Below are 922746 nucleotides of genomic sequence, written 5' to 3'. Positions count from 1 at the left end.
GCGCTCAGCGGGCGGCAGACGATCAACGACCTGGTGCTGCCGGGCGGGCGGCTGAAGGAGCAGCGGGACGTCGCGTACGAGTTGCTCACGCAGATCCCGGGCGTCACGTGTGTGAAGCCGAAGGGGGCGCTGTATCTGTTCCCGCGCCTCGATCCGAACGTCTTCAAGATCAAGGACGACCGGCGGATGGTCCTCGACCTGCTCCGACAGGAGAAGATCATGGTCGTGCAGGGCACCGGCTTCAACTGGGCCGAACCCGACCACTTCCGGGTCGTGACCCTGCCGACGGTGGGTGACCTGCGGTCCGCGATCACCCGGATCGGGAACTTCCTGGACGGGTACGGGCAGGCCTGACACCACGCGCCGAGTACGGCGAACCGGGGCTTTCGGACCTCGCTCAACTTTAGACCGAATCTAAGGTAGAGTGGTCGTCCGAGAGCTTGGAGGCCATCCCATGTACGAGCCGATCCGCACGAAGTCGGTCCACACGATGGCCGGCACGACCTCCTCCGACTTCCCTCACCGTTCACGTGAGGAAGAGCTGGACATCCAGCTCGCGGGTCACCTGGCGGCCCTGCTGGCAGTGACCGACGAACTCCGCGCACTGACCCCTTCCGACGACCTCGACGCGGCCGCGGAGGCGCTGACCGCGCAGGTCGCCCGGCTGCGGGGCGGCCGGCCTCCCGTACGCTTCGCCGCCGCCGACGAGGGCGAGGGTGACGTCGCCGGGCTGCACCGGAGGGCGCACGCGCTCGCGGGGCGGGCGCTCGTCGTCGCCGCGTCGCGGGCGGACACGGCGTCGGCGATTCTGGCGGCTTCGCGGATGGACGCGCATGCGGCTGTGCCGTTGAGTGCGTAGCCGCCCGGGGGCGCGTTGTCGGGTGCGGCTCCGGTGGGGCTTCTCGCGCAGTTCCCCGCGCCCCTGAAAAGCAGGGGCTACGCCCCGTGCTTTTCACCCCGCAGCCCCGTCGCTTTCCAGGCCCGCAGGGGCCTGGTCTTTTAGGGGCGCGGGGAACTGCGCGAGAAGCCCCACCGGAGCCGCACCCGACAACGCGCCCACCCCGCCCTCCCCCGGAGGGGGGCCGTGGCGTTCCGGGACCACCGCTTCATCCCCCGTTCACCGGCCCACACAAGGAACGTTGGGTTCCGCGGAGCACTCTCCCCGTGTGAGACGAATAGCGGGAATCGTCCTCGCGGTCCTGCTGATCGGCGGCGTGGTGGCAGCCGTCGTGGCGGGCCGGCAGACCGAGGACACGGGCACGGCAACGAAGACCGTGCGAGGCGTGATCGGGTCGGAGAAGGCGGAGTTCTTCGCCGACCCGGAGGTGGTGAAGGCCCTGGCCGCCCAGGGCTACACCGTGAAGACGGAGACGTCGGGATCCTGGGCCATGGACGGCCTCGATCCGAAGGGGTACGACTTCGCGTTCCCGTCCAGCAAGGCACCCGCCGACGAGCTGGCCGAGAAGTACGGCGTGCGTGAACCGCTGCCGCGCCCCTTCTACTCGCCGCTCGTCGTGGTCGCCCACCGGGGCGCCGCCGAGGTGCTGCGGGACAACCGGCTGGCCACCCTCGAAGGGGACCGGGGCGTCCTCGACATGGGCGCGTACCTGAAGGCCGCCGAGGACGGGCGGACCTGGCAGGACCTCAAGGGGGCCGAGAAGTACGGCGAGTTGAGGGGACTCCTCTACATCGCCACCACCGACCCGACCACCTCCAACTCGGGCGCGCTCTACCTCGCCGCCGCCTCCGAGGTCGCGAACGGCGGACGGGTGGTCGCGGACAAGGCCGGCCTGGACCGGACCGCGCCCCTCATGCGCGAGCTGATCAGTGTGCAGGGTGCCCAGCAGCCGAGCACCGACGCGGCGTTCCGCGACTTCGTCAGCGGGGTCGGCAATCCCCTCGTGCTGGTCTACGAGTCGCAGGTCGCCGCCCTGCTGACGGAGGGCCAGGGCGTCGACGACCTGGTCGTCCTCTACCCGGACACCACCGTGTTCAGCGACCACACCGTCGTACCGGTCACGGACGAGGGGCGGGCGCTCGGTGAACTCCTCGGCACCGACCCGAGGTTGCGCGAGCTGGCGGCCCGGCACGGGTTCCGGCCGCAGGGCGCGGCCACCGAGTTCACGGCGGCGACCGCAGACCACACCACCTATCTCATGCAGAAGCTGACCGTCCGGCAGGCGCCCGTGCCCACCTCCGAGGTGCTGCACGAGATGGCGCGCCGGGCCAGGGGCCAGTAGGACGACGGGGGAACACCACAGATGAACATCGACAACAGCGGTGGCGACACCGCCTTCACCCTCACCCCTCCCGAGCCGGTCGCGGCCGTGCCCCGGGAGAAGGCCGGCGGGCTGGTGCCCGTCGAGGAGTCCGTGCGGACGGACATGGCCCGCAAGGCCGAGGAGTACGTACGGGGGCTCGCCGCCCTCGACGCCCGCTCCCCGGAGTTCGCCGGCCGGGTCGGGGAGATCACCGCGCTCGGCGCGGGCGAGATGCGGAGCGCCGCCGCCCAGTCCAACCGGATGCTGGAGCGGACCGTGCGCAGCCTGCCGGGCAAGGGCGGCGACGCGCAGTCGCAGGTCGCGGGCTCGCTCGTGGAACTCCGGCGGGTGGTGGAGGATCTGGACCCGCGTGATCTGCCGGCGAGCAAGGGTCGCAAGCTGCTGTCCCGGCTGCCGGGCGGCAACAAGCTGCGCGACCACGTCGCCAAGTACGCCTCCTCGCAGGGGACGTTGAACAAGATCGTGGGATCCCTGCGCGGCGGGCAGGACGAACTGCGGCGCGACAACGCCGCGTTGCAGACCGAACGGGTCAGGCTCTGGGAGACCATGGGCAAGCTGCAGGAGTACGTCGTCCTGACGGAGGCCCTGGACACGGCCGTCGAGGAGCACATCCGGACGCATGTCGACGGGGCCGATCCGCAGCAGGGCGACACGCTCCGCGCCGACGTCCTCTTCCCCGTGCGGCAGAAGCACCAGGACCTGCTCACCCAGCTGGCCGTCTGCGCCCAGGGCTATCTGGCCATGGACGTCGTACGGCGCAACAACGAGGAGCTGATCAAGGGCGTCGACCGGGCCGCGACGACCACCGTCTCGGCGCTGCGCATCGCGGTGATGCTCGCCTCCGCCCTCGACAACCAGAAGAAGGTCGTCGACCAGGTCAACGCGTTGCGCGGTACGACGGAGGAGCTGATCCGGGGCAACGCGGAGATGCTCGCCGGCCAGAGCGGGGAGATCCAGCGCATCGCCGCCGACCCGGCCGTCGGCACGGAGACACTCCGTACGGCCTTCCAGCAGATCTACCGCACCCTCGACGCCATCGACACGTACAAGGTCCAGGCGACGGAGACCATGGCCGCGACGGTCGAGTCCCTGACCTCCGAACTCCAGAGCGCGACACGGTACTTGGAGCGCAGCCGGAACCAGGGAGCACTGGAAGGGGGTGGGCTCGTATGAGAGTACGCACGACGGTCGGGCTCGCCCTGACATCCGTCGCCGCCCTCCTGGCCACCGCCTGCACCGCCACCGACCCGGCCGCGCCCGACCCCGCCGAACCGACCACGTACGTCCCCGGCACCCTCCGCGTCCTCGCCTCCAGTGAACTCGCCGACATGAAGCCGGTGTTGGCGCAGGTGGAGAAGGACACCGGGATCAAGGTCCGGCCCACCTACATGGGCACCCTCGACGCCGTCGAACTGCTCGGCGAGCAGCGGGCGAAGGGCGCGTACGACGCGGTGTGGCTGTCCTCCAACGACTACCTGCGGCTCCGCCCGGAGGCGGCGAAGCAGGTCGTGTCGGAGACGTCGGTGATGTCCAGCCCGGTCGCGATCGGCGTGAAGAACGCGACCGTGCGGAAGCTGGGCTGGAAGCCGGGTGACGTCACCTGGTCGGACGTCGAGAAGGCCGTGGCGGACGGGAGGCTGACGTACGGCATGACCGATCCGACGCGCTCCCACTCCGGTTTCGCCACGCTCGTCTCGGTCGCGTCGGCTCTCTCCGACGCCCAGTCCGCGCTGACGGACGCGGACGTCTCACGGGCGACGCCCCGGCTGAAGGAGTTCTTCGCGGGGCAGAAGCTGACGTCGGGCTCGTCGGGCTGGCTCGCGGCGGCGTACGACCGGCGCGGGGACGTCGACGCGCTGCTCAACTACGAGTCCGTGCTGGAGTCCCGCGAGGACCTGACGGTGATCCGGCCGAGCGACGGCGTCGTCACCGCCGACTATCCGCTCTCCTCCCTCGCCTCCACCGGCGAGGAGGTCCGCGACGACGTACGCCGGCTCTCGGACGCGCTGCGCACCCCGGACGTCCAGCGGCTGATCACCGAGCGGACACTGCGCCGCCCTGTCGTACCCTCCGTGGCGCCCGCGGCCGCACTGGACACCACACGCCGCCGTGAACTCCCCTTCCCCGGCAGTCGTTCCGTCGCCGACGGCCTGCTCGACTCGTACGAGAACGAGCTGCGCCGCCCGTCGCGGACCGTGTACGTCCTGGACACCTCGGGCTCGATGGAGGGCGACCGGCTCGACCGGCTGAAGACCGCGCTCACCGAACTGACCGGCGACTTCCGGGACCGGGAGGAGGTCACCCTGATGCCGTTCGGATCGGACGTGAAGAGCATACGGACGCATGTCGTACGGCCCGAGGATCCGAAGGCCGGGCTCGACGGCATCCGCGCCGACACCCGGGAGCTGTCCGCCAGTGGCGACACCGCCATCTACACCTCGCTGCGGAAGGCGTACGAGCACCTCGCCACCGCCGACCGGGACACCTTCACCTCGATCGTGCTGATGACGGACGGCGAGAACACCCAGGGGGAGAGCCCCGCCGACTTCGACTGGTTCTACGGCCGGCTGCCCACCGCCCAGCGGCAGATCCCCGTCTTCCCCATCCTCTTCGGCGACTCCGACAAGGACGAACTGGAGCACATCGCCGACCTGACCGGCGGCCGTCTCTTCGACGCCCAGCAGGGGTCACTGGACGGCGCCTTCGAGGAGATCCGTGGCTACCAGTAGATTCATGGCGTACATCGAGTCCCGCAAGAACCTCACCGGCGGCGCCCTCGGGGTCGCCGGGCTCGGGCTGACCTTCGCGGGGGTCGCGGGACCGTACTGGCCGGTCGTGGTCGTCGGGCTGTACGGCGCGGGTGCGCTGATCGCCCCGCCGGAGCGGGTGGCGCCGCCGGACTTCCCGGATCCGTCGGCCCAACTGGACGAGCTGCGGGGCGACTTCGGTACGTTGCGGACGTATCTCGCGGACATCGAACTGCCGCCCGCCGCGGCCGGCCGGCTCACCGAGCTGACCGAACTCCTCGCGGCGCTCCTCGAACCCGGCTGGGTCGCGGAGGTGCTCGCCCACGATCCCGAGGGTGTCCACGCCCTCTCGCGCGCCGTCCGCCAGGACGTCCCCGAGGCCGTCGACACGTTCGTCCGCACACGCTGGTGGACCCGCCTGACCCCGGGCACGGAGCCGCCGGAACGGCACCTTGAGCGCCAACTCGGCCTGCTCCATGAGGAGTTGGGCCGCCTGGCAAGCGCCCTGCGCGACACGGAGGCGCGCCGCCAGGAGTCCCACACGCGCTATCTGGAGGACCGGTCGGGGTGAGGGGCGCGCAGTGGGGTGGGGGCCGGGGGGTGCGTGGTCGGGTGCGGGTCCGGTGGGGCTTCTCGCGCAGTTCCCCGCGCCCCTAAAAGACCAGGCCCCGCGGGCCTGAAAAGCACGGGGCGCAGCCCCTGCTTTTCAGGGGCGCGGGGAACTGCGCGAGCAACCCCCACTCACCCGCACCCGACCACGCACCCCCAGCCCCCTTCACCCCGCACTCGCCAGAAGCACGATCAGCAACACCACCCCCACCACCACGGCCAACACCTTCAACGCCGCGTACGGCGACGGCGGCTGATCCGGCGGAGCCACCGTCGGGACCGACGTCGCCCGCGGCCCGTTGAACACGTCGTGCCCGGTGACCGCGGCCCGCGTGCACCAGGGGCACGTCGGCAGATGGGAGCCGTAGGTGTGCAGGGGCCGTACCGTGCAGGCCCGCACCTGGCCGCGCTCCTTGTCGAGCGCCCGCAGCCACGCCTCGGCCCGCGGCCGGGCGTCGGGGTCCTGGACGCCCGGTCCGAACGCGGCCTTGGCGAGCACGAGGAGTTCGGTCGGCAGGACGGACGGGTCGATCGCGCCGCGCGGGATGGTGACCCGCTCGGGCCGGACGACATAGCTGCAGCTCGCGGCGATGTTGTCCTTGACGGTCGACTCGGAGGCGCTCTCGTGCGGCACCCCGCCGAAGGGATGGTTGCCGGCGGTGAGCAGCTGGTAGACGAGGACGGCCAGGGCGAAGTCGTCGCTCTGCCGGGTCGCGGGGCCGCCCGCCTGCCGCTCGGGGGACGAGTAGTCGGTGGTGTGCATCAGGCACGGGAAGAGTTCGCCGGTGACCGGGTCGGTGAAGGCGATGGAGTCGCAGTCGAGGAAGGTGACGAACCCGTTGGCGTCGACGACGACGTTGCTGCTGGAGAAGTCGCCGATGACGAGGTTGTCGTAGTGCATCCGGGCCGTCATGAAGGCGAGGTTCCAGGCGACGCCCAGCAGGAAGCGCCAGTCGGCCCGGTCCGGGAAGAGCTTCAGGCGCTGGACCCGGGTGAACAGGCCGACCAGCTGGACGTGTTGGGGTTCGCCGAAGCGGCGCATGGCGTAGCCGAGGAACGCGCCGTTCGCGTCCCGGGCGATCGCGGTGGGCCACGCCAGCTCCGGCGGCTGGCTGGCGTCCGTCGGCCGGGCGGCCAGCGGTGACATGGTCAGCATCCGGGCCAGCCGCCGTTCCTGGTCCGGCCCCGGCGTGTCCCGGTAGATCTTGACGACGATCCTCGGGTCCCCTTCGACCGGGAACACGGCCGCCTGCCCACCCCCCTTCAACGGCAACTCGGCCAGAGTGACCCGCCTACCGTCGAGAAAGACCGTGCGGCCGCTCATGGCCGTACCTCCGAGTGTTCGTCGAGCCGGTCGTCACCTCTGATGAGCACGGGGCGCGCTCATCGCCGGGTCGTGCGGACGGCACGCAGCAGGGTCTTGTCGTCGGCGTTGAGGGCGGTGAGGCGGTCGGAGCGCAGGAGCGCGGCCAGGTTGGGGTCGCGGTCGTCCTCGGCGGCGGAGTCGAGGGAGCGGAAGACGGCGTCCGCGAACGACGTGTTCGGTGACTGCGCGCCGTCGGCCGACCGGTTGAGCATGGCCTGCGCCAGCCCGTCCGTGGAGAGGAGCACCCCGTCGACGCCGTCGTCGAGGAGGCACTCGGTGTGGGTCCAGCGCTCCCTGTCCGGCGAGGTCAGGAACACCGTCTCGTTGCTGTACTCGCTCGCCGCCGCGGCCTGCGGCAGCAGATGGAACTGCCGTTCACCGTCCTCCGTCCCGGCCCGTACGACGACGAAGCCGTCGCCCACGGAGAGGTGCCCGAGCCAGCCGGGCGCGAGCACCACCACCGTGAGGGTGGTCGCGAAGTCGGGGGCGTCGGCGCCGGTCCGGTCGAGGAACTCCTCGCTGACGTCGCGCAACGCGTCCCGCAGCAACTCGTGCACGGCCTCCCCCGGCCGTAGCTCCACGGCCGCCTCGGCCCGCCGTACGAAGTGGTCCGTGGCCAGCCCCACCGCGAGCTGTGCGCCCTCCTCCGAGCGGGGCCGGCTGCCGGCCCCGTCGGCGACGGCGAGCACGACGACCGAGGGCGTGGCGGCTGCGGCGCAGGCGTCCTGGCAGGGCAGGCCCTGGCGCCGGTGCCGGTAGCCCTCGACGCTCAGGCCGTGGATCCGCCAGGGCGGGGCGAGGTTCACCTCACGCCTCCCAGGCCGGGCGTTGGGTCTTGAACTGGCTGAAGATCTTCTCGAACACCTCGTCCCCCGCCCCCTTCTGCTCGGCGTTGGCACTGGCGGACATCATCTGGAGCAGCTCACGGAACGGGAATCCTTGGAGCCGGGCGTTGAACTTGGGTGCGAAGGCCCGCAGCACCGACTCGCCCATGTCGGTGATGCCGCCGACCCCGATCGCGTACAGCCGGAAGCGGCGGGCGCGCTGCTCCTCGGCGAGGACGGGGACCAACCGGTGCCAGGATTCGGTGAGATGGCCGGTGGGGTCGGTGGGCAGACCGTCGGTGACGAGACAGATCTGCGGCCGGTAGTACTGCAGTCCGGACGCCCGCAGCTCGCTCTTGCGGGCGGCGACGATGTGCATGGCCAGCTCCAGCGCCTCGGTCATCAGGGTGACCCCGGCGGCCGTGAGCTGCGGTGCCTGGAAGGCGTGCGCGGGTATGAAGGGGCTCGTCCGGGTGCGCGGGTCGAGCAGGTGGGGGCCGCGCCAGGCGCCGACGCCCTGGCCGCCGAAGGTGACGACGGCGACCTCCACGCTGTAGCTGAGGCTGACGTCGTCGTGGAGTTCCCTGGTCCACTCGGCGAGCGCGTTGTTGAGCGTCTGGATCGGCTGGCCCGCCATGGAGCTGGACGTGTCGAGGCAGAGCACGAGCGGCATGCGCTGGGCGTTGTTCTCGAACTCGATGTCGGCGTATTCGGCCGGCAGCGTGGGCGGGTATTCGCTGTGCATCGTCTTCCCCCTGTGCTTCTGGTGTCGCTGATGTGCCTGGTGCGGGTGTGCCTGGTGCGGGTGTGCCGGGTGCGGGTGTGCCGGGTGCCTGGGCGGATCACCTGGGTGTGTTCTTGGCGTGCCGTGCGGCTGTCGGTGGGAAGGCGTACAGGACGTCGGCGTCGCGGTCCCGCGCCTCGGTGACGTCGACGAGACTGCCGGGCGCGGGGGGCGGTCGCCCCGGTTCGGCCCACACCGCCCGACGCAGTACCCGGTCGACCTCGACATAGCCCTGCGGGTGCAGTTCGGTGCGGACGACCGCGGTCCGGGCGTGCGCCGGCCGGGCTCCCACGTGCCGCCCGTACCGAGGCGCGGAGGCCACCCGGAGCCGGGTGGTGCTCTCGTCCCCGCCCTCACCGTCGCCGCCGCCGTCGCCACCCGCGCCGCCGCTCCCGCCGCGCGCCGCGTGCGCCGGCGTGGTCCGGGTGGAGGCGGCCCGCGTGAGCCCGCCGGCCGCGCGCCCGGAAGAGGGCGCCCGGTGCCCCACGGCGACCGGGCCCCTGGACCGCCGGATGACGATCACGAAGGCCAGCAGCAGGAGAGCGAGCAGGAGCGCCATCCAGAAGGCGGTCCACGTGGCACCGCTGTAGCCGGCGCCCGTGTCGTGGGTGGTGCCGACCGCGTTGTTCGCCTCCTCGTTCCCCTCGCCGCCGCTGTCCCCCTGGCCGCCCTGGCCGCCGGACGAGGTCGAGGGGGGCTTGGCCTCTCCCTCGTCGGACTCCGGGGTGAAGCTGTTGTTGTCCGGATGGGCGGCGAAGTCCGTCAGATCCGATCCCTTGAGCGTGGCCGACCGCCCCTCACCGGGGCTGAGCTCGGTGCACAGACCGCGTCTGTCGGGACAGACGCCACTCACCTTCAGATCGTCGAGCGTCCCCTGCTCCAGCCGGTCGATCTCGGCATCGGGGTGGATCAGCAGATCCTCGGTGGCGAGAAGCAACGCCGTGCCGCCCTGCCCCGTACTCACGTTCTTCGGGACCAGCACCACCACCGCGTGATCCTTGGCGCGCAGCCGATCGGAGATCACGTGTTTCTTGTCATCCAGGTTCTCGTACCCCAAGGGCCCCTTGAGAGTGATCAGCACGGGCCCCGACTCCGCGCGTTCGATCCAGCACTCCAGCCGTTGTCTGAAGTCGCCGGCCGGACACGACCTCGCGGCCGAGGCGGAGCCCCCTGGCACCAACGCGACCAACAGCCCCACCAGCACGCCGAGAAACGACAAACGCCTGATCGCACCCATCGCACCAACCCCCCGTGGCCTGAAAGGCACGCCCCCGCGGCCCTGAAAAAGCCCATCCAATAGTGGAGCAGGCAGCCGGGCGGCCGGAAGGGTTTGGCGAATTCCGCCGATGGAATTACGGCGAGTTACGCCGACGTCCGATCAGTATGCTTTTCACTTCTACAACTTGAACACCTGATGACAACGACTGAACATCTGCCGTGCCCGTTCCACCCAGTCATTGGCCAACGCATCGAAATCCGCCTGGGTGATCCGACATGTCAACGGCAGATCACAGACCCCGGCGAGACAGGGGCGAGGTCCGCGGACATCCCACACGGAAAGCATGGGGTTCAATTGTTCGGTATTCCACGCGTTCGACGCGGCGGCGGCAATGGCGAGTTGGTCCTGCCGGAGGAAATTCCCGTCCGTCGCGAAGGCCACGAGCAGCCTTTTGGTGGTCATGAAACGCACGGTGACCACCCGCCCCGCCTCGTGGAGATCGAATTGCAGGGAGACGGAGACGGTGTCATGGACCGTGTGGTAATTCCGCCGCGCCACCCAGGTCTGCACCAACTGCCGCCAGTGCGTGCCGAGGTCGTAGATCTCGCCGTGGCGCCCCGGGTACGAGTCGCGGCCGTGGCGACCGGAGAAGGAGTCACGGCCGGGCTGGGAGTCACGGCCCGGGTAGGAGTCAGGAAGCGTCACGGACCACCGCCCCGGCGACCATGGCGTCGGTCAGCCCGGCGTCGAGCAGCGCCTGCGCGTGCAGCAGCAGACAGGAGGGGACGGACTCACTCGTCGTACGGCTCAGATGGCGCTCTCTCAGTTCCTCGTACCGCACCTCGATGGTCCGCGCCACCTGCGGCGGCGGCCATGCCTCGACGCGTGTCTCCTCCTCCACCAACTCGGCCAGGATCACGGCCAGTCGGGGCCGGTCCTCGGGTCGCTTGGCCAGACAGCGGGCGATGACGGGCCGCAGTCCCGGCGGTACGCCGTCGAGCCGGGGCTCTCCCCGGACGACCTCGACGCGCACGCCCTCCCCGCTGCCGTGCGGTGGGCGGCCGGTGAGCGCGTACACCAGGACCCCGCCCAGGGAGAACACGTCGCTCGGCGGGCCGACGCGGTCGCCGCGGATCTGCTCGGGCGACATGAACGACGGGGTGCCGACGACGACGCCGACGCGGGTGAGGCCGGGGGCGCCGTCCACGCGGGAGATGCCGAAGTCGATGACGCGGGGGCCGTCCTGGGCGAGCAGCACGTTCGCCGGCTTGAGGTCGCGGTGGATCACATGGGCGGCGTGGATGGCCTGCAACGCCTCGACGAGGCCGGCGCCGAGGGGGCGGACCTGGGCCTCGGGGAGGGGGCCGTCGGCGCGGACCGCTTCCGCGAGGGAGGGGCCGGGGACGTACAGCGTGGCCAGCCAGGGGAGTTCGGCGGTGGGGTCGGCGTCGACGACGGCGGCGGTGTAGGCCCCGCTGACCACGCGGGCGGCGGCGACCTCGCGGGCGAAACGTTCGCGGAACTCGGGTTCGGCGGCGAGTTCGGGGCGGGCGACCTTGACGGCGAACTCTCGGCCGGCGGGTGAGCGGCCCAGGTAGACCCAGCCCATGCCGCCGGAGCCGAGGCGGCCGACTATTTTGTACGGGCCGATCTTCATGGGGTCACTTATGGGTGTGCGCACCCCGGTCACCTCGTTTCGGGGTTCGGTGCGGATGTCCCGAGTGTCCCGCGAAATCCGGTGCGCGGCAGCCCTTTTCGCCCCCTCCGCCCCTACCCGTCCCATCCTGAAGGGGCTGCGCCCCTTCGACCCCCAAGCGTCCGTCCGGTGGGGGCTGGTCGCGCAGTTCCCCGCGCCCCTGAAAAGCAGGGGCTGCGCCCCGTGCTTTTCAGGCCCGCAGGGCCTGTTCTTTTAGGGGCGCGGGGAACTGCGCGAGAAGCCCCACCGGACCCGCACCCGGCAACGAACCCGAAACTCCCGAGCTCTCAGGCGTCCATGAAATAACCGCGCACAAAAAATCCGCGACCGGCCGAGGAGACGTCGCTGGTCAGGGCAACCCATATCCGGCCGGTCGCGGAGCAGAAGGGGGCGTCAGCCCAGGCGGCTCACCAGCGCCCGGTACTCGTCCCACAGCTCCTTCGGCGTGTGATCACCGAAGGTGTTGAGGTGTTCGGGCACGAGCGCCGCCTCCTCCCGCCACACCTCCTTGTCGACGGTCAGCAGGAAGTCCAGGTCGGAGGAGGACAGGTCCAGCCCGTCCGTGTCCAGGGCCTCGGCCGTCGGCAGGATGCCGATCGGCGTCTCCACCCCGTCCGCCTTGCCGTCGAGCCGGTCCACGATCCACTTCAGGACCCGGCTGTTCTCGCCGAACCCGGGCCACACGAACTTGCCCTCGTCGTTCTTGCGGAACCAGTTGACGTAGTAGATCTTCGGCAGCTTGGACTGGTCCTTGCCCTTGGCGACGTCGACCCAGTGGCCCATGTAGTCGCCCATGTTGTAGCCGCAGAAGGGCAGCATCGCGAAGGGGTCGCGGCGCAGTTCGCCGACCTTGCCCTCGGCGGCGGCGGTCTTCTCGGAGGCGACGTTCGCGCCCAGGAACACGCCGTGGTTCCAGTCGAAGGACTCCGTCACCAGCGGCACCGCCGTGGCGCGGCGGCCGCCGAAGAGGATCGCCGAGATCGGCACGCCCTTGGGGTTCTCCCACTCGGGCGCGATGATCGGGCACTGCGCCGCCGGCACCGTGAAGCGAGCGTTGGGGTGGGCGGCCGGCGTCCCGGAGGACGGCGTCCAGTCGTTGCCCTTCCAGTCGGTGAGGTGCGCCGGAGTCTCCTCCGTCATCCCCTCCCACCAGATGTCGTTGTCGTCGGTCAGGGCGACGTTGGTGAAGACGGAGTTGCCCCAGAGCGTCTTCATCGCGTTGGCGTTGGTGTGCTCACCGGTGCCGGGCGCGACGCCGAAGAACCCGGCCTCGGGGTTGATGGCGTAGAGCTGTCCGTCCTCGCCGAAGCGCATCCACGCGATGTCGTCGCCGATCGTCTCGACGGTCCAGCCGGAGATCGTCGGCTCCAGCATCGCGAGGTTCGTCTTGCCGCAGGCCGACGGGAAGGCGGCCGCCACGTACTTGGACTCGCCCTGCGGGGGCGTCAGTTTGAGGATCAGCATGTGCTCGGCCAGCCAGCCCTCGTCGCGTGCCATCACCGAGGCGATGCGCAGGGCGTAGCACTTCTTGCCGAGCAGCGCGTTGCCGCCGTACCCGGAGCCGTACGACCAGATCTCGCGGCTCTCGGGGAAGTGGGAGATGTACTTGGTGGTGTTGCAGGGCCACGGCACGTCGGCCTGGCCGGGCTCCAGCGGGGCGCCGAGGGTGTGCACGGCCTTCACGAAGAAGCCCTCGGAGCCGAGCTCGTCCAGCACCGGCTGTCCCATCCGGGTCATGGTGCGCATGGAGACGGCGACGTACGCGGAGTCGGTGATCTCGACGCCGATGGCGGAGAGCGGGGAGCCGAGCGGGCCCATGCAGAACGGGACGACGTACATCGTCCGGCCGCGCATCGAGCCCCGGAACAGGCCCTTCTCGCCCTGGAAGATCTCCCGCATCTCGGCGGGAGCCTTCCAGTGGTTGGTCGGACCCGCGTCCTCCTCCTTCTCCGAACAGATGAACGTACGGTCCTCGACCCGGGCGACATCGGTCGGGTCGGACGCGGCGTAGTAGGAGTTCGGGCGCTTGATCGGGTCGAGTTTCCGGAAGGTGCCCTTCTCGACGAGCTCCCCGCACAGGCGCTCGTACTCGGCCTCGGATCCGTCGCACCAGACCACGTTGTCCGGCTCGGTCAGTTCGGCGATCTCGTTCACCCACGCCACGAGTTCTCGGTGGGTGGTCGGGACGGTGGAAGGGGGAGCCGCGATGTCGCGCGCCACGATTGCTCCTAAAAATGAGGGATTTTTTGTTGGAGGCCCCGTGGGGGCTGCGACCCGGATGCTTCATCGGTGACGCCTTGGCGCTCATCCGGTGCCGACCGCACTCATTTGATCATCCGACGGGAGTGCCCATCTGTCCAGAGGGCCGCACACGTGAGCATCGTGACCATCGCCACTCCCCCGATGTCGCCCTGGAGGTTTCCCTGCGTCACCACGCGTTCACCATGGGTGCCCAGAGGTGTGCTCGGGTATCCCGCTTGCGCCCTCCGCGTGAGATGATGGCCACTTCCGTACGCGCGAACAGCCCGCACGCTCCCGTAAGTTACGGCTCCGTAGGTACGATGCAAGACATGACTGCGTCCGTCCCCGATGCGCACACCAAGACGCCGGCCGAGGGCCGCTCATCCGACACGCGATCCATGCCGCATCAGATCGCCCACCAGATCACCGACGAGATCCACCAGATCACCGATGAGATCAAGCCCAAACTCCGGGGCTGGCTCCATCTCGGTATGTTCCCGGCCGTGCTCGTGGCCGGCCTGGTGCTCACCGCTCTCGCGGGTTCCACCCGCGGACGCATCGCCTGCGGGATCTTCACGCTCACCGCCTGCCTGCTGTTCGGCGTGAGCGCGCTGTACCACCGGGGCGACTGGAGCCCCCGCATGGACGGCATCCTGCGCAGGCTGGATCACGCCAACATCTTCCTGATCATCGCGGGCACCTACACCCCGCTGACGATGCTGCTCCTGCCGGGCGCCAAGGGACAGTGGCTGCTGTGGGGCATCTGGGCGGCGGCGCTCGCGGGCATCATCTTCCGGGTCTTCTGGGTCGGCGCCCCGCGCTGGCTCTACACCCCCTGCTACATCGCGATGGGCTGGGCGGCGGTCTTCTTCCTGCCCGACTTCATGCGCACCGGCGGCATCGCGGTCCTCGTCCTGGTGATCGTCGGCGGCGTCCTCTACAGCATCGGCGGCGTCATCTACGGCCTCAAGCGCCCGGACCCCTCACCGCGCTGGTTCGGCTTCCACGAGGTCTTCCACTCCCTGACCCTGGCGGCGTTCATCACGCACTACGTGGGCATCTCGCTGGTGGCGTACCAGCACGCATGACGCGCGGACCCGCCCTCCGCTTCCTGGCCACGGCTTCCGAGCCGTGGCCATTTCCGTGCCGACGGACCCCACAGTGACAGTCACTCCCGTGTGCGAGTCACTGTCATCATCTGGCCGCGCCCAAGATCATGCCCGACAATGACCGCATGACGGCCGCACGCCCCAGCCCGCCCGCTCCCCCTACCGCTCTCGATCCCCCCACCCCTCCCACTCCCCCCGCCGACCGCCCCCGGCTCGGGCTGCGTGAGCGGAAGAAGATCAAGACGCGCGAGGCGATCCGCTCCGCGATGTACGCACTGGTCCGGGAGCAGGGCTACGACGCCACGACGATCGAGCAGATCGCCGACCGGGCCGAGGTCTCGCCGTCGACCGTCTTCCGCTACTTCCCGACCAAGGAGGACATCGTCCTCACCGACGAATACGCCCCGATCCTCCTGGAGGACCTACGGGCCCGCCCGGCGGACGAACCCTGGCCGGACAGCGTCCGGCACGTGATGCGGGAGGCCGTCCGCACCGGCGTCGAGGAGGACGGGGAGGCCGTCCGCCTGCGTACCCGGCTGATGGTGCAGGTCCCGGCCGTGCGTGCGCGCATGCTGGAGAGCATGTCGGTCACGGGCCGAATCCTGCGCACCGCGATCGGCGAACGCACCGGCCGCGACCCGGACGACCTGGAGGTCAGGGTCTGGGCGACGTCCCTGATCGGCGGCCTGATGGAAACGTCGCTGTACTGGGCGGAGAACGACCACCGCGACGACGTCGCCGACCTGGTGGACCGCACCCTGCACACCCTGCAGCACGGCCTCGGCACGGAAAACCGCTGAACCCGCGCCCCTCTCCCGTGCCATCCTGACCAGGTGAAACCCGCCGAGATCCGCATCGAAGTCGCCCCCGAACTGGCCCTGTTCGTCCCCCACGCCCACCGTGCGGGGGCGAGGCCGCTGGCCACCGACGGGGTTTCCACGCTCGGCCACGTCGTGGAGTCCCTGGGCGTACCCCTGACGGAGGTGGGCGCACTGGTCGTGGACGGCCGCGAGGTCCGGGTCTCGCACGTCCCGGCGGACGGCGAGTCGGTGACCGTACGCCCGGTGGAGCGCCCCCAGCAGGTGCCGGGCGCCCCGCTCCGCTTCCTCCTCGACGTCCACCTCGGCACCCTCGCCCGCCGGTTGCGCCTGCTGGGTGTGGACGCGGCGTACGAGTCCACGGACATCGGCGACCCAGCCCTGGCCGCGCTCTCCGCCGCCGAGCAACGGGTGATGCTCAGCCGCGACCGGGGACTGCTGCGACGCCGTGAACTGTGGGCCGGCGCGTACGTCTACAGCACCCAGCCCGACGAACAACTCCGGGACGTACTGGCCCGGTTCGCCCCGGACCTCCACCCCTGGACCCGCTGCACCGCCTGCAACGGCCTGCTGCGCCCGGCGACGAAGGAGCAGGTGGCGGACCGCCTGGAGGGCGGCACGCAACGCTCGTACGACGTGTTCGCCCAGTGCGCTTCGTGCGGGCGGGCGTACTGGAAGGGCGCGCACCACGAGCAGTTGGAGGCGATCGTGCGGGAGGCGCTGGAGACGCGCGGGGGGTGAGCCGTCATGACGCGCGTCGGCGTCATCCGAACTGGTCGATGGCGAGTTTGATCACCAACGCGGTGACGACCACGAGCAGGACACCGCGGACGAATCCGGAGCCCCGCTTCAACGCCGTCCGGGCCCCAAGGGTGGCACCCACGACATTACAGACGGCCATCCCCGCGCCGAGGGTCCACAGGACGTGGCCCTGCACGGCGAAGACCGTGAGCGCGCCGAAGTTGGTCCCCACGTTCACGATCTTCGCCAGGGCCGAGCTCTGGAGGAACTCCATGGACAGCAGGGCGGTGAAGCTCATGATGAGGAAGGTGCCGGCGCCGGGCCCGAAGACACCGTCGTAGAAGCCGACGCCGCAGCCGGCCACGCCGATGGACAGCAGCCTCCGCCGCCGGCTGACGGCGTCGGCGGACTCGATCACGGATCCGAAGCTCGGGCGCAACGTCACGAACGCCGCCACCCCGATGAGCAGGGCCATGATCAACGGCCGGAACCAGTCGGCCGGCAGGCTCGACGCGGAGAGTGCGCCGACCCCGGCGGAGGGGACGGCGAGTCCGGCCGCGGACAGCGCCACGGACCGGTCCAGTTTGGTACGCCGCGCATAGGTGACGGCGGCGACGCTGGTGCCGGTGATCGCCGTCAGCTTGTTGGTGCCCAGCACGGTGGCGGGTGCCATGCCGGGAAACGCCACCAGCAACGTCGGAATCAGGATCAGCCCCCCGCCCCCCACGACGGCATCCACCCACCCGGCCGCGGTCGCGGCCACCAGAAGGGCGGCGACTATCTCCGGATCCATCCTGTTCCTTCCCTGCCGTCCGACGAGCCCGCCGAAAACCCCCGACGGATCGTAAGGACCTTAACAGGTGTATGCATATTACTTGCAAGAGCATATGAGTGGCTCGAGTGGCCATCTCCCCTGCTCAGCAGCGGAGATGGATGGATCGACGGATGCCTGTCACTCCGTCTACGTCTGCGACTGCATCTGCCCGACCACAGGCCGAAGGCACTGACCCAGGGGCCAGCCGGGTCCGCCTGGACAGCCTTTTGATTGGCGTCGCTACGACGAGGCATCCGGGCGCCGATGCCCGGAGAGCCGACGCCAAGCCACCAACAGATTGATCACGAGTAGCGCCGCTCCCGCCAGGAGCCAACCCACAGATCCACCGTCACGGTAGGTCTGGATGCCCACGGCCAACGCGATGACGCCGATCACCGGACCCACCAGGTCCATGACGGCGTCCAGACGATCTGCGATCTTCGACAGGTAGGCCACAGCTTGATCGTGACAGGTCACCGCCGCATCTACACAGTGCTGCGGCAGCCCCGTCTTCGTCCACGGCAACTCGCGACGGCCGGACGCTGTCGCGGATCCAGTGCTCTCAGCTTGGAAAGCTGCGAGCATGTGCGTCACTTTCGGACGCTGAGCTGGGCAAACGCTTGGGACAGGATGTCGTTCGCCAACGCACCACTTCGTTCGGTAGGCCTACAGATCCACTCGCTCCTCGTTGTCGCCCCGCCGGAGACGGACGTACGCCGGCCGGAACGGCAGGCTGCGCAGGGTCGGCTCCAGGACCTTGAACAGAGCATCGGCATCGGGTCCGTAGGCGTACACGACCGCTTCGCCGCCCCCGAACTCGTTCCCGTCGACCTCCCCGACACCTGCCTCCGCGGTCGCTGCCTCCATCACCTCTTCAGCTTCGTAAATTCGCTCGCGCTGGTCGACATCGCCGAAGCCGTCACCGCCGAGCCGGAAGTGGGCGATGACGGCGTGCTCCTCATCCCCGCTGTCAGGGGCAATATGTGTCTCCATGCCGCCCAGGCTCGCATCGGGGTCTGACACCGTCACCGCTGCGTCCGCCTCGGACCCGCCCCACCAACACGCTTTCCAACTGTGGTGGTGCCTCGTGGGGCCGCGTACAGGGCCGTTCACCTGTGTTCATGGGCGGCTGGCCCTGCGATCGGCTTCCGCCGTCGGCCCCGTCTGAACGGCTGTGAACGGCGCTGAATGAGACGGAAACGGAGACGGTCTGCCGAGGACAGCACGAGGGTGTGGCCTCGGCCAGTTGAGGTCTAGGTGGCGGGGGATCCACAGCGCTCGCACGGTCGATACTTCACACCCCGTGCATCGCCCAGCAGCATCCAACTGGCACCGACTAGGTGTCGTCCGTCGCCGACCATGAGGCCACAGTGCTCGTTACCGTGGAAGACCTCACGACTACCGGCAGCGCTGGCGCGCACCAGTACCGCTGGCTCCCCGGAGCGGTCGACCCCTTCGTCTGCGTAACACTCCTGCATGTACTCCATCGCGTCACGCTGGCCGAACGCACTGGTATACGGAAGCTCTCTTCCCCGCATGCTCATCCTCCGTCTGAGTCCAGGCTCAATCGCTTGGTAAGACAGACGTACCGCAAGTCGTCCCGCTCAGCAGCCAGGTTCAGCGAATCTCAGGAAAGCCACCCTTGGCTGTGCTTCGGAGATCGACTCATCCGCTGATCAGGGCCTCCGAGTGCTGCGGCTGTTCGTGGTCGTTGCAGCACTTCGGACGGCGACCTCGCCCTGTGACCACCGCTTTAGGAGTTCGGTCTACGCCCGCCCCTGGGCTCGTCGTCGGCTGGTCCGGCGGTCCTGCGGGGGTGCCGATGTGTGCCGCTGTCCGGGCTCGTTGATGTCAGGGTTGGATGTCAGGGACCAGATGATCCGCCTGCTCCCGCAGCCCGATGGCGGTCACCAGTCGCGCCAGGTGTCGGTGATCTCCGCTCGGTTGATGCCTCTCCTTGCCGCCAGAGCTGCCACGTCCACACCGTGCTCGCTCAAGGTGAGGTCTATGTACCCGCACAGTTGCTCCCGCTCTTCTGTGCAGTAGCCGGCGCCTCCATGGCTGTCGTCCTCGGCGACGGCGTTGAGCGCGAGAACAACCCGCTCGACCGTCCCGAAGACCTCTTCGTCGGAGGGCCCCACGAGTCCACGCACCTCTGCCTCGAAAGCCGCCAGCGCCGCGTCCGTCGCCCTCAGCAAGGACTCGGGGTACATCTCAGCCGCACCGACGCCCTCCGGTTCCAACCTCCCGGCCGCCACCTCGCGAGCTACTTCCGCCATCCAGGCACGCCAGTCCTCCGGAGGTCTCTTCGCCATGGCGACAAGGTACGCCGGAGCACTGACAGTCCCGGACACGCTCCGGAGGACCCTTGGTAGCTGGGTAACGCGGCAGGTCACGGCCCTGCGCGTGGCAGACCACGTGCGACGAGTCCACGCATAGTCCACGACTGACTGAGGCCCGCCACAGGCGCGGGCACCCTTGGGGGCCGCCGAGTCCCGGCCAAGACCTGTCTTCTTGCCCTGGGTGTTGTCGGAGATCTTGGTGAGCTGAGTTTTGCTGGTCAGGGGCGGTGGCTCGTGCGCTCGGTGGTCGTCGTTGGTCGTCCTTGGCTGTGATTCTCTGGTGCGACCGCATTGCGGTTCGCACAGCTTCGAGTTCGGTCCGGGGAAACGGCCGGCCCCATTGGGACTCGTAGGCTTCTACGCCCTGCTCGTAGTCGATCCGGTCGAAGGCACGGACGGCGGACCGTGCAAGTGCCGTGACGGTGTGGCGGCCTGACCAGAGAACCACTCCTGAGCTGTCCGGAGCTTGGGCGTCCTCGGCCCTGATCAGGCGGGCATCAACCGCAGATCCATCTCTGTGGGAGAACCACCGGTACACCTGTGGCTCTCCTTCAAACTCGGCGCGTGTGTCCTCGTCACCGAGGACAAGCTGGGCGACGGCGTACAGGAACTCCTCGGGCGCGTCAGTGATGTAGGAAGCAATGACCTCTGCCTCCCCATGATCGTCAGCAACTTTGACGCTCGCCCATCCGTGCTTGCCCAGCGTCCATGTGATCGCTAGTGCCGCATCAGGCAACGTTCGCCCTGCCGTGTCGCCAGTGAGGCGGCTGGCACCGACTGGCGCGGACATCGCCACGGGTTAGGGCGTCGTTCGAGCCTCGACCTGTGTGAAGGACGTACCCCCTGGCTATGCTGTCGGTGTATGGACGCGATCTTCGGGCTTCCGCCTCAATCCCCACTGGCTGAGGCTTTTTCCGAGGACTGGAGTTTGCTCCCGTTGCGCGTCCCAATGGGCTGGAACGTCGTCTACAACACGTTGATGGCCCGGCGCCTGCCGGATGGAAGAGTCGAGGTCAACGACTCCGAGGACCTGTACTGGGCACGTACCGCACGACCGCCGTGGCTGACCGAGCAGGAGGCGGTGCGGAAGGGCGGCCTGCAGGCTCGGGAGATCAGTATCGACGCCGGCTGGTACTACGGCTGCGGCTTCCGCATTGTCGTCCTCGACCCTGACTGGGACCATGAGGGAGCCTCCTTCACCACTTCCGACCTCGAGGAATTCGTCGCCACCCTTGAGGGATGGATGCGAATGATCACCGAGCGGGGGGAACTCCCCAAGGTCTGAGGTCGCGCCTTCTAGGCTGTCTGCTGGCAGCGCGTCAGGCAGCATCGGCCCAGCGCATTGTGACGGTTCAGGAGCTGATTCACGCGGCGTGGTGGGCCAGGCTGTCCGGGCGGCAGAACGGGTATGTGTCCGCGAGATCGATGATGACGAGGGCCGACGGCTGGTGCGGATCCTTCGCCGGGGCACCGGATCGGTGGTGACCTGGCGTCGGGCTCAAATGATCCTGCTGTCCGCGCAGGGCATGCCGGTGGCGAAGATCGCCGAGGTGACGTTCACCAGCGCGGATCGCGTCCGGGACGTGATCCACAGCTTTAACACGGACGGCTTCGACTCTCTCTACCCGAAGTACAAGGGGGGCCGCCCGAAGACCTTCAACCTTTCCGAACGCCGGGAGATCAAGAAGATCGCCAAGTCCAGGCCGGCCGAGCACGGCCTGCCGTTCTCGACCTGAAGCCTGGCCAAGCTGGCCGACTTCCTGGTAGCTGAGGGGGTGGTCGACGACATCAGCCACGAGGGCCTGCGCATCCTGCTCCGCGAGGAAGGCGTCTCCTTTCAACGCCTGAAGACCTGGAAGACCTCCCGTGACCCTGACTACGCGGCCAAGAAGGCCCGCGTCGAGCATCTCTACGCGATAGCCGACGGCGAGGTCATAGCCGAGGACGGCGAGCCCGAAGCCGTTTTCTGCATGGACGAGTTCGGGCCGCTCAACCTGATGCCGCACCCCGGCCGGCAGTGGGTCGAGCGCGGCGGCAGGCACAAGGACCCCGACCGTCAGCCCCGCCGCCGACGCCGGGCGACCTACAACCGCTACGGCGGGGTGCGGCACCTGTTCGCCGCCCTGGACCTGGGCAAGGACAAGCTCTACGGCCACATCAAACCGCTCAAGCGGCGCACCCAGTTCCTGGAGTTCTGCCGCTACCTGCGCACCCTCTACCCTCCGACGGTGCGGATCGCGATCGTCTGCGACAACTTCTCCCCTCACCTGACCACGAAGCGATGCCAGCAGGTCGGCACCTGGGCGGCGGCGAACTACGTCGAGATCGCCTACACGCCGACCAACTCCTCCTGGCTGAACCGGATCGAGGCCCAGTTCACCGCCCTGCGCTACTTCACGCTCGACGGCACCGACCACGCCGACCACAAGGAACAGGGCAACATGATCCGCCGCTACATCATCTGGCGAAACCGCCACGCCGACGACCGGCGCCTACGCGCCGTCGTCGACAGGGCGAACGTTGCCTGATGCGGCACTAGAGACGACATCTCCCCCTCCTCCGGGGTGACTCTAGGGACTCAGATGCCGTGCTGCCGAGCTTTCAGCTGGGGAAGCAGCAGGCCGAGCTGACCGCTGCATCTGGCACGGCAGTGGCACGGACCGCAGCCGACGGCGGCCGGCCACGACGGCGGGCGCGTCGACCGACCGCGCACGCGTATGCCTCGCTGCACCCCCACCGGCCGGCCACGCCATCGGCTTGTGACGTCGACCTGAGCAAGCCGCCACGGCCGACCCGTGACGACGGCACGTGAGCCGGGCGGTGTCGGCCGTTGATGTCAGCGGTGAGGGGCGCTCTTGGTAAACCCAACACAGCGACTCGCTCGAAGAATCGGGCGTGCGCTTGTGTCAAGATCGCGGGATGCTGCGACTCACCGATTTCATTATCGACTGCCCGGACACGATGAAGCTGGCGGCTTTCTACTCCGAGGTGACGGGCCGTCCGGTCAAGGAAGGCAGCTCCGAGAACTGGGCCGGCATCCAGTTCGGCGAGATCGAGCTGGCATTCATCCGGGTGGACGACTACCGCGCTCCGCAGTGGCCCGACAGCGAGCACCCCAAGCAGTTCCACCTCGACTTCGAAGTGGACGAGATCGAGTCCGAGCAGCGCCGCGTCCTCGACCTCGGCGCGACGCTGCGGCAGGACTTCATCGGCCCCAACGGCTACGGCTGGCGGATCTACACCGACCCGATCGGACACCCCTTCTGCCTGTGCCGCAACAAGGGCGTCATCTGGACCGACCAGGGCCCGATCTGGCCCAAGCACGACTGATCAGCGCCCACTTCCTCACCCACCACCCTGTGTGCCAGGGCGACGACCATCTCGCCGTACCGCTACGTGACCCGTACCGGCGGAGAGCCGACGGTCACTGACCTGACACTCCCCTCGCCGAAGCCCAGCACCTGCACCTGCACCTGCACCTGCACGCCGCCTTTGCCGAGCCCTCGACAGCCAAGCCTCCGCCACAAGCCGCCTCGCCCAGAGCCGCGCCGCGCCGCGCACATCAGCGAGCGTGCGTGACCGACACGACCCCCGTGCCCGGAGGTGTCCACCGGGCACGGGGGCCGATCACGCCGGCCGGGTTGAGGGTCAGCGGCGCTTCACATCACCCTTTCCGCAAGCCAGACCGTCCCTGTCGCGGTCCAGCTTCAGGGGATCGTCCTTGCCGTTGACCTTCAGGCGGCCGTAGTCGTTCTCCTTCAACCACGCGCACCGCGCCGCCGTCGTCTTCTTGACCTCCGCCGGGAAGGCGGTCGGCACGCAGACGTTCGCCGTGCCGTAGTGGCGGTCGCAGCCGGAGACGGTCGGGCTGACCTTCTTCGACCTGACCTTCTTCCCCGGGCCGGTGACCTTGCCCTTCGGAGCGTCCGCGAAGTCGTGGACGTGGGCCGACGGGGCGTCGCCGGAGGCCTGCGCGAGGGCGGACGGGCCCTGGAGGTGGACCCATTCGGCCACCGAGGGCACCCCGTTGGCGTCGACCGCGAAGAGCATGTACCAGCCCGGCGGGGCCAGGTTCGGGTTGCTCGTCACGTTCAGGTCGACGTTGTTGCCGTCCACCGACAGGGGCAGGTCCACGAAGCGCTGGTTCGGGTCGGAGGAGTGGGTGACCGCCGCCGGGCGGATCAGTTCCGCCTTGGCGATGGGCCGGTCCACCGTGATGCGCTGCGTGTCGCCGTACACCCACTCCTTGTCGATCACCGAGGTGATGGAAGGACGCGCACCCTTCAACAGATACGGCGGGGTGTAGATCGACACGTCGTGGTTCCATGTGCCGTTGCCCGGGTTGTCGCCCGTGGTCATGACACGGCCGTCGGGCAGGAGGAAGGCCGAGGAGTGGTAGCCGCGCTCCTCCGGGTCCGTCGCCACCTGGTCGAACGTGTTGGTCGCCGGGTCGTAGATCGACGTCTCGTAGACCGGGTCGGCGCGGTTGTGCAGGGCGCCGCCCGTCTCCAGGACCTTGCCGTCGGGCAGCAGCACCGCCGAGACGTACATCTTGCCCTGGTCCCCGGTCTGGGCGACCTTGCCGGCTCCCAGGTCCACCGTGCCCTGCGGGATCGGCGGGCCGGCCACGTACGCGGGGTTCGCGGCCTTGAGGTCGATGATGTCCGTCAGGCGGTTCGCCGCGGGGTTGGACTCGATGTTGCCGCCGCCGAGCGTCAGGACCTTCTGGTCCTGGGCCGGGGGCAGCAGCACGCTCGCGGACTGGTCGCGTTCGTCCTTCCGTTGCAGGCCCGGGACCTGTGTGATCGTGTTGGCCCCGTAGTCGTAGATCGCCGAACCCGTCCCCGGGATGTTGTTGCCGAAGACATGGCTGCCCGAGTAGAAGAGGCGGCCGTCCTGCATGAGGATCATCGACGGGTACAGGCCCCAGTACGACCAGGTCTGGTTGACCTTCCAGAGTTCGAGCCACTTCTGCTCGGCGTCCGACCACAGTTCGGCCGTCACCGAACCCGTGGAGTCCTCGCGCAGACCGCCGAAGGAGATGACGTCACCGTTGCCGAGGATCGTCGCCGACGGGTACCAGTGGCCGTCGTTCATGTCGTTGGTCTTGCTGTACGTCTCCGTCACCGGGTCGAAGACGTACGAGTCCTTGTAGCCCTCGTAGCCGTGTCCGCCCGGCACCGGATAGGCCTTGTTGCCGCTCATCACCAGCACCCGGCCGTCGTCCAGCTGCACGTGGCCCGCGCAGAACATGTCGTCCGGGGTCGGGATCTGCTTGTACGTGCCGTTCTTCGGGTCGTACACCGCCGACGTGAAGGTGCCCGCCTCGAACATCTCCTCGCTGTTGCCGGAGCCGGCGATCAGCAGCACCTTGCCGTTGTTGAGGACGACGGAGTGCATGGAGCGGACCGGGTTCTGGGTGGGCAGGACGTCCCAGCGGCCGTTCTGGCACTCGGCCGGTGTGCCGGTGCACTCCGGGTCCGGGACCGGGTCGGCGACCTGGTCCATGGTGTAGTCGTCGGTGGTGACGGAGCCGGTGCCGTAGACGGAGACGCCCCAGGTGATCCGGTCGGTGCCCGCCGGGATCGCGGGGGTGCGGACCGTCGCCTCGGTCCAACTCCCCGCCATCTCCAGCGTCTTGAGGTCGGTCCAGTACTGCCAGCCGGCCGTGGTGTCGTGCCGGAAGAGCGTGAGGGAGGTGTCCGGGGTCGTCGACTTGTACCAGAGCCCGAGGTCGTACTGCTTGCCGACGGTGACCGGCGGCGCGCAGGCCGCCGACTCGGTGACCAGGGCCTTGCGGTCGCCGGAGACCCGGCGGGTCAGCTCCACCTTCATGGCCTTGGAGCCCGAGTGGGCGTCCGCCACCGTCGTGAAGGTGAAGTCGTTGTCGCCCCAGCCGGACTTCGACCAGCAGTACGGCATGTCGCCGGTGCCGGCCGTCTCGAAGCCGGGGTTCTTGACGAGGTTGGCGGCGGACGCGGGCTGGGGCGAGATCAGCAGCAGCCCGGAGGCGAGTGCGCCCACCGCCAGCAGGGCCGTTCTCCGTCTGGGTCTCGTCCGGGTCTGCCGGCGGTTCTTCAGTGGGTTCTTCACGCGGCTCTCCTTGCCGACTGCTCAGGCTGCTCGGCCTGACCGGCCTGGTCCGGCCGCTCCGGCCGTCCAGCCCTCTTCTCCTCGCCGCGCTCCCCACGGCGAGACCTCCTGCCACGACCGGACGTGCCGCGCGGCAGATAGACGAGCGCCTCGGTCCCCACGAAGCGCAGCACGAACGTCGTGACCAGGGCGAGCGCGGTCGCGGGCAGCGCCCCCATCCCGAACTTGCCGACGAACAGGGCGATCAGCGGGATGCGCAGCACCAGATCGGCGTTGGCGAGCAGCGCGAACCTGCCGATGCGGTCCCATCCCTTGCGGTGCCTGCGCCGCTCGCGGAAGCACAGGTGCTCGATGAGGAAGAAGTTCCAGACCACCCCGAGCTGGTTGGCGAGGATCTCCGCGGGGACGTAGTGCATGCCGGCCGAGGTCAGGGCGTGGAGACCGGCGAGGTTCGGGACGAAGCCGGTGACACCGATCAGCCCGAAGACGATCATGCGGGCGAGCGGCGAGGCCGTCCGCAGCCCCATGAGGTGGCGCAGGAACCTGAACCCCTCCCGCGCGGTCGACTTGGACTCGCCCGCGTAGCGGTCCTGGAAGACGAACGGCACCTCCGTGACGCGCCGGGGACGGCTGCGCACGGCGAGTTCGAGGAGGATCTTGTAGCCGAGCGGCTGGAGGACGTCGGCGGTGACCGCGCTGCGGCGGATGGCGAAGAAGCCGCTCATCGGGTCGCTGATGCCGTGCAGGCGGCGCGGGAAGAGGGCCTTGGTGAGCCAGGTCGCGCCGCGCGAGACGGCCACGCGGTAGCTGCCCGCGAGTCCGGCCCGGCTGCCGCCCTTGATGTAGCGGGAGGCGACCACCAGACCGGCGGCCGACCGTTCCCCGGTGGCCACCAACTCCGGTACCAGGGACGGTGGATGCTGGAGGTCGCCGTCCATGACGACGATCCAGTCGGAGCCGGCCGCCCGGATGCCCTCGACGACCGCGCCGCCGAGTCCGCCGACCGGCTCGTCGCGGTGCAGCACGGTCACCGGGAACGGGCAGTCCTGCGCGGCGGCGTCGATGACCTGCGGGGTGTCGTCGGTGGAGTCGTCGACGAAGACCACCTCGCAGGGCAGCCTCGACGGCACCGTCTCGGTGATCCGGTGCAGCAACTCCCTTACGTTGGCGGACTCGTTGTAGGTCGGTACGACGATGGTGACGGCCCCCGGCTCGGGCACCTCGGCGCCGCGCACCGCCGGGTCGCCCAGTTCCCCGGGGGCGGTGGACTCGTAGCTTCCGCTGCTCATCGGTCGCCTCCAGCGGCCTCGGTATCGCGGCTCCGGTCGTCGTCGGCGGCCTCGGTCTCGGCCTGGGTCTCGCTCTCGGTCCCGGTCCCGGTCCCGCGGGCCCGGTCGTCGTCCCCCGCGCCCTCGATCCTGCGGATCTCGATCCGGTCCTCGCCGGTGCCGAAGGTGGCCACCGGGGTCGAGTTCTCCATCGCGCCCTTGACGTTGGGCAGGTCGACCGCGTCGCGCCGTACCGTCGGGGACGCGACCACGTAGTCGAGGTCGCGCCAGCCGCGCGGCATCGTCTTCGTCACCGCCGGGTCGAGGTCGGCCTTGTAGAACCAGATGACGCCGAGGCCCGGCTCGTAGCCCTCGTGGACGAGGTCGAGCCAGAGCGCGTCGTCGACGAGGACCCGGGTGTCGGCGGGGTCCTCGACCTCCCTGCCGAGCCACTCGGCGGCCTGCTGGTAGGGCGCGTTGGCGTCGAAGGTCATCGCGGTGTGGTTGCCGTCGTACCAGCGTGGGACGACGTACGCGGCAGCGGCGGCGGCCAGGGCGAGCGCCAGGGCGTGCCGTGCCCAGGTCAGGGCCCGTCGCTCGGTCGCGCTGCGCCATCTGCGCAGGACGCCGTGGGTGACGCTGGCCGTGCCGCCCGCGAGGACGAGTGCGAGGAAGGGCAGCGCCTGGAGGACGTACATCGCGGGCAGGTAGCCGGGGCGCAGGGCCATTCCGGCGAGGATGGCGACGGCGAGCGCAGGGCCGGCGAGGGCCCGCGCGGTCACCGACCAGCGCCAGGTGACCAGCAGGAGCAGGGCGCCGGCGAGTCCGCCGAGCGGCAGGACGCGGTCGTAGTACAGCCACGACTGCAGGACGCCGTACGAGCCCGTGCCCTCCGTGAGGATGAAGCCGGAGCCGGGGCGGCTCATCTGGTAGACGATGCCGTCCCAGAGGGACACATGGCCGGCTCCGGGGAACAACTCGCCCTTGAGCAGGGCGAACAGCGGGTACGAGATGCCGATCAGGGTGCAGGCGGTGACGGCACCGGTGATGGCGAACTTGCGGGTGTCCCGGTGGCTGTGCCGCCACATGGTGAGCAGCACGGCCGGCAGGACGAGGAGCATCGTCTCCTTGGTGAGCACGGCCGCGGCGGCGGCGATGCCGGCGCCGAAGTGGTGCCAGAGGTGACGGCTCGGCGAGGCGGCGAGGCAGAACGCGAGCAGCGTCCACATCACCGCGATGTTGTCGAGGAAGATCTCCCGCTGGAGCACCACCGACAGCGGCGACAGCCCGAAGAGGGCCATGCCGAGGCCGGCGGCCCAGCGGGGCAGCGACAGACGGCGGCCGAGGACGTAGACGAGGACGGCGCTGACGGCGCTGATCAGCAGCATCACCGCGCGCATGGAGCCGACGGTCATCGACTCGGGGGCGAGTTGGGCGGGGATCCAGGTCAGGACGGCGAGCTGGATCCAGCCAAGGGGCGGGTGGTCGTACCAGTAGGTGTAGTGGGCGAGGCCCCTGCCCTCCTGGACGGCCCAGGCCTGGGCGAGGTAGGTACCCTCGTCGTCGCTGAGGGTCGGGTAGTCGGCGATGTTCCAGCCCTGCACGATCATGATCGCGACGAGGAGGACACCGCAGAGGATCAGGTCGGGACGCGAGTTCCGCAGGCGCTTCGGCGGTGCCTCGGGCGCGGGCGAAGCGGAAGAGGAATCGTTTGTTCGACCTGTCGAACCGGTTGTGGGCGCAGCTGTCCGCTGCGCGGGGACCTTGACTTCCGTCTTGGCCGCCGCGGGAAGTGTGGAGGTCACGCAGGAACGTCCTCTCGGTTGACGTTCGCGTTCACGAGATGTGCGCCGACGTGACTGGTCAACTCCCAGTCGTTGCGGCCACGTTGCTCGCGCCACACCGCGCGTACGGCGGCGAAGGCGAGGAGCACCTGGTAGAAGGGGCCGCCCACGACGAGCTTGACGTAGTGGACGAACCGGACGCGCAGTCCGTACTGCTTGCCGAAGTCGTGGAGTCCGACGACCTCGAACACGAAGGTGACGAGGGCGGTGACGGCCGGCAGGAAGGTGATGAAGGCGACGCCGACGGGGACGTCGAGGAAGAGCGCGATGGCGACGTTGAGCGGGATGATCACCCCGGAGACGGCCTGCAGATAGGGCGTCATCAGTGTGTAGCGGGCGAGCAACCGCTGCCGGAAGGCGGGCAGTTGGCGCCAGTCCTTCTTCCGGTAGACCTGGAGGAAGCCCTGGTTCCAGCGGGTGCGCTGCTTCATCAGCGACATCAGGCTGCCGGGGGTCTCCTCCCGGGTCACCATGTCGGAGTCGTAGGCGACGACGACCTTCTTGCCCACGCTCGACAGCCGGACGCCGAGGTCGCAGTCCTCCGCGAGGCAGTTGGGGTCCCAGCCGTCGGCCGCGCGCAGCACGTCCGTGCGGACGAAGACGGTGTTGCCGCCGAGCGGAATGAATCCTTTCTGCGCGTGCAGATGGAGCCGGGACCGGAACCAGAAGAAGTACTCCAGGCAGTTGCGCAGGCTGTACCAGCTGGAGTTGTAGTTGATGAGCTGCACCCCGCCCTGCACGACGTCCGCGCCGGTGGTGCGGAAGGCGTGGTCGACGTGGGACAGCAGCTCCGGGTGGACCTGGTCCTCGGCGTCGAAGACTCCCACGACATCACCGCGGCAGTGCGGTAAAGCCGTGTTCATGGCCTTCGGTTTGTTCTTCTTCTCATGGTGGTCGACCACGACGCGGACGCGTGGGTCGCGCTCCTCGGCGGCCCGGGCCACCGCGGTGGTCTCCGGGTCGTCGTGCCCGACGATCACGATGATCTCGAAGTCGTCGTGGCTGGATTCGAGGAGCCGTTGGATGGTGTGGTCCAGCACGGCCTGTTCATGGCGTGCCGGCAGCAGCAGTGAGAACGACAGATGCTCGTCGCCGTCGGGTCTGCTGAAGCGGGTGGAGGCGAGCACTTCGGGCGTTCGCCACGCGTGCATCTGCCACCACAAGGTGAAGGCCGCCATCCAGAACAAGGCCAGCGAGACGACAGCTATGAAGACAGACGTCAGCAAGATAGATCCCCCCGGATCCCAATACCCCCTGTCGCGGCGGGAGTTACCCCCGCCGCGTCACTGTGGAGAGACTAGGGGGAAACTGTGAACCCTGGGGACCCTTCCGATAAAAAGCGTGTTTCCGTTCGGTAGAACACCTAATCGGACGTGTCCGCACACCATGCCGTTTCCGGTCAGTTGTGCACCCTTGCCCCGGTCCCTGACCGGCGACTTTCAGCCGGACGAGATTGTTCCCAGGGCCGAACGCAACCCGTTCACATCGGTCGTCGGAGCATCACATGTGAAATTACGGCAGACGTACGCGGTCGGTTCACCGCCGACGAGAGGACGGTCGGCCAGCAACGGCAGTTCGTCACTGTCCGTAGTTCCCACGGCCACCACCGCACCCGGCGCGGTCCCCAGCAACGCCGTCCGATGCAGCTCCTTCGTCCCCGGATGCCCCTGCGGCCCCACCACCGCCACCTCACGCGGCCCGTCGAGCAGGGCCTCCGCCGTGGCCAGCCCCCACCCGATGAACCTCGGCGCCCTCGGCCCGAGGGCCTTGACCACGCCCAACGCCCGTTCGGCGGCGGTCCGATGGGGCTCGGAACCGGTGTGCGCGGCATAGCTCAGCAGCGCGCCCGCCGCCGCGCTCCACCCCGACGGCGTGGCGTTGTCGGTCGGATCCTGCGGCCGCCGGATCAGCTTCTCCGCGTCGGCGGCGGTGTCGAAGAGCGCCCCGGACTCCTCGTCGACGAACCGGACGAGCACATGGTCGAGCAGGAACCCGGCGAACTCCAGCCACACCCCCTCCCCCGTGACCGACGCCAGCGCCAGGAACCCCTCGGCGACGTCCGCGTAGTCCTCCAGCACCCCCGCGTTGGCCCCGACCTGCCCGTCCTTGCTGGTCCGCGCGAGCCGCGCCCGCTCGTCCAGATGCAGTCGTACGAGGAGGTCGGCGGCGGCGATGGCGGCGTCCACCAGGTCGGGGCGGTCGAAGTAGGCGCCGGTCTCGGCGAGCGCGGCGACGGCCAGGCCGTTCCAGGCGGCCACCACCTTGTCGTCGCGGCCGGGGGCGGGCCGCCGCGCACGCGCCTCGTTCAGCCGCGTCCTGACCGACTCGATCCGTTCGGCGTCGAACACGCCCTCGTGCTGCGGCAGTTGGAGAACGGAGGCGCCCTCCTCGAACGTCCCCTCCTCCGTGACCCCGAAGTAGTGGGCCGCGAGCGCCGCGTCCTCCTCGCCGAGCACCTCGGTCAGCTGCTCGGGCGTCCAGACGTAGTAGGCGCCCTCGACATGCTTGCCGGACCCCGTGCCGTCGTCGCTGTCGGCGTCCAGCGCCGAGGCGAACCCGCCCTCGTTCGTGCGCAGTTCGCGGACCATGAAGTCGGCCGTCTCCAGGGCGACGCGCCGGGCCAGCTCGGAGCCGGTGGCCCGCCACAGGTGGGCGTACACCCGGCACAGCAGGGCGTTGTCGTACAGCATCTTCTCGAAGTGCGGCACGACCCACTCACGGTCGACGGAGTACCGGGCGAAGCCGCCGCCGAGCTGGTCGTAGATGCCGCCGCGGGCCATCCGCTCACAGGTGTCCCGCGCCATCTGGAGCGCGCCCTCGGATCCGGTGCGCGCCGCGTGCCGCAGCAGGAACTCGATCACCATCGAGGGCGGGAACTTGGGCGCCCTGCCGAAGCCGCCGCGCGCCGCGTCGTACTCCCGGGTGAGCCCCAGCAGCGCCTGCGCGAGCTCGTCCTCCCCGGGCACGTCGACCGCCTCGAACTTCAGCTCCCGGCCCGCCAGATCCCGCACGATCTTCCCGGCGACCTCGGCGACCTCGTCCCGCCGGTCCGCCCAGGCGGCGCGCACCCCCTCCAGGACCTGGCGGAAGGCGGGCATGCCGTGGCGGGGCGCGGGCGGGAAGTAGGTGCCGAAGTAGAAGGGCTCCCCCTCCGGCGTCAGGAACACGGTCATGGGCCAGCCGCCCTGCCCGGTCGCCGCCTGCACGGCCTCCATGTAGACCGCGTCGACGTCCGGCCGCTCCTCCCGGTCCACCTTCACGCTCACGAAGTGCGCGTTCAGATAGTCGGCGGTCTCCTGGTCCTCGAACGACTCGTGCGCCATCACATGGCACCAGTGGCAGCTGGAGTACCCGACGCTGAGCAGCACCGGGACCCCCCGCCTGCGCGCCTCCTCGAACGCCTCGGCCGACCAGGGCCACCAGTCGACCGGGTTGTCGGCGTGCTGGAGGAGGTAGGGAGATGTCTCGTGGGCCAGTCGGTTCGCCATGGGCACCATCATTCCCCAGTACCCGGGATCCGCAGTTCAGCACGGGGCGCGGGGCCGTGTCGGCCTGCGGCTGCACTGAGCGGCCGCGACCGGCCACAGGGCACTCGCAGCCGACCCCGCCCCTGAAAGGGGTGCGGGGAACTGCGCGAGCAACCACGACACACCCGCACCCGGCCGACCACCCGCACCCCCACGGCGAAACCCCGCCCCCCGACCCCCACCCACGATCACGCCCTCTCGCCTAGTCGGACTACGCCCCCCACACTGGCCGGAGGCAACCGTTTCGGCGATAGGGGGACGTGTGATGCGGGACAGCCACCGGGGGGAGGCCGAACGGCTGTTGGTCCGGGCGGTCGAGGAGGAGGTCCGCAGGTCGGGCGGCCGTACCGACGGAGTCGTCCTGCTCGGGCGCGCCCGCGCCTCGCTGGACGCGATGGCGCAGAACGCGGCCGAGGAGTACGAGACATACACCCGCGCACTGGACGAGTCCGAGGCCGGCCGCCCCACCTTCCGCCAGCGCTACGCCAAGGAGGGCTCCGGAACTCCCCTGCTGGTCGCGGCCGTCGCCGCCGGCACGGCGGTCGTCGCCGACCTCTCCTTCGGCGTCGCCCCCGGCACCGCCGTGAGCACGGGGGTGATCGTCGGCATCGCGAGCGCCGTGGCCACCGTCCTGAAGGTCACCGCCTCGCACCTCCCCGCCGCCCACCACCACGCGGGCGCCCTGAGCCAGCCCGGCGGCCCCGAGCAACTGCGGTTGCAGTGGCTCACGGCACTGGAGGTGCGCGGGATCCGCCCGTTCCTGGACCAGCAGCGGGTCCTCGCCGCGTCGACGGCGACGGCGAAGAAGAAGGCACCCCAGCTGCGCGGCGCCGACAAGAGCGCGGCGGCCCGGCGGCGCAACGTACTGGAGCAGTCGTTCGCCCAACTCCCGGAGGCCGACGACCGGTTCGCCGGACGACGGACGGAGATGGGGAAGATCCGCCAGTGGGTGCAGGCGGCCCGCGCGGAGACCGAGACCCGGCCGACCGTCGTCGTGCTGCACGGCCCGTCCGGCTCCGGCCGCACCGCTCTCGCCGTCCGCGCCGCCCATGAACTGCGGGACTACTTCCGGGGCGCCTGTGTCGTCGATCTGCGCGCCGACAGCCCGGAGGAGCCGCCGCTGTCGACCCGGGACGCGCTGATGCATCTGCTGAATCGTCTCGGCGCACCCCGCGACCAGCTGCTCTTCCGTGAGCGGACCTCCCAGGACCAGCAGGTCAAACGGCTCAGCGAGCTGTACCACCAGCATCTGACCGCCCTGCCGGTGACGATCGTCCTCGACGACGCCTCCGACCCCGAGCAGGTCCGCACCCTCGTCCCCGAGCGCTCCGACAGCCTCGTCCTGGTCACCGCCCGCTCGCCGCTCGCCCTCCCCGCCGACCTGCCCGCCTGGGTCCACCAGCTCCCCGTCGAGGCGCTCGACGGCGACGGCACGCACGAACTGCTGAGCACGGCGGCCCAGGACGGTGCGGTGCTCTCGACGGGAGTCGGCGCGGGCGCGGCCACGGGAGCCGCAGGGCCCTCCTCCGGAGCGCGCTCCGGCTCGTACGACACGGAGTCCGTCGCCCGTATCCGGCACTTGTGCGGCGGACTGCCCCTCGCCCTGCGCATCGCCGGCTCGTCCCTCGGGCCGCGCACGCCCGACCGGCTGGCCACGGACCTGGGCGCGTACGGCCCGGTCGAGCCGATCGAGAGGGCCCTGTGGCTCCGCTACACCGACCAGTCGGAGCCCTCCCGCCGGCTGCTGCGCCGACTGGCTCTCGCGGGGCGGGCGTCACTGGGCGCGGCGGCGGCCGCCTCGCTCCTCGCCACCGACGAGACGGAGGCGACCCGTCATCTCACCGCGCTCGCCCGCGCGGGCCTGATCGACCACGTCCACGGCAACCGCTACCGCCTGCACGACCTGGTCCGCGCCTTCGCCCAGGCCCGCCTCCTCGACGAGGAGGAGCCGAGCGAGCGCACGGCCGCGCAGGAACGCCTCATCGTCACGTACGCGGACCTGGCCGACTCCGTCCTGCGCCTCGTCGACGGCAACATGTCGACCCGCTCGGACCGCTTCGGCCAGCACGGCTTCGTGTCGCTGGAGGAGGCGCTGCGCTGGCTGGACGACGAGACCAGCTTCATCACCTCCACGCTCCGGCACGCGGAGGGCGTGAACGAGGCAGCCGTGCTCAGTCTGCTGGGCGCCCTGTGCGACTACTGCCTGCTGCGCGGCGACCTCTACCGCCTCGGCGAACTCAACGAGCTGGCCCAGTCGGTGGGGCAGGGTCTGCTGACCCGCTCCGTGCAGTGGCGTACGGGTATCGCGGCCCGTCAGCTGGGCGAGCTGGACAAGTCCCGGACGACGCTGGCGTCGGTGGTCAACCTGTACATGGAGACCAACCACGACGCGGGCGCCGCCCGTGCCCTGTGCTCCCTCGGCATCACCCTCCACCACCAGGGCAATCTGACCGAGGCGGCGGAGAAGCTCCTGGAGGCCCTGCAGATGCAGTCGCCCCCCGAACTGGCGGCGGACCGCGCGTGGACGATGCACGCCCTGGCGGCGGTGGAACGCGATCGCTCCCACCTGGCGGACTCCCTGGACCTGCTGACCCGCGCACTGGTCCTGCACCGCCAGCAGGAGTCCCTGCACGGCGAGGGCTGGGCCTACTACCAGCTGGGCCAACTGATGCTGCGCATGGGCGAGATACCCCGCGCGGAGACCGAACTGCGCACCGCGCTCGACCTGTTCGGCCGCACCCGCGACCCGCGCGGCGAGGCCTGGTCGATGACGCAGCTGGCCCGCGCCCGCCTCGTCGCCGGCGACCCCTCGGCCGCCGTCGACGGTCTGCGCCAGGCCCTCTCCCGGCACCGCGACAACGAGGACGCCCGCGGCGAGGCCTGGTCCGGCTACTACCTGGGCCAGGCGCTGGAGGAGACCGGCAACCTCGACCAGGCGGTCCGCGAGCTGGAACGCTCCCGCACGATGTTCTCCCGGATGCGGGACGTCTACGGCCTGGCCTGCGCCCGCCACCACTCCGCCCGTGTCACCCGCGACCAGCGCGCCGTGCAGACGGGCTCGCTGCGCAACTCCGGCTTCGCCCGCCAGCTCCTCGTCGACGCCCGCGCCGACTTCCAGCGCATCGGCGTCGCCCACGGGGAGGCCTGGACCTGCCTGGAACTGGCGGTCGTGGACGCGGGCAACACCCGCCTCCCCCAGGCACTGGCCCTCTGCGAGGAGGCCACCCGCCTCTTCGCCTCCTACGGCGACCGCCGCGGCGAGGACTGGGCCCGCTTCCTCAAGTGCACCCTGCTGCCCTACGCGGCTCCCGGCGGCGTCGAGATCGGCACGGCCGTCGCCCAGGAGGACCTGGCCCACCTCTCCCGCACGGACCACCCCCTGCGTGACGAGAAACTCACCGAGTACATCGAGGCCTACCAGCTCCTCCTGGAGCGCGGCGTCAACCTGGAGAGCGGCTGGCGAGCCTGGACCCTCGGCATGGTCCCCAACCGCCACGCGCGGGAGGTGATGGGGGTGCCGGTGTCGAGCGGGCACGGGTGAGCGAGGGCTCGATGCCCCGTCGCCCCACGACGACAGGGCGCGGCCGCGCGGCACCTCGGCGGTGCCACGCGGCCGGCCCGTCGAGCCGTCACCTCGGCGATCGGTCGAACCGCCGTGTCGGCGGTCAGCCCTTGGCGGGGGTCGTCTTCTTCCCGGCCGCGTCCGTCGCCGTCTCCTCGACGGAGGCCTTCGGGTCCGGCGACTCCGTGAAGTCGACCTTGCCCATGTGCTTGTTCATGGACTTCATCAGGCCCCAGACGGCCAGGGCCATCACCGCGAAGACGATGAAACCGAGGACGCCGGGGGTGACCTTGTCCTCGTCCACCTCCTTGGCGAGGGGGATGAGGTGTGTGACTGCCAGGCTTACGCTCATGCCTGGCATTGTCCCCCAGGGCTAGCGGATGCCCGCAAAGAGGTCGTCCTCCGGGAGCGAGGTGTCCACGAGGGACTTCGCGAGCTCGTACTCCTCGGTCGGCCAGACCTCCTTCTGGATCTCCATCGGGACCCGGAACCAGCCGCCGTCGGGGTCGATCTGCGTGGCGTGGGCGATGAGAGCCTTGTCACGGATCTCGAAGAACTCGGCGCAGGGCACATGCGTGGTGAGGGTGCGGTCCTTGTGGTCGGACTCGTCCCACCGCTTGAGCCACTCGCCGTAGGGGGACTCCAGACCGCGCTCCAGCAGGGCGTTGTGCAGCGCCTCGGTGCGCGGGCGGTTGAAGCCCTGGTTGTAGTAGAGCTTCTGCGGCTGGTACGCCGGGCCGTACTCGGCCTCCGGGTACTGCTCGGTGTCCGCCGCGCCCTCGAACGCCACCATCGAGATCTTGTGGGTCATGATGTGGTCGGGGTGCGGGTACCCGCCGTTCTCGTCGTAGGTGGTGATCACCTGGGGACGGAACGCGCGGATCTTCCGGACCAGCTCGCCGGCCGCCTTGTCGACGTCCTCCAGGGCGAAGCAGCCGTCGGGGAGAGGCGGCAGCGGGTCTCCCTCGGGAAGGCCGGAGTCGACGAAGCCGAGCCACTCCTGGCTGACGCCGAGGATCTCCCGGGCCTCGTCCATCTCCTTCTTGCGCACCTCGTGAATGTGCTCCTCGATGTACTTGTCGCCCTGCAGTTTCGGATTGAGGATGGAGCCGCGCTCACCGCCCGTGCAGGTCACGACCAGCACGTCCACCCCCTCGGACACATACTTCGCCATGGTGGCCGCACCCTTGCTCGACTCGTCGTCGGGGTGCGCGTGCACGGCCATCAGTCGCAGCTGGTCAGTCAAGACTCATTCCCTCGTCACTCGGCGCCCGGCCTGAACTACGGTGACTCGGCCCGGCGCGATCCGGTGAGTCCATACTGCCGTCCCCCTCGGACACCCGTGTGGGGCGGCCGTCAGGCGCTGGGCGGGGGCTTCTATAGTGACGGCATCGGGGGGCGGGATATTCCCGGTCCGGAGATCAGCCGGATCGGACCGGATCCCGGATCAGGCCGGATCGGAGAGGGTGACCATGACGACGGCGAGCACGCGGCTTCCCGAGGGTCGCTACGGCCGCTCCCCGGACGAGCGCTCCGACCGCAAGCTCAAGGTCATCGGCAGCGTCCTCGGCGCGGCCCTCCTCGTCCTCATCGGCTGGTTCGCCTTCCACTACGTGGCCGGCAACAAGATCAGCGTCGAGATCTACACCTTCGATACCTCGGCGAACTCGGTGAAGGTGCACCTCAGGGGCGACAAGGACGCCGGCGTCGAGGCCTACTGCACGGTGCGCTCCCAGTCCGCGGACGGCGCCGAGGTGGGCCGCGCGGACTTCCGCTTCGACGCCGCCACCACCGACATCGACGAGGTCGTCACCCTGAAGACGACCACGCGCGGCACCACCGCCGAGCTGCTCGGCTGCCACGCCGACTGAGCGCCACCCTGACCTGCGTCGACGTAATGCTTGTGGTTTATGTCCTCCCCCTTCCGCCGCCGAATTGTTAGGCTCGTGGTTTCGCCCACTCGTGAAGGAACATTCTTCTGGGTAGGGCGATGCTTTGTATTCCCAGTACCTACGAGGAGCACCTGTGACCCAGACCAGCGAGAACGTCACCTGGCTGACCCAGGAGGCGTACAACCAGCTCAGGGCCGAGCTGGAGTACCTGTCTGGTCCTGCGCGCACGGAGATCGCCGCCAAGATCGCGGCCGCGCGCGAGGAGGGCGACCTGCGCGAGAACGGCGGGTACCACGCGGCCAAGGAAGAGCAGGGCAAGCAGGAGCTCCGTGTGCGCCAGCTGACCCAGCTCCTGGAGAACGCGAAGGTCGGCGAGGCGCCGGCGTCGGCGGACGGCGCGGTGGCTCCCGGCATGGTCGTGACGATCGCCTTCGACGGCGACGAGGACGACACCGTGACCTTCCTGCTCGCCTCCCGGGAGTACGCCAGCTCCGACATCGAGACCTACTCGCCGCAGTCCCCCCTCGGCTCGGGCGTGATCGGCAAGAAGGTCGGCCAGGACGCCCAGTACGAGCTGCCGAACGGCAAGTTCGCCTCGGTGAAGATCCTCAAGGCCGTGCCCTACCAGAGCTGATCGCACGTCCCTCACCTGACCCATGGCCCCCGGCGCCCCTTCGGTGCCGGGGGCCCGGTCATGCGTGGGGACGGCCGCCGCTCATGCCGACGCCGAGCGGTACTTCCGCACCGACAGGGTGCGGAATATGACGATGATGAGGACCGAGTAGATCAGCGAGGCCCACACCGGGTGCTGCATGGGCCAGGCGTCCGACGGCGACACCCCCGGGTTGCCGAAGAGCTCGCGGCAGGCCTGGACGGTGGCACTGAACGGATTCCAGTCGGCGACGTGCTGGAGCCAGGGCGTCATCCTGCTGGAGTCCACGAACGCGTTCGAGATGAAGGTGACCGGGAAGAGCCAGATCAGTCCGCCGGAGGTGGCCGCCTCGGGGGTGCGCACGGAGAGCCCGATCAGTGCGCCGACCCAGGTGAACGCGTATCCGAGCAGGAGCAGCAGGCCGAAGGCGGCGAGCACCTCGCCGACGTTGGTGTGGGTGCGCCAGCCGACGAGGAGGGCGACCACGGCCAGCACGGCGAGGGTGAGTGCCGTCTGGACGAGGTCCGCGAGGGTCCGCCCGGTGAGCACGGCGCCGCGCGCCATGGGCAGCGAGCGGAAGCGGTCGATGAGCCCCTTGTGCATGTCGTCGGCGATGCCCGCTCCGGCGCCGGCGGTCGCGAAGGTGACGGTCTGCGCGAAGATGCCGGCCATCAGGAACTCGGTGTAGACGTCGGGGTCGGTGGTCCCGCCGATGTTCATGGAGCCACCGAAGACATAGGTGAACAGCACCACGAACATGATGGGCTGGATGAGCCCGAAGATGACCATTTCCGGGATGCGGGACATCCGGATCAGATTGCGCTTGGCGACGACCAGTGAGTCCCGGACGGACCGGGTGAACGGGTTGCCGGACGGTGCGACGCGTGCGGTTCCGGTGACGGCACTCACCTGGACCCCTCCTTCCTGCGGCCGCGCCCCTTCGCGTCGGTCGCCTCCCCGAGCCTCTCGGCCCCGGCCTCGGTCTCGGCCTCGTCCTTCACCTCGGCGAGGTGTCCCGTCAGGGAGAGGAACACGTCGTCCAGGGTGGGGCGGCGCAGGCCGATGTCGTCGATCTCGATCCCTCTGGTGTCCAGTTCGCGGATGACCTCGGCGAGGAGCTTGGCGCCGCCGGTGACGGGCACGGTGAGCTTGCGCGTGTGCTCCTCGACGGTGGTCCCGCCCTTGCCGAAGCCGGTCAGCACCTCGGCGGCGTCCGGGATGCGCTCGCGCTCGTGCACGACGACCTCGACGCGCTCGCCGCCGGTGCGGGCCTTGAGCTGGTCGGAGGTGCCGCGGGCGATGACGCGGCCGTGGTCGACGACGGCGATGTCGTGCGCGAGGTGGTCGGCCTCCTCCAGGTACTGGGTGGTGAGCAGCAGGGTCGTCCCGCCGGAGACAAGCTGCTTGATCACGTCCCACAGCTGCTGCCGGTTACGTGGATCGAGTCCGGTGGTCGGCTCGTCCATGAACATCACCGGCGGCGAGACCACCAGCGCGGCGGCCAGGTCGAGTCGGCGGCGCATTCCGCCGGAGTACGTCTTGGCGGGGCGGTCGGCGGCGTCGGCGAGGTGGAACTGCTCCAGCAGTTCGCCCGCGCGGACCTTCGCGTCCTTGGCCCGCATCTGGTAGAGCTGGCCGACCATCTGCAGGTTCTCACGGCCTGTCAGATACTCGTCGACCGCGGCGAACTGGCCGGAGAGGCCGACCGAGCGCCGTACGGCGTCGGGGTCCTTCAGCACGTCGATGCCGGCGACCACGGCCCTGCCGCTGTCGGGCCGCAGCAGGGTGGTGAGGCAGCGGACGGTGGTCGTCTTGCCCGCGCCGTTCGGCCCGAGCAGACCCAGAACGGTGCCCTCGGGGACGTCGAGATCGACACCGTCGAGGGCTCTTACGTCACCGAAGGTCTTCACCAGACCTTCGGCATGGATGGCGCCTGGCATGTGAGGTCTCCACGTCTATGGGGTTATTTCACAGCGGTTCAGCGAGCACGAGACACACCATAACGCGATGTATCGCGTCTCTCAATGCACTTACCCGAACGGGTGACGAGTGACGGTCGAAGCGGCGCCGCCCTCAGTCGATGACGGTGTAACCCGCCTCGCGCAGGGCGTGGTTGACCTCGGCGCAGTGCTTCGGGCCCCTCGTCTCCAGGTGCAGTTCGACCTCCACCTCCGTGAGCCCGAGCCGGGGGTCGGTCCGTACGTGGCTCACGTCCAGGACATTAGCGTCGACCACTGACAACACACCCAGAAGTGTCGCGAGGGCACCGGGGCGGTCGGTGAGGCGGAGGCGTACCTGCAGGTAGCGGCCACCGGCGGCCATGCCGTGCCGCAGGATGCGCTGCATCAGCAGCGGGTCGACGTTGCCGCCGGAGAGCACCGCGACGACCGGTCCCTCGAAGGCCTTCGGGTCGCGCAGCAGGGCCGCGACGGGGCTGGCGCCGGCCGGTTCCACGACCAGTTTGGCCCGCTCCAGGCAGAGCAGCAGGGCGCTGGAGAGGTCGTACTCCGAGACCGTGCGGACCTCGTCCACCAGGTCGGCGACGATCCCGAACGGCACGTCGCCGGGCCGTCCGACCTTGATGCCGTCGGCCATCGTCGCCGGGTTCTCGACCGCGACCGGCCGTCCGGCGGCCAGCGACACCGGATACGCGGCGGCGCCCTCCGCCTGCACACCGATGACGCGCACGTCCGGCCGCAGCGCCTTCACGGCGACCGCGATGCCCGCCGCGAGCCCTCCGCCGCCGACCCCGACGACGATCGTGCGCACCTCCGGGCACTGCTCCAGGATCTCCAGGCCGACCGTGCCCTGACCGGCGATGATGTCGGGGTGGTCGAACGGGTGGATGAACACCGCGCCCGTCTCGGCCGCGTACTCCTGGGCCGCCGCCAGCGTCTCGTCGACCACCGTGCCGTGCAGCCGCACCTCGGCGCCGTACTCCTCGGTCGCGCTGACCTTCGGCAGCGGGGCGCCCTTCGGCATGAAGACCGTGGAGCCGACCCCGAGCAGGGAGGAGGCGAGGGCGACGCCCTGGGCGTGGTTGCCGGCGCTCGCGGCGACGACTCCGGCGGCGCGCTCCTCGGGCAGCAGCCCCGCGATCCGGACGTATGCGCCGCGCAGTTTGAACGAGCCCGTCCGCTGGAGGTTCTCGCACTTGAGGTGCACCGGCGCGCCGACGAGCTGCGACAGATGCCTGCTGCCCTCCATCGCGGTGACACGTGAGACACCGGTAAGCATCTTCTGGGCGCCTCGCACGTCGTCGAGCGTCACCACCGGAAAGGAGTCAGCCGTGCTGTAGCTCATGACCACCAGTCTCGCAGTTCACAGCGGTGGAACGCGGGTGTGACCAAGGCGCGGGACGGGTTTCAGCGGCGCCGGTACACCCCGCGCCCGGTCCGCGTACTCTGTCCCCCAACCCAGCGCCCCACGCATGAATTGAGCCTTTGGCCATGCCCACAACACCTGAAATGTCGATGGACATGACGACCGTCGGTGACACCGGTCTTCTCGACACGCTGCAGCACGAGGTCGCGGTGTTCGCACGCCGTGCCGAACAGACCCGGCTCGGCGGCGTCGGGCAGGTGCGCAACTCCATGGACCGTGCCGCGTACCTGCTGCTCAACCGCCTCGACAACGAAGGTCCGATGGGCGTCAAGGCGCTCGCGGCGAGCATGGGGATCGACTCCTCGACGGTCACCCGTCAGGTGGCGCCGCTCGTGGACACCGGACTCGTCAAGCGCACCTCGCACCCGGAGGACGGCCGGGCGGTGGTGCTCCAGCTGTCGCCCCGTGGGCTCGCCCGCCTTGAGGAGGTACGTTCCTCCAGGCGCCAGCTGATGGCCGAACTCACCCAGGACTGGGCCCCCGAGGAGCGCGAGGCGTTCTGCTCCCTCCTCACCCGTTTCAACACGGCGCTCTCCACCCGCATGGCGGCGGCGCCGGAGGCACCGTCGCCGTCTTGACCGCGCCGTCGCCCTCTCAAGCCGTCGCCCTCCTGAGCCGTCGCCCTCCTGACCCTTGACCGCGCCCCCGCTCCTGGCCTCATATGAGATCGGGCCCTGTTCCCCTCAGGGCCGGCCTCAGGCGGGAGGCGTGGTGCGAGATCGACATGGGGCCCAAGGCGCCCGCCGGGCCCGGGAGTTCGAGGCGTTCGTCGCGGGTGCGGCGGGGCGGCTGTTGCAGACCGCCACCCTGTTCACGGCGGAGGCGCCGGACGACAACCCGCGCGCGCGGCGGCTGCTGACGCACGCCCTCGCCCACACGTACGCCACCTGGGACCGGCTGCGCGGTGAGGACCCCTACGACCGGACCCGCCAGCAGCTGGCGGTCCGTTTCGCCCGGGCGGCCTGGCACCACCACACGTTCTTCCGCCACGCGCGCGTGGGCGCCCTGAGCGTGCTCAGCCCCCAGGAGCGGCTGATCCTCGTCCTGCGCCTCTACGAGGGCGTCGCCGAGGAACAGACGGCGGCTCTCCTCGGGCTGCCCGTCGAGCGGGTGCGGACGATCTGTCTGCGCGCGATGGCGACCGTGCTGCATCCCCCGCGCGAGGTCCGCGCCAAGAAGGTGGTGGAGGTGGCGCCGTCATGAGCCTGCGGGAACGCGAGACGGCCGTACGGCAGATCCTGGAGCGCCGGCCGGCCCAGGTGCCGCCCGACCTGTGCGCGGCGGCGATGCGGCGCGGCGGGCGCATGCTGCGGCGCCGGACGGTGGCCCGCCGTCTGCTGTGGCTGGTGCTGACGGCCGCCGTGGTCGCGTTCTTCGTGTGGGCGCTGACGACCCACCCCTGGGTGGAGCCGCCGTCGACGACGACCCCACCGGTGACGGACTGGTGAGCGCCCGCGGCCCGGGACCGGTCCCGGGCCGGAGTGTCTAGCCGAGGGCCTGCTGGAGGTCCTCCAGGAGGTCGTCGACGTTCTCGATGCCCACGGAGAGGCGGACGAGGTCGGCGGGCACCTCCAGAGCCGAACCGGCCACCGAGGCGTGCGTCATGCGCCCCGGGTGCTCGATCAGGGACTCCACGCCGCCGAGGGACTCGCCGAGGGTGAACACCTTGGCGCGCTCGCAGACCTCCAGGGCCGCCTCCTCGCCGCCGGTGACCCGGAACGACACCATGCCGCCGAACGCCTTCATCTGCTTGGCGGCGACCTCGTGACCGGGGTGCTCGGGCAGGCCGGGGTAGTAGACGCCGGCCACGCGCGGGTGGTGGGTCAGCATGTCGGCGACCTTGGTGGCGTTCTCGCTGTGCCGGTCCATGCGGACGGCGAGCGTCTTGGTGCCGCGCAGCACCAGCCAGGAGTCGAAGGGCCCGGCGACCGCGCCCATCGCGTTCTGGTGGTACGCCAGTTCCTCGCCCAGCTCCTGGTCGCCGACGATCAGGGCACCGCCGACGACGTCGGAGTGGCCGCCCATGTACTTGGTGAGCGAGTGCACGACGACGTCCGCGCCGAGGGCGAGCGGCTGCTGGAGGTAGGGGGTGGCGAAGGTGTTGTCGACGACCAGCTTCACGCCTGCCTCACGGGCGACCTGGGCGACGGCCGGGATGTCGGTGATCCCGAGCAGCGGGTTGGAGGGGGTCTCCACCCAGAGGACCTTCGTCTTGGGGGTGATGGCGGCGCGGACGGCCGCGGGGTCGGAGGTGTCGGCCACCGACCAGTCCACGCCCCACCGGGAGACGACCTTCGCGAAGAGACGGAACGTGCCGCCGTACGCGTCGTTGGGGATGACCACGTGGTCGCCGGGGCTGAGCAGCGTACGCAGCAGGCAGTCCTCGGCGGCCAGCCCGGACGCGAAGGCGAGGCCGCGGCGCCCGCCCTCCAGGGCGGCGAGGTTCTCCTCCAGCGCGGTGCGCGTGGGGTTGGCGCTGCGGCTGTACTCGTAGCCGCCGCGCAGGCCGCCTACGCCGTCCTGCTTGAAGGTCGAGACCTGGTAGATCGGCGGGACGACGGCGCCGGTGAGGGGATCCGCGGTGTTGCCGGCGTGGATCGCGAGGGTCTCGAAGTGTTGGCTGTGGTGGGTGTCGCTCATGGGTATCGAGCCTAAGCGGTGCGCCGGGTGTTGGGTGCCCAACGGCCCGGGGGGCCTGTGAACGGTCGATGACAGAAGCTCCTGCCGGTCCTGGCCGGGCCACGGGCAGCGGAGTTATCCACAGGACGCCGACCGGGTTGCGCAATTGTCGGCGGCGTCTGGAACCCTTGTGGCATGGAGATTCTCTGGGTCCTGATGGCGATGCTCATGATCGGGTTCGTGATGTGGCCGATCGTGGCGCGGCGGAGGGCCGGTATTCAGCAGGTCGAGGCGGGGCATCCGGACGCGGCGGACCCGGCGGACTACGGGTTCATGCGCCAGGAACTGCTGGACGTGCGGATGCCGGGGCCCGACCAGGATCTGCTGGACGTGCTGGACGTGGTGCAGCGTTCCCAGGACTACCGGGCGGCGAAGCAGCTGCTGACCGGTACGGAGGCGGACGGCGAGGTCAGATGGCAGCGGGTGCAGGCGTTCGCGGGCGCCGCGGCGCTGGAGCTGACGCAGCGGCCCGGCGGGGTGGGCGAGACGCCGGGCGGGCAGTGGCTGCGGGTGTGGCGCGCGGAGGCCCCGAAGGACGCGGGCGGCGCGGCGGTGCACGCGGAGTTCCTGGTGCAGCAGGCGTGGCGGACGTCGACGCCGGGCACAGACGACTTCCGGATCATCATGGAGGAGGCCAGGTCGGCGTGTGGCGACGCGGCGCTGCTGGCCCCCGGTGACCCGATCCCGTACATCATCGAGCTGTCCGTGGCGCGCGGGCTGGCGTACCCCCGTGCGGAGTTCGAGCAGCTCTGGCTGAAGATCCTGGACCGGGCGCCGGCGCACATGGGCGCCCATCTCGCGGCCCTGCACTACTGGTGCGAGAAGTGGCACGGTTCGCGGGAGCTGGCGTACTCGTTCGCGGAGGCGGCCGCGGCCCGCGCGCCGCAGGGTTCGCTCCTCGCGGCCATGCCGCTCTTCGCGGTCTTCGAGCACCTGCCCGAGGTGAACCTGGTGCAGGGGTTCTACGAGAGCGAGGTCGTGACCAAGGCGATCCACGGTGCCCTGTTCGCGGTGCACGCCGCGCGCCCCGACGACCCGATGCTGGCCCATGTCCGCCATCTGCTGATCCTCTTCCTGGTCCGCTCCGAGCGCTGGTCCGAGGCGATGAACCAGCTCGTCCACGTCGACGGCCACGTGGGCGCCCTCCCCTGGACCCTCACCTCCGACCCGGCGGCGGACTACGCGATATACCGGGCGCTGGCAGTCGCGGGGTACGAGGCGAACGGCGGCAGCCCGGCGACGCTTCCGCACTGACCCCCTGATCCGCACGGTCCCCCTGATCCGCACGGCGGCCCCCGGGGACGTCCGGCGCGCCCCCGGTAAGCCCTTGCGACCCCGCACACCCGTGCGAAATACTCCGCCCCTCACACCTTTGGTCATGGACACGTCCCAGACCGACCGTTTTCACCGTATTCATGATCGTTCGCGATCTTTCCGTGGGGGGAAACCTGCCCAATGGGCGCGACCCTGCGCGCACTGCGCGCCCTCGTGCTGCTCGCCGGCTTCTATCTGCTCGGCGTGATCCTGCTCGCGGCGCTCGCCGGCGCCGACTACCTGCTCTACCTGCACGCTCCGTCCGGCGTCGCCGCCAAGCTGTACGTGGTCTCCGTACTGCTCGCGATCCCGCTGGTCCGCGGCCTGTTCATGCTGCGGACGCCGAAGGGCGAGGAACTGCCCGGCCTGCCGGTGACGGACGCCGACGAGCCCGAACTGTGGCGCACCGTAAGGGAGTTGGCCGACCAGGTCGGCACCCGGGCGCCCTCCCGGATCGTCCTGACGGCCGACGTCAACGCCGCCGTCGCCGAGGACGCACGGCTGCTCGGCCTGCTGCCCGGCCCGCGCCGCCTCTACCTCGGCGTCCCCCTGCTCCAGGGCCTGACCGAGGCGCAACTGCGCGCGGTCCTCGCCCATGAGCTGGGCCACTACTCGAACTCCGACACCCGGCTCGCCGCCCTCACCGTGCGCGGCCGCGCCCAGGTGCTGCGCACCGTCCGGCACTTCGAGGAGCGGGCCGACAAGACCGCCGGACATGAGCGGGCCCGGCAGGAGAAGAAGAACGCCAAGGCCGCGGCCAAGGGGAAGAAGACCCGGGAGATCGACACCGGGCACGCGGGCCTCACGTACCGCGCGATGGCGAAGATCTACATCGGCTACGCCAAGCTGTACATGCGCGCCACGCTCGCCGGTTCCCGCCGCCAGGAGTACGCCGCCGACCTCGCGTCCGTCCGCGTCGCCGGCCGGGACGCCACCGCGTCGGCGCTGCGCGAAATCCCGGCCCTTGACGCGGCGTTCGGCTTCTACATGAACAGCTACGCCACGCTCGGCGCCGAGGCCCGGCTGATGCCGCCGCGCGGCGAGTTCTTCGGCGGCTACGGGCGCATGCTCTCCGCCCGCCAGCTCGAACTGGTCGGCCTGCGCACCGACCTGCCGACCGAGCCGGCCTCGCCGTACGACTCGCATCCGCCCATCGCCGATCGGGTCGAGCGGATCGAGGCGCTGCCCGCCGACGGGCGCGCGGACGAGGGCCGGGGCACGGCGCTCGGCCTGCTCGCCGACCCGGACCGGACCCTCGCGGCGCTGGAGGACGCGGTCCTCACCGAGGACGTGCTGCGGTTCCGGCGCACCGGCGACTGGCAGGAGCTGCTCGACGGTTCGATGGTCGCGAACTTCGCCTCCCTCGACACCCCGCTGCACCGGGCGCTCGCCATGTACACCAAGGATCACCCGACGCTGGCGGCGCTGCTCAAGGTGATCGACGACGGCCAGCTGTGGCAGCTGGCGCGGCGGCTGCCCCTGTCCGACCAGGCGGCCGAGGCGCAGGGCCGGGCCTTCCGTGAGTTCGTGCGGCCCGCGCTGGCCGACGCGCTGCAGGGCATGGTGCTCGCCGAGCTGAGCGCCCACTCCCGGCTGAGCTGGGAGTTCTCCTGGTCGGAACCGGCCGCGGCACGGCTGGCGCCCGCCCCGGACGGCACCGAGACCGACCTCGGCGCGGCGATCGACGCGGCCGTCGCCGACCACCCCGACACCCGCCCGCTGCGCACACTGCTGCCCACCCCCCAGGGCCCCGCCGCCCGAGAAACGGACGCACCGCGATGACCGTACTGCTGTGGATACTGGCCGTCCTGGCGGTGCCGACCCTGCTCTTCGGGCTCTGGATCGCCGGGGTGTTCCTCAAGGAGTTCTTCCGCCCCAGCGGCGACGTCGACCCGGACGTCGCGGAATCGATGGGGCTGCTGCCGGCCGAGCGGCAGAACACCGAGTACGCGGGCCCGCTTCCGACAGGGGTGGAATCCGCACTCGCGGCCGTGCGCGGCGGCGACTGGAAGGCGGCCGCCAAGCTGATGCACGACACCGGCCGGGACTGGGAGCGCCGGTCCGCCGCCGCGTATCTGCTGGCGGAGATCGCGGCCAAGGAGGACGACTGGCTGCTCGCCTGGGAGGCGGACCGTCCCGACGATCCGGACGCCGCCGTCGTCCGGGCCCGCAGCACGGTCATCCTGGCCTGGGACCTGCGCGGCGGGAAACGGGCCAAGTACACGACCAGTGAGCAGTTCGGCGGCTTCCACCGGATGCTGGAACGTTCCCGCGAGGAGATCGGCAGGGCGGCGGCGCTCAACCCCGACGACCCCACGCCGTTCATCACCGAGATCTGGGTCGCGCTCGGGCTCGGCTATCCGCACGCCGAGATGGACCGGCTCTGGACGGAGATCACCGCCCGGGCGCCGCACCACTACGAGGCCCACTTCTCGGCACTGCAGTACTGGTGCGCGAAGTGGCGGGGCTCGGAGAAGCTGGCGACGGAGTTCGCCGAGCGGGCGGCGGCGAACGCGCCGCTGGGCGGCCTGCTGACCGTCCTGCCGCTGATCGCGCACTTCGAGCACGACACGTCGGACGACGCGGAGGCGGACCGGACCCCGAAGATGATCGGCCGCGTGGACGCGGGTCTCGCGGACGCCGCCGCGGCCGACCCGACCCACCCCCGCCTCCCGGAACTCCGGCACCTGCTGGCGTACTACCTCGCCCTCCAGGACCGCGACGACGCCGCGCTCGAACAGTTCAAGCTGGTCGACGGGTACGTCAACGCGCTGCCGTGGCGCTACCAGGGCGACGGCGAGGCGATGGCCGCGTACTACTGCCGGATCCGGAACGGATCGGCCGCAGTCGTGGCGGCGGCGTCCTCGACGGACTGAGCGGACGGCTCCGGGCCCAGGGCCCGGGACCCGGAGCCGCGAGGGCTCGGCACGGCCCGGCGGCGGAGCCTCCGCTCCTCCCGCCGGGCAGTCGCGGTCAGACCTCGCGCACGGGCGGACTCTCGCGGTCAGCCCTCCGTACGGGCCGGGAGCCGCCATCCCGGGCGCGGGAAGTGGCAGGTGTAGCCGTCGGGGTAACGCTCCAGGTAGTCCTGGTGCTCGGGCTCGGCCTCCCAGAAGGGCCCGACCGGCTCCACCTCGGTGACGACCTTGCCCGGCCACAGGCCGGAGGCGTCCACGTCCGCGATCGTGTCCTCGGCGATCCGCTTCTGCTCGTCGTCCACGTAGTAGATCGCCGAGCGGTAGCTGAGGCCGATGTCGTTGCCCTGGCGGTTCCTGGTGCTCGGGTCGTGGATCTGGAAGAAGAACTCCAGGAGCGCGCGGAAGTCGGTCCTCTCGGGGTCGAAGAGGATCTCGATGGCCTCCGCGTGCGTGCCGTGGTTCCGGTACGTGGCGTTCGGCACGTCACCCCCGGTGTATCCCACCCGGGTCGCCGTCACGCCCGGGAGCCGGCGGATCAGATCCTGCATTCCCCAGAAACATCCGCCCGCCAGTACGGCCCTCTGCGTCTGCGCGGTCATCGCGACCCTCCCATACAGTCAGCTCGGTGACTCGGCGTAACCGTCTCGCACACCGCCGCCCTCCGATACCCATCGTCCTCAACGCGCGAGGACTCCGGGCGATTCCGTGCCGGTCCTGTCGTGCGGCACGGGGAGAACCGCGCGGCCCTCAGGGGCCGTGGCCGCCGCCCTTCGGTTCGAACTCGGCCAGCATCCGTTCCAGGGCCGCCTGGTCCGGGCCCGTGAAGGGCGGGGCGTCCGGAGCCGTGGTGAGGGTGTCGAGGAGGGAGCCGGTGATGCCGGCCGCCGGGGGCAGGTGGGTGGAGAGGACGAGGTCGGGCTTGCGGTCCTTCAGCGGCTGGAACGTCGCGAGGTACTTGTCCATGTCGACCGTCCTGACCCAGGGGCTGTCCACCGTGGCCCAGAGCAGCTGAGCGGTGCGCAGATCGTCGACGGCCACGTCCCGGACGTCGCCGGCCTGGGCGAGGTCGGCGGTGGCGAGCGGCGCGCCGAAGCAGTCGGAGCTGAAGCAGACTCCGGAGAGGTCGTCGAAGAAGCCGACGGTCGCGGGGTTGTCGAACAGGGGCGGGCGGAAACCGGTGAGGGTGCGGTCGCCGATGTCCATCGTCTCGCCGGGGTTCAGGAGATAGCAGCGGTCGAGCGGCAGCGGGCGTTCGCAGGAGAGGATCCCCGCGCCGACGAAGGTCGTCACGACCCGTGCGTCGAGCGCCGCCGCGAGCAGGTCGAAGAGGCCGCCGGTGTGGTCGCGGTCGGGGTGGGTGAGCCAGATCCAGCGCACGTCCTCCGGGTCCAGCACGGAGGCGAGCGTCTCGACGAAGTTCCGGTCGGGCAGGCTCAGGCCGGTGTCGACCACGACCGGCTGGGCGGACAGGAGGACGAACGCGTTCACCGGGATGTGCCCGATCCCCGGCACCTCCAGACTGTCGGCGAGAACGCTGATGTCCGGGCGCAGCCGGTGGACGGTGCCCGGACGGGTCTTCTGCAGGGGCATGTCGCTCACACCTCGTAGGCCCCCCGGGTGGTGATCGCGTCGCGGCCGCCTGTGCCTCCCCCGCTCCTCCATCGTCCGGCCGCCCCAGGCAGGGGGCAAGCGGCACGGGGCGCAGCCCCGTGCCGCTCGATGGGCGCGGGGAACCGCGCGACCGGCCCCCGCTCACCCGCGGCCGGACACGACGCGACCGCCCCGCCCGACCGACGTGCTCAGATCGTCGACGTGTCGATCACGAAGCGGTAGCGCACGTCGCTCGCCAGCACCCGCTCGTACGCCTCGTTGATCTGGTCCGCGCGGATCAGCTCGATCTCGGCACCGATGCCGTGCTCGGCGCAGAAGTCCAGCATCTCCTGGGTCTCCGGGATGCCGCCGATGCCGGAGCCCGCGAGGGTCTTGCGGCCGGCGATGACGGAGAAGAGGTTGAGGGCGACGGGCTCCTCGGGCGCGCCGACGTTCACGAAGGCGCCGTCGGTCTTCAGCAGGGAGAGGTAGGCGTCCAGGTTCAGGGGCGCCGAGACCGTCGACACGATCAGGTCGAAGGTGCCCGCCAGCTCCTTGAACGTCGCCTCGTCGCTGGTCGCGTAGTAGTGGTCGGCGCCCAGCTTCAGGCCGTCCTCGCGCTTCTTGAGGGACTGCGAGAGCACGGTCACCTCGGCGCCCAGCGCGTGCGCGAGCTTGACGCCCATGTGGCCGAGGCCGCCGAGACCGACGACGGCGACCTTCTTGCCGGGGCCGGCGTTCCAGTGCTTGAGCGGGGAGTACGTGGTGATGCCGGCGCACAGCAGGGGCGCGGCCTCGTCGAGCGCGATGCCGTCGGGGATGCGCAGGGTGAAGGCCTCGTCGACGACGATCTTCTCCGCGTAGCCGCCGTAGGTGGGCTCGCCGTCCTTGCCGATGGCGTTGTACGTGCCGACGTTGCCCTTGAGGCAGTACTGCTCCAGGCCCGCCTGGCAGTTCTCGCACTCGCGGCAGGAGTCGACCATGCAGCCGACGCCGACCTTGTCACCGACGGCGAACTTGGTGACGCCGGAGCCGACGGCCTCGACGACGCCGGCGATCTCGTGGCCGGGGACCATCGGGAAGATCGCCTCGCCCCAGCCCTCACGGGCCTGGTGGATGTCCGAGTGGCAGATACCGGCGTACTTGATGTCGATCAGTACGTCGAACTCACCGACCTCGCGGCGCTCGATCGTGGTGCGCTCCAGCGGAGCCTTGGCGGCGGGCGCCGCGTAGGCGGCAACAGTGGTGGTCATGCCGTGGTTCTCCTGATCGTCGTCCCGCATCCGGCTGCCTTCCGGCCGGCTGCGGATACCAGCCTGCCCGAAGTCACAGGATTCACCCAGGTCACGGCTTTGCGTACGTCCGCCGGTCCTACCACTGGCGGGGTCAGGCTCACCGGCCCCCGTGGTCGTACGACCGTGAATACTTGCCGTATGGACGAACAGCCCGAAACCCCGCGGGAGCCCCAGGCCGGTCAGGCCGCCGGGGCGCTGGACCGGCGCGCCGAGCTCAGCGAGTTCCTGCGCACCCGGCGGGCCCGGCTGCAGCCGGAGGACGTGGGCCTGCCCACCTTCGGGCGGCACCGCCGGGTTCCCGGGCTGCGCCGGGAGGAGCTGGCGCAGCTCGCCGGGGTGTCGGTGGCGTACTACACGCGGCTGGAGCAGGGCAACGGGCGCAATGTGTCGGCGGAGGTGCTCGACGCCATCGCGCGCGCCCTCCGGCTGAACGACGCGGAGCACGCCCACCTCACGCATCTCGCGAAGCCGAAGGCGCACAAGAAGAAGCGCTCGGCCCGGCCGCAGCAGGTGCGGGGCGCCCTGCGGCAGCTGATCGACACCCTCGACGGCGTTCCGGCGTACGTCACGGGCCGGCGCTCGGACATCCTGGTGTGGAACCGGATGGCGGCGGCGGTCTTCGGGGACTGGTCGGCGCTGCCGCCGCAGGAACGGAACTGGGCGCGGATGGTGTTCCTGCGGCCCGACTACCGGGATCTGTACGTCGACTGGGATCAGAAGGCGGCCGACATCGTCAGCTATCTGCGGATGGACGCGGGCTGCCATCCGGACGATCCGCTGCTGTCGGCGCTGGTGGGCGAGTTGTCGGTGAAGAGCGAGGAGTTCCGGCGGCTGTGGGCGGCGCACGACGTGAAGGAGAAGAGCCACGGGGTGAAGCGCATGCACCACCCCCTGGTCGGTGAACTCACCCTCTCCTTCGAGACGTTCAAGCTCCCCGACGACCACGAGCAGAGCCTGATCACCTACCACGCCGAGCCGGGCTCGCCCTCCGCCGACGCCCTGCGTCTCCTGGCCAGCTGGGGCACGGACGCGAACCGGGCGTCGACGGCGACGCCGTAGCCGACGGGCGACGCGTCCGTCACCTGCGGATCTCACCTGCCGGGTCTCACCTGCCGAAGTACGCGTCGTGGATCGTCACCGTCGACCTGTTCCCCTTCCTGTCGGTCACGACGGCTCGCAGGGAGACGCTGTCGCCCGCCGCCGGGGTCCTCTGGGTGAACCTGCTGTTCTTCAGGGCGACCTTGGTCCACTTCTTGCCGTCGCCGGACACGTACACGGTCAGCGACTTGAGGTTTTGGCCCCGGGCCGCACCCTGCACGGTGACGCGGACGGTGCCCTCGCTGCCGGCCGGGGCGGTGCTGTCGAGCCCCAGGAACGGGGCGCCGAAACGGACGGTCGAGACCGGGAGTTTCGTGTCGCTCGCGGTCTTCTGCGAGGTGAAGGTCCAGCTCGCGTCGATCCGGGAGGCGGCCCGGGCCAGCTCGGCGGAGCGGGAGATGGACGTCGTCAGACGGTAGGTGGCGAGGCCCGCCGGCACCTTGAACTGCCCGGACCCGTCCAGCGCGTCCTCGCTGGAGGCGAGCTTCTCCCCGTCGCGGTGGAGGAAGGTCGTGACCTTCTCGTAGAAGGAGGCCCCGGCGTGTCCGCGCCCGTCGGCGAACATCGGCAGCAGGCCGTACACCGTGTTCCCGTCGCGGCGGATGCCGTAGAACCCGGCGATCTTCGGGCCGAAGACCCCGACGTTGAAGGTCCGGGCGTACGTTTTTCCCGCCTCGAAGGTCTGACTGTCGCCGGTCGTGTAGTACGCGTCGAGCAGCGGGAAGCCCTGTTCGTCCTCGGCGCCGTACTGCTCGAAGTCGAGGCTCCACTTCACTCCGCGCACGGCGGACAGGTGCAGCGTGCGGGTGCCGGGCAGGGGCCCCGGCACGCCGACGGCGGGTGAGGCGGGGCTGTCGGGGAGCCAGGCCCAGGGGATGACGGCGCCGGTCCTCCCCGCGGCGGAGGAGCCCAGGCCGGTCCGCACGGTGGACAGTTCGCTCTTCTTCCAGCGCTTGGTGAAGCCGGTGGCCAGCTTCGTGACCTTGCCTCCGGTGGCGACGGCGTACTGCTCGGTGTCGCCCTCGGTCCACTGGCCCACCCAGTTCTGACTGAGCCGGCCGCCCGTGATCTGCGGACCGAGATGCGCGGTCCGGAACCCCTCGTACGTGTCGAGCAGCCATCCGAAGGTGTACCCGCTGTCGCCGACCAGCAGGGTGAACTCGGGTGCCGCGAAGACTGGTTCGGCGGCGGTGTCGGGCACGGTGATGTCCACGGGTTTCGTCTTGCGGGCGTCCAGCGTGAGGGAGGTCGTCCGGTCGACGGTGAGGGTCGGCCGGGAGAGCCAGGCCGCTCCCTTGCCGTAGTCCTTCGGGTCCACGACGATCCCGGCGTTGAAGACGTACGTCCCCTCCGGCACCCGCAGCTCGACCGTGCCGTCCTTGTCGTACGGCGTGAACCACGTGCCCTCGGCGAGCCCGGAGATCCCGGTCAGGTCGAGCATGTGGTGCTCGGCGGGCCCGCCGTCCCGGTCGATCATCTTCAGCGTGACGTCGTACGACTCCTCCTCGCGCTGCACGGCCACCGCCGTGCGTACGCCCTGGCCGCCGCCCTCGGCGACGACGTACCCCGAGTAGGCCCCGTCGAGTCCGCCGCCGAGCCGGGTGTCGACGGTGACCTTCACGGAGGCCCTGCCTCGCGCCGGGACGGTGACCTTCTTCGCGCCGAGCCGGAAGAAGCCGGCCGGGGCGGGCTTGCCGTTCGGGGCGGTGCCGGCGATCGAGAGGTTGAGCGTGACGGCCTTGGTGCCGAGGTTGTCGTAGGTGAGCTTCCTGGTGACCGGCTTGTCATCGGTGTGCGGCCACTCCTGGACGCCGAAGTCGACGGAGACCGGGTCGGCGACCACCCGCTGCTTGATCGCCCGGTCGACGCGGATCCGGCCCGAGCCCTGCTCGAACGGCGTGTACGGGCCGCCCTTGGCGGACGCGACGAGGACGGCCTTCAGTTCGGCGTACGTCCAGTCCGGGTGCCGCTGCTTGAGGAGGGCGGCGGTACCCGCGACATGCGGGGTGGCCATCGACGTGCCGGAGATCGTCAAGTACCCGGCGGGTTTCTGGCCGACCTCCTCCTCGATGACGCTGCCCGGGGCCGCGGCGGCGGTGATGGCGACACCGGGAGCGGTCACGTCGGGCTTGATCTGTCCGTCCATGCCGGGGCCCCGGCTGGAGAACGGGGCGATCCTGTCCTTGTCGTCGACGGCGCCCACGGTGAGCGCGGCGGCGGCGCTGCCCGGCGAGCCGACCGTCCGCGCCGCGTCGCCCTCGTTGCCGGCGGCGACCGCGAAGAGGATGCCCTTCTCGGCGGAGAGCTTGTTGATCTCCGCCTCCATCGGGTCGACCTCGGGGGTGTCGCCGCCGCCCAGGCTGAGGTTGACCACGTCGGCGCCCTGCGCGGCGGCCCACTCCATGCCCGCGATGATGGACGAGTCGTCCCCGTAGCCCTCGTCGCTCAGCACCTTGCCGTTGAGCAGCTTCGCGCCCGGCGCGACGCCCTTGTACCTGCCCTTGGACTTCGCCCCGGTGCCCGCCGCGATGGAGGCGACGTGCGTGCCGTGACCGTACTTGTCGGTGGTGTCGGGCGAGGTGGAGAAGTTCTTGGCGGCCGTGACCTGGCCCTTGAGGTCGGGGTGGGTGGCGTCGACGCCGGTGTCCAGGACCGCGATGGTGACGCCCTTGCCGTCGTAGCCCGCCTTCCAGGCCTTGGGGGCGCCGATCCGGGAGACCGACGTGTCGAGGCTGACCTTGCGAACGCCGTCCAGCCAGAGGTGCGCGACCCCGGTGGCGGTGGTGCCGTCGGTGTCGGTGACCGCCTTCCACAGCGCGGCGGCGTCGCCCTTCGGGGTGAGCACCGCGTCGGCGTTCAGGGTCTTCAGGGTGCGCCGGACCTCGGTGTCACCGGCTTCCCGTACGTCGGCGCGGGCGCCGGCGGCGGTTCCCGTGTAGCCGACGATCAGTTTGAGGCCCTGCTTCTGGGAGGCGCGGGTCGTCGAACGGTTCAGCACGGTGACGTCGAAGAGCCGTTCGTCGACCCTTCCGGTGGCGATGAGCCGGGCGGCGTCGGCCGGCAGCACATAGGTGTGGCCGCCGGCCGTGCGCAGCTGCACCGGCACGCCCTCACGGCCTTTCGCCCGCTCCAGGCCGAGCACCCGGCCCTCGGCGTCGACGAGCACGCGGTCACCGGTGACGAGGGTGATGCGGTGGCTCGCCCCGATCCGCGCCCCCCGGGCGTCGGGGGCGGCCAGGGTCACGCCGTCGGCGCGCTCGGATATCGCGGACGCCTGGCCGGTCAGGCCCGCCGTCGTCCCCAGAGTCGTCCCCGCCGTGACCACCACGGCCGACGCCATGGCGGTCACGGCCGTACGCGCGCGCTTCGTATGTCTGCGCAAGTCTCCCCCTTGAGCCCGCTGGTCCGGTTGACCCGGTTGGTCCGGTAGGGGGACCGTCCGCACACATACGCGTCAATTCCCCCCGGTCCACGCAGTATGACCGGGGGTCAACTCTCGCCACATGACTCGCGGCTGGGCGCACAGCGGCGAAGCATGGGCATGCGCGACTCGCACGCGCCCCCCGTCACGCCTCGGCGTTCTCCTTCACTGTGATCCGCCCCTTGCGGATCGTCGCGACCCGGGGGGCCTTCCTCGCCAGGACGGAGTCGTGGGTGACCATGATGAAAGTGAGCCCGTGCTCCTTCCACAGCGTCTGCAGGACCTCCATGATCTCGTCGCGCGTGGACTCGTCGAGGTTGCCGGTGGGTTCGTCCGCGAGCAGTACCTTCGGCCGCTTCACCAGCGCGCGGGCGATCGCGACGCGCTGCTGCTGACCACCGGACAGCTCGGCCGGGAGGTGCCCCAGCCGCTCGCCCAGACCCACCGACTCCAGCGCCTCGGCGGCCCGTTCCCGCCGCTCCTTCGCCTTCACCCCGAGCGGCACGAGAGCCGTCTCGACGTTCTCCTGCGCGGTCAGCGTCGGGATCAGGTTGAAGCTCTGGAACACGAACCCGATGTTCTCGCCGCGCACGGTCGTGAGCTTCGCCTCCGACAGTCTCGCCAGGTCGGTCCCGTCGAGCTCGACGCTCCCGTCGGACGGCTTGTCCAGCCCTCCGAGCATCTGGAGCAGGGTGGACTTCCCGCCCCCGGTGGGCCCCTGGATGACCAGCCGGTCCCCGTCGGCGATGGTGAGATCGACCCCGTCGAGCGCGGTCACGGTGTCCTTGCCGCGCGCGTACCGCTTGGTGACGCCACTGAGTACGTACATGTGCAACTCCCGGAAGACATAAGAGGGTTGGTGGCTATCCGAAGGCAGGCGGTGGCCGGTCCGAAGAGGGTCGGTGGCTGATCCGGCCGTGGACGGTCCGGCCGCCCGCCCGAACGGCCGTGGACGGTCCGGCCGCCGGGCCCGCCTACTCCACGCGCCGCAACGCGTCCGCCGGCCGCAGCCGGGAGGCGCGCCAGCCGCCGAACGCCCCCGCGGTCAGCCCGCCCGCGACGGCGAGGCCCACCGCCACGCCGATCGTGGTGACGCTGACGGGTGCCGTGAGCGCCACCTCCAGCGCGTTCGCGGCGGCCTGGCGTCCCCCACCGGGACCGCCACCGCCGGCGAAGCCACCGGGACCGCCACCGCCGGGTCCACCACCGAACCCACCGCCGGTCGCGCCGATCTCCGCCTGGAGCGTCGGGCTGATCGCCGTCACCACGTAGGCCCCGCCGAGCCCCAGCGCGATCCCGAGCGCACCGCCCACGAGTCCGTTGACGACGGCCTCGCCGACGACCTGCCGGGTCACCCGCCCCGACTTCCACCCGAGCGCCTTGAGCGTGCCGAACTCCCGCACCCGCCGGGACACGGCCGACGAGGTGAGCAGCCCGGCCACCAGGAACGCGGCCAGGAGCACGGCGATCGACAGCCATCTGCCGACGCTGGAGGCGAGGTCGGACGCGGTGGACAGCGATCCGGAGACCGTGTCGGCGAGATCGGCGGAGGTGGTGACGGTCGTCCCGGAGATGTTCTTCTGGATGGCCGCCTTGACGCTGTCGATCCGCTGCGAGTCGCTCGCCCTGACATAGATCGTGGTGACCTTGTCCTTGGAGTCGCTGAGCGTCTGCGCCTGCTTCAGCGGCATGTAGAGGTTGGCCGCCGCGTCCCCGCTGTCGGGCGTCGCGATCCCGATGACCTCGTACGCGACGCCGTTGATCGTGACGCTGCCGCCGACCTTCAGCTCCTTCTCCTTGGCGTACGACGCGTCCGCGACGACCACCTTGGCGTTCGTCTCGGACGCCTTGAACGTACGGCCGCTGGTGATCTTCGAGGAGGTCAGCGGGCCCAGCGCGGGCTCGGTGACGTCGGTGCCGTAGACGGAGTAGTTGTCGACGTCGAACTCGGCGCCGCCGCCCTCGACCCGCCCCTGCGGCTGCCCGGTGCCACCGTTCTGACCGCCGCCGGGTCCGCCCTGCGGGCTCCCGGCCCCCTCGTCCTGCTGGAACTGCCCCTGCCGGAACTGCCCGTCCACCTTGATGACCTGGAGGCTGAGACCGCCGACGGCCTCCGCGACGCCCTGCTGCTCAGCGACCTCGGTGACGGTCGAGCTCGCGAGGGTCTGGAAGCCCTGGACCCGGACGAGGTCGCTGCTCTGCTGCTCGTCGGAGTCGTCGTCCTGGGCGTCGAACTCGAACCGGGGGCGTTCGCCGCCGCCCTCGCCGGGTGCGGCCGCGGCCTTGGTGACGGTCATGTCCGTGCCCAGGCCGTACAGGGATTCGAGCACCTTGGCCTGGGCCTTCTCCATGCCCGAGGACACGGAGCTGACCACGATCACCAGCGCGATGCCCAGGGCGAGGCCGGAGGCGACGACGAGCGCCGCCTTTCTGCGGCGGCGCAGTTCGCGCCTCAGGTAGGTGAAGAACATGGCGGCAAGCTAGGGACGCCGCGTGATGAAGGGATAAGCCCTCGATAAGAGCCCGATGAGAACCCTGTCGGTAACCCCGCGAACGGTGCCCCCTCGAACGGTGACCCCGCGAACGCCGATGCCGCCCCCGGGGGCGTCCCGGGGGCGGCATCGGTGCGGTACGGCCGGAGCGATACGGCTGGAGCAGTTCCGCTGGAGCGACGGCTGACGGCGGATCAGACCGCCGAACCCGCCTTCCAGTCGGCCCAGTTCAGGTTCCAGCCGTTGAGGCCGTTGTCCGGGGCCACCGTCTTGTCACCGGTGTTCCGGATGTCGACGACGTCACCGACGATCGAGTTGTTGTAGAACCAGTAGCCCGCCGTGCCCTTGTCGTTGGCACCCTTGGTGTCGTTCAGACCGACACAGCCGTGGCTGGTGTTGACGTTGCCGAAGACGGAGTCGGCGCCCCAGTAGTTGCCGTGGATGAACGTCCCGGACGTGGTGAGGCGGATGGCGTGCGGCACGTCCTTGATGTCGTACTCGCCCTTGCCGTCGTCGTCGGTGAAGCCCACGGTCGCGCCGTTCATGCGCGTCTCCTTGAACATCTCCGACATCACCATGACGCCCTTGTACGTCTTGTTCTCGGGCGAACCGGCGGAGATCGGGATGGTCTTGATGACCTTCCCGTCCTGCATGACCTTCATCTGCTTGGTCTTGGCGTCGACGACGGAGACCTGGTTCCGGCCGATCTTGAAGGTGACCGTCTTCTGCTGCACACCGTAGACACCGTCGGCGCCCTCGACCCCGTCGAGCGCGAGCTTCAGCGTGACGGTGGAGTTCTCCTGCCAGTAGTCCTCGGGGCGGAAGTCGATGCGGTTGGCGTTGAACCAGTGCCCCACGACCTCCTGGCCGGAGCTGCTGGAGACGGTGATCCCCTTCTGGACCTCGGCCTTGTTGGTGATGGCCTTGTCGAAGTTGATCGAGACCGGCATGCCGACGCCGACGGTGGAGCCGTCCTCGGGCGTGAAGTTGCCGATGAAGCTGTTGGCCGGGGAGACCGTGGTGAACGCGGCGTTCTCGTGGGCCTCGCGGCCCTCGGAGTCCTCGGCCGCGGCCGTGATCTTGTAGCTGGTGGACCGCTCCAGCTGGACGCTCGGGGCCCAGCTCTTCTTGTCCGCGGATATCTCACCCTCGACGGCGGCGCCCTCGGAGGTGGTCATCTTGACCTCCGTGAGCGTGCCCTTGCTCACGGTGACCTTGGCCGAGTTGTTGATGGAGGCGTTGTCCGAGCCGTCCTTCGGCGTGATCTTGATGTCCGCCTCGGAGGTCTTCTCGGCCGCCGCCTTGTCGGCCTGGGCCTGCGAGGAGTCCCCGCCGTCGTTCCCGGACGCGTTGTCGCTGTCACCCCCGCTGCACGCAGAGAGCACCAGCACCCCACCGAGCAGTGCGGACGCGACCGTCAGGCCCCTGCGCCGCTTACTGTTCGTCATCACACGCTTCTCCATCGTTGCCGAATCCCCAAAACGCCGAAGATCCCCGTAAGCACTTAAACACCACTACGGCACCGAGCCGTTCCGCCCGAAGCGGAGATGTGGGATACGCCACTCCGCCCGCAACGGATCGACGGCGACCCGGCGGCGGTGCACTAGTGACTGGTGCGACCCGTGAGACGAAAGAACCCCGGGCGGCGGTTGCCGCCCGGGGCCATCAATCTCCCGAGCCGCTCAGCCGAGTCCGTCTTCCTCTTCGTCCTCCCGGTCATCATCCTCGTCGAGACCCCATTCCGGCGAATCGGGGTCGTAGTCGATTCCCTCGCTGCTCCAGGAGGCCTGGGCGAGTTCGACCCCCGGCACGTCCCCGACCAGGTCGAACGGGTCGACGAGATAGGCGAGGGCCTCCGCCGTGTCCTCCGTCACCGCGTTCTCGGCGTGTACCCGTTCATCGGCGGGCATATCGGGGTCGTCCGAGATCCGCCGCAATGCGGCGCCGGTCACGGCTTCCACATCGTCGACTTCGACCACCAACTCGACGCGAAGCCGGACAAACTGTGATGTCTCCGTTGTACTCATGCTCCGGAGCGTACGGCTCACGGGTCACGCGACTTTCCCGCGACCCGCGCCTTTCATTAGCATCGCTCCCTACGGCCAATTCGCCAGCGCCACAAGGGGATCGATATTCCGTGTCCGTCGCACGTCGCGCGTCGTCCACCGCCCGCCGATCGCTGCTGACCGCCACCGCCGCGGGCACCCTCCTGGGTGCCCTGTGGTTCGTGCCGTCCGCCAACGCGACCCAGGACGAGCCGGCCATACACGACCGGACGACCACGACGACGGAGACAGCCGCCGACACGACCGCCGACGAACCCCGCGAACTCGCCGACACCGGCAGCCCCAACACCACGCCGTACATCATCGGCGGCACGGCCATGCTGGGCGTGGGCGCGGCGTTCGTCGCGTACTCGATCCGCCGCGAACACGAGGACTTGGGGCCGGTGGGGGGCGCGTAGTTCGGCTGCCGGTGAGTGGGGCTTCTCGCGCAGTTCCCCGCGCCCCGTTTTTAGGGGCGCGGGGAACTGCGCGACCAGCCCCCACCGGACGGACGCTGGGGGTCAAAGGGGCGCAGCCCCTTGGTGGGGGCACCTCCCGCTCGAGCGAAGCCGAGAGTGGGGGAGGGACGGGTAGGGGCGGCGGGGGCGAGAAAACTCAGGCGAGCCCCCCGGTGACGGACTCCGCCGCCGCCACCAACCGCCCCTCCCGCACAAACCTTTCCGCCAACGCCAGATCGGGCGCGAGAAACCGATCCGGCCCAGGCCCCTCGACCCCGGCCCCCCGCACGGCCTCCACCACGGCCCGCGTGGCCGGCGCCGCCACCAGCCCCTCCCGCAGCTCCACCCCCCGCGTCCCCGCGTACAACTCCACCGCCAGCACCCGGGCAAGCCCGTCCACCGCGGTCCGCAGCTTCCGCGCTGCCGCCCACCCCATCGACACATGGTCCTCCTGCATCGCGGAGGACGGGATCGAGTCGGCCGAGGCCGGCACGGCGAGCCGCTTCAGCTCGCTCACCAGCGCCGCCTGCGTGTACTGCGCGATCATCAGCCCGGAGTCGACCCCGGCGTCGTCCGCGAGGAACGGCGGCAGCCCGTGCGACCGGTTCTTGTCGAGCAACCGGTCCGTCCGCCGCTCCGCGATCGACGCGAGATCCGCCACCGCGATGGCGAGGAAGTCGAGGACGTACGCGACCGGCGCCCCGTGGAAGTTCCCGTTGGACTCCACCCGCCCGTCCGGCAGGACCACGGGATTGTCGACGGCGGCCGCCAACTCCCGCTCCGCGACGAGCCGCGCGTGCGCGAGCGTGTCCCGCCCGGCCCCGGCCACCTGCGGAGCACACCGCACCGAGTACGCGTCCTGCACCCGGGGCGCGTCGTCCTGATGATGGCCCGTGAGCCCCGACCCCTTCAGCACGGCGAGCATGTTGGCCGCGGAGGCGGCCTGCCCCGGGTGGGGGCGGATGGCGTGCAGCTCGGGCGCGAGGACCCGGTCCGTGCCGAGCAGCGCCTCCAGCGAGATCGCGGCGGTGATGTCGGCCGATGTGTAGAGCAGTTCCAGGTCGGCCAGCGCCATGACCAGCATGCCGAGCATGCCGTCGGTGCCGTTGAGGAGGGCCAGCCCCTCCTTCTCGCGCAGCTCGACGGGCGCGATGCCGTGCGCGGCGAGCAGCTCACCGGCGGGCCGTACGACGCCGTCCGGACCCTCCGCGTCGCCCTCGCCCATCAGGGTGAGCGCGCAGTGCGACAGCGGCGCCAGATCGCCGGAGCAGCCGAGGGAGCCGTACTCGTGCACCACGGGCGTGATCCCGGCGTTGAGGACGTCGGCCATGGTCTGCGCGACCTCGGGCCGTACGCCGGTCCGGCCGGAGCAGACGGTCTTCAGCCGCAGGAACATCAGCGCGCGCACGACCTCGCGCTCCACGCGCGGCCCCATGCCGGCCGCGTGGGAGCGGACGATGTTGCGCTGGAGCCGGGCGCGCAGCTCCTGACTGATGTGCCGGGTCGCGAGGGCGCCGAAGCCGGTGGAGACGCCGTAGACGGGCTCCGGCTTGGCCGCCAGCGCGTCCACGATCTCGCGCGCCGCGGCGAGGGCGGTCACCGCCTCGTCGGAGAGCTCGACCCGGGCGCCGGCGCGCGCCACGGCGAGGACGTCGGCCGCGGTGACCCCGGACGTCCCCAGGACCACCGTGTCCACAGAGTGCATATCCATATTCAGGATCGTAGGGACTGAATCGCCGAATGTCACGACCGAACGGCGGAGGGGCTCCTTACCCGCCCCGATCCGCAATCCGCGTAGATCGGAATCCCCTCGGAGAACGATCGGAGCTTGCTCAGAGATTGATCAGAACCCCCAGGTCAGAGCGGTAAGGGCCGCAACAGGCGAGTAGGGTCGAGATCTCGGACCGGCCCACGGCTCACTCCCCCTTGGCCGTGGGCAGCCCAGGACCGCGCGCCGACTCGACCCGCCGCGCGGCCCGCCCTAGGACCGGCGCCCTCGAATGCGGCGCCGGTCCCCCGGGTGCGCGGGATCGACCGGCGCGGGCGGCCGGTCGGCGAGGCTCACCACCGGGTCCTCGGCGCCCTCCCCCTCCCGTCCCGCGACGACCGGTTCGACGGAACCCGCCGCTTTGGCCCGGTACTGCGCCGCGTCGGCCAGCCGGAAGAGCCGCCGGGCCGAGCGCAGGGGCCCGATCGCGTCCCCGGTCGACGCGACCCCACAGGCGACCCCGTCCCCCGGCTCCAGCTCCCGCGCCCGCACACACAGCTCTCCGGCGACCCGCACGACGTCGTCCGCCGACGGCCCCACCGTGAGCAGACAGAACTCGTCCCCGCCGAGCCGCGCCACGAGCACGCCCCGCAGTTCGGCCGCGCAGCGCGACAGGACGGAACCGAACCTCTCCAGCAGTTGGTCCCCCATCGCGTGCCCGTAGGAGTCGTTGACCTTCTTCAGCCCGTTGAGGTCGCAGACGACCAGGCTGATCACCGTGCCGTCACGCCGGTGCGCCTCCATCGCCTCGTCGAGCCGGAGGTCGACCGCGCGCCGGTTGCCCAGCCCGGTCAGGGGGTCGGTGAAGGCGAGCCGTCGGGCCTCCTCCAGCCGCTCGGACTGCGCGAGCCCGGCCGCCACGACCGACGCGAGCACGGTCGCGAACGCGGCGTCGTCACCGTGGAAGACGGGCTCCCCCGCGGGCCGGGCCACATACAGCTCGCCCCACGCCCGGCCGTTCAGCACGACGGGCGCCACCACGCAGCAGCCGCGCCCGCGCCGGCGCAGCGCGGCGACGCGCTGATGGCAGTAGCCGCCGGGCCGCCGCCCGCCGACGGGCCCCGCGGCCGTCTCCACCCAGGCGTTGGGCTCACCGCCCTCCAGCCACCGCTCGTGCAGGAACTCGGCGATCTCCGGGAACTGGTGCACCGGATACGTCTCGTCCTCCGGGAACTCCTCCTCGTCAGCCGCCCGGTTCCCCACGTTCACCAGCACCCGCAGCAGCCCGCGCTCCCGCTCCCACACCGACAGCGCGGCGAAGCTCCCCGACAGCGCCCGACACGACCCGTCCGCGGCCGCCCACCACGTCTCCCGCGACGTACGCGCCCCCGCCATCCCCCGCGCCAACGCGACCACGGCCCTCAGCCGCCTGTCCTCTCCCATCACCCCAGGCTAGGTAGCTTTGCCCTGATTCGGGACGTTAGTGGGGCGAACAGGGGTACGGCCCCACAGCCCCCGCAACCGAAACGACCACCAGAGCGCACGCACGCCGGGGCCGACCGCGCTGGTGTCACCACCACCGGGCAGCAGGAACCCGCTTACGCCGCCACCCGGACAGGCGCCCGCGCACGCCACCGCCCGGACAAGCGCCCCGCTTACACCCCGCCCGACAGGCACCCACGCACACCGCCGCCCGACGGGCACCCACGCACGCCCTCGCCCGGACAGGTGCCCCGGTCGCACCGCCGCCCGACGGGCACCCACCACTCACACCCCCGCCCCGACAGGGTGCCCCCGCCCCTCGGCCAAAGCCGCAAGGGCACCCGTCACCCGCCAGGGCGCTCGCTCACTCCCCCGGCCAGTCGGGCTTCCGCTTCTCGTTGAACGCCGCCACGCCCTCCGCCCGGTCACCCGAGAACGCGACCGAACGCCAGGCCGCGTCCTCGACCTCCAGACCGGCCCGCAGGTCGAGGCCGTGCCCCAGCCGCAGCGCGCGCTTGGCCGCGCGCAGCCCGACCGGCGAGTTCGCGGCGATCCGCTCGGCCAGCGCCAGGGCCTCCGCCCGGTCCCGCCCCTCTTCCACCAACTGATCCACGAGCCCCAACTCCCGCGCCTCCTCGGCCTCCAGCCGCCGCGCCGTGAAGATCAGCTCGGCGGCCCGCGCGGCCCCCACCCGACGCGGCAGCAGCTGCGTACCGCCACCGCCCGGGATCACCCCCACCGACACCTCGGGCAGCCCCACCACCGCCGTACGGTCGGCCACGATCAGGTCGCAGGACAGGGCGAGTTCGAAGCCGCCACCGAGCGCGAAGCCGTGCACGGCGGCGATCGTGGGCATCGGCAGCTCCAGTACGCCGGTGTATGCGGCGCGGGCGACGGGCCGCTGGCGCACCAGGTCGGCGTCGCTGAAGGAGTTCCGCTCCTTCAGGTCCGCCCCCACGCAGAACGCCCGCTCGTGCGTCGACGTCACCACGACGACGCGTACGTCCCGGTCGGCGGCGAGCGCATCACAGGCCGCCGCGACGGAGCGGGCCATGTCGGTCGACACGGCGTTCATGGCCTTGGGCCGGTCCAGCGCGAGTTCGGCGACGTACCCGTGCCGCCGCACCACGACGAACTCCCCGAACCGCCGCTCCTCCGCCTGCCCCACACCCATGACACCCTCCAGTTAACGCCAGTTAACAACTTCCACGATCATCCCAGCCCTCCTCCCCGGACGAAACCCCGACCGACCGACGAATGCGGGGCCGGACCGACAACCGTGCGCACGGAAGCGCAAGCGCCCCGACGAGCCGGCCAGCGGGCCCTGCCGCCCCACCCTGCTCTCCCAGCCCTCTGCCCGAGCCGCCCTGCCCAGCCAAGCCATTCCCCGTCGCCCCTGCCCCAGCCGGCACCCCGCTCGGGGGGCGTCACCCGGAAGCCCCATGGCCACCCCAACGGGAGCTCTCGCGGCGCGTCTCATTGACAAACCCCGGCGTCCTTTTCCCCGTACGGGTGACATGTGGGCCTTCTCCGGCCACACCCCCCACCCCGGCGCATAACCTGCGCTCCGCCATAGGCGCACCGAGGGACACGGGCGCGCAGGGGAGGGACGAACCATGACGACGAACACGGCCACCCGGCCGACGCAGACCACACCACGGGCGCCACAGCAGCCACCGACGGCAGCAGTGCCCCCCACGACCCGCGCGGTCACCACACCGCCACAAGCACCCCCAAGGCCGACAAGGCCCACGCCGAGGCCCCAGGCAGCGCCGTCCGCAGGCCCGCCGACGCCCCCACCCCCCTGGAAGCCGTCCGCGGCCCCGCCGAACCGCACGCCCCCCTTTCCCATCACCCCGCCCCAGGCCGACAACACCCCCGACCACCCCGCCCCCCGCCCCCGAGGCCGGCACCGGCGGCCCCGGCCCCGGAAACTGCTGTTCGCGGTGGGCGGCATGGCCCTGGCGGCGGGCGCGCTGAGCCTCCTGCGCCTTTCGTCGGACCCGGTGGGCGGCGTCGGCGCGGCAGGCCCGGCCCCGAGCGCGGCGGACGACGTCACGGACGGTACGACCGAGGCCGGGGCCACCGTGGGCGACGAGCCCTCCACCGACGCGGGCGCCCCGACCGCCGACACCCCCATGGGCAGCGGAAACCCCACACCCGCACAGCAACCCCCGTCCTCGGGAGGGCCCGCCCCCACACCGACCCCCTCCGCCTACCAGCCGGCCCCCTCCATCGGCGTCGACGTCCCCTCCGCCCCCGGCGCCCGCGACCTCCCCAGGACCCCACCGGCTCCGGACACTTCCACGGCGCCCCGCGCCCCGGAGGCCGCCCGCCCCACCGCTCCCGCACCGACCCAGCCCCCTGCGGCAGCCCCCCAGCAGCCGACCGCACCGGACTCCCCGACCACACCGACCGCCCCCGACGACACGACGACACCCACGAAGCCCACCAAGCCGGGCCTCTGCGTCCCGATCGTCGGCCTCTGCGTCAACGACGCCCTGAACAGGTAGCGGACATCAGCCACCCCCACGACAGCCGCAGCCACCATCACCGGCGTACGACGAAGAAGAGCCGCCCACCCGGCGGCTCTCTCCCCTCACGTCTTGCCGGGCCTCCGCGTGAGCAGCCACGGCTGGACCACGCCCAGCCCGCGCACCGGTCGTTGCCACATCGGCTGGAGGGCGAAGCGGTAGGTCGGAGGTTCCTCGCCCTCCTTCTCCGCGGCGGCCGCCGCTTCGGCGGCCTCGGCCTCGGAGGCGGGCGCCTCGCCCGTGCGGGTCAGTTCCTCGGCGAAGGCCCCGTCGACGAGGACCGCGTCCTTCGGCGCTATCGAGGTGAGCCGGCTCGCGAGGTTCACGGTGGACCCGAAGACGTCGCCCATCCGCGTCGTCACCGTCCCGAAGGCCATGCCGACGCGCAGCTCGGGCATCGTCTCGTCGTTGGCCATGGTCTCGATGAGGCGCAGCGCGATCTCGGCGGCGACACCCGCGTCGTCCGTGGCGTACAGCACCTCGTCCCCGAGGGTCTTGATGAGCCGCCCCCCGTTGGCCGCCACCAGATCCGCCGCCGTGGTCTCGAAGGCCTCGACCAGCTCGCCGAGCTCCTCCTCCTCCATCCGACGGGTCAGCCGGGTGAACCCGACGAGATCGGCGAAGCAGACAGCCAACCGCCGGTCGACCATCTCCTCGTCGTCGGCGGCCTGGACGACCCGGCCGGTGGCGGCGGCCAGCTGGCGCCGCCAGACATAGACGAGGAACTCCTCCAGCTCCGGCAGCAACAGCTCGACCAGCGGATACGTCACCTCGGTCCGGGTCATCCCCGGCTCCGGCGGCTCGGTCAGCCCTTCCAGGAAGGAGTCGATCTGCCATTCGGCCAGCCGTGCGGTGGTCTGCCCGGTGGAACGGGCCACCTGCACCGCCATGGCCTCACTCAGCAGCCCCGCCTCCACGAGACCGGCGAGTCGCCGCAGCGCGAGCACGTCGGCCTCGGTCAGCGCCTTGGCCTGACCGATGTCCGCGAAGCCCATGGCCCGCCAGAAACGGGACGCCAGCTCCATGGAGACCCCGGCGCTGCGCGCCGCCTGAAAAGGGGTGTACCGGCGCTCGGCCCCGAGGATCAGCCCTTCGAGCCGTAGCGCCAGCGGGTCCTCCTCGTCGGCGTCCACGCCGTGGGGCTCGCCCCGCTCGAGCGAAGCCGAGAGAGGGGGCGGCTCCACGCGGCCATCCGCGTCCGTGCCGGAGCCCGTGTCCTCGACGCTCACTCCTGCTGCCCTTCCGATCTCCCGCGGTCACGTACTCGACCGGCCTCAACTCTACGGCAGGTGTGCGCCAGCTCACTCCGTCAGGTGGGCCCGTTGGTGGACGCCCCGGCGGGCAGCCGCACTCCGCCGCCCCTTCCAGCTGCGGGCAGTCGTGCCGCTGGGGCGGCACAGGTGGACGCGGGCGGCACCCGGCGAGCGCCGCGAGCGAAACCCGCCCCGGCCCAGCACCACTCCCGGGTCCCCCTCCCCCACCCCGCCCACACATCACTCACCGCACACCTGGCCCACCACGCGCACCCGCCCCCTGCACACCCCCACGTCACACAGGCCGCAGATGCACGATGTCCCCCGCCCCCACCGGCTCCTGCACGCCCTCCCCCGTGGCGAGGACCAGCCGCCCGTCCCCGTCCACGGCCACGGCCTCCCCCACCACCGACCGGTCCCCGGGCAGCTCGGCCCGCACGGTGCGCCCCAGCGTCGCGCACCCGGCGGCGTAGGTCTCCTGGAGACCGCTCTCGGCCGGATCGCCCCCGGCGGCCCGCCACCGCCCGTACCAGTCCTCCAACGACCGCAGCACGGCCCGCAGCAGCGGGTCACGGTCCGTGGTCACGGCGCCGGCGAGCGCCAGCGACCCGGCCGCGGGCACCGGCAGCTCGTCCTCCCGCAGGCTGACATTGACGCCGATCCCGATGACCACACCCTCCGCGCCCGCGCGCTCCGCGAGGATCCCCCCGGCCTTGCGCTCCTCGCCCCGCACGGTCACCAGCAGGTCGTTGGGCCATTTGAGGGCCGTGTCGACCCCGGCGGCCCGGGACAGCCCGGTCGCGACCGCGACGCCGGTGAGGAGCGGCAGCCAGCCCCAGTGCCGGACGGGCACCTCGACCGGCTTGAGCAGGACCGAGAAGAACAGACCGGAGCGCGGCGGCGCGGTCCAGACGCGGTCGAGGCGGCCCCGGCCCGCCTTCTGCTCCTCGGCGACGAGCACCGCGCCCTCGGGGAGCCCGTCGGCCCGCGCCGCCAGGTCGGTGTTGGTGGAACCGACGACCGGCACCACGTCCAGGGAGCTCCACAGCCCGCCGTCCCGGACCAGGGCCCGGCGCAGGGAGGCGGAGTTGAGGGGCGGCCGGTCCAGGTCGGACCAGCGTCCACCCGGCTTGTCGTTACCGTCGTCTGAGGCATCTCGCGGCGTCATGCAACCCACCCTAGGTGTGGTAAACGCCGCACTGCCGAACGGTAGGCGCAGCACTACGCTACGGATGAGTAACCACACCCACGTCTGAGCGCCGAGACACCCAAGTCCCCGACACCACTCAGCACCCAGCACCCAGCACCCACACGCACCGATCCCTCACGTCCCCATGAGCAGGCAGGGAGCCGCATCCCGATGTCCGAGCCGGTTGAGTCAGCACACATCGACATCCACACGACTGCGGGGAAGCTCGCGGATCTGCAGCGCCGTATCCATGAGGCGACGCACGCCGGCTCCGAGCGCGCGGTGGAGAAGCAGCACGCCAAGGGCAAGCTGACGGCCCGTGAGCGGATCGAACTGCTCCTCGACGAGGACTCCTTCGTGGAGTTCGACGAGTTCGCCCGCCACCGCTCCACCGACTTCGGCATGGAGAACAACCGCCCCTACGGCGACGGAGTCGTCACCGGCTACGGCACCGTGGACGGCCGCCCGGTGGCCGTCTTCTCCCAGGACTTCACCGTCCTGGGCGGCTCCCTCGGCGAGGTCTTCGGCCAGAAGATCATGAAAGTCATGGACTTCGCCCTCAAGACCGGCTGCCCCGTCATCGGCATCAACGACTCCGGCGGCGCCCGCATCCAGGAAGGCGTCATGGCCCTGGGCATGTACGGCGAGATCTTCCGCCGCAACACCCGCGCGAGCGGCGTCATCCCCCAGATCAGCCTGGTCGTGGGCCCGTGCGCGGGCGGCGCGGTGTACTCCCCCGCGATCACCGACTTCACCGTCATGGTCGACCAGACCTCGCACATGTTCATCACCGGCCCCGACGTCATCAAGACCGTCACCGGCGAGGACGTCGGCTTCGAGGAACTGGGCGGTGCCCGCACCCACAACGCCACCTCCGGCGTCGCCCACCACATGGCCGGCGACGAAAAAGACGCCATCGACTACGTCAAGCAGCTGCTGTCCTACCTGCCCTCCAACAACCTCAGCGAGCCCCCCGCCTTCCCCGAACAGGCCGACCTCACCGTCACCGACGAGGACCGCGAACTCGACACCCTCGTCCCCGACAGCGCCAACCAGCCCTACGACATGCACACCGTCATCGAACACGTCCTGGACGACGGCGAGTTCTTCGAGACCCAGGCCCTGTTCGCACCCAACATCCTCACCGGCTTCGGCCGCATCGAGGGCCACCCCGTCGGCATCGTCGCCAACCAGCCGATGCAGTTCGCCGGCTGCCTGGACATCGACGCCTCCGAAAAGGCAGCCCGCTTCGTGCGCACCTGCGACGCCTTCAACGTCCCCGTGCTGACCTTCGTCGACGTCCCCGGCTTCCTCCCCGGCGTCGGCCAGGAACACGAGGGCATCATCCGCCGCGGCGCCAAACTCATCTACGCCTACGCCGAAGCCACCGTCCCCCTCATCACCGTCATCACCCGCAAGGCCTTCGGCGGCGCCTACGACGTCATGGGCTCCAAACACCTCGGCGCCGACCTCAACCTCGCCTGGCCCACCGCCCAGATCGCCGTCATGGGCGCCCAGGGAGCCGTCAACATCCTGCACCGCCGCACCATCGCCGCCACCCCCGAAACCGAACGCGAAACCGTCCGCGCCCGCCTCATCCAGGAGTACGAGGACACCCTCCTCAACCCCTACACCGCAGCCGAACGCGGCTACGTCGACGCCGTCATCACCCCCTCCGACACCCGCCGCCACCTCGTCCGCGGCCTGCGCCAACTCCGCACCAAGCGCGAATCCCTGCCCCCCAAGAAGCACGGCAACATCCCCCTCTAGCCCCCGGAGCCCAGCCATGACGATCAAGGTCGTACGGGGCAACCCGACCCCCGAGGAACTCGCCGCCGCCCTCGCCGTCGTCCGAGCCCGCGCCGCGGCGGCGGCCACCGAGCCACCCCACGCGCCCGCCCCCCGCGACGCCTGGTCCGACCCGTCCCGCATCGCCGCCCACCGCCTGCCGGCCCCGGGCCCGACCACCTGGAGCCGCACCTACTGGCCCGGCTGAGCGGAACCTCTCCTACCGAATTGAGTACGCGTACTCAGGCGCCCGGCCCGCCGGGCGGCGCACCATCGCAGCATGCTCTGGTCCGACCCTGAGAACGAGCCGCCGAAGGAACTGCGTGACACGCAGGCCATGCTTCGGCGGCTCGGCGTGCTCATGGCCTGCGCCATGCTCCTGGCCATGCTGGTCCTTGGCATCCTCTGAGCACCCCGACGTCGAGCGAGCCGCGTACGGCGAGAAGGGGGCGTGTCGGGGGGTGTCCGCCCGCAGCGGTTGGCGCGTCAACAGGTCCGACTTCACAGCCGACCGATTCCGCGCCGTTCCGAGGACGGACACCCCCCGGCGCGCCCCCGACCCACCCACCGCACAGGCGCCCCAGCCCCCACGGCGGGACAGCCGCGCCCCAGAGGGGCGCGAGGAACTGCGCGAGAAGCCCCACCCACCGGCACCCGCCAACCCACCCCACGCGGCCCGCACCACCCGCACCCGCCAACACGCCCCACCCGACCCGCACCCGCCAACCCACGCAATACCCTGAGTGCATGACCGCCCCACAAACGCGCCGCCTGATCCTCGCCTCCCAGTCCCCCGCCCGCCTGAACCTCCTGCGCCAGGCCGGCCTCACCCCCGAGGTGATCGTCAGCGGAGTGGACGAGGACGCCGTCACCGCCCCCACCCCCGCCGACCTGGCCCTCGCCCTCGCCGAAGCCAAGGCATCGGTCGTGGCGGCCAGACCGGAGGTCAAGGGCGCCCTCGTCATCGGCTGCGACTCGGTCCTCGACCTCGACGGCGAGGCCCTCGGCAAGCCGGCGGACGCCGAGGAGGCCACCGCCCGCTGGAAGTCCATGCGCGGCCGCGCCGGCACCCTCCAGACCGGCCACTGCGTCTACGACACCGCCACCGGCCGCTACACCTCCGCGACCGCCTCCACGGTCGTCCACTTCGGCGACCCCACGGACGAGGAGATCGCCGCGTACGTGGCCTCCGGCGAACCCCTCCACGTGGCGGGCGCGTTCACCCTCGACGGCCGCTCGTCCCCGTTCATCGACGGCATCGACGGCGACCACGGCAACGTCATCGGCATCAGCCTGCCCCTGCTGCGCCGCCTGCTGGCCCGACTCGGCGTGGCCATCACCGACCTGTGGACCCCGCGCACCGACTGACGCGACCCTTCACGAACCCCCGGGCACCGCCGGAGCAGCCGACTCCGTCCCCCCGGCAGCCACGGCCCCACCGGCACCCCCGCCGGCATCCCCACCCGGCACCGCGTCAGCAACCCCACCCTGCCGGTCGTACGTCAACAGCGTGAGCAGCACCAGCCCGAGCACCACCATCATGAACACGAACGCGCCCCACCCGACCAGCCCCACGGCGAGCGCCCCGAGCAGCCCGTGCACGACGGCGACGCTGATGAGCAGGATCCGGCCGAGCCCGGCGGGCGGCCGGTTGCGCAGGGCCACGAGCAGCGCGACCACACCACAGAAGACGAAGTAGAGGCCGAAGAGAACACCCCCGGCCTTCGTGGAGACGGACATCGCGCCGGAGTCCAGCCCGGCGAGCGACATCTTCTGCCGGTCGACGACGGTGCCGAGAAGCCACTGGACCCCGGCGATGCCGAGCCCCTCCACGAACAGCACGATCGCCGTCGTCACCGCCACCGGTCTGCGGATCACCCGACCCCACCCACTTCCGATCTCGTCCTGTCTCGTCCTGCTGCTCTCAGCGCCTCGCCGCCCCGACGCGTTACCCCAGGTAGGTGTTCGAGACATCGCGAACGCTACTAACGGGTAAACCTCGGGACAAGGGTTCTTACGAGAGCAAAGAATCGTTGGGCCATTAGTAGGGACTCCACAAAGAAACCCAACCGGCCGCAGCGCGGCCGCACAGAGACCTTGACCACATCAGAGGGCTAGGGTTTTCGCGTGGAGTCCTGCGCCATGCTGTGCGACAAGGGATTTCGCGGGTTGAGTGAGCCTCGATTCACGCTCCGTGTGGGCAAGCTCACCATTGTGGACGGGTCGAAACGCCGTGTCGGCAGTCCCTAAACTCGGCTTGTTTCAAGGAGAGGGAGCCATCGTGCGCAAGGTGTTGATCGCCAACCGAGGCGAAATCGCTGTCCGCGTCGCCCGGGCGTGCCGGGACGCCGGGATCGCGAGCGTGGCCGTGTACGCCGATCCGGACCGGGACGCGCTGCATGTGCGGGCCGCGGACGAGGCGTTCGCGTTGGGCGGTGACACTCCGGCGACCAGCTACCTGGACATGGGCAAGGTCCTGCAGGCGGCGAAGGACGCGGGCGCGGACGCGGTCCACCCGGGTTATGGGTTCCTCTCGGAGAACGCGGAGTTCGCCCAGGCGGTCCTGGACGCGGGCCTGATCTGGATCGGCCCGCCGCCGCAGGCCATCCGCGACCTCGGCGACAAGGTCGCCGCCCGGCACATCGCCCAGCGCGCCGGCGCCCCGCTCGTCGCGGGCACCCCCGACCCGGTGTCCGGCGCCGACGAGGTCGTGGCCTTCGCCCGCGAGCACGGCCTGCCGATCGCGATCAAGGCTGCCTTCGGCGGAGGCGGACGCGGCCTGAAGGTCGCCCGCACCCTGGAGGAGGTCCCCGAGCTGTACGACTCCGCCGTCCGCGAGGCCGTCGCCGCGTTCGGCCGCGGCGAATGCTTCGTCGAGCGCTACCTCGACAAGCCCCGCCACGTCGAGACCCAGTGCCTGGCCGACACCCACGGCAACGTCGTCGTGGTCTCCACCCGCGACTGCTCCCTGCAGCGCCGCCACCAAAAACTCGTCGAGGAAGCGCCCGCCCCCTTCCTCTCGCCGGCGCAGAACGCCGAGCTGTACGCGGCGTCGAAGGCGATCCTGAAGGAGGCCGGCTACGTCGGCGCCGGCACCGTGGAGTTCCTCGTCGGCGCGGACGGCACGATCTCCTTCCTGGAGGTCAACACCCGCCTCCAGGTCGAGCACCCGGTCACCGAGGAAGTCACCGGCATCGACCTGGTCCGCGAGATGTTCCGCATCGCCGACGGCGAACACCTCGGCTACGACGACCCGCCCCTGCGCGGCCATTCCTTCGAGTTCCGCATCAACGGCGAGGACCCCGGCCGCAACTTCCTCCCCGCCCCCGGCACCGTCACCACCTTCACCGCACCCACCGGCCCCGGCGTCCGCCTCGACGCCGGCGTGGAATCCGGCAGCGTCATCGGCCCCGCCTGGGACTCCCTGCTCGCCAAACTCGTCATCACCGGCGCCACCCGCCAGCAGGCCCTCCAGCGCGCCGCCCGCGCACTGGAGGAGTTCACCGTCGAGGGCATGGCCACCGCGATCCCCTTCCACCGCGCGGTGGTCACCGACCCGGCCTTCGCTCCCGAACTGACCGGCTCCAGCGACCCCTTCACGGTCCACACCCGCTGGATCGAGACCGAGTTCGTCAACGACATCAAGCCCTTCGCGGCCCCCGCCGACACCGACACCGACGAGGACGGCGACCGCGAGACGATCGTGGTCGAGGTCGGCGGCAAGCGCCTGGAGGTCTCCCTGCCCTCCTCCCTCGGCATGACCCTGGCCCGCACCGGCCTCGCCGCCGGCGCCAAACCCAAGCGTCGCGCCGCCAAGAAGTCCGGCCCCGCCGCCTCCGGCGACACCCTCGCCTCCCCCATGCAGGGCACCATCGTCAAGGTCGCCGTCGAAGAAGGCCAGGAAGTCAAGGAAGGCGACCTCGTCGTCGTCCTCGAAGCCATGAAGATGGAACAACCCCTCAACGCCCACCGCTCCGGCACCATCAAGGGCCTCACCGCGGAGATCGGCGCCTCCATCACCTCCGGCGCGGCCATCTGCGAGATCAAGGACTGACGACAACACAAAACCCCCGCGCCTCCGAATGGGCCGTAGGCCCTTCAGGGGCGCGGGGAACTGCGCGAGAAGCCCCACCCACCCACACCCGCGCAACCACCCCCGCCACCCGAGCTCTTAGGCTGAACACGCCCAGCCAGAAGAGAGCAGGTGACGCCGCAGTGAGCCCCACCCCGGCCAAGCCCCCCGCAGGGGCGCGGCCCCTCCGCGCCGACGCCCGCCGCAACCGCGACCGCCTGCTCACCGAGGCCCGCCTCGCCTTCGCGGCACACGGCACGACCGCCTCGCTCGAGGACATCGCCCGCCGGGCAGACGTGGGCATCGGCACCCTGTACCGCCACTTCCCCAACCGTCAGGCCCTCCTGAGCGCGGTCTTCGAGGAAGCGGTCGCCGATCTGCTGGCCCGCGCCGAGGCGCAGCTGCACGCGGACCAACCCTGCACGGCACTCGTCGCCTGGCTGCGCGACATCATCACCCACGCGGCCGAGTACCGAGGGCTGGCGCAGGCCCTGATGACGGTCTCGTACGCGGACTCCCGCGCCGTGGACGAGAACGCCTCGGACCTGGCCCGGTGCTGCGCCCCCATCCGGGAGGCGGGCACCGCGCTGCTCATGCGGGCGCAACACGCTCACGCCGTACGCGACGACGTGTCCATCGGCGATCTGCTCCAGCTCACCCATGCGATCGCGCTGGCGGCCGAGGAAACCCCGAACGACCCGGAGCTGGCCGACCGCCTGCTGACACTGACCTTGCGCGGCCTGAAGCCGTAGCCACCGAAACCGGCCGCGACCCAACGCATCCGGCAAAGCGACCAGACGCCATCACCGGACGCCATCACCGGAAGACTCCCCGGCCGCGCGAGGCTACCGGCGCCGCCCGGCCGCGCGGGGCTACCGGCGCCGCAGATCAGCGACCCGGGCCGCGCGCTCCCGCTCCCGTTCACCGGTGGGCGGCTGCTCGCCCAGGACCGTGGCGGTGCGCAGCTGGGGCGCGGTGCCGTGGACCTGGTTGCGGCGGGGTCCCGGGAGGGGCACGTCCCGGCGCGAGGGGCGCGCCGGGACGGGATCGCCTCCCGTGCCACCGCCGCCCGACGCCCCGGCCACGGAGATCTGCACACCCTGATCGGCCAGGGCCTGCAGCTCGGTGACCGCGCGGTCGTCATGACCGGGCGGATCGTCGGTGACCAGCCGGGTGATCACATCCGTCGGCACCGTCTGGAACATCGTGTCGGTGCCGAGCTTGGTGTGGTCGGCGAGGACGACGACCTCGGCGGCGGCCTGGACCAGCGCGCGGTCGACGGACGCCGACAGCATGTTGGACGTGGACAGGCCGCGCTCGGCGGTCAGTCCGCTCCCGGAGAGGAAGGCCTTGGAGACGCGCAGCCCCTGGAGGGACTGCTCGGCTCCGGAGCCGACCAGGGCGTAGTTGGAACCGCGCAGGGTGCCGCCGGTCATCACGACCTCCACACGGTTGGCGTGGGCCAACGCCTGGGCCACCAACAGGGAGTTGGTGACGACGGTCAGCCCGGGGACCCGCGCGAGCCGGCGTGCCAGCTCCTGCGTGGTGGTTCCCGCCCCGACCACGATGGCCTCGCCCTCTTCGACGAGGCTCGCGGCGAGATCGGCGATGGCCGTCTTCTCGGCGGTCGCGAGATGAGACTTCTGCGGAAAGCCGGACTCCCGCGTGAACCCGCCCGGCAATACCGCACCGCCGTGTCGGCGGTCGAGGAGTCCTTCTGCCTCCAGAGCGCGCACGTCCCGCCGTACGGTCACTTCGGAGGTCTGGACGACGCGGGCGAGCTCACGGAGCGACACGGCTCCGTTGGCCCGCACCATTTCGAGGATCAATTGACGACGTTCTGCAGCGAACACGAAACTGACAGTAACGCCAACGACCATCTGCTTTCAGCAGTTTGCGCCGAATAGCAGAAGTTGTTCGCAGGGTGGGGCGAGAAGTGATATAGGGACGATCCCGGACGGAATCCGTAACAAATCGGTCAGACAGCCCGTCGGACCAACTGACCGTCGGGTCATCGGACCGTCGGGCCGTCGAACCGTCAGGCCGTCGACCGTCGGAACCTGTCAGGCCGTCAGACCCCGCCACCCGACTTGCGCGTGTGGAGCTGACGCGCGACCTCGGCGATCGAGCCGGACAGCGACGGGTACACGGTGAACGCGTTCGCGATCTGCTCGACGGTCAGGTTGTTGTCGACCGCGATCGAGATCGGGTGGATCAGCTCGGAGGCGCGCGGGGAGACCACGACACCGCCCACGACGATGCCGGTGCCCGGCCGGCAGAAGATCTTGACGAAGCCGTCCCGGATGCCCTGCATCTTGGCGCGCGGGTTGCGCAGCAGCGGCAGCTTCACACCGACCGCGTCGATGACCCCGGCGTCCAGGTCGGCCTGGGTGTAGCCGACGGTGGCGATCTCGGGATCGGTGAAGACGTTGGACGACACGGTCTTCAGGTTCAGCGGGGCCACGGCGTCGCCGAGGAAGTGGTACATGGCGATACGGCCCTGCATGGCGGCGACGGAGGCCAGGGCGAACACCCCGGTGACGTCACCGGCCGCGTACACACCGGGAGCGGTGGTCCGCGAGACCTTGTCGGTCCAGATGTGCCCGGACTCCTTGACCTTGACCCCGGCCTCCTCCAGGCCCATCCCGGCGCTGTTGGGGACGGCGCCGACGGCCATCAGACAGTGCGAGCCGGTGATGACCCGGCCGTCCGCGAGCGTGACCTCGACCCGGTCCCCGACCCGTTTGGCGGACTGGGCCCGGGACCGCGCCATGACGTTCATGCCGCGACGGCGGAACACGTCCTCCAGAACGGCGGCGGCGTCCGGGTCCTCACCCGGAAGCACCCGGTCACGGCTGGACACGAGCGTGACGCGCGACCCGAGCGCCTGGTAGGCGCCGGCGAACTCGGCACCGGTGACACCCGACCCGACGACGATCAGCTCTTCGGGCAGCTCGTCGAGGTCGTAGACCTGGGTCCAGTTGAGGATGCGCTCGCCGTCCGGCTGCGCGTCGGGCAGCTCTCGCGGGTGTCCGCCGGTGGCGATGAGCACGGCGTCGGCGGTCAGGGTCTCCTCGGACCCGTCGGCGGCGCGCACGACCACCTTGCGCGACCCGTCGAGGTCCTGCTGCCCCGCCAGCCGCCCGCGGCCGCGCATGACCCGCGCGCCGGCGCGCGTCACCGAGGCGGTGATGTCGTGCGACTGCGCCAGCGCGAGCCGCTTCACACGCCGGTTGACCTTGCCGAGGTCCACCCCGACGACACGCGCGGGCGTGTCGATGTGCGGGGTGTCGTCGGCGACGATGATCCCCAACTCCTCGTACGAGGAGTCGAAGGTCGTCATCACCTCGGCCGTCGCGATGAGGGTCTTCGACGGCACGCAGTCGGTCAGCACCGACGCCCCGCCCAGACCGTCGCAGTCCACGACGGTCACCTCCGCGCCGAGCTGCGCGGCCACCAGCGCCGCTTCATATCCGCCGGGTCCGCCACCGATGATCACGATCCGAGTCACATGCCCCATTGTCCCGCACGAGCACGGGTGCGAACGAGTCGGGGTGCGGGCGGCCCCGCAAGGGGCGCGGGGCTGTGACATATGCGGCTCCGCCGCGTGGGCGCGACCAGCCACAACGCACCCGCACCCGCGACACAACAGGCACCCCCACCCCATAGGCGCCCGGCTCCCCGAGCGGAGCGCTCCCGTACCCTCTCCCCCATGTCGCTCTACGCCGCCTACGCGGGCAACCTGGACTCACGTCTGATGTCCCGCCGCGCCCCCCACTCCCCGCTGCGCGCAACCGGCTGGCTGAACGACTGGCGGCTGACCTTCGGCGGCGAGCACATGGGCTGGGAGGGCGCCCTGGCCACGGTCGTGGAGGCCCCGCGCTCCCAGGTCTTCGTGGCCCTCTACGACATCGCCCCCATGGACGAGGACGCGATGGACCGCTGGGTCGGCGTCGGCCTGGACATATACCGCCGGATGCGGGTCCGCGTACACACCCTGGACGGCGAGGAACCCGCCTGGGTCTACGTCCTCAACGGCTACGAGGGCGGTCTGCCCTCCGCCCGCTACCTGGGCGAGGTGGCGGACGCGGCGGAGTCCGCCGGCGCGCCCCACGACTATGTGATGGAACTGCGCAAACGCCCCTGCTGAGGGACCGCCCGAGGAGCGCGAGCGCGCCGCACGCCCCTCGCGCGCCGGCGCCCCGTGTTGGAAACGACAAGACAACGATCGCAATCCCGTGCGCCTCGTCATCTACGCGCGTAGGCTCCAACCGGATACCCTCGTCGCGTGAACGCATCTCTTCTTCCGGACGACATCCAGGGCGACCCGTACGCCGCCGCCGACGCCGCCGCCGCGCGCCTGCGTGAGCTGACGGGCGCCGAGACCCACGACGTCGCCCTCGTGATGGGCTCCGGCTGGGCTCCGGCCGTGGACGCCCTCGGCGCCCCCGAGGCCGAGTTCCAGGTCACCGAGCTGCCCGGCTTCCCGCCGCCGGCGGTCGAGGGGCACGGCGGCAAGGTCCGCTCGTACAGGATCGGTGACAAGCGCGCGCTCGTCTTCCTGGGCCGCACCCACTACTACGAGGGCCGCGGCGTCGCCGCCGTCGCGCACGGCGTCCGCACGGCCGTCGCCGCCGGTGTGAAGACGATCGTCCTCACCAACGGCTGCGGCGGTCTGCGCGAGGGCATGCGTCCGGGCCAGCCGGTGCTGATCAGCGACCACCTGAACCTGACGGCGACCTCGCCGATCGTCGGCGCCAACTTCGTCGATCTCACGGACCTCTACTCCCCGCGACTGCGCGCCCTGTGCAAGGAGATCGACCCCTCCCTCGAAGAGGGCGTCTACGCGCAGTTCACGGGCCCGCACTACGAGACCCCGGCGGAGATCCGCATGGCCCGCGTCATCGGCGCGGACCTCGTCGGCATGTCCACGGTCCTGGAGGCCATCGCCGCGCGCGAGGCGGGTGCCGAGATCCTGGGCATCTCCCTGGTGACCAACCTGGCGGCCGGCATGACGGGCGAGCCCCTCAACCACGAAGAGGTCCTCCAGGCCGGCCGCGACTCGGCGGCACGGATGGGCGCGCTGCTGACGCAGGTCCTGAACCGCCTGTAGGACGCGGGGCGCGGGTCTCGTCGTCGGGTGCGGAAGCCTGCGGCCCTTTAGGGGCGAAAAGCACGGGGCGCAGCCCCTGCTTTTCAGGGGCGCGGGGAACTGCGCGAGAAGCCCCACCCACCCGCACCCGACAACGCGCCCCCTCCCCGGGACAATCAAGCGCCCCGACGAACAAAGAACGAGACGAGAGGTTGACCCCCGTGCACGACGACCTGATCGCCCGCGCCAAGGCGTGGCTGGCCGAGGACCCCGACCCGGACACCCGGGACGAGCTCGGCAGGCTGATCGACGCGGCGGACACGGCGGAACTGACCACCCGCTTCTCCGGCACCCTCCAGTTCGGCACGGCCGGTCTCCGGGGCGAACTCGGCGCCGGCCCCATGCGCATGAACCGCTCGGTCGTCATCCGCGCGGCCGCCGGCCTCGCCGCGTACCTGAACAAGCAGGGCGCCACCGGCGGCCTCGTCGTCATCGGCTACGACGCCCGCCACAAGTCCGCCGACTTCGCCCGCGACACGGCCGCCGTGATGACCGGCGCGGGCCTGCGCGCGGCCGTCCTCCCCCGCCCCCTCCCCACGCCCGTCCTGGCCTTCGCCATAAGGCACCTGGGCGCGGTGGCCGGCGTGGAGGTCACGGCCAGCCACAACCCGCCGCGCGACAACGGCTACAAGGTCTACCTGGGCGACGGCTCCCAGATCGTGCCCCCGGCCGACGCGGGCATCGCGGCCGAGATCGACGCCGTACGCTCCCTCGACGACGTCCCCCGCCCGGAGGCCGGCTGGGACACCCTCGACGACAGCGTCCTGGACGCCTATCTGGCCCGTACGGACGCGGTCCTCGCGCCCGGCTCCCCCCGGAGCGCCCGCACGGTCTACACGGCCATGCACGGCGTCGGCAAGGACACCCTGCTCGCGGCCTTCGCCCGGGCCGGCTTCCCGGAGCCCGTCCTCGTCGCCGAGCAGGCCGAGCCGGACCCGGAGTTCCCGACGGTCGCCTTCCCCAACCCGGAAGAGCCCGGCGCGATGGACCTGGCCTTCGCGAAGGCCCGCGAGACGGACCCCGACCTGATCGTCGCGAACGACCCCGACGCCGACCGCTGTGCCGTCGCGGTCAAGGACGGCTCCGACTGGCGCATGCTGCGCGGCGACGAGGTCGGCGCGCTCCTCGCCACCCACCTGGTCGCGCGCGGTGTCCAGGGCACCTTCGCCGAGTCGATCGTCTCCTCGTCCCTCCTCGGCCGGATCGCCGAGAAGGCGGGCCTGCCCTACGAGGAGACCCTCACCGGCTTCAAGTGGATCGCCCGCGTCGAGGGCCTGCGCTACGGCTACGAGGAGGCCCTCGGCTACTGCGTCGATCCCGAGGGCGTCCGCGACAAGGACGGCATCACGGCGGCCCTGCTCATCACGGAACTCGCCTCGCGGCTGAAGGAGGAGGGCCGCACCCTCCTCGACCTGCTGGACGACATCGCCGTCGAGCACGGTCTGCACGCCACCGACCAGCTCTCGGTCCGCGTCCAGGACCTCTCGCTCATCGCCCGCGCGATGGAACGGCTCCGCGAGCAGCCGCCGACCGCCCTCGCGGGCCTGCCCGTCACCCGGGCCGAGGACCTGACCCGGGGCACGGACCGGCTCCCGCCCACGGACGGCCTGCGTTACACGCTCGACGGCGCGCGTGTGATCGTCCGCCCCAGCGGCACGGAGCCCAAGCTCAAGTGCTACCTGGAGGTCGTGGTGCCCGTCGCCGACCTCGCCGCCCTCCCGGCGGCCCGCGCGAAGGCGACGGACCTGCTGACCGACATCAAGCGGGACCTCTCGGCGGCAGCGGGCATCTGACCGCCGAAGCGAGAACGGGAACGACGAGAGGCCCCGACCGGTGATCCGGTCGGGGCCTCCGCGCGTACCGGCCCGGCCCTACGGCACCAGGACCAACACCGCCGCCCACCCCACGGCGAGCACCACGCTCAACGGCCACAAGGGCATCCTCCGGCCCTGGTACTCCCCCTCGGGCCGCAGCGCCGGGTCCCGCCACATGGCGGTGATCTCGGCGGCGGTCCTCTCGTACGGGTGAACGAGCCGCAGCTTCCGCTCCAACCAGCGCCAGCGCTCCGCCCGGACGCTCCAGAGCGGGAACGACGCCCGGCGGCTGTCCACCGTCAGCACGGCACCGGCGCAGCGCACGGTCGTGAGGTCGTCCCACTCGACGTGCTGCGGCCGGCCCCAGCCGCTCAGCCACAGCCCCGAACGGTCGGCCGTGATGCGCCAGGTGAGCATCTGGGGCAGCGTCAGGACGCCCAGGACACCGAGGACGCCACCGAGGACGTACTGCCACAGTCCGTCCGGGTACAGCCCCACGGCGGCCATCGTGACGATCATGAACAGGGCGGCGGACCAGTCGGCCCAGCCCGCCCGCCAGCGCCGTACGGACACCGGCTCGTCCCCGAGCCGGGCCCGGCTCTCCGTGACGGCCGTGGCCCGCAGCTCCTCGTGGACCGTGTGCCGCTTCGCCCTGGCCCGCTGCGCGGCGGCCCGGTGCCGTACGGCCCGCTCGGACAGGGGGCGCACCGGCCCGCTGGACGACTCGACGACCAGTTCGGCGGACGTACCGCCGCCCTCGGCCGCCTCCGTCTCCTGACTCGCCTCCGGCGCCTCCGCCGCGCTGACGATCACGATCTCGGCCCCGTCGTGGGGCACCCCGTACAGCACGGCCTCGCGCAGGGGCCCGGGCTGGTCGTCGTCATCGTCGACGCCCTCGACGGCGTCGAGAAACGCGTCCCGTTCCTCCCCGGCGTCGCGCTGCTCGTCCTCGTCGTCCTCTTCGTCGTACCACTCCTCGGTGGCGACGGTGAACAACGGCCGCAGCGCGTCCGCGTCGTCGGCGGCGAAGACCTCGGCGTCCCCGTCGGCGCCGTCACGGACGAGCACCCGCAGCACCGGCACGGGCGCGCCCCGCAGCGCGGCGGCCCGCCTGCGTCCCAGCCATCCGGAGAGCAGCGAGGTGAGCCCCCAGCCGACCACGAACCAGCCGACGAGCGTGATTTCGTGCCGGTCGGTGGCGACGTCCCAGCCGGAGACGGAGGAGAGCACCGCCACCGCGACCACGGTCAGCAGGCACCCGAACCCCATGAGGAACCGTCCGCGCCGCAGCGGCCCGACCTCGTCCGGCACCGTGGCGGTGACCCCCTCGGCGGCGACCGAAGCCCACTGCCGCTGCAGTCGGCGCTTGCTCAGCCGGATCTCGGCCATGGCCCACGTCAAGGTCGCGGCGACGCCTCCCACCAGGGTCGGCACGTCGTGCGAGCCGCCGTACCAGGCCAGCAGAAGCATCAGTACGGGCGCCGAGAACCGTACGACCTCGGGCCTGACCAGGGTCCACACCAGTTGCAGCGGGACCAGTGCGGCGAGGGCGGCGGGCAGTTCCACGAAGTTCGCCAGCCAGAAGCCGACGATCAGTCCGCCCGGTACCACGGCGAGCAGATGCAGGGGCCGGGTCCGCGCGGGCACCCACAGGGGTGGCCGGGTCCGCGCCCAGGCCTCCAACTTCTCGCCGCTCCAGGCGACGCACCCCTCGGGCACGGCGTACGCGGGCAGCGGACGCGGCGGTGGGGAGGCCCCGGGCGGGGACTGGGGTTCGAGCTCGGTACTCATCGTTTAGTGGACACTCCGGCCGCCGTCGTCAATGCGCCGCGCGCGGTCCGACACGATCCAAGCGAACCAGGCTGTGAAGGCGGGACACACGAGCAGCGCCACCATAGAACAGACGTCCGGACTTCCTCCGCCGAACCGGCGCCCGGAGCCCTACGTCACACCGCCCCCGCGCGCCCACCGAACCACCGGATCCGGGGGTCACCCCACAGCGATCAGCACCGCCAGCAGCACGGCCCCGGCCGCCACGGGGCCCACGATCTCCCAGGCCCACCGCACACTCGGCTTCCCCTGCGACCCGGCCGCCTTCGCCCGCGCCTCGCACAGGTCCCGCAGATCGGCCATGACCTGATCGGCCTCGGCCCGCACGGGCCGTGCCGGGGCGGTACGACCGCCGCCCTCCCCCTTGGCCGCCCGGCGGTCCTCCCGCAGCTGCTGCCGGGCGGCCTTCTTGCGCCCCCGCAGCGAGACGGGAATCGCCCAGAGCTGATACTTCGTGCCGCTCTCGTCGATGACCTCGTTCGTGTAACCGGACCGCAGCGACACCACGCTCGCCCAGGGCAGCTCGATCACCCGGAACGGATTGCGCACCCGCAGCCGGTCCTCGTTGGCGAACACGGCCGGCCGGACCGAGAACGCGACCACCACCGGCACGAACACCAGCATCGACGCCAGCGCCAGCCAGGGCGTACTCCCCTCGCCCGACACCACCGCGTCCCCACCGAGCCAGCCGATCAGCCCGAGCAGCAACACCCCGCCCATCAGCCCGGCGGGCGACCGGTACACCCGGTCCTTGTACACGGGCTTGCCAGGCGTACCGGGCTTGCCGGGCGTCGACGCGGGGGCCTGATCCGAGGTGCTCATACGTCCGATTCTGCCCGACGCACGACGCCTGCCCGAAGCCGAGGTAGCGCCCCGCAAGGGGCGCGGGGAACTGCGCGACCGGCCCCACACCACCCGCACGAGCGACACCACAGGCACCCCCACCCCCTGACGAGCCCGCCCGAGCGCCCGCCCGCGCCGGTTCGAACATTCCGAGGGCTGTACACCCGCTACGCGCGTAGATATGCTCGTCTGGTGACCATGTCCACAGCTGCACCCCACGCTCTCGCCGACGTCACCGCGTCCGACAGCACGCTGCGCCGCTTCCTCCACGGGCTGCCCGGCGTCGACCCGGTCGGCCTGGAGGCGCGCGCCGCCTCGCTCGGCACCCGTTCCATCAAGACGACCGCCAAGGCGTACGCCATCGACCTGGCCATCTCCATGGTCGACCTGACGACCCTGGAAGGCGCGGACACCCCCGGCAAGGTCCGGTCCCTCGGCGCCAAGGCGGTCCTCCCCGACCCCACCGACCGCACCACGCCCGCCACGGCCGCGGTCTGCGTCTACCCGGACATGGTGCCCGCCGCCAAGGCCGCCGTCGCCGGCTCCACCGTCAAGGTCGCCTCCGTCGCCACCGCCTTCCCGGCCGGCCGCGCCCCCCTCGCCGTGAAGCTGGCGGACGTCCGCGAGGCCGTCTCCGCGGGCGCCGACGAGATCGACATGGTCATCGACCGCGGCGCGTTCCTCGCGGGGAACTACCTCAAGGTCCACGAGGAGATCACCGCGGTGAAGGAGGCCTGCGGCGACGCGGCCCGCCTGAAGGTCATCTTCGAGACGGGCGAGCTCTCGACCTACGACAACATCCGCCGCGCCAGCTGGCTCGGCATGCTCGCGGGCGCCGACTTCATCAAGACCTCCACCGGCAAGGTCGCGGTGAACGCCACGCCCGCCAACACCCTCCTCATGCTGGAGGCCGTGCGCGACTTCCGCGCCCAGACCGGCGTCCAGGTCGGTGTGAAGCCCGCCGGCGGCATCCGCACCACCAAGGACGCGATCAAGTTCCTCGTCCTGGTCAACGAGACCGTCGGCGAGGACTGGCTGGACAACCACTGGTTCCGCTTCGGCGCGTCCTCGCTCCTCAACGACCTGCTGATGCAGCGCCAGAAGCTGGCCACCGGCCGCTACTCCGGCCCCGACTACGTGACGGTGGACTGATCCCCATGGCTTCCGCATTCGAATACGCACCGGCCCCCGAGTCCCGGGCGATCGTCGACATCGCCCCCTCCTACGGCCTGTTCATCGACGGCGAGTTCACCGAGGCCGCCGACGGCAAGGTCTTCAAGACGGTCAGCCCCGCCTCCGAGGAGGTCCTCTCCGAGATCGCCCAGGCGGGCGAGGCGGACGTGGACCGCGCCGTGCAGGCCGCCCGCAGGGCGTTCGAGAAGTGGTCGGCCCTCCCCGGCGCGGAGCGCGCGAAGTACCTCTTCCGCATCGCCCGCATCATCCAGGAGCGCTCCCGCGAGCTCGCCGTCCTCGAAACCCTCGACAACGGCAAGCCGATCAAGGAGACCCGCGACGCCGACCTCCCCCTGGTCGCGGCGCACTTCTTCTACTACGCGGGCTGGGCCGACAAGCTCGACCACGCCGGCTTCGGCGCGAACCCCCGCCCCCTCGGCGTGGCGGGCCAGGTCATCCCGTGGAACTTCCCGCTGCTCATGCTGGCGTGGAAGATCGCCCCGGCCCTGGCGACGGGCAACACGGTGGTCCTGAAGCCCGCCGAGACGACCCCCCTCTCGGCCCTCTTCTTCGCGGACGTCTGCCGCCAGGCCGGCCTCCCGAAGGGTGTCGTCAACATCCTCCCCGGATACGGCGACACGGGCGCCGCGCTCGTCGCGCACCCGGACGTCAACAAGGTCGCGTTCACCGGCTCCACGGCGGTCGGCAAGCAGATCGCGAAGACGGTCGCGGGCACCCGCAAGAAGCTCACCCTGGAACTGGGCGGCAAGGGCGCGAACATCGTCTTCGACGACGCCCCGATCGACCAGGCCGTCGAGGGCATCGTCAACGGCATCTTCTTCAACCAGGGCCAGGTCTGCTGCGCGGGCAGCCGCCTCCTCGTCCAGGAGTCGATCCAGGACGAACTGCTCGACTCCCTCAAGCGCCGCCTGTCCACGCTCCGGCTCGGTGACCCGCTGGACAAGAACACGGACATCGGCGCGATCAACTCCGAGGAGCAGCTGACCCGGATCACCTCGCTCGTCGAGCGCGGCGAGTCGGAGGGCGCCGAACGCTGGTCCCCGGCCTGCGAACTGCCCACCTCCGGCTACTGGTTCGCCCCGACGCTCTTCACCAACGTCACGCAGGCGCACACCATCGCCCGTGACGAGATCTTCGGCCCGGTCCTCTCCGTCCTCACCTTCCGCACCCCGGACGAGGCGGTCGCCAAGGCCAACAACACCCAGTACGGCCTGTCGGCGGGCATCTGGACCGAGAAGGGCTCCCGGATCCTGGCCGTCGCGAACAAGCTGCGCGCGGGCGTCGTCTGGTCCAACACGTTCAACAAGTTCGACCCGACGTCGCCGTTCGGCGGCTACAAGGAGTCGGGCTTCGGCCGCGAGGGCGGCCGCCACGGCCTGGAGGCGTACCTCGATGTCTGACCGCCTGTCTGTTTTCAAGACCTACAAGCTGTACGTCGGCGGGAAGTTCCCGCGTTCCGAGAGCGGCCGGGTGTACGAGGTGACGGACTCCAAGGACAACTGGCTGGCCAACGCCCCGCTCTCCTCCCGCAAGGACGCCCGCGACGCGGTCGTCGCCGCCCGTAAGGCGTTCGGCGGCTGGTCCGGCGCGACGGCGTACAACCGGGGCCAGGTCCTGTACCGCGTCGCGGAGATGCTGGAGGGCCGCAGGGGCCAGTTCGTACGGGAGGTCGCGGACGCCGAGGGGCTGTCGAAGTCCAGGGCCGCCGCGGTCGTGGAAGCCACGATCGACCGCTGGGTCTGGTACGCGGGCTGGACCGACAAGATCGCCCAGGTGGTCGGCGGCGCGAACCCGGTCGCGGGCCCGTACTTCAACCTGTCCTCCCCCGAACCGACGGGCGTGGTCGCGGTCCTGGCCCCCCAGGACTCGTCGTTCCTGGGCCTGGTGTCGGTGCTGGCTCCCGTGATCGCGACGGGCAACACGGCGGTCGTCGTGGCGTCGGAGAGGTCCCCCCTCCCGGCCCTCTCCCTCGGCGAGGTCCTCGCCACGTCCGACGTCCCCGGCGGCGTGGTCAACGTCCTCTCGGGCCGTACGTCGGAGATCGCGACGCCCCTCGCGGCCCACCAGGACGTCAACGCGATCGACCTGGCCGGCGCGGACGACGTCCTGGCGAAGGAGCTGGAGATCGCCGCGGCCGACAACCTCAAGCGCGTCCTGCGTCCACAGCCTGTGGACGACTGGTCGGCCACGCCCGGCATCGACCGCATGACGGCGTTCCTGGAGACGAAGACGGTCTGGCACCCGACGGGATCGCTGGGCGCGTCGGGGTCGGCGTACTGAGGAGGGGCGCCCCGTAAGGGGCGCGGGGAACTGCGCGACCAGCCACGGACGACCCGCGCCGTGCCACGGACCGCGCAGTTCCCGGAGACCCTCCGCTTCCGTCAACCCTTCAAGCCGCCCACCAACGGCCCCGCCACCGGAATGCTCCCGACCGACGGCGCTTGCGCCACCGGCCCGGTCAGGGCAGTGGACGTCAGCGGCTGGAAGTCGGCGAGCTGCGTCCCCACGCCGTTGTCGAGGGGGTCGACGCCCGTGCCCGCCAGCGGGTTGGGCTTGAGCCCCGCGACCGGCCCGGTGACGTACCCGACCGTGCCGGTCAGGGCCTGGAGGCCCGCCTGCGGGTCGACCTTGCCGAGGGACGTGGGCCGGGTGCGCATCACGTCGACGACCGGGGCGGCACCGTCCGCCGCCGCGGCCGCACCGGCGCCCGCGCCGAGCGCGACCCCCGCGGTCGTGACGGCCAGCAACGCGCGCCGGGCGGTGGGGTTCTGGGGAGCCGAGAGTCGAGCCATCTGGGGTGCCACCTTCTGCTGAACGTTTCCCTTGCGGAAAGTAATCATAGAGACACGTACGGTAGTTGAGGTGTGATGTGCGCTCCAAGGGCGACCCGCCGTCTCGGCGGGAGCCGCATGATGCCTCACACTGGACTCTCGTGAGTTCGCATCTCCCGCATCCTTCGATACCGACCCGAGTGGTCCTGCTGTCCGGTCCGTCCGGCTCGGGCAAGTCCCTCCTCGCCGCCCGCTCCGGCCTGCCCGTGCTGCGGCTCGACGACTTCTACAAGGAGGGCGAGGACCCGACGCTGCCGCTGGTGGAGGGCAGCACGGACATCGACTGGGACCACCCGCTGTCGTGGGACGCGGACACCGCCGTCGCGGCGATCGAGGAGCTGTGCCGCACGAGCGCGACGACGGTCCCGACGTACGACATCTCCCTCAGCGCGCGAACCGGCGCGGAGGAACTGCGCATCGGGCCGACGCCGGTGTTCATCGCCGAGGGCATCTTCGCCGCCGAGATCGTCGGACGCTGCCGTGAACTCGGGCTGCTGGCGGACGCGCTGTGCCTGACGCGTGGTCCGGTGACGACCTTCCGTCGCCGCTTCCTGCGCGACCTCAAGGAGGGCCGCAAGTCGGTGCCGTTCCTGCTGCGGCGCGGCTGGCGGCTGATGCGGCTGGAGCGTTCGATCGTGGCCCGCCAGACGGAGTTGGGCGCCCACCCGTGCGACCGCGACGAGGCCCTGGGCCGACTGGCGGCGGCCGCCGCGGGCCGCATCGCGAAGGCGCCTGCCTGAGCCCGCACACGAAGACCGGGACGGCCCGGGGGCGGACATGAAAGCGGGACTGGACGGACCCCCCGGCCCTCCAGTCCCGCGTCCCCCGTGATCCCCCCACTCGTCACACCGACGCTCCCCCGCGCCACCGTGACGTTCCCCGTTCCCCCGTACCCCCCGCTCTCCCCCGTGCTCCCCCCGCTTTTCCCCCGTTACTTACTCCCCCCACAGACCTTCAGGCGACAAGCTCCCCGAAGGACTCCTCCTCGTCACGGCCGAAGCTGAGGACCTCGTCCTCGCGCAGCCGGCGGAGGGACCGCCAGATGCTGGACTTCACCGTGCCGACACTGATGTCGAGGATCTCCGCGATCTCCGGGTCGGTGCGGCCCTCGTAGTAACGAAGGACCAGCATCGTGCGCTGGAGTTCGGGGAGCCGGGCGAGCGCCTGCCACAGGACGGCGCGCAGTTCGGTGCCGCGCATCGCGTCCGTGTCGCCCGCCGTCTCCGGCAGTTCCTCGGTCGGGTACTCGTTCAGCTTGCGGCGGCGCCACGCGCTGATGTGCAGATTGGTCATGGTGCGGCGGAGGTAGCCCCCGACCGCGGCCTTGTCACTGATCCGGTCCCACGCCCGGTAGGTCGAGAACAGCGCGCTCTGCAGCAGGTCCTCGGCCTCGAAGCGGTCTCCGGTCAGGTGGTAGGCGGTTGCGTACAGGGAGGCACGACGCTCCTGGACGTAGGCGGTGAACTCCGCCTCCGACACAGACCGGCGTTCCCCCGTGCCCTCCCCGTACGCAGTCCCCGTTCCCCCGTGGGCGACCCCCGTTGCCCCCGTGGCGCTTCCCCCCACGTGTGCGTCAACCACCGACATGAACGTGGTGTGCTGACGCCCGGTGCCGCGAGCGCACCCCCGCCCGCTCACGGCACCGGACTTCTCCGTGCTCCGGACGACGTCGTGGAGCCGCGTGACAACTGCGCTAGTGCTGGTGCTGTGCAGCGTGTTCATCTCGCGCCCCCCGTCGTGGAGTTCCGGTCTTCGGCTTGCTTTCTTGCCTGTGCCGAGAAGATTGCCGGTTCACCTTCATGGCTCTGTCCGCCGACTGTCACAGACCTGTCACAGGGGTCGGACCCCTGGGTGCGGCCCGGACGGGGCACAGGTCGATCACAGAGAAGAGTCGTACGGCTACGCGAACGGCACGATCGTGTGCGGGTGTCGGGTGGGAGCGCTCCAACGGTCGATTCGGCGCCATGCCATGGGCCAGAATGAGCCCGTGCCTTCCCTGTTGCTGATCGAGGACGACGACGCCATCCGCACGGCCCTGGAGCTCTCACTGACGCGCCAGGGGCACCGTGTCGCCACCGCCGCCACCGGCGAGGATGGTCTCAAGCTGCTGCGCGAACAGCGGCCGGATCTGATCGTTTTGGACGTGATGCTGCCTGGCATCGACGGCTTCGAGGTGTGTCGGCGGATCCGGCGCACCGACCAGCTGCCGATCATCCTGCTCACCGCGCGCAGCGACGACATCGACGTCGTGGTGGGCCTGGAGTCGGGCGCGGACGACTATGTGGTCAAGCCCGTGCAGGGGCGGGTGCTGGACGCCCGGATCCGCGCGGTGCTGCGGCGCGGTGAGCGCGAGGCCAACGACGCGGCGACCTTCGGCTCCCTCGTGATCGACCGTGCGGCGATGACGGTGACGAAGAACGGCGAGGACCTCCAGCTCACGCCCACCGAGCTGCGGCTGCTCCTGGAGCTGAGCCGCCGGCCCGGACAGGCCCTGTCCCGGCAGCAGTTGCTGCGTCTGGTGTGGGAGCACGACTACCTGGGCGACTCCCGCCTGGTGGACGCGTGTGTGCAGCGGCTGCGCGCCAAGGTCGAGGACGTTCCGTCGTCGCCGACCCTGATCCGTACCGTGCGCGGCGTGGGCTACCGGTTGGACACGCCTCAGTGACGAAGGCTTCAGGGGGGATCCGCGGCTGGGCCGCGGCTCGCAGGACAGTGCAGTCCCGGATCCGTTTCACCAGTCTGCGGCTGCGTCTGGTGGTCGTGTTCGGTCTGGTGGCGCTCACGGCCGCCGTGTCGGCGTCCGGTATCGCCTACTGGCTCAACCGCGAGGCCGTGCAGACACGCGCGCAGGACGCGGCGCTCAACGACTTCGAGCGCGAGATGCAGAGCCATGTGAGCACCCTGCGCCCGAACCCGACACAGGACCAACTGCGCGTCGCGGCCCGCAAGATGGCTGACGGCGGCGAGCGCTCCAGCGTGCTGCTGATCGCCGAGGGCGCGGACGGCGAGACGGTCACCGGGTCCTCGACCGACAACGCGCTCACGGGTTTCTCGCTGGAGGACGTGCCCGCGTCGTTGCAGAAGGCCGTCAACAAGCGGCAGAAGCTCACCTCGGGCAACAAGCACGCGTACCACGTGTACTGGCAGCGGGTCATCGACGGCGACACCCCGTACCTCGTGGGCGGCGCGAAGATGATCGGCGGCGGGCCGACCGGCTACATGCGCAAGTCCCTCGCGGAGGAGGCGAAGGACCTCAACTCCCTCGCCTGGTCCCTCGGTATCGCCACGGGCCTGTCGCTGATCGGCTCGGCGCTGCTCGCACAGGCCGCCGCGACCACGGTCCTGAAGCCGGTGCAGCGCCTCGGCGTGGCCGCCCGCCGCCTCGGCGAGGGCAAGCTCGACACCCGGCTGCGCGTCTCCGGCACGGACGAACTGGCCGACCTCTCCCGGACGTTCAACCTCGCGGCGGAGTCCCTGGAGAAGAAGGTCGACGACATGAGCGCCCGCGAGGAGGCGTCCCGCCGCTTCGTCGCCGACATGTCCCACGAACTCCGTACGCCGCTGACGGCGATCACCGCCGTCACGGAGGTGCTGGAGGAGGAGCTGGACGCCGACACGGGCAGCCTCGACCCCATGATCGAACCGGCGGTACGGCTCGTCGTCAGCGAGACGCGGCGCCTCAACGACCTGGTCGAGAACCTGATGGAGGTGACCCGCTTCGACGCGGGCACCGCCCGGCTCGTCCTCGACGACGTGGACATCGCCGACCAGATCACCGCCTGCATCGACGCCCGCGCCTGGCTGGACGCGGTGGAACTGGACGCCGAGCGCGGCGTCATCGTCAACCTCGACCCGCGCCGCCTGGACGTGATCCTGGCGAACCTGATCGGCAACGCGCTCAAGCACGGCGGCTCCCCGGTGCGCGTCTCGGTGCGCACGGAGGGCGAGAACCTGTTCATCGAGGTGCGGGACCACGGCCCCGGCATCCCTGAGGACGTCCTCCCGCACGTCTTCGACCGCTTCTACAAGGCGAGCGCCTCCCGCCCCCGCTCCGAGGGCAGCGGCCTCGGTCTGTCCATCGCCCTGGAGAACGCCCACATCCACGGCGGCGAGATCACCGCCGCCAACTCCCCCAAGGGCGGCGCGGTCTTCACCCTCCGCCTGCCCCGCGACGCGGCCTCCCTGGTCGCGAAGGAACGGGACGAACGGGACGGCGAGCAGGGCGACGGCGGCCCGGCAGGCAGCGAAGGGGACGGCCAGTGACGATACGAGACGCCCGAGCCGTACGCGTCCTGGTCGCGACCGGGGCACTCACCGGCCTCCTCGCCGGCTGCGGCATCCGGGCCACCCAGGTGCCGACGGACTTCGGCCCGGCGCCCTCGATGGTGCCGTGCGAGCTGTCGGCGACGGACCTCTCGCCCCAGGCGACCCCCTCGGGCATGCCGGTCGAGGTCTTCCTGCTCTGCTCCGGGGCGCTCGTCCGCGTCAACCGCTCGGTGCAGGTCGCCGAGGGCACCGAGGAGTCCCAGCGACGGGTCGCCGTAGCCCAGGGCCTGCTGGACGCCCTGGCCGCCGACCCCAGCGAGGTCGAGGACGAGGCCGGCTACAGGACGGCCGTCCCGCCCGGCCTGACGGTGACGGGCCCCTCCCCCGGCGACCCCGAGGACACGCTCCGCCTGTCCACCGCCCCGGAGTCCCTGCCCAAGTACGCCCTCGCCCAGATCGTCTGCACCTTCGCCGACTCCGCCGCCGCCGGCGACAACGGCTCGGTGGTCCTGGGCAGCACGAGCACGAGCGCCGAGTCGCTACGCCGCTACGACTGCACCCAGGAGACCGAATCCTCCCCGGGCGAGGGCAACCCGCCTTCCGAGGAGATCAACGGCTCCTGACGGCCACGCAGGCACGGCCGCCGGATCGAACACGGGCGGCCCACCCCTAGAGGCCCACTGCCAGGGCAACTGCAACAGGGTCGGCGAGTGAGCCGAAGGGGCGCGCCTGTGTCGAGAGGGCATGGGGGCACCTCCCGCTCGAGCGAAGCCGAGAGTGGGGGAGCGCGCAGCGCCCGACGAAGGAGGGCCGAGCACGATCGCCCTCTCGACACAGGCTTCTGCGCCCCGGAGGCGAACCGAGCCTCAAAAAAGTCCCTGCAACCGATCGTGCCGGGGGCCGCGTCTTGGGGGGCGTGCAGCCTCAAGGTACGAACGGCGGTAGCGCCGGGGTCCGTGTCCGTGCGGCGGGGGGTGTCCTCCTCGTCGCGCATCTCGCGGTCGTTGCCTGGATCACGCTGCGTCCGCTGGACGTCACCTGGATGAGTCCCGCGAATCTGCGGCCGTTCGCCGGGATCAGAGCGGATCTCGCGCTCGGCTGGCCGGAGGCGGCCCATCGGATCGGTGAGGGGCTGGCGCTGCTCGCCCCGCTGGGTGTCCTGCTGCCGATGCTGCACGGCAGGCTCGCCGTGTCGCCGCTCGCCTCGCTGGCCCGCGCGGTCGCGGCCGGGGCGTTGCTGTCGCTGGCGATCGAGTTGTTGCAGACCGGGGTGCCCGGTCAGGTCGTCGACATCGACTCGATCCTGCTGAACACGGTCGGCGTGGGCCTCGCCCACCTCGCGGTCGTACCGGCGGTCAGGTCGGCGTTGCGGCGGAGGGCAGAGACCCGGGTGGGAACGGGCCGGCCGCGCCCCGAGGAGTTGTCTCAGGGTCGGACCCCGACGATTCCCAGGGTGGGGATGGCCCCGTAGAGGGATGCTTCGTCCGCTTCGTCACCGTAGCGTCGAAGGTGTGGAAAAGAGAGCGGTGGCCGCTTCGGGCCCCGTCCCACCGTCGGCCCGCGGTCGACGTCCTACGCTGACGAAGGAGCCCTCATGAGTCGCCTTGCCCGCCCCACCGAAGGCCGGATGATCGGCGGAGTGTGCGCCGCGCTGGCACGGCGCTTCGGCACCTCCGCGACCACGATGCGCGTCATCTTCCTGGTGTCGTGTCTGCTTCCGGGCCCGCAGTTCCTGCTGTACATAGCCCTGTGGATCCTGTTCCCCTCCGAGGGCAAGGCCCGCACGGCCTGGTGACGCGCGCCGGACCGACCGCTGTCGGCCGGCGCGCACGCCGACGGGGCGCACCCTTCGAGGGGTGCGCCCCGTACGTCTGTCGCGGTGTGCCTCAGGCGGCGGGGCCGCCGCCGAGGGGCAGGCCGTTGACGCCGAGGCCCTTGGCGGGGAGGGTCTTGCCGACGGGGAGGCCGCCGAGCAGTCCGGCGACGGGGGCGGTGGGGCCCTCGGCGAGGACGTTGGTGGCGGCGGGCTGGGCGGCTTCGAGGCCGGCGCCGAGCGCGCTCTGGCCCTGGGCGAGGGCACCGGAGGCGGCCGGCAGCACCTTCGTGACGTTCTCCACGGGCAGTGCCTGGGTGACGGTGCCCAGGGCCTGGGAGGCTTCGGGGGCACCCGGCGCGGCGTTCGCGGCGCCCGCGCCCGCGGCGGCGATGGCGGCACCGACGACGGCGACACCGAGGGTCTTGGCAGCAGACTGCTTCATGTTGAATGCGTCCTTGGAATGCGTGTGACGGGTGAGCGGTGCCGAAACGTAAACACCAAAGTCCCGCCGGAGGCAAACATCGAAAAGCGGCCGCGTCGCCGTCGACGTGACCGCTTCCCGATGCCGCTTTTCACCCCTGTTCGTCGACAGAACCGCTGGTGGAAGCCGTCTGACGGAACAGCCATTCGGATTTCAACTCGGCGTATCCGGGCTTGATCACGTCATTGATCATGGCCAGTCGTTCATCGAAAGGAATGAATGCTGACTTCATAGCATTGACCGAGAACCACTGCATGTCGTCGAGCGTGTAACCGAAAGCGTCGACAAGGTGCTCGAATTCGCGGCTCATGCTGGTGTGGGACATCAGCCGGTTGTCGGTGTTCACGGTGGCGCGGAAGTGCAGTCGCCGCAGCAGCCCGATGGGGTGCTCGGCGTACGAACGGGCGGCGCCGGTCTGGAGGTTGGAGCTGGGGCACAGCTCCAGCGGGATGCGCTTGTCGCGGACGTAGGAGGCGAGGCGGCCGAGCTTCACGGAGCCGTCCGCGTGGACCTGGATGTCGTCGATGATGCGGACGCCGTGGCCGAGCCGGTCGGCGCCGCACCACTGCAGGGCCTGCCAGATGGAGGGGAGTCCGAAGGCCTCACCGGCGTGGATGGTGAAGTGGTTGTTCTCCCGCTTGAGGTACTCGAAGGCGTCGAGGTGGCGGGTGGGCGGGTAGCCGGCCTCGGCGCCCGCGATGTCGAATCCGACGACGCCCAGGTCGCGGTAGCGGTTGGCGAGTTCGGCGATCTCCAGGGCGCGGGCCGCGTGCCGCATGGCGGTGAGCAGGGCGCCGACGCGGATGCGGTGGCCGTCGGCCCTGGCCCGCCGTTCGCCTTCCCGGAAGCCGTCGTTGACGGCCTCGACGACCTGTTCGAGGGTGAGTCCGCCGTCGAGGTGCTGTTCGGGGGCGTAGCGGACCTCGGCGTAGACGACGCCGTCGGCGGCGAGGTCCTCGGCGCACTCGGCGGCGACACGGAAGAGCGCGTCGCGGGTCTGCATGACGGCGACGGTGTGGGAGAAGGTCTCCAGGTACCGCTCCAGGGAGCCGGAGTCGGCGGCCTCGCGGAACCAGGCGCCGAGCCGGTCGGCGTCGGTCTCGGGGAGGTGGGAGTACGCGCTGTCGCGGGCGAGTTCGACGATGGTTCCGGGGCGCAGGCCGCCGTCGAGGTGGTCGTGCAGCAGAACCTTGGGCGCCCGGCGGATCTGGTCCGAGTCCGGGGTGGTACCGGTCGGGTCGGTCTGGTTCGTCATTTTCGCACGATAAGCCCTACGCGCGTAGAGCGCCTGTCGGGCGGTCCTGTCGATACCCAACGGTGACCCACAGGACGGGTGGCGTACACCATCTCTTCTGACACTGTTCTGTCATGGCGCAGCAAGCAATGCCGGTACGGACGCCCCGACTTGGGCGGACGATCGGCCCGGAGCCGAGCACGGTCAGCGGAGTGGTCCTGCTGCTCCCGGCCGGCGACGAGGCATCCACCCGCAGACCCTCCCCCATGATGGCCACGGCGTCCGTGCGCGCCCTCGGCCGCCGACTCGCTCGCGCGGGCCGTGCGGAGGGGCTGGCCACGCATGTCGTGCACTACCGCTACCGGGGCTGGAACGGTTCGGAGGCGCGCCTCGCGCGGGACGCGGAGTGGGCCACGGACGAGGTCGTCCGGCGCTACGGGGACGTCCCGGTGTGTCTCGTCGGGCTCCACATGGGGGCGCGGGCCGCGCTGCACGCGGCCGGGCACGAGGCCGTCAACTCCGTGCTGGCCATCGCTCCCTGGCTGCCCGAGGAGGATGTGGCGGCGCCGCCCGAACCGGTGAAACAGCTGGCCGGGCGGCGGGTGCTGATCGTGCACGGGACGAACGACGAGCGGGTGGATCCCGAGCTGTCGTTCCGGTTCGCGGCGCGGGCGAAGAAGACGAACCCCGACATCTGCCGGTTCGAGGTGCACGCGGACCGGCACGGGTTGACGCAGTACCGGGACGAGGTGCATGCGTTGGCCGCGGATTTCGTGCTGGGGGTGTTGTTCGGGAGGGCGTTCGCCCGGCCGGTGGAGGACGCGCTCGCGGCGCCGCCGCCGTTGGGGTTGCGGATGCCGCTCGCCTCCGGCTTCGGGGTGGCTCGCCCGCAGAGGGGTGTCTGAGGTTCGTGGCGCGGCCGCGGGTCCGGGGGGCTTCTCGCGGAGTTCCCCGCGCCCCTGAGGGGGCGCGGCTGCGGCTCAGCTGCTCAGCAAGTTGCCCCTTCTCGACAGCAGGAACTTCTTGAAGGCCGCCACCGGGGGTGTGTCCGGGTGGCCGTCGAGCCAGGCGACGCCGATCTCCCTGGCCGCTCTCGGGGCCGTGACCGTCAGTTCGACGACACCCGGCCGGGGGACGGCCGGTGGGGGCAGGAGGGCCACGCCCAGGCCCGCCGCCACCAGGCCCCGGAGCGTCTCCGCCTCCTCGCCCTCGAAGGCGATGCGCGGCTTGAAGCCGGCCTCCTTGCAGAGGTCGTCGGTGATGCGGCGCATGCCGTAGCCGGGTTCGAGGGTGACGAAGGTTTCGTCGGCGGCCTCGGCGAGGCGGACGCGTTTGCGGGCGGCGAGGCGGTGGTCGGCGGGGACGACGAGGCGGAGCTTCTGCTCGTCGAGGCGGCGGGCCACCAGGTCGGGGGCGTCCGGGACGGGAGAGGTGAGGCAGAGGTCGAGTTCACCCGCGCGGAGGCGTTCGAGCATGGCCTCGCCGTAGTTCTGGACGAGGCTGAAGCGGACGCGGGGGTGCTCGGCGCGGAAGGCCTGGAGGAGGCCGGGGACGGTCTCGGCGCCCATGGTGTGCAGGAAGCCGAAGGCGACCTTGCCGGTGGCGGGGTCGGCGTCGGCGCGGACCTCGTCGGCGGCGCGTTCGATCTCGGTGAGGGCGCGCTCGACGGAGGCGTGGAAGGTGCGGCCGGCGGGGGTGAGGGAGACCGTGCGCCCCCGGCGGGCGAACAGGTCGACGCCCAGGTCCTGTTCCAGGCGGACCATCGCCCGCGACAGCGTCGACTGCGGGACCTGCATCTCCTGCGCGGCCCGCGTGACGTGCTCGGTGCGGGCGACCCCGGCGAAGTAGGCGAGGCGGGGGGCGAGCCGCAGGACGATGTCCTCGATGTCGTCGGTGTATCCGGTGCGCCCGGCGTGCCCAGTCTGCTCGATGTCTTCTGTGTCACCGGACGGTGACAGCCGCGGCCCTGACCTCTGCTGATGCGTCACGGGAACGATTATGACGGTTCCATGCATTGGACGGATGAATCTCGGCGTACGTAGTTTCGAGGCATGCCTACCGCGAGTACCGAGGCGTCCACCAGCGTGGGCGCCGGATCAGTCAGCACCCCCGTCGATTCCCGTGTGGCCCCGGGCGGGCCCGGCTACCGGCGGATGAGCCTCGCGCTGTTCCTCGCCGGTGTCGCGACCTTCGCCCTGCTCTACTCCACGCAGGCCCTGCTGCCGCTGATCTCGGACGGTTTCGGGACGACGGCGAGCGCGGCCAGTTGGACGGTGTCGGCGGCGACGGGTGCGCTGGCGCTGTTCGTCCTGCCGATGAGCGCGCTGTCGGAGCGGTTCGGGCGGCGTACGTTGATGACCGTGTCGCTGGCGGTCGCGGTGACCGTCGGGCTGCTGATCCCCTTCGCGCCCTCGCTGGGGGCGCTGGTGGTGCTGCGGGCCGTGCAGGGTGCCGCGCTGGCCGGGGTGCCGGCCTCGGCCACCGCCTACCTCGCCGAGGAGGTGCGGCCCAGGGCGCTCGTCACGGCGATCGGTCTCTTCGTCGCCGGGAACAGCGTGGGCGGCATGAGCGGGCGGGTCGTCACGGGGTGGGTCGCCCAGGAGTGGGGCTGGCGGGTCGCGCTGGGCGTGCTCGGGGTGGTCGCGGTCGGGTGCGCGGTGGCCTTCCGGCTGCTGCTTCCCGCGCCGAGGCACTTCGTGGCGGGCTCGCTGCGGCCCCGGGTGCTGGGCCGTACGGTCCGGGCGCACCTCGCCAACCCGCTGCTGCGTCGGCTGTACGCGATCGGCGCGCTGTTCATGACGGTCTTCGGCGCCGTCTACACGGTGATCGGGTACCGGTTGGCCGACGCGCCCTTCTCCCTGCCGCAGGGGATCATCGGGTCGATCTTCCTCGTGTACCTGGTGGGGACGGTGTCGGCGTCGACCGCCGGGAAGCTGGTGGGGCGGCTGGGGCGTCGGGGCGCGCTGTACCTGGCGGGCGGCACGACGACCGCCGGTCTGCTGGTGTCGCTGTCCGACTCGCTCCCGGTGGTCCTGCTCGGCCTCGTCCTCATCACCGCCGGCTTCTTCGCGGGACACGCCGCCGCGTCGTCGGCGGTGAGCCACACGGCGAAGGAGGGCCGTGCGCAGGCGTCGGCGCTGTACCAGTCGGCTTACTACGTGGGCTCCAGCGTGGGCAGCACGCTGGGGGCGGTCGCCTTCCACGCGAGCGGCTGGGGCGGGACGGTTTCGCTGGGGCTGCTGGCCGTGGTGGGGGTTGTGGGGATCACTGTGCTGGGGTCGCGCGCGGCTCGGCGGGCGCCTGTGCCGGTCCACTGAGCTTCCTCTCTCCCTGAGGAGGGGCGCGGGCACCGTACAACCACTCTGACCTCACCGTTCTTCTCTTCGCCAGGCCATTGTCAGTGGGCTGCGGTAGCTTCCGAGGTGGTGCGCAAGGGTGCGTGCGACGGAGTGAGCCACAGGGGTGGGTTGGCCATGAGTGACGGTACGGCGACGGCGGAACTGGACGTCCGGCTGGAGAAACACCGGGTCGAGCTGACCGGGTACTGCTATCGGATGCTGGGGTCGTCCTTCGAGGCCGAGGACGCCGTGCAGGACACGATGATCCGGGCCTGGCGGAGCTACGAGAAGTTCGAGGGCCGGTCGTCCCTGCGGTCCTGGCTCTACCGGATCGCCACGAACGTCTGCCTCGACATGCTGACCGCAGGGAACAAGCGGGCACGGCCCATGGATCTCACCGACTCGACACCGCTCGCGCAGGCCGCCCTCTCGCCCCGCCCCGACAACACCTGGCTGGAGCCGGTGCCGGACGCCCGGGTGCTGCCGACCACCGACGATCCGGCGGATGCCGCCGTGGCCAAGGAGTCCGTGCGGCTGGCGTTCGTGGCGGCGCTGCAGAAGCTGCCGTCCAAGCAGCGGGCGGTGCTCATCCTGCGTGAGGTGCTCGCGTGGAAGGCCAGCGAGGTCGCCGAGCTGCTCGACACCTCCGTCGCCTCGGTGAACAGCGCCCTCCAGCGGGCCCGCGCGACGCTCGCCGAGGGCGACGGGCAGGTCGCGGCGGCCGATGTCTCCGACCCCCTCGACGACGAGCAGCAGAAGCTGCTGGAGCGCTACGTGGCCGCCTTCGAGGGGTACGACATGGCGGCGCTGACGGCCCTGCTGCACGAGGACGCGGTCATGACGATGCCGCCGTTCGACCTGTGGCTGACCGGCACCGGCGACATCACCGGGTTCATGACCACCCTCGGCGCGCCCTGCGCCGGATCGCACCTCGTGCCGGTCGCGGTCAACGGGCTGCCGGGCTTCGCGCAGTACAAACCGGACCCGGAGAAGGGCGGCTTCAGCGCGTGGGCCGTGCAGGTGCTGGAGATCTCAGAGGGCCGGATCGCCGGATTCCACTGCTTCCTCGACACCGCCCGCTGGTTCCCCCTCTTCGACCTCCCCCTCCACCTCGAAGGCAAGCCCGACCAGGCCCAGTAGCGCGCTCAGCGCCGGATCCGGGTCCCGCAGCCGGATCCGGCCCCCGGCCCGGCGGGCGGTGAGCTGCATCCGGGCCAGGGCGTCGACGGCGGCCAGGCCCGGGGGGCCGATACCGCCGACATCGCAGACCACGATCCCGCCCCCGGTCTCCTGAAGTCGCGCGCGTACCTCGGCACAGAGCCGAGGCGTCGCGTCCCGGGTGACGGGGCCTGGCAGCACGAGTACGGCGGGTGTCGTCGCGTCCACGATCGGTAGACCGCGCGAGGTCACGCAATTCATCGGTGCGTGAGGACACCCCCGTACCGGCGGACCTACTTGGTGGGGAACACGCTCGTGTCCAGCGTGAGCGCGAAGGGCTCGGGGAGTTCGATCGGGTCACCGAATTTGCCCGCCCGCAGCACTCGATAGACGTCGCCCTTCGGCTCACCGTAGAGCGTCACCGTCGGACCGCCCGGAGCCCAGCTGTCGATGAGCAAGTACAGCGGTACTCCTGCTTGTGCGTAGCCCGCCGCTTTCTTGATCCGGTCGTTGCTCGCGTTGGATTTCGAGGTGATCTCTACGACCAGTTCGGCGGCGGCTGCGGGGATGTAGTTGCCGTCTCCCTCGTACAGGGCTCCCCTGGGCGCCACAGCGAGATCAGGAATGTAGAGACCGACACGAGACGGTACAGCCGCTCCCAGCGTCTGGTAGATCCCCCAGTCTTCAGGGATCTCCCGATAGAGATGACGCTGCACGCGGTCGGCAATGTCGTTGTGGGCGTTGGAGGGCGGTGGTGCCACGGTGACGATCCCCTCGATGATCTCCACCTTGCAGCCCTCGGGGGCGTCCGTCTCCTGCCAGATTCGGACGAGGTCGTCCCACTCGTGGCCACTGGCCGTCGCGTGGTCGACAGTGAGTGCGCTCATGGCGGTTTTCTCCCATCGGTGCGTCACCGACTACAGCATGCCGAACGGGACCGGTGCGGGTCCACCGATCCCGTTCATCCGAATGAGAAAGACGCAGGTCAGGCGATGCGTTCCAGCACCACCGGCGAGGCCGCGAACTCCGTGCCCGGCGCCCCGATGTCGTACGAGCCCTCCACCGCCTCCAGGGCGTAGTCGAAGCGCTCGGGTGTGTCGGTGTGCAGGGTGAGCAGGGGCTGGCCCTCGGTGACCGGGTCGCCGGGCTTGGCGTGCAGTTCGACGCCCGCGGCGGCCTGGACCGGGTCCTCCTTGCGGGCGCGGCCGGCGCCGAGGCGCCAGGCGGCGATGCCGATGTCGTAGGCGTCCAGGCGGGTCAGGACGCCGGAGGCGGTCGCCTTCACCACGTGCTGCTCGCGGGAGGTGGGGAGCGGGGCGTCCGGGTCGCCGCCCTGGGCGGCGATCATGCGGCGCCAGGCGTCCATCGCCGAGCCGTCGGCCAGCGCCTTCGCCGGGTCGGCGTCCTTCACCCCGGCCGCGTCGAGCATCTCGCGGGCCAGGGCGATCGTGAGTTCCACGACGTCTGCCGGGCCGCCGCCCGCCAGGACCTCGACCGACTCGCGGACTTCGAGGGCGTTGCCGGCGGTGAGGCCGAGCGGGGTCGACATGTCCGTGAGGAGGGCGACCGTCTTCACGCCGTGGTCGGTGCCGAGGCCCACCATCGTCGACGCCAGCTCACGGGCGTCCTCGATGGTCTTCATGAAGGCTCCCGTGCCCACCTTCACGTCCAGGACCAGGGAGCCGGTCCCCTCCGCGATCTTCTTCGACATGATGGAGGAGGCGATCAGCGGGATGGCCTCGACCGTTCCCGTGACGTCGCGGAGGGCGTAGAGCTTCTTGTCCGCCGGGGCCAGGCCGTCGCCCGCCGCGCAGATGACCGCGCCGACCTCGTCCAGGACGTTCAGCATCTCCTCGTTGGACAGGAGGGCGCGCCAGCCGGGGATGGACTCCAGCTTGTCCAGGGTGCCGCCGGTGTGGCCGAGGCCCCGCCCGGAGAGCTGGGGTACGGCCGCGCCGCAGGCCGCCACCAGCGGTGCCAGGGGCAGCGTGATCTTGTCGCCGACGCCGCCGGTGGAGTGCTTGTCGGCGGTGGGGCGGGACAGGGACGAGAAGTCCATGCGCTCGCCGGAGGCGATCATCGCGGCGGTCCAGCGGGCGATCTCGCGGCGGTCCATGCCGTTGAGGAGGATCGCCATGTTGAGGGCGGCCATCTGGTAGTCGGCGACCTCGCCACGGGTGTAGGCGTCGATGACCCAGTCGATCTGCTCGTCGCTGAGCTCGCCGCGGTCCCGCTTGGTGCGGATGACTGAGATGGCGTCCATGGCCATGGCTGGCTGTCCTTCCGGATTCTGGGAAGTGCGCGGCCCCTCCGACCGTTCGTCAGGAGGGGCCGCACGGGAGTTACTTGGTGAGATGGCCCGGGCCGAAGGCCTGGGGCAGCATCTCCGAGAGGGGGACGATCCCCGCCGGGGTCTCCAGCAGGAGGCCGGGGCCACCGAACTCGTAGAGCAGTTGGCGGCAGCGGCCGCAGGGCACGAGGATCTCGCCCTCGCCGTCGACGCAGGTGAAGTGCGTCAGCCTGCCGCCGCCCGTGCGCTGCAGCTCCGAGACCAGTCCGCACTCGGCGCACAGGCCGAGGCCGTACGAGGCGTTCTCGACGTTGCAGCCGGAGACGGTGCGGCCGTCGTCGACCCGGGCGGCCACGCCCACCGGGTAGCCCGAGTACGGGGCGTACGCGTGGGACATGGCGTCCCGCGCGACCGCGCGCAGCTCGTCCCAGTCGGCCTCGGCCGGTGCGCCGGCGGTCACTTGCCCTGTCCCTTGCGGTACGGCAGTCCGTCCGCCTTCGGCATCCGAAGGCGTTGGGCGGAGAGCGCGAGGACGATCAGGGTGATGACGTACGGGGTGGCGGCGACGACCTGGTTCGGGACCTCGTTGGTGGTCGAGTACCAGGTGAAGACGAGGGCGCCGACGACGAAGGTGATCGCGGCGGCGACGTACTTCTTGCGCACGGCCTGCCAGATCGCGCCGATGACCAGCAGGAGGGCACCGAGCAGGAGCAGGGCGTGGACGTTCTCGGAGCCGCCGCGCAGGTTGAGGCTGTCGGTGTAGCCGAAGAGGCCGGCGCCGAGGGCGAGGCCGCCCGGCATCCAGTTGCCGAAGATCATCGCGGCGAGACCGATGAAGCCGCGGCCACTGGTCTGGCCCTCCAGGTAGAAGGGGTTGGCGACGATGGAGAGGAAGGCTCCGCCGAGGCCGGCCAGCCCGCCGGAGATGATCACGGCGAGGTACTTGTACTTGTAGACGTTGACGCCGAGGGACTCGGCGGCGACCGGGTTCTCACCGCAGGAGCGCAGCCGGAGACCGAAGGCGGAGCGCCACAGGACCCACCAGGTGGCGGGGACCAGGGCGACGGCGACGAGGGTCAGCCACGAGACGTTGGTGACCAGACCGCCGAGCAGGCCGGCGAGGTCGGAGACGAAGAACCAGCCCTTGGAGTTGAGTTCGGTCAGCGCGTCCGACAGTCCCGGGATGGTGAAGTCACCGATGGACTCGACCGGCGGGGACTGCTTGGCCGAACCGCCCTGGTGGCCCTCGAAGGCGAGGGGCGCCAGGTAGCGGGTGGCGCCGAGGGCGAGGATGTTGATCGCCACACCGGAGACGATGTGGTTGACGTTGAAGGTGACGGTGACGAAGGCGTGCAGCAGGCCGCCGATCGCGCCGCCGGCGATGCCGACCAGGACGCCGGTCCAGGGGCCGTACTGGAAGCCCGCCCAGGCACCGAACCAGGTGCCGAGGATCATCATGCCTTCGAGGCCGATGTTGACGACGCCCGCGCGCTCGGCCCACAGACCGCCGAGGCCGGCCAGGCCGATGGGGACGGCCAGTTCCAGCGCGGTGGACATCTGGCTGACGTTGGTGATGCCGTCGGCGCCGGTGATGATGCGGACGATCGAGGTGAGTGCCAGGACGCCGGCGATGACCAGCAGCAGCACGGGCAGCGACATCTTGCGCCCGGTGGGGGCGGTCGGCTCCAGCGAGGGCTGGTTGAGGTCGGTCGCGGTGGTGCTCGTGGTCATCGGCCAGCCACCTCCTTCGTGGTGTTGTTGTCGGCGCCGAGGACGTTCCCGGCGGCGAGCTCGGCGCCGACGCGGCGCTGCTGGCGGCGCAGGCCCCACTCGCGGACGGTCTCGTAGGAGACGACGACCGAGAGCACGATCAGGCCCTGCATGATGACCGCGATCTCCTTGTCGTAGCCGTGGAAGTCCAGCTCCGGGGAGGCCTTGTCGAGCCAGGCCCAGAGCAGGGCGGCGAAGGCGATGCCGACGGGGCTGTTGCGGCCGAGGAGGGCGATGCCGATACCGAGGAAGCCGATACCGGTGGGGAAGTTGAGGCTGTAGGTGTGGGTGTCGCCGAGCAGGATCGGCAGGCCCGCGAGGCCCGCGACACCGCCGGAGATCAGCATGGCGGTGAGGACCATGCGCTTGGGGTCGACACCGCTGGCGGCGGCGGCCGACTCCGAGGCGCCGGAGGCGCGCAGGTCGAAGCCGAAGCGGGTGCGGTTGATCACGATCCAGTAGCCGACGCCGAGGAGGACGGCGAGCAGGACCAGGCCGTAGATCTCGCCGGCCTTGCCCATGTCGATGCCGGGCACCCAGCCCGACTCGGCCATCTCGCCGGTGGTGTTGTTGTTGCCGACCTTGACGCCGAAGACGTTCGGCAGCCAGAGGTAGCCGATGACGGAGGTCGCGATCGCGTTCAGCATGATCGAGGCGACGACCTCGCTGACGCCCCGGGTGACCTTGAGGACACCGACGATGCCGGCCCAGAAGGCGCCGGTGAGGATCGCGGTGAGCATCAGCAGCGGGATCTGGATCGCGGCCGGCAGGTCGACGTGGGCGCCGACGATCGCGGTGATCATGGCACCGAGGAGGTACTGGCCGTCGACCCCGATGTTGAAGAGGTTCATCCGGAAGCCGATGGCCACCGCGAGGGCCGCGATGTAGTACAGCGAGGCCTGGTTGATGATCCGGACCTGGATGTCGGAGAACGAGGCCTGCTCGAACATGATCGAGAACGGCTCGACCGGGTTCTTGCCGGAGGCCAGCAGCACGATCGCGGTCAGCGCGAAGGCCACGGCGAGCGCGAGGACCGGGCCGGCGACGGCGAGGAGCACCCGCTCCTTGTCGAACTTCTTCATCAGTTGGCCTCGTCTTCCGGAGACTCGCCGGCCTCGGGGGCCTTGCGCAGGTCGGGAGTCTCGGGGGTCTCTGCCCGCGTCTCGGGGGTCTCTTCGTGTTCGAGGTGGCCGGTGGCGGCGCCGGTCATGGCCGAGCCCAGTTCCTCGGGGGTGATGGTGGCCGGGTCGGCGTCGGCGACCAGCTTGCCGTTGTAGATCACCCGGAGGGTGTCGGACAGGCCGATCAGCTCGTCCAGGTCGGCGGAGATCAGCAGCACGGCCAGGCCCTCGCGTCGGGCCTCACGGATCTGGTCCCAGATCTGGGCCTGCGCGCCGACGTCGACACCACGGGTGGGGTGGGCGGCGATCAGGAAGCGCGGCTTGTGGCTCATCTCGCGGCCGACGATCAGCTTCTGCTGGTTGCCGCCGGAGAGGGAGGCGGCGGTGACGTCGATGCCGGGGGTGCGGACGTCGTACTCGGCGACGATCCGGCGGGTGTCCTCCTGGGCGGCCTTCGGGTCGAGCCAGACGCCCTTGGCGTTGGGCCGCTCGGTCACATGGCCGAGGATACGGTTCTCCCAGAGGGGGGCCTCCAGGAGCAGACCGTGCCGGTGGCGGTCCTCGGGGATGTAGCCGACGCCCTGTTCGCGGCGCTTGCGGGTGGCCCAGGTGGTGATGTCCTCCTCGGCCAGCGCGATCGTGCCGGAGTCGGCGGACTTCAGGCCGATCAGCGCGTCGACCAGCTCGGTCTGGCCGTTGCCCTCGACACCGGCGAGGCCCAGGACCTCGCCCGCGTGGATGGTGAAGCTGATGTCGTCGAGCAGGGCCTTGCCGCCGACGGCCTCCAGGCGGAGGTCCTTGACGGTGAGGACGGGGCGGTCGGTGACCGTGGACTCGGCCGTCTCGGGGGTGGGCAGTTCGCTGCCGACCATCAGCTCGGCGAGCTGGCGCGGGGTGGTCTCGGCGGGGACGGCCGTGCCGACGGTGGTGCCGCGCCGGATGACGGTGATCTCGTCGGCGACGGACAGCACCTCGCCCAGCTTGTGCGAGATGAAGATGACGGCGAGGCCCTGCGCCTTGAGTTCGCGCAGGTTGGCGAAGAGGGAGTCGACCTCCTGGGGCACCAGGACGGCGGTGGGCTCGTCCAGGATCAGGGTGCGGGCGCCCCGGTAGAGGACCTTGAGGATCTCCACGCGCTGGCGCTCGGCGACGCCGAGCTCCTCGACCAGGACGTCGGGGCGGACCCCGAAGCCGTACCGGTCGGAGATCTCCTTGATCTTGCGGCGGGCCTTGGCGCCGATGCCGTGGAGCTTCTCGCTGCCGAGGACCACGTTCTCCAGGACCGTGAGGTTGTCGGCGAGCATGAAGTGCTGGTGCACCATGCCGATGCCGCGCACGATGGCGTCGGCCGGGGAGGAGAACGAGACCTGCTCGCCGTCGACCGCGATGGTGCCCTCGTCCGGCTTCTGCATGCCGTAGAGGATCTTCATCAGGGTCGACTTGCCGGCGCCGTTCTCGCCGACGAGGGCGTGGACGGTGCCCTTGCGGACGGTCAGGTGGATGTCGTGGTTGGCCACGACGCCGGGGAATCGCTTGGTGATCCCGGCGAGTTCGACGGCGGTCACCGAGTCGTTGACCGCCGCGTCGGCCGGAGGGCTGCTGGACGCGTTGATGGCGCACTCTCCTGGGAAAGGGGGGTCGTCTACGCGCGTAGCGCCCCTACGGCATCGAAATTGGGCGGCGACGCACCGGGACAACGGGGTACAGGGAGCGATACTCCCCGTGCCCCGTTGAGCGGACGTAACCCCGCGGTTACCGGCGACTTCGGGAGGGCCTCGGTGGTGTCCGAGACTCCCCCTCGATCGCCCGGCTGCTCGTGGTACGGCTGGGTCGGTCGGTGTCGACCTGGATCAGCTGGTCCTGACCTTGATCTCGCCGCCGATGATCTTCTCCTTGGCCGTGGCGATGGCCTCCTGGAGCTCGGTGTCGCTCTTGAACTTCGGGTTGGAGTCGGCGAGGCCGACCTCGCCGGTCTTCAGATCGCCCCTGACGATACCGGTCGCGGGCTTACCGTCCTCGACCGACTTCGCCAGGTTGTACACCGCCTTGGCGACGTCCTTCGTCGCCGAGGTCAGGATGGAGTCCTTGTACTTCGCGAGGGCTTCCTGCGCGTACTGGTCGGAGTCGACGCCGATCGCCCAGATCTTGTTCGCGGCGGCGGCCTCGATCACGCCCTGACCGGAGAGACCGGCCGCCGCGTACACGACGTCGGCCTTCTTCTCGATCTGGCCCTCGGCGGCGGTCTTGCCCTTGTCGGGGCTGGAGAAGCCGCCCTCCTCGGCCGTCTGGGTGAGGTACTGGGTGAGCACCTTGGCCTTGGGGTTGGTGTCCTTGACGCCCTGCTCGAAGCCCGCCTGGAACTTGTGGATCAGCGGGATGTCCACGCCGCCGACGAAGCCGACGGTGTTCGTCTTCGTGGACTTGGCCGCCGCGACACCGGCGAGGTACGAGGCCTGCTCCTCGGAGAAGACCAGGTCCGCGACGTTGTCCAGCTGGACCGTGGAGTCGTCGACGATGCCGAAGGTGGTGTCCGGGTACTGCTCGGCGGCGGCCTTCACGGCCGTCGCGTAGGCGTAGCCGACGCCGACGACCGGGTTGTAGCCCTGCTTGGCCAGGGAGACCAGGCGCTGCTCCTTGTCGGCGTCCGTCTCGCCCTCGGTGGGCTCGATGTCCTGCGTCTTGTACCCGAACTCCTCCTTCGCCCGCTCCAGGCCCGCGTAGGCCGCGTCGTTGAAGGACTGGTCGCCCTTGCCGCCGACGTCGTACGCGATGGCGAGGCCCAGGTCGCCCTTGGAGTCGGCGGACGACGAGGCGTCCGTCGAGGTGCCGCCGCAGGCGGTGAGGGCGAGGGCGAGGGAGGCGGTCGCTGCGCCCGCGACCGCGAGACGGGAAACCCGGCGCATGTGTGGTGCTCCTGTCGTACAGCGCCGGAGGGTACGGATCAGAGTACTGACCAGTAGTGCTTCACAGCATCGGCGCCTTATATGGCTTTCGCCGCAGAGTAACGCGCGTAGACCCTTCGGGTGAAGCCTGGTGGGCCGGGTTGTTATGGGGCCGTGTTGCAAGGGTGGCCGGGGGTTGGGGGGCGCGTGGTGGGGGGTGGATTCGGCCGGGTCGCGGCTGCGGGTGTGTTGTGGCTGGTCGCGCAGTTCCTCGCGCCCCTGAGGTACCCGGGCGGCACAAGTGAGCGGGGCGGGTGTACGTGTACACCCGCCCCGCCCGTCAGCACTTGCAGAGGTGTGACCGTTACTCGGTCTTCACCTTGATCGTGCCGTCGATGATTTCCTTCTTGGCCTTGGCGACCGCGTCCGTGAGGCCGGCGATCTCGCCCATCTTCGGGTTGGAGTCGGCGAGGCCCACGCCGTCGACCTTCAGGTCGAAGGTCTGGACGCCCTTGAGGGGCTTGTCGTCCTCGACGGACTTGGCGAGGGCGTAGACCGCGCCGCCGACGTCCTTGAGGGCGGAGGTGAGGATGTACTCCTTGTAGGGGGCCAGGGCCTCCTGGTTGTACTGGTCGGAGTCGACGCCGATCGCCCAGACCTTGGCCTTGGCGGCGGCCTCGATGACACCCTGGCCGGAGAGGCCGGCGGCCTGGTACAGGACGTCGGCGTTCTTCTCGATCTGGCCCTCGGCGGCGGCCTTGCCCTTGTCGGGGCTGGAGAAGCCGCCCTCCTCGGCCGTCTGGGTCAGGTACTGCGAGACGACCTTGACCTTGCCGCCGCTGGTGTCCTCGACGCCCTGCTTGTAGCCGGCCTCGAACTTGTGGATGAGCGGGATGTCGACGCCGCCCACGAAGCCCACGGTGTTCGTCTTGGTGGCCTTGGCGGCCGCGACACCGGCGAGGTAGGAGGCCTCCTGCTCGGCGAAGACGAGGGACGCGACGTTGTCGCCCTCGACGACCGAGTCCACGATGCCGAAGGTGGTGTCCGGGAACTGCTTGGACGCGGCCTCCATCGCGGGGCCGTAGGCGAAGCCGACACCGATGACCGGGTTGTAGCCCTGCTTGGCCAGGGACTCCAGACGCTGCTGCTTGTCGGCGTCCGTCTCGCCCTCGGTCGGCTCGATGTCCTCGGTCTGGTAACCGAACTCCTTCTGAGCCTTCTCCAGGCCCGCGTACGCGGCGTCGTTGAAGGACTGGTCGCCCTTGCCGCCGATGTCGTACGCGATCGCGAGGCCCTTTTCGCCCTTGGTGGTCTCGCTGTCGCCGTTGCCGCTCTCGCTGCTCGTGCCACCACAGGCCGTGGCGGCCAGCGCCAGCGACGCGACCCCCACCGCGACGCGGGTCAGTTTGGAAATCCGACGCATTTTGAAGTTCCCCATCTTCTCCAAAGCCCCGCAGCCGGGTGCTCAGTTCGGCGCACATTAACGCGCGTAGACACTCCTGGGAACGGGGTTTCGACTGGCCGTTATCCATTCGTGCCGGTGGCCGTTACGCCCTCGTGAACCAGGGGATCGAAAGGGACGAGTCGGGCACGGCACCTTCGCCGGCCCTCGCGATCCGTGCACATGGGGTGACTTCAGCGTGAAGGTGCGCGGTCCGTACGGGGGTCGTCCGGACACGCGCACCAGGCTGCCGCGAGGGTGGGCGGGGCGCAAGCCGAGGGGGCGGGAGGGGTTACCGGGCGGCCGCGTCGAGGACGCGCATCCGCGCGTCGAGGAGGGCGGCGGCGGTGAAGAGCTCCACGCCGACGGTGATGGCATGCTCGTCGGCGTCGAAGTCGCCCTGGTGGAGGTCGCGGACCGTGAGGTCGCCCGGGCGGCGGACACCCAGGCGGGCCATGGCGCCGGGGACGTGCTCCAGGTACCAGGAGAAGTCCTCGCCGCCGAGGCTCTGCTCGGTGTCCTCGACGGACTTCACGCCGCGCCGGGCCACCATCGAGTCGTGCAGCAGCTCGGTGACGACGGGGTCGTTGACGACCGGCGGGACGCCCCGGATGTAGTTGATCTCGGGCTTGGCGCGGTGCATGACCGCGACCTCCTGGACCGCCTCGTGGATCAGGTCGGGGGCCTGCCGCCAGGCGTTGATGTCCAGGCAGCGGACGGTGCCGGAGAGCTCGGCGTGCTGCGGGATGACGTTCGGCGCGTGGCCCGACTCGATGCGGCCCCAGGTCACGACGAGCCCGGCGCGGGCGTCGAAGCGGCGGGCGACCAGCGCGGGAACGTCGGTGACGACCCGGGCGGCGGCGGTGACGAGGTCGGTGGTGAGGTGCGGGCGCGCGGTGTGGCCGCCCGGACCGTCCAGGGAGAGCTCCAGCCGGTCGCAGGCCGAGGTGATGGGGCCGTGGCGCAGCCCGATGCGGCCAGCGTCGACGCGGGGGTCGCAGTGGACGGCGATGATCCGGCCGACGCCTTCGAGCGAGCCGGTCCTGATCACGTCCGCGGCGCCGCCGGGCAGCACCTCCTCGGCGGGCTGGAAGATCAGCCGGACGGGGCGGGGCAGCTCGCCCTTGCGGTGCAGGTCGGCGAGGACGAGGCCGGCGCCGAGGACGACGGTGGTGTGCACGTCGTGGCCGCAGGCGTGGGCGCGGTCCGGGACGGTGGAGCGGTAGTCGCAGTCCACCTTGGTGTCCGGGATGGGGAGGGCGTCGATGTCGGCGCGCAGCGCGAGCGCGGAGTGGTCGGCGCCGCTCCAGTCGCCGATGTCACAGATGAGTCCGGTTCCGCTGTCCAGCACGCGCGGCCTGAGCCCTGCCTTCTCCAGGCGGGCCTTGATGGCGGCGGTGGTGCGGAACTCCTGGTTGCCGAGCTCCGGGTGCATGTGCAAGTCGCGGCGGAACGCGACGAGTTCGGCACGCAGGGCTTCCGGCAACGTGCCGGGGAGCGACGCTTCGGCTTCCCCTGGCAGATCGGCCTCGGACTCTCGGGACATCAGTTGGTTCACCCTCTGAAGGGTAGGGCGATCGGGCGACCTTCTAACCCTCGATCAACAAAAAATCAGCCCGTAAGGGGAAGTTTTCCGGCCGCACAACGCATACGTATTGGCAGGGATGGGTATACCCGTCCGTCTTTCGGTGCGGGTGGCCCTCGGAGACGGGAGCGCCGGGTTTGCCCGCGAATCCCATCGTCTAAACGTTCGGGGGTGCCCGAACGATTCCCACACTCCACCCTTACCACGTATCCGCCGTCCCACGGTGGCGGAAGCGTCACCACCGCGCGACCGGTCGGCTACGTCATGTGTTCGACGAAACGGCCGGAACACTGCTGCTACAAGGCGGGACGGGTGCGGTGGCCTGCGGTTGTGGGCCCGCGCGGGGGCGCGGGCGGCGGGCGGATCGACCGGGTGGTTCCCGCGTGCCGAAGGTGACGGGGATCACGGGCGAGCGGGACGGGTCGCGCCGGTTCCCTCAGGCCGACGCCACCGACGACAGGCGGTGGACGTCGCGGGCCGTGCCCGTCACGCCGGACAGGAAGCCCTGGGCGCGGGGGGAGGCGTTCTCGGTGAGCCAGCTGGGGTCGATGTCGCAGACGGCGACGCGCACGTCCGTGCCGGCCAGGGCCAGGGGCAGGGTGTGGACGACCGTCGAGGGGAAGCTCAGGATCGTCCGGCCGATGGGGCCGCGGCGGGCGATGAGTTCCAGCGGGAGGTCGGGCCGGACGATCTCCAGGCCCGTCTCGGCGCCGAGGGTGTGGAGTTTCTCGGCGCTCTCGCGGCGGTGGGCGAAGTACCGGGTGGCGCCGTGGGCCTTCGCGAGGGAGCGGACGGCTTCGAGGTAGCGGTCGCCGTCGACCACGCCGGTCTCCACGAGGGAGGTGCCCACGAGGTCGGCGCCCTTGGTGATGCGGGGCGGGCCGAAGCGGGAGCGGGTCCAGGAGAAGTCGTTGGCGGTGACGGTGACGCCCTCGGGGGTCTCGTCGATCGGCATGGAGGAGAAGACCTCGACGCGCCGGCCGGGGGTCGGCGTGAGGCGCTTACGGGCCTTGGAGGAGACCGGGGCGAAGATCAGGTCGCGGGGGCCGGGGCGGCCGCCCTTGCGGTGCCAGCGCACGAGGCGTTCGCCCCGGGCCAGCTGGGAGACGAACTCCATGGTCGCGGTGCCGTCGTCGACGACGACCACGTCCGATGCCCGGGTGATGGTCAGCAGGAGCTGGACATACCGGGAGAAGGGGTCGCCCAGGACGATGCGGCGCGCCGCGCGCAGCAGCGGGGCGAGGCCGCCGACGGTGCGGAAGGGGGCGGCGGTGCCGCCGCGCGCCTCCTCCCAGCGCACGTCGTGGCCCTCGTCCCGGGCCAGCTCCGCCATGCGGCGCAGCTGGCCCCGGGTCATGGGGTCGTTCGGCGACAGGATCACCAGGGTGAGCCCCGCGCCACCGGAACCGAAGGGCCCCGCGGCGGGGTCCTCGGGGGTGCCGAGGGCGTGGGTGTGCGCCCACTCCAGCACGTTCAGGAGCTGTACCGGGCTCTCGACGAAGGCGAGAGTGTGGGGGCCGGCGGTTCCGGTGCGGGGGCTCATCGACGTATGTCCGTCGCTTCCGTGAGTACGGATCTACTGGTGGCCGGGGCCGAGGGTCAGACGCCGACCGGCTCGCCCGCCGCCACGGCGATCTCCGCCTCGGCGACGACGCCGGTGACACGGCGCAGCTTCTTCATGGGGCCGAGCTCGGACTCGTAGACCTTCTTGACGCCGTCGCCGAGGGAGGCCTCGATGGTGCGGATGTCGCGGACCAGACGGGTCAGGCCCTGGGGCTCGACGGAGGCGGCCTGGTCGGAGCCCCACATGGCGCGGTCGAGGGTGATGTGGCGCTCGACGAAGGTGGCGCCGAGGGCGACGGCGGCGAGGGTGGTCTGCAGGCCCGTCTCGTGGCCGGAGTAGCCGATCGGGACGTTCGGGTACTCGGCCTGGAGGGTGTTGATGACGCGGAGGTTCAGCTCCTCGGCCTTCGCCGGGTACGTCGAGGTGGCGTGGCAGAGCAGGATGTTGTCGGAGCCGAGGACCTCGACCGCGTGGCGGATCTGCTTCGGGGTCGACATGCCGGTGGAGAGGATGACCGTGCGGCCGGTGGCGCGCAGGGCGCGCAGCAGCTCGTCGTCGGTCAGGGAGGCGGAGGCCACCTTGTGGGCGGGGACGTCGAACTTCTCCAGGAAGGCGACGGCCTCGGTGTCCCACGGGGAGGCGAACCAGTCGATGTTCTTGCTCTTGGCGTACTCGTCGATCTGGCGGTACTCGTCCTCACCGAACTCCACACGGTGGCGGTAGTCGATGTAGGTCATGCGGCCCCAGGGGGTGTCGCGCTCGATGTCCCACTGGTCGCGGGGGGTGCAGATCTCGGGGGTGCGCTTCTGGAACTTGACCGCGTCGCAGCCGGCCTCGGCGGCGGCGTCGATCAGCTTGAAGGCGTTCTCCAGCTCACCGTTGTGGTTGATGCCGATCTCACCGACGACGTAGACGGGGTGACCCGGGCCGGCGGTCTTCGAACCGAACGTGCGCAGACGGGAGTTGGTGCTCATGACTGAGGATTTCCTTACTTGGTGAGGGAGTCGAGAGAGTCGAGGGAGGGGCCGAGGATCCAGCCGGCGATCTCCCGGATCGCGCCTTCACCGCCGGGGACGGTGGTGACCGCGCGTGCGGCGCCGCGTACGACGTCGTGGGCGCTGCCGACCGCCACGGGCCAGCCCACGAGGGCGAAGCACGGGAGGTCGTTGACGTCGTTGCCGACGTAGAGCACGCGCTCCGGCGCGATGCCCTGCTCCTCGCACCACTGCTTCAGTGCGAGGTCTTTCCGGTCGATGCCGTGGAGGACCGGGATCTGCAGCTTCCGGGCCCGTGCGGCGACGACCGGGTTCTGTTCCGTGGACAGGATGAGCATCTTCAGGCCGCTCCTGCGGAGGGCCGCGATGCCGAGTCCGTCGCCGCGGTGCACGGAGACGAACTCCCGTCCGTCGGAGTCGATCAACACCCGGTCGTCGGTCTGGGTGCCGTCGAAGTCGAGGACTACGGCGTCGATGTCGTCGTAGGTGGGGAGGGCGCCGGGGCGGTTCGCGTCGAAGAGCGGTGCGAGGGCCTGGGCGCGGGCGAGGTCGTGCGGGTCGTCGATCTCCAGGACCCGGGCGGGGTCGGTGCGGACGAGTTCCGTCCGGCCGAAGAAGCGGTGCTGGTGCTTGCGCAGTCCGGCCGCGTCCATGGCGTAGGCGGCGCCGGTCTCCAGCAGGTCCTGCGGGCGGTCCTGGCGCCGGGGGCGGAAGGACTTGTCGTGGTTGACGCCGTAGCCGCCGGCGGTGTCGGTGGGTTCCGGCGTCTCACCGGCCACGGCTCCCGGGTGGGCGGCCTCGGCGGTCGCGGGCTCGTCGGCGGTGTCCCGCCAGATGAAGCCGTGGAACGGGGCGACGGTGAGGGAGGTGTCGGCGCCGTGCTCGACGACGGCCCGGGCCACGCCGTCGATGTCCTCGCGGAGGATGAACGGGCTGGTGCACTGGACGAGGAGGACGACGTCGACCGGGGCGCCGTGCCGGGACTCGTGGGCGTCCAGGGCGTGCAGGACGGCGGCCTCGGAGGTGGCGGTGTCGCCGGCGATGGCGGCGGGACGCAGGACCACCTCGGCGCCGGACTCACGGGCGGCGGCGGCGATGGCGTGGTCGTCGGTGGAGACGACGACGTCCGTCACCAGCTGGGCGGCGAGGCACTCGCGGACCGCGCGGGCCACCAGCGGGACGCCGCCGACGGGGGCGAGGTTCTTCGCGGGGACGCCCTTGGAGCCGCCGCGCGCGGGGATCACGGCGAGGACGCGGCGGGCGGAAGGCGCTTGGCCCGCTTCCGGGTGGGACATGTCGGGAACTCCTTGCGGCTCTTGCGAGGCGGAGGGGCGGCGGCTCACAGCTCCCCCATCCGGCGGATGACGGGCGCCACGCGCTGCACCCCGTGGCGGTAGGCGCCGCGTGCGGCCCGGCGCACGATCTGCCGTACGGGTCCGGCCTGCCGGTCGGCGGCGGGCGCCCCGGGCAGCGGTGTTCCGTCGGGGCCGAGGTGGTGGCGGGCGAGGATGCCGGGGAGGTAGCCGGGCGCGGTGACGGGCGTGTAGTACGGGGCGAGGGGCGGCAGTTCGGGCGCCGCGACCAGCTTCGCGATGCGGGTGCGGGCCGCGTCGAAGGCGGTGGCGTACGAGCCCTGCCCGGAGGCCGTCCCGGAGGTGCCGCCGGCGGCGACGCCCTGCCGGGCCACCCACTCCGGGTCCGGCGCCGGCTCGTACCCGGCGTCCAGCTGGTCCCAGGAGGCGAGGCAGCCCGAGCCCACGAAGTGGTGGTTGCCGAGGGTCTCGCGGATCCCGAGGTCGGTGAGGACGACGGTGGGGATCCGGCGGTGCAGCGACTCCAGGGCGGCCGTGGAGCTGACGGTGACCAGCAGGTCGGTGGTGTCGAGGACCTCGCCCATGTTCCCGTACGAGAGGCGGAAGTTGGCCGGCAGACCGCCGGGGAGCTTCTCCGCCAGCTTCTGGTAGGGGAGTTCCTCGATGTGCGTGGTGTGCTCGCCCGGCTTGGAGCGCAGCTTCAGCAGCACCTGGCGGTCCGGGTGCAGCCTCGCGTGCTGGACGAGGCGGTTCAGCAGGTACGTCCGGTCCTTGCGGTTGTCCGGGACGGACGGCTGGACGGCGAAGACGACCGTGTAGGGGTCCCGGGTGCCGGTGTACGGGCTGCCGCCCAGGAACGGCAGGGCGACCTCGGTGACCGAGGAGGCGTCCGCGCCCACGCCCTCGTACACGGCCCGGAAACGGTCCGCGTCCTGGCGGGAGTTGGCGAGGACGAGGTCCGCGCCGTGCCGCAGCAGCAGACCGTCGGCGAGCTTCTCGTAGACGACACCGACGTAACCGGTGACGACCACGGGCCGCTTCGTGCGCCCCGCCCAGGCCCGGCGCAGGCCGTGCAGCATCGCCTGGACGCCCCCGCCGACGAGGGAGAGCACGACGACGTCGTACGCGTCCTCGTGAGCGTTCTCGTCGGTGCCGTCCTTCGTGGCCTCCTTCATGGTGCGCAGGAATTCGAGGCCGGTCACCTCGCGCAGGGAGTCGGGGCGGACGCCGACCTCCTGGAGCTGGCGGGCGGTGGGGGTGGCTCGGCCGCGCAGGAGGAAGCCGTCCAGGCGGATGTCCGCGTTCTCCGGAGCGAGACGGGTCGCGGTGAGCGCGCCCCATTTCCACCGGGTGTCGGAATCCGCGAGTACGGCGACTCGCAGGCCGTTCGTAGCACTTGCTGGCACATCGAAGACGCTAGGAAGCGATTCCGTTGAACGGCCCAACCCGAATACAACAAAGGGTTAACAGCACATCGCCGAACGGCGAATCGGGGCGCGAATGGCACCGGAAAGCATCTGGTTCACGGTTCCGCCACGCGTCGTTCACCTGACATCAAGCAGGTGGTCAAGACGAATGCCGGAGGGCCGCCTAACGTCACGGGGGTGGTCAAGCTCTCCGTCATCGTGCCGTTCTACAACGTGCAGCAATACGCGCCCGACACCCTGAAGAGCCTCGGAGCCAACGCTCGTGAGGACTTCGAATTCATTCTCGTCGACGACTGCTCCCGCGACGAGACACCGGACATTCTCGCGCGCGCGGAGCGCGAGCTGCCGGGGGCGGTGTACGTCAGACACGAGAAGAACGGAGGACTGGCGACCGCGCGCAACACGGGCATCGACAAGGCCCGCGGCGAGTACCTCACGTTCCTCGACGGGGACGACTGGCTCGCCCCCGGGTACTACCCTCAACTGCTCGGTGCCATCGAGGAGTTGGGCTGCGACTTCGTGCGTACGGACCATGTCCAGTGCACCGCGCGGGCCCGCTCGATCCACCGCGTGCCCAACGGGCGGCGCGGCGTGGTGATGAACCCGCGCGACGCGATCCTGCCCGCGGACCGCTCGACCTCCGTCGACTACGCGTTCGCCTGGGCGGGCATCTACCACCGCCGACTGGTCGACAAGGGTGTGCTGCACTTCACCCACGGGCTGCGCACGGCCGAGGACCGGCCGTGGATCTGGAAGCTCCACCGGGAGGCCGATTCGTTCGCCACGGTGGGGCTGCTCGGCGTCTTCTACCGGCGCGGTGTGGCCTCTTCGCTGACCCAGATCGGCGACGTACGACAGCTCGATTTCATTCGCGCATTCGACCAGGTCATCGCGGAGACCGCGCAGGACCGGGACGCGGACCAGCTTCTCCCCAAGGCCGTGCGCACTTATTGCGCGATTATCTCCCACCATTTGGGATCCATCGAAAGGTTCGAGCCGGCGGTGGCACGGAAACTCAAGTCGATGAGCGCGGTCGCGCTGCGCAGAATGCCGCAGGACGTGCTCGACGACGCCCTCGACTCCATGGACGTCCAGCGCGCCACCCGGCTGCGCCGGCTGCGCCGCCGTCCCGCCGCCTCGGGGGTCGCCGCATGACCACGCAGATCTTCATGGCGTCCACGCTGTACGGCGCGGCCACGCTGGCCGCCGCCCTGGACACCGAGTGCTTCCGCCCCGCCTCCCGGCGCATCCTGCTGGTCTCCAACAACGCGGCGACCCCGGAGACGGCCCCCGGCCCGGACGAGATGCCCGGCTTCGAGCGGCTGCGCTCCCGCTTCGACGAGGTGATCTCCTGGAACGAGACCATCTCCCCCTTCCACCCCGGCGGTTGGTCCCCCCGCATGGACGACGTCCCGCTGTGGGAGCGGCATCTGCGGCTGCTGTGGAACCTCGGCGACGACGACGTCGAACTGGCCGTGGAGTCCATCCAGGTCCACCCGGCGCTCGGCGTCGCCCAGATCTTCACCGGCGCGCCCGTGACCGTGTACGCCGACGGTCTGATGAGCTACGGTCCCACCCGCAACAAGATCGACCCGCTGGTGGGGACGAGGATCGACCGGCTCCTCCACCTGGACCTGGTGCCGGACCTCAAGCCGCTGCTGCTCACCGAGTTCGGCGTCGAGGCGGAGATCGTGCCGACGGACGCCTTCGTGAAGGTGCTGGCCGAACTCGTCGACACGGGCGACGAGTTGCCCGCGATCGAGGAGCCCGCGCTGCTGCTCGGCCAGTACCTCTCCGCGCTCGGCATCCTCACCGCCGAGGAGGAGGAGGCCCTCCACGTACGGATGCTGAAGGGTGCCGTCGCGCTCGGGCACTCCAAGGTCGTGTTCAAGCCGCACCCCAGCGCCCCGGCCCGCTGGTCGCGCGGACTGGAGAAGGAGGCGGAGCGGCTCGGCGCCGACCTGACCGTGCTGGACACGCCGGTCCTCGCCGAGGTGCTCTACCAGCGGATGCGTCCGGCCCTGGTCGTCGGCTGCTTCTCGACGGCCCTGCTCACCGCCTCCGCGCTGTACGGCCTCCCGGTCGCCCGCGTCGGCACGGGCACGCTGCTGGACCGGCTCGCCCCGTACGAGAACAGCAACCGGGTGCCCGTCACGATCGTGGACGCGCTGCTGCCGGAGCTGGGTGACGCGGCGGCGGTCGCCTCGCAGCGGCCGAGCGCGGCGGTGTCCGACCTCAACAGCCTGGTCCGGGCGGTGGGGTTCGCGATGCAGTCGAAGATCTACCCGTCGCTGCGGGCGGAGACCGAGGCGTATCTGACGCGGCATCTGAGCACGCACACGCTGCGGTACTTCAAGCGGCGGCGGCTGACCTCGCTCGGGCTGCCCGGTGGGATTCCGGTGCAGCTCGCGTTCATTCCGCGTAACGCGACGGTGCGCAGGGTCGCTCGGCGGGCCCGGTCGCTCAAGCGGGCGACGCTGGGATGAGCTCTGCGGTGACCTCTTCCACACAGACCGATGATCGTGTCGAGTCTGAAGTGCGGGCCGGTGAGGGCTTGTCGCGCCCCGCGGCGGAGCCGCACATCGACGCGGCCCCGCGCCCCTTGGGGGGCGCGGCAGCGGGCGCCCGTCGATCGGCGCCCCGGCTCTACGCTCTCGACGGGCTGCGGCTGATAGCCGCCCTGTCCGTCGCCGCCTATCACTACGGTGGGCGGGACGGGGAGATCGCGAAGGCATGGGGGGCGTCGCCCTCCGTGCAGTTCCCCACCGCCCACAGCTGGCTCGCCTACGGCTGGGCCGGTGTGCAGGCGTTCTTCGTGATCAGCGGGTTCGTGATCTGTGCCAGCGGCTGGGGCCGTTCGGTGCAGGCGTTCTTCGCCTCCCGTGCGTCCCGGCTGCTGCCGGCGTACTGGGCGGCGGTGATCCTGGTGGCGGCGGTGTTCGCGCTGCCGGGGCTCTCGTACGCGCGCGTGTCGGTCAGTGAGTTCCTGGTGAACCTCACGATGCTGCAGATGCCGCTCGGCGCGGACCGCGTCCTCGGTGTCTGCTGGACGCTGTGGGCGGAGGTCCGCTTCTACGTCCTGTTCGCGTTGTGCGTGGTGCTGCCCGGGGTAACCCGCAAACGGGTGATCTGGTTCTGCGGCGGCTGGACCCTGGCCTCGGTCATCGCGCAGGGCTCGGGCGAACCGCTGCTGGACATGATCCTGATGCCGGAGTACGCGTCCCTGTTCATCGGCGGCATGGGCCTGTATCTGGTACACCGCGACCGCCGGGACACCGCCGCCTGGCTGATCGTGGTCTTCAGTCTGCTGCTGAGCCAGTACCAGACGGTCGAGGCGATGTGGCACGCCCCGAACCCCGACTACTTCTCCTACCGCTCCCAGCTCGGCATCGCCCTCGCCGTCGCCGTCGGCTTCGTGGCCGTGGGTGCCGTGGCGCTGGGGCTGCTCAACCGCGTCAACTGGCCCTGGCTGACCACCGCGGGGGCCCTGACGTACCCCTTCTACCTCGTGCACGAGCACCTGGGCTGGCCGGTGGTCCAGGGACTGCACCAGAGGCTGGGTGTTCCGTCGCTCCTGACCGTCGTGCTCACCGTGGCGCTGATGCTGGGGCTCGCCTGGCTGCTGCACCGGTGGGTCGAACGTCCGTTGCAGCCGCTGCTGCGGGCGTCGCTCGGTGGACGCCGCCGCTGAACGGTCCCGGAACCTGGAATTGGCCCACTGTTCATGCGACGCGAGGATTCGAAAACCCCTCCGGGGAGAGGCTCCGCAGCATCCTTGACCGGGCCAAAGGCATCTCATAGGTTCCAGGCCCGTTCGCCTGTTCGCCTCGTCGACGCAAGAAGGTCTTCTGTCCTCATGGCCTCTGAAATGACCTCTGAACACGGCACGATCCGACTCCCCCGGGAACTCGACGACGTTCCCGGCTGGTTCCCGGTGCTCGACCAACTGCTCTTCGACTGGTTCCTGAACCGACAGGAGGTCGCGGGCGAGAGGGGCGACCTCCTGGAGGTCGGCGTCTACATGGGCAAGAGCGCCATCTTCCTCGGCCGCCACCTCCAGGAGGGCGAGGCCTACACGGTCTGCGACCTCTTCGAGAGCGACGCACCGGACGACGCCAACGCGGCGGAGGCCACCAAGTCGTACCGCAGCACGCTCACCCGTCGGGCCTTCGAGGCGAACTACCTCTCCTTCCACGACGAGCTGCCCCGGGTCCTCCAGGGCCCCAGCTCGATCGTCCCGGGGGAGGTGAAACCGCGCTCCTGCCGGTTCGTGCACATCGACGCCTCGCACCTGTACGAGCACGTCGAGGCCGACATCACCGCCGCGCGGGACATACTCCTGCCCGGCGGGCTGGTCGTCCTCGACGACTTCCGCTCGGAGCACACGCCCGGCGTCTCCATCGCCGCGTGGGAGGCCGTCCTCAACCGGGGCCTCAACCCCGTCTGCCTCAGCACGCAGAAGCTCTACGGCACCTGGGACGATCCCGAGCCCCTCCAGGAGGCGCTGCTCGCCATGGTCGCGGACCGGGACGACTGCCACCTCAGCAAGCAGCAGGCCGCCGGGCACCGCATTCTGCGCCTCAAGTCCAAGGGCATGAAGGCCCCGGAGTTCCCGAAGTCCCGCCACTGGACCGAGCCCGAGCCGCCGGCTCCCGCCCCGGTGGCTCCCGCGCCCCAGCCCCCGGCCCGCCGCCGCCCACCGCGCAGCACGGCCCGCAGGCTGGCGGCGGACCTGCTGCCGCCGGTGGTGACGAGGGCGATCAGGAAGGCGAGGGCGGCACGTCGGCCGGTGGGGTGACGGGCGGGGCGGTGGCGCGGGGCGGTCGTGCGCTGAGGGCGGGGCGGTGAGGGCGGGGCGGTGATGCCGGCGTGGTTCTGTGGACGACTCCTCCCGACGGCGTCCCACAGACATCCCACCGACGTCCCACAGGCGTCCCACAGGCATCCCGTTTCCGCAGGTCACAGGGGCGAGATGGTCTCACTGTCCCGGTAGGGCGGCAGCTGTTGCCAGGGGTTCTCGGCGTCCTCGAACCTGTGGGTGTCCGGCGCGGCATCGCGCGGCGTCACCCCCCACTCGCACAGTCACCCACCAAAGGAACGCTTGTGAAGAACCCCCTTGCGGGCCGCACCGTCGCGGCCCTGACCGTCCTGATCAGCAGCGGCGCCCTGGTCGCCGTCCCCGCCTCGGCGGCCTCGGCCACCGAGGCCGACTGCGACGGCATCGCCGTCGTCGGCGTCTTCAGGGCCGTCGAGTCAGGAGCCTCGTTCACCTTCAACGGCCGCCGTGTCGAACTGCAGAACGAGTCGGCGCTCGACCGCTACAGCCGCGCGGAGATCAAGTCCGGGCGCAAGGCCGGCGACCGGCTGTGGGTCGACCGCAGCCACCGCTCGTTCCCCGACTTCAAGGGCACGGTCACCGATCAGCAGGCCAAGCGCGACGGCTGGAAGATGTGCGGCCCCTACACCGGCAGCCGCACCCAGTCCGTCTTCAACGCCAACTACGCCGCCCGCGCCTGTGGCGAGTTCGACGGCGTCACCAAGTGCGGCAAGTGGTGGGTGGACTGAGCTGAACGGGCTCAACAAGCAGGACCGAACTGAATCGAGCTGAACAGGGCGAAGCCTCGCGGGGCTTCGCCCTCACTCTTCGACGCCTTCCGCGGTCCGCGGTCGCGGCCCGCGCCGGCCCCTGCTACGCGCTGCTCGCCAGCGACAGCTTGACCGCGAAACCCAGGAACAGGGCCCCCGCCGCCGAGGTCGCCCCCGCCGACAACCGCTTGCGGCGGCGGAACGTGGCGGCCAGCCTGGTGCCGCTGAATATCAGCGCGCTCAGATAGAGGAAGCTGGCGAGCTGGGCGAAGGCGCCGAGGACCACGAAGGAGAGCGCCGGATAGGCGTATCCCGGGTCCACGAACTGCACGAAGAAGGCGACGAAGAACAGAATCGCCTTCGGGTTCAGCAGACTGATCACCAGGGCCCGCCGGAACGGCCGTTCGCCCTCCGCGACCTCGTCGTCCGGCCCCTCCACGACCCGCTCGCGACGGCTCCGCCACATCCCCCACGCGGCCCGCAGCATCCCGATCGCCAGCCACGACAGATACCCGGCACCCGCGTACTTCACGATCCCGAACAGCACGGCGTTGGCCTGCAACAGCGAGGCCACCCCCGCCGCCGACAACGTCATCAGCACGGTGTCCCCGACCCACACGCCGGCGGCGGCCCGGTACCCGGTCCGTATCCCGCGCCGGGCGGCCACGGACAGCACGTAGAGGGAGTTGGGCCCGGGCAGGAGCACGATCAGGACGAGGCCCGCCAGGTAGGTGGGGAGGTCGACGACACCGAACATGAAAGGGAGTGTCGCACGAGGGTCCGACAGCCGGTCAGAAGGCGTCGACGGGGGTGTAGGTGCCCCATACCTCGCGCAGGGCGTTGCACACCTCGCCGACGGTGGCACGCGCCTTGAGGGCTTCGCGCATGGGGTAGAGGACGTTGTCGGTGCCTTCGGCGGCTTTCTTCAGGGCGGCGAGGGCGGTGTCCACCGCCCCCTGGTCGCGGCGCGCGCGCAGCCGGGCCAGCCGTTCGGCCTGCTGGGCCTCGATGGCGGGGTCCACCCGCAGCGGCTCGTACGGCTCCTCCTCATCGAGTTGGAACCGGTTGACGCCGACCACGACCCGTTCCCCGGCGTCGGTCTCCTGCGCGATGCGATACGCGTTGCGCTCGATCTCGCCCTTCTGGAACCCCTGCTCGATCGCCGCCACCGCACCCCCCAGCTCCTCCACCCTCCCCATCAGCTCGACAGCGGCGGCCTCCACGTCGTCGGTCATCTTCTCGATCACGTAGGAACCGGCGAACGGGTCGACGGTCGCCGTCACATCCGTCTCGTACGCCAGCACCTGCTGCGTCCGCAGGGCGAGTCGGGCGCTCTTGTCGGTCGGCAGGGCGATCGCCTCGTCGAAGGAGTTGGTGTGCAGCGACTGGGTCCCGCCCAGCACCGCCGCCAGCCCCTGCACCGCCACCCGCACCAGGTTCACCTCCGGCTGCTGCGCCGTCAGCTGCACCCCCGCCGTCTGCGTGTGGAAGCGCAGCATCAGCGACTTCGGGTCCCTCGCACCGAACTCCTCGCGCATCACCCGCGCCCAGATCCGCCGCGCCGCCCGGAACTTGGCCACCTCCTCCAGGACCGTCGTCCGCGCGACGAAGAAGAACGACAGCCGCGGCGCGAAATCGTCCACGTCCATCCCCGCCGCCACCGCCGTACGCACGTACTCGATGCCGTCCGCCAGCGTGAACGCGATCTCCTGCACCGGCGAGGCACCCGCCTCCGCCATGTGATAGCCCGAGATCGAGATCGTGTTCCACTTCGGGATCTCCGCCCCGCAGTACCGGAAGGTGTCCGCGATCAGCCGCAACGACGGCTTCGGCGGGAAGATGTACGTCCCCCGCGCGATGTACTCCTTCAGCACATCGTTCTGGACCGTGCCCGTCAGCCGGTCCGCCGCCACCCCCTGCTCCTCGCCCACCAGCTGATACATCAGCAGCAGCAGAGCGGCCGGCGCGTTGATCGTCATCGACGTCGACACCCGGTCCAGCGGAATGCCGTCGAACAGCACCCGCATGTCCTCGACCGAGTCGATCGCCACCCCGACCTTGCCCACCTCACCGTGTGCGAGCGGAGCGTCGGAGTCGTGCCCCATCTGGGTGGGCAGGTCGAACGCCACCGACAACCCCGTCGTCCCGGCCGCGATCAACCGCTGGTAACGGGCATTGGACTCCACCGCCGTACCGAACCCCGCGTACTGCCGCATCGTCCACGGACGACCCGTGTACATCGACCGGTACACACCCCGCGTGAACGGATACCCACCCGGCTCCCCCAGCCGCTCCGCCGGATCCCAGCCCTCCAGCACCTCCGGCCCGTACACCGGCTCGATGGGCAACCCGGACTCCGACTCGCGCGCCATGATGTGTGCCTCCGTTGGAGTGCCTCTGGCTGGGACCTTGCTCACAACCATGCCCCTTTGTTCGCGACGGGTCACGTCCGGGCAACCTGTCCGGGAGAACGACCGAACGCGGCGATCATGAGACGACGGGGACCCCGATGCGTATCAAGGACATGCGGAGATCGGTGGCCGCGTTCGCGGCACTCGCCATGGCCGGCGCCTGCACGGCCCAGGGGATCGAGGTGCACGGCGGCCAGCGCCAGCCCGTGCGCGTCGACGGGACCGTCCCGCCCGACGGCACCCCGAAGCAGGACGACCGCGACGGGGCCGGCAGCGGGGACGAGGCCACGGGCGGGAGTGGGCACGACGGGAAGGGGGCGCCCGAGAAGACCCCGACGACCGCGCCGCCCTCCCCCAGGCCCACGCCCACGCCCACCCCCGCACCCCCTCCCCCGGTGCTCTGGTCGCAGGGCGACGAGGGCCTGGACGTACGCGAGTTGCAGGCGCGGCTGCGGCAGATCGCGTGGCTCTTCGCGGGGCCCACGGGGACGTACGACGATCTGACGGTCCAGGCGGTCAAGGGCTTCCAGGGCAAGCGGGGACTGCCGCGGACCGGGAAGACGGACAGCGTGACCTGGGCGCGGCTGCTGAACATGACGCGGGAGCCGGGCAAGTGGGACCTGTACGCCTACGGAGGGCAGCCGGCCGCGTCACCCGATCCGCGCTGCATGACGGGCCGGGTGCTGTGCATCAGCAAGACGAGCCGCACGCTGCGCTGGATGGTGGACGGCCGGACGCTGACGACGGTCGAGGTGCGGTTCGGCTCGGAGTACACACCGACCCGCGAGGGTGTCTTCAGCGTCTACTTCAAGTCCCGCGACCACTGGTCGACGCTGTACGACACCCCGATGCCGTACGCGATGTTCTTCAGCGGCGGCCAGGCCGTCCACTACTCCGCCGACTTCGCGGCGCGCGGGTACTACGGGGCCTCGCACGGCTGCGTCAACGTCCGGGACGAGGCGGCGATCGCTCGGCTGTTCGGTCAGGTCAGGAACGGCGACAAGGTCGTCGTGTACTGGTGACGGGCGAGGGATGACGGACGAGGAAGGCCGAGCGCATTCGTGACGTGCGTCACATGAGGCATAGCGGGAGCGCGTCCGGCGCGTCAGGGGAAGTACGGGGTCACGGGGGACCACGGGGGAAACACGGGGGTTATGGGGCGCGGGCGGGACCGGGGAACGTGTCCCGCCCGCGCCGAGGTGCACGAGCCGTAGGTACGGGGGGAACCCCGGCTCCGTGCGACGGCCGATGACCAGTCGGCTCACTCATTACTGCGCCGGGGCGGCCAAAAGTGTTACCCGTTCCGCGAAAGAATTCGTAACGGAAGAGAAAGCGCAGGTCAGGAGGGGGTGACGCGGATGGCGACGTCGATCCGCGCCGCTGCGGCGAGCTGACTCCGGTGGCCGTTGCCCCCGCCGCCCTTCTTCTCGCCGCCCTGGTGGCCGTGACCCTTGTTGCCCGTGTGGCCGTGACCGTTGCCGCCCTTGCCGTGGCCCTTGCCGCCCTTGCCGTGCCCGGGGCGGTTCTTGCCGTCGCCGGCACCGTTTCCGTGGCGGCCCTTGCCGCGGTGGGAGTCGTCGTCCTCGTCGGAGTCGCCGGAACGCGCCTTGTCGCCGCCGACCGGGCCGCCGGAGTCCGGGGTACCGGACCCGGCCCCGGTACCCCGGCCGGTGCCTGCGCCCCCGCCCGGCCGCCTCTTGGTACCGGGGGTGTCGGAGCCGCCGGCCAGGACGTCCTCGCAGTACCGCTTCAGCTGCCCCTTGCCCTTGCCGCCCGCCGCGTCCTCCAGGCCGCGCCGACGGTCGGCACCCAGGTCCTTGCCGTCGCGAACGTCACGGCAGGCGGAGAGGACCTTGTTCCACCACTCCTGGGTGGGGGTGTCGTTCTGCCCGCTGTCACCGGTCCGGCCGTCCTCGTCGGCGCCGTCGGTGCCCTCGCCGGAGGGGACGTCGCCCTCCGAGGAGCCGTCCGGGGTCACATCGGGTCGTGAGTCGCCCCACGCCCCGCGCCGGTCGTCGCCCCCCTGCGGGTCCGGCGACGGCGACAGCAGCGGCCGGTCCGGCGACCGGTCGGCGGAGACGGTGGCGGAGGGTTCCGGTTCGCCGTCGTGGAAGCCGGTCAGCGCGCCGCCGCCGACCGTCGCCGTGACCCCGCCGAGCATCCCGGCGGCCACGGCCGCGACCAGCCCGAACCGTACGGGCCGGCCCCAGCGGGCCCGGCGTCGGTCCGAACCGGTGGCCGGGCGCCCGGGGCGTCCGAGGTGGACGACTCCCGCGTCGGCGGCGGGCGCGGCGGTGTGCGTGCGGCTGCCGCGACCGGCGTCAGGGAGGTGCCCGTCGTCAGGTGCCGGGGCGGAGGGGGCGGCGGCCGAGTCGGCTGTGCGGGCCGTTCGCGCGCTGCGGAAGGCCGCCAACGCGGCTTCCTCGCCCGGGAGTTCGGATGTCTCCGAGGAGACGGGAGCGACCTCGGCGGTCAGCGCACCGAGCGCCTCGGCGAGCCGGGCGGCACGGTCACGGGTGTCGGCGTCGACGGCTTCGAGCGGCTCCCCACGCAGCAGCCGCTCCGCTGCGTCGCGGTTGAGCCACCTGTACTGCTCGTCGGCCATCACACATCCTTCTGCGTCCGCGAACGCGTATGCGTCACACCGGCGGACGAAGCCGCGCGTGCGCGCGGTTCTCTCGGCGGGGGTACGGCGTCCAGCGGATCGCCGGACTCCGGGTCGGCCTCGGCGGCCGTCTCCGGATTCTCCCCGATCAGTTCGGCGAGCCGCTTCAGCCCCCGGTGCGCGGCCGTCCGTACGGCTCCCGCGCGCTTGCCCAGGGTCTGGGCGGCGGTCTTCGCGTCGAGGCCCACCACGACCCGCAGGACCACCGCCTCCGCCTGGTCCTGGGGCAGTTGGGCGATGAGCGAGAGGGTGCGGCCGGTGGCCATGGCCTCCATCGCCTCGCCGGCCGTGTCGGACTCGGCGGCCCGGCCGGTCAGCTCGGTCTCGTCGCCGCCTATCGCGGGCCTGCGGCCCCGCATCCGTATGTGGTCGAGGGCCCGGTTGCGGGCGATTCGCGCGGCCCAGCCACGGAACCGGTCGGCGTCACCGCTGAACCGCTCCAGGTCACGGGCTATCTGGAGCCAGGACTCGGAGGTCACGTCCTCCGCGTCGGGATCACCGACCAGCGTCCGCACGTACCCGAGCAGCCGTGGGTGCACCGAGCGGTACACAGTCCGGAACGCGGTCTCGTCCCCGTTCTGTGCCGCAAGCACCGCGGCGGTCAGCTCCGCGTCGTCCCCCAGCACCCGCGCGCGCCCCTCTTTGCGCCTCCACCGGCGCCGCTCTCGCGGACCGGGTTCTCGCTGTCGTGGTCCTCAATGAATCGTGCGGTGCCGGGCCGTCGATGGTTGTGGTGGTCTTCCGCCATCCACGATCCGGCGCGAATGGCACGTTACGGCCTGAAACCGTTGGCCGTCCATGTCCGTAGAACATGCAACTAACTCGTGATGCGGCGAGGTGTGACAGAAAACGCGGACGCGGCGCTGTAGGGAGTACGGGTCGCCGCGCGGCCCGTGCCGCGCGACGGTCGGGGCCTCTCCTGTGGGGGGTGGCGGCCCCGACCGTTGCCATCGGCGGAGTCGGCCGGGTGTCTTGCGAGTACGGGGGTCTCGCGAGCACGCCGGCCTCACTTCGTTCCGGGGGCCTTCTGTCCCGGCTCCGGAGCGAGCTGCGGGGCGTTCGGCCGCGCGCCGCCCTCGCTCGTGACCTCGTTCGTGACCCCGTTTGCAGCCGTCGGCTCCGGCCGGTCGCCGCCGGGCACCCGCGGCGGGCCCGGCTCGTCCGGCACCTTCGCCTCGTCGGGCACCTTCGTCGCGTTCGCCCCGTTCTGGCCGTTCGGTTCGGCGGGCCGGGGCGACGGGCGTCGGCTGTCGTCGGTGGGCTTGTCGTCGGTCGGCTTCGCGTCGGTCGGCCGGTCGGCCCGTCGGTCGGACTCGTCCGGGTCCCGGGACGCGCCGTCCTGCTCGGCCGGGGCGGAGGTGGCCGGTGTCGAGGGGTCGATGCGCGGGACGTCCGCGGGGCCGGGCCGGGTGGAGGCACCGGCGCCGGGGCGGGCGGGCCGCTCGCTTCCGTACTCCCCGGACTCCCGGTCGGCGCCCTTGTCGCCGCGTGTGGCCGAGTCGATCGCCGCGAAGGCGACTCCGCCGAGGGTGAGGCTGGCCAGCAGGACGGCCAGGGTGGTGCGGATGGACAGTTGGACGCGGCGCCGCGCGTTCGGCCGCCAGTCGTCGCGCCGCCGGGTGCGCGCGTTACGGGCCCCGCTCTCCCGGGCCGCACGGAACGCGGCCACCGCACGCGCTTCCCCCACGCTGTCGGCCGACGCGCCCGCGCGCACGGCGGCGGCGAGGAGGGAATCGACGGAGGGGGTGTCACGGGAGGCGGGGGACGGGGTGTCCGGCGAAGCCGGGGACGGGGTGTCCGGCGAAGCCGGGGACGGGGTGTCCGGCGAAGCCGGGGACGGGGTGTCCGGCGAAGCCGGGGACGGGGTGTCCGGCGAAGCCGGGGACGGGGTCTCCCTGGAGGCCGAGGGCGGCGGCGGGGTGGGGGCAGGCGAGGTGTCGTCCCGCTCTCCGTTGTCCAGCCGGTCACCCGTGTACGGCCTGTCCGGCTCCGTCCTGCCCGACGGCATCTCGCGCCCTTCCCTCTCGCCGTACGGCCCGGCGTCGCTGTCGGTCATCTCGACTCCCCCAGCGTCCGGGGGCCGTCATCCGTCACACCCTCGCTCCGCAGGAGCTGGGCGAGACGCTTCAGGCCCCGGTGGGTGGCGGTACGGACCGCGCCGGGGCGCTTGCCGAGGACGCGGGCGGCGGCGGGGCCGTCGAGACCGACGACCACGCGCAGCAGCACGGCCTCGGCCTGGTCACGGGGCAGCCGGGCGACGAGCGCCAGGGCCTGCTCGGTGGAGAGGCTCTCCAGCGCCTGGTCCTGGGTGCTGTGCGTGCCCGGGAGTTCGAGCAGGTCGTTCTCCAGCGCGGTCGCCCGGGGTCTGACCCGCTGGCGCCGCAGATGGTCCAGGGCCCGGTGCCGGGCGATGGTGGCGCTCCAGCCCCGGAAGCCCGCCCCGTCGCCCTTGAACCGCCCGAGGTCCCGCGCGATCTCCAGCCAGGCGTCCGAGGCGACGTCCTCCGCGTCGTCCCCGACGATGCCGCGCAGATACCCCAGCAGCCCGGGCTGCACGAGCCGGTAGGCCACCGCGAACGCGGCCTCGTCCCCGGCCTGGGCCCGCGCGACGGCCGCGCCCAGTTCCCCGTCGTACGCCTGCACGCGCCGAGGTTCCCCTCCCTGGCCCCAAACTGTCCGTGGCAGTGCCACGTCAGTGCCGGGATCGTTGTCCCGGGGGCCGTCCCGGACGTCGCCAAGCCCCCACGCTCCTCTGCGTCGCGCCTCGCGGAAGTGTCACAGCGGCCGGGCGCATCCCCCGCAAGCGGGACCACCGGCCCTCTCCGCCCCCTCCGTGACATAAGCCACACCCGCACCCCCGGTGCCGAGGTTCGCGGAGTCCTGTGCGCTGAATAGAGGGGTCACCCCTGTGACGGGGTGGCGTCTTCGTACCGTTCATCCAGGGGTGGGGCATTTGAGTCGCCGTAGGAGCCATGCGTCCAAGCCGCTGGGGCCGAAGCGGAGGGCCTGGCGGGCGCTGGGGGCCGTCGTGGCCGGTGGCGCGGGCCTGGTGTCGTACGCGGTGGTCGGGCCCGGCGTCGGCACGGCCGCCGCCGACGACGTGCCCACCGCCCGCCCCTCGACCGTCACCCGCCCCCCGATCGTCAGCCGGGCAGGGTGGGGCGCGGACGAGTCGGCCGTGACGGGGACGGCCGAGTACGTCGACCGGATCAGCGCGGTGTTCGTCCACGACACAGGCGGCACCAACGCCTACAACTGCGCCGAGTCCCCCGCCCTGATACGCGCGCTCATGGCGGACGACATCCAGGCGGCCGGCCGGGGCGACCTCGGCTACAACTTCGTCGTCGACAAGTGCGGCCGTATCTACGAAGGCCGGGCGGGCGGCGCGGACCTGCCGGTGCGCGGCGCGCACACGCCCGGGTTCGACGGGGAGTCGACGGGCGTCGCGGTCCTCGGCGACTTCGACGGCGGCGGGCCGAACCGGGCGGCCGTGGAGTCCGTGGCGCGGCTCGCGGCGTGGAAGCTGGGCCAGTACGCGGGCGACCCCACGGGCAAGGTGACGCTGACGGCGTCCGAGGACACCGGCGTGTACACGCGCGGCGAGTCGGCGGAGCTGGACGTCATATCCGGCGGCAGCGACGCGGCATCGCTCACGTCCCCGGGAGCCGGCCTCTACGCCGCACTGCCCGAGATACGCCGCTACGCCGCCTCCGCAGGCCGCTCCTCCGCGATCCCGACCGCCGATCACACGGGGGACGGCGTGAGCGACCTGGTGGTGCCGACGCCCCGGGTCGGCAGCGGCTGGATCACCCTGGTGCCGGGCGGCGCGAACGGCCCCGTCGCGTCCGCCAGGCTCCGGCTGAACCAGGCGAGCGCCGGCGTGCCGGGTGCCGCCGAGTCCGGCGACCAGTGGGGCGCGGCGACCGCGTGGGGCGACGTCGACGGCGACGGGTACGCGGACCTCGTGGTCGGCGCGCCCGGTGAGGACGACACCACCGGGCACGCCGACCGGGGCGCGGTGACGATCCTCTACGGGCCGTCCTTCACCGCGGGCGCCGACACGATGGCCCTCGGCGACGACTACGAGCCGGCCGGCGCGCGGTTCGGCGCGACCGTGGCGGCAGGGGACTTCAACGCCGACGGCAGGGCGGACGTGTTCACCGCGGCCACCGGGACGGGTGGCAACTGGGCGGCCCGCTTCGGCGACGGCCACGAGGTCGCCGGGGACCTCACCACGGCGACCGGTTCCCTCGCCTACGCGGACGCCGCGACCGGCGACTTCAACCGGGACGGGTACGCCGACGTGGCCCTCAACCACCGTGACGCGTCCGGGATCGGCAGGATCGTCTGGTTCAGGGGCTCCCGGTCGCTGGGGCTGACGAAGGCGGCGACCCTGACCGTGAAAGGCGGCCGGGCCGTCGCGGCGGGCGACGTCGACGGCGACGGCTACGACGACCTCGTCGTCGGACAGCCGTACGCCTCCGAGTCCGGCGGCAACGCGGGCGGCCAGGTGACCGTGGTCCCCGGCACGTCCACCGGCCTCGGTGCGACGGGGACGCGGACGGTGCACCAGGCCACGGCGGGCGTGGAGGGCGCCTCCGAGACCTCGGACGGCTTCGGCTCCTCGGTGTCCGTCGGCGACGTCGACGCCGACGGGTACGCCGACGTGCTCAGCGGCGCGCCGAACGAGGACATCACCCGGGCCGGGAAGAACCGGGGCAACGCGGGGTCGGTGTGGCTGCTGAAGGGTTCGGCGGCCGGGGTGAGCGGGGCGGGGTCGCTGGCGTTCTCGCAGGACGCGCCGGATGTGGGGGGATCCACCGAGGCGGACGACAAGTTCGGGTCGGCGGTGTCGGGGGCGGATGTCACGGGGGACGGGTACGGCGATGTGGTGGTCGGGGTGGAGGGGGAGGATGAGGGGAACGGGACGGTTCTGTTCGTGCCGTCCGTGGGGGGTGTGCCGGTGGCTTCGCGGGCCGTGTACTACGGGGTGACGCAGTTGGGGGCGCCTGGGGGGAGTCGTGTGGGGCAACTGCTCACTCCGTAGGGTGAGTTGTTCTCGCCCCCGCCGCCCCTACCCGTCCCATCCTCAAGGGGCTGCGCCCCTTCGACCCCCAGGCGTCCCTCCGGTGGGGGCTGGTCGCGCAGTTCCCCGCGCCCCTCAAAAAGCAGGGGCGCGGAGAACTGCGCGAGAAGCCCCACTCACCCGCAGACGAACAACCGGCCTCACCCGGAGGGCATCGCGTCGTGGCACAGCAGGCGCAGCGAACCGTCGCCCGTGAAGCAGCGGCGGGCCTCGTCGAAGGGGTCCCAGAAGCGGTCGTCCCAGGTGCGTACCCAGTAGCCGCCGCCCGACTCGACCCATTCGCCGCCGGCCCAGCGCACGAGGACCTCACCGCCGTACGCCCCGAAACCCCGCAACGCGCCCTCCACGGCGGCGTACGGCGGTCCCTCCCGGCGGATCTCCTCGATCATGCGGTCCACCCGCCACAGGCTCTGCGTCGAGTAGTCGAGGCGCACCCGCGCCCCTTCCCGCATCATCGCCACCGCGTCGGCCGCCCATCGGAGGGGCTTCGCCGCGCTCCCGGGCCGGTTCCCACGACTCCCCGGTGCGGCGGGGGCACCGGCCGAACTGAATGTCTGCTGTGCGCTCACACTCGGGAAAGCGCCCGTCCGGCGCGAGACGTTTCGCGATTTCGGCCTGTTCCCGACACCGGCGCAGGACCACCACACCCGGCCCCAGGACACCCACAGGACCCGCCAGGAAAACGAGGTTTACCGCCGCGCCCCACGCGCGCGCCGCGACACGACCGCCCGCAGCACCCGCCGCCCCTCCGTGGCCACACCGAGCGCCTGCCGCAGCCCGGCCGCGCCGTGCTGGGCGAGCAGTTCCAACACCACGATCTGGCGGCGCAGTTCGGCGGCGACGAGATGGGAGGCACCCTCGGTACGGCCCTCCCGGCACGCCGCCACGGAGTCGTCGCCCCCGGCGTCCAGCGGGTCGAGCAGCTGGTGGATCCGCAGAGCGGAGACGGAGCACACCTCCGCCCACTCCCGCAGCCCGTCACCGGAGCGCCGCTCGGGAACCGCGTCGAGCATCCGACGGGCGAGCAGGGCGACTTCCTCGCCCCCGCCCCCGTCGGAGTCGGGTTCCAGCCCTCCCGCCGGCGACAGTTCGCCGCGTATCTTCGCGACGCGCTCCCCCCACTCCTCCCCGTCGTCCACCAGTGCCGCCCACAGGGGGCGCAGCACCTCGTCGTCGCCTCCGAGAAGCGGTACGCAGCGGTCCAAACAAGCCAACCCACCGGCCGCCAGACCGCGTTCGTCGGCCTGGGCCATCAGCTCCACCAGGCTCATCGCGCCTCCCCTAGATCCCGCTCGACCGTACCCCGGTTATACGGAGCCCGCACTTCCCCTTACTGCGTGCGACGACGTGGGAGTGTCACATGGGGACGACCCCGAGCCGGTCGAGCAACCGGAACAGAATGTTTTCAGCCAGGGGGTCCGCCGGTCCAGGTTCTGAGGTCAAGACCTCGACCAGGGACCGCTCGACGACGACCCGCCCCGCCTCCGCGGCCCAGGCGACGGCGCGTTCGGCGGCGTCGCGCGGTTCGAGGAAGTAGTCCTCGACGGTGAGCCCCTCCCCGTCCCCCAGATACGCGGCCATGGCACGCCGCGCGAGACACGTCGTCCACGCCCCGCTCTCCGGCCCGGCGGCCTCGACGACCACGCAGTCGCTGTCCATGACATAGCCGAACAGCGCGGGCGCCCCGGTCTCCCGGGCGAGCGTGTTCATGTTCCCGACATCGCCGGCACCCCCCGAGGCCCCGGAGTCCCCGGCCGCCTCGGCGCCCGGCGCGCCCGTCGGGTACGCCCAGATCTGCCAGCCGTCGTCCGCCGTCACACACAACGTCATGGTCTCGGCCCCGGCCAGCGCGTCCAGCTCCTTGAGCGGCCGCTCGCTTCTGCCCACGACGTAGTACCCCCAGTACCCCATACCGGGAATAGACCACAGCCGTACGGCGGTCCGCCCCCGGAATCGGGCAATCCGCACGGTTGCCCCGCGAAGGCCGAGAAGGAGCGCGGGGCTCAGAGGGCGGCCACGGGCTCCGGCTCATGCGGCCCGCTCCGCGCCTTGTCGTCCTGCATCCGGGTGAGGGCGAGGACGAAGAGGGCCGCGAACACGGCGGACACGATCTCGAGGGAGTCCGCGAACAGCATCTGCTGGGCTGCCGTCCGGTACTCCTCGGCCTCCTCCGCCCGGAAGTACGCCCGGTCGCCCACCTCACCCGCGAAGAGGCTGAGCAGCCACAGCGTCCACCAGGTGTTGACGAGCGCGTGCGACCTCGGCTTCTGCCACGGGCCGCTCGCCTCCCAGCAGTCGACGGCGATCCGGCGCGGGAACCACAGGTTCACCACCGGCACGAACCAGCCGCCGATCGCCCAGCCCCGCTTCTTCCGGTGCCCGAAGGGGTCGAACACCTCGGCGTTGACCCGCACCCGGTGGAACCAGACCAGGAAGACGACGGCCGTGGCGAGGTAGGTGAACGTCTGGAGGGCGGCGGCCAGCGCCATCAGTCCGTCCGCCCGGTCGGCATCACGCTCCAGAGCCACGCTCCAGTCGTCGGCCAGCATCCGGTTCATCACGTCGAGGAGCGAGAGATCCGCCCACACCGCGACCACGTCGGCCACGGCGACCGCCCCGAGCAGGATCGCCACCGCCCGCCCCAGCCCCACCGGCGACCGCAACAGGGGCGGCGGCCCCAAGGGCATACCGACAACCGGAGGCGGGGCCTTCGGGAGGCCCGCACCCACGTCCGGATGCTGGTCCTCGGCCTCGCAGGCCCGGCAGAGTTCTCCCCCGGGCGCCGCGTCGAACTGCCGACAGCGCGTGCACGTCATTCAGATCCCCCGACTGGCCATGGAAGCGCGGGATTCCTCCCCAGAACCTCACGCGCAGCAACAAGAACAGGCGGACCCTACGACTCCCCCGTCCCAGCGGTCCACCCGGTTCCGCCCCCGCGGGCTCAGCTCACCTTCCCCGCCAGCTCCCGGAACTGCGGCCAGGTCAGGGCCGGCTTCCCCGGGTCCCACAGCTTCTGCGAGAGCGCCCGCAGCGGCATCCGGACGCCCGCCGCGACCTGCGCCTCGGTCTGCCGGTTCGCGAGGTCGCACCAGACGGCGAAGGAGCCGCCGAGGATCTGGTCGTCGTACTGGGCGGGCACGGCGGTGGTGCCGCGCAGCACCCGTGGGGTCCAGGACTCGTAGATGCGCTGCCCGGTCGGGTAGACGAACTGGTTGGGCTCGCCGAGGACGTAGTACAGGTACTCGTCGTTGTAGTTGATCACCTGTCGCCCGGCGCTCAGATATTCGATCGGCGGCCGGGCCCCGATCTCCTTGCCCGTCCAGTACGCGACCTGGATCGCCTTGTCCGCCTGGACCGAGCCGCCCCGGAAGAACCCGTCGTTCCAGGCCCGCACGGTCCGGTCGTGGCCGCGCATCACCGCGGCGCGGTCGTTCAGCCAGCCGGTGGCGAGATCGGCGACGGTCGCGCCGGGGCCGTACTTCTGCCGCGCGGCGGCGGCCAGCTGCGGGTACGAGGCCTCGGGGTTCGAGGCCATCAGCGCCCGGTACTCGTCGGCGCCCAGGTGCCAGTACGCGCCGTCGAACAGGTCGGCGTACTCGTCGAGCAGTTCGTCCACGACCTCGGCGGACCGGGGGTTGGAGATGTCGACGGCCCCGCTCGCGGCGACCCCCTGGGCGTTCTTCAGCTGGAGCCCCGGGTTGGCCGCGATCACGGCCCCCAGATGCCCCGGCGAGTCGATCTCGGGCACGACCTCGATGTGGCGGCTCTCCGCGAGGTCCAGGATCTTGCGCACCTGGGCCTTGGTGAGGTGCTGCCGGGAGACCACCTCGGGGTGGCTGGTGGACTCGATCCGGAAGCCCTGGTCGTCGGAGAAGTGCAGGCCGAGCTGGTTGTACTTCAGGTCGCCCAGCTCGCGGATGCGGTCCTCGATCCAGCCCGCCGTGAAGTGCTTGCGCGCGATGTCGAGCATGAACCCGCGCTGCGGCTTGGCCGGCTCGTCCCGGACGACGCCCTCCGGCGCCGTACCGCCGCCGCGCACCTCCTGCTTCAGGGTGCGCGTGCCGTAGAAGACGCCCGCCTCGGCGGGCGCGGCGATCCGCACGCGGCCGTCCTTCACGGTCAGCGTGTACGCCTCCGACCTCGGCGCGTCCGCTCCGGTGAGCGCCAGCTCCACGTCCCCGGCCCGGGGCCGCTCCTCCCCCGCGTACGCCAGTCCGAGTTCCCCGGCGGTCAGCCGCCCCTCGTCGGCCAGCGCCGCGTTCCGTACGACGACCCGGCCCCCGTCGGCGGGCTTCCAGCCGGGGCCGCGGGCGGGCTCGTGCTGCCGTACGGCCGGGATGGTCTGCGGCTTCGTCGACAGGGGATAGGTGCGCGACGGCGAGGGGGAAGCGGAGGGCGACGTACCGGCGGCGCTCACGGACGACCGCTCCGGCGACGGCCCCGATCCGCTGGGCGTCCGCCGCTCGTCGCCCGGCCACACGGTCACGGCCACCGCGACCGCGCCGCCCGCCAGAACCGCTCCCGCGCCCAGGAGCAACCCTTTCGACGTGATCGCCGTCTTCCTGCGGGGTGCCCTGCGCCGGCCCCGGTTCACGACACGCCCCCGGTCCCCGTCCCGGTCCTTGTCCCGCTCACCGTCCACGCCATCTCACACACCTCTCGCCACGCGCTGTTCCCCGGTCCCACTCCCGGCTCTCCGCCGAGCCCCCTTCTCGAACCTACGACGTCCGACCACCCGAACCGTCCACCACAGGTTCCGAAACTCTCCCGTCCGGGTGAATTTCGGGCATCGAACGGACAGCCCATGAACCGCCTCGATAACGTGGTGGCACCTTTCGCACAGCCTGCCCAGCCGACCCCTACGCACCGCCGAGGACCCACGCTGCCTCCGCACCGTCTTCCGCACCTCCCCGGCCAGGTCGCCGTCCCGGAGCAGGCCCCCACTCCCGGCCCCTCGGCCCTGGAGCGGTTCAACCACGCCCCCGTCGAGGCCGCCCGGCAGACCCTCCTCGCCTGCCTGCGCAGCCTCCGCTGGGCGCACCGCCTCACCGACCACCGGCCCTATCCCGACCTGGACGCCCTCCTCGCGGCGTCCGACGAGGCCGCGTACGACCTCACGGCGTCCGACCTGGCCGAGGCGCTGGCCGGGGAGACCCTCCCCGTCCTCCCCGACGACACCTACGGCGTCGCCCACACCGCCCTCGACGCCGCGCACGCCGCGTACGAGGCCCGCTTCGGCCACGTCTTCGTCATCGCCCTGGACACCGCCCACCCCGACGAACTCCTCGACCGCACCCTGGAGGGCATCCGCTCCCGCCTCTCGAACGACCCGGAGGAAGAGCGCGTGGTGGTCGCCGAGGAACTACGCCGCCTGGCAAGAACCCGCCTGACCACCCACCTGACCCGCACCCGCACCTGCCGAGTCCCTTGACCGGCCTCCCCCGGGGACGCGCGAGCCGGGGTCCCTGCCGAGGACGCGGGGAACCGGGCTCACCTCAGGGGCGCGGGGAACTGCGCGACCGGCCCCCACCGAACCCGCACCCGGCATCCCACCAGCACCCCCAGCCCGGATGCCGCCCGCTACTAACCCTTACGTGCACCTTTGTATGCCAGTTTGATCACACCAACCCTCCCGGCTTAAGCCAAGTGCAACGACGTCGCTACCATGGCCGGGGCCGGTGGACCGTACCCGGCCGGGTCAGACCGACAAGCAAGCCGGCCGGCCCCAATCCCCGCTCCCGGAGGGTTCTTCCGTGCCGGCTGGAACGCTGTACCGCGGCCGGGAAGGAATGTGGTCCTGGGTGGCTCATCGAGTCACCGGCGTCCTCATCTTCTTCTTCCTGTTCGTACACGTGCTGGACACCGCTCTCGTCCGTGTCTCCCCCGACGCCTACGACAAGGTCGTGGCCACGTACAAGACGCCGATCGTCGCGCTGCTGGAGTACGGCCTCGTCGCCGCCGTCCTCTTCCACGCGCTCAACGGTCTTCGGGTCATCGCCGTCGACTTCTGGTCCAACGGCCCCCGTCACCAGAAGACGATGCTCTGGTCCGTCGTCGGCATCTGGCTCGTGCTGATGATCGGGGCCCTGTACCCCGTCCTCGGCCACGCCGTCCGTGAAGTCTTCGGGAGCTGAGGCAGATGTCCGCCACTGAAACCACCGCGTCCGGCATCGGCCCCGTAGAGGGCGCCGGGGAGCTGTCGGGCTACAGCCCCGACAACCCGGCCCCCTTCATCGAGCCGCCCCGCAAGCGCACCAAGAAGACCCCGAAGTCGACCCGCGGCAACTTCGAGATGGTCGCGTGGCTCTTCATGCGTCTGTCCGGCATCGTCCTGGTCGTCCTGGTCATCGGCCACCTGGTCATCCAGCTCGTCCTCGACGGCGGCGTCTCCAAGATCGGCTTCGCGTTCGTCGCGGGCCGCTGGGCCTCCCCGTTCTGGCAGGTCTGGGACCTGCTGATGCTGTGGCTCGCCATGCTGCACGGCGCGAACGGCCTGCGTACCGTCATCAACGACTACGCGGAGCGCGCGAACACCCGGCTGTGGCTCAAGGGCCTGCTCTACACCGCCACGGTGTTCACCATCCTGCTGGGCACGCTGGTGATCTTCACCTTCGACCCGAACATCCGCTAGGCACGGGGCTGAGGCAACCGATCATGAAGATCCACAAGTACGACACCGTCATCGTCGGCGCCGGCGGCGCCGGTATGCGCGCGGCCATCGAGTCCACGCAGCGCAGCCGCACCGCCGTGCTGACCAAGCTCTACCCCACCCGCTCCCACACGGGCGCCGCGCAGGGCGGCATGGCCGCCGCGCTCGCCAACGTGGAGGAGGACAACTGGGAGTGGCACACCTTCGACACGGTCAAGGGCGGTGACTACCTGGTCGACCAGGACGCCGCCGAGATCCTGGCGAAGGAGGCCATCGACTCCGTCCTCGACCTGGAGAAGATGGGCCTGCCGTTCAACCGGACGCCCGACGGGACGATCGACCAGCGCCGCTTCGGCGGTCACAGCCGGAACCACGGCGAGGCCCCGGTCCGCCGCTCCTGCTACGCGGCCGACCGCACCGGCCACATGATCCTCCAGACGCTCTACCAGAACTGCGTCAAGCACGGCGTGGAGTTCTTCAACGAGTTCTACGTCCTGGACCAGCTGATCACCGAGGTCGACGGCGTCAAGAAGTCGGCCGGTGTCGTGGCGTACGAGCTGGCGACCGGCGAGATCCACGTCTTCCAGGCGAAGGCCGTGATCTACGCGTCCGGCGGCTGCGGCAAGTTCTTCAAGGTGACGTCCAACGCGCACACGCTGACCGGTGACGGTCAGGCCGCCGTGTACCGCCGCGGGCTGCCGCTGGAGGACATGGAGTTCTTCCAGTTCCACCCGACCGGCATCTGGCGCATGGGCATCCTGCTGACGGAGGGCGCCCGCGGTGAGGGCGGCATCCTCCGCAACAAGGACGGCGAGCGCTTCATGGAGAAGTACGCGCCGGTCATGAAGGACCTCGCGTCCCGTGACGTCGTGTCCCGCTCCATCTACACGGAGATCCGTGAGGGCCGCGGCTGCGGTCCCGAGGGCGACCACGTCTACCTCGACCTCACGCACCTCCCGCCGGAGCAGCTCGACGCCAAGCTCCCCGACATCACCGAGTTCGCGCGCACCTACCTCGGTATCGAGCCCTACACGGACCCGATCCCGATCCAGCCGACCGCGCACTACGCCATGGGCGGCATCCCGACCAACGTCGAGGGTGAGGTCCTCAGCGACAACACCACCGTCGTCCCCGGGCTGTACGCCGCCGGCGAGGTCGCCTGCGTCTCCGTGCACGGCGCCAACCGTCTGGGCACCAACTCGCTGCTCGACATCAACGTGTTCGGGCGCCGGGCAGGCATCGCGGCCGCCGAGTACGCCCAGAAGGCGGACTTCGTCGAGCTGCCGGAGAACCCGGAGTCCCTGGTCGTCGAGCAGATCGAGCGGCTGCGCAACTCCACGGGCAACGAGCGCGTGGCGGAGCTGCGGCGCGAGCTGCAGGAGACCATGGACGCCAACGTCATGGTGTTCCGCACCGAGCAGACGATCAAGACGGCCGTCGAGAAGATCGCCGAGCTGCGCGCGCGCTACAAGAACGTCGCGATCCAGGACAAGGGCCGCCGGTTCAACACCGACCTCCTGGAGGCCGTCGAGCTGGGCAACCTGCTCGACCTGGCCGAGGTCATGGCCGTGTCGGCGCTCGCCCGCAAGGAGTCCCGCGGCGGTCACTACCGCGAGGACTACCCCAACCGCGACGACGTCAACTTCATGCGCCACACCATGGCGTACCGCGAGGTCGGCGACGACGGCTCCGAGACCGTCCGCCTCGACTACAAGCCGGTCGTCCAGACCCGCTACCAGCCGATGGAGCGTAAGTACTGATGGCAACCCCGACCCTGGACAAGGCGGACGCGGCAGGCAGCCCCGAGCCCGGTTTCGCCGACTCCCCGTACATCACGGTCACCTTCCGTGTCCGTCGCTTCAACTCCGAGGTCTCGGCCGAGGCCAGCTGGCAGGACTTCCAGCTGGAGATCGACCCCAAGGAGCGCGTCCTCGACGGTCTGCACAAGATCAAGTGGGACGTGGACGGCACGCTGACGTTCCGCCGTTCCTGCGCCCACGGCATCTGCGGGTCGGACGCCATGCGGATCAACGGCAAGAACCGGCTGGCCTGCAAGACGCTGATCAAGGACATCAACCCCGAGAAGCCGATCACGATCGAGCCCATCAAGGGCCTCACGGTCCTCAAGGACCTGGTCGTGGACATGGAGCCGTTCTTCCAGGCGTACCGGGACGTGATGCCCTTCCTGATCACGAAGGACACCAACGAGCCGACGCGTGAGCGGTTCCAGACCGCCGAGGACCGCGAACGCTTCGACGACACCACGAAGTGCATCCTCTGCGCCGCGTGCACGTCCTCGTGCCCGGTGTTCTGGAACGACGGCCAGTACTTCGGTCCGGCCGCGATCGTCAACGCCCACCGCTTCATCTTCGACTCGCGCGACGAGGCCGGCGAGCAGCGGCTGGAGATCCTCAACGACCGTGACGGCGTGTGGCGTTGCCGTACGACGTTCAACTGCACGGACGCCTGCCCGCGCGGTATCGAGGTCACCAAGGCGATCCAGGAGGTGAAGCGGGCGCTCATCACGCGCCGCTTCTGATCCCCCACCGCCTCCGCCGCCGGAGGCTGTGACGGAAGGCCCGCGGGTTCACCCGCGGGCCTTCCGTGTTTCTCCGCGCCCGCCGACGCACGAGGGCCCCGTCCCCGCGCGGAGCCTTGGGGAAAGCTCCGCGGTGGACGAGGCCCTTCGGTCGATCACCTCGGCGGTGATCCCGAGCGCGATCAGCCGCGCAGGACGCGGCCCTGCGCGTCGGTGCGGTCGTTGCTCGTGAGGAACAGGATGCCGTCGATCAGGGACCAGAAGCCCAGACCACCGCAGGTGAGGAGCTGGGCGACGCCCACGCCGACGGAACCGACGTAGAAACGACCGATGCCGAGCGTGCCGAGGAAGAGCTGCAGAACACCGGCGACGATCTTCGACTTGTCGGAGTACGGGCGACCCTGCGGGTCGTGGCCGAAGGGAGCGTCAGGGGTGGGGACGGTCATGGAAGTAACTCCTGGATGTACTGACTGAATAACCGAAGCGGATTGCTCCGGGGGGATCCCAGGAGAGAAGGCGCGGCACGAAACCGGCAGCGATCGGGCACGACAAATACCGGCCAACGATCGAGCACGACGTATCCCCCGTCATCCCCCCTGCAGCGGTTGCAGCCTAGTGAGACACAAGGGGCGGACGGGAGGGGATTCGAGCGATCGTTCCGATTCCGTGATCCGATTCCAGCCAACTTGCGACAACTGCGCAACATAAAGCGGGCGTAAGGGATTTACGGGGGCCGAGGCGGGGAAGGACGACAGATTCGGCCGTGACCGCTCAGTGCAGATTGCGGACGATCGTCCACGTCACCGCGATGCCCAGGATCAAGGCCTGGGTGCGGGGCTTGAGTTCGGGGCGCCAGCGGCGGCCGCGCACTCCCTCGACGAACCAGCGTCCGAGCAGGACGAGGGCGAAGGGCGCGGCGAGCAGCAGGACCCGGTTGTCGTGCCAGGCCGCGGCGAACTGCCCGTGCAGCAGGTCGTACACCATGCGGGTGCCACCGCAGGCGGGGCAGAGCAGCCCGGTGACATAGCGGAACGGGCACTGGGGCAGCAGCTGACCGGGCTCGTGCGGGTTGGTGCCGTACAGGTACGCGGCGCCCACCAGCCCGGCGGCGGCCACCGCGAGGGGGGCCGCCGCCGGATGCCGGAGGGTGCTGAGGCCGCGCTCAGCCACGCAGGACACGCCCGTTGGAGTCCGTGGTGTTGCTGCTGGTCAGCAGGATGATGCCGTCGACCAGCGCCCAGATGCCGAGGCCACCGCAGGTGAACAGCTGCGCGAGGCCGAGACCGACGTGACCGATGTAGAAGCGGCCGACGCCGAAGGAGCCCAGGAACAGCGAGAGGATGCCCGCGACGATCTTCGACTTGTCGGAGTACGGGCGGCCGTACGGGTCGTAGCCGTACGGGGCGTTGGGGTCGCCCGTGTACGCGCCGCCCGGCGTCGGGGGCACCTGGTAGCCGCCCTGGGGGTAGCCGCCCTGCTGGGGGTAGCCGTAGCCGGGCTGGCCCGCGCCCGGCTGCTGGTAGCCGCCCTGCGGAGCCCCGTACGGGTTGGCGCCCGGCTGGCCGGGGGCCGCGTTCGGGTACCCGTATCCGGGCTGCGGGGGCTGCGGGGGCTGAGCGGGCTGCTGAGGCTGCTCGGTCACGGTACTGACTCCTGCGTGTTGTTTGCTTGAGCGGCTGAAAAACTCACTATGGGCTGTCCGTCATATTGCAGGAGGGGAGGGCCCGGAGAGAAGTTGTTACTTCGGCCGGGCACCCACCGACTCCCGCGTGTGGGCGGAGTCACATCACCTCGCCGTCAGCCGTCACAGGCGCCTCACAGCTGGCTGACGATCGTCGGGTCCGTGATCTCCGTGTCCTTGGCGAGCAGCATCGCCTTGCTGAGGATGACTGCGAGCATACGGTCGCCCTCGTAGGGGAGATAGCCGGTCTGCGTGGTTCCGTTCCCGTCCGCGACGGTCGACCTGGGAACGACGCACACATAGCGGTCGTTCGGGGACCTCAGGATGTTGCCGGAGCCCAGATGGATCCGGTACGTGTGCAGTGCGCCCTCGACCTGGAGGAACCGTCCGTCGAGCGTGCACCGGTCGGCGATCGCGAGCCGTGGCACGAGCCGTTCCAGCAGCGCGCGACGGGTCTCGGCGCTCTGGTCCAGCTCGCCGAAGCCGTACGACGTCCAGTACTCGACGAAACGGCCCTCGGGCTCCCCGTCCTGCAGGTCGGGTCGTTGCCGACGCCGGCGACCCCGACGACGCGCCGCCCCAGCAGGGTGCGTGGTTCTGCGGGGCGTCGAGCGGATAGAAGCGGACAACGGGCCGCGTAGGCGCGTTGCTGAGGCCGGTGGGCGTCCCTAGGGTCAGGCGATGAGCAATTCCCGAGCAGCGGCGATCCTCACCACAGCGGATCTCGCCGAGGCGATGCGCGCGGTGCGCACCTTGCTGAACATCGCGGATCTCGCGGGCGCGGTGGTGGACTTCGAGGCCACGATCCGTTCACCCGACGTCGCGGACCGCATACGCCAACTGCTGCCCGACCTCAGCTGGTGGGCACAGGCGGGAAAGGAGCACGGATCGTCCGAGTCCGGCGACGACCCGGCTGCCTGTGTCCCGATCACGGTGCACGACTGGGATCATTCCTTGGCCTCGGCCGAGCCGCTCATCGCCGCTCTCGGCCCGGACTCGGCGGCCGTCCGCTGGGACCTGAACGGCTGGCCTGAGGTCCCCACGGCGGGCCTGGGCCTGATCACGCAGAAGTACGCCTACCTCACCCTCTCGGTGAACTCCCGCGACCTCTACCAGGACGAGCCGTCCCCCGATCACACCGTCCACGTTCATGTCCGAGGCGATCAGGACACCGCCCGCGTCGAGTGGCTGGCGGCCCAGGTGGGCAGCCGGTTCTCGGGGCGGGTGGAGATTGCGCCGCTGTAGACGGGCACCGCCTCGTACGCTTTCCGACGACCGTATGGGCCATGGGGCGGGTGGCCGAATCCCGTGCAACTCCTGTGACAGGCGAGGTAGTTGGTCACAGACTGCGCACATGAACGCCCTGAGGAAGGCCGCCGCCGTACTGTCGGCCGCGGCCGCGATCCTGATCGCGATACCCCCCACTGCCTCGGCAACTCCCGCCCCACATCAGACGTACGACGGCACGCTCGTCCGGGAGAACTTCAACCGTCTCCCCCTCGGCCCGGTCACCCGGGGCCGGGGCTGGACCACCGATACGTCCAACGGCACGCTGACTGTCGAGCCCAGTGCCGACGGCCGGGGCCGTGAGCTGAGTATCCGTACCGAGGGCAACGGACGTGCCTTCTTCGTCCTGTCCGACCTCGCCCCGCCCGGCAACAGCTTCTGGGCGCGGATGCGACTGCGGGTGGCCGAGTTTCCTACGGCTCCCGACTGGGCGCACTGGACCCTCGCGGAGGCCTCAGGCCCCGACTCCCCCACGCTCGTCCGCCCTATCGGCGGCCAGTACGCGCCCACCGACAAGGGCAACTTCTGGGGTGTGGGCTCCGATCTGGGTCCCACCGGTGACTGGACCGACTGGAGGACGTCCGCCCCGGCCGTCTCCGGGAAGTGGCAGTGCGTCGAGTTCCACCTGGACGCCACCGACAACCGGGTCACCGTGTACCTGGACGGCGTGGCACAGTCCGACCTGACCGTCTCCACGCAGCAGCACGGCGGCACGGCGGACGACTTCGTCTTCCCCACGTTCGACAAGCTCAAGCTGGGCTGGCAGTTGTACCAGGCGAACCCCAGCCCGTCGTCGTACGACGTCCGGCTGGACGACATCGCGCTGAGTACGCGGCGGGTGGGCGGCTGCGGAGGCTGACGGTCGGGGTGCCGGTCAGTCGTCGAGGACGACCATGTTCGTCGGCGGCTGACCGGGCACCGGCGAAGGGCCACGGAAGTCGCCCGGCACCGCGAGTTCGGCGAGCGGCCCCGATCGCATCGTTTCCGGAAACGACGGCGGACACTCTTGGTGTTGCCGCCGTTTCCGTCAACTACTGCCGTCAGAAATCACTGACGGGAAAGGTTCATTGTTTTTAGACGATCTCAATCGTGACGCCGAAGTGAAGTTGAAGATCACGGGCAAACTCCTCGCTCCCCCTGCCGGGAACCACATGATGCCACCAGGAGAACATCTCAGGATCAGCAAGCACAATACGCACGGTCGCGATCTCTCGAAATCGTTCATCGACGATATGGACGGCTCGAGAGAAATCTGCAAACCCTCTCATTCCCATCAGAGAATGATTCGCAAGTCCACGTTCGATGGCATCCCGCACTCGCAGATCATGGAAATATTCCGGGAGCACGTCGTCATAACCTTCCGCGCATGCGGCTACAAACTCCCTCCACGATGCCAAGTCACGCGACGCGGAAACCTCCGCACCCCGCCCTGCCATAAATTGCACTTGCTTGTACCCTTGGAGGAAATCGGTTCCGCTATCCAAGATTTTTCACCACCTCTCGAAGGGAACATGACGGGCATCTGTCACTCAATGAAGGACCCTCCATATTTCGCCTGCTGCTCTCGCATGTAACTATTCAAATCCCCGCCGGGGCGGAAGAATGTCTGAATGCTGCCTCGGCTGTCCAGCACTCCGAAATAGCCAGTTGTGCTATCCGCCCGGAACAGCGTCCCATCGTTCGATACTAGATCGCCACGTCGCGGACTTCCGGACATGAACGCACTTGCCGCTTCTTTATAGGCGCTGAATCCACCAAGGCCGTTGAATTCAGCCATATCTGGCTCGCGGTGGCCCTGCACCCCCGTCCAGTTCCCCTTCTTGTTGAGCTGTACCCCAAAGACATGCTTCATGTAGTGCCGGAAGGCCGACATGGAGGAATTGAATCCCGGCCCACAGTTCGAGTTGTGGACGAGGACCGGGGTTTGCCCAGCCAACACATAGTACGTATGCAGATCGTCGACGGTGAGGTTGTAGGTAGTCGCGTGCTGCGTGTAGGCCCGGTTGCCGGTGACGAAGACCTTGTCGCCTTCGTCGGTGAGCAGGGTCATGTCCGGCTCAAGGTCGCCGGCTTCGATCCAGTCGTTCTCCGACGGCGACCAGAAGGGGTGCTCGTAGGTCGCTGTGAGCTGTTCGACGCCGCCTTCCGTGGCGATGGAGAGTTCGTTGAAGTGTTTGTCGTCCTCCGTGACGATGAGGCGGGTGACTTCGCGCGCTCCAGTTTCGCCGGTCTCCGGGTCCTTGGCCTGAACCTTGTCGCCGAGTTCGACGTCCTCAATGTCCTTGGTGGTGCCGTCGGCCATGAGGACGTCGGTACCGGCGAGGAAGCACTGTGTGCAACCTCCGGCTTTCCGGCCCCCCTTACCGAGCAAACCACCTCGGCCCATGCTCAGGGCCATGACGAACTCGTCCCCGAGCTCCATCACTCGCTCCCAGACACGAGCGTCCTTCACGCATTTGTCCATATTTTCGACGCAGTAGTTGGCGGCGATTTTCTTCGCCCCGGCCACATCACCCCGGTGGGCGAGAGAATAGGCGTACGCCGCGTTGCAAGCCATGCGACCGAAGCAGACGGTTTCCGGACTGCCGAACACATTGGTCTGGGGATACCAATAGCCACCTGCGGCGCTGGTCAAATTGTTGCTTCCGTGGCCGAAGTACTGACTGGCCACCTGGCGCGCGTCGTTCGACCTGGGAGTATGGGCTCTCACCCATTCCGCCTCTGGGGTACGGCTCGGCTCACCGACCCCGCCCCCTCCCTGGGAAGCACCCTGACGGGCGCCCACATACTCCTTCTTGGTGCCGTTGGTGCCCGTTCCGCCGATCGGATAGCCCACGCCGCAGGTCAGGCACAGACCCGTGGGGTCGGACTTGGAAACTGGGCTGTTGTTGCTGTACGCGTATCCGTTCATCTGCAACGGGTCCGCGATGTCGATGATCGGGTCCGCCGAGATGAAGCGGCCCGAGTTCTGGTCGTACTCGCGGGCGCCGATGTGGGTGAGGCCGGCGGTCGTGTCGTCGATGCCGACGCCGATGTAGCCGCGCTTGTTGGGCCAGGACGCCGGCTTCGGGCCGCGGAGTTCGCCGTACGGCTTGGCGGCTCGGCGGGTGACCGCCTGGCCGCTCGTCAGGGCCACCGCCGTGTTGGCCGTGCCCAGGTGGTCCGTGAGGAGGGCCGAGAGTTGGTGTCCCGTCGTCGCGCCGCTGGTCGCGGTGCGCGTCACCACCGGGGCGCCGGGCTGGGCGTAGGACCGCGAAGCGCGGGTCACCGCACCGGAGCTTCCCGTCGTCACCTCCGTCTCGCCCAGGTACAGGGTCGAACCGGAGGGGGAGTTCTCCAGGAGGCGGTTACCCGCGGCGTCGTAGACGTACGTCGTCTTCTTGCCGCCGACCGTGATCGTGTCGAGCTTGTTCTCCGACGTCCACTTCAGGTCCTGGGCCCCGGCCGGCAGGTCACGGAGCTTCGTGTTGCCCACCGCGTCGTACGTGTACGTGCTGCCCTGCCCCGCCGGGCTGGAGTTGATCGACGTCATCGTGTGCGGCTGCTTGGGGTTGTAGCCGTACGTGAAGGTGACGTTCTTGGTCGTGTCCGCCGGGTTCGCCTCGATCAAGGTGGCGCGGTTGCCCAGCCAGTCGAAGGTGAAGGACTGGTGGTAGGCGGTGGCGCCGGTGCCGATCGTGTTCGCCGCCGGGGCCGTGGCCGCCAGCGTCGACTTCAGCGAGGCGTCCGGGGCGGACGCGTCGATCGCCGTGTCCGGAGCATCAGCCACCGGGCCCGACGAGGTCGCGTAGTCCTTCCGCGGGCCCCAAGTCGTCCCGTCCGCCGACTTGCACCCCGTGCCACTGCCGGTGGGCGTGACGTTCGACGTCCAGGCGTTGACCAGCTCACCCATCACGTCGTACGTGAAGCACTGCGTGTCCCAGGTGTCACCCGAAGCGTCCGACAACTGACGGGCGTTCGACGTGATGAGGCCGGACTTGTCGTACGCGTAGTAGCTGTCAGAGATCCGGTGCGGGCCGGCCGTCTCCCGGTCCGCGACCGTGCGCTGAAGGCGACCGGTGTAGGGGTCGACGAAGTTGGTCGTCCAGACGCGGTTCGGCTGGGATCCCGACACCGTCCGAAGGGGTTCGCCGTACGGGGAGTAGGTGACGTCGGACGTGTACCAGGCGAGGCCCGAGGTCGACTCGCTCAGGCCGTCGCTGTTGTAGCGGGTGACGACCTTCTCCTGGGCCAGTCCGCCCACCGACGGGAGTGTGACCGTCTGCGGCTTACCGGTCGGCGTGTACGTGTACCTGTACGCGTACGTCCCGGAGACCCCCGTCGTCATGGTGTTGGCCGGGATCACCGTCTCGGTGGCCGTCGGACGGTACTCGCTGTCGTATCCCGTGACGCGGCTGATGTAGTCGCCGTTCACGGTGTGCCTGGTGGAGGCCACCGGCTGACCGAGGGCACCCGGCAGGGAGTCGTACGTGAACGACTTGACCGGAGTGCCGGTCTCGGAGTTCTCGCGGACGAACTTGATGCGGCCCAGCTCGTCGTACTCCGTGTACGTCGTCCGCTCCTCCGCGTCCTTGACCTTGTTCGGACGGTCGGCCTCGTCGTACCAGGTGTCCGTCCTCCCCACGTCCGGGTCGGTCGTGGAGGTCACTCGCCCACGTGCGTCGTACGTGTACGTCCACTCGTTGCCGGCGGGATCCGTGACGCTGGTGCGCTGACCGCGGTCGTCGTACCCGTAGGTGGTCACGCGTCCGGCGGTCGTGCTGTCGTCCTTGTAGTGGACGATCGAGCTGACCCGGCCGAGGGCATCCGTGTGCGTCCGGGTCCGCGGCGACGTCGAACCGGCCGGATCCACGTACGTGCTGGTGTCGCCGTACTCCGTCTTCGTCGCGTGCACCACGTTCTCGTCGTGGTACTTCGACTCGCTCACCGGCCGTTCCAGGCCGTCGTACTGGAACTTGACCCGACTCGGGACGAGCGACTTCGACTTGGGGGCGAAGAGTTCGGCGGCCGGTTCGTTCTTCGCGAGGTAGGCGCTCGTCTGCTCGTCGACCAAGCCGTGATCGTTGTAGGTGGTGTCCGTGACGACGCGGCCGGGACCGTGCGCCTCCGCCTGGGTCTGCACCTGGCGCATCAGGCCGTCGAAGATCGTCACCTGACGGCTGTAAGTGCCGTCGTCCTTCAGCGTCCTGGTCGTGACGGCGGCGGGGCGGGACTCTTTCGAGGTGGCGATCGCCGGCTGGTACTCGATCTCGACGTTCGGTGACTTGCCGCTCGAGGAACGGGACGGGGACCATCCCCGTACGAATCGACCGAGTGCGTCGTACTCGTTCCGAACGACCCGACTGTTGGCGTCCGTGACCGTCAGGGCCAGGCCGCGACCGGGGTCGAAGGTCGTGGTGACCGCGTGGCCCTTGGCGTTGATCGCCTTCACGGACGTGACGGGACCGCCCACGTCGCCGGGGGTGTACTGCGTCTCCGTCGTCCCCGCGCCCGGCTTCGTGACCGTACGGACCCGGCCCAGCGGGTCGTACGTCGTCTTGGTGACGACCGAGTACGAGGTTCCTGCGCCGTCCACCCCCGCGGCGGCCGTGACCAGGCCCTTCGTCGGGGCATCGCCGTACGACAAGTTGTCGTAGGTCGTGCGGCTCGCACTGATCAGCTTCGTGGCCGGATCGGCGATGTCATGGGCCGCGCAGGTCGTGCCCGTGGTGCGCTGCTGCTTCGGCAGTCCGATCAGCCAGGCCGACGTGTTGTGCACGTACGACGTCTTCGTGCAGATCTGGTCGGAGAAGGCCTCGCCGGAGCCGTCCGGCTTGACCACCGCCGTCTCGACCTGGATCGGGATGCCGTAGGTGTCGTCGACGGTCGTCAGGGTTCGGACGGCCTGCCAGCTGTCGTCGACCTTCTGGATCTCGTCCGTGCGCTTCACACCACTGCGGTGGGCGAGCAGCGGATCCATGTCCGCGCCGTCCTCGGCCTCACGGAACCGGGACGCGGTCTGCTTCGACCAGGGGTAGTTGAGGGTGCGCTTCTTGGGCTTCCCCTTGTCCGAGTCGAGGTAGGTGAGGCTCTCCGCCGTCATGCCCGCGTACTGCGGTTCGTCGTCGGTGACGAGTGTGTACTTGTCCGTGGAGTCCTTGACCACGCCGCCGACGCCCTGGAAGTAGCGCGTCTCGGAGTACGACTGTGGTTGCGGCGCTCCTGTCGAGGAGGTGGTCTCGCTGCCCTTGGTGACCGCCACCTGGCGATAGCCACGCCAGACGTTGTGCGTGCGCAGGGACGGGCGGGTGAACTCGTCGTCGGACTTCGCCCAGGCAGGGTCCGAGTAGGTGTACTTGGTGTGGATCAGCTTGCCCCGTGGGGTGACCTTGTCGTTCTCGGTCACGGAGTCCACGACGTACTTGTTGAACCAGGACTTCGCCGGCTTCTTCTCGTCGCCGTCCGGCGACCAGCGGACGGGGTAGCAGGTGCCGTTGTTCTTGCCCTTGTCCTCCGAGGGCTCGCTCGCGCAACCGCCCGTGTACTCAACCTCGATGTCACCGCCGTGTTCGGTGGCGACCGTGCCGATGCGGGGACGGGTGAAGGGCGGGCGCTGGTCCTTCGGTCCGCTCGACACCAGGTTGGGAAGCTGACGGTCCCTCAGGCGGTCCTTCAGGGGCGAGGAGGAGCCGACCGTGTACTCGCCGAAGCTGACGCCGTCCTTGTGTTGGAGGGTGCCGGTGGTGTCGCCGGGAGCGAAGCCGCGACGGGTGATCGAGTTCAGCCAGAGGCCGGGCGACGAGTAGTACCAGTCCGCGGGGAAGGACTGGTGGAGCTCGTACGTGTCCACCTTGCCCAGGCCGGTCTGGCCGGCACGGGCGGCCTTCGTCGTCACCGAGTCGAGGCGCAGCTGCGTCCAGAAGGACGGGAAGGCCGGGCACAGCTTCGACGTCGACTTGCAGTTGAGGTTGCCGGGGGTGTCCCACCAGGGACGGTATGCGCCCGGGTCGGAGGTCTTGGCGAAGTTCGCCGCGTCGCAGGCCGTGCCCGATTTCAGGCAGCGCTGCGCCACACCGAACTCGACGGTCGCGGACGGCGTGGTGAGGTCCGAGCGCATGCCGTACTCGATGGTCTTCGGGTAGGCGTAACGGTCGTACTGCTCGGGCGACTTGAACTTCTTCTTGACGGCGTAGTAGTTGGTCTCCTGCTTCCAGGTGACGACCAGGGTGTTGCCGTGCACGTCGACGACCTTGTCCAGGCCCCAGCGCCATGCCTGCTTCTTGCCCGAGCCGCAGCGGGAGTCGGCGAAGGCGGTGGCGTGGCAGGGCTCGCCCTCGTGGTTGCCGAAGACGGGGACGGTGGAGACGGAGTCGGTGTCGGCGTGGCCGCCTCCGACCTGGTTGAGGCCGTAGTAGTACTTCGTGCCGTCCGTGGTCGTGACGATCCAGTACTCGCCGTTGTTGTCGCCGTTGGTGCCGCCGACGCGGTGCTCGATCCGGGTGCCGTCGTCGCTCTCCGGCCGGTAGATCTCGGTGTCGGTCTCGGGGTTGCTGCCGGAGGCGGCGTCCCGCACCAGCTCGGTCGTCTTGCCGCCCAGGGACATCACCGCGTTGTACGACACCCAGCACAGGTCGGACGTCTTGTCCTTCTTGGCCGTGTTGTTGGCGGTGCCGGACTTCATCTTCTTGCGGTCGTCCTGGCAGGCGCGGTAACGGCGCTCGATGTGACCGGCGTCGTAGTCCCAGCCCTCGCCGATCCAGGAGGCCTGGGGTGAGGCGACGGCAGTACGACCGTCCACGCTCTGGGAGTTGTAGCTGAACTCGATGTTCGGCGCCGGGCCGGCGGGGGCCGCCGGGACCGTCAGCGGATACGTCCAGGTGAACGCACCGGACGAGCCGCCGGCCGACCACTTGCCGCTGGCGGACAGCGGCGTGGCCTTGAACGTGCCGCCCGCGCCGCCGCCGGAGTCGACCGCTCCGACGACGGCCGCGTCGCCGGTCGCGGCAACCGGTGTGACCCCTGCGCCCGAAGTGCGGTAAGCCGCCTGAGTGATCGACGGTCCGTCGCTCGATGTCGTCCTCGCCGACGCCGGAGTGACGGTCCCGTCCGCCGCCGTGTCGACCGTGGCGGTGATCGACTGGGTCTCGATGTCGTTCGTTGTCTCCAGCTCCTCGTACTCCTGACAGGCCTCGACATCGGGCGTGGTCAGGTAGCACTCGGGAAACTGGACGAAGCGCAGACGAGAGGCCCAGTCGGCGCCGTAGAGGTTCTTGAACTTCGCGTAGTCGAGCTTGACCGCGATCGGCACGGAGCCGGTCGCCGGGGCCTGGACCTTCACGACTGTGCCGTCGACGCCCTGTGACACGGCGGCCGCGCGGTCGTAGACCTGGACCTGCCAGGTACCGGTGGGCGGGGCCTGGTCCGGAGCCTGCCCGAGGCTCACGGGGAGATTTCCTGCGGGAGTCACGGCAACCTGTCGGGCAGCCGTGGTCGTGCGGGCCGAGGCGGGGGTCGCGCTCGCGGTCGAGCCGAAGTGGACCGACCCTGTCCCCGCGACAGGTGGGGTGACCGTCCCCGTCCCGGCCTGCTGCTGGTCCGGGGGGATGTCGACCTTCAAAGTCTCCAGGTCAGGCTCGGAGACTGCTCCGGGGACGGTCTCGTCCTGGTCGAGAGTCTCCAGGCTGAGGCTCTCACGGCCCTTCTCGGCCGCGGCCGGATCGGGCGGCAACGCGAACGACTGCGCCGGTAGAAGACCTACGAGAAGTGCCGCCCCGACAGTGGGCACGACGGCAGCGCGCACCCGGCGCAGCCCACGCGAGCGGACAGACAAGAAGCGACCGAACACGGCGAGGTCCCCCCGGACCATTCGAGGCGGGACCAGGAACGGACCACGCGTGATGGCGTATCAGATGCGGGAGATTCTGTGTCGCTCTTGTGGAGTTCCGCTAGATCGTCTGTGCGGATGTGATGATCGCCACGGTACGTAGCGCAACGTAACGGTAAGTGAAGCCCGAATCTTCGTTTACCCGAGGTTTCGGAATCCGTCACCCCTCTGTGACCTAGCTGGCAATTCGCAGGTTCTCTTCGCAATTACGCATCTAAGTACGGTAGTTGCGATGCATTCTGCTGCGCTATTCCCCAAAATAGCCCGCTCGCACAACCGTTGTCGCCCCGCGCCGCCAACCTCCTTTACGCATCCTTCTGTTGTCGGACTCAATCGGTTTCCCCCGCTTGCGAAGCGTGACGGCAGCCCTCTCTTGAGCCATCATCGGCTGGCCCGGCCGAGCTCTGTCCCGCGCCGGTTCCAAGGGGGGAAGGGGAACTCGCCCGATGACGCGCAAGGAGCGCAACCGGCGTCGCGTGCCCGGCGGACGGACGACCGCCGTCGTACTCACCACGGTGCTCGCGGCCACCGGCATCACGTTCGTCGGACTCGGCCTGGACGAACGTGGTTCACGCGGCAAGTCGAGTGCCGGCCCCAAGGCCAGGACGGTCAACGAAACCGCCGCGCTCGCGCGGGCCTCGAAGACCGGAAAGTCCGTCGAGGTCACGGCACTGCGCACCACGCGGTCCACCACCTGGGCGCGACCCGACGGCAAGATGGCCAAGAAGCTCTACTCCTCCCCCGTCCGGGCCAAGGTGGACGGTGCGTGGAAGGACATCGACTACGATCTTCACCGCACCGAGAAGGGCTGGGAACCGAAGGCCACCAACACCGAGATGGTGTTCTCGCCCGGCTCCGACGCGGCGCGCGACGGCGAGCAGCGCGCCTCCCGGTCCGCGGTCCACCGGATCTCCCTGCTCAGGGGGCTCAAGGCGGCTACCGCCGAGTCGAGCACCCTCGTCACCCTGACCGTCGACGGCCACGACATCCACCTCACCTGGCCCGGCGCGGTCCCCGCACCGATCATCGACGGCTCCCGCGCCCTGTACCCGGAGATCTTCCCGGGTGCCGATCTGGTCCTCACGGCCGACGACGACGGCTTCGCACAGTTGCTCGTCCTCAAGAACCGACAGGCTGCGGCCGATCCGCGCACCAAGCAGCTCACCTACGGCATCACCTCCGCGGACCTGTCGTTCCGGCTGAACCCGGTCACCGGTGTTCTCGCCGCCGAGGACGCGGACGGCGAAGAGGTCGCACTGTCGCCGACGCCGCTGATGTGGGACAGCAGCGGCGCCCCGGCTGTCACCGACGGCTCGGTCGGTGCCTCCGCCCAGCCGACCGACGACGAGAGCCCGGACCCCGTCGACTCGTCCAGCCCCACGCCGGGCGACGACGCGAGTCCCACAGAGGAAGAACTCGTCGAGACGGACGAGCAGATCGACCCCGACCCCGAAGAACTCCCGGTGGCCACCGACGGTCCCGCACCCACCCCTTCGGCCTCCCCGGCGCCGACCGCCCCGGCCGAGCCGACGCCCGAGCCCACCCGGACCGGCTCGGCCGCCACCCTCAGCCTGCCCGGACTCGACGGTCCTTCCCCCGACTCCCGTGGCGAACTCGTCGAGGCCGACCTTTCCGGGGGCGACTGGCTTCTCACTCCCGACCAGGACTTCCTCCGCGACTCGGCCACCACCTACCCGGTCTTCATCGACCCGTCGGTCACGAAGGACATCCAGGACTGGACCACCGCCTACAGCCGACACCCCAACGCCACGTTCTACAACGGCCGGGGCTTCAACAAGGGCGGTACGCACGAGGCTCGGGTCGGGTTCGAGTCGGACACCTGGGGCACCTCGCGCTCGTACTTCAACATGGACTTCGACAAGGACCTCAAGGGCACGAAGATCGAGTCGGCGAAGCTGTACATGCTGGAGACGTACTCCTGGTCATGCAGCGCCCGCTCCATGAGCGTTCACCTCACCGCCAAGGTCAACGGACGCACCAACTGGAAGAACGCGCCCAAGCTGCACGACGGCAACAAGATCACCACCAAGAGCTTCGCGCACGGTTACAAGTCCAGTTGCCGGGACGCCTACGAGGCCTTCAACGTGCGATCGGCCGCGCAGAAGAAGGCCGACGAGGGTCGGGACAGCATCACGTTCGGCATGCGCGCCCGGGACGAGAACTCTCAGTACGCGTGGAAGAAGTTCATGGCCAACGGGGATCACCCGCCCGCGCTTGAACTCGTCTACAACCGCAAGCCCACCGCACCCACCTCCCTCGACCTCGGCCCGGACGCCAAGTGCACCACCACCCAGCCGTACGCCAGGATGGGATCCGGAAGTCTGACATTCACTGCGAAGGCGTCCGACAAGGACAAGAACCTCGAGTACCTCGACTTCGACCTGTGGCCGCACGGCAAGTGGGCGACGACGGGTGATCTCCTCGGCGCGACCGGCAAAGTGTCCGTGGGATCGGACAAGGACACGGCACTCAGGACAACAAAGGAGTTTGCCACCAGCAAGCTGACCAACGGCACCCTCTATTCCTGGCGGGTGCGAGCCTGGGACGACGCGGACGCGTCCTCCTCGTACTCCCCGGCGAAGACGCCGTGCCGTTTCGTCCTCGACACCGCCGCGCCGAAATCGCCCAAGGTCAGTTCCACGGACTTCCCCAACGCCGACACCGAGGAGAACGGCTTCGGCAGCGGCGCCGACGACTCGAAGTGGAGCACCAAGAAGTTCGGCACGGCCGGCACCTTCACCGTGCGTGCCCTCAACGCGGATGTCGAGCGGTACGAGTACGGCTTCAACGCGCCCAGCTATCCCTTCCACCTGGACCGTAAGGCCGGCACCGCGACCTCCGTCAGCGCGACCCTGCCCAACGCCAAGCCCCCCACCGCCGGTCCCAACGTCCTGTACGTGCGGACCGTGGACAGCGCGGGCAACGTGTCGCAACCCACCAAGTACTTCTTCTACGTCAGCCCCCGTGACCAGGCCGACTCGCCCGGTGACTTCACCGGGGACAAGCTCCCGGACCTGATGGTCGTCACCGACGCCGGCAACCTGGCCCTGTACCCCTCCCAGGCGACCAACGACCTCACCAAGGGCTCCGGTGACCTGGACTATTCGATGGCCGGCGCCTATCGGTCCAACCCGGACAAGGATCCGAACGGCGACGACCTGCCACCGTATGTCGCCGCGCCCTCCGGTCATTTCAAGGGCGCTCTGATCACCCACAACGGGGACATCTACGGCGGTGACGGCCTCCAGGACCTGGTGGTGCGCGTCGGCGGCAAGCTGTGGGTGTATCCCGGCGACGGCTATGGCGCCGTCAACGTCGACAAGCGCGTGGAGATCCTGCTGCCCGAGGGGGCTCCCAGCCCGGCCTCGTTGACGCAGATCGTGTCCACGGGTGACGCCACCGGCGACGGCCGTACCGACTTCTTCGCCACCGCGGGCGATGAACTCTGGGCCCTCACCGGCTACCACGGCGCCACCATCGACCAGGCGATCCGTCTGTCGGGCTCCGCCTGGACCGAGCGCGACATCGTCACCGTCCTGGACATCACCGGCGACGGTGTGACGGACATGGTGTACCGCACGGACGTCCACGCCCAGCTGATGCTGCGCAAGGGCAAGGCGGCGAGCGGCGGCGGCACCGACCTGGACTCCCTGTCCTCCGGTGCCGACTCCTCCGGCGGCACCGACCTCGAATACGGTTCCGCAGGCTGGTCCCACGCCAACATCCCGCTGCTGATCGGGACCCCGGACGCGAACGGGGACGGCGTTCCCGATGTGTGGACGGTGCGTTCCGACGGTTCGGTGCGCTTCTACGCCGGCGGCAAGACGGTCCTGGCCGGATCGGGTACGGAGATCGTCGCTCCCGCGAGCTACTGGAAGACCCGCATCGCCATCGGCTGACCACGCCGCCGTCGAAGTACTCAGCCGCCCGTCGAGGGGCTCAGCAGGGGGTGACCCTGCTGAGCCCCTCGTGTCGTCAGGGCACCGGCGGCCATGTCGCGCCAGTGCCGTCGCTCCCACCGATACGGTCCCCGGCGATCTAATCTGACGACATGTCAGACAATGAGTCGTACGAGCTGCTCGGTTTCGACAACGTCCTGCTCCCCGTCGGTGACCTCGGCGAAGCCGTCTCCTTCTACGAGCGGGCCGGCTTCGAGGTGGGGTTCCGGCTGGACGAGGCCGGGATCGCCGGGCTGAAGGTCGGCAAGGAGACGCCGGGGCTGCTGCTGCGGGTGGAGGAGGAGCTGCGGCAACGGCCGCCCGTGTGGGCGGCCGCGCGGGTGTGGCTGGAGGTGCCCGACGCGCGGGCCGCCGCCCGGGCCCTCGCGGCGGCGGGAGTGCCGCCGCTCGACGCCCCCTTCTCCGTCGCCACCGGGTGGACCGTCGAGTTCGCGGACCCGTGGGGGAACGTCATCGGGCTCACGGACTACGGCAAGCGGCCAGAGCTGGCCCGTACCGGGTGATCAGTTCACCGATCCATCGGTTGAACGTGTTCAAAAATAGCGCTACAGTCTCCCCCAGGACGCTTTGAACGCGTTCAAGAATGCACTGAGGGGTGGGGACATGGATCTCACGGTCGTCGCGTACGTCGTCTATTCGCTGGTCAGCGTGGGGCTGACGGTGTGGGTGGCACGGACGCTGAGCAGGAACGGGCGGATCTTCCTCTCGGACGTGCTGCGAGGGAACGAGAGCCTCGCGGACGCCGTGAACCACCTGCTGGTGGTCGGGTTCTACCTCGTGAACCTCGGCTTCGTGGCGCTGTACCTGAACGCCGACGGCGCCATCAACAGCCCCCGCGAGGTGTTCGAGGCGGTGTCGGCGAAGCTCGGCGTGGTGCTGCTCGTGCTCGGGGCGCTGCACCTGGGGAACGTGTTCGTGCTGAACAAGTTCCGGCGGCGGGGCGTCATGGAGCGGGAGCAGCTGCCGCCGGTCGCACCGCAGGGCTGGGTCACTCCGACCGGGCGCGTATGAGCGCCGCGGCCGGGCCGGCCGCCGTGGACCGGGGCGCCGAGCGCGTCCCGGTCCACGGGCTCACCGTGCTGTACGACGCCGGGTGCGGGCTGTGCGCCTTCCTGCGGGAGTGGCTGGGAAAGCAGCGGCAGTTGGTCCCGCTGACCTTCGTGGCGGCGGGTTCGGAGGAGGCACGGCGGCTGTTCCCGTCGCTCGATCATGGGGCGACGCTGGAGGAGATCACGATCGTGGGGGACGGCGGGCAGGTGTACCGGGGCTCCGCCGCCTGGATCGTGTGTCTGTGGGCCCTGCGCGAGCACCGGCCGCTCGCCCACCGGCTGAGCACCCCGGCCGGGGCCCGGCTCGCGCGCACCGCCGTCCTCACCGCCGCGAAGTGGCGTGGCGCCCACCGGCAGCCCGGCTCGGGCTGCGGGAGCGGCGGGGCCGAGCTGACGGGATGGGCGTACGACCGGCGGTACGGGTGGGTGTACCGGAGTCCCGGTGCCCGCGACACCGGTACGTGCCCGACTCGTTAGGCTCAGCCCGTGCCCGCAGCGAACGACAGCCCCAGCCCAGAGCCCTTCGACGACCAGCTCGGCGCGGAGCCGGGCGGCCCCGGGAACGGCACGGAGGCCGGCGGCCCCGGGGGCGGCACGGAGCAACCCGGCCCCCGGGGCACCGCCAAGTCCGAGCAGACCCGCGCGCTGATCCTTCAGACCGCGCTACGGCTCTTCCAGGAACGCGGGTACGACAAGACGACGATGCGGGCCATCGCGAAGGAGGCCGGGGTCTCCGTCGGGAACGCGTACTACTACTTCGCCGGCAAGGAGCACCTGATCCAGGGGTTCTACGACCGGATCGGCGCGGAGCACCTGGTGGCCGTGCGGCCCGTGCTGGAGCGGGAGAAGGATCTGGACGCGCGGATCGCCGGGGTGCTCAAGGCGTGGCTGGACGTGGCGGAGCCGTACCACGAGTTCGCGGCGCAGTTCTTCAAGAACGCGGCCGATCCGCAGAGCCCGCTGAGCCCGTTCTCCCCCGAGTCGCAGGGGCCGCGCGAGGAGTCCATCGCCATCCACCGCGAGGTGCTCGCCGGGTCCAAGGCCAAGGTCCCGGACGAACTCCGGGACATCCTCCCCGAGTTGATGTGGCTCTCCCTGATGGGGCTCGTCCTGTACTGGGTCTTCGACCGGAGCGAGGGGCGCGCCCGCAGCTACCGGCTGGCCGAGCGGGGGGCCCGGCTGACCACCCGGGGCGTCTCGCTGGCGCGGTTCCGCGCCCTGCGCCCCCTGGTCCGCGAGGTGCACGAGCTGTTCACGGACTTCCTGCCGGGGATGACGAAGGGGGCGCCGGAGGCGGGCGGCGAGGCGCGGGCGGCAGAGTGATCGCTTTCGGGTGAACGGGATCGAACGGGACACTTGGCTCCGCTCCTGCCTACGAGGATGGCCTCGACACCAGCCCACAGGAGGCATGGGCACGGCCCCGGGTGATGGCCTGAAAGTGACGGTCATCCTCCCAGCAGCGCCCAGACCGTCTTCCCGTGCCGTCCCCGGCTCCACACCCCCCAGGCCTGGGCGAGGTGCTCCACGAGCCACAGTCCCCGCCCCGCTTCCTCCCAGTCCCCCGCCTCCCTGACGCGGGGCACGACCGTGCTCTCGTCGGACACCTCGATCAGACAGGAGCCGTCCGCGAGGGCGGTCACGGCGACCTCGAACTCCCGCTCCAGCAAAGGTCCGTGGCGTACGACGTTGGTCGCGAGCTCGGAGACGACGAGGACGACGTCCTCCAGTGCCGCGGAGCCTTCCTTGTGCCCCCAGTCGACCAGATGTTCCCTTACGCGTCGCCGGACGAGCCCCACGGACGCGGGATGGCGGGGCAGCCGGAAGGAGTTGCGTCTCAACACGTGTGCTCCTCACCCCGGACACACCCCCAGCACAGAACGATGCGGGGGCCGGGCACGCCGTGTCACTCCCGGGGTCGTCCGGCCCGCGACTTCGCGTCAGCTGTCACGCGGCGTCTGTCATATCCACCCCAGCCGCCACAGCCGGAAGATGCCGGTCCCGTCGGACAGGTACTGCGCCCCGCCGACGTCCTCGCTGCTGAGCACGTACTCCTTGCGCTGCCACAGCGGGATCATCGGCACGTCCTGGGCCACGACCTCCTGGAGTTCCTTGAAGTCCGTCGCGGCCCGGCTGCGGTCCTCGTAGCGCTGGCTGTCCTTGATCAGCCGGTCGGCCCGCGCGCTGCTGTAGCCGTTGTCGAGCGAGCCGCCGGTGCCGACCAGGGGGCCGCTGAAGGTGTCGGGGTCGGGGTAGTCGGCGACCCAGCCCACCCCGTACGCGTCCAACTTGCCCTCGGCGTACCGCTTCTGGAAGGCGGTCCACTCGTACGCCTTGGTCGTCACGTAGAACAGGCCGCTCGCCTCCAGCTGCTCCTTCAGTTCGGCGGCCTCGGCGGCCGCCGAGCCGCTGCCCTCGGCGTAGCCGAAGGTGAAGCGCACGGGCATGCCGACCCCGGCCTCGTCGAGCAGCTTGCGGGCCCGCTGCGGGTCGGGCCGGGGGTTCGCGTCGAAGAACGAGGTCGTGTGGCCCGTGATGCCGGCCGGGATGAGCGAGTACAGGGGTTCGGTGGTGCCCTGGTAGACCTCGGCGACCAGCTTCTCGCGGTTGATCAGCGCGGCCAGCGCCTGGCGCACCCGGCGGTCCTGGAACGGCGAGCCCACCCGCACGTTGAGCACCAGGTTGCGGGTCTCGGTGCTGTCGGCCTCGACGACCCGCTGGCCGGGGTCGCTGGGCGAGAGGGCGGCGAGCGTCGCGGGCGGCAGTGTCCGGGTGGCGACGTCCACCTGCCGTGCCTTCCACGCCTTCTGGAGCGCGGCCGAGTCCGCGTAGTGGCGCATGAGGACCGGGCTGCGGGCGCCCTCGGCGGCGCCCCGGTAGTCGTCGTCGGGGGTGAGGCGGGCCTGCCCGTCCGTGTACGAGGTCAGGGTGTAGGGGCCGGTGCCGTCGGCGCCGCCGTCCGTGCGCAGCCGGTTGACGGGGTACCTGGTCCGGTCGACGATCGCCCCGGCGCCGGTGGCGACCTTGAACGGGAAGGTGGCGTCCGGCGAGGAGAGGCGGAAGGTGACGGACAGCCCGTCCGCGCCGACCGACCGGAGGGTGTCGAGCAACGCGGCCGGCCCGACGTCGGAGTTGATGCGCTTGACCCGGTCGAAGGAGTACTTGACGTCCTTGCCGGTGACCTCGCGTCCGCTGGGGAATTTCAGGCCCGGGCGCAGGGTGCAGCGGTAGACGGTGAGCGCGTTGCCGAGGAACTCGCAGTCGCGCGCGGCGTCCGGTACGGGTGCGGCGCCGCCCGGTTCGAAGGTCAGCAGTGACTGGAACACGTTGTTGAACAGGGCCCAGGACCCCGCGTCGTAGGCCCCGGCCGGGTCGAGCGAGGTGATCTTGTCGGTCGTGCCGACGACGATCGTCCTGTTCCCGTCCCGCTGGGCCGGCAGCAACTGCCAGCCGCCGATCGCCGCGATCGCCACCACCAGCAGCGACGCGAGAATCCGCAAGCGAACCGACCGCATCGGCGCCCCTTCCAAGGACCCCACCCGGCCCACTGGGCACAGTGGTTCCTCGGTGGCGCCGATCACCTAACCACAGTCGCCTGTGTTGACGGAAGGCGGGTTTTGTTGAGTTGAGAAAGAACTCAGTAAGGGTGCCGTCCGTATGTGACCGAAAGGCTCCCGTGCCGGGCACGGAAGCCTTCCTGACGACCCGTCACGCCTGCTTCGAGGCCAGCTCCACCACGGTGATGTCCGACGGCGCCCCCACCCGCACCGGCGGCCCCCACGCGCCCGCGCCGCGGGTCACGTAGAGCTGGGTGTCGCCGTAGCGCTCCAGGCCCGCGAGGGTCGGGTTCGCGGCCTGGGCGACATAGGTCATGGGCCACATCTGGCCACCGTGGGTGTGACCGGAGAGCTGGAGGTCGACGCCGTGGTCGACGGCGTCGTGGATCTGGACGGGCTGGTGGGCCATGAGCACCACGGCCCGCGAGGTGTCCCGGTCGCCGAGCGCCTTGGCGAAGTCGGGGCCCTGGCCCTCGTCCTCGCCCGCGATGTCGTTCACCCCGGCGAGGTCGAGGTACGGCAGTTCGCGGCGCGCGTTCTCCAGCGGCGTCAGGCCCAGCCGGCGCACCTCCTCGACCCACTGCTCGGCGCCGGAGATGTACTCGTGGTTGCCGGTGACGAAGTAGCTGCCGTGCCGTGCCTTCAGTCCGGCGAGCGGTGCCGCCGCCGGACCGAGGTCCGCCACGTCGCCGTCGACCAGGTCGCCGACCACCGCGATCAGGTCGGGCTGCGTCGAGTTGATCGTGTCGACGACCTTCTGCGCGAAGCCTCGGCCCAGCATCGGCGAGAGGTGGATGTCGCTGACCACCGCGATCCGGAAACCGTGCGCGGCGCGCGGCAGCTTCGCCAGCGGCACGGTGACCCGCTTGAGCTTGGGCCCGCGCACGACGCCGTAGGTGCCGTAACCGACCGTGCCCAGGGCCGCGGCGGCGACGGCCCCGCCCACCACCCGGGAGACGAAGAGCCGGCGGGAGGGGTCGGCCGGGGGCGCGGGGGCGGCCGGGGCCGGGGGTTCCGTCGAGTGCGGCTGGCCCGGCTGCCCGGGTTCGGTGGCCTCCGCGGAGTCGGCGGGCGGAGCGGAGTCGGCGGGCGGTGCGGGCTGCGCGCCGGCCGGGACGGGTTCCGGCTCGCGCACCACGGGCTCCGGTCGTGGCTCCGGCCGCAGCGCGGGCTCCGGGGCGCGCCGCTCCATCAGACGGCGCAGGAGAGGTCGTACAAGCTCCCCCACCAGAAGGGCGAGGAGCATGTACAGCGCGAAGGCGAGCCACATGAAGCCCGGCCAGGTCAGCGTCTGCTGCAGCCAGAAGGGCGCGTGCATGCGTTCGGCCGCGAAGCCGGCGATCATCAGCACCGGCCCCGCGATGAACACCGCCGTGCCCACGCGTCTGGCCGGGCCCGGTCCGCGTGTCGTGTCCCGCACCAGGCGGCGCCACGCGTACCAGTGCAGCGCCCCGAAGAGGGCCAGCACCAGCACGAGCACCAGAACGAAGACGACGATCATCACGTGGCACTCCCGGTCGCGGCCCGGCGGAGGGCGCGCACCCCGCGCAACCCGATGACGCCGATGACCGTCCCCAGAACAAAGGAGACGACGGCGAGCGTCAGGTGCACCCAGAAGTACGCCGTCGGATCACCCGCGTCGTCGAACGCGAGCCCGCTGCCGTCCTTCCAGAGGTTTTTGACGAAAGCGATCCAGATGACCCAGCTCCACACCCCGAAGGCGAGCAGGAACCAGGAGAGGGGGCGGCTGAGCTTCATGCGTTCAGTATCGCCGCCGTCCGTCCGGGTATCGCGCCGGGGTGTGTGCGGGGGCGTGAACAGGAGCGTGAGCGCCACGGGGCGTTCCAGTGGGATTTACCGGTCGGAGCCATGTACTTTCTCGATCGTGTCCGCCTCCAAGAAGACCGTCAGGCGCCCCCTGCTGGTCACCTCAGCCACCCTGCTGTCCCTCTCCCTGGCCTCACTGCCGATGCTGACGGCCGGCCCGGCCTTCGCGGCGAAGCCGTCGCCCAGTGCGAGCGCCTCGCCGTCCGCGACTCCCCCGGCGAACATGTCGACCGTCGGCGGCGAACTGTTGGGCCGGCCCGGTACCCAGGCCAATCTCGGCAGTGACGCGCCCGTGCTGCCCAAGGGCATCAGCGCCCGCTCCTGGATCGTCGCCGACGCCGATACGGGCGAGGTGCTGGCCGCGCACAACGCGCACTGGCGGCTGGCCCCGGCGAGCACGCTGAAGATGCTGTTCGCGGACACGCTGCTGCCGAAGTTCGACAAGAACGACAAGCACAAGGTCGCCGCGGCCGATCTGGCGGGCGTGGGCGCCGGCTCCAGCATGGTCGGCATAAAGGAGGACGAGACGTACACCGTCGACGACCTCTGGCTCGGTGTCTTCCTTCGCTCCGGCAACGACGCGGTGCACGTCCTGTCGGCCATGAACGGCGGGGTGAAGAAGACCGTGGCCGACATGAACGCGCACGCCGAGGAGCTCCAGGCGCTCGACACGCATGTGGTCAGCCCGGATGGCTACGACGCCAAGGGGCAGGTGTCGTCCGCGTACGACCTGACCCTGATGGCCATGTCGGGGCTGCGGAAGGAGGATTTCCGGAAGTACTGCTCCACCGTGCGGGCGAAGTTCCCCGGCGAGACGAAGAAGGGCAAGAACGGCAAGAAGAGCCGTTCGTCCTTCGAGATCCAGAACACCAACCGGCTGCTCACCGGGGACAGCGGTCTGGACTCCTACCAGGGCATCGCGGGTGTGAAGAACGGCAACACCACGAACGCGGGCGCGACCTTCACCGGAGTCGCCCAGCGGGGCGAACGGGCCCTCCTCGTCACCGTCATGCATCCGGAGAAGGACGAGCACAACCAGGTCTACAAGGAGACCGCGAGCCTCCTCGACTGGGGGTTCAAGGCGGCGGGCAAGGTGACGCCGGTGGGTGAGCTGGTGCCGCCGAAGAGCGCGGACACCTCCGGCGGGGGTGCCGGCGAGCCGAGTGCGCAGCCGGGCGCCACCGCGTCGGCGTCCGCGTCCGGCGGGGCGGGGGGCAAGTCGGTCGCCGCGGGGGCCTCCGGCGGGGGCGGCGGGGTCGGGGTCGCCCTCGGGATCATGGGGGGCGTGTTGGTGTTGGTGGCCGGTGCGGTGTTCCTGGTGAACCGGAAGTGGCCGTTGCGGGGGGAGAAGTAGGGGCGGGCAGCGTCTGCCTGGTGGGGGCCGGATGCGGGGTGCCGGTGCGTCGTGGTGATCGCGCAGTTCCCCGCGCCCCTTACGGGGCGCTGTTACTGGCCGGGGGTGCCAGGTCCTCTGCATGCGCGCTCTCCTTGCTGCCCTCCGCCGTCCAGGCCGCGCAGTACAGCAGGAGCTTGGTGGTGAGGTTGATCCACAGGAGCAGGGCGATCGGGACTCCGAAGGCGCCGTACATGCTCTTCGAGGCGACGCCCTGGATGTAGCCGCTGAGCAGGAGCTTGAGGAGTTCGAAGCCCACGGCTCCTATGAGGGCGGCCACGACGAGGCGGCGGCGGGGCGGCTGGACGCCGGGGAGCAGCGTGAGGACGTAGAGCAGGAGCAGGAAGTCGGCCAGGACGGCGACGGCGAACGCGGCGACGCGCAGGAGGATCCCGCCCCACCCGTCGCGGTCGATGCCAAGCTGGTCGGCGAACCGGCCGACGGCCCAGGAGGCGGCGGCGGAAGCGGCCAGCGAGACGAGGACCGCGCCGCCCAGACCGACCAGCAGGCCCGCGTCCTTGCCCTTGGCGAGGACGGGGTTCTCGTCGGCATCCTCCTTCTCCCACACCGCGCGCAGACAGCCGCGCATCTCGCCGACCCAGCCGATGCCGGTGAACAGCAGCAGCGCGCCGGCGATGATCCCGACCGTGCCGGCGTTGTCGACGAGGCCGGCGATGTCGAGCTGGTCGGAGATGCCGGGCACCTGCTCGGCGAGCCGGTCCTCCAGCTCCCGCTGCTGGTCCTTGCCGAGGGTCGCCGCGACGATGGCCGCCGCCACGGTCAGCAGCGGGAACAGCGCCAGGAAGCTGATGAACGTCATCGCCGCGGCCAGCCGGGTCCACTTCACCCGCTCCAGCCGCTCGAACGACCGCCACGCGTGCGTCGCCATCAGACGCTCCACCTGAGGACCCACCCCGGGAAGCTTTTTCAGCCAGTCCATGATCCGAACTCTGCCCCAGTCGTCGACACCCGATACCGGGTACCCCCACACCGGTTCACGGATCCCCTCCGGACGTCATCGCTCCCGGCACCGCCGCGTCCGGCTCACCAGTCCGCCACCGCGAGCCCGTACATCGTCAGCCACACGAGTCCGATGAGGGTGAGGGCACGGTCGCGCAGGATGACGTCCTCGGGCTCGCCGGCGGTGCCCCGGTCGGCGAAGACGGCGTAGCGGAGGACGGCCAGGACGAAGGCGACCATGGACAGTTGCCGCCAGGGCAGCACGCCGGTGGTGGGTACGCCGCCTTCCTCCAGCGCCCAGAGGCAGTAGCCGAGTACGGCGACACCGGCGGCCAGTTGCCAGACGAAGCGGAGGTATCCGGCGGTGTACTCGGTGAGCAGGGCCCGGGTCGCGCCGGCCCGGTCGGCCAACTGCACGGCCTCCGAGTACCGCTTGGCGGCCACCATGAACAGCGCGCCGAACCCGGTGGTGATCAGGAACCAGCGCGAGAGCGGGATGCCCAGCGCGAGTCCGCCGATCATCGCCCGCATCAGGAACCCGGTGGTGACGACCGCCAGATCGACGACCAGGACGTGCTTGAGGCTGACGCAGTAGGCGAGTTGGAGGCCGAGGTACGCCGTCAGCAGCGCGGTGGTGTACGGCGGGCAGAGCCAGGCGGCGGCCAGCGGCGCGAGCACGGCGAGGGCGCCCCCGACCCCGTACGCGACCGGCACGGGCACCTGCCCGGCGGCGACCGGGCGGTGACGCTTGACGGGGTGCGCGCGGTCCGCGTCGGCGTCCCGGGCGTCGTTGACGAGGTACACGGCGGCGGCGCAGGCCGTGAAGAGGACGAAGACGAGCGGGAGTTGGACGAGTGCGCGGGGTGTGAACAGCTCCCCGGCGGCCGCGGGCGCGGCGACGACGAGGGTGTTCTTGATCCACTGCCGGGGGCGGGTCGTCCGGATGAGCCCGCGGATGAGGCCGGCCCTGGGGGGTGGCGCCTGGCCGGAAACCGCCGGGTGTTCGAGGACGCCGGTGTGCCCTGCCGCGGTGCGGTCGGGGGCGGCGAGGCCGCTCGCCGTGGGCCCGGTCGTCGTGCTGCCGGGCGTCATGGGCCCGGTCGCCGCGGTCCCGGCTGCCGCGGTCCCGGTCGCGGTGCGTTCAGTCATCGGCGCTCACCACCCAGCGCGCGCCCAGCCGTGCCGTGAGCGCCCCGAGGGCGACCCCCGCCGCCACGTCCGACGGGTAGTGCACGCCGACGACGAGCCGGGACAGGCACATCGCGGCGGCGAGCGGCGCGGCGGCGGACAGCAGCAGCGGGGCGCCCAGGGCTCCGTGGGCCACGACGGCGACCGCCGCCGCCGCCGAACTCGCGTGCGAGCTGGGGAAGGAGTGCCGTCCGACCGTGCGGACCAGGGGCTCGACGTGGGCGGGGCGCGGCCGTCGTACGACGCGTTTGACGCCCATGCTGGCCAGATGCGCCCCGGCGGTCAGCGCCGTGCCACGCAGCCACACGCGACGCCGCTCCCGGTCGACGGCGGCGCCCGCAAGGCCGACGGCGAGCCACAGCAGGCCGTGCTCGCCCACCCGGGAGAGCCCGCGTGCGGCGCTCGCGACACGTGGATCGGCACCACGGGCGTGCAGCGCGGAGAGCAGCCGCCGGTCCAGTCCCCGCACACCCTCGACGACGTCAACTTCATCCATGCGACGCCACTCTCGTAGGCGACCGGGTCGGAGCTACGGCAATCTTGAACGACATCCCACTAATCACCCATTTCGGTGAGGCGACAGAGCGGCCGTGCCGACGCGCCCGAATCCTCCGCATACGCGGCGATACGGTCGCGAGCATGCCAGCCGACGCCGCCTCGACCTCCCCGGCTCCCCCGCCCGCCGGCCCCCGCCGCCCCGTCCCTGCCTCCGTCCCCGCCCCTGTCCCGGGTCCCGGCCCCGCCTCCGCTCCCGTCACGGTCACCGGCTGGGGCCGTACCGCCCCGACCGCCGCCAGGCTGCTCCGCCCGCGGACCTACGAAGAGGCCGCGGCCGCCGTACGGGCGTGCGGGGCGCACGGGGCGCGCGGCGGGATCGCCCGAGGGCTGGGGCGGGCGTACGGGGACGCGGCGCAGAACGCGGGCGGCGCCGTCCTCGACATGACCGGCCTCGATCGCGTCCACGCCATCGACGCGGACGGCGGCACCGTGCTGTGCGACGCGGGCGTCTCGCTGCATCGGCTGATGGAGGTCCTGCTCCCCCTGGGCTGGTTCGTGCCGGTGACCCCGGGGACGCGTCAGGTGACCGTCGGCGGCGCGATCGCGGCCGACATCCACGGCAAGAACCACCATGTCTCCGGGTCGTTCGCCCGCCATGTGCTCTCCCTCGACCTGCTCACGGCCGACGGCGAGATCCGCACGGTCGTCCCCGGCACCCCGCTCTTCGACGCCACGGCCGGCGGCATGGGCCTCACCGGCGTCATCCTCACCGCGACCGTCCGCCTCCTCCCCGTCGAGACGTCCTGGATGTGCGTCGACACCGAACGCGCGCGCGACCTCGACGACCTCCTCGCCCGCCTGACCGCCACGGACCGCTACTACCGCTATTCGGTCGCCTGGATCGACCTGCTCGCCAGGGGCGCCGCGACCGGCCGGGCGGTACTCACCCGCGGCGATCACGCGCCCCTGGACGCACTGGAGGCACTGCGGCACGGCAACGATCCTCGGTCGTCGACGAGGACACCGGAGCCGGGGGCGCCGTGGCGGGCGTCCACGCGCGCGCGTGGGGGGCGATCCCCGTTCGGTGACGCGTTCCCGTTGCCGTCGTTGCCGTCGTCGTTGCCGTTGCCGTTCCGGTTCCGGAGGAACGTGCCCGCGGGGGGGCCGTTGGAGTTCCGGACGCCCCGCTTTCCCGCCGCCCCCTCCTTCGTCCCCGACGGTCTCCTCGGCCGCACGGCCATGGGGCTCTTCAACGAGCTCTGGTACCGCCGGGCGCCCCGGGCCCGCACCGACGAACTCCAGCGGCTCTCCACCTTCTTCCACCCCCTAGACGGAGTCCCGCACTGGAACCGGCTCTACGGCCGGTCCGGCTTCGTCCAGTACCAGTTCGTCGTCGGACACGGCCGGGAGGAGACCCTGCGCCGGATCGTGGCCCGGATCTCCGCACGCCGCTGCCCCTCCTTCCTCGCCGTCCTGAAGCGGTTCGGCGAGGGCGACCCCGGCTGGCTGTCCTTTCCGATGCCCGGCTGGACCCTCGCTCTGGACATCCCGGCGAGCATGCCCGGTCTGGGCGCCTTCCTGGACTCGCTCGACGAGGAGGTCGCGGCCGCGTCCGGCCGTGTCTACCTGGCGAAGGACGCCCGTCTACGGCCCGAACTGCTGGCCTCGATGTATCCGAGGCTCCCCGAATTCCGCGCACTGCGGCAGGAGTTGGACCCGGGCGGGGTCTTCGTGTCGGACCTGTCCCGCCGCCTCGGCCTGTGAGCGCGGTGCTCCGCGCGCGGTGCGCGCCTCTGTCCCCCCCACACCCAGGAGCTGTCATGAAGGACGCCTTCGGCACCCCCCAGTCCCTGCTGATCCTCGGCGGAACGTCGGACATCGCGCTCGCCACGGCACGCCGTCTGATCGCCCGCCGCACCCGCACGGTGTGGCTGGCCGGGCGCCCGTCGCAGGACCTGGAGAACGCGGCCACCCATCTGCGCGGCCTCGGTGCGGAGACCCACACCATCACCTTCGACGCGCTCGACCCCGAGTCGCACGAGGCGGTCCTCGGCAAGGTCTTCGCCGAGGGCGACATCGACATGGTCCTTCTCGCCTTCGGTGTCCTCGGCGACCAGGCGAACGACGAACGCGACCCGGTGTCCGCCGCGCGCGTCGCGCAGACCAACTACACCGGCGCCGTCTCGTCCGCCCTGGTGTGCGCGCGGGCGCTCCAGGCGCAGGGCCACGGCTCCCTGGTCGTGCTGTCCTCCGTCGCCGCCGAACGGGCCCGCCGCTCCAACTTCATCTACGGCTCCAGCAAGGCCGGCCTCGACACCTTCACCCAGGGCCTGGGCGACGCCCTGCACGGCACCGGCGCCCACGTCATGCTCGTCCGCCCCGGCTTCGTCCGCACGAGCATGACGGCGGGCCGCCCGGAGAGCCCCTTCGCCACGACGCCGGAGGCCGTGGCCGCCGCCATCGAACTGGGGCTGCGGCGCCGCTCGGAGATGGTCTGGGTGCCGGGTTCCCTACGCCTGGTGATGACGGCCCTGAGGCACGTACCGAGGGCTGTGTTCCGCCGCCTGCCGCTGTAGGACCTGCCGGGGCGGCGCCCCGAGAGGACCACCCTTTCCGGAGCGATCCGCCTACTGGGCGGCGCACCCGCTCACCGCGCGGGAAGCGTCGTGTCCCCGACGGGCGCCCCCGCCTGCGGCGGCACGACGGACCCGCCGAACACGAACTCCCGCAGCTTGCGCCAGACCCCGTCGGATCCCTGCTCGTAGAGCGCGAACCCGGTGCAGGGCCACTCGGCCTCGTACTCGGCGAGCTCCTCGAACGCCCGGTCCATCGCCTCCTCGGCGATGCCGTGCGCCACGGTGACATGCGGGTGGTACGGGAAGTTCAACTCGCGTGCCACCGGCCCCGACGCGTCCCGGACCTGCTTCTGCAACCAGGTGCAGGCCTCGGCCCCCTCGACGACCCGCACGTACACGACGGGCGACAGCGGGCGGAAGGTGCCCGTGCCGGCCAGCCGCATCGGGAAGGGCCGCCCGGCCGCCGCGACCTCACGGAGGTGCTGCTCGATCGCCGGGATGTCGGTGTCCTCGACCTCGGTCGGCGGCAACAGCGTGACATGGGTGGGGATGCCGTGAGCCGCGGCGTCGCCGAAACCCGTGCGCCGCTCCTGGAGCTGGCTGCCGTGGGGCTCCGGGACCGCGATCGACACACCGATCGTTACGGTCCCCACGTCGTCTCCTGTCGTCGTGTCGTGCGAGTTGTCGTCGTGTCGTGCGAGTTCGTCGTGCTTGTCAGCCACGGCCCGTCGTGACGGTCGCCGGTCGTACGGACTGTCGGTCGTTCTGACTGTCGGTCGTACCGGATATCGACTGTACGGCCACGGCGGTCCTCCCGGCAGGCGCAGCGGGAGTGATGTGTGGCGCTGTCGGTGGTGCGAGCGGTGGTGCGAGAGGCGCTCGGGGGCAGAGGTGGTGCGGCTCAGTGCTTGGCGGGCAGGAAGCCCACCGCGTCGTACGCCTGGGCGAGCGTCTCCGCGGCCACCGCGCGCGCCTTCTCGGCCCCCTTGGCCAGGATCGAGTCGAGCGTCTCCGGGTCGTCCAGATACTGCTGGGTGCGCTCCCGGAACGGCGTCACGAACTCGACCATGACCTCGGCGAGGTCCGTCTTGAGCGCACCGTAGCCCTTGCCGACGTACTTCTGCTCCAGTTCCGCGATACCCGCCCCGGTCAGGGTCGAGTAGATGCTCAGCAGGTTGCTGACGCCCGGCTTCTCCGCGGTGTCGAAGCGGATCACCGTGTCGGTGTCGGTGACGGCGCTCTTGACCTTCTTCGCGGTGACCTTCGGATCGTCGAGCAGGTTGATCAACCCCTTCGGGGTCGACGCGGACTTGCTCATCTTGATCGCGGGGTCCTGGAGGTCGTAGATCTTCGCCGTCTCCTTCAGGATGTACGGCTTCGGGATCGTGAAGGTCTCGCCGAAGCGGCCGTTGAAGCGCTCGGCGAGGTCACGGGTGAGCTCGATGTGCTGGCGCTGGTCCTCGCCGACCGGCACCTCGTTGGCCTGGTACAGCAGGATGTCCGCGACCTGGAGGATCGGGTACGTGAAGAGGCCTACGCTCGCGCGGTCGGCGCCCTGCTTGGCGGACTTGTCCTTGAACTGGGTCATGCGGGAGGCCTCGCCGAAGCCGGTGAGGCAGTTCATGACCCAGCCGAGCTGCGCGTGCTCGGGGACGTGGCTCTGGACGAAGAGCGTGCAGCGCTCCGGGTCGAGACCGGCGGCGAGAAGCTGCGCGGCGGCGAGCCTGGTGTTGGCGCGCAGGTCCGCGGGGTCCTGCGCGATGGTGATCGCGTGCAGGTCGACGACCATGTAGAAGGCGTCGTGGGACTCCTGCAGGGCCACCCACTGGCGGACGGCGCCGAGGTAGTTGCCGAGGTGGAACGAGCCGGCGGTGGGCTGGATGCCGGAGAGCACGCGGGGTCGGTCAGAGGCCATGCTCACCATTCTCTCAGGTGTCCGGGGGCGTTCCGGAACCGACCGGAAACAGATGTGACACGGGTGGGAACCGATCCGGTCCGGGCGGTGTACCCATGTTGTGAGAACGCGGGAGGGGGGCCGCATCGTCGATGAGGCCGCGGTGATCGCACGCGTACGCGCCGGGGAGCCGGAGGCCTATGCGGAGCTGGTGCGCGCCCATACGGGCATCGCGCTACGGGCGGCGCGGGCGCTCGGCGCCGGTGCGGACGCGGAGGACGTGGTGCAGCAGGCCTTCTTCAAGGCGTACTGCTCACTGGGCCGCTTCCGGGACGGTGCCGCGTTCCGGCCGTGGCTTCTGTCGATCGTGGCCAATGAGACGAGGAACACAGTGCGGACAGCGGGGCGCCAGCGATCGCTGGCCGACCGGGAGGCGGCCTTCGTGGAGGCCGAGCCGTTGATACCGCCCTCGGCCGACCCGGCGGTCGCCGCGCTGGAGATAGAGCGGCGTGTCGCGCTCCTGGGCGCCCTGGAGAAGCTGAGCGAGGAACACCGGCTGGTCGTCACGTACCGCTATCTGCTGGAGATGGACGAGCCGGAGACGGCGGCCGCCCTGGGCTGGCCCCGAGGCACGGTGAAGTCCCGTCTGAGCCGAGCACTGCGCAAGCTGAGCCGCCTCCTGCCGGAGTGCGAGCCGGGGCAGTCGCTGAGCCGGAAGGGCGGAGGGGGTGAGGGGCGTGCGTGAGCCGGACGGGGGCGGGGAGCGGGGAGCGGGAGAGCAGCGGGGCGAGGACGGTGGTCGTACGGGGCACCCGGGGCGTGCCGACGCGCGAGGGCGAGGACCGTGGCGGGACGCCTCCGGTCCCGGCTCCGGCTCCGGCTCCGAGGGTGAGGGTGAGGGGCGTGACGCCCGGTTGACCGGGGAGCTGCGGGCGCTCGGGCGGGCGCTGGACCGGCCGGGGAGCGACGGCGACGAGACCATGGTCGAGCGCGTTCTGCAGCAGATACTCGCCGAGCGGGTGCCGACCCCGGTGGCCGAGCCGCCGGGGGTCGGGCCGCCGGGGGCCGGAGAGCGGCTGGGGGCCGGAGAGCGGCTGGGGGCGGTGCGCCGGTGGGCCCGCACGCGGTGGCGCGCGCTGATCGCCGCGCTGTGCGGGCTGCTCACGGCCCTCGTCCTCACCCCTCCGGTGCGGGCGGCGGTGGCCGACTGGTTCCGCTTCGGCGGGGTCGAGGTGCGGTACGACCCGTCGGCGACGCCCTCACCGGGCGCGGGGGTGCCCGGATGCCCGGACCCGGTCTCGCTCACCGAGGCCGCGCGGCGGGCCGGGTTCGCTCCGCTCGTGCCGGGCGCGCTGGGCACCCCGGACGCGGTGTCCGTGACACGTGCGCCGAAGGACCGCTTCGTGATCACCCTCTGCTGGGAGGAGCGAGGAGGGACCGTCCGGCTCGACGAGTACGCCGCCCGGCTGGCCCCCGAGTACGGCAAGACCGTGGCGGGCGAGCAAGCCGTCGAGTGGGTCGAGCTGGGCGGGGGCGCGCACCACGCCCTGTGGTTCCCCGAGCCCCACCTGCTGCGCTTCTGGATGACCTCCGAGGACGGCTCCCGCTACACCCGCTCGGAGCGCACGGCGGGGCCCACCCTGCTGTGGGTCCATGACGACGCGTTCACGCTGCGGCTGGAGGGCGTGGAGTCGAAGGCGCGGGCGCGGGAGATCGCGGACTCGCTGGACTGATCGGTGCCGTTCGGATGGGAACCCCGGCGGGTCGAGCGGTGTACCAGGAATGACACCGCGAGTGCGGGAGGGCCGCACCGGGATCGATCGGGGGTGTCGGATGCGTGGACTGCGACAACTGACGGCGGCGGTGGGCGCGTTGCTGGGGGCGTTCGCCTTGGTACTGCTGGGGGCTCCGCCATCGGTGGCGGGCGGGCCGACCAGCGTGCTGCTGGTCTCTCCGACCAGTCAGCGGACGGCCTCGCTGTACGGCACACAGCGGGAGTACGGCGACCTGGAGAGGCTCCTCGCCCCTGCGGGCAGCGAGCTCGACCGGAGCCGCGAGGAGGCCCCGAAGTGGGGTCGGGAGGAGATATGGGGGGAGCAGATCAGCGACATGGTCAGCGTGACGTGGATGGTCCACGACGTGACGCCGTGGCGGCTGGACCGGGTCTACACGGCCGCGCCGGACACCAAGGACATCTGGATCCACACGACGCTCATCACCGGTGAGGAGACCTCGGGCGCCCCGGGCGACGGCGTCTGGCACCGGGCGAAGCAGCCGGACCAGCTGGGGAAGCTTCTCACCGGCCTGGAGATCCTGGGCGCGGCCCAGGGCGATCCGGACTCCGGCGCCCTCGTGCGGGACGAGCCACCTTCGAGCGACGCGACGGGCAGGCCCGCGGCAGGCGCCGCCGGGACGTCCGCCGAGGTCAGGGCCGCGACCGGCACACCCGGCCTGACCGACCGTGCCCACTGGGCGATACCCGCCCTGGCCGTGGGCCTGCTCCTCGGCTCCGGCGGTGCCACGCTCCTCCTGCGCCGCGCGGCAGCCCGGAACGGGTCCGGGCCGCCGCAGGGGCCTCGTCAGGAGCTGCTGGACGCCTGACTGACGACCGCCGGTAGGAGCCAGGGGCGGTCAGGAGCCGGTCAGGAGGCGCACAGCAGGTCGGCCAGGTCGGCCGGGTCAGCCGAGGTCGATCTCCGGGTACAGCGGGAAGCCCGCGACGAGGTCGGTGGCGCGACGGGAGATCTCGTCAGCGACCTTCGCGTCGAGGACGTGCTGGGCCTTGGAGGGGGCGCCCGACTTGGTGGTGCCGGGCTCGGTGGTGGTGAGGACACGGTCGATGAGGCCGGCGACCTCGTCCATCTCGCCGGTGCCGAGCCCACGCGTGGTCAGCGCGGGCGTGCCGATGCGGATGCCGGAGGTGTACCAGGCGCCGTTCGGGTCGGCCGGGATGGCGTTGCGGTTGGTGACGATGCCGGAGTCGAGCAGCGCGGCCTCGGCCTGGCGGCCGGTGAGACCGTAGGAGGTGGCGACGTCGATCAGGTTGAGGTGGTTGTCGGTACCGCCGGTGACCAGGGTGGCTCCACGACGCATCAATCCCTCGGCGAGGGCGCGGGAGTTGTCGACGATGCGCTGGGCGTAGTCCTGGAAGGCGGGCTGACGGGCCTCGGCGAGGGCGACGGCCTTGGCGGCCATGACGTGCGGAAGGGGGCCGCCGAGGACCATCGGGCAGCCCCGGTCGACCTGGTCCTTGAGGGAGTCGTCGCACAGGACCATGCCGCCGCGCGGACCGCGCAGCGACTTGTGGGTGGTCGTGGTGACGATCTGGGCGTGCGGTACGGGGTCGAAGTCGCCGGTGAGGACCTTGCCGGCGACGAGGCCCGCGAAGTGCGCCATGTCCACCATGAGCGTGGCGCCGACCTCGTCGGCGATCTCGCGCATGATCCGGAAGTTCACCAGACGGGGGTAGGCGGAGTAACCGGCGACGATGATCAGCGGCTTGAAGTCACGGGCGGAGGTGCGCAGGGCCTCGTAGTCGATGAGGCCGGTGGCGGGGTCGGTGCCGTAGGAGCGCTGGTCGAACATCTTGCCGGAGATGTTCGGGCGGAAGCCGTGGGTGAGGTGGCCGCCGGCGTCCAGGGACATGCCGAGCATGCGCTGGTTGCCGAAGGCCTGGCGGAGTTCGGCCCAGTCGGCGTCGGAGAGGTCGTTGACCTGGCGGGCGCCGGCCTTCTCCAGGAAGGGGGCCTCGACCCGGTCGGCGAGGACGGACCAGAAGGCGACCAGGTTGGCGTCGATGCCGGAGTGCGGCTGGACGTAGGCGTGGCGGGCGCCGAAGAGTTCCTTGGCGTGCTCGGCGGCGAGGGACTCGACGGTGTCGACGTTGCGACAGCCGGCGTAGAAGCGGCGGCCGACGGTGCCCTCGGCGTACTTGTCGCTGAACCAGTTGCCCATGGTGAGGAGGGTGGCTGGGGAGGCGTAGTTCTCGGAGGCGATCAGCTTGAGCATCTCGCGCTGGTCGGTGACCTCCTGGCCGATGGCGTCGGCCACGCGCGGCTCGACGGCGCGGATCACATCGAGGGCGGCACGGAAGGCGGTGGACTCGTGGGAGAGGGGCTCGGCTGACATGGGGACCTCCGGACGTTGCGTTCAGCGTTCACGGTACGGCCCAGGCGCACGGCACTCATCCTGCCCGGGTCGCTCCCCGATGGTCCGTCCCATCCCAGCGCGCCAGTCACGACCCACCGCTCACCCTATCGGGCTGGCGGGAGCGGCGGGCCGGGACGTCCACCATTCGAACGACGGGAGGAGGCAGGCATGTCAGAAGATCATCAGAGGATCACATGGGGGAGGAAACGGGCGTACTCGTCCGTGACCAGGCCCGAGGACTCGCGGATGCCGAGACCGGCGGACTCGTTCTCGACGACCCAGGCGCCGAGGACGACGTGGTTGCCGTCGAAGGTGGGGAGGGGGGCCAACTCCTGGTAGCAGCAGGGTTCTTCGCGGGGTGCGAAGGCGGTGTCCGGGGCGTGGAGGGTGACGCCGGCGCCCTCGCGGCCCAGGAGGGGTTTGGCGACGTAGCCGGTGGTGGTGGCCAGTTCGCGGGGGCCGTCGAGATAGGCGGGGAGGAGATGGGGGTGACCGGGGTACAGCTCCCAGAGGACGGCGAGGAGTGCCTTGTTGCTGAGGAGCATCTTCCAGGCGGGTTCGATCCACATCGTGGTGCCGGTGCCGCCGCCGTTGTCGAGGGTGGCGAGGACATGGGGGGCGAAGCGGTCGGTGGTGAGCCACTCCCAGGGGTAGAGCTTGAAGACGCTGCGGATGAAGCGGAGCTTCTTGTCGACGAAGCGTTCGGAGAGGCGGTCCCAGCCGATGTCCTCCATGGAGATCCAGTCGGTGGCGAGTCCGGCCTGTTCGGCGGTCTCCTTCAGATAGGCGACCGTCATCAGGTCCTCGCCGAGCTCGTCGCCGGCGGAGTGCGCGAAGTAGAGGGGGCTGCCCGGCGGCAGCAGGGGGGACTGTTTCCTCCAGGCGTCGACGAGGCGTTCGTGGAGGGAGTTCCACTGGTCGGCGCCCGGGAAGCGTTCCTCCATCCAGAACCACTGGGGGCTGGCCGCCTCGACGAGCGAGGTCGGGGTGTCGGCGTTGTACTCCAGCATCTTGGCGGGACCGGTCCCGTCGTAGCGGAGGTCGAAGCGGCCGTAGACGGACGGCAGTTCGGCCCGCCGGTGCCACGCCTCGGCGACGAGGTCGACGAGGCGTGGGTCGGTGATGCCGAGGTCGGCGAAGCGGTCCTCGGCCACGATGTGTGCGGCCGCCGCGAGACACATGCCGTGCAGTTCCTCGACGACCTCCTCCAGCGCCTCGACCTCGGGGAGCGAGAAGACGTAGTACGCGCTCTCGTCCCAGTAGGGGCGCAGGGAACCGTCGGGGTGGCGGGTCAGCGGGTAGATGAGCCCCTGTTCCTCGACGGTCTCCTGCCAGCCGGGGCGGGGTTCGATGGTGCGGCGTTCCATGGTGCTGCCTCGTCCGCCGGGTCAGCCGCCGCTGGAGCCGGAGCCGTCGCCGTCGCCCGAGCAGCCGAAGCCGTCCCGGTCGACGGCCTCGCTGCGGCTGAAGGTGCCGTAGTCGGCGCGGCCGCCGCTGACGTCCGCGTCGTAGTACCAGGCGGCGTCGACCGAGTCGCTCCGGCTGCGGTTGCCGCTGCTGTTGCTCTTGCGGTTCTTGCCGTACGACGACGAGGAGCTGGAGCTCGAGTTGCAGTTCTTGTCGGCGATGATCTTGTAGCCGTTGGCGTAGTCGTAGCTGTCGCGGTCCACGCAGCGGCGGTCCGGATCGGAACCGCAGGAGGTCAGGGCCGCAGCGACGACCCCCATCCCACCGAGTACGACCGTGCTGGACCGCAGCCGCCTGCGCTGTTCTCCCATGTGTGCTCCCCCGTGGGGCTCGTGAGCCCCGCCGTACCGGGGCCGGTTCGCGATGCGGTACGCGAAGATCGGCCGCCGTCTTATGTGCGCTTTACCGGCGCTCAGACTAGTGATCGACTCCCAGAGAGGGCCAACCGGGTGCGCAGCGGCCGCTACGGGCGGCGGATCGCCTTCAGCGAGCGTTCCGCCTGGGCGCGCAGGGCGTCGGCGAGTTCGGGTGCGGCTGACGCGTCCAGGGTGAAGTCGGCGTCCACCGAGGTGATCATCCAGGCGAGGTCGCGCGGGGTCTCGGCGCCCAGGTGCAGCAGACATCGGTCGTCGTCGAGGGGTTCGAGCACCCCCATGCCGGGCCAGAGCCGCTCTCCGACCGCTGCGGCCGGCTCGTGCAGGGTGACGGTGGCGCGGAAGGGCCAGGCCCGGGAGGAGAGTCGGTGGGCGAGATAGGTCGCCGCGTCGTCGTCGGGAAGAGCGCGCGGGACGAAGCGTGGTCCGGTCGGTGTGCGTGGCACGAGACGGTCGACTCGGAAGGTGCGCCAGTCGGCGCGGTCCGTGTCCCAGGCGACGAGGTACCAGTGCCGGTCGAAGCTGACGAGGCTGTGCGGTTCGACGGAGCGGACGCGAGGGGCGGAGGGGTCGGAAGCGGGCGGGGTGGAGGGCTCGGCGGCGGGCGGAGCGGGGGTGGAGGTGTGTGGGGCGGCGTAGTCGAAGCGGAGGCGTTCGTGGCGGCGGCAGGCTTCGGCGATGGTCATGAGGGTGTCCGGCGAGACCTTGGGGGCCGGGGCCGCTCCCGCGCGGACGGTGGCGTGGTGCAGGGTCGTCACCCGGTGCCGCAGCCGGGACGGCAGTACCTGCTCCAGCTTGGTGAGGGCGCGCAGCGAGGCCTCCTCGACGCCGGTGACCGTGCCCTCGGCGGCGGTGCGCAGGCCGACCACGACCGCGACGGCCTCCTCGTCGTCGAGCAGCAGAGGCGGCAGGCTCGCGCCGGCGCCGAGCCGGTATCCGGCGGCGCCCCGGGCGGCGTGCACGGGATAGCCGAGGTCACGCAGTCGCTCGATGTCCCGGCGCAGGGTGCGTCGGCTGACGCCGAGCCGCTCGGCGAGTTCGGCACCGGAGCGGTCGCGGTCGCGGTGGGTCTGCAGCAGGGCCAGCAGTTTCAGCAGGCGTCCGGAGGTCTCCAGCATGGTCATGAGGGTGCCGCAGAGTTAGGACCGAAGGTGACCCAACCGGTTCGTAGCGTCGGGGCCATGACGAAGCCGACACCCGATGCCCTTCCCGTGTCCGAGCCCCGCCCGGAGGCCCACGCCCACCCCCAGCTCCCCTCGAACTCCGAGCCCGTACCCGCACCGTTCCGGATCGCGATCCCGCAGGACCGGCTCGACGATCTGCGCAGGCGGCTCGCGGACACCCGCTGGCCCGACGAGTTGCCCGGTGTGGGGTGGAGCCGGGGCGTGCCGGCGGGCTATCTGAAGGAGCTCGCCGAGTACTGGCGCACCGGCTTCGACTGGCGGGCGCAGGAGGCGGCGCTCAACGCGTACGACCAGTACACGGCGGAGGTCGACGGGCAGAACGTGCACTTCCTGCATGTGCGGTCGCCGGAGGCGGGGGCCACGCCGTTGCTGCTGCTGCACGGGTGGCCTGGCTCGGTGGTGGATTTCCTGGATGTCATCGGGCCGTTGTCCGACCCCCGGGCCCACGGCGGGGACCCGGGCGACGCGTTTCACCTGGTCATCCCGTCGCTGCCGGGGTTCGGACTCTCCACGCCGCTGGCGGGGCCCGGGATGAACGCGGCCCGGATGGCCACGGTGTTCACGGGGCTGATGTCCCGTCTGGGATACGAGCGCTATGGGGTCCAGGGGTATGACACCGGGTCGTGGATCGCGCCCGAGATGGGCAAGCAGGCACCGGAACGGGTCGTCGGGGTCCATCTGAATGGCATGATCTCCTTCCCCGTCGGGGCGGAGGGCGAGATGGACGGCCTCAGCGAGGTCGAGCAGCAGCGCTGGCACACCATGCAGGACTTCAACGACGGCTATCTCCAGTGCAATTCCAAACGGCCGCAGACGGTGGCGTACGGGCTCACCGACTCCCCCGTGGGGCAACTGGCGTGGATCGTGGAGAAGTTCAAGGAGCTCACGGACCCCGAGGGCGGGCTGCCGGAGGACAGCGTGGACCGGGACCGGATGCTGACGAACGTCTCGCTGTACTGGTTCACCGGCACGGCGGCCTCGGCCGCGCAGATCTACTACGAGGAGATCTCCGCGCGTCCCTGGGGCGAGACCGACGGTGCCGGCGCGCGGGTGCCCACCGCTGTGCTGGTCTCGGCGCGCGATGTGACGGTCCGGCGCTGGGCCGAGCGGGACCACGACATCGTGCGGTGGACCGAACTCGACCGTGGCGGCCATTTCCTCGCCCTGGAGGCCCCGGAAGCGCTGGTCGAGGACCTCCGGGAGTTCTTCCGCGAGCTGCGGTGAAGGGGGAACATGTTCACCCCCGTAGGCAGGTCGCTCCCGTCGGGCACAGGGAGGTGACCGCCATCGTGACCGGCTCGCGCAGTGTGTCGAGCGGGGTCGACTCGGGGGCGCTGAGGCGGACGCCGTAGATCTGGTCGTCGGCCGTGCGGAAGCGGTGGTCGACGACCCGGCGGGCGCCCAGATCGCCGTCGCCGTCGAAGCGGTAGACGACCTCGGAGTAGCTGTCGTCGTCGGCGGCGCGGTCGATGACGCGGTAGCCGGGGAGGCGGGCGAAGCCGTAGTTCTCGTTCTCGGCCAGGTCCATGGATTCGGCGGGAGTGTCCTCGCTGACCTGGAACAACTGGAGGATCCGGCTGCCGTCCGGGGACTCGTACGTCACGACGGTGGGTTTGCCCGTCGGTGTCTTCGCGGTCCGGTCCCAGCCGGAGGGTACGAGGACGGTGAAGCCCGCCGGGTCGTCGGAGCGCACGTAGCCGGGGGCGCCGTCCACGCCACCCTGCGCGCCCCCGTCCTCGCCCCCACTTGAATCGCCGCTCGGCTCGTCGGACGTGTCCGATCGCTTCGGGGTGGCCGGGGCGGAGGTCCCGTCGTCCTGGGGGCCCGCCGCCGAGAGGGAGGGCGGGGGCGTGGAGGGGGCGGTGTCCGTGGCCGTCGTGCGGGCCGGGTCGTCGTCCCGGGCCAGGGACCACACCCCGAATCCGGCTCCGCCGCCGAGCAGCGCGGCGAGTGCGACGATGGCCGCCGTGCGTGGCCAGGGGCTGCCGGCTCCGGACGGCTCGTCCACCCAGCGCCCTTGGTGCGGGTCCCAGCGCGTCATCCCGTCCCCCTTGCCGACGTCGGCTTCTCATGACGTGCGTAGGCAGACGATAGCGGCGAACATGCCGAACAGGCCCCGTCCTGGTCGAAACCGGGACAGGGCCTGCTCGGGCAAGCTAAGGGGACGTCGCCCCCGGGAGGGCTGCTCAGATGAGGCCGAGCGCGCGGACCGCCTCGCGCTCCTCCGCCAGCTCCTGGACCGAGGCGTCGATACGGGCGCGGGAGAACTCGTTGATGTCCAGGCCCTGGACGATCTCGTACGTGCCGTCCTTCACGGTGACCGGGAAGGAGGAGATGAGACCCTCGGCCACACCGTAGGAGCCGTCGGACGGGATGCCCATGGAGGCCCAGTCGCCGTCGGCGGTGCCGTTGACCCAGGTGTAGACGTGGTCGATGGCGGCGTTGGCGGCGGAGGCGGCCGACGAGGCGCCACGGGCCTCGATGATCGCGGCGCCACGCTTGGCGACGGTCGGGATGAAGTCCTCGGCGAGCCACTTCTCGTCGTTGACGACCTCGGCGGCGTTCTTGCCGGCGACCGTGGCGTGGAAGATGTCCGGGTACTGGGTCGCGGAGTGGTTGCCCCAGATCGTGAGCTTCTTGATCTCGGAGACCGGGACGCCCGTCTTCTTCGACAGCTGGGTCAGCGCGCGGTTGTGGTCCAGACGGGTCATCGCGGTGAAGCGCTCGGCCGGGACGTCCGGCGCGGCGGCCTGGGCGATGAGGGCGTTGGTGTTGGCCGGGTTGCCGACGACGAGGACCTTGATGTCGTCCGCCGCGTGGTCGTTGATGGCCTTGCCCTGCGGCTTGAAGATGCCGCCGTTGGCCTCCAGGAGGTCACCGCGCTCCATGCCCTTGGTGCGGGGGCGGGCGCCGACGAGCAGACCGACGTTGGCGCCGTCGAAGGCCACGTTCGGGTCGTCCGTGATGTCGATGCCCTGGAGGAGCGGGAAGGCGCAGTCGTCGAGCTCCATGGCGGTGCCCTCGGCGGCCTTGAGCGCCGGCGTGATCTCCAGGAGGCGGAGCTTGACCGGCACGTCCGCGCCGAGCAGCTGGCCGGAGGCGATGCGGAAGAGCAGGGCGTAACCGATCTGGCCGGCCGCGCCGGTGACGGTGACGTTCACGGGAGTGCGGGTCATGGCGTTCTCCGTATGACAGCTGGCGGTGGGGCGTCCCTGCCCCGTGGGACGTACAAATGATCGATCTCTTGGCGTCAAGAGAGATCGGTGGTCAGGCTACCGCGCATCCGGGATCCCGGACGGCCGGGGTTCGTGTGGCCCACCCCACAAGTCGCGCCGCGGGGAGGACCACACGAAAGAGGCGGCCGCCGGTCCGGGGGGGGTGGGACCAGGGCGGCCGCCTGTGGGGGTGCCGGGCCGGGAGGGTGGTGCGTCTCCCGGGCGGGCCGGACTCCCGTGGGGGTACTCTCCGCCTGCCCCGGAGTCGGCCGGGCATTCCACTTGCACCGTGATTACTTTTCGGGCACCGGCGATGACGTGACGTGACCGCCGCCGGGGCGGCCGCTCGACGGGCCTCCGGGGGCTCGCCGGGCCGCCGCCTACCCCGTGCAGCCCTTCTGGCCCGAGGCCAGCGTCGCGCAGGCCGTGGCCTCGCCCGCGTCCTTGACGGCGACCATCTGGGTGTAGGCGATGTTGTCGCCGGCGGCTTCGATGGCGGCGGTCTGCTTGGTCTTCCCGACCGCGACCTGGACCTCGTCGCCCTGGGTGGCTCCGGTGATGCGCGCCCAGGCGGCCTGGCAGGCCTTGCTGTAGCGGACCTCGACCCGGGTCGTGCCGATCGTGGCCTCGTCGGTGGTCCGGACGAGGTTGCCGATGCACCCCATGGTCTCGGGGTCCTTGCCGTCACAGTCCTTGCCGCTGCACTTCACGCCGGCCGGGAGGTCGGGGTTCGTGCCGATCGAGGTCGACGGTGAGGTCGGGGGCTTGCCCTCGGCCTGGTCCTTGCCGCCACCGTTGGTGAGGAAGAACGCCGCCGCGATCACCACGAGCGCGCCGACGGCTCCGGCGAGGAACATCGTCACGCGCCGCCTCGGCCCGGAGTCGCCCTCGTCGGAACGGCCGCCACCGCCCGGCGGCGGCCCGAAGACCCCCGAGGGGGCCGAGGCGTCACCGGTACCCGAGGCACCGGCCGGGCCCCGGGACGACGACGCCGACGACACCGAGGCGGCCCCAGAGGCAGCCCCAGCGGCGGTCCCGGAGGAGACCGACGACGAACGCCCTCCCGCCAGAGCCGACGGCGAGGACGAGGACGCCGAGGACGAGGAGACCGATGGGGACGACGGGGACGACGGCGGTGCGGCTCCCCAACTGACGCGCGACGCGCCCCCGGCGACCGCCCCTGGCCCACCGACCCCACCCACCCCGCCGTACGGCGACCCGGAGGAGGAGACGGAGGGAGCGGAGGGAGCGGAGGGAGCGGACGGCGACGAGGTCGAGGGTGCGCCCGAACCCCCGTACGGCGAACCCCCGTACGGCGAGCGCGAGGCGCGATCGCTCGGGGAGCGCGGCTGCGGCGGGACGGTCGGCGAGACGCCCGCCGGTCCCGCCACACCCGGAGTCGCGGTGGCGCTGCGGCCCGCTCTGCCGTTTCTTCCGCCGCCCTTGACGGTGGACTGGCCGCCCGTCTCGCCGAGCGCGGCGCGGGCCTGGGAGATACGGATCGCTTCCATGGTCATGTCGTGGCGCATCTCCGAACGGCTCCAGGCACGCTCGGCCAGCTCCCACATGGTGGTCAGGTGAACGGGATCGGTACCGGTCACCTCGGCCAACGCGACGATCGCGCCTTTCGGCGCGAGCAGTCTGCCGTTGAGATACCGCTCCCAGGACGTCTTGCTGTAGCCCGTGCGGTCGGCCACCGCTGCGATGCTCAGCCCACCGCGGTCGACGAGCCGGCGGAGCTGGCCCGCGAACTCCCTGACCTGTGGATCGAGTTCATCCGGCAAGGCCCTCCAACGAGGCATTACTTCCCCCTCTTCCCCCCGTACGTCTCTCCGTACGACCCGGGGCCCTCTCCGAAGCCCCGTTCTGGCCTACCCACTGGGATGCGCCCGGCGGGGATGCCAGTTCCGCGAAAAGGGGCGCGCGGGAGCATTTCGGACCTGCACACGCGCCGTCGCACGCCCCCCAACGGTCTGAGGTCCAGTGTCCCACCGACATCCCGGATTTCCGGACGAAATCACAGGTCCAGGCACGGGACGTCCCGGGCCATCCCAAATGCCCACGTTAGCCCTGGTGTCGGGCTGGGCGACCGCACATCCTCAAATATGTCAACACATCGACACAACGACCACACAGGCGCGGTCAGCGGTCACCGACAGATCAACGCCTGAACGGGTCGACGCGTCAACAGGTCAACGGGGACCAGGGGGATCACATGCAATTCAAGGCCAGGCTGCTGCTCGCGGCCGTCGCCGTGACGGCCTCGGCCGGGCTCGCGCTCGGCACCGCCGCTCCGCTCGCCACGGCTTCCGAGCCGCACGTCGTCGACGGCTCCGGTGCCGCGTACAACGACTGGGGCGACGAGGGCACGCTGTCCGTCAACTCGCACGCCAAGAGCAACGCGACGCGGCTGTGGCAGAGCGTCCTGTACGCAGACGGCGCCAAGTGGAAGGACTCCAGCGGCAATCTGCACACGTTCACCGCGTGGGACATCGACGGGATCTTCGGCTGGAAGACCCGCTCGGCGACCAAGTACTGGCAGGCGCAGGAAGACCTGGAGGACGTCGACGGGATCGTCGGCAAGGAGACCTTCGGTCAGGCCGACGGCTTCCTCGACGGACCGTACGGCGACGGCAAGGTGACGTACGCGGGCCTGGCGCACGGGGTGGACTTCAAGCGCCTCGACGGGGACTACTACGTCAGGATCGGCTCGAAGTGGAAGGTCGCCGCGTACGACTGGCGCGGCTGAGGGTCCGGCCGGCGCCGACCGGTGACGGCGCGTCCTGCGCCGACGCGTCACCGGGGGCCGGCCGTCGATGGGGGTCGTCACGCCAGGGTGACGGCCCCTATCAGCGCGGCGGCGACGAGGATGAGGGCGGTCAGGACGGCGAGGGCCGCGTACAGCGCGATGCGGCCGGGCGGGCGGGGGGCCGGTTCGTCGGCGGGGGTGTCCCACCAGGGGAGCGTGGGGTCGTCCTCGTACGCCTCCGCTCTGTCCTCCCCCTGCTCCCCCGCTGCTCGGGGGTCGGTCGGCTGGGACGGCGGCACCGTCTGCGGGGCCGGGCGCGGCCAGGCCCGTAGAGCCAGTTCCCGGAGCGCCCCGAACCGTGCGGCGTCCTCCCCCGCGACCCGGCACAGGGCCACGACCGCCTGCCGGGGCGGGGGCTGGGTGCCGTTCAGGTACCGCTGCCAGGAGGACTTGCTGTACGCGGTGCGCGCGCCGAGCGCGACGAGACTCAGTCCCGTGCGGTCCTTCAGCAGGCGTAGCTGCTCGACGAAATGCTGCACCTCCGGGGGGAGTTCGTCCGGCAGCGGCTGCCAGGCGCTCATCGGGCTGCCTCCTCGGCTCGAGGGCGGGTCTGAGCAGGTGACGACGGTCGTGGGTGCACCGGTTCCCACCAGTACGGGCGTCGGAGCCGCGGCGTTCGGACAGAGCGCCGGGGTGTTCTGGAGTGGTGCGGAGTGACAGGGGCGGCCTGGTGAGGCGAAGCGAAGAACTCGAGGAGGGGCGCGTGAGAACGGCCCCCGCGCGCCGGTGGGACAGGCCGGGATGTCAGGCCGGTGATGACCTGCCCCGGCGATGACGCGGCGGGATGACATCCGGGTGTCGGCGCCGTGGCTCGATGCGGACACCTTGGCGGAATGGTCACTTCCGTGCCACAGCGGCCTGACAGGTGTTGAACAGGGAGTTCGCCGTGCAGGAACGTGGAACGCGACGGCGGGCCGTCCTTACTCGGGGGAGGGGACGGACCGCCGTCGCTTTCTGTCGGGGACCGGGCGAGGCGAGGAAGGCCTCAGCCCGTCTCCTCGTCGCCCACCGTGAAGTGCAGCGTGTCCTTGAGGAACGGGATCTCCAGCCACGGCTTGGGCTGCGCCATCAGGGCGAGCAGCACGATGGCGGTGCCGAGGACGATGTACGTGGCCATGTCGGTGAAGCGGGAGCGGACGGCGAGCATGCCGACGTCCCGGACGGCCCAGCGCAGCGCGGCGCCGCCGAGCATCGCGGCGCCGATCAGGATGGTGCCGAGTCGGAACGCGTCCAGCGCGGTGAGCAGCAGCCCGAGGCCCACGGTGCTCAGTACGACGAGGATCGGCCACTGCCGGACGGGGGCAGGCGCCTCGCGCGGCGCCGCCCGGCCCCCGCCCTCGGGCCGCGCGGTGTCCTTGGTGAACATCGGAAACCGCCGCGTACCACGCACGGGCTTCCCGTCGGCATCGGGCACGCTGATGTGGTCCCGCACCTCGATCTCATCTGCGGCCCCGCCCGACTCCCGAAGGCCCTCGGCCTCACCGGCCCCGGCAGCCTGGGGCACCTCGCCGACCTCGGTGGCCTCGCCAGCCCTGCCAGCCCCGCCAGCCCCGGAAGCCTTGTCGGCACCGGTGGCCTCGCCAGCCTCGATCGCCTCGTCGGCCCCGGTGGCCTCACCGGCCCCGGTCGCCCCGGTCGTTTCGGTCGTCCTCGGCATCTGTGCCCTCTCCGGTGTCGCCGGCCCGTCGCTCGCGCCGCCCGCGCGCTGCGACGTGGCGGTTTCGACCGCTGTGTTCCCGGGGCCGGCGTCGGCCGGCGCCCCGAGCGGCTCAGGCCGGTCGGAGGCCCCCGGCGGTCCCGATGTCCCCTCCGGCCTGTCGTCAGCCGACACTGCGCTCCGCCGCCTCGACCACATTGACGAGCAGCTGGGCGCGGGTCATGGGCCCGACGCCCCCGGGGTTGGGGGAGATCCAGCCGGCCACCTCGGCCACACCCGGGTGGACATCTCCGACGATCTTGCCCTCGGCGGAGCGGGAGACACCGACGTCGAGAACGGCGGCGCCCGGCTTCACGTCCTCGGGCCGGACCAGGTGGGCCGAGCCGGCCGCCGCGACGATGATGTCGGCGCGCTTGAGGTGCGCGGCCAGATCGCGCGTGCCGGTGTGGCACTGGGTCACCGTCGCGTTCTCGCTGCGCCGGGTCAGCAGCAGCGGCATCGGACGGCCGATGGTGACACCGCGCCCGACGACCACGACCTCGGCACCCTTGATCTCGACGCCGTACTGGCGGAGCAGGGTGAGGACACCGTTCGGGGTGCAGGGCAGCGGCGCGGGCTCGTTCAGGACGAGGCGCCCGAGGTTCATCGGGTGGAGGCCGTCCGCGTCCTTGTCGGGGTCCATCAGTTCGAGGACGCGGTTCTCGTCGATGCCCTTGGGCAGCGGCAGCTGCACGATGTAGCCGGTGCAGGCGGGGTCCTCGTTGAGTTCCCGCACCACCGCCTCGATCTCCTCCTGCGTCGCGGTCGCGGGCAGCTCGCGCTGGATGGAGGCGATGCCGACCTGCGCGCAGTCGCGGTGCTTGCCCGCCACGTACTTCTGGCTGCCGGGGTCGTCCCCGACCAGGATCGTGCCGAGTCCGGGCGTGACGCCCTTCTCCTTCAGCACCGCCACGCGGGCGGTCAGATCGGACTTGATCGCGGCTGCGGTGGCCTTGCCATCGAGAATCTGGGCGCTCATGGCCCCAATCTTCGCGGATGACCGGCGCCGGGTTCCAATCCGGTCACCAGGCGGACGCTTTCCGACCCGTTCCGAGCCGGATCGCCCGCCCCGCCGGACAAGATCGGATGTGTTGCACTTGCACAACACCCGGCGAATCTCCCTGGACATCCGGGCGGGCATATAAAACGATTGGGACACAGTGCCGCGGGCACTGCCGGGGGGCGTGACCACTTCATTAGCGCAGGGCATTCCTCCGACCCGTGCCGCGCGTCCCCGCACCAGGCAACGGAGGAAACCCCGCATGAGCTTCGGCGACCCGAACAACCCGTACGGCCAGCCCCAGCAGCAGCCGCCCGCCCAGGGCTACGGCTACCCGCAGCAGAACCAGCCCCAGCAGCCGGGCTACGGCTACCCGACCGCCCCGCCGGTCTCCCAGGGCTACGGCGGCTACCCGAACGCGCCCGAGACCATGCCCAGCACGGTGAACGCGGCCCGCATCATGCTCTGGGTCATCGTCGGCCTCCAGGTCGTCGGCGTGCTCCTCTACGGCATCGGCGCGATCGGCGTGGCGGCGGCCAGCGACAGCACCGAGGACCCGGCCCTCGCGGAGGCGCTGGGCAACATCCCCACCGGCCAGATGGTGGCGATCGCCGTCTTCGCGGTGGCGTGGCTCGTCTACGCGATCATGCTGGCCGTGAAGTTCAAGTCCGGCGGCAACGGCGTACGCGTCGCCGCGCTGGTCTTCGGCATCATCACCGCCGTCCTGGGCGTCTTCCCGTTCTTCCTGATCGGCCTGGTCCACCTGGTGCTGGGCATCCTGATCGCCGTCTTCGTCGGCAACGCCAACGGCAAGGCGTGGTTCAACCGCCCGCGCTACTGAGCGCGACCGAGCACCGAGCACCGAGCACCGAGCACCGAGAAGGGCCGTACCCCTCCTGTGGGGTACGGCCCTTCGGCGCGTTCACACCGGGCAGGTCCCGCCGGTCGGACGGGGCATCACGGAGCGGACGAAGCTGTCCTGGGTCCGTGTCTCGCCAGGACGGAGCAGGTAGCTGAAGGTGCCGATCACGCAGTAGTCGATGCTCGTTCTGTTGGTGGCCTCGGCGACCGGCACCGAGCCCAAGTGGGCCGTCACCCCTTGCGCTATGCGGAATATGCGGCCCGCTCCGTTCGGGTTCTCGGAGAGACACACGAACCCCTGCGGACACGGCACCACCACCACCGCCGCCTGTTGGGCGGCGACGGAGGTTCCCCCCATTCCCATACCGAGCGTGCCCGCGAGCACCGCGCCGACGGCCACCACCCGCCGTAAACGATTCAGCCTGTCGCGCATGACGGAACCTCCTGAGTCGAGAACGATGAGGCTGACCCCTCGACCCTCGCAGCGGAGCGCACGCCTCTGCACCGGGGTATCGGCCATTCCGCGTGCTCTCGCCACAGGCGACACGGAGGCGGAAGAGCGAGGAAGAACTGTTTCCTTCCGGAAACGCCGCATAAGCCGGACCTGGGGCGCTTGTCCACCCCTCCCCGTACCGTGACGCGTCCATGTCTGCCTCGGGGGAGGAAACAGTCATGCACAGCATCATCGTCGTGCCCATGGCCGGAGTGCGTCCCGGCGAACAGGTCCGACTCGCACCCGGCGAGTCCCTGCCCTTCGGCCGTACGCGGCGGCCGGGCACCCCGCATCTGACCATTCCGCACGAGGGCGTGTCCCGGGAGGCCGGGGAGATCACGGCCACGGGCGCCTACTGGACGCTCAGCAATCTGAGCCGCGCGCAGACGTACGTCGTGGAGAACCCGGAGGGCGCCGGCGAACACATCAAGGTCGCGCCGGGGCGGCTGGACGCGCCGGTGCCGTTCGAGTTCTCGCGAGTGGTGCTGCCCGCGGCCAACGAGCTGCTCAGCTTCGACGTCTGGGCCCCGCGCCACGACTTCCTCGACCAGGCCGGTCCCCGCGACGGCTCGCCCACCGCGTCCGCGTTCCCGCTCGACCGGGGCAAACGGTACTTCCAGGTGCTGGCCGCCCTGTGCGCCCCAAGGCTGCGCGGCGAACCGCACGCCGCGCTCGCCACCACCGACGAACTGGTCGAACTGCTGCGCCCCAGCTGGCCGTCGGTGTCCCGCACCGCCGTGCAGTGGAACATCGACTACCTGGCCGTCAAGCTGCGGCTGAAGCCGGCCCCGGACTCCGCGCCGCCCGGCGGCGCCCGCCTCAACGGCAAGAAGGACCGCCTGGTCTCCCTGGCCCTGCGCTTCGACCTGGTCCGCGAGTCCGACCTGGCCCTGCTGAAGGGCGGTGCGGGCCGATGAGCGCCCAGGAGACGTACGCCGTGCCGGTGCCGAAGGGGTACCGCGTCGGCGTCTGGGAGATCCGTGAGCCGCTGGCCTCGGGCGCCTTCGGGACGGTGTACGCCGCCAGGCGCACGGAACCGGCCGAGGGGCTGCCCGACGAGGCCGCCCTGAAGTTCCACCCCACCGGCACCCGCACCCCGCGCCAGCTGCGGCACCTCCAGGAACTCGCCGAGCGCGAGAAGGAGTTGCTGCTCCGACTGCGCCGTCCGCGCCTGATCCGCATGTACGAGACGCTCACCGTGGACGACCCGTCGGACCCGCTGCTCGACGGCGCCTCCGTCCTCGTACTGGAACGCGCCGAGGGCTCCCTCGACCAGTTCATCGACCAACTGGCCGCACGGGCGCGGGGACAGCGGGCCGTCGCCCTGCCGGGCGGGCCCTCGCTCCTCGCCCAGATCTGCGAGGGCATCGCCCACCTCCACCACGCGGGCTGGGTGCACGGCGACCTCAAGCCCGCCAACGTGCTGCTGATGGCGGACGGTTCGGTACGGCTCGCCGACTTCAACCTGGCCGCCGAACTGGAGGGCACCCACGCCTACTCCCCGGCGTTCACCACCCCCGACTACACCCCGCCCGAGCTGCTCTGGGCCGAGGTCGGCGAGCACGGGCACCGGACCCGGCCGACCGCCGACATCTGGGCCTTCGGTGTCCTCGCCCACCTCGTCCTGACCGGCGGCCCGCCCTTCCCGGGTGCCACCCCGCCCGCCCGACGGGACGCGGTGCTGCGCTACGCCAGCGGCCGGGAGGAGCTACGGCTCTCCCCCGAACTGCCCGAATCCTGGCGGCAGATCGTCACCGACTGCCTGGCCCCGACCCACGCCGCTCGCGCCCCGCACACCGCGTCGTCCCTGCTCCGCCGTGTCGAGACGGCGGCCGGGGCGGCACGCTCCCCACGGCTCCCCCGCCTCAGGCCGAGGCGCGGCCCCCACCCGGCCCTCCTCGGCGGACTGGCCGCGCTCACGGTCGTGTCCCTCGCCACGGCCGGCCTGCTGGCCCTGCGCGAACCCGCCCCGCAGGGCTACGAGCGCTGCGACCGGGGTGACGTCTGCTTCTTCACCGAGGCGAACGGGCAGGGCGAGATGTGCGCCTGGTACGAGTACGACGACGACTGGCTCGGCGGGATCATCACCTGCGACTGGGCGAAGGACACCAGGCCCAGGTCGGTCTTCAACAACGGCTACTCCGGCGACCCGCACGCCGACGTCGAGCTCTTCCGCGAGCCGAACCGCGAGGAACCGTTCGGCTGTGTCCAGGAGAACGCCAAGGTCGACTACCCCGACGGCCTGGTGCTCCGCTCCCACGAATGGGTGGAGTCGTGCTGACCCTATGACCTCCGAGGTACCGGGGAACGGTCCGCACGCGGATGCTTGAGGCGTTCACAGCGAACACCCATCAGCAAACAGCGAACAGCGAACAGCGAAGACCCGAGAACACCACGGGGATGACGGGGAAACGGGGAAAACGATGACAACGAAGATGACGGCGACAACGGCGACGACGGCGGCGACGACAACCGCCGCTGCCAAGCCCGCGCGGCGCAGGACGGCCGTCGCGCTCGCCGCGACCGCCGTGGCGCTCTCCTTCGGCCTGGCGGCCGGGGGTTCGGCCGCCGCCGCACCGACGTCCGCGTCCGCGGCGGGTGAGGTGGCCGCGGCGGCCAAGCCGAAGTTCCAGATGCCGTTCCAGTGCAACACGCACTGGCGGATCGACACCTGGGGTCACAACCCGGCCATCGACATGGTGGTGAAGGGGAACACCGGCTCCTCCGGGAAGCCCGTCTACCCCGGTTACAAGGGCAAGGTCGTCAAGGCCTACAAGGACTCCGGCGCCGGCAACATGATCATCATCAACCACGGGGGCGGCTGGTACACCGCGTACTACCACCTGAAGGACAGCGCCACCAAGTACGTCAAGGTGGGCCAGACCGTCGGCGCGAAGAAGCAGATCGGTCGCGTCGGCGCCACCGGCAAGAACAGCGGCAACCACGCCCACCTGCACTACGAGCAGCGGTACCGGACCAACGGGATCCCGACCGAGAAGCACCGCAAGCCGGTGCACTTCAACGGCAAGTCGTACACGGGCAGCGGCAAGACGTGGAAGGACGTCACCAGCAAGAACTGCTGATCGAACCCGCCGCCGACACGCGCGGCGCTCGGAGAACTCCACTCGGAACGGCCCGCCGGACCAACTCCGGCGGGCCGTTCGCCGTTTCGCCTGCACGGTAGTCTCTCGTCAACTCCTGTTGCCCATGGGACCGTTGAGGCAGCGCACGACCAGAGAGAACACCACCCCGGGGGACCCATGTCAGACCAGCGGCCCGGACCGCCGCCGCCCTCCACGGCGTCGGGTGACGCCTCGCTGGAGCTGACCGGCGCGACCCCGCTGCGGCCGTCGGACCCCGCGCGCCTCGGTCCGTACGTACCGCTCGGACTGCTCGGCAGCGGCGGAATGGGCCGGGTGTACCTGGCGCGGCCGGCCGACGACGGCCCCGGGCTCGCCGCGGTGAAGGTGATCCGGCCGGAGTACGCCGAGGACACGGAGTTCCGGCGCCGGTTCCAGCGCGAGGCGGGCGTGCACGACCGGATCCGTACGCCGTACGCGCCCCGCCTGCTCGGCACCGGCTTCGAGCCCGAGGACGAGCACGGGCGCGAACTCCTCTGGATGGCCACGGAGTATCTGCCGGGCCTCAACCTCACGGACGCGGTCCGCGACTGCGGCACGCTGCCGCCCGCCGCGGTCTGGCGTCTGGTCGGCGAACTCGGCCGTGCGCTGTCGGCCCTCGCGGCGGCGGGGGTGGTCCACCGCGACCTCAAGCCCTCCAACGTCCTGCTCTCCGCCGACGGCGTCCACCTCATCGACTTCGGCATCTCGCAGGCGGTGGACAGCAGCGCGATCACGACCACCGGGAGCCGGGTGGGCACGCCCGCGTATATGTCGCCCGAGTACCTGAGGGACGGCCGCTGCGACTCCGCCTCGGACGTCTTCTCCCTCGCCGGGACCCTCGTGTACGCCGTCACCGGCCACGCCCCGTTCGGCGACGGCACCGGCGTCGACGTCATGCACCGGGTCGCCTTCGAGGATCCCAAGCCGGCGCTGATGTCCGAACTGGCCTCGGCCGACCCGGCCCTGGCCGCGCTCCTCACCGCCTGCCTCGCCAAGAACCCGGCCGACCGCCCCACCCCCGCCCACCTCACCGAGGCCGCCCCCGACACCGGCCGCCCCTGGCCCGACCCCCTCGACTCCCGTCTCCTCGCCCGCCGGCAGTCCTGCACGTCACTGGCCCGCGCCACCGCCCTGGAGACGGCCCACCTCCGTCTCCCGACCCACCGCGCCAGGACCTCGACCCCGACTCCGGCCCCAGCCCCGGGCTTCGGACCGGTCACACCGGCGGGGGCCGCGGAAGTAAGCGGGGCAGCGGGGGCAGCCGGGTCGGCTGGGTCGGCTGGGGTTCAGGCTCACGGGACAGCGGGTGCGCCGGGGACTCCCGAGACGTCCACACCCCACGTCCCGGGCAGTCACGCCGGGCCGCCGGGCGGTCCGTACGGAGGGCCCGCACCAGCCGGTACGTACGCAGCCTCCCCGCCTCCCGGTGCGTACGGGGCCCCGGCGCCCGCCGGGACGTACGGGCCCCCGATGTCGGCCACGGCCTACGGAGCCTCGGCGTCGGGCGGGGGCGGGGCGTACGGGTCGCACGCGCCGGCGCCCGGCTCGTACGGAGGGCCGCCGACCTCGGGCGGCGTTCAGGGGCCCACCGTCACCTCAGTGGCACCCCGGCGGCGGAGGGGGCCGTACTTCGTCGCCGTGGCCGCGTTGGCGATGTGCGCGGTGGCCGTGGGGGCGTACTTCGTCACCCGGGCGCCCGTCGAGGGCTCCGCGTCCGCCGCGCCGACCGCCGGTGCGAGCACGGCGCCCGACGGAGAGGCCGCGGCACCGCTGCCGGGGTCCTCCGACTCGCCCTCCCCCACCGCCGAGAAGAGCGAGGAGAAGGGGGACGGGGAGAGCCCGTCCGTGGGGCCCTCGCGGGCGACGGCCGACGCCACCCCCGACGACCCGGCCGATCCCACGCCCGGCACCGGAGGTTCCCCGGGCGGTGACGGTGACGGCGACACGGCGTCCACCCCCACCCAGGCCCCCACCAAGACCACGACGAAGCCCGCCACCCCCGCCTGGATCTCCCAGTGCACGTACTACTCCGGCACCGAACTCACCGACCGGGGCGACGAGGGCCAACGCGTCGTACAGGTGCAGTGCATGCTCCAGAAGCGCGGCTACGGCGTCGGCGGCTCGGGCGTGGACGGCAAGTTCGGCAAGGACACGGAGTCGGCGGTCAAGCAGTTCCAGAGCGCGAAGGGGCTGGAGGTGGACGGCCAGGTCGGGCCCAACACCTGGGCGGCGCTGCGCGGCACGACATAGCGGAGCGAGCGGTCCCCTGCCGCGACCGCAATTCGCAGCCGCAGCCGCAGCCGCAGCGAACGCGGACGAAGCGGGGCCCGTCGGCAGTCGTCCGACGGGCCCCGCGTACCGCGCTCTCGCAGGAGCGCCCCGTTGAGCGGCTCAGTGGAAGAAGTGCCGCGTCCCCGTGAAGTACATCGTGATCCCGGCCTTCTGCGCGGCCTCGACGACCAGCTCGTCACGGACCGAACCGCCCGGCTGGACGATGGCCTTGACGCCGGCCGCGCCCAGAACGTCGATGTTGTCCGGGAACGGGAAGAACGCGTCCGAGGCGACGTACGAGCCCCGCGCGCGCTCGGCGCCGGCCCGCTCGACCGCCAGCTTGCAGGAGTCGACGCGGTTGACCTGGCCCATCCCCACGCCCACCGACGCGCCGTCCTTGGCGAGCAGGATCGCGTTGGACTTCACCGCGCGGCAGGCCTTCCACGCGAACGCCAGCTCGGCCAGCTCGTCGGCGGAGAGGGCGTCACCGGTCGCGAGGGTCCAGTTCGCCGGGTCGTCCCCGTCGGCCTGGAGCCGGTCGGTCACCTGGAGCAGCGCACCGCCGTCGACCGGCTTGAGCTCGATCGGGGCGCCGGGCGCGCCCGGTGCCTTGAGCACGCGGATGTTCTTCTTCTTGGCGAGGGCCTCCAGGGCCCCCTCCTCGTAGTCGGGCGCGACGATGACCTCGGTGAAGATCTCCGCGACCTGCTCCGCCATCTCCTTGCTGACCGGCCGGTTGACGGCGATCACACCGCCGAACGCGGACAGCGGGTCACAGGCGTGCGCCTTGCGGTGCGCCTCGGCGACGTCGGCACCGACCGCGATACCGCAGGGGTTGGCGTGCTTGATGATCGCGACGGCCGGCTCGTCGTGGTCGTACGCGGCACGGCGCGCGGCATCCGTGTCCGTGTAGTTGTTGTACGACATCTCCTTGCCGTGCAGCTGCTCGGCCTCGGCGAGACCGCCGGTCCCCGAGACGTACAGCGCGGCGGGCTGGTGCGGGTTCTCGCCGTAGCGCAGGGTGTGCGCGCGCTCCCAGGTGGCCCCGAGGAAGTCGGGGAACTGCGAGTCGTCGGCGGGCGCGTAGGACGACGCGAACCAGGAGGCCACGGCGACGTCGTACGCGGCCGTGTGCTGGAAGGCCTCGGCCGCGAGCCGCTTGCGGGTAGTGAGGTCGAAGCCGCCGTCCTGGACGGCGTTCAGGACATCGGCGTACCGCGCCGGGCTGGTGACGACGGCCACCGACGGGTGGTTCTTGGCCGCCGCGCGGACCATCGAGGGGCCGCCGATGTCGATCTGCTCGACGCACTCGTCGGGGGTGGCGCCGGAGGCGACGGTCTCCCGGAACGGGTAGAGGTTCACGACGACGAGGTCGAAGGGCTCGACGCCCAGCTCGGCGAGCTGGCGCTGGTGGTCCTCCAGCCGGAGGTCGGCGAGGATGCCCGCGTGGACCTTGGGGTGCAGGGTCTTGACCCGGCCGTCCAGGCACTCGGGGAAGCCGGTGAGCTCCTCGACCTTGGTGACGGGGACGCCGGCGCCGGCGATCTTCGCGGCCGTGGAGCCGGTGGAGACGAGCTCGACACCGGCCGCGTGCAGCCCGCGCGCGAGGTCCTCGAGGCCGGTCTTGTCGTAGACGCTGACAAGCGCACGGCGAATGGCCCGCTTGGCGTTGCTCTCGGCGGTCACTGGATAACTACCTTTCGTCCCTCAATGCGATAGCCGTTGCGGGCGAGCCGCCCCACGACATCGACGAGCAGCCTTCGCTCGACTTCCTTGATGCGCTCGTGCAGCGCGCTCTCGTCGTCCTCGTCCCGGACCTCCACCACGCCCTGCGCGATGATCGGTCCGGTGTCGACGCCGTCGTCGACGAAGTGGACGGTGCAGCCGGTGACCCGGGCGCCGTACGCGAGCGCGTCCCGCACCCCGTGGGCCCCCGGGAAACTGGGGAGGAGGGCCGGGTGCGTGTTGACGAACCGACCGCCGAACCGCGCCAGGAACTCCTTCCCCACGATCTTCATGAACCCGGCGGAGACGACGAGATCGGGCTCGTACGCGGCGACGGCCTCGGCGAGCGCGGCGTCCCACTCCTCGCGGGTTCCGTGGTCCTTGACGCGGCAGACGAAGGTGGGCAGTCCGGCGCGCTCGGCGCGGGCCAGCCCCTCGATGCCGCCGCGGTCGGCTCCGACGGCCACGATCTCGGCGCCGTAGGCCTCGACGCCGGTCGTCGCGATGGCGTCCAGCAGCGCCTGGAGGTTGGTGCCGGATCCGGAGACCAGCACGACGAGGCGCTTGGCCACGGGCTTGGCGGCCACGGTGAGGCCCTTTCTACGGGTTCTGCGGAGACGTTCGGGTCCGCCGACGGCGCCGGTGCGTGCGGTGCACCTGCACACTTGTGCATTCATACGAATGCTTCGCGTCCCCCGATACGGGGAAGTCTACGAAGCGGCCGACCGTCAGCAACGATACCGGCACATCGGACGGCCCCCGTGGGACGGGGGCGTGGCCGGGAGGTAGCGTCTGCCAGGAGTGGGCTCGGGAACGCGGTCGGTGTGTGGGGCGTTCACGGAGTGACAGCTCATGCCCTACCAGTAGATCTCACCGCCGAGATCACGACTGGGTCCACCGCCGACGTTCACCGCAGACACATCGCAGACACACCACTGAGCCCACCGCACGACTTCACCACTGCCTCACCGCTGACTCATCGCCGTATTCACCAAGGGGAAGACGCACTCCTGATGCCGGACCGCAGCCTCCGCCTTCCTTCGCTCCTGCTGCGCGAGCGGAGTTCCTCGCCCACGCCTCCGCGCGAGAGCGAGGACACCCCCGAGCAGCCCGGGCAGTCCGGGCGGGGCCAAGGCTCAGGCTCCTCGGACGACAACCCGTTCGCGCCGCCGCCCGAGGGCGCGCCCGACCGGCCGTGGCAGCCGCGCCGGCCCGACGGCCGGGGGTCCGACGACGGAGCGGGGCGCGGTGGTGGTCACTCGCCGTGGGGCAGTCAGTGGAGCGACCGGCAGCCCGGCCGCTCGTCCGGCGGACACTTCGGTGAGCGTCCCGGTGGCCAGGGCGGACCGGGTGGGCCCGGCGGTCCCGGTCAGGGCCCCGAGGGCGGCCCGGGCAGCGGGTTGCGCTGGGACCCGACGGACCCCGCCCAGCGGCGCGCGCGGTACTCGCTGCTCTGCGGCATGTGGGCCTTCTTCTTCGCGCTGTTCGCCTGGCCGTACGTGGCCCTGCTGCTCGGTTCGCTGGCCGTGTACTGGGCGGTCAGCGCGCTGCGTGCCAAGCCGTCCACGCCGGATCCGTCCCGCCCGGCGCCCGTGCCGAGCGGTCGCCCCCAGCGGACGGCGGCCATCAGCGGCCTGGTGACCTCCTCGATCGCGCTCGCGATCGTCGCGATCACCTTCACGGCGCAGTTCGTCTACCGCGACTACTACACCTGCGTCGACGACTCCCTCACCACGGTCTCGGCCAAGTCCTGCAAGGACCTCCTCCCGGAGGGCCCGCTGCGGGAGGTACTGGGCGCGCAGTAACTCCCAGCACGCCGCCAGTCCCGGTCAGCCCGCCTCCCCGGCCTCGCCGCCCCTTGCCCCGCCCTCGCCCGACCCACCGAACCCGCCCTCAGAACCGGTGCCGGCCCTGCGGTCCGCCACCGCGTCGGACGACGGGCCGACCCCGATCCCGGGCACGGGACCGACGCCAGGTACCGGCCCGGCAGTTGGTGCGCCGCGGCCGGAGTCTGGCGCCAGGCCGGGGCGGGCTGCGGCGCCCAGGTCGGTGAGGGGGGCGGAGCCCGACGGACGCCCCGGGGGCGGGGTGGGGTTCGAGGTCAGGGTCGGTTTCGGGTTCGAGGTCGACTTGGGGCTCGCGGTCGGGTTCGGGGTCCGGGTCGGGTTCGCGTTCGAGGTCGGACTCGGGTTCGAGGTCGGGTTCGGGTTCGGGGTCCGGGTCGGGTCAGGACGACCGTCTTCGACTCGGGCCATCGACGCCTCGCGTAGGGCCGCCCAGCGGGCTTCGCGGGAAGCCGGGTCCCACACGGCCGGTGTCGCGGGAGCGGCGGCCCTTTGGGCGTACGGGTCGAGGGCGTCGTACGGCGCAACGGCCTCACCAGGGCCGTTTCCAGAGCCCAAGCGTCGACCGGAGCCAGAGCCAAAAGCGGGGGTGGGGCCAGGGTTGGGGCCAGAACCGAGCGCGGAGCCAGAGCCGGGTCCGGCGTCAGGGACGGCCCCAGAGCCAGCGCCGTGGACGGAACTGGCGACGGAGCCGGGGACGGGGCCACAGCCAGAGCCAGCGTCCGGGACGGTGTCGGGACCGACATCGGCGGAAGTGTTCCGGCCGACGGCTGTCGCAGGGGCGCTCGCGGCCCGCCGTTCAGGCGCCCGCGCCCCAGCCGCCCCTTCCCCATCGCTCTCAGCCCCCGGTGCCCCCTCCCCCGGGGCCTGGATCGCCCTCTTCCGTCCGGTCTCATCCTCAACCGCTCCCAGCCCCTCATCCCGCCCGCTCCCCACCGGCGCCTCCAGCACTCTCTCCCGCCCGATCTCGCCCGCCGGCTCCTCCACCGCCCCCTCCCGAACGGGCTCAGCCGCCGCCACTTCCAGTCCCTTCACCCGGCCGGTCTCAGCCCCAGCCATCCCCACTCCCTTGGCCAGCCCGGACTCCGCAGCCCCCGCCACCCCCACACCCTTGGCCCGCCCCGACTCAGCCCCCGCCACTCCCAGCGCCTCTCCCCGCCCGGGCTCGACCCCAGGCACCCCCACCGACCTCGACCGGCCGACGCCCCTCGCCCCCGGCACTCCCACCGCCGTCGACCCACCCGTCGGGTGGGCGGGAGGCGTGGGCTTGTGGTGGTGGGCTCGGGCCCAGCGGGCCGTCAGCGCCACCGGGACCCCGACCGCGCCCACCCACGCGCCGGCCGCGCCGCCCGCCCGCCACCACACGGGGCCGAAATCGGTGAGCGCGGCCACGCCCAGCGGGCCGCCGGCCAGGTGGGTGAGGAGCGCGAACGCGGCGGCGGTCAGCAGTGCGGCGAGGAGGGCCGCGGCCGCCGTACGCCACGCGGACCACGGCGCCGAACGGTCGGCGACGGCCCGCGCCGCGACGAACCACCCGACCGTCACCCCCGCGGCGAACGGCACCGCCCCCACCACCCAGTACACCGGCGCACCCCCACCCGCCGGAACGGCGGCGAGCAGCGGGAAGGACGGCAGGAAGGCGGCGGGGGCGGCCGCGCTCAGGGGCGCGACGGTGTGCCCGGCGCTCAGCACGAAGCCGGGGCCGAGCGCGTACGACGCCGCCCACAGCGCCGCGTTCGGGACGAGGGCGACGCACAGCAGCAGGACGGCGAACCGCCCGGACAGCCCTTCGGTGAGCTGGAGGAAGGAGTCACGGGTCGCCGCTCCGTGCCAGACCAGGGACACCGCCACCAACAGGGCGCCCCCACCGGTCAACACGAGCACACCCGCCCCGGCGGCCCGTCCGGCGGTCACCGCCAGTCGCCGCCGCGCTTTCGCCCCCGGACCACCCCCGAGGAGCGCGGGCAGGGGCAGCCGGGAGCGCCCGCGCGCCGCCCACACCCCCGTGCCCGCCGCGAGCGCCGCGAGGAGGGGTACGCAGAGCGCGGCCCACAGCCACGACGGCCGCAGCACGCCCCCGGAGGCGTACAACGTGACCACCGCGCCGACGGTCGCGTATCCGATGACCATCCCGGCCCAGGTCGCACGGGCGCTCACCCCGGAGCCGTCCCCCGCGTGGTCGCGGGCCGAACGGTGCAGCAGCACCACCGGCATCGCGAGCAGGAGGAGGGGGACGAGGCCGACCGGGGCGGGGGCGCCGGAGAGCGTGTCGGTGCGGACGAGTTCCACGCCGTGGGAGAGCAGCCACAGGGCCGCCGCCACGTGCAGCGCCCCACCGGGCCCGCTGTCCGGGTACGGCGAACTGATCCAGAGCACGGTCACGAGCGCGGTGAACACCGCACATCCGAGACCCGCCGCGAGGGCGCCTCCCAGCACCCCGGAGACGAGCTTGGACGACCGGCGGCGCGCCCGCCGCAGCAGCGGCGACAGCGGCGACCGCGGCGCCGACGAGTACAGGGACGCCGTCGACGTCCCCTGCCTCATGGGTGCGCCAGGTGCCGTGAAGGAGCCCGGCCAGCCGTGGTCGGAGGGGTGGCCCGGCCCCGTGGTCGGGTCGTTCGGGTCGGTCGCGTGCGTCACGTCGGCCATGCTCCCAACGACACGCGCTTTACCGGCGTAACAGACGTTTCCTGCACGTGTCGCCCAATATGTGCTTATGTGTTTTTTCGCGCGATGGTTGGTCCGACGGAGGTCCCTACGGCGGGAGGGGATCCGGTGACCGCGCCCGGGGCCGGGTGCGGAACCGGAACCGACGAGCCGTTCGCCCAGCGCGGGACCGAGTGGTACCAGCAACCCCTGGGCACCGACCCCGACACCGACACCGTCGATCCGGCGGCGGCCCCGGCCCGGCCCCGCCTGACGCCCGCCCAGGCCTTCGACGCGCTCTACGCCTACTGCGCCCCCACCCTCGTACAGCAGACCTATCTGCTCACCGGGCAGCGTCGGCTCGCGCGTGAGGCCGTGGAGCGCGCCTTCCAACTCGCCTGGCACCGCTGGCCGGAGGTGGCGGTCGACCGCGACCCGGCGGGCTGGGTGCGGGCGGCGGCCCACGACTACGCCCTCTCCCCCTGGCGCCGTCTGCTCCCCCGCCCCTTCCGGCACCGCGAACCACCGCCGGCCGACCCCACCGACCGTGCCCTGCTGAGCGCCCTCCTGGAACTACCGCCCCCGTACCGCCGGACCCTGCTCCTCTACGACGGCGTCGGCCTCGACCTGCCCGACACGGCCGCCGAGACGGAGGCCAGCACACCCGCCGCGGCGGGCCGCCTCCTCTACGCCCGCGCGACCGTCACCGCGCGCCTCCCCCAGCCGGTCGCCCCCGACGACCTCAACCGCCTCCTCGCCGCGCTTCCCTCCGACGTCCGCCCCGGCCCGACCAGGCCCCCCGCCCTGCGCGCCCGGGCCGACCTGCGCGCCCGGCGCTGGATCCACGCCGCGATCGCCTTCACCACCCTCCTCCTCACCACCACCGCCCTCACCCTCCACACCGCCCCCGACCACTACGAGCCCCCGGTCCCCCCGGGCACCCCGGTCCAGGGCGTCCCCCCGCGAGCGGCCCCCGGCCCCCTCTCCAAGACCGAACAGAAGCTCCGGGCCAAGCTGCGGTCGGAGGCGGCCGCCGGGCCGGAACGCCTGCACCCGGAGAGCCACTGAGGCGGCGACGCCGCCTCAGCGCATCCGGAGAACGCCAGTGGGCCCGCACCCCGAAAAACGGGGTACGGGCCCACAAAGGCTCGGCGGGGCCGAGGATCAGCCGTTGAGGATCTCGCGCGCGAGCTTCGCCGTCTCGGTCGGCGTCTTGCCGACCTTGACGCCGGCGGCCTCCAGGGCCTCCTTCTTGGCGGCGGCCGTACCGGAGGAGCCGGACACGATGGCGCCGGCGTGGCCCATGGTCTTGCCCTCGGGCGCGGTGAACCCGGCGACGTAACCGACGACCGGCTTCTTCACGTTGGCCTTGATGAAGTCGGCGGCACGCTCCTCGGCGTCGCCACCGATCTCACCGATCATCACGATCAGGTCGGTGTCGGGGTCGGCCTCGAACGCGGCGAGCGCGTCGATGTGCGTCGTGCCGATGACCGGGTCGCCACCGATGCCGACGGCCGAGGAGAAGCCGATGTCACGGAGCTCGTACATCATCTGGTACGTCAGCGTGCCGGACTTCGAGACCAGACCGATGCGGCCCGGCTTGGTGATGTCACCGGGGATGATGCCGGCGTTCGACTGACCGGGGGTGATCAGACCCGGGCAGTTCGGGCCGATGATCCGGGTCTTGTTGCCCTGCGACACGGCGTACGCGTAGAACGCGGCGGAGTCGTGGACCGCGATGCCCTCGGTGATGACGACCGCGAGCGGGATCTCGGCGTCGATGGCCTCGACGACGGCGGCCTTGGCGAAGGCCGGCGGTACGAAGAGGACGGATACGTTCGCACCCGTCTTCTCGATCGCCTCGGCGACGGTGCCGAAGACCGGGATCTCGGTGCCGTCGACGTCGACGGACGTGCCCGCCTTGCGGGGGTTCACGCCACCGACGATGTTCGTGCCGTCGGCCAGCATGAGCTTGGTGTGCTTCATGCCCGTGGCACCGGTCATGCCCTGGACGATGACCTTGCTGTCCTTGTTCAGGAAGATAGCCATGGCTGTTCTGTCCCTCTTCCCTTACTTCGCAGCCGCGAGCTCGGCGGCCTTGTCGGCCGCGCCGTCCATGGTGTCCACGCGCTGCACCAGCGGGTGGTTGGCGTCGGAGAGGATCTTGCGACCCAGCTCGGCGTTGTTGCCGTCCAGGCGGACGACGAGGGGCTTGGTGACTTCCTCGCCCTTGTCCTTCAGCAGCTGCAGCGCCTGCACGATGCCGTTGGCGACCTCGTCGCAGGCGGTGATGCCACCGAAGACGTTGACGAAGACGGACTTGACGTCCGGGTCGCCGAGGATGATCTCCAGGCCGTTCGCCATGACGGCGGCGGAGGCGCCACCGCCGATGTCGAGGAAGTTGGCGGGCTTGACGCCACCGTGGTTCTCACCGGCGTACGCGACGACGTCCAGGGTGCTCATGACGAGACCCGCGCCGTTGCCGATGATGCCGACCTCACCGTCGAGCTTGACGTAGTTGAGGTTCTTCTCCTTGGCGGCGGCCTCGAGGGGGTTCGCGGCCGCGTGGTCGACGAGCTCCTCGTGGTCGGGGTGGCGGAAGTCCGCGTTCTCGTCCAGGGAGACCTTGCCGTCGAGGGCGAGGACATCGCCGGAGGCGACCTTCGCCAGCGGGTTGACCTCGACGAGGAGGGCGTCCTCCTCGATGAAGGTCTTCCACAGGGTGACGAGGATGTCGGCGACCTTGTCGGCGACCTCGGCCGGGAAGTTGGCGGCCTCGACGATGCCGCGGGCGACCTCGGGGGTCACACCCACGTTGGCGTCGATCGGCGTCTTGGCGACGGCCTCGGGGCGGGTGGCCGCCACCTCCTCGATCTCCATGCCGCCCTCGACGGAGGCGATGGAGAGGAAGGTGCGGTTGGTGCGGTCGAGGAGGTAGGAGACGTAGTACTCCTCGACGATCTCCGGAGCGGTCTCGGCGATCATCACCTTGTGGACCGTGTGGCCCTTGATGTCCATCCCGAGAATGTCCGTCGAACGGGCGACGGCCTCGTCCGGGGTGGCGGCGAGCTTGACGCCGCCGGCCTTGCCTCGACCACCGACCTTCACCTGAGCCTTGACGACAGACTTGCCGCCCAGCCGCTCGGTGATCTCGCGCGCCGCCTCAGGCGTGTCGATGACTTCACCGGCCAGCACCGGTACACCGTGCTTGGCGAAGAGGTCCCTCGCCTGGTACTCGAACAGGTCCACGCGCTTCCGTCCCTATCAGTGATCGCGGTTCGTCTGATGCGTGGGCGTGCCGCGAAGGGCAACGTGACGTCCGCCGAGAGTCACAAGGGAGGCGCACACGGTGTCCGAGCGCGCGGCATGTCCGTCTCGCAGGTTATCGCTGCTTCCGGGAGCCCCCTAAATCGCGGGTCACACCTGAGCGGTGATACCTGTCACATGATGTCGCGCTCACTGGCACGGCGTGCCGCGCGTGCGGGACCTCACCGGACGGGGGTACGTCCGGTGAGGTCCCTGAGGGCCCTTCACCGACGTCGAAGGGCCCCGACGGGCGATCTCCTCCCCATGGGAGACCGACCGTCACCGCCCTCGGCATCCGCCCGGACCGGGCCGACGGCTTTCGGCCGTCCGGGGATCCGCCGGAGGGTCGGTCGACTGTGACCGCGTCTCCTACGGACGTAGCGGGCGCTACGGCGTAGGGGCGGCGCGGTACGCGAAAGGGATCGGGGTGACCTGTCGGAGTGACCTGTCGGGGTGCCTGGGGGCGGGAAGCGCGACCGGTGACACCGCGCTGCGCTGGGCGCCGGCGGTGCGGCGGCCGTGGTGGGCCCGCACCGAGCTACAGGTCTGCGCCACAAACCCGAGCTACAGGTCTGGGGGGTGGGAGACCGTCCCTAGCCGGGGAACTCGGGGATGTCCCGGTGCCGGTCCCGGGTCCCGTCCGCGGCGTCGGCCACGGGGGCGCCGGGCATGAGGCTCATCGGCGCCGAGGGGAGAGCGGCGACGGCGTGCGGCTCGGCGTGCCGCGGCCCGTGGTTGTCTACGGCGGAGTGCCGGCCGAGGGTGCCCGTCGGAAGACCGTCCGGGTTCTGCTGCGCGGGCACACGCACGCCGGGCGCGCTGTCGCCGTCCACGTCATCGGCGGCCGGGGCCGGAACCCGCACGACCGCCTGGCCATCGACAACGACCTTCGGCCCGTATGCGACGGAAGCCGGCCCTGAGGCCCGTCCGACGTCACGCCCACCGGCACCGTCCGAGACCGGGCCCGGCCTCTCGGCCTTCGTCGGCCCCGGCTCCTGCGGCACCGCACCGGCAGGCGCGGGCAAGGACTCCACCGGCAAGGTGTTCCCCACGGGCAGCTCGGGCAGCTCCGGCAACTCAGGAAGCCCCGGCACCCCCGGCAGCGACGGCAGGCTCACCGGCGGCAACTGCGACGTCACTCCGCCCAGCCCGTCGGTGACCGCCTCCACGAGGTCCCCCACCGGCACCACGACACCGTCGGTGACGGGCACCACGACGCTCTCGGCGACGGGCCGCACCACACTCTCGGTGACCGGCCGCACGACCGACCCGGCGACCTCGGTGACCGGCTGCGTCGCCTGCTCCGAGACCGGTCGCACCGCGCGCTCGGTGGCCGGCCCTGCGACGTGTTGTGTGACCTGTTGCGTGACGGTGGTCAGGAGAGGCCGCGACATCGGTGCCCCCTCCGCGGCGCTCGCCCGCTCCCCCCACAGAACGCCCAGCACGAACAGCCCGCCCACCAACAGCGCCACCCGCACCGGACGGCTCCCGGCGGCCCCGCGCACCACGCGCAGGACGGCACCGGTGCCGGGAAGCACGATCGCTGAGGTCAAGACGGACGATCCTCCGGTGCGGCGGAACGGCGGAGTACGGGGCGAAGATGCGCGAGATGCGAACACCCGTGTGAAGGGTGTGAAGTGTTGCCGATCCTCGCACGGGACGCCCGCCGTCGCGCAAGCCCCCTGTCACCGACGCGTTCTCATGTCCGCTTTTCAACCTCCCTTGTCCGATTACCGCTTACCGCTCACGGCGTGACGCACCCGGATCCGGCCACCGCCCCACGCGCTAACGTCGGCTCACACGGGGTCCGGTATCGGCAGCGGCCGCTTCTCGATCGCCGCCGCCATCACCTCCGGGAAGAGGTCGGGCGTACAGGCGAACGCCGGTGCGTCGAGCGCCGCCAGGGCCGCCGCGTGCTCGCGGTCGTACGCCGGCGCGCCCTCGTCGGAGAGGGCGAGCAGTGTCACGAACTGCACCCCCGACGCCTTCATCGCCGCCACCCGCTTCAGCATCTCGTCGCGTATGCCGCCCTCGTAGAGGTCGCTGATCAGCACGACCACGGTGTCCGCGGGCCGGGTGATCTGCGACTGGCAGTACGCCAGGGCCCGGTTGATGTCCGTGCCGCCGCCGAGTTGGGTGCCGAAGAGCACGTCGACCGGATCGTCGAGCTGGTCGGTGAGGTCGACGACGGCCGTGTCGAAGACGACGAGCCGGGTGCTGATGGACCGCATGGAGGCCAGCACCGCGCCGAACACGGAGGCGTAGACGACGGATGCCGCCATGGACCCCGACTGGTCGATGCAGAGGACGACCTCCTTCTTCACCGACTGCGAGGCCCGGCCGTATCCGATGAGCCGCTCGGGTACGACGGTCCGGTACTCCGGCAGGTAGTTCTTGAGGTTGGCCGCGATCGTGCGGTTCCAGTCGATGTCGTGGTGGCGCGGCCGGTTGACGCGGGCGCTGCGGTCGAGGGCGCCGGTGAGGGTGGCCCGGGTGCGGGTCGCGAGCCGCTTCTCCAGGTCCTCGACGACCTTCCGCACGACGGCCCGCGCGGTCTCCTTCGTCGTCTCCGGCATGGCCTTGTTGAGGGAGAGGAGGGTGCCGACGAGGTGGACGTCCGCCTCGACCGCCTCCAGCATCTCCGGCTCCAGCAGCAGCGCGGACAGCCCGAGCCGGTCGATGGCGTCCCGCTGCATCACCTGGACGACGGAGGAGGGGAAGTAGGTCCGGATGTCCCCGAGCCAGCGCGCCACGGACGGCGCCGACGCCCCGAGCCCCGCCGAACGGTGCTGCCCCGCCCCCGCATTGTCGCCCTTCCCGTACAGGGAGGTCAGCGCCTGGTCCATCGCCGCGTCCCGTCCCCCGAGCGCGCACCCGGTGCCGTCCGCCTCGGCCCCGCCGAGCACGAGCCGCCAACGTCGCAACCGCTCGGCGGCCACATCCGCCTCGGCCCCGGTCGTCATCGGCGCACCCCCGCACGGAACCGGACCCAGAGGGGCATCACCGTGACGGCCGTCGGACGGTCGCCCGAGCGCGGCCCGTGGCCGTGACCATGACCGGGTCCGTCCCGGCCGTCCATCGCTCCGGCGGCCCGCCTCGGCTCGCGCAGTCCGTCGTTCGTCATCCCGCCACCCCCACAAGGTCGTTGTCACCGGTCTTCTCCTGCCCGGCGTCCACCCGGCCGCCGAGGTCCGCCTGAGCGCCCTCGCGGTCGTCGTCCAGGCCCAGCAGCAGTCGCACCACCGGCAGCACCGCGTCCGCGCGGTGGCCGTCGAGTTCGTCGGCGAAGCCCGGTATGCCGCCACCTCCGGCCGTCACGCTCGTCCGTCGGCCGGGGCCGCGGCGGACCAGCTCGCCGAGTGTGCGGCGCACCCCCGGCTCGTACGCCGAGAACGTCCGGCGCAGCAAGGGCAGTACGTCCGTGAACGCGTCCGCCGGCACCCCGGTGAGCCAGGCGTCCACCAGGCCCAGGAGCCGTTCGTCGTGGACGAGCAGCATCCCGCCGCCGGAGCCTCCGCCGACGAAGCCCTCGATCCAGGACGCCGCGTCGGCCGGTGCCGTACCCGGCGAGAGCACGAGCCCCATGAGCCGGGCCGCCTCGTCCTGCGCCAACTCCCCGTCGTCCAGCAGGAGTCGTACGGCGCGCCCCCGGACGACACCGGGCACCGTGTCCCGGACCGACAGGACATGGAGCACCGAGTGCCATCGGGGCCGCAGGCCGACGCCCCGTACGGCCCGTTCGCCCTGCACGGCGCCGTCCCGTACCGCCGGTTCGCCCTGCACGGCCTCGTCCCGTACGACCCGTTCGCCCTGCGCGGCCTCGTCCCGTGCCGCTCGCTCCCCCGGCACGGCGTCGGCCAGGAGCCCCACCGCCCCGTGCACGGCGTCGACATGGCGGCGCATCTCCTGGGCCGCCTCCGCGTCGAGCGCGGCGCACGCGGGTGGCAGGCCGACGAAGACGCGCTCCGCGAGCCCCGCGGCGACCTCGGCCAGCGCCCGCGTGTCGGTGGCGCGCACATCGCCGTAGCGGAGGGAGCGGACGAGTGCCGGGAGCGCCTGGGCGAGGTGGCCGACGTCGGCGTCGAGGGCGGCGCGGTCGGCGAGGACACGCATCACCACGGGCAGGGCGTCCGGGAGTTCGGCGAGGAGGCAGTGCTCGGCGAGGCCGGTGATGTCGGCGAGGGAGCGGGCCGTCACGGCGTCCGCCTCGGCCTTCGCGGTCGTCGCGGCGAGCACGGTGGTCCCCCAGACCCCGGCTTCGGCGACGCGCAGGGACAGCTCGGGCTCCCAGCGCAGCCGCCAGGTCTCCCGGAACGTGCCCGTGCTGCCGCGCGAGGTGGTCGGCTCGCCCCAGGAGACGCCGAGCAGCCGCAGCCGGTGCAGCAGCCGGCTGCGCTCCGCGTCGTTGTCCTTGCGCAGGTCGAGCTCCAACTCCCGCTCCAGCGCCTCCGGCTTGAGCCGCACCCGCCGCTGGAGCCGGGTGAGGTCCCGCTGCAACGGCACCGCCGGCGCGGACTCCGGCACCTCCCCCAGGACCTCCCCGACCACCAGCCGGTCCCGCACCAGCGACAGCGGTACGTCCGAGCCGTCGCACATCACCGCTCGTACGGCGTCGGTGGTCTCGGTCAGGCCGGGCAGCGGGCGCCCGCGCATCGCGGCGAGCGTCTCGGCCAGCCGTACCGCCTCGATGACGTGCGCGGAGGAGACGATCCGGTCCTCCGCACGCAGCAGGCCCGCCACCTTGGTGAGCCAACGCTCCACGGGACGGTCGGGCGCGCCGAACAGGTGTCCGTACCAGCCCGGCGAGTCGATGCCCGCGCCATAACCGCCGGCCCGGGCCAGTCGCCGGTTCGTCCACGGCACCCAGGTCATGTCGGCCTTGACCTTGGGCAGCCCCTTCAGCAACGCCCGGTCGGCGGCCACGGGCCGCTTCTGGCGCAGCGCCGGCACGTGCCAGGCCCCGCACACGACGGCCACACCGTCGTCCCCGAACTCCTTCTGCGCGGCCCGGATCTGCAAGCGCATGTACGCCTCACGCACCAGGTCCTGGTCCCGTCCCCCGGTGCCGTACGCCTCCCGGAGCGCCCCCATGGCCTCCTCCAGCACGGTGAACGGTGCGAAGACGTCCCCGCCTGTCCCCCGGTGTTCGACCACGTCCTCCCACCACCGCTCGGCGTCGTCGTACCCGGCGGCCTCGGCGAGCGCGGCGAGCGGGTCGCCCCGGAGCGGTTCCTCCTCCGGCGGCGGGGTCTCTCCCGGCTCGGCGTCTGCGTCCTCCTCGCGCGTCCGGGCCAGTGAGTGCGCGGCCGGCAGGTCGATGAAGCGGGCCGGTACCCCGTGGGCGAGGGCCCAGCGGATGGCCACCCACTCCGGGGAGAACTCGGCGAAGGGCCAGAAGGAGGACCGACCGGGCTCGTCGACCGCGTGGGCGAGGAGCGCGACCGGGGGCCGCATGTCCTCCTCGGCCGCCAGCGGAATCAGCGCGTCCGCCTCCGGCGGCCCCTCGATCAACACCGCCCGGGGCCGAGCCGCGTCCAACACGGCCCGCACCGCCCGGGCCGACCCCGGCCCGTGATGCCGCACCCCCAACAGCAAGGGCCCACCACCGCGTGCCCGGACCGCGCCGCCCCGGGGCCCAGCCTCGCCACCGGCACCCGTCGCCGCGGTCACCCCCCGCTCGCTCACACGCTCACCTCCCGGCAGGCGCGGTAGAAGTCGGTCCAGCCCTCGCGCTCGCGAACGACGGCCTCCAGGTACTCCTGCCAGATGACGCGGTCGGCGGCGGGATCGCGGACGACGGCGCCGAGGATGCCCGCGGCGACGTCGGAGGGCCGCAGGACGCCGTCCCCGAAGTGCGCGGCGAGGGCGAGCCCGTTCGTGACGACGGAGATCGCCTCGGCGGTGGACAGCGTGCCGCTGGGCGACTTCAGCTTCGTCCGGCCGTCCGTCGTGACGCCGTCGCGCAGCTCACGGAAGACCGTGACGACGCGGCGGATCTCGTCGACGCCGTCGGGCACGGCCGGCAGGTCGAGGGACCGGCCGATCTGGTCGACACGGCGCGAGACGATGTCGACCTCGGCGTCGGCACTCTCCGGCAACGGCAGCACCACGGTGTTGAAGCGGCGGCGCAGGGCGCTCGACAGGTCGTTCACCCCACGGTCGCGGTCGTTGGCCGTGGCGATGAGGTTGAAGCCGCGGACGGCCTGCACCTCCTGCCCCAACTCCGGTATCGGCAACGTCTTCTCGGACAGGATCGTGATCAGCGTGTCCTGGACGTCGGCCGGGATCCGGGTCAGCTCCTCGACGCGTGCCGTCATGCCCTCCGCCATGGCCCGCATGACGGGGCTGGGCACGAGGGCGTCGCGGCTCGGGCCGTGGGCGAGCAGCTGCGCGTAGTTCCAGCCGTACCGGATCGCCTCCTCCGGTGTGCCCGCCGTGCCCTGCACGAGCAGCGTGGAGTCGCCGCTGACGGCCGCCGCCAGGTGTTCGGACACCCACGTCTTGGCGGTCCCGGGCACGCCCAGCAGGAGCAGCGCGCGGTCGGTGGCGAGCGTGGTGACGGCCACCTCGACGATGCGGCGCGGTCCGACGTACTTCGGTGTGATCACCGTGCCGTCCGGCAGGGTCCCGCCGAGCAGATAGGTGGCGACGGCCCACGGCGAGAGCTTCCAGCGGGCCGGCCTGGGCCGGTCGTCCTGGGCGGCCAGCGCGGCGAGTTCATGGGCGTAGGCGTGCTCGGCGTGCGCCCGCAGCACCACGCCGTCCGAACGGGTGTCCGGGCGGGCGTCCGTGTGCGCGCCCCCCCGCGTGTCCGGGTGCGCGCTCGTGTGCGTGTTCGCGGGCGCGGACTGGTCGTGGCTCGGGTCGACAGTGGTCGTTCCAGCAGACGCAGGCATGGCTGAGTCCCCCTCCAGCTCGGCCGGTTCGGATCTGCTGACCACACTGCACCACGCCACTGACAATCCAGTCTGACCTGGGGAAATTGGATCGCGCAAGCCAATTGTCAGTGGTGGGATCTACCTTCAGAACATGACTCAGCAGGGGGTGCGCTGGACGGCTGAGCAGGTGCTGGCATTGGCACCTGACGCAGCGTCGCGCAAAGCCGGAAGCAAACTCGCCGTGGCCGGACCTTGGTCGGCGGCGGGTACTTCGGACGAGGGGACGGTGTGGGGACTATGCAAAGGCAGTGGCAGCAAGCCGTATCAAACAGTGATCGACGTCGCGGACTCCACCGGGCCCGCCTACAAGTGCAGTTGTCCGAGCAGGAAGTTCCCGTGCAAGCATGCGCTGGGACTGCTCCTGCTCTGGGCGGGCGACGACACCGCGGTGCCTCCTGGGCAGGCGCCGGACTGGGCGGAGCAGTGGCTTGCCGGCCGCCGCACACGCGCAGCGGAGAGGACGACGAGGACGGACGCGGCATCTGGGGCCACGTCCGCTGACCCCGAGGCGGCGCGTCGCCGAGCCGAGCGGCGCGCCGACCGGATCACCGCGGGCGCGGCGGAGCTCGAACAGCGCCTGACCGACCTGTTCCGCGGCGGCCTGGCCGCCGCGGAACAGGCGGGATACGCGCTCTGGGAGGAGACGGCGGCCCGTATGGTCGACGCCCAGGCGCCCGGACTGGCGGCTCGGGTGCGGGAGTTGGGTGCGATACCGGGCTCGGGCCCGGGCTGGCCGGTCCGCCTCCTGGAGGAGTGCGCGCTCCTCCATCTGCTGGATCAGGGCTGGCTGCGCCGCGCACGCCTCCCGGAGGGCCTCGCGGCCACGGTCCGCTCCCGTGTCGGCCTGTCGGGCTCCCCGGACGGCCCCCCGGTTCACGACCGCTGGCTCACGCTCGCCCAGTACGACACCTCCGACTCCCGTCTCACCACCCGCCGCATCTGGCTGTACGGCACGGGGTCGGGCCGTACGGCGCTGCTCCTCTCCTACGGAGCCGCCGGTCGCGCCCCCGAGCTGTCGCTCCCCGTGGGGCTGGCCTTCGAGGCGGAGGTCGCGGCGTACCCGGGCGGGGGACAACTGCGGGCGGCCCTGGGCGAGCGCTTCACGGCGCCGGAGCCCTCGTCCGTACGACCGCCGGGCATCACCCCGTCCGAAGCGGCGGCCCGGTACGGCACGGCCCTCCAGGACGACCCCTGGCTCGACTCGTACCCGGTCACGCTCACCCGTGTCATACCCGCCACGGACGGCGACTCCTGGCAACTCGTCGACGCCGACAGCGATCTCGCCCTTCCCCTCACCTCATCCGCCCGCTCCCGCCCCGGCCTCTGGCGACTCGTCGCGCTCTCCGGCGGGGCACCTCTCACGGTCTTCGGCGAGTGCGGCCACCACGGCTTCACACCACTGACGGCCTGGGCCGCCGAGGGAACGAACGCCCAGGAACCCACCGGGCAGGCGGTGCCACTGTGTTGAGACGAGACGGCCACCAGCCGAACGAGACCACGGCGCCAGGCAACGACAGTGCCGACGGCGGAGTCGTCGTGCCCCTCCTCTTCCTCGGCCCCGCCTCACCCCTTCGGCTTCACCCAACCGTCGCCGCACGGAAGGACCCCACATGACCGGCACCACTGGCGACCCCTCCCCCACAGCGGCCACGTCTGCGCTCGCCTGGGAGGAGTTGGTCACCACCGCGTTGCTCGGCACGGACCGGCGTACGCCACCGGGGGCCGTGTCGGGGCGGGAGGCACCGGTTGCGCTGTTGGACACGGCGGCCGTGGCGACCGTACGGCGCAGGGCGGGGATACGGCCGGTGCGGGCGGCGGCGCGGCCCGCACCGGCGGCTCCCGACCCGCGTCCGCCCCTGCCACCGGCAGCGACGCGGCGGCTGACGACGCTGCTGACCGACCGCCCCGGCACCGGTGGCGGCCGCCGGGGCGCGGCGCCCGACCTGATGGAACTCCTCCCCCAGTGGCTGGCCTTGGCCAACACCCACGGATACGCGGCGCCTCCGGAGGCCCTGCCCGCCCTGCTGGACGCGGCCCGCGGCCGTACGGATCTGCGTCCCGCCGTGCTGGCCTTCGCGGGCCCGCGGGCCCTGTGGCTGGCCCGGCTGAACCCCGACTGGCGTTTCGCGCTGCGCGCGGCGCCCGGCGGTGGCGCGTCGCTCCCCGGCCCGGACGAGCCCGAACGGGTCCGACAGCTCTGGCAGGAAGGCCTGTTCGCGGAGCGCGTCGCCCTGCTCACGGCGGTACGGGCGCGGGATGCCGCCTCGGCACGTGAGGTGCTCTCGTCCACGTGGTCGACGGAGCGGGCCGAGGACCGGCTCATGTTCCTCGACACGCTCCGCACGGGCCTGGAGGCGGCGGACGAACCCTTCTTGGAAGCCGCGTTGGCCGACCGCAGCCGGAACGTGCGGGCCACGGCGGCGGAGTTGCTGTCCGCGCTCCCGGACTCGGCGCTCGCGCGGAGGATGGCGAAGCGGGCGACCGGGTGTGTGGCCGTCGATCACACCGGCAGCGCGTCCACGGCCTCCGGGACGCCCACGATCGTGGTGGAGGCCCCGCACGAGTGCGACCCCGGCATGGAGCGCGACGGTGTGCTGCCCAAGGCCCCGGCGGGCCGGGGTGAACGGTCGTGGTGGCTGGGGCAACTGGTCGAGGCGGCACCGCTCGGGGCCTGGTCGCGGCGGTTCGGGGGGCGTACGCCGGAGGAGATCGTGGCGTTGCCGGTCGCGGACGACTGGCGGAGCGAACTGCACGGGGCGTGGTGCCGGGCGGCCGTGCGGCAGCGGGACCCGGGGTGGTCGCGGGCGTTGCTGGGGGCGCCGTCCACACCGGAGGCCGGTGGGCCGGGCGCGGTGTCGCTGGCCGAGCGGGCGAAGCTGCTGGCGACCTTGGAGAGCGGGGAACGGGCCGAGTGGGTGGCGGGGTTCATCGCCACGCACGGCTTGTCGGAGGCGTTCCAACTGCTCGGGGTGTGCGCGGTGCCGTGGGCTCCGCCGCTGGGGCGGGCCGTGGTGGACGCGCTCAACATCGCCCGTGACGCCGGCAGTTATCCCTGGAGCTTCAGCGGTGTGATGGGGCTGGCGGAACGGTGCCTGGACCCGGCGGAGTCGGTGCGTCTCGAACCGCTGACGGCCACGCCGGAGGACACGGAGGATGCGGCGCCGGGGGCGGGCGGTTACTGGGCCGAGGCGTTCCAGCGCCTGACGACGACGCTGCGCCTCCGAGCGACGATGAGAGCGGAGCTGGCACGGGTGGAGGGGACCGTCGACTAGGACCAGGACCGGGGGCTGGGCGCGTGGTCGGGTGCGGGTGAGTGGGGGCTGGTCGCGCAGTTCCCCGCGCCCCTAAAAGACCAGGCACCCGCGGCCTTGAGAAGTGCCCGGCGGCGGGCCTGAAAAGCGAAGCGGGGCGTAGCCCCTGCTTGGCTTTTCAGGGGCGCGGGGAACTGCGCGAGAAGCCCCACCGGACCCGCACCCGACCACGCACGCCGCCACCCTCACGCCCCGGCCGGCTGCCTCACATTCGCCCGCACCCACTCCACGATCGACGCCGTCGTAGCCCCCGGAGTGAAGATCTCGGCAACCCCCTTCTCCTTCAGCGGCGCGATGTCCGCCTCGGGGATGATGCCGCCGCCGAAGACGAGGATGTCCTCGGCGTCGCGCTCCTTGAGAAGTTCGATGACGGCCGCGAAGAGCGTGTTGTGGGCGCCGGAGAGGATGGAGAGGCCGATCGCGTCGGCGTCCTCCTGGATCGCCGTGCCGACGATCTGCTCGGGGGTCTGGTGGAGCCCGGTGTAGATGACCTCCATACCGGCGTCGCGCAGCGCCCGCGCGATCACCTTGGCCCCGCGATCGTGGCCGTCGAGCCCCGGCTTGGCCACCACCACGCGGATCGGACCGGCTGCCACACCCATCACTGCCTCCATGAAACGACTACACCCACCGATGACGGAACACGGCCGACACTGGCACGCGAACCAGGCGATCCAGGCGAACCGCTCACATCACGGTCCCAGGTCCATGGAACACCTACCCGGGGAAGTGAACGAACGTTATCTTCAGGATCCCGCAACCGGCAGTTTCGCACTGGAGAGCGAGGGGGAAATCACTCGGTGGGACACGTTCGCCGCGCACTGCTCCCGGATTCCGCGGCTCACGCGTCGCGGGGACCGAGGTGATCACGGAGGTGATCGCGGCATCCGGAGCGTTTCCGGGCCGCCCGCCCAGGGCCCCCGTGGCGTGCGCGCCACGAGGAGGCATGCGCAAGGAGAGTCGTCGGAAGGGGCCGCACCGACCCACCGCCCGCGGGAGGCCACGGCGGCGGACAGGATCGGCACCCGCGGACGGCAGAGGGCAGGGCAGCGGGGAGTCAGGGTCAGGACCCCTCGTCGCGTGATCGACGCCTCACACGTCACACACGCACCGCACGTCACGCATGCCACACGCACCGCGTCACGTCGCATCGCACCCGCCGTCCGCCACCCGCACCGTCGGTCTCTCCACTAGGGCACACGGGGGACAGAGGCGTCCACCCGTCTGCCGACGGGAGGTCGGGCATGAAGGTCACCAGGGCGGTAGCGCCCCTTGTTCCGCTCTGCGAGCGGTTTCTGCCGACCCGGCTGACAGGCCTGTCCGTGGCTCTTCTCAAGGCGACCGCCCTGGAGTTGGCGATCCTCGCGGGCCATCTGCTGCTCTATCCGTCCGGGATGACGCAGGAGCGGAGGGCCACGCCCACGCTCCCCCCGTCCGACGCGCCCCGGCTCCCCACCGAGGAAAAACCCCCGGTCGTCCTGCTGCACGGCTTCATCGACAACCGCTCGGTCTTCGTCCTGCTGCGCCGCGCCCTCGCGCAGCACGGCGGCCGACACCTCGAGTCGCTCAACTACTCGCCCCTCACCTGCGACATCCGCGCGGCCGCCGACCTGCTCGGCCGGCACATCGAGGAGATCTGCGAGCGCACGGGCCAGGAGCGGGTGGACATCGTCGGCCACAGCCTCGGTGGGCTGATAGCCCGGTACTACGTGCAGCGGCTGGGCGGTGACCACCGCATCCGCACGCTCGTCACGCTCGGCACCCCGCACGGCGGCACCCGGGCCGTGCCACTGGCGGACGCCCACCCGATCGTCCGGCAGATGCGGCCGGGTTCGGAGGTGCTGGAGGAACTGCGAGAGCCGGCGCCGGGCTGCCGTACGCACTTCGTGGCGTTCTGGAGCGATTTCGACCATGTGATGGCCCCACTGGAGAGCGCCTGTGTCGATCACCCGGACCTGATGGCGCAGAACATCAGGGTCACCGGGATCGGCCACCTCGCCCTGCCCGTGCACCCCGCAGTCGCCACCGGAATACGGGAGGCCCTCGACACCTCACGGACGGGCACCCGCACCACCGCCCGCCCCGGCGGCCTCACAGTGGCCTGAGCCCACAACCCACAACCCACAACCCACAACCCACAGCCCCGGCCCCGGCCCCGGCCCCGACACAGGAACCCTCGCCACCAGGGACAGTGACGCTCGCCACATGGCGGCGAAACCAGGACGTAAGGCGGCAAACACGGCGCACACCCACGCGCCCCCGCCGCGCGCCCGATTCGCGACACCCTTCCCGACGGCACCTACGCGCCCCACGCCGGACCCGCGACCACCCGCCGAAACGTCTCAGCCCGGTCGCCACGGGCGTCCCACATGCCGCACACAGCGATCGACTATCGAACAACCTTCGAACGCCAGGCCAAAGTCGTGCCCACAGACCGCCGAAAGACGCTCGAATGCCCGTTTCCTGCGCGCGTGAAACCCGTTGAAGATTGTCGCGCCCGCATACCGCCGGGTACAGTCACCGCACTGCTCTGCCAGCCCCTGTCGTCGAGGCGAAAGAGAAGTTGGTGAACGATCGTCACCCGTCGGGGACCGCAACACCCCCGACTCCGGCTTCTGAAGCCGACCCGGCGCACTACGCGTCGTACGGCCACCAGGAAGCCGGCTACGGCGACTTCACCACGTACGCCGATTACCCCGCCACCGGTTTTGAAACCGGCTCCCACGCGAACACGGCGAACGCCACGGGCACCTTCGCGGTCGACCCCCTCTTCGGCGACATGCCGGGCCACGACAGCGGCACCGGCTCCTACGACGCCACCCAGTGGTCGACGGGCAGCCACCAGACGCTGAACTACGACCCGTACGCCGCACAGCACCAGGCCGCGTACGACACGGGCAGCTACGACACCACGTCCTGGTCGTCCGGTTACGAGCACCTCTCCCAGGTTCCGACCCAGTCGACGGGCCCCGACGCGAGCGGCCAGTGGGACGCGAGCGGCTGGCTGCGGCCCGAACAGTCCGACGACGCGGACCAGTTGGGGCAGGGCGACCAGACCCAGCAGTGGATCGGCACCCAGCACTTCGACACGGGCGCCTTCGACGCCACCCAGTGGAACGGCGACGGCACACCCGTCGGCGACGAGCACGGCGGCAGCGCGTCCGAGTCGTACGAACACTCCGCCGGCGCCCCCGACGCGTACGACGAGCACGACCACCCGAAGACCCTCATGGTGGACCTCTCGGCAGAGGCCACGGACTTCCACCAGCAGGCGACCGCCACCTTCGAGCACATCGCCCCGTACGACCAGGACGAACACCTGTCGACGGACGGCGAGTTCGAGACCGACGGCACGGACCGCGCGGTGCTCCTCGACGGCGAGGAGGAGGTCACCACGTCGGCCACCCGCAGCGCGGGCCCCGGCCGGGCGGCCACCCGCGCGGCATCGCGGTCGCGCCGGAAGGCTCCGGCCAAACGTTCCGCCCTGCTGACCGTGGCCGTTCCGTCGGCCTGTGTCATGGGAGTCGCCGGGATCGCGGCCGCCTCGGTCGGTGCCACGTCGGACGACACGGAGACGACGGCGTCGATCAAGTCGGACGCCACCGCGGTGAAACCGTCCACCGCCAACAACCAGCTCGACACCCAGCTGGAGAGCCTCTCCGCCGAGGCCGACGACTTCGCCGACCGGGCCAGCCGGACGCAGGAGCGCATCGACCTCAAGGCCCAGCAGGAGCTGGAGCAGAAGAAGGCCGCCGCCGAGGCGGCCCGCAAGGAGCGACTGCGGCCGAAGTTCGCGCTGCCGGTCGCCAAGCACGGGCTCAGCGCGTACTACGGACAGTCCGGCGTCAACTGGATGTCCCTGCACACCGGCATCGACTTCCCCGTCTCGTACGGCACTCCGGTGATGGCCGCGACCGACGGCACCGTGCGCACCCAGTGGAACAGCGCCTACGGCAACATGGTCATCGTGACCGCCAAGGACGGCACCGAGACCTGGTACTGCCACCTCTCCACGTACAAGGTCGCCTCGGGTACGACGGTCAAGGCCGGCGACACCATCGCCTACTCGGGCAACTCGGGCAACTCGACCGGCCCGCACCTGCACTTCGAGGTCCACCCGGCGGGCGGCTCCGCCATCGACCCGCTCCCGTGGCTGCGCAGCCACGGACTGGACCCGACGTAACAGTCACCTCTCGCGGGCGCCCCTGGCGGGCGAGCGCAACATCCAGACACGAGAACCGGGCCCCTGCCGAGCAGGGGCCCGCGTCGTGTGCGCGGCGCGAGGCCGACCGCTACAGCTTCTCCACCGGCGCGTACCGCAGCAGCAGGCGCTTCGGCTTGGTGTCGCCGAAGTCGATCGTCGCCTCCGCGTTCGCTCCGGAGCCCCCGACGCCGACGACCGTGCCGAGGCCGAACTGGTCGTGGGTGACACGGTCGCCCACGGCGAGGGAGACCACCGGCTTCTCGTCGCCGCGGCGGGTCGCGAAGCCGGACGCGCCGCGGGCCGAGGAACGGGAGCGGGAGGACGACAGCGACGCCGCGATGCCGGCCGCCGGCCCCGAGGACACCGGCGCGGAGGCGCCTGTGCGCTTCCACTGCAGATGGGAGGCCGGGATCTCCTCCAGGAATCGGGACGGCGGGTTGTACGAGGGCTGCCCCCAGGCGCTGCGCAGCGTCGAACGAGTGAGGTAGAGCCGTTCGCGTGCGCGGGTGATGCCGACGTACGCGAGGCGGCGCTCCTCCTCCAGCTCCTTGGTCTGGCCGAGGGCGCGCATGTGCGGGAAGACGCCGTCCTCCATGCCGGTGAGGAAGACCACCGGGAACTCCAGGCCCTTCGCGGTGTGGAGGGTCATGAGCGTGATCACGCCCGAGCCGTCCTCCTCCTCGTCGGGGATCTGGTCGGAGTCGGCGACCAGCGCCACCCGCTCCAGGAAGTCGGAGAGCCCGGCGGAGGTCGTACCCGCCGCCTCGGCCTCGCCCTCTCCGGCCCCGGCCTCCTGCTCGAACTCCAGGGCGACCGCGGCGAGTTCCTGGAGGTTTTCGATGCGCGTCTCGTCCTGGGGGTCGGTGGAGGCCTGCAACTCGGCCAGATAGCCGGTGCGTTCGAGGACGGCTTCCAGGACGGTGGCCGGTCCGGCGCCGGACTCGACGACGGTTCGCAGGTCCTCCATCAGCGTGTTGAACCGCTTGACCGCGTTGGTCGACCGGGCCGCCATGCCGTACGCCTCGTCCACCCGCTTCAGCGCCTGCGGGAAGCTGATCTTCTCGCGCTGGGACAGGGCGTCGATCATCGCCTCGGCGCGGTCGCCGATGCCGCGCTTGGGCACGTTGAGGATGCGGCGCAGCGGGACGGAGTCCTCCGGGTTGGCCAGGACCCGCAGATACGCGAGGACGTCCCTGACCTCCTTGCGCTCGTAGAAGCGGACGCCGCCGACGACCTTGTAGGGCAGGCCGACGCGGATGAACACCTCTTCGAAGACTCGGGACTGGGCGTTCGTCCGGTAGAAGACGGCGACGTCGCCGGCCTTCGCGTCGCCCGCGTCCGTCAGGCGGTCTATCTCGTCGGCGACGAACTGGGCCTCGTCGTGCTCGGTGTCGGCGACATAGCCGGTGATCTGGGCGCCCGCGCCGGCGTTGGTCCACAGGTTCTTCGGGCGGCGGGACTCGTTGCGCTCGATGACCGCGTTGGCCGCGCTCAGGATGGTCTGCGTGGAGCGGTAGTTCTGCTCCAGCAGGATCGTGGTCGCGTTCGGGTAGTCCTCCTCGAACTGGAGGATGTTGCGGATGGTCGCTCCGCGGAAGGCGTAGATCGACTGGTCCGCGTCACCCACGACGCAGAGCTCGGCCGGGGGGACGTCCCACTCGTTGGGCGGGACGTCGACCGGGTGCTCGGAGGTGCCGACCAGCTCTCTGACCAGGGCGTACTGGGCGTGGTTGGTGTCCTGGTACTCATCGACGAGGACATGGCGGAAGCGACGGCGGTAGTGCTCGGCGACGTCCGGGAAGGCGCGCAGCAGATTGACCGTCGTCATGATCAGGTCGTCGAAGTCCAGTGCGTTCGCCTCGCGGAGGCGGGACTGGTAGAGCGCGTAGGCCTGGGCGAGGGTCTTCTCGAAGCCGTCGGCGGCCTGGGCGGCGAAGTCCTCCTCGTCGATCAGCTCGTTCTTCAGGTTCGAGATCTTGGCGCTGAAGGACTTGGGCGGGAAGCGCTTCGGGTCGAGGTCCAGATCACGGCAGACGAGCGCCATCAGCCGCTTGCTGTCGGCGGCGTCGTAGATCGAGAAGGAGGACGTGAAGCCGAGCTTCTTCGACTCGCGCCGCAGGATCCGGACGCACGCGCTGTGGAAGGTCATGACCCACATCGCGTTGGCGCGCGGGCCGACGAGCTGCTCGACGCGCTCCTTCATCTCACCGGCGGCCTTGTTGGTGAAGGTGATCGCGAGGATCTGGCCCGGGTGGACGTGCCGCTCGCCGAGCAGGTGGGCGATGCGGTGGGTGAGCACCCGGGTCTTGCCGGAGCCGGCGCCGGCGACGATGAGCAGGGGGGATCCGGCGTGCACCACGGCCGCGCGCTGGTTCTCGTTCAGCCCGTCCAGGAGGGCCGCCGCGTCGATGGCCGGGCGGGGGGCGCCGCCTCTGTAGTACTCGTCCCGGTCCGGTGGCACGTCGAACTTCCCGCCGAACAGATCGTCCGGAAGCGACTCCGGTACGTGATCGTCCTCGGGCGGCGGCGGGGGCTCCTCCACGTGGCCGCGGGGGGCCTGGAGGTCCGCCAGGAAGCTGTCGTCAAAGAGGCTGCTCATCGCTCTCCGAGTCTAGGCGCCCCCACTGACAGCGAGAGGCCGCCCCGGGAAGTCCACACCCACCACTCACCGCGTCCACCTCACGACGGTGAGCGATCGAGCGTACCGCCTGTCGCGTGGAAGAGGCTAAGGTCACGAAAACGTATCGGGCATATCGAACATCAACCTTCACACGGGCCACACGAGTTGGCTAGCTTCTTCTTTAGGCCGTACGACACAACCGGCGAACGTCGCCGGGCCGCACGGCCTCCGCCGAGTCCGGTACGCCTCTCCCGGCGCCGGAGCCGGGGACCCACCGACCTCTGGGGTGAATCGACCCGACCGCCGCTCGCGGCAAGGGTCGTAGGGCAAACCTTCCGAAGCTTGCGCCCGAACCCGACAGCTAACTCGGTAGGCGGACAACGGAAGGAGACGCCGCACCATGGCGCCGCACCGCAAGCCGCGTCCGACCGGCCGGACGCGCGCGGGCATACGCACCCCCGCTCTCGCCACGGCCGCCCTGACCTCCGTGGCCCTGCTCTCCCAGACGGCCACCGCCGCGCCCTCCGCCGACGACAGGCCGAGCCTGGAGGAGGTCGAGAAGAAGGTCGACGACCTCTACCGCCAGGCCGGGTCGGCGACCGAGAACTACAACGCGGCCAAGGAGCGGACGACCAAGCAGAAGAAGAAGGTCGACACCCTCCTCGACGACGTCGCCAAGCGCACGGAGAAGCTCAACGAGGCGCGGGAGGAGCTGGGTTCGTTCGCGGCGGCCCAGTACCGCACCGGCGCGGCCACTCCCGACCAGGCCTCGCTGCTCCTGGCGGACAACCCGCAGGACTACTTCGACCAGAACCAGCTGATGGACCGGTTGACGGACCGTCAGAAGGTTGCCGTCGACGCGTACGTCACCGAGCAGGCCGACGCGGCGGAGCAGCGCCGGGAGGCGAGCGACAGCCTCGAGAAGCTCACCGAGTCACAGAACGCCCTCAAGACCAGCAAGGCCAAGGTCCAGGCGAAGCTCGCCGAGGCCCGCGAACTGCTCTCCACCCTCACAGCCCAGGAGAAGGCCCGGCTCGCCGCGATCGAACAGCGCGAGCAGGAGGAGGCCGACCGCAAGGCGGAGGAGCTCGCGCGACAGCAGGCGGCGCAGGCGAGCCAGGAGACCCCGGCCGCCCAGGAGACCCAGGAGCCCCAGGCAGGGACCGCCGGCGGCACGGAGACGTCGCCGGGCACCACCGGGACCACCGCCCCGGTCGAGGACTCCACCTACGCGGCGAAGGCCACCAAGGCCCTGGCCTTCGCCCGGGCGCAGATCGGCAAGCCGTACGTCTGGGGCGCCACCGGACCCGGCTCCTACGACTGCTCCGGCCTCACCCAGGCCGCCTGGAAGGCCGCGGGCGTCGACCTGCCGCGCACCACCTACGACCAGGTCGAGGCGGGCACCACCGTCCCCCTCGCCGACGCCAAGCCGGGTGACCTCGTCTTCTTCTACGACAACATCGGCCACGTCGGCCTCTACATCGGCAACGGCATGATGATCCACGCCCCCAAGCCGGGCACGTACGTCCGCGAGGAGTCGGTCTTCTACGACGGCGAGTCCTCGATCCACAGCGTGGTACGACCGGCGTGACACCCGGCCGGGCCCGTCCGACGGGCTCGGCGCAGGGGCTCGCCTCAGGTCCAGAGCACCGCGATGAAGACGTTCACGGTGGTCAGCGCGCCGACCAGGGCGAAGAGCGGCTTCTCCACCGTCTCCTCGTCGCGCTTCACGTAGACCAGGCCGAGGATCACGATCAGCAGGGCGAGCTTGATGCCGATCTTGATGTTGTTGACGGGCTGGTCGTCGGCCTGGTTGAGGCCGACGAGGAGGACGCCGGTGACGAGCATGGTGAGCGCGCCGTGCAGCATGGCGGGGACGAAACGGGCCGCGCCCTGCCCCATGGCCTTCAGCTGGGTGAGGAAACCGCCCAGGAGGGAGGCGATGCCGATGATGTGCAGGCCGACGACGATGTGGATGAGAACGTCCATGCGCGGAGCCTAATGAGGGGTCCGAAGCCGGTCCGGCACCGGGGGCGGGGGCGGGGGGCGGCGGGGGTGAACGCTGCGGGGACCAGCGAGCGTCACCCCTCGATGATCTTGCATATATGCGCTCCATAGCACCGTCCCTCCCCCACCCGGTCCGAAATCGCCGCATCGGTCATCGCACAGCGTGAAGTCGGCGGCTCCAGGCCAGGATCTCGGTCACATACGGTCACCTCGTTATCGGTGCGCGCCACTTCCGTACAACGCGTTACCGAGCCATCACAGCCAGGTTTAGCGTCCTCCCTCAGGTGACCGGCTCCCCACCGCCGCCCGGGCCAGGGGCGGCAGTCGGCCACCACCGCCGAGAAAGGTCCGGCGGCGTCCCGCTCCCCCTGTGCGGGCCGCCGCCGGACGCGTAACCGCTCCCCCCAGGCGGTCCGTACGGACAGACGATGTTCGTACTGCGGACGGCGGTCGTACGGAGAGGACGTGGACTCCACGTGGCAGCGCACCGCAAGCCCAGACAGCGCTCGATCGGCGGCCACACGGCCCGCACGGCCGCGACGATCGCCCTCGCTGGCGCGGCGACCGCGACCGGTTTCGACGGCACCGGGCACGCCGATCCCCAGCTCACACCTGAGCAGGTGAAGGCGAAGGTGGCGAAGCTGTACCAAGAGGCCGAGGTCGCCACGGAGAAGTACAACGGCGCGAAGGAGAAGGCCGACAAGGCGCAGGAGAACCTGGAAGAGCTGCGCGATCAGGCCGCCCGCCGCACCGAACGGCTCAACTCGGCCCGGGACGAACTCGGTTCGGTGGCCGCGGCGCAGTACCGGGACGGCGGCATCGCCCCCTCCTGGCAGCTCGCCCTCTCCGCCGATCCCGACCAGTACCTGGAGGGCGCGGCCCTCGCCGAGCGCGTCGGCAGCCGCCACTCGGCGGACGTGGCGAGCGTGCGGAAGCAACTGCTGGAGATCGAACGGCTGCGCGGCGCCGCCCGCGTCGAACTGGGCACGCTCAAGACCCGCCAGACGGAACTGAAGCGGCACAAGAAGACCGTCACCTCCAAACTGACCGACGCCCGGCAGCTGCTCGGCCGACTCACCACCGAGGACCGCACCCGCCTCGACGCCCGGACCGGCGGCACAGGGCACGCCTCGCGCTCCTCCACCGGGGCCCAGCGCAACCTCTCCGGCCCGGTCTCACCCGTCTCCGCCCCGGCCGACGCCCCCAACTCCCGCGCCGCCGCGGCCGTCTCCTACGCCTACTCCAAGATCGGCAGCCCGTACGTCTGGGGCGCCACCGGCCCCAACGCCTTCGACTGCTCCGGCCTCACCCTGGCCGCCTACCGCGCCGCCGGCGTCTCCCTCCCCCGCACCACCTACTCCCAGATCAACGCCGGCCCCCGCGTCGCCCGCTCCGAACTCCGCCCCGGCGACCTCGTCTTCTTCTACTCCGGCATCAGCCACGTGGGCATCTACATCGGCAACGGCCAGATGATCCACGCCCCCAACCCCTCGGCCCCGGTACGCGTGGCACCTCTGGACGAGATGCCCTACGTGGGGGCGACCCGGGTGGCCTGAGCCGGGCCCCGAGGCCTGATGGCCCGAGCGCGGCGGCTGAGGCGGCTGAGAGCTTTCGGTCGTGCGCATGCGCCGCCGTACGGCGGTGACGGCGGCCGGCGCGGCGGCACCAACCGTGCCGGGAGGCACGCCGGGCTTCCGGACCCGCCCGGCGGCCCCGGCCGCCCCGGCTCCCCCCGGCCCACCCGCGCTCGCCCACACCACCGGCAGCCGCCCGACCGGCAGAGCGGCCCCGGAGCCTCCGGCCCTCACACCAGGCGGCGTGCCGTCGCCCACCTCGTCAGCTCATGACGGTTGGAGAGCTGCAGCTTCCGCAGAACGGCGGAGACGTGGGACTCCACCGTCTTCACCGAGATGTAGAGCTGCTTGGCGATCTCCTTGTACGCATAGCCGCGGGCGATGAGCCGCAACACCTCGCGCTCGCGCTGGGTGAGGCGGTCGAGGTCCTCGTCGACGGGCGGGGCGTCGGTGGAGGCGAAGGCGTCGAGGACGAAGCCGGCCAGCCGGGGAGAGAAGACCGCGTCGCCCTCCTGCACCCGGAAGATGGAGTCGACCAGATCCGAGCCGGTGATCGTCTTGGTGACATAGCCGCGCGCGCCGCCCCTGATCACCCCGATCACGTCCTCCGCCGCGTCCGACACGGACAGAGCGAGGAAGCGGACGGGCTGCTCGGCGTCCGCCATCAACGCCGAACACCGGCGCAGCACTTCGACACCACCGCCGCCGGGCAGGTGCACATCGAGGAGCACCACCTCGGGCCGCGTACTCGTGATCACCGAGACCGCCTGGTCGACGTCGGGAGCCTCCCCGACCACCTCCACACCCGTGCGGTCCGTCTGCCCGATCTCGGCCTGGACTCCCGTACGGAACATCCGGTGGTCGTCGACCAGCACGACCCGGACATGCCGCCCGGGCCCGGACGGTCCGGGCGCGGCGGATGCGGCAGGCGCGGCGGATGCGGTGCTGCCGTCGGGCTCGGGGGCCTGGCCGGGCGCGTTCTGCCGGTCGGCCTCCCCGGGGAGGCCCTCGGTCGGGCCCGTGCCCCGGGCGGCCGCACCTCCCGGGCCCCCGCTCGACGTCGTGCCCGAACCGCCCTGTGCGGCAAGGTCGTTCGCCCCGTTCGCGTCACTCATGACGTCGTCTCCGCCCTCTCCATCTCCAGCTCGACCTCCGTGCCGCCGCCCGGTACGGCGCGGAGCCGTGCCGTGCCTCCGTTGCGCTCCATGCGGCCGATGATCGATTCTCTGACGCCCATGCGGTCGGCGGGTATCGCGTCGAGGTCGAAACCTGGGCCGCGGTCGCGGACGGACACGAAAACGGTCCTTCCCTCGACCTCGGCGAAGACCTGCACGGCACCGCCCTCGCCACCGTACTTGGCGGCGTTCACCATCGCCTCGCGCGCGGCCTGCATCTGCGCGGTCAGTCCCTCGTCGAGGGGGCAGTCGCCGACGACCACCACCTCTATGGGGACGCCGTGCTGGTCCTCGACCTCCGCCGCGTTCCGTCGTACGGCCTCGGCGAGCGTGTCGGGCTCGTCGTCCTCGTCCTTTCCCGTGCCCTCGGGCTTGTACAGCCAGTTCCGCAGGTCGCGCTCCTGGGCGCGGGCGAGGCGGCGGACCTCGTTCGGGTTGTCCGCGTTCCGCTGTATCAGTGTCAGGGTGTGCAGCACCGAGTCGTGGACATGGGCCGCGACCTCCGCTCGCTCCTGGGCGCGGATGCGCATGAGGCGCTCCTCGGAGAGGTCCTGGGTCATACGGACGAGGTACGGTCCGGCCAGCAGGGTTATGCCCACGAGGACCGCGAGCGCCGCCTGCAGGACCGAGCCGAGGTGGGCGGCCGAGCCCTGGAGGACGAATATCCCCGAGACGCCGGCGGTGACCAGCAGGACACCGGCGACGGAGCGCAGCAGTGTGATCGTGCGCCGACGGCGGCCGACCTCGGCCCAGCGGGCCCGCCGCGCGTTGTCCGCCTGGCGCCAGACCAGGGCGACGCCCGCGGCGACGAGCACGGTCGGCCAGAGATACGCCGTGGCGCCTTCTCCGAGGTTCACATTGCCGACGAAGACCATGGCCACGACGACCATGAGGAGCAGGGCGACTATCTGGCCGCGGTCGGGCTTGCGGGCCACGAGTCTGCGGCGGCCGTCGGGGGAGGTCTCGGTGGCGATGGCCGGAGGCCGCTGGTTGTCGACGCCTCCCACGCCGAGCGGGACGAAGAACCAGAACGCCGCGTAGACGAGGGCGCCGAGGCCGTCGGCCAGGAAGAGGCCGGCGAACACGAGCCGCACCCAGGTCACAGGCAGGCCGAGATGTCCGGCGAGCCCTCGCGCCACGCCTCCGAGCCAGCGTCCGTCGCTGCTGCGGTAGAGCTTGCGCGGGGGCCGCGGAGTGTCGACTGGCAGTGCTGCGGCTTCCGGCATGGCATCGATGTTCACACGCATGGCGGAGCGAGGCATCAGGGTCGACCCCCGAGACGCCCCTGATCTTCGACGCGGGCGTGATCGAACACATCCCCCGGGCGGATATCAGGGTTGGACCAGGGTCATCCCGACTGCCATCGGACCGGCTCGGCGGTCACGATGGACGCATGACGGATCACCAGCACGCGGCAGAGGAGCCGGACCCCGGTTCGGGTCCGGACGCCCTGCGGCCCACCACGGAGCCGCAGGATGCCGTGCCCCCACCGGGCACGGGCTCGGAGGAGCCGCGCGCGCACGGAGGCGCGGGGGCACGCCCCCACACGGGCGCCCGAACGCATGCGGGAACACACACGGGCACGGGCCCGCAGGCGGGCGCGCGCCCGGGCACGGGCGCACCCGCGGATCGGTCGGGTGCCGTAGGCGCCGACGATCCGGCCGCCGCCCCCGCCGCCCCGCACAGGTTCCGCCGCGACCGGCGGTACAAGATGCTGGGCGGTGTCTGTGCCGGGCTCGGGCGGCAGTGCGACATGGACCCGGTGATCTTCCGCGTGGTGCTGGCGGTGCTTTCCCTCACCGGGGGCCTCGGCCTCGTCTTCTACGGCTTCGCCTGGTTGTTCGTGCCGTACGACGACGAGGAGGAGAACGAGGTACGCAAGCTGCTGACCGGCCGGGTCGACGGCCAGGCCCTCACGGCCGTGCTCTTCGCGCTGGTCGGCTGCGGTGTCTTCCTCACCATGCTGGGCAACACCACCGTCCTGACCTTCTCGGTGGTCGTCTCCCTGCTCCTGGCCGGCGCGGGGTACTGGTCGCAGCACCGCGGCGCCCCCGACCCCGATCCACTGGCCGCCCAGGCGGTGGCCGACGCCCCGCCGGAGGCCCAGGCACCCCCCGTGGCCTCCGCCTACCCCTCGTGGTGGCGCGACCCCATAGTCAAGGACGGCACGCACGTCGGTGGCACGGGCTACCTGTGGGGCCCGTGGGGGACCCGCGACCGGGACATAGCAGCGGCCGTCAACATCGCCCAGGGCGTACGCCCCAACCGCCAGGACATACGCGTCGCGCGTCCGCCGAGGCCGCGGGGGCCGCGCTGGATCGGCGGCTGGATATTCCTGCTCGCACTGCTCGCCGGCGGCATCGGTACCAGCGCGACCTGGGAGGGCCGCACCCTGGCCGCCAGCCTGCAGACCGGTCTGGCCTGTGCGCTGACCGTGTTCGGCCTGGGCATAGCCCTCAGCGCCTTCCTCGGCCGTACGGGAGCCGGGTCGACCTTCCTGGCCGTGGTGACGGCGGGCCTCCTGGCGGGCACGGCGGCGCTTCCGTCGAACATCACCACCGACTGGGCCCGTACGGAGTGGACGCCACGGAACGCGGAGAGCGTGGCGGCCCGCTACGAACTGGGAACCGGAGTGGGCACGCTGGACTTGTCCGGGGTGGACATACCGAAGGGCGAGGCGCTGACCACGAGCGTGGAGGTGGGCGCGGGCAAGGTGAAGGTGGTGGTTCCATCGGACGTCACCGTGCGGCTCGACGTCGAAGTGGGCCTGGGAGACATCCAGTTGCCGGGTGACGACAAGGAGGACGTGGACGTGGCACCGGACAAGACCGATCGGCTGACGCTGGCCCCCGAGAAGGGCTCGGGCGGCGGCGGGACGCTCACCATCGACCTCGAAGTCGGTCTGGGACAAGCGGAGGTGACCCGTGCTGCGGCATGAGTTCCGGCCGGCGAAGCTCGTCGCGGGCCTTTTCCTCACCGCCGCCGGTGTCGTGTACCTCGGCGACGCGGGAGACGCCTGGGAGACCCCCTGGTTCGTGGCGATACCGCTCGTGGTCGGAGGGCTGTGCATCGCGGGGGCGGTGGCCACCCTGGACCATGCGATCAGGGGGCGTCGGGGCGCGGGGCGGATGGGGCCGACTGGACCGATGGGGCCGATGGGCCCGACGGGGATGACGGATACGCGAGGACCGGTGGGACCGGTGGGACCGACGGGGCCGATTGGCGCGACGGGGCCGGAAGGAGCGACCGGAGCGACGGGGCGGGGAGGCCCTGCGGGACCGACTGGAGCGAAGAGGGCGACAGGAGCGGGCGGATCACCCTGGAGGGACGGACACGGCTGAGACCGGCGGCGACGGGTGGGCGTGGCTGACAGCGGGCGGGCAACCGGGCGGCGCGGCCGGGGGACAGCCGGGCGGCGCGGCTGCGGGCCGGCCGAGAGGGATGAGCGATGGCGGGGAATGGGTGGACGCGGCTGGGAGCGGATGGAGGGCAGCCCTGTCGCGGATTCGTGGCCCGGTCGCGCCGGCTGAGCCGTGATGGGTGGAGGGCGAGCCAGGGGCCGGGTTGGGCCGCGACGGGAGCGGAGCGGAGTGTGGCCGGCTGGGCGGGGCAGGGCGTGGTGGGGGTCAGTGGTAGGCGCCCGCGCGGTGCCTGCTGGTGGTGCCCCGGCGGCGGGAGCGGAGGGCGGCGTCCACGGAGAGGACCGGTGCGCCGGCGAGGATCAGGGGGATCCAGGCCATGAGATAGGGCAGGTCGTTGCCGTAGTAGTACGGGGATGCCGACCAGCTGACCGTGAGCCAGAGGCTGAGGGAGATCAGGGCTCCGCCGAGGGCGGCGAGGCGGGTGAGGAGGCCGAGGAGGGTGCCGATACCGACGGCGAGTTCGCCGATGGCGATGGCGTAGCCGAAGCCGACGGGGTTGTTCAGGGCCATGTCGATCATGGCTGGGATGGCGGAGGAGTCTCGGGCGGCGCTCATCATGTCGCCGATGGAGCCGGAGCCGGAGTCCGCCATGAACGCGCTGTCGGTGAGTTTGTCCAGGCCGGCGTAGATGAAGGTGACGGCGAGGAAGACGCGTAGGGGCAGGAGGGCGTAGCGGGTGGCGGTGTCCCGCCAGTCGGGGCCCTCGTCGAAGTAGGGGGTGGGGGAGTCCGAGCGAATGTCGTGAGTCATGGTCTGCGCCGCCTCTTGTCCGCCGTGCCGTTGACCCCTCAACAGACGATACGTTCACAGGGGTGGGGGTGCTCAATGGTTCGGGCGTGTTTTTCCGGGTCAAAGTGCCTTGTCGGAGAGGCGGGGTTGTGGTTCCGGGGGCTTCCTCACCCCCGCCGCCCTCACCCGTCGTATCCCAGGGGCTGGGCCCCTTCGCCCCCGCCCCGACACCGACCCGTCCCCGCGCCCACGTCCGCCGGGCGCTCCGTCCGCCGCACCACGACGGGGTTCCCACGGAAGCCGTCCAGGGGCGCAGGGCCCCGCCTCTCCCCTCCCCCGCTGCTCTCCCCCTCGACGGCTGGTCAATCCGCTGAGACCTCGATGGTGTAGCGGTTGGTTTCCACGCCGGCCGCTGTCACTACCTGTACTTCGACCTTGCCGGGTTCGACGTCGGCGGGGACGGGGGCGGTGAGGACGGCGTCGGTGGGGTTGCTGAAGCCGCCGGCCACGGGGACGAGGGGGACGTGGACGTGGACGGGTCCGATGCGGACGACCATGCGGGAGAGGTGGTCGGCGGTCTGGGCGCCGGGTGGGACGAAGCCGGAGCCGCGGATCTCGATGTCGTCGCCGTTGCGGATGGGGGCGTCGAGGTCGCCGGCCTCGCGGGCGCGGACGACGGAGAGGATGACGGGGCGGCCGCCCTCGGCGTATTTGCCGGCGACGTAGGTGGCGGCCGAGACCAGGACGAGGAGGGCCAGGCCCCAGGGGAGGTCGGGGAGTTGGTCGGGGCGGCGGGCGAGGCGGACCGCCGCGAAAACGAGGGCGACGGCGCAGATGAGGACGTACTGGATGTCGGAGAAGCTGCCGCGGCCCGAGTCGTCGGTGAGGAGGTCGGCGGCGCGGGGGCGGTGGGCGCGGACCTTCTGGAGGCGTTGGGCGAGGACACGGAGGCCGACCACGCGGCGGACCAGGACAGCGATGCCGCAGACGACGGCGAGGACGGTCACGATGCCGGCGCCGCGGGCGAGGTCGAGGCCGGCGATGAGGGCGTCGCGTTCACGGTGGTCGGAGGCTGCGGCGAGGCGGCCGACGAGGACGAGGACCGCGAAGACGACGAAGAGCACCCAACCGGCCGCGATCGCGCGGGAGGTGGAGAGACGGTTGTCCTCGCCGATGACGGGGGCGAGGGCACCGCCGCGTGCCCGGTGCAGATAGCCGGCGCCCGTCAGCGCGGCGGCGACCAGCAGGGCGGCGAGCAGGCCGGCGGTGCGGGCCGCCGTCCAACCGGCGCCGATCGCGGTGAGGGACTGGACGAGGAGGAGGGTGACGACGGCGGCCCAGACCACGATGGCCGTGCGCAGCCACAGGCGGGCCAACCAGGCCTCGCCCTCGACCCGGCCGCGTTCGGCGACGAGGGCCGCGGACTGGGTGAGTTCGTCGGAGACCCACTGGCGGGAGGCGGACGCGGAGTGCGCGACGGCCGCGGGCAGTCCGTGCCCCGACGCGAACTCCTCCCGCTTCAGCAGGAACTCGGCGACCGCGCGCCGGTGTCCCGCGCGCGCCCCGTGCGGGCAGTCCCCGCACGTGCACCCGCCGTCATGGGCGCCCGCGCCCATGCCCCCTCTCGCCTCCTGCACCGCCATGCCCGAGCCCGCCTTCCCGCGCCGACGTCCGTGGGCGCCTCCGCGCCCACGTCCGCGTACTTCGGCCTTCGCCGCCACCGTCATTGCCCTCTGCCGGCAATGCTGTTACCGCTGATACTTCCGAGTCGATACCGCCGCCGTGCGGGTCGTACGTACGTCCGCGCATTACCACAGCCGTGCGGCCGTACAACTGCCCTGCGATGACAGCGAATTGTGCCGTATGGAACACGGCCCGCATTCGGCAGGGCCACTCCGTGCGGGGGAGGCGCGGGGTGAAAGGCCGGTGCTCGTGTTGACCCGGCTGGGAGAATCCTCCTATGGCCGAGATCATCCAGCGCGACGGCGTCTGGGCCTTCGACGGCGACACGGTCCGGATCACGCCGGGCCTGCACCGTTCCGTGGCGCTGTTCCGGCAGACGTACGGGGAGATCGCGGTGCCTTTGGAGGCGGTGGCCGGTGTCGTCTACGAGCCCGAACGCAAGCGCGGACGGCTGCGGTTGCGGCTTCGCGAGGGCAGTGATCCGCTGCTTCAGGCCACGGGCGGGCGGCTGCCGGACGCGGCCGACCCGTACCGGCTGACGGTCGATCTCGACCGGTCGGGGATCGCCGAGTACGTGGCCGAGGAGATACGGCAGTCGATGCTGCTGGAGCAGACGCCGAAGGAGCCCGCCCGTGCCTATCTGCTGCCGGGACCGCCCGTGCCGGTGTCGGTGCGGTCCAGTGACGGCACGGTGTCGTTCGACGGGACGCGGGTGCGGATCGACTGGAACGACACCTCCGACCGGGTCAAGCGCGCGACCGGTCCACGGATCATCGACGTGGGTGAGCTGGTGCAGGTCGAGTGGCTGCCCAACTCCGGTTACGAGGACGGTTTCCTGCGGTTCGTGACGCGCGAGACCGTGTTCTCGAAGCTGCCGCCGGAGCGGGACCCGTTCGCCCTCGACCTGTGGGGCAGTACGCGTCGCGACCTGCTCACCGCCCTCGTGGCGACGGCGGTCACGGCGCGGCTCCCCCATCCGTCGACCCGGGTGAACGGTCATGCGGACCGGTCGGGGCCGGAGGCCGGGACCGTCACCGCCCGGCCTCCCGCCTCCGACCACCATGACACCCTCCTGCGCCGGCTCCGCGAACTCGGTGAGCTGCATCGCGGCGGCGTCCTCACGGACGAGGAGTTCGCGGCCACGAAGGCGGCGGTGCTGCGCGACTTCTGACGGCTCGCGCTCGGACTCCGCCCTCAACTCAGCAGGTCCGGCTCGCTGCGGCTGATGTCCTGCCACAGCGGCTGGTAGTTGATCCACGCCACCAGGTCGCCGCCGGCCTGTTCCCGGGTCGCGACGGCCAGCCGGTGTTCGATGAGCAGGGGCCGGCCGGCGGCCTTCGCGGTGAGCTGCACCTGGGCCGAGCGTTCCATGGACAGGAACCACCAGGCCGCCGCGTCGACCGAGTCGCCGACGGTCAGCAGACCGTGGTTGCGGAGCACGAGGGCCTTGCGGCTGCCGAGGACCGCGGCGATGCGGCGACCCTCGTCCGCGTCCACGGCGACGCCCGTGTAGTGGTCGTAGAGCGCCTGGTCCTCGTAGAAGGCGCAGGACTCCTGGGTGATCGGGTCGAGCAGCTCGCCGAGGGCGGAGAGGGCGCGGCCGTGCACGGAGTGACAGTGGGCGACGGCGACGACGTCGGGGCGGGCGGCGTGCACCTGGGCGTGGACGGTGAAGGCGGCCTGGTTCACGTGGTAGCGGCCCTCGATGACCTGGCCGTCCTGGTTGGCGAGGACCAGGTCACTCACCGTGACGTGCTTGAAGGGCATCCCGAACGGATTGACCCAGAAGCAGTCGCTGTACTCCGGGTCGCGCGCGGTGATGTGTCCCGAGACCCCCTCCTCGAACCCCATACGCCCGAAGATCCGCAGGGCCCCGGCGAGCCGTTCCTTGCGGTGCCGCCGCTCGTCCTCCGCCGACTCGTGCATCGGCGGCATGGCGAACCGGAGCTGGTCGGTGGGTAGGGGCAGGGGCGGTGTGGGCCCGTGCATGTGTCCTCCAGAATGACTTCCTTTACGAAGCGGAAGTTACCGTCGGTCCCCCACGGAGAACAGGTCCGTCCGGTGAAGAGGGTGCGCAACCGTTACGCAAGTCACCGAAGCGCGTCAGATGGCACTCCGCCGGGCGGGCAGGGCGACACGGTACGTCGCTCGGGGTAACCGGACAGTGGTTGTCGGGTATCCGCGTGAGACTCGACGTATGCCGGAGAATCTTTCGAACTGGGGCGCCTTCGTCGCCGCCGAACCCGATCTCGCACAGACGGTCGAGGCCCGTTTCGGCGCCTTCACCCATCACGTCCTCGCCACCCTCCGCAGGGACGGCTCGCCGCGGACGACCGGGCTGGAGGTCCGGTTCGTGAACGGGGAGCTGTGGCTGGGGATGATGCCCGACTCGCTCAAGGCGCTCGATCTGCGCCGCGACCCCCGTTTCGCGCTGCAGGCCAACCCGGGTCCGGGAACGGAGATGGGCGGAGGGGACGTACGGGTGAGCGGACGGGCGATCGAGGTCGACGATCCCGCGGTGAAGGCCGCGTACGGCGAAGAGGTGGAACCGCCGGAGCCGTTCCACCTCTTCCGCACCGAGCTGACGGAGGTCGTACGGACCTACGTCGAGGACGAGAAGTACCTGGTCGTCCAGGTCTGGAAGCCGGGAGGGCCGGTGCGGACCCTCAAGCGGACCTGACCGCTCAGACGGGAGTCACTCCCACTCGATGGTGCCCGGGGGCTTGCTCGTCACGTCGAGGACGACGCGGTTGACGTCGGCGACCTCGTTGGTGATGCGGGTGGAGATCTTCGCGAGGACGTCGTACGGCAGCCGGGACCAGTCGGCGGTCATGGCGTCCTCGGAGGAGACCGGGCGCAGGACGATGGGGTGGCCGTAGGTGCGGCCGTCGCCCTGGACGCCGACGGACCGGACGTCCGCCAGCAGCACCACCGGGCACTGCCAGATGTCGCGGTCGAGACCGGCGGCCGTCAGCTCCTCGCGGGCGATGGCGTCGGCCTCACGGAGCAGGTCGAGACGGTCCTTGGTGACCTCGCCGACGATCCGGATGCCGAGGCCGGGGCCGGGGAACGGCTGGCGCTGGACGATCTCCTCCGGAAGGCCCAGCTCCTGGCCGACCATCCGGACCTCGTCCTTGAAGAGCTTGCGGAGCGGCTCGATCAGCTTGAACTCGAGGTCCTCGGGGAGGCCGCCGACGTTGTGGTGGGACTTGATGTTGGCGGTGCCGGTGCCGCCGCCGGACTCGACCACGTCGGGGTACAGCGTGCCCTGGACCAGGAACGCGACCTCGGGGCCCTCGTCGGCGATGATCTCCGCCTGGGCCTGCTCGAAGACGCGGATGAACTCGCGGCCGATGATCTTCCGCTTCTGCTCGGGGTCGGAGACCCCGGCCAGCGCCTTCAGGAACCGCTCCTCGGCGTCGACGACCTTCAGCTGGACGCCGGTCGCGGCGACGAAGTCCTTCTCGACCTGCTCGGTCTCGTTCTTGCGCATGAGGCCGTGGTCGACATAGACGCAGGTCAGCTGGGAGCCGATGGCCTTCTGGACGAGGGCCGCGGCGACGGCGGAGTCCACGCCGCCGGAGAGGCCGCAGATCGCGCGCTTGTCGCCGACCAGCTCGCGGATGGCCTCGACCTGCTCCTCGATGACGTTGCCCGTGGTCCAGCTGGGGGTGATGCCCGCGCCTCGGTAGAGGAAGTGCTCCAGGACCTGCTGGCCGTGCGTGGAGTGCATGACCTCCGGGTGGTACTGGACGCCGTACAGCTTCTTCTCGTCGTTCTCGAAGGCGGCGACCGGGACGACGTCGGTGGAGGCCGTGACGGTGAAGCCCTCGGGGGCGGCGGAGCAGGCGTCGCCGTGGGACATCCAGACGGACTGCTCGTCGGGGGTGCCCTCGAAGAGGGTGCTGCCGGACTTGGACACGTGCAGGGGGGTACGGCCGTACTCGCGGGCGCCGGTGTTGTCGACGGTGCCGCCGAGGGTGGTCGCCATCAGCTGGAAGCCGTAGCACATGCCGAAGACGGGGACGCCGGCTTCGAAGAGTTCGCGGTCGAGGCGGGGGGCGCCCTCGGCGTAGACCGAGGAGGGGCCGCCGGAGAGGATGATCGCCGCCGGGTTCTTGGCGAGCATCTCCGCGACCGGCATGGTGCTCGGCACGATCTCGCTGTAGACCCGGGCCTCGCGGACGCGGCGGGCGATGAGCTGGGCGTACTGGGCGCCGAAGTCGACGACCAGGACGGTGTCGGGAGCGGCGGCAGCGGGGTTCGCTGATGACACGGGGTGCCTTCCGGCGGTCGGGCGGGGGTCTGTGTGTGTCCGAGTCTACCGGGGTGCACGCTCCTGAAGTGGGCCACCGGGACTCCGCCCCTGCACCCCCGTCCCGTCCCCCGGGCAGTGAAAGGAGCCGTGGCTGGGCTGGGCTGTGGTTGGGGAGGGGTTGGAGCTGGGCCGCGTAGGGAACCGGCCTCCCGGGCCAGGACCACGCACAGGACGCCCGCTCAGTCCACAGAAACGGTGTGGCATAGTGGGGTGCATGTTCGCGCACTCGACCTCTGTCTTTAGCTATGGCACCGGGCCCACCGGCTGCCATGGTCGTGCTGCTTGAGCTACTGACAAGCGACTTCCCCAGGCGCCCCGGGCCGACAAGGTCCGGGGCGTCTGGCGTTTTCCGGGTCTTGCCGCTCCGGGGAGTCCGTTCGACTTCCGACGAGGAGCCCAGAGATGACCATCACCTCCACCGAGAAGACCGGCGCCCGTACCTCCGAGGCGGCCGGTCTGATCACCGGTGCCCGGGAACGCATCGACGCCCTGGACGACCGGATCATCGGCCTCATCCAGGAACGCGTGGCGGTCTCCGCCGTGATCCAGGAGGCACGGATCGAGTCCGGCGGCAGGCGCGTGAACCTGTCGCGCGAGATGGAGGTGCTGGCCCACTACAGGGACGCCCTCGGCAAGCCGGGCACCGCGCTCGCCATGACCCTGCTGGAGCTGTGCCGGGGCCGCATCTGACCGGCGCGCTCCGGCGGCGCACGTACGTACGCCTGCCCTCTCACCCGTACGGCGCGTGACCGCCGTACGACACGCTTCGTTGGTGTCGGTGTCCGCGCCAGCCAGGTGCGGGCCCGAAAGAACCACGCGTGGCTCCGCTGGAGCGATGAGGCGTGCGGATCGTGCCGTGCGCCGTGGGACCTCGCTCCAGGGTTGTGACCGGACGGCAGGGGACAGCAGCCCGGTCACGCAAGAGAACGGCCGGCTCCGGGGACGCCCGGGGCCGACCGGCGGAACTGTTCCGAGGTGGGCGTGACGGACACGGAGCCCGTCAGGCGGCCCTCTGCACGACGCGGAGCAGACCACCCGTCCCGAGGCCCCAGCCCCCGACGCGGAAGGGCCCCGCGGGGTCCGAGTCGTCCCGCGGGGCCCTTCGTCACGCCGGGTGAGTGCTCAGCCGGCGACCTTCTCCAGCTTCGCGACCTGCGCGTCCAGGATCGCGTCCGGCACCTCGGCCTTGTCCGCGTCGAGCATGTTCATCGAGTAGAACCCGATGAGCGTCGAGCCGCTGCGCACCACCGTGAAGGACATCGGGATCTCGGCGCCCTCGATGTCCCCCTTCAGCTTGTAGGCGACGGCCTCGTCGCCCTGCTGGGGAGCGGTGAGGGCCTCGACGCCGCTGTACTTGTTGCCGACCTGCTCGTAGCTGTCGCAGCTCTCCGTCGCCTTGCGCAGGTCGGCCATGACCTTCTCGGCGTCGCTCTGCTCGTGCGCGGCGAGGGCGAGGGAGATGACGTTGGCGGAGAGCGCGTCCTCCGAGGTGACCGTGCGTCCGGCGCGGGCCTTCGCCTGCGGGTCGGAGGTGAAGAAGAACATGTTCGCGAGGGGCTGGCAGGCGGCCGGCTGCGCGGGAACGGTCTCGGCCGGCATGTCCTCCGCGGGCATGTCGGCGATCTTGTACCCCTTCACGTCCCCCTTCGCGAGGGCGGCCTCCTTGAGCTGCGCCTCGGTCAGCGCGGCCTTCCCGGCGCCGTCCTCGCCGTTCTTCGCGTCCTCGGCGGCCGAGGCCGTGCCCGAGACCGACGGCTTGGACTTGGTCTTCCCGTCGTCGCCGCCCCCGCCACACGCCGCGGTCAATCCCAGCGTGGCCGCGACCGAGACAGCCACCGCCACCCGCGACATCGTCGACTTCATGTCCCCCACCTCATGCTTTTCGCTTCATGCATCACAGCGGCCCCACAGGCCCCATCGAACATGTATGTGACGGCGGGGCGCGCCCATCGGTTGTGCTGCCCGCGCCCCCTTTACATGTGACTCGCATCACACGAAAAAACTGTCATCGCGAGGACAACCCTTCGCACCACTCACCAGTCACACCTGGCACACGAGAGAAGAACCCGCGCTCGGAGGGGGGTGCGGGTCCTTCTCCGTAACTTCTTCTGCCGCCGGGGCCCCCTGCCGCGTGCTTGCCGCGTGACTACTTCTTCGGCGGCACCGTGGGGACCGGCACCAGCGGCAGACGCAGCGCGCCGAACGCGTCCGCCGGGACCGCCGGGTGCAGGGGCTCGACAGGGCTGAGGCGCTCGTAGGCCTCGCCGGGGGCCGGGCGCCGGTCCGGCTCGCCGTTGTTCGGCCAGTACGACATCGCCCGCTCGGCCTGCGCCGTGATCGTCAGGGACGGGTTGACGCCCAGGTTCGCGGAGACGGCGGCCCCGTCGACGACGGAGATGCCGGGGTGCCCGTAGAGCCGGTGGTACGGGTCGATCACGCCGTCGTCCGCCGTGGCACCGATGGGGCAGCCGCCGAGGAAGTGCGCGGTGAGCGGGGTGCCCATCAGTTCGCCCACGTTGCTGCCGGCGAAGCCGTTGATCTCGGCGGCGATGGCGGAGGCGGCCTGCGAAGCGGCCTCGATCTGCTTGGGGTTGGGCGCGCCGTGGCCCTGACGTGCCGTCAACAGCCCCTTGCCCAGGCCCTTCGTCTTCAGGTGCGTCGACAGGGAGTTGTCCAGGGACTGCATCACCAGGCCGATGATGGTCCGCTCCGACCAGCGGCGGTTGGAGAGCGAACGGGCCACCAGCAGGGGGTGTTTGGCCGCGTAGCCCAGCCAGCCGAGGACCCGGGTGGCGCCCGACGCGGTGCCACCCGCGTACGGGACCTGGAGGATCGACAGACCGCCCATCGCGTTGGAGCCCTTGCCGTAGCGGACCGGCTCGATGTGGGTGCTGTCGTCGGGGTGGATGGAGGAGGTGATCGCCACGCCCCGGGTGAAGTCGACCTCGGGCGCGCCGTGCGCCTTGCGGTAGCGGCGGTTGTCGGTCTGGGCGCCGACCAGCGCTTCGGAGTTGGTGCGGGTCAGCATGCCCAGGCGGTCCGAGAGGTGCGGGAGTTGGCCGTTCGCCTTCATCCGGTGCAGGAGGGTCTGGGTGCCGTAGGTGCCGGCGGCCAGGACGACGCGGCGGGCCCTGAGCACCCGGCTCCGGCCCTTCCTGCGGTTGTCGGTCGGGAGGGTCGTCACGGCGTAGCCGCCCTGCGAGTCCTCCGTCAGGGCCACCACCGTCGTCATCGGGTGGACGACCGCGCCCGCCTTCTCGGCGAGGTGGAGGTAGTTCTCGTTGAGGGTGTTCTTCGCGCCGTGGCGGCAGCCGGTCATGCACTCGCCGCACTCGGTGCACGCGGTGCGGGCGGGGCCCACCCCGCCGAAGTAGGGGTCCGCCGCCTGGTCGCCGGGGGCCGCCTTCGTCCTGCCGTCGGCGTCCTCGCCGTCACCGAAGAAGACGCCGACCGGGGCGAGGTGGAAGCTGTCGCCGACGCCCATCCGCTCGGCGGCGGCCTTCAGGTGCACGTCCGACGGGGTCATCGTCGGGTTGAGCCGTACGCCGAGCATGCGGCGGGCCTGGTCGTAGTACGGCTTCAGCTCCTCCTGCCAGTCGGTGATGTCCTTCCACTGGGGGTCCTCGAAGAACGGTTTCGGCGGTACGTAGAGGGTGTTGGCGTAGTTGAGGGAGCCGCCGCCCACGCCGGCTCCGGCCAGCACCATGACGTTGCCCAGGAGATGGATGCGCTGGATGCCGTACATGCCGAGGGCGGGGGCCCACAGGTAGTTCTTCAGGTCCCAGGAGTTCTTGGGGAGCGACTCGCGCGTGAACCGACGGCCCGCTTCGAGGACGCCTACCTTGTAGCCCTTCTCGGTCAGGCGCAGGGCGGTGACCGAACCGCCGAAACCGGATCCGACGACGATGACGTCGTAGTCGTACGACACGTGCTCTCCTCGTTGAGAACGATGGGCCGGCCCGAAGACCTAGCGGAGCCTCAGCGCCTTCATCACCTTCAGGCTGCGGCTCATGAACTGGGCGTACTTCTCGTCGTCCATGCCGAGGGACGGGGCCATCGGGAGGAGACGCTGGTGGGCGACGGTCTGGGCCTCCGTGTACTTGAGGATGCCCTCGGAGCCGTGGCGGCGGCCGAGACCGGAGTCCTTCATGCCGCCCATCGGGGACTGGACGGAGCCGTACGCGGAGGCGTAGCCCTCGTTGACGTTGACCGTGCCGGCGCGGACGCGGGAGGCGACCTCGCGGCCGCGGCGGCCGTCCTTGGTCCAGACGGAGGCGTTGAGGCCGTACGCGGTGGAGTTGGCCTCCGCGATCGCCTCGTCCTCGTCCGTGAAGCGGTAGATGGAGACGACCGGGCCGAAGGTCTCCTCCGTGCACACGGACATGGGTTCCGTGACGCCGTCGAGGATGGTCGGCTCGTAGAAGTAGGGGCCGATGTCGGGGCGGGCCACGCCGCCCGCGACGACCGTCGCGCCCTTCTCCACGGCCTCGTCGACGTGCCGGGTGACGGTCTCCAGCTGGCGTTCGCCGACGAGGGAGCCCATGTCGGCGCCGTACGCGAGGGACTTGCCGAGGCGCATGGCCTTGGTGCGGGCGGCGAAGCGCTCAAGGAAGGCGTCGGCGACGGACTCGTGGACGTACAACCGCTCGATGGAGATGCAGAGTTGGCCGGCGGAGGAGAAGCAGGCGCGGACGGCGCCCGCCGCCGCCTTCTCGATGTCGGCGTCCTCGAGGACGAGCATCGCGTTCTTGCCGCCGAGTTCGAGGGAGACACCGACGAGGCGGGCGGCGGCGCCCTGCGCGACCTCGCGGCCGGTGCGGGTGGAGCCGGTGAAGGAGACGTAGTCGGCGTGCTTGACGACCTCGGGGCCGATGACGGGGCCCTCGCCGAGGACGACCTGGAAGACGTCGGCGGGCAGGCCGGCCTCGATGAGCAGGTCGCGGGCCCACAGGGCGGTCAGGCACGTCTCCGTGTCGGGCTTCATCACGACGGCGTTGCCCGCGACGAAGGCCGGTATCGCGTCGCCGACGGAGAGTTCGAGCGGGTAGTTCCAGGGGGCGATCTGGCCGATCACACCGCGCGGGTGGCGCAGTTCGGTGACCTTGGTGAGGGTCGGTACGGCGCCGGTGTGCCGCTTCGGCTTGAGGTAGAAGGGGGCCTTGCGGCCGTAGTGACGGGCGGCGACCGCGACGGCCTGGACCTCCTCGTGGGCGTGGAGGCGGGCCTTGCCGGTCTCCAGCTGGATGAGGTCGAGCACCTCGCCCTGGCGCTCCAGCACCAGGTCGTGGAAGCGAAGGAGTACGGCGGCGCGCTCGCGCACGGGCCGCTGGGCCCAGACGGCCTGGGCGGCGCGGGCCCGTTCGTAGGCCGTCGCCACGTCCTCGGGGGTGGACTCCGGCAGGTCGGCGAGCTTCTCGCCGGTGAAGGGCGTGTGGTTGGCGGTGCGGCCGGAGCCGACCACGCCCTTGGTGAGCTGGGCGACCAGTTCGGGGGTGACCACGTCTTCGGCGGTACGGGCGCCCTGCGGGGCCGCCGCGAGGGGGTTGGTGCCGGTCGTCCGTGCCGTGCCGGTCGTTCCCGTGGTGGTCGTGCCGGTCTTTTCGGGGGCCTGCGAGTCCGTCATGACGCGCAGGGTATTCCGGACCGGACGACTTTGGGTACCCGTCGGTAACAGGGTTTCACCGGACGTCCGTACCGTGCCAGTGATCGCTGGCAACGAAGTCGCTGATCAGGGCGGCGGACGGTGCCGTGCGGCCACGGATGCGGCGTCGATCACTTCCGTGCCGGAAGTGGGGCTCGGCGCGGTGGCCACGGCGGATACGGTCCGGTCGCCGGCGCCGAGTGGCGGCCTACGGCCCGATCTCCAGTCGTTCGCGCGCGCCCTTGAAGACGGCCGTGCCCTTCTTCTCGTCGGCCGTGCCCTTCGGCATGTCGACGCGCAGTTCGTACATCCGGTCGTCGTCGGTGCGGACGATGAGTTGCAGGACCCTGGTGGGGGTGCCGTCCAGATAGTGGGTGGTGTCGGCGAGGACGGCCTCCTGGTCGTGGAAGCTCGTGGTGGTGAAGTTGGCCGTCGACTTCACGTCGCCCGCCACGATGTCCGTGGAGTCCTTGGCCTGTTCCATGGGCGAGGCGGGCGCCTCGTCCCACTGCGTCAGCCGCACCCGGACGACCTCCTCGCCCTCGTAGGTGACCGTACGGGGGCGCCCGTCGTCGCCGCCCTCCGCGCGGAGCCGTTCGTAGGGGCCGGGGAGGGAGAGGACGGCGTCCATGGCCTCCTCGCGGTGAGCCACCCAGCGTGTGCCGGCCGTGCTCCCCGGGGTGGGGCTGGGGGTCGCGACGCGGGCGTCCACCCATCCGACCTTCGGCTCGGCGACCTCGGTGACACCGTCGTCCTTGTCGAACGCGACCCCGGCCCAGGCTCCCCCACCGGCCAGCAGCAGCCCGGCGGCGGTCGCGGCGGCGAGACGACCGGCGCGCACCCTGCGCCGGGGGCGCTCGGCTCCGGGCCGCACGACCTCGGTGTCCCGCACGCCCTCCGGCGCATGCGGCTCACCCCGTACGCCCTCGCCGTCCCCACCCCGTACGCCCTCACCGTCCCCACCCCGTACGTCGTCGCGCTCCTCACGCCGTACGTCATCACCGTCCCCAGCCCGTACGCCGAGCCGCAACGTCCCCGCGTCCTCGCCCAACTCACGGAGTCCGGCAGGGGTCTGGGCGTCGGGGGTCCGGTCCTCCGCCACGTCGCGCAGGAACCCGGCGGTCTCCTCGGCGTCCGGGCGCAGTGCCGGGTCCTTGGCCAGCAACCGTACGAGCAGGGGCCCGAGGGGGCCCGCCCGCTCCGGCTCGGGGGGCTCGGCGGCGAGGATCGCGGCGAGCGTGGACTCCAGGGTGGTGCGGCGGAAAGGGGACCAGCCCTCGACGGCGGCGTAGAGGAGGACGCCGAGCGACCAGAGGTCGGAGGGCGGGCCGGCGGCTCCGGGCCCGGCCATCCGCTCGGGGGCGACGAATTCGAGCGACCCGACGAACTCCCCTGTCACGGTGAGCGATTCCTCGCCCTGGACATGGGCGATGCCGAAGTCGGTGAGGACGACCTGGCCGTGCGGCCCGAGGAGGACGTTGGCGGGCTTGACGTCGCGGTGCACGATGCCGACACCGTGCGCGGCGTGCAGCGCGCCGACCACGGCGAGGCCGATGCGGGCGGCCTCGACGGGGGTCAGGGCGCCGCGCTTGAGGACCTCGTGGAGCGACTCCCCGCGCACCAGCTCCATGACGATCCACGGCGCCCCGTCCTCGACCACGACGTCGTGGATGGTGACGGCGGACGGATGGTCGACGCGGGCGGCGGCGCGGGCCTCGCGGTAGAGCCGGTTGGCGGCCCGTCGACGGGCGTCGTCCTCAGGCCGGTCGGGGCCGTCGGGGCCGCTGTCCGGACCGCCCGGGGCGTCGGGGCCGACGGGGCCGTGCGGGTCACCCGGCAGCCTGGGCTGTTTGACGGCGACTTCGCGGTCGACGAGTTCGTCGACCGCCCTCCACACGGTGCCCATGCCGCCGGATCCGACGCGTTCCGTGAGGCGGTAACGACCGCCCACCAGGCGACCGGTGCTCCGGAACGTCCTGATGGCGGACGGGAGTTCGTCGCGCGGATGTTCGCCGTCGTCGCTCATGTCCCATCAGTACCGTGCGGGGCCGGAGCTTGTCGACGCGGGCCGGTGGACCGGCGTCGACGACGCTCGCGATCAGTGCGTCTTGCGCCGCCGGTTCCACAACTCCTCAGCCCAGCCGTACCGTTCGCGGTGTTTGGGCAGGGCGGTGCGGCCGACGGCGGCGGCCAACTTGCGCAACCGGCGCCAGTCCAGGGGCGGTTTGGGCTCGGGGACGCCCGGGCGGTCGCGGGGCACGCGGACGCGCAGGGCCTTCGGCGAGACCCGGCAGTGCACGGGGGTGGGCAGGACGAGGGCCTCGCCGTCGACGCCGACCTCGATCTCCGGCCGGTCGGCCTCGACGACGATCTCGTCGGCGACGAGGAGGCTCAGGCCGGGGGCGTTCGGGCCGAGGACCAGCCCGGCGGCCTCGGCGGCACTGTCGACACGGATGCCGACCACGCCGAGCACGCCGGCGTCCAGCCGTTCGCGGCGGCCGAGACCGACGAGGTCGTCGCTGCGGTAGACGTTGTTGCTGACGAGGACGGCCTGGGGCGCGTCGATGACGGCGTCCCCGATGCGGGCGGTGAGGTGCGGGCCCCGCTGGTGCGTGAGCAGTTCGGGCAGCAGCTCCAGGGTGGTGCGGACCTTGTCGTCGCGGTAGGCGGGGCTCTGCACGACGGAGGCGTACGCGCCGAACGAGGCGTTGTTGACGAAGGGGTGGCCGCTGGCGTAGCCGAGGTCGACGTGGAGTTCGACGCCCTTGTCGGTGAGGGCGTCGAGGCAGGCGGCGGGGTTGTCGCGGTCGAGGCCGAGGTCCATGGCGAAGTGGTTGCGGGTGCCGGCGGAGATGACGAGCAGGGGCACGTCGTACGCGGCGGCGATGGCGGCGACCTGGGCCTGGGTGCCGTCGCCGCCGGCGACGCCGAGGAGGTCGGCGCCGTTCCTGACGGCGTCCCGGGCCAGCACGGCGACGTCCTCGTGGCGGGCGGGATCGAGGAGGTGGACCGTGGCACCGAGCCGTTCGGCGCGTTCCTTCAGCCGGAAGCGTTCGACCTTTCCGCCGCCGGACTTGGGGTTCATGATGAGGAAGGGGCGGGTGGGAGCGGGGACGCGGTGCTCCGGGACGTGCACCTGGTGGGACTTGGTGCTGCTGAGGGCGAACTTGCCGGACCAGACGGCGACGCCCCACAGGCCGGCGGAGACGATCACGACCCAGAGCAGGTTGACGACGGCGAACCACCAGACGACGCCGACCGGCGCGGCCACGGCCAGCACTCCTGCCGCGATCCGGGCGGCGCCGCGCCGGGTCAGCACCCACCACAGCGAGGCCACGGTGAGTCCGGCGCCCAGCACGACTCCGGCGACGAGCAGGAGACTCGCCCCGCGCGCGAAGCCGAGGGGCAGCAGCACGGCGAGGACCGCGCAGCCGAGGGCGGCCCTGGCCGCCCAGCGTTGTCTCGCGTGTGCCCGTACGTCCAGGTGTTCGATGCCCACGCTCGCTCGCCCTTCGCGCCGATCATGCACTTGACACGGCATGTTAGGGGCAAGAGGGCACGAGCGGGGGACGACCCCGGGGAGCGGCCCCTGCGGAAAGCCGGACTCCCCGGGATGGCGGACTGCCCGGGGCGGTGGGCTCCCCGGGGCGGTGGGCTACCCGGTGCGGCGTAGTTCCCGGGGCGGCGGACTGCCCGGGACGGCGGGCTCCCCGGGGCGGGGGACTCCCCGGGGCGGGGGAGTCCCCAGGACGGCAGACCCCCCCCGGGAACGGCAGACTCCCCCGGGTACGGCGGGCCTCCCGGGAACGGCAGACTCCCCCGGCGCGGCGGTCGCCCCTGCGCGGCGGTCCCCCCTGCGCGGCGGTCCCCCCGAGGCGGCGGCTCAGCTCTTCCAGTCGGCCAGATAGAACAGTTCGAGCTGCCCGTACTCGTCGTCGACGTCCGAGAGGTCCTGCGCGATGGTGTGCAGGAGCGAGACGGAGCGGACGAACCCGTGGACGTCGGCTCCGAGGAACACGGCACTCGACGAGAGGACCAGGGCGATCCGGAACAGCGTCTCCGCCCCCCGGTCCCGGAGGATGTCCGTCAGGGCGTCCCAGTTCTCGCCGTAGTGGTCCGGCGCCGACAGCGCGCGTCCCAGCACCGTCAGCAGGTCCGATTCCGTCGTCACGTCGGCCAGCTCGGCCTCCAGGACGGTGAATCCGGCGCCGCCCAGTTCCTGGACCACTTCCTCGCGACGGCTCTGCGGCGCGAAGTACGGCTCCGACGGCAGCCAGGGCAGGACGTCCCGGGGGTCCACCCAGGAATCCTGGAGATCATCCGTCGTCATCGCACCCGCGCAAACGTCTCGTAGTGACCGGTCCGGTGCGCGATCGTACCCCTGCCCCCACCCCTCCCCCTGGCGCCAAGCCGTTCGCTCCGGATCCGTCAGGTCAACTCGCCTGCCCCGATTGGGGGTTGCTCGCGCGGGCCGCCTATAGTCCGGTTGCTCACGCAAGCAGGCCGTATGGGCGCCCCCATGCCGTGGACGATCCGGTCGAATCCCGTGCCCGGGGAGGCGCCGCCTGCCGTCAGGTCACTCGAAGGGCAGGTAGCCGTGCGTCGGCTCTGGGGTTGTCTCATTCTTTGCGTCGCCACCGTTGCGGGGTTCCTCGTCCACGACATCCGCGACAGCGCGGCGGCCGACCGCAACGAGAGCTCCCACGCCTACGGTTCACACCCCCGGCAGACCCTCGACGCCTATTGGAACGCCGCCGGCGAGGAGCGGGGCGGGAAGCAGCCGGGGATCGTGATCCTGCACGGCGGCCACTGGTACGAGGACACCGGCTGGGCCACCTGGTCGCGCACCTTCGCGGACGCGGGGTACGCCGTCTTCGCCGTCGACCACCGCCTGAACCACGACGCTCCCTGGCCGGCCCAGCGGACCGACGCGCTGTCCGCGCTGGACTGGATCCGCGCCCACGCCGCCGACTTCGACGTCGACACCGACCGGCTGGTCCTGCTGGGCTCCTCCTCGGGCGGCCAGATCGCCACGGCCGTCGCCACCTACGGCTCCGGCACCTTCCGCGTCGACGGCGTGGTGGCCCTGTCCCCCGTCAACGACCCGTACCGCGCCTGGCGCGACGGCAACTCCGGCGAGGCGACCGCCAGGCAGCGCAAACTGCGCGACAACGCCACCCTCCTGGCCCGCTGTCACCCCGAGACGGACGACAACTCCGACTCACCGCACCCGGGTTGCGAGGACACCTGGACGGACATGGTCGTCAGGAACCGTGCCTCGGGCGGCGATGACGCCCCCATGCTCCTGATCCACTCCAAGGGCGACTTCGTGCCCGTCCGGCACTCGCTCGACCTCGAAGCCGCCGAGGAGAAGGACCACAACATGCCCGCGAACGGTGTCACGGTTGAGGCGGTGGCCGGAACCGCGCACGGCGGAGCACTGTTGAAGGAGCCGGGGGTGGCAGACCGGGTCCTGGGCTGGATCGCTGAGAGGACGCACTGAGCGCCATGAAGATCACCTTTCTGCTCCACAACGCGTACGCCATCGGCGGCACCGTCCGCTCGACACTGAACCTCGCCGCCGCGCTGGCGCTCCGTCACGACGTGGAGGTGGTCTCGGTGTTACGCACCGAGGAGCGCCCCCTGCTCGGCGTGAGCGGCCGGGTGCGCCTGGTCCCGCTCGTCGACGAGCGCCCCGGCGCCGCGTCCTACGACGGCGACCACGAGCTGATGTCCCGGCCCTCCGCCGTGGTCCCGCCCACCGAGGTGCTCGCCCACCGCTACACCGCGCTCACCGACGAACGTCTGCGCGCCTTCCTCGACACCACCGACGCCGATGTCGTCGTCGCGACCCGCCCGGCGCTCGTGGTCACCCTGGCCGGGCACGGCTCCGTCGGCTCGCGCCGCCCGCCCGGCGCGTCCCGCGCGTCCGGTCCGACCCGCCGGGGCCCGCTGCTCATCGGGCAGGAGCACCTGTCGTACGACAACCACGTACCCGGCGTGCGCGAGGCGCAGAACGCGGCGATCGGGCGCCTGCACGCCTTCGTCACCGTCTCCGCGCGGGACGCCGCCGACCACCGCCTGCACCTGGCCGGGCTGCGCACCCGCATCACGAACATCGCCAACGCCGCGCCCCGCCCCCGGGCCGAACCCTCCGACCTGCGCGTGCCGTTGGTGGTCGCCGCCGGGCGCCTGTTCCCGGTCAAGCGGTACGACCTGCTCGTCGAGGCCTTCGCCAAGGTGGTCGCGGAGCGCCCCGAGTGGCGGCTGCGGATCTACGGCAAGGGCCCGGAGCGCGCCAACCTGCGTGCCCTGATCGACACGCTGGGCCTCAATGACCACGTGTTCCTCATGGGTCCCTCCGCCACGCTGGAGACCGAGTGGCCGAAGGCCTCCATCGCCGTGGTCAGCTCCGAGTGGGAGTCCTTGGGCATGACCATCCTGGAGGCCATGCACGCCGGAGTCCCCGTGGTTGCCACCGACTGCCCGCACGGCCCCGGCGAGATCCTCACCGACGGCACCGACGGCCTCCTCGTCACCCCGAACGACCCGAACGCCCTGGCCACGGGCCTGCTCCGGCTCATCGACGACCCGGAACTGCGGCGACGCGTCGGCACCACCGGCCGCACGACCGTCCAACGGTACGCACCGCGCGTGATCGCCACGGAGTACGAACAGCTGATCGCCGACCTCCAGGAGGCCCGCGCCCCGGCGACGGTGAAACTGCGACGCCTCTTACGCCGGACGCGGGGATGGCTCCCGTCCAGGGCCGACCAGGACCCCGGAACGCCCGAGCCGCCCACCGCCGGAGCGAAGGGCGGGACGGCGAAGCCCCGGGCGGAGAAGCCCTCGGCGGTGGAGTCGGCCGCCGAGAACGCCGCGCCGAAGCCGTTACGCCCCAAAGCCGGCTGTCGCGTCGGCGGGCGCGGTGAGGTGCGGGTCTCCGTCACCGGGTCCGGCTTGTCAGGGGCGGTCCTGACGCTCGTGCTGCGTCGACGCCACGCCGTCGACGACGAGGTGCGCGTCCCCTTACGCCAGGACACGCCGGGCGACGCCGAGAGCCCGTGGACCGCCACACTGCACCACGACGAACGGGACCTCGCCGAGGGCCGCTGGGACCTGCACGTCGAGCGGGACGTGGACGGGGCCCGCCGCAGACTGCGGGCCGGACCGGTCGAGCAGCGGGGCCTGTTGACGGCCGAGCTCCCGGACCGGTCGCCGGTCGCCTGGTGGATCCCGTACACCACCAAGGACGGCTACCTGGCCCTGCGTGCCTTCCACCGCACCGCGCACGCCGAGGTCACCGCACTGCCCGTCGGCGACGACTCGATCGCCGTGGAGGGCGTCCTGCACGGGGCCGCGCTCGGCGAGGGCGCGACCCTGGTGGGTGTGGCCCGGGGCGAGGGCGTGGCGGACCTCGAGGCACCGGTGACGCGCACCGGCGAGCAACGCGCCACCGGACGACCCGGATTCCACGCACGACTGACGTCCCTGCCGGACCCCGCCGGACCTGACAAGGTGATCTGGGACCTGTTCCTGCGTCCCTCCCCCGACGCCGAACCCATCCGCCTCGGCCGGCTGTTCGACGACATCGTGGACCGCAAGGACACCGACAAGTACCCGGCGGTCACGATGCCCACACCGGGCGGCGCCGCGCCACAGGCCCGCTTCTTCTTCACCGTCACCAACGACCTGGCCGTCGCCGTCTCCTGAGACGTACGCGGCAACAGGCTTACACGGCACCAGGCATACGTTCCCGAGCGGCGGCGGCCTGTCCCTACATCTTGTCGATCTTCAGGTTGGCGATGGCCGTGCGGGCGATCTCACGGCCCTGCTCGGTGAAGTGCCCCTTGCCCGGATAGTCGATCCAGATCCGGTACATGTCACCGTTGTCCGCCCGGTAGTACAGGACCCGCGCCTCACGCAGGCGCGGCGCCTGGGTGTCGGTGGTCGTGTACCGGATCGTGTTCTCGGCGGCCTCATGGTCCTGGAACTTCGTCTCCTGCGGCCGCCCCTTCGGCGCGGGCACGTCGGCGACGTCCAGCGAGTACTCGCCGTCCTTGATCAACTCCCAGTCGGCGTACGCCCTGTCCAGCGCGACCCCCGGGATCTCGTTCTCCTTGTCGTCCTCCTTGATGTCCCGGTCGACGTTGATCCGGATCAGCCCGCTCGGGTCGCTGTACTGCGCGAACGTGCCGTCTGTTTCGTCCGGTGCGAACTTGTCCTGCACGAAGTCCCCGGGCACGCCCACGCTCGCGGCGACCTTGGTACCGAGGTCCCGCTGCTTCCAGCCGTCCGGGAGGGGCCCCGCGAAGGGGTCGGCGATCACCACGTAGGCCGTCACCGCCGCCGCCACGCCCAGCACGCCGAGCCCGGCGACCGCCGTCGCGACGACCGCCGCACCGACCCCGGCGAGGGTCTTGGCGCCGATCCTGATGCCCTTGGAGTCCCCCGCCTGGGGCCCGGCGACCGTCTGGACCACCTGGATGGGCGCGGGCGGGTTCGCGGCCGCCTCCAGCAGCTCGCGGACGCGCGCGGCGCTCGGACGGCGCGCCGGGTCCTTCTGCAGCAGGCCGTTGATGGCCTCGGCGAGCGGGCCGGTGGCCGAGGCGGGCGCCGCGGGCGTGGCGTTGAGCACGGACTGCAGGGTCGCGGGCGTGTTGCTGCGTCGGAAGGGCGACACGCCCTCGGTCGCGGCGTAGAGGACGACGCCGAGCGACCAGAGGTCCGAGGCGGGCCCGGGGCGCTGGCCGAGCACCCGCTCGGGGGCGATGTACTCGGGCGAGCCGACGAAGCCGCCGGTGTCGGTCAGATTGGTCTCGCCCTCGATCTGGGCTATACCGAAGTCGGTGAGGACGACCCGGTCGTGCCGGCCGAGGAGGACGTTGTCCGGCTTGACGTCCCGGTGCAGGATGCCCGCCGCGTGCGCGGCCTCCAGCGCGCCGAGCACGTCGAGGCCGATTTTCGCCGCGTCACGGGCCCCGAGAGTGCCCTCCTGGAGCGCGTCACCCAGCGAACGTCCCCGGACCAGCTCCATGACGATCCACGGCCGGCCGTCCACGACCGCCACATCGTGCACGTTCACGACCGACGGATGATCGAGCCGGGCCGCCGCACGGGCCTCGCGGCGCATCCGTTCGAAGGCGTTGGCCCGTTCGCGCTCGGGAAGATGGTCGGGTACGCGAGGCTCCTTGACGGCGACCTCCCGGTCCACCGTCTCGTCCTGCGCCCGCCACACGGTGCCCATACCGCCGTGCCCGAGCTTGGCGAGCAACCGGTAGCGCCCGGCGATCAACCGCCCGGTGCCGGGGTCCTGCGAGGCTTGCCCCGGCTGTGCCGACTGCGGGGGCGGGGTGGGCCGAGCCGTCTGCGCCGGCTGCGCGGCCTGTGGCGGCGGGACCGGGGCGGGCACCGGCCCGGCCGCGACCGGGCTCGGCTGCGCGTAGGGGTTCCCCGGGTACGGCGCACTCGGCTGCGGCGGTTGCAGTCCGAAACTCGTCGGCTCGTCGGCTCCATAGCCGGGCCCAGGCCCTGGTCCGTAAGGGGCGCCCCCGTTGCTGCTCATACGTTCATCTGTATCGCGGGAAGCGCTTCGGCATCCAGCCCCGTCGCTTTCCGGTCACAGACCCGTGACGCGGAGCACCACTTATCTCCGCTCATCTCCCCCTATCGCCCCTTCAGTGACGTACGAACGTGTCCACCGCCACGTCGAAGTACTCCTTGGCCTCGCTCACCCTCCCGACCGGCGCCGACACCCATACGTCGTACAGCCGACCGTCCCGCTCCCAGCAGAGGTCGTACGTGTGCCGGGGCCCCTCCGCCGCGCTGAAGCCGTCCCAGGTGAACTCCCAGAGCGCGGCCGGCCGGCCGTCGTGCGTGGTCTCGGTGACCCGGCCGTCGCGGTAACCGGGGTTCGTGGACGGTCCCTTCGCGTGGGCGCGCCGCATCACCCCGGCCGGCCCGCCCGCCTCCGGGTCGTCGACCTTGACCCCGATCCGGATCACCTGCCCCGGCGACATGTAGAAGACCCGCTCGCCCTGCGGTTCCCGGGTGAAGTCGTCCGGCACCGCGAGGCTGAAGCCCCGCTCGTCCTCCGCCAGCCGGTACCCCGAGGGCACGGTCGGCGCGGTGGCCGCCCGAGACCGCGTCACGGTGGGAGTCACGTCACCCGACGTGCCGGAGGTACCAGCCGTACCGGACGTAGCGCCGGACCCTCCGGATCCGCCCGACACACCCGGAGTGCGCGAAGCACTCGGCGTGCCGGACCCTCCCGACCCGCCCGGCGATCCCGACTGTCCGGACTGCCCCGACTCGCCCGCCGTGTCCGACGCGCCCGGCGTCCGCGGCGCCGAACTGCCCGGCGTGCCGCCCCCACCGCCCCCCTCCCGCATCAGCAGCGCCGCCGCCGAGACACCCGCCCCGGCCATCGCCGCCACCAGCGCGGCCGCGACCAGCACACTCCGGGTGGAGTGCGGCGGCCGCTGCTGCCCGGGCTGCTCCCGCAGCGCCTCCGAACCGGGCCCGCCCGGACCCGACGGCGACGGTCCGCCCCCGGCCGCCGTTACGTCCTGGGCGGCGGCCCCGGCGCCCCCCGCTCCCCCCGCGGCATCCGTACGCCGCGCGTCCCGCCCCTGGCGCGGCACGTCCCGCCGGGTCGGGGTGTAGCCCGGCGACGTCCTCGGGTGCTTCGTCGTGCGCGGCGTCCGGCCGGTCTCCCGGAACGCCCGCAGCAACCGCTCGGCCTCCGCCGCGTCGAGCCGCCGGTCCGGATCGCGCTCCAGCAGCCCCCGTACGACCGGGAGCAGCGGCGCGGCCTGCGCGGGCGGCCGGATCTCGTCGACGACGACCGCGTGCAGGATCCCGCCCAACGAGTCGCGCCGGAACGGCGATTCCCCGCTGAGCACGGCACACAGCAGCGCGCCCAGCGACCACAGGTCGGACTCCGGCCCGGTGCGGACCCCGGACATGCGCTCCGGGGCGGTGTACTCGGGCGAGCCGACGAAGGACCCGCTCTCGGTGAGCGTGGTCGCGCCGGCGACCTGGGCGATCCCGAAGTCGGTGAGGACGACCCGGTCGGTGCCGTTCTCCAGCAGGACGTTCGCGGGCTTGAGGTCGCGGTGCAGGACCCCCGCGTCGTGCGCCCGCCGCAGCGCGCCCAGCAGAGCGATCCCGATCCGCGCGGCCTCCCGCGCGTCGACGGGCCCCTGCTCCTCGATCCGCTCCGCGAGCGAGCCGCCGTCGATCAACTCCATGACGATATAGGGCCGTTCGTCCTGCTCGACGACGTCGTGCACGACGATGATGTGCGGGTGGCCGAGCCGGGCGACCGCCCGTGCCTCCCGCAGGGTGCGCTCACGCCGCTGCCGGGAGCGCTCCTCGGGGAGCGAGTCGTCCAGGGCGAGTTCCTTGACCGCCACCTGCCGACCGAGGAGCTGGTCGGTGGCCCGCCACACGATCCCCATACCGCCGCGGCCGATCCTGGCCTCCAGCCGGTAACGCCCGGCTATGACACGGACGCTCTCCCCCTCGGTCCCCATGCGCCCCATCATGCCGCACCGGACCCGAACCCTCCGGTGCCGCGCGACCGGCTGGCCGACAAGCGCCGCACACACGTCTCACGAGCGCCTCACAAGCGCCTCACGAGCGCTCCACGAGCGCCGCGCGGCGCGGTCCGGCGGTCGCGGTCCGGTCGGCGGGCGTTGGGCGGGCCAGTGGACACGGGCCGGTCGGCGCGGGACTGGCCGGTCGGCGCGGGACTGGCAGGTCGGCGCGGGGCGGGGCAGGCCGGTGGGCGCGGGACTGGCCGGTCGGCAGGCGCGGGCCGGTCGACGCGGGGCGGTCGGCGCGGGGCGGGCCGGTGGACACGGGCCGGTCGGCGCGGGGCTGGCCGGTCGGCAGGCGCGGGCCGGTCGGTGGGGCGCAGGGCGGGCCGGTCGGCAGGCGCGGGCCGGGCCGACGGGCGCGCCTCGGACCACGTCTGCCGCCCCACCTCGGTCGGCGGTCCGCCGGGGCTCACCGCTACGCAGGCCGCCAGCTGCGCAGCACCGCGTAGAACTGCTTCTCGGCCGTCTTCCAGTCCGCCGCGGGCGAGGACATGTAGATCGTGTACTCGACGCCGTCCCGAGAGAGGTACATCTGCTCGATCGCCCGGCGCGGCCCGGGGAACTCCGTGTCCTTCGCCGGCGCGGTCCACGTGAAGTCCCACAGCGCGCCCGGCCGGTCGCGGAAGATGTTCTCCTCCAGTCGCACCCGGTCGTACTGCGGCCGCGTCCGCACCTGCTCCTCCAGGTCGAGCTGGTGGTGGTACGGGCTGTCGAAGTCCGGCGAGTCGTCCACGGCGATCCGGAGGAAGTGCTCACCGCCGTCGGGCGTGTAGTCGATCTGCGAGCCCTCCACCTGCCGCTTCCACCCCTTGGGCAGCGCGAGGCTGAAGCCCTGCGGATCCTCGACCCGCTCCCACCCCTCGGGCACCCCGTCGGCCGACTGGCCCCCGTCCTCCGACCCGCCCGATCCGTCCGCGGTGGAGCCACTCCCCGCGAACCACCCGCCCGCGTAGTGCAGCGCGACGGCACCGGCGCCTCCGACCAGCACCGCCAGCAGCAGCACGAGGGCGACCGTACGGCCCCGGCGGCGCCGCTGGGCGGTCGGAGCGGCGGGCACGGAGTTCGTCCGATGGGCGCCGGACGCCGGAGCGGCCGACACCCCGGCCCCACCGAAACCACCGGCCCCGCCGCTCCAGCCGCCAACGGCCCCGGTGGAGTACTCCGCCCCCTGCGCACTAACCCCGCCGGCACCACTCGTTGCCCCGACACCACCGACACCACTGGTTCCACTCGCTTCGCCAGGGCCGCCGACTCCACCCGAGCCCTGCGCGTGCCCCCAGCCATCCGCCCCGCCGGAGCCCGCACCCTCCAGGTCGCCCGAGCCCTCCGATCCGGCCCCCTCGCCCCCCGCATGCTCCCGAGTCGCCAGATACGCCTGCGCCTCCCGGGGTCGCCGCCCCTCCGCCGCCTCGGCGAGCATCTGCTCGGCCTCGTCGGGACCGGGACGCAGGGCGGGGTCCTTGCACAGCAGCGCGGTGATGACGGGCCCCAACGCCCCGGCGTCCGCCGGTTCCTCGGCCTCCTCGCTCACCACGGCCTGCATGGTGGTGAGCGGAGTGGTGCGCCGGAACGGCGACTTGCCGGCCACCGCCGTATAGAGGGTGGCGCCCAGGGACCACAGATCGGAGGCGGGACCGGGTTCCTGCCCGCGCACCCGCTCGGGGGCGATGTAGTCGACGGAACCGACGATCTCGCCGGTCCGGGTGATCGTGGTGTCACCCTCGACCTGCGCGATACCGAAGTCGGTGAGCATGACCCGGCCGTCCTCGGCGAGCAGCACGTTCCCCGGCTTCACATCGCGGTGCAGCACACCGGCCCGGTGGGCGGCCCGCAGCGCGCGCAGCACCCACACACCGATCCGCGCCGCCTCGCGCGCCTCCACCCGCCCCCGGTCCCGCACGGCGTCGGCCAGCGAGACGCCCTCGACCAACTCCATGACGATCCACGGGCGGTTGTCGTGCTCCAGCACGTCGTGCACGGTGACGACGGCCGCGTGGTTGATCCGTGCCGCCGCGCGCGCCTCGGCCCGGGTCCGCCGCAACAGGATGGCCTGCTCGCTCTCCGAGACATACAGCGCGGCCGTCAACTCCTTGACCGCGACCGCCCGGTGCAGCACCTCATCGTGCGCACGCCAGACCCGTCCCATGCCACCGCTGCCGATGGTGTCGACGAGCCGGTAGCGCCCCGCGAGGAGCTGGCCCTGCATCTGATTCACGTTGCCCCGCAATGTTCTTGACAGGGTCAGAGTAGGGAGCGGCCCGCGACCCGGGGAACCGGCCGGGCCGCACAGAGACCGCACTGTGACGGTTCTCGCTTCCGCGAACGGAGCGCAACCTTCCGCCGCCGACCCGAACAGCCGAGCGCCGCCGACCCCAACAGCCCAGCGCCGCCGACCCGAACAGCCGACGCGCCGACGCACGCCGCCGACGGCCCGCCGGTCGGCCGATCGCTCAGCCGGTCGCCTTGTACGTGGCCGCCGCCTGCTCGTACAGCCGGGTGACCTCGTCCCGCTCCGCCTCCGGCCCGCGCACCTGCACCACGTGGTACCGCCCGTCGAGCAGGATCACGAGGTTGCGTACGAAGACGCCGCGCCCCTCGGAGTCCTGCCAGGTGAACTGCCCCTCGGCCGAGGTCACCCCGCCCACCTCGATCAGCCGCATGCCGGTGGAGGTGGCCCAGGACGAGTCGCGGAAGGGCTGCAACTCGCGCTCGTCCTCCCGCTGGTACTTCAGCGGATCGCTGCCGTACGTCCCCGTGCTGTCCCGCCCGGGGACGAGGATCAGCTCGAAGCCGCCCTGGGAGTAGACGATCTGGCCGCGCCCGTTCCGGCCGGCACGGTCCCAGCCGGTGGCCACGGCGACCTGGAAGCCCTCGGGGTCCTTGCGCAGGGTGAACCCCTGGGCGACCTCGGGATCGCCGGTCTGCGTCTGCGTGGACCCGGACGACTCCGACGGCGACGGGCTCGCGTCGCTCTGGCCCTCCTCGCCACCGTCGGGTGAGCTGGAGTTCTGACCGGGCCGTGAGTCACCGCTCGCCTCCGGCGCCGAACTGGGCTGCCCGACACTGTCCGTACGGCTGCCGGTGTCAGCGCCCCCGCTGCTCGGCGTGGCCTTGGGCATGAACACCATGGCGTACGTGATGGCGGCGGCCAGCGCGAGCAGGATCAGCAGGAGCAGGTTCCGGCCCAGCTTGCGGGGTTGGGGCCTGCCGTCCTGCCGAGTGCGCTTGTGGCGGGCGTGCGCGCTGGTCGCGGGCAGCCCGGCCCGTCGTCTGCGGACGAGTTCGCCCCGCCGCCGTACGATCGGCAGCCGGCTCGCGTCGACGGGCGGCGCGGGCACGACGTGCGTACCGGCCTCGGGTTCGGGCGCCGACCGCACCAGGGAGCGCAGCCAGCCGCGCAGTTCCTCGAAGTCCAGCCGCTCGGTGGGGTCCTGCCGCAGCAGCGACTCCACGACCGGCCGCAACGGTCCGCACTCCTCGGCGAACGCGGGCGGCTCGGCGCACACCAGCTGCACCAGCTCGGCGGTGTTCTCCTCCGGGTACGGCGCATGCCCCTGCACGGCCCGGAACAGCAGCGCGCCGAGCGCCCACAGATCCGTGGCCGGTCCGATCGGCGCGGCCAACTGCCAGTTCTCGTGCACCGGTCCGGCCTGCTCGGGCGCCCATCGCTCCGTGACCGGCCCCACCAGAGCCATCCGCGCCTGGCGTGCGCGCTCGGCCGCGAGCGCGGTCGCGGGCCCCCGCCGAGGAGCGGCCCCGGCCCCGCCGGCGTCCCAGGGCACGGCGTCCGTCACACCCACGGGAACCGGGGCGCCGGACCCGGCGTCGGCGTACGCACCACCGCCCGCCCCGCCACCGACCGAGCCACCGCCGACCGTCCCACCGCCCGTGCCGTAGCCGACCCTTCCGCCGCCGACCGCTCCGCCACCGTACGGCGCGTCGCCGGGCGTGGCCCCATCGTGGGCGCCGTAGCCGCCGGGGGCACCACCGTCGGTCGTCCTGCTGGCGGCCGTACCGCTGTCGGTCGTACCGCTGTCGGCCCTACGGCGGTCGTCCGCACCGGACGCGTCCGCTCCCCCGCGCGGCAGGGCTCCGTGCCAGGCGCTCGTGGGTCCGCCGTTCGCGAGGACGCCGTAGGGGTCGGCGATCTGGTGGAGCGGCACCGGGCGCGTCGCCGCCCCGGACGTCGGTCCGCTGTCCCGTCCCGCCTCCGACGTCCCGTCCTGCGGTGCCGGCCGCTGCGCGGGCAACCCCGTGCCCGGCCCGCCGCGTTGGTCGTCCTGCACACGGGCCGCGGCCCGCGCACCAGCCCGGTACGCCGCGATGGCACCCGCCCGCGCCGCCCGCGCGTCCCCGCCGGCCTCCAGCGCGCGCTGTCCCCCGGAGGGGTCCGCCCCCGGAGCCGCGCTCCCCGCCCGCGCCTCTATCGCGGCCCGCCGCGCGGCCTCGGGATCCTCGACCGAACCACTGGGCGACGCGCCGCCGGGCCCACCACCGCGCGCGCCGCCGAACGTCCCGCCGCCTCCGGGCAGCGCGCCGCCGCGGGCACCGGGGACACCGCCGGGCGGCACCGGGTCACGCCGGACGTCCCGCACCCCGCCGGGCGGCACCGGAACCTGCCGCGGCCCCTGCCCTCCACCCGGCCCCACGGCAGACGCCCCCGCGCCACCCACGGGGGGCGCGGGCGGCCTGTCCTCGAACTCCCGCGCGGGCACCGGGTCGTACCCGCACAGCGCCTCTTCCGCCGCCCCGGCGGCCAGCCCGGTCAGCATCACCCGGCCGTCGTCGCAGACCAGCACGGTGCGGGCGGTGATGTTCCGGTGGACCCAGCCGTGCGCGTGCAGCGCGCGCAGCGCGGTGAGCACGTCGGCGGCGACCTCCGCCGCGCGGTACGGCGTCAACGGCTGCTCAGCGAGCAGCGTCTCCAGGGTCCGGGCGGACACCAGTTCGCTCACTATCCACAACGAGCCGCCTTCGGCGAACACGTCGAAGACCTGGTCGAGCCGGGGGTGGTCGGGGATCTGCGCGGCGGCCTGCGCGGCCTCGATGGCCCGCCGGACAGCGGGGTCGGCGGACCCGCGCGTGGCCCGAGCCGCACCCCGGCGTACCCCGCCGTCCCGTGCGACGTACCCCTCGGGCAGACCGTCCGAGTCGAGCACCTCCGCCTCGACCACCTCGGGCAACGGCACCTGCCGGACCAGGACTTCCTGTCCGCTGTAGGTGTCGAAGGCCCGTATCTCGGCGGCGAGTTCGTACTCGTCGGAGGGCGGCAGCGGCAGGCGATAGCGGTCGGCGAGTACTCGCCCCGCGTATTCGTCCACAATGCCCTCCCCCGGCCGCCCGATTGGTCAATTCCGCTCGCCCAGCGACCCGTTCCGCTCTGGATTGCGTACGGTCCGCAGCCCTTCACGATACGTGCCGGAGGCAACTCTCATTGACTCGATGCGATATCTCGTTCGTCTCGAATGCGCTCGAACGCATCCGATCTTCCCCGGAAGGCCCGTCCCCGAACTCACCGGGCGGGCACAACATCCGATGCCGAGCTCATATCGAGGCGACTCGCCCCGGCCCGCGCACCCGCACGCCCCCGTACGGCACCCCGAACCGAAGCACGGAGCGGCACAGCGCCACCGCGCCCCACACACCGGCGCACAACACCCGGCCGCACGCGCCCCTGCGGCGAGGCGTCAGGCGCCCCTGCCGCGAGCGCCCGGCACCTCAGGCCTTGGGCTCGAAGGTCTTCGTGAAGGTCCGCCACGTGTCCTTGCGCAGCTCACCGCTCCACTTCGCGGCCTTCGCGGTGTACATCAGCGCGTACCCCTGCCGCGAGTCGACGACGAACCCCCGGTCGATCGACCGGTTCTTCGTACCGCTCTCCACATAGGTGAACTCCCAGTCGGCCGCGTTCCAGCCCCGGTAGTTCACCGCCTCTATTCGTATCCGCTCGTACTGCGGACGCGTCATGTAGCGTTCCTGGTTCTTCCAGTCCGCGACCGGGTCGCTCTTCGGCGTGGACGTCCACCCGACGAGCAGCCGCTGACCGTCAGGGCCGGAGAATCGGGCGCCCGCGGCGTCCGTGGACTGGTACTTCCACCCGTCGGGCAGCCCGATCGAGAACCCCTGAGAGCTCTTGTACGTCTTGGTCGCGATGTCGCCCGAGCCCGAGCCGGAACCGTCACCGCCGACCGATCCGTTCGACCCGCCCGAGGGGCTCGGCGAACTGCCCCCGGACCCGCTCGAACCGGCCTCCTCCGTCGTCTCCCCGTCCGGGCTGGGGTCGGACCCCTTGGCCTTGTCGGCGTCCGTGCCCTTGTCCGCGTCCTTGCTGTCGGCGTCGCTCCCCGACGCCGCCCCGCTGGACGCGGCCGCCTTGGTGTCGGGCCCCTTGCTGTCGGTCGAACTGCCGCCGTCCCCACCGAGGGTGAGCGCCAGCACGGTTCCGAGGACGGCGAGGACCACGGCCACCGCGATGACCGCCAGCGTCCGCCGTGACACCACGTCCGTGATGGGCGCCCTGGGCACCGGCCTCGGCGGCAGATCCGGCGGCGGCATCTCGGGCCACCCCGAAGTCCGCCCCGCCGAGACGGAGTTGCCCACACCCGCGCCGGCACCCACACCCGATCCCGCACCCTGACCGGCACCGCCGACCCGCGGTCCGGGCACCCCGGACGCCGACTTGCCCGCCGCGTGCGCCGCGCCCCCACCGGACTTCGCGCTGTCGGCGGCGGACGACACCCCGACGGAAGCGGACCGCGTCGTCACGGCCGCCGAAGCCGAGGACTTCACACCGGCCCCGCCGGAGGCGGCACCGGAGGCACCGCCCGAAGCCCCACCGGAAGCCCCCCGAGCGACACCGACACCGGAACCAGAACCAGAACCGGTACCGACACCGGAACCGGCAGCCGCCGTCCCGGCCCCGGCCCCGGCCCCAGCCGCGCCCTTGCGCATCGACCATCGAGGCGCGCGAGTCCGCTCGCCACCCCCGTTCTTGCCACCGGCCCCGGCCCCGCCGCCACCGGAACCGCCCTTCTTCGAGCGCTCCTCCGGCACCGGCGGCAACGGCACGACCCGCGTGGCGTCCACCGGATCGACGTCCTTGGGATCGGGCGCGTGGATCACGCTGTTGAGCAGGGCCCGTGCGCCGGCGTCGTCGAGGCGCCGCTCGGGGTCCTTGGTGAGCAGGCCGAAGATGACGTCCTTCAGCGCCCCGGCGCGCTTCGGCGGCGGCACCGGCTCGGTCATCACTGCGGTCAGCGTCGCTATGGCCGACCCCTTGTCGTAGGGCGGCACCCCCTCGACCGCCGCGTAGAGCAGACCGCCGAGGGACCACAGGTCGGCGGCGGGCCCGGGCTTGTGCCCGCGCGCCCGCTCCGGCGAGATGTACGAGGGAGCGCCCACGAGCATGCCGGTCGAGGTGATGGAGGGGTCGCCCTCGACCTGTGCGATACCGAAGTCGGTGAGGACGACCCGGCCGTCGCGCTTGTCGATGAGCACGTTCGACGGCTTCACGTCCCGGTGCAGGATGCCCTCGCGGTGCGCGGCGCGCAGCACGTCGAGGATGGCGAGCCCCACCTCGGCGGCCCGCCTCGGTTCGAGGACGCCGTCCTCCCGGATGACCTCGGCGAGCGACTTGCCCTCGACGAGCTCCATCACGATCCACGGCCGGTCGTCCTCGTGGACGACGTCGAACACCGTCACGGCGGCGTTGTTGCGGATCCGCGCGATCGCCTTGGCCTCGCGCAACGTACGCGTGATCAGCCGCCGCTTCTCGTCCGCGTCGATGCTCGACGGGAACCGCAACTCCTTGACGGCGACCGTACGGCCCAACGTCTCGTCCTCGGCACGCCACACCGTGCCCATACCGCCGCGACCGAGGACCCCTCCCAGCCGGTACCGCCCGGCGAGGAGACGTGCGTCCTTGTCCTGACGGGATTCCCCAGCCCGCTCCGCCTCCGACATGCGTCCCCTCATACAACCCGCCCTGACAGAGCCTCCATTGTCACCCACCCGCCAACCGCCCCACGCCCAGGGCCCCCCTCAACCGGCCACCCCACCTCCAAGCCCCTCACCGCACCCGCCCACACTTCACAACCGGCCCCCGTTCTGAGGCCGGCCCACCCCGCTGAGCCCGTCCGGCGGTTGCGGAACTACAGCGGCACGATGTCCGGCGCCCCCAGCCGCGCCGCGTCCGCGGTCAGGTCGTCCGGCTGCCGCTGCGACTCCCGCTCCGCCTCCACCCTCTTCTCGTAGTGCTGAACCTCCCGCTCGATCTGGTCCTTGTCCCACCCGAGCACGGGAGCCATCAACTCGGCCGCCTCGCGCGCACTGCGCGTCCCCCGGTCGAACGTCTCGATCGAGATCCGCGTCCGCCGCGTCAGCACGTCGTCGAGATGCCGCGCCCCCTCGTGCGAGGCCGCGTACACCACCTCGGCCCGCAGATAGTCGTCGGCCGCGTGCAGCGGCTCACCCAACGACGGATCGGCCGCGATCAGTTCGAGCACCTCCTCGGTCGCCGACCCGTACCGGTTCAGCAGATGCTCCACCCGCACCACGTGCAGCCCGGTGCTCGCCGCGATCCGCGCCCGCGCGTTCCACAACGCCCGGTACCCCTCGGCCCCCAGCAGCGGCACATCCTCGGTGACGCACTCCGCGACCCGCTGGTCGAGCCCGTGCACGGCGGCGTCCACCGCGTCCTTGGCCATGACCCGGTAGGTCGTGTACTTGCCGCCGGCCACGACCACCAGCCCCGGCACCGGATGCGCCACGATGTGCTCCCGCGAGAGCTTGCTGGTGGCGTCGGACTCCCCCGCGAGCAGCGGCCGCAGCCCGGCGTACACCCCCTGCACGTCGTCCCGCGTCAGCGGCACCGCCAGGACCGAGTTCACATGCTCCAGCAGATAGTCGATGTCCGCGCTGGACGCCGCCGGATGCGCCTTGTCGAGGTCCCAGTCGGTGTCCGTCGTGCCCACGATCCAGTGCCGCCCCCAGGGGATGACGAACAGCACGGACTTCTCGGTCCGCAGGATCAGCCCGGTCGTGGAGTGGATCCGGTCCTTCGGTACGACCAGATGGATGCCCTTGGAGGCCCGGACGTGGAACTGCCCGCGCTCGCCGACCATCGCCTGGGTGTCGTCGGTCCACACCCCGGTCGCGTTCACGACCTGCCGGGCGCGGATCTCGTACTCCCCGCCGCCCTCGACGTCCTGCACCTTGGCCCCGACGACCCGCTCGCCCTCCCGCAGGAACCCGGTCACCCGCGCGCGGTTGGCGACCTTCGCCCCGTACGACGCGGCCGTGCGGACCATGGTGGCCACGTACCGCGCGTCGTCCATCTGGGCGTCGTAGTACTGCAGCGCCCCGACGAGCGCGTCCTTCTTCAAGCAGGGCGCGATGCGCAGGGCGTGGTGACGGGTCAGGTGACGGTGGATCGGGAGCCCGCGCCCGTGTCCGCGCGCCATGGACATCCCGTCGTACAGCGCGACGCCCGAGCCGGCGTACCACCGCTCCCACCCCTTGTGCTGCAAGGGATAGAGGAAGGGGACCGGCTTGACCAGATGGGGGGCCAGCCGCTCCAGCAGCAGCCCACGCTCCTTCAGGGCCTCGCGGACGAGGGCGAAATCGAGCATCTCCAGATAGCGCAGGCCGCCGTGGATCAGCTTGCTGGACCGGCTGGAGGTGCCCGACGCCCAGTCACGCGCCTCGACCAGGCCCGTGGACAGACCGCGGGTCACGGCGTCCAGGGCCGTGCCCGCACCGACCACGCCACCACCCACGACCAGCACGTCCAGCTCGCGCTCGGCCATACCCGCCAGTGACTCGGCGCGCTGCGCCGGTCCCAGTGCCGCTGTCCTCACCGCTGCCTCCCGCTGTCCGTCGCGTCGGCCTCATCCGTCCATGCCCGTCAGGCGAGACCCAGCTCTTTCGTCGCTCTCGCATCCCCTGCCCAAAATTCTGACCGTGTTGCCCGAGTTCGGCCACCACCGGCCCCCAGCCTGTGGATAACTCCGCAGGACGCGCACAGAAAAACACTCTCCCAATCCCGCATATCGGTCATATTTCCGCCTAATGTGACATTGCGCTCGCTCATCCAGACCACCGGGCTTGCGCGTCTGTCCCGCTTCGGTTACTGGGAAGGACGGCCCCGCCATGCCCGCAGATCTCGCCGTGATCGGACTCGGCCAGTTGGGGCTGCCGCTGGCCCAGGCCGCCGTCGCCGCCGGCATCGCCACGCTCGGTTACCGCACCGGGCCCGACTCCGGCTCGCTCACCCCCGGCGAACTGCGCCGCATGCTGGCCCGCGGCTTCAAGCCCACCACCAGCCCAGCCGAACTCGGCCGCGTCCGTACGGCGGTCATCTGCGCGCCCACCCCCCTCGGCGCCGACGGCTCGCTCGACCTCACCCAGGTCGAGGAGGCCGCCCGCACCCTGGCCGCCCGGCTGCGCCCGCACACCACGGTCATCCTGGAGTCCCCGGTCCCGCCGGGCACCACCGGGGACCTCCTGCGCCCCCTCCTCGAAGAGGGCTCCGGCCTACGCGCCGGCCGCGACTTCCACCTCGCCTACTCCCCCGCGCGCGTGGACCCGGGCAACCGCGCCTACGGCCCCGCCAACATCCCCAAGGTGATCGGCGGCCTCACCCCCGCCTGCACGGAATCGGCGGCCGCCTTCTACGGCCGCCTCACCGACAAGGTGGTACGCGCGCGTGGCCTGCGCGAGGCGGAGACGGTCCACCTCCTGGAGACCAACTACCGCCACGTCAACATCGCCCTGGTCAACGAGATGGCCGCCCTCTGCCACGACCTGAACGTCGACCTCTGGGACGTCATCCGCTGCGCCGAGACCAAGCCCTTCGGCTTCCAGGCCTTCCGCCCCGGCCCCGGCGTCGGCGGCCACGCCCTCCCCCAGGACCTGGCAGGGCACGCCCCCCGCTCACTGCGCATGGTCGAACTGGCCCAGCGGGTCAACCACCGCATGCCCCAGTACGTCGTCCAGCGCGCCGCCACCCTCCTCAACGAGCACGGCAAGTCGGCCCGGGGCGCCCGCGTCCTCCTGCTCGGCATCACCTACAAGCCCGACGTCCCCGACCAAGAGGGCACCCCCGCCGACGAGATCGCCCGCCGCCTCATCGAACTCGGCGCCCACGTCAGCTACCACGACCCGCACATCCCCACCTGGAGCGTCCTCGACCGCCCCATCCCCCGCGCCGACTCCCTCTACGAGGCCACCGCCGACGCCGATCTGACGATCCTCCTCCAGCAGCACCGCACGTACGACCTCCAGGGCCTGTCGGTGAAGGCGCAACTGCTGCTGGACACCCGGGGGGCCACGCCCACGGGGGCGGCGCACAGGTTGTGAGAGGGGGCGCACGGCAAACCCCTGGCCTCTGGGGCCGCTGGCAGCCGCCCGCCTCCACCGGTACCGTACGGAAACAGGCGGAGCCCGCCGCAGCGAGCACTGCGACGAGCTCCTGGATGGTTCACGGAGTGTCCGCCCCTACTTGGTTTGGGGGCGGCCGCTCACCATCCACAACAAGAAAAGTGGAGCCCGCCGCAGTTGGGTCTGCGACGAGCTCCTGGATGGTTCACGGAGTGTCCGCCCCTAGCTGACGTGGGGGCGGCCGCTCACCATCCGTAAATCCGCAAGATCCACCTCCTCCGGCACTTCACCATCCGCAGACGGATCCGGTCCCAGCGAGTGGGCTTGCGGTGACGTCCCATGGGCGCCCCCTTCCACGACACCGCCCGGTGGACGGTCCGTCGGAATCGGGCCGGGCCCCGAGGGCGGGGTCCGGATCGTGTCCTTGGAAGGGGGCTCCCAGCCAAGCTGGGCGCCGGACACGAACGCTATCGCCCGGCTACGCCCGTTCGGCCCACATTCGCCCCAAACGCAACCACGCGCCCCCACCCCCGCAACTCACGCCCCCAACAGCCCACTTGGGCACGCGAAAGGGCCCGGTCGCCCTCAGGCAACCGAGCCCCGAACCCCGCTCAAGGCGAGCGCAGCGTCACCGCATGTGCGGCGAATCCGCCACCGTCACCTCGACGCGCTGGAACTCCTTCAGCTCGCTGTACCCGGTCGTGGCCATCGCCCGCCGCAGCGCGCCGAAGAGGTTCATGGAACCGTCGGGCGTGTGGGAGGGCCCGGTGAGGACCTCCTCGATCGTGCCGACCGTGCCGAGGTCGACCTTCATGCCGCGCGGCAGCTCCTCGTTCACCGCCTCCATGCCCCAGTGGTTGCCCTTGCCGGGCGCGTCCGTCGCGCGGGCCAGCGGGGAGCCCATCATCACGGCGTCCGCGCCACAGGCGATCGCCTTCGGGATGTCGCCGGACCAGCCGACGCCACCGTCCGCGATGACGTGCACGTACCGGCCGCCGGACTCGTCCATGTAGTCCCGGCGGGCGGCGGCGACATCGGCGACCGCCGTGGCCATCGGGACCCGGATGCCGAGCACGTTGCGCGTGGTGTGCGCCGCGCCGCCGCCGAAGCCGACGAGGACACCGGCCGCGCCCGTGCGCATCAGGTGCAGGGCGGCCGTGTAGGTGGCGCAGCCGCCGACGATCACGGGGACGTCCAGCTCGTAGATGAACTGCTTCAGGTTCAGCGGCTCGTGCGAGCCGGAGACGTGCTCCGCCGACACAGTCGTACCGCGGATGACGAAGATGTCGACACCCGCGTCCACGACGGCCTTGGAGAACTGGGCCGTGCGCTGCGGCGAGAGCGCGGCGGCGGTCACCACACCGGAGTCGCGCACCTCCTTGATGCGCTGCCCGATCAGCTCCTCCTTGATGGGAGCGGCGTAGATCTCCTGGAGGCGGCGGGTCGCGGCCTCGTCGGGCAGGCCGGTGATCTCGTCGAGCAGCGGCTGCGGGTCCTCGTACCGGGTCCAGAGCCCTTCGAGGTTGAGGACGCCGAGGCCGCCCAGCTCGCCGATGCGGATCGCGGTGGCCGGGGAGACGACCGAGTCCATGGGGGCGGCCAGGAACGGCAGCTCGAAGCGGTAGGCGTCGATCTGCCAGGCGATCGAGACCTCCTTCGGGTCCCGCGTACGGCGGCTGGGGACGACGGCGATGTCGTCGAAGGCGTACGCCCGGCGGCCGCGCTTGCCGCGCCCGATCTCGATCTCAGTCACGTCTGTGGCCTTTCCCTGATGCGTTCAGCGTCTACCAGTATCGCCGACGGGCACGACGAGGGCGGCCCCGGATGCACCGAGGCCGCCCTCACGAGGTCCGCTGTCTACTTACGGCTGTAGTTCGGCGCCTCGACGGTCATCTGGATGTCGTGCGGGTGGCTCTCCTTGAGGCCCGCGGAGGTGATCCGGACGAACCGGCCGTTGGCCTGGAGGTCCGGGACGGTACGGCCGCCGACGTAGAACATCGACTGGCGCAGGCCGCCGACCAGCTGGTGCACGACCGAGGAGAGCGGGCCGCGGTAGGGCACCTGGCCCTCGATGCCCTCGGGGACGAGCTGCTCGTCGGAGGCGACGCCCTCCTGGAAGTAGCGGTCCTTGGAGAACGACTTGCGGTCGCCGCGCGACTGCATGGCGCCCAGCGAACCCATGCCCCGGTACGACTTGAACTGCTTGCCGTTGATGAACAGCAGCTCGCCCGGCGACTCGGCGCAGCCCGCGAGCAGCGAGCCGAGCATCACGGTGTCGGCGCCCGCGACCAGGGCCTTGGCGATGTCGCCGGAGTACTGCAGGCCACCGTCGCCGATGACCGGGATACCGGCCTCCTTGGCGGCGAGGGAGGCCTCGTAGATCGCGGTGACCTGCGGGACGCCGATGCCGGCGACGACACGGGTCGTACAGATGGAGCCGGGACCGACGCCGACCTTGATGCCGTCCACGCCGGCGTCGATCAGGGCCTGGGCACCGTCACGCGTGGCGATGTTGCCGCCGATGACGTCGACGCCGGAGGAGTTCGACTTGATCTTGGCGACCATGTCGCCGACCAGGCGGGAGTGGCCGTGGGCGGTGTCGACGACGATGAAGTCGACGCCGTTCTCGATGAGGGCCTGGGCGCGCTCGAAGGCGTCACCGGCGACACCGACGGCCGCGCCGACGAGGAGTCGGCCCTCGCCGTCCTTGGCCGCGTGCGGGTACTTCTCGGCCTTGACGAAGTCCTTGACCGTGATGAGGCCCTTGAGGATGCCCGCGTCGTCGACCAGCGGCAGCTTCTCGATCTTGTGCTTGCGCAGCAGCTCCATGGCCTCGACGCCGGAGATGCCGACCTTGCCGGTGACCAGCGGCATCGGCGTCATGACGTCCCGGACCCGCTGCGTGCGGTCGGTCTCGAAGGCCATGTCGCGGTTGGTGACGATGCCGAGCAGCTTCTTGTTGCCGTCGGTCACCGGGACGCCGCTGATGCGGAACTTGGCGCAGAGCGCGTCGGCCTCGGCGAGCGTGGCGTCCGGGTGCACGGTGATCGGGTCGGCGACCATGCCGGACTCGGAGCGCTTCACCAGGTCGACCTGGTTGGCCTGGTCCTCGATGGACAGGTTGCGGTGCAGCACGCCGACGCCGCCCTGGCGGGCCATGGCGATGGCCATGCGGGACTCGGTCACCTTGTCCATCGCGGCCGAGAGCAGCGGGATGTTCACCCGCACGTTCTTGGAGACGTACGAGGCGGTGTCGATCTCGTCGGGTGCCATGTCCGACGCGCCCGGCAGCAGCAGCACGTCGTCGTAGGTCAGCCCGAGCGTCGCGAATTTATCGGGCACTCCGTCGACGTTGGCAGTCATGACACCTTCCCCAAATGGCCTTGATCGGTGCGGATGTCCATGCTAACGGGAAGCGCGGGGCACACATTCCACGGTACGAAGTACGGCCGGGCTTCGTATATTCGTACGGAAAAGGCGCCCCGCCTGTTCATGCGGGGCGCCCTGGGAGCCGTACGGTCACTGCTCGGCCAGTGCCCGGAGTCTGCTCAGTGCCCGGTGCTGGGCCACCCGGACCGCGCCCGGTGACATCCCCAGCATCTGCCCGGTCTCCTCGGCCGTGAGCCCCACCGCGATCCTCAGCAGCAGCAGCTCACGCTGGTTCTCCGGGAGGTTGGCCAGGAGCTTCTTGGCCCACTCGGCGTCGCTGCTGAGCAGGGCGCGCTCCTCGGGACCGAGGGAGTCGTCGGGGCGCTCCGGCATCTCGTCCGAGGGGACGGCCGTCGACCCGGGGTGGCGCATCGCGGCCCGCTGGAGGTCGGCGACCTTGTGGCCGGCGATGGCGAAGACGAACGCCTCGAACGGCCTTCCGGTGTCCTTGTAGCGCGGCAGCGCGAGGAGGACGGCGACACAGACCTCCTGCGCCAGGTCCTCCACGAAGTGCCGCGCGTCGCCCGGCAGCCGGGACAGCCGGGTGCGGCAGTAGCGCAGCGCCAAGGGGTGGACATGGGCGAGCAGATCGTGCGTGGCCTGCTCGTCCCCGTCGACCGCGCGATGCACGAGCGCACCGATCACTGTCGTCTCGTCGTCGCGCATCGGTCCATGGTGCCTTGCGGCCGTCCGGTCCGTGGCGCCACGTCCATGGTTGTGCACCGAAGCGTTATGAGCAGGCGCGCCGGAACTCATCTCCTGCGCCCTCCCCTCCCGCTCGTTCGACTGCTCCCCTAGGAACTCCACACCTCAAGGATGCGGCATCCGCGGCGAAACGAGCAGCGGGCACCCGGCGGATCGTCTCGTCGTCCCCGCCCGCCGTGCGGCAGGCGGGGCTCCTCCCTTGTGGGGGACCACCCCCGGCACGGTCCACTCAGCGGACCAGACCCCAGCGGAAACCGAGCGCCACCGCGTGCGCGCGGTCCGAGGCGCCGAGCTTCTTGAACAGGCGCCGGGCGTGGGTCTTGACCGTGTCCTCGGAGAGGAACAGCTCGCGACCGATCTCCGCGTTGGAACGGCCGTGGCTCATGCCCTCCAGGACCTGGATCTCGCGGGCGGTGAGCGTCGGCGCGGCACCCATCTCGGCCGAGCGCAGCCGGCGCGGGGCGAGCCGCCAGGTGGGGTCGGCGAGGGCCTGGGTCACCGTGGCGCGCAGCTCCGCGCGGGAGGCGTCCTTGTGCAGGTAGCCCCGGGCTCCGGCGGCGACCGCGAGGGCCACGCCGTCCAGGTCCTCGGCGACGGTGAGCATGATGATGCGCGCCCCGGGGTCGGCGGACAGCAGCCGCCGCACGGTCTCGACGCCGCCCAGACCGGGCATGCGTACGTCCATCAGAATCAGGTCCGAGCGGTCGGCCCCCCAGCGGCGGAGGACTTCCTCGCCGTTGGCCGCCGTGGTCACGCGCTCGACGCCGGGCACGGTCGCCACCGCGCGGCGCAGCGCCTCTCGGGCAAGCGGGGAGTCGTCGCAGACGAGGACGGATGTCATGGCCGCCCTCCGCAGCTGATGCGCGTCACCTTGAGCCTCCAGGCTGGTACGAAATCGTCACCTGTGCGGTCGACACTCACGAGCGGACACGAACGCCTGCCCGAGCGCTTGTTCCTTCAACCGCCTCCGCCCGTCTCAACGACGGTCACTCGAAAGAGTTACGGGATGGCTGGTCACCTTCGGCACTCTACGTGAGGGGGCGGACACGGTGCAGACATGCGCAGGGACCCTCAACGTTTCATCACAACCTATGCCCCATTCAGACGTTTTTGTTCCCATTTATTGGTGTCTGAGGCTAGATTCGCAATGAGTCATATTTTCATCTCCTTAGATAGTCGATGTACGGTCATGGGCAACATCTCCTCCCAGAACGGCAACAAGGGGACACGCAATGGCAGATTTCTCCCGCCTTCCCGGACCGAACGCTGATCTGTGGGACTGGCAGCTCCTCGCGGCCTGCCGTGGGGTCGACAGCTCACTCTTCTTCCACCCCGAAGGAGAACGCGGTGCGGCACGGAGCGCTCGTGAGAACTCGGCCAAAGAGGTCTGCATGCGATGCCCGGTACGCGCGCAGTGCGCGGCCCACGCCCTCGCGGTGCGCGAGCCGTACGGCGTGTGGGGCGGGCTGACCGAGGACGAGCGCGAGGAGCTCATGGGCAGGGCGCGCCACCGGCTGGTGACGGCGTCCGCGTCCGGCAGCGAGACCGGTTCGGACACCTGAAAGAACGTTTCTTCAGCGCGGGCACCAGATGCCCGTGCTCCCAGGCGCTAGCGCGCGGCCGCTCCGGCCAGCCGGTCCAGCGTCGCCGCGACCGTGGGCACCAGAGCCAGGTCCGGCAGGGTGAGCGCCACGATCTCCCGGTGCACCACCGGCTCGACCGACACCGTGCGGACCCCCTTGGGGCGTACGGACTCCACGGCCAGCTCCGGCAGCACCGCGACCCCCAGCCCCGCGCCCACCAGACCGACCACCGCCGGGTAGTCGTCGGTCGCGAAGTCGATCCGGGGCGTGAAGCCCGCGCTCTCACAGACCCGCACCAGCTGCCCCCGGCAGCGCGGACAGCCGGCGATCCAGGACTCCCCGGCCAGTTCCCCGATGCCGATGGAGCCCGCGCGGGCCAGTCGGTGCCCCTGCGGGACGAGCCCGACGAGCCGGTCCATGAGCAGCGGGCGCACGACCAGGTCGTCCCACTCCCCCTCCTCGGCTCCGGCCGCGCCCTCGTAGCGGAAGGCGAGCGCGATGTCGCAGTCGCCGTCACGGAGCATCTCGACCGAGCGCGGCGGTTCGGCCTCCTCCAGCGAGACCCGGGTGCCGGGGTGATCGGCGCGCAGGGCGGCCAGGGCGGTGGGCACGAGGGTGGAACTGCCGCTCGGGAACGAGACCAGGCGGACCCGTCCGGCCCGCAGCCCGGCGATGGCGGCGACCTCCTCCTCGGCCGCGGTGAGCCCGGCGAGGATGCCGGCCGCGTGCCGTACCAGGGCCTCGCCCGCCTGGGTCAGCCGCATCTCGCGGCCGGTGCGGACCAGCAGCGGGGTGCCGACGGAGGATTCGAGCGCCTTCATCTGCTGGCTGACGGCGGGCTGGGTGCAGCCGAGTTCCCGTCCGGCCGCCGAGAAGGAGCCGGTGGCGGCGACGGCGCGCAGGACACGGAGATGGCGGGCCTCGATCACGCGGTCGAGCATAAGCGGGGCTTGGACCGCGCGCTGAATACCCCGTCGACGCTTTGACCGTCCGCCGCCTACCGTGCCTGTATGAAGCTTCTGTCACTGAATGTGGGGCGTGCCAAGGCCGTCGACGTCGTGGAGGAGTCGAAGAGGGTCTCGGGCATCGACAAGCGGCCGGTGGACGGGCCGGTGCGGGTGGCGGCGCCCGGACCCAAGGGGGTCGGCGCCAGCGGGGTGGCCGGGGACGCGGTGTGCAACACGAAGCACCACGGTGGCGACGACCAGGCGGTCTACGCCTTCGCCCGGGAGGACCTGGACGGCTGGGAGCGCGAGCTGGGCCGCACCCTGCCCAGCGGCGTCTTCGGCGAGAACCTCACCACCGAGGGCCTCGACGTCTCCGGCGCCCTCATCGGCGAGCGCTGGCGGATCGGCTCCGAGGTGGTCCTGGAGGTCACGTCCGGCCGCGTCCCCTGTCTCAACTTCCAGCGCCACCTGGGCGAGCGGGGCTGGGTCAAGCGTTTCACCCGCCAGGGCGCGCCCGGCGCGTATCTGCGGGTGATCCGGCCGGGCGAGATCAGCGCGGGCGACCCGATCGAGATCGTGCACCGGCCCGACCACGACGTCACCGTGGCTCTCGCCTTCCGCGCCACGATGGATCAACACTCCCTGCTGCCGCGGCTGTTGGCGGCGGGCGAGGCGTTGCATCCCGAGGTGCTGGAGATCGCGCGGAAGTACGTGGCGGCGCAGGAGTGACGGGCCTGTGCGGGACGGGGTGCCGGTGAAGGTGCCACGGTGGTGCGGGGGTTCGCCGGGGCGTCGGCGAAGTCGCTGGTGAACGTGCGGTGGAGCAAGCGGACCCCCGCAGTCCCGGTCACTACGCTTGCGCCATGACAACGGCTCTGATTACGGGATCGACCGCGGGGATCGGTGCCGCCTTCGCGCGGCGGCTGGCGGCGGACGGGCACAACCTGGTGCTGGTGGCGCGTGACACCAAGCGGCTGCGGGAGCAGGCGACCGAACTGCACGACCGCCACGGCATCGAGGCGGAGGTGCTGACGGCGGACCTCGCGACGGACGAGGGCATCGAGTCGGTGGCCCGGCGGCTGGCGGACCGCAGGAACCCGGTCGACCTGCTGGTCAACAACGCCGGCTTCGGCAACAAGGGCCGTTACCTCGACGTCTCCATGGCCGACGAGCTGCGGATGCTCAAGGTGCACTGCGAGGCGGTCCTGCGCCTCACCTCGGCGGCCACCGAGGCCATGCGCGAGCGCGGCCGGGGCGGCGTGGTGAACGTGGCCTCGGTCGCGGCGTTCGTGCCGCGCGGCACGTACGGGGCGTCGAAGGCGTGGGTCGTGCAGTTCACGCAGGGTGCCGCGCGCGATCTGGCCGGCACCGGGGTGCGGCTGATGGCGCTGTGCCCCGGCTTCGTCCGTACCGAGTTCCACGACCGGGCCGGCATGGGCACCGACAACATCCCCTCCTGGATGTGGCTCGACGCCGACAAGCTCGTCACCGCCGCCCTCGCCGACCTCTCCCGCGGCCGGACCGTCTCCATCCCCGACCCCCGGTACAAGGCCCTGATGGGTGTGGTGAAGGTGGTGCCGCGCGGGCTGCTGGGCGGGATCAGCTCGAAGACGGGACGGAAGTACGGGCCGCAGTAGCGGGCGCGGAACGGTCCAGCGGGTGAGCGCGGCGGCCCGGCGGGACAATGGAGCTGTTCGTCCGGACCCAGGGGGGTCGGGAGGCGGTGTGTCATGACATTCGTGCAGCTCATCGACTGCAGGACCAGCCGGTTCGACGAGATGAACCGGCTGATGGACACCTGGGTGGAGCAGACCAGGGGGAAGCGGACCGCGACGCACAGCGTGATCGGGAAGGACCGCTCGGACGGGTCGCACTTCGTGGAGATCGTGGAGTTCCCGTCGTACGAGGAGGCGATGCGCAACTCCGGGCTGCCGGAGACGGAGCGGATCTTCCAGGAGATGGTGGCGCTGTGCGAGGAGATGCCCACGTTCACCGATCTGGACGTGGTGCGCGACGAGCAGCTGTACGCGGCGAACGCGCGCAGGTTCTTCGAGACGATCGCGACCGAGGGCGAACTGCCGCCGCTCGACGACGTGCTGATCGAGGACTATCACGACCACGATCCGGCCAACCCACAGGACGCCATCGGCATGGACGCGGTCAGGCGCGAGGTCGGCATGTGGCGGGCCGCCTTCGACTTCTCGTTCGCGATCCGGGACCAGATCGCGCAGGGTGACCGGGTGTGCACGCGCTGGACGTGGAACGCCACGCACCAGGGCGACTTCCTCGGGATCGCGGCCACCGGGCGGGAGGTCAGCATGACCGGCACGACGATCCACCGCTTCTCGTCGGACGGGAAGATCGTCGAGGGCTGGTGGGAGTACGACCGGCTCGGGCTGATGGGGCAGCTGGGCGCACTCGACGCGCTGGAACAGTAGGCGGCGCGGGAGCGGGGGGCGGCGGGCAGCGCGGGGCGTGCGAAGGCCCGGCATCCCAAGGGTGGGGTGCCGGGCCTTCGTCTACCGCTTACCGCTTACCGACGTCGTGCGTCAGTGGGCGTGGCCGTGACCGTGGCCGTGGCCCGCGTCGGCCGGCTCCTCTTCCTTCTTCTCGACGACCAGGGTCTCGGTCGTGAGCAGGAGGGAGGCGATGGACGCGGCGTTCTCCAGGGCGGAGCGGGTGACCTTGACCGGGTCGATGACGCCGGACTTGACCAGGTCGCCGTACTCGCCGGTGGCGGCGTTGAAGCCCTGGCCCTTGTCGAGCTCGGCGACCTTGGAGGTGATGACGTAGCCCTCCAGGCCGGCGTTCTCGGCGATCCAGCGCAGCGGCTCGACGGCGGCCTTGCGGACGACCGCGACACCCGTGGCCTCGTCGCCGGTCTTGCCGAGGTTGCCCTCGAGGACCTTCACGGCGTGGACGAGCGCGGAGCCACCACCGGAGACGATGCCCTCCTCGACCGCGGCGCGGGTCGCGGAGATGGCGTCCTCCAGACGGTGCTTCTTCTCCTTCAGCTCCACCTCGGTGGCGGCGCCGACCTTGATGACGCACACGCCGCCGGCCAGCTTCGCGAGGCGCTCCTGCAGCTTCTCGCGGTCCCAGTCGGAGTCCGTGTTCTCGATCTCGGCCTTGATCTGGGCGACGCGGCCCTGCACGGCACCGGAGTCACCGGCGCCGTCGACGATCGTGGTGTCGTCCTTGGTGACGGTGACGCGGCGGGCGGAGCCGAGCACGTCGAGACCGACCTGGTCGAGCTTGAGGCCGACCTCCTCGGAGATGACCTCGGCGCCGGTCAGCGTCGCCATGTCCTGCAGCATCGCCTTGCGACGGTCACCGAAGCCGGGGGCCTTGACGGCGACCGCGTTGAAGGTGCCGCGGATCTTGTTGACGACCAGGGTCGACAGGGCCTCGCCCTCGACGTCCTCGGCGATGATCAGCAGCGGCTTCGAGGCGTTGGCCTGGATGACCTTCTCCAGCAGCGGCAGCAGGTCGGCGATGGCGCCGATCTTGCCCTGGTGGATGAGGATGTACGGGTCGTCGAGGACGGCCTCCATACGCTCCTGGTCCGTGACGAAGTACGGCGACAGGTAGCCCTTGTCGAAGGCCATGCCCTCGGTGAAGTCCAGCTCCAGACCGAAGGTGTTGGACTCCTCGACGGTGATGACACCGTCCTTGCCGACCTTGTCCATCGCCTCGGCGATGAGCTCGCCGACCTGCTGGTCCTGGGCGGACAGACCGGCGACGGCCGCGATGTCGGACTTCTCGTCGATCGGGCGGGCGGTCGCGAGGAGCTCCTCGGACACGGCCTTGACCGCGGCGTCGATGCCCTTCTTCAGGGCGGCCGGGGAGGCACCGGCGGCGACGTTCTTCAGGCCCTCGCGCACGAGCGCCTGGGCGAGCACGGTGGCGGTGGTGGTGCCGTCACCCGCGATGTCGTTGGTCTTGGTCGCCACCTCCTTCACCAGCTGGGCGCCGAGGTTCTCGTACGGGTCCTCGACCTCTACCTCGCGGGCGATGGTCACACCGTCGTTGGTGATGGTGGGGGCGCCGAACTTCTTGTCGATGACGACGTTGCGGCCCTTGGGGCCGATCGTCACCTTGACCGTGTCGGCAAGCTTGTTGACGCCGCGCTCGAGGGCGCGACGGGCGTCCTCGTCGAACTTCAGGATCTTCGCCATGGGAGCGGTTCAGCCCTCTCGGAAAACGTGGGTGAAACGAACTGCGCCCCCGACGCCCGGCTGATTAGTGGTCGCGGGGGGCCAAGGGCGCAGCTCAAAAGCAAGGTGCTTCGCGAGGAAGCGGGTGAACTACTTCTCGACGATCGCGAGCACGTCGCGAGCCGAGAGGACGAGGTACTCCTCGCCGTTGTACTTCACCTCGGTGCCGCCGTACTTGCTGTACAGCACGATGTCGCCGACGGAGACGTCGAGCGGCAGCCGCTGGCCGTCCTCGAAGCGACCCGGACCCACGGCGAGGACGACGCCCTCCTGGGGCTTCTCCTTCGCGGTGTCCGGGATGACCAGGCCAGAGGCGGTGGTCTGCTCGGCGTCGAGCGGCTGGACCACGATGCGGTCCTCGAGCGGCTTGATGGCAACCTTGGAGCTGGTGGTCGTCACGATCCGACCTCCCCCTTCGGAGATCTCACGGGGTTAACTGTCTGAGGTGGCGACCAGGTGGATCCGTCGTCGCGGGTGCCGGACCTGCCCGTCGCGTTGTTGGCACTCTCCAGGGGGGAGTGCCAGACCTGAGACTATGACCGCGATTAGCACTCGGTCAAGCGGACTGCTAATCGAGCGGGTTGCGGCGGGTGTCGGAGGGGACCTCGGAGGGGCTTTCGAGGGGCTTCAGAGGTAGTCCTCCAGGCGGCCGACCGTCAGGCCCTGCTCCTGGACGCGGCGCAGCAGCCGGGTCGTCATCTCCGTGAGGGTGGTGCCTTTCAGCTGGTCCGGGCCCCGGAATCCGGCGAGGACGATGTCGCCGGGGCGGAGGCGGTCGCCGACGGCGTAGCGCAGGTCGTGGATCTGCATGGACGCGCGCCACAGGACGACCGCGGAGAGGCCGCAGTCGGCGGCGGCGCGGAGCGTGGTGGTGTCGTGGACGCCGTAGGGCGGGCGGAAGAGGGTCGGCCGGACGCCGAAGCGCTGCTTGAGCTTGTTCTGCTGGCCGCAGATCTCGGCGCGCTGTCCGGCGTACGGCAGGCCGCGCAGGGCGGTGTGGTCGAGCGTGTGGTTCTGCACGGTCGCGCCGACCGCCCGTAGCCGGGCGAAGTGGCCGTATCCCGGGCCCACGACGCTGTCCGTCAGGAACATGCTCACCGGCAGCCGCAGCTCACGCACCATGTCGACGAACCGGGGATCCCGCTCGGCCCCGTCGTCGTAGGTGAGGAAGACGACCTTGTCCCGGGTGGGCACACGATCGACGACGGGCAGCAGCCCGGGCGCGGCGGCGCGCGGAGCCGACTGCCGGTCGGGGGGCTGCGGCGCGGCGGCGAGGGGGGCGTCCAGGCCCCAGCGGCGGTAGGGGGGTGGGGTGAGGGAGGGCTGAACCGAGAGGGGCGCAGGCGGCGTGGGTGACGGGGAGGCAGGGGGCGGCGCGAGCTCCGGTCGGCGGGGCGGTGTCGATGGCGGTTTCGATGGCGGTTTCGATGGCCGCGTCGGACCGTGCGTCGGCGGCTGGCTCTCGCTCGCCGTCCTGCCTCCCGGGCCGGCGGCGCGAACGCCGGGATCGGCGGGGTCCGGGTGCGCGGTGACGCACCCGGCGAGGAGCAGAGCGGCCAGGACCGTGACGACGGAGAGGGCGGCACCCACGCGGACTGCCGACGCCCGAACCGCCGTGGCCCGAACCGCCGCAGATCGGGACGTCGCAGATCGGGACGTCGCAGATCGGGACGTCGAAACGCACCCCCGACGACGCGCCCCGCCGCATGCGCCACGCGCCCTACGCGCCCTACGCGCCCAGCGCTCGCCACTCGCCCCGTGTGCCCCGCTCGCCCCGAACGCTCCCCGCTGCAGCCACTCCCCGCGGCCCCGTCGGTCCCCGCCCCGCCTCACAGGTAGTCCTCCAGCCTCGCCACCGCGTACCCCTCGGCGGTGACCAGGTTCAGGAAGCGGCGGATCATGTCGGGCATGGTGCCCTTCCAGTCGGACGGGCCCCGGAAGTGGCTGAGGACGATGTCGCCGGGGCGGAGTTCGCGGTCCGACTCGCGGTAGTCCCAGCGGTCGACGAACACCTCCTCGTTCCACAGGGGGACGGCCTCGACGCCGCAGGTCGCGGCGGCGCGGAGGGTGTCCCGGTCGTAGCTGCCGTACGGCGGCCGGAAGAGGGTGGGCCGGGTGCCGTACCGCCTCTCGAGCACGTCCTGCATCCCGCAGATCTCCCGCTTCTGGGCGGCGTAGGAGAGCGCGGGCAGATGGCGGTGGCGGAGGGTGTGGTTGTGGAGGGCGACGCCACGGTCCCGCATCCGCTCGAAATAGCCGTAGTCCTCCTTGATCAGGTAGTCGCTGAGGAAGGCGGTGTACGGGATCCGCAGGTCGGTCATCATCCGCAGGAACGCGGGGTCCTTCTCGGCGCCGTCGTCGATGGTGAGGAAGACGACCTTGTGACGGGTGGGGACGGTGGTGAAGACCGGGGGAAGGCCGTCCTCGACATGGCCGTCGACCTCGAATCCCTTGCGGGTCCTGAGCTCCGGCTTCCGCGCCGGCGGCGCGGGCGCGCTCAGCGGCACCTTCGCCAGCCCCCAGCGCTTCGCTGCGGCGACCCGCGCCGCGTGCGCCCGGCGCACCTTCCCGGCGTACGCGTCCAGGGCCCGCGCGGCGGGCGCGTCGAGGCGCCGCTGTCCGTGCTGTCGCGCCCCGCCCGGCCGGCCGTGGGCGGGTTCGGCGGTCCCGGCGGCCGCCCCGGCCTCGGCGCCACCGCGCAGCCCGGCGGAGCCCCGCTCCAGGGCCTTCTCGGCGCCTCCCCCGCCGCATCCGGACACCACGGCCGCGACGGCGAGGAGCACGATGCCGCCCCGGACGCCGCCGCACCCCCTCCCGGTCACCCGTTTCGCACCCTTTAGATCATTTTGTCGTACGAATCGCATGGCGCCGCATCCTCGCAGGGCGCCCCGCCTCCACCGCCCCGACACCGCCGCCGTCCCCCGACCATCCACCGACTGGCCCACACCACCCTCCCCCCGGCCCCCGCCCCGTCCCCCTGACCGACAATGTCCCGGTGAACGACCTCGACCCCGCCGCCTTCCTCACCCCCCTCCTCACCCCCGAGGGCCGTGCCCTCCTCGACGAGGTGCGCGACACCGAGCCCGCGCGGGAGCTGGCCGTGGCGACCCGGCTGCGCCGCGACCACCCGGCGGACCTGGTCTCGGCCGCGCTGGCACAGGCCCGGCTGCGGCAGCGGGCCGTGGCGAAGTTCGGCGCGGCGGACGCCGAGCGAATGTTCTTCACGCCGAACGGGGTCGAACAGTCGACCAGGACGAGCGTGGCGACGTACCGGGCCGAGTGTTTCCGGGCGCTGGGCGTGCGGTCGGTCGCCGACCTGTGCTGCGGGATCGGCGGGGACGCGATCGCGTTCGCGCGGGCCGGGATCCGGGTGCTGGCCGTCGACCGCGACCCGCTGACCGTGGCGGTGGCCCGCGCCAACGCCGACGCGCTCGGGCTCGCCGGGCTGGTCGAGGTGCGCGAGGCGGATGTGACGGAGGTGGACACGGCCGGGTACGACGCCGTGTTCGTCGACCCCGCCCGGCGTTCCTCCAAGCGCGGCCGGATCTTCGACCCGGAGGCCTACTCCCCGCCCCTGTCCTGGGCCGTGTCCGCCGCGCTGAAGGCCCCGCTCGGCGCGCTGAAGATCGCGCCCGGCATCCCGCACGAGGCGATCCCGCCGGAGGCCGAGGCCGAGTGGATCTCGGACGGTGGGGACGTGAAGGAGGCCGTGCTCTGGTTCCGTGCGGACGGGACGCCGGGGGCGCGGCGGGCGATGCTGCTGCCCGCCGAGGCCGGGATCCGCGCCACGCCCGACACGATGCTGCCCGACCCGCCGGTCCGTCCGGTGGGCCGGTACCTGTACGAGCCCGACGGCGCCGTGATCCGCGCCCACCTGGTCGCCGAGGTCGCCGAGGAACTGGCGGGCGGGCTGATCGACCCCACGATCGCCTACGTCACCGCCGACGAGCACCATGTCACCCCGTACGCGACGGCGTACGAGATCACCGACCGGCTTCCCTTCAACGTGAAGAAGTTGAAGGCCCTACTGCGGGAGCGCGAGGTCGGCATCCTCACCGTGAAGAAGCGGGGGTCGGCCGTGGAGCCGGAGGAACTGCGCAAGAAGGTCAAGCCACAGGGCCGCAACGCGGCAACGGTCTTCCTGACCCGCGTCGCAGGCGCCCCGACGATGCTGATCGGCCACCCGGCGTAGGGCCCCGGTTCCGCCGGGGGTGCCTGCTCCGCAGGGATACCGGGGTGCCGGGGGCGCCGAGGGTGCCGAGGGGCGCCGGAGAGGCCGGAGAGGCCGAGGGGCCTGGGCACCGGAGAGGCCGGGGCGCCGGAGAGGCCGGGGCACCGGAGGGGCCGGGCTGCCGGAGGCGCCGGGCTGCCGGAGGCGCCGGGCTGCCGGAGGCGCCGGGTTGCCGGAGGCGCTGGCGCCCGTCCGCGCCATCGCCGTTACCGGCCACGCGGCCGGGCCCGTAGCCGTGGCCGGCGGCCGACCCCGTAGGTGGGGCCGCCGGCTGACCCCGTAGCCGTGGCCGCCGTCGCGGTCCGTGGCAGCCCGTCGTGCGGCTCCCGGGCAGCGCCTCACGGCATCGCCGCGCTGCTCACCTCGCCCCGCCACGCGGGACGCGCGCCCCGCAGACGGAGCAGCCGCGCGTGAATGCCCCGCCCGCGGCCCTCACGCGTGGATGCGCCGCCCGATGTCCTCACGCGTGAATGCCCCGCCCGATGCCCTCGATGCGCCACCCACCCACTCACGTCCCGCCGCCACCCACCCACCCTCACCCGCCTCTCAACCGCGCGTCGTCCGCGCGTCGTCCGCCCCTTCACTCCTCCTGCGCCCTCGCCAGCATCAACGCCCGCTCGCGTTCGTTGTGGGTCAGGGTGGCCGCCCGGAGGAACTCCGCGCGCGCCTCCTCCGTGCGGCCCAGGCGGTGGAGGAGGTCGCCGCGCACGCTCGGCAGCAAGTGGTAGTCCCGCAGGGCGGGTTCGGCGGCGAGGCTGTCCACGATCTCCAGGGCGGGGCCGGGGCCCTCGGCCATGGAGACGGCGACCGCGCGGTTCAGTTCGACCACGGGGGACGGGGCGCGGGCGGCCAGCAGGGCGTACAGCGTGGCGATCCTCGGCCAGTCCGTCTCGTCGTAGGTGTACGCCTGGGCGTGGCACGCGGCGATGGCCGCCTGGAGGGCGTACGGGCCCGGGGCCCCCTGCGCGGCGGCGGTGGCACGGCCGAGGGCGGTGAAGCCCCGGGCGATGAGGAGGCGGTTCCAGCGGCGGCGGTCCTGGTCCCGCAGCAGGACCGGCTCCCCGGCGGGCCCCGTGCGGGTGGCCGCCCGCGACTCCTGGAGCTCCAGCAGGGCGACCAGACCGTGCACCTCGGGCTCCTTGGGCATCAACTGGGCCAGCACGCGCGCCAGTCGGAGGGCGTCCTCGCACAGCGCCGGGCGCAGCAGGTCGTCGCCCGCGGTGGCCGCGTACCCCTCGTTGAAGATCAGGTAGATGACCTCCAGGACGGAGTCGAGGCGGGCCTCCCGGTCGGGGCCGTACGGCACCTCGAAGGCGACGTTCCTCGTGGCCAGCGTGCGCTTGGCGCGGACGATGCGCTGGGCGAGCGTCGGCTCGGGGGTCAGGAAGGCGCGGGCGATCTCGGTGGTGGTCAGGCCGCCGAGCAGCCGCAGGGTGAGGGCGATGCGGGCCTCGGCGGACAGCACCGGGTGGCAGGCCGTGAAGACCAGGCGGAGCAGGTCGTCGTCGATGTCGTCCGGGTCGGACGGCTGATCGAGATACGGCCCCGCCGCCTCCAGGTCCCGCCCCACCTCCGCGAGCTTGCGCGCGTACCGCTCCCGGCGGCGCACGAGGTCGATCGCCCGGTGCTTGGCCGTCGCCATGAGCCAGGCGCCTGGATTGTCCGGCACCCCGTCCCTCGGCCATCGCTCCAGCGCGGCGACCAGCGCGTCCTGTGCCAACTCCTCCGCGATCCCGACGTCCCGCACGATCCGCGCGACACCGGCGATGACTCTGGGCGACTCGATCCGGAACACGGTCTCGATGGCCGTGTCCGGGTCGGGGTCCTTGGGTGGGGGCATGGGCGGGGTGGGCTGTGAGGTCACAGCCCACCATCAGACACGACATCCCAGGCGTCCGAGAAGCGGCCTCGCCAGCGGCCTCGCCAGGCGGGCTCAGCCCTCCATGATCTCCCGCACCTCGCACGTCACCGTCCAGTGCTCCTCGTGCACCTTCAGGAACCGCTTGGTCCACTCGATCGCCTCGGCCATGTCCTTGCACTGCATCAGCGCATAGCCGCCGACGACCTCCTTGGACTCGGTGAACGGCCCGTCCGTGACGGAGATCCTGCCGCCCTCCCAGTGCACGCGCGCCCCTTGCGCGGTCGGCGTCAGGCCGGCGGTGTCGAGCATGACCCCCGCCTTGGTGATCTCCTCCAGCAGCTCCCCCATCCGTTGCATCAGCTCGGGGCTGGGCCCCTCGGCGGGGGCGGTCTTCTCGTCGATCTGAACCAGCGACAGATAACGCGGCATGGTGACTCCTACGGCATCAGCGGGCGGGGCCTGTCCCCGACTCTCACCCATGCGTCGAACGACCGCACACCGGATCGACACCGCCGCCGGATTTTCCGAGAAACTTTTTCTCCGCTACCTCAGCGACTCCCACAACCGGCTCGCCTCCGGCTCGTCCGCCACCACCCGGTTGCGGTCGTACGCGGCCGTGACCACCGGCATCATCACGGTCTCCGTCTCGGCCGAGGTCAGGCCGTTCAGGCTCTTGCCCAGGCTCACCAGCTCCCCCAGCGAGTCCAGTCCGGTGTCCGTCGTCAGGCTTCCGGTGATCGCGTCGGCGGCCCGGTAGAGCTGCGCGGGGTTGGTCAGGAGGTCGGTCGAGGAGATCTGGTCCAGCAGGGCCTTGACCAGTGTCTGCTGGAGGCCGATGCGGCCGAGGTCGCTGCCGTCGCCGATGCCGTGGCGGGTGCGGGCCAGGGCGAGGGCCTGTTCGCCGTCCAGGTGGTGGGTGCCGGCGTCCAGGGTCAGATGGCTGTCCTCGTCGTCGATGTCCTCGTCCGTGGTGACCGTGACGCCGCCGAGGGCGTCGACGAGCTTCGCGAAGCCGGCGAAGTCGATCTCGATGTAGTGGTCCATGCGGACGTCCGTCATCGACTCGACCGTCTTGACCGCGCAGACCGGGCCGCCGACCGCGTACGCGCTGTTGAACATCACGTTGTACGCCACCGCCGTCGAGCCGCCCGACTCCAGCGGGCAGGACGGGCGGGTGACGAGGGTGTCGCGGGGGATGCTGACGACCGTCGCCCCGGTGCGCCCCTCGTCGACGTGGACGACCATCGCCGTGTCCGAGCGGGCCCCCGCGCCCTCGTCGCCGCCGCCGAGTTCCGCGTTCTCCTTGCCGCTGCGGGAGTCGGAGCCGAGGACGAGGATGTTCAGGGCGCCGCTCGGCAGGGCCTCGGCGGCGGCCGACGCCGACGGATTTGACGCGGACGGATCCGACGCGAACGGATCCGGGGAGGAACGGATCTTCGCGGGGCGGTTGTCGCCGAGGGCGGCGTCGATGTCGACACTCGCGATGTTGTCGTTCAGCCGCCAGAACGCCCAACCCGCCCCGCCCGCCCCGACCACGAGGACCCCGGCGAGCAGGCACCCGGCGATTCTCAGCCGACGCCGCCGTCGGGCCGGGTCCCCGCTGCCGCCCCCGAACGCGCTTTCTTCACCATTCACGCACAGGAACTTACGTCCGAATTGTTACGGGCAGAACCTCATGCCGCCTTTCCTTCGGAAATTCTCAGACTTCTCAGTCCTCTGCAGTCCTCGGGAGTACTCGGCAGCCACTCTCAGCCCAGCGTCACCGTGGGCACCGGATTGCTCCCGCTCCAGGTTCCGTTGAAGCCGAAGCTCACCGAACCGCCGCTCGGCACGCTCCCGTTCCAGGAGGCGTTGGAACAGCTGACGGCCGTACCCGTCTGGACGCAGTTCGCGTTCCACGCCTGGCCGACCCGCTGCCCCGCCCCGAACGTCCAGGTGACCCGCCAGGAGGAGAGCGAGGATCCGGCGGCGCAACTGATGGTCACATTGCCGGTGAAGCCGGTGTTCCACTGGTTCGGGACGCTGTACACGGCCGAGCAGCCGGTGGGTACCGGTGGCTCGGTCACCGTGCCACCGAGCGCCGTCGCGATGCCGTAGTACGCGGGCTTCGGCGCGTAGCTCTCGTCGTACGGGGTCGCCGCGCCCTCGCCGGGGAAGGTGTCCGGGATCCAGGAGTCGGAGTCGGTGAAGCCCCAGACCGTCACACCGGTGCAGCGGGTCACGGCGACGCAGGCCTTCACCACGGCGTCGAACTCGGTGCGCTGCTGGGCCAACTTGGCCGCCGTGGCGGGGAGTTGCATCCGGATGTCGAGTTCGGTGATGGCGACGTCCACGCCCAGGTCGGCGAAGCGCTGGATGTTCTGCTGGAGCGTGGAGGGGACCTGACCGAGGATCAGGTGGGCCTGGAGGCCGACCCCGTCGATGGGGACACCGCGTGCCTTGAGGTCCCGGACCAGGTTGTAGAGGGCCGTGCTCTTCGCGTTGACGCCCTCGACGTTGTAGTCGTTGATGTAGAGCTTGGCGGCCGGGTCGGCGGCGCGGGCGGCGGTCAGGGCCTGGGCGATGTAGTCGGCGCCGAGGCCGTTGTACCAGAGGGTCTGGCGGTAGGTGCCGTCCTCGTTGAACGGCTCGTTCACCACGTCCCAGGCGGCGAGGCGGCCCTTGTAGCGGCCGACCTCGAGGGCGATGTGGTCGTTCATCAGCTGGCTGAGCTGCGCGGGTGTCCAGGTGCCGTTGTCGAGCCAGCTCGGGTTCTGGCTGTGCCAGACGAGGGTGTGGCCGCGTACGTCCTGGTCGTGGGCCTCGGCGAAGTCGACGATCTGGTCGGCCTCGGTCCAGTTGAAGTTGCCCCGGGTGGGTTCGACGGAGCCCCACTTCATGGCGTTGCCGGGGGTGAGCCAGTTGAACTCCCGGCCCGCGATCTCGCCGTAGGTGCCGGTGAGTTTGGAGCCGGTGACGGCGGTGCCGATCGCCTTGTTCTTGGCCGCGGCGAGGTCACGCAGGGGTGGGTCGGCGGCGTGGGCGGAGGGGGCGGCGACGATCAGGGCGGCGACGGCGGCCAGGCCGGTGAGCAGGCCGCTCAGGGAGGGTCTCATTGCGGGTGCCTCCGAAAGTTTCGGTGGTGCAACCGATTGACTTCGGAGGAGTGTGGAGGGGGAGGCGTCAGCCGTCAATACATCAACTTCCGGACAGGCGTCTGCCGGGATCGGTTCATGGCCGGCTGACCCCTACGTCGTGGCTTGTCGCGCAGTTCCCCGCGCCCCTGAAGGAAGGCGGCTTCGCCTGCCTTCCTTCAGGGAGCCAGTGGCGGCACCCCCGTACTACTGCGCACCACCAGACTCGTCGCCAGCTCCACCCTCGTCGCCGCCGAGGGGCCCCCGTCCTGGCGCCCCAGGTCCAGCACCAGGCGGGCCGCCGCCTCGGCCATCTCCATCAGGGGCTGGCGCACGGTCGTCAGCGGGGGCCCCACCCAGCGGGCCACCGGCAGGTCGTCGAAGCCGACGACGCTGAGGTCCTCCGGGATGCGCAGGCCCAGTTCGCGGGCCGCCTCGTAGAGGCCGAGGGCCTGGAGGTCGTTGCCGGCGAAGACGGCGGTCGGGCGGTCGGGGCGGCGCAGCAGCTCCAGCCCCAGCCGGTAGCCGGTCTCGTGGTGGAAGTCCCCGGCCTTGATCAGGTCGGCGGCGACCGGCAGCCCGGCGGTCTCCAGGGCGGCCCGGTAGCCGTCGACCCGGGCGCGGCTGCACATCATCCGCGAGGGTCCGCTGATGGCGCCGATGCGCCGGTGGCCGAGTTCGATCAGATGACGGGTCGCGGCGAGGCCGCCCTGCCAGTTGGTGGCGCCGATCGAGGGTACGTCGTCGCCCGGGTCGCCCGCCGGGTCCATCACCACGAACGGGATGGAGCGGCTGGTGAGCAGGGCGCGCTGGGACTCGTCCAGCCCCGACAGGACCAGCACGACCCCGTGCGGGCGGCGCGCGGCGACCTGGTCGGCCCAGGTGCGGCCGGGGGTGAGGCGCCCCGCGCTCTCGGAGAGGACGACGCTCAGGCCCTCCTCGCGCGCGATGTTCTCCACACCCCGGATGACCTCCATGGCCCAGGCGCTCTCCAGCTCGTGGAAGACCAGGTCGATGAGGGGGGACCGGGTCGCCTCGGCGCGTCGGCGGCGGTAGCCGTACTCGCGCAGCAGGTCCTCGACGCGGGTGCGGGTCGCGGGCGCGACGTCCGCGCGGCCGTTGAGCACCTTCGAAACAGTCGGAGCCGAGACGCCTGCCTGGCGGGCGATCTCGGCGAGCGTCGCGGTCTGCGTGGAGTGCGACGCACGCGCTCTTGTCTGGATTTCCTCGGGCTTCGCGGGCTTCATGTGCGGGATCGTATCCCTGCGCGACCCCTTGACGAACCCTTTCGACGGCCTTACGTTCCCGGAACATTCGAAGTAACACCCGAAACATTCGCGAAGGGTGCTCTCATGGAGTCGAGTAGAGGCCAGGTCACCGGCGGCGCAGGCGGCCGTTCGTTCAGCAGGCGCTGGTTCCTCGGCGCGGGGTCCGCCTCGTTGCTCACCGCCGGCCTCGGGGCCGGCCTCACCGCCTGCGGCTCCGGCGGCGGCTCGGGCGGCGGGGACGGCAAGACGCTCACCGCGTTCGTGTACGGCGACGACGCGGTGAAGGTCCAGCAGGCGGGCGTGGACCGGTTCAACAAGTCGGCCGCGGCGAAGAAGGCCGGCGGCACCATCAAGCTCCAGAAGGTCCCCGGCTCCGACTACTCCCCCAAGCTCCGCACGGCGATGGGCTCCCCGAGCGCGCCGGACATCTTCTTCAACTGGGGCGGCGGCTCGATCAAGCCGTACGAGGAGGCGGGCAAGCTCGTCGACCTCACCGACATCATCGAGGGCGACCCGGTCCTCAAGTCCGGCTTCCTGCCCTCGGTCCTCGCGGCCGGCGACCTGGGGGGCCGCCACTACGGCATCCCGATGCGCGGCATGCAGCCGGTGATCCTCTTCTACAACAAGTCCGTCTTCGCCGAGCACAAGCTCCAGCCGCCCACCACCTGGGACCAACTCCTCGACATCAACGCCAAGTTGAAGAAGGCGAAGATCACCCCCTTCGCGCTCGGCGGCTCCGACGTCTGGCCCGAGCTGATGTGGCTGGAGTATCTGGTCGACCGGATCGGCGGTCCCGAGGTCTTCAAGCGCATCCAGGACGGTGACGCCGAGGGCTGGGGCGACCCGGCCGTCGTCCGTGCCGCCGAGCTGGTCAAGGAGCTCATCGACGACGGCGCCTTCGGCTCCAAGTTCACCTCGGTGTCGTACGTCAACGGCGGCGCTCCCGCGGTCTTCGCGCGCGGCAAGGCGGCCATGCACCTGATGGGCTCGTGGGAGTACTCGACCCAGCTCGGCAAGTTCCCGGACTTCGCCAAGAGCAACCTGGGCTGGGCCGCCTTCCCGACCGTCGAGGGCGGCACCGGTGACGTCCGCAACGTCGTCGGCAACCCCACCAACTACTGGTCGATCAACGCCCGTACGAAGAACAAGGATCTCGCGGTCGGCTTCCTGAAGGACTGCGCGTCGAAGGAGTACGCGCAGGCGCTCATCGACAACGGCGACGTGCCGACCACCTCGAACGCGGCCGAGCTGCTCGCCTCCTCCCCCAACCCCGAGTACGCGAAGTTCCAGTACGACATGGTGCAGAAGGCCCCGGCCTTCACGCTCTCCTGGGATCAGGCGCTCGGCGACGGCCTCGGCACCAAGATGCACACGGAGATAGGCAAGCTGTTCGCGGGCCAGTCCTCGCCGAGCGAGTTCGTGACGGCGTGCAAGGGGCTGAAGTGACCGTCACGGTCGAGAAGACCCCGGCGCCACGGACGGGGCAGGTGCACCGGGCGGCTCGGCGTACGAGCCGCACCGGCCGCCCGCACGCCGCCTGGGCCCTGCCCGGCGTCCTCTTCTTCACCTTCTTCGCGGTCGTCCCGATGGCGCTGGCCCTCTACCTCTCCTTCACCAGCTGGGACGGCCTCGGCGACCCCCGGCCCGTGGGCCTCGACAACTGGAAGAAGCTCCTCGACGACCCCCGGATGACGCAGTCCCTGTGGCTGACGGTCGTCCTCACCGTCGCCAGCTGGGTCTTCCAGACGGTCGTCGCCCTGCTCCTCGGTGTCTGGGCGGCGGGCCGGCAGCGCAACCGGGCGATCCTCTCCGCGGTCTTCTTCGTCCCGTTCCTGCTCTCCTCCACCGCCATCGCGATCCTGTTCTACGCCCTGCTCGACCCGAACTTCGGCATCATCCAGAAGGACACCCTCGGCTCGCAGAGCGGCGCGTTCCTCGCGATCGTCTTCGTCGGCGGCTGGCAGTTCATCCCCTTCCACACCCTGATCTACCAGGGCGGGGCCCGCCAGATCCCCGAGGTGCTCTACCAGGCGGCCGCCATCGACGGCGCCGGCCGCTACCGCCAGTTCTTCTCGATCACGCTGCCGCAGCTGCGCCACACGATCACCACGTCCACGGTCCTGATGGTCGTCGGCTCCCTGACGTACTTCGAGACGGTCCTGATCCTCACCAAGGGCGGCCCCGGCACGGACACCGCGATCCTGCCGTACCTGATGTACGAGGCGGGCTTCAAGACGTACGACTTCGGCTACGCCAGCGCCATCGCGTCCTTCCTGGTCATCGCCGCGACGGGCCTCTCCCTGGTCCTGGTCCGGCTGACCGGCTTCGGCGCCATGCGCAGCACCCGCGAAGGGATGTGACGGCACGCAATGTCACACGACACACTGGCGCGCCCCACGAGGACCCGGCAGCCGGGCGGTGGCCCGGTGACTGAGGCCCCCCGCCGCCGCAGGCACTGGGCGCGCCGAGCCAACCCGGTGGCGGGCCTGGGCGCCTTCGTCTGGCTGGTCATCGTCCTGATCCCGATCTACGCGATGCTGTCGGCGTCTCTCACCGGCGCGGACAAGGCGTTGACGGGCAATCCCCTCAAGCCTCCCGCCGACCCGACCCTCGACAACTACAACACCGTCCTGACCAGTGGCTTCGGTCACCTCCTGAGCAATACGGCGATCGTCGCGGTGTCGGTCGTGGGCATCGTCCTGGCCCTGTCCATCCCGCTCGCGTACACGGCCGTCCGCACCCGCGACCGCTGGTCGAACGCGGCGTTCCGCCTCTTCCTGCTGGGCGTGGCGATCCCGGCCCAGGCAGTGGTCGTCCCGTTGTATTTGCTGATCGCCAAACTCGACCTCTACGACACCCTCCTGGCCGTCATCCTCCCGACGGCGGCCTTCGCGATGCCGGTCTCGGTCCTGGTCCTGGTGGGCACCCTCCGGGACGTCTCCGAGGACCTGTACGAGGCGATGGCCCTGGACGGGGCGTCCCCGCTGCGGATGCTCTTCCAGCTGACGATCCCGCTCGCCAAGGGCGGCATCAGCACGGTCGTCATCTTCTCGGCGCTCCAGGCGTGGAACGGCTTCCTCTTCCCGCTGATCTTCACCCAGTCCGACGGCCCCCGGGTCCTCACGCTCGGACTGTTCAACTACGTCAGCCAGTTCGGCGTCAACATCCCCGCCCTGCTCGCCTCGGTCGTCCTCTCCGGCATCCCGATCTTCGCCGTGTACCTGGTGGCGCGACGGGCGCTGGTGGGCGGGTTGATGGGCGTGGGCGGCAAGTGACGTCAGCGCTTCGAGCCCGCACGGCTTCTGAAACTCACCGACCTCTGACAGGAGTTTCATGACAACCCCTTGGCGTGACCCGGCCCTGCCCGCAGCGGCCCGGGTCGACGATCTGCTCTCCAGGATGACCCTGGAGGAAAAGACCGCGCAGCTGTACGGCGTGTGGGTGAAGAACGACGCGAACGGTGAGGACATCGCCCCCGACGAGGCGGGCATGACGGAGGCGTTCGACTTCGACGAGCTGATCACCCGGGGCCTCGGCCAGCTCACCCGCGTCTTCGGCACGGCCCCCCTCGACCCGGCCGAGGGCGCCAAAGTGCTGGCCCGCTTCCAGCGCCGCATCATGGCCGCGAACCGTTTCGGCATCCCGGCCGTCGCCCACGAGGAGTGCCTGGCCGGTTTCACCAGCTGGCGCGCGACGGCGTACCCGGTCCCCCTCGCCTGGGGGGCGACCTTCGACCCCTCGCTCGTCGAGGAGATGGCCCGGAACATCGGCCACGACATGGCGTCGGTCGGTGTCCACCAGGGCCTGTCCCCCGTTCTGGACGTCGTCCGCGACCCTCGCTGGGGACGGGTCGAGGAGACCGTGGGCGAGGATCCGTATCTGGTGGGCACGATCGGCTCGGCGTACGTACGGGGCCTGGAGTCGGCCGGCATCGTGGCCACGCTGAAGCACTTCGCCGGGTACGCCGCCTCGGTGGGCGCCCGCAACCACGCGCCCGTGCGCGCGGGCGTCCGCGAGTTCGCCGACGTGGTCCTGCCGCCGTTCGAGATGGCGCTGCGCGAGGGCGGCGCCCGCTCGGTCATGGCCGCGTACACGGAGACCGACGGCGTCCCGGTGTCGGCCGACCGGGCCCTGCTCACGGAACTCCTCCGCGACGACTGGGGCTTCACCGGCACGGTCGTCTCCGACTACTTCGGCATCGGCTTCCTGGAGACCAACCACCGGGTGGCGAGCAACCGAGCGGAGGCCGCCCACGCAGCGCTGGCCGCCGGCGTCGACGTGGAGCTGCCGAGCCTGCGCTGCTACGGCGAGCCCCTGATCGAGGCCGTGAAGGCGGGCGAGATCCCCGAGTCCCTGGTGGACCTCGCCGCCCGCCGCGTCCTGCTCCAGAAGTGCGAACTGGGCCTCCTGGACGAGGACTGGAGCCCCGAGCCGGCCGCCCCCGCCGCCGACCTGGACCCCCCGCGCAACCGCGCCCTGGCCCGCCGCCTCGCCGAGGAGTCGGTGGTCCTGCTGGACAACCCCGGCGCCGTGCTGCCGCTCGCCCCCGACCTCAGGATCGCGGTCGTGGGCCCCCGCGCCGACGACCCGCTGGCCATGCTGGGCTGCTACTCCTTCCCGTCCCACGTCCTGCCCGCCCACCCCGGCACCGCGCTCGGCATCGAGATCCCGACCGTCCTGGACTCCCTGCGCACGGAACTCCCCGACGCGAAGATCACGTACGCCGCCGGCAGCACGGTCGACGGCGCCGACACCGACGGGTTCCCCGAGGCGGTCGCCCGCGCCTCCGAGGCCGACGTCTGCGTGGCGGTCCTCGGCGACCGCGCCGCGCTCTTCGGCCGGGGCACCTCCGGCGAGGGCTGCGACGCGGAGGACCTCCGGCTGCCGGGTGTCCAGGCGAAGCTGCTGGACGCGCTGGTCGCCACGGGCACGCCGGTGGTCCTGCTCCTCCTGACCGGCCGCCCCTACGCGCTGGGCCGCTGGAACGGCCGGCTGGCGGCCACCGTCCAGGCGTTCTTCCCCGGGGAGGAGGGCGGCCCGTCGGTGGCGGGAGTGCTGTCGGGCCGCATCTCCCCCTCCGGCCGCCTCCCGGTCAGCGTCCCCGCCCGCCCCGGCGGCCAGCCGTGGACGTACCTCCAGCCGCCCATGGGCCTGCTCGGCGGCGCGAGCAACATCGACCCGACCCCGCTGTACCCCTTCGGGCACGGCCTCTCGTACACGACGTTCGCGTGGACGGACTTCGAGGAGGAGGGGTACGACGTGTCGGTGACCGTGCGCAACACGGGTGAGCGGGCGGGTGCGGAGGTCGTGCAGCTGTACCTGCACGACCCGGTGGCCTCGGTGACGCGCCCCGACATCCGCCTGATCGCCTATCAGCGGCTGGAGTTGGGGCCGGGGGATGCCTCGCGGGTCACGTTCCGCTTCCACCCCGACGTCTCGTGCTTCGCGGACCGCTCAGGACGGCTTGTGGTGGAACCGGGCGCCCTGGAACTGCGCCTGGGCGCGTCGAGCGCGGACATCCGCCACCGGGTGCGGCTGACGCTGGAGGGCCCGGTACGGGAGGTCGGCCCGGACCGCCGCCTGCACTGCGAGACGGAGGTCCGGACCCTGGAGAGCTGAGGTTCAGCCCGCCTGGGCCGCGTACGCGACGAACGCGGCCCAGGCGGCGGGGCCGAGGTGGGGGCGGGTGGTGTCTTTGGAGTCGCGGATGTGGATGGTGGCTCCTCCCGGCTCAACCCCGCATGCTCCCGCAGCGCCTGGACGACCGCCCCGAACGCCCGCATGCTCCCCCCTCAGTACACACCGCGACCCCTCTTACCCGGCGTTCACGGCGAGGGGCTATAACGACCCGATGAGCAATGAAATCGACCGGGAGTACCGAAGACGGAGAGGCATACACCCCGCCTTCCTCGTCACCATGGCCGCGGCAGCGCTGATCATCGCCATGTCGGTGAACTCGATGATCACGCTGGGCCCGACGAGCGGGAGTGCGATGGCCGTGGCGGCCTGGCTGCTCATCGCCACCCGCGTGGTGCTGGAGCAGTTCAGGGCCCGTACAACCGTCACGGCCGACGGCGTCACCGTACGCGGAGCGCTCCGCACCCGCAGCTGGGCCTGGTCGGAGATCCACGGCATCCGGGTCGAGGCCAACAGGTGGGGCAGCCCTCGCTGGTCGGGCTACCTCTACGCGACCGACGGGACCCGGGTCCGCCTCCTGCACGTCGACGAGTACCAACTGACCGACCCGATCGCGGAGATCGCCGACCTGGGCGCCACGGCCGTGCGACTCGGGCTGACCTCCATGGACACACGGCCTGACGTGGAGGAACGCGTCGCACGCGGCGCACGACGCCGTGCGGCATGGCAGCGGGCGGCCATCGCGAGCGCCGTGGTCATGGCCGCCATGTTCGTCATCGACGCCTGGCTGCTCTTCACCGACCGGCCGACGCACATGTACCTGATGCTCCTGGGCGTCCCGCTGGCCTGCCTACCCGTCCTCTTCTACGCCTTCGACCGCTTCGGAGAACGCCGGCACCGACGCGGCCTCACTCCCCCAGCGACTCGAACCGCCACCGGTGCACGGCCCGACTGACCAACTCCCCGCCGGGCTCCGGCAGTTCGGGCAACTCGGCGTCGTACTCCGCGTCCCACCACGTGATGACCAGCACCCGGTCCTGCGGCGCCCGGAACGTCTCGCGCCGCAGCGGCCGTAGGGGAAGCTCCTGGGCCCGCGCCCAGGCGAGGAGCTCGTCCCCCCGCCCGGCCACCGCACGCGCCTCCCACATCAGCGCGACCGTCACGAGTACAGGTTCTCCTTGCTGACCTCGTGAACGTGATCGTGATCGTGGTCGTGCCCGTGCCCGGCGGCGGTCCCCGGCACATGCGGATCCGTCACCGGCAGCGACGAGTCCGCCGACAGATCCCAGTCCGAAGCGGAGCGCCCCCGCGCGACCATCTCCGCGCCCAGCGCCGCCACCATCGCCCCGTTGTCCGTGCACAACTTGGGCCGGGGCACCCGGAGTCGGATGCCGGCCGCCTCGCAGCGCTCCTGGGCGAGTACCCGGAGGCGGGAGTTGGCGGCGACACCGCCGCCGATCATCAGGTGGTCGACACCCTCGTCCCGGCAGGCGCGCACGGCCTTCCTGGTCAGCACGTCCACCACGGCCTCCTGGAAGGACGCGGCGACATCCCGGACCGGAACGTCCTCCCCGGCCGCCCGCTTGGCCTCGATCCAGCGGGCCACGGCGGTCTTCAGCCCGGAGAAGGAGAAGTCGTAGGCGGGGTCGCGGGGCCCGGTGAGACCGCGCGGGAAGGCGATGGCCTCGGGGTCCCCCTCCTTCGCGTACCGGTCGATGACCGGCCCGCCCGGGAACCCGAGATTCAGCACACGAGCGATCTTGTCGAAGGCCTCGCCCGCCGCGTCGTCGATGGTCGCGCCCATCGGCCGGACGTCCGACGTGATGTCCGTCGACAGCAGCAGCGACGAGTGGCCGCCCGACACCAGCAGCGCCATCGTCGGCTCGGGCAGCGCCCCGTGCTCCAGCTGGTCGACGCAGATGTGGGAGGCGAGGTGGTTCACCCCGTAGAGCGGCTTGCCCAGCGCGTACGCGTACGCCTTCGCGGCCGAGACGCCCACCAGGAGGGCGCCCGCGAGGCCGGGCCCGGCGGTGACGGCGATGCCGTCGAGGTCCCTCGTGCTCACCCCCGCTTCCTTCAGCGCGCGGTCGATGGTCGGGACCATCGCCTCCAGGTGCGCCCGGGAGGCGACCTCGGGCACCACGCCGCCGAACCGGGCGTGCTCGTCGACGCTCGACGCGATCGCGTCGGCCAGCAGGGTCGTCCCGCGCACGATGCCGACGCCGGTCTCGTCGCAGGAGGTCTCGATCCCCAGGACCAGCGGTTCGTCAGCCATTGACCTTGCCATCCCTAGCCATTGATCTCGGTTCCTTGTACGGAGGTGGAAGGGTCGTTGAGGCGCATGACCAGCGCGTCCACGTTCCCCGGCTGGTAGTAGCCGCGGCGGAAGCCGATCGCCTCGAAGCCGAAGCGTTCGTAGAGCTTCTGGGCGCGGACGTTGTCGACCCGGCATTCGAGCATCACCTGGGCGCACTCGAAGGCGGTGGCGGCCCGCAGCAGCTCGGTGAGGATCGTCGCGCCGAGGCCGGTGCCCCAGTGTTCCCGGGCGACGGCGATGGTCTGGACGTCGGCGGTGTCCCCGGCGGAGGCGAGCCCCCCGTAGCCGACGATCCGCCCTTCACCACCACCGTCCGCGCCCTCGTCCGGGGCCACCGCCACCACGTAACGCCGGGTGGCGTTGGGGCCCCGCGCGTGGGCGAGGTCCGACCAGAACATGCCCCGGGACCAGGCGTCCTCGGGGAAGAGGTCCCTCTCCAGCTCCAGGACGGGCTCGATGTCCCACCAGCGCATCTCGCGCAGCACCGAGGTCGTCACTTCGGGGTGACCACCTTGTAGTTCTTGGGCACCTGGGCGTCGGGCCGACGCAGGTACAGCGGCCGGGGCGGCTCCAGCTCCTCACCCTTGGCCAGCCGCTCCGCCGCCAGCGCCGCGAGGGAGGCGGCGGAGACGTGCTCGGGCGCGCGGGCGTCGCTGAAGGTGTCGGGGTACAGCAGCGCGCCCGCCCCGACGGCGGGAAGCCCGGTCACCGACTCGGCGATCTCGGCGGGCCGGTCGACGGCCGGCTCGGTCGCCCTCGTCCGCGCGTCCTCGTACCGCGCCCAGTACACCTCCTTGCGCCGGGCGTCGGTGGCGACCACGAACGGCCCCTCGACCGTCCCCTCGACGCCGGCCGCGTACGCGAGCCCGTCGAGGGTGCACAGGCCGTGGACGGGGACCCCGAGGGCGAGGCCGAAGGTGTCGGCGGTCATGAGGCCGACGCGCAGCCCGGTGTACGGGCCGGGACCGATGCCCACGACGATGCCGGTGACGGCGTCGAGACGGGTGCCCGCCTCGGCGAGGACCCGGTCGACGGCGGGCAGCAGCAGTTCCCCGTGGCGTCGCGCGTCCACCTGACTCGACGCGGCGACGACATCCGTCCCGTCGTGCAGCGCGACGGTGACGGCGGGGGTGGCGGTATCCAGAGCGAGCAAGAGCACGCAAACAGCCTACGGCGCTTCGGCCCGGGCCACGGCCGACCCGGTGCACGCTCCCCCTGCTGCTACCGTCACAGCACAGACGTACTTCAAGGGCGTACGTGGGTACGAGAGGTGGGCGCAGAAGGTGGCCAGTAGCAGCTCGGGATTCGTGGCCGGGCTCACCGCGGCGGCCATCGCCGCCGTCGGTTTCCTCACCTACCAGGCGTCGGCGAAAGCGCCGGACGACCTGGGGAAACCGTCCGCATCGGAGTCCCCGAAGGCCAAGCAGTCCAAGACCCCCGGCAAGGGTGAGAAGGACACGGACGAGGTGCTCCCCGAGGACTCGGGCGCCGGCGAGCGGGTCGTCTACTCCCTCGACGAGGACCGCGTGTGGCTGGTCGGCGCCAACGAGAAGGTCACCCGCACGTTCGAGGTCACCCCGAGCACGGTCGACCCCACCCCCGCCACGTACACGGTCTCGTCCCGCTCCGCCGCCGTCACCGGCTCCGACGGCACCCCGATCGAACACGTCGTCCGCTTCGCCTCGGTGGACGGCGTCTCCGTGGGCTTCAGCGCGGCCGTCGACGGCTCCACCCCCCGCCCCGACCCCACCACCAAGACGGGCGGCATCCGAGAGTCCCGCAAGGACGGCAAGGCGATGTGGGAATTCGCGGGCATCGGCACGAAGGTGGTCGTGGTCGAGTAGGGGGCCTCTTGGCCGCCGGTCACCTCAGGGGCGCGGGGAACTGCGCGAGAACCCCCACCCAGCCGGCAGCCGCGCCACAACCGCAACCACCCCTCCGAACGCGCCCCACGGCTACGCCACCTTGCGGCACCGCTCACCCACACCCCGCCGCACATCCCGCTTGACCGGCGGAGCCGACGGCGGCGTGGAGACCACCTTCGCCGCCGCACAGGCAGCCAACAAGTCCCGCATCGACACCCCGGCCACCCCGGAGGGAACCGGCTCACGCTGCGCTGTCGACATGGACGCCTCCTGGGTGCCACGGCGAACCAAGTTAGGTAGACCTAACCAAGGACTGGTTACCATGTGACCACGCCGAAGACGACCAGCGCAACATCTTGCCGACGGCTTGTCGGAACAGACGATGATCGGCCGGCCGCCCAGTGACAGGGCGCCCACCAGGCGTCACGCAGACAGCACACCCAGTTCGACGGAGGCCCACCGCTCACCCAGACCGGTGACCGTCACATGCCGCACCTCGTCCGTCGTGTCCCCCACCGCCCGATGGATGACGACGTTCAGCCGGTCGTCGGTCAACTCCTCGACCTTGCCCTCGCCCCACTCCACGACGATCACCGAATCCGGCAGCGAGACATCGAGATCGAGGTCCTCCATCTCGTCCAGCCCGCCGCCCAGGCGATACGCGTCGACGTGCACGAGCGGCGGCCCCTCCCCGAGCGACGGATGCACCCGGGCGATGACGAAGGTCGGCGAGGTGACGGCCCCGCGCACCCCGAGCCCCTCCCCGAGCCCTCTGGTGAGCGTCGTCTTCCCGGCGCCCAACTCCCCGTTGAGCATCACGAGATCACCCGCACGCAGGAGCTTGGCCAGGCGACGGCCCAGCTCCAGCATCTGCTCGGGCGACTGGACGGTGATCTGAAGAGACGACCCGGAGGACTCGAAGGACCCGGAGGATTCGGAGGCCCCGGACTCACCCGGGACGTGCGGTGCTGCTGGCGCTTCCATAACCACTTACGGTAGCCCCCGCCGGCACGGCCCCCGCGCGGGTGAGCAGGTCGGCCAGCCGGTCGGTCACCACCTCGGGGTGCTCCAGCATCACCAGATGCCCCGCGTCCGGCACGAGCACCAGCTCCGCGTCCGGCAGCAGATCGGCGATCGCCTCGCTGTGCTCGCTCGGTGTGACCAGGTCCTTGACCCCGGCCAGCACGAGCACCGGCAGCTCGGCGAAGGCCACCAGCGCCTCCGTCTTGTCGTGCTCGGTGAACGCCGGATAGAACTCGGCGACGACGTCGATGGGCGTGCCCTCGATCATCCGTTCGGCGAACCGCGCGACCGCCGGGTCGACGTCCCGCGACGCGAACGAGTACCGCTTGATGATCCCGGCGAACAGATCGGCGGTCGCCCGCCGCCCCCGCTCCACCAGCGCGGCCTGCTGCCCGAGCGCCCTCAGCACCCCCGGCAGCACCCGCCGCACCGCGTTGACGCCGGCGACGGGCAGCCCGAAGTTGACCTCGCCGAGCCGCCCCGACGACGTACCGACCAGCGCGACGGCGACGACCCGCTCCCGGATCAGCTCCGGGTAGTGCGCGGCCAGCGCCATCACCGTCATGCCGCCCATGGAGTGGCCGACGAGCACGATGGGCCCCTCGGGCACCGCCGCGTCGATGACGGCCTTGAGGTCGCGGCCCAACTGGTCGATGGTGACCGGCAGCCCGTCACGCACCCCGGACACCCCGCGCTCGGAGCGGCCGTGGCTGCGCTGGTCCCAGTGCACGGTCCGCACGACACCGCGCAGCGCGGCCCGCTGGAAGTGCCACGAGTCCTGGTTGAGGCAGTAGCCGTGGCTGAAGACGACGGTGACGGGCGCCGGTGCCTTGCGGCCGAAGAGACGGCGTCTGCGGGGCGTCAGGCCCGCCTCCGGCTCGACGTCGTCCACCTCGTAGTACAGCTCGGTGCCGTCGTCGGCGACCGCCTTGCCGGGGACACCGCGCAGCGCCCCGTACGGGCCGGTGGAGTCGAGCGCCAGGCGGGCCTTCCGGCGCATGCCGCGCCCGACCGTGAGCCGCTCTATGGCGACGCCGGCCGCCGCGCCCGCCGCGACGACGCCTATCGCCGCCCCCGCGACCCCGGCTCTGCGCCAGATCCCGTCGCCGGAAGCGGCCGTGGCGGCGGCCGCGCTCGCGACGGCCTCCACGGCCTCGGCGCTGCTCTCGCTCACGTCCCGCTCCTCTTCGCCGACCTGTCCGGTATCACTGTCGCTCCGCACGCCTGTACGGAGTTACCCGTCTCGTTCGTCTTTCACTTACTCGTGCGCCTACGCGTGCGCTCGGTGCTGCTCAGCCGCCCGGGATTCCCATCCTCACGGGCCCCGGTCCTCCGCGCCCGCTCACTCACCCGTGTCGACGTAGACGCGCGGAACGCGGGTTCCGATGCGCGTCACGATCTCGTACGCGATGGTCCCGGCCGCCTTCGCCCAGTCCTCGGCGGTCGGTTCACCGCCGTCACCGGCCCCGAACAGCACGACCTCGTCCCCGACGGCGGGTTCGTCCCCGCCGAGGTCGACGACGAACTGGTCCATGGCGACCCGGCCCGCGACCGTGCGCCACTTGCCGCCGACCAGGACGGGCCCGCTGCCGGAGGCGTGCCGGGGGATGCCGTCCGCGTAGCCGACGGGGACCAGACCGAGGGTCGTCGCGCCGGGCGTGACGTAGTGGTGGCCGTAGCTGACACCGTGGCCGGCGGTGACGTGCTTGACCAGGGCGAGCGAGGCGCTGAGCCGCATCGCCGGCCGCAGCCCGAGGTCGGCCGAACTGCCCAGCTCCGGGCTGGGCGAGATGCCGTAGACGGCGATGCCCGTCCGGACGAGGTCGAAGTGCGCGTCCGGCCGGGTGAGTGTGGCGGGCGAGTTGGCGATGTGCCGCACCTCGGGGCGGACGCCCCGGCCCTCGGCGAACGCGACCATCTCGCGGAAACGGGTGAGCTGGGCGTCGATGGAGGGGTGCCCCGGCTCGTCGGCGCACGCGAGGTGCGACCAGAGCCCGGTGACCTTCACGAGCCCCTCGGCCTCGGCCCGCAGCGCCTCGGCGACCAACTCCGGCCAGTCCTCGGGCTGGCAGCCGTTGCGCCCGAGCCCGGTGTCGGCCTTGAGCTGCACGCGGGCGCGCAGGCCCGCCTGCCGGGCCGCCTCGGTGACCTCCCGCAGTGCCCACAACCCGCTGACCGCGACGTCGAGGTCCGCCTCGACCGCCTCGCGCCAGGGCCCGCCCGGCGCCCAGAGCCAGCACATCAGCCGACCCGACAGCCCCGCCGCGCGCAGCGCCAGCGCCTCCTCGGGCGTGGCCGTCCCCAGCCAGGTGGCCCCGGCCTCGACCGCGGCGCGCGCACACCGGACCGCCCCGTGGCCGTAGGCGTCCGACTTGACGACGGCCATCAGCTCGGCGCCCGGCGCGGACGCGCGCAGCGTCCGCACATTGGCCCGCAGGGCGTCCAGATCGATCTCCGCACGGGCCCGAAGGGGCGCGTGCGGCACAGGTGCTGTCTCACTCATGTCAGCCCCAGTGTCGCAGAGCCACCGGAAGCGCCCCGTAGGGGCGCGGGGAACTGCGCGACAAGCCACGACTCACGCGCGCCCCGCAACGCTCGGAGCCCCCACCCCGAACCCGATGCACTACCCCAATCCAAGCTGTCACGTACAGTCACATACGGCACACGACAGGTCGCGAACGGCACGACACAGGGGTAAACATGTGCGGAATCGTGGGATACATCGGCTCGCAGTCCGCCCTCGACGTGGTCCTCGCCGGACTGAAGCGGCTGGAGTACCGCGGGTACGACTCCGCCGGCGTGGTGGTCGCGGCCGACGGGGGCCTCGCCGCCGCGAAGAAGGCCGGGAAACTGGTCAACCTGGAGAAGGAGCTGGTCGGCCGCCCGCTGCCGACGGGCTCGACCGGCATCGGCCACACCCGCTGGGCCACCCACGGCGGCCCCACGGACGCCAACGCCCACCCGCACCTCGACAACGCGGGCCGGGTCGCCGTCGTCCACAACGGCATCATCGAGAACTTCGCCGCGCTGCGCACCGAACTGGCCGAGCGGGGCCACACCCTCACCTCCGAGACGGACACCGAGGTCGTGGCCCACCTCCTCGCCGAGGAGTTCTCCTCCTGCGACGACCTCGCGGAGGCGATGCGGCTGGTGTGCCGCCGGCTGGAGGGCGCGTTCACGCTGGTCGCGGTCCACGCGGACGCGCCGGACGTGGTCGTGGGCGCCCGCCGCAACTCGCCCCTGGTGGTCGGCGTCGGCGAGGGCGAGGCCTTCCTCGCCTCCGACGTGGCCGCGTTCATCGCCCACACCCGCTCGGCGATCGAGCTGGGCCAGGACCAGGTCGTCGAACTCCGCCGCGACGGCGTGACGGTGACCACGTTCGACGGCCGCCCCGCCGACGTCCGCCCGTACCACGTCGACTGGGACGCGTCGGCGGCGGAGAAGGGCGGCTACGACTACTTCATGCTCAAGGAGATCGCCGAACAGCCCAAGGCGGTCGCCGACACGCTCCTCGGCCGGATCGACGCGGCGGGCTCGCTCTCCCTGGACGAGGTCCGCATCCCCGACCGGGAACTGCGCGAGCTGGACAAGGTGGTCATCGTGGCGTGCGGTACGGCGTTCCACGCGGGCCTCATCGCCAAGTACGCCATCGAGCACTGGACCCGTATCCCCTGCGAGGTGGAGCTGGCCAGCGAGTTCCGCTACCGGGACCCGATCCTCGGCCCGCACACCCTGGTCATCGCCATCTCCCAGTCCGGCGAGACCATGGACACGCTGATGGCGCTGCGGCACGCCCGCGAGCAGGGCGCCCGGGTCCTCGCCATCTGCAACACCAACGGCTCGACGATCCCCCGCGAGTCCGACGCGGTCCTCTACACCCACGCGGGCCCGGAGGTGGCCGTCGCCTCCACCAAGGCGTTCCTGACCCAGCTGGTGGCCTGCTACCTCGTCGCCCTCTACCTCGGCCAGGTGCGCGGCACCAAGTGGGGCGACGAGATCCGGGCCGTGATCCGCGACCTCTCCCGCATCTCCCACGAGGTGGAGCGGGTCCTCGAAACGATGGAGCCGGTACGGGAGTTGGCGCGCACCCTGGCCGACAAGAACACGGTCCTCTTCCTGGGCCGACACGTGGGCTATCCCGTCGCCCTCGAAGGCGCCCTGAAGCTCAAGGAGTTGGCCTACATGCACGCGGAGGGCTTCGCGGCGGGCGAGCTGAAGCACGGTCCGATCGCCCTGATCGAGGAGGACCTCCCGGTGGTCGTCGTGGTCCCGTCCCCGGCGGGCCGCTCCCTGCTCCACGACAAGATCGTCTCCAACATCCAGGAGATCCGCGCGCGGGGCGCCCGCACGATCGTCATCGCGGAGGAGGGCGACGAGGCGGTGGTCCCGTACGCCGACCACCTGATCCGCGTCCCGGCGACCCCGACGCTGCTCCAGCCCCTGGTCGCCACGGTCCCCCTCCAGGTCTTCGCCTGCGAACTGGCCACGGCCCGGGGCAACGAGGTGGACCAGCCGCGGAACCTGGCGAAGTCGGTGACGGTGGAGTGAGCGGCCGCGGGCCACGCCGCTGCGGCTAGGGTGCGGATCATGCCCATCATCGGAGTCGGCATCGACGTCGCCGAGATCGACCGCTTCCGTGCCTCGCTGGAGCGCACGCCCAGCATGGCCGACCGCCTCTTCCTCCCGAGCGAGCTGCTCCTCCCCAGCGGCGAGCGCCGGGGCATCGCCTCCCTCGCGGCCCGCTTCGCCGCGAAGGAGGCCCTCGCCAAGGCCCTCGGCGCGCCCAGCGGCCTGCGCTGGACCGACGCGGAGGTCTACGTCGAACCCTCCGGCCAACCCCGCCTCCGCGTCACCGGCACGGTCGCGTCCCGCGCCTCGGAACTGGGCGTCCAGTCCTGGCACATCTCCCTGAGCCACGACGCGGGAGTGGCCTCGGCGGTGGTGATCGCGGAGGGCTGAGGGGGTAGGCGTCGGCGCCTCATGACTCGGGGGTACGCCTTGTGGGGCGGCTGCGGACCGTGCGTGGCTGATCGCGCAGTTCCCCGCGCCCCTAGGAGGCGGGGCTCCGCCCCTGCCTCCTCCCTTCCCCTCCGCTTCCCTCTTCCCCTCCCTCCCCTCCCCTCCTGCGGGCAATCGTGCCGCTGGGGCGATGGGGGCACCTCCCGCTCGAGCGAAGCCGAGAGTGGGGGAGGGTGGGCGCAGGCGGCGCCTCGCGACCGCCGAGCAGCGGACGCCACCCCCGCCCAGCCACAGCGGAGGGTGCCCAGCAACCCCCGGCCCGCCTCCCCACCGCTCCCAAGAACGAGGCAGACTCGTCCCATGCGCTCAGCCCACCGCGTAGAAACCGTCCGCACAGCCGAACGCACCCTCATGGCCCGCCTCCCCGACGGCGCCCTGATGCAACGCGCCGCCGCCGGCCTGGCCACAGCCTGCGCCGACCTCCTCGGCCGGGTGTACGGCAGCCGCGTCGTCGTCCTCACCGGCAGCGGCGACAACGGCGGCGACGCCCTGTACGCGGCCGCCCGCCTGGCAAGGCGAGGCGCCGGCGTCACCGCCGTACTGCTCTCCCCCGACCGCACCCACCCGGCCGCCCTCGAGGCCCTCCGCCGAGCGGGCGGCACCACGACCACCCCCCACGCCACCACCACCCCCACCGCCCTCGCCCGCGCCGACCTCGTCCTGGACGGCGTCGTCGGCATCGGCGGCAAGGGCGGCCTCCGCCCCGACGCCGCCCGCCTCGCCGCCCTCCTCGCCGACTCCCCCGCCGCGGTCGTCGCCGTGGACCTCCCGAGCGGCATCGAACCGGACACCGGCGAGGTGCACGGCGCAGCCGTCCGCGCCGACCTCACCGTCACCTTCGGCACCCACAAACCGGGCCTCCTCATCGACCCGGCGCGCGAGTACGCCGGTTCGGTCCGCCTGATCGACATCGGCCTGGCGGAGACCCTCCCGTCCACCCCCGCCCTGGAGTCGCTCCAGCACGCGGACGTGGCGGCCCTCCTCCCCCGCCCCACCGGCGAGAGCGACAAGTACCGCAGGGGAGTCGTGGGCATCGCGGCGGGCTCGACCCGCTACCCGGGCGCGGCGGTCCTCGCGGTCGCGGGCGCCCTGCGCGGCGGCGCGGGCGCCGTCCGCTACGTGGGCGCCGCCGCCGAAGCGGTCCTCGCCCGCTACCCGGAGACCCTTGTCTCGAACGCGGGCCCGAAGAAGGCGGGCCGGGTGCAGGCCTGGGTCGCGGGCCCCGGCGCGGGCGACGACCCGACCCCCGTCGCCGAGGCCCTCGCCTCCGACGTCCCGGTCCTCCTGGACGCGGACGGCCTCCGCCTCGCCGACCGCGACACGGTCCGCACCCGCGAGGCCCCGACCCTGATGACCCCGCACGCGGGAGAGGCTGCCGCCCTCCTGGGCATCTCCCGGGAGGAGGTCGAGGCCGCCCGCCTCACCGCCGTACACGACCTGGCCCGCGCCTACGACGCCACGGTCCTCCTCAAGGGCTCCACCACCCTCGTCGCCACCCCGGACCCCGCCGCCCCGGTCCGCGTCAACCCCACCGGCACGCCCTGGCTCGCCACCGCCGGCAGCGGCGACGTCCTCTCGGGCCTGGCGGGCTCGCTCCTGGCGGCGGGCCTCTCCCCCCTGGACGCGGGGAGCGCGGCGGCCTACCTCCACGGCCTGGCAGGCCGCTACGCCGCCGACGGCGCCCCCACCAGCGCCCACGACGTGGCGGAGGCGATCCCGAGGGCCTGGCGGGACATCACCTCATGACACCGCCCAGCCACCTCATGGCACCACCTCTCTGCCGCCCCGGCTCAACTCCCTTCCTCGATCCGGTCGATGGCCTCCCGCACCAGACCCAGATACTCGACCTCCTCGCACCGCGGCTTACTGCCCATCCGGTACATGTCAAGCGCGTCATCCAGGCACTCGCCCAGATCCTCGTCCGGCAGGTCCGCCGAGAGCTCGCTGCACACCCGTCCGGCGAGTTCCGCGTCACCGCGCGTAGACCCCCGTCGAACGGCGTCCCGTAACCGCAGACGCACACCAAAAGCCATTCCCGTCCCCCATTTCCCCCTGGTCGACCGGGAGGCGGCTCCCTCCCGACCGCCCGGACGCTAGTCCTCCCCACACCCCAGGTCCATACCTTCACCACAGTTCACGCACAGCGAAGGGAGAACCCCCTACCGTGCCTCTTCGCCCGGCGTGACGGAGCCCACCGGCCCCCGCCCCACCACCCCGTTCAAACTCCGTTAACAATGGACTGTGATCTCACCGGTCTCCTCGTTGCCGCGGAGCGCCCACCGGCCCAGGCCGGAGGCGACTCCCTACGTCGACCTCACCCGTGCCGAGTGGAGCGCGCTGCGCGAAAAGACGCCGCTCCCGCTCAACGCCGAGGAGGTCGAGAAGCTGCGCGGTCTGGGCGATGTCATCGACCTCGACGAGGTCCGGGACATCTATCTGCCGCTGTCCCGGCTCCTCAACCTCTACGTGGGCGCCACCGACGGCCTGCGCGGCGCCCTGAACACCTTCCTGGGCGAGCAGGGCTCCCAGTCCGGCACCCCGTTCGTCATAGGCGTCGCCGGGTCCGTCGCCGTCGGCAAGTCCACCGTCGCCCGCCTCCTCCAGGCCCTCCTGGCCCGCTGGCCCGAGCACCCGCGCGTCGAACTGGTCACCACCGACGGCTTCCTGCTCCCCATGAAGGACCTCCAGGAACGCGGCCTGGTCTCCCGCAAGGGCTTCCCCGAGTCGTACGACCGCCGGGCCCTGACCCGTTTCGTCGCCGACATCAAGGCCGGCAAGGACGAGGTGACGGCCCCCGTCTACTCCCACCTCATCTACGACATCGTCCCCGACCGGAAGCTGACGGTCCGCCGCCCCGACATCCTCATCGTCGAGGGCCTGAACGTCCTGCAGCCCGCCCTCCCCGGCAGCGACGGCCGCACCCGCGTCGGTCTCGCCGACTACTTCGACTTCAGCGTGTACGTCGACGCCGGCGCCGACGACATCGAGCGCTGGTACCTCAACCGCTTCAAGAAGCTCCGCCAGACCGCGTTCCAGAACCCCGACTCGTACTTCCGCAAGTACACTCAGGTCTCCGAGGACGACGCCCTCGACTACGCCCGCACGCTCTGGCGCACCATCAACAAGCCCAACCTCATCGAGAACATCGCCCCCACCCGGGGCCGCGCCACCCTCATCATCCGCAAGGGCGCCGACCACAAGGTCCGCCGCCTCAGCCTGCGCAAGCTGTAGCCGCTTCATCTGTCCCGGCTACCCTGCGGGCATGCTGCATCTGCGCCTGATCACCCCGCCGGGCAAGACCGACGAGGTGGTGCACCTGATCGAGAGGACGGTCGGGACGACCCACCTCGTCGTCATGCCGGGTGCCGCCCGCGACCCCGCCGGAGACGTCGTCATGTGCGACGTGGCACGTGAGGCGGGCGACGAACTGATCGGCGAACTAAGGGCGTTGGACCTCGACCGCGCCGGCTCCATCGCCGTCGAGAACATCGACCTGTCACTCTCCGAGCGCGCCGACAAGGCCGAGAAGGACGCACCCGGCGAGGGCGCCGACGCGGTCCTCTGGGAGCACCTGACGGACGCGACCCACGAGGAGTCGACGCTCTCCGTCACCTACGTCGCCTTCATCACCCTCGCCACGATGATCGCGGCCTGCGGCGTGGTCCTCGACAACGCGATCCTGATCGTCGGCGCGATGGCGGTCGGCCCGGAGTTCGGCCCCCTGGCCGGCATCAGCACGTCCATCGTCCAGCGCCATCCGCGCCTCGCCCTGCGCTCCCTGGTCGCCCTGCTCGTGGGCTTCGCGGTGGCCATGGCGGCGACGGTCGCCTTCAGCCTCTTCATGGACGCGCTCGGCTACTTCACCGAGGCGAAGCTGGAGGCCGACCGCCCCAACACCGCCTTCGTCTACGCCCCGGACGCCTTCTCCTTCATCGTGGCGGTCCTCGCGGGCATCGCGGGCACCCTCTCGCTGACCTCAGCCAAGTCCGGAGCCCTGGTGGGCGTCGCCATCTCGGTCACCACGGTCCCGGCGGCGGCGAACGCGGCGGTGGCCTTGGCCTACGGCGACACCAAGCAGACGGTGGGCTCGACGGAGCAACTGCTCCTGAACCTCCTGGGCATCATCCTGGCAGGCACCCTGACCCTGCTCCTACAGAAGTGGCTGTGGTCCAGAACCCGTTGACCGCACCCTGAAAGGCAAGGGGCGCAGCCCCTGCCTTCAGGGGCGCGGGGAACTGCGCGACACGCCACGACGAACCCGCGGCCCGCCACGCACAGAACCCCACACCCCTACCCGGCCGGCAATTCAGCCAAGCGCCGACTTCACCGCATCCGCCAGCCGCCCCGCAACCGCCCGCGCCTGCTCGATATCGGCCGCCTCCACCATCACCCGCACCAACGGCTCGGTCCCGGACGGCCGCAACAACACCCGCCCCGTGGAGCCCAGTTCGGCCTCGGCCTCCCCCACCGCCGCCGCCAGCTCCGCCGACGTGGACACCCGCGACCGGTCCACATCGGGCACATTGATGAGCACCTGCGGCAGCCGCTCCATCACCCCGGCCAGCTCCTGCAGCGTGCGCCCGGTCTGCGCGACCCGCGCGGCCAGCAGCAGCCCCGTCAGCGTGCCGTCGCCCGTCGTCGCGTGGTCGGAGATGATCACGTGCCCGGACTGCTCGCCCCCGAGCGCGTACCCGTGCTCCTTCATCTCCTCCAGCACGTACCGGTCCCCGACCGCCGTCTGGACGAGCCGCAGCCCCTGCCGCTCCAGCGCCAGCTTGAACCCGAGGTTGGACATCACCGTCGCCACGACCGTGTCGGCCCGCAGCGCGGAGCGCTCCCGCATCGCCAGCGCGAGCACCGCGAGGATCTGGTCCCCGTCGACCTCGTTGCCCTCGTGGTCCACCGCGAGGCACCGGTCCGCGTCCCCGTCGTGCGCGATCCCGAGGTGCGCCCCGTGCTCCAGGACGGCGGCCTTCAGCGGCCCGAGGTGCGTCGACCCGCACCCGTCGTTGATGTTGAGCCCGTCCGGCTCGGCCCCGATCGTGACGATCTCGGCGCCGGCGCGGGTGAACGCCTCCGGCGAGACCCCGGCGGCGGCGCCGTGCGCCTCGTCGAGGACGATCTTGAGCCCGTCGAGCCGGTTGGGGAGGGCCGCGAGCAGATGCTCGACGTACTGCCCGAAACCGTCGTCGTAGGAGCGGACGCGCCCGACGCCCGCACCCGTGGGCCGCTCCCAGGGGGCCCCGGTGCGGTGCTCCTCGTAGACGCCCTCGATCCTGTCCTCCAGCTCGTCGGCGAGCTTGTGACCGCCGCGGGCGAAGAACTTGACGCCGTTGTCCGGCATGGCGTTGTGGCTGGCGGAGAGCATCACGCCGAGGTCGGCGCCCAGCTCGCCGGTGAGGAACGCGACCGCGGGGGTCGGCAGCACACCGACGCGCAGCACGTCGACGCCCGCGCTGGCGAGGCCGGCCACGACGGCCGCCTCCAGGAACTCCCCGGACGCTCGCGGATCCCGCCCGACCACCGCCACCGGCTTGTGGCCCTCGAACGTTCCCGCCTCGGCGAGTACGTGTGCCGCCGCGACGGAGAGTCCGAGCGCGAGCTCGGCCGTCAGATCCGCGTTGGCGACACCGCGCACGCCGTCCGTGCCGAAGAGTCGTCCCACTGTGGTGTCCTCCGAATTGCTCAGAATGTGCGGCTCGTACTGATGGTCACGAGTGTCCCGGCTTTCCCCTGACCAAGTACATCCCCTGAGACTGTCCTCCCCCTTTCGGGGTTGTACCGACAGTCTGCGTATAAGCCTGCGATGAATGGACGCGTGCTGGTACGCCCTGCGAAGCAAACCGCCCCGGCGGCACGGATACGTGCCACCGGGGCGATACGCGCAATGCGCGACGCACGCGAATCGCGCCCAGCGGCGCGAGCGCGATTTAGCGCTTGCTGTACTGCGGAGCCTTGCGGGCCTTCTTCAGACCGGCCTTCTTGCGCTCGACCGCACGGTCGTCGCGGCGGAGGAAACCGGCCTTCTTGAGGGCGCCACGGTTGTTGTCGACGTCGGCCTCGTTGAGCGCGCGGGCGACACCGAGACGGAGCGCACCGGCCTGACCGGAGACACCGCCGCCGGAGATGCGGGCGATGACGTCGTAACGGCCCTCGAGCTCCAGCACCTTGAAGGGCTCGTTGACTTCCTGCTGGTGCACCTTGTTGGGGAAGTAGTCCTCGAGGGTGCGACCGTTGATCTTCCACTTGCCGGTGCCCGGGACGATCCGGACGCGGGCGATGGCGTTCTTGCGACGGCCCAGGCCGGCGGCCGGCTGCGGGTCGCCGAAGCGGGAGGCCATGGACTCGGAGGTGTACTCGCCCTCGACGGGGACGTCCGACTCCGTGGTGTAGCTGTCGATGTCAAGCTCTTCGAGCGGCTGCTCGGCAGTGGTCTCGGCCACGATTCTCCTCAGATCTTTTCTGTTTGGGGGTGTGGCCGGAACTACTGCGCGACCTGGGTGATCTCGAACGGCACCGGCTGCTGGGCAGCGTGGGGGTGCTGGTCGCCCGAGTAGACCTTCAGCTTCGAGAGCATCTGACGACCCAGGGAGTTCTTGGGGATCATGCCCTTGATGGCCTTCTCGACGGCCTTCTCGGGGTTCTTCGCCAGCAGCTCGTCGTAACGGACGGAGCGCAGACCACCCGGGTAGCCGGAGTGGCGGTACGCCAGCTTCTGGGTCTTCTTGTTGCCGGACAGGTGAACCTTGTCGGCGTTGATGATGATGACGAAGTCGCCCATGTCCATGTGAGGGGCATAGGTCGGCTTGTGCTTGCCGCGGAGGAGGTTCGCGGCAGTGGTAGCCAGACGACCCAGGACGATGTCCTGTGCGTCGATGACGTGCCACTGGCGAGTCACATCGCCGGGCTTGGGGCTGTACGTACGCACTTCGCAGCCTTCTTCTTCAGTGGATGGGTGGTGACACATGGCATCACTGAAGCGATCGTGCAGCTGGGGACGACAGTGCCGGAAACGCTGCCCGTATGCCGCCCACTGGTAACTGCTCCAGGGAACCTACGCACGGCTTCTCGCCTGAGAGCGACCAAGCCAATACGCATAACAATCGGCAAGCGTACTCGGGCGGCCCCGGACGGGTCAAAACGGCCCCGGAACCGACCCCGGAACCTGGCGACCACAGCACGCGCCAGCTCGTCGCCGGCCGGAAGGACAGGGCGTGACCCGGTACCGAGCAGTAACCCGGTATCAGGGCGTGACCTGGAACTGACAACGGCCTCCCCTCGCCCGTCTAAAATGCGGCCCATGAGCTTTGGGCAGGGGGGGTCTCAGTGGAGCCCCGGGGGTTCCCACAATCCGTGGGACAGTCAGTGGAGTTCCTCCAGTAACCAGACCCCGGACTGGGCGTCACTCGCCGAGCAGTCCGAAACACGCAACAGGCGCCGCAGACTCCTGCTGATCGTCGGCGGCGCCCTCGCCACGGTCGGCATAGGCGTCGCCGTGGCGATGGCCGTCGTCAACACCGACAACGGCTCCACCACGGCCAACGGCCCGAACGACCTGCCGGCCACGGCGGGCATCCCGAGCGCCAGCGCCAAGACGGACCCGTCGTTCGCGCCGACCTCGGCCCCGCCCCCGCTGAACCCGAAGGACTTCATCTCCAGCTCGGGCAAGGACAAGGCGCCGATCAGCCCGGACATCCTCTTCCCGGGCTCCCAGCTGACCAAGCGGGAGGGTGTCGTCTACGTCAAGGGCGCCACGGCCTCGACGAAGGACTGCGCCTCGGCCGTCCAGGGCACCCTCGACAAGCTCCTCACCGACAACGACTGCACCCGCTTCATGCGCGTGACCTACTCCCGGGAGAAGGTCGCGACCACCATCGGCGTCGCCCTGTTCGACACCGAGGCCCAGGCGACCAAGGTCAAGGAGGACTGGGACAAGGTGAGCACCATCGTGTCCCTCTCCGGTGAGGGTGTGCCCACCTTCTGCCGGACGACGGTGTGCCGAACGACCGCCAACTCCCTGGGCCGCTACGCCTACTTCACCCTTTCCGGCTTCACCGACGGCAAGGACGTCACGGAGAAGGACAAGACCGTCTTCACCGCCGGCGACGACCTCGCCCAGTCCACGTACGAACAGATCCGCCGCCGGGGCGAGACCCAGGCGGCCGCCGCGGCCAACGGCCAGTAGCCCGGGCCCCCCGTTCCCCGCCGCCCGGGGTCAGCAGCAGCCGCCCCCGGGCACCCCCGGCAGACTCCGCCGGTTCCGCGCCTCCCTGCTCCGCGCGGCCAGCAGCTCGTCCGCCGGGTATCCGACCTCCTCCAGGGTCAGCCCGTGCGGCCGTACGACATGCACGGCGGAGTCCCGTACGCCGGCGGCCAGCACCTTCCCGGGCCACTCGGGCCCCCGGTGGCCGTCCCCGACGAACAGCAGCGCCCCGATCAGGGACCGGACCATGTTGTGGCAGAACGCGTCGGCCCGCACGGTGGCGGTGATGATCCCGTCGTCGCCCCGCACCAGGCTCAGGTCCTGCAGCGTGCGGATGGTGGTCGCGCCCTCCCGCCGCTTGCAGTACGCGGCGAAGTCGTGCTCCCCCAGCAGCCGCCCGGCCGCCTCGTTCATGACGTCCACGTCCAGCGGCCAGTCGTGCCACAGGACGTGACCGCGCAGCAACGGATCGACACCGCCGGGGTTGTCGGTGACCCGATAGGCGTACCGCCGCCAGATCGCCGAGAACCGCGCGTTGAAGCCACTGGGCGCCTCCCTGAGCGCCCACACCCGCACATCCCTCGACAGCCGCCCCGCGAGCCGCTTCAGCAGCTTCTCGTGGTGCTCGCGCCAGACCGCCTCCGGCAGGTCGACGTGCGCCACCTGCCCCCGCGCGTGCACCCCGGCGTCGGTCCGCCCGGCCACGGTCAGCTCGAAGGTCTCCCGCGACCGCGTCACGGTCCGCAGCGCGTCCTCGATCTCCCCCTGCACGGTCCGCCGCCCCCCGGCCTGCTTGGCCCACCCGGAGAACTCGGAACCGTCGTAGGAAAGGTCGAGGCGCACACGCACATGACCGGGCTGTACTTCGTCACTCACACAGAGATCCTCTCAGCAACACAAAGACGGGCCCGCCCCTCGAAAGGGACGGACCCGCCAACGCCCTGAAGGGGCGCGGGGAACTGCGCGAGCAACCGCCACGAACCCGCGGCCGAAAACGCGCCCCCCGCAGAACGCTTACGCGTCCTTCGACTCCTCGGCAGCCTCGTCGGCGGCGTCGTCAGCCTTGGTGGTGTCCACCTTGGCCTCGGCGGCCGGCGTCTCCGCGTCCTTGGCGGCACGCTTCGTCGCGGCCTCGGCCTCGCCCGTCGCCTGCTGCGCGACGGTCAGCGCCTCGACCAGCTCGATGACAGCCATGGGCGCGTTGTCGCCACGGCGGTTACCGATCTTGGTGATCCGGGTGTAGCCACCCGGACGGTTCTCGTACCGCGGGCCGATCTCGGTGAAGAGCGTGTGCACGACGCTCTTGTCCGTGATGACCTGGAGCACCTGGCGACGGTTGTGAAGGTCGCCCTTCTTCGCCTTGGTGACCAGACGCTCGGCGTACGGCCGCAGACGACGGGCCTTCGCCTCGGTGGTGGTGATCCGGCCGTGCTCGAAGAGCGACTTCGCGAGGTTCGCGAGGAGCAGCTTCTCGTGCGCGGCGCTGCCGCCCAGACGGGCACCCTTGGTGGGCTTCGGCATGGTGTTTCTCCTAGGTGTCTGCCCCGGCCGTATCAGGTACCGGGGTCAGTATCTGAGCAGGCGGTCGCCTGTCAGAGATCCGGGCAAGGCCCCGAAGGGGCTGGCCCGGAAGGGGCGCGGGGAACTGCGCGACAAGCCACAGCGCACCCGCGCCCGAGATCGAACCGAAGGGCCCGAGCTCTTAGTACTGCTCGGTCTCCACGAAGCCCGCGTCCGCGTCGTCGTCCGCGCCGAACGCGTCCGCCGCAGCGGTGGGGTCGAACCCGGGAGGCGAGTCCTTGAGCGCCAGACCCATGCCGGCCAGCTTCGCCTTGACCTCGTCGATCGACTTCGCACCGAAGTTGCGGATGTCGAGCAGGTCCGCCTCGGAGCGCGCGACCAGCTCACCCACGGAGTGGATGCCCTCACGCTTGAGGCAGTTGTACGACCGAACGGTGAGCTCCAGCTCCTCGATCGGCAGCGCCAGGTCGGCGGCGAGGGCGGCGTCCGTGGGGGACGGGCCCATGTCGATGCCCTCGGCGTCGATGTTCAGCTCGCGGGCGAGACCGAACAGCTCGACCAGGGTCTTACCGGCCGACGCCATGGCGTCACGCGGACGCATCGCCTGCTTGGTCTCGACGTCGACGATCAGCTTGTCGAAGTCGGTGCGCTGCTCGACACGCGTGGCCTCGACCTTGTACGTGACCTTCAGCACCGGCGAGTAGATCGAGTCGACCGGGATACGCCCGATCTCCTGGCCCACCTGCTTGTTCTGCACGGCGGAGACATAACCGCGGCCACGCTCGACCGTCAGCTCCATCTCCAGCTTGCCCTTGCCGTTGAGCGTGGCCAGGACCAGGTCGGGGTTGTGCACCTCGACACCGGCCGGCGGCGCGATGTCGGCGGCGGTGACCAGACCCGGACCCTGCTTGCGCAGGTACATCACGACCGGCTCGTCGTGCTCCGAGGAGACGACCAGCTGCTTGATGTTGAGGATCAGGTCGGTGACGTCCTCCTTGACACCCGGCACGGTGGTGAACTCGTGCAGGACACCGTCGACCCGGATGCTGGTGACAGCCGCACCGGGGATCGACGACAGGAGCGTACGACGCAGGGAGTTGCCGAGGGTGTAGCCGAAGCCCGGCTCCAGCGGCTCGATCACGAACCGGGAGCGGAACTCGTCGACGACCTCTTCGGTCAACGAGGGACGCTGAGCGATCAGCATGTGGTGAATCCTTCAGTCATGGGCGCCCGCTATTTGACGCCCTTGAGAACTACAAGGGTACGGGCGATATGGCCCCGAAGAGCCATACCGCCCGAAAACCTCAGACCCAGCAGTCGCGCATCCGACCCGAAGGGTCAGACGCGGCGGCGCTTGGGGGGACGGCAGCCGTTGTGCGGGGTGGGCGTGACGTCCTGGATGGAGCCGACCTCGAGACCGGTCGCCTGCAGCGAACGGATGGCCGTCTCACGACCCGAACCCGGGCCCTTGACGAACACGTCGACCTTGCGCATGCCGTGCTCCTGCGCGCGACGGGCGGCCGACTCGGCGGCCATCTGCGCGGCGAACGGCGTGGACTTCCGGGAGCCCTTGAAGCCGACGTGGCCGGCGGAGGCCCAGGAGATCACGTTGCCCGAGGGGTCCGTGATGGAGACGATCGTGTTGTTGAACGTGCTCTTGATGTGCGCGTGGCCGTGAGCGACGTTCTTCTTTTCCTTGCGGCGCACCTTCTTGGCAGCGCCCTGACGACCCTTGGGGGGCATCTACAAACTCCTACGGGGAGGTGGTCGGTCCTACAGCGAAGACCGCTGATGAAGCGTTGTCCGCTGAGGACTACTTCTTGCCCGGCTTCTTCTTACCGGCGATGGCGCGACGCGGGCCCTTGCGGGTGCGAGCGTTGGTGCTGGTGCGCTGACCGCGGACGGGCAGACCGCGACGGTGACGGAGACCCTGGTAGCAACCGATCTCGACCTTGCGGCGGATGTCGGCCTGGACCTCGCGACGGAGGTCACCCTCGGTCTTGATGTTGTTGTCCACGTACTCGCGGATCGCGACGAGCTGCTCCTCGGAGAGGTCGCGGACGCGGGTGTCGGGGTTGACGCCGGTCGCTGCCAGCGTCTCCTGGGAGAGGGTCCGGCCGATGCCGAACACGTAGGTGAGGGCGACCTCCACGCGCTTGTCGCGCGGGATGTCAACACCGGAAACGCGTGCCATTCAATGGCTCCTGGTGATTGTCGGAGGTCTTCCACAGAACCGGCTCCCGGCCGCCGTACCAGGTACGAACCGGGTCCCCGGCCTCCGAGCCGGGGGTGTCAGACACGTCGCAAAGCCGTGCCTGGGTCCTGCGTATGAACAAATTCAGCTCGCGTCGCGCGAATCCCTGCGATGAAGATGCAGAGGGAGTGGTCGAACGTGCGTCAGCCCTGGCGCTGCTTGTGGCGCGGGTTCTCGCAGATGACCATGACCCGACCGTGACGGCGGATCACCCTGCACTTGTCGCAGATCTTCTTGACGCTCGGCTTGACCTTCATGGGATCGAGGTTCTCCGAGTCAGAGGGATCTACTTGTAGCGGTAGACGATCCGGCCACGCGTCAGGTCGTACGGAGACAGCTCCACCACGACCCGGTCGTCAGGGAGGATGCGGATGTAGTGCATACGCATCTTGCCGCTGATGTGTGCCAGGACCTGGTGGCCGTTCTGGAGCTCGACCTTGAACATGGCGTTCGGAAGAGACTCGACGACAGTGCCCTCGATCTCGATGGCACCTTGCTTCTTGGCCACGCTTCGCCCTTCGAATCGACTACCTTGATCGACTCCGCGTAACCGAATGAAGACACACGGAAACACGAGAGCCGACGAGTCAGTCTACGCCAGGGCCTCCAGAAACACGAATTCGGTATGCATGCCCAGGGCGGAAGATCCTTACTCCGCCCCGCGGGAGCGCCCCTGAAAGGGGCGCGGGGAACTGCGCGACCAGCCCCCACCCACCCGCACCCGGCGACGCGAACTCAGCCCACCGGATCAGGCGCCGCGGTGATCCCGAACTCCGCCAGCTTCGCCTTGCCCCCGTCGGGAGCCGTCAGCACCAGCGGCCCCTGCTCGGTCAGCGCCACCGAGTGCTCCCAGTGCGACGACCACGTCCCGTCCGTGGTCACCACGGTCCAGTCGTCCGCCAGGACCTCCGTCTTCGGCGTACCCAACGACACCATCGGCTCGATCGCGAGGCAGAACCCCGGCACCAGCTTCGGCCCCTTGCCCCGCCGCCGCTCGACGTAGTTCAGCAGGTGCGGGTCCATGTGCATCTCGGTCCCGATGCCGTGGCCGCCGTAGTCCTCGACGATCCCGTACTTCCCCCCACCCGGCTTCGGCTGCCGGCGGATGTACGTCTCGATGGCCCGGGAGACGTCCACGAGCCGGTTGCCCAGCTTCATCGCGGCGATCCCGGCCCACATGGACTCCTCGGTCACCCGCGACAGCTCGATCAGCTCCGGAGCGTGACCGGAGCCGACGAAGGCGGTGTAGGCGGCGTCCCCGTGCCAGCCGTCGACGATCGCGCCGCAGTCGATGGAGATGATGTCGCCGTCCTTCAGGACGACCTCGTCGCTCGGGATCCCGTGGACCACGACCTCGTTCACCGAGGTGCAGATGGTCGCCGGGAAACCGCCGTACCCGAGGAAGTTCGACTTGGCCCCGTGCTCCGCGAGCACCTTGCGGGCGACCTCGTCGAGATCCTTCGTGGAGGCGCCCGGCACGGCGGCCTCCCGGGTGGCCGCGTGGATGGCGGCGACGACCAGCCCCGCCTCACGCATCTTGGCGATCTGCTCGGGACTCTTGATCTGCACCATGGGGGCCTGCGCTCTCCGTCTTCCTTCTTGTCCACGAGGCACGAGATCTCGTTCTCGCGTTTTTGCCTACACAACAGTACGGCCGCGGCGCCCTCACGGGCACCGCGGCCGACGTACCGACCCGACGACCTAGTTGTCGTCGTTCTCGCGCTTGAGCGCCTCCATGGCGCGCTGGGTGACTTCCTCCACCGGGCCGAGGGCCGAGATCGTCACCACGAGGCCCTGGGCCTTGTAGTAGTCGATGATCGGCTCGGTCTGGGTGTGGTAGACCTCCAGGCGCTTGCGGACGGTCTCCTCGGAGTCGTCGTCACGCTGGTACAGCTCGCCGCCGCAGGCGTCGCAGACACCCTCCTGCTTCGGCTTCTTGTACGTGACGTGGAAGACGTGGGAGGAGTCGTTCCGGCAGATGCGCCGACCGGCGATCCGCTTGACGACCTCTTCCTCGGGGACCTCCAGGTCCAGCACCGCGTCCAGGTTCATGGACTCGTCCTGGAGCGTCACGTCCAGCGCCTCGGCCTGCGAGACGTTGCGCGGGAAGCCGTCGAGCAGGAAGCCGTGCTCGGCGTCCGGCTGCTCCATGCGGTCCTTGGCCATCGCGATGGTGACCTCGTCCGGCACCAGCTCGCCCTTGTCCATGTAGGACTTCGCGAGTTTGCCGAGTTCCGTCTGCTTGCTGATGTTGGCCCGGAACAGGTCGCCCGTGGAGATGTGCGGGATCGACAGGTTCTTGGCCAGGAACGCGGCCTGCGTTCCCTTACCGGCACCCGGCGGCCCGACGAGGACGATACGCATCAGCGGAGGAACCCTTCGTAATTGCGCTGCTGGAGCTGGCTCTCGATCTGCTTCACGGTCTCCAGACCCACACCCACGATGATCAGGATGCTGGTCCCGCCGAACACGAAGTTCTGGTTTGCCCCGAGAGGCGCCAACGCCATTGTCGGCACAAGAGAGATCAGAGCCAGGTACAGCGAACCCGGCCAGGTGATCCGGTTGAGTACGTAGCTCAGGTACTCAGCGGTCGGTCGGCCAGCCCGGATGCCCGGGATGAAGCCACCATACTTCTTCATGTTGTCCGCGACTTCCTCGGGGTTGAACGAGATGGCCACGTAGAAGAAGGCGAAGAAGATGATGAGGAAGAAGTAGAGCGTGATGTGCGCCGGAGCGTCCGGCAGCGCAAGGTTCTTCTCGATCCAGGTCTTCCAACCGGAAGTTCCGCCGGCGAACTGCGCGACCAGCGCCGGGATGTAGAGAAGCGACGAGGCGAAGATCACAGGGATGATGCCTGCCTGGTTGACCTTCAGCGGAATGTACGTCGAGGTGCCGCCGTAGGACCGACGGCCGATCATGCGCTTCGCGTACTGCACCGGGATCCGGCGCTGGGCCTGCTCGACGAAGACCACCAGCGCGACCATGACCAGACCGACGGCGATGACGACGGCGAACTCGATCCAGCCGCCCGCCAGGTCGCCCTGCTCCTTGATCGCCCACAGCGAGGAGGGGAACGTGGCGGCAATCGAGATGAACATCAGGATCGACATACCGTTGCCGATACCGCGGTCGGTGATCAGCTCACCGAGCCACATGACGACGGCCGTACCGGCGGTCATCGTGATGACCATGACCATGGTGGCGAAGATCGACTGGTCGGGAACGATCTCGGAGCCCTGCGGACAGCTACTGAACAGCGCGCCGCTGCGGGCTGTGGCGACGAGGCCCGTGCCCTGGAGGACGGCGAGGGCGACCGTCAGGTAACGCGTGTACTGCGTGATCTTCGCCGTACCGGCCTGCCCCTCCTTCTTCAGGGCTTCCAGACGCGGGATCACCACGGTCAGCAGCTGAAGAATGATGCTCGCCGTGATGTACGGCATGATGCCGAGCGCGAAGACCGTGATCTGCAGCAGCGCGCCACCACTGAACATGTTGACCAGCCCGAAGAGACCGGAGTTGCTCTTGGTCTGGTCGATGCAGTACTGGACGACGGTGTAGTCGACACCCGGGATCGGGACGTGCGTACCGACCCGGTAGATCACGATGATGCCGAGCGTGAAGAGCAGCTTCTTGCGCAGGTCGGGCGTCTTGAACGCCCGGGCGAACGCGGTGAGCACGGTGCCTCCTGCGACCCCCGCGTGTGCGCGCGTGAGGTGATGGTTAAAAGGATTGATGGCCTGAGGGACGAGATTACGGCATGCCAAGACAGCGCAAGGCGCCAGCGGCACAGCCTACCTACAACAAGGACCACCCTGGCCACCGTTCCGCCACACTCCCAGCACCCTCCAGCGATGGGGCCGAGTCGCCTCGCACGGTCTCCGTACCACCACAGCAACTTCGAACGCACATACGGAAAACACCTTGACCCCAGTGATCGTTGCTCCATAGACTCCGCAATCGAACGACTGATCATCAAGTCGTGAAGTATCAGGGACGAGGGCGACCAACCTCATCTACCCCTGAATAAATTGAGAAACAGGGGGTTTTCAACAATGCGCGTAAAGCGCTCCATAGCTACCGTCACGACTGCCCTTGCAGCCAGCTTGGCAGTGGGAGTAACGCTGGCACCGGCCGCTGCGGCCGGAAGCGGTGACGGCACATGCTCCAGCAGCGATATCTGCGTGTTCAACGACCTGGGGCACAGGAAGAGCGATGGTTACTACGACCTCGGCTCGCCTGCCCTCAAGAATTTCCACGGCAGGTACTACTTCAACGACGGTGCGTACATTGGGGATTCTATCTCCAGCTGGGATGCCGGCTCAGGCACCTCCTGCACCGGCTTCAAGTTCTGGGTGAACGTCGACCACAGGGGCGCCAGCATTCAGATCGCCAAGGGCACGGAGGGTAACTTCAGCAGCCCCTTCACCATGCCTTACAACGACATCATCTCCTCGTACTCCAAGTACGGCTGCCCCTAGTCACTCATCAGCCGTGTGGTCTCATGCCCGCTGGGGCATGAGACCACACGGCTTTTTCGCGCATAACCGGTGGAACAGTGAAACTCAGAGCTCTCACATTTCTCTCCGCCGCGAGTCTGGCGCTCATGACGGGCTGCTCGGACGGCGGAAGCTCGTCGCCCCCGAACGCCGCAGAACCCGAGGTACTCAGGACGCCGGCCGTGGAAACCAAGGAGCTCCATGTAGAGCGCCCCCTCGACAGATACGTACCGAGCGCCACCCAGAGCAGTCACCTCAAGCAAGCAGAGGCCATGGCAGTGAATCGCTGCCTCCGCACTCTCGGCTATTCAAAGCATCCACTCGAAGAAACCTCACACCCAAAAAGAGAGCTGAACATCTTCGAGTTCTACTTTTTCCCCGAGGCCGGAAAACGCGGCTATTATTTCCCTGAAGAAAACTTGGGGGACATGGGGTGGGACGACGCCGTGCCAGCGACTCAACGGATGCTCCTCGACGGGACTACCGCCTCTTACAGAGGGCATCCGGTCCCCGAAGGCGGATGCTATGGAGATGCGGGACGCCAACTCACACGGGGAGCTAAGCCGCCCCGGAAGTTCGAGGAAAGCGGCATGACCATCTCGCGTGTGGCCGACGCCAGCCCCAGAGGGCTTCTCGAGTCGTATGTCAGCGTAATAAGGCAGGCACTGTCCTACCAGATTCGGCAAGACACCAGGATAAAGCGAGTCATATCCGAGTGGTCTGCGTGCATGAAATCTCAAGGATACAGCTACAAGTCACCGGCCGAAGCCGTCAACGACGAACGCTGGCGGCAGGCAGGAAACGACAAGACGAGTCGTGACGAGATAGCGGCTGCTACGGCAGACATGGACTGCAAGAAGCGTGTCCGCTACCTCGATATCGTCGTTGCAGTCGAGACGGCCTACGAGAACCGCTACATCAAGCAGCATTCCGGCCGCATGAAGGAGTTTCTCGATCTGCGTGAGTCCTGGGATCAGAACGCCAAGCAGGTCATACGATAACCCCAGGGCATGGCCGAAAGACCTCGGGTGGGCATACCGCACAAAAGCGGGCATGCCCACCCCAATTTCTTACTGCACCTCTTTCGAGGCACTTGGGGTGCCTCAACCGGGCACTCCCTGACCAACGGATCCAGCCCCACCCGGCAAATCGCGGAGTGGGGCTGGATGCGCATTACACATCACCGTCGGTGATGCCCGTTACGGAGACCCAAGGCTGAGGCGCCGGGAGCCTACACGAGCTCGGTGACGGTACCGCCGGCGGCGGTGATCTTCTCCTTGGCGGAGCCGGAGACGGCGTCGACCGTCACCTGCAGCGCCACGGAGAGCTCGCCCTGGCCGAGGACCTTGACGAGGCTGTTCTTGCGGACGGCACCCTTGGCGACCAGGTCGGCAACGGTGACCTCCCCACCCTCGGGGTAGAGGGCGGCGAGCTTGTCCAGGTTCACGACCTGGAACTCCGTCTTGAAGGGGTTCTTGAAGCCCTTCAGCTTCGGGAGACGCATGTGGAGGGGCATCTGGCCACCCTCGAAGCGCTCCGGAACCTGGTAGCGGGCCTTCGTACCCTTGGTACCACGACCGGCCGTCTTACCCTTCGACGCCTCACCACGACCGACACGGGTCTTCGCGGTCTTGGCACCGGGGGCGGGACGGAGGTTGTGGATCTTGAGCGGGTTGTTCTCCGCCATGATCAGTCGACCTCCTCGACCGACACGAGGTGGCGGACGGTGTGCACCATGCCGCGGAACTCGGGGCGGTCCTCCTTGACGACCTGCGTGTTGATGCCCTTGAGACCAAGGGAACGCAGGGTGTCACGGTGGTTCTGCTTGCTGCCGATGTAGGACTTGACCTGCGTGATCTTGAGCTGCGCCATGATTACGCACCCGCCCCGGCACGCGCACGGAGAAGAGCCGCGGGGGCGACGTCCTCGAGGGGCAGACCACGGCGGGCCGCGATCTCCTCGGGACGCTGCAGACCCTTCAGGGCCTCCACGGTCGCGTGCACGATGTTGATCGCGTTGTCGGAGCCGAGCGACTTCGACAGCACGTCGTGGATACCGGCGCACTCGAGCACGGCACGCACCGGACCACCGGCGATAACACCGGTACCGGGGGACGCGGGCTTGAGCAGGACGACGCCGGCAGCCTTCTCACCCTGGATGGGGTGCGGGATGGTGCCCTGGATACGGGGGACCTTGAAGAAGTGCTTCTTGGCCTCCTCAACACCCTTGGCGATGGCGGCCGGCACCTCCTTGGCCTTGCCGTAACCGACACCCACGGTGCCGTCACCATCGCCCACTACGACGAGCGCAGTGAAGCTGAAGCGACGACCACCCTTCACAACCTTGGCGACGCGGTTGATCGCGACAACGCGCTCAACGTACGCGGTCTTCTCGGCGGCAGCTGCGCCGCCGTCACGGCCCTTCCGGTCCCGCCGCTCGCCGCCACCGGCACCGCCACCGCGGCGCTGGGGTCCAGCCATTGGATTTACCTCTCTCTTTCCGCTAGCTACGCAGCGAGCTCAGAACTTGAGCCCGGCCTCGCGGGCGGCGTCGGCCAGGGCCGCGATGCGACCCGCGTACCGGTTACCACCTCGGTCGAACACAACGGCCTCGACACCGGCGGCCTTGGCACGCTCGGCGACCAGGGCGCCGACCTTGCCGGCCTGCGCCGACTTGTCCTCGGACGCACCGCGGATCGACGAGTCCAGGGTGGACGCCGACGCAAGGGTGTGACCCTTGAGGTCGTCGATCACCTGGGCCACGATGTGGCGGTTCGAGCGGGTCACGACCAGGCGGGGACGCTCAGCCGTACCGTTGACCTTCTTACGGATCCGGATGTGGCGCCGCTTGATGGCAGCACGCTTGTAAGCGTCGCCCTTAGCGATCTTCGTACCGTATGCCATGGCTTACTTACCCGCCTTTCCGACCTTGCGGCGGATGACTTCGCCCTCGTACTTGACGCCCTTGGCCTTGTACGGGTCGGGCTTGCGCAGCTTGCGGATGTTGGCCGCAACCTCGCCGACCTTCTGCTTGTCGATGCCCTCGACCTGGAAGCGGGTCGGGGTCTCCACCTTGAAGGTGATGCCCTCGGGCGCCTCGACGGTGATCGGGTGGCTGTAGCCGAGCGCGAACTCGAGGTTCGAACCCTTGGCCTGCACGCGGTAACCGACACCGCTGATCTCGAGCTTCTTCACGTAACCCTGGGTCACGCCGGTGATCATGTTCGCCACCAGCGTGCGGGACAGGCCGTGCAGGGCCTTGCTCTGACGCTCGTCGTTGGGGCGGGTGACGTTCAGGACGCCGTCCTCACCCTTGGCGATCTCGATCGGCGCGACGACGGTGTGGGTCAGCGTGCCCTTGGGGCCCTTGACCGAGACCGTCTGGCCGTCGATGGTGACGTCCACGCCGGCGGGAACCGTGATGGGGAGCTTGCCAATACGCGACATAGCTTTTTCCTCCGATTCCTTTCCGCTACCAGACGTAGGCGAGAACTTCTCCGCCTACGCCCTTCTTGCCGGCCTGCTTGTCGGTGAGGAGCCCGTGCGACGTGGAGATGATCGCCACGCCGAGGCCGCCCAGCACCTTGGGCAGGTTGGTGGACTTCGCGTACACCCGGAGACCGGGCTTGGAGATCCGCTTGATGCCCGCGATGGAGCGCTCACGGTTGGGGCCGAACTTCAGCTCCAGGACGAGGTTCTTGCCGACCTCGGCGTCCTCGACCTTCCAGCCCGTGATGAAGCCCTCCTGCTGGAGGATCTCCGCGATGTGAGACTTGATCTTCGATGCCGGCATCGTCACGGAGTCGTGGTATGCCGAGTTCGCGTTCCGCAGACGCGTAAGCATGTCTGCGATCGGATCAGTCATGGTCATGAATTGGCCTTCGGCCTCTCTCGCCGGGGTTTCCAGGTGCCCATCCCTCTCCTCGATCCGAGACGAGGCGGGTGCGGTGCGGTGGACCTACGGCGTAGTAAGTCGTACGGGCGACCGTCAGGCGCCCAACCCTCCAAGCCTAAGCCATGGAAGGGAGGGCGCCTGACACGCCCATTGCTTACCGAGAGCTTCGGGAATCCCTAAAAGACGGGATTACCAGGAGCTCTTGGTCACGCCCGGCAGCTCGCCACGGTGAGCCATCTCACGGAGGCACACGCGGCACAGGCCGAACTTGCGGTACACGGAGTGCGGACGGCCACACCGCTGGCAGCGGGTGTAGCCACGCACGGCGAACTTGGGCTTACGAGCAGCCTTGGCAATCAGAGCCTTCTTCGCCATCTCGCTCACGCCTCCTTGAAGGGGAAGCCGAGGTGACGAAGGAGCGCGCGGCCCTCAGCGTCGTTGGTCGCCGTGGTCACCACGGTGATGTCCATGCCCCGGGTACGGTCGATCTTGTCCTGGTCGATCTCGTGGAACATGACCTGCTCGGTGAGACCGAAGGTGTAGTTGCCACGGCCGTCGAACTGCTTGGGGGACAGACCACGGAAGTCGCGGATGCGCGGGAGCGCGAGCGACAGGGTGCGGTCCAGGAACTCCCACATGCGGTCGCCACGGAGCGTGACGTGGGCACCGATCGGCTGGCCCTCACGCAGCTTGAACTGCGCGATGGACTTGCGGGCCTTGGTGACGGCCGGCTTCTGACCGGTGATCGTGGTGAGGTCGCGGATGGCGCCCTCGATCAGCTTGGAGTCGCGGGCGGCGTCGCCCACACCCATGTTGACCACGATCTTGACGAGACCGGGGATCTGCATGACGTTCTCGTACTTGAACTCGTCACGCAGCTTGCCCGCGATCTCCTCGCGGTACTTCGTCTTGAGACGCGGAGTCGTGGTGGTAGCCATCAGATGTCCTCACCCGTCCGCTTGGCAACGCGAACCTTGTTGCCCTCGTCGTCGAAGCGGTAACCGACACGCGTGACGACCTTCTTGCCGTCCTTCTCCACGACCAGCTGGACGTTGGAGACGTGGATCGGGGCCTCGGTCGTGACGATGCCACCGGCCTGCGAACCGCGAGCGGTCGGGCCGGCCTTGGTGTGCTTCTTGACCCGGTTGACACCCTCGACCAGGACACGGTCCTCGCGGGGGAAGGCCGCGATGACCTTGCCCTGCTTGCCCTTGTCCTTACCGGTGATGACCTGGACCAGGTCGCCCTTCTTGATCTTCATGCTTACAGCACCTCCGGCGCGAGCGAGATGATCTTCATGAACTTCTTCTCGCGCAGCTCACGGCCGACGGGGCCGAAGATACGGGTGCCGCGAGGGTCGCCGTCGTTCTTCAGAATGACGGCGGCGTTCTCGTCGAAGCGGATGTACGAGCCGTCCGGACGGCGGCGCTCCTTGACGGTGCGAACGATGACCGCCTTGACGACGTCACCCTTCTTCACGTTGCCACCGGGGATCGCGTCCTTGACGGTGGCGACGATGACGTCACCGATGCCCGCGTAGCGGCGACCGGAGCCACCGAGCACACGGATGCAAAGGATCTCCTTCGCACCAGTGTTGTCGGCGACACGCAGTCGCGACTCCTGCTGGATCACGTCTATCTCCTGATTGTCTGCCGGTTCCCCAACGGGGCTGACGCGCTTTCATCAAACGCGGTAGCCCCGTTGGAGCCTGGCGGAACTGTCCTGCGGGTTTGCCCGCAGGAAATTACTTGGCCTTCTCGAGGATCTCGACGACGCGCCAGTGCTTCGTGGCGGACAGCGGCCGGGTCTCCATCAGGAGGACGCGGTCGCCGACGCCGGCGGCGTTCTGCTCGTCGTGAGCCTTGAGCTTGCTCGTGCTGCGGATGACCTTGCCGTACAGGGCGTGCTTCTTGCGGTCCTCGACGGCGACGACGACGGTCTTGTCCATCTTGTCGCTGACGACGATGCCCTCACGGGTCTTGCGGAATCCGCGCGCCTCGGTGTTCGTCTCAGTCACGTTGTTCTCGCTCATCAGGCGTTCTCCACCGTTTCGATGCCCAGCTCACGCTCGCGCATCAGGGTGTAGATCCGCGCGATGTCCTTGCGGACCGCCTTCAGACGGCCATGGTTCTCGAGCTGTCCGGTCGCCGCCTGGAAGCGGAGGTTGAACAGTTCTTCCTTGGCTTCGCGGAGCTTGTTCAGCAGCTCCTCGTCACCCAGCTCGCGCAGCTCGGACGCCTTGGTACCGGCCGACATCACGCTTCACCTGCCTCGCGCTTGACGATCCGGCACTTCATCGGCAGCTTGTGGGCTGCGCGAGTCAGGGCCTCACGGGCGATCTTCTCGTTGGGGTAGGACAGCTCGAACATGACCCGGCCCGGGTGCACGTTCGCGATCCACCACTCCGGCGAACCCTTACCGGAACCCATGCGGGTCTCGGCGGGCTTCTTCGTGAGCGGGCGGTCCGGGTAGATGTTGATCCAGACCTTGCCGCCACGCTTGATGTGGCGGGTCATCGCGATACGGGCCGCCTCGATCTGGCGGTTGGTCACGTACGCCGGCGTGAGGGCCTGAATGCCGTACTCGCCGAACGCGACCGTCGTACCGCCCTTGGCCTGACCACGGCGCTTCGGGTGGTGCTGCTTGCGGTGCTTGACCCTACGGGGGATCAGCATGTCGGTCAGGCCTCCGTTCCGGTGCTCTCAGCCGGAGCGGCGGCGGCGGGAGCCTCGGCCTTGGGGGCCTCGGCGCCGGCAGCCTGCTGCGGCTTGCGACCGCGCCGCTCGCCACCGCGGCCACCACGGGCCGGGCGGTCTGCACCGCCACCGCGAGCCGGGCGGTTACCCGCACGGGCGGCAGCGTTCTCGGCGCGGACCTCGGCGATGTTCTTGACGTCGCCCTTGTAGATCCAGACCTTCACACCGATGCGGCCGAAGGTCGTCTTGGCCTCGAAGAAGCCGTAGTCCACGTTCGCGCGGAGCGTGTGCAGGGGCACACGGCCCTCGCGGTAGAACTCCGAGCGGGACATCTCGGCGCCACCGAGGCGGCCACCGCACTGGATCTTGATGCCCTTGGCGCCCGCCTTCATCGCCGACTGCATGCTCTTACGCATGGCGCGGCGGAAGGAGACGCGGGAGGAGAGCTGCTCGGCGACGGCCTGAGCAACCAGCTGAGCGTCCGTCTCGGGGTTCTTGACCTCGAGGATGTTCAGCTGGACCTGCTTGCCCGTGAGCTTCTCGAGGTCACCGCGGATGCGGTCGGCCTCGGCGCCACGGCGGCCGATCACGATGCCCGGACGCGCGGTGTGGATGTCCACACGGACGCGGTCACGGGTGCGCTCGATCTCGACCTTGGAGATGCCGGCGCGCTCCATGCCGGACGTCATCATCCGACGGATGGCGACGTCTTCCTTGACGTAGTCCTTGTACAGCTTGTCGGCGTACCAACGCGACTTGAAGTCGGTCGTGACACCGAGCCGGAACCCATGCGGGTTTACCTTCTGGCCCATTACCGGGTTCCTTCCTTGCTGCTGACGACCACGGTGATGTGGCTGGTCCGCTTGCGGATCCGGTAGGCACGGCCCTGCGCACGCGGACGGAACCGCTTCAGGGTCGGGCCCTCGTCGACGTACGCCTCGCTGATGAACAGCGAGGAGGCGTCCGTGTGGTCGTAGTTGTGCGCGGCGTTGGCGATGGCGCTGTCCAGCACCTTGCCGACCGGCACGCTCGCGGCCTGCGGGGCGAAACGCAGGACCGCCTGAGCCTCCGTGGCGTCGAGGCCACGGATGAGGTCCACCACGCGGCGGGCCTTCATGGGCGTGACGCGGATGTACCGCGCCTGGGCCCTGGCTTCCATGGTTGTCCTTCCAGTGTCTGTCATGGTCATTCCACCCCGCTGTTAGCGGCGCTTCGACTTCCGGTCGTCCTTGACGTGACCCCGGAAGGTGCGCGTCGGCGAGAACTCGCCGAGCTTGTGGCCGACCATCGACTCGGTGACGAACACCGGAATGTGGGTCTTGCCGTTGTGCACCGCGATCGTGTGGCCGAGCATGGCCGGGATGATCATCGAGCGACGGGACCAGGTCTTGATGACGTTCTTGGTGCCTGCTTCGTTCTGGGCGTCCACCTTCTTGATCAGGTGGTCGTCGACGAAGGGCCCCTTCTTGAGACTGCGCGGCATCTAAACCCGCTCCTAGCGCTTCTTGTTCGTCTTGCGGCGGCGGACGATGTACTTGTTCGAAGCCTTCTTCGGCGAACGAGTACGACCCTCCTTCTGACCCCAGGGGCTGACCGGGTGGCGACCACCGGAGGTCTTGCCCTCACCACCACCGTGGGGGTGGTCAACCGGGTTCATCGCCACACCGCGGACGGTCGGACGGACGCCCAGCCAGCGCTTGCGGCCGGCCTTGCCCCAGTTGATGTTGCTCTGCTCGGCGTTGCCGACCTCGCCGACGGTGGCGCGGCAGCGCACGTCGACCAGGCGGATCTCACCGGACGGCATGCGGAGGTGGGCGTAGGCGCCCTCCTTCGCGAGCAGCTGCACGGAGGCACCGGCGGAGCGGGCGAACTTGGCGCCGCCACCGGGACGGAGCTCGATCGCGTGGATCGTGGTACCGACCGGGATGTTGCGGAGCGCCAGGTTGTTGCCCGGCTTGATGTCGGCCCCGGGACCGTTCTCCACGCGGTCACCCTGCTGCAGGTTGCGCGGGGCGAGGATGTAGCGCTTCTCGCCGTCCGCGTAGTGCAGCAGCGCGATGCGCGCGGTGCGGTTGGGGTCGTACTCGATGTGCGCGACCTTCGCCGGCACGCCGTCCTTGTCGTGACGACGGAAGTCGATGACACGGTAGGCGCGCTTGTGTCCGCCACCCTGGTGGCGAACGGTCACACGACCGGCGTTGTTACGGCCGCCCTTGCTGTGCAGGGGGCGGACCAGCGACTTCTCCGGCGTGGACCGCGTGATCTCGACGAAGTCGGCGACGCTGGAACCACGACGGCCCGGCGTAGTCGGCTTGTACTTGCGGATTCCCATTTCTCAGTCCTCGTCCGATATCGGACGATCCGACCCGCTTACGCGGTCGGACCGCCGAAGATGTCGATACGGTCGCCCTCGGCAAGGGTCACGATCGCGCGCTTGCTGTCGGCACGCTTGCCGAAGCCCGTGCGGGTCCGCTTGCGCTTGCCCTGGCGGTTGATCGTGTTGACCCCGGTGACCTTGACCGAGAAGACCGCCTGGACGGCCTGCTTGATCTGGGTCTTGTTGGCGCCGGGAGCCACGATGAACGTGTACTTGCCCTCGTCGAGAAGCGCGTAGCTCTTCTCCGACACGACCGGCTTCAGCAGCACGTCACGGGGGTCCGTGAACGCCTTGCTGGGCGCGGTGACGACGGTGTTCTTGCCCTCGGCCTCGTGGCGACGCGCCTTGGCGACGCGCGCGGCCTTGGCGGCCTTGGCCGCCTTGGAGGCGATGGAGGGGTGACGGATAGCCATCAGCCTTCAGTCCCTTCGGTGTCGTTGGCCTTGTTCGGGCCGGACACGAAGGACTCCAGGGCGCCCTGGGTGAAGACCACATCGTCGGAGACGATCACGTCGTACGTGTTCAGCTGGCCCGGCTCCAGGATGTGGACCTGGGGCAGGTTGCGGGCGGAGAGCCACGCGGCCTCGTCGGCACGCTCGACGACCAGGAGCAGGTTCTTGCGCTCCGAGATCTTGCCGAACAGCGACTTGGCGGCCTTCGTGGAGGGGGTCTCGCCCTCGATCACGCCGGAGACGACGTGGATGCGGTTGTGGCGGGCCCGGTCGGTGAGGGCGTGGCGCAGGGCCGCGGCCTTCATCTTCTTCGGGGTCCGCTGCGAGTAGTCACGCGGCACGGGACCGTGCACGACGCCACCACCGGCGAACTGCGGCGCGCGGGTCGAGCCCTGACGGGCGCGGCCGGTGCCCTTCTGCCGGTACGGCTTCTTGCCGCCACCACGGACTTCGCCGCGGGTCTTGGTCTTGTGCGTGCCCTGACGGGCAGCCGCGTTCTGCGCGACGACGACCTGGTGGATCAGCGGGATGCTGACCTTCTCCACGCCGAAGATCTCCGCGGGGAGTTCGACGCTTCCGGTCTTCTCGCCGGCAGGCGAAAGGATGTCAACAGTGCTCATCGGTACCTCAGGCCCCCTTGGCCGCGGTGCGGACCAGGACGAGGCCGCCGTTCGGACCGGGAACCGCGCCCTTGATGAGCAGCAGACCCTTCTCCGCGTCAACGGCGTGGACGGTCAGGTTCTGGGTGGTGACCCGCTCGTTGCCCATGCGACCCGCCATGCGGAGGCCCTTGAACACACGGCCCGGGGTGGCGCAGCCACCGATGGAGCCGGGAGAGCGGTGCTTGCGCTGGGTGCCGTGACCGGCGCCGAGGCCCTTGAAGTTGTGACGCTTCATGACACCGGCGAAGCCCTTGCCCTTGCTCTTGCCGGTCACGTCCACCTTGACGCCGGCCTCGAAGACCTCGGCGGAGATCTCCTGGCCCAGCGTGTACTCGGAGGCGTCCGCGGTGCGGATCTCGACGAGGTGGCGGCGGGGGGTGACGTCGGCCTTGGCGAAGTGGCCCTTGAGGGGCTTGTTCACCTTGCGCGGGTCGATCTCGCCGAAGGCGATCTGGACCGACTCGTAGCCGTCGACATCGTTCGTACGGACCTGGGTCACGACGTTGGGGCCGGCCTTGACGACGGTGACCGGAACAACACGGTTGTTCTCGTCCCACACCTGCGTCATGCCGAGCTTCTCGCCCAGGATGCCCTTGATCTGCTTAGCCATTCTCAGCTCACCGACCCTCAGAGCTTGATCTCGATGTCGACACCGGCCGGGAGGTCGAGTCGCATCAGAGAGTCAACGGTCTTGGGGGTGGGGTCGAGGATGTCGATCAGGCGCTTGTGCGTGCGCATCTCGAAGTGCTCGCGCGAGTCCTTGTACTTGTGCGGCGACTTGATGACGCAGTACACGTTCTTCTCAGTGGGCAGCGGCACCGGGCCCGCGACCGACGCACCAGTGCGGGTCACCGTCTCGACGATCTTCTTCGCCGAGGAGTCGATGACCTCGTGGTCGTAGGCCTTGAGCCGGATGCGGATCTTCTGTCCCGCCATGGCTACTCAGTAGTCCTTTGTCTCGTTTAACGCTCTGGAACCCGGTGTTCCGTCACCCGCTCCTCCGACCCACGCGGTCGGGCGTGTCGCGCTTCCGCTGACACAGATGCCCCTTGTTCGAGCATCCCCAGTCCGGGAAACACGGCCCTTCCGGTACCGCGAGCCGGGGGCGGAAGCCCACCGGGTGCCTGGTCGGCGCCGCACCTTGCTTCCCGAAAGATTCCCGTACGTCCGCTCCAGCGCTGCCCATGGGGCAGTTGGGGCGACGAGTACTGTGGGACTCGCTTCCGGTCCTCCCGGCGGGAGGCGCGCAGCATCAACACTCGACCGAGCAACCCCGCTAGTCTGCCATACGGCGCAGCGCCTCCGCCAATCGAGCCGGAGAGATTACCCCGAGAGTGACGGAGGTCAAACCCGCGAGCCGTCGGGGCAGTCCGGGGCAGCGGCATCGGCGCCGTGCGAGGCATCGGCATCGGCGTTCGCCGGGGCGTCGTCCGGGGTGTCCGTCGCGCGATCGGGATATATGAAGCGGGCCGCCAGGCTGATCGCCCCCAAGGACGTCAGCGCCAGCACGGTCCGCATCCACCGCATCCCTCCGGTCCAGTCCTGGGGCACGCCGAGGGCCGCCCAGAGGACGCCACTGATCCCGGCGAGTGCGAGAACGGCGCCGATGAGGCGGCTCACTGGAAGACTCATGCGTCCATGATCCACAGCAACTTCGCGGCGGTGTACTGATTCAGCCGGACTCCGACGGCTCCGGCGCACGCCCCCGCGGCAGCACCCAGGAGCCCGCGCCCAAGGCGAGGACCAGCGTGGCGGGGATCAGCAGAACCAGCGCCGGGTGCACCTCCACCCGCACCAGCAGCCACGCGCCCAGCAGGCCCCCGGCGAACATCGCGCCGACCGAGGCGAGGCGGCGGCCTTCGTCGGCGGGGCCCGAGCCGATGCGGGTGTCCGGGTGCGGGGCCAGGCCGCCGAGGAGGGCGGTCAGGGCGCGGGTGGACACCGTGGTGGGCAGGTCGGGGACGCGGGCCCGCAGGGTGGTGATGTTGCGCATGCCCATGGCGACGGCGACCAGGGCGATCACCACGTGGTGCGGGCCGTCGGTCAGGGCGCCCGGGGTGTCGAGGCCGGTGCGCCAGGCGACCAGTCCGCCCAGTCCCAGCAGCACGGCCTCGACGATCAGCGCGGGCCCGAACCAGCGGCGGCCGTGCGCGTCCACGCCGGACTCGAAGCGGGAACCGAGCACCGCGCCGACCACGAACCCGGCGAACGAGACGCCCGAGGCGGCCGGGGACAGCCCGGCGGCACCGGTGAGCGCGAAGGACAGGAAGAGGAGGTTGCCGGTCTGCACGGCGGTGAACACCGGGCCGAGCACCAGGAAGCTGACGGCCTCGATCATGCCGGTCGTCACCGTGAGCACCACCATGATCGAGGTGAGCCCGACTCCCGCTCTGGGCTTCATACCCGGACCCTAGCTTGATCTTTAACCTGTGCGGCGGGGTCGTGGGTTCTCTGACTTCTTCGTTCGCTGTTTCGTAGTGCCGGGTTTGCGGACGGTGTGCACGTCGTGGCGCGGGGTGGGCCGGGTGTTCTTGCGTCCGGGTGGTCGTCCCGGGCCGGGTCGGGAGGGTTTCGGTGCTTGGGCGGGGCAGGCCGCCTGCGGGCGGAGGTGCCGAAAGTCGCGGCGGACGCGGGCAGGGGTGAGTCTGTTCGGCGGGCTCGGTTTCTCCCACGGCCGGCGCAGGTCGGCCGCCAGTGGGCGGGCCAGCCGCAGCTGGGTGTAGACGGCGAGGATCAGCCAGGTCCACCGGTCAGCCGCCTCAGGAGTACGGACCTTCGGGCAGGTCCAGCCCAGGGTCTGCTTGAACAGCCGGAAGGTGTGCTCGATATCGAAGCGTCGCAGGAAGACCTGCCAGAGCAGGTCGACCTGGGTGTCGGTCGCGTCGGTGCCCGACCACCACAGCCACACCGGCTTCGGCCTCGCGCCGCTGGGCAGGTACTCGACCTGCAGACGGATCACCGTGCCCTCGATGACTGGCAGAGCGCCCAGCTGGGAGACCCATGCGGAGCGGTGAGTCAGCCGGGGGTGGAGCCGGTCCCAGGCTCTGGCGATGGCTGTGCCATACAGACGGGTATCGGTCACGGTCGCCGCATCGGGAGTGTTCCAGGTGGCAGGGTTGCCGAAGACGAACTCGCCGCCGTGGCGGGGCGGACGGCCCCGGGTGCCCGGCTCTCGGGGCGGCGCCGCCCGGCGCAGGACCCGGTCCGAGCGCATCCGGCCCAGCACCTGCACCGGCAGATCCTTGAGAAGGTAGGCCAGCCGGGGCACGTCGTATCCGGCGTCCACCACGATCAGCACGTCCGGGTCGCCGTCCTTCCACTGTCCGGCCGCCATCAGCCGCTCGGTCAGCTCACGCAGCTGCCGGGCGGTGACCGTGGCAGCGTCGTCGCCCGGCACCAGACGCAGCGCGTCCAGCGGCGCGGTCCATGAGCTGCGGCCCGCTTCCAGCGCACAGACCACCGAATACGGCCAGCCGGGGACGGGGATGTGCTGGTCCTTGCCGCGTCCGTAGGTGTGGCACAGGATCCGCTCGGGTGAGGTGTGAGCGTCGGGGCGCAGCCAGCAGGTGATGTCGGCCGCCAGCACCAGCCGGCCGTCCGCCGCCCGCGGAAGCGGCACCGTGGCCAGTGCCCGCCGCAGCCGGGCGATGTCCACCCGGCCCGCGGCCAGGGCGCCATACAGCCCGCCGTGTCCACGGCGATGCTCGCCCACCAGCGACAGCTCCACCAGCGAGCGGATTGGGCCATCCGCACACAGCACCGCGTCGGCCAGCTCGAACAGCGCATCCGAACGCCTGGTCAGGCAGGAGTAGAACTCGCCCCGGAAGCGTGACAGTTCCGCCAACGGCTCTCGCCGGGCATCGCGATGCAGCAAACTCACCCTCACGGCCTTCGTGCTGGACGTGTGTGTTCCTTGGTCGGAGCACATGTTCAGCCGAGGGCCGCTTTCGTGTACGGCAGTTACCGGACCGAGTGATCAAGTTCGAGACATCATTCGATGCTGGACGTTAAAGATCAAGCTAGTCCGCGCATAATCCGCTCGCCCACCCCCGAGCCCCGCTCCTACGCTGATCAGGTAAGTCGGCCGGCACGGGGGAACGTCCATCATGCGCACGCACTATCCGCGGACCCGGCATCTGCCCTGGTCCCCCGGCGCGACCGCCGACGATCTGCGGGTCACCGACCTGTCCGGCCTGCGCGGCCGCGAGGTCGTCGTGTCCGAGAAACTCGACGGCGAGAACACCACGCTGTACCGCGACGGCCTGCACGCCCGCTCACTGGACTCCGCGCACCACCCCTCCCGTACCTGGGTCAAGGCGCTCCAGGCCCGGATCGGCCACGCCGTCCCGCCGGGCTGGCGGGTGTGCGGCGAGAACATGTTCGCCCGCCACTCCCTCGCCTACGACGACCTGGACAGCTGGTTCTACGGCTTCTCGGTGTGGGACGCGGACGGACGCTGCCTGGGCTGGGACCGGACGGTGGACCTGCTGCGCGGTCTCGGGATCCCCGTGCCGCGCGTGCTGTGGCGGGGCGTGTTCGACGAGAGGGCGCTGCGCGCGCTGCGGCTGGACCTCGGGCGGCAGGAGGGGTACGTCGTCCGGGTCGTGGACGGTTTCGCCGCGGACGAGTTCGGCGCGCGCGTCGCCAAGTGGGTGCGGGCCGGGCACGTGCGGACGGACACCCACTGGATGCACGCGGCCGTCGTGGAGAACGGGCTGGGGGCGCGTGCGCCGCTGTGGGCGGTGCGCTCCGGCGCGCCCGCGGACGCCGACGCGCTGGCGAAGGCCGTCGGACTGCCCGGCGAGGGGGACGGGGAGGCGGTGGCCCGCTTCGACGCGGAGGGGCGCACCGGGGACGAGCGGCTCGCCGGCGTCCTGGCCGCGCTGCTGCACGGGCACGCCCCGGGCGGCCGGCGGGCCCGGGTGGCCGCGCGGCTCGCCGGGGCCGTGGGCATGCCGCTCGCCCGTCGGGTGGCCGACCTCGTGGGGCTGCACTCCGCGTTGCACCGGCCGTACCCGGACGAGGACCGCCCCACCGGCCTGGCGCGGCTCTCCCTCGCCGCCGATCTCGGGCTGCTGCACGCGGTCGCCCGCGCCACGGCGGCCACGGACGAGGCCCGCGAGCAGGTCGAGTGGTCGGCGCTGCACGCCGAGGAGGTAAGGGGCCTCGACGAGGGGGCCTTGGCGGAGGCGTTCGCCGAACTGCCGACCGAAGCGGCCGTACGGTGCCGGGCCGAGGCACGGGAGGCGTACGCGCGGGGGCGCATCGGTGGGTTCACTGGGCGTGGGGGCGGGTTCGCCGGGGGCGGAGGCGGGCCCACGGGCGAGGCCGTCGCGGCGACGTGGCGGTGGCGGTCGGGGGCCTTTCCGAGGCTGGTCCAGCTGGTGGGTCCGGCCGGCAGCGGCAAGAGCACGTTCGCGCGAGGGCTCACGGGTGCGGACGCGTATGTGTCGCTGGACGATCTGCGCGAGGCGCGCGGCGACCGGGCCGACCAGCGCGCCAACGCGGACGTGCTGCGCGCGGGGCTCGACCGGCTGGACGGGGCGCTGGCCGCCGGCGGGACCACGGTGTGGGACGCCACCTCGCTCACGCACCAGCAGCGCTCGCTGGTCCACGCGGTCGCCCAGCGCCGCGACGCCCTGGTCACCCACGCCGTGGTCCTGGTCGACGAGGACGAGCTGGTCCGCCGCAACGGCCGCCGCGAGCACCCCGTGCCGCCGGACGTGCTCACCGCCCAGCTGCGCCGCTTCGCCCCGCCGTATCCGGGCGACGCGCACCGCACCTGGTACGTGGGGGCGAGCGGGACCATAGAGGACGAGCACTGAGGAAGAGGGCTGAGGAACCGTGCGGACGAGCGAGGAGATCTACCACCGGGTGCGCTGGGACGCGCGCTTCGACCCGGCCCGCTTCGTGCTCGGCGTCCTGCAACGGAACGCCGCGCCCAAGCGGGTCCCGCTGCCCGCGTTCGTGCCCGGCGGCGAGATCCCCTGGCACCGGGTGCTGTTCTTCGAGGCCGACGGCGAGCTGGTCTGGGACCGCTCCACGGGCGTGGACCGGATCGACGCCACGGACGCGGGGCGCGTACGGGAAGCGCGTCTGCTCCGGGCGCCCTTCTTCACGGCGCGCACGCCGCACACGTGGGACGGGGAGCACTGGACCCCCACGCGCGCACCGCGAGGACTCGCCTCGGCATCCGTACGGGTGCTGACCTGGAACACCCTCTGGGACCGCTACGACGCCGACCTCATCGACAGCGCCCGGCGCAGACCCCTGCTGATGCGGGCGCTGCGCGACGCCGACGTGGACGTGATCGCGTTGCAGGAGGTCGAGGCGGAGCTGCTGACGATGCTGCTGCGCGAGCCCTGGGTGCGGGACGGCTGGACGCTGGGGACGGACCCGCGCGGACGGGACGTGGACGCGTGCGGTCTGCTCCTCCTCAGCCGGTTGCCGGTCCGCGAGGCGGCGTTCCACACGCTGGGCCCGCACAAGGCGGTGACGGCCGTGGTCGTGGAGACCGGCGCACGCCCCCTCGTCGTGGCGGGGACCCACCTGAGCAGTGACCACTCCGCGGACGGCGCCGGCCGCCGGGCCGCCGAACTGGCGCGTGTCGCCGAGGGGTTGGCGGGTCTGGACGCCGATCTGCTGGTGCTGGGCGACTTCAACGACGGCGGTGACACGCCACAGACGACCCTCGGTATGCGGGACGCGTGGAGCGAGACGCACGGCCCCGCCGACGCGACCCCGACCTTCGACCCGGTCGCGAATCCGCTGGCCGCGGTCTCGTCCCTGTCGGGACGGGCGTCCCGGCTGGACCGGGTGCTCGTGCGCGGGGAGGGGCTCCGGGTGGCAAGCGCCGAGCTCTACGGAGACGCGCCGACGCCGGAGGGGCTGCACATCTCGGACCACTACGGGGTGCGGGCGGAGGTGACCCCGGACGCCCCGGGCACGGACACCCCGGCCACAGGCACCCCCGCGCGCCTCGACGTGCGGCCGACGGCCCGTACGGCGCTGGCGTGGCTGCCGCCCGAGGAGCTGTGGCCGCCGCTCCAGGAGATCCGCCGCGACCACGACCCGCAGATCCACCGCTGGCCCCCGCATGTGAACGTCCTCTTCGGCTTCGCACCGGAACACGCCTTCGACGAGGCGGCCGCGGTGCTCGCGTCGGCGCTGACGACTGGGACGGTCCCGTTCGACGCCCGGCTGGAGGGCGTGCATTGGTTCGGCCACCGGGACGACGCGACGGTCTGGCTCGACCCGGCGGCGGCCGGCGAGGGACCGTGGGCCGACCTGCACGGCACCCTCGTACGCCACTTCCCGCGCTGTCGCGGCCGGCACGAGGGCTTCACCCCGCATCTGAGCCTGGGCCGCACCACCGACCCGAACACGTTGGCGACGGCCTGCGCGGCCCGGCTCACGCCCCTGTCGGCCAGGGTCGGCGAGCTGGCACTGCTGTCGAGGCGCGGGGACGAGCCGATGCGGGTGCGGGCGACGGTGAGCCTGGGGACGGGAGAGGTGCGGTGGTGGGAAGAGCCGACGCCGTACGAGGTTGAAGGGGTCGGTGAGGACAGCGGCACCGACCTCGCCGTGGCCGACCGGGTCGCACGCCTCGTGGCGGACGCGCTCCCCGACGGTGTCGTGCACGTCGTCGGCTCGCGGCGGATGGGCTGTGCGCTGCCCGGCGCGGATCTGGACCTGGTGGCGGCGCTGCCCGGCTCGGTCGAACTTCCCTCCATACAGGCGCAGTTGACCGAGTCCCTGCCCGGGGCGGGCGGCATGCGCGAGGTGGTCGGAGCCCGTGTACCCGGCCTCCGGCTGCGGCTGGACGGCCTGGACGTCGACCTGGCGGTGGTGGCGACCGGCGCGATGGATCCCGTCGAGGCGGTGGCCCGGCGGGCCGAACTGGGCGAGGCGGCGGCGATCGCGCTCAGCGCGGTGAGCGACGCGGAGGCGGTGTTCACCTCGGTGGGCACCCACGGACCGGCGTTCGCCCGGCTGGCCCGGCTGGCCCGGCAGGTCAAGGCGTGGGCGAGGGCCCGGGGCCTGGACTCGGCACCGTTCGGCGGGCTGCCGGGCCTGGCGTGGTCCGTGCTGGCGGCCCGCACGGTGAACGAGGCAGGCGACCTGCCCCCGGCGGCCCTCCTCCGGCACTTCTTCGCGACGTGGGCGGCGTGGGACTGGCGCGAGCCGGTGGGAGAACTCGACGGCGTCGCCGCCGGGGCCCTCACTGTCGCCACCCCCTCCGCCCCGGTCCGTTCCTGCACGGACCAGGTCACGGAGGGCATGCGCGACCTCATCACCCAAGAGCTGTTCCGCGCCTGGGAGTTGCTGGAGGAAGACGGCTCGTTCCCCGCCCTCCTCGCCCCTCCCCCGCTCCACCGCCGCCACGCGGCCTGGGCGATCGTGACGGTGGAGGGCGCCCGGGGCGGAAGCGCTGACGAGGGCCGGGTCCGGGGCAGGATGCGGGCCCTGATCACGGACCTCGCCGAACTGGCCCCCGACTGCCACGCCTGGCCCCGCCCCTTCACCACGACCCCCGCCCGCTACGCCATCGGCCTGGGGCAGACCCCGCCGACCACCGACGAACTGACCGCCGTGGCGGAACGCCGGCTACGCGGTCTGGCGGGAGTCACGCTGACGCGGGCGGAGGGCGGCGAGGTGCCGACCCTGTACTGAGGGGCCGGGTCGGTCAGCGCACGTCGACGTAGTTCGCCGGGCTGGTGGCGGCGGCGGTCGTCGAGTTGCCGTAGTACACCCAGCGGTAGAAGCCGTCGGCGGAGGCGTTGACCGTGGTCTTCAGAGCACCGGTGCTGCCGGTGGTGACCTTCTTGACCGTCTTGAACGAGGTGGCGTCCGAGGCGCGGTACTGGAGGCTGACCGTACGGCCGCTGTAGCCGCCGTACTTCTTGGTGCTCCAGTTCGCCCGGGTCAGCTTGCCCGTGACGGTGACCTTCTTCCCCTTGGCGACCGTCTCCGGCGTGGCCGCGCCGGTGGCTTTGGCCGCGCGCTTGAGCTGCACGGTCTTGGACCGGGTCTCGTACTCCTCGGTCTTGAGACCGCCGTTGGACTTCCACAGGCGCAGCGCGACGGCGACCTTCCAGGTCGTGGCGGCGGCGTTGGTGTCGACCTGCCTGCGACTGGGGTGCGGGTCGATGTGGAACTCACCCTCGCAGCGGGCGTGCTTCGCGTCGATCTCGAAGCAGGTGTAGATCCCCGGGCCTATGTAGCCGTCGCCGGTGTCGACGGCCGTCTTCAGTTTGCCGCGGTAGATGAAGGGGTGCGCGGTGTAGCCGGAGGGCTTGGCAGTGGTCTGCCCGGTCGGCAGGGCGATGTTGAAGGAGATCGGAGGCGCCACCTCCTTCGACGTGCCGACCACGATCGGCTTGCCCTTGTTGATGACGATGTCCGACACGGTGATACCGGTGTCCGCCGCGTTCGCCGCCGGCGCGTTCAACACCGAAAGCCCTAGCGCCCCCACGAGCGCGGCCACCGCGACGGTCCGTCTGCCTGTCTTCATTCACACCTCTTCGAACAGATGCTCTCATTAGGAGGCGGCAGGGTACCAAGAGTGATCTCGCGGCGATTTCCCTCGTCAAACCCACGGGAGAGGGCAGACTTTGCCCTCGATCAGGGATGCATGGCAGAACATGAAAGAACCGGAGAAACCGACGTCATGGTGAAGGTGCGGCTGGAGACCAGTCGGGAACACGTCGCCGAGCTGGCGCGGCTGCGCGATCCGATCGGCGCGGTCGAGGAGCTGATCTGGAACAGCGTAGACGCCGACGCCGGGCACGTCGTCGTCACGCTGGAGCGCAACGACCTGGGCGGCGTGGATCGGGTCAGCGTCCAGGACGACGGCAGCGGGATGTCGGCCGAGCACTGCGAGGAGTACTTCCGGCCGATCGGCGCCTCCTGGAAGAAGCGCGCGCAGGGCAGCCCGGTGAAGAAGCGCGCCCTGCACGGCAAGAACGGGCGAGGCCGGGTGCGTGCCTTCGCCCTCGGCATCCAGGTCCGCTGGACCAGCGTCAGCGACGCGCTCGGGGGCCGACAGCAGTTGGTGATAGAGGCGGACCGGCGCTCGATGGACGAGTTCGACATCGGCGACCCGGAACCCACCGACGATCCGACCGGCACGCTCTTCGAGGCGTTCGGCGGGGACGAGCAGTTGGACATCCTCGCGGAGGACCGGGCCCGCTCATCGCTCACCACGGCCTTCGCCACGTACCTGGAGAAGTACCCGGACGTCCGGATCGAGTACGACGGCCAGGACCTCGACCCGGCTGCCGAGCAGTCGCACGTCAGCGACTACGACCTGCCTTCCCCCGCCGCTCGGGGCGGCCTGAGGGGCGACCCCGCACGCCTGAAGGTGGTCGAGTGGCGCAAGCCGGTCACCCGCGCGCTCTTCCTCTGCGACGGCGAGGGCATGTCGCGAGGGCAGCTCAAGCCGGGCATCCAGGCCCCGGGCTTCGAGTTCACGGCGCATCTCAGCTGGTCCGGCTTCGACGACGTCGACTCCGAAGACCTCGCCTTCACCGACTGGGCGCCGCACGGACCGCTGGCCGAAGTCCTCACCACGGCCCGTGACCGGCTCAAGGCTCACTTCCGCGCACGCGTCGACGAACGACGACGGGAACAGGTCGCGCAATGGCGTCGGGAAGGCATCTACCCGTACGCGGAGCAACCCGCCGACGCACGCGAACGCACCGAGCGCGAGACGTTCGACGCGGTGGCCACGACCGTCTTCCGTCACCTGCCCAAGTCCACCGGAACGCGCAGGACCACGTTCGCCCTGCTTCGGTCCGTGCTCGCCCACGAGCCCTCGGACGTCCTGCGCATCGCCGAGGAGCTGTTCAGCCTTTCCAAGCAGGAACGGGAGCAGCTCAACCGACTCCTCGACCGCACTCCCTTGTCAGCTCTGCTCAAGGCCTCCACGGCCGCGACCAGTCGGCTGGACTTCCTGGCGGCTCTGGAGCACCTCGTCTTCGACCCCCACGCCAAGAAGCGCGTGAAGGAGCGCTCCGAACTCCACCGCATCCTGGAGAACGAGTGCTGGATCTTCGGCGAGGAGTACGGCCTGCATGTGAGCGATAGAAGCCTCACCGAGGTTCTGCGGAAGCACTGCCACCTGCTGGGCCGCGAGCAGCCGGCGGGCCCTCCCGTGCTCCGGCCCGACGGGCGCCAGGGGATTGTCGACCTCATGCTGTCGAGAGCGTCCCGGCACCGGCATGACGAACGGCACCACCTGGTGGTCGAACTCAAACGCCCCGGCCTCACCCTGGGATCGGGCGAGTTCGAGCAGCTCAGCAGCTACGCACAGGCCGTCCGGAAGGACGACCGGTTCCGGGACACCCGCACCACATGGGACTTCTGGCTGGTCGGAAACGACATGACGGACACGCTGCGCGAGCTGTCCCACCAGCCTCACAATCCCCCCGGATGCGCCCTGAACCAGCCGACGTACCGGATCTGGGTCCGCACCTGGGGCGAACTCGTCCAGGACTGCGAGGCTCGGCTCCGCTTCTACGGGCAACAGCTGGAGTACCAGTCCTCCACCGAGCACGCCATGGACTACCTGGTCCGCAACCACGGCGACGCGGTGGCGGAACTGGTCGCCGACGGGACGGTTCCGGGCCCTCGGAGTACCGGCGTCGCCGAGGTCACACAGTGAGGGTCTGACCGGCCACGAACAGTAAGGGCATGGTGATGCTGGGGAAAGTATCGTTGTCGAGGTGCTCTGTGACGATCGTCGCGGCAACCGCGTCGGCGACGCCGAGCACAGAGGTTCCCCCGTCGTCCGTTCCCCTCTTGTCAGTGCGCCGGACTACTGTGCTGGGAAGTCGGCCTAGCCGGCCTTCCAGACGCCTTCGGGTCATACCGGGCTGAGCAGAGAGCGAGCCTCCGTGTCCACCACCGTGCATGACGTGCTTCGGGTGATTCGCGAGAAGTCGAGGACCAATCGAGAACTCGGGACCGCCTTCGAGCGACTCATGGTGCGCTTTCTCAGTACGGACCCGGTGTGGAGCGAGCAGTTCAGCCGTGTGTGGATGTACGGCGAGTGGCCGGGCGCGGCCGGTAGCCACACGGCCGGTAGCCAGAAGGATCTCGGTATCGATCTGGTGGCCCAGGAGCGGGAGACCGGCGCCCTCTGGGCGATCCAGTGCAAGTGCTACGAAGCGGATCACACGGTCCAGAAGCCTGACATCGACTCCTTCTTCACCGCCTCCGGACAGGGCGGCTTCGCCCGCCGTCTGATCATCTCGACGACGGATAAATGGGGCCCGAACGCCGAGGCGGCCCTGTACGGCCAGCAGCCCCCCGTACAGCGGCTCGGTCTGTCGGAGATCGCCGCGAGCCGGGTGGAGTGGCGACTGCCCGCGAGCGGCGAGGCAAGCGGGGTGGAGCTCTCCTTGCGGGGCAAGAAGTCTCCCCGCGCGCACCAGCGCGAGGCCATCGACGCGGTGTTCGAGGGCTTCGCGGAGCACGAGCGCGGCAAGCTGATCATGGCCTGCGGCACCGGCAAGACGTTCACGGGCCTGAAAATCGTGGAGCGGTTGGCGGCCGAGCGGGCCGCCGGCGGACTGGGCGAGCACACCCGGGTCCTCTTCCTCGTGCCCTCCATCGCGCTGCTCTCGCAGACTTTGCGGGAGTGGAGGTCGGAAGCCGAGACCCCGCTGCGGGCCTTCGCGGTCTGCTCCGACGCCAAGGTCTCCCGGGGCCAGGTCGACGCCGACGACCTGGACATGGCCACGCATGACCTGGCGCTGCCCGCCACCACGGACCCCGCCCGCCTGCTCGCCCAGGTCGAAGGCGACGGGACCGAGCCGCCCGCCGGTCCCGGCCTGACGGTGGTCTTCTCCACCTACCAGTCGATCGGCACGATCGCCAAGGCGCAGGAGATGGGACTCGACTCCTTCGACCTGATTCTGTGCGACGAGGCGCACCGGACCACGGGCGTCACGCTCGCGGGGCACGACGAGTCGAACTTCGTCCGGGTCCATGACAACGACGTCGTACGCGCCACCCGCCGCCTCTACATGACGGCGACCCCGAGGATCTACAACGAGGACACCAAGGCGGACGCCAAGGACGCCTCCGCCGTCCTGGCCTCGATGGACGACGAGAGCCTGTACGGCCCGGAGTTCCACCGTCTCGGCTTCGGCAAGGCCGTCGAACAGGGCCTGCTCACCGACTATCGGGTACTCATCCTCACCGTCGACCAGGACGTGGTCGCCAAGTCCTACCAGCAGGGTCTGGCGGCCGGCGGCCCCGAGCTGAACCTCGACGACGCCGCCAAGATCATCGGCTGTTGGAACGGCCTGGCGAAGCGCACCGGCACCTTCGGCGACGGCACCCACTTCGAGCCCGGCGAGGAGCCGATGCGCCGGGCGGTCGCCTTCGCCCGCTCCATCAAGGACTCCCAGGCCGTCGCCAACCACTTCAACGAGATCGTCTCCTCGTACCAGGACGCGGACGACGAGCTGCTGAACTGCGATGTCCAGCACATCGACGGCACGTTCAACACACTCCGCCGCAACGACCTCCTTGATTGGCTCAAGCAGGACCCGGGCCCGAACAACGCCCGCATCCTGTCCAACGCCCGCTGCCTGTCCGAGGGCGTCGACGTCCCGAACCTGGACGCAGTCCTCTTTCTTCAGCCGCGCAACTCCGTCGTCGACGTCGTGCAGTCCGTCGGCCGCGTGATGCGCCTGGCACCGGACAAGCGCTACGGCTACATCATCCTGCCCGTCGCCGTCCCCGCCGGAATGTCCCCGGAGGAGGCCCTGGCGGACAACCGCCGCTTCAAGACCGTCTGGCAGGTCCTCCAGGCCCTGCGCGCCCACGACGACCGTTTCAACGCGTCCGTCAACCAGATCGAGCTCAACAAGAAGGCCCCGAACACCATCGGCATCGGCACGATCGGCGCCGGGGACGAATCGGTCGGCGACCGGGACGGCAGCAGCACCCAGGAAAGCGCCCAGGCCAAGAAGGACAAGGAGCGGCAGTCCGCCCAGTACGTCCAGGACCGTCTGGAGTTCGACGAGGCGTGGCGCACGGCCATCTACGCCCGGATCGTCGACAAGGTCGGTGAGCGCACCTACTGGGAGCAGTGGGCCAAGGACATCGCACTGATCGCGGAGCGGCATGTCGCCCGCATCAGGGCGGGCCTGACGGTCCCCCACAAGGCGGCGGCCTTCAGTGAGTTCGTCGAGGAACTGCGCTCGAACATAAACCCTGGTGTCACCGACTCCGACGCCATCGACATGCTCGCCCAGCACCTCATCACCAAGCCGGTCTTCGACGCGCTGTTCCAGGACTACGCGTTCGCCGACCACAACCCCGTCTCACAGGCGATGCAGCGGATGCTGGACGTCCTGGACGACGACACGATCTCGGCGGAGGCCAAGACCCTTGAGGGGTTCTACGAGTCGGTACGGGTGCGCGCGGAGGGCATCACCGACCACGAGGGCCGCCAGCGCGTCATCACGGAGCTGTACGAGAAGTTCTTCAAGACGGCGCTGCCCAAGACCGCGGACGCGCTCGGCATCGTATACACACCGACCGAGGTCGTCGACTTCATCCTGCGCTCGGCCGACCAGGCGCTCGGACGACACTTCGGCCGGTCTTTGTCCGACGAGGACGTACACGTACTCGATCCGTTCACGGGCACGGGCACGTTCGTCGTACGGCTCCTCCAGTCCGGCCTGATCAAACAGGCGGACCTGCTGCGCAAGTACACGCGTGAACTGCACGCGAACGAGATCGTGCTGCTGGCGTACTACATCGCGGCGGTCAACATCGAGGCGGCGTTCCACGACCTGTACGCGGAGGCCAGGGCGGACGCGGCTGACACCGGGGCCGACGCGTACGTGCCGTTCGAGGGCATCGTCCTGACGGACACGTTCCAGCTCGCGGAGTCCGAGGAGGGGCGGCTGTTCGGGGACGTGCTGTCGGGGAACAGCGAGCGGGCGCGGAAGCAAATGGGGCAGGACATCCGGGTCGTGCTGGGGAATCCGCCGTACTCGGTGGGGCAGGACAGCCAGAACGACGACAACCAGAACATCAAGTACGAGGCCCTGGACGACCGTATCCAGGAGACCTACGCGGCCAGGTCGACGGCGAAGAACAAGAACTCCCTCTACGACTCCTACCTGCGCGCCTTCCGCTGGGCCTCGGACCGCATCAAGGACGAGGGCGTCGTGGCGTTCGTCTCCAACGGCGGCTACATCGACGGCAACACGGCGGACGGCGTCCGCAAGTGCCTGACGGACGAGTTCGACGCGGTGTACTGCTACAACCTGCGCGGCAACCAGCGAACGGCCGGTGAGCTGTCCCGCAAGGAGGGCGGCAAGATCTTCGGTTCCGGCAGCCGCAACACGGTCGCCGTGATCGTCCTGGTCAAGGGCGGCCGCACGGATGCGCCGCGCGGGCTGTTCTACCGGGACATCGGGGACTACCGCAGCCGCGAGGAGAAGCTCGGCCTCATCGCCGGGCAGAGCCTGGAGACGGTGGAGTGGGAGCGGATCACACCGAACGCGGACGGTGACTGGATCAACCAGAGGGACGAGCGGTTCGCGACGTTCGCTCCTATCAGCGAGACCGCCGCTCGGGGCCGAGCCATCTTCGCGCTTCACTCAGCCGGGCTCCAGACCAATCGCGACCCCTGGGTTTACAACTTCTCCGAGCAGCGGCTCCGCGAGAACGTTGAGTCGATGGTGGACTTCTACAACGAGCAGGTGACTGGTTTTCAAGAGCACTGCAAGGTTTCAGGCGTTACGCAGCCTCAAGTTGCCGACGCGGACCGCTACATCGACCGCGATGCGGAACGAATCAGCTGGTCGTCGAGCCTGATCGCGAAGCTGGCGCAGGGCAAACGTGTGGAGTACTCCCCGGAACGCGTCACCACGGGCCTGTATCGCCCCTTCAGCCGCCAAGCCGTGTATTTCGACCGAGATCTCAACCACCGTCCTGGCAAGATGCCACAGCTATTCCCGTCGCCGGACCACCAGAACTTCGGTTTCTACATCACCGGCACCGGCTCCGAAGAACCCTTCTCGGTGTTGATGACGGACGCGATCCCCGACCTCCACGCCGTCGGCACCAAGAGCGTGGGCCCGCACTTCGCCCGCTACACCTACCGCGAGCTCGCCGTAGAAGGCGGCTTCGACTTCGGCGACGAAGACGGAGGCGCCGCCTACGAGCGCATCGACAACATCACGAGCGCCACCCTCGCCGCGTACCGCAAGACGTACGCGGACACGGCCCCCGACCTGACGACGGACGACATATTCTTCTACGTCTACGGCCTCCTCCACTCCCCCGCCTACCGCGAGGCCTACGCCGCCGACCTGAAGAAGTCCCTGCCGCGTATCCCGAAGGTGCGCGCCTTCCGGGCGTTCGCCGAGGCCGGCCGCCAGCTCTCCGAGCTGCACATCAACTACGAGTCCGCGAAGCCCTTCGGCGGCATCGTGAGGACGCTCACCAACACCCGTCCGGACATGCCCCAGGACGAGCTGTTGCGGGTGACGAAGATGAAGATCCCGAAGGTGAAGGGTGTCCAGGACCGGACGCGGATCGTCTACAACAACCACGTCACGCTGGAGAACATCCCGGAGGAGGCGTACGAGTACCAGCTCGGCGCCCGTTCGGCGATCGAGTGGATCATCGACCGGTACCAGGTGAAGACCGACCCAAAGTCCGGCATCGTCAACGACCCCAACGATTGGTCCGACGACCCGGAGTACATCGTCAAGCTGCTCATGCGCGTCGTGACGGTGAGCCTCGCGACCATCGAGATCGTCAAGCACCTCCCGCCGCTCGACATCATCGAAGACGCCGCCTGACTCGACGAGAACGCGTCCCGTGCCGACAGCACTCCGGCAGGGGACGCCTCCGACACGCGTATACGCCTACCGCGTGAAGGTCCCCTGAACCGCACTCTGATCGACATCGACGACGCGCTACCGGCCTTCGCCCAGCAGCGGCTGGACACCAGGACCAAGCGAGACACCATCAACCGAGCCCGTGCGTTGCACTGGCTTCAAGCCAATGCTGACGGCTTCCTCGACTTCGAGGTATTCGAAGCCAGGGAGCGGGCAGGGCGGTGACCTATCTCGCCGACACCTCTGCCGTCCGCCGTCAGCCCCCGGCGGCGTACGACACGAAGTCCGCCCAGGCGGTCGGCGTGAGCGTGAGCCCAGGAAGCCGTATGTCCTTCGAGTCACGGACGTGGATGATGCCGGGGGCGTGGGCGATCTCGACGCAGGACTCACCGTTGGTGCCGTCGCTGTAGCTGCTCTTGAACCACGCCAGTGCGGAGGCGTCTCCGGCGGAGGCCTTGCGGATCATGTCTCTCCCAGCAGTTGCTCGATGAAGGCCAGCGACTCCCGTGTGGGGAGAGCTTGCGCTCGGATGGTGCCGTACAGCAGCTCGATGATGCGCAGTTGCCGTAGATCGGAGACAGGCCGTCCCTGAAAGACACCGTCGGCGCGTCCCACTGCCGTGCCGTCCTCGAACTTCAGCAACTCGACCCGTCCGTCCAGTCCGGGGTGCGCGCCGCTGTTGGTCGGCATCACCTGGAGCGTCACATTACGCATCTGGCCCACCTCCAGCAGACGGTGGAGTTGCTGCCGCCACACCATTGTGCCTCCGACTTCCCGCCGCAGCGGGGCCTCTTCCAGCACGAAGGCAATCGAAGGTGCCGGGGCCCGGTCGAACACCGCTTGGCGCGCCACACGAGCGGCGACCATCCGCTCCACGTCGTCCGGTGAGTACGCCGGCTTCCATGCCTCGATCAGAGTCCGCGCGTGTTCCGGCGTCTGCAACAGCCCACTGAGGCTGTTGCAGACGTACACCCCGATCTCAACCGCCTGCCCCTCCAGCTTCCCCAGTTCCCGCACCTTCTTCGGGTACCGGACCTTCTTCACGTCCTCCCAGGTGGCCGAGATGAGCCCGCCCGCCTCCAGCATCTCGTCGGACTTGTCCAGGTACTCCTGCCGGGGAATCCGCTTGCCGGACTCGATCTTGTAGACCAGGTCCTCGCCGTACCCGATCGCCACCGCGAAGTCAGCGACCCGCATCCCGACGGCCTCGCGCCTCAGCCTCAGCTGTCGCCCCACGGTCTCGACGACCGCGACGCCCCAGTCATCGTCCGGGTCCACCTCCCAACCCGGCTCGTCCGTAGCGTCCTTGAGCCCGTCCACACTCATCGCGCACCCCTCCGCCGTACCGCCGTGACGTAACGCCCCCTACCCGTACGCCGGTTCCGGACAGGCTGGACAGCGCCGGACAAGCCCTGGACAGTAACCGTACGTACCGGCTTAGTCACTGTTCACACTAGGCGCGCACCGCCACGCTGAGTGACGTGAATCCGGAAACCGTCGCCCCCGACACCGAACTCGTCAGTCCCATCCGCAACTTCAGCGTCCGGCTGTCACCCACACCTCGCGGAGCCCGCCTCGCCCGCCTCCTCGCCACCGAGCAACTGCGCGCGTGGGAGCTGCCCTTGCACCCGGCGGACCACCTGGTCGCCGAGCTGGCGGCCAACGCGGCGACGCACGGACGGGTCCGGGGTCGTGACTTCGATCTGACGATGTACGTCATCGGCGTCACCCTCCGCATCGAGGTGACGGACACGCGCACCGAACGGCTGCCCCACCCCGAACCCCCCTCCCCCGAAGCCGAGTCCGGCCGAGGCCTCCTCCTCGTCGAGGCTTTCGCCGACCGCTGGGGCACCGCGCCGGGAAGGCCACCGCGCAAGACCGTATGGGCCGAGGTGAAGCTCGCACCCTGAGCCGATCGCCTGGTGATGGCCGAAACCCGTACGCGCCGTTGAACACCGCCGCGAGCCCCCAGAAGATGGTCATGAACGGGTGACGCGATGCCGGTCTTCGGGGCTGGTACGACGGGGGTGGGCGGTACTCGATGAGGAACCGTATGCAGGTCGTGCTCCAGGTCCTGCTGGCGCTGGTCGCCTGCTTGCTCGGGATCGCCACCAACTACGCGACCAGTACCGACAACGCTCCCTGGGCGCTGGAGGCCATTCAGCGCTTCTCCGTTCCGGCCATCGGCGTACTGATCCTGGCGCTTGTGGTCGGGCAGGTCGTCGCCCACCGGCTGGAGAATCCCGCGCCCCCGCGGATCGAGTGGCCGCGTGACAGGGTTCCCTACCCGGGGCTCGACGCGTTCGACGAGGACGAGGCGGCCGTCTTCTTCGGCCGCGAGGCGCAGGCGGCCGAACTGACGCGTCGGCTGCATGCCACTGCCGCCAGCCCGGCGGAACGGTTTCTGGTGCTGGTCGGGGCCTCCGGAAGCGGAAAGTCCTCGCTGGTCCGAGCCGGGGTGATGCCCCGGCTTCGGCAACGCCGTTGGACCGTCGTGCCGGCCTTCGCCCCGGGCGCCGGCCCGCTGGGCGCCCTCGCCGGGGCGCTGGCGGCTGCCTCGGAGGGACAGGAACCGGCGAGCGCCGTGCTGCGCAGGCTTCGCCTGGGGCCGGACGCGCTGCGAGCCGAGTTGGCGCGGCTGCGTGGTGGGCGGTTCCGGCGGATACTCCTCGTAATCGACCAGTTCGAGGAGGTCGTCACCCTGGCGGGCGAGCGGGAACGAGCCCAGTTCCTGGAAGCGCTTCGCAACTGTGTGGACCAGGACCCGGCGGTTCGGGTCCTGGTCACCCTCCGTGTGGATCTGCTCGGCAGGCTCCTCGGCACGGGGCAAGCAGAGCTGCTCCAACATCCCATCGCCATCGGAACTCTGGGCCGGGCCCAGCTCGTCGAAGCCGTTGAGCGACCCGGCGCCCTCGTCGGGCTCCGCTTCGAGTCCGGTGTCGTCGACTCGATCGTCGGCGAGACCGGGACGGACGACGCGCTTCCGCTGCTCGCCTATCTCCTACAGGAGTTGTTCTTCGCCGCTGGCCCCGGCGGGACGGTGACCGAGGAGCTGTACCAGCGGCTCGGCGGAGTGCCCGGCGCGCTCGCGCGCCAGGCGGACAACACCGTGACCGGGCTCGGTGCGGGCCTGGGCATCGACTCCGTCCTCCGGGTCCTGCTCAAGTTCGTCACCGTCGAGGGCCAGGACGTGGCCCGTCGCCATGTGCCGTTGTCCGAACTCGACGAACGGGACCGCCTTGTCGTCGACGCCTTCGTCGAGGCCCGGTTGTTGCGCACCGATGCCACGGGTCGCGGTTCCGCGACCGACGGTGAGCCGTTCGCGCAGGTCACCCACGAGGCGCTGTTCCGCCAGTGGGCCCCGTTGCGGCAGGAGGTCGAGGCCCGGGCCGAACGACTCCGTGAGCGCGCCGAACTGGAGCGGTGGGCGGCCGACTGGGAGCGGGCCGGACGAAGTGACGACTATCTCCTCACCGGGGAACGTCTCACCGCGGCCCGGCGCTGGCTCGAAGCGCTGGAGGAATCCGGGCAGGCGTCCGCAGCCGCCCGCGCGCTCGTCGAGTCCTCGCAGCGCCGTGACCTGACTTTCCTGAGCAGGATCTCCGACAGCATCGGCCGTCAGGTTCTGCTGAGCGCCCAGAGCGAACCGGAACGTTCCCTGCTGCTCTCGCTCGCCGCGCTGGACGAGTGCGCACCCACGCCCTCTGCCAGGCGTGGGCTGATGGCGGCGCTGGCGGCGAGTCACCTCCGCTCGCGGCTCGACGGGCACACGGACACCGTTCGGCACATCGCCTGGTCTCCGGACGGCCGCATGCTGGCCACGGCCTCCAGGGACGGCACCGGCCGCGTCTACGACGCGCTCTCCGGACGCCCGTTGCTGGTTCTGCCGTGCGACGGCGTCATGGTCGAGTCCGTCGCCTGGTCACCGGACTCGGCGAGACTGGCCACCGTCGGCCGTGACCGGGTCGTCCGTATCTGGGACGCCGCCTCAGGGGAGCCGGTCGGGCTGCTCACCGGTGCCGAGGACGTCAGCAGACAGGTGGCCTGGTCGCCGGACGGCAGACATGTCGCCGCAAGTTCCAAGGACCGGGTCGTACGGGTCTGGGAAGCCGATACCGGGCGGCTCGCGCACGAACTACGTGGGCACTGCGAAGACATCTGGGGCGTGGCGTGGTCACCGGACAGCAGCCGCCTCGCCTCCGCCTCCCACGATCAGAGCGCGATCGTCTGGGACCTGGCGACAGGGGAGGCGGTCACCACGCTCACCGGGCACTCGGACTTCGTCGAGGGCATCGCCTGGTCGCCGGACGGGCGGCACATCGCCACCGGCTCCGGGGACCACACCGCCCGCATCTGGGATGCCGGGACCGGCGAACTGCGCCTGTTGCTGCGCGGACACACCGACTACGTCTGGAACCTGGCCTGGTCGCCGGACGGCCGCATGCTGGCCAGTGCCTCTTCCGATCGCACAGTGCGCATCGTGGACACAGCGGACGCCAAGGTCCTGGCCGTGCTGCGTGGCCACGCCGACACGGTGTGGGGCGTCACCTGGGCACCCTGCGGGACCGCGCTCGCCACCAGCTCCAGCGACGGCACCGGCATGGTGTGGGACCTGCGTCCGCGTGGTGCCGAGACCGTCATGGCCGACGGACACCGGCGCCCGGTGAACCAGGCTGCCTGGTCCGGTGACGGCAGCCGTTTCGCCACGGCCTCGGACGACGGCACCGTGCGTGTGTGGGACTCGGACACCGGCGTCGTGGCCGGACCGGTGACCGAGGTGACGGACCGGGTCTGGGCCGTCGCCTGGGCTCCGCAGGGCGAACGGCTCGCGTTCGGCACCAACAACGGCCAGTTCCGGATTGTCGACGGACACGGCGGCACACTGTTCGAACGACAGGGCGAGGTCGTCGAGGGGTGCGCATGGTCCCCGGACGGCGGCCGGATCGCCACCGGTGGTCACGACGGCGCCGTGTGTGTCCTGTCCGCACGCGATGGCACCCAGCTGCTGAAACTGACGGAACACCAGGACTGGGTGGGGCGCTTGGCCTGGTCGCCGAGCGGGCGGCGGCTCGCCAGCAGTTCTGACGACCGTACGTGCCGGCTCTGGGACATCGAGGAGGGGCGTCAGTTCACCGTGTTACGCGGCCACGAGAACTACGTCGAGGACGTGGCCTGGTCACCGGACGAGACGAGGATCGCCACCGCTTCGGCCGATTGGACGGCCGCCGTGTGGGATGCCGCCACCGGACGGCGCATCGACGCGCTCAAGGGGCACGAAGGGCGGCTTCGCGCCGTCGCCTGGTCACCCGACGGCCGGTACATCGCCACGGCCTCCGACGACGGCACCGTACGGGTCTGGTCCGCCTCCACCCTCAAGGAAATCGCCGTAGTCGGCGTGCACCAGGACAAGGTGACCTCCGTGTCCTGGTCCCCGGACGGTGCACGACTGCTCACAGCATCGGCCGACGGGACGGCGCGGGTGTGGCGGGCGGAGCCGGACTACGACGGGCTGGAGGCGACCGCCCGGGGAAGGGTCTTCCGCACCCTCACGCACGAGGAACGGCGGCAGCATCTGCTGTCGCTCGACCCCATGTGACGTCGTGCATCAGTAGACCTGTTCGATGGTGAGCTCGTCGTCGCCGACGAGGTAGTCGTCTGGGTTCAGGCCCATGGCCTTGCGCTCGGGCGACGACCAGTACAGGGCATTGCGCTCGGCGAAGGTCTCCGGACCGTCGTACGAGATGAGCCAGATGAACCGGTTGCTCTCTCGATCCACCCAAGCTCCACCGATCGTGAACCCCAACTCCAGCCGCAACGGCACGATTTCGCTCCGCCAACGCTGCACCCACTCGTCGAGCAGACCGTCCCGGACGGTGTACGTGCGCAGTTTCGTGGTCTTCGGCATGGCAGACATCCTCTCCGAGCCGTGAGGTGCGAGTACTACCGGAACCCGGAAATGTGCGCTCCGGTGCGGCGGACGGTCTTTCCCCAAGAACCCCGGGAGAGAAAGAACCCCACCAAACCCCACCCCTCCTCCCGCCCGGCAGGCCGCCTCACCCTCGCGGGTGAACATCGCCCACTCGGCTGGATTCGGGAGCGGTCACCTGCCCTACGCTCGGCGCAACACAACCGCAGACAGACAACGGCCCCCGCCGGGACGGCAATCCCAGTGCGAGGGCCTGACCACCAAGGAAGAGAACAGCTTCCCGATGGATACGCAGCACCCTAGCGCGCCCCCGCGCGCCCACGCCCGGCTTGCCGACAACAACCACCCGAAACGGCACCCGGACCAATCCCCCTCCGGCGGCGGCCTGATCCACGACCACACCCGCCACACCACCCGCTTCACGGTGATCGGCAACCACCTCGCCCAGCACCCGGAACTGTCGCTCCTCGCGATCGGGCTGGCGACGCACATCCAGTCGCTGCCGAAGGGCGCCCGCGTCGACATCAAGAGCCTCGCGGCCCGCTTCAAGGAGGGCGCGACCCGGATCGCCGCAGCGCTGAACGAGTTGCAGGACCACGGCTACCTGCGCCGGGAGCGCGTACGCATCCCCGGCGGCCGGATCGTCACCCGCACCACCTCCTGCAATCAGCCCGGCCGCAGTCACGCGGCGGACGAGCCCGCACGCCCGGCGCACGCGCCCCGGAAGGACCGCCAGGACCCGAAGCAAAAGACCCCCCGCAAGCCCCTCCCCGCCGTCCCCCAGCCCGCCTACCGCTCCCCCACCCTGCTCCAGACCGCCACCGATCTCCTCGCCGACCTGCGCCGCACAGACCCCCGGCTGCTGTTCTCCGCCTGCGACGCCGCGCACCTCGCTCCAGGCGTCGCCGCCTGGCTGGAGCGCGACCTCACCCCCACCGCCGTACGCCACGCCCTGACCGACGATCTCCCGAACGAGCCCCTCCACCGCCCGGCCGCGTTCCTGGCCCACCGGCTCATCGCGCAGCTGCCGCCCCTGCCGCCGTTCCGGGAACCCGCGTCACCACCTGCCGTCCACTACGACATGACGAACTGCGACGGCTGCGACCGCGGCTTCCGGAGCCCGCAGGGCAGCCGCTGCCGCGACTGCACGTCCGATCCCGTGCACCCGCATGGAGGCCGCCTAGCATGAACGTGACGATCCTTGCCCACGGGCCCACACGAGGAGCGAGCGCCATGACCATCGCCTCGGACAACGCGCAGCACGGCGCCCCCCACGTCTACCGGGCCATGCGGGACTTCGTTCAGTCGATGGACGACACCCTCCCCGGCAAGTTCGAGATCACCAAGGAAGGGATCGTCCACGACATGATGTCGCCCATCGGACCGCACGAGCTCACCGTGCTGCGTCTGCGGAAGCGCCTGGAAAAGGTGATGCCGGAAGAGATCGTGGCCCATACCGGTGAGCCGGACGTGGAGGGCGAGGCCGAAGGCATCATGCGACGCCCCGACGTGATGGTGATCGCCGAAGCCGACATGGAGGTCGAGGGAGCCTTCGAGCCCCGCACCATTCACGCCGCCGTCGAGGTCGTCTCCCGCTCCAACCCGGACAACGACTGGGTCACCAAGATGCGCGACTACCCCCTGCTCGGCATCGCCGTCTACGCAGTCTTCGACCCCCGCACCGGCACAGGCGCCGTCCTCACCGACATCCACGCCACCCCGGACGGCCCGCGCTACGCCACCCGCAAGGACTTCGTCTACGGCGAGGACGTCACCATCGCCGACTGGACCATCTCCACGGAGAACCTGCCCCTCTACCCGGACAAGGGCTGACGACGCCGGGCGCCGGGATCACCGCCCCACCGCAAGCCCCTCCCGCAGCGCCCCGTACGCCGGCTTCCTCCCGTACTCCTCGTCCATCGGAGTCGCAGAGCCCTGGCCCTCGAAGACGCCCGGCACCCAGGAGTACTTGTCCGTGAAGCCCCACACGGTGAAGGACCCGCAGCTCCGGGCGCCCAGACAGGCGTCCAGCAGCCGCCGGTAGTACTCCGCCTGGGTCGCCTGCTTCGCCTCGTCCGCCGGCAGGATCATCCGCACGTCCACCTCCGTGAACGCCGTCCGCATCCCCAGCGCCTCGAAGCGGGCGAGGTTCTCGGCGACCTGCCCCGGGAAGCCGTACTGGATCGCGAGGTGCCCCTGCGCGCCGAACCCTTGCACCGGTACGCCCTCCGCGCGCAACCGCTTCGCCAGTTCGTAATACGCCGTGGACTTCGCGTTGACGCCCTCCACGTTGTAGTCGTTGAGGAAGAGCTTCGCCTTCGGATCGGCGGCGTGGGCCCAGCGGAACGCGTCCGCGATGTACGACGGGCCCAGCTCACGCAGCCAGATCGAGTTCCGCAGGCTGCCGTCCTCCTCGAAGACCTCGTTGACCACGTCCCACTGCTGGATCTTGCCCTTGTACCGCTTCACCTCGGTGGTGATGTGCTTGCGCAGGATCCCGCGCAGCTCCGCCGCGCCGATCGACCCGTCGGCCACCCCCGCTGTCAGCCACCCCGGCAGCTGGCTGTGCCAGACCAGGGTGTGCCCGCGCACCACCTGCCCGTTCGCCCGCGCGAAACGGACCAGGTCGTCGGCGGCCTTCCAGTCGTACACCCCCCGCTGCGGCTCCACCGACTCCCACTTCATGACGTTCTCGGCGGTCACCGAGTTGAACTCGCGTACGGTCGTCCGGCGGTACGTCCGGTCGTCGGCGAGGGCAGCCATGTCGACGGCCGTGCCGATACGGACCCCCGCCCGGTCGGCGAGCGTCCGCAGCGAGGGGCCGGAATGAGGTCCGTGCGCCGAGGCCGGCTGCGCGACCACGACCGTGGACAGCAGAGCCCCGGCGACCACCCCGAGCGCGGGCAGGCGAAAACGGTTCAGGTACGTCATCCTCAAGTCCCTTCTCAGATCCGGCGGCTCTCCAGCGGCCCCAGATACGTCGGCGTCAACCCGCCCGTGTCGATCACCAGGCGCTGCAGCACCACCGTCGGATCGACCATCCAGAACGTCAGCCGGTGCGCCCCGGGCCCGGCGATCGCGTGCCGGGTCACCGTCACGTTCACGTTGTCCGACGTGTTGCGCGCCCACTGCTTGTTCATGACCCCGTCGTCGGCCCCGGTGACGGCGTTGATGTCGACGACCTGGGGTTCCCCGCCGTCGAACGACACCCCGTACCGCAGACCGCCCGTCGCGAGCGCCGGATTCCTCGGCGACACGTACGCATGGACCGTCACCTCGTCCACGTCCGACAGGAGAGCGACCTCGTACTCCAGCCGCGGCCCCGCCCCGCCCGGCGTCTGCCGGGCCGCCGTCACGGGCCACGGCGTCACTCCCGCCCCCGTACGCCCGATCCGTTCGATCCGGCGCCAACGCACCCGTCCGTCGGCCGACCCCACCGCCCGCGCGTAGTGCTCCGCGTCGATCGCCACATAGCCGCCCGCCTCGACGAACCCCCGCAGCCCCCGGACCTCCCGCGCCGACGGCTTCTCCGCCACGGCCTTCACCGTGACCGAGGCGCCCGCCCCGCTCACCGTCAACGCCCCCTCCGCGCGCCCCCCGCCCGGCACCCGCGCCCAGTCCACCCGCACCGCCACCCGCACCTGCTCCTCGACCCGCCCCCGCGACCGCTCCACCACCAGCCACGGCACCGACGACTCGATCCGGTACGAGTAGGGCGTACGCCCCCGGTTGAAGATCTCCACGTACTGCTGGGGCCTGGTCTGGTACGGGCTGAACACCGGAAGCACCGCCTCCGCGACACCGGCACCGGCACCGGCACCAGGCCACCACTCCCCCGCGTCATCGGCCCCGTCGACCGACACCCCCAGCCCGGCGGCCTCCGGCACCTCGATCCGCCGCACCTTGGGAAAGATCTCGTCCGGCAGCGCCACATGGTCCTTCTCCGGCTGCTGCCACCCGGCGTTCGGGCCGTACCGCTCCACGTCCCCGTACCCGATGTGCGGCTGCGTCTGGAAGCCCCGCCACTTCCCGCCCGCCACCTCGGAGTTGAAGTGGTCGGCGAGCGCGAAGTCCCGCTCCAGCCCCTTCTCCGCCTCGGCCGCCAGACGATTCGTCGCCGCCCGCCCCTGCCGCGCGTACAGCAGGTTCCGGAACTCGGCCTCCCGTAACCCGTACAGGTTCGCGGTCGCGGCCACCTCGTACCCGACCAGCTCGAACCACGCGTCCAGCACGGCCGCCGGGAGCCGCCGCCCCACCCGCTCGGCCCGCTTCGCCAGGGCCCGCCACTCCTCCGTGACGCGCTCCAGCTCACGGTGACCGAAGTAGTACGGCGTCTCCTGGTCGTCGTAGACGATCGCCCGCTCGTCCTTCGTGGGGTCCTTCGTCGTGTCGAGGGTGATCCGGCGGTTCAGCAGTTCGGGCTTGCGGCGGGCCTGGAGCTGCCCGTAGACGCTCAGCACCTCGGCGATCTCGGCGGCCGTCTCCTCCCCGAAGTTCTGCCGCGCGAACCGCCGCTCCCACTCCTCCAGCCGGTCCTGGCCCCAACGCCCCGGATTCCAGGCGTAGTCGAGGAAGAACGTGGTGGGCAGCTCGTTGCCCTTCAGATCGCCGACGTTCGCCACCCACAGCCCGTGATTGCCGTAGGCGTCGGCCTCGTGGAGCTGCTCCCACAGATTCGCCAGGTTGACCGTGTCGACCCACTTGTAGTTGCGCCCGACCCCGACGTAGTCGAAGTGGTAGTACAACCCGTACCCCCCGGCCCGTACGGGCTCCCCGGGGTCCGGATGCTTGCGGATGTTCCCCCAGTTGTCGTCCGTGAGGACGACGGTCACGTCGTCCGGCGCCCGCAGCCCCCGGTCCCAGTACCGCTGGACCTCCTTGTAGAGGGTCCACACCTGCGGGGTCTCCGAGGCGGGCCGCCCCGTCTCCTCCTCGATGATCCTGCGCTGCGCCGCGATGATCTCCTGCATCAGCTCGATGCCGTCGCCGTCCGGGAGGCTCGTGTCGCCGTTCCCCCGCATCCCCAGCGTGATGACGCCCTCGAAGCCCTGGTCCACCATGCGCCGGATGCCGTCGCGCCAGTACGCCCGGACGGCCTCGGCGTTGCGCCGGTACGACCATTCCCCGGTGCCCCCGTAAGGGTCGCGCCCGGGGGTGACCACGTTGCCGGAGCTGTCCCGGACCGCCGGCACGGCATGGCGGTTCCACTCCTCGATCCCCCGCATCATGGGCGCCTCGTGAGACGTGCCCATGACAATCCCGTACTCCGTCGCCCGGGCGTGGTTCTCCGGATCGTCCTCGGCGAAGGCCCGCCCCCACACCGCCGGCCAGACGTAGTTGCCCTTCAGCCGCAGCAGCGCCTCGAAGACCTTGGCCCAGAAGTCCGCGGTGAAGCCCCCGGGGTACCCCGGCGCCTTCCCGGGCCCGAAGTACGCCGGCGCCCACGTCCCGAGCGCCGGGTTCTCGTCGTTGATGAAGATCCCCCGGTACTTCACGACCGGCGTCCCCTGACTGAACCGCCCCGGCCGCACGTACACCGCGTCCCTCCGGACCGGCGGCACGTCGTCCCACCAGTACCAGGGCGAGACCCCGATCCCGTACGAGACGTCGTACGCCCCGAAGATCGTGCCGCGCGGGTCGCTGCCGGCGATGACGAAGGCCCGCCGCACCCCGGGCATCGGCCGCTCGACAACCGTCTGCAACGAGGTCTCCCACTTCCCCCGCACCCCGCCGACATCCAGCTTCCCGGCCTCGATCAGCCCGTCGATCAGGGGACTCCGCCCGATGGTCCCCACCAGAACCACCTCCCGCGCGACCTCACTCCCCGGCCGCACCCCCGTCACCCGCGCGATGTCGTCCCGCAGATCCCCCGCGACCCGAACGACACCGGGGTGATCCTCGGAGCTGACCACGACCGGGGCCCCGACCAGGGAAAACCCACCCGCCACGGGCGAGAAAGAGAGATACGCCCCCGGGTCCGTCACCCGCGGAGTCCCGCCGGCCCCCTCGGCCCCCACACCCTCGGCCCACGCACCCTCGGCCCACGCACCCCCGGCCCCCAGCGACAACACCGGCACGGCACCGATCCCCGCTCCGAGCACACCCCTACGGCTGACGTACCCAGACATGCCACACCCCTCGATCCCGTATTTGGTCAGCGGCATGACAAATAGTGAAGGGAGTGACCGGCGGGGGGAATGGGTCGTGACCGTCGAATAGTTTCGAAGCCCGCACAGCGAAAGGGCCCGTACGACCGAAGTCGTACGGGCCCCTTCAGGAGCTCAGCTGGTGCTGGAGCTACCAGGTCAGATCGACAAGCTTACTTGTTGATCTTGGTGACCTGGCCGGCGCCCACGGTCCGGCCACCCTCACGGATGGCGAACTTCAGGCCTTCTTCCATGGCGATGGGCTGAATGAGCTCAACCTTCATCTCCGTGTTGTCGCCGGGCATGACCATCTCGGTGCCCTCGGGGAGGGTCACCACGCCGGTCACGTCCGTCGTACGGAAGTAGAACTGCGGGCGGTAGTTGTTGAAGAACGGCGTGTGGCGGCCACCCTCGTCCTTGGACAGGATGTAGGCCTGGGCCTCGAACTCGGTGTGCGGCGTGACCGAACCGGGCTTGATGATGACCTGGCCGCGCTCGACGTCCTCGCGCTTGATGCCACGGAGGAGCAGACCGACGTTCTCACCGGCCTGGCCCTCGTCGAGCAGCTTGCGGAACATCTCGATGCCGGTGACCGTGGTGGTGGTCTTCTCGGTCTTGATACCGATGATGTCGACGGTCTCGTTGACCTTGAGGACACCACGCTCGATACGACCGGTGACGACGGTGCCACGACCGGTGATCGTGAAGACGTCCTCGATCGGCATCAGGAACGGCTTGTCGACGTCGCGCTCCGGCTCCGGGATCGCGGTGTCGACGGCGGCCATCAGGTCCAGGACCGACTGGCCCCACTCCTTGTCGCCCTCGAGCGCCTTGAGCGCGGAGACCTTGACGACCGGAACGTCGTCGCCCGGGAACTCGTACTCGGAGAGCAGCTCACGGACCTCGAGCTCGACGAGCTCCAGGATCTCCTCGTCGTCCACCATGTCGGCCTTGTTCAGGGCGACGACGATGTACGGAACGCCGACCTGGCGGGCCAGGAGCACGTGCTCCTTGGTCTGCGGCATCGGGCCGTCGGTGGCGGCGACAACGAGGATGGCGCCGTCCATCTGCGCCGCACCCGTGATCATGTTCTTGATGTAGTCCGCGTGACCGGGGCAGTCGACGTGGGCGTAGTGACGGGTCTCCGTCTGGTACTCGACGTGCGCGATCGAGATGGTGATACCGCGCTGGCGCTCCTCGGGAGCCTTGTCGATCTGGTCGAACGCCGAGGCCTCGTTCAGGTCCGGGAACGCGTCGTGCAGCACCTTGGTAATGGCGGCCGTGAGGGTCGTCTTACCGTGGTCGATGTGACCGATGGTGCCGATGTTGACGTGCGGCTTAGTCCGCTCGAACTTCGCCTTCGCCACTGGGGTCCTCCTGGGAGTGGTTCTGGTACGCCTTACTTCATCGGCGCCAGGTGATCTTTGCTGGATGGCCCGGATCCACGGGACATTCCCTCCGCCCTGCGGCGGAATGTCCCGTGAGGCTCCGGAGTCAAGCCTACGGCGTGTGAACGCGGTGCGTTACTCGCCCTTGGCCTTCGCGATGATCTCCTCGGCGACGTTCCGCGGAACCTCGGCGTAGGAGTCGAACTGCATCGAGTAGCTTGCGCGACCCGAGGTCTTGCTGCGGAGGTCTCCGACGTAGCCGAACATCTCCGAGAGGGGCACGAGGCCCTTCACGACGCGGGCACCGGCCCGCTCCTCCATGGCCTGGATCTGACCACGGCGGGAGTTGATGTCGCCGATGACCTCACCCATGTAGTCCTCGGGCGTGGTGACCTCGACGGCCATCATCGGCTCGAGCAGCACGGGGCTGGCCTTGCGCGCGGCCTCCTTGAAGGCCTGCGAACCGGCGATCTTGAACGCGAGTTCGGAGGAGTCGACCTCGTGGTAGCCACCGTCGATGAGCGTGACGCGGACGCCCGTCATCTCGTAGCCCGCGAGGATGCCGAACTGCATGGCCTCCTGCGCACCGGCGTCCACCGAAGGGATGTACTCCTTCGGGATGCGGCCACCGGTCACCTTGTTCACGAACTCGTACGAGGCGTCGCCGCCCTCGATCGGCTCGATCGCGATCTGCACCTTGGCGAACTGGCCGGTACCACCAGTCTGCTTCTTGTGCGTGTAGTCGACGCGCTCGACGGCCTTGCGGATCGTCTCGCGGTAGGCGACCTGCGGCTTGCCGACGTTGGCCTCGACCTTGAACTCACGGCGCATACGGTCGACCAGCACCTCGAGGTGCAGCTCGCCCATACCACCGATGATGGTCTGGCCGGTCTCCTCGTCCGAGTGGACCTGGAAGGAGGGGTCCTCCTCCGCGAGACGCTGGATGGCGACACCCAGCTTCTCCTGGTCACCCTTGGACTTGGGCTCGATGGCGACCTGGATGACCGGCGCCGGGAAGTCCATGGACTCCAGGATCACCGGCTGCTTGTCGTCGCACAGCGTCTCACCGGTCGTGGTCTGCTTCAGACCCATGACGGCGATGATGTCGCCGGCGCCCACCGACTCGATCTCCTCACGCTTGTTCGCGTGCATGCGGTAGATCTTGCCGATGCGCTCCTTCTTGCCCTTGACGGAGTTCAGCACGGCGGTGCCGGACTCCAGGCGGCCCGAGTAGACCCGGACGAAGGTGAGCTTGCCGAGGTGCGGGTCGCTCATGATCTTGAACGCCAGCGCGGACAGCGGCTCGTCGTCGGACGGCTTGCGCTTGACGACCAGCTCGGGGTCCTTCACGTCGTGGCCCTCGATGGCCTCGACGTCGAGCGGGGTCGGCAGGTAGCGCACGACCGCGTCGAGCAGGGGCTGGACGCCCTTGTTCTTGAACGCGGTGCCACAGAACACCGGGGTGACCGTGGTGTCGTTGGACTTGCCGGACGCGATGGTGATGCGACGGATCGCGGCGTACAGCTGCTCCTCGGTGGGCTCGACGCCCTCCAGGTACAGCTCCATGATCTCTTCGTCGTTCTCGGCGACGGCCTCGACGAGCTTGCCGCGGTACTCCTCGGCAGCCTCGGTGTGCGTGGCCGGGATGTCGACGACGTCGTACATCTCACCCTTGGCGGCCTCGGCGGACCAGACCAGGGCCTTCATCGTCACGAGGTCGACGACGCCCTTGAAGTCGGCCTCGGCGCCGATCGGGAGCTGCATGACGAGCGGCTGGGCGCCCAGGCGGTCCGAGATCATGTCCACGCAGCGGTGGAACTCGGCGCCGGTACGGTCCAGCTTGTTGACGAAGCAGATGCGGGGCACGCCGTAACGGTCGGCCTGACGCCACACCGTCTCGGACTGCGGCTCCACACCGGCGACGCCGTCGAACACCGTCACGGCGCCGTCGAGGACGCGGAGCGAACGCTCCACCTCGACGGTGAAGTCGACGTGACCCGGCGTGTCGATGATGTTGATGGTGTGGTCGACGCCCTCGAGCGGCCAGTGACAGGTGGTGGCAGCAGAGGTGATCGTGATGCCACGCTCCTGCTCCTGCTCCATCCAGTCCATGGTGGCGGCGCCGTCGTGGACCTCACCGATCTTGTACGAAACGCCGGTGTAGAACAGGATCCGCTCGGTGGTGGTCGTCTTGCCCGCGTCGATGTGGGCCATGATCCCGATGTTGCGGACCCTGGCCAGGTCAAGCGAAGTGGTAGCCATAAGGCTTCAGTCTTCTCTCGGTCTCGATGGGGTCTGCGACTACCAGCGGTAGTGCGCGAAGGCCTTGTTGGACTCGGCCATCTTGTGCGTGTCCTCGCGCTTCTTCACAGCGGCACCCAGGCCGTTGGAGGCGTCGAGAAGCTCGTTGAGCAGACGCTCGGTCATGGTCTTCTCGCGACGGGCGCGGGAGTAACCGACCAGCCAGCGCAGCGCGAGCGTGTTGGCACGACCGGGCTTGACCTCGATCGGAACCTGGTACGTCGCACCACCGACACGGCGGGACTTGACCTCGAGGGTCGGCTTGATGTTCTCCAGAGCGCGCTTCAGCGTGATGATCGGGTCGTTGCCCGTCTTCTCACGCAGGCCCTCCATGGCGCCGTAGACGATGCGCTCGGCGGTGGAGCGCTTGCCGTTCAGCAGCACCTTGTTGATAAGGGAGGTCACCAGAGGAGAACCGTAGACCGGGTCGATGATGACCGGGCGCTTCGGGGCGGGGCCCTTACGAGGCATTCTTACTTCTCCTTCTTGGCGCCGTAGCGGCTGCGGGCCTGCTTGCGGTTCTTGACACCCTGGGTGTCGAGGGAACCGCGGATGATCTTGTAGCGAACACCCGGCAGGTCCTTCACACGGCCACCACGCACGAGCACGATGGAGTGCTCCTGCAGGTTGTGTCCCTCACCCGGAATGTAAGCGGTGACCTCGATCCCGCTGGTCAGACGCACACGCGCGACCTTACGCAGGGCCGAGTTCGGCTTCTTCGGGGTGGTCGTGAACACACGCGTGCAGACGCCGCGACGCTGGGGCGAACCCTCGAGTGCGGGCGTCTTGTTCTTCTCGACCTTGTCCTGCCGGCCCTTACGGACCAGCTGCTGGATCGTAGGCACTACTTCTCCGGTTTCTGTGTGCCGAATGGTGAAGCTAACCCGGAACATTCGCCGACCCACGCGGTCGGGTGTGTCGAAACTGCTGAACTCCCGCCGCGAGGCAGAAAGGGCGCAGAGTACGGCGGCCGCTTACGGCTCCCCCTGTGCGGTTGAAGGCACGCACGAGAGCCAGGGCACACCCCAGGCACAAGGTCTGAGCGTACCTACCTCATTCGCTATGGTCAAAACAAATGGGCGGGCGGGGGTTTAAGGACGGGCGCATCCGCGCGGTCGAGCCCCCGCCCGGCCTCAGATCCCGCTGCTCGACGAGACTCCCGCGATCATAAAAAGCAGGAGGAAGAACGCCCAGCCCGCCACGGAGAGCCAGCCCAGGATGACGCCGGCGAGGGCGAAGCCCTCACCGCCCTCACCTGTGCGCTTGATCTCCGCACGGGCGGTGTGGCCCAGGATGACCGCCGGGATGCCGGTGAGCCCGAACGACATGGTCGTGAGCACACCGCAGACCATCGCGCCCACGGCCTTGCTGTTGGTGGGCGGGGGCAGCGCGGGCGCCGGCATGAACGTTCTCGGGACCATCGGCGTCATGGGCGCCATGGCGCTCGGCTGCATCGCTGAGGGCCCCTGAGGCAGGTCGGCGACCAGGAGAGCCAGCTCCCCCACCGTGCGCGCCTGATAGGCCCTCTCGACGCGCCTCTCGTACTCGTCCTGCGGAAGACGCCCCTCGGAGAAGCCCGCCTTCAGGACATCGACGGCACGCTCACGGTCGGCATGGGCGGCGAGCAGGGACGGGCTGCTGCCCTGCGCCTGCTGCCACGGCATCGGCTGCCACGACGGGTTCGACACGAGAAACCCTCCCCCGGACTGGTTGTCCCCCCATGATGCGACAACGCGCGCCGCACGGCATCGGTTCCCCGCACCACTTGTGTCCCGGTTCTGCCACACCGAACATCCGTACGCCCACGCCGGGCACCCCGACGGAACGCCGAAGGGCGGCCACCCGAAGGTGACCGCCCCTCAACTCAAGCGACTGACAACCGCTCGCCTACTGGTTGTACGGACCGTAGTCGTAGTCCTCCAGCGGGACGGCCTGGCCGGAGCCCGTGCCGAACGGCGAGTAGTCGATGTCGTCGTAGCCGACGGCCGAGTACATCGCGGCCTTGGCCTCCTCGGTCGGCTCCACCCGGATGTTGCGGTAACGGGACAGACCCGTACCGGCCGGGATGAGCTTACCGATGATGACGTTCTCCTTGAGGCCGATGAGGCTGTCGGACTTGGCGTTGATCGCCGCGTCCGTCAGGACTCGGGTCGTCTCCTGGAAGGAGGCGGCCGACAGCCAGGATTCCGTCGCCAGCGAGGCCTTGGTGATACCCATCAGCTGCGGACGACCGGAGGCCGGGTGACCGCCCTCCTGGACCACACGACGGTTCTCGGTCTCGAACTTCGAGCGCTCGACCAGCTCACCGGGCAGCAGCTCGGCGTCGCCGGACTCGATGATCGTCACACGGCGCAGCATCTGCCGGATGATGATCTCGATGTGCTTGTCGTGGATCGACACACCCTGCGAGTTGTAGACCTTCTGGACCTCGCCGACCAGGTGGACCTGGACGGCACGCTGACCCAGGATGCGCAGCACGTCGTGCGGGTTGGTGGCACCCACGGTGAGCTTCTGGCCCACCTCGACGTGCTCGCCCTCGCTCACCAGCAGACGGGCGCGCTTCGAGATCGGGAACGCCGTCTCGTCGCTGCCGTCGTCCGGCGTGATGACGATCTTCTTGGTCTTCTCCGTCTCCTCGATGCGGACGCGACCGGCCGCCTCGGAGATCGGCGCGACACCCTTGGGCGTACGGGCCTCGAAGAGCTCGACGACACGCGGCAGACCCTGCGTGATGTCGTCACCGGCCACACCACCGGTGTGGAAGGTACGCATCGTCAGCTGGGTACCGGGCTCACCGATGGACTGGGCGGCGATGATGCCGACCGCCTCACCGATGTCGACCAGCTTGCCGGTGGCCAGGGAGCGGCCGTAGCACATGGCACACGTACCGACCTTGGACTCACAGGTCAGGATCGAGCGGGTCTTGACCTCCTCGACACCGTGGTGAACGAGCTGGTCGATGAGCACGTCGCCCAGGTCCACGTTGGCCGGCGCGATCACCTTGCCGTCGATGACGACGTCCTCGGCGAGCATGCGGGCGTAGACGCTGGTCTCGACGTCCTCGGCCTTGCGCAGGACCCCGGTCTCGTCCTTCGAGGCGATCCGCAGCTTCAGACCGCGCTCGGTGCCGCAGTCCTCCTCGCGGATGATGACGTCCTGCGAGACGTCCACCAGACGACGGGTCAGGTAACCCGAGTCGGCGGTACGCAGGGCGGTGTCCGCCAGACCCTTACGGGCACCGTGCGTGGAGATGAAGTACTCCAGCACCGACAGACCCTCACGGAACGAGGCCTTGATGGGACGCGGGATGGTCTCGTTCTTCGCGTTCGACACCAGACCACGCATACCGGCGATCTGCCGCATCTGCATCATGTTTCCTCGGGCACCCGAGTCAACCATCATGAAGATGGGGTTCGTCTTGGGGAAGTTCGCGTTCATCGCCTCGGCGACCTCGTTGGTCGCCTTGGTCCAGATCGCGATGAGCTCCTGCGTGCGCTCTTCCTTGGTGATCAGACCGCGCTCGTACTGCTTCTGGACCTTCTCGTCCTGCGCCTCGTAGCCGCGGACGATCTCCTTCTTCGCCTCGGGAACGACGACGTCGGAGATGGCCACGGTGACACCGGAACGGGTCGCCCAGTAGAAGCCGGCCGCCTTCAGGTTGTCGAGCGTCGCCGCCACGATGACCTTGGGGTAGCGCTCGGCCAGGTCGTTGACGATCTCGGAGAGCTGCTTCTTGCCCACCGAGTAGTCGACGAACGGGTAGTCCTCGGGCAGCAGCTCGTTGAAGAGCGCACGGCCCAGCGTGGTCTTCAGCCGGAAGCTGTCACCCTGCTGCCACTCCGGCTCGCCCTCCTCGCGCTCCGGCGGGGTCCAGCCGCGCGGCGGGATGGTGCCCACCGGGAAGCGGATGTCCACCTGGGACTGCAGCGCCAGCTCGCCGGCGTCGAACGCCATGATCGCCTCGGCCGTGGAGGCGAACGAACGCCCCTCGCCCTTGGTGTCACGCAGTTCGCCGTCGGTGGTGAGGAAGAACAGACCGAGGACCATGTCCTGGGTCGGCATCGTCACCGGACGGCCGTCGGCGGGCTTGAGGATGTTGTTCGAGGACAGCATCAGGATGCGGGCCTCGGCCTGCGCCTCCGCGGAGAGCGGCAGGTGGACGGCCATCTGGTCACCGTCGAAGTCCGCGTTGAACGCGGTGCAGACGAGCGGGTGGATCTGGATGGCCTTGCCCTCGACCAGCTGCGGCTCGAAGGCCTGGATGCCGAGGCGGTGCAGGGTGGGAGCACGGTTCAGCAGCACCGGGTGCTCGGCGATGACCTCTTCGAGGACGTCGTACACGACGGTGCGGCCGCGCTCCACCATGCGCTTTGCGCTCTTGATGTTCTGCGCGTGGTTGAGGTCCACGAGCCGCTTCATCACGAACGGCTTGAAGAGCTCCAGCGCCATCGCCTTCGGCAGACCGCACTGGTGCAGCTTCAGCTGCGGACCGACGACGATCACGGAACGCGCGGAGTAGTCCACACGCTTGCCGAGCAGGTTCTGACGGAATCGACCCTGCTTGCCCTTCAGCATGTCGCTGAGGGACTTCAGCGGGCGGTTACCGGGACCGGTGACCGGGCGACCACGACGGCCGTTGTCGAACAGCGCGTCGACGGCCTCCTGGAGCATGCGCTTCTCGTTGTTGACGATGATCTCGGGCGCGCCGAGGTCGAGAAGCCGCTTCAGACGGTTGTTCCGGTTGATCACACGGCGGTACAGGTCGTTCAGGTCGGAGGTCGCGAAGCGGCCACCGTCCAGCTGCACCATCGGGCGGAGGTCCGGCGGGATGACCGGCACGCAGTCGAGCACCATGCCCTTGGGGCTGTTGCTGGTCTGCAGGAACGCGGAGACGACCTTGAGGCGCTTGAGCGCACGGGTCTTCTTCTGGCCCTTGCCGGTGCGGATGATCTCGCGGAGGCGCTCGGCCTCCTCGTCCAGGTCGAAGGACTCCAGGCGCTTCTGCAGCGCCGCGGCACCCATCGAACCGTCGAAGTACGTGCCGAAGCGGTCACGCAGCTCGCGGTAGAGGAGCTCGTCGCCCTCCAGGTCCTGGACCTTGAGGTTCTTGAACCGGGTCCACACCTCGTCGAGACGGTCGATCTCGCGCTGCGTACGGTCGCGCAGCTGCTTCATCTCCCGCTCGGCACCTTCGCGCACCTTGCGGCGCACGTCGGCCTTGGCGCCCTCGGCCTCCAGCTCGGCCAGGTCGGTCTCGAGCTTCTTGGCGCGGGCCTCCAGGTCGGCGTCCCGGCGGTTCTCGATCTGCTGCCGCTCGACGGAGACGTGCGCCTCCAGCGAGGGCAGGTCACGCGTACGGCGCTCCTCGTCGACGTACGTGATCATGTACGCCGCGAAGTAGATGACCTTCTCCAGGTCCTTCGGGGCGAGGTCGAGCAGGTAGCCCAGCCGCGACGGAACGCCCTTGAAGTACCAGATGTGGGTGACGGGAGCGGCCAGCTCGATGTGGCCCATCCGCTCACGGCGCACCTTGGCGCGCGTGACCTCGACGCCACAGCGCTCACAGATGATGCCCTTGAAGCGGACGCGCTTGTACTTGCCGCAGTAGCACTCCCAGTCCCGGGTCGGACCGAAGATCTTCTCGCAGAAGAGTCCGTCCTTTTCGGGCTTGAGCGTGCGGTAGTTGATCGTCTCGGGCTTCTTGACCTCGCCGTGGCTCCACTGACGGATGTCGTCAGCGGTTGCCAGACCGATCCGGAGCTCGTCGAAGAAGTTGACGTCGAGCACTATGCGTCAATCCCTCTCAGGGTTGTAAGTCATGGGGTCTGATACGGGGGTCCTGGGGCCGGACGGGCTCAGAAGGCTGAGCCCGTCCGAACTCCCGTCAGACCTCTTCGACGCTGCTCGGCTCGCGCCGGGACAGGTCGATGCCAAGCTCCTCCGCAGCGCGGAAGACGTCCTCGTCGGTGTCGCGCATCTCGATGGACATGCCGTCCGAGGACAGCACCTCCACGTTGAGGCACAGGGACTGCATCTCCTTGATGAGAACCTTGAAGGACTCGGGGATGCCGGGCTCGGGAATGTTCTCGCCCTTGACGATGGCCTCGTAGACCTTCACGCGGCCGGTGACGTCGTCGGACTTGATGGTCAGCAGCTCCTGGAGGGCGTACGCGGCGCCATAAGCCTCCAGCGCCCACACCTCCATCTCACCGAAGCGCTGGCCACCGAACTGGGCCTTACCACCCAGCGGCTGCTGGGTGATCATCGAGTACGGACCGGTCGACCGGGCGTGCAGCTTGTCGTCGACCAGGTGGTGGAGCTTCAGGATGTACATGTACCCGATCGAGATCGGGTCCGGGAACGGCTCACCGGAGCGGCCGTCGAACAGCCTCGCCTTACCGGTCGGCTGCACCATGCGCTCGCCGTCGCGGTTCGGGATGGTGTGCTGGAGCAGGCCGGCCAGCTCGTCCTCACGGGCACCGTCGAAGACCGGGGTCGCGACGTTGGTGCCGGGGGCGACGGAGTCGGCGCCGATGGCCTGCAGACGCTTCGCCCAGTCCTCGCCGAGGCCGGAGACGTCCCAGCCGCGGCTGGCGAGCCAGCCGAGGTGGATCTCCAGCACCTGTCCCGGGTTCATTCGGGACGGCACACCCAGCGGGTTGAGGATGATGTCGACCGGGGTGCCGTCCTCCAGGAACGGCATGTCCTCGATCGGCAGGATCTTGGAGATGACACCCTTGTTGCCGTGGCGGCCGGCGAGCTTGTCACCGTCCGTGATCTTGCGCTTCTGCGCCACGTAGACACGAACCAGCTGGTTCACGCCCGGCGGCAGCTCGTCGCCCTCCTCACGGTCGAAGACGCGGACGCCGATGACCTTGCCGATCTCGCCGTGCGGCACCTTCAGCGAGGTGTCACGGACCTCACGGGCCTTCTCACCGAAGATCGCGCGAAGCAGGCGCTCCTCGGGGGTCAGCTCGGTCTCACCCTTGGGCGTGACCTTGCCGACGAGGATGTCGCCGGCGACGACCTCGGCACCGATGCGGATGATGCCGCGCTCGTCGAGGTCGGCGAGGACCTCCTCGGAGACGTTCGGGATGTCCCGGGTGATCTCCTCGGGGCCGAGCTTGGTGTCACGGGCGTCGACCTCGTGCTCCTCGATGTGGATCGAGGAGAGGACGTCGTCCTGCACGAGGCGCTGCGACAGGATGATCGCGTCCTCGTAGTTGTGACCCTCCCACGGCATGAACGCCACGAGCAGGTTCTTGCCGAGGGCCATCTCGCCGTTCTCGGTGGCCGGACCGTCGGCCAGGACCTGGCCCTCGATGATCCGGTCGCCCTCGTTGACGATGACCTTCTGGTTGACCGAGGTGCCCTGGTTGGAGCGGGCGAACTTGGCCAGGCGGTACGTGATGTACGTGCCGTCGTCGTTGGTGGTGGTGATGTAGTCCGCGGAGACCTCCTGGACCACACCCGCCTTCTCGGCCTTGACCACGTCGCCGGCGTCGACGGCGGAGCGGTACTCCATGCCGGTGCCGACGAGCGGGGACTCGCTCTTGATGAGCGGCACGGCCTGACGCATCATGTTCGCGCCCATGAGGGCACGGTTGGCGTCGTCGTGCTCCAGGAAGGGGATCATGGCGGTCGCGACCGACACCATCTGGCGCGGCGAGACGTCCATGTAGTCGACGTCGTCACCGGGGACGTAGTCGACCTCGCCGCCACGGCGGCGGACCAGGACGCGGTTCTCGGTGAAGCGCATGCCCTCGTCGAGCGTGGCGTTGGCCTGCGCGATGACGAAGCGGTCCTCTTCGTCGGCCGTCAGGTAGTCGACCTCGTCGGTGACGACACCGTCGGTGACCCGGCGGTACGGCGTCTCCACGAAACCGAACGCGTTGACGCGGCCGTAGGAGGCGAGCGAACCGATCAGACCGATGTTCGGGCCTTCGGGCGTCTCGATCGGGCACATGCGGCCGTAGTGCGAGGGGTGCACGTCACGGACCTCGAAGCCGGCCCGCTCACGGGACAGACCACCGGGACCCAGCGCCGAGAGACGACGCTTGTGCGTCAGACCCGACAGCGGGTTGTTCTGGTCCATGAACTGCGACAGCTGGCTGGTGCCGAAGAACTCCTTGATGGAGGCGACGACCGGCCGGATGTTGATCAGGGTCTGGGGCGTGATCGCCTCGACGTCCTGGGTCGTCATGCGCTCGCGGACGACTCGCTCCATACGCGCCAGACCCGTACGGACCTGGTTCTGGATGAGCTCGCCGACGCTACGCAGACGACGGTTGCCGAAGTGGTCGATGTCGTCGGTCTCGACGACGATCGTCTGGCCGTTGTCCGCGGCCGTCTCGGTCTCGCCCGCGTGCAGCTTCACCAGGTACTTGATCGTCGAGATGACGTCCTCGACGGTCAGGACGCCCGCGTCGAGCGGCGCCTCCGCACCCAGCTTCTTGTTGACCTTGTAGCGGCCGACCTTCGCGAGGTCGTAGCGCTTGGGGTTGAAGTAGAGGTTCTCGAGCAGCGTCTGCGCGGCCTCACGCGTGGGGGGCTCGCCCGGACGCAGCTTGCGGTAGATGTCGAGCAGCGCGTCGTCCTGCCCCTGGGTGTGGTCCTTCTCCAGGGTGGCGCGCATGGACTCGTACTCGCCGAACTCCTCCAGGATCTGCTCGGTGGTCCAGCCGAGTGCCTTGAGGAGGACGGTCACGGACTGCTTGCGCTTGCGGTCGATACGCACACCGACCATGTCGCGCTTGTCGATCTCCATCTCCAGCCAGGCACCCCGGGACGGGATGATCTTGGCGGAGAAGATGTCCTTGTCGGAGGTCTTGTCGATGGAGGAGTCGAAGTAGACACCGGGCGAGCGGACCAGCTGCGACACGACGACACGCTCGGTGCCGTTGATCACGAAGGTGCCCTTGTGGGTCATGAGCGGGAAGTCGCCCATGAAGACCGTCTGGGACTTGATCTCGCCGGTCTCGTTGTTGGTGAACTCGGCGGTGACGAAGAGCGGGGCCGCGTACGTGAAGTCGCGGTCCTTGCACTCGTCGATGCTGTTCTTCGGCGGCTCGAAGCGGTGGTCGCGGAACGTCAGCGACATCGACCCGGAGAAGTCCTCGATCGGGGAGATCTCCTCGAAGATCTCCTCCAGACCGGACTTGGTGGGGACGTCCTGTCCGTTCTCCAGGGCCTCCTCGACCCGACTCTGCCAGGCGGTGTTCCCGAGCAGCCAGTCAAAGCTCTCGGTCTGCAGCGCGAGCAGGTTGGGAACCTCGAGAGGCTCCTTGATCTTTGCAAAAGAGATGCGCAGCGGGGCGGTGCTGGCGCCGTTGTTCGTATTCGCGGTCGAGGCGTTGCGCGAGGCGGCCAAGAGGGGGTCCTTCCGAGGGCTCGGACTCACTACGCGCGTACCGGCCCCCTCGACCGGGCGCGGAGATGGAAAGCCCCAGTTGAGGGACGTTCAATCGTCGGTGCTCGAGCGAGGGCATGCCCCTGGTGACGGGCAGGAGGCAGCTAACAGGCAGCGCAAAGGGTCAGTGTAGCCAGTTGGCCCACTGATGTCCAGTGCGGGTTTACGGACCCTCGGAAACCCTCGTTGTTCCTCAACGCCTGCGGCAAGCCACGCCCTCGATGCACATCGATACTGCCCTCTTCGCCGTCGATCCATGCCTCGGAGTTCGGATCCGTGTGACGACGCGTCCTGAGAATTGCGCGCTGCGTGCAGTTCGTCAAGGCCCCCCATGCCCGAACCAGATGCTGCGATCGTCACTCGCGGCCGGTCACCAGGGGTGCTCGGAGGCACGACGAAGATCACCATACTCGCCGCCACCGACAGTGCAAGGCAGCCGTCACTCGACGTCCCCGAACGCCGAAAGGCGACCACCCACATGGGTGATCGCCTTTCAGTGCGTCCGCGTTACAGCCCCACGTCGGGGGCCGTGCGCGAGCAGCGGGTCCGGTGCGGACCCGTGGGCCTTACTTGACCTCGACGGAGGCGCCGGCGCCCTTGAGGGACTCGGCGGCCTTCTCGGCGGCGTCCTTGGCGACCTTCTCGAGAACGGGCTTCGGGGCGCCGTCCACGAGGTCCTTGGCCTCCTTCAGACCCAGGGAGGTCAGCTCACGCACGACCTTGATGACCTGGATCTTCTTGTCGCCGGCACCGGTGAGGATGACGTCGAACTCGTCCTTCTCCTCCTCGACCGGGGCGGCGGGGCCACCCTGGGCCGGGCCCGCGACGGCGACGGCCGCGGCGGCGGTGACGTCGAACTTCTCCTCGAAGGCCTTCACGAACTCGGAGAGCTCGATGAGGGTCATCTCCTCGAACTGCGCGAGCAGGTCTTCCTGGCTGAGCTTCGCCATGATGGGCGATCCTTCCACTAATGTCGGCAGGTGCCGGATGTATCGAAACGGCGGGCGTACTTACGGCCCGCTACGACCCGCGCCTCAGGCGGCGCGGATCAATGCGCGAGCCGAATTACTCGGCACCGCCCTGCTCGGCCTGCTTGGCACGAAGCGCGTCCACGGTGCGGACGAGCTTCGACGGGAGCGCCTGGAAGACCTGAGCAGCCTGGGTCTGCTTGCCCTTGAAGGCGCCCGCCAGCTTGGCGAGCAGAACCTCGCGGGACTCGAGGTCCGCAAGCTTCTTGATCTCGTCGGCGGACAGCGCCTTGCCGTCAAGGACACCGCCCTTGATGACGAGGTTCGGGTTGTCCTTGGCGAAGTCACGAAGACCCTTCGCCGACGTCACCGGGTCACCGGTGATGAAGGCAACCGCCGTCGGACCGTTGAACAGGTCGTCGAGCGTCGAGATCCCGGCCTCGTTGGCCGCGATCTTGGTCAGCGTGTTCTTCACCACGGCGTACTGGGCGTCTTCACCGAGCGAACGGCGCAGGTTCTTGAGCTGCGCCACGGTGAGACCCCGGTACTCGGTCAGCACGGCGGCGTTCGAGCTACGGAACTGCTCCGTGAGCTCGGCCACCGCGGCAGCCTTGTCGGGCCTTGCCATAGAGCGTCGGCCTCCTTCCGGGTGATGAGGACCGCTCGGAAGGGGCCGAGAACGAACGAAACGCCCCGGCGCAGGCGCACGGGGCGTAGCTCGACCGGACGAATTCCGTACGATCACGGAACCGGACCAGGAGCAACTTCCACAGTCACCTGCGCGGGTCGTCCACTGTTCAGCGGATCCTTCGGCCACCGCGCCCTCTCACGAGCGCACGGCAACGACCAGCGGTCTTTGGCTTCTCCGGAAGGTTAGATGACATACGACGTGTCAAGCAAATCCGCTCCCTGAGGGCGGCGGCACTCAGCCCTCTCCCGCCCCGTCCACCCGCTCGGCGAGGTCGACGGTGTCCTCGGCCGGCGGGGTCTCGACGGTCACCGGCCGATCGAAGTCAAGAAGGGTGACGGTCAGGTCGAGCGGGCCCGTGTCGACCATCCGCCCGTCCTTCAGGGCCTCGGTCTCCCCCCGGAGCCGGTACCGCTTGGCCCGGCCGTCGTCGTCGACCCACAGGTCCATGGTGAGCGTCTCCTCGATGTCCAGCATCATGAACTGGTCGAGGCTGGTCGTCCGCAGCTTCCGGGTCGCCTTGTCCCGGGCGGCTGCCTGGGCGTCCCGCAGGCCGTCCCAGGTGACCGTTCCCCGGTAGTGCGTGGTCCCGCTTCCGTCGACCGTCCCGGTACCGACCTCGCGGACCTTCTTCGCACCGGTCAGGAGTGTGGACTGCGCGAGAGGGCTCGCCTCCAACACGGTGGGCAGGACGCGGTACGTGTTGTTCTCCGCGCCGCCCCGCCCCCACACGGCCGGCCCGACGCTGATCCACTCCTTGTCCGCCGGGGCGCCGATGGCGGCCGGGTCCCCCTCGGCGTAGAGCACCCCGTCGGCGAACCGCAGGTCCATGGGCTCGCCCTCGCTCGCGCCCAGCCCGGTCACATCCATGCGCATCGCGGTCGGCCGTGCGGTCATCGCCGCCTCGACCCGCATCTTCCCGTGCTCCGGCAGGGTGCCGGTCACCCGGTACCGCAGCGACGCGACCTCCGTGGTCCGCTCGGCGGCCCGGGCCACGGCCTCGGCGGGCGTCTTCGGCTCCGCCTCGGCCTGCGCCTCCGTGCCGCAGCCGGTGGCCCCGCCGAGCAGCGCGGCCACGACGGCGATCCCGACCGCTCTGCGGCGATGCACGGAGCCTGCGGAGCCGTGCGCGACAATCCTCATGTGTCCCCCTGGTCCCTCACGACCCACCTCTGTGGGACGGCTGGACACTAGCGCCGCCCGGTCGTGGCTGTCCCCCGAATTCAGCTCGTCGGCAGGGTCCTCATCAGGTCCTTGTAGTCGACCGTCTCGGCGGCCGACGGCTCCTCGGTGGAGACGTCGACGCCGTAGTCGCTGTAGTGGACCGTGGAGTTCACCGTGCCGTTCGCGGTGGCGGCCTTCTCGACCTTCTTGACGAGCAGGTCGTCCTCGTCGATCCAGAGGTCGATGTCGACGGTGGTGATGCCGGCCGCCCCGAGCTGTTCCTCCAGTTCGGCCCGCTTCTCCTCGCCGAGGTTCGCGTTCCGCTCCTGGAGGTCGGCGACGCTGACGGTGCCCGCGTAGTGCGTGGTCGACTGCCCGCGCACGTCCTCCTCGCCGACCTTCTCGACATCGCCTGAGGCCAGCAGGAGCCGGACGGACTGGTTCGGCGTGACGCTCTTGAAGTGCTCCCGCACATAGGCGCCGGAAGCCCCGCCGATCATCTCGTCCAGGTCCTCGTACGCGTACCTGATCCACCGCTTGCCGCCGTACTGCCCGGCGAACAGGTCGCCCATGTCCGCGTAGTAGGCGTCGGGCAGATACCGGGCCTCGGTCGAGGTGATGCCCAGCCGGCGCATCTGGTCGGCCGCCTGGCCGCCGGTGTAGGTGATGGTCATGGTGCCGTCGAGGCCGTCGGCCCAGTCGACCTCGCCGTCCGCCTTTATGGACATCAGCTCGCCCAGGTCGCCGGTGGACTCGATCCTCGACGAGTCGGCGTCGCGGGTCGACGCGTCGGCGAGCTTCAGCGCCGCGAACGGATCGCCCCCGCCGTCCTCGCCCGAGTCCGGGGAGCCGCAGGCCACCACCCCCGTCAGCGCGGCCACCACCGCGAACGACACAGCCGTACGGCGACGCGTGGTAGTCCTGGTCATCCGTCCCCACCCCCCAGGGAGATTCACCGTGCTCCGCACACCAGGGCAGCACATTCACGCGCGTATGCCCACCCGTACGCCGGAAAGACCCGCACAGGGCCCGTATGCCCGTATGCCGAAAAGGGACGAGCCCCGCACCTCGAAAGGTGCGGGGCTCGTCCTCGGACTGTGCGTCCGCGACGCGGCTGCCGGTGAGCGTCAGGCTCAGACGGCGGCCGGGTCCTCCTCGACGAGGAGGTTGCGGGTGCGGTTGGAGTCGACCGGAATGCCGGGGCCGATCGTGGTGCTGATCGCGGCCTTCTTGATGTAGCGACCCTTCGCGGCCGACGGCTTCAGACGGAGGATCTCCTCCAGCGCCGCGGCGTAGTTCTCCACCAGCTTGGTGTCGTCGAACGACGTCTTGCCGATGATGAAGTGCAGGTTCGAGTGCTTGTCGACGCGGAACTCGATCTTGCCGCCCTTGATGTCGTTGACGGCCTTCACGACGTCCGGGGTCACGGTGCCGGTCTTGGGGTTCGGCATGAGACCACGGGGACCGAGCACGCGGCCGAGGCGGCCGACCTTGCCCATGAGGTCCGGGGTGGCGACGACGGCGTCGAAGTCCAGACGGCCCTTCGCCACCTCGTCGATCAGTTCGTCGGAGCCGACGATGTCGGCGCCGGCGGCGGTCGCGGCCTCGGCACGGTCACCGGTCGCGAAGACCAGGACCCGGGCGGTCTTACCGGTGCCGTGCGGGAGGTTCACGGTGCCACGAACCATCTGGTCGGCCTTGCGCGGGTCGACACCCAGACGGAAGGCGACCTCGACGGTGCCGTCGAACTTGGACGTGGAGGTCTCCTTGGCGAGACGGACGGCCTCGAGCGGGGCGTAGAGCTTGTCCCGGTCGACCTTGGCGTCCGCAGCGCGGAGAGCCTTGCTGCGCTTGCTCACAACTGCTCCTGTGTGTTCTGAAAGGAGTCGTGGTGTACGGGCCGAGCAGGCCCTACCACGTGCGGCTGCCCCTGCTTACGGCAGCTGCATGGTTCTACGAAGGTGGGGCTCAGCCCTCGACCGTGATGCCCATGGAACGGGCCGTGCCGGCGATGATCTTCGACGCGGCGTCCAGGTCGTTGGCGTTCAGGTCGGGAAGCTTGGTCGTGGCGATCTCACGGACCTGCGCCTCGGTGATCTTGGCGACCTTGGTCTTGTGCGGCTCGCCGGAGCCCTTCTCGACACCCGCGGCCTTGAGGATCATCTTCGCGGCCGGCGGCGTCTTGGTGACGAAGGTGAAGGAGCGGTCCTCGTAGACCGTGATCTCCACCGGGATCACCCAGCCACGCTGCGACTCGGTCGCGGCGTTGTAGGCCTTGCAGAACTCCATGATGTTGACGCCGTGCTGACCGAGCGCGGGGCCGACCGGCGGGGCGGGGTTCGCCGCACCGGCGTTGATCTGGAGCTTGATGAGCCCCGTGACCTTCTTCTTCTTGGGAGGCATAGCTCTCCGGGTCCTTTCGATTCGAGTGCGCCCTCATCCGGTTCGCGGCCAGATGAAGGCATACCGCACAACGATAGCGGGTATAGATGCGCGGCTAAAAACCGAGCAGGTCAGACAAGCTGCGGACAGCTCGCCTGACCTGGTCGGAAGCGTGGGTTACGACGCTCCGATGAACTCAGTCCCGTAGGGCTCAGTTCTTCTGGATCTGGTCGAACGACAGCTCGACCGGGGTCTCGCGGCCGAAGATCTCCACGAGGCCCTTGACCTTCTTCGAGTCCGCGTTGATCTCGTTGATGGTCGCCTGCAGCGTGGCGAACGGGCCGTCGGTGACGGTGACCGAGTCGCCGACCTCGAAGTCCAGCACCTGGACCTCGACCTTGCGGGCGGGCGCCGGCTTGCCCTCGGCCTCGGCGGCCTCACGGGCGGCCTTCTCCTCGGCCTCCGGCGCGAGCATCTTGACGATCTCGTCCAGGGTCAGCGGGTACGGGTCGTAGGCGTTGCCCACGAAGCCGGTGACGCCGGGGGTGTTGCGGACGACGCCCCAGGACTCGTTCGTCAGGTCCATGCGGACGAGGACGTAGCCGGGGAGCTTGTTCTGGCGGATCGTCTTGCGCTCGCCGTTCTTGATCTGCGCGACCTCTTCCTGCGGCACCTCGGCCTGGAAGATGAAGTCCTCGACGTTCAGCGAGACGGCGCGCTGCTCGAGGTTGGTCTTCACACGGTTCTCGTAACCGGCGTAGGTGTGGATCACGTACCACTCGCCGGGCAGGGTGCGCAGTTCCTCACGGAGGGCCTCGACGGGGTCGACCGGCTCGGTCTCCTCCTCGACGGCCTCGTCGGCCGCCTCGTCCTCGTCCTCGTCGGCGTCCGCGTCGTCGGAGTCGTCCTCGACGTGCAGGGCCTCTTCCTCGGCCGGCTCCCCCGCCTCGGCCTCGGCAGTCTCGAACTCGTCGACGCCGTCCTCGGAGTCCGCGCCCTCGACGATGTCGAGTTCGTCGTCCACGGACTCGGCACCTTCACCGCGAGGCTCCATGGCGTCCTTCAGGTTCGGGTCAGACACGTGGCTGCTTCTTCCTGGATCATGGGGGTGGAACACGCGAAAGGGGCGCCAGGTAACGGCGCCCTTCGCTCTCGGCTCAGCCGAAGACGTACTTGGCGGCCTTGTCGAGGCCGAAGTCAATCACAGTAACAAGACCGATCATGATGACGACGAAGACGATGACCACCGTGGTGTAGGTCGTCAGCTGGGAGCGGGTCGGCCAGACGACCTTCCGCAGCTCCGCGACGATCTGGCGGTAGAAGAGCGCGAGGCGCTTCAGCGGGCCCTTCTTGGCGCGCTTGCCGCCCTTGCGGGTCTTCTTCTTGTCCTCGGGCACCTCGTCCTGGGCATCAGGCGTGTCGATGGAGCCCACGGCGTCCGTCATTCATCCTCACCTGATTCCGGTCCGGTCGTGGCCGTGCCGCGCCCGGTCTGAGCCGCACGGCGGAACATTGCTGTACGTACATGCGCACACATCCTGGCGTGAGGAGTGTGTAGCAGGGCCGGAGGGACTTGAACCCCCAACCGCTGGTTTTGGAGACCAGTGCTCTACCAATTGAGCTACGACCCTTTGCGGTTCTCCCCCAACGTACCGCATCCGACCGAGTGCTCGGTGTGCACCTGGAGGGCGCGGCCGGTGAAGGCCAACGAGGAGAGAGCATACGTGGTCCGAGGCCTGTCGTCGAACAGAAAGCGTCCGCAGGGGCGTTGCTCCTCGAAGATCGACTGTTTCCGGCCGCGGATACGGACGGTTGTTCCGTTGCTGTTCAGTCTGTGAAACCCGCGTGCCCGGCGCGTTTCCTGTCTGAAACGATGGGGGCCATGAGCGCTGCAACCCCTCCCACCGAGCGCCGGGTCTCCGCGCGCGTCGGCGCGATCTCCGAGTCCGCCACCCTCGCCGTGGACGCCAAGGCCAAGGCCCTCAAGGCCGCCGGGCGCCCGGTGATCGGCTTCGGCGCCGGTGAGCCCGACTTCCCGACCCCGGACTACATCGTCGAGGCGGCCGTCGAGGCCTGCAAGAACCCGAAGTACCACCGCTACACGCCGGCCGGTGGTCTGCCCGAGCTGAAGGCCGCGATCGCCGCGAAGACCCTGCGCGACTCCGGCTACGAGGTCGACGCGTCGCAGGTCCTCGTCACCAACGGCGGCAAGCAGGCCATCTACGAGGCGTTCGCCGCGATCCTCGACCCGGGCGACGAGGTCATCGTCCCGGCGCCGTACTGGACGACGTACCCGGAGTCGATCCGTCTCGCCGGCGGTGTCCCGGTCGAGGTCGTCGCCGACGAGACCACGGGGTACCGGGTCTCCGTCGAGCAGTTGGAGGCGGCCCGCACCGAGAACACGAAGGTGCTCCTCTTCGTCTCCCCCTCCAACCCGACCGGCGCCGTCTACACGCGCGCGCAGGTCGAGGAGATCGGCCGCTGGGCCGCCGAGAAGGGCCTGTGGGTCCTGACCGACGAGATCTACGAGCACCTGGTCTACGGCGACGCCGAGTTCCACTCGCTGCCCGTGGTCGTCCCCGAGCTGGCCGACAAGACCATCGTGGTCAACGGTGTCGCGAAGACGTACGCGATGACCGGCTGGCGCGTGGGCTGGGTCATCGGCCCCAAGGACGTCGTCAAGGCCGCGACCAACCTCCAGTCGCACGCCACGTCGAACGTCTCCAACGTGGCGCAGGTGGCCGCGCTGGCCGCCGTCTCCGGCGACCTGTCGGCCGTCGAGAAGATGAAGGAGGCCTTCGACCGCCGCCGCAAGACGATCGTGCGGATGCTCAACGAGATCGACGGTGTGTTCTGCCCGGAGCCCGAGGGCGCGTTCTACGCCTACCCGTCGGTGAAGGAGCTGATCGGCAAGGAGATCCGCGGCAAGCGCCCCCAGGACACGGTCGAGCTGGCCGCGCTGATCCTGGAGGAGGCCGAGGTCGCGGTCGTTCCCGGCGAGGCCTTCGGCACCCCCGGCTATCTGCGTCTGTCGTACGCCCTGGGTGACGAGGATCTCGTCGAGGGCGTCTCCCGCATCCAGAAGCTGCTGGCGGAGGCGACGGACTGAGGTCCTGAGCCCGCGGAGGGGACCACATACGGATTTCCGGATGTGGTCCCCTCTTCATTTGTGCGAGCAAGACCACGTTCGAGGATTCCGCTTCCGGGACGGCACGGGCGTGCGGCAGGATCGGGCGATGGAGCGTGTACGTGATCTCTCTGAACTGCCCAAGGCCCATCTGCATCTGCACTTCACCGGGTCGATGCGGCCCACGACCGTGCTGGAGCTCGCCGACAAGTACGGGGTCCGCCTGCCCGACGCGCTGACGGAGGCGCTGACCAGCGGGGAACCGCCGAAGCTGCGGGCGACGGACGAGCGAGGGTGGTTCCGGTTCCAGCGGCTCTACGACGCGGCGCGCTCGTGCGTCAGAGAGCCCGACGACATCCAGCGGCTGGTGCGGGAGGCCGCGGAGGAGGATGTGCGGGACGGTTCGGGCTGGCTGGAGATCCAGGTGGACCCGACGTCGTACGCGCCCCGGCTGGGCGGGCTGATCCCGGCGCTGGAGGTCATCCTGGACGCGGTCGACACGACGGCGCGGGAGACCGGGCTCGGGATGCGGGTGCTGGTGGCGGCGAACCGGATGAAGCACCCGCTGGACGCGCGCACGCTGGCCCGGCTCGCGGTGCGGTACGCGGATCGCGGTGTGGTCGGGTTCGGGCTCTCCAACGACGAACGCCGGGGCATGGCGCGGGACTTCGACCGGGCGTTCGCGATCGCCCGTGAGGGGGGCCTGCTGTCGGCGCCGCACGGTGGGGAGCTGACCGGGCCGTCGTCGGTGCGGGACTGCCTGGACGATCTGCACGCGTCCCGGATCGGGCACGGGGTGCGCGCGGCGGAGGATCCGCGGCTGCTGAAGCGGCTGGCGGACCGCCAGATCACCTGTGAGGTGTGCCCGGCCTCGAACGTCGCGCTCGGTGTCTACGAGAAACACCAGGACGTCCCGCTGCGGACGCTGTTCGAGGCCGGTGTGCCGCTGGCGCTCGGCGCGGACGACCCGCTCCTGTTCGGCTCGCGCCTCGCGGCCCAGTACGAGATCGCCCGCCACCACCACGGCTTCACGGACGAGGAGTTGGCGGAGCTGGCCCGGCAGTCGATCCGGGCGTCGGCGGCCCCGGAGAAGGAGCGCGCCAAGCTGCTGGCCGGGGTGGACGACTGGCTCACCCGCCCGGCCGGCTAGCGGCTCCGCTCAGAGGCTGACGCCGACCGTCACCGGCTCGTTGACCAGGGTGATCCCGAAGGCGTCCCGGACTCCGGCGACGACCTCGCGGGCCAGGGCGAGCAGGTCCTCGGTGGTGGCGGCGCCCCGGTTGGTGAGGGCCAGGGTGTGCTTGGTGGAGATCCGGGCGGGGCCGGTGCCATAGCCCTTGGTGAAGCCGGCCTTGTCGATGAGCCAGGCGGCGGAGGTCTTGGTGTGGCCGTCGCCGGCGGCGTAGGCGGGCGGGGTGACGTCGTCCCCGAGGCGTTCGCGCACGCGCGCGTGGAACGCGGCGAACTGCTCGTCGGTGAGGATCGGGTTGGTGAAGAACGATCCGGCGGACCAGGTGTCGTGGTCCTCGGGGTCGAGCACCATGCCCTTCCCGGCGCGCAGCTTCAGCACGGTCTCGCGGGCGTCGGCGAGGGGCACCCGGTCGCCGGGTTCGACGCCGAGCGCGCGGGCCGTCTCGGCGTACTTGATCGGCCCCGACAGGCCGCCCGCGTCCTCCAGTTCGAACCGGACCCGCAGGACGACGTACCGCTCGGGCTCGTCCTTGAAGCGGCTGTGGCGGTACGAGAAGGCGCACTCGGTGTTCGGGACGGTGATCGTCTCGCGGGTGCGGCGGTCGTAGGCGAGGACCTCGGTGAGGGTGGAGGCGACCTCCTGACCGTACGCGCCGACGTTCTGGATCGGGGTGGCGCCCGCGGAGCCGGGGATGCCGGCCAGGCATTCGATCCCGGCGAGCCCGGCCTCGACGGTCCGGGCGACCGCGTCGGTCCACACCTCGCCGGCGGCCAGCTCCAGCCGTGTCCCGTCGAGCGCGAAGCCCTTCGTGGCGATGACCAGCGCGGTTCCGGCGAAGCCCTGGTCCCCGATCACCAGGTTGGAGCCGCCGCCGATGAGCAGCAGCGGCGTACCGGTGTCGTCGGCCTCGCGGACGGCGGCGACGACCTCGTCGTCGGTGGTCGCGGTGATCAGCCGTCGCGCGGGCCCGCCCAGCCGGAAGGTGGTCAGCGGGGCGAGGGGGGCGTCGTGGAGTTCCTGCACGGGCTCAAGAGTACGAGACCCCCGCACCCGGGAGGGGCGGGGGACCGTAGGGGTGCGGCCGCGCCGCTGGGCCGTCAGGCCAGTCGTACGACCGCCCGGGACATGCCGAGGACCTTCTGACCGCCGCTCATGGCGGTGAGGTCGACGCGGACGGTGTTGTCGTCGAGCTTGGCGCCGACCTTGGCGCTGACCTCGATGGTGGCGCCCTCGTCGTCGTTGGGGACGACGACGGGCCTGGTGAAGCGGACACCGTACTCGACGACCGCGCCCGGGTCGCCGGTCCAGTCGGTGACGACGCGGATCGCCTCGGCCATGGTGAACATGCCGTGCGCGATGACGTCGGGGAGGCCGACCTCCTTGGCGAACTTCTCGTTCCAGTGGATGGGGTTGAAGTCGCCGGAGGCGCCCGCGTAGCGGACGAGGGTGGCACGGGTCACGCCGAAGCTCTGGGCGGGCAGCTCGGTGCCGACCTCGACGTCGTCGTAGGAGATCTTCGCGGTCATCGGGTTCTCACGCCTCCTCGGCCGCGCGGGCCACGAGCTTGGTCCAGGCGGTCACGACGTGTTCGCCGGACTCGTCGTGGACCTCGCCGCGGATGTCCAGGACGTCGTTGCCCGCCAGGGACTTGATCGACTCGATGGTCGAGGTGACGGTGAGGCGGTCGCCGGCGCGCACCGGGCGCTTGTGGGCGAACTTCTGGTCGCCGTGCACGACCCGGCTGTAGTCGAGGCCCAGCTGGGGGTCCTGGACGACCTGTCCCGCCGCCTTGAAGGTGATGGAGAACACGAAGGTAGGCGGGGCGATCACATCGGCGTACCCGAGCGCCTTGGCCGCTTCGGGGTCCGTGTAGGCGGGGTTGGTGTCTCCCACGGCCTCCGCGAACTCGCGGATCTTCTCCCGGCCGACCTCGTAGGGGTCGGTGGGCGGGTAGGTACGCCCCACGAAGGACTGGTCGAGCGCCATGGGCTCGGCACCTCCTGGTTGCTGCGGATACGGCGGTACTGCCGGCACCGGCGGGTACTGGCCGGTACTGATCGATGTAACGACGCGAGGCCGCCCCCGATCACTCGGGGACGGCCTCGTGTACGAGCCTGATTTATCGCGTTTCGCGGTGCGCGGTGTGCGCGTTGCAACGCGGGCAGTGCTTCTTCATCTCCAGTCGGTCCGGGTTGTTACGCCGGTTCTTCTTGGTGATGTAGTTCCGCTCCTTGCACTCCACGCAGGCCAGCGTGATCTTCGGGCGGACGTCGGTGGCAGCCACGTGAGTGCTCCTTGACGAACGGATGGGACAGGGTTTAACGCATAGAAGAGTAGCCGATCGAAGGACCGACCCCGCAATCGGCTACTGTCAGTAGCGGTGACCGGACTTGAACCGGTGACACAGCGATTATGAGCCGCTTGCTCTACCGACTGAGCTACACCGCTGTGATGCGATCGGATCCCGCCTCGCGACGGGAACCTTTCACACCAGAGCCCCAATACGGAATCGAACCGTAGACCTTCTCCTTACCATGGAGACGCTCTGCCGACTGAGCTATTGGGGCGAGCGATGAAGACATTACACGCCCCACCGCCGATCGCCCAAATCCGTTTCCCGGCCCGTATCCATGGGCCGTCCAGGGGCCGTCCATGGGCCGTCCACAGGTCGTCCACGGCGCTCCACGGCGCCGCCGGGGGCCGTCGTCCGTCCCGTTTCCACAGGCCGCACGGGCCTCACGCACACCACCGTTCCCGGCCCTCCCGGCAGTCCCGCCGGCCGTTCCCGCCGTCCGCCCGGCCCGTCTCCCGGCAGGTGAACCGCACCGGTACGACTATTGCGCTCCTCCGCGACGACGGCGGGCGGCCCGCCTAGGCTCGACTCACTCTGCGTGATCTTGTAGCCCCAGGAGCGCGATGCCCGACAGCCAGCCGCAGCCGTCCCCCTCCTCCTCCGGCCCGCCCTCGGGCCCGGACGAGGCCGGCGCCCTGCTGCTGTGCGGGGCGCGACTGACCGACGGCCGGGTGGTGGACGTCCGGCTGGGCGGCGGGCGGATCGAGGCGGTCGGCACGGCGGGCAGCCTGAGCCCCGGGCCCGCCGCGTCCGGCGCGTCCGCCACTCGGGTGGACCTCGGCGGCCATCTGCTGCTGCCGGCCCCCGTCGAACCGCACGCGCACGGCGACACGGCCCTGTCGGCCGACTTCGAGGGGCCCGTCCCGTACGACGACGCGGACGTCCAGCGGCGGGCCACCGAGGCCGCGCTGCTGCAACTCGGGCACGGCGCCACGGCCTTGCGCTCGCACGTCCACGTGGGCGGCGTGCAGGGGCTCGGTGCGCTGGCGGCCGTGCTCCGGGCGGGGCGGGCGCTGCGTGGCCTCGTCGAGGTGACGACGGTGGCGATGCCCCGGGTGCTGACCGGCGTGGCCGGAGCGGACGGGCTCGCGATCCTGCGGGACGCGGTGAAGATGGGCGCCTCCGTGGTCGGCGGCTGTCCGGACCTGGACCCCGACCCCACCGGGTACGTGGAGGCGGTCCTGGAGATCGCCTCCGAGCACGACTGCCCGGTCGACCTGCACACCGACGGCGACGACCCGGCCCGGCTCGCGCGGCTCGCGGCCATGGCGGGCGGTCTGCGGCCCGGGGTGACGCTCGGCCCGTGCGGCGGTCTGGCCCGCCTGCCCTCCCTGGCCGCCGCCCGCGCCGCCGACCAGCTCGCGGCGGCCGGGGTGACCGTCGTCTGCCTCCCCCAGGGCGGCTGCGGCACCGTGGACCGCCGGGGCACCGCGCCCGTACGGCTGCTGCGCGCGGCCGGGGTGCGCGTGGCGGCGGGCAGCGGGGCGCTGCGGGACGTGTCGAACCCGGTCGGCCGCGGGGACCCGCTGGAGGCGGCGTACCTGCTGGCCTCCCGGTACGGGCTGCGGCCCGAGGAGGCGTACGACACCGTCAGCGGGGCCGCGCGTGCCGCCCTCGGGCTGCCCGAGGTGCGCGTCGAGGCCGGTTTCCCCGCCGAGCTGCTGGCAGTGCGGGGTGCGCGGCTCGCGGGGGTCCTGTCCCTGGCGTACAGCCGGATCGTCGTGCACCGGGGGCGCGTCGTGGCGCGCACCAGCGCGGTACGGGAGTACTGCGGCTCGGCGACCGGCACGGCGCTGGACCTGCCTCGACAGGGGCGGGGGGAGCCGTCCTGAGGGGCGGGCTGGGTGTGTGTTGGGGGGGCGGTGTGGGGGCTGGGGGGCCGTGGTGAGAGGCGCACGGGGGCGTGCGGGCACGCGCGGGTGGGTCGCGTGAGGTTGAAGCGGGCGGGCACGCGGGGGTGCGTTTGGACGGGGGGCGCACGCGGGTGCGTATGGACTTGGCCCGGTGCACGTCCGCGTGGGAATGGCCGGGCCGGTACGCGGGCGTGAGTCTGGACGGGTGGGCGCACGCGGGTGCGTATGGCCGTGGCCTGTGTGCATGCCCGCGTGCGGATGGCCGGGCCGGCACGCGCGCGTGGGTTTCTGGTGCTCCACGCGCGCGTGCCGCACGGCCGGCGCCGGTCCGGCGCCGCTCATTCCGCGGCGGGTCAGGCGCTGAACACGCCGCTGTCGGTCAGACGCCGACCATGCCGCTGTCGGTCACCTGCCGACCATGCCGCTGCCGGTCAGACGCTGAACATGCCGCTGCCGAACGGGCCGCCGAATTCCTCGACCGGGATCTCGGAGGCGCCCTTGGGCGCGCTGATGTCGTCGGCCTTGCCGAAGGTGAGGACGAGGGGGGCCTTGGCGCCCTTCGCGTCCTCGGCGAGGACCGCGAGGTCGGTCTCGATGCGGGTGAGGTCGCCGTTCTTGAGGGTGAAGTCGACCGCGACCTTCTTGTTCGGGGCGTCCTTCACGTCCTCGCCCGTCGGCAGTTCGGCACCCGGCGGCAGGTCGCCCTTGAGGGGCTGGAGCTTGTCGAGGATGCCGGTGAGCAGGTCGCGGAAGTTGGCCTTGGCGGTGATGACCTCGGTGCCGTCCTCGCCGCTCTTGGTCTTGAAGTCGACCTCACGGGCGACGACCCCGCGGACGGCGTCGAGGATCTTCTTCTGGGTCTTGGCGTCGAGTTCGTCGGAGCCGCCCGCGCCGGAACCGGCGCCCGCGTCCTCGGCGGCCTCCTGGAGGTCGGCCGTGTTGACCTTGACCCAGTCGCCCTCCAGGAGCGGCCGCAAGTGCTGCTCGCTCTCCGGGAGTTCGTCGAGTTCGTCGGCCGTCGGGAAGGGCATGCCCATCGCGTCGCCCATGGCCTGCATGTCGGCGCGGTAGTACGTGTAGTCGCCGACGAGCCGGTACTCGGCGAACACGCCGTCCTCGCCCGCGATCTTCATGCCCATGCCGGTGATGTCCTTCTCACCGGACTTGTCCAGCGGCTTCTTCGACCTGACCGACACGTCGACGCGCAGTCCGGTGAAGAACTCCGCCATCTCCGGCGGCACTTCCTCGCTGTCCTCACCCAGGAGCGCGACGAGGTCGTCCGGGTCGGCGTCGAGCCGCATGCCGAAGGCCAGCGACTTCTGCTCACCCAGCTGTTCGACGGCGTTGTCGATCTTCTGGCCGGCGGTCAGGTTCTGCACGGTGCCGCAGGCGGCCACCGTGACGAGCACGGCCGCGGCGCAGCCGACCCCGGTGAAGGCCCGGCGGGCCACGGGCGCCCCCGCGACAGATGCGCGCTTCATGGACGTACGTACGACGGTCGTGGGCGTGGCTTTACGCATGACGGTGTTGGGTCCCCCCGTGATGTCCGGTGCTCGCCGGTACGGCGAACATGGTTGAGACACTCGGGACGGCTGAATGGTTGCGCGGCAAACGCGTCGGGTCGGGCGTACGGTCGGAAACATGCGCATTGTCATCGCTGGAGGTCATGGTCAGATCGCGCTGCGGCTGGAGCGGTTGCTCGCCGCGCGCGGTGACGAGGTCGCGGGGATCATCCGCCGCGCCGAACAGGGGGACGATCTGCGCGCGGCCGGTGCCGAACCGGTGCTGTGCGATCTGGAGTCGGCGTCGGTGGAGGAGGTCGCCGCGCATCTGCAGGGCGCGGACGCCGCCGTGTTCGCGGCGGGCGCCGGTCCGGGCAGTGGAACGGCCCGCAAGGACACGGTCGACCGCGGGGCGGCGGTCCTGTTCGCGGACGCCGCGGTACGGACGGGCGTACGACGTCACCTGGTCGTCTCGTCGATGGGGGCGGACCCGGAGCACGAGGGTGACGACGTCTTCGACGTGTACCAGCGGGCGAAGGGCCAGGCCGACGCGTATGTGCGCGGCCTGAACGCCCTGGACTGGACGATCCTGCGGCCCGGCATGCTGACCGACGACGCGGGCACGGGCCTGGTGCGTCTGGAGGCGTCCACCGGACGCGGTCCGATCCCCCGCGACGACGTGGCGGCGACGCTCGTCGAACTCCTCGACACCCCCGCCACCGCCGGCCTGACCCTGGAGCTGATCAGCGGCTCCACGCCGGTGTCGGTGGCGGTGAAGTCGGTGGCGGGCAACTGACCGGTGCGGGCCCCGGTCAGAACAGGGGCAGCTGACCGGGGAACTCGGGGACCACGAAACCGTCGAGCGCGGGCTGGGCCGCCCCGATCTGGGCCGGCCTGCGCGACCCGGGGCACGACACCAGTTCCCCGCTCGCCCCCGGCGGATCGTGCCGCGCGAACCGCCCCGCCACCACGGCGATCTCACGACGACACTCGGGGCAGTTCCTGCGACGTGATGACATGCAGTCAGTGTGCCCGGCCGCCGGTCCCCACGACCGAACCCGCACACGAAGAAGCCCCTCCCGAACTGCTCTCACAGTCCGGGAGGGGCTTCCCTCCACGTGGCGGCGCCAGGATTCGAACCTGGGTAGGCTAAGCCGACGGATTTACAGTCCGCTCCCATTGGCCACTCGGGCACACCGCCTGGGATTCGTCGTCCTTCGAACCGCTTTTCGGCGGCGCTCCGTGGCGACGTCGTAAACGATACCTGATGCTCGGGGGTGCTTCGCCACCTGATTGATCAGTGCGCGCGGGGGCGGGGTGGCTAGGCTTGTCGCCTCCCGATACACCGATACAAGGAGCCACAGGACATGGCCGACTCCAGTTTCGACATCGTCTCGAAGGTCGAGCGGCAGGAGGTCGACAACGCCCTCAACCAGGCCGCCAAGGAGATCTCCCAGCGCTACGACTTCAAGGGCGTCGGCGCCTCGATCTCGTGGTCCGGCGAGAAGATCCTCATGGAGGCGAACTCCGAGGACCGGGTGAAGGCCATCCTCGACGTCTTCCAGTCCAAGCTGATCAAGCGCGGGATCTCCCTGAAGTCGCTGGACGCGGGTGAGCCCCAGCTGTCCGGCAAGGAGTACAAGATCTTCGCCTCGATCGAGGAGGGCATCTCCCAGGAGAACGCCAAGAAGGTGGCGAAGATCATTCGTGACGAGGGTCCCAAGGGCGTCAAGGCCCAGGTCCAGGGTGACGAGCTCCGCGTCAGCTCCAAGAGCCGCGACGACCTGCAGACCGTGATCGCCCTGCTCAAGGGCAAGGACTTCGACTTCGCGGTGCAGTTCGTCAACTACCGGTGACGAGCGGCACGTAGAGCCCGTACGACGAGGGGTGGGCACGACGGCCGTTGCCGTGGTGCCCACCCCTCGTGTGCGTGCGCGGTGCTCGCGGTCAGCGGCGGGAGTGGCCGAACAGGATGCGGTAGGCGATCAGCAGGACCAGGGAACCGCCGATCGCGGCCGCCCAGGTGGTGCCGTCGTAGAAGTTCTCGGAGATCGGGTGGTCCAGCCAGCGGGCGGAGATCCAGCCGCCGATGAAGGCGCCCGCGACGCCGATGAGGGTCGTGCCGATGAAGCCGCCCGGGTCCCGGCCCGGCAGCAGGAACTTGGCGATGGCCCCGGCCAACAGCCCCAGAACGATCCAGCCGATGATGCTCATGCCGTGCACCTGCCCTTTCGTGCCTTACCTGTGCCGTACCCGTGCGGTACCCGTGCTGTGTTTCCCCCCACAGCGGCCGTGTGCCCGGCCGTGCCTGTCGTGACTGTCGTGCTGTCTGTCCTTGTTGTCACGGAGGACGCCTGCGTGACATCGGCCGGTTGCACTGATCAGTAGGGTGCGGCACATGACACAAGCCGGATCGGGCGCTGGGCTGCGCCGCACGCTCGGCGTCGGGGACGCGGTGGTCGTCGGGCTCGGGGCGATGGTCGGCGCGGGGATCTTCGCGGCGCTGGGCCCGGCGGCGCGGGCCGCCGGGTCGGGGCTGCTCCTCGGGCTCGGGATCGCGGCGGTCGTCGCGTACTGCAACGCGATGTCGTCGGCGCGGCTGTCTGCCGTGTATCCGGCGTCGGGCGGCACCTATGTGTACGGGCGTGAGCGGCTCGGGGAGTTCTGGGGGTACCTGGCCGGCTGGGCGTTCGTCGTCGGCAAGACGGCCTCGTGCGCGGCGATGGCGCTGACCGTGGGGGCGTACGTGTGGCCGGGGCAGGCGCACGCCGTCGCGGTGGCGGCCGTGGTGGCGCTGACGGCCGTGAACTACGGCGGCGTGCAGAAGTCGGCCTGGCTGACGCGGGCGATCGTGGCCGTCGTGCTGGCCGTCCTCGCCGCCGTCGTGGTGGTGTGCCTGGGGTCCGGCGAGGCCGACGCCGGGCGGCTGGACATCGGGGCGTCGGGTGGTGTGGGCGGCGTGCTGCAGGCTGCCGGGCTGCTGTTCTTCGCGTTCGCCGGGTACGCGCGGATCGCGACCCTGGGTGAGGAGGTACGGGATCCGGCGCGCACCATCCCGCGCGCGATCCCGCTCGCGCTCGGTATCGCGCTGGTCGTGTACGCGGCCGTGGCGGTCGCCGCGCTCGCCGTGCTGGGGTCCGGTGGGCTGGGGGCGGCCTCGGCTCCGCTGGCCGACGCCGTACGGGCGGCCGGGGTGCCCGGGATGGTGCCCGTGGTGCGCGTGGGGGCCGCCGTGGCCGCGCTCGGGTCGCTGCTGGCGCTCATCCTGGGTGTCTCGCGCACGACCCTCGCGATGGCCCGGGACCGGCACCTGCCCGGTGCGCTCGCCGCCGTGCACCCCCGTTTCCAGGTCCCGCACCGGGCCGAGCTGGCCGTCGGTGCCGTGGTGGCGGTGCTGGCCGCCACGGTCGACGTGCGGGGTGCGATCGGGTTCTCGTCGTTCGGGGTTCTCGCGTACTACGCGGTCGCCAACGCGTCCGCCTGGACGCTGAGTTCGGCGCCGGCCGCCCGGGTGGTGCCGGTGGTCGGGCTCGTCGGGTGCGCGGTCCTCGCGTTCTCACTGCCTCCGTCGTCGGTGGGTGTGGGCGCGGCCGTACTGGGCGTGGGGGCGGCCGTGTACGCCGTACGGCGGCGCCGCTGAGGCGTGCGTACGACGGCTCGTGTTCCGACGGCCGCCCGACGCGCTACCAGCGCTGCTGGGCGAAGGGCTGGTCGGAGCGGACGATCTCGCGGCCCAGCGGCATCAGCGAGACCGGGACCAGCTTGAAGTTGGCGATGCCGAAGGGGATGCCGATGATCGTGACGCACAGGACGAGGCCGGTGAAGATGTGCGTCAGCGCCAGCCACCAGCCCGCCAGGACCAGCCACAGGATGTTGCCCAGACAAGAGGGAGCGCCCGCGTCACGGCGCTCGACGGCGCTGTACCCGAAGGGCCACAGGGCGTAGACGCCGATGCGGAACGACGCTATGCCGAACGGGATGCCGATGATCGTGATGCACAGAAGCAACCCTGCGAACAGATAGCCGAGGAAGAGCCAGAAACCGCTGAGGATCAGCCAGATGATGTTCAGTACGGTCTTCACTGCGGGGGACCTGCCATCTTCTCGAGTCGGGCGATGCGTTCCGCCATCGGCGGGTGTGTCGAGAACATCTTGGAGAATCCCCGGCCCGGCCGGAAGGGGTTCGCGATCATCATGTGGCTCGCGGTCTCGATCCGGGGCTCGGGGGGCAGCGGAAGCTGCTTCGTACCCGTTTCCAGTTTGCGAAGGGCACTGGCGAGAGCAAGTGGATCACCGGTGAGGTGGGCGCCGGAGGCGTCCGCCTCGTACTCGCGGGAGCGGCTGATCGCGACCTGGATGAGGGACGCGGCGAGCGGGCCCAGGATCATGATCAGCAGCATGCCGAGGAGGCCGGGGCCGTCGTCGTCGTCCGAGCGGCCGATGGGGATGAGCCAGGCGAAGTTCACCAGGAACATGATCACGGAGGCGAGGGCGCCGGCGACCGACGAGATGAGGATGTCGCGGTTGTAGACATGGCTCAGCTCATGGCCGATGACACCGCGCAGCTCGCGCTCGTCGAGCAGGCGGAGGATGCCGTCGGTGCAGCACACGGCCGCGTTGCGCGGGTTGCGGCCGGTCGCGAACGCGTTCGGGGCGTCCGTCGGCGAGATGTACAGGCGCGGCATCGGCTGGCGGGCCTGCATGGAGAGCTCGCGGACCATGCGGTAGAGCGCCGGTGCCTCGAACTCGCTGACCGGGCGCGCGCGCATCGCGCGTAGAGCCAGCTTGTCGCTGTTCCAGTAGGCGTACGCGTTCGTGCCGAGGGCGACGACGACCGCGATGATCAGGCCCGTACGGCCGAAGAGGCTTCCGATGACGATGATGAGTGCGGACAGTCCCCCGAGGAGAACGGCGGTCCTGAGCCCGTTGTGCCGGCGGTGCACGGTACGCCCTCCAGGTCGTGCGGCAGGGGAACCCTTTGCTCGCTGTAGCTGTTGACTCCACTTCTCAGTGGACCCTCCCGATCTGGTCAACGCCAGGCGGGGAGCGCGAGTTCCCTGGTGCGCGCGGCCCGGCCGGGGGCCGCGGGGGTGAGGGCGGGGGTCCGCGCGGGTGAGGGCAGGGGCCGTGCGGGTGAGGGCGGGGGCCGCGGGACGTCAGAAGAGGCCGATGTCGGCGAAGCGCAGGACGAGCTGGGGGGCGCCGGACAGGGCGATGCCGACGATTCCGGTGAGGGCGAGGGCCAGGGTGAGCGGGGCGGGGACGCGGTGCGGTGCGGGAGCGCCGGCGGTGTCGCCGTCGGGGGCGCGGAACAGCAGGGCCGTCCACTGGAGGTAGTAGAAGAGGGCGATCACCACGTTGACGGCCATCACGACGGCGAGCCAGCCGAGGCCCGCGTCCACGGCCGCCGAGAAGACGGTGACCTTGGCGAACAGGCCGATGATCCCCGGCGGCAGTCCGGCGAGGCAGAGCAGGAAGAAGGCCAGGAGCAGGGCGGACAGGGGGCTCGACGCGTAGAGGCCCCGGTAGTCGCCGAGCCGGTTCAGGGACTTCGTCCGGCCGACGAGCGCGGCCACGGCGAAGGCGCCGAGGTTCACGGCGGCGTACATCAGGGCGTAGGCGACGGTGGAGCCGACGGCCTTCTCGGCGTCGGCGGTGTCGTCGGCGTAGGCCGCCGCCGCGATCGGTACGAGGAGGTAGCCGGCCTGGCCGACGGAGGACCAGGCGAGCAGCCGGATCGCGCTGTACGCGCGCGTGGAGCGCTGTGCGAGCGCGCCGAGGTTGCCGACGGTCATGGTGAGGGCGGCCAGCACGGCGAGGGCGGGGCCCCAGACGTCGGCGTACGACGGGAGGGCGACGACGGTGACGAGGATCAGGCCGGAGAAGCCGACCGCCTTGCCGACCACGGAGAGGTAGGCGGCGACGGGCAGGGGGGCGCCCACGTAGGTGTCGGGGACCCAGAAGTGGAAAGGGACCGCGGCGGTCTTGAAGGCGAAGCCGATGAGGGTGAGGACGACTCCGGCCTGGGTGAGGGTGTGCAGTTGGCCGTCGACGTGCTGGACGCGGTCGGCGATCTCGGTGAGGTAGAGGGTGCCTGTCGTGGCGTAGACGAAGCTGATGCCCAGGAGGCTGACCGCGGTCGCGGTGACGGACGACAGGAAGAACTTCAGGGCCGCCTCGGAGGACCGCCGGTCGCCGTGGCGGATGCCGACGAGGGCGAACGCGGGCAGGGAGGCGACCTCCAGGGCGACGACGAGGGTCGCGAGGTCACGGGAGGCGGGCAGGAGCGCGGCTCCCGCCGCGGACGACAGCAGCAGGAACCAGAACTCCCCCTCGGGGAGGTTCTTCCGGTCGTCCTTGAGGGCCGTCATGGACAGCAGGGCGGCGAGGAGGGCGCCGCCGAGGACGAGGAACTGGATGACGAGGGTGAACCGGTCGGCGGTGTAGCTGCACACGTCCGGGTCGCCGGTCAGGCAGAAGGTGGCGCGGTCGGCGTCCAGGAGGGGCAGCAGGGTCAGGAGGGCCACGGCGAGACCCGTGACGGAGACCCAGCCGAGGACGGCCTTCTTCGCGTCGCCCGTGAAGAGGTCGGCGACGAGGACGGCCAGGCCGACCACCGCGGCGACGGTGGGTGGCGCGATGGCGAGCCAGTCGACGGACTGGACGACGGACTCGGCCAGGATCTGGGCCTGACCAGGGGCCTGACCATGGGTCAGGGTCGTGGCCAGGGCCTGGGCGAGAGTCTCGGCCTGGAGCGGTGGCTGGGCCAAGGGGCTCAACGGGTGCCTCCTGCGAGGAGCTGCTGCACGGCCGGGTCGGTCAGACCGAGGAGGGCCGCGGGCCAGAGGCCGGCGAGGACGGTGAGGGCGACGAGCGGGGTCCAGGCCGCGAACTCGTATGTCTGTACGTCCGCGAGGGCGTACGTCTGTTCGTCCGTACGGCCCGGCCCCTCCTGCGGTTCCTTCGGGACGGCGCCCATGCAGACGCGGCGGACCACGATCAGCAGGTACGCGGCGGTGAGGAGCGTGCCGAACGCGGCGATCGTCATGAAGGTGAGGAAGGCCGGGCGGCTGAGGCCCTCGGCGGGGTCGAACGCGCCGAACAGGGCCAGCATCTCGCCCCAGAACCCGGCGAGTCCGGGCAGGCCGAGGGAGGCCACGGCGGCGAAGGCGAGGAGGCCGCCGAGACGCGGGGCCCTGCCGTAGAGGGCGGCGCCGGTCTCCTGCGCGAGGGTGTCGAGGTCGGTGGTGCCGGTGCGGTCCTTCAGGGCGCCGACCAGGAAGAACAGCAGGCCGGTGATGAGGCCGTGGGCGATGTTGGCGAAGAGCGCGCCGTTCACGCCGGTCGGGGTCATCGTGGCGATGCCGAGGAGTACGAAGCCCATGTGGCCGACGGAGGAGTAGGCGATCAGGCGCTTGAGGTCGCCCTTGGCGCCCTGCCGGGCGAGGGCGAGGCAGGCGAGGGAGCCGTAGATGATGCCGACGACCGCGAAGGCCGCGAGGTACGGCGCGAAGGTACGGAAGCCGTCCGGGGTGATCGGCAGCAGGATGCGCACGAAACCGTAGGTGCCCATCTTCAGCAGGACCCCGGCCAGCAGGACTGAGCCGACGGTCGGGGCGGCGGTGTGGGCGTCCGGGAGCCAGCTGTGCAGGGGCCACATCGGGGTCTTGACCGCGAGCCCGATCCCGATCGACAGAACGGCGATGACCTGCACGGATGTGGTCAGGGAAGGGTGACTGTCAGTGGCGAGTGCCACCATGTCGAATGTGCCCGCCTTGATGCCGATCAGGAGCAGGCCCAACAGCATGACCACGGAACCGAGCAGGGTGTAGAGGATGAACTTCCAAGCGGCCCGCGTGCGTTCCTCACCGCCCCAGCGGGCGATGAGGAAGTACATCGGGATGAGCACCATCTCGAACGCGAGGAAGAACAGCAGCAGATCGAGGACGGCGAAGGTCGCGAGGGTGCCGGCCTCCAGGACGAGCAGCAGGGCGACGAAGGCCTTCGGGGACGGGCCCGCGGCCCGCGGCGTCAGCCGCTGATGTTGCTGCTTGAAGTAGGAGTAGAGCGCGCAGAGGAAGGTCAGCAGCGCGGTCAGGACCAGGAGGGGGAGGGAGATGCCGTCGATGCCGAGGTGGATGCGCACGTCGAGTGCCGGGATCCAGCTGATGTCCGTGCTGGCCTGCATCTTCGACGGCTGGTCGTGGTCGAAGCCGAGCGCGAGGACGATCGCGGCGATGAGGACCGCGCCGGTCACGGTGATCCCGTGGCGCAGCACGGCCTGCTCGGGTGACTTCCCCTTCAGTCCGGGCGGGGCCGGCAGGAGAGCGGCGACGGCGCCGAGGAGCGGGCCGACGACGATCAACGCCAGAAGGACCTGCATCACGGACTCGTTGATATCGATCACGCCTGCTCACGCTCCCGTGGCGACGACGAGGGCGGCGACCACCAGGACGACGGTGCCGGCGAGCAGCGCGCTCACATAGGTCTGGACGTTGCCGGTCTGGGCCTTGCGTACGGCCGCGCCCAGCAGGCGGGGCAGGGCGCCCGCGCCGCTCACATAGGTGTCGACGACCTCGCGGTCGAGGAACCGGACGAGACGCGCGCCGGCCCGGACCGGGCGGACGAAGAGCGCCGAGTACACGGCGTCGAGGTGGAAGCCCGTGGCGGCGTGGCGGTGCAGCGGGCCGAGCAGGAGGCGGCCCGGGTCGGCCGGGTCGGGTGCCGAGGCCACGTCCCCGTAGGCGGGGGTGTGGCTGGCGATGGCCTCCGCCTCGACGGTGCCGGCGTCCGCCTCGGGGTGGGCCGCGACCGCGCCCAGCGGTGCGCGCGCCGCCCGGGCCCTGGCGGAGCGCCAGGCCGCGTACGTCACCAGGGCGCCGATCAGGGCGGCGCCCGTGCCGAGGACGGACGTGGTGAGGGTGGGCGCCAGGTCGTCGCCGTCGAACCAGTCGGGGAGCCTGCCGTAGGCGAGGGCGCCGAGGGCGAGGGAGGGGACGGCGAGCACCCAGAGGACGACCGTCATGGTGAGCGGCTGGCGGCCGTGGTCGGGTGCCTCGGTGCCCTCGCCGTGGAAGGCGAGCAGCCACAGGCGGGCGGCGTACGCGGCGGTGAGCAGGGCGGTGAGGACACCGGCGACCAGGACGGTCCAGCCGGCGGCGGCCGGGACGTGCGCGACGGGGCCGGTGAGGGTGTGGCCGGTGGCGGCGTGCTCGGCGGCTCCGAGGACGGACTCCTTGGAGAAGAAGCCGCTGAAGGGCGGGATCGCCGCGAGGGCGAGCAGGGCCACGGTCATCGTCCAGAAGGCGTCGGGGACGCGGGCGCGCAGGTGGCTCATGCGGGACATGGCGGCCAGGGAGTTGGTGCCGGACGCGTGGATGATCACGCCGGCCGCGAGGAACAGCAGGGCCTTGAAGGCGCCGTGGGAGAGGAGGTGGAAGACGGCGGCGCCGCGGTCGGCGACGGCGAGGGCGCCGGTCATGTAGCCGAGCTGGCCGATCGTCGAGTAGGCGAGGACGCGCTTGATGTCGTCCTGGGCGAGGGCGGCGAGGCCCGAGCCCGCCATGGTGAGCGCGGCCATGACGGCGAGGACGACCAGGGCCGCCGCGGAGGCGGCGAAGACCGGGAGGAGACGGGCGACGAAGTAGACACCGGCGGCGACCATCGTCGCGGCGTGGATGAGCGCGGAGACGGGCGTGGGGCCCGCCATCGCGTCGGGGAGCCAGGTGTGGAGGGGGAACTGGGCCGACTTGCCGGCGACCCCGGCGAGCAGCAGGAGGGCGACGAGGGTGGGGTGGTCGAGGCCGCCGTCGGCGACGGTGGCGAGGATCCGCGTGATGCGGAACGACCCGGCGTCCGTGGCGAGGGCGAACAGACCGATCAGGAAGGGGACGTCGCCGAGCTTGGTGACCAGGAAGGCCTTCAGGGAGGCGGCGCGGGCCTCCGGGGTCTCCCAGTAGTGGCCGACCAGGAAGTACGAGCAGATGCCCATGATCTCCCAGCCGACCAGGAGCACCATCAGGTCGCCGGAGTAGACGACGAGGAGCATCGCGGAGGTGAAGAGGGAGACGAGGGCGGCGTAGGAGGGGTAGCGGGGGTCGTCGCGGAGGTAGCCGGTCGAGTAGGTCTGCACACAGGTGGCGACCAGGCCGACCAGGACGGCGACGAGGGCGGCGAAGCCGTCGATGTGCAGGGCGAGGTCGATGGGGACCGAGCCGGTCGGGGTGAGCTGGGTGGCCGCGTCGACGGGCTGGTCGCCGCCCTGGCGTACGGCGACCAGGACGGCCAGGGCGAAGGCCGTCAGGGTGGGCAGTACGGCGAGGGGGCGGACGAAGCCGGGGGCGGTGCGGCCGAGGAGCAGGCCGGCGGCGGCGCCGAGGAACGGGAGGAGGGGGACGAGGACGGCGAGGGTGGTCGTGGTCACGCGGTGGCCTCAGCCTTCTCGCTCCGCTCGGGTCGGCCGGGTTCCTCGGCTGCGGCGGGGTCTTCGGAGCCGTGGGGGCCGTCGGGGCCGTCGGTCTCGGGGCCCTCGGCGGTGTCGCGGAGCTTGTCGATGTCGGCGGTGCCTCGATTGCGGTGGACCGCGAGGACGATGGCCAGGCCGATGCCGATCTCGGCGGCGGCGATGGTGATCGTGAACAGGGTCAGGGCCTGGCCGGAGTGCAGGGTCTCCTCGGCGGTCCTGCTGAGCCAGACGTCGAAGGCGACGAGGTTGAGGTTGACCGCGTTGAGCATCAGTTCGACCGACATCAGGACGAGGATCGCGTTGCGGCGGGCGAGGACGCCGTAGAGGCCCGTGCAGAAGAGGAGGGAGGAGAGCACGACGGGATACGCGAGGTGCATCAGCGTGCGCCTCCCTTGGCTGACTCGGGTGATTCGGGGCCTGTGGGGTCGGTGGGGGCCGCGGTGTCGGTGGGGGCCGCGGGCGCGCGGGTGGGCTTCGCGCGGGTGGGCTTCGCGTCGGTGGGGGGCGCGTCCGTTTTCGCCTTGCGGGAGAGGACGATCGCGCCGACCAGGGCGGCGAGGAGGAGGACGGAGAGGGCCTCGAAGGGGAGGACCCAGTTCTGGAAGAGGCTCTCGCCGGTGGCCTTGGTGGAGCCGGCGGCGGGGCCGTCGAGGTCGATCCAGGTGGCGCGGAAGGCGTCCACGACGACCCAGACGAGGGTGGCGGCCGAGGCGACGGCCACCGTGAGGGCGGCCCAGCGGTTGCCGGAGTCGGCGTCCGGGGAGCGGCCGATGGGGGCCTTGGTGAGCATCAGTCCGAAGAGGAGGAGGACGACGACGGAACCGACGTAGATGAGGACCTGCACCCAGGCGATGAACTCGGCGGTGAGCAGGAGGTACTCGACGGCGAGGCCGCCGAGCGCCACCACCAGCCACAGGGCGGCGTGCACCAGCTGCCGGGTGGTGACGGTCACGAGCGCGGCGCCGAGGGTGACGAGGCCGACGAGGAGGAAGGCGATCTCGACACCGGTCGGTGAGAGGAAGCCTTGCGGGGCCTGGGCGAGGGCGTCGTGGGATGCCTGGGCGAGGGCGTCGTGGGATGCCTGGGCGAGGGTCATGAGTCGGCTCCCCCGGGGGTGTCCGGCTTCGGCTCGGCCTGGGACGCCGCGAGCTTCTCGGCGGTCTTGCGGGCGGCGGCCAGTTCCTTGGGTTCCTCGGCGGCGGGGTCGAGGGCCGGTGGCGAGGGGACGGTCCACATCCACTCGCGGAGCTTGTCGCGCTCGTGGGTGAGTTCGTGGATGTCGGTCTCCGCGTACTCGAACTCGGGGGACCAGAAGAGGGCGTCGAAGGGGCAGACCTCGATGCAGATACCGCAGTACATGCAGAGGGCGAAGTCGATGGCGAAGCGGTCCAGGACGTTGCGGCTGCGCTCGCGGCCGCCGGGGGCGGCGGGCGGGACCGTCTCCTTGTGGGAGTCGATGTAGATGCACCAGTCCGGGCACTCGCGGGCGCACAGCATGCAGACCGTGCAGTTCTCCTCGAAGAGCCCGATGACGCCACGGGTGCGGGGCGGGAGCTCGGGCTGGACGTCCGGGTACTGCTCGGTGACGGTCTTCCGCGTCATCGTGCGGAGGGTGACGGCCAGGCCCTTGGCGAGGCCGGAGCCGGGGATGGGTGCCATCAGAGGAACACCACCTTGACGGTGCCGGTGAGGGCGATCTGGGCGAGGGAGAGGGGGACGAGGAGGGTCCAGGAGAGCTTCTGGAGCTGGTCCTCGCGGAGGCGGGGGTAGGTCACGCGGAGCCAGATGACGAGGAAGGCGAGGGCGGCGGTCTTCAGGAGGGTCCAGACCCAGCCGAGGCCGTCTGCGCCCCAGGGGCCGTGCCAGCCGCCGAGGAAGAGGACGGTGGTCAGACCGCACAGGACGACGATGCCGGCGTACTCGGCGAGGAGGAACAGGGCGAAGCGGAGGCCGGTGTACTCGGTGTAGGCGCCGAAGATGATCTCCGAGTCGGCGACGGGCATGTCGAAGGGCGGGCGCTGGAGTTCGGCGAGGCCGGCGACGAAGAAGACGATCGCGCCGACGATCTGCCAGGGGAGCCACCACCACTCGAAGGCATCGACGATGCCGACGAGGGAGACGGTGCCGGCCGCCATCGCGACGGAGGCCGCCGTGAGGAGCATCGGGAGTTCGTAGGCGAGGAGCTGGGCGGCGGTGCGGAGGCCGCCGAGGAGGGAGAACTTGTTGGCGGAGGCCCAGCCGGCCATGAGTGAGCCGAGGACGCCCACGCCCATCACGGCGAGGACGAAGAAGACGCCCGCGTCGATGACCTCGCCGACGGCGCCCTCGCCCGGGCCGATCGGGATGGCGAGGAGGACGAGGAGGTAGGGGAGGAGGGCGACGGCGGGGGCGAGTTGGAAGACCCGGCGGTCGGCGCCGGCCGGGACGATGTCTTCCTTCTGGGCGAACTTGACGCCGTCCGCGACGAGTTGGGCCCAGCCGTGGAAGCCGCCGGCGTACATGGGGCCCAGGCGGCCCTGCATGTGGGCCATCACCTTGTGCTCGGTCTGGCCGATGATCAAGGGGAAGGTCAGGAAGACGACGAAGACGATGAGGAGTCGCAGGGCGACGTCCAGAGCGTCGTTCACTGCGTGCCTCCTGTGGGGGGTTCGGGGTCGGGGGTGTCGTCGGGGGCGGGCGTGCCTTCGGAGGCGGGGGTGCCATCGGAGGCGGGCTCGGCCGTGGCCCTGTCGGGGTCGGCGGGGGTTCCGTGGTCGTCGGGGGCGCTGGGCGGCGGGGATGCGGCTTCGGGCTCCGCACCTGCTTCCGGCGCGGGCTCGGGCGTCGGCTGCGGCGCCGCTTCCTGCTTGGGCTTCGGCTCGGCCTCCGGCTCCGGCTCGGGCCCCGGCTCGGCCTCCGGCTTCGGCTCGGGCCCCGGCTCGGCCTCCGGCTTCGGCTCGGCCTCCGGCTTCGGCTCGGGCCCCGGCTCGGCCTTCGGCTGCGGATCAGGCTTCGGCTCGGGCTCGGCCGTCGGGGTGTCGAAAGCCGGGCGGGCGTGGTGCCAGGGGGCGTCCGGGCTGCCTGCGGTGCGGCGCGGCTGGGGCGAGGCGGCGGGGGTGGCGCGCTGGCTGGCCGAGCCTCCCGACGCGGTGCGGGCGCGGCGCGGCGGCGCGGACATGGGCGGGCTGTCGGGGCCCTCCGGGGTCGGGCCGGTTGCCGTCTGGCTCGCCGAGCCGTCCGCAGCTGAGCGGGTGCGGCGCGGGGGCCGGGCCGTGGGGCTGTCCGGTGCCTCGGTGGGCGCGGACTGGCTCGCCGAGCCCTCCGATGCCGTGCGGGTGCGGCGCGGGGGTGTGGGCGGGGGGCTGGTCGGAGCGTCGGAGGTCGGGGCGGGTGTCGGCTGGCTGCTCGAACCCTCTGCCGCCGAACGGGTGCGGCGCGGAGGGCCGGGCGGGGTGTCCGGAGTCGTAGCCGGGGTCGGCCGGCTTGCCGAGCCGGCTGCCGCCGAGCGGGTGCGGCGTGGTGGGCGGTCGGCCGCCGTGCGGTCGGCGGGGGTTCGGGTGGGGCGGGTCGGGGCCGGGGGAGTTGGCCCTTGAGGGGGCCCCATTCGTTGGGGTCGGGGACGCCGGGCGGGAGCATCTGGCGGCGCTTCGGGGCGCCGTGTGCCGCGCCCGCCGCGGACTCCCCCGGCTCCTTCGCCCCCGGCCAGGCCTTGGCCACCCGGGCGGCCAGGACGAAGTCCTTGCGCAGGGGGTGGCCCTCGAAGTTCTCCGGGAGGAGGAGGTGGTCCAGGCCGGGGTGGCCCTCGAAGCGGACGCCGAACATTTCGTGGGTCTCGCGTTCGTGCCAGGCGGCGCCCGCGTAGATGTCGACGGCGGTCGGGAGGAGCGGGGAGGAGTGCGGGACCGTGGTGCGGAGCAGGAGGCGGCGGACCGGGGACAGGGCCACCACGTGGGCCGAGACGCGGAAGCCCGTGCCGGGCTCGTCCACCGCGCTCAGCCAGTCGAAGTACGTGCAGCCCAGGGTGGAGCGGGCCGTGCGCAGCGCCTCGGTCCAGGACGCGGACGGGACGTCCACGGTGAGGACGTCGTAGGACTCCTCGGCCGTGGCCTCGGGGCCGAAGAGCTCCTCGACGGGGGCGGGCAGCCAGCCGGTCACGTGTCCCCCGATTCGGCCGCTCCGGCCTCGGTCGTCGGCGGCTTCACCAGCGCGCTCTGCAGCGCCGTCGTCGACGGGCGGGCGGCGGTGCCGTAGCGCTCGCCCAGGGATTCCCGGGCGATCTTCTCCTGGAGTTTCAGGATGCCCTGGAGGAGCGCCTCGGGCCGGGGCGGGCAGCCGGGGACGTAGACGTCGACGGGGATGATCTGGTCGACGCCCTTGGTGACGGAGTAGGAGTCCCAGTAGGGGCCGCCGCAGTTGGAGCAGGCGCCGAAGGAGATGACGTACTTCGGCTCGGGCATCTGCTCGTACAGCCGCTTCACGGCCGGGGCCATCTTGTCGGTCACCGTGCCCGAGACGACCATGAGGTCCGCCTGCCGGGGGCCGGGCGCGAACGGGATGACGCCGAGGCGGATGAAGTCGTGGCGGGCCATGGACGCGGCGATGAACTCGATCGCGCAGCAGGCGAGGCCGAAGTTGAAGACCCAGAGGGAGTAGCGGCGGCCCCAGTTCAGGATCACCTTCATCGGCTCGGGGGCGAGGCGGGCGAGCGCGCCCAGCCGCTTCGGCTCCGGGAGGAGGACCGGCTGCGCGGCGCCCGGCTCCGGGGGGTTCACTTCTGGCGTCACGTCCATGCCAGGACGCCCTTCTTGTAGGCGTAGAGCAGGCCCACGGCGAGGAATCCGAGGAAGACGAACATCTCGACGAGGGTGGTCGCGCCGTAGCCGGGGTCGGCGAAGACCGTCGCCCAGGGGAAGAGGAAGATCGAGTCGATGGCGAAGATGACGTAGAGGAAGGCGTAGACGTAGTAGCGGACCTGGGTGTGGGCCCAGCCCTCGCCGACGGGGTCGACGCCGCACTCGTACGTCAGGAGCTTCTCCCGGGTGGGGACCTCGGGGCGCAGCAGTCGTCCCGCGCCGAAGGCGACGGCGACGAAGAGCACGCCCACGGCGGCGAGCAGTCCGACCACCGAGTAGGACTGGAAGTAGTCCGCCGCTACGTTGACGCCCGTCTGCGCCGCTACGGCGACGGTCGGTTCCGGCACGTCCGTCCCTCGCTCCCTGGCCTGGCGATACGTACGTACGGGATGCGGGACGCCGTACGTGCGTCGCTGTTCGACGATCTGTACGCACGGGAGTCTAGGCCCTGCTAAAGAGAGCGTAAGCAGCCCGTCACAGGTCGGCATGCCCGAGTGCTGTCGTGATCGGGTCGGAAGGGGGAGGTATGGAACGGGGTGGGGTTTTCCCCAGGGTGTCCGGGGCGGTCCGCCTCATGGCGCGGGGCGCGAGCGGGCGGGCAGGCTGGTGGGCATGACCGAACCCCTCTCCTCCCCGACCGGCTCCGGGCGGCCGTACGGTCGGCCGCTGCCGTCCAGTCACACGCCCTCGGACCCGCTGCCGCCCGCGACGTTCGCGTTCGAGGGGCAGACCTGGCGGGAGATCGCGCATCTGCTGGCCAATCTGCCGTTCGCGCTGCTCGGGTTCGTGTATGTGACGACGGTGCTGTTCACCAGCGCTTTCCTGACGTTGACGGTGATCGGTTTTCCGCTGCTCGCCGCCGCGCTGATGGGGGCGAGGCAGCTGGGGCGGCTGGAGCGGATGCGGGCGCGCGCGTTGCTGCGGGTGCGGGTGGACGAGCCGAGTCCGCTGCCGTTCCGTGGGAGCGGACGGCGGGCGGACGAGGGATTCTTCGCGCAGGTGTGGATGAGCGTGAAGGATCCGGTCGGCTGGCGTTCGATGCTGTACGAGCTGATCCGAATGCCGTGGGCCGTCACGACGTTCGTCATCACTCTGACGGGGTTGTTCGTGGCGTGGCCGGTGCTGCCGTACATCGTGCGGGGGCTGACGAACGTGGACCGGGTGATGGTGCGGTCGCTGTTGTCGCCGTCCGACGAGTTGGAGCGGCGGATCGCCGAACTGGAGTCCGACCGGGGGGTCGTCGTCGACACGGCCGCGGCCGATATGCGACGGATCGAGCGGGATCTGCACGACGGGGCGCAGGCACGGCTGGTGAATCTGGCGATGGGGCTCGGGCTCGCGAAGGAGAAGCTGCTGGAGGATCCCGACGCGGCCGCCACGATGGTGGAGGAGGCGCACGGCGAGGTGAAACTGGCGCTTCAGGAGCTGCGGGATCTGGCGCGCGGGATCCATCCGGCGGTGCTGACGGACCGGGGGCTGGATGCCGCGTTGTCCGCGGTGGCCTCGCGGTGTACGGCGCCGGTGAAGGTGACCGTGGATCTCGTGACGCGGCCGGCCGCCGCGATCGAGGGGATCGCCTATTTCACGGTGTCCGAGCTGCTGCAGAACATCAGCAAGCACAGTGGGGCGAAGGCCGCGTCGGTGGATGTGTGGCGGTCCGACGACCGGTTGCTGATCCAGGTGTGGGACGACGGGCGTGGCGGTGCGCGGCTCGACGGGGGCAGTGGGATCGCCGGGCTGGCGGAACGGCTGGACGCGGTGGACGGGTTGTTCGTGATCGAGTCGCCGGTGGGAGGGCCTACGACGGTTACGGCGGAGTTGCCCTGGCGGGGGCGGTAGCACGCGGCGGTGTGGAGGGGCGCCTACTCGTTGTGGGTGCCCCTTCGGCGTGCGCGGGTGCGGGTGCGTCGTGGTTGCTCGCGCAGTTCCCCGCGCCCCTGAGGAGCCGGGGCTGCGGCCCGTGCTTCTCAGGGGCGTGGGGGTGGGGAAAACCCCCCTACCGAGACGCCGACCCGCTCCATGGTTCCGGAGGGCCGGGGGCAGCAGGGTGGGAGTACGACATCGGGAGTGCGGGACCAGTGAAGGCGGGCGACGTGATGGCCACGGAGTACCAGGACGGGTACGGGAGTTGGGGCGAGGAGCGGCGGCGGGTGCCGGCCGGGTTGCGGGCGCCGTTCGAGGCGCGCAGCTGGCGGGAGCTCGGGTACGTGCTGCTGGGGCTGCCGATCGGGATCCTGCTGTTCACGTACGCCATCACGATGGTGTCGATCGGTGCGGGGCTGCTCATCACGTTCCTCGGGGTGCCCGTGCTGGCGGCGGGGCTGGCCGGGTGCCGTGCGTTCGGCGCGCTGGAGCGGGTGCGGGCGCGGGCGTTGCTCGGGGTGGACGTGGCCGCGCCGGAGCCGCTCCGGCCGCGGGGGCGCGGGGCGCTGGCGTGGATGGGCGCCGTGCTGCGCAGCGGGGCGTCGTGGCGGCAGTTGGTGTACGCGGTCGTGCAGTTCCCCTGGTCGGTGTTCTCGTTCGTGGTGGCGGTGACCTTCTGGACGTACGGGTGGGCGGCGCTGACGTATCCGCTGTGGTTCTGGGTGTTCCCCGTGTGGGTCGGGCAGGACGGGGTGCAGTTGTACGGGGACGAGACGCACTCCGTGTATCTGGACAACCCGTTCGAGGTGACCGTGACCGCGCTGGTGGGGCTGCTCTTCACGATGGCCACGCCGTGGATCGTGCGGGGTCTGACCATGGTCGACCGGGGCATGGTGGTCACGCTGCTGGGGCCGTCGCGACTGGGGGCGCGGGTCGTCGAGCTGGAGTCGGACCGGGGGGTCGTGGTCGACACGGCGGCGGCCGATCTGCGGCGGATCGAGCGGGATCTGCACGACGGGGCGCAGGCGCGGCTGGTGGCGCTGGCGATGGATCTGGGGCTGGCGAAGGAGAAGCTGGCGGAGGACCCCCGGGCGGCGGCGGTGATGGTCGACTCTGCGCACGGTGAGGTGAAGACCGCGCTGCAAGAACTGCGGGATCTGGCGCGGGGGATCCATCCGGCGGTGCTGACGGACCGGGGGCTCGACGCGGCGCTGTCGGCGGTGGCCTCGCGGTGCGCGGTGCCGGTGACGGTGGAGGTGGACCTGCCGGCGCGGCCGGTGCCGGCGATCGAGGGCATCGCGTACTTCACCGTGTCCGAGCTGCTGCAGAACGTCAGCAAGCACGCGGGGGCTTCGCGGGCGACGGTGGATGTGTGGAAGGTCGATGACCGGCTGATGCTGCAGGTCATCGACGATGGGGCGGGTGGTGCGGACGTGGGGGCCGGGTCCGGGTTGGCGGGGCTCGCCGAGCGGATCGGGGCGGTCGACGGGATTCTCGTCGTCGACTCGCCGGGTGGGGGGCCGACGCGGGTGACGGCGGAGTTGCCCTGGCGGGCGGCCTGAGGCGACGCCCTGCGGGGCTTGGGCGCCTTGGCGCCGTGGGTGGCTTGGCGCCGTGGGTGGGTGCGGGTGCGTGGGGCTTCTCGCGCAGTTCCCCGCGCCCCTGAAGAGCACGGGCTGCGCCCAGTGCTCTTCAGGTCCGGGTGAGGTCCCGGTGAGCGCGTCCAGAGGTTGCCGCCTCTGGGCGCGCCGGTGTGTTTCCCCCTGAACACTCCCCTGTTTTTCTCCCGGGAGCAGGTCCTGGCGTTCCGATGCTGGAATGCTGGGGGCTGTCGCGGTACGGGGTGCAGTGGGGGGAACTGGCGTGGAGGACAGGGTGCGGGTGGTCATCGCCGAGGATTCGGTGCTGTTGCGGGAGGGGCTGACGCGGCTGCTGACCGACCGGGGGCACGATGTCGTCGCGGGGGTCGGGGACGGGAACGCGCTGATCAAGACGATCACGGAGTTCGCGGAGCAGGGGGACCTGCCGGACGTGGTCGTGGCCGATGTGCGGATGCCGCCGACCCACACCGACGAGGGCGTGCGGGCCGCCGTACAGCTGCGGAAGTCGCATCCGGAGCTGGGCGTGCTCGTGCTGTCGCAGTACGTGGAGGAGCGGTACGCCACCGAGCTGCTCGCCGGGTCCAGTCGTGGCGTGGGCTATCTGCTGAAGGACCGGGTGGCCGAGGTACGGGAGTTCGTGGACGCCGTGGTGCGGGTCGCGCGGGGCGGTACGGCGCTGGACCCCGAGGTGGTCGCGCAGCTGCTCGGGCGGAGCCGGAAGCAGGACGTGCTCGCGGGGCTCACCCCTCGGGAGCGCGAGGTGCTCGGGCTGATGGCGGAGGGGCGGACCAACTCGGCGATCGCCCGGCAGCTGGTCGTCAGCGACGGGGCCGTGGAGAAGCACGTCAGCAACATCTTCCTGAAGCTCGGGCTGTCGCCGAGCGACGGGGACCACCGACGGGTGCTGGCCGTGCTCACCTATCTGAATTCATGATTTTCTGACACTGTGTCAGACAGGGCTCCCGGTTCCTCCTCACGCCTCTTCCCGTCCGGCCTCCTGGTGGACAAGTCGAGGCGTTCTCCAGCCTCGCCGACGTAGTGTTGGTCCTGGGAGGGTCGGCGGGTCGGCCGCTCCCGGACAGCCGCCTCTAGGGAGGTCCAGTTCAGTGACCAGCCAGGTCAGCAGCCCAGCGGAGCAGGCCGACGAGTCCGCTCTGGGAGAACTGAGGGAACAGCGCAATCCGGCGGGGCCGAAGGACGTCCGCCGACTCGATCGGGTGATCATCCGGTTCGCCGGGGACTCCGGTGACGGTATGCAGCTCACCGGCGACCGCTTCACCTCCGAGACCGCCACCTTCGGCAACGACCTCTCCACCCTGCCGAACTTCCCCGCCGAGATCCGCGCCCCCGCCGGCACCCTGCCGGGCGTCTCCAGCTTCCAGCTGCACTTCGCCGACCACGACATCCTCACCCCGGGTGACGCGCCCAACGTGCTCGTCGCGATGAACCCGGCCGCGCTCAAGGCGAACATCGGGGACGTGCCGCGGGGCGCGGAGGTCATCGTCAACACGGACGAGTTCACCAAACGGGCGATGCAGAAGGTCGGGTACACGACCAACCCCCTGGAGGACGGGTCGCTGGACGGATACAGCCTCCATCCGGTGCCGCTGACCACGCTCACCGTCGAGGCGCTCAAGGAGTTCGACCTCAGCCGCAAGGAGGCCGAGCGCAGCAAGAACATGTTCGCCCTCGGGCTGCTGTCGTGGATGTACCACCGGCCGACCGAGGGCACGGAGAAGTTCCTGGCGGCCAAGTTCGCCAAGAAGCCGGACATCGCGGCCGCCAACCTCGCCGCCTTCCGCGCGGGCTGGAACTTCGGGGAGACCACCGAGGACTTCGCGGTCAGTTACGAGATCGCCCCGGCGACCCAGGCGTTCCCGGTGGGGACGTACCGGAACATCTCCGGGAACCTGGCCCTGTCGTACGGGCTGATCGCGGCCTCGCGGCAGGCTGATCTGCCGCTCTACCTGGGCTCGTACCCGATCACCCCGGCCTCGGACATCCTGCACGAGCTGAGCCGGCACAAGAACTTCGGTGTGCGGACCTTCCAGGCGGAGGACGAGATCGCGGGCATCGGGGCCGCGCTGGGGGCCGCTTTCGGGGGGTCCCTCGCGGTCACGACGACCTCGGGGCCGGGTGTGGCGCTGAAGTCGGAGACCATCGGGCTCGCCGTCTCGCTCGAACTGCCGCTGCTCGTCGTCGACATCCAGCGCGGCGGGCCGTCCACCGGGCTGCCGACCAAGACCGAGCAGGCCGATCTGCTCCAGGCCATGTACGGGCGCAACGGCGAGGCCCCGGTGCCGGTGGTCGCGCCGCGCACCCCGGCCGACTGTTTCGACGCGGCCCTCGAGGCGGCGCGGATCGCCCTGACGTATCGGACGCCCGTCTTCCTGCTCTCCGACGGCTACCTGGCCAACGGCAGCGAGCCGTGGCGCATCCCCGAGCTCGACGAACTGCCGAATCTGACCGTGCAGTTCACCCAGGGGCCCAACCACACGCTCGACGACGGCACCGAGGTCTTCTGGCCCTACAAGCGCGACCCGCAGACCCTGGCCCGGCCCTGGGCCGTGCCGGGGACGCCGGGCCTGGAACACCGCATCGGCGGCATCGAGAAGCAGGACGGCACCGGCAACATCTCCTACGACCCCGCCAACCACGACTTCATGGTGCGCACCCGGCAGGCCAAGATCGACGGGATCGACGTGCCGGATGTCGAGGTCGACGATCCGCACGGGGCGCGCACGCTGGTGCTGGGCTGGGGGTCGACGTACGGGCCGATCACGGCGGCGGTACGGCGGCTGCGTACGGCCGGGGAGTCCATCGCGCAGGCCCATCTGCGGCACCTCAACCCCTTCCCGCGGAATCTCGGTGCGGTGCTCGGGCGCTACGACAAGGTGGTGATCCCCGAGATGAACCTCGGGCAGCTCGCCACGCTCGTCCGGGCGAAGTACCTGGTGGACGCCCACTCGTACAACCAGGTGAACGGCATGCCGTTCAAGGCGGAGCAGCTCGCCACGGCTCTCAAGGAGGCCATCGATGGCTGAGAGGTCCACGGAGACCGCGGGTGCGGGCGGCACGATCGAGGCGCTCTCCCTCGTGCCCAAGGCGACGGCCCGGCAGTCCATGAAGGACTTCAAGTCCGACCAGGAAGTGCGCTGGTGCCCCGGCTGCGGTGACTACGCCATCCTCGCCGCCGTCCAGGGCTTCATGCCCGAACTGGGGCTGGCCAGGGAGAACATCGTCTTCGTCTCGGGCATCGGCTGCTCGTCCCGCTTCCCGTACTACATGGACACCTACGGGATGCACTCCATCCACGGGCGCGCGCCGGCGATCGCGACCGGGCTCGCCACCTCGCGGCGCGATCTGTCCGTCTGGGTGGTCACCGGCGACGGGGACGCGCTGTCCATCGGCGGCAACCATCTGATCCACGCCCTGCGGCGCAATGTGAACCTGAAGATCCTGCTCTTCAACAACCGCATCTACGGGCTGACGAAGGGGCAGTACTCCCCCACCTCCGAGGTCGGGAAGATCACCAAGTCGACGCCGATGGGGTCGCTCGACGCGCCCTTCAACCCGGTGTCGCTGGCGATCGGGGCGGAGGCGTCGTTCGTGGCGCGGACCGTGGACTCCGACCGCAAGCACCTGACGGAGGTCCTGCGGCAGGCCGCCGCCCACCCGGGCACGGCGCTGGTGGAGATCTACCAGAACTGCAACATCTTCAACGACGGCGCCTTCGAGGTCCTCAAGGACCGGCAGCAGGCCGAGGAGGCCGTGATCCGGCTGGAGCACGGGCAGCCGATCCGGTTCGGGGCGGACGGGGGGCGCGGCGTCGTACGGGACGAGGCGACCGGTGATCTGAAGGTGGTCACCGTGACCCCCGAGAACGAGTCCCGGATCCTGGTCCACGACGCGCACGCCGCGTCGCCGACCACGGCGTTCGCGCTGTCGCGGCTGGCCGATCCGGACACCCTGCACCACACGCCGATCGGTGTCCTGCGGTCCGTCGAACGGCCCGTCTACGACACGCAGATGGCCGACCAGCTCGACACCGCCGTCGACCGGCACGGCAAGGGCGACCTCTCGGCCCTGCTGGCCGGCGGGGACACCTGGACGGTGGTCGGCTGAGCCGCGCCCGACCGGGGCGGACGACCGGCCGACGGGGCCCGGGGCTGCTTCAGCCCCGGGTCTCGTCGTATGTGCGTCGGGCGCGTTCCACGTCGTCCATGCGGTCCTTCGTCCAGACCGCCAGGGCGCGCACCTGTTCGGCGGCCTCGCGGCCGAGGTCGGTGAGGGAGTAGTCGACGCGGGGCGGGATGACGGGCTTGGCGTCGCGGTGGACGAGGCCGTCGCGCTCCAGGGTCTGCAGGGTCTGGGTGAGCATCTTCTCGCTGACCCGGCCGATGGCGCGGCGCAGCTCACTGAAGCGGTACGGCCGCTCCAGCAGCTCGATCAGGACGAGGACACCCCAGCGGCTCGTGACGTGCTCCAGGACGAGGCGGTGCGGGCACATGCCCTCGGCGCCCGTGTCGTACGTGGCGGCGGGCTGCGGTGACACCTTACTTACGGCCATGCCAGTACCTTACCTCAAAGTGGGTACTTTCGAAGAGTTAGTGCACCCCCTAGGGTGAGTGCGTACCCGCCCCCCTGGAGGAGTTCCACCATGAGCATCGTCGTCACCGGAGCCACCGGCCACCTCGGCACATTCGTCGTCGAGGGTCTGCTGGAGAAGGTACCGGCCGAGCAGATCACCGCCGTCGTCCGCAGCGCGGAGAAGGCCGCCGGGCTCGCGGCGCGCGGTGTGAAGATCGCCGTCGCCGACTACAGCGCCCCCGAGACCTTCGACGGTCTCCTCGCCGCCGGCGACAAGGTGCTGCTGATCTCCGGCAGCGAGGTCGGCGGTGACCGGGTGGGCCAGCACAAGGTCGTGATCGACGCCGCCAAGGCCGCGGGCGTGGCGCTCCTCGCGTACACCAGCGCGCCGGGCAGCCTGACGGCCGCGCTCGCCGACGACCACCGGGCGACCGAAGAGGTGCTGCTCGCCTCCGGGCTGCCGTACACCCTGCTGCGCAACGGCTGGTACAACGAGAACTACACCGAGCAGCTCGCGCCGGTGCTGCAGTACAACGCCGTCACCCACGCCGCCGGTGAGGGCCGGGTCTCCTCCGCCGCCCGCGCGGACTACGCGGCCGCCGCTGTCGCCGTGCTGACCGGCGAGGGCCACGAGAACCAGACCTACGAGCTGGGCGGCGACACCGCGTGGAGCCTCGGGGAGTACGCGGCCGAGCTGAGCAAGCAGACCGGCAAGGAGATAGCGAACAACCCCGTCACCGTCGAGGCGCTCACCGGCATCCTGACCGGCGCCGGGCTCCCCCCGTTCCTCGCCGAGATCCTCGCGGGCGTCGACGCGTCCGTGGCCAAGGGCGAGCTGGTCGTCTCCTCCGGCGACCTCTCCCGCCTCATCGGCCGCCCGACCACGCCGATCGAGGAGTCGATCACGGCGGCGCTGAAGGCGTGACGCGCCGGGGCTGAGCCTGCGCACGGCCTGAAGGCGTGACCCGCCAGGACTGAGCCCGCGCACGCCGGGGCCGCGCGCCCCGGACGGCGCCCCGGACTCCCCCTCGGGGCGCCCACCCCCGACTGTCATGACCGTATCCCGATACGGGCATGACAGTCGGGGGTGCTCGGCGTTACCTTCGGGAGGGCTGAGGGTTCGGGGTCGCGGCGGTGCGGCCGGGCGAGGAGGAGGGGCCGTGGCGGCGCAGTCGAGGGGCGAACACCGGATAGGGCTGCTGAACGGCTTCGCCGCGTACGGGATGTGGGGGCTCGTCCCGCTGTTCTGGCCGCTGCTGAAGCCCTCGGGCGCGTTGGAGATCCTCGCCCACCGCATGGTCTGGTCCCTCGCGGTCGTCGCCGTCGTACTGCTGGTGCTGCGGCGCTGGTCCTGGGCCGGCGAGCTGCTGCGGCAGCCGCGCAAGCTCGCCCTGATCACGGTCGCGGCGGCCACGATCACCGTCAACTGGGGCGTCTACATCTGGGCCGTCAACACCCACCAGGTGGTCGAGGCCTCCCTCGGGTACTTCATCAACCCGCTCGTCACCATCGCCATCGGCGTCCTGCTGCTGAAGGAACGGCTGCGGCCCGTCCAGTGGACGGCGGTCGGCGTCGGCTTCGCGGCCGTCCTCGTCCTCACGATCGGCTACGGGCAGCCGCCGTGGATCTCCCTCTGTCTCGCGTTCTCCTTCGCCACGTACGGGCTGGTGAAGAAGAAGGTCAACCTGGGCGGTGTGGAGTCGCTCGCCGCCGAGACCGCGATCCAGTTCCTGCCCGCGCTGGCCTATCTGCTGTGGCTTGGCTCGCGCGGGGACGCCACCTTCGGTCCGCACGGGACGGGGCACGCGCTGCTGCTGGCCGCGACCGGACTGGTGACCGCCCTGCCGCTGGTCTGCTTCGGGGCGGCCGCGATCCGGGTGCCGCTGTCCACGCTGGGGCTGCTGCAGTACCTGGCGCCGGTGTTCCAGTTCCTGCTGGGCGTCCTCTACTTCGGTGAGGCGATGCCGCCCGAGCGGTGGGCGGGCTTCGCGCTGGTGTGGCTGGCACTGTCCCTGCTGACGTGGGACGCGCTGCGGACGGCGCGGGTGTCGCGGAGGCGACTGGAGGAGTTGGGCGCCGCCACGGAGACCGTCGGTGCGGAGACCGTCGGTGCGGAGACGGTTGGTGCGGAGACCGTTGGCGCGGAGACCGTTGGCGCGGATGTCGTGGACGGCGGGGCGGCTGGGGCGGAGGGCGTCGGCGTGGAGGCCGTCGAGGCGCGAACTCCGCTGGCCAAATAGCACCCTTGACGGAGAGTCAGTCCCGCCCGCACCATCCAGGCACCTCATTCACCGGGTTTGCCATGGGCACATCAACAGTGTCGTCCGGGGCGGACCCATGGAATTCGGAGCCCCCCACTATGAAGCTCTCTGTTCCAGTCACGGGACGCGCCGCCGTCGCCACCGCCGTCACGGTGGCCACACTGTTCACCACCGGTTCCATAGCAGGGGCGGCCCCCGCCCCCGACCGGGCGGCCGCCGCCCCCGCCGCGACGATCGCCGCGGCGCCCGACCTGCCCGTGGCCAACGTCAAGGCCCACCTGGCCCAGTTCCAGTCCATCGCCACCGCCAACGGCGGCAACAGAGCCCACGGCCGGGCCGGCTACCTCGCGTCGCTGAACTACGTGAAGGGCAAGCTCGACGCGGCGGGCTTCACCACGACCGTGCAGTCCTTCACGTCCGGCGGACGCACCGGCTACAACCTGATCGCGGACTGGCCGGGCGGCGACACGAACCAGGTTGTCATGGCCGGTTCACATCTGGACAGTGTCTCCTCGGGCGCGGGCATCAACGACAACGGCAGCGGGTCCGCCGCCGTGCTGGAGGCCGCGCTGGCCGTGTCCCGCACGAACTACCAGCCCACGAAGCATCTGCGGTTCGCCTGGTGGGGCGCGGAGGAGCTGGGCCTCGTCGGCTCGCGTTACTACGTCAACAACCTCTCCGCCGCGAACCGGGCCCGCATCAGCGGCTACCTCAACTTCGACATGATCGGCTCGCCCAACCCCGGCTACTTCGTCTACGACGACAACCCCGTCATCGAGCAGACCTTCAAGGACTACTTCACGGGGATCGGCGTCCCGACCGAGATCGAGACCGAGGGCGACGGCCGCTCCGACCACGCGCCGTTCAAGAGCGCCGGCGTTCCCGTCGGCGGGCTCTTCACGGGGGCGAGCCGGACGAAGACCGCCGCGCAGGTCGCCAAGTGGGGCGGTACGTCCGGCCAGGCCTTCGACCGCTGCTACCACTCGTCCTGCGACACCACGGCCAACATCAACGACACGGCGCTCGACCGGAACGGGGACGCGCTGGCGTACGCGGTGTGGGAGCTGTCGGAGTAGGCGGAGGCATGGCGTGAGCGCCCCACGCCCGGGGCCGGCCAGTCGACGGGGAGCGCGGCGGCCGGGCTCGGGCGGGGAGGGGAGGGGGTAGGTGCGGATCAGCGCTGTGGGCGGTGAGCTGTAGCCGCCGGGGTGTGTGGGCGCGCCCCCGGTGCGTACGCCGGTGCGTACGCCGGTGGGTGCGTCGTAGTTGCCGTGCCGCGTGTCGCGAGGACGTGGGTGTGGGTCGGGGTCGCGGTCGTCGATCTGAGGCGGGCCGCGACCGCTGTGGGCATGCGGGTGCTCTCGGCGAGACCGGCGACCGCTTCGGAGCGCAGGGCGCCGAGCCGGGCCAGATGGCTCCGCCGCGCCTCGGGGGTGAGCGCCGCGACGTCGGTGCTGAGGGCGGCCCGTACGGCTGCGGGGTGCGTCGCAATCGGAGCGGCGTCCTGTCCGGGGGCGCGGGAGGGGTCCAGGCCGGCAGAGCGCAGGGCCGCGGCGCGGGCGCTCCAGGGGGCCGTGTGGCCGGGCATACGGCGGTGTGGGGTGCGCGGGTTGCCGTCCCCTGCGCCGGATGCAGGCGCCGATCGGTCGAGGGTGCGCCAACTCATCGTGCCGGTCAGCTCGTTGACCGTGACCTCCACCCGGGGGCGGGGACCGGCGTGGTCGGGGGCCGCCGGGCGCGGGGAGCGGCGGTGGGCCGCCTGGACGCGTCGGGCGACGGCCGGGTCGCGCGGCGCGTCCGGAGGGCGGGGAGGGCGCGGGTGCGGGGCACCACCGTCGGCGCGGCGGGCGGAGGCGCCGGCTCGGGGCTCGTCCATGCGGGCGGGTCGCAACCAGGCGCGGGCCCGGGCGGGTCCTCTGTCGTGGTGGTTGCCGGTGGGGTCACTGGCCATGGGCGTAGGGGGCGGAGTCGAGGGCGCGGGCCCGGTCGGTGAGGCGGGTCATGCGGGTGCGGGCCTTCTCCAGTTGCTCCACGTCGTCGGCGGCGGGGCCGGCGTCCGCGGCGAGGTCGGTCCAGACGGCGATCAGGTCGCGGCCCAGGTGCAGGCCCTGCAACGGGTCGCGGACCGCGCGCCAGGCGGCCGCCGCGCTCTGGATGTTGCCGTACGCGGCACGCTGGTCGCGCATGCGGTGGCGGAGGCCGGCGAGGTCGAGGGAGAGGTGGAACGAGCGGAGGGCGTCACCGGCCAAGTAGGCGATGTAGGCGGTGAGTTCGCGGAGCTTCAGGACCTCGGGGTGCTGGGGGCCCAGCGCGACGGTCGCCTGGGCGACGGTCTGCTCGGCCATCTCCGCGGCCTCCTGGATACGGCCCAGTTTCACGGCCTCGTTGATGCGGGACATGGGCTCCGCGAAGAGGGAGGTCGCACCGCCGTTCGTCCCCTCCAACTCCAACACGGCTTCAGCCACCGCGTCGAACTCCCGAACCGGGGCCGGTTTGGGACCGGGGTCCTCTTCCTCGACCTTCCACTCGGGAGCGACATAGGAGTCCGTCGCGGACTCCTCCGGAGGCGCGAGCACGGGTGCCGGTGCCGAAGGGGGCACGATCGCGGGCATCGGATCGGAAGACTGGTTGGGGGTCGGCGGCCAGGGTCGCGGCTCAAGCGACGCAGGATGCGCACCGCAGTCCGAGGTGTAAGCCGGTTCCTGACCCTGCCCCGGCGGCCACGGTTGCGGATCCGCGGCCGGCCCGGGGGCGGGGATGCGTTCGGTCACCGGGCCGAACTCACCCGTCGGGGGTGAGACGGTACCGATGGCCGGGGCCGGGTGCCGACTTCCGGCAGATGACGGATCCGCCCTGCCTGCCTCGGCCGTGGTGCCGGGCGGGTCCTGCGAGGGCCTCGGGGCCCCGGGGGACTGCGCGAGTGGACCGTCCTTCGGTTCCGGGATCTTACGCAGGACGAACGTCGAAGGCGCGACCCCACCCGTCGCCGACTCCGATGGCCCCTGCTTCGCCCTGGTGAGAGGCATCGTCCGGGGCTCTCCGGACGGGCGCCCGGGAGTCCCGGGAGCGATGGACTCCGCCGCACCCGTCGGCTCCACCGCCGACAACCGCATGGTGCTCGGCTCCCGCCTCGTCCGAGAGGTGAGGTCGCCGTGTGCGGAGTCACCGCGCTGTGCCTGTGCGTACGGGGCTTCGGAAGCCACCACTGGCTCGGCAGGAGGTGTGGCTTCCGATGCGGGGCGCCCGGCGGCCGCGTGCCCCGGCGCGGGCACCCCGGCCGAGGCAGAAGACGCGCCCGCCACGCTCGGTGCGTGCCACACCTCGGGCTCATGCCGCACCTCGCCAACGGCGCCAGGCGCGGCTACGGCCGCAGGGCCGACCGCTTGTTCCGGTACCGCCGTCTCCGGTACGGCACGCAGGATCTGGGTCGACCTGTCGCGGCGAATTGTCGGCGAGATCTCCGGACGCGCGGCTGCCATGGCGGTCTCGGACACCTGCCCGCCGGCAAAACGAGGCGCGACCGCGTCCCCGGTCTGTGGCTCGGCAATCGCCTCGCCGACGTGCCAGGGCTCTGCCACCCGTACGGGCTCGCCGGCGAACTGGCTGGCACCGTCCACGCATACACGCAACGGCACCACATACCCGATGCGCTCATCGTGCACCGTGGCGTGCACGGGGTGTCCGGCAGCGAGGGCGATCCGGTGAAGGTGCCGAAGGACGGCGTCCTGGATCTCCTGGCCGTGCGACGCGACGACCGACACGCCTCCGATCCAGGCAGCGCCCGCCCCGGGGCCGACCGCGGGGACATGAACATCGACCGGCACCGCCGCCGGGGCGGCCGAGGATGCCGAACGCTTCTGTTCCGTCTTCTTCTCCCGGCTGGGTCGACGCATCTGTTCCCTCACTCTGTCGTGCCGGGGAACCGGCCCCACACTTGGTCCCAAGTCTCCCGGCTCGCCTACGATTTCACGTCACCACGGCGTCACAGACACGTCGCAGAAGCCTGGCCGGCTCGGCCTGGTGGCCATGATTCAGCGCTTCGGCCCTCCCCTGTCGCTCCCCGGCGGTGGTGGCCCGGGCTGTCGAGGTACTCGCCAGGAGCCTGCGCCGGTAGTCCTGCCGGTCTGCTGGTTCGCGGAGTTCTGCGCACCAGGAGTGCCAGGAGACCTTCCTTTCAGGTGAAGTCCGGCGGCCTTGGCCACCGACGTTCCCCCACCTCCGGCCTGCGGCGAGAGGAAACTACCAGCGGCGGTCACGACCCCGCGCAGGTGTTCCTGCGGTGTCTTGCCACTGCCGGGCGCCGGCGTGGTGGCGTCCTTGGCGAACCGCTTCTTCTCCTCGAGGGTCTTCAACTCGCCGAACCGCTTCCAGAGCGGTTCGGCCGCCTGCTGGTTCACTCCTGCGTGCTTCAGTGCTTTGTCCAGGTCCTTGACGACGTTCTTGTCGCCGCGCCGGACGAAGCTGTCCAGGACAGTGGAGAGCCTGCCGTCAGTCTGCCCGTCCCTGGACACCCAGGACCGCACCTGGTCGGTGAACCTCTCCCGCGACTGCTGGAGTTCGCCCTTCCAGTCGCGCCCGGCGTCTCGACTCCGTGCGGTCTCGACCGCGCTGTCGTGCACGGCGAGTACAGCGGCGGCCTTGACGGCTTCGCGCACCTTTGGATCGCGGTACTGATCCGCGACGCGGACCGGATTGATGCCCACCAGCGGCTGCGGGTCGAACTGTTGCGGTAACTGATGAGGGCCCTGCGCGGTGATGTTCACCGGACTGCCCATCGGCCCGTGCAGCGTCTCCTCGATCACACCGAGTGCGTCCTGGTTGCCGAAGGTCTGCGAACGCTGCTCCGGAAGGTACGACTGCGGAAGCCCCTGCCAGACGGCGTCCGGCTCCTGGTGGAAGACGTAGCCCTGCTTGGCCTCAGGGTGCGGGTCGTCCGGGGAGAGTGCCAGAAACGCGTACCTGCCCTGGATCTCCGTCTGCGGATAGGCCGCCGTCATCAGTTCCTGAACCGTGCCTTTGAAGCTGGTGTCCACGACGGTGACCGAAGTGTTCGGCAATCCCATAGGGACTCCCGAGGCACGGAGGTAGTCCGTGAGGTTCTGATAGGAACCGTCGACGTCCGCCGGGTCCACCTTCTTGCGGGCACCGCGGAATGCCTCGGCGTCTGGAAAACTCGCTCCGACGTTCTTCTCCAGGTCCTGGAGCGCCGCATCGACCACAGCCCTGGACACCACCACTTCACGGCAGTGCCGGTCGAAGAACTCCGGATCCAGCCCGCGCACGGCCGCGGCCAGGCTGTGACCGTCCCGACCGAGGAAGGCGATCACCCGGTCGGGGTTCTGCTGGACATCGGCACGCAGGTCGTCGAGCATGTCCGCGGCTACGGACACCATGAAGGGCCCGCTGTGCTCACGGAAAGCTGCGTACGCCTCCTCTACCGCTTGCCGGTGCGCGGGGTCCTGAAGGCCGTAGCCCGCGTGGATGTCGGCCACCTGGCCATACAGGTCGTCGACAGGGCGCAGAGTCATCAGGCCCCCTTTTCAGTCGGCTTCCAGGCCGGGTCCAGCCGAGGCGAGAGCCACCGCATGAAGGCGGGGTAGCGTGCCGACAGGCTCAGCCAGACCGCCGCGCCTGCCTCGGAGCGGGTGGTGCGTCCAATGCCGTCCACGACCACGGGCATCTTGTCGAACTCGACGAAGGGCAGTCGGAGCGCTGCCGACAGAGTCAGTGCGTCGTGCTGAATCGTGCCTGGGTGGAAGCGTTCGAACCACTGTCGCATGTGTGCCACCAGCACGGTGGCCCATGCGGGTGCACCGGGTGCCGCAAGGACGCGGTAGACCGGGTGGTCGGCCGTGATCTCGATGGCCGTGTTGAAGGTGACCTCGGAGGTGACGAAGTACGGCGTCGGCAACAGGCCTTTGCCCACCGCGTCGAAGACCTTGTGCACCGCCGGCACGTCCAGTCGGAAGTTGTGCTCGGCCCGGCTGGGGTCGCGGTAGTTCAGGGCCCCACCCATTTGGGTGACGTGAAGCCGGGAGGCCAGTTCGGGAGCCGCTTCCAACACCAGCGCGAGATTGCTGAGTGGGCCCATGCCGATCCACTGCACCGGTCCCGGCGCTGCCGCGCACACGGCTCGCACGGCCGCTACGACATCGGTCGGCTGTTCAGGGAGGTCGTCGGGCACCAACCCCTCCGCGCAGAAGTACTTGGTGTCTCCGAGGGAGATGCCCGACGCGACCGCGACATCCGTACGGCCGGTCAGGTCGAGCAGAAGCCGGGCGAACCTGGCCCGTGCTCCGTAACCGACGGCGGGTCCGGTCTCGTCGCTGGTCAGAACGAGGGTCAGCCGGGGCAGGGAGCGAGCCGCCGCCGCGACCGCCAAAGCGTCGTCGGCGTCTCCGCCGATGTCCGTGTCGATGATCACCGGCGCTGAGCGGAGATCCTCCGGCCAGTTCCCGGTGGCCCGCATACGGGCGCTCAGTGCGTCCAGCCCGGTTCCCGGAAGTGCTTCCCCCGACTCGACGAGGGCGCGCCACTCGGCGCGGATGTCCTCTCGGGAGACGGGTTCGTCGTCACGGCTTTCGCCCATGTCTGCCTTCTCTTTCTCTCGGCGGTGCCGCCGCCCTCCGCCCGGACCGACCGGACGGAGGGATCGCGGCCTGGAAAATCACGCAAGCTCAGCTCGCCATCGAGATCATCGGCTCTGTTGGCGGACGCGTACGCGTTCGGTGAGGCGGCCCATGCGGGCACGGGCTGCCTCAAGTTGCTGGAAGTCGACTTGGGCCGGGCCGCCCTCGGCAGCCAACTCGCTCCACAGACTGATCAGTTCACCACCGATGGCCAGCCCTTGCGCCGGGTCGCGCACGGCTCGCCACGCGGCAGCCGCGCTCTGCACGTTGGCGTAGGCCCGTACGTCTCCCTGACGTCTGCGTATCCTGGCGAGGTCCATGGACAAAGCGCACGAGCGCTGCGCGTCGCCTGCCAAATAGGCTATGTAGGCGGCCAGTTCGCGCAGTTGGAGCACCTCTGGGTGTTCTTCGCCCAGGGACTTCGTCGCCGACGCGATGCTCTGCTCCGCCATCGCCGCCGCCGACTCGATCCGACCCCTCTGCACGGCCTCGTTGATCCGCAGCACCGGCTCGGCCAAGAGAGAGGGGGCGACCGACTCTTTCGTGGCGGCGGAAACCGTCTGGGGTGGGGTGGGGGCCGCCGCGGGTGCCGGAATGGGCGCAGGAGAATCGCGAACGGCGGGATACGGCGCCGGTGCGGGTCTCTCCGCGGGGACCGGCCCCGCACTCGGCTCCGGCGGCGTCGCAGCGGGGGCCGACTCCTCCGCCCGTCCCGGGACGGTACTCCTACCCGGCCCATCGGCTGTCCCGACCGCTGCCGTGACCATGCCCCCGGCCAACGGCACCGGCTCGGCGGCGAAATGACTCGACCCGTCCGCCACGACCTTCAACGGGGTGCTGAACCCGATGCGCTCGTCGTGAACCAACGCGTTCACAGCGTGCCCCGTGGCGAGAACCAGCCGGTGGAGATAGTTCAGTACCGCCTCCTGGACGCTCTCGCCAGGGCCAGCAGCGACGGGGAGTCCGCCCACGGTGACCTGGCCGTGGGCGGTCACGTGGACCTCAATGGGGGTGAGCGCCGAAACGGGATCCCGTCCCTGCTCGGGCCGGCCCCTGTGACGCTGCTTCTCGCCGCGACCGAATCTGGACATCGCTTCCCTCACTGGGCGGAAGAGTGTGCGGAGGTGGCGGAGGCTGACGGACTCTTCGGGCTCGGGGGGTCCACGGCCTCGATCACGTTCACATCATTCACACGCCACGCATCACCCGCCGCAGAACGTACCAGCTTGAGATAGGCGTTCAGACGTGGTCCTCGGCCGTTCCAGCCGTCCCTGCCCTGTGCCTCCCCCTCCACGACGAGGTTGCGGTAGGCGACCTTCGCACCGTCCTTGGGTGCGTCGTCCTCCAATTCGACGCTCACCGTCACGGTGGTCCAGGCCTGATGCCGTGCCCAGACGTTCCAGTCGTTCCCGGGACCGCTCGCCCCTCGGTAGGAACGCTCGATCGCGGCTCTGCGCTTCGTGCACCAGCGGGTCGCGCGGAGCAGGGCGTCGTGCGGACTCGCGTCGTACTTCGTGTCGTAGCTGTACGCCAGTTCGGCCCAAGCCTGGGAGACGGCGGTGGGGTCTTTGTCGTCCACAGCGTTCTGCACCGGTACGTGTGCGTCGAGGCCCAGGGATTTTCCGGACGGCACGGGCGCCTTGGGGGCGATGGAGGGTGGCGCCGACGCCGACGACCCGCTTCCACTCTGTCCGGTCTGACTCTGACGGTGATCGGGCAGTCCGCACCCCGACAACAGGGCGAGCGCAGTGGCGGACGCGAGCGCCCCGGCCACGGCCCCGCGCAGTGTACGGCCGGGTCGTGTCCGTCGCGCGCACGAGGCCGCCCGCAGGCCGAGCCCGCTGTCCATCCGGTTCACCCGACCTGACAGATCCCGCGTTCGCGTCTCCGCCGCCCCCATGGCGTCCCCCTCTTCCACTACTTCAGCCCCAGCCACGGAGCCGGATCCACATACTTCTCATTCTCCGTGACCTCGAAGTGGGCGTGCGGACCGGTCGAGAAGCCGGTGGAGCCGACCGCGCCGACTCGCTGGCCGACCTTGACCTGCTGTCCCACGGAGACGGCGAAGGCTGACATGTGGTTGTAGGTCGTGGTCACCTTCTTGCCGTTGATCGTGCCGTGCGAGACGACCACACGGTTGCCGTACCCGTTGGACCAGCCGGCGAAGGTCACCTTGCCGTCCATGGCGGCCAGGAAGGGCGTCCCCGCGGGCGCCCCGAAGTCGATGCCCGTGTGCAGCTTGTAGACGTGCTGGATCGGGTGCATGCGCATGCCGTAGGGGGAAGTGACCAGCAGCTTGCCGCGCAGCGGCGCCGCCATCCGCTGGCCGGCGGGGATCTCACCCGGCGGATCGTCGACCGACTCGTACTTCGGAATCAGCGACTTGATGCGCACGACGTAGTTCTGCGTCTCGGTGTACGGCGGTATGCCGTGGTATTGCTCGACGGCACCCGGGCCCGCGTTGTACGCGGCGAGTGTCAGGTCGAGGGTCTCGCCGGATGCCTGTCCGCGTTTCTTGTACCCCTCGACATCCTCGGCGAGGGCACAGTCGTAGCGCCCCTGCGCCATGATGGCGTCACCCGGGTCGTACGGCGACACGCGGCCGTTGCCGTCGTCGTCCCTGCCCCAGCTCGGCCAGGTGGTGGGCATGAACTGGGACAGTCCCTCGGCGCCCACCGGTGACTTGGCGTTGGGGTTCCAGCCCGACTCGGCCTCGATCTGGGCCGCGATGACAGCTGGCTTGATCACGTCACACAGGGCGCCGGCCTTGAGGACCCAGGGGACGTACTGGGCGGGCACCGTGCCGTCGTTGAGGCCGCCGCCCACGCCGCTCCCCTCGGCGACGGCATCCCCGCCGTCGCCCACCCCGACCATCATGACCACGGGAAATATGATCATCGCCACTCCACCCACCACCAACCATGTGGTCGGCCTCCCCCCGTTCTGCGACATTCGCTCCCCTCGGCATCAAGTAGCTCTACGGCATCGTCAGTTGAGTCTCACAAGCATCGGCCTTCGCGTAAGTAACCACCGGGTCACGAACTTGTCCCAAGGCTTCGCGTGGTATTACCTGTCACTCTGACATCAGAGATGATCAAACCGTAATCCGTTGATTCAGCACGGGGGGGGAGATTCGGCGGTGCAAGGGAGCACGCCAGGTGGGCCGGAGATCTGGCTACGAGGACCGGTCACCACGCCTGAGCAAGCGGCACCACCTCCGCAGGCGGCCGAAGTGCCGCTGGTTCCGGGCCGGTTGGCCTGGGTGTCCGTGCACGGCGGAGCGGGCGCGACGACGATGGCGGCCGTCTTCGGCGGTGTCGACGTCGGCCGGGCCTGGCCTCGGCCTGACCAAGGGGAGCCTGATTCGCTTCTGTTGGTGGCCCGTACCCATGCCGCCGGACTACAGGCGTTGTCCCAGACGCTCGACCTCTTCCGCCGAGGAGAGCAACCGCCCGGTCTCACGGCCGTCGCGGCGGTCCTGGTGGCAGACGCGCCGGGGCGTCTGCCCCGCCAACTGGTCCAACGCATCAAGGTGATCGGCTCGGCGATCAGCGTCCACCGGGTCCCCTGGGTGCCCACCTGGCGAACCGGTGACCTCTCCGCCCCCGCGCCGCGGGAGACCGCGGCACTGGCCCGTCTGCTCACGGACGCGGCGCCGCGTCCGGAAAGACCATGACGAGGAGCTTCAGTGGCGACCCCCTCGCCCTTCGACAACAAGTCACCCGAGCCCATCGAGATCAGCCCCGTCGTCACCATGGAACTCGACAAGATTCTCGGATACATGGCCTGGCTCGTCTCCGCTGCCGCGGTGGCGGGTCTGCTGTTCATCGGAATCCGTATGGCGATCGCCGTGCGGAGCGGCGGCCGCGACGAGTATCTACGCGAATTCCTCTTGGTGATGAGCGCCTGCGTGCTCGGCGCCACGGCCGGCCCCGTCGTGACTTTTCTCCTGAACTGAACGACGGTCCATCGACTGCACAGCGACAAGGCCCGCCAGAACCGCACAGCCGCCCGCGCCAGGACACCACCCAATGTCGCGGACATGTCACCAACGGGTGCTGATTCGCTACATGACTTGGGCCGACGGAGCCCGAGCCGCCACTCTCGTTCAGCCACCACACGGCAACGGCCGACAATCAGGGAGAAAGCATGTTCGCAACACTCGCAACGAAGGTCCAACACGGTTTCCTGGCCGCGCCGACCCCCAAGGCGGACGCGCCGACGGAGCTCACCGACAAGGTCGACACGGTCCTCGGCCTCCTCGCGTGGGTGGGTACGGCGGCCGGTGTGGCCGGCGTACTGATCACCGGCGCCATGATGGCGATCTCCATGCGGCGCGGTGAGGGCTCCGAGCACATGGGCCGCCTCGGCATGGTCCTCGGCGGATGCGTCCTGGTTGCCACGGCCGGACCGATAGTGAACTTCGTCTTCTAGATCGGTCTTCCGGAGGAAGGTGAGAGAAAGGGCGACCATGGTGAACTCCGGCCCGTCCAGGGGAGGGAGTGGAGAGTGGGAGAAACCTTTCTGGCAGCAGCGCGGCTGGATCCTGTCGGCCGCGTTCCTTCTGGCCCTGCTCTTCATGGGTGTCGTCGGGGTAGCGCTCGGTGGCGACGGCGACACGACGCGGGCGGACGACGATCCGGCCCCGAGCCCAAGCCCGACCGCCACACGGAGTGGCGGGGCCGGCGACACCCGACCGGCGGGCTGCCGTACCGACGACAGTGACCAGAAGAAGCCCACCGCGGTACCCAAGGACTTCCGCTGGAGGGCCAACGGCACCACCCTGGTCCCCGTCTCGAAAAGCGCCGGCCCGCTCAAATACGACGGCCCCGTCTGGTCCTGCTTCGCTCACACGCCGATGGGAGCGGTGCTCGCCGTCCACTCCATCACCGACCACCTCGGATACGCGGGATGGCGGGAAGTGATCGAACGTCAGGTCGTGCCGGGCCAGGGGCGTGACGCGCTGGCCGCCAGCCGCGCCCAGGAGGAGGACCGACGCAAGTCGGGCAAGGCCGAGGCCAGTGGATACTCCGGGTTCGCAGTCCTCGCGTACAGCGAGGAAGCGGCCACCGTGATGGTTCTGGTCCGCGGCCCCAACGCCGGTGTGTACGGCACCGCTTCGGTCAACGTGGCCTGGCACGAAGGCGACTGGAAGCTGGCCCCCGAGTCGGACGGCACCATCTATTCCGGGGTGGCGCAGGTCAGCGGCACCAACGGCTTCGTCACCTGGGAGGCGTGAGATGGCCGACTGCTCCGCACTGATATTCGACTGCATCGGCGCGGGCCTGGAATGGGCTTTGAACTCCGGTGGTGAGGCGCTCGCCGCCGGTGGCGTGCTGGCCTTCGCCAAGGCGATCGGTGAGGCGACATCGGAGGTTCTCAAGTCGCTCACCGGTGTCTGGATCAACATCGAACCGCAGGGCCCGGAACCAGTGATCAATGAGATCAAGGGTGCCACCAACATGCTGGTCGGCTATGTGGCCGTGGCCTCCCTGTTGTTCGCCTGTATCCGGATGGCCGTCGACCGGCGTGGCGAGTCCATGAAGGCCGCCTTCATGGGGATGTGGAGAGTGCTCCTCGTGGGCGCGCTCGCGGTCCCCGTGGTGCAGGCGCTCACCACGGCGGCGGACACCTATGCCGCCAACGTCTATGAGGCGTCCAACCTCGGCGACCAGGCCGAGACGATCCTGGGCGTCATGACGATGCACTACCCAGGCCTGATGCTCATCTTCGGCCTGCTCGTGATGATCTCGACCATCGTGCAGATCTGTTTGATGTACATCCGCATCGGCGTCATGATCATGCTGGTCGGCACGCTTCCGCTCGCTGCCGTGTCCTCGATGACCGGATGGGGCGAGGGCTGGTGGAAGAAGCACATCGGCTGGCTGGCCGCCTGGCTGCTCTACAAGCCTGCGGCTGCCCTGATCATCTACTCCGCCACCGCGATGACGCGGAACCCCAATGACGTCGGCCAGGTCATCGCGGGCATGGCCATGCTGGCCATGGCCACCTTTGCGCTGCCGGCGCTGCTCAAGCTGATCGTCCCGGCCACCGCCGCACTCGGCGGCACCTCCGGCGGCACGGTCGCCCTCAACTTCGCCAACAACGTGGCCAGCGGCGCGGTCAGCCTCGCCGGTGGAGGCGGTGGCGGTGGCGGTGGCGGTGGCGGATCCTCGTCCAGCCCGAAGGGTTCGCCCTCCGCAGGCGCAGGAAGCCCGTCCGGTGGGGCCCCAGGCGGTGGCGGTGTCGCCGCCGGTGGCGCGAAAAGCGCGGGTGCCGCGGGCGGGACAGCCGCTGCGGGTGCCGCGACCGGTGGAGCAGCCGTCGCCGTGCAGGCCGCGGCGGTCGTCGCCCAGGCCCAGCTCTCGGCCGCCACCGAAGTCATGAACTCCCTCGATGACAACGACGGGATGAAGGGCCACAACCAGTAACCCGTCGGAACGCCGACACCGGTCCGGGCCGGGGCCACACCCGGCCCGGCCGCCCTCACGTGCCAGGCCATGAGCCGGCGCAAGCCGGAAGAAGGAAGAGCCCATGTCCAGCGACGCCATGACGCGTCCCACGTACGGAAACTGGCGGCGCCCTCGCCGTCCCGGACTCGGCCCCCTGGGCCTCCTCGGTACCGTCGTCGCCTTCGGCGGACTCCTGGTGGCGCTGCTGGCCTCGTTGGTCTCCATCATGGCGGCCTTCGTGGTGCTCGTGCCCGTGGCGGTCTTCCTCGCCCCGCTCGCCCTGCGCACGATGGACGGCCGCAACGTCTACCAGCTCCTCGCCATCCGTATCGGCTGGATGAGGCGCAAGGCGAACGGTTCGACCACCTACGTCTCCGGCCCGCTCTCCCGCCGTCCCGGAGGCCGCTTCCAGCCGCCCGGTCTGCTGGCCCGTACCAAGATGCACGAGGGCCGGGACGCCTACGACCGTGCGTTCGGCGTGATCCACCACCCGGGCCGTAACCTCTACACCGTCGTGCTCGCCTGTGAGCCCGACGGCGGCTCGCTGGTGGACCCCGAGCAGGTCGACGTGTGGGTGGCCTCCTGGGGGGACTGGCTGGCCCGGCTCTCCCACGAGCCAGGTCTGCGCGGCGCACAGGTCGTCGTCGAGACCGCCCCGGACACGGGCACCCGGCTCGCCGCCGAGGTCCTCCCCCGTATCTCGCCGGACGCCCCCGCCGCGGCCCGCGCCGTGATGGAGGAGGTCGTCCAGCGGTACCCGTCCGCCTCCTCCGAGATGCACACGTACATCGCGCTGACCTACGGTCCGACCGGTGGCCCCAAGCGGCACACCGACGACGTGATCACGGACCTGTCCATGCGGCTTCCGGGCCTGCTGTCCGGGCTGATCGCCGCCGGCGGCGGGTCCGCGTACCCGCTGTCGGCCGAACGGCTCGCCGAGATCGTGCGCGTGGCCTACGACCCGGCGATCGCCCCGGACGTGCTCAGCGCACGCGCCGAGAACGCGACGACCGGGCTCGAGTGGGCCGACGCCGGCCCCGCGGCCGCCGTCGAGACCGTCAACGCGTACAAGCACGACTCCGGTGTCTCGCGCACCTGGATGCTGACCCTCGCACCGCGCGGCACCGTCCGCTCCAGTGTGCTGCGCGGTCTGCTGGAGCCGGCCGCGGGCACCCGCCGCAAGCGGGTCTCGCTGATCTACCGGCCGATCGACCCGGCGACCTCCGCCCGCATCGTGGAGTCAGACCGCCGCTCCGCCCACTTCATGGCGAGTTCGCGGGGCGGCCTCGTCGAGGCACGCGCCACCTCCGAGGTACGTGCGGCGGAGCAGACGGCTGCTGAGGAGGCCTCCGGTGCCGGTCTCGTGGAGTTCTCCATGATGGTGACGATCACCGTCGACAACGAGCAGGAGCTGGCGGACGCCTCGATCACCGTACGCAATCTCCAGGCGTCCTCGCGCATCCTGATGCGTCCGGCCGACCGGATGCAGGCGTCGGCGTTCACCTGCACCCTGCCCGTCGGCCTGCTCCCATGGGAGCACACACTCGTTCCGTACCAGGTCAGGGAGGCGCTGTGAGCGGGGACAGGCAGCAGCGGCCGGCGCGCCCGGCCACCGCACCTCCGCGCGGCTGGTTCGGTCCGGGCGGCGGCCAGGTCGGCCACGTCGACCCGCCGTCGATGTGGCGGGCGACGACCGTGCAGGCGTGCGGCCTGTGGCCGTTCGCGGCGGGATCGGGCGCGCCGATGACCGGCGTACCCCTGGGCCAGCATCTGCACACCGGCGCGACCGTGTGCGGCGATCCCATCTCCTGGTTCACCCGGGCCCGTTACATCTCCAACCCATCCCTGTTCATGCTCGGCATGCCAGGTCTCGGGAAGTCGACACTGGTCAACCGGATGTTGATCGGCATGTCGGCGACCGGTATCACCCCGCTCGTGCTGGGCGACCTCAAGCCCGACTACGCGGACACCGTACGGGCGCTCGGCGGTCAGGTGATCTCCATCGGCCGAGGCGTCGGCGGCATCAACGTCCTCGACCCCGGCGCGATGGGCGAGGCGGCGGAGCAGATCGGCGGGGAGCGGGGCCGGATCCTGGCGGCGGAGGCACACGGCCGGGTTCTGAACATGGTCGCCGCGCTCATCACCATCGTCCGCGGCCGCCCCATGGACGACCACGAGCAGTCCGTCCTCTCGGCCTGCCTGCACCATCTGACGGAACGTACGAAGTCGGGGAAGGCGCCGCTCCTCCCGGACCTGCTGAGGGTGCTGGACGAGGGACCGGACCGGGTCCGCGCGGTCACCCTCGACCGTGGTGACCAGGCGCGCTACCAGGAGGCGGTCGATCCCCTCCACCGCTCGCTCCTGGGCGTGCTCGACGGCCCGCTGGGTGACACATTCGCCTCCGAGACCTCGACCCGTATCAACCCCGCCTCGCCCGCTGTCTGCGTCGACATCTCCCGGATCGGTGAGGCCGACACCCAGCTCACGGCTGCGGCGATGCTGGCGGCCTGGTCGGACGGTCTCGGCACCGTGGCCGCCGCTCATGCCCTCGCGGACGCGGGGCTGGCCCCCCAACGCTGGTTCTTCACTGTCCTGGACGAACTGTGGCGCCCGCTCCGGGCCGCCTCCGGCATCGTCGAACGCATCGACGCCCTCACCCGCCTCAACCGGTCCCTCGGCCTCGGCGACGCGAAGATCACGCACACCCTGAAGGATGCGGAGGCCCTCGGCAACGAGGCCGACCGGGCAAAGGCCCGAGGCTTCGTCGAGCGGGCCGGCATGGTCGTATGCGCGGGACTGCCACGCACCGAGATGCGTGAACTGGGCGAGATCGTCGGCATGTCGGAGCGGGAGATCGAGCTGGTCTCCTCCTGGTCCTCGCCGCCCGGCTGGGCCAGCACCGGCGGCAATGAGGAACCTCCGGGCCGAGGCCGCTTCCTCATCAAGGTCGGTGGTCGTCCCGGTATCCCGATCAAGGTGTCCATCACGGAGACCGAGCGCAACCTGCACAACACCAACACCCGTTGGACCGGGAACAAACTGAACCTCGCGAAGCCGAGGGAGGCGTCGAGATGAACAGCCGCCCCACCCGCAGGACCCAGTCCTCCGGCGACGACCTGCTGCCCTGGATCATCCCCGGCGCGGTCGTCCTCGTCGGCGGTGCCTTCGCCGGCGCCTGGCTGGGCGGCACGCTAGGCGCGGCGGTGTCCGACGGCGGTTGGAATCCGCCACCGTTCTCGCTGGATACCCTTGCGACCCTGGTCAAGGACGGGCCGGGTGCCTTGTGGCCGACTGCTTCAAGCAGCGCGGTGACGGCCGGTATCGCGACCGTCTTCGGCGTGTTCGTCGCCCTTGTGATCGCCCTGGTCATCCTCGTAAAGGGCTGGGTGAAGCGGCCCGACGGCTTGGCCGACCGCAAGGAACTGGCCGGTCTGCTGCCCAAGGGCGCGGCCGAGCGGGCCCGTTCGCTGCGCCCGTCGCTCGCCAAGGCCGCCAAACTGGAACAGGACCAGACAGGCAACCTCCTGGGCAACCTGGAGCCCAAGGGGCCCGAGCTGCGCTCCAGCTACGAGGACGTCGAGCTGGACCTGATGGCACCGAGGGCCGGCAAGTCCACCGGCATCGCCGTACCCCGCGTCCTGCGCGCCCAGGGCAGTGTCCTGCTGACCTCCAACAAGGCGGACGTCTACAGCGTCACCCGCGCGGAACGCGAACGCGTCGGCGCCGTCTGGACGTTCGACCCGCAGGGCATCGCCCACACCCCGCGCGGCATGTGGTGGGACATGCTCGCCGACGCGGCCACCATCGAGGGCGCCCGCCGCCTGGCCGGCCACTTCGTGGGCGCGGTCAACGACGACGCCTCGAAGCGCGATTTCTGGATCTCCGCCGCGCAGAACACGCTGACCGCGCTCTTCCACGCCGCCAACCGCGGCGGCCGCGGCATCGACGAGGTGCTGGCGTGGCTGGCCGACCCGGCCGACCGCACCCCCATCGACCTGCTGCGCGACGCGAGCATGCCGGCACTGGCCGACCAGTTGCAGGGCACCATCCAGGGTGCCGTCGAGACCAGGGACGGCATCTACGAGACGGCCCGGCAGTGCGCGGCCTGTCTGCTGGATCCGGCGATCGCCGCCTGGGTCACACCGGACCCGCAGATGCCGCAGTTCCTGCCGGACCGGCACGTGCTCTCCCACGACACCCTGTACCTGCTGTCGAAGGACGGCGGTGGCTCGGCCGCGGGAGTCATCGCGGCCGCCGCGGACTCGGTGCTGCGCGCCGGTGTCGTCGCCGCCGAGCGCATGGGCGGCCGTCTCGACCCGCCGATGACGGCCGTGCTGGACGAGGCCGCGAACGTCTGCCGTATCTCCGACCTGCCCGACCTCTACTCCCACCTCGGCTCCCGCGGCATCAACATCGTGACTCTGCTGCAGAGTTACCGCCAGGGCGTACGTGTCTGGGGCGAAGCCGGGATGGACGCCCTGTGGGGCGCGGCCACCATCAAGCTGCTGGGTGCCGGCCTCGACGACGCGGACTTCGTGGAGAAGGTGTCCCGACTGGTCGGCGAGCACGACGTGTCGACCGTCAGCTACTCCCGGAGCAAGGACGGCCGCTCCCGCTCCACCTCCTACCGTCTGGAGCGCATCCTGCCCGCCGACCGCATCCGCGCCCTCCCCAAGGGCACCGCGCTGCTGCTGGCCACCGGCATCAGACCCGCCATGATCCGACTCCGCCCCTGGTACGCCGAACCGGGCGCCGACCGCATCCAGGCCGCCGCCCAGGCCGAGGTGAAGGCCATCACCGCTCGTGCCCTTGAGAAGGCGGTCCGATGACCACGACCGAGGAACCGGGCGGAGCACCGCCGTTCATCCTCTACCTGGACGGCGCGGACTACGCCGAGGAGATGCGCAACCTGGCCCTGTGGGTGTCCGACCTCCTCCTGCCCGTCTACGGGCGCGAGGCCACCTCCCAGCAGCCCTGGTGCCCCCGCTGGTGGGAGCACCTGGAAGCGATCGCACGGCTGCACGCCCTCTGGCTGGCCTGGCAGGAATGCACCGACCCGGCGGCCGGAGCCTCCGGCCCCGCCGTGTGGCATCGCGATCACCTCGGCCCCGTACTCGCCGAACTCCGTTCCCCCGCTGGACCGTTCGCGGGCTGCAAGCAGGGCGGGCACCGGGCCAAGGTGGCGCCTACGGTCGAGGAGTACGACGGCTGACGTTCGAGCACGCACGGTGTAAAACCGTCCGAGGCGCGGCAGCCTGCGCCCATGACCACCCCCACGACGAGAAGGAAGAGGATGTACAGGACGAAGGCAGCCGTGGCCGTCACCCTGGCAGGGGTGCTGCTCGCCGGATGCAGCTCGGACGGTGACGGAGGCTCGGACACCGGCCGGGACGGCAAGGGTTCCGGTACGAAGGCCCCGACCCTGGCGGACGTCACCGTTCCGTCCGGGTACGACGGCGCCAAGGGCTGGGACCAGGAAGTGGACTGGGTCCCGGAGAGCACCGAGTCGCAGATGCCGGTGGCCACGGACGGAGAGACGGTCACGTACATCCTCCGCTCCGACGAGGGTTACACGGTCCAGGCACGCGACGCCGCCACGGGCAAGGTGCGGTGGACGAGCGCCCCCTACCAGGTGCCGACAGTGATCACCGACAAGCCGTCCTACGGGTACGACGAGGACAACGCCGAGATCCCACAGGTCACCGTCGTCCGGCAGGACGGCCGCACGTATGTCGCGGCCTGGGCGCACGGCCGTCAGGAGGAGGACGCTCTCACCAAGAGCAACGAGGTCGTACAGGTCGATCTCTACGCGATGGACTCCTCCGGCGCCTCCGTCGCCCCCCTGCACCGTGCCACCGTGCCCGTCACCGCCAACCAGGGCACGGTCCAGGTCCGGACCGGAGGCAGCGAGGCCGGGCTGCTCGTCGCGTGGGAGGACAATCCCAGCATGCTCGCCGCGTCCGTCGACGCCGCGACCGGCAAGGTCACGCAGTACGACGACGCGGACCGGATCCCTGACTGCACGCTCATGTGCGGCAGCCAACCCGTGGTGGCAGTGACCCCGAAGGGCCCCGTGTCGCAAGGCTCGTTGGACGGCTTCGGCCTCGAAGCCGGGTGGTCGTCCCGCGACATCGCGCCGAAGGGCGCCGACCCGGGACTGGCCGACAGCCCCAAGGGACACATCGCCGCTGTCCGAGAGGGAGTGTTCATCGCCGGCTGGAACGCCGCCGACTCGGACACCCCCGTCTGGTCCGTGCACGACCTGGACACCGGCCGTCTCCTGGGCAGCACGGCCTGTGGCGAGAAGCCGGCGTTCACCGTCGCCGACGGTGTCTCCTCCCCCGACGGCCGCTATGTCGCCCACAACTCCGTCGTCTTCGACACCGAGTCGGGCGCCGGGCTCTGCCTCCAGGGCGACGGCACCCGGCGGACCATCGGTGTCCGCGCGCTCACGGACGACGGCATCGCGTACGGCGAGACCGACGCCGAAAGCGGCGCGACACCCGTGATCGAGCTGAAGGTGAGCGACGGCACGCCGAAGGCCCTGCCCGAGGGGACGCAGCTTCCGGCCGCGGTACTGAAGGAAGCGGCGCTGTTCACCCTGCGGGAGAACGGCGCCGGTCTGCGGATCTCGGTGCGGCTCCATGCCTGAGACCGCACCGCCGGAGCCGACGCGAGCGCCGGGGCCCGGTGGTCGTCGGCCTCCCTGCACCGCTCCCCCCGCGTCCGCGCACCTTGAGGAGCCCCCTTCGGCCCAAGCGCGCCCGGACGCCGAGGGTTTCGGCAACGTGCGGTGAAGAAGGCAGCACGCCCTGCCACGGAGATCGCCGCGTCCGTCCGGGCCCGTGAGACGACAGCAGTCGACGAGGTGGCGAAGGCGCTGGAGCGCATAGCACGGGCCGACCACGTTCTGTGTGCCTTCACCGAGGTGTGGGCGGAGGATGCCCTGCGGCGGGCCGGAGAGGTGGATGCGCAGGTCGCGGCAGGGGTGTCGTTGCCGTTGGCCGGCGTGCCGATCGGGGTGAAGGGGCGGGCCGGGCTCCGTACGGCGGCGGCGCGGGCACTGGTCGCCGCCGGGTGCGTGCCCGTGGGCGCGACCTCGGTGCCCGGCCCCGGCACCCCCTGGCAGACCTGGGGGCTCGGGGCCGGCGGTCGGACCGTCAACCCATGGCGGGCCGACCGGACTCCGGGCGGCTCCTCCGCCGGGTCCGCGGCGGCGGTGGCGGCGGGCCTCGTACCGCTGGCGACCGGGACGGACGGCGCCGGGTCGGTGCGGATCCCTGCGGCGTGGTGCGGTGTCGTCGGCCTGAAGACCACGAACGGGCGACTGCCTTCCGCCGACCGCACGGGCCTCGCGGCGGCCGGCGTCCTCACCCGCCACGCCTCGGACGCGGCGGCGTACTGGCGGTGCGTCACGGGCGAGACGGGCGAGGGGGCGTGCCCTCCTCTCACGGCTGTCTGGTCGGCCGACCTCGGTTTCGCCGACACCGACGCCGAGCCCGCCTCGATCGCCCACGCCGCCGCGCTCCACCTCGAAGAAGCCGGACTCGTACGGCTCCGACCCCAGCACAACCCCGTACGCCTGGAGGACCCGGCACCGGCCTGGCTCGCCCTCCGCCGTGCGCCGGACGCCGACCCGGCAGCCGTGCGGGCCGCCCGGGAACTCCGCGCCGAGAACGACCGGCGGCTCGCCGCCCTCTTCCGCGAGGCCGACCTGATCCTCACCCCCACCACGCCCAACGCCCCGCACGGCCACGACGGGCCGGGGGAGCGCTACTCCACGGCGCTCACCTGGGGGTTCAACCTCAGCGGCCACCCGGCGCTGAGCATCCCGGCCGGCTTCGGCGCCGACGGCTGCCCGGTCGGCCTCCAACTCGTCGCCCGGCACGGCGAGGAGGCGGCGCTCCTGCGTACCGCGTGCGCCGCCGAGGCCGCCCGGACGCACCGCGGACAAGAGAGCGAGGACCCGGCATGAGATGGACCGTCCACGGTGAACGCACGATCCACGACACCCCGTGGGTGCGGCTGCGGTCGCTGGACGTCGAGCGGCCCGACGGGACGCGCGGCGACCACCACGTCGTCCGGCTGCGGGACCTCGCGGTCACGGCGGCGGTCGACGACCGGCGCCGGGTCCTGATGATGTGGCGCCACCGCTTCGTCACGGACACCTGGGCGTGGGAGCTGCCCATGGGCCTGGTCGAGGACGGGGAGTCGCCCGAGGAGGCGGCGGCGCGGGAGCTGGAGGAGGAGACGGGGTGGCGCCCGGGGTCGCTGCGGGAACTGGTGTACGCACAGCCGGCGGCCGGCATCACCGACACCCAGCACTTCGTCTTCCGTACGGACGACGCCCGGCGGATCGGTGCGCCGACGGAGCTCAACGAGTCCGACCGGGTGGAGTGGATCCCCCTCACCGAGATCCCCGGCATGATCGCCCGCCGGGAGATCGTCAGCAGCGCGACCCTCGTCGGGGTGATGGCCCTGCTTCTGGAGCCGCCGACGCCCGCCTCCCACGACAGCACACCCGCCGCGACCTCCCTTTGACTCTCCCCCCCTGGCATTCTCATGCGCATGCATTTATTGTTGACGCTTGTAATCGCCGCACGCCGTATGGCCGTGCGCGCAGGCCACTGACCCAGGGGGACCCCATGACCCGCCGTTTCCTGTTCGTGCTCGGCAGCAGCCGGTCCGACGGCAACACCGAGATGCTGGCCCGTGCGGCGGCGGAGCAGTTGCCGGACGACGTCGAGCAGGTGTGGATCGATCTGGCCCGGCACCCGCTGCCCGACTTCGAGGACCTGCGGCACGACAGTGACCACGTACGGCCCGAGGGCGACAACAGGGCGCTGCTGCTGGACGCCACGCTCGCGGCCACGGACATCGTGATCGCGTCGCCGCTGTACTGGTACTCCGTGTCCGCCCACGTCAAGCGCTACCTCGACCACTGGTCGGGCTGGCTGCGCACCCCCGGCCTCGACTTCAAGAAGAACATGGCCGGCCGCACCCTGTGGGGCGTCACCGCGCTCGCCCATGAAGAGGAGGAGGTCGCCGAGCCCCTCGTCGGCACGCTCAACCACTCCGCCGCGTACCTGGGCATGCGCTTCGGCGGGGTGCTGCTGGGCAACGGCAGCAAGCCCGGCGACGTCCTCCGCGACACCGCCGCCCTGACCCGCGCGAAGACCTTCCTCACCACGGAGCCCCCGTTCGCGCGCTTCCCGTACGACACCGAGGAGGCCGCCGCCTGAGCGGTCGCGTCAGGCGGTGATGTCCTTCGCCGTGAACCTCGCCCACGCCGCCGAGCCGAACACCGCCGCGTACACGGCCTGGAGGCCGAGGTTGCGCTGGAGGTCGTCCCAGTAGACCGGCTCGCGCATGAGGTCGGCGAAGGAGAGCCAGTAGTGGGAGAAGAAGTACGGGTGGAGGGCGTCGAGCTGGGGGATCTGGTCGAGGATCTGGACGGTGATGAGCAGCCCGACCGTGGTGGCCATCGCGGCGATCCCGCTGTTGGTGAGGGTGGAGATGAACAGCCCGAGGGCCGCCACCCCGATCAGTGACGCGGCCACCGCCAGCGCGATCAGCAGGGCCCGCCACAGGCCCTCGGCGAAACTGATCCGGGTGCCGGAGATCGTCGTCAGGTCCCCGAGCGGGAACAGCAGCGCCCCGACCGCCAGCGCCGACGCCGCCACGACGAGCGTCGCGACCAGGCAGAACGTCATGGTCGTCGCGTACTTGGTGAGCAGCAGCCGGGTCCGGCCGGCGGGTGAGACCAGGAGATAGCGCAGGGTGCCCGCGTTCGCCTCGCCCGCGATCGCGTCCCCGGCGACCACGCCGACGGCCATCGGCAGGAAGAAGGGGAGCGTCGCGGCCAGCGCCGTGAAGACCAGGAACAGGCCGTTGTTGGTGATCTGCGCGATGAACGCGGGCCCGCCCCCGCCGCCCCCGCCCTCCGGTCCGCCGCCCATCGACGACCCGTCGCCCGTCTCGATCCGCACCGCGATCCCGACCAGGATCGGCACCGCCGCGAGCACGCCCAGCAGCGCGATCGTCCGCCAGCGCCGGAAGGTCGTGAGCAGTTCGCTGCGGAACAGGCCGAAGGTCCAGAGGAGGCTGGGGGTACGGAGGGGGACGGTCGGCCCAGGGGTGACCTGCCCGGCAGCCTGCGGCGGGGCGGCGTCCGGCTGGGCGGCGGCGTCCGGCGCGGCCTGCGCCCCGGGTGTGTCAGCCCGCGACATCGAAACCCTCCCCCGTGAGTGCCACGAACGCGTCCTCCAGGGAGGCGCGTTCGAGGGCGAAGCCGCGGACGCGGACGCCCGCGGTGACCAGCGCGGCGTTCAGTTCGGCGAGGTCGCGGTCGGGCGGCGGGGGTTCCGCGGTCACGCGGCCTCCCGCCCCGGTCCCGGCGCCCTCCGCCCCCTCGGCCCTCTCACCCGGCTCGTCCCCCTCGTCCACGATCACGTCGGCGATTCCCTGCTCCTTGAGCACCCGGGCCGCGTCCGCCGTGTCCGGGGTGGTGACGACCAGGCGGCCGCGTGCGCCGGCGGCCAGTTCGGTCACCGGGCCCTGGGTGATGAGCCGGCCCCGGGCCATGACGGCGGCATGGGTGCACACCTGCTCGATCTCGTCGAGGAGGTGGGAGGAGAGGAAGACGGTGGTGCCGTCGGACGCCAACTCCCGCACCAGGGTGCGGATCTCCCGCATGCCCTGTGGGTCCAGCCCGTTCGTCGGCTCGTCGAGGACGAGGAGGCGGCGCGGCTGCAGCAGGGCCGCCGCGAGGCCCAGCCGCTGTTTCATGCCCAGCGAGTACGCCTTGGCCTTCTTGCCGGCGGCCGCCGCGAGCCCGACCCGGTCGAGGGCGGCGGCGACCCGCGTACGCCGGGTGCGCGGGTCGGCGGTCGGGTCGGCGGAGTCGTAGCGGAGCAGGTTGTCGCGGCCGGAGAGGAAGCCGTACAGGGCGGGGCCCTCGATGAGGGCGCCGACGTGCGGGAGGACGGTCCGGGTGGAGCGCGGCATGGGCCGGCCGAGGACCTGGGCCGTGCCCGAGGTCGGCTCGATCAGGCCCATCAGCATGCGGATGGTGGTGGTCTTGCCCGAGCCGTTCGGGCCGAGGAAGCCGAAGACGCTGCCGCTGGGAACCGTCAGTTCCAGGTGGTCCACGGCCACCTGTCCGCCGCGGAAGGTCTTGGTCAGCCCCTGGGTGTGGATGGCTGCGTCGCTCATGGCTCCCCTCGGGTACGGCCGATGGGCCGGGACGGCGGATCAGCCGTCCCGGCCCACGGCCGGACTTCACTACTTCACCGCCCCGGCCCACCGGATCGGCGGTCCACCGCTCCACCGTCCCGGCCCACCGGATCGGCATCACCGCTCCACCGCCCCGGCCCACCGGACCGGCGCCACCGCTCCACCGCCCCGACCGGTCAACCAGGCCGGCTCACCGACCGGTCCAGCGAGCCGGCGGCTCTACTTCGCCGCGTCGGCCGCCTTCACCAGGGCGTCCTTGGTGACGGCGCCCGCGTAGACCGTGCCGTCGTCGGTGAAGAGGACGTTGATCAGCCGGGTCTTGAAGACCGTACCCGAGCCGAAGTCGCCCTTGACCTGGTCGCCGAGGGAGTTCAGGAAGCCGTCGACCCGGGCGTCGCCGGACGATTCGCCGCCACCGGTGGGCATGCCGGCCTCGGACCCGCCGTCGATCACGGCGATCGTGCTCCAGCCCTCGCCGATCATCTTCAGCCCGTCGAGCCCGCTCGCGAACTCCTCCTCGGAGCCCTTCGGACCCTTGGGACCCTTGCCGTCCTTGAACTCCCCGTTCTTGCCGGGGCCCTCGAACACGGAGTCGCCGGAGCCGGACTCGTGGCTGCCCGACTTCTCGACCTCGTCGGCCTCGGTGACCTTCGCGCCCTTCGGCGGGGTGAAATCGAACGTCGACGCGCTCGGCTTGCCGAAGTCGACCTTCGTGAAGCCCGCGTCCACGACGGCCGCGCCGCCGCTCGACGGGGTGAGCGTGAACTTCAGCGGCAGCCCCGTCTTCGCGTCGACGGCGATCGAGATCGCCCCGACCGTCGAACCGGACTGCTTCGGCTTGACGACCAGCTTGTACGCGTCCCGCCCGGCGACCTGCGCGGTCCCGTCCACGGTCACGGACGTGGTGTCGTCGACGGCCTTCAGGGCCTCCTCGGCGAGCTGCTGGGGCGTGGCGGGCACGTCCTCGGCGGTGTCGGGGGCGTCCTCGCCGCCCTTGCCCGCACGGTCCTTCCCCTCGCCCTCCGGGCCGGCGCCGGTCGCGTGGTAGACCTCGTTCGAGGCGCTGTCGTACGCCCACAGGTCGTCGCCGTTGTGGATGACGCTGTACTCGGCCGCCTCGTCCAGCAGCGACAGCTTCTGCTTGTCGGGGCCGTCGGCGGCGATCCGCAACGTGTGGGTGCCGGTGGCGAGTTCGAGAAGCTTGGAGGAGGGGTCCGCGGAGGAACCGCCGTCGCCGCCGGGCGCGCCCTGCGCTCCCAGGCTGTCCGCCAGGCCGCCCAGGTCGGGCAGGCCCAGGTCCGTGGTGATCTTCACCGTGCCGGACACCTGCTGGACGTCCGACGCGGCGATCTTCTCGATGAGTTCCTGTGCGCTGATCTTCGGCAGATCGGGGTCACCGGAGCCGGCGAAGGCCGGGACGAGCCCGATGGTCGCGGCGGCCACGCCCAGCACGGTGACCGGGACGACGTACCGCGCGGCCTTGCGTCGCCGTGCCGAGCGCGCCTCCTCGGCCTCGGCCGCGAGCGCGGCCGCGTCGCCGGACCCGGCGTTGTCGTCGGTTGCGTACGGTGCCATGTGTGCCTTACCTCCGTCGTCGGCGGCGGCGTCTGCTCTCAGCCGCCATTCTCACCCGAATCGGTGAGGAGTGGTGATACCCATCTGACCAAATCGGCCGGAGGGAGTCGTCAGACTCGGGACTCAACTCCACGTACTGCTACGGGATGACATGGCGGACCGTCAGGGATGACATGACGAGGCGGCGCCTCCCCACAACCCGTAGGGGACGCCGCCGACGACCGATGGCTGGTGACTTCTCCGGTGGCTATCCGGCGCGGTGCACCACGGCGTCGCACAGCTCCACCAGCGCCGCCTTCGCGTCGCACTCCGGGAGGGGGGCCAGGACGGCGCGGGCCTCCTCCGCGTAGCGGATGGTGTCGCGGCGGGCCTGCTCCAGGGCGGGGTGGACGCGGAGCCGGGCCAGGGCCTCGGCGTGCCGGGCGTCGTCGGTGAGGTCGGAGTCGAGCAGTTCGCACAGGGCGATGTCGTCCGCCAGCCCCAGCCGGCCCGCCCGCTCGCGCAGCCGCAGCACCGGCATGGTCGGCACGCCCTCGCGGAGGTCCGTGCCGGGGGTCTTGCCGGACTCGTGCGAGTCGGAGGCGATGTCGAGGACGTCGTCGGCGAGTTGGAAGGCGACACCGAGCCGCTCTCCGTACTGGGTCAGCACGTCGACCACGGTCTCGTCGGCCCCGGCCATCAGCGCGCCGAGCCGTCCGGCGACCGCGACCAGCGAGCCGGTCTTGCCGCCGAGCACGTCGAGGTAGTGCTCGATCGGGTCGCGTCCGTCGCGCGGCCCGGCGGTCTCCAGGATCTGTCCGGTGACCAGCCGTTCGAAGGCCTCGGCCTGGATGCGGACGGCGTCGGGACCGAGGTCGGCGAGGACGTGGGAGGCGCGGGCGAAGAGGAAGTCGCCGGTGAGGACGGCGAGGGAGTTGTCCCAGCGGGCGTTGGCGCTCGGCACGCCCCGGCGGACCTCGGCCTCGTCCATCACGTCGTCGTGGTACAGCGTGGCCAGGTGGGTCAGCTCGACCACGACGGCCGAGGGCACGACACCCGGCGCGTACGGGTCGCCGAACTGCGCCGCGAGCATCACCAGCAGCGGGCGGAACCGCTTGCCGCCGGCGCGCAGCAGATGCTGGGCGGCCTCCTGGATGAAGGGGACCGAGCTCTTGGTCGCCTCCAGCAGACCCTCCTCGACGGCCGCCATTCCGGCCTGGACATCGGCTTCGAGAGCCTGGTCCCGCGCGCTCAGCCCAAACGGCTCGACGACGGTCACGAGGGGTTCTCCTGTCTGCTGACGTCTACTGACGGTCACACGGTCACACGGTCGGTCTGGATCGCTCTCACGGGCGATGACACAGTTTGTCGATCTGTCGCTGCCATCACCCGAGTCAGCGTATCCGGTCACCTTTCGATCACCACGAGCGCCCACGGGTCGACGCGCGTACGGCACCCGCGCGAGGCCCCTCGATGGCCCCCGGGCACCCCTGGGGACGACCGAGCACACCCGGCCCGAGTTGACCGATTTGCCGTATACCAGAACTTCACCCGACTCCTCCCGTGAGTTGAGTCACCCGAGCCGGACAGTACAAACCACCGTCATTACGTCGACTTTCCCTTTGCGGTAGGCAAGTTGAACCCGGAAGACGCATCGGAAATTGCCGCCGAATCACACCAAAGTCAAGGTCAACTAGACCTACCGGCCAAACCGGGACTTGTTCCGATCGTGTGCTCTCGCATACGTTCACACCCCGTCCGGACGGACCGCCAAATCCTGCCGCCGCCCGGACTCCCCACCCATCACCACTCATCCACGCACGGCAGGAGCGGGGGACCCAGGTAAGCGCCGGTCCGACATTTCCCCCATCGGACCGGCTAGGGGTGAAGCCACGCGCGGCACGACCGGCGGACGCGGCACGCACAGCGGCCGCCGGGACGACGCGCACGGCCGGGCATCTCCAGCCCGAACCCGACAGCTCACCCCGCAGGCGACGGAGAGGAATCCGCCATGCCCGCAGGCAAACACCGCCGTCCCAGAAGCAACAAGTTCACCCGTGGCGTGCTGGCCGCCGGAACGGGCGGGGCCGCCCTGGCCCTCCCGCTCACGGTCGCCACGACCGCGAGCGCCGCCACCCCGGCCCAGGCCGTCGGCTCCGTCCAGTCGGCCCCGCAGTCCGCGCCGGCCGCGACGCTGCCCAAGTCCACGAACTACACCGTGGTCTCCGGCGACACGCTCTCCTCGATCGCCCGCAAGCACGGCACCAAGGGCGGCTGGCAGCGGCTCTACAAGGACAACCGCGCCGCCGTCGGCGAGAACCCGGCCCTGATCCGTCCGGGCCTGAAGCTGAAGGTGACCGGCACGAAGACGCCCGCGAAGAAGGCGTCGACGAAGCCGAAGACCGCGACGGCCACGCAGGCGTCGGTCAAGACGTACCCGAACAACCTCGACGGCTGGATCCGCGAGTCGCTGGACATCATGGCGCAAAAGGGAATTCCCGGGTCGTACAACGGGATCCACCGCAACATCATGCGCGAGTCGTCGGGCAACCCGCTCGCGATCAACAACTGGGACTCCAACGCGGCCGCGGGCACCCCGTCGAAGGGCCTGCTGCAGGTCATCGACCCGACGTTCGCCGCGTACCACGTCTCCGGCACCCCGTACGACCCGTACGACCCGGTCGCGAACATCACGGCGGCCTGCAACTACGCCGCCGACCGGTACGGCTCGATCGACAACGTGTTCGGTCCGTACTGAGCCCCACCGGCTCCGCACTCGTTCCCCTGGGCCGGCGGGCCCAGGGGAACGTTCGTTTCAGCGGAACAGCCGGTCCAGCACCACCGCGATCCCGTCGTCCTCGTTGGAGAGGGTCACCTCGTCGGCGACGGCCTTGAGCTCGGGGTGGGCGTTGGCCATGGCGACACCGTGCGCGGCCCAGTCGAACATCGGGATGTCGTTGGGCATGTCCCCGAAGGCGATGGTCTCGTCCGGGGTCAGCCCGAGGTGGTCGGCGGCCAGCGCGAGACCCGTCGCCTTGGTGATGCCGCATGGCTGGAGTTCGACGGTGCCGGGCCCCGACATGGTGACCGTCGCCAGCGAACCGACCGCCATCCGCGCCGCCGAGGCCAGTTCGTCGTCCGACAGATAGGGATGGCGCAGCAGCACCTTGCTGATCGGCTCGCACCACAGGTCGTCCCGGCGCGGCACCCGCACGGCGGGCAGTGTGGGGTGCGGCATGAGGTAGCCGGGCTCGATCAGGGTGAGGCCGTCGACGCCGTCCTGGTCGACGGCCGCGTACACCTGTCCGACCTCCGCCTCGATCTTGCCGAGCGCGGTCTCGGCGAGTTCCCTGTCCAGGGTGACCGACCAGAGCAGCCGGTCCGCGCCGGGGTCGTACAACTGCGCGCCCTGTCCGCACACCGCGAGCCCCCTGCTGCCGAGGTCGTCGAAGAGGGGGCGCACTCTCGGTGCCGGCCGTCCCGTCACCACGAGGTGCTGGGCACCGGCCTCCGTGGCCCGCGCCAGCGCGGCGAGGGACCGGTCGGAGAGCGTGTCGTCACTGCGCAGGAGCGTTCCGTCCAGGTCAGTGGCGATGAGTGAATATGCGGTGGGAGCGGCCATGATCAGAGAATACGGATGCCACGCCCCATCGGTTCGACCCGAACCGGACGACGTACGGCCCCCCGACCGCCCCAGCCCCCTCTACGTCAACTCGCTTTTCCCGAACGGGGGTTCAGCGAGGCGGTACGGGGCGCATGCCCCTTGAGACGGCCGCAGGCCTCGAAAGGGGCGCGGGGAACTGCGCGAGAAGCCCCACCGGCCCGGCACCCCGCGACGCACCGCACCCCCCGAGCTGAACCCGGCCCCTCACTCACCCATGCGCCGCAGCGAGATGCCGAGCCAACCGAGGCGAAGCGAACTCCGTCCCGCACACGAACCGCATCACCGGCCCGTACGACGCCGCCGCCGGCAACCCCGTGAAGTACAGCCCCGGGATCGACGACCGGAACCCCGCCCCCAGCACCGGCGTCCCCCGGCTCGTCCCCAGCTCCGTACGGAGTTCGTGCCCGAGGAACCCCATCGCCCCGAGGTCCACCCGGTACCCCGTCGCCGCGATGACATGATCGGCGCCCATCTCGACCGTACGGCCGTCGTGCTCGCGCACCACGAGGACCGGACGTCCGTCGATGACGCCGGACCGCACGACCCGCTCCACCTCCCGCACCTCCACACGGCCCTCGAACCGGTCCCGCAGCCACCACGCCCCCAGCGGGCCCAGCACCCGGCGGACCAGGTGGTGCCGGGTGGCGGCGGGCAGATACCGGTAGGGGTGCGGGTAGTAGCTGAGCGCCCACAGCGACCAGGCCCGTCCGAACGGCGACTCGGGGCGCAGCCTCGGCTGCTTCCACGGGGGCGCGCCGAAGGCCACGGCCCCCCGCCCGCGCGCGGCGACCCGCACCCGCGCGCCGGCCTCGGCCGCCAGTACCGCCGTCTCCAGGGCGGACTGCCCCGCGCCCACGACGATCAGGTCCTTGTCCTCGAACCGGCTCAGGTCGGCGTGCTGGGAGCTGTGCGAGACGGGCCCCAGGGGGGTGGGGCCGTCCACGGCCGCGCCCGCCAGCTCGGCCGGCAGGTGCGCCAGCCCGAACAGGCCGCTCGCCACGACGACCGCCCGTGCCGTGAACAACTCGCCCGAGTCCAGCTTCAGTTCGAAGCCGCCGCTCCTGCCTCGGTCCACCGAGACCACGCGCACCCGTTCCAGGTCGGGCACGAGCCGTTGCTGGAACCACTCGCCGTAGGAGATGAAGGTCTCGACGGGGATGATGTCCTCGTCCGTCACCAGCCGTCGGACGCCCGCCGCGTCGCAGTAGTCGGCGAGGGTGTGGCCGTGCTGCGGCGCGTCGATGTTCGACGCCGCCGGTGTCGACTTCAGCAACATCCCGGCGGGCATGTTGTCCCGCCAGCTCACCATGGGTTCACCGAAGACACGGACCGGGATGCCGTGCGCGCGCAGATGCGCGGCGGTGGACAGACCGAACGGCCCGGCACCGATGACTGCTACCGGTTGAATCACGAAGTCCCTCCCCAGGACGCTTCATGTCTACTTCGTGTGGTCACGCGCGCCGGCGGCCCTACGGGCTAGGGGCGCACATGGGTGTTGCCGAGGCGGTTGTCCCGCCACAGCTGGTAGAGATGCTTCGCACCCGGCCGTACGAAGCGGGCGAGCATCGTGAGGAACGGCAGCGGGTCGTCACCCGCGAGCCACGCCAGCTCCGTACCGCTCGCGCGCGGCGGCGCGTGCGGGGTGGTGTAACCGCTGCGCCGGTAGGCGAGCAGGGCCGGCAGATCGATGTTCTCCACGATGTACCGCCGCCCGGCGAGTTGTTCTCCCTCCGGCACCGGGCGTCCGGTCAGATCGAGGTGCATGGCGCGTACGACGTCGATCCCGGCCTCGTTCTCGAACAGCCGGAACTGCGCGCCCATCCGCGGGTTGAAGTCCAGCAGCTTGTACCGCCCGTCCCGTCGGTCGAACCGCAGGTCGAGGTCGATGACCCCCGTGAACCCGATCTGTTTGATGAACCGGGCGGCGATGTCGGCGAGTTCGGGGTTGTCGACGACGTACGCGTTCGCCGTCATCCCCGCGTGCGGCGGCCACGACCGCACCTTCACCCCGGTGAACATCGCGAGGGGGGTGGAGTCCGCGTCGAAGCAGGCGTGCACGATCCAGTCCTCGGCGTCCTCGCGGGGCAGGTACTCCTGGAGGATCACCCCGGGCCGCTCGCCCCAGCCGCGGGCCAGCCGCAGCAGGCACTGCCGGTCGGCGATGCGGGTCGTCCCGTTCACCGCGGGCTGCCTGCGCCGTTCGAACGCCTCCCGGTTCTTGGCCACGACGGGGAAGCGGGCGGTCTCCGCGAACCGTTCCACGTCCGCGTACGACTGCGGGAACGCGCTGGCGGGGCTCGCGATGCCGTGTTCCACGCAGAGTTCGTGCAGCCCCTGTTTGCTGGCGAGGCGGCGCGGGAGCTTGGCGTCGACGCGGGGGAAGAGGAAGCGGGTCGCGAGCTCCTCCTGGTGCTCGGCGATGAGCACCGCGGCCTCCTCGTCGGTGGGGATGAGCACGGTGGGCCGTCCTATGCGCCGGCCGATGCGCAGCAGTCCGTCCACCAGCCACTCGGGCTCCTCCGTCCCGGTGGTCGGCCACACGAACGCGCGTCGCAGATAGCGCGAGGCGGCGGCCGGTGTGTACCGGTCCTCCGTGATCGCGTACATCGGCACGCCGAGCCGGCCCAGGCTGCGGATGGCTCCGACGCCGCCGTGGTGCAGCGGATAGTCGCCGAGCTTCACGACGAGCCCCGGAACGCCTCGGTCCGCCTGTACCGGCGCACCCCAAGTACCCATGGCCACGGGTCCCCCCACGTGTCCCCCCTACCGGACCCGGACCCACCCCGTCCGTAGTCCCCCAGAGGACGCTAAGCCGGAACCTTTCCTTCCGACCCTCCCCTATCAGGACATTGCGAACTCTTTAGACACTCCCCGATCTTGGCACCGCCCCGTAACGTGAGCCGCGACCAGAGGTACGACGGAACGCACGAGAGCGAGGCACCCCCCGATGCCCCCCTTCGATGTCCCCGAGGGTCACCCCTTCGACGTCCCCGAGGGCCACCCCTTCGGTCCGCACAACCTCCCCTACGGCGTCTTCTCCCTCGGCGCGTCCGGAGCACCTCGTACCGTCGGGGTCCGTCTCGGCGATCACGTACTGGACGCCGCCGCGGCGGCGCACGCCCTCGGCTCCCCCTACGCCGCGCTGCTGGCGCACCCCACGCTGAACCCCCTGCTGGCGGCGGGCCGCACGGCCTGGTCCGACCTGCGGCGGGCCCTGACGGCATGGCTGACGGTGCCCTCGCACCGGGAGACGATCGCGCCGTACTTCCACCCGCTGTCCTCGGTCACCCCGCACCTGCCCTTCGAGGTGGCCGACTACGTCGACTTCTACGCCTCCGAGAACCACGCCCGGAACGTGGGCCGCATCTTCCGTCCCGACGCGCCGGATCCGCTGACGCCGAACTGGAAGCACCTCCCCATCGGTTACCACGGCCGGTCCGGCACGGTCGTCGTGTCCGGCGCGGAGGTCGTACGGCCGGCCGGGCAGCGCAAGGCGCCGACCGATCCGGTGCCCGTGTTCGGGCCGTCCGTGCGGCTGGACATCGAGGCGGAGGTCGGCTTCGTGGTCGGCGTGCCGTCCGAGCGGGGGCGTCCGGTGGGGCTCGCGGACTTCCGCGACCACGTCTTCGGGGTGTGCCTCCTCAACGACTGGTCGGCGCGTGATCTCCAGGCCTGGGAGTACGTTCCGCTCGGGCCGTTCCTCGGGAAGTCGTTCGCGACGTCGGTCTCGGCCTGGGTCACGCCGCTGGAGGCGCTGGAGGAGGCGCGGGTGGCACCGCCGGAGCGCACGCATCCGCTGCTGCCGTACCTGGACGACTCCGCGCCGGACATCGACCCCGGGGGGTACGACCTGCGGATCAGCGTCGCGGTCAACGGGCACGTCGTCTCGGAGCCGCCCTTCGCCACGATGTACTGGACGGCCGCGCAGCAGCTGGCCCATCTCACCGTGAACGGCGCGTCCCTGCGCACCGGCGACCTCTACGGCTCCGGCACGGTCAGCGGGGCCGCGCCCGACCAGCGGGGCTCCCTGCTGGAACTCACCTGGAACGGGCGCGACCCCCTCGACCTCCCGACCGGCAGCCGCACGTTCCTGGAGGACGGCGACGAGGTGACCCTCACGGCATGGGCGCCGGGGCCGGGCAGCACGAAGGTGGGGCTGGGCGAGGTCACGGGGCGGGTGGTGGCGGCCCCGGAGTAGACCGGCGCGTCCCAGCCATCGGAGCCGCGTTCCCACCCCTTGGACAAACCGGTGGCAGATCTTGCCCCCGTCCCCACGTAAGCGCAGGTCAGCACCCTCCTCGACACCTCCTCAGATGGCGCAACACTCCGGCAACATTGCTTTCCCCACCATTTCGGTATGGTTCGAAACATGCCATCCACCGACCGTGTCCGGGACCACGCAGGGCAGGGCGCGACCACCGTCGCCGCCCACCGCGCGCGGCGCCGGCTGCGGGCGGACCAGGCGCGGCAGCTCGCCGATCTGCTGCGCCGTCAGCTCCTCAGCGGCGGCTACGCGGACGGCACGCTTCCCCACGAGTCCACCCTCGCCACCGACTACCGCGCCACCCGCAACACCGTGCGCGAGGCCCTGGACCTGCTGCGCGCCGAAGGGCTCGTGGAACGCTTCCCGGGCGTCGGCACCGTCGTCGTCGCCCGGAAGTACCCGCACGGCCTGGACCGTCTGATGGGCCTCGCGGAAACCCTCCGCGAACACGGCACGGTCAGCAACGAGGTCCGCACCATGGGCCCCGCCCCGGCCCCCACCCCCGTGGCCGACCGCCTGCACGTCCCGCCCGGCACCGACGTCCTCTACATCGAACGTCTGCGCCGCCTGAACGGCCTCCCCCTCTCCCTCGACCTCACCTACATCCCGCTCACCCTCGGCCCCCTCGACCTCGGCACGGCGCTCCTCGGCGCCGACCTGGAGAACACCGACGTCTTCCGCCTGCTGGAGGCGATCACCGGCAGTGCCCTGGGGCACGCCGAGATCACCCTGGAGGCGGTGAACGCCGACACCCACTCCGCCGCCGTGCTCGAAGCCCCGCGCGGCTCAGCCGTCCTGATGCTGGAACGGCTCACCCACCTCGCCGACGGCCGCCCCGTCGACCTGGAGTTCATCCGCTTCCGCGGCGACCGCATCTCGATGAGCGGCCTGCTGCACCGCTCGCGGTGAACCCGTAACCCCTGTTCCGCCCCTCCCTGGAGACAGCCATGGCTTTGGCGCCCCAGCGGGCCGACGTGCCCGTGACCATCGACGAGTCGAAGTGCATCGACGGCTGCACCCTCTGTGTGGACATGTGCCCGCTGGACTCCCTGGCCATCGACGAGAGCAACGGCAAGGCCTACATGCACGTCGACGAGTGCTGGTACTGCGGCCCGTGCGCCGCCCGCTGCCCCACGGGCGCCGTCACGGTCAACATGCCCTATCTGCTCCGCTGAGATCGCCGAGAGGTCCGCACTCCCATGAAGAACAGAGGATTCGTCCTGCCCGCCGCCCTCCTGCTGCCGCTGGCCCTGGCCGGTTGCGGCACCGGCAGCGGCAGCGCGGCGGACGGCGGGACCGTCACCGTGACCGTCGGCTACCAGTCGAAGACCATCAACACCGTCACCGCCGGCACCCTGCTGCGCTCCCTCGGCTACTTCGAGGACGAGCTGAACGCGCTGGGCGGGAAGACCACGTACAAGGTCGACTGGCAGGACTACGCGACCGGCGCTCCCATCACCGCCCAGATGACCGCCGGGAAGATAGACATCGGTTCGATGGGCGACTTCCCGCTGCTGCTCAACGCCGCCCGCGGCAAGCAGCTCGGCAAGCCCACCCGGCTGGTCGCCGCCACCGGCTACAACCTCCGCGGCGGACTCAACACCATCGTCACGGCACCCGACTCGAAGCTGGGCACGCTGGCCGACCTGAAGGGCAAGAAGGTCTCCACGAGCGTCGGATCGGCGGCGGACGGCACCCTCGTACGGGCGCTGAAGGACGCCGGCCTCGACGCCGACAAGGACATCGAGAAGCTCAACCAGCAGCCGGCGGTCGGCGCCTCCTCGCTCACGGCGGGCAGTGCGGACGCGCTGTCGCAGTTCGTGGCCTGGCCCGGACTGCTGACGTACCAGGGCAAGGCGAAGGCCCTGTACGACGGGGCGCAGCTGGACCTACCCACCTTCCACGGCGTCACCGCGCGCGAGGACTTCGCGAAGCAGCGGCCCGCTGTCCTGGAGGCCTTTCTGCGCGCCCAGGCCAAGGCCACGGACTACCTCGACGAACACCCCGTCGAGGCCGCCGAGAAGGTCGCCGACGCCACCGGGCTGCCGGCCGAGGTCGTCTACCTCTACAACGGCGCCCAGGGCATCGCGACCTTCGACCCCTCGCTCAAGCCCGAACTGATCGCCGCCCTGAAGAAGGACGTCCCGATCCTCAAGGCCGCGAAGCTGACCGGAGACGTGGACGTGGACGCCTTCGTCGACGACCACTACGTGCGTGAGGCGCTCGGCGCGTCCTACGACAAGAGGCTCGCCGCCGCTCCGGCGCCGGCCGCCGGTGAGGTCTGGCCCAAGGGCGCGACGAAGACCGAGGAGTTCAAGACGCCCGCCGAACTCCTCGCCCACGTCGCCGCGCACAAGGACGGCATCCGTGCCGCGTACGTCCCGGACGCCACGACCGGCACCCAGTGGTTCGCCGACAAGGCGGTCTGGGTGGCCGACGGGGACCAGCTCCTCCCCTTTGTCGCCCCGGCCACGGCGAAGGCCTACGTCGCCGGACATGACGGCGCCGAGATCATCACCTACGCCGCCGCCCTGGACCGGGCGTCGTGAGCCGCCCCGCGAAAACCGGCGCCCGGCGCGTACGGAGCCCCGGCTCCCGGCCCGCCGCCCGCTACGCCCTGCGCGCGCTGTCCCTGATCGCCGCCCTCGGCATCTGGCAGCTGCTGACCAGCCAGGACGTCGACGTGTGGCTGCGGTTCTCGCAGTTCCCGACGGTCACGGACGTGGCGCACGCCTTCGCGGACCGGGTGACCGGGCCGGACTACTGGACGGACCTCACCGACAGCCTCACCCGCATCCTCACCGGCTTCCTGCTGGCGGCGGTGGCGGGGGTGGCCGTCGGGATCCTCGTCGCCCGCTCGCGCCTGGCCGAGGACACGCTCGGGCCGGTCCTGGAGGTGGTCCGGCCCATCCCGGCGATCGCCCTGGTCCCGGTGGCGATCCTGCTGTTCCCCTCGAACGAGCAGGGCATCGTCTTCATCACCTTCACCGCCGCGTTCTTCCCGGTCCTGGTCTCCACCCGGCACGCGGTCCGCGCCCTGACCCCGGTGTGGGAGGAGGCGGTCCGCACCATGGGCGGCGGCCGGTGGCGGGTGCTCGCCTCGGTGGTCCTGCCGGGCGCGCTGCCGGGCATCTTCGGCGGCCTGTCGGTCGGCATCGGCGTCTCGTGGATCTGTGTGATCTCCGCCGAGATGATCTCCGGACAGTACGGCGTCGGCTACCGCACCTGGCAGGACTACACCGTCGTCAACTACCCCGGCGTCTTCGTCGGCATGGCCACGATCGGCGTCCTGGGGTGGCTGACGTCGACCGCCGTCGAGCTGATCGGCCGCCGGCTGACGCACTGGCTGCCCCGCACGTCGTACACCGCCGGGAGCCGGCCGCCCCGGCCCACCCGGACCGCCCGGACCGCGGCGGCACCGGCCGCCCCCGTCACCGCCACAGCCGAGGCCCAGGAGGCACGTGATGAGCACCTCGTCTGAGACGCGGGCCCCCGGCCACGCGGAGGCACAGGCCCCCGAGGAGCAGCGGGCGCCCGCCCCCGTACGCGGCACCCGCCTCGCCCTCCACGCCGCCGACCTGGGCCGCCCCGACGCCGTCGCCCTCACCGGCGTCGACCTGGACGTGGCCCCCGGCGAGATCCTCACCGTCGTCGGACCGTCCGGCTGCGGCAAGTCGACCCTGCTGCGCACCCTCGCGGGCCTGTTGCCGCCGCTCGCCGGCGGGATCACCCAAGACGGGGAGCCCCTGACCGGCCCGTCCGCCGAACGCGCCCTCGTCTTCCAGGAGGACGCCCTCCTGCCCTGGCGCACCCTGCGCGCCAACGTCGAACTCCCGCTCGCCATCCGGGGCCTGCCCCGCGCCGAGCGCCGTACGCAGGCCGAGGCCTGGCTGTCCCGGGTCGGGCTCGCCGAGTACACCCGGCAGCTGCCGCACCGCGTCTCCGGCGGACAGCGCCAGCGCGCGCAACTGGCCCGCGCCCTCGCCGGGCACCCCCGCGCCGTCCTGATGGACGAGCCGTTCGGCGCGCTCGACGCCCAGACCCGGGCCGGGATGCAGGACCTGCTGGTGGAGGTGTTGCGCGGCACGGGCGCCACCGTCGTCTTCGTCACCCACGACGTGGACGAGGCCCTGTTCCTCGGCGACCGCGTCGCCCTCCTCGGCTCCGGCCGCCTCACCGCAGTACGGGACGTCCCGCGCCCCCGCGACCGCGCCGCCCATGACGACCCGGCCCGCACGGCCCTGCGCCGCGACGTCCTGACCTCCCTCGGTTCCTGAAAGGCCCTCTGGTGGAGATCCCCGCCCTCACCGCCGCCGAAGAACTCACCTGCGACGTCCTCGTCATCGGCGGCGGCACCGCCGGCACCATGGCGGCCCTGACCGCCGCCGAGCACGGCGGAGACGTCCTGCTCCTGGAGAAGGCGCACGTCCGCCACTCCGGCGCCCTCGCCATGGGCATGGACGGCGTCAACAACGCCGTCATCCCCGGCCGCGCCGAACCCGACGACTACGTCGCCGAGATCACCCGCGCCAACGACGGCATCGTCGACCAGTCCACGGTCCGCCAGACCGCCACCCGCGGCTACGACATGGTCCGGCGGCTCGAGTCGTACGGTGTGAAGTTCGAGAAGGACGAGCACAACGAGTACGCGGTCCGCCAGGTGCACCGCTCGGGGTCGTACGTCCTGCCGATGCCGGAGGGCAAGGACGTCAAGAAGGTCCTCTACCGGCAGCTGCGGCGCCGGGAGATGCGCGAACGCATCCGAATCGAGAACCGGGTGATGCCGGTCCGCGTGCTGACGGCCGGCGAGGGCGAGGCCCGGCGGGCGGTGGGCGCGGCCGGCTTCAACACCCGCACCGGCGCGTTCGTCACCGTGCGCGCCGGAGCCGTGATCCTCGCGACCGGCGCGTGCGGCCGGCTCGGACTGCCCGCCTCCGGCTATCTCTACGGCACCTACGAGAACCCCACCAACGCGGGCGACGGCTACGCCATGGCGTACCACGCGGGCGCCGAACTCACCGGCATCGAGTGCTTCCAGATCAACCCGCTGATCAAGGACTACAACGGCCCCGCCTGCGCCTACGTCGCCAACCCCTTCGGCGGCTACCAGGTCAACCGGCACGGCGAACGCTTCGTCGACTCCGACTACTGGTCCGGCCAGATGATGGCCGAGTTCGCCGCCGAGATCGCCTCCGACCGTGCCCCGGTCTACCTGAAGCTCAGCCACCTCCCGGAGGAGTCCGTCTCCGCCCTGGAGTCGATCCTGCACACCACGGAACGCCCGACCCGGGGCACCTTCCACGCCGGTCGCGGCCACGACTACCGCACCCACGACATCGAGATGCACATCTCCGAGATCGGCCTGTGCGGCGGCCACTCCGCCTCGGGCGTACGGGTGGACGACCAGGCCCGGACGACCGTCCCCCGCCTGTACGCCGCCGGCGACCTCGCCTGCGTCCCCCACAACTACATGATCGGCGCGTTCGTGTTCGGCGACCTCGCGGGCGCCGACGCCTCCCAGTACTCCCCCTACGAGGGCGAACTGCCGGACGACCAGCTCCGGGACGCCCACGAGCTGATCTACCGCCCGCTGCACAACCCCGACGGTCCCCCGCAGCCCCAGGTCGAGTACAAGCTCCGCCGCTTCGTCAACGACTACGTGGCGCCCCCGAAGTCCGGCTCCCGCCTCTCCCTCGCGCTCAACGCGTTCGAGCGGATGCGCGCCGACATCGCCGAGATGGGCGCCCGCACCCCGCACGAGCTGATGCGCTGCGCCGAGGTCTCCTTCATCCGCGACTGCGCCGAGATGGCCGCCCGTGCCTCCCTGGCCCGCACCGAGTCCCGCTGGGGCCTCTACCACGACCGCCTCGACCACCCCCAGCGCGACGACACCTCCTGGTTCCACCACCTCGACCTGCGCAAGTCCCCCTCCGGCACGATGGAGTTCACCGCCCGCCCCGTCGCCCCCTACCTCGTCCCCGTCGAGGAGTTCACCCCCGTCGGCGGCCCCTCCCGCCACCTGGGCGAGGTCCACGCGGAGAACGTGGCGACGGCGGGGTCACGGGAGGTGGCACCGGTGGCGGCGGGAGTGGGCTCGGGATCGGGGTCGGGTGCCGGTGTGGGTGCCGGGGACGGCTCGGGGGAGGGGGCCCTCCCCCTCCCCTCCCACCCCACCCCCCACGCCGCCTCCTCCTCCACCTCCTCCGCACGCCTCCTCGAACTCGTCGCCCTCGCCGAGGAGCAGCCCGAACTCGCCGCGCTGCGGCCCTACTTGACGGACCCGGCGCCCACGGTCCGGCGTGAGGCGGTCGCCGTCCTCACGGAGACCCTGCCTCCGGGCACCGGGTCGGCCCTCGCCGAGGCGCTCCGCGACAGCGCCCCCGAGGTGCGGGCCGCCGCCGCGGCCTCGCTCCGCGAACTGGTCGAGACGCTCCCGCCCGACGCCGCCCTCCGCGACGGCCTCGCTGCCGCCCTGACGGAGCCCGACCCGGTCGTCCGCGCCGCAGCCCTGGACGTACTGCGCGCCCTCGGCCTCGGCGACACCGCCCTGTACGCCGGCTCCCTGACGGACTCCGACATCAGTGTGCGGATCGAGGCCGTACGCGCCCTCGTCTCGGTCGACGCGGCCACCGAACTGGCGCACGCGGCCCCCATCGACCCGTCCCGCGAGGTACGCGTCACCCTCGCCAAGGCCCTGGCCACGGTGTCCGCCGACCGCACCGCCTCCTCTCCCCCCGCCGCGGTACTGACCGCGCTGACCACCCTCACCACCGACCCCGACGCCCTGGTCCGGGCCGCCGCCTACGGCGCGCTGGGCACCGTCGGCTGCCCGCCGCCGCTCGCCCCCCAGGCCGTGACCGCCCTCGCCGACCCGGCCTGGCAGGTACGGGCCGGCGCCGCCACCGCCCTGTCCACCGCGACGACGGCCGTGGCCGTCCCCGCCCTCACGGAAGCCCTCTCGGACCCCAACGCCGACGTCCGCAAGGCCGCCGTCCTCTCCCTCACCCACCACACCACCACCGAAGCCGCCCGCACCGCCCTCACCACAGCCACCAAGGACCCGGACGCCGACGTCAGGGCATACGCGTCCCGCGCGCTGTGAGCTGCCGTTCAACCTCGGCTCGGAGCAGATGTGCGTGACTGGCCGGGTGGCATGCTTCCCGACATGGACTCGCACACGAGTCGTACGAAGGGCTTGCCGGGTCTGTAGGTTCTTCGGACCCGGCGGTCGCCCTGGCCGGACCGGGACGGTTTCGGTGCGCCGGCCGGGGAGTTGGCCATCGCGCGGTTTTCGAGACGGTGGCACCATGTACCGCATGACGACGAACCGAAAGGTCCATGCCGCGTAGGCGGCCGAGACAAATCCGTGTCGGCGACCCCGGCAACCACCGGACTACGGGTGCGAGGCCGGTCATCGACGGCCTGTCCTCGCGTGCGCTGTGCGAGATCATCCGCCTCGAGCGCTCCCGCAACTACCTGCAGCCAGGCGACGTCAGCACGGCTGTGGGCCTGTGGAGGGACTACGTCCACCAGCCCGAGCGTGCCCTGTGGCACGACTACGAGTGGGGCAACGCGCACTGGTACTGCTGCGGGGACCCTCTCGAAGCCCGAGCCCTCCTCGACACAGCGATGCAGGCCTTGTCGCCACGAAGCGCCCGCGAACTTCGAAAGATCGTCAGCCGGTCGGACGCCCTCTGGAACCGTCCGTCCCCGCCCTACGAGACGGACGGAAGACAAGGAACAAGCTGACACCGGGGCGGCCCGGGCGGGCCCGGGTCAGATCACGCGGAACAGGTCGGCGGCGGTGTGGACGTCGGTGAGGTCCTCTATGGAGCGGAGGTTGTCGCACAGGGTGTCCAGGACCGAGTCGGCGTCGGTGACCCGGGGGGCGCCTATGGCCACGCCGAAGACGCGGAAGCCCAGCGCGTGTTTGGCCTCGTTCCAGGAGCGCATCCACTCCGGGGTGACACCGCAGTCGTCGTCGGTGAGCATCACGATGTCCCCGCGGGCGCGGCCGGCGGCGTCGAACTCCTCCTTCAGCAGTTCCCCGGCCGCCGACAGCGGCGTCCGATAGCTGGTGCCGCCGCCGAGGAACGTCTCCGCGAAGTCGATGACCCGGGCCGTGTCGGCGGGCCCGTCACCGGGGAAGCGGAAGACCCGGATCCTGTCGGCGGCCGAGAACAGGATGCCGACGAAGTCCCGTCCGGCATGGCGGGCCTGGTCCAGCAGCGCCAGGGCGCACGCCTTCGACCACGCCTCCCTCGTCACTCCGCCGGGCCCCGACTCGTACATCGAGTGCGAGGTGTCGACGCACGCGATGATCGCGCCCCGGCCCGTGCTCTGCTCCCCCTGGCCGTCGTAGAGCATCAGCTCCCCGGCGGCGTACCGCGCGGCGAACACGGCCCGCAGCTCCGGCAGCCCGAGGTTGGCCAGCTCGGAGGGGATGAGACGGGAGAGGTCGTCGCCGAGGGTGACGCCGACGAGTTCCCCGACGGTGTTCTCGACCTTGCGGGCCCGCTCCCCGGCGGCCATCTGCCGTAAACGGCCGATGAGTTCGGCCCACTCCGCGAGCCGGCCGGTGCGCAGCCGCTCCGCGAGCCGTGCCCGCCGGTCGAACGACATCCGCTCCAGCTCGCCGGCGCCCACACCCCACGCCCGCATCAGCGAGGCCTCCTGCTGTACGGCCTCGGCGGCCTTGGCCGCGCCGGTCCGCGCCGCGGCGCGGGCGCCGGGGGCCGCCGCCGTCAGGGCCCGCGCGCCGTCCAGGGCGGCGCGCCGCGCGCTGGCCTCGGCCCTCTCCGCGTCCCTGACCGCCTGGTCCACGGCGTCGGCTGCGGTGGCCGGCACGGTGCCGTCCTCGTCCGCCTCGTCCGCGGCCCGTCGCAGGACCTCGGCGACGGCGGTCGCCGCGTCGGCGGCGTCCCGCTGGGCCCGGTCCGCCTGTTCGGCCCGCCGGCGGGCGTCGCGGGTGCGCTCCAGCATGGTGCGGAGCGCCGGGGCCTGGGCGAGCACGGCCATGGCGGCGGCGTAGGGATCGCCGGCCGTCTCCCGGTGCAGTTCCGCGTACTCCGGTGATTCCGTCAGGAAGGTGATCACCTGGTGGTTGACCAGCCGGGAGGGCGTCATCTCCGTCCGCTCCCGCAAACGCGGGCGGACCTTGTACGCGGCCAGGAAGACGTCGGTGAGCAGGTCGGCGGTCTGGCCGTGCTGCCTGTATCGCCCGTCGACCGGCCCTCCGGCCAACTCCTCGGCCAGTTCGCGCAGTCCCACCGACTGCTCGTACGTGTCGCGCCACGTGATCCGGTCGAACCGGTCCGCGACGACCGCGGCGGTGTGCCGCTCGGACACCGTGTCCGTCAGCCCCAGCCACTTGCCGGCCCGCCCCGCCAACTCGTCCAGCCTGGCCGGTGCCCCGCCCCGGGGCACCGCTTCGGATGTGGTCCCGTCCATCGCTGCGATCCCCCCTCGTTCAGAGCTGGGCCTGCACCGTGCTCGCGTCCACGCCGAGGGCCTCGGTGAGGACACGGGCGCGTACGGCCCGCTGGCGGCCGGTGACCCGGTCGATGGCGGCGGTGGAACGGCCCGAACTCGCCGCCTCCTCGCGCAGTTTCTCCAGTCGCTGCCCCGCCATGGCCAGTCTGTTGTGGGCCTTCTTGATGACCCATTCGCTCAGCGCCTCGCGTGACTGCCCGGCCATCGCGTCGAGCTGGGCCTCCAGTTCGTCGATGGTGTCGGCCAGGTCGAGGGCCTCCTTGGCGTCGGGGTTGACCAGGTGCAGCACCTCGCGCTCGACGGTCGGGCGTTGCGCCGGGGAGTCCCAGAGCACGTGCGTCAGCACCGACAGGTCGGCCTCGGCGACCTCCTCGCGGCTGTCGAGGTACGCGGACGCCTGGAGCAGGGCCACGGCCTGCCGCCATCGGCGGTCGGAGGCGACGAGTTCCTTGCGGCGCAGGGCGGCGCGCAGTGTGCACACGGCGTCGACGATCGCGTCGGGCACGGCGACGGCGGGCACGGCTTCGGTGACCGCGTGCCGCAGCGCGGCCAGCTCGACGGTGGTCCGTGTCGGTGCCCGGGGGCGGCTGACGGCGGAGCGGACCAGCGCGGCGAAGTTGGAGGGGTCTTCGAGGTATCCGACCTCGATGCGCACCAGGAGCCGGTCGTAGATCGCGGCCGAGTCCTCTCCGACGGGCAGTTCGTTGCTCGCCGTGATGGCTCCGATCAGGGGGCAGTGGATCGGCTCGCCGCCGTTCTCGGGGTGGTAGATCCGCTCGTTGAGGTAGCCCAGCGTCTCGTTGAGGGCGGCCATGGAGCACTTGAAGATCTCGTCGATGAACGCGACGTGCGCGGTCGTGGCGCGGCCTTCGTACACCTGGCGGTACTCGCCTCGGGTCAGGGCGGCGACGTCGATGGGGCCGAACATCCTCGTCGGGGCGGTGAACTTCGACAGCAGGATCTCCCAGTAGGCCGCCCCCTCGAACCTGCCGGTGAGTTCTCTGGCCATTTCGGACTTCGCGGTGCCGGGTGGGCCGAGCAGCAGCGAGTGCTGCCCGGCCAGCAGGGTGACCATCAGGGTGCGTACCACGTCGTCGCGCTCGTAGAAGCGTTCCGACAGCTCCCCGGTGATCGCCCGCAGCTTCTCCGCCGTGTCCTGCGCGTCCATGGTGGTCCCCTCCCCCCGTGTGTCCGCTACGCCCAGTCGTCCGGCTCGGGTTCCGGCTCGTCGTCCGGCCAGTCGAAGGAGCCGTGCGCGTCCCCGTCCGTGGCTGAAGCGGTGGCGGCGGCGGTGGCCGGGGCGGCTGCCGAGGAGCCCTCGTCGGTGCCGGTGCCGCCCAGTGAGGCGAGGACCCCGAGCACGCCCTCCCCGTACGTCGCGAGCTTCTTCTCGCCGATACCGCTGATGGTGCCGAGTTCGGCGACGGACGCGGGGGCCGTGGCCGCGATCTCGCGGAGGGTGGCGTCGTGGAAGATGACGTAGGCGGGGACGCCCTGTTCGCGGGCCTGTTCGGCGCGCCAGGCGCGGAGGGCTTCGAAGACGGGGACCAGGTCGTCGGAGAGTTCGACGGCCACCTTCGCCTTTCGTTCGCCCCGGCCGGAGCCCGACGAGCCGGACCCCGACGCCCCGGAGCCGCCGGACGCCTGTCGTGCGGTCGCCGGCTTCTTCGGTTCCTTGCGCAGCGGTACGTCCCGCTCCCGCCGCAGCACCGCCCCGCTCTCCTCGGTGAGCACGAGCGTGCCGTACTCACCCTCGACAGCGAGGAGCCCCTGGGCCAGCAACTGCCGTACGACGCCCCGCCATTCGCCCTCGGCCAGGTCCTCGCCGATGCCGAAGACGGAGAGCTGGTCGTGGTCGAACTGGATGACCTTCGCGGTCCGCCGCCCCAGCAGGATGTCGACGATCTGCACGGCGCCGAACTTCTGCCCGCGCTCGCGCTGGAGCCGCACCACCGTGGAGAGCACCTTCTGCGCGGCGACGGTGCCGTCCCAGGTCTCCGGTGGGACGAGGCAGGTGTCGCAGTTGCCGCAGCCCTCGTCCCGGGGTTCCTGGCCGAAGTACTGGAGGAGCTGGCCCCGGCGGCAGCGCGCGGTCTCGCAGAGCGCCAGCATCGCGTCCAGGTGGGCCGCGGCCCGGCGGCGGAACGCCTCGTCGCCCTCGCTGCCCTGGATCATCTTCCGCTGTTGTATGACGTCGTTCAGGCCGTACGCCATCCAGGCCGTGGACGGCAGTCCGTCGCGGCCGGCGCGGCCGGTCTCCTGGTAGTAGCCCTCGACGGACTTCGGCAGGTCGAGGTGGGCGACGAAGCGGACGTCGGGTTTGTCGATGCCCATGCCGAAGGCGATCGTGGCGACGACGACGAGCCCTTCCTCGCGCAGGAACCGTGACTGGTGGGCCGCGCGGGTGCCCGCGTCGAGGCCCGCGTGGTACGGCACCGCCTCGACGCCGTTCTTGCTGAGGAACTCGGCGGTCTTCTCCACGGAGTTGCGGGAGAGGCAGTAGACGATGCCGGCGTCGCCCGCGTGCTCCTGGCGCAGGAAAGACAGGAGCTGCTTCTTCGGGTCGGCCTTGGGCACGATGCGGTACTGGATGTTGGGCCGGTCGAAGCTGGCCTCGAAGTGCCGGGCCCGCGGCATGTCCAGCCGCTCGGTGATCTCGCGGTGCGTGGCGCGGGTGGCGGTGGCGGTGAGGGCGATGCGCGGTACGTCGGGCCAGCGCTGTCCGAGGAGGGAGAGGGAGAGGTAGTCGGGCCGGAAGTCGTGGCCCCACTGGGAGACGCAGTGTGCCTCGTCGATCGCGAAGACCGAGATCTTGCCGCGCCCCAGCAGATCCAGGGTGGTGTCGAGCCGCAGGCGCTCCGGTGCGAGGTAGAGGAGGTCCAGCTCGCCGGCAAGGAACTCGGCCTCGACCACCCGGCGCTCGTCGAAGTCCTGGGTGGAGTTGATGAACCCCGCGCGCACGCCGAGGGCCCGCAGCGCGTCCACCTGGTCCTGCATCAGCGCGATCAGCGGGGAGACGACGATGCCCGTGCCGGGCCTGACCAGGGACGGGATCTGGTAGCAGAGGGACTTGCCGCCGCCGGTCGGCATGAGGACGACGGCGTCGCCGCCCGCGACCACGTGCTCGATGATCGCTTCCTGCTCGCCCCGGAAGGCGTCATACCCGAAGACCCGGTGGAGCACGGCCAGCGCCTCGCTGTCCGTCCCGGTCGTCCTGTCCTCGTCCGCCATCACACTCGTCCCGCCCGTCCCGATCATGGCCCGTCCCCCGCGCCCTTGCGTCCAGTGCCGTCCGTGGTTCCTCCAGCCCTAGCCACGATAGGCGCCCGCACCGACAGCCTCAGAGTTATCCACAGGCTCCACCCGGATGCGGCGGCTCCGGGCCGGAGAACGAGGGCGGGACCCGGCTCCTTTCGAAACCGGGTCCCACCATTCTCGAACAACCGCGCGGAGCGCTACCGCACGAAGACCCCCGCCTGCCCCGCCAGGTCCAGGAAGTACTGCGGTGCGACGCCGAGCACCAGGGTGACGGCGACGCCGACCGCGATCGCGGTCATGGTCAGCGGCGACGGCACGGCGACCGTCGGCCCCTCGGGGCGGGGCTCGCTGAAGAACATGAGCACGATGACGCGGATGTAGAAGAACGCGGCGATCGCCGACGAGATCACACCGACCACGACGATCGCGCCCGCGCCGCCCTCCGCCGCCGCCTTGAACACGGCGAACTTGCCCGCGAACCCGGAGGTCAGCGGGATGCCCGCGAAGGCCAGCAGGAAGACCGCGAAGACGGCCGCCACGAGCGGTGACCTGCGGCCGAGCCCGGCCCACTTGGACAGGTGCGTGGCCTCGCCGCCCGCGTCCCGCACCAGCGTGACCACGGCGAACGCGCCGATGGTCACGAAGGAGTAGGCGCCCAGATAGAACAGCACGGACGAGACGCCGTCGGGTGAGGCCGCGATGACACCGGCGAGGATGAAGCCGGCGTGCGCGATCGACGAGTAGGCGAGCAGGCGCTTGATGTCGGTCTGGGTGATGGCGACGATCGCGCCCGCCAGCATGGTGACGATGGCGACGGCCCACATGACCGGCCGCCAGTCCCAGCGCAGACCGGGCAGGACGACGTACAGGATCCGGAGCAGCGCGCCGAAGGCGGCCACCTTGGTCGCGGCGGCCATGAAGCCGGTGACCGGGGTGGGCGCGCCCTGGTAGACGTCGGGGGTCCACATGTGGAACGGCACCGCGCCGACCTTGAAGAGCAGGCCCATGACGAGCATGGCGGCGCCGATGAGCAGGAGTGCGTCGTTGCCCATGGTGTCGGCGAGGGCGGGGTTGAGGTCGCCGATGGTGCCGTCGACGACCTGGGCGATCGTCGCGTACTTCACCGAGCCCGCGTAGCCGTACAGCAGGGCGATACCGAAGAGGGTGAAGGCGGAGGCGAAGGCGCCGAGGAGGAAGTACTTGACGGCGGCTTCCTGCGACATGAGCCGCTTGCGGCGGGCCACGGCGCACAGCAGGTAGAGCGGGAGGGAGAAGACCTCCAGGGCGATGAAGAGGGTCAGCAGGTCGTTGGCCGCCGGGAAGATCAGCATGCCGCCGATCGCGAAGAGCAGCAGCGGGAAGACCTCGGTGGTGGTGAACCCGGCCTTGACGGCGGCCTTCTCGCTGTCGCTGCCGGGCACGGAGGCGGCCTGTGCGGCGAAGGAGTCGACCTTGTTGCCGTGGGTCTCGGGGTCGAGGCGGCGTTCGGCGAAGGTGAAGACGCCGAGGATGCCGGCGAGGAGGATCGTGCCCTGGAGGAACAGGGCCGGTCCGTCGACGGCGATGGCGCCCATGGCGGCGATGCCGGCCTTGGTGGTGCCGTATCCGCCCGCCGCGAGGGCGACGACCGCGGCGAAGGAGGCCGCGAGGGCGACGACGGAGACGAACACCTGCGCGTAGTAGCGGGTCTTGCGCGGGACGAACGCCTCGACCAGCACGCCGATGATCGCCGCGCCGATGACGATCAGGGTGGGCGACAATTGCCCGTATTCGATCTTCGGCGCGTCGATCTTGGTGATCGGGTCGGCCGCGGTTGTCCACAGGCTGTGGACGGCTGATGCGCTCACTTGGCCGCCTCCACCTCGGGCTGGGGGTCCTTCTTCTGGACGTCGGACATGGTGTGCTCGACCGCCGGGTTGACGATGTCGGTGAGCGGCTTCGGGAAGACACCCAGGAAGATCAGCAGCGCGACCAGCGGGGCGACCACCACGAGTTCGCGGACCCTCAGGTCGGGCATCCCCTCGACCTCGGCCTTCACCGGGCCCGTCATCGTCCGCTGGTAGAGGACGAGGGTGTAGAGCGCGGCGAGGACGATGCCGACGGTGGCGATGATCCCGACCACCGGGTAGCGCGCGAACGTGCCGACCAGGACCAGGAACTCGCTGACGAACGGGGCGAGTCCGGGCAGCGACAGCGTCGCGAGACCGCCGATCAGGAAGGTGCCGGCGAGCACGGGCGCGACCTTCTGCACTCCGCCGTAGTCGGCGATGAGCCGGGAGCCGCGCCGGGAGATCAGGAATCCGGCGACCAGCATCAGGGCGGCCGTCGAGATGCCGTGGTTGACCATGTAGAGCGTCGCGCCGGACTGGCCCTGGCTGGTCATGGCGAAGATGCCCAGGATGATGAAGCCGAAGTGCGAGATCGACGCGTACGCCACCAGCCGCTTGATGTCGCGCTGGCCGACCGCGAGCAGCGCCCCGTAGATGATGCTGATCAGCGCCAGGACGAGGATCGCGGGCGTCGCCCAGGTGCTGGCCTCGGGGAACAGGCCGAGGCAGAAGCGGAGCATCGCGAAGGTGCCGACCTTGTCGACGACGGCCGTGATGAGGACGGCGACGGGGGCGGTGGACTCCTGCATGGCGTTGGGCAGCCAGGTGTGCAGCGGCCACAGCGGCGCCTTCACCGCGAAGGCGAAGAAGAAGCCGAGGAACAGCCACCGTTCGGTGGTGGTCGCCATCTCCAGCGTGCCGTTGGCGCGGGCCTCGGCGATCTCCGGGAGCGAGAAGTTCCCGGCGACCACGTACAGGCCGATGACGGCGGCCAGCATGATCAGACCGCCGACCAGGTTGTAGAGGAGGAACTTCACGGCGGCGTACGAGCGTTGCGTGGACGCCGTCTCCTCGCCGTGCTCGTGGGCCCGGTCCCCGAAGCCGCCGATGAGGAAGTACATCGGGATGAGCATGGCTTCGAAGAAGATGTAGAAGAGGAAGACGTCGGTGGCCGCGAAGGAGATGATCACCATCGCCTCGACGGCCAGGATCAGGGCGAAGAAGCCCTGGGTCGGCCGCCACCTCTTGCTGCCCGTCTCCAGCGGGTCGGCGTCGTGCCAGCCCGCGAGGACGATGAACGGGATCAGCAGGGCGGTGAGCCCGATGAGCGCCACCGCGATGCCGTCCACGCCCAGGTCGTACCGCACCCCGAACTCGGCGATCCAGGCGTGGGACTCGGTGAGCTGGTAGCGGTCGCCGCCGGGGTCGAAGCGGATCGCGATGATCGCGGCGAGCACGAGCGTGCCCAGTGAGACGGTCAGCGCCAGCAGTTTCGCGGCGTTGCGCCGCTGGGCGGGGACGGCGGCCGTGGCGATGGCCCCGAGGGCCGGGAGCGCCGCCGTCGCTGTCAGCAGAGGAAAGGACATGGGTATCAGACCGCCCTCATCAGCAGGGTCGCGGCGATGAGGATCGCAGCGCCGCCGAACATCGAGACCGCGTACGAGCGGGCGTAGCCGTTCTGGATCCGGCGCAGCCGCCCGGACAGGCCGCCCATGGAGGCCGCCGTGCCGTTGACGACGCCGTCGACCAGGGTGTGGTCGACGTAGACGAGGGAGCGCGTCAGGTGCTCTCCGCCGCGTACGAGGACGACGTGGTTGAAGTCGTCCTGGAGGAGGTCGCGCCGGGCGGCCCGGGTGAGCAGCGATCCGCGCGGGGCGACGACGGGGACGGGCTTGCGCCCGTACTGGAGCCAGGCGAGGCCCACGCCGATGACCATCACGGCGACGGTGGCCGAGGTGACCGCCGCGGCGCTGATCGGCGGGTGGCCGTGCGCGTGCTTGGTGACGGGCTCCAGCCAGTGGATGAAGCGGTCGCCGATGCTGAAGAACGCGCCGCCGAAGACCGAGCCGACCGCCAGGACGATCATGGGGATCGTCATGACCTTGGGCGACTCGTGCGGGTGGGGTGCGTGGCCGTGCTCGTCGGGCTGCCAGCGCTTCTCGCCGAAGAACGTCATCAGCATCACCCGCGTCATGTAGAACGCGGTGATGGCCGCGCCCAGCAGGGCCACGCCGCCGAGGATCCAGCCCTCGGTGCCGCCCTTGGCGAAGGCCGCCTCGATGATCTTGTCCTTGGAGAAGAAGCCGGACAGGCCCGGGAAGCCGATGATGGCGAGGTAGCCGAGGCCGAAGGTGACGAAGGTGACCGGCATGTACTTCCGCAGGCCGCCGTACTTGCGCATGTCGACCTCGTCGTTCATGCCGTGCATGACCGAGCCGGCGCCGAGGAACAGCCCGGCCTTGAAGAAGCCGTGCGTCACCAGGTGCATGATCGCGAAGACGTAGCCGATGGGGCCGAGGCCCGCGGCCAGCACCATGTACCCGATCTGCGACATCGTCGATCCGGCGAGGGCCTTCTTGATGTCGTCCTTCGCGCAACCGACGATCGCACCGAAGAGGAGCGTGACCGCGCCGACGACGGTGGTGACGAGCTGCGCGTCCGGGGCACCGTTGAAGACGGCGGCGGAGCGGACGATCAGGTAGACACCGGCGGTGACCATGGTCGCGGCGTGGATGAGGGCGGAGACCGGGGTCGGGCCCTCCATCGCGTCCCCGAGCCAGGACTGCAGCGGCACCTGGGCGGACTTGCCGCAGGCCGCGAGCAGCAGCATCAGGGCGATCGCGGTGAGCGTGCCCTCGCTCGTCTCGCCGACGGCGCCGAGGACCGGCCCGAAGGCGAAGGTCCCGAAGGTGGTGAACATCAGCATGATGGCGATGGACAGGCCGACGTCGCCGACGCGGTTGACCAGGAAGGCCTTCTTCGCGGCGGTGGCGGCGCTGGGCTTGTGCTGCCAGAAGCCGATCAGCAGGTACGAGGCGAGGCCGACGCCCTCCCAGCCGACGTACAACAGGAGGTAGTTGTCGGCGAGGACCAGCAGCAGCATCGCCGCGAGGAACAGGTTCAGATAGCCGAAGAAGCGGCGCCGGCGCTCGTCGTGCTCCATGTACCCGATGGAGTACACGTGGATGAGCGAGCCGACCCCGGTGATCAGCAGGACGAACGTCATCGACAGCTGGTCGAGCTGGAAGGCGACGTCGGCCTGGAAGCCCTCGACGGGGATCCAGCTGAACAGGTGCTGACCGATCTCGCGGTGTTCGGCCTCCTTGCCGAGCATGTCGGCGAAGAGGACCGCGCCGATGACGAAGGAGGCGGCGGCGAGGGCCGTGCCGATCCAGTGGCCGACGGCGTCGAGGCGGCGGCCGCCGCACAGCAGGACGGCCGCTCCGAGCAGGGGCGCCGCGACCAGCAGCGCAATCAGGTTCTCCACGATTCTTCCGACCCCTTACAGCTTCATCAGGCTGGCGTCGTCGACCGAGGCCGAGTGGCGGGACCGGAACAACGACACGATGATCGCGAGTCCGACCACGACCTCCGCGGCGGCGACGACCATCGTGAAGAAGGCGATGATCTGGCCGTCGAGATTGCCGTGCATCCGGGAGAAGGCGACCAGGGCGAGGTTGCAGGCGTTGAGCATCAGCTCGACGCACATGAACACCACGATCGCGTTCCGCCTGATCAGGACGCCGGTGGCGCCGATCGTGAACAGCAGCGCGGCGAGATACAGGTAGTTGACGGGATTCACTTCGCTGCCTCCCCGCTGTTGCCGCCGTTCCGGCTGTTTCCGCCGTTTGCACCGGCGCCGCTGTTGGTGCGCTCCAGGCGGTCCTCGGCGCGCTGCTCCAGTGCCTTGAGGTCGTTCAGCGCCTCGGTCGACACGTCGCGGATCTGGCCCCGGTCCCGCAGGGTCTTGCTGACGGTCAGCTCGGACGGGGTGCCGTCGGGCAGCAGCCCGGCGATGTCGACCGCGTTGTGCCGGGCGTAGACGCCGGGGGCCGGCAGCGGCGGGAGGTGCTTGCCCTCGCGTACGCGCTGTTCGGCCAGCTCGCGCTGGGTCTTGGCGCGCTCGGTGCGCTCGCGGTGGGTGAGGACCATGGCGCCGACGGCGGCCGTGATGAGGAGGGCGCCGGTGAGCTCGAAGGCGAACACGTAGTCGGTGAAGATCAGGGCCGCGAGGCCCTCCACGTTGCCGCCCGCGTTCGCCGTGCCGAGGCCGTTGAACTCCGTCAGCGAGGCGTTGCCGATGCCCGCGATCAGCAGGATGCCGAAGCCGAGGCCGCACAGGAGGGCCAGCCATCGCTGGCCCTTGATGGTCTCCTTCAGGGAGTCCGCCGCGGTGACACCGACGAGCATCACCACGAACAGGAACAGCATCATGATCGCGCCGGTGTAGACGACGATCTGCACGATGCCCAGGAAGTAGGCGCCGTTGGCGAGGTAGAACACCGCCAGGATGATCATGGTGCCGGCGAGGCAGAGGGCGCTGTGCACGGCCCTCTTCATGAAGACGGTGCACAGGGCCCCGACCACGGCGATGGTGCCGAGGACCCAGAACTGGAAGGCCTCACCGGTGGAGGTGGTGTAAGCGGCGAGCGTCATCGGCGGATCACCTTCTCCGACGCCGGCTCGTCCTCACCGGTGGTGGCGGCCGCGTCCTGCGGCTTCTCGCCCCTGGAGGTGGCCACTTGGCGCTCCGTACCGGGCGCGGCCTCGGTGACCAGGCCCCGGTAGTAGTCCTGCTCGTCGGTGCCCGGGTAGATCGCGTGCGGCGAGTCGACCATGCCCTCTTCCAGACCGGCGAGCAGTTGCTCCTTGGTGTAGATGAGGTTGGCACGGCTGGAGTCGGCCAGCTCGAACTCGTTGGTCATGGTGAGCGCGCGCGTCGGGCAGGCCTCGATGCACAGGCCGCACAGGATGCAGCGGGCGTAGTTGATCTGGTAGACGCGGCCGTACCGCTCGCCCGGGGAGTAGCGCTCCTCGTCCGTGTTGTCGGCGCCCTCGACGTAGATGGCGTCGGCGGGGCAGGCCCAGGCGCACAGTTCGCAGCCGACGCACTTCTCCAGGCCGTCCGGATGGCGGTTGAGCTGGTGCCGGCCGTGGAACCGCGGGGCCGTGGTCTTCTCCTGCTCCGGGTACTGCTCGGTCAGCCGCTTCTTGAACATGGCCTTGAAGGTCACGCCGAAGCCGGCGACGGGGTTCTGGAACCCCTGCTTGTTCTCTTTCGGCTCCTCAGCCATCGGACGCCTCCCTCCCATTCGAAGATCCGTCACTCTCAGTATCGGACCCACCACTGACAATCAGCTCCCGCTCCCGGCGCGGGCGCCTGCGCGGCACCGGCGGGAGGGTCTGTCCGGGCAGGGGCGGTACGGGGAATCCGCCGGCCATCGGGTCGAAGCCGGCCGGTTCGGCGTGCGCTTCCTGTGCCTCGCGCCGGTCGCGGAACATGTCGGCGACGACGGACAGCAGGAAGAGGACGATGACCGCGCCGGCGACGTACAGGGCGATCTCGGCGAAGTCGTAGTTCTCGTTCCTGAGGGTCCGCACGGTCGCGACGAGCATCAGCCAGACCACGGAGACCGGCAGGAGGACCTTCCAGCCGAGCTTCATCAGCTGGTCGTAGCGGACGCGTGGGAGGGTGCCGCGCAGCCAGATGAAGAAGAACAGCAGCAGCTGCACCTTCACCACGAACCAGAGCATCGGCCACCAGCCGTGGTTGGCGCCCTCCCAGAAGGTGCTGATGGGGTAGGGGGCCCGCCAGCCGCCGAGGAACAGCGTCACCGACACGGCGGAGACGGTCACCATGTTGACGTACTCGGCGAGCATGAACATCGCGAACTTGATCGACGAGTACTCGGTGTTGAAGCCGCCGACGAGGTCGCCCTCGGACTCCGGCATGTCGAACGGGGCACGGTTGGTCTCGCCGACCATGGTCACGATGTAGATCAGGAACGAGACCGGCAGCAGCACGATGTACCAGCGGTCCTGCTGCGCCTCCACGATCGCCGAGGTCGACATCGACCCGGAGTAGAGGAAGACGGAGGCGAACGCGGCGCCCATGGCGATCTCGTAGGAGATCATCTGGGCGGCGGACCGCAGGCCGCCGAGCAGCGGGTAGGTGGAGCCGGAGCTCCAGCCCGCGAGGACGATGCCGTAGATGCCGACGGAGGCGACCGCGAGGATGTAGAGCATCGCGATCGGCAGGTCGGTGAGCTGCATCGTGGTGCGCTGGCCGAAGATCGAGATCTCGTTGCCGGCCGGGCCGAAGGGGATCACCGCGATCGCCATGAAGGCCGGGATGGCCGCGACGATCGGCGCGAGGACGTAGACGACCTTGTCCGCGCGTTTGACGATGACGTCTTCCTTGAGCATCAGTTTGATGCCGTCGGCGAGCGACTGGAGCATGCCCCAGGGGCCGTGCCGGTTGGGGCCGATGCGCAGCTGCATCCAGGCGACGACCTTGCGCTCCCACACGATGGAGAACAGCACGGTGATCATCAGGAAGGCGAAGCAGAACACCGCCTTGACGACGACGAGCCACCAGGGGTCGCGGCCGAACATCGAGAGGTCCTCAGCGGCGAGGTAGTACGCGCTCATGCCTCCACCTCCTCGGGAGCCTCGGCGGCGAGCGTCGCGGGGCCGATACGGACGAGTGCGCCGGGCAGCGCCCCGGTGTCGGAGGCGACGCCCGCGCCGGTGGAGTTCAGCGGCAGCCAGACGACGCGGTCGGGCATCTCGGTGATCAGCAGCGGCAGTTCGACGGCCCCGGCGGGGCCGCTGACCGCGAGGAGGTCGCCGTTCTTGACGCCCACCTCGGCTGCCGTGGCGGCCGACACGCGCGCGTGGGCGGCGTGCCGGGTCCCGGCGAGCGCCTCGTCGCCGTCCTGGAGGCGGCCCTGGTCGAGCAGCAGCCGGTGTCCGGCGAGGACGGCCTCCCCGGCGGCCGGGCGCGGCAGCGCGGCCCCGACCTCCACCGGCTCGTTGGCCCGCGCGCCGTCCCACGCCCCGAGGCGGTCCAGCTCCGCGCGCGTGGTGCGCAGGTCCGGCAGCCCCAGGTGGACGTCCATGGCGTCGGCGAGCATCTGCAGGACGCGCCCGTCGGTGGGGGCCACCCGGCGGGTCATCTGGTCGGGCTTCAGCGCGGCCTCGAACATCCGCACGCGGCCTTCCCAGTTGACGAAGGTGCCGGCCTTCTCGGCGACGGCGGCGACCGGGAGGACGACGTCGGCCCGGTCGGTGACCTCGCTGGGCCGCAGTTCCAGCGACACCAGGAAGCCCACGGCGGACAGTGCCTCACGCGCGCGTGCCGGGTCGGGCAGATCGGCGACTTCCACGCCCGCCACCACCAGGGCCCCGAGCTCTCCGGTGGCGGCGGCCTCGACGATCTGCCCGGTGTCCCGGCCGTATCGCGCGGGGAGTTCGGCGACGCCCCAGGCGGCGGCGACCTCCGCGCGTGCGCGCGGGTCGGTGGCCGGGCGGCCGCCCGGCAGCGCCGTCGGCAGGGCGCCCGCCTCGACGGCGGCGCGCTCCCCGGCCCGGCGCGGGATCCACACCAGCTTCGCGCCGGTGAGGGACGCGGCCCGCACGGCGGCGGTGAGCCCGCCCGCGACGGCGGCGAGCCGCTCTCCGACGACGATCACCGCGCCCTCGGTGCGCAGCGCCTCGGAGGCCCTGATGCCGTCGCCCTCCAGGCCGAAGCCGCTCGCGAGGGCGTCCAGCCATTCGGTCTCGGTGCCCGGCGCGGCCGGCAGCAGGGTGCCGCCGGCCTTCTCGAGGCCCCGGGTGGCGTGCGTCGCCAGCGAGAACACCTGCTGCTTGTGCTTGCGCCAGGCCTTGCGCAGCCTCAGGAAGACGCCGGGCGCCTCCTCCTCGGCCTCGAACCCGACCAGCAGGACGGCGGGCGCCTTCTCCAGGGAGGTGTACGTGACGCCCGTGCCGTCGAGGTCACGGCCGCGTCCGGCGACCCGGGCGGCCAGGAAGTCGGCCTCTTCGCCGCTGTGCACGCGCGCGCGGAAGTCGATGTCGTTGGTGTCGAGGGCGACACGCGCGAACTTGCTGTACGCGTAGGCGTCCTCGACGGTGAGCCGGCCGCCGGTGAGGACGGCGGCCCGGCCGCGCGCCGCGAGGAGCCCCCGGGCGGCGGCCTCCAGGGCCTCCGGCCAGGACGCGGGCTCCAGGACGCCGTCGGCGTTGCGGACGAGCGGGGTGGTCAGCCGGTCGGGGCGCTGCGCGTAGCGGAACGCGAAGCGGCCCTTGTCGCAGATCCACTCCTCGTTGACCTCGGGGTCGTCGGCCGCGAGGCGTCGCATGACCTTGCCGCGCCGGTGGTCGGTGCGGGTGGCGCAGCCGCCGGAGCAGTGCTCGCAGACGGACGGCGAGGAGACCAGGTCGAAGGGGCGGGAGCGGAATCGGTACGCCGCCGAGGTCAGCGCGCCGACGGGGCAGATCTGGATGGTGTTGCCGGAGAAGTACGACTCGAAGGGGTCGCCCTCGCCGGTGCCGACCTGCTGCAGCGCGCCCCGTTCGATCAGCTCGATCATCGGGTCGCCGGCGACCTGGTTGGAGAACCGGGTGCAGCGGGCGCACAGCACGCACCGCTCACGGTCGAGGAGGACCTGCGTGGAGATCGGGACGGGCTTCTCGTACGTCCGCTTGCGGCCCTCGAAGCGGGACTCGGAGTGGCCGTGCGACATGGCCTGGTTCTGCAGGGGGCACTCGCCGCCCTTGTCGCAGACGGGGCAGTCCAGCGGGTGGTTGATGAGCAGGAGCTCCATCACACCCTTCTGGGCCTTCTCCGCGACCGGGGAGGTGAGGTGCGTCTTGACGACCATCCCGTCGGTGCAGGTGATGGTGCAGGACGCCATGGGCTTGCGCTGGCCCTCGACCTCGACGATGCACTGGCGGCAGGCGCCGGCGGGGTCGAGGAGGGGGTGGTCGCAGAAGCGGGGGATCTCGACGCCGAGTTGTTCGGCGGCCCGGATGACCAGGGTGCCCTTGGGCACGCTGATGTCGATGCCGTCGATGGTCAGCGAGACGAGATCTTCCGGCGGGACCGCCGCCTCCCCGCCCCCGGAGGGAGCGCTGGTGGTCACGGTCATGCGTTCACCTCCGCGTGCTTGTCCTTGTCGGCCCAGGCGGTCGACCTGGCCGGGTCGAAGGGGCAGCCCCGGCCCGTGATGTGGTCCTCGTACTCCGCGCGGAAGTACTTGAGGGAGGAGAAGATGGGCGAGGCGGCGCCGTCGCCGAGGGCGCAGAAGGACTTGCCGTTGATGTTGTCGGCGATGTCGTTCAGCTTGTCGAGGTCGCTCATGACGCCCTTGCCGGCCTCGATGTCACGCAGCAACTGGACCAGCCAGTAGGTGCCTTCGCGGCAGGGGGTGCACTTGCCGCAGGACTCGTGGGCGTAGAACTCGGTCCAGCGGGTGACGGCCCGTACGACGCAGGTGGTCTCGTCGAAGCACTGGAGGGCCTTGGTGCCGAGCATGGAACCCGCGGCGCCCACGCCCTCGTAGTCGAGGGGGACGTCGAGGTGCTCGTCGGTGAACATCGGCGTCGAGGAGCCGCCGGGCGTCCAGAACTTGAGGCGGTGTCCGGGCCGCATGCCGCCGCTCATCTCCAGGAGCTGGCGCAGCGTGATGCCGAGCGGGGCCTCGTACTGGCCGGGGCTGGCGACATGGCCGCTGAGCGAGTAGAGCGTGAAGCCGGGGGACTTCTCGCTGCCCATCGACCGGAACCATTCCTTGCCCCGGTGCAGGATCGCGGGAACCGACGCGATCGACTCGACGTTGTTCACAACAGTCGGGCACGCGTAGAGGCCCTCGACAGCAGGGAAGGGGGGACGCAGTCGCGGTTGACCACGGCGGCCTTCGAGCGAGTCGAGCAGCGCGGTCTCCTCACCGCAGATGTACGCGCCCGCGCCCGCGTGCACGGTGAGTTCGAGGTCGAGTCCGCTGCCCAGGATGTTCTCGCCGAGGAAGCCGGCCTCGTAGGCCTCACGGACGGCCTCGTGCAACCGCCGCAGGACGGGGACGACTTCACCCCGCAGATAGATGAAGGCATGCGACGACCGAATGGCGTAGCACGCGATGATCATGCCCTCGATGAGGCTGTGCGGGTTCGCGAAGAGGAGCGGAATGTCCTTGCACGTTCCGGGCTCCGACTCGTCGGCGTTGACAACGAGATAGTGCGGTTTCCCGTCGCCCTGGGGAATGAACTGCCATTTCATCCCCGTGGGGAATCCCGCGCCGCCACGGCCGCGCAACCCGGATTCCTTGACGTACGCGATGAGGTCGTCCGGCGTCATCTCGAGCGCCTTGCGCAGGCCCTCGTACCCGTCGTGCCTGCGGTAGACGTCCAGCGTCCACGACCGGTCCTCGTCCCAGAAGGACGACAGCACGGGTGCGAGCAGCTTCTCCGGGCTGCTGCCCTTGATCTCGGGTGCCAACGTCATCACTCCCCCTCCTCGGCGGCGGGCCCGGCCGGGTGGGCCGGGTCGGAGGCCGATGTGTCCTGCGGCGCGTCGTGCGAGCTGAGGTGCTCGCTGGGTGACGGCTCGTGCACCCGGTCCTGCGGCTCGTCGTGCGGGCCGCCGTCCCTGGGGTGGACCACGCGCGCGGGTCCGGCCTCCCCCCTGGCCAGGCGGAGGCCGACCAGCGAGGCGGGGCCCGCGCCGCCGCTCGCCTCGACGGCCCCGGGGCGCTCGTCGGGGAAGCCGGCGAGGATGCGGGCGGTGTCCTTGAAGGTGCACAGCGGCGCCCCGCGCGTGGGCCGGACCTCGACTCCCGCGCGCAGGTCGTCGACGAGGCCCTTGGCGCTGTCGACGGTCTGGTTGTCGAAGAACTCCCAGTTGACCATCACGACCGGTGCGAAGTCGCAGGCCGCGTTGCACTCGATGTGCTCCAGGGTGACCTTGCCGTCGTCGGTGGTCTCGCCGTTGCCGACGCCGAGGTGGTCCTGGAGGGCCTCGAAGATCGCGTCGCCGCCCATCACCGCGCACAGGGTGTTCGTGCAGACGCCGACCTGGTAGTCGCCGGAGGGCTTGCGCCGGTACATGGAGTAGAAGGTGGCGACGGCGGTGACCTCGGCCGTGGTCAGGCCGAGCACGTCGGCGCAGAACCGCATGCCGGTGCGGGTGACGTGGCCCTCCTCCGACTGCACGAGGTGCAGCAGCGGCAGGAGGGCGGACCGGGAGTCCGGGTAGCGGGCGACGACCTCGGCCGCGTCCCGCTCCAGCCGGGCTCGAACGTCGTCCGGGTAGTCGGGCGCGGGCAGTTGGGGCATGCCCAGGCTGACGCCCTCGGGGGTGGTGGTCACCGGTCGACGCCTCCCATCACGGGGTCGATGGACGCGACGGCGACGATGACGTCGGCGACCTGGCCGCCCTCGCACATCGCCGCCATGGCCTGCAGGTTGGTGAAGGACGGGTCGCGGAAGTGGACCCGGAAGGGGCGGGTGCCTCCGTCGGACACGACGTGCACCCCGAGTTCGCCCTTGGGCGACTCGACCGCCGCGTACGCCTGACCCGGCGGGACGCGGAAACCCTCGGTCACCAGCTTGAAGTGGTGGATCAGGGCCTCCATGGAGGTGCCCATGATCTTCTTGATGTGGTCCAGGGAGTTGCCGAGCCCGTCGGGTCCGAGGGCGAGCTGCGCGGGCCAGGCGATCTTCTTGTCGCCGACCATGACCGGGCCGGGCTCCAGCCGGTCCAGGCACTGTTCGACGATCCTGAGGGACTGGCGCATCTCCTCCAGGCGGATCAGGAAGCGACCGTAGGAGTCGCAGGTGTCGGCGGTCGGGACGTCGAAGTCGTACGTCTCGTAGCCGCAGTACGGCTGGGCCTTGCGCAGGTCGTGCGGGAGACCGGCGGAGCGCAGGATGGGGCCGGTGGCGCCGAGGGCCATGCAGCCGGTCAGGTCGAGGTAGCCGACGTCCTGCATCCGGGCCTTGAAGATGGGGTTCCCGGTGGCGAGCTTGTCGTACTCGGGGAGGTTCTTCTCCATCTTCTTGACGAACTCGCGGATCTGGTCGACCGCGCCGGGCGGCAGGTCCTGGGCGAGTCCGCCGGGCCGGATGTACGCGTGGTTCATGCGCAGGCCGGTGATCAGCTCGTAGATGTCGAGAATCAGTTCACGATCACGGAAGCCGTAGATCATGATCGTGGTGGCGCCCAGTTCCATGCCGCCGGTGGCGATGCACACCAGGTGGGAGGAGAGCCGGTTCAGCTCCATCAGGAGCACCCGGATGATCGTGGCGCGGTCGGGGATCTCGTCCTCGATGCCGAGGAGTTTCTCCACGGCGAGGCAGTACGCCGTCTCGTTGAAGAACGGCGTCAGGTAGTCCATGCGCGTCACGAACGTGGTGCCCTGCGTCCACGTGCGGTATTCGAGGTTCTTCTCGATGCCGGTGTGGAGGTAGCCGATGCCGCAGCGGGCCTCGGTGACGGTCTCGCCGTCGATCTCCAGGATCAGCCGGAGCACCCCGTGCGTGGACGGGTGCTGGGGGCCCATGTTGACGATGATGCGCTCGTCGTCGGACCGGGCGGCGGTCTCGGCCACCTCGTCCCAGTCGCCGCCGGTGACCGTGTAGACGGTGCCCTCGGTGGTCTCGCGCGCCGTGGCGTGGGAGTCGGCGGATGCGTGCTGCGTGCTCATGAGTACGACCTCCGCTGGTCCGGAGCCGGGATCTGGGCGCCCTTGTACTCGACGGGGATGCCGCCGAGGGGGTAGTCCTTGCGCTGCGGGAAGCCCTGCCAGTCGTCCGGCATCATGATCCGCGTCAGCGCGGGGTGGCCGTCGAAGACGATGCCGAAGAAGTCGTACGTCTCGCGCTCGTGCCAGTCGTTGGTCGGGTAGACGGGGACGAGCGACGGGATGTGCGGGTCGGCGTCGGGGGCGGAGACCTCCAGGCGGATCAGCCGGTTGTGGGTGATCGAACGCAGGTGGTAGACGGCGTGCAGCTCGCGGCCCTTGTCGCCGGGGTAGTGGACGCCGGAGACGCCGGTGCACAGCTCGAAGCGGAGGGCCGGGTCGTCCCGGAGGGTGCGGGCGACGCGGGGCAGGTGCTCGCGCTCGATGTGGAAGGTGAGCTCGCCCCGGTCGACGACGGTCTTGTCGATCACGTTCTCGGGGACGAGGCCCTGTTCCTCCAGGGCGCCCTCCAGCTCGTCGGCGACCTCGTCGAACCAGCCGCCGTAGGGGCGGACGGCCTCGCCGGGGAGCCGGATGGAGCGGACCAGACCGCCGTAGCCGGAGGTGTCGCCGCCGTTGTTCGCGCCGAACATGCCGCGCTGGACGCGGATCTCCTCACCGCCGTCGCCGCGCTGGCCGGGGAGATTGGAGGCGGCGAGATCCTTCTCGGGGTTGACCCCGTTCGCGTCGCTCATCGCAGCAGCCCCTTCATCTCGATGGTGGGCAGTGCCTTGAGCGCGGCCTCCTCGGCCTCGCGGGCCGCTTCCTCCGCGTTCACGCCGAGCTTGGACGTCTGGATCTTCTGGTGGAGCTTGAGGATCGCGTCCATCAGCATCTCGGGCCGTGGCGGGCAGCCCGGGAGGTAGATGTCGACCGGGACGATGTGGTCGACGCCCTGGACGATCGCGTAGTTGTTGAACATGCCGCCGGACGACGCGCAGACCCCCATGGAGATCACCCACTTGGGATTCGGCATCTGGTCGTAGACCTGCCGCAGCACCGGCGCCATCTTCTGGCTGACCCGGCCGGCCACGATCATCAGGTCCGCCTGGCGCGGCGAGCCGCGGAAGACCTCCATGCCGAAGCGCGCCAGGTCGTAGCGCCCCGCGCCCGTGGTCATCATCTCGATGGCACAACAGGCGAGGCCGAAGGTGGCGGGGAAGACGGATGCCTTGCGTACCCAGCCCGCGGCCTGCTCGACGGTGGTCAGCAGGAAACCGCTCGGCAGTTTTTCTTCGAGTCCCATGGTCTTAAAGGCCCCTCAGTCCCATTCCAGGCCGCCGCGGCGCCAGACGTACGCGTAGGCGACGAAGACGGTGAGCACGAAGAGCAGCATCTCCACGAGCCCGAAAACACCCAGGGCGTCGAAGGTGACGGCCCACGGGTAGAGGAAGACGATCTCGATGTCGAAGACGATGAAGAGCATCGCCGTCAGGTAGTACTTGATGGGGAAACGCCCGCCGCCGGCCGGCGTGGGGGTGGGCTCGATCCCGCACTCGTAGGCCTCGAGCTTGGCCCGGTTGTAGCGCTTCGGGCCGATCAGCGTGGCCATGATCACGGAGAAGATCGCAAAGCCTGCCCCGAGGGCTCCCAGTACGAGGATGGGCGCATAGGCGTTCACCGCTCCTCGCTCCTCTCAGTCGGCACTGACTGCTGGCGGATTGCGTCGGCCCTGCTCTCCCGCCCCACCGGCCACACGAGCCCCGTCCGTCTCGACGAAGATCGCGAACATGTGAAGCAGGTCACAAGCCCAACTGCCCCGCATCCTATGCCTGCCGGTCTGTGATCTGCGACACGGGTGCAGCACCGAGTTTGTGATCTCCACCACCTGACGAAGGATCATGAAGTCGGATGAGCGTCGATCTTCATACACGAAGCGCCAGACTGATCACCAGAAGTGACATTTTCGCTCGTTACCGCTGGTCACGCAGGGCGTCTCTATATCAAGAGAGTTCCGCTGCATGCAAATTGGTGCTGGACGGGACCCCTTGATAGAGCACCGCGTTCACACCTCGGGGGGAGGTCCGACGACCGATGTGGACGCGTGCACACATTCACGAGCGTCGAGAGGCGGCGCTCCCGCGCGGGACGCCGCGAGAACGGGTGACCGTTCCGTGACCTGCGCCACATCGGACCGAGATCAAATCCACCGGCCTTGGCCACTCGCTGCGATCGATGGTAAGCGCAGGGCAATTCGGGCGTAATCACGAAAGGCCATGATCAAAGGCCTGTTCGACCATGTCCGCTATGCCCGTTACGGCGTCAATAAAGAGTGACCCGCGGGGAATTTACGGCCTCCGTTGAACAACTGTGGCGCAGCACACGTTTCTTGAAGGTATGGAGGAGTCGCTGGTACCGCTTGTACCCATGTCCCACACCGCTCACATACGCAGCCACCGGAAACCCCGCCGCAACGCGTCCTCGATCGCGATGCGCGCCGGAGTCGCCGGTGGCGTTCTCAGCACCGTGGCCGTGGCCGGCGCGTCGACGGCCGCGTTCGCCGCGGAGCCGGTGACGCAGACGCTCGAACTGCCCACCCTCACGGCCGACCTGGCCACGCAGGCCGCGCAGTCCGCGGACGCCACGCAGGCGATGGCGGCCGACTACCAGCTGCAGGCCGAGCGTGACGCGGCCGCCGAAGAGGCGGCCAAGCAGGCCGACAAGGACCTCGCCAAGGCGAAGAAGGAAGAGGCCCGGAAGAAGGCCGCCGAGGAGGCCGAGCGCAAGGCCGCCGCCGAGCGCGCCTCGCGCGACAGTGAGCGGGCCACCCTCTCGACCAACTCGTCGACGGCGACCTCGACCACGACGGCGCCCGCCAGCGGCAGCGTCGGCACGGTCATCGACTTCCTGAAGGCCCAGCTCGGCGACGCCTACGTCATGGGCGCCACCGGCCCCAACGCGTGGGACTGCTCCTCGCTCGTGCAGGCCGCGTTCAAGCAGGTCGGCGTGGACCTCCCCCGGGTCTCGCAGGACCAGTCGATGCAGGGCACCGAGGTCTCGCTGTCGAACCTCGAGGTCGGCGACATCCTGTACTGGGGCGCCAAGGGTTCGGCGTACCACGTGGGTGTCTACGTCGGGAACGGCCAGTACCTCGACGCGGCGAACCCCTCCAAGGGCGTCGTCATCCAGGACCTCTCCGGCTACCCGGCGACGGGCGCGGTGCGCGTGCTCTGACCCACGCGGTCGCCCAGGGCGTTTTCGAAGGGCCGCTCTCCCCGTAGGGGACAGCGGCCCTCGGGCTGCCCACAGAAAGGCCACAGGCGCCCCACAGGGCGCCTTTCGCACCATTCCCATGGTGTTCCGCGCTCCCGGGCGGCAGCGAGCCTCTCGGGGGCGTACAGGGCTTCGCCGCGCGCGGGGCGAAGCCCTGTCCCCACCGTCACGCCTTCGGGGCCACCTTGCTCAGGCCGTTGATGATGCGGTCCATCGCGTCGCCGCCGGTGGGGTCGGTGAGGTTGGCCAGCATCTTCAGCGTGAACTTCATCAGGAGCGGGTGGGTCAGGCCCCGCTGCGTGGCGAGCTTCATGATCTTCGGGTTGCCGATGAGCTTCACGAAGGCGCGGCCCATCGTGTAGTAGCCGCCGAAGGTGTCCTTGAGGACCTGCGGATAACGCTGGAGGGCGAGTTCACGCTGTCCGGGGGTGGCGCGGGCGTGCGCCTGGACGATGACGTCGGCGGCGATCTGGCCGGATTCCATCGCGTAGGCGATGCCCTCGCCGTTGAAGGGGTTCACCATGCCGCCGGCGTCGCCGACCAGCAGCAGGCCCTTGGTGTAGTGGGGTTGGCGGTTGAAGGCCATCGGGAGGGCGGCGCCGCGGATGGGGCCGGTCATGTTCTCGGGGGTGTAGCCCCACTCCTCCGGCATGGACGCGCACCACGCCTTCAGGACGTCACGCCAGTCCAGCTCCTTGAAGGCGGAGGAGGTGTTGAGGACGCCCAGACCGACGTTGGACGTGCCGTCGCCCATGCCGAAGATCCAGCCGTAGCCGGGGAGCAGCCGGTCCTCGCCGGGGCCGCGCTTGTCCCACAGCTCCAGCCAGGACTCCAGGTAGTCGTCGTCGTGGCGCGGCGAGGTGAAGTACGTGCGGACCGCGACGCCCATCGGCCGGTCCTCGCGGCGGTGCAGCCCCATCGCGAGAGAGAGCCGGGTGGAGTTGCCGTCGGCCGCGACCACCAGCGGGGCGTGGAAGGTGACTTCGCGCTTCTCGTCGCCGAGCTTGGCGTGCACTCCGGTGATCCGGCCCGTGCGGTCGTCGATGATCGGCGCGCCCACGTTGCACTGCTCGTGGAGGCGGGCGCCCGCCTTCTGGGCCTGGCGGGCGAGCTGCTCGTCGAAGTCGTCACGTTTGCGGACGAGTCCGTAGTTCGGGTAGGCGGCGAGATCCGGCCAGTCGAGCTGGAGACGGACGCCGCCGCCGATGATCCGCAGGCCCTTGTTGCGGAGCCAGCCGGCCTCCTCGGAGATGTCGATGCCCATCGCCACGAGCTGCTTGGTGGCGCGCGGGGTGAGACCGTCGCCGCAGACCTTCTCCCTGGGGAAGCTGGTCTTCTCCAGGACCAGGACGTCGAGCCCGGCCTTCGCCAGGTAGTACGCGGTGGTGGAACCGGCTGGCCCGGCCCCGACGACGATCACATCGGCGGTGTGTTCGGTAAGGGGCTGGGGCTCGGTCACGACGGGTTCTCCCCAAAGAAGTAGAAGGATCGATGCACCGGGATCGGAGCAAGGCCTGCTGGACGCCCGGGGAACCGGACGGCCGGAAAACATGTGCCGACGGTCGTCGGACATGGGCAGTCTATTCAGCGGTACCGATCATCGGCTGAAGGGCTGCCCCTGTGAACCGAGCTCTGCCCGACGTGCGGCTGCGTGTCCCCACCGACGAGGACGCCTTCGCCTGGCACCGGATCTTCGACGATCCCGACGTCATGGAGTTCCACGGCGGCCGGTCCGCCGAGCTGTCCGTCTACGAGGAGCTCACCGCGCGCCAGCGCCGCCACGACGCCGAACACGGGTTCTGCCTGTGGACGATGCTCGACGAGGAGGGCCGGGCCATCGGCTTCACCGGTGCCCAGCCGTGGCCCCGCGCGTGGGGCCCGACCGGGGAGATCGAGATCGGCTGGCGGCTCGGCCGGGAGCACTGGGGCAAGGGGTACGTGACCGCCGCCGCGACACAGACCCTGGAGCGGGTGCGGGCGGCCGGCGTCGGCAGCGTCGTCGCCATGGTCGACGCCCGCAACGAGCGGTCCATCGCCGTCACTCGGCGGCTGGGGATGGACCTGGCGGAGACGTTCACGACGCCCGCCTCGGGCCGGCCGGGGCACTGCTACCGGCTGGCGCTGTAGCGTCTGCCGCTCCTGCGGCCTCGTGGTGCTGCTGTTCGGCGGTCCGGACGTTCGAGATTTCGGCAACTCGTCACTCAGCGTAGCGATTTGCCGCAGATTGCCACGCAGTGCTTCCAGGCGGGGGCGCTCGGCGGTTACCCTGCCGGTACCGCTGGGGGTGAACATCTGTGCGCATAACACCCAAGTCATCCGAAGTGCGTGTGCCACGGTTCGTCGGGCTGATGGCCGTGGACGCGCGCGAGAGGGCCGAGGCGGGCGGGGTGCTCCTCGTCGCGCCCGACCGGCCCGACTTCGCACGCACGGTCGTGGACTACGTCGTACGGCAGTACCCGCCACCGGGGGTGGAGGTGCCGCGCGGGGCCGCCGTGACCGTGTGGTTCGAGTTGGGGGACGAGGGTGGGGGCGTGCGGGAGCCGCGGCACGGTGGACCGCCCCCGGGGCTGCGCAGGGCGCTGGACGAGCCGGGGGACCCGTTCGCGGTGCTCCGCTAGGCGGAGGGGCGGCCCCGCACGTGCCCTGGGGCGGACCATCGCCCATCCCGCCTCCTACTTCTGCCAGAGCATGATCGCCGCCGCCCCTCCCCCGCCGATCACGAAGGCCGCCGCGATGGTGAGGGTCCAGATCAGCGTGCTGTTGCGGGACTTGGGCGGTTCGGCGGGCGGCAGGTGGTGGTGGCCCAGCTCCACGAGCGGAGGCTCATAGGGGGCCGGTGCCGGGGCGGAGGGATACCCCGGGGCCCCGTGGGCCGCCGCCGGGCCGCTGCTCGGCATCGCCGGGACCGGGGGTGCGATCACCGCCGTACGCCCTCCCGTCATCTGCACCAGATAGGGCGCGAGGAAGGCCGCGACGAAGATCCAGAGGAGGCCGAAGAGCAGCGCCTCGGCGAGGTCGAGGCCCACGTCCACCTGGCCCGCGACCGCGAACTCGGTGCTGAGTTCGGCCGTCGCCGAGCCGGACGTCTCCATGCCGAAGCCGCTGACGCCGGCGAGGAGGAGGAAGAGCCCGAAGAAGACGCCCGCGGCGAGGAGTTGCTCACCACGGCCCGAGGAACGGCGGGCCGCGAGGACCCCGAGGACCAGGGCGCAGGCCACGCCGAGCGTCAACGCGCCCACGACCGCCCAGGAGTTGACGGCGTCGCCCAGTTCGGAGAGCCCGAACGACTCGCGCTCGTAGTCGCCGTACGGGGCGGACTCCACGAGCCCGTAGTCGCCGGAGGAGTCGTACGACGTGTCGTCCCCGTCCCCGTACCGGGTGCGGCCCGCCTCGCCCTGGACCGACGCGCCCCAGGAGAGGCCGAGGAGATGGACGGCGAGGTTGGGGAGGACGAGCAGCACGGGGAGGAGCGGGTTGAGGTCCTCCTCCCAGTCGGCCTGCCACTCGTCGTTCGCCGCGAGGACGACGAAGGTGACGAGGGAGCAGAGGGCGAGCACGATCGCCATGGCCCGTACGGCCGTTCCGGTCGCCCGGAACAGGATCCGGGGCCCCGGGCGGACGGTGAGCCAGGCGGCCAGGTCGTCGCGTTGCAGCACGCCGACCGAGACGGCGGCGGTGAGCAGCAGCGCGCCCAGCGCCGCGCGCCAGGGGGACGTCGAGGCCTCCACCCGCGCGACCTCCGGCTGCGCGAACAGCCCCAGCAGCAGGACGGCGGCCGTCACCAGCAGTGTGACCCGCACGGCCGCTTCGAGCCCGGCGGTACGGCCGCCGCCGTACCCCGCCCCGGGTGTTCCCGCACCGGCGTACGCGGCGCGGGTCACCAGCCGGGTGCGGAGTTGCCGTACGGCGAGGAACAGCGCCCCGATGAACAGGACGGTCACCGTGAGCGGGACGAAGGTCAGGGTGAGGGCGGCCTCGGCGGACCGGTAGTCGCCCGAGAAGTCGCCGCCCCCGCTCTCGGAGATCTCGAAGCCGCCGCCGAGGCCCTGGAGGAGCCCGGCGAGCGCGAGGCCCAGCCGGTCGCCGAAGCCGACGAAGTCGTCCTCGCCCCCGGTGCCCTGGCCGTACGAGGGGATGGCCAGCGCGAGCGCGGCGGCGAGGAGCAGCCCGACCGGCCAGAGCGCGGCCACCGCGGAGCCGCCCCAGTCGCCGCGGAGAGCCCGCCCGAAGAAGGCGCCGACGGGCGACGGGCGGGCGGGGACGGGGGCGTACGGGGGAGGTGGTGGCGGCGGGCCGACGGGGGGCGCGCCCGGTGGCGCCGACGGTGGTGGTGTCAGGGGCGCCGAGGTGGCCGGGACCAGTGGGGCTGTCGGGGGCGTTCCGGGAGGCGCCGCTGGGGGTGCCCCGGGCGGCACCGTCGGGGGGACCGGCAGGCGTTCCCGTCCGCACGTCATGCAGAAGCGCGCCCCGTCAGGGCCTGGTGTCCCGCAGTGCGGGCAGTAGGACGTCATGGAACCCCCGTCGTCGGACATCACCGGTGCGTGCCGGTGTATCAACGGACGGTAGTTTCTGTTGACCGGTTCCCGTCAACAGGATTCCCCGACGGGCATCCCTCGTACGGGTGAACTCCGGCCTCTGCGGCCGGACTTCACCCCGCCAGGGCCCCTACGCCTGGGCCTTGAACCCCCGGTGCAACGCGACGATCCCGCCGGAGAGGTTCCGCCACGCGACCCTGTCCCAGCCGGCCTTGCGGAGGCGCTCGGCGAGGCCCGCCTGGTCGGGCCAGGCGCGGATGGACTCGGCGAGGTAGACGTACGCGTCGGGGTTGGACGACACCGCGCGGGCGGCCGGCGGCAGCGCGCGCATCAGGTACTCGGTGTAGACGGTCCGGAACGGCGTCCACGTCGGGTGGGAGAACTCGCAGATCACGACCCGGCCGCCGGGCTTCGTCACCCGGTACAGCTCGCGCAGCGCGGCGTCGGTGTCCTGCACGTTGCGCAGGCCGAAGGAGATGGTGACCGCGTCGAAGGTGTCGTCCTTGAACGGCAGCCTCGTGGCGTCACCCGCGGTGAACGGCAGCCAGGAGAGACGCTCCTTGCCGACCCGGAGCATCCCGAGGGAGAAGTCGCACGGCACGACGTACGCCCCGGTCCGCGCGAAGGGCAGCGAGGACGTGCCCGTGCCGGCGGCGAGATCCAGGACCTTCTGCGCGGGGCGGGCGTCGACCGCCCGCGCGACCTCCTTGCGCCAGCGCCGGTCCTGTCCGAGGGACAGCACGTCGTTGGTCAGGTCGTACCGTTTCGCCACTCGGTCGAACATCGAGGCGACTTCGTGCGGCTGCTTGTCCAGGGATGCGCGGGTCACGGGCCCATTGTGGCAGTACGGGCCGGACGCCGATGAGGCGCCCGGCCCGTGGCGTTGGCGGACTCGGATCGCATTCCCCGGACATTTGCGCAGGCACCTGTGCTTCATTGCCCTCATGAGCACCGTGAGGAATTCCCTGAAACCGGCTGTCGGACTGCTGTGTCTGGCGGCCCTGGCCTGCGCGGGCTGCACCACGGACACGGACCAGTCGCCGACGAAGGCGGCCACGGCGTCCCCCACGTCCACGACCACGACCACGACCTACGCGCCGTACGTGAACGCCACCGAGGCCTCCGAGCTGGACGCCGCCGGGTCGGCCGCCGCGTACAACCTGGCGTTCGTGATCGCCGAGGGCGACGGCGACGCGTGCACGCCCGCGTGGAACGGCACGGACGCGATCGACGACGCGGCGGTGAAGTCCCGCGTCTCGGCGCTCACCGACACGGGGGCGTCGGTGCGGGTCTCCTTCGGCGGCGCCTCGGGCACGGAGCTGGCCCGGGCCTGCGACAGCGCGTCCGAGCTGGCCGAGGCGTACGGCGCGGCGCTCGACGCGGCCGGCTCGACCGCGGCGGACTTCGACGTCGAGGGCGACGCGCTCCAGGACTCCGACTCCGTCGACCTGCGCTCCGAGGCGATAGCCCTCCTCCAGAAGGACCGCCCCGACCTCTCCGTCTCCTTCACCCTCCCCGTCATGCCGTCCGGCATCGACGACGACGGCGTGGCCCTCCTCGACTCGGCCAACCACCACGGGGTCCAGGTCAGCACGGTCAACATCATGACGATGAACTACGCCAGTTCGTACGACGGCGACATGGGCGACTACGCGGAACGGGCGGCCGAGGCGACGCACGAGCAGCTGATGGACGTCTTCGGTACGAGCGAGTCGACGGCGTGGGGGGCGTTGGCGCTGACCTCGATGCTGGGCGTCAACGACGTCGACAACGAGACGTTCACGTTGGAGGACGCGGCGCAGGTGCGGGAGTTCGCGGAAGGGAAGGGGGTGGCGTGGGTGTCCATGTGGGCGACGTTCCGGGATCGGGAGTGTGGAGAGGGGGCGAGTGACGAATTGGTCGACTGCAGTGGCGTCGATCAGGAGGACGGGGCGTTCGGGGAGGCGTTTACGGGATGAGCTCGGGGGCTTCTGCCGTATGCGGGCTGCCGGTCGTTCGTGGTTGATCGCGCCCGCGCGGCGGAGCCGCATATCGATACAGCCCCGCGCCCCTGAATCACCGGCGGCGGTGCACCAGGCGCCCGGCGCACACTGTGGCCATGCAAGCCCCGGCGTGATCGACGACGGTGAGGTCGGCTCGGTTTGCGTCGGCGAGTGCCGTGGGGCGGGACTCGGGCAACACGACCACGTCGTTCCGCTGGGCGGCGGCGCGAAGTTCGGCGGTGTCGGCGTACCGCGCCAGCACCGCGACCGCCCCCGACTTCAGTACCGCGTGGATGCGTTCGCGGGGTGACGGGGCGTCCGGGAGGGGGCCGTCGTGCACTCGGCCGGGTCCCAGGACGCCGGGCCAGTGCCGCACCCGGGCCCCGGGGAACCGCTGCTGGACCTCGGCCAGCGTGCCCATGGCGACGACCCGGGTGCCGTCCACCACGACCGCGCCGTCCTTGATCGGTTCCGGGTCGTCCCAGGTGCGCCGTACCTCGTCGGCGGCGTGGATCGTCAGCACGTGGGCCCTAGTTGGCGTTCAGCAGCTTCAGTTCGGGGTGGGCCGTGCCGCCCTCGATGGCCGTGGACGAGATGTGGGACATGACGCGCTTGTCGACGGGGTCGTTCGCCGGGTCGTCGTGGACCACCAGGTGTTCGTAGGTCGTGGTCCGCTGGGCCGGGACCCGTCCCGCCGTGCGGATCATGTCGATCATTTCCTGGAGGTTGGAACGGTGCTTGGCGCCGGCCGCCGAGACGACGTTCTCCTCCAGCATGATCGAGCCGAGGTCGTCCGCGCCGTAGTGCAGCGTGAGCTGGCCCGCGTCCTGGCCGGTGGTGAGCCAGGAGCCCTGGATGTGGGCGATGTTGTCCATGAAGAGCCGGGAGATCGCGATCATCCGCAGGTACTCGAAGATCGTGGCCTGGGTGCGGCCCTTCAGGTGGTTGTTCATCGGCTGGTAGAGATACGGGATGAAGGCCCGGAAGCCGCCCGTCCGGTCCTGTACGTCACGGATCATCCGCAGGTGCTCGATGCGCTCGGCGTTGGTCTCGCCGGTGCCCATGAGCATCGTGGACGTGGACTCCACGCCCAGGTTGTGCGCGGTCTCCATGATCTCCAGCCAGCGCTCGCCGGACTCCTTGAGCGGCGCGATGGCCTTGCGGGGGCGGGCCGGGAGCAGCTCGGCGCCGGCGCCGGCGAAGGAGTCGAGACCGGCGGCGTGGATGCGCTGGATGGCCTCCTCGACGCTCACCTTGGAGATCCGGGCCATGTGCTCCACCTCGGACGCGCCGAGCGAGTGGATGACCAGCTGCGGGAAGGCCTTCTTGATCGCGGCGAAGTGCGTCTCGTAGTACTCCACCCCGTAGTCCGGGTGGTGCCCGCCCTGGAACATGATCTGCGTGCCGCCCAGCTCGACGGTCTCCGCGCAGCGGCGCAGGATGTCGTCGAGATCGCGCGTCCAGCCCTTGTCCTTGGCCGTCGGCGGGGCGTAGAACGCGCAGAACTTGCACGCCGTGACGCAGACGTTGGTGTAGTTGATGTTCCGCTCGATGATGTACGTCGCGATGTGCTCCGTACCCGCGTACCGGCGCTTGCGTACGGCGTCGGCGGCGACGCCGAGCGCGTGCAGCGGGGCGTCGCGGTAGAGGTCGAGCGCCTCCTCCGGCGTGATTCTCCCGCCCTCGGCGGCACGGTCGAGAACGGACTGGAGATCGGCCTTCTCGGTCACCGGGAGCGTCCCTTTCGTAAGGGTTGAACGGACCGTGCCAGCCTACGCCAGGGGTTCGGATCGGCCGACGTCAGGCCGTCCGCCTGTGGATAACTTCATCGGGCGGGGGCCCGGTGTCAGGCCGCGTACGCCTCCAGCAGGAGGCCGACGTACGCGCCCGCGATCATGAACGGGCCCAGGGCCACCAGTTGTCGGCGTACGGCGCGGCGCCTGGCCAGCGCGACCACGGTGTAGGCGCTGCCGATGAGCGCGCCGGCGAACGTGCCGAGGTACAGCGCGCCCCAGCCGTACCAGCCGAGGACGGCGCCGAGGCCGAGGGCCAGCTTCACGTCGCCGAAGCCGAGGGCCATGGGCCTGATGAGGAAGAAGAGGAAGTACAGGCCGCCGAGGGCGAGCGCGCCGTACAGCGCCGTGCGCCACTGGCCGGCGTGCTCGGGTACGAACGCGACTGCGCCCAGGAGGGTGAGGGCCAGGGCCGCGAAGGGGAGGGTCAGGGGGTCCGGGAGGCGTTGGGCGCCGAGGTCCACGAGGGTGAGGAGCACGCCGAGGGGCGCGAGGAGGAGCCAGACGGCGAGTTCGGGGCGGGTGCCGGTGGTCAGGGCGAGGGTGGCGCAGATCAGGGCGGTGGTGGTGGCGACGGTGGGGGTGTGGGGGCCGTAGGAGCAGGCGGTCGTGGTGGAGCGGGGGGTGCAGCGGGCGGGGCCCAGCCAGCCGTTCGCCGGGCCGGTGAGGGGGTGGCCGGCGGGGCACGTGTGTTGCCAGGGGTGGTCCTCGTCGACCGTGAAGCGGTAGGCGGGGCGGGGGAGGAGGGTGCCGGTGGCTGCGCCCCAGAGGGCGGCGGTCACGGTGAGTGCGGTCAGCCAGGGGTCTAGGGCCACGGGGGCAGCCTATGAGGTGGGGGTGCGTTCTCTCGCCCCCGCCGCCCCTACCCGCCCCATCCTCAAGGGGCTGCGCCCCTTTGACCCCCAAGCGTCCCTCCGGTGGGGGCTGGTCGCGCAGTTCCCCGCGCCCCTGAAAAGCAGGGGCTGCGCCCCTTGCTTTTCGGAGAAGCTCCACCGGGCCCGCACGAACAACCGGCGCCCTTACTTCACCTTGGCCAGGCGTGCCGTCGGGTCGCCCGCTGCCGCGTTGTCGGAGGTGTAGCGGAGTTCGTCCCCTACGGGGGTCAGCGTGACCTCGTGCGTATTGCCGGTGCAGGTCTTCGGGTTGTTCTTCGTGTCGGCGATGCTCGTGACGAGGATGTGGTCCTCGGCGACCTTCTTGAGGACGAACGTGTCGTCGCAGGCCCCGCCCAGCAGGTCGACGGAGCGGAACGTGCCCAACCGGTCGCCCACGGAGCCCTGTTCGAGGGTGACGGTGAAGGTGCCGGCGGGGAGGTTGCCGTCGAGAGCGTAGCCGTCGCCCTCCCAGGTGCCGAGGTACTTCTCGGGCAGGTCGCCCGCCCCGTCCTGCGGATCCGGGTCCTGGTTCTCGCCGCTCGGGGCGCTGCTCGCCGACGGGGCCTTGCCGGCCGCCTCGCCGCCGCCCTTGTCGTCGCCGTTCAGCATGCCCAGTCCGAACACGACGCCCAGGCCGACCATCGCGAACGCGCCCGCGACCGCCAGGGCGACCGAGCAACTCACCCGTCGGCCCCGCCCGTTCGCCGTGGTCGTGGACGCCGCCGCCACGCTCAGCGACAGCTTGCCCGGCGGTGGGGTCGCGTCCGCCGGCGCGGAGTCGGCCCGCTGCCCCGGCACATGAGTCACGGGGGGTGGTGTCGTCGGAGGCGGTGTGTGCGGCGACATCACCGGAGGCGGGCCGAACACCCCGCTCGTGGGCGGGACTTCGGCCCCCGCGCCGCCGGAGGGGGCCGCGGGGGCCGACGGTTCCACGCCCACCGATGGGCTGCTGAACCCCACCGGCCCGGACGGGACGTGTTCCGCCGCCTCCAGGTTCAGCAGGTGCACCGCGCTGCGGCCGACCTGTTCCACCAGGGGGCCCGGCAGCCAGCCCGCCGTCACCAGGTGGGCCGCGCCACGAGGGGCCAGGGTGTGGGCGATTTCCTCGGGGGCCGGGCGGGCGGAGGGGTCCTTGGACAGGCAGGCCTCCACCAGGGCGCGCAGGTCGCCCTCCAGGCCGTCGAGCCGGGGCTCCTCGTGGACGACCTTGTAGAGGAGGGCGGCGGAGGAGTCACCGGGGAACGGGGACTGCCCGGTCGCGGCGTACGCGAGGACCGCGCCGAGGGAGAAGACGTCCGCCGCGCCGGTGATGCCCTTGCCGAGGATCTGCTCGGGGGACATGTAGCCGGGGGAGCCGATCGAGACGCCCGTCGAGGTCAGGGAGGCGGTGCCGTCCGTGGCGCGGGCGATGCCGAAGTCGATGAGGAGGGGGCCGTCGACCGTGAGCAGGACGTTCGACGGCTTCACGTCCCGGTGGACGAGGTCCAGCGCGTGCACCGCCGCCAGTGCTTCCGCCAGACCCGCGCCCAGGACCCGGACGGAGTGGGGTGGCAGGGGGCCGCCGTCCGTCACCGCCGCCGCCAGGGACGGACCGGCCGCGTAGCCCGTCGCCACCCAGGGGACCGACGCCTCGGGGTCCGCGTCCAGCACGGGGGCGGTCCAGGCGCCGCCCACGCGGCGGGCGGCGTCGACCTCGCGCCGGAAGCGGGCACGGAACTCCTCGTCGAGGGCGAAGTGCGGGTGCACCACCTTGACTGCGACGGTACGGCCGCCCGCGCTGCGCCCCAGATAGACGCGGCCCATCCCGCCCGACCCGAGCCGGCCGAGCAGCCGGTAGGGCCCCACCGCCGTGGGTTCGCCGACATCGAGCGGTCGCATGGACGACACCTCCCCCGCACCTCCCCGCCTTCTCCAGCGTAGTGCCGTACGCGCGAAGGGAAATGCGGGCGTCGGCGATCCGTCTCGCAGTCAATCCCATAGAACGGCGAATTCGTCAACCGGAATTCCGGGAAGTTCACCGGGACTTCGCGGGAAAGGGTTCAGGAAAGCAGGTCGACCTTCACGTCCGCCGGAAATCCGGTGGTCGGGCCGACCCGGCGCGCGAACTCGGCGACCGCGCTCAACTGAGGCTCGCCGAAGCGGAAGTCGAGGGTCGTGAAGTACCGCTCCAGGACCCGCTCGTCGAAGGCCTCCCAGCGGGCGGCCTGCTCGGCGACCTTGTCCACCTCGGTCAGGGACAGGTCGCGGGAGGCGAGGAACGCCTCGTGCACCTTGCGGGTGACCTCGGGCTCCCGCTCCAGGTAGTCCCGCCGCGCCGCCCACACCGCGAAGACGAACGGCAGCCCCGTCCACGCCTTCCACATGGCGCCCAGGTCGTGCACCTCCAGGCCGAAGTTCGGCCCGTCGAGCAGGTTCGCGCGCAGCGCCGCGTCACCGATGAGCACGGCCGCCTCCGCCTCCTGCATCATCAGCGACAGGTCGGGCGGGCAGGTGTAGTACGACGGCTGTACGCCGACGCTCTCGGCCAGCAGCAGCTGCGCGAGGCGTACGGAGGTGCGCGAGGTGGAACCCAGGGCGACGCGTGCGCCGTCCAGGCGTTCGAGTGGCACCTGGGAGACGATCACGCACGACATCACCGGGCCGTCGCAGCCGACGGCGATGTCGGGGAAGGCGACCAGGTCGTCCGCGTTGCGCAGGAACTCGACGAGGGTGATGGGCCCGATGTCGAGGTCCCCGCGCACCAGCTGCTCGCTGAGCTTCTCGGGGGTGTCCTTGGTGAGCTCGAAGTCGAGGAGCGTGCCCGTTCTCGCGAGCCCCCAGTACAGGGGCAGGCAGTTCAGGAACTGGATGTGGCCGACGCGCGGCCGGTTGCGAGAATTGTCCACATCGCGAGGCTAGCCCTCATGGGGTACGGTGCGGGCTCCGGGGGCCCGGAGGTGCTCCCGAAACCGGTCGTACACCCCGTGTCAACGCTTTCGACGGCGTGTCGTCGGTGGGGCGGGCGGGGAAGTAGAGGCGATCCGTCAAGCCGAGAACCGAGCGGTTCAAACATCCGGGTGACGTGATCTTGCCCTCTATTGCATTCCCCTGCCCGCGTGCTAGGCTCGCCGCAAGTTGCAGTTTGGTTTCCCTTGCAGTACAGAGCCTGCGGAGCATGTGACCGCGGGCTCTCGTCGTATTCAGACGTATGCAGTTGTGCGGCATCTTGTTTTCACACTTGCAGGGTTCTGGAGCAGGGCAACCCTTTGGGCCCAAGGAGGGCTTATGGCTACCGGAACCGTGAAGTGGTTCAACGCCGAAAAGGGCTTTGGCTTCATCGCCCAGGAGGGTGGCGGCCCGGACGTGTTCGTCCACTACTCCGCCATCAACGCGAGCGGCTTCCGTTCGCTGGAGGAGAACCAGCAGGTCTCCTTCGACGTGACGCAGGGCCCGAAGGGTCCGCAGGCGGAGAACGTCACCCCCGTCTGAACCGTTCGATCCGAGGGATGCCCCTCTGACGACGTCTGAGAGCAGTACCCAAGGAGCCCCTCGCCGTTCGGCGCAGGGGCTCCTGCCTTTCCCGTCCCCTTTCCTAGCTGTGCTGCATCACCAGGACGAAGGTCGTTCCGGGGGCGAGCGCCTCGTACGAGTGCGGCACGTCGCCCCGGAACGCCATGTAGTCCCCGGGGCCGAGTTCGACCTCCTCGCCCCTCGGGCCCGCCTTCACCCGGCCCGTGCTCACGGTGAGGTGCTCCACCGTCCCGGGAATGTGCGGCTCCGACTCCCGTACCGACCCCGGTTCGAGCCGGGTCCGGTAGAGATCGCGGCGCGCGCCCGGCGGGCTGGCGGACAGCAGGACCGCCGTGTAACTGGAGTGCTCCGAGTGGACGGTGGGCCCCTCCCCCGCCCGGACCACCTGCACCGCCGGCATCGGCGGCTCGATCAGCGCGCTGAACGGCACCCCCAGCGCCACGCCCAGCGCCCACAGCGTCTCCATGCTCGGGTTGCCGCTCGCCGACTCCAGCTGGGACAGCGTGGACTTCGCGATCCCGGCACGCTTGGCCAGCTCGGAGAGGGAGAGACCGGCGCGGGCGCGCTCCCGGCGGAGGGAGGCGGCGATCCAGTCGAGCGGGAGCCGGGACGGGGGCTTCGCTCCCTCGGAAGCCGCGCCGGAGACTGCGTCGGAGGCTGGGCCGGAGGCTGGGCCGGAGACTGCGTCGGGCATGTCGTTCGCTCCAGAAGTACGATCGTTCGCCTTGACGAACACGGTGGCTCATGTTCATTGTAGAGAACATGCGTTCGCTGCTCCGAACATCCCAGGTCCGTGACCCCGCGCTGTACCGGGACATCTCCCTCGTCTGCGCCGCCGGGGGTGTCGTCGGCGTCTCCTTCGGGGCGATCTCGGTGGCGGGCGGACTGCCCGTGTGGGTGCCGGTGGTGATGTCGCTGGTCGTGTACGCGGGGGCCGCGCAGTTCAGCACGGTCGGGATCCTGCTGGCCGGGGGCGGGCCGTTCGCGGCGGCGGCCACGGGTCTGCTGCTCAACACCCGCAACGCGGCGTTCAGCCTGGCGGTCGCCGACCTGCTGGGGCCGGGGAGGACCGCGCGGTTCGTGGGCGCGCACCTCGTCACCGACGAGACGGTGGCCTTCGCCCTGGCGCAGAGCGATCCCGTACGACGCCGGGTCGCGTTCTGGGTCTCGGGGCTCGGCCTGTTCGCCGTCTGGAACGTGTGTGTCCTGGCCGGGGCCCTGGCCGGCACCGCGCTGGGCGACACCGCCACGTACGGCCTCGACGCCGCGTTCCCCGCCGTGCTCGCCGCGCTGGTCCTGCCCGCCCTGCGGGAGCGGCCGCCCGTACGCCGGGCCGCGCTGCTCGGTGCGGTGGTCGCCCTGGCGGCGACTCCGGTGACCCCGACGGGGATTCCCGTCCTGCTGGCCCTGGCCGGGCTGGTCGTGTGGCGCACGTCGGCCGGTGCGGTGGACGGGAGTGCCTCATGAGCGACGGGGTGGTCGGCGCGATGCTCGCGCTCGCCGTGGGCACGTACGCCCTGCGGCTCACCGGGCCCGCCCTGCACGGACGGGTCGAGATCCCCGTACGGGTGCGGGAGTTGCTGGCGGCGGCCGCCGTGGTGCTGCTGGTGGCGCTGCTGGCCACGGGCGCCCTGACCGAGGGCGGCGGCTCCGCCGGATGGGCACGGCCCGCCGGGGTGCTGGTCGGCGGCGCGCTGGCATGGCGAAGGGCCCCGTTCGCGACGGTGGTCCTGGCCGCGGCGGCGACCACGGCGGGACTGCGGGCCCTGGGGGTGGGATAGCGCACGACGCGCCCGGAAGGGGCGCGGGGAACCGCGCGACCAGCCACGGCGAACCCGCGGCCGAAGAACCGCCCCCGGCCCCTCCCGGCGCCCTCCCCGGCCCGCCCTCAGGCCCCCTCCGCCGCCAACGCCTCCAGCACCCGCCGCACCCGAACCCCCCGCCCCAGATCCGGTTCGAGCCCCTTCCCCCGCAGGAGCGCGGTCAGGGACGCCTGCACGACCTCCGCGCCCTCGGGGGCGACCCGCTCGGAGACCTCCAGCCACTCCAGGGCAGGGTCGGCGGCCAACGCACAGCGCTCCACGGTCACTTCATGATGGTCGAGACGCACCCCGTGCCAGCGGACCGTGTCCACGGGCCCGAGGACGTCGAGCGAGCCGAACCCCACGTCGATGTCGGCGCAGTCGGCGAGGAAGGCGCGCTGATGGTCGGAGAAGACGAGGTCCAGCGGCCCGCCGGCGACGGCGGCCTCCACGGCCGTACGCCCGCAGTCGGAGACGAGCGCGGCGGAAAGCACCCGGCGGTCGCCCGACCAGGCGCCCGCCAGGTGGAAGGAATCCGGTCCCTGCTCACGGAAGCGCAGCCAGCGTTCCGAGAGCCGGGACCGGCGACAGGGCCGCAATTCCGCGGTCGCGGCCCCGCCCCGCCCGCTCCCCGCCCGTAGGCGCAGGATCAGCCCCGCATCCAGAAGCGGCAGGTGACCTGGCGCCGTGGAGCGGGCGAGGGCCTCACAGAAGTAGACGCGGCGCCGGGCTCCCCCGGTGTCCGGCGCCAGCGCCCAAGTCGCGGCGGCCGCGCCCGCACCCGAGAACGTCACCTTGATCTCGACCGAGTCGAGCCGGTCGGATCCCGAGGTGAGATCCCCGCGTCCCACGGATGCCGGCATGGGCCGTCCCCCTAGTTCCGCGACCTGGTTCATTTCCCCTGTTTCCCTTGGTTCCTTCTGTTCCTTCGGTTGGTGCTGTGTTCCGTGAACCATTGAAGGCCCGGGGCCACCCCCCTCGCTTCCGGGAAGTCCCTACATCTCCCCTGACAACTCCCCCTGGGGGATGATGGACGGGCGGGGCCGGGCACAGGCGGGCACCAGGGGGTGGCGCATTGTTACGGGGACTCGTCGGTCGGGAGCGGGAACGCCGGCTGATGGACGACCTGCTCGTGGCGGGTGGGGCGGGTGGGGCGGCCCTGCTGCTGTGGGGCGAACCCGGCATCGGGAAGACCGCCCTGCTCGACTACGCGGCGGAGCGCGCGAGGGCAGATGGCTCCGGCGCGGCCCCGGCCACGGTCCTGCGCGCCCGGGGCATCGAGACCGAGACCGTGCTCCCCTTCGCCACCCTCGGCGACCTACTGATGCCCCATTCGTCCCTTTTCAGGGAACTCCCCGGCGCCCAACGCTCGGCCCTGGAGTCCTGTCTGGCCCTGAGCGGCGACCCGGCGGACCCGCCGGGCAACCCGTACGCCGCCTGCATGGGCGCCCTCAACGTCCTCGCGGCGCTCGGCGACGAGCGCCCGGTGGTCGTCCTCGTCGACGACCTGCACTGGGTGGACCCCTCCTCCCAGCGCGTCCTGCTCTTCGTCGCCCGCCGCCTCTCCAGCGAACGTGTCGCCCTGGCGCTGGGCTCCCGGGAGGACCACGGCGAGTCGGGGCCGCGTCGCAGCATCCCCGCCGTGCAGGTGGGCGGGCTGGCGCCGGAGGAGTGCGCCGCCCTGCTGGAGGGCCGCGTGACCCCCAACGTCCTCGCCGACCTCGTCCGCGTCAGCGGTGGCAATCCGCTCGCCCTGCGGGAGATCGCGGGCGCGCTGACGGACGAACAGGCGCGCGGCGAGCGGCCGTTGCTCGATCCGCCGTCCCTGGGCAGTCATCTGGAGCGCGCCTGGGCGGCCCGGATCGACGGTCTGCCGGACACCGCCCGCCGGGCCCTGGTCGTCCTGGCCGCCAGTCGCTCGACGGCGGCGGGCCCGCTGCGGAAGGCGCTGGAGGCGGCCGGGCTCTCCCTCGACGCTCTCTCCCCCGCCGAGGAGGACGGCCTGATCACGGCTTCGGCGGACGGGCTGGACTTCCACCACCCGGTGCTGCGCGCGCTGGTGCTGGGCCGGGCCCCGCTCGCGCACCGGTACGCCGCGTTCCAGGCGCTGGCCGAGGTGAGCACCGGTTCGCTGCACGCCTGGTACCGGGCGTCCGCGACCCCGGGCCCCGACGAGGAGGCCGCGGCGGCGCTCGCCGACGCCGCGCGGGAGGCCCGTCGGCGCAGTGCCTTCGGCGAGTCGGCCCTGGCCTGGCGGCGCGCCGCCGAGCTCACCCCCGACCCCGCGCCCCGCGCCGACCGCCTCCACCACGCCGCCTCCGACGCCCTGCTCAGCGGCTCCCCGGCGGGCCCGCAGTGGTGCGAGGAGGCGCTGCGGATCACCCCCGACCCGGCCGTACGCGCCGCCATCCAGGGCCTGTTGGGCCGTATGCACACCTGGAAGGGCGAGACGGCGCAGGCGTACGGCCTGCTCATGAACGCCGCCGACGCCGTCCGCGACTCCGACCGCACCCGGGCGTGTCTGCTGCTGGCGGAGGCGACGGCCGCGGCGCGGCTGGACGGGCATGTCCCGGCGGCGGTCCGTGTCGCCGAGGAGTCCCTCGCCCTCGCCTCCGAGTCCGGCCCCGAACGCTGGTACAGCCTGTCGATGCTGGGCGGGGCCCTGATCATGGCCGGCCGTACGGCGCGGGGCCGCGAGATGCTGGAGGCCGCCGACCGCCACGGCGGCGGCGACCCCGTGCGCGACCAGCAGGTGTACGCCATCGCCGGGCAGGCGTGGAGCCGGGCGGAGGAGTTCGCACGGGGGCGCCGGCTGCTCAACACGGCCGTGGAGTCGGCCCGGCGGCACAGCGCGGTGGGCGTGCTGGGCTTCACCCTCGCCGTGCGGGGGGAGTTGGAGACCCGTATCGGCCAATGGGAGTCCGCTCGGGGCGACTTGACGGAGTCGCTGCGCTGGGCGGAGGAGCTGGGCCAGCTGACGTGCGTGAGCTACACGTTGTACTGCCTCGCCCGGCTGGAGGCCCTGCGCGGTGAACGGGTCGAGTGCGAGGAGCATGTGGCGCGGGCGCGGCGGGAGTGCGGGGCGTACGGCATCGGCTGCCAGGAGTTCCACATGACGGCGGTGCTGGGGCTGTCGGCGCTGGCCCACGGTGACCACGACGCGGCCGTCGACCAGTTGGAGCAAACGTTGTCACTGGCGATCGAGCAGGGCATCGGGAACCCCGAGGTGGTGCCCTTCGCGGCGGACCTGGCGGAGGCGCACGTACGGGCGGGGAACGCGCCGCGTGCCGCCGAGGTCGTGTCCTGGCTGGAGGAACGGGCCCGGGAGACGGGCCTGGCGTCGGCGGAGGCCGCGGCGGCCCGGGTCCGGGGGCTGCTCGCGGGGACGCCGGAGGAGGCGGAGGCGTACTTCGGCGCGGCGCTCGACGCCCACCGGCGGACGACGGGCCCCTTCGACTGGGCGCGGACCCTGTTGTGCGAGGCGGAGGTGCTGCGCCGCCACCGCCGCCCGGGGGCCGCGCGCGCCCCGCTGGCCTCCGCCCTGGCCTGCTTCGAACGGCTGGGCGCGGTCCCCTGGGCCCGGCGCGCGGCCGGCGAACTCGCGGCGGCGGGCGGTGTCCTGGGCGCCGCCCGGTCCGCCGTCGGCGGCACCAGCGGCATGGGCGGCACCCTGAACCAGCTGACGCCCCAGGAGTTCCAGGTGTCGCGCGCGATCGCCCGCGGCCTCAACAACACGGAGGCCGCCGCGTCGTTGTTCGTCTCCCGGAAGACGGTCGAGGCCCATCTCACCCGGATCTACCGGAAGTTGCACGTCCGCTCCCGGACGGACCTGACCCGCCTGCTCACGGCGGCCGACCTGGTGGATTGAGTACGGGTACTCATGTGAGCGGCCGCCGACGAGCGGCAGGGTTCGGGCATGCGATCGAATCTTCTGCCGAAGTACGTGCTGGTGGCCGCGCTCGGCGGCGCCCTCCTGACCGGTTACGGCGCGCCGAGCGCTTTGGCCGCCGCTCCGGCCTCCGCGGCGGCCGCCGCCTCGGTGGGCGACGACGCCGCGGAGGCACGGTTCCTCGAACTGCACGACCTCTTCTGGCAGTTCTGCGCCCCGGACATCGGTGACGGCGACGGGCCGACGGTGCCTCCCGGCGACGGCACCATCGATCGGCTGCCGGTGGACCCCTACGACCCGTTGCGGCTGGACCCCACCGAACAGTGCGTCGCCGACCGGCACGCCCGCCGCGTGGCCAACGCCTTCTCCGGCACGGACGTCACCGACTACACGGCCCTCCTGACGAAGCTGACGAGCCTGAGGTACCCGGCCGCCCGCGTCCACCGCGTGCCGGACCACCTGGGCGAGCCCCGGACCAGGCTCGACCTCCGCGTGGGAAGCGACCACATCGCCCTTCAGGTCACCGCCAATGACCTCGGAGTGACGACCGAAACCTTCGGCGCCTCCGAGGGCGTGAGCGTGACGGACGTCCTGCTCAGGGATTTTCGATCGTGATGAAGGGGTCCCACTGGAAGTAGCCCTTCAGTTGGCGGTGGCGGTCGAGGATCTGGAAGGAGAAGTGGTAGACGACCTTGCCGACCCTTTTGACCGTCGTCCGCCAGTAGTGGTCCTGGTAGTTCTGGGTCACGAATTCCGGCCGGCCCTCGGAGCCTTCCCGCGGCAGCGGATAGACGCCGTCGATGACCTCGATCTCCGGGGTGCGGATGAGCTGGTGTCCGGGGTCGCTGCTCACGTATTTGTACAGTAATGCCTTGTAGTCGCTGCCGAGCGACAGCGTCGTCTCCCGCCACCTGATGGTGTCCCCGGGCTCGGCCCGGAGGTTCAGTTCGGCGCCCGAGGTCCCGATGATGTGGTCGTGGCGCGTCGTCATGTAGATGAGGCTCTCGTCGGCGTACGTCGGCGCGTCGGGATTCCTCGACGCGTTGGGATTCAGTTCGACGATCGTGGCCGCGTCGAACGCGATCAGGACGTTGAGGTCAGCCATTTCCTGTTCCTTTCGGAGGGTGCGGGGTGGACCCGAGGCGGCCCGTGTCGGTCATGGTTCGAAATCGTAGATATGCGGAAACGATTTCGCTTACGCCCTCGCAAGCAAAGTCCGGAAAGTGCCGATGGCATTTCTTGACGGAATTTCGGCTTGCTCGCATTCCCTTGGCGGGGCCGGAGTTCAGCCAGTGACGCAGGGGAGGGAAGAAGAACCCGAGACAGATCATTCACGCACGGAATGTGGAACTCCTGAGGACCCCGCCACTACGCTTCCGCACGACCTTTGCCTCGATGGCCTTTTCGACACGGATCGCCCCGGCGGCGTCACGCCAAAAGGGGGTGGAACCAGATGTGGTCGGGGGCGGTCTTGGGGGGAGCGGCCGGGTGGTCGGTCGGTGGAGTGGGGGCGACGAGGTGGGGGCGATGGGGAAGCGTGGGGCCGTGGTGTGGTGCGGCGCGTTGCTTGTGGTGCTGGGGGCCGTGGGTGCCGTGTGGTGGGGCTGGTTCCGGGCGCCGTACGCGCTCGCCGACTCGCCGGAGGTCGAGGTGACCGTGCGGGCCGCGAAGTCCGACTATCCCGATGTCGCGCGGACCGCCGAGGAGGTCGACACCGTCGTGCGGGTCTACGTCCAGCGCCTCAAGGCCGGTGACGTGGAGGGGCTGATGGAGCTGGCGGGGCCCGCGTACGACGGGACCCGGGGCGCCGCCTACGAGCAGGTGCGGGAGTTCGGCGAGGGGGCCCGCGGGCACGTCGACGTCACCGTGCTGGAGGGGAGCGTCGACTACTTCAACCCCGTCCGGCTCACCTACGACAGGACCGACCAGCGGCAGGAGTTGCTGCTGGTCAAGGACGACGGGCACTGGTGGATCGCGTTGGGGGAGGGCGATCCGGCCGCGGGCAAGGAGGACGGGTAGGGCGACTCCTCATAGAGGGCCACTCCTCGTAGAGGGCCACCTCTCATGGAGAGCTCTTACTCGTAGAGGGCTGCTACTCATAGACGGCCACTACTCGTAGAGGCCCTCTATCTCCGTCGCGAAGGACCTCTCCACCACCTCCCGGCGCAGTTTCATCGACGGGGTCAGGTGGCCCGCCTCCTCCGTGAACCCGCCGGGGAGGATCGTGAACCGACGGATCGACTCGGGGCGGGAGACCAGGCGGTTGGCCTCGTCGACCGCGCGTTGCAGGACGGCCCGCAGATCCTGGTCCTCGGCCAGGTGGTCGAGGGGGGTCTCCTGCTTGGCGTTCATCTGGGCCCAGTGGGTGATGCCCTCGGGGTCCAGGGTCAGCAGCGCGGTGACGTACGGGCGGCGGTCGCCGATGACCATGGCGTGCGCGATCAGGGGGTGGGAGCGCAGCCAGTTCTCCAGCGGCGCCGGAGCCACGTTCTTGCCGCTGTCGGTGACCAGGATCTCCTTCTTGCGTCCGGTGATCGTGAGGTAGCCCTCGTCGTCGAGCTGGCCGATGTCGCCGGTCGCGAACCAGCCGTCGGGGCCCGCGGGGACGACACCACCGGCTTGCGGGTCCCAGTAGCCGCGGAAGATCTGGCCGCCGTGCAGGAGGATCTCGCCGTCGGCGGCTATCCGGACCCGGGTGCCGGGGAGGGGGCGGCCGACGGTGCCCAGGCGGGGCCGGTCGGGCGGGGTCACGGTGACGGCGGCGGTCGTCTCCGTCATCCCGTAGCCCTCGAAGACGTCGATGCCCGCGCCCGCGTAGAACGCGGCCAGTCGCCGGCCGAGGGGGCTGCCGCCGCAGATGACATAGCGGACCCGGCCGCCCAGCGCCTTGCGGATGCGCCGGTAGACCAGGGGGTCGTAGAAGGTGCGGGCCGTCTTCAGGAAGGCCGAGGGGCCGGGGCCGGTGCCGTGCTGTTCGGCTTCCAGGGCCTCGCCGTAGCGGCGGGCCACGGCGGAGGCGCGGTCGTAGGAGGAGGCGCGGCCCATGCGTTCGGCGGAGGCGCGGGCCGTGTTGAAGACCTTCTCCAGCACATACGGGATGACCAGGAGGAACGTCGGGCGGAAGGACTTGAGGTCGGCGAGGAGGTCCTCCGTGCGGAAGCTCGGCGAGTGGCCGAGGCGCACCCTCGCCCGCATACAGCCGATCGCGACCATACGGCCGAACACATGGGCGAGCGGGAGGAAGAGGAGGGTGGAGGCCTCCTCGTCCGTCTTCGCGCGGAAGATCGGGTAGAGGAGGTCGATCGCGTTGTCGACCTCGGCGCAGAAGTTGCCGTGGGTGAGGGCGCAGCCCTTGGGGCGGCCGGTCGTGCCCGAGGTGTAGATCAGGGTCGCGAGGGTGTCGGGGCCCAACACCCCACGCCGTACGGCGACTTCCTGGTCCGACACGTCTCGGCCCAGCTCGGCGAGCCGGTCCAGATGGCCCTTCTCGAAGACCCACATGTGGCGCAGGTCGGGGATGCGGTCGAGCTCGGGGCCTAGGGCGGCGGCCTGGCCCCCCGTCTCCACGGCGAGGGCCACCGCGCCCGAGTCCTGGAGGATCCAGCGGGTCTGGAAGACGGAGGAGGTGGGGTAGACGGGGACCGTGACCAGGCCCGCCGCCCAGGCCGCGAAGTCCAGGAGGGTCCACTCGTACGTCGTCCGCGCCATGATCGCGATCCGGTCGCCCGGCATGAGGCCCTCGGCGATCAGGCCCTTCGCCAGCGCGAGCACCTCGGCGGCGAAGTCGGTGGCCGTGACGTCCCGCCACCGGCCGTCGTCGTTCTCCCCGTCCGTACCGCCGGCGTGCTTACGACTGAGGACGACCGCGTCGGGCGCGTGGGTGGCGTTGTCGAACGGGATGTCCGCGAGCGAGCCGTAGGTCACGGGCGCGGCGAGCGCCGGTACGTACGCCTCCCGCACGGTGCCGTCCAGCCGCTTCAACTCGGGTTCCACCAGGGCGGGTTCGGTGTTTTCGAGGTGGGACACGGGCGGCTCCTGGGCGTTCGGTGTGTCCGGATCGTACGGGGTTGGTGTGTGAGGTTGGTGTGAGTGTGGCGATGGTCCGGAGATGGAACCGGGCCGGGGATGTGCAGTGTCGCAGACCGCTCGGTCACGACTCCTTCGCAGGTCAAGAGCGCGCCAAGTTACCTGAGGGTCGTTCAGTTCTCGGTCGCCACGGACGGACTCACCGGCCCTTACCTCGGGTAACCTGACTTGGGAGTAAGGAAGCGGAGTCCGGCGCGGGGAGTGGAGCCCGGCGCGAGGAAAGGGAGACCGTCCGATGCACACCGTCACCCTCACCCGTGCGCCCTCCCTCGGTCCTGTTCTCGCCAGGGGCGCCCTCCTCTCCCCGGGCAAGAGCCGCAGACTCCCGCGCGTGGCGGCCTCCGGACTCCTCTCCCCCACCATGCTGCCCCGGCTCGTCCTCCCGGATGTCCGGATCGACCTCGCCCGGCTCGCCGCGTACGAGCGGGTCTGCGGGTTCCCCACCGGGGAGGACGCCGTTCCGCTGACGTACCCGCACGTCCTCGGGTTTCCGTCCGCCATGCGGATCATGGCCGGCCGGGACTTCCCGCTGCCCCTCCTCGGGCTCGTGCACACCTCGATCGAGATCACCCGACGCCGACGACTGCCCGCCACCGGGGAGTACGAGATCACCGTGTACGTCGACGCGCTGACGCCCCACCGGCGCGGCACCGAGGCGACGGTCGTCACGGAGGTACGGGACGGGGCGGAGGCCGGCGGCGGGGCCGGGGACGGGGCAGGGGACGGGGCCGGGATCGCGTGGGAGTCCCGGAGCACGTATCTGGCGCGGCACGGGAGCGCGGACGCGCGCGGGGACGAGCCCGTGCGGCACAAGCGGCGGGGTGAGGCTCGACGTGACGGGGAGAGGGGTGCTTCCCGGGAGGGGTGGGGCGGCGGGAGCGAGTCAGTCGGGGGTGGGCGGGAGGGCGTGCCCGTCGTGGTCGAGTGGCGGTTGGGCGGGGATGTCGGGCGGCGGTACGGGGCCGTGTCCGGCGACCGGAACCCGATTCATCTGCATCCCCTCGGCGCCCGGCTGTTCGGTTTCCCCCGGCCCATCGCGCACGGCATGTGGACCGTCGCCCGCTGCCTCGCCGAGCACGGCGCGCCCCCGGCGACCCTCGTCCGCGCGGAGTTCCGGGCGCCGGTGCCGCTGCCGGGGGCAGTGACGTATCTGGCCGACGGGCGGGCGTGGGGTGGGTTCGAGCTACGCGGGAGCGGGGCGGCGGGGCCGGCCGACGGCGCCGGGTCAGGTGGGTCGGGTGGGTCGGGTGGAGGGCGTGTTCATGTGCGGGGGCAGGTGTATCCGCTCGTCGCCTGAGTGGGGGGTCGGGCGCGGGTCCGGTGGGGGCTGGTCGCGCAGTTCCCCGCGCCCCTGAAAGGCCTACGGCCATTTCGGGCCGAGAAAGCAGGGGCGCGGCCCCGCTTTTTCCCCCTCACGTCGCGGCCGGTGGTGTCCAAGGGCGCCCCTCCATCAGGTCGCCCAGGCCGGCCCACGCGAAGTTCATCAAGGTCGTCGCGGCCTGGCGGGCGGTGATGCCGGGGGTCGCGTTGGCCCAGGCGGCGAGCGCCTCGGCCGCGCCGACGAGCCCCTCGGCCAGACCGGCGACCTCCCGCTCGGGCAGGGACGGGTCACGCCGGGCCTCCCGCGCGGCGACCAGGATCAGCCCGGTCACGAACGCGACCATCTCCTCCCGCATCGCCGCCACTTCGGCGGCGAACGGCTCGCCGTGCGTACGGGCCTGGAGGTGCAGGACGGCCCAGGCGTCGGGGTTGCGCGCGGTGTGCGTGAAGAACGCCCCCAGCCCCTCCCAGAGTTGGCGGTCGGCGGGCAGTTCGGGGTTCACACCCGCGCGGACGGCCGTGGTGAGCGCCTTGGCCTCGCGGCGGATGCAGGCCGTGAAGAGGTCTTCCTTGGAGTTCAGGTACAGGTACACCAACGGCTTGGACACACCCGCCAGTTCGGCGATCTCGTCCATCGACGCCGCCCGGTACCCACGCTGCCCGAACGTCCGCACCGCCGCGTCCAGCATGTGCTGTTCCCGTACCGCACGAGGCATCCGTTTGCTCTTCACAGCACCCATGCGGGCAAGCGTACGGTTCCGACGGCGGGGAGGGACCTGGGCGTCGGGCGGATGATCGCGTTTCGCGGGTCGGCGAGCTCGGCTGCCGAGGGTGTGCGGACAGGCCGCGGAGGGTTCGCCGGGGGGCGCGGAGGGTCTGCGGTAGGTCCTACGACGCCTTGCCGGACGTCGGCTGGGCAGCCACCGTGTCCGCCGTGTCCGCCTTGGCGGCCTCTTCGGTCCCAGCGGTCTCGTCGGTCCCGGCAGCGTCGTCGGTCTCGGCGGTCGCCCGCGGGCCCGGCGTGCGGGCCGCGTCGTCGGCCTCGTCCTCCTGGCTGCGGTTGGCCGCGAGGTTGGACTTGACGCGGCCGATGGAGCGGTCGAGGTGGGGGGCGATCTGGGCGGAGGCCCGGTCGCGCTCCTTGCGGAGGGCGACGAAGCTGATCGGCGCGGAGACCAGGAGCGCGAGCACGACCATCCACATGCCGTTGGACGCGCCGAGGCCGCGCGGGGCGACGCCGGAGTAGACGAGGGCCCAGACGACCACGAAGCAGCCCACGAAGATACCGAGGCGCATCAGTGTGTAGCGGAGCATCTCAATCCACTCTTCCGTATCCGTTCCGAACAGTGCCACCGTCGTTCGCAGGGCATCGTCCAGTGAAGCACGGTCGGGGGGCGATCTTGCACGGGGGTGCGGGGCCTCAGATCAGCGGCAGGAGCATCGTGACGTCGTCGCGGTGGTCGTCGGGGGCGACGCGTATGGCGCCGGGGACGCGGCCGACCTCCTTGTAGCCGCAGGAGGCGTAGAAGCGTTCCAGGCCGAGGCCGCCTCGGCAGGTGAGGCGGATGGCGTCTATGCCGTCGAAGTCGCGGGCCGCGGTCTCGGCCGCCTTCATGAGGTCGCGGCCGTAGCCCTTGCCCTGGTGGGAGGGGTGGACCATCACCGTGTAGAGCCAGACCCAGTGGGTCATGAGGCGGTGGGTGTTGAAGCTGAAGAAGGCGGTGGCGGCGGGGGTGCCGGTGTCGTCCAGGCCGAGGAGGAGGCGGTGTCTGCCTTCTGCCATGGCGGTGAGGTGCTTGAGGAGTTCCGGGCGGATGGTTTCTCGGGTGACCGGGGGGACGAAGCCGACGGCTCCGCCGGTGTTGGTGACGTCTGTCCAGAGGGTGAGGATGCCGTCGTGGAGGGTGGGGGTGAGGGGTGGGTCCAGGTGGAACGTAAGGGGCATGGGGTGACCGTAACCATTACGCGCGGCTCGTCTCAAGAGGGATTCGCCCCCGCCGCCCCTACCCGTCCCATCCTCAAGGGGCTGCGCCCCTTCGACCCCCAAGCGTCCGTCCGGTGGGGGCTGGTCGCGCAGTTCCCCGCGCCCCTGAAAAAGCGGGGCTGCGCCCCTGCTTTTTCGGCCCCGAAAGGCCGGAGGCCTTTCAGGGGCGCGGGGAACTGCGCGAGAAGCCCCACGCACCCGCACCCGAACAACCGGCCCGCTTCAGACCCGCATCGGCTGTGGGGACTCGCGACGCGCCGGGTTCGGGCCCTCGTACTCTCGGATGATCTCGTACCTCGTGTTGCGTTCGACGGGGCGGAAGCCGGCGTCGCGGATGAGGTCGAGCAGGTCCTCGCGGGTCAGTTTGTTCGGCGTGCCGTAGTTGTCCGCGTCGTGGGTGATCTTGTACTCGACGACCGAGCCGTCCATGTCGTCGGCGCCGTGCTGGAGCGCCAGTTGCGCGGTCTGGACGCCGTGCATGACCCAGAAGACCTTGACGTGGGGGACGTTGTCGAACAACAGCCGCGACACCGCGAAGGTCTTCAGGGCCTCCGCGCCCGTGGCCATCTGGGTGCGGGCCTGGAGGCGGTTGCGGACCTTGCCGTCCTTCATGTCCACGAAGTCGTGCTGGTAGCGCAGGGGGATGAAGACCTGGAAACCGCCGGTCTCGTCCTGGAGTTCGCGCAGGCGCAGGACGTGGTCGACGCGGTGGCGCGGCTCCTCGATGTGGCCGTAGAGCATGGTGCTCGGGGTCTTGAGGCCCTTCTCGTGCGCCAGGCGGTGGATCCGCGACCAGTCCTCCCAGTGGGTGCGGTGGTCCACGATGTGCTGCCGGACCTCCCAGTCGAAGATCTCCGCGCCGCCGCCCGTCAGCGACTCCAGCCCCGCGTCGATCAGCTCGTCCAGGATCTCCGACGCCGTCAGACCGCTGATCGTCTCGAAGTGGTGGATCTCCGTGGCCGTGAAGGCCTTCAGCGAGACGTTCGGGAGGGCGGCCTTCAGCTCCTTCAGGGAGCGCGGGTAGTAGCGCCACGGGAGGTTCGGGTGCAGGCCGTTGACGATGTGCAGCTCGGTGAGGTTCTCGCCCTCCATCGCCTTGGCGAGCTTCACGGCCTCCTCGATGCGCATCGTGTACGCGTCCTTCTCCCCCGGCTTGCGCTGGAAGGAGCAGTACGCGCAGGAGGCCGTGCACACGTTGGTCATGTTGAGGTGACGGTTGACGTTGAAGTGGACGACGTCGCCGTTCTTCCGCGTCCGGACCTCGTGCGCCAGACCGCCCAGCCAGGCCAGGTCGTCCGACTCGTACAGCGCGATGCCGTCCTCGCGGGTCAGCCGCTCACCGGAGCGGACCTTCTCCTCCAGCTCGCGCTTGAGCCCGACGTCCATGCCCACACCCTCCACCGATCAACCGCCTCTACGACCTCACCCACCGTACGCCTACCGCCCTACTCCTCTTCCGGCAGCTCACCCACCCGGTTCTCCCACTTCGTGGAGAGGATGATCGTCGTACGGGTGCGGGAGACGCCCTTGGTGCCGGAGAGCCGGCGGATGGTCTTCTCCAGGCCGTCGACGTCGGGGGCGCGCACCTTGAGCATGTACGAGTCGTCGCCCGCGATGAACCAGCAGTCCTCGATCTCGGCCAGCTCCCGCAGCCGGTCCGCCACGTCCTCGTGGTCGGCGGCGTCGGAGAGCGAGATGCCGATGAGCGCGGTCACGCCGAGGCCGAGCGAGGCCGCGTTGACCGTGGCGCGATAGCCCGTGATGACACCGGCCGCCTCCAGCCGGTTGATGCGGTCGGTGACACTGGGTCCCGACAGTCCGACGAGGCGCCCCAGCTCCGCGTAGGAGGCCCGGCCGTTCTCCCTCAGGGCCTGGATGAGCTGCCTGTCCACCGCGTCCATGCGATCGGTTGCCTTCCGCTGAAGAGTTGAGTTGTGGGTACTGCTCGGTTGTTCGTCAGAGATACGCGCCGGGGAGCGCGGGCCGGTGTGGGGGTGGGTGTGGGTTCGGGTCTCGTGCGGGCAGGGTGACGCGTACGGGTCAGTCGGTCGCACCGGAAGCGCGCGCCCCGCCCACCTCGCCCTCCCAGCGCCGGTACAGGGTGTGCGGGACGCCCGCCGCGTCCAGCGCCCGTCCGGCGACGAAGTCCACCAGGTCCTGGATGTGCGTGGCCCCCGCGTAGAACGCCGGGGACGCGGGCAGTACCGTCGCGCCCGCCTCGTCCAGGGTCACCAGGTGCCGCAGGGTCTGCCCGTTCAACGGGGTCTCGCGTACGGCGACCACGAGCCGCCTGCCCTCCTTGAGGGTGACGCTCGCCGCCCGCTGCAGGAGGTCCTTGGAGAGCCCGAGGGCCACGCCCGCGACGCACGCCGTCGACGCGGGGACGATCAGCATCCCCTTGACGGGGTACGAGCCCGAGGAGGGTCCGGCGGCCAGGTCGCCCGCGCTCCAGTGCCGTACGCGATCGCCCTCGACGTTCACCGGGAAGGTCCCGGGCTTGCCGTCGGCGCCGCGGGACAGCCATTCCCGCAGGTCGTCGCGCCAGTGCGCGTCGCGGAAGGGGATTCCCGTCTCGTCGAGCAGGGTCAGCCGCGAGGCCCGGGACACCACGAGGTCGACACTCTCGCCGGCGGCGAGGAGCGCGCGCAGCACAGCCGCGGCGTATGGGGTGCCGGATGCGCCGGACACCCCTACGATCCAAGGCGTACGCGGCGTCTTCCCTGGCTTGACTGGGTTCACGACACCGAGCCTATCCGGCGGCGCGCGGCGGGAACCGGTCAAGGGGGCCCGGCCGTTTCCACGAAGGACGCGTGAGGTCGGGACGGGGGTTCGACATGGCTGGTGGAGTGCGAGGGGCGCTGGGTCCCGAGCGGGAGTGGTCGCGCGGGGACCGCGCGAAGGCGGCGGCCAAGCTGATGGTGGGCTGGGTGGCGCTGCTGTGGATCCTGGAGGCGGTCGACGTGGCGACCGGCCACGCCCTGGACGACTTCGGGATCGTGCCGCGTTCGGTGCCCGAACTGGTCGATGTCGTGCCCGCGTCGTTCATCCACTTCGGCTTCGGCCATGTCGCGGCGAACAGCGTGCCGTTGCTGGTGCTGGGGTTCCTCGCGGCGCTGGGCGGCCTGCGCCGCTTCGCCGCCGTCTGCGCGCTGATCATCGTGGCGGACGGGCTGGGGGTCTGGCTCATATCCCCGGACAACACCAACACCGCCGGTGCCTCCGGCGTCGTCTTCGGGCTCTTCGGGTTCCTCGTCGTCACCGGCTTCGTCGAGCGCCGGCTGCTGGGGGTCGCGGTGGGCGTCCTGGTCGCGGCCGTCTGGGGCGGCGCGATCCTCGGCGGCATCGCCCCGAACGCGACCGGGATCAGCTGGCAGGGCCACCTGATCGGCCTGGTGACGGGGGTGGTGGCGGCGTTCGTGTTCCGGCGGCGTCCCTCCCGCACGGCGCTCACGTCGTAGGGCGCGCCTTCGGGTCCACGGGGAGACGGCCGGTGGCAATGGTGAGCTTGCCGAGCGGGGTGTCGAGGGTCAGGTCAGGGCCGTAAGGGATGGTGTCGCGGCCCTGGTAACCGTCGGGGCCGGGGTTCCACATCATGACGCAGTGGCTTTTGAGCGGGTCGAAGATCAGGTAATTGGCGATGCCACGAGAGGCGTACCAGTGGGGCTTGACTTCATAGTCGCGGCGGATGCTGCCCTGGGACACGACCTCAACCACAATCTCGATGAGGTCGGGTGAGTACGCGCCCTGGTTCTTCTCCACTTCCGCCGCGGGAATGATCGCCACGTCCGGGCAGAACTCGTTCTCCTCGTCGAAGGGGAAGGCCACATCGCTGGTAAAGCCCCATTCGTCGGCCACCTGCTCCTGCAGGGCGTTCCACACGAGCCGGATGGTCTCCGCGTGGTGCGGCTTGACCGGACTCATCATGATGCTGCCCTCGACAATCTCCATGTGATAGCCGGGGAACATGTCCTCGAACCGGCTGAGCTGCGAGTGCAGGCGGTCAATGCCCGAGACGGTCACGCTGGCCTCCCTGGGGTCCTGCCCTCGATGGTAGGCCGACGGTAATCAGAGGGTCAGACCCCGAACCAGAAGATCCAGCAGCGCGCACACGAACAGGGCGATGCCGATGAAGCCGTTGACGGAGAAGAACGCGCGGTTCAGGCGGGACAGGTCGTGGGGGCGGACGATGGTGTGCTCGTAGACGAACGCGCCCGCGACGATCGCGAGGCCCAGCCACAGGAACGCGCCCGCGTCGGTGAGGACCGCGTACCAGGCGAACAGGGCCGTCGTCAGGGCGTGGCAGACCCGGGCCGCCCAGATCGCCGCCGGGATGCCGAAGCGGGCCGGGACCGACAGGACCCCGGACTCGCGGTCGGATTCGACGTCCTGGCAGGCGTAGATGAGGTCGAAGCCGCCGATCCAGACGCCCACCGCGAGGCCGAGGACGACCGCCTCCCACGACCACTCCCCCGTGATGGCGAGCCAGCCGCCGACCGGGCCCATGGCCTGGGCGAGGCCCAGGATGGCCTGGGGGTAGTTCGTGAACCGTTTGCCGTAGGGGTAGACCACCATCGGGATCACGGCGACGGGGGCCAGGGCCAGGCAGAGCGGGTTCAGCAGCGCCGCCGAGCCGAGGAAGATCACGACCGCGATCAGGGCGCCGGTCCACGCGTGCTTGACCGACATCGCGCCGGTCACCAGCTCGCGGTGCGCCGTGCGCGGGTTCCGCGCGTCGATCTCGCGGTCGATGATCCGGTTGACCGCCATGGCGAAGGTGCGCAGGCCCACCATGCAGACGGTGACCAGGAGCAGCCGCACCCAGTGGATGTTGCCGTCCAGCTGGAACATGGCCGTGAGCGCGGCGATGTACGCGAAGGGCAGGGCGAAGATCGAGTGTTCGATCATCACGAGGCGCAGGAAGGCCTTGGTGCGGCCCGGCTGTTGCGGGAGAGCCGCCGACGCGCTGGTCACAGGCCGTACTCCTTCCAGCGGCGGTCGACCAGCGCCGCCGTGGCCGGGTCCGACTCGACCATGTCGGGCCAGCCCCCGTCCCGTGTGTAGCCCTCCTCGATCCACTTCCTCGTGGCGTCGATGCCCGCCTTGCCGCCCCAGAACTGCTGGTAGGAGGCGTGGTCGAGGTGGTCCACCGGGCCCTCGACGATGGAGAGGTCGCGGGAGTAGTCCGTGTTGCCGAGGGCGCGCCAGGCGACCTCGTGGAGGTCGTGGACGTCGCAGTCGGAGTCCACGACCACGATCAGCTTGGTCAGGGACATCATGTGGGCGCCCCAGATCGCGTGCATGACCTTCTGCGCGTGCTTGGGGTACTTCTTGTCGATCGAGATGATCGCGCAGTTGTGGAAGCCGCCCGCCTCGGGGAGGTGGTAGTCCACGATGTCCGGGACGATGATCTTGAGGAGGGGGAGGAAGAAGCGTTCCGTCGCCCGTCCCAGCGGGCCGTCCTCGGTCGGCGGCCGACCGACCACGATCGACTGGAGCAGCGGGCGCTTGCGCATCGTCACACAGTCGATCTTCAGCGCGGGGAACGGTTCCTGTGGGGTGTAGAAGCCGGTGTGGTCGCCGAAGGGGCCCTCGGGGAGCATCTCGCCGGGCTCCAGCCAGCCCTCGATCACGACCTCCGCGTTCGCCGGCACCTGCAGCGGCACCGTCTTGCAGTCGACCATCTCGATCCGCTTGCCCGCGACGAACCCGGCGAACAGGTACTCGTCGATGTCACCGGGGAGCGGCGCGGTGGAGGCGTACGTCACGGCGGGCGGGCAGCCGAACGCGATCGCGACCGGCAGCCGCTCGCCCCTCTTCGCCGCCACCTGGTAGTGGTTGCGGCTGTCCTTGTGGATCTGCCAGTGCATCCCGATGGTGCGCTTGTCGTGGCGCTGGAGGCGGTACAGACCGAGGTTGCGTACGCCGGTGTCGGGGTGCTTGGTGTGGGTGAGCCCCAGGTTGAAGAAGGAGCCGCCGTCCTTGGGCCAGGTGAACAGCGCGGGCAGCCGGTCCAGGTCCACCTCGTCGCCCTGGAGGACCACCTCCTGGACGGGCGCGCTGTCCGACTTCACCTTCTTCGGCGGGACGTGCGCCATGGCGCCGAGCTTGCCGAACGCCTCGCGCACGCCCACGAAACCCTGGGGCAGTTCGGGCTTGAGCAGGCCGCCGATCTTCTCGCTGATCTCGCCGTACGACTTCAGCCCGAGCGCCTTCAGCAGGCGGCGGTCGGTGCCGAAGACGTTCATCGCGAGGGGCATCGCGGAGCCCTTCACGTTCTCGAAGAGCAGGGCGGGGCCGCCGGCCTTGTTGACCCGGTCGACGATCTCCCCGACCTCCAGATAGGGGTCGACTTCGGCCTTGATGCGCTTGAGATCGCCCTCGCGCTCCAGTGCGCGGAGCAGGGAGCGAAGATCGTCGTAAGCCATGGGGTCCAGTATCCCCGAGGGGCTACCCTGACCCCGTCACGGGGCCCAGTGCACGGCCCCGCCACCGCTTCCAGGGGGCTGTTCCATGCTCAGGCTGTTGATGTACCTCGTGCCGTTGGCGCTGACCATCTACGCGTTCATCGACTGTCTCAACACCCCCGAGGACGAGGCGAAGCACCTGCCGAAGATCGCGTGGGTCTTCATCATCCTGCTCTTCTGGATCGTGGGACCGATCGCCTGGCTCGCCGCGGGCAAGCTCCGCAGCGTCCCCGCCGGGGGGCGCACGCCCTCGGAGTGGCACCGCAACCACCGCACGGAGTACGTCGCGCCCGACGACAACCCCGAGTTCCTGAAGTCCCTCGCCGAGGACAACAAGAAGGACGAGTCGCTCCTGAAGAGCTGGGAGGCCGACCTGCGCCGCCGCGAGGAGGAACTGAAGCGGCAGGAGCGGGACAACGGCGAGACGGGCGGCGCCCAGAACGAGAAGCGGGACAAGAAGGACGGCGAGGAGGCATAACGCCGCCACCGACCGACCGGCGGGCTCCGGTTGGCCACCGCCCCCCGTGGGCCACCGGGCGCCGGTCGGCCGTCGGGCAGCGGCCAGCCTCGGGCACCGGGCGCCGGTCGGCCGTCGGGCAGCGGCCAGCCTCGGGCACCGGGCGCCGGTCGGCCGTCGGGCAGCGGCCAGCCTCGGGCACCGGGCGGCGGGCGGGCTCGGACAGCCATGGGGCTTCGGAAGCCGTCGAGCGTCAGACAGCCGGCTGGCGCCAGACAACCGGCGGGCGGCGGCAACCGGCGGGCGTCAGAGAGGCCTCGGGCACCGGGCGGCCGATGGGCGACGGGGACGGGCAGGGGTCGGGCACCGGTCGGCCGTCGGGCCCCCAGCCAACCTCGGGCACCGGTCGGCGGGCGGCTGCCGGTCCGGGAGCCGGCGGCGGGTGGCGGGCGGCTGCCGGCCCGGCGGCCGGCGGGCGTCAGACAGCGTCGGGCACCGGGCGGGCGGTTGGCGGCCGGCATCCCGCGTCAGTCCTTCAGTTCCTGGCCCTTCTTGTCGACGACGCCGACCTCCAGTAGGGCCTCCTCGTCCGTGCCCAGGTATTTGAAGGTGTTCTTGTCGAAGACCCATACGTCAGGGTGGTCGGCCTCGCCGAAGGCCAGGCCGACGCCCTGGCGGCCCACGGCGTCCTCCGCCTTCTCGACGACCCGGACGCCGGAGATCTTGGCGGCCACGCGGAACAGCGCGCCGTTGAGTTCGGGCAGCAGCTGCGCCCCCCGGAGCATCGTCGTGATGTATTCCATGGCGGCCTCCTCATGCGTGGGGCCCTGGCCGCGCGTCTCCGCCCACACCTTGTCGTAGAGCTTGTCGGGGTCCGTGGGCAGCGACCGCAGCTCGTCGTAGTAGCTGTGGTCCCGGTCCGCGCCGAGCGTCATGTACTCGACGTCGTCCATCGACCGCGCCAGGGGTTCGTCGACGACCTCCCCGTTCATGTCCCGGGCCAGCGGCTGCCCCTCCAGCCAGGTGGTCCGGGCGAGTCCGTTCCGGCTGCCGTCGGCGGAGATCCAGTCGGTCCGCCGGAACGGGTAGTCGGTCTCCGAACCCGGCCCGTCCTTCCCCTCCTTCCCCTCCTTCCCTCTGTCCGTGCTCTGGCCACCGCCCGCCGAGGCCGCCGAGCCCCTCGACACGCCCTGCGTCGCGATGTAGAGGAACTGGTCGTCGCGGACGGGCGTGGGCTCGCCGTCCGTCGCGGCGGTGGCGACGCGCCGCAGCAGCCCGGCCGCGTCCTGGTCGTCGTCGGCGGACCCCTGGCCGACAACGCCGGTCGCGACGACGGTGGCGAGGACGGCGGCGGCCACGCCGAGCGGCAGCGCGACGACGGCGCACCGGCGGCGCGTGCGCCTCCCCGTCTCCGGCGCGCGCGTCCCGGTGATCCGTACGGTGGCCTCGCCGGTCAGCTCCTGCATGAGGTGGTCCTCCAGTCGCGCCAGCCGGTCGTCGGACAGGAGCGGTTCGCCGGGACTGGGCAACAGCCGTGCCAGCTCCGCACGTTCCGCGTCGTGCACGGGGTTCGCGTTGTGCAAGTGGTTCGCGTTGTTCAAGGGGTTCATCGGCCTCTCTCCTGTGCCTGTGCCCGTGCCTGTGCCGGGGCCTGTGTCGGACCGACCGGCTCGGTGCGGTCGACAGGTATCTGTCCGCCGCCGGGGAGGGGTCTCGTTCTTCCGCGTTCGGGGTGCTGTGCGGGGCGCCGTTCGGGCCGCCGTGCCAGTTCCGCCTCGGCGAGACCGCGCAGCCGCTGCCGGGCGCGGGCCAGCCGCGACCGTACGGTGCTGACGGGCACCCCGAGGGCGTCGGCGGCGGCCGCGTAGCTCAGCCCCGACCACACGCACAGCGCGAAGACCTCGCGCTCACGGCGGCGGAGTTTGGCGAGGGCCGCGTGGGCGGCGGCGAGCCGGTCGGCGTCCTCCATCCGGCCGACCAGGGCGTCGGCGAAGTCGGGCACGGTCTCGCGTTCGGCGTGTCGTTCCGGTAACCGGGCGAGGGCGGCGCTGTGCCGGCGGGCGGCGCGGCGGGTGTTGCGCAGCACGTTCGTGGCGATCCCGAACAGCCAGGCCCGCAGACTGGCGTCACCACCACCGTCAGCACCGCCGTCACCACCACCGTCACCACCGCCGTCTTCCAACTCCGCGTCCGACAGCAGCTTCTCGCGCAGTCGCCAGGCTTCCAGGAAGGTCAGGGAGACGACGTCCTCCGCCGCGTTCCGGTCGGCCGTCAGCCGCGCGGCATGGCCGTACACCGCTTGTGCGTGCGCCCGGAAGAGCGCGCTGAACGCCTCCGGATCGCCGTCCCGTACGCGTGCCCGCAAAGATTGCTCCACGCCTTCCCCTGTCCGCCCGCCCCCGCCCGTCCCTGTGTCCCCGGTCACACAGGAATCGCTCTCCCGCCGCGCCCCAACCGCCCTACCCTTCCACCCGATGCCCGCTCCCGGCCCACCTCCCAGCACCCCCGTCCGCCTCCGCCCCGTCGACCTCGCCCGGCTCTCCGGTGTCTCCACGCAGCAGATCCGCAACTACGAGGAGGCCGGAGTGCTGCCGCCGGTGCCGCGCACGGGCTCGGGGTACCGGTTCTACGGGGAGACGCACCGGCGGGCGCTGCTGACGTACCGGGCGCTGTCGAAGGGGTACGGGGCCGTCGTGGCGACGCGGATCATGCGGACCGTGCACGAGGGGGACGTACCGGGGGCACTGGCGCTGGTGGACGAGGCGCACGCGGCGCTGCACGCGGAGCGGGTGGCGTTGCGCGCGACCGGGGAGGCGCTCCGGGCGCTGGCCGGGGAGCCTCCGGAGGAGGACGTTCCCGCGACCGACCTGCTGATCGGCGAGGTCGCGGCGCTGCTCGGTGTGCGGACGTCGACGCTGCGCGTCTGGGAGGCCGCCGGCCTGCTCTCGCCCCGGCGTGAACGCGGCACCGGCTACCGCCACTACGCCCCCGACGAGGTGCGCGACGCCCGTTTCATCCTCGCTCTCCGCCGCAGCCACTACCTTCTCGACGACATCCGCCCCGTCCTCGAAGACCTCCGCGCGGAGGGCGGCACGGAGGCCCTGCGCACCGCGATCACCACCCGCCACACCGCCCTGACCGCCCGCACGGCGGCGATGCTGGAGGGCGCGGGCCACCTCCACACCTATCTGACCTGACGCGCGACACCACCCACCGGCCCCGCACCCGGTCCCACGCCCCGCCCATCACACCGTCGCCCCCGCCCCATGACGCGTCCCGGCACCTCCCGGGGTGGCATATGCCTTGTCCAAGGACGATGATGGACAAAGGGTAAGAAGGTGATGATGACGAACGGCCGGGAGTCGGAGAAGCAGCGTTCCTCGTCGCGGCAGGAGCCCGCCGAGGAGCGGCTCTCCGCGCCCGAGGCCATGCGGAGCGCGATCGAGCAGCTCTCCCAGTTGCTCGGGCGCGCTCCCGAGTCCGTTTCCGCGCTGAAGCCGACCGACGAGGGCTGGGAGGCCCAGGTCGAGGTCATGGAGCTGGAGCGCATCCCGCAGACGACCAGCGTGATGGCCGCCTACCGGGTGTCTCTGGACCCCGCGGGCAAGTTGCTGGCGTACGAGCGCGGACGCCGGTACACGCGCGCGCAGACCGACCGGGGCTCCCCCCGCTGACCGCCGAGCCACGGCCGCCGCCGACGAACCCGGCGGCCGTCGGTGCCATGGCCCGCGGCCCTCGCCGGACGGCTTCCCGTACTCGGAGGGAAGAGATCGTGACTGTGGTGCCGCAGAGCGAGGGCGGCGCCCTCGCCCCCCGTGGCGGTGGCGGGGGCTCGGGGAACCTCTACGACGTGCTGGAACTCGTCCTCGACCGGGGCCTTGTCATCGACGCGTTCGTCCGCGTCTCCCTGGTGGGCATCGAGATCCTGAAGATCGACGCCCGGGTCGTCGTGGCCAGCGTCGACACCTATCTGCGCTTCGCCGAGGCGTGCAACCGACTCGACCTGGAATCGGGGCGCAAGGCCCCCTCCCAGCTGACGGACATCGTCGGGGACGCCACCGAGTCGGGCGCTCGCGGCAAGAGCAAGGGGGCGCTCACCGGGGCGGTCGAGGCCGTCACCGACTCGCTCCAGAAGAGGCGGGGCGACGACGACGAGGAGGTGGAGCACGCGCCCAGGCGCGAGAAGCAGCGCGCGAGCTCCGGGCGGAGCGCTTCGAGCCGCCGCGCCTCCCGGGACCGTGAGGAGTGAGCGAGCCGATGTCGGTCTACGTCTACGCGATCACCAAGTCGGCGCATCCGCTGGGCCTGGACGACGTCAAGGGCGTCGGCGAGGACCCCACCCCCCTGCACGCCGTCAGCAACGGCGAGCTGAGCGCCGTCGTCAGCGAGGCCCCCGAGGACCTGTCGGTCAGCCGCCGGGACGTGGAGGCGCACCAGGATGTCCAGCAACAGCTGTGGGCCGACGGCACGATCCTGCCGCTGAGCTTCGGTTTCGTCGCCCCGGACGAGGCCGCCGTGGAGGCGCTGCTCCAGGAGCAGGCCGAGGCGTTCTCCCAGCGTCTGGACGCACTCACGGGGCGCGCGGAGTTCAACGTCAAGGGCGTACTGGACGAGGACACGCTCCTGCGCGCCGTCCTGACGGAGTCCGCGCGGGCGCGCGAGCTGAACGACGCGATCCGTGAGGGCGGCGGCACGTACGAGGACCGCCTCGCGCTCGGCGAACTCGTGGCCCAGGAGGTGCAGAGCCGGCAGGAGGCGCTCGGCGAGGAGGCGCTCGCCGCGCTGCGGCCGTACGCCCTGGACGAGCGGCTCGCCCCGCCCTCCCAGCAGTACTTCGTGAACGTCTCGTTCCTGGTGGACGGCGAACGGGCGGACGAGTTCGCCGAGGCCGGCGGGGAGCTGGCCGAGGCCCTGGGAGAGGGGGTGGAACTGCGGCTGCGCGGCCCGCTGCCGCCGTACAGCTTCGTCTGAGCTTCGTACGACAGCCCGAGCTTCGCATGAGCTTGGCACGACCGTCCGAGCTTCGTATGACCGTCACATGACCTGGGAGGCGATGTGGTGGGACTGGTCGGGACCATTCTGACGTTGCCGGTCGCCCCGGTGCGGGGCGTCGCGTGGGTGCTCGACAAGGTGCGGCAGGCCGCCGAGGACGAGTACTACGACCCGGGGCCCGTCCAGGAGGAGCTGGTGAATCTGGAGCGGGCGCGAACCGAGGGGCAGATCGACGAGGAGGCGTTCGCGCGGCGCGAGGCGGAGTTGCTGGGGCGGCTGGAGGAGATCAGCGCCTACCGGCTGCAGCAGCAGAGGGAGACGGAGTCATGAACAACGCCACCATGGGCGCGGCCGTCCTCGGCGGTTATCTGCTGGGGCGGACGAAGAAGGCCAAGCTCGCCCTCGGCCTCGGTGCGCTGCTGGCCGGCTCGCAGGTCCGGCCCGGGCAGCTGGGCAAGGCGCTCGACGCCCCGTTCCTCAGCGACCTCACCCGTCAGGTGCGGTCCGAGCTGGCGGGCGCGGGCAAGGCCGCGGCGACCTCCGTGCTGTCGTCGAAGGCCGACAACCTGGCCGGTGCCCTGCACGAACGCACCGCGGGACTGCGGGAACGGGCCGAGGGCAACGGCGGCGCGCACGACGACGAGCCCGAACCCGAACCCGAGGACGAGGTCGAGGACGAGGACGAGGTCGAGGACGAGGACGAGGGCACGGCGGAGGACGAGAGCCAGGACAAGGGCAAGGCCAAGGGCCAGGCCAGGAGCCGCAAGAGCACCCCGCAGTCGAGGAGCACCGCGCAGTCGAGGAGCACCCCGCAGTCGAGGAGCACCGCGCGCCCGAAGAAGAAGACCGCCGCCGCGAGCCGTACCAGGAGCGGCAGTGGCACACGGTCGAGGAGGCAGGACGATGGCTGAGCGCGGAACGGCGAAGGGCGGCTCGGCCGGCGGCACCGGCACCCTCGACAGGGCGGAGGAGGACTCCGGCCGGAACACCGGCACGTCCCGGCTGAAGGAAGAGCTGGAGGACTACATCGAGGCCCGGCTCTCCCTGATGCTCCAGAACGTGGGTCACGGGCTCGGCGAGGGCGCGCGCAAGCTGGGCGACATGAGCACGGGGGCGCTGACGTCGACCGCGTCCCACGCCAAGGACGCGCTGGTCGACAAGGCGAAGGGCGCCACGGGCAAGGCGAAGGACGCCGTCGGCGAGAAGGCCGGGGACGTCATGGAGAAGGCGAAGGACGCCGGCGCCAAGAAAGGTGGGAAGAACCCCGAGGGCGGCAGCGGCAAGGGGCACACCATCATCGAGGACATCGACGTGGGTGTGCCGGTGCGCGAGGCGTACGACCAGTGGACGCAGTTCCAGGAGTTCAGCCGGTTCGCCAAGGGCGTCGTCGCCGTCGACCAGCAGGACGACACCACCACCCAGTGGCACGTCAAGGTCGCCAAGTCCAACCGGCACTGGCGCGGAAACATCACCGAACAGGTGCCCGACGAGCGCATCGCCTGGACGTCCGAGGGCGACAAGGCGACCACCAGGGGCGTCGTCACCTTCCACCCCCTCGGCGACAACCTCACCAAGGTGCTGCTGGTCCTGGAGTACTTCCCCAAGGGGCTGTTCGAGAAGGTCGGCGGCCTGTTCCGGGCCCAGGGCCGCCGCGCCCGCCTCGACCTCAAGCTCTACCGCACGTTCGTCATGATGCGCGGCGAGGCCACCGGCGGCTGGCGCGGAGAGATCCGCGAGGGAGAGGTCCAGGAGCCGGAGGACGAGGAAGAGAACGAGGAAGAGGACACCGAGGGCCGGTACGACGAGGACGAGCCCGAGGACGAGGAGGAGCGCGAGGACGAGGAGGAGCGCGAGGACGAGGAGGAGCCCGAGGCGAAGCACGCGGACGAGCCCGAGGACGAGGACGAGGAAGACGACTGGGAGGACGAGGACACCGACGAGTACGAGGACGACGACGAACCCGACGAAGAACCCGACGAGGAAGTCGAAGCAGAACTCGTAGACGAAGACGAAGACGAAGAGGACGTAGAACCCGAGCGAGAGGCCAGATGACCCGTGACCCAGTCCGGCTCCGCCTCCCCCGTCCCCTCGCCGTCGCGCGGCGCCTACCCGTACGGCGGCGGCCAGGGCTCCAGCGCGAACCTCGCCGACATCCTCGAACGCGTGCTCGACAAGGGCATTGTCATCGTCGGCGACATCAAGATCAACCTCCTCGACATCGAGCTGCTCACCATCAAGCTGCGCCTGCTCGTGGCCTCGGTCGACAAGGCCAAGGAGATCGGCATCGACTGGTGGGAGCACGACCCGGCCCTCTCCTCCCGCGCGTCCCGCTCCGACGGCCGCCGCTCCCTCGCCGACGAGAACGAACGGCTGCGCGCCGAAGTGAAGGAGCTGCGCCGACGCGTCGAGAAGTCCCCTCGGGAGCTGTCCCCGAGCGCGTCGGCCGAGCGCCCGCGCAGGGAGCCCCGCCGCAAGGAGGCCGCGGAGGCCGCCCGTCCGCCGGAGCCCCGCCGCAAACGCCGCAAGCCGGTGAACGTCGACACCGAGGACGAGGACGACGACCGTGGCTGAGGAAGGCCCCGGCCGACCATGAGCGCGTACAGCGAAGGCGACGCGTACGACGACCACGACGGCCGAACCACGCACGACGACCACAGCCGTGTCGAGTACTACGACAGCGACGGCCCAGCCGCATACGACCACAGCGACCGCCCCCTCAGCGGACGCCAGGTGGCGCTGATCGATCTGCTCGACCGGCTTCTGAGCGGCGGGGTCGTCCTCACCGGGGACCTCGTCCTGAGCATCGCGGACATCGATCTCGTACGGGTGTCGCTGCGCGCGGTGATCGTCGCCGTCCGCGAACAGATGGACGAACAGTGGGCGCTCCCGCTGTCGGAGCGGCCGCCCGTGGAAAGCGGGGAAGGAGGCGACGACCATGGCGACCCCGAGGCCCCTGCCTGACGGCGGCCCCCCCATCGACCGTCTCCGTGAGGTGTCCGCGGCCGCGACCCGCGCGTTCTCCCTCCTGCCCGCCCGGCCGGAAGAGGTCGCGCCGCCGCCCCCGACCCGGGGCGAAGCCGTGGCGCGGCGGTTGCGCACCGACCCCGACACGGTCGAGCGGGACCTCGTCCGGCTCGTCCTCACCATCGTCGAACTGCTTCGCCAGCTGATGGAGCGCCAGGCCCTGCACCGCGTCGACCGGGGCGGGCTGACCGAGGAGCAGGAGGAGCGCCTCGGCATGACCCTGATGGTCCTGCACGAGCGCATGACGGAACTCTGCGACCGCTACGACCTCACCCTGGACGACCTCAACCTCGACCTCGGCCCCCTGGGCACCCTCCTCCCGCCGCCCTGATCCCGCGCCGTGCCGCGCACGTGACCGCCGCGTGTCGCGGGCAGAGTGGGGTCATGGACCATTCTGTGACGCCGGGGAGCACGCCCCGTGTCCCCACCATCGATCTGCGCCCCTGGCTCGACGGCGGCCCCGACGACCGCGCCAGGATCGCCCGGACCGTCGACGAGGCGCTCCAGAGCGCCGGTTTCCTGCTGGTCACCGGCCACGGCGTCGATCCGACCCTCCGGACGCGCATCCGGGAGGCCGCGCGCGCTTTCTTCGTCCTCCCCGTGGAGGCCAAGCAGGCCTACGAGGTGAAGGTCGGCGGGCGCGGCTGGCTGGGGCCCGGCGCCGAGGCGAACGGGTACGCCGAGGGGACGGAGACCCCGCCGGACCTCAAGGAGTCGCTGACGTTCGCGACGCACGAGCCGTTCGACGACCCGGTCGTGAACGCCGAGTGGTACGCGCCGAACGTGTGGCCGGCGGAGGTGCCGGAGCTGCGGGCGCTCTGCGAGGAGTACCTGGCGCGGATGGCCGAGCTGGAGAACCTGCTGCTCTCGCTCCTCGGCGAGGCCCTCGGGCTGGAGCCGGACTTCTTCTCCCGCCACATGCGCCACCCCACCTACGGCTTCAACATCAACTGGTATCCGGGGACGGACGTCATCGGCGACCCGGTGCCGGGTCAGTTCCGGATCGGCCCGCACACCGACTTCGGCACGGTCACCATCCTCGACCGGCAGGCCGGGAAGGGCGGGCTCCAGGTCTACACGGACGAGGGCGGCTGGGAGGACGCCCCGTACGACCCGGACGCCTTCACCATCAACATCGGTGACCTGATGGCCCGTTGGACCGGCGACCGCTGGCGTTCCGGACGCCACCGCGTGCTGCCGCCGCCGGCCGACGAGCCCGCCGAGGAGCTGATGTCGCTGGTGTACTTCGGCGAGTGCACGCCCGGCACGATCGTGGAATCCGTCCCCGCGCCCGTCGGACGGGTGGCGTACCCGCCGGTGGACTCGCACGCCTACCTGCGGGCGCAGCTGGACTCGATCACCGTCGACTGACCCGCGCCACGGGACCCCTTCCGCCTCAGAACCCATCCACCACGGAACCCTTCCGCCCCGAAGCCCGTCTTCCCCCGCGTCACCTTGTATCGAGTGTTTGACACAAGATCCCGGCCCACGGCATCTTGTACCCACCGCTTGATACAAGATGATCCGGGGGGATCCACCCATGCTCGACACCGCCCCGCTCCAGGATCGGCTCCTCGACCACGCCGATCACTACGCCCGCTGGTCCGGTCTGGCCATCGGCCTGGTGGTCGCGCAGGCGCTGTCCACGTTCGGGCACATCGAGTTCGAGCAGCGCGTGGTGTTCTGCCTCACGGCCTTCGGCCTGTGCGCGGTGGCCGGTGTCCTCCTCGCCGACGCCCTCACCCTGCGCCCGCAGGAGGCGGTGCGCACGGCGAGTCTCGCCCCGCGCCTGGTCAGAGACCATGTACCACCGCGCATGGGCCCCCTGATCGTCCTCCAGGGCGTCTCCCTGGTCGTCCTGCTGGTGATCACGGCCGCCACGGCGTCCGGCGACCCCGACCGAATGTTCATCACCGGGAAGGTCGTCGACGTCACCTGCAACGGGATGCGCGCGACCCTCGGCCCGTGGCCCGGCCTGTTCTACAGCCTCCCGATGTTCGGCGCGCTCGCCATAGCGACCCCCACCTGCGTCTGGGCCCTGCGTCGCATAGCGCACGGCCCGGGTGAGGAACAGCAGCGCCGCGACCGCGCGTGGGCGGTCACCGGGGCCTGGGGCCTGCTGGTGTCGAGCCAGCAGTTGTACGCCGTCCTGATGGTCTCCGTCTCGCTGACGGAGACGGGCTGCGCCGGCACGCTCGGCGCGATCACCTTCTGGGTCTTCTACCCGCTGGCCCTGCTGAACGTGTTCACCGTCGCCTGGTCCCTGGTCACCGTGGTCGCGCCCCGCGCGGTCGAGGACGGGACGGCCGAGGACGAGGCGGCCGAGGACGGGGCACCCCGACGATGAATGAGGCCGCCGTCCGCGTCGACACCACCAGCCAGGTCCCGCCGTACGAGCAGATCCGCGCGCAGCTCGCCGCGCTGATCGTCACCGGCCGGCTGGCCGAGGGCGAACGGCTGCCGACCGTACGCCAGTTGGCCACGGACCTCGGTCTGTCGCCGGGCACCGTGGCCCGCGCCTACCGCGAGCTGGAGGCCGCCGAGCTGATCCGCACCCGCCGGGGCGCCGGGACCCGGGTGGCCGCGCCCCGGACCGGCCCCACCCGCCCGCACGCCGCCCAACTCGCCACCCTGGCACGCGACTTCACGTCCTCCGCCCGCGCCCTGGGCGCCGACACCGAGGCCATCCTGACCGCGGTACGCGACGCCCTGGGCCCCGACAGGCCCTAGCTGGACCCGCGCCTCCAGAAGGTGACGCCGAGGACTCCGCCCACACCACTGCCCAGCGCCAACCCGATCGCCAGGTTGTCGAAGACCGCCACTCCCAGCGTGATTCCGACGGCGACACCGAACAGCATGCCCACGGCAAGCCCGACACCCAAGGGCGATGCCCCATCGCCCGCGTCACGCCCGCCGCCCTCGTGGATCTCCTGATTAGCCATTCGATCATTCTGTCGAACCGGCGGGTGAAGAGAACAGCCGGCACGGCCACCCTCAGGAGGGAGCCTCCTCCAACGGCTCCAGCACCGAGTAGTCCCCGAAGCTCCGCCGGTAGCGCAGGTGCCGCGTCTCCTGCGTGTGCCTGCGCTGCCACTCCTCCACGGCCGCCGGATCACTTTGCACGCCCGACTCCGCGCCGCACTCCGTCTCGTCGCCCGACACACACCGCGCCTCGTACTCCGGCTCCGCCGTCACGTCCTGCGCGATGACGTACGGCACGTAGCGGAAGACGCGGCGGGTGCGGGTGCTCCCGCCGTGCTCCCGTCGCTGATGGTGACGGAGCAGCACGTTCGCGTCCGTCTCCGCGCTGCGGTCGTACCTCGCCCGTGCCTCGTCCCGCCGTACGGCCAACTCGGCGCACGCCGTGCACCCCGTCACCGGAACGGGGGGCGGGCCCAGGGGCTCAAGTTGACGCAACGTCACACCCTCCTCTTCGTACGGCGGTTGGCCGCCCTGACCTGCGCCGCGAGGCGCTCCGCGGGAGTCGCCGGCCGCAATGTCGCCGGATCCGCCTCCCACTCCCGGCCGCCGCCCACGGGACGCAGCATCGCGTACGGCCCGACCCTGTCCCGGTACTCCCCCACGCGCCGCGTCCGCGGATCGTAGACAAGCTGTCCCTCTGGTTCCACGCGCACTCCACAGCCCTGTTCGTCACTCTGGGTGTATCCAGCGTCGCCGACGGGAACGGTCGATATCAACGCGGGACGTGTGGCACTGGGCTTTGGCACGCACCGGTCACAGGGGGGACGTGACGATGAAGCGGAACGCGGAGGGGTCCGGCGGAGCGAGCAACGCCGCGCTGTTCGGCGAGGTGCTGCGGCACTACCGCGAGGCAGCACTGCTGACGCAGGAGGCGTTGGCGAGGCAGATCCCTTGCGACCGCTCACAGGTGGCGAAGATCGAGGCGGGCACGAGAGTGCCCAGCGATCAGTTCGCGAAACGGTGCGACGAAGTGCTGGATACGGGTGGGGTATTGACCCGGATGTGGGCCAAGGTCGACTGGTACCCGGAGGTCGTGCATCCGGACTGGTTCGAGCGCCGGGCGCAAATGGAAGCCGAGGCAACGGCTGTCATGCAGTACACAGCCAGCATCGTGCCGGGCCTGATGCAGACCGAGGAGTACATGCACGAGGTATTCGCCCGCTACCACGGCGACAGTGTGCCGGTGCAGGAACGCGTGAGGGCACGACTCAGCCGCCAGCAGCGCTTCCTGTCCCCGGAGGGGCCGCTTCATGTCACGGTTCTGGACGAAAGCTGCCTGCGCATCATCGTGGGAAGCGCACAGATCATGCGGAACCAACTCGCCCACCTGCTGGAGTTGGGCCGCCGCCCCAACATCCGCATGCAGGTGATCCCGTTCGACAACCCCGGAATCGTCCGCCCCGCATCCTCCATGACCCTGCTGACGCTGCCCGACGGGCACCAATGGGTGTACTCCGAATCCCTGGATCTCGGCCATTTCAGCGATGAGCCAGCCGTCCTCGCTCGGCACCGGCGAGCCTATGATGTGCTCAGGGCGGACGCGCTATCGCCCCGCGAATCAGCCGCTCTGATCAGCGACTTGATGGGAAGGTACGAGCACCATGAGCAGTCTCGATCTGAGCGCGGCGGTCTGGATCAAGAGCAGCTACAGCCAAGGGAACGGCGGCGACTGCGTCGAAGTGGCCCCCCGTATCCCCGCCGTCGTCCCCGTCCGCGACAGCAAGAACCCTGACGGGCCCGTACTGGTCATCAACCGTCCCGCCTGGCTCTCCTTCATCGACGCCGTACGGTCGGAGTCGTAAGCGAACGGGCAGGACCCGTCGTACTCCGAAACAACTGCCCCTTGCTCCACAGCTGTTGATAACCACAGCAGCTATGACAACGGCAACGACACCGACCCCCGCCCTCTTCGACATACCCAGGGCGTACGAACACTCCCCCGAACTCCCCTTCGTGGTGCTGGCGGGAGCCCGTGGGCTCGGCAGGAGCACGGCGCTGCGGGAGCTGTGCGCGGCCTTCCGGGGGCGGAGCCCCGTCGCGTTGGTCGACGGGGAGGAGAGCCGGTTCGACCGGCCTCCCCCGGGTCGGCCCCCCACGTCGTGGTCGCCGGCGTACGAGGCGGTGACCGTAGTCGCCGAGCAACTGGCGGAGCCGCTGGGCGCGGCCGGGCGGATCACGTTCCCCCGGCTGGCGTGCGGGCTGCTCGCCGTCGCGGCCGGTGGCTGGGGGGACCGTGGGCTGTCGCGGATCTGCGCGGAGGCGGAGCGGGTGCTGCTGCTGAGCGACGCGGGTGGCTGGCTGGCGGGGCGGTGGGTGGGCAGGGCCGTGGCGCGGCTGGTGTCGTCGCTGTCGGATCAGGGGCCGGTGGTCGAGGCGACCGTCGAGGCCGCGTTGGAGGCGTTCAGCGAGGGGATGTCGTCCTCGCACCGGCGGCTGCGCAGGGGTGCCGTCTGGTATCGCGACCATCCGTACGCGGCCGGGAACCCCAAGCTCGGCCTGGTCCTCCTCTCCCGGCACTTCCACGCGGGCGGCGACGCCCGCACGCACGCCGAACACCACCTCGTACGGGCGCTGCTGGCGGACCTCGACGACGCGTACGCGGGGGTTACGGGGGTCGTACCGCGTCCGCAGCGGGCCGGGCGACCGGTGGTGCTGCTGGACAACGTGCAGGAGGCGGCGGGGCGGCGGCTGATGGAGTCGGTGCTGCGGGCCCGCGCGGACGGCCGGCGCGACCAGGTGGCGTTCTTCGCCGGACTGCGGGGGCAGGGCCACCCCGCCCTGCGGAACGCGACCCGCCGCACGCTCGCGGAGGCCACCCGTGGGGCCGACTGGGCACCCGGCGGTACGCCCTCCTCGCACGCCCTGCTGGTGTCGTTGCCGCCGCTCTCCCCGGACGACACGCGGCACGCCCTGGAAGGGGCGTGTCCCGGGGCGGCGATCCCACCCCTCCTCCCCTTCACCGTCCACCGGTTGACCGGCGGCAACCCCCTCGGCACGGCGCTCCTCGCCGCGTCGGCCGGACGGAACCTCCCCCGGGGGCTCACCACGCCGGCCGATCTGCTGCTGGCGGAGGACGGCGGACGCCGCGCCTACGAGTCCGTGCTGGAGCGCCTCCTCCCCGACGAGGACCACCTCGACGAGCTGGCCGTCCTCTCCCTGGCCCACGACCACGAATCGGCGGTCGTCCTGGCCGAGTCCCAACTCCCGGTCGGCTTCGGCGAGTCGGGCGTACGGGCCTTGTCGGGCCGCTTGGCGGCGGAGGGCCACGCGCCCTCCCCCGACCACTTCGTGGGCGACCCGTTCCTCCGGGCCCTGCTCCTGCTGCGCCTGCGCCACGGGACCGCCGCCCGGCCCGGCCGCCGCCCGGACCACCCGGTGTGGTGGGACGCCCACCGCACCCTGGCGGCCCACTACGGCAGCGCCCGCCCCTCGCACCGCGCCCACCACGAACTCGCCCTCGGCAACCCGGACTTCGCGGTCGCCCACCTCCACGACACGTACCACTCCGCGGCCCCCCGGGACTGGCTCACCTCCCTCACCTTCATCACGTCGGCCCCGCACCACACCCCGGACGACACCCGCATTCCCACCGCCCTCGACGCGGCCGGTCCGGACCCCGACCTCCGGCTGCGGGTACGCCGCGTCCTCCACGCGGCCCGCCGGACGACGGATCCCTTCTCCCCACCGGCCCCCGAGGACGCCGGCCGCCTCCGCCGCGACCTGGCGTCCCTCCTCCCCGAAGCGGCCCTCTAGACGGCGGGGGCCGGGGTCAGCGCTTGAGCGTGAAGGTGAAGTCGTCGGAGAGCTTGCCGGTCAGCCGCTCCGCCGAGACGAGCCTCCCCTCCGCGATCAGCCTCTCCACCTCGGCCCGCGCCAGACCGCACCCCTCGGCGATCAGCCGCACCGGCCGGAGCGGGATCCGCGCCGCGAAACGGACCGAGACGTCGATGACCTCACGGTCCAGGTGATCCGCTCCGCCGGTGTCGAGGCGCCAGGCGCCGGCCCAGTCCAGGGCGACGCGATTGCGGCGCCGCAGGGTCGGATCCTGGAGCAGCTCGGCCGCCAGGCGGGGGTCGTTGTCGTGCAGTCGGTCCAGCAGCTCGGGTCGTACGGAACGCACGTTCGTCCGTTCCAGGACCGTGAGCTTGGCGGTCTCCCCGCACCCGGTGCAGAGCACCAGGAGCCAGGCGTCGATGAGCTTGTGGTGGGCGTTGACACGGAACTTGCCGTTCGCCCGGAAGCGCTCGGCGGCGCAGGTGTGGCAACGGCGGAGAACAACAGGCAGGCAGGTGGGCATGACCACCCAGTCATGGAGCACAGAAGTACACCGGTTTCAGTGAGAAGTCCGCAGCAAAAATCAGCACGGCACGCAGAGCGCGACGCGCGACAGATCAGCTCTCGGGGGGTCTCACACGGTGTACAACGGCACGTCCTCGCCTCGACGACTCGGGTCGCAGGCACGGTAACGGCGTACGGCGGCGCGGCTCCACCGGTTTTCCGGTGCCACGCCGCCGATCACGATTCCCGCTAAGGCCGTTCGCTGACCCGGTCGACCACCGTGCGTTTCAGGACCGCCACCGACGAGACCAGGTCACCCGCATCGAGGGAGTCGCAGGAGTCGGCCGGAGGGTCGAGCTTGACGGTGTCCGCGGCGAGGAAGGCCAACGTCCGTGTGTCGAAGAGGAGTTCGTGCCGGGTCGGCCCGTGGCCCCGGTATTCGGGCCAGTCGCCCGCAAGGCCGACGGAGACCCCCGTGCGGCCCGCCGCGTCGACGGACCCCTCGTACACGGTCAGTCCCGGGATCCGCGCGACGGCCCGGTACAGCGCGGCCTCCACCTTCGGCGGCAGCAACTGCTCGGCGAGCAGCGTGGACGCCTTGGCGAAGGCCTTCCGGTCGGCCGACTTCGCGCCGGACGCCCGCTCGTCGCCCTTCAGCCCGTACAGGTAGCGGTACATCCCGTCGGCGTCGGTCGGCAGTTCGTCCTCGACCTCGCGGAAGAAGGTGACGCCGTTCTTGACGGGGAGCTGCTTGCCGAGGGACATCTCCACGACCTCGCCGTCCGTCCCACGCTCCCGCTGCAGCCCGTTGTGCTGCCCGTCCACCGACGACCAGAACTCGCGCACACCATAGGGGTACGCCTCCAGGGTCCTGGGGCAGGGCATATCGGTCTTCTCGGGATCCATCTTCCAGTGGTAGTCGTTCCGTTCCGTGTAGACGAACTGGTCGTCCCGTACCTCGGGCCGGCTCCGCTTCTCGGCCGCCTTCGCCACCTGCGCCAGCAGATCGGCCGCGCTCTCGTCGCTGCGCGTCGCCTCGCCCCGGCTCCGGCCGTCGGAACTGTCCGCATGTGTCGTCGGCGGCCCGGCCGCCTGCTGGGTCACCGCGGCGCCCACCACGACCGCGACGGTCAGCGCGGCGGCCACGGCGGGCCCCACGAAGGCGGGCCGCCGCCAGAGCGCGGTACGCGGCCGTACGGCCGGGGTCTCGCCGTCGTTCTCGATCTCACGCATCAGCTGCTCCCTGAGGACACGGTGACGGCCCGGAGGGAGGTCCCGCTCGACGGCGGCGGGGACGGCGGCGGGGACGCCGGCACCGGCCGGCTCGTCCTCGTCCCGGGGGGACGGGTTGTCGTTCACGGGTTCCCCTCCTGGATGGGCCCGGCCACGGAAGTGCGGCCGCCTCTTGTCTGTCCTCGGCTGGCGTCGGGTTCCCGGGTGCCCTGCGGCGCGCCGCCCGCCGCTCCGGCGCCCGCCGCTCCGGCGCCCTTCGCTCCGGCTCCCTGGTCCCCGGCCGCGAGCTGCGCGGCGAGCTTGGTCCGGGCGCGGGAGAGGCGGGAGCGCACGGTGCCGACGGGGATGCCGAGCGCCTCCGCGGCGGCCGCGTAGTCGAGACCGCCCCACGCGCACAGCGCGAGCACCTCCCGCTCGGGCCGCCGCAGCCGGTCCAGCGCCGTGCGCACGGCCCGCAGATACGCCTGGTCGTCGAGGTTCCCGGCGACCTCGTCGGCGAAGTCCCGCACGGACTCGGGTCTCGGCAGCCGCGCGACGGCGGCGGCATGGCGCCGTCCGGCCCGACGGGTGTTGCGGGTCACGTTGGTGGCGATGCCGAGCAGCCACGGACGCGGCGAACCCCCCTCCGCGTCCAGCCGCCCCCGTAGCCGCCACGCCTCCAGGAAGGTCAGCGACACGACGTCCTCGGCCGTCGACCAGTCCCCCGTCAGCCGGTAGGCATGGTTGTAGACCGACCGCGCGTACGCGTCGAAGACCTCCCCGAACGCCCCCGCGTCCCCGTCCCTGATCCGCGCGCGCAACGCACGCCGGTCCCCCGTGTCCCCGTCATTCGTCTCCACGTCCTCCCCCTGTCCGTACGCCGAAGGCCGGTTCCCGTGACCCACGTCACAAGGGAACCGGCCTTCGGTGTGTTCCTCGGCGGGCTCAGCCGACGTCGGCGTAGGAGTGCTTGCCGCTGACGAAGATGTTGACGCCGTAGTAGTTGAACAGCCAGCAGGCGAACGCGGCGAGCGCGATGTACGCGGCCTTGCGGCCCTTCCAGCCGGCCGTGGCACGGGCGTGCAGGTAGGCGGCGTAGAACACCCAGGTGATGAACGACCAGGTCTCCTTGGGGTCCCAGCCCCAGTAGCGGCCCCACGCGTCGCCCGCCCAGATCGCGCCCGCGATGATCGTGAACGTCCACAGCGGGAAGACGGCGGCGTTCACGCGGTACGAGAACTTGTCGAGCGAGGCCGAGGCGGGCAGCCGCTCCATCACCGAACTCGCGAACCGGCCGGGCCGTCCGCCGCTGGCGAGCTTGCTCTCGTAGGAGTCCTTGAACAGGTACAGGATCGTGCCGACCGCGCCGACGTAGAACACCGCGCCGCAGAAGATCGCCGTCGAGACGTGGATGTACAGCCAGTACGAGTGCAGGGCGGGAACCAACTGGTCGCTGGCGGTGTACAAGACAGTGACGGCAAGACCGAGATCGAGGAGGACGGTCGTGATGAGCGGCAGCCCGAGCCAGCGGACGTTCTTCTTCAGCGCGAGCAGCGAGAGGTACACCCCGACGGCCACGGTGGAGAAGGTGATGTTGAACTCGTACATGTTGCCCCACGGCGCCCGCTGCACCGAGAGGGCCCGGGTGAGCACCCCGCCGAACTCCACGAGGAAGGCGAGCACCGTGAGGGACACGGCGATACGGCCGTAGAGGTCGCCCTGCTCGTCACCGCCGTGGGCGCCGGGCCCGTCCGGCACGTCCCGGGAGCCGGTGGCGGCCCGCACGACCACCTTCGGCCGCTCCAGCACGGACGTCCCACCGGCCGTCTTCACCGTCACCGCGGGCGCGTCCGCCTTCTTCGACGCGGCGGCACCACCCTCGGCGGTCAGCGCGGCGGCCGTCCGGCCCACCTTGCTCCGACTCCCGAAGAGCCATTCGGCGATATAGGCGAAGAAGGCCAGGGTGTACACGGCCATCGCGGAGTAGATCAGCGTGTTGCTGAGGCTCGCGAGGTTTTCGTTGGTGGCGGCGGCGAGAGTCACTGCTCAGCCCCTTCGGAGGGTACGGCTGGGGGTTGGGGGGAGGCGGACTTCTGGTCCGCTTCATCTGCGGGCAATCGTGCTGCTGGGGCAGCACGGGTGGGCGCAGCGGCACCCGGCGAGCGCCGGTCAGCGTCACCGCCCTCGGCCTCGACCTCGGCGGCAGCGGACGGCTCATCATCGGAACCACGCTCAGCGACAGTAGGAGCCTCGTCATGCACCACCGCGGCCAAGTCACCCAGTTCCTCGGGCACCTTCGCCGACTCACTGCGCCCAAGGCCCGCCATCTCCACGACGGTCACCCCGTCAGGCCCGGTCACCGCCCGCACCCACACCCGCCGCCGCTGGACGAACAGCGACGCGGCAAGCCCCAGGATCGCGGCGACGGCTCCACCGAGCGCCCACCCGCTGCCGGGCTGCTGGGTGACCTGGAAGCCGGCCCACTCCTTCACCCCGTCGAAGGTGACGGTGCCGTTCCCCCCGGGCAGCGTCATGGTCTCGCCGGGCTTCAGGTTCTCCCGTACCTGCGCGCCCTTGGAGTCCTTGTACGACGTCAGCTTCCGCTTCTCCAGCCGGTACACACTCTGCGGCACACCCGAGTCGACGCCGAGATCGCCGTGGTAGGGCTCCAGGTTGAGCACGGGGTTGAGCAGCGCGGGGAACTGCGAGACGACGGCCGTGTTGGGCCCGCCGTAGGACGGAAGGAAGAACGCCTGGAAACCGAGCTGCTCCCGCTTCCCCTCGGCGTTGGTGTAGCCGTCCATGACCTTGATCGCGCCGGAGGAGGTGACATTGGAGTCCAGCGGCAGCAGCGGCGCGGCATCGCTGAAGACGACCTTGCCCTTGCCGTCCCGCACGGTGATCACGGGCGCGTAGCCGTGGCTGACCAGGTAGACCTTGGAGTCGCCGATCTCCAGCGGCTTGTTGACCTCGATCTTGGTCGACCGCTCCTTGCCGTCGGCGCCGACGGCGTAGTCGATGTACGCCTCGTAGATCCGGGGCGTGCCCTTGTTCGGCCCGCTGACCTCGTAGGTGCCCCGGAAGTTCTTGAGGTCGAAGCTGAAGGGGTTGAGGTCCTCGGCGGTGAAGAGGCTGCCGGACTTGAAGTCGTCGTACTGCGTGAGCGTGTTGGCGAAGCCGTCGCCCTCGACGATCAGCTTGTTGCCCTCGGAGCGGTAGAGCTGGCCCCAGGCGAAGGCGACGAGCATCACGATCAGGGCGATGTGGAAGGCGAGGTTGCCGGCCTCCCGCAGATAGCCCTTCTCGGCGGCGACCGCGTCCCCGACGAGGTGCGCGCGGAACCGGCGCTTCTTCAGCGCCCTCAGTGCCGCCTCGCGGACCTGCTCCGGCTCGGCCTCGGTGCGCCAGGTCGCGTAGGCGGGCAGGCGGGTCAGCCGCTTGGGGGCGCCCGGCGGGCGGCCGCGCAGCTGGCCCACGAACTGCCAGGTGCGGGGCACGATGCAGCCGATGAGCGAGACGAACAGCAGGATGTAGATCGCCGAGAACCACACCGAGCTGTAGACGTGGAACAGCCCGAGCTTCTCGTAGATCGGCCCCAGGGTGTCGTGCCGCTCCATGAAGTCGGCGACGCGGGTCTCGTCCTGCCCGGACTGCGGGATCAGGGAGCCGGGGATCGCCGCGAGCGACAGCATGAACAGCAGGATCAGCGCGACCCGCATCGAGGTCAGCTGCCGCCAGAACCAGCGGGCCCAGCCGATCGCGCCCAGGGCGGGCAGGTTGGGCGCGTCCTCCTGCGGAGCGGTGGACAGCTGCGATCCGGCGGCACCGAGGTCGTTGTCGTCGGCGCCCGCGCCGCCGCGCGGGGCGGTCTTCTCGCGGTTGCCGGAGTCGGTCGTCGTCATGGCTCAGATCCCAGGGGTGAAGCCGGAGGACCAGACCTGCATCTCCTGAACGATGCGGTCCCAGGCGCCGGTCAGCATGAGCAGTCCGATCGTGATCATCATGCCGCCGCCGATGCGCAGCACCCACGCGTAGTGCCGCTTGACCCAGGCGAAGGCGCCGAGCGCCTTGCGGAAGGCCACCGCGGCGAGCACGAAGGGCAGGCCCAGCCCCAGACAGTACGCCACCATCAGCAGGGCGCCGCGACCGGCGCTGGCCTGTTCGAGGGCGAGGGCGTTGACCGAGGCGAGGGTGGGCCCGATGCAGGGCACCCAGCCGATGCCGAAGAGCGCGCCGAGTATCGGGGCGCCCACCAGACCGGTGGTGGGCCTGGTGTGGAAGCGGAACTCGCGCTGGGTGAACCAGGGCATCAGCCCCATGAAGAACAGGCCCATGGCGATCATGAGGACGCCGAGCACCTTGGTGAGGATGTCCTGGTGCTCCAGCAGGGTCCGGCCGAAGTAGCCGAAGAGCGCGCCGCTGGAGACGAACACGAAGGTGAACCCGAGCACGAACAGCCCGGCACCGGCCACCATCCGGCCCCGGCGGGCGTCGACCAGGTCGGTGCCGCCGACTCCGGTGACGTACGACAGATAGCCGGGCACCAGCGGCAGGACACAGGGCGAGAAGAAGGAGACGAGCCCGCCGAGCACGGCGATCGGCAGCGCCAGCAGCAGGGCCCCGTTGAAGACGGTCTCGTTCATCTCGGCTGCGGTCGTGGTGAGCGCGGCAGCCAGCGCCTGATCGGGCATTCCCGACACCGTCACGTCACTTCTCCGCGAGGATCGGCTCGAGCATCTTGCGCAGCTTCTCCTCGCTCAGCGCCTGCTGCGTGCGGGCCGCGAGCTTCCCCTCCCGGTCGATGACCAGGGTGGAGGGGATCAGCTGCGGGTTGAGCGAGCCCTTCTCGAAGCGCAGCAGCAGCTTGCCCGTGGGGTCGTACAGGCTCGGGTACTCGACCTTGTACTGCTCCTCGAAGGCGACCGCGGGCCGGGTGCTGGTGTCGCGGGTGTTGATGCCGACGAACTGCACACCCTGGTCGGCGAGGTCCTCGGAGACCTTCGCCAGGTTGGGCGCCTCGGCGCGGCACGGCGCGCACCAGGAACCCCACACGTTCAGGACGATGATCTTGCCCTTGTAGGCGGAGAGGTCGAGCTGCTCGCCGTCGATGGTCTTCCCGGAGAGGTCGGGAGCGGTGTCCCGGTCGCCCTTCTTCACCGTGGCGATCCCGTCGGAACCGGTGATGAACCCGGTCTGACCGCCACCGCCCTCGATGCCTCCGCCCGCGCAGGCGGAGAGCGTCAGCGCCAGGGCGGCGGCCCCGGCGGAGAGCAAAGCGGCACGACTGCGGCTCGTACGGACACTCATGTGAAAAGTTTCGCATGCCCGTTTCGGGGGCTTACGGCGGGGTCGACGGCCCCCTTGTCCGCAGGTCAGGCGGCCGAACCGGCTCCCAGGAACTCCTTCCACCCGCCCGTCGGCTGCTGCCCCACACCGAGGGTCTGGAGCTTGGCGAGCACGTCCGGGGTCTGGACGTCCATCCAGTCCACGAACTGCCGGAAGGAGACGATCCGTATCTCCCCGTCCTTGGCCTTCTCCTTGGCCCGCGCGATGTGCTTGAGGGCCTCCTCGACGGCGTCCATGTAGACCCCGCCGTTCCACTCCTCGAAGTGGTTCCCTATGAACAGGGGCGCGCGGTTCGTCTCGTACGCCCGCTGGAACCCGGCGACGTATGCGCCGGTCGCCTGGGTGCGGTAGGCCGGGTAGTTGGCGGGCGGGGCCTGAGTGGAGTTCTGGGACTGGTTGTACATGATGTTGTAGTCCATGGAGAGCACCTCGAAGCTCCGCCCGGGGAACGGCACGGACTGCAGCGGCAGGTCCCACAGGCCCTGCTTCTTCTTGGGCCAGACCTGGAGGCCGCCGGGCGAGGAGGAGTCGTAGCGCCAGCCCAGCTCGCGCGCGGTGGGCAGCAGGTTCTCCTGCCCCAGCAGACACGGCGTCCGGCCGCCGACCAGTTCCTTGTCGTAGTCGAACGGCAGGGGCTCGACGTCCGTCCAGCCGCTGTTGGTCTTCCACTCCTTCACGAACGCCTTCGCCTGGTCGATCTCGCTGCGCCACTGCTTGGGCGTCCAGTTGCCGACCGAGCCGCTGCCGCCGCAGAAATGGCCGTTGAAATGCGTGCCTATCTCGTGTCCGTCGAGCCACGCCGTCCGCAGATGTCCCAGCGTCGACTTGATGTGCTCGTCCGTCAGATAACCGATGTCGGAGGCGCCGGGCGCGTTGTTCGGCGGAAGGTACACGCGCTTCTTCGATTCCGGGAGGAGATAGATCCCGGAGAGGAAGAACGTCATATGGGCGTCGTGGTCCCGCCCGGCCTTCAGGAACCGCTCGAAAAGCCCGTTCCCGACGTCTCCGGCCCCGTCCCAGGAGAACACCACGAACTGCGGCGGCGTCTCGCCGGGCGCCAGCGCCCGCGGCTTCTCCGGCTGGTTCGGCTGCTTCCCCGTGTACGAGGTCGACCCGTCACCCAGCGGCTTCGCCGTCTTCCCCGGCTTCTTCTTCCCCGACCCCTTGCCGCCGCCACCGGCCCCGTCGGCCTCGCTCGGTGTACCCCCGAGCCCCGTACCGCACCCGGTCAGCCCCAGCCCGGCCACCGCCCCCGCACCGAGCCCCAGCACTCCCCTTCGCGACAGTTCGCGCATTACGTCCCCCTTGGTCAGCTCACGCACCAGTTCACGCGAAGCACACCGTTTTAGAGGGCTACGAGGAAGCGACGGTTCCTTTTGATCAAGACAGAACTCTGACGCCCTTTCAGGGTCACGAAAACCGCACGGGACCATTCAGGAACAGGGCGCCTGGGCGCTTTTTGGGGGCGCGGGGCCTGGGCGCCTTTCAACGGGCCCGGGGGAACCGCACGTCTTTCAGGCGCGGGGAACGGCGCGCCCCTTCAGGGGCGCGGGGAACTGCGCGAGAAGCCCCACCGAACCCGCAGTTCCCCACAACCCCAGCCGACCAGTAACCAGTAACGCGCCCCCAAGCGGAGCGCTCACGCGCCGAAGGCCTTGTCCTTGCCCTTCACCGGCTTGGCCCCCGCCAGCAGATGCGGCGGCACCAGATCCCGCGCCGGCTCGCTGTAGCCGACGGAAACGATCCTGTCGCCCTGGTACGTGAACGTGGTCAGCGACGCGAGCGTGCACTGCCGCCGCCGCGGATCGTGCCACAGCCGCCGCTTCTCGACGTACGACCGCACGATCCAGATCGGCAGCTGGTGCGAGACCAGCACGGCCTCGTGCCCGCGCGCCGCGTCCTTCGCCGCGTCCAGCGCCCCCATCATCCGGACGACCTGGTCGACGTACGGCTCGCCCCACGACGGCTTGAACGGGTTGACCAGGTGCTTCCAGTTCTCCGGCCGCTTCAGCGCGCCGTCGCCGACCCCGAAGGTCTTGCCCTGGAAGACGTTGTCCGCCTCGATGAGCCGCCCGTCGGTCGCGAGGTCCAGCCCGTGCGCCTTGGCGATCGGCGTCGCCGTCTCCTGCGCCCGCTCCAGCGGGGAGGCGCCGACGTGCGTGATGTCACGCGGCGCCAGGTGCTCGGCGACCCGGTCGGCCATGCGCCGCCCGAGATCGGAGAGGTGGTACCCGTGCAGACGTCCGTAGAGGATCCCGTCCGGGTTGGCGACCTCGCCGTGCCGCATCAGGTGGACGACCGTGATGTCACTCATGCTGCCGAAGCCTCCGCTGCTGCCCGCGCCGCCGCCGGAAGGGCGTCGGCGATCCGCTGAACCGCCCGCTCATCGTGCGCGGTCGACACGAACCACGACTCGAACGACGACGGCGGCAAGTAGACGCCCTGCGACAGCATCGAGTGGAAGAAGGCGTTGAAGCGGTACGACTCCTGCGCCTTGGCCTCCTCGTAGTTCCGCACGGGCGTCTCCGTGAAGAACACGGAGAACATGTTGGAGGCGTTCTGCAGCGTGTGCGCCACGCCCTCCTTGCTGAGCGCGTCGGTGACGAGCCCCTGGATCTGGACGGAGACCGCGTTCACGGTGTCGTAGGCCGCCTCGTCCAGCAGCCGCAGCTGCGCGAGTCCGGCGGCCGTCGCGACCGGGTTCCCGGAGAGCGTGCCGGCCTGGTAGACGGGCCCGGCGGGCGCGAGGAACGCCATCACGTCGGCGCGGCCGCCGAACGCCGCGGCGGGGAAGCCGCCGCCCATCACCTTGCCGAAGGTCATCAGGTCCGGGACGACCCCGTCGATCCCGAACCACCCGGCCCGGCTGGTCCGGAACCCGGTCATCACCTCGTCGGAGACGTACAGCGCGCCGTTCTCCGCGCAGACGTCCTTGAGCCCCTGGTTGAAGCCCGGCAGCGGCGGGACGACGCCCATGTTGCCCGGGGAGGCCTCGGTGATCACGCACGCGATCTCGCCGGGGTGGGCGGCGAAGGCGGCGCGTACGGCGTCGAGGTCGTTGTAGGGCAGGACGATGGTGTCGCCGGCCTGGGCGCCGGTGACGCCCGGGGTGTCGGGGAGCGCGAAGGTGGCGACACCGGACCCGGCGGCGGCGAGCAGCGAGTCGACGTGACCGTGGTAACACCCGGCGAACTTCACGACCTTCGCGCGGCCGGTGAAACCACGGGCCAGCCGGATCGCCGACATGGTGGCCTCGGTCCCGCTGGAGACCAGCCGCACCTGCTCCAGCGGCCCGACCCGGTCCACCATCTCCTCGGCGAGCGCGACCTCGCCCTCGCCGGGCGTACCGAAGGAGGTGCCGCGCGAGACGGCGTCCTGGACGGCGGCGATGACCTCGGGGCGGGAGTGCCCGAGGATCATGGGACCCCACGAACACACAAGATCTACATACTCGCGGCCGTCGGCGTCCGTCAGATACGGACCGGTACCGGACACCATGAACCGGGGCGTACCGCCCACGGCGCGGAAGGCGCGCACGGGAGAGTTCACGCCGCCGGGCGTGACGGCCGCCGCGCGCTCGAAAAGAGTCTGCGAAACTGGGGCTTCGTACGGATAGCTCACACAGGCCATGGTGTCAGAGGCTCCGAAGATCCTGCCGACTGGTGTTTGCGCGCACGTTTCGGCGAGCGGTCGCGGGGGAGGTCACTGACACGATGATCGGGTTGCGCGGCGGGGGTCACGCGGCCCAGAAATGCGTTCGGGTGGAGATATGCATCGCGGTGGCGGACTGGGCGAGGGGACCGGTGACCTCGGTCCTCGTCGTGCCCGGCGGGGCAGGCACCGGCGCGAGGCGGAGGAGGCCGCGGAGACACGGCAGGAGCGGGGCGGATCGACCGAGCGGAGCGCGCCGGGCGAGGTGAGCGGGCCGGCCGGGCCGGGCCCGCAGGCATCGTCGCCGGGTCCGCAGGGTGCACCTCCGGCCCGTCCGGTGGGACCGCCGACGCCGCCCGTTCCGCCGCTTCCCTCCGTACCGCCGCCGCCCGTGGGGTCACCGGGGTCACAGCCCCCGTACGCACCGCCGGAGCAGCCGGGCGTGTACGGTCCGCAGGGTGCACACGGCACACACGACCCACTCGACCCCCTCGCCGCGCGCGATTCCTTCGACTCGCGCGATCCCTTCGACGCGCGTGACGCGCGCGCTTCGCGGGACCAGCGGCAGGAGGCCCAGCCCCGCTCGCGTCGCCGACGCGGCGCGCAGGGCGACACCGACCGTTCACAGCCCGGCCCCGGCTCCGCGTCCGGCCCCGGCTCCACTTCCGGTTCCGGTTCCGACCGGGTCGAGGGTGGAATCGACCGAAGTGAGGACGGCCTCGGGCGGTCCGAGGGCGGTTCCGATCGGGTTCCGCCCGGCGGCTCCGACCGGATCCAGAGCGGTGGCTCTGAGCGGATCGGGCGGCGCAGCCGTATGGACGGTATGGACCGTATGGATCGCGCCGATCATGTGGATCGTGTCAATCGTGTGGACGGAATGGATCAGACGGACCGGATGGACCGGCCTGACCTGGTGGATCGCAGGACGCGCGCGGAACGCAGGAGCCGCGCGGACCGCAAGGACCGTACGGACCGCATCGAGAGTGCGGACCCCACGGGCCGCGTGGACGGCCTGGACCACGTGGTCAACCGGCTCCGGGCGGGGAGCGGGAATGGTGGTCGGGTGGGGGTGACGTACAAATACTTCGGCGCGCCCGACGGCGCGACCGCGGCCCGCGTCCCGATCTCGATGCGCCCCGAGGAACTCGGCGGCGACGAGCTGGGCATGAACGGCATGTTCACCAAGATCAAGCCGGAGACGATGGCCGCGATGGTGCTGACCGGCATCGAAGGCGTCCCCCTCCACAAGGTGCCCCCGCTCGAACTGGTCGTGCTGCACCCCGACTACGCGGTCGTGAAGCTGCCGATGACCGTCGTCGACCCGCTGCGCGGCATCGGCGAGGAGGCGGTCGGCGCGGCGGCGTTCATCTGGTCGACGGTCCCGGACCGCGGCGGCCCCCGCGACGCGTTCAACGTCTACCAACTGCTCCACGAATGGCAGGACTTCAGCCACCGGTTGCACGAGGCGGGACACCAGCCGTACTGCCTGGTCTGGCCCTGATCCGGGGTTTCACTGGTTGCGGGCGGGGTCTTCGGGCCTCGCCCTTTTCAGTGCCGACGGTTCCGTCGACCGAGCCGATGGAGACGGAGCTCCTTCAGGTCCTGGGCCGCTGCCTTGGTCGTCGGCTCCCGCTTCGTCGTAGGTGGTGGTCATGGGCACCCAGCCGGAAGCATCGTCGTACCTGTACTGCGGTAGCCCCTCGACGGTGGCGGTGCGGAACGGGCGACCGTGGTCGTCGATGCGGACCGTGCCGCTCCGGCCCTGTGAGGACCAGTCGAGTTCGAGATACCAGTCGCAGGTGCAGGACTCGGTGCCCGCGTCGACCAGCAGGACCTCCGGCTCCTGCAGGGACACACGGTAGGGGAAGTCGACCGCGTAGCTCGGTGAGTCCGGTCGGCCGGCCGGTACGGCACGGGGCAGAGGTCGGGGCGCGTCGAGGTCCACGGAGAAGTAGCGGGGCTCGAGGCCGGCGCCGCAGCCGTCGCCTACGGAGTAGGCGGCGGCCCGGTCGGCGGCAGGGGTGGTGGTGCGGTTGACCACCCGTGCGTGCAGTGCCTCCAGCACGACGGCCGCGGAGCCGCGTCCCTGCACCGTGATCCGCACCGGCGTGTTACGTCCGTGCACCGCGCCCAGGGACGCGGCCCACACCTCGTTGTCCTGTGGGGCCGGGGGCGGCGGGACCTGCCGCGGTGGCTTGGTCATGACGTATGCGTGGCTGCATTCGAGTTGCGCCCACATATGGGAGTTGGCCGTCCAGGTGAGCGGGGTCGCCGGTGGGGGGACCGTATCGGCGTCCGTCCGGTTCTTCCGCGTTCCGCCGTCGTCCACGGAGTCGGTCGCGGCCGGTGCCGAGGCCGACGGCTCACCACCGTCAGAGGAGGGATCGGCAGCGGCTTGTGGGCCGGCGTCGCTGTGCGCCGACGATGTCGAGGGTTTCGGTGTGCTGCCGGCGGAGGCCGACGACCCACGGCCGCCGGAGGGGGGTCCGGCGGCGGATGCGGCGAGACAGGCGAGCGCGACGGCGAGCGAGGCCGCCAGCGCTATCGACCGCACGGCCCGTCGGCGAGGACGCCCGGTGTGGAGCCGTCGGGCGGGCGGCGTGGCCGGAGCCGGGCGTGCGTCGGACGGTGAGGTCGGCTCCGGGCGTGCGTCGGACGGTGAGATCGGAGCCGGGCGCGGGGCGGGCGGCGCGGGTGTCTCGTGCACCGTGCTGTGGGAGTTCGCGGGCGCCGACGACGGCCCGGTTCTCGTGGTGGTGGGGGGCGTCGGTGCCCGCCGGGCATCGGATGAACGTGATCGTTGCCGGGCCGCGACTGCCAGGATCCAACGGCGGTGGACCTCCACGCGTTCCTCCGGGGAAGCCCCGCAGAGTGCCGCGAACTGCTCGATCCCGCTGAAGTCCTGGGGAACCGCCTCTCCGGCGCAGTAGCGGTGCAGCGTGGAGGCATTCATACCCAGCCGGCGACCCAGCGCCGCGTAGCTACGGTCCGTGCGCTCCTTCAGACGCGTCAGCAGCAGCGCGAACTCCGCTACGTCGTCGTGGATCTCAGCCATGTGGTCCGTACTCGCATCCGTCCGTCGGCCTGTGCGGTCATGTCCCGATCCGGGCAGTCCCAGGCCCTCCCCCATACCTGCACGCCAAGACGGCTGACATGGTTCCGCCAAAAGCAACGGGGCCCCAGGGCAGGGCCGTTGGCGTCGGCGTGTCCGGCCGTCGACCTCAGAGGTGTTCCCCATCCCGGACCGGCATCCCAGGCTTCCGCGTTTCCGCAGGTCGTCGGGGGTGGGACCGTTCCGCCGTTGCAGGGGGGTGGCAGGTGTTGTCTCGGGCCCACGGCGCATCCGAAGCTCTGGCTGTCGCACCGGCTGAATCGGCTGAATCGGCCGACCGACCGGCGGTGCCACGGCACCCGACATCCCGACTCACCCGTCCGCTGGGACACCCAGCTCTTCGGAAAAGGAATACGCATATGAACGTGAAATCCCTGGCGAGCCGTCGCCGTCGTGTGGCCGCGGCCACGGGTCTCGTCCTGGCCCTCGGGTGGGGTGTGTCGGCTCAGGCCTCCGCCGTCGGGCCGGGGGCGGCCGCCGGCAAGGCCGGTGACGTGGTCAAGCAGCGCTCGGGCGGCAAGAGCGCCGTAGCCGCCTGCTCCCAGAAGGTCCTCGGAGTGTCGTCCTCGAAGGAGCCCGCGGACAGCGTGGACGCCAGGCACCTCCTGCTCACCGTCCAGAACACCGGCACCAAGAAGTGCGACCTCTACCGCTACCCGCTCGTGCGACTCGGTGACGGTCGGAACACGGCCCGCGTGATCAAGGAGAGCGACCCGCACCCGGGGGTGCCCGTCACCCTCGCCCCGGGCGAGGAGGCATACGCCGCTCTGCTCGTCAACGGCCCCATGGACGAGTACGAGGCGAAGAGCATCACCCTCAGCCTTCAGGGCCGTGAGCCCGGCAGCAGCGCGGGCAGGCCGATCGATGTCCCCATGCCCGTCGAGACGTTGTACGCCAACGACTTCCAGCGGGTCACCTACTGGACGACCGCTCCCGGTTTCGCCCTGGATTTCATCATGTCGAAGTGACGGGCCGGCCCCGGTCGGGACCGCTTCGCAGGAACCTCTCGTGGGCCGAGTGGCAGCGGGTGAGCGCGCTGCGTTGAGAAACCGGTGTGACGGAAGTGGCGTCTTTCGGAGTCGGAAAGAGATCACGACGACTCGATCATCACGACTCGTTCACGACAACCGGTATGGAGAAGATCTTGGCAACCAAGGGAACGCACCCACATGCTCGCCCCCGCCCTCGCCGTCGCGCGGTGCTCGGCCTCGGTGGGCTGGTGGGGGTGAGCGCGCTCGGCGCGTTCGGTTCCGGGGCGGCGTACGCCTCGACCGGCACCGGCGGCGCGGGGCTCTCCCGGCAACTGGCCGAGCTGGAGCGGGAGTACGCGGCGCGGCTGGGGGTCTACGCCCATGACACGGCGACGGGGCGCACGGTGGCGTACCGCGCGAACGAGCGGTTCCCGATCTGCTCGGTGTTCAAGACGCTCGCCGCCGGGGCCGTGTTACGGGACCTCGACCGCGACGGTGAGTACCTCGCGAAGCGGATCCACTACACGCAGGAGTACGTCGATGCGGCGGGGTACAACCCCATCACGGGCACGGCCGCGAACGTCGAGGCCGGCATGACGGTCGGGGAGCTGTGCTCCGCCACGGTCTCGCACAGCGACAACGGGGCGGGGAACCTGCTGCTGCGCGAGTTGGGCGGGCCGAGCGCGATCACCCGCTTCTGCCGCTCGCTCGGCGACCGGACGACCCGTCTCGACCGCTGGGAGCCGGAGCTGAACACGGCGGAGCCGTGGCGGACCACGGACACGACCACGCCCCGGGCGATCGGCGGGACCTATGCGCGGCTTCTCCTGGGCCGGGCCCTGCGGGACGCGGACCGGGAGCTGCTGACCGACTGGCTGATCGCCAACTCGACCAACGTGGAGCGGTTCCGGGCCGGCCTGCCCGCCGACTGGACGCTCGCGGACAAGACCGGCGGCGGGTCGGCGTACGGAGTCGCCAACGACGTCGGCGTCGTGTGGCCCCCCGACCGCCCGCCCCTGATCCTGTCCGTCCTCTCGACGAAGCACGACCCCGCGGGCCCCACGGACAACCCGTTGGTCGCGAGGGCGGCGGGTCTGGTGGCCGGGGCGCTTACGGCGTAGCCGTACGGGTTTGGGGGGGGCGGGGTGCGTTGTCGGGTGCGGGCCGGTGGGGCTTCTCGCGCAGTTCCCCGCGCCCCTGAAAAGCAGGGGCTGCGCCCCGTGCTTTTCAGGCCCGCAGGGGCCTGAAGCTTTTAGGGGCGCGGGGAACTGCGCGAGAAGCCCCACGCACCCGCACCCGCCGACGAAATCCGCACCCCCACCCCATGGGGCGCTCACCTGTCCGAACCTCGGTCCTCGCTGGCCTCCGGTACCCCCCGGGCCGCAGCATGGGCCGTATGAGCAACACGAGCAGCAGTGCGGGCAGTGCGGGCAGCGCGGGCGGGGTGCGGGTCTCTCGGCGGGCCCGTGCCGTCGCGCCCTTCTACGCCATGGAGTTCGCCAAGCAGGCCGCCGCGCTGGCCGCGCAGGGGCACGACGTCGTCAAGCTCAGCCTCGGGGAGCCTGACTTCGGCGCACCCCCGGCCGTCGTGGAGGCGATGCGGGAGGTGATGGACGGGCGGCCGATGAGCTACACGGCGGCGCTCGGACTGCCCGCCCTGCGGGAGGCCATCGCCGGCTTCTACGGCGACCGGCACGGCGTCGAGGTCGACCCGGGCCGGGTCGTCGTCACGGCGGGTGCCTCGGCCGCGCTCGTGCTGGCCACCGCCGCGCTCGTCGACCCCGGTGACGAGGTGCTCATCGGCGACCCGTCCTACCCGTGCAACCGCCAGATCGTCGAGAGCTTCGGCGCCGACGTCACGCTCGTGCCCACCACCGCCGCGAGCCGGTTCCAACTGGACGCGGCGGCGGTGCGGGCGCACTGGACCGACCGTACGCGTGGGCTCATGGTCGCCACCCCGTCCAACCCGACCGGCACCTCCGTCCCCGCCGACGAACTCGCCGCCCTGTGCGACCTCGCCCGCGAGCGGGACGCGTGGCGCCTCGTCGACGAGATCTACCTCGACCTCGGCGACCACGACGAGCGGGGGCGCCCGCCGCGCAGCGCGCTGTCGTACGACCCCGGTGCCGTCGTGATCAACAGCTTCTCGAAGTACTTCGGGATGACCGGCTGGCGGCTCGGCTGGTGCGTCGTCCCGGAAGCTCTCGTACCGGCCCTGGAGCGTCTCGCGCAGAACTACTTCCTCTGCGCCTCCGCCCCGGCCCAGCACGCCGCGCTCGCCTGCTTCACCCCCGAGTCCCTCGCGGTGTGCGAGGCGCGCCGGGTGGAGTTCGGCGAGCGGCGGGCGCTCGTCCTGGACGGGCTGGCACGGATCGGGCTGCCGGTCCCGGTGCCGCCCGACGGCGCGTTCTACGTCTACTTCGACGTCAGCGGGACGGGCCTGACCTCCTGGCAGTTCTGCGAGCGGGCGCTGCGGGAGGCGCACGTGGCCCTCACGCCCGGCCGGGGCTTCGGCACGCACACCGCCGACACGCACGTCCGCCTCTCCTACGCGGCCTCGTCGGACGAACTGCGCGAGGGGATCGCCCGGTTGGGGAAGTTCATGACCGCGCTGCGGTGATCCTGGGGGCGAGGGTCGGGGGCTCAGGAGGTGGGTGCCCCTCCCTTGTCGTGCTCGGAGAGGTGCGCGAAGGTCTCGCCGGTGGCGGTGATGGTGCGGGTGACGTCCCGGCCGCCGTAGACCCAGTAGATGCGCATGACGCCCACGCCCCGGTTGAGGAAGCGGTGCGGGACGCCGGCCGGGACCCAGGTGGCCTGGCCGGGTTCCAGCTCGAAGAACTCGCCGTCGATCTCGGCGGTGGCCTCGCCCTCCAGGATCAGGACCGACTCCTCGACGTTGTGGCTGTGCAGGGGCAGACCCGTGCCGGGTTGGAAGAGGGTCTGGCCGGTGGTGATGACGGACGTCTCGGAGTTCCACTTGCCGACGTAGGGGAGGGTGGCCACCCCGCCGCCGCGGTCGAAGCGTTCGACCTCGTCGGGGTTGACGATCAGGCTCTCGGTGCACATGGCGCGGATCCGTTCAGGAGTGGTGGAACAGGCGGCGGGAGAGCGTGTTGACCTGGCTGCCGGGGACGACGTACCGGGCCGCCGCCTCGCGCCAGACCTTGAAGTGGGGTGCGGCGCGGTGCGCCTCGACGGCGGCGGGCGGAGGCACCGGTGGCGGCCGACGGCGGGGTGCGCTGCAGCGTAGGTGTGCCGACCCGCATATCTTGGCGCCCATGCAGTCCTACACGATCGGGCAGGCCGCGCGGCTGCTCGGGGTCAGCCCCGACACCGCACGGCGCTGGGCGGACGCGGGCCGGGTGGCGACGCGGCGCGACGAGAGCGGGCGTCGGCTCATCGACGGGAGAGACCTCGCGGCCTTCTCGGTGGAGCTGGCCTCGGACACCGCCGACGAGGCCGACGCCCCGTACACCTCGGCGCGCAACGCCTTCCCCGGCATCGTCACCGCCGTGAAGCTCGGGGACGTGGCGGCCCAGGTCGAGATCCAGGCGGGCCCGCACCGCCTGGTCTCCCTGCTCACCCGAGAGGCCGTGGAGGAACTGGGCCTGGAGGTCGGCATGGAGGCCACGGCCCGGGTGAAGTCCACGAACGTCCACATCGACCGGACGTGACCGCCGCCCCGCTCGCCCGAGGAGGGCCGGTCACCACTCGAGGGCCAGGGTCTCCACCAGCCGGGAGACGGCCATGGGGTCCGGCAGCCTCCCCTTTCCCAGCAGCTCCACGACCTGACCGTTCGCGAAATCCCGCTGTTCCGGGGTCACCTCCGGATCGATCGCGCACTCGGCCTGGACCCGCAGATAGTTCAGATCCGTCGCGAAGAGCATGGAGAAGGACTCCATGCCCTTGACGACCCCGGGTCCTCCGGCCTCCAGGTAGCCGCGCACCAGCCGCCGGGCGTCGTCGGCGCGGAAGTCGTTACCACCGGCCCACACATGGACGGCACGGGCGAGCTCACGTGCCGCCGAGACGGGTCCCGCATTGTCCCAGTCGAGCAGAGAGGGGCCGGACGGACCGACCAGCACGTTCTGCGGCCGCACGTCGAGATGGGAGATCACGGTGTCCCCACCTCCGGCCGGAGTGACGTGACGCGCCAGTTCCTCCGCCTGCGTGGCCGCGAACCGCTCCAGTGCCGCGGCCCACGGCACCCCGGCCCGCCGTACCCCCTCGCACACCCTTGCCCACTCCTCCGCCCCGGGGCACCGCTCGTACCAGTCGTTCAGTGTCTCCGCGGTGCCATCCCCGGCTCGGTGCAGCAGCGCGAGGGTCCGCCCGCACCAGGTGAGCAGCTCCGGATCACGGGGGTCCGCCTCGCTCCCGTCCACCCAGCCGTACACCTTCACATACGCCCCGCCCATCGGCTCCGGGAGCCGCGACACATAGGCCCCGTCCCGGTCCGCGAGGAACCTCGGCGCCGAGATCCCCAGTTCCTCGGCCGCGTTCCGCAGCCCGGCCTCCCGAGCCACCTGTTCCTCGTCACACCCGAACAGCAGCTCCTTGACCGCCCACACCCCACTCTCTCCGGACAGCCGCCAGATCTGCCCCAACGCCCCCCGGGCCGCAGGCGCCATCTCCCACGCCCCGCCGCCCAGCCCGTACACATCCGCTATGAACCCGGCCCTGCTCCGCATCCAGCCATCCTCCACTCGACCAGGCCATGTCATACGCGAACCCCACCGGCCGCAAACGGATTTACGCGGGAGCCCGGCCCGAGCGTCTGGTCAGGGAAGCGCTCGGTGCCGCCAGGTCGAACCAGACCGCCTTGCCGTCGGGGTGGACGAGGCCGCCGCCGTTCGGGAGGGCGGCGGCGGTGCCCCAGTGGCCCTCGGTGAGGGCGTCCACGAGGTACAGACCGCGCCCGCCCTCCTCCCAGCCACCGGGGGTCAACTCCCTTATGACCGGCGGGCTCTCGTCACCGTCGTAGACGATCACCCTGACCCGCCAGGACTCCACCGCGAGCCAGAGAACCGATCCTCCACCTTTGGCGTGCACACAGGCGTTCGTGACCAGTTCGGAGGTGCACAGGGCGGCGGCGTCGACCAGGGCGTCCAGGCCGAGCGCGCGCAGGACGCTGGTGACGAAGTCGCGGGCGATGTGCGGGGAGCTGTCGAGGGGCGGGCAGAAGAGCGTGTACGTCGTCGCCCCGGGCGAGAGCCGGGTTGGGGCGGGGCGGCCTGGGGCAGTTTCGGTCATGGGTGATCAACTCCGTTGCGACGAGAAGGGCTTGCTCGGTCCCCACCGCGCCGGTGACTCCTCGCGGGATGCGGGAGAAATACATTTGAGTAATCAAACGAGCACTCTCCGTGAGCGCAGGAATGACCGTAGTCGGCGTGTTCGCGCCGCCGCAATGGGGTCGGTGGAAGTACTACGAAAGCGCGTCGTCGACGCCGCATGAGCCTCGGCCCGGCCCTCACCCAGAGTGGCCCGCTCCCGGTCGGACCGTCGTGTGATGATGGGCCGAGGGCGCCCGCAGGGGACGGGCGGCGTTCCCCCGCGAGGGGGAACGGGCAGGAAGCAGAACGGGGACGGGGACGGGACCGCGATGACCAGTCGGCTGCTCATGTCGTACAACGCGCAGGCCAAACGGGCCGGGGTGCCCGCCAGGGAGCCCGACCACGTGGCCGGGTCCACCCGGGCCACGGCGATCCTGGACCACGACGACCCCCGGGTGGGGGCACTCGCGCGCCGGGTGGAGAGCGAGGCGACTCCGCGTGACGCGCTCCGCTCCGCGCACCGGATCATCGCCCGGCACGTCCGCCCGGTGTACTCGGTCGAGGACGGCCGCCCGGTGTCGCGGACGCTGCGGCTCGGGCGCGGCTCGTGCAGCCAGCGGATGGCGGCGCTGGAGGCGGTCGCGCGCGCGGTCCGAGTACGGACGCGGGTGCGCGGCCTGCTCGTGGACGGGACCTACTGGTATCCGCGCTTCCCCCGGCTGAAGCCGTTCGTCCCGGAACAGGTCCTGCTGGCCTGGCCGGAGTTCAGGATCAGCGGAGCGTGGGTGCCGATCGGCGAACTCTTCGAGGCCGCCGCACCCGCGTCCGGCGGCAACAGCAACGACAGCGGCAACAGCAACAGTTTCACCAACAGGGGCGGCGAGACCCTGTTCGACGCGGTCGCCCGTACCGGCGTGCGCTGGGACGCCTGCGGTACGGCTTCGGCCACCGCCTGCGACCTCTCCGCCCAGGTCGTCGCCGACCTCGGCCACTTCGACGACCGCGACGACCTCTTCGCCCGCCACGGCCAGACCCTGTGCTGGACGGCCCGCACCCTCGGCGAACCGGTCCTGGGCCGCTGGAGCGCGGGCGCGACCCGACCGACCGCCTGACGCCCCCTCGGGGAGCCCGCGACCGGTCACACGGTCACGGAATGGCCACCTCTCTTACACTTCCCTCACATCCGCCCCCGCCGGGCACTACGGTCACTCCACCCGAAACACCCAGGGGGGACGAGATGACCAACCCGTACGCCGGTGCCACGCCGCCCACACCGCCCACGCCGCGCCCGCCCGACACCCGCCCGCTGCACAAGCGCGTCCTCGTGTGGATCGGCGGCGCGGGCCTGCTCATAGCCGGCTCGGTGATCGGTTCGGCGGGGAACGACGGGCAGGAGGCCGTCCAGGCCGCCACCAAGCCCAGAGCGACCGTCACCGCGACCGTGACGGCCACGCCCGAGCCCGCTCCGACCGTCACCGAGACCGTCGAGGCCAAGGCGAAGCCGCGCCCCACCGTCACGGTCACCAAGACCGCCACCGCGAAGGCGGCCGAGGCCGACAACGGTGACAACGGCGGCAGTAGCGGCGGCGGTCAAGAGGACCCCGGCACCTGCTCGATCGTCTCCAACTCCGGCAACTGCTACTCGGCGGGGCAGTTCTGCCGGAACAGCGACCACGGGGCCGTCACCACCACCGAGGACGGCACGGAGATCAAGTGCGCCTACAGCTCGAACGCCTGGCGCTGGACCTACGTCTGACCCGACGGGCGATCGCCCGCGTCCGCCCCCCGCACCGTGAACCCGGTGACCAACCCCCCGCCCTCCCGTCGGAACGCGAACGGGGCGCCGTCGTGCGCAGACGCCACGGCTCGGACGATGGAGAGGCCGAGGCCCGAACCGGGCAGGCTGCGGGCGTCGGGGGCCCGGTAGAAGCGGTCGAAGATGCGCTCGAGATCGCAGTCGGGGACGCCGGGGCCCCGGTCGAGGACCTCGACGCGCACGATGTCTGAGTCGTCACCGGGTTCGCCCGGACCGGCGAGGCCGCCGAGGTCGCCGTGGTCCCCCAGCTCGCCCAGTTCGCCCAGCTCCCCGAGGGCCCCGGCCGACCCCCGGGCGACCACGACCTCGATCGCCCCCGCACCGCCGCGGTCGAACTTCGCCGCGTTCTCCACCAGGTTGGAGATCGCCCGCTGAAGCGCGCCCGCCCGCCCCTCGACGGTCGTGTCCCCGGCCACCCGGACGACGACCTCGCGTCCGGTGCGCCGGCGCGCGGTCCCCGCGACGTCCTCCGCGAGGTCGGCCAGCTGCACCCGCTGCACCGGCTCGGTGCTCGACTGCCCGGCCGCGAGGTCGACCAACTCGTTGACCAGGTCGGTCAGTTCGAGGGCCTCCTGGGACAGGTCGTCGACGAGCTCCTCGCGGATCCGGGGCGGCAGTTCGTCGATGCGCCGGAGCAGCGAGATGTTGGTGCGCAGGGAGGTGAGCGGGGTGCGCAGCTCGTGGCCCGCGTCCTGCACCAGCCGTCGCTGGTCCTCCTCGGACTGGGCGAGGCGGACCAGCATCCGGTCGAAGGAGCGGCCGAGCCGCCCCACCTCGTCCCGGCCCGCGACCGGCACCTGGATACCGAGGTGCCCGGTCCGGGCCACGTCCTCCGCCGCCCCCGCCAGCTGCACCAGCCGCCGGGTCTGCCGCCGCGCCAGCCACCACCCGAACAACCCGGCCGAGATGACGACACCGGAGACGAACAGCAGGGTCCGCTGCTGCAGCTCCCGCAGCAGGTCCTCCGTGTCGCTGAACTCCTGCGCGACCTGCACCGCCCCCCGGCCGCCGCCGAGCGCGACGGTCACCACCCGGTAGCGGTCGTTGCCGACCTCGACCTCACCGTGCTCGACCGTCACCCCGGCCAGTGCCGCGTCGGCCGTACGGCGGTCGGCGTCACGGACGGGCAGGCCGGGGGCGCCCTTGTCGAGGATCTCGCCGTGCGGGCCGAGCACCTGGACGTCCGTACGGCCGGAGCGGATCAGGTCGTCGCGCGGGCCGCCGCTGTCGCTCGGCGCGAAGTCCTCCGGCGTCAGCGGATCCTGCACCACCAACTCCCGCAGATCACGCACGACTTCGGCGAACACGGTCTGCTCGTCGACCCGCACCAGGCGCGCCGCCGCGCTGTAGCTGAGGATTCCGACGAGGACGGTGACGACACACGCCACCGCCACGAACGACACGGTGAACGTGGCCCGCAGCGAGGGCACCGGCTTCAGCCGGGAGAGCAGCCGGGACACCCGGACGCCACGGGGCGGCGGCATCGCGCGCCGCCCTCAGTCTTCCCGCAGCGCGTACCCCACACCCCGCACGGTGTGGATCAGCGCGGGCGCCCCGGGCTCGTCGAGCTTGCGGCGCAGATAACCGACGTAGACGGCGAGGTTCTTGGAGCCGGGCCCGAAGTCGTAGCCCCAGATCCGGTCGTAGATCGTCGCGTGGTCGAGGACGATGCCGGCGTTGCGGACGAGCAGTTCGAGCAGGTCGAACTCGGTCCGGGTCAGCTCCAGTTCCCGTGCCCCGCGCCACGCCCGGCGCGCCTGTACGTCCATGCGCAGCCCGGCGGCCGTGAGGAGCCCGGTGTCCGGGGCCGCGCCGGCGGACGAGGACGGGGCCGCCGTTGTAGGGGCCGGAGCCGCGAACCCGTCCGCGCCGCCCGTCCGCCGCAGCAGCGCCCGCAGCCGCGCGAACACCTCTTCCACGTCGAACGGTTTGACGACGTAGTCGTCCGCGCCCGCGTCGAGACCGGCGATCCGGTCGGCGGTCTCCACGAGCGCGGTGAGCATCAGGATCGGCGTCCTGTCCCCCTCCGCGCGCAGCACCCGGCAGACCTGGAGGCCGTCTATGCCGGGCATCATCACATCGAGCACGAGCACGTCGGGCCGGTTGCGGTGCGCCTGGGCGAGCGCCTCGACGCCGTCGGCGACCGCCGTGACCTCGTACCCCTCCAGGGTCAGCGCGCGTTCCAGGGCATGGCGGATGGCGCGGTCGTCCTCGGCTAGCAGCACGTTCTGGGGCACCCCACCAGTCTGCCAAGGTCACGGGCGCCCACGACCTCGTCGGAAGCGCCCGACCGCCCTTCTTACCGGCCTCTCACCCCGCCCGCGCGTCGGACTTACTCCTCCGGAGCAGCGTGTCCGTGTGACACCTCTCCGCACGGGAACCCGGGCAGAGCGAGCAGATGGAGTACAAAGGGTCCGAACCATCTCCAAACCGGATGACAGACGCGACACCTCACAACCGTGACAACCACAACCGTGACATCCACAACCGCATCGCCGAGGCCGTCGGAAGGTAGTGCTTTGAGCCGCCGCAAGAAGATCGTGTTCCTGCTGCACAACGCGTACGCCATCGGCGGCACCGTCCGTACGACGCTGAACCTGGCGTCGGCGCTCGCGGACCACCACGACGTGGAGATCGCCTCGATGGCCCGCCACCTGGACGAGCCCCGCTTCACGGTCGACCCGAGGGTCCGGCTCGTGCCCCTGGTGGACATCCGCCCGTACAGCCCCGACCTGCGCGATCCGGCCCAGGCGCAGCCCGCGACGGACTTCCCGGCCGAGGACAAGCGGCACCGCCAGTACAGCCGCCTCACCGACCTCCGGGTCCGCGCCTACCTGGCCGGCTGCGACGCGGACGTCGTCATCGGCACCCGCCCCGGCATCAACGTCTACGTCTCCCGGTTCGCCCCCCGCCGCGCCCTGCGCATCGCCCAGGAACACCTGCGCCACGACGCCCACACCAAGCAGCTGCGCAAGGTCCTCGCCCGCCACTACCGCACCCTGGACGCGGTCGTCACGACGACGGCGGCGGACGCGGCGGTGTACCGCGCACGGATGAAACTGCCGGGCGTACGGGTGATGTCGGTGCCCAACATCGTCCCGGAGGCCACGGTCGCCCCGTCGGACTGCACGGCCCCCGTCATCGCGGCAGCCGGCCGCCTCGCCCGCGGCAAACGCTTCGACCTGCTCCTGGAGGCGTTCGCGAAGGTCGCCCCGAAGGAACCGGACTGGCAGCTGCGCATCTACGGCGGCGGCAAGCAGCAGGGACGTCTGGAGACCCTCATCCAGGACCTCGGCCTCACCGACCGGGCCCATCTGATGGGCCCGCACACCCCCATCGAGGAGGAGTTCGCGCGGGCCTCCGTCGTCGTGAGCGCCTCCGACGCCGAGTCCTTCGGCATGACCCTCGTCGAGGCCATGCGCTGCGGGGTCCCCGTCGTCAGCACCGACTGCCCGCTGGGCCCCGCCGAGATCATCACCGACGGCGTCGACGGCCGCCTCGTCCCGGTCGACGACCCGCACGCGCTGGCCGACGCCCTCCTGGACCTCACCGCGGACCCCTCCCTGCGCCGCGCCATGGGCCGAGCCGCCCTGGCGAGCGCCCACCGCTACGACCCGGCCCCCATCGTCAGCAAGTACGAGCACCTGTTCGCAGAGCTACGCGAGACCAGGCTCCAGCGCACTTGGGAACGGGGGGCGACGAGGGCGAAGGGCTGGCTGCGGCGGCGGGTGCGTTCATACAAGAGGGCCGCCCCAGCGTTTTTCAGGGGCGCGGGGAACTGCGCGAGCAACCACAAACAGCCCGCAGCCTGACTCCGACCGCACCCCCAACGGCGATGCTCAGCCCTGAAGCGCCGCCAACTGCTCCTCAAAGGGAACGACAACGAACCCCTCGGGCTCGACCGGCTCGACAGCCACCCGCCGCGACAGCCCGGTCATCAACCCGGCCAACTCGGAACCCGCCCGCTCGATCCGCCCGGCCAAGCCTTCCGCACCCCAGTCCTCCGACGCGGCGTACACCCCCGTAGGCACGACCACAGCCCGTAGATACGCGAACAACGGCCGCAGCGCGTGCTCCAGCACCAACGAGTGCCGAGCCGACCCCCCGGTCGCGGCGATCAGCACCGGCTTCCCGGCCAGCGCGTCCCGGTCCAGCACATCGAAGAAGGACTTGAACAGCCCGCTGTACGACGCCGAGAACACCGGCGTCACCACCACGAGCCCGTCGGCCCCCGCCACCGCGTCCGACGCGGCGGCGAGCTTCCGTCCCGGGAACCCATTGGTGAAGTTGTGCGCGATCTCCACCGCGAGGTCCCGCAGTTCGACGACCTGGACCTCGACGGACGCGTCCTGCCCGACGACGGCGGCGGCGAGCCGGTCGCCCAACAGCCGTGTGGACGAGGGCACACTCAGCCCCGCCGAGACGACGACAAGCTTCACGACACGCTCTCCTTCTTCTCCGCGTCCTTCTTCTCCGCGACGTTGTTCTCCGCGTCCTTCTCCGCCGCGTCCAGCAGCGACCCGTGGGTCGGCGCGTCCGGCACGTCCGCCGGGCGCCCCTTCGCGAACTCCTTCCGCAGCACCGGCACGACCTCTTCGCCGAGCATGTCGAGCTGTTCGAGGACGGTCTTCAGCGGCAGCCCCGCGTGGTCGACCAGGAACAGCTGCCGCTGGTAGTCACCGGCGTACTCGCGGAACGCCAGCGTCTTCTCGATCACCTGCTGCGGCGAGCCGACGGTGAGCGGCGTCTGGTCGGCGAAGTCCTCCAGGGAGGGCCCGTTGCCGTAGACCGGCGCGACATCGAAGTACGGCCGGAACTCCCGTACCGCGTCCTGCGAGTTCTTCCGCATGAAGATGTGTCCGCCGAGGCCGACGATCGCCTGCTCGGGCGTGCCGTGCCCGTAGTGGGCGTACCGCTGCCGGTACAGCTCGACCATGCGCTGGGTGTGCTCGGCCGGCCAGAAGATGTTGTTGTGGAAGAAGCCGTCGCCGTAGTACGCGGCCTGCTCGGCGATCTCGGGCGAGCGGATGGAGCCGTGCCAGACGAACGGCGGTACGCCGTCCAGCGGGCGGGGCGTGGAGGTGAAGCCCTGGAGCGGCGTGCGGAACTTGCCCTCCCAGGTGACGACGTCCTCACGCCACAGTCGGCGCAGCAGGGCGTAGTTCTCGATGGCGAGGTTGATGCCCTGCCGGATGTCCTGCCCGAACCACGGGTAGACCGGGCCGGTGTTCCCGCGTCCCATCATCAGGTCGACCCGCCCGTCGGCCAGGTGCTGGAGCATCGCGAAGTCCTCGGCGATCTTCACCGGGTCGTTGGTGGTGATGAGCGTCGTGGAGGTGGAGAGGATCAGCTTCTCGGTGCGCGCGGCGACGTAGCCGAGCATGGTCGTCGGCGACGACGGCACGAACGGCGGGTTGTGGTGCTCACCGGTGGCGAAGACGTCGAGGCCGACCTCCTCCGCCTTCAGCGCGATCGCGACCATCGCCTTGATGCGCTCGCGCTCGGTCGGCGTCCGGCCCGTGGTGGGGTCCGGCGTCACATCACCGACGCTGAAGATCCCGAACTGCATCATCGCTGCCACCCTCTCCAGGTTGTTTACGATTCAACTATACCCATGAACGAGGGCCCCCTCTCCACTATTCCTCCCGGGACGGCGGCGCTGTCAGTGCCCGTCCTTACGATCGGCCCATGGCCGCCCCACGCCGTGACACCCGAGGCATCGTCGACGCCCCCGAGCTCTTCGCCCGGGTCCGCTTCCGCCGCCGCGAGCCCGCCGAGCCGCTGCGCCCGTATCTGGAGCACTACTGGCTGATCGACTGGGACCTGCCCGAGCCGTACGTCACCCAGGTCGTCCCGCACCCCTCGGTCAACATCGTCTTCCAGCGGTACGAGGGACAGGAACCCTTCGCGGAGATCTCCGGCATCGGCCAGACCCTGTTCACCCAGAAACTGGAGGGCAGGGGCCGGGTCTGCGGCATCCAGTTCCGCCCCGGCGGCTTCCGCCCCTTCGCCCCGGCCCACCCGGCGACGCACTGGACCGGCCGCCGGGTACGACACCCCGAGGCCTTCCCCGACGCGGCCAGGACCCTCGACCCGGCCGCGATCCTCGCCCCGGACGACGAGGACGCCCGGGTCGCCGCCCTCGACGCGTTCCTGACCGGGCTCGACCCGCGCCCCGACCCGCAGGCCGACCTCGCCATGGCCCTCGTCGACCGCATCCGCACCGACCGCGCGATTCGCCGCGTCACCGACTTCGCCCGCGCCGAGGGCGTGTCCGTCCGCGTCCTGCAGCGCCTGTTCTCCGTGTACGTCGGCGTCGGCCCCAAGTGGGTGATCTTGCGCTACCGCATCCACGAGGCCCTGGAACGCGCCGAGACCGACCGGGCGATCGACTGGGCCGCGCTCGCCGCCGACCTCGGCTACGCCGACCAGGCCCACCTCGTCCGCGACTTCACGGCGACGGTGGGGGTGTCGCCCACGGCGTACGCGCAGGCGGCGTCCCCCGGCTGACCTACTTCGCGTGCGTGACCGCGTAGATCATCACGAAGGCGACGAGGTGGATGCCGAAGAGGAAGTACGCGAGGTACCACCACACGTACCGCTCGTTCTTCTTCTCCTCGGCGAGCCGGCGCTGCTCGGGCGTCAGCTCCTCGTCCGCGCTCACAGTTCCCGGTGGACCTTGGTGTTGGAGGCCTGGGCGCGCGGGCGCAGGACCAGGAGGTCGACGTTCACATGGCTGGGCCGGGTGACCGCCCAGGTGATCGTGTCGGCGACGTCGTCGGCGGTCAGGGGCTCGGCGACGCCCTGGTAGACGCTCTCGGCCTTCTCCTTGTCGCCGCCGAAGCGGGTCAGCGCGAACTCGTCCGTCTTCACCATGCCGGGCGCCACCTCGATCACCCGCACCGGCGTCCCGACGATCTCCAGCCGCAGTGTCTCCGCGAGGACGTGCGCGCCGTGCTTGGCGGCGACATAGCCCGCGCCGCCCTCGTACGTCCCGTGCCCGGCCGTCGACGAGACCACGACCACCGTGCCGTCACCGCTCGCGGTCAGCGCGGGCAGCAGGGCCTGGGTGACGTTCAGGGTGCCGATGACGTTCGTCTCGTACATCGTGCGCCAGTCGGCCGGGTCCCCGGTGGCCACCGGGTCGGCGCCGAGCGCGCCGCCCGCGTTGTTGACCAGCACACCGATCTTCTTGAACGCGGTCGCGAACTCGTCGACCGCCGCGCGGTCCGTGACGTCCAGGGGGTACGCGGTGGCCTGTCCGCCGCCGTCGTTGATCTCCTCGGCCAGCGCCTCGATCCGGTCCTTGCGCCGCGCGGTGAGCACCACCCGGTACCCGGCCGCGGCGAGCTGCCGGGCCGTGGCGGCGCCGATCCCGCTGCTCGCACCGGTGACGACGGCGATGCGGGAGGCGGCGGACGGTACGGCGGTGGCCATGAGCTGCTCCTGAGGCGGTACGGATCGAACGTCGGTCTCTGCCCGGCCAGGATAGGCGTGCGGTGGGACAATGAGAGAGGTGATCCCCGGTACAGGAGGTGGATCATGGGACAGGCGCGCGAGCTGATGGACCAGCTCACCGAGGCGCTCACCACACACCAGGACCCCAAGACCATCGCGAACCTCTTCGCGGAGGACGCGGTCGCCCACACCCCGGACGGTGGAGAACTCCACGGCCGGGACGCCATCGCCGAGTACTGGCAGCAGATGACGGACGCCATGCCCGAGGCCACGTACGAGTCGCTCTCCTCCTTCGAGGTCGGCGACACGGCCATCGACGAGGGAATCTTCAGCGGCACCAACACCGGCCCGCTGGCGTTCCCCGACGGAACGTCCATCCCCGCCACCCACAAGGACATCAGGATCCGCGGCGTGGACTTCGCCACCGTCCGGGACGGCCAGATCACCAGCTACCGGCTCTACTTCGACCAGCTGGGCTTCCTGGAGCAACTCGGCCTGCTGCCGGAGGAGTTGGCGCAGCCCTCATAGCCGGTGGCCGCCGTCACCCACCGCGCGGCGCGTACATGATCACGGCCATGCCCGCGAGGCAGATCAACGCGCCCGTGACGTCCCAGCGGTCGGGCCGGTAGCCGTCCGCGACCATCCCCCAGGCGATCGACCCGGCGACGAAGATCCCCCCGTACGCGGCGAGGATCCGCCCGAAGTGCGCGTCCGGCTGGAACGTCGCCACGAACCCGTACGCCCCCAGCGCCACGACCCCGGCCCCGATCCACACCCACCCCCGGTGCTCCCGCACCCCCTGCCACACCAGCCAGGCCCCACCGATCTCGAACAACGCGGCGAGCAGGAACAGAGCGGCGGAACGAGCGATGACCATGTCCTCACCCTGCCACGGTGAGCCCAGGGGTCGCCGCGAGGCGGGGCGTCAGCCCTTCACGCACACGACCTGCTTCAGCTTCGCCACCACTTGGACCAGGTCCCGCTGCTGGTCGATGACCTGCTCGATCGGCTTGTAGGCGCCCGGGATCTCGTCGACGACGCCGGAGTCCTTGCGGCACTCCACGCCGCGCGTCTGCTCCTCCAGGTCCTTCGTCGAGAAGCGGCGCTTGGCGGCCGTCCGGCTCATCCGCCGACCGGCGCCGTGCGAGGCCGAGTTGAACGCCTTCTCGTTGCCGAGACCCTTCACGATGTACGAACCGGTGCCCATCGAGCCCGGGATGATCCCGTACTCACCGGAGCCCGCGCGGATCGCGCCCTTCCGGGTCACCAGCAGGTCCATGCCGTCGTAGCGCTCCTCGGCCACGTAGTTGTGGTGCGCGCTGATCTCGGGCTCGAAGGTCGGCTTCGCCTTCTTGAACTCCTTGCGGACGACGTCCTTGAGGAGCGCCATCATGATCGAGCGGTTGTACTTCGCGTACTCCTGCGCCCAGAACAGGTCGTTGCGGTACGCCGCCATCTGCGGGGTGTCCGCGATGAAGACGGCGAGGTCGCGGTCGACCAGGCCCTGGTTGTGCGGGAGCTTCTGGGCGATGCCGATGTGATGCTCCGCCAGCTCCTTGCCGATGTTCCGGGAGCCGGAGTGCAGCATCAACCAGACGGAACCGGTCGTATCCGTGCAGATCTCTACAAAGTGGTTGCCGGATCCGAGCGTCCCCATCTGCTTCTCCGCACGGTCATGACGGAACTTGACCGCCTCCGCCACCCCGTCGAACCGCCCCCAGAACCCGTCCCACCCGCCGACGGCGAAGCCGTGCAGGCCGCCCGGGTCGACCGGGTCGGCGTGCATGCCCCGGCCCACCGGGATCGCCTGTTCGACCTTCGACCGCAGCCGGGACAGGTCCCCGGGGAGGTCGTTGGCGGTCAGGGACGTCTTCACCGCCGACATGCCGCAGCCGATGTCGACGCCCACCGCCGCCGGACACACGGCTCCCCGCATGGCGATGACGGACCCGACCGTCGCGCCCTTTCCGTAGTGCACGTCCGGCATGACGGCGAGGCCCTTGATCCAGGGGAGGGTGGCGACGTTGCGGAGCTGCTGGAGCGCCCCCTCCTCCACCGACGCGGGGTCGGTCCACAGACGGATGGGTACCTTCGCACCCGGTATCTCGACGTACGACATTTCGCCCTCATCCCCCTGGAAAACCCATCAAAGTCACAGAACGCAAAACCGTCGCCAAGGTCTACGAATGGGATGCCGGACCGGCGTTCACAGCAGTGCGTGCGATACACATGGTGCCCGGGGGTCACCCCCGGGCGGCAAGTGAATAACCACAGGCAGGACTGCGCAGGCGTCCCGAGGGACCCCGTCGAGAGGAGCCCCACCGTGCAGCGGAAGGCGTACGTACCCGGCGTCGCCGTGCTCCTCGCGGCACTGCTGGCCGCGTGCACGGGATCGAGCGACGACGGTTCCCCCGACGACCCCCGCCCGGGCGAGGCCACCGCCTCGGCCACCGTCGCCCAGCCCGGCCGCTACGACACGCTCCCGGAACCCTGCGCCTCGGTCGGCCAGGACACTCTCGACACCCTCCTTCCCGGCATCGGGCAACTCCCCGACGAGGCCAAGCGCCGGCAGGCGTACGAGGGTGACGCGACGCAGACGTACGACACGGACCAGAAGGCCGGCTGCCGCTGGAAGGTGGAGGCCGCGGACGCCACCCACTACCTCTTCGTCGGCTTCGAGCGCATCGTGTCTTGGGGCAACGGGGTCAGCGACGACAGCAAGGCGCAGGAGGTCTACGGCGGGAAGGTCGAGGCGGCCGATCTGCCGGAGCCGACGCCGTCCGTGTCGGAGGAGGACAGCGAGGGCGCTGACGAGGAGAGCGACGAGCCCGAGAAGACACAGACGTCGGGCGGGGCCACCGCCGATCCGTCGACGAGTTCCTCGGCCTCCGCCTCCGGATCCGCCGCGTCCTCCGGATCCTCCTCCCCCTCCCCCAGCGCCTCCGGCACCCCCGCCTCCCTCCAGCCCCGCACGCTCGACGGCCTCGGCGACGAGGCGTTCCTCGACGACGCGCTCGGCACGAGCAAGCAGCGGACCGTGACTGTGGTGTTCCGCACGTCCAACGTGCTCGTGACCGTCGAGTACGAGGAGCAGCCGGCGACCACGACGGTGGTGCCGGACAGTGAGGAAATGCAGGACAGGGCCCGGAATCTGGCGCAGCGGCTGGCCGACACGTTCGACGACTGACGTAGGCCCGGGGGCGGTTCGGGTGCCCACACGAACCATCCGAACCAGAACCGCACTTCTTCTTCACCGCGTACGGTGGCCTCTCGGAACCCCGATCCGATTGTCCGTTTGTCCGATTGCGAAGGAACCATGCGACGAGCCGCAGAGTCAGACCAGCATCAGTCACCGCGCAGCGAGCGTTCGCCACGGGTGGCGCGCTTCGGACGGGTGGCGCGCTTCGGCGGGCACGAGCGTCCGGGCCGCTCCCGGGCCCTCGTCGGCGCGGCGGTCGTGCCGGTGATGCTGCTGGCGGTCGGCTGTTCGTCGGACTCCGGCTCCGACAGCGCCTCCGGTGACGAGACCCCGGCGGGCGCTGAGCAGTCGGTGAAGGAGACCCCCACCCCGGAGATCGTCGCCGCGAAGTACGCGAAGCTGCCGGACGCGTGCGAGGTGTTCCCCGACAAGACGCTGAAGTCGCTGGTCCCCGAGGGCGTGAAGTCCGGCAAGGCGATCAACAAGGCCGAGGCGGACGTGACCGGCGACTGCCGCTGGATCAGCCTCGACAACAACGGTGTGGACGGCTCCCAGTACCGCTGGCTGAGCGTCTCCCTGCACCTGCTGCCCTCGGACGCGGCGAACGGCCCCGGCGAGGACCGCGCGGCCAAGGCGCTCGAGTCGAAGGTGACCGCGGCGAAGGCCGTGGACGGGGCGAAGAACGTCAAGACGGAGCCGGCGACGGGCCTGGGCGACCAGGCGACCGTGGTCACGTACGACCTGAAGAAGGACGGGGACACCTTCAAGCAGCAGACGGTCGTGGTGCGCACGGAGAACGTGGTCATCACGCTCGACTACAACGGTGCCGGTCTGGCCGGCGAGAAGACCCCGGACGCGGCCGCGCTGCTGAAGTCCGCGAAGTCCGCCGCCGAGGACGCCGTGGAGGCGATCGAGGACGCGAACGACGGCACGGACTCGTCTGCGTCGCCGTCCGGGTCGCCCTCGAAGAGCGCTTCCAAGACACCGTCGAAGGAAGCGACGAAGGCGTCGTCGTCGGGTGGTTCCGGCGCGGACGTGAGTTCCGACGCGGACGGTGGCTCGGATTCCGATTCGGACTCGGGTTCGTCCACCTCCGGCAGCCGGAAGACCAAGTCGTAGCCCCGCCTCACCTGGTGGTTCGTCGGAGCCCGGTCCCCGCGGGGACCGGGCTCGACGCCCTCCGGCAACTTGTCCGCCGTACACATGTGCCACTCTGTTGCGCGCAACAACACGCAAGGGGAGGGGAGTACGGGTGGCCGCGCCAATGCAGCTGACTCGAATGCACCGCGTTCTCATCGGCGTGGTCGTGTTCGGCGCCGTCATCATCGCCGGGATCGGCTTCGCGGGTTCGTACGCGGCGGTCCGGGAACTGGCGGTCCAGAAGGGCTTCGGGAACTTCTCGTACGTCTTCCCGATCGGAATCGACGCGGGCATCTGTGTCCTGCTCGCCCTGGACCTGCTGCTGACCTGGATCCGCATCCCCTTCCCGCTGCTGCGCCAGACGGCGTGGCTGCTGACGGCGGCGACGATCGCCTTCAACGGAGCGGCGGCCTGGCCCGACCCGCTTGGCGTGGGCATGCACTCGGTGATCCCGATCCTGTTCGTCGTCGCGGTCGAGGCGGCCCGGCACGCGGTCGGCCGGATCGCCGACATCACCGCCGACAAGCACATGGAGGGCGTCCGCCTCACCCGCTGGCTGCTCTCCCCGCTCCCCACCTTCCTGCTCTGGCGCCGGATGAAGCTCTGGGAGCTCCGCTCCTACGACCAGGTCATCAAGCTGGAGCAGGAACGTCTCGTCTACCAAGCCCGCCTCCGCTCCCGCTACGGCCGCGCCTGGCGCCGCAAGGCCCCGGTCGAATCCCTGATGCCCCTCCGCCTGGCCCGCTACGGCGTCCCCCTGGCGGACACGGCCCCGGCGGGCCTGGCGGCGGCGGGCATAGAACCGGCGCTCCTGCCGCCGGCCCCGCAGGTCGAGGTCGACGTGGAGATAGCTGCGGGCAATCGTGCCGCTGGGGCGGCACGGGTGGGCGCGGCGGCACCTCCCAGCGAGCAGCGCGCCCTCCCCGAGGCCGACCAACGCCCCGGGCCACAGGAAAACGTGCCCCCGGTCGACGAAAGCCCCTGGCTGCACGCCCGCCACCCCCAGGAGGTCCCCTACCAGGGCGGCTACGACCCGTCGTACGAGCCGGAGGAACAGTACGGGGAGTGGTACGAGGAGCAGGACCCGGAGCAGTACGGGCAGAACGGCGCGTACGAGCAGTACCAGCGCTTCGAGCCGGACCCCCGGGACCCCCGCTACCAGCAGCAACAGTTCGAGGCGCCCGAACTTCAGGAGCCGGAACCCTCCCCCGAGGAGACGGGCAGCTTCCCGATCCCGGCCGGCCCCGGCCGCACCCGTGAGCTGGGTGAGGGCGGCGGCACCCCCGAACCCGCCGCCCCGGACGAGGAGTCGTACTACCAGGTCTTCAAGAAGTCGATCAACGGCAGCTACCCGACGCCACGCGAGTTCGTCGACAACGTGGAGGCCGAGTTCCGCGTCACCCTCCCCGCGGAGGAGTCGCGGCGGATGGTCAACCGCTTCACCAACCGCCACACCGCGGAGCTGGAAGAGGACCACATCGCCTGAGTCACGCGCAGACGACGATGGGGCGTCCGGTGATCACCGGGCGCCCCATCGTCGTCTCACGCGGTCTACTCCCCGAGCAGGGCCCGCACCCGCTCCTGCCCCACCGCCAGCAGCAGCGTGGGCAGGCGCGGCCCCGTGTCCCGCCCGACGAGCAGGTGGTACAGCAGGGCGAAGAACGACCGCTGGGCCGTCTTGATCTCCGCCGGCAGCTCCTTGGGCGTGGCGTCCGCCGAGAACCCGGCCTGCACCTTGGGCACGCCGTAGACGAGATGCGTGAGCCCGTCGAGCGACCAGTGCTCGGCGAGCCCGTCGAGCAGCAGCCGCAGCGACTGCTGGGACGCCTCGTCGAGGGACTTCAGCAGCTCGGCGTCGGCCTCCTGGCGCACGATGGTCCGCTGGTCGGCGGGGACGTGCGTGTTGATCCAGGCCTCGGCCTTGTCGAGCCGCGGCCGTACCTCGTCGAGACCGGACAGCGGGTCGGTGGGGTCGAGTTCGCTGAGGATGCGCAGGGTCTGGTCCTCGGCGCCCGCCGTGATGTCGGCGACGGACGCGAGGGTCCGGTACGGCATCGGGCGGGGCGTGCGCGGCAGCTCACCGGCGGCCGTGCCCACCGCGCGGGAGTGCGCGGCGACATCGGCAGGCAGGGCGGATCCGTCCGCGACCTTGGCGTCGAGCTTGTCCCACTCGTCGTAGAGCCGCTGGATCTCCTGGTCGAAGGCGATCTTGAAGGACTGGTTGGGCCGGCGGCGGGCGTAGAGCCAGCGCAGCAGCTGCGGCTCCATGATCTTCAGCGCGTCGGAGGGCGTCGGCACCCCGCCCTTGGACGAGGACATCTTGGCCATGCCGCTGATGCCGACGAAGGCGTACATCGGCCCGATGGGCTGCTTGCCGCCGAAGATCCCGACGATCTGCCCGCCGACCTGGAAGCTCGACCCCGGCGAGGAATGGTCGACGCCGCTCGGCTCGAAGACGACGCCCTCGTACGCCCACCGCATCGGCCAGTCGACCTTCCAGACGAGCTTGCCGCGGTTGAACTCGTTCAGCGCGACGGTCTCGGAGAAGCCGCAGGCGGTGCAGGTGTAGGTCAGCTCGGTGGAGTCGTCGTCGTAGGCGGTGACGGTGGTGAGGTCCTTGCCGCAGCCGCCGCAGTAGGGCTTGTACGGGAAGTACCCGGCGGCGCCGGAGCTGCCGTCGTCCTCACCGGCGGCGCCGGAGCCCTCGGCGGCCTCGATCTCGGCCTCGTCGAGCGGCTTCTGCTGCTTCTGCTGCTTGGCCGGGGCCTTCTTGGTCCGGTACTGGTCGAGGATCGCGTCGATGTCGCCGCGGTGCTTCATGGCGTGCAGGATCTGCTCGCGGTACACACCGGAGGTGTACTGCGCGGTCTGGCTGATCCCGTCGAACTCGACGCCCATCTCGGCGAGCGCGTCGACCATCGCCGCCTTGAAGTGCTCGGCCCAGTTGGGGTGGGCGGAGCCGTGGGGGGCGGGCACGGAGGTGAGCGGCTTGCCGATGTGCTCGGCCCAGGAGCCGTCGACGCCGTCGACGCCGTTCGGGACCTTGCGGTAGCGGTCGTAGTCGTCCCAGGAGATCAGATGCCGGACCTGGTGCCCGCGGCGGCGGATCTCGTCGGCGACGAGGTGCGGGGTCATGACCTCGCGGAGGTTGCCGAGGTGGATCGGGCCGGACGGCGACAGGCCGGACGCGACGACGACCGGTTTGCCCGGGGCCCGACGCTCCGACTCCTCGATGACCTCATCCGCGAAACGGGAGACCCAGTCGGTGGTCTCGGTGCTCTGAGCCACGATCGGCACGTCCTCTTTTTCCTGGAGTTTCCATGGCCGCCGGTTACGGTCCCGGGCGACCGCGTCATTCTCCCAGCCTTTCACTCCGTGGGTCGAACCGGGCGCCTAATAAACGGGGGGTGCGGGTGCGTGGGCGAGTGCGGCTCCGGTGGGGCTTCTCGCGCAGTTCCCCGCGCCCCTGAAAAGCAGGGGCTACGCCCCGTGCTTTTCAGGCCCGCAGGGCCGGGGTCTTCAGGCCCGCACGGCCGTGGTCTTCAGGCCCGCAGGGGCCTGGTCTTTTAGGGGCGCGGGGAACTGCGCGAGAAGCCCCTCCCACCCGCACCCGCCCACGCGCCCGAACCCCCCACCCCGGAAGGCACCCCCCATCTCACCGCAAGAAAACCCCTTTACCCCCCATGGGATACTGAACGACATCCACCCGTACCCCAAGGAGAACGGCTCCCCCTGATGGCTTCGGTCACGTCCCTCACCGCCTCCGTCAACGCGCGCCTCGCCGCCGCCCTCGCCTCCGCCCTGCCGGACGCCGACGGAGTCGACCCGCTGCTGCGACGCAGCGACCGGGCGGACTACCAGGCGAACGGGATCCTCGCGCTGGCCAAAAAGGCGAAGGCCAACCCGAGGGAGCTGGCCACCCAGGTCGTCGCCCAGGTGGAGTCCGGCGAGCTGATCAAGGACATCGAGGTCTCCGGCCCCGGCTTCCTCAACATCACCCTCACCGACGGCGCGATCACCGAGAACCTCGCCGCGCGGTACGCGGACGACACCGGCCGGCTCGGCGTCCCCACAGCGGAGCGCCCCGGAACCACGGTCATCGACTACGCCCAGCCGAACGTGGCCAAGGAGATGCACGTCGGCCACCTCCGCTCCGCCGTGATCGGTGACGCGGTCGTCAAGATCCTGGAGTTCACCGGCGAGGACGTGATCCGCAGGCACCACATCGGCGACTGGGGCACCCAGTTCGGCATGCTGATCCAGTACCTGGACGAGCACCCGCACGAGCTGGACCACCAGGAGGGCGAGGACCTCCAGAAGTCCGGCGAGCAGGCCATGTCGAACCTGGACCGGCTGTACAAGACGGCCAGGAAGCTCTTCGACTCCGACGAGGAGTTCAAGACGCGGGCCCGCCGCAGGGTGGTCGACCTCCAGGCCGGCGACCCGCACACCCTCGCCACGTGGCAGAAGTTCGTCGACGAGTCGAAGATCTACTTCTTCTCCGTCTTCGAGAAGCTCGACATGGAGATCCGGGACGCCGACATCGTCGGCGAGTCCGGCTACAACGACATGCTCGCGGAGACCTGCCGCCTCCTGGAGGAGCAGGGCGTGGCCGTCCGCTCGGAAGGCGCCCTGTGTGTCTTCTTCGACGACATCAAGGGCCCGGACGGCAACCCGGTCCCCCTGATCGTGCAGAAGTCCGACGGCGGCTACGGCTACGCGGCCACCGACCTGTCCGCCATCCGGGACCGCGTCTTCAACCTCAAGGCGAACTCCCTGCTGTACGTCGTCGACGCCCGCCAGTCCCTGCACTTCAAGATGGTCTTTGAGACCGCGCGCAGGGCGGGCTGGCTGAACGACGAGGACGTCAAGGCGTTCCAGCTGGCCTTCGGGACGGTCCTCGGCAAGGACGGCAAGCCGTTCAAGACCCGTGAGGGCGAGACGGTCCGGCTGGTCGACCTGCTCGACGAGGCGATCGACCGCGCCACGACGGTGGTCCGGGAGAAGGCCGAGAAGGTGGGCCTGACGGAGGAGGAGATCGTCGAGAACGGCCGGTACGTCGGCATCGGCGCGGTCAAGTACGCCGACCTGTCCACCTCCGCCGTCCGGGACTACAAGTTCGACCTGGACCAGATGGTCTCGCTGAACGGCGACACGTCCGTCTACCTCCAGTACGCCTACGCCCGTATCCGGTCGATCCTCCGCAAGGCGGGAGAGGCCCGCCCGACCGCCCATCCGGAGCTCGAACTGGCCCCGGCGGAGCGCGCGTTGGGCCTGCACCTGGACCAGTTCGGTGAGACCGTGGCCGAGGTCGCGGAGTCGTACGAGCCGCACAAGCTGGCCGCGTACCTCTTCAAGCTGGCGACCCTGCTGACCACGTTCTACGACCAGTGCCCGGTCCTGAAGGCCGACACCCCGGCCCAGATGGAGAACCGCCTGTTCCTGATCGACCTGACGGCCCGCACCCTGCACCGCGGCATGGCCCTGCTGGGCATCAGGACGCCTGACAAGCTCTGACCGAGGCCGGCGAGAACGGGCGGGCGCCGCAGCGGCGCCCGCCCGTTCCTCATGTGGCGGCGCCCGCGCGCAGGGCGGTCCGCCCCCACCGGCCGGGGGACTGTCAGTGGCGGCCCCTACAGTCGCACCCATGGCGACACTTCCCAACCCGCTGCCCCAGCTGGCGGCCGACCCGAGCGGGCGCGTGCTCGGGCTTGAACTCCCGCTTCCGCCGGGGAGTTTGATCGACACCACGGACGACGGCCCGTGGCACGAGCCCCTGCTGTGGTGCGCGGACGAGACGGCGAAGCCGGGCGCCTGGGCCGCCGTCCAGCCCGCCCGCCGCACGGCGGGCCTCCTCCCGGTGCTGCTGGACGTCGGCGGCGACCAAGGCGGCCCGGAGAAGTGGGAGTTGCTGCCCGGCGAGACGACCTACCCCGGCGACCACGACGCCGACGAGGTCCTGGCCGAGTTCTGGGACGCGTACGCCACCGCCGAGGACCCCGAATGGCCGGGCCTCACCGACGCCCCGGCGGCCGCCCCGGGCGCCGTGACCGACCCCGACGCCCTCGCCACCGAGACCGCCGACGCCCTCGTCGAGGACCCCTCGCGGATGAAGGACCCCCGCCTCGCGCTCGTCCCCGCCCGCCGCAGCGCCGACATCCCGGCGGCCATCGGCTGGACCGGCCCGACGAACCACGAGAACGACGTGGCGAGGCTCTGCGCGGTCCTGCGCTCCTGGGAGGACCGCTTCGGCATACGCGTCGTCGCCCTCGCCTACGACCACCTCGTCCTCTCCGTGGCCACCCCGCCCACCACCGAGGCCGAGGCCGAAGCCGTGGCCGTCGAACACTTCGCCTTCTGCCCCGACAACATCTGGCAGGGCACGGCCGACGGCACCCGCCGCTCCTACGCCCACACCCTCCTCAACGCCCCCACCTGGACCTTCTGGTGGGACTGACACCGCCCACCGGCCCTCAGCCCTCTCCCCGCAACCCCGCCCCCAACCGCCGCAGCCCCTCCCGGATCTCCTCCGGTGTCTGCGTCACGAAGCACAGGCGCAGCGTCGAGCGGTCGGGCTCGCCGGCGTAGAAGGGTGCCCCGGGCACGTACGCCACGTCCCGTGCGACCACGCGCGGCAGCAACGCCCTGGTGTCGTGGGAGGAGGGGAGGCGGGCCCAGAGGAACATGCCGCCCTCGGGCCGGTTCCACGTGGAGCCCGCCGGGAGCGCGTCGGCGAGGCCCGCGAGCATGGCGTCCCGCCGCTCCCGGTACGCGCCGGCGACCCGCAGGACATGGGCGTCCAGATCACGATCGGCCAGATACCGCGCCGCGGCGAGCTGGTTGACGGTCGGCGTGTGCAGGTCGGCCGCCTGCTTGGCGATCACGCACGCCCGCCTCAGTGCGGCGGGCGCGCGCAGCCAGCCCAGCCGCATCCCGGGGGCCATGACCTTGGAGAACGAGCCCAGCAGCGCCGTACGGTCCTCGGCGCCCGGGTACGAGGCGATCCACGGCACCCGGTCGCCCTCGAAGCGGAGTTCACCGTACGGGTCGTCCTCGACGATCCACAGTCCGCGCCGGGCGGCCACGGAGGCGACGGCCGCCCGGCGCTCGGCGGGCAGCGTGCGCCCGGTCGGGTTCTGGAAGGTGGGCACGGTGTAGAAGAGCTTGGGCCGGTGCCGTACCACCGCCTCCTCCAGCGCCACCGGATCCACCCCGTGCGCGTCGCCCGGCACGGCCACCACCCGCGCCCCCGCGAACCGGAACGCCTGGAGCGCCGCGAGATAGCAGGGGTCCTCGACCAGGACGACGTCCCCCGGCTCCAGCAGCGCGGTGGCGAGCAGCGACAGCGCCTGTTGTGAGCCGGTGGTGACGAGCAGGTCGTCCGCGCCGCTCGGCAGCCCGCGCGCCTCGTACCGCGCCGCGAGCGCCGCCCGGAGCACCGGCTCGCCCTCGGTCGTCGCGTACTGCAGAGCGCGCCCCCCGGACTCGGCGAGCACATCGCGGTAGGCGGCCGCTATCCCCGCCGTGTCGAACAGCTCCGGCGCGGGAAGTCCACCCGCGAAGTTGACGACTTCGGGACGCGAGGTGACCGCGAGGATGTCCCGAACGGGGGAACCCCCGACGGTGGCGACCCGCTCGGCGAGACGGGGCACGGCCGCGCCGGCGCCGATCCCGCCCGCGTCCCCCGGACCGCCCCCGGCCCCCGTCCTCGCGACAAACCCCACGTCATACCCGGCACGCTCGGCATCCACGGCACCCATCCCACGGCTCCTTCGCCACTCCGGGGCGGCGCGACCCCGCCCGTGCCCGCACCCTAGACAGATGCGTGCCCCCTACACCCACCATTTCCGCGATGCGGACGCCCCTCGTCACCCCCTAGGCTGCGCGCATGCTGCCCAGCGTGGACACGAACGACGAGTTGCAAGAAGTCGTCGGTGACGAGGCGCTGCTGCGACCTGCTGCCCAGGATCTCTGCGGTCAGCTCGGTCTCGCAGGCGCGCGGATCGTGCGTTTCGCCGAGGGCTCGCTGCCGGTGTACGCCGTCGGCGACGCCCTCGTCCTCAAGCTGTATCCGGGTTTCGAAGCCGCGGAAGCCGTCCGCGAAGCCCGCCTGCTGTCGATCCTGTGGGGCAAACTCCCCATCCCCACACCCAGGTTGCACTCGGCGGACCAGTACAAGAACGGCTGGCGCTATGTGCTGATGTCCCGCCTGCCCGGCGAGGATCTCATCGAGGCCTGGCCCCGGATCCCACGGCCCGACCAGGAGCGTGTCATCGCCGAGGCCGCCGAGGGCCTCGCCGCCCTGCACGCTCTGGACGCCACTCCGGTCATCCCGGTCACCGGGCCGACGGACTGGGGCAGGTTCGTGGCCGCCCAGCGCGCGGCGGCGGTCGAGCAGCAGCAGAGCGGTGGTCTCACCGAACCCTGGCTCGAACAGATCCCGGACTTCCTTCGCTCGGTCCCCCTGCCCGCCCAGCGCCGACCGGTCCTGCTGCACACCGAGTTCATGCGCGACCACCTGACCGTCGACCCGCACGACGGCTGGCGCCTGACCGGCCTCTTCGACTTCGAGCCGGCCATGGTCGGCGACCCCGCCTACGACTTCGTCAGCGTCGCCCTCTTCCTCACCCGGGCCGACCCGGCCCTCCTCAAACTCTTCTACGAGGCTTACGGCCACCCCCCGTTCGACCCCCGCGAGCTGATGGCCTACACCCTCCTGCACGTCTACAGCGACCTGAACTGGTACCTGCGCAGCCTGCCGGCCCCGCCCAGCCAGACCCTGGACTCCCTGGCGGAGACCTGGTTCGGAACCGGATGACGGCGCCTGGGTGACAAGGGGCTGAGGGAGGACGCGGCCCGCCCTCCCTCAGCCCTTGCGCCCCACCGCCGCGTACACGTTGATGTCCGCGTCGGTCACGTCGTTGATGTCCCGATACCGAACCCGCTCGATGTCGTCCATCCCGGCCAGCACGTGCGGCTCCACCGCCGGGGGCACCGGCGCACCGTCCGAGAACCGCCAGTGGTGCGCCGGCACCACCCCGGGCTCGTCCAGCAGGAGCCCGCTCTCCTCGAAGAACCGGGCCACCTCGTCCTTGGACCGCAGCACGAAGGTGAACCCTCGCTTGGTGTAGGTCTCCTGGACCGCGCGGATGTTCGCGGGGTTGAGGTCCTCGGTCAGATGGCTGAGCACCAGCCGGCTGCCGGCGGGCAGCGCCCGCACCAGCTCCCGCACCACGGGGTACGCCTGTTCGTCCTCCACGAAGTGCAGGATCGCCACCAGGCACAGCGCGATCGGCTGGTCGAAGTCGAGCGTCTTCGCGGCCGCTTCGAGGATCCCTGCGGGTGATGTGAGGTCGGCGTCGATGTAGTCCGTGGCGCCCTCGGGCCCACTCGTGAGCAACGCACGGGCGTGGGCGAGCACCACCGGGTCGTTGTCGACGTACACGACCCGCGAGTCGGGGACGTTCGCCTGCGCGATCTGGTGGACGTTCTCGGCGGTCGGCAGCCCGGTGCCGATGTCGAGGAACTGCCGGATGCCCTCGTCCTTGGCGAGCGTGGTCACGGCGCGGCGCATGAAGTCCCGGTTGTGCCGGACGTCCAGATAGCCGCGCGGATTGGCGGCCAGCGCCGCGGCGGCCGCCTCCCGGTCCACGGGGTAGTTGTCCTTGCCGCCGAGGAAGACGTCGTAGACCCGTGCCGGGTGCGCCTTGGTGGTGTCGATCCTCTTCCGCAGCTCGGCGGGGTCCTGGCTGAGCGCATCACCGGCCATGAAGCTCTCCCTGGGGAGTCGGGTCGTCGAATGGGTCATTGAATGGGACATCGAATGACCAACAACCTAACCCCCCAGGGGAGTTGCCGCCTCAGGCGCGCGCCGGATACGCCTTCGGGTCGGGACCGTACCGGTTGGCGTCCCGCTGCCCCTCGGTGGCCATGAAGACGATCATGATGATGAATCCGACGCAGGGGACGAGCCCGATGAGGACCCACCAGCCGCTCCGGTCGGTGTCGTGCAGCCGCCGGACGCTGACCGCCAGGGACGGCAGGAAGAGGGCGAGGCTGAAGAGCACTTCGGGCACCACCGTGTCGGCGGTGAGACCGATGACGTACACGACGACATAGATGAGCGAGCTGATCAGCGTGAACATCCAGTACTCCTGGCGACGCGCCCGCCCGCTGAAGACCGCGTACTTCTTGAGCACTTCGATGAACCAGTTCATGGTTTCCCCCGAAAATCGGCATAGGTCCGCCCCGGAAATCGGGGGCAGGCGCAGAACCTATGTCGATTGACGAGAACTCGTCAATCACATTGCTGTCTCGCCCTCGCCCTCCCCCAGGGCCGTCCCCCTGGGGACCCACTTCGGCCCGCCGAGCGGATACTCGTACGCCGGGCGCCCGTTGTTGCCGCTCGTCCGGAACGGCCGGCCGTCGTCGTTCAGCGTCAGCGTGCCGCTGCGGGAGCCGGCGGTCCACTCCAGCTCCAGGTACCAGCTGACGTAGTACGCGGAGGCGTCGGCGACGACGTAGAACACCTCCGGGTCGGACCGGCTGACCGAGTAGGGGAAGTTCCTGCTGCCCGCCCTGGGCTGCACAGCGGGCCGCGCGGCGTCGAGGGCGACCGTGAAGGAGCGGGTCGGGACACCGGCCCCGCAGCCGACGCCCGGGTAGCCCATGGCGTAGTCGTTCCAGGCCAGGGGCGACCGCTTGTCGGTCATCCGGACCTTGAGACCCCGTACGACGACGGTCTCCTCGCCGGTGCCCTGCACGGTGAGCGTCACCAATTGCTTCCCCGACGCCACGGCGCCCTCCGACGACACCCAGGCCGGCGCGTCCTGCTCCAGCGGCGGCGGCCCGACCTCCGCCGGCGGCCGGTCGGCCAGATACCGCTGGGCGCAGGGTTCCTCCCAGGTGTACGGCTCCACCTTCACGTTCAGCGGCGCCGGGAGGGAGGCGTCCGCCCCGCCCGCGCCATCCGCCCCGCCCGCACCACCGGGGCTGGTCGGGGTCTCGGCGGCCGAGGTTCCCGCCCCCGTGCCGCCGCCCTTCCCCTTCCTGCCGCCCGGCTCGCTCGCGGAGACGGAGGGCGAGGCGCCGGTCGGTGCGGCGGAGCCCTTGCCGTCCTCCTCCTCGCCACCCCCGCTGCTGACGGACGCGGCACCGGCCGTACGCCCGGCCCCGTCCTCCTTCCCACCGGACGGCAGACTCAGGGCGAGCGTCACCGCCCCGAGCACGGCGGCCACGGCCACCCCGGCGACCAGAGCGACCCGCGTACGCCGCCGAACCGGCCCCCGCCGCGCACCCCCGCCGGACACCACATCACCGACCACGGCGTCCGAAACGCCGGGCTCCGGGGCCTCTGCGGCTGCCCCGGAGACCTCGCTCTCCGGGACCCCGTTGGCCGAGGCCTCGGTCTCCGGAACCTCGGCGCCCGATCCGCCGGCCTCCGGAACCTCGGGCTCGACAGCCGCCGAGCCCGGCTCCGCCGCCGCAGAACTCCGCCCCGCCTCCGCCACCCCGACGGAGTCACCCCCCTTGCGCCGACGCATCGCGTCCGCGAGCACCCACGCCCGGTGGAGCTCGACCAACTCCTCAGGGGAGGCCTTGCAGAGGCGGGCCAGCCGCTCGACGGGGCCGTAGTCCGTCGGTACGGCGTCCCCGTTGCAGTACCGGTGCAGCGTCGACGTACTCATGTGGAGCCGCTTGGCGAGCACCCCGTAACTCAGTCCGGAGCGCTCCTTCAACTCCCGCAGCAGCTCGGCGAAATCGGCCCCCAGACCGTTCGCGGTACCGCTCCCCGACACGTCTTCCTCCGTCCCTCACGTCCCGCGCGTCCCGTTCCGCGTTCCAGGGAAGGGACGTTCCCCCAGGTCAAAGCCATCGCGAGCGTTCCAGCGTCCCTGATCGTCCGTCGACTGTGGCGGCCGGGACGGAACACCCCACAAGCTTTGGTCATCCAAGCACGCCGCTCCCGGCACACCGGTCGAGCGGCACGGCTTCGAGCACTTGTTCTCAGCCTTCTCCACTTGCTTCGTCCGAAAGGGACCTCTCATGCGCACGCTCCGCACCGCTCGTTCCGCCCGCGCCGCCCGCCCCGCTCGTCTCCTCGCCGTGACGGGAGCGGCGCTCGCCGCCCTCGCCCTCACGGCGTGCGACAACGGCATGGGCGCGAGGGACGAGGGCGCTGGGGGCGGTTCGACCTCGGCCTCGACCTCGCAGAGCACGGGCTCCTCGGGCTCGACCACCGGTGGCACGAGCGGCACCGGGGGCTCCACGAGCACGGGCGGCGGCTCCACCGCCGGCGGCACCACGGCCGACAAGGCCTCCTCGAAGGGCGGCACCACGGACGGCTCCTCCGACCCCGAGAACCGCGTCACGTGCAACGGCTCCACCACCACCGTCACCGCGCAGCCGGTGGCCCGCCCGCTCAACCACATGCTGATCACCGTGAAGAACACCGGTTCGAAGTACTGCGACCTCTACTACAACCCCACGGTCCGGTTCGGCGAGGCCCAGTCGGCGCCGCGCGTGATCGAGGAGTCGCAGCCGCAGGCCGTGGTGACCCTGGCCCCCGGCGAGTCGGGCTACGCGGGTGTCCTTCTCTCCGCCGCCGACGGCAGCGGCGGCGAGGGCACGACGGAGAAGAAGGTCGTCATCCACTTCCAGGGCAGCGAGGCCGGCAGCGACGCCGGCTCCCCCGCGTCCCCGGCCCTCCCGGCCAAGGGCGTCCACGTCGACAACTCGGTGGCCGTCACCTACTGGCAGTCGACCATGGAGGACGCCCTCCAGTACTGACCGGGAACACCCTCCCGTACCGGGCTCAGCGCAGCATGCGAGCCGCCTCGACGGCCCAGTAGGTCAGGATGTTCTGCGCACCCGCCCGCTTGATGCCCGTGAGCGTCTCCAGGATGGCCCGCTCCCGGTCGATCCAGCCCTTCTCGGCGGCGGCCTCGACCATCGAGTACTCCCCGGAGATCTGGTACGCGACCACCGGCACGTCCACGGTGTCCGCGACCCGGGCGAGGATGTCGAGGTAGGGGCCGGCCGGCTTGACCATCACCAGGTCGGCGCCCTCCTCCAGATCGAGGGCGAGTTCGCGCAGCGACTCCCGGGCGTTGGCGGGGTCCTGCTGGTAGGTCTTGCGGTCCCCCCGCAGCGAGGAGCCGACGGCCTCCCGGAAGGGCCCGTAGAAGGCGGACGCGTACTTGGCGGTGTAGGCGAGGATCGCGACGTCCTCTCGCCCGATCTGGTCGAGGGCGTCCCTGACGACCCCGATCTGGCCGTCCATCATCCCGCTGGGCCCGACCACGTGCGCGCCCGCGTCGGCCTGCACCTGGGCCATCTCGGCATAGCGTTCCAGGGTCGCGTCGTTGTCGACGCGACCCTGGTCGTCGAGGACTCCGCAGTGCCCGTGGTCGGTGGTCTCGTCGAGGCAGAGATCGGACATGACGAGCAACTCGTCCCCGACCTCGGCCCGTACGTCCCGCAGGGCGACCTGCAGAATCCCGTCGGGATCGGTGCCGGGAGTCCCGAGCGCGTCCTTCTTCCCGTCCTCCGGCACCCCGAAGAGCATGATCCCGGAGACCCCGGCCTCGACGGCCTCCACGGCGGCCTTCTTGAGACTGTCCCGCGTGTGCTGCACGACCCCCGGCATCGCCGCGATCGGCACCGGCTCGCTGACTCCCTCCCGCACGAACGCGGGCAGAATGAAGTCCGCCGGATGCAACCGCGTCTCGGCCACCATCCGCCGCATCACAGGCGTCGTACGAAGCCGGCGGGGCCGCGTACCGGGAAACGATCCGTACTTCGACATACACCTACGCTACGCCCGGCCCGACCGTGCCTTTGCCGACGATCCGTCGGAGCGGACCGCGCTACCGAAAGGGCCGCAGGCCTCCTTTTCCTGCCCCACGACAGAACCCCCCGAGTGCGGAGGCACTCAGGGGGTCAAGGGGCACAGCCCCTCACGTCGGCCCACCGCTTACGTCGTCGACCGCCGTCGCCGCGCCCCGGGCCGCCGCTCGCTGGGCCGGGTGACGGGGTCACCGGCCTCCACCGCGGCAGCCCGTCGCCGCAGACCGAAGTCCGCCAGCGCCTCGGCCAGCTTGTGGACGGACGGCTCCGGGGCCATCACATCCACCCGCAGCCCGTGCTCCTCCGCGGTCTTGGCCGTCGCGGGCCCGATACAGGCGATCACCGTCACGTTGTGCGGCTTCCCTGCGATACCCACCAGGTTCCGCACGGTCGAGGACGAGGTGAACAGCACCGCGTCGAAACCACCGCCCTTGATGGCCTCACGGGTCTCCGCCGGCGGCGGCGACGCGCGCACGGTCCGGTACGCCGTGACGTCGTCGACCTCCCAGCCGAGCTCGATCAGCCCGGCGACCAGCGTCTCCGTGGCGATGTCGGCCCGCGGCAGGAACACCCGGTCGATCGGGTCGAAGACCGGGTCGTACGGCGGCCAGTCCTCCAGCAGACCGGCGGCCGACTGCTCCCCGCTGGGCACCAGGTCCGGCTTCACACCGAACGCGATCAGCGCCCGAGCGGTCTGTTCGCCCACCGCCGCGACCTTGATCCCGGCGAAGGCACGGGCGTCGAGCCCGTACTCCTCGAACTTCTCCCGCACCGCCTTGACGGCGTTGACCGAGGTGAACGCGATCCACTCGTAGCGGCCGGTGACGAGCCCCTTCACGGCCCGCTCCATCTGCTGCGGCGTGCGCGGCGGCTCGACCGCGATCGTCGGCACCTCGTGCGGTACGGCCCCGTACGAGCGCAGTTGGTCGGAGAGCGAGGCGGCCTGCTCCTTCGTGCGCGGCACGAGGACCCGCCACCCGAAGAGCGGCTTGCTCTCGAACCACGACAGCTGGTCGCGCTGGGCCGCGGCGGAACGCTCACCGACCACGGCTATCACCGGCCGGCCGCCCTCCGGCGAGGGCAGCACCTTCGCCTGCTTCAGCGTCGGCGCGATCGTGCCGAGCGTCGCGGTCCAGGTGCGCTGCCGGGTGGTCGTACCCGCGACGGTCACCGTCATGGGCGTGTCCGGCTTGCGGCCGGCGGCGACCAGTTCGCCCGCCGCCGCGGCCACGGTCTCCAGCGTCGCCGAGACCACGACCGTCCCGTCGGACACCCCGACCTCCGCCCAGCAGCGGTCGGACGCCGTGCGCGCGTCGACGAACCGGACGTCCGCGCCCTGCGCGTCCCGCAGCGGCACACCGGCGTACGCGGGCACGCCCACGGCCGCCGCCACGCCCGGGACCACCTCGAACGGCACGCCCGCGGCGGCGCACGCCAGCATCTCCTCGGTGGCGTACGTGTCGAGCCCGGGGTCCCCGGACACCGCACGCACGACCCGCTTGCCGCCCCGCGCGGCCTCCATGACAAGATGTGCCGCATCCCGCACAGCGGGTGCACCAACGGTTGTTGACGCGCCGTCAACAACCGTCAGCTGAGGCGTGCCTGTGCCCGAAAACGTATCCGCTGAAGTAGCCGCGGAAGAGGCAGAGGCAGTGGCTGAGGACGCCGCGGTCAGGGCCGACGGCGGGCTCGAGTCGGTGTCCAGTAGGGCGACGCCGGCACGGGCATGCGTACGCACCACGTCGAGCACGTCGTGCTCGGCGATGAGAACGTCCGCGTTCGCCAGTGCCTCGACGGCGCGAAGTGTCAGCAGTCCCGGATCCCCGGGTCCGGCACCGAGGAAGGTGACGTGACCGTGGTCCGGACCGGCGGGAAGGGTGGTGGGGCTCAATGTGCTCGCTCCCCCATCAGACCGGCCGCGCCCTTAGCGAGCATCTCGGCGGCGAGTTCACGGCCGAGCGCCATTGCTTGGTCGTACGTCTCGGGCACGGGACCGGTGGTGGACAGCTGCACCAGCGTCGAGCCGTCGATCGTGCCGACGACGCCGCGCAGGCGCATCTCCTTGACAATCTGCCCGTCGGCCAGGAGGTCGGCGAACGCACCCACAGGTGCGCTGCAACCGGCCTCCAGGGCGGCGAGCAGGGACCGCTCGGCGGTCACGGCGCCCCGTGTGTACGGGTCGTCGAGCCCACCGAGCGCGGCGATCAGTTCCGCGTTGTCCGCGGCGCATTCGATCGCCAGTGCCCCCTGGCCGGGGGCGGGCAAAACAGTGTCGACCGAGAGGAAGTCGGTCACTTCGTCGCTCCGTCCGATCCGGTTCAGTCCGGCGGCGGCCAGGACCACTGCGTCCAGCTCGCCCTTCCGTACGTATCCGATCCGCGTGTCGACGTTCCCGCGGATCGGCACCGTCTCGATCGTGAGCCCGTGGCTGCGCGCGTACGCGTTCAGCTGGGACATGCGCCGGGGCGAACCGGTGCCGACGCGGGCGCCCGCGGGGAGCTGCTCGAACGTCAGTCCGTCCCGGGCGACCAGCACGTCGCGCGCGTCCTCGCGCACCGGCACGGCGGCCAGCGCCAGGTCGTCCGGGTGCGTGGTCGGCAGGTCCTTGAGGGAGTGCACGGCGAAGTCGACCTCGCCGCGCAGCAGCGCCTCGCGCAGCGCCGTGACGAACACGCCCGTGCCGCCGATCTGCGCCAGCTGCTCCCGGGAGACGTCGCCGTACGTCGTGATCTCCACGAGTTCGACGGGCCGCCCGGTCAGCCGGCGGACCGTGTCCGCCACCTGCCCGGACTGGGCCATGGCGAGTTTGCTCCGCCTGGTCCCCAGCCTCAGTGCCTGGTCACTCATGATCGCCCTCGGTTCTCGGCGTCGTTCTCTGAAGTGCTGCTGTCCTCGGCCCGGGAGACGGCCGCGACCGTCTCCTGGTCCAGGTCGAACAGGGTGCGCAGCGCGTCCGCGTACCCGGCGCCGCCCGGCTCGGCCGCGAGCTGCTTGACCCGTACGGTCGGGGCGTGCAGCAGCTTGTCGACGACGCGCCGCACGGTCTGGGTGATCTCGCCGCGGTGCTTGTCGTCGAGGCCCGGCAGCCGGCCCTCCAGGCGGGCGATCTCGCCGGCGACGACATCGGCGGCCATGGCACGCAGCGCCACCACGGTCGGTGTGATGTGCGCGGCCCGCTGAGCGGCGCCGAAGGCGGCCACCTCGTCCGAAACGATCCTCCGCACCAGGTCGACGTCGGAGGCCATCGGCGCGTCGGCGGAGACCTCGGCGAGCGACTCGATGTCGACCAGCCGCACCCCGGCCAGCCGGTGCGCGGCGGCGTCGATGTCCCGGGGCATCGCCAGGTCCAGCAGCGCCAGCACGGGCGCGGGCCGGGGCACCTCGACGACGGGCTCGGGCCGGCGCAGCTCGGTGATCCGCCCGGTGACGGCGACGGTCGCGACGAGCGCGGCGATCAGCTCGGCGTCGGCGGCGGGCGTACGCGCGGTCTCACGCTCCGGCGTACGACGGCTCGCGCGCCGGTCCACGGTGGCGTTGTCGACCCAGGCCGCGTGCTGCTCCAGGGTGGCCGCGTCCATCCCGGCCACCGCGGCCTCCCCGAGCACGGAGAAGCCTCCGCCCTGCACGGCGGGCAGATCGAGGGGGCAGTCGTCGTCGCTGCCGAGGGAGGTGGGCGGCAGGACCGGCCGTACGTCGGCACGCGTCTCGGTCTCCGCGGGGAGCGCGCCCTCGGGCACCCGCCCCGCGACGGCCGCGGCGACCATCTCGGCGGTCAGCACCAGGCCCGTGGCGCCCGTGCAGGAGATGGCGACGTCCGCACGTGTCAGCTCGTCCGGCACCGATTCCATCGGGACCGCGCGGGCCAGCACCTCCGTTCCGCCCTGCCCCGTCGGGTTCTGCCCGTACTGCTCTTCGAGCAGGTGAGCGAGGCGCTCGGCCCGGTCGTACGTCCGGTTGGCGATCACGATCTCGCCGACGCCGGCCCGTGCGAGGGTCGCGGCGGCCAGCGAGGACATCGACCCGGCGCCGATCACGACGGCCCGCTTGCCCCGGGCCCAGCCCGCGACGTCCGCACCGGCGGTGAACTGCTCCAGGCCGAAGGTCACCAGCGATTGCCCGGCCCGGTCGATCCCGGTCTCGGAGTGGGCGCGCTTGCCGACCCGCAGGCTCTGCTGGAACAGGTCGTTCAGCAGCCGTCCGGCGGTGTGCAGCTCCTGCGCGCGGGCCAGCGCGTCCTTGATCTGTCCGAGGATCTGCCCCTCGCCGACGACCATGGAGTCGAGCCCGCAGGCCACGGAGAACAGGTGGTGGACGGCCCGGTCCTCGTAGTGCACGTACAGGTACGGGGTGATCTCGTCGAGCCCCACCCCGCTGTGCTGGGCGAGCAGCGTGGACAGCTCGGCGACGCCCGCGTGGAACTTGTCCACGTCGGCGTACAGCTCGATGCGGTTGCAGGTGGCGAGGACGGCGGCCTCCGTGGCCGGCTCGGCGGCGACCGTGTCCTGAAGCAACTTGATCTGCGCGTCCAGGGACAGCGCGGCCCGCTCCAGCACGCTCACCGGAGCGCTGCGGTGACTCAGTCCGACGACCAGAAGACTCATGCCGGCATCACGGCGGGGACATCCCCGTCGGGCCCTTTCCCGGACTCCTTGGGAGCCAGCGGTACGGCCTCGGCCTCGCCCGCGGCCTCCTCGCCGGCCTTGCGCTGCTCGTGGAAGGCGAGGATCTGGAGCTCGATGGAGAGGTCCACCTTGCGCACGTCGACACCGTCCGGCACGGACAGGACGGTGGGCGCGAAGTTCAGGATCGAGGTGACACCGGCGGCGACCAGCCGGTCGCACACCTGCTGGGCGGCACCGGCGGGGGTGGCGATCACACCGATGGACACACCGTTGTCGTCGATGATCTTTTCCAGCTCGTCCGTGTGCTGGACCGGGATCCCCGCGACCGGCTTGCCCGCCATCGCCGGGTCGGCGTCTATCAACGCCGCCACCCGGAACCCGCGCGAGGCGAACCCGCCGTAATTGGCGAGCGCGGCGCCGAGGTTACCGATACCGACGATCACGACCGGCCAGTCCTGGGTCAGCCCCAGCTCACGCGAGATCTGGTAGACGAGATACTCGACGTCGTAGCCCACACCCCGGGTGCCGTACGAGCCCAGGTACGAGAAGTCCTTGCGCAGCTTCGCGGAGTTGACCCCCGCGGCGGCCGCCAGTTCCTCGGATGAAACGGTGGGCACCGAGCGCTCCGACAGCGCGGTGAGGGCACGGAGGTACAGCGGAAGCCTGGCGACGGTGGCCTCGGGAATCCCTCGGCTACGGGTCGCCGGTCGGTGAGTTCGGCCAGTTGCCACGGTGCTCCTGCGGGTAGAGCGGGGCTGCGGGCGGTCATGCGTCCCCAGACCGCCCCGTCGACAGCAGGCTATGTCTTTGTGAACGCGTGCACAAAGATGGTGTCCGATTTGCCCGGCCAACGTGACCGGGGTCACGCACGCCCGACGCACGCGCGCGGAACCGGCACACACGTGCCGTCGTTCCTCACCTGACGCCTTGCATGACGGGGGCAAAACCGCACACTCTCCTCACGAATCCCGCCCCCGAGACCAACCAGCCCGTCGATCCTAAGCGACTTTTGGGACCACTTGGACTGGTCGGTCAGGTCACATCTCGGGCACCTCTAGGTGAGGGCTTTGCGGAGGCGCTCCTCGTTCACACGCCAGAAGGTGTGCTGCGCGCCGTCCACGAGCACGACGGGGATCTGCTCCCAGTACTGCCGGTGCAGTTCCTCGTCCTGGGTGATGTCCTTCTTCTCCCAGGGAACGCCCAGCTCACCGCAGACCTTCCCGATCACCGCCTCCGCGTCGTCGCACAGATGGCACCCCGGTTTGCCGATCAGTGTGACGAGTCGCTCACCGGGATTCTTCGGCGTCCGCCGGAACATGGCACTCATGCCGGCCATTGTCGCTCCGCGCCGGAAGTCCACACCTCCTCCTCACCACCAAGCGCACGACCTGCCCTTCTCCCCACCCGTTCCTCCCTCTTCCGCACGCGGACACGCCGCCGGGACCCCTTCTTTAACGACACGGTCGCGGAGAGTTCACAGCCCGCAAACCCCACGACTCCGGAAGCACCGAACAGACTGGCTATGCTCACGACATGGCCGCTCTCGGATGGCTCACTCCCCGTAGGCGCTCCGCCACGGCGCGGAGCGTTTTGGCAGGCGAGGCCTCTGCGGAGGCAGCGCGCAAGTCCTCCCAGGCACTGGAGGACATCTCCCCCGCGCCCGACGCCGTCCAGGAACCGGAGTTCCCGGTTCTCGGCGACGACAAGGCCGCCGCCTTCTTCGATCTCGACAACACCGTCATGCAGGGCGCCTCGCTCTTCCACTTCGGCCGGGGCCTGTACAAGCGGAAGTTCTTCGAGACCCGCGACCTCGCCCGGTTCGCCTGGCAGCAGGCGTGGTTCAGGCTGGCGGGGTCCGAGGACCCCGAACACATGCAGGACGCCCAGAACTCCGCGCTCTCCATCGTCCAGGGCCACCGCGTCGCCGAACTGACGATCATCGGCGAGGAGATCTACGACGAGTACATGGCCGAGCGCATCTGGCCGGGCACCCGCGCCCTGGCCCAGGCCCACCTCGACGCCGGCCAGAAGGTCTGGCTCGTCACGGCCGCACCGGTGGAGATCGCCCAAGTGATCGCCCGCCGCCTCGGCCTGACCGGCGCGCTGGGCACGGTCGCGGAGTCCGTCGACGGCGTCTACACCGGCAAACTGGTCGGCGAGCCGCTGCACGGCCCGGCCAAGGCCGAGGCCGTCCGCGCCCTGGCCGCCGCCGAGGGTCTCGACCTCTCGCGCTGCGCCGCGTACAGCGACTCCCACAACGACATCCCGATGCTGTCGCTCGTGGGTCACCCGTACGCCATCAACCCCGACAGCAAACTCCGCAGGCACGCCCGCGACATGGACTGGCGGCTGCGCGACTACCGCACCGCCCGCAAGGCCGCCAAGGTCGGCCTCCCCGCGGCCGCGGGCGTGGGCGCGGTGGCCGGCGGCACGGCAGCCGCGATCGCGCTGCACCGCCGCCGCCGCTGAACGTCGGCGCGCTGAACGGTCGTCGCGGCTGAACGGCTGATCGTTTCTCGAACGCCGGAGGGGCTGGGTCTTCCCAGCCCCTCCGGCGTTCGCGCGTTCGGCGCGTCCGCGCCCGTCACCCCGGCATTCGGGCCGTCATACCCCCACCGAACCCCCCTCAGTCACGCCGTCCGCACCCGACCACAACACGCCCCGCACCCAGACGGAACACGAACTCAATCGATCAACATCCGATCACCGAGCGGTACTTGAGCGGCCGTCAATCGGTAACAGAAGCGACGTAATCGATGATTTGAGCAACTGGGTGTAGCAGTGCCTGCACGAAGCGTTATTCTCCTCAAACGCAAACCGGTGCCCCTCCGTCGCTACGACGGGTGAAAGGTTCCGCACTGCACGTGATGGAAGCTCTGCCTCTGGGAGTCCCGTGTACCCACACGTCGGGGTTGACGCCTCGGGCCTGGCTACGCTGCGCGCGACGGTCAACCAACTGTTGCGCGGCTTCGTCCCCACCGCGTACGCCGTCCCCGCCCTCGCCACCTCCGCCGCGCCCGTCGGCCCGTGCTACGCACTGGCCGACGGCAGCGCGACGGTCAGCAGACGAGGCCGTTCGGGATCCACCGCCACGACCACCCGCCGTCCCGCCGCGGACAGCGACAGCGCCCGCATGATGGACCTCGTCGAACGCGCCCAGTCCGGCGAGGCCGACGCCTTCGGCCGTCTGTACGACCAGTACAGCGACACCGTCTACCGCTACATCTACTACCGGGTCGGCGGCAAGGCGACCGCCGAGGACCTCACCAGCGAGACGTTCCTGCGCGCCCTGCGCCGCATCGGCACGTTCACCTGGCAGGGCCGCGACTTCGGTGCCTGGCTGGTCACCATCGCCCGCAACCTGGTGGCCGACCACTTCAAGTCCAGCCGTTTCCGGCTGGAGGTCACCACCGGCGAGATGCTCGACGCCAACGAGGTCGAGCGCTCCCCCGAGGACTCCGTCCTGGAGTCCCTCTCCAACGCCGCCCTCCTGGAAGCCGTACGCCGGCTCAACCCCCAGCAGCAGGAGTGCGTCACCCTCCGCTTCCTCCAGGGCCTCTCCGTCGCCGAGACCGCCCGCGTCATGGGCAAGAACGAGGGCGCGATCAAGACCCTCCAGTACCGCGCGGTCCGCACCCTCGCCCGCCTCCTCCCGGACGACGCCCGCTGAAGCCCGCCCACCGGGACCACCACGGCCGAGCCCTCCGGCCCACCGAGTCGACCGACTCGACCGACTCGACCGACCGCATCGGCCACATACGCTCCGCGACGCTCAACTCACCGTGCGTAGAAGTCCGTTGACTTCCTCGTCCGATCATCCGCCGTCCGTAACCCAAGTGCCGCGCCGCTCGTTGTGCGGGATACAGGCTCCCTGTGGTCGCGCCTGGCCGACACCGATCACTCGATCGTGTGGCTCGGTCGGGGACGTGCAACCCTCAGGACCCCCTGGGGAGTCGACCGTCATGACGAGAGGAGGTGCCGCCAGTGATCGCGAACGTATCGGCGCACCGGCGGGCGAACGCCTTCGCCCAGGCCCTGGAGGAGCTGTCCGACCGGGGCACGGCGGCCGAGCAGCCCGAGGGATCGGTACGGGCCCCGGCAGCGGAACAGACCGAGCAGGGCCGCATGGTGGCCCTCACCACCGGTCTCGACGAGCTGCCCAAGCCCGTGCTCGACCCCGAGGTCAAGGTCGTCCATCGCGCCCAGTTGGTGGCCGCGATGGAAGCCATGCTGCGGGACGGCACGCTCGCGGGGCGCGAGGCGGACCCTTCGGTGCCCGAGCAGCGATCGGGCAAGGCACGAGGTGCTCACCGGGCGAGCCCGCTGGGGAAGTTGCGACCAAGGTCCCGTCTGACGAAGGGACTCGCCGCGGGCGGGCTCAGCGTCGGTGTGGCCGCGAGCGCCTTCGGCGGTGTGGCCGCCGCCAGCTCGGACGCTCTCCCCGGTGACTCGCTCTACGGCCTCAAGCGCGGCATCGAGGACGTGAAACTGACCCTGGCCGACGACAGCGACGACCGGGGCCGGCTCTATCTGGACCAGGCGTCCACCCGGCTCGGCGAGGCCCGCCGCCTCATGGAGCGCGGCCGGAGCGGACACCTCGACCACGAGTCGCTCGGCGAGATCCGGCGCGCCCTCACCGGGATGCGCCACGACGCCGCCGAGGGCCACCGACTGCTCCACGAGGCCTTCGAGCGAGATCCGGACTCCCTGGGCCCGATCCAGGCCCTGTCCGCCTTCTCCCGGTCCCACCGCGAGGCCTGGGGCGCGCTCCGCGACCGGCTGCCCGTGCAGCTCGGGGACGTGAGTCAGCAGGTCTCGTCGGTCTTCGACGCCATAGACGACGAGGTCGCCCCGCACTCGTCACTGCTTCCGCAGCCCCCCGCACAGGGCGGCGACGGCAAGCAGCGTTCCCCGGGCTCCGGTTCCCCCGGCACCACGGCCCCCGGCGGCCGCCCGGCCCCGAGCTCCACCGGCGGCTCCGTCGGCGGCTCCGAGGACACCGGCGGCAAGCCCAAGCCGTCCACGTCGAACTCGGACAGCGGCGGCGAAGGCCTCGTCGGCGGCACCACCGGCGGCCTGCTGGACCCGCCCCAGGACGACACCGCCAGCACGGCCCCGTCCACCGACAAGTCCACCCCGCCCGACGACCCCGACGTCACCCTCCCGCCCCTCCTCCCGGGCCTCCTGCCCGGCCTGGGCATCGACGGCGACAGCGGCGAATGACCCCGTAGTACGACGGTGGGGCGCCCTTCTCGAAGAAGGGCACCCCACCGTCGTACGTCCGCGGGCAGAACCCTGTCCGCGGGAAGGACCTAGAAGAACACCGACCGCCGCTGCACCAGCAGCTTGTACAGCGTGTGCTGGATCTGCTCCCGCACCTGGTCGGTCAGATTGAACATCAGCATCGGATCCTCGGCGGCCTCCGGCGGATAACCGTCCGTCGGAATCGGCTCGCCGAACTGGATGGTCCACTTCGTCGGCAGCGGTACGGCACCCAGCGGGCCGAGCCACGGGAACGTCGGCGTGATCGGGAAGTACGGGAAACCGAGCAGCCGGGCGAGCGTCTTGGAGTTCCCGATCATCGGGTAGATCTCCTCCGCGCCCACGATCGAGCACGGGATGATCGGCGTCCCCGTCCGCAGGGCCGTGGAGACGAAGCCGCCCCGACCGAACCGCTGGAGCTTGTAGCGGTCCCCGAAGGGCTTGCCGAGCCCCTTGAAGCCCTCCGGCATGACACCGACCAGCTCGCCCTGCTCCAGCAGCCGTGCGGCGTCCTCCGCGCACGCGAGGGTGTGCCCGAGCTTGCGGGCCAGCTCGTTGACCACCGGCAGCATGAAGACCAGGTCCGCCGCGAGCAGCCGCAGATGCCGGCCCGTGGGGTGGTTGTCGTGCACGGCGACCTGCATCATCAGGCCGTCCATCGGCAGCGTCCCCGAGTGGTTGGCGACGATCAGGGCGCCGCCGTCCGTCGGGATGTTCTCGATGCCCTTCACCTCGACCCGGAAGTACTTCTCGTACACCGGCCGCAGCAAGGACATCAGCACCTGGTCGGTGAGCTCGGCGTCGTAGCCGAAGTCGTCGACCTCGTAGTCGCCCGTGAGGCGCTTGCGCAGGAACGCGAGCCCGCCCGCGATCCGTCGCTCCAGCCCGCCGCCGTCCTGTGCCTCGGCGGCCTCCTGGGGCGGCTCCGGCTTCTCCCGTGTCACAGGAACATCATCCGTCGCCGCCGCCCGTCCGGGGAGTGCCTGGACCTCGCCGGATTCACGGACGTCCCGGACGACCGCGCTCTCGCCCTTGCGCCGACTCCCCGTGCTCCGCCGGCGCGGCGGGCGCTGCACGGCACCCCCGCGCGTCCGGTCGTCGTCGAACGGAATGACCTTGGCATCCGCCATCGTTGATGCGCTCCTCAGTTGGCGCTCTGCGTCGGGGGTTGACCGCCACCCACGGTGGGCACGGGCAGGGCGGCGATCCGGTCGATGGCCCCAGCGAGGGCCTCGGGGGGCAGGAGGCCGGGGCCCCTGCTGCGCGCGAAGTCCGCGAACGTCTCGGCGGTCGTGTAACGGGCCCGGTAGCCCAGCGTCTCGCGCATCTGGTTCGTCGACACGACCCGCCCGTGCGTCAGCAGCCGCAGCTGCTCCGGCGAGAAGTCCGTGAAGCCCAGCGTGCGGACCATCGAGCCGACCCAGCTGACCGCCGGCATCAGCAGCGGCACCGTCGGCCGGCCGAGCCGCCGCGCGCACTGCGAGAGCAGCAGGACGCCGTCGCCCGCGATGTTGAACGTGCCGCTGTTGAGGGTGCCCCGCGCCGGTTCGTGCGAGGCGATCCGCAGCACCTCGATGACGTCGTCCTCGTGCACGAACTGCAGCCGGGGGTCGTAGCCCAGCACGGTCGGCAGCACCGGCAGCGAGAAGTACGAGGCGAGCGGCGAATCGGCGCTCGGCCCGAGGATGTTCGCGAACCGCAGCACGCACACGGCCACATCGGGCCGCCGCCGGGCGAATCCGCGGACGTACCCCTCGACCTCGACGGTGTCCTTGGCGAAGCCGCCGCTGGGCAGCGACTTGGGCGGGGTGGTCTCGGTGAACACGGCCGGATCGCGGGGCGCGGAACCGTAGACGTTCGTACTGGACTTCACGACCAGCCGCTTGACCAACGGGGACTTCTGACAGGCACCGAGCAACTGCATGGTGCCGATGACGTTGGTCTCCTTCAGCGTGGCGCGGCCGCCGCTGCCCAGCGGGGTGCCCGTGACGTCCATGTGCACGACGGTGTCCACGTTGTACTCCGCCAGCAGACGGGCTATGGCGGGCTGACGGATGTCGGCCTGGACGAAGTCCGCGCCGCCCAGGTGGTGTCCGGGCGGCACCGCGTCCACCGCGATGACCCGGTCGACCTGCGGGTCGCGCTGGATCCGCCGCACGAACCGGCCTCCCAGTTGACGGGCCACACCGGTGACGAGCACGACCTTCCCCAAGATCAGCGCCTTCCTCGTGTTCTCCGTGTGTTCTCCGGGTTCCCCGTGTGCGGCCACGTTAGCGGGTCGACGTTGCGCTGTGGTGACCGCGACCCCGTCAACGACCGGCAAAAATCCACGATCCGTGAAGACCGTGAACGGTGGGAACACCGCGGCCCCCCACCGATTCCGGTGGGGGGCCGCGGCAACGCGTTCTCAACAGCGCTCGCGCAAGAAAGCAAGGCGTACGGTCCCCTTACGCGAGGGGGACCGGCCAGGACCCCGATCTCGGGGCCGGACCGCCTTACTTCTTGTTGCGACGCTGAACGCGGGTGCGCTTGAGCAGCTTGCGGTGCTTCTTCTTAGCCATCCGCTTGCGCCGCTTCTTGATAACAGAGCCCACGACTACCCTCGCTCACTTCTCATCACTCGGTGTTTGGGCGCCATGGGCCCATACGACCTACGAGGGGCCAGCCTACCCGTCCGAGCGCTGAGGTCGTAATCGAGGGGGAACCGGGGGTATCCCGGAGGTCCCACAGGGCCTCCGGGAGCCCCTCGGCCCCGATGGCCGTCAGGCCGTCTCCACCCCCACATAGCTCTCGCGGAGGTACTCGTGTACCGCTTGCTCCGGCACCCGGAAGGACCTGCCCACCCGGATCGCCGGCAGATGACCGCTGTGCACCAAGCGGTACACGGTCATCTTCGACACGCGCATCACCGCGGCGACTTCCGCCACGGTCAGGAACTGAACCTCGTTCAGAGGCCTCTCGCCAGCTGCAGCCATGACACACCTGAACCTTCCGCACTCGACGGCCACCGGCTTCCCCTTCCGGTGACTCTTCGTCGCTGCGTGCTCACTCCCCAATGTAGGGGCGGGTGATGCGAGTGGGGAAGAGGGGATGCCATCGGCGGCCTACTGTGACAGACACGCCCGATTGAGTACGTAGCGGGTCAGCGGTCGGTAGTAATCAGACCGCACACCGTCATCAAGTGGAACGGCGACGGACACCCGCCCCTCCGCCTCCCCCACGAAGAGCGCCGGATCGTCCGTATCGGCGAGTCCGATCGCCTCGAACCCCAGCTGACCTGCGCCGCAGACCCATCCGTGGTCTCCGACGACGAGGTCCGGGAGCGGCCCACCGGCCTCGGCGGCGGCCGCCAGAACCGTCCGAACCGGGAGCGGTGAATGCGTGTGCACGCCGGTCGCACAACCGGAGCGCGAGGCGGGCGCCTCGCGGACGACGGCGACACCTCGTACGTAGTCAAGGTTGTACGTGCGTAGACCGAACCGGGTCGTTATGTCGACACGTCTACCCGTCGCTGGGGTGAGAACCTCACATCCCACCGCCGACAAAGCGTCCGCCAACGCGCCGTAGAAACCGATCAGCCGATGCGGGTGTCCGGTCCCGAGGAGCACCGCCCCACCACTCCGAGCGACCGCCCCGAGCCGTTCCGCAAAGCGGTCCAGCGCCCTCACCGTCAACTCGGGATCGATCACATCCTGCCCGGATGTGCATCCCGGATCGGCCGAAACCCCGCACTTCTCCGCCATCAAAGCGAGCACATCCCGCTGGCGCCAGGGCATCTCCGGATCGATCCCGATCAGAAACCGAGGATCCCGAGCCGCGAACAACCGATAACTCCGCAGACTCACCTCCCGGCCGGTGGCGACCCGCCCAGCCAGCCCGGAGCCCACCAGATGCTCCCGCAACGCCCCACCACTCACCACCCTCAGATGCTGACGCACCCCCGGCCCCCCACGCCCGGAAACCCCTTACCGAACCACACAGTTGGCGTAAGACCCTTTAGGGGCGCGGGGAACTGCGCGCTTCAGGGGCGCGGGGAACTGCGCGAACGGGGTCCGGGGCGGAGCCCCGATTCTTTGACGGGGGTCAAAGGCGGCGCGCAGCCCCTTCAGGATGGGACGGGTAGGGGCGGCGGGGGCGAGCAAAAAGCCCTACGGCAACAACCCCCGCAACGGAAACACAGCCTTCCGCGTAGCCAACACCGCCTGATCCAACCGATCCGCGGGGTCGTACCCGGCCTCCCACCCCGCCCACCCCACAGGCCACCGCCCATCAGTCATCCGCGCCGGCGCCAACTGCCGCGTACGAGCGAACACCTGCTGCCGCCACTCCTCCGGAATCACCGTCTCCGGCGCGATCTCCCGCCCCGCCGCGATCGCCACCAGATGCGTCCACGACCTCGGCACCACATCCACCACCGCGTAACCGCCCCCACCGAGCGCGACCCACCGCCCGTCGGCGTACTCGTGCGCCAGGTCGTGCAGCGCGACCTGGACGGCCCGCTGCGCGTCCAGCGACACCGCTAGATGCGCCAACGGATCCTCGAAGTGCGTATCGGCACCGTGCTGGGTCACCAGCACCTGCGGCCGGAAGTCGGCGATCAGCTCGGGCACCACCGCGTGGAACGCCCGCACCCACCCCGCGTCCCCGGTCCCCGCCGGCAGCGCCACGTTCACGGCCGACCCCTCCGCACTCGACGGGGCGCCCGTCTCCTCGGGCCACCCGGTCTGCGGGAAGAGCGTCCGGGGATGTTCGTGCAGCGAGATCGTCAGAACCCTCGGGTCTTCCCAGAACGCCGCCTGCACCCCGTCCCCGTGATGCACGTCGACATCCACGTAGGCGACGCGCTCGGCGCCCAGCTCCAGCAGTCGGGCGATGGCGATCGACGCGTCGTTGTAGATGCAGAACCCCGAAGCACCGCCGGGCATCGCGTGGTGCAGCCCGCCCGCGAAGTTCACGGCGTGCAGCGCGTCCCCCCGCCACACGGCCTCCGCCGCCCCCACCGACTGCCCCGCGATGAGCGCGGACACCTCATGCATCCCGGCGAAGGCCGGATCGTCCACGGTCCCCAGCCCGTACGACCCGTCCGCGCCCGCGGGATCGGCGGACGCGGCCCGAACCGCCGCCACGTAGTCCTCGCGATGCACGAGCCGCAGCGTCGACTCCCCGGCGGGCTTCGCCGAGACGACGTCCATCTCCCGGTCGAGCCCGAAGGCAGTCACCAGGCTCCGGGTCAACGCCAGCCGGACCGGATCCATCGGATGGTCCGGACCGAAGTCATAGCCCGTTACTGCCTCGTCCCACATCAGCTGTGCGCGGCCGCTCATGCCCGCCACCGTATCGGTCCGGTTCAGTCTCGAACGACCGGGCGTACACCAGGGTCACCAGCACCAACGCCATGGGAATGAGCATCGCCCCGCGATAGCTCCAGAGATCGCCCACGGCCCCCACCAACGGAGAACCGATCAAGAACCCGACATAGTTGAAGATATTCAGTCGCGCGACAGCCGCATCCGAGGCTCCGGGGAACAGCCGTCCGGCCGCCGCGAACGTCTGCGGCACCAGCACACACAGCCCGAGCCCCAGCAGAGTGAACCCGAGCATGCCCACCCAGGCCCCCGGCGCGCCCGCCACCACGGCGAACCCGACCGCCGCCACGATCGCCCCGGCCCGCACGACGGCCGCGGCCCCGAACCTCCGCACCCCGAAGTCCCCGATCGACCGCCCGAGCAGCGTGGTGACCATATAGACGTTGTACGGGACGGTCGCGAGCTGCTCACTGCTTCCGAGCACGTCCTGCAGGTACTTGGCGCTCCAGTTGGAGACGGTCGAGTCCCCGATGTACGCGAAGCACATCACCAGACAGAGCGGCAGCAGCAGCTTGAAGGCGACGGACCCGCCGGCCCCACCCGCCTGTGCCGGAACGGCGTCCTCCTTCTCAGCCGTCTCCGGCCCGGCGTCGACGTACCACCGGCTCCCGATCAGCACGGCCGGCAACAGCACGACCACCACCGGCAGATACGACACCAGCAGCGCCAGATCCCAGTGCGCCCCGACCCACGCCAACGAGGCGCCTGCTATCCCGCCCAGGCTGTACACCGCGTGGAAGCCGAGCATGATGCTCCGCCCGTACGCCCGCTGCAGGCTCACCCCGAGCATGTTCATGGACGCGTCGAGCGCACCGACCGCCATCCCGAAGGCCGCGAGCGCGACACCGAGCACCACCATCTGCTCGCCGGCCCCCACCCCGAGCAGCGCCAGGAGCACGACGGGCTGGGACCACCGCAGCACCAGGCTCGGCGGCACCTTCTTCACGAGCTGCTCGGTGCAGACGCTGCCGACCCCAGCGAGGATCGGCACCGCGGCGAGGAAGGCGGGCAACAGCGCGTCGGAAACCCCGTACCGGTCCTGAATGGCCGGAATTCGCGTCACGAGCAGCGCGAAGGCGACACCCTGCGCGAAGAAGCTGAACGCCAACGCGGCCCTACCGCGCCGCAGCACATCTGTCATGGCGGCACAGTAGGGGCCACGACCTACCCATGGGTAGAGGAAGTTGAATACTGCTCAACTCAGCAGATCGAGCAGCTCCTCCATGTCCGAGAAGTACCCCTTGGCTCCGACGAGCTTGTCGGCGGGCGTCATCGCCGTGAACCCGTACACATCCATCCCGGCCGACACACCGGCCCGTACCCCGGCGGGGCTGTCCTCGACAACCACACACCTCTCCGGCGCCACTCCCATCCGCGCGGCCGCGTACAGGAACAGATCGGGCTCCGGCTTCCCCCGCCCCACATCCTGCGCGCTGAAGACGAGCCCGGGTCCGAACCACCGGTCCAGGCCGGTCGTCCGGTGCCCCACCCTGATCCGCTCATGACTCCCGGACGAGGCCACGCAGAACGGCACGTCGTCGGCAACGAGCTTCTCCAGCACCTCCATGACACCCGGAACAGGCTTCAACTCCCGCTCGAACGCGGCGAAGACCCGGCTGTGGAAGACATCGTCGAAGTCCTCCGGCAACGGTCTGCCCGTCCGCTCCAGCACGAGCTCGTGCACCCGGTGCATCGCCGATCCCATGTACTCCCGAATGGAGTCTTCGTACGAGGTCGGGTACCCCAACTCCGTCAGGAAGGCCGCCAGCAGCCGGTTGGAGATCGACTCACTGTCGACGAGAACACCGTCATTGTCGAAGATCACGAGGTCGTAGCGCATGACTCGACCCTAAATCGACCCGGAAACGCAGAAAACCCCTGCCGGTCACCCGGCAGGGGTTTTCTCAATATTTGTTCGGCGGCGTCCTACTCTCCCACAGGGTCCCCCCTGCAGTACCATCGGCGCTGTAAGGCTTAGCTTCCGGGTTCGGAATGTAACCGGGCGTTTCCCTCACGCTATGACCACCGAAACACTATGAAACACTCAACCGCACCACCCGTGACCTGGGCGGGGTTGTTCGTGGTTTCAGAACCAACACAGTGGACGCGAGCAACTGAGGACAAGCCCTCGGCCTATTAGTACCAGTCAACTCCACCCATTACTGGGCTTCCATATCTGGCCTATCAACCCAGTCGTCTACTGGGAGCCTTACCCCATCAAGTGGGTGGGAATACTCATCTCGAAGCAGGCTTCCCGCTTAGATGCTTTCAGCGGTTATCCCTCCCGAACGTAGCCAACCAGCCATGCCCTTGGCAGAACAACTGGCACACCAGAGGTTCGTCCGTCCCGGTCCTCTCGTACTAGGGACAGCCCTTCTCAATATTCCTACGCGCGCAGCGGATAGGGACCGAACTGTCTCACGACGTTCTAAACCCAGCTCGCGTACCGCTTTAATGGGCGAACAGCCCAACCCTTGGGACCGACTCCAGCCCCAGGATGCGACGAGCCGACATCGAGGTGCCAAACCATCCCGTCGATATGGACTCTTGGGGAAGATCAGCCTGTTATCCCCGGGGTACCTTTTATCCGTTGAGCGACGGCGCTTCCACAAGCCACCGCCGGATCACTAGTCCCGACTTTCGTCCCTGCTCGACCCGTCGGTCTCACAGTCAAGCTCCCTTGTGCACTTACACTCACCACCTGATTGCCAACCAGGCTGAGGGAACCTTTGGGCGCCTCCGTTACCCTTTGGGAGGCAACCGCCCCAGTTAAACTACCCATCAGACACTGTCCCCGATCCGGATCACGGACCCGGGTTAGACATCCAGCACGACCAGACTGGTATTTCAACGACGACTCCACCCGAACTGGCGTCCGAGCTTCACAGTCTCCCAGCTATCCTACACAAGCCGAACCGAACACCAATATCAAACTGTAGTAAAGGTCCCGGGGTCTTTCCGTCCTGCTGCGCGAAACGAGCATCTTTACTCGTAGTGCAATTTCACCGGGCCTATGGTTGAGACAGTCGAGAAGTCGTTACGCCATTCGTGCAGGTCGGAACTTACCCGACAAGGAATTTCGCTACCTTAGGATGGTTATAGTTACCACCGCCGTTTACTGGCGCTTAAGTTCTCAGCTTCGCCACCCCGAAGAGTGACTAACCGGTCCCCTTAACGTTCCAGCACCGGGCAGGCGTCAGTCCGTATACATCGCCTTACGGCTTCGCACGGACCTGTGTTTTTAGTAAACAGTCGCTTCTCGCTGGTCTCTGCGGCCACCCCCAGCTCACCGAGTAAATCGGATCACCAGTGATGGCCCCCTTCTCCCGAAGTTACGGGGGCATTTTGCCGAGTTCCTTAACCATAGTTCACCCGAACGCCTCGGTATTCTCTACCAGACCACCTGAGTCGGTTTAGGGTACGGGCCGCCATGAAACTCGCTAGAGGCTTTTCTCGACAGCATAGGATCATCCACTTCACCACAATCGGCTCGGCATCAGGTCTCAGACTATTGCCAGGCGGATTTACCTACCTGACGTCCTACACCCTTACCCCGGGACAACCACCGCCCGGGATGGACTACCTTCCTGCGTCACCCCATCACTCACCTACTGCAAGTCTGGTTCGTCGGCTCCACCACTCCCCTTCACCCGAAGGATCCGGGGCGGCTTCACGGACTTAGCATCGCCTGGTTCGATGTTTGACGCTTCACAGCGGGTACCGGAATATCAACCGGTTATCCATCGACTACGCCTGTCGGCCTCGCCTTAGGTCCCGACTTACCCTGGGCAGATCAGCTTGACCCAGGAACCCTTGGTCAATCGGCGCAAACGTTTCTCACGTTTGTATCGCTACTCATGCCTGCATTCTCACTCGTGAACCGTCCACAACTCGCTTACACGGCTGCTTCACCCGGCACACGACGCTCCCCTACCCATCCATACAGGCGTTGGCCCTATTGTATGAATGACACGACTTCGGCGGTACGCTTGAGCCCCGCTACATTGTCGGCGCGGAATCACTAGACCAGTGAGCTATTACGCACTCTTTCAAGGGTGGCTGCTTCTAAGCCAACCTCCTGGTTGTCTCTGCGACTCCACATCCTTTCCCACTTAGCGTACGCTTAGGGGCCTTAGTCGATGCTCTGGGCTGTTTCCCTCTCGACCATGGAGCTTATCCCCCACAGTCTCACTGCCGCGCTCTCACTTACCGGCATTCGGAGTTTGGCTAAGGTCAGTAACCCGGTAGGGCCCATCGCCTATCCAGTGCTCTACCTCCGGCAAGAAACACACGACGCTGCACCTAAATGCATTTCGGGGAGAACCAGCTATCACGGAGTTTGATTGGCCTTTCACCCCTAACCACAGGTCATCCCCCAGGTTTTCAACCCTGGTGGGTTCGGTCCTCCACGAAGTCTTACCTCCGCTTCAACCTGCCCATGGCTAGATCACTCCGCTTCGGGTCTTGAGCGTGCTACTAAAATCGCCCTGTTCGGACTCGCTTTCGCTACGGCTACCCCACCCGGGTTAACCTCGCAACACACCGCAAACTCGCAGGCTCATTCTTCAAAAGGCACGCAGTCACGAGAACAAGGCAAGCCTTGTTCCGACGCTCCCACGGCTTGTAGGCACACGGTTTCAGGTACTATTTCACTCCGCTCCCGCGGTACTTTTCACCATTCCCTCACGGTACTATCCGCTATCGGTCACCAGGGAATATTTAGGCTTAGCGGGTGGTCCCGCCAGATTCACACGGGATTTCTCGGGCCCCGTGCTACTTGGGTGTCTCTCAAACGAGCCGTCAATGTTTCAGCTACGGGGGTCTTACCCTCTACGCCGGACCTTTCGCATGTCCTTCGCCTACATCAACGGTTTCTGACTCGTCCTGTTGCCGGCAGACAACAGAAGAGAGATCCCACAACCCCGTATACGCAACCCCTGCCGGGTCTCACACGCATACGGTTTGGCCTCATCCAGTTTCGCTCGCCACTACTCCCGGAATCACGGTTGTTTTCTCTTCCTGCGGGTACTGAGATGTTTCACTTCCCCGCGTTCCCTCCACTTGCCCTATGTGTTCAGACAAGGGTGACAGCCCATGACGACTGCCGGGTTTCCCCATTCGGACACCCCCGGATCAAAGCCTGGTTGACGACTCCCCGGGGCCTATCGTGGCCTCCCACGTCCTTCATCGGTTCCTGGTGCCAAGGCATCCACCGTGCGCCCTTAAAAACTTGGCCACAGATGCTCGCGTCCACTGTGCAGTTCTCAAACAACGACCAACCACCCATCACCCCCGGTTTCCACCGGAGTTCACTGGGGCCGGCACTGAGGGGACGTTCATTCCCTCAGACACCCAACAGCGTGCCCAGCCGGCTCCCGCCCGGAGATCATGTTTTCCACGCTCTTGCGAGCAGTACTAACAGCCTCCGACCCGTGAAACCGGCCGAATAATCAACGTTCCACCCATGAGCAACCACCGTCGGACGTTCGCCGACGTTGTGGCCCTGGATCCCTTGACGGGATCTAGATGCTCCTTAGAAAGGAGGTGATCCAGCCGCACCTTCCGGTACGGCTACCTTGTTACGACTTCGTCCCAATCGCCAGTCCCACCTTCGACAGCTCCCTCCCACAAGGGGTTGGGCCACCGGCTTCGGGTGTTACCGACTTTCGTGACGTGACGGGCGGTGTGTACAAGGCCCGGGAACGTATTCACCGCAGCAATGCTGATCTGCGATTACTAGCAACTCCGACTTCATGGGGTCGAGTTGCAGACCCCAATCCGAACTGAGACAGGCTTTTTGAGATTCGCTCCGCCTCGCGGCTTCGCAGCTCATTGTACCTGCCATTGTAGCACGTGTGCAGCCCAAGACATAAGGGGCATGATGACTTGACGTCGTCCCCACCTTCCTCCGAGTTGACCCCGGCAGTCTCCTGTGAGTCCCCATCACCCCGAAGGGCATGCTGGCAACACAGAACAAGGGTTGCGCTCGTTGCGGGACTTAACCCAACATCTCACGACACGAGCTGACGACAGCCATGCACCACCTGTACACCGACCACAAGGGGGCGACCATCTCTGGCCGTTTCCGGTGTATGTCAAGCCTTGGTAAGGTTCTTCGCGTTGCGTCGAATTAAGCCACATGCTCCGCTGCTTGTGCGGGCCCCCGTCAATTCCTTTGAGTTTTAGCCTTGCGGCCGTACTCCCCAGGCGGGGAACTTAATGCGTTAGCTGCGGCACCGACGACGTGGAATGTCGCCAACACCTAGTTCCCACCGTTTACGGCGTGGACTACCAGGGTATCTAATCCTGTTCGCTCCCCACGCTTTCGCTCCTCAGCGTCAGTAATGGCCCAGAGATCCGCCTTCGCCACCGGTGTTCCTCCTGATATCTGCGCATTTCACCGCTACACCAGGAATTCCGATCTCCCCTACCACACTCTAGTCTGCCCGTATCGAATGCAGACCCGGGGTTAAGCCCCGGGCTTTCACATCCGACGCGACAGACCGCCTACGAGCTCTTTACGCCCAATAATTCCGGACAACGCTCGCGCCCTACGTATTACCGCGGCTGCTGGCACGTAGTTAGCTTAGCGCTTCTTCTGCAGGTACCGTCACTTTCGCTTCTTCCCTGCTGAAAGAGGTTTACAACCCGAAGGCCGTCATCCCTCACGCGGCGTCGCTGCATCAGGCTTTCGCCCATTGTGCAATATTCCCCACTGCTGCCTCCCGTAGGAGTCTGGGCCGTGTCTCAGTCCCAGTGTGGCCGGTCGCCCTCTCAGGCTGACTACCCGTCGTCGCCTTGGTGAGCCGTTACCTCACCAACAAGCTGATAGGCCGCGGGCTCATCCTTCACCGCCGGAGCTTTCCACACTCATCGGATGCCCGAGAGTGTCGTATCCGGTATTAGACCCCGTTTCCAGGGCTTGTCCCAGAGTGAAGGGCAGATTGCCCACGTGTTACTCACCCGTTCGCCACTAATCCCCACCGAAATGGTTCATCGTTCGACTTGCATGTGTTAAGCACGCCGCCAGCGTTCGTCCTGAGCCAGGATCAAACTCTCCGTGAATGTTTACCCGTAATCGGGTGCACACATCACGAGAGCGGAACCACCGGCGGAATAAGCCGATGGTTCACAGCGTCCTCGCTGTGTTTATTTCAAAGGAACCTCGCCCCAGCAGATGCTGGAGACGGGGTATCAACTAATCTGGCGTTGATTTTTGGCACGCTGTTGAGTTCTCAAGGAACGGACGCTTCCTTTGTACTCACCCTCTCGGGCTTTCCTCCGGGCAGTTTCCCTTCGGTCTTGCTGTCTTGCGTTTCCGACTCTATCAGACCGTTTCCGGTTCCGATTTCCTCGGTGCTTTCCAGGTTTCCGCTTCCGCGTTTCCCTTTCCGGCGTTTCCGACTCTATCAGATCCTTTCGGGCCTGATTCCCAGTCAGCGGGAGTTGTCTTCGCGGCTGTTGGGCCGTTCCGACGAGTGAGACTTTAGCGGATTCCCGGCTCCCGAGCTAATCGGGGGCTGCGTCCTTTCGAACGCGGATTCCTCATTTCGCAAATACGCACGCCAAGGGCACGACAACGAATCGTCGATTGTTGATGGTTACCTGCGGAATGGCTGTCCGGGGACCGACCGAGGTCGGCGCTCACGTCGGACAACCCGGAGAACACTACGTACGGGCTCGGGGCGTGTCAACTCGCTGTCGGTCGGCTCCTCGCAGGCGTAGCCTGGCTCCCATGACTACGCGTACGTGTCGCCAGCAGTGGTGGGCCGCCTGACGGCGGCCGTACTCACGTATGTACTCAACGGCCGCCGCTCTGGCGGCCGTTCTCGTATCTCCCTTCTGAGGGTCGGCCGGCCGGTGGCGGCGGTCCTGATCAGGAGGTGGAGAGATGACACGGGTCTTCAGCGGGGTCAAGCCGACGGGGCATCTGACGCTGGGGAACTACCTGGGGGCCGTGCGGCGGTGGGCCGAGGTCGACCAGCACCGGACGGACGCGCTGTTCTGCGTCGTGGACCTGCACGCACTGACCGTGGACCACGATCCGGCCCGGGTGCGCAGACTCAGTCGGCAGGCGGCGACGCTGTTGCTGGCGTCGGGGCTGGACCCCGAGCTGTGCACCGTCTTCGTACAGAGTCATGTGGATGAGCACGCGCGGTTGTCCTATCTGCTGGAGTGCGTGGCCACCGATGGCGAGATGCGGCGGATGATCCAGTACAAGGAGAAGGCGGCGCGGGAGCGGGAGCGGGGCGGGAGTGTCCGGCTGTCGCTGCTGACGTATCCGGTGCTGATGGCGGCGGACATCCTGGCGTACGGGACCGACGAGGTGCCGGTCGGGGACGACCAGACGCAGCATGTCGAGCTGACGCGGGACCTGGCGGTGCGCTTCAACCAGCGGTACGGGCAGACGTTCGTCGTGCCTCGGGCCACCCCGCCGAAGGTCGGGGCGCGGGTGATGAACCTGCAGGACCCGACGTCGAAGATGGGGAAGACGGACGACGTCGGTCCGGGGATCGTCTATCTGCTGGACGAACCGGATGTGGTGCGGAAGAAGGTCATGCGCGCCGTGACCGACAGCGGGCGGGACGTCGTGTACGACCGGGAGCAGCGGCCGGGGCTCGCGAATCTGCTGGAGATCCTCGCTGCCTGTGAGGGTGGGAACCCCGACGACCTGAGCGGTGTATATGAATCGTACGGAGCACTGAAGAAGGACACCGCAGAGGCCGTGGTCGAGCTCCTCAGGCCCGTACAGGAGAGGCACAAGGAGTTGTGCGGGGATCCTGCGTATGTGGAGGGGGTGCTGCGGATGGGTGCGGCGAAGGCCAGAGAGATGGCTCGACCGAGGGTGGACGAGGCGTATCGGGCGATCGGTCTTCTGGCCGGCTGACCGCGCGGGGCGTCAGTCCTTCTTGCCGGAGGCCAGCGCGCGGCTGCGGTCGCGGGCTGCCTCCAGCGCGGCGATCAGCGCGGCGCGTACTCCGTGGTTCTCGAGTTCACGGATGGCGCTGATCGTCGTGCCGGCGGGAGAGGTGACGTTCTCGCGGAGCTTGACGGGATGTTCGCCGCTGTCGCGGAGCATCGTGGCCGCGCCGATGGCGGACTGGACGATCAGGTCGTGGGCCTTGTCTCGGGGCAGGCCGAGGAGGATGCCCGCGTCCGTCATGGCTTCGACCAGGTAGAAGAAGTACGCCGGGCCGGAGCCGGAGAGGGCGGTGCAGGCGTCCTGCTGGGACTCGGGGACGCGGAGCGTCTTGCCGACGGCGCCGAAGATCTCCTCGGCGTGCGCGAGGTCGGCCTCACTCGCGTGGCTGCCCGCGGAGATCACGGACATGGCCTCGTCGACGAGCGCGGGGGTGTTCGTCATGACACGGACGACAGGGGTGCCTGCGGCCAGGCGCTCCTCGAAGAAGGAGGTGGGGATGCCCGCCGCCCCGCTGACGACCAGGCGGTCGGCGGGAGTGTGCGGGGCCAGTTCGTCAAGGAGGGTGGCCATGTCCTGGGGCTTGACCGTGAGGATGAGCGTGTCCGCGGTCTTCGCCGCTTCGGCGTTGGTGACCGGGGTGACGCCGTAGCGGGTGCGGAGTTCTTCGGCGCGTTCGGGGCGGCGGGCGGTGACCAGGAGGTCCGCGGGCTCCCAGCCGGCTCGGATCATGCCGCTGAGCAGGGCCTCGCCGATCTTGCCGGTGCCGAGGACTGCGACTTTCTGGCTCATGGTGCGGGTGCCCTCCGGAGGTGCGTCGTCCTGGGGCCATCCTCGCACCGGGGGTGGGCGTCCGGCTGGCGTGTCCGGTGGGCGGGACGTCCGGTGGACGGGGACCGGCGGGGGGCTATGTCGTCCGGCGCCTCAGGGTGGCGGCTCCCAGGGTCAGGACCAGTAGGGCGCAGCCGGCGACGATCGTGATGTCGCGGACGAAGGTGGCGGTCATGTCGGTGTGGAGCAGGACTTCGTTCATGCCGTCGACGGCGTACGACATGGGGAGGACGTTGGAGATGGCTTCCAGGGCGGGGTGCATCTCGGGGCGCGGGGTGAACAGGCCGCAGAGGAGGAGCTGGGGGAAGATCACGGCCGGCATGAACTGGACGGCCTGGTACTCGGAGGAGGCGAAGGCCGAGACGAAGAGGCCGAGGGCGGTGCCCAGCAGGGCGTCGAGGAGGGCGACGATCAGGAGGAGCCAGGGTGAGCCGGTGACGTCCAGGTCGAGGAGCCAGACGGCCAGACCGGTGGCGAGGGCGGACTGGATGATCGCCAGGGTGCCGAAGGCCAGGGCGTAGCCGGCGATGAGGTCTCCCTTGCCGAGGGGCATGGAGAGGAGGCGTTCCAGGGTGCCGGAGGTGCGTTCGCGCAGGGTCGCGATCGAGGTCACCAGGAACATCGTGATCAGCGGGAAGATGCCGAGGAGTGAGGCGCCGATGGAGTCGAAGACGCGTGGGTTGCCGTCGAAGACATAGCGGAGCAGGAAGAGCATCACGCACGGGATGAGGATCAGCAGGGCGATGGTGCGGGGGTCGTGGCCGAGTTGGCGGAGGACTCGGGCCGCGGTGGCGGTCGTGCGGGAGTAGCTCAAGGCCCTGGGTCGGTGGGTCGTGGGGGCGACGGCGTCGCTGGTCCTCGGCTGTCGGTTCTTCGTGTTCTTCTCCTCCGGCTTCGTCTGCTTCTTCGTTCGGGTGTCCGCGTTCGGCGTCGTCGTCATCGCGCCGGCTCCTTCTGGTGTGTGTCGGTGGCTGCCGGGGTGGTGGTTTCGGTGGTGGTCGCGGTGGCCTCGTCGACGAGGTGGAGGAAGGCCGCTTCGACTGTTTCCGTGTGGGTGCGGTTGCGGAGGGCCTCGGGGGTGTCGTCGGCGAGGATCTCGCCCTCGCGCATGAGGAGGAGGCGGTGGCAGCGCTCGGCCTCGTCCATGACGTGGGAGGAGATCAGGAGGGTGGCCCGGCGCTCGGCGGCGATGGTGGCGAAGAGGGTCCAGAGTTCGCGGCGAAGGACGGGGTCCAGGCCGACGGTGGGTTCGTCGAGGACCAGGAGTTCGGGTGTGCCGAGGAGGGCCACGGCCAGGGAGACGCGGCTGCGCTGGCCGCCGGAGAGGTTGCCGGCGAGGGCGTCGGCTTGGGTGGTGAGGGCAACGTCGGCGATAGCCCGGGTGATGTTGTCGTCGCGGCGGTCGGCGGCGGCGCGGCCGGGGTCGAGGATCGCGGCGAAGTAGGCGAGGTTCTGGCGGACGGTCAGGTCGTCGTAGACCGAGGGGGCCTGGGTGACGTAGCCGATGCGGGAGCGGAGGGTGGCGTCGCCTGCGGGGTGGCCGAGGACGTTCAGGGTGCCGGTGACCTTGGCCTGGGTTCCGACGATCGCTCGCATCAGGGTCGATTTGCCGCAGCCGGAGGGGCCGAGGAGGCCGGTGATCTGGCCGGGCGGGACGGCGAAGTCGAGGTTGCGGAGGACTGTGCGGGGGCCTCGGGCGACGGTGAGGTTCTGGGCGTGGACGGCGGGGGGTGGAGTCTCCTCCGGAGGATAATTCATCATGCGATGAATATTGCGCAGGAGGGGCGCGCCGTCAAGGGAGGGCGTGGCGGGAGCGAGGAGGGGCGCGGGCGCTCGATGGAGTGATCGGAAGGCGCGATTCCGGGGGTGCGCACTTCCGCCTAGGGGCGGTGATCGCGGGGAGAGGATGCCGAGGATGCTCGCTTTGGGTGACAATTGATAGCGGAGCGTGGTCACTTGGAGGGACTCTTGGCGCGCCTGTCGCCCGGGTGAGCTGTGCGGCGGTGTCCCGTCGCGCGTTCTCGTGATCACCGTCGGGTCCCCCCTGGCTCGGGGACTGCGTATCTCCTGTCGGGCGCCCGTCGGGCACTCCTGTCGAACGTCGGCTGCCGGAGGTGTCTGTCTCGTGCGTAATGCCTTGGGACCGTTTCAGGCATGGTTACGGCTCCGGCCACGGCTTCGGGGTTCGGTGGCTGTGTCGTGGCAAGGGGAGGTGGCCGCGTCGGTCGTCGTGTTCCTGGTGGCGCTGCCGCTGTGTGCGGGGGTCGCTGTGGCATCCGGGGTGCCGGCGGAGTTGGGGCTGGTCACGGGGATCGTCGGAGGGCTGATCGTCGGTGCTCTGCCGGGGAGCAGCCTGCAGGTAAGTGGGCCAGCGGCCGGGCTGACCGTGCTGGTGTACGAGGCGGTGCGGGCGTACGGGGTGTCGGCGCTCGGTGTGCTGGTGCTCGGGGCCGGAGTGCTGCAGATCGGGTTGGGGGTGCTGCGGTGGGGGCGGTGGTTTCGGGCGGTGTCCGTGGCCGTGGTGCAGGGGATGCTCGCCGGGATCGGTCTGGTGCTGGTGGCGGGCCAGGTGTACGCGATGGGGGACGCCGCCGCGCCCGGGGGTGGAGGGATCGAGAAGTTCGCGGGGCTGGGGGCGTTGCCCGGTGCCGTGGATCCTGTGGCGCTCGCGCTCGGGGGTGCCACGGTGGGAGTCCTGGTGGTGTGGCCTCGGTGGCGGTGGGGGGCTCGGTTCGTGCCGGCGCCGTTGGTGGCCGTCGGGGGTGCGGCCCTGGTCACGGGGGTGTTCGACCTGGAGGTGCGGCGGGTCGAGGTGCGGGGGTTGTGGGAGGCGGTGCGGGTGCCGTCGGTCGATGACCTGGGGTTGCTCACGCATGCGGGGGTCGTGGGGACCGTTCTCGCCTTCGCTCTGATCGCGTCCGCCGAGTCGTTGTTCAGCGCGGCCGCCGTGGATCAACTGCATGACGGCCCGAGGACCGACTACGACCGGGAGTTGGTCGCCCAGGGCGCCGGCAACGTGCTGTGCGGCGTCCTCGGGGCGCTGCCCATGACGGCCGTGATCGTACGGAGTGCGGCGAACGTGCGGGCGGGGGCGCGGACCAAGGCCTCACGGGTGCTGCACGGGGTGTGGCTGCTGGTCTTCGCCGCTCTGCTGCCCGGGGTGCTCGGTGCGATCCCCGTGGCGGCGCTGGCCGGGCTGCTGGTGCATGCGGGGTGCCGGCTCGTGCCCGTAAGGGAGTTGGGGCTGCTGTGGCGGTCGCGGGATCGCGGGGAGGTGCTGGTGCTGGGGGTGACCGCCGTGGCGATCGTGACCTTGAACCTTTTCGAGGGGGTGCTGGTGGGGCTCGCGTCGGCGGTGGCCAAGACCGCGTGGGACATCAGCCAGGTGCATGTGGAGGTCGAGGACCGGGGGGACACGGGGGTGGTGGTGCGGGTGGTCGGAAACGCGACGTTTCTGCGACTGCCGAAGTTGCTGGACGCGTTGGAAAAGGTGCCTCGGGAGCGGGGGGTGCGGCTGGAGTTGAGCGGGCTGTGGCACGTGGACCATGCGTGTGCGGCGGCTTTGGAGGCGTGGGGGGCGGGGACGGGGACGGGGTTGGCAGGTGCTGGTTCAAAAGGGGCTGGTGCCACCGAGGTTGGCGGACAGGGGGTTGCTACGGGAGGGGCTGGTACGGAAGGGGTTGGGTTGGAGGGGGCTGGTGGAAAGGGGGTTGCTGGAAAGGGGGTTGCTGGAAAGGGGGCCGGTGCAAAAGGAGGCGGCGCCAAAGGGGTTGGTTCAGGGGCGGATGGCCAGTAGTAGGTCCACTTCGTAGGTCTCCTCGATGGTTTCGGTCGGGAAGAGCCTGCGGAGGTGGGCTCGTTCCTCGGCGAAGAACTCGGCGGTGGCGTCTTCGCCCAGGACCAGGAACGCCGAGTGGCTGGCGATGTTGGCCAGGTGGGTGTCCAGGGAGACCTGTCGGCTCCAGCGGATTCGACGGCGGGTGAAGTCGAGGTGTCCTGCGGTGTCGGTGAGGGCGGCGGGTGCGCCGGAACCGCTCTTCTCGATCGGGGTGGCGGGGTCCACGTCGAGGAAACGGTGGATGCGGGTGGTGGCGTCGGCGATCCAGGGGATGTCGACGGCGTCGGTGTTCCACCAGAGGGCGAGTACGCCGCCGGGGCGGAGGACGCGGAGGGCCTCCGGGACCGAGCGGGAGGGGGTGGTCCAGTGCCAGGACTGGGCGTAGGTGAGGAAGTCGGTGGAGGCGGTGGCGAGGGGGAGGGCGTTGCCGTCGCCTCGGACGAGGGGGAGGTGGGGGTGGGTGTGGCGGAACTGGGCGGCCATGCCCGCGCCGGGTTCGACGGCTAGTACGTGGGCGCCTCGGGCGTGGAGGAGGGTGGTGGAGATGCCGGTGCCGGCGCCTACGTCGACGGTGCGGGAGCCGTGGAGGGGGCGGGGGGAGAGGGCTTCGATGGTGTCGAAGAGGGTGGAGGGGTAGGAGGGGCGGTTTGCCGCGTACTGGGCTGCGGCGGTGTTGAAGGAGTGGGCTCGGGTGGTGTGGGAGGGGTGAGGGTGGGGCTGGGGGTGGGAGGTTGTCATGAGGGCATCGTGGCTTGTGGTGGGGGGTGTTGGGGAGGGAGTTTTTCGCCCCCGCCGCCCCTACCCGTCCCATCCTTCAGGGGGCTGCGCCCCTTTGACCCCCAGACGTCCGTCCGGTGGGGCTTCTCGCGCAGTTCCCCGCGCCCCTTACGGGCGCGGGGTCTGACGGGTGGGTCGCCACACGGGTGCGTCGCCACACGGGCGCGGCCCCTCACGGACGCGTCGCCCCACGGGTGCGTCGCCTCACCGGATCGGACCCTCGCGGGCGCGCGTTCCCTCGCTGGCGCATCGTCTCACCGGATCGGGCCCTCAAGGGCTCGGGGTGCTTCAGGGGCGGTGGCGCTTCGCCGGGTTGCCGGTGCGTTTGGCTGTGCGGCGGTCGTACTGTTCGCGGGCCGTGGTGTATTCCGCGCGGTGGAGGGACTCCCCCGGGGCCTCCTTCAAGGAGCGGAGGAAGTAGGCGGCCAGGGAGCCGAGGAAACCGATGGTGAGCAGGCCGCGCAGGGAGGACTGGCGGGCCGGATCGGGGCGCTTGGTGTAGGAGCCCCAGGTGTGGCCGAAGGCCAGGGCGCTGCAGACGGCGAACATGATGAGGACGACGATGCTGACGAAGCCGCCGACCGCCGCGAGCTGCAGACCCTCGTAGGCCAGGCGCAGTACCAGGCCGGAGACGATCACGGCGGCGAGCGAGCCCACGGTGACACCCGCGCGGCGGGCCGGATAGTTGCCGTCGTGATTCAGCCAGGTCGTCCCGAAGAAACGGATGGGTTCGGGACGCGGGCCCGCCGGAGTCGCCCCGGCCGTCGAAGACGCCCGGCGCCCCTGCGGCGCTTCCGACCCCTGCGGCCCCTCCGAGCCCTGCGGCAGCAGCTGCGCCTGCTGCGCCCGCTGTCCCTGCCGCTCCGCCCGGATGTTCTTCGGTTCATCGCTCACGCGTCGATTATCGCCCCGGGTCGGAAAGGGCTACGCGGCGGCATCGGGCAGCGGCTGAACCGAGCGCGTCCCTGTGAACCGCGGCAGCCCTTCAGCCTCACGGCCACCCCGGGCGCCGAGCCAGGGCGTCGGGCCAGGGCTGCGGATCGCTACCGGGCGGCACCCCAGAAGCCCAAGTCGCCGCTCGGCCTCACGACCACCCACCGGCCTCACAGCCACACACCGGACGCAAGCCCGAAGCCGTCGGCGTGCCCCCGGGAGCCCTAGCCGCCGCCCGGCCCCGGCGGGTGCCCCGGAGCCGGCAGCGGAGCCGGCCCCGCTGCCGGCAGCCACAGGTGGCGGCCGGGGCGCCGCGGTACCCGGTGTGGGGTACCGCGGCGCGTTCCGTGTCGCGTGAGACCGTGGCCGTGGGGTCAGCCGCAGCGGCCGGCCACGTAGCCGTCGCTGCCTGTGTAGACGTAGGCGTCGGAGATGTACTGGCCGTCGTCGATGTTGTCCCAGACGTTGGTCGTGCCGTACGGGCCGGAGATGGTCTGGCCCGGCGTCTGGCAGTAGATCGGCACCCTCGCGCCCTCGGAGAGGACCCGGACGATGCCGTAACTCGTACTCGGGCCACTGCGGACGTTGACGCGGACGCCCGGCGCGACCGAGTAGTACCGGACGGCTGCCGTCACCGCCCCCGCGGTCGCCGCCATCGTGGTCGCCTGCTCCCCCTCGCCGTCGCCCGTGATCTCTTCGGCATGCTCGACAGACATGGCTGAACTCCCCCCGTTTGAAACGCGTTCGAACCCCGTTTGGTCCCCATGGAAGCCACGGGGACCCTTTGATACCCCTGAATCAGGACACACACACCTGTGCGTTTTTCGCACGTGAAGGCTAGCAAGCCGCCTCTGTCCCGTAGGGGTCATCGACTAGGCTCCGAGCGTCGCGGGGGCGGCCGAAAAACAGCACGGGGGTGGGCCCATGGCACCGCAGCGGGGCACCGGGTCGGGAGCGGAAGCGGAACTTCCCGAGTACTCCGGTCAGTACCGCCTGGAGGCCTGTCTGGGTTCCGGCGGCATGGGTGTCGTCCATCTGGCCACGTCGACCTCGGGACTGCGGCTCGCGGTGAAGGTGGTGCACGCCGAGTTCGCCAAGGACCCAGAGTTCAGAGGCCGCTTCCGGCAAGAGGTGGCCGCCGCCCGGCGGGTCAGCGGTGCCTTCACCGCGCCCGTCGTCGACGCCGACACCGACAGCCCCCGGCCCTGGATGGCCACCCTCTTCATCCCCGGCCCGACCCTCGCCGAGCACGTCAAGCGGAACGGCCCCATGCCGCCTGCTCAGTTGCGGCGGCTGATGGCCGGGCTCGCGGAGGCCCTGCGCGACATCCATCGCGCCGGTGTGGTGCACCGGGATCTCAAGCCCAGCAACGTCCTCCTCGCCGAGGACGGCCCCAAAGTCATCGACTTCGGTATCTCCCGGCCGAAGGACAGCGAACTGCGCACGGAGACCGGGAAGTTGATCGGCACACCGCCGTTCATGGCCCCCGAGCAGTTCCGGCGGCCCAGGGAGGTCGGGCCCGCCGCCGACATCTTCGCGCTCGGTTCGGTGACCGTGCACGCGGCCACCGGGCGCGGGCCGTTCGACTCCGACAGCCCCTACGTCGTCGCCTACCAGGTCGTCCACGACGAGCCGGACCTCACCGGCGTACCCGGGAACCTCGCACCCCTCGTCCGCGCCTGCCTCGCGAAGGAGCCCGAGGACCGGCCCACGGCGGACGAGCTGATGCACGAACTCCGGTCCGTGGCCGCCTCGTACGACACCCAGAGCTTCATACCGACCCAGCGGGAGAGGGAGAGGGAGAAGGAGCGCCAAGGGGCGGGGTGGGCAGCCGTCCCAGGGCCTGGCCGGACGGCCGCCGACCCACACGACGACCGACACACCGGCCAACACGGCGACGACTACGGCGACACGAACACAGGGCGGGGCAAGAGCGGTAACGCCGGTGCGGCAAAGGGCAGGGCAAAGGGCACGGCAGAGGGCACGCCTGAAGGCGCGCCAGAGGGAACGGCGGCAGACCCGGCCTCCGACACCGCGCCCCACACCCAGACCCACACCGGCACCCCCACCCCCATCGGCACCGGCACCGGCACCGGCACCCGAACAGGGCCCGGCGATGGTCGCGTTCAGGCCGGTACGTCCCGCGACGGTGAGCACGGAAACCGGGCCGGTGCGGTCGGTCGGCGGTTGCGTCGGCGGGCCGTTCTGGTCGCCGTCTCCTTGGTGCTCGTCGCCGGTGGGGGGTTCGTCTCGGCGCGGGTGTGGGGCGGTGACGGCGAGCGGGTGGACGGCGCTACGGCCACACCGCGGGCCAGCCGTGCCGCGGCCGCCGCCCCCGCGCTCGAAGCCTGGTCCACCAAGCCCGCGGCGAAGAACGGGAGCGCGCCGCAGTGCTCGTACGGTGCCGGGAAGCTGCTGTGCTCACAGCCGGGGCTGGTCTCCGCGTTGGACCCGGCGGACGGCAGCGTGCTGTGGCGGCACACCGTCGAGGGCGCGGGTGAGCTGGGCGCGGGTGGCCCGCCCGTCGAGTCGGGCGGCCTGGTGCATGTGCTGACGGGCGAGAGCCGCCGGGTCCAGGCGCTCGACCCGGAGACCGGCAAGGTGCGGTGGGAGCGGGACGTCTCCGCGTACGGCTCCGAGCGGTACGCGGGCGGCATGCTGCTGCTGACCTCCGCCGACGGAACGGTCACCGGTGTGGACAGCGCGACCGGCGACACCGCGTGGAGCCGCCGCATCCCCGGGCAGCCGGAGGCGTACTTCACCTCGTTCGACGGTGACCGCTCGGCCTATGTGGCGAGCGTCACCGGTGAGGGCGCGGGGGCTCGGACGCGGGTCACCGCGGTCGACCCGGAGACGGGTGACGTGCGGTGGGACGCCCGGCTCGACGGGCAGCTGGAACCGGTGGGGGCCCAGAACGGCTCCCTCTTCTTCGCCTCGATCGGGGGCGACTACCCCGACACGGTCGCCCTGGTCCGGTACGACTCCGGCACGGGGAAGACCGTCCGGGTCGAGCTGCCCGTACGGCTCGAACAGGCCCATGCGGTGGTGCGCGGTGACGTCGTGTACCTGCTGAGTGGCGCGAGTGGTGCGCTCGTGGCCGTCGACATGAAGGCCCGCGAGCAGGTGTGGCGGACCGAGACGGGGGTCGCGCGGGGTTCGGCGCCGGTCGCCGGCGACCGGTACGTGTACTTCACCTCGTCCGACGGGCGGCTGCTCGCGGTGGACGTGCGCAAGGGCCTGCTCAGTGGGCAGACCGCGGCTCGGCTCGGCGACGCGGACCGGATCACCGGCGCACGGCCCGAGCCGGTGTTCATCGACGGCCGCGTCTGCGCGGGCACACTCGACGGGACCGTGCTCGGCCTGGACGGAAACGATCCGGCGAGCTGGTGAAACGGCCGGCCGACCATATGACCCGGGCCGCCTCCACACCCGTGCGACGAGGGCCGTCCCCGCCGGGAACGGCCCTCACTGCTACCACCACCGCCGTGCGGACGGCGGCGGACCTCAGCCCAGCTTGCTGACGTCCCGCACCGCGCCCTTGTCGGCGCTGGTGGCCATCGCGGCGTAGGCGCGCAGCGCGGCCGACACCTTGCGCTCCCGGTTCTTCGGGGCGTAGACGCCGTTCAGAGCGGCCTCGCGGCGGGCCAGTTCGGCGTCGTCGACCAGCAACTCGATCGTGCGGTTCGGGATGTCGATGCGGATGCGGTCGCCGTCCTCGACGAGGGCGATCGTGCCACCGCCGGCCGCCTCGGGCGAGGCGTGGCCGATGGAGAGGCCGGAGGTGCCGCCGGAGAAGCGGCCGTCGGTGATCAGCGCGCAGGACTTACCCAGGCCGCGACCCTTGAGGTACGAGGTCGGGTAGAGCATCTCCTGCATGCCGGGGCCGCCCTTGGGGCCCTCGTAGCGGATGACGACGACGTCGCCCTCCTTGATCTCCTTCAGGAGGATCTTCTGGACGGCCTCCTCCTGCGACTCGCAGACGACCGCCGGACCCTCGAAGGTCCAGATCGACTCGTCGACGCCGGCCGTCTTCACCACGCAGCCGTCGACGGCAAGGTTGCCCTTGAGCACGGCCAGTCCGCCGTCCTTGGAGTACGCGTGCTCGGCGGAGCGGATGCAGCCGCCCTCGGCGTCCTCGTCCAGGGTGTCCCAGCGCTCGGAGGTGGAGAACGCCTCGGCGGAGCGGACGCAGCCGGGGGCCGCGTGCCACAGCTCGACGGCCTTCGGGGACGGGGAGCCGCCGCGCACGTCCCAGGTCTTCAGCCAGTCGGCGAGGGAGGGGCTGTGGACGGAGTTCACGTCCTCGTTGAGCAGGCCCGCGCGGTGCAGCTCGCCCAGCAGGGCCGGGATGCCGCCGGCGCGGTGCACGTCCTCCATGTAGTACGTGCGGTCCTTGGCGACGTTCGGCGCGACCTTCGCCAGGCACGGCACGCGGCGCGAGACGGCGTCGATCTCGTTGAGCCCGAAGGGGACGCCCGCCTCCTGGGCGGCGGCCAGCAGATGCAGGATCGTGTTGGTGGAGCCGCCCATGGCGATGTCGAGGGCCATGGCGTTCTCGAAGGCCGCGAAGTTCGCGATCGAGCGCGGCAGGACCGTCTCGTCGTCCTGGTCGTAGTAGCGGCGGGTGATGTCCATGACCGTGTGGGCCGCGTCGATGTACAGCTGCTTGCGGGCCGTGTGCGTGGCCAGGACCGAGCCGTTGCCCGGGAGGGAGAGGCCGATGGCCTCGGTCAGGCAGTTCATCGAGTTGGCGGTGAACATGCCGGAACAGGAGCCGCAGGTCGGACAGGCGTTCTCCTCGATGCGGAGGATGTCCTCGTCCGAGATCTTGTCGTTCACCGCGTCGGAGATCGCGTCGACGAGGTCGAGCGTACGGACCGTGCCGTCGACGAGGGTGGCCCGGCCGGACTCCATGGGGCCGCCGGAGACGAAGACGGTCGGGATGTTGAGCCGCAGGGCGGCGTTCAGCATGCCCGGGGTGATCTTGTCGCAGTTGGAGATGCAGATCAGCGCGTCGGCGCAGTGGGCCTCGACCATGTACTCGACCGAGTCCGCGATCAGGTCGCGGGAGGGCAGCGAGTACAGCATGCCCCCGTGCCCCATCGCGATGCCGTCGTCCACGGCGATCGTGTTGAACTCGCGCGGGATGCCGCCCGCCTCACGGATCGCCTCGCTGACGATCCGGCCGACCGGCTGGAGGTGGGTGTGGCCCGGCACGAACTCGGTGAAGCTGTTCGCGACCGCGATGATCGGCTTGCGGCCGATGTCCGCGCCCGGTACACCGGAGGCGCGCATAAGGGCGCGGGCGCCCGCCATGTTGCGGCCGTGGGTGACTGTGCGGGACCTCAGCTCGGGCATCGTCGCTCGCCTCGCTCCTTCGGAGAGTAATGACTGAAGTCGAGCGTACGCCGGTCATCCAGGGGATGGACACGATGACCGAAATATGGGACGACCGTCTCGGTTTTCGAGTACGCGCCCGGCCCCCTGCCCCTGCCCTCAGGAGGGCGCGGTGAGGTGTGCCTGCACCACTGGAGCCACCCTTGCGATGATCTGCTCGGGGTCCGCCGACGCCAACGGCTCGACCTTGATCACGTACCGCAGCATCGCGATGCCCACCAGCTGCGCGGCGGCCAGTTCGGCCCGCAGCTCCGCGTCCGGTACCTCCAGGCGGTCGGCGATACGGCGGAGCACCTGCGTGGCGATGATGCGGCGGAAGACGGCGGCTGCGGCCTCGTTGTTCACGGCGGAACGGACGATCGCGAGGAGCGGCGTACGGGTCGCCGGGTTCTCCCAGACGCCGAAGACGAACCGGGTGAGCCGCTCGCCGACGCCGTCGAGCGGGCCCTCCTCGACGGCCTGGGGAGCCTGCATGGCCGGGCCGAAGGAGAGGGTGACGGCGGCCTCGAACACCTGCTCCTTGGTGCCGAAGTAGTGGTGCACGAGGGCCGAGTCCACCCCGGCGGCCTTGGCGATGCCGCGTACGGACGCCTTGTCGTAGCCGCGCTCGGAGAACTCCTCGCGGGCCGCCGCCAGGATGCGGTCGCGGGCGGCGGGCGTGTCGGCCGATTCCGTACGGGAGGGCCGGCCCCTGCGGCGGGGAGTGGCCGGTGTCACGGCCGGGGGACCCGCACGGCGGAGGCGAGGTGCAGCCGGGTGAAGGCGAGCGCCTCCGCCAGGTCGGCCTCGCGCTCGGCGGCGGACATGGCACGGCGGGTGTTGACCTCGATCACGACGTGGCCGTCGAAACCGCTCACGGCGAGACGTTCCAGCAGTTCCGCGCAGGGCTGGGTGCCGCGGCCCGGGACGAGGTGCTCGTCCTTGGCCGACCCCCTGCCGTCCGCCATGTGCACATGACCGAGGCGGTCGCCCATGCGGTCGACCATGTCCAGGGCGTCGGTGCGCGAGGTCGCCGAGTGGCTGAGGTCGATCGTGAAGTGCCGGTAGTCGTCCTTCGTCACGTCCCAGTCGGGGGCGTAGGCGAGCATCTCGCGGTCGCGGTAGCGCCAGGGGTACATGTTCTCGACCGCGAACCGGACGTCCGTCTCGTTCGCCATCCGCCAGATTCCGGTGACGAAGTCACGCGCGTACTGGCGCTGCCAGCGGAACGGGGGATGGACGACGACCGTGCTCGCGCCGAGCTTCTCGGCGGCGGCCTGGGCGCGCTGCAGCTTGACCCAGGGGTCGGTGGACCACACGCGTTGGGTGATCAGCAGACAGGGCGCGTGAACGGCGAGGATGGGGATCTGGTGGTAGTCGGAGAGGCGGCGCAGGGCCTCGAGGTCCTGGCTGACCGGGTCGGTCCAGACCATGACCTCCACGCCGTCGTACCCGAGGCGTGCGGCGATCTCGAAGGCCGTGGCCGTCGACTCCGGGTACACGGAGGCCGTGGACAGGGCGACCTTCGCGTCCGGGATCCGTACGGGTTCTGCCACGCGGGACAGCCTACGGGGTGAGGCCTCGCCCGTGCGCCGTCGGGGTACGGGCACGTCGGCGACCGCGGGCCGGGTGGGGGTTGCTCACGCAGTTCCCCGCGCCCCTGAAAAGCAGGGGCTGCGCCCCGTGCTTTTCATCCCGCAGCCCCGTTGCGTTTCAGGCCCGCGGGGCCGTGGTCTTTCAGGCCCGCGGGGCCGTGGTCTTTCAGGGGCGCGGAAACTGCGCGAGAGGCCCCACCGGAGCCGCAGCCGACAACCCACCCAACCTGACCTGCTCCCCACGCGTCCGTCCCTACGCCGTCCCCATGTGATCCAGCCGCCGCAGGATCACACCCTCCCGAAGCGCCCAAGGACAGATCTCCAACGTCTCCACCTGGAACAGATCCATCGCGGCCTCCGCGACCAACGCGCCCGCGAGGAGCTGATTGGCCCGCCCCTCGGACACGCCCGGCAGAGCGGCTCGCTGGGCGGTGGTCATACCGGCGAGCTTGGGCACCCAGGACTCCAACGCCCCACGCTTGAGCTCGCGCTGGACGTAGAGCCCCTCGGCGGAACGCGCGGCCCCGCCGATGCGGGCGAGCTGCTTGAACGTCTTGGACGTGGCGACGACATGGTCGGGCGCCCCGAAGCGGCTGAACTCCCCGACCGTACGGGCGATCTGGGCCCGGACATGACGGCGCAGGGCCCGGATGTCGTCGGGGGTGGGCGGGTCACCGGGAAGCCAGCCGGCGGTGAGGCGGCCGGCGCCGAGCGGCAGCGAGGCGGCGGCGTCGGGCTCCTCGTCTATGCCGTAGGCGATCTCCAGGGAGCCGCCGCCGATGTCGAGGACGAGCAGCTTGCCCGCCGACCAGCCGAACCACCGGCGGACGGCGAGGAAGGTCAGCCGGGCCTCCTCGGCGCCGGTGAGGACCTGGAGTTCCACGCCGGTCTCGTCCTTGACGCGGGTGAGGACGTCGTCGGCGTTGCTGGCCTCCCGGACCGCCGACGTGGCGAACGGGAGCAGCTCCTCGACTCCCTTGTCCTCGGCGGCCTGGAGCGCCTCGTGGACCACGGCTATGAGTTTGTCGACCCCTTCGGGGCCGATGGCCCCGGCCTCGTCGAGGAGTTGGGCAAGGCGTAGCTCCACCTTGTGCGAGTGCGCGGGCAGGGGGCGCGCGCCCGGGTGTGCGTCCACCACCAGCAGATGCACCGTGTTCGATCCCACGTCGAGGACACCGAGTCTCATGTACGGAACGCTACTGCCAGCGGAGGCGTGCGCCGTCCTCGATGCGGCTTCGGGCGCCGTACCCTGGACGGGTGCCAAAGACGAAAAAGGCAAAGGCCGACAAGTCGGCAGCGGGCGCGGCGTCGGGAGCGGCTGCGACCGGCGGCTCTTCGCGGGCGAAGGCGGCGACCAGGCCACCGAAGTCGACGAAAAACTCGGCGGAGTCCCCCACGCCGGACGAGAAGGGGCTCGATTTCGCGCGCGCGTGGGTGGAGTTCCCTGATCCGGCGGACGACGAGCAGGTCTTCCGCTGCGATCTGACATGGCTGACCTCTCGCTGGAACTGCGTCTTCGGCAGCGGCTGCCAAGGCATCCAGGCGGGCCGCGCGGCCGACGGGTGCTGCACCCTGGGTGCCCACTTCTCGGACGAGGACGACGAGAAGCGCGTCGCCGAACATGTGGCGAGGCTCACTCCGGAGATCTGGCAGTTCCACGATGTGGGCACGGAGACCGGCTGGGTCTCGAAGGACGAGGACGGCGACCGTCAGACCCGCCCGTACAAGGGGTCGTGCATCTTCCAGAACCGCCCGGGGTTCGCCGGCGGCGCGGGCTGTTCGCTGCACATCCTGGCGCTCCGGGAGGGGCGCGAGCCGCTGGAGACCAAGCCGGACGTCTGCTGGCAGCTGCCGATCCGCCGCACGTACGACTGGATCGACCGGCCCGACGACACGCGGGTGCTCCAGGTGTCGATCGGCGAGTACGACCGCCGCGGCTGGGGCCCGGGCGGTCACGACCTGCATTGGTGGTGCACCTCGGCGACGTCGGCGCACGGCGCGGGCGACCCGGTGTACGTCTCGTACCGCCCGGAGTTGATCGAGCTGATGGGCAAGGAGGGGTACGACCGCCTGGTCGAGCTGTGCGAACAGCGACTGGCCTCCCGCCTGCCCCTGGTGGCTCCGCACCCGGCGGATCCGACGGAACCGGCGGCTCCCACGGGCCGATAGGCCGGTAGACGAACAAACGGACAACCCGACCGGGCGGTCCCGACCGGACGGCGCGCTGCCACCACGGCTGCGCGGCGCCCGGGCCGGCCGGGTGCCCGGACCACCGGCCTCTTCCCGACGCTCGGCTCCTGCCCGTCTATGACGCCGGTGGGGGGTCGCCGCCTCCGTCGCCCGGGGGTGGTGTGGGGTCGCCCGGGTCCGTGGGGGCCGGGTCGGTGGAGGTCGGCGTGGGATCCGGCTGGGCCGGGCCGGTCGGCGTGGGGTCCGGGTCGGGGGTGGGTGGTGGGACGGTGGGCCTCGGCGGGCCGGGGTCCGGGGCGGTGGGGGTCGGCCGGGAGTCGACCGGTGGCGTCGGCACCGGACCGTAGCCCTCGATCGTCACCACGGCGTCCGACGGAGCCAGCATGACCCGCGCGGTCCAGTACCCGGAGGGCTCGCTCAGCTGGTCGACGTACACCTTGATCGTCAGGGACTCGCCAGGTTTCAGGGTGCCCGAGGACTGACTGAGGTAGAGCCAGTCGGCGCCGGTGCGGGCGGACCAGCGGACGGGCGAGTCTCCGCTCGCCCGGAGGGTGATGAGGGTGGTGTCCCCGTCGTTCGCGGCGGTGATGGAGAGCGCGCCCCGCCCTTTGCCCTGGGTGACCTCCACGGACACGTCGTCCGCCGCGTGTTTGCCTCGGCGGTGGCGGGCGTCGGGCCGAGTCCGGGCGTTGCCGGCGTTCTCGTAGGCGTCTCCGCCGCCGTCGCCGACGGTGCCGTCGCCCTCGCCCTGTTCCTCGCCCGCGCTGACCGAACGGCCGTCGTCGCCCTCACCGATGAGGGGGGCACCCCGGTAGGCGGCCCAGAGGGCGAAGACGGGCGCGGCGACGACGGTGGCGACGACGGTGGTGGTCACGGCCCGCGCGCGCAGCCGCTCTCGGCGGGCGGCGCGGTCCCTCGGGTCCATGGGGAAGCCACGCCGGTCGAAGCGCGGGGCGCCGCCCCGCGCGCGCGTGAGGTGGGCCATCGCGGGCCCCAGGGCGGCGCGCGGCGCTTCGAGCACCGGCAGCGCGGCGGGCGTGACGGTGGTGCCGGGCCAGCGGCCGGGGACGGCGCGCTCGGCGGCGCGACGGCAGACAGGACAGTCGTCGACGTGCCGGACCAGCTCGCGGCGCAGGGTGGCGCTCAGGACGAGTTGGTGGTCACCGGTCAGCCGGGCGACGCTCGGACAGGCGCCGGTCTCGACGACGGCGAGGGCGGCCCGGGTGCGCTCCACCTCGCAGGCGGCGGAGGCGAGGAGTTCCCGCGCGGCGGTGCGGTCCATGCCCAGCACGGCGGCGACCTCATGGGCGGTGAGCTGATGCCGTACGGCCAACTCCAGTGCCTCGCGCTGCTCGGGCGTGGTGCCGGCGGCCTCCGGCCAGGCGAGCAGCGCCAGTTCACGCCGCCGCTGCCGCTCCTCGTCCTCGGAGAGGACGACACCCGCACCGGCACCCCTGACGGCGCTCTTGCCGGCGCGCGCATTCCCGGCACGCGCCTTCTCGACGCGTGCCTTCTCGACGTGCGCCTTCTCGGTGTGGGCCCGCTTCTGCCTGGTCTCGGCGAGCTTGCGCAGACAGGCCCAGCGGGCCAGTGCGTACAGCCAGGCGCGGCGGTCGTCGGCGGTGTCCGGCCCCCGGCGCCGCTCGGCGAGGGCGAGCACGTCGGCGAGGGCGGCGGTGGCCGCGTCGCGGTCGCACAGCACGGACATGCAGTAGGTGAACAGGCCGTCCAGGTACGGCTCGTAGCGCGCCAGCGGGCGCTGCGCCACCGCGTGCGCCGCCGCCCGATCGCGCGCCTCGCGGTACGCCCGGTGCGCGCCGGTGGTGCGGGTCGAGGTCTCCGGACTGATGCTCATCATTCATGGACGGTAGGCGCCCGGAACCAGCACCTTCTCGCCCCTTGAGCACATTTACTCCGTACGGGTGAAACGATCCCTCATAAGGGGACAGGAATCCCGCATTCCGCGGCGCGCGGGACCCATGGCGAATGTTGTGCACTTTATTGACCGCCACCAGAAAGTAGCCCTACATTCCTTGGCGTACGCGTTACTCCCAAGTACGACGAGCACCGCCCCTCCTCCGCGTCGACAGGAGCCCCACCCCCATGGCCGTACGCACCCGCCGCTCCACCCGCCGTTCCACCAAGCGCGCCCTCACCGCCCTGGCCGCGACCGTCGTCCTCTCGCTGACCGGCGCCTCCGTCTCGACCGCCACCCCCGCGGCCGCCGCGCCCGCCGTCGAACGCCTCACCGGCACCCTCCCCGACGGCGCCGCCTGGATAGCGGACGTCCCGGAGAACTGGAACGGCACCCTGATCGTCTTCAGCCACGGCTTCGGCGCCACGACGCCGCAGAACGCCCCCCGCGAGGCCGTACGCCTCCGCCTCCTCGAAGAGGGCTACGCGCTCACCGGCTCCTCCTACGACGTGAGCGAGACCCTCTGGGCGCTGGAGAGCGCGGCGCGCGACCAGGTCGCCACCGTCGAGGCGGTCACCGAGAGGATCGGCGAACCCGTCCGCACGCTCTCCATCGGCCAGTCCATGGGCGGGCTGGTCAACGCCCAGCTCGCCCGCTCGGGCGCGGGCGGGATCGACGGCGCCCTGGGCCTGTGCGGTCTCGTGGCAGGAGCCAACGACCTGCACACCTACCAGCTCGACGCCGAGTACACGATCGCCCAGCTCCTGCTCCCCGGCACTCCCGTGAAGCTGGTGGACTTCGCCTCCGAGGCCGAGGGCGCCGCCACCGGGCGCCAGCTCACCGACGCCGTCGTCGCCGCCCAGAAGACCCCGGAGGGCCGCGCGCGGATCGCCCTCGCGGCCGCCTACCTCAACCTGCCCACCTGGGCACCCGGAAAGGAGCGCCCCGCCCCCGGCGACCGGGACGAACAGCAGGCCCAGCAGTACGCGTGGCTGGCCCAGGGCGTCCTCAACCGCGTCGAGCCCGCCCGCTTCCACGTCGAGAAGGCCCTCGGCGGCAACAACTCCGGCAACAAGGGCGTCGACTACGCGCGCGTGCTCGCGACTTCCCAGCACGCTCCCCTCGTCAAGGCCCTCTACAAGAAGGCCGGCCTCGACCTGCGGGCCGATTTGCGCGACCTGACGAACAACGCCACCATCACCGCCGACCCGGCCGCCGTCGCCGAGGGCCTCCGCACGTCCTCCGCCGGCCAGGGCCTCGCCGTCCCCCTCCTCAACATCCACACCACCGCCGACGACCTCGTCCCGGTGGAACAGGAGTCCCGCTTCGCCACCCGGGTCCGCGCCTCGGGCGACGCCGCGCAGCTCCGCCAGGCCTATGTCGAACGCCAGGGCCACTGCGCCTTCACCACCGCCGAGACGGTGGCCGCCCTGCACGCCCTGGAGTCCCGCCTCGACACCGGCCGCTGGGGCGCCTCGGCCACCCCGGCGGCGCTCCAGTCCGCCGCCACGGCCCTCGGCCTGGACGGCGCGGCCTACATCCCGTACCGCCCGGCCGAACTGACCATCGGCCGCCGCCCGTAGGCGACCGAGCGGTCGGGAAGGCCGCGAACGCACGGAAGGCCCCGTGCCCCGAAGGGGCGCGGGGAACCGCGCGAGAAGCCCCACACACCCGCGCCCTCCTCTCCCCGCCCCCCATCCCTCCCCGCCCCCAGAGTCACGCCCCCAGAGTCACGCCCCCAAAGCCCGTCCCCCCACGCCCCCTTCGCCCACCCGTCGGACACTGTCAGTGCCCTCCGTTACGGTTCGTCCATGGCTGCCCGTACGAAGACCGCGAAGGACCGCCCGGCATACCGCTGCACGGAATGCGGCTGGCAGACGGCCAAGTGGCTGGGCCGCTGCCCCGAATGCCAGGCCTGGGGCACGGTCGAGGAGTACGGCACCCCAGCCGTCCGCACGACGAGCCCCGGCCGCGTCACCACCTCCGCCGTCCCCATCGCCCAGGTGGACGGCCGCCAGGCCACCGCACGCTCCACCGGCGTCCCCGAGCTGGACCGGGTCCTGGGCGGCGGCCTGGTCCCCGGCGCCGTCGTCCTCCTCGCGGGCGAGCCCGGCGTGGGCAAGTCCACGCTCCTCCTCGACGCCGCCGCCAAGTCCGCGAGCGCCGAGCACCCGACCCTCTACGTCACCGGCGAGGAGTCCGCCAGCCAGGTCCGCCTGCGCGCCGACCGCATCAACGCCCTCCACGACCACCTCTACCTCGCCGCCGAGACCGACCTCTCCGCCGTCCTCGGCCACTTGGACGCGGTCAAGCCGTCCCTCCTGATCCTCGACTCGGTCCAGACGGTCGCCTCCCCGGAGATCGACGGCGCCCCCGGCGGCATGGCCCAGGTCCGCGAGGTCGCCGGCGCCCTGATCCGCGCCTCCAAGGAACGCGGCATGTCCACGCTCCTCGTGGGCCACGTCACCAAGGACGGCGCCATCGCGGGCCCCCGCCTCCTGGAGCACCTCGTCGACGTGGTGCTGCACTTCGAGGGCGACCGCCACGCCCGCCTCCGCCTGGTCCGCGGCGTCAAGAACCGCTACGGCGCCACGGACGAGGTCGGCTGCTTCGAGCTGCACGACGAGGGCATCACCGGCCTGACCGACCCCAGCGGCCTCTTCCTCACCCGCCGCGACGAACCCGTCCCCGGCACCTGCCTGACGGTCACCCTGGAGGGCCGCCGCCCCCTGGTCGCGGAAGTGCAGTCGCTCACAGTCGACTCGCAGCTCCCCTCCCCCCGCCGCACGACCTCCGGCCTGGAGACCTCCCGGGTCTCGATGATGCTGGCGGTTCTGGAGCAGCGCGGCCGGATCAGCGCTCTCGGCAAGCGGGACATCTACTCCGCGACGGTCGGCGGCGTGAAGCTCTCCGAACCCGCCGCGGACCTGGCGATCGCCCTGGCCCTGGCGTCGGCGGCCACCGACACCCCCCTGCCCAAGAACCTCGTCGCCATCGGCGAAGTGGGACTGGCGGGCGAGGTCAGACGGGTCACGGGCGTCCAGCGCCGGCTCTCCGAAGCGCACCGTCTCGGGTTCACGCACGCGCTCGTTCCGTCCGATCCCGGCAAGGTTCCGCCCGGCATGAAGGTGCTGGAAGTGGCCGACATGGGGGACGCGCTCCGGGTACTGCCCCGATCCCGTCGGCGAGAGGCCCCACGGGACGAGGAGGACCGCCGGTAGACTTTGCCCAGGTCTCGCCCGTCCGTACGAACCACGTGTGCGAAACGGGAGCGCCCCAGAACCTGCGACCGGAGGAGTGCAGTGGCAGCCAACGACCGGGCAGCAGCTCCCGGAAAGTCCGGTGGGAGCTCCGGTGCCGATGGCCTCATGCGCGCCTCACTGAGCGCCGTGGCCCCAGGCACGGCCCTGCGCGACGGGCTTGAACGGATCCTCCGTGGCAACACGGGCGGGCTCATCGTGCTCGGCTTCGACAAGACCGTCGAGCCGATGTGCACGGGTGGTTTCGTCCTGGATGTCGAGTTCACGGCGACGCGCCTGCGCGAGCTGTGCAAGCTCGACGGCGGCATCGTGCTGTCCTCGGACCTCTCCAAGATCCTCCGGGCGGGCGTCCAGCTGGTCCCCGACCCGACGATCCCCACGGAGGAGACGGGCACCCGGCACCGCACGGCGGACCGCGTGAGCAAACAGGTGGGGTTCCCCGTCGTCTCGGTCTCCCAGTCGATGCGCCTCATCGCCCTCTACGTCGACGGCCAGCGCCGTGTCCTGGAGGACTCGGCCGCGATCCTGTCCCGCGCGAACCAGGCCCTCGCGACCCTGGAGCGCTACAAGCTCCGCCTGGACGAGGTGGCCGGCACGCTCTCCGCGCTGGAGATCGAGGACCTGGTGACGGTCCGGGACGTCTCGGCGGTCGCCCAGCGCCTGGAGATGGTCCGCCGCATCGCCACCGAAATCGCCGAATACGTGGTCGAACTGGGCACGGACGGCCGTCTCCTGGCCCTCCAGCTCGACGAACTGATCGCGGGCGTCGAACCCGAGCGCGAACTGGTGGTCAGGGACTACGTCCCCGAGCCCACCGCGAAGCGCTCCCGCACGGTCGACGAGGCCCTCCGCGAACTCGACGCCCTCGCCCACGCGGAGCTCCTCGAACTCCCCACGGTCGCCCGCGCCCTCGGCTACACCGGCTCCCCGGAGGGCATGGACTCGGCGGTCTCCCCGCGCGGGTACCGCCTGCTCGCCAAGGTCCCCCGCCTGCCCGGCGCGATCATCGACCGCCTGGTCGAACACTTCGGCGGCCTCCAGAAGCTCCTCGCCGCCAGCGTCGACGACCTCCAGACGGTCGACGGCGTGGGCGAGGCCCGCGCCCGCAGCGTCCGCGAGGGCCTGTCCCGCCTGGCAGAGTCCTCAATCCTGGAACGCTACGTCTAACGGCCCCGCAAGCACCCCAGCCCACTCTGGCGGCAGGCGCACCGCCCGAGCACCCCAGCCCGTCCTGGTTTGTCAGTGCACCCCGGCCCACCCAGCCCGTCCGGCGTTTGAGGACGAGGCCGGAGGCCGACAGGGGGGTCTGGGGGCGCAGCCCTCAGGGAGGGGACGGGTAGGGGCGGCGGGGGCGGGAACCCCCTGCGGAACGCGAGCCAGAACGCGACCCGGCACCCGAACCGGGACCCAGCCGAAGCCGAAGCCGAACCCGCCCGTCAGTCCTTCTCCAGCACGAAGGACGTCCGAGCCGTGGCCAGCCCCGGAGCCTTCGCCTCGACGAGATACGTCCCGGCGGTCGCCGAACCAGGCGACGGGGTCGCGCAGTTGGGGGCGCTGGGATCCCGGTTCCACTCCACGGTGTAGGTGACCCGATCCCCGGCCGGCACCTTGAACATCAGGCTCCCCGCCGTCTCATGACAGTCGTCGGACGCCCAGAACGCGTCGTCGGCATCGGCAGGGGTGATCGTCACCACCGTGTTGTCCGGCCCGAGATCGAGCTTGCAGTCCCCACCGGAGGAGTTGCGGGCGATGAGTTCGAACGTGGGGTTCACCCCGGGTTCGTAGGCGTTACGCACACTGCGCACGGTCAACTTCACGGCCCCGGCAGTGCAGTTGGGCAAGCTGGACCCCGCCGGAACCTGCTCCCCGGAGCTGCTGCCGTTCTTGCCGCCGTCGTCGGACGTGCCCCCACCCGCCGCACCGGCGCCGGCAGTCGTTTCCCCACCACCGGAACCCGAACCGGAGCCGGACCCGGAACCATCCCCCGCCCCGGAGCCCGAACTGCCGCCCCCGGACCCCGACTCGTCCCCCGACTCATCGCGTCCGCCCGGTGCGTCACTGATCGCGGGACCGGAACTGGACGGCCCGGGAGTGATCGAGGTCGCGGGATTCTTTCCGTCGGGCCCACCCGCGTTGTTGTCGCCGTCTCCGCCACCGCCGGTGACGACCCACACGACGAGGATCGCGAGCAGACCGACGACGGTCAGCAGAACGGCCCTCCGTCGCCAGTAGATGGTGGAGGGAAGCGGCCCGATCGGATTGCGCAGAGATCCCACGGCGCAAACTGTACGAGAGATCCGGCACTTCGCTGGCCCCACCCGCCGCCCGAAACCTCAACTTTTCCGGATCATCATCCCGGTCGTTCCCGTGATCGTCCCGGCTGGGCGCCCCATGATCGCGGTGTGTGATGACAGAGCCCGCACCAGCACGTTCCGTAACCGAGTTCAGGTCGCACGACCAGCGGCAACTCCCCGGCTCCGTACGCCCGTTCACGGAACACACTCACCGCCGGCACCGAGTCCACTCGGCACCTCCCAGGACCCACCTGCCACAATCGTCCCCACCACCGAAGCGCGCCGCAGGACTTGGAGAAGACGATGGCCGGATCCGAGAACGTGGAGAACGGCGTCAGCGCACCGGCGGCGAGGCCGTTGCGGAAGCTGGGGTTCCTGACCATCGGGCTGTTCGACGAGGCCGACCCGCGCCGGGGCCACGAGTCGACGCTGGAGATCATCGAACTGGGCGAGCGGCTCGGCTTCGACAGCGCGTGGCTGCGCCATCGTCATCTGCAGTACGGCATCTCCTCCCCCGTCGCGGTGTTGGCGGCCGCCTCGCAGCGCACGTCCCGTATCGAACTGGGCACCGCGGTCATCCCGTTGGGCTGGGAGAACCCGCTGCGGCTGGCCGAGGACCTGGCCACGGTCGACCTCCTGTCCGGCGGCCGGCTCAACCCGGGGATCAGCGTCGGACCGCCGATGCACTACGACACCGTCAAGGGGGCGCTCTATCCGGACACCGCCGACGCGGAGGACTTCGGCTTCGAGCGGGTCCGGCGGCTGCTGCGCTTCGTACGCGGCGAGGCGGTCACGGACTTCAGCGGCACCGAGGGGTTCGAGGTCTTCTCCGACCGGGTCCAGCCGCACTCCCCCGGGCTGGGCGCGCGGACGTGGTACGGCGGTGGCAGCGTCCGGTCGGCGCGGTGGGCCGGGGAGAACGGGATGAACTTCCTGACCAGCAGCGTGGTGAAGGTGGAGGAGCCGCTGGAGGGCGCGGTGGCGGCGGAACCGGGGTCGGCGGCGATCGACTTCGCCGAGATCCAGCGCTCGCACATCCGGGAGTTCCGGGCGCACCATCCCGACGGCGAGCGGGCCCGGGTCTCGCAGGGTCTCGTCGTCATCCCCACCGACTCGGCGAGCTCGGAGCAGCGCGCCAAGTACGAGGCGTACGCGGCGAAGCGGTTGCCCCGGACCACCGCGCCGCAGGGGCCGGGGCGGCTCCTGTTCGCGCCGGACCTGGTGGGCACGTCCGCGGAGATCGCCGAGCGGCTACGGGCCCACGTCGCGTTCCGTGAGATCGACGAGGTGGCCTTCGCCCTGCCGTTCACCTTCGAACACGAGGACTACGTCCAAATCCTGACGGACATCGCAACAAACCTAGGCCCAACCCTGGGCTGGCACCCCTCCGCCTGACACCCCGTGAGAACTCGGGGGGGCGAGGACCGTCGGCGACTACAGCCCCACAGAGCCTCCCCGCGCAGTTCCCCACGCCCCCGAAGCCCAGCCCCGGCCACTCCCAAAAGACAAAGCAAGGCGGCCCAAATAGCTCACAGAGCCACAGCCGAAGCGGCCGGGCCTGAACGAAGACAGCGCAACGGGCTGAAAGACGATGCCCGGAGTAAGGGTCGACGACCGAGACAAGAAATGGCAGGCGGGCTGAAAGACCACGGCCGGGGTGAAAGACGACGGCGGGCGGGGCGAGAGACGGCAGGCGGGCTCAAAGTCGGCGGCCGGGGATGAAAATGGCGGCCGACCTGAAGACGGCAGGCGAAGTGACAGCCGACGGGCGGACTCAAAGACATCGGCCGGGCTGAGGGACGACGGCCGGGGCCGACGGCCGGGGCCGAGGGACGACGGCCGGGGCCGAGGGACGACGGCCGGGGCCGAGGGACGACGGCCGGGGCCGAAAAGCACGGGGCGCAGCCCCTGCTTTTCAGGGGCGCGGGGAACTGCGCGAGTAGCCCCACCCACCCGCACCCGGCCGACCGACCCCAGACACCCGACCCCAGACACCCCCCACCAGAACCCGCCCCCACCACACCCCGCATGGCAGGATCGACCGTGCCATGACTGCACCCACGAAACCCCAGAGCAGCCCTGCCGACGCAATCCCCACCCCCACCCCCACAGGCGCCCCCACAGCCACCCCCACCCCGGCGCCCACCACCCTCCACACCCCCGTGATCGCCTGGTTCGAGACGCACGCCCGTGATCTGCCCTGGCGGCGACCGGAAGCCGGCCCCTGGGGCGTGATGGTCAGCGAGTTCATGCTCCAGCAGACCCCGGTCAACCGCGTCCTGCCCGTCTACGAGCAGTGGTTGGCCCGCTGGCCCCGCCCGGCGGACCTCGCGAAGGAACCCCCCGGCGAGGCGGTACGCGCATGGGGCCGACTCGGTTACCCCCGCCGCGCCCTACGGCTCCACGGCGCCGCGGTCGCCATAACGGAACGACACGGCGGAGACGTACCCCGCGACCACGCCCAACTGCTCGCGCTGCCCGGAATCGGCGAGTACACGGCCGCCGCGGTCGCGTCCTTCGCGTACGGCCAGCGGCACGCCGTGCTCGACACGAACGTGCGGCGGGTCTTCGCCCGCGCGGTGAGCGGCACGCAGTACCCGCCGAACGCGACCACGGCCGCCGAGCGGAAGCTCGCCCGCGCCCTGCTGCCCGAGGACGACGACACGGCGTCCCGGTGGGCGGCCGCGTCGATGGAGCTGGGCGCGCTGGTGTGCACGGCGAAGAACGAGACGTGCGGGCGCTGTCCGATCGCCGGACAGTGCGCCTGGCGGCTGGCCGGGAAGCCCGCGCACGAGGGGCCGGCGCGGCGCGGTCAGACGTACGCCGGTACCGACCGCCAGGTCCGGGGCAAGCTTCTCGCCGTCCTGCGGGACGCGATCGCGCCGGTGCCGCAGGCGGTCCTCGACCGGGTGTGGGACGAACCGGTGCAGCGGGCCCGAGCCCTCGACGGCCTGGTCTCCGACGGACTGGTGGAACCCCTCCCGGGCGGCCTCTACCGCCTCCCCCTCACCTGACTCCTCACCTGACTCCTCACCTGACTCCTCACCTGACTCCGAGGCATTCCCGACGGGGTAAACCGGCCCATCACCGCCCCAAAACCCACCCCGCTTTACCCCGTTCCTACTTCTGTTACACAACCGACGGACAGCCGAGCGTTCTCCGCAGGCTGCCTCGGACGTCTCCGTGACAACCCCTCCGTAGCTTCATTGGCGTACCGCAGGAACCCGCGAAACGAACCAGCGGATCCAGCGGAGCGCACCACCACACGAAGCGGCGGACAACCGGCACCGCGCCACAGCGCGGACGTCGGAAACGGGGAACGGAGGCGGTTGATCATGGCGCACGGCGAGGTGCTCGAATTCGAGGAGTACGTCCGTACCCGGCAGGACGCGCTCCTGCGCAGCGCCCGCCGGCTCGTGCCGGACCCGGTGGACGCCCAGGATCTGCTGCAGACGGCGCTGGCGCGGACGTTCGGCCGCTGGGACGGCATCGCGGACAAGCGCCTGGCGGACGCCTATCTGCGCCGGGTCATGATCAACACGCGGACGGAGTGGTGGCGGGCCCGCAAGCTGGAGGAGGTCCCGACCGAGCAGCTGCCGGACGCCTGCATCGACGACTCCACCGAGCAGCACGCGGACCGCGCCCTCCTGATGGACATCATGAAGGTGCTGGCACCCAAGCAGCGCAGTGTCGTGGTGCTGCGACACTGGGAGCAGATGTCCACGGAGGAGACGGCCGCCGCCCTCGGCATGTCGGCCGGCACGGTCAAGAGCACGCTGCACCGTGCCCTGGCCCGGCTCCGCGAGGAGCTGGAGTCGCGGGACCACGAAGAGCGCGCCGCCCGTGCGCTCGAAGCGAGCGAGGAGCAGGAGCGTTGCGCGGCCTGAGCACAGCGGCCGGCCCCCGTCCGGGGGTCAGGCGGGCCTCGAAGGCGGTGATCACGGCGGTGGCCGTGCTCGCCGCCCTCGCCCTTTCCGTGTCCGCCTGCGGCACGGGCGGCACCGGCGCCCGTGACGAGGGACCGGCCGACAGCGACTCCCTCGCGGCGGGCGCGGCCACCCCCTCCGCCTCCGGTTCGGCCGACGCCGACGCGGGCGGCGACCACCCGAGCGTCGGCGAGGTCGTCAAGATGGTCCGCGCGGACCCGGAGGTCAGCAAGGCGGTCAAGAGCGACCTCAAGCCGTGCGTGGCCGACGAGTACCCGGTGGACGTGACGTACGGGGACCTGACCGGGGGTTCGTCCGACGACCTCGTGGTCAATGTGATGACGTGTGCGGACGCCGTCGGTGTGGCGTCGTACGTGTACCGCGCGGAGAAGGGGACGTACCGGAGCGTCTTCCTGTCCGAACAGCCCCCCGTCTACGCGGACATCGACCGGGGCGACCTCCTGGTCACCCGGCAGCTGTACGAGAATGGCGACCCGTCCTCGTATCCGTCCAGCGAGGAAGTCACCACCTACCGCTGGATCAAGGACGACTTCGTCCAGCGCTCCAGCACGCGCACCGAGTACAGCACCGCGGTGGGCGGCGCGGAGTCGGCGACCCCCGAGCAGGGCTGAGCCGGGCCCGCCCGCCGTCACGACACCGGCGGCCCCCCTTCTACCGAGAGCGAGCGAGATCACCGGATGGCAGAGCAGACCCATGTCCTGTTCGTCGAGGACGACGACGTCATCCGCGAGGCCACCCAGCTCGCCCTGGAGCGGGACGGCTTCGCGGTCACGGCCATGCCCGACGGGCTGTCGGGGCTGGAGGCGTTCCGTGCGGACCGGCCCGACATCGCCCTCCTCGACGTGATGGTCCCGGGCCTGGACGGGGTCTCCCTGTGTCGCCGCATCCGTGACGAGTCGACCGTCCCGGTGATCATGCTCTCCGCGCGCGCCGACTCCATCGACGTGGTGCTGGGCCTGGAGGCGGGCGCCGACGACTACGTGACCAAGCCGTTCGACGGTGCCGTCCTGGTCGCCCGGATCCGCGCGGTGCTGCGCCGCTTCGGCCACGCGAGCGGCGGTGACGCCAAGGCGGAGGAGGCGGGCGCCGCGGGCACCGGCGGGGTGCTCACCTTCGGCGAACTCGGTGAACTGGTGATCGACACCGTGGGCATGGAGGTACGGAAGTCCGGGGAGCCGGTGGCCCTGACACCGACCGAGATGCGCCTGCTGCTGGAGTTCTCCTCCGCCCCGGGCACGGTTCTCTCCCGCGACAAGCTGCTCGAACGCGTGTGGGACTACGGCTGGGGCGGTGACACCCGGGTCGTCGACGTCCACGTCCAGCGGCTGCGCGCGAAGATCGGCCAGGACCGGATCGAGACGGTCCGCGGCTTCGGCTACAAGCTCAAGGCCTGAGCGGGGACGGGACCGACATGGAGCTGAGGGGGATACGCAGAGGGCCGGCGCCGGAGGCGACCCGCGCCCCCGACCGCCCGTCCGGCACGAGGCCCGCCTCGGGGCCCGCCTCGGAGCGGGCGTCAGGGGCGGCCTCGGGGTCGGCCTCGGGCATCCGGACCGGGTTGCGCTGGCAGTTGAGCGCGGCGATCGCCCTGGTCGGCGCGCTGGTGGCGGTCGCGCTGAGCCTGGTGGTGCACAACGCGGCGCGCGTCTCGATGCTCGACAACTCACGCGACCTGGCCGACGAGCGCATCCAGGTCGCCCAGCGCATGTACGAGTCGGGCCGCCCGCTGAAGTCGGGCGCCTTCGGGGTGAAGCTCGACGACCCCGACATCCCGAAGGACCTGCTGGCCAAGGTCAGCGAGGGGCGTCGGGCCACGTACGTGTCCGAGGGCGAGAACGGGGTGCCCGACATCTGGGCGGCGGTCCCGCTGAAGGACAAGCGGGTCCTGTCCCTGCACACCGATTTCACCGACCACAGCTCGGCGGTGATGCGGGACCTCGACCAGGCGCTGCTCATCGGCTCGATCGCGGTCGTCTTCGGCGGCTCGGCCCTCGGCGTCCTCATCGGCGGCCAGATGTCCCGCCGGCTGCGCAAGGCGGCGGCCGCCGCGCACGAGGTGGCCAAGGGCGAGTCGGACGTACGGGTGCAGGACGCGATCGGCGGTGTCGTACGCGACGAGACCGCGGAGCTGGCGCGGGCCGTGGACGCCATGGCCGACACCCTGCGGCAGCGCATCGAGGCGGAGCGCCGGGTGACGGCGGACATCGCCCACGAGCTGCGTACGCCGGTGACGGGGCTGCTGACGGCCGCGGAACTGCTGCCTCCGGGGCGCCCCTCCGAGCTGGTCCGGGACCGGGCCCAGGCGATGCGCACGCTCGTCGAGGACGTGCTGGAGGTGGCCCGCCTGGACGGGGCCTCCGAGCGGGCCGAGTTGCAGGACATCATGCTGGGTGAGTTCGTGGCGCGGCGGGTGGCGGCGAAGAACGCGGACGTGCGGGTGCGGGTGGTGCACGAGTCCGAGGTGACGACCGACCCCCGCCGTCTGGAACGGGTGCTGCTGAACCTGCTGGCCAACGCGGCGAAGCACGGTCGGCCGCCGATCGAGGTGTCCGTCGAGGGTCGCGTCATCCGGGTCCGCGACCATGGGCCCGGCTTCCCGGAGGAGCTGCTCGCCGAGGGGCCCCGCCGCTTCCGCACCGGTGCGTCCGACCGGGCGGGCCAGGGGCACGGCCTCGGCCTCACCATCGCCGCCGGCCAGGCCCGCGTCCTCGGCGCCCGCCTCACCTTCCGCAACATCCGCCCGCCCGGTTCCCCGCACACGGTCCCTGCGGAGGGCGCGGTCGCCGTCCTCTGGCTCCCGGAACACGCCCCGACGAACACGGGGAGCTACCCGATGCTCCCGCTGACGACCGACACGTAGCCCTGGCGTGCGGGGGCCGGTTCTTCGGCTGCGGGTGCGTCGGGCTTCTCGCGCAGTTCCCCGCGCCCCTGAAAGACCAGGCAGGCCCCCGTGGCCCTGAAAGGCGACCGGCGGCGGGCCGGAAAAGCACGGGGCGCAGCCCCTGCTTTTCAGGGGCGCGGGGAACTGCGCGACCAGCCCCCACAGACCCGCACCCGCCGACGCACCGAACCCCCCGAGCTCAACCGCGAACTCAGGGGGCCCACCGCACGATCAGACGGCCGCAGCCTCCTTCGCCCCGGCCTCCCCGCCGACCCCAGGCGCCCCAGCCCCCTCAACCCCGCCCGCGCCGGAGGCCCCCGCCCCCCGCAACGGCACCTCCTTCACGAACACCGCAGCCACCAGCGCCACCACGGACACCACCGCCCCCAGCAAGAACGCCGAGTGCGTCCCGGAGGACACCGCGTACTGGTACGCCTCCCGCACCGCCTCCGGGAGCTTCGCCATACTCGGCGCGTCCAACTGCGCGGACTGCTCGGTCACCTTGGACCCCAGCGCCCCGGCCCGCTCGGCCATCACGTCCTGCACCCGGCTGTTGAACAGCGCACCCATGATCGCGACCCCGAACGACGACCCGAGCGTCCGGGCCAGCGTGGTGGTCGAGGACGCGACGCCCATGTCCTTCATCTCGACGCTGTTCTGCGCGACCAGCATGGTGATCTGCATCAGGCATCCCATACCGGCACCCAGCACGGCCATGAACACCCCGGACGTCACCCGGCTCGTCCCCGTGTCCATCTGCGCCAGCAGGAACAGCCCCACGATCATCAGGACGCTCCCGACGACCGGGAAGACCTTGTAACGGCCGCTGTTCGTGGTCACCCGCCCGGCCACCATCGACACCGCGAGCATCGCCCCCAGCATCGGCAGCAGCAACAGCCCGGAGTTCGTCGCGGACGCGCCCTGCACGGACTGCTGGTACAGCGGCAGGAACAGCACCGCGCCGAACATCACGAACCCGGTGAAGAACCCGATCACGGACATCAGCGTGAAGTTCCGGCTGCGGAAGATGTGCAGCGGGATCACCGGCTCGGCCGCCCGCTTCTGCACGAACACGAACCCGACCAGCGAGGTCACCCCGAGCGCGATCAGCTCCATGATGACGGCCGACCCCCAGGCGTACTCGGTCCCGCCCCACGTCGTGACCAGCACGATCGCCGTGATGCCGACGGTCAGCAGCGCCGCGCCCAGATAGTCGATGTTCCGCGCCGACCGCCCCTCACGGGACGGCTTCGGCAGGTGCAGTACGGCGCTGACGGCGATCAGCGCCACGATCCCGAGCGGCAGGTTGATGTAGAAGGACCAGCGCCAGCCCCAGTGGTCCGTGATGGACCCGCCCACCAGCGGTCCGGCGATGATGGCGAGGGCCATCACCCCGGCCATCATGCCCTGGTACTTGCCGCGCTCCCGGGGCGGTATCAGGTCACCGATGATCGCCATGACCCCGACCATCAGACCGCCGGCGCCGAGACCCTGCACCGCGCGGAAGCCGATGAGCTGGCCCATGTCCTGGGCCATCCCGCTCAGCGCCGACCCGATCAGGAAGATCACGATCGAGGTCATGAAGACCCGCTTGCGGCCGTAGAGGTCGCCGAGCTTGCCCCAGATGGGAGTGGAGGCGGCGGTCGCGAGCGTGTACGCGGTGACGACCCACGACAGATGTTCGAGGCCGCCCAGCTCGCCCACGATCGTCGGCATCGCGGTCCCGATGATCATGTTGTCGAGCATCGCGAGCAGCATGGCGATCATGAGCGCGAGCAGCACGACCCGCACACTGCGCGGCCGCGGCCCGTCCGTCTCGGCTTCACCGCTCACTTCGTTCTTCTTCTCCGCGTCCATTGCGGTCCTCCACTCCCCCCGGAGCTCCCGAGCACTTACTTGCCGACCGGCTAGTTGTCTACACTTAGGGAAGCTAGGCCCCTAACTAGCCGGGCGTCAAGTAAGTTCAACGGGCTTGGCCGAGGCTTGACCGACCCGGGCCATCCGAGCGGCGAGGAGTACGAGGATGAGCGGCACGACAGAGGGCGAGCCGGGCGCGGCGGACGCGGCTCCGAAGCGGCAGCGTCGCGGCGACACCCGTCAGCGCATCCAGGACATCGCCCTCGAACTCTTCGCCGAGCAGGGCTACGAGAAGACCTCGCTACGGGAGATCGCCGAACGCCTCGACGTGACGAAGGCGGCGCTGTACTACCACTTCAAGACCAAGGAAGACATCCTCATCAGCCTCTTCCAGGACCTGCAGCGCCCGATCGACGAACTGATCGAGTGGGCCGGCACCCAGCCGCGCACTCTCGACACCAAGCGGGAGATCCTGCGCCGTTACAGCGTGGCCCTGGCCGACGTCGCCCCGCTCTTCCGCTTCATGCAGGAGAACCAGGCCACGGTGCGTGAGCTGAGCATCGGCGAGACGTTCAAGGACCGCATGATCCGGCTGATCGACACCATCAAGGAACCGGACGCCGCCCTGACCGACCAGGTCCGCTGCACGAGCGCCCTGTTCACCATGCACGCCGGCATGTTCGTCCTCCGCGACATCGAAGGCGACCCCGAGGAGAAGCGCGAGGCAGTCCTGGAGGTCGCCATCGACCTGGTGACGCAGGCCCACGCCGCAACCCAGGGCTCTTGAGGCGCGTCGTACCCGGGTAGACCCTCAGAGCTTTCGGGAACCTCCCGGACATCCGCACGGGGAGGCCCGCGTGAACGCCGACGACCACGCCCGGATGACCGACGAGGAGCGCGCCGCCCACGACCGCAGAAGCCACCGCATCGCACTGGCCGCTTCCGTGGCGGTCGTGATCGCGATGCTGGTCCTCATCGCTTTCTTCAACGACTACTACGCCGACACTCCGATGTGCGGCACGGGCCAGGACTACGGCCCGTGCTGATCGGCCACGGCGTCACGCACGAGCGACTCAGACGCCGACGCCCTTGGCCCGCAGGAAGGCGACCGGGTCGATGGCGGAGCCGTAGTTCGCGGTCGTACGGATCTCGAAGTGCAGGTGCGGCCCGCTGGAGTTACCGGTGTTGCCGGAGAGGGCTATGCGCTGCCCGGTCTTGACGACCTGCCCGGCCTTCACGTGCACCTTGGCCAGGTGGGCGTACTGCGAGAACGTGCCGTTGCCGTGCTTGATGACGACGGCGTTGCCGTACGCCGGGCCGTCACCGGCGCCGTTGCCGCCGGCCTTCACGACGGTACCGCCGTGGGCCGCGGCGACGGCCGTACCGCTCTTGACGGCGAAGTCCTGGCCGCTGTGCTTGGCGGACCACATGTTGCCGGCCTGCGCGAACCGCGCGCTCAGCTTGTAGCCCTTGACGGGGCTGACCCAGGAGGCGGCCTTCTTGGCGGCGGCGGTCTGGACGGTGGCGGTGCCGGCGCTCGCGGCCTGAGCACCACCGGCGGCGGCCGCGACCCCGGCGCCCAGCACTCCCGAGACACCCACGCCCACGGCCATCACGGCGGCGCGGACACGGAGCTGGGACGTACGGGTGCGGGGAGTGCGAACACGCTGCGACATGGAGTACCTCACGGGGGGACGGAGACAGGGAACGTGCCTCGGCGGGCACGAATCCCACCCGGCACACATCTGCGGCCGCCGAATGGGACAACCCTTGGTACCCCGACGTCCCAAAACCCCCCAAACATGTGACCTACGACCGAAAGTCGTAGGTGTCAGCAAATCCCACCTCTCATTGACACTCGCCCCCAAACCACCCCTCACCTGCACAGCAGGACCTGAATCCCTCACCCTCAGGCCCGAATGTCCGTTTTGCCCGCTAGTCCTTCGCCACTATTCCACCTAGTACCGGACAAATGACCTGTGCGGCACGTCACCGATACCGGCCGTGAAGAACGCGCGAATGTGACGCCGACTACGAGGTCCGCGTCACTCATTTCCGGGGTGTCACGGCACGACAAAGGGGCGGCCCCGGGACCGAAGTCCCGGGGCCGCCCCTTCTCTGCTCGCTCAGGCCGAGCGCAGCGGTTACGCGTCCTTGCTCAGGTTCGGCCCGGCACCGCCGGCCGCCTGCTCGATCGGCGGGACGTCCGGCAGGGCCGCCTTCTCCTCACCCCGGAAGGTGAAGGTCTGGGTCTCGCCCTCGCCCTCGGTGTCCACGACCACGATGTGGCCGGGGCGCAGCTCGCCGAAGAGGATCTTCTCGGAGAGGGTGTCCTCGATCTCGCGCTGGATGGTCCGGCGCAGCGGCCGGGCGCCCAGCACGGGGTCGTACCCCTTCTTGGACAGCAGTTCCTTGGCGGACTGGGAGAGCTCGAGGCCCATGTCCCGGTCCTTCAGGCGCTCGTCGACCTTGCCGATCATCAGGTCGACGATCGCGAGGATGTCCTCCTGCGTCAGCTGCGGGAAGACGACGACGTCGTCGACACGGTTGAGGAACTCGGGCCGGAAGTGCTGCTTGAGCTCGTCCGAGACCTTGTTCTTCATGCGCTCGTAGTTGGTCTTCTTGTCGCCCGAGGCCGCGAAGCCCAGGTTGAAGCCCTTGGAGATGTCCCGGGTGCCGAGGTTGGTCGTCATGATGATGACCGTGTTCTTGAAGTCCACGACCCGGCCCTGGGAGTCGGTCAGGCGACCGTCCTCCAGGATCTGCAGCAGCGAGTTGAAGATGTCCGGGTGGGCCTTCTCGACCTCGTCGAAGAGGACGACGGAGAACGGCTTGCGGCGGACCTTCTCGGTCAGCTGGCCGCCCTCTTCGTAACCCACGTAGCCGGGAGGCGAACCGAAGAGCCGCGAGACCGTGTGCTTCTCGCTGAACTCCGACATGTCGAGAGAGATCAGCGCGTCCTCGTCACCGAAGAGGAACTCGGCGAGCGCCTTGGACAGCTCGGTCTTACCGACACCGGACGGGCCGGCGAAGATGAACGAACCACCGGGACGCTTCGGGTCCTTCAGACCGGCGCGCGTACGACGGATCGCCTTCGACAGCGCCTTGACGGCGTCGACCTGGCCGATGACCCGCTTGTGGAGCTCGTCCTCCATGCGCAGCAGACGCGAGGACTCCTCCTCGGTCAGCTTGAAGACGGGGATGCCGGTGGCGGTCGCGAGGACCTCGGCGATCAGCTCGCCGTCGACCTCGGCGACGACGTCCATGTCGCCGGCCTTCCACTCCTTCTCCCGCTTGGCCTTCGCGGCGAGGAGCTGCTTCTCCTTGTCGCGCAGGGAGGCGGCCTTCTCGAAGTCCTGCGAGTCGATCGCGGACTCCTTGTCCCGGCGGACACCGGCGATCTTCTCGTCGAACTCGCGGAGGTCCGGCGGCGCGGTCATCCGGCGGATGCGCATCCGGGAACCGGCCTCGTCGATCAGGTCGATCGCCTTGTCCGGCAGGAAGCGGTCCGAGATGTACCGGTCGGCGAGCGTCGCCGCCTGCACCAGGGCCTCGTCCGTGATGGAGACGCGGTGGTGCGCCTCGTACCGGTCACGGAGGCCCTTGAGGATCTCGATGGTGTGCGGGAGCGAGGGCTCGGCGACCTGGATGGGCTGGAAGCGGCGCTCCAGGGCCGCGTCCTTCTCCAGGTGCTTGCGGTACTCGTCCAGCGTGGTGGCACCGATGGTCTGCAGCTCACCGCGGGCCAGCATCGGCTTCAGGATCGAAGCGGCGTCGATGGCGCCCTCGGCGGCACCCGCACCGACCAGCGTGTGCAGCTCGTCGATGAACAGGATGATGTCACCGCGGGTGCGGATCTCCTTGAGCACCTTCTTCAGGCGCTCCTCGAAGTCACCGCGGTAGCGGGAGCCGGCGACCAGCGCGCCGAGGTCGAGGGTGTAGAGGTGCTTGTCCTTGAGGGTCTCGGGCACCTCGCCCTTGACGATGGCCTGGGCGAGGCCCTCGACGACGGCGGTCTTGCCGACGCCGGGCTCACCGATCAGGACCGGGTTGTTCTTGGTACGGCGGGACAGCACCTGCATGACCCGCTCGATCTCCTTCTCGCGCCCGATGACCGGGTCGAGCTTGGACTCACGAGCGGCCTGGGTGAGGTTCCGGCCGAACTGGTCGAGGACCAGGGAGGTGGAGGGGGTGCCCTCGGCGGGGCCGCCGGCGGTGGCGGTCTCCTTGCCCTGGTAACCGGAGAGCAGCTGGATGACCTGCTGCCGCACCCGGTTGAGATCTGCGCCCAGCTTGACCAGGACCTGGGCGGCGACGCCCTCGCCCTCACGGATCAGGCCGAGCAGGATGTGCTCCGTGCCGATGTAGTTGTGGCCCAGCTGAAGGGCCTCGCGGAGCGACAGCTCCAGGACCTTCTTGGCACGGGGGGTGAAGGGGATGTGGCCGGACGGAGCCTGCTGCCCCTGCCCGATGATCTCCTCCACCTGCTGGCGGACCGCCTCGAGCGAAATCCCGAGGCTCTCCAGGGCCTTAGCGGCGACACCCTCACCCTCGTGGATCAGGCCCAGGAGGATGTGCTCGGTGCCGATGTAGTTGTGGTTGAGCATCCGGGCTTCTTCCTGAGCCAGGACGACAACCCGCCGCGCGCGGTCGGTGAACCTCTCGAACATCGTTAATCGCTCCTCAGAGCGGTCAGGCAGTGAGGGGACGCTCCCCTCGCTGTCCTTCCGCAGCTTAGTCCCGCAAGCGGGGACCGCTCATTCCAACTGCCGACACCGTCCTTGGCCTCCTGACCCCGAACGCCGACATCTGCTCCAACCCGATGGTGCGAGACGATGTTCCCGCAGGCCAGGCAGTTACCCCCACCATCAGTACGCCGATGGCGAACGTGAGACGGCCTTTCCTGCGTGTCGCCCCCTCCCACTAGGGATGTCTTACCCGTAGGGACTGACACTCCATGCCGGATGCACCGGTTCCCTCCGCTAAGGGCGAACATCCTTGCGTCACCGCACACCGTGGAACGCCCCCTTTCCCGGCACTCCCTGCATCCGGGCCGACACCCAGCGTAACTCTGGGCCCCTTCGCCCGGTTGCTCCTGACATGGCCATCGTCCCCCTTCCCCGCCGACCGCTCGACCCGAGCGCTTCCTCGGCCGTCGCCCCACGCGATGTTCCGGGTGAGGGCCCGTGCGACGCGGTGCGGTGGTGGTACGAGAACGATCTCGGCTGGGCGACCGTGCCCGGGACGCCCCTGCATCTCATTACGGGGCTGCGCTTCGATGTGCTCGACGTCCCCGCGGAAGCGGGGGTCGCGGCGCTCCGGCATCTGGGGCCGGTGCCCGGTCCGGGTTCACCGGTGGCGCTGTGCGGCGGGCGGATGCTGCTGCTGGTCGCCGCCGGGAGCGCGGAGGAGCTGCCGGGGCTGTTGCAGTGGCTGGACTGGGGCGGCCTCGACCTGGACCTCACTGCCGTCGGAACGGGCGGTCACCTGGTCGCGCCGACGCCTCCGGGCGGAGCCGAAAGGGGTGGGGGCGTGCGCGGGGCGGACGGTTCACAGGGGGCCGCCGAGTGGGTGCGGCCCCCCGAGCCGGGGTGCGAGGTCGAACCCTCGCTGCCGAGCATCTCGGCGTTGGGGGGCGGTGGGGGCGCCCCCGACCTCGTGCGAGTGGTGGACACGGTGGCGACGCACTGCCACCGCGTCCGGCTGCGGCGCGCGAGCACCGGGCCGTCGGAATCTCAGCCGTTGGCCTTCTCGTAGGCCTCGCGGATGGAGGCGGGGACGCGACCGCGGTCGTTGACGTCGTAGCCGTTCTCCTTCGCCCAGGCGCGGATGGCCGCGGTGTCCTGGCTGCCGCCGGAAGCGGCACGGGCCTTGCCGCGCCCACCCGCCGCACGGCCTCCGGTACGCCGACCACCCTTGACGTAGGGGTCGAGAAGGCCACGGAGCTTGTCCGCGTTGGCGGTCGTGAGGTCGATCTCGTACGTCTTGCCGTCCAGCGCGAACGTCACGGTCTCGTCCGCCTCGCCGCCGTCGAGGTCGTCGACAAGAAGGACCTGAACCTTCTGTGCCACCGGATTTCCTTTCATCGATAACTTCAGGGCCGAGGGCGTGCGGCGAGCGCCGCTGTTTCACGTCCCCTGTTATATGCAGTACTGCAGTACGTCGGAAAGCAAACCGCTTTTCCAGGAAAAACACAAACCCCTGGGAGAGACCGAGGAGAGACCGGGGAGAGACCCCGGAGAGGACGAGGAGCCCGGGGAAGACCGGAAACATGTGCGTTTCGGACATAGACCCCGTGGGCAAGGCGACCCTCACCGGAAGCTCTCCCGGAACGTCACCCGGGAACGTCTCACCGGAATTGGTCTCCGTCGGCGATCACAGATGCAGAAGCATCCGGCTGTTGCCCAAGGTGTTCGGTTTCACTCGTTCGAGACCGAGGAACTCCGCGACGCCCTCGTCATAGGAACGCAGCAGCTCCGCGTAGACATCGGTGTCGACGGGAGTCTCACCGATCTCCACGAACCCGTGCTTCGCGAAGAACTCGACTTCGAAGGTCAGACAGAAAACCCGTCGAACACCCAGCCAGCGAGCGGTGTGCAGCAACTTCTCCAGCAACTGGTGACCGACGCCGAGACCCTTGGCGTCCGGGTTCACCGCGAGAGTGCGGACTTCCGCGAGGTCTTCCCACATGACGTGCAGGGCGCCGCAGCCCACGACCTGGGCGTTGTCGTCCCGTTCCGCGACCCAGAACTCCTGGATGTCCTCGTAAAGCGTGACCGTGGCTTTGTCGAGCAGGATGCGGCGCTGGACGTAGGAGTCGAGGAGGTCGCGCACGTGCGGGACATCGCTGGTCCGAGCCCGCCTGACGGTGATGGCTTTTGTGGTGGCTTCGGGACTCGTTGCTGGCATGAGCGGACGCTATCGCCCGGGGAGATCCGGTGATTCGCCGGGGGTCCCCTGTGTTTCACCGGACGATTCGACGGATTCGTCGGCGGTTTCAACAGGGGTTTCGCGGACGGGGGCGGCGGGCGCGGCGGGTTCGGGTTTGCCTGGGGGCGGGCCCTGCACGATGCGTACGGCGTCGGTGAGCGCCTGTCGCTGTTCCTCGCTCATCATCCCGAAGAAGGCGACGAGCGCGGCGGCGGGGTTGTCGCTCTGCGACCAGGCTTCGTTCATGAGTGCGGCCGCGTAGGCGGCGCGAGTGGAGACCGCCTCATATCGATAGGCCCGGCCCTCCGCCTCCCGGCGCACCCAGCCCTTCTGATGGAGATTGTCCAGAACGGTCATCACGGTGGTGTAGGCGATGGACCGTTCCCGCTGAAGGTCTTCCAGGACTTCCCGAACCGTCACCGGGCGGTTCCACTTCCACACCCGCGTCATGACCGCGTCTTCGAGTTCTCCCAATGGGCGAGGCACAGTTCCGCACACTATCCGGAGAGTTGGAACAAAAAGGGCGTACGACTCGAAAAACACACGAGTCGTACGCCGATGGTGCGGAGCGGTGCGGGTCAGGCGCCGGGGCCCCGGGAGCCGTCGCCGCCGGCCTGGCGGGTGTGCTCCGCGCGGGCGAGGGCCGCGTCGACCACCGCGTCCTCCTTGGCCTTGTTGGGGCCGCCCTGGGTCTTCACGATCACCCGGATGACGCTGATGAACAGCACGGCCATCACGAAGGGGGGCAGCAGCGCGGAGACGTAGTCCATGCGTCCAGGGTAGCCAGGGCTAGACGGCGGCCAGCTGTTGGGGCGGGTTCGCGGGCGGGGCGGCCGGTTTCCGCTTGGGCGGGAAGACCTCGCCGGGGGTGGGGATGGGGCGGCGGGCCGGGCGCGGGGCGTCGGGGCGGGGCACCGGACCGGGCTTGTCGGCTGGCTCGGCGGGTTCGGCGGGGCGGGACGGCCGCGCGGGCTTCGGCCGGGCGGGCTCGCCGGCGGCGCGCGCGGGGGCGTGCCACGTGTCCTGCTCCGCAAGTCCGCCGGGGAGCGCCGTGAGCCGGAGGCGCGAGCGGCCCGAGGCCGAGCGGGAGGCGGGGACGACGACGGCCGAGGCGGCCGCGCACCCCGCGAAACGGGCGCGCACGTCCTGTGCGACGAGCGGGCGGCAGCGCTCCAGGAGGGCCGCGGCGGTGGGGTTGCCGCGCAGGGCTCGCAGGGCGGCGAGGTCGTCCGGGAGGGGGCGGTACCCGGCGTCCAGGGCCTGCGTCAGGAGGGCCGCGTAGCCCGTGACCGTGCCGGGGAGCGCGGCGCGGTACCGGGCGAGGTCGGCCAGCAGGAAGGCCCTCAGACGGGCGTCCTCGCGGGCCGCCTCGTCGACGGACTCGGCGAGCCGGAGGCAGTCCTGCACCTCCTCCGCCGAGACGGGACTGGGGTTGAGGGCGAGGGCGAGGGCACGGCGGAGCACACGCAGCTCCTCGGCGCCGAACGCCATGCCGCCGCGGGTTCCGTGGGGCGTGGGCATGCGGCGACGATACGCGCTAATCAGACAAAACAGATGTGATGAGAGGGCGTGGCGCCGTCGGTTCCACCCGCGTGGGGGGCGTTTCGTGTCGGTCGGCTGCGGGCCGGTGGGGCTTCTCGCGCAGTTCCCCGCGCCCCTGAGAAACAGGGGGCGGGGAACTGCCCCCTCAGAGGCGTGACGCGTTGCGTTCGTAGACCAGGCGGAGGCCGATCAGGGTCAGCCACGGCTCGTGTTCGTCGATCACCGAGGACTCACCCAGCACCATCGGCGCGAGCCCGCCCGTGGCGATGACCGTCACGTCCTCGGGGTCGTCGGCCAGTTCGCGGACCATGCGGCTCACCACGCCGTCGACCTGCCCGGCGAACCCGTAGACGATGCCGGACTGCATGGCCTCGACCGTGTTCTTGCCGATGACGCTGCGCGGCCGGGCGACCTCGATCTTGCGGAGCTGGGCGCCCTTGACGCCGAGCGCCTCGACGGAGATCTCGATGCCCGGCGCGATGACCCCGCCGACGTACTCACCGCGCGCGCTGACCGCGTCGAACGTCGTCGCCGTACCGAAGTCCACGACGACGGCCGGCCCGCCGTACAGCTCGACGGCGGCGACGGCGTTGATGATGCGGTCGGCGCCGACCTCCTTGGGGTTGTCGGTGAGGATCGGGACGCCCGTCTTCACCCCCGGCTCGACGAGGACCGCGGGGACGTCGCCGTAGTAGCGGCGGGTCACCTCGCGCAGTTCGTGCAGCACCGACGGCACGGTCGCGCAGATCGCGATGCCGTCGATGCCGTCGCCCAGCTCCTCGCCCAGCAGCGGGTGCATGCCCATGAGACCCTGGAGGAGGACCGCCAGTTCGTCGGCGGTGCGGCGCGCGTCCGTGGAGATGCGCCAGTGTTCGACGATGTCCTCGCCGTCGAACAGACCGAGGACGGTGTGGGTGTTGCCCACGTCGATGGTCAGCAGCATGGCCCGTCCCCGTCCTACTCGGCCGCGCGCAGGTCGAGGCCGATGTCGAGGATCGGGGACGAGTGGGTCAGGGCCCCGACGGCCAGGAAGTCGACGCCCGTGTCCGCGTACGCCTTCGCGTTGGTGAGGGTCAGCCGGCCCGAGGCCTCCAGGAGGGCGCGGCCGTCGACGAGCGAGACGGCCTCCTCGCACTCGAGCGGGGTGAAGTTGTCCAGGAGGATCAGATCGGCGCCCGCGTCGACGACCTCGCGCAGCTGGTGCAGGGTGTCGACCTCGACCTCGATGGGCACCTCGGGGAACATCGCGCGGACGGCCTCGAAGGCCTGCGCGACGCCGCCCGCGGCGACCACGTGGTTGTCCTTGACGAGGGCCGCGTCCGACAGGGACATGCGGTGGTTGATCCCGCCGCCGCAGCGGACCGCGAACTTCTCCAGAGAACGCAGTCCCGGCGTCGTCTTGCGGGTGTCGCGCACCTTCGCCTTCGTGCCCTCCAGGGTGTCCGCCCACGCGCGCGTGGCGGTCGCGATGCCGGAGAGGCGGCACAGCAGGTTCAGGGCGCTGCGCTCGGCGGTGAGCAGGTCGCGGGTGGCGCCGGTGACGCTGAGGAGCTTCTGCCCCTCCTCCACCCGGTCACCGTCGTCGACGTGCCGCTCGACCTCGAACTCGTCGGAGCAGGCCACCGAGAGGACCGCCTCGGCGATTCTCAGGCCCGCCACGACGCCGCCCTCGCGGGCGGTGAAGTCGGCGGTGGCGCGCGCGTCCTCGGGGATCGTGGCGACGGTGGTCACGTCCACGCCGTGGTCGAGGTCCTCCTGGATGGCGACGTTGGCGATGTCCTCGACCTCCACGGGGTCGAGTCCGGCGTCGGCCAGGAGCTGGGCGAGCGCGGGATCGAGCCCGCACTCCAGGTATTCCTCGCTGAGGCCGTCGTCCGCGCCGCAGGCGCAGCCGTCGCCGCAGCCGCCGCTCTGGGCGAGGGGAAGGTCGGGGGTGCTCACGTCTGTCACTGCTCCTGCTGGTGCTGCCGGGTCGGGGGGAAGTCTGCGGTATCCGTGGTGTGTACGGCGAGCGTCCGGTCCGGATTCAGCCGTACGACGATGTGGCGGCGCCAGGCGGTGTCGTCGCGCTCGGCGCGGTCCTCGCGCCAGTGGCAGCCGCGGGTCTCCTCGCGCAGCCGGGCGGCGGCGACCAGGACGCGGGCCACGCACAGGAGGTTGGTGGTCTCCCAGGTGTCGACGCCGGGCTCGGCCGTCTTGCCGTTCTCGGCGAGGGCGTCGCGGGCCTGGGCGTGCAGCCGGTCCAGGGCGGCCGCGGCGGTGGCCAGGGACGCCTCGGAACGCAGGACGCCGGCGCCCTCGGTCATGGTTCGCTGGATCGCGAACCGTATCTCCGGGGCGAGCAGCGGGTGCGCGGGCTGCTCCGCGGGCGGGACGGGCTGGGGCACGCGCGCGTGGAGGCCGTTCCCGGCGTGGGTGGCGGCGATGTCGGCGACGATGCGCTCGGCGTAGACCAGGCCCTCCAGGAGGGAGTTGGAGGCGAGCCGGTTGGCGCCGTGGACGCCGGTGCAGGCGACCTCGCCGCAGGCGTACAGGCCGGGGACGGTGGTGCGGCCGTGGGAGTCGGTGCGGACGCCTCCGGAGGCGTAGTGGGCGGCCGGGGCGACCGGGATGGGCTCGGTGACCGGGTCGAGGCCGTGGGTGCGGCAGGCGGCGAGGATCGTCGGGAAGCGGTGCTCCCACATGTGCGCGCCGAAGTGCCGGGCGTCCAGGTACATGTGCTCCGCGCCCTGTTCCTGCATGCGGCGCATGATGCCCTTGGCGACGATGTCCCGGGGCGCCAGTTCGGCCAGTTCGTGCTGCCCGAGCATGAAGCGGGTGCCGCCGGCGTCGACCAGGTGGGCGCCCTCGCCGCGGACGGCCTCGGAGACCAGGGGCTGCTGGCCCTCCGCGTCCGCGCCGAGGAACAGCACCGTCGGGTGGAACTGCACGAATTCGAGGTCGGAGACCTCCGCCCCGGCGCGCAGGGCGAGGGCCACGCCGTCGCCCGTCGACACCGAGGGGTTGGTGGTGGCGGAGAAGACCTGGCCCATGCCGCCCGTCGCGAGGACGACCGCGGGGGCGTGCACGGCTCCCACGCCGTCGTGCTGGCCCTCGCCCATGACGTGCAGGGTGACACCGGCGGTGCGGCCCTCGGCGTCCGTCAGGAGGTCCAGGACGAGCGCGTTCTCGACCGTGCGCAGTCCCCGCGCGCGTACGGCCTCGACGAGGGCCCGGGAGATCTCGGCGCCGGTGGCGTCGCCGCCCGCGTGGGCGATGCGGCGGCGGTGGTGGCCGCCCTCGCGGGTCAGCTCCAGGCCGCCCTCCTCCGACTCGTCGAAGTGGGCGCCGGTCGCGATCAGTCGGCGTACGGCGTCGGGGCCCTCGGTGACCAGCAGCCGTACGGCGTCCTCGTCGCACAGGCCCGCGCCGGCCACCAGGGTGTCGTCCAGGTGCTGTTCGGGGGTGTCGCCCTCGCCGAGGGCCGCGGCGATGCCGCCCTGGGCCCAGCGGGTGGAGCCGTCGTCGAGGCGGGCCTTGGTGACGACGACCGTGGTCAGGCCGGCGGCCTCGCAGCGCAGCGCGGCGGTGAGGCCGGCGACGCCCGAGCCGACGACGACCACGTCGGCGTCGATGGACCAGCCCGGTGCGGGCGCGTGCAGTCGTATGCCTGTGCTGGTCACGAGGCGGCTCCGAAGGTCAGGGGAATGTTGTCGATCAGCCGGGTCGTCCCCACCCGGGCCGCGACGGCGAGGACGGCTTCGCCGGTGAAGTCGTCGGGGATGTCGGTGAAGTCGGAGGGGTCCACCAGGGCCAGGTAGTCCAGGGTGAGTGGCGGCTTCATGCGCAGTGCCTCGTCGAGGACCAGCCGGGCCGCCGCACGGACGGCGGCGGGGCCGCCGGGGGCGGACTTGGCCATGGCGTGCGCGTCGGCGGCGGCGCGGGACTCGCCGATCGCGCTCAACGCCTCGGCACGCGCGCGCGTGGCGGGCACCTCGCGGGCACGCGCGCGGAGCGCCTCCTGGGCGGCGTGCCGGTCGCGGCCCGCGAACAGCGCCTGGGAGAGCGCCAGGGCGGTGCGGCGCTCCTCGGTGGACAGGTACCGGTTACGGCTGGACAGGGCCAGTCCGTCGGGCTCGCGGACCGTCGGGACGCCGACGATCTCCATGCCGAAGTTCAGGTCGCGGACCATGCGGCGGATCAGGGCGAGCTGCTGGGCGTCCTTCTGGCCGTAGAGCGCCACGTCGGGGCGGGTGAGGTGGAGCAGCTTGGCGACGACGGTGAGCATGCCGTCGAAGTGCCCGGGGCGGGAGGCGCCCTCCAGGCGTTCCCCCATGGGCCCGGCGGTGATCCGGACCTGGGGTTCGCCGCCCGGGTAGACCTCGTCCACGGACGGGGCGAACACCACGTCCGCGCCCGCCTGTTCGGCGAGCTTGACGTCGGCGTCCAGGGTGCGCGGGTAGCGGTCGAGGTCCTCGCCCGCGCCGAACTGGAGGGGGTTGACGAAGACGGTCACGACGACCTCGCCCGCGTCGCCGGCGATCTCGCGCGCGGTTCGGACCAGGGTGGCGTGGCCCTCGTGCAGGGCGCCCATCGTCATCACGACGGCCCGGCGTCCCGTACGCGCGCGTGCGTGCAGTTCGTCGGCGGTGCGCAGCACGGTGATGGTCATCGGGCGTTCCCTTCGGTCCCGTCGGTGCCGCCCGCTCCGGTGGCGCGGTCCGTCCCGCCCGCGAGCACGCCGAGCAGATCCTCGGCCAGCTCCGGCTTGAGCAGGCCGTGGGCGAGGGCCCGGTCGGCGGTCGCGCGGGCCATCGCCAGATAACCGGCGACGGTGGCGGGGGCGTGCGCGCGCAACTCGGCGACGTGCGCGGCGACCGTGCCGGCGTCCCCGCGCGCGACGGGGCCGGTGAGGGCCGCGTCGCCCGAGCGCAGGGCGTTGTCCAGGGCGGCGCCGAGCAGCGGGCCGAGCATGCGGTCGGGGGCGGTGACCCCGGCCGTGCGCAGCAGCTCCATGGACTGGGCGACCAGGGTGACCAGGTGGTTGGCGCCCAGGGCGAGGGCCGCGTGGTACAGCGGGCGGTTCTCCTCGGCGATCCACTCGGGCTCGCCGCCCATCTCGATCACCAGCGCCTCGGCGGCCAGCCGCAGTTCGTCCGGGGCCGTGACCCCGAAGGAGCATCCGGCGAGCCGCTGCACGTCGACCTGGGTCCCCGTGAACGTCATCGCGGGGTGCAGCGCCAGCGGCAGTGCCCCGGCCCTGAGTGCCGGGTCCAGCACCTTCGCGCCGTACCGCCCGGAGGTGTGCACGAGGAGCTGCCCCGGCCGTACGGAGCCGGTCTCCGCGAGCCCCTCGACCAGCCCCGGCAGGGCGTCGTCGGGGACGGTCAGCAGGACCAGGTCGGCGTGGCGCAGCACATCGGCGGGCGGCATCAGCGGGACGTCGGGCAGCAGCTCGGCGGCGCGGCGCCTGGACGCGTCGGAGACCCCGGAGACGGCCACCGGGCGGTGCCCGGCCAGTCGCAGCGACGCTGCCAGCGCGGGGCCGACCCGGCCGGCGCCGACGACACCGACGGTGAGCCGGGCGGGGCGGTCCTTCGGGTCTGGTTGCTGGAATGTACTCACTCGGTGGCGGCCTTCCCGTTCCAGTCCGCTCTGGGTACCGGACGATTTCTCGTCATGTTAACGCGATTGGTTCGAGGGACGTTCGGTTGTCCACAGGCTGTGGGCGGCCGCGGCGCGTTTCCGCAGGTCGCGGTCTGAGCGTGCGCGCGCGTGGGCCGGGTGTGGGGGCCGTCCGTCGCGAAATCGGGGTGCCTGGCCGGACGGGCCGGGGGATGATCCCGGGATGAGTGAAACGGCGGACACGGCGCGGGCGGCGGACACGACGGGGACGGTCTCGCGGGGGGAGGCGACCGAGGGGTCCTCGGCGGCTCTGCGGTACCGGCGGCGCCAGGTCGCCCAGCGGGCGGCCGAGCGGGTGCTGGCGCGGACGAGCGCGCTGGCCACGGTCCGGGAGCGCCTGGCGCTCCTGGACGCCGCCGGGGACGTGTACGACCTGGACGAGACCGCCGACATCTACGGCAACGGAGTCGTCGAGACCCTGGAGGAGCGGACGGCAGCGCTGCTCGGCATGGAGGCGGCCGCGTTCTTCCCGACCGGCACGATGGCCCAGCAGGTGGCGCTGCGCTGCTGGGCGGCCCGCACCGGGAACCCGGCCGTCGCCCTGCACGCCCTGTCCCACCCCGAGATGTACGAGCGTCATGCGTTCAGCCAGGTCAGCGGCCTGCGGCCGGTGCGGCTGACGAGCGAGCCGAGGCAGCCGACCGCCGAGGAGGTACGCGGTCTCGACGAGCCCTTCGGCGCGCTGATGCTCGAACTGCCCCTCAGGGAGGCCGGTTTCCTGCTCCCCTCCTGGGAGGAGCTGGAGGAGGTCACCGAGGCGGCACGCGCGCGCGAGGCGGTCGTCCACTTCGACGGGGCCCGGCTGTGGGAGTCCACCGAGCACTTCGGCCGTCCCGTGGACGAGATCGCGGCCCTCGCCGACAGCGTCTACGTGTCGTACTACAAGTCGCTGGGCGCCTACGGCGGTGCCGCGATCGCCGGGCCGAGGACCCTGATCGACGAGGCGAAGGCGTGGCGGCACCGGTACGGCGGGCAGCTCTTCCAGCAGTTCCCCACCGCCCTGTCGGCCCTCGTGGGCCTGGAGCGCGAGTTGCCCCGGCTGCCGGAGTACGTCCGCCACGCGCGCGTGGTCGCGGCCGCGCTGCGCGACGGGTTCGCGGCGGCGGGGGTGCCGTGGGCCCGTGTGCACCCCGGGGAGCCCCACACCCACGAGTTCCAGGTCTGGCTGCCGTACGAGGTCGACGTCGCCGCGGAGGCCGCGGTCCGGCAGGGCGAGCAGACGAACACGCTGCTCTTCGCCCGCCCGTGGGACCAGGGCGGACCGGGCCTGGCCGTCACGGAGATCGAGGTGCGGGCCGCGGCCCTGGAGTGGACGGTCGACGATGTCCACGCGGCCGTGGCGGACTTCGTGGGGCTGGGGGAGAAGGTGGCCCGCGAGTAGGCCCGTGCGGCGGCCGCGGGTCCGGTGACGGGGGACGGACTCGGGGACTCTCGGAGGTGGGGGCGTTGTCAGTGGTCGGGGGCACCATGGGGGCATGAGTGTGCGCATCGACATCACCGGGCTGCGGCGGGAGAAGGTGGCCGTCGTGCCGTCGCCGTTGGCCGAGCTCGGCATGGCGCTGCACGTGCTGTCCGAGCCCGGGCACCACCCGGGGCTGCAGGGCTGGGTGACGGGGGTGACCGCCCGGCTCGACGCGCATCTCGCCGACCGGATGTCCGAGGCGGACTTCCTGTGGCGTACGTCGTTCTCGGACCTGTTCATGCCCTTCGCCGGGATCCCCGGTCTGGACACCCTCCCGGGCGCGACCCTCGCCGACGACCTCGATCTGCTGGACAAACTGACGGACGACCAGTTCGTCGACGCCGGGCTGGAGTTCGTCTGCTCCCCCGGGTACGCCTACGACTCGCGGCGGCCCGGTCCGCTGGCCGATCCGGAGATGCGGCGCCGCGCCCTGGAGCTGGCCGCCGCGCGCGGCCCGCGGCAACTGCTGTTCGCCCGGCGGCTGCTGGCGGACCCGCCCGGAGTGCGGGCCTGGCTGCGGCAGTTCCTGGAGGACTGCGACGAGGCCTTCTTCGCCGAGACCTGGTCACGGCTGTGCCACCCGCTCGCGGCGGACGCCCGCCACAAGACCGAGCTGCTGCGGCACAAGGGGCTCGCCGGGGCGTTGGGGGCCGTCTCGCCGTCACTCACCCTGGACGGGGACGGCGTGGAGGGCGCGGACGGGGCTGCGGGGCGGATCGTGGTGGACAAGCTGGTCGAGGGCCGTACGCACACCGGTGACGGCGGTCTGCTGCTCGTGCCGACCAGCCTGGGCCGGCCCCATCTCACCGTCCTGCACCGGTTCGGCTGGCAGCCGGTGATCCAATACCCCGTGAGCGCGGCCGAGCCCGCCGCCCCGCTCCCGGTCGAGCAGCTCGCCCTGCGCATGACCGCGCTGGCCCACCCCGTGCGGATGCGTCTGTGCCGCAATCTGGCCCGCAGCGCGAACACCACGGGCGAGCTGGCCCAGATGCTCGGCATGACCCCGCCGGAGATATCCCGGCACCTGGCCGTCCTCAAGAAGGCGGGCCTCCTCACGACGCGCCGCCGGGGCCGGTACGTGCTCCACCAGCTGGACGTGGCGGTGGTGGCCCGGCTGGGGAGCGACTTCCTGGAGGGCCTGCTCAGATGACGGGCCGTACCGAGGAGCCGTACGCCGACTACCTCGGCCCCGCGCCGGCCACCTCGCCCGTACGCCGACCGTCTCAGCCCTGAGCCGACCGTCTCAGCCCTGAGCCGACCGCCTCAGCCGTGTCCCCCCGCCCGTACCAACCCGGTCTCGTACGCCAGGACGACCACCTGGACCCGGTCGCGCAGGCCCAGCTTGGTGAGGATGCGGCCGACGTGGGTCTTGACCGTGGCCTCGGAGAGGACGAGGCGGGCGGCGATCTCGCCGTTGGAGAGCCCCTGGGCGACGAGGATCATGACCTCGCGCTCACGTTCGGTGAGCCGCTCCAGCTCCTTGTGCCGGGGCTCCGAGCCGGTGCCCGGGAGCATCGGCGCGAACCGGTCGAGCAGCCGCCGGGTCGTGGAGGGCGCGACGACCGCGTCCCCGCTGTGCACGGCACGGATCGCGGCCAGCAGTTCGCCGGGCGGCACGTCCTTGAGCATGAAGCCGGAGGCGCCCGCCTTCAGCCCGGAGAAGGCGTACTCGTCGAGGTCGAAGGTGGTCAGGATGAGCACCTTCGGCGGCTCGGGCTCCGCGCAGATGCGACGCGTGGCCTCGACCCCGTCCAGCTTGGGCATCCGGACGTCCATGAGGACCACGTCCACCTCGGTCGACCGTACGACCTGGAGGGCCTCGACGCCGTCGCCCGCCTCCGCCACGACCTCCATGTCCGGCTGGGCCGCCAGCACCATCCGGAACCCGGTGCGCAGCAGCACCTGGTCGTCGACGAGCATCACGCGGATCGCCATCGGTTCCTCTTCCGTCTACAGGTGTCAGCGGCCGTCAGGCCTGGTCAGTGCGCGGGCTTCAGGGGCAGCAGGGCGCTGATCCGGAAGCCGCCGCCGGGGCGGGGGCCCGCGTCCAGCGTGCCGCCGACCATACCGACGCGCTCCCGCATCCCGATGAGGCCGTGCCCCTGACCGTCGGCGCCGCCCTCCTCGTACAGCTCGTGGGGCGCGCCCTTGCCGTCGTCCTCGACGAGCAGACCTAGGCCGTCGTCGAAGTAGACCAGCCGGACACTCGCACCGGCGTTCGGGCCGCCGTGCTTGCGGGTGTTGGTGAGGGCCTCCTGGACGATGCGGTACGCCGTCAGCTCCACACCGCTGGGCAGCGGGCGCGGGGTGCCCTCGATCTTGAAGTCGACAGGCAGCCCGGCCACCCGGCACTGCTCGACCAGGTCGTCGATCTGCTCGACGTCGGGCTGCGGGACGTACTCGCCGACCTCCTTGTGCTCGCCGGTGCGCAGCACGCCCAGCAGGCGGCGCATCTCGGCGAGGGCCTGGCGGCCGGTGGAGGAGATCGTCTCCAGGGCCTTCTTCGCCTGGTCGGGGGCGGCGTCGAGGACGTACGCGGCGCCGTCGGCCTGGACGACCATCACGGACACGTTGTGCGCGACGACGTCGTGCAGCTCACGGGCGATCCGGGCCCGCTCGGCGGCGACCGCGACCTTGGCCTGTGCCTCGCGCTCCTTCTCCAGGCGGGCGGCGCGCTCCTCCAGCTGCGCGAAGTACGCGCGGCGGGTCCGTAGCGAGTCGCCGAGGACCCAGGCGAGGGCGAAGGGCACGGTCAGGAACAGCGCGAGCACCGCGTTGCCCATCGTGCTCGTGTCGTCCTCGGTCCAGCGCAGCTGCCCCAGCGTCGCCGCGCAGAGGCCGCCGCCCAGGGCGAACCAGGAGGCCCAGCGGGCGCCGTTCGCCGCGACCGTGTAGATGACCACGAGCATCGCGAAGTCGGCCGGGATGCGAGGCACGTCGAGGATGAGCTGCGCGATGCCCGCCGCGGCGGCCAGCATCAGCATCTTCTCGGGCATACGGCGCCGCAGGGCGATCGACAGACAGAGCACGAGCGAGATCACCACGAAGGCGGTCTCGTTCATGCCGGTCGCGTAGTCGGGGTCGATCGCTCCGCCGGCCATGGTCACCGCGAGCAGGACGACGGCCCAGAAGCTGTCGACCCAGGTCGGGTGTCGGCGGAGGAAGTCATAGAGGCGCTGCACGTAACCCAGCGTAGGGAAGCGCGCGGTGTGCCCGGGTCAACCGGAGGGCCGATCCATGACGGGGGCATGTACTCCCCAAGGTGGAGGCGGCCTTGGCCGTTCCGCTTAGCCTGGCGTGATGAGGGATCGTCCAGGAGTCCGGGAGGGTGCGTCGGTTCGCGGCTGCGGGTCATGTGGGACCGGTCACGCCCACGCGGCGGAGACGCATACGTCAGGGTCCCGCTCCCCTGAGGGGGCGCGGCCGTGGCGGGCGGCGGCCGAGGAGGCGCTGTACGGGCCGGGGGGCTTCTATCTGCGGCCGGACGGGCCCTCCGCGCACTTTCGCACCTCCGTGCACGCCTCCGCGCTCTTCGCCGCCGCCGTGGCCCGGCTGCTGTGCCGGGTGGACGAGGTGTTGGGGCGGCCCGGGGAGCTGGACTTCGTGGACATGGCGGCCGGGCACGGGGAGCTGGTGGGCGGGGTGCTGGACGCGCTGCCCGCCGATGTCGCGTCCCGCACGCGCGCGTACGCCGTCGAACTGGCCGACCGGCCCCCCGGTCTCGATCACCGCATCGAGTGGACGGCCGAGCCGCCGACGGGGATCCGCGGGCTGCTGTTCGCCAACGAGTGGCTGGACAACGTGCCCGTGGACGTCGTCGAGGTGGACGCGGCGGGCGTGGCGCGGCTGGTGCTCGTGGCGGAGGACGGCGGCGAGACGCTCGGGGCGCCCGTCGGCGGGGCCGAGGCGGAGTGGCTGGGCCGGTGGTGGCCGCTCGCCCCGGAGGAGGGGCTGCGGGCCGAGGTCGGGCTGCCCCGGGACCGGGCGTGGGCCGCCGCCGTGGCGGGCGTCGAGCGGGGGCTCGCCGTCGCCGTCGACTACGCGCACCTGGCGGGCTCCCGGCCGCCCTTCGGGACGCTCACCGGGTTCCGGGACGGGCGGGAGACCACGCCGGTCCCGGACGGGTCGTGCGACATCACCGCGCATGTGGCACTGGACGCGTGCGCTCTGCCGGGGGCCCGGCTGCTCACCCAGCGGGAGGCCCTGCGCGCCCTGGGTGTCACCGGCGGCCGTCCACCGCTCTCCCTGGCGACCAGCGACCCGGCGGCGTACGTACGGGCCCTCGCGGGCGCGGGCGAGGCCGCCGAGCTGACCGCGCCGGGCGGCCTGGGCGACTTCGGGTGGCTGCTGCAACCGGTCGGCATCCCGAACCCGCTGCCCCGCGACTAGGAAGGCAGGCCGCCCTACTTGTCGATGTCCCCCACCACGAAGAACAGCGAGCCCAGGATCGCCACCATGTCGGCCACCAGCGTGCCCGGCAGCAGTTCCGTGAGGGCCTGGATGTTGTTGTACGAGGCGGAGCGGAGCTTGAGGCGGTACGGGGTCTTCTCGCCCTTGCTGACGAGGTAGTAGCCGTTGATGCCGAGGGGGTTCTCGGTCCAGGCGTAGGTGTGCCCCTCGGGGGCCTTGAGGACCTTCGGCAGACGCTGGTTGACGGGGCCGGGCGGGAGGTCGGCCAGCCGGTCCAGGCAGGCGTCGGCGAGGGCGAGGGCGTTGTGCGTCTGCTCCAGCAGGCACTCGAAGCGGGCGAGGCAGTCGCCCTCGTCCCGGGTGACGACCCGCAGGACGTCCTGGAGGTCGCCGTACGCCAGGTACGGCTCGTCGCGGCGCAGGTCGAAGTCGACACCGGAGGCGCGGGCGATCGGGCCGCTGACCCCGTACGCGTGCACGGTCTCCGGCGTGAGGACGCCCACGTCCCGCGTACGCCCCCGGAAGATCTCGTTGCCGAGCACCAGGTCGTCGAAGACGTCCATCCGGGAGCGGACGTCGGCGACGGCCGCACGCGCGCGTGCGGTCCACCCCGCCGGCAGGTCCTCCTTCAGACCGCCCACCCGGTTGAACATGTAGTGCATCCGCCCGCCGGAGATCTCCTCCATCACGTTCTGGAGCTCCTCGCGCTCCCGGAAGGCGTAGAAGACCGGGGTGATGCCGCCGAGCTCCAGCGGGTACGAGCCGAGGAACATCAGGTGGTTCAGGACCCGGTTCAGCTCGGCGAGGAGCGTGCGCATCCAGACCGCGCGCTCCGGGACCTCCATGCCGAGCATGCGTTCGACGCCGAGGACGACGCCGAGTTCGTTGGAGAAGGCGGAGAGCCAGTCGTGGCGGTTGGCGAGCATGATGATCTGGCGGTAGTCACGCGCCTCGAAGAGCTTCTCCGCGCCCCGGTGCATATAGCCGATCACCGGCTCGGCGTGCTGGATGCGCTCGCCGTCGAGGACCAGCCGAAGCCGCAGCACGCCGTGCGTGGACGGATGTTGCGGGCCGATGTTCAGCACCATGTCCGTGCTCTCGGCGGCACCGCCGATACCGACCGTCGTCTCTCGGGTCTCCGTCGGGGGGGTCATGGGCACAGTCTGTCGTACGTACGCTTTCGGAATGGAGACGGGGAGCTTGGGGACCTTCGAGGACGGCGCCGGACCGGCGGAGGACGAGCCGGTCTGGACGGGCCTGCCGCCCGGCCTGCTGCGGATGAGACGGCTGCTGCTGGTGGTGTGGCTGGTGCCGATCACCGCCGGTACGGCCGCCCTGCTGGGCTGGCTGGCGGGGCCGCCGTGGGCGGCGTTCGCGCTTCTGCCCCTGGGGCTGCTGCTCTGGGGGTGGTCGATGCTGGGCCGCAACTGGCGGTCGTGGCGGTACGCCGAACGGGCCGACGACCTGCTGATCAGCCGAGGCGTGCTCTGGCGCGAGGAGACCGTGGTGCCGTACGGGCGCATGCAGCTGGTCGAGGTGACCTCCGGTCCCGTCGAGCGGCACTTCAACCTGGCGAGCGTGCAGCTGCACACGGCCGCGGCCGCCACGGACGCCTGCATCCCGGGCCTCGACCCGGCCGAGGCGGAACGCCTGCGCGACCACCTGACCCAGCTGGGCGAGGCCCGATCGGCGGGGCTGTGACGGTGTCGGCACAGGACGCGGGCGGGGCGCTGGGGGACGACGCGGTGGGGGTCGACGGAGCGGGGGCGGAGAAGCCGGTCGTCGAGCATCGGCTGCATCCGGTGACGCCGTTGCGGCGGGCCTGGGCACCGGTGGCCGTACTGATCGGATGGGGGGTGCACGATCCGGACGGCGCACAGCGGCAGCTGCTGCGGCTCGACACGACGACCCTGCTGATCGGGCTCGCGGTGTTCCTCCCGGCCGCCGCTCTCTACGGCTTCCTGACCTGGTGGTTCACCCACTTCGCGGTGACGGACAGCGAACTGCGCATCCGTACGGGCCTGTTGTTCCGCCGCACGGCCCACATCCGTCTCGAACGCATTCAGGCCATCGACGTCACCCGCCCGCTGCTGGCCCGGATCGTGGGCGTGGCCAAACTCAGACTCGATGTCGTCGGCACCGACAAGAAGGACGAGCTGGCGTATCTCGGCGAGGCGCACGCCGGCGCGCTGCGGGCCGAACTCCTGGCCCGCGCGGCCGGTTTCGCGCCGGACACCGCGCACGAGGTCGGCGAGGCGCCCGTACGGCAGTTGCTGAAGGTCCCGGCGGGCGTGCTGGCGATGTCCCTCGTCCTGACCGGCGCCACGTGGGGGACCTTGGTGGCCGCGGTCGTCGTCCCGTCCGTGCTGTGGTTCGCCACGGAGAGCGTGTGGACCGTCCTCGCGACCGCGCTGCCGCTCCTCGGCGCCGCCGGGGCGAGCAGCGTGGGACGGTTCGTCGCGGAGTACGACTGGACGGTGGGCGACTCCCCCGACGGGCTCCGCATCGACCACGGGCTCCTCGACCGGGCCCACGAGACGGTGCCGCCCGGGCGCGTGCAGACCGTGCGCCTCGTCGAACCGCTGTTGTGGCGGCGCCGCGGGTGGGTCCGGGTCGAGCTGGACGTGGCGGGCTCGACCAACTCCGTCCTGCTGCCGGTCGCGCCGCGTGAGGTGGCCGAGTCGGTGATCGCGCGGGTGCTGCCGGGGGTGGACGTGCCGGGCGCGACGGCGCTCGTACGGCCGCCGGGGCGCGCGCGATGGTGCGTGCCGTGGTGGTGGCGGGGGTACGGGCTGGCCGTCGACGACAAGGTGTTCGCGGCGCGGCACGGGCTGCTGCGCCGCCGGCTCGACCTCGTACCGCATGCGAAGGTGCAGAGCGTGCGGCTGTCCCAGGGGCCCTGGAAGCGGCACAAGCGGCTCGCCGACGTGCACGTCGACACCGGCGCCAACAAGACGGTGACGGCGCGACTGCGCGACGCGGACGAGGCGGCGGCCCTGCTGCGGGCCCAGGCGGAACGCTCCCGAACGGGCCGCCGGGAGGCGCTGCCGGACCGGTGGATGGCGTAGGACACGGCGGGGACGGGGGACTTGGCGGGGATGGGGCGCGCATCAGGAAGCCGGTGTCTGCCGGGGCGGGGAGATCCTGAACCGCCCGGACAGACCTACGGCCGCCCACCAGAAGGGGTGGGCGGCCGCAAGGGGGACGCGGTGACCTCCGTCGGCTAGGACGCCGCCGTGCGCAGTCCCTGGAGGTCGATCTGTTCCGTCTCGTCGTGCGCCGTGAGGTCGATGACCTGGCCGATGCCTCGGGCGGCCTCGTCGGCGCGCTTGAACCGGGCCTCCGACTCGGCCTTGTGGAGCGCGAGCGCCTCCTGGCCGACCACGTCCGCGAGGTCCTCGTTCTGTACGGCGTCCAGGGCGTCCGCCTCCTTCTGCGTACCGAAGAAGTCGAACCCTCCCTCGACGGCCGTCTTCCGCTGCGGCGCCGCCGGAACGACCGCCACGGCCGTGGGCACCGTGAAGTGACCGGCCGGCGGAAGCGCGGGCAGCGCCGCCTGCACCACCGGCCCCGCCTGCTGTCCGTGCTCCACACGGCCCGAGGGCGCCACGCGGGTCAACTCCCCGACCCCCGTCGAGTCGGCCGGCGCGGCCGCCACGGGTACGGGGCCACCGGCCGCGCGCTCGTGCCCCTGGGGCGCCGCCGACCTCCCCACCGCGTCGCCCTCCTCGGCGGTGAGCACCGGAACCGGCTCCTCCTCCGCCTCGGCGGAACGTCCCTGCCGCGTGCCCCCGTCCGTCGGCCCGTCCGGATCACCCTTGGGAGAAGGACCCTTCGGGGAACCGCTCCCCTTCGCCCCCTCCCCCTTGGCCGTTTCATCGGCGGGCTCGGTGGACGGAGCGGGCTCGGTGGACGTCTCGACCGGCTCGCCCCCCAGTTCGTCCACCGATTCGCCGATGAGCTCTTCGGACGGCTCATCGCTCGGCTCAGCGACCGGATCACCGGCGGGCTCGCCCCCGGCCTCCGTGCTGGAGTGCTCGGTGCTGGGCTCCTCAGCGCTGGAGTCCCCGGAGTCGGACCCCTCGGGTTCGAAGCCCTCGGACGCGGTCTCCTCCTCGGCCCCGGTCGCTACGGACTCGGCGGCACCCTCCTCGTCCGCCCCGGCCTCCTCCGCGCCCCGCTGCGTGATGATCCGGTCCAACGCCGAGTTCGCGCGCAGGAAGAGAGACGAACCGGTCGGCGAGAACACCGAGGTGACCGACTTCTCCGCCTTGGCGTCGCCCTCCGCACCCTTTTCGGCCGAAGTCCCCGTACCCGCCCCGCCCGTAGCGTCCCGTGCCGCCGCCTTCGCCGCCGCGGCCTTGGACGCCGTCTCCCACGAGGCCCAGGGCGCACCCTGCACAGGCACCCCCTGGGGCGGCACCGTAGAGGTCCGGGACGCCGCCGTGGCCCTGTCGCCGTCGCCGTCACCCGCGTCCGCGTCGGCCGCCGGCAGCGCCCGCGCGTCCTCGGGGCCGGTCGCCTCGATCTCCAGCAGACGGCGGCCCTCCAGGGCGCTGGCCCGCTCGGTCTCGGCGGTGGCATAGCGCCGCAGCAGCGCCGCGTGCTCGTTGCGGAGGTTGGCCAGTTCGGTGCGCTTGGCGCGAAGCTTGTGCTCCAGCTTGGTGCGCAGCTCACGGGACTCGTCGAGGTCGGTCTCCAGTTCGGCGACCTTCTCCTCGTGACGCCACTCGTCGCTCGCCCGCGCGCGCGTGAGGTCGGCGACGCGTTTGCCCGCCTCGACGTCCCAGCGGCGCATGACCGCCGCGCCCACGGCCGCGGTCGCCGCTGCGACGGCGGCGGTGACCCGCAGCACCGACGGTTCGGAGAACATCCATGGCCCAAGGGCGCAGACGAGCGAGACGCCTGCGATCGCCGTGGGGGGCAGCAGCCTGTGCAGAGGCGGTGAATGGCGGTGACGTCCACGTGGCATGGCCAGAAACTTACCGCGCGTAGGCGAATGATGGTGCCCCGGGCCGCAAAAACTCAGCCGCCCCTCTCACCTCTCACACGCCTTCACAAGCGTGCCCGCCGCGGGGGCGGCAATGCGCCCACCGGCGACTCCTCGACTGGATCAACCTCATTGAATCCGGATACGCCTTGGCCGCATCCGTCTCTTTCCCCGCCGCCGAATTCCCCGAATTGCCGAACGCGCCCCGAACTCGCCCCGGAGCCACCCCCGAACCGTTACCGAACTCGTCGCCGCCCCGTCGCCGGACCGTGACCGCCCCGCCCGTCAACCGGCCGACTTCACCGATCGCTCAACCGCCCGCTGACCCACTGCAACGTCGCCGGGATCTCCCGGCGCCACGTGTTGAAGTTGTGCCCGCCGCTGTCGAGGATGATCGAGGAGATCCGCGTCGGCCGGATCTCCTTCACCTGTTCGATGAACTTCAGCGTGGCCTTGTAGTTGGTCTCCCCCTGTTTGCTGCTGGTGACCAGCAGAGAGGTGTCCGGCGCCGGACGGTGCTTCAGATACCAGAACAGGTCCGCCTCGTTCCGCAGCGTCTTGTTCCCTTGGAAGAGATCACCGGTCGTCGGGTCGATCGGCGCCTTGTAGTACGGCGAGAGGCCCGCGCCGGCGGCGAACACCCCGGGGTGGTGCATGGCGAGTTTCAGCGCGCAGTAGCCACCGGTCGAGTCGCCGATGACGCCCCAACTGCCGGGCCTCTTGCCGACCCTGTAGTGGTGGCCCACGGCGTCCGGCAGATCCCGGGCGAAGAACGTCTCGGTCTGCGGCCCGCCCGGGACGTCCACGCACTCGGTGTCGCGCGGTGGTGCCACCGTCGGCCGCAGCATGACCAGGATCATCGGCTGGGCCTTCCCGTCCCGGGCCAACGCGTGGGCCGTCTGCGGAAAGTGGAGCCCCTTGATGAGCGCCTCGGCGGTGCCCGGGTAGCCGGTGAGGACGACCGCGGCGGGGAAACTGCGGGTGCGGTACCGGGGCTGGAAGTACTCCGGCGGCAGATACACGTACGCCGGGCTCGCGATCCGGCTCGTACGGCCGACGATCTCGACCTTCTGGATCTGGCCGCCGACCTCGGGACGCCCGCCGCCCGCCACGTTCACCTGCTGGGTGTCGACGACCCGCAACGGGCCCCCGGTCTCCACCCCGTCATGGTCGACGACCACCCCCTGACCGGTCTCCCTGCCGAGGAGGTCGGCCCAGCTGGCGTAGAAGCCGAAGGCCTGGTTGGCGGCGAGGCCGACCGCCACGAAGACGGCGACCTGCGTGGCCAGCAGTATGACGATCCGACCGCTGACGGCCCGCCACCCGCGCCGGGCCAGGCGCGGCCACAGCCACACCGTCCCGATGAACAGCAGCACGGCGGAGAGCACCGCCAGCACCAGCACCTTGTTGCTCGTAAGACCCATCGGACCGTCGCCCGCCGCCCTTTCTTTCCTTGTCTTTCCCTGCCCTTTGGTTCAGCTTTCCGATGGAGAGTGAACCTCCCCCGCCGAGGCACCGTCCTAGAGGGCGCAATGTCGCCGGATGCCGGAAAAGGCACCGGATCCAAGCTCTCTCGCGGAACTACGGGATGCGATGTCTGTCAGGACAGATGGGGAAATGTCGGGTGCGGTTCCGGTCCGGTCGGACCGACTCGCGCCGAGCGCCGACCGGCCGCTGAAGGGCGCGCGCCGGGGCGCGATGCAGGGCGCCCTGCGCGGCGTACTGCGCGGCCCGCGCCCCGAGGCCGTGCCCGCCCTGGTCGCCAGGGCCTGCACGCTCGTCGGGCTCGTGGACATCGCCGCGGGGGTGTTCCCCCGCTTCCGCAACAGCCGTATGCACGCCCTGGCCGAGGTGCTCCCCGGCGCGCTCGGCCCGTTCGCGGCGGCGCTGTCCCTGAGCGTGGGCGTCCTGCTGCTCCTGCTCGCCCACGGTCTGCGCCGGCGCAAACGGCGGGCCTGGCGCGCGGCCGTGGTCCTGCTCCCGGCCGGGGCCATCGCCCAGTTCACCTACCGGCACTCGCTCGTCGGTGTGCTCGTCTCGCTCGCGCTGCTCGTCCCCCTCCTGCGGCACCGGGACGAGTTCCGCGCCCTGCCCGACCCCACCAGCCGCTGGCGGGCGCTCGCCAACTTCGTGCTGATGGGCGCCGGTTCGATCGTCCTCGGTCTGGTCGTCGTCAGCGCCCACCCCGGGCGCATGGTGGGCGACCCGAGCCTCGCCGACCGGCTCGAACACGTCATCTACGGCCTGTTCGGCTTCGAGGGCCCGGTCGACTACGCCGGTTCCACGTCCTGGACGGTGGCCTTCTCGCTCGGCGCCCTCGGTCTGCTGACCGCCGTCACCACCATCTACCTGGCGTTCCGCCCCGAACACCCGGCGGCCCGCCTCACCGACGACGACGAGGTGCGGCTGCGCGCCCTGCTCGACCGGCACGGTGGCCGCGACTCACTCGGCCACTTCGCGCTCCGCCGGGACAAGGCGGTCGTCTTCTCCCCGAGCGGCAAGGCGGCGGTGACGTACCGCGTCGTCTCCGGGGTGATGCTCGCCAGCGGCGACCCGATCGGCGACGTCGAGGCCTGGCCCGGCGCGATCGAACGCTTCATGGACGAGGCCAGGGCCCACTCCTGGACCCCGGCCGTCATGGGCTGCTCGGAGACCGGCGCGGAGGTCTGGACCCGCGAGACCGGCCTGGACGCCCTCGAACTGGGCGACGAGGCGGTGGTGGACGTCGCGGATTTCTCCCTCGCCGGACGTGCGATGCGCAACGTGCGTCAAATGGTGAAGCGCATCGAGCGCCTCGGTTACGAGACCCGGGTACGGCGCGTCCGTGACCTCGGGGAGGCCGAGCTGGACCGGATCCGCCGGGCCGCCGAGGACTGGCGCGGCACCGACACCGAGCGCGGCTTCTCGATGGCGCTGGGCCGCATCGGCGACCCGGGCGACGGGGACTGTCTCATCGCCACCGCGCACAAGGCCGACGAGACCCCCGGCCCGTACGGCGACCTCAAGGCCGTTCTCCACTTCGTGCCCTGGGGGCCGGACGGCGCCTCGCTGGACCTGATGCGCCGCGACCGCTCCGCCGACCCCGGCATGAACGAACTCCTCATCGTCGCGGCCCTCCAGGCGGCCCCCCGCCTGGGCGTCCGCCAGGTCTCCCTGAACTTCGCGATGTTCCGCTCGGCCCTGGCCCGCGGCGAGAAGATCGGCGCCGGCCCGGTGCTGCGCGCCTGGCGCGGCCTGCTGGTCTTCCTCTCGCGCTGGTTCCAGATCGAGTCCCTCTACAAGTTCAACGCCAAGTTCCGGCCGCGCTGGGAGCCCCGCTTCGTCGTCTACGCCACGTCCCGCGACCTCCCCCGCATCGGCCTGGCCGCGATGCAGGCCGAGGGCTTCGTCAACCTCGCCCTGCCCCGCCTGCTGCGCCGCCGCGCGAAGGCTCCGGCCCCCTGCGCCCACGCGGTGCGCTCGTCGGAACACTCGGCGCGCAGCGCCGCGTGAACGGCGCGGCCGGCTCACGGGTCGGCCGCACCGCCCCGCTCCCCCGCCCGGCTACGTCGCCCGCGCCGCCCCGCCGCCCGTGTCGTCGTCCTCCGGAAGCTTGCAGACGCGCTCCAGGAAGAAGGCGGCCACTATGACGCCGATGCCCGCGAGGACGGAGAACCCGGCGTAGATGGCCTGGTCGCGGCGGGCCGGGACCTCCAGGGACTCCAGGAGGAAGACGCCGACCCCGCCGTACATCCCGGCGACGAGGGCGGCGACGAGAGCGCTGGCCTGGCCGAAGACGACGGCGCGGGCGGCCATCAGCGGGTCGACGCCCTTCGCCTCCGGCCGGCGCTCCCGCTGGGCCTTGAGCCGGCTGCGCAGCGACAGCGCGGTGGCCGTCAGGACGACGGCGATCAGGGCGAGCACGATGGGAGCGGCCAGCGGGACGCTCGGCAGGGTGTCCACCGAGTTCCACAGCCGGGCCCCGGCCCAGGACAGCACCCCCGCCACCACGAACACCGCGGCCAGCGTCCTGATGCGCAGCTCTTTCACGATGCCCCTTCGACGAGCCCGATGGTCCACGGAACGCCGGGCCCCACGGGCACCGGGTGGTCGGCCCGGCCGGTGGTCCCGACGCCGTCGGGGATGATCCCGACCCGGTAGACCTTAACGACTACTCGGGCAGCTGGAGTTCCAGGTCGGCGCGGGGCGACACACCCTCGCGGGTGATGCCGTCGAGGAGGAGGGCGACCGGACCGCGGCCGGCGAGCTGGGCCTCCGGCTCCACGTCGTGCCACGGCGCGAGGACGAACGCCCGCTCGTGCGCGCGCGGGTGCGGCAGGGTCAGGGCCGGGTCGTCGGAGACGACGTCCGCGTACGCCACGATGTCGACGTCCAGCGTGCGCGGGCCCCACCGCTCGTCCCGCACCCGGTGGAAGGCCTCCTCGACGGCCTGGGCCCGCTCCAGCAGCGAGGAGGGCGGCAGGGTGGTCTTCAGGACCACCACCGCGTTGAAGTACGAGGGCTGGCTGCCCGGCGCCACACCCCACGGCTCGGTCTCGTACACCGGCGACACGGCCTTGATGCGCACGCCCGGGGTGTCCTCCAGGGCGTCGACGGCGCCCTGGAGGTTCTCCAGCCGGTTGCCGAGGTTGGAGCCGATGGAGATCACGGCCCGGCGGGGGTTGTGCAGGGTCGTGTCGGCCTCGTCCACCTTCTGCACGACGGAGGCCGGTACCGGCTGGACGGTCGGGTCGCTCTGACCCCCGGTGAAGAACGCGGTCATACTCGGCTCCGGGTGATGGTGACGGTCGTGTCGTCGAAGGGGACCGTGATCGGCGCGTTCGGCTTGTGGACGGTGACCTCGACCTCCTGGACCACCTCATGCCGCAGACAGGCCTGCGCGATGCGCTCGGCGAGCGTCTCGATGAGATTCACCGGCTCGCCGGCGACGATGGCGACGACCTCCTCCGCCACGATCCCGTAGTGCACGGTCTTCGCCAGGTCGTCGTCGGCCGCGGCCGGCCGGGTGTCCAGCCCGAGCGTGAGGTCCACGACGAAGGTCTGGCCCTCCTCGCGTTCGCCCGGGAACACCCCGTGGTACCCACGGGCCCTGAGGCCGCGCAGCGCGACACGATCCACGCGAATCACTCCTGCAGTCGTCGGGAACGGCCGACGTCCTCCGTGTCCGAGCACGGTCGGCACGCCGGCCACCTTCGAATCTACCTGCGGGCACTGACAGTACTCACCGACGGAAGGCTCGATTCCACTTCCGTACGGACAGGGTTCATCGAGCGTTTCCCCAGGGAACGCCGCGGCTCACGGGTCGGAAGCCGCCCCTACCCGCGCACCCGTGTCCCCAATCACCCCTTGGGCCCCACAGACCGCCCGCCCACTCAGGAAGGTGACTCCTCGCCCTCGTCGTCGTCGGATTCCGTCAGGACCGGGGACCCGTGGTGCGACCAGAGCTTCCAGCCGTCGGATGTGCGACGGAACACATTCGTGGCGACCACCAGCTGCCCCACGAGCGGCCCCAGCTCGTCACCGCCGTCCGGCGCCGGTCCCCCGCTGAGAATGTTCTCGGTGCAGGTGACGAGCGCGGTGTCCCCGGTGACCGAGACATGCACATCGGTCAGGAAGAACTGGATGTACTCCGTGTTGGCCATGATCAGCGCGTACGACCGCAGCACCTCGCCGCGCCCGGTGAGGACCGGCCAGCCGGGGTGGACGCAGGAGATCACGCCGGTCTCGGCGGGGTCGTGCCACTCCTCGTCCACTCCCACGTCGGCCGGGACCAGCCAGAGCGAGGAGAGCGTCTCGAAGTCGCCCTGTTCCAGAGCCTCGTAGAAGGCCCGGTTGGCGAGTTCGACCTGTTCGACGTCGGTGTGGGGAGCGCTCACCGCTCCCGGGCCCCTTCGATGGCGCGGGTCACGCGGACCGCGTCGGCAGTGGCGCGGACCTCGTGCACGCGGACCGCCCAGGCGCCCTGCTGCGCGGCCAGGGCCGACACGGCGGCGGTGGCGGCGTCCCGTTCCCGCGCGGGCGGCGGGGCCCCCTCGGAGCCCGCCAGCACCCGCCCGAGGAACCGCTTGCGGGAGGCGGCGACCAGCAGGGGGTGGCCGAGCCCGTGCAGCCGGTCGAGGTGCGCGAGGAGGGCGAGGTCGTGCTCGGCGTCCTTGGAGAAGCCCAGGCCCGGATCGACGACGATCCGGTCCGCCGCGACACCGCCCTCCAGCACGGCCTCCACACGCGCGCGCAGTTCCTGGAGCACCTCGGCGACGACGTCCTCGTAGACGCCCTTGACGTTGCCGCCCTCCAGGAAGCCGCGCCAGTGCATCACCACGAAGGGGGCGCCCGCGTCGGCGACGACCGGGATCATCGCGGGATCGGCCAGTCCGCCGCTGACGTCGTTGACGAGGGCCGCACCGGCGGCGAGGGCCTGCTCGGCCACGGACGCGCGCATGGTGTCCACGGACACGGTGACGCCCTCGGAGGCCAGCCCCCGGACGACCGGGACGACCCGACGCAGTTCCTCCGCCTCGTCGACGCGGGCGGCACCGGGGCGGGTCGACTCACCGCCGACGTCCACCAGGTCCGCGCCCTCCCCGACCATGTCCAGGCCGTGCTTGACCGCCGCCGTGGTGTCGAAGAAGTGGCCGCCGTCGGAGAAGGAGTCCGGGGTGACGTTGACGACACCCATGACCGCGCAGCGGTCCCACCCGGGCATTCCGGCCACGCGCCCACGCCGGTTCTGCTTGCTCATGCGTCAAGCCTAGGCCCCCGGCAGCGGCCGCGGTCCTCCGCTCCCGGGACTGGGGGAGGGTCAGTGGGCCATGATGAGGCTCATCGCCTCGTTGCGGGTCGCCGCGTCCCTGAGCTGACCGCGCACCGCCGACGTTATGGTCTTCGCGCCCGGCTTGCGGATGCCCCGCATCGACATGCACATGTGCTCGCACTCCACGACCACGATCACCCCGCGCGGCTCCAGGATCTCCATCAGCGAGTCGGCGATCTGCGTCGTCATCCGCTCCTGCACCTGCGGGCGTCTGGCGTAGACGTCCACGAGCCGCGCCAGCTTCGACAGCCCGGTGATCTTGCCGCTGGTGGACGGGATGTAGCCGACATGGGCGACACCCCGGAACGGGACCAGGTGATGCTCGCAGGTGCTGTACACCTCGATGTCCTTGACCAGCACCATCTCGTCGTGACCGAGGTCGAACGTGGTGGTCAGCACGTCCTCCGGCTGCTGCCACAGCCCCGCGAAGATCTCCTTGTACGCACGCGCCACCCGCCCCGGCGTCTCCCGGAGGCCCTCCCGGTCGGGATCCTCGCCGACGGCGATCAACAGTTCGCGGATGGCGTTCTCGGCGCGCTTCTCGTCGAACTCGCCGATGGTGCCCTCGCCGTCCAGCGTCACGGGGTCGGTCATGTCGTGCCTCGCTCCTGAGCCTGTGACACGTACGGATGACGCGTCTCGTCCTCGGCCTTCTTGCGGCCCTCTTTCGGCCATACGAAAATGCCGCGCCCCCCAGGCTAGAACCAGGGGGGCGCGGCAATCATTCCGGGCCTGACGAGGCGGACCGGGCCGGGAGCCGAGGGGCTCCCGGTGGCCGGTTCTCGTCGGTGGCGTCAGCTCTCCGGGCTCTCCTCCGGGGTCGCCTCGGCGGGCGCCTTGGTGGTGATCGCGGGAGCCGCGCCGTTGGCGCCGTTCGTCAGTGCGAGCTCCTTGGGGGAGAGCACCGGCGGACGGGTGGACGGGGTGCGGCGGGAGGAGCCGGTCCAGGCGGGCCGGGGCGGACGCTTGACGATGGGGGCGAAGATCTCGGCGATCTCCTCCTTGCCCAGCGTCTCCTTCTCCAGCAGCTGCAGCACGAGGTTGTCGAGGACGTCGCGGTTCTCGACCAGGATCTCCCAGGCCTCGTTGTGCGCGTTCTCGATGAGCTTCTTGACTTCCTCGTCCACCAGCGCGGCGACCTCTTCCGAGTAGTCGCGCTGGTGAGCCATCTCACGTCCGAGGAACGGCTCGCTGTTGTCGCCGCCGAACTTGATGGCGCCGAGACGCTCGGTCATGCCGTACTGCGTGACCATCGCCCGGGCCAGGTTGGTGGCCTTCTCGATGTCGTTCGAGGCACCCGTGGTCGGGTCGTGGAAGACCAGTTCCTCGGCGGCGCGGCCACCCATCATGTACCCGAGCTGGTCGAGCATCTCGTTGCGGGTGGTCGAGTACTTGTCCTCGTCCGGCAGGACCATCGTGTAGCCGAGGGCACGGCCTCTCGACAAGATCGTGATCTTGTGGACCGGGTCGGAGTTCGGTGAGGCCGCCGCGACCAGGGCGTGTCCGCCCTCGTGGTACGCGGTGATCTTCTTCTCCTTGTCCGACATGATCCGGGTCCGCTTCTGCGGGCCCGCGACCACACGGTCGATCGCCTCGTCCAGCATGTGGTTGTCGATCAGCTTCTTGTCGCTGCGGGCCGTGAGGAGCGCGGCCTCGTTCAGGACGTTGGAGAGATCGGCACCCGTCATTCCGGGGGTGCGGCGGGCGACGGCGCCCAGGTCGACGTCGGGCGCGACCGGCTTGCCCTTCTGGTGGACCTTGAGGATCTCCAGACGGCCCTGCATGTCCGGGCGGTCGACCGCGATCTGGCGGTCGAAACGGCCGGGGCGCAGGAGGGCCGGGTCGAGGATGTCCGGGCGGTTCGTCGCGGCGATGAGGATCACACCGCCCTTGACGTCGAAGCCGTCCATCTCGACGAGCAGCTGGTTCAGCGTCTGCTCGCGCTCGTCGTGACCGCCGCCGAGGCCGGCGCCGCGGTGACGGCCGACCGCGTCGATCTCGTCGACGAAGACGATCGCCGGGGCGTTCGCCTTGGCCTGCTCGAAGAGGTCACGGACCCGGGAGGCACCGACACCGACGAACATCTCGACGAAGTCGGAACCGGAGATCGAGTAGAAGGGGACGCCCGCCTCGCCGGCGACGGCGCGCGCGAGGAGCGTCTTGCCCGTACCGGGCGGGCCGTACAGCAGCACGCCCTTGGGGATCTTGGCGCCGACGGCCTGGAACTTGGCCGGCTCCTGCAGGAACTCCTTGATCTCGTGGAGCTCCTCGACGGCCTCGTCCGCGCCGGCGACGTCGGAGAACGTCGTCTTCGGGGTGTCCTTGGTGATGAGCTTGGCCTTGGACTTCCCGAAGTTCATGACCCGGGAGCCGCCGCCCTGCATCTGGTTCATCAGGAACAGGAAGACGACCACGATGAGGACGAAGGGGAGCAGAGACAGCAGGATGCCGACGAAAGCGTTCTGCTTGGTCGGGGAGACCGTGTAACCGTCGGGGATCTGCTTGTTCTGGAACTTGTCCTGCAGGGTGTTGGCGAGGGTGACGCCCTGGTCGCCGATATAGCTCGCCTGGATCTTCGAGCTGCCCTCGATCTTCTGGCCGTCCTTGAGCTGAACCTTGATGGTCGACTCTTCGCCGGTGGTCAGCTTGGCTTCTTTGACCTTGTTGTCATTGATCGCCTGGACCACCTGGCCGGTGTCCACCGTCTTGTAGCCGCCGGACGAGCCGACGACCTGCATCAACACGACCACGGCAAGGACGGCCAGCACGATCCACATGACTGGCCCACGGAAGTATCGCTTCACGTCCATCCATACGGAGCGGTGCCGCCCCGTCCCTCCTGCCATAGTGAGTTTGATAAAAGACTGTTCTTCGGACGGTACCCCAGCTTTGTCACACGAAGCCGCAGCGGACTGATGTCAATACCGTCCTCGCATGCTCCAACGGCGCGAAACCCGCTGGGGTTCCCGAGCGTCTTACGGGGGTTGGTTCAGCCGCCGTAGACGTGGGGCGCGAGCGTACCGACGAACGGGAGGTTGCGGTACTTCTCGGCGTAGTCGAGGCCGTAGCCCACGACGAACTCGTTGGGGATGTCGAAGCCGACCCACTCCACGTCGATGGCGACCTTGGCGGCGTCGGGCTTGCGCAGCAGCGTGCAGATCTTCAGGGACTCGGGCTCGCGGGAGCCGAGGTTGGAGATCAGCCAGGACAGGGTGAGACCCGAGTCGATGATGTCCTCGACGATCAGGACGTGCTTGCCCTTGATGTCGGTGTCGAGGTCCTTGAGGATCCGCACCACACCCGAGGACTGGGTGCCCGCGCCGTAGGAGGACACAGCCATCCAGTCCATGGTGACCGGGGTGGACAGGGCCCGGGCCAGGTCCGCCATGACCATCACCGCGCCCTTGAGGACACCGACGATCAGCAGGTCCTTGCCCGCGTACTCCGTGTCGATCTTCGCGGCCAGCTCGGCCAGCTTCGCGTCGATCTCTTCCTTGGTGATGAGCACCTCTTTGAGGTCGGTGCCCATGTCTTTCGCGTCCACCCGCATCACTTTCGGTCGTCCCAGGGCCGCTCCCGGACGCCCGCGTCGCGTGCGGGGGGCCAGGGGCCCGTCGCGCGGGCCCCGTCGGCGTCCGGATTCAGCCTTGCCGAATCACCAGTCTGCCACCCTGCCGCCGGGCGACGACCCGGCCGGGGAGATTGATGGCTCCCTGACCGCGCCAGCCGGTGATGAGACGGTCGATCTCCTCGATGTGCCGGGCGAAGAGGGAACCCGCCGGGGCTCCGGCCTCGATGGCGGCCCGGCGCAGGATCCGGCGGCGTACCGCGGGCGGCAGGGCGTAGAGCTTGGCGCACTCCAGCTGGCCCGCGGCGTCGCGGACGGCGGGGTCGGCCTGGCGGGCCCAGGTGTCGAGGGCGTCGGCGTCGTCCCGGGAGAGCTGGGCCGTACGGGCGAGGGCCTCGACGACGCCCTTGCCGAGCGCCTTCTCCAGGGCGGGCAGGCCCTCGTGGCGGAGCCGGGAGCGGGTGTAGGCGGGGTCGGCGTTGTGCGGGTCGTCCCAGACGGGCAGCGACTGGACCATGCAGGCCTTGCGGGCGGTCTGCCGGTCGAGCTGGAGGAAGGGGCGCCGGTAGCGGCCGTCGGCCCCCGAGACCGCGGCCATCCCGGACAGGGAGCGGATGCCGGAGCCGCGGGCCAGCCCGAGGAGGACGGTCTCGGCCTGGTCGTCGCGGGTGTGGCCGAGGAGGACGGCGGTGGCGCCGTGGCGTTCCAGCGCGGCGTCCAGGGCGGCGTAGCGGGCGTCGCGGGCGGCGGCCTCGGGGCCGCCGTCGCGGCCGACGGTGACGGCGACGGACTCGACCGGGTCGAGGCCGAGTTCCCGCAGGCGCAGGGCGACTTCCTCGGCGCGCAGGTCGGAGCCGGGCTGCAGACCGTGGTCGACGGTGATGCCGCCGGCGCGGACGCCGAGCTTGGGTGCCTCGAAGGCGAGGGCGGAGGCGAGCGCCATGGAGTCGGCGCCGCCGGAGCACGCCACGAGCACGAGCGGCTGCTCGTGCGCGCCGGAGCCCGCGCGTGCGGCGCCCTGGCGCGCGGAACCGCCACGCCTGACCTCGACGGGCACGGCCACGGGGGGTACGGCCGTGGGGGGCGTGGGCACCGGTGGTGCGCCCGGGTCCGCGGGCGCGCCCGGGAGCGCGTGGGCGGGCGCGTGGGCAGGCGCGTGGGCAGGCGCGTGGAGGGTGGTGTTCGTGTGGTGTTCGGTGAGGAGGTCGTGGAGTACGCGGCGGACCGCCAGGCGTATCGCCGCGACCGCGGGGTGGGGACCCATGTCCGGTTCCCTTCATGAAATTGTCGGGGGGTGAGCCCGAGCTCGGTCACTCAGAGTGTGTAGATGGTGACAGAGACGGGCCGTTCCCCGAGCATTGCACGCCTACCCCTCGCTCACGGTCCCTCGGACGGGTGATTGGAGGGGCGTTCACCTGCCGTCGGCCGGATTCGTTCACCACGCTCACGCGCGGCTCACGACTCCGCCTTGCGATGCACCCGCGCGACCCAGTCCGCCGGTTTGGCGATCTCCGCCTTGGTCGGCAGGGTGTTCGGGGAGGTCCACACCCGGTTGAAACCGTCCATGCCGACCTGTTCGACGACCGCCCGTACGAACCGCTCGCCGTCCCGGTACTGCCGGAGTTTGGCGTCGAGGCCGAGCAGCTTGCGCAGGGCCTGGTCGAGGCGGGAGGCGCCCTTGGCGCGGCGCTGCTGGAACTTCTCGCGGATCTCGGCGACCGAGGGCACGACGGCCGGGCCGACGCCGTCCATCACGAAGTCGGCGTGGCCCTCCAGCAGGGACATGACGGCGGTGAGCCGGCCGAGGATCTCGCGCTGGGCGGGGGTCTGCACCAACTCCACGATCGAGTGACCGTCGTCGCCGACCTCGCCCTCGGGGCGGCCCCCCGCGAGTGACTGGGCGGCCTCCCTGATGCGCTCCAGGAAGGTCGAGGGGTCGACCTCGGTCTCCCCCAGGAACGACTGGATTTCACCCTCCAGGTGGTCCCGCAGCCAGGGGACGGCCGTGAACTGCGTGCGGTGCGTCTCCTCGTGCAGACAGACCCAGAGGCGGAAGTCGTGGGGCTGCACGTCGAGTTCGCGCTCCACGTGCACGATGTTCGGGGCGACGAGCAGGAGTCGGCCGCCGCCGTTCTCACCTGCGGGCAGTTCGCGGGTCGCGGGGGCGAAGGTCTCGTACTGGCCGAGGACCCGGGAGGCCAGGAAGGACAGGAGCATGCCCAGCTCCACGCCGGTGACCTTGCCGCCGACGGCGCCGAGGACGGCTCCGCCGGGGGTGTTGCCGCGACGTTCCTGCATCTTGTCGAGCAGCGGCTTCAGCAGTTCCCGGAAGCCGGCGACGTTGGCCCGGACCCAGCCGGGCCGGTCGACGACGAGGACGGGGGTGTCGTCGCCCGTGTCGGGGAGCATCCGGGTGAAGGCCCGGACGTGCTCCTCCGAGGCCTTCGCGTGCCGGCGGAGCTCGGCGACGATGGCCCGGGCCTCGTCGCGGCTCACCTCGGGGCCCGGCCGCACGAGCCGGGTCGCGGTCGCCACCGCGAGATTCCAGTCGACCATCTCGGCACCACCGATACGAGTCATGTTGTCAACCGTACGTGAGCGCTGCCGCTTGGGGCAGGCCGTGGGGGGTGCCTGAGGGCTGTGGGCACGTGCGGGTGGGTCGTGGTTGCTCGCGCAGTTCCCCGCGCCCCTGAGAAGCAGGGGCTGCGCCCCTTGCTTCTCCCCCGGCTTCAGCGGCAGCCGCAGGTGGCCAGGGTCGAGGTGGCTTCGGTCAGGAGGTTCTTGGCCGGGTCTGTGTTCTCCAGGGGGGTCTCCGTGGCGAGGAAGGCGAAGGCGAGGAGGCGGCCGTCGGCGTCGACGACGGTGCCGGCGAGGGTGTTCACGTTGCTGAGGGTGCCGGTCTTGGCGCGGACGACGCCGGTGCCGGTGGCGTCGCTGGGGTAGCGGCCGCGCAGGGTGCCGGTGAAACCGGCGACCGGGAGGCCGGTGAGGACGGGGCGGAGTTCGGGGTGGTCGGGGGCCGCGGACTCGGCGAGCAGGGCGGTGAGCAGGGCCGGGGTCAGCGCGTTGCCCCGGCTGAGGCCGCTGCCGTCCGCGAACTCGACGCCCTCCAGGGGCACTTCGAGCTTCTTCAGTTCCTTCTTGATGGCCGCGGCGCCGCCCTCGAAGCTCGGCTGCTCGCCCGTCGCGAGCGCGACCTGGCGGGCGAGGGCCTCGGCGATGTCGTTGTCGCTGTGGGTGAGCATGCGCTCGACCAGGGTGGAGAGGGGCGGGGAGGAGATCGCCGCGAGCTCCTTCGCGTCCTTCGGGGCCGTGGTGGAGCCCTCGATCCTCACCTTGACGCCCCGGCCCTCCAGGAGGTCCGCGAACGCGGCGGTCGCGTCCCCCGCCGGGTCCGGGTCGCGGTCCGCCTGGCCGCTGGAGGAGTCGTCGAGGCGGGCCTCGTCGACCATCAGCGGGACGACCAGGGCGAGGTTGGGGTTCGGGCCGATGGTGTGCTGCTCAGGGCCCTCGTAGAGGGAGGTGTCGTGGGTGAGGGTGATCTCGTTCAGGTGACGCTTGTCGAGGGCGGCGGCCGTCTCGTCGGCGAGGGTGCGGAGGCTGGCGTACCCGTCCGTGTCCTCGTGGGCGGTGACGGTGGGGTCGCCGCCGCCGACGAGGACGACCTCGGCGGAGTCGGGCTTCAGCACCGTGCGGGTCTTGACGCGGTGGTCGGGGCCGACCGCCGAGAGGGCCGCGGCGGCCGTGGCGATCTTGGTGGTGGAGGCGGGCGTCAGCGCCTCGTCCGCGTTCTGGGCGTACAGCTGCTCGCCGGTCTCGACGTCGACGACGGAGGCCGCGCGGCGGGGGCCCAGGACGGCGGAGTTCAGGATCGGGTCCAGGAGGGCCGACAGGGCGGCGGAATCGGGCGTGGAGCCCGCGCCCGAGGCGCCGCCGAGGCCGGCCAGGACGGAGGGGGCGCTCGGCGCGGGCTTGGGCGCCCCCGCCGCGCTACCGGACGACGTACCGGAACTACGTCCGTGATCTGCGCCACCCTGGCCTTCGCGCGATGCCGCCCAGTCGCGCTCGGCCGTACGCTGACCGGAGGAGTCCCAGGGTCCGGCGGCGGCCACCGCGCCGGCCGAGAACACCAGCCCCAGGGTGGCCGCGCCGGCGGTGAACTGGAGGGTCGTGAGTTTCTTCGCTCTCCCCGTGAGCTGCGAAGAGCGTGCCGTGACGGCGCTCGTGACGCGTACGACGCCGGGTTTCACCGCCTGCGCGACGCGCGCGGCACCGGGCTGCACGGCGCGTGTGACGCGCGCGATCCCCGGTTTCACGCCGTGCACCACCCGCACCACACGGGGTCTCGCGGCCCGCCAGACCTTCGGCTCCCGCACGACCACCAGCCCCTTTCGCGATCACACACCTGCGTGAGGGACACTTAACCACCAGAACTATGTGTTGATCATGGAGGAGTCACCGGTGGAGTTCGACGTCACGATCGAGATTCCGAAGGGTTCGCGGAACAAGTACGAGGTGGACCACGAGACCGGTCGGATCCGCCTGGACCGTCGACTCTTCACCTCGACCGCCTACCCGACCGACTACGGCTTCGTCGAGAACACCCTCGGCGAGGACGGCGACCCGCTGGACGCGCTGGTCATCCTGGACGAGCCGACCTTCCCGGGCTGCCTCATCAAGTGCCGCGCGATCGGCATGTTCCGGATGACGGACGAGGCCGGCGGCGACGACAAGCTGCTGTGCGTCCCGGCGACCGACCCGCGTGTGGAGCACCTGCGTGACATCCACCACGTCTCGGAGTTCGACCGCCTGGAGATCCAGCACTTCTTCGAGGTCTACAAGGACCTGGAGCCCGGCAAGTCCGTCGAGGGCGCCGACTGGGTCGGCCGCGCCGAGGCCGAGGCCGAGGTCGAGAAGTCGTACAAGCGCTTCAAGGAGCAGGGCGGTCACTGACCCCCGACTGAGTTCTTCGGCTGCCTTGCCGATCGATTCCGCGAACGGGCCGCGTGTCCCCAGGAGGGGCGCGTGGCCCGTTCGCGTATCCGTGTGTGTCGGTGCGCATACTGAGGCGTACCTGAGGTGTCGTACAGGGAGCGCGGCGGAGTGGGAGTGACGGAGCCCGGGGACGGCGGGCAGGTGGAGGACCGCAAGCCGGTGTCGGACGAGGCGGGCAGTGCCTTCGCGCCCGTGGGATTCGCTCTGGGGATCGACGGGGACGCGTCGGTGACCTCGGAGTTCGCGATCCCCGCGGGGCTGGACGTGCCGGCCGCGGAGGCGGAGGCGCAGACGACGTCCGAGTTCGCGCTGCCGGAGGGGCTGGCGCCGCCGGAGGGGGTCCAGGACGAGCACGAGGGGTCGGCGTTCAGTGTGCCGCGGACCTACAGCGCGCGGCACGCGCCCGCCGCGTTCACCCCGGCCGGCGGGATCCCGGCGGTCAGTCTGACCAAGGACGTGCCCTGGCAGGACCGGATGCGCACGATGCTGCGGATGCCGGTGGCGGAGCGGCCCGCGCCGGAGTCGCCGACGGCGCGTGTGGAGGGCGAGTCGGGGCCCGCCGTGCCGCGTGTGCTCGACCTCACACTGCGTATCGGCGAGCTGCTGCTCGCGGGCGGTGAGGGCGCGGAGGACGTGGAGGCGGCGATGTTCGCCGTGTGCCGCTCCTACGGCCTCGACCGCTGCGAGCCGACGGTGACCTTCACCCAGTTGTCGGTCACCTACCAGCCGTCGCTGGTGGACGACCCGGTCACGGCGTCCCGGATCGTCCGGCGCCGGGCCACCGACTACACCCGGCTGGCGGCGGTCTTCCGGCTGGTGGACGACCTCAGCGACCCGGAGAGCGCGATCTCCCTGGAGGAGGCGTACCGGCGGCTCGCGGAGATGCGACGCAACCGGCATCCGTATCCCGGCTGGACGCTGACCCTGGCGAGCGGGCTGCTGGCGGGGGCCGCGTCCGTGCTGGTCGGCGGTGGCGTGGTCGTGTTCGTCGCGGCGGCGCTCGGCGCGATGCTCGGCGACCGGCTGGCCTGGCTGTGCTCGGGGCGGGGGCTGCCGGAGTTCTACCAGTTCCTGGTGGCGGCCATGCCCCCGGCGGCGATCGGGGTGGCGCTGACCGTGGCGGACGTGGACGTGGAGGCGTCCGCCGTCATCACCGGTGGGCTGTTCGCGCTGTTGCCCGGGCGGGCGCTGGTGGCGGGTGTGCAGGACGGGCTGACCGGCTTCTACATCACCGCCTCCGCGCGGCTCCTGGAGGTCATGTACCTCTTCGTGGGCATCGTGGTGGGCGTGCTGCTCGTCCTGTACTTCGGGGTGAAGCTGGGCGCCGAGCTGCATCCGGACGCGGCGCTCGGCAGCGCGGACCGGCCGCTGCTGCAGCTCGGGGCGTCGATGCTGCTGTCGTTGACGTTCGCGCTGCTGCTCCAGCAGGAACGATCCACCGTGCTGGCGGTGACCCTCAACGGCGGTGTGGCCTGGGCGGTGTACGGGGCCATGCACGAGGCGGGCGGGATCTCACCGGTGGCTTCCACGGCGGTGGCGGCCGGGCTGGTGGGCCTGTTCGGGCAGTTGCTGTCGCGGTACCGGTTCGCCTCCGCGCTGCCCTATACGACCGCGGCGATCGGGCCGCTGCTGCCGGGTTCGGCGACGTACTTCGGGTTGTTGGGGTTCGCGCAGAACGACGTGGACGCGGGGCTGGTGTCTCTCACCAAGGCGGCGGCGCTGGCGATGGCCATCGCGATCGGGGTAAACCTGGGGTCCGAGCTGTTCCGGTTGTTCCTGCCGGGGGCCGCGCGGGCGGGCCGTAAGGCCGCGAAGCGGACGCGAGGCTTCTAGCGCCGGGTGCCCAATGGCCCGGGGGCTGCCGAGTGTTGGCGGCCGCGGGTCGGTCGTGGCTGATCGCGCCCACGCGGCGGAGCCGCGAACAGACCCGGCCCCGCGCCCCTTGAAAGCGGGGCGCGGGACCCTGGTCGTCAGTACCGCGGGTGGTCCTGGCCCTGGTAGCCCTGCTGGTTCTGGTTCTGGGGGTACTGACCGCCCTGCGGGTACTGACCGCCCTGCGGGTACTGGCCACCCTGGGGGTACTGGCCGTTCTGCGGGTACTGCTGGGCGTAGGGCTGCTGTTGGGGCTGCTGGTGGCCGTAGTCCTCCTGGTAGCCCTGCTGCTGGTAGCCCTGGTTGTCGTAACCCTGGTTGCCGTAGCCCTCGTTGCCGTAGCCCTGGTTCTGGTCGTACGACTGCTGCTGGGGCTGGTCGGTCGGCGGGATGCGGCGGAGCTGGGTCGTGGCGTCGTCCATGACCGGGGCGGCGGCGGACCGCTGCTGCTCGGGCTGCTGCGGCTGGTTCTTCTTGGCCTTCCGCGCTTTGAGGAGCTCGAAGATGATCGGGAGCACCGAGATGAAGACGATGAGGATGAGCATCGCCTCGATGTTCTTGTGCACGAACTCGATCTGACCGAGCCAGGATCCGAGGAGGGTGACGCCCGCGCCCCAGAGGATGGCGCCGACGACGTTGAAGACGAGGAACGTGCGGTAGCGCATGCCGCTGACGCCCGCGATGATCGGCGTGAACGTCCGCACGATGGGCACGAAGCGGGCCAGGATCAGGGACTTCGGGCCGTGCTTCTCGAAGAACTCGTGGGCCTTGGTGACGTTCTCCTGCTTGAAGAAGCGGGAGTCGGGACGGCTGAAGAGCGAGGGGCCGACCTTCTTGCCGAACATGTACCCCACCTGGTCGCCCAGGATGGCCGAGACGCAGATCAGCACGATCGCCAGCCACAGCGGGAAGTCCAGCGTGTCGGAGGTGATCAGCATGCCGGCCGTGAACAGCAGCGAGTCACCGGGCAGGAAGAACCCGAAGAACAGGCCGGACTCGGCGAACACGATCAGGAGCAGGCCCCAGATGCCGAAAGAGTTGAGCAGGTAGTCCGGATCCAGCCAGCTCGGTCCGAGGGCGATCGTCTGCACGGTTCCGGGCTCCTGGGGGGTGAGGAAGAGTGAACGCCTGTGGGTGGGGACCCACGAGGGCGGGTCGCACAGGGGGTGGGACCCATAGGGGTGACCAAAGCTATCAACGCACGGTCACCCCACGAGGTTCCACCGGTTCCTCCAGAGTGCCCTGTGGCCGCACTGAGACCAAGCTGTGTGGTCAGGGGTGCGGCCGGAGGGGGTGAGGGGGATCAGGGGCGTCGGCGGGCCGCGTTCGCGTTGATCGCGTCCCGCAGGTGTTCGGCGAGGCCGGGGCGCATGGTGTCGTAGAACGTCTTGAAGCGCTCGTCGGAGACGTACATCTCGCCGAGACCCTGGTGCATCTCGTACGGGCAGTCGTAGAACCAGGTGCAGATGTGCTGCCGGTGTTCCTCGGCCATGTCCATGGCCGCCTCGCCGGTCGGGGCCTCGCCGGCGGCCATCAGGGCGTCGTAGCGCGCGCCCCAGTCGGCCACCTCGTCCTGCATGCGCTTCCAGTCGTCCTTGGTGTACGTGGCGGCGCGGCGCTGCGACTCGGCGTACGCCTCCGTGCCGCCCCAGCGCTGTTCCGCCTCCTCGGCGTACTGCTCGGGGTCGTTGTCGCCGAAGACCTCGAAGCGTTCCTCGGGGGTGAGGTTGATGCCCATCTTGCGTGCCTCCATGGCGTGCTCCACGGCCGCGGCCATCTTCTGCAGCCTCTCGATCCGGGCCGTCAGCAGCTCGTGCTGGCGGCGCAGGTGGGCCCGCGGGTCCACCTCCGGGTCGTCGAGCAGGGTCGCGACCTCGTCGAGGGGGAAGCCGAGCTCCCGGTAGAACAGGATCTGCTGGAGCCGGTCGAGGTCGCCGTCCCCGTAGCGGCGGTGACCCGCGTGGGTGCGCTCGCTCGGTACGAGGAGGCCGATCTCGTCGTAGTGGTGCAGCGTGCGGACCGTGATCCCGGCGTAGCCCGCGACCTGTCCCACGGTGTGGCTCATGACTTCCGCTCCCTTGTCGGTACGTGTTCCAGGCTGGGGCCTCACGTGGCGTGAGGTGCAAGTCCTTTGTGCGGGGCGGGCGGGGCGGCAGGGCGGCCGGCAGTGCCGGGCCGTAGCGGACTGTGCACTTCCGCAAGGCGTGGGGGTGGTGAAACGCACTGGCGGCGGGTCACACACGTCTCACTGTGCACAACGCGAAGCCGGGGCGCGCGGACTGTGCACTTGTGCAATGGCCCGCTCCCGGCGGTTTTCCTACGGTGGGTCCGTCGACGGACGGGCGGTCCGTCGACGGGACGCCGGGCCCGGCACGGGGGTGTGGGCCGGGCGTCACGTCGCGGGCCGGACCTTGCCGATCCGGATGGGGGTCTCGGGGCTGCCCGTGCACGTGTTGGGGCACGTGCACGGGTTGGGTGTCGTGACCGTCGGGTGGCGGTGCGGGCCCCGGGTCAGGGCCGGGGCGGCTGGGTCAGGGCCGGGCGGCCCAGCAGGACGTGCAGGGCGAGGGCGATGTCGGCCACGGTCACCACGTCGGTGTCGGTGATGCCGACCATCTTCGTGGAGAAGTCCATGCCGAGGAGGGCGGCCGCGTCGCGGGTGTGGTTGCGGACGGTGGCCTCGGAGAGGCCGAGGGCGCGGGCGGTCTCCCGGGTGCTGAGGTTCTTCTCCAGCCAGACGCACAGGGTCTCGACGAGGTCGCGCTGATCCGCCCGTACCGGCCGCAGCCGCTCCTCCGCCCAGGCCTTGGGCCCGCCGTCCTCTGCCGCGAGCGCCATCAGCGCGGCGAAGTCGGGGGGCCGGGGAGGGGCGGGGGTCTCGGCGTCGGGGTGTGGGAGGGCTGGGGTGTCGGGGTGCGCGTGTGGGACCGGGGCCGGGGCCGGGGCCGGGGCCGGGTGTGGGACCGGGCCCTCGGGCGAGGCCGAGGTAGGAGCCGGGCTCGGGGCCGGGGTCCCATGCGGGAGCGGGTCCGGAGCCGGGTGCGGAGCCGGGGCCTGGGGCGAGGCCGAGGCAGGAGCCATGTGCGGCGCCGGGGCCGGGTGTGGGACCGGGGCCTCGGGCGAGGCCGAGGCAGGAGCCATGTGCGGCGCCGGGGCCGGGTGTGGGACCGGGGCCTGGGGCGAGGCCGAGGTGGGAGACGGGTGCGGGGTCGGGGTCCCCGGCGGGACCGGGGCAGGGGCCGAGTGCCGGGCCGGGGTCCCATGCGGCGCCGGGGGCTCGGGTGGGTCCGGTAGGGCGAGGATGTCGAGGGCCAGGAGGGTCAGGATGCGGTCGTTGGCGGAGCCTCGGAGGTCTAGGGAGAGGATCTTGCCGGCTCGGGTGAGGCGCTGGGTGACCGTGTTGCGGTGGACGCCCAGGCCGCCCGCGGCTTCGGTGTGCTTGAAGCTGAGGGCGGTCGGCAGGGTCTCGAGGAGCAGCTTCCGCTCGTCGCCCCGGCCCGGGAAGTCGTCCAGGAGCGGGGACATCAGGGCCGCCGCCCAGGCCTTGGCCGCCCGCCGGGGCAGCAGGGGGGCGAACTTGGCCTTGGCGCCGCCCAGCCGGATGCGGTGCGGGGTGCCGGCCGCGTCACCCACCGCCGTCAGGGCCTCCAGGTAGCCGACCGCGGTCTCGGCGAGCGGGTGCGGTCGGCTCTGGCCCAGCAGATGGCCCTCGCGGGCCGCGATCAGCTCCTTGAGGACCGTCTCGACCCGGTCGCCCTCCCGGACGGGGTCGAGGATGAGGATGTGCTTCGGCTTGCCCGGGCACGGGGACACGATGGCCTCCTCCGCAAGGGCCCGCTCGCACCAGCTGAGGGTGGCCTCGCGCTCCTGCGGTCCGGTGTCGACGACGAAGACACGGGCGGTGTCCGTGTCCAGCAGGGCCTGCGCGGCGCCCGTGTAGACCACCTGCGCCAGAACCGTTTCGCCCCGCATGAGCAGTTGGAACGCGGCATGCCGCACCGCCCGTGGGGTCCGGGTCCTGGCCTGGTGCTCGCGGCGGGCCTGGTCGCACAGTCCGAGGAGCTTCGCCGCGTGCTGGATCAGGGCCGTGGCCGCGCTGTCGAAGGGTTCGTGGGAGGCGATGGCCAGCCGTGCCTCGTCCTCGCCGTCCGGCAATCCCGGGTGTCCCGGGTGTCCCGGGTGTCCCGGGTGTCCCGGGTGTCCCGGGTGTCCTGAGGTCCCGGAGGCGCCCGGGGAGATCGACACGATCCGGGTGTGCATGGCGCCGCTGGGCGCGCCGTGACCGTCATGAGCGCCGCGCGCGTCGTGTGCGCCGTGCGCGCCCGTGATGACGGCGTGGGCCAGGCCCGCGGGCGCGCTGTCGGGCGCCGCCGCGAGGACGCCGCGCCGGGCCGAGCTGACGAGGACCTCGGCGTCCAGGGCCACCGAGAGCCAGTCGGCGATGCGCCGTACGGCCGTGGGATCGGCGAGGCGGGCCGGAAGCCGGCTGAGGAGGCCGTCGAGGTGTTCGACCTGGCGCTCCGCGAACTGGGCGCGCCGCAGCCGCAGATCCTCGTTGACGTGGTCCCAGGCGCTGGTCTCGGCTGAGGTGGTCAGCAGGGGCAGTTCCAGGCGGTTCGCGGCGGCGAGGGTGGCGTCGGGGAGGGTGCGCAGGTCGTGGCCGGGGGTGCCGATCACCAGGCCGGCCGCCTTGCGCCGGTCCAGGACGCGGATCAGGTGGTCGAGCGTCCGGATGTGGGCCGGGGTCGGCCGGGGCGCGTCCAGGGTGACCAGAACCAGCGTGCCGCTCTCGAACGGCTCGAACGGGGTGTCGGCGGAGAGGTCGCCGAGCGTGTGCAGCGCCTCGGTCAGCGGCCGGGCGACGACCTCGGCGATCCGGGTCGCCCCGTGGCGGGAGGCGTGGCCGGGCTGGAGGAAGCTCAGCCGCAGCTGCCGCCGCTCGTTGATCAGATAGTCAAGGGTGGGCAACTCCGCCGTCCCTCCCCGGTCACGCACGTGGGTCCGCGGGACGCTCAACTCCACCTGCTGTGTTCGCTCTTGTGATACGTGATGCGCACAGTGCGCTTTCGGCAGCGTAATGGACGGACGATACGACCGACACATCGTCATCACGGGCCACCCGCACCCCCTCCGCACCCCTCCGCACACCCGCGAGGTGCGCGCCCCCGGCGGCGGACCTACCGTCGAAGACATGCCACTGCACCGATGGGACAGCGACGCCCCGCAGGACCCCGGGCACCACCGCAACGACGGGCACCAGCTCGCCGTGAACCCCTTCTACGGCCAGGCCAACCCGGTGGGCGGCATGACCGAGGCCCCGCCCAGACACCGGCTGCCCGAGGCGCCGCTGGCACCGTCGACGGCGTACCAACTGGTCCACGACGAACTCATGCTGGACGGCAACTCCCGGCTGAACCTCGCCACCTTCGTCACCACCTGGATGGAGCCCGAGGCGGGGGTGCTGATGGGCGAGTGCCGGGACAAGAACATGATCGACAAGGACGAGTACCCGCGCACGGCCGAGCTGGAGCGGCGGTGTGTCTCGATGCTCGCCGATCTGTGGAACGCGCCGGATCCCACCGCCGCCGTCGGCTGCTCGACCACCGGGTCCAGCGAGGCCTGCATGCTCGCCGGGATGGCCCTCAAGCGGCGGTGGGCGCAGCGGAACGCCGACCGGTACCCGTCTGCGGGTGCCCGGCCCAATCTGGTCATGGGGGTCAACGTCCAAGTCTGCTGGGACAAGTTCTGCACTTTCTGGGAGGTGGAGGCCCGGCAGGTGCCCATGGAGGGCGACCGGTTCCACCTCGATCCGGCGGCGGCCGCGGCGCTGTGCGACGAGAACACGATCGGGGTGGTGGGCGTCCTCGGGTCGACCTTCGACGGGTCGTACGAGCCGATCGCGGAGCTGTGCGCGGCGCTCGACGAGCTTCAGGAGCGTACGGGGCTGGATGTGCCCGTGCATGTCGACGGGGCGTCCGGGGCCATGGTCGCGCCCTTCCTCGACGAGGAGCTGGTGTGGGACTTCCGGCTGCCGCGGGTGTCGTCCATCAACACCTCCGGGCACAAGTACGGGTTGGTGTATCCGGGCGTGGGCTGGGCGTTGTGGCGGTCCGCCGCGGAGCTGCCGGAGGAGCTGGTGTTCCGGGTGAACTACCTGGGCGGGGACATGCCCACGTTCGCGCTGAACTTCTCCCGGCCGGGGGCGCAGGTCGTGGCGCAGTACTACACGTTCCTGCGGCTCGGGCGGGAGGGGTACCGGGCCGTGCAGCAGTCGACGCGGGACGTGGCGATCGGGCTCGCGGAGGAGGTCGGGAAGCTCGGGGACTTCCGGCTGCTGACGCGGGGGGACGAGTTGCCGGTGTTCGCGTTCACGACGGAGGAGGGGGTCTCCTCGTACGACGTGTTCGATGTGGCTCGGCGGATGCGGGAGCGGGGGTGGCTGGTGCCGGCGTACACGTTTCCGGAGAACCGGGAGGATCTGTCGGTGCTGCGGGTGGTGTGCCGGAACGGGTTCACGTCCGATCTGGCGGGGTTGTTCCTGGAGGATCTGGGGCGGTTGCTGCCGGAGCTTCGTCGGCAGTCGGGGCCGGCGGTGCGGGACAAGGGGGCGGCTACCGGGTTCCATCACTAGTCAGGGGGTGCGGGCAGGGTCTTTCGCCCCCCGCCACCCCTACCCGTCCCATCCTCGGCAAGGGGCTGTGCCCCTTCGACCCCCAAGCGTCCGTCCGGTGGGGGCTGGTCGCGCGGTTCCCCGCGCCCCTGGAAGGGCGGGGGCTTCGCCCCTGCCTTCCAGTGCTGGTCCGCTACTTGCTCAGGGCGGCGAACTTGCGTACCGCCAGCGGGAAGAAGATCGCCAGTAGCGCTAGGGGCCAGGCGATCGCTGTCCAGAGGTGGTTCGCTTCGGCGCCCGGGGTGCCGAAGAGGTGGCGGACCGCCGTCGCCGTGTGGGACATCGGGTTCCAGTCGACGACCGTGCCGAGCCAGTCGGGCATGGAGGCGGGGGTGGCCAGGGCGTTGGAGAGGAAGCCGATCGGCCAGACGAGGATCTGTACGGCGGTGAGGAGTTCGGGTCGGCCGGCCAGCATCGCGAGGTGGATGCCGATCCACAGCATCGCGAAGCGGAAGAGCAGCAGGAGGCCCACCGCGCCGAGGAAGGCCGCGGGCCCGCCGTGCGCGCGCCAGCCGAGCGCGAACGCGACGGCCATGAGGACGGCCAGGCCCACCGCCGACTGGAGCATGTCCGCGACCGAACGGCCCACCAGGACCGCCCCGTTGGTCATCGGCATCGAACGGAACCGGTCGATCACCCCCTTGTTGAGGTCCTGGGTGACGGCGAGCATCGTGCCCTCAAGACCGAAGGCCATGGTGAGCGCGAGCATGCCGGGGACCAGGTAGTCGAGGTAGCTGCCGGTCACCCCGCGGCCGCCGCCGATCAGATAGCCGAACATCAGCAGCAGCATCACGGGGAAGACCAGCCCGACCAGCATCTGCACCGGTTGCCGTGCCCAGTGGGCGAGTTCGCGACGGGTCATGGTCCAGGAGTCGGCCAGGGCGTGCGCGCCCACCGCCGTGTGCGCGGTCGTCGGTGTCGTGGTGGTCATGCTCGTACGGCCTCCTTCGTACGGTCGTCCCCGGTGAGGTGCAGGAACACCTCGTCCAGGGTCGGGCGGCGCAGGGCGATGTCCTCGGCCTCGATGCCGGCGTCGGCGAGGGCGCGGACGACCGTGGTGAGAGCCCTCATGCGGTCGGTGACCGGGGCGCTGAGGCGGCGGCGGTCGGTGTCGACCGTGATGTCGCCCTCGGGGACCGGCAACAGGGCCGTGGCGGCGCCCAGTTGCCCGGCGTCGCGCAGGACGAGGTCGATGCGGTCGCCGCCGGTCAGGCGCTTGAGCTCGTCCGCCGTGCCGTCGGCGACGACCCGGCCGCCGTCGACCACGGAGATCCGGTCGGCGAGCTGGTCGGCCTCCTCCAGGTACTGGGTGGTGAGCAGGACCGTCGTACCGCCGCCGACCAGGGAGCGGACGGAGTCCCAGACCTCGGTGCGGCCGCGCGGGTCGAGGCCGGTCGTCGGCTCGTCCAGGAAGAGCACCTCCGGTTCGGTGATGAGGGACGCGGCGAGGTCGAGGCGGCGCCGCATACCGCCGCTGTACTGCTTGACGGCCTTGCGGCCGGTGTCGCCGAGGCCGAACCGCTCCAGGAGTTCGTCGGCCCGCACGCGTGCGTGGCGGGCGCCCAGGTGGTGGAGACGGCCGAACATCTCCAGGTTCTGCCGGCCGCCGAGCTCCTCGTCGAGTGCGGCATGCTGGCCGAGCAGGCCGATGCGGAAGCGCACCTCGCGCGCGTGCGCCACCACGTCGTGCCCCGCGACCTCGACCCGGCCCGCGTCCGGCCGCAGCAGGGTGGCCAGGATCCTGACCAGGGTCGTCTTGCCCGCGCCGTTGGGACCGAGGATCCCGTGCACGGTGCCGCGCGCCACGCGGAGATCCAGTCCGTCGAGGGCGACCTTGCCGCCCCTGGCGCTCTTCCCGCCCTTCCCGCTCTTCCCGCCGCCGTAGACCTTGCGCACTCCTTCGACCGTGATCGCCGCGTCCGTCATCGGGGCCTTCCTCTCGGTCGCTGTCCGCTCCACCGCTCACCTCCACCACAGTAGTCAAACTTGACTACACCGACGAAGGTAAACCCTCGACGGCCCGTGGTCAAACTTGATTAGCGGTCGTCCCCCGGGTGCCGCTCACCGGTCGCGTACGGGTTGTCCTGGCCCTCCGCGAGGACGCCGACGAACGGCTCGCCCTCCCCCGCGAAGGTGTAGGCGCCGCCGCGGATGCGGTCGATGAGGCTGCGGGTCCACTCGGCGCCGCTGTCGGAGGAGTCGAGCCAGAAGTTCATGATCTCGCCGATGTGCCCGAACTGGGCCGGGCCCTTCTCGGGGGCGTAGTACTCGGTGATGCCCTCGCGCCAGGCGCCGATGGCCTTCACGCGCTCCTCCAGGAGGGCGAGCACCTCCGCGCGGCCGAGGTCGACCATGAAGCCGAGCCCGGCGGAGAGCACGTCCGGCTTCTGGTGGTAGGTGGCGAGGGACTCCCGCAGCAGCCCGAAGAACTCCTCGGTGCCGGCCTCGGTGATCGTGTACTCCGTGCGGGGCGGCCCGCCGGCCGTGGAGGGGGCGATCTCGTGCGCGACCAGCAGGCCCTGTTTCGCCATCTGCTTCAGGGCGTGGTAGATCGAGCCGGGCTTGGCGTTGGACCACTCGTGCGCGCCCCAGTACTCCAGGTCGTTGCGCACCTGGTACCCGTGGGCCCGCCCGTGCTGGCGCACGGCGCCGAGCACGAGAAGACGGATCGCTGACATGGGCCCAGCGTAGAACCAGCCGCGATCACCCCGACCCGCACCCGGCGCCTCGGACCGCGCCCGGCGCGACGGGATACGGGGCAGACACGCACCTACGGTTCGGCCGGGTGCGTGTCTGTCCGCGCGTGGTCCTCGGCCCCGGAAGGGCGTGGCCCTCAGAAGGGGAAGAAGCTCCGCTTGTGCTGGACCGAGATCCACTTCTGGGTGGTGAAGGCGTCGACCGTGGTCTCGCCGTTGAGGCGGCCGATGCCGGAGTGCTTCTCGCCGCCGAAGGGGACGAGGGGCTCGTCGTGGACGGTGCCGTCGTTGACGTGGAACATGCCGGTGTCGATCTGCTTGGCGAACGCGACACCCCGCTCGATGTCGCCGGTGTGGACGGCGCCGCTGAGGCCGTAGGGGGTGTCGTTGACAATGCGGACGGCCTCCTCCTCGCCGTCGAAGGGGATGAGGAAGACGACCGGGCCGAAGACCTCCTGCTGAAGGAGGGCGGAGCCGGCGGGGACGTCGGTGAGGACGGACGGCTCGACCAGGTTGTCGGTCGTGGAGCCGTGGACGAGCGCGGTGGCGCCCTCCGCGAGGGCCTGCTCGACGACGGACTTGAGCGAGTCCGCCTGCGAGGAGTTGATCACCGGGCCGATGACCGTGCTCGGGTCGCTCGGGTCGCCGACCTTCAGGGACTTCACCTTGGCCACGAACTTCTCGGTGAACTCGGCCCGCACCGCGCGGTCGACCAGCACGCGGTTGGCGGCCATGCAGACCTGGCCCTGGTGGACGTAGCGCGAGAAGACGGCCGCGTCGACGGCGTAGTCGATGTCCGCGTCGTCCAGGACCACCAGGGCGCTGTTGCCGCCCAGTTCGAGGATGGTGCGCTTGAAGTTCGCGGCGGCGACGGTGGCGACGTGGCGGCCGACCTTGTCGGAGCCGGTGAAGGAGATCAGCTTGGGGATCGGGTGCTCGATGAAGGCGTCGCCTATCTCGGCGATGTCGGTGACGACGACGTTGAGCAGCCCGCCGGGCAGGCCGGCCTCCTCGAAGATCTTCGCGACCAGGGTGCCACCGGTGATGGGGGTGTTCTGGTGCGGCTTCAGCACGACGCCGTTGCCGAGCGCGAGGGCGGGGGCGACCGACTTGAGGGAGAGCAGGAAGGGGAAGTTGAAGGGGCTGATGACGCCCACGACGCCGACCGGTACGCGGTAGAGGCGGTTCTCCTTGCCGTCGATCGGCGACGGAAGGATTCTGCCCTCGGGACGCAGCGCCAGCTGAATCGATTCGCGCAGGAACTCCTTGGCGAGGTGCAGTTCGAACCCGGCCTTCAGATATGTGCCGCCGAGCTCCGCGATGATCACCTCGGTGATCTCCTGCTCGCGCTCCTCGATGACCTTCAGGGCCTTCTCGAAGACCGCGCGACGCGCATAGGCGTTGACCTCGGCCCAGTCCTTCTGGGCCGCCTGGGCGGCCCGGTAGGCCTCGTCCACCTCGTCGACCGTGGCGATGGTGATCGACGCGAGCTTCGCGTCGTCGTAGGGGTTGAAGTCGATGATGTCCCAGGAGCCGGAGCCCGGGCGCCACTCGCCGCCGATGTACTGCTGGGCCAGGTCGGTGAAGTAGGACGACATGTGATCCTCAATCAGTCGGCATCGATCAAGATTGATCACTCGTCATCGTACTGGTGGGTAAAGGGAGTTGGAGAGCTACTCGGGAGACTCTGTGAAGACTCGCGGCACTCAGGACTCAGCGCTCAGGAGAGCTGGATGAGCCCCCGCAGCAGGTCCCTGCTCTCGGCCGGGGACGGGCTGTCGTCCTGGAGCCGCTTGATCGCCCGCTCGTACTGCGCGATGTCCTCGGCCTTGTCCAGGTAGAGGGCGCTGGTGAGCTGTTCGAGATAGACGACGTCGGTGAGGTCGGACTCGGGGAAGCTCAACAGGGTGAAGGCACCGCTCTCGCCGGAGTGACCGCCGAAGCTGAACGGCATGACCTGGACCGTCACGTTCGGGCGCTCCGAGATGTCGATCAGATGCTGGAGCTGCCCCCGCATCACGTCCCGGTCGCCGTACGGCCGGCGCAGCGCGGCCTCGTCGAGGACGCAGTGGAACTCCGGGGCGCTCTCGGCCACCAGGTACTTCTGGCGCTCCATGCGCAGGGCGACCCGCTTGTCGATCTCGGCCTCGCTCGCGCCCCGCATGCCCCGGGAGACGACCGCGTGGGCGTACGCCTCGGTCTGCAACAGACCGTGCACGAACTGGACTTCGTAGCTGCGGATGAGGTGGGCCGCCGCTTCCAGGCCGACGTAGGTGGGGAACCAGCTGGGCAGGACGTCCGAGTAACTGTGCCACCAGCCCGCGACGTTGGCTTCCTTCGCCAGGGAGAGCAGCGAGGTGCGCTCGGTCTCGTCGGTGACGCCGTAGAGGGTCAACAGGTCCTCCACGTCACGGGTCTTGAAGCTGACCCGGCCGAGTTCCATCCGACTGATCTTCGACTCGGAGGAGCGGATCGAGTACCCGGCCTTCTCCCGGGTGATCCCCTGCGACTCGCGCAGCCGCCTGAGGTGCGAGCCCAGCAGCATCCGCCTCACCACCGACCCGCTCGATTCACCGGCGCCCACGTTCGTCCAGCCTCCCCAACTTCTTCAGGGGCCGCAGTCTGCCACTAATCCACTCCGATCCGCACTCGCCCGGTTACAGAAATGGAAAGTCTTCAACTTCTGAGACGGATGAGACGAGGGAGGAGAGAAGGGAGTGTGGCCGAGATGCGTCGCGAAGAACACCCCACGGACACAGGAGATCGCCAGAAAGTCGCCAGGAAATCGTCAGCCGGAGCCCGACGGAAGCGATCTGGGCGACAGAAGAAATGTTCAGCAAGCGGTATGTGAAGGTCCAATTCGGGCGCGTGCACGTGCATCTGCCCTTGCATCTGCTGTACGCATCAGAAACCATGGTCCCGCGCCACCGCTGCATCGCAACGACCGCGAACTCCCGGGAGTGCCTCGCATGGGGACGAATGGATCGACCATGCTCGAACCCTTACGGCAGGGACTTCCGCCACTTGATCCCGCGACCGTGTCCGACGCCGCGTCCTGCGCGCTGCCGCCCCGCTACGAAGCGGTGCGCGAGGCACGGCAGTTCACCCGGGGCACCCTCGACCAGTGGCGGTTGGACGAACGGTTCGACGACGTCTGCCTCGTGGTCTCGGAGCTCGTCACCAACGCCCTGCGGCACGGCCTGCCCGTCGGCAACGGGGCGGACCCGGCCCAGGACCCGCCCGTGCGGCTGCACTTGATGCGCTGGACCGAGCGGTTGGTGTGCGCGGTGCGCGACCCCAGTCACGACAGCCCGGTCGCGGGCGACTCCGAGGACTTCGCGGCGGAGTCGGGGCGAGGGCTGTTCCTGGTCGACTCGTTCGCGGACAGCTGGGGCTGGCATCCGCTGGGCGGCGCGCTCAGCGGCAAGGTGGTGTGGGCGCTGTTCCAGGTGGAGCCGGCGCCGGGCCACCCGTCCGCCCGTAGGTGAACCGCGGCGCTTTTCGGCGCCGCGGTTCTACGCGTGTCACACCGTGGCCTCCCGCCGGTCGCCCGCCGACGGCGGGCCTCATCCGACCAGGTGGTCGAACTCCCCGTCCTTGATGCCCAGGAGCATCGCCTCGATCTCGGCGCGCGTGTAGACCAGCGCCGGGCCGTCGGGGAAGCGCGAGTTGCGTACCGCCACCTCGCCGCCGGGCAGCCGGGCGAACTCCACGCAGTTGCCCTGCGAGTTGCTGTGCCGGCTCTTCTGCCAGGCCACCGCGTGGAGCTCGGTCAGCTCCGTCGCGGCCATGCCGTTGTACACGTCATCCACGCCGTACACGTCGTGGTCCACAGGTCGCTCCCCGGGGTGGTGCAGTAGTGCGCTGAACGCGCGTTGGCTCTGGTGTGGCCGTGTTGCAGATGGTGCCGGTCGTGTCCGTGTTGCCGGTGGTGTCTGCGTTGCCAGTGATGCTGTGGTCAACTGCCCCGGATCATAGCTTTGTTCACGTGCTGATGCATGAGCGGATGCACGTGCACGGGGGGTATCTCCACGGTTACGGCACCAGAGAGACGTAAGACAGGGCGGACCTGTTCCATCCGGGGCCCACATCTCTCCGTACGGGGTGGGGATCCGGGCGGTTCAGGGCGGAGCGAGCGACTTCCGCGGAATGGCGGAAAAAGGACGGCCCCGGGGAGGTCGTGGAGCCTCCCCGGGGCCGGGTGGGGGGTGGTTCGCGTCAGGCGGTTCGCATCAGGCGGTTCGCTTCTGACGGTTCGCTTCTGACGGTTCGCTTCGGGTGATGCGCTTCGGGTGCGTTTCAGCGGGTGACGTACGGCAGGAGGGCCATCTCGCGGGCGTTCTTGATGGCCCGCGCCAGCTGGCGCTGCTGCTGTGCGGTGACCCGGGTCACGCGGCGGCTGCGGATCTTGCCCCGGTCGGAGATGAAGCGGCGCAGGAGGTCCGTGTCCTTGTAGTCGATGTACGTGATCTTCGCCTGGTCCAGCGGGTTGGGGCGGGACTTGACGGGCTTGCGCTCCGGCTTGCGGGGCATGGCGGTTCAGACCTCCAGGAAGGTGTCGAAGGGACGCGGCAGCCGTTCCCAGGCGTCGCGGCCCGCGGCGTACTCGGCGTCGGTGAGCAGGCAGGACTCAAGGAGCCGTTCGAGTCCGTCACGGTCCAGGCCCGGGGAGGTGAAGACGAGGTGCTGGCAGCGGTCGCCGTGTTCCGGGTGCCAGTCGAGGGCGGCCGCGGCGCGGCGGACCGGGGGCACCATGTCCCAGGCGGCGTCCGGGAGCGAGGCGAGCCAGGGGCCGACCGACTCGACGCAGAGGGCGCCGCCGGCCGCGTCCCAGTGGAGCAGGGTGTCGGGGCGCTCGGCCAGCCAGAAGCGGCCGCGGCTGCGGGCCGCCGCACAGCAGAGGTCCTCCAGCGCCTCGTAGAGCCGCTCCGGGTGGAAGGGGCGGTGGCGGTGCCAGACGAGGGTGGTGACGCCGTGTTCGTCGGCGTCGGTGGGGAGGAGGGCGCTGGCGGGGTGCTGGGCGGCCGCGGCGGCGTCGACGTCGAAGCCGGCGAACGCGGCGGCGAGCAGGGCCGGGGAGCGCCGTGGGTGGCGCTGGGGGCTGCCGGGTGCCGGTGCGTCGTGGCTGGTCGCGCAGTTCCCCGCGCCCCTTTCGGGGCCTGCGGCCACCTCGGGGGCGCGTTGCCGGTCGGCTATGGGCACCTGCTGAGCCGTCGGGTGCAGTTGGGCCAGGAGGGCCCTGTCCTCGTCGTCCGCGTCCGCCGAGTCGAGTACGGCCAGGACCGGGGCGTACTCCAGTTGGCGGGCGAAGGTGTCGGCGACCGTGCGTTGGTCGGTGGTGGCGGCGGCGAGGCCCCGGTCGGCGAGGTCGTCGCCGTTGCCGAGGTAGGGCAGGAGGAGGGCGGGGTCGACGGCCGTGATCACGGAGGTGAGACGGAGGCCGCTGGCCGCGACCACCTCGGCCATGGCCTTCGGCTCGACCGAGTCCCAGAGTTCGACCACGGCGAGGCGGGTGAGGCCCGCGTCGGCGAAGCGCTCCAGCTCGGGGACGAGGTCCTCGCGCAGGGCGCAGCAGGCGCAGTCGTTGACGAGCGGGGTCTCACCGGTGGAGATGAGGCCCGCCGCGTCCCGGACGGTCCGGACGACCCTGGCGTCCGGACCGTCGGTGGCGGTGGAGAGGTCGTGGTGCAGCGCGACGCTGCCCGGGACCCCGGCGAGCAACGCCTCGACGGCGGCCCGCCGGGCGTCGGCGTGCAGCCCGCCGACGATCGCGACAGACAGCTGGGTCACGTCGGTCAGCCCCGCTTCTTCCCGGTCGCCGCGGCCGCGCCGGAGTTCTTGGCGCCGTACCGCTTCTCGAACTTCTCCACGCGGCCGGCCGTGTCCAGGACACGGGCGGTGCCGGTGTAGAAGGGGTGGCTGACGTTCGAGATCTCGACGTCGACCACCGGGTAGGTGTTGCCGTCCTCCCACTCGATCGTCTTCTCACTCGTCATCGTCGAGCGGGTGAGGAAGGTGTGGTTCGCGGCACGGTCCCGGAAGACGACCGGCCCGTACGACGGGTGGATGTCCTTCTTCATCGGCGCCTCAGCGCTCCTCTCGGAAGTCGACGTGACGGCCCGCCATCGGGTCGAACTTGCGCAGCGTCAGCCGGTCCGGGTCGTTCCGGCGGTTCTTGCGGGTGACGTAGGTGTAGCCGGTGCCGGCCGTGGACCGGAGTTTGATGACCGGGCGGAGTTCGTTGCGTGCCATGGTGCTACCTTACTGAAAATGAATTCCATTTACACCACCTGATCGAGAGAGGTGCATCACCTTGTCCGCCCACTGCATGCTGACCGGCGCCCAGCCCGGCTTCGGCAACCGCATCTCGCACTCCCACCGGCGTACGTCCCGCCGTTTCGACCCCAACATCCAGTCCAAGCGGTACTGGCTGCCCAGCGAGAACCGCCATGTGCGGCTCCGGCTGAGCGCGAAGGGGATCAAGACCGTGGACGTCATCGGCGTCGAGGCCGCGGTCGCCCGGATCCGTGCCCGGGGGGTGCGGGTCTGATGGCGAAGAAGAGCAAGATCGCGAAGAACGAGAAGCGGCGGGAGATCGTCGCGCGGTACGCCGCGCGGCGGGCCGAGCTGAAGGAGATCGTCCGGCGGCCGTCGTCGACGGAGGCCGAGCGGGCCGCCGCCGAGCGGGAGTTGCGCGCCCAGCCGCGCGACGCCAGCGCCACGCGCGTCCGCAACCGGGACCAGGTGGACGGGCGGCCCCGGGGGTACTTCCGGACGTTCGGGCTGTCCCGGGTGAGTTTGCGGGAGCAGGCGCACGCGGGGTATCTGCCGGGGGTGCGCAAGTCGTCCTGGTAGTGGGTGGGGGACGGGGTTCTCAGCAGTCGGTGGGCGACGGGTTCTCAGTGTCGGTGGGCGACGGGTTCTCCCCGTTCCCGGCCGGATGCCGCCGGGCGGCGGCTGGTAGCTTGCCGCTGTCGCCGCGGCGACCGGATCCGGCCACACTCTCGGGAGAACTCCAGTGACTACGGCGACTAGGGCGAGCACGGCGATGGCGGCGATGGGGGCGATGGGGGCGGGGCCTGAGGGTGAGGCTTCCGGGGCTTTCTTCGCCCGGCGGCGGCTGCGGGTCGTGGCCGGGGTGGCCGGGCTCGCGGCCGCGCTCGTGCTGACGGCGTGCAGCGGCGGAGGTGACGGGGACTCCGCGGGCAAGGAGTCGTCGGCCGCCCCCTCGGCGACGAAGGGGTCGGACAGCGGCGGCGGCTCCGGGGACTCCTCCGGCGCCAAGACCGAGCTCCAGGGCAACTGGCTGGCCACGACCGGCGGCAAGCCGGTCGCCCTGTTCGTCAACGGCGGCGAGGCCGCGCTCTTCGTGGGCACGTCGGTGTGCAGCGGCAAGGTCTCCGACGCGGACGACATGCAGATGATCAGCCTCACGTGCCAGGACGGCAGCGACGACCGCACCGAGGGCATGGTGGACAAGGTCAGCGCCAAGTCCCTCACGATCACCTGGGAGGGCGGCGTCGGCGAGGAGACGTTCCGGAAGGCGGACGGGTCCATGCCGTCCGGGCTGCCGACGGATCTGCCCACGGCGAGCCCGGGGTCGTAGGCCTGTCTTCGGGCAGAGGCGCGCGGGGCGCCTTCCGGCCGTGGGCCGGTGGATTTGTGCCTCGCGCGGCGCCCGGGTCGTAGATCATGGTCGGACGGGCCGCGGAACCTCCGGGTTCCGTGGCCCGTTCGCACGTTCACACCGCCACCGGCTGTGCTGTGACAGCCACGAACTCCACCGGGAACCCCCATGCGCACCGCTCCGACCGCCATCGCCGCCGCCCTTCTCGCGGCCCTCACGCTGACCGCCTGTAGCGGGAGTGACGGAGGTGATGGAGGCGACGGCGGGGACGACGGCAAGACCGGGGCCGCCGCCACCGAGAGCGCGCAGGAGGGTGCGTGCACGGCCGCGCGGGTCGGCTTCGAGGTCGGTCCCAGCAGTGCGGCACCGGCCGCCGGGGACGAGGGGGCCGTCCCGATCACCGTGACCAACAAGGGCGACGCCGCCTGCACGCTGAAGGGTCTCGCCGGGGTCGATCTGCTGGCCGGCGACAAGTCGTGGGCGCTCCAGCCGCAGGAGGGCGCGTCCGAGGAGACCGAGGTGACGCTGCAGGGCGGTCAGTCGATGAGCTTCTCCGTCTCGTATGTGCGTGGGGTCGACGGTGACTCGGAGAAGAGCGCCGCCGTGGATCAGCTGAAGCTGACCCTGCCCGGAGACAGCAAGGTCAGCAGCTTCAAGTGGCCGGACCCCGTGGTCGCGGTGAAGTCCGAGAGCACGTTGGAGGCGACGGTGGGGCCGTTCCTGCCGGTGGGCGACTGAGTCACTGGGGGCGGGGGCGCCGGCTGGGGGGTGGGTCGTGGTCGGGGCCGTGGTTGGGCTCGCGGTCGGGGGCCGTGGTTGGGCTCGCGGTCGGGGGCCGGGCGCGGTCAGGGGTGGGTCCCGGTCAAGGGCCGGGGCCGGGGCACGGTCAGGCGCCGGGGCCAGGTCGAGGGCCGGCGCACGGTCAGGCGCCGGGGTCGGGCCGAGAACCAGGGCAGCGGCAGGCGCTGGGGCGTCCCCGGCAAGGGCCGGGGGGCGGGTTGTTGCCGGTCAGGGGCAGGGGCCAGGGCGGGTGGATTCCATGGGCCCGGGGCGGCGACGTGTCAGGGGTTCGGATCTGTGACGTGTCAGGGGGGCGGCCCCGGGTTCAGGTCGGTTTTCGTTCATGACGGCAGTCGGGGGCGGGCCCTGACCTGGGCTCGGTCGGCTGCTTCCGCTCCCTGTTGCCAGCCGGCTAGGTCGCTGACGCCTCGGACGCGGGTGGTGACCGTGTCCGGGAACATCCGGCTGAACTCGTCGTGGACGGCGACGTCTCGGGCGGCGAGGACGGGCAGCAGGTCCTGTTCCGGGGCGCCCGCGCCACGCGCGCCGGCGCTCGCGGCCTCCGCCTCGGCGACCGCCGCCAGCCGGTCGCCTATGCGGTGGGCGTAGGCGGCCAGGAAGGACTGCCGGAAGGTCTTGGTCCGCTTGCGGCCGCCCTTGCGCTGGGCCGCCTCCGCCTTGGTCATGGCGGTGGTGGCCTGCACCAGGAGCGAGGTGTGGAGCAGCTCGACCACCTCCAGGTCCGCCTCGAACCCGACCACCGTGGAGAAGCCGAGGGCCTCGTTCCAGACGGCCTCGCAGCGGTTGGCGCGGGCGACCGCGTCGAGGAGGATCGCCTTGGCCGTCTCGTACGGCGGGTCGACGCCGATCCGGCACGCGCCGGGCGCGTCTCCGCTGTGCGCGCGGGCCGCGAGCAGCGCCTCGTCGATGCTGTGCCGCGCCATCAGCTCCTGCGCCTTCGCGCTCAGTGCCTCCGCCTCCTCCGGGAATCCGGTCGCCTCCGCCTTGGCGAGGAGCGCGCGGATGCGGCTGAGCATGCGGGACTCGGGGTGCGGCGAGTTCTTCGCGGCGCCGGCCTCCCGCGGGCGGTCCAGGGGTTCGAGGGTGGGCAGGCGCAGGAGGAGGCGGTACAGCTCCAGGGCCGCGGTGGCGTGCGAGAAGCGGTCCGCGCGGGTGGGGTGCGCGGCGAGGTCCCTGATCTCGTCGAGCTGGGCGGACCAGCGGGGGCCGGGCGGCTGGGGGCGGGCGCCCGCGCGTGCCTCCTCGTGCTCCTCGACGACGAGCCGCGCGAGGAGCCGTACGTGCTCGTCCTCCAGTTCGCGCCGCGTGAACCGGACGACGTCGGCGGGCTGCCAGCCCCGCCGCCAGGCCCCGGCGACGAACTCCCGTCCGCGCCGGGCGAGTTCGGCGTCGGCCGCCGGGTCGGCGGCGAGCAGGGAGGCGCCCGTGTCGAGGGCGGCATCGGTGTCGGCGTAGAGCGCCGCCTCGAAGGCGCGGTCCACCGTGCTGGTCGTACTCACGTGTTCGATCGTGTCATGGGGCTGGAACTGCTTGGTGGAGTGCGTTCAGGAACCCTTGAGTGAGCGGGGGTGAGTGCTGCTGGCCTTCGTCGTGTGGCCTGCCTCGTTGGCGGGTCGGCTTCAGTGGGGAACTGACGTTTGATCATCGAATGCGTGACCTTTGCGGGTGGTGCTCGTTTCCCATGGCGACAGAATCTTCGGGCGGGTTCGGAGGGGGTGACGGGGTGGGTGAGCTGAGGAGCATCGCGGAGCCGTTCGTCGCGTCCGGTCCGACCGGTGTGGCCGTCCGGACCCGCCTCAAGCAGCTGACGCCGGGTGATGAGAAGGTGCTGCGGCTGGTGGGGGCGCATCTGGGGTCGCTGGCTTCGCGGGATCTCAAGGCGCGCTGCCGGGACGGCATGGAGCACTCCGGGAAGGCGTGGGCGGTGCGCAAGCGGGAGCTGACACCCGCCTCGTCATCCCGCTGGGCGGGCAGTATCACCAAGGCCACCCATGACCAGTGGGCGCTGGCCCGCCGCTGCCAGTCGGCGCACATTCAGAGCCTGGAAGCGGGTATCCGTACCATCGAGGACCGGTTGGCGCTGCCGGTCGGCCGAAGGGGGACGAAGAAGGCGCCGGGAGGGTACCGGTCCAAGCGGGAGTGGCACGCGAAGGCGCGGCGCCTGCGGGTGCTCCAGGACCGACTGGCCACCGCGCGGGCCGACCGTGAGGCCGGGATCGTGCACGTCCTGCGCGGAGGCAAGCCTCTGGCCCGCACCCGCCACCACCTGGAGGCGGCTGGGCTGACGGAATCCGCGTGGCGCGAGCGGTGGGAGGCGGAGCGCTGGTTCTGCCAGGCGGACGGGGAGTCCGGCAAGCGCTACGGCAACGAGACCCTCCGCGTCAGCCCCGAGGGTGAGGTGAGCATCAAGCTGCCCGCGCCGCTCGCGCATCTGGCGAACGCCCCGCACGGACGGTAAGTCCTCACCGGCCAGGTCGCCTTCGCACACCGGGGCAGTGGCTGGACGGACCGCGTCGTAGCGGACCGGGCGATCGCCTACCGCATCCACCTGGATACGGGCCGGGGCCGCTGGTACCTGACGGCTTCCTGGCAGGTCCCGCCCACCCCCACCCCCCCATCGAGGCGGCGCTCGCCGACGGCGTGATCGGCGTCGACATCAACGCCGATCACCTGGCCGCATGGCGCCTGGACACGCACGGCAACCCGGTCGGCCGACCGTGCCGGTTCTTCTACGACCTGACCGGCACCGCCCAGCACCGCGACGCCCAGGTACGGCACGCCCTCACACGGCTGCTGAACTGGGCCAAGTCCTCCGGCGTCAAGGCCATCGCGTTCGAAGACCTCGACTTCCAGGCCGAGAAGACCAGAGAGAAGCACGGGCACAAGCGTCGATTCCGGCAGCTCATCTCCGGCATGCCGACCGGCAGGCTCCGCGCCCGGCTGACCTCCATGGCCGACGCCACAGGTCTCACGATCATCGCCGTGGACCCGGCCTACACCAGCAAGTGGGGCGCCCAGCACTGGCAAAAACCGATGGCCGGCCCCACCCGTGAGACCACCCGGCACGATGCGGCCGGCATCGCGATCGGACGACGCGCCCAGGGACACCCGATCCGGCGACGGACGACACCGCCCCGTGCACACCAGAGCGATGTGCACGGGCATCGGATCGTCCAGGCCGACCGGCGTGCCCCCGGGCGTGAGGGACCCCGCCCCCGCATCCCCGGACCACGGACACGATCCGTGCCGCCGGACGCGGCGAGTACGCGGGCGACCAGGACACCCACAACCGTTCGGGATGTCCGCAGTGACCAGGTAGCGGTCCAAGACTCACTCCTGCTCACTGAACAGGAACGGTAGGGCTGGCCCTACCTCCAGGACGCCCCTCAGGGGTCGTGTGTGGGCCGGGCGGAGACGGTTCGCTTGGGGCATGACCACGGTTGAGAGAGACAGGGCCTCCTCGGAGGCGGGCAGGGTGTCGGCGGTGGCGGGCCGGCAGGGGGCAGGGAACGGGGTGACGGGGGGCGCGGCGGTACGCGTACGGGGTCTGCGCCGGACGTACGGGGCGGTCGTCGCCCTCGACGGGGTGGATCTGGACTTCGGGGTGGGGACCTTCACGGCGGTGATGGGGCCTTCGGGGTCGGGGAAGTCGACGCTGTTGCAGTGTGCGGCGGGGCTCGACCGGCCGTCGGGCGGGACCGTGCGGGTCGACGGTGTGGAGCTGGCCGGGCTGAGCGAGCGGCGGCTGACGCTGCTGCGCCGGGAACGGATCGGCTTCGTCTTCCAGGCCTTCAACCTCCTGCCCTCCCTGACCGCCGCGCAGAACGTCGCCCTGCCGTTGCGGCTCGCCGGGCGGCGCCCCTCGCGGGGTGCGGTGCGCGAGGCCCTGGCCCGGGTGGGGCTGGCCGAGCGGGGCGGGCACCGGCCCGCGCAGCTGTCCGGCGGACAGCAGCAGCGGGTCGCCCTGGCCCGTGCGCTGATCACCCGCCCCGCCGTGCTGTTCGGGGACGAGCCCACCGGGGCGTTGGACACCACGACCAGTCGTGAAGTGCTGCGTCTGTTGCGGGAGTTGGTGGATCGGGAAGGACAGACCACGATCATGGTGACCCACGATCCGGTGGCCGCCTCGTACGCGGACCGGGTGGTGTTTTTGGTCGACGGCCGGGTGAGCGGGGAGCTGGTCCGGCCGTCGGTCGAGGCGGTGGCGGCGCGTATGGCGGGGTTGGAGCGCGCGGCGGGCGACGGCACCTCCGCCGGCGCCGACGGAGGTGTGACGTGCTGACGCTGTCGTCGTTGCGTACGCGGTGGGCCGCGTTGCTCGGGTCGTTCGTCGCCGTGCTGCTGGGGGTCGGGGTGATGACGGCCATGGGGCTGGGGCTCGCGGCGTCGCTCGACCCGCCCGCGCGTGCGCCGGAGCGTTTCGGCTCCTCCCCCGTCGTGGTGGCGGGCCTGGACCGGCTCACGGTGGAGGTGCGGCGGGGGCCGGGCACGGCCGAGGTCTCACAGAAGCTGGCCCGTCCACACCCTGTGGACAGAGAGTTGCTGGCGGAGCTGCGGAAGCTCGGGCCGGTGACGACGGGCACGGGCGGCGGAGCGGGAGCGGCCGACATGGACGCGGTCGGGGTGGACGCGTCCGTGGCCGAGGTGCGGGCCGTCGTCGGGGAGCGGGCGCGGGTGCTGACCGGTGACGCACGGCGGCAGGTGGATCCGTCGTACGAGCGGGACGCGGAGGCGCTGGTCGCCGTGAACTCGCTGCTGGGGACGGCCGGCGGGGTCGCCGTGTTCGTGTCGGTGTTCGTGACGGCGTCGACGTTCGCGTTCGTGGTGGCGCTGCGCAGACGGGAGTTCGGGCTGCTGCGGATGGCCGGCGCGACCCCGGGTCAGGTGCGGCGGATGCTGCTCGGCGAGGCCGTGGCGGTGGGGCTCGTGGCGTCCGGCGCCGGGTGTGCGCTGGGGGCGTGGGGGGCGCCATGGCTGGTACGGGTGCTGGTGGACGGCGGGGTCGCGCCGACGTGGTTCGCGGTGCCGGACGCGGTGGTGTGGCCGTATCACGCGGCCTTCTGGACGGGCGTGTCGGTGGCCCTCGCGGGGGCGTGGGTCGCGGCGCGGCGGGCCGGGCGGATCGGGCCCGTGGAGGCACTGCGCGACGCGTCCGTGGACACGGGGGTGCTGCCGCTGTCCCGGCGGGTGATCGGTGCGCTGCTGCTGGTGGGCGGAGTGGGGTTGCTGACCTGGAAGTTGGGGACGGACCCCGCCGAGCTGCTGAAGCGGAAGACGTACACCACCCAGCCGATGCTGCTGATCACGGCGGTGGCCGCGCTCGCGCCGCTGCTCGTGCGGCCGGTCGTACGGCTGGTGGGCGCGGCGCTGCCCGGGGCCGCCGGGCTGCTGATCCGGGAGAACGCGGCCACGTCCGTACGCCGCACCGCGGCCGTCGCCGCGCCGGTGCTGGTGACCGTCGCGCTGGCCGGGTCGCTGCTGGGCTCCGCCGGGACGGTGGCCGGGGCGAAGGGCGCGGAGGCGGCGGCGCGGACCGGGGCGGACTTCGTGGTCACCGGTGAGGCGGGTGCGGGGCTGCGGGAGGAGGCGGTGCGGGGTGCCGTCGGGGACGGGGCGACGGTGGTCGGGTCCGCGTCCACCGCTGTGTACGTCGTGGAGGAGGGGACCGCGTTGGTGCGGTCCGAGGCGCGGGCGGTGACGGACGCGTCGGCGCTGGCGGCCGTGTCGCGGTTGCCGGTGGTCGCCGGTGACGTGCGGGACCTCGACGACGGGTCGATCGTCGTGAACGAGGAGTGGGAACGGCACGAGGTCGGGCAGAGCGTCCGGGTGTGGCTCGGGGACGGGCGGCCGGTACGGCTGCGGATCGCGGCGGTGCTCGCGGAGGGGACCGGGGACAACGGGGCGTACGTGACGGCCGCGAACGCGGGTGGGGCGGTGGTGGACCGGGTCGAGGTGCGGGTCGCTCCGCGTGGGAGTGGGGTGGAGCAGGCGGGTGTTGCGGCGGCGCTGGAAGGGGCGCTGAAAGGGGCGCGTTCGGAACGGGCCGGTTGGACCGTGCGGACGGCCGAGGAGTGGCTCGCGGCGAACCGGCCCGGCACCAAGGCGCACACCAGGCTCGGGTTCCTCGTGGTGCTGGGGATCGCGCTCGTGTACGCGGGGATCTCGCTGGCCGGGACGTTGTTGATGGCCACGTCGGCGCGGGGTGCGGAGCTGCGGTCACTGCGGTTGGCCGGGGCGACGCGGGGTCAGGTGCGGGTCGTCGTGGTGGGTGAGGCGCTGGTGGCGGTCGTGGTGGGCGTGCTGCTGGGGGTCGCGGTCACCGCCGTGAACCTCGCCGGGGTGGCGGGGGCGTTGGGGATGTTGTCGGCGCCGGTGGGGGTGGCGGTGCCGTGGGAGGTGCTCGGGGTGTGCGTGGGGGCGTGTGTCGCGGTGGGTGGGGTGGTGGCGGTGGCCGGGGTCGGAGCCGGCCGGGTGAGATAGGCCGTGCGCCGAAGGGGGTGGGGGCTGCGGTCGGGAGGCGGGTGCGGGGCCGTGGGGCTTCTCGCGCAGTTCCCCGCGCCCCTGGCGGGGTGGGGGTGGGCCGGTGGCCAGCGGTGGGCCGGGGGGGAGGGGTGTCAACTTCGGGTTGACAGCTCCTGAGCGTCAACCTACGGTTGACACATGACGACGAATCCGCGCGCCACCGCCCCCATCCGTCTCGACGACCTGATCGAAGCCATCAAGAAGGTGCACCCGGAACCGCTCGACCAGCTGCAGGACGCGGTCATCGCCGCGGACCATCTCGGGGACGTGGCCGACCATCTGATCGGCCACTTCGTGGACCAGGCCCGGCGTTCGGGCGCCTCCTGGACGGACATCGGGCGGAGCATGGGCGTCACCCGGCAGGCCGCGCAGAAGCGGTTCGTGCCGAAGGCCGAGAACGACCTCGACGCCAGCCAGGGGTTCAGCCGCTTCACCCCCCGCGCCCGGAACGTGGTCGCGGCCGCGCACAACGAGGGCAAGGCCGCCGGTGCCGTCGAGGGACTGCCCGCCCACCTCGTCCTCGGGCTCCTCGCCGAACCGGACGGGCTCGCGGCCAAGGCCCTCGTCGCCCAGGGCCTCTCCCCCGAGGCCGTACGGGAAGCCGCCACCGCCGCCCTGCCGCCGGCCTCCCCCGAGGTGCCCGAGCTCATCCCTTACGGCCCCGACGCCAAGAAGGTCCTCGAACTCACCTTCCGTGAGGCCCTCCGTCTCGGCCACAACTACATCGGCACCGAACACATCCTCCTCGCCCTCCTGGAGTTCGAGAACGGGGAAGGGGTGCTCAGCGGCCTCGGCGTCACCAAGGAGGCCACCGAGGCGGACGTGACCGAGGCACTCCAGGCGATCGTGCAGGGGCAGGAAGAAGGACAGGGATAGGGGCAGGGAGGGCAGGGACAGGGCAGGGGAAGGGTCAGGGGCAGGGGTAGCGGCTGTCGGTTCTCGGCTCCCGCCCGTCCGCCCGCCCGGCTCCCGCCCGTCCGTCCGGCCGCCCCGCTCCCGCGTCGCGCGGTCGTTGTCAGACCCCCCTGTCACACTCGCACCCATGACCGACCGGTGGGTGCTCGCGACGGCCGAGGACGGGGGTGTGGAGGTCGCCCCGCTCGGGGACGACGGGCTGCTCGCGGGGGCGGTGACCTGGGAGCCCGATCTCGCGGAGGCGGTCCGGCGGCGGGGGCCCCGGGTGGGGCGGTGGGTGTGGCGCGCCACCGGGGAGGTGTATCCGCGACTGCTCGCCACGGGGGTGCGAGTGGAGCGGTGCTACGACATCGAGGACGCCGAGACCCTGCTGCTCGGGCACGAGGGCCGGCTCGGTGAGCCCCGCTCCGCTGCCGCCGCCCTCGCCCGTCTCCGCCACGCGCCCGTGCCACCGGACCCGCCCGCGCGTTCGGCCGACACCGGCGCCCAGCCGTCCCTGTTCGAGCCCCGCCCCGTCCACGTCCCCCTCGCCGACCTCGTCGAGGTGTACGCGGACCAGCAGCGACGGCACGACGCCACCGCCCACCCCGACCGGATGCGGCTGCTGACCGCCGCCGAGTCGGCCGGGATGCTCGTCGCCGCCGAGATGAACCGGGCGGGGCTGCCGTGGCGGGCCGACGTCCATCGTGACGTGCTGCACGAGATGCTCGGCGAGCGGTACGCGGGCGGGGGCGAGCCGCGTCGCCTCGCCGAACTCGCCGAGGAGGTGTCGCACGCGTTCGGGCGGCGGGTGCGGCCCGATCTGCCCGCCGATGTCGTCAAGGCCTTCGCACAGGCCGGTATCCGGATCCGGTCCACCCGGCGCTGGGAGATCGAGAGCCTCGACCATCCGGCGGTGAAGCCCCTCCTGGAGTACAAACGGCTGTACCGCATCTGGGTCGCCCACGGGTGGTCCTGGCTCCAGGACTGGGTCCGGGACGGCCGCTTCCGCCCCGAGTTCCTCGCGCACGGCACGGTCACCGGGCGGTGGGTCACCAACGGCGGGGGCGCCCTGCAGATCCCCAAGGTGATCCGCCGTGCCTGCGTCGCCGACCCGGGCTGGCGGCTCGTCGTCGCCGACGCCGACCAGATGGAGCCCCGGGTGCTGGCCGCCATCTCCCGTGACCCCGGGCTGATGGAGGTCGCGGGCCGCCCGACCGATCTCTACCAGGCCGTCTCCGACCGTGCCTTCTCCGGGAACCGCGAGCACGCCAAACTCGCCGTGCTCGGGGCGATGTACGGGCAGACGTCCGGGGACGGGCTCAAGAACCTCGCCGCGCTGCGCCGCCGGTTCCCACGCGCCGTGCGATACGTCGACGACGCGGCCCGCGCGGGCGAGGAGGGCCGGCTCGTACGGACCTGGCTCGGGCGTACGTGCCCACCGGCGGCCGGCGCCTCCGACGCGGCTGGCGACGAGGCGGGCCTTCCCCAGGACGACGGCGCCCCGGACACCCGGGAGCGTGGGCAGGGCGACGAGTGGGTGCCCGGGTACGCCTCCACCAACTCCCGGGCCCGGGGCCGTTTTGCCCGTAACTTCGTCGTGCAGGGCAGCGCCGCCGACTGGACCCTGCTCCTCCTCGCGGCCCTCCGCCGCGCCCTCGACGGCATGGCGGCCGAGCTGGTCTTCTTCCAGCACGACGAGGTGATCGTGCACTGTCCGGAGCGGGAGGCGGAGACCGTGGTGGCGGCGATCCGCGAGGCGTCGGAGCTGTCGGGGCGGCTGGCGTTCGGGGAGACGCCGGTGCGGTTTCCGTTCACTACGGCGGTGGTCGAGTGTTATGCGGATGCGAAGTGAGAGGCCGGGGGGCGCCTTCTGGGGAACGGGGGGCGCGTTCCAGGGTGGGAAGGTCTGTCGGCCGGCGGCTGCGGGATCGTCGTGGCTGGTCGCGCCCACGCGGCGGTAGCCGCAGATTCCATGCCGCCCCGCGCCCCTAGGAGGCGGCTGCGCCGCCATCCGGCGCGCGGCTCTTCAGTAGTTCTCTCAGGTCGGTCGCCACCGTCGAGTCCGTGTCGTCCAGGATTTCCTGGGCCTGCTCCCACTCGTGGTACGCCTCCTCCTCGTGGCCGTCGGCGCGGAGCAGCAGCCCCCGCTGGTGCCGGGCCAGACCGACGGCGTACTGGTCGGCGCGGCGTTCGGCGAGGTCGAGGAGGATGTCGCACTCCTGGGCCGCGCGGTCCGGGCGGCCGAGTTCGCGCAGGGCCCGCACCAGGCCGAGCCGGGACTTGGACTCGCCCTGCCAGTCCTCGTCGTCGCCGAGGATGCGCAGGCTCTGCTCGAAGTTGCGTACGGCGGCGGCCGGTTCGCCGAGGCGGAGGTGTGCGTAACCGATGTTGCAGTGCGCGGTGTGCCGTACGACCAGGCTGTCGGCGATCTCGCCCAGCGCCAGGCTCCGTTCGTGGTGGGCGATGGCGGCACGCGCGTCGGTGTGTTTGTACAGGTTGCCGAGGTGGCTGAAGGTCACCGCCTCGCCGTAGGGGTCGCCGAGCTGCCGGGAGAGTTCCAGGCTCTGCCGGAGCGTCTCCTCGCTCTCCTCGTACCGGCCGAGGCTCTCCAGCACGAGTCCGCGGTTGTTCAGGCAGCGCCGTACGCACGAGACCACTCCGAGGCGGCGCCACAGTTTCAGGCCCTCGTCGTTGAGGGCGAGCGCCTCCGAGGCACGGCCGGACATGAAGTGCAGGCCCGCGCGGTCGGTGAGGGCGAACGCCTCGGCCTCGTCGTCCCCGAGGGACCTCGCCACGTTCAGCGCGTGCCGTCCCAGCACGTCCAACTCGGCGAGCCGGCCCCCTCGGTGCAGATAGGGGAAGAGGTGGCGGACCAGGGTGGGGACGAGTGCCGCCGCCGAACCGGTGTCCGTCGCGCCGCCGTCGCCGTGGTCGCGGGCGCAGCGTTCCACCAGGGCGACGATGGCCGGGAGTTCGCGGTCACCCCAGGCGAAGGCCTCCTCGGCGGAGGTGAAGGGCGGTTCCGTGGGCGGTCTCGCACCGGCGGGCTCCGTACCGGGAGGTTCCGCGACCGTGGCCGGCGCGGTCCTCGTACGGAGGCGTTCGTCGCGCTCGTAGCCCGGTGGCAGCAGCACCAGCAGGCTCTGCCGGGCGCGTCCGGCGTACCAGCGCAGGGCCTGCTCCACGGCCGCGGCGGTCTCGGTGGCGGTGGTCGAGTCGGCGAGTTCGCGGGCGAAGTGCCGTACGAGGTCGTGGGGGACGTACCGGCCGTACGTCGTCTCCTCCAGGAGGGCCACGTCGACGAGGCGGTCGAGCGCGGCCTCCGCGCGGAACTCGTCGGTGCCGGTGAGGCGGGCGAGGAGGGGCGCGCCGTAGGCGGGCAGGTCGAGGGCGCCGATGTGGCGCAGGGCGTGGGCGGCGTCGCGGTCGGCCTCGCGGTCGGAGGCGCGCAGGGCCTCGTGGGCGACGGCGAGGGAGCGGCGGACGCTCAGGTCGTCGTACTCGAGGTGCTGCAACCGCCCTTCCGTGGCGGCCAGTTGACCGGCGAGCGCGTCCGGGGTGAGGGCGCGCCGCGCGGCGAGGCGGGCCGCGACGACGCGGAGGGCGAGCGGGAGGCGGCCGGTGAGCTCGACGAGGGGGTGCGCGGCGTCCAGGCCCGCGGCGCGGCCCGAGGCGGCCCGCAGCAGGGCCGCGCTCTCGTCGTCCGACAGCGGGGCGAGCGGGAAGCGGTGGGCGCCGTCCAGCGCGGTGAGGGGCGAGCGGCTCGTCACGATGACCGCGCAGCCGGGGCCCGCCGGGAGCAGGGGGCGTACCTGGGCGGCGGTCGCGGCGTCGTCCAGGACCATCAGGGTGCGGGTGGGGGCGAGGGTCGAGCGGAGCAACGCGGCGGCCGCGTCCGGGTGTTCGGGGATACGGCGGGGGGCGGTGCCGAGGTCCCGCAGGAGGGCGGCGAGGGCCTGGGCGGGGGTGAGGGGGGTCATGCCCGGGGTGGCGCCGTGGAGGTTGATGTACAGCTGGCCGTCGGGGAAGTGGTCGGCGAGGTCGTGGGCGAGGTGGAGGGCGAGGGCGCTCTTGCCTACGCCGGCCATCCCGCTGATGACGGCCGTGGCGGTCCCCTTCTGAAGCGGCGGGCGCCTCTGAGTTCGGGGGGCACTGTGGAGGGGCGAGTGCGGGTCGTTCGTGGCTTGTCGCGCAGTTCCCCGCGCCCCTGAAGGGGCGCCGATGCTCGGGTCGAGTACCTGGCGCAGCTCCGCCAGCGCATCCCCCCTGCCCGTGAAATGTGCTGGTGGGGGCGGGAGTTGGGCCGGGCGGGGTGGAGGATCGGCGTCGACGTCGACGGTTTCGGGGGACGGCCCCTGGGTGTGTGCGGCGGGTTCCCGCAGGATCTCCGCGTGGGCCTCGCGTACGGCCGGGCCCGGCTCCACGCCGAGTTCGTCGAGGAGGCGGGCGCGGAGGTCGCGGTGGACGGCGAGGGCCTCGGCCTGCCTGCCCGTGCGGTGCAGGACGAGCATGAGGAGCCGGTGGAAGGCCTCGCGCAGCGGGTGTTCGGCGACGAGGGCGGCGAGTTCGGGTGCGAGGGCGCCGAGGGCGTGCGCCCCGGCGGCCCCCTCGGCCCGCTCGGCCCCCGCGTCCCCCCGGCCGGCCGCGAGGTGGAGTTCGGCGTCGTAGCGTCGCTCCAGGAGCAACAGCCGTGCCTCCTCCAGGCGTTGGACGAAGGCACGGGCGCGGAACTCCTCGATCGGCAGACCGCCGAGCGGTGTCCCCCGCCAGAGGGCGAGCGCGGCGGTGGACTCGCGGACGGTCCGGCTCCAGTCGCGCTCCGCGTGGGCGGTGCGGGCGGCGCGGGCGTGGTTCTCGAAGACGCGGACGTCCAGCTCGCCCTCGTCGACCCTCAGCAGATAGCCGGGCGGGACCGCGCGCAACCGTTCGGGGTCGTCCAACAGCCTGCGCAGCCGGGTCACATGGTTCTGCAGGGAGGCCTGCGCGGACGGGGGTGGCGCCGCGTCCCACAGCACGTCCTTCAGGGTGTCGACGGAGACGACCCGCCCGGGTTCGAGCAGCAGCGCGACGAACAGGGCACGCATCTTGCCGCTGCCGACGGACCGTACGCGGTCAGCCGCGTCCCCGGCCCCGTACAGAACCGGCGGACCGAGCAGTCCGAACCGCAGCCCGTCCCGCATAGAACCCGTCCGTTGCCTTTCGCACCGTCGTTCCGGGCCCACCCCGCGGCGACCTGCCGCCGCCTCCCGTACGGCCCCCCGTGGAACCGTTGGGCTCATGTTAGCGATCCGTTGGCGGAACCTGATGTGATCACTTCATCGGATCCGGCGACGACGGCGCACGCGTGAGACGCGTAGCTCGGGGGAGTGCCGCCGCCGCTGCCGGATCCGAGAACGTGGAAAGCGCTGTGCCCCGGTCGGTGGAGGTGAACGACCGGGGCACTCGTGCGTGCGGGCCCCGCCGTGGGGCGGGCCGACAGGATCCGGGGACGGCCCCGCAGGGTCGGCGTGCGGTGTTACAGGATCGGGGGGCGGCCCAGGCGCGTCAGGCGCCAGACCGTTCGCCAGCTCATCGGCCGGCGTTCGCCGCCCGACTCGCGCCAGCCCTCCACGAAGCCGCTGAACCAGGCCTTCAGGCCGCCCGCCGAGCGCATCCGCAGCAGGGTGATGAGGACCCACACGCCCAGGTGGACGGGGATGAGGGGGAGCGGGAGGCGGCGGCGGGCGAGCCAGACGCGGTTGCGGGCGTTGACGCGGTAGTAGATGGCGTGCCGGGCCGGTGACGTCTTCGGGTGCTGGAGGAGCAGCTCGGGGGCGTACAGCACGGTCCAGCCGGCGTCGAGCGCCCGCCACGCCAGGTCGGTCTCCTCGTGCGCGAAGAAGAACTCGGCGGCCCAGTCGCCCGTCTCGCCGAGCATGGCCATGGAGAGGGCGTGCCCGCCGCCGAGGAACCCGGTGACCGGGCCGCCGCGCATCGGGTCCTTCGCGCCGACCCTCGGCACGTGCCGCCGCTGGGTCTCGCCGTGCTCGTCGGCGATCCGGAACCCGACGATGCCGAGGCGGGGGTCGGCGGCGTACAAGTCCCGTACGCGGCGCAGCACATCGGCGTCGACGAGCAGCCCGTCGTCGTCCAGTTCGACGACGACGTCGACGTCGCCGAAGGCGCGGAGCCGCTCCAGGGCGACGTTCCGGCCGCCGGGGCAGCCGAGGTTCTCGTCCACCTCGATGAGGGTGACCTCGCCGGGCAGGCCGAGCCGTTCGGCGAACTCGGGGAGGGGGCAGCCGTTGCCGACGATCACGATCCGTTCGGGCGCGATGTCCTGCTTGGCCACGGAGGCGAGCAGCGCGTCCACCTCCGCGGGCCGATTGCCCATCGTCACCACGGCGACAGCGACCCGAGGCCCGGCCTCCACCACGACACCAACCCCATTCCGTCCACGGACCGCCGACGACGACCGGCGGGGCGACGACGACCGGCACGGCCGCCGACGGCGACCCGGCGCGGCCCGACGACCGTCGACCCGCTTCCCGTCCTCCACCGACTGTTTACGGCCGGGATGCTAGTCGTTCACGACGGAGACTACGCATCGACTCCTCCTCTTCGCCGTTCAGGCCCTCCACCGTCCCCCGCGCCGACCCCGCCACCACACCGACTCGGGCCGTGCCTCGCACACTTGATTACGGATCAGGTCTCGCTTCCGCTCCGGTCGTTTTCGGCCGTTCCGCCCTGCTCGGTCCTGCTCGGTCCTGCCCGGTCCTGCTCGGCCCCGCTCGATCCTGCTCGACTCCGCCCGGTTCCTTTCGGCGTCACGACGCCTTTGGCCTTCTTCGGGGCGGACGGCCTGGATCTACGCTTCCGGCATGGTGGAGCGGAGATGGCGGAGAGAGCTGCGCGGGTCGCAGGCGGGTCGCGTGCCGGTCATGACTCCGGAGGAGGCGGCCCGGTGGAACGCCGTCAATCGGTACGTCAAGCCGCGCGCCGACCGGCGGAGCATCGGCCGGTACGGGGAGCTCCTCAGCGGCCGGTTCCTGCGGTTCGAGGGGGCCACCCGGAGGCGGTTCCTGCACCCTCTGCTCGCCGATGCCTCGTCGATCACGGACGCCGACCTGGAGGCCCTGCTCTTCGAGGGCTGGCGGCCCCGCCTCACCGCCGCGTGGCTGATCGGCGTATCCCGGCGGACCTCCTTCCGGGCCCGTCTCGGTGAACTGCTGCTGGCCAGCGAGACGGTGTACGCGGGCCTGGGCTACTGCTTCGCGCCGGCCCGGTTCGGCACCCAGGAGGACGCGGAACTCCTCGCCGCCTACCTGGATCGCTATCTGCCCCGCACCGACCTCCGCTACGACCAACCCGTGGCCATGGGGGCCCTCCTGTACGTCGACAGCCGTCTGGGCACGGCCCACGCGGCGCCCTTCACCGCGCCCGGCAGCCTCTACCAGCGCTGGGTGGAGGTCGTCGTCCACGAGTCGGACGGCCCCGCGTACGCCCCCGACCAGCAGCTCGCCGCCATGACCCGCCTCTGCGACTTCGCCGACGGCTGGACCACGCCCGGCTGAGGGGAGGGCTGGATCACGCCCGCCGGGGGTGACGGCGGCGGACGGCTCCGGCGGGGAGGCGCGGGCGGGCGCGGGGCGGGGCGCGGGTCTGGTGGGGGCGTTGTTCAGGGGCTAGGGTCCGCCCATGATTCCTGGGGGAGCGCCGGCTGCCGACGCGACGGTCGTGCGGTACGGCCTGCGGCGGTTTCTCTGGAGCCTGTTGTTCGTGCCGGTGACGCTGGTCGCGGGTGGGGTCGGCGTGGTTCAGGGGGTGTACGGCCACGACAGGGACGGCCTGTTCGCCGTCTGGGGCCCCGTGGTGTTCATCCTGATGGCGCTGGTGTTCGCCGTTCCGGTCGTCTCCACCTGGCGGGCCCGCCGCTGGGTGATGGCCTTCGACGCGACGGGCTTCTGGTGGATCCGGGGCAAGGAGATCGCCCTGATCCCCTGGGACGCGCTCGCCGGAGTGGGCATCTACTGGACGTCCGAGCTCTTCACCGTCGAACTGTGTCCCCGGGGCGAGATCGACCGCGACGACCCGCTGCTGTGGCAGTTCGTCCGTGACACGGAACCGCTCCGGCCCGGACTTCCCCGTCTGCGTTACCGCATCCGCCTCCCCAACGGCTACAAGCCCTACGAGCAGGCGCTGCGCCGGTGGGCGCCCGAGCTGTGGTTCGGCGTCGTGGCACAACCGTCGGCGTACGCGGGGCTGCCCGACCGGGCGGGACACCGGCAGCGCACGGCGAGGCGGGAAGAGGGCTGACCGTCGGCGTCACGCGTGCTCTTCCGCCGTGAGAACGAGCGGAAACTCCGGGGCCCGCAGCAGGAGTTGACGCTCCGGACCCCGGTGTGGACGGCGGTGTCAGGCCCGCAGCGGGTTGGAGCGGACCGCCGCCATCAGGTACCAGGCCGTGGCACCCGTGTGCCGGTACGGGTAGTAGCCGAAGCCGAAGCCCGTGTCGAGGGGGCTGCTGGCCGAGACGACGCCGGAGCGGTCGGGGAGGGCGCGGCCGCCGACGGTCTGGGCGGTGCCGAGGAGGTCCTGGGCGCGTTCGAGGGAGGCGAGGAGGCGCCGGGCGCGCTTCTCGTCGCCGCGCGCGCCCCGGTCGCGCAGGGCGAGCGCGAGGTGGGCGGTGCCCTCGAACCAGACCCCGTTGCGGTTGGGCCTGGGCTGGAACTCGGCGATGGGCGCGTCCTCGTTCGCGAGGAGACTGGCCGAGCTGAACGTCACGCCCTCGTACGACTGCCCAGCGGGGACCGTGCTGTTGCGGCGCTCGGCGTGGTCCTCGACGGCGAGTTCCCGCGCCGCCCAGTCGAGGGAGCGCGCGTACCGGTCGGAGTCGAGGGCGAGGTGGGTCCAGGTCTGGGTGTCCTCGGGAATCGGGGACTTGTTGACGGTGACGCCGTCGTTGGTGCCGGTGTAGAAGAAGCCGCCGGACGCGCCCCGGCCCGGCTCCCACATGCCCTTCACGAAGGCCTCGGCCCGGGCGCGCCGCTGCCACCACACCCGGTCGCCGGTGAGCCGGGCGAGCCGTCCGAACAGACAGATCAGGTCGGTGTTGTGCTCGGTCGAGGTGAACGGCAGCTTCTCGTTCGCCCCGTTCACGCCGAACTTGTAGCCGCCGAGGGGCTCGTCGGTACGGCCGGTCCGCTCGATCCACTCCCCGATCCGCACGGCGGCGGCCAGGAACCGCCGGGCCCCGGTCCGCCGGGCCAGCGCGCTCAGCGCGATCCCCGCCCAGGCCATGTCCCCCACGGCCGTCCCGGTGAAGCCGAACTGGGTGCCGACGTTGGCCGTGTCGTCCGCCCGGACGAACCCGTCCGGTTGCGGTACGCCGTCGTAGTAGACGTACGGCCCGACGTTGTACGCCTGGCGCAGTCGGCCGTCGTCGTACGCCGGGTCGTGCTCCTGGGCGTAGATCAGCGCGTCCCCGAGCGCCACCGCTCTGGCCCGGCCGTCCTCGGTGCGCACGGCGAGGTGGGCGAGGATCGCGAGGGCGTTGTCGTAGGTGAAGGCCGTGCTGAACAGGCCCGCCTGGTCGGTGTAGCTCTGGGTCAGCCGGACGTCGCCGTGGTCGGGGTAGGCGTCCATGGCTGCGGCGAGGAAGGCGTGACCACGGCGCGGGGCCGAGGCGCCGGACGCCGCCGGTGCGGCGTGGGCCGCGCCCGCGCCAGCGCCGACGACGGCGAGCGCCGCCGCCGCGCCGAGTCCGGTGCCGAGGAGCCTGCGGCGGCTGAAGGGGTGGGCTCGGCCACCTTCGCCGATGCCGGTGCTGCCGGTCATGGGTCTCCTTTGGAGGTACGAGGTTGGGTGCGGGGTGAGGTTCGGTGCGGGCTGAGGTTCGATGCGAGGAAGGCAGGCTGCGTACCGCGCCCTGAGAGCGCTCTCAAGCGGATGGGGGCTCATTCTGCTGGTGTGCGCGACCAGGGTCAACGCCCGTGCGGGGCACGCGATTTCCCGTCCGCCCGGCCGCGGAAGCACCGGCGTCCCGCGCACCTTGTGGGTGCGCGGGACGCCCCGCGGGATCCGGCCCGGTACGCGGACTCCGCCACGCGCACCCCGGCCCCCGGATCCCGGGAACCGTGAGGTCGGTCCTCCACGACACCGACCTCACGGTCGTTCAGCGGCTTCGCCGGCCGTACGACGGGTGCCGGACACCACTGTTCGATCCGGGCGGACAGGGCGGGGACAGGCGACGGACAGGCGAGAGCCAGGCAGGGTAAGAGTGCGTACAACATTGGGTACGCGCCCCGCCCCACCCCGGGAAAAGTCCGCCCTGTCCGCCTTGTTCTCCTTCGCGCGCCGTCGCCGCCTACTCCGTGCGGAGCGCCCTGGCCGTGCCCGTTCCCGCCGCCCATCCCGCCGGAAGCAGCGCGCCCGCCACCGCGATGACCAGCCCGCCCAGCGCGAGGCAGGCGAGGACGGGCGCGTCGTACACGGCGAGGACGGTGTCCGGCAGGGTCATGCCGACGGCGTCGCCCATGAACGGCGTGACGACCCCGTGCAGGACGATCCCGGCGGGGACCGCGACCAGCCCCGCGAGCAGGCCGACCCCGGCGACGGAGACGACGACCATGGCGACGGTCTGGCGGGGTGTCATCCCGAGCGCCTTGAGCACTCCGAGGTCGCGGACCCGTTCGCGGGTGTCGAGGACGACCGTGTGGAGAACGCCGAGCCCGGCGACCACGACGAGCATGAGTGTGAGCATCCCGATCAGCGCGTCCATGGCCACGATCACACTGGAGGAGTTGCCGCCGTCGGCGTGGGCGAACGCGGCGAGATCCGCGCCGTCGAGTGCGCGGTTCAGCGTGTCCATGTACTGCGCCGGATCGGTTCCCGACGCCGTCCGCACATGGAACCGGCCCGGCAACGCCTCTTCCCCGAGCCCGAGTTCGGTGAGGGTGGCGGTCGAGGTGAGGAGGGTCATGCCCCCGTCCTGGGTGAAGAAGGCCTCGCCGACGATCCGTACGGTGGCCCGTCGGCCCTTCTCGTCGAGCGTCACCGTGTCCCCGACCCCGATCCCGGCGGCCGTCAGGAAGCGCCCGGTCACGACCGCCTGGCCGGGCCCGTCGAGCCAGTGCCCCGAGACCATCTCGGGCGCGCCCCACGCCGAGTCGCCGTCGTAGGCGACCACGGTCGTCGCCCCGGTGACCCCGGAGACGGCGACCTGGGCCTGGGCAGTGCCGTAGAAGCGTCGGGTGCCCTCCTGGGCGCGGAGCACGGTGGCGACGGCCGCCGGATCGGCCCTCTCCCGCTCGCCGCCCGGGCTCCCCGCCCCTTCCGCCGGCACGACCTCGGCGCCGGGCGGCCCCTGACCGCCGCCCGCCTCCACGACGACCGAGCCGGCCGAGTCGAGTATGCGACCCTCCTGGACCTTGCCCAGCGTCAGCGCGAGGCCGACCGCGAAGGTGACGGACAGGGCGCCGAAGACGACCGCCGCGGCCACCGTCGCCGACCGGGCGGGCCGGGCGAAGGGGTGCGCCAGGCCGAGCCGGATCGCGGGCGGCAGCAGCGACAGCGGTCGGGCTCCGAAGGGCCGTGCCCGTCGTGTGCGTTCGGGTCCAGCGCGTCCGGCACGGGCCGCCCCTCTGCGCTCGCGCCCAGCGCGTCCGGCACGGGCCGTCCGCCTGCGCTCCGGCCCACCGCGCCCAGCCCCTCCAGCCCCTCCCCCGACCGCGATCGCCTCCACCGTCCGCAGGCGTCCGGCGCGCAGTGCGGGGATCACGGCGGCGACCGCCACCAGCAGCAGCGCGGCGCCGGGCACCACCACGTCCACCCAGACCGGGAGCCCTCCGGCCGGGGCGCCGAACGCCTCCCCCACCTCGTTCAGCACCGGCAGGGCCAGCACATTGCCGAGCACCACCCCGAGGACACAGCCGACCGCCGCCGGGACCAAGGCCTGGGCCACATACGCCCGTACCACCTGCGCGGGCGTGAACCCGAGCGCCTTGAGCACACCGATCCGCCGGGTGGCCGCCCCCACGGCCCCGCCGACCACGATCCCGATCACCAGCACCGACAGACACAGCCCGAGCACCCCGAACGCCGCCAGGAACGGCACGAACGCCATCGCGTTCGCCGTCTCGTCCTGCCGCACGGTCAGATACGACCGTGCCCCGCTCATCGCCCCCTCCGGCACCTCCGCGACGATCGCGGCGCGGGCGGCGGCCAGGTCGGCCTCGGTCGTGGCCTGCCGGAAGCGGTAGAGCATCTCGTACGCGGCCGAACCGCCCCCGGTGGCCGACGTGTTGCCGCTCTCGGCCGCGCCTCCGGCGCCTCCCGTGCCACGCGCCGCCCCCGCCAGTGCCTCGGCCTGGGCGGGCGTCACCCAGGCCTCGCCCGTGCCCGTCACCGAGCGGGCGACGCCGGTCACGGTCAGCGTGGGCCCGCCCGGCGCCTCGGGGACCGCCAGTCGGTCGCCCGGCCGGAAGGGCCCGGCGTCGGCGGCCACGACGATCTCGCCCGGCCGGGTGGCCCACTCGCCCTCGACCAGGTCGATCACGTCGACGGGTCCGCCCGCGTCCTTCCGGCCGACGACGGTGATCGGCGGCAGGTCGACCCCGGCCGGCAGGAAGTCGGACCCCGTGACGGTGCGGGGCCGTACGGAGACGATCGGGAAGGGCCCGGCCGCTGCGGTCACGCCGGGCGCGTCGGCGGTCGCCGCGAGCCGCGCCGCCGTCACCTTGGTCCCGTCGAACTGCCCCGTCAGATGCGCGCCGCGCTGCTCCGCGAAGGCCCGGTCGAAGGGCGCCCGTGCGGCGACGAGCAGCCCGACCGCGAGGACGGACGCCGTCACGGCCATCAGCGTCGTCAGCACCATGACGACCGTCCGCACCCGCCGACGCCCGACACCGGCCCGCACCACCCGCCCGAGCGCACTCACCGGTCCACCGCCGCGATGCCCGAGCCGCCGACGTTCTGGCTGCCGGCGACATTCTGGCTGCCGCCGAAGCTCTGGCTGCCGCCGAAGTTCTCACTGCCGTCGGGGGCGTTGCGCGGGTCCTCCCGCCCATAGGGGTGGGGGTCGGCCCGCCGGTCGGCGTGCGGCGCGTCGCGCACGATCCGGCCGTCGACGAGTTCGACCGTCCGGTGCGCGCAGGCCCGGGCGAGGCGAGGGTCGTGGGTGACGAGGACGATCGTCTGGCCGTCCGCGTTGAGGTCGGTGAGGAGCGCGCGGACGTCGTCGCCGGAGGCGGAGTCGAGCGCGCCCGTGGGTTCGTCGGCCAGCAGAAGGGCCGGTCGGTTCATCAACGCGCGGGCCACGGCGACCCGTTGCCGTTCGCCCCCGGACAACCGGCCGGGGTACGCGTGGGTGTGCCGGTCGATACGGAGGTACTCCAGCAGGCCCGCCGCCCGTCGACGCGCCTCGGCCCTGCCCAGGCCGGCCAACTGGGCGGGCAGCAGCACGTTGTCGACGACGGTCAGGTCGTCCAGCAGATTGAAGAACTGGAAGACCATGCCGACCTTGGCCCGCCGGTACCGCGCCGACCCGGCCTCGCCCAGCCGGTCCACCCGTACGCCGTCGACCGTGACGCTCCCCGAACTCGGCCGGTCCAGCCCCGCGATCAGGTTGAGCAACGTCGACTTGCCGCTCCCCGACGGGCCGATGACGCTCACCGCCTCCCCGGCCCGCACGCGCAGCGAGACCCCGTCGAGCGCGGGCGGCCCCTCACCGCCGTATGCCCTGCGCACGTCACGGATGTCGATGACGGGCGTGCCGGGGGCGCCGGCGATGGTGGGCGGTGGCGATGGCGGGGTCGGGGGCATGGTCACGGGGCCTCCTCGGGAGGGTGGTCGGTGTGTGGCCCCGACGCTAGGGACGGCCCCGCGCCCGGTCGTCCCCCACGACGGCGAACCCCTCTGCCGTATCGGACGGACCCCGCGCGCACGTCATCCCCGAGATGTACGCGGACGATGTACCGTCCGTCCCCACCACGACGGATGTGATGCCCGCGCCCGCTTGCCACACTGATCGCATGGGCGGTGGGGAGACGGGACAAGACGGGCCGGGGGCGCGAGCGGGACGAGTGCGGCGGTGGTGGGACGGTCTGCCCTCCCTCCTCCGTGCCACGCCCCCGCCACCCCGCCCCTCCCGCTGGGCCTGGGTCGCCGACGCGTGCCTCGCCTTCTTCCTCTCCGCCTGCACGGTGGTGGCCACGACGGCACAGGACGTGGGCGCGGGCCCTAGGCTGCCGGGCAGGGTGCTGACGCCGGGGCCGGGGACGGGGGCGTCGGCAGGGCCGGTGCCGCCCGAGGCCCCGCCCCTGCCGACGCCTCCGTACCTGACGCAGGATCTGGGCGCGCCTCACGCCTGGCAGTTGCTTCTCGCCGCCCTGACCGCGCTGCCGCTGCTGGTCCGGCGCCGCTATCCGCTGACCGCGTTCTGGGCGGTGATCGTCACGACGATGGTCTTCAACCAGCGGTCGGGTGCGGCCGAAGCGACGGGGTACACGTTCCTGACCTGTGTGGTCGCCGCGCACAGTGCGGCCGTCCACAGCCCGTACCGGCTGCGCGCGCTCGGCAGTCTGGTGGCGGGCGCCGCCCTGGTCGCGGTGTTCGCCGAGGAGAACTTCCCGTACGTCACGCCGGGTGTGATCCCGTTCCTCGTCCTGCTCGGGGTGGGGCTCGGCGCCAACGCGATCCACACCTGGAAACAGCGGGTGCACGCGCTGCAGGAACAGCAGGAGGCGGCTACGCGTCTGGCGGTCGAGCACGAACGGGCCCGTATCGCACGGGAGTTGCACGACGTCGTCACCCACAATGTGAGCGTGATGGTGATCCAGGCCGGCGCGGCCCGCAAGGTGATGGACATCGCCCCCGACCGTGCCCGCGAGGCCCTGCTCGCCGTCGAGTCGGGCGGCCGTACGGCGATGACCGAACTACGCCATGTGATGGGCCTGTTGACGATGTCGGACGAGGACCGTCCGCCTACGACAGCAGAGAGGGCCCGGACCGACGCGCGGAGCATCCCGAGCGACTCGGACTCCGGCAGGGGAACGGGCGGGGGCATGGGCTGGGGCTCCGGCACGGGCGCGGGCTCCGGTTCGGGCAAAGGCTCCGCTTTCGGGGCTGGATCCGCCTCCGGGGCTGGATCCGGCTCCGGCCTCGCCCGGGGCCCCGGCGGCTCTGGATCCGGCTCCTGGAAAGGGCCCGCCGACGACACCGAGTTGGCTCCGCAGCCGGGCATCGGGCAGCTTCCGGCGCTCGCTTCGCGCGTCCGTGCCTCCGGGGTCCCCGTGGAGCTGATCGTCACCGGCTCTCCGGTCCCGTTGCCGCCGGGTGCCGACCTGGCCGCATACCGCGTCGTCCAGGAGGCCCTGACGAACACGGTCAAGCACGCCGCGGGCGCCCGGGTGCGGATCACCGTCGACCACTCGCCCACCGCCCTCCGCCTGGAGGTCACGGACACCGGCGGCACCCCCACCCCCGCGGCCGCCTCCGGCACCGGCCGCGGCCACCTGGGCCTGCGGGAACGCCTCGCCGTCCACGGCGGCACCCTCGACACGGGCCCCCGCCCGACCGGCGGTTACCGCGTCCGGGCGGTCATCCCGCTCACTCCGCCCGGCGGGCCGGAGGAAGAGGCACCCCGGAGCACCCCACCCGCGGTCACCCCGGCCGCGGTCACCCGACCCGCCGGCATCCGACCCCCCGAGGAGCGCCCGTGACGGCCGGGTACCCCCCTGCCACGTCCCCGGCGGAGCCCGACCCGCCCCGCGTGGTGATCGCCGACGACCAGGCCCTGGTCCGCACCGGCTTCGGCATGATCCTCTCCGCCGACGGGATCGACGTGGTCGCCGAGGCGGCCGACGGGGAGCAGGCCGTCGAGGCGGTCCACCGCACCCGCCCCGACCTCGTCCTGATGGACATCCGCATGCCCGGCACGGACGGCCTGGAGGCAACCCGTCGCATCCTCTCCGGCACGGTCCCCGACCCGCCCCGCGTCCTGATGCTCACCACCTTCGACCTGGACCGTTACGTCTACGCCGCCCTCACCGCCGGCGCCAGCGGCTTCCTCCTCAAGGACGTCACGCCCGAACACCTGGTCGCCGCCGTCCGCCTGGCCCGCACCGGCGACGCGCTGCTCTCCCCCGCCATCACCCGCCGCCTGATCGAACGCTTCGTCACCCCGACCCCCGAGACCCCCGCCCTCCACCGCGACCTCACCCCCCTCACCCCCCGCGAACTCCAGGTCCTCCAGTCCCTCGCCACCGGCCTCAGCAACACCGAACTGGCCGCCCACTTCCGCCTCAGCGAGGCCACCGTCAAGACCCATGTCGCCCGCATCCTCGCCAAACTCCGCCTCCGCGACCGGGCCCAGGCCGTGGTGGTGGCGTACGAGACGGGCCTGATCGTGCCGGGCGCGGCACCCGGGACGCCGCCCGCCGAGGAGTAGCCCCGAACCCCGCCTCCTCCTCCCCGACTACCACTCCACCGAGACGTGTCCCGACAGCGCCCGGAGGAAGTCGGCCGCGTCGAACGCCGCCCCGGCGGAGCGCACCCCGGCGCCCTTCACCCGCCCGTCGATCACCCGCCGGACCGCCTCCACCGCGAGCGGCGCACTGACGGCGTAGATGTCCTGCCCGCGCGCCGTGACCCGCCGTTCCACGCCCCCGGAGCGGACGACGACGTCGACGACGAAGGTCTGCCCGGACCGGCCGTGCTCGTCGACGGCGGCCGGCGCGGGCGTGTCCGGCGCGGCGAGTTCGCTCGCGGCCTCGACCGTCATGTACGTGCGCACCTCGGGGACGGCCAGATGGCTCGGCACGGTGACGATGTCGGCCATGCTGAACTCCCCGATCACGGCCCGGGTCCCCATCGGCTCGGGGAAGTCCCACTTCGTGGCCGGCGCCGTGTCGTCCCGGTACTCCAACCGCCCGCCGGCGTACCGGACTCGGCGCCCGCTCCTGCGCCGCCGCGAGACCGCGCCCGCGTCCCGGGTCCCCGCCGTGGGGTGCCAGCCGCTCAGCCCGTACGCGATGTGCGCCTCGTCCGCCGCCGCCCAGCCGGCCGCGTCGGTCGCGGCGGTGACCAGCAGGTCGCCGAGTCCGCCGAAGAAGGCCATGGCGGGTACCACGACGACCCCCGCCGCCCGCGCCCTCTCCCCGAACTCCGCGAACGTGTCGAGGTTGGCCTCGATCTCGGCCGCCACGTCCACATAGGGGATCCCGGCGCGCAACGCCGCCTCGATCACCGGCGCGGCCGTCTCGGCGAAGGGCCCGGCGCAGTTCACCACGGCGTCCGCCCCGGCGAACGCGCGGTCCAGCGAGGCCGGTTCGTCGACGGAGGCGACCCGCACCGACCACTCCGGCCCCGGCCCCGGCCCTGGCTCTGCCCCTGCCCCAGGCCCTGGCGCGGGCCGCCCTTCCGCGAGCGCCCGCAACTTCTCCTCGTTCCGCCCCACCAGCAGCGGCACGAAACCCCGCGCCCGCAACTCCGCCACCACGAACCGCCCGGTGTGCCCGGTCGCCCCGAACACCGCGACCGTACGCCCTGCCCCCATCAGCACTCCCCACCTCACCGACGCCACCGTCGCCCAACGCGACCGTCGCCGTCGACAGGGCGTCGATCGCCCCGTCTCGTGACCATCCTGTCGAGCGCGGCCGCCCACCACGAGTGTCCGGAACGACGAGACCCGTACACTTTCCGACATGCCCGCACCGGACCGGAACACCATCGCGCTGGCCGTCACCGACGGCATGCTGCACTTCGAACTGGCCCTGGCCCACGAGGTGTTCGGCTCCGACCTCTCGCACCTGGTGGCCCCCTGGTACGAGTTCGCCCTCTGCGGTCCGGGCCCCGTCTCCGTGGGCCGCTTCCGCCTGGAGCCCGACCACGGCCTGGACCGACTCCCGCACGCCGGCACGGTGATCGTCCCCGGCTGGTCCGACGTGGACGTGGCCCCGCCCGCCGCCCTGGTCGACGCGGTGCGCGCGGCGCACGAGGCGGGCGCGCGGATCGCCTCGCTGTGCACCGGCGCGTTCGTTCTGGCCGCCGCGGGCCTGCTGGACGGTCTCCGGGCGACCACGCACTGGGCGCACACGGACATCCTGGCCGCCCGTTTCCCCGAGGTGGAGGTCGACCCGGACGTCCTCTACGTCGACAACGGCAGCGTGCTCACCTCGGCGGGCAAGGCCGCCGCGATGGACCTCTGTCTGCACCTGGTCCGCCTCGACCACGGCTCGGCGGCCGCCAACGCGGTGGCCCGCCGACTGGTCGTACCCCCACACCGCTCGGGCGGCCAGGCCCAGTTCGTCCCGGCGCCGGTTCCCACCCGGAGCGACCACCCGTTGACCGACCTGTTCCCCTGGGCCCTGGCGCGCCTCGACCGGCCCCTGAGCGTCGAGGACCTGGCCCGCCGCGCGAGCATGAGTTCCCGCACGCTGACCCGGCACTTCCACGCGGCCACCGGCACCACCCCCCTCCAGTGGCTCCTCACCCAGCGCATCCGCCGCGCCCAGGAACTCCTGGAGACCACCTCCGACAGCGTCGACGTCATCGCCGCCACCACAGGCATGGGGACCGCCGCCACCCTGCGCCGCCACTTCAACCGCACGCTCGGCGTCCCCCCGGACGCCTACCGCCGCACGTTCCACGCCTCCCAGCCCGACCGCCCCCACTGACGGCGTACGGCACGCCGCCTCCCGCTCTCACGTGCACGCCCGGCGCGCGGCACCCCGCACCCCGCAACGCTTACCGCCCCCTACCTACTGCACACCGTCTTCAACGGCGTCCGCCGATCGGGCTGGGTCTTCGCCACGTCCTCCACGTCGGCCAGCAGCCCCGGCACGTCGAGGTCCTCACCGGCGGCGGCGCGGGCGATCGTCAGGAGGACGGCCTCGTAGAAGGCGTCGCGGACGGCGGGGGGCATGACATCGGAGGCGTCGAGGCAGCGGGGGCCGGGGCCGGTGAGGCGTCGGGCGATCTCCTCCTCGACGGGGCCGCCGTCCGCCCGCACCCGCCGGTGCGCCGAGAAGACGTCCGCGGCCTCGGCCCACTTCCGCTGGCCCTCCCGCGAGGCCAGCCGCTCGATCAGGTCCCCGGCCCGGGGGCGGTCGCTGAACAGGGCGGCGAAGTCACCGGTCACCTCGTAGGCCCGGACCTGGTCGCCGCCGCCGGGCAGCAGGGGAGCGGAGTCCATCAGACGCGCGAGCCGCCCCTTGTCCCCGTAGAAGGAGCGGGCGAAGGAGCCCTGGTGCTCCAGGGCGCACCCTTCCTCCCCCTTGAACAGCAACCCGTACGCGCCGGGATCACCGCGGTGATCGGTGCGCAGGGCTCGCCCGGCCGCCGCCTCGTCCTGCTGGAGCAGACCTGCCCACGCCTCCCATGCCTCGCGCACCTGAGTCCCGGTCCAGGCCGCGGCGTCACCCAGCGCCCACTTGCCGTAGAACTCCGGCCCTTCCCGCTGCAACACGAGGTCCTCGATCCAGTCACTGCCGGGCCAGCCGGACGCTCCGTCGTCACCCATGCCGATGCACCAACTCGTCAGCCGGGCAGGAGAGTTCGCGGGGCGTTCGCCCTCGCGGTACCAGACGATGCTCTTCAGGTCGGCCTTGACCGGCACCCAGTACGCCTTCTGCCGGGGTGTGCTCACCGGATTCCAGGGGGAGCCGTACTCCTCCACGGCGTAGAGATCGTTCAGCGGCTTCAGGAGGTCCTGGTCGGCGTATTCGGCGAGTTCGCCGACGCCCGGCATGATCGCGATGTCCGGGGGTTCCCCCGACTGCACCTTGGACAGCAGCACCTCGCGCTGGGCGGCGGTGCCCTGGTACTCGAAGGGGATGCCGAAGCTCCGCAGCACCTCCTCGAACTGCTCACCCTGCTTGTCGGTCCACGGCCCGAGGATGGTCACCGGCTCGTCGTCCCGCTCCGACCAGACCGCCACCATGCCGCCGGCGCAGACCAGCAGCAGCGCCGCGAGCAGCACCAGCACCTTGAACCGCCGGGTCACCGCCGCCTCCAGTAGTCGCTGTCGAGCCGGAGTCCGAGGCCGAGCACGGGCAGCACGACGATCAGCAGACCGCCGGTCAGGGTGCCCTGGTACACCCGGACGGTCCAGGTGTCGTCGGCCAGGACGCTCCGCACGTCCTCGGACTTCGCCGTGACGGTCCGCTGCGCGCGCTCCAGGTGGATGCCGCAGCAGGCATCCCTGGACTCCTGGGTGATCACCCCCAGATCCCCGACGACACTGTCGAGGTCGTCCTGGGCGGACTCCATCGTGAGCAGCGGGACGACCGCGAGCAGCACGGTGAGGGCGAAGGCCGCGAGCAGATACGGGTTCCAGTCCCGGCCGCAGCGGTCGCGCAGCACGAACAACGCGGAGAGGAGGGTCAACGCCAGTGCCGCCAGGGCGAGTTCGGCGATCCACCAGCCGCCGCGCTGGAGCCACCCCTCGGCGACGGTGGCCTCCGCGTGCTTCATCTGGGCCTGCTGCATGTCGTCCAGACGGGGTACGAGTCCCACGCCCCGGCGGGTGAGCAGCGAGTGCGCCTCGGTGAGCTTCTGGTTCCGCATGAGCGGCTGGTCCCGGTACATGACGATGCCGAGGGTGAGGGAGTTGCTGTAGGTGGCGAGGAGCCCGTTGACGGTGCCGAGGTCCTGGTCCGTGCGGTCCGCGATCCTGGACAGGCCCTGGTCGGCGGCGGCGAGCTGGGCCCGGTAGGTCTCGCCGCGGCCCGCCACGTCGACGAACTCTCCCTCGCCCAGGTCACCGGCCTCGCGGTGGGCGCGCAGCACCGCGAGCCGGGTGGCGGCGAGCCCCTGGACGGCCGGCGCCTCCTCGCCGGCGACGGCGTCGGCCCCGTTCTGGATCTGCCGGCAGGACAGGAACAGCGCCCCGGCCGCCACGAGCGCGCACACCGCCAGCACCACCAGGTGCACCTCCAGCAACCGCCGCGTCCGCCACCGCCCCAGCCGACCCCGCCAGAAACGCCCGAGGGAGTACGACGCCCTCCCGCGCCGGCTGGCGCCACGCCGGGCCCGAAAGCCCGCCCCCGCCCCCCGCCGCGCGGCCCCGGTCCGCCGCCGCGGCTTCCGCTGGGGCGCGGACGAGCCGCTCACGGAACCCGCGGCCGGACCGGAATTCGCGTTCCCGCCCCGCTGTACGGCCCCTGCGGCGCCCTCCGCCGAAGCCGACGCCGGAGGCCCGCCCGGCCTGTCGGCGGACGGCAGCCGGCTCCCATCCCCTCCGCCCGCGCCCTCCCCCCGCCGGCCCACACCGAGCCGCCACCCACCCCGCGAAACCCCACCCGAACGCCCACCCCGAAGGACCCACGCCGAAGACCCAGCTCCTAGGGCGAACGCCGAAGGCCCGCCGCCAAGACCTCCCACCGAAGCCCCACCACCAACGGCCCACACCGACCGACCCCCGCCAGCGGCTCCCGCTGAAAGCCCACCACCCACAGCCCACGCGGGACGCCCGCCGCCAAAGGCCCACGCGGAACGCTCGCCCCCGAAGCCCCACGCCACGAGCCCGCCACGAAGAGCCCACGCCAACCGCCCACCACCAACGGCCCACGCCGAGCGCCCGCTCCCCGAAGCCCCCGGGCCTCCGGCCCTCGCCCCCGCGGCCCTCACCCTCCCCGCCCTCACAGCAGCTTCTCCCCACAGGCCATGCAGTAGCGGGCCTCGTTCGCGGCCGGGGTGGCGCAGCGGGCGCAGCGGGCGCCCGGTTGGGGGGCGGCCGGGTCGGGCAGGGACACGGGTCGGGACCCGGCGCGCAGGATCATCGGGCCGAGCGTGGAGTCGTCGAGGGTCTCGGCCGGTCGCAGCCGGACCCGCCCCTCCGAGGCGTCCTCGATGTCGGCGACCGCGCCGATCTCCTCCAGCACCCAGTCCGTACCGAACCGCGCCGCCAGCCGCGCCGCCCGCCCCAGATGCCCCTCGGCGGCTTCCCGGCGCCCCTCCTTGAGCGCGAGGAGCCCCCGGCGCAACGCGTCCCGCATCACGGTGGTCGACTTCTGGTCCCGCACGCTGCCACCCCCGGCCGGGGCCTCGGGCGGCGGCTGCTCGGGCCGGTGCCAGCGCGCCGTGACGGACGCGTGGACATCCCCGACGGAGACCATCGCGAACTGCAGCCACGTCTCCAACGGATCACCGTCCGCGTCGGCGACGAGCGTCAGCAGATAATCCCGCCCGCCCTGCTCCCACTGGTACGTCGGAAAGCTCCAGCGATGCGGCCGGCCGGGCTGCGGCAGCCCTCCGAGACGGTGCGGCCGGGGCGCCTTCTCGTGCAGCGCGACCTGCCGCACCGTGGGCCGTACGGTCACCTCGATCGGCAACTGCGGGGCGTGCACCCGGCGTAATCGCCGAACGGCGGCGGTGATCGCCCGCCCCAGCCCGTCGTCCACGAACTCGGCGGTGCCGTGCAGCCGTTCGGCGAGCGTCAGCAACGGCTCGGGCTCCCAGTCCGCGCCCACGGCGAGCACGTCACAGGTGAAGTGCCCGGCGCAGGCGTCCAGTTCCTCCTCCAGCCGGGTCTCGCCCGGGCCGCTGCTGCCGTCGGTGATCAGCAGCAGATGGCGTACGGAGAGCGGGCGTGCCGCGAGCAGGGCGCGCGCCCGGGCCGCCCAGACGGCGTACCCGGCGGGGCGCGGGCCGTCCCGGTGCAGCGGGATCGCGCCCGCCGCGAAGGCGGCCCGCCGCTTCTCGCGCTGGTCGGCGACGGCCCACTCGACGTCACCGCGCGGATGGCACGGGACCGGCTCGGGGCCGGCGCCGAGCACGGTGAACGAGATGCCGTCGGGCAGGCCCCGCAGCGCGGCCTGCAAGGCGTGCCGGACGACCGCCCGGAGAGGTTCGGCGACATCGACCGCGACGACCACGGCCAGCTCGATCGCGGGCAGCTCGGCGGGCGCGCCCACGGCGGTCACGTCGACCCGCAGATGCGCCTCGATCTTCGCGCTGCGATGCGGCCGTACGTCGCCGTCGAGGTCGACCCGCACCTGGATCTCCGGCCGCGCCGCCCGCGCGTGGCCGCCCGTGCGCCCGCCCTCTCGCGCCTCCGCCCGACCGCGCGTACGCCCGACCGCGCGCCCGTCCCCCTGCCCGCCCGTACGACGCTCCATACGCCCGCCCCCACGCCCGAAGCCCGACTGCCCGCTCACGCCGCCCCGACCCATGTGCCCGCTCACGCCCCGGCTCATGTGCCCGCTCACGCCCCCGCTCATGTCGTGCGTCACCGTTCCTTCTCCGTTCGTAGCCGTACGAACCACATGGACGCCGCGCACACTGCTCTCCAGGCTCCGGAGCCACGGGAGCCGCGGGAGCCACCGGAGCCACCGGAGCCCCTGGAGCCCCAAGAGCCGCCCCGCCCCCGTGGTCACACCACCGTCTGCGGCCGTACCGCCTGCAGAAGATCCACGAGGTGTTCGTGCGCGGCGGCCGACTCCCCGTGCCGGGCGGCGAGTTGGCGATAGTGCGACTCGATCCGTGCGCGCAGCTCCCTCTCCTGCGCGCTCAGCCGCCGCAGACTGCCGGGATCGAGCCGCCCGCCCCCCGCTCCTCCGGGGCCGGGCCGGTCGCCACGGCTGTGCAACGCGTCCAGCTTCCATTCGTGCAGCTCGGTGCTGAGCCGCAGCGCCTCGTCCTCGGACAGGCTCGGCCCGCCGGCACCCGGTTCCCGGCGGACGAGGTCGCTCAGTTCGGCCAGGGCCGCGTCGACCTCGCTGGGCGCGGGCAGCGGATCGACGTCCCGGGGCAGCCGGGCCGCGCGGATGCGCAGGGAGGCGATCCGGGTGACGGTGTGGTCCAGGGTGCCGGGACGGACCCGGCCGAGGACGTCGAGGGCGGCCCGGCGGTCGCCGGCGCGGAGCGCGAGCCGGGCGAGCCCCAGGGCCGCGCCCCCGTGCGCGGGGTTGCGTGCGAACACGGCCTCGTACAACTCCTTGGCCGTGGGCCCGGACGTATCGTCGCCGAGCCGTTCCCCGCAGTAGGCGAGGGCCAGTTTGGGCGCGTACTCGCCGGGCAGTTCGAGGCGGACCGCGGTGAAGTGGCGCTTGGCCTCGGCGACCCGGCGCAGGTCGTCGTCGAGGTCGGCCCGGCGCAGCGCGACCAGCGCGCGGTGCCACTCCAGCCGCCAGCGCCGTACGGCGGAGGGCCCGGGGATGGAGTCGGCGGTGTCCAGCTCCTCCTGGGCGCGTTCCAGGTCGTCGCGGGTGTTCCGGCCGAGCAGGACCCGTACGTTGTGCAGGCGGATCTCGACCGAGGGCGGCTTGCCCTCCTCCTGGTCGAGGAGCCGGCCGGGGTCGTAGCCGCTGCTGACCTCGAACCGCGCGGTCTGCGGGTCGCCCGGGTAGCGCCTGGGCACCGGCAGTCGGCGGGCGATCTCGGTGAGGGTGGGCGCGCCGAGGTCGAGGGCGGGGGCGAGGGGCGGATCGTACCGGTCACGGCGAGCACGTTCGAGCCAGTGTTCGATACCGGGCACGGTGCCGAGCCGGGCGCCGAGCAGTTGGGGGGACGGCCAGAAGTAGTCGGAGGGTTCGGGCGGGTCGCTCTTGCCGCGCAGGGCGCGGATCTCCCGCAGCGCGCCCCGCAGTTGGCCGGCCATCTCGCGGGCGTCGGTGAAGCGCAGCCCGGGGTCGGTGCGGGTGGCGCGGTCGACGACGCCGTGGAAGGAGGCGGTGCCGAGGCCGGGCACCTCGTCGACGGCCCAGCCGGCGAGTTCCCGCAGGGTGACGCCGACCGTGTGCAGGTCGTGGGCGGTGGTGGGCATGGGCGAGGACGCCGTCTCGGGCGCCATGTAGTCGGGGGTGACGTGGGCGGGCGGCTGGCTCTGGCCCCGCTCCCGCATCCCGCCGAGGTCGATGACCTTGACGCCGTCCCCGTGGTGCACGACGTTCGAGGGCTTCATGTCCCCGTACACGAAGCCCTTCTCCCCGCCCGCGTGCAGATGGACGAGGGCTTCGAGGATCTGACAGCCGTACGCGGCCACGTGCTCGATGTCGAGGACGGACTCCCCGCGCCGGGTCTCCTTGACGACCTTGTCGAGGGTGCCGTCGCCGACGTCGTCCATGACGATGTACCCGCCGGTGACCCGCCCGGAGTCGTCGCGCCGGGCGACGAAGTCGCGGATCTGGACGATACGGGGGTGGCGGATGGCGACGAGGTTGCGGCGTTCGACGTCGGCGAGCCGGGCCCCGTCCTGCTCGTACCGGTTGAGCAGCCCCTTCACGGCGACGACGTCTCCGAGGTGCGTGTCCTCGGCGAGATAGACCCAGCCCTGACCGCCGTGCGCGATGGGCCCCATGATCCGGTACTGGTCGCGCAGCACATCGCCCTCGGCGAGTTCGGGCCGGTACGAGTAGGGCTCGCCGCAGGCCGGGCAGTACCCCTCGACCGGCACCGGGCCGACGGTGTACGGCGGCGCGAAGGTGATGCCGCACTCGGCGGACGAGCAGACCATCCGCACGCGCAGCGGAGCCTCGGGATGGATGAGCCGCTCCTGCGCGGGCCGCGACGCCCGCTCGGGCAGCGCGAGCAACTCGGCGGGCCCGAACTCCCAAGGCTCCTCGGGCAACGCGGGCAACCGGGGCCCGTCCTCGGCCCGCCCGCAAACGGCGCAGTACCCGGTGGGCAGCAGACTCCCCCCACACGGAGCACCACTGAACCGCCGATGCGGACATGTGCCCGCCCCCGCCCCCTCACCCCCGGAGCGGCCCGCCGGCCCCACCCCCGAACCACCTGAGTCACCCGCCCCACCTGCCCCGACTCCCCCGGGCGCGCCCGCCCCCGGCCCCCAGGAGCCACCGGTGACCGGAGCCCCCGCCTCCGGACCACCCGCCCCCATCCCGAACCGAGCGGCGAATTTCATGTCAGACCTCCGGAAGGCCAATCTCCGGCCGCACGACCGTCGGACGCACGACTTTCGGATGCACGCCCGTCGGACGCACGACCGTCGGACGCACGGTCCCCGGCAGGCCACCCTCCACCCGCCCGGCCCCCGGAAGGCCACGCCCCACCCGCCCGCTCTCCCACGCGGCGCAGATCCGCGCGAAGGGTGCGGATCAACTCCCGTAGCCGGGCGAGCCGTTGCTGCGGATCGATGCCCCCACTACCTCCACTACCCCCACTACCCCCGCTACCCCCACCGCCTCCACCTGCCCGACTCCCCACGCTCCCCCCACTCCCCCCGTCCCCGTCGAGCAACCGGCGCTCGCTCCGGCGCCGTTCCGCCGTCTCGGTGAGGGAGCCGAGGGAGGCGCTGTCGACGACACCGTGCCGCACCGCGCGGCTGAACTCGGCCCGTTCCAGCCGGGCGAGGAGCGCGTCGGCATGGTCGAGGAGCGCGGGCGCGAGGAGTTCGTCGCGGGCGGCGTTCCACCCGGTGCCGCCCTCGTGCCGGAAGACCAGCAACAGCCGGAAGCCGAGCGTCCGTAATCGGGCGAGCAGCGCGATCAGCGCGCCCGGCTCGGGCTCCTCGTCGAGCCCGTCGACCACGACGGTGGCCCGCCGCTCACCCACGAGCGTGGGCGGCGGCCCGGGCGGGGGCGGCCGGGTCCCGAGCAGCCAGTCCCAGTACGCCAGATACCGTCCGGGCGGGAAGGCGATGTGCCCCAGTGCGTGATCGGCGAGGTCGGGCCGACTGGACGCACCGCCCCGGTGGACGAGATCGGCCAGGTGCACGAGGTGCCGCAGGGACCGGTCCTTCCCGCTCCCCGGAGGCACCACGGTGACCTTGACCGGCTCCTCGTCGGCGTGGTCGTCACCGAACCACCGCGCGAGCCGCTCCTCGAACCCGTGGTCCCAGGCGTACGGACCGGTCAACTCGGCGACAACGGGCGACAGTTCGGCGATACGCGCGACGGGAATGAGATACGAGAAGGCGAGCCGGTTGTTCTCGGGCAACACCTCGCCCATGTCCCCGCGCCAGCTGACGACGAGCCCGACGACCCGCGCGGGCCGCCCCTCCTCCGGCCGGGTGCACACGGCGGCCCCGCTGAACCCCCGACGCACCACCTCGGCCTTTGTCACGGCGTCGAGCTGCACCCGCTCACCGCTGACCCCGCCGATCCGCCCCCACAGACTCATCCCGTCGTCGAAGCCCTCCGCGTACCCGGTGGCGGACACCTCCATGCCGCCCCACAACCCGGTCTCCAGCCGGGCGGGCCGCGCCTGGGGCCGGGGCGCGTCCAACCGCAGTACGGCGACGTCCTCGCCGCCCTCCCCGTCAGCGAGCCAACCGCCGGGCAGCACCCGCGCGGCCACCCCTTCGATCTCACTGTTCTCCGCGAACTCGACCCACATGACGGCACCCGGATCCCGCACCACATGGGCGCAGGTCAACGCGGTGTTCTGATCGACGAGCACCCCGGCGCCGCAGATGGGGCCCCGCGCACTCCCGCGCCGCAGCCGGAGTCTCCAGTCCGCACGCAATTCCCCCATGCCACATCACACTACGCGCGGGGCATGGTGCGTCCCTAGACTTGTGAACCAACTTGGATCGTTCGATCGACGCGTTCGATCCACGCAGTCAACCAACAGAATCCGACGGGGTGTTGACATGAGCGATACCGAACCGGTCGGTCTCGCGGAAGCCATCGGCACGGTCCGCGCGGAACTGGCCCGGGCCCAGGCGGAGGGCGCGGCGAGCGACTGGCGGTTCAGCGTGGAGCAGGTCAGCCTGGAGTTCGCGGTCCAGTTCCACCGCTCGGGCGAGGGCGGCGCGGGCCTCCGCCTCGGCGTCGTGGAGGCCCGCCTGGGCGGCACGGTCAGCCACGACACCACCCACCGCATCCAGGTGGACCTCAAACCCCTCCCGGGCCCGACGGGCCACCACCACGAGGTGGGCCGCTGACCCCAACGGAAGCCCACGCCGTCGTACCGACCCCACGCACCCCATACGGTCAGGCCGCGCCGGCGGACCCACGGCGCACGGCGTCGAGGTACCCGGAGATGGCCTCCCTGCTGCGCGTCAGGCACGCGATGCGGTCGGTCATGCGCCGGCGCTCGCCCTCCAGGATGGCGATCGTCTCCGGCGTCGCGTCGGATACGTGGATGCCCCGGGGGTCGTTGATGCACGGCAGGATCTGCTTGATGATCCGCGTCGACAGCCCGGAGTCGAGGAGTCCTCTGATCTGCAGGACCCGGTTCACACAGCCCTCGGCATAGTCGCGGTAGCCGTTGGGCGCGCGGTCGGCGACGAGCAGGCCCTGCTCCTCGTAGTAGCGCAGCAGCCGACGAGGGGTTCCGGTCCGCTCGGACAGCTCCCCGATCCGCATGTGACCCACCTCGTTCGTACGGGCTTGACCCTCACACCGATGTGAGGGTTTGAGGATACGACCATGTCGACCTCCCGGACAGAACTGCTGAGCACATCCACTCCGACGGCAGCGGCCAACGACCGAGAACTGCCCCTCTCACCGCTCCTGGCGCTGGCCACAGCCGCCTTCGTGGGGATCCTGACCGAGGCGCTCCCGGCGGGTGTGCTCCCCGAGATGGCCCGTGACATGTCGGTGAGCGAATCGGCGATGGGCCAGGCCCTGACGGTCTACGCGATCGCCACCGGCGTCGCGGCGATCCCCCTGTCGGTCATGACGGCGGCCTGGCGGCGCAAGCGCCTGCTGTTGCCGGCGGTGGCGGTGTTCGCGGTGGCCAACCTGGTCACCGCCCTCTCGTCCCACTACCCCCTGACGATGGTGTTCCGGCTGCTCGCCGGTGTCGCCGCGGCCGCGGTCTGGGCCGAACTCGTCGGCTACGCACGGCGCCTGGCGCCCCCGCACCTCCAGGGCCGGGCCATCGCCATCACCATGGCAGGCGTACCGCTGGCCCTGTCCTTGGGCATCCCGCTCGGGACCTTCCTCGGCGAACTCTTCGGCTGGCGCATGACCTTCGGCCTCGTGACGCTGGTCTCCGTGGCGCTGCTGGGGTGGATCGCGGTGTCGGTCCCGGACGCCCCGGGCCGACGGCCGGAGACCCGCGAGCCCGTCCTGAAGGCCCTGTCCCTTCCGGGGGTCGCGGCGGTCCTGTTCGTGGTCGCGGCCTACGTGCTGGCCCACAACATCCTCTACACGTACATCGCCACCTTCCTGGACGCCCACGGCATGGCCGAATCCCGCGACGGTGTCCTGCTGGTCCTCGGCATCGCGTCCGTGGCGAGCATCTGGATCACGGGCGTCCTGGTCGACCGACGCCTGCGTCAACTGACCATCGTCAGCAGCGCCTTGTTCCTCGCCGCCTCCGTGCTCCTCGCGGCACTGGCCGAGAACGTGGTCGTGGTCTACGCGGCGATGGTGCTGTGGGGCCTCGGTTGGGGTGGCGTCACCACCCTCCTGCAGACCGCCGTCACCGACGCGGCAGGCGACCGGGGCCAGGCCCTACTGGTCACCACGTGGAACTCGGCCATGGCCGGCGGCGGGGCGGCCGGCGGCATCCTCCTGGACGGCCTCGGCCCCAAGTCCTTCCCCTGGAGCGTCCTCGCGCTCATGACCCCGGTCCTCCTCGTGGTCGTCACCGCCCACAAGCACGCCTTCCCCACGACCCGCCCGGGGGCCGACTGACACCTCGCCCCACCGCCTACCGATCAAGCCCCCCGCCGAGACACTCCAGTCACGTCGATCACTTGAGTCGCACAGGGCGAACGCTGTCGAGGAGACGCACCAACGCCTCCTCCGGGCTCTCGCCGTAGAGCGCCAGGAACGCGTCGTAGGCGCCATACGTCCGCCCCCCCTCCCCGACAAGCAGCACGAGAGGGCTGGAGGCCGCGGCGCCCTCCGGCGTCAGCCTCCGCCCGGCCCGCTGCTCGTAGGCGCGCAGTTTCTCGCCGCAGACGATACGACTGGCGCGCTCGGCGTTCAGTTCGCAGCGGTGCGCCCCCAGATCGAGCGGATGGCGCGGGTACGCGAAGCCGCTCCCCTCGAACTCCTCGACAAACCGCAGCGCGAAAGACGAACAATGGATCCCCAACTCGCCCCAGACCTCCCGAACACGCCGCACGTCCGCCACGGTCGCCGACCACCGACCACCCCCGGCCAAAACACCCGACAATCGCACCACCCCCGCTCCCGACCGATCCGCCACGCGCGCCTCCTTCCCCCAGGCATCGCCTCGTCCACGGCGGCCAGGCCGAGGGTGGTGTCCGCCGGCCCGGTCCGGTCGGCTCTCGAAGGACGCGATGCGCCGTATGGGAGACCAAGTCCCAGCCAGAGCCCGCTACAGACCACAACTGAGACCAGGGCCAGCAAGGCAGCCCGCACGATGCGCCGCCGTCGCATCCGCCGAACGCAAAAGCCCAGCTCAGACAACGTCTGGGCTGGGCTTCAAAAGAGCCGCCTTCGGGATTCGAACCCGAGACCTACGCATTACGAGGGCTTGCGCGATCATGACGGGTGATTCCGGGTGGTGTTCGGCCGTCTGTTTTTGCCTGGTCAACGGCGTTCGGCTTGAGGGCCGATCCATCCTGTGGGGGCCTGTGCTGCACCATCCGCTCACGTATCGCTCACGCAGGCCGTGGGGCTGACCAGCGCAGACGGCGGCCCAGACAAGCATCGCGCTACGAGCTGTGACGCCCCCGGAAATCAGCGGCCGCGCTCCTTGCGGTACGGCGCGTCGGGCACGACGTGTGCAATTGAGCAGGCGTCAGGTCGGCGCCGCTGGTGCGGGCGCAGATCCGGGTGACGGCCTGGGTGGGGTCGTTGGTGTAGCGCTGGAGCGGGACATGGGTGCCGGCCGCGTGGAGGGTGGTGCTGTCGAGGCTGAAGGCCAGGGGGCGATGGCTTCGCTGGGGGTGGTCAGCGGGCCGCCCAGGGCTGCTGGGTCGCGATGTCCCACAGTTGGAGCGTGCCGATGTGTGGGGGTTGAGGAACATCGGAACGAAAACCGGCGCTAACGAGTTGGTGCGTGATAGCGGGTGAGGCGTGTTTGGCCTGGGCGTGACCTGTACTCAGACGTTGATGGTGCGGTCGGAGACGAGGCTGGCAATGGCGCGGTAGGTGTCGGGCAGGCAGTCGCGGCGGTGGGTCCAGCGCGTCAGTTGTTTCCAGCGTTTGTGGTCGGCGAGGGCATGTTCGACGGTGATGCGGTCGGAGGAGTGTTCGTGGCGGTCGCGTTCCCACTGCTGGACTCTGCCGGGCAGTGCTCCGGGCCGGGGTTTTCTGGGTGGGGTGATGGCTTGTCCGCGGTGGTCGCGGCTCAGGCCGAGGTAGCCGTCGTCCAAGAGGACCTCGACGTCGGGGAAGTGCTGGAAGCAGACGGCGATGCCCTCGTTGCGGGCGGCCGTGGCATCGTGCATACGACCAGGCCGCAGGGTGTCGGTCCATAACGTGCGGCCCCGCCAGTCGGCGATGACGGTGGCCTTCATGGTGTTCTGCTTCTTCTTCCCGGAGACGAATGCGCGCCGTCCGCCGCGGCTCGGCCGGTGGTCGGCGGACCTGGATCTCAGTGGCATCCAGGCGCAGCTCGATGCCCTCGGCCTGGGCGTAGGCGAAGACGTCCGCCAATGTCCGAAGTCGCAGGCTGGGGCGGTCGGGGACCGCGCACCCCCGCGTGGCCAGGAGCGTACGTATCTCTGCGATCGCACGGGTGATGGTCGAACGGTCGACACCGAACAGCAGCCCCAGGACTGAGTGCGGCAGGTCGTGCCGTAGATGGATCAGTGTGGCCACCAGCCGGTCGACGAAGACCAGCTGGTGGCGGGCGCCGGCTCCCGCTGCCCGCTTCCTGGCCCCACCTCGTGCAGCATGGCGACGACCCTCGACTCCGGCTTGCCACGGCACCGCCAACTCCTCGATCAGGCAGGCGAGGTGACGCCGAGAGATCCCTGTGAACAGCCGGTGGGCCAGCACCGCCCGATTGACCATGATCGTCACAGACGGATCATGCCACCGGCCAGGCACGACGCCTCACCCGCTATCACGCACCAACTCGTAAGCCTCGATCGGCCCTGGCGGGCGGCTGACGGAGTGTCGACGGCCGGACCCGTCTGAAGTCGTCCCGCAGATAACGCCCTATGCCGGAGCTTGGTTCATCACCTGCGGCGAAGTTCTTCGGGCCGTACGTGAGGCGGCCCTGTTATCCGTGGCAAGGGGGAAGCGGTGCCCACCGTCGTGCAACTGCCGGCCGGGAAGGCGTTGACCGTCCGCGCCGCGGCCGACGCCTTCCTCGCCTCGCTCCGCAACCCGAACACCGTTCGTAGCTACTCGACCGGGGTCGGCAAAACTGCCGAGCGGATCGGGGAGGCCCGCCCGCTGAGGTCGGTCGCGGACGACGAGATCGGCGAGGCCCTGGAATTGCTGTGGGGCACTGCGGCGGTCAACACCTGGAACGCCCGCCGGGCGGCGGTGCTGTCCTGGCTGGGGTGGTGTGCGGAGTTCGGCTACGACAGTCCGGCGGTTCCGGCCTGGACGAAGCGGCTGGCGGTGCCGGACTCCGAGACCCCGGCCCGCTCGAAGATGGCCGTGGACCGGCTCATCGCCCGCCGGGAGGTCCACCTGCGGGAGAAGACCCTGTGGCGAATGCTCTACGAGACCGCCGGGCGGTCCGAGGAGATCCTCGGAGTCAACATCGAGGACCTGGACCTCGGCGCCCGCCGCTGCCCGGTGAAGGCCAAGGGCGCCCGGAGCAAGGCCCGGCGGCGCGGGCAGGCGCGCGAGGACTTCGTGCTGGAGACGGTGTACTGGGACGCGGGCACCGCCCGGCTCCTGCCCCGGCTACTCAAGGGCCGCACCCGCGGACCGGTGTTCGTCACCCACCGCCGCCCCGGCCCGGGGAAGGTCGTCAGCCCGCGCGACGTGTGCCCGGACACCGGCCTGGCCCGCCTCTCCTACGGTCAGGCTCGCGCCCTGCTGGACGAGCACACCGCCGTGCGCGGTGCGGGAAGCGGCTGGGACCTGCACGAGTACCGCCACTCCGCCCTGACCCACCTCGGCGAGCAGGGTGCCTCCCTGCTGATGCTCATGGCGAAGTCCCGGCACAAGAAACCGGAGAACGTCCGCCGCTACTTCAAGCCGTCCCACGAGGCGATCTCCGAGCTGACGAGTCTGCTCGCGCCCGGCGACGCGCGCCGCTGACCCTGTCGCCGGGCTGTCCTGGCGTGGACGGTCCACGCCAGGACAGTTTTTCAGGCGGTGGTGAGCCGTTCGACGAGGGTGTCCAGCGCCGGCGTCGCAGCGCCGTCGTCGGCGGCGAGTCGGCGGGCCTGCTGGAAGAACTCGATGTCCTGCCGGTTGACCTTGCCGCCGTGGTGGTAGGCGTTGAACGCGGCGAGGTCAATGGGCATGCAGTCCTGCGCCTGCTGCCGGAGGAACCCCGTCACGCTGGCCGCGTCGGTCTCCTCGGCGGCGGCCCGACCGGCTTCCCCGAATACGGACAGCCGCTGGATCTCCCGCGTGCTCTCCACACCGACCTGCCAGGTCTCGTCGTCCAGGTCGATCTCCTGCAGCGGTCGCCATCCGAGGAGGCTCCAGGCCAGCATGGGTGCGAGGAGCGCGGCAGCCAGCGCGAGCTGCCCGGCCGGCATGCTCACCGCTGCGGGCACCCCTTCGCCGGAGTGCAGGGAAGTGAACGCGGCGGTGAGCTCGGGGGAGCTGTCCTCCAGTATGAAGCCCGCCGGGGACGTGTGACTGAAGGCGTAGTCCGCCGTCGCGATCAGGTCCTTGTCGACCGTGGGGTCCAGCGGCAGCTTCGCGGCGCTCACCTCGTGGATCAGCGCGCCGGTGCTGCCCAGGGCGACCTGGTCGTCGGCGAGCCCGGACTGCTGGACGAACCAGGGCTGCACCTGGAGGCCGATGGTCGCCAGCACCACCTTGGTGTCGGTGCCGCGGTAGGCGCGGCCGATCTCGCTCACCAGGCGCAGCCCGGCCTCGGCGCGCAGCGCGGCCCCGTCGAGGGTCACGATGAGGAAGTCGGCCGTGCGCTGCGACAGCTCTGCGGGGTCGGTGATCACGTCGTAGTCGGAGAAGTGGTGCAGGGTGTGGTCGTTGTAGGAGTACAGGGCCTGGGGGCGGGCGAGCTGCTCGCGGCGGTGGGGCCGTACCAGGAAGGTGACGTCGGCGCCCGCCCGGCTGAGGTCGTAGCCGGCCAGGACGCCTACCGACCCGGCGCCGACGATGATCACGGATGCGGTGTGTGCCGTGTTGCTGGAGATGGTCTTCCTCCGAAGTGGTGACGCTCGCGGCGTCGGGGGTGGCTTGGCGGATGCCGGCGACTGACAGGGAACACCAGAACCGGAATTCCGTTTCCGCATCGTACCGGAAGCGGAGTTCGATTTCCGCATTGGTAGACTGCCCCCATGCCTGATGCGCTCCACCAGCCGGTCCGACGAGATGTGGCCCGCAACCGCGCCCGCCTGCTGAGCGCGGCCAGCCGGCTCTTCAGCGTGCGGACCGACGTCACGCTGACCGACGTCGCCCGCGAGGCCGACGTCGGCGTCGGCACGGTCTACCGGCACTTCCCCACCCTGGATGACCTGATCGACGCCCTGGGCAGCGAGCGGCTGGGCGAGGCCGTCCAGATTGCGCGCACCGCAGCCGCCGACCCCGACGGATGGCGGGGCCTGACACGGTTCCTGGAGGAGTCGCTGGCCCTGCAGGCGCAGAACGGCTGGCTGCGCGCCCTGGTCAAGACCGGCGAGTGCGAGAACGAGCAGATGGACCAGGCGCGCGAGGACATCGCCCCCCTGATCGAGCAGATGACGGCCAGGGCACGGGCTCAGGGCAGCCTGCGGCCCGACGTCGAAGCCTGCGACATCACCCTCGTCCAGCTCGCCCTGCTGGCCGTGCTGGACGCGACGCGGGACACCTCGCCCGACCGGTACCGCCAGCACCTCGCCTTCCTCCTGGCCGGCATCCGCGCCGACGGACCGGGCGTGCGGTCAACGCTGTGACCAACGGTGCCGGTACTGCCCGCGGGGCAACCGGAAGGAGCACGCTGCGGACCTACCGGTCTGCCCGCGCTCACCTCTTCGGCGGCGTGCTTGTCGCGCAGGGAGCGCAGGCCGTCGGGCAGGTCGGGGAGCTGGAAGGAGTAGCGCCCGAGCACGTTGATGTGGTGGCGTACGAACGGCGAGAGGCGGGCGACGTCCTCGTCGCGGACGTCGAAGCCGTCCGCACGGAGCTGGTTCACCGCGGCGTCCATGTACCGGGTGTTGAACAGGACGACGGCGTTGAGGACCAGCCCGAGCGCGCCGATCTGGTCCTCCATGCCGTCCTTGTAGCGCTGGTAGAGCTGCCCCTGCCTGCCGTGGAAGATCTTCCGGGCGAGGGCGTGGCGGCTCTCCTGGAGGTTGGCCTGGCTCTTGATCTGGCGGCGGTAGCCGGGTTCGTCGGCCAGGCGCAGGATATGCAGGGACTTGGCGATCCGTCCGTAGTGCGCGATCGCGTCGCCGAGCGGGGTGGGGCGCCCGTCCCGCGACAGCATGCGGATCACGTCGTACGCGCGCACGGCGCCGGTGTGGATGGAGCCGATGATGCGGAGGATGTCCTCCCACCAGCGCTCAATCCGGGCGAGGTCGACCCGGCCGCGGGCCGCTTCCTGGAAGGCGCCGTAATCGGCGGTGCGGTCGATGCGCCACATCTTCTGGTCCGGCAGGTCCGCGAGCTGCGGCGCGTACGCGAACCCGGCGAGGGTGAGGAGTCCAAAGACAATGTCGCTGTACGAGGCGGTGTCCGTGACGATCGTCTCCGGACGCTTGCCGCCGTCCCGGTCGTAGAGGACGTCCAGCACGTACAGGGAGTCGCGCGGGGTGCCGGCCACCACCTTCCCGCCGAGCCCCGCCGCCTGGTCGTTGATCATGTTCAGCCAGGTCGCGCCGCCCCGGCGCCCGAAGTACTTGGGGTTGGGGCGGGCGTACACCGAGGGGACGGGGACGACGAACCGCATGCCGTCCACGGAGGCGACCAGCCCGCCGCCCCACGTCTGAGCGAGGCCGATGGATGCCTGGTGCTCGATGAGCGTGGCGTTCGCGGCCCGGTAGGTGGCCAGCCGCAGATACGTCTGGTCGACGTGCGACAGCGTGCCGTACTTCAGCGCGCCGAGACCGCCGATGACCGGCGTGTAGCCGACGTTGCAGCCCTGCGCGACAAGCAGCGCGGCGACCGTCACGTGCAGGTCCTTGAGCCTGGCCTCGCCGCCGGTGATCGAGGTGAACGCCTGGTCGGCGCCGGTCCACGAGAACACTTCCAGCAGGACCTCCGGCAGGTCGACGCGGGGCATCATCGCCTCCACCGCCTTCCGCAGGCCGGTCAGGGAGGCGGGTTCGGGCTCCGGCTGAAGGGTGGCGAAGTGCAGGCGGCCGTCGTCGTCAAAGACGGTCTGGGAGGTCGCCGGCACCCGTCCGGCGACCTCCCGGTAGGTGCCGTCCAGCAGCGCGGCCCGCGCCGCCAGGTGCTCCCCGGCCTCGGCGGGCAGGTTGAGGGAAGCCAGCACGGTCGGGCGGACCTGCTCCCACGCCTCGCCGTCCAGCAGCTTCGCCCGCGGGTCGCCCCACTTCGAGGAGTTCTTCGCGAACACCTCCCGCCGGCGCAGCAGCCGGTGGAAGGACTCCAGCACGCAGAACACGTACGCCTTCCAGTCCACCGTGCCCGGCTCCAGGTACGGCGCGCTCAGCACCAGCCGCTTCCACGAGCCCACCAGCAAGGACGTGTCGATCTCGTCGGGGCTCACCTTCTTGCGCCCCATCAGGTCGGGCAGCGACTTCAGCGCCTTGAGGACCGGCAGGCCCTCTGGGGTGGCGCCGAAGTCGACGACCTGGACCAGGAGCGCCAGGAACGGCCGCACGGTGGGGAACCGGGTGACCAGCATCGTCCGCCATGCCTCGTACGCGTCCGAGTCGATCGGCGGCGCCAGCTCGAACAACGCGGCGATCGCGGCGGCCAGCTCCTCGCGCGGCACCACCTCCTCGATCCGCTCCCACATCGCCGTCAGGGTCGCCACCTGAGGCGGACTGATCTCCCCGGACTCGGTGTCGACCTGCTCGCTCGTGGTGTCGAACACGACCCGGAACGCGGTCGCCAGCCTGATCCCGGCCCGCTCCATCCTCGGCAGCGTCTTCAGCTTCTGCTTCGCCGTCTCCCGCTCCGCCCGCGCGAGCAGCCTCGTCGCGATCAGCACCTCCAGCAGGTCCAGCGCGTCGTCGACCGCCCTGCTCGTCAGGTAGACCGCGGTGGCCAGCAGCGTGGCCAGGCGCCGGGAGTCGCCGTGGCGCCGCAGCAGGGACGCCTTGCCGTCCACGCCGTACCGCGACAGCTCCGCCAGCCGCCGCGGCGGTATCCCGGAGACATCCAGCTCACCCATCCCGAACACGTCGATCTCCGCCGCCCGCTCAAGCGCCCACTTCATCTGCGGCCCGGAGATCCGCACCGGACCGCGCCGCAGCCGGTCCAGCTCCGACACCCGCGCACCGGGCGGCACGGTCAGCAGGGAGTCGAGCACCGCCCGCTGACCGGTGCTCAGCAGCCCGTGAAGGCTGTCCCACAGCCGCTGGTTCGCCGCCTCCCGACCGAGGGCCGGGCGAGGGTCGTCACACCGGGCAGCAGCACCCGCCGCTCACGCAGCCACCCCACCGCCGCGTCAAACAACGCCTTCGGGCCCTCTCCGGTCGTCCACGCCCGCGCGTCCACCCACACCCGCAACTCGGCTTCTGCCTCGGCGAACTCCGTGTACTCCAGGAGCTTCCGCAGCTCACGAACGTGGGCCAGCCGGGTGTTCTCGCGTTCCCCATACGCCTTGAGCGCCGACGCGTCCGCGATGCCGAGCTGCTCGGCGACGCCGCGTGGTAGTCGACGACTTCGGCCGACACGTCGGTCGGATCGTCCAGGAACACCCCGAGGTAGCGCGCGGTCGTGAGCTGGGCCGCGAAGCCCAGCCGGTTGTGGGACCGCCGCTTGCCCTCGATCAGCTCCCGGTCCGCGTCGTCCAGGAAGAAGAACCGCTCCAACTCCGTACGGGACGGCGCCCCGTCGTACGCCGCGTACGCAGCGGCTTGCGCATCCGTCAGAAACTCGACCGGCACCCCGGACCTCCACACAGTCAATGATCAACACGACTGCTGAAGGCTCCGCTCTCGAAGAAGTCCAGGTCAAAGCGCTCTCAGGTGCGCGGGGGGGGGCTTAGCGCCGGTTTTCGTTCCGATGTTCCTCGACCCCCATGTCGCCGCCGACGGCTGGGATGCGGCCGTCGGGGCTGACGGCAAGCGCTGACCGCCTCGGCAGTGTCGCCGAGCGGTGGCAGGAAGACGTTGCGCAGCACGCCCTCGCGGTGTTTCAGCGCTACGCCCGCCGACTGCCGGTCGGCCAGGCCCGATGAGCAACCTGGATGAACCCGGCCCGAGCGCCGACGGTCCCGCCATTCATTCAAGGTCGGTTACCGCCGGCACTCATGAGAACTCAGTCACAGCCGGCACCTGGGGCCTACCGTCCATTGGATACTGTTCAGCGGCATAAGTGCGACTGTGTCCGTTCCGCTGCACTGAGTACCGCACACCGGAGTGCCACTGATGACACTTTCAAGAAGCCGGGTGCGGGGACGGGGACACGGTCGCTGAGGTGCGGCGACAGGTCCGCGCCCAACTGCTCGCAATGAAGCGCGCTGCCATCACAGACAGGCGTCCGAGCTCCGGCACGATCGCGAGCCGCCGGAAGGCAAGTAGGAACGTGACCATCCAGACATCCCAGATACCAGGCGTGGCGAACCTGCCCGCTGCCCTGACCACGTTCGTGGGCAGGCGCCAGGACCTCGCCGAGGTACGCGGCCGTCTGGGGGCGACGCGGCTGCTGACGCTCACCGGCGTGGGCGGAGTGGGCAAGACGCGGCTGGCGCTGGAGGTGGCCGCCGCGTCGGCGCCGGACTTCGCGGACGGGGTGTGGCTGGTGGACCTGGCGGCCGTGCGGGACCCGGCTCTGGTGGCGAACGCCACCGCAGCTGCCCTGGGGGTGCCGGATCTGGGCGTCAGGCCGATCGCCGACCAACTCGCCGCCTTCCTGACCCACCGCACGCCGCTGATCGTGCTGGACAACTGCGAGCACCTGGTCGACGCCTGCGCCGAGCTGGCCCATGCGCTGTTGTCGGGCACCCCGGGACTGAGCATCCTGACGACAAGCCGCCGGGCGCTGGGAATCTTCGGCGAGCACGTCTTCGCCGTACCTCCGCTGGCCCCGGACGACGCGGTGGAACTGCTGCGGGACCGGACCCGCGCCGTACGCCCGGGCTTCGAGATCACCGACGGCAACCGCGCCCAGGTCTTCCGGCTGTGCGCCGACCTGGACGGGTTGCCGCTGGCCATCGAACTGGCCGCGTCCCGGCTGCGGACCCTCAGCGTCGATGAGGCGGTGAACCGGCTGGAGGACCGCTTCGGGCTGCTCACCAGCGGCAACCGGACCGCCCGGCCGCACCAGCAGACGCTGCGCGCGCTGATCGACTGGAGTCACGAGTTGTGCGCCCCCGCCGAGCGGCTGCTGTGGCACCGGCTGTCGGTCTTCGCCGGCGACTTCGGCCTGGACGCGGTCGAGGCCGTCTGCGCGGGCGATGGCATCGACAGGAGCGAGGTGCTCGATCTCTTGGACCAGTTGGTCGTCCAGTCCGTCGTCCTGCCCACCGAGCAGAACGGCCTGCCACGCTACCGGCTGCTGGAGACCGTCCGCCAGTACGGGCGGGAGCGGCTCGCCGAGTCCGGCGAGGAGCAGCGGGTGCTGCGTCGACACCACGATTTCTACCTGGCCCTCGCCGAGGGCATCGCCGACGGCTGGTCCGGCCCGGGCCAGTGGGAGAGCCTGACCCGGCTGTGTGTGGAGCATGCCGATCTACGCGCGGCGCTGGCCCATGGCGGCGACCCGCAGGCCACCCTGGCGCTCGTCGGCGCACTGCGCTTCCACTGGTGCTGGGGCGGGTTCATCGGTGAGGGACGCCACTGGCTCGACCGGGCGCTTGCCGCCGCGCCCGAGCCCACCCCTGCTCGGGCCAGGGCGCTGTGGGTCGCCGCCTGGGTGGCGGCGCTGCAAAGCGATCATGCGGCGGCCTACAGGTGGCTGGACGAGGCCGAAGACCTGGGCGAACGGCTGGGCGACTCCGTAGTGTGCGCACACGTCCAGAACCTCCGCGGCTCTTTGGCGCTGTCCGGCGGCCGGCTGGACGAGGCCGTGTCCTTCTTCGAGGCGGCGGTGGCCACTTACACGGAAACGGGCGAGGAGATCGGCGCGGTCTACGCGCTGCTGCAGATGGGCACCGCGCAGTCCCACCTGGGGGATCCGCGCGCCACGCAGACCTGCCGACAGGCAGTCGCCCTCGCCGAAGCACACGGTGGGTGGCTGGCCCACGCCCACGCGCTGTGGACGCTCGGCTACAACGCCTGGATGCGCGGCGACCACGAGGAGGCATCGGCTCTGATCCGGACCGCGCTGGAGAAGGAGCGCGGCTTCAACGACTGCATCAGAGTCGCGCTGATGCTGGAGGAGCTGGCCTGGGTCACCGCCGCACGCGGCGACCGGGAGGAGGCGGGACGCCTGCTGGGTACCGCCCGCACCCTGTTGCGGGACACCGGCACAACCCTCTCCGCGTTCGGCCCGCACATGGTCGAACAGCACACCCGGTGCGAGGACGACGTCGTACGGACCCTGGGCCGGGCGGCGTACGAGAAGGCCCTCACCGAGGGCGCCGAGCACCGCTGCCCCGAAGAGGCCATCGCCTACGCCCTGCGCACCAGGTCCGAGCCGACTGCCACAGCCCCCGTCCCGAGCCCCCTGACCGCCCGGGAGCGGGACGTGGCCGCGCTGGTGGCCGACGGCTTGAGCAACCGGCAGATCGCCTCGGCCCTCGGACGCTCCCCGCGCACGGTCGACGGCCACGTCGAGAACATCCTGGCCAAGCTCGGCTTCGCCTCCCGCGCCCGGATCGCGTCCTGGTGGACAGCGAACCAGGCGCCCGACGCGTAGGACAACCCCGTAGAAATACCCGATCCGGGTCCCACCCGGGGCCCGTACAAATACCCATGGTTTCGGGGAAACCCCTCACTGAGCCTTTCGGCATGACTGACACCGAAGCGCGGGGGCATCTCCCCCGGAGATCATTCCTCAGCAGTGCCATCGCCGTGGTGGCCGCCAGCACGCTGGCCGGCGGCGCGGTGGTCGCCGCCGGCGCAACCGCCGTCGCCGCGACCGGCGCGAACGTCACCTGGCGCATCACCAGCGAGCCCGCCGACGCCAGGACCGGCTACGCCAAACTGCTCAACGACATCAGGCGAGCGCTCGGCGCAAGAGTCGACTCCTTGGGCGGCCCCCCTGTCGACGTCACCGACCGGAACGGAGCCAGCCAGTACATCACCATCGACCTGCACGCCGAGGACAGGACCGAGTTCGTCCGGTTGTTCATGCGCCGGTCGGACTCCTACATCATGGGATGGCGGGCCGGCGTCGAGGACGGCGTCGGTACGGTCACCTGGGGCAACTTCTTCACCCTGGACTCCGCAGCGGCGCCCGGCGGCGCCTCGGCACTGCCGGGCGCCACGACCTCCAACACAAGGACGAACTACCAGACCCTGGGTACCTACACCGAACTCGCGCGGCAGGGCGCCTCGCGCGACGGTATGCAGATCAGTCCCGCCAGCCTCAGCACCGCCGTGCGGAGGCTGCAGGGCGCCGACGGCAGCTTGACGGGAATCACGACCCAGGAGGTTGCCCAGGCAGTCCTCCAGGTGATCGTGGGGGTCGCCGAAGCCTCTCGGTTCCGGGAGCAGGCGCGTCAAACCGCCTCGGCGTTCGGCAACGGCGTGGCGTTCGGCCTCACCTTGACGCACCAGGCTTTCCACAACAACTGGGGTCGGCTCAGCAGGTCGTTCCTCCTGGCGGTCATGGCGGGGACCGCCGCCTTCGCGGCTCCTGTCGAGATCGCCGGCATCATCATCGGGACCACCGTCGCCGCCGCGGCCTGGCTCATGACGGCCCACCACTCGGACATCGACACCAAGGGAAGGCACTTGGCCGAGGGCAGCCTGCTGTATGTTTCGCAGGACGGCACCGGCGACCACTGGACCGTACAGGACGCGATCAACGACGTTCCCGACAGCGGCGCGAACACCATCCTCATCGACAAGGGCGTCTACCACGAGGTCCTCAGCGTCTCCAGCAGCAAGTCCTGGCTGACGATCAGGGGCGTCACCGGCATCCGCGGGGACGTTGTCATCTACAACACCAGGTGCCACGGGATGATCAACCCCGCGACCGGCCTGAAGTACGGCACTCAGGGCAGCGCTGTGGCCACCTTCAGGCCGCCCAACCTGACCGTCAAGGACCTCACGATCAGCAACACGTTCGACCGCGCGGCCCACCCGGAGATCAGCCCGTACGAGACCCAGGCCGTCGCGGTCGCCGCCATGGGTGACCGGCAGGTGTTCGACAACGTCGCGATCCTGAGCCGTCAGGACACCCTGCTCGTCAAGGGGGAGACGCCCACGACGCAGGCCCGGCAGTACTTCTACAACTGCCTCATCCGGGGCGACGTGGACTTCGTCTTCGGCAACGCCACCGCGGTGATCGACCGGTCCCAGTTGGTCATGTACCAATGGCCCGGCGGCACCATGCTGGCGCCGAACACCGACAACAGGAAGAAGTACGGAATCCTCGTCACCCACAGCTGGGTGATCTCCAACAACGTGCCAGCGCGTTCGATGTACCTCGGCCGACCGTGGAACAACACCACGGAAGCCTGGCCCCAGGCGGTGGTCCGTAACACCAACATCTACCCCCACATCAACGAGACGCACCCATGGACCGACATGGTCCCCCAGTACCCCTGGTCGTGGGCCCGGCTCAGGGAATACCAGAACACCGGCCCCGGAGCCGGCGTCGGCTCCAACGCGCCGCAGCTGACCGACGCCGAGGCCGCCGACTACACCGCCCAGAAGTACCTGGCCGGCACCGACGGCTGGAACCCGGTCCGGTGACCCGACTGAAGGTGACGGGCACAACGCCCACCGGCGGAGTCCGCGTCCTCGCGGCGCGGTGAACCACGGCGCGGGGCCGGGACAGCACACGCCGTCCCGGCCCCGCTTCCGCGTCCTCCGCGAGCCCGGTGCCCCCTGCCGCCCGCGCACTCCCCACACTCTGGAACGACGACGACCGCTACATCGCCTCCTACGTCTCCGACCACGCCGCTGCCACCTCACCGGCGACAGCGGCCACATCGACGACGACGGCTACGTCTTCGTCATGGGCCGCACCGACGATGTCATCAACGTCGCCGCCACCAGCAGCATGGAACAGGCTTGGCCGCCCATCCCGACGTCGCCGAGTGCGCTGTCATCGGCGTGGCCGACCCTCTGAAGGGACAAGTGCCGCACGGCTTCGTCGTCCTGAAGCGGGGACCGACCGCGAACCGAGCGAGGTCGAAGCCGAGCTCGTCCAGCTCGTACGCGAACGCATCGGCGCGGTCGCCTCCCTCAAGGACGTCGCGGGCGTGGCCGCCCTGCCCAGGACGCGCTCGGGGAAGATCCTGCACAAGACGATGCGCGGCATCGCCGGCAGCCACGACGAGCCCATCCCCTCCGTGGTGGACGACCCCGGCGTCATCGAGGTCCTGCGCCCTGTTCTCCGCCGCGCCGACTACATTCCGTGAACGGTCGGTTCTCGCCCACCGGACTCCATGGGGCACGACCCGCCGCAGGACTGCATGACTCCCCCGGGGCACGCCGTCGGCCTGTGGGTGGCCCATCAGGGGACGTGCAAGGACAAGGGGCTCACCCCCTCATGGCCTGCGTCACAGGCACCGGACCGTGTGGAGGACCTCTGCACCGAGAAGGAGTTCATGGGCGAGCGCATGGGCCCCATTGACGGCTCCGGCACCCAGCGAGCCGATGCCCTGTCAGTGCAAGCCTGGCCGGTGTTGAAGGTGCAGGTGAAGCGCCGAGCCGCCGGTCCGCCAAGGGGTCGGCGAACCGGCGGCGTCAATCCGGCCGATGCGGTCAGATCACTTGACGGTGCGGTAGGCATTGATCAGCGTCTGGGTGACGCTGTTGCCCTTGGTGTCGGTGGCCGTGGCCTTGAACGACACGGAACCGGGGGTCTTCGGCTGGGTCAGCGTCACAGACCGCTTGCCGTCGGTCGCAGTGTGGACCGCCGTGCTCTTCCAGGTGCGCCCACCGTCGTAAGAGACCTCGACGGCCAGCGACTTGAGGGCGCCCGGAGCGGCCGCTGGGCCCTGGACCACCAGCGGGACGGTGATGCGGGTCCCTGCCTTGGCGGTGCTGTCCAGGCCGAGTTTCGGGGTGAAACGGACGACGGACAACGGCATGGTGGCGAAGTCGTCGGGCGAGGGCCGCAGAGTGAAGTCCCAGACTGTGGAGACGCGGGTGCCGACGCGGTACACGGCGGCCTTGCGGGTCGCGTCCATGCTGAGCCGATAGCGGGCGGTGCGGTTGCTCAGCCCGCTACCTCCTTGGAGGTTGTCGCACAAGTCCTGTTTCTCGTCGAGGAGGACGGTGTTGCCCATGGTGAACCGGGTGCGATACGCGGCTTCGGAAGGGCCGAGGTAGCCGGTGTGGCCCGCGCCGTCGCTGAACAGGGGCACACAGATCCCATAGTTGGACCCCATGTACTGTCCGCCGTAGCCCTCGGGCAGGGACGGGCCGAACACAGCGGTGTTGAAGTTCTTCTCCCGGTAGGTGCGGCCGGGCTGATAACGGTGGAACGCACCCTCCCAGTACCCCAACAGGGAATCGGTCTTGGTGCCGAGGGTCGTAGCCACTTTCCAGCGCATGCCCCCTTCCGCGGATACGTAGTTGATCGCTGAGCCGTACGGCGCCTTCCGCGCGACTCCGGCAAGTTCGGGAACGTTGATGTCCTCTTCCCAGCCAGGTACGGTCCAGGCGGCGCTGGGCGTGACCCGGGCGCCCGCCGGGACGGGCCCCGTGGCGGTGACGATCTTCGCCAGGCCGCGTGCGGAGACGGTTCGGTTCAGTCCGGTGAACATCGATCCCTTACGGGTGACGACGAGGCCGTACAGCGGATCGGTGGCTCCGCGCTGCCAGATCCCGCCGTACTGGACGACGAAGTCCTTCGAGGGCGCGGACGGCCCGGCCTGGGCCACCCGCACGGTGTCGTAGTCGTCCGCGAACAGACCGTTGTAGTACCCGGTCCCGGGGGTACCGGCCGCGAAGAGCAGCTGCGCACTGCGCAGACGTGCCCGTGCGTCGGGCGCGGTGACGCGGATGGGCTTGGCGGTGCGGGCGTCAAGGGTCAGTACGTGGTCCTTGCCCATCACCAGCCGGGGCGTCACCAGCCAGGACAGCTCGGAGCGGCTCCCGTTGTCATCCTCCATCATGGTGTCCACCGTGTAACGCCCCTTGGGCAGCCGGACGGTGACGACGCCGTCGCCGTCCTTGTCGCCGAAGTCGTAGGGCAGGTACAGCCGGGGCCGGTCCAGGTCGGCGATGGCCACCGTGGTGTTCTTGGCGGGCTTTCCGTCGCGACCGGTGACCTTCAGGGTCAGCGTGTACGACCGCACCTCGCGCACAACACCGACGGGGGTGCGCACCGTTTGCCCGCCGCCCGTCGCGGTCACCGAGGCGGACCAGAGCCCGTCGGCCAGCCCACCGGTGCGCGTGTCGGCCGTGACGGTCGCGTCCGCTGTGCCGCCGGCCGGGATGGTCAGCCGTGCCGGCGAGACGCTGAACAAGGCCGCGGACGCGGTGCGGCCGCTCGGGCCGACCGGATCAGCCATCGACAGGTCGAGTGTGACCGGGCGGTCACTGAGGTTGCTGTAGGCGAGGGTGCGACGGACCGGCTGGTCGTCGCCGTGCGGCCACTGCTGGACACCGAGATCGAGGGAGGCGGGCTCGGTGCTCACCTCCTGCCGGATGGCCTGGCTGAGATCGACCCGGCCGGCCCCCGCCGCATAGGCGCTCTGCCCGGCAAGCGGCTTGGCGGAGGCCATCAGGGCGGCCTTGAGGCGCTGGCCGGTCCAGTCGGGATGCTGCTGGGCGACGATGGCGGCGGCACCGGCCACCGCCGGGGTGGCCATCGAGGTGCCGGAATAGGCGACATAGCCGGGGATCGGGCCATCGCCCCCCGGGCTGTGGGCGGCCTTGGCCGCGACGATTTCCACGCCGGGTGCGGACAGGTCGGGCTTCATGGCGTTGTCGGCGGTCGGCCCTCGGCTGGAGAAGTCGGCGAGGCGGTCCTCGCTGTCCACGGCGGCCACGGTGAGCGCCGACTCCGCGGAGCCCGGAGAGCCGACCGTGGCGTCGTCGGGTCCCTCGTTGCCCCCGGCGATGGTGAACAGGGTGCCGGAGGACTTCGACAGGCCGTTCACCGCCTGCTCGATCGGGTCCACGCCGATGGAGTCCGTGCCGCCCAGGCTCATGCTGACGATCTTGGCCTTCTGCTGCACCGCCCACTGCATGCCGGCGATGATCCCCGAGTCCGAGGCGGTGGCGCCGTCGAAGACCTTGCCGACGAGCAGCCGGGCGCCGGGCGCGACGCCCATGTATCGGCCATCGCTCCTGGCACCTGACCCGACAATGGTGGAGGCCACATGTGTGCCGTGGCCGTCGGTGTCGTCCGTGGTGCCGCTGCCGCTGAAGTCCTCGGCCTTGACGATGGCCCCCTTCACGTCGGGGTGCGTGGCGTCGATGCCGGTGTCCAGGACCGCCACGTTGACGCCCTTGCCGTCGTAGCCCGCCTTCCACGCCACCGGCGCGCCGATCTGGACTGGGCCGCCCTCGGGATCGGGGTCGCCCGCCTTCCTCGCCACCGTGAAGCCGCGGTCCGCGGGGAGTTTCCTGCGGCCGTCCAGCCAGACCCGGTCGACGCCGGGGGCGGTCTCCAAGGCGATGGCCCGACCGGCGAGACGGTCGGTCAGCGCGGCCAGGACCCGACCCATCCGCGCCTTGGGCGCGGCGATCGACTCCCCGCGCACCGCGGGCAGCCGGCGTTGCACATCGGCTTCGGCGGCGCGCAGCGCCCGCTGGGCGGCGCCCTGCGCGGCGCCCTTCCTGTACGTCACGATCAGCGGCAGACTTCGCCGGTGGGCGTCGTCGTAGTCGGCGGCGGCGAGCCCCGTCACGTCGAACAGCCTCCGGTCCAGACGGCCTTCGGCCAGCAGGCCGACGACATCCACGGGAGTCACATACGTGTGCCCGGCGAAGCGCTGCACGGACACCGGTATCCCGGAGCGTCCCGGGCCGCGCCTGACTTCCGTGACCCTGCCCCTGGCGTCCAGTGCCACCGTGTCCCCGGTGATCAGCGTGATCCGCTCGACCGTACGGCCCACCGTGCCCTGCACAGACGGCGGAGCCCCCGCACCGCCGTCAGCTCCTGCCCCCGGCACAGCTGTCGCAGGCAGCGCCCCGCCGACCATGCCCAGCAGGGCTGCGGAGGCGACACCCGCACAAACCGCCCTGCGTATCGTTCCTCTTCTGCTTCCGCCTTCCCATGCCACCCAATCGATTCCCTTCCGGACAGGCCTGTGCACCACAGGACATGAGTGGATGTCACGGTCCGCCCTCTGGCGACCGCCGGGTCCGACTCTTGCCTGGGGGGGCAGCCCGGCACCTCACCCGAACGGCCACGCCTTCTCGTCCGATCGGTAGATGGCACAGACGGTCAAGGAAGGGAAACTGGTGAAGGGATGTCAGTGAAGACGTACGGGTGGCTCCACGAAGACGGCTCCGGTGCGCTCCGGTCGATCCGCGGTGGGGCCGGCTCACTCCGCCGGCAGCAGGCCGCCGTCATGAGCGAGGATCGCGGCCTGGACACGGTTGGCACAGCCCAACTTGGTAAGGATGTGCCGCACATGTGTCTTCACAGTGCCCTCGCCCATGTGGAGCCTTCTGCCGATCCCTGCGTTGGACAGCCCGAGGCCGACCAGCACGAGCACGTCCTGCTCGCGGGCGGTCAGGACCTCCATCAGCCGTCGCGCCTCGGAGGTCCGTCGCGCATGGCTGATCACGTACTGTTCGATCAGTCCCCGGGTGATGCGCGGGGAGAGGATGGCGTCGCCGCGCGCGGCAACGCGTACCGCCTGGATGAGTTCCTGAGGGCCGGTGTCCTTCAGCACGAAGCCCGCGGCGCCGGCCTCGAGCGCGCGGGTGATGTACTCGTCCTCACCGAACGTGGTGAGCATGACGACCTGTACCGACGGGGCCAGGGCAGCCAGCCGCTCGGTGGCGGCGAGGCCGTCCACGCGCGGCATCCGGATGTCCATCAACACCACGTCGATGCGGTGGCTGACGGCGAGGTCGACCGCCTCGGCGCCGTCGGCGGCCTCGGCGACCACCTCGATGCCTTCGGCGTGGGCCAGGACAAGGCGCAGGCCCGCCCGCATCAACGCCTCGTCGTCGGCCAGCAGCACTCGGATCGGCCCGGTCGAATCATCGCTCATACCCATCGCGCCCTACCGACCTTCGCTGACACCGTCGCCGATGTCGTAGTGGTCCATGCCGATCAGACGGTCCTCGCGAAAACAGAACCGAACGATCCTGACCTGACCATCCCTCAACCATTCCTCTGAGTACATACAGGCGCCGGGGGACGGGGGAGGCGACTCCACGATTCGTGCGGCAAACCGCGCCAGTGGCTCGTCCTGGCCGGCGACGTCGGTCACTTCCTCGCGGCTCATGCCGACCTCAACCAACTCTGACGGGGCAACTTCCAGCGACCTCCGGTACTCCGCCGAGGTCCATGGCACCGTATAGAGCGCCACGGCGACCAGCGCCGCGACACCGACCAGGGCAATGGCGAACACCGCGGATGTGACCCGGCGCACCCCATGTCCGAAAGGTGTCTGCGGTCCGGCGGCCCGAGCCGCGGCGGCAGGCGTCGTGCGGTCGTCCACGACTGCCTCCTCCCGCTGGGCACGCCGGGTGGCGGGTGCGCACCCCGTCCGCTCCCGCAGGGGCAGTTCGGCGCACAGCCGGAAACCGCCGTTCTCCGTGGGGCCGGCGGAGACATCACCGCCGAGCAGGGTCACCCGCTCCTGCACGCCGACGAGGCCCATTCCGGTACCGGAGGCGAGCGGGGTCCTGCCGGGGACCGGTTGCGGACTGCGTCCGTTGCGGAGGTCCACACGGACGGTGTCCGGGCCGCGCTCGACCTCGACCGAGACGGCCGCGCCGGACGCGTGCCGGTGCACGTTGGTCAGCCCCTCACGGACAACGCGGTGCACGGCCCGTCGCACGGGCGCGGCGACGTCGCGCAGGTCGTCTCCCTGCCACCTCAGGCCGATGTCGACGCCCGCCGATCGGGACTGCTCGACCAGCCGCGCGATGTCCGAGCGCAGACCGGTCTCCTCGACCGGCTGCAGCGCCGCGCTCTCGCGGTCCGCGGAGCGCAGAATGCCGAGGATGAGGCGCAGTTCGCGCATGGCGGTCTGGGCCGTCCCCCGGATCAGTTCGGCCTCGCCGCCGTCTCCCTTCCCGCCGTCGACTCGCGCCTTCCCGGCCGATGCCAGTTCCAGAGCCCCCGCGTACTGGGAGATGAGGCTGAGCCGGTGGCCGAGCTGGTCGTGCATCTCCTGGGCTATGCGGGACCGTTCCCGAAGGCGTGCCGTCGACTGGGCCAGCCGATAGTTCTCCTCCAGGAAGAGCGCACGGTCCCGCAGCGCGCGGATCACACGGTCCGCCGTTCCGAGCAGGGCCCGCACCGCGGCCGGCAACCCCAGGCAGACCAGCGTCGTGAACAGGTGAAAGGTGGTCACCACGGATACCGGCATGGGACTGGAGAGCAGTGCGACGCCGTAGCCGATCGCGGCGGCCGCACCCAGGACGGCGAAGCGCCGCCCCGTCGCCCGGTGCCACCCGCAGACGCTGAAGGCCGCCACCGCGACGGCGATGCCCGACGCCGGCCACCAGCCGAACATCGCGGTCGCGGCGATCACCGCGGCGGTCGGCGACCACAGCCGGAGCAGTGTGGTGAGGACCGCACCGCCAACGGACGCCCACATCCGGCTCAGCTCCGAAACGGAGTCCTCCGGCGTCCAATCGAAGGTGACCCACTGAGTGGCTGCCGCCCATGTGGTCAGCGCGACCAGGCCGAGCAGCCCGATTTCCCGCACGACCCGTTCCACCGGCCGCGCGCCTGGGGACGCAAGCGCCTGAGCCTCCCGCACGACATGGGATACGGTTGCCAGCCGCACTTCGTTCACCACCAGGCTTCAAGCCTCCGCCTCAACCGCCTTCAGCAGGTCGCCCGGCCGTCACGGCGGTGACACCGGGGTGACCCGCAGATCGTTCCTCAGCTCTGTGAAGAGCCGTTTCGCCCGCGCGCCGTCCCACCGCACGGCGATGCCCTTGGAGGTACGGAACCGCACGTCGGACACCGGAACGTTGATCTGTCTGCCGCCGCCCCCCGTGACGCTCCGCACCGCCTGGAGCAGCGTGACGAGTTCCGGCAGGTCCGTGCCCTTGTCGACGACGAGCGTGTCGAGGCCCGCCTCGGCGGCCGGGAGGAGCCTGGACGGGTTGAGCACCACGTCGGACCGGGTGGCTCGCTCCGCGAGGGCGGCCAGGAACTCCTGTTGGTTCCTGGTGCGCCCCAGGTCGCCGCGGGCCTCCTGTTTACGCTGCCGGACGAACGCGAGCGCCGTCCTACCGTCGAAGACCTGACAGCCCCGCTTCACATCCAAGCCAGAGCTCTTGTCCTTGATGTCGCGGTCCACGCACATCTCCACGCCGCCGACGGCGTCCACGACGTCGACGAAACCGCCCAGACCGATCTCTACGTAGTGGTCGATGCGCAGGCCCGTGTTGTGCTCGACGGTCTGTACGAGCAGTTGGGGGCCGCCCAGGGAGTACGCCGCGTTGAGCTTGTCCTCGGACGCCGGGTGGACCTTGCCGGTCTGGGGGCGAAGTGTCTGCGGGATGGTCACCCACGAGTCGCGCGGCAGACTCACCATCGTGGTGCCGTTCGCGCCGGTGTGCAGCAGGATCATCGAGTCGGTGCGGCCGCCCTGGAACGCGCCCGTGCGCAATTTCTTCCTGTCCTCCTCGGTCAGGCCCTCCCGGCTGTCGGAGCCCACGATGAGGTAGTTGGTGCCGCTGCCCTGCGGCGGTCGGCTCCCGATCTCCTCAAGACTGACCTGCCGGTTGAGTGCGGAGTCGGCCCATAAGTAGGTGCCGACCGGGACGAGCAGCAGTACGAGGGCCAGCAGGAGCAGCGTTCGCCCGATCCGGCGGACCAGGCTGCGGCGGCCGCGTGCCGGCCGCCGCCCGGGACGGTTGCCCCGTACGGCGACGCCCCGGGCGGTGTCCTGGACGGTGTCACGCGCCGACCGTGTGTCAGACGCCCGCCGAGCGCCCTGGGAGGGCGGACGTCCCCCGGACGCGGACGCGGTGCTCTTGCTTCCCGGCGCCCGGTTCGAGGGGTACGGCTCCGGGGGCGTGACGCGGACGCGAGCCTCCCCCGCGATGAGGCGCGGCTCAGGCATCACCGCTTCATCCGCGTGCCCATCGACGTCGGACCACGTGCTCAGTCGGTCGCTCATGCCCCATAACCCTTGCTGGTCGACTTCTCGGAGCTGGAAAGCAGTCCGGACATCCGATCCGCCCGAGGACGGACAGAGCAGTCGGCGGTCGGCACACCGGTCGCCGGTCGTCCGTTGCCGGTCCGGGTGAACTCGACTGGGCGGAGGGAGATCCGGTGACGGTCTCCGCCCGGCCCGGGGCCAGGTGCGCGCCCCTGGACAGGGGCGATCGTCACGCTCGCCACGTCCACATCGACGTCCGCTGCGCCGACTGTTCCGGTTCGGCCAGTTGCCCCGCCGGACTCCTGGTCGGCCGTACCGGCGCGGTTCAGACGCTGCCACTTCAGCCGCCTGCCGATCAACAGCGTGACCAGGGACTGGATGACGACCAGGTACGTCAACTGCCGGTAGACGAAGAGCTGGAAGGGCACGGCCCACAGCGCCCTGACCGGTTCACCGTCCAGCCGCAGCGCGTATCCCGCGCAGAACATCTCCATGGCGAGGAAACCGAGCCACAGCGCGGCCGCCTGCACGGGGTTCCGGAAGAGTGCTCCGTACAGGGCGAAGACGTCGACGACCGGCCCGAACAGCGGCAGGACGATCTGGAAGAGCGTGAGATAGGTCAGCCCTCGGCGGCCGAAGCGCCCGGCCGGGCCCCGTTCGACGAGGGCGTGGCGATGCTTGCACACCGCCTGGAGAGTGCCGTAGCACCAGCGGTAGCGCTGCCGCCACAGGTGGCGCGGCGAGACGGGGACCTCGGTCCAGGCGATCGCGGACTCCTCGTAGACCGCTCGCCAGCCGGCCCGCCACAGGGCCATCGTGAGGTCGGTGTCCTCGGCGAGGGTGTCCTCGCTGACGCCGCCGACATCGATCAGCGCCTTCCGCCGGAAGGCGCTGATGGCACCGGGCACCGTCGGCATGCACTCGAGCACATCGAGCATGCGGCGGTCGAGGTTGAAGCCGAAGACGTACTCCAGGTGCTGCCATCTGGCGAGCATGCGGCGCCGGTTGCCGACTTTCGTGTTGCCGCTGACCGCGCCGACGGCCGGGTTCGCGAGCGGCTGGATGAGCTGGTACACGGCGTCCGGCTCGAAGACGGTGTCGGCGTCGACCATGACCACGATGTCGTGCATCGCCCAGGCCAGGCCGTGGTTGAGGGCGGCGGCCTTGCCGGAGTGGGGCCGACGGAGCACCGTCACCCGGGGATCGCCGATACCTTCGGCCACGGCGGCCGTCCGGTCCGTCGACCCGTCGTCGATCACCACGATCTGCAGATGCGGGTGGGTGGAGGCGAGCAGGGACCGGAGGGTGGACTCGATCCCCGCCTCCTCGTTGTACGCGGGGACGAGGACGGTCACCGGATCGGTCACCACGTTCGGCCGGGCGTGGACCGGGCCGGTCAGTGCGCGGTCGATGCGCCGGACATGGATGCGGGACAGGAGGGTGAGCATCAGCAGCCGGAACGCGACCAGCGTCCCCACCGCCAAGAGCGCCCAGGTAATACCGCTCGCCAGCGCCTGCCCGGCGTCGCCGGCCCAGATCAGGGCGGTGCCCTCCCGCCGCTCGGAGGCGGACGCGGGCGTGTTCGCCGGGGGCCGGCCGAGCCCGTCCGTCACGGTGGTGAACACATCGGCGGGGTGGCCGCGGAGCAGCCGCTCGGTCTCGCCGTACCCCAGGCCGTCGTGGCTGAGCTGGCGGATCGCACCCCGCGCGGGCTTTCGGGACGGGTGGTCGGCGGCGACCAGCACGTATCCGTCCGCCGCGGCGCGCGTCGCCGCCTTCCACTCGGCCCCGCACAGCGTGTCCACCGTGGTGGTCCCAGGCATACGCAGCAGCGCGGTACGCACTCCCGCGGCGCCGGCCAGCACCCGCTGGGTGAGCGACAGTTCCAGCCGGCTGCGGGTCCCGGATGCCGGGCCCAGGGCGTCGCCGCTGTAGGTGTGGGACCCGATCTCATTGCCCTCGGCAAGGATCTGGCGTACCAGTTCCGGGTAGCGAGCCACCTGGGACCCGTCGAGAAAGAAGGTGGCGTGTGCCCTGTGTCCGCGCACCAGGTCGAGCAGGCGCGGCGTCCAGACGGGGTCCGGCCCACCGTCGAACGTGAGCGCGACAGTGTGGGTGGGCATTCCGGCCGACGTCACCCGGTCACCGCTGAAACGCAGCACCGGCCCGCCTTCGTCCACGGCCTTCGGCACAGGTCGGGTACACGCGAGCCGTGCCCGTGAGGCGTCCACCTCGTGGTGGGTCCAGCCCTCGAAGAGCAGCGCGGAGACCATGACGGAAATGACGAGGATCACCAGAAGCCAGTGCCCGCGGGGGGCATGGGAAAGAGCGTGCCGACCCTTCATCCCGCGGTGCTCTCACTGCTGTTGGCTGTCGGGCAGTGTGCGTCGCGGGCGATGACCGGGGGGTGCCCGATCAGCCCGTGCAACTGGACGGGTACCTTCTCGCCTCTCCTGGCCGACGCGGGATGCGGTAGTTCCGTCGCCGGCGCCCCGGGCGCCGTGGTGATGGTGGCGCGAGGGCCGAGAGCCGAGCGTTCCAGGCGCATGCGGATACCTTTCGAGAGGAACTGCGGACAGTTCGTCGCGATGGGGGAAGCCGGCCTCTGGGGGGGCGGCTCCGGGTATGCATCGCTCCTGACGCGGCCGCACGGTCACGGTGTTGACGACGGCAGGCGCGTCAGGCCTTGGTTCCGCAGCAGGATGGCGTGTCCTCCGCGCGCACCGCATCTGCCGAAGGGGCCGATCGTCTCTGCCGATCGGCAGACCACGCCGGGATGAGGCGGCTGGTGCTGACCGGTTGGGCCGCGGTGGGGAACGCCGCAGGCCTCAGCCGCTTGCCGAGCCTCCCATCGCGGGCGGGACGGCGCGGTTGGTGGTACACGTGACACGACCGTCCGACCAGCGCGCATGGCGCTGCCGGACGCATGGAGTCCCGGGTGGCCCGTGGCTGGCAAGCACGGCTCGTACTCCATACGCCAGGAACTCCCGCCCCGCGAAGACGGCACCCGCCGCTCCTTCAGCCGCGCCGGCTACGACTCCCTCAAGGCGGCCCAGGCCGACCTCGACCACGTCCGCGCGCTGCTCGGCCTCGCCGACACCGACGACCCCGAGGGCATGGAACTGATCGCCGCCATGCTGGAGGAGGTCGGCGACGAGAAGTCGCCGCTGCCGGATGTCGAGGAGACCCGGCGGCGTCTGAAGTCCGGCCAGGACCTGATCGGCCGCCTGACCGTCAGTGAGTGGCTCGACCGATGGCTCGACGGCAAGCGCATCCGCAAGTCGGGGCTCAGCCGCTACGAGACCGACATCCGGTTCCATTTGAAGCCTCGCATAGGCCACCACCGTCTCGACCGCCTGCGCGTGAGCCATCTCAGCAACATGTTCACGGCCATCGCCGACGCCAATGCCGAAATCCTGGAGCAGAACGCCCAGCGCCGGGCCGCGGTGGAGGAGTTGGCCACCGTGCCGTGGAAGGGCACGGACAACCGCGCCCGCCGCAAGGTGATGAAGACGGCGATCGACGCCATGCCGCCGTTCCGGCGTGTGACCGGTCCAGCTACGCGGCTGCGTATCAAGGCCACGCTGCGGGCCGCGTTGAACGACGCGATCGGCCAGCAGATCGTCACCTTCAACCCGGCGGCCCACGTCGAACTCGACCCCGTGCGCAAGCCGAAGGCTCTGGTGTGGACGGACGCGCGGGTGGCCAAGTGGGAGCAGACCGGCGAGAAGCCCTCGCCCGTGATGGTCTGGACGCCTGAACAGACCGGCGCGTTCCTCGACTTCGTCGCGGAGGACCGGCTGTACGCGATGTGGCACCTGATCGCCCTCCGCGGCCTGCGGCGGGGCGAGGCATGCGGGCAGCCCTGGTCGGAGACCAACCTCGATGACCACTCCCTGACCGTCTCCGCCCAGCTCGTCCAGGACGGGTGGGAGGTCGAGACCTCCGAGCCCAAGACGGACAGCGGCTTCCGCGTGGTCGCGCTCGACGACGACACCGTCAACGTCCTGAAGCGGCACCGCGAACAGCAGGACGCGGACCGCGAGGAGTGGGGATCAGCCTGGGTGGACACCGGCATGGTCTTCACCCAGGAGGACGGCTCCTGGCTCCACCCCGGGAAGGTGACCGACCTCTTCGAGCGCCTCGTCGCCGCCTCCGGGCTCCCGCCGATCCGGCTGCACGACCTCCGGCACGGGGCGGCCACGCTCATGCTCGCCGCCGGCATCGACGTGAAGATCGTGTCGGACACGCTCGGGCACAGCGACACCCGGATCACGCGGGACATTTACCAGAGCGTCCTTCCGCAGGTCGGCAAGAACGCCGCCGAGGCCACCGCCAAGCTCGTCCCGCTTCAGCGGAAGACCGAGGCGGAGGAGGCCCGCAAGGCCGCCAAGCAGGCGGCCAAGGCGAAAGCCGAGACCAGGGCCAAGAGGAAGGGCAAGCGGAAGGGCAAGCGGAAGAAGCCTAAGAAGTAGGGCACCGGACCGCTCCGCTCACGCATCGCTCACGCAAGCCATCTCGCGGCACCCCGGCCGTGTGACGCGTCATGCTCCGAGTAGCAGAAAACCCCAGGTCAGCGGCTATCTGTCCTGGGGTTTCTCGGAGCCGCCTTCGGGATTCGAACCCGAGACCTACGCATTACGAGTGCGTTGCTCTGGCCATCTGAGCTAAGGCGGCGCGCTGTCCGCACTATGGTGCGATCGGCAACGTCGGTAAGTCTACACAGTTTCCGGGGTGCTCCGAACCACGGGCCGGAGCACCCCGGGGACGGCCCGACCCGGCCGTCCCAGGTGCCGACGATCAGGACGCTGAGCAGCGCTTTCCGTCCGTCGGGGGCGTGCCGCGGAGCAGGTACGTGTTGATCGCGGAGTCGATGCAGGCGCTGCCGCGCCCGTAGGCGGTGTGTCCGTCCCCGTCGTACGTGAGGAGGCGAGCCGAGGAGAGCTGGGAGGCGAGGGACTGCGCCCAGCGGTACGGCGTGGCCGGGTCACGGGTGGTGCCGACGACGACGATCGGGGCGGCGCCCTTCGCCTCGATGCGGTGCGGCCCGCCCGTCGGCCCCACCGGCCAGTACGCGCAGTTCAGGGAGGCCCACGCGAGCGCCCGGCCGAAGACCGGTGAGGCCTTCTCGAACTCGGGCAGAGCCCGTTCCACCGCCTCCGGAGTGTCGTAGGCGGCCGGGAGGTCCAGGCAGTTCACGGCGGCGTTGGCGTACATCAGGTTGGAGTAGGTGCCGTCGGGCGCCCGTTCGAAGTAGCTGTCCGAGAGGGCGAGCAGACCGGCACCGTCGTTCTTCTCGACCGCCTCGGTGAGCGCCTGGCGCAGCTGCGGCCAGGCCCCCTCGTCGTACATCGCGGCGATCACGCCCGTCGTCGCGAGGGACTCGCCGAGCCGCCGCCCGTCCGCGTCACCGGTCGCGAGCGGCCGGGCGTCCAGCCGTTCGAAGAGCCCGCTCAGGTTCTCGGCCACCTGCGCCGGCGTACGCCCCAGTACGCAGTCCTTCCGCCGCACGCAGTCCCTGGCGAAGGCCTGGAACGCGGTCTCGAAGCCCGCCGTCTGCTCCTGGTTGAGCCGACGGGCCGGCAGCGACGGGTCCAGCGCGCCGTCCAGCACCAGCCGGCCCACCCGCTCCGGGAACAGCCCCGCGTACGTCGCGCCCAGGAACGTCCCGTACGAGGCACCCACGTACGTCAGCTTCTCGTCGCCCAGCACGGCCCGCAGGATGTCCATGTCCCGGGCGGCCTCGACCGTGGAGACGTGCCGCAGCAGCTTCGGCGCCCGCTCCCCGCACCCCTCCGCGAACCGCTTGTACGCGGCGACCAGCCGACCCCTCTCCGCCGTGTCGTCCGGGGTGAGATCCGTCTGCGTGTACGTGTCCATCTGGCGCCCGGTGAGACATTCGACCGGTTCGCTGCCCGCCACGCCCCTCGGGTCGACGGCCACCATGTCGTACCGCGCCCGCACCTTGGCCGGGTAGCCGATGCCCGCGTACCGCTGCACGTAGCCGACCGCCGAGCCGCCGGGCCCGCCCGGATTGACCAGCAGCGAGCCGAGCCGCTTCCCCGGGCCGGTCGCCTTCCGCCGCGAGACGGCCAGCTCGATGTCGCCCTCGCCCGGCTTCGCGTAGTCGAGCGGCGCCTTCATCGTGGCGCACTGGAAACCGGGGGTCTCGCAGCCCCGCCAGCTCAGCTTCTGCTCGTAGTACGGGGCCAGCGCCGACGGAGTCGCACGGGGCAGCGGGCCGAGAGCGGGCCCCCCGTCGGCCCTCGTGGCCGCCGCACTGGAGTGACCGGAGGAACAGCCCGCGACGAGCAGCGCGGCGGCCGCGAGCAACGCGCCGCCGACCCGCGGGGACCGGTTCGGCCGGGAAGTACGCCTGGTGTGCATCTCGCGAGCCTAACCAGAACCACTCAATTCATCACGAACGGCGACGAACGCTCCTCGTACGAGTGACTCGGTCAACCGAACGCACCTTGGCCCCCGCGGACGTGCCGCGCAGACCAACCCCGTAGACCAACCCGGTAGACCAACCCGGCAAATCCCCCCTCCCCCATCACCTCACCCGGCGCGCAAGGCCATCGTCATCGCCTCCACGGCCAGCAGGGGCGCCACATTGCGGTCCAACGCCTCTCTGCACGCCGCGATCGCGTCGATGCGCCGCAACGTCGCCTCGGGCGTGCCTCCCCGCGCCAGCCGCTCCAGACTGTCCCGCACCTCGACATTGGCGAGCGCGACCCGCGACCCCAACTGGATGGCCAGCACATCCCTGTAGAACCCGGTGAGTTCGGTCAGCGCGAGGTCCAGGCTGTCCCGCTGCGCCCGCGTACGCCGACGCTTCTGCTTGTCCTCCAAGTCCTTCATCACGCCCGCCGTACCGCGCGGCATACGCCCGCCCTGCACCGCGCCCAGCGCCGCCTTCAGCTCCTCGGTCTCCTTGGTGTCGACCTCTTCGGCCAGCTGCTTCGACTCCTCCGAAGCCGCGTCCACCAACTCCTGCGCCGCCTTCAGACACCCTCCGATGTCCTCGACCCGCAACGGCAGCTTCAGCACGGCGGCCCGCCGCTCCCGGGCCCGCGGATCGGTGGCCAGCCGCCGGGCCCGCTCGATGTGCCCCTGGGTCGCCCGCGCGGCCGTCGCGGCGGCCTCCGGCTCGATGCCCTCCCGCCGTACGAGCATGTCCGCCACCGCGTCCACCGACGGGGTGAGCAGCGCGACATGCCGGCACCGCGACCGGATCGTCGGCAGCACGTCCTCCAAGGACGGCGCGCACAGCATCCACACCGTCCGGGGGGCGGGCTCCTCGACGGCCTTCAGCACGGCGTTGGCCGACTTCTCGTTCAGCCGCTCGGCGTCCTCGACCAGGATCACCTGCCAGCGCCCGTTCGCCGGCGACGTGAACGACTTGCGCACCGTGTCCCGCATGTCGTCGGCCAGGATCTGCGTGCCCACCGCCGCCACGGTGCTCACATCCGCGTGCGTCCCCACCAGCGCCGTATGACACCCGTCACAGAACCCGCATCCCGGGCTCCCCCCGAGCGCCCGGTCCGGACTCACACACTGCAACGCCGCCGCGAACGCCCGCGCCGCCGTCACCCGCCCCGACCCGGGCGGCCCCGTGAACAGCCACGCGTGCGTCATCTTCGACGCCTCCGGAGGCGCGATCCCCTGCTCCGCCGCCGTGACGATCCTGTCCGCGTCCCGGGCGGCCGCGTCCAGCTGCGCACTCAGCCGCTCCTGCCCCACCAGGTCGTCCCACACAGCCATGCCCCACCGCCTCCGTCACACAAAACCCTCACCGCGCCCCATTGTGCGCGACACCACTGACATCACACCGCCCGCACTTCTGACCGCGGCACCGGCCACTCGTCCACCCAGACGACCACGACGCGCACGGTCAGCCACCGACGCACAGTCGGCCGCAAACGCACGGTCGGCCGCAAACGCACGGTCGGCCGCAGAAACGCACCGTCGGCCGCCAACGCACGGAAGGGGCCGTGCCGGTGCGTCGAGCCCGTCGCATACAGCGGCCCAGAGAACCCGGAGAATCCACCCCTGGGCAGTAGGGCACCAAGCGACGGGCTGACGCACCGGCACGGCCCCGACCCACCACCGGCAGTACGCGTACCGGCCACCGACGACCAACAACCAACACGGCCCGGCCCGACTCAGCGCAACTCAGCGGCGGCGCCGCCCCCAGCCCCGCTTCCCCTCGGCATCGTCCTCGCCGTGCGGACCCAACAACTCGTCCGCCAACGTGGGCAGATCGTCCAACGGCGTCTCCTCGGCCCAGTCCGACCGAGGCCGCCGCCGCGGCACACCTTGCTCGTCGACCTGCGGAAGCTCCCGCGTCCGATCGGTCCCGTCCGCCCCGATGGCCCCGTCCGCACTGTCCGCCCCGTCGGCCCCATCGGCACCGCCCGTCGCAGGCCACTCGTCCCGGAAGTATCCCGGCGGCGCCAGATCGTCCCGCACCGGCGGCAGCACAGCCGTCTCGTCGGCGGCATCCGACGGCACCTGCGGCAACACCGCGGTCTCATCCTCGGCAGCCGCAGCCCCCGCCCCGGCCCCGGTTCCCGCCCCCGCCCCGGAACCCGGCACCGACGGCTTCGGCAGCTTCGCCGTGGTCTCGGAGTCACCCCCCGGCGCATCCCCCCGCACCGGCGGCAACACCGCAGTCTCGTCCACCGGCCCACCCGACGCGTTGGTCGGCGTCACGAACGGCGTAGCCACGGTCACCGCATCATCGCCGCCACCGGCACCGTCACCAGCCTCAGCCCCGCCCGAAGCACCAACCCCAGACCCGGCCCCAGCCCCAGCCCCGGCCCCCCGCTCAGCCGCAACCCGCGCAGCCTCCGCCGCAGCCGCGACCCGCTCCGCCTCGGCCTTCCGGTCGGCCTCGGCCCGCTCCGCAGCGGCGCGCTCCGCCTCGGCCGCGACCGCCGCGGCCCGCTCGGCCTCCGCCGCGGCGGCCACCCGCCGCGCCTCCTCGGCCCGCAGCAACGCCTCCTCGGCCTTCCGCTGCTTCTCCAGGCGCAGCGCCTCCGCCTCGGCCCGCAGCCGCTGCTCCTCCGCGGCCTGCTGGCGACGCCGCTCCTCCTCGACGCGCCGCCGTTCCTCGGCCTCGGCACGCGCCTTCTCCTCCGCGAGGAGCCGTGCCTGCTCCTCCTCGGCTCGACGGCGCGCTTCCTCGGCCCGCTGCCGGGCCTCCTCCGCCTGCCGCTCCGCCTCGCGCCGCTGAGCCTCCTCCAGCTCGCGCCGCTTGCGCTCCTCCTCCTCGGCCCGCAGCCGCGCGAGCTCCTCCTGGCGCTCGCGCTCCAGCCGCTCCTCCTCGGCCTTGCGCGCGGCCTCTTCCTCGGCCTTGCGACGGGCTTCCTCCTCGGCCTTGCGCCGGGCCTCCTCCTGCGCCTTCACCTCGGCCTCGGACAGCGGCAGCATCACGTCGAGCCGCGCCCGGACCACGGTCGTCACGGCCTCCGGGTCCTGCCCGGCGTCCACGACGAGGTACCGCCCGGCATCCGCGGCGGCCAGCGTCAGGAACCCGGCCCGCACCCGCTCGTGGAACTCGGCCGGCTCCGACTCCAACCGGTCCGGCGCCTCGGTGAACCGCTCGCGCGCGGTCTCGGGCGACACGTCCAGCAGCACCGTCAGATGCGGTACGAGCCCGTCGGTCGCCCACCGCGAGATCCGGGCGATCTCCGTGGGCGAGAGGTCCCGCCCGGCGCCCTGGTAGGCCACGGACGAGTCGATGTACCGGTCGGAGATGACGACCGCGCCGCGCTCCAGCGCGGGCCGCACCACGGTGTCCACGTGCTCGGCGCGATCCGCCGCGTACAGCAGGGCCTCGGCCCGGTGCGAGAGCCCGGCGCTCGACACGTCCAGCAGGATCGACCGCAGCCGCTTGCCCACCGGGGTCGCCCCCGGCTCGCGCGTGACCACGACCTCGTGCCCCTTGGCCCGGATCCACTCGGCGAGCGCCTCGACCTGAGTGGACTTCCCGGCGCCGTCCCCGCCCTCCAGGGCGATGAAGAAACCCGAAGCCGCGGGCGCCTGAACCGGATCGTCGCCCTTCAGCAACGCGTCCCGCAGGTCATGCCGCAGCGGCACCCCGGACCGGTCGTCGACCTTGGCGAGCACCAGCGCGGCGACCGGCAGCAGCAACGCCCCCACCAGCATCAACGTGAACGCCGCACCGCCGTGCGCGAAGACGAACTTGCCGCTCTCCAGCCGGTGCGGCCCGATGACGGCGGCGACCAGCGGAGCGACGAGCACCGCCAGCGCCACGAACACCCGTACGACGGCGTGCAGATGCTCGGTGGTGCGGGCCCGCCGGAAGTCCTCGGCCTCCTGGTCGAGCAGTGTGTGTCCGGTGTTGGCGGCGATGCCCGCACCGGCACCGGCGAGCCCGAGGATGAGCACGACGCTCGTGACGTCCGGCGTCAGACCGGCGGCGAGCAGCGCGATCCCGGTGAAGGCGATCGCGAGGGCGAGCAGCCGACGCCGGGACAGCGCGGGCAGCACGGACGGCGCCCGGCGGATCCCGACGACCACGCCTCCCGTGAGCGCGGTGACGAACAGCCCGTACATCACCGGCCCGCCGCCCAGGTCCTTGGCGTGCAGCACGGCGACGGCGACCGCGGCGGCGACGGCGCCCGCGACGGCTCCGCAGGCCGGCACCAGCAGCGGGATCGCGCCCGTGCGGCCCTTGTCCACACCGGTGCCGGTCTTGGGCCGGCGCAGCCCCTCCAGCGGCGACCGCGCGCGCGGGGTGCGCGTCTTGGGCAGGTCGAGGAAGGTCACGACGGACAGCGAGGCGGCGAAGAGCCCGGCGGCGACGTACGAGGCGAGCGCGGCCTGGTGCTGCCCGAACCAGTCGAGGCCCGCGCCCAGCACGTTGTTGAGCAGCGAGGCGACGACGAGGACGGCGGCCGCGAGGGGCACGGCCACGAATCCGGTACGCAGGGCCAGGCGCCGCAGCGCGTCCATGTGGTCAGGCAGCGGCCGTACGGTCGCGCCCTCCAGCGGCGGCGCGGGCAGCAGCGCGGGGGCCGCGCTCTCGCGGCAGACCGTCCAGAAACGCTCGGCGACACCGGCGACGAACGCGGTGACCAGCAGCACCGCGAGCGCGTTGTCCGGCGTCCAGTCGATCCACAGGGGCGCGACGATCAGCAGCAGGACCCGCAGGCCGTCCGCGCCGACCATGGTCCAGCGGCGGTCGAGCGGGCCGTCCTGCGAGGTCAGCGAGGTGAGCGGACCGAGGAGGACGGCGCCGAAGAGCAGGGTCGCGAGGGCGCGCGTGCCGAAGACGGTCGCGACCGTCAGGGCGACGCCCCGGTATCCGCCGCCGAAGGCGCCCTCGGCGATCGCCGCCTGGAAGGCGAGGAGCACCAGCACGAACAGCGCGAGCACATCGCCCACGCCGCCCACGAGCTGGGCGCTCCACAACCGTTTCAGCTGCGGTCGGCGCAGCAGCGCCCGGACGGCGCGCTCCCTGGAATCGGCTGCCAGGGCGTCATCGGGGGCCGGGTTGTGGGCCGTCGGCTGCTCGGCTCGCATCATGCTTTCAGCCTATCGGCACCCACCGACACCCAGAAGCAGCGCCCGAACGCACGCACGGCGCACGACCAAGTCACACAGAACACACACATTCATCGGGGCGAGGCGCCCCGTCAGGGGCGCGGGGAGCTGCGCGATCGACCACGACGAACCCGCGGTCGCCGAACAGCCCACGCCCCGAGCTACTAGGCGCCGTCCCCCGCAGCGGTCGCCTTCTTCGCGGTCGCCTTCTTCGCCGGAGCCGCCTTCTTGGCCGCGGCCGTCTTCGACGCGGTCGTCTTCTTCGCGGCGGCGGTCTTCTTGGCCGGGGCGGCCTTCTTCGCGGCGGTCTTGGTCGCCGTCTTCTTCGCCGGCGCCTTCTTGGCCGTCTTCTTGGCGGGACCCTTCGCCCGCTTCTCCGCCAGCAGTTCGAACCCGCGCTCGGGCGTGATCTCCTCCACGCTGTCGCCGGACCGCAGCGTCGCGTTGGTCTCGCCGTCGGTGACGTACGCCCCGAAGCGGCCGTCCTTCACCACGACCGGCTTCCCGCTGACCGGGTCCTCGCCCAGTTCCTTCAGCGGCGGCTTGGCGGCGGCCCGCCCGCGCTGCTTGGGCTGGGCGTAGATCGCCAGCGCCTCTTCGAGGGTGATCGTGAAGAGCTGCTCCTCGGTCTGCAGCGACCGCGAGTCCGTGCCCTTCTTCAGATACGGCCCGTACCGCCCGTTCTGCGCTGTGATCTCCTGGCCCTCTGCGTCGGCGCCGACGATCCGCGGCAGCGACATCAGCTTCAGGGCGTCGTCGAGGGTCACCGTGTCCAGGGACATCGACTTGAACAGCGAGGCCGTGCGCGGCTTGACCGCGTTCTTGCCGGTCTTCGGCGTGCCCTCGGGAAGGATCTCCGTGACGTATGGTCCGTAGCGCCCGTCCTTGGCGACGATCTGGTGACCGGTCGCCGGGTCGGCGCCCAGCTCGAAGTCGCCGCTCGGCTTGGCGAGCAGTTCCTCCGCCAGCTCGACGCTCAGCTCGTCGGGTGCCAGATCCTCGGGGATGTCGGCGCGCTGGTGCCCCTCGGCGTCCTTCTCGCCCCGCTCGATGTAGGGGCCGTAGCGCCCGACGCGCAGCACGATGTCGTTGCCGACGGGGAAGGACGAGACCTCGCGCGCGTCGATGGCGCCCAGGTCGGTGACGAGTTCCTTCAGGCCGCCGAGGTGGTCCCCGTCGCCGTTGCCGGCCGCGGCCGCGGCGGTGCCGGTGACGTCCGTGCCCTCGCCGAAGTAGAACCGCTTCAGCCACGGCACGGCCTGCGCCTCGCCGCGCGCGATGCGGTCGAGGTCGTCCTCCATCTTGGCGGTGAAGTCGTAGTCGACGAGCCGCCCGAAGTGCTTCTCCAGGAGGTTGACCACGGCGAAGCTCAGGAAGGACGGCACGAGCGCCGTGCCCTTTTTGAAGACGTAGCCCCGGTCGAGGATGGTGCCGATGATCGACGCGTACGTCGACGGGCGACCGATCTCGCGCTCTTCGAGCTCCTTGACCAGGGAGGCCTCGGTGTAGCGGGCGGGGGGCTTGGTGGCGTGCCCGTCGACCGTGATCTCCTCGGCGGAGAGCGGGTCGCCCTGGTTGACCTGCGGCAGCCTGCGCTCGCGGTCGTCGAGTTCGGCGTTCGGGTCGTCGGCGCCCTCGACGTAGGCCTTGAGGAAGCCGTGGAAGGTGATCGTCTTGCCGGAGGCGCTGAACTCGGCGTCCCGGCCGTCGGAGGCGGTGCCGCCGATCTTGACGGTGACGCTGTTGCCCGTGGCGTCCTTCATCTGGGAGGCGACGGTCCGCTTCCAGATCAGCTCGTACAGCTTGAACTGGTCGCCGGTCAGCCCGGTCTCGGCGGGCGTGCGGAAACGATCACCCGAGGGCCGGATCGCCTCGTGCGCCTCCTGCGCGTTCTTGACCTTCCCGGCGTACGTTCGCGGCTGCGCCGGCAGGTAGTCGGCGCCGTACAGCTGGGTGACCTGGGCGCGGGCGGCGGCCACGGCGGTGTCGCTGAGCGTCGTGGAGTCCGTACGCATATAGGTGATGAAGCCGTTCTCGTACAGCTTCTGCGCCACCTGCATCGTCGCCTTCGCCCCGAAGCCGAGCTTGCGCGAGGCCTCCTGCTGGAGCGTCGTCGTACGGAAGGGGGCGTACGGCGAGCGGCGGTACGGCTTGGACTCGACGGACCGGACCGCGAAGCGGGTGTTCTCCAGGGCGGCGGCGAGTGCGCGGGCGTTCGCCTCGTCGAGGTGGAGGACGTTCGCGCCCTTGATCTGCCCGAGCGAGTCGAAGTCGCGGCCCTGGGCGACGCGGCGGCCGTCCACCGACTGCAGGCGGGCGACCAGCGACGACGGGTCGGAGGCGTCACCGGCGCGGCCGGTGGCGAAGGTGCCGGTCAGGTCCCAGTACTCGGCGGAGCGGAAGGCGATCCGCTCACGCTCGCGCTCCACGACGAGCCGGGTCGCGACGGACTGGACGCGGCCCGCCGACAGGCGCGGCATGACCTTCTTCCACAGGACCGGCGAGACCTCGTAGCCGTAGAGGCGGTCGAGGATGCGGCGGGTCTCCTGGGCGTCGACGAGGCGCTGGTTCAGCTCGCGCGGGTTGGCGACGGCGGCCTGGATCGCGGCCTTGGTGATCTCGTGGAAGACCATCCGCTTGACCGGGACCTTGGGCTTGAGCACCTCCTGGAGGTGCCAGGCGATGGCCTCGCCCTCGCGGTCCTCATCGGTGGCGAGGAAGAGTTCGTCGGACTCCTTCAGCAGGTCCTTGAGCTTCCTGACCTGGGCCTTCTTGTCCGCGTTGACCACGTAGATGGGCGCGAAGTCGTGCTCGACGTCCACGCCGAGGCGGCGCACCTCGCCGGTGTACTGCTCGGGCACCTCCGCGGCGCCGTTGGGAAGGTCGCGGATGTGCCCCACGCTCGCCTCGACGATGTAGCCGGGGCCGAGATAGCCCTTGATCGTCTTCGCCTTGGCAGGCGACTCGACGATGACGAGTCGGCGGCCGCCCTTCGCGGTCTCGCTGGTCGGGGACAACTTCGCTCTTCTCTCCGGTCGACGCTGGGTCTCCCCAGGCTTGCGTCCCGGGGCGGGCGCCCCCTGGGGCCGGTGCCTCGCACGGGGCTCGGCGGTCTGGCCCGGGGGTCGGGTCATGCTGACGCTGCGGAGTGTGACGGTACATCCCGCCCCCGTGTCAAACGGGAAAAGCCCGCAACGGCCACTCGAACGGTAACCCGACTACCGCCATTCCTGCCGCCCGGCGTCTTCAGCGATCCGTTCGGGGCCTATGCGGAGGGTCACATCCCTGTTACGCCGCCCGCTCTCCGGACCCGTCTCCCCGAGCCCCCTCAGACGCGGGTGAGGCACCAGGCGCCGAGCGCCAGGGCGGTGACCGCGGTGACGCTCGCGAGGGTCGCCGACATCACGGGACGCACCCCCTGCGCGACCGGCTCGCCGAGGCGCAGCCGCCTGGCGGTCCACAGCAGCAGCCCGCCCCCGAACAGGGCGAACACCACTCCTACGAAGATCGCCGGACCGCTCTCCATGTCCCGTCCTCCCACCCCTCGACTGCCCCGGGACGGGAGGCTGGCACGGACGGGAAGCGGGCGCGCGAACCCGAGGTGAACGCGAGGCGTCCGGACCCTCAGACCGAGCCGGGCGTGGGTATCTTCCCGGTCGTCTGCGACGCGTCGGCGTTGCGCACCGTGCACACCACCTTGTTGAAGCCCTTCTTCCACTCCTCTTCGGCGGAGACCCATCCCGACACGATCAGGTCAGCGCCGGGCGCCCAACTCGACTCGAACCTGTTGGTGCACAGCTTTCCGCCTTCGGCGAGGGCGCCGTCGAACGTCATGTTGTCGGGTGCCTGCACCGATCCGACCACCTGGTCGGTGTGCGCTTCGGCACAGTCGGTCAGCGGGGCGTCGTACCCCTCGTCCTCCCTGGTGGTGTAGTCCCAGCAGTCGCCGACGGCCATCTGCGTCGGCCAGAGGTTCATGCCCACGTCACGGAGTCGGCCCACCTCGCCGCCGATCGGGACGTGCTTGCCGAGCACGAGACAGGCCGTACCGCCCTTGGCCGCGGTGAAGCCCTCCGCCGTCGGGACCAGCGCGTAGACGTCCGCGTCGGGCAGGGCCTCGGCCATCGGGTCGGCCTGGCTGGCGCAGCGCTGCGCGCCGCTGGCCTTGGCGTCGGCGGCGTCCGACGCTGTCTCTATCGCGACGACCTGGCCGTCCGGCCAGTCCTCGTCGCAGTCCACCACGCCGAGGTCGGGCACCGAGTCGAACGCCGTCCCCGTCCAGACCGCCTTGACGCAGTCCCCCACCTCCAGCGCCTGCTTGAGGGCCGCCCGCTTGCCGTAGGGGTACTCCGACTTCGGTGGCGACGCCAGCGCGCCCGGGGTGTCGGAGGGCTTGGGGTCCGGGCCGCCCGTCAGGTTCACCGCGGCCCAGGTCCCGCCGCCCGCCACGAGCAGCACGGCGACCACGATCGCGACGACCGCCGCCGCGGGCGTCTTCCGCTTCGGCCCGCCGGGTGGCGGCGGGCTTCCGGCGGTGATGGTCGGGAACCCCGCGTTCCCCGGCGGCGGGGCGCCGCCACCGCCGTACGGTGTCGACGGGTTGGTCGTATACGGCGGCTGGTTGCCCACGGTGGCGCCGTACCCGGGCGTCCGGGCGCCTCCGCCGCCGTACGCCGGGCTCCCGTAGGGCGTGGACCCGCCCCCGTACGGGTTGTAGCTGCCGTAGGGACCGTGCTCCTGTCCCTGCTGCCACGGGTCGTACGGCGCGGGGCCGCCCGGCGTCGCGCCCGGTGTGGGCGGGCCGCCCGCGGGAGTGTTCGGGGTGTTCGGCCCCGAGGGCGCGCCGGGTGTGTGCGGGGCCCCCGGGGTGTACGGCGTGTGGGGCGGGCCCGGCGTGTTCGGCGCCTCCCCGAGGCCGTGCTGCCCGGCGGCCACGTAACCGGGCGGCGCGCTCGCCACGTACCCCGGAGGTGCACCGGGCGTGCCGGGTGTGGCGGGGGCCCCGGGCGTACCCGGAGTGCCGGCGGCCGGTCCGAAGGCGCCGGGGGCCGACGCGGGGGTGGCTCCCCAGCCCGGCGGGATCGACCCGCCGCCCGAGGCGGTCACCCGCTCCAGGCCGCGCGCCACGGCCTCCGGCGAGAGCCGGCGCACGGGGTCCTTGATGAGCAACCCGTGCAGGACGGGGGCCAGTTCACCGGCGCGGGCGGGCGGTGTCGGCTCCTCGCCGAGCAGCGCCGTGAGCGTCGCGTACTCGCCGCGCCGGTCGAAGGGGCCGCGGCCCTCGACCGCCGCGTACAGCGTGGCGCCGAGCGAGAACAGGTCGGCGGCCGGGGTCGGCGGCTCGCCCCGCGCCCGCTCGGGCGCCAGATAGCCGGGCGTACCGAGGATGCCGGCGGTGGCGGTGAGCCGGGGCTCGCGGGACTCCGGCTGGAGCGCGATGCCGTAGTCGGTGAGCAGCACGCGCGCGTACGGGTCGCCCGAGGCGTCGGCCGCGAGCAGGATGTTGGCCGGTTTGACGTCCCGGTGGAGTATGCCGATGCGGTGGCCCGCCGTGAGCGCGTCGAGGACGGCGAGCCCGATCCGGGCGACCTGCTCGGGCGGGAGCGGGCCCCGCTGCCGGACGACCGCCTGGAGGTCGATCGCGTCCGGCACGTACTCCATGACGATCCACGGCAGCCCCTCGTGGAGCACCACGTCGTGGACCGTGGCCACATGGGGGTGGCCGCGCAGCCGCGCGGCGTGCCGGGCCTCGCTGCGGGCCCGGGCGATGCGCTGGGCGGGCTCGGTCGCGTCCATCGGGACATCGGGCAGGGAGATCTCCTTCATGGAGACCTCGCAGGCCAACTCCTCGTCGTACGCGAGCCAGACCCGGCCCATGCCGCCCGCGCCCAGGGTGCGCAGCAGGCGGTACCGGTCGTTGATGATCCTTCCCTGGCCCTGCTCCGGCGTATCCCCCGCCATCGCGATCCCCCGATCCCCGAGACAGCGCGTGCCTCCCCCGAGGACACGTCGAATCCGTCTCTTGAAAATAGCTTCGCACGCACCACTGACAGGAGCCCTTTTGCGGACCAATCCAGCCAGAGGGGACACAGCCGTCCCAGTGGTGCGAATGCGCCCCGTACGTCACGGGAACGGGCGCCGGGCGGGGTACCGGTACGGTCACCGGACGGTCAGGAAATCGTCACCGGGTGCGGAAGCCCGGGCGGGCCCCTCGCCGGTGCGGGTGGGTCACCGAGCCGGTTCGAGGAACCCCTGTTCGACGAGGAGGCGGATCTGGACCGGGGTCCGGTCGCGCAGCGCCACCGGGTCCTCGCCGACGAGCTGGGCGATGGCGTCCAGAATTCGTCCGGCGCTGAGCGTGCCGTCGCACACACCGGCGAATCCGGCGCCGACCGTGTCCACCTTCGTGGCCCGGCGCATCCCACGGTTCTGACGCAGCACCACATGCTCGGGGTCCTCGGCGCCGGGCAGTCCGACCTGCTCCTGGACGACCTCGGCGGTGAGCCGGAAGTGCGCCGCGAGGAGGGCCGCGTCGTCGTTCTCCCGCAGGTAGTCGACGCGCGCGAAGTGCTGACGCACCGTCTCACCGAGTGGCTGTTCGACCGGATGCGGCCACTCCTCCAGGGTGATCGAGGGCTCCGACTCCGCGGCGGCCGTCCTCCGCAGCGTGATCCACCCGAAGCCGACGCCCTTCACCTTCCGCGCCTCGAACTCGTCGAGCCACGCGTCGTACCGCGCCTGGTACTCGGCCACGTCACCGCGGTGGTCGCCCGCGTCCCGCAGCCACAACTCGGCGTACTGCGCGACGTCCTGGACCTCACGCTGCACGATCCACGCGTCGCAGCCGCGCGGCACCCACGACCTGAGCCGCTCCTGCCAGTCCTCGCCCTCCACGTGCTGCCAGTTGGCGAGGAACTGCGCGTACCCGCCCTCGTTCAGCCGCTCCCCCGCCTGCGAGACGAGCGTGCGGCACAGGTCGTCCCCGCCCATGCCGCCGTCGCGGTACGTCAACCGGGCGCCCGGCGAGATCACGAACGGGGGGTTGGACACGATGAGGTCGTACGTCTCGTCCGCCCCGACCGGCTCGAAGAGCGAGCCCTCTCGCAGCTCGGCGGCGGGGGCGCCGGAGAGCGCCAGCGTGAGCGCCGTGATGTGCAGCGCGCGCGGGTTGAGATCGGTCGCCGTCACGCGCGTGGCGTGCTGTACGGCGTGCAGCGCCTGGATGCCGGAGCCGGTCCCGAGGTCGAGGGCGGCGGCGACGGGCGTCCGTACCGTGATGCCGGCCAGCGTCGTGGACGCCCCGCCGACCCCCAGCACGACTCCCTCGTCCCGGCTTCCGATCCCGCCGGCCCCGCCGACCGCGCACCCCAGGTCGGACACGATGAACCAGTCCTCGCCGCCGGGGCCGCCGTACGGCCGCACGTCGACCGTGGCGGCGACCTCGTCCCCGTCGTCACCGACGCGAACGAGCCAGCCGCTCTCGACGCACGCGTCAACAGGCAGCACGCTCTCCACGCGCGTGCGTACGACCGGCTCCTGCAACAGGAACAGCCGCACCAGCGCCTCCAGCGCCGTGTCCCCCCGCGTCGCCCTGAGCGCCGGCACGACCTCGCTCCGCGCGAGGGCCGCGTAGGCGGAGGCGCCGAGCAGTTCGAGCAGCCCGTCAGCGGTGAACTCGACACCGAGCAACGCCTCTCGAAGCCGCACGGCGACATCGGTCCGGTCGGTGGAGGGCAGGGACGACAGCTTGGAATCACTCACGACGCTCAGCGTAGCCGCGCCTCGCGACCCGCCTCGGCGGCACACACGCCGCATCTCGGCTCGCCCCGTCGTCACAATTGCGGGCAGTCGTGCCGCTGGGGCGGCACGGGTGGGCGCAGGCGGCACCCGGCAAGCGCCGGTGCGCGATACCCACCCCCCGCCCGACCCGACCGCCGAGTGCCCGACGCACCCCGGCCCAGTCGCCCCACAGCCAAGAAGAACCCCGGTCAGGTCTCCGAAGGCACAGCCGGCGCCGAAGCCGCCCCGGAGGTATTCGCGGACTTGCAGCTCTGCTGCTCCGCCATCGCCTGCCCGACCTCCCCCTTCTCCAGCTCCTTCAACGCGTCGCTCCCGGTCTTGCTGAGCTTCTCCAGCTCCGTCGCGACCCCTTCGAGCCCGTCCGCGAACTTCGCCTGGTCCTTCGTGTTCAGCGCGTCCGACTTCTTCTTCAGCTCCCCGTACGCCGTGGACAGCTGGTTCAGCTCGGCGACCGCGGCCTTCTGCTTCTTCTCGCCGTCCTCGACGTCCGGCGCCCCGGCCTTCTGAATGGCCGTCGCCATCGCCTTGTACGCGTCGGAGATGTCCTGGAAGCCCTGGGAGTCGGCCTTCTGCACGTCCGCCGGCGCGCTGTCGTCCGAGGTCTCCTTCTGGATCGAGGCGTTGGCCGCCGCGATCTTCTTGATCTGCGGCTGCACCGAGTCGCAGACCTCCTTGGCCCAGGAGTTCAGCTTGTCGTTCGTCTCGTCGTCGCCGCCGCAGCCGGACAGCGCCAGTACCAGTACCGCACCGCCGGACAGTGCGGCCGCGAGCTTCTTGTTCACCGGATTGGTCCCTTCCATGGCTCTCGGCCCCGGAACATACACGCCGTTTGGGTGCCACCTGTGTGCCGAGCACCCCCGGTACACCCTTTTGTAACCGTTTGCACCAAGCGAGAGAAGGCTCACGGGCACCACCGGCACGGCCAAGGGGCGGACGGCCGACGCGTCAACACGCGTCGTCCGCCCGCCCCTTGAGCTGGCCCCTGGCAGAGCCGGTCGTCAGACCGCCTACGAAACCACCGCTGGATCCGCCGACTTGGCCACCCGCTCGGAGTTGCCTTCGTCACCCACGGCGATCCCGCGCCGCTTGGACACGTACACCGCCCCGACGATCACGGCGATCGAGGCCACCGCGATGGCGACCCGCAGCGCGACGCTCTTGTCCTCTCCATAGCTGAACTGCACGACCGCGGGCGCGATGAGCAGTGCGACGAGGTTCATCACCTTCAGCAGCGGGTTGATGGCCGGTCCCGCCGTGTCCTTGAACGGGTCGCCGACGGTGTCGCCGATGACGGTCGCGGCATGGGCCTCGCTGCCCTTGCCGCCGTGATGGCCGTCCTCGACGAGCTTCTTGGCGTTGTCCCACGCTCCACCGGAGTTGGCGAGGAAGACCGCCATCAGCGTCCCGGTCCCGATCGCGCCGGCGAGATACGCGCCGAGCGCGCCGACCCCGAGCGTGAACCCGATCGCGATGGGCGCCATGACGGCGAGCAGACCGGGCGTGGCCAGCTCCCGCAGGGCGTCCTTGGTGCAGATGTCGACGACCCGGCCGTACTCGGGCTGCTCGGTGTAGTCCATGATCCCGGGCCGCTCGCGGAACTGCCGCCGCACCTCGTAGACCACCGAACCGGCCGACCGCGCGACCGCGTTGATCGCCAGCCCCGAGAAGAGGAAGACGACCGCGGCGCCCGCGACGAGCCCGACCAGGTTGTTGGGCTGGGAGATGTCCATCATCAGGTTCATGGGCGCGCCTTCGCCGGAGACCTTCTCCCCGACGTCGTTCGCGGCCGTGAGGATCGCGTCGCGGTACGAGCCGAAGAGCGCGGCGGCCGCGAGGACGGCCGTGGCGATCGCGATGCCCTTGGTGATGGCCTTGGTGGTGTTGCCGACGGCGTCCAGGTCGGTGAGCACCTGCGCGCCCGCGCCCTCGACGTCGCCGGACATCTCGGCGATGCCCTGCGCGTTGTCGGAGACCGGCCCGAAGGTGTCCATGGCGACGATGACACCGACCGTGGTGAGCAGGCCGGTGCCGGCCAGCGCCACCGCGAACAGCGCCAGCATGATCGACGTACCGCCGAGCAGGAACGCCCCGTAGACGCCGAGGCCGATCAACAGGGCGGTGTAGACGGCCGACTCGAGACCGATGGAGATACCGGCGAGGACGACGGTGGCCGCGCCGGTGAGCGAACTCTTGCCGATGTCCTTCACAGGACGCCGGGTGGTCTCGGTGAAGTAGCCGGTCAGTTGCTGGATCAGCGCGGCCAGCACGATGCCGATGGCCACCGCGACGACCGCCAGGACCCGCGGGTCGCCCTCGTGACCCGCGATCGCCGTGTCCGTGACGCCTTCGAGGTCGGCGTACGAGGACGGCAGGTAGGCATAGACGGCGATGGCGACGAGCACCAGCGAGATCACCGCGGAGATGAAGAAGCCGCGGTTGATGGCGGACATGCCGCTGCGGTCGGTACGACGGGGCGCCACCGCGAAGATGCCGATCATCGCGGTGATCACGCCGATCGCGGGCACGATCAGCGGGAACGCGAGGCCGGAGTCGCCGAACGCCGCCTTGCCGAGGATCAGCGCGGCGACGAGCGTCACGGCGTACGACTCGAAGAGGTCGGCCGCCATGCCGGCGCAGTCGCCGACGTTGTCGCCCACGTTGTCGGCGATGGTCGCGGCATTGCGCGGATCGTCCTCCGGAATGCCCTGCTCGACCTTGCCGACCAGGTCGGCGCCGACGTCGGCGGCCTTGGTGAAGATGCCGCCGCCGACCCTCATGAACATGGCGATGAGCGCGGCCCCGAGGCCGAAGCCCTCCAGCACCTTCGGCGCGTCGGCCGCGTAGACGAGGACCACGCAGGACGCGCCGAGGAGGCCGAGCCCCACCGTGAACATGCCGACGACGCCGCCGGTGCGAAATGCGATCTTCATCGCCTTGTGCGAGACGGCGGTGAGATCCTTTTCCGGCTCGCCTTCCGCCGGTGTCGCTTCCCGGGCCGCCGCGGCGACGCGCACATTGCTGCGCACGGCGAGCCACATACCGATATAGCCGGTGGCCGCCGAGAACGCCGCGCCGATCAAGAAGAACACCGATCGTCCGGCGCGCTGATTCCAGTCGTCCGCGGGCAGCAGCATGAGCAGGAAGAACACGACGACGGCGAATACGCCGAGCGTGCGCAACTGCCGTGCCAGATAGGCGTTCGCGCCTTCCTGTACGGCCGCGGCGATCTTCTTCATGCTGTCGGTGCCCTCGCCCGCCGCGAGCACCTGGCGCACCAGGACCCCGGCGACGACGAGTGCTGCCAGGGCCACGACGCCGATCACCATGACGATGATCCGGTTGTCGTCGGTGAGCACCGCGGCTGCGAAGTTCGCGGTGTGGTCAAACCTTTGAGGGGTAGAAAGCCCCGCCATTCGTCCTCCTTGACGCTTGGGCTGAGCTCAAGATGTGGACGGATTGTAGGGAGGTGAACCTGATCAAAACAGTGCGCGGGAAACGGAATTGGCCTTCACATGCTCTTCAGCAAATGATCCGGACCCGCCCACGCTACTCGAAAGAAGTAACGCCTCAAAGGCATTGACACTTGATCAATTATCAGGGGAATGATCGTGAATTCCTTCACGAATTCCGGTGTTCCGATGAACGGTGATCGGAATAAATGCCGAACAAACACGAAGGGCCCTGCTCAGCAGGGCCCTTCGCGATACTGCTTGAAGTTGTGAGGATCGACGCTCGAGGACGATCAGGGCACGACCGCGACCGACGGTGTCGTCGGCCAGGTCATACGGATCGACCCGCCGTTCTCGCCGGCGGTGACCTCCACGTCGTCCACGAGGCCACTGATGACCGCGAGGCCCATGTCGTCCTCCTCGACGTCGGCGTCCGCCCCGGCACCCGATGACCGGTCACCGGGGACGGCGTGCGGCGCTTCGTCGCCCACCTCGATGGAGAACTGTTTCTCCTCCTCGATCAGCAACACCCGCACCGGCGCCGAGATACCGCTGCTCTGATGCAGTCCGACGGCACGGGTGCACGCCTCGCCGACGGCCAACCTGACCTCGTCGAGGACGGCCTCGTCCACTCCGGCCCTGCGCGCCACCGCTGCCGCCACCAGTCGGGCGGTCCTGACGTGCTCGGGCAGCGCGCTGAAGCGGAGTTCAACGGTGGCCATGCATCCCCCTCGGAACTACGGGCGTGCTGTCGGAGGGCCGGGCCGCGCGGGCCCGGTCCCCCTCACTCGTCTGTGGCCGTCCGGGCACGGGGCCCGGACGGACGTGATCAGTCAGTGGCCGCCACCGCTTCGTCGACCGAGGTGTGAATGGGGAACACCTTGGTCAGACCGGTGATGCGGAAGATCTTCAAAATCCGCTCCTGGTTGCACACCAGGCGCAGCGAGCCCTCATGGGCCCGTACTCGCTTCAGGCCGCCCACCAGTACGCCGAGCCCGGTGGAGTCGAGGAAGTCGACGCCCTCCATGTCGACGACGAGGTGGAAACTCCCGTCGTTGACCAGCTCGACCAGCTGCTCACGCAGCTTGGGCGCGGTATAAACGTCGATTTCGCCACCGACCTCGACGACCGTACGATCGCCGACGGTACGGGTCGACAGGGACAGGTCCACGGATCCTCCAGCACCTTGCTATCGAGCGTTCGCCCCTCGGGACACCTCGGCTTGAAAGCCCCCGGGACGGTTCGCCAGCCGCGATGGCATTCAATCACTTACCGGCAGGCGTGCACGACGCCTTGGCTCCATTGTCCGTCACGCCGGTGACACACTCGATGCCGATGGCCAAGAATCACCGATCCGATCGAACCCCGACGGACACTGCCTCCAGCCCCTCGCCGGGCACGGTCCTGGACCGGCTCGCCTCGGGGCCGAGCCGGGCTTCGCGCATCACTCATACGGAGCATGTGCCCCCACGTGCGGGTCGCCATGCCGTCTGGCCCGACCGGATCCGGCCGGAAGTGGTCGCCGCCGTACAGGCCGCCGGAATCGAACATCCCTGGGCCCACCAGGCACGCGTCGCTGAGCACGCGCTGGACGGCGAATCGGTCGTCGTCTCCACCGGCACCGCCTCCGGCAAGTCGCTCGCCTACCTCGTCCCGGTCCTCTCCCGCCTCCTGGACGGCTCCGAGGCACCCAACGGCCGGGGAGCGACCACCCTCTACCTGGCCCCCACCAAGGCCCTCGCGGCGGATCAGTGCCGAGCCGTGAAGGAACTTTCACAACCTCTCGGAAACGCCGTGCGCCCGGCCGTGTACGACGGCGACACCCCCGTCGAGGAACGCGAGTGGGTCCGCCAGTACGCCAACTACGTCCTCACCAACCCCGACATGCTGCACCGGGGCATCCTCCCCTCCCACCCCCGCTGGTCCTCCTTCCTGCGCGCCCTGAAGTACGTCGTCATCGACGAGTGCCACACCTACCGCGGTGTCTTCGGCTCCCACGTCGCCCAGGTGCTCCGGCGCCTGCGCCGCCTGTGCGCCCGCTACGGCGCCGAACCCGTCTTCCTCCTCGCCTCCGCCACCGCGGCCGAGCCCTCGGTCGCCGCCCGCCGCCTCACCGGCGTCCCGGTGACCGAGGTCGCGGACGACGCCTCACCCCGGGGTGAACTGGTGTTCGCCCTCTGGGAGCCCCCGCTCACCGAGCTGCACGGCGAGAAGGGCGCGCCGGTACGCCGCACGGCCACCGCCGAGACCGCCGACCTGCTCACCGACCTCACCGTCCAGGGCGTCCGCTCGGTCGCCTTCGTCCGCTCCCGGCGCGGCGCGGAGCTGATCTCCGTGATCGCCCAGGAACGCCTCGCCGAGGTGGACCGCTCCCTCGCCCGCCGCGTCGCCGCCTATCGCGGCGGCTACCTCCCCGAGGAACGCCGCGCCCTCGAACGCGCCCTCCACTCCGGCGAGCTCCTCGGCCTCGCCGCCACCACCGCCCTCGAACTCGGCGTCGACATCTCCGGCCTCGACGCCGTCCTCATCGCCGGCTACCCCGGCACCCGCGCCTCCCTGTGGCAACAGGCCGGCCGCGCCGGACGCTCCGGCCAGGGCGCCCTCGCCGTCCTGATCGCACGCGACGACCCGCTGGACACCTTCCTGGTCCACCACCCGGAGGCCCTGTTCGACCAGCCGGTGGAATCGACCGTCCTCGACCCCGACAACCCATACGTCCTCGCCCCCCACCTCTGCGCCGCCGCCGCGGAACTGCCCCTGACGGACGAGGACCTGGCCCTCTTCGGCCCCGCCTGCGAAGACCTGCTGCCGCAGCTGGAGTCCGCGAAGCTGCTCCGCCGCCGGGCCAAGGCCTGGCACTGGACCCGCCGCGAACGCGCCGCCGACCTCGCCGACATCCGGGGCCAGGGCGGCCGCCCCGTCCAGGTCGTCGAGACCGGCACCGGCCGCCTCCTCGGAACGGTCGACGCGGGCGCCGCCCACACCACCGTCCACGAGGGTGCGGTCCACCTGCACCAGGGCCGTACGTACCTGGTGCGCGAACTGGACCTGGAGGACTCCGTCGCCCTCGTCGAACAGGCCGACCCGCCCTATTCGACGGTCGCCCGCGACACCACCGCCATCTCCGTCCTGGAGACCGACACCGAAGTCCCCTGGGGCGACGGCCGCTTGTGCTACGGCTCCGTCGAAGTCACCAACCAGGTCGTCTCCTTCCTCCGTCGCCGCCTCATCACCGGGGAGGTGCTCGGCGAGTCCAAGCTCGACCTCCCTCCTCGTACGCTGCGCACCCGCGCCGTCTGGTGGACCGTCACCGAGGACCAGCTCGACGCGGCCCGGATCAACCCCGAGATCCTCGGCGGCGCCCTGCACGCCGCCGAACACGCCTCGATCGGCATGCTGCCCCTCTTCGCGACCTGCGACCGCTGGGACATCGGCGGCGTCTCGGTCCCGCTCCACCCGGACACCCTGCTCCCGACGGTCTTCGTCTACGACGGCCACCCTGGCGGCGCGGGCTTCGCCGAGCGCGCCTTCCACACGGCCCGTGCCTGGCTCACCGCCACCCGCCAGGCCATCGCCTCCTGCGAGTGCGACGCCGGCTGCCCGTCCTGCATCCAGTCCCCCAAGTGCGGCAACGGCAACGACCCGCTGCACAAACGGGGCGCCGTACGCCTCCTGACCGAACTGCTCCGCACCGCGCCAGCGACTCCGCCGGAGGGCCGGGTGCCGTAGGGCTCGGGGGCGCTTGGAACCGGGGGCCGGGCGCTTCAGAGCTCGGGGGTGACGCAGAACCCGGGGGTTCGGGGCCCCAGAGCCCGCGGCTTCCCAGATCCGGCGATCACCGGTCGTGTGTGGTTGATCGCGCAGTTCCCCGCGCCCCTCAAGGGGCGACCCTGGGTGCTTCCCAGCCGGCCGCCGGGCCCGGTGGTCCCGCGCGTGCCCTGGACTCGGCGGTGAGCGGGGCGGGCCCCGAGGCTGCTGTGACGTCCGCGATCTCTCCCTCGACCTCACAGCGCACGAGGCGGCTGCCCTGGGCCCGCGCCACCCGTTCTGCCGTCGCGCAGGCCCCCTCGGCGCCCTTCGTCCAGCGGTCGGCGGCCGCGAGGGCCGCGAGATCGGCCGCTGCCTCCGCCTGATGCCGGATCACGACGGCCTGGCCGAAGGCGAGTACGGCACCGAACACCGCGCACAGCACCGCGATCGCCCCGACGGCCCAGACGGTCGCGGACCCTCTGTCCGCACCGGCCCCCTGCCCCAGGACCGAGCGCGCGCCCCCGAGCCACCGGCCGAACCACGAGAGGACGCTCACCCGCCCACCTCCCCCACCGTCTCCTCCGCCAGCGCCACGGCCGCATGGCTGAGGTCGAGTCCCAGCCCGTTCGGCCCCGGCGCACGGGCCGAGACCACGACACGTACGAAGTCGCCCTCCCGGCCCACGCGCACCTCCGCCCCGTCCGGTGCCGTCTTCCGCGCTGCCGCCACGACCGCCCCCGGCGGGTCCTGCCGGGCCGCCGCCCGGGCACCGGCCCGAGCGGCGTCCACGACCTGGATCTGCGCGCAGGCGGCGAGCAGGGCCCACACGAGTGCCGTCGCGAGCAGCAGCATCACCGGCAGAGCCATGGCCGCCTCCGCCGTCACGAACCCGTCGTCGCGACCCAGCGCCCCGCGCAGCCGTCGCGGCTCACGCCCCGCCATTGAGGGCCCGCCCGACGATCTGCTGCAGTTCCGCCTGGACCTGCCCGCTGGTCACCACCTTGTACAGAACCGCGGCGAAGGCCACGGCCGCGATGATCCCCACCGCGTACTCGGAGGTCACCATCCCCGCATCCCTCCTCGCCGCCCGCACCCGGCACAGCACGGCCCCCACCACCCGGACCCGCACCGCTTCCCGAGCTGCTTCCACTGCCCGCACCGACTGCATCGCCCGAACTGCCTTGTACATCTCAACCCCCGTGAGGTTCTGTTCCGTTGGCCACTGGTCTGTCACTGATCACCGCTGTTCGTCGTCACCGCCTCCGGTCCGCCCGGGCGGCCCCCGCGCACCGCCCTCCGACGCCACCCGCCCCGTCATGGCCCACCTCCTCCCAACAACCCGTCCGCCAACCCGATGACCACCGGCAGGACGCCCACCGCGATGAAGGCGGGCAGGAAGCACAGCCCCACCGGTGCGGTGACCATCACGGCGGCCCGGCGAGCGCGCTCCGTCGCCGCGCGGCCCCATTCGACGCGGGCCTCGGCGGCCAGGCGGGCGACCGGTGCGGCGGCCGGCACCCCGGACTCGTCGGCGCGCTCAAGGAGCCGCGCCAGGGCTCCGGCGCCGGGAAGCGCCGCCAACGAACGCCACGCTTCGGCCGGTTCTCCCCCGAGCCGGGCCTCCGCGGCTCCTCTGGCCAGCCGTCCGCCCACGGGCCCGCCCAGGGCCTCGCCCACGGCCTGCGCGGCCACCACCGGGCTCGCCCCGGCCGTGATGCAGGCGGCCAGCAGATCGGCGGCGAGGGGCAGTTGGCGCGCGGCCGCGGCGGCGTCGTACGCCTCGCCCGCGTCGCCGCCCGCACGCCGGGCCCTCTTCAGCCACTGCCAGGCCCCGACTCCGGCGGCCAGCCCCAACAGCAGCCCCACAAGCCCGCCGACGAGCACCCACCCGGCGCCGACCGCGCCGACGACCGAGAGCCACCGCCGCAGGGCCGCCGGTGGCAGTAGGTTCCGCCGGGGCGGCTCGGCCGCGAGGGCGAGCACCATGGACAGCCGGGCACGCAGCCTTCGCCGGCGTCGCGCGGTGTCGAACGACCGGACCAGCCACCACAGTCCGACGCTCACGGCGAGGACCACCCCCAGCCTGTGGACGACCTCCCCGCTCACGCCGCCTCAGCTCCCCGGACGATCCGCAACGCCCACCACAGGCCCGCGCCCTCCAGCACGGTGCCGACGAGCAGGCAGGCCATCCCCGCCGTGCTGTGCAGCACCACGTGCAGCGGTTCGGCACCGAGCGCGGTGCCCAGCAGGAGGCCCAGGACGGGAAGCCCGGCGAGCATCACGGCCGTCGATCGCGCGCCGGCCAACTGGGCGCGCAGGTCCGCCCGCTGGTCCCGCTCGGCGCGCAGGGCGCCCTCCAGCCGGTCCAACCCGGCGGCGAGGCCCGCGCCCCGGTCGACGGCCACCCCCCAGCACGCCGCGAGCCCCAGCAGCCCCTCGGCCCCCGGCTGCCGTGCCGCGTCCGCCAGGGCACCGGGCACGTCCCCGCCGAAGCGAGCCGCCGCCAGCACCGCGGCATGGGCCTCGCCCAGCCCCGCGGAGTCCCGCGCGGCCCGTGTCAACGCCTCGCCCGGCTGCCGCCCGGCCCGTACCTCCCCCGCGAGCGACGCGCACAGCGCGACCACGGCATCGCCCCGCCGCTCCCTGACCCGACGCTCCTCCGCCGCGTGCCGCACCCGCCTCAGCAGCGGCACCCCGGCCGCTCCCGCGACGACCGGCAGCACCGACGCCCCGAGCACCGCGATCACCAACCCGGCCACCGGCGCCCACCACTCGGCCCCCAGCGCCCGCACCCGCCCGACGACCCGTTTCCAGCGCGGCGGCACCACCGCTCCGCCGCCCGGCAGCAACGACCGCGCCCGCCGCACCTCGGCGCCGCGCCCGTCGTCCGACATCCAGGCCGCGGCCCCGGCACACATCACGGCCACCACCCCCGAGATCTCCCCGACCCCCGTCACCGCCGCTCACTCCCTTCCAGAAGGCCACCGACCCGGCTGAACACCCCGCCCGGCAATCCACCGCCCCGCCCCCGAGCCCCGTCCGAAGCGCTGCCATCCCCACCACGCGCCCCGCCCGATGCCCCGTCATCCGAACCCGGCGCCCTGCCCGACCTCTCGTTGCCCCGGCCGCGCAGCCCGTCCGCAAGCTCCTCAGTCCGCCCGTGCGCCCCGCCGGAGGTCTCGTCCCATCGGCCGTGCGCCCCGCCCCGAAGCAGCCCCCGGAGTCGCTCCCAGCCCCGCTCGTACACGAAGGCCTCATCGCCCCAGCGGAGGGCCGGCACGGTCACGACCAGTCCCGAAGGGTCCCGTTCCAGCACATGCACCTCGGCGATCCGCCGTCGGCCGTCCCGGTCGCGTACGAGGTGCAGGACCACCGAGAGCGCGGCCGCCAATTGGCTGTGCAGTGCGGCCCGGTCCAGCCCGGCGGCCGTGCCGAGGGCCTCCAGGCGGGCCGGCACCTGGCCCGCGGCGTTGGCGTGGAGCGTTCCGCAGCCGCCCTCGTGGCCGGTGTTCAGGGCGGCCAGCAGCGACACCACCTCGGGTCCGCGCACCTCGCCGACGACCAGCCGGTCCGGGCGCATGCGCAGCGCCTGCCGCACCAGGTCCCGCAGCTCGACGAGGCCCACGCCCTCCTGGTTCGCCGGTCTGCCCTCCAGCCGCACCACATGCGGATGGTCGGGCCGCAGCTCCGCCGAGTCCTCGGCCAGCACGATCCGCTCGCCGGGGTCGACCAGACCAAGCAGCGCGCTCAACAACGTGGTCTTCCCGGTGCCGGTCCCGCCGCTGATGACGTACGACAACCGGGAGCGGATCAGCGCCCGCAGGACGCGGTCGCCGCCGGGCGGCACCGTGCCCGCCGCCACCAGTTCGGCAAGGGTGAAGGCGCGGGGCCGGACGACCCGCAGGGACAGACAGGTGGAACCGACGGCGACCGGCGGGAGCACCGCGTGGAGGCGGGTGCCGTCCGGGAGCCGGGCGTCCACCCACGGTCGGGCGTCGTCCAGTCGGCGGCCGGCGACGGCCGCCAGGCGCTGCGCGAGCCGCCGTACCGCCGCCGCGTCCGGGAAGGAGACCCCGGTGAGCTCCAGGCCGCCGCCCCGGTCCACCCACACCCGGTCCGGCGCCGACACCAGCACATCGGTGACCGAGGGATCAACGAGCAGCGGCTCCAAGGGCCCGCTTCCCACCAGCTCCGACCGCAGCCGCTCGGCCGCCCCGAGCACCTCGGCGTCCCCGAGCACCCGCCCCCGCTCGCGCAGCGCCTGCGCCACGCGCGCCGGGGTCGGCTCGGCCCCGCTCTCGACGAGCCACTGCCGTACGCCGTCCAGCAGACCGTCGTCGGACATCCCGTTCATACGGCCTCGCCCCCGATCGCACGCCGCCCGCGAGGTCCCGCTGCCCATGGCTCTGCGCCATCCGGCACCCGGTTCACGCCGCCTCACCCCGGACCGCGGCGCGCTCCCAGAAGCCCTCGCAGAAGCGCGCGAGGGGTCCGCGTGGGACGCCTCCCGGTGGTGTGCCGCCATCGGGCAGCCCGGCCTCGGTGGGCACCTCGCCCGCAAGCGGCAGCCCGAGGAGGCGGGCGACCTCGTGGTCGTCGAGGCCGGGGGCGTACGGGCCGCGGACCGCGACGCGGAGGTCGCGGAGGACCATGCCGAAGGCGGAGGCGACCCGGGAGGCGGCCGCGACGGCGCGCAGCTCGGCCGGGACGACCAGGAGCCCCATGTCCAGTTGCGCGAGGGCTTCGGCGACGCCTTCGTCGACGCGGCGCGGCAGGTCGACGACGACCGTGCCGCCGCGCCGTCGGCCCGCGGCGAGCACCGCGCGGACGGCCTGGGGCGGGATGGCCACGGCGTCGCCCCGGTCCCAGCTGAGGACGCGCAGGGCGTGCAACTCGGGCAGTGACTCCTCCAGCGCGCCGCCGCCGACGCGGCCGCGTGAGGCGGCGAAGGCCGGCCAGCGCAGTCCGTCGGCGCTCTCGCCGCCGAGGAGCACGTCCAGGCCTCCGCCGAGCGGATCGGCGTCCACAAGGAGGGTGCGGGTGCCCTGCCGCGCGGAGGTGACGGCGAGTGCGCAGGCCAGCGTGGACGCGCCGGCGCCGCCCCGGCCGCCGACGACGCCGACGGTGAGCGCCGGCCTGCCGACGCCTTCCGCCACGTCGGCGATCCGGTCGACGAGCCACTGCTCGCCGTCCGGCAGCATCAGGACGTGGTCGGCGCCGATCTCCACCGCCCGCTGCCAGACCCCGGAGTCGTCCTGGTCTTTGCCGACGAGCACCACTCCCCGTCGGCGCGCGGCCCCGCGCAGCCGCCGCGCCGCGTCGTTCCCGACGAGCACGAGTGGCGCCGTCTCCCACCGGCCCCGGCTCTCCGGCACCCCGTGGTGGACCTCCGGCCGGGCGCCCGCGGCCGCGCACAGGCGCAGCAGGTCGTCCAGCAGTTCCACGTCCTCGGTGACGATCAACGGCCTGCCCTGCCGCCCCTCGGCGGCGGACGGCCGGTCGTCGATGATGGCTCCCGCCACGATCCCAGCCCCCTGCGCTGCGTGAACGCGGCCGCCCGGAGTTTCGGAGGCCGTGTTCAACTCCTGTGTGAGGCACCGGAGATCGGCCGCCGCTGAGGCGGTCGGCGGAATCCGGCGCTACGCATCCGCGAAACGGAACGGCCTCGAACTCGCCGCCGTCGGGACGCGCTGGAATCACGGTGCAGCGGTCCGGGAAATCGTGTGGATCTTGGTCGATAACTGTGGACAACCCGGCCCTTGTGAATATCGCCGTCACCCGAACAGGCGACTCCGGTACGACTTCCACAGCGCATCCTGACGACTACGGAAGGTGACGGATCCTGTGGGAGGGCAGAGGAAAGCCCGCGAGAGCACGAGAGAGCTTCGCGGGCCTGGGAGAAGAGAGAAAACGCGTCCGGACATGCGACGACCCCCACCGGGGGGGAGAGTGGGGGTCGTCTCCACGGCCGACTCGGGGGGGGAGGAGCCGGGCCGCGTTAGCACGGTCGCGAACGATCCGTGACTTCCATGGTGTACCCGAGAGGCCTCTCAGGCAAACCCACGCGCCCCACACTAGCCCGAATGGCGGGCGCATATGCTCGGCCCCGTGGAAAACCACTCCTTGCCCCGCACAGCGGCCTTCTTTGACCTGGACAAGACGGTCATTGCGAAGTCGAGCACGCTCACGTTCAGCAAGTCGTTCTACCAAGGCGGCCTGATCAACCGCAGGGCCGCCCTGCGAACGGCGTACACCCAGTTCGTGTTCCTCGCGGGCGGCGCCGACCACGACCAGATGGAACGGATGCGGAAGTATCTGTCCGCGCTGTGCCGGGGCTGGAACGTCCAACAGGTGAAGGACATCGTCGCCGAGACCCTGCACGACCTCATCGACCCGATCATCTACGACGAGGCCGCCTCCCTCATCGAGGAACACCACATCGCGGGACGGGACGTGGTCATCGTCTCGACCTCCGGTGCCGAGGTCGTCGAGCCGATCGGCGAGCTCCTCGGCGCGGACCGGGTGGTGGCGACCCGGATGGTCGTCGGCGACGACGGCTGCTTCACCGGCGAGGTGGAGTACTACGCCTACGGCCCGACGAAGGCGGAGGCGATCCGGGAGCTGGCCGAGTCCGAGGAGTACGACCTCGCGCACTGCTACGCGTACAGCGACTCGGCGACGGACCTGCCGATGCTGGAGGCCGTGGGGCACCCGCACGCGGTGAACCCGGACCGGACGCTGCGCAAGGAGGCCCTCGCGCGCGGGTGGCCCATTCTCGACTTCCACCGCCCGGTGCGCCTCAAGCAGCGCCTGGCCGTACGGCCGCGGCCCGCCGTGCTCGCGGCGGCCGCCATAGGCGCCGCGGCGGCCACCGCGGGGCTCGTCTGGTACGCGAGCCGGCGCCGCGTGGCGCCCGCCTGACCCGCGACCAGCGCCCCGTGACCAGCGGCCTACGCCCCAGCAGCGGATTCACCCTCTTTGAACCCAAAAGTAAAGAAGCGCATCGAGGGGTTCCGCTTGCCCAGGTCCTGGAGTAGAAAGGATTCAAGGCCCGCGAGACCAAAGGACATCCGAGAGGATCACCTTTAACAACTCATTTTGGCCCCACGGACCTAGCATGAACACCGGGCACCCACGCGACGTCGACCCGTCGATTACGGGCCAGCCGCACCAGGTCACGGGCCATAGTTCCCGGCCTGATGGGCATATATCGAGGACGCTTGGTAACCGGGTGGACATGCCAGCGGCGGTACGAATTCTCGTACCGCCGCAACCCTTTTCCGGAGGTCTCAGCCACCCACCTCGCGGGTTTGCGCACCCGGCTTTCTACGCCGCCCCACGCTGCAGCGCCTCGCACACGGCCGTGGACTCGCGCGCGCCCAGTTCGACCGCCCTGCCGCAGTGGGCGATCCACGCGGCCATGCCCTCCGGCGTGCCGGAGGCGTAGCCGTCGAGGGCGGCCAGATAGGCGGCGCGGCCGAGTTCCGCGTGGCCGACCTCCGCCGGGCAGACCGACTTGGGGTCGAGGCCGCTGCCGATCAGGACGATCCGCTCGGCCGCGCGCGCGACGAGGCCGTTGTGGAATCCGAAGGGCCGCAGGGCGAGCAGTTCGCCGTGGACGACGGCGGCGGTCACCAGGGCCGGGGCCGAACTGCCCTTGATGATCAGCTCGGAGAGGCCGTCGAGCCGACCCGCGACCTCCGCCGCGCCCGGCAGGGGAAGCTCGACCAGGGGCTCGTCGACGGTCTCGCCGTCCTGTCGCGGGCGCCCCACGCGCGCGTCGTCGCTTCCGGCCGCGACGAGGTGTAGACGGGCCAGCACCCGCAGGGGCGACTGCCGCCAGATCGACAGCAGCTGGCCCGCCTCGGCGGTGAGCCGCAGCGCGGCGCCCATGGCGCGGGCCTCGTCGTCACCGTCCTGGCCGCTGAAGTCCGTGCGGCGGCGCACCTCTTCGAGGGCCCAGTCGGCGCCGGACAGCGCCGCCGAGCCGCGCGCGCCCCGCAGGGCCGCCTCGGAGGTGACGGCGTTGCTGCGCCGGCGCATGACGCGGTGGCCGTAGACCCGGTCCACGGACTTGCGCACGGACTCCACGGATTCGGCCACGCCGGGAAGCTCTCCCAGGGCCGCGAGCGGATCGGCGGCCGCACCTGTCGTACTCATGAGTACGACCCTACGCGCACCGGCGGCCGACCCCTCGAAGGAGTGGTCTTCCCCACCGCGCGAACACCCTTGGCGCCCGCACCGCTACCGTTAGTGAACATGAAAATTGCTTTCGTCGGGAAGGGCGGGAGTGGGAAGACCACGCTGTCCGCCCTGTTCATCCGCCACCTCGCCGCCTCGGGAGTCCCCGTCGTCGCCATCGACGCGGACATCAACCAGCACCTGGGCGCCGCCCTCGGCCTCGACGAGTCAGAGGCGGCCGAACTGCCCGCGATGGGCGAGCGACTGGCACTGATCAAGAACCATCTGCGGGGCTCCAACCCACGGATCGCCTCCGCCGAGACGATGATCAAGACCACCCCGCCGGGCGACGGCTCTCGCCTGGTGCGGATCTGCGAGCCCAACGCGATCTACGACGCCTGTGCCCGCCCGGTGGAACTCGACGGCGGGGCCGTCCGTTTGATGGTCACCGGCCCCTTCACCGACGCCGACCTGGGGGTCGCCTGCTACCACTCCAAGACGGGAGCGGTGGAGCTGTTCCTGAACCACCTGGTGGACGGCCGCGAGGAGTACGTGGTGGTCGACATGACGGCCGGTTCGGACTCCTTCGCCTCCGGCATGTTCACCCGTTTCGACATGACGTTCCTCGTGGCCGAGCCGACCCGGAGGGGGGTCTCCGTCTACCGCCAGTACAAGGAGTACGCCGCCGACTACGGCGTCGCCCTGAAGGTCGTCGGGAACAAGGTGCACGGCCAGGACGACCTCGACTTCCTCCGCGCCGAGGTCGGGGACGACCTGCTGGTCGCCCTCGGGCACTCGGACTGGGTGCGCGCCCTGGAGAAGGGCCGCCCGCCCCGTTTCGAGCATCTGGAGGAGGTCAACCGCCGTGGTCTGCGTGCCCTGCACGAAGCGGCCGACGCCACGTACGAGCTGCGCGACTGGGAGCGCTACACCCGTCAGATGGCGCACTTCCACCTGAAGAACGCCACCAGTTGGGGCAACGAGAGGACGGGGGCCGATCTGGCCGCGCAGATCGACCCCGAGTTCGTGCTCGGCGAAGAGGTCCCCGCCGCCGTGTGAGTGCGGCTACGGCTTTGCCGCGGGCGCCCCGGGAACCCCCTTGGGGGCCGGTGCCGCTCCGGCGGACAGGAAGCTCTCCCAGCCCCCCTTCGGTGACTGGCCGACCCCCAGGCCGCGCAGCCTGTCCAGGACCTTCGGGTCCTGGGCGTCGAGCCAGTCGGCGAGTTGCCGGAAGGAGACGCAGCGCACCTCGGCCTTGCCGCAGACCGCCTCGATGGTCTCCTCGACGGCGCGCATGTAGACGCCGCCGTTCCAGGACTCGAAATGGTTGCCGATGATCAGGGGCGCGCGGTTGCCCTCGTAGGCGCGCTCGAAGCCCGCGAGCAGCCCGTCACGGAACTGGTCGCCCCACTGCTCCCGTCGGCCGGGGGACCCCGCGCGGGCGCCGGACTGGTTCACGTAGAAGTTGTAGTCCATGGTCAGCGTCTCGAAGTCCCGCCCCGGGACGGGGACCAGCTGCATCGACAGGTCCCACAGCCCGTCCTTCTTCTCGGGCCAGACCTGGTCCCGGACGCCGCTGGTGTCGTAGCGGAAGCCCAGGTCGCGGGCGGCCCGCATGAAGTTCGTCTGCCCCTCCAGACAGGGTGTGCGGGCGCCGATCAACTCCTTGTCGTAGTCGAAGGGCAGGGGTTCGGCCTCCTTCGTTCCGGTGTTGGTCTTCCATGCCTTCACGAACGACTTGGCCTGGGCGATCTCGCTCTTCCACTCCTCGACCGACCACTCGCCGACCCCGCCGCCGGGACCGCAGAAGTGGCCGTTGAAGTGGGTGCCGATCTCGTTGCCCTCCAGCCACGCGCCGCGCAGCTGTTCCACGGTGTCCTTGATTCCGCGGACGTCGTTGAACCCGATGTCGGAGCGGCCCGGCGAGTGCTGGGGCGGCCGGTACAGGTCCCGCTTCTCCTCCGGCAGCATGTACACGCCGCTCAGGAAGTACGTCATGGTCGCGTCGTTGGCCCGGGCGACCTCGCGGAAGTGTGAGAAGAGCCGTTGGCCGTCCTCCCCCGCGCCGTCCCAGGAGAAGACCACGAACTGCGGGGGCCGCTGACCGGGCTTCAGCCGCTGCGGCCTGGGCAGGTGCGGCTGCACACCGGTGTACGCGGTGGAGCCGTCGCCGATCAGCCGGACCGCCGTCTTGGGCGGCGCCGGGGCGCCCCCCTCCGTGGGCCCGCCCTGCCGACCCTCCTGCTCGGTTCTGTTCGCGCCGGGTGAGCCGGCGGTCGTCGTCGGCTCACCGATCCCGCATCCGGCGAGCGCCGCGGCGCAGGTCGCGGCGAGCGTGACTCCGGCGGCGATCCTCTGGGTGACGGCCATGTCCCGCCCACCTTCCTTCGCTCAGGGGCAGAGCGGCCAAGGTCACACAGAGTTCCGATCATGATTAATACGACAAGCCGATGAAAGGCTTCATTCACCCCCATGGGTGATCTGATGACCCATTTGCGGCTAATGTTCTTGCACGTCCTTTACCCTGCATTACGATTCGTTTACTGAGCGTTGAGAAATCCCGCCGCTGAACGCCGTGCCCCACGGCCGCGAACCGACGCGTCCGCGCAGCCCCGGAGGAGACGGGAGAACATGTCCGCCTGCGTCCCCACCCCCACCACCGACCCGGACTCGAACCGGACGGAGCGTGATCACCGACCGCACAGCCCGCCGGAGGGACCGCGTCGCCGGTTCCATGTCTCGGCCGCCGACCTGTCCGCTTCCATCGCGGTCTTCCTGATCGCCCTGCCCCTGTCCCTCGGCATCGCCCTCGCCACCGACGCCCCGCTCCAGGCCGGCCTCGTGGCAGCAGCCGTCGGCGGCATCGTGGCCGGGCGCCTCGGCGGTTCCCCCCTCCAGGTGAGCGGCCCCGCGGCCGGCCTCACCGTCGTCACCGCCGACCTCATCCACCAGTACGGCTGGCGCACCACCTGTGCCATCACCGTCTTCGCCGGCCTCTCCCAACTGGGCCTGGCCCACCTGCGCGTGGCCCGCTCGGCGCTCGCCGTCAGCCCCGCGATCGTGCACGGCATGCTCGCCGGCATCGGCGTCACCATCGCCGTCGCCCAGCTCCACATCGTGCTCGGCGGCACCCCGCAGAGCTCCGTCAGCGCCAACCTCGGGGCCCTGCCCGCCCAGTTGGCGCACGTGCACCCCGCCGCGCTCTCCGTGAGCGTCCTCACCCTCGTCCTGCTGCTCGCCTGGCCCCGGCTCCCGGGCGCGGTCGGCCGGCAACTGCGCATGATCCCGGCGGCCCTGGTCGCCGTGGCCGGCGCCACGGCGGCGGCCGCGGTCGCCGCGTTGAGCCTGCCCAAGGTCGAGCTGCCGTCCTGGCGGAGTCACGCCCTGGCCGGAGTGCCCGACGGGCCGGTGCTCGGCCTCGTCGCGGCCGTCCTCACCACCACGCTCGTGTGCAGCGTGCAGTCGCTGCTCGGCGCCGTCGCCATGGACAAACTGGCGGCGGGACGGACCGACGTACGGCGCTCCGACCTCGACCGCGAGCTGCGCGGCCAGGGCGCGGCCAACGTCGTCTCCGGCGTCCTCGGCGGCCTGCCGATCGCCGGCGTCGCCGTCCGCAGCACGGCCAACGTCCGAGCCGGCGCCACCAGCCGCAACTCCACGATGCTGCACGGCGTCTGGGTGGTGGCGGCCACCCTGCTCATGGTGCCTGTCCTGGAGCTGATCCCCCTCGCCTCACTCGCCGCCCTGGTGATGGCTGTCGGTATCCAGATGGTGTCCCTGCACCACATCCGCACGGTCACCCGCCACCGCGAGGTGCTGGTCTACACCGTCACCACCCTCGGAGTCGTCGTCTTCGGCGTCCTGGAGGGCGTCGCGCTCGGCATCGCCGTGGCCGTCGGCGTCGCCCTGCACCGCCTCACCCGCACCCGCATCACCCACGACGAGAGGGACGGGGTCCATCACGTCCATGTGCGCGGCCAGTTGACGTTCCTGGCGGTGCCCCGCCTCAGCCGTGCCCTGCACCAGGTCCCCGTGGGCGCCGCCACCGTGGTGGAGCTGGACGGCTCGTTCATGGACCACGCGGCGTACGAGTCGCTGCAGGACTGGCAGCACGCGCACCACGCGCGGGGCGGCACCGTGGAGATCACCGGCCGCGCCGGGACCCGGATCGCCGAGCCCGCGAGCACCTCGGCGGCCGGCTGCCGCTGCCGGCCCTGGACGCCCTGGCGCAATCACCAGTGCGAGGCCCCGGACACCCCGACGGCGGGCACACCGCAGGAGGAGGCGGCCGAAGGCCCGCGCGGTCACCAACTGGCGCGCGGCATCAGCGCGTTCCAGCGCAACACCGCCCCTCTGGTGCGCGGGGAGCTGGCCCGGCTGGCGCGTGAGGGTCAGCAGCCCTCGCAGCTCTTCCTGACCTGCGCCGACTCCCGGCTCGTCACATCGATGATCACCTCCAGTGGTCCCGGCGACCTCTTCGTCGTCCGCAATGTCGGCAATCTCGTGCCGCTGCCCGGCGAGGAGAGCGGCGACGACTCGGTGGCCGCGGCGATCGAGTACGCGGTGGACGTGCTGAAGGTACGGTCCATCACGGTCTGCGGGCACTCCGGCTGCGGCGCGATGCAAGCCCTGCTCAAGACCGATCCGCACGGCGCGCAGACCCCGCTCAAGCGCTGGCTGCGGCACGGCCGGCCCAGTCTGGAGCGCGCGACCGACAAGAACCGCCCCTGGGCCCGTCTCGCGGGTCGCGAACCCGCCGACGCCATCGAACAGTTGTGCCTGACCAACATCATCCAGCAGCTGGAACACCTCAGAGCCCACGACTCCGTCACCCGCGCGCTGCGCGAGGGGGTGCTCGAACTGCACGGGATGTACTTCCACGTGGGCGAGGCCCAGGCCTATCTGCTCACGGAGGCGGCGCCCGAGAGCGGAGTCTTCGATCAGGTCACCGGCACGATCGGCCCGTCGGAGCCGGCCGACCCGACCGGGACGGTCCTGTACGACACGCGCGCGTGAACCGATTTCCGTCCGGGTCCGTGGGAACGGGTGGCGTCCTGGCCGCAGGGCCACCCGCCCACAGGTCTAAACCAATCTGACGAAGGCCCTTGTCATCGAGGGTCCGGGTCTGATGAGCTGTGGCCTGGGACACAACGGTCGCCCCGGCAAAGCACCGCGAGGGAGATGTCGTGAGCAACGAAAGCCTGGCCAACCTCTTGAAGGAGGAGCGACGCTTCGCGCCGCCCGCTGACCTGGCCGAGAACGCCAACGTCACGGCCGAGGCGTACGAGCAGGCCAGGGCTGACAGGCTCGGCTTCTGGGCGACTCAGGCCCGTCGGCTGACCTGGGCCAAGGAGCCGACCGAGACGCTGAACTGGTCGAACCCCCCGTTCGCCAAGTGGTTCGAGGACGGCGAGCTCAACGTCGCGTACAACTGCGTCGACCGGCATGTCGAGGCCGGCAACGGCGACCGGGTCGCCATCCACTTCGAGGGGGAGCCCGGGGACAGCCGGGCCATCACCTACGCCGAGCTCAAGGACGAGGTCAGCAAGGCCGCCAACGCCCTGCTGGAGCTGGGTGTCCAGGCGGGCGACCGGGTCGCGGTCTACATGCCGATGATTCCGGAGACGGCCGTGGCGATGCTCGCCTGCGCCCGGATCGGCGCCGCGCACTCCGTGGTGTTCGGCGGCTTCTCCGCGGACGCCCTCGCGACCCGGATCCAGGACGCGGACGCCAAGGTGGTCATCACCTCCGACGGCGGCTACCGGCGCGGCAAGCCCTCCGCGCTCAAGCCCGCCGTGGACGACGCGGCCGACCGGGCCGGCAATGTCGAGCACGTCCTCGTCGTCCGCCGCACCGGCCAGGAGGTCGCGTGGAACGACTCCCGTGACGTGTGGTGGCACGAGATCGTCGACCGGCAGAGCAGCGAGCACACCCCGCAGCCGTTCGGGGCCGAGCACCCGCTGTTCATCCTGTACACGTCCGGCACGACGGGTAAGCCCAAGGGCATCCTGCACACCTCCGGCGGCTACCTGACGCAGACGTCGTACACGCACCACGCCGTCTTCGACCTCAAGCCGGAGACGGACGTGTACTGGTGCACGGCCGACGTCGGCTGGGTCACCGGCCACTCGTACATCGTCTACGGACCGCTGGCGAACGGCGCGACGCAGGTGATGTACGAGGGCACGCCGGACACCCCGCACCAGGGGCGGTTCTGGGAGATCGTGCAGAAGTACGGGGTGACGATCCTCTACACGGCGCCCACGGCCATCCGTACGTTCATGAAGTGGGGCGACGACATCCCCGCGAAGTTCGACCTGTCCTCGCTGCGCGTCCTCGGCTCGGTCGGTGAGCCGATCAACCCCGAGGCGTGGATCTGGTACCGCAAGCACATCGGGGCCGACGCGACGCCGATCGTGGACACCTGGTGGCAGACCGAGACCGGCGCGATGATGATCTCGCCGCTGCCGGGCGTGACGTCGACCAAGCCGGGCTCCGCGCAGACACCGCTGCCGGGCATCTCCGCGACCGTCGTCGACGACGAGGCCAACGAGGTGCCGAACGGCGGCGGTGGCTATCTCGTCCTCACCGAGCCGTGGCCGTCGATGCTGCGCACCATCTGGGGCGACGACCAGCGCTTCCTCGACACCTACTGGTCGCGGTTCGAGGGCAAGTACTTCGCCGGTGACGGCGCGAAGAAGGACGACGACGGGGACATCTGGCTCCTCGGCCGCGTCGACGACGTGATGCTCGTGTCCGGCCACAACATCTCCACCACCGAGGTGGAGTCCGCGCTCGTCTCGCACCCGTCCGTGGCCGAGGCGGCCGTGGTCGGCGCCGCCGACGAGACCACCGGTCAGGCGATCGTGGCCTTCGTGATCCTGCGCGGCACGGCGAACGCCGAGGACGAGAGCCTCGTCGCCGACCTCCGCAACCACGTCGGCGCCACCCTCGGCCCGATCGCCAAGCCGAAGCGGATCCTGCCGGTGCAGGAGCTGCCGAAGACCCGCTCCGGGAAGATCATGCGGCGCCTGCTGCGTGACGTGGCGGAGAACCGTCAGCTCGGCGACGTCACGACGCTGACCGACTCCACGGTCATGGACCTCATCCAGGCCAAGCTGCCGGCGGCGCCCAGCGAGGACTGACGCGTCCACGTACGACGACGAGGGGCACCCGGCGACAGGCACGCCGGGTGCCCCTTAGCTAAGCTAAAGAACAGGTGTGCCGGGAAGTCTGGTCGGCGAGAGTTCCGTGCTGTCCACCGACCGGAGGTCCCCACCGTGGCCGCGTCCCGCACCACCCCCACCCGCAAGGTCCTCGGCCGGCTCTCCCTGCCCGAGCGGACCTTCGTGGCGGACGCGCTGCGCACGGAGACCGTCGGGGGTGTGTTGCTGCTCCTGGCCGCCGTCACGGCGCTGGTCTGGGTCAACGTCCCCGCGCTGCACGACAGCTACGAGAGCGTCAGCGACTACCACTTCGGCCCCGCGGCGCTCGGTCTCGACCTGTCCGTGGCGCACTGGGCGGCCGACGGGCTCCTCGCGATCTTCTTCTTCGTCGCCGGCATCGAACTCAAACGAGAACTGGTCGCCGGTGACCTCAAGGACCCCAGAACGGCCGCGCTGCCCGTGATCGCCGCGCTGTGCGGCATGGCCGTACCCGCACTCGTCTACACACTCACCAACCTCACCGGCGGCGGCTCCCTGGCCGGCTGGGCGGTGCCCACGGCCACCGACATCGCCTTCGCGCTGGCCGTCCTCGCCGTCATCGGCACCGCCCTGCCGAACGCGCTGCGGGCCTTTCTGCTCACCCTCGCCGTCGTCGACGACCTGTGCGCGATCCTGATCATCGCGGTGTTCTTCACCGACGACCTGAACTTCGCCGCACTCGGCGGCGCGTTCGCCGGCCTCGCCGTGTTCTGGCTGCTGCTGAGGAAGGGCGTACGCGGGTGGTACGTGTACGTTCCGCTCGCGCTCGTCGTCTGGGGGCTGATGTACAACAGCGGCGTGCACGCCACCATCGCCGGGGTCGCGATGGGGCTGATGCTGCGCTGCACCCGGCGCGAGGGCGAGGAGCACTCCCCCGGTGAGCACATCGAGCACCTCGTGCGCCCCCTGTCGGCCGGTCTGGCGGTGCCGCTGTTCGCCCTGTTCAGCGCCGGGGTCGCGGTGTCGGGCGGCGCGCTGGCGAAGGTGTTCACGCAGCCGGAGACGCTCGGGGTGGTGCTCGGGCTGGTCGTCGGCAAGGCGGTCGGGATCTTCGGCGGGACCTGGCTGACCGCCCGCTTCACCCGAGCCTCGCTCTCCGAGGATCTGTCCTGGCCGGACGTCTTCGCCGTCTCCTCCCTCGCCGGGATCGGCTTCACCGTGTCCCTGCTCATCGGTGAACTGGCCTTCGAGGGCGACCAGGTGCTCACCGACGGCGTCAAGGCCGCCGTCCTCACCGGTTCGCTCGTCGCGGCGGTCCTCGCGACCGTCCTGCTGAAGCTGAGGAACGCCAAGTACCAGGCGCTGTGGGCCGCGGAGGAGCGCGACGACGACCTCGACGGCATCCCCGACGTCTACGAACAACACGACCCGGCGTACCACCTGCGCATGGCGGAGATGTACGAACGCAAGGCCGCCGAACATCGCAGGCTTGCCGAAGTGGCGGGCGGGGCAGGCGTCGGCGACGACGGTCCGGCATGATCTGACAGGACCGTAGACAGGACCGTACAAACGCATATGAGGGAGACCCCGATGAGCGCACCCGACGGCAGCCCGGTCGGAGCCGAACGCAGCGTCGGCCAGCTGTTCGCCTCGGCGACGGCCGAGATGTCCGCGCTGGTGCACGACGAGATCGCGCTGGCCAAGGCCCAGCTCAGGCAGGACGTCAAGCGCGGCATGGTCGGCGGTGGCGCGTTCACGGCCGCCGGCGCGGTGCTGATCTTCTCCCTGCCGATGCTGAGCTTCGCCCTGGCGTACGGCATCCGCACCTGGAGCGACTGGAACCTGGCGATCTGCTTCCTGCTGTCGTTCGCCGCGAACGTGCTGGTCGCCGTCGTCCTGACGATCGTCGGCGTCGCCTTCTCCAAGAAGGCCAAGAAGGGGCAGGGCCCGCAGAAGGTCGCCGCGTCCATGAAGGAGACGGCGGGCGTGCTGCAGAACGCCAAGCCGCACCCCCGTCGGACCGCCCCGGCCGACGGCGGCGTCGAGGCTGTGGCACGCTCGACGTCATGACCGACCCCGCGACCGCCCCGGCCGCCCCCTCGAATCAGCCCGCGTCTCCCGTACGGCTCGACGTGGCCGGCGCCAAAGAGCTGATCCACCGGGACGTGGCCGCCAACGGCGCGCGCTTCCACATCGCCGAGGTGGGCGACGGACCGCTGGTGCTGCTGCTGCACGGCTTCCCGCACTTCTGGTGGACCTGGCGGCACCAGCTGGTCGCCCTCGCCGAGGCCGGCTTCCGGGCCGTGGCCATGGATCTGCGCGGGGTCGGCGGCAGCGACCGCACCCCCCGGGGTTACGACCCGGCGAACCTCGCCCTCGACATCACCGGGGTCGTACGCTCCCTCGGCGAGCCCGACGCCGCGCTGGTCGGTCACGACCTGGGCGGCTACCTGGCGTGGACGGCTGCCGTGATGCGCCCCAAGCTCGTCCGGCGGCTCGCCGTCTCCTCCATGCCGCACCCGCGGCGCTGGCGCTCGGCGATGCTCTCCGACGTCAAGCAGACCTCCGCGGGCTCCTACATCTGGGGATTCCAGCGGCCCTGGATCCCCGAGCGGCAGCTCACCGCGGACGACGGCGCCCTGGTCGGCCGGCTGATCCGGGACTGGTCGGGGCCGCGGCTGCCCGACGACGAGGCCGTGAAGGCGTACCAGCGGGCGATGTGCATCCCGTCGACCGCGCACTGCTCGATCGAGCCGTACCGGTGGATGGTGCGGTCCCTGGCCCGCCCGGACGGCATCCAGTTCAACCGTCGGATGAAGCGGCCGGTTCGGGTGCCCACCCTCCATCTGCACGGTTCGCTCGACCCGGTGATGCGCACGCGCAGCGCGGCGGGGTCCGGGGAGTATGTCGAAGCGCCGTACCGTTGGCGGCTGTTCGACGGTCTGGGACACTTCCCGCACGAGGAGGACCCGGTGGCGTTCTCGACCGAACTCATCAACTGGCTGAAGGACCCCGAGCCCGACCGGTGAGCCGGCCGGGCCGCCCGCTATCCGAACGTGAACACCTGTTCCACGAACAGCCACTTGCCCGGCGCATAGGCCAATTGGGGGGCGTGGGGGCGGTTATCGACCTTGGGGCGGGGGCACACGTCGGGGTATGGGCTGGACGCACGACTACAGTGACGCAGCACGCAACCGCCGCTCGGCCTCGGGGCTGAGCTCCCACCAGAGGGGCGGCCCGCAACTGCAGGGCACCGATCCCCGGCTGGGCATTCCGCGCATCCTGCGCCGCCGGGCCCGCTGGGTCTCGGCCCGGCTGCGCCATCCTCGTCCCTGACCCCCGCGGGGCGACCCGCACAGGACCTCACACCACCGGCCCTGCCCGGCCTCAGAGCGCGCAGCTGTCACTGTCCACCTGCTGGTTGGCCGTACGGCCCTTGGCGATGTCCTCCTCGACCTCGTCCGCGGTGAGGGCGTAGCCCGTCTGCGGGTCGTCGAGGGACTTCGCGAAGACCACGCCGTAGACCTTGCCTTCGGGCGTGAGCAGCGGGCCGCCGGAGTTGCCCTGACGGACGGTCGCGTAGAGCGAGTAGACGTCACGGTGGACGGTGCCGCGCTTGTAGATGTCGGCGCCGTTGGCCGTGATGCGCCCGCGCACGCGCGCGGGCCGGATGTCGTACGCGCCGTTCTCCGGGAAGCCCGCGACGATCGCGTCGTCGCTGCTGACGGCGTCCTTGGTGGTGAACTTCAGCGCGGGCGCCTTGAGGCTGGGCACGTCCAGTACGGCGATGTCGCGCTCCCAGTCGTAGAGGACGACCTTGGCGTCGTACTTGCGGCCCTCGCCGCCGATCTGGACGGTGGGTTCGTCGACTCCGCCGACCACGTGCGCGTTGGTCATGACCCGGCGCTCGCCGAAGACGAAGCCGGTGCCTTCGAGGACCTTGCCGCAACTCTGGGCGGTGCCCATGACCTTGACGATGGATCGCTTGGCGCGCTGGGCGACCGGGCTGCTCGCGAGCGCCGGGTCGGGGGGCTGGACCTCGGTGATCGGCTCGTTCGAGAACGGGCTGAAGACCTGCGGGAAGCCGTTCTGCGTGAGGACCGAGGAGAAGTCCGCGAACCAGGTGTCCGCCTGGTTGGGCAGGGCACCGGCCACGCCCTGGAGCACCTTGGAGTTGCGGACCTCCTTGCCGAGCGTCGGCAGGGTCGTCCCGGCGAGCGCGGAACCGATCAGCCAGGCGACCAGGAGCATCGCGACGACGTTGACGAGGGCGCCGCCGGTGGCGTCCAGGGCGCGGGCCGGGGACCAGGTGATGTAGCGGCGCAGTTTGTTGCCGAGGTGGGTGGTCAGGGCCTGGCCGACGGAGGCGCAGACGATCACGATGACCACGGCGACGACCGCGGCGGCCGTGCTGACCTCGGAGTTGTCGGTCATCCAGTCCCAGATGAAGGGCAGGGCGTAGACCGCGACGAGGCCGCCGCCGAGGAAGCCGATCACCGAGAGGATGCCGACGACGAAGCCCTGTCGATAGCCCACGATCGCGAACCAGACAGCGGCGACCAGCAACAGGATGTCCAGCACGTTCACCGCTTCAAGCCTCGCCTCGTCACTACGCGATCACTACAGGCCGACCGGGGCACCGGTCCGCCGCGCGGCGACAGGGGGCCGCAACCGGCCCCAAAAGACGCAGCACGGCAGACACCCTGTCATGAGCGCCAGTCGAGCGGGACCTGCTTCTCGCGGTCCCACGGACGTTCCCAGCCCGAGTAGTGCAGCAGACGGTCGATCACTCCGGCCGTGAAACCCCACACCAGGGCTGATTCGACCAGAAATGCCGGGCCTGCGTAGCCGCGGGGGTGCACGGCGGTGGCTCTGTTGGCGGGATCCGTGAGATCCGCCACGGGGACGGTGAAGACGCGGGCGGTCTCGTTCGGATCGACGACCCGGACCGGGGTGGGGCGGCGCCACCAGCCCAGGACGGGGGTCACCACGAAGCCGCTGACCGGGATGTAGAGCTTGGGCAGCACACCGAAGAGCTGGACACCGGCGGGGTCGAGGCCGGTCTCCTCCTCGGCCTCGCGCAGGGCGGCGCGCAGTGGGCCGTCGGTCTGCGGATCGCCGTCCTCGGGGTCGAGGGCGCCGCCCGGGAAGGACGGCTGGCCGGCGTGCGATCTGAGCGAGCCGGCGCGCTCCATGAGCAGCAGCTCGGGACCTTCCGGGCCGTCGCCGAACAGGATCAGGACCGCCGACTGCCGCCCCGAGCCGTTCTCCGGGGGCAGGAAGCGGCTCAGCTGGAGCGGCTCGACCGTCTCGGCGGCGCGCACCACCGGGTCCAGCCAGGTGGGCAGGCCGGTCTTGTCCAGGGCGACGTGCCCGGCCCACGCGGGGTGCCGCCCCGTCTGGTGTCCGTTGTCGGTGTCCGTGCCGCCGTCCGTCCGGCTCGCGCGTGTCATAGCCACCCCCGTCGTTCTTCCGGTCCCAACGCCCGGAGGACCCCTGATCGTTCCGCTTCGGCCCCACGTCCCTCGTGTGGGTGGCGGCGGCCGGGGCTGGGAGGACACACACCGGAGCGGGGGCGCGAGACGGCGCGCGCGTTGGAGGGGGAGGGCGTGGTGGCGTGCGCGGCCAAGGCAGCGGGCGCTGTGGTGTGGGCGGTGCGGGGGGTCATCCGGCGGCTCCGAGGGGCGGGGCCGGGATGCCGCCCGCGTCCAGGTAGGACTGCGGAGGCTTGAGGCGCTGCCCGGGGAAGCCACCCTTCTCGTACTTCAGGAGCTTCCGGGCCTTCTCCGGGTCCGTCTCGCCCTCGCCGAACGCCGGGCAGAGCGGAGCGATGGGGCAGGCGCCGCAGGCCGGCTTGCGGGCATGGCAGATGCGGCGGCCATGGAAGATCACGTGGTGCGACAGCATCGTCCACTCGCTCTTCGGGAAGAGCGCGCCGATGGCCGCCTCGATCTTGTCCGGGTCGGTCGCCTCGGTCCATCGCCAGCGCCGTACGAGCCGCTGGAAGTGGGTGTCCACGGTGATGCCGGGCCGGCCGAACGCGTTGCCCAGCACCACGAAGGCGGTCTTGCGGCCGACGCCGGGCAGCTTGACGAGGTCTTCGAGACGGCCCGGGACCTCACCGCCGTGGTTCTCCACCAGGGCCTTCGACAGCCCCATCACCGACTTCGTCTTGGCCCGGAAGAACCCGCAGGGCCGCAGGATCTCCTCGACCTCCTGCGGGTCTGCCGCGGCCAGGTCCTCGGGGGTGGGGTACTTCGCGAAGAGCGCCGGTGTCGTCTGGTTGACCCGCAGGTCGGTCGTCTGCGCGGACAAAACCGTCGCCACGATCAGCTGGAAGGAGTTCTCGAAGTCCAGCTCCGGGTGCGCGTACGGGTACACGTCGGCGAGCTCGCGGTTGATGCGACGGGCACGGCGGACGAGGGCGGTCCGGGACTCGGGCTTGGCCGCCGCGGGCGTCCTCCGAGCCGGGGCAGCCCCTTGCGTCTCGGCCGCCTTCTTCGCCCGTGCCGCCTTCGGGGCAGTGGCGGCCTTCTTCACCGGAGCCGCTCTCCTCACCGGGGCCGCTTTCGCCGGAGCCGCTTGCGCCGGGGTCGTGGTCTTCCGGGCGGGGTTCTCCGCCGCTGATGGATCGGACACCTTCGTCGCCTTTGCCGTTTTGTTCGCTCCCGTGGGGCCCTGTTCGCCCACAGCGGAATCACGCCGTACCACCACGCGCCCAGCCCCCTCGGCCTGTGCTCTCACCGGCGTTTTGGACACCCGGCCAGCCTAAAGCCCGGCACCGACATCCGCCCCGGGCCCAGAAGATCGGCCCCCAATTGGACCCCTGACGCTTACCCCGGGACATGTGTGCGGCATCCTTGTGACAGATCACACTGTTTGGACCGTCCGGCAAGATGGGGAACACGGTCCCCTGGTAGTACGGGGAGCAAGATCCCCTGAGCAGGTCGACAAGGAGAGAACTCGTGGACGACGTTCTGCGGCGCGCCCCGCTCTTCGCGGCGCTCGATGACGAGCAGGCCGCGGAGCTCCGCGCCTCCATGAGTGAGGTGACCCTCGCGCGCGGTGACGCTCTCTTCCACGAGGGCGACCCGGGTGACCGCCTGTACGTGGTCACCGAGGGCAAGGTGAAGCTGCACCGCGCCTCGCCCGACGGCCGCGAGAACATGCTCGCCGTGCTCGGCCCCGGTGAGCTGATCGGCGAGCTGTCGCTGTTCGACCCGGGCCCGCGGACGGCGACGGCCACCGCGCTGACCGAGGTCAAGCTCCTGGGCCTCGGCCACGGCGACCTCCAGCCCTGGCTGAACGCGCGGCCCGAGGTGGCCGCGGCGCTGCTGCGCGCGGTCGCGCGGCGACTGCGCAAGACCAACGACCAGATGTCCGACCTGGTCTTCTCGGACGTGCCCGGGCGCGTCGCCCGCGCGCTCCTGGACCTCTCCCGCCGCTTCGGCGTGCAGTCGGAGGAAGGCATCCACGTGGTGCACGACCTCACGCAGGAGGAGCTGGCGCAGCTCGTCGGCGCCTCCCGGGAGACCGTGAACAAGGCGCTGGCGGACTTCGCCCAGCGTGGATGGCTGCGCCTGGAGGCTCGCGCGGTGATCCTGCTGGACGTGGAGCGACTGGCCAAGCGGTCTCGCTGACGCAGGGCCGGCTCGCCTTCTCGATGGGGTTCGTCTCGTTCCCGAGGCGGGCCCCGTTGTTCTGTGCCGCCCTGGACGAGCCTGGAAGGGGCTTCTGAGGCCCTGGAGGGGCCTGAGGCCGGTGGGGCCAACCCGTCGTCCGGGAAGCCCGGAGACGGACACTCAGACGCAAAGACGGTCAGGCTCGACCGTGGAGCGACACGAAGCGGTCAGATCAGACCGTGTTCGGTCAGGTACTCCAGCTGTGCCCGTACCGAGAGTTCCGCGGCGGGCCACAGGGACCGGTCGACGTCCGCGTAGACGTGGGCGACCACGTCGCCCGGAGTGCGGTAGCCGTTCTCGACGGCCGTCTCGACCTGGGCGAGCCGGTGGGCGCGGTGCGCGAGGTAGAACTCGACGGCGCCCTGGGCGTCCTCCAGAACGGGGCCGTGGCCGGGCAGGACGGTGTGGACGCCGTCGTCGACCGTGAGGGATCTGAGGCGGCGCAGGGAGTCGAGGTAGTCACCGAGACGCCCGTCGGGGTGGGCCACCACCGTCGTGCCGCGCCCGAGGACGGTGTCACCGGTCAGGACGGCCCGGTCGGCCGGGATGTGGAAGCAGAGCGAGTCGGCGGTGTGGCCGGGGGTCGGGACGACACGGAGTTCGAGGCCGCCGAGCGAGACGACGTCGCCCGCGCCCAGTCCTTCGTCGCCGAGCCGCAGCGCCGGGTCCAGGGCCCGCACGTTCGTCCCGGTCAGCTCGGCGAAGCGGGCGGCGCCCTCCGCGTGGTCGGGGTGCCCGTGCGTGAGCAGGGTCAGCGCGATGCGTCGGCCGGCCTTCTCGGCGGTGTCGACGACGTTGCGCAGATGAGCGTCGTCCAGTGGACCGGGGTCGATCACGACGGCGAGTTCGGAGTCCGGTTCGGAGACGATCCAGGTGTTGGTGCCGTCCAGCGTCATCACGGAGGCGTTCGGCGCGAGCACGTTGACGGCGCGCGCGGTGGCGGGGCCGGACAGGACACCGCCCCTGGGCTGGCCGGGAAGGGCTGCTGCGTCGGTCATGCGGAGGTGCCTTCCAGCGGGACGGTGGGAGTGTCACGGTGTCGGTCGCGTGCCGGTACGGCGTCCCGGCGGCCGCGCGGCGCTGCGGGGCACATGGGCGGAGGCCCGGGTGGCCTGGCGCCCGAGCGGCCCGGGAGGGCTGTCGCCGACGGGAGGGCCATCGTCTGCGGGAGGGCTGTCGCCACGGTCATGTGGGGTCTCCGGCGGCCGGAACACGCTTGGTGAACTCGTCGTGGCCCGGCCAGGAGAGGACCACGTCGTCGTTCTCCAGGCGGGCCCGGGCGAGGACAGGTGTCAGGTCGCGTGCGGGTGCGGCGGCGAGCGCGGCGGCGGCCGAGTCGTACTCCGCGAGTCCGCGCAGGGTCGCGATGGTGGGCGGCATCATCATCAGCTCGCCCTTGTCATAGCCGTCCGCCGCGTCCCGGGGGCGGATCCACACCGTGCGGTCGGCCTCCGTGGAGGCGTTGCGGGTGCGCTGGCCCTGGGGGAGGGCCGCCACGAAGAACCAGGTGTCGTAGCGGCGGGCCTCGAACTCGGGGGTGATCCAGCGCGCCCAGGCGCCGAGGAGATCGGAGCGCAGGACCAGTCCCCGGCGCTCCAGGAACTCGGCGAAGGACAGCTCCCTCGCGGCCACCGCCGCGCGGTCGGCCTCCCAGTCGTCGCCCGTGGTGTCGTCGATCACGGTGTCGGGGCTGGACCCGGCGAGCAGGACGCCCGCCTCCTCGTACGTCTCCCGGACGGCCGCGCAGACGATCGCCTGCGCGTCGTTCTCGTCGACGCCGAGCCGGGACGCCCACCACGCGCGCGTGGGGCCCGCCCAGCGGATGTGCCGGTCGTCGTCGCGCGGGTCCACGCCGCCGCCCGGATACGCGTACGCGCCCCCGGCGAAGGCCATGGAGGCGCGTCTGCGCAGCATGTGCACGACCGGAGTGTCGGCCGTGTCCTTGAGCAGCATGACGGTGGCGGCCCGCCTGGGGATCGCCGGTGTCAGCGTGCCGGCCGCCAGTGCGCGGATACGGTCCGGCCACTCGGCTGGGTACCACTGCCCGTTTGCCATGGGCGGAGGCTAACTCGTCACGGGCTGATGTTCGAGTGAGCCTCCGCGATCCTGGCGGGGCTACGCGGTGGTCAGCTCCACCTGGAGCTCCACCTCGACCGGCGCGTCCAGCGGCAGGACCGCCACGCCGACGGCGCTGCGCGCGTGGACACCCTTGTCGCCGAAGACGGCACCCAGGAGTTCACTCGCGCCGTTCAGCACGGCGGGCTGGCCGGTGAAGTCGGAGGCCGAGGCCACGAAGCCGACGACCTTCACCACGCGCGCGACGCGGTCCAGGTCGCCCGCCACCGACTTGACGGCGGCGAGGGCGTTCAGCGCGCAGGTACGGGCGAGTTCCTTGGCCTCCTCGGGGGTGACCTCGGCGCCGACCTTGCCGGTGACGGGCAGCTTGCCGTCCACCATGGGCAGCTGCCCGGCGGTGTAGACGTACACCCCGCTGCGCACGGCCGGCTGGTAGGCGGCGAGCGGCGGGACGACCTCGGGCAGCCTCAGCCCGAGTTCCGCGAGCTTCGCCTCGACGGCGCTCACGGCTTGGGCCGCTTCAGGTAGGCCACCAGCTGCTCGGGGTTGTTCGGCCCGGGCACGACCTGGACGAGCTCCCAGCCGTCCTCGCCCCAGGTGTCCAGAATCTGCTTCGTGGCGTGGACGAGCAGCGGCACGGTTGCGTATTCCCACTTGGTCATGTGGCCGACTTTATCCGCTGCCCGGCCGGCGTCCGGCACGGGTTCCGTCGCCGTCCGGGCACGGGTCGCGCGGGGGCCGACAGACGGCTGGGGCACAAGTTGTCCACAGCCTCCCGCGTATGCCGCGTGCGGACTGGTTAGGCTCGAATACGTGAGCAGGCTCCAGGTCGTCAGTGGCAAGGGCGGGACCGGAAAGACCACGGTCGCCGCCGCACTCGCGCTCGCCCTCGCGACCGAGGGGAAGCGCACCCTCCTGGTCGAGGTCGAGGGCAGACAGGGCATCGCACAGCTCTTCGAGGCGGAGGCACTGCCGTACGAGGAGCGGAAGATCGCGGTGGCCCCCGGGGGCGGGGAGGTGTACGCGCTGGCCATCGACCCCGAACTGGCCCTGTTGGACTACCTCCAGATGTTCTACAAGCTCGGCGGGGCCGGCCGGGCGCTGAAGAAGCTCGGCGCCATCGACTTCGCGACCACCATCGCGCCCGGTCTCCGGGACGTGCTGCTGACGGGCAAGGCCTGCGAGGCGGTGCGCCGCAAGGAGAAGAGCGGGCGGTTCACGTACGACTACGTGGTCATGGACGCGCCGCCCACCGGGCGCATCACCCGCTTCCTGAACGTCAACGACGAGGTGGCGGGTCTCGCGAAGATCGGCCCGATACACAATCAGGCACAGGCGGTGATGCGCGTCCTGAAGTCGCCCGAGACGGCCGTGCATCTGGTGACGCTCCTGGAGGAGATGCCCGTCCAGGAGACGGCGGACGGCATCGCCGAGCTGCGGGCCGCGAAGCTGCCGGTGGGACGGATCATCGTCAACATGGTGCGGCCCGAGGTGCTGGACGCCGAGGAGCTGGAGTTCGCGCGCGCGGTGCCGCGTACGGCCGTCGCCAAGTCCCTGTCCACTGCGGGCCTCGGCGGCGCGCGGCGCGGCGGCAACGCCGAGCGGCTGGTGGAGCCGCTGCTCGCCCAGGCCGAGGAGTACGCCGAGCGGTACACGCTGGAGCACGAACAGCGGGGCGTCCTGGCCGAGCTGGGCCTGCCGCTGCACGAACTGCCGCTGCTCGCCGAGGGCATGGACCTCGCGGGCCTGTACGAACTCGCCACGGAACTGCGTCAGCAAGGGATCTCATGACTCCGGACCCGGCCGCCGCACGCGACGCGGCGCACGCCCACGCATCGGACCCCACCCACGCGCCGTCCCAGGCGCCCGACGGACATCGCGTGATCCACTCGACCCGGCCCCTGGCCGTCGATCCCCTGCTGGACGACCCGGGCACCCGCATCGTGGTGTGCTGCGGCGCCGGCGGTGTGGGCAAGACGACCACGGCGGCGGCGCTCGGGCTGCGGGCCGCCGAGCGCGGCCGCAAGGTGGTCGTGCTGACCATCGACCCGGCCAGGCGGCTCGCCCAGTCGATGGGCATCGACTCGCTGGACAACACCCCGCGCCGGGTGAAGGGCGTCGACGGGGACGGCGAACTGCACGCCATGATGCTCGACATGAAGCGCACCTTCGACGAGATCGTCGAGGCGCACGCGGACCCCGACCGGGCGTCCGCGATCCTGAACAACCCCTTCTACCAGTCGCTCTCGGCGGGCTTCGCGGGCACGCAGGAGTACATGGCGATGGAGAAGCTGGGCCAGCTCCGGGCCCGTGACGAGTGGGACCTGATCATCGTCGACACCCCGCCGTCCCGTTCGGCGCTGGACTTCCTGGACGCGCCGAAGCGGCTGGGCTCGTTCCTCGACGGCAAGCTGATCCGGCTGCTGCTGGCACCCGCGAAGGTCGGCGGGCGGGCCGGGATGAAGTTCCTGAACGTCGGCATGTCGATGATGACGGGCGTCCTGGGCAAGCTGCTCGGCGGCCAACTGCTCAAGGACGTGCAGACGTTCGTGGCCGCCATGGATTCCATGTTCGGCGGCTTCCGTACGCGTGCCGACGCCACGTACAAGCTGCTCCAGGCGCCCGGCACGGCCTTCCTGGTGGTGGCGGCGCCGGAGCGGGACGCGCTGCGTGAGGCGGCGTACTTCGTGGAGCGGTTGGCGGCCGAGGACATGCCGCTGGCGGGGCTGGTACTCAACCGTGTCCATGGCAGCGGCGCGGCCCAGCTGTCCGCCGAGCGCGCGCTCGCCGCCGCGGAAAATCTTGACGACCCCCGCATTGTGGATCAGATGGACGGGAAAGCAGTTCGTAACTCTCCCGACACGTACGACAGTTCAGCCAGCCCAGCCAGTCCAGTCGGTTCGGACAGTCCAGCCAGTCCAGTGACTTCGGACACTCCAGCCAGTCCGGCCAGTTCGGACTCTCCCGCAACGACCGGATCCCAGGACGGCTCCCCCGCCCCGGATCTGACGGTGGAACAACTCACGGCCGACCTGCTGAGGCTGCATGCCGAGCGGATGCGTCTGCTCTCGCGCGAGCAGCGCACGCGTGACCGCTTCACCGCACTTCATCCCGAGGTGGCCGTGGCCGAAGTGGCCGCGCTCCCCGGCGATGTCCACGACCTGGCGGGTCTGCGGGACATCGGGGACCGGCTCGCGGCCATAAGGCCGGAACTGCCCACCTCCGACGACTGACTGGTGACCGCCCGAGTGACGGAAGGCCGTTGAGCCGTCCGTGGCCCGAAAGCCGATCCATGTCTCGGGGCACCCGAGAGCCGGCACACCTGCCCGACGCGCCGACACCTCAAGGGCGCCCTCGACCGACGTGACCCGGAAGGGGCCTCGCCCTCAGCTCACCGCCGCGTAGTTCTCGTACATCTCGTCGTCGTCGAGCGGCAGAATCCCCGCGCCACGCTCGTACTCCGTGCGCGCGGTCTCCAGGAGCCGGCGCCATGAAGTGACAGTGGGTCGCCTGCGCAGCAGTGCGCGGCGCTCGCGCTCCGTCATTCCTCCCCACACGCCGAACTCGACGCGGTTGTCCAACGCGTCCGCCAGGCACTCCGTCCGCACCGGGCATCCGGTGCACACCGCCTTGGCCCTGTTCTGCGCTGCTCCTTGAACGAACAGTTCATCCGGATCGGTAGTGCGGCAGGCAGCCTGCGCACTCCAGTCGGTTACCCAGCCCATACCGGCGCCGTCCTCTCCCGAATCGAGGCTCCCCCACGGCGGCAGCGGCATATTCACCGCCGCCAGTTGAGGACGTTACGGAAGGTGGGCACAGCGCAACACCCCCTTCGGGCCCAATCTTGAATGGCCCGAACGGACTATGCGTAAGCGGCAGATCACCCGCGGGAGTGACCTGAGGACATACGTGACTATCCCGTCATAGCGGGACAGTTGACATGCGTCACAACGGACACCGAATGACACACGAGGTGGATTCGGACACGGCACCGGAAAAAAATCGGAAGAACGTCAGAACGATTCGGGCTCGCTGGACGTACTTGATACAAGGGCCTGTGGCTGTGACAGTTGAGAGCAGCTTAGGCCAACGCCTGCGCGCGTGTCCGGCGAATGAGAACGTAGACAACCGCTCATGTTCTCTTCGCGCCCCGGCGTCGGCCGCGTCGTGGGAACAGATGTCACGATCCGGCACCCGTACCCCGCCGGACCCACCTGCTCCTTCGGAACGGTCATCGGTACGGATTAGGCTGCCTCCATGCCAAACAAGCGCTCGGGTGGTGGTCTGTCCGCCACGCAGCAGGCCGCCAAGTTCCTAGGTGTCAGCGTGCTCGCCGGTGCCGTCATGGCGGGCATCGCGCTGCCCGCGGTCGGCGCCCTGGGGCTGGCGGCCAAGGGGTCCGTCGAGGGGTTCGACGAGCTCCCCGCCAACCTCAAGCAGCCACCGCTGAGCCAGCGCACGACGATCCTCGACAGCAAGGGCGACTCGATCGCCACGGTGTACAGCCGCGACCGTACGGTGGTCGATCTCAAGGAGATCTCGCCGTACATGCAGCAGGCGATCATCGCCATCGAGGACGCCCGGTTCTACCAGCACGGCGCGGTCGACCTGAAGGGCGTCCTGCGCGCGCTGAACCGCAACGCGCGGGAGGGCGGCGTCGCCCAGGGCGCGTCCACGCTGACGCAGCAGCTGGTGAAGAACGTGGCGGTGGAGGAGGCCGGTGACGACCCGACGCTGGTCGCCCAGGCCACCCAGCAGACCCTCGGCCGGAAGATCAACGAGCTGAAGAAGGCGATCCAGCTCGAGGAGGAACTCAGCAAGAAGAAGATCCTCGAGAACTACCTGAACATCACGTTCTTCGGCCAGCAGGCCTACGGCGTCGAGGCCGCCTCCCAGCGCTACTTCTCCAAGTCCGCCAAGGACCTGGACGTCGAGGAGGCCGCGCTCCTCGCCGGCATCGTGCAGTCGCCCAGCCGGTACGACCCGGTGAACGACCCGCAGGAGGCCACCAAGCGGCGCAACACCGTGCTGCAGCGCATGGCCGATGTCGGCGACATCTCGCAGACGGACGCCGACAAGGCCAAGGAGAAGCCGCTCGGCCTCGACATCAGCAAGCCGAAGAACGGCTGCATCACCGCCGTGAAGGGCGCGGGCTTCTTCTGCGACTACGTCCGCGAGATCTTCCTCAACGACCCGATCTTCGGCAAGACCAAGGAGAAGCGGGCCAAGATCTGGAACCAGGGCGGTCTGACGATCCAGACGACGATGGACCCGAAGGCCCAGAAGTCGGTCCAGGCCTCCATCAAGAAGCACGTCTACCAGAAGGACGAGGTCGCCACCGCCGCCACGATCGTGGAGCCCGGCACCGGCAAGATCCTCGCCATGGGCCAGTCGAGGCCGTACGGCCTCGACACCAAGAAGAACGAGACGTCGATCAACCTCTCGGTCGACGAGTCGATGGGTGGCGGAGCGGGCTACCAGCCCGGTTCGACGTTCAAGCCGATCGTCGCCGCGGCGGCCATCGAGGACGGCATGTCCCCGGGGAAGATCTACTCCGCGCCGTACCAGATGGCGTACCCGAGCCCGATCTCCACCTGCGACGGCGGCACCTGGCGCAACGGCACCGGCAGCAGCGCCGCGAAGCTCGAGAACGAGAGCGCGAGCGAGGTCGGCCCGTACTCGATGGAGAAGGCGACCGCGCTGTCGGTCAACACCTACTTCGTGCAGATGATCGCGGACATCGGCATCTGCCCGGTGACGAAGATGGCCAAGCAGATGGGTGTGGAGCGGGCCGACGGCCGCAAGATCGACCAGGCCCCGTCGATCGCGCTCGGCACGCAGGAGATGTCCCCGCTGACCATGGCGAACGCGTACGCCACCTTCGCCGTGCGCGGCATGTACTGCACGCCGGTCGCCATCGATTCGATCACCCAGCGGATCGGGGACAAGTCGAAGTCGCTGGAGGTTCCGAAGTCGACGTGTTCGCGTGCCATGTCGGAGAAGACGGCCGACACGATCAACACCCTGCTGGAGGGCGTGGTCGAGGACGGTACGGGCAGGGAGGCCGGCCTCGGCAGCAGCCGCCCCAGCGCCGGTAAGACCGGTACGACCGACTTCCGGTACGCGGCCTGGTTCGTGGGCTACACCCCGAACATGGCCGGTGCGGTCTGGGTCGGCGACCCCGCGCACAAGCGCCGCATGGTGAACATCACCATCGGCGGCGAACGGTACGCCAAGGTCTTCGGTGGCCGAGTCCCCGGTCCGATCTGGCGCGACATGATGTCCGGCGCGCTGGAGGGCAAGCCGACCCCCGACTTCAACCGCGTCTTCATCCCCGACGAGCGGCCGGACCGCGACCGCGGGGACGACGACAACGGCAATGGGAACGGCAACGGAAACGGGAACGGGAACGGCGACGACAACGGCAACGGTGACGGCCGCGGCGACGACGACGGCTTCACCGGCGGCACCGACGGCGGGACGACGTTCCCCAACCCGGGTTTCAGCATCCCGGAGAACTGGGTCCAGGGTCAGTCCAACGCCGGGAACAACGGGAACGGCAACGGCGGCTTCGGGTGACGGGGCGCACGCGGACTGAGGCTGGGGTCAGCTGACGGCCGTGGTGGTGAACGGGTAGGCAGAAACGGCGGTGGGGGCGTCCCTGAGGAAGGGGCGCACCCACCGCTGTCGTGTGTGTGGGGTGGGCTGGAGGAAGCGCCTTGGGCCGGGCCGGGTGGGCGGGGGCGCTGCCCACGGTTCCGGTGGGCTGAGGGGGTCGGCCGGAGGGGGCCGGTGGGCCGGGCGGTCGACCGGAGCAGGCTGGTGGCCCGGGCGGTCGACCGGAGCAGGCTGGTGGCCCGGGCGGTCGACCGGAGCAGGCTGGTGGCCCGGGCGGTCGACCGGAGCAGGCTGGTGGCCCGGGCGGTCAGCCTGAGCCAGAGGGCCGGGTGGGGCCGACCGAGCGCCGGTGGGTCGGGCGGACGCTGGAGGGTCGAGCGGACGCCGGAGGATTGGGCGAACGCCGGAAGGCCGAGCAGGCGCCGGAAGAAGCGACGGACGCCGGTGAGGCGGGCGGGAGTTAGCAGACCCGGCGGGCCCGACGGGATGTCGGCGGGCCCGACCGTTGTAACCGGCGGGCCGGCGTGAGCCGGTAAGGTGATCAGCCGCCCGCGAGCTGCTGCTTGACGATGGCGGCGACGCGGCCGCCCTCGGCGAGCCCGGCCACCTTCGGGTTGACGATCTTCATGACCTGGCCCATCGCGCGCGGCCCTTCGGCACCGGCGGCCCGCACCTCCTCGACGGCTTGGACGACGATCTGCCGCAGCTCCTCGTCGGACAGCTGCTTGGGCAGGTACTCGGCGAGCAGCTCGCCCTCCGCCTTCTCCCGCTCGGCCGACTCGGTCCGACCACCCTGGGCGAAGGCCTCGGCGGCCTCACGGCGCTTCTTCGCCTCCTTGGTGATCACCTTGAGCACCTCGTCGTCGGAGAGCTCACGCTTCTCCTTGCCCGCGACCTCTTCCTTCGTGATCGCGGTGAGGGTCAGCCGGAGCGTCGAGGAGCGGAGCTCGTCGCGCTCCTTGATGGCGGCGTTGAGGTCTTCCTGCAGCTTCGACTTGAGCGTGGTCATGGCGTCGATTGTCGCAGGTGTGGCGCGAGAAGCGCGCCTCGTTTTCGCTGGTGTGTGCGGATCGGGTGCGGTAGCCGGAGTGGGTTGTCCACAGGGCGAGTTGACGATCGGTGACACTCGGCGGTGGTGGGCGAGGTTATCCACAGGCGGGCGCTCGGGCTCGGCGGTGTCTGACACGATGGACACATGCGAGCGCGATACGGAGTACCTCTGGGGATCGCGGCGGTCGGTGCCGCCGGTGTGGTGTACGCGGCGGGTTTCGAGGCCCGCTCCTTCCGACTGCGGCGGGTGACGGTGCCGGTGCTGCCACCGGGCATGCGGCCGCTGCGCATACTCCAGGTGTCCGACATCCACATGGTGAGCGGGCAGCGCAAGAAGCAGCGTTGGCTGCGGTCCCTGGCCGGGCTGCGCCCCGACTTCGTGATCAACACCGGGGACAACCTCTCCGACCCCGAGGGCGTCCCCGAGGTGCTGGACGCGCTGGGCCCGCTGATGGAGTTCCCCGGCGCCTACGTCTTCGGCTCCAACGACTACTACGGCCCTAAGCTGCGCAACCCCGCGCGCTACCTCCTGGAGAAGGTCCAGGGCCGACACGGTCTGAACGGCAACAAGCCGGTGGTGGGCGCCATCCACAACCCGTGGGAGGACCTGCGGGACGGCTTCGACGGGGCGGGCTGGCTCAACCTCACCAACACCCGCGGCACGCTGAAGATCGAGGGCATGTCGGTCGAGCTGACCGGCCTGGACGACCCGCACATCAAGCGGGACCGGTACGCGCGGGTGGCCGGTGGTCCGTCGGACTCCGCCGACCTCTCCCTCGGCGTCGTCCACGCCCCCTACCTCCGCAGCCTCGACGCCTTCACCGCCGACGGATACCCCCTCATCCTCGCCGGCCACACCCACGGCGGACAGCTCTGCGTCCCCTTCTACGGCGCCCTCGTCACCAACTGCGATCTCGACACGGACCGCGTCAAGGGTCTCTCCACCCACACGGCCGACGGACACACCGCCTACATGCACGTCTCCGCCGGCTGCGGCACGAACCGCTACACCCCGGTGAGGTTCGCGTGTCCGCCGGAGGCTTCGCTGCTGACGTTGGTGGGACGGGAGGGGTAGGCCGGGCCTGAGTCGCACAGCAAAGGGACCGCCGGTCGGGGCCTGACGTGCCGAACACCTCCGCACCTGACGCCACCCGTACGGATCGCCCCGGATAGCCCGTTTGGTCCGGTCGACTTAGCGTGAGCGCATGACCGCACCGATACCCAGGGACATCCCCGACCTGCCCGCGATCTCGGGCATGCCCGCTCCGGTGACGTCCGTCGTCCCCGCGACGGCTGTGGTGGCACCGTCACGACGCCCCCTCGCGGGGACGTACCGCGCCCTGGTCGCACTGGCGGCGGCCGCGGCCGTGGTGACCGAGATGGTGCTGGGCAGCCCGCTGCGCGCGCTCAGCCACTTCGCGGTCCAGAGCACGGTCCTGGTCGCGCTGGTCTTCGCCGCCTCGGCCCGCCGCGACTGGTCGGCCCGCCGCCCCCTGCCCTCCGCGGTGACGGGCGGCACGGTCCTCTACGCCGTGATCACGGCGTCGGTGTACCACGTGCTCCTGGCGAACGACCCGGTGACGTTCTCCATGACGATGACGTCGACGGGCTCCCCGGTCACCCCCACCGGCTGGCTGGCCCTGACCAACCTCGCCTTCCACACGGTGGTCCCGCTCGCGGTGGTGGCAGACTGGCTGCTGCTGACCCGCCCGTCCCCGCCGCGCCTGATCCAGGCGGCGTCCTGGCTGCTCTACCCGATGGTGTACCTGGCGTGCACGCTCGGCCGTGCGGCCCTGGTGACCACCGACTGGCCGGCCCCGTACCTCTACCCGTTCCTGGACGTCGACCGCCACGGCTACAGGGGCGCCCTCGGCAACACCCTCCTCCTGGGCCTCGCCTTCTGCGCCGTCGCCCTCCTCATCGTCGTCGTCGACCACCTCCGCCCCGACCCGGTACACCCCCGCCGAGGACGCCCCGACCGCCCTGACCGCCACCCCGAAAACCGGATTTCGTCTCCGGCCACCGGTGGGCTAAAGTAAACGACGTCGCCGCGACAAGCAGCGACAATCGGGGTGTAGCGCAGCTTGGCAGCGCGCTTCGTTCGGGACGAAGAGGTCGTGGGTTCAAATCCCGCCACCCCGACAGCTAAGTAGCAGGTCAGAGGCTCCTAGGAAATTTCCTAGGAGCCTCTGACGTTACTGCGTGACTAACTGCGTGACTATCGATCCGTGAGTGCTTGCCGCGTGCCTACGACGCCGGCGAGGCGGCTCCAAAGATGCCGTCCATGACCACGGCGCCAGTCTGGATCACGGGCCGGATCTGCTTACGGTAGACCTCCTCGGTGACGGCGGTACCTGAGTGCCCGACGAGCCGCGAGATCTCCTCCAGCGGGACGCCCCGGTCGGAGAGCAGGGACACGAAGCTGTGCCGGAGCTCCCGAGGTGTCCACTCGTCGGCGTTGACCCCGTCGATGCCCTTGAGCGCCTGGCGGAAGGCGCGGCGGACGTTGGCCGCGTCGAGGGGCTTGCCGACGGCCGAGGAGAAGACGAGTCCGTGTTCCTCCCACTTCTCGTCAGCGGCGAGCCGGTCCCAGCCCTGATCTTCGAATTGCTGCCAGAGGGCTTCGACGCAGCGCGCCGGCAGGGCGAGCGTGCGCCGGGACTTCCGGGTCTTGGTGTCCCCGGTCCGCCGGACCGAGCGCCATACGGCGATGTGCGGAGGCTGCGGCGGGTTGGCTTCGGGACGTCCTTTCAGGAAGACGTGATCCCAGGTGAGGGCCCGCAGCTCCTCGGTGCGGGCACCGGTCAACAGGGCGAGGACGATGTACGCGTACATCGAGGTTCCTTCGGCGCCCTTGAGCACAGCCTCTGCCTGAGCGAAGGTGAGCGCCTTGGACGGACGTCCCGCCTGCCCCTGGGGGACCGAGCAGAGTTCGACGACGTTGCGCTTCACCTTGTCTCGCGCCATGGCCCGTTTGACCGCGCGGTTCAGGCAAGAGTGGAGCGACTGGAGGGTACGCGTGCTGAGGGTCTTCGCCTTGGTGGCAAGCCAGCGGTCTACGTCCTCCGCGCTGAGGTCACGGAGCTTGCGGGCCCCGAGCGACGGGATGACGTGCTTCTGGCTCAGGAACGTGCAGGTCTCGACCGTGCTGGGGTCGACGTCCACTAGGCCGTACGTGAGCCAGTCCGTCACGGCGTCCTTGACCGTGTAGTTGGTGGGCGCGATCGCGAGACCGTCCTCATGGTCCCGCAACACCTCCTTGAGCTTGTTCTTCGCCTCAGTCTTGGTCTTGCCACTCCCCCGCTTGACGATCCGCTTGCCGCTCGGATCGAAACCGAGGTTCGCCGTAGCGATCCACCGGTGCCGCTTCTCGTCCCAGTGCAGGCCGCCGTCACCACGGCTTCGACGCTTGGACATCAGGCCGCACGCTCCATCTGTCCCTCGATGAAAGCGCCCAGAGCGGAGGCAGGGATACGCCGACACCGGCCGATGGTCACCGAGGGGAGCCGACGCGTACGGATGAGGTCGTACACCTTGGACCGCCCGAGTCTCAGACGGGCCATCACCTCAGCGACGGTGAGGAGTTCGTCATCACGCATGGTCGGGATCTCCTTGTACGTCGAGGGAAATGGGACGTGAAGACGCGAAGAGGGCTTCCGCATCAGTGAGGCCAGTGCCGGCGAACCGCCAGTGCGAGAGGACGAGAACCGTGTCCGGGTCGGGGAGCGGGTGGCCTGCTTCGGCAGCGCGTGCGCGGGTGAGGGCTTCGTTGTGGTCGGCGCGTTCCTGACGGAGGGCGCCGAGGGTGACGGAGTAAGCGCGGGACTTGGTGGAGAAGTGGCCGCGGAAGCCGAGCATGTGGGCCCACTTGCGCAGGCGCAGCTCTTCGAGTTCCGGGCGTGCGCCGAGGTGCCAGCAGGTGAGGATGAGCTGTCGGGCGTGGTCGGTGACGCCGGAGCCGATCAGGTCGGTGATCGGGTTGCGAATGGGGCGGTCGAGGGTGCCGGCCGTTTCGGCGCCCTTGGTCGCGTACTTCGCGATGTACGAGGCGACGGCGCGGCTGGAGAGTTCTGAGGTACCCGCGAAGTCGGCTGAGCGAATGGGGCGGATGTCGAGCTGTTTGCCGAAGCAGAAGGCGTAGGTGTGTCCGTCGAGGACCGGCCCAGGGGTCTCGGCGAGGCGGGCCGCCGTGCGGATTGCGTCGGTGAGGAGTTCGGTCGTGGCCCAGGCGGGTGGGGTGTCTTCGGCGCCCTCGGGGCCGTCGAGGCGGATGACGGCGTGGAAGTGGACGGCGCCGCGTTGCTGGTACTCGGCGACCTTGGCGTACGAGACCTTGAGGCTGTCGCGGAGTTCCGAGCGGGTGAGGCCCGCGCGGGCGGCGAGTTGTTGGCGCAGGTAGGTGGTGAAGCGGGCCCAGAGGGCTCCGGCGTGGGCGTTCCAGAGGACGGCGGCGCGGTAGTCGTAGCGGTCGGGGTCGAGGGGTGTGCCGAGTGCGGGGTCGTCGTCGGAGTGGAGTCGGCCGCAGCGGCACCGGCCGCCGCCGGGGCGGTTGTGCACGGGGCCGAAGGAGGGGGCGGTGAAGGTGGCGAAGACGCGGGGGTGTTGGGCGACGGCGGGGCCGATGCCCTTGCCGCCGCTCAGTCCGGCCGTGACGAGGTGGAACGTGTCCTTGCGGTACACCTCTCGGCACAGGTGGCGCACCGGGTGGCCCGGCGGTTGTTGCAGCGGATGAGGAGCTGTCCGGCCGGAAGGTCCGAGTCGGTGATCTCCCGGACAATCTCGCCCGTGGCGGCGTGGACGTCGAGCCGGTGACCCTCCATCCGTACGGGCCGCTCGCAGCCGCCGAGGCGCTGGATCTGTCGTGCGTAGGCGCCGAGGTCGCCGTATCGGGCGAGGGAGGCCAGGTGGCGGATGGCTCCGAGGGGAGCCGGGGGGTGCATATGCGGGTTCCTCCTGCCAGGTGACGAGGGTTATGCGCGCCCACCGCCCACACCGTCCAGGGGGCTAGACAGCGTGGGCAGGCTGAACGCAGGTGGAGCCGTTGAGTCAGCGGCGGGTGAGGAGCGAGCGGATGACGACGGCACAGACCGCGGTCGAGGTGGCCGTGACGGCGACGGCGAGGAGCATGGAGACGAGGACCGCGCCGACGACCAGGACCACGGCGGTACCGCCGCCGACGAGGGCGAGTGCGGTCCCGGGGGTGAGCTGGATAGCGGGCCGGGAGGGGGCCGGAGCGGCGGCGGGAGCCAGCTGCGGGACATGGGCGGCGGAGGTGACGGTGGCCGGCTCGACGACTGCGGGCGAGGTGACCAGGCCCGTCGGCTGAGGCATGGTCGGGATCTTCGGCTGGAACATGAGCGGGTCTCCTTCTCGGTTACTTGACGAGGGAGTTGATGACGGGGGCGAGGAGGCTGTCTGCGATGAGGTAGCCGCCGAGGAGCAGCACGGCGATGAGCCACCAGGGCGGGCGGATGAGCTTGACGCCCAGGACCCCGACGCAGAGCAGGGCGAGCCAGAGCGGTACGTCCATAGGGTTGGTCTCCTGTCGGGTCAGGGCGAGCAACGGTGGGTGCGGGCGGCGAGTTCGGCGGCGGCGCGGGAGTCGTACTCGGCGGAGAAGTCGCAGCGGGGCGCGGTGCAGGCGGCCAGGTGGCGGTTCTTGCCGCGCTCGACGAAGGAGGCGACGTTCACGGGGCCGATACGGCGGACGTTGCGGAAGCGGCGATTCATGGCGGGTCCCTTCGTCAGAGGTGGGCGGCGACGGATGCCGTCATGGACGGGGGCAGGCCGAGTCGGGCGCGTACGGCGTCGGGGTCGGGCGGGTGGCCGGTGGCCGAGTGGTGTTCGTCGGCCAGGACGCGGACGCGGTCGACGAGGGCGGGAGGCAGCGCGACGGCGGGTACGGGTGTCGGGGCGCGGTCGAGGGTGGGGTCAACCGGTTCGGCCGTTGTGGCCGGTTCCTTGGTTGTGGGCTCAGGGGCGGGCGTGGGGGCCGGGACTGTCGACGGTTCCGGGAGCGCGTCTCGGTCTGCCATGTCGACAGCGGCCGGAGCGGAGGGCGGTTCGTCGTGCGGGCCTCTCGTCGACGAGGTCGGGGCCGCTGGTGCTTCCTGGGGGTGGTTGGGGGTGTGGGCGAGGAGCGTCCCGCCGAAGAAGGCGACGGCCGGCCAGCCCGCGACGACGACGCGGAGCCAGGCGGGGACGTGGTCGAGGTCAAGGAGTCCGGCGGTGGCGACGTTGGCGCCGAGGGATGCGGCGAGGGCGACGAGGAACCACAGGCGTGGGGCCCCGGCCGGTTGTCCGTCCCGCTGTTGTTCGCGCATCTTCCGCCAGGCGGCGACCAGGAGGAGGTCAACGCTGATGGGGTAGGCCCATGCCTTCCAGCCGCCTTGCCCGGCCGCTTCGGCGAGGTCGTGGAGGTGGGAGAAGGACAGGGCGCCCGCGATGACGGCTTGGATGATCACAGCGTCCAGGCGGGCCAGTTGGGCGCGCATCGGCTCGTCTCCTTCCGGTTTTCGGCATGGGAGGGGTAGGGACCTTGGCGTGAGGCGGTCACGCCGACCGGGGAGGTGCAGTGCGGCTACTCGGCGACCGGCCGTGCGGCGGGTGCGGTAGCGGGGGACGGCGTCGACTCGATGGGCGTCGCCGCGACGGCGGGCCGGAAGGCGGCGAGCCGGGGCAGGTCCGGGACGAGGCCGGAGGTGTCGCGGCAGATTGCCGCTGCTTCGTCGAGAGTGAGGTGGGGAGAGCGGACGCGGGACCAGCCGCCGGAGGCGTCGCCGACAACCGCGATGCCGGGGCGTTCGGCCGGGATGGACGTGGCGGCCAAGGCCGCTTCGGGGGCGATGTCAGCGAGCGCCATGTTCGCCGAAGTCTCGTCGTTGACGCGGTGACAGACACGGCCGGTGAGCTGAGCGCGGAGCATGGTGGCGCCCTTGCCGAGTTCGGAGCCGAAGCGCTGCCCGCAGACTTCCAGGTAGATGCCGGCCGCGCGGCCGAGCTGGGCGAGGCGGATGAGCTTGGTGACCATGGCGTCGCGTCGTTTCTCGTCGTCGCGGCTCGCGGCGAGGAAGAGTTCCGCGACCTCGTCGACGACGACCACGACCGGCACCGGCCGCACTTCGTCCGGCAGCCCCCACACGTCGGAGGTGAGCACGGCGTCAGGACCGGCCACGCTCGACAGGCCAATAAGCCGGAACCGCGCCTCCATCTCCTCCAGCAGAGCGTCAAGGATGTCGTTCGCACGGTCCGAGGTGTCGGCGAGGGCCGACAGCCGGGGCGCGAACGGCGCCAGTTCGACACCCCACTTGCAGTCGATGCCGACGAGGGCGACCGGTTGCCGGGCCAGTCCGCACAGCAGGTTGCGCAGGTACACGGACTTGCCGGACTGCGTGGCACCGAGGATCAGTTCGTGCGGCACGGTGCGGAAGTCCCGTACGTGCCAGTGCCCGTCTTCACGCAGCGCCAGCGGGAGGGTGAGCGGTCCACTCCCCCGCCAGCGGCGGGCAGGGCGTACGTCGGAGAGCACGTCCCAGCCGATCAGGCGCAGTTCGAGCCGTCCCGGCTTGGTGGGGCGGATGTGCACGGCGTGCGCACCCCAGGCATGCCGTAGCCGGTCGGCCGAGGCGGTGAAGTCTTCGGGCGCCTGCCCGGCCGCCATGCGCAACTGCATCACGAGGCCGGACCCGGTAGGACGTGGAAGCGACCGCCGGGGCGGCACCGGGGCCGCTTCCCGCCCGATCATCCGGGCCGTGGCCCGACGGACGGCCGAAGCCGGAACCGTCAGGCCGCAGGCGTCCATGGTCGCCCGGTACGAGGTGAGCACGCGCAGGGCGATGACCGGGTACCCGATGAGCCACCAGAACAGGACCGGCGTCCGTCGACGCATTATGAGCAGCGCGGCCAGTGCCAGCAGCACCAGGATCAGTGTCCAGACGGAATCGGTCATGGCGTTCAGCCCTGCACCGAAGCCGGAGCGTTGACCATGACGGCGTCGGCCCGGTAGGCGATGCCGTGGCGGGCGCGGCCGCCGAACTCGCTCTCCCAGGGCCGGGCCACCAGGCCGGACAGGACGACCGGGGCGCCCATGACCAGACCCTCACCGATGCCCGGCTCAGGCACCGTCACCTTGATCATGTCGGAACCGCCCGACGCGATGAACACCAGCTCCAGCACCATGAGCCGGGCGTTGGTCACCGGGTCCATGGCGATCTCACCGGTCTGGCGGTCCTTGACCTTGGTCTCGGGCAGCTTGGTGACCAGCAGCGTCGCGGCGGAAGTATCGACGGGGATGACACGCATTCTTTGAACCTCACTTGGTTGGTGGCGCCTTCCTCGACGCCGAACCGGTCTGGATACCCCCCTAGACAGCAAGGGGCTAACCCACCCGAACTGTCTAGGGGGGTTGACGCCAACGGTAGCCCGACGATCCATCATCTGTCTAGGGGGGTATACGAGGAGGGTTGCGACCGGACCCGAACGGCCCTACGTCAGCACCCAGTGAAGGGCCGTCGCATCGTCCTGAGCCTTGCCACGCGGCCAGCGCCGACCGTGCGGGTCCCCGGCCTCAGCGTCCCGGACCCTGCGAATCAACTCGTCCGTCCCTGACGTGTTGAGGATGTCCAACACGGTTGCCCAGTCGGCGAGTTCGAAGCGGTCCACGAGTCGCGTGGCCCCGTCGCTCAGCAGACTCACGGAGGCGAGGGAGTCGAGCGGCACGGACCCGGTCAGTGCGTGCTCAGCCGCCTGGGGGTCGGGGCCGGCGATCCAGAAGCCGCCCGGGCGGTTACGTAGACCGGTCAGCGTGTCGCGGTACTCGGCCAGTGCGGCAGCGTGCTCGGGTGAGCCGGTGGGATGTGCGTCGACCGGGCCCCGAAGGGACTTGCCGACCTCGTCCAGGCGCCGGTCAGTGACGACCGTGCAGCCCCCGCCCTTCTCGTCGAGCAGCAGGGAGGAGTCACCCAGGACCAGGTACTCAAGCTCCTTGTCACCGGCCCGGACCGCCACGACCGTGCTGGTCGGACTCGCCCGGTAGGTCAGGTCGCAGCTGTCGCCGTGCAGGGCTCGAACCGAGGCGATGGAGTCGGCCAAGCAGTCGGCGAGGGGGCGGCGCGGATCCGCGGTGACGGCTCGCAGCAACAGCGCGCCCAGGGTCCCGGAGAACCACGCGATGCTGTGCACGCATCCGGTCTCCGCCCCCGCCACCCCGGCTCCGTCGAGGAGGACGGCAGCACCGGGAGCGACGGCGGCGAAGTCCTCGTTCTCCTGGCCTGGTTCGGAGGGGAGGGAGCCGAGGGCGACTCTCACGCCCCGCTCTCCTCGTCGTGCAGGTACAGCGGGCAGACCAGCTCTACGGACTGCGGCTCGCTGGTCTCGGGGTCGTACTCGACTCCGACCAGCGTGGAGAACCGGCGCTCCCCCACCTGCCCCCACAGGGCATTGAGATCCGACGCCAGCAACTGGACAGCCCCGAGGGAGCCTTGGGTGTGGATACCGGCGATGGCGAGCACCGACCCCTTGCCGTCCGGGCGGGGCAGCCGGCCAAGGTATCCCACGTCGTGCGGTCGAGCCGGATCACCGTCCTGCCCGGAGCGGTGAACGGTGCCAGTTCGCCGGTCCAGGAGCGTCCAGGGTTCGCCGTCCTCGTGCTGCCAGCTGAGAACCGGGTCTTGGGCGTACAGCTCGCGCATGTCCTCGGACATACCCGGACCACAGACAACGATCAGACCGTCCCGGTTGAGGTTGACCTCACCGCTCACGAGCACGTTGCCGGTGGCCACATCGAGGCTGTACGACTTCGCCAGGTCCTCAAGACGCTTGCCCGAGTTCATGTCGTCCATCGCGACGACCGTGCGCTTCTTCACGTCGTCCGCCCGCAGCGGAGTGACCACCGTGACGGTGCCCGCACCGAAGAAGGCACCTTCGGGGGCCGGGCCCGTGTGACGGATCTGGTGAATCCGACCACGGCTCAGGCCAGCCTTCTCGGCGATCTGCGCGTACGAGAGCCCTTGCGCATGGAGGTCCTGAACCACGCGCCGGCGAAGCCGCGCCAGCTCTGTCACCTCCTGCTGAGCGTCTGCCAACCGGGTCGTGACCTCACGCAGGAGCAGGTACGGATCATCAATCGACATGATCCGCCGCAACTCGTCCGACATGCCTTCACCTCCTAGGACTCCTCCGAAGTCTAGGCCCCTAGACAGAAAAGGCGGAAGCAGACGGCCCGAGAGAGCGCCGATCACGTAGAAGCCGGATCTGCGCCGAGGGACACCCCGAGGGCTCACCCGCCACCACCAACGAGGCAGCGGACGGCGGGAGCCAGGCCGACTCCCATCAGGCACCGTCCCCGACCAGGTCGGCCCACACGGCGCGCCCGCTCGGGACATCCTTCACGCCCCAGTCCTTTGCGCAGGCCGAGACGAGCCACAAGCCGCGACCGCCGTTGTCTTGACTGACCACGTCGCACACTTCGGGGACGTTGTCGCCGCCCTGGTCGACCACTTCGAGTCGCACGCCGTCCGCCCGGAAGGCCACGACCACGAGGAACCAGCCGCCTGCCGAGCCGCTGAGGGTGTGCCGGACGGCATTGGTCGCCAGTTCGCTCACGACCAGGACGGCGTCATCGGCGACGCCCCGTTCCTGGAGGAGGGCGGCGACGAAGTGACGAGCTTCGACTACCTGATCCGGCAGTCCGGGGAAGGCGCGGCACCACTTGGTGAACATGGGAAGACTCCTTGTCTAGAGGGCTAGACAGCACAGGAGGCAGAGTATTCCCCAAGCGAACCAACAACCAAGGCATCAATAGGAATTATTCCTCTATGGAGTGACGGCGTCCGCCAGACCGCGAAACTCCTTCATCACCCGCAACAGCAGTTCCCGCATCTCACCACCGAAGACGGCCGCACCCTCGAAGGACCCGAACACTTCCTCGTACGAGGCGACTTCATCCGCATCGTGCGAGACCCGCTCATCCCGGAACGCCTCCACGACGACCGCACTCCGGTCGCACAGAGTGAAGCCATGCCGAGGCATGACCGGCACCGGCCGATCCCACGGGATGACTCCGAGCTGCACGGTGGTCAGACTCTCGACAGCGAGCAGACGGTCAAGCTGGGCGAGCATGAGCGACGGGGTTCCGGGCCAGGTCCGCAACACGCCCTCGGTTACGACGAATACGGACTCACGTCCCGGCTCGTAGAGAACGCTCTGCCGCTCCACCCGGGCGGCGACGGCGCGGCCGACGGACTCGGGGTCAGCATCGGGAGCACTCGCGAAGACGTGACGGGCGTACTCGGCACTCTGAAGCATGGCCGGCAGCACCACACACTGAAACGACCGCACGAGCTGGGCCCCGCGGATCGCACCATCCAGGACGGCACCGGCAAGCGCATCCGGCTCGGCATGCGGAGCCGTGTCAACTGCCGCTTCCACAGCGGCCAGGAGCTCCCGCACCTCACCCGAGGTCGGCTCGTCGAGCCCCAGGGCCCGGGAGAGCCGGTCGAGGACATCGGAGCTGGGGACCATCCGCCCGGTCTCGACCTTGGACACCGTTGGTTGCCCAACACCGGCTCGCTGCGCCAAAACTGCACCCGTCAGACCGGCATCCGCCCGCAAGGCACGAAGACGCGCCCCAAGCGCAGCCATCCGCTCTCGCCGCTCACTCCCCATACCCAGGGTTCTACACCACGAGGGCCCAGCATCCAGCGCAGGAGCCCCGACCAAGATCAACTAGCCGCCAGTAGCGTGTGATTCAAACTTTCTCTACTGGTTCAAGGCGGCTCGCTCCGCTCCCCGCGCGCGGCCCGGCCCCCGGCCGGGCCTGCGCTCCAGTCTCCGCCCCGCTCCAGCCCGGCCGGCGCCCGCGCCGCACTCATGGCAATCAGCCGCCTGACGCCATAACGAGGCTGCATCATCGCGGGAGGGACTCTGTCAGCCGGGGTCTCGAAGATGACAGCAGGTGGCGTGACACTGAAAAGATGGTCCGCCTACAGCAATAGATGCGTAGGACCTATTGACCCCCGTTTATCGACTATTCTCGCGAGAAAACTGCCACAACCGAGAGTCTCACATTCTTGGTAATGCCACCCTCTTCACTTACCCCGACATCCTCGATTTGCCTGTCGTCGTCTTCTCGCCGAGTATAGATTGAGTGGAGTTCCACTTCATCGATATTCCATGCTTGAGCTACAGCTCGAATAATGACGCCTGCCATCGAGTTCGATGCTACAACATTTTCATTGCGAAAGTGTCCAGCCCAATCGTAAAAAACAAAATCGCGCCCATTGTATGGGCCACGACCTCCACTCAAGACCGAGGCGTATCCTGGATCCATAAGGATAACGTTTTCTCGAAGGCTGTGCTGACCTGCATTCCGTCTGCAGTAATTAGACCAGGCGGCATCTTGCAACAGAATAACGCGAGAAAGTCTTTCGCAGTGTTCTACCAGTTTTTCATATGTCACCTCACCGGCTACCGTTTCAGCTACTGGCATGTTTCCCGGCTCAGCATGAAGCGACACCAAACTAGCGCTGGTGTTTTGAATTTGGTGATCCCATGAAGGATGCCACAGCTTAGCCTGCTCGGTGGCCCAAGTAGAAAAATCTTGTGCAGATATAACGGGAATCGCAACATCGCGTGCTGCCCGGAGCGTCGTACCAACTACGAGACCTGCAAAACCTTGCAAACCTGTTTTGGCGCGCACGCCTCCGACCACAACTGGAGCATCAATAGAAAGCCATTCAGTTCCTCTGACGTCATCCGAGTCGGGATACTCGTGGAAGTCGGTGACACTAATAGTGGGAGCGACGGCCATCCGCGCCACCATTTCCCCCTGAGGCGAGTAAACAGGTTTCAGGTCGCCATTGATCGCCTCCTTATATCTATCGCGCACGCTTGATTTACGGTCTGCATACAGCCGATCAATAAGCTGGTCTCGTTCGAGAAGTTTCCAGTCATCTGCCTCTACAGCGAGAACGCGCTCCCCAACTTCGTTCACCACGTAGAGGTTTACATCCAACGCAGGGCAAAGCCAAGCGCAATACTGCGCCAGAGTCAGCGGGCGACCGGATCCGTTTCTACTAGAATCGACGGTCAAAATTTCGGCCAGCTCCGTATTTAGTAGCACTCTAACTTCGGTACCACCCGCCATTAGCTGCTCATGAACTTCGGCATTCCTCAACATGGGACGTCCGGTCAGCCCGTTAGCGAACTCAAGTACCATTGTCTCGCTCGCGGCAGCGTCGTAGCGTCGAGTAATTACGTTGACCGAGCGACCAATCATGAATACGGAAAAGAAACCAATACCATACTGTCCCGTAGGGCGAAATCCAGATGACAAAAGACCCGGGAGATCTCGTCGCGAGTTAGGGGAGTCCCAATAAGACGTGCCGAAGTTCAGCAACGCGTTCGTTAGGACGTTCTTTGACATGCCAAGACCTGTGTCGTGAACATGGAGCCAAGTCCCGTGCGTGTCATCACTTAGCGACACGGTAACGTCCCCAGTAATTTCCCAGGGGCGCGCTCCGGATGCAACGAGTAGAGATTTTTTGGCCCGCACAGCGTCAGTAGCATTACTGATCAATTCACGAATGGGAGCAGATGGATCATTACCGTACAGTTCTGCGCCCCCTAGGCGACGGACGAGAGTAATTACATCCGTAGCCTTAATCGTGGCGTCGATCGGGTGCCAGCCATCGGTCCGAATGTTCCGGGACAGCTCCTCCAGGTCACTAATGCCTAATACGCCTCGCGCAGAAAACCGACTCCTTCCTGAGTCCGAAAGAATGTTATCGGCTGCGGTAAGTTCGTGATGCAGGGTTGAGAGCGCGTCGTGGCAAACCCACCAGGCTTCGGATTCATCCCGACCAAATGGGCTCAAGCTGGTGTAAGACAATCGATCATCATGGATACGCGGCTTCTGAAGCTTGTCCTGGAAAACCCAATGCGGCATAGATGCGACGCCTGGCCTCCGTACTGCACGCAAGAAGGCAGGCGCCCTGCGGGAATCCAAATGACTGGCATCTGCGCATCGGAGAATACACGCAAGCGCGAGAGGGTCTACTTCCCACGAACTAGGCATACTCGCCCGCGCGCCAATTCTCACACCGAATTCCTGACGCAACATTTTTGAAGGCCACCAATGGCTCGCAGCGATGCGACCGGCTAGGTGTCCATATTGGTTGCGTAGCTCAGCGTCTTCCAGCAGATAGAATGATTCGCCGGTAGCTGTGTCTTTGTATGGAGCCAAGGGAATACGTGCAGCGTAGTCAGCATGCGTCTCTCGGAGGTAACGCGAGACCGCTCGGGATTCAACCCTGGGATCCGGCTCAACAAGTTCATCGGGTGAAGGATAAGAACCATTCTCCGCCCGATACTCTGACGTCAAGATATCCAACCACCGCACGTCTTCCCTTATCTGCTCAATTCCTCCTGGAATGGCCGCCATCCCATTTGCTAGATCATGCGCAAGGAAGGCAATACCCAGGACGTAGACCTCGGCGGGGTTTAGCACGTACTCAGGTCCGCAAACTAGCTCGGCATACTCCCAGAGTGCGTCGATATGGGATATGTCGTGCTGTGTTAGATCTGCAGAATCGCGACTAATTTCTGCAGCGATCAGTGCAGCTCTTTTGCGGCTACTTCTGAACTGCTCTGCAAGTTGCGCCGCCTCACTCTGTGCCTGCACCCCGGTCTGTTCACTGAAGAATCTCCAAAATCGAGTCTCCTCGTAATTCATCGCTTGACCTCCGATTCGGTGATTACCGGTCCGGTTTCATCATTAATCTGGATAGCAGCTCAGAAGCGAAGAGGTGCAGCCATCATATTGCCCCCTCGCTACATCATTTTATTCCAGGCAGAATGAGAAGCCCGCAAAGCGCCCACATCAATATCACGGAAAAAATAATGAAGAGAACTATATAGGTTTCATGCCAGCGCAATAGGTTGCCGGGACGAGGTCGCTTACGGAAGCCAGGCCCTACCAATTCATCTGTTATATCGCACTCTTCGTTTCGATAGTCAAGCCAAGCGGTTACCCCTACCACAATCAACGTCGCTGTGAACGCGGCAACCATTGTGGTCAGCACCAGTAACCCAATCACTCCGGACCGTGCAGTGTCCGGCGCCAATTCCCACTTTCGGTAACCGACGAAGAGTGCCAGGGCCGCGCCGACCAGCGCCGTAGCGAGCGTCTGGTAAATGGCCAGGAATCGATGGGCATTCTCGTTCACTGCTTGGATCTGTTGCAGTATGTATCGGTAGCGCTCCAATGCGAACTGATCGCGAAGCGCACCCGTTTCCGGTGAATTCGACTCCGATTCAGTCATAACCCCCACCCTCTAAGCTCACCCTCAGCATAGAACGGCGAGTCGTTCGACCAGGTCGACTTGCGGGAACTCCGTCCTAGAAGCGCTCGCCATGAGCCCGCGAATGGTCAGAAACGGTTCCGAAAAGTGTCGTTCCGGTCCTATACGCCCATGCGAGCCAGCTTGTAGGCTCCCAGGGTCATCACAGCCGACGAGAACGCTCTCTGTTTGCGTGCCGGGCTCAGCACTCGCCCTCGGCTCTTCGCGCTGTCCGCAAGCGGCCAAACAGTAAGGCCATAGAGGTGCATACCTGGGCATAAGCGGATGGATCTAGGACGAAGTCGTAAGGTACAGAACCACTCGGGCAAGGTGACGACGCTAGGCCATCGCGTTCGCACCAACACAGCTCCGCCGCAGGTCAGTCCAGCATCTGTCGGCGGAAGCCCGAGATTCCCAAACTGAGGGCTCAGGCGCCGTAGTCACGGGCCAGCCGTCGCAGCTTGCTCTGGACGACGACAAGGCAGCGTGGCTAAGGCCGGTGGGGGTACAGCGAGGCACACGCGCGCCCGGTCGGTCGACGCACCCGCCGTCGTGGCTGACTTTCGCCGACCGAGCTTCGTGCCACTGCCGTGCCAGATGCAAGGGTCAGCCACGGTCTACGAGGAGGTCTCGCGGTCGAGTTCTCGGCAGCCTGACCAGGTATCGAAGCCCCAGGTCAGCGTGACGATCCCTACGCCTCTCTCCTAAAGTGGTTATCCAGCTTGATCACCGCGTCCACACCCGCTGGAACTCCTCAGCCGAGATGGCCTTCAGCGGATCCTCTTCAGGGTCGATCGCTTGGTCTGTCAGGCCGCCGTGTTCGTCCTCCAGGTGCTCCCAGCTGTACCGGTAGAGCTGGCCGGCCGAAGTCAGCTCGGCTTGCTTGATGACGATCAACTCGCCGCGGTCGGGTACGGCCTCGATGTACCAGAAGCCGCCCTCCGCGTCAGCGTGGCGGAAGTGGTGCCGCTGGGTGGCGGCTTCATCGAGTGCTCGGAAGTACGCCACGGTCTCTGCTTGGATGCGCTCCAGGTCAACCACGGGACCATCGTGTCAGCGAGCACACGCGGTGGCCCCGTTCTGACATCTACAAGTGACATCAACGGCGCCGGACGCCAGCACTCCCAGGCGGCCTGGCACGGCCAGCGTGGCCAGGCGACTCCGCGGCAGTGCCACGCAGTGATCGAACTCCTAAAGCGGGTGTCGAGGACCGATGTCATTCCTCGCGGTACTGAGCGAACACCTGCTGTTGCTCGTCCCACCAGCTCCAGTTGGCCGACCGGGAGAAGGGCAGACTTCGGGCAAGGCCAGAGAACTGGTCGGATGGCTCCCGGCTGGCCTTGTTCACCACGATCGCCGAGAGCATCGCTGCTCGTCCGTCTTCGTTGCGGTGGAGGCAGACATCCTTGAGCAGGTAGGTCATGACTCCGCGGTGAGGCGGGACGGAGTCGAAGCCCTGTGCCGCCAACTCGGCGCTCAGCTCCCCGTACGTGATGGTCTGTCCCTGCCGGGCACGCTTCCGCAGGATCTCCACGGCCGCTTCGACCGCTGCCGGGTACTCCGGATCCTTGATCCTCACTGTCCCTCCCCCACCGCATGGACACTGCTCAGCCTGCGCATCGTACCGGCCAGGCACCGCCCCGTACTCCTAGAAGTGGACGAAGAGGTCGTGCCAGAACCGTGCCAGATCGTGCAGGGAACCATGGGGAATGACGGGGACCAGAGCGCCAGCCAGGTCAGGCCCCAGGGGCGCTACGCCGCAGGCCGACGCAGCAACTGCCGACAGAAAACCCAAGCTTCCCAAGCTGAGAGCGCGCCCTTCGCAACGGCAACCCCTTGCCCCAATCGAAGCCCCCTGGGCGGCGCGAGTTTGAGTCGCACGTAGGTGGCCCAAGATTGCAAGCATGAGCAACTGGGGGAATCTTGTGGGCCAAACGGCCAGTGCACTGATAGGGACGTTGGCCGGCGGAGCCATCACCGTGCACGTCGCGCGCTGGCAAACCGCAAGGGCCATCGAGGCCCAAGCTCAGCTCGCTGCTTCTCAGGAAGCTGCCAACACCGCGTTAGCTCGCCGCCAATGGATACAGCAGCGCTCTGCCGAAGCTGCACAGCGGCTCTTGGAACGTCTCGCAGAGCTTTACGCATGGCTACCATCACTGCCGGACCTGTCCCTTGAAGAACCTCGGTTGAGCCTTCACGCTCGTGAGCGTTGTGCGGCCGCCCTCGACTCGGTCCGTCAAGGCATGCAGACCGACCTTCTCTCTATAGGAGACGATCACGTTCGCGCCCGGTACAGGACTCTCGTGCGGCTGTCCTTCGACGTCGGGTGGAGGGGCATCGGCCAAGACAACCGCGAGCGCCAAATTCGCGACGTACGCGGGTACCTGCGCTACGTCCAGTTCACTCTTGAGGCCGTGATCGACGGCAGCCCCTTGCCGGATGACTGCGAGGCGCCAGTGCTGGACCGGAGCGGCGGCGCTCCTTGGCTGCCTCCAGTGGTGCCCTGGCACTGGCAAGACCCAGCCGACGGCAGTTGAAGACCGGCAGCACGCGCGGCGTCGTTCGCTTCGTCTCTCCGCCGTCCTCGCACCTGCTGTACACAGCGAAGTGCAGCAACCGCCCGTTTCGCTCCACTCCTCTCGGTGGGCAGGGTCTGTGGACTATCTGTGGACGGACCACAGTCGAACGAGCACCTGCGAGGCCTTGACCAGGCGCATTACCTGAGAAGCTGTTGTCTTTTCGATCTTGAGAGATGCGCGTCGAACGGGAGTCCCGATCGGGTGGTCGGGGGGCGCTGGGCGCATACGGACAGGGCCTCCTGAACAGCTCGTTGGTGTCGAATCACCGAGCAACAGGAGGCCCTGGTGCAACAGTCTTGCGTGCCGATGGCGGGGCAGTCCAGCGTGGTCACCTGGGAGTGTGACTGCCTGGCTCACCGGTTCGGAAATGCCTCCGACAACGGGACGCGACAGCCTCGCTACCCGACGGACATGACGGACGGGGAGTGGGCCGTCATCCGCCCGCTGCTGCCGGTGCCGGGCTGGATGCGCGGCCGGGGCGGCCTAGCCGGAGGGGTATTGCCACCGGGCCATGCTCGATGCGATCCGGTATCTCGTGGACAACGGGATCAAGTGGCGCGCGATGCCCGCCGACTTCCCGCCGTGGGACCGCATCTACGCATTCTTCCGCCGCTGGCGGGACAACTTGCTGGTCAAGGAGTTCCACGACCGGTTGCGTGCGAGGGTCCGCGAGGAGCTGGGGCGGGACGCGCAGCCGACGGCCGCAGTGATCGACTCGCAGTCCGTCAAAGCGGACGCCGTCGTCGGATCGGACAGCCGCGGCTTCGACGGCGGCAAACTGATCAACGGCCGCAAGCGGCATGTCGTGGTCGACACGCTCGGCCTGCTGTTGGGCGTGATGGTCACGGCCGCGGACACCGGCGACCGCATCGCCGCCCAGGTTCTGCTCGGACAGGTCGCCGACGTGCACCACCGGCTGGAACTGGTCTGGGCCGACGGCGGCTACACCGGCGGCCTCGTCGAGTACGGCCTGGCCACGTTCGCCCTGGTCCTGGCGATCGTAAAACGCAGCGATGACATGCGCGGCTTCGTGGTGCTGCCCAAGCGGTGGATCGTCGAGCGCCTCTTCGCCCACCTGATGCGAAGCCGCCGTCTGGTGCGCGACTTCGAGCGGCGCACCGCCAGCGCGGAGGCGATGGTCTACTGGTCGATGACCCTGCTCATGACGCGCCGCCTTGCCCGGCCACACCCTGGGCGAGGGTGAACCGGCCCGGCTGCCGCTCGGCCAGCCAGCCGCGGGCGACCAGGCGTTTCGCTTTCGAGCGCAGTGCCTCCACCCGTGCTCGAGCACCACGTCCATGCCGAACATAGCGGCCATTTCCTGGCAGGTCAGCGGCCCTTGATGGAGCCGGTTCCGGTCCGCGAGCGCCGTGAGGATGCGCTGGTAGTCCACGGACAGCACCGACCAGGCCAGTCCCTGGCGCCACACCGGCACCTGCGACTTCGGCTTCGCCGCATCCCCGGGGTCCGGCGGCGCGTCCGCATCCCGCGGATCGTCAGTGACCTCCGTGCCGACGGTGTTGTCGCCGTCCGGAGCCAGCACCGTGCCGACCCGCTTGCGGGCAATCGCCCACTCCTGCCATTCCCGCTCGGCCGCGGCCAGTTCGGCCTGGATGCGGTCGGCCTGTTCCCGCAGCCCGTCGACTCGACGGCGAGCAGCGAGCTCGTGCTGTTCCAGCAGTCCGACGACTGACGGCATCCATGACCTCCCGGGGAGCGACGATCCGGCAGGCCACGACTCCCACGGAATCACCACTGCTATCCCCGACCAGCGGAAACACGTCGATCACGTCCGAAAAGACAACAGCTTCTGAGACCCAAGGGGCCTCCGGAGCCGTGCGCGCAGGTTCGAATCCTGCCGGGGGCACTCCAGCTCGGACAGCGTGACCAAGCCACCGATAGCCTCGCCGAAGATCGAGCTACCGGCTGGCCAATGACTTGGGGGAACGGTGTCGGGAAGGGTCACCCAGAGCAGAAGGATCGAACGGGCGGGGGTAAATGCTCTACGCGCGCTCCTCGAAGACCACGATCAGATCGTCCAAGAGATCGACGGCGGCAACGACTACGGGGAAGACCTGTTCGTCATGCTCACCAAGGACGGCGAGCGAACCGGTGTCGCGATCACCATCCAGGTGAAGAGCGGCAATAAGTACAAGCGTGCGCATCATTACGCTATCCCTGTCGAGGGTCATGCGAACGACTGGAAAAACGGCCTGTTGACCGTCCTGGGCGTCGTGTTCGACGTAGCAACAAAGCAGCTGTTCTGGGCGAACCTCACAGAGTGTCTGGAGTCCTCTGAGGAGGCGCCCAGCTGGATCGCTGTGCCGCGGGAACAGGAACTGAACGAGGACACCACCCAGTCGTTCCTGGCCTTGACCCATAAGTTCGTTGAAGCTCGGTCACAACGACGCATCGACGAGGCGTCACTGCAGGTCACTCGACTGTCAGGAACCTCCGGTGCCTCGCCCCGCTTCGTAGGCCGGAAGCGGGAGCAACAGGCGATCAGGGACACGCTGACCACCATGGGACGTCGAGTCCTGGTCTCAGGCATGGCCGGCGTCGGCAAGACGTCCTTGGTGGACCAAGTGGTCAGGCACCACGATGTGTCTGCAGAGTTCTCTGGCGGCGTGATCGTCGCAGACATGCACGGGTTCTCGGCGCACCGCACGCGCATGGCTAGTCCCGGGATCGCGTACGGACCTCTCCTGTCAGTTCTCGGCGTACCGGGTGACGAGATCCCACGTACCGCAGAAGGCCAGGCTGCGCTCTACCATCGAACGCTCGACGCCCTCGACGCCTCTGACAACCCGGTGTTGATGGTGTTCGACAACGTAGCCGAACTCTCTCAAGTCGCCGAGTTGCTCCCCAGGGCACAAACCCATGGCGTGGTATTGACCTCTCGCAGCAGGTTGGGAGTGCTCGAAGGGATCGAGACGATCAACCTCGACTGTCTCAGCCCGGAGGAGTCAAACGTCCTGCTCACTCAGATCTTGGGATCTGAGGACCAGCGCCTCCACGCCCCCGACCCGATCCATGATCTGTGCACACTGTGTGGCCATCTTCCGTTGGCGCTCAGCATCTCGGCAGCAATTCTAAGAGACGACGTCGATCTCACGACCGACGAGCTACTGGCAGAACTGAGGGAAGAGAAGAGCCGACTCGATGTCCTGCACTTTGGGGACACCGCTGTACGGGCAGCCCTTCAGGTCTCGCTCGCTCGCCTCGACTGCGCTATGAGGGACCCCTTCTGCCGACTCTCCATCCACCCGGGCAGCGAGATGTCGGAACAGGCTGCCTCGGCAGTCCTCGGAGTATCTGTCCCACAGGCTCGCTCGCTCCTGCGCCGGCTCAGTCAGGCCAGCCTCATCTCCCGCAGCTCCGTTGTCTCACGATGGCGGATGCACGACCTTGTGTATCTATTCGCTGCCGAGCAATGCGAAGCAACGGTGCCTGCCAGAGATCGCCAACAGGCCTTCAGTCGCCTAGCCGATATGTACTGCCAGGCTTCACTAAATGCAGACCTCACACTGCGCGGCACCCCCGAGGGGAACCCGCCACAGTTCCAGTCAATTATCGAAGCCCTGAGTTGGCTGGACCTAGAGTGCGCAAATTTGCAGGCTTCAGCACGGTTCGCTCGCGATGCCGATCTAACCGAACACGCGTATTCCCTTTCGATGCACCTCATCGTCTATCTCGACCTAAGGGGGCGCATCACCGAAGGTCTTCAATCGGCGCAGATCGCCTACGAGGCGGCACGGAAAGAGCGTGACGCCGAACGGCAGGTTAGGGCTCTCAATAACGTTGGAATCAACCTCACCTCCCAAGGCAAGCTGGAAGATGCCATTCGAACTCTCAGAAAAGCAGCCGCAATTGCGGAACGGATCCGCTTCTTGGATGGGCAATGCGACGCAACAGTCAGCCTGGGTGCGGCAGTTCGCCAACATATCAGCCCCAGAGCAGCTATTCCGATCTTGATTGACGCCGTGAAACTCTCGAGAGAGAATCGAGACCCAAACGACATCGGAGCATCGCTAACCAACCTTGGCTCCGCATACCGCGAATCCGGCCTCTTGCACCAGGCAGCGGCAGCTCTCAGCGCATCCATTCCATACCATCGCGCCTCGGGAAACCGGAGACAGGAAGCATCTGCACATGCCGGGCTGGGGGTAGCGCTTAGCCAGCTAGGCCAGCAAGAGAAGTCCGAAGAGTGTTTCCAGAAGGCATTTACTGCTTACAGAGAAGTGCAGGACGAAGCGGGAATCCATCTCAACTACATGAACTTGGGGCATACGCAACTGAAATCCGGAAAAATTGAGGATGCGCGAGACTCCCTACATCGAGCACGCCGCTTCTTTCGACGTACCTCACATCATCATTTCGAGGCTAATTCACTCGGCTTGCTAGGGGCTGCAGAGTGGATGTCAGGAGACATCGACCAAGCACAGATCTACTACGAGGAATCCATTCGAATATTTCGTGGAATCGGACTGAAAGAAAGCGAACGAGAGATGAGGGCAGCACTACGTGAAATGTTGAGTGGCCGATCCAGCTAGCTCTAAGGCCAGCTGGGATCGCCACCCAGCCTCCTCTCTGCATAGCGCGTTATCTCACGCTGTCTCTGGGCCATCCCTGGGCCGTCCGAGGCCACTCAGTGGCGACCGGTGACTACGGCTAGCGACAGTCGTAGCGAGCGACGGCCGCAGGCCACCCGATTGGATCCGACACTGGACGCACTATGCCCAAGCCCCGTAGAACTCAGCTGACGTGCCTGAGCCTGCACCCTGGAAGCCGCACAGGGTGCGTGTCTACTGACCTTTGTGGCGTGATGTCGTTGAGGGCTGACGATGTGTGATCGTCGCGGTATGCCTGTTGTGTGAGATATCCGCAGGGTGGTGGGCTGACGCCTGAACGGCAGACGTTCCGCGAGCGGATCCGGTTGGAGGCCGCGGAGCGATTCGCTGCGGGTGCCTCCAACGCGGAGGTCGCCAAGGACTTACGGGTGAGTGTGCGCTCGGTGCAGCGCTGGCGCCGAGCCTGGCACGACGTCGGCACCGAGGGGCTGCGCTCTGCCGGGCCGGTGTCACGGCCCAAGCTGAGTGAGGCCCTGTTCACCGTGCTCGAGCAAGAGCTCGCCAGGGGGCCGGTCGCGCACGGCTGGCCGGACCAGACGTGGACGCTGGCGCGGATCAAGACGCTGATCGGGCGCCGCTTCCACAAGAGCATGACGCTCTCGGCGATCGCGCAGATGCTGCACCGGCACGGCTTCAGCCACCAGGTCCCGGCCCGCCGAGCCATCGAGCGCGACGAGGAGGCCGTGGCGGGCTGGGTGAAGGAGACCTGGCCTCAGGTGGAAGGTCCGTGGCGGCGCTCGACGCCTGGCTGTGCTTCGAAGACGAAGCCGGCTTCTCGATGACGCCGCCCACCGCACGGACCTGGGCCCGGCGCGGACGCACACCCGTCATCCGGGTCCGGGCACGCTCCCAGCGCCGCTTCTCCATCGCCGCTCTGGCCTGCTACAAACACGGCGAACGCTCACGGCTGATCTACCGGCCCAAGCGGCATCTCGATCACAAACGCGGCGGCAGACGCAGCTTCACCTGGACCGACTACCGCGACCTGCTCATCGCCGCACACCAGCAGCTCGGCGCACCCATCGTGCTCGTGTGGGACAACCTCAACGTCCACAAGGACCGCCGACTGCGGCAGTTCATCCACACCCACGACTGGATCACCTGCTACTTCCTGCCGGCCTACGCACCCGACCTCAACCCCGTCGAGGGCATCTGGTCCCTGCTGCGACGCAGCAGCCAGGTCAACACCGCCTTCACCGACCCCGACCACCTCATCAGCACGCTCCGACACGGCCTCCGCCAGATCCAGTACCGCAGCAACCTCATCAACGGATGCCTCGCCGAAACCGGCCTCACCTTGGCGACATCACGGCGACAACGTCAGTAACTGCGTGACAACGCCAGCGAACAACCACGGACGAGCGCGGACGTCAGCGGACGATCGGCGCAGGTGAGCAGCACACCAGCCCAAGGCCAGACGACCAACCAAGTTGCTTCGGGACGAAGAGGTCGTGGGTTCAAATCCCGCCACCCCGACAGCCGAAACACCAGATCAGGGCCAGCTACTCAGGTGAGTAGCTGGCCCTGATTTGTGTGCGCCAGGAACTCGCTAATCGCTGCTGGCCCGGCTCCCGCGTGCAGGCGGGTGAGGAGGGGAGTGATGAGGCAGTCGTACTCGTCATGGACTTGATCAGCGACGCCAATCGGATCCCACTCGTTGAGGAGGCTGTCCAGCCGACTGGCCTTCCGCTGCAGGCCGTTCAGGGCCTTTGGCGGTTCTCGAGATCGGCTGGGTCTGTTGGTGGTCAGGCGGGGAGCCAGGTGGGCCATTGGGGTGGGATGTTGCTCGGGGGGCAGAGGCCCGAGTCGCCGGGGTAGCCGTCCAGCGTTCCTCGGGTGGCGAAGAGCCACCAGGCCAGGGCTGTCGTCGCGATGACCACCAGCAGCGTCGGCAGTACGGCGCGGACCAGCCTTGGCGCGTGGAGCGACAGGCGTCGGCCGATGGCCCACGTCGCGAGGCCCACGACTGTCTCGGCTCCCAGCATGAGAGGGAGCAGGAAGTTGAGTTCGAAGCGTCCGCCTGCGTCGTAGCCCGCGTCGCAGTACGCGCGTGCCCAGACGGTCAGTGACCAGGCGACGCCGCCCATCGTGGCTCCGAGGAATGCGGAGGCCGCCCAGGGGAGGCAGGAGGTGGATCTCGGCTCAGCTGTCTGCACGACAGGACACGACAGTGGTTGAGCCGTCCGCGGTTCCCAGGTGGGGAGGGAGGGGGTGGGGTCGTCGGCCGGTTCTGGTCGCGCGTGGCGGCCAGGACGGCGATCTCCGCTCGGGTTGCGTCCTGGAAGAGGTGGGCCGGCAACTCCGCCGGGTGGCCGGGGTCCGTGGGGGTGGGCCCGGCCGCCCTGGAACCCGTTCCGCTTCCCTGGCGCATCCGGTATGGCTCGATTCCGCGACTGTGTCTTGATGCCGCTTCGTTCGGCACCGGTCCCTCCCCACGTGGGGACCGGTGCCGAACGATGCGGGGGTGTCGATCCGCGCTTGGGGACGTGGATCGAGGGGGTTGTGGCTGGGGGCGTCGCTGAGGGTGGCCGGAAGGGTGCGGCATGATGGATCGGATTTGCGGGCGCTACGCCGGTAGGCCTGAGGGCCGTGCACCGGCGTGGGCGGCTTGGGCCTGATCCTGCCAGTCGGGGGTGGTGGGAGAGGAGGGCTCCGGTGTCCGGTGACGGCATTTCCGCAGGTCAGAACAGCAAGGCGAGTTTTCCGGTCCGGATGTCCACGTAGCGGGGGAAAGTAAGGGGTAGACGCCTTGAGTCACGGCTCAGAGGCACGCACGGCCTTCGCGGAACGTCTCGCGCTGCTGTACAAGGAAGCGGGCAATCCTCCCCTCAAGAGCGTCTCCGAGTCGGTCGTCCGGCTCCAGCGGGTCGATGAGCGCGGGCGCCCCGTGCGGGTCTCGGCCCAGCGGATCAGTGACTGGCGACGGGCCCGGAACGTGCCCGCGCAGTTCGCCGCCCTCGCCGCCGTCCTGCAGGTGCTGATCCCCGAGGCCCGGCGGTCGCGGCCCGTTCCGGTGTCCAAGGGGCTGTACGACATGGCCCAGTGGCAGCGGCTCTGGGAACGGGCCTTGGCCGATCCCGCCGGGGAGCGCCCGGCGGACACCGCGTCCGGTGCCTCGGCGGCCGCGGCCGCCGGCGCCGCCATGGACGAGCAACCTCCCGGCGAGGGGTCGCCCCTCCCCGGTGGCGTCTGCCCCTACCGGGGGCTGGCCTCGTACCGACAGCAGGACGCCCGCTGGTTCTTCGGGCGGGAGCGGAGCACCGACGCGCTCGTCGAGCAGTTGCGCGCTGCGGGGCGCACCGGCGGCCTGGTCATGCTCGTGGGTGCCTCGGGCGCCGGGAAGTCCTCCCTGCTCAATGCCGGGCTCGTGCCCGCCCTGCGCAGCGGCGCCCTGGCAGTCGACAGCGGCCAGGGGAGCGCGAGGCCCGGGAGCGCGGGGCCTGCCGCTGTGCGGAGGGGCGGCGAGGTGCTCCAACTCGTGCCGGGGGCCGATCCGGTCGGCGAGCTGACCCGTCACATACCCGAGCTGCGGCAGGTCGTGTCCGCCGCGTACGAGCCCGGCACGCCGATGTTCGCCGAGGCCGTACGGGAGGCCTTCGCGGCGTGGGCACGGCGACGCTTGAGCGAACGCCACGGCGGCGGGACCACGGGCGGCGGCAGCGGGGGTGACATAACCGGGGGTAGCACGGCCGGGGACAGCAGCAGCGGCTCCGGCAGCACCGTCAGGGACGCCCTCAGGGACAGCTCCGCCCAAGTCGACGGCGGCATGCCCCAGGGCACCCCGCCCCCCACGCCCACCCCAGACCTCGCCCCCACCTCCACCCTCGACCCCACCTCCATCCCTGACCCCACTTCCACCCCCGCCCGCCCCGTCCTGATCGTCGACCAGTTCGAAGAAACCTTCACGCTCTCCTCCGACGAGGCCGACCGGCGGACGTTCGTGCAGGTGCTCAGTGCGGCGTGCACGCCGGGGGCGGGGGGCGGGTCGGCGCCCGTGGTCGTCGTACTGGGTGTGCGGGCCGACTTCTACGAACAGTGCCTCGGCTATCCGGAACTCGCGGACGCCCTCCAGCACCGGCACATGGTGCTGGGGCCGTTGACCACGGCGGAGTTGCGGGAGGCGGTGACCGGCCCGGCCAAGGCCGTGGGGCTGGAGCTGGAACCGGGGCTGGCGGAGCTGATCGTGCGCGAGGTGAGCGCCGACGGGCCGCGCGGGGCGCACGACGCGGGCGTACTGCCGTTGCTGTCGCACGCCCTGCTCGTGACATGGCAGCGGCGGAAGGCGGGCCGGTTGACGCTGGCCGGTTATCGGGCGGCCGGCGGTATCCAGGGCGCGGTGGCGGCCACCGCCGAGCGGGCCTGGTCGGGGCTGGACCCGGCGGCTCGTTCGGCGGCGCGGCTGCTGTTGCTGCGGCTGGTCCGGCTGGGCGAGGACACCCAGGCCACCCGGCGCCGTGGCACCCGGCGGCAGCTCGCGGACGGCTCGGCGGACCCGGCCAAGACCGAGGAGTCGCTGGAGGCGATGGCCCGCGCCCGGCTGCTGACGCTGGACGCGGAGACCGTGGAGATCACCCATGAGGCGCTGCTGCACGCCTGGCCGCGCCTGCGCGGGTGGATCGACGAGGGCCGCAACGACCATCTGCTGCGGCAGCGGTTGGAGGAGGACGGCCGCGCCTGGGAGGACTCCGGGCGCGATTCCTCGCTGCTCTACCGGGGTTCGCGGCTCGAACAGGCGCACACCTGGGCCAAGTCCACCGTGGACGCCGGGAGTACCGGCGGCAAGCGAGGCCCCGGAGAAGCGGCGGCGAAGGGCGGCGCCCAGGGAAAGAACGGCACCGGCGGCTCCAAGAACTCCAGCGGCGCCCCCGGAGACCCCACCGTCCCCGACGCCCCCGGCGGCATCTTCCTCACCCGTAGCGCCGTGGAGTTCCTGGCCGCCTCCGTCCGGCTGCGTCGGCGTACCGTGCGGATCCGGCGGAGTGCCGTGGCGGCGCTGGTGGCGTTCGCCCTGGTGGCTGTCGGCTCGGCGGTGGTCGCCTGGCAGCAGCGCAACGACGCGGTGTTCGAGCAGGTTCTCGCCCAGGCCGACCGGGTCCAGTACTCGGATCCGTCGCTGTCGGCCCAGCTCGACCTGGTGGCGCACGATCTTCGGCCCGACGACGAGGGCACCGGCAACCGGCTCGTCTCCATCGTCAACGCGCCCCTGGCCACCCCGCTGCTCGGCCACGGCGGTGCCGTCTACCTCACCTCCTTCAGCCCCGACGGGAAGTATCTGGCCACCGCCAGCTACGACCGTTCCGTACGGCTGTGGGACGTGGCGGACCCGTCCCGGGCCAAGGCCCTGGGCAGGCCCCTCACCGGGCACACCAGTTGGGTGAGCAGCGCCGTCTTCGCGCCGGACGGCCGTACGCTCGCCAGCGCCGGCGACGACGGCACGATCCGTATGTGGGACGTGCGGGACCCGCGTGCGCCGCGCGCGCTGGGCGCACCACTGGAGGGGCACGACGGCACGATCTTCCTGATCGCCTTCAGTCCGGACGGGAGGACGCTGGCGTCCGTGGGCGAGGACCGCACCGTACGGCTGTGGGACGTGAGCGACCCGGCGCACGTGACGGAGCTCGGCGCGCCGCTCACCGGGCACAGCGCTCCCGTACGCGCCGTCGCGTTCGGGCCCGACGGGAAGACGCTGGCGACCGGGGGCGACGACAACACGATCCGGCTGTGGGACGTGGCCGATCCGCGTGCGCCACGCGCGGTGGGCCCCGTACTCAAGGGCCATACGAGCCTGGTGCACTCGCTGGCCTTCAGTCCCGACGGGCGGACGCTGGCCAGCGGTAGTTCGGACAACACCGTCCGGCTCTGGGACGTGGCCGAGCCGCGCCGGGCGCGTGCGCTGGGCGCGCCGCTCACCGGGCACACGGGCCCCATCTGGTCCGTGGCCTTCAGCCCGGACGGCAGCACGCTCGCCGCCGCCAGCGCGGACAGCACGGCGAGTCTGTGGAACGTGGCGGACCCCGCCTACCCGTCGCAGGTCGGCGAGCCGCTGGCCGGGGCGAGCGGGGAGATGTTCGCCCTGGGGTTCAGCCCGGACGGCCGGACCCTCGCCACCGGCAGCGGCGACAGCAAGGTGCGGCTGTGGTCGGTGCCGACCTCGGACATGGTCGGCCGGAACGGGGTGTTCCGGCCGGACGGGCGGGTGCTGGCCACGGCCGGGCGGGACGGGCGGATCCGGCTGTGGAACGTGGCGGAGCCCGGCCGTCCCGTGCTGCTGGGGAAGGCGTTCACGCTCAAGGACAGCGGCAACCGTTCCCTGTCGTTCTCCCCCGACGGGCGCATCCTCTCGATCGTGGCCGGGAACCGGGCGCTGTATCTGTGGGACGTCAGCGACCCGGCCCGCCCGGTCCTGCGGGGGTCGCCGCTGCCGCTGCGGATCCGGTACACGGACGCGCAGGCGTACAGCCCGGACGGGCGGGTCCTGGCGACCTCCTACGGCGATCACGACGTGCAGTTGTGGGACGTCCGCGACCCCTCCCGGGTCGTCCCGCTCGGTAAGCCCCTCACCGGGCACAAGGGCTACATCCTCGCCCTGGTCTTCAGCCCGGACGGCCGGACGCTCGCCAGCGGCAGCGCGGACGGCACCATCCGGCTCTGGGACGTGGCGGACCCGGCCCGGTCCCGGCGTCTCGACGGGCCGCTCACCGCTCACCGCGGCGCGGTCAGCGACCTCGTCTACAGCCCGGACGGCCGGACGCTGGCCAGCGGCGGTGGCGACGACACGGTCCGGCTCTGGGACGTCTCCGACCCGCGCGAGGCGACACGCCTGGGCGCCCCGCTCGTCGGCCACACCGAGACGGTCGTCTCGCTGACCTTCAGCCCGGACGGCGAGACCCTGGCCAGCGGCGGCAACGACAGCACCGTCCACCTCTGGGACGTGTCCCGCCCCGCCGAGGCCTCCCCCATCGGCCGGGCGATGAGCCCCAACGCCAAGACGGGCCAGTTCCTGTCCTTCAGCCCGGACAGCGACATGCTCGGGGTCTCCAGCGGCGCCGACACCGTACGGCTGTGGAATCTCGATGTCGACGACGCCGTACGGCACATCTGCTCGACGACGCGCGGGGTGCTCACGCGGGAGAAGTGGGACGAGTACTTGCCGCGGCTGTCGTACGAGCCGCCGTGCGAGGGTGCCTGACAGGCCGCTGAGCAGGGCGTTCGCGGCTGGTCCCCGGTCGGTTCCGGCCATCCGCGCGGGACCGGGGGCGAGGTGGACGGGCCCGTGAGCCCGCGTGATCCCGATCACAACTTGTCAACGCTATCGACCAGTCGGCTCCCGTCCCGCGAACAGCCTTGTTAGCCTTGGCCATAGCCCGGTCGCTGGTGCATCCCCCGTCGCCAGCGACCGGGCCCTTTCATGCCCTCCGGGCCTTCGCCCGCCGCCCCTCCCCCGTCTCAGCCGTTCCAGGCCTCGTCGTACGGGTCCTGCGGCGCCTTCACCGGCTTGGTCGCGGTGACCCTGAGGTAGGGGACGGCCGTGCCGTTGAGGGGGTCCTCGGTCCGCTTCGGCGTGTAGGTGCCGGTGACCTCGATCCAGGTGTCCGGCTGGAGCACGGCCGGGAGTTCGCCGGTGAGGGCGATCTTGACGGGCTGGGCGTCCGCGGCACAGCAGTTGAGGGCCATGCGGACCAGGTACGGCGTGCCGGAGTCGTCGAAGGCGAGGAAGCCCGTGACCTTGAGCGGGCGGCCCGCGAGGGCGCGTCCCTCGTCGTAGACCGCGCGGCCCGCGTAGTCGGCGACGCTCAGGCGGAGGGTGCCGTCGGCGGGGAGCTTCGGATAGCCCCAGGGCTGTTCCTGGAGGGCCGTGCCGGTGCGCATCGCGGTGTAGGAACCGGCGGCGGGCGGGGCGACCAGGACGAGGGCGAGCAGCGGGAGGACGAGCAGCCAGGAGACCCGGGGTTCGCGGTGGGGGTGTTCCTCAGTAGGGGCGTGCGGCTCGTCGGCATGGGCGTGCGGTGCGTCGGCAGGCGCTTCCGGTGCGTCGGCGGGGGCGTGTGGCTCGGCCCGGCGCTCCTGGTGGCGCGCCCGGCGTTCGTACCAGAGCGTGGCGACGGCGGCGGTGATGAGGACGAGGCCCGCGCCGATGAGGAGGGGGCGCAGGCCGGCCTTGACGTAGCGGAGGTAGAGGTCGGTGAAGCCGGCGTGCAGCAGGGCTCCGCCGGTGAGGAAGAGGACGACGGTCTGGGCCTGGCGGTTCACAGCAGCACCGCCCCGACGAGGGCCGACACCAGGATCGCGAGGGCGAAGGTGGCGGGGGCGAAGCGGAGCGCGAAGGCGCGGCCGAAGGTGGCGGTCTGCATGGCGAAGAGTTTCAGGTCGATCATCGGACCGACGACCAGGAAGGCCAGCCGGGAGGTCAGGGAGAACTGCGTCAGGGAGGCCGCCACGAACGCGTCCGCCTCCGAACAGATCGACAGCAGTACGGCCAGGACGGCGAGGGCGAGGATCGCGATCACCGGGTTGTCGGCGGCGGCGTTCAGCCAGGTCGCCGGGACGACCGCCTTGAGCGTGGCCGCCGCCATCGCGCCGACGACCAGGAACCCGCCCGCGTGCATCACGTCGTGCCGCACCGAGCCCCAGAAGGCCGCGCCCTTGCCCTGGCCCTCGTAGGACGGCCGCTCCGGCGGGCGCATCCACTCGCCGCGGCCCAGTCGTAGCCACAGCCAGCCCATCGCGCAGGCCACCAGCAGGCTCGCCACCAGCCTGGCCAGCACCATCTCGGGGTTGCCGGGGAAAGCCACGGCGGTCGCGGTCAGCACGATCGGGTTGATCGCGGGGGCGGAGAGGAGGAAGGCCAGCGCCGCCGCGGGCGTCACACCCCGGCGCACGAGGGCGCCCGCGACCGGCACGGAGGCGCACTCACAGCCCGGCAGCACCACCCCGGCCGCGCCCGCCGCCGGTACCGCGAGGGCGGGCCGCTTCGGCAGCGCGCGGACGAAGAACGACGCGGGCACGAACACCGCGATGGCCGCCGACAGCAGCACCCCGATGACCAGGAACGGCAGCGCCTGAACGACCACCGCGACGAACACGGTCATCCAGCTCTGCGTCACGGGCGCGGACAGCAGGCCCCGCAGCGGGGCCTGCGCCACCACCGCGAGGACCAGCAGCATGGTGAGCAGGAGGGGTGGGTCGAGATGCCGCCCGCGGTGGGGGGCTTCTTCCTTGGTTGTGGCCACGGGGGACGGTACCTCCGTAGGGAACGGCTGCGCTGAGCGGGCCTGTTCGACCCTTTCCTCCCATACGGCGCCCGGGCCGGGGTTGCTCACGGCCCCTGGGCCGCATTTTTAGTAATGGGATCCATTTTCATGTAGCGTTCCGGTCCATCACCCTGTGGAGGAGGACCCCATGGCCGTACCCAAGCGGAAGATGTCCCGCAGCAACACCCGGCACCGTCGCGCCCAGTGGAAGGCGAGCACACCGCAGTTGGTGCCGTTCACCGTCGACGGCACCACGCACCTCGTACCGCAGCGGCTGCTGAAGGCGTACGAGCGCGGGCTCATCCACCCCGAGGGCTGAGGCCGTGACCACGCTCCGGGAGCGGCTGCCCGTCACCGTCCTGTCCGGGTTCCTCGGCGCGGGCAAGACCACCCTGCTCAACCATGTCCTCGGCAACCGTGAGGGGTTGCGGGTGGCGGTGATCGTCAACGACATGAGCGAGGTCAACATCGACGCCGCGCTCGTGCGCGGGGGCGAGGCGGCGCTGTCCCGCACCGAGGAGCGGCTCGTCGAGATGACCAACGGGTGCATCTGCTGCACCCTGCGCGACGATCTGCTGGAGGAGGTGGACCGGCTCGCGCGCGAGGGGCGTTTCGACTATCTGCTGATCGAGAGCTCCGGGATCTCCGAACCGATGCCCGTCGCGGCGACCTTCGCCTTCGCGCGGGACGACGGGGCCACGCTCGGGGATCTCGCCCGGCTCGACACGATGGTCACGGTCGTCGACGCGGTGAACTTCCTGCCGGAGCTCGCGGGCGGGGACGAACTGGTGGCGCGGGGGCTCGACCAGTACGAGGACGACGAGCGCACCGTGAGCGATCTGCTCATGGACCAGGTGGAGTTCGCCGACGTGATCGTGCTGAACAAGCTCGACCTCGTCGACACGGCGACCGCCGAGCGGCTCGCGGCGACCCTGGCCCGGCTCAACCCGGCGGCGCGGATCGTGCCGGTCAGCCATGGGCGGGTGCGGGTCCAGGACGTGCTCGGCACGGCGGCGTTCGATCTCGAACGGGCCCAGCAGGCGCCGGGGTGGGTGCGGGAGCTGAACGGGGAGCATGTGCCGGAGACCGAGGAGTACGGCATCTCGTCTACGGTCTTCCGCGCCGAACGGCCCTTTCATCCCGGGCGGTTGTGGGAGTTCGTGACCGAGGGGCTCGACAGCGGTGCGTTCGGGCAGGTGCTGCGGTCCAAGGGGTTCTTCACGCTCGCCGGGCGGCCGGGGGTCGTCGGGCTGTGGTCCCAGGCGGGGTCGGTGGCTCGCTTCGAACCTACGGCGGCGCAGGATGAGGAGGCGCCGTTCGCGCAGGAGTTGGTGTTCATCGGGACCGGGTTGCGGGGGGATGCGTTGCGGGGGGCTCTCGCCGGGTGTCTGGTGGAGGGGGACGAGGTGGGGTGCGGCGCCCTTGATGATCCGTTTCCGGCGTGGGATGTGCACGGGGTTGCCTGCGAGTGAGGTCGGCTGCGGGCCGGTGGGGCTTCTCGCGCAGTTCCCCGCGCCCCTCAAAGACCAGGCCCTGCGGGCCTAAAAGACCAGGGTCCCGCGGGCCTGGAAGACCACGGTCCCGTGGGCCTGGAAGACCACGGTCCCGTGGGCCTGGAAGACCACGGTCCCGTGGGCCTGGAAGACCACGGTCCCGTGGGCCTGGAAGACCACGGTCCCGTGGGCCTGGAAGACCACGGTCCCGTGGGCCTGAAAAGCTCGGGGCGCAGCCCCTGCTTTTCAGGGGCGCGGGGAACTGCGCGAGAAGCCCCACCGGGCCCGCAGCCGACCGACGGCCAAAGAACCTACGCCCCCGCCCGTCGTCCCAGCAGCTCCGCCAGCCCCCGCCTCGTCGCCGCCAGCACCACGCGGTCCTCGGCTCGGAGGACGTACGTGGGTGGGAGGTCCCAGATCAGTCCCGAACCCGGCGGCGGCCCGGGCGTCCGTTCCGGACCCGGTTCTCCGGACGCCCCCGTGTCGAGGGCCAGCACACGCCACGCCCCCGCCCGGAACGCCTCCGCGACGGTCCGCCCCTCCAGGCGCCGGTGTCCTCGTACCTCCACGGCCGCGAAAAGGAGCACGCGGCGCTCGACGGGGATCGCGCCCAGGATCTGGCGCCCCATCATCGCGCCGGCGAACGCGGGCGCGGCGAGGTGGGTGACGCTGCGGCTGCGCGTCAGGGCGCCGGGGTGCGCGGCGCGCAGGGTGCGGTAGACGGCCGTGGCGAAGTCGTCGTCGTACAGACGCAGGACGACGCGCAGGTCGGGGCGTACGGAACGGGCGTACAGGCCGGCTTCGAGGTTCGTCGTGTCGGAGCTGGTGACCGCGAGGAGGGCGTGGGCACGGTGGATCTTGGCGGCCTCCAGGACGCCCTCCTGGGTCACGTCGCCGAGGATGACCGGCACCCGTAGCCGCCGGGCTTCGGCCAGACCGCGTGCCTCGGGGTCCTCTTCGACGCAGACGACCGGGATGTGCAGGTCGCGCAGGCGGGCGAGCACCCGGGTGCCGATCTTGCCGAGGCCGAGGAGGACGACGTGCCCGGACAGGCCACGCGGCGGCTTGCGCAGGGCGGTGCCGCTGCGGAACGTGCCGAGGGCCTCCAGGACGGCGGCCAGGAGCACGGGCAGCAGGAGTAAGCCCATGAGGCCGGAGAGGAGTTGGAGGATCTGCCGCGAGTCGCTCTGGTCGGTCGCGGGGTCGGCGATGCCGAAGAGGTCGAGGAGGGTGGCGTACGTCGCCTGGAGCGGATGCTCCCCGGTGATCACCATCTGGGCGACAGCCAGGGCGAACACGCACCCGATTATCCCCGCGAGGGACCACCGCAGCCGCCGCGAGAGCAGCGATCCGAAAGCCCCGAGCGGCCCGCCGCCGGACCGGCCGGGCGGCAGCGCGGGTCCCGCGTAGCGCACGGTGTCCAGGACGACGGTGCCGCGCCCGGTGGCCTCCGCCACCGCCCGTTCGTCGGGCAGGAGTTGGGGGCCGCGTTCCCCGCTGCCCTCGGAACCCTCGGTTCCGGCGGGGTCGTTGGTGGTGGCCGACAGCAGCGCGAGGGTGCACAGGCCTCCGGAGCCCTGACCCCCGGAACCCTGGCCTGCCGCGCCCTGACCCGCCCGGCCCGGCGGGCGCTCCACGGCCCTGAGCATCAGCCCGTCCGTCTGGACGACCTTGCTGGTGCCGGCCACGGCGGTCGCCGCCAGCGCGGGTGCGGCCGTGTCGGCGTCGGACAGGACGGTCGTCGAGGCGCCGAAACCGTCGACCCCGTCGGCGGCGGCGCCTCCCGTCGCCAACGCCGAGGCCTGGTCGAGGAGTTCCTCGATGTGCTGACCCAACCGGCGGTTGTAGAGCCGCAGGACGAGGCGCAGGCGCGGGTTGAGGCGGCGGGCGGTGAGGGCCGCGCGGATGTTGGTCTCGTCGTCGTCGTACACCAGGGCCAGCGCGGCGGCCCGCTCCACACCGGCCTCGGCGAGCACCGCCTCGGTGGCCTCCCCGGCCTCCAGGACCCGTTCACCGCCGTCCCGGGGGCTGTTCCTGCCGCCGCCCCGGTCGCCTCTTTCGCCCCGGTCGCCCCGCTCTCCGGTTCCGCCGCCGGTCCGCGCCCCGGTCCCGCCGGTGCGGTCGCCGGTCCGGTCGCCGGTCCGGTCGCCGGGGGCCGGATCTCCGTTGCCCGCCGCCCTGTTGACGACCGCCGTCACCCGGTCGAGGAGCGCGGCGGCGGTGCGGGCGCGCCCGACGACCGGCCGCTGGGCGATCCTCGCGGTGGGCGGCACGACGAGGGTCACCTGCTCCCGGTACACGGTCCGCAGTTCGGCGGCGAGCCGGTGCGCCAGCCCGTCGTCGCCGCAGACGACCATGTGCGCGCCGGGGTCGGCAGGACCCGGCTGTCGGCCCGGACCTATACGGCTGTTGTGCTGCGAAGGGCTCCCCACGAGGCAGAAGACTGCCTCATGCACGCGTCCGGTTCCTCAGTGATCCGGATCACACTTGCCGGTGTGAGTGCGACGACGGGTGGACATCCGTACTCAAGAGGGACGGGATGACGGCGGTGTCCGGATGCGAGGATGGGGCGCCATGACCGCAGGGTGGGGGACGCGCACGACGCGCGCCGCGATGTTCGCGGCCGTCTGTGTGCTGCTCGCGGCCCTGGGCCACGTGCTGATGTCCGGTGGTCATGTCCCCTGGTGGGCCCTGGTCGTCGGGATCGCCGCGACCGGTGCGGTCGGCTGGTGCCTGGCCGGGCGCGAGCGCGGCCTCCCGCTGATCACCTCCGTGGTGGTCGCCGCGCAGACGGCCCTCCACTGGGGCTTCGAACTGGCACAGCCACTGGCACAGCCGCCGGCCTCCGCGAGCACGGCCTCGGGGGGCACGGCCTCCGTGAGCGGTGCCATGGGCGGCTCGAGCAGCGGTGCCATGGACATGGGCTCCGCCCACATGAATCACACCGTCCACATGGGCCCTGCCGGTCACATGGACCATGGGGACCTCACCGGTTACCTCCTGGACGGCACATTCGCGTCCGCGTCCTCGTCCGGCATGTTCGCCGCGCATCTGCTGGCCGCGCTGCTGTGCGGTCTCTGGCTGGCGCACGGCGAGCGCGCCGCCTTCGCCCTGCTGCGGGCCGTGGCCGGCTGGCTGGCCGCACCGCTGCGGTTGTCGCTCGCGCTGCCCGTGGCGGCGGAGCGACCGCGCCCCCGGGTACGGCGCGGCCGTACTGACCGCGCGCTCCGTTCACTCGTTCTCGTCCATGCGATCACCTCTCGGGGTCCGCCCGCCGGGACCGCTGTCAGCTGACGACAGCCGGTGCCCCGGGGCAGCCACCACGGCTCGCTCCCCGGGCTTCGGCCGTACGCCGCCACCCGCGTGCCGTACGGCCGGCTTCCCATCCCCGCCGGACCAACCGGACGCGTTCCCACGCATCGCGCACGTCCGCACGGCCTCGCACGCATGCCTGCGCGGCCCTGCACGCAGAACGGCACCACGTGCCCGCGTCGACGGACGGTCCTGGTCCCGGACGACCCGAGAAGGACACCAGGTGATCACCCTTACTCCCCCGCCCGCGTCGATCCCGCGAGCCTCCCGGCCCTCCCGGTCCACGACCGACGAGTCCATAACCGCCTGGGCGCTCGCCGCCCGAGGTGGCGACCCGGAGGCCGTCGAACGGTTCGTCGGCGCGCTCCACCGAGACGTCCAGCGGTTCGTCGCCCACCTCTGCGCGGACCCGCAGGCCGTGGACGACCTCGCGCAGGACACGTTCCTGCGGGCCCTCGGCAGCCTGCACCGGTTCGAGGGCCGCTGCTCCGCCCGTACGTGGCTGCTGTCCATCGCCCGCCGGGCGGTCACCGACAGCTTCCGGTACGCGGCGGCCCGGCCCCGGTTGTCCGACGTACCGGACTGGCGGCTGGCCGTCGAGCACGCCCAGCCGCGCGGACTGCCCGGCTTCGACGACGGCATCGCGCTCACCGATCTGCTGGGCGCGCTGCCGGAGGAACGGCGTGAGGCGTTCGTCCTCACACAGATGCTGGGGCTGTCGTACGAGGACGCGGCGGAGCTGATCGGGTGCCCCGTCGGGACGGTGCGGTCACGAGTGGCACGGGCACGGACCACGCTCGTGGGGTTGCTGACGGCTGCGGAAGGGGCGTGTGAGGAGGGCGTGTTGGTGGCGGCCTGAGGTGGTTCCGTCCTGGTTCTCGCCCCCGCCGCCCCTACCCGTCTCATCCCAGGGGCTGCGCCCCTTCGACCCCCTGGGGTGCGTCGTCGGGTGCGGGTGCGCGGGGGTTCTCGCGCAGTTCCCCGCGCCCCTTACGGGCGCGGGGGTGCGTCGGCGGTCTCAGGGGCGGCCTCCCAGGTGGCGTTCGGCGAAGTCGAGTTCCAGGCGGAGTTGTTTGATGCGTTCGTCGACGACCAGGGAGCCGTGGCCGGCGTCGTAGCGGTAGACCTCGTGGACGGCGGAGCGGGCGGCGAGACGGTCGACGTAGTTGTCGATCTGGCGGATGGGGCAGCGGGGGTCGTTGACACCGGCGGAGATGTAGACCGGGGCCTTCACCGCGTCGACGTAGGTCAGCGGCGACGAGGCCTCGAAGCGCTCGGGGACCTCCTCGGGCGTGCCGCCGAGGAGCGTGCGGTCCATCGCCTTGAGCGCCTCCATCTCGTCGTGGTACGCCGTGACGTAGTCCGCGACGGGCACCGCGGCGATACCGAGCGCCCAGTCGTCCGGCTGGACGCCGAGGCCCAGCAGGGTGAGGTAGCCGCCCCAGGAACCGCCGGTGAGGATGAGACGCTCGGGGTCGGCGAACCCGGAGTCCACCGCCCACTCCCGCACCGCCGCGATGTCCTCCAGCTCGATCAGGCCGACCCGGTGCTTGAGGGCGTCGGTCCACGCGCGGCCGTACCCGGTGGAGCCCCGGTAGTTGATGCGGATCACGGCGTACCCGTGGTCCAGCCAGGCGGCCGGGCCCGCCGCGAAGGAGTCGCTGTCGTGCCAGGTCGGGCCGCCGTGGATGTCGAACAGGGTGGCGTACGGGCCGGACACGCCGGGCGGACGCTGGACGAGCGCGTGGACGCGGCCGCCGGGGGTGTCCACCCAGACGTCCTCCACCGGCACCGACCCGGGCGACTTCATCCCCGGCGGGTCGAGGACCGCCTCGCCGGTCGTGGAGCGGACCACCGGCGGTACGGCGGCCGAGGACCACAGGTACTCGATGCTGCCGTCGGGGCGTGCGGTGGCCCCGGACACCGTGCCTCGCGGGGTTTCCACCCGCTCCAGTGCACGGGACGCCAGGTCGTAGCGGAAGAGCTCGACGCGGGCCTCGAAGCTGTGGGCGAGCAGCAGCGCGGATCCGTCCGGATACCACTCGGCGCTCATGTCGCCCTGCAGCCGGTCGGCGAGGCCGAGGTCGGTCTCCTCGCCGGAGACCACGTCCCAGACGAGCGGCTCCCAGCGGCCGCCGCGCTGGTGGCCGACGAGCAGGCGGGTGTCGCCGACGACGGGGGCGAAGCCCAGCACGTCCAGGCCCAGCTCGACGGTGCCGCCCTTGGTGTCGTCGAGTTCGGCGACCGTCGTGCCGTCCGGCCGGAGCACACGCACCGCCGCGTGCATGGCGTCACCGTGCTCGGTGTGTTCGATCGCGATCAGCGAACCGTCGTGCGAGAGGTCTCCGACGCCGGCCGACTCACGGTGGCGGTAGATCTCCACGGGGGCCTCGCCCCGCCGGAACAGATGGATCGTGGAGCCGTCCTCGTCGGTGGAGCGGCCGACGATCGCCGTACGGCCGTCGCGGCCGATGGCCAGGCCCGCCGGGTACGACGGCTCCAGGCCCGGGACCGCCTCCTCGTCCGGGCCGCCGTGGAAGGGCTGGCGCCGCCAGACGCCGAACTCGTCCCCGTCCTTGTCGTCGAACCACCAGATCCACTCGCCGTCCGGCGAGAGCACACCGTCCGTCGTGCCGTTGGCCCGGTTCGTGGCCTGGCGCTGCTCGCCGGTGGCGCGGTCCCACGCGTACAGCTCGTACGTCCCCGTGGCGTTGGAGACGAACAGCGAGCGGTGCGGCGCGTCCTCCGCCCAGTCCGGCAGGGACACCCTCGGTGCCCGGAACCTCTTCTCCCAGTCGGGCATGGACCCGCTCTGCTGCTGCGGGGTGGACCCGTTGCTCTCAGTCATGGCCCCATATTGCCCCGACCGCACGACAATGCGCCGACGAGGTCCCCAGCCTGTGGATAACTTCGGCCGCCGCGGGTTCCGGCCGGGCCGATTGTCAGTGGTCGGGTGCAGACTCGCCGCATGACCTCAACGACACGAAGGACGACCACGGGGACTACTACGGGGACGACGGGGACTGCTTCGTGGACCGATCTCCGCGCGACCGTAGAGCGTTTCTGGGCCAGCGCCGAGCGGCGGGACTGGGCCGCGTTCGCCGAGACGCTGGCCGCGGACGTCGTGTACGAGCTGCCGCAGACGCGGGAGCGGATCCGCGGCCGGGAGCGGTACGTGGAGTTCAACCGGGAGTACCCGGGTGACTGGCACGCCCGGGTGGAGCGGATCGTCGCGGAACCGGGACAGCCCGGGCAGCCGGGACAGGCTGCGCAGCCGGGGCAGGTGGTGAGCTGGACGCATGTCACGGTGGGGCTGGAGGAGATGTACGCGATCTCCTTCTTCACGGTCGACGAGGACGGCCGGATAGCCGCGGTCACCGACTTCTGGCCCGAGCCGTACGAGCCACCGGCCGGGCGTGAGCACCTCGTCGAGCGGTACTGAGCGGGCGACCCCGGGGCCGGGGGCCCCGCCCGGGCACCGTACGGTGGAGGGCGTGTACCGGTTCCTGCTGACGCCCCGCTGGTGGGGGATCAACGTCTTCGTGCTGCTCGCCATCCCGTTCTGCGTGTTCATGGGGTCGTGGCAGCTGAGCCGGTTCGAGGACCGGATGCAGGACCACCGCGCGGCGACCGAACGGATCGACCCGGCGGACCGGGCCCCGGCGCGCCCGCTGGCCGAGCTGCTGCCGGTGGACAAGGAGACCTCGGGCGAACTGGCCACGGTGAGCGGGCGGTACGGCGAGCAGCTGCTCGTGCCCAACCGTGAGGTGGACGGCAAGAACGGGTTCTACGTGCTCACACTGCTGCGCACCGACGAGGGCAAGGCCCTGCCGGTCGTCCGGGGCTGGCTGCCCGGCGCCGCGGATGCCGACCGGGCCCCGGCGGCCCCCTCCGGCGAGGTCACCGTCACCGGTTCGCTGCAGGCGTCCGAGACCCCGGGGTCGAACGGGGTGCCCGTCCAGGGCGGGCTGCCGGCCGGACAGACCTCGGCGATCAGCGCGGCGGCGCTGGTGAACCTCGTGCCGGACGACCTGTACGACGCCTGGATCACCCTCGACAAGGGCGACTCGGGTATGAAGGCCGTCCCCGCGACCGCGCCGCAGGACACCGGGCTCGACCTCAAGGCCTTCCAGAACCTCGGCTACACCGGGGAGTGGTTCGTCTTCGCCGGCTTCGTCGTCTTCATGTGGTTCCGCCTGCTGCGCCGCGAGGTCGAGTTCATCCGCGACGCGGAACTGGGACTGCTGCCCGACACGGCCGAACCGGACACCGACGAGCCGCGGGGCAGTGAGGACGGCACCGCCGAGAACCGCTCCCGCGAAACCGAGCCGGCCCCGTAGGGCCGACGGCCAGGCGGTAGACCCGGCGGGCCCACGCGCACCGCGTATCGCGCACCGCTCCGCGGGGGACGCGGCTGGCCGCAGGAGGTGTCGCCGCTCCAACAGGAGACGTGGCCCCGCCCGGATCACCGCTCCGCAAGAGACGTAGCCCCCGCGCGCCGAGACGAGCCTCAGGCGGGTGCCGGAGGACCTGCCCGCTGCGTCCAAAAGGCCCACCGCTCCCCCGTCAGGGGTCGTCGGCAGGCCATGCCGCACCCACCGGGAGCCCGCCCACACCGCCCGAGGCCTCGCCGTTCGCCGGAAGGGCTCGCCGCTCCCCCGTCAGAAGCCTCGGGTCTCGTCAGGTGGCTGCCAGCAGGCCCGTTCGGTAGATGACGCCGGCGCAGGCGTTGGAGACGGCTGTGGTGAAGCTCGCGATGCCGCCCTCGGTGGTGTGGGAGACGAGGACGCTGCCGTCGACGACGCCGTCCTCGGTGAAGAGCTGGGTGGAGACGGTGTTGGAGCCGTCGGTCGTGGTGCCGGGGGTCGCCTCGCCCGTGGGCGTCGGGTCCGGTGACGGATCCGTGCCGCCGGTGCCTCCGCCGGTCGTCCCGCCGGAGGTCGGGCAGGGCTCCGACGGCACCCACGCGAACCGCACCTCGTAGGCCGCTCCCGGCTCCAGCACCAGCTGGGTCAGGGACAGCGAGGGGTCGGGCAGGCCCACCGCCGCGTCACCGGCGACATGGGTCGCCACGGTGATCTTCGACCCGTCCGCGGCACCCTGCGGGGTGGCGCTCACCGCGCCCCCGCCGGTGACCGTACAGCTCGTGCCGGAGATGTTGGAGACGCGGAACGAGCCGTAGACGGCTCCGCCCGAGTCCGGCGCGCCGATGCTCCCTCCCCCGCCGAGCTGGGCCGCCGTGCACAGCGTGGTGGCGGCGGCCGTCGGCGTCGCCTGGGTGCCGCCCGTGGAGCTGCTGCTCTGGCCCTTGCCCTTGTCGCCCTTGTGCTTGTCCTTGCTCTTGCCGGACTCCTTGGACCCGCCGGAGGAGCCCCCCGACGGCCCGTTCCCGCCGGTCTGTCCCTTGGACTGGCCCGCGGTCTCCTGCTTGTGCGAGCCGTTGCCCATGATCGAGGGGTTGACGTCGGAGCCGTTGGAGTTGGAGACGTGCACGAGGGCCGGGATCGCCGTGCCGATGAAGAGCGCGGCGGCGGCCATGCCGACGACGGCCTGGCGCTTGCGGGTCCGCCGCGCCGGTACCGCCCGCCGCAGGTGCTCCAGGGTGCCGTCCCTGGGCTCGATCTCGGACACCGCCTGGTGCAGCAGATTGCGCAGCACCAGCTCGTCGGAGTCGAACCCGCCGATGCCCTTCGCTCCGGAGCCGTTCAGCTCGGCGCCCTTGCGCGCGGCGCCGTTCAGCGCCGGCACCTTCGCTGTCAGGCCAATCGGTGCCGAGAGGCTCGTACTCGTCGATGCCGAGAGGCTCGTACTCGTGTCGCCCGTGTCCGGGTCGGCCGAGTGCGCCTCCGCCGAGTCCTGCGGAGCGTGGCCTTCGAGATCCTGGCCCTCGGGGTGGGGGCCTTGTTCTTCGGGGCCGTGATTCACAGTTCCGTTCCCAGCGTGCGATTGCGTTTCTTCGTGCTCCTCGAGCCCGCGCCCCCCGACGCGCCCGTCCCGACCGCGCTCTTCCGCGCCTTCGTCATCGTCCCGGCGCCCCCAGGAAGCCCGCCTCCGGGCACCGAGCTCGTCCCGGCCGCCCCGAGCGTCGCGCCTGTCGGGTCCGTCGTGGCTTTCGGGCCCGTCGTGCCTGTCGGGTCCGTCGTTGCTGCCGTGCGTGCTCATGCGGGCGCCTCCATGGCGACGCGCAGTGCCGCGATGCCCCGGGAGCCGTACGCCTTCACCGAACCCAGCGATATGCCGAGCGTCTCGGCGACCTGGGCCTCGGTCATGTCGGCGAAGTAGCGCAGCACGAGGACCTCGCGCTGCCGCCGCTGGAGCCCCTTCATCGCCTTGATGAGGGAGTCGCGCTCCAACTGGTCGTACGCGCCCTCCTCCGCGCTCGCCATGTCGGGCATCGGCTTCGAGAGCAGCTTCAGACCGAGGATGCGGCGGCGCAGGGCGGAGCGCGAGAGGTTCACGACCGTCTGGCGCAGATAGGCGAGCGTCTTCTCCGGGTCACGGACCCGCTTGCGCGCCGAGTGCACGCGGATGAACGCCTCCTGGACGACGTCCTCGCAGGAGGCGGTGTCGTCGAGGAGGAGCGCCGCGAGGCCGAGCAGCGAGCGGTAGTGGGCGCGGTACGTCTCGGTGAGGTGGTCGACCGTCGTACCGGAGGCCGGCACCGTCGACGTGTCGTCCGCGCCGTCGCGCTGGTTGGGTATGCGGGTCGGCCGCGCCGCGGGCATCGGCGCGATCACCGGCATGCCGCCGGCCGAACCGGGCACGCGGGGACGGCGGGGTGGACGGAGGGCGGTGCCCCTCGTCTGTACCGCGGTGAAATCGAGTACCTCTGCCACGCCTGTTGGACCCGCGTCCCCCCGTCGGGGTTGTACGAGACAGGCATCTCTTTTGCGTCGGACCGCACACGTGTCCGTAGGCAACGTGCGCGGGTCGGTACGGCGGACGCGTCCGTCGGCGCGCAGCGCGCAGCCATCGGTACGGCCCACCGAACACCGGACAGCGCGTCGAACGCCCTCATGCGTACCAGCTCTTCCCCTATGCCCCAAGTGTTGGCGCCCAGCCCCGCCGAAGGGCGCCCGGTAAAGACGCTCCCCGCGCACCGCTCGGTTGCGGCGGACGGGGAGAAAAATCCTCGATCACCGGGAGGCCTGAATCAACCCGGAAATCCTGCGGCGGCGCGGCCGGAAATCCTCCGCGCGTGGTGCCGCCGACTCGAAGAACTTACACGCCACGACTGACAAGGGCCGAGGCGGTGGGGTCCGGGGGGTGCCGGGTGCGTTGTCGGGTGCGGGTGCGTGGGGCTTCTCGCGCAGTTCCCCGCGCCCCTGAAAAGCAGGGGCTGCGCCCCTGCTTTTCACCCCACCGGGCCGGCACCCGCCGACGCACCCGAACCCCCGAGCTCCCAGGCGCCCCCGCCCGCCCACCCCCTACGCCGGCTTCACCACCAGCTCCGCCACCTGTACCGCGTTCAAGGCGGAGCCCTTCCGCAGGTTGTCGCCGCAGACGAAGAGTTCCAGGGCCGTCGGATCGTCGAGGGCCCGCCGTACGCGCCCCACCCACGTGGGGTCCGTCCCGACCACGTCGGCCGGCGTCGGGAACTCCCCCGCGCCCGGATCGTCGTAGAGGACGACCCCGGGAGCGGTGGCGAGGATCTCCCGCGCCTTGGCGACGGTGACCTCGCCCTCGAAGCGGGCGTGCAGCGTGAGGGAGTGCGCGGTGACCACGGGCACCCGTACGCAGGTCACGGCCACCGGCAGCTTCGGCAGCCCGAGGATCTTGCGGGACTCGTCCCGTATCTTCATCTCCTCCGAGGACCAGCCGTCCGCGCGGAGGTCCCCGGCCCACGGCACCACGTTGAGCGCCACCGGCTCCGGGAACGGCCCGGTGTCGTCGCCCACGGCCCGCCGTACGTCACCGGGGGTGGTCCCCAGTTCCGTACCGGCGACCAGGGAGATCTGCCGGCGCAGGGTGTCCACGCCGGCCCGCCCCGCGCCGCTGACGGCCTGGTACGAGGAGGCCACCAGCGAGCGCAGCCCGAACTCGGCGTGCAGCGCGCCGAGCGCCACGATCATGGAGAGGGTCGTGCAGTGCGGGTTGGCGATGATCCCGCGCGGCCGGTTGCGGGCGGTGTGCGGGTTGACCTCGGGGACGACGAGGGGCACCTCCGGGTCCATCCGGAAGGCGCCCGAGTTGTCCACCACGACCGCGCCCTTGGCGGCGGCGATCGGTGCCCAGCGCTCCGCGACCTCGTCGGGGACGTCGAACAGCGCGACGTCGACCCCGTCGAAGACGTCCTCGGCGTCCTCCGACAGGGCGACGACCTCGACCTGCTCCCCGCGCACGGCCAGCTTGCGGCCGGCCGAGCGCGGGGAGGCGATCAGACGGATCTCGCCCCAGATGTCAGCGCGGTGGGACAGGATCTGGAGCATGACGGTGCCGACGGCCCCGGTCGCGCCCACGACCGCCAGCGTCGGCCTGCCGGCGCGCCCGGCATCGACAGCCATCAACGACCGCCGCCACCGTGGATGAGGGCCATCAGCGCCCGGTACCCCCGTAGACGACGGCCTCGTCGCTGTCGGAGTCGAGCCCGAAGGCGGTGTGCACGGCGCGCACGGCCTCGGGGACGTCGTCGGCGCGGGTGACGACCGAGATACGGATCTCGGAGGTCGAGATCAGCTCGATGTTCACCCCCGCGTTGGACAGCGCCTCGAAGAAGGAGGCGGTGACGCCCGGGTTGGTCTTCATCCCCGCGCCGACCAGGGAGATCTTGCCGATCTGGTCGTCGTAGCGCAGCGAGTCGAAGCCGATGCCGGCCTTGTTCTTCTCCAGGGCGTCGATGGCCTTGCGGCCCTCGGTCTTGGGGAGGGTGAAGGAGATGTCCGTCAGGCCGGTCGTCACGGCGGAGACGTTCTGCACCACCATGTCGATGTTGACCTCGGCGTCCGCGATGGCGCGGAAGATCGCGGCGGCCTCGCCCGGCTTGTCCGGGACGCCGACGACCGTGACCTTGGCCTCGGAGACGTCGTGGGCGACTCCGGAGATGATGGCGTGCTCCACCTTGTGGTCCCCTTGCGACTCTGGCTTCTCGTTGCTGACCCAGGTGCCCGGCAGTCCGGAGAAGGACGAGCGGACGTGGATCGGGATGTTGTAGCGGCGGGCGTACTCGACGCAGCGGTGCAGCAGCACCTTCGAACCGGACGACGCCAGTTCGAGCATGTCCTCGGAGGAGATCCAGTCGATCTTCCGGGCCTTCTTCACGACCCGCGGGTCGGCGGTGAAGACGCCGTCGACGTCGGTGTAGATCTCACAGACCTCGGCGTCCAGCGCGGCGGCCAGCGCGACGGCGGTCGTGTCCGACCCGCCGCGGCCGAGGGTGGTGATGTCCTTCTTGTCCGCGCTGACACCCTGGAAACCGGCGACGATGGCGATGTTGCCCTCGTCCAGCGCGGTCCGGATGCGGCCGGGCGTGACGTCGATGATCCGGGCTTTGTTGTGGACCGAGTCGGTGATGACGCCTGCCTGGCTGCCGGTGAACGACTGGGCCTCGTGGCCCAGGTTTTTGATCGCCATGGCCAGCAGCGCCATGGAGATACGCTCTCCGGCGGTCAGCAGCATGTCGAACTCACGCCCGGCAGGCATGGGTGACACCTGCTCGGCGAGATCGATCAGCTCGTCCGTCGTGTCGCCCATCGCGGAAACGACGACGACCACCTGGTGGCCGTTCTTCTTCGCTTCCACGATCCGCTTGGCGACGCGCTTGATGCCCTCGGCATCGGCTACGGAGGAGCCTCCGTACTTCTGCACGACAAGGCCCACGTGCGCTCCTCGCTCCGTTTCAGTCCCTTATCCGCACATGCGCACGCGCTCACACGTGCTGCGGCGGTCGGCTCAGTCTATCGAGCGGTCGAATATCGCTTCCCTGGTACCGCATGGTGAGATGTCCCGCTCACCCTTTGATCACCTGGGTTTTCTCCGGGCGTTCCACCGGTTTCACCCGGCTTCTCACCGCGGACCCTCGACCGCTCCGGGAACGTCCCTGCCCAGGTCGCCGCCGAACAGTCGGCGCGGACGCCCAAAAGTGCCTGGGGTCACACCGTGGGGCCCCGCGGCGACGGAACCCCAACTTTCAAGCACTAAGGTCATGGCCGTGCGCGTACTTCTGGTGGAAGACGACGAGCCGGTCGCCGAGTCCCTGCGACGAGGACTCCTGCGATACGGCTTCGAGGTGCAGTGGGTCAACACGGGCGGGGCGGCGCTGTCGTACGACGGCCCGTACGACGTCGTCCTCCTGGACCTCGGGCTGCCCGACACCGACGGCCTCGACGTCTGCAAGGCGCTGCGGGACCGCAGCCAGGTGCCGATCATCGTGATCAGCGCCCGCAGCGACGAGACGGACCGGGTGGTCGGCCTGGAGCTGGGCGCCGACGACTACGTCTCCAAGCCGTTCGGCGTCCGCGAGGTGATCGCCCGGATAAGGGCGGTGATGCGCCGCGTCCAGCCGCGCGCCGCCGACGCGCCCCCGGCCGGCCCCGACCGCTACGGCCCCCACCTGACCGTCGACCGCAAGGCCGCGCGCGTCCACCTCGACGGTACGGAGGTGGCGCTCGCGCCCAAGGAGTACGACCTCCTCGCCTTCCTCACCGAGGAGCCCGGCGCCCTGATGTCGCGGGAGCAGATCATGGAGGCGGTCTGGGACGCGAACTGGTTCGGCCCGACGAAGACGCTCGACGTCCATGTGGCCGCGCTGCGGCGCAAGCTCGCCGGGGCGATCACCATCGAGGCGGTGCGGGGAGTGGGGTTCCGGCTCATCGTGAACGAGGGCGCGGGTGCCGTCGGCAGTGAGGGCTCGGGCACGTCATGATCCGTCAGCTCATCCGCAGCTACGTGCTCCTCGTGGCTGTGGCGATCGCCCTGTTCACCGTGCCCGTGGCGTTCACGCTCACGGACCAACTGCGGGACGACACCAGCGAGGCCGTCCAGCGCGAGGCCAAGACGATGGCCCGGCTGCTGGGTGTGGGCGACACCGCCTCCTGCGAGGCGTTGGCGCAGCTGGCCGGGGCTTACCCGGCCGACGAGGAGAAGGTCGAGGTCACCGCGACCGACAGGTGTGCGCCGGACAGGCTGAAGGAACCGACGGCGGACGCGGCGCTGGCCAGGGCCCTGGAGCGCGGCGAGATCACCGTCGACTGGGGCTCCGACTTCATCTGGGGCGAGAACCTGGTGGTCACCGTCCCCGCGTTCGAGCGCTCGGCGGACGGGAAGACGGAGACGGACAAGGTCGTCGGCGCCGTACGGATCGTGTTCTCGACCGACCATCTCACCTACCGCCTCTGGACGATCTGGGGCTTCCGGGCGGCGCTGGCCGTCCTGGTGCTCCTGGCCGCCGCGGGCATCGGCGTCTTCGCCGCCCGACGTCTGACCGCCCCGCTCCGCCAGCTCAACGAGATGGCGAGCAAGATGAGCGACGGCGACCTGACGGCCCGCTCCCCTGTCACCGGTCCCCAGGAGACGCAGACCCTGGCGCGCACGCTGAACCAGGCGGGCGAACGGCTGGACACGCTGATCGCCTCGCAGCGCATCTTCGTCGCCGACGCCTCCCACCAACTCCGCACGCCTCTCACGGCGTTGCGGCTGTCGCTGGACAACATCGCGGACGGGGTGGACGACGAATTCGTCCGGGAGGACGTGGAGCAGGCGACCGCCGAGGTGGTCCGGATGAGCCGGCTGGTCAACGGTCTGCTGGTGCTGGCGCGGGCCGAGGCGAAGGTGACGGCGGCGGAACCGCTGTCCCTGCGGGACGTCATCCAGGAGCGCCTGGATGTGTGGAGACCGGCCGCCGACGAGCGCGGAGTCACCATCACGCTCAGGGGGAGTGCCGACGGCCGGCCGCTTGTGCTGGCCAGTCCCGGTCATCTGGACCAGGTCCTGGACAACGTGCTCTCCAACGCCCTGGAGGTCTCGCCGGACGGTGCGACGATCACGGTCTCGGTGGAGACCCGGGGCGACGAGGTGGTGCTGTCGGTGCTGGACGAGGGGCCCGGTATGTCGGACGCCGAGAAGTCCCGCGCCTTCGACCGCTTCTGGCGCGGTCAGGGCCTCACCGGGAAGTCCGGGTCGGGCCTCGGCCTCGCCGTCGTCAAGCAACTCGTCACCGACGACAACGGGACCGTGGCCCTCAAGGACGCGCCCGGGGGCGGGTTGTGCGTCGCGCTCACGCTGCGCGCGGCGCGGCACGGGGGTGGCTGAGCCGGGGGGATGGCTCAGCCGGCCTCGGGGTGGCTGGGCCGGGGGGTGTGGCCCAGCCACGACTGGGGATGGCTGCTGATCAGCCCTCGGGCATCGCCGACGAGTGGTGGTTCACGATCTTCCACACGCCGTTCCGCTTCTCGTACTCGTAGGTGTAGCGGGCGTCGACGCGCTTCTTCTCGCCGGTCTTCGGGTCGGTGAGGATGAAGTAGTACGAGCCCGTGTCGATCGCGGAGTTGCTGTCCAGGACGTTGATGATCGTCTTGGTCTTCGTGCCGACCGGCTTGTTCTTCAGGAAGTGGTCGAAGTAGTCGACGAGGCCCGCGCGGTCCGTGCGGATCTTGTTGGAGACGGTCGGCAGGAGGACCGCGTCCTTCGCGTACCGGTCCGCGACCTTCTTGGAACTGCCGGTCTGCAGCGCCTTGTTCCAGCCGTCGAAGAGCGCCGCGATCTCCTTCTTGGAGGGCTTCTTCGGCGCGGCCTCGGCCCCGGCCATGCTGACACCGGCGGTGACCGTGCCGGCGGTGACCAGAGCGGTGGCGGTGACGATGGCGGCGCGTATCCGGTTCTTGCGGGTCATCGCGATCTCCCGTGCGAGTGTGGGGTGTTACTGCCTCCGCTTCCTGTGCGGTGGAAGTGACTCAAGATTCGCGCGACGCCGGTTAGGGGCTGTGCAGCGGACGTACAGGGCCGGTGCAAGGAGCGGACAATTCACGGAGAGAGACCAGGCGATCACTTCTTGATCATGCCAAAACGCTCCATTGCGTACTGAAGCGGGCGCCCATCCTGCCGATCACCTTCTGCGGCCTCCAGGCACTCTTCCATGAGCTCCGAGAACAGCTTCATCGCGCGGGTCTTCTCGCCGACGTGCGACACGAGGTTGACGTGCACCACCCGGAGGTCCAAGGTGACGGGGTCCAGACCACCCAGGACTTTCCGATGCGACACAACCAGTCGCTCTGCCAGTTCAAGGGCGCCCGCTCCTTCTCCGGCGGCCAGCAGCGTACGGAGACGCCACCGTTCGAGGAACGAGACATCGGGGTCGTCTTCGTCCAGCACCTCGGCGGCTTCGGCGAGCAGTGCCTCGACCGCGGAAGGATCCGGAGCCGTACAGGTCAGCATGGTCAGCCTCAGTCGAAGGCGGAACAGCATGGGGTCGTCGGAAGCCAGCGCCGACGCACCCAACTCGACGTTCTCACGGGCCAGCGCTTCTGCCTTGGCGGAGTCCACTTCCGACAGCGCGAGCACGAGCGCGTCACGCAGTCTCAGCGCACGTACGTCACTCGCGCCGAACTGGTCGACGGCGTTCCCGAGATCCTGCTCCAGCATCGGAACGGCCTGCCCGTGCTCACCACTCATCAGGTGCGCCAGAATCTTGGTATGACGGACGGTGCGGGCGGCCTCGAAGTCGTCCGTCCCATGACGCTCCAGGATGGTGGCGCCTCGCTCGCCCAACGCCGTGGCGCGCAGCGGATCGGTCCTCGCCAGATGCGCCCCGGCATGCATGAAGAGCATGGCCAGTTCCTCGGTTTCTGAGCCCGGTGACGCATAACTCGCCATCGCCTCGACGTGCGTGACCCAGACTTGTGCCGCCTCGCCCCAGATCGTGTCCTTCGGCCGTACCCGCTGAAGCAACCGGACGACGAAGTTGCGGATGCCCATGGCATGCTCGGGCTCCGCGGAGCGGGACACCGCCTGGACCAGACGATGGACGGAGATCAGGTCACCATGCAGCCTGATCATGCTGTAGGCGGCGAGTCGCCGCAGGCCTTCGGTCAGCTCGACGGGATCAGCGAGCCCGTTCAGATAGGCCCGCGGGATGTCCTGCCCACACCAGGCGATCGTCCGCAGGATGCCCTTGGCGGCACGGGTGTCGGCCAGCCGGTCCAGGGTGATCTGCCACACCCTCGCGACCGTCCGCTCCGCGTCACCGCCCTCCGCGCCCACGGCGTACATGTCGGCCGGACAGCGTGTGACCAGACCGAGATACTCGCGCGGGGAGACACACGCCTCGCGGCAGTACGCGGCGGCCTGGTCGATGGCCAGGGGCAGCCGCCCCAGCTCGGCGCAGAGTTCTTCGACACCGTCCGTCGGACCGTCGTAGATCGTCGTGAACAGTTCGACGGCTTCGTCGCGTGCGAGGACATCCAGATCCAGGGTGTGCGCGATCCCGCGCCAACTCGCGCTTCCCCGCCGGGTGGTGACAAGGAACCGGCCGTTCGCCGCCCTCGCGAGCAGGGGTTCGATGTCGGCGGGGTCGTCGACGTTGTCCAGGACGAGGAGCCAGCCGTCGTGGGCGGAGAGCCACTGGAGCGTACGTTCCCGGAGGGCCGCCTCGGGGAGGGTGCCGGCCAGCGCGGGTGTCAGGGCCCGGCCGAGATCGGCGAGCCCCGCGTCCAGTTGGGCCCGGGACTCGGCGCCGATCCACCAGACGGGGTTGACGTCGGCGCCCCGTCCGGCGGCCCACCGTGCCGCCAGCGTCGACTTCCCGACCCCGCCGAGGCCGTGCACGGCGTGCACCACGACCCCGCCGGGCGCCTCGAACGCCTCGTCCAACAGCGCGAGTTCACGCTCCCGCCCCACGAAATGCCCGGTCCGCCCAGGCAGATATCTCACGGGCCACGTCACATCCCCGACCGTGAGCGCCTCGGCGGGCAGTACGGTGCCCTGTTCGACCTGGACCTGGGTGGCGAAATCACCGGTGGCCACCTGCCGGATATCCCGTCCTGCCGCGACGGCCCGCTCCCCGGACGCCTCCACCGAAGGCCCGCCGGACGCCTCGTCCCCCGCCGACGCGCCTCTCACCGTTCGTCCCCCTCCCGCACGACCGTGAGTCCCATCATGGCGGGGAGGCGGTCAGTCCACGTACTCCTTGAGGTGCTCGGTGTCCAAGGTGATGTTCACCGGGTCGGGCAGCTTGACCGTGGCGCCGAAGGCGAACTTCTCCTCGTGCCGGTAGCGCCCGCCCTCCGGCTGGTTGAACACGACGACCGTGCCGTCGTCGCGGTCGATGAGGAGGTAGACGGGGATGCCCGCGGCGGCGTAGCCGTCGGGCTTCTCGATCCTGTCCCGCTGGTTCGTGTCGGAGTCGTACGACGTGACCTCCACCGCCATCAGGGCACCGGCGCTCTCCGACCACTCCCCATGCCCTTTGAGACCACCCACCGGCACGAGAACGCCGTCCGCGCGAGCACGCCCCTTGCGGTAACGCTCCGTCTTCAGCCCGCTCTCCGCGTGGAGCCACAGGTCAGGGCGATGCTGCATGCACACCCGTTGCAGCCACGCGATCATCTCGCGATGGTTGCCGTCCGCCATGGGCTTGACCACGACCTTTCCGTTGATGAACTCCAGCCACACGGTCTCCGGGGCATGGCGCTCCAGTTCCTCGAACTCCTCGACGGACATCTGCGGCCGGTGCTCGGTCCTGGGGGTCATGGCGTCGCCTCCTCGACTCCATGGTGCCCTGACCGGCACGTCCTGGACGCTCATACGCCCCTCCCGTCCGCCGGGTCGCCGGCGAGATCCCTCCGGGGCATCACTTCCAGCGCCCCAGACGGCCCGCCCGGCGCAGCTCGTCCACCCGGGCCGTGACGTCCACGACCTCGTCGGCGCCGGGCAGGCCACCGGCACGCGGGGCGGGGAGGAAGGTGTCCGGGACCGGCGTGTGCAACGGCATCGGCCCGTCCGCCTCGATCTCGGCAAGACACTCGGGGCACAGCCCGTGCACGATCTCGACGGTCCGCTCGTCCGCGTCGCAGAGACCACAGGCCATGATCACGCGGGTCACATGAGCGCGCCGGGCCGCCTTCTGTCGCAGCTTGGCCTTCTTGGGACGCGGCGACGGGGTCGGGGGCATCTTCTGCTCCAATCGTTTGCGGGCGAATCCGCCCGGGTTGGTGACTTCCGACGGCAACCCGTCGGTCAGCGCCGTGGTGACGTCCTGCGGCGTCGCACCCCGCGACAGCCACTGCGTGACCAGGGATTCGAGGGAGTGGCAATCGGCTTCGGACAGCGGCATACGGGGATCGACGGAACGGATGTCGGCGAGGGTCTGGTACGCGGTGCTGGGCGCGTCCCCCGGAGCCGGGCTCGGGGCGGTACTCGGAGTCGGGGCCGGGGTCAGGGTCGAGGTCGGCTCTTCCGTCATCTCGTCGGCGGGCTCGCCCTCCTCGACCCGGGCCAGCCCCGACTGGTAGTGCTCCGTCACGTCCCTGCCGTCGCGCTTCCGCGCGAACTCCGCCCACCACTCCACGGACCTGGGCGTGCGCGACCAGTACGTCCGCGTCACCCACCGCATGGAGCCTTCCTCGATGGTGATGTGCTCCTTGATCCAGCGCAGATGCCCGGCGCGCACGAGGCGGCCCGCCGACGTACGCACGGCTTGCTGGCCGTAGTGAGGGTGTTCTGCCGCGATCACCTTGTGGCCCATGGCGTGGCCGTCCTCAAGGTGGTCGATGAAGACGGCGATCTCGGCGTCGCGGGGGCTCAGGTGTGCGAAGTTCGGGTCCGCGTACGGGTCTTCGTCACCCACGGAGCGTTTTCCGTAACCCGTCTTGGCCATCGGGTGGGACGGGGAAGGCAGGGCAGCACTAGGCTGGGCGTAAGCCACGATCGAGTCGCTTTCGATCCGTAGGTCTAGGCCCTGGCACTGGTGTTGGCGCACCGGCCGGGGCCGATCTATGTGGTCAGATGCCGCGAACCTAGAGCGGCTTTACGTTCCGAAGCGAGTCGATCACGGAACGTCACCCTTTTGGAAGAGCTCGGGTCCCGGGGCTCAAGCTCCGGGCTGACCTGCGGCGATGAAGGCGGCCCAGGCGGGGGCGGGGAGGGTGAGAGTCGGGCCGGTGGGGTTCTTCGTGTCGCGTATCCAGACAGTCAACTGTTGACGCTGGAAAGCGACTTCGACGCAGTTCCCGCCCTCCGAGTCGCTGTGACTCGACTTGAACCACTGCAGCTGGTCACTCATGGCGATCCACCATCCGCTCGATGAAACGGGCCGATTCAGCGGGACTGAGGGCCTGGGCGCGGATCATGCTAAGTCGCTCGGTTGCGCGGCTGACAACACCGGGATCGGCCGACAGCTCGCTGGCGAACGGACCTTCTGAGAACGCGAATCGCTCGTGGTCGTGAGTCTCCAACAACACCATCGGTCCCATGAGCCCTACGGAGATGGCTCGTTCGAACGGGAGCACTTGCAACGCCACGTTGCGCAGACGGGCTGCCTCCAACAGGCGGTGCAACTGCTCCGCGTCGACCTGCGTGCCGCGCAGGGCCGCCTCGTAGATGACGAAGCTCATGCTCACGGGAGGCCTTCGGTCGGTGAGGATGGCTTGCCGGTCCATGCGAGCCGCGACCCGCGCCTCCACCGTCTCCTCGTCCAGCGCCGGGACGTGGTTCTCGATCAGCGCCCGCGCATATCCCGTCGTCTGCAACAGCCCAGGCACGTACGTGGTCTCGTACGACCAGAAGCTGATCGCCTCCCGTTCGCGCTCCATGAAGTCCTGAGCCCGCGCCGGGAACTTCTCCCGCTGCAAGTACTCCTTGGCTGCGCTCAGCAGCCCCTGCGCCCCACACAGCTCGTCCGCCACATCCAGCACCCGCGGGGTCGGCATCCTTACCCCCTGCTCCATCGACTTGATCGTGTCCGGCGAGTAGTTCGCGGCCTCGGCCAGCTGCTCGCGGCTCACGTTCGCCTTCGTGCGCCAGCGCTTCATCTGGTTGCCGCCGTAGCGCCAGGCCACCGGCGAGGGGGAGTTGTACTGGGCTGACACCGCGCGCACCTCCGACCGATACACACCGGCGTGTATCACCTCAGTCACTACCGAGCGTAGCCCGCGCATCGCCACCGTGTGACCATGACGAACGCAATGCACCGGCCCTCGTGGGTACCGGTGTCGGGACACCGGCTGCGCGTGATCGGCGTGCACTTCGACGCCGTACGGATCGAAGGCGAGCGCGGGGAGCTGGTCGCGGACAGGCTGGTCGAGGTGACCGACGGGGACGCCGGGCCGGTCGTGCTGGAACAGGCCGGGTTCCGGTGGGTGTACTTCCTGCTGCGGCCGGGGACGGTGCACAGGCACGCGTGGCTGCCAGGGGTGCAGCGGTTCGGGCTGGACTCGACGAACATGCGCAGGGTGACGTACGTCGGCATCCCCGCCCTCGACGGCAACACGTATCCGCTGCGCTGGTACTCCGAGCCGACGCCCCAAGTTCCGTACGTCGAACCGGAGTCGTTGCTCACCGCTGTGACGACGGCATTCCGTGGGGTAACCGACAGCCATGAGCGAAGTGCTGCTGACTGAGACTTTCCGTAGTGCGTCGGGGGCCGTGCGGTGGGGCACGATCGGGGAGGCCGGGCAGGAACCGGTCGTGCTCTGCCACGGCACCCCCTTCTCCTCCTACGTCTGGCGCGGCATCGCGCAGGCGCTGGCCGACACCGACCGTTATCAGGTGTTCGTGTGGGACATGCCCGGGTACGGCGAGTCGGACATGCACACCGGTCAGGACGTGTCCCTGGCCGCGCAGGGACGGGTCTTCGCCGAGCTGCTGGCGCACTGGGGGCTGGACGAGCCCTTCGTGGTCGCGCACGACTTCGGCGGGGCCGTGTCCCTGCGCGCCCATCTGCTGCACGGGGCGCGCTACCGCGCGCTCGCCCTCGTCGACCCCGTGGCGCTCGCCCCGTGGGGCTCACCCTCCTTCCGGCTGCTCGGCCGGCACGCGGAGGTGTTCGAGCAGCTGCCGCCCGCGCTGCACCGGGCCCTCGTGCGGGAGTACGTCAGCTCCGCCAGCGGGCCCGGGCTGCACCCCACCGTCCTCGACCGGCTCGTCGAGCCGTGGCTCGGCGAACACGGGCAGCCCGCCTTCTACCGGCAGATCGCCCAGGCGAACCAGGCCCACACCGACGAGATCCAGGACCGGTACGGCCAGATCGGCATCCCGGCGCTGGTGTGCTGGGGCGAGGACGACGGCTGGATCCCGCTGGCGAAGGGGCGCGAACTGGCCGACCGTATCCCGGGGGCGCGGTTCGAGCCGATCTCGGGCGCGGGGCACCTCGTCCAGGAGGACACCCCCGCCGAACTCACCGCCGTACTGATGGATTTCCTGCAGGAACAGTCGGCCGACCAGTCGGACGGATAGTCGGACGGCTGATCGGACGGCTCGTCGGACGGCTACAGCGTCCCCAGCGCCGGGGCGAAGGCGATGAGGAGTGGGAGGAGGGCGAGGAGCGCGGCCGCGGTCGTGGTGGCCGCGCGGCGGGTGCGGTCCAGGCGGGGCGGGGGTTCCAGCAGGCGCTCCACCCGGTCACCCAGCAGGCGGCGGGTGTTGGAGCAGCTCAACACGCCCCGGTGCTGGTTGAGTTCGATGAGGGCCAGAGCGGTGGTGAGGTGACCGCAGCGGCGCGACGCCGTGTCGTCGGCGGCGAGTTCGACCAGGCGGTGGGTCTGGTCGGCGAAGTGGGCGAAGAGGGGGATGCGCGGGAAGCCCGTGGCGAGGGCGGTGGAGAGGTGCAGCAGCCAGTCGTGGCGGGCGCGGGCGTGGCCGAGTTCATGGGCGAGCACGGCGTCCAGCTGACGGTCGCTCAGCTTGGCCAACGCGCCGGTGGTGACGACCAGTTGGGGCGGGGCACCCGGCATGAGCCACGCGTCCGGGTACTCGTCCTCCAGGACCAGCAGTGGCCCGTTCGCCTGCGGCAGCCCGGCCGGGAGGTCGGGGGCGCGTTCCCGCAGATGCGCGCGGCGCAGCTGCCGTCGGCGCCGGGCCTCGACCAGCTCCCGCGCCAGCATCGCGCCGCTCCACGCCGCCCCGCAGGCCAGCGCCAGCGTCAGTACGGCCGTCCAGGGCGGGGCCGCCGTGAGGTCGTACGCGGCGGTCACGGCCGGGGGCGCGGGCGCGAAGGCGTGCGTACGCACCGTCTCGAACACCGCCGCCGCCCCGAGCACGAGCGCCGCGAGACAGCTCAGCAGGGCCGCCGCCACCAGGCACTGCCACGCCCACAGCGCGACCACGGGTTCCCGCTCGGGCCACACGGACTTCACCAGGGCGCGGGGGCCCAGCACGGCGGCGGTCAGAGCCACGGCGACGAGAAGGAGCAGGAGATCGGTCACGTCATTGGTCCGGTTCCTGGTCGGGGGGCGGGCGGGCCGTGCACGGGGACCGGCAGGTGGGCCTCACCCAGGGGTGGGGTCGCGACCTCCACGGCTTCCACAGCCGGGTCACACGCTACCGGTGAACGGGCCGGTTGCCATCCCTGCAGCACCCCGGGGTCCGCCCCGATCACGGGCCTGCCGACGCAGGTTGAAGGTCTTTTGACGCCGGTCAGGAGCCTGTCGACGCCGAGCCGATGTCTCCGCCCGCCGCGATGGAACCGGGCCCGGAGGCGGTCACGTTCCCCCTCGGACCAGTGGTGCCGGAGGAGGGTGGGGTGGTGCTGGGCGGGGTCCGCGGCGGCGGAGTCGTACCGCCTGTGGAGGCCGAGCCGATGCTGCCTCCGGCCGCGATCGCGCCCTGCCCCGAGGCGGTCACGCCGACGGCGGGGGTGCCCGGGGCGGGGGCCGGCGGGGCCGGAGGCAGGGATGAGCCGCCGAATTGGGCGATGGCGGCGAGGGCGAGGCCGAACACGCCCGCGGACCCGCCGGCCACACTCGCGATCTGATCGGCCGAGCCCAGATCGACGAAGGCGAACCCGACCAGCGTGACCACGCCCGCGCCGGCAACCGCGAGACCGGCCCATGCCCATGGTTTCAGTGTCATGGGGGCATTGTGGCGGGCACTGGCGGCGTACGGAGCGCCATCATCGGATACCGCCGGATCATCCTCGCCCAGGGCCGAGAACTCCCCGCGAACGGCGCGATCGAGCGGGCAAGCGGTCGGTGGGGGCGTGCGTGCGGTGGGAGGGGGCGTGCGGTGGGAGGGGCGTGGGACGTGCTCACGTCCGGCTCTCGCGCCCGCCGTGAACCCCGCCCCGCGCTGCCCCTCGCCTGGTCTCGCCTCGCCTCGCCTCGCTCGTCCGGAGGGTCCGGCTACTTGACCTTCCTGCCCAGCCCCAGCGGCCCCGCGATCTCCTCCGCCATGACCTGGCCCGCCTCGAACTCCAGGGTCTCGTCGCCCATCAGTTCCTGGTCGGTGTCGAGGCCGTCCAGTTCGGCGAGGGGCTGGTTGAGGCGGACGTGGGCGACGAGGGACTGGAGGGCCCGGAGGGTCGCCGAGGCGGTGGAGCCCCAGTTGGAGAAGTAGGAGAACTGCCACCACCACAGGGCCTCGGTGGTGCGGCCCGCGCGGTAGTGGACCATGCCGTGGCGCAGGTCGGCGATGACGTCGGCGAGGTCGTCGGAGATCCGGGCCGGGACCGGCGCCTTGCGGGGCTCGTACGGGTCGAAGACCTCGGAGTAGACGTCGACCGGGTCGAGCATCACGGCGAGGCGTTCGCGCAGCTCGTCCACGTCCGGCTCGAAACCCGGGTCGGGCTCGTAACGCTCGTCCGGCACGATGTCCTCGTGCGCGCCGAGGCGACCGCCCGCCAGCAGCAGCTGGGAGACCTCCAGCAGGAGGAAGGGGACGGCCGAGTCCGGCTCGTCACCCTTGGCGACCTCGGTGACGGCGACCAGGAAGCTCTCGATCTGGTCCGCGATCTGGACCGCGAAGTCGTCCGGGTTCAGGTCCGTCGCGTGCAGCGTGGCGTCAGACATCCAGCAATCGTCTCCCCTCGAAGGCGCGGCCGAGGGTCACCTCGTCCGCGTATTCCAGGTCGCCGCCCACCGGGAGGCCGCTGGCCAGGCGGGTGACCTTGAGGCCCATGGGTTTGATCATGCGGGCGAGGTACGTGGCCGTGGCCTCGCCCTCCAGGTTCGGGTCCGTGGCGAGGATCAGCTCGGTGACCGTGCCGTCGGCCAGGCGGGCCAGCAGCTCCCGTATGCGCAGGTCGTCGGGGCCGACGCCCTCGATCGGGCTGATCGCGCCGCCGAGGACGTGGTACTTGCCCCGGAACTCGCGGGTGCGCTCGATCGCGACGACGTCCTTCGGCTCCTCGACGACGCAGATGACGGACGGGTCGCGGCGCGGGTCGCGGCAGATGTTGCACAGCTCCTCCTGCGCCACGTTGCCGCAGGTCGCGCAGAAACGGACCTTCGCCTTCACTTCAAGGAGGGCCTGCGCGAGCCGCCGTACGTCCGTGGGCTCCGCCTGCAGGATGTGGAAGGCGATCCGCTGCGCGCTCTTGGGACCGACGCCGGGCAGCCGCCCCAGCTCGTCGATGAGGTCCTGGACCACGCCTTCGTACACGGACTGCCGTCCTTCCTGGTGTCTTTCAGTACGTACCGTAGTCGGCCGCCGCCGCTCCGAGGAAGGCGGTACCGGGCACGGATGGGCTCGCTCGGGGTTGCGGAGGAGTCCGGAGGGGGTTGCGGAGGGAGCGGGGTCAGAAGGGCAGGCCCGGGATGCCCATGCCACCGCCGCCGAGGCCCTGGGCGAGGGGGCCCAGTTTCTGCTGCTGGAGGGTCTGGGCGTTCTCGTTGGCCGCCTGGACGGCCGCGACGATCAGGTCGGCGAGGGTCTCGGTGTCCTCCGGGTCCACCGCCTTGGGGTCGATCTTCAGGGCGCGCAGTTCGCCGGAGCCGTTGACGGTGGCCTGCACCAGGCCGCCGCCCGCCTGACCGTCGACCTCCGTGTGCGCGAGCTCCTCCTGCGCCCTCGCCAGGTCCTGCTGCATCTTCTGGGCCTGCTGGAGCAGCTGCTGCATGTTGGGCTGGCCACCACCGGGGATCACGTTCAGCTCCCTCGCACGAGTACTTGCGGAGGTCCTCGGGGACGGTTCTACGGACGCCCCCGTGGACGTTCTTGCGGTCGCAACGAGCCTACGTGGTCGGCACGGCCTCTGCCGCGCCACTCTTTCGAGTGAGTCGGCCGGGGATTCGTATATCCGATCAAGGGCATCTTCCAGGGGATAAGCGGCGAAAACACCATCTTCGCCACCCATTGGGCGGTAGGAAGGGTCCGGCCGCGTCAGGGTGGTGCGTGAGCGCCGTACGTACGTAGGGAGTGCCGGGTGAGCCAGCCGGAGATGCAGCCCGAGGGGGGACCCCAGGACGGGCGGGGTGAGGGGTCCGGGCTGTGGGCGGAGCCGTGGACGACGGCGACCGGACCGTGGGTGGGGGATCTGGCCGGGCGGCCGTTCCCGCAGGGGGACTGGGGGGCGCCGGCGGAGCGGCTGGAGGAGCTGTACCACTGGGTCGAGCGGGCGGCGCTGGAGACCGCCGCGTGGTATCTCACGGACCGCGTGTGGAAACGGCTCGCGGCCCGGGTTCTGCGGGTCGGGGCGGCGACGGGGGCGCTCGTCGGGGCCGCGCTGCCGTTGCTCGACCTCACCGGGGCGGTGGGCGGGGTGGCCCCCTGGGGGTATCTCGCGCTGCTGTCCTGTGTGGCGTGCGTGGCGGTGGATCGGTTCTTCGGTGTCACCTCCGGGTGGATGCGGGACGTCGCCACGGCCCAGGCGGTGCAGCGGCGGCTGCAGGTGCTGCGGTTCGACTGGGCGTCCGAGAGTGCGCGTGAGGTGCTGGGGCCGGCGGAGGGGACGGCCGGGGAGGCCGCGGAGCGGTGCCTCGGGGTGCTGCGGCGGTTCTCCGAGGACATCACGGAGTTGGTGCGGGCCGAGACGGCGGACTGGATGGTGGAGTTTCGGGCGGGGGCGGCGCCGGTGGGGTTGCGGGTGGGGGGATCCGGGGCTCGGCCGGAGGGGGTGGGGAACGGGCGGGTGCCGTTGCCTCCGGGGGCTCGGCCGAACATGCCTCGGCAGCGGCCGCCGGAGCCTCGGTAGGGGGTTTTGCGCCCCCGCCGCCCCTACCCGTCCCATCCAACAGGGGCTGCGCCCCTTTAACCCCCAAGCGTCCGTCCGGTGGGGGCTGGTCGCGCAGTTCCCCGCGCCCCTGGAAAAGCGGGGCTGCGCCCCAGCTTTTCCAGGCCCGCAGGGCCTGGAGCTTTTAGGGGCGCGGGGAACTGCGCGAGCAACCACGAACGACCCGCGGCCGCCTACGAAGCCCGTGCCCCCGAGTCCTCCCGCGCCCGCTCGTCGCAGAGCCGCGCACCCGTCGCCGTCTCGCACGGGACGTGGCCGTGGTTGCGGATGACGCTCTGGGCGGTGCCGCGGCGGATGTGGGCGAGGAAGCTGTCGGCGAGGGAGTTGGCCGGGGGGCGCCGGTAGGTGTAGGCGTACTCGGCGCCGTAGTACGGGTAGGTGGCGTCGCCCTTCTCCAGGGCCTCGACGGAGGCGGTGTGGCCGTCGAGGGCGAGGCGGCGCAGGCCGGGGCGGCGGGTCGTGAGGTTGAGTTCGCTGTAGCCGATGGCGCCGGGGAGCGCGGCGACCTTGGTGAGCACCTGCTCGGTGGAGTCGAGCTCGCAGCGGGGGACGCGGGCGGTCGAGAGGTCGTCCCGGCGGCAGTCGAGCGAGGTGCTGGCGACCTGCTCCCAGCCGCCCAGCACGGTCCGCTGGAACACCTGGCGGGTACCGGAGTCGGCGTCCCGGCTGACGAGGACGACGGGGATGTCGGGGAGGGAGGGGTCCAACTGTCTCCAGCGGGTGATCTCGCCCCGGTAGACGCGCCGTACGTCATCGATCGTCAGGCTGCCTCCACGGGGACGGATGCCGTCGTTCACGACCAGGGTGAAGACGGACAACGCGACCCGGTGGCCGATCAGTTCGGGATCGGCGCTCGTGCTCGGGCCGTCGGAGAACGCGATGACCGCCGATGAGCCCTTCTTCGACTCGGCGCCCAGCGCGGCGAGTTCGTTCACACCCGCCGAACTCCCCCGCGCGTCCACCCGGATCTCGGCGCCCTCGCAGTCCTTCTCGTACTCCTCCGCGAGCCCGCGCAGCACCGGCGCGAACGCGGTCGACCCGGTGAGCGTCAGCTCGCCCGTCGCGCACTCGATGGGCGGCGGGGTGTCGTCCCGTACGACGACGATCGCGGCCAGGGCGATCACGCACAGCGTCAGCATGACGGTGATCAGCCGGGCCGCGCGGCTGAACAACGGCGGCTTCTCGTCGGGCGTCGCGCTGCGGTTGGGGTGCACCTCGCCGTCCCGGATGCCGCCGATGAGCCGGATCGGGCTGTCGACGTCCCCGCCGGAGAGGAGCACGAGCAGCTTGAAGTGGTCGCCCCGGTTGAGGGGGACGCGGGGGATGCGGAGGACGCCGTCGCGGTAGCCGAAGCCGGCGGCCGGGGTGAAGTGGTCCATCAGGTGGTCGGTGCCGGGCGGCTGGGTGACCGAGACTCCCCGGATGACGCGGCCGCTGAACACGGCGGTGAGGCCGTGCAGTTCACGTCCGGTGTAGTCGTTGTCGGCGATGCTCTGGGAGCCGTCGTTCTCGACGCGCAGCAGCACCAGGGTGGCGTCGGACATGTCCGGGGCCTCGTCGAACAGCCCGAGCCGGACATTGGCCCGCCCCGAACGCACGTCGTGGCCTATGGGGTTGTCCATCTGCACCCGGTAGCCGATCCGCTTGCGCCTCGGCACCCTGCGCTCGTACCAGACCATCACGGCCGACGCCACGACACCGGCCACGGCGGTCGCCACCGCCACCACGTTCTCCGCGCTCAGCCACTCCTGCATCCCGAGCCACTCCCCCGAGCCTCACGCTCCGCAGTCAAGCGGGGACACGGTACGGCCGGGGGCGGGAACGGGGCGCGGACAATCCGGGTACGGCGCCGGAAGTTCAGCGGAAGTTCGCCGGGCGGCCCCGGTCGAACACGCCACCCGCACGGCCGCTCAATCGGCGCCGCCCGCTCCGTCGGCCCGTTCGGTCAGTCGGCCCGTTCGGTCAGTCGGCCCGTTCGGTCAGTCGGCCTTCGCGTACGTCACCGACTTGCCCGCCGTGTCTACGCGGCGGAGTTGGCCGTCGGGCAGGAGGGTGACGGTGGTGGCGGCGCCGGGGGAACAGGACTCGGCCGGTTCGCCGGTGGTGACGGTGGAGGGGCCGATGCTGAGCGGACCGTCGTCGTCCGGTTCGTCCGTCAGCGCCGCCTCGAACACGCAGTGGTACGTGCCGCCGCCTTCGAGCGGACCGTCCGCCGTGAGCGAGAGCACCGTGTCGCCGACCTCGCCCTGCTGGATGACGAGTTGACGGGTGTCCGCGCCGCCGGAGCCGTCGAGGGTGGCGTTCCAGGTGCCGAGGAAGTCCTCCGGGATCGTGCCGGCGTCGGGCGACTCGGTGGTCGGGTCCGGCGACGTCTCGAGGGTCGTGGGTTCGTCGGTCGTCGGCTCCAACGTCTCGGGCGCGCTCGTCTTCGTACCGCCCTTCGCGTCGTTGTGCTCGTCGCCGTCGCCCCCCTTCTTCATCAGCGCGTACACCGAACCGCCGGCCCCGAGGGCGACCACCAGAGCGACGACGACCAGCAGCACGGACGAGCGCCGGCTTCCGCGCTCCGGGTCGGGGCGACCGCCGGGGCCCATGCCCGACCCGGGGCCGTAGAGGGGCTCCGGCCCGTACGGCGGGGTCGCGCCCAGCCCCGACCCGCCGGCACCTGCGGGCCCCTGCCCACCGGCGTACGGCCCCTGCCCGTACGCCCCGTACGACGCCTGGGGTCCGCTGTGCGGGTAGCCGTAAGCGGGGCCGGGGCCGGGGCCGGGGGCCGCGCCGGGCTGCTGCCCGTAGCCGGGTGCGGAGTGCTGCCCGTACCCACCGGCGGGCTGCTGGGTGTACGGCTGCGGGAAGCCGTACCCGGAGGGCGCGGGCGGCGTGTGCGGCGGGGCGCCCGGCGGAGAGGGCTGCGCTCCCCCCGCCCCCGCGATCTGCGTCGGCATCCGGTCGAACGGGGCCCCCGGCGCGCCCCCGGGCGGGGCGGCGGGGTGCTCGACCGGGGAGCCGGGGGCACCGGGCGTCGTCGCCGACCCGGTCGCCCCGTCCGAGCCCGGGGCACGGGACCCCGAGCCACCGGAACCACCGTACGGAGAATGGGGATCGCCCAGCGGATACACGGGCGGAGCCGAGGGCGGCGGCCCCGCGGGGCCGGCCGGAGGCGCGGACGCGGGACCGACCCCGGCCGACGGCGGACTCTGGGCAGCGGCACCGGCCGCCATGCCCGCGGCGGCTGCCCCCGACGGACTCACCGACGGAGGCGCCGAGGAAGAGGGGGAGGGAGCGGTCGGCGGGGTCGAGGGCGGAGTCGAGGGCGGAGTCGGGAACTGGCCCGCCGCACCCGGCCGCTGCCCCGCCGCGGGCCCGGCCGCGGCCGAGGAAGCCGTCGAACGACCGGCGCCCTCCGCACTTCCCGGCGCATCGGGGCCGCCTCCCGCAGCCGCCGCACCCCCGGCACCCGCCGGGCTCACCGCCCCACCAGGACCTCCCGCAGCCCCCGGGCCACCTGCGGCCCGCGCACCCCCAGCAGCACCCGAGTCCCCAGCGGCACCCGAACCACCAGCCCCCGCAGCCCCAGCGGCCCCCGCACCCCCCGGAACTCCCGTCTCCCCCGTCTCCTCCGGATCCTCCGTGTCCAGCAACCGCACCGCGTGCCGGCCCAGTTGGGCCACCAGGGCGCTCGGGAGCCACGGGTCGCGGGAGCGGCCGGCGAAGACCGTGTCCTCGGCGCCGGTGCGCTGGAGGATCTGGGCCAGGGTGGGGCGGGCGGCGGGGTCCTTGCGCAGGCAGTCGCGGACGATGTCGTACAGCCCCTCCGGCACCCCCTCCAGATCCGGTTCCTCCTGGGCGATGCGGAACATCAGGGCGTGCACACCGGAGTTGGCCGCGCCGAACGGCAGGTTGCCGGTGGCCGCGTAGGCGAGGACAGAGCCGAGGCAGAAGACGTCGCAGGCGGGGGTGATGCGGTCACCGCGCACCTGCTCGGGCGCCATGAAACCCGGCGATCCGACGAGCGCGCCGGTGCGCGTCAGCCCGCCGTCCGTGACGGTCTCCAGCGCCCGCGCGATCCCGAAGTCGATGACGCGCGGCCCGTCGATGGTGACCAGCACGTTGGACGGCTTGAGGTCCCGGTGGATGAGCCCGGCCGCGTGGATGTCCTCCAGCGCGTGCGCGAGCCCCGCCGCGAGGATCCGTACCGACCGCTCGGGCAGCGCCCCGTGGTCGCGGCCGACGACGGCATGGAGGGAGGGCCCGGCGACGTACCCGGTGGCGACCCACGGGATGCCCGCCTCGGTGTCCGCGTCCAGCACGGGCGCGGTCCAGTACCCGCCGACCTGCCGCGCGGCCCGCACCTCCTGCCGGAACCGCGCCCGGAACTCCTCCTGCTCCGCCAACTCCTGCCGCACCAGCTTGACGGCGACGGTACGGCCGCGCTCGGACCGGGCCAGGTACACGTTCCCCATGCCGCCGGCGCCCAGCCGCGCGAGCAGCCGGTACGCCCCGATCCGCTGTGGATCCCCGGGCCCGAGCTTCTCCATGGCCACCGTCCCCCTGATTCCCCGTGCCGTCCCGACGCGTCCGCGGACGCGAACGTATCCGTGTACATGTACGTACGGGTACGTCGCCTACGTCGGCAACCTCATCAACGTCGTCTACGTCGCGTACGTGCGCAACGGACCGATCGTAGTGCGGCCGTACGGGGAGTCGGATGGGACGGTGTCTACGGTTCCGTAACAGCGTCCGGCGCCGCCGCGAGGTCGTCCAGGACGCCCGACAGCCGTTCGAGCGCCCGCACGGTCGCCGCGAACTCCTCCTCCCCCAGCGCCTGGGCGAGGCGGGCGGCCAGGTCCGCGTGGCCCGGGTCGATCCGCTCGATCGCCGCGCGGCCGGCCGGGGTCGGGGTGAGGAGCTTGGCGCGACGGTGGGCCGGGTTCGGCACGTACACGGCGAGCCCCCGGTCGACGAGGAGATCGGCGACGCGCTGGACGCTCTGCCGGGTGATGCCCATGGTCCGGGCGACCCCGGCGACCGGCAGCGGTTCGGGCAGCACCGCGCCGAGGACCTGCCACCAGGCGGCCGTGAGCCCCGCCGGGCGCGTCAACTCGTCCGCGACGGAGAGGAACTGGCCGTTGAGGCGGAAGACGCCGAGGGCGGCGCGGCTGAGGAGGTCCTGCTGTGCGCGGCTCACCGGCCCGCCGCCTCCAGCACGGCGTACGCCTCCGCGTCGGAGTCGTGGAAGAGGCGGTACCAGGCGTCGAGGACCTCGCCCTCGTAGACGCCGAGGAGGCGCAGGACCTCGCGGGCGAAGGCGACGGGTTCGGTGGGGCCGGCGGTGACGAGGAGCCCGGACGCGTCGGTGACGGCGTCCGCCTCCACGTACCGCTGCGCGCCCTCGTAGCCGGTGGCCGCCAGGTAGAAGGGGGCCGCGCTGGTGTGGGCCCGGTCGTCCAGCAGCCCTTCCCGGGCGAGCCCGGCGGTCGCGCCGCAGATCGCGGCGACGGGGACGCCGGCCGCGAGGAACTCGCGCGCCTTGCGGGCGAACGGGGCGAGTGCGTCGCCGGTGTCCCAGAGGTCGGCGCCGGTGAGGACGAGCAGCGAGCTGTCCTCGGGCCGCAGCTGCGCCAGGGTCTCATCGGGCTGGATTCGCACCCCCGCGATGGTCCGCACGGCGTCGGTCCCCTCGGCGACGGTGCGGACCTCGTACCCACCCCTGGCGAGCCACGCGGTGGTGTGTCCCGTCTCCCAGTCGGCGTAGGTGTCGTACACGGCGAGATGAACAGGCTTCCGAATACTGATGACAGCATCCTGACATTACGACAGCCTGCTGTCAATGGGGAGTGAGGACGGGCTGAGTGTCGGGTGCGGGTGGGTGGGGCTTCTCGCGCAGTTCCCCGCGCCCCTTAAGGGCCTACGGCCCTTTCGGGCCGAAAAAGCAGGGGCGCAGCCCCGCTTTTTCAGGGGCGCGGGGAACTGCGCGACCAGCCCCCACCGGACGGACGGCCGACGGTTCAAGCGGCGCAGCCCCTCGCGGAGGGGGCGACAAACTGTCGGGCCGGACCCACCCCCCACAGACACAAAGCCAATGTCCCCCACCCACCCCCCACCCCTAGCCTCACCCCATGACCCCTCGCCCCAACCCCCGGACCGGCGCCCAGGTGAAGGCCACGGACCGCGCGCACGTGTTCCACTCCTGGTCCGCGCAGGAACTCATCGACCCCCTCCCCATCGCCGGCGCGGAGGGGTCCTACTTCTGGGACTACGACGGCAACCGCTACCTCGACTTCACCAGCGGCCTCGTCTACACCAACATCGGCTACCAGCACCCCAAGGTCGTCGCGGCCATCCAGCAGCAGGCCGCGACCATGACGACCTTCGCCCCGGCGTTCGCGATCGAGGCCCGCTCCGAGGCCGCCCGGCTCATCGCGGAACGCACCCCCGGCGACCTGGACAAGATCTTCTTCACCAACGGCGGCGCCGACGCGGTCGAGCACGCCACCCGCATGGCCCGTCTGCACACCGGCCGCCCCAAGGTCCTCGCCGCGTACCGCTCGTACCACGGCGGCACCCAGCAGGCCGTGAACCTCACGGGCGACCCCCGCCGCTGGGCCTCCGACACCGGCACGGCGGGCGTGGTGCACTTCTGGGCCCCGTTCCTCTACCGCACCCGCTTCCACGCGGAGACGGAGGAGCAGGAGTGCGCCCGCGCGCTGGAGCACCTGGAGACGACGATCACCTTCGAGGGGCCGTCGACGATCGCCGCGATCATCCTGGAGACCGTCCCGGGCACGGCCGGGATCATGGTCCCGCCGCCGGGCTATCTGGCCGGGGTCAGGGAGCTGTGCGACAAGTACGGGATCGTGTTCGTCCTCGACGAGGTCATGGCCGGCTTCGGGCGGACCGGCACCTGGTTCGCGGCGGACCTCTTCGACGTCGTACCGGACCTGATGACCTTCGCGAAGGGCGTGAACTCCGGTTACGTCCCCCTGGGTGGCGTCGCCATCTCCCCCGCGATCGCCGAGACCTTCGCCCGCCGCCCCTACCCCGGCGGCCTCACGTACTCCGGCCACCCGCTGGCCTGCGCCGCCGCCGTCGCGACCATCGACGTGATGGAGGAGGAGGGGGTCGTGACCAACGCCGCCTCCCTCGGCGCCTCCCTCATCGGCCCGGCGCTGCGCGAACTGGCCGAGCGGCACCCCTCGGTGGGCGAGGTGCGCGGCACCGGCATGTTCTGGGCGCTGGAGCTGGTGCGGAACAAGGAGACCCGCGAACCCCTCGTCCCCTACAACGCGACCGGCGAGGCCAACGCCCCCATGCTCGCCTTCGGCGCCGCCGCGAAGGCGAACGGCCTGTGGCCCTTCATCAACATGAACCGCACCCATGTCGTCCCCCCGTGCACCATCACGGAGGCCGAGGCCAAGGAGGGTCTCGCCGCCCTCGACGCGGCCCTGTCCGTGGCCGACGAACACACCGTGTGAGGCCGTGGCAGCCCTCGGTGCCGGGCAGAAGGGCGAAAACTCCTCCGCCGAACCCGAACGCGTAAGGTGACGTGCTCGTAAGAGAACTCGGAGAGCACGCACAGGATGCGTACGCGTACGCGGATGGGGGACCCAGACCACGATGCCCGGCACCGGCGGCGGCAATGGCGCCGTGACCCGCAGCACCCTGCGGCAGCAGCTCGCGGACGCGCTCCGTGACGAGGTGCTGGCCGGCAGACTCAAGCCCGGGCAGGAGTTCACGGTCAAGGAGATCGCCGAGCAGTACGGCGTCTCGGCGACGCCCGTGCGCGAGGCGCTGGTGGATCTGTCCGCGCAGGGGCTGCTGGACGCCGTGCAGCACCGGGGTTTCGAGGTCCACGCGTACTCGGTGGCCGATTACCGGAACATGGTCGAGGCCCGCATCCTGGTCACCGCCGGCATGTTCCGGCGGCTCGGCGACCGCGAGGTCGACCCCCGTACGGCCGCCGCGCTCGCCGGGATCAGACGGCGCGGCGAGGAGGCGCGGCGGGCCGCGACCGCCGGGGACGTGGACATCCTCATCGGCTACGACCTCCGGTTCTGGCGTGAGTTGAGCGCCCTGTTCGGCAACCCGTACCTCACCGACTTCCTGCACCGGCTGCGCGTGCAGTCCTGGGCGTGTGCGGTCCAGTACCTGCGACAGGCGAGCCACGGGACGGACGACCTCAAGGGCCGGCTCTGGGCCGACCACACCGATCTCGTCGACGCCCTCACCCGCCGGGACGGGCTGAGCGCGCAGGAGATCATCGCCGGTTACGACGAGCAGTCTCTGCGGCTGGTGGAACGACTGGCGGACGGATGACCATCACCCCGAAGACGGGCGGCGGGCAGCTGAGCGTCGACCTCTCCGTGGTCGTCCCCGCCTACAACGAGCAGGACCGCCTCGGCCCCACGCTCGACGCGATCATCGCCCATCTCTCGGCCACCGAGGCCGCCGCCCGCTGGGAGATCATCGTCGTCGACGACGGGTCGACCGACGAGACGGCCGAGGTCGTGGCCGCCGTCACCGCCCGCGAGGCGCGGGTGCAGCTGGTCTCCGGCGGGGACCGCAACCGGGGCAAGGGCCACGCCCTGCGGCTCGGTGTCCTCGCCTCGCACGGCCGCCGGGTCCTGCTCACGGACGCCGATCTCTCCGCGCCCATCGACGAGTTGGAGCGGCTCGACAAGGCGCTCTCCGACGGCCACACGGCGGCGATCGGCTCGCGCGAGGCACCCGGCGCCAGCATCGAGCGCCACCAGCACCGGCTGCGCGAGACGCTCGGCCGGGCCGGCAACTTCCTGATACGCGGCGTCGCGGTGCCCGGCATCCGCGACACCCAGTGCGGCTTCAAGCTGTTCGACGGCGACCGTGCCCGCGAGGCGTTCGCCGCCTCCCGACTCGACGGGTTCGGGATCGACGTGGAGATCCTGCGGTACTTCCACCGCAGCGGCTGGCCCGTCGCCGAGGTCCCTGTCCGCTGGTCCCACCAGCCCGGTTCGAAGATCCGTCCCAGCGACTACGCCCGGGTCCTCGGCGAACTCGCCGTCCTGCGGGCCCGTTCCGTCCGCCGGGCCGACGTCCTCGCGGTCCTGGGCTTCCTCCTGATGGCGGTGGCCCTCTACGGCGGCCGCTGGATCGATCCGAACGGCCGCTACCTCCCCGACTCCCTCCAGGACCAGAACCAGTGGGAGTGGTTCTTCGCGGTGACGGCCGACAACCTGGTCCACTTCCGCAACCCGCTCTTCACCACCTTCCAGGGCTTCCCCGACGGCGTGAACCTGATGGCCAACACGGTCATGCTGGGCCTGTCGGTGCCCTTCGCGCCCGTCACGCTCCTCCTGGGCCCGGCCATCTCGCTCGCCCTGGTCATGACGCTGGGCCTCGCCGCCACGGGCGCCGCCTGGTACTGGCTGATCGTCAAACGGGTCGTACGGCACCGGGGCGCGGCCTTCGCCGGAGCGGCGCTCGCCGCGTTCGCGCCGCCGATGGTCAGCCACGCCAACGCGCACCCCAACTTCGTCGTCCTGTTCATGATCCCGCTGATCGTCGACCGGGCGCTGCGCCTGTGCACGGGCGCGGCGACCCGGCGGGACGGGATCGTCCTCGGCCTGATGGCCGCCTACCAGATATTCCTCGGCGAGGAGCCCCTCCTCCTCGCCGCCATGGGCATGCTGCTGTTCGCCGTCGCCTACGGCCTCGTCCGCCGGGACGTGGCCCGCGACTCCTGGCGCCCGCTGCTGAAGGGCCTCGGCGTCGCGCTCCTCGTGGCCCTCCCGATCGTCACCTTCCCGCTCTCCTGGCAGTTCTTCGGCCCGCAGAGCTACGGGAACATCGCGCACGGCGCGAACTCCGGCAACAGCCCGCTCGCGCTCCTCTCCTTCGCCGAGCGCTCCCTCCTCGCGGGCGACCGCGACCGCGCGGACGCGCTCTCCCTCAACATCACCGAGCAGAACGCCTTCTACGGCTGGCCCCTGGTCCTGCTGGCCCTCGGCATCGTCGTACGGCTGTGGGAACAGGCCCTGGTGAAGGCGCTGGCGTTCACGGCGGTCGCCGCGGCCGTCCTCTCCCTCGGCCCGGAGTTCCGCCTCCCGCAGACGGACCTCGTCCTGCCGGGCCCGTGGGCACTGCTCGCCGAGAAGCCGCTGTTCGAGTCGGTCATCGAGGGCCGGGTGGCGATGATCTGCGCCCCGGTGCTGGGCATGCTGCTGGCGATCGCCTGCGCACGCCTCGCGGCGACCCCCGCCCTCGGCACGCGCTACGTCGGCTTCCTGGCGGTGACCCTCGCCCTGCTGCCGATCGTCCCGGCCCCGCTGAAGTCCGTGGACCGCGCCGAGATCCCGGCGTTCATCGCGGACGGCACCTGGCGGTCCTACGTCGACACCGGGGCCGGCGAGACGCTGGTGCCGGTGCCGCTGCCGGACCCGGGCAACGCGGAGGCGCTGCGCTGGCAGACCACGGCGGACTTCGGGTTCCGGATGCCCGGCGGCTACTTCAACGGCCCGTTCGGCGAGGACCGCGTCGGCATCTACGGCGCCGTCCCCCGCCACACCTCCAACCTGCTGCGTGACGTCCGCTACAGCGGCAAGGTCCCGGTGATCGGGGAGAACTGGCAGGCGCAGGCCCGCAGGGACTTCGCGTACTGGCACGCGGGCGCGCTGGTGCTGCGTCCGCAGCCGTACGACGATCAGTTGCGGGAGACGGTGGACAAGCTGGTCGGCCGACCCGGGAGGTGGGTGGCCGGAGTGTGGGTATGGGACCTGCACGCAGGGGACTGAAGACGCGTCCAGCGACTACGCTTCCCTGACCACTGTGTGCCGTACGCGAACGTATCCCTACCGTGCGTGTGCGTGCCGGATGACCGAGGAGTTCTCTTTTGGCCTGTGACCTCTGGTTGGTCCCGCTCGTCGACGTGCTCTGCCACACGCCCGACAACCCCTTCGCCGAGGAACTCGCGCTCTACAACAAGCTGCTGGGCGAGGCCGGGCTGCCACCGGTTCCGGTGTACCAGTACATGCCGGGGCTGACCGGGGAGGTCGCCCCCGTCGCGGGTTTCGACTACGACGCGCTGCATTTCCTGCGCCGCGCCTATCTGCTCCAGGTCTGCGGGCTCGCGGTGACGCCGGTGGACGCGCTGGGCGGCGACTACGAACAGCTCCTGGAGATGTTCGAGGGCACGGCCCAGCAGTCGCACCTGGTCTGGCACTACGACCACGCGGGCGCCTATGTCCCCGTCGACTTCCCGCAGCCCCTCTCCAGCGACGAACTGCTCGCCGGGGGCGGGCCCCTGGGCTCCTCCCAGGGCCTGCTGAGGGAACTGGAGTTCGTCGCCCCGGCCATCGGCATCGACCCGGCGAACCCGCCGGCGCCGCCCGAGGCACCGCTCGCGCCCACGGAGTTGGAGGAGCCGGCCGTCCCGGCGCCCTACGACCCGAGCCCGTTCGCCCGTGAACGCCACGTCTGGCTGGGCCTGCACGCGGCGACGACCCGCAGCCTGGCGCAGGGTTCGATGATCGTGTTCAGCTGAGGGTCCTCGCCTCAGTGCCCCAGTGCCGCGAGGCCCTTCTGCATGTCCTCCGCGTTCATGACCGGGTAGTACGTGACCTCGGCGCCCAGTTCGAGGAAGAACGGCTCGGCGATGGCGGGCATCTGCGAGCTGTCCTGCATGTCGAAGACCAGGTAACACGTGCGCTGCCCGCCGTCGGCGGTGAAGTACGCGGCCTCCGGCTTCACCTGCTCCATGGAGGCCTGCATCTGCTTCGCCAGCGTGCCGTTCCGAATGGCCTCGTTGGACTTCTCGGTGTCGAGCCGAGCCTTGAGCATCATGCGCATCGCAGTCACTTCCTCCGGTCGCCCGATATGCGCCATATAGGCGATTGGCGCACTTTCCAGAATAGGCCCGGCCGGGCACGCCTGCGCGTGCCCGGCCGGTGTGAGGACGTGAGGACGCCTCGTGCGAGGAACGGGTGCGGCTAGATGAACGAGTTGATCTCGATCGTCTCGTCGCGGCCCGGGCCGACGCCGATCGCGGAGATCGGGGCGCCGGACATCTCCTCCAGTGCCTTGACGTACGCCTGGGCGTTCTTGGGCAGGTCGGAGAAGGACTTGGCCGAGGTGATGTCCTCGGACCAGCCCGGCAGGGTCTCGTAGATCGGCTTCGCGTGGTGGAAGTCGGACTGCGAGTACGGGAGTTCCTCGACGCGCTTGCCGTCGATCTCGTAGGCGACGCAGACCGGGATCTGCTCCCAGCCCGTGAGGACGTCGAGCTTGGTGAGGAAGAAGTCCGTCAGGCCGTTCACGCGGGTCGCGTAGCGGGCGATGACCGCGTCGAACCAGCCGCAGCGGCGGTCACGGCCGGTGGTGACGCCCCGCTCGTGGCCGATGCGGCGCAGCGCCTCGCCGTCCTCGTCGAACAGCTCGGTCGGGAACGGACCCGCGCCGACCCGGGTGGTGTACGCCTTGAGGATGCCGATGACCCGGCTGATCTTCGTCGGACCCACGCCCGCGCCCGTGCAGGCGCCACCGGCGGTCGGGTTCGACGAGGTCACGAAGGGATACGTGCCGTGGTCGATGTCGAGGAGCGTGCCCTGGCCGCCCTCGAACAGGACGACCTTGTCCTCCTCCAGGGCCTGGTTCAGGACCAGCACCGTGTCGGCGACGAACGGGGCCAGCTTCTCGGCGTAGCCCAGCAGCTCCTCGACGACCTGGTCCACGGCGATCGCGCGGCGGTTGTAGAGCTTGGTGAGCAGCTGGTTCTTGACGTCGAGGGCCGCCTCGACCTTCTGCGTCAGGATCGACTCGTCGTACAGGTCCTGGACCCGGATGCCCACGCGGTTGATCTTGTCGGCGTAGGTCGGGCCGATGCCCCGCCCCGTCGTACCGATCTTCCGCTTACCGAGGAAACGTTCCGTGACCTTGTCCACGGTGACGTTGTACGGCGTGATGATGTGAGCGTTGCCGCTGATCAGGAGCTTGGACGTGTCGACGCCGCGCTCGTTCAGACCGCTCAGCTCGGAGAGCAGGACCGACGGGTCGACGACGACTCCGTTGCCGATGACCGGCGTGCAGCCGGGGGAGAGAATCCCGGAAGGGAGCAGGTGGAGGGCGTACTTCTGGTCACCCACGACTACCGTGTGGCCGGCGTTGTTGCCGCCCTGGTAGCGCACCACGTAGTCAACGGATCCGCCTAGCAGGTCCGTCGCCTTTCCCTTGCCTTCGTCACCCCACTGAGCACCGAGCAGCACAAGTGCGGGCACGCGCGTACACCCCTTCCGGGCGGGGCATGTCCAAGGTCGGGGGCGTACGCGATGGCTTGTTACCGTCGCGTGCGCCGCGACCGTCGTTGGCCGCACACTGTGGACCCGGATGCCCCGGAATAGACGAAGCCCCTGGCGCAATAGCGCAAGGGGCTCTTGCACAAAGATGCTACCCGAGGAAGCGAGGCAGGACCGAGGTGGCGACTGGCGACCAGCTCCTCGTGGTCATCGACCCCCTCGCCCGTCGCACGGACGGCGAGGCCGTACGGATCGCGAAAGACGTGCTCAGCGCGGGTGCGGCGAGCACGAAGGTGTGCCTTCCCGAAGGGCCCGAGGAATTCGCGCGGGCGCTCTCCCGGCGCGGTTCCCGGCGCCCGGTGGTGGTCGGCGACGACCGCGCGCTGCTGCGGGCGGTGGCTCATCTGCATCGGCGGCGGGAGCTGGCGGGGTGCGCCCTCTCCCTGGTTCCCGTGGGCTCCGCCCTGGGTCTCGCGCACTCCCTGGGCGTGCCCACCGGCGCGGTCGCGGCGGCCCGCGCCGCCCTCGACGGTGTCGAGCGGCGGCTGGATCTGCTCGTCGACGACAGCGACGGCGTCGTCCTGGGCGCCCTGCGCATCCCGGCCCTGCCGGGCGTGCCGCCACGGGACCCGCCGGGGGCTGGCGGGGCGACGACGGGCGGGCGGCCCGCGGGCGGTCCGCGCGCGGGCGGGGAACCGGGGCCCGGCAGGGACACGCACCCGGGATCCGGCGGGGTCAAGGACCCGGGGTCAGCCCCGCAGACGGGCGCGGGAACAGGCACAGGAACGGGCGCGGGACCGGAGGCTGGGGCGGGACCGGAGGTGGGCAGCGGCACGGGGTCGGGCCGGGGGTCTCGGCCCGGGGACGGATCGGCCGACGGGTGTGCGTCCCCGTCGTCCGGCCATCACTCCTGGCTGCGCGCCTGGCCGCAGTCCCTCGCCCGTACGTTGTCGACGCGGCCGGCGATACCCGCCCGGATGTCCCGTCCGCTGCGGCCCTCGCGCATACGGGTCGCCGCCGGGGGCGGGGTCGGGCCCGCGCGGCTGCGGGTGGAGGTGGACGGGGTGATCATCGTCGACCTGGACCAGCCCGTGGAGGCCGTGTCCATCACGCCCTACGCCCACGGCGGCGCCGCCGTCGAGATCCGGCCGGTGTCGGTGGGCGCCGAGGCGGGCCCGCTGCACGCGACCGGCCACCGGGTGACCGTGTCCGGCGCGGACTTCCGCTACCGGGCGGATTCCCTGGTGGCGGGCCCGGTACGGACGCGGACGTGGACGGTACGGGAGGCGGCGTGGGGGCTGACGCTGCCGGGGTGAGGGCGAGCGGGTGCGCTGGGTGGGCGTGCGTGGGGGCGCCCGGTGGGTGCCGGGCGCCCGGGGTCAGCCGCTCACCGGGTCAGCAGCTCATCGCCCAGGTGTGGGAGTCGCCGTTGTCGTTGGCGGCGCCGTTGTAGCCGACCTCCTGGCCGGGGGTGAGGCAGATGGTCATGTGACCGCCGAGATGGGCGCGGGAGTACACCCTGACGTGGTCCTTGACGCCCGGGCCGGAGATGCCGTGGTTGGCCCAGGAGGAGTCCTCGTCGGCGATGTTGCTCTCCCACCAGCGGTCGTCGCCGGGCCACTCGACCTTCATGCCGCCGAAATTGGCGTCCGTCCAGACACAGAAGTTGCCACTGCCGCAGGCGGCGGCCTGAGCGGTGCCCGACGACGCGAGAACCAGTCCTGCGGAGAAGAGCAGGGCGGAGAACAGGGCGGTGAAGCGCTTCATGGTGCTGTGTTTCCCTTCGGGGGTGGGGGGTTGGTACTGCCGATGAGAGAGGTGGCTTCGGTGAGGGCCCGGGCTCGCAGCCGCCGCCATTCGGTGAGTTCCGTACGGCGGTCCGCCCGGACCTCGGCGAGGGTGCGGTCGGTGTGGGCGGCCTCGGGCGCGAGGTTGTTGACGATGGTCGACGTACGGAACCAGCGGCCCTGGTCGCCGTAGAGCCGCCGCTGCGCCTCGGCCAGACAGCCGTCGGTGTGGGCGCGGACGACGTGTCCGGTGGGCAGCCGCAACGACAGCTCCGTACGCCCCGCGCCGAACATCGCCTCCGCGACCCGCGTCCGCTGGGCGCCGACTGGTTCGCTCCGCCCCGGGCGCGGCGGGGTGAGGCCGTGCCGGGTCAGGCAGTCGTCGGTCAGCCGCTGGGTCGCGGCCCTGATGACGTCGTCGGGGGAGAGCCGGGGCGGGGCGGGCGCCGGGGTGGTCGGCGGGGCGCTCGAACAGGCGGTACCTGCGGTGAGGAGCAGCCCGCAGACGAGGAGCGCGGCGAAGGGCGTGACGGGCGTGGGACGGGGGATGCCGGGTCGGCGCATGGGCGGGGGTTTCCGGAAACGGTCGTTCGGTCGACAGGGGCCAGCCACAGCTGACACGGCGACCTGCCCACCGCGCACACCGATATGCCCGTTTCCACCCGTACCGGCGAGCGCACGCGGGGCGCGTGTTGCCGACGTCGCGCCCTTCACCGGAGGGCCGATCACGATATGCGCCGCGAGGCCCGCGCGAGCACGCGACACGCCGCCGCGATCAATTCTCGGCGATGAATTTCACGCGGCAGGGCGCAGTGTCTTTGCCTGCACGGTCACGCACTTTTGAGGAGCCGTCAGGTAGGCGCCCCAAGGTGATCTGACGCGAATTCAGAGAACGAGGTACACCCCGGAGCCTCCAAGAGGGTGACGATATGTCAGCGCGCGCGGGTGTAGGCCGCACTCGGATTCGAAATACCAGCTCATTGCCATATTTTGACGATGCGTCAGGCACGCCGGTGGTCACCCGTCAGAGCGACAATTCATGCGGCCGTTCAGCCCCTTTTCCGACCCCACTCCGACCCTCCTCGACATGACAGCCGAAATGGCCGTCATTACGTTCGTTCTCGTCGGCAGGTCCTGTCGACGAGAACGAAGAGAAGGGGAAGTGCATTGCGCACTCGTAAGATCACAGTGATCGCCGCCTCCGTCGGCGTGGCAGTCGCGGCCGCCACCGGTGTCACCTACGCCAGCTCCGCCCTGGAGTCGGCCCCCAAGTCCGCCACGGCTATCGCCGACGCCGCCCCGGCGCCGCGCGGCGGCAACGGCACGGGCACCAGCGCCGGCTCCAACGCGGCCACCGCCCCGGCCGACGCGGGTGCGGCGGACAACATGAACGGCCCCCGAAAGGGCAACGAGGGCCGCGGCGCGGGTCGAGGCGACAACCGCCGGGACGAGGGTCAGATTCAGGTCAACGAGCGCGTGTACGGCGCCGAGCCGGGGTCCTGCATCGCCGTGGTCAACGTGCGCCGCGGGCAGGGTCAGGGTCAGGGTCAGGGGCAGCGGGGCGCCGGCAGCTTCAACATCCGGAACGACAGCGACAAGACCGTCGAATTCTTCAACGGGATCACCTGCGACAACGGGGCGCCTGTCGCCACGGTCGGTCCGCACAGCTCCAGCAGCGCGGTCGAAGGGGACCGGGAGGGCCAGTTCCTCGTCGGCAGCTTCCGCGTCGTCGGAAACGGCCACCACTGGTGATAACCGAGAGGGCAAGCGCACACCCCGGAATACCCAGTATCGGAAGCCCCGGCTCGCCGTAATCGAGCCGGGGTTCCGGCACGGGGGTATCCCTACGGGATGACCTTGGCCATGTTAGTCAGCGCGGCACGGCCGTTCCGGAGACGGCGCCGATAAAAGCGTGCCATCCGGTGGGCGAGATGTGCAGGAGGGGGCCGCGGGGGTTCTTGCTGTCGCGGACGACTCGGCCGCCGGTGATTGTTGCGCCAACCTCGACGCAGTCACCTTGCTGTCCGGAGTACGAGGACTTCCGGAAGGGGCCTATGAGCTCAGGGGTCACGACGCATCGTCCTTGATTCTCTCGCGTGCGCGTTGGATGAGCTGCGCGCTTGCGTCCGGTGCCAGCGCTGCCGATCGTAGTTGGTCGAAGGCGAGCGTGTAAGCCGCGAGGTCTTCGGGGGCTTCCAGGATCGAAGTGCCCCGTAGGTTCTCCAACGTCACGGCTTCCACGACCGGCTCCGCGTCGAAACTGAAGGACGCGAAGGCGGAGATCTCTCCCGCGAGCGTTCCGGCACTCAGGGGCAGGACTTGCACGGTCACGTTCCTCCGCCGGCCGACTTCAAGAATGTTCGCCAGTTGCTCCTGGTGAATGCCGACGCTTACCAGCGGATGAATGATCACCGGCTCCCAAATGATGGCCGTGTACGCCGCCCCGCCCTCCTCGATTTTCGCTTGCCGAGCCTCGCGCACCTTGACCAGCTGAGCCACTCGTTCCGGAGCCACGTAGTTGGGCCCTGACGTGATGACGGCCTCCGCATAGGCCGGCGTTTGGAGCAGCCCCGGAACCAGTGCCTGCGCCCACGCCCGGATGTACGTCGCGTCATCCTCCAGCGAGATGTGGTCGAGGTAGTCCGGCCGCAGGTGCGCAGCGTGTTCGAGCCACCAACCCCGATGCTTCGACCTCTTGGCCAAGTCCTCGAGTTTGCTGCGTACTTCCGGATCTTCCTCGCCGTAGGCGTTCAGCAGCACGCGGATCTCCAGGATGCGCGCCGTGACGAGTCCGCTCTCTATACGGCTGACGCGGGCCGGATCCACCCCGAGCACCTCGGCTGCCGCCAACTGGTCGAGCTTGGCGGCCTGTCGGTACCGCTTGAGCGCAGCGCCGAGCCGCCTGCTGCGCACCGTCGGCCGTCCCCCTGCGGGCATCGCATCCCCTCTCGGTCTGAACCGCCCCAACTCTAGGGTGCCCCGCTCACTTCAAGAACGAAATTCCGCATGCATGAGACTCTCCTAGTTGCAGAAGGCCTCGATTGAGTCATAACCTCACCGTGCACGAGCCGCTACGGCCCGTGAACTTGACCGCACGTCAGGGGGTCCCTCAGCCATGCCCGCACTCACCCCACGTAGCGACTCCTTCCGTATCCCCAAGCGCGGAAGACACGTCCCCGAAGCCCGTGCTCGCGTGCGGCGGATCCTCAAGGACTGGGCCCTCGACGGTGAACTCGCCGATGACATCGCCACCGTGGCCACGGAGCTGGTCACGAACGCGGTCCGGCACTGCCGGGTGACCCTCGCCGACGTGGAGGTGGTGGTGTCGGTCCGAGGGTGCGGCGTACTGGTCGAGGTGTCGGACCCGGACAAGGGCAAGGCGCCGGCACAGCGGAGCGGCGACGCGGAACGGGACGGCGGGCGCGGCCTCATCCTCGTCGCCGCGCTCTCCCAGCGGTGGGGGCACGAGGCGCGGCCGTTCACCAAGTGCGTGTGGGCGTACTTCGTGATCCCGGGGCGGAAAGGGTGAGCGCGGCGGCGCTGAGCCCGTACCGCGGGCGGTGGCGGCGTTGGGCGGCGCGGGCGGAACGGTATCGGGCCACGTATGGCCGGTGGTTGTCGTTCCCGCCGCGCGAACCCTGCTGGGAGAGGCGGCCGGTGAGAGCGGCGCCCGTGCGGGACGTACTCATGGATGGTCCATATGCGGGCGAAGAAGACGAGGGAGGCCTCGTGCGGGCGTATGTCACGGCGTACCTGAGTGAGGGGCGTACGGCATGACCGACGAAACGACGAACCGAACAGGGGGCTCCGCCCTGCCCTCCGACCCCGTCCTGGCCACGTTCAGCGACTGGCTGGACCACGCCGTGGCCTGCGTGGACGCGTGCCGGAGGGACGGGGTCTCGTGCCTGCACTCGATGCGGCTGGCCAAACGTCACCGCGCGGCGCGGAAGGCGGCGAGTGCGGCGCGGCTGAACACGTGAGGTGCCGCACAGCCGCCCACTACCCGGCGGGGGCGTCCACGACGGGTGGGCCCTGGGCGGCGAGTGCCTTGAGGGGCTCGCCGCTGAGGCGGCACACCTTCCACTCGTCCAGGAACTCGACGTCCAGGGATCGGTAGAAGTCGATCGTCGGCTCGTTCCAGGCCAGCACCCACCATTCGAAACGCTCGTACCCACTCCGCTCACAGACCGCGGCAAGGGCCGCGAGCAAGGCCTTGCCATGGCCCGCGCCCCGGGCGTCCGGACGTACGTAGAGGTCCTCCAGATGCATCCCGCGCGTGCCGGTCCAGGTCGAGAAGAGGGGGAACCACAGGGCGTAGCCGACGGTTTCGCCCGTGTCGTCGTCCTGCGCGATCAGCGCGTACGCCGCCGGGTGCTCACCGAACAGCGCCTCGCGGAGCTGCCCCTCGGTGGCCCGGGCCTGGTCGAGGGCCTTTTCGTAGGCGGCAAGTTCGCGGATCATCACGATGATCTCCGCGACGTCGCGCACGGTGGCGGTACGGATCATGCGGGGATCATCGACCACCACGTCGAGCCGTGTCCACCGGCGGAGCCCGTACGCCGCAAATAATCCGTTGACAACAAACTGTTTGCATCCAACGCTGGGCGCATGACGACACCTACCGATCCATTCACCGATCCATCCGCCGGGGCATCCGCCGATCCCTTCACACCCCCGAGCGCGGACGAGGCACGCGCCCAGCGCGTCTACACGTCCCTGTTCCGTATCGCCGAGCGGCACGCGCGCACGGCCGAGCAGCGGAACCGCCAGGTGCACCCGCATGTCCTCGGTGCGCACGAGGCGATCCGGCTGGTCTCGTACCTGCTGAGCGGTGCCGCCCTCCTCGACGACGGCGAGGCGGAGGTCGACCGCGCCGACATCACCGCCGCCCTGACCCTGATCCCTCTCGCCCGGGGCGAGATGGACGAACTGGAGGTCGGCCTCCTCGACATGGCCCGGGGCCGGGGCATGACCTGGCCGGAGATCGCCTTCGGCCTCGGCCTCCAGACCCCCCAGGCGGCCCGCCAGCGTCACGAACGCCTGTCGAGCCGCACGGAGAGGACGGACGGGCCGTAGCCGGGCTCGGGGGCCGGCCGCTCGAGGACACACGCGTCCCGGCTCGGCAGAGATCAGGGTGATCGAAGGGGGAGTTCAGCGCGGGTGGTACCGGATTCGCGTCACAGCGGGCCCGGCCTGCCATTGGCGACGGTCTCGGTCTGGTCGGCGCTGGTGTGCGGCGCCACCGCGAGCACAACCGCCAGCGCCATGAACAGGCCGCATACGACCTTGCGCATGTGTTTCTCCTTTTCCGAGGGGAATGCCAACCGGTCAGGCTCGAAAGCTAGCCGGGATCGGCGCGGCAGCACATCCGGAACATGCGGGAGTCCGCCCAAGAACCTTCGGGACACGGTCACAAGGCGACCAAAATCGGTCCCGCAATGCCCCCTTGACCCCGCACGCCATCGACGCCGCATCGCGTTCCGGCAGCGATGCCACCATGCGGCGCCCCGGTTCCGGCGCGGAACGCCGAGCGTGGGCGCCGGGCGCGAGAGCCGGGGCGGCACTCAGTCCCGGCCGAAGAGTTCGTCGCGGTGGGTGCGCCAGCGGTCCATCATCGACTCGACCTCGGTCTCGATGAACTCGAAGAAGGCGAGGGTCTCGGAGAGGCGGCGGCCCGCCGGGCTGTCGGCCCCCAGGCTGGCGACCCCCTCCCGCAACGCCTCCTCCCAACGCTTGATGATGGCCTCGCGGTTGGTGAGGGCCTCGTACCACTGCTCGCTGTGGACGCGGTAGCGCTCCCGGCGCGAACCAGGCTCGCGTTCGCGTGAGACCAGGTGCACCTGGGCGAGGTAGCGGACCGCGCCGGAGACGGCGGCGGGGCTGATGCGCAGCTGTTCGCCGAGTTCGACCGAGGTCAGTGCGCCGGTGTCGGAGGACAGGAGCGCGGCGAAGACGCGGGCCGGCATACGCGGCATCCCGGCCTCGACGAGCTGCGCCGCGAAGTGTTCGACGAAACGGGAGACCGACTCCGGGTCCCGCTCCGGAACATCCGCCTCGGCCCTCGGCTCCACCATCCCTCGATCATCTCCCCTGGTCACACACCACGCGCAGCGCTCAGGCACCCTCTTCCGACACCCCGGCCAGCCTACCGGCGTTTTATACGTTTCCTTAACTTCACAAATTTCTGAAGTAAGCGTACGTTCTGAAGCATGACGAAGGCCAACCCCGCCAACCGCGCCGACCCCGCCCTTCCCGCCCTAGAGGTCTCCGGACTGCACAAGTCCTTCGGGCGCACCCACGCCCTGGCCGGCCTCGACCTGACCGTCGCGACCGGCGAGGTCCACGGCTTCCTCGGCCCCAACGGTGCCGGAAAGTCCACCGCCATCCGCGTCCTGCTCGGCCTGCTGCGCGCCGACTCGGGCACCGCGCGGGTGCTGGGCCGCGACCCGTGGGCCGACGCGGTGGAGGTGCACCGCAGGATCGCGTACGTGCCGGGTGACGTGACCTTGTGGCGGAACCTGTCCGGCGGCGAGGTCATCGACCTCTACGGACGGCTCCGGGGCGGGCTGGACGCCCGGCGCCGGGCCGACCTCGTCGAACGGTTCGAGCTCGACCCCACGAAGAAGGGGCGCACGTACTCCAAGGGCAACCGCCAGAAGGTCGCCCTCGTCGCCGCCTTCGCCTCCGACGTCGACCTCCTCATCCTGGACGAGCCGACGTCGGGCCTGGACCCGCTGATGGAGGAGGTCTTCCAGCGCTGTGTACGGGAGGAGCGCGACCGGGGCCGTACGGTGCTGCTGTCGTCCCACATCCTCAGCGAGGTCGAGGAGTTGTGCGACCGGGTGAGCATCATCCGCAAGGGCGTCACCGTGGAAAGCGGCTCGCTCGCCGACTTGCGCCATCTGACCCGGACCACCGTCACCGCCGAACTGGCCGGCCCTCCGAACGGCCTGGCGCACCTCCCCGGCGTCCACGACCTCGACGTCCAGGGCCACCGCGTCCGCCTCCAGGTCGACACCGCCGAACTCAACGCCGTCCTCCGCTCCCTGACCGAGTCCGGCGTACGGTCCCTGACCTCGACGCCGCCGACGCTGGAGGAGTTGTTCCTGCGGCACTACCAGGCGGAGGGGGCAGAAGGGACGGAAGAGGTGGCCGCGCGATGACCACTACCGCCGACAGCACGGACGGCGCCGACCTCGCTCTCGCCGGCCCGGTCGCCGTACGGTCCCGCGCCGGTCGCCAACTGGCCGGTACGGGAACCCTGTTGAGGTTCGCCCTGCGCCGCGACCGCGTGATGGTGCCGGTCTGGGTCGCGGTGACCGGGCTGATGGTCCTCTCCATGCCGAACAGCCTCGACGCGCTCTACGGCACCGCCGCCGAACGCGCCGATCTCATGCGCCAGTTGGCCACCAACTCCTCGCTGCGCGCCCTGGTCGGCCCGGTCTTCGACGACTCCCTCGGCGCGCTGACCGCCTGGCGCGTCGGCGTCTACGCCGGTCTCCTCGCCGCCGTCATGAGCCTGCTCGTCGTCATCCGCCACACCCGCGACGAGGAGGAGAGCGGCCGCCAGGAGCTGATCGCCTCGGGCATGGTCGGCCGCCGGGCCGCGCTGACCGCCGCCCTGCTCACGGCGGCCGTCGCCAACGGCGGGCTGGCGCTGCTCGTCACGGTCGGGCTCGCCGGGCAGGGCGCGGCGGGGGCACTGGCCTTCGGGCTGGGGATCGCGGGCGTCGGGATGGTGTTCGCGACGATGGCGGCGGTCGTGGCGCAGCTGACGGAGAGCGCGCGGCTGGCTCGGGGGCTGACGGCGGGTGTGCTGGGGGCGGCGTTCGTGCTGCGGGCTGCGGGCGACGCGTCCGAGAACGAAGGTTCGTCTTTCTTGACGTGGGTGTCGCCGCTGGGGTGGCTGGAAAACGAGCGTTCGTTCGCGGAGGAGCGCTGGTGGGTGCTGCTGCTGTTCGTCACGGCGGCGGTGGTCCAGGGCGTGGTGGCGTACGGGCTCGCAGGGCGCCGCGACGTCGGCATGAGCTTCCTGCCGACCCGGCCGGGGCCGGCGCACGGCAGGCTGGGTACGGCCGGTGCGCTGGCCTGGCGGCTCCAGCGCGGCAGCGTCCTCGGCTGGAGCATCGGCTTCTTCCTCGCCGGACTCGTCTACGGCGGGCTGACCGAGGGCACGGCCGAGTTCGTCGGCGACAACGAGGGCGCCCGCGAGATCTTCGAACGCATGGGCGGGCAGTCCGGTCTGACCGACGCGTTCCTCGCGTCGATGATCGGCATGCTCGGGCTGATCGCCGCGCTGTACATCGTCGGCGCGGTGCTCCGGCTGCACGGCGAGGAGACCTCCGGGCGCGCCGAACCGCTCCTCGCGAACCGGGTGAGCCGGATCCGCTGGGCCGCCGGGCATCTGGTCGTCGCCTTCGGCGGCACCGTCTGGATCATGCTCCTCGCCGGTCTCGGCTTCACCCTCGGCTACGGCAAGGAGGCCGGCCCGATCCTGGGCGCCTGTCTCGTCCAGGTCGCCGGGGTCTGGGTCGTCGGCGGTGCGGCCGTACTGCTCCACGGGCTCACCCCCCGGGCGGCGCCGGCGGCCTGGGCCCTCGCCGGCGCCGTCCTCCTCATCGGCTGGATCGGCCCCGCGCTCGACGCCCCCGCCGCCCTCCTCGACCTCTCCCCCTTCGGCCACCTCCCGAAGCTGCCGGGCGCCGCGATGGCCTGGCCACCGGTACTGACCCTGACCGGGCTCGCGGTGGCACTGGTCGCGGGGGGTCTGGCGGGGTTGCGGCGACGGGATGTGGGCGGCTGAGGGGCGCAGGTGGCGCGGCGCCGCGGGGCCGCGGGCAGTTGAGGGCGCGGGCGACGCACGGCGGCGCGGAGATCTGGCGTGGGGGACCGTCCCGGGGCTGGTCCGCGCGGCTGCCCAACGGTTCGCCGGGTCGAGGCCGTCGGCAGAGCCGTAGCCGTGACGGGTGTCGCCGTCGGCAGAACCATGGCGGAGGGGGACGCGTCTTGCGGGGCGGAGGCCGGCCGGAGCGGTCAGGTGCCAGAGCCGGGGACGGGGACGACGCCCCAGCTCCAGCTCCAGCCCCAGCCGGATCCGGAGCCAGCGCCTGCGCCTGCGCCCCAACCGGATCCGGAGCCAGTGCCCGCGCCCCAGCCGGATCCGGAGCCGTACCGGCCCCCCAGCCGGAACCGGGACCGGGCGGGGACCGGGGCGGGGCCCGGGACGTGTTGAGGCAAGGGGGCCAGGGGTTGGATCGGCAGAGTGTTTCCGGGTGTGGCGGTTGTGCCTTGTCGGCGGTGGGTGCGGTGGCCGCGACCCTCGCGTGGGGGACGTCGGACCGGACGCGGCGGCATCTGGGCGGTGGCTTCGAGGGCGAGGACATGGACTACACCGTCCTCGCCACCGAACTCCCCTTTGTCGTCCTGGCCGGCGCCGCCCTCCCCGCCGCCGTCTGCCTGGTGATCGCCCTCCTGGTGGCCCGAAGACGACGGAGATCTGGGGCCGGTGCCGGGCCGGAGTCCGGCACCGGGGCGCCCTCAGACCTCGACGGCTAGGCCGTCCAGGCCCCGGATCACGAAGTTCGGCTTGCGGGTCGGCTCGGTGGCGAGGGCGAGGGTCGGGGCCTGCTCCAGGAGGGCCGTCATCGAGGCCGCCAGTTCGATCCGGGCGAGCGGCGCGCCGATGCAGTAGTGGATGCCCGCGCTGAACGAGATGTGCGGGTTCTCCCGGCGGGTGAGGTCCAGTTTCTCCGGGTCGGCGAACACGGCCGGGTCATGGTTCGCCGAGCCGAACAGCATCGCGATCTCGGCGCCCCGGGGCACGGTCGTCCCGTCGATCTCGATGTCGTCCAGCACCCAGCGCTCGAAGAGCTGGAGCGGGGTGTCGTACCGCATCAGCTCCTCCACCGCCGTCGGCACCAGCGAGTGGTCCGCGCGCAGGGCCGCCAGCTGCCCGGGGTTGCGGAACAGCGCCCACCAGCCGTTCACCGTGGCGTTCACCGTCGCCTCGTGGCCCGCGTTCAGCAGCAGCACACAGGTCGAGATCATCTCCTGCTCGGTGAGCCGGTCGCCCTCGTCGTACGCGGCGATCAGGCCCGAGATCAGGTCCTCCCCCGGCTCCGCCCTGCGGTGCGCGATCAGCTCCCGCAGGTACTCGGAGAACTCCACCGACGCCCGTACCGCCCGCTTCGCCGTCTCCTCCGACGGGCTCAGCTCGTACATCCCGCAGATGTCCGCCGACCAGGGCCGCAGCTGCGCCCGGTCCGACTCGGGGATGCCCAGCATCTCGGCGATCACCGCCACCGGCAGCGGCTCCGCGACGTCCGCCAGCAGGTCGCCCCCGCCGGCCTCCACCAGTCCGGCCACCAGCTCACCGGCCAGCCCCCGCACGTACGGCTGGAGCTGCTCCACCGTGCGCGGGGTGAACGCCTTCGAGACCAGCCGCCGGATGCGGGTGTGGTCCGGGGGCTCCAGGTCCAGCATCCCGTGGTCGTTCAGGGTGTGGAACGGCTCGTGTTCCGCCGGCGGGGCGGTGCGGCCGAAGTCCTCGTGCGTGAACCGGTGCTGGTACGTCCGCCCGAGCCGCCGGTCCCGCAGCAGTGCAGAGACGTCCGCGTGGTGCGGGACGAGCCACTGGTTCGTGGGCTCGAAGTACCGCACCCGGCCCCCGGCCCGCAGCTCCGCGTACGCCGGGTACGGGTCGGCCAGGAAGTCGGGGTCCCACGGGTCGAAAGCGAGGTCGAGAGCAGCTGCCATGGAGCGACGCTAGCCCGGTTCCCCCGTTCTGACCAGGGGTGTCCTGCCGACCGGGGGCGGCTCACCCCGGCGTGACCAGTCTCGCCTCGTACGCGAACACCGCCGCCTGCGTCCGGTCGCGCAGGCCCAGCTTGACCAGGACCCGGCTCACATGGGTCTTGATCGTGGACTCGGCGACCACCAGGCGCTCCGCGATCTCCGAGTTGGACAGGCCCTGGGCGATCAGGACCAGGACCTCCGTCTCGCGGTCGGTGAGTTCGCCGTACGCCAGCTGGGTGGCCGCCGAGGGGCGGGGGGCCTGGGCCAGCTTGGAGAACTCCGTGATCAGCCGCCTGGTGACGGACGGCGCCAGCAGGGCCTCACCGGCGGCCACCACCCGTACCCCGTCGGCCAGTTGGCGGGCGGAGGCGTCCTTGAGGAGGAAGCCGGAGGCTCCCGCGCGCAGCGCCTGGTACACGTACTCGTCCAGGTCGAACGTCGTCAGCACCAGCACCTTCGCCCCGCCGTCCGACGCCACGATCTGCCGGGTGGCCTCGATGCCGTTCAGCTCGGGCATCCGGATGTCCATCAGGACGACGTCCGGCGACAGCTCCCGGACGCGGTCGACCGCGTCCCGGCCGTTCACCGCCTCGCCGACGACCTCGATGTCCGGCATCGCGCCGAGCAGCACGGAGAAGCCCTCGCGGACCATCATCTGGTCGTCGGCGATCAGCACGCGGATCGTCATGCGTCGGCCTCGCTCGCACCGGGCACCGGCAGGAACACCGTCACCTCGTAGCCCCCGTCGTCCGTCTCGCCCGTCGTCATCTCGCCGTTCAGCATGGTGACGCGCTCCCGCATGCCGGTGAGGCCGTGGCCCGTGCCGTGGGTGGTCTTCACCAGGGTCACCTCCGGGGACGGGCCGTTGACCACGCGCAGCCCGAGACCGCCCAGGACATAGCCGATCTCCACCCGGGCCGACGCTCCCGGCGCGTGCCGCAGGGTGTTGCTGAGGGCCTCCTGCACGATGCGGTACGCCGACAGCTCCACGCCCTGCGGGAGTTCACGGACCGCGCCGGTGACCGCCTTGTCGACCGTGAGACCGGCCTCCCGCACATTGGCGAGCAGGTGGTCGAGGTCGGCGAGCGTGGGCTGGGGGGCGTCCGGGGCCTCGTAGTCCTCGGCGCGGACCACCCCGAGGACACGGCGCAGCTCGGTGAGCGCGGCCACCGCGTTCTCCCGGATGGTGGCGAAGGCCTGCTCCAGCTCCGGCGGCGGGTTCTCCACGCGGTAGGGCGCGGCCTCGGCCTGGATGGCGACCACCGACATGTGGTGGGCCACCACATCGTGCAGCTCGCGGGCGATCGTGGTGCGCTCCTCCAGCAGGGTGCGCCGGGAGCGCTCGTGCTCGGTCACCGTCTGCTGGGCGGTCACCTCCCGCTGGGCGGTGCGGCGGATGGTCAGGGCGGACGCCGCCAGCATGGACATGGCGGAGACGAAGAGCAGCGGGACCGTGTTGTTCACCGCGTAGTGGCCCCCGCCGAGGGTGGCCTCCATGAACGCCCCGTACGCCGCGGTCAGGACCCACATCCAGGCGGCGATGCGCGGCCGCGTGCGCAGGGCCACGACGGTCATCACCACGAGGTGGGCCGCGAAACTGCCGGCCGTCCACGGCCAGTCGTCCCACTCACCGCTGCCCACCGCGGTCAAAGGGGCCGCGATCATGGAGGCCCAGAAGGCCGCCACGGGTCTGATCATGGTCAGCAGGATCGGCAGCAGGGCCAGGCCGGCGGCCACCATCGCGCCGAGCCCGTTTCCGTCGTTCCCGGAGGCGGCGATGGGCATCGAGAACAGGCCGGCCACCACCACGGCCGCGTGCGGGGCCCAGGCCACGTATGTACGCAGGCGGCCGGAGAACCGACTGGTGAACGGGCCGTCCATCTTCATCGGGGGCATCGGCAGGTAGGCGAACGCGTCGTGGAACAGGTCCTGTCGCAGCCTCTGCCACGCGTCCATCGCCACCCGGAACTCCGGGCTGCTCTGCCTGCCCCCGCCGCGCGAGGGCATCGTCTGCGTCTGGGTCGTCTCGGTCACGTGGAAGACGGTAGGCGGAGGGCGGGTGCGCCGTCGTCACCAGTGAGGAGGGTCTGTCCGGGTCCGTCTCAGGTACTACGGGCGGGCGCGGGGCCCCGCCGGACCCGTTGGGGCGGCTCTCACCAGGCCAGCTGCGCGATCTCCTCCACCACGACCGCGCAGGCGTCCGCCGCCGGGTCGATGAGGGGGAAGTGGCCCACGTCCTCCAGCAGGGTCAGGCCCACGACCTCGCCCGCCTTGGCCGCGGCGTCGGCGTACGCCTCGGCGACGGCCTGCGGGACGACGATGTCGGAGCGGCCCTGTACGAGGGTGGTGGCGATGCCGGTCGGGAGGAGGAGAGCCGGGTCGGCGTAGGCGCGGCGGTCGGTGAACTTGTCCTGGCCGCCGAGGAGTTGGGTGGCCGCGCCGCCGCAGACGTCGAGCTTCTCGGCCACGGCGAAGTCGGCGATGGGGGCGAGGGCGACGACGCCGCGCAGGGGGGCGGGGCGGTCGGTGCGCCACGGGGTGTCGGGCGGCAGTACGTGGCGACCGGCGGCCCACAGGGCGAGGTGGCCGCCCGCGGAGTGGCCGGTGAGGACCGTGCGGCGGGGGTCCGCCTGGGGCAGGGCCTCGCGTACGACGTCGGGGAGGGCGTCGAGCGCGGCGGCGATGTCGTCGAACGTCTCCGGCCAGCGGCCCGCGACGGGGGTGGGTGTGCCGGTGGGGCCGGTCTGGGCCGGGAGTGAACTGCCCCTTCTGTACTCGACGTTGGCCACCGCGAAGCCGTGGCGGGCGAGGAAGTCCGCGAAGGGGGTGATGTGGTGGCGGTCGTACGGGGCCCGCCAGGCACCGCCGTGCAGGACCACGACGAGGGGGGCGGTGGCTGTGGCCGCGCCGCCGGGGTCGGTGGGCGTGCGGGGGGCGTAGAAGTCGATCACCTGGTCCGGGTGGTCGCCGTAGGGGGCGGTGGCGTCGGGGGCGATCGGGGGGTGCGAGAAGGCGGATGCCTCTTCGGCGGCATCGCGGGCTGCGGCGTCGTCGTCCGGCATGCGGCAACCTCTCGGGGTGGACTGGATTTGGAAGGGTTTGGGCGGGCGGGTGCCGGGGAAAGGGCGCCTGCTCCGTTGGCGGGGACGGTATCAGGCCGATGACGTGGGCGGACACGGGGATGTGACGGGGGGTCAGGGGGTCCGCCCCGGGGGAGAGCGGGCGGGGTGGACCGGAGTGGGAGGACTGGAGCGGGGTGGGATGGCGCGGAGTGGGATGGCGCCCGGGGTCGGGGCTGGGCGGGGGTGGGTCTCGCTCACCGGCGCTCGCCGGGCGCCGCCTGCGCCCACCCTCCCCCACTCTCGGCTTCGCTCGAGCGGGAGGTGCCCCCATCGCCCCAGCGGCACGACTGCCCGCAGTTCAATAGGGGCAAGGGGCTGCGCCAGCCCCTGCCCCTGCCCCTGCCCCTCCCTACCCCACCCCCTCCAACGTCTCCCCCAGTACCCGGGCCGCTCGTTCCGCGTCCGTGAAGTTCACGTACAGCGGGGTGAAGCCGAAGCGGAGGACGTCGGGGTGGCGGAAGTCGCCTATGACGTTCTGGGAGATGAGGCGCTTCATGATGTCGCCGGCGTCGTCGCAGCGGAGGGCGACCTGGCTGCCGCGTTCCGCGTGGGCGGTCGGTGTGAGGGACTCGACGCGGCCCTCGGGGACGTACGCCGCGACGCAGCGCAGGAAGAAGTCCGTCAGGGCGAGGGACTTCGCGCGGACCGACTCGAGCATCGCCGCGGCCTCACCGGCCGGGCCCGCCTCACCCTCGCCGCCCCAGCCGTACCAGACGTCGAGCGCCGCCTCCAGGGCCAGCATCGACAGGATGTCCGGCGTGCCGACCCGCCCCCGTACCGCGCCCGGCGCGGGCTCGTAGGCCGGGCGCATGGCGAAGGGTGCGGTGTGGGACGTCCAGCCGGGGAGCGGCGAGTCGAAGCGGGGCTGGAGGTCCCTGCGGACGTACAGGTACGCCGGGGAGCCGGGGCCGCCGTTGAGGTACTTGTAGGTGCAGCCGACCGCCAGGTCGACCCCGTGCGCGTCGAGGCCGACGGGCAGCGCGCCCGCGCTGTGGCAGAGGTCCCAGACGGCGTAGGCGCCCACCTCGTGGATCGCCGCCGTCAGGCCGGCGAGGTCGTGGAGGCGGCCCGTGCGGTAGTCGACGTGGTTGAGCAGGACCGCGGCCGTACGGTCGCTCAGCGCGGCCGGGACCTCCGCCGGGGTCACCGGACGGAGCGTGCGGCCGGTCATACGGGCCGCGGACTCGGCCATGTAGCCGTCCGTCGGGAACGTCGTCGCGTCGACCAGGATCTCGTCGCGCCGCCCCGCACCGTCCTCCTCGGCCATCCGTACCGCCGCCACGACCGCCTTGAAGACGTTCACGCTGGTGGAGTCGCCGACCACGATCTGACCGGGAGCCGCGCCCACCAGCGGGGCTATGCGGTCGCCGATGCGTTCGGGCGCGGTCCACCAGCCGCTCTCGTCCCAGGACCGGATGCGCAGCTCGCCCCACTCCCGGTACACGACGTCCGCGAGCCTGCCGGGGACCGACACCGGCAGCGCGCCGAGCGAGTTGCCGTCGAGGTACACCGCGTCGTCGAGGACGAAACGGCTGCGCAGACAAGCCAGCTCGTCGGCGGCGTCCAACTCCCTTGCTGCACTGATGAGTTCAGACATGGGAGCGCGCCGTCCACAGCTCGGGGAAGACGTTCTTGCGGGCGCGCTTCTCCAGCCAGGCCACCCCGGCGGAGCCGCCCGTGCCGGCCTTGGCGCCCATCGCGCGGCGCGTGGCGACGAGGTGGTCGTTGCGCCAGCGCCACACCAGTTCGGCGACGTCGGTCAACGCCTCGCCGAGACGGGCGAGTTCGTGGTCCGGGTCGCCGGAGTACAGCGCGGTCCACGCCTCCTCGACCTCGGGGGACGGCTCGTAGCGCTGGGAGACGTCACGGCGTACGACGGACTCGGGGATCGCGTATCCGCGCCGGGCCAGCAGCCGCAGGACCTCGTCGTAGAGGCTCGGCTCGTGCAGCGCCTTCTCCAGCTCGGCGTGGACGCGCGGGGCGCCCCGGTGCGGGACGAGCATGGAGGCGGACTTCTCGCCGAGCAGGAACTCCATCCGGCGGTACATCGCCGACTGGAAGCCGGAGCCCTCGCCGAGGGCGGCGCGGTAGGAGTTGAACTGCGCGGGGGTGAGCTGGGAGAGCGGCCGCCAGGAGGCGTTCAGGGCCTCCAGTTCGCGTACGGAACGCTTCAGCGCGTCCCTGGCCCGCGCCACGTCGTCGTTCCGGATCGCGGTGGTCGCGGTCTCCCACTCGTGCACGATGACGGTGAACCACAACTCCATGACCTGGGTCGTCACCAGGAAGACCATCTCACCGGGGTCGTCGGAGAGGGGGTGCTGGAGGTGGGTGAGGACGTCCGCCTGGACGTAGTCCTCGTACGGGGTCGTGCCCCGGAAGTCGAGATGCGGGGTCTCGGGCTCCGAAGCCTCATGGGGCTGAGCCTGAAGGGACATCGCTGTCTCCTGATGTGTACTCCGGGTAGCGGTCCGCCCCTGCCGAATTCCGACACGGGGGCCCCGGTCCCCACCGGCATGTTCGGCGATAGCGCCGCGCACCGCAAGGTCCGCCTGGTCACACCGGGCGGACCTGCGGAAACGTGCCGCCGCGGGTCAGCTCAGCGTCTGCGCCGCCGTCGGCGAGGAGTCCTTCAGGAACTGGGAGCAGCGCTCGTACTCCTCCTGCTCGCCGATGTCACCCGCGGCGCGGGCGAGGGCGTGCAGGGCGCGCAGGAAGCCGCGATTGGGCTCGTGCTCCCAAGGGACGGGGCCGTGGCCCTTCCAGCCGTTGCGGCGCAGGGCGTCCAGGCCGCGGTGGTAGCCCGTACGGGCGTAGGCGTACGACTCCACGACACTGCCCCGCTCGTAGGCCTCGTCGGCGAGCTGGGCCCAGGCGAGGGAGGAGGTGGGGTACTTGGCTGCGACGTCGGCGGGGGGCGTGCCGTTCGCGAGGAGTTCGCGGGGCTCCGGGACGTCGGGGAGGTGCGTCGGGGGCGGGCCCCCGAGGAGGTTCTCGTGAATCGTCATGGGTTCCAGTCTGGCTCATCTCCCGCCCGGCCCGCCTCCAGCGGCGGCGACACCACCCCGCAGTGCGTCCGGCACTCGGGGTGGCGGCAGTCCTGCCGCGGTCGGCGGATCGTGGCGAAGGACAGCGCCGCGCCCACCACCAGCGTCGCGGCGCAGACGATCATCGCCGTGCCGAACGCGTCGTCGAACTGGCTCGCCGACCGGTACGACTCCGGCCCCATCCCCGCGATCAGCGGCAACGCGGCCACGGCGACCAGGCCGGCCGCGCGGGCGGCCGCGTTGTTGATGCCGCTCGCCAGGCCCGCGTGCTCGGTGTCCACGGAGGCCAGGACCGTCGCGGTCAGGGGCGCCACCAGGGTGACCATGCCCAGGCCGAGCACGAGCAGCGCGGGCAGGACGTCGAGGACGTACGACGCGTCCGGACCCACCCGCAGGGCCAGCAGCATGCCCGCCGCGCACAGCAACGGGCCGACGGTGAGCGGGATCCGGGGGCCGATCCGTTCGCCGAGCGCGCCCGCGCGGGAGGAGAGCAGGAGCATCAGCACCGTGATGGGCAGCAGGGCCGTGCCCGCGCCCAACGCCGAGTACCCCGACACCACCTGGAGCTGGAGCGCGGCGAGGAAGAAGAAGCCACCGAAGGCCGCGTACACGCACAGCGTGACCAGGTTGACCGTCGTGAACTGGCGGGAGGCGAAGATCTGCGGCGGCATCATCGGATCGGGCCGGGCACGTTCGACGTACACGAAGGCCACGCCCGCCGCGACGCCGGCGACGGCCGAGACGGTCACCGCGAGCGAGCCCTCCGCCGCCTCGATCAGGGCGTACGTCACCAGCGCCAGCGACGCCGCGCCGAGGAACGCGCCGAGCACGTCGAAGCGGTTCTCGTGGGCCCGGCCGTCCCCCGACTCGGGCACGTGCCGGGTGGCCACGGGCACGCAGACGAGCGCGAGGGGGACGTTCAGCAGGAAGACCCAGCGCCAGCCGGGGCCGTCCACCAGCCAGCCGCCCAGGAACGGGCCGACGGCCGCGCCGATGCCGCCGAAACCGGACCACAGGCCGACGGCCCGCGCCCGGTCGTCGGGGTGGAACGAGGCCTGGATGAGCGCGAGCGAGCCCGGGGTGAGCAGCGCCCCGCCCACGCCCTGCAGCGCGCGGGCCGCGATCAGGACGCCGACGTTCGGCGCGAGACCGCACAGCAGGGACGCCACGGCGAACCACACCACGCCGATCACGAACACCTTGCGCCGGCCGAAGCGGTCGCCGAGGGCGCCGCCCAGCAGGATCAGACCGGCGAGGGTGAGCATGTACGCGTTGACGGTCCACTGGAGGGCCGCGAGGTCCGCGTCCAGGTCGTCGCCCATCCGGGGCAGGGCGACATTGACGACCGTGGAGTCCAGCAGCGCCATGCTGGAGCCGAGGATCGTGGTGAACAGGATCCACTTGCCCTGGGGCGAGGCGAGCCGGATGTCGGGCATGGGTCAGGTATACAGCCGCCCCCGCTCGCACGGCGAGCCCGGCGCCGTCGTGGCACCGGGCTCGTCGTACGACAGAGACGTACGCGGGGCGGGGGGAACTACTTGATCTTCTGGCCCGCCGAGCGCAGGTTCTGCGTGGCCTCGACGACGCGCGCGGCCATGCTCGCCTCGGCGAGCTTGCCCCAGGTGCGGGGGTCGTAGGTCTTCTTGTTGCCGACCTCCCCGTCGACCTTCAGGACGCCGTCGTAGTTCTGGAACATGTGGGCCGCCACCGGACGCGTGAACGCGTACTGGGTGTCGGTGTCGATGTTCATCTTGACGACGCCGTTCTCCAGGGCCGTGCGGATCTCGTCCTCGGTCGAGCCCGAGCCGCCGTGGAAGACGAAGTCGAACGGGGACTCCTTGCCGAAGCGGGCGGCGACGCCCTCGTTCAGCTCCTTGAGGAGGTCGGGGCGCAGGACGACGTTGCCCGGCTTGTAGACGCCGTGGACGTTGCCGAAGGACGCGGCGAGCAGGTAGCGGCCCTTCTCGCCCAGGCCGAGCGCCTCGGCCGTACGGATCGCGTCGTCGACCGTGGTGTAGAGGGAGTCGTTGATCTCGTGGGAGACGCCGTCCTCCTCGCCACCGGTCGGGGTGATCTCGACCTCCAGGATGATCTTCGCGGCGGCGGCGCGGGCGAGGAGTTCCTGGGCGATGGAGAGGTTGTCGGCGAGGGTCTCCGCCGAGCCGTCCCACATGTGGGACTGGAACAGCGGGTTGCGACCGGCCTTGACCCGCTCCTCCGACACGGCCAGCAGCGGACGTACGTAGCCGTCGAGCTTGTCCTTCGGGCAGTGGTCGGTGTGCAGGGCGACCGTGACGGGGTACTTCTCGGCCACGATGTGCGCGAACTCGGCGAGGGCGACGGAACCCGTCACCATGTCCTTGCTGTACTGACCGCCCAGGAACTCGGCTCCGCCGGTCGAGATCTGGACGATGCCGTCGCTCTCCGCCTCCGCGAAGCCCCGCAGCGCGGCGTGCAGCGTCTGGGTCGAGGTCACGTTGATGGCCGGGTAGGCGAACTTGCCTGCCTTCGCCCGGTCGAGCATCTCGTTGTAGACCTCGGGGGTTGCGATGGGCATGGTCCGCTCCTTGTATGTGCGGGTGGCGTTGTGCTTACGGTCCCTGACCTAGGGTTGCGACGTCATCGTCGGCCCCATCCTTCCAGACGGGACCCGATGCTCCGGCCAGGGTGTCCGGAACTGGTCGGTAACCGCTGACCTTGGTGTTCTCGACCGTGCCGACAGTCGTACGAACGTCGGCCGGGGACCTCAGTCGAGGCCCAACTCGTCCTTCGAGAACGCGAACCGGTACGGGACGCCGGCGCCCGCCTCGATCTTCTCGGCGGCGCCGGTGGCGCGGTCGACGATGGTGGCGACGGCGACGACCTCGGCGCCGGCCTCGCGGACGGCCTCGACGGCGGTGAGCGGGGAGCCGCCGGTGGTGGAGGTGTCCTCGACGACGAGGACCCGACGGCCGCTGATGTCCGGCCCCTCCACCCGGCGCTGCATCCCGTGCGCCTTGGCCGCCTTGCGGACGACGAACGCGTCCAGCCTGCGGCCCCGGGCGGCGGCCGCGTGCAGCATCGCGCCGGCGACCGGGTCGGCGCCCATCGTCAGACCGCCCACCGCGTCGAAGTCGAGGTCGGCGGTCAGGTCGAGGAGCACCTGTCCGACCAGCGGGGCGGCCTCGCCGTCGAGGGTGACGCGGCGCAGGTCGACGTAGTAGTCCGCCTCCAGACCCGACGAGAGGGTCACCTTGCCGTGCACCACGGCCTTGTCCTTGATCTGCTGCAGCAGAGATCCACGTACGTCCACGTCAGTCATGGCAGTCAGCTTAAGGGGGCCCTTATGTCCGCTTACCGGCGTGTCCGCCTACAGGCGACGCCAGGTCCAGGTCGTGGACGCCTCCAGCGGGTCGATGGGGGTCACCAGACGGGGGTGCGTGTTGAGGCCGTTGGGCGGGCCGGTCTGCGGTTCGACGCACACGGCTTCGGCCTGCTCGTCGTAGACGACGACCCACTCCTCGCGGGACGCGATCTTCACCTCCAGCTGTTCCGGCCAGGTGAGGGTGACGTCGACGCCGTCGGGCATGCCGAAGCAGTCGTCCCAGGGGCCGGGGCGGGGGTCGACGCGGTTGCCGGTGGGGAGGTGGTCCGCGCCGCGCTCCTCCTGCCAGGCGGGCCGGAAGTCGATGCGTACGTCCGCGCCGCCGTCCGTCAGGGTGCGGTTGAACCAGGGGTGCCAGCCGACCTGCGCCGGGAAGGAGGAGTCGTACGCCTCCACGGACATGGTGAGGGTGAGGGCGTCCGGGGTGAGGCTGAACACCTGTGTGACGCGGCCGGGGTAGGGCCAGGGCTCGACCAGGTCGTACGTGAGGACGGCCTCGCCGGCGTCGTGGCGGGCGACGCGCCAGGCGCCCTCGCGGGTGGTGCCGTGGATGGCGTGGGGCGGGGCGTTGAGGGGCATCTGCTGCACGCTGCCGCCGCTGAGGAACTGTCCGTCGCGGACCCGTCCGCACCACGGCACCATCGGGAAGCAGCCGAACCGCTCGCCCTGGCGCAGCAGTTCGACCCCACCGACCCGCAGCCCCGCCACCCGGCCACCGTTCCCCGGCGCCAACACGACCTCCGCGTCACCCGCGGCCAACGTGATCTCTTCGCTACTCACGCCTCGACCCTACTGGTCGACGAGACGGGGGAGTTAGGGGACAGCCCCGGGGGTGGGGGTGAGTGCCGACAGGGGAGGGCGGGGGCTGGAGCGGGGCGGCCGGGGACGGGCGCGCCGTGGCGGACTGGGGTCGGCCACTGCGGAGGCCGGGCGTGGCCGCCGCGTCGCTCGGCTCCGACATCGTCGAGTCCGAGGCGCCCGACCAGACCGCCTCCGGGGCCGCCCAGCAGAGCGTGGCGCTCGCGGAGACCTGTTCGGGCGCCCGACCAGGCCGCCTCCGGTACAACCCAGCGGAGCGTGGGCCTCGCGAAGACCTGGCCGGATGCCGGGAGCGGGGGCTGGGGCTCGATGCGGGAGCTTGGCCGGGGACGAAGGTGCGGTGGCGGGAGGGGGGCCGGGCGCGGGGGCGTGTCGGGTCAGCGGCGTTTGCGTAGGGCTCGGCTGACGATGATGGCCGAGGCGACGGCCAGGGCCGCTGCCGGGGCCGCCCAGCGGAGCGTGGCGCTCGCGGAGACCGGTTCGGGCACCGGGACGGGGGCGTAGCGGCCGCGGGGCGGGGCGTGGTCGACCTCCTCCGCGCTGCGGCCGATCATCGTCCGGCGTGCGTGCGCCGCCTCGGCCGGTGGTTCCTCCCCGGCGACGAAGCCGCCCTCGCCGAAGGGGTCCAGCGCCGACGGCGGGACGTCGGTCTCGAAGACGGAGGCGGACGGCTCGTCCTCACCCGAAGCCGAAGCCGACGGCTCTTCGTCGGCGGCAGCCTCGGGCTTGGCCGAAGCCGACGGCTCCTCGTCGGCGGCAGCCTCGGGCTTGGCCGGAGTCGAGGGTTCCTCGTCGGCGGCGGCCTCGGGCTCGGTGGGGGCCTGGGGTTCGGTCCTCGAGGGAGGCTTCGGCTCTGGTTCGGGGTCCGGTCCGGTCGGCAGGTTCTCCGCGAACCTGCTCAGCAGGCGGGTGGCGGCCGAGGTCACCTGGTCGGCGGGGAGTTCGGTGATGCGGCCGGTGGCCGTGGCCGTGCCGGAGCAGGCCAGCGTCGTGCCCTCGGCGCCCGGGACGAGGCGGAGGGTGAGCGTGAGTTTCACGGTCCCGGAGCCCCGCGCCTCGGCGGCGTCCCCCTCCACCAGGTAGGAATCGTCCTCCTGGGGCGTCACGCGCAGGGTGCCCCGGTAGGTGATGGTGTGCCCCGCGACCCGTACCTTCAGACGCCCCGCGACCGGCGGCGTACCCGCGTCCTGCTGGAGCCCGGGGACCGCGCGGGCCACCCGCTCGGGGTCGGCGAGCGCCTCGCGAAGGCGGCCGACGGGAACCGGAACGAACACCTCATGCTCCATGGCAGTGGAGCCTACCCACGAGGCCCCGCACCGCACCCGTACATACGCGTTATCGCTCGTGTTCCGCCCACGCGGCCCCACCCCACCACCTGAGGGGCACGCGCCCGGCGACCGCTCAGCCCGCGTACCTCGGGTGCACCAGCGTCGACGGCGGCAGGTCCCGCACCCCGCCGCCGGCGCTGAGTCGGGTGACCCCGGCGCCGAGCGCCAGGGCTGGGTGACGGCCGCCGTCGGGTCGGGTCGCCAGGACGAAGCCCCAGTCGTGGGGCGCGCGGGTGGTGTGGGCCGTACGGTCGGGTCCGGTCACGAATCCGGGGTCGGCGGCGCTCACACGGTAGGGCGTGGTGCGCAGCCCGGCGGCGCGGACGGTCGCGTCGACCGTCCAGAACACCTGCCGCCGGGACGCCACCGGCCCGGCGTGCACCACCATGCGGCCGTCGACCGCGAGGACCTCACGGGCCAGCCCGTAGAACTCCTGCGAGTACAGCTTCGTGCTCGCCGTGATCCCGGGGTCGGGGAGGTCCGAGATGACGACGTCGTACGGCTCGGCCGGCCGCGCGCCGCGCAGCCAGGCGAAGGAGTCCTCCGTGTGGACGCGGACCCGGTCGTCGTCGTGGGCGTGCCCGTTGAGCGCGGAGAGCGCCGTATCGGTGCGGGCCAGGCGCACCACACCCGGGTCGATCTCGACGATGTCCACCTGCCGTACGCCGTCGTGGCGGAGCACCTCGCGGGCGGCGAGGCCGTCACCGCCGCCGAGGACGAGGACGCGGGCGTGGGGTCCGGCGTCCATGGCGGGGTGGACGAGGGCCCGGTGGTAGCGCTGTTCGTCGCTGCCGCTGATCCGCAGCCGGCCGTCGAGGAAGAGGGAGAGCGGCCGGCCGTCCCGGCCGCCGGTGAGGACGACCTCCTGCCGGCCGGTCTGCAACGCGACCCGTACGTCCTTGCCGTACACCGCGCGCCGTGCGGCGCGCTCGAAGTCGTCGACGTGTACGGCGGCGGTGGCGAGGAGAGCGAGGACGGCGAGGTTGGTGACCAGCAGCAGCCAGCGGGCGCGGCGGGTCAGGTCGCGGTGGAACAGGCCGAGGACCAGCGCGCCGCCGACGAGGGCGTTGACCGTGCCGGTGAGCAGGGCGCCGGTCAACTGGCCCAGCCAGGGCAGCAGGAGGAAGGGGAAGGCGAGGCCGCCGACGAGCGCGCCCACGTAGTCGGCCGCGAACAGGTCGGCGACCGCGCCGCCCGCGTCCTGGCGGCGGATGCGCTGGATCAGCTCCATCAGCAGGGGGACCTCGGCGCCGATGAGCAGGCCGATGGCCAGGGAGAAGGCGACGAGGAGATACCGGGAACCGCTCGCCCACATACCGCCCCAGTCGCCGGTCCACGCGAACGCCGCGTACAGCGCGAGGGCGCTGCAGCCGCCGACGAGGGCGAGGGCGGCCTCGATGGCGCCGAAACCGAGGGCCGCGCGGGGGCGGAGGCGTTTGGCGGCGAGGGAGCCGATGCCCATGGCGAAGACCATGACGGAGAGGACCACGGAGGCCTGGGTGACGGAGTCGCCGATCAAGTACGAGGCGAGGGCGACGAGTTCGAGTTCGTACACGAGTCCGCAGGCGGCGCAGACGAACACACCGGCGAGGACGAGGAAACGGCCGATCCCCGGGCGGACCGGGAGCCACGCGTGGGCGCCGGGGCCGCCATGGCCGGGACCGCCCTGGCCGCCGGGACCGCCGGGGCCGCCGGGGCCGCGCCAGGGGGGTGGGGCGCCGGGGGGTGCGGGGGCGTGCGGCTCGATCACTCCTGGCACGCTACCGTCACGGTCACGCTCCGCTGGGTCACCCACACGGGTGGTCTGCGACGCTTGGCCGGGCGCCTAATAGCTCGGGAGTTCGGGTGGTTGGGCGACTGCGGGTGCGTGGAACATCTCGCGCAGTTCCCCGCGCCCCTGAAAAGCAGAGGCTGCGCCCCGTGCTTTTCAGGCCCGCAGGGCCGTGGTCTTTCCAGGCCCGCAGGGGCCTGGTCTTTTAGGGGCGCGGGGAAGTGCGCGAGAAGCCCCACCGAACCCGCACCCACCCACTCACTCGCTCACTCACCACAACCACCCCACCCCTGACCCACCCACACACCCGAACCGCCTCCACGGCCCCAAGTCACAGCCGCACCGAAACCCGCACCCCCACCCGCGTCCGTGTGGCCACCAGTTGCCCGTCCTGCGGATACGCGTGCCAGGTACGCCAGTGCACTTGTCCCTCGTACCGCTGCGCGAGCATCGCCGTGAACGCGTGCGGGCTGCCGGGGAACACCCCGGCCAGCCCGTGCGGATGGTCGGAGACGAGCGCCAGCAGTTCCTGCGCGCGCCCCGCGAAGGACCCCGGCGACAACACCTCGACGCGCGCGGCGAATTCGTACTCCCAGTCGCCCACACGTTTGGCCACCCCGAGCGGGAGAGGCGTGCTGGATCCCGGGATGCACGCGACCGTCTCCGAACAGTGGCTCCCCCGCTCCTCCTCCAGGAGCACCTGGTGGGACGCGCCGAGCAGCCTCAACTGCAGTTTCGCACCGGCGAGTTCGAGATCGAGCGTGGCGAGCGCGGGCAGCGGCTCGCGCCCCAGGGCCCAGGCGAGGTCTGCCGCGCGCGTGTCGGTGTAGGCGGTGTTCAGGGTCGTGAGCATGGGTCGGCTCCGCAGCGACGCAAAGAGAAAGTGAAGAGGAGTGGGTCCGGCGCACCCCGGTCGGCGCCGGGAGCTGTGGCCCGGTCAGCCAGGTCGCGTGAGGACGACGTCCCGGTCGGTCCGGTCAGCCAGGTCAGGCCTGCCGGGAGGGACGTCCGGGGGCTGCGTTGGCGATTTATAGGGAATCATGAACTGTGGCGTAACCACAGCGTTTTTACCCAACTTGACGTGCTTTCCATCCCCCCGAGGGCAGCCCAGCTCAACTGTTCAACCAGGCGTACGCCCCATCGGCTGACGCGCTCCCCGCGCGCCCACCGAGCCGGGCGCGCGAACTCGGGGGAGCGCCTGCCGGACAACCGGGCCCACCCGGCGTACTCAGGCGCGAAGAGGCACCACACCGGTGCGCCTGCCCCGTCACGGCGGAGCTACACACACGAGCCGCACACACCGGCCACACACGCGAGCGCCCGCCGGGAACTCCGTCCCGGCGGGCGCTCGTGTCGTGGAGCTCGGCTGCCCCGTGTCAGCTGCCTCCACCGCATCCGCCCCCGCCACCGCCGCCGCAGGAGGACCCGCCACCACAGGACGAGCCACTGCTGCTGCCGCACGAGGACCCGCTGCCGCTGCCGCAGGACGAGCCCCCACCGCCGGACGACGAACCGCGGTCGTCGTTCGACGAGTGGTGGGACGATCCCGAGTCGTGGACGGCCGCCGCCCCGATCACCCACCAGCTGTTGTCGGAGCCGCTGTTGTCGCCACCGCTGTCGCCCCGGCTGCTGCGGTACGAGCTCCCGCCCCGGCCGGCCGCCTGACGGCGCCGTGCCGCCGCGCGTGCCGCGTTCGCCCTGCCGCGGTTGACGGCCACGACGATCACCGTCACCACACAGACCACCGCCAGGATGATGCCGATCACCGCGATCGCGTTCATGGCGTCACCCCTCCCCTCTTGTCCTGAGTCCCCCGAAGCGGCCCCCGTGGGCGCCTCGTTCACATGTGTCGCGGGGATGCCCCCGCCGATTGACCACGGACGTGGCCACGCCCCCCGACCGCGACCGCGGTCACCGCGTGCGCGCGGTCAGCTGCCGCCGCCGCAGCCGCCTCCCCCACCGCAGGAGGACCCGCCGCCGCACGACGAGCCGCTCCCGCAGGACGAATGGCTGGACGACGAACCGCTGGACGACGAACCCCCGCCCGCCCACCAGCTGCCGCGCCGGCCGCGTCGCCTGGAACTCCTGACGACGGCGACGACGATGGCCAGACCGATGGCGCTGAGCAACAGGATGAACCCGACTTCCGGCATGGCCCACCCTCCCCTCTTCTTTGCGTGTGTCCCCCGAAGCGCCCCCCGTGGGTGCCTCGCTCACTTGCGTGTGGCGGGGATGCCCCCGCCGATGACCGCTCAAAGCCGAGTTGAGCAAGTCCAGAGCTTCGCGCGCGGCGGCACGTCCTCAGCTGCCGCCACCGCAACCGCCGCCTCCCCCACCACAGGACGACCCGCCTCCGCACGACGAGCCACCGCCGCAGGAGAAGAAGCTGCCACCGGACGACCGGTGGGACGACCCGCCGTCCGCCCACCAGCTGTTGCGGCGGCTGCGCCGCGAGCCTCGGCCGAGCGACGACACCACACCGATCAGGGCGACCGCGCCCATGAAGCAGATGAAGAAGACGGTCATCACGACACCCACCTTTCGTTCCCCCGTACGGACCCCCCGTGGGCCGTGCGTGACGTGGGGATGCCCTCGCGTCTCACCGGTCAAAGCCGAGTTGAGGAAGTCCAGAGCTTCGGCGCAGGATGACGCCCATGACCTCCAGCTCAAGCCCCGCCCGCGCCGCTCGCCCTCCGCTCAACCGGCGGCTCGCCGAGTTCGGGACGACGATCTTCGCCGAGATGTCGGCGCTCGCCCTGCAGACCGGCTCGATCAACCTCGGGCAGGGCTTCCCGGACACGGACGGCCCCGAGGAGATCCGTGAGGCCGCCGTACGGGCGCTGCGCGACGGCCGGGGCAACCAGTACCCGCCGGGTCCCGGTGTGCCCGAGCTGCGCGCCGCGATCGTCGACCACCAGCGGCGACGGTACGGACTGACGTTCGACACGGACACCGAGGTGCTGGTCACGGCCGGTGCCACGGAGGCCATCGCGGCCGCCCTGCTCGGGCTGCTGGAGCCGGGCGACGAGGTGGTGGCCCTGGAGCCGTACTACGACTCGTACGCGGCGTGCATCGCGATGGCGGGCGGCACGCGCGTACCGGTGACGCTGCGGCCGTCCGAGGGCTCGGGCGGGGAGCGGCGATTCCGGCTGGACCTGGACGAGCTGCGGGACGCGGTCACCGACCGGACGCGGCTGCTGCTGATCAACACGCCGCACAACCCGACCGGGACGGTCCTCACCCGCGAGGAGCTGACGGCGATCGCCGAGCTGGCGGTGGAGCGGGACCTGCTGGTGGTGACGGACGAGGTCTACGAACATCTGGTCTTCGACGACGCCGAGCATCTGCCGCTGGCGTCGTTCCCGGGGATGCGGGAGCGGACGGTCACCATCGGGTCGGCGGGCAAGACGTTCTCGTTCACCGGGTGGAAGGTGGGCTGGGTGACGGCCGCGCCCGCGCTGGTGACGGCGGTGCGCTCGGCGAAGCAGTACCTCACCTATGTGGCGTCGGGGCCGTTCCAGTACGCCGTCGCCGAGGCCCTCGCGCTGCCGGACAGCTACTTCGAGGCGTTCCGCGCGGACATGCTGGCCAAGCGGGACCTGCTGGCGACGGGCCTGAAGGACGCCGGCTTCGGGGTCTTCCGCACGGCGGGCACGTACTTCCTCACCACCGACATCCGCCCACTCGGCGAGACCGACGGCTTCGCCTTCTGCCGCGCCCTGCCCGAACGCGCGGGCGTGGTGGCCATCCCGAACGCCGTCTTCTACGACCACCGCGAGGCCGGCGCCCCGTTCGTACGGTTCGCCTTCTGCAAGCGCACGGAGGTGCTGGAGGAGGCGGCTAAGCGGCTCCGGTCGGCCTTCGCGCGCTGACCACCGTCGTACGGCTCCTCCGATCGCCGATCACTCCGGAAGCGGGAGCTCGTCGAGGTCGAGGGTGAAGGTGCGGCCGTCGGCCAAGGGGATGGGGAGCTTACCCGTGCCGTACTTGTGGGTGTGTGCCGCGATGTAACCCGTGTCGGTCGGCTGGGTGTGGAGGACGACTTCCTGGGCGTACGGGTCGACGACCAGGTAGATCGGGATGCCGTAGCGACCGTACTTGGCCGTGCAGTCGTCGTAGTCCTTGCGCGCGGAGGAGGTCGAGACGACCTCGGAGATCAGCAGGACGTCCTCGAAGCTGTACCGCTTGCCTTCCTTGCGTGCGTCCTCGCGCAGGATCGCCAGGTCGGGGGCGGAGTTCTCGTCTGCGGGGAAGTCGATATAGACATCGGAGGTGACCTTCGCGTGACGGCCGAGGGCGTGAGCGGAGTCGATCTGCATCGACCGGATGGTGCTGGAGTGCTCCTCGCTCTGCGGGGTCATGATCACCTTTCCGTCAGCTCCGAACAGGACCGTGTATCCCTTGGGGAACTCGGTGTGCACGATCGCGTCGACGCTCATGGACGGCTCCTTCCCTCGTGCGGTCAGGATACGGCGGGCGGTGCCCTGCGCGGACATGCTGGCCATGCGCGACCTGCTCAGCCGGTCGCGGGTAGTTGGTTCCGGGTGCGGCAGTCCCGGCAGTGGCTGTGTCCTGCGGAGCGAAAGCCGCGGTCGCAGCCGTCGCGGTTCCGCATCCTCAGGACCGCCGGGCGACACGCGAGCGCCGCTCTCCCGGTCCGGTTGTCTCCATCACGGCCCGTTCTCGCAGCAGGTCACCCTGGCGCGAATGAAACGTACGAGAGCCCGGTCGGGGCACATCGCCATGGTGGCGGGCGCTCCGGCCGGGCTCTCGTATGTCTGTCTGCTGCCTGCTGTCTGTCTATCTGTCCGCGGGGCTGTTCCGGCCGTCGTGCGCCGGGCCTCCGCGGCGTCCCCGGGGTCGAACGGCCCCGGGGCCACGGAGGTGCGGAGGGGGCGGCTACGCGTCGCCCTCGTCGTCCTTGGGCTTTTCGGCCTCGTCGACGTCCTCGGCCAGGCCGAGCTGTTCGACGAGCCACTTGTCGAACTCGATGGCCGCGCGCACCCAGCTCACCGTCGACGAGACGAAGTGCTCCAGGCTGACGCCGGTGCCGATCAGCAGCTGGGCCTCGCCGATGAGACGGACCGTGCCGTCGTCGTGGGTGTGGCTGTAGACCTTGGGCCACAGCGTGCGGCGGTTCCAGTCGTCGATGGTCTCCAGCAGGGCCGGCTTCTCGTCGATCTGGTGCGGCCGGTCGTAGAACGTGCGCACCGAGAAGACCTGCTGGTCACCCTCGCCACGGAACATGAAGTACGTACGGAATTCCTCCCACGGCGCCGCGAGGTCACCCTCGTCGTCGACGACGTACTTCAGCTCCATCTGGTCCAGGAGCTGCTTCACGAGGTCCTGATCCGGGACCACGGGGCCGGGCGGCGGGCCGGGCTGCGGCTCGGGCTGGCCCCCGAAGTTCGGAATCGAGGACGGGTCGATGCTCACCGTGATTTTCCCTTCGTACGGATTCCGCCATCCTCCCCCATGCGGGGGCGGGAGTGGCAACCCCCGCCCCGCGTGGTTCGTCGCCCTTGGCCGGATCCGGGAGGGGATTCAGCTACGAGCGTGGCCGGGAACCTTTCGGGTACCCCCGGTCACGGGTTCTTCTCCATCGACGGGGAGGTGGACGGGGAGGTCGTGCCGTCCGTTCCGGAGGCGGTCGGCCCGCCCGTCGCCGGACCCACGATCAGGCCCTCTCCCTCGCCGAACGTGTCCACGCGGACCGTGTCGCCGTCCTTGATCTCGCCGGAGAGGATCTCCTTGGCGAGGCGGTCGCCGATGGCGGTCTGGACGAGGCGGCGCAGGGGGCGGGCGCCGTAGGCCGGATCGTTGCCCTCGTCGGCGAGCCAGGCCAGGGCCGCGGGGGTGATCTCCAGGGTGAGGCGGCGCTCGGCGAGGCGCTTGGCGAGCCGGTCGATCTGGAGCTTCGCGATGCGCTCCAGCTCCGTCTTGTTCAGCGCGGAGAAGACGACCAGGTCGTCCAGGCGGTTGAGGAACTCCGGCTTGAAGGAGGCCCGCACCACGTCCATGACCTGCTGTTTCTTCACCACCTCGGTGGTGAGCGGGTCGACCAGGTACTGGCTGCCCAGGTTCGAGGTGAGGATCAGGATGGTGTTGCGGAAGTCGACCGTGCGGCCCTGGCCGTCGGTGAGGCGGCCGTCGTCGAGGACCTGGAGGAGGATGTCGAAGACCTCCGGGTGGGCCTTCTCCACCTCGTCGAGCAGGACCACGGAGTACGGGCGCCTGCGGACGGACTCCGTCAGCTGGCCGCCCTCCTCGTAGCCGATGTAGCCGGGGGGCGCGCCGACCAGCCGGGCCACGCTGTGCTTCTCGCTGTACTCCGACATGTCGATGCGGATCATGGCCCGCTCGTCGTCGAAGAGGAAGTCGGCGAGGGCCTTGGCCAGCTCGGTCTTGCCGACACCGGTCGGGCCGAGGAAGACGAAGGAGCCGGTCGGGCGGTCCGGGTCGGCGATACCGGCGCGGGAGCGGCGTACGGCGTCGGACACCGCCCGCACGGCCTCGGTCTGGCCGATGAGGCGGCGGCCCAGCTCGTCCTCCATGCGGAGCAGCTTCTGCGTCTCGCCCTCCAGCAGCCGGCCCGCCGGGATGCCGGTCCAGGAGGCGACGACGTCGGCGATGTCGTCGGCGCCGACCTCGTCCTTGACCATCGTGTTCTTGGACGCGGCGGCCTCCTCCTCGGCCTCGGAGGCCTCCTCCAACGCCCGTTCCAGCGTGGGGATCTCGCCGTAGAGGAGCTTGGAGGCAGTGTCGAAGTCGCCGTCGCGCTGGGCGCGTTCGGCCTGGCCGCGCAACTCGTCGAGTTTCTCCTTGAGTTCACCGACGGCGTTGAGGGACTGCTTCTCCTTCTCCCAGCGGGCGGTGAGGCCGCGCAGCTCCTCCTCCTTGTCGGCGAGGTCGCGGCGCAGGCGCTCCAGGCGCTCGCGGGAGGCGGCGTCGGTCTCCTTGTCGAGGGCCATCTCCTCCATGCGCAGCCGGTCCACGGACCGCTGGAGCTCGTCGATCTCGACGGGCGAGGAGTCGATCTCCATGCGGAGCCGCGAGGCGGACTCGTCGACGAGGTCGATGGCCTTGTCGGGCAGGAAGCGGGAGGTGATGTACCGGTCGGAGAGGGTGGCGGCGGCGACCAGCGCCGCGTCCGCGATGACGACCTTGTGGTGGGCCTCGTAGCGGCCCTTGAGTCCGCGCAGGATGGCGATGGTGTCCTCGACGGTCGGCTCGGCGACCAGCACCTGCTGGAAGCGGCGCTCCAGCGCCGGGTCCTTCTCGATGCGCTCGCGGTACTCGTCGAGGGTGGTGGCGCCGACCATGCGCAGTTCACCGCGGGCCAGCATCGGCTTCAGCATGTTGCCGGCGTCCATCGCGGAGTCGCCGCCGGCGCCCGCGCCGACGACCGTGTGCAGCTCGTCGATGAAGGTGATGATCTGCCCGTCGGAGTCCTTGATCTCCGCGAGGACGGTCTTCAGGCGCTCCTCGAACTCGCCCCGGTACTTCGCCCCGGCGACCATCGCGCCCAGGTCGAGCGAGACCAGCCGCTTGTCCTTCAGCGACTCGGGCACGTCGCCCTTGACGATCCGCTGGGCGAGCCCCTCGACGACGGCCGTCTTGCCGACGCCGGGCTCACCGATCAGCACGGGGTTGTTCTTGGTCCGGCGGCTGAGCACCTGCACCACCCGCCGGATCTCCTGGTCCCGGCCGATGACGGGATCGAGCTTGCCCTCCCGCGCTGCGGCGGTGAAGTCGGTCCCGAACTTCTCCAGGGCCTTGTACTGGCCCTCCGGATCGGCGGTGGTCACCCGGCGTCCTCCCCTTGCCTTCTGGAACGCCTCCTGCAACTTCCTGGCGTTCGCCCCCTGCCGGGAGAGTACGTCCCCGGCCTGGCCGCCCTTGTCCGCGACCCCGATCAGGAGGTGCTCGGTGGAGACGTACTCGTCGCCCAGCTCCTTCGCCCTGGCCTGGGCCTCGGCGACGACGCTCAGCAGCTCACGGTTGGGCTGGGGCGGCGAGACGGTGGAGCCGGTCACGCTGGGCAGACCGGCCAGGATCTTCTCCGCGCCCGCGCGCACGGCCGCCTGATCGGCGTCGACGGCGGCGAGCAGGTCCGTGATGTTCTCGTTGTCCTGGCCCTGGAGCAGAGCCAGCAGCAGGTGGGCGGGGGTGAAGTCGGGGTGCCCCTCGGACACGGCCCGGTTGCTGGCCGCGTTGATCGCGTCCCGGCTCCTGTTGGTCAGCTCGGCGTCCACGTTCGCGTTTCCCTCCTTGCGTCAGCCGTCGGCCACGGTGACTTGAGCAACGTACACAAAGTTGAGTCTATTCCACTCAAGGTGGCGCCGGGAGGGGTTCCCTCGGGGTTCCCCTCGGACCCGCCGCCGGGTCGGCCGCTACATTCCAGGACCGTGAGCATCTATCGCGTGGACCTGGACGACCCGGACGCCGCCTACCTCGCCTTCTGGCAGGAGCGCCACCTCTGCACACTGACCACCCTCCGCGCCGACGGCAGCCCCCATGTGGTGCCGGTCGGAGTGACATACGAACCCGAGGCCCGTCTCGCTCGGGTGATCACCCGTACGGGGAGCGCGAAGGCGCGGCATGTGCGCGCGGCGGGCGCCGAGGGCGCCCGGGTCGCGGTGTGCCAACTGGAGGGGGCGCGCTGGGCCACGCTGGAGGGGCTCGCCCGGGTGTACGAGGACCGCGAGCGGGTCGCGGAGGCCGAGCGGCGGTACGCGGAGCGGTACGGCAGGGAGCCGCGACCCAATCCGGAGCGCGTCGTGATCGAGATCGAGTTGACGCGGGCGCTGGGGCGGGGCTGACCCGGGGGTGCGACCGGGTGCGCCCGGGCGCGGCCGGCGCGCCGACGGTGACCGCCCGCTTCCGGTTGACCTTTTTTCGGACAGATGGACGGGCGGGCGGGGTGGACCCGATACCGGGCGGCATCCTGAAATGTCGCCGTAAACCTGCAGCGGCGTCACCGTGTTCAGGTCACGGTGACGCCGCTGCTGGGGAAGCGCCTGAGCGATTTGAAACGACGGGGGAATCGCTTCAGGCACTGCGGGGGGTGGCTGAGACGGCCGTGGAGGCCGGGGTCTCCGGCTCGGCGAGCCGGTGGTCGCGCTGGTCGAGATTGACGAAGACCATCCCGTACCGAACGGCACACCGTACTGGCTGCGGCGCGCCGCGCGGTCGCCGCAGACACCGGTACGCCCGGATGTCCTCGTCCTCGTCCCGGGTCACCACCACCGGTTCGCCGAACACGGTCACCATCAACGAGTCACCGCTGTGGGGGATGGCGGTGGCCAGGTCGATGAAGTGCCAGCCGGAGCGATAGGCGGTGGCCATCTCGCGCCGGAAGGAACGGTCGTCGGGAGGAGTCGTCATGTCATTCAGTCCCAGACGCTGTCTTGTTCGCCGGTCTCCGCGGTAGAACCGGCTTCAGCTGCCACCACGGCAGTCGACGCCTCGTCACCGTTCGCCGGTCGAGCAACGCTCTCCGTGCCGGAAAGGCCGCTCAGCGCACCGAAAGCCACAACGGTGGAGAAGGCGGCGACAAGCACCGAGCGAAGCATTCTGTTACGCATAGTCGGCTTCGTCCTCACTTGAAGGTCCCCTCTTCCCCCGTCGGGTACGACGATGACTCATTCGGGCACGTCATGGCCACATAATCGATGCATCATGTTCCTGCATGTTCAGGACCCTGGGGGGTGGAGATTTGGTGACAAACCGAACTAAAGCGGCACATCCCCATTCAGTGACCGAGCTGTGCGAGGAAGGTGGGCGCCTCTACGCGAACGCCCTGCGGGTAGGACGTATCGCCCGCGCCGACGTGGAATCCGCGCCCTGCCTGGTGGAGTTCGCGCTGCTCCACCCGGATCCGGACGACATCGGCTGGCTGCGTCCCGTGGCCCCCCTGGTCGCACTGGCCCAGCGGCTGACTCCCCTCGAGCGCGAGATCAGCGAGCGCAGACGGCTGTCGATCGAGCTCTCCGACGCCTTCGAGCCCTTCATGGCCCTCACCGCCCAGGAGACCGCGCCCACGCACTCGATCACGGTCCTGGAGGGACTGGACCGCATCAACACGGCACTCGACCTCGCCACCGCCGAGTGCCAGACGGAGATGCTGACGGTCCAGCCGAGCGGGCGCCGCCGCCCCGAGCAGCGGCTCATCGAAGGACTGGAGCGCGACCGACCGCTGATCGAACGGGGAGTACGGCTGCGCACCCTGTACCAACACACCGCCCGCTACAGCCCCGAACGTCTGGCTTACATCGACCAGATCGGCGACGGCAAGGTGGAGATACGGACGATCGACGAACTCGTAGAGCGGCTCATCATCTGCGACGAGAGCGTCGCCTTCATCCCCGTGCGGGACGACCGGCAGGTCGCCCTGGAGCTGCGCCATCCCGGACTCGTCCGCTACCTGGTCAAGGTCTTCGAGTTCATGTGGTCCCGCGCGGTCCCGCTGAGTGCCGGGGCCCCCTACGAGACGGCCTCCGACGGCATCACGGACATCCAGCACTCCATCGCCAAGCTCCTCGTCGAAGGCCACGTGGACGAGGCCATCGCACGCCGCCTGGGCATGAACGTCCGCACCTGCCGCGCCCACATAGCCAAGCTGGCGACCGTGCTGGGCAGCGGCAGCAGGGCCCAACTCGGCTATCTGATAGCGCAGTCGGGGATCCTGGAACAGGGGCACAGCCACTGACGGCCGAGGGAAGCGAGCGCGAGTGACCAGCGGGGTCCACGGGCACCGAAGGGACGAACTGTGCGCGGCCGGCAGCGAGTTGTACGCGCGGGCGCTGCGCGAGGGGCGGGTGCGCGGCGAGGAGGCGGTCGCGGCGCCCTGCCTGGTCGAGGCCGGGCTGCTGCACCCGGCGGTCGGGGACCCCGACTGGCTGGAGCCGACCGGCCCGGCGACCGCCCTGCACCGGCTGTTGCGCGGCATCGAGGACCGGGTCGCCGAGGAACGGCGCCGGGAGGAGCAACTCACGGCGTCCTTCGAACCGTTACTGCGCATCGCGGAGCGGCGGACCGCACCGGCCGACAGCGGAACGCCGGCGATCACCCTGCTCGGCGGCGTCGAGCAGATCAACACCGCCCTCACCGACGCCCTGGCCGAGGCGAGCCGGGAGCTGCTCTGCATCCAACCGCGCAACCACCAGCACGGCACACGCGGACGGGACGGCCAAGCCGGTTCACTGGGCCGCGATCAGGCCGTACTGGCCCGGGGCGCCCGCATCCGTACGCTCTATCCCCACACCCTCCGGCACTCGCCCCTCATCCGGGCCCGCTACGAGCAACTGCGCGGCGACGCCCAGGCGCGCACCCTGGACGAGGTCACCGACCGGCTCATCCTCGTCGACCGCACGGTGGCGTTCATTCCCGCCGACGCCGAGCAGACTCTGGCCCTGGAGATCCGGCATCCCGCCCTGATCTCCTTCCTCGCCACCACCTTCGACCGCCTCTGGCACCTGGCCACGCCCATGTACCCCGAGGCCGTCCAGCTGCCCGTGATCGACGGCATCACCCCGCGCCAGCGTGCCATCGCGCGCCTGCTGGTCGAGGGGCACACCGACACGTCCATCGCCGATCGGCTCGGTCTCAACGTCCGTACCGCCCGCCTCCACATCGCCAAGCTCGCCGCCCAACTCGGCAGTGAGAGCAGGGCTCAGCTCGGGTATCTCATCGGGCGGTCGGGGATCCTGGAGCAGGAGCCGTAGGAGCCGTAGGAGCCGTAGGAGCCGTAGGGACTGTGGCGGCCGTAGGCGTCACGGGAGTTGGGGTCGGCAGGGCCGGGAGGTCGTCCGGGGAGGAGCGCGGCGGCCCGTCCAGGCCCGCCTCCGCGATGCGGACGCCCAGTTGCGTGCGGCTGGCCGCGCCGAGGCGTTCGGAGAGGCGGGCGATGTGGGCGCGGCAGGTGCGCACGCTGATGCCGAGCCGCTCCGCGACCACCGCGTCCTGGTGGCCCTCCGCCAGCAGCGCCGCGATGGACCGTTCCCGGTGGGTGATGCCGGCGACGCCGGTCGACGGGAGGGACGTGGCGAGCGGGACGCCGAGGCGCCAGAGGCGTTCGAAGACCGTGACCAGGTACTCCACCAGCGCGGGGTGGCGGATCTCCAGGGCCATGGTGCGGTCGGAGTTCGCGGGGATGAAGGCGACCGTGCGGTCGAAGACGATGAGGCGTTCCACGACCTCGTCGAGGGTGCGGGCCTCCGCCGACTCCCCCATCAGCTCCATGTAGTTGTGCAGGCCCTGCCCGTGCCGGGCCACATGCGTGTACAGGTCCCGCATCCGCACACCCCGCCGGCACATCGCCAGCGCCCGGTGCAGCCCCTCGCGCAGTTCGTCCTCGCGCCGGATGCCGCCGGGCTGCACGGTCAGCACCTCGGTCGTACAGCGGTCGGTGGCCTCGTCGATCGCCGCGCGGATCCGGGACAGCCCGTCGAGCACCCGGATCGCCGTGCTCTCCGCCGCGTGCCGGGCCCGGGAGCCGCCGAGGCCCGCGTACCACTCGACGGCGTCCACCGCCGCGCCCACCCGGGCCTGACTGGCGCTGACCTCGGCGTGGACACTGCGCAGCAGCCGGGTCATGACCTCCTGCGGCGAGGTGGGCACCAGCCAGCCCATGTCGTCGGGGTCGGGGTGCAGCAGGGCGAGTTCGAGCAGACAGGGCACGGGGTCGGCGTCCGCGCGCGGGACCCGGCCCCGCCGTACGGCCCGGGAGTACACGCGGTCCCCGGCCGCGCAGAGCCGGTCGGCACCGTGCGGATGCTCCTCGGTCGCGTGCCCGGCCATCGCCCAATTCACCCCCGGTTCCAGCCCCCTCGCAGCGCAACTATGCGCGGCCCGCACCGGCTCCGCAACACGGCTGCGCCAGGGTTATGCCCTCATAGGTGCGGTTACGTCCGCGTTTCTCCACCCCTCAGGCAGTGCGCCCTGCAACAAGGTCAACGACCCGGGACTGGAGCCCCGGGCTTGCACAGCGGGCGCCACTGGCTGTGGTGCTGCGCTTGCGTCCGGTCCCGCTCCCGGATGTCGGGGGTGGGTCTGGGGCGGTTGACTGCGCCCCGCGTCGCCACAACTCTTCCGCGCGGGCGCGGATGTTGCGGGAGCTGTTGCGGTCTGCGTGATCAACGAATCCGCAGGACCGGCACGCGAACCACGCCTGGGAGACCCGGTTCGCTCTGTCGATGTGGCCGCATTCGGCGCAGGTGCGGGAGGTGTACGCCGGATCGACGTACACCACCGGCACCCCGGCCTTCTTGGCCTTGTACGCGATGAACGCGCCCAGCTGAGCGAAGCTCCAGCTGGAGTGGGTGGCCCGTTGGGGCTTGCGAAGCCGTACCCGTTCGCGAATGCCCGTCAGTTCCTCCAGGGCGATTCCGCGTCCGGTGCGTTCTGCCTCGGCCACCACATGCTTCGCGATCTTGTGGTTGATGTCCTTCGCCCGCCGGGCCTCCTTGCGCCGCCGCTTCTTCAGCCGGCGTTTGGCAGACGGGGTGTTCTTCTTTTGCAGCTTGGTGCGCAGCGTGCGTTCACGCAGCCGTCACCGGTTGAGTTCGCGCCCCGCCATGATCTGACCGTCCGAGGTGGTGGCGATGTTCACGATCCCCAGGTCGATACCGAGGAAGCCGTCCGGATCGGCGTTCGGTTCGGTTTCGGGGATCTCAGGTGGCGTTCAGGAACCACATGCCGTTCCGGTACAGCAGGTCGGACTCGCCCTTGCGGTACAGGGCCAGACGGGCCAGCTGCTCCGGGGAGGCGGTGAACGCAACCTGCTTCACCCTCCCCGACAACGTCCAGATGGAGACGGTCCGGTCGGTGATCTGCCAGGACAGCATCCGGTCGTCAAAGGGCTGCGCACCGTCAGGCCGGAACGTGATCGGTTTCTCGGTGGCGCGCCGGTACCGCTTGGGCCACCGCTTGCCCAGGTTCCCGGCCTTCTCATTCGCCGCCAGCGTGCGGTAGGCGTCGCTGGTCTTCTTGATGACGTGCTGGGCAGCCTGCGCCCCCAGGCCCCACCGCTGCTTGATCTCGCGGTAGGTGTGCTCGCGCAGCGCGAAATTCCGCTTCACATCCTGGGCGAAGGCCACCCCGGACACCCAGGACGCCGCCTCGTTGCAGGCACGCAGAGTCGCCTCAAGCGCCGCCGCCTGTACGGGCGTCGGCAACAGCTTGACCTGCACCACCAGCTTCATGACACCCGAACCTACACAGCCACCCGCACACACAGACCACTTCCGCACACCTGTCCCACCATCCAGCGACCCACCAGCCATACGTTCGACATTGCCCCGGCTTCGCCGCAGCCCTGCGGGCGCTCCGCACCTGAACTCCCGGACACTGCGATCCTCCGCGTCGCCACCACACGATGCGATTCCTCCCAGGCGTAAACGCCCGGGGTTCCTCGCATGAATCTCGCTGAAGTCAACGACGGAAGCGCCCCGCGCACGCCTCGGTCCGGCACGCCCGCCTTGCGCCGGGTCCGTTGCGCCCTCGCCGCGTCGGGCCTGTTGCGTCCCCGCACGCCCGCGCGAACGGCAGGTCGTCGGACGGAGATCCCGGTGACTGTTCCCCCCGCGCGGCCGCGCCGCGTCTCCCCCACCCGGCCGTACTTCAAACCCTCCGTTTCCGCAGGTCGTGGCCGTTCCCGCAAGATGGCGGAAACGCATCGGTGATCAGGGCGTTACGGAGCGCGCTTACCGTCGGGCCATGGCGGACATATTTGACGCGTACGCGTTGGCCGACGCGTGGGACGAGATGTTCGAGCGGCCGGGTGAGGTCAGGGCCGCCTATGAGCCGGTGCTCGCGGCGCTCCAGCCGATCGAGCCGGCCGAACTGCGGTTCAGGGCGGACCAGATGGCCCGCGCGTTCACCGACCGGGGCGTGACGTACGCCTTCGCGGGCGAGGAGAGACCCTGGCCGCTGGATCTGGTGCCGCGCATCCTGGACGCCCTGGAGTGGGATCTGATCCAGCGCGGAGTGGCCCAGCGCGTACGGGCGTTGGAGGCGTACCTCGCCGACGCGTACGGGCCGTGCCGGGCCTTCGAGGACGGGGTGGTGCCCTGGCGGCTGCTCCTCAACTCCCCCCATTTCCACCGGGCCGCGCACGGCGTGGAGCCCCCGGGAGGGGTTCGTATCCATGTCGCCGGCATCGACCTCGTACGGGACGAGGCGGGCGACTTCCGGGTGCTGGAGGACAACGTCCGGGTGCCGTCCGGGGTGTCGTACGTCATCGAGAACCGGCGGGCGATGACCCGGGTGTTCCCGTCCCTCTTCGCCGAGCAGCACGTGGTGCCGGTGGACGGGTACGCGCAGCGGCTGCTCGCCGCGCTGCGGGCCGCCGCGCCGGGCGGGATCGGCGATCCGCGTGTCGTCGTCCTCACGCCCGGCCCCAACAACGCCGCCTACTTCGAGCACGCCCTGCTGGCCCGGCTGATGGGCGTGCAGTTGGTGGAGGGGCATGATCTCGTCTGCCGGTCCAACCGGGTGTGGATGCGGACGACGCGCGGGGAGATGCCGGTCCATGTCGTATACCGGCGGCTCGACGACGACTTCCTCGATCCCCTCCACTTCCGGCCGGACTCGGTGATCGGCTGCCCCGGCGTCATGAGCGCCGCGATGGCGGGCAACGTGACGCTGGCGAACGCCGTCGGCAACGGCATCGCGGACGACAAGCTGCTCTACACGTACGTCCCCGACCTCATCCGCTACTACCTCTCCGAGGAACCGATTCTCCCGAATGTGGAGTCCTTCCGGCCGGACGAGCCCGGACAGCTGGAGGCGGTTCTCGACCAGATCGACCGGCTGGTGATCAAGCCGGTCGACGGGGCCGGCGGGCAGGGCATCGTCATCGGGCCGAAGGCGGACCGGGAGACGCTGGAGCGGACCCGGGAGGCCGTGGCGGCCGATCCGCGCGGCTGGATCGCGCAGCGGCCGGTCGCCCTGTCCACCTCCCCCACCCTCGCCGGTGAGCGGATGGCCCCGCGCCACATCGACCTGCGGCCCTTCGCCGTCAACGACGGCAGCGACGTGTGGGTCCTGCCGGGCGGGCTGACCCGCGTCGCCCTCCAGGAGGGCAACCTCATCGTCAACTCCAGCCAGGGCGGCGGCTCCAAGGACACCTGGGTGCTCGCCGAGGGCCCCGCCGAGCAGCGCCCCGAGGAGCCCGGCGGCCCGCTCCCGCAGAAGGCGCCGCGCCAGCTCGGCCCCGACGGCACCCGCGCGGTCGTCCAGGAAGGAGCGCAGCAGCAGTGAACGACGTGATCCTCTCCCGGATAGCCGAGGCCCTGACCTGGACGGGGCGGTACGTGGAGCGGGCCGACGCGACCGGCCGCATCCTCGACGCCTACCTCCACCGCCTCCTCGAAGACCCCTGGCGCGACGAGGACGCCGCCTGCCGCTCGCTCTACGCGATCCTCGGCGTCGACGCGCCCGACCGGCACTGCGACATGCAGCAGGTGCTGGACCGGCTGGCCTTCGACGCCCGCTCGACGGGGTCGATCGAGGGCGCGCTCGGGGCGGCCCGGCTGAACGCCCGCAGCGCCCGCGAGGCGGTGTCGTCGGAGATGTGGGAGTGCCTGAACTCCACCTGGCACGCGCTCGCCGACCAGCGCACGGCCGCGCGCCGCACGGGCGGCCCGTACGCGTATCTGGAGCTGGTACGGCGTCGGGCGGCGCTCTTCTTCGGGCTCGCGGACTCCACGATGAGCCGGGACGACAGCTGGCGTTTCGTGGTGCTGGGCCGCAGCCTGGAGCGGGTGG

General features: G+C 70.9%; 799 protein-coding genes, 6 tRNA genes, 3 rRNA genes, 10 pseudogenes and 2 riboswitches (2 of these 820 running past the window's edge). Of the genes and pseudogenes, 303 read left to right on the top strand and 515 right to left on the bottom strand.

Annotated features, from left to right (window positions below; all coding sequences use genetic code 11):
- The 6 genes from L3078_RS29605 to L3078_RS29580 form a co-directional block, all read left to right on the top strand.
- Positions 1 to 354 carry the 3' end of a pyridoxal phosphate-dependent aminotransferase gene (locus L3078_RS29605; protein WP_239756959.1) on the top strand. It extends 858 nt beyond the left edge of the window, so 354 of the gene's 1212 nt are visible here — the last part of the coding sequence; its start codon lies off the left edge, out of view; the stop codon is at positions 352 to 354.
- Between the two features lie 100 nt (positions 355 to 454).
- On the top strand, positions 455 to 859 hold the full coding sequence (locus L3078_RS29600; protein WP_239756958.1) for an SCO4983 family protein: 405 nt from the start codon (positions 455 to 457) through the stop codon (positions 857 to 859).
- A gap of 307 nt (positions 860 to 1166) precedes the next feature.
- Positions 1167 to 2240 (top strand): substrate-binding domain-containing protein, encoded by a 1074-nt coding sequence (locus tag L3078_RS29595; RefSeq protein ID WP_239756957.1) that lies wholly within the window; start codon positions 1167 to 1169, stop codon positions 2238 to 2240.
- A gap of 21 nt (positions 2241 to 2261) precedes the next feature.
- Entirely contained in the window at positions 2262 to 3455 is a 1194-nt protein-coding gene (locus tag L3078_RS29590) for a toxic anion resistance protein (RefSeq protein WP_239756956.1), read from the top strand.
- Positions 3452 to 5011 (top strand): substrate-binding and vWA domain-containing protein, encoded by a 1560-nt coding sequence (locus L3078_RS29585; RefSeq protein ID WP_239756955.1) that lies wholly within the window; start codon positions 3452 to 3454, stop codon positions 5009 to 5011. Before L3078_RS29590 ends, L3078_RS29585 begins: the two co-directional genes overlap by 4 nt.
- A 4-nt stretch (positions 5012 to 5015) precedes the next feature.
- Positions 5016 to 5600: a hypothetical protein gene (locus L3078_RS29580; protein ID WP_239760513.1), complete on the top strand. Its 585-nt coding sequence runs from the start codon at positions 5016 to 5018 to the stop codon at positions 5598 to 5600.
- 204 nt (positions 5601 to 5804) lie between these two features.
- Here the strand turns inward: L3078_RS29580 and L3078_RS29575 are convergent, their stop codons facing one another.
- The 7 genes from L3078_RS29575 to L3078_RS29545 form a co-directional block, all read right to left on the bottom strand.
- Complete coding sequence (locus L3078_RS29575) at positions 5805 to 6962, bottom strand: hypothetical protein (protein WP_239756954.1); 1158 nt, start codon at positions 6960 to 6962, stop codon at positions 5805 to 5807.
- A 59-nt stretch (positions 6963 to 7021) separates the two neighbouring features.
- Positions 7022 to 7810, bottom strand: a complete 789-nt coding sequence (locus L3078_RS29570) for a PP2C family serine/threonine-protein phosphatase (RefSeq protein WP_239756953.1) — start codon at positions 7808 to 7810, stop codon at positions 7022 to 7024.
- Between the two features lies 1 nt (position 7811).
- Complete coding sequence (locus tag L3078_RS29565) at positions 7812 to 8573, bottom strand: vWA domain-containing protein (RefSeq protein WP_239756952.1); 762 nt, start codon at positions 8571 to 8573, stop codon at positions 7812 to 7814.
- A gap of 97 nt (positions 8574 to 8670) precedes the next feature.
- Positions 8671 to 9693: a hypothetical protein gene (locus L3078_RS29560; protein WP_239756951.1), complete on the bottom strand. Its 1023-nt coding sequence runs from the start codon at positions 9691 to 9693 to the stop codon at positions 8671 to 8673.
- A gap of 315 nt (positions 9694 to 10008) precedes the next feature.
- Positions 10009 to 10536, bottom strand: a complete 528-nt coding sequence (locus tag L3078_RS29555; protein WP_239756950.1) for a hypothetical protein — start codon at positions 10534 to 10536, stop codon at positions 10009 to 10011.
- Positions 10523 to 11512: a serine/threonine-protein kinase gene (locus L3078_RS29550; RefSeq protein ID WP_239756949.1), complete on the bottom strand. Its 990-nt coding sequence runs from the start codon at positions 11510 to 11512 to the stop codon at positions 10523 to 10525. Before L3078_RS29550 ends, L3078_RS29555 begins: the two co-directional genes overlap by 14 nt.
- A 408-nt stretch (positions 11513 to 11920) precedes the next feature.
- The gene (locus tag L3078_RS29545) at positions 11921 to 13747 is read right to left on the bottom strand and encodes a phosphoenolpyruvate carboxykinase (GTP) (protein ID WP_239756948.1); all 1827 of its coding nucleotides are present in this window, start codon (positions 13745 to 13747) and stop codon (positions 11921 to 11923) included.
- 350 nt (positions 13748 to 14097) lie between these two features.
- On the opposite strand from L3078_RS29545, the gene trhA reads away from it, so the two are divergent.
- The 3 genes from trhA (at position 14098) to L3078_RS29530 (ending at position 16436) form a co-directional block, all read left to right on the top strand.
- The gene (gene trhA / locus L3078_RS29540; protein WP_239756947.1) at positions 14098 to 14856 is read left to right on the top strand and encodes a PAQR family membrane homeostasis protein TrhA; all 759 of its coding nucleotides are present in this window, start codon (positions 14098 to 14100) and stop codon (positions 14854 to 14856) included.
- 146 nt (positions 14857 to 15002) lie between these two features.
- Entirely contained in the window at positions 15003 to 15677 is a 675-nt protein-coding gene (locus tag L3078_RS29535; RefSeq protein ID WP_239756946.1) for a TetR/AcrR family transcriptional regulator, read from the top strand.
- 33 nt (positions 15678 to 15710) lie between these two features.
- Positions 15711 to 16436 (top strand): Mut7-C ubiquitin/RNAse domain-containing protein, encoded by a 726-nt coding sequence (locus tag L3078_RS29530; protein WP_239756945.1) that lies wholly within the window; start codon positions 15711 to 15713, stop codon positions 16434 to 16436.
- A 22-nt stretch (positions 16437 to 16458) separates the two neighbouring features.
- Here the strand turns inward: L3078_RS29530 and L3078_RS29525 are convergent, their stop codons facing one another.
- From L3078_RS29525 to L3078_RS29510, 4 genes are all read right to left on the bottom strand, one after another.
- The gene (locus L3078_RS29525) at positions 16459 to 17229 is read right to left on the bottom strand and encodes a TSUP family transporter (RefSeq protein ID WP_239756944.1); all 771 of its coding nucleotides are present in this window, start codon (positions 17227 to 17229) and stop codon (positions 16459 to 16461) included.
- Positions 17230 to 17490: 261 nt separating this feature from the next.
- Positions 17491 to 17706, bottom strand: a complete 216-nt coding sequence (locus L3078_RS29520) for a hypothetical protein (RefSeq protein WP_239756943.1) — start codon at positions 17704 to 17706, stop codon at positions 17491 to 17493.
- A gap of 210 nt (positions 17707 to 17916) precedes the next feature.
- Positions 17917 to 18243 (bottom strand): hypothetical protein, encoded by a 327-nt coding sequence (locus L3078_RS29515; protein WP_239756942.1) that lies wholly within the window; start codon positions 18241 to 18243, stop codon positions 17917 to 17919.
- 914 nt (positions 18244 to 19157) lie between these two features.
- Positions 19158 to 19565: a hypothetical protein gene (locus tag L3078_RS29510; protein ID WP_239756941.1), complete on the bottom strand. Its 408-nt coding sequence runs from the start codon at positions 19563 to 19565 to the stop codon at positions 19158 to 19160.
- Between the two features lie 889 nt (positions 19566 to 20454).
- On the opposite strand from L3078_RS29510, the gene L3078_RS29505 reads away from it, so the two are divergent.
- From L3078_RS29505 to L3078_RS29490, 3 genes and pseudogenes are all read left to right on the top strand, one after another.
- Entirely contained in the window at positions 20455 to 20877 is a 423-nt protein-coding gene (locus L3078_RS29505; protein WP_239756940.1) for a hypothetical protein, read from the top strand.
- A 91-nt stretch (positions 20878 to 20968) separates the two neighbouring features.
- Positions 20969 to 22120 (top strand): annotated as a pseudogene (locus L3078_RS29495) (IS630 family transposase).
- Positions 22121 to 22511: 391 nt separating this feature from the next.
- Positions 22512 to 22922 carry a VOC family protein gene (locus tag L3078_RS29490; RefSeq protein ID WP_239756937.1) on the top strand — a complete coding sequence of 137 codons (411 nt, stop codon included), beginning with the start codon at positions 22512 to 22514 and terminating at the stop codon, positions 22920 to 22922.
- Positions 22923 to 23240: 318 nt separating this feature from the next.
- On the opposite strand, the gene L3078_RS29485 is transcribed toward L3078_RS29490, so the two are convergent.
- The 5 genes from L3078_RS29485 to L3078_RS29465 all read right to left on the bottom strand — a co-directional run bounded on the left by L3078_RS29485 (position 23241) and on the right by L3078_RS29465 (position 32285).
- Complete coding sequence (locus L3078_RS29485; RefSeq protein WP_239760512.1) at positions 23241 to 25616, bottom strand: galactose oxidase family protein; 2376 nt, start codon at positions 25614 to 25616, stop codon at positions 23241 to 23243.
- A 65-nt stretch (positions 25617 to 25681) separates the two neighbouring features.
- Positions 25682 to 26974: a glycosyltransferase gene (locus L3078_RS29480; protein ID WP_239756936.1), complete on the bottom strand. Its 1293-nt coding sequence runs from the start codon at positions 26972 to 26974 to the stop codon at positions 25682 to 25684.
- A complete protein-coding gene (locus L3078_RS29475) occupies positions 26971 to 28758 on the bottom strand; it encodes an ArnT family glycosyltransferase (protein ID WP_239756935.1) in 1788 nt (595 codons plus the stop codon). Before L3078_RS29475 ends, L3078_RS29480 begins: the two co-directional genes overlap by 4 nt.
- The gene (locus L3078_RS29470) at positions 28755 to 30023 is read right to left on the bottom strand and encodes a glycosyltransferase (protein ID WP_239756934.1); all 1269 of its coding nucleotides are present in this window, start codon (positions 30021 to 30023) and stop codon (positions 28755 to 28757) included. The genes L3078_RS29475 and L3078_RS29470 overlap by 4 nt, the downstream gene beginning before the upstream one ends.
- Before the next feature lie 213 nt (positions 30024 to 30236).
- Entirely contained in the window at positions 30237 to 32285 is a 2049-nt protein-coding gene (locus L3078_RS29465; RefSeq protein WP_239756933.1) for a thioredoxin domain-containing protein, read from the bottom strand.
- Positions 32286 to 32589: 304 nt separating this feature from the next.
- On the opposite strand from L3078_RS29465, the gene L3078_RS29460 reads away from it, so the two are divergent.
- On the top strand, positions 32590 to 35865 hold the full coding sequence (locus L3078_RS29460; RefSeq protein ID WP_239756932.1) for an ATP-binding protein: 3276 nt from the start codon (positions 32590 to 32592) through the stop codon (positions 35863 to 35865).
- A 124-nt stretch (positions 35866 to 35989) separates the two neighbouring features.
- Here L3078_RS29460 and L3078_RS29455 read toward each other — a convergent pair whose 3' ends face one another.
- Both L3078_RS29455 and mca read right to left on the bottom strand, forming a co-directional pair.
- A complete protein-coding gene (locus L3078_RS29455) occupies positions 35990 to 36238 on the bottom strand; it encodes a hypothetical protein (protein ID WP_239756931.1) in 249 nt (82 codons plus the stop codon).
- Positions 36239 to 36259: 21 nt separating this feature from the next.
- Positions 36260 to 37111: a mycothiol conjugate amidase Mca gene (gene mca / locus L3078_RS29450; protein WP_239760511.1), complete on the bottom strand. Its 852-nt coding sequence runs from the start codon at positions 37109 to 37111 to the stop codon at positions 36260 to 36262.
- Positions 37112 to 37358: 247 nt separating this feature from the next.
- Between mca and L3078_RS29445 the strand changes: the two genes are divergently transcribed.
- Both L3078_RS29445 and greA read left to right on the top strand, forming a co-directional pair.
- Complete coding sequence (locus L3078_RS29445; protein ID WP_239756930.1) at positions 37359 to 37757, top strand: DUF4307 domain-containing protein; 399 nt, start codon at positions 37359 to 37361, stop codon at positions 37755 to 37757.
- A 154-nt stretch (positions 37758 to 37911) separates the two neighbouring features.
- Positions 37912 to 38412 (top strand): transcription elongation factor GreA, encoded by a 501-nt coding sequence (gene greA / locus L3078_RS29440; protein WP_033528003.1) that lies wholly within the window; start codon positions 37912 to 37914, stop codon positions 38410 to 38412.
- Between the two features lie 81 nt (positions 38413 to 38493).
- Here greA and L3078_RS29435 read toward each other — a convergent pair whose 3' ends face one another.
- The 3 genes from L3078_RS29435 to ilvA all read right to left on the bottom strand — a co-directional run bounded on the left by L3078_RS29435 (position 38494) and on the right by ilvA (position 41733).
- A complete protein-coding gene (locus L3078_RS29435; RefSeq protein ID WP_239756929.1) occupies positions 38494 to 39339 on the bottom strand; it encodes an ABC transporter permease in 846 nt (281 codons plus the stop codon).
- Positions 39336 to 40370, bottom strand: coding sequence for an ATP-binding cassette domain-containing protein (locus L3078_RS29430; RefSeq protein WP_239756928.1), 1035 nt, complete (start codon positions 40368 to 40370; stop codon positions 39336 to 39338). Before L3078_RS29430 ends, L3078_RS29435 begins: the two co-directional genes overlap by 4 nt.
- A 133-nt stretch (positions 40371 to 40503) precedes the next feature.
- Complete coding sequence (gene ilvA / locus L3078_RS29425) at positions 40504 to 41733, bottom strand: threonine ammonia-lyase (RefSeq protein WP_239756927.1); 1230 nt, start codon at positions 41731 to 41733, stop codon at positions 40504 to 40506.
- A gap of 164 nt (positions 41734 to 41897) precedes the next feature.
- On the opposite strand from ilvA, the gene L3078_RS29420 reads away from it, so the two are divergent.
- From L3078_RS29420 to L3078_RS29410, 3 genes are all read left to right on the top strand, one after another.
- Complete coding sequence (locus L3078_RS29420) at positions 41898 to 42392, top strand: MarR family winged helix-turn-helix transcriptional regulator (protein ID WP_184906451.1); 495 nt, start codon at positions 41898 to 41900, stop codon at positions 42390 to 42392.
- A 133-nt stretch (positions 42393 to 42525) separates the two neighbouring features.
- The gene (locus tag L3078_RS29415) at positions 42526 to 43017 is read left to right on the top strand and encodes a sigma factor-like helix-turn-helix DNA-binding protein (RefSeq protein ID WP_239756926.1); all 492 of its coding nucleotides are present in this window, start codon (positions 42526 to 42528) and stop codon (positions 43015 to 43017) included.
- Complete coding sequence (locus tag L3078_RS29410; protein WP_239756925.1) at positions 43014 to 43262, top strand: hypothetical protein; 249 nt, start codon at positions 43014 to 43016, stop codon at positions 43260 to 43262. The genes L3078_RS29415 and L3078_RS29410 overlap by 4 nt, the downstream gene beginning before the upstream one ends.
- Positions 43263 to 43299: 37 nt before the next feature.
- On the opposite strand, the gene L3078_RS29405 is transcribed toward L3078_RS29410, so the two are convergent.
- Complete coding sequence (locus L3078_RS29405) at positions 43300 to 44454, bottom strand: cystathionine gamma-synthase (protein ID WP_239756924.1); 1155 nt, start codon at positions 44452 to 44454, stop codon at positions 43300 to 43302.
- Positions 44455 to 44628: 174 nt separating this feature from the next.
- Between L3078_RS29405 and L3078_RS29400 the strand changes: the two genes are divergently transcribed.
- From L3078_RS29400 to L3078_RS29390, 3 genes are all read left to right on the top strand, one after another.
- Entirely contained in the window at positions 44629 to 45747 is a 1119-nt protein-coding gene (locus L3078_RS29400) for a hypothetical protein (protein WP_239756923.1), read from the top strand.
- A 201-nt stretch (positions 45748 to 45948) separates the two neighbouring features.
- Positions 45949 to 47589, top strand: a complete 1641-nt coding sequence (locus tag L3078_RS29395) for a M48 family metalloprotease (protein ID WP_239756922.1) — start codon at positions 45949 to 45951, stop codon at positions 47587 to 47589.
- Positions 47586 to 48683, top strand: a complete 1098-nt coding sequence (locus tag L3078_RS29390) for a hypothetical protein (protein ID WP_239756921.1) — start codon at positions 47586 to 47588, stop codon at positions 48681 to 48683. The genes L3078_RS29395 and L3078_RS29390 overlap by 4 nt, the downstream gene beginning before the upstream one ends.
- Before the next feature lie 128 nt (positions 48684 to 48811).
- Here the strand turns inward: L3078_RS29390 and msrA are convergent, their stop codons facing one another.
- The 3 genes from msrA to L3078_RS29375 form a co-directional block, all read right to left on the bottom strand.
- Positions 48812 to 49324: a peptide-methionine (S)-S-oxide reductase MsrA gene (gene msrA, locus L3078_RS29385; RefSeq protein ID WP_239756920.1), complete on the bottom strand. Its 513-nt coding sequence runs from the start codon at positions 49322 to 49324 to the stop codon at positions 48812 to 48814.
- A 148-nt stretch (positions 49325 to 49472) separates the two neighbouring features.
- Complete coding sequence (locus tag L3078_RS29380; RefSeq protein ID WP_239756919.1) at positions 49473 to 50315, bottom strand: MBL fold metallo-hydrolase; 843 nt, start codon at positions 50313 to 50315, stop codon at positions 49473 to 49475.
- A gap of 209 nt (positions 50316 to 50524) precedes the next feature.
- Positions 50525 to 51568 carry an NAD(P)-dependent alcohol dehydrogenase gene (locus L3078_RS29375; protein ID WP_239756918.1) on the bottom strand — a complete coding sequence of 348 codons (1044 nt, stop codon included), beginning with the start codon at positions 51566 to 51568 and terminating at the stop codon, positions 50525 to 50527.
- A gap of 180 nt (positions 51569 to 51748) precedes the next feature.
- On the opposite strand from L3078_RS29375, the gene L3078_RS29370 reads away from it, so the two are divergent.
- A complete protein-coding gene (locus tag L3078_RS29370; RefSeq protein WP_239756917.1) occupies positions 51749 to 52669 on the top strand; it encodes a helix-turn-helix transcriptional regulator in 921 nt (306 codons plus the stop codon).
- Positions 52670 to 52715: 46 nt separating this feature from the next.
- Here the strand turns inward: L3078_RS29370 and L3078_RS29365 are convergent, their stop codons facing one another.
- From L3078_RS29365 to L3078_RS29345, 5 genes are all read right to left on the bottom strand, one after another.
- Entirely contained in the window at positions 52716 to 56048 is a 3333-nt protein-coding gene (locus L3078_RS29365; RefSeq protein ID WP_239760510.1) for a S8 family peptidase, read from the bottom strand.
- A gap of 226 nt (positions 56049 to 56274) precedes the next feature.
- Entirely contained in the window at positions 56275 to 56958 is a 684-nt protein-coding gene (locus tag L3078_RS29360) for an ABC transporter ATP-binding protein (RefSeq protein ID WP_239756916.1), read from the bottom strand.
- 145 nt (positions 56959 to 57103) lie between these two features.
- Entirely contained in the window at positions 57104 to 58600 is a 1497-nt protein-coding gene (locus tag L3078_RS29355; RefSeq protein WP_239756915.1) for an ABC transporter permease, read from the bottom strand.
- A gap of 215 nt (positions 58601 to 58815) precedes the next feature.
- Positions 58816 to 60084 (bottom strand): L,D-transpeptidase, encoded by a 1269-nt coding sequence (locus L3078_RS29350; protein ID WP_239756914.1) that lies wholly within the window; start codon positions 60082 to 60084, stop codon positions 58816 to 58818.
- 219 nt (positions 60085 to 60303) lie between these two features.
- The gene (locus L3078_RS29345) at positions 60304 to 60648 is read right to left on the bottom strand and encodes a hypothetical protein (protein WP_239756913.1); all 345 of its coding nucleotides are present in this window, start codon (positions 60646 to 60648) and stop codon (positions 60304 to 60306) included.
- Between the two features lie 110 nt (positions 60649 to 60758).
- On the opposite strand from L3078_RS29345, the gene L3078_RS29340 reads away from it, so the two are divergent.
- Positions 60759 to 61085, top strand: coding sequence for a hypothetical protein (locus L3078_RS29340; protein ID WP_239756912.1), 327 nt, complete (start codon positions 60759 to 60761; stop codon positions 61083 to 61085).
- Between the two features lie 196 nt (positions 61086 to 61281).
- Here L3078_RS29340 and hutH read toward each other — a convergent pair whose 3' ends face one another.
- The 3 genes from hutH to L3078_RS29325 all read right to left on the bottom strand — a co-directional run bounded on the left by hutH (position 61282) and on the right by L3078_RS29325 (position 65488).
- A complete protein-coding gene (hutH, locus tag L3078_RS29335) occupies positions 61282 to 62835 on the bottom strand; it encodes a histidine ammonia-lyase (protein ID WP_239756911.1) in 1554 nt (517 codons plus the stop codon).
- 270 nt (positions 62836 to 63105) lie between these two features.
- Positions 63106 to 64275 (bottom strand): GGDEF domain-containing protein, encoded by a 1170-nt coding sequence (locus L3078_RS29330; protein WP_239756910.1) that lies wholly within the window; start codon positions 64273 to 64275, stop codon positions 63106 to 63108.
- A 403-nt stretch (positions 64276 to 64678) separates the two neighbouring features.
- Positions 64679 to 65488, bottom strand: coding sequence for an enoyl-CoA hydratase/isomerase family protein (locus tag L3078_RS29325; RefSeq protein WP_239756909.1), 810 nt, complete (start codon positions 65486 to 65488; stop codon positions 64679 to 64681).
- Positions 65489 to 66269: 781 nt separating this feature from the next.
- Between L3078_RS29325 and L3078_RS29320 the strand changes: the two genes are divergently transcribed.
- The gene (locus L3078_RS29320) at positions 66270 to 66827 is read left to right on the top strand and encodes a hypothetical protein (protein ID WP_239760763.1); all 558 of its coding nucleotides are present in this window, start codon (positions 66270 to 66272) and stop codon (positions 66825 to 66827) included.
- 86 nt (positions 66828 to 66913) lie between these two features.
- Here L3078_RS29320 and L3078_RS29315 read toward each other — a convergent pair whose 3' ends face one another.
- The gene (locus L3078_RS29315) at positions 66914 to 68077 is read right to left on the bottom strand and encodes an adenylate/guanylate cyclase domain-containing protein (RefSeq protein ID WP_239756908.1); all 1164 of its coding nucleotides are present in this window, start codon (positions 68075 to 68077) and stop codon (positions 66914 to 66916) included.
- A 319-nt stretch (positions 68078 to 68396) separates the two neighbouring features.
- The gene (locus tag L3078_RS29310) at positions 68397 to 69269 is read right to left on the bottom strand and encodes a biotin--[acetyl-CoA-carboxylase] ligase (protein WP_239756907.1); all 873 of its coding nucleotides are present in this window, start codon (positions 69267 to 69269) and stop codon (positions 68397 to 68399) included.
- Positions 69270 to 69461: 192 nt separating this feature from the next.
- Between L3078_RS29310 and L3078_RS29305 the strand changes: the two genes are divergently transcribed.
- The 4 genes from L3078_RS29305 to L3078_RS29295 all read left to right on the top strand — a co-directional run bounded on the left by L3078_RS29305 (position 69462) and on the right by L3078_RS29295 (position 72446).
- Positions 69462 to 71060, top strand: a complete 1599-nt coding sequence (locus L3078_RS29305) for an acyl-CoA carboxylase subunit beta (RefSeq protein ID WP_239756906.1) — start codon at positions 69462 to 69464, stop codon at positions 71058 to 71060.
- A 16-nt stretch (positions 71061 to 71076) separates the two neighbouring features.
- Positions 71077 to 71286, top strand: coding sequence for an acyl-CoA carboxylase epsilon subunit (locus L3078_RS29300; protein WP_239756905.1), 210 nt, complete (start codon positions 71077 to 71079; stop codon positions 71284 to 71286).
- Positions 71287 to 71358: 72 nt separating this feature from the next.
- A complete protein-coding gene (gene mmpB / locus L3078_RS44655) occupies positions 71359 to 71487 on the top strand; it encodes a morphogenic membrane protein MmpB (RefSeq protein WP_086784515.1) in 129 nt (42 codons plus the stop codon).
- 338 nt (positions 71488 to 71825) lie between these two features.
- Positions 71826 to 72446 (top strand): nucleoside triphosphate pyrophosphatase, encoded by a 621-nt coding sequence (locus L3078_RS29295; protein WP_239756904.1) that lies wholly within the window; start codon positions 71826 to 71828, stop codon positions 72444 to 72446.
- Between the two features lie 9 nt (positions 72447 to 72455).
- Here the strand turns inward: L3078_RS29295 and L3078_RS29290 are convergent, their stop codons facing one another.
- Positions 72456 to 72956, bottom strand: a complete 501-nt coding sequence (locus L3078_RS29290; RefSeq protein WP_239756903.1) for a hypothetical protein — start codon at positions 72954 to 72956, stop codon at positions 72456 to 72458.
- Between the two features lie 403 nt (positions 72957 to 73359).
- Between L3078_RS29290 and L3078_RS29285 the strand changes: the two genes are divergently transcribed.
- Together L3078_RS29285 and L3078_RS29280 are read left to right on the top strand one after the other, a co-directional pair.
- A complete protein-coding gene (locus L3078_RS29285) occupies positions 73360 to 75132 on the top strand; it encodes an acetyl/propionyl/methylcrotonyl-CoA carboxylase subunit alpha (RefSeq protein WP_239756902.1) in 1773 nt (590 codons plus the stop codon).
- Between the two features lie 161 nt (positions 75133 to 75293).
- Positions 75294 to 75902 carry a TetR/AcrR family transcriptional regulator gene (locus L3078_RS29280; RefSeq protein WP_239756901.1) on the top strand — a complete coding sequence of 203 codons (609 nt, stop codon included), beginning with the start codon at positions 75294 to 75296 and terminating at the stop codon, positions 75900 to 75902.
- A gap of 120 nt (positions 75903 to 76022) precedes the next feature.
- Here the strand turns inward: L3078_RS29280 and L3078_RS29275 are convergent, their stop codons facing one another.
- Positions 76023 to 77030 (bottom strand): DeoR/GlpR family DNA-binding transcription regulator, encoded by a 1008-nt coding sequence (locus tag L3078_RS29275; RefSeq protein ID WP_275593179.1) that lies wholly within the window; start codon positions 77028 to 77030, stop codon positions 76023 to 76025.
- Positions 77031 to 77221: 191 nt separating this feature from the next.
- Positions 77222 to 78742 (bottom strand): NAD(P)H-quinone dehydrogenase, encoded by a 1521-nt coding sequence (locus L3078_RS29270; RefSeq protein ID WP_275593178.1) that lies wholly within the window; start codon positions 78740 to 78742, stop codon positions 77222 to 77224.
- A gap of 120 nt (positions 78743 to 78862) precedes the next feature.
- Here L3078_RS29270 and L3078_RS29265 point away from each other — a divergent pair, with 120 nt between their 5' ends.
- The 3 genes from L3078_RS29265 (at position 78863) to L3078_RS29255 (ending at position 82095) form a co-directional block, all read left to right on the top strand.
- Positions 78863 to 79300, top strand: coding sequence for a gamma-glutamylcyclotransferase family protein (locus tag L3078_RS29265; protein ID WP_045562870.1), 438 nt, complete (start codon positions 78863 to 78865; stop codon positions 79298 to 79300).
- A gap of 138 nt (positions 79301 to 79438) precedes the next feature.
- Positions 79439 to 80263: a purine-nucleoside phosphorylase gene (locus tag L3078_RS29260; RefSeq protein ID WP_045562871.1), complete on the top strand. Its 825-nt coding sequence runs from the start codon at positions 79439 to 79441 to the stop codon at positions 80261 to 80263.
- A gap of 200 nt (positions 80264 to 80463) precedes the next feature.
- Complete coding sequence (locus L3078_RS29255; protein ID WP_239756900.1) at positions 80464 to 82095, top strand: phospho-sugar mutase; 1632 nt, start codon at positions 80464 to 80466, stop codon at positions 82093 to 82095.
- Positions 82096 to 82173: 78 nt separating this feature from the next.
- Here the strand turns inward: L3078_RS29255 and L3078_RS29250 are convergent, their stop codons facing one another.
- On the bottom strand, positions 82174 to 83907 hold the full coding sequence (locus L3078_RS29250; RefSeq protein WP_239756899.1) for a hypothetical protein: 1734 nt from the start codon (positions 83905 to 83907) through the stop codon (positions 82174 to 82176).
- A gap of 198 nt (positions 83908 to 84105) precedes the next feature.
- Entirely contained in the window at positions 84106 to 84768 is a 663-nt protein-coding gene (locus L3078_RS29245; RefSeq protein ID WP_420864115.1) for a PH domain-containing protein, read from the bottom strand.
- Between the two features lie 219 nt (positions 84769 to 84987).
- On the opposite strand from L3078_RS29245, the gene deoC reads away from it, so the two are divergent.
- The 3 genes from deoC to L3078_RS29230 are packed head-to-tail and all read left to right on the top strand — an operon-like array spanning position 84988 to position 88263.
- Positions 84988 to 85941: a deoxyribose-phosphate aldolase gene (gene deoC, locus L3078_RS29240; protein ID WP_239760507.1), complete on the top strand. Its 954-nt coding sequence runs from the start codon at positions 84988 to 84990 to the stop codon at positions 85939 to 85941.
- Between the two features lie 5 nt (positions 85942 to 85946).
- The gene (locus L3078_RS29235; RefSeq protein WP_239756898.1) at positions 85947 to 87383 is read left to right on the top strand and encodes an aldehyde dehydrogenase family protein; all 1437 of its coding nucleotides are present in this window, start codon (positions 85947 to 85949) and stop codon (positions 87381 to 87383) included.
- Positions 87376 to 88263: an aldehyde dehydrogenase family protein gene (locus L3078_RS29230; protein WP_239756897.1), complete on the top strand. Its 888-nt coding sequence runs from the start codon at positions 87376 to 87378 to the stop codon at positions 88261 to 88263. Before L3078_RS29235 ends, L3078_RS29230 begins: the two co-directional genes overlap by 8 nt.
- Positions 88264 to 88364: 101 nt before the next feature.
- On the opposite strand, the gene L3078_RS29225 is transcribed toward L3078_RS29230, so the two are convergent.
- The gene (locus L3078_RS29225; protein WP_239756896.1) at positions 88365 to 88775 is read right to left on the bottom strand and encodes a hypothetical protein; all 411 of its coding nucleotides are present in this window, start codon (positions 88773 to 88775) and stop codon (positions 88365 to 88367) included.
- Between the two features lie 140 nt (positions 88776 to 88915).
- Between L3078_RS29225 and L3078_RS29220 the strand changes: the two genes are divergently transcribed.
- Positions 88916 to 89554 (top strand): uridine kinase family protein, encoded by a 639-nt coding sequence (locus L3078_RS29220; RefSeq protein WP_239756895.1) that lies wholly within the window; start codon positions 88916 to 88918, stop codon positions 89552 to 89554.
- A 214-nt stretch (positions 89555 to 89768) separates the two neighbouring features.
- Here the strand turns inward: L3078_RS29220 and L3078_RS29215 are convergent, their stop codons facing one another.
- Positions 89769 to 90536 (bottom strand): SigE family RNA polymerase sigma factor, encoded by a 768-nt coding sequence (locus L3078_RS29215; protein ID WP_239756894.1) that lies wholly within the window; start codon positions 90534 to 90536, stop codon positions 89769 to 89771.
- A 265-nt stretch (positions 90537 to 90801) separates the two neighbouring features.
- On the opposite strand from L3078_RS29215, the gene afsQ1 reads away from it, so the two are divergent.
- The 5 genes from afsQ1 to L3078_RS29190 all read left to right on the top strand — a co-directional run bounded on the left by afsQ1 (position 90802) and on the right by L3078_RS29190 (position 94875).
- Positions 90802 to 91479 carry a two-component system response regulator AfsQ1 gene (gene afsQ1, locus L3078_RS29210; protein WP_013001223.1) on the top strand — a complete coding sequence of 226 codons (678 nt, stop codon included), beginning with the start codon at positions 90802 to 90804 and terminating at the stop codon, positions 91477 to 91479.
- Positions 91476 to 93077, top strand: coding sequence for a sensor histidine kinase (locus L3078_RS29205; RefSeq protein ID WP_239756893.1), 1602 nt, complete (start codon positions 91476 to 91478; stop codon positions 93075 to 93077). The genes afsQ1 and L3078_RS29205 overlap by 4 nt, the downstream gene beginning before the upstream one ends.
- Positions 93074 to 93703, top strand: coding sequence for a hypothetical protein (locus tag L3078_RS29200; protein WP_239756892.1), 630 nt, complete (start codon positions 93074 to 93076; stop codon positions 93701 to 93703). Before L3078_RS29205 ends, L3078_RS29200 begins: the two co-directional genes overlap by 4 nt.
- A 293-nt stretch (positions 93704 to 93996) precedes the next feature.
- Positions 93997 to 94551, top strand: a complete 555-nt coding sequence (locus L3078_RS29195) for a VanZ family protein (protein ID WP_239756891.1) — start codon at positions 93997 to 93999, stop codon at positions 94549 to 94551.
- 123 nt (positions 94552 to 94674) lie between these two features.
- Positions 94675 to 94875: a PspC domain-containing protein gene (locus tag L3078_RS29190; RefSeq protein ID WP_037694490.1), complete on the top strand. Its 201-nt coding sequence runs from the start codon at positions 94675 to 94677 to the stop codon at positions 94873 to 94875.
- Positions 94876 to 94966: 91 nt separating this feature from the next.
- Here the strand turns inward: L3078_RS29190 and L3078_RS29185 are convergent, their stop codons facing one another.
- Both L3078_RS29185 and L3078_RS29180 read right to left on the bottom strand, forming a co-directional pair.
- A complete protein-coding gene (locus L3078_RS29185; RefSeq protein WP_239756890.1) occupies positions 94967 to 95338 on the bottom strand; it encodes an ATP-binding protein in 372 nt (123 codons plus the stop codon).
- Between the two features lie 130 nt (positions 95339 to 95468).
- Entirely contained in the window at positions 95469 to 96632 is a 1164-nt protein-coding gene (locus tag L3078_RS29180; RefSeq protein ID WP_239756889.1) for an adenosine deaminase, read from the bottom strand.
- A gap of 113 nt (positions 96633 to 96745) precedes the next feature.
- Between L3078_RS29180 and L3078_RS29175 the strand changes: the two genes are divergently transcribed.
- A complete protein-coding gene (locus L3078_RS29175; protein ID WP_239756888.1) occupies positions 96746 to 97516 on the top strand; it encodes an alpha/beta hydrolase in 771 nt (256 codons plus the stop codon).
- A 75-nt stretch (positions 97517 to 97591) separates the two neighbouring features.
- Here the strand turns inward: L3078_RS29175 and L3078_RS29170 are convergent, their stop codons facing one another.
- Complete coding sequence (locus L3078_RS29170; protein WP_239756887.1) at positions 97592 to 98599, bottom strand: LysR family transcriptional regulator; 1008 nt, start codon at positions 98597 to 98599, stop codon at positions 97592 to 97594.
- A 63-nt stretch (positions 98600 to 98662) separates the two neighbouring features.
- Here L3078_RS29170 and L3078_RS29165 point away from each other — a divergent pair, with 63 nt between their 5' ends.
- On the top strand, positions 98663 to 99928 hold the full coding sequence (locus L3078_RS29165) for an MFS transporter (RefSeq protein WP_239756886.1): 1266 nt from the start codon (positions 98663 to 98665) through the stop codon (positions 99926 to 99928).
- 156 nt (positions 99929 to 100084) lie between these two features.
- Positions 100085 to 101089, top strand: coding sequence for a sigma-70 family RNA polymerase sigma factor (locus L3078_RS29160; RefSeq protein ID WP_239756885.1), 1005 nt, complete (start codon positions 100085 to 100087; stop codon positions 101087 to 101089).
- Here L3078_RS29160 and L3078_RS29155 read toward each other — a convergent pair.
- The 14 genes from L3078_RS29155 to L3078_RS29090 all read right to left on the bottom strand — a co-directional run bounded on the left by L3078_RS29155 (position 100982) and on the right by L3078_RS29090 (position 117474).
- Complete coding sequence (locus L3078_RS29155) at positions 100982 to 101368, bottom strand: STAS domain-containing protein (RefSeq protein ID WP_239756884.1); 387 nt, start codon at positions 101366 to 101368, stop codon at positions 100982 to 100984. The genes L3078_RS29160 and L3078_RS29155 overlap by 108 nt on opposite strands.
- 32 nt (positions 101369 to 101400) lie before the next feature.
- Positions 101401 to 101994, bottom strand: coding sequence for a Uma2 family endonuclease (locus L3078_RS29150; protein ID WP_239756883.1), 594 nt, complete (start codon positions 101992 to 101994; stop codon positions 101401 to 101403).
- Positions 101995 to 102092: 98 nt separating this feature from the next.
- Positions 102093 to 103376: a thymidine phosphorylase gene (locus tag L3078_RS29145; protein ID WP_239756882.1), complete on the bottom strand. Its 1284-nt coding sequence runs from the start codon at positions 103374 to 103376 to the stop codon at positions 102093 to 102095.
- A 73-nt stretch (positions 103377 to 103449) separates the two neighbouring features.
- Positions 103450 to 103857: a cytidine deaminase gene (locus tag L3078_RS29140; protein ID WP_275593176.1), complete on the bottom strand. Its 408-nt coding sequence runs from the start codon at positions 103855 to 103857 to the stop codon at positions 103450 to 103452.
- Positions 103854 to 105128, bottom strand: a complete 1275-nt coding sequence (locus L3078_RS29135; protein ID WP_239756881.1) for an ABC transporter permease — start codon at positions 105126 to 105128, stop codon at positions 103854 to 103856. The genes L3078_RS29140 and L3078_RS29135 overlap by 4 nt, the downstream gene beginning before the upstream one ends.
- On the bottom strand, positions 105125 to 106249 hold the full coding sequence (locus L3078_RS29130; protein ID WP_239756880.1) for an ABC transporter permease: 1125 nt from the start codon (positions 106247 to 106249) through the stop codon (positions 105125 to 105127). Before L3078_RS29130 ends, L3078_RS29135 begins: the two co-directional genes overlap by 4 nt.
- Entirely contained in the window at positions 106249 to 107853 is a 1605-nt protein-coding gene (locus L3078_RS29125) for an ABC transporter ATP-binding protein (RefSeq protein ID WP_239756879.1), read from the bottom strand. The genes L3078_RS29130 and L3078_RS29125 overlap by 1 nt, the downstream gene beginning before the upstream one ends.
- 285 nt (positions 107854 to 108138) lie before the next feature.
- The gene (locus L3078_RS29120; RefSeq protein WP_239756878.1) at positions 108139 to 109191 is read right to left on the bottom strand and encodes a BMP family lipoprotein; all 1053 of its coding nucleotides are present in this window, start codon (positions 109189 to 109191) and stop codon (positions 108139 to 108141) included.
- Between the two features lie 343 nt (positions 109192 to 109534).
- Positions 109535 to 110593, bottom strand: a complete 1059-nt coding sequence (locus L3078_RS29115; protein WP_239756877.1) for a BMP family lipoprotein — start codon at positions 110591 to 110593, stop codon at positions 109535 to 109537.
- Positions 110594 to 110903: 310 nt separating this feature from the next.
- Positions 110904 to 112157, bottom strand: coding sequence for an amidohydrolase (locus L3078_RS29110; protein WP_239760505.1), 1254 nt, complete (start codon positions 112155 to 112157; stop codon positions 110904 to 110906).
- 475 nt (positions 112158 to 112632) lie between these two features.
- A complete protein-coding gene (locus L3078_RS29105; RefSeq protein ID WP_239756876.1) occupies positions 112633 to 113739 on the bottom strand; it encodes a hypothetical protein in 1107 nt (368 codons plus the stop codon).
- Positions 113740 to 113795: 56 nt separating this feature from the next.
- A complete protein-coding gene (locus tag L3078_RS29100) occupies positions 113796 to 114734 on the bottom strand; it encodes an N-acetylneuraminate synthase family protein (protein WP_239756875.1) in 939 nt (312 codons plus the stop codon).
- A 14-nt stretch (positions 114735 to 114748) separates the two neighbouring features.
- Complete coding sequence (locus L3078_RS29095; RefSeq protein ID WP_239756874.1) at positions 114749 to 116050, bottom strand: N-acylneuraminate cytidylyltransferase; 1302 nt, start codon at positions 116048 to 116050, stop codon at positions 114749 to 114751.
- A gap of 44 nt (positions 116051 to 116094) precedes the next feature.
- Positions 116095 to 117474 carry a DUF6716 putative glycosyltransferase gene (locus tag L3078_RS29090; protein WP_239756873.1) on the bottom strand — a complete coding sequence of 460 codons (1380 nt, stop codon included), beginning with the start codon at positions 117472 to 117474 and terminating at the stop codon, positions 116095 to 116097.
- 198 nt (positions 117475 to 117672) lie between these two features.
- Between L3078_RS29090 and L3078_RS29085 the strand changes: the two genes are divergently transcribed.
- The 5 genes from L3078_RS29085 (at position 117673) to L3078_RS29065 (ending at position 123060) form a co-directional block, all read left to right on the top strand.
- Positions 117673 to 118650 (top strand): glycosyltransferase family 2 protein, encoded by a 978-nt coding sequence (locus tag L3078_RS29085; RefSeq protein WP_239756872.1) that lies wholly within the window; start codon positions 117673 to 117675, stop codon positions 118648 to 118650.
- A complete protein-coding gene (locus tag L3078_RS29080) occupies positions 118647 to 119981 on the top strand; it encodes an alpha-2,8-polysialyltransferase family protein (RefSeq protein ID WP_239756871.1) in 1335 nt (444 codons plus the stop codon). The genes L3078_RS29085 and L3078_RS29080 overlap by 4 nt, the downstream gene beginning before the upstream one ends.
- An 8-nt stretch (positions 119982 to 119989) precedes the next feature.
- The gene (locus L3078_RS29075; RefSeq protein ID WP_239756870.1) at positions 119990 to 121186 is read left to right on the top strand and encodes an acyltransferase family protein; all 1197 of its coding nucleotides are present in this window, start codon (positions 119990 to 119992) and stop codon (positions 121184 to 121186) included.
- Between the two features lie 177 nt (positions 121187 to 121363).
- Positions 121364 to 122293, top strand: coding sequence for a class I SAM-dependent methyltransferase (locus L3078_RS29070; protein ID WP_239756869.1), 930 nt, complete (start codon positions 121364 to 121366; stop codon positions 122291 to 122293).
- Positions 122294 to 122598: 305 nt separating this feature from the next.
- Positions 122599 to 123060, top strand: a complete 462-nt coding sequence (locus tag L3078_RS29065; RefSeq protein ID WP_239756868.1) for a hypothetical protein — start codon at positions 122599 to 122601, stop codon at positions 123058 to 123060.
- A 124-nt stretch (positions 123061 to 123184) separates the two neighbouring features.
- Here the strand turns inward: L3078_RS29065 and leuE are convergent, their stop codons facing one another.
- On the bottom strand, positions 123185 to 123838 hold the full coding sequence (gene leuE, locus L3078_RS29060; protein ID WP_239756867.1) for a leucine efflux protein LeuE: 654 nt from the start codon (positions 123836 to 123838) through the stop codon (positions 123185 to 123187).
- A gap of 34 nt (positions 123839 to 123872) precedes the next feature.
- On the bottom strand, positions 123873 to 125453 hold the full coding sequence (locus tag L3078_RS29055) for an acyl-CoA mutase large subunit family protein (RefSeq protein WP_239756866.1): 1581 nt from the start codon (positions 125451 to 125453) through the stop codon (positions 123873 to 123875).
- A 137-nt stretch (positions 125454 to 125590) separates the two neighbouring features.
- On the opposite strand from L3078_RS29055, the gene L3078_RS29050 reads away from it, so the two are divergent.
- Positions 125591 to 126514 (top strand): L,D-transpeptidase family protein, encoded by a 924-nt coding sequence (locus L3078_RS29050; protein WP_239756865.1) that lies wholly within the window; start codon positions 125591 to 125593, stop codon positions 126512 to 126514.
- Between the two features lie 317 nt (positions 126515 to 126831).
- Here the strand turns inward: L3078_RS29050 and L3078_RS29045 are convergent, their stop codons facing one another.
- The 4 genes from L3078_RS29045 to L3078_RS29030 form a co-directional block, all read right to left on the bottom strand.
- Complete coding sequence (locus L3078_RS29045; protein ID WP_239756864.1) at positions 126832 to 128097, bottom strand: hypothetical protein; 1266 nt, start codon at positions 128095 to 128097, stop codon at positions 126832 to 126834.
- Entirely contained in the window at positions 128097 to 128783 is a 687-nt protein-coding gene (locus L3078_RS29040) for an RNA polymerase sigma factor (protein WP_239756863.1), read from the bottom strand. The genes L3078_RS29045 and L3078_RS29040 overlap by 1 nt, the downstream gene beginning before the upstream one ends.
- 380 nt (positions 128784 to 129163) lie before the next feature.
- Positions 129164 to 130213 carry a hypothetical protein gene (locus L3078_RS29035; protein WP_239756862.1) on the bottom strand — a complete coding sequence of 350 codons (1050 nt, stop codon included), beginning with the start codon at positions 130211 to 130213 and terminating at the stop codon, positions 129164 to 129166.
- Positions 130210 to 130800 (bottom strand): RNA polymerase sigma factor, encoded by a 591-nt coding sequence (locus L3078_RS29030; RefSeq protein ID WP_215448669.1) that lies wholly within the window; start codon positions 130798 to 130800, stop codon positions 130210 to 130212. The genes L3078_RS29035 and L3078_RS29030 overlap by 4 nt, the downstream gene beginning before the upstream one ends.
- A 310-nt stretch (positions 130801 to 131110) precedes the next feature.
- On the opposite strand from L3078_RS29030, the gene L3078_RS29025 reads away from it, so the two are divergent.
- Entirely contained in the window at positions 131111 to 133204 is a 2094-nt protein-coding gene (locus L3078_RS29025; protein ID WP_239756861.1) for an FG-GAP-like repeat-containing protein, read from the top strand.
- Positions 133205 to 133383: 179 nt separating this feature from the next.
- On the opposite strand, the gene L3078_RS29020 is transcribed toward L3078_RS29025, so the two are convergent.
- The 5 genes from L3078_RS29020 to L3078_RS29000 all read right to left on the bottom strand — a co-directional run bounded on the left by L3078_RS29020 (position 133384) and on the right by L3078_RS29000 (position 137780).
- A complete protein-coding gene (locus L3078_RS29020) occupies positions 133384 to 133812 on the bottom strand; it encodes a hypothetical protein (protein WP_239756860.1) in 429 nt (142 codons plus the stop codon).
- A gap of 120 nt (positions 133813 to 133932) precedes the next feature.
- The gene (locus tag L3078_RS29015) at positions 133933 to 134514 is read right to left on the bottom strand and encodes a hypothetical protein (protein WP_239756859.1); all 582 of its coding nucleotides are present in this window, start codon (positions 134512 to 134514) and stop codon (positions 133933 to 133935) included.
- 85 nt (positions 134515 to 134599) lie between these two features.
- Entirely contained in the window at positions 134600 to 135154 is a 555-nt protein-coding gene (locus L3078_RS29010) for a hypothetical protein (RefSeq protein WP_239756858.1), read from the bottom strand.
- A gap of 92 nt (positions 135155 to 135246) precedes the next feature.
- Positions 135247 to 135930 carry a DUF4328 domain-containing protein gene (locus L3078_RS29005; protein ID WP_239756857.1) on the bottom strand — a complete coding sequence of 228 codons (684 nt, stop codon included), beginning with the start codon at positions 135928 to 135930 and terminating at the stop codon, positions 135247 to 135249.
- Positions 135931 to 136184: 254 nt separating this feature from the next.
- Complete coding sequence (locus L3078_RS29000; RefSeq protein ID WP_239760504.1) at positions 136185 to 137780, bottom strand: beta-N-acetylhexosaminidase; 1596 nt, start codon at positions 137778 to 137780, stop codon at positions 136185 to 136187.
- Between the two features lie 267 nt (positions 137781 to 138047).
- Here L3078_RS29000 and L3078_RS28995 point away from each other — a divergent pair, with 267 nt between their 5' ends.
- From L3078_RS28995 to L3078_RS28975, 5 genes are all read left to right on the top strand, one after another.
- Entirely contained in the window at positions 138048 to 138674 is a 627-nt protein-coding gene (locus L3078_RS28995) for a 2-oxo-4-hydroxy-4-carboxy-5-ureidoimidazoline decarboxylase (RefSeq protein WP_239756856.1), read from the top strand.
- Between the two features lie 322 nt (positions 138675 to 138996).
- Complete coding sequence (gene sdhC, locus L3078_RS28990) at positions 138997 to 139377, top strand: succinate dehydrogenase, cytochrome b556 subunit (protein WP_078853945.1); 381 nt, start codon at positions 138997 to 138999, stop codon at positions 139375 to 139377.
- Between the two features lie 5 nt (positions 139378 to 139382).
- A complete protein-coding gene (locus L3078_RS28985) occupies positions 139383 to 139874 on the top strand; it encodes a succinate dehydrogenase hydrophobic membrane anchor subunit (RefSeq protein WP_239756855.1) in 492 nt (163 codons plus the stop codon).
- A 23-nt stretch (positions 139875 to 139897) separates the two neighbouring features.
- Positions 139898 to 141652, top strand: a complete 1755-nt coding sequence (gene sdhA / locus L3078_RS28980; protein ID WP_239756854.1) for a succinate dehydrogenase flavoprotein subunit — start codon at positions 139898 to 139900, stop codon at positions 141650 to 141652.
- Positions 141652 to 142431, top strand: coding sequence for a succinate dehydrogenase iron-sulfur subunit (locus L3078_RS28975; RefSeq protein WP_239756853.1), 780 nt, complete (start codon positions 141652 to 141654; stop codon positions 142429 to 142431). The genes sdhA and L3078_RS28975 overlap by 1 nt, the downstream gene beginning before the upstream one ends.
- A gap of 182 nt (positions 142432 to 142613) precedes the next feature.
- On the opposite strand, the gene L3078_RS28970 is transcribed toward L3078_RS28975, so the two are convergent.
- The 4 genes from L3078_RS28970 to L3078_RS28955 form a co-directional block, all read right to left on the bottom strand.
- Positions 142614 to 142877 carry a TM2 domain-containing protein gene (locus tag L3078_RS28970; RefSeq protein ID WP_013001272.1) on the bottom strand — a complete coding sequence of 88 codons (264 nt, stop codon included), beginning with the start codon at positions 142875 to 142877 and terminating at the stop codon, positions 142614 to 142616.
- A 325-nt stretch (positions 142878 to 143202) separates the two neighbouring features.
- Positions 143203 to 143601: a DUF2752 domain-containing protein gene (locus tag L3078_RS28965; RefSeq protein WP_239756852.1), complete on the bottom strand. Its 399-nt coding sequence runs from the start codon at positions 143599 to 143601 to the stop codon at positions 143203 to 143205.
- Complete coding sequence (locus L3078_RS28960; RefSeq protein WP_239756851.1) at positions 143594 to 144073, bottom strand: TM2 domain-containing protein; 480 nt, start codon at positions 144071 to 144073, stop codon at positions 143594 to 143596. The genes L3078_RS28965 and L3078_RS28960 overlap by 8 nt, the downstream gene beginning before the upstream one ends.
- 173 nt (positions 144074 to 144246) lie before the next feature.
- On the bottom strand, positions 144247 to 144741 hold the full coding sequence (locus L3078_RS28955) for a DUF7737 domain-containing protein (RefSeq protein WP_338059531.1): 495 nt from the start codon (positions 144739 to 144741) through the stop codon (positions 144247 to 144249).
- A gap of 52 nt (positions 144742 to 144793) precedes the next feature.
- Between L3078_RS28955 and L3078_RS28950 the strand changes: the two genes are divergently transcribed.
- Positions 144794 to 145357 carry a hypothetical protein gene (locus tag L3078_RS28950; RefSeq protein ID WP_239756850.1) on the top strand — a complete coding sequence of 188 codons (564 nt, stop codon included), beginning with the start codon at positions 144794 to 144796 and terminating at the stop codon, positions 145355 to 145357.
- A 109-nt stretch (positions 145358 to 145466) separates the two neighbouring features.
- On the top strand, positions 145467 to 146258 hold the full coding sequence (locus L3078_RS28945) for a LamG domain-containing protein (protein ID WP_239756849.1): 792 nt from the start codon (positions 145467 to 145469) through the stop codon (positions 146256 to 146258).
- A gap of 214 nt (positions 146259 to 146472) precedes the next feature.
- On the opposite strand, the gene L3078_RS28940 is transcribed toward L3078_RS28945, so the two are convergent.
- Entirely contained in the window at positions 146473 to 146883 is a 411-nt protein-coding gene (locus L3078_RS28940; RefSeq protein ID WP_239756848.1) for a hypothetical protein, read from the bottom strand.
- Between the two features lie 41 nt (positions 146884 to 146924).
- A complete protein-coding gene (locus L3078_RS28935) occupies positions 146925 to 154223 on the bottom strand; it encodes a polymorphic toxin-type HINT domain-containing protein (protein ID WP_476756138.1) in 7299 nt (2432 codons plus the stop codon).
- 485 nt (positions 154224 to 154708) lie between these two features.
- Between L3078_RS28935 and L3078_RS28930 the strand changes: the two genes are divergently transcribed.
- The 5 genes from L3078_RS28930 to L3078_RS28910 all read left to right on the top strand — a co-directional run bounded on the left by L3078_RS28930 (position 154709) and on the right by L3078_RS28910 (position 160614).
- Positions 154709 to 158182: a DNRLRE domain-containing protein gene (locus L3078_RS28930; RefSeq protein ID WP_239756846.1), complete on the top strand. Its 3474-nt coding sequence runs from the start codon at positions 154709 to 154711 to the stop codon at positions 158180 to 158182.
- 152 nt (positions 158183 to 158334) lie between these two features.
- Positions 158335 to 158745: a VOC family protein gene (locus L3078_RS28925; RefSeq protein WP_239756845.1), complete on the top strand. Its 411-nt coding sequence runs from the start codon at positions 158335 to 158337 to the stop codon at positions 158743 to 158745.
- 100 nt (positions 158746 to 158845) lie between these two features.
- A complete protein-coding gene (locus L3078_RS28920; protein ID WP_239756844.1) occupies positions 158846 to 159253 on the top strand; it encodes a hypothetical protein in 408 nt (135 codons plus the stop codon).
- On the top strand, positions 159250 to 159768 hold the full coding sequence (locus L3078_RS28915) for a thiol-disulfide oxidoreductase DCC family protein (protein ID WP_239756843.1): 519 nt from the start codon (positions 159250 to 159252) through the stop codon (positions 159766 to 159768). Before L3078_RS28920 ends, L3078_RS28915 begins: the two co-directional genes overlap by 4 nt.
- Positions 159769 to 159936: 168 nt before the next feature.
- Entirely contained in the window at positions 159937 to 160614 is a 678-nt protein-coding gene (locus tag L3078_RS28910; protein WP_420864192.1) for a TetR family transcriptional regulator, read from the top strand.
- A gap of 122 nt (positions 160615 to 160736) precedes the next feature.
- Here L3078_RS28910 and L3078_RS28905 read toward each other — a convergent pair whose 3' ends face one another.
- The 4 genes from L3078_RS28905 to L3078_RS28890 form a co-directional block, all read right to left on the bottom strand.
- Positions 160737 to 161132, bottom strand: coding sequence for an ATP-binding protein (locus L3078_RS28905; protein WP_239756841.1), 396 nt, complete (start codon positions 161130 to 161132; stop codon positions 160737 to 160739).
- A 117-nt stretch (positions 161133 to 161249) separates the two neighbouring features.
- Positions 161250 to 162803, bottom strand: a complete 1554-nt coding sequence (locus L3078_RS28900; protein ID WP_239756840.1) for an ABC transporter substrate-binding protein — start codon at positions 162801 to 162803, stop codon at positions 161250 to 161252.
- Positions 162804 to 162996: 193 nt separating this feature from the next.
- Positions 162997 to 164346, bottom strand: coding sequence for a metallophosphoesterase (locus L3078_RS28895; protein WP_239760503.1), 1350 nt, complete (start codon positions 164344 to 164346; stop codon positions 162997 to 162999).
- On the bottom strand, positions 164346 to 164603 hold the full coding sequence (locus L3078_RS28890; protein ID WP_239756839.1) for an SCO4848 family membrane protein: 258 nt from the start codon (positions 164601 to 164603) through the stop codon (positions 164346 to 164348). The genes L3078_RS28895 and L3078_RS28890 overlap by 1 nt, the downstream gene beginning before the upstream one ends.
- 127 nt (positions 164604 to 164730) lie before the next feature.
- Here L3078_RS28890 and L3078_RS28885 point away from each other — a divergent pair, with 127 nt between their 5' ends.
- Entirely contained in the window at positions 164731 to 166026 is a 1296-nt protein-coding gene (locus tag L3078_RS28885) for a D-alanyl-D-alanine carboxypeptidase family protein (RefSeq protein ID WP_239756838.1), read from the top strand.
- 79 nt (positions 166027 to 166105) lie between these two features.
- Here the strand turns inward: L3078_RS28885 and L3078_RS28880 are convergent, their stop codons facing one another.
- The 3 genes from L3078_RS28880 to L3078_RS28870 all read right to left on the bottom strand — a co-directional run bounded on the left by L3078_RS28880 (position 166106) and on the right by L3078_RS28870 (position 168709).
- Positions 166106 to 167005 (bottom strand): YihY/virulence factor BrkB family protein, encoded by a 900-nt coding sequence (locus L3078_RS28880; RefSeq protein ID WP_239756837.1) that lies wholly within the window; start codon positions 167003 to 167005, stop codon positions 166106 to 166108.
- A 104-nt stretch (positions 167006 to 167109) separates the two neighbouring features.
- The gene (locus L3078_RS28875; protein ID WP_239756836.1) at positions 167110 to 168174 is read right to left on the bottom strand and encodes a decaprenyl-phosphate phosphoribosyltransferase; all 1065 of its coding nucleotides are present in this window, start codon (positions 168172 to 168174) and stop codon (positions 167110 to 167112) included.
- The gene (locus L3078_RS28870) at positions 168167 to 168709 is read right to left on the bottom strand and encodes a phosphatase PAP2 family protein (protein WP_239756835.1); all 543 of its coding nucleotides are present in this window, start codon (positions 168707 to 168709) and stop codon (positions 168167 to 168169) included. The genes L3078_RS28875 and L3078_RS28870 overlap by 8 nt, the downstream gene beginning before the upstream one ends.
- Positions 168710 to 168852: 143 nt before the next feature.
- Between L3078_RS28870 and L3078_RS28865 the strand changes: the two genes are divergently transcribed.
- The gene (locus L3078_RS28865) at positions 168853 to 170475 is read left to right on the top strand and encodes an FAD-binding oxidoreductase (RefSeq protein WP_239756834.1); all 1623 of its coding nucleotides are present in this window, start codon (positions 168853 to 168855) and stop codon (positions 170473 to 170475) included.
- Between the two features lie 56 nt (positions 170476 to 170531).
- Positions 170532 to 171287, top strand: coding sequence for a decaprenylphospho-beta-D-erythro-pentofuranosid-2-ulose 2-reductase (locus tag L3078_RS28860; protein WP_239756833.1), 756 nt, complete (start codon positions 170532 to 170534; stop codon positions 171285 to 171287).
- A gap of 71 nt (positions 171288 to 171358) precedes the next feature.
- On the opposite strand, the gene L3078_RS28855 is transcribed toward L3078_RS28860, so the two are convergent.
- Both L3078_RS28855 and trpS (L3078_RS28850) read right to left on the bottom strand, forming a co-directional pair.
- Positions 171359 to 171940 (bottom strand): 2'-5' RNA ligase family protein, encoded by a 582-nt coding sequence (locus L3078_RS28855; RefSeq protein ID WP_239756832.1) that lies wholly within the window; start codon positions 171938 to 171940, stop codon positions 171359 to 171361.
- 248 nt (positions 171941 to 172188) lie between these two features.
- Entirely contained in the window at positions 172189 to 173202 is a 1014-nt protein-coding gene (gene trpS, locus L3078_RS28850; RefSeq protein ID WP_239756831.1) for a tryptophan--tRNA ligase, read from the bottom strand.
- 100 nt (positions 173203 to 173302) lie between these two features.
- Here trpS (L3078_RS28850) and L3078_RS28845 point away from each other — a divergent pair, with 100 nt between their 5' ends.
- The 3 genes from L3078_RS28845 to L3078_RS28835 all read left to right on the top strand — a co-directional run bounded on the left by L3078_RS28845 (position 173303) and on the right by L3078_RS28835 (position 175782).
- A complete protein-coding gene (locus L3078_RS28845; RefSeq protein ID WP_239756830.1) occupies positions 173303 to 173926 on the top strand; it encodes an RNA polymerase sigma factor in 624 nt (207 codons plus the stop codon).
- Complete coding sequence (locus L3078_RS28840) at positions 173919 to 174914, top strand: hypothetical protein (RefSeq protein ID WP_420864114.1); 996 nt, start codon at positions 173919 to 173921, stop codon at positions 174912 to 174914. Before L3078_RS28845 ends, L3078_RS28840 begins: the two co-directional genes overlap by 8 nt.
- 100 nt (positions 174915 to 175014) lie before the next feature.
- Positions 175015 to 175782, top strand: a complete 768-nt coding sequence (locus L3078_RS28835) for a hypothetical protein (RefSeq protein ID WP_239756829.1) — start codon at positions 175015 to 175017, stop codon at positions 175780 to 175782.
- A 78-nt stretch (positions 175783 to 175860) separates the two neighbouring features.
- Here the strand turns inward: L3078_RS28835 and L3078_RS28830 are convergent, their stop codons facing one another.
- The 4 genes from L3078_RS28830 to L3078_RS28815 all read right to left on the bottom strand — a co-directional run bounded on the left by L3078_RS28830 (position 175861) and on the right by L3078_RS28815 (position 180289).
- Positions 175861 to 177309 carry a glycine hydroxymethyltransferase gene (locus tag L3078_RS28830; RefSeq protein ID WP_239756828.1) on the bottom strand — a complete coding sequence of 483 codons (1449 nt, stop codon included), beginning with the start codon at positions 177307 to 177309 and terminating at the stop codon, positions 175861 to 175863.
- Positions 177310 to 177340: 31 nt separating this feature from the next.
- Positions 177341 to 177429: riboswitch (ZMP/ZTP riboswitch) on the bottom strand.
- 83 nt (positions 177430 to 177512) lie between these two features.
- Positions 177513 to 178697, bottom strand: a complete 1185-nt coding sequence (locus L3078_RS28825) for a glutathionylspermidine synthase family protein (RefSeq protein WP_239756827.1) — start codon at positions 178695 to 178697, stop codon at positions 177513 to 177515.
- Positions 178698 to 178718: 21 nt separating this feature from the next.
- A complete protein-coding gene (locus L3078_RS28820; RefSeq protein WP_239756826.1) occupies positions 178719 to 179108 on the bottom strand; it encodes a hypothetical protein in 390 nt (129 codons plus the stop codon).
- A 152-nt stretch (positions 179109 to 179260) separates the two neighbouring features.
- Positions 179261 to 180289: a helix-turn-helix transcriptional regulator gene (locus tag L3078_RS28815; protein ID WP_239756825.1), complete on the bottom strand. Its 1029-nt coding sequence runs from the start codon at positions 180287 to 180289 to the stop codon at positions 179261 to 179263.
- A 63-nt stretch (positions 180290 to 180352) separates the two neighbouring features.
- Between L3078_RS28815 and L3078_RS28810 the strand changes: the two genes are divergently transcribed.
- A complete protein-coding gene (locus L3078_RS28810; protein ID WP_239756824.1) occupies positions 180353 to 181579 on the top strand; it encodes an epoxide hydrolase family protein in 1227 nt (408 codons plus the stop codon).
- A 13-nt stretch (positions 181580 to 181592) separates the two neighbouring features.
- Here the strand turns inward: L3078_RS28810 and L3078_RS28805 are convergent, their stop codons facing one another.
- From L3078_RS28805 to L3078_RS28795, 3 genes are all read right to left on the bottom strand, one after another.
- Positions 181593 to 182396 (bottom strand): hypothetical protein, encoded by an 804-nt coding sequence (locus L3078_RS28805; RefSeq protein WP_239756823.1) that lies wholly within the window; start codon positions 182394 to 182396, stop codon positions 181593 to 181595.
- A gap of 145 nt (positions 182397 to 182541) precedes the next feature.
- On the bottom strand, positions 182542 to 183531 hold the full coding sequence (locus L3078_RS28800; protein WP_239756822.1) for a malate dehydrogenase: 990 nt from the start codon (positions 183529 to 183531) through the stop codon (positions 182542 to 182544).
- A 419-nt stretch (positions 183532 to 183950) separates the two neighbouring features.
- A complete protein-coding gene (locus L3078_RS28795) occupies positions 183951 to 185372 on the bottom strand; it encodes a helix-turn-helix domain-containing protein (protein WP_239756821.1) in 1422 nt (473 codons plus the stop codon).
- Between the two features lie 413 nt (positions 185373 to 185785).
- Here L3078_RS28795 and L3078_RS28790 point away from each other — a divergent pair, with 413 nt between their 5' ends.
- Positions 185786 to 186319, top strand: coding sequence for a peptidoglycan-binding domain-containing protein (locus L3078_RS28790; RefSeq protein WP_239756820.1), 534 nt, complete (start codon positions 185786 to 185788; stop codon positions 186317 to 186319).
- Positions 186320 to 186396: 77 nt separating this feature from the next.
- Here the strand turns inward: L3078_RS28790 and L3078_RS28785 are convergent, their stop codons facing one another.
- From L3078_RS28785 to L3078_RS28775, 3 genes are all read right to left on the bottom strand, one after another.
- The gene (locus L3078_RS28785; RefSeq protein ID WP_239756819.1) at positions 186397 to 186900 is read right to left on the bottom strand and encodes a helix-turn-helix domain-containing protein; all 504 of its coding nucleotides are present in this window, start codon (positions 186898 to 186900) and stop codon (positions 186397 to 186399) included.
- Positions 186901 to 187364: 464 nt separating this feature from the next.
- The gene (locus L3078_RS28780) at positions 187365 to 187883 is read right to left on the bottom strand and encodes a DUF3017 domain-containing protein (RefSeq protein ID WP_338059574.1); all 519 of its coding nucleotides are present in this window, start codon (positions 187881 to 187883) and stop codon (positions 187365 to 187367) included.
- 316 nt (positions 187884 to 188199) lie between these two features.
- Entirely contained in the window at positions 188200 to 189054 is an 855-nt protein-coding gene (locus L3078_RS28775) for a bifunctional methylenetetrahydrofolate dehydrogenase/methenyltetrahydrofolate cyclohydrolase (RefSeq protein WP_239756817.1), read from the bottom strand.
- Between the two features lie 283 nt (positions 189055 to 189337).
- Here L3078_RS28775 and L3078_RS28770 point away from each other — a divergent pair, with 283 nt between their 5' ends.
- Complete coding sequence (locus tag L3078_RS28770) at positions 189338 to 189916, top strand: hypothetical protein (RefSeq protein WP_239756816.1); 579 nt, start codon at positions 189338 to 189340, stop codon at positions 189914 to 189916.
- An 81-nt stretch (positions 189917 to 189997) separates the two neighbouring features.
- Here L3078_RS28770 and L3078_RS28765 read toward each other — a convergent pair whose 3' ends face one another.
- Positions 189998 to 190369 (bottom strand): peptidase inhibitor family I36 protein, encoded by a 372-nt coding sequence (locus L3078_RS28765; protein WP_239756815.1) that lies wholly within the window; start codon positions 190367 to 190369, stop codon positions 189998 to 190000.
- 239 nt (positions 190370 to 190608) lie between these two features.
- Here L3078_RS28765 and L3078_RS28760 point away from each other — a divergent pair, with 239 nt between their 5' ends.
- The 4 genes from L3078_RS28760 (at position 190609) to L3078_RS28745 (ending at position 195801) form a co-directional block, all read left to right on the top strand.
- Positions 190609 to 191346: an FHA domain-containing protein gene (locus L3078_RS28760; RefSeq protein ID WP_239756814.1), complete on the top strand. Its 738-nt coding sequence runs from the start codon at positions 190609 to 190611 to the stop codon at positions 191344 to 191346.
- Positions 191343 to 192710, top strand: coding sequence for a protein kinase domain-containing protein (locus tag L3078_RS28755; RefSeq protein WP_239756813.1), 1368 nt, complete (start codon positions 191343 to 191345; stop codon positions 192708 to 192710). Before L3078_RS28760 ends, L3078_RS28755 begins: the two co-directional genes overlap by 4 nt.
- Before the next feature lie 154 nt (positions 192711 to 192864).
- Positions 192865 to 193512: a M23 family metallopeptidase gene (locus L3078_RS28750; RefSeq protein WP_239756812.1), complete on the top strand. Its 648-nt coding sequence runs from the start codon at positions 192865 to 192867 to the stop codon at positions 193510 to 193512.
- A 177-nt stretch (positions 193513 to 193689) separates the two neighbouring features.
- Positions 193690 to 195801, top strand: a complete 2112-nt coding sequence (locus L3078_RS28745) for a protein kinase domain-containing protein (protein ID WP_239756811.1) — start codon at positions 193690 to 193692, stop codon at positions 195799 to 195801.
- A 141-nt stretch (positions 195802 to 195942) separates the two neighbouring features.
- Here L3078_RS28745 and purH read toward each other — a convergent pair whose 3' ends face one another.
- Together purH and purN are read right to left on the bottom strand one after the other, a co-directional pair.
- Positions 195943 to 197508 (bottom strand): bifunctional phosphoribosylaminoimidazolecarboxamide formyltransferase/IMP cyclohydrolase, encoded by a 1566-nt coding sequence (purH, locus tag L3078_RS28740; RefSeq protein WP_239756810.1) that lies wholly within the window; start codon positions 197506 to 197508, stop codon positions 195943 to 195945.
- Complete coding sequence (purN, locus tag L3078_RS28735; protein ID WP_239756809.1) at positions 197505 to 198134, bottom strand: phosphoribosylglycinamide formyltransferase; 630 nt, start codon at positions 198132 to 198134, stop codon at positions 197505 to 197507. The genes purH and purN overlap by 4 nt, the downstream gene beginning before the upstream one ends.
- A 426-nt stretch (positions 198135 to 198560) precedes the next feature.
- Here purN and L3078_RS28730 point away from each other — a divergent pair, with 426 nt between their 5' ends.
- Complete coding sequence (locus L3078_RS28730; RefSeq protein ID WP_239756808.1) at positions 198561 to 199352, top strand: hypothetical protein; 792 nt, start codon at positions 198561 to 198563, stop codon at positions 199350 to 199352.
- A gap of 24 nt (positions 199353 to 199376) precedes the next feature.
- On the opposite strand, the gene L3078_RS44790 is transcribed toward L3078_RS28730, so the two are convergent.
- Positions 199377 to 202040 carry a cell division protein PerM gene (locus L3078_RS44790; RefSeq protein WP_338059530.1) on the bottom strand — a complete coding sequence of 888 codons (2664 nt, stop codon included), beginning with the start codon at positions 202038 to 202040 and terminating at the stop codon, positions 199377 to 199379.
- 84 nt (positions 202041 to 202124) lie between these two features.
- On the opposite strand from L3078_RS44790, the gene L3078_RS28720 reads away from it, so the two are divergent.
- Positions 202125 to 203105: a SigE family RNA polymerase sigma factor gene (locus L3078_RS28720; RefSeq protein WP_420864113.1), complete on the top strand. Its 981-nt coding sequence runs from the start codon at positions 202125 to 202127 to the stop codon at positions 203103 to 203105.
- Between the two features lie 96 nt (positions 203106 to 203201).
- On the opposite strand, the gene sucD is transcribed toward L3078_RS28720, so the two are convergent.
- The 6 genes from sucD to L3078_RS28690 form a co-directional block, all read right to left on the bottom strand.
- Entirely contained in the window at positions 203202 to 204086 is an 885-nt protein-coding gene (sucD, locus tag L3078_RS28715) for a succinate--CoA ligase subunit alpha (protein WP_086804565.1), read from the bottom strand.
- A gap of 21 nt (positions 204087 to 204107) precedes the next feature.
- Positions 204108 to 205286: an ADP-forming succinate--CoA ligase subunit beta gene (gene sucC, locus L3078_RS28710; RefSeq protein ID WP_217176882.1), complete on the bottom strand. Its 1179-nt coding sequence runs from the start codon at positions 205284 to 205286 to the stop codon at positions 204108 to 204110.
- 650 nt (positions 205287 to 205936) lie between these two features.
- Entirely contained in the window at positions 205937 to 206896 is a 960-nt protein-coding gene (locus L3078_RS28705; RefSeq protein ID WP_239756806.1) for a hypothetical protein, read from the bottom strand.
- Positions 206897 to 207139: 243 nt separating this feature from the next.
- Positions 207140 to 208306, bottom strand: coding sequence for a VWA domain-containing protein (locus tag L3078_RS28700; protein WP_239756805.1), 1167 nt, complete (start codon positions 208304 to 208306; stop codon positions 207140 to 207142).
- A gap of 157 nt (positions 208307 to 208463) precedes the next feature.
- A complete protein-coding gene (locus L3078_RS28695; protein WP_420864112.1) occupies positions 208464 to 211028 on the bottom strand; it encodes a DUF5682 family protein in 2565 nt (854 codons plus the stop codon).
- Entirely contained in the window at positions 211025 to 212098 is a 1074-nt protein-coding gene (locus L3078_RS28690) for an ATP-binding protein (RefSeq protein WP_392313679.1), read from the bottom strand. The genes L3078_RS28695 and L3078_RS28690 overlap by 4 nt, the downstream gene beginning before the upstream one ends.
- A 274-nt stretch (positions 212099 to 212372) precedes the next feature.
- Here L3078_RS28690 and L3078_RS28685 point away from each other — a divergent pair, with 274 nt between their 5' ends.
- Both L3078_RS28685 and L3078_RS28680 read left to right on the top strand, forming a co-directional pair.
- Positions 212373 to 213749, top strand: a complete 1377-nt coding sequence (locus L3078_RS28685) for an SWIM zinc finger family protein (RefSeq protein WP_239756803.1) — start codon at positions 212373 to 212375, stop codon at positions 213747 to 213749.
- A 142-nt stretch (positions 213750 to 213891) separates the two neighbouring features.
- Positions 213892 to 215553 carry a DUF5691 domain-containing protein gene (locus tag L3078_RS28680; RefSeq protein WP_239756802.1) on the top strand — a complete coding sequence of 554 codons (1662 nt, stop codon included), beginning with the start codon at positions 213892 to 213894 and terminating at the stop codon, positions 215551 to 215553.
- A gap of 224 nt (positions 215554 to 215777) precedes the next feature.
- On the opposite strand, the gene L3078_RS28675 is transcribed toward L3078_RS28680, so the two are convergent.
- Positions 215778 to 216194 (bottom strand): coenzyme B12-dependent isobutyryl CoA mutase small subunit, encoded by a 417-nt coding sequence (locus L3078_RS28675; protein WP_239756801.1) that lies wholly within the window; start codon positions 216192 to 216194, stop codon positions 215778 to 215780.
- 642 nt (positions 216195 to 216836) lie between these two features.
- On the opposite strand from L3078_RS28675, the gene L3078_RS28670 reads away from it, so the two are divergent.
- The gene (locus L3078_RS28670) at positions 216837 to 217697 is read left to right on the top strand and encodes a lipase family alpha/beta hydrolase (protein WP_239756800.1); all 861 of its coding nucleotides are present in this window, start codon (positions 216837 to 216839) and stop codon (positions 217695 to 217697) included.
- 461 nt (positions 217698 to 218158) lie between these two features.
- Positions 218159 to 219775 (top strand): M23 family metallopeptidase, encoded by a 1617-nt coding sequence (locus L3078_RS28665; RefSeq protein WP_239756799.1) that lies wholly within the window; start codon positions 218159 to 218161, stop codon positions 219773 to 219775.
- Positions 219776 to 219884: 109 nt separating this feature from the next.
- Here L3078_RS28665 and pcrA read toward each other — a convergent pair whose 3' ends face one another.
- A complete protein-coding gene (gene pcrA, locus L3078_RS28660; protein WP_239756798.1) occupies positions 219885 to 222395 on the bottom strand; it encodes a DNA helicase PcrA in 2511 nt (836 codons plus the stop codon).
- A 254-nt stretch (positions 222396 to 222649) separates the two neighbouring features.
- Positions 222650 to 222807, top strand: a riboswitch (cyclic di-AMP (ydaO/yuaA leader).
- Between the two features lie 9 nt (positions 222808 to 222816).
- On the opposite strand from pcrA, the gene L3078_RS28655 reads away from it, so the two are divergent.
- Positions 222817 to 224007, top strand: a complete 1191-nt coding sequence (locus tag L3078_RS28655) for a C40 family peptidase (RefSeq protein ID WP_239756797.1) — start codon at positions 222817 to 222819, stop codon at positions 224005 to 224007.
- A gap of 44 nt (positions 224008 to 224051) precedes the next feature.
- Here L3078_RS28655 and L3078_RS28650 read toward each other — a convergent pair whose 3' ends face one another.
- Positions 224052 to 224405, bottom strand: coding sequence for a hypothetical protein (locus L3078_RS28650; protein ID WP_239756796.1), 354 nt, complete (start codon positions 224403 to 224405; stop codon positions 224052 to 224054).
- A 494-nt stretch (positions 224406 to 224899) separates the two neighbouring features.
- On the opposite strand from L3078_RS28650, the gene L3078_RS28645 reads away from it, so the two are divergent.
- A complete protein-coding gene (locus tag L3078_RS28645) occupies positions 224900 to 225979 on the top strand; it encodes a C40 family peptidase (RefSeq protein WP_239756795.1) in 1080 nt (359 codons plus the stop codon).
- A gap of 248 nt (positions 225980 to 226227) precedes the next feature.
- Here the strand turns inward: L3078_RS28645 and L3078_RS28640 are convergent, their stop codons facing one another.
- On the bottom strand, positions 226228 to 227112 hold the full coding sequence (locus L3078_RS28640) for a LuxR C-terminal-related transcriptional regulator (RefSeq protein ID WP_275593175.1): 885 nt from the start codon (positions 227110 to 227112) through the stop codon (positions 226228 to 226230).
- Positions 227109 to 228398 carry an ATP-binding protein gene (locus tag L3078_RS28635; protein WP_239756794.1) on the bottom strand — a complete coding sequence of 430 codons (1290 nt, stop codon included), beginning with the start codon at positions 228396 to 228398 and terminating at the stop codon, positions 227109 to 227111. Before L3078_RS28635 ends, L3078_RS28640 begins: the two co-directional genes overlap by 4 nt.
- A 167-nt stretch (positions 228399 to 228565) precedes the next feature.
- Here L3078_RS28635 and L3078_RS28630 point away from each other — a divergent pair, with 167 nt between their 5' ends.
- The gene (locus tag L3078_RS28630; protein WP_239756793.1) at positions 228566 to 230110 is read left to right on the top strand and encodes a PspC domain-containing protein; all 1545 of its coding nucleotides are present in this window, start codon (positions 228566 to 228568) and stop codon (positions 230108 to 230110) included.
- Positions 230111 to 230798: 688 nt separating this feature from the next.
- Here L3078_RS28630 and L3078_RS28620 read toward each other — a convergent pair.
- Both L3078_RS28620 and L3078_RS28615 read right to left on the bottom strand, forming a co-directional pair.
- Entirely contained in the window at positions 230799 to 231344 is a 546-nt protein-coding gene (locus L3078_RS28620; protein ID WP_239756792.1) for a DoxX family membrane protein, read from the bottom strand.
- Positions 231345 to 231685: 341 nt separating this feature from the next.
- A complete protein-coding gene (locus L3078_RS28615; RefSeq protein ID WP_239756791.1) occupies positions 231686 to 232966 on the bottom strand; it encodes a hypothetical protein in 1281 nt (426 codons plus the stop codon).
- Positions 232967 to 233283: 317 nt separating this feature from the next.
- Between L3078_RS28615 and L3078_RS28610 the strand changes: the two genes are divergently transcribed.
- Positions 233284 to 234177 (top strand): DUF4429 domain-containing protein, encoded by an 894-nt coding sequence (locus L3078_RS28610; RefSeq protein ID WP_239756790.1) that lies wholly within the window; start codon positions 233284 to 233286, stop codon positions 234175 to 234177.
- A 23-nt stretch (positions 234178 to 234200) separates the two neighbouring features.
- Here L3078_RS28610 and L3078_RS28605 read toward each other — a convergent pair whose 3' ends face one another.
- Positions 234201 to 234995, bottom strand: a complete 795-nt coding sequence (locus tag L3078_RS28605; protein ID WP_239756789.1) for a class II aldolase/adducin family protein — start codon at positions 234993 to 234995, stop codon at positions 234201 to 234203.
- A gap of 208 nt (positions 234996 to 235203) precedes the next feature.
- Between L3078_RS28605 and L3078_RS28600 the strand changes: the two genes are divergently transcribed.
- Positions 235204 to 235686, top strand: coding sequence for a pyridoxamine 5'-phosphate oxidase family protein (locus L3078_RS28600; protein ID WP_239756788.1), 483 nt, complete (start codon positions 235204 to 235206; stop codon positions 235684 to 235686).
- Positions 235687 to 235701: 15 nt separating this feature from the next.
- Here L3078_RS28600 and guaA read toward each other — a convergent pair whose 3' ends face one another.
- On the bottom strand, positions 235702 to 237282 hold the full coding sequence (gene guaA / locus L3078_RS28595; protein WP_239756787.1) for a glutamine-hydrolyzing GMP synthase: 1581 nt from the start codon (positions 237280 to 237282) through the stop codon (positions 235702 to 235704).
- Between the two features lie 444 nt (positions 237283 to 237726).
- Between guaA and L3078_RS28590 the strand changes: the two genes are divergently transcribed.
- Positions 237727 to 238014 carry a chorismate mutase gene (locus L3078_RS28590; RefSeq protein WP_239756786.1) on the top strand — a complete coding sequence of 96 codons (288 nt, stop codon included), beginning with the start codon at positions 237727 to 237729 and terminating at the stop codon, positions 238012 to 238014.
- A gap of 432 nt (positions 238015 to 238446) precedes the next feature.
- Here the strand turns inward: L3078_RS28590 and L3078_RS28585 are convergent, their stop codons facing one another.
- The 6 genes from L3078_RS28585 to L3078_RS28560 form a co-directional block, all read right to left on the bottom strand.
- Positions 238447 to 239187, bottom strand: a complete 741-nt coding sequence (locus L3078_RS28585; protein WP_239756785.1) for a hypothetical protein — start codon at positions 239185 to 239187, stop codon at positions 238447 to 238449.
- Between the two features lie 283 nt (positions 239188 to 239470).
- Positions 239471 to 241252, bottom strand: coding sequence for a GMC oxidoreductase (locus L3078_RS28580; protein ID WP_239756784.1), 1782 nt, complete (start codon positions 241250 to 241252; stop codon positions 239471 to 239473).
- A 39-nt stretch (positions 241253 to 241291) separates the two neighbouring features.
- Positions 241292 to 242947, bottom strand: a complete 1656-nt coding sequence (locus tag L3078_RS28575; RefSeq protein WP_239756783.1) for a succinic semialdehyde dehydrogenase — start codon at positions 242945 to 242947, stop codon at positions 241292 to 241294.
- Positions 242948 to 243173: 226 nt separating this feature from the next.
- The gene (locus tag L3078_RS28570) at positions 243174 to 244991 is read right to left on the bottom strand and encodes a serine/threonine-protein kinase (RefSeq protein WP_239756782.1); all 1818 of its coding nucleotides are present in this window, start codon (positions 244989 to 244991) and stop codon (positions 243174 to 243176) included.
- 72 nt (positions 244992 to 245063) lie between these two features.
- Positions 245064 to 246464: a diacylglycerol/lipid kinase family protein gene (locus tag L3078_RS28565; protein WP_239756781.1), complete on the bottom strand. Its 1401-nt coding sequence runs from the start codon at positions 246462 to 246464 to the stop codon at positions 245064 to 245066.
- A 384-nt stretch (positions 246465 to 246848) separates the two neighbouring features.
- Entirely contained in the window at positions 246849 to 247295 is a 447-nt protein-coding gene (locus tag L3078_RS28560; RefSeq protein WP_239756780.1) for a barstar family protein, read from the bottom strand.
- A gap of 267 nt (positions 247296 to 247562) precedes the next feature.
- On the opposite strand from L3078_RS28560, the gene L3078_RS28555 reads away from it, so the two are divergent.
- A complete protein-coding gene (locus L3078_RS28555) occupies positions 247563 to 248468 on the top strand; it encodes an alpha/beta fold hydrolase (RefSeq protein ID WP_239756779.1) in 906 nt (301 codons plus the stop codon).
- A gap of 5 nt (positions 248469 to 248473) precedes the next feature.
- Complete coding sequence (locus L3078_RS28550; RefSeq protein WP_239756778.1) at positions 248474 to 250678, top strand: glycosyltransferase; 2205 nt, start codon at positions 248474 to 248476, stop codon at positions 250676 to 250678.
- 64 nt (positions 250679 to 250742) lie between these two features.
- On the opposite strand, the gene L3078_RS28545 is transcribed toward L3078_RS28550, so the two are convergent.
- From L3078_RS28545 to L3078_RS28520, 6 genes are all read right to left on the bottom strand, one after another.
- Positions 250743 to 252530 carry a serine/threonine-protein kinase gene (locus L3078_RS28545; RefSeq protein ID WP_239756777.1) on the bottom strand — a complete coding sequence of 596 codons (1788 nt, stop codon included), beginning with the start codon at positions 252528 to 252530 and terminating at the stop codon, positions 250743 to 250745.
- A gap of 112 nt (positions 252531 to 252642) precedes the next feature.
- Positions 252643 to 254502 (bottom strand): serine/threonine-protein kinase, encoded by a 1860-nt coding sequence (locus L3078_RS28540; RefSeq protein WP_239756776.1) that lies wholly within the window; start codon positions 254500 to 254502, stop codon positions 252643 to 252645.
- 481 nt (positions 254503 to 254983) lie between these two features.
- Positions 254984 to 256774: a serine/threonine-protein kinase gene (locus L3078_RS28535; RefSeq protein ID WP_239760500.1), complete on the bottom strand. Its 1791-nt coding sequence runs from the start codon at positions 256772 to 256774 to the stop codon at positions 254984 to 254986.
- 244 nt (positions 256775 to 257018) lie between these two features.
- On the bottom strand, positions 257019 to 259889 hold the full coding sequence (locus L3078_RS28530) for a protein kinase domain-containing protein (protein WP_239756775.1): 2871 nt from the start codon (positions 259887 to 259889) through the stop codon (positions 257019 to 257021).
- Between the two features lie 397 nt (positions 259890 to 260286).
- Complete coding sequence (locus tag L3078_RS28525; protein ID WP_239756774.1) at positions 260287 to 262527, bottom strand: serine/threonine-protein kinase; 2241 nt, start codon at positions 262525 to 262527, stop codon at positions 260287 to 260289.
- Positions 262528 to 262715: 188 nt separating this feature from the next.
- Positions 262716 to 264422 carry a glycerol-3-phosphate dehydrogenase/oxidase gene (locus tag L3078_RS28520; RefSeq protein ID WP_239756773.1) on the bottom strand — a complete coding sequence of 569 codons (1707 nt, stop codon included), beginning with the start codon at positions 264420 to 264422 and terminating at the stop codon, positions 262716 to 262718.
- A 292-nt stretch (positions 264423 to 264714) separates the two neighbouring features.
- On the opposite strand from L3078_RS28520, the gene L3078_RS28515 reads away from it, so the two are divergent.
- Positions 264715 to 265923, top strand: coding sequence for a nucleotide sugar dehydrogenase (locus tag L3078_RS28515; protein ID WP_239756772.1), 1209 nt, complete (start codon positions 264715 to 264717; stop codon positions 265921 to 265923).
- Between the two features lie 649 nt (positions 265924 to 266572).
- On the opposite strand, the gene L3078_RS28510 is transcribed toward L3078_RS28515, so the two are convergent.
- The 4 genes from L3078_RS28510 to L3078_RS28495 all read right to left on the bottom strand — a co-directional run bounded on the left by L3078_RS28510 (position 266573) and on the right by L3078_RS28495 (position 270919).
- A complete protein-coding gene (locus L3078_RS28510) occupies positions 266573 to 267697 on the bottom strand; it encodes a GuaB3 family IMP dehydrogenase-related protein (protein ID WP_239756771.1) in 1125 nt (374 codons plus the stop codon).
- Between the two features lie 104 nt (positions 267698 to 267801).
- A complete protein-coding gene (gene guaB, locus L3078_RS28505; RefSeq protein WP_239756770.1) occupies positions 267802 to 269307 on the bottom strand; it encodes an IMP dehydrogenase in 1506 nt (501 codons plus the stop codon).
- A gap of 156 nt (positions 269308 to 269463) precedes the next feature.
- Positions 269464 to 270039, bottom strand: a complete 576-nt coding sequence (locus tag L3078_RS28500; protein ID WP_005481141.1) for a sigma-70 family RNA polymerase sigma factor — start codon at positions 270037 to 270039, stop codon at positions 269464 to 269466.
- A gap of 268 nt (positions 270040 to 270307) precedes the next feature.
- Complete coding sequence (locus L3078_RS28495; protein ID WP_003948568.1) at positions 270308 to 270919, bottom strand: response regulator transcription factor; 612 nt, start codon at positions 270917 to 270919, stop codon at positions 270308 to 270310.
- A 391-nt stretch (positions 270920 to 271310) separates the two neighbouring features.
- On the opposite strand from L3078_RS28495, the gene L3078_RS28490 reads away from it, so the two are divergent.
- Positions 271311 to 271640, top strand: coding sequence for a WhiB family transcriptional regulator (locus L3078_RS28490; RefSeq protein WP_045559496.1), 330 nt, complete (start codon positions 271311 to 271313; stop codon positions 271638 to 271640).
- Between the two features lie 47 nt (positions 271641 to 271687).
- Here the strand turns inward: L3078_RS28490 and L3078_RS28485 are convergent, their stop codons facing one another.
- Positions 271688 to 272590, bottom strand: coding sequence for a LysR family transcriptional regulator (locus tag L3078_RS28485; RefSeq protein WP_239756769.1), 903 nt, complete (start codon positions 272588 to 272590; stop codon positions 271688 to 271690).
- A gap of 81 nt (positions 272591 to 272671) precedes the next feature.
- On the opposite strand from L3078_RS28485, the gene L3078_RS28480 reads away from it, so the two are divergent.
- The 3 genes from L3078_RS28480 (at position 272672) to L3078_RS28470 (ending at position 275046) form a co-directional block, all read left to right on the top strand.
- The gene (locus tag L3078_RS28480; protein ID WP_239756768.1) at positions 272672 to 273337 is read left to right on the top strand and encodes an MOSC domain-containing protein; all 666 of its coding nucleotides are present in this window, start codon (positions 272672 to 272674) and stop codon (positions 273335 to 273337) included.
- 134 nt (positions 273338 to 273471) lie between these two features.
- Positions 273472 to 274245, top strand: coding sequence for an SDR family NAD(P)-dependent oxidoreductase (locus L3078_RS28475; RefSeq protein WP_239756767.1), 774 nt, complete (start codon positions 273472 to 273474; stop codon positions 274243 to 274245).
- A 93-nt stretch (positions 274246 to 274338) separates the two neighbouring features.
- The gene (locus tag L3078_RS28470) at positions 274339 to 275046 is read left to right on the top strand and encodes an ester cyclase (protein ID WP_239756766.1); all 708 of its coding nucleotides are present in this window, start codon (positions 274339 to 274341) and stop codon (positions 275044 to 275046) included.
- 111 nt (positions 275047 to 275157) lie between these two features.
- Here the strand turns inward: L3078_RS28470 and groL are convergent, their stop codons facing one another.
- The 4 genes from groL to L3078_RS28450 form a co-directional block, all read right to left on the bottom strand.
- Positions 275158 to 276786 carry a chaperonin GroEL gene (gene groL, locus L3078_RS28465; RefSeq protein WP_239756765.1) on the bottom strand — a complete coding sequence of 543 codons (1629 nt, stop codon included), beginning with the start codon at positions 276784 to 276786 and terminating at the stop codon, positions 275158 to 275160.
- Positions 276787 to 276915: 129 nt separating this feature from the next.
- A complete protein-coding gene (gene groES, locus L3078_RS28460) occupies positions 276916 to 277224 on the bottom strand; it encodes a co-chaperone GroES (protein WP_033527131.1) in 309 nt (102 codons plus the stop codon).
- 228 nt (positions 277225 to 277452) lie between these two features.
- The gene (locus L3078_RS28455; RefSeq protein ID WP_420864111.1) at positions 277453 to 278415 is read right to left on the bottom strand and encodes a polysaccharide deacetylase family protein; all 963 of its coding nucleotides are present in this window, start codon (positions 278413 to 278415) and stop codon (positions 277453 to 277455) included.
- Positions 278416 to 278654: 239 nt separating this feature from the next.
- The gene (locus L3078_RS28450) at positions 278655 to 279689 is read right to left on the bottom strand and encodes a polysaccharide deacetylase family protein (protein ID WP_239756764.1); all 1035 of its coding nucleotides are present in this window, start codon (positions 279687 to 279689) and stop codon (positions 278655 to 278657) included.
- 131 nt (positions 279690 to 279820) lie between these two features.
- Here L3078_RS28450 and L3078_RS28445 point away from each other — a divergent pair, with 131 nt between their 5' ends.
- Positions 279821 to 281017, top strand: a complete 1197-nt coding sequence (locus L3078_RS28445) for a class I SAM-dependent methyltransferase (protein ID WP_239756763.1) — start codon at positions 279821 to 279823, stop codon at positions 281015 to 281017.
- Positions 281018 to 281636: 619 nt separating this feature from the next.
- Here the strand turns inward: L3078_RS28445 and L3078_RS28440 are convergent.
- From L3078_RS28440 to L3078_RS28420, 5 genes are all read right to left on the bottom strand, one after another.
- Positions 281637 to 282920, bottom strand: a complete 1284-nt coding sequence (locus tag L3078_RS28440; RefSeq protein ID WP_420864110.1) for an RNA polymerase sigma factor — start codon at positions 282918 to 282920, stop codon at positions 281637 to 281639.
- 69 nt (positions 282921 to 282989) lie between these two features.
- Positions 282990 to 283346: a YciI family protein gene (locus tag L3078_RS28435; RefSeq protein WP_239756762.1), complete on the bottom strand. Its 357-nt coding sequence runs from the start codon at positions 283344 to 283346 to the stop codon at positions 282990 to 282992.
- 114 nt (positions 283347 to 283460) lie between these two features.
- Positions 283461 to 284558, bottom strand: a complete 1098-nt coding sequence (locus tag L3078_RS28430) for an LCP family protein (RefSeq protein ID WP_420864191.1) — start codon at positions 284556 to 284558, stop codon at positions 283461 to 283463.
- Positions 284559 to 284665: 107 nt separating this feature from the next.
- Positions 284666 to 286012, bottom strand: coding sequence for an endo-1,4-beta-xylanase (locus L3078_RS28425; RefSeq protein ID WP_239756760.1), 1347 nt, complete (start codon positions 286010 to 286012; stop codon positions 284666 to 284668).
- Between the two features lie 197 nt (positions 286013 to 286209).
- The gene (locus tag L3078_RS28420) at positions 286210 to 287277 is read right to left on the bottom strand and encodes a LacI family DNA-binding transcriptional regulator (RefSeq protein ID WP_239756759.1); all 1068 of its coding nucleotides are present in this window, start codon (positions 287275 to 287277) and stop codon (positions 286210 to 286212) included.
- Between the two features lie 105 nt (positions 287278 to 287382).
- Between L3078_RS28420 and L3078_RS28415 the strand changes: the two genes are divergently transcribed.
- From L3078_RS28415 to L3078_RS28400, 4 genes are read left to right on the top strand one after another with little or no spacing between them, the layout of a single operon-like run.
- Complete coding sequence (locus L3078_RS28415; protein ID WP_239756758.1) at positions 287383 to 288744, top strand: ABC transporter substrate-binding protein; 1362 nt, start codon at positions 287383 to 287385, stop codon at positions 288742 to 288744.
- Entirely contained in the window at positions 288741 to 289658 is a 918-nt protein-coding gene (locus L3078_RS28410) for a carbohydrate ABC transporter permease (RefSeq protein ID WP_420864109.1), read from the top strand. The genes L3078_RS28415 and L3078_RS28410 overlap by 4 nt, the downstream gene beginning before the upstream one ends.
- Before the next feature lie 9 nt (positions 289659 to 289667).
- Positions 289668 to 290573 carry a carbohydrate ABC transporter permease gene (locus tag L3078_RS28405; RefSeq protein WP_239756757.1) on the top strand — a complete coding sequence of 302 codons (906 nt, stop codon included), beginning with the start codon at positions 289668 to 289670 and terminating at the stop codon, positions 290571 to 290573.
- Positions 290574 to 290631: 58 nt separating this feature from the next.
- Positions 290632 to 292917: a beta-xylosidase/alpha-l-arabinosidase gene (locus tag L3078_RS28400; RefSeq protein ID WP_239756756.1), complete on the top strand. Its 2286-nt coding sequence runs from the start codon at positions 290632 to 290634 to the stop codon at positions 292915 to 292917.
- A 3-nt stretch (positions 292918 to 292920) separates the two neighbouring features.
- On the opposite strand, the gene L3078_RS28395 is transcribed toward L3078_RS28400, so the two are convergent.
- Positions 292921 to 293007 (bottom strand): DUF397 domain-containing protein, encoded by an 87-nt coding sequence (locus tag L3078_RS28395; RefSeq protein ID WP_338059573.1) that lies wholly within the window; start codon positions 293005 to 293007, stop codon positions 292921 to 292923.
- A 142-nt stretch (positions 293008 to 293149) separates the two neighbouring features.
- Between L3078_RS28395 and L3078_RS28390 the strand changes: the two genes are divergently transcribed.
- On the top strand, positions 293150 to 293890 hold the full coding sequence (locus L3078_RS28390) for a PH domain-containing protein (protein WP_239756755.1): 741 nt from the start codon (positions 293150 to 293152) through the stop codon (positions 293888 to 293890).
- Here the strand turns inward: L3078_RS28390 and L3078_RS28385 are convergent.
- From L3078_RS28385 to tsaB, 4 genes are read right to left on the bottom strand one after another with little or no spacing between them, the layout of a single operon-like run.
- Positions 293844 to 294098, bottom strand: a complete 255-nt coding sequence (locus L3078_RS28385; RefSeq protein ID WP_239756754.1) for a hypothetical protein — start codon at positions 294096 to 294098, stop codon at positions 293844 to 293846. The two genes, L3078_RS28390 and L3078_RS28385, sit on opposite strands and share 47 nt — an antisense overlap.
- Positions 294095 to 295210: a tRNA (adenosine(37)-N6)-threonylcarbamoyltransferase complex transferase subunit TsaD gene (gene tsaD, locus L3078_RS28380; RefSeq protein ID WP_420864108.1), complete on the bottom strand. Its 1116-nt coding sequence runs from the start codon at positions 295208 to 295210 to the stop codon at positions 294095 to 294097. Before tsaD ends, L3078_RS28385 begins: the two co-directional genes overlap by 4 nt.
- Positions 295211 to 295224: 14 nt before the next feature.
- Positions 295225 to 295725 carry a ribosomal protein S18-alanine N-acetyltransferase gene (gene rimI / locus L3078_RS28375; protein ID WP_239760496.1) on the bottom strand — a complete coding sequence of 167 codons (501 nt, stop codon included), beginning with the start codon at positions 295723 to 295725 and terminating at the stop codon, positions 295225 to 295227.
- Between the two features lie 20 nt (positions 295726 to 295745).
- Positions 295746 to 296411, bottom strand: a complete 666-nt coding sequence (gene tsaB / locus L3078_RS28370) for a tRNA (adenosine(37)-N6)-threonylcarbamoyltransferase complex dimerization subunit type 1 TsaB (protein WP_239756752.1) — start codon at positions 296409 to 296411, stop codon at positions 295746 to 295748.
- 124 nt (positions 296412 to 296535) lie between these two features.
- Here tsaB and L3078_RS28365 point away from each other — a divergent pair, with 124 nt between their 5' ends.
- The gene (locus L3078_RS28365) at positions 296536 to 297096 is read left to right on the top strand and encodes a L,D-transpeptidase (protein ID WP_239756751.1); all 561 of its coding nucleotides are present in this window, start codon (positions 296536 to 296538) and stop codon (positions 297094 to 297096) included.
- A gap of 111 nt (positions 297097 to 297207) precedes the next feature.
- Here L3078_RS28365 and L3078_RS28360 read toward each other — a convergent pair whose 3' ends face one another.
- The 4 genes from L3078_RS28360 to alr form a co-directional block, all read right to left on the bottom strand.
- A complete protein-coding gene (locus L3078_RS28360; protein ID WP_239756750.1) occupies positions 297208 to 297378 on the bottom strand; it encodes a hypothetical protein in 171 nt (56 codons plus the stop codon).
- Between the two features lie 162 nt (positions 297379 to 297540).
- A complete protein-coding gene (gene tsaE / locus L3078_RS28355) occupies positions 297541 to 298101 on the bottom strand; it encodes a tRNA (adenosine(37)-N6)-threonylcarbamoyltransferase complex ATPase subunit type 1 TsaE (protein ID WP_239756749.1) in 561 nt (186 codons plus the stop codon).
- Positions 298067 to 299314, bottom strand: coding sequence for an alpha/beta fold hydrolase (locus L3078_RS28350; protein WP_239756748.1), 1248 nt, complete (start codon positions 299312 to 299314; stop codon positions 298067 to 298069). The genes tsaE and L3078_RS28350 overlap by 35 nt, the downstream gene beginning before the upstream one ends.
- Positions 299315 to 299482: 168 nt before the next feature.
- Positions 299483 to 300643: an alanine racemase gene (gene alr, locus L3078_RS28345; RefSeq protein ID WP_239756747.1), complete on the bottom strand. Its 1161-nt coding sequence runs from the start codon at positions 300641 to 300643 to the stop codon at positions 299483 to 299485.
- 197 nt (positions 300644 to 300840) lie between these two features.
- Here alr and glmS point away from each other — a divergent pair, with 197 nt between their 5' ends.
- The 3 genes from glmS to L3078_RS28330 all read left to right on the top strand — a co-directional run bounded on the left by glmS (position 300841) and on the right by L3078_RS28330 (position 304905).
- Complete coding sequence (gene glmS, locus L3078_RS28340; protein ID WP_239756746.1) at positions 300841 to 302688, top strand: glutamine--fructose-6-phosphate transaminase (isomerizing); 1848 nt, start codon at positions 300841 to 300843, stop codon at positions 302686 to 302688.
- 39 nt (positions 302689 to 302727) lie between these two features.
- Entirely contained in the window at positions 302728 to 303099 is a 372-nt protein-coding gene (locus L3078_RS28335) for a holo-ACP synthase (RefSeq protein WP_033528399.1), read from the top strand.
- A gap of 360 nt (positions 303100 to 303459) precedes the next feature.
- Positions 303460 to 304905 carry an NAD(P)H-hydrate dehydratase gene (locus L3078_RS28330; protein WP_239756745.1) on the top strand — a complete coding sequence of 482 codons (1446 nt, stop codon included), beginning with the start codon at positions 303460 to 303462 and terminating at the stop codon, positions 304903 to 304905.
- 44 nt (positions 304906 to 304949) lie between these two features.
- Here the strand turns inward: L3078_RS28330 and L3078_RS28325 are convergent, their stop codons facing one another.
- On the bottom strand, positions 304950 to 305192 hold the full coding sequence (locus L3078_RS28325; RefSeq protein WP_239756744.1) for a hypothetical protein: 243 nt from the start codon (positions 305190 to 305192) through the stop codon (positions 304950 to 304952).
- Between the two features lie 208 nt (positions 305193 to 305400).
- Here L3078_RS28325 and coaA point away from each other — a divergent pair, with 208 nt between their 5' ends.
- Both coaA and L3078_RS28315 read left to right on the top strand, forming a co-directional pair.
- A complete protein-coding gene (gene coaA, locus L3078_RS28320) occupies positions 305401 to 306390 on the top strand; it encodes a type I pantothenate kinase (protein WP_239756743.1) in 990 nt (329 codons plus the stop codon).
- Positions 306391 to 306421: 31 nt separating this feature from the next.
- Complete coding sequence (locus tag L3078_RS28315) at positions 306422 to 307342, top strand: DUF389 domain-containing protein (protein WP_239756742.1); 921 nt, start codon at positions 306422 to 306424, stop codon at positions 307340 to 307342.
- Between the two features lie 123 nt (positions 307343 to 307465).
- Here the strand turns inward: L3078_RS28315 and glmM are convergent, their stop codons facing one another.
- The 3 genes from glmM to rplM all read right to left on the bottom strand — a co-directional run bounded on the left by glmM (position 307466) and on the right by rplM (position 310087).
- Positions 307466 to 308824, bottom strand: a complete 1359-nt coding sequence (gene glmM, locus L3078_RS28310; protein WP_239756741.1) for a phosphoglucosamine mutase — start codon at positions 308822 to 308824, stop codon at positions 307466 to 307468.
- 265 nt (positions 308825 to 309089) lie between these two features.
- Positions 309090 to 309602 carry a 30S ribosomal protein S9 gene (gene rpsI / locus L3078_RS28305; protein WP_239756740.1) on the bottom strand — a complete coding sequence of 171 codons (513 nt, stop codon included), beginning with the start codon at positions 309600 to 309602 and terminating at the stop codon, positions 309090 to 309092.
- A gap of 41 nt (positions 309603 to 309643) precedes the next feature.
- Entirely contained in the window at positions 309644 to 310087 is a 444-nt protein-coding gene (gene rplM / locus L3078_RS28300) for a 50S ribosomal protein L13 (protein ID WP_033528354.1), read from the bottom strand.
- Between the two features lie 372 nt (positions 310088 to 310459).
- Here rplM and L3078_RS28295 point away from each other — a divergent pair, with 372 nt between their 5' ends.
- On the top strand, positions 310460 to 311344 hold the full coding sequence (locus tag L3078_RS28295) for a hypothetical protein (protein ID WP_239756739.1): 885 nt from the start codon (positions 310460 to 310462) through the stop codon (positions 311342 to 311344).
- A gap of 30 nt (positions 311345 to 311374) precedes the next feature.
- Here L3078_RS28295 and truA read toward each other — a convergent pair whose 3' ends face one another.
- The 10 genes from truA to secY form a co-directional block, all read right to left on the bottom strand.
- Complete coding sequence (gene truA, locus L3078_RS28290) at positions 311375 to 312238, bottom strand: tRNA pseudouridine(38-40) synthase TruA (RefSeq protein ID WP_239756738.1); 864 nt, start codon at positions 312236 to 312238, stop codon at positions 311375 to 311377.
- A gap of 138 nt (positions 312239 to 312376) precedes the next feature.
- Entirely contained in the window at positions 312377 to 312883 is a 507-nt protein-coding gene (rplQ, locus tag L3078_RS28285) for a 50S ribosomal protein L17 (protein ID WP_239756737.1), read from the bottom strand.
- A 181-nt stretch (positions 312884 to 313064) separates the two neighbouring features.
- Positions 313065 to 314087: a DNA-directed RNA polymerase subunit alpha gene (locus L3078_RS28280; RefSeq protein ID WP_053661878.1), complete on the bottom strand. Its 1023-nt coding sequence runs from the start codon at positions 314085 to 314087 to the stop codon at positions 313065 to 313067.
- 134 nt (positions 314088 to 314221) lie between these two features.
- The gene (rpsK, locus tag L3078_RS28275; protein ID WP_003956432.1) at positions 314222 to 314626 is read right to left on the bottom strand and encodes a 30S ribosomal protein S11; all 405 of its coding nucleotides are present in this window, start codon (positions 314624 to 314626) and stop codon (positions 314222 to 314224) included.
- Between the two features lie 70 nt (positions 314627 to 314696).
- Positions 314697 to 315077 carry a 30S ribosomal protein S13 gene (rpsM, locus tag L3078_RS28270; RefSeq protein ID WP_005481202.1) on the bottom strand — a complete coding sequence of 127 codons (381 nt, stop codon included), beginning with the start codon at positions 315075 to 315077 and terminating at the stop codon, positions 314697 to 314699.
- A 203-nt stretch (positions 315078 to 315280) separates the two neighbouring features.
- Positions 315281 to 315394 (bottom strand): 50S ribosomal protein L36, encoded by a 114-nt coding sequence (gene rpmJ, locus L3078_RS28265; RefSeq protein ID WP_003998809.1) that lies wholly within the window; start codon positions 315392 to 315394, stop codon positions 315281 to 315283.
- 29 nt (positions 315395 to 315423) lie between these two features.
- Positions 315424 to 315645 carry a translation initiation factor IF-1 gene (infA, locus tag L3078_RS28260; protein WP_003948620.1) on the bottom strand — a complete coding sequence of 74 codons (222 nt, stop codon included), beginning with the start codon at positions 315643 to 315645 and terminating at the stop codon, positions 315424 to 315426.
- Positions 315646 to 315872: 227 nt separating this feature from the next.
- Positions 315873 to 316709: a type I methionyl aminopeptidase gene (gene map, locus L3078_RS28255; protein ID WP_239756736.1), complete on the bottom strand. Its 837-nt coding sequence runs from the start codon at positions 316707 to 316709 to the stop codon at positions 315873 to 315875.
- Positions 316710 to 316838: 129 nt separating this feature from the next.
- A complete protein-coding gene (locus L3078_RS28250; protein ID WP_239756735.1) occupies positions 316839 to 317501 on the bottom strand; it encodes an adenylate kinase in 663 nt (220 codons plus the stop codon).
- Positions 317501 to 318814: a preprotein translocase subunit SecY gene (gene secY, locus L3078_RS28245; RefSeq protein ID WP_239760495.1), complete on the bottom strand. Its 1314-nt coding sequence runs from the start codon at positions 318812 to 318814 to the stop codon at positions 317501 to 317503. The genes L3078_RS28250 and secY overlap by 1 nt, the downstream gene beginning before the upstream one ends.
- A gap of 375 nt (positions 318815 to 319189) precedes the next feature.
- Between secY and L3078_RS28240 the strand changes: the two genes are divergently transcribed.
- Positions 319190 to 319615, top strand: a complete 426-nt coding sequence (locus L3078_RS28240; RefSeq protein ID WP_239756734.1) for a hypothetical protein — start codon at positions 319190 to 319192, stop codon at positions 319613 to 319615.
- 200 nt (positions 319616 to 319815) lie between these two features.
- Complete coding sequence (locus tag L3078_RS28235) at positions 319816 to 320634, top strand: hypothetical protein (protein WP_239756733.1); 819 nt, start codon at positions 319816 to 319818, stop codon at positions 320632 to 320634.
- A gap of 230 nt (positions 320635 to 320864) precedes the next feature.
- Here the strand turns inward: L3078_RS28235 and rplO are convergent, their stop codons facing one another.
- From rplO to L3078_RS28115, 24 genes are all read right to left on the bottom strand, one after another.
- A complete protein-coding gene (gene rplO, locus L3078_RS28230) occupies positions 320865 to 321320 on the bottom strand; it encodes a 50S ribosomal protein L15 (RefSeq protein ID WP_193482350.1) in 456 nt (151 codons plus the stop codon).
- A 2-nt stretch (positions 321321 to 321322) separates the two neighbouring features.
- A complete protein-coding gene (rpmD, locus tag L3078_RS28225; RefSeq protein ID WP_006140898.1) occupies positions 321323 to 321505 on the bottom strand; it encodes a 50S ribosomal protein L30 in 183 nt (60 codons plus the stop codon).
- A gap of 2 nt (positions 321506 to 321507) precedes the next feature.
- Positions 321508 to 322113, bottom strand: coding sequence for a 30S ribosomal protein S5 (rpsE, locus tag L3078_RS28220; protein WP_009190144.1), 606 nt, complete (start codon positions 322111 to 322113; stop codon positions 321508 to 321510).
- A gap of 39 nt (positions 322114 to 322152) precedes the next feature.
- Positions 322153 to 322536, bottom strand: coding sequence for a 50S ribosomal protein L18 (gene rplR / locus L3078_RS28215; protein ID WP_005481210.1), 384 nt, complete (start codon positions 322534 to 322536; stop codon positions 322153 to 322155).
- Positions 322537 to 322539: 3 nt separating this feature from the next.
- Positions 322540 to 323079: a 50S ribosomal protein L6 gene (rplF, locus tag L3078_RS28210; protein ID WP_055517273.1), complete on the bottom strand. Its 540-nt coding sequence runs from the start codon at positions 323077 to 323079 to the stop codon at positions 322540 to 322542.
- 25 nt (positions 323080 to 323104) lie between these two features.
- On the bottom strand, positions 323105 to 323503 hold the full coding sequence (gene rpsH, locus L3078_RS28205) for a 30S ribosomal protein S8 (RefSeq protein ID WP_007384075.1): 399 nt from the start codon (positions 323501 to 323503) through the stop codon (positions 323105 to 323107).
- A gap of 213 nt (positions 323504 to 323716) precedes the next feature.
- Positions 323717 to 323902, bottom strand: coding sequence for a type Z 30S ribosomal protein S14 (locus tag L3078_RS28200; protein WP_049567381.1), 186 nt, complete (start codon positions 323900 to 323902; stop codon positions 323717 to 323719).
- 5 nt (positions 323903 to 323907) lie between these two features.
- A complete protein-coding gene (rplE, locus tag L3078_RS28195) occupies positions 323908 to 324465 on the bottom strand; it encodes a 50S ribosomal protein L5 (RefSeq protein ID WP_020135807.1) in 558 nt (185 codons plus the stop codon).
- A complete protein-coding gene (gene rplX, locus L3078_RS28190) occupies positions 324465 to 324788 on the bottom strand; it encodes a 50S ribosomal protein L24 (protein ID WP_033528346.1) in 324 nt (107 codons plus the stop codon). The genes rplE and rplX overlap by 1 nt, the downstream gene beginning before the upstream one ends.
- A 2-nt stretch (positions 324789 to 324790) precedes the next feature.
- On the bottom strand, positions 324791 to 325159 hold the full coding sequence (gene rplN / locus L3078_RS28185; RefSeq protein WP_003998823.1) for a 50S ribosomal protein L14: 369 nt from the start codon (positions 325157 to 325159) through the stop codon (positions 324791 to 324793).
- 112 nt (positions 325160 to 325271) lie between these two features.
- Positions 325272 to 325559, bottom strand: coding sequence for a 30S ribosomal protein S17 (gene rpsQ, locus L3078_RS28180; RefSeq protein WP_006130775.1), 288 nt, complete (start codon positions 325557 to 325559; stop codon positions 325272 to 325274).
- Complete coding sequence (rpmC, locus tag L3078_RS28175; RefSeq protein WP_030671810.1) at positions 325559 to 325783, bottom strand: 50S ribosomal protein L29; 225 nt, start codon at positions 325781 to 325783, stop codon at positions 325559 to 325561. Before rpmC ends, rpsQ begins: the two co-directional genes overlap by 1 nt.
- On the bottom strand, positions 325783 to 326202 hold the full coding sequence (rplP, locus tag L3078_RS28170; RefSeq protein ID WP_004927269.1) for a 50S ribosomal protein L16: 420 nt from the start codon (positions 326200 to 326202) through the stop codon (positions 325783 to 325785). Before rplP ends, rpmC begins: the two co-directional genes overlap by 1 nt.
- 5 nt (positions 326203 to 326207) lie before the next feature.
- The gene (rpsC, locus tag L3078_RS28165) at positions 326208 to 327035 is read right to left on the bottom strand and encodes a 30S ribosomal protein S3 (protein WP_030039758.1); all 828 of its coding nucleotides are present in this window, start codon (positions 327033 to 327035) and stop codon (positions 326208 to 326210) included.
- Positions 327035 to 327382, bottom strand: coding sequence for a 50S ribosomal protein L22 (gene rplV / locus L3078_RS28160; protein WP_184904641.1), 348 nt, complete (start codon positions 327380 to 327382; stop codon positions 327035 to 327037). The genes rpsC and rplV overlap by 1 nt, the downstream gene beginning before the upstream one ends.
- A gap of 42 nt (positions 327383 to 327424) precedes the next feature.
- On the bottom strand, positions 327425 to 327706 hold the full coding sequence (gene rpsS, locus L3078_RS28155) for a 30S ribosomal protein S19 (RefSeq protein ID WP_033528345.1): 282 nt from the start codon (positions 327704 to 327706) through the stop codon (positions 327425 to 327427).
- Between the two features lie 12 nt (positions 327707 to 327718).
- Positions 327719 to 328555, bottom strand: coding sequence for a 50S ribosomal protein L2 (gene rplB / locus L3078_RS28150; RefSeq protein ID WP_055517283.1), 837 nt, complete (start codon positions 328553 to 328555; stop codon positions 327719 to 327721).
- Between the two features lie 38 nt (positions 328556 to 328593).
- Entirely contained in the window at positions 328594 to 329013 is a 420-nt protein-coding gene (gene rplW / locus L3078_RS28145; protein WP_239756732.1) for a 50S ribosomal protein L23, read from the bottom strand.
- Positions 329013 to 329672 (bottom strand): 50S ribosomal protein L4, encoded by a 660-nt coding sequence (gene rplD / locus L3078_RS28140; RefSeq protein ID WP_215448528.1) that lies wholly within the window; start codon positions 329670 to 329672, stop codon positions 329013 to 329015. Before rplD ends, rplW begins: the two co-directional genes overlap by 1 nt.
- Before the next feature lie 7 nt (positions 329673 to 329679).
- Positions 329680 to 330324, bottom strand: a complete 645-nt coding sequence (rplC, locus tag L3078_RS28135) for a 50S ribosomal protein L3 (RefSeq protein WP_005481233.1) — start codon at positions 330322 to 330324, stop codon at positions 329680 to 329682.
- Positions 330325 to 330341: 17 nt separating this feature from the next.
- On the bottom strand, positions 330342 to 330650 hold the full coding sequence (gene rpsJ / locus L3078_RS28130; protein WP_003948644.1) for a 30S ribosomal protein S10: 309 nt from the start codon (positions 330648 to 330650) through the stop codon (positions 330342 to 330344).
- Between the two features lie 408 nt (positions 330651 to 331058).
- Positions 331059 to 331346 (bottom strand): hypothetical protein, encoded by a 288-nt coding sequence (locus tag L3078_RS28125; RefSeq protein WP_239756731.1) that lies wholly within the window; start codon positions 331344 to 331346, stop codon positions 331059 to 331061.
- A 40-nt stretch (positions 331347 to 331386) separates the two neighbouring features.
- The gene (locus tag L3078_RS28120) at positions 331387 to 332115 is read right to left on the bottom strand and encodes a YoaK family protein (RefSeq protein ID WP_239756730.1); all 729 of its coding nucleotides are present in this window, start codon (positions 332113 to 332115) and stop codon (positions 331387 to 331389) included.
- Between the two features lie 21 nt (positions 332116 to 332136).
- Complete coding sequence (locus tag L3078_RS28115) at positions 332137 to 333585, bottom strand: NF041680 family putative transposase (protein WP_420864190.1); 1449 nt, start codon at positions 333583 to 333585, stop codon at positions 332137 to 332139.
- Positions 333586 to 333820: 235 nt separating this feature from the next.
- Here L3078_RS28115 and L3078_RS28110 point away from each other — a divergent pair, with 235 nt between their 5' ends.
- Entirely contained in the window at positions 333821 to 335539 is a 1719-nt protein-coding gene (locus L3078_RS28110; protein WP_239756728.1) for an RNA ligase family protein, read from the top strand.
- Between the two features lie 19 nt (positions 335540 to 335558).
- Positions 335559 to 338387, top strand: coding sequence for a poly(A) polymerase (locus L3078_RS28105; RefSeq protein WP_239756727.1), 2829 nt, complete (start codon positions 335559 to 335561; stop codon positions 338385 to 338387).
- 13 nt (positions 338388 to 338400) lie between these two features.
- Here L3078_RS28105 and L3078_RS28100 read toward each other — a convergent pair whose 3' ends face one another.
- Positions 338401 to 339228 (bottom strand): hypothetical protein, encoded by an 828-nt coding sequence (locus tag L3078_RS28100; protein ID WP_239756726.1) that lies wholly within the window; start codon positions 339226 to 339228, stop codon positions 338401 to 338403.
- Positions 339229 to 339348: 120 nt separating this feature from the next.
- Between L3078_RS28100 and L3078_RS28095 the strand changes: the two genes are divergently transcribed.
- Together L3078_RS28095 and L3078_RS28090 are read left to right on the top strand one after the other, a co-directional pair.
- Positions 339349 to 341379: an ATP-binding protein gene (locus tag L3078_RS28095; RefSeq protein WP_239756725.1), complete on the top strand. Its 2031-nt coding sequence runs from the start codon at positions 339349 to 339351 to the stop codon at positions 341377 to 341379.
- Positions 341380 to 341632: 253 nt separating this feature from the next.
- Positions 341633 to 346552: a DEAD/DEAH box helicase gene (locus tag L3078_RS28090; protein ID WP_239756724.1), complete on the top strand. Its 4920-nt coding sequence runs from the start codon at positions 341633 to 341635 to the stop codon at positions 346550 to 346552.
- 295 nt (positions 346553 to 346847) lie between these two features.
- Here the strand turns inward: L3078_RS28090 and L3078_RS28080 are convergent, their stop codons facing one another.
- Positions 346848 to 347057 carry a DUF397 domain-containing protein gene (locus L3078_RS28080; RefSeq protein WP_239756723.1) on the bottom strand — a complete coding sequence of 70 codons (210 nt, stop codon included), beginning with the start codon at positions 347055 to 347057 and terminating at the stop codon, positions 346848 to 346850.
- Positions 347054 to 347917, bottom strand: coding sequence for a helix-turn-helix domain-containing protein (locus tag L3078_RS28075; RefSeq protein ID WP_239756722.1), 864 nt, complete (start codon positions 347915 to 347917; stop codon positions 347054 to 347056). Before L3078_RS28075 ends, L3078_RS28080 begins: the two co-directional genes overlap by 4 nt.
- Positions 347918 to 348063: 146 nt before the next feature.
- Between L3078_RS28075 and L3078_RS28070 the strand changes: the two genes are divergently transcribed.
- Positions 348064 to 348501, top strand: a complete 438-nt coding sequence (locus tag L3078_RS28070) for an ATP-binding protein (RefSeq protein ID WP_338059572.1) — start codon at positions 348064 to 348066, stop codon at positions 348499 to 348501.
- A 131-nt stretch (positions 348502 to 348632) separates the two neighbouring features.
- A complete protein-coding gene (locus L3078_RS28065; protein WP_239756720.1) occupies positions 348633 to 352187 on the top strand; it encodes an nSTAND1 domain-containing NTPase in 3555 nt (1184 codons plus the stop codon).
- 9 nt (positions 352188 to 352196) lie between these two features.
- Here the strand turns inward: L3078_RS28065 and L3078_RS28060 are convergent, their stop codons facing one another.
- Positions 352197 to 352496 carry an NIPSNAP family protein gene (locus tag L3078_RS28060; RefSeq protein WP_093789479.1) on the bottom strand — a complete coding sequence of 100 codons (300 nt, stop codon included), beginning with the start codon at positions 352494 to 352496 and terminating at the stop codon, positions 352197 to 352199.
- A gap of 304 nt (positions 352497 to 352800) precedes the next feature.
- Between L3078_RS28060 and L3078_RS28055 the strand changes: the two genes are divergently transcribed.
- Both L3078_RS28055 and L3078_RS28050 read left to right on the top strand, forming a co-directional pair.
- Positions 352801 to 353706 (top strand): helix-turn-helix domain-containing protein, encoded by a 906-nt coding sequence (locus L3078_RS28055; protein ID WP_239756719.1) that lies wholly within the window; start codon positions 352801 to 352803, stop codon positions 353704 to 353706.
- Positions 353707 to 353750: 44 nt separating this feature from the next.
- Positions 353751 to 354350, top strand: a complete 600-nt coding sequence (locus L3078_RS28050; protein WP_239756718.1) for a Uma2 family endonuclease — start codon at positions 353751 to 353753, stop codon at positions 354348 to 354350.
- Positions 354351 to 354368: 18 nt separating this feature from the next.
- Here L3078_RS28050 and L3078_RS28045 read toward each other — a convergent pair whose 3' ends face one another.
- From L3078_RS28045 to L3078_RS27960, 18 genes are all read right to left on the bottom strand, one after another.
- Positions 354369 to 355448, bottom strand: coding sequence for an endo-1,4-beta-xylanase (locus L3078_RS28045; RefSeq protein WP_239756717.1), 1080 nt, complete (start codon positions 355446 to 355448; stop codon positions 354369 to 354371).
- Positions 355449 to 355462: 14 nt separating this feature from the next.
- Positions 355463 to 358645 (bottom strand): glycosyl hydrolase 115 family protein, encoded by a 3183-nt coding sequence (locus L3078_RS28040; protein WP_239756716.1) that lies wholly within the window; start codon positions 358643 to 358645, stop codon positions 355463 to 355465.
- Between the two features lie 191 nt (positions 358646 to 358836).
- Positions 358837 to 360030: an elongation factor Tu gene (gene tuf, locus L3078_RS28035; protein ID WP_115906452.1), complete on the bottom strand. Its 1194-nt coding sequence runs from the start codon at positions 360028 to 360030 to the stop codon at positions 358837 to 358839.
- Positions 360031 to 360186: 156 nt separating this feature from the next.
- Positions 360187 to 362313, bottom strand: a complete 2127-nt coding sequence (gene fusA, locus L3078_RS28030) for an elongation factor G (protein WP_033528328.1) — start codon at positions 362311 to 362313, stop codon at positions 360187 to 360189.
- A gap of 39 nt (positions 362314 to 362352) precedes the next feature.
- A complete protein-coding gene (gene rpsG, locus L3078_RS28025) occupies positions 362353 to 362823 on the bottom strand; it encodes a 30S ribosomal protein S7 (RefSeq protein ID WP_003992340.1) in 471 nt (156 codons plus the stop codon).
- A 2-nt stretch (positions 362824 to 362825) separates the two neighbouring features.
- Complete coding sequence (gene rpsL / locus L3078_RS28020) at positions 362826 to 363197, bottom strand: 30S ribosomal protein S12 (protein ID WP_003948652.1); 372 nt, start codon at positions 363195 to 363197, stop codon at positions 362826 to 362828.
- 288 nt (positions 363198 to 363485) lie between these two features.
- Positions 363486 to 364040 (bottom strand): DUF1707 and DUF4190 domain-containing protein, encoded by a 555-nt coding sequence (locus L3078_RS28015; protein ID WP_239756715.1) that lies wholly within the window; start codon positions 364038 to 364040, stop codon positions 363486 to 363488.
- Between the two features lie 199 nt (positions 364041 to 364239).
- Positions 364240 to 368139: a DNA-directed RNA polymerase subunit beta' gene (locus L3078_RS28010; RefSeq protein ID WP_239756714.1), complete on the bottom strand. Its 3900-nt coding sequence runs from the start codon at positions 368137 to 368139 to the stop codon at positions 364240 to 364242.
- A 97-nt stretch (positions 368140 to 368236) separates the two neighbouring features.
- Entirely contained in the window at positions 368237 to 371722 is a 3486-nt protein-coding gene (rpoB, locus tag L3078_RS28005) for a DNA-directed RNA polymerase subunit beta (protein WP_239756713.1), read from the bottom strand.
- 605 nt (positions 371723 to 372327) lie between these two features.
- Complete coding sequence (gene rplL, locus L3078_RS28000) at positions 372328 to 372711, bottom strand: 50S ribosomal protein L7/L12 (RefSeq protein WP_030039747.1); 384 nt, start codon at positions 372709 to 372711, stop codon at positions 372328 to 372330.
- Between the two features lie 115 nt (positions 372712 to 372826).
- A complete protein-coding gene (gene rplJ, locus L3078_RS27995; protein ID WP_239756712.1) occupies positions 372827 to 373357 on the bottom strand; it encodes a 50S ribosomal protein L10 in 531 nt (176 codons plus the stop codon).
- A 297-nt stretch (positions 373358 to 373654) separates the two neighbouring features.
- Positions 373655 to 374560: an SCO4651 family lipoprotein gene (locus L3078_RS27990; RefSeq protein WP_239756711.1), complete on the bottom strand. Its 906-nt coding sequence runs from the start codon at positions 374558 to 374560 to the stop codon at positions 373655 to 373657.
- A gap of 80 nt (positions 374561 to 374640) precedes the next feature.
- Complete coding sequence (locus L3078_RS27985) at positions 374641 to 375510, bottom strand: SCO4651 family lipoprotein (RefSeq protein ID WP_239756710.1); 870 nt, start codon at positions 375508 to 375510, stop codon at positions 374641 to 374643.
- Positions 375511 to 375714: 204 nt separating this feature from the next.
- Entirely contained in the window at positions 375715 to 376440 is a 726-nt protein-coding gene (gene rplA, locus L3078_RS27980) for a 50S ribosomal protein L1 (protein ID WP_184904681.1), read from the bottom strand.
- Positions 376441 to 376549: 109 nt separating this feature from the next.
- The gene (gene rplK / locus L3078_RS27975) at positions 376550 to 376984 is read right to left on the bottom strand and encodes a 50S ribosomal protein L11 (protein WP_005481290.1); all 435 of its coding nucleotides are present in this window, start codon (positions 376982 to 376984) and stop codon (positions 376550 to 376552) included.
- Between the two features lie 190 nt (positions 376985 to 377174).
- Positions 377175 to 378044 (bottom strand): transcription termination/antitermination protein NusG, encoded by an 870-nt coding sequence (gene nusG, locus L3078_RS27970; protein ID WP_192333379.1) that lies wholly within the window; start codon positions 378042 to 378044, stop codon positions 377175 to 377177.
- A gap of 76 nt (positions 378045 to 378120) precedes the next feature.
- On the bottom strand, positions 378121 to 378408 hold the full coding sequence (gene secE, locus L3078_RS27965; protein ID WP_033528314.1) for a preprotein translocase subunit SecE: 288 nt from the start codon (positions 378406 to 378408) through the stop codon (positions 378121 to 378123).
- Positions 378409 to 378521: 113 nt separating this feature from the next.
- Positions 378522 to 378594 (bottom strand) — tRNA-Trp (locus L3078_RS27960).
- A gap of 251 nt (positions 378595 to 378845) precedes the next feature.
- Between L3078_RS27960 and L3078_RS27955 the strand changes: the two genes are divergently transcribed.
- Both L3078_RS27955 and L3078_RS27950 read left to right on the top strand, forming a co-directional pair.
- Positions 378846 to 380072, top strand: a complete 1227-nt coding sequence (locus L3078_RS27955; protein WP_239756709.1) for a pyridoxal phosphate-dependent aminotransferase — start codon at positions 378846 to 378848, stop codon at positions 380070 to 380072.
- 127 nt (positions 380073 to 380199) lie between these two features.
- Positions 380200 to 381240 carry an adenosine deaminase gene (locus L3078_RS27950; RefSeq protein ID WP_239756708.1) on the top strand — a complete coding sequence of 347 codons (1041 nt, stop codon included), beginning with the start codon at positions 380200 to 380202 and terminating at the stop codon, positions 381238 to 381240.
- A gap of 9 nt (positions 381241 to 381249) precedes the next feature.
- Here L3078_RS27950 and L3078_RS27945 read toward each other — a convergent pair whose 3' ends face one another.
- The 6 genes from L3078_RS27945 to L3078_RS27920 all read right to left on the bottom strand — a co-directional run bounded on the left by L3078_RS27945 (position 381250) and on the right by L3078_RS27920 (position 383849).
- Positions 381250 to 382305 carry a UDP-N-acetylmuramate dehydrogenase gene (locus tag L3078_RS27945; RefSeq protein WP_239756707.1) on the bottom strand — a complete coding sequence of 352 codons (1056 nt, stop codon included), beginning with the start codon at positions 382303 to 382305 and terminating at the stop codon, positions 381250 to 381252.
- Positions 382306 to 382379: 74 nt separating this feature from the next.
- Positions 382380 to 382808: a MaoC family dehydratase gene (locus L3078_RS27940; protein WP_239756706.1), complete on the bottom strand. Its 429-nt coding sequence runs from the start codon at positions 382806 to 382808 to the stop codon at positions 382380 to 382382.
- A gap of 7 nt (positions 382809 to 382815) precedes the next feature.
- Positions 382816 to 383268 carry a MaoC family dehydratase N-terminal domain-containing protein gene (locus L3078_RS27935; protein ID WP_239756705.1) on the bottom strand — a complete coding sequence of 151 codons (453 nt, stop codon included), beginning with the start codon at positions 383266 to 383268 and terminating at the stop codon, positions 382816 to 382818.
- Between the two features lie 133 nt (positions 383269 to 383401).
- Positions 383402 to 383566, bottom strand: a complete 165-nt coding sequence (gene rpmG, locus L3078_RS27930; RefSeq protein WP_003948671.1) for a 50S ribosomal protein L33 — start codon at positions 383564 to 383566, stop codon at positions 383402 to 383404.
- A 91-nt stretch (positions 383567 to 383657) separates the two neighbouring features.
- Positions 383658 to 383730, bottom strand: a tRNA-Met gene (locus L3078_RS27925).
- A gap of 46 nt (positions 383731 to 383776) precedes the next feature.
- Positions 383777 to 383849 (bottom strand) — tRNA-Thr (locus tag L3078_RS27920).
- A 349-nt stretch (positions 383850 to 384198) separates the two neighbouring features.
- Here L3078_RS27920 and L3078_RS27915 point away from each other — a divergent pair.
- Positions 384199 to 385467 carry an amidohydrolase family protein gene (locus L3078_RS27915; RefSeq protein WP_239756704.1) on the top strand — a complete coding sequence of 423 codons (1269 nt, stop codon included), beginning with the start codon at positions 384199 to 384201 and terminating at the stop codon, positions 385465 to 385467.
- A 452-nt stretch (positions 385468 to 385919) separates the two neighbouring features.
- On the opposite strand, the gene L3078_RS27910 is transcribed toward L3078_RS27915, so the two are convergent.
- Positions 385920 to 386969: a hypothetical protein gene (locus L3078_RS27910; RefSeq protein ID WP_239756703.1), complete on the bottom strand. Its 1050-nt coding sequence runs from the start codon at positions 386967 to 386969 to the stop codon at positions 385920 to 385922.
- 160 nt (positions 386970 to 387129) lie between these two features.
- Here L3078_RS27910 and L3078_RS27905 point away from each other — a divergent pair, with 160 nt between their 5' ends.
- Entirely contained in the window at positions 387130 to 387786 is a 657-nt protein-coding gene (locus L3078_RS27905; RefSeq protein ID WP_239756702.1) for an SDR family oxidoreductase, read from the top strand.
- A gap of 16 nt (positions 387787 to 387802) precedes the next feature.
- Here L3078_RS27905 and L3078_RS27900 read toward each other — a convergent pair whose 3' ends face one another.
- Entirely contained in the window at positions 387803 to 388009 is a 207-nt protein-coding gene (locus tag L3078_RS27900; RefSeq protein WP_086803756.1) for a hypothetical protein, read from the bottom strand.
- A gap of 100 nt (positions 388010 to 388109) precedes the next feature.
- Positions 388110 to 388191: transfer RNA gene (locus L3078_RS27895), tRNA-Tyr, on the bottom strand.
- A gap of 166 nt (positions 388192 to 388357) precedes the next feature.
- Between L3078_RS27895 and L3078_RS27890 the strand changes: the two genes are divergently transcribed.
- On the top strand, positions 388358 to 388846 hold the full coding sequence (locus tag L3078_RS27890) for a YajQ family cyclic di-GMP-binding protein (protein ID WP_239756701.1): 489 nt from the start codon (positions 388358 to 388360) through the stop codon (positions 388844 to 388846).
- 91 nt (positions 388847 to 388937) lie between these two features.
- Here the strand turns inward: L3078_RS27890 and L3078_RS27885 are convergent, their stop codons facing one another.
- Positions 388938 to 389204, bottom strand: a complete 267-nt coding sequence (locus tag L3078_RS27885) for a GlsB/YeaQ/YmgE family stress response membrane protein (RefSeq protein ID WP_239756700.1) — start codon at positions 389202 to 389204, stop codon at positions 388938 to 388940.
- Positions 389205 to 389388: 184 nt separating this feature from the next.
- Between L3078_RS27885 and L3078_RS27880 the strand changes: the two genes are divergently transcribed.
- Positions 389389 to 390630: an APC family permease gene (locus tag L3078_RS27880; RefSeq protein WP_239756699.1), complete on the top strand. Its 1242-nt coding sequence runs from the start codon at positions 389389 to 389391 to the stop codon at positions 390628 to 390630.
- Between the two features lie 43 nt (positions 390631 to 390673).
- Here L3078_RS27880 and L3078_RS27875 read toward each other — a convergent pair whose 3' ends face one another.
- The 12 genes and pseudogenes from L3078_RS27875 to L3078_RS27820 form a co-directional block, all read right to left on the bottom strand.
- On the bottom strand, positions 390674 to 391072 hold the full coding sequence (locus L3078_RS27875) for a YccF domain-containing protein (protein ID WP_239756698.1): 399 nt from the start codon (positions 391070 to 391072) through the stop codon (positions 390674 to 390676).
- Positions 391069 to 391932, bottom strand: a complete 864-nt coding sequence (gene htpX, locus L3078_RS27870; RefSeq protein ID WP_239756697.1) for a zinc metalloprotease HtpX — start codon at positions 391930 to 391932, stop codon at positions 391069 to 391071. The genes L3078_RS27875 and htpX overlap by 4 nt, the downstream gene beginning before the upstream one ends.
- A gap of 213 nt (positions 391933 to 392145) precedes the next feature.
- A complete protein-coding gene (locus L3078_RS27865) occupies positions 392146 to 393717 on the bottom strand; it encodes an NADH-quinone oxidoreductase subunit N (RefSeq protein ID WP_420864189.1) in 1572 nt (523 codons plus the stop codon).
- 47 nt (positions 393718 to 393764) lie between these two features.
- Positions 393765 to 395396, bottom strand: coding sequence for a complex I subunit 4 family protein (locus L3078_RS27860; protein WP_239756696.1), 1632 nt, complete (start codon positions 395394 to 395396; stop codon positions 393765 to 393767).
- 6 nt (positions 395397 to 395402) lie between these two features.
- A complete protein-coding gene (locus tag L3078_RS27855) occupies positions 395403 to 397412 on the bottom strand; it encodes an NADH-quinone oxidoreductase subunit 5 family protein (RefSeq protein WP_239756695.1) in 2010 nt (669 codons plus the stop codon).
- Complete coding sequence (gene nuoK / locus L3078_RS27850) at positions 397409 to 397831, bottom strand: NADH-quinone oxidoreductase subunit NuoK (protein WP_239756694.1); 423 nt, start codon at positions 397829 to 397831, stop codon at positions 397409 to 397411. The genes L3078_RS27855 and nuoK (L3078_RS27850) overlap by 4 nt, the downstream gene beginning before the upstream one ends.
- A complete protein-coding gene (locus L3078_RS27845) occupies positions 397831 to 398550 on the bottom strand; it encodes an NADH-quinone oxidoreductase subunit J family protein (RefSeq protein ID WP_239756693.1) in 720 nt (239 codons plus the stop codon). The genes nuoK (L3078_RS27850) and L3078_RS27845 overlap by 1 nt, the downstream gene beginning before the upstream one ends.
- Complete coding sequence (locus tag L3078_RS27840) at positions 398547 to 399113, bottom strand: NuoI/complex I 23 kDa subunit family protein (RefSeq protein WP_239756692.1); 567 nt, start codon at positions 399111 to 399113, stop codon at positions 398547 to 398549. The genes L3078_RS27845 and L3078_RS27840 overlap by 4 nt, the downstream gene beginning before the upstream one ends.
- The gene (locus tag L3078_RS27835; RefSeq protein ID WP_239756691.1) at positions 399113 to 400081 is read right to left on the bottom strand and encodes a complex I subunit 1/NuoH family protein; all 969 of its coding nucleotides are present in this window, start codon (positions 400079 to 400081) and stop codon (positions 399113 to 399115) included. The genes L3078_RS27840 and L3078_RS27835 overlap by 1 nt, the downstream gene beginning before the upstream one ends.
- A pseudogene (locus L3078_RS27830) lies at positions 400078 to 401588 on the bottom strand (NADH-quinone oxidoreductase subunit C). The gene L3078_RS27835 and the pseudogene L3078_RS27830 overlap by 4 nt, the downstream one beginning before the upstream one ends.
- Positions 401585 to 402223, bottom strand: a complete 639-nt coding sequence (locus L3078_RS27825) for an NADH-quinone oxidoreductase subunit B (RefSeq protein WP_239756690.1) — start codon at positions 402221 to 402223, stop codon at positions 401585 to 401587. Before L3078_RS27825 ends, L3078_RS27830 begins: the two are co-directional and overlap by 4 nt.
- Entirely contained in the window at positions 402214 to 402633 is a 420-nt protein-coding gene (locus L3078_RS27820; protein WP_239756689.1) for an NADH-quinone oxidoreductase subunit A, read from the bottom strand. Before L3078_RS27820 ends, L3078_RS27825 begins: the two co-directional genes overlap by 10 nt.
- Positions 402634 to 402898: 265 nt before the next feature.
- Here L3078_RS27820 and L3078_RS27815 point away from each other — a divergent pair, with 265 nt between their 5' ends.
- The 5 genes from L3078_RS27815 to L3078_RS27795 all read left to right on the top strand — a co-directional run bounded on the left by L3078_RS27815 (position 402899) and on the right by L3078_RS27795 (position 409875).
- The gene (locus L3078_RS27815; RefSeq protein ID WP_239756688.1) at positions 402899 to 404125 is read left to right on the top strand and encodes a sensor histidine kinase; all 1227 of its coding nucleotides are present in this window, start codon (positions 402899 to 402901) and stop codon (positions 404123 to 404125) included.
- 257 nt (positions 404126 to 404382) lie between these two features.
- Positions 404383 to 405711, top strand: coding sequence for a sensor histidine kinase (locus tag L3078_RS27810; RefSeq protein ID WP_239760493.1), 1329 nt, complete (start codon positions 404383 to 404385; stop codon positions 405709 to 405711).
- 313 nt (positions 405712 to 406024) lie between these two features.
- A complete protein-coding gene (locus L3078_RS27805; RefSeq protein ID WP_329895753.1) occupies positions 406025 to 406684 on the top strand; it encodes a response regulator transcription factor in 660 nt (219 codons plus the stop codon).
- A 172-nt stretch (positions 406685 to 406856) separates the two neighbouring features.
- Positions 406857 to 408794, top strand: coding sequence for a 2-oxoacid:acceptor oxidoreductase subunit alpha (locus L3078_RS27800; protein ID WP_239756686.1), 1938 nt, complete (start codon positions 406857 to 406859; stop codon positions 408792 to 408794).
- Complete coding sequence (locus L3078_RS27795; RefSeq protein WP_239756685.1) at positions 408787 to 409875, top strand: 2-oxoacid:ferredoxin oxidoreductase subunit beta; 1089 nt, start codon at positions 408787 to 408789, stop codon at positions 409873 to 409875. The genes L3078_RS27800 and L3078_RS27795 overlap by 8 nt, the downstream gene beginning before the upstream one ends.
- 49 nt (positions 409876 to 409924) lie before the next feature.
- On the opposite strand, the gene L3078_RS27790 is transcribed toward L3078_RS27795, so the two are convergent.
- The gene (locus L3078_RS27790; RefSeq protein WP_239756684.1) at positions 409925 to 410320 is read right to left on the bottom strand and encodes a winged helix-turn-helix transcriptional regulator; all 396 of its coding nucleotides are present in this window, start codon (positions 410318 to 410320) and stop codon (positions 409925 to 409927) included.
- Positions 410321 to 410410: 90 nt separating this feature from the next.
- On the opposite strand from L3078_RS27790, the gene L3078_RS27785 reads away from it, so the two are divergent.
- From L3078_RS27785 to L3078_RS27775, 3 genes are all read left to right on the top strand, one after another.
- Positions 410411 to 411265, top strand: coding sequence for an SDR family oxidoreductase (locus L3078_RS27785; RefSeq protein WP_239756683.1), 855 nt, complete (start codon positions 410411 to 410413; stop codon positions 411263 to 411265).
- Between the two features lie 235 nt (positions 411266 to 411500).
- Positions 411501 to 412580, top strand: a complete 1080-nt coding sequence (rarD, locus tag L3078_RS27780; protein ID WP_239756682.1) for an EamA family transporter RarD — start codon at positions 411501 to 411503, stop codon at positions 412578 to 412580.
- Positions 412581 to 412699: 119 nt separating this feature from the next.
- Complete coding sequence (locus tag L3078_RS27775) at positions 412700 to 413677, top strand: M28 family metallopeptidase (RefSeq protein WP_239756681.1); 978 nt, start codon at positions 412700 to 412702, stop codon at positions 413675 to 413677.
- Positions 413678 to 413775: 98 nt separating this feature from the next.
- Here L3078_RS27775 and L3078_RS27770 read toward each other — a convergent pair whose 3' ends face one another.
- The 7 genes from L3078_RS27770 to L3078_RS27740 all read right to left on the bottom strand — a co-directional run bounded on the left by L3078_RS27770 (position 413776) and on the right by L3078_RS27740 (position 422128).
- Entirely contained in the window at positions 413776 to 414552 is a 777-nt protein-coding gene (locus L3078_RS27770) for a hypothetical protein (protein WP_239756680.1), read from the bottom strand.
- Positions 414542 to 415213, bottom strand: coding sequence for a hypothetical protein (locus L3078_RS27765; protein ID WP_239756679.1), 672 nt, complete (start codon positions 415211 to 415213; stop codon positions 414542 to 414544). Before L3078_RS27765 ends, L3078_RS27770 begins: the two co-directional genes overlap by 11 nt.
- A gap of 1419 nt (positions 415214 to 416632) precedes the next feature.
- Entirely contained in the window at positions 416633 to 418129 is a 1497-nt protein-coding gene (locus L3078_RS27760) for an ABC transporter permease (RefSeq protein ID WP_239756678.1), read from the bottom strand.
- Positions 418129 to 419190 carry a nucleoside hydrolase gene (locus tag L3078_RS27755; protein WP_239756677.1) on the bottom strand — a complete coding sequence of 354 codons (1062 nt, stop codon included), beginning with the start codon at positions 419188 to 419190 and terminating at the stop codon, positions 418129 to 418131. Before L3078_RS27755 ends, L3078_RS27760 begins: the two co-directional genes overlap by 1 nt.
- Before the next feature lie 105 nt (positions 419191 to 419295).
- Complete coding sequence (locus L3078_RS44785; protein ID WP_338059527.1) at positions 419296 to 419715, bottom strand: hypothetical protein; 420 nt, start codon at positions 419713 to 419715, stop codon at positions 419296 to 419298.
- 614 nt (positions 419716 to 420329) lie between these two features.
- Entirely contained in the window at positions 420330 to 420809 is a 480-nt protein-coding gene (locus tag L3078_RS27745; protein ID WP_239756675.1) for a hypothetical protein, read from the bottom strand.
- Positions 420810 to 421147: 338 nt separating this feature from the next.
- Positions 421148 to 422128, bottom strand: coding sequence for a peptidoglycan DD-metalloendopeptidase family protein (locus L3078_RS27740; protein ID WP_239756674.1), 981 nt, complete (start codon positions 422126 to 422128; stop codon positions 421148 to 421150).
- A 478-nt stretch (positions 422129 to 422606) separates the two neighbouring features.
- Here L3078_RS27740 and L3078_RS44780 point away from each other — a divergent pair, with 478 nt between their 5' ends.
- The 13 genes from L3078_RS44780 to L3078_RS27675 all read left to right on the top strand — a co-directional run bounded on the left by L3078_RS44780 (position 422607) and on the right by L3078_RS27675 (position 434924).
- Positions 422607 to 422906: a hypothetical protein gene (locus L3078_RS44780; RefSeq protein WP_338059526.1), complete on the top strand. Its 300-nt coding sequence runs from the start codon at positions 422607 to 422609 to the stop codon at positions 422904 to 422906.
- 12 nt (positions 422907 to 422918) lie between these two features.
- Entirely contained in the window at positions 422919 to 423188 is a 270-nt protein-coding gene (locus tag L3078_RS27730; RefSeq protein WP_239756672.1) for a hypothetical protein, read from the top strand.
- 191 nt (positions 423189 to 423379) lie between these two features.
- Positions 423380 to 423664, top strand: a complete 285-nt coding sequence (locus tag L3078_RS27725; protein WP_239756671.1) for a hypothetical protein — start codon at positions 423380 to 423382, stop codon at positions 423662 to 423664.
- A 37-nt stretch (positions 423665 to 423701) separates the two neighbouring features.
- Complete coding sequence (locus L3078_RS27720; RefSeq protein WP_239756670.1) at positions 423702 to 424469, top strand: DUF8175 domain-containg protein; 768 nt, start codon at positions 423702 to 423704, stop codon at positions 424467 to 424469.
- A gap of 1 nt (position 424470) precedes the next feature.
- A complete protein-coding gene (locus L3078_RS27715; RefSeq protein ID WP_239756669.1) occupies positions 424471 to 425661 on the top strand; it encodes a hypothetical protein in 1191 nt (396 codons plus the stop codon).
- A 103-nt stretch (positions 425662 to 425764) separates the two neighbouring features.
- The gene (locus L3078_RS27710; protein ID WP_239756668.1) at positions 425765 to 427258 is read left to right on the top strand and encodes an SCO6880 family protein; all 1494 of its coding nucleotides are present in this window, start codon (positions 425765 to 425767) and stop codon (positions 427256 to 427258) included.
- Positions 427255 to 428757 carry an ATP/GTP-binding protein gene (locus tag L3078_RS27705; protein ID WP_239756667.1) on the top strand — a complete coding sequence of 501 codons (1503 nt, stop codon included), beginning with the start codon at positions 427255 to 427257 and terminating at the stop codon, positions 428755 to 428757. The genes L3078_RS27710 and L3078_RS27705 overlap by 4 nt, the downstream gene beginning before the upstream one ends.
- Positions 428754 to 430511, top strand: coding sequence for a type IV secretory system conjugative DNA transfer family protein (locus L3078_RS27700; protein ID WP_239756666.1), 1758 nt, complete (start codon positions 428754 to 428756; stop codon positions 430509 to 430511). The genes L3078_RS27705 and L3078_RS27700 overlap by 4 nt, the downstream gene beginning before the upstream one ends.
- On the top strand, positions 430508 to 430894 hold the full coding sequence (locus L3078_RS27695) for a DUF4913 domain-containing protein (RefSeq protein ID WP_239756665.1): 387 nt from the start codon (positions 430508 to 430510) through the stop codon (positions 430892 to 430894). The genes L3078_RS27700 and L3078_RS27695 overlap by 4 nt, the downstream gene beginning before the upstream one ends.
- Positions 430895 to 430975: 81 nt before the next feature.
- A complete protein-coding gene (locus tag L3078_RS27690) occupies positions 430976 to 432334 on the top strand; it encodes a hypothetical protein (RefSeq protein ID WP_239756664.1) in 1359 nt (452 codons plus the stop codon).
- Positions 432335 to 432475: 141 nt separating this feature from the next.
- Positions 432476 to 433657, top strand: a complete 1182-nt coding sequence (locus tag L3078_RS27685) for an amidase (protein WP_239756663.1) — start codon at positions 432476 to 432478, stop codon at positions 433655 to 433657.
- The gene (locus L3078_RS27680; protein ID WP_239756662.1) at positions 433654 to 434223 is read left to right on the top strand and encodes an NUDIX hydrolase; all 570 of its coding nucleotides are present in this window, start codon (positions 433654 to 433656) and stop codon (positions 434221 to 434223) included. Before L3078_RS27685 ends, L3078_RS27680 begins: the two co-directional genes overlap by 4 nt.
- A 104-nt stretch (positions 434224 to 434327) precedes the next feature.
- Positions 434328 to 434924 carry a flavodoxin family protein gene (locus tag L3078_RS27675; RefSeq protein ID WP_239756661.1) on the top strand — a complete coding sequence of 199 codons (597 nt, stop codon included), beginning with the start codon at positions 434328 to 434330 and terminating at the stop codon, positions 434922 to 434924.
- A gap of 9 nt (positions 434925 to 434933) precedes the next feature.
- Here L3078_RS27675 and L3078_RS27670 read toward each other — a convergent pair whose 3' ends face one another.
- The 4 genes from L3078_RS27670 to L3078_RS27655 form a co-directional block, all read right to left on the bottom strand.
- Positions 434934 to 435911 carry an ABC transporter permease gene (locus tag L3078_RS27670; protein ID WP_239756660.1) on the bottom strand — a complete coding sequence of 326 codons (978 nt, stop codon included), beginning with the start codon at positions 435909 to 435911 and terminating at the stop codon, positions 434934 to 434936.
- Positions 435898 to 436896 carry an ABC transporter ATP-binding protein gene (locus tag L3078_RS27665; protein WP_239756659.1) on the bottom strand — a complete coding sequence of 333 codons (999 nt, stop codon included), beginning with the start codon at positions 436894 to 436896 and terminating at the stop codon, positions 435898 to 435900. Before L3078_RS27665 ends, L3078_RS27670 begins: the two co-directional genes overlap by 14 nt.
- 240 nt (positions 436897 to 437136) lie before the next feature.
- A complete protein-coding gene (locus L3078_RS27660; protein WP_239756658.1) occupies positions 437137 to 438492 on the bottom strand; it encodes a LolA family protein in 1356 nt (451 codons plus the stop codon).
- Between the two features lie 247 nt (positions 438493 to 438739).
- Positions 438740 to 439750 carry a polyprenyl synthetase family protein gene (locus L3078_RS27655; RefSeq protein WP_239756657.1) on the bottom strand — a complete coding sequence of 337 codons (1011 nt, stop codon included), beginning with the start codon at positions 439748 to 439750 and terminating at the stop codon, positions 438740 to 438742.
- A 732-nt stretch (positions 439751 to 440482) separates the two neighbouring features.
- Here L3078_RS27655 and L3078_RS27650 point away from each other — a divergent pair.
- The gene (locus tag L3078_RS27650; protein WP_239756656.1) at positions 440483 to 441229 is read left to right on the top strand and encodes a transglycosylase SLT domain-containing protein; all 747 of its coding nucleotides are present in this window, start codon (positions 440483 to 440485) and stop codon (positions 441227 to 441229) included.
- Positions 441230 to 441286: 57 nt separating this feature from the next.
- Here L3078_RS27650 and L3078_RS27645 read toward each other — a convergent pair whose 3' ends face one another.
- From L3078_RS27645 to L3078_RS27635, 3 genes are all read right to left on the bottom strand, one after another.
- Positions 441287 to 442093, bottom strand: a complete 807-nt coding sequence (locus L3078_RS27645) for a Cof-type HAD-IIB family hydrolase (RefSeq protein ID WP_045559374.1) — start codon at positions 442091 to 442093, stop codon at positions 441287 to 441289.
- A 250-nt stretch (positions 442094 to 442343) separates the two neighbouring features.
- Positions 442344 to 443546 carry an NAD(P)-binding domain-containing protein gene (locus tag L3078_RS27640; protein WP_239756655.1) on the bottom strand — a complete coding sequence of 401 codons (1203 nt, stop codon included), beginning with the start codon at positions 443544 to 443546 and terminating at the stop codon, positions 442344 to 442346.
- Between the two features lie 65 nt (positions 443547 to 443611).
- A complete protein-coding gene (locus L3078_RS27635; protein ID WP_239756654.1) occupies positions 443612 to 444871 on the bottom strand; it encodes a carboxylate--amine ligase in 1260 nt (419 codons plus the stop codon).
- Between the two features lie 211 nt (positions 444872 to 445082).
- Here L3078_RS27635 and fahA point away from each other — a divergent pair, with 211 nt between their 5' ends.
- From fahA to L3078_RS27595, 8 genes are all read left to right on the top strand, one after another.
- Positions 445083 to 446333, top strand: coding sequence for a fumarylacetoacetase (gene fahA, locus L3078_RS27630; protein ID WP_239756653.1), 1251 nt, complete (start codon positions 445083 to 445085; stop codon positions 446331 to 446333).
- A gap of 171 nt (positions 446334 to 446504) precedes the next feature.
- Positions 446505 to 447308 carry a GntR family transcriptional regulator gene (locus tag L3078_RS27625; RefSeq protein ID WP_239756652.1) on the top strand — a complete coding sequence of 268 codons (804 nt, stop codon included), beginning with the start codon at positions 446505 to 446507 and terminating at the stop codon, positions 447306 to 447308.
- 38 nt (positions 447309 to 447346) lie between these two features.
- Complete coding sequence (locus L3078_RS27620; protein ID WP_030379773.1) at positions 447347 to 447574, top strand: 4Fe-4S dicluster domain-containing protein; 228 nt, start codon at positions 447347 to 447349, stop codon at positions 447572 to 447574.
- Positions 447575 to 447598: 24 nt separating this feature from the next.
- On the top strand, positions 447599 to 448948 hold the full coding sequence (locus tag L3078_RS27615) for an ABC transporter substrate-binding protein (protein WP_239756651.1): 1350 nt from the start codon (positions 447599 to 447601) through the stop codon (positions 448946 to 448948).
- Positions 448945 to 449880, top strand: a complete 936-nt coding sequence (locus tag L3078_RS27610; RefSeq protein ID WP_239756650.1) for an ABC transporter permease — start codon at positions 448945 to 448947, stop codon at positions 449878 to 449880. The genes L3078_RS27615 and L3078_RS27610 overlap by 4 nt, the downstream gene beginning before the upstream one ends.
- Positions 449864 to 450676: an ABC transporter ATP-binding protein gene (locus L3078_RS27605; protein WP_239756649.1), complete on the top strand. Its 813-nt coding sequence runs from the start codon at positions 449864 to 449866 to the stop codon at positions 450674 to 450676. Before L3078_RS27610 ends, L3078_RS27605 begins: the two co-directional genes overlap by 17 nt.
- A gap of 11 nt (positions 450677 to 450687) precedes the next feature.
- A complete protein-coding gene (locus L3078_RS27600; protein WP_420864107.1) occupies positions 450688 to 453501 on the top strand; it encodes a fumarate reductase/succinate dehydrogenase flavoprotein subunit in 2814 nt (937 codons plus the stop codon).
- Positions 453502 to 453737: 236 nt separating this feature from the next.
- Positions 453738 to 454148 (top strand): hypothetical protein, encoded by a 411-nt coding sequence (locus L3078_RS27595; protein ID WP_239756648.1) that lies wholly within the window; start codon positions 453738 to 453740, stop codon positions 454146 to 454148.
- A 27-nt stretch (positions 454149 to 454175) separates the two neighbouring features.
- On the opposite strand, the gene L3078_RS27590 is transcribed toward L3078_RS27595, so the two are convergent.
- The 17 genes from L3078_RS27590 to L3078_RS27510 all read right to left on the bottom strand — a co-directional run bounded on the left by L3078_RS27590 (position 454176) and on the right by L3078_RS27510 (position 475339).
- Positions 454176 to 455849: a VWA domain-containing protein gene (locus tag L3078_RS27590; RefSeq protein ID WP_239756647.1), complete on the bottom strand. Its 1674-nt coding sequence runs from the start codon at positions 455847 to 455849 to the stop codon at positions 454176 to 454178.
- Between the two features lie 19 nt (positions 455850 to 455868).
- Positions 455869 to 457059, bottom strand: coding sequence for an AAA family ATPase (locus L3078_RS27585; RefSeq protein ID WP_239756646.1), 1191 nt, complete (start codon positions 457057 to 457059; stop codon positions 455869 to 455871).
- A 26-nt stretch (positions 457060 to 457085) separates the two neighbouring features.
- A complete protein-coding gene (recQ, locus tag L3078_RS27580) occupies positions 457086 to 459149 on the bottom strand; it encodes a DNA helicase RecQ (protein WP_239756645.1) in 2064 nt (687 codons plus the stop codon).
- A 197-nt stretch (positions 459150 to 459346) separates the two neighbouring features.
- Positions 459347 to 460996 (bottom strand): NADH-quinone oxidoreductase subunit NuoN, encoded by a 1650-nt coding sequence (gene nuoN, locus L3078_RS27575; protein ID WP_239756644.1) that lies wholly within the window; start codon positions 460994 to 460996, stop codon positions 459347 to 459349.
- Positions 460993 to 462564, bottom strand: coding sequence for an NADH-quinone oxidoreductase subunit M (locus L3078_RS27570; RefSeq protein WP_239756643.1), 1572 nt, complete (start codon positions 462562 to 462564; stop codon positions 460993 to 460995). Before L3078_RS27570 ends, nuoN begins: the two co-directional genes overlap by 4 nt.
- A gap of 5 nt (positions 462565 to 462569) precedes the next feature.
- Positions 462570 to 464465: an NADH-quinone oxidoreductase subunit L gene (gene nuoL, locus L3078_RS27565; RefSeq protein WP_239756642.1), complete on the bottom strand. Its 1896-nt coding sequence runs from the start codon at positions 464463 to 464465 to the stop codon at positions 462570 to 462572.
- Positions 464466 to 464480: 15 nt separating this feature from the next.
- A complete protein-coding gene (gene nuoK, locus L3078_RS27560) occupies positions 464481 to 464780 on the bottom strand; it encodes an NADH-quinone oxidoreductase subunit NuoK (protein WP_009310327.1) in 300 nt (99 codons plus the stop codon).
- Positions 464777 to 465634: an NADH-quinone oxidoreductase subunit J gene (locus L3078_RS27555; RefSeq protein ID WP_239756641.1), complete on the bottom strand. Its 858-nt coding sequence runs from the start codon at positions 465632 to 465634 to the stop codon at positions 464777 to 464779. The genes nuoK (L3078_RS27560) and L3078_RS27555 overlap by 4 nt, the downstream gene beginning before the upstream one ends.
- Positions 465631 to 466272 (bottom strand): NADH-quinone oxidoreductase subunit NuoI, encoded by a 642-nt coding sequence (nuoI, locus tag L3078_RS27550; protein WP_239756640.1) that lies wholly within the window; start codon positions 466270 to 466272, stop codon positions 465631 to 465633. Before nuoI ends, L3078_RS27555 begins: the two co-directional genes overlap by 4 nt.
- On the bottom strand, positions 466265 to 467629 hold the full coding sequence (gene nuoH / locus L3078_RS27545) for an NADH-quinone oxidoreductase subunit NuoH (RefSeq protein ID WP_239756639.1): 1365 nt from the start codon (positions 467627 to 467629) through the stop codon (positions 466265 to 466267). Before nuoH ends, nuoI begins: the two co-directional genes overlap by 8 nt.
- On the bottom strand, positions 467626 to 470130 hold the full coding sequence (locus L3078_RS27540) for an NADH-quinone oxidoreductase subunit G (protein WP_239756638.1): 2505 nt from the start codon (positions 470128 to 470130) through the stop codon (positions 467626 to 467628). The genes nuoH and L3078_RS27540 overlap by 4 nt, the downstream gene beginning before the upstream one ends.
- The gene (nuoF, locus tag L3078_RS27535; protein ID WP_239756637.1) at positions 470127 to 471482 is read right to left on the bottom strand and encodes an NADH-quinone oxidoreductase subunit NuoF; all 1356 of its coding nucleotides are present in this window, start codon (positions 471480 to 471482) and stop codon (positions 470127 to 470129) included. The genes L3078_RS27540 and nuoF overlap by 4 nt, the downstream gene beginning before the upstream one ends.
- Complete coding sequence (nuoE, locus tag L3078_RS27530) at positions 471482 to 472312, bottom strand: NADH-quinone oxidoreductase subunit NuoE (protein ID WP_239760491.1); 831 nt, start codon at positions 472310 to 472312, stop codon at positions 471482 to 471484. Before nuoE ends, nuoF begins: the two co-directional genes overlap by 1 nt.
- 29 nt (positions 472313 to 472341) lie before the next feature.
- On the bottom strand, positions 472342 to 473682 hold the full coding sequence (locus L3078_RS27525) for an NADH-quinone oxidoreductase subunit D (protein ID WP_239756636.1): 1341 nt from the start codon (positions 473680 to 473682) through the stop codon (positions 472342 to 472344).
- Positions 473679 to 474413: an NADH-quinone oxidoreductase subunit C gene (locus L3078_RS27520; protein ID WP_239756635.1), complete on the bottom strand. Its 735-nt coding sequence runs from the start codon at positions 474411 to 474413 to the stop codon at positions 473679 to 473681. Before L3078_RS27520 ends, L3078_RS27525 begins: the two co-directional genes overlap by 4 nt.
- The gene (locus L3078_RS27515) at positions 474410 to 474964 is read right to left on the bottom strand and encodes a NuoB/complex I 20 kDa subunit family protein (RefSeq protein ID WP_003998928.1); all 555 of its coding nucleotides are present in this window, start codon (positions 474962 to 474964) and stop codon (positions 474410 to 474412) included. The genes L3078_RS27520 and L3078_RS27515 overlap by 4 nt, the downstream gene beginning before the upstream one ends.
- Positions 474965 to 474979: 15 nt before the next feature.
- Positions 474980 to 475339, bottom strand: coding sequence for an NADH-quinone oxidoreductase subunit A (locus tag L3078_RS27510; RefSeq protein ID WP_009310323.1), 360 nt, complete (start codon positions 475337 to 475339; stop codon positions 474980 to 474982).
- 716 nt (positions 475340 to 476055) lie between these two features.
- Between L3078_RS27510 and L3078_RS27505 the strand changes: the two genes are divergently transcribed.
- On the top strand, positions 476056 to 476892 hold the full coding sequence (locus L3078_RS27505) for a C40 family peptidase (protein ID WP_239756634.1): 837 nt from the start codon (positions 476056 to 476058) through the stop codon (positions 476890 to 476892).
- A 205-nt stretch (positions 476893 to 477097) separates the two neighbouring features.
- Here the strand turns inward: L3078_RS27505 and L3078_RS27500 are convergent, their stop codons facing one another.
- A complete protein-coding gene (locus L3078_RS27500) occupies positions 477098 to 478390 on the bottom strand; it encodes a geranylgeranyl reductase family protein (RefSeq protein ID WP_239756633.1) in 1293 nt (430 codons plus the stop codon).
- Between the two features lie 161 nt (positions 478391 to 478551).
- On the opposite strand from L3078_RS27500, the gene L3078_RS27495 reads away from it, so the two are divergent.
- Both L3078_RS27495 and L3078_RS27490 read left to right on the top strand, forming a co-directional pair.
- Entirely contained in the window at positions 478552 to 479058 is a 507-nt protein-coding gene (locus tag L3078_RS27495) for a GNAT family N-acetyltransferase (protein WP_239756632.1), read from the top strand.
- Positions 479059 to 479225: 167 nt separating this feature from the next.
- Positions 479226 to 479549: a PASTA domain-containing protein gene (locus L3078_RS27490; protein WP_239756631.1), complete on the top strand. Its 324-nt coding sequence runs from the start codon at positions 479226 to 479228 to the stop codon at positions 479547 to 479549.
- Positions 479550 to 479603: 54 nt separating this feature from the next.
- On the opposite strand, the gene L3078_RS27485 is transcribed toward L3078_RS27490, so the two are convergent.
- Positions 479604 to 481442: a zinc ribbon domain-containing protein gene (locus tag L3078_RS27485; RefSeq protein ID WP_239760490.1), complete on the bottom strand. Its 1839-nt coding sequence runs from the start codon at positions 481440 to 481442 to the stop codon at positions 479604 to 479606.
- Between the two features lie 154 nt (positions 481443 to 481596).
- Positions 481597 to 482295 (bottom strand): demethylmenaquinone methyltransferase, encoded by a 699-nt coding sequence (locus L3078_RS27480; protein WP_239756630.1) that lies wholly within the window; start codon positions 482293 to 482295, stop codon positions 481597 to 481599.
- Between the two features lie 124 nt (positions 482296 to 482419).
- Between L3078_RS27480 and L3078_RS27475 the strand changes: the two genes are divergently transcribed.
- Positions 482420 to 483424, top strand: a complete 1005-nt coding sequence (locus L3078_RS27475; RefSeq protein ID WP_239760489.1) for a chitinase — start codon at positions 482420 to 482422, stop codon at positions 483422 to 483424.
- 97 nt (positions 483425 to 483521) lie between these two features.
- Here the strand turns inward: L3078_RS27475 and L3078_RS27470 are convergent, their stop codons facing one another.
- From L3078_RS27470 to L3078_RS27450, 5 genes are all read right to left on the bottom strand, one after another.
- Positions 483522 to 483971 carry an imidazolonepropionase-like domain-containing protein gene (locus tag L3078_RS27470; RefSeq protein ID WP_239756629.1) on the bottom strand — a complete coding sequence of 150 codons (450 nt, stop codon included), beginning with the start codon at positions 483969 to 483971 and terminating at the stop codon, positions 483522 to 483524.
- A gap of 7 nt (positions 483972 to 483978) precedes the next feature.
- Positions 483979 to 485178 carry a cyclic dehypoxanthinyl futalosine synthase gene (gene mqnC, locus L3078_RS27465; RefSeq protein WP_239756628.1) on the bottom strand — a complete coding sequence of 400 codons (1200 nt, stop codon included), beginning with the start codon at positions 485176 to 485178 and terminating at the stop codon, positions 483979 to 483981.
- A 116-nt stretch (positions 485179 to 485294) separates the two neighbouring features.
- Positions 485295 to 486056: a prepilin peptidase gene (locus L3078_RS27460; RefSeq protein WP_239756627.1), complete on the bottom strand. Its 762-nt coding sequence runs from the start codon at positions 486054 to 486056 to the stop codon at positions 485295 to 485297.
- 204 nt (positions 486057 to 486260) lie between these two features.
- Positions 486261 to 487994, bottom strand: a complete 1734-nt coding sequence (locus L3078_RS27455) for a serine/threonine-protein kinase (protein ID WP_239756626.1) — start codon at positions 487992 to 487994, stop codon at positions 486261 to 486263.
- A gap of 161 nt (positions 487995 to 488155) precedes the next feature.
- The gene (locus L3078_RS27450) at positions 488156 to 489001 is read right to left on the bottom strand and encodes a menaquinone biosynthetic enzyme MqnA/MqnD family protein (RefSeq protein WP_239756625.1); all 846 of its coding nucleotides are present in this window, start codon (positions 488999 to 489001) and stop codon (positions 488156 to 488158) included.
- Positions 489002 to 489380: 379 nt separating this feature from the next.
- Here L3078_RS27450 and L3078_RS27445 point away from each other — a divergent pair, with 379 nt between their 5' ends.
- Positions 489381 to 489584: a cold-shock protein gene (locus L3078_RS27445; protein ID WP_003992177.1), complete on the top strand. Its 204-nt coding sequence runs from the start codon at positions 489381 to 489383 to the stop codon at positions 489582 to 489584.
- Positions 489585 to 489687: 103 nt separating this feature from the next.
- Here L3078_RS27445 and L3078_RS27440 read toward each other — a convergent pair whose 3' ends face one another.
- Positions 489688 to 490320, bottom strand: coding sequence for a helix-turn-helix domain-containing protein (locus L3078_RS27440; protein ID WP_239756624.1), 633 nt, complete (start codon positions 490318 to 490320; stop codon positions 489688 to 489690).
- Between the two features lie 68 nt (positions 490321 to 490388).
- Between L3078_RS27440 and L3078_RS27435 the strand changes: the two genes are divergently transcribed.
- Both L3078_RS27435 and L3078_RS27430 read left to right on the top strand, forming a co-directional pair.
- Complete coding sequence (locus tag L3078_RS27435) at positions 490389 to 491093, top strand: AzlC family ABC transporter permease (protein WP_239756623.1); 705 nt, start codon at positions 490389 to 490391, stop codon at positions 491091 to 491093.
- Positions 491090 to 491407, top strand: a complete 318-nt coding sequence (locus tag L3078_RS27430) for an AzlD domain-containing protein (RefSeq protein ID WP_239756622.1) — start codon at positions 491090 to 491092, stop codon at positions 491405 to 491407. Before L3078_RS27435 ends, L3078_RS27430 begins: the two co-directional genes overlap by 4 nt.
- 107 nt (positions 491408 to 491514) lie before the next feature.
- Here L3078_RS27430 and L3078_RS27425 read toward each other — a convergent pair whose 3' ends face one another.
- A complete protein-coding gene (locus L3078_RS27425; protein ID WP_239756621.1) occupies positions 491515 to 492291 on the bottom strand; it encodes a hypothetical protein in 777 nt (258 codons plus the stop codon).
- Positions 492292 to 492545: 254 nt separating this feature from the next.
- Here L3078_RS27425 and L3078_RS27420 point away from each other — a divergent pair, with 254 nt between their 5' ends.
- Both L3078_RS27420 and L3078_RS27415 read left to right on the top strand, forming a co-directional pair.
- Positions 492546 to 495296 carry a helix-turn-helix transcriptional regulator gene (locus tag L3078_RS27420; protein WP_239756620.1) on the top strand — a complete coding sequence of 917 codons (2751 nt, stop codon included), beginning with the start codon at positions 492546 to 492548 and terminating at the stop codon, positions 495294 to 495296.
- 48 nt (positions 495297 to 495344) lie between these two features.
- Positions 495345 to 495932: a hypothetical protein gene (locus L3078_RS27415; protein ID WP_239756619.1), complete on the top strand. Its 588-nt coding sequence runs from the start codon at positions 495345 to 495347 to the stop codon at positions 495930 to 495932.
- Here L3078_RS27415 and L3078_RS27410 read toward each other — a convergent pair.
- On the bottom strand, positions 495913 to 496422 hold the full coding sequence (locus tag L3078_RS27410; RefSeq protein ID WP_239756618.1) for an inclusion body family protein: 510 nt from the start codon (positions 496420 to 496422) through the stop codon (positions 495913 to 495915). The two genes, L3078_RS27415 and L3078_RS27410, sit on opposite strands and share 20 nt — an antisense overlap.
- A 422-nt stretch (positions 496423 to 496844) precedes the next feature.
- Between L3078_RS27410 and L3078_RS27405 the strand changes: the two genes are divergently transcribed.
- The gene (locus L3078_RS27405; protein WP_239756617.1) at positions 496845 to 497336 is read left to right on the top strand and encodes a hypothetical protein; all 492 of its coding nucleotides are present in this window, start codon (positions 496845 to 496847) and stop codon (positions 497334 to 497336) included.
- A gap of 90 nt (positions 497337 to 497426) precedes the next feature.
- Here L3078_RS27405 and L3078_RS27400 read toward each other — a convergent pair whose 3' ends face one another.
- Positions 497427 to 499343 carry an AMP-dependent synthetase/ligase gene (locus tag L3078_RS27400; RefSeq protein WP_239756616.1) on the bottom strand — a complete coding sequence of 639 codons (1917 nt, stop codon included), beginning with the start codon at positions 499341 to 499343 and terminating at the stop codon, positions 497427 to 497429.
- A gap of 295 nt (positions 499344 to 499638) precedes the next feature.
- Here L3078_RS27400 and L3078_RS27395 point away from each other — a divergent pair, with 295 nt between their 5' ends.
- Positions 499639 to 500700, top strand: coding sequence for a MaoC/PaaZ C-terminal domain-containing protein (locus tag L3078_RS27395; protein ID WP_239756615.1), 1062 nt, complete (start codon positions 499639 to 499641; stop codon positions 500698 to 500700).
- Between the two features lie 115 nt (positions 500701 to 500815).
- Here L3078_RS27395 and L3078_RS27390 read toward each other — a convergent pair whose 3' ends face one another.
- The 6 genes from L3078_RS27390 to L3078_RS27365 all read right to left on the bottom strand — a co-directional run bounded on the left by L3078_RS27390 (position 500816) and on the right by L3078_RS27365 (position 505446).
- Positions 500816 to 501463, bottom strand: a complete 648-nt coding sequence (locus L3078_RS27390) for a TetR/AcrR family transcriptional regulator (protein WP_045559338.1) — start codon at positions 501461 to 501463, stop codon at positions 500816 to 500818.
- Between the two features lie 148 nt (positions 501464 to 501611).
- Positions 501612 to 502037: a DUF4229 domain-containing protein gene (locus tag L3078_RS27385; protein ID WP_239756614.1), complete on the bottom strand. Its 426-nt coding sequence runs from the start codon at positions 502035 to 502037 to the stop codon at positions 501612 to 501614.
- A gap of 106 nt (positions 502038 to 502143) precedes the next feature.
- The gene (locus L3078_RS27380; RefSeq protein ID WP_239756613.1) at positions 502144 to 502668 is read right to left on the bottom strand and encodes a GNAT family N-acetyltransferase; all 525 of its coding nucleotides are present in this window, start codon (positions 502666 to 502668) and stop codon (positions 502144 to 502146) included.
- Between the two features lie 261 nt (positions 502669 to 502929).
- On the bottom strand, positions 502930 to 504093 hold the full coding sequence (gene mqnE / locus L3078_RS27375; RefSeq protein WP_239756612.1) for an aminofutalosine synthase MqnE: 1164 nt from the start codon (positions 504091 to 504093) through the stop codon (positions 502930 to 502932).
- A 59-nt stretch (positions 504094 to 504152) separates the two neighbouring features.
- Entirely contained in the window at positions 504153 to 504608 is a 456-nt protein-coding gene (locus tag L3078_RS27370; protein ID WP_184904854.1) for an Lrp/AsnC family transcriptional regulator, read from the bottom strand.
- Positions 504609 to 504747: 139 nt separating this feature from the next.
- The gene (locus tag L3078_RS27365) at positions 504748 to 505446 is read right to left on the bottom strand and encodes a UbiX family flavin prenyltransferase (RefSeq protein ID WP_239756611.1); all 699 of its coding nucleotides are present in this window, start codon (positions 505444 to 505446) and stop codon (positions 504748 to 504750) included.
- A gap of 95 nt (positions 505447 to 505541) precedes the next feature.
- On the opposite strand from L3078_RS27365, the gene L3078_RS27360 reads away from it, so the two are divergent.
- Entirely contained in the window at positions 505542 to 506165 is a 624-nt protein-coding gene (locus L3078_RS27360; protein ID WP_239756610.1) for a rhomboid family intramembrane serine protease, read from the top strand.
- On the opposite strand, the gene L3078_RS27355 is transcribed toward L3078_RS27360, so the two are convergent.
- From L3078_RS27355 to L3078_RS27345, 3 genes are read right to left on the bottom strand one after another with little or no spacing between them, the layout of a single operon-like run.
- Complete coding sequence (locus tag L3078_RS27355) at positions 506155 to 506727, bottom strand: Uma2 family endonuclease (protein WP_239756609.1); 573 nt, start codon at positions 506725 to 506727, stop codon at positions 506155 to 506157. The genes L3078_RS27360 and L3078_RS27355 overlap by 11 nt on opposite strands.
- Before the next feature lie 45 nt (positions 506728 to 506772).
- Positions 506773 to 507678, bottom strand: a complete 906-nt coding sequence (mqnP, locus tag L3078_RS27350) for a menaquinone biosynthesis prenyltransferase MqnP (RefSeq protein WP_239756608.1) — start codon at positions 507676 to 507678, stop codon at positions 506773 to 506775.
- Entirely contained in the window at positions 507675 to 509132 is a 1458-nt protein-coding gene (locus L3078_RS27345) for a menaquinone biosynthesis decarboxylase (protein WP_239756607.1), read from the bottom strand. The genes mqnP and L3078_RS27345 overlap by 4 nt, the downstream gene beginning before the upstream one ends.
- Positions 509133 to 509217: 85 nt before the next feature.
- Between L3078_RS27345 and L3078_RS27340 the strand changes: the two genes are divergently transcribed.
- Positions 509218 to 509649, top strand: a complete 432-nt coding sequence (locus L3078_RS27340; protein ID WP_239756606.1) for a PLD nuclease N-terminal domain-containing protein — start codon at positions 509218 to 509220, stop codon at positions 509647 to 509649.
- A 506-nt stretch (positions 509650 to 510155) separates the two neighbouring features.
- On the opposite strand, the gene L3078_RS27335 is transcribed toward L3078_RS27340, so the two are convergent.
- Both L3078_RS27335 and L3078_RS27330 read right to left on the bottom strand, forming a co-directional pair.
- A complete protein-coding gene (locus L3078_RS27335; RefSeq protein ID WP_239756605.1) occupies positions 510156 to 511238 on the bottom strand; it encodes a CU044_5270 family protein in 1083 nt (360 codons plus the stop codon).
- Positions 511235 to 512005 (bottom strand): RNA polymerase sigma factor, encoded by a 771-nt coding sequence (locus L3078_RS27330; RefSeq protein ID WP_239756604.1) that lies wholly within the window; start codon positions 512003 to 512005, stop codon positions 511235 to 511237. Before L3078_RS27330 ends, L3078_RS27335 begins: the two co-directional genes overlap by 4 nt.
- Positions 512006 to 512102: 97 nt before the next feature.
- Between L3078_RS27330 and L3078_RS27325 the strand changes: the two genes are divergently transcribed.
- From L3078_RS27325 to L3078_RS27265, 13 genes are all read left to right on the top strand, one after another.
- Positions 512103 to 512825, top strand: a complete 723-nt coding sequence (locus L3078_RS27325; RefSeq protein ID WP_239756603.1) for a MerR family transcriptional regulator — start codon at positions 512103 to 512105, stop codon at positions 512823 to 512825.
- A 147-nt stretch (positions 512826 to 512972) separates the two neighbouring features.
- On the top strand, positions 512973 to 513302 hold the full coding sequence (locus tag L3078_RS27320; protein ID WP_239760488.1) for a gas vesicle protein GvpO: 330 nt from the start codon (positions 512973 to 512975) through the stop codon (positions 513300 to 513302).
- A 98-nt stretch (positions 513303 to 513400) separates the two neighbouring features.
- Positions 513401 to 513877 carry a gas vesicle structural protein GvpA gene (locus L3078_RS27315; protein ID WP_420864106.1) on the top strand — a complete coding sequence of 159 codons (477 nt, stop codon included), beginning with the start codon at positions 513401 to 513403 and terminating at the stop codon, positions 513875 to 513877.
- A gap of 8 nt (positions 513878 to 513885) precedes the next feature.
- Positions 513886 to 514599, top strand: coding sequence for a GvpL/GvpF family gas vesicle protein (locus L3078_RS27310; RefSeq protein WP_239756602.1), 714 nt, complete (start codon positions 513886 to 513888; stop codon positions 514597 to 514599).
- Positions 514600 to 514686: 87 nt separating this feature from the next.
- Positions 514687 to 514950: a gas vesicle protein GvpG gene (locus L3078_RS27305; protein ID WP_239756601.1), complete on the top strand. Its 264-nt coding sequence runs from the start codon at positions 514687 to 514689 to the stop codon at positions 514948 to 514950.
- Positions 514947 to 515531 (top strand): ABC transporter substrate-binding protein, encoded by a 585-nt coding sequence (locus L3078_RS27300; RefSeq protein ID WP_239756600.1) that lies wholly within the window; start codon positions 514947 to 514949, stop codon positions 515529 to 515531. The genes L3078_RS27305 and L3078_RS27300 overlap by 4 nt, the downstream gene beginning before the upstream one ends.
- Positions 515524 to 516672, top strand: a complete 1149-nt coding sequence (locus L3078_RS27295) for an SRPBCC family protein (RefSeq protein WP_239756599.1) — start codon at positions 515524 to 515526, stop codon at positions 516670 to 516672. Before L3078_RS27300 ends, L3078_RS27295 begins: the two co-directional genes overlap by 8 nt.
- Before the next feature lie 3 nt (positions 516673 to 516675).
- The gene (locus tag L3078_RS27290; RefSeq protein WP_239756598.1) at positions 516676 to 517191 is read left to right on the top strand and encodes a gas vesicle protein; all 516 of its coding nucleotides are present in this window, start codon (positions 516676 to 516678) and stop codon (positions 517189 to 517191) included.
- Between the two features lie 159 nt (positions 517192 to 517350).
- Positions 517351 to 517581: a gas vesicle protein gene (locus L3078_RS27285; protein WP_239760486.1), complete on the top strand. Its 231-nt coding sequence runs from the start codon at positions 517351 to 517353 to the stop codon at positions 517579 to 517581.
- A complete protein-coding gene (locus L3078_RS27280) occupies positions 517556 to 517975 on the top strand; it encodes a gas vesicle protein K (RefSeq protein WP_239756597.1) in 420 nt (139 codons plus the stop codon). Before L3078_RS27285 ends, L3078_RS27280 begins: the two co-directional genes overlap by 26 nt.
- 53 nt (positions 517976 to 518028) lie before the next feature.
- Positions 518029 to 519015 (top strand): isopenicillin N synthase family dioxygenase, encoded by a 987-nt coding sequence (locus L3078_RS27275; RefSeq protein WP_239756596.1) that lies wholly within the window; start codon positions 518029 to 518031, stop codon positions 519013 to 519015.
- Positions 519016 to 519184: 169 nt separating this feature from the next.
- Complete coding sequence (locus tag L3078_RS27270) at positions 519185 to 519991, top strand: hypothetical protein (protein WP_239756595.1); 807 nt, start codon at positions 519185 to 519187, stop codon at positions 519989 to 519991.
- Positions 519988 to 520374 (top strand): GntR family transcriptional regulator, encoded by a 387-nt coding sequence (locus L3078_RS27265; protein WP_239756594.1) that lies wholly within the window; start codon positions 519988 to 519990, stop codon positions 520372 to 520374. The genes L3078_RS27270 and L3078_RS27265 overlap by 4 nt, the downstream gene beginning before the upstream one ends.
- Here the strand turns inward: L3078_RS27265 and L3078_RS27260 are convergent.
- Entirely contained in the window at positions 520371 to 520586 is a 216-nt protein-coding gene (locus L3078_RS27260; protein WP_239756593.1) for a hypothetical protein, read from the bottom strand. The genes L3078_RS27265 and L3078_RS27260 overlap by 4 nt on opposite strands.
- Before the next feature lie 52 nt (positions 520587 to 520638).
- Positions 520639 to 521067 (bottom strand): DUF7848 domain-containing protein, encoded by a 429-nt coding sequence (locus tag L3078_RS27255; protein ID WP_239756592.1) that lies wholly within the window; start codon positions 521065 to 521067, stop codon positions 520639 to 520641.
- A gap of 331 nt (positions 521068 to 521398) precedes the next feature.
- Between L3078_RS27255 and L3078_RS27250 the strand changes: the two genes are divergently transcribed.
- The 3 genes from L3078_RS27250 to L3078_RS27240 all read left to right on the top strand — a co-directional run bounded on the left by L3078_RS27250 (position 521399) and on the right by L3078_RS27240 (position 524379).
- Positions 521399 to 522358 carry a helix-turn-helix domain-containing protein gene (locus L3078_RS27250; protein WP_239756591.1) on the top strand — a complete coding sequence of 320 codons (960 nt, stop codon included), beginning with the start codon at positions 521399 to 521401 and terminating at the stop codon, positions 522356 to 522358.
- Positions 522306 to 522428: a DUF397 domain-containing protein gene (locus L3078_RS27245; RefSeq protein WP_237277452.1), complete on the top strand. Its 123-nt coding sequence runs from the start codon at positions 522306 to 522308 to the stop codon at positions 522426 to 522428. The genes L3078_RS27250 and L3078_RS27245 overlap by 53 nt, the downstream gene beginning before the upstream one ends.
- Before the next feature lie 73 nt (positions 522429 to 522501).
- Positions 522502 to 524379 carry a hypothetical protein gene (locus tag L3078_RS27240; RefSeq protein WP_239756590.1) on the top strand — a complete coding sequence of 626 codons (1878 nt, stop codon included), beginning with the start codon at positions 522502 to 522504 and terminating at the stop codon, positions 524377 to 524379.
- Between the two features lie 16 nt (positions 524380 to 524395).
- Here the strand turns inward: L3078_RS27240 and L3078_RS27235 are convergent, their stop codons facing one another.
- The 10 genes from L3078_RS27235 to hemL form a co-directional block, all read right to left on the bottom strand.
- Positions 524396 to 524944, bottom strand: coding sequence for a DUF1062 domain-containing protein (locus L3078_RS27235; protein WP_239756589.1), 549 nt, complete (start codon positions 524942 to 524944; stop codon positions 524396 to 524398).
- 209 nt (positions 524945 to 525153) lie between these two features.
- The gene (locus L3078_RS27230; RefSeq protein WP_239756588.1) at positions 525154 to 526263 is read right to left on the bottom strand and encodes a CU044_5270 family protein; all 1110 of its coding nucleotides are present in this window, start codon (positions 526261 to 526263) and stop codon (positions 525154 to 525156) included.
- On the bottom strand, positions 526260 to 526976 hold the full coding sequence (locus L3078_RS27225; RefSeq protein WP_239756587.1) for an RNA polymerase sigma factor: 717 nt from the start codon (positions 526974 to 526976) through the stop codon (positions 526260 to 526262). Before L3078_RS27225 ends, L3078_RS27230 begins: the two co-directional genes overlap by 4 nt.
- A gap of 85 nt (positions 526977 to 527061) precedes the next feature.
- Positions 527062 to 528159 (bottom strand): c-type cytochrome biogenesis protein CcsB, encoded by a 1098-nt coding sequence (gene ccsB / locus L3078_RS27220; protein WP_239756586.1) that lies wholly within the window; start codon positions 528157 to 528159, stop codon positions 527062 to 527064.
- Entirely contained in the window at positions 528156 to 530018 is a 1863-nt protein-coding gene (resB, locus tag L3078_RS27215; RefSeq protein ID WP_239756585.1) for a cytochrome c biogenesis protein ResB, read from the bottom strand. Before resB ends, ccsB begins: the two co-directional genes overlap by 4 nt.
- A 3-nt stretch (positions 530019 to 530021) precedes the next feature.
- Entirely contained in the window at positions 530022 to 530807 is a 786-nt protein-coding gene (locus tag L3078_RS27210) for a cytochrome c biogenesis CcdA family protein (RefSeq protein ID WP_239756584.1), read from the bottom strand.
- A 16-nt stretch (positions 530808 to 530823) separates the two neighbouring features.
- Entirely contained in the window at positions 530824 to 531423 is a 600-nt protein-coding gene (locus tag L3078_RS27205; RefSeq protein ID WP_239756583.1) for a TlpA family protein disulfide reductase, read from the bottom strand.
- A 65-nt stretch (positions 531424 to 531488) separates the two neighbouring features.
- Positions 531489 to 532757 (bottom strand): polysaccharide deacetylase family protein, encoded by a 1269-nt coding sequence (locus tag L3078_RS27200; protein ID WP_239756582.1) that lies wholly within the window; start codon positions 532755 to 532757, stop codon positions 531489 to 531491.
- Positions 532758 to 533101: 344 nt separating this feature from the next.
- On the bottom strand, positions 533102 to 533776 hold the full coding sequence (locus tag L3078_RS27195) for a histidine phosphatase family protein (RefSeq protein WP_239756581.1): 675 nt from the start codon (positions 533774 to 533776) through the stop codon (positions 533102 to 533104).
- Positions 533773 to 535092: a glutamate-1-semialdehyde 2,1-aminomutase gene (gene hemL, locus L3078_RS27190; RefSeq protein WP_239756580.1), complete on the bottom strand. Its 1320-nt coding sequence runs from the start codon at positions 535090 to 535092 to the stop codon at positions 533773 to 533775. Before hemL ends, L3078_RS27195 begins: the two co-directional genes overlap by 4 nt.
- Before the next feature lie 1084 nt (positions 535093 to 536176).
- Here hemL and L3078_RS27185 point away from each other — a divergent pair.
- Positions 536177 to 536614 (top strand): hypothetical protein, encoded by a 438-nt coding sequence (locus L3078_RS27185; RefSeq protein WP_003974483.1) that lies wholly within the window; start codon positions 536177 to 536179, stop codon positions 536612 to 536614.
- Positions 536615 to 536623: 9 nt separating this feature from the next.
- Here L3078_RS27185 and L3078_RS44775 read toward each other — a convergent pair whose 3' ends face one another.
- Entirely contained in the window at positions 536624 to 537316 is a 693-nt protein-coding gene (locus tag L3078_RS44775; protein WP_338059580.1) for a hypothetical protein, read from the bottom strand.
- A gap of 699 nt (positions 537317 to 538015) precedes the next feature.
- Positions 538016 to 538168, bottom strand: a pseudogene (locus L3078_RS44770) (helix-turn-helix domain-containing protein); the annotation flags it as partial.
- A 416-nt stretch (positions 538169 to 538584) separates the two neighbouring features.
- Between L3078_RS44770 and L3078_RS27175 the strand changes: the two are divergent.
- The 3 genes from L3078_RS27175 (at position 538585) to L3078_RS27165 (ending at position 541816) form a co-directional block, all read left to right on the top strand.
- Positions 538585 to 539193 carry a DUF4232 domain-containing protein gene (locus tag L3078_RS27175; RefSeq protein ID WP_239756579.1) on the top strand — a complete coding sequence of 203 codons (609 nt, stop codon included), beginning with the start codon at positions 538585 to 538587 and terminating at the stop codon, positions 539191 to 539193.
- A gap of 230 nt (positions 539194 to 539423) precedes the next feature.
- Positions 539424 to 540317 carry a class A beta-lactamase gene (gene bla, locus L3078_RS27170; protein ID WP_239760485.1) on the top strand — a complete coding sequence of 298 codons (894 nt, stop codon included), beginning with the start codon at positions 539424 to 539426 and terminating at the stop codon, positions 540315 to 540317.
- 275 nt (positions 540318 to 540592) lie between these two features.
- The gene (locus L3078_RS27165) at positions 540593 to 541816 is read left to right on the top strand and encodes a pyridoxal phosphate-dependent aminotransferase (RefSeq protein ID WP_239756578.1); all 1224 of its coding nucleotides are present in this window, start codon (positions 540593 to 540595) and stop codon (positions 541814 to 541816) included.
- Between the two features lie 23 nt (positions 541817 to 541839).
- Here L3078_RS27165 and L3078_RS27160 read toward each other — a convergent pair whose 3' ends face one another.
- Together L3078_RS27160 and L3078_RS44650 are read right to left on the bottom strand one after the other, a co-directional pair.
- A complete protein-coding gene (locus L3078_RS27160) occupies positions 541840 to 542262 on the bottom strand; it encodes a cupin domain-containing protein (protein WP_239756577.1) in 423 nt (140 codons plus the stop codon).
- 13 nt (positions 542263 to 542275) lie between these two features.
- Positions 542276 to 542410, bottom strand: coding sequence for a hypothetical protein (locus L3078_RS44650; protein ID WP_275593173.1), 135 nt, complete (start codon positions 542408 to 542410; stop codon positions 542276 to 542278).
- Positions 542411 to 542474: 64 nt separating this feature from the next.
- On the opposite strand from L3078_RS44650, the gene L3078_RS27155 reads away from it, so the two are divergent.
- Positions 542475 to 542870: a TOBE domain-containing protein gene (locus L3078_RS27155; RefSeq protein ID WP_239756576.1), complete on the top strand. Its 396-nt coding sequence runs from the start codon at positions 542475 to 542477 to the stop codon at positions 542868 to 542870.
- Positions 542871 to 542900: 30 nt separating this feature from the next.
- On the opposite strand, the gene L3078_RS27150 is transcribed toward L3078_RS27155, so the two are convergent.
- Both L3078_RS27150 and L3078_RS27145 read right to left on the bottom strand, forming a co-directional pair.
- Positions 542901 to 543887, bottom strand: a complete 987-nt coding sequence (locus tag L3078_RS27150; RefSeq protein ID WP_239756575.1) for a phosphotransferase enzyme family protein — start codon at positions 543885 to 543887, stop codon at positions 542901 to 542903.
- Between the two features lie 61 nt (positions 543888 to 543948).
- Entirely contained in the window at positions 543949 to 544449 is a 501-nt protein-coding gene (locus tag L3078_RS27145; RefSeq protein ID WP_239756574.1) for an ATP-binding protein, read from the bottom strand.
- Between the two features lie 349 nt (positions 544450 to 544798).
- On the opposite strand from L3078_RS27145, the gene L3078_RS27140 reads away from it, so the two are divergent.
- Complete coding sequence (locus L3078_RS27140) at positions 544799 to 545581, top strand: transglutaminase domain-containing protein (RefSeq protein WP_239756573.1); 783 nt, start codon at positions 544799 to 544801, stop codon at positions 545579 to 545581.
- A 125-nt stretch (positions 545582 to 545706) separates the two neighbouring features.
- Positions 545707 to 546225: a hypothetical protein gene (locus tag L3078_RS27135; RefSeq protein WP_239756572.1), complete on the top strand. Its 519-nt coding sequence runs from the start codon at positions 545707 to 545709 to the stop codon at positions 546223 to 546225.
- Here L3078_RS27135 and L3078_RS27130 read toward each other — a convergent pair.
- Entirely contained in the window at positions 546216 to 547769 is a 1554-nt protein-coding gene (locus L3078_RS27130) for a HAMP domain-containing sensor histidine kinase (protein WP_239756571.1), read from the bottom strand. The genes L3078_RS27135 and L3078_RS27130 overlap by 10 nt on opposite strands.
- A 12-nt stretch (positions 547770 to 547781) precedes the next feature.
- Entirely contained in the window at positions 547782 to 548522 is a 741-nt protein-coding gene (locus tag L3078_RS27125) for a response regulator transcription factor (RefSeq protein ID WP_239756570.1), read from the bottom strand.
- 282 nt (positions 548523 to 548804) lie between these two features.
- On the opposite strand from L3078_RS27125, the gene L3078_RS27120 reads away from it, so the two are divergent.
- Positions 548805 to 550097 (top strand): glycosyltransferase family 4 protein, encoded by a 1293-nt coding sequence (locus L3078_RS27120; protein ID WP_239756569.1) that lies wholly within the window; start codon positions 548805 to 548807, stop codon positions 550095 to 550097.
- A gap of 27 nt (positions 550098 to 550124) precedes the next feature.
- Here L3078_RS27120 and L3078_RS27115 read toward each other — a convergent pair whose 3' ends face one another.
- Both L3078_RS27115 and L3078_RS27110 read right to left on the bottom strand, forming a co-directional pair.
- The gene (locus tag L3078_RS27115; RefSeq protein WP_239756566.1) at positions 550125 to 550724 is read right to left on the bottom strand and encodes an FMN reductase; all 600 of its coding nucleotides are present in this window, start codon (positions 550722 to 550724) and stop codon (positions 550125 to 550127) included.
- Positions 550721 to 551854 carry an LLM class flavin-dependent oxidoreductase gene (locus L3078_RS27110; RefSeq protein ID WP_239760484.1) on the bottom strand — a complete coding sequence of 378 codons (1134 nt, stop codon included), beginning with the start codon at positions 551852 to 551854 and terminating at the stop codon, positions 550721 to 550723. The genes L3078_RS27115 and L3078_RS27110 overlap by 4 nt, the downstream gene beginning before the upstream one ends.
- A 119-nt stretch (positions 551855 to 551973) precedes the next feature.
- Here L3078_RS27110 and L3078_RS27105 point away from each other — a divergent pair, with 119 nt between their 5' ends.
- Positions 551974 to 552795 carry a helix-turn-helix transcriptional regulator gene (locus L3078_RS27105; RefSeq protein ID WP_239756565.1) on the top strand — a complete coding sequence of 274 codons (822 nt, stop codon included), beginning with the start codon at positions 551974 to 551976 and terminating at the stop codon, positions 552793 to 552795.
- A gap of 1 nt (position 552796) precedes the next feature.
- Here L3078_RS27105 and L3078_RS44970 read toward each other — a convergent pair whose 3' ends face one another.
- The gene (locus L3078_RS44970) at positions 552797 to 553042 is read right to left on the bottom strand and encodes a hypothetical protein (protein WP_420864188.1); all 246 of its coding nucleotides are present in this window, start codon (positions 553040 to 553042) and stop codon (positions 552797 to 552799) included.
- Positions 552946 to 553722, bottom strand: coding sequence for an SDR family NAD(P)-dependent oxidoreductase (locus L3078_RS27095; protein ID WP_239756561.1), 777 nt, complete (start codon positions 553720 to 553722; stop codon positions 552946 to 552948). The genes L3078_RS44970 and L3078_RS27095 overlap by 97 nt, the downstream gene beginning before the upstream one ends.
- A 105-nt stretch (positions 553723 to 553827) precedes the next feature.
- On the opposite strand from L3078_RS27095, the gene L3078_RS27090 reads away from it, so the two are divergent.
- Positions 553828 to 554271 (top strand): ester cyclase, encoded by a 444-nt coding sequence (locus L3078_RS27090; RefSeq protein WP_239756560.1) that lies wholly within the window; start codon positions 553828 to 553830, stop codon positions 554269 to 554271.
- A gap of 13 nt (positions 554272 to 554284) precedes the next feature.
- Here L3078_RS27090 and L3078_RS27085 read toward each other — a convergent pair whose 3' ends face one another.
- Both L3078_RS27085 and L3078_RS27080 read right to left on the bottom strand, forming a co-directional pair.
- Positions 554285 to 554620: a YnfA family protein gene (locus L3078_RS27085; RefSeq protein WP_239756558.1), complete on the bottom strand. Its 336-nt coding sequence runs from the start codon at positions 554618 to 554620 to the stop codon at positions 554285 to 554287.
- A gap of 48 nt (positions 554621 to 554668) precedes the next feature.
- A complete protein-coding gene (locus L3078_RS27080; protein ID WP_239756556.1) occupies positions 554669 to 555862 on the bottom strand; it encodes an RtcB family protein in 1194 nt (397 codons plus the stop codon).
- 204 nt (positions 555863 to 556066) lie between these two features.
- On the opposite strand from L3078_RS27080, the gene L3078_RS27075 reads away from it, so the two are divergent.
- The 3 genes from L3078_RS27075 to L3078_RS27065 all read left to right on the top strand — a co-directional run bounded on the left by L3078_RS27075 (position 556067) and on the right by L3078_RS27065 (position 559568).
- Positions 556067 to 556930 carry a DUF3558 domain-containing protein gene (locus L3078_RS27075; protein ID WP_239756555.1) on the top strand — a complete coding sequence of 288 codons (864 nt, stop codon included), beginning with the start codon at positions 556067 to 556069 and terminating at the stop codon, positions 556928 to 556930.
- Positions 556931 to 557059: 129 nt separating this feature from the next.
- The gene (locus tag L3078_RS27070; protein WP_239756553.1) at positions 557060 to 558061 is read left to right on the top strand and encodes a hypothetical protein; all 1002 of its coding nucleotides are present in this window, start codon (positions 557060 to 557062) and stop codon (positions 558059 to 558061) included.
- A 133-nt stretch (positions 558062 to 558194) separates the two neighbouring features.
- Positions 558195 to 559568, top strand: coding sequence for a DUF2637 domain-containing protein (locus L3078_RS27065; protein ID WP_239756552.1), 1374 nt, complete (start codon positions 558195 to 558197; stop codon positions 559566 to 559568).
- A gap of 65 nt (positions 559569 to 559633) precedes the next feature.
- On the opposite strand, the gene lysS is transcribed toward L3078_RS27065, so the two are convergent.
- Entirely contained in the window at positions 559634 to 561379 is a 1746-nt protein-coding gene (gene lysS, locus L3078_RS27060) for a lysine--tRNA ligase (protein WP_239756551.1), read from the bottom strand.
- Between the two features lie 438 nt (positions 561380 to 561817).
- Between lysS and argS the strand changes: the two genes are divergently transcribed.
- Both argS and L3078_RS27050 read left to right on the top strand, forming a co-directional pair.
- On the top strand, positions 561818 to 563599 hold the full coding sequence (argS, locus tag L3078_RS27055) for an arginine--tRNA ligase (protein WP_239756550.1): 1782 nt from the start codon (positions 561818 to 561820) through the stop codon (positions 563597 to 563599).
- Positions 563600 to 563729: 130 nt separating this feature from the next.
- On the top strand, positions 563730 to 564539 hold the full coding sequence (locus L3078_RS27050) for a DUF4253 domain-containing protein (RefSeq protein WP_239756549.1): 810 nt from the start codon (positions 563730 to 563732) through the stop codon (positions 564537 to 564539).
- A 16-nt stretch (positions 564540 to 564555) separates the two neighbouring features.
- Here the strand turns inward: L3078_RS27050 and L3078_RS27045 are convergent, their stop codons facing one another.
- Positions 564556 to 565842 (bottom strand): aminotransferase-like domain-containing protein, encoded by a 1287-nt coding sequence (locus L3078_RS27045; protein ID WP_239756547.1) that lies wholly within the window; start codon positions 565840 to 565842, stop codon positions 564556 to 564558.
- Between the two features lie 128 nt (positions 565843 to 565970).
- Between L3078_RS27045 and L3078_RS27040 the strand changes: the two genes are divergently transcribed.
- The gene (locus tag L3078_RS27040) at positions 565971 to 566900 is read left to right on the top strand and encodes a phosphotransferase family protein (RefSeq protein WP_239756546.1); all 930 of its coding nucleotides are present in this window, start codon (positions 565971 to 565973) and stop codon (positions 566898 to 566900) included.
- A 48-nt stretch (positions 566901 to 566948) separates the two neighbouring features.
- On the opposite strand, the gene L3078_RS27035 is transcribed toward L3078_RS27040, so the two are convergent.
- The 3 genes from L3078_RS27035 to L3078_RS27025 all read right to left on the bottom strand — a co-directional run bounded on the left by L3078_RS27035 (position 566949) and on the right by L3078_RS27025 (position 569880).
- Complete coding sequence (locus L3078_RS27035) at positions 566949 to 567851, bottom strand: SAM-dependent methyltransferase (RefSeq protein WP_239756545.1); 903 nt, start codon at positions 567849 to 567851, stop codon at positions 566949 to 566951.
- Between the two features lie 91 nt (positions 567852 to 567942).
- Entirely contained in the window at positions 567943 to 568299 is a 357-nt protein-coding gene (locus tag L3078_RS27030; protein WP_239756543.1) for a DUF805 domain-containing protein, read from the bottom strand.
- An 84-nt stretch (positions 568300 to 568383) separates the two neighbouring features.
- Positions 568384 to 569880 carry a helix-turn-helix domain-containing protein gene (locus tag L3078_RS27025; protein WP_239756541.1) on the bottom strand — a complete coding sequence of 499 codons (1497 nt, stop codon included), beginning with the start codon at positions 569878 to 569880 and terminating at the stop codon, positions 568384 to 568386.
- Between the two features lie 247 nt (positions 569881 to 570127).
- Here L3078_RS27025 and L3078_RS27020 point away from each other — a divergent pair, with 247 nt between their 5' ends.
- Complete coding sequence (locus L3078_RS27020; protein WP_239756540.1) at positions 570128 to 570871, top strand: DUF4232 domain-containing protein; 744 nt, start codon at positions 570128 to 570130, stop codon at positions 570869 to 570871.
- Between the two features lie 25 nt (positions 570872 to 570896).
- Here the strand turns inward: L3078_RS27020 and hemB are convergent, their stop codons facing one another.
- The 6 genes from hemB to L3078_RS26990 form a co-directional block, all read right to left on the bottom strand.
- Positions 570897 to 571889 carry a porphobilinogen synthase gene (hemB, locus tag L3078_RS27015; protein WP_239756539.1) on the bottom strand — a complete coding sequence of 331 codons (993 nt, stop codon included), beginning with the start codon at positions 571887 to 571889 and terminating at the stop codon, positions 570897 to 570899.
- Positions 571890 to 572057: 168 nt separating this feature from the next.
- A complete protein-coding gene (locus tag L3078_RS27010) occupies positions 572058 to 573821 on the bottom strand; it encodes a bifunctional uroporphyrinogen-III C-methyltransferase/uroporphyrinogen-III synthase (RefSeq protein WP_239756538.1) in 1764 nt (587 codons plus the stop codon).
- Positions 573818 to 574777 (bottom strand): hydroxymethylbilane synthase, encoded by a 960-nt coding sequence (hemC, locus tag L3078_RS27005; protein ID WP_239756536.1) that lies wholly within the window; start codon positions 574775 to 574777, stop codon positions 573818 to 573820. Before hemC ends, L3078_RS27010 begins: the two co-directional genes overlap by 4 nt.
- Positions 574774 to 576531: a glutamyl-tRNA reductase gene (locus tag L3078_RS27000; RefSeq protein WP_239756535.1), complete on the bottom strand. Its 1758-nt coding sequence runs from the start codon at positions 576529 to 576531 to the stop codon at positions 574774 to 574776. The genes hemC and L3078_RS27000 overlap by 4 nt, the downstream gene beginning before the upstream one ends.
- Positions 576528 to 577283: a redox-sensing transcriptional repressor Rex gene (locus L3078_RS26995; RefSeq protein WP_239756533.1), complete on the bottom strand. Its 756-nt coding sequence runs from the start codon at positions 577281 to 577283 to the stop codon at positions 576528 to 576530. The genes L3078_RS27000 and L3078_RS26995 overlap by 4 nt, the downstream gene beginning before the upstream one ends.
- Before the next feature lie 323 nt (positions 577284 to 577606).
- Positions 577607 to 577888, bottom strand: coding sequence for a glutaredoxin family protein (locus L3078_RS26990; RefSeq protein ID WP_239756531.1), 282 nt, complete (start codon positions 577886 to 577888; stop codon positions 577607 to 577609).
- A 197-nt stretch (positions 577889 to 578085) separates the two neighbouring features.
- On the opposite strand from L3078_RS26990, the gene L3078_RS26985 reads away from it, so the two are divergent.
- The 3 genes from L3078_RS26985 to L3078_RS26975 all read left to right on the top strand — a co-directional run bounded on the left by L3078_RS26985 (position 578086) and on the right by L3078_RS26975 (position 581775).
- Complete coding sequence (locus L3078_RS26985) at positions 578086 to 579021, top strand: HAD family hydrolase (protein ID WP_239756530.1); 936 nt, start codon at positions 578086 to 578088, stop codon at positions 579019 to 579021.
- A 424-nt stretch (positions 579022 to 579445) separates the two neighbouring features.
- A complete protein-coding gene (locus L3078_RS26980) occupies positions 579446 to 580222 on the top strand; it encodes an ECF subfamily RNA polymerase sigma factor, BldN family (RefSeq protein ID WP_239756529.1) in 777 nt (258 codons plus the stop codon).
- A 314-nt stretch (positions 580223 to 580536) separates the two neighbouring features.
- Positions 580537 to 581775, top strand: a complete 1239-nt coding sequence (locus tag L3078_RS26975; RefSeq protein WP_239756528.1) for a DUF5667 domain-containing protein — start codon at positions 580537 to 580539, stop codon at positions 581773 to 581775.
- Positions 581776 to 581864: 89 nt separating this feature from the next.
- Here the strand turns inward: L3078_RS26975 and L3078_RS26970 are convergent, their stop codons facing one another.
- From L3078_RS26970 to L3078_RS26920, 11 genes are all read right to left on the bottom strand, one after another.
- Positions 581865 to 582944: a lysophospholipid acyltransferase family protein gene (locus tag L3078_RS26970; RefSeq protein ID WP_239756527.1), complete on the bottom strand. Its 1080-nt coding sequence runs from the start codon at positions 582942 to 582944 to the stop codon at positions 581865 to 581867.
- A gap of 14 nt (positions 582945 to 582958) precedes the next feature.
- Positions 582959 to 584026 carry an NAD-dependent epimerase/dehydratase family protein gene (locus L3078_RS26965; RefSeq protein ID WP_239756525.1) on the bottom strand — a complete coding sequence of 356 codons (1068 nt, stop codon included), beginning with the start codon at positions 584024 to 584026 and terminating at the stop codon, positions 582959 to 582961.
- A gap of 283 nt (positions 584027 to 584309) precedes the next feature.
- A complete protein-coding gene (locus L3078_RS26960) occupies positions 584310 to 584408 on the bottom strand; it encodes a 30S ribosomal protein bS22 (protein ID WP_003948845.1) in 99 nt (32 codons plus the stop codon).
- Between the two features lie 168 nt (positions 584409 to 584576).
- Positions 584577 to 584789: a helix-turn-helix domain-containing protein gene (locus L3078_RS26955; protein WP_007443703.1), complete on the bottom strand. Its 213-nt coding sequence runs from the start codon at positions 584787 to 584789 to the stop codon at positions 584577 to 584579.
- A gap of 129 nt (positions 584790 to 584918) precedes the next feature.
- The gene (locus L3078_RS26950; RefSeq protein ID WP_239760483.1) at positions 584919 to 585734 is read right to left on the bottom strand and encodes a phosphatase; all 816 of its coding nucleotides are present in this window, start codon (positions 585732 to 585734) and stop codon (positions 584919 to 584921) included.
- Between the two features lie 228 nt (positions 585735 to 585962).
- Positions 585963 to 587138, bottom strand: a complete 1176-nt coding sequence (locus tag L3078_RS26945) for an acetoin utilization protein AcuC (RefSeq protein ID WP_239756524.1) — start codon at positions 587136 to 587138, stop codon at positions 585963 to 585965.
- A complete protein-coding gene (locus tag L3078_RS26940) occupies positions 587089 to 588321 on the bottom strand; it encodes an MFS transporter (protein ID WP_239756523.1) in 1233 nt (410 codons plus the stop codon). Before L3078_RS26940 ends, L3078_RS26945 begins: the two co-directional genes overlap by 50 nt.
- A gap of 54 nt (positions 588322 to 588375) precedes the next feature.
- On the bottom strand, positions 588376 to 589020 hold the full coding sequence (locus tag L3078_RS26935) for an HAD family hydrolase (RefSeq protein WP_239756522.1): 645 nt from the start codon (positions 589018 to 589020) through the stop codon (positions 588376 to 588378).
- Positions 589021 to 589093: 73 nt separating this feature from the next.
- Positions 589094 to 589210, bottom strand: a 5S ribosomal RNA gene (gene rrf, locus L3078_RS26930).
- A gap of 86 nt (positions 589211 to 589296) precedes the next feature.
- Positions 589297 to 592416 (bottom strand): 23S ribosomal RNA (locus tag L3078_RS26925).
- A 301-nt stretch (positions 592417 to 592717) separates the two neighbouring features.
- Positions 592718 to 594245: ribosomal RNA gene (locus tag L3078_RS26920) — 16S ribosomal RNA — on the bottom strand.
- The 16S, 23S and 5S rRNA genes sit together here, the layout of an rRNA operon.
- An 826-nt stretch (positions 594246 to 595071) precedes the next feature.
- Between L3078_RS26920 and trpS (L3078_RS26915) the strand changes: the two genes are divergently transcribed.
- Entirely contained in the window at positions 595072 to 596067 is a 996-nt protein-coding gene (trpS, locus tag L3078_RS26915; RefSeq protein WP_239756520.1) for a tryptophan--tRNA ligase, read from the top strand.
- A 12-nt stretch (positions 596068 to 596079) separates the two neighbouring features.
- On the opposite strand, the gene proC is transcribed toward trpS (L3078_RS26915), so the two are convergent.
- The 3 genes from proC to L3078_RS26900 form a co-directional block, all read right to left on the bottom strand.
- A complete protein-coding gene (proC, locus tag L3078_RS26910) occupies positions 596080 to 596892 on the bottom strand; it encodes a pyrroline-5-carboxylate reductase (protein ID WP_239756518.1) in 813 nt (270 codons plus the stop codon).
- 115 nt (positions 596893 to 597007) lie between these two features.
- Entirely contained in the window at positions 597008 to 597871 is an 864-nt protein-coding gene (locus L3078_RS26905) for an ABC transporter permease (protein WP_239756516.1), read from the bottom strand.
- On the bottom strand, positions 597868 to 598689 hold the full coding sequence (locus tag L3078_RS26900) for an ABC transporter ATP-binding protein (protein WP_420864187.1): 822 nt from the start codon (positions 598687 to 598689) through the stop codon (positions 597868 to 597870). Before L3078_RS26900 ends, L3078_RS26905 begins: the two co-directional genes overlap by 4 nt.
- A 436-nt stretch (positions 598690 to 599125) precedes the next feature.
- On the opposite strand from L3078_RS26900, the gene L3078_RS26895 reads away from it, so the two are divergent.
- On the top strand, positions 599126 to 600727 hold the full coding sequence (locus tag L3078_RS26895) for a SulP family inorganic anion transporter (protein WP_239756512.1): 1602 nt from the start codon (positions 599126 to 599128) through the stop codon (positions 600725 to 600727).
- On the opposite strand, the gene L3078_RS26890 is transcribed toward L3078_RS26895, so the two are convergent.
- The 3 genes from L3078_RS26890 to L3078_RS26880 all read right to left on the bottom strand — a co-directional run bounded on the left by L3078_RS26890 (position 600707) and on the right by L3078_RS26880 (position 603195).
- On the bottom strand, positions 600707 to 601507 hold the full coding sequence (locus tag L3078_RS26890; protein WP_239756511.1) for a class I SAM-dependent methyltransferase: 801 nt from the start codon (positions 601505 to 601507) through the stop codon (positions 600707 to 600709). The two genes, L3078_RS26895 and L3078_RS26890, sit on opposite strands and share 21 nt — an antisense overlap.
- A 327-nt stretch (positions 601508 to 601834) precedes the next feature.
- Complete coding sequence (locus L3078_RS26885) at positions 601835 to 602440, bottom strand: EamA/RhaT family transporter (protein WP_420864105.1); 606 nt, start codon at positions 602438 to 602440, stop codon at positions 601835 to 601837.
- A 413-nt stretch (positions 602441 to 602853) separates the two neighbouring features.
- Complete coding sequence (locus L3078_RS26880) at positions 602854 to 603195, bottom strand: SH3 domain-containing protein (protein ID WP_239756510.1); 342 nt, start codon at positions 603193 to 603195, stop codon at positions 602854 to 602856.
- 208 nt (positions 603196 to 603403) lie between these two features.
- On the opposite strand from L3078_RS26880, the gene L3078_RS26875 reads away from it, so the two are divergent.
- Positions 603404 to 605869, top strand: coding sequence for a serine/threonine-protein kinase (locus tag L3078_RS26875; RefSeq protein ID WP_239756509.1), 2466 nt, complete (start codon positions 603404 to 603406; stop codon positions 605867 to 605869).
- 114 nt (positions 605870 to 605983) lie between these two features.
- Here the strand turns inward: L3078_RS26875 and ilvD are convergent, their stop codons facing one another.
- The 4 genes from ilvD to L3078_RS26855 all read right to left on the bottom strand — a co-directional run bounded on the left by ilvD (position 605984) and on the right by L3078_RS26855 (position 610636).
- On the bottom strand, positions 605984 to 607837 hold the full coding sequence (gene ilvD / locus L3078_RS26870; protein WP_239756508.1) for a dihydroxy-acid dehydratase: 1854 nt from the start codon (positions 607835 to 607837) through the stop codon (positions 605984 to 605986).
- Positions 607838 to 607975: 138 nt separating this feature from the next.
- Positions 607976 to 608593, bottom strand: coding sequence for a TetR/AcrR family transcriptional regulator (locus L3078_RS26865; RefSeq protein ID WP_239756506.1), 618 nt, complete (start codon positions 608591 to 608593; stop codon positions 607976 to 607978).
- Positions 608590 to 609411, bottom strand: coding sequence for a sugar phosphate isomerase/epimerase family protein (locus L3078_RS26860; RefSeq protein WP_239756505.1), 822 nt, complete (start codon positions 609409 to 609411; stop codon positions 608590 to 608592). Before L3078_RS26860 ends, L3078_RS26865 begins: the two co-directional genes overlap by 4 nt.
- A gap of 292 nt (positions 609412 to 609703) precedes the next feature.
- Positions 609704 to 610636 (bottom strand): Ppx/GppA family phosphatase, encoded by a 933-nt coding sequence (locus tag L3078_RS26855; protein WP_239756503.1) that lies wholly within the window; start codon positions 610634 to 610636, stop codon positions 609704 to 609706.
- 71 nt (positions 610637 to 610707) lie between these two features.
- Here L3078_RS26855 and L3078_RS26850 point away from each other — a divergent pair, with 71 nt between their 5' ends.
- A complete protein-coding gene (locus tag L3078_RS26850; protein WP_239756502.1) occupies positions 610708 to 611619 on the top strand; it encodes a DUF3109 family protein in 912 nt (303 codons plus the stop codon).
- Positions 611620 to 611755: 136 nt separating this feature from the next.
- Here the strand turns inward: L3078_RS26850 and L3078_RS26845 are convergent, their stop codons facing one another.
- The gene (locus L3078_RS26845; protein ID WP_239756500.1) at positions 611756 to 613498 is read right to left on the bottom strand and encodes a BACON domain-containing protein; all 1743 of its coding nucleotides are present in this window, start codon (positions 613496 to 613498) and stop codon (positions 611756 to 611758) included.
- A 245-nt stretch (positions 613499 to 613743) separates the two neighbouring features.
- Here L3078_RS26845 and L3078_RS26840 point away from each other — a divergent pair, with 245 nt between their 5' ends.
- From L3078_RS26840 to disA, 3 genes are all read left to right on the top strand, one after another.
- Positions 613744 to 615138 carry a DUF6351 family protein gene (locus tag L3078_RS26840; RefSeq protein WP_239756498.1) on the top strand — a complete coding sequence of 465 codons (1395 nt, stop codon included), beginning with the start codon at positions 613744 to 613746 and terminating at the stop codon, positions 615136 to 615138.
- Between the two features lie 228 nt (positions 615139 to 615366).
- Positions 615367 to 616776 carry a DNA repair protein RadA gene (radA, locus tag L3078_RS26835; RefSeq protein ID WP_239756496.1) on the top strand — a complete coding sequence of 470 codons (1410 nt, stop codon included), beginning with the start codon at positions 615367 to 615369 and terminating at the stop codon, positions 616774 to 616776.
- 81 nt (positions 616777 to 616857) lie between these two features.
- Positions 616858 to 617982 carry a DNA integrity scanning diadenylate cyclase DisA gene (gene disA, locus L3078_RS26830; protein ID WP_239756495.1) on the top strand — a complete coding sequence of 375 codons (1125 nt, stop codon included), beginning with the start codon at positions 616858 to 616860 and terminating at the stop codon, positions 617980 to 617982.
- A gap of 269 nt (positions 617983 to 618251) precedes the next feature.
- Here disA and L3078_RS26825 read toward each other — a convergent pair whose 3' ends face one another.
- Entirely contained in the window at positions 618252 to 619091 is an 840-nt protein-coding gene (locus tag L3078_RS26825; protein WP_239756494.1) for a hypothetical protein, read from the bottom strand.
- Between the two features lie 321 nt (positions 619092 to 619412).
- Between L3078_RS26825 and L3078_RS26820 the strand changes: the two genes are divergently transcribed.
- From L3078_RS26820 to cseC, 6 genes are all read left to right on the top strand, one after another.
- A complete protein-coding gene (locus L3078_RS26820) occupies positions 619413 to 620504 on the top strand; it encodes an LLM class flavin-dependent oxidoreductase (RefSeq protein WP_239756492.1) in 1092 nt (363 codons plus the stop codon).
- A 653-nt stretch (positions 620505 to 621157) separates the two neighbouring features.
- The gene (locus L3078_RS26815) at positions 621158 to 622123 is read left to right on the top strand and encodes an HhH-GPD family protein (protein ID WP_239756490.1); all 966 of its coding nucleotides are present in this window, start codon (positions 621158 to 621160) and stop codon (positions 622121 to 622123) included.
- A gap of 321 nt (positions 622124 to 622444) precedes the next feature.
- Entirely contained in the window at positions 622445 to 622996 is a 552-nt protein-coding gene (locus L3078_RS26810) for a SigE family RNA polymerase sigma factor (protein ID WP_239756488.1), read from the top strand.
- The gene (locus L3078_RS26805; RefSeq protein ID WP_239756487.1) at positions 622984 to 623667 is read left to right on the top strand and encodes a hypothetical protein; all 684 of its coding nucleotides are present in this window, start codon (positions 622984 to 622986) and stop codon (positions 623665 to 623667) included. The genes L3078_RS26810 and L3078_RS26805 overlap by 13 nt, the downstream gene beginning before the upstream one ends.
- A 66-nt stretch (positions 623668 to 623733) precedes the next feature.
- Positions 623734 to 624450, top strand: coding sequence for a two-component system response regulator CseB (cseB, locus tag L3078_RS26800; protein WP_239756486.1), 717 nt, complete (start codon positions 623734 to 623736; stop codon positions 624448 to 624450).
- A 17-nt stretch (positions 624451 to 624467) separates the two neighbouring features.
- Complete coding sequence (cseC, locus tag L3078_RS26795) at positions 624468 to 625916, top strand: two-component system sensor histidine kinase CseC (RefSeq protein WP_239756485.1); 1449 nt, start codon at positions 624468 to 624470, stop codon at positions 625914 to 625916.
- A gap of 252 nt (positions 625917 to 626168) precedes the next feature.
- Here cseC and L3078_RS26790 read toward each other — a convergent pair whose 3' ends face one another.
- Complete coding sequence (locus L3078_RS26790; RefSeq protein ID WP_239756483.1) at positions 626169 to 627794, bottom strand: MDR family MFS transporter; 1626 nt, start codon at positions 627792 to 627794, stop codon at positions 626169 to 626171.
- A 166-nt stretch (positions 627795 to 627960) separates the two neighbouring features.
- Here L3078_RS26790 and L3078_RS26785 point away from each other — a divergent pair, with 166 nt between their 5' ends.
- Together L3078_RS26785 and L3078_RS26780 are read left to right on the top strand one after the other, a co-directional pair.
- Positions 627961 to 628581: a TetR/AcrR family transcriptional regulator gene (locus tag L3078_RS26785; protein ID WP_239756481.1), complete on the top strand. Its 621-nt coding sequence runs from the start codon at positions 627961 to 627963 to the stop codon at positions 628579 to 628581.
- Positions 628582 to 628651: 70 nt separating this feature from the next.
- A complete protein-coding gene (locus L3078_RS26780; protein ID WP_239756480.1) occupies positions 628652 to 628840 on the top strand; it encodes a hypothetical protein in 189 nt (62 codons plus the stop codon).
- A gap of 27 nt (positions 628841 to 628867) precedes the next feature.
- On the opposite strand, the gene L3078_RS26775 is transcribed toward L3078_RS26780, so the two are convergent.
- Entirely contained in the window at positions 628868 to 629470 is a 603-nt protein-coding gene (locus L3078_RS26775; protein ID WP_239756479.1) for a M23 family metallopeptidase, read from the bottom strand.
- A 468-nt stretch (positions 629471 to 629938) separates the two neighbouring features.
- Complete coding sequence (locus tag L3078_RS26770) at positions 629939 to 632464, bottom strand: ATP-dependent Clp protease ATP-binding subunit (RefSeq protein WP_239756478.1); 2526 nt, start codon at positions 632462 to 632464, stop codon at positions 629939 to 629941.
- Between the two features lie 430 nt (positions 632465 to 632894).
- Here L3078_RS26770 and L3078_RS26765 point away from each other — a divergent pair, with 430 nt between their 5' ends.
- Positions 632895 to 633551, top strand: coding sequence for an SCO3374 family protein (locus tag L3078_RS26765; protein WP_239756477.1), 657 nt, complete (start codon positions 632895 to 632897; stop codon positions 633549 to 633551).
- On the opposite strand, the gene L3078_RS26760 is transcribed toward L3078_RS26765, so the two are convergent.
- The 10 genes from L3078_RS26760 to L3078_RS26715 all read right to left on the bottom strand — a co-directional run bounded on the left by L3078_RS26760 (position 633530) and on the right by L3078_RS26715 (position 641870).
- Positions 633530 to 633865, bottom strand: coding sequence for a histone-like nucleoid-structuring protein Lsr2 (locus tag L3078_RS26760; protein ID WP_239756476.1), 336 nt, complete (start codon positions 633863 to 633865; stop codon positions 633530 to 633532). The two genes, L3078_RS26765 and L3078_RS26760, sit on opposite strands and share 22 nt — an antisense overlap.
- A gap of 304 nt (positions 633866 to 634169) precedes the next feature.
- Positions 634170 to 634703: an amino-acid N-acetyltransferase gene (locus L3078_RS26755; protein ID WP_192333584.1), complete on the bottom strand. Its 534-nt coding sequence runs from the start codon at positions 634701 to 634703 to the stop codon at positions 634170 to 634172.
- 9 nt (positions 634704 to 634712) lie between these two features.
- On the bottom strand, positions 634713 to 635174 hold the full coding sequence (locus tag L3078_RS26750) for a BlaI/MecI/CopY family transcriptional regulator (RefSeq protein ID WP_239756475.1): 462 nt from the start codon (positions 635172 to 635174) through the stop codon (positions 634713 to 634715).
- A 128-nt stretch (positions 635175 to 635302) separates the two neighbouring features.
- Positions 635303 to 635494 (bottom strand): hypothetical protein, encoded by a 192-nt coding sequence (locus L3078_RS26745; RefSeq protein WP_239756474.1) that lies wholly within the window; start codon positions 635492 to 635494, stop codon positions 635303 to 635305.
- Positions 635495 to 635513: 19 nt separating this feature from the next.
- Positions 635514 to 636245, bottom strand: a complete 732-nt coding sequence (locus tag L3078_RS26740; RefSeq protein WP_239756473.1) for a hypothetical protein — start codon at positions 636243 to 636245, stop codon at positions 635514 to 635516.
- A gap of 166 nt (positions 636246 to 636411) precedes the next feature.
- The gene (locus L3078_RS26735) at positions 636412 to 637209 is read right to left on the bottom strand and encodes a type III pantothenate kinase (RefSeq protein ID WP_239756472.1); all 798 of its coding nucleotides are present in this window, start codon (positions 637207 to 637209) and stop codon (positions 636412 to 636414) included.
- A gap of 14 nt (positions 637210 to 637223) precedes the next feature.
- A complete protein-coding gene (nadC, locus tag L3078_RS26730) occupies positions 637224 to 638207 on the bottom strand; it encodes a carboxylating nicotinate-nucleotide diphosphorylase (protein ID WP_239756471.1) in 984 nt (327 codons plus the stop codon).
- Between the two features lie 5 nt (positions 638208 to 638212).
- Entirely contained in the window at positions 638213 to 639928 is a 1716-nt protein-coding gene (locus L3078_RS26725) for an L-aspartate oxidase (RefSeq protein ID WP_239756469.1), read from the bottom strand.
- Positions 639925 to 640917, bottom strand: a complete 993-nt coding sequence (gene panC, locus L3078_RS26720) for a pantoate--beta-alanine ligase (protein ID WP_239756468.1) — start codon at positions 640915 to 640917, stop codon at positions 639925 to 639927. The genes L3078_RS26725 and panC overlap by 4 nt, the downstream gene beginning before the upstream one ends.
- Positions 640914 to 641870: a Rossmann-like and DUF2520 domain-containing protein gene (locus L3078_RS26715; RefSeq protein WP_239756466.1), complete on the bottom strand. Its 957-nt coding sequence runs from the start codon at positions 641868 to 641870 to the stop codon at positions 640914 to 640916. Before L3078_RS26715 ends, panC begins: the two co-directional genes overlap by 4 nt.
- Before the next feature lie 223 nt (positions 641871 to 642093).
- Here L3078_RS26715 and L3078_RS26710 point away from each other — a divergent pair, with 223 nt between their 5' ends.
- Together L3078_RS26710 and L3078_RS26705 are read left to right on the top strand one after the other, a co-directional pair.
- Positions 642094 to 643311 (top strand): threonine aldolase family protein, encoded by a 1218-nt coding sequence (locus L3078_RS26710; protein WP_239756464.1) that lies wholly within the window; start codon positions 642094 to 642096, stop codon positions 643309 to 643311.
- Between the two features lie 94 nt (positions 643312 to 643405).
- Positions 643406 to 644542, top strand: coding sequence for a DUF5937 family protein (locus L3078_RS26705; RefSeq protein WP_239756462.1), 1137 nt, complete (start codon positions 643406 to 643408; stop codon positions 644540 to 644542).
- Between the two features lie 113 nt (positions 644543 to 644655).
- Here the strand turns inward: L3078_RS26705 and L3078_RS26700 are convergent, their stop codons facing one another.
- Positions 644656 to 645327 (bottom strand): response regulator, encoded by a 672-nt coding sequence (locus tag L3078_RS26700; RefSeq protein ID WP_045562630.1) that lies wholly within the window; start codon positions 645325 to 645327, stop codon positions 644656 to 644658.
- Positions 645328 to 645371: 44 nt separating this feature from the next.
- Complete coding sequence (locus L3078_RS26695) at positions 645372 to 646574, bottom strand: sensor histidine kinase (protein ID WP_239756461.1); 1203 nt, start codon at positions 646572 to 646574, stop codon at positions 645372 to 645374.
- 118 nt (positions 646575 to 646692) lie between these two features.
- Between L3078_RS26695 and L3078_RS26690 the strand changes: the two genes are divergently transcribed.
- Entirely contained in the window at positions 646693 to 647781 is a 1089-nt protein-coding gene (locus tag L3078_RS26690) for an SAM-dependent methyltransferase (RefSeq protein WP_420864104.1), read from the top strand.
- Positions 647782 to 647795: 14 nt separating this feature from the next.
- On the opposite strand, the gene L3078_RS26685 is transcribed toward L3078_RS26690, so the two are convergent.
- Positions 647796 to 648956 (bottom strand): NADH-quinone oxidoreductase subunit D, encoded by a 1161-nt coding sequence (locus L3078_RS26685; protein ID WP_239756455.1) that lies wholly within the window; start codon positions 648954 to 648956, stop codon positions 647796 to 647798.
- Between the two features lie 31 nt (positions 648957 to 648987).
- Here L3078_RS26685 and L3078_RS26680 point away from each other — a divergent pair, with 31 nt between their 5' ends.
- Entirely contained in the window at positions 648988 to 649503 is a 516-nt protein-coding gene (locus tag L3078_RS26680) for a PH domain-containing protein (RefSeq protein WP_239756454.1), read from the top strand.
- 29 nt (positions 649504 to 649532) lie between these two features.
- Complete coding sequence (locus tag L3078_RS26675) at positions 649533 to 650870, top strand: PH domain-containing protein (RefSeq protein WP_239760480.1); 1338 nt, start codon at positions 649533 to 649535, stop codon at positions 650868 to 650870.
- A gap of 155 nt (positions 650871 to 651025) precedes the next feature.
- Here L3078_RS26675 and L3078_RS26670 read toward each other — a convergent pair whose 3' ends face one another.
- Positions 651026 to 652675: an ICP22 family protein gene (locus tag L3078_RS26670; RefSeq protein WP_239756453.1), complete on the bottom strand. Its 1650-nt coding sequence runs from the start codon at positions 652673 to 652675 to the stop codon at positions 651026 to 651028.
- Between the two features lie 416 nt (positions 652676 to 653091).
- A complete protein-coding gene (locus tag L3078_RS26665) occupies positions 653092 to 654216 on the bottom strand; it encodes an alpha/beta hydrolase (RefSeq protein WP_239756452.1) in 1125 nt (374 codons plus the stop codon).
- Positions 654217 to 654409: 193 nt separating this feature from the next.
- Here L3078_RS26665 and L3078_RS26660 point away from each other — a divergent pair, with 193 nt between their 5' ends.
- Positions 654410 to 656284 (top strand): phosphatidylglycerol lysyltransferase domain-containing protein, encoded by a 1875-nt coding sequence (locus L3078_RS26660; RefSeq protein WP_239756451.1) that lies wholly within the window; start codon positions 654410 to 654412, stop codon positions 656282 to 656284.
- Positions 656285 to 656335: 51 nt separating this feature from the next.
- Here the strand turns inward: L3078_RS26660 and L3078_RS26655 are convergent, their stop codons facing one another.
- The 11 genes from L3078_RS26655 to dacB all read right to left on the bottom strand — a co-directional run bounded on the left by L3078_RS26655 (position 656336) and on the right by dacB (position 667553).
- On the bottom strand, positions 656336 to 656821 hold the full coding sequence (locus L3078_RS26655) for a DUF3180 domain-containing protein (protein ID WP_239756450.1): 486 nt from the start codon (positions 656819 to 656821) through the stop codon (positions 656336 to 656338).
- 121 nt (positions 656822 to 656942) lie between these two features.
- Positions 656943 to 657554 carry a 2-amino-4-hydroxy-6-hydroxymethyldihydropteridine diphosphokinase gene (gene folK, locus L3078_RS26650; protein WP_239756449.1) on the bottom strand — a complete coding sequence of 204 codons (612 nt, stop codon included), beginning with the start codon at positions 657552 to 657554 and terminating at the stop codon, positions 656943 to 656945.
- Entirely contained in the window at positions 657551 to 657910 is a 360-nt protein-coding gene (gene folB / locus L3078_RS26645; protein ID WP_220647208.1) for a dihydroneopterin aldolase, read from the bottom strand. Before folB ends, folK begins: the two co-directional genes overlap by 4 nt.
- 254 nt (positions 657911 to 658164) lie before the next feature.
- Positions 658165 to 658668 carry a nuclear transport factor 2 family protein gene (locus L3078_RS26640; protein ID WP_239756448.1) on the bottom strand — a complete coding sequence of 168 codons (504 nt, stop codon included), beginning with the start codon at positions 658666 to 658668 and terminating at the stop codon, positions 658165 to 658167.
- The gene (folP, locus tag L3078_RS26635; protein WP_239756447.1) at positions 658665 to 659531 is read right to left on the bottom strand and encodes a dihydropteroate synthase; all 867 of its coding nucleotides are present in this window, start codon (positions 659529 to 659531) and stop codon (positions 658665 to 658667) included. The genes L3078_RS26640 and folP overlap by 4 nt, the downstream gene beginning before the upstream one ends.
- Positions 659532 to 659591: 60 nt before the next feature.
- Positions 659592 to 660197, bottom strand: coding sequence for a GTP cyclohydrolase I FolE (gene folE / locus L3078_RS26630; protein WP_239756446.1), 606 nt, complete (start codon positions 660195 to 660197; stop codon positions 659592 to 659594).
- 200 nt (positions 660198 to 660397) lie between these two features.
- On the bottom strand, positions 660398 to 662413 hold the full coding sequence (ftsH, locus tag L3078_RS26625; protein ID WP_239756445.1) for an ATP-dependent zinc metalloprotease FtsH: 2016 nt from the start codon (positions 662411 to 662413) through the stop codon (positions 660398 to 660400).
- Between the two features lie 179 nt (positions 662414 to 662592).
- Positions 662593 to 663153, bottom strand: coding sequence for a hypoxanthine phosphoribosyltransferase (hpt, locus tag L3078_RS26620; RefSeq protein ID WP_239756444.1), 561 nt, complete (start codon positions 663151 to 663153; stop codon positions 662593 to 662595).
- 91 nt (positions 663154 to 663244) lie between these two features.
- Positions 663245 to 664435: a tRNA lysidine(34) synthetase TilS gene (gene tilS / locus L3078_RS26615; protein WP_239756443.1), complete on the bottom strand. Its 1191-nt coding sequence runs from the start codon at positions 664433 to 664435 to the stop codon at positions 663245 to 663247.
- Between the two features lie 191 nt (positions 664436 to 664626).
- Positions 664627 to 665751: a zinc-dependent metalloprotease gene (locus tag L3078_RS26610; RefSeq protein WP_239756442.1), complete on the bottom strand. Its 1125-nt coding sequence runs from the start codon at positions 665749 to 665751 to the stop codon at positions 664627 to 664629.
- Between the two features lie 149 nt (positions 665752 to 665900).
- Positions 665901 to 667553 carry a D-alanyl-D-alanine carboxypeptidase/D-alanyl-D-alanine endopeptidase gene (gene dacB, locus L3078_RS26605; protein ID WP_239756441.1) on the bottom strand — a complete coding sequence of 551 codons (1653 nt, stop codon included), beginning with the start codon at positions 667551 to 667553 and terminating at the stop codon, positions 665901 to 665903.
- Between the two features lie 79 nt (positions 667554 to 667632).
- Here dacB and L3078_RS26600 point away from each other — a divergent pair, with 79 nt between their 5' ends.
- Together L3078_RS26600 and L3078_RS26595 are read left to right on the top strand one after the other, a co-directional pair.
- The gene (locus tag L3078_RS26600) at positions 667633 to 668124 is read left to right on the top strand and encodes an inorganic diphosphatase (RefSeq protein WP_048819635.1); all 492 of its coding nucleotides are present in this window, start codon (positions 667633 to 667635) and stop codon (positions 668122 to 668124) included.
- 156 nt (positions 668125 to 668280) lie between these two features.
- A complete protein-coding gene (locus tag L3078_RS26595) occupies positions 668281 to 669999 on the top strand; it encodes a threonine/serine exporter family protein (protein ID WP_239756440.1) in 1719 nt (572 codons plus the stop codon).
- A 137-nt stretch (positions 670000 to 670136) separates the two neighbouring features.
- Here L3078_RS26595 and L3078_RS26590 read toward each other — a convergent pair whose 3' ends face one another.
- From L3078_RS26590 to L3078_RS44645, 3 genes are all read right to left on the bottom strand, one after another.
- Positions 670137 to 671129, bottom strand: coding sequence for a DedA family protein (locus L3078_RS26590; RefSeq protein WP_239756439.1), 993 nt, complete (start codon positions 671127 to 671129; stop codon positions 670137 to 670139).
- A 212-nt stretch (positions 671130 to 671341) separates the two neighbouring features.
- Positions 671342 to 672103, bottom strand: coding sequence for a MerR family transcriptional regulator (locus L3078_RS26585; RefSeq protein WP_239756438.1), 762 nt, complete (start codon positions 672101 to 672103; stop codon positions 671342 to 671344).
- 446 nt (positions 672104 to 672549) lie between these two features.
- Complete coding sequence (locus L3078_RS44645; RefSeq protein ID WP_275593172.1) at positions 672550 to 675006, bottom strand: helix-turn-helix domain-containing protein; 2457 nt, start codon at positions 675004 to 675006, stop codon at positions 672550 to 672552.
- 223 nt (positions 675007 to 675229) lie between these two features.
- Between L3078_RS44645 and gad the strand changes: the two genes are divergently transcribed.
- Complete coding sequence (gene gad, locus L3078_RS26565) at positions 675230 to 676669, top strand: glutamate decarboxylase (protein WP_239756437.1); 1440 nt, start codon at positions 675230 to 675232, stop codon at positions 676667 to 676669.
- Between the two features lie 172 nt (positions 676670 to 676841).
- Here gad and L3078_RS26560 read toward each other — a convergent pair whose 3' ends face one another.
- The 5 genes from L3078_RS26560 to L3078_RS26540 form a co-directional block, all read right to left on the bottom strand.
- Complete coding sequence (locus L3078_RS26560) at positions 676842 to 677639, bottom strand: ABC transporter permease (protein ID WP_239756436.1); 798 nt, start codon at positions 677637 to 677639, stop codon at positions 676842 to 676844.
- Positions 677636 to 678634, bottom strand: coding sequence for an ATP-binding cassette domain-containing protein (locus tag L3078_RS26555; protein ID WP_239756435.1), 999 nt, complete (start codon positions 678632 to 678634; stop codon positions 677636 to 677638). The genes L3078_RS26560 and L3078_RS26555 overlap by 4 nt, the downstream gene beginning before the upstream one ends.
- Positions 678635 to 678744: 110 nt before the next feature.
- Positions 678745 to 679386 (bottom strand): PadR family transcriptional regulator, encoded by a 642-nt coding sequence (locus tag L3078_RS26550; RefSeq protein WP_239756434.1) that lies wholly within the window; start codon positions 679384 to 679386, stop codon positions 678745 to 678747.
- A gap of 155 nt (positions 679387 to 679541) precedes the next feature.
- Entirely contained in the window at positions 679542 to 681002 is a 1461-nt protein-coding gene (locus L3078_RS26545; RefSeq protein WP_239756433.1) for an aldehyde dehydrogenase family protein, read from the bottom strand.
- Between the two features lie 122 nt (positions 681003 to 681124).
- Entirely contained in the window at positions 681125 to 681949 is an 825-nt protein-coding gene (locus tag L3078_RS26540) for a helix-turn-helix domain-containing protein (protein WP_239756432.1), read from the bottom strand.
- Positions 681950 to 682373: 424 nt separating this feature from the next.
- Here L3078_RS26540 and L3078_RS26535 point away from each other — a divergent pair, with 424 nt between their 5' ends.
- A complete protein-coding gene (locus L3078_RS26535; protein ID WP_239756431.1) occupies positions 682374 to 682892 on the top strand; it encodes an ATP-binding protein in 519 nt (172 codons plus the stop codon).
- A gap of 78 nt (positions 682893 to 682970) precedes the next feature.
- Here L3078_RS26535 and L3078_RS26530 read toward each other — a convergent pair whose 3' ends face one another.
- From L3078_RS26530 to rpmG (L3078_RS26510), 5 genes are all read right to left on the bottom strand, one after another.
- Positions 682971 to 683237, bottom strand: a complete 267-nt coding sequence (locus L3078_RS26530) for a DUF397 domain-containing protein (RefSeq protein WP_033524685.1) — start codon at positions 683235 to 683237, stop codon at positions 682971 to 682973.
- A gap of 466 nt (positions 683238 to 683703) precedes the next feature.
- The gene (gene rpsR / locus L3078_RS26525) at positions 683704 to 683937 is read right to left on the bottom strand and encodes a 30S ribosomal protein S18 (RefSeq protein WP_239756430.1); all 234 of its coding nucleotides are present in this window, start codon (positions 683935 to 683937) and stop codon (positions 683704 to 683706) included.
- A 6-nt stretch (positions 683938 to 683943) separates the two neighbouring features.
- Positions 683944 to 685194, bottom strand: coding sequence for a CobW family GTP-binding protein (locus L3078_RS26520; RefSeq protein WP_239756429.1), 1251 nt, complete (start codon positions 685192 to 685194; stop codon positions 683944 to 683946).
- A gap of 5 nt (positions 685195 to 685199) precedes the next feature.
- Complete coding sequence (locus tag L3078_RS26515; protein WP_239756428.1) at positions 685200 to 685484, bottom strand: type B 50S ribosomal protein L31; 285 nt, start codon at positions 685482 to 685484, stop codon at positions 685200 to 685202.
- 7 nt (positions 685485 to 685491) lie between these two features.
- Entirely contained in the window at positions 685492 to 685656 is a 165-nt protein-coding gene (gene rpmG / locus L3078_RS26510) for a 50S ribosomal protein L33 (protein WP_033524681.1), read from the bottom strand.
- Positions 685657 to 685717: 61 nt separating this feature from the next.
- Here rpmG (L3078_RS26510) and rpmB point away from each other — a divergent pair, with 61 nt between their 5' ends.
- From rpmB to L3078_RS26490, 4 genes are all read left to right on the top strand, one after another.
- On the top strand, positions 685718 to 685954 hold the full coding sequence (gene rpmB, locus L3078_RS26505) for a 50S ribosomal protein L28 (protein ID WP_045562600.1): 237 nt from the start codon (positions 685718 to 685720) through the stop codon (positions 685952 to 685954).
- The gene (rpsN, locus tag L3078_RS26500; protein ID WP_239756427.1) at positions 685954 to 686259 is read left to right on the top strand and encodes a 30S ribosomal protein S14; all 306 of its coding nucleotides are present in this window, start codon (positions 685954 to 685956) and stop codon (positions 686257 to 686259) included. Before rpmB ends, rpsN begins: the two co-directional genes overlap by 1 nt.
- A gap of 163 nt (positions 686260 to 686422) precedes the next feature.
- Entirely contained in the window at positions 686423 to 687010 is a 588-nt protein-coding gene (locus L3078_RS26495; protein WP_338059525.1) for a hypothetical protein, read from the top strand.
- A gap of 189 nt (positions 687011 to 687199) precedes the next feature.
- Positions 687200 to 687769, top strand: coding sequence for a DUF4232 domain-containing protein (locus L3078_RS26490; protein WP_239756426.1), 570 nt, complete (start codon positions 687200 to 687202; stop codon positions 687767 to 687769).
- A 383-nt stretch (positions 687770 to 688152) separates the two neighbouring features.
- On the opposite strand, the gene L3078_RS26485 is transcribed toward L3078_RS26490, so the two are convergent.
- On the bottom strand, positions 688153 to 689331 hold the full coding sequence (locus tag L3078_RS26485) for a DUF2786 domain-containing protein (protein ID WP_239756425.1): 1179 nt from the start codon (positions 689329 to 689331) through the stop codon (positions 688153 to 688155).
- A 224-nt stretch (positions 689332 to 689555) separates the two neighbouring features.
- Between L3078_RS26485 and L3078_RS26480 the strand changes: the two are divergent.
- The 5 genes and pseudogenes from L3078_RS26480 to L3078_RS26460 all read left to right on the top strand — a co-directional run bounded on the left by L3078_RS26480 (position 689556) and on the right by L3078_RS26460 (position 697103).
- Positions 689556 to 691192: pseudogene (locus L3078_RS26480) on the top strand (nuclease/transposase family protein).
- A 70-nt stretch (positions 691193 to 691262) separates the two neighbouring features.
- Positions 691263 to 692114 (top strand): ABC transporter ATP-binding protein, encoded by an 852-nt coding sequence (locus L3078_RS26475; protein WP_239756424.1) that lies wholly within the window; start codon positions 691263 to 691265, stop codon positions 692112 to 692114.
- Positions 692108 to 694312, top strand: coding sequence for an ABC transporter permease (locus tag L3078_RS26470; RefSeq protein WP_239756423.1), 2205 nt, complete (start codon positions 692108 to 692110; stop codon positions 694310 to 694312). The genes L3078_RS26475 and L3078_RS26470 overlap by 7 nt, the downstream gene beginning before the upstream one ends.
- Positions 694313 to 694492: 180 nt before the next feature.
- A complete protein-coding gene (locus L3078_RS26465; RefSeq protein ID WP_239756422.1) occupies positions 694493 to 695230 on the top strand; it encodes a Clp protease N-terminal domain-containing protein in 738 nt (245 codons plus the stop codon).
- Positions 695231 to 695396: 166 nt separating this feature from the next.
- Positions 695397 to 697103, top strand: coding sequence for a bifunctional 3'-5' exonuclease/DNA polymerase (locus tag L3078_RS26460; protein ID WP_239756421.1), 1707 nt, complete (start codon positions 695397 to 695399; stop codon positions 697101 to 697103).
- Between the two features lie 136 nt (positions 697104 to 697239).
- Here L3078_RS26460 and L3078_RS26455 read toward each other — a convergent pair whose 3' ends face one another.
- Together L3078_RS26455 and L3078_RS26450 are read right to left on the bottom strand one after the other, a co-directional pair.
- Positions 697240 to 700431 (bottom strand): AfsR/SARP family transcriptional regulator, encoded by a 3192-nt coding sequence (locus L3078_RS26455; protein WP_239756420.1) that lies wholly within the window; start codon positions 700429 to 700431, stop codon positions 697240 to 697242.
- Positions 700432 to 700766: 335 nt separating this feature from the next.
- A complete protein-coding gene (locus tag L3078_RS26450) occupies positions 700767 to 701666 on the bottom strand; it encodes a glycosyltransferase family 2 protein (protein WP_275593171.1) in 900 nt (299 codons plus the stop codon).
- Between the two features lie 445 nt (positions 701667 to 702111).
- Between L3078_RS26450 and L3078_RS26445 the strand changes: the two genes are divergently transcribed.
- Both L3078_RS26445 and L3078_RS26440 read left to right on the top strand, forming a co-directional pair.
- Positions 702112 to 702804, top strand: coding sequence for a DUF6000 family protein (locus tag L3078_RS26445; RefSeq protein ID WP_239756418.1), 693 nt, complete (start codon positions 702112 to 702114; stop codon positions 702802 to 702804).
- Positions 702805 to 702928: 124 nt separating this feature from the next.
- Entirely contained in the window at positions 702929 to 703546 is a 618-nt protein-coding gene (locus L3078_RS26440) for a hypothetical protein (protein WP_239756417.1), read from the top strand.
- Between the two features lie 99 nt (positions 703547 to 703645).
- Here the strand turns inward: L3078_RS26440 and L3078_RS26435 are convergent, their stop codons facing one another.
- The 3 genes from L3078_RS26435 to L3078_RS26425 all read right to left on the bottom strand — a co-directional run bounded on the left by L3078_RS26435 (position 703646) and on the right by L3078_RS26425 (position 709051).
- The gene (locus tag L3078_RS26435) at positions 703646 to 705067 is read right to left on the bottom strand and encodes a YyaL domain-containing protein (protein WP_239756416.1); all 1422 of its coding nucleotides are present in this window, start codon (positions 705065 to 705067) and stop codon (positions 703646 to 703648) included.
- 529 nt (positions 705068 to 705596) lie between these two features.
- Positions 705597 to 708167 (bottom strand): ABC transporter permease, encoded by a 2571-nt coding sequence (locus L3078_RS26430; RefSeq protein ID WP_239756415.1) that lies wholly within the window; start codon positions 708165 to 708167, stop codon positions 705597 to 705599.
- A complete protein-coding gene (locus tag L3078_RS26425; RefSeq protein ID WP_239760477.1) occupies positions 708164 to 709051 on the bottom strand; it encodes an ABC transporter ATP-binding protein in 888 nt (295 codons plus the stop codon). The genes L3078_RS26430 and L3078_RS26425 overlap by 4 nt, the downstream gene beginning before the upstream one ends.
- Before the next feature lie 209 nt (positions 709052 to 709260).
- On the opposite strand from L3078_RS26425, the gene L3078_RS26420 reads away from it, so the two are divergent.
- Positions 709261 to 710949, top strand: a complete 1689-nt coding sequence (locus tag L3078_RS26420; RefSeq protein ID WP_239756414.1) for a sensor histidine kinase — start codon at positions 709261 to 709263, stop codon at positions 710947 to 710949.
- Positions 710946 to 711677, top strand: a complete 732-nt coding sequence (locus L3078_RS26415) for a response regulator (RefSeq protein WP_239756413.1) — start codon at positions 710946 to 710948, stop codon at positions 711675 to 711677. The genes L3078_RS26420 and L3078_RS26415 overlap by 4 nt, the downstream gene beginning before the upstream one ends.
- Positions 711678 to 711704: 27 nt before the next feature.
- Here the strand turns inward: L3078_RS26415 and L3078_RS26410 are convergent, their stop codons facing one another.
- A complete protein-coding gene (locus tag L3078_RS26410; protein ID WP_239756412.1) occupies positions 711705 to 712784 on the bottom strand; it encodes a saccharopine dehydrogenase NADP-binding domain-containing protein in 1080 nt (359 codons plus the stop codon).
- 148 nt (positions 712785 to 712932) lie between these two features.
- Between L3078_RS26410 and L3078_RS26405 the strand changes: the two genes are divergently transcribed.
- A complete protein-coding gene (locus tag L3078_RS26405; protein WP_239756411.1) occupies positions 712933 to 713904 on the top strand; it encodes a helix-turn-helix domain-containing protein in 972 nt (323 codons plus the stop codon).
- Between the two features lie 80 nt (positions 713905 to 713984).
- Here the strand turns inward: L3078_RS26405 and L3078_RS26400 are convergent, their stop codons facing one another.
- From L3078_RS26400 to L3078_RS44640, 5 genes are all read right to left on the bottom strand, one after another.
- The gene (locus tag L3078_RS26400) at positions 713985 to 715232 is read right to left on the bottom strand and encodes an extracellular solute-binding protein (RefSeq protein ID WP_239756410.1); all 1248 of its coding nucleotides are present in this window, start codon (positions 715230 to 715232) and stop codon (positions 713985 to 713987) included.
- A complete protein-coding gene (locus L3078_RS26395; RefSeq protein WP_239760476.1) occupies positions 715229 to 716161 on the bottom strand; it encodes a hypothetical protein in 933 nt (310 codons plus the stop codon). The genes L3078_RS26400 and L3078_RS26395 overlap by 4 nt, the downstream gene beginning before the upstream one ends.
- A 707-nt stretch (positions 716162 to 716868) precedes the next feature.
- Positions 716869 to 718224, bottom strand: coding sequence for a hypothetical protein (locus L3078_RS26390; RefSeq protein WP_392314435.1), 1356 nt, complete (start codon positions 718222 to 718224; stop codon positions 716869 to 716871).
- Positions 718225 to 718601: 377 nt separating this feature from the next.
- The gene (locus tag L3078_RS26385) at positions 718602 to 720683 is read right to left on the bottom strand and encodes a tetratricopeptide repeat protein (RefSeq protein ID WP_239760475.1); all 2082 of its coding nucleotides are present in this window, start codon (positions 720681 to 720683) and stop codon (positions 718602 to 718604) included.
- Positions 720684 to 721087: 404 nt separating this feature from the next.
- Entirely contained in the window at positions 721088 to 722662 is a 1575-nt protein-coding gene (locus L3078_RS44640; protein ID WP_275593170.1) for a S1 family peptidase, read from the bottom strand.
- Positions 722663 to 722780: 118 nt separating this feature from the next.
- On the opposite strand from L3078_RS44640, the gene L3078_RS26375 reads away from it, so the two are divergent.
- Entirely contained in the window at positions 722781 to 723074 is a 294-nt protein-coding gene (locus L3078_RS26375; protein WP_230215657.1) for a trypco2 family protein, read from the top strand.
- Between the two features lie 49 nt (positions 723075 to 723123).
- On the opposite strand, the gene L3078_RS26370 is transcribed toward L3078_RS26375, so the two are convergent.
- Positions 723124 to 723498, bottom strand: a complete 375-nt coding sequence (locus L3078_RS26370) for a MerR family transcriptional regulator (RefSeq protein WP_239756408.1) — start codon at positions 723496 to 723498, stop codon at positions 723124 to 723126.
- Positions 723499 to 723561: 63 nt separating this feature from the next.
- Here L3078_RS26370 and L3078_RS26365 point away from each other — a divergent pair, with 63 nt between their 5' ends.
- Complete coding sequence (locus tag L3078_RS26365; protein WP_239756407.1) at positions 723562 to 724776, top strand: MFS transporter; 1215 nt, start codon at positions 723562 to 723564, stop codon at positions 724774 to 724776.
- Between the two features lie 58 nt (positions 724777 to 724834).
- Here the strand turns inward: L3078_RS26365 and L3078_RS26360 are convergent, their stop codons facing one another.
- Both L3078_RS26360 and L3078_RS26355 read right to left on the bottom strand, forming a co-directional pair.
- Positions 724835 to 725212, bottom strand: coding sequence for an SUKH-3 domain-containing protein (locus tag L3078_RS26360; protein ID WP_239756406.1), 378 nt, complete (start codon positions 725210 to 725212; stop codon positions 724835 to 724837).
- Positions 725213 to 726158: 946 nt separating this feature from the next.
- Positions 726159 to 727074, bottom strand: a pseudogene (locus L3078_RS26355) (transposase).
- 234 nt (positions 727075 to 727308) lie between these two features.
- Here L3078_RS26355 and L3078_RS26350 point away from each other — a divergent pair.
- Positions 727309 to 728283 (top strand): tyrosine-type recombinase/integrase, encoded by a 975-nt coding sequence (locus tag L3078_RS26350; RefSeq protein ID WP_239756405.1) that lies wholly within the window; start codon positions 727309 to 727311, stop codon positions 728281 to 728283.
- Between the two features lie 50 nt (positions 728284 to 728333).
- Here L3078_RS26350 and L3078_RS26345 read toward each other — a convergent pair whose 3' ends face one another.
- Positions 728334 to 729329 (bottom strand): ketopantoate reductase family protein, encoded by a 996-nt coding sequence (locus L3078_RS26345; RefSeq protein WP_239756404.1) that lies wholly within the window; start codon positions 729327 to 729329, stop codon positions 728334 to 728336.
- 174 nt (positions 729330 to 729503) lie between these two features.
- Here L3078_RS26345 and L3078_RS26340 point away from each other — a divergent pair, with 174 nt between their 5' ends.
- A complete protein-coding gene (locus L3078_RS26340; protein WP_239756403.1) occupies positions 729504 to 730097 on the top strand; it encodes a TetR/AcrR family transcriptional regulator in 594 nt (197 codons plus the stop codon).
- Positions 730098 to 730174: 77 nt separating this feature from the next.
- On the opposite strand, the pseudogene L3078_RS26335 reads toward L3078_RS26340, so the two are convergent.
- Positions 730175 to 733223: pseudogene (locus L3078_RS26335) on the bottom strand (Tn3 family transposase); the annotation flags it as partial.
- 640 nt (positions 733224 to 733863) lie between these two features.
- Between L3078_RS26335 and L3078_RS26325 the strand changes: the two are divergent.
- The 4 genes and pseudogenes from L3078_RS26325 to L3078_RS45045 all read left to right on the top strand — a co-directional run bounded on the left by L3078_RS26325 (position 733864) and on the right by L3078_RS45045 (position 738814).
- Positions 733864 to 736137: an ATP-binding protein gene (locus L3078_RS26325; RefSeq protein ID WP_239756402.1), complete on the top strand. Its 2274-nt coding sequence runs from the start codon at positions 733864 to 733866 to the stop codon at positions 736135 to 736137.
- A 92-nt stretch (positions 736138 to 736229) separates the two neighbouring features.
- On the top strand, positions 736230 to 738143 hold the full coding sequence (locus L3078_RS26320) for a pectinesterase family protein (protein ID WP_239756401.1): 1914 nt from the start codon (positions 736230 to 736232) through the stop codon (positions 738141 to 738143).
- Between the two features lie 363 nt (positions 738144 to 738506).
- Positions 738507 to 738628: pseudogene (locus L3078_RS45050) on the top strand (AMP-binding enzyme); the annotation flags it as partial.
- A 27-nt stretch (positions 738629 to 738655) separates the two neighbouring features.
- Positions 738656 to 738814 carry a hypothetical protein gene (locus tag L3078_RS45045; RefSeq protein WP_468165929.1) on the top strand — a complete coding sequence of 53 codons (159 nt, stop codon included), beginning with the start codon at positions 738656 to 738658 and terminating at the stop codon, positions 738812 to 738814.
- Between the two features lie 351 nt (positions 738815 to 739165).
- On the opposite strand, the gene L3078_RS26310 is transcribed toward L3078_RS45045, so the two are convergent.
- The 5 genes from L3078_RS26310 to L3078_RS26290 form a co-directional block, all read right to left on the bottom strand.
- Complete coding sequence (locus L3078_RS26310) at positions 739166 to 742480, bottom strand: S8 family serine peptidase (protein WP_239756400.1); 3315 nt, start codon at positions 742478 to 742480, stop codon at positions 739166 to 739168.
- Positions 742481 to 742900: 420 nt separating this feature from the next.
- On the bottom strand, positions 742901 to 743578 hold the full coding sequence (locus L3078_RS26305; protein WP_239756399.1) for a response regulator: 678 nt from the start codon (positions 743576 to 743578) through the stop codon (positions 742901 to 742903).
- Positions 743579 to 743590: 12 nt separating this feature from the next.
- Entirely contained in the window at positions 743591 to 745249 is a 1659-nt protein-coding gene (locus L3078_RS26300; RefSeq protein ID WP_239756398.1) for a sensor histidine kinase, read from the bottom strand.
- A gap of 141 nt (positions 745250 to 745390) precedes the next feature.
- On the bottom strand, positions 745391 to 746620 hold the full coding sequence (locus L3078_RS26295) for an LCP family protein (RefSeq protein WP_239756397.1): 1230 nt from the start codon (positions 746618 to 746620) through the stop codon (positions 745391 to 745393).
- 53 nt (positions 746621 to 746673) lie between these two features.
- Entirely contained in the window at positions 746674 to 749004 is a 2331-nt protein-coding gene (locus tag L3078_RS26290; RefSeq protein WP_239756396.1) for a bifunctional polysaccharide deacetylase/glycosyltransferase family 2 protein, read from the bottom strand.
- 600 nt (positions 749005 to 749604) lie between these two features.
- Between L3078_RS26290 and L3078_RS26285 the strand changes: the two genes are divergently transcribed.
- Complete coding sequence (locus L3078_RS26285) at positions 749605 to 751134, top strand: tyrosine-type recombinase/integrase (RefSeq protein ID WP_239756395.1); 1530 nt, start codon at positions 749605 to 749607, stop codon at positions 751132 to 751134.
- A 128-nt stretch (positions 751135 to 751262) separates the two neighbouring features.
- Here L3078_RS26285 and L3078_RS26280 read toward each other — a convergent pair.
- The 12 genes from L3078_RS26280 to bldG all read right to left on the bottom strand — a co-directional run bounded on the left by L3078_RS26280 (position 751263) and on the right by bldG (position 770653).
- Positions 751263 to 751336, bottom strand: a tRNA-Thr gene (locus L3078_RS26280).
- Between the two features lie 123 nt (positions 751337 to 751459).
- Positions 751460 to 753046: an alpha/beta hydrolase gene (locus L3078_RS26275; protein ID WP_239756394.1), complete on the bottom strand. Its 1587-nt coding sequence runs from the start codon at positions 753044 to 753046 to the stop codon at positions 751460 to 751462.
- Between the two features lie 171 nt (positions 753047 to 753217).
- Positions 753218 to 754423, bottom strand: a complete 1206-nt coding sequence (locus L3078_RS26270) for a DNA polymerase III subunit delta' (protein WP_239756393.1) — start codon at positions 754421 to 754423, stop codon at positions 753218 to 753220.
- A gap of 411 nt (positions 754424 to 754834) precedes the next feature.
- Positions 754835 to 758215, bottom strand: a complete 3381-nt coding sequence (gene tmk, locus L3078_RS26265; protein WP_239756392.1) for a dTMP kinase — start codon at positions 758213 to 758215, stop codon at positions 754835 to 754837.
- A gap of 182 nt (positions 758216 to 758397) precedes the next feature.
- A complete protein-coding gene (gene topA, locus L3078_RS26260; RefSeq protein WP_239756391.1) occupies positions 758398 to 761250 on the bottom strand; it encodes a type I DNA topoisomerase in 2853 nt (950 codons plus the stop codon).
- A gap of 311 nt (positions 761251 to 761561) precedes the next feature.
- Complete coding sequence (locus tag L3078_RS26255) at positions 761562 to 761759, bottom strand: hypothetical protein (protein WP_239756390.1); 198 nt, start codon at positions 761757 to 761759, stop codon at positions 761562 to 761564.
- Between the two features lie 98 nt (positions 761760 to 761857).
- Positions 761858 to 764194, bottom strand: coding sequence for a serine/threonine-protein kinase (locus tag L3078_RS26250; RefSeq protein ID WP_239756389.1), 2337 nt, complete (start codon positions 764192 to 764194; stop codon positions 761858 to 761860).
- A gap of 267 nt (positions 764195 to 764461) precedes the next feature.
- Positions 764462 to 765994, bottom strand: a complete 1533-nt coding sequence (locus tag L3078_RS26245) for a DUF7059 domain-containing protein (RefSeq protein WP_239756388.1) — start codon at positions 765992 to 765994, stop codon at positions 764462 to 764464.
- A gap of 227 nt (positions 765995 to 766221) precedes the next feature.
- Positions 766222 to 766833, bottom strand: coding sequence for a small secreted protein (locus L3078_RS26240; protein WP_239756387.1), 612 nt, complete (start codon positions 766831 to 766833; stop codon positions 766222 to 766224).
- A gap of 207 nt (positions 766834 to 767040) precedes the next feature.
- Positions 767041 to 769446 carry a sodium-translocating pyrophosphatase gene (locus L3078_RS26235; protein ID WP_239756386.1) on the bottom strand — a complete coding sequence of 802 codons (2406 nt, stop codon included), beginning with the start codon at positions 769444 to 769446 and terminating at the stop codon, positions 767041 to 767043.
- Positions 769447 to 769775: 329 nt separating this feature from the next.
- Positions 769776 to 770204, bottom strand: coding sequence for an ATP-binding protein (locus L3078_RS26230; protein WP_239756385.1), 429 nt, complete (start codon positions 770202 to 770204; stop codon positions 769776 to 769778).
- Positions 770205 to 770311: 107 nt separating this feature from the next.
- Positions 770312 to 770653, bottom strand: a complete 342-nt coding sequence (bldG, locus tag L3078_RS26225) for an anti-sigma factor antagonist BldG (RefSeq protein WP_005475923.1) — start codon at positions 770651 to 770653, stop codon at positions 770312 to 770314.
- Positions 770654 to 770736: 83 nt separating this feature from the next.
- Here bldG and L3078_RS26220 point away from each other — a divergent pair, with 83 nt between their 5' ends.
- Complete coding sequence (locus L3078_RS26220) at positions 770737 to 773211, top strand: DEAD/DEAH box helicase (protein ID WP_239756384.1); 2475 nt, start codon at positions 770737 to 770739, stop codon at positions 773209 to 773211.
- A gap of 148 nt (positions 773212 to 773359) precedes the next feature.
- Here the strand turns inward: L3078_RS26220 and L3078_RS26215 are convergent, their stop codons facing one another.
- From L3078_RS26215 to ssd, 7 genes are all read right to left on the bottom strand, one after another.
- Entirely contained in the window at positions 773360 to 773737 is a 378-nt protein-coding gene (locus L3078_RS26215) for an Rv3654c family TadE-like protein (RefSeq protein WP_239760474.1), read from the bottom strand.
- A 47-nt stretch (positions 773738 to 773784) separates the two neighbouring features.
- On the bottom strand, positions 773785 to 774174 hold the full coding sequence (locus tag L3078_RS26210; protein WP_239756383.1) for a TadE family type IV pilus minor pilin: 390 nt from the start codon (positions 774172 to 774174) through the stop codon (positions 773785 to 773787).
- Positions 774161 to 774421 (bottom strand): DUF4244 domain-containing protein, encoded by a 261-nt coding sequence (locus tag L3078_RS26205; RefSeq protein ID WP_392314689.1) that lies wholly within the window; start codon positions 774419 to 774421, stop codon positions 774161 to 774163. Before L3078_RS26205 ends, L3078_RS26210 begins: the two co-directional genes overlap by 14 nt.
- 125 nt (positions 774422 to 774546) lie before the next feature.
- A complete protein-coding gene (locus tag L3078_RS26200; RefSeq protein WP_239756382.1) occupies positions 774547 to 775338 on the bottom strand; it encodes a type II secretion system F family protein in 792 nt (263 codons plus the stop codon).
- Positions 775335 to 776150 (bottom strand): type II secretion system F family protein, encoded by an 816-nt coding sequence (locus L3078_RS26195; RefSeq protein WP_239760472.1) that lies wholly within the window; start codon positions 776148 to 776150, stop codon positions 775335 to 775337. Before L3078_RS26195 ends, L3078_RS26200 begins: the two co-directional genes overlap by 4 nt.
- A 35-nt stretch (positions 776151 to 776185) precedes the next feature.
- A complete protein-coding gene (locus L3078_RS26190; RefSeq protein ID WP_239756381.1) occupies positions 776186 to 777586 on the bottom strand; it encodes a TadA family conjugal transfer-associated ATPase in 1401 nt (466 codons plus the stop codon).
- 73 nt (positions 777587 to 777659) lie between these two features.
- On the bottom strand, positions 777660 to 778754 hold the full coding sequence (ssd, locus tag L3078_RS26185; protein ID WP_239756380.1) for a septum site-determining protein Ssd: 1095 nt from the start codon (positions 778752 to 778754) through the stop codon (positions 777660 to 777662).
- Positions 778755 to 779328: 574 nt separating this feature from the next.
- On the opposite strand from ssd, the gene L3078_RS26180 reads away from it, so the two are divergent.
- The gene (locus L3078_RS26180) at positions 779329 to 780153 is read left to right on the top strand and encodes an HAD family hydrolase (RefSeq protein WP_239756379.1); all 825 of its coding nucleotides are present in this window, start codon (positions 779329 to 779331) and stop codon (positions 780151 to 780153) included.
- Positions 780154 to 780558: 405 nt separating this feature from the next.
- Here L3078_RS26180 and L3078_RS26175 read toward each other — a convergent pair whose 3' ends face one another.
- On the bottom strand, positions 780559 to 781392 hold the full coding sequence (locus L3078_RS26175) for a Fic family protein (RefSeq protein WP_239756378.1): 834 nt from the start codon (positions 781390 to 781392) through the stop codon (positions 780559 to 780561).
- A 99-nt stretch (positions 781393 to 781491) separates the two neighbouring features.
- On the opposite strand from L3078_RS26175, the gene L3078_RS26170 reads away from it, so the two are divergent.
- Positions 781492 to 782472, top strand: a complete 981-nt coding sequence (locus L3078_RS26170) for an ATP-binding protein (protein ID WP_239756377.1) — start codon at positions 781492 to 781494, stop codon at positions 782470 to 782472.
- 6 nt (positions 782473 to 782478) lie between these two features.
- Here the strand turns inward: L3078_RS26170 and L3078_RS26165 are convergent, their stop codons facing one another.
- A complete protein-coding gene (locus tag L3078_RS26165; protein ID WP_239756376.1) occupies positions 782479 to 783783 on the bottom strand; it encodes a polysaccharide deacetylase family protein in 1305 nt (434 codons plus the stop codon).
- A gap of 261 nt (positions 783784 to 784044) precedes the next feature.
- On the opposite strand from L3078_RS26165, the gene L3078_RS26160 reads away from it, so the two are divergent.
- From L3078_RS26160 to L3078_RS26135, 6 genes are all read left to right on the top strand, one after another.
- Entirely contained in the window at positions 784045 to 786429 is a 2385-nt protein-coding gene (locus L3078_RS26160) for a SulP family inorganic anion transporter (RefSeq protein WP_239756375.1), read from the top strand.
- Positions 786430 to 786599: 170 nt separating this feature from the next.
- Complete coding sequence (gene acs, locus L3078_RS26155) at positions 786600 to 788558, top strand: acetate--CoA ligase (RefSeq protein WP_239756374.1); 1959 nt, start codon at positions 786600 to 786602, stop codon at positions 788556 to 788558.
- Positions 788559 to 788693: 135 nt separating this feature from the next.
- Complete coding sequence (gene nhaA, locus L3078_RS26150; RefSeq protein WP_239756373.1) at positions 788694 to 790097, top strand: Na+/H+ antiporter NhaA; 1404 nt, start codon at positions 788694 to 788696, stop codon at positions 790095 to 790097.
- A 51-nt stretch (positions 790098 to 790148) separates the two neighbouring features.
- Positions 790149 to 790628 (top strand): phage holin family protein, encoded by a 480-nt coding sequence (locus L3078_RS26145; RefSeq protein ID WP_239756372.1) that lies wholly within the window; start codon positions 790149 to 790151, stop codon positions 790626 to 790628.
- Complete coding sequence (locus tag L3078_RS26140; protein ID WP_239756371.1) at positions 790625 to 791587, top strand: alpha/beta fold hydrolase; 963 nt, start codon at positions 790625 to 790627, stop codon at positions 791585 to 791587. Before L3078_RS26145 ends, L3078_RS26140 begins: the two co-directional genes overlap by 4 nt.
- A gap of 127 nt (positions 791588 to 791714) precedes the next feature.
- A complete protein-coding gene (locus tag L3078_RS26135) occupies positions 791715 to 791894 on the top strand; it encodes a hypothetical protein (RefSeq protein WP_078853953.1) in 180 nt (59 codons plus the stop codon).
- 51 nt (positions 791895 to 791945) lie between these two features.
- Here L3078_RS26135 and L3078_RS26130 read toward each other — a convergent pair whose 3' ends face one another.
- The 3 genes from L3078_RS26130 to nth all read right to left on the bottom strand — a co-directional run bounded on the left by L3078_RS26130 (position 791946) and on the right by nth (position 795272).
- Positions 791946 to 793145 (bottom strand): MarP family serine protease, encoded by a 1200-nt coding sequence (locus tag L3078_RS26130; RefSeq protein WP_239756370.1) that lies wholly within the window; start codon positions 793143 to 793145, stop codon positions 791946 to 791948.
- Between the two features lie 119 nt (positions 793146 to 793264).
- A complete protein-coding gene (locus L3078_RS26125) occupies positions 793265 to 794011 on the bottom strand; it encodes an NUDIX hydrolase (RefSeq protein ID WP_239756369.1) in 747 nt (248 codons plus the stop codon).
- A gap of 211 nt (positions 794012 to 794222) precedes the next feature.
- Positions 794223 to 795272 carry an endonuclease III gene (gene nth, locus L3078_RS26120; RefSeq protein ID WP_420864103.1) on the bottom strand — a complete coding sequence of 350 codons (1050 nt, stop codon included), beginning with the start codon at positions 795270 to 795272 and terminating at the stop codon, positions 794223 to 794225.
- A gap of 251 nt (positions 795273 to 795523) precedes the next feature.
- Here nth and L3078_RS26115 point away from each other — a divergent pair, with 251 nt between their 5' ends.
- Positions 795524 to 796198 carry a Crp/Fnr family transcriptional regulator gene (locus tag L3078_RS26115; protein ID WP_005476003.1) on the top strand — a complete coding sequence of 225 codons (675 nt, stop codon included), beginning with the start codon at positions 795524 to 795526 and terminating at the stop codon, positions 796196 to 796198.
- 209 nt (positions 796199 to 796407) lie between these two features.
- Here L3078_RS26115 and L3078_RS26110 read toward each other — a convergent pair whose 3' ends face one another.
- The 4 genes from L3078_RS26110 to L3078_RS26095 all read right to left on the bottom strand — a co-directional run bounded on the left by L3078_RS26110 (position 796408) and on the right by L3078_RS26095 (position 798978).
- Positions 796408 to 797238, bottom strand: coding sequence for an MBL fold metallo-hydrolase (locus tag L3078_RS26110; RefSeq protein ID WP_239756368.1), 831 nt, complete (start codon positions 797236 to 797238; stop codon positions 796408 to 796410).
- A gap of 187 nt (positions 797239 to 797425) precedes the next feature.
- On the bottom strand, positions 797426 to 798295 hold the full coding sequence (locus L3078_RS26105; RefSeq protein ID WP_239756367.1) for an NUDIX hydrolase: 870 nt from the start codon (positions 798293 to 798295) through the stop codon (positions 797426 to 797428).
- Between the two features lie 60 nt (positions 798296 to 798355).
- Positions 798356 to 798823: a RidA family protein gene (locus tag L3078_RS26100; protein WP_239756366.1), complete on the bottom strand. Its 468-nt coding sequence runs from the start codon at positions 798821 to 798823 to the stop codon at positions 798356 to 798358.
- Positions 798820 to 798978, bottom strand: a complete 159-nt coding sequence (locus tag L3078_RS26095) for a Sp36 family protein (protein ID WP_086785308.1) — start codon at positions 798976 to 798978, stop codon at positions 798820 to 798822. The genes L3078_RS26100 and L3078_RS26095 overlap by 4 nt, the downstream gene beginning before the upstream one ends.
- A 151-nt stretch (positions 798979 to 799129) precedes the next feature.
- Between L3078_RS26095 and bagA the strand changes: the two genes are divergently transcribed.
- Positions 799130 to 800107: an ATPase BagA gene (gene bagA, locus L3078_RS26085; RefSeq protein ID WP_275593169.1), complete on the top strand. Its 978-nt coding sequence runs from the start codon at positions 799130 to 799132 to the stop codon at positions 800105 to 800107.
- On the top strand, positions 800104 to 801549 hold the full coding sequence (gene bagB / locus L3078_RS26080) for an ATPase BagB (protein ID WP_239756365.1): 1446 nt from the start codon (positions 800104 to 800106) through the stop codon (positions 801547 to 801549). The genes bagA and bagB overlap by 4 nt, the downstream gene beginning before the upstream one ends.
- Positions 801550 to 801702: 153 nt before the next feature.
- Here the strand turns inward: bagB and wblA are convergent, their stop codons facing one another.
- A complete protein-coding gene (wblA, locus tag L3078_RS26075) occupies positions 801703 to 802041 on the bottom strand; it encodes a transcriptional regulator WblA (RefSeq protein WP_033524587.1) in 339 nt (112 codons plus the stop codon).
- 532 nt (positions 802042 to 802573) lie between these two features.
- Between wblA and L3078_RS26070 the strand changes: the two genes are divergently transcribed.
- Positions 802574 to 804895: a transglycosylase domain-containing protein gene (locus L3078_RS26070; protein WP_239756364.1), complete on the top strand. Its 2322-nt coding sequence runs from the start codon at positions 802574 to 802576 to the stop codon at positions 804893 to 804895.
- Positions 804896 to 805475: 580 nt separating this feature from the next.
- Here the strand turns inward: L3078_RS26070 and L3078_RS26065 are convergent.
- Positions 805476 to 805943, bottom strand: a complete 468-nt coding sequence (locus L3078_RS26065; protein WP_033524585.1) for a GatB/YqeY domain-containing protein — start codon at positions 805941 to 805943, stop codon at positions 805476 to 805478.
- A gap of 186 nt (positions 805944 to 806129) precedes the next feature.
- Between L3078_RS26065 and L3078_RS26060 the strand changes: the two genes are divergently transcribed.
- The 3 genes from L3078_RS26060 to L3078_RS26050 all read left to right on the top strand — a co-directional run bounded on the left by L3078_RS26060 (position 806130) and on the right by L3078_RS26050 (position 808126).
- Entirely contained in the window at positions 806130 to 807059 is a 930-nt protein-coding gene (locus L3078_RS26060; protein ID WP_239756363.1) for a metallophosphoesterase, read from the top strand.
- A gap of 130 nt (positions 807060 to 807189) precedes the next feature.
- A complete protein-coding gene (locus L3078_RS26055) occupies positions 807190 to 808023 on the top strand; it encodes a Pr6Pr family membrane protein (RefSeq protein WP_239756362.1) in 834 nt (277 codons plus the stop codon).
- 29 nt (positions 808024 to 808052) lie between these two features.
- Positions 808053 to 808126, top strand: a tRNA-Pro gene (locus tag L3078_RS26050).
- Between the two features lie 105 nt (positions 808127 to 808231).
- Here the strand turns inward: L3078_RS26050 and L3078_RS26045 are convergent.
- From L3078_RS26045 to L3078_RS25965, 17 genes and pseudogenes are all read right to left on the bottom strand, one after another.
- On the bottom strand, positions 808232 to 809401 hold the full coding sequence (locus L3078_RS26045) for a site-specific integrase (RefSeq protein ID WP_239756361.1): 1170 nt from the start codon (positions 809399 to 809401) through the stop codon (positions 808232 to 808234).
- Positions 809401 to 809583 (bottom strand): helix-turn-helix domain-containing protein, encoded by a 183-nt coding sequence (locus tag L3078_RS26040; RefSeq protein WP_239756360.1) that lies wholly within the window; start codon positions 809581 to 809583, stop codon positions 809401 to 809403. The genes L3078_RS26045 and L3078_RS26040 overlap by 1 nt, the downstream gene beginning before the upstream one ends.
- Positions 809576 to 810924 (bottom strand): annotated as a pseudogene (locus L3078_RS26035) (replication initiator). Before L3078_RS26035 ends, L3078_RS26040 begins: the two are co-directional and overlap by 8 nt.
- 106 nt (positions 810925 to 811030) lie before the next feature.
- Positions 811031 to 811339 carry a SpdD-like protein gene (locus tag L3078_RS26030; RefSeq protein ID WP_239756359.1) on the bottom strand — a complete coding sequence of 103 codons (309 nt, stop codon included), beginning with the start codon at positions 811337 to 811339 and terminating at the stop codon, positions 811031 to 811033.
- Positions 811340 to 811358: 19 nt separating this feature from the next.
- Positions 811359 to 811514 (bottom strand): hypothetical protein, encoded by a 156-nt coding sequence (locus L3078_RS26025; protein ID WP_097249362.1) that lies wholly within the window; start codon positions 811512 to 811514, stop codon positions 811359 to 811361.
- Positions 811515 to 811534: 20 nt separating this feature from the next.
- A complete protein-coding gene (locus L3078_RS26020; RefSeq protein WP_037728579.1) occupies positions 811535 to 811714 on the bottom strand; it encodes a mobile element transfer protein in 180 nt (59 codons plus the stop codon).
- Positions 811715 to 811728: 14 nt separating this feature from the next.
- Positions 811729 to 812478, bottom strand: a complete 750-nt coding sequence (locus L3078_RS26015; RefSeq protein ID WP_239756358.1) for a DUF2637 domain-containing protein — start codon at positions 812476 to 812478, stop codon at positions 811729 to 811731.
- An 86-nt stretch (positions 812479 to 812564) separates the two neighbouring features.
- Positions 812565 to 813932 carry an FtsK/SpoIIIE domain-containing protein gene (locus tag L3078_RS26010; RefSeq protein ID WP_239756357.1) on the bottom strand — a complete coding sequence of 456 codons (1368 nt, stop codon included), beginning with the start codon at positions 813930 to 813932 and terminating at the stop codon, positions 812565 to 812567.
- 5 nt (positions 813933 to 813937) lie between these two features.
- Entirely contained in the window at positions 813938 to 814285 is a 348-nt protein-coding gene (locus L3078_RS26005; RefSeq protein WP_060880825.1) for an SCO3933 family regulatory protein, read from the bottom strand.
- Positions 814286 to 814468: 183 nt separating this feature from the next.
- On the bottom strand, positions 814469 to 815290 hold the full coding sequence (locus L3078_RS26000) for an integrase (RefSeq protein ID WP_239756356.1): 822 nt from the start codon (positions 815288 to 815290) through the stop codon (positions 814469 to 814471).
- Entirely contained in the window at positions 815287 to 816138 is an 852-nt protein-coding gene (locus tag L3078_RS25995) for a sigma factor-like helix-turn-helix DNA-binding protein (RefSeq protein WP_239756355.1), read from the bottom strand. The genes L3078_RS26000 and L3078_RS25995 overlap by 4 nt, the downstream gene beginning before the upstream one ends.
- 175 nt (positions 816139 to 816313) lie before the next feature.
- A complete protein-coding gene (locus L3078_RS25990) occupies positions 816314 to 816703 on the bottom strand; it encodes an ATP-binding protein (protein WP_239756354.1) in 390 nt (129 codons plus the stop codon).
- Positions 816704 to 816796: 93 nt separating this feature from the next.
- Positions 816797 to 817648 carry a helix-turn-helix domain-containing protein gene (locus tag L3078_RS25985; RefSeq protein WP_239756353.1) on the bottom strand — a complete coding sequence of 284 codons (852 nt, stop codon included), beginning with the start codon at positions 817646 to 817648 and terminating at the stop codon, positions 816797 to 816799.
- A 361-nt stretch (positions 817649 to 818009) separates the two neighbouring features.
- Positions 818010 to 820715, bottom strand: coding sequence for an HD domain-containing protein (locus L3078_RS25980; protein ID WP_239756352.1), 2706 nt, complete (start codon positions 820713 to 820715; stop codon positions 818010 to 818012).
- A gap of 103 nt (positions 820716 to 820818) precedes the next feature.
- Positions 820819 to 821304 carry a hypothetical protein gene (locus tag L3078_RS25975; RefSeq protein ID WP_239756351.1) on the bottom strand — a complete coding sequence of 162 codons (486 nt, stop codon included), beginning with the start codon at positions 821302 to 821304 and terminating at the stop codon, positions 820819 to 820821.
- A 744-nt stretch (positions 821305 to 822048) separates the two neighbouring features.
- Positions 822049 to 822363 carry a hypothetical protein gene (locus L3078_RS25970; RefSeq protein WP_239756350.1) on the bottom strand — a complete coding sequence of 105 codons (315 nt, stop codon included), beginning with the start codon at positions 822361 to 822363 and terminating at the stop codon, positions 822049 to 822051.
- Between the two features lie 175 nt (positions 822364 to 822538).
- On the bottom strand, positions 822539 to 822901 hold the full coding sequence (locus L3078_RS25965) for a hypothetical protein (RefSeq protein WP_239756349.1): 363 nt from the start codon (positions 822899 to 822901) through the stop codon (positions 822539 to 822541).
- 325 nt (positions 822902 to 823226) lie between these two features.
- Between L3078_RS25965 and L3078_RS25960 the strand changes: the two genes are divergently transcribed.
- The gene (locus L3078_RS25960) at positions 823227 to 823859 is read left to right on the top strand and encodes a hypothetical protein (RefSeq protein WP_239756348.1); all 633 of its coding nucleotides are present in this window, start codon (positions 823227 to 823229) and stop codon (positions 823857 to 823859) included.
- 553 nt (positions 823860 to 824412) lie between these two features.
- Positions 824413 to 825105, top strand: a complete 693-nt coding sequence (locus tag L3078_RS25955; RefSeq protein ID WP_239749121.1) for an IS5 family transposase — start codon at positions 824413 to 824415, stop codon at positions 825103 to 825105.
- On the opposite strand, the pseudogene L3078_RS25950 reads toward L3078_RS25955, so the two are convergent.
- A pseudogene (locus L3078_RS25950) lies at positions 825062 to 825600 on the bottom strand (hypothetical protein). The gene L3078_RS25955 and the pseudogene L3078_RS25950 sit on opposite strands and share 44 nt — an antisense overlap.
- Positions 825601 to 825850: 250 nt before the next feature.
- Between L3078_RS25950 and L3078_RS25945 the strand changes: the two are divergent.
- Together L3078_RS25945 and L3078_RS44965 are read left to right on the top strand one after the other, a co-directional pair.
- Positions 825851 to 828454, top strand: a complete 2604-nt coding sequence (locus tag L3078_RS25945) for a tetratricopeptide repeat protein (RefSeq protein ID WP_239756347.1) — start codon at positions 825851 to 825853, stop codon at positions 828452 to 828454.
- 320 nt (positions 828455 to 828774) lie between these two features.
- Positions 828775 to 829859, top strand: a protein-coding gene (locus tag L3078_RS44965; RefSeq protein ID WP_420864102.1) for an IS630 family transposase whose coding sequence is annotated in 2 segments (ribosomal slippage) — positions 828775 to 829221 and positions 829224 to 829859 — 1083 coding nt in all. Because the reading frame shifts where the segments join, the coding sequence is not laid out codon by codon here.
- Positions 829860 to 830277: 418 nt separating this feature from the next.
- Here the strand turns inward: L3078_RS44965 and L3078_RS25930 are convergent.
- The gene (locus tag L3078_RS25930) at positions 830278 to 830688 is read right to left on the bottom strand and encodes a hypothetical protein (protein ID WP_239756345.1); all 411 of its coding nucleotides are present in this window, start codon (positions 830686 to 830688) and stop codon (positions 830278 to 830280) included.
- 593 nt (positions 830689 to 831281) lie between these two features.
- Here L3078_RS25930 and L3078_RS25925 point away from each other — a divergent pair.
- Positions 831282 to 835721 (top strand): WD40 repeat domain-containing protein, encoded by a 4440-nt coding sequence (locus L3078_RS25925; RefSeq protein ID WP_239756344.1) that lies wholly within the window; start codon positions 831282 to 831284, stop codon positions 835719 to 835721.
- Between the two features lie 257 nt (positions 835722 to 835978).
- On the opposite strand, the gene L3078_RS25920 is transcribed toward L3078_RS25925, so the two are convergent.
- Positions 835979 to 836782 carry a TIGR03943 family putative permease subunit gene (locus tag L3078_RS25920; protein WP_239756343.1) on the bottom strand — a complete coding sequence of 268 codons (804 nt, stop codon included), beginning with the start codon at positions 836780 to 836782 and terminating at the stop codon, positions 835979 to 835981.
- Positions 836779 to 837762 carry a permease gene (locus tag L3078_RS25915; RefSeq protein WP_239756342.1) on the bottom strand — a complete coding sequence of 328 codons (984 nt, stop codon included), beginning with the start codon at positions 837760 to 837762 and terminating at the stop codon, positions 836779 to 836781. Before L3078_RS25915 ends, L3078_RS25920 begins: the two co-directional genes overlap by 4 nt.
- A 169-nt stretch (positions 837763 to 837931) precedes the next feature.
- Between L3078_RS25915 and rpmF the strand changes: the two genes are divergently transcribed.
- Both rpmF and L3078_RS25905 read left to right on the top strand, forming a co-directional pair.
- A complete protein-coding gene (rpmF, locus tag L3078_RS25910) occupies positions 837932 to 838102 on the top strand; it encodes a 50S ribosomal protein L32 (protein WP_033524576.1) in 171 nt (56 codons plus the stop codon).
- A 4-nt stretch (positions 838103 to 838106) separates the two neighbouring features.
- Positions 838107 to 839255: a GTP-binding protein gene (locus L3078_RS25905; RefSeq protein WP_239756341.1), complete on the top strand. Its 1149-nt coding sequence runs from the start codon at positions 838107 to 838109 to the stop codon at positions 839253 to 839255.
- A gap of 69 nt (positions 839256 to 839324) precedes the next feature.
- Here L3078_RS25905 and L3078_RS25900 read toward each other — a convergent pair whose 3' ends face one another.
- Both L3078_RS25900 and L3078_RS25895 read right to left on the bottom strand, forming a co-directional pair.
- Positions 839325 to 839480 (bottom strand): hypothetical protein, encoded by a 156-nt coding sequence (locus L3078_RS25900; protein ID WP_239756340.1) that lies wholly within the window; start codon positions 839478 to 839480, stop codon positions 839325 to 839327.
- Between the two features lie 107 nt (positions 839481 to 839587).
- On the bottom strand, positions 839588 to 841633 hold the full coding sequence (locus tag L3078_RS25895) for an NAD-binding protein (protein WP_239760469.1): 2046 nt from the start codon (positions 841631 to 841633) through the stop codon (positions 839588 to 839590).
- Between the two features lie 217 nt (positions 841634 to 841850).
- Between L3078_RS25895 and L3078_RS25890 the strand changes: the two genes are divergently transcribed.
- Entirely contained in the window at positions 841851 to 842570 is a 720-nt protein-coding gene (locus L3078_RS25890) for a hypothetical protein (protein WP_239756339.1), read from the top strand.
- A gap of 241 nt (positions 842571 to 842811) precedes the next feature.
- Positions 842812 to 843447, top strand: a complete 636-nt coding sequence (locus L3078_RS25885) for a sigma-70 family RNA polymerase sigma factor (protein WP_420864101.1) — start codon at positions 842812 to 842814, stop codon at positions 843445 to 843447.
- A 159-nt stretch (positions 843448 to 843606) separates the two neighbouring features.
- Here the strand turns inward: L3078_RS25885 and L3078_RS25880 are convergent, their stop codons facing one another.
- Entirely contained in the window at positions 843607 to 845436 is a 1830-nt protein-coding gene (locus L3078_RS25880; RefSeq protein WP_239756338.1) for a S9 family peptidase, read from the bottom strand.
- 120 nt (positions 845437 to 845556) lie between these two features.
- On the opposite strand from L3078_RS25880, the gene L3078_RS25875 reads away from it, so the two are divergent.
- Positions 845557 to 846030 (top strand): nuclear transport factor 2 family protein, encoded by a 474-nt coding sequence (locus tag L3078_RS25875; RefSeq protein WP_239756337.1) that lies wholly within the window; start codon positions 845557 to 845559, stop codon positions 846028 to 846030.
- 52 nt (positions 846031 to 846082) lie between these two features.
- On the top strand, positions 846083 to 846928 hold the full coding sequence (locus tag L3078_RS25870; protein ID WP_239756336.1) for an SURF1 family protein: 846 nt from the start codon (positions 846083 to 846085) through the stop codon (positions 846926 to 846928).
- A 340-nt stretch (positions 846929 to 847268) separates the two neighbouring features.
- Here L3078_RS25870 and L3078_RS25865 read toward each other — a convergent pair whose 3' ends face one another.
- The 4 genes from L3078_RS25865 to L3078_RS25850 form a co-directional block, all read right to left on the bottom strand.
- Positions 847269 to 848336 carry a hypothetical protein gene (locus L3078_RS25865; protein WP_239756335.1) on the bottom strand — a complete coding sequence of 356 codons (1068 nt, stop codon included), beginning with the start codon at positions 848334 to 848336 and terminating at the stop codon, positions 847269 to 847271.
- 410 nt (positions 848337 to 848746) lie between these two features.
- A complete protein-coding gene (locus L3078_RS25860; protein WP_420864100.1) occupies positions 848747 to 849424 on the bottom strand; it encodes a SigE family RNA polymerase sigma factor in 678 nt (225 codons plus the stop codon).
- A 591-nt stretch (positions 849425 to 850015) separates the two neighbouring features.
- A complete protein-coding gene (locus L3078_RS25855) occupies positions 850016 to 851092 on the bottom strand; it encodes an aspartate-semialdehyde dehydrogenase (protein WP_239756334.1) in 1077 nt (358 codons plus the stop codon).
- A gap of 31 nt (positions 851093 to 851123) precedes the next feature.
- Positions 851124 to 852404 carry an aspartate kinase gene (locus tag L3078_RS25850; RefSeq protein WP_215448203.1) on the bottom strand — a complete coding sequence of 427 codons (1281 nt, stop codon included), beginning with the start codon at positions 852402 to 852404 and terminating at the stop codon, positions 851124 to 851126.
- A 331-nt stretch (positions 852405 to 852735) separates the two neighbouring features.
- Here L3078_RS25850 and L3078_RS25845 point away from each other — a divergent pair, with 331 nt between their 5' ends.
- Both L3078_RS25845 and L3078_RS25840 read left to right on the top strand, forming a co-directional pair.
- A complete protein-coding gene (locus tag L3078_RS25845) occupies positions 852736 to 853449 on the top strand; it encodes a response regulator transcription factor (protein WP_239756333.1) in 714 nt (237 codons plus the stop codon).
- Positions 853446 to 854834 carry a HAMP domain-containing sensor histidine kinase gene (locus L3078_RS25840; protein ID WP_239756332.1) on the top strand — a complete coding sequence of 463 codons (1389 nt, stop codon included), beginning with the start codon at positions 853446 to 853448 and terminating at the stop codon, positions 854832 to 854834. The genes L3078_RS25845 and L3078_RS25840 overlap by 4 nt, the downstream gene beginning before the upstream one ends.
- Before the next feature lie 79 nt (positions 854835 to 854913).
- Here L3078_RS25840 and L3078_RS25835 read toward each other — a convergent pair whose 3' ends face one another.
- The 6 genes from L3078_RS25835 to L3078_RS25810 form a co-directional block, all read right to left on the bottom strand.
- Positions 854914 to 855414, bottom strand: a complete 501-nt coding sequence (locus L3078_RS25835) for an SgcJ/EcaC family oxidoreductase (protein WP_086804530.1) — start codon at positions 855412 to 855414, stop codon at positions 854914 to 854916.
- Positions 855415 to 855566: 152 nt separating this feature from the next.
- Positions 855567 to 857639 carry an NB-ARC domain-containing protein gene (locus tag L3078_RS25830; RefSeq protein WP_239756331.1) on the bottom strand — a complete coding sequence of 691 codons (2073 nt, stop codon included), beginning with the start codon at positions 857637 to 857639 and terminating at the stop codon, positions 855567 to 855569.
- Between the two features lie 51 nt (positions 857640 to 857690).
- Complete coding sequence (locus tag L3078_RS25825) at positions 857691 to 858269, bottom strand: Uma2 family endonuclease (RefSeq protein WP_239756330.1); 579 nt, start codon at positions 858267 to 858269, stop codon at positions 857691 to 857693.
- 100 nt (positions 858270 to 858369) lie between these two features.
- Positions 858370 to 859365, bottom strand: coding sequence for an RAD23 family protein (locus L3078_RS25820; RefSeq protein ID WP_338059524.1), 996 nt, complete (start codon positions 859363 to 859365; stop codon positions 858370 to 858372).
- 243 nt (positions 859366 to 859608) lie between these two features.
- Positions 859609 to 859800 (bottom strand): DUF397 domain-containing protein, encoded by a 192-nt coding sequence (locus tag L3078_RS25815; protein WP_239756328.1) that lies wholly within the window; start codon positions 859798 to 859800, stop codon positions 859609 to 859611.
- On the bottom strand, positions 859793 to 860548 hold the full coding sequence (locus tag L3078_RS25810) for a helix-turn-helix domain-containing protein (protein ID WP_239760467.1): 756 nt from the start codon (positions 860546 to 860548) through the stop codon (positions 859793 to 859795). Before L3078_RS25810 ends, L3078_RS25815 begins: the two co-directional genes overlap by 8 nt.
- 141 nt (positions 860549 to 860689) lie before the next feature.
- On the opposite strand from L3078_RS25810, the gene L3078_RS25805 reads away from it, so the two are divergent.
- Both L3078_RS25805 and L3078_RS25800 read left to right on the top strand, forming a co-directional pair.
- Positions 860690 to 861136, top strand: coding sequence for a hypothetical protein (locus L3078_RS25805; RefSeq protein WP_338059523.1), 447 nt, complete (start codon positions 860690 to 860692; stop codon positions 861134 to 861136).
- Entirely contained in the window at positions 861114 to 861971 is an 858-nt protein-coding gene (locus tag L3078_RS25800; RefSeq protein WP_239756326.1) for an alpha/beta fold hydrolase, read from the top strand. The genes L3078_RS25805 and L3078_RS25800 overlap by 23 nt, the downstream gene beginning before the upstream one ends.
- A 32-nt stretch (positions 861972 to 862003) precedes the next feature.
- Here the strand turns inward: L3078_RS25800 and L3078_RS25795 are convergent, their stop codons facing one another.
- From L3078_RS25795 to L3078_RS25775, 5 genes are all read right to left on the bottom strand, one after another.
- A complete protein-coding gene (locus L3078_RS25795; RefSeq protein ID WP_239756325.1) occupies positions 862004 to 862939 on the bottom strand; it encodes a M56 family metallopeptidase in 936 nt (311 codons plus the stop codon).
- Between the two features lie 211 nt (positions 862940 to 863150).
- Entirely contained in the window at positions 863151 to 863585 is a 435-nt protein-coding gene (locus tag L3078_RS25790) for a hypothetical protein (RefSeq protein WP_239756324.1), read from the bottom strand.
- Between the two features lie 269 nt (positions 863586 to 863854).
- Positions 863855 to 864520 (bottom strand): DUF5063 domain-containing protein, encoded by a 666-nt coding sequence (locus tag L3078_RS25785; protein ID WP_239756323.1) that lies wholly within the window; start codon positions 864518 to 864520, stop codon positions 863855 to 863857.
- On the bottom strand, positions 864513 to 865112 hold the full coding sequence (gene recR / locus L3078_RS25780) for a recombination mediator RecR (RefSeq protein WP_184905496.1): 600 nt from the start codon (positions 865110 to 865112) through the stop codon (positions 864513 to 864515). The genes L3078_RS25785 and recR overlap by 8 nt, the downstream gene beginning before the upstream one ends.
- Positions 865113 to 865248: 136 nt before the next feature.
- Complete coding sequence (locus tag L3078_RS25775) at positions 865249 to 865596, bottom strand: YbaB/EbfC family nucleoid-associated protein (protein ID WP_239756322.1); 348 nt, start codon at positions 865594 to 865596, stop codon at positions 865249 to 865251.
- 279 nt (positions 865597 to 865875) lie between these two features.
- Between L3078_RS25775 and L3078_RS25770 the strand changes: the two genes are divergently transcribed.
- Complete coding sequence (locus L3078_RS25770) at positions 865876 to 866643, top strand: SLATT domain-containing protein (protein WP_239756321.1); 768 nt, start codon at positions 865876 to 865878, stop codon at positions 866641 to 866643.
- Between the two features lie 212 nt (positions 866644 to 866855).
- Here L3078_RS25770 and L3078_RS25765 read toward each other — a convergent pair whose 3' ends face one another.
- The 4 genes from L3078_RS25765 to L3078_RS25750 form a co-directional block, all read right to left on the bottom strand.
- Complete coding sequence (locus L3078_RS25765; RefSeq protein WP_239756320.1) at positions 866856 to 868436, bottom strand: PstS family phosphate ABC transporter substrate-binding protein; 1581 nt, start codon at positions 868434 to 868436, stop codon at positions 866856 to 866858.
- A gap of 225 nt (positions 868437 to 868661) precedes the next feature.
- Positions 868662 to 871220, bottom strand: a complete 2559-nt coding sequence (locus L3078_RS25760; RefSeq protein ID WP_239756319.1) for a serine/threonine-protein kinase — start codon at positions 871218 to 871220, stop codon at positions 868662 to 868664.
- A gap of 182 nt (positions 871221 to 871402) precedes the next feature.
- Positions 871403 to 871870 (bottom strand): MarR family winged helix-turn-helix transcriptional regulator, encoded by a 468-nt coding sequence (locus L3078_RS25755; RefSeq protein ID WP_239756318.1) that lies wholly within the window; start codon positions 871868 to 871870, stop codon positions 871403 to 871405.
- On the bottom strand, positions 871867 to 872478 hold the full coding sequence (locus L3078_RS25750) for a DJ-1/PfpI family protein (protein ID WP_239760466.1): 612 nt from the start codon (positions 872476 to 872478) through the stop codon (positions 871867 to 871869). The genes L3078_RS25755 and L3078_RS25750 overlap by 4 nt, the downstream gene beginning before the upstream one ends.
- A 323-nt stretch (positions 872479 to 872801) precedes the next feature.
- Here L3078_RS25750 and L3078_RS25745 point away from each other — a divergent pair, with 323 nt between their 5' ends.
- From L3078_RS25745 to L3078_RS25730, 4 genes are all read left to right on the top strand, one after another.
- Positions 872802 to 874157, top strand: coding sequence for an aspartate aminotransferase family protein (locus L3078_RS25745; RefSeq protein WP_239756317.1), 1356 nt, complete (start codon positions 872802 to 872804; stop codon positions 874155 to 874157).
- A 142-nt stretch (positions 874158 to 874299) separates the two neighbouring features.
- Entirely contained in the window at positions 874300 to 874998 is a 699-nt protein-coding gene (locus L3078_RS25740) for a GntR family transcriptional regulator (protein WP_239756316.1), read from the top strand.
- A complete protein-coding gene (locus L3078_RS25735; protein WP_239756315.1) occupies positions 874995 to 877451 on the top strand; it encodes a dolichyl-phosphate beta-glucosyltransferase in 2457 nt (818 codons plus the stop codon). Before L3078_RS25740 ends, L3078_RS25735 begins: the two co-directional genes overlap by 4 nt.
- A gap of 98 nt (positions 877452 to 877549) precedes the next feature.
- Positions 877550 to 878200 carry a hypothetical protein gene (locus L3078_RS25730; protein WP_239756314.1) on the top strand — a complete coding sequence of 217 codons (651 nt, stop codon included), beginning with the start codon at positions 877550 to 877552 and terminating at the stop codon, positions 878198 to 878200.
- Positions 878201 to 878211: 11 nt separating this feature from the next.
- Here L3078_RS25730 and L3078_RS25725 read toward each other — a convergent pair whose 3' ends face one another.
- Both L3078_RS25725 and L3078_RS25720 read right to left on the bottom strand, forming a co-directional pair.
- Positions 878212 to 878505, bottom strand: coding sequence for a DUF3303 family protein (locus L3078_RS25725; protein ID WP_239756313.1), 294 nt, complete (start codon positions 878503 to 878505; stop codon positions 878212 to 878214).
- A gap of 140 nt (positions 878506 to 878645) precedes the next feature.
- Positions 878646 to 879929 (bottom strand): adenylosuccinate synthase, encoded by a 1284-nt coding sequence (locus L3078_RS25720; RefSeq protein ID WP_184905509.1) that lies wholly within the window; start codon positions 879927 to 879929, stop codon positions 878646 to 878648.
- A gap of 197 nt (positions 879930 to 880126) precedes the next feature.
- Here L3078_RS25720 and L3078_RS25715 point away from each other — a divergent pair, with 197 nt between their 5' ends.
- Positions 880127 to 881263: a diacylglycerol kinase family protein gene (locus tag L3078_RS25715; protein ID WP_239756312.1), complete on the top strand. Its 1137-nt coding sequence runs from the start codon at positions 880127 to 880129 to the stop codon at positions 881261 to 881263.
- 79 nt (positions 881264 to 881342) lie between these two features.
- Here the strand turns inward: L3078_RS25715 and L3078_RS25710 are convergent, their stop codons facing one another.
- The gene (locus tag L3078_RS25710; RefSeq protein WP_239756311.1) at positions 881343 to 881714 is read right to left on the bottom strand and encodes a peptidase inhibitor family I36 protein; all 372 of its coding nucleotides are present in this window, start codon (positions 881712 to 881714) and stop codon (positions 881343 to 881345) included.
- A complete protein-coding gene (locus L3078_RS25705; protein ID WP_239756310.1) occupies positions 881711 to 882298 on the bottom strand; it encodes a hypothetical protein in 588 nt (195 codons plus the stop codon). Before L3078_RS25705 ends, L3078_RS25710 begins: the two co-directional genes overlap by 4 nt.
- Positions 882299 to 882901: 603 nt before the next feature.
- On the opposite strand from L3078_RS25705, the gene L3078_RS25700 reads away from it, so the two are divergent.
- Complete coding sequence (locus tag L3078_RS25700) at positions 882902 to 883486, top strand: hypothetical protein (protein WP_239756309.1); 585 nt, start codon at positions 882902 to 882904, stop codon at positions 883484 to 883486.
- Between the two features lie 118 nt (positions 883487 to 883604).
- On the opposite strand, the gene L3078_RS25695 is transcribed toward L3078_RS25700, so the two are convergent.
- Both L3078_RS25695 and L3078_RS25690 read right to left on the bottom strand, forming a co-directional pair.
- Positions 883605 to 883805, bottom strand: a complete 201-nt coding sequence (locus L3078_RS25695) for a DUF397 domain-containing protein (protein WP_239756308.1) — start codon at positions 883803 to 883805, stop codon at positions 883605 to 883607.
- Positions 883802 to 884671 (bottom strand): helix-turn-helix domain-containing protein, encoded by an 870-nt coding sequence (locus tag L3078_RS25690; protein ID WP_239756307.1) that lies wholly within the window; start codon positions 884669 to 884671, stop codon positions 883802 to 883804. Before L3078_RS25690 ends, L3078_RS25695 begins: the two co-directional genes overlap by 4 nt.
- Before the next feature lie 178 nt (positions 884672 to 884849).
- On the opposite strand from L3078_RS25690, the gene L3078_RS25685 reads away from it, so the two are divergent.
- Both L3078_RS25685 and L3078_RS25680 read left to right on the top strand, forming a co-directional pair.
- Positions 884850 to 885263 carry an ATP-binding protein gene (locus L3078_RS25685; RefSeq protein ID WP_239756306.1) on the top strand — a complete coding sequence of 138 codons (414 nt, stop codon included), beginning with the start codon at positions 884850 to 884852 and terminating at the stop codon, positions 885261 to 885263.
- Positions 885264 to 885507: 244 nt separating this feature from the next.
- Positions 885508 to 885714, top strand: a complete 207-nt coding sequence (locus tag L3078_RS25680) for a hypothetical protein (RefSeq protein ID WP_239756305.1) — start codon at positions 885508 to 885510, stop codon at positions 885712 to 885714.
- Between the two features lie 19 nt (positions 885715 to 885733).
- Here L3078_RS25680 and L3078_RS25675 read toward each other — a convergent pair whose 3' ends face one another.
- Positions 885734 to 886240 carry a GNAT family N-acetyltransferase gene (locus L3078_RS25675; RefSeq protein ID WP_239756304.1) on the bottom strand — a complete coding sequence of 169 codons (507 nt, stop codon included), beginning with the start codon at positions 886238 to 886240 and terminating at the stop codon, positions 885734 to 885736.
- Positions 886241 to 886342: 102 nt separating this feature from the next.
- Between L3078_RS25675 and L3078_RS25670 the strand changes: the two genes are divergently transcribed.
- On the top strand, positions 886343 to 886810 hold the full coding sequence (locus L3078_RS25670) for a DNA-binding protein (RefSeq protein ID WP_239756303.1): 468 nt from the start codon (positions 886343 to 886345) through the stop codon (positions 886808 to 886810).
- 488 nt (positions 886811 to 887298) lie between these two features.
- Here L3078_RS25670 and L3078_RS25665 read toward each other — a convergent pair whose 3' ends face one another.
- Complete coding sequence (locus L3078_RS25665; protein WP_239756302.1) at positions 887299 to 887808, bottom strand: GbsR/MarR family transcriptional regulator; 510 nt, start codon at positions 887806 to 887808, stop codon at positions 887299 to 887301.
- A 135-nt stretch (positions 887809 to 887943) separates the two neighbouring features.
- Here L3078_RS25665 and L3078_RS25660 point away from each other — a divergent pair, with 135 nt between their 5' ends.
- From L3078_RS25660 to L3078_RS25650, 3 genes are all read left to right on the top strand, one after another.
- The gene (locus L3078_RS25660; RefSeq protein ID WP_239756301.1) at positions 887944 to 888897 is read left to right on the top strand and encodes an ABC transporter ATP-binding protein; all 954 of its coding nucleotides are present in this window, start codon (positions 887944 to 887946) and stop codon (positions 888895 to 888897) included.
- A complete protein-coding gene (locus tag L3078_RS25655) occupies positions 888894 to 890537 on the top strand; it encodes an ABC transporter permease (RefSeq protein WP_420864099.1) in 1644 nt (547 codons plus the stop codon). The genes L3078_RS25660 and L3078_RS25655 overlap by 4 nt, the downstream gene beginning before the upstream one ends.
- Before the next feature lie 503 nt (positions 890538 to 891040).
- Complete coding sequence (locus L3078_RS25650; protein WP_239756300.1) at positions 891041 to 891289, top strand: hypothetical protein; 249 nt, start codon at positions 891041 to 891043, stop codon at positions 891287 to 891289.
- On the opposite strand, the gene L3078_RS25645 is transcribed toward L3078_RS25650, so the two are convergent.
- The 17 genes from L3078_RS25645 to L3078_RS25565 form a co-directional block, all read right to left on the bottom strand.
- Positions 891272 to 892489, bottom strand: a complete 1218-nt coding sequence (locus L3078_RS25645) for a cytochrome P450 (RefSeq protein ID WP_239756299.1) — start codon at positions 892487 to 892489, stop codon at positions 891272 to 891274. The genes L3078_RS25650 and L3078_RS25645 overlap by 18 nt on opposite strands.
- 61 nt (positions 892490 to 892550) lie before the next feature.
- A complete protein-coding gene (locus L3078_RS25640) occupies positions 892551 to 893216 on the bottom strand; it encodes a response regulator (RefSeq protein ID WP_239756298.1) in 666 nt (221 codons plus the stop codon).
- Positions 893213 to 894562 (bottom strand): sensor histidine kinase, encoded by a 1350-nt coding sequence (locus L3078_RS25635; RefSeq protein WP_239756297.1) that lies wholly within the window; start codon positions 894560 to 894562, stop codon positions 893213 to 893215. Before L3078_RS25635 ends, L3078_RS25640 begins: the two co-directional genes overlap by 4 nt.
- Before the next feature lie 119 nt (positions 894563 to 894681).
- The gene (locus L3078_RS25630; RefSeq protein WP_239756296.1) at positions 894682 to 895590 is read right to left on the bottom strand and encodes an alpha/beta hydrolase; all 909 of its coding nucleotides are present in this window, start codon (positions 895588 to 895590) and stop codon (positions 894682 to 894684) included.
- Positions 895591 to 895999: 409 nt separating this feature from the next.
- Positions 896000 to 897247, bottom strand: a complete 1248-nt coding sequence (locus L3078_RS25625) for a kynureninase (RefSeq protein WP_239756295.1) — start codon at positions 897245 to 897247, stop codon at positions 896000 to 896002.
- Positions 897240 to 898085, bottom strand: a complete 846-nt coding sequence (locus L3078_RS25620; protein ID WP_239756294.1) for a tryptophan 2,3-dioxygenase family protein — start codon at positions 898083 to 898085, stop codon at positions 897240 to 897242. Before L3078_RS25620 ends, L3078_RS25625 begins: the two co-directional genes overlap by 8 nt.
- A 156-nt stretch (positions 898086 to 898241) precedes the next feature.
- Entirely contained in the window at positions 898242 to 898655 is a 414-nt protein-coding gene (locus L3078_RS25615; RefSeq protein ID WP_239756293.1) for a DUF3151 domain-containing protein, read from the bottom strand.
- On the bottom strand, positions 898652 to 900130 hold the full coding sequence (locus L3078_RS25610) for an MFS transporter (protein WP_239756292.1): 1479 nt from the start codon (positions 900128 to 900130) through the stop codon (positions 898652 to 898654). Before L3078_RS25610 ends, L3078_RS25615 begins: the two co-directional genes overlap by 4 nt.
- Before the next feature lie 98 nt (positions 900131 to 900228).
- The gene (gene fbaA / locus L3078_RS25605; protein WP_239756291.1) at positions 900229 to 901251 is read right to left on the bottom strand and encodes a class II fructose-bisphosphate aldolase; all 1023 of its coding nucleotides are present in this window, start codon (positions 901249 to 901251) and stop codon (positions 900229 to 900231) included.
- Between the two features lie 189 nt (positions 901252 to 901440).
- Positions 901441 to 901995, bottom strand: a complete 555-nt coding sequence (gene pyrE, locus L3078_RS25600; protein WP_239756290.1) for an orotate phosphoribosyltransferase — start codon at positions 901993 to 901995, stop codon at positions 901441 to 901443.
- Positions 901996 to 902043: 48 nt separating this feature from the next.
- Entirely contained in the window at positions 902044 to 902838 is a 795-nt protein-coding gene (locus tag L3078_RS25595; protein WP_239756289.1) for an aldose epimerase family protein, read from the bottom strand.
- A gap of 416 nt (positions 902839 to 903254) precedes the next feature.
- Complete coding sequence (locus L3078_RS25590) at positions 903255 to 904163, bottom strand: SRPBCC family protein (RefSeq protein WP_239756288.1); 909 nt, start codon at positions 904161 to 904163, stop codon at positions 903255 to 903257.
- Positions 904164 to 904278: 115 nt separating this feature from the next.
- The gene (locus L3078_RS25585) at positions 904279 to 905955 is read right to left on the bottom strand and encodes a polyamine aminopropyltransferase (protein WP_239756287.1); all 1677 of its coding nucleotides are present in this window, start codon (positions 905953 to 905955) and stop codon (positions 904279 to 904281) included.
- Between the two features lie 352 nt (positions 905956 to 906307).
- Positions 906308 to 906829 carry a DUF2617 family protein gene (locus tag L3078_RS25580; RefSeq protein WP_239756286.1) on the bottom strand — a complete coding sequence of 174 codons (522 nt, stop codon included), beginning with the start codon at positions 906827 to 906829 and terminating at the stop codon, positions 906308 to 906310.
- A gap of 523 nt (positions 906830 to 907352) precedes the next feature.
- On the bottom strand, positions 907353 to 907757 hold the full coding sequence (locus L3078_RS25575) for a hypothetical protein (RefSeq protein ID WP_239756285.1): 405 nt from the start codon (positions 907755 to 907757) through the stop codon (positions 907353 to 907355).
- A 147-nt stretch (positions 907758 to 907904) separates the two neighbouring features.
- Positions 907905 to 908129 carry a hypothetical protein gene (locus L3078_RS25570; protein ID WP_239756284.1) on the bottom strand — a complete coding sequence of 75 codons (225 nt, stop codon included), beginning with the start codon at positions 908127 to 908129 and terminating at the stop codon, positions 907905 to 907907.
- A gap of 148 nt (positions 908130 to 908277) precedes the next feature.
- Positions 908278 to 908502, bottom strand: coding sequence for a hypothetical protein (locus L3078_RS25565; protein ID WP_239756283.1), 225 nt, complete (start codon positions 908500 to 908502; stop codon positions 908278 to 908280).
- A gap of 119 nt (positions 908503 to 908621) precedes the next feature.
- Between L3078_RS25565 and L3078_RS25560 the strand changes: the two genes are divergently transcribed.
- Positions 908622 to 909848, top strand: a complete 1227-nt coding sequence (locus tag L3078_RS25560) for a pyridoxal phosphate-dependent aminotransferase (protein ID WP_239756282.1) — start codon at positions 908622 to 908624, stop codon at positions 909846 to 909848.
- A gap of 30 nt (positions 909849 to 909878) precedes the next feature.
- On the opposite strand, the gene L3078_RS25555 is transcribed toward L3078_RS25560, so the two are convergent.
- From L3078_RS25555 to clpB, 3 genes are all read right to left on the bottom strand, one after another.
- The gene (locus L3078_RS25555; RefSeq protein WP_239756281.1) at positions 909879 to 910415 is read right to left on the bottom strand and encodes a Uma2 family endonuclease; all 537 of its coding nucleotides are present in this window, start codon (positions 910413 to 910415) and stop codon (positions 909879 to 909881) included.
- Positions 910416 to 910875: 460 nt separating this feature from the next.
- Positions 910876 to 911412, bottom strand: coding sequence for a YbjN domain-containing protein (locus L3078_RS25550; protein ID WP_239756280.1), 537 nt, complete (start codon positions 911410 to 911412; stop codon positions 910876 to 910878).
- Positions 911413 to 911561: 149 nt separating this feature from the next.
- The gene (gene clpB, locus L3078_RS25545) at positions 911562 to 914231 is read right to left on the bottom strand and encodes an ATP-dependent chaperone ClpB (protein WP_239756279.1); all 2670 of its coding nucleotides are present in this window, start codon (positions 914229 to 914231) and stop codon (positions 911562 to 911564) included.
- A 153-nt stretch (positions 914232 to 914384) separates the two neighbouring features.
- Here clpB and L3078_RS25540 point away from each other — a divergent pair, with 153 nt between their 5' ends.
- On the top strand, positions 914385 to 914798 hold the full coding sequence (locus L3078_RS25540) for a pyridoxamine 5'-phosphate oxidase family protein (RefSeq protein WP_239756278.1): 414 nt from the start codon (positions 914385 to 914387) through the stop codon (positions 914796 to 914798).
- A 229-nt stretch (positions 914799 to 915027) separates the two neighbouring features.
- Here L3078_RS25540 and L3078_RS25535 read toward each other — a convergent pair whose 3' ends face one another.
- Both L3078_RS25535 and L3078_RS25530 read right to left on the bottom strand, forming a co-directional pair.
- Complete coding sequence (locus L3078_RS25535) at positions 915028 to 915363, bottom strand: Rieske (2Fe-2S) protein (protein ID WP_037702762.1); 336 nt, start codon at positions 915361 to 915363, stop codon at positions 915028 to 915030.
- Between the two features lie 5 nt (positions 915364 to 915368).
- Entirely contained in the window at positions 915369 to 915563 is a 195-nt protein-coding gene (locus tag L3078_RS25530; protein WP_420864098.1) for a hypothetical protein, read from the bottom strand.
- A 104-nt stretch (positions 915564 to 915667) separates the two neighbouring features.
- Between L3078_RS25530 and L3078_RS25525 the strand changes: the two genes are divergently transcribed.
- Complete coding sequence (locus L3078_RS25525; RefSeq protein ID WP_239756277.1) at positions 915668 to 916687, top strand: helix-turn-helix transcriptional regulator; 1020 nt, start codon at positions 915668 to 915670, stop codon at positions 916685 to 916687.
- 22 nt (positions 916688 to 916709) lie between these two features.
- Positions 916710 to 917702, top strand: coding sequence for a helix-turn-helix transcriptional regulator (locus L3078_RS25520; RefSeq protein WP_239756276.1), 993 nt, complete (start codon positions 916710 to 916712; stop codon positions 917700 to 917702).
- Here the strand turns inward: L3078_RS25520 and L3078_RS25515 are convergent.
- Together L3078_RS25515 and L3078_RS25510 are read right to left on the bottom strand one after the other, a co-directional pair.
- Positions 917665 to 918777: a helix-turn-helix transcriptional regulator gene (locus tag L3078_RS25515; RefSeq protein WP_239756275.1), complete on the bottom strand. Its 1113-nt coding sequence runs from the start codon at positions 918775 to 918777 to the stop codon at positions 917665 to 917667. The two genes, L3078_RS25520 and L3078_RS25515, sit on opposite strands and share 38 nt — an antisense overlap.
- A gap of 127 nt (positions 918778 to 918904) precedes the next feature.
- A pseudogene (locus L3078_RS25510) lies at positions 918905 to 920180 on the bottom strand (RNA-guided endonuclease InsQ/TnpB family protein).
- 514 nt (positions 920181 to 920694) lie between these two features.
- Between L3078_RS25510 and L3078_RS25505 the strand changes: the two are divergent.
- Complete coding sequence (locus L3078_RS25505; RefSeq protein WP_239756274.1) at positions 920695 to 922239, top strand: circularly permuted type 2 ATP-grasp protein; 1545 nt, start codon at positions 920695 to 920697, stop codon at positions 922237 to 922239.
- On the top strand, positions 922236 to 922746 hold the 5' portion of the coding sequence (locus tag L3078_RS25500) for an alpha-E domain-containing protein (RefSeq protein WP_239756273.1). Its footprint extends 425 nt past the window's final position; the window shows 511 of its 936 coding nt (coding positions 1-511); its start codon is at positions 922236 to 922238; the stop codon falls past the right edge of the window. The genes L3078_RS25505 and L3078_RS25500 overlap by 4 nt, the downstream gene beginning before the upstream one ends.

This window comes from Streptomyces deccanensis (genome assembly GCF_022385335.1).
In the GTDB taxonomy this organism is placed as follows: Bacteria; Actinomycetota; Actinomycetes; order Streptomycetales; family Streptomycetaceae; genus Streptomyces; species Streptomyces deccanensis.
Note: the sequence above shows the minus strand (reverse complement) of the source record. Positions and strands in the feature narration are given on the sequence as shown.

Bases quoted from the DNA above. Each gene is read 5' to 3' on its own strand.
- L3078_RS28605 (WP_239756789.1), bottom strand. From the start codon at position 234,995: ATGCACGGGCCCACACCGCCCCTGCCCCTACCCACCGACCAGCTCCGG.
- L3078_RS27505 (WP_239756634.1), top strand. From the start codon at position 476,056: ATGGAGGAGTCGCTGGTACCGCTTGTACCCATGTCCCACACCGCTCAC.
- L3078_RS29105 (WP_239756876.1), bottom strand. From the start codon at position 113,739: ATGAGCCCCCGCACCGGAACCGCCGGCCCCCACACTCTCGCCTTCGTC.
- L3078_RS25740 (WP_239756316.1), top strand. From the start codon at position 874,300: ATGCCCGGCACCGGCGGCGGCAATGGCGCCGTGACCCGCAGCACCCTG.
- L3078_RS28360 (WP_239756750.1), bottom strand. From the start codon at position 297,378: ATGTCGACAGCGCAGCGTGAGCCGGTTCCCTCCGGGGTGGCCGGGGTG.
- wblA (WP_033524587.1), bottom strand. From the start codon at position 802,041: ATGGGCTGGGTAACCGACTGGAGTGCGCAGGCTGCCTGCCGCACTACC.
- L3078_RS28415 (WP_239756758.1), top strand. From the start codon at position 287,383: ATGGAGTCGAGTAGAGGCCAGGTCACCGGCGGCGCAGGCGGCCGTTCG.
- trpS (WP_239756520.1), top strand. From the start codon at position 595,072: ATGACACGGGTCTTCAGCGGGGTCAAGCCGACGGGGCATCTGACGCTG.
- L3078_RS26905 (WP_239756516.1), bottom strand. From the start codon at position 597,871: ATGACGACGACGCCGAACGCGGACACCCGAACGAAGAAGCAGACGAAG.
- L3078_RS25505 (WP_239756274.1), top strand. From the start codon at position 920,695: ATGGCGGACATATTTGACGCGTACGCGTTGGCCGACGCGTGGGACGAG.
- L3078_RS26405 (WP_239756411.1), top strand. From the start codon at position 712,933: ATGCCCGCACCGGACCGGAACACCATCGCGCTGGCCGTCACCGACGGC.
- L3078_RS26425 (WP_239760477.1), bottom strand. From the start codon at position 709,051: ATGCCCCCGACCCCGCCATCGCCACCGCCCACCATCGCCGGCGCCCCC.
- L3078_RS27680 (WP_239756662.1), top strand. From the start codon at position 433,654: ATGAGATGGACCGTCCACGGTGAACGCACGATCCACGACACCCCGTGG.
- L3078_RS27415 (WP_239756619.1), top strand. From the start codon at position 495,345: ATGCGATCGAATCTTCTGCCGAAGTACGTGCTGGTGGCCGCGCTCGGC.
- L3078_RS27335 (WP_239756605.1), bottom strand. From the start codon at position 511,238: ATGAACCCCTTGAACAACGCGAACCACTTGCACAACGCGAACCCCGTG.
- L3078_RS25655 (WP_420864099.1), top strand. From the start codon at position 888,894: ATGACCACTACCGCCGACAGCACGGACGGCGCCGACCTCGCTCTCGCC.
- L3078_RS28425 (WP_239756760.1), bottom strand. From the start codon at position 286,012: ATGAGACCCTCCCTGAGCGGCCTGCTCACCGGCCTGGCCGCCGTCGCC.
- L3078_RS26775 (WP_239756479.1), bottom strand. From the start codon at position 629,470: ATGTCGCAGCGTGTTCGCACTCCCCGCACCCGTACGTCCCAGCTCCGT.
- bagB (WP_239756365.1), top strand. From the start codon at position 800,104: ATGACTCCGGACCCGGCCGCCGCACGCGACGCGGCGCACGCCCACGCA.
- L3078_RS25645 (WP_239756299.1), bottom strand. From the start codon at position 892,489: ATGGCAGCTGCTCTCGACCTCGCTTTCGACCCGTGGGACCCCGACTTC.
- L3078_RS27085 (WP_239756558.1), bottom strand. From the start codon at position 554,620: ATGGTCATCGCTCGTTCCGCCGCTCTGTTCCTGCTCGCCGCGTTGTTC.
- L3078_RS27020 (WP_239756540.1), top strand. From the start codon at position 570,128: ATGCGCACGCTCCGCACCGCTCGTTCCGCCCGCGCCGCCCGCCCCGCT.
- L3078_RS27040 (WP_239756546.1), top strand. From the start codon at position 565,971: ATGCTGCCCAGCGTGGACACGAACGACGAGTTGCAAGAAGTCGTCGGT.
- L3078_RS26435 (WP_239756416.1), bottom strand. From the start codon at position 705,067: ATGACCGGCAGCACCGGCATCGGCGAAGGTGGCCGAGCCCACCCCTTC.
- rpmC (WP_030671810.1), bottom strand. From the start codon at position 325,783: ATGTCGGCCGGTACCAAGGCGTCCGAGCTGCGCGAGCTGGGTGACGAG.
- L3078_RS26750 (WP_239756475.1), bottom strand. From the start codon at position 635,174: ATGACGCGGGTGTGGAAGTGGAACCGCCCGGTGACGGTTCGGGAAGTC.
- L3078_RS29575 (WP_239756954.1), bottom strand. From the start codon at position 6,962: ATGAGCGGCCGCACGGTCTTTCTCGACGGTAGGCGGGTCACTCTGGCC.
- L3078_RS29215 (WP_239756894.1), bottom strand. From the start codon at position 90,536: ATGAACACGCTGCACAGCACCAGCACTAGCGCAGTTGTCACGCGGCTC.
- L3078_RS29360 (WP_239756916.1), bottom strand. From the start codon at position 56,958: ATGTACGTACTCAGTGGCGTCACCAAGCGGTACGCGCGCGGCAAGGAC.
- L3078_RS26165 (WP_239756376.1), bottom strand. From the start codon at position 783,783: ATGGCCGTCACCCAGAGGATCGCCGCCGGAGTCACGCTCGCCGCGACC.
- L3078_RS26985 (WP_239756530.1), top strand. From the start codon at position 578,086: ATGGCCGCTCTCGGATGGCTCACTCCCCGTAGGCGCTCCGCCACGGCG.
- nuoF (WP_239756637.1), bottom strand. From the start codon at position 471,482: ATGACGTTGGCACCCGAGATCAAGGGCAGCAGCCCGGAGAAGCTGCTC.
- L3078_RS27300 (WP_239756600.1), top strand. From the start codon at position 514,947: ATGAACAACGCCACCATGGGCGCGGCCGTCCTCGGCGGTTATCTGCTG.
- L3078_RS27155 (WP_239756576.1), top strand. From the start codon at position 542,475: ATGCAGTCCTACACGATCGGGCAGGCCGCGCGGCTGCTCGGGGTCAGC.
- L3078_RS28675 (WP_239756801.1), bottom strand. From the start codon at position 216,194: ATGGGTGTGGCAGCCGGTCCGATCCGCGTGGTGGTGGCCAAGCCGGGG.
- L3078_RS28535 (WP_239760500.1), bottom strand. From the start codon at position 256,774: ATGCAGGGCCAGCTCCTCGCGGGGCGCTACCGGCTCGTCGACACCATC.
- L3078_RS27660 (WP_239756658.1), bottom strand. From the start codon at position 438,492: ATGGCACCGTACGCAACCGACGACAACGCCGGGTCCGGCGACGCGGCC.
- pyrE (WP_239756290.1), bottom strand. From the start codon at position 901,995: ATGACTGACGTGGACGTACGTGGATCTCTGCTGCAGCAGATCAAGGAC.
- L3078_RS26025 (WP_097249362.1), bottom strand. From the start codon at position 811,514: ATGGACGTACCGCTCTGGCTCGCCCTGCTCTGCGTCGGGGTCCTGGGC.
- L3078_RS25575 (WP_239756285.1), bottom strand. From the start codon at position 907,757: ATGAACGCGATCGCGGTGATCGGCATCATCCTGGCGGTGGTCTGTGTG.
- L3078_RS26005 (WP_060880825.1), bottom strand. From the start codon at position 814,285: ATGCGTGTCATCCCCGTCGATACTTCCGCCGCGACGCTGCTGGTCACC.
- L3078_RS25710 (WP_239756311.1), bottom strand. From the start codon at position 881,714: ATGAAGCGCTTCACCGCCCTGTTCTCCGCCCTGCTCTTCTCCGCAGGA.
- sdhA (WP_239756854.1), top strand. From the start codon at position 139,898: ATGAAGATCCACAAGTACGACACCGTCATCGTCGGCGCCGGCGGCGCC.
- L3078_RS26420 (WP_239756414.1), top strand. From the start codon at position 709,261: ATGGGCGGTGGGGAGACGGGACAAGACGGGCCGGGGGCGCGAGCGGGA.
- L3078_RS25660 (WP_239756301.1), top strand. From the start codon at position 887,944: ATGACGAAGGCCAACCCCGCCAACCGCGCCGACCCCGCCCTTCCCGCC.
- L3078_RS25565 (WP_239756283.1), bottom strand. From the start codon at position 908,502: ATGACCGTCTTCTTCATCTGCTTCATGGGCGCGGTCGCCCTGATCGGT.
- L3078_RS27555 (WP_239756641.1), bottom strand. From the start codon at position 465,634: ATGACGCTCGCCGCTTACACCACCTCCACCGGTGAGGCCTTCCAGTTC.
- L3078_RS26610 (WP_239756442.1), bottom strand. From the start codon at position 665,751: ATGACTCGTATCGGTGGTGCCGAGATGGTCGACTGGAATCTCGCGGTG.
- ilvD (WP_239756508.1), bottom strand. From the start codon at position 607,837: ATGCCCGAGCTGAGGTCCCGCACAGTCACCCACGGCCGCAACATGGCG.
- fahA (WP_239756653.1), top strand. From the start codon at position 445,083: ATGCCCCCCTTCGATGTCCCCGAGGGTCACCCCTTCGACGTCCCCGAG.
- secE (WP_033528314.1), bottom strand. From the start codon at position 378,408: ATGACGGACGCCGTGGGCTCCATCGACACGCCTGATGCCCAGGACGAG.
- L3078_RS28875 (WP_239756836.1), bottom strand. From the start codon at position 168,174: ATGACTGAACGCACCGCGACCGGGACCGCGGCAGCCGGGACCGCGGCG.
- L3078_RS28280 (WP_053661878.1), bottom strand. From the start codon at position 314,087: ATGCTGATCGCTCAGCGTCCCTCGTTGACCGAAGAGGTCGTCGACGAG.
- L3078_RS27105 (WP_239756565.1), top strand. From the start codon at position 551,974: ATGGCCGCCCCACGCCGTGACACCCGAGGCATCGTCGACGCCCCCGAG.
- hpt (WP_239756444.1), bottom strand. From the start codon at position 663,153: ATGCGGGTGGACGCGAAAGACATGGGCACCGACCTCAAAGAGGTGCTC.
- L3078_RS27420 (WP_239756620.1), top strand. From the start codon at position 492,546: ATGGACGACCTGCTCGTGGCGGGTGGGGCGGGTGGGGCGGCCCTGCTG.
- L3078_RS27665 (WP_239756659.1), bottom strand. From the start codon at position 436,896: ATGAGCGACGCAGCCATCCACACCCAGGGGCTGACCAAGACCTTCCGC.
- pcrA (WP_239756798.1), bottom strand. From the start codon at position 222,395: ATGAGCAGCCTCTTTGACGACAGCTTCCTGGCGGACCTCCAGGCCCCC.
- L3078_RS26680 (WP_239756454.1), top strand. From the start codon at position 648,988: ATGGAGACGGGGAGCTTGGGGACCTTCGAGGACGGCGCCGGACCGGCG.
- L3078_RS28075 (WP_239756722.1), bottom strand. From the start codon at position 347,917: ATGAGTGTGGACGGGCTCAAGGACGCTACGGACGAGCCGGGTTGGGAG.
- L3078_RS28720 (WP_420864113.1), top strand. From the start codon at position 202,125: ATGGTTGGTCCGACGGAGGTCCCTACGGCGGGAGGGGATCCGGTGACC.
- L3078_RS28200 (WP_049567381.1), bottom strand. From the start codon at position 323,902: ATGGCGAAGAAGGCTCTGATTGCCAAGGCTGCTCGTAAGCCCAAGTTC.
- L3078_RS27150 (WP_239756575.1), bottom strand. From the start codon at position 543,887: ATGCGGAGCAGGGCCGGGTTCATAGCGGATGTGTACGGGCTGGGCGGC.
- L3078_RS28815 (WP_239756825.1), bottom strand. From the start codon at position 180,289: ATGCTGGAGACCTCCGGACGCCTGCTGAAACTGCTGGCCCTGCTGCAG.
- L3078_RS26955 (WP_007443703.1), bottom strand. From the start codon at position 584,789: ATGGCTGCAGCTGGCGAGAGGCCTCTGAACGAGGTTCAGTTCCTGACC.
- L3078_RS27905 (WP_239756702.1), top strand. From the start codon at position 387,130: ATGCGCATTGTCATCGCTGGAGGTCATGGTCAGATCGCGCTGCGGCTG.
- L3078_RS28110 (WP_239756728.1), top strand. From the start codon at position 333,821: ATGCGCACGCACTATCCGCGGACCCGGCATCTGCCCTGGTCCCCCGGC.
- L3078_RS28600 (WP_239756788.1), top strand. From the start codon at position 235,204: ATGCCGGAGAATCTTTCGAACTGGGGCGCCTTCGTCGCCGCCGAACCC.
- L3078_RS27045 (WP_239756547.1), bottom strand. From the start codon at position 565,842: ATGGGTGCCGTGGATGCCGAGCGTGCCGGGTATGACGTGGGGTTTGTC.
- L3078_RS29145 (WP_239756882.1), bottom strand. From the start codon at position 103,376: ATGGCCATGGACGCCATCTCAGTCATCCGCACCAAGCGGGACCGCGGC.
- L3078_RS27880 (WP_239756699.1), top strand. From the start codon at position 389,389: ATGACACAAGCCGGATCGGGCGCTGGGCTGCGCCGCACGCTCGGCGTC.
- L3078_RS29310 (WP_239756907.1), bottom strand. From the start codon at position 69,269: ATGACGCCGCGAGATGCCTCAGACGACGGTAACGACAAGCCGGGTGGA.
- L3078_RS29305 (WP_239756906.1), top strand. From the start codon at position 69,462: ATGTCCGAGCCGGTTGAGTCAGCACACATCGACATCCACACGACTGCG.
- L3078_RS26740 (WP_239756473.1), bottom strand. From the start codon at position 636,245: ATGCCCACGCCCCACGGAACCCGCGGCGGCATGGCGTTCGGCGCCGAG.
- L3078_RS28635 (WP_239756794.1), bottom strand. From the start codon at position 228,398: ATGCCGGAAGCCGCAGCACTGCCAGTCGACACTCCGCGGCCCCCGCGC.
- L3078_RS27175 (WP_239756579.1), top strand. From the start codon at position 538,585: ATGAACGTGAAATCCCTGGCGAGCCGTCGCCGTCGTGTGGCCGCGGCC.
- L3078_RS27135 (WP_239756572.1), top strand. From the start codon at position 545,707: ATGACCAACCCGTACGCCGGTGCCACGCCGCCCACACCGCCCACGCCG.
- L3078_RS27840 (WP_239756692.1), bottom strand. From the start codon at position 399,113: ATGGCACCCATCCCCGGCTCCGGCCTCGCCAAGGGCCTGGCCGTCACC.
- L3078_RS27605 (WP_239756649.1), top strand. From the start codon at position 449,864: ATGAGCACCTCGTCTGAGACGCGGGCCCCCGGCCACGCGGAGGCACAG.
- L3078_RS26270 (WP_239756393.1), bottom strand. From the start codon at position 754,423: ATGGCTGTGTGGGACGACCTGGTGGGGCAGGAGCGGCTGAGTGCGCAG.
- L3078_RS28730 (WP_239756808.1), top strand. From the start codon at position 198,561: ATGCCGGACCGCAGCCTCCGCCTTCCTTCGCTCCTGCTGCGCGAGCGG.
- L3078_RS29395 (WP_239756922.1), top strand. From the start codon at position 45,949: ATGGGCGCGACCCTGCGCGCACTGCGCGCCCTCGTGCTGCTCGCCGGC.
- rpsS (WP_033528345.1), bottom strand. From the start codon at position 327,706: ATGCCGCGCAGTCTCAAGAAGGGGCCCTTCGTCGACGACCACCTGATC.
- rplF (WP_055517273.1), bottom strand. From the start codon at position 323,079: ATGTCGCGTATTGGCAAGCTCCCCATCACGGTTCCCGCCGGCGTGGAC.
- L3078_RS25735 (WP_239756315.1), top strand. From the start codon at position 874,995: ATGACCATCACCCCGAAGACGGGCGGCGGGCAGCTGAGCGTCGACCTC.
- L3078_RS27675 (WP_239756661.1), top strand. From the start codon at position 434,328: ATGACCCGCCGTTTCCTGTTCGTGCTCGGCAGCAGCCGGTCCGACGGC.
- L3078_RS28495 (WP_003948568.1), bottom strand. From the start codon at position 270,919: ATGACATCCGTCCTCGTCTGCGACGACTCCCCGCTTGCCCGAGAGGCG.
- L3078_RS27515 (WP_003998928.1), bottom strand. From the start codon at position 474,964: ATGGGACTCGAAGAAAAACTGCCGAGCGGTTTCCTGCTGACCACCGTC.
- L3078_RS27320 (WP_239760488.1), top strand. From the start codon at position 512,973: ATGACGAACGGCCGGGAGTCGGAGAAGCAGCGTTCCTCGTCGCGGCAG.
- L3078_RS28525 (WP_239756774.1), bottom strand. From the start codon at position 262,527: ATGTCGGAGGCGGAGCGGGCTGGGGAATCCCGTCAGGACAAGGACGCA.
- L3078_RS25855 (WP_239756334.1), bottom strand. From the start codon at position 851,092: ATGGCTGTCGATGCCGGGCGCGCCGGCAGGCCGACGCTGGCGGTCGTG.
- L3078_RS29135 (WP_239756881.1), bottom strand. From the start codon at position 105,128: ATGACCACGAGCACCACCGCGACCGACCTCAACCAGCCCTCGCTGGAG.
- L3078_RS29345 (WP_239756913.1), bottom strand. From the start codon at position 60,648: ATGAGTACAACGGAGACATCACAGTTTGTCCGGCTTCGCGTCGAGTTG.
- L3078_RS28095 (WP_239756725.1), top strand. From the start codon at position 339,349: ATGGCAGAACATGAAAGAACCGGAGAAACCGACGTCATGGTGAAGGTG.
- L3078_RS28405 (WP_239756757.1), top strand. From the start codon at position 289,668: ATGTCACACGACACACTGGCGCGCCCCACGAGGACCCGGCAGCCGGGC.
- trhA (WP_239756947.1), top strand. From the start codon at position 14,098: ATGACTGCGTCCGTCCCCGATGCGCACACCAAGACGCCGGCCGAGGGC.
- rpmG (WP_033524681.1), bottom strand. From the start codon at position 685,656: ATGGCACGCAACGAACTCCGCCCGGTCATCAAACTCCGGTCCACGGCC.
- L3078_RS29070 (WP_239756869.1), top strand. From the start codon at position 121,364: ATGACCTCTGAACACGGCACGATCCGACTCCCCCGGGAACTCGACGAC.
- L3078_RS29505 (WP_239756940.1), top strand. From the start codon at position 20,455: ATGGACGCGATCTTCGGGCTTCCGCCTCAATCCCCACTGGCTGAGGCT.
- L3078_RS28895 (WP_239760503.1), bottom strand. From the start codon at position 164,346: ATGATCGTCGTCTTCGTTCTGGTGCTCGTGCTGGTGCTGGCCCTCTTC.
- L3078_RS25515 (WP_239756275.1), bottom strand. From the start codon at position 918,777: ATGGCCGGGCACGCGACCGAGGAGCATCCGCACGGTGCCGACCGGCTC.
- L3078_RS28055 (WP_239756719.1), top strand. From the start codon at position 352,801: ATGGATACGCAGCACCCTAGCGCGCCCCCGCGCGCCCACGCCCGGCTT.
- L3078_RS25615 (WP_239756293.1), bottom strand. From the start codon at position 898,655: ATGACGATTCACGAGAACCTCCTCGGGGGCCCGCCCCCGACGCACCTC.
- L3078_RS27410 (WP_239756618.1), bottom strand. From the start codon at position 496,422: ATGGCTGACCTCAACGTCCTGATCGCGTTCGACGCGGCCACGATCGTC.
- L3078_RS27725 (WP_239756671.1), top strand. From the start codon at position 423,380: ATGTTCGCAACACTCGCAACGAAGGTCCAACACGGTTTCCTGGCCGCG.
- L3078_RS27955 (WP_239756709.1), top strand. From the start codon at position 378,846: ATGAGCGCTGCAACCCCTCCCACCGAGCGCCGGGTCTCCGCGCGCGTC.
- L3078_RS25580 (WP_239756286.1), bottom strand. From the start codon at position 906,829: ATGCTCACGACCCTGAACACCGCCTACACCGACACGCGCGCGGCAGAC.
- L3078_RS29465 (WP_239756933.1), bottom strand. From the start codon at position 32,285: ATGGCGAACCGACTGGCCCACGAGACATCTCCCTACCTCCTCCAGCAC.
- mca (WP_239760511.1), bottom strand. From the start codon at position 37,111: ATGGCCGTGCACGCGCACCCCGACGACGAGTCGAGCAAGGGTGCGGCC.
- L3078_RS27645 (WP_045559374.1), bottom strand. From the start codon at position 442,093: ATGGCCGCTCCCACCGCATATTCACTCATCGCCACTGACCTGGACGGA.
- L3078_RS28475 (WP_239756767.1), top strand. From the start codon at position 273,472: ATGACAACGGCTCTGATTACGGGATCGACCGCGGGGATCGGTGCCGCC.
- L3078_RS27260 (WP_239756593.1), bottom strand. From the start codon at position 520,586: ATGGCTAATCAGGAGATCCACGAGGGCGGCGGGCGTGACGCGGGCGAT.
- L3078_RS28820 (WP_239756826.1), bottom strand. From the start codon at position 179,108: ATGGGAGAACAGCGCAGGCGGCTGCGGTCCAGCACGGTCGTACTCGGT.
- L3078_RS29155 (WP_239756884.1), bottom strand. From the start codon at position 101,368: ATGAATTGCGTGACCTCGCGCGGTCTACCGATCGTGGACGCGACGACA.
- L3078_RS26015 (WP_239756358.1), bottom strand. From the start codon at position 812,478: ATGCGCGCCCAACTGGCCCGCCTGGACGCTGTGATCATCCAAGCCGTC.
- L3078_RS26515 (WP_239756428.1), bottom strand. From the start codon at position 685,484: ATGAAGAAGGACATCCACCCGTCGTACGGGCCGGTCGTCTTCCGGGAC.
- L3078_RS28080 (WP_239756723.1), bottom strand. From the start codon at position 347,057: ATGATCCGCAAGGCCTCCGCCGGAGACGCCTCCGCACTGGCGTGGTTC.
- L3078_RS27080 (WP_239756556.1), bottom strand. From the start codon at position 555,862: ATGTCGTACGTCGAGATACCGGGTGCGAAGGTACCCATCCGTCTGTGG.
- L3078_RS27810 (WP_239760493.1), top strand. From the start codon at position 404,383: ATGGCCACGGAGTACCAGGACGGGTACGGGAGTTGGGGCGAGGAGCGG.
- L3078_RS26550 (WP_239756434.1), bottom strand. From the start codon at position 679,386: ATGTCAGCGATCCGTCTTCTCGTGCTCGGCGCCGTGCGCCAGCACGGG.
- L3078_RS27940 (WP_239756706.1), bottom strand. From the start codon at position 382,808: ATGACCGCGAAGATCTCCTACGACGACGTCGAGGTCGGCACCGAGCTG.
- L3078_RS28880 (WP_239756837.1), bottom strand. From the start codon at position 167,005: ATGGACTGGCTGAAAAAGCTTCCCGGGGTGGGTCCTCAGGTGGAGCGT.
- L3078_RS27910 (WP_239756703.1), bottom strand. From the start codon at position 386,969: ATGAAGCGCGCATCTGTCGCGGGGGCGCCCGTGGCCCGCCGGGCCTTC.
- L3078_RS26060 (WP_239756363.1), top strand. From the start codon at position 806,130: ATGCGAGCGCGATACGGAGTACCTCTGGGGATCGCGGCGGTCGGTGCC.
- L3078_RS29230 (WP_239756897.1), top strand. From the start codon at position 87,376: ATGTCTGACCGCCTGTCTGTTTTCAAGACCTACAAGCTGTACGTCGGC.
- rplR (WP_005481210.1), bottom strand. From the start codon at position 322,536: ATGGCATACGGTACGAAGATCGCTAAGGGCGACGCTTACAAGCGTGCT.
- L3078_RS27030 (WP_239756543.1), bottom strand. From the start codon at position 568,299: ATGAACTGGTTCATCGAAGTGCTCAAGAAGTACGCGGTCTTCAGCGGG.
- L3078_RS26010 (WP_239756357.1), bottom strand. From the start codon at position 813,932: ATGACCGATTCCGTCTGGACACTGATCCTGGTGCTGCTGGCACTGGCC.
- rpsE (WP_009190144.1), bottom strand. From the start codon at position 322,113: ATGGCTGGACCCCAGCGCCGCGGTGGCGGTGCCGGTGGCGGCGAGCGG.
- L3078_RS28825 (WP_239756827.1), bottom strand. From the start codon at position 178,697: ATGGAACGCCGCACCATCGAACCCCGCCCCGGCTGGCAGGAGACCGTC.
- L3078_RS25825 (WP_239756330.1), bottom strand. From the start codon at position 858,269: ATGACCCCCAGGACCGAGCACCGGCCGCAGATGTCCGTCGAGGAGTTC.
- L3078_RS28830 (WP_239756828.1), bottom strand. From the start codon at position 177,309: ATGTCAGCCGAGCCCCTCTCCCACGAGTCCACCGCCTTCCGTGCCGCC.
- L3078_RS29235 (WP_239756898.1), top strand. From the start codon at position 85,947: ATGGCTTCCGCATTCGAATACGCACCGGCCCCCGAGTCCCGGGCGATC.
- proC (WP_239756518.1), bottom strand. From the start codon at position 596,892: ATGAGCCAGAAAGTCGCAGTCCTCGGCACCGGCAAGATCGGCGAGGCC.
- argS (WP_239756550.1), top strand. From the start codon at position 561,818: ATGGCTTCGGTCACGTCCCTCACCGCCTCCGTCAACGCGCGCCTCGCC.
- cseC (WP_239756485.1), top strand. From the start codon at position 624,468: ATGGAGCTGAGGGGGATACGCAGAGGGCCGGCGCCGGAGGCGACCCGC.
- L3078_RS27195 (WP_239756581.1), bottom strand. From the start codon at position 533,776: ATGAGTGACATCACGGTCGTCCACCTGATGCGGCACGGCGAGGTCGCC.
- sucD (WP_086804565.1), bottom strand. From the start codon at position 204,086: ATGGCTATCTTCCTGAACAAGGACAGCAAGGTCATCGTCCAGGGCATG.
- L3078_RS28590 (WP_239756786.1), top strand. From the start codon at position 237,727: ATGACCATCACCTCCACCGAGAAGACCGGCGCCCGTACCTCCGAGGCG.
- rimI (WP_239760496.1), bottom strand. From the start codon at position 295,725: ATGCGCTGGTGGGACATCGAGCCCGTCCTGGAGCTGGAGAGGGACCTC.
- L3078_RS28125 (WP_239756731.1), bottom strand. From the start codon at position 331,346: ATGAGTCTTCCAGTGAGCCGCCTCATCGGCGCCGTTCTCGCACTCGCC.
- L3078_RS28770 (WP_239756816.1), top strand. From the start codon at position 189,338: ATGAGCTTCGGCGACCCGAACAACCCGTACGGCCAGCCCCAGCAGCAG.
- L3078_RS25995 (WP_239756355.1), bottom strand. From the start codon at position 816,138: ATGTCGGACGAGTTGCGGCGGATCATGTCGATTGATGATCCGTACCTG.
- L3078_RS29460 (WP_239756932.1), top strand. From the start codon at position 32,590: ATGCGGGACAGCCACCGGGGGGAGGCCGAACGGCTGTTGGTCCGGGCG.
- trpS (WP_239756831.1), bottom strand. From the start codon at position 173,202: ATGGCCTCTGACCGACCCCGCGTGCTCTCCGGCATCCAGCCCACCGCC.
- L3078_RS26890 (WP_239756511.1), bottom strand. From the start codon at position 601,507: ATGACAACCTCCCACCCCCAGCCCCACCCTCACCCCTCCCACACCACC.
- L3078_RS27485 (WP_239760490.1), bottom strand. From the start codon at position 481,442: ATGACGTCCTACTGCCCGCACTGCGGGACACCAGGCCCTGACGGGGCG.
- L3078_RS28325 (WP_239756744.1), bottom strand. From the start codon at position 305,192: ATGGCTTTTGGTGTGCGTCTGCGGTTACGGGACGCCGTTCGACGGGGG.
- rplK (WP_005481290.1), bottom strand. From the start codon at position 376,984: ATGCCTCCCAAGAAGAAGAAGGTCACGGGGCTCATCAAGCTCCAGATC.
- L3078_RS25815 (WP_239756328.1), bottom strand. From the start codon at position 859,800: ATGAGTGACCAGCTGCAGTGGTTCAAGTCGAGTCACAGCGACTCGGAG.
- L3078_RS26855 (WP_239756503.1), bottom strand. From the start codon at position 610,636: ATGAGACTCGGTGTCCTCGACGTGGGATCGAACACGGTGCATCTGCTG.
- guaB (WP_239756770.1), bottom strand. From the start codon at position 269,307: ATGACTGCCAACGTCGACGGAGTGCCCGATAAATTCGCGACGCTCGGG.
- L3078_RS29120 (WP_239756878.1), bottom strand. From the start codon at position 109,191: ATGCGCCGGGTTTCCCGTCTCGCGGTCGCGGGCGCAGCGACCGCCTCC.
- L3078_RS26880 (WP_239756510.1), bottom strand. From the start codon at position 603,195: ATGTCTGTCGAGCATGCCGAAGAGATCACGGGCGACGGCGAGGGGGAG.
- L3078_RS29585 (WP_239756955.1), top strand. From the start codon at position 3,452: ATGAGAGTACGCACGACGGTCGGGCTCGCCCTGACATCCGTCGCCGCC.
- L3078_RS29355 (WP_239756915.1), bottom strand. From the start codon at position 58,600: ATGTTCTTCACCTACCTGAGGCGCGAACTGCGCCGCCGCAGAAAGGCG.
- L3078_RS29580 (WP_239760513.1), top strand. From the start codon at position 5,016: ATGGCGTACATCGAGTCCCGCAAGAACCTCACCGGCGGCGCCCTCGGG.
- L3078_RS28760 (WP_239756814.1), top strand. From the start codon at position 190,609: ATGCACAGCATCATCGTCGTGCCCATGGCCGGAGTGCGTCCCGGCGAA.
- L3078_RS29015 (WP_239756859.1), bottom strand. From the start codon at position 134,514: ATGAGCCTGGTGGAGCTGATGGCCCAGGCCGACGAACGCGGTCTGGCG.
- rplX (WP_033528346.1), bottom strand. From the start codon at position 324,788: ATGAAGATCAAGAAGGGCGACCTGGTCCAGGTCATCACCGGTAAGGAC.
- L3078_RS28745 (WP_239756811.1), top strand. From the start codon at position 193,690: ATGTCAGACCAGCGGCCCGGACCGCCGCCGCCCTCCACGGCGTCGGGT.
- L3078_RS27370 (WP_184904854.1), bottom strand. From the start codon at position 504,608: ATGGACGCGGTGGACAGGCAGCTCATCCAGGCCCTGAGGGAGAACGGC.
- L3078_RS26055 (WP_239756362.1), top strand. From the start codon at position 807,190: ATGACCGCACCGATACCCAGGGACATCCCCGACCTGCCCGCGATCTCG.
- L3078_RS27885 (WP_239756700.1), bottom strand. From the start codon at position 389,204: ATGAGCATCATCGGCTGGATCGTTCTGGGGCTGTTGGCCGGGGCCATC.
- L3078_RS26410 (WP_239756412.1), bottom strand. From the start codon at position 712,784: ATGGGGGCAGGGCGTACGGTCGCGGTGTTCGGGGCGACCGGGCACACC.
- folP (WP_239756447.1), bottom strand. From the start codon at position 659,531: ATGAGCAAGCAGAACCGGCGTGGGCGCGTGGCCGGAATGCCCGGGTGG.
- recQ (WP_239756645.1), bottom strand. From the start codon at position 459,149: ATGATCGGGACGGGCGGGACGAGTGTGATGGCGGACGAGGACAGGACG.
- hutH (WP_239756911.1), bottom strand. From the start codon at position 62,835: ATGGATATGCACTCTGTGGACACGGTGGTCCTGGGGACGTCCGGGGTC.
- L3078_RS26305 (WP_239756399.1), bottom strand. From the start codon at position 743,578: ATGAGCGATGATTCGACCGGGCCGATCCGAGTGCTGCTGGCCGACGAC.
- L3078_RS27525 (WP_239756636.1), bottom strand. From the start codon at position 473,682: ATGAGCACGCAGCACGCATCCGCCGACTCCCACGCCACGGCGCGCGAG.
- L3078_RS28585 (WP_239756785.1), bottom strand. From the start codon at position 239,187: ATGAAGTCGACGATGTCGCGGGTGGCGGTGGCTGTCTCGGTCGCGGCC.
- L3078_RS26205 (WP_392314689.1), bottom strand. From the start codon at position 774,421: ATGTACAAGGCAGTTCGGGCGATGCAGTCGGTGCGGGCAGTGGAAGCA.
- L3078_RS25895 (WP_239760469.1), bottom strand. From the start codon at position 841,633: ATGGTCGTCTGCGGCGACGACGGGCTGGCGCACCGGCTCGCCGCCGAA.
- L3078_RS28640 (WP_275593175.1), bottom strand. From the start codon at position 227,112: ATGAGTGACGCGAACGGGGCGAACGACCTTGCCGCACAGGGCGGTTCG.
- glmS (WP_239756746.1), top strand. From the start codon at position 300,841: ATGTGCGGAATCGTGGGATACATCGGCTCGCAGTCCGCCCTCGACGTG.
- folK (WP_239756449.1), bottom strand. From the start codon at position 657,554: ATGACCGCGTTCTTCACCGGGGGTCAGAGCGACCCGACCGTCCAGCCG.
- L3078_RS28400 (WP_239756756.1), top strand. From the start codon at position 290,632: ATGACAACCCCTTGGCGTGACCCGGCCCTGCCCGCAGCGGCCCGGGTC.
- L3078_RS25685 (WP_239756306.1), top strand. From the start codon at position 884,850: ATGCCCGCACTCACCCCACGTAGCGACTCCTTCCGTATCCCCAAGCGC.
- tsaE (WP_239756749.1), bottom strand. From the start codon at position 298,101: ATGGAAGCGCCAGCAGCACCGCACGTCCCGGGTGAGTCCGGGGCCTCC.
- L3078_RS26145 (WP_239756372.1), top strand. From the start codon at position 790,149: ATGAGCGCACCCGACGGCAGCCCGGTCGGAGCCGAACGCAGCGTCGGC.
- L3078_RS26840 (WP_239756498.1), top strand. From the start codon at position 613,744: ATGGCCGTACGCACCCGCCGCTCCACCCGCCGTTCCACCAAGCGCGCC.
- L3078_RS26990 (WP_239756531.1), bottom strand. From the start codon at position 577,888: ATGGCCGGCATGAGTGCCATGTTCCGGCGGACGCCGAAGAATCCCGGT.
- L3078_RS26190 (WP_239756381.1), bottom strand. From the start codon at position 777,586: ATGAACGGGATGTCCGACGACGGTCTGCTGGACGGCGTACGGCAGTGG.
- L3078_RS27240 (WP_239756590.1), top strand. From the start codon at position 522,502: ATGACAACGGCAACGACACCGACCCCCGCCCTCTTCGACATACCCAGG.
- L3078_RS26785 (WP_239756481.1), top strand. From the start codon at position 627,961: ATGAGCGGCACGACAGAGGGCGAGCCGGGCGCGGCGGACGCGGCTCCG.
- L3078_RS25690 (WP_239756307.1), bottom strand. From the start codon at position 884,671: ATGCCCGCAGGGGGACGGCCGACGGTGCGCAGCAGGCGGCTCGGCGCT.
- L3078_RS27110 (WP_239760484.1), bottom strand. From the start codon at position 551,854: ATGCAGTTCGGGATCTTCAGCGTCGGTGATGTGACGCCGGACCCCACC.
- L3078_RS28560 (WP_239756780.1), bottom strand. From the start codon at position 247,295: ATGACGACGGATGATCTCCAGGATTCCTGGGTGGACCCCCGGGACGTC.
- L3078_RS27790 (WP_239756684.1), bottom strand. From the start codon at position 410,320: ATGGCCGTAAGTAAGGTGTCACCGCAGCCCGCCGCCACGTACGACACG.
- L3078_RS28450 (WP_239756764.1), bottom strand. From the start codon at position 279,689: ATGCGATTCGTACGACAAAATGATCTAAAGGGTGCGAAACGGGTGACC.
- L3078_RS29390 (WP_239756921.1), top strand. From the start codon at position 47,586: ATGACCGTACTGCTGTGGATACTGGCCGTCCTGGCGGTGCCGACCCTG.
- L3078_RS27395 (WP_239756615.1), top strand. From the start codon at position 499,639: ATGCACACCGTCACCCTCACCCGTGCGCCCTCCCTCGGTCCTGTTCTC.
- L3078_RS26585 (WP_239756438.1), bottom strand. From the start codon at position 672,103: ATGAGCCACACCGTGGGACAGGTCGCGGGCTACGCCGGGATCACGGTC.
- L3078_RS28610 (WP_239756790.1), top strand. From the start codon at position 233,284: ATGGCCGAGATCATCCAGCGCGACGGCGTCTGGGCCTTCGACGGCGAC.
- L3078_RS26540 (WP_239756432.1), bottom strand. From the start codon at position 681,949: ATGCTGCTGGGCTCGCACCTCAGGCGGCTGCGCGAGTCGCAGGGGATC.
- L3078_RS26765 (WP_239756477.1), top strand. From the start codon at position 632,895: ATGGCCATCGTCCCCCTTCCCCGCCGACCGCTCGACCCGAGCGCTTCC.
- L3078_RS27210 (WP_239756584.1), bottom strand. From the start codon at position 530,807: ATGCCCGATCAGGCGCTGGCTGCCGCGCTCACCACGACCGCAGCCGAG.
- L3078_RS29055 (WP_239756866.1), bottom strand. From the start codon at position 125,453: ATGGCGCGCGAGTCGGAGTCCGGGTTGCCCATCGAGCCGGTGTACGGG.
- L3078_RS28975 (WP_239756853.1), top strand. From the start codon at position 141,652: ATGGCAACCCCGACCCTGGACAAGGCGGACGCGGCAGGCAGCCCCGAG.
- cseB (WP_239756486.1), top strand. From the start codon at position 623,734: ATGGCAGAGCAGACCCATGTCCTGTTCGTCGAGGACGACGACGTCATC.
- L3078_RS25960 (WP_239756348.1), top strand. From the start codon at position 823,227: ATGAGCAACTGGGGGAATCTTGTGGGCCAAACGGCCAGTGCACTGATA.
- L3078_RS25810 (WP_239760467.1), bottom strand. From the start codon at position 860,548: ATGAAGCGCTGGCGCACGAAGGCGAACGTGAGCCGCGAGCAGCTGGCC.
- tilS (WP_239756443.1), bottom strand. From the start codon at position 664,435: ATGGGTCCCCACCCCGCGGTCGCGGCGATACGCCTGGCGGTCCGCCGC.
- L3078_RS28950 (WP_239756850.1), top strand. From the start codon at position 144,794: ATGAGCAATTCCCGAGCAGCGGCGATCCTCACCACAGCGGATCTCGCC.
- L3078_RS26670 (WP_239756453.1), bottom strand. From the start codon at position 652,675: ATGTTCTCCGAACCGTCGGTGCTGCGGGTCACCGCCGCCGTCGCAGCG.
- L3078_RS25800 (WP_239756326.1), top strand. From the start codon at position 861,114: ATGAGCGAAGTGCTGCTGACTGAGACTTTCCGTAGTGCGTCGGGGGCC.
- L3078_RS28655 (WP_239756797.1), top strand. From the start codon at position 222,817: ATGGCGCCGCACCGCAAGCCGCGTCCGACCGGCCGGACGCGCGCGGGC.
- L3078_RS27695 (WP_239756665.1), top strand. From the start codon at position 430,508: ATGACCACGACCGAGGAACCGGGCGGAGCACCGCCGTTCATCCTCTAC.
- panC (WP_239756468.1), bottom strand. From the start codon at position 640,917: ATGACCATCACCGTGCTGCGCACCGCCGACGAACTGCACGCACGCGCG.
- L3078_RS29100 (WP_239756875.1), bottom strand. From the start codon at position 114,734: ATGAGCACCAACTCCCGTCTGCGCACGTTCGGTTCGAAGACCGCCGGC.
- L3078_RS27765 (WP_239756679.1), bottom strand. From the start codon at position 415,213: ATGCCCGCGATCGTGCCCCCTTCGGCACCGGCACCCGTGCTCGCGCCT.
- L3078_RS26455 (WP_239756420.1), bottom strand. From the start codon at position 700,431: ATGCGGGACGGGCTGCGGTTCGGACTGCTCGGTCCGCCGGTTCTGTAC.
- L3078_RS28925 (WP_239756845.1), top strand. From the start codon at position 158,335: ATGTCAGACAATGAGTCGTACGAGCTGCTCGGTTTCGACAACGTCCTG.
- L3078_RS27690 (WP_239756664.1), top strand. From the start codon at position 430,976: ATGTACAGGACGAAGGCAGCCGTGGCCGTCACCCTGGCAGGGGTGCTG.
- L3078_RS29095 (WP_239756874.1), bottom strand. From the start codon at position 116,050: ATGTCCCACCCGGAAGCGGGCCAAGCGCCTTCCGCCCGCCGCGTCCTC.
- L3078_RS27620 (WP_030379773.1), top strand. From the start codon at position 447,347: ATGGCTTTGGCGCCCCAGCGGGCCGACGTGCCCGTGACCATCGACGAG.
- L3078_RS29245 (WP_420864115.1), bottom strand. From the start codon at position 84,768: ATGAGCACCTCGGATCAGGCCCCCGCGTCGACGCCCGGCAAGCCCGGT.
- ilvA (WP_239756927.1), bottom strand. From the start codon at position 41,733: ATGAGCTACAGCACGGCTGACTCCTTTCCGGTGGTGACGCTCGACGAC.
- L3078_RS27265 (WP_239756594.1), top strand. From the start codon at position 519,988: ATGAATGAGGCCGCCGTCCGCGTCGACACCACCAGCCAGGTCCCGCCG.
- rplE (WP_020135807.1), bottom strand. From the start codon at position 324,465: ATGGCTACCACCACGACTCCGCGTCTCAAGACGAAGTACCGCGAGGAG.
- L3078_RS28100 (WP_239756726.1), bottom strand. From the start codon at position 339,228: ATGAAGACAGGCAGACGGACCGTCGCGGTGGCCGCGCTCGTGGGGGCG.
- L3078_RS27440 (WP_239756624.1), bottom strand. From the start codon at position 490,320: ATGCCCGACGCAGTCTCCGGCCCAGCCTCCGGCCCAGCCTCCGACGCA.
- nuoE (WP_239760491.1), bottom strand. From the start codon at position 472,312: ATGCCCCAACTGCCCGCGCCCGACTACCCGGACGACGTTCGAGCCCGG.
- L3078_RS44640 (WP_275593170.1), bottom strand. From the start codon at position 722,662: ATGGGGGAATTGCGTGCGGACTGGAGACTCCGGCTGCGGCGCGGGAGT.
- L3078_RS26295 (WP_239756397.1), bottom strand. From the start codon at position 746,620: ATGCCTGAGCCGCGCCTCATCGCGGGGGAGGCTCGCGTCCGCGTCACG.
- L3078_RS28570 (WP_239756782.1), bottom strand. From the start codon at position 244,991: ATGAGCGACGACGGCGAACATCCGCGCGACGAACTCCCGTCCGCCATC.
- L3078_RS28995 (WP_239756856.1), top strand. From the start codon at position 138,048: ATGAACCGCCTCGATAACGTGGTGGCACCTTTCGCACAGCCTGCCCAG.
- L3078_RS26875 (WP_239756509.1), top strand. From the start codon at position 603,404: ATGGCACCGCAGCGGGGCACCGGGTCGGGAGCGGAAGCGGAACTTCCC.
- L3078_RS26105 (WP_239756367.1), bottom strand. From the start codon at position 798,295: ATGGCAAACGGGCAGTGGTACCCAGCCGAGTGGCCGGACCGTATCCGC.
- L3078_RS26255 (WP_239756390.1), bottom strand. From the start codon at position 761,759: ATGGAGAGCGGTCCGGCGATCTTCGTAGGAGTGGTGTTCGCCCTGTTC.
- L3078_RS29005 (WP_239756857.1), bottom strand. From the start codon at position 135,930: ATGCCCTTGGGGCCGCCGCCCCTGTTGCGGTCGCCGGTGGGGCTGGGG.
- L3078_RS26845 (WP_239756500.1), bottom strand. From the start codon at position 613,498: ATGATGAGCATCAGTCCGGAGACCTCGACCCGCACCACCGGCGCGCAC.
- L3078_RS27310 (WP_239756602.1), top strand. From the start codon at position 513,886: ATGTCGGTCTACGTCTACGCGATCACCAAGTCGGCGCATCCGCTGGGC.
- L3078_RS29185 (WP_239756890.1), bottom strand. From the start codon at position 95,338: ATGAAGCAGTCTGCTGCCAAGACCCTCGGTGTCGCCGTCGTCGGTGCC.
- fbaA (WP_239756291.1), bottom strand. From the start codon at position 901,251: ATGCCCATCGCAACCCCCGAGGTCTACAACGAGATGCTCGACCGGGCG.
- L3078_RS28540 (WP_239756776.1), bottom strand. From the start codon at position 254,502: ATGGGGACCGAGGGGGAGAGCGTCCGTGTCATAGCCGGGCGTTACCGG.
- L3078_RS28575 (WP_239756783.1), bottom strand. From the start codon at position 242,947: ATGACGGACTCGCAGGCCCCCGAAAAGACCGGCACGACCACCACGGGA.
- L3078_RS27445 (WP_003992177.1), top strand. From the start codon at position 489,381: ATGGCTACCGGAACCGTGAAGTGGTTCAACGCCGAAAAGGGCTTTGGC.
- L3078_RS27345 (WP_239756607.1), bottom strand. From the start codon at position 509,132: ATGGCTTACGACGATCTTCGCTCCCTGCTCCGCGCACTGGAGCGCGAG.
- L3078_RS26700 (WP_045562630.1), bottom strand. From the start codon at position 645,327: ATGGCGATCCGCGTGATGCTCGTCGACGACCAGGTGCTGCTGCGCACC.
- L3078_RS26810 (WP_239756488.1), top strand. From the start codon at position 622,445: ATGGCGCACGGCGAGGTGCTCGAATTCGAGGAGTACGTCCGTACCCGG.
- L3078_RS26095 (WP_086785308.1), bottom strand. From the start codon at position 798,978: ATGACCAAGTGGGAATACGCAACCGTGCCGCTGCTCGTCCACGCCACG.
- L3078_RS29565 (WP_239756952.1), bottom strand. From the start codon at position 8,573: ATGCACAGCGAATACCCGCCCACGCTGCCGGCCGAATACGCCGACATC.
- L3078_RS25670 (WP_239756303.1), top strand. From the start codon at position 886,343: ATGACGACACCTACCGATCCATTCACCGATCCATCCGCCGGGGCATCC.
- L3078_RS29275 (WP_275593179.1), bottom strand. From the start codon at position 77,030: ATGGTCGTTGGCGTTACTGTCAGTTTCGTGTTCGCTGCAGAACGTCGT.
- L3078_RS26545 (WP_239756433.1), bottom strand. From the start codon at position 681,002: ATGTCGTCCTACTTCACCGACCTGGCCCAGCAGTACATCGGCGGCGAG.
- L3078_RS29150 (WP_239756883.1), bottom strand. From the start codon at position 101,994: ATGAGCGCACTCACTGTCGACCACGCGACGGCCAGTGGCCACGAGTGG.
- L3078_RS25705 (WP_239756310.1), bottom strand. From the start codon at position 882,298: ATGCGCCGACCCGGCATCCCCCGTCCCACGCCCGTCACGCCCTTCGCC.
- L3078_RS27770 (WP_239756680.1), bottom strand. From the start codon at position 414,552: ATGGCCAGTGACCCCACCGGCAACCACCACGACAGAGGACCCGCCCGG.
- L3078_RS25805 (WP_338059523.1), top strand. From the start codon at position 860,690: ATGACGAACGCAATGCACCGGCCCTCGTGGGTACCGGTGTCGGGACAC.
- L3078_RS29430 (WP_239756928.1), bottom strand. From the start codon at position 40,370: ATGCCAGGCGCCATCCATGCCGAAGGTCTGGTGAAGACCTTCGGTGAC.
- L3078_RS26475 (WP_239756424.1), top strand. From the start codon at position 691,263: ATGACCACGGTTGAGAGAGACAGGGCCTCCTCGGAGGCGGGCAGGGTG.
- hemB (WP_239756539.1), bottom strand. From the start codon at position 571,889: ATGTCGAAGTACGGATCGTTTCCCGGTACGCGGCCCCGCCGGCTTCGT.
- deoC (WP_239760507.1), top strand. From the start codon at position 84,988: ATGTCCACAGCTGCACCCCACGCTCTCGCCGACGTCACCGCGTCCGAC.
- tsaD (WP_420864108.1), bottom strand. From the start codon at position 295,210: ATGGCTGACGAACCGCTGGTCCTGGGGATCGAGACCTCCTGCGACGAG.
- tmk (WP_239756392.1), bottom strand. From the start codon at position 758,215: ATGATGCGAGCCGAGCAGCCGACGGCCCACAACCCGGCCCCCGATGAC.
- L3078_RS27295 (WP_239756599.1), top strand. From the start codon at position 515,524: ATGGCTGAGCGCGGAACGGCGAAGGGCGGCTCGGCCGGCGGCACCGGC.
- L3078_RS26175 (WP_239756378.1), bottom strand. From the start codon at position 781,392: ATGAGTACGACAGGTGCGGCCGCCGATCCGCTCGCGGCCCTGGGAGAG.
- L3078_RS27455 (WP_239756626.1), bottom strand. From the start codon at position 487,994: ATGCGACCGCTCGATGTCGGCGAACCCACGGCGGTGGGGCCCTACCGG.
- L3078_RS26290 (WP_239756396.1), bottom strand. From the start codon at position 749,004: ATGAAGGGTCGGCACGCTCTTTCCCATGCCCCCCGCGGGCACTGGCTT.
- L3078_RS28550 (WP_239756778.1), top strand. From the start codon at position 248,474: ATGAAGATCACCTTTCTGCTCCACAACGCGTACGCCATCGGCGGCACC.
- L3078_RS27540 (WP_239756638.1), bottom strand. From the start codon at position 470,130: ATGACCGTGACCACCAGCGCTCCCTCCGGGGGCGGGGAGGCGGCGGTC.
- L3078_RS27435 (WP_239756623.1), top strand. From the start codon at position 490,389: ATGCGTTCGCTGCTCCGAACATCCCAGGTCCGTGACCCCGCGCTGTAC.
- L3078_RS28700 (WP_239756805.1), bottom strand. From the start codon at position 208,306: ATGACGACCGGGGCCGAGGCGGATGTGGCCGCCGAGCGGTTGCGACGT.
- L3078_RS26690 (WP_420864104.1), top strand. From the start codon at position 646,693: ATGAGGGATCGTCCAGGAGTCCGGGAGGGTGCGTCGGTTCGCGGCTGC.
- L3078_RS26535 (WP_239756431.1), top strand. From the start codon at position 682,374: ATGGGGACGAATGGATCGACCATGCTCGAACCCTTACGGCAGGGACTT.
- L3078_RS28680 (WP_239756802.1), top strand. From the start codon at position 213,892: ATGACCGGCACCACTGGCGACCCCTCCCCCACAGCGGCCACGTCTGCG.
- L3078_RS27755 (WP_239756677.1), bottom strand. From the start codon at position 419,190: ATGGGCGAAAGCCGTGACGACGAACCCGTCTCCCGAGAGGACATCCGC.
- L3078_RS29130 (WP_239756880.1), bottom strand. From the start codon at position 106,249: ATGAAGAAGTTCGACAAGGAGCGGGTGCTCCTCGCCGTCGCCGGCCCG.
- L3078_RS27900 (WP_086803756.1), bottom strand. From the start codon at position 388,009: ATGTCATCACGTCGCAGGAACTGCCCCGAGTGTCGTCGTGAGATCGCC.
- L3078_RS29490 (WP_239756937.1), top strand. From the start codon at position 22,512: ATGCTGCGACTCACCGATTTCATTATCGACTGCCCGGACACGATGAAG.
- L3078_RS28915 (WP_239756843.1), top strand. From the start codon at position 159,250: ATGAGCGCCGCGGCCGGGCCGGCCGCCGTGGACCGGGGCGCCGAGCGC.
- L3078_RS27740 (WP_239756674.1), bottom strand. From the start codon at position 422,128: ATGATCATATTTCCCGTGGTCATGATGGTCGGGGTGGGCGACGGCGGG.
- rpsN (WP_239756427.1), top strand. From the start codon at position 685,954: ATGGCGAAGAAGAGCAAGATCGCGAAGAACGAGAAGCGGCGGGAGATC.
- L3078_RS27950 (WP_239756708.1), top strand. From the start codon at position 380,200: ATGGAGCGTGTACGTGATCTCTCTGAACTGCCCAAGGCCCATCTGCAT.
- L3078_RS27275 (WP_239756596.1), top strand. From the start codon at position 518,029: ATGGACCATTCTGTGACGCCGGGGAGCACGCCCCGTGTCCCCACCATC.
- L3078_RS26375 (WP_230215657.1), top strand. From the start codon at position 722,781: ATGAGCGATACCGAACCGGTCGGTCTCGCGGAAGCCATCGGCACGGTC.
- L3078_RS27095 (WP_239756561.1), bottom strand. From the start codon at position 553,722: ATGGCCACCGCCGTACCGTCCGCCGCCTCCCGCATCGCCGTCGTCACC.
- L3078_RS28835 (WP_239756829.1), top strand. From the start codon at position 175,015: ATGCGTGGACTGCGACAACTGACGGCGGCGGTGGGCGCGTTGCTGGGG.
- L3078_RS26070 (WP_239756364.1), top strand. From the start codon at position 802,574: ATGCCAAACAAGCGCTCGGGTGGTGGTCTGTCCGCCACGCAGCAGGCC.
- alr (WP_239756747.1), bottom strand. From the start codon at position 300,643: ATGAGTGAGACAGCACCTGTGCCGCACGCGCCCCTTCGGGCCCGTGCG.
- msrA (WP_239756920.1), bottom strand. From the start codon at position 49,324: ATGACCGCGCAGACGCAGAGGGCCGTACTGGCGGGCGGATGTTTCTGG.
- L3078_RS29050 (WP_239756865.1), top strand. From the start codon at position 125,591: ATGCGTATCAAGGACATGCGGAGATCGGTGGCCGCGTTCGCGGCACTC.
- L3078_RS26170 (WP_239756377.1), top strand. From the start codon at position 781,492: ATGAAAATTGCTTTCGTCGGGAAGGGCGGGAGTGGGAAGACCACGCTG.
- L3078_RS28920 (WP_239756844.1), top strand. From the start codon at position 158,846: ATGGATCTCACGGTCGTCGCGTACGTCGTCTATTCGCTGGTCAGCGTG.
- L3078_RS27270 (WP_239756595.1), top strand. From the start codon at position 519,185: ATGCTCGACACCGCCCCGCTCCAGGATCGGCTCCTCGACCACGCCGAT.
- L3078_RS29445 (WP_239756930.1), top strand. From the start codon at position 37,359: ATGACGACGGCGAGCACGCGGCTTCCCGAGGGTCGCTACGGCCGCTCC.
- rpsQ (WP_006130775.1), bottom strand. From the start codon at position 325,559: ATGAGCGAGAACAACGTGACTGAGACGAACACCGAGGCGCGCGGATTC.
- L3078_RS29165 (WP_239756886.1), top strand. From the start codon at position 98,663: ATGCCTACCGCGAGTACCGAGGCGTCCACCAGCGTGGGCGCCGGATCA.
- L3078_RS25570 (WP_239756284.1), bottom strand. From the start codon at position 908,129: ATGCCGGAAGTCGGGTTCATCCTGTTGCTCAGCGCCATCGGTCTGGCC.
- L3078_RS27385 (WP_239756614.1), bottom strand. From the start codon at position 502,037: ATGCTCCGCTACACACTGATGCGCCTCGGTATCTTCGTGGGCTGCTTC.
- L3078_RS29160 (WP_239756885.1), top strand. From the start codon at position 100,085: ATGAGTGACGGTACGGCGACGGCGGAACTGGACGTCCGGCTGGAGAAA.
- L3078_RS44790 (WP_338059530.1), bottom strand. From the start codon at position 202,040: ATGGCCGACGTGACGCACGCGACCGACCCGAACGACCCGACCACGGGG.
- L3078_RS28755 (WP_239756813.1), top strand. From the start codon at position 191,343: ATGAGCGCCCAGGAGACGTACGCCGTGCCGGTGCCGAAGGGGTACCGC.
- L3078_RS28545 (WP_239756777.1), bottom strand. From the start codon at position 252,530: ATGAGCAGCAACGGGGGCGCCCCTTACGGACCAGGGCCTGGGCCCGGC.
- L3078_RS29115 (WP_239756877.1), bottom strand. From the start codon at position 110,593: ATGCGTCGGATTTCCAAACTGACCCGCGTCGCGGTGGGGGTCGCGTCG.
- L3078_RS27815 (WP_239756688.1), top strand. From the start codon at position 402,899: ATGACCGAACCCCTCTCCTCCCCGACCGGCTCCGGGCGGCCGTACGGT.
- L3078_RS28120 (WP_239756730.1), bottom strand. From the start codon at position 332,115: ATGAAGCCCAGAGCGGGAGTCGGGCTCACCTCGATCATGGTGGTGCTC.
- L3078_RS29190 (WP_037694490.1), top strand. From the start codon at position 94,675: ATGAGTCGCCTTGCCCGCCCCACCGAAGGCCGGATGATCGGCGGAGTG.
- L3078_RS25760 (WP_239756319.1), bottom strand. From the start codon at position 871,220: ATGGAGAAGCTCGGGCCCGGGGATCCACAGCGGATCGGGGCGTACCGG.
- L3078_RS26160 (WP_239756375.1), top strand. From the start codon at position 784,045: ATGTCCGCCTGCGTCCCCACCCCCACCACCGACCCGGACTCGAACCGG.
- mqnE (WP_239756612.1), bottom strand. From the start codon at position 504,093: ATGGACGTCGGGCTCAAGCGCGAGCTGGAGGAGAAGGTCCGCTCCGGT.
- L3078_RS26385 (WP_239760475.1), bottom strand. From the start codon at position 720,683: ATGGTCTGCTCGTCCGCCGAGTGCGGCATCACCTTCGCGCCGCCGTAC.
- rplD (WP_215448528.1), bottom strand. From the start codon at position 329,672: ATGAGCACTGTTGACATCCTTTCGCCTGCCGGCGAGAAGACCGGAAGC.
- L3078_RS26210 (WP_239756383.1), bottom strand. From the start codon at position 774,174: ATGGCGGGGCGTGAGCCGCGACGGCTGCGCGGGGCGCTGGGTCGCGAC.
- L3078_RS28650 (WP_239756796.1), bottom strand. From the start codon at position 224,405: ATGGACGTTCTCATCCACATCGTCGTCGGCCTGCACATCATCGGCATC.
- rplL (WP_030039747.1), bottom strand. From the start codon at position 372,711: ATGGCGAAGCTCAGCCAGGAAGACCTGCTCGCGCAGTTCGAGGAGATG.
- L3078_RS26180 (WP_239756379.1), top strand. From the start codon at position 779,329: ATGCTCGGCCCCGTGGAAAACCACTCCTTGCCCCGCACAGCGGCCTTC.
- L3078_RS25985 (WP_239756353.1), bottom strand. From the start codon at position 817,648: ATGGGGAGTGAGCGGCGAGAGCGGATGGCTGCGCTTGGGGCGCGTCTT.
- L3078_RS25640 (WP_239756298.1), bottom strand. From the start codon at position 893,216: ATGACGATCCGCGTGCTGATCGCCGACGACCAGATGATGGTCCGCGAG.
- L3078_RS27795 (WP_239756685.1), top strand. From the start codon at position 408,787: ATGGCTGAGAGGTCCACGGAGACCGCGGGTGCGGGCGGCACGATCGAG.
- L3078_RS28795 (WP_239756821.1), bottom strand. From the start codon at position 185,372: ATGCCTCGTTGGAGGGCCTTGCCGGATGAACTCGATCCACAGGTCAGG.
- L3078_RS26235 (WP_239756386.1), bottom strand. From the start codon at position 769,446: ATGGCGGGGCTTTCTACCCCTCAAAGGTTTGACCACACCGCGAACTTC.
- L3078_RS27520 (WP_239756635.1), bottom strand. From the start codon at position 474,413: ATGAGCGACGCGAACGGGGTCAACCCCGAGAAGGATCTCGCCGCCTCC.
- L3078_RS29300 (WP_239756905.1), top strand. From the start codon at position 71,077: ATGACGATCAAGGTCGTACGGGGCAACCCGACCCCCGAGGAACTCGCC.
- L3078_RS28985 (WP_239756855.1), top strand. From the start codon at position 139,383: ATGTCCGCCACTGAAACCACCGCGTCCGGCATCGGCCCCGTAGAGGGC.
- nuoK (WP_239756694.1), bottom strand. From the start codon at position 397,831: ATGCACCTCGCGTATCCCGTCGTGCTCTCCTCCCTCCTCTTCTGCACG.
- L3078_RS28045 (WP_239756717.1), bottom strand. From the start codon at position 355,448: ATGACGTACCTGAACCGTTTTCGCCTGCCCGCGCTCGGGGTGGTCGCC.
- L3078_RS29590 (WP_239756956.1), top strand. From the start codon at position 2,262: ATGAACATCGACAACAGCGGTGGCGACACCGCCTTCACCCTCACCCCT.
- L3078_RS28620 (WP_239756792.1), bottom strand. From the start codon at position 231,344: ATGACTCACGACATTCGCTCGGACTCCCCCACCCCCTACTTCGACGAG.
- L3078_RS28490 (WP_045559496.1), top strand. From the start codon at position 271,311: ATGGCAGATTTCTCCCGCCTTCCCGGACCGAACGCTGATCTGTGGGAC.
- L3078_RS25610 (WP_239756292.1), bottom strand. From the start codon at position 900,130: ATGCCCGACATCCGGCTCGCCTCGCCCCAGGGCAAGTGGATCCTGTTC.
- L3078_RS29330 (WP_239756910.1), bottom strand. From the start codon at position 64,275: ATGGGAGAGGACAGGCGGCTGAGGGCCGTGGTCGCGTTGGCGCGGGGG.
- L3078_RS27280 (WP_239756597.1), top strand. From the start codon at position 517,556: ATGGCGACCCCGAGGCCCCTGCCTGACGGCGGCCCCCCCATCGACCGT.
- L3078_RS26490 (WP_239756426.1), top strand. From the start codon at position 687,200: ATGCGCACCGCTCCGACCGCCATCGCCGCCGCCCTTCTCGCGGCCCTC.
- L3078_RS28240 (WP_239756734.1), top strand. From the start codon at position 319,190: ATGCGCGTAAAGCGCTCCATAGCTACCGTCACGACTGCCCTTGCAGCC.
- L3078_RS26665 (WP_239756452.1), bottom strand. From the start codon at position 654,216: ATGGGTCTTACGAGCAACAAGGTGCTGGTGCTGGCGGTGCTCTCCGCC.
- L3078_RS29320 (WP_239760763.1), top strand. From the start codon at position 66,270: ATGGCCCTGGCGGCGGGCGCGCTGAGCCTCCTGCGCCTTTCGTCGGAC.
- L3078_RS29510 (WP_239756941.1), bottom strand. From the start codon at position 19,565: ATGGCGAAGAGACCTCCGGAGGACTGGCGTGCCTGGATGGCGGAAGTA.
- L3078_RS27985 (WP_239756710.1), bottom strand. From the start codon at position 375,510: ATGACCAGGACTACCACGCGTCGCCGTACGGCTGTGTCGTTCGCGGTG.
- L3078_RS25875 (WP_239756337.1), top strand. From the start codon at position 845,557: ATGACCTCAACGACACGAAGGACGACCACGGGGACTACTACGGGGACG.
- L3078_RS26555 (WP_239756435.1), bottom strand. From the start codon at position 678,634: ATGACGGACGCGGCGATCACGGTCGAAGGAGTGCGCAAGGTCTACGGC.
- L3078_RS25880 (WP_239756338.1), bottom strand. From the start codon at position 845,436: ATGACTGAGAGCAACGGGTCCACCCCGCAGCAGCAGAGCGGGTCCATG.
- L3078_RS29265 (WP_045562870.1), top strand. From the start codon at position 78,863: ATGTCGCTCTACGCCGCCTACGCGGGCAACCTGGACTCACGTCTGATG.
- L3078_RS27340 (WP_239756606.1), top strand. From the start codon at position 509,218: ATGCTCAGGCTGTTGATGTACCTCGTGCCGTTGGCGCTGACCATCTAC.
- L3078_RS28335 (WP_033528399.1), top strand. From the start codon at position 302,728: ATGCCCATCATCGGAGTCGGCATCGACGTCGCCGAGATCGACCGCTTC.
- L3078_RS25675 (WP_239756304.1), bottom strand. From the start codon at position 886,240: ATGATCCGTACCGCCACCGTGCGCGACGTCGCGGAGATCATCGTGATG.
- L3078_RS26340 (WP_239756403.1), top strand. From the start codon at position 729,504: ATGCCTGATGCGCTCCACCAGCCGGTCCGACGAGATGTGGCCCGCAAC.
- L3078_RS26250 (WP_239756389.1), bottom strand. From the start codon at position 764,194: ATGGCGGGGGATACGCCGGAGCAGGGCCAGGGAAGGATCATCAACGAC.
- L3078_RS29110 (WP_239760505.1), bottom strand. From the start codon at position 112,157: ATGTCCCGAGAGTCCGAGGCCGATCTGCCAGGGGAAGCCGAAGCGTCG.
- L3078_RS29420 (WP_184906451.1), top strand. From the start codon at position 41,898: ATGTCGATGGACATGACGACCGTCGGTGACACCGGTCTTCTCGACACG.
- groL (WP_239756765.1), bottom strand. From the start codon at position 276,786: ATGGCGAAGATCCTGAAGTTCGACGAGGACGCCCGTCGCGCCCTCGAG.
- L3078_RS29370 (WP_239756917.1), top strand. From the start codon at position 51,749: ATGGACGAACAGCCCGAAACCCCGCGGGAGCCCCAGGCCGGTCAGGCC.
- L3078_RS25535 (WP_037702762.1), bottom strand. From the start codon at position 915,363: ATGACGACTCCTCCCGACGACCGTTCCTTCCGGCGCGAGATGGCCACC.
- L3078_RS26195 (WP_239760472.1), bottom strand. From the start codon at position 776,150: ATGTGTGCCGGGGCCGCGGCCTGGATGTCGGACGACGGGCGCGGCGCC.
- L3078_RS25765 (WP_239756320.1), bottom strand. From the start codon at position 868,436: ATGCAGGAGTGGCTGAGCGCGGAGAACGTGGTGGCGGTGGCGACCGCC.
- L3078_RS26365 (WP_239756407.1), top strand. From the start codon at position 723,562: ATGTCGACCTCCCGGACAGAACTGCTGAGCACATCCACTCCGACGGCA.
- L3078_RS29380 (WP_239756919.1), bottom strand. From the start codon at position 50,315: ATGCCCCTGCAGAAGACCCGTCCGGGCACCGTCCACCGGCTGCGCCCG.
- L3078_RS25590 (WP_239756288.1), bottom strand. From the start codon at position 904,163: ATGGAGCATGAGGTGTTCGTTCCGGTTCCCGTCGGCCGCCTTCGCGAG.
- L3078_RS25835 (WP_086804530.1), bottom strand. From the start codon at position 855,414: ATGACCCGCAAGAACCGGATACGCGCCGCCATCGTCACCGCCACCGCT.
- L3078_RS28615 (WP_239756791.1), bottom strand. From the start codon at position 232,966: ATGGCGGTGCAGGAGGCGAGAGGGGGCATGGGCGCGGGCGCCCATGAC.
- L3078_RS26970 (WP_239756527.1), bottom strand. From the start codon at position 582,944: ATGGCGGATGCCAAGGTCATTCCGTTCGACGACGACCGGACGCGCGGG.
- rpsM (WP_005481202.1), bottom strand. From the start codon at position 315,077: ATGGCACGCGTTTCCGGTGTTGACATCCCGCGCGACAAGCGCGTGGAG.
- L3078_RS29035 (WP_239756862.1), bottom strand. From the start codon at position 130,213: ATGACCGACAGCGACGCCGGGCCGTACGGCGAGAGGGAAGGGCGCGAG.
- L3078_RS28295 (WP_239756739.1), top strand. From the start codon at position 310,460: ATGAGCTTTGGGCAGGGGGGGTCTCAGTGGAGCCCCGGGGGTTCCCAC.
- L3078_RS28870 (WP_239756835.1), bottom strand. From the start codon at position 168,709: ATGGATGAAGTTGACGTCGTCGAGGGTGTGCGGGGACTGGACCGGCGG.
- rplC (WP_005481233.1), bottom strand. From the start codon at position 330,324: ATGGCTAAGCAGATCAAGGGCATCCTGGGCGAGAAGCTCGGCATGACG.
- L3078_RS29375 (WP_239756918.1), bottom strand. From the start codon at position 51,568: ATGACCACCACTGTTGCCGCCTACGCGGCGCCCGCCGCCAAGGCTCCG.
- L3078_RS27720 (WP_239756670.1), top strand. From the start codon at position 423,702: ATGGTGAACTCCGGCCCGTCCAGGGGAGGGAGTGGAGAGTGGGAGAAA.
- rpsK (WP_003956432.1), bottom strand. From the start codon at position 314,626: ATGCCCCCCAAGGGTCGTCAGGGCGCTGCCAAGAAGGTGCGCCGCAAG.
- L3078_RS27050 (WP_239756549.1), top strand. From the start codon at position 563,730: ATGGCGACACTTCCCAACCCGCTGCCCCAGCTGGCGGCCGACCCGAGC.
- rplB (WP_055517283.1), bottom strand. From the start codon at position 328,555: ATGGGAATCCGCAAGTACAAGCCGACTACGCCGGGCCGTCGTGGTTCC.
- L3078_RS27325 (WP_239756603.1), top strand. From the start codon at position 512,103: ATGCCCGCTCCCGGCCCACCTCCCAGCACCCCCGTCCGCCTCCGCCCC.
- L3078_RS26065 (WP_033524585.1), bottom strand. From the start codon at position 805,943: ATGACCACGCTCAAGTCGAAGCTGCAGGAAGACCTCAACGCCGCCATC.
- L3078_RS25890 (WP_239756339.1), top strand. From the start codon at position 841,851: ATGACCGCAGGGTGGGGGACGCGCACGACGCGCGCCGCGATGTTCGCG.
- map (WP_239756736.1), bottom strand. From the start codon at position 316,709: ATGGTGCAGATCAAGAGTCCCGAGCAGATCGCCAAGATGCGTGAGGCG.
- L3078_RS27035 (WP_239756545.1), bottom strand. From the start codon at position 567,851: ATGGCCGGTGATGCGCTCAGCCAGGACCCCGCCGAGCTGCGGAAGAGG.
- L3078_RS26745 (WP_239756474.1), bottom strand. From the start codon at position 635,494: ATGGACTACGTCTCCGCGCTGCTGCCCCCCTTCGTGATGGCCGTGCTG.
- folE (WP_239756446.1), bottom strand. From the start codon at position 660,197: ATGACCGACCCCGTGACGCTGGACGGCGAGGGCACCATCGGCGAGTTC.
- L3078_RS27715 (WP_239756669.1), top strand. From the start codon at position 424,471: ATGGCCGACTGCTCCGCACTGATATTCGACTGCATCGGCGCGGGCCTG.
- L3078_RS28865 (WP_239756834.1), top strand. From the start codon at position 168,853: ATGCCAGCCGACGCCGCCTCGACCTCCCCGGCTCCCCCGCCCGCCGGC.
- rpsG (WP_003992340.1), bottom strand. From the start codon at position 362,823: ATGCCTCGTAAGGGCCCCGCCCCGAAGCGCCCGGTCATCATCGACCCG.
- L3078_RS26240 (WP_239756387.1), bottom strand. From the start codon at position 766,833: ATGGAAGGGACCAATCCGGTGAACAAGAAGCTCGCGGCCGCACTGTCC.
- L3078_RS25625 (WP_239756295.1), bottom strand. From the start codon at position 897,247: ATGTCTGAACTCATCAGTGCAGCAAGGGAGTTGGACGCCGCCGACGAG.
- L3078_RS27425 (WP_239756621.1), bottom strand. From the start codon at position 492,291: ATGCCGGCATCCGTGGGACGCGGGGATCTCACCTCGGGATCCGACCGG.
- L3078_RS25530 (WP_420864098.1), bottom strand. From the start codon at position 915,563: ATGCGTAACAGAATGCTTCGCTCGGTGCTTGTCGCCGCCTTCTCCACC.
- nuoH (WP_239756639.1), bottom strand. From the start codon at position 467,629: ATGAGCGCGTACTACCTCGCCGCTGAGGACCTCTCGATGTTCGGCCGC.
- L3078_RS28435 (WP_239756762.1), bottom strand. From the start codon at position 283,346: ATGCCGCGTTATCTGTCGCTGGTTCAGATCGACGAGAAGACCGCCCCC.
- L3078_RS29175 (WP_239756888.1), top strand. From the start codon at position 96,746: ATGGCGCAGCAAGCAATGCCGGTACGGACGCCCCGACTTGGGCGGACG.
- L3078_RS28805 (WP_239756823.1), bottom strand. From the start codon at position 182,396: ATGACGCGCTGGGACCCGCACCAAGGGCGCTGGGTGGACGAGCCGTCC.
- L3078_RS26320 (WP_239756401.1), top strand. From the start codon at position 736,230: ATGACTGACACCGAAGCGCGGGGGCATCTCCCCCGGAGATCATTCCTC.
- L3078_RS28785 (WP_239756819.1), bottom strand. From the start codon at position 186,900: ATGAGCGCCTGGCAGCCGCTGCCGGACGAACTCCCCCCGGAGGTGCAG.
- L3078_RS25980 (WP_239756352.1), bottom strand. From the start codon at position 820,715: ATGAATTACGAGGAGACTCGATTTTGGAGATTCTTCAGTGAACAGACC.
- L3078_RS25840 (WP_239756332.1), top strand. From the start codon at position 853,446: ATGATCCGTCAGCTCATCCGCAGCTACGTGCTCCTCGTGGCTGTGGCG.
- L3078_RS29410 (WP_239756925.1), top strand. From the start codon at position 43,014: ATGAGCCTGCGGGAACGCGAGACGGCCGTACGGCAGATCCTGGAGCGC.
- rpmJ (WP_003998809.1), bottom strand. From the start codon at position 315,394: ATGAAGGTCAAGCCGAGCGTCAAGAAGATCTGCGACAAGTGCAGGGTG.
- rplV (WP_184904641.1), bottom strand. From the start codon at position 327,382: ATGGAAGCCAGGGCCCAGGCGCGGTACATCCGCGTCACGCCCATGAAG.
- L3078_RS27650 (WP_239756656.1), top strand. From the start codon at position 440,483: ATGCCCGCAGGCAAACACCGCCGTCCCAGAAGCAACAAGTTCACCCGT.
- L3078_RS26445 (WP_239756418.1), top strand. From the start codon at position 702,112: ATGGTGGAGCGGAGATGGCGGAGAGAGCTGCGCGGGTCGCAGGCGGGT.
- L3078_RS29270 (WP_275593178.1), bottom strand. From the start codon at position 78,742: ATGTCACAGCCCCGCGCCCCTTGCGGGGCCGCCCGCACCCCGACTCGT.
- L3078_RS25975 (WP_239756351.1), bottom strand. From the start codon at position 821,304: ATGACTGAATCGGAGTCGAATTCACCGGAAACGGGTGCGCTTCGCGAT.
- L3078_RS27890 (WP_239756701.1), top strand. From the start codon at position 388,358: ATGGCCGACTCCAGTTTCGACATCGTCTCGAAGGTCGAGCGGCAGGAG.
- L3078_RS28050 (WP_239756718.1), top strand. From the start codon at position 353,751: ATGACCATCGCCTCGGACAACGCGCAGCACGGCGCCCCCCACGTCTAC.
- hemC (WP_239756536.1), bottom strand. From the start codon at position 574,777: ATGAGTGACCAGGCACTGAGGCTGGGGACCAGGCGGAGCAAACTCGCC.
- L3078_RS28810 (WP_239756824.1), top strand. From the start codon at position 180,353: ATGACGAAGCCGACACCCGATGCCCTTCCCGTGTCCGAGCCCCGCCCG.
- L3078_RS29350 (WP_239756914.1), bottom strand. From the start codon at position 60,084: ATGGAGAAGCGTGTGATGACGAACAGTAAGCGGCGCAGGGGCCTGACG.
- rplQ (WP_239756737.1), bottom strand. From the start codon at position 312,883: ATGCCGAAGCCCACCAAGGGTGCCCGTCTGGGCGGCAGCGCCGCGCAC.
- L3078_RS28390 (WP_239756755.1), top strand. From the start codon at position 293,150: ATGAGCAATGAAATCGACCGGGAGTACCGAAGACGGAGAGGCATACAC.
- L3078_RS27250 (WP_239756591.1), top strand. From the start codon at position 521,399: ATGAAGCGGAACGCGGAGGGGTCCGGCGGAGCGAGCAACGCCGCGCTG.
- L3078_RS27615 (WP_239756651.1), top strand. From the start codon at position 447,599: ATGAAGAACAGAGGATTCGTCCTGCCCGCCGCCCTCCTGCTGCCGCTG.
- L3078_RS27380 (WP_239756613.1), bottom strand. From the start codon at position 502,668: ATGCCCCTTACGTTCCACCTGGACCCACCCCTCACCCCCACCCTCCAC.
- L3078_RS28065 (WP_239756720.1), top strand. From the start codon at position 348,633: ATGAGGAACCGTATGCAGGTCGTGCTCCAGGTCCTGCTGGCGCTGGTC.
- L3078_RS29080 (WP_239756871.1), top strand. From the start codon at position 118,647: ATGACCACGCAGATCTTCATGGCGTCCACGCTGTACGGCGCGGCCACG.
- L3078_RS25745 (WP_239756317.1), top strand. From the start codon at position 872,802: ATGACCCCTCGCCCCAACCCCCGGACCGGCGCCCAGGTGAAGGCCACG.
- L3078_RS28750 (WP_239756812.1), top strand. From the start codon at position 192,865: ATGACGGCGACAACGGCGACGACGGCGGCGACGACAACCGCCGCTGCC.
- L3078_RS28630 (WP_239756793.1), top strand. From the start codon at position 228,566: ATGACGGATCACCAGCACGCGGCAGAGGAGCCGGACCCCGGTTCGGGT.
- L3078_RS26460 (WP_239756421.1), top strand. From the start codon at position 695,397: ATGACCGACCGGTGGGTGCTCGCGACGGCCGAGGACGGGGGTGTGGAG.
- L3078_RS27625 (WP_239756652.1), top strand. From the start codon at position 446,505: ATGCCATCCACCGACCGTGTCCGGGACCACGCAGGGCAGGGCGCGACC.
- L3078_RS25680 (WP_239756305.1), top strand. From the start codon at position 885,508: ATGACCGACGAAACGACGAACCGAACAGGGGGCTCCGCCCTGCCCTCC.
- L3078_RS25525 (WP_239756277.1), top strand. From the start codon at position 915,668: ATGTTCAGGACCCTGGGGGGTGGAGATTTGGTGACAAACCGAACTAAA.
- L3078_RS27145 (WP_239756574.1), bottom strand. From the start codon at position 544,449: ATGACCGAAACTGCCCCAGGCCGCCCCGCCCCAACCCGGCTCTCGCCC.
- L3078_RS28930 (WP_239756846.1), top strand. From the start codon at position 154,709: ATGACGCGCAAGGAGCGCAACCGGCGTCGCGTGCCCGGCGGACGGACG.
- L3078_RS27130 (WP_239756571.1), bottom strand. From the start codon at position 547,769: ATGCCGCCGCCCCGTGGCGTCCGGGTGTCCCGGCTGCTCTCCCGGCTG.
- L3078_RS27360 (WP_239756610.1), top strand. From the start codon at position 505,542: ATGGCTGGTGGAGTGCGAGGGGCGCTGGGTCCCGAGCGGGAGTGGTCG.
- L3078_RS25990 (WP_239756354.1), bottom strand. From the start codon at position 816,703: ATGTTCACCAAGTGGTGCCGCGCCTTCCCCGGACTGCCGGATCAGGTA.
- L3078_RS28250 (WP_239756735.1), bottom strand. From the start codon at position 317,501: ATGCGTATCGTCCTCGTCGGGCCGCCGGGTGCCGGTAAGGGAACGCAG.
- L3078_RS28670 (WP_239756800.1), top strand. From the start codon at position 216,837: ATGAAGGTCACCAGGGCGGTAGCGCCCCTTGTTCCGCTCTGCGAGCGG.
- L3078_RS25630 (WP_239756296.1), bottom strand. From the start codon at position 895,590: ATGCCGGACGACGACGCCGCAGCCCGCGATGCCGCCGAAGAGGCATCC.
- L3078_RS26790 (WP_239756483.1), bottom strand. From the start codon at position 627,794: ATGGACGCGGAGAAGAAGAACGAAGTGAGCGGTGAAGCCGAGACGGAC.
- L3078_RS26125 (WP_239756369.1), bottom strand. From the start codon at position 794,011: ATGACACGCGCGAGCCGGACGGACGGCGGCACGGACACCGACAACGGA.
- L3078_RS26040 (WP_239756360.1), bottom strand. From the start codon at position 809,583: ATGCGTGATGACGAACTCCTCACCGTCGCTGAGGTGATGGCCCGTCTG.
- L3078_RS29295 (WP_239756904.1), top strand. From the start codon at position 71,826: ATGACCGCCCCACAAACGCGCCGCCTGATCCTCGCCTCCCAGTCCCCC.
- rpsJ (WP_003948644.1), bottom strand. From the start codon at position 330,650: ATGGCGGGACAGAAGATCCGCATCCGGCTCAAGGCCTACGACCACGAG.
- L3078_RS27160 (WP_239756577.1), bottom strand. From the start codon at position 542,262: ATGTGCACCGAGAGCCTGATCGTCAACCCCGACGAGGTCGAACGCTTC.
- nuoI (WP_239756640.1), bottom strand. From the start codon at position 466,272: ATGGCTGAGGAGCCGAAAGAGAACAAGCAGGGGTTCCAGAACCCCGTC.
- resB (WP_239756585.1), bottom strand. From the start codon at position 530,018: ATGACGACGACCGACTCCGGCAACCGCGAGAAGACCGCCCCGCGCGGC.
- L3078_RS27595 (WP_239756648.1), top strand. From the start codon at position 453,738: ATGCCGCGTAGGCGGCCGAGACAAATCCGTGTCGGCGACCCCGGCAAC.
- L3078_RS26705 (WP_239756462.1), top strand. From the start codon at position 643,406: ATGAGTGTGCGCATCGACATCACCGGGCTGCGGCGGGAGAAGGTGGCC.
- L3078_RS27785 (WP_239756683.1), top strand. From the start codon at position 410,411: ATGAGCATCGTCGTCACCGGAGCCACCGGCCACCTCGGCACATTCGTC.
- L3078_RS29480 (WP_239756936.1), bottom strand. From the start codon at position 26,974: ATGAGCAGCGGAAGCTACGAGTCCACCGCCCCCGGGGAACTGGGCGAC.
- L3078_RS26735 (WP_239756472.1), bottom strand. From the start codon at position 637,209: ATGCTGCTGACCATCGACGTGGGCAACACCCACACCGTCCTCGGTCTG.
- hemL (WP_239756580.1), bottom strand. From the start codon at position 535,092: ATGGCCTGTGTGAGCTATCCGTACGAAGCCCCAGTTTCGCAGACTCTT.
- L3078_RS28470 (WP_239756766.1), top strand. From the start codon at position 274,339: ATGACATTCGTGCAGCTCATCGACTGCAGGACCAGCCGGTTCGACGAG.
- L3078_RS25790 (WP_239756324.1), bottom strand. From the start codon at position 863,585: ATGACACTGAAACCATGGGCATGGGCCGGTCTCGCGGTTGCCGGCGCG.
- L3078_RS28800 (WP_239756822.1), bottom strand. From the start codon at position 183,531: ATGACCCGCACTCCCGTGAACGTCACCGTCACCGGCGCGGCCGGCCAG.
- rplW (WP_239756732.1), bottom strand. From the start codon at position 329,013: ATGGCTATCCGTCACCCCTCCATCGCCTCCAAGGCGGCCAAGGCCGCC.
- L3078_RS25665 (WP_239756302.1), bottom strand. From the start codon at position 887,808: ATGGTGGAGCCGAGGGCCGAGGCGGATGTTCCGGAGCGGGACCCGGAG.
- L3078_RS27760 (WP_239756678.1), bottom strand. From the start codon at position 418,129: ATGACTCTGCGCCCTGTCGACGACCTGTATGGCCAGGTGGCCGACATC.
- L3078_RS27670 (WP_239756660.1), bottom strand. From the start codon at position 435,911: ATGTCGCGGGCTGACACACCCGGGGCGCAGGCCGCGCCGGACGCCGCC.
- fusA (WP_033528328.1), bottom strand. From the start codon at position 362,313: ATGGCTACCACTTCGCTTGACCTGGCCAGGGTCCGCAACATCGGGATC.
- rplJ (WP_239756712.1), bottom strand. From the start codon at position 373,357: ATGGCAAGGCCCGACAAGGCTGCCGCGGTGGCCGAGCTCACGGAGCAG.
- L3078_RS26370 (WP_239756408.1), bottom strand. From the start codon at position 723,498: ATGCGGATCGGGGAGCTGTCCGAGCGGACCGGAACCCCTCGTCGGCTG.
- L3078_RS27405 (WP_239756617.1), top strand. From the start codon at position 496,845: ATGGGGAAGCGTGGGGCCGTGGTGTGGTGCGGCGCGTTGCTTGTGGTG.
- L3078_RS26900 (WP_420864187.1), bottom strand. From the start codon at position 598,689: ATGAATTATCCTCCGGAGGAGACTCCACCCCCCGCCGTCCACGCCCAG.
- L3078_RS28890 (WP_239756839.1), bottom strand. From the start codon at position 164,603: ATGAAGCTCAGCCGCCCCCTCTCCTGGTTCCTGCTCGCCTTCGGGGTG.
- rpmD (WP_006140898.1), bottom strand. From the start codon at position 321,505: ATGGCGCAGCTCAAGATCACGCAGGTCAAGTCCTACATCGGCAGCAAG.
- L3078_RS28060 (WP_093789479.1), bottom strand. From the start codon at position 352,496: ATGCCGAAGACCACGAAACTGCGCACGTACACCGTCCGGGACGGTCTG.
- L3078_RS44775 (WP_338059580.1), bottom strand. From the start codon at position 537,316: ATGACCAAGCCACCGCGGCAGGTCCCGCCGCCCCCGGCCCCACAGGAC.
- L3078_RS29515 (WP_239756942.1), bottom strand. From the start codon at position 18,243: ATGGAGACACATATTGCCCCTGACAGCGGGGATGAGGAGCACGCCGTC.
- L3078_RS29180 (WP_239756889.1), bottom strand. From the start codon at position 96,632: ATGACGAACCAGACCGACCCGACCGGTACCACCCCGGACTCGGACCAG.
- L3078_RS29365 (WP_239760510.1), bottom strand. From the start codon at position 56,048: ATGGCGTCGGCCGTGGTGGTCACGGCGGGGACGACTCTGGGGACGACG.
- L3078_RS28790 (WP_239756820.1), top strand. From the start codon at position 185,786: ATGCAATTCAAGGCCAGGCTGCTGCTCGCGGCCGTCGCCGTGACGGCC.
- L3078_RS28685 (WP_239756803.1), top strand. From the start codon at position 212,373: ATGACTCAGCAGGGGGTGCGCTGGACGGCTGAGCAGGTGCTGGCATTG.
- L3078_RS26685 (WP_239756455.1), bottom strand. From the start codon at position 648,956: ATGACCCCCCCGACGGAGACCCGAGAGACGACGGTCGGTATCGGCGGT.
- rplP (WP_004927269.1), bottom strand. From the start codon at position 326,202: ATGCTGATCCCCCGTAGGGTCAAGCACCGCAAGCAGCACCACCCGAAG.
- L3078_RS25620 (WP_239756294.1), bottom strand. From the start codon at position 898,085: ATGTCCCTTCAGGCTCAGCCCCATGAGGCTTCGGAGCCCGAGACCCCG.
- L3078_RS27570 (WP_239756643.1), bottom strand. From the start codon at position 462,564: ATGTCCTTTCCTCTGCTGACAGCGACGGCGGCGCTCCCGGCCCTCGGG.
- L3078_RS27585 (WP_239756646.1), bottom strand. From the start codon at position 457,059: ATGGACGCGCAGGACACGGCGGAGAAGCTGCGGGCGATCACCGGGGAG.
- L3078_RS27635 (WP_239756654.1), bottom strand. From the start codon at position 444,871: ATGGGTACTTGGGGTGCGCCGGTACAGGCGGACCGAGGCGTTCCGGGG.
- L3078_RS25560 (WP_239756282.1), top strand. From the start codon at position 908,622: ATGACGCCCATGACCTCCAGCTCAAGCCCCGCCCGCGCCGCTCGCCCT.
- L3078_RS29455 (WP_239756931.1), bottom strand. From the start codon at position 36,238: ATGAGCGTAAGCCTGGCAGTCACACACCTCATCCCCCTCGCCAAGGAG.
- L3078_RS27915 (WP_239756704.1), top strand. From the start codon at position 384,199: ATGCCCGACAGCCAGCCGCAGCCGTCCCCCTCCTCCTCCGGCCCGCCC.
- L3078_RS26935 (WP_239756522.1), bottom strand. From the start codon at position 589,020: ATGCGCTACGACCTCGTGATCTTCGACAATGACGGTGTTCTCGTCGAC.
- L3078_RS26230 (WP_239756385.1), bottom strand. From the start codon at position 770,204: ATGGCCACCGTTGAACTCCGCTTCAGCGCGCTGCCCGAGCACGTCAGG.
- L3078_RS26030 (WP_239756359.1), bottom strand. From the start codon at position 811,339: ATGTTCCAGCCGAAGATCCCGACCATGCCTCAGCCGACGGGCCTGGTC.
- L3078_RS27990 (WP_239756711.1), bottom strand. From the start codon at position 374,560: ATGAGGATTGTCGCGCACGGCTCCGCAGGCTCCGTGCATCGCCGCAGA.
- L3078_RS26275 (WP_239756394.1), bottom strand. From the start codon at position 753,046: ATGCACACCAGGCGTACTTCCCGGCCGAACCGGTCCCCGCGGGTCGGC.
- L3078_RS28515 (WP_239756772.1), top strand. From the start codon at position 264,715: ATGCCCGCAGATCTCGCCGTGATCGGACTCGGCCAGTTGGGGCTGCCG.
- L3078_RS26755 (WP_192333584.1), bottom strand. From the start codon at position 634,703: ATGCCAGCAACGAGTCCCGAAGCCACCACAAAAGCCATCACCGTCAGG.
- L3078_RS29250 (WP_239756899.1), bottom strand. From the start codon at position 83,907: ATGAGTACCGAGCTCGAACCCCAGTCCCCGCCCGGGGCCTCCCCACCG.
- L3078_RS28500 (WP_005481141.1), bottom strand. From the start codon at position 270,039: ATGCGCGACGACGAGACGACAGTGATCGGTGCGCTCGTGCATCGCGCG.
- L3078_RS25555 (WP_239756281.1), bottom strand. From the start codon at position 910,415: ATGAGCGTCGACGCGATCGTGCACACCGAGTTCCCCAAGGGATACACG.
- L3078_RS26710 (WP_239756464.1), top strand. From the start codon at position 642,094: ATGAGTGAAACGGCGGACACGGCGCGGGCGGCGGACACGACGGGGACG.
- L3078_RS29405 (WP_239756924.1), bottom strand. From the start codon at position 44,454: ATGAGCGACACCCACCACAGCCAACACTTCGAGACCCTCGCGATCCAC.
- L3078_RS27700 (WP_239756666.1), top strand. From the start codon at position 428,754: ATGAACAGCCGCCCCACCCGCAGGACCCAGTCCTCCGGCGACGACCTG.
- L3078_RS25785 (WP_239756323.1), bottom strand. From the start codon at position 864,520: ATGTCTGACGCCACGCTGCACGCGACGGACCTGAACCCGGACGACTTC.
- L3078_RS27590 (WP_239756647.1), bottom strand. From the start codon at position 455,849: ATGGACGGGACCACATCCGAAGCGGTGCCCCGGGGCGGGGCACCGGCC.
- L3078_RS25725 (WP_239756313.1), bottom strand. From the start codon at position 878,505: ATGCGCATGATGCTCAAGGCTCGGCTCGACACCGAGAAGTCCAACGAG.
- L3078_RS27935 (WP_239756705.1), bottom strand. From the start codon at position 383,268: ATGGCGCTCGACCAGTCCTTCGTGGGGCGTACCTACCCGCCCACCGAC.
- L3078_RS28900 (WP_239756840.1), bottom strand. From the start codon at position 162,803: ATGCGGTCGGTTCGCTTGCGGATTCTCGCGTCGCTGCTGGTGGTGGCG.
- L3078_RS26440 (WP_239756417.1), top strand. From the start codon at position 702,929: ATGATTCCTGGGGGAGCGCCGGCTGCCGACGCGACGGTCGTGCGGTAC.
- mmpB (WP_086784515.1), top strand. From the start codon at position 71,359: ATGCTCTGGTCCGACCCTGAGAACGAGCCGCCGAAGGAACTGCGTGAC.
- L3078_RS26045 (WP_239756361.1), bottom strand. From the start codon at position 809,401: ATGTCCAAGCGTCGAAGCCGTGGTGACGGCGGCCTGCACTGGGACGAG.
- L3078_RS29325 (WP_239756909.1), bottom strand. From the start codon at position 65,488: ATGGGTGTGGGGCAGGCGGAGGAGCGGCGGTTCGGGGAGTTCGTCGTG.
- L3078_RS27000 (WP_239756535.1), bottom strand. From the start codon at position 576,531: ATGAGTCTTCTGGTCGTCGGACTGAGTCACCGCAGCGCTCCGGTGAGC.
- L3078_RS26135 (WP_078853953.1), top strand. From the start codon at position 791,715: ATGGGCTGGACGCACGACTACAGTGACGCAGCACGCAACCGCCGCTCG.
- L3078_RS26660 (WP_239756451.1), top strand. From the start codon at position 654,410: ATGTCGGGTGCGGTTCCGGTCCGGTCGGACCGACTCGCGCCGAGCGCC.
- L3078_RS27090 (WP_239756560.1), top strand. From the start codon at position 553,828: ATGGGACAGGCGCGCGAGCTGATGGACCAGCTCACCGAGGCGCTCACC.
- L3078_RS28945 (WP_239756849.1), top strand. From the start codon at position 145,467: ATGAACGCCCTGAGGAAGGCCGCCGCCGTACTGTCGGCCGCGGCCGCG.
- L3078_RS29535 (WP_239756946.1), top strand. From the start codon at position 15,003: ATGACGGCCGCACGCCCCAGCCCGCCCGCTCCCCCTACCGCTCTCGAT.
- L3078_RS28420 (WP_239756759.1), bottom strand. From the start codon at position 287,277: ATGAAGCCCGCGAAGCCCGAGGAAATCCAGACAAGAGCGCGTGCGTCG.
- L3078_RS27140 (WP_239756573.1), top strand. From the start codon at position 544,799: ATGACCAGTCGGCTGCTCATGTCGTACAACGCGCAGGCCAAACGGGCC.
- leuE (WP_239756867.1), bottom strand. From the start codon at position 123,838: ATGTTCGGTGTCGTCGACCTCCCCACCTACCTGGCGGGCCTCGTCCTG.
- L3078_RS27825 (WP_239756690.1), bottom strand. From the start codon at position 402,223: ATGGACGTGACGCCAGAAGTGAACCCCCCGGAGCCGGGCGCCGCGCAG.
- L3078_RS28970 (WP_013001272.1), bottom strand. From the start codon at position 142,877: ATGACCGTCCCCACCCCTGACGCTCCCTTCGGCCACGACCCGCAGGGT.
- L3078_RS26815 (WP_239756490.1), top strand. From the start codon at position 621,158: ATGACTGCACCCACGAAACCCCAGAGCAGCCCTGCCGACGCAATCCCC.
- rpmF (WP_033524576.1), top strand. From the start codon at position 837,932: ATGGCCGTACCCAAGCGGAAGATGTCCCGCAGCAACACCCGGCACCGT.
- L3078_RS29400 (WP_239756923.1), top strand. From the start codon at position 44,629: ATGGAGATTCTCTGGGTCCTGATGGCGATGCTCATGATCGGGTTCGTG.
- L3078_RS27205 (WP_239756583.1), bottom strand. From the start codon at position 531,423: ATGAGTGTCCGTACGAGCCGCAGTCGTGCCGCTTTGCTCTCCGCCGGG.
- L3078_RS29525 (WP_239756944.1), bottom strand. From the start codon at position 17,229: ATGGATCCGGAGATAGTCGCCGCCCTTCTGGTGGCCGCGACCGCGGCC.
- L3078_RS27200 (WP_239756582.1), bottom strand. From the start codon at position 532,757: ATGCGCGAACTGTCGCGAAGGGGAGTGCTGGGGCTCGGTGCGGGGGCG.
- L3078_RS28330 (WP_239756745.1), top strand. From the start codon at position 303,460: ATGCGCTCAGCCCACCGCGTAGAAACCGTCCGCACAGCCGAACGCACC.
- L3078_RS27165 (WP_239756578.1), top strand. From the start codon at position 540,593: ATGAGCAACACGAGCAGCAGTGCGGGCAGTGCGGGCAGCGCGGGCGGG.
- L3078_RS27430 (WP_239756622.1), top strand. From the start codon at position 491,090: ATGAGCGACGGGGTGGTCGGCGCGATGCTCGCGCTCGCCGTGGGCACG.
- L3078_RS27390 (WP_045559338.1), bottom strand. From the start codon at position 501,463: ATGGGTGCTGTGAAGAGCAAACGGATGCCTCGTGCGGTACGGGAACAG.
- rpsH (WP_007384075.1), bottom strand. From the start codon at position 323,503: ATGACCATGACTGATCCGATCGCAGACATGCTTACGCGTCTGCGGAAC.
- L3078_RS28860 (WP_239756833.1), top strand. From the start codon at position 170,532: ATGAAGGACGCCTTCGGCACCCCCCAGTCCCTGCTGATCCTCGGCGGA.
- L3078_RS28315 (WP_239756742.1), top strand. From the start codon at position 306,422: ATGCTGCATCTGCGCCTGATCACCCCGCCGGGCAAGACCGACGAGGTG.
- L3078_RS28765 (WP_239756815.1), bottom strand. From the start codon at position 190,369: ATGCGCGACAGGCTGAATCGTTTACGGCGGGTGGTGGCCGTCGGCGCG.
- L3078_RS29045 (WP_239756864.1), bottom strand. From the start codon at position 128,097: ATGGCCGACGAGCAGTACAGGTGGCTCAACCGCGACGCAGCGGAGCGG.
- rpsR (WP_239756430.1), bottom strand. From the start codon at position 683,937: ATGCCCCGCAAGCCGGAGCGCAAGCCCGTCAAGTCCCGCCCCAACCCG.
- L3078_RS26940 (WP_239756523.1), bottom strand. From the start codon at position 588,321: ATGACAGATGTGCTGCGGCGCGGTAGGGCCGCGTTGGCGTTCAGCTTC.
- L3078_RS27070 (WP_239756553.1), top strand. From the start codon at position 557,060: ATGCGACGAGCCGCAGAGTCAGACCAGCATCAGTCACCGCGCAGCGAG.
- L3078_RS29225 (WP_239756896.1), bottom strand. From the start codon at position 88,775: ATGGCTCGACTCTCGGCTCCCCAGAACCCCACCGCCCGGCGCGCGTTG.
- L3078_RS26465 (WP_239756422.1), top strand. From the start codon at position 694,493: ATGACGACGAATCCGCGCGCCACCGCCCCCATCCGTCTCGACGACCTG.
- L3078_RS26820 (WP_239756492.1), top strand. From the start codon at position 619,413: ATGGCCGGATCCGAGAACGTGGAGAACGGCGTCAGCGCACCGGCGGCG.
- L3078_RS27710 (WP_239756668.1), top strand. From the start codon at position 425,765: ATGTCCAGCGACGCCATGACGCGTCCCACGTACGGAAACTGGCGGCGC.
- L3078_RS29010 (WP_239756858.1), bottom strand. From the start codon at position 135,154: ATGGGGTACTGGGGGTACTACGTCGTGGGCAGAAGCGAGCGGCCGCTC.
- L3078_RS28775 (WP_239756817.1), bottom strand. From the start codon at position 189,054: ATGAGCGCCCAGATTCTCGATGGCAAGGCCACCGCAGCCGCGATCAAG.
- rpsC (WP_030039758.1), bottom strand. From the start codon at position 327,035: ATGGGCCAGAAGGTAAACCCGCATGGGTTCCGGCTCGGTGTCACGACC.
- L3078_RS26945 (WP_239756524.1), bottom strand. From the start codon at position 587,138: ATGAGCGGCCGCGCACAGCTGATGTGGGACGAGGCAGTAACGGGCTAT.
- gad (WP_239756437.1), top strand. From the start codon at position 675,230: ATGCCACTGCACCGATGGGACAGCGACGCCCCGCAGGACCCCGGGCAC.
- L3078_RS25955 (WP_239749121.1), top strand. From the start codon at position 824,413: ATGCTCGATGCGATCCGGTATCTCGTGGACAACGGGATCAAGTGGCGC.
- radA (WP_239756496.1), top strand. From the start codon at position 615,367: ATGGCTGCCCGTACGAAGACCGCGAAGGACCGCCCGGCATACCGCTGC.
- L3078_RS27845 (WP_239756693.1), bottom strand. From the start codon at position 398,550: ATGACCCTCGCCCAGGCATCCCACGACGCCCTCGCCCAGGCATCCCAC.
- L3078_RS28040 (WP_239756716.1), bottom strand. From the start codon at position 358,645: ATGTCTGGGTACGTCAGCCGTAGGGGTGTGCTCGGAGCGGGGATCGGT.
- L3078_RS26770 (WP_239756478.1), bottom strand. From the start codon at position 632,464: ATGTTCGAGAGGTTCACCGACCGCGCGCGGCGGGTTGTCGTCCTGGCT.
- L3078_RS26560 (WP_239756436.1), bottom strand. From the start codon at position 677,639: ATGACCACCACGACACCGACGACCGCGCACACGGCGGTGGGCGCGCAC.
- L3078_RS29600 (WP_239756958.1), top strand. From the start codon at position 455: ATGTACGAGCCGATCCGCACGAAGTCGGTCCACACGATGGCCGGCACG.
- L3078_RS26020 (WP_037728579.1), bottom strand. From the start codon at position 811,714: ATGAATCGCCGCTTCCGCAACGTCCGCCGTATCGGCCCCGTGAACGTC.
- ftsH (WP_239756445.1), bottom strand. From the start codon at position 662,413: ATGGACGTGAAGCGATACTTCCGTGGGCCAGTCATGTGGATCGTGCTG.
- L3078_RS26220 (WP_239756384.1), top strand. From the start codon at position 770,737: ATGGCATTCAATCACTTACCGGCAGGCGTGCACGACGCCTTGGCTCCA.
- L3078_RS27775 (WP_239756681.1), top strand. From the start codon at position 412,700: ATGAAGCTCTCTGTTCCAGTCACGGGACGCGCCGCCGTCGCCACCGCC.
- L3078_RS26140 (WP_239756371.1), top strand. From the start codon at position 790,625: ATGACCGACCCCGCGACCGCCCCGGCCGCCCCCTCGAATCAGCCCGCG.
- L3078_RS28480 (WP_239756768.1), top strand. From the start codon at position 272,672: ATGAAGCTTCTGTCACTGAATGTGGGGCGTGCCAAGGCCGTCGACGTC.
- rplO (WP_193482350.1), bottom strand. From the start codon at position 321,320: ATGGCGGAGAACAACCCGCTCAAGATCCACAACCTCCGTCCCGCCCCC.
- L3078_RS26110 (WP_239756368.1), bottom strand. From the start codon at position 797,238: ATGACCGACGCAGCAGCCCTTCCCGGCCAGCCCAGGGGCGGTGTCCTG.